This is a genomic window from Burkholderia theae (assembly GCF_048565265.1).
Lineage (GTDB): Bacteria > Pseudomonadota > Gammaproteobacteria > Burkholderiales > Burkholderiaceae > Burkholderia > Burkholderia theae.
In genome coordinates this window covers 1,708,711-2,615,653 of the sequence record NZ_CP183462.1, presented here as the reverse complement: position 1 = coordinate 2,615,653, position 906,943 = coordinate 1,708,711, and the positions used below count along the sequence as shown (strand labels likewise).

Below are 906,943 nucleotides of genomic sequence, written 5' to 3'. Positions count from 1 at the left end.
ACACGTCGCCGACCGGTGACTGGCGCCTCCAGCACTACAGCGGGCTGAAGAACATCCAGGCCGTCGCGCAGTGGCTCGTGTCGCACGGGCTGGGCAAGCCGAACCGGCTGCTCGTGTACGGGATGAGCGCGGGCGGCTACGGCACGCTCGCGAACTACGCGACGCTGCGCAACACGCTGCAGCCGCAGGCGCACAGCGCGCTGCTCGACGATGCCGGCACGGTGTTCAATACGCCGTTCGATGCGGATGCGGCCGCGCATCCGTCGGTCGGCCTGTACGACAAGGTGCGCACCGAGTGGGGGATGACGGGGCCCGACGGGATGATCACCGTGAACAGCCGGCTGACCAGCCACTTCGATCCCGGCAACATGGGGAGCGCGTACGCGGCGCTGTCGGCGACTTATCCGCATGACCGTTTCGGCTTTTCGAGTTACCAGCGCGACAAGATCATCGCCGCGTATCACTATCGTGCGTTCGTGCCGGCCGTGATCGCGGCGCCGGATGACGCGACGAAGGATTCGCTGTCGCTCGCGATGTTCGCGCAGGAACTGGACGGGCTGAAGCAGACGCTGAACCCGCTGCCGAACTTCGGTTATTTCATGCCGTGGGCGCGCAACGACTTCATCGACAACCATCAGGTGACGGCGGTCAGCTTCACCGGGTCGGGGATCCACGAGAACGGCACCGACGCGGACATCGGCACGTTCGTCGACAACCTGCTGAACCAGCAGGACCCGGCCGATACGCCGGTGATGAAGGCGTTCCGCACGCAGCAATGGTCGGATTTCACGTTCTCGACGTTTCTCGCGTGGATCGACAGCGTGCTCAACCTGACCGGCGAAGCGGGGCCGATCTCGGGGCACAAGGCGTAAGGTGGTTCGTTTGAACGGGCGGCGGCGGCGCAGCGTGCCGCCGTTCCGCGGGCTTAGAACGAATCGTCGTCGAAGCGGGACGATGCGTGCCGGCGCTTCATGTCCTTCAGCCAGTCCCTGACCTTTTCCGGATCGTCGAACTCGCGCAGCGCGATGCTCAGGTCGTGGTTGCTGCGCTGCATGCCTGCAATGTCGCGCGTGAGCATGCGGACGACGGTATCGGGCGCCACCTTGACGGTCGGCGCGATGCCGTAGGTTCGCCGGAAATCGGTCTCCACGTGCTGGATCTCTTGATCCAGCTCGCGGATCTGTTCCTCCAGGATGCCGTTGTAGCGCATCAACCGATCCTCACCGAGGCCGTTGATTGCGCGCCGGTCGATCTGTTCGATCTCCAGCTGCAATTCCAGCAGTTGCAGGAGATTGCCTTTCGCATAAGCGTGGTTGACCCGCTGCATCAGCACGGTCTTGCGTTCCTGTTCGCGAGGATCGGTTTCGCGATCAGGGTGCAGCGCGCTGGCCAGCTTGCGATAGACCTCGCGGATCGACTTGCTCGATTCGGCCTGCTCGGCTTCGCGTTTGGCCTGCGCGGCCGATTGTTTGGGTGATTTCTTGCGCTTGGCGCGCTGTGCCTCGCGGGCCTCATGTTGGGCCATGTCCCGCTTGAACTGTTCGTCCAGTTCGGCTTGCATGCGCTCGGCGAGTTCGTCGGGCGATAGCGCGTCGAGATCGTCTGCCGGTTCAACGTCCGGCTTCATCGGCTGGCGATCGACCGCTGCGGTGCGGTCGTTACCAGATGCGCTGTGCCGGTTGTAGATGACTTTCAACTGCGCGTCGTCGCTGACGTCGAGCAGGTTGCGCGCCATATCGGCGATCAGCTCGGACAGGGTCCGCTGCTCGGCCTTGCTCAACCCTTTCTGCAGGAAGGCGTCGTCGAGCCGATGGAGCATGCCGATCCGCAACGCCGTCGACGCCTGTTCGAGCGGCAACAGCCCGTCGACGAATTTTTTCTGGAAGACCGGCAAAACGGCGTCCCATGCACCGAGACGTTCGCGCCGTTGTTCGATCTGCTTGACGAGCGTATTGAACGTCTTCTGGGCTTTCGACAGGCTGGCTGTCTCGTGGTGGGGCGCGATGGCGACCGCGGCTCCGCGACGTGCGGTCATGATGGGCGTTCTCCGGCCGCGTCGGGACGCGCAGCAGGCCGGTATTTTAGCCGGAACGGCGTTCTCCCCCCGCAACGACCCGCAGCGCGTTACGGCTTCGCCGTCGCAGCTACCGGTGCGCCCGAATCCATGCCCGGCGCGCCGTTCGACCCGTACGCCGCTTCGGCGCTCTTGCGTTCGGCGAGGCGCTTGGCGGCCAGGCGTTCCTGCGCGGCGACGATGTCGCCCGGATAGTTGTCGCCGTTGCCGGCGACCGGCTCGTAGCCGACCGATTCGAGGTCGAACAGCTCCTGACGTACTTGTGCGCGCGTGAGCGTCGAGTGCGACGACTGCGCGTAAGACGCGGCCGGTGCGGCGAGAAGGACGGTGGCGGTAGCGGCGGCGGTGGCGATGGTGACGATGATGGATTTCACGGTTTCCTCAGACGGTTTCGTTGCGGTTCGGCGCGAATTCGCTGGGCTGAACCGACGAGACAAGTTTAGGAACCCGGACCGGCCGGATAAATGGCGATTCGTGGCGAGCTGTTTTCCAGAATGATCAAGAGTGACGGGCACGCCATCGTGCCGTCAGTCGCCGAACAGCTGCCCCTGTCCGGAGATGACGCGTTCGAAATCGTCGCGCAGGAACGGCAGGATCGCATCGGCGACCGGCTGAAGCTGGCGGCTCAGGTAGAACGCGTAGTCGATCGGCGAGCGCATCGTCTCGAGCGGCTCGGGGCCGGCCGTCGTCATCACGTAGCTGATCCAGCCGCCGCGCTGATACTGCTGCGGCCGGCCCTGCGCGTGGTTGAACTCGTCGGCGATCCGCGCCGCGCGCACGTGCGGCGGCACGTTGCGCTCGTACTCGCGCAGCGGCCGGCGCACGCGCTTGCGGTAGACGAGCTGGTCGTCGAATTCGCCGGCCAGCGTGCGCTGCACGTAGTCGCGGATGAAATCCTGGTACGGCTCGCGCCTGAACACGCGCCGGTACAGCTCGCGCTGAAACTGCTGCGCGAGCGGCGTCCAGTCGGTACGCACCGTTTCGAGCCCCTTGAAGACGAGGTCTTCGCCGCCGTCGGCCGCCGCCGCGAGGCCCGCGTAGCGCTTCTTGCTGCCTTCTTCCGCGCCGCGCACGGTCGGCATCAGGAACCGGCGGTAGTGCCGCTCGTACTGCAGCTCCAGCGCGCTTTCGAGCCCGAACTGTTCGTGCAGGTGCGCCTGCCACCAGCGGTTCACGTGCTCGACGACCGCGCGGCCCTTGCGTTCGGCTTCGTCGTCGTCGTGCGCTTGACCGAGCCACACGAATGTCGAATCGGTATCGCCGTAAATCACTTCGTAACCCTGAGCTTCGATCAGCTCGCGTGTGCGGTGCATGATCTCGTGGCCGCGCATCGTGATCGACGATGCGAGGCGCGGGTCGAAGAACCGGCAGCCCGTCGAGCCGAGCACGCCGTAGAACGAATTCATGATGATCTTCAGCGCCTGCGACAGCGGCGCGTTGCGCTGCCGCTTCGCATCGTCGCGGCCTTCCCACACGCGGCGCACGATATCGGGCAGGCAATGCGCGGTGCGCGAGAAACGTGCGCCGAGAAAGCCGGGCACCGACGCGTCGTCGCCGGGGTTCGCGAGCCCTTCGATCAGGCCGACCGGATCGATCAGGAACGTGCGGATGATCGACGGATAGAGGCTCTTGTAGTCGAACACGAGCACCGAGTCGTACAGCCCGGGCCGCGAATCCATCACAAAGCCGCCGGGGCTGTTCTGTCCCGTCACGTCGCCGAGGTTCGGCGCCACATAACCGAGCCGGTGCATGCGCGGCAGGTACAGGTGCGTGAACGCCGCGACCGACCCGCCGGTGCGATCGGCCGCGAGCCCCGTCACGCTCGCGCGTTCGAGCGCGAAGGACAGCAGGTCGGCCTTGTCGAAGATCCGCGTGACGAGCTCGCAGTCCTTCAGGTTGTAGTGCGCGAGCGCGGGCTTGTCGTGATCGAAGCGGCGCTGGATCTCGTCCATCCGCTGGTACGGATTGTCGATCGACTTGCCTTCGCCGAGCAGCGACTGCGACACGTATTCGAGGCTGAACGACGGGAACGTCCACGTCGCGGATTTCAGCATGTCGATGCCGTCGAGGATCAGCCGGCCGGCCGCACCCGCGAAGAAGTGGTCGGGCTGCTGACCGTGCGCGCGCCAGTCGAGCACGCTGCCGCCGCGCCCGAGCTTCAGCGGCACGCCGTATTGCTCCGCGTGCGCGTGCAGGATGCGCAGGTCGAACTGCACGAGATTCCAGCCGATCACCGCATCGGGATCGTGTTCGTCGAACCAGTCGTTGAGCCGCGCGAGCATCGCGGGCCGGCTGTCGCAGTAGTCGAGGCGGAAGTCGATGGTGCTGGTATCGGCATCGCCGTTCGGCGGCCCGAGCATGTAGACCTGCCGTTGCCCGCAGCCTTCGAGCGCGATCGAATACAGCTCGCCGTGGACGCTGGTTTCGATGTCGAGCGACACGCAGCGCAGCGCGGGGCGATAGCCGGTCGCGGTTTTCAGTTCGGCGGCGGCCAACGTGCCGTCGCTGCCGGGCTGGCCGCGAAACTGCACGCATGCGGTGATGAAGCGCTCCATCGCGTAGCGGTCGGGCGGCTGCACGTCGGCTTCGTAGACGTCGACGCCGGCCGCGGCGAGGCGCTTCTGGAGCCCGGACAGATGGCGGTAGCGCCGGCAATAGAGGCCGACGACCGGGCGCTGCCGGAAGTCGCGCAGCGCGAGCGGGCGCAACTCGGCATCGCGCTCGCCGGCCAGCGTGCGTTCGGCGAGCGCCTGCTGTTCGGCCGGAATGAACGCGACGGCTTCCTGCGGGCGCAACCGCACGCGGCGCGGACCGTGTTCGGTTGCCAGCCAGAACTCGATCTCGATGCCGGTCGCGGTGTCCCGCCAGTGGCGGGTGAGGATGAAACCCTGCTCGAACTCCGTCAAAACGCTTGCTCGTCGTGGATGCCCAGGCGGCGGATTTTAGCGCTTGGGCGGGGGCTGTGCCGGGATGGGGTGCGGGATGGCGTCGCGGTATCTTGGCCAATGATCGTAAGATTCGAAATCGATTCAACCCATCAAGCCCCGTTTAATGAAAATCACGATCGATCGTTTCACACGCGTTGCCGTTCACGCCGTTGTCGCCGCCTGTCTGTGTGGAAACGGGAATGCGATATTCGCGTCTCCGAAGATAAAGGTATTGCCTGCCGCCACGGAAGCCAATTGGATACAGACGGTCAAACGGCATCGGACAAAAGATGGCGCGACGGTTTCCGAAGTTCTGGCCTACGCGGAAAGAATGCGGCCGCGCGTCTTCAAAGCCGGACGATTCGAAGTCGGTTACAACGGCGCGACCGGGGTTGCCAGTTCAGTTTCCATTGGCTACTGGATCGGAACGAAGCGCGCGCCGGACGATGCATTCGTCGATCTCGGCTATTCGATGTCGCCCGATGGTCGCGTGGTGCCCGTACCGCCCGAAGAGGAAACGGCAACGGCATTGGAAAACGGACGCGAGGCGTTCCTGCGTGCTGTCGACGAAGCCTATCGAGACACATGCCGGTCCGATCCCGATCATCCCCCGGCATGCTGACAGACACTATTGGCGTCTCCGCACGACTTGAGTCTCCGATGCGCGTCGGGTAATGCACCACATCGTGCGCGCGCCGTGTCGTCAGGCTGCCGCAACCCGCATGTCGCAGCAGGAAGCGGGTTCGGGCGAATGACTCGCATCCGGCGCATACGCGAAGGCGTGCATCGATGACCTCGGATGCCGGATCGCCAACGGTGCGTCAAATGATCCGGCGTGGCAATGTGTTGTAATGAAGGGTAATGGAATGTAATTGAAAGTAGTATGAAGCCTGCCCGGTGCACGAGTACGATAGGCGCCGGAGCGGACGGCACATATGCCCCCATTAACAAAAGAGAGCGTAATGTCGACGAGGGAGATGCTTTATACGGAAATCGAAGGCAGCATCCGCGACAGCGGAAAAGTCACTTTCGAAATCGGCGCGATACCCATCACGTTCGATTTGTCTCACCGGCACGAAAGGTACTACGCGGCTTCGCTGATCCTGGATATTCGATATCCGCAAGGTGATATAGACCGGGCGCTGTTCCGCCGATTCGTCAGCGCGGGCGATCAGGTGCTCGATGCCGGCGCGAATATCGGCGTGACGGCACTCGAACTGCTCGAGGTTGGCGCGCGTCGCGTCATCGCCGCCGAGCCGATTCCCGAGCTCCATGCCAGGCTCGCGGCGTTGGCGACGGACCGTATCGTGCCCGTGGATCGGGCTATCTCCTCCGATGCGGGGCACGCGACCATGACCGTTTCGCTGGCGCACAATCAAGGATCGAGCCTGAAGGACGAAGTGCTTGCGCTGTTTCCGTATATTTTCGGTGACACGCACCGCAGGATTTCCGTGCAGACCACGACCATCGATGCGCTGCAGCGCGAGCATGGCGCGTTCGACATCTGGAAACTGGATATCGAGGGCGCGGAAGTCGATGCGCTATCGGGCGGCATGGAAACGCTGGGGCGCTGTCCGCCGCGAACCATCATCGCCGAGCTTTTCGGCGATCTGCGTCATGAATTCCGGAACCGGTTGAGCGGCACGCACCCGTACGGCTATCGGGCATTTTTGCGCAAGCACGACTACGCACTGGAGTTCGCGGACGTCGACGCCGAACCGGGCGAGACGCATCACCACACCAGCCCGATGTTTGTGTTTTCTCGCGAGCCGGTCGCTTGACGCGGCCTGTCTCCGTCATCGATGCACGTACAACACATTCAGTAACCTGCAATAAACAGTGATGGGTTCATGCTGGGATTGAAACGACGACAGCAGATCGAAGAGGTGGTCTTCGCTGACGATTTTTTTCGGACGCGCGAAAACGGATTGCCGCCGGCGTCGCGTGGCAACCGCAAGTTCTTGCGCGCCTTCTTCGGGACGGCAGCCGCGAGACTGGGTTGGCGCATCAGGGAAATCAGCCCCGGGTCGCAGGGCGGCAGCATTCCCGTGCGCAAGGTCATGGAGACGCTGGGCTTGCCGCAAAGCGCGGAAGGATGGGCCGCCGCGTGTACCGCCGACTTGAGTCAGGCCGCCGAGCATCTGCACACGTTGGCTCTGACGCCTGCCACCCTCGTGATCGGCTGGGGCTTGCCCCCGTCGATCATGAAGTATGCAGACAGCCACGGAGCGGCATTCATCGACGTGGAGATCCACTCGATCCGCTTTACCCGTGATCTGCACCTGGCAATGCGCACCAACGATCCCGGGATTCAGCGTGAACTGGAGCGGCTGCGCATCGATGACGAGATGTTCTGGTCCGCGGCCGCCGGCCTGCGTGCCCACTTCGCGCGGCGCGGAGAGTCTTCCATCGTGCGGCCCGATCAGAGCGTCGGATTGTTTGTCGGGCAGATGACCGTTGACCTGGCCGTGGTGCGTGGCGGCCGCCTGACGCTGCCCGTCGATTTCGTTTCGCAGGTCAGCGAATGGGCTAAGCAGGTCGATCTGCTGGCCGTTCGTCCGCATCCTGCACAGGCCGATGTGAGTCACCTGCACGCGTTACTGGAGAACGTGCCCAACGCAGTGCTCGTGAGCGGCAATACCTACAGTCTGCTCTGCGCGGAAAATCTGGCGTTCGTCAGCGCAATATCCTCCGGTGTGCTTAACGAGGCGAGCTATCTCGGGTGCAACGATGTTCGGCGATTGCTTACCGATGACCGCAATACGATCGGTCTTCTGCCGGCAACCTGCTCGCCGTGGATACCCGTCAGGCTCGAGGTGGCCAGCGTTCGCTCGCTCGAGGCTTTCGCACGTGCACGACAGCGCTCGTGGCATTGGCCGCTGCCTCGACGTTCGGCCAGCCCGCCGCAGGCGTTTCCCGAAGACATGCTCAACCAGATTTTCGGCTACCGCTGGGGCCTGGATCCAACTGCGAGCGGCCTGCCGGAATTGCCGACGCTTGCGCCGGGACAATCGCTGAGCGTGGCCCTGGATACGCCGGGCGCCGCATGGACTTTCTTCGGATACGGCTGGCACTGGCCCGAGAATTGGGGTGTCTGGAGTGCCGGAGCGCACGCATGGCTGGTCGTCCCGCTGAGCTTGCCCGATCCGGTGCCGTCAGGCGGGGACTTTGAATTCTCGGTGCATGGCCACGTGTATGCGCCTGGCGCGGCGACTCCGCCGACCGTACGCATCGTGGTCAATGGCCACGCATGTCGGTTTACCCACGCTCAGGACGGCAGTATCGAATGGGTCGTCCGGCTCGACGCCGAGGCTGTCAGGAACCGGTTGCTGATCGTTGCCTTCGATATACAAGGGGCCTTGCGGCCGAGTGACGTGGGCGAGAACCCCAACGACAATCGAACGCTCGGGATCCGGCTGACACGCGTCGCGTTGCGTGAAAGCGGGGAGCGTGCGCCCGAACCGTCGGTGCAATGAGGCCACGGCGCGAATGATGAAGGCAGCCGGTCTTTCGCGTGCGAGGAGCCATCGCATGACCGGTCCTGAAAACAAGGCGGCTGCGCCGGACTGATCGCGCGGCGTTCGCCGTGCCCCTATACCGGCGCCCGCACCACATCGCGCTTCAGTTTCTCCACCCGCTGCGGCCGCTGATACAGATACCCCTGCGCATACTGAATCCCGACCGCATGCAGCGCGCGATGCTGCGCTTCCGTCTCCACGCCTTCCGCGATGATCTTCAGGTCGTAGTGATGCGCGACGGCCGCGATCCCCTCGATCAGCCCTGCGCCGCCGCCGTTCAGTTGCGCAACGAACTGGCGATCGATCTTCACGTAGTCGAACGGGAAGCGCGACAGCATGTCGAGATTGCTGTGATGCGTGCCGAAATCGTCGATCGCGAACTTCGCGCCTTTCGACCTGAGCGCCTGGAAGATCGCGGTGGTCCGCGCGTTCTGTTCGAGCAGGATGCGCTCGGTGACTTCGAGCACCAGCGTAAAACCGGGCGGCAGCGCGCGGATCGCGTCCTCGACGACGGACACGAACCGCGCACGCTCGAGATCCTTCGGCGCGATGTTCACGGCGATGCGCAGCGGCGCGGACGGCGTCAGCGCGGCCAGTTCGGACACGGTCGTCCGCAGCACGAACTCGGTCACCTTGGGCAGTACCGCACTCGATTCCACCTGCGGGATGAACAGGGCCGGGCTGATGGCCCCCCACTTCGGATGCTGCCAGCGCAGCAGCGCCTCGACGCCGACCATCCTGCGCGTCTGGACGTCGACGATCGGCTGGTAGACGACATGGAACTCGTTGCGCCTGAGCGCCTGGCGAACGGCCTTCAGCAACAGCCGCCGCGGCGCCATCGCCAGCAGGTAGGCAGCGATCACGAGGGCATCCGCCAGCAGCGCGATCGTGATGCCAATCAGCCGGTCGTGGCGCTGGACCTGCGACGCATAGTGCGCCGATGCGGCAACGTACACCGTGAACGGCCAGCGGTGCGACGTGATCGCGCTGCCGCCCGCGGGGCTCGCGCCCGCTTCCGGCATGAACTTCCCATGCTGGTCGAGACGGCCCGAACCCGCGATCGACAGCGTGGCGGTTCCGGTACTGTCGCGGGTGCTGCGTGCGAGCGCGTCGGCCACATAGTCGCCCTCGATCAGGTACAGGACACCCGCGCCGCGCGTGGTGGCGCGAAACACGGAAAGCACCGGGATGCCGTGCTGAAACGGCGTCTGGCGCAGCAACGTGACGATCATCGATCCCGGTTCCGGCTCGCGCGTGTAGGCGTCGAGCGGCACGTCGATCGCGCCGAGCGCCGACGAGCACATGACGCGGCCGTCCTTCACCAGCCCGACGGCACGCAGGTAGCGCAGACGGGTGCCGATTTCGGCCAGCGTCCGGAATACCGTCGCGCATGGCCGCCCGACGAGCGCGGTCAGCTCGTCCGCATGCCGCAGGCGCACGCCGTCCAGGATGCGGTCCACCGAGGCCACGCTGTCGTTCGCGACGGCGCGTTCATGCGTGGTGACGGCCTCGCGCGCGCAGCGATCGGCAAGCACGATCGCGACTACGGGCACGAGCACGCAAACGATTACGGCGATGAACAAGACAACCCGCGGCCATGTGCCGCTGCGCTGGAAAACTGGCTTCGAGCCTGGCGTGAGCGCCGACATTCCCGCGGTTGCCTTTGGTGTTGTGCGCATGGAGTGGCAAGCCGAACCGGTTGATGCGCAAACCGCGCGCATGCGTCATGCCTGATCCGGACGATGCCCCTCGCGCGCCGGTATCGCGATGCTAATCGATTCAACGGTCGCGATGGGCATGGTTGCCAGCACCGTCGCGATCGGCCATTCATTCCGGAGGCTTCGCGCTATAACATGCGCAGACTGCGCATATATATTGACGTAGCACACCGAAAAAAACCCCGGCCGCAGGGTCGTGCGGCCGGGATGAAAAGACACCGTCTCTTGGCACGAGGATGGTGCGCGGCAAGTATAAGATGTGACGCGCGATTACGAAATATTGTTATTTAACAATTGGTGCAGTTTTGTGATTGCATCTCGACAAGAAATATTTTCGTGAGACGCCGTTTTCGGCGGTTTGCCGCCGCGCCGTGACGCCGTCACCGGAGCACGCGGACCACGGTCGAAAGGAGAACGACAGGAATCGCCGACATATTCATGCCGGTGCCGAGGCGGTCTGACGTTGAACGAACGATGCCGTGCCGGCGCGTCGCACCAGCCGCGATTCAGAAATCGTTGCGCATCTTGTGCAGCAGGTCGCCGGGCGACTGGTGCGTGTCGACCGCGGTGAGCACATCGGTCAGGAACCACGGCAGGTTCAGCTGCGTATCGGAATCGCTGACGCATACGCGGATCGGCGGCGCCTTGGACGGCGCGCGGGCGTCTGGCGTGGCGCCCCGGGACGGGACGCAATTCTTCGCATACGCCGGAACCGGCGCGGCGTCGCCGGATGGGGCGCCGGCGGCTGCCGGCAAGCTGACGGCGGCAAGCAGGGTCAGTACAGCGACAGTGGCAACGCGTTTCATGGGAGTCTCCGGCGATGCTGGTTCGACCACGCGGGCCGGCGCGAGTTCGGCGGCGGCGCGGCTGCGTCACTCGCTTACCCGTTCATCCACGCGCGACGCTTGCCGCCCGCGCCGGCTGCCGGCCGCGCCACTGCTGCGGCGATTCGCCGGTCCAGCGCCGAAAGGCGCGCGTAAACGCGCTGTGTTCCGAATAACCGAGCAGCCAGGCCACTTCCGCGAGCGTCAGCCGCGGATCGTTCAGATGGTCGATCGCGAGCCGCCGCCGCGTGTCCTCGCGCAGGGTCCGGAAGTTGAGCCCGAGTTCGGCAAGCCGGCGATGCAGCGTGCGCGACGACACATGCAGGTCCGACGCGATCTGCTCGATGCTCGCGTCGCCTTGCGTCAGCAAGCGCGCGACGGCTTCGCGCACCGACTGTTCGAGATCGTCCGTCTGCCCGGACAGATAGTCGAACAGCAGCCGGCCAGACGCGTTGTGTCGATAGCGGGGAGGTGGCGAGCATGGAGGAAAGTTTGGCATCCTCCTCGGCTTGAAGGCCGGAGATTTCTACAGCGTTCAGACGCAACATTGAGCCGCCCCTGAGTCGCTTCGATGGGTTCCTGCTGCTGGCGACCTTACTGCATCACTCACTTCACAGGCGCAACGGGCGTGCCCCGCCCTGAGAACATTGATCGCGCCGACGACATCGGCGTTTTCCTCGAACCCGCATTCCATGCACTCGAATCGGGATTGGGTTCGCCGATTTCCAGCCGACACATAGCTACAACGCGGGCAGGTGCGGCTCGTGTTCCGCGGCGGCACGGCGATGAGCCAGCCACCGCTCCACGCCAGCTTGTAGTCCAGTTGGCGGCGGAACTCGAACCATCCTTGGTCGAGGATCGACCTGTTCAGGCCGGACTTGGCCCGAACCTGCCTGCCCGGTTTCTCGATAGTGCCGGCTGCCGACCTAGACATATTCCGCACCTGCAAGTCCTCGATACACACCATCGCGTGGTTTTGGCTGATCGTGGTCGTGGTCTTGTGCAGGTAATCTCGGCGGGCGTTGCCAATCCGGGCGTGGATACGCTGGACGCGGGTTTTCGCCTTCATCCAGTTGCGGCTGAATTTCACCTTGCGGCTCATTGCCTGCTGCGCCCTGCGCAGCGCGGCTTTGTACCGCTTGAAGCTGTTAAGCGGCGCGTAGAACGTACCGTCCGAGAGTGTGGCGAAACGCGCTACGCCCATGTCGATACCCACGGCGTCGCCCTGCGGAATCGGTTGCTCGACTTCGCGCTCGGTCTGAATCGACACGTACCACTTGTCGCACGAGTGGCTCACGGTGATGTTCTTTACCGTGCCCAGCACTTGCCGGCTGTTGCGATAACGCAGCCAGCCAAGCTTGGGCAGGAACAGACGGCTATTGGTCTGATCGAGCTTGACCTGCTTCGGGTCCGGGTAGCGGAAACTGCCGCTCTGGCCTTTTTTCTTGAAGCACGGGAAATCGGCGCGCTTGGCGAAGAAGTTTGCGTAGGCCCGCTCCAAATCCTTGAGCGACTGTTGCAGCGGGTGAGTCGGTGCATTGGCCAGCCACGCGGTTTCTGTGCTGTTACGCCACTCAGTTAGCAGTTTGCAAAGCTCGGCGTAGCCAAGCTTCTTCTCGCCCTGCGCGTGACGCTCGTTCTGCAACGCAAGCGCCCTGTTGAACACGAACCGGCACGAGCCAGCGAAGCGGCGCATTTGCCGCTCTTGCTGACCGTCAGGACGTAGCTCGAACTTGTAGGCTTGAAATCGTTGCATGACCCAATCGTACGCGTGGTCCATAAGCGACGACAACGATGTTTGGCATGAACGATTACGCCATTCGCGCAATCCTTTCCCGTCTTGAACGACAGGGCTCGTCGCGTACCTCGTCAAGTAATCGTCGGCAAGTGTCAACACGGGGCGGCACGCGCGCGACCATACTGCCCGGCAGTGATGCCGGCCGAGTCGATGACGTGGCTCCACGCTGGAAGGAGACCGTCGCGAACTTGTCGCGCGGCGTGCTGATCATCTTCGACCGGATGTTCGGCACCTACGTCGAGGAGACGGAGCCGGTCGATTATGGAATCACGCAGCAGATTCGTTCGTATAACTTTCTTGTGCTGAACCTGCACGAGTTCGTCGACATGTGGCGCGACGTGTTCGCGCCCGGGCCGGTCATGCAGCGGCTGAAGCACCTGTGGATGCCGCCCGAGTGGGAGCGGCCGGGGCACCGGCCGATCCATACGTGGAGTGTCGAGTGCAAGGGAGAGGAGGAAGGCGGGTAGAGTTCGGGCTGGCGGGGTGATCCAAACGTTAACAATCGTTTGGATCACCGGTCGGACGCTTGCGACGCGGAATGCGCTCATTTATTGTGCCGCCACGACAGCGCCGACACCGGGCGCCAAGCCAGATCGAAAGGAGCACCCGTCATTACCGCATCGACTCGTCGCACGCATGTTCGTGCATTTCTCGTGGCATCGCTCGCCTATCTCAATCTCGCGCATCCTGCTTCAGCCGCCTATACGGAGGCGTGGATGAGCGACCGTGACGTGAAGGAGCAAGCGCGGCAAGTCAAGCATCCGACCGCCGCGGCGAGCAGTTCGACGGCCGCGAAGCCGGTTCGGCCATCCGTTCGATCAGGTGCGACCGGTGCGGTCGTCGCGCATGTCGACGCGAAGCCTGCGGCGAAGTCGCAACCGGTTCCCGCCAAGGCGCGGAAGGTTCAAGATGCGGGGAGCGCCGATCCGAAGCGGAAAACCGTCGTGAATCCGCCGCGAGCACGGGTGGTACGCACGAGCGCGGCGGTGCGGCCTTGAAGCATTGAATCCACGACGCGCGTCGACGTGTCGCCGCGCTCGGTCATAATCGCAGCATTCGACGGTTACGGAGAATATCGTGTCGCTGATGGATCGCCTGTTGTCACGCGGAGTGCAGAACGCGTCGTCGCGAAGGCAAGTGATCGTGCGTGTGTGGCTCGACGAACAGGGGCGTGTCCGCGATCTCAAGGTCCGACGCAGTTGCGGCGATCCCGCTCTCGACGAGAAAGCGCTTCACGCGATTGCCGTGATGCGCTTCCCTGGCGGTCACCTCGGCTCGGGGGGGAAATCCGCCAAGCGCTGGCACGATCTCAACTATCCGGTGGACTGACGGCGCGCCGCTGCGCGTCGTCGATAGCCGTCACACCACCGGTTGCGACACGGCAACCGTCGATTCAGTGCAGGCCAGCCGATGCGATCGAGCGCACCGTGTCGGTGATGTTCACGCAACGCGACAGGCCGAAATGCTCGGCTTCGCGGCGTTCCGGTTCGCTGCTCGCAATGCCCACCGCGCGTTCGGGCGGCACGCCGAGCGCTTGAAGCGCGACATCGAAAGGATGCTGGTTTGATCCGGAGTCCTGCTGATTGGCATCCGTGACGACGACCGAGAAGCGGTCGAGGTTCGCGCGGCCGAACTGGCCTTCGAACATGTCGCTGAGCCGTGCGGCCGGCAGCGTCGTGACGAGACCGAGTCGGTATCCTTCTTCCGATGCCCGGTCGAGCCACTGGATGATCGCGTCGCGCTGATGGCGCGATTCGTGCGAATCCGGTGTTGCTTCGATCTGCGCGAATGCTGCGTCGAGACGGGTGACGATGGCTTCGATAACCACGGTGATTCCTCTTCAGAGACGTGATGATCCGTTCGCCGACGGGAATGCCACACACCTTAGCGTCGATCCGGAAAACGCGACCAATTAATATTCTTATCCAACTCATACGATTCAGCTTATGAATCGGGTTGCGAGCCAGCGTGGGCGCGGGATGCGTGTCGCGCGACATGCTCCGCGCGAAATGCATCGTATCGACGGTCTTCAATGTGATGCACCAAACTCGCGCACGTTGCGCATGCATCGGTCATATGCATATGAAAAAAACGGCGTATCGGGCGATGCACGCCCGATACGCCGTCTTGCGATGCCGCGTGTGAGCGGTCGTTCAGTGCAGCTTGATCGACGGCTGGTTGCGGCTTTGCAGCCAGTGGCTCAGTGACTGGAACAGCGCGCGCTTCACGCCATACACGCTGAACAGGTGCTTGCGGTACAGGAACTTGTACAGGCCGATCGCGGCGAGCCCGTCGACGATCAGCGAGCGCGAACGCACGCCGAGGTCGGCCTGATACACGGCGCCGGCGTGCCCGAGCGACACGACGGTGCCCGCATCGCGGAACGTGAAGCCGGCCACCGGCTTGCCGGCGACGCGCCGCGCGAACGCCTGGACCAGATACACGGCCTGCTGGTGCGCGACTTGCGCGCGCGGCGGCAGGAAGCCGCTCGCACCGGCCGACGGGCATGCGGCGCAGTCGCCGAACGCATACACGTGCGGGTCGTCCGGCGTTTGCAGCGTGTCGGTCACGATCACCTGGTTCGACCGGTTGAGCGCGATGTCGCCGATCTGCCGCAGGAGCGCGGGCCCCGCAACGCCGGCCGCCCAGATCGTGATGTCGCTCGCGAGCCGCTCGCCCGTCGCGGTCGTCACGGCATCCGCGCCGACTTCCGCCACGCGGGTATCGGTCAGCACATCGACGTTCAGCGCGCGCAACTGCGCGTGCATCTTCGCGGACAGCCGTTCGTCGAGTGCCGGCAGGATGCGCGGGCCGCCTTCGATCAGCCGGATGTGCACGTCGCGCGCCGACACCAGCGCCTTGAAGCGATACGTCGTCAGTTGCTGGATCGCGTCCCGCAGCGCGGCGGCCAGCTCGACGCCCGTCGCGCCCGCGCCGATCACGTTGATGCAGATCGGCGCCGCGCGCCGCGCGGGCTGCTGCTCGGCCAGGTGATTCGCCTTCGTGCAGGCCGCGAGGAACTTCCGGCGGAAATCCTCGGCCTGGTCGAGATTCTCGAGCGGCAGCGCATGGCGTGCCGCGCCCGGCACGTTGAAGAAATTCGTCACGCTGCCGACCGCCAGCACGAGATCGTCATAACCGAGCTCGCGCTGCGGCAGGATTTCCGTGCCGTCCGCGTCCTGCACGGCGGCGATGGTCGCCGTGCGTGCGACGCGGTCGACCTGTTGCAGCGCGCCCTGCACGAAACGGAAGCCGTGGCGCTTGGCCTGCGCCGCGTATTCGATCGTGTGGGAAGCCGGGTCGCGATGGCCCGATGCGGCTTCGTGCAGCAGCGGCTTCCAGAAGTGCGTCGGGTAGCGGTCGACGAGCACGACCTCGGCTTGCCCGCGGCGTCCGACCGTATCGCCGAGACGCGTGGCGAGCTGCAGGCCGCCGGCGCCGCCGCCGACGATCACGATGCGCGGCGCGCTATCCGTTGCAAGGTTGGGCGTGATGTTGTCCATGTTGGGCTCCCGCTGATGACGATTCGGATGACATTGCTCAAGAACCGACGATATAGTTTGGAACCCACTCGAACAATTTAATGTTTATAAGCGACTCATATGTATTCACTTATAGGAAAGACCGCGACGTTCCGGCAGCTGAAGGCGCTGGACATGATTGCGCGGCTCGGCAGCGTGTCGCGGGCGGCCGAGGAACTGAACCTGACGCAGCCGGCCGTGTCGCTGCAGGTTCGCCTGCTCGAGGAGGCGGTGGGTGCCGCGTTGCTGCAGCGGGTGGGGCGCGGTGTGCAGCTGACCGCGGCCGGCGAGATCGTGTCGCGCTATGCGCGCGAGATCCTGCATCTTTGGAGCGAGGCCGGCGACGAAGTGGCGGCGCTGACGGGCGATCTCGGCGGCACGCTGCGGATCGGCGCGATCACGACGGCCGAGTACCTGATCCCGCCGCTACTGGTCAAATTCACCGCGACGCGTCCGCATGTGAAGACGTACTTCAAGGTCGGCAATCGCGACGACATCATCCGCATGCTCGCAACGCATGAAATCGATCTCGCGGTGATGGGCAGTGCGCCGAAGGAGCTGCGTACGCATGCGGTCGAGTTCGCGAAGCATCCGATGGTGTTCGTCGCGGCGCCCGGCCATCCGCTGATGCAGCGCAAGCGCGTCGCGCTGAAGGATCTCGAATCCGCGCACCTGCTCGTGCGCGAACGCGGCGCCGGCACGCGCTCGACCGTCGAGACCCTGTTCAAGACGGCCGGGTACCGCTTCCATGTGGGCTCCGAATTGTCGAGCAACGAGGCCATCAAGCAGATGGCCGAAGCCGGGCTCGGCATCGCGTTCCTGTCGTTGCACGCGTGTGCACTCGAACTGCGCACCGGGCTGCTGGGGCAACTGCCGTTCCCCGGCAACCCGATTGAGCGCGAATGGTATGTGGTCACGCTCGCGGACCGGCGCATCTCGCAGGTGACGGGGCTGTTCCGCGACTTCCTGATCAAGCAGGGCGGGCCGGTGATCGACGGCGCGACGGTGGCGCTGCACGAGCGGCGGCGCAAGTAGGTGCAAGTAGGCGCAAGCCGGCGGACGCCGCTCGCGCCGGCCGGTCAGACGAGCCCGAAGTCGTCGTTGCTGTCGGGAATCGACGCGAGCAGCCGTTCGAGCCGATACCAGCCGATGACGCGCAGGCACCACGCGACGATGGCGGCGCGGCCGTTGCGGGAGCGGGGGGCCGATGAAGGGCGGGTGGCGCCGGACGGCGATGGCGCGATGAACGACGCGCGCAGCGGGCAGTAATGGGGCATGACGGTCTCCGTAGGTGTCGGATGGGGCGATCGTAGGGGGCACGACGCCTGCCGGCGCTCACGTTAGGATCGGTTTGAGCAGAAACGGATGATCTTTTTCCGTCGGGCAGGATCCGGCCCCCGCAGGCCCGGCACGCCGGCCGAAAACGCGTCACAATGCGCGTTCGACACACCATCTGGTGGAGCCAAGCCATGAGCGATCCGATTCTCGCCGCGCCGCCGGACAACGGCGTGCCGGTCAGCCTGCGTTCCAGCCGCGGGCTCGGCTGGCGGGGCTTCGGCGCGGCGCTGCTCGACATTCGCGCCGGCACGTACCGGATCCCGGCGGCCGACCATCACCGCATCGGCGTGCATATCGGCGGGCCCGTTCGCGCGGACTGCGTGTGCGACGGCGAGCGCGTGTCGCGCATCCAGGCGCATGGCGACGTCGACGTGATTCCGGCCGGCCTGCCCGGCCAGTGGACCGACAGTGCCGACTGCCGGATCCTGCACATCATGCTCAGCGACACGTTCGTGCGGCGCACCTTCGAACACCTCGAACTGAAGCCGTCGCAGGCGCAGATCCGCCGTCGGCTGCAGGTGCGCGATCCGCGCCTGCAGCACATCGCGTGGGCGATGGCCGCCGAACTCGAAGCCGACGATGCGTCGGACCCGCTCTACGCGGAAAGCCTGTGCACGGCGCTCGTCGCGCGGCTGGTCGACAGCCAGCCGGCATTCCGCGAGCGCCGGCGCACGCTCGCGCCGAAGGCGGCGGCGCGCGTGATCGACTATGTCGAGGCGAATCTTGACCGGCGCATGACGCTGGCCGAACTCGCGGCGCTCGTGTCGATCAGCGTGCCGCACTTCAAGGTGCTGTTCCGCGAAACGGTCGGGATGCCCGTGCACCAGTACGTCGTGCGGCGCCGGGTCGAGCGCGCGAAGGCGCTGCTGCTCGAAGGCCGACTCAGCATCAGCCAGATCGCGCTCGAAGCCGGGTTCGCGCACCAGAGCCACATGGCGAACTGGATGAACCGCGTGCTCGGCGCGACGCCGACGGAGATCGTGCGGTCGGGGGCGCGAGGTGCGCTGCGGCTGGCTTACGGCGGTGAGGAAAAATCGACGCAGTAAAAGGGCATCAAGGTGACAAAGAAAATCGCCGACGGACTGAAGGATTGAGTATGAAAATTGGCAAACTGACCGAATTCGACGGCTCGAAGCACCTGAAGGACGAAGAAACGATTCGTCACTATCTGGCGTAAGCGTTCGAAGATGGGGATTCGCGCGTGATGCAGGCCGCGCTTGGGAATGTAGCGAAGGCGCGCTGCTCTACTGCGCGCTGTCGTCGGGTGAGCGGGCGGTGATCCGGCGGCACGGCCTTACCGACTTCCATGGGTTTGCCGATTGAGTGCGGGATGCGGTAGGGTGCGGTTTTGACTTTGTAAGCAACGCCGACCATGAACAAACAGGAACTCATCGACGCGGTCGCAGCGAGTGCCGATGTCAGCAAGAGCGAGGCGGGTAAAATCGTCCATGCTGTGCTGGATCTCGTTGTCGGCGCGGTCAGCCGCGGCGAAATGGTGCAATTCGTTGGCTTCGGAACGTTTTCGCAGGGGCAGCGAACCGCGCGTACTGGCCGGAATCCCGCGACGGGCGCGGAGATCGCGATCGCCGCAGCGAAAACTGTAAAGTTCACCGCAGGCAAGGCGTTTAAGGACGCGGTGAACGCCTCATGACGAAGCGCGACGTTCCGCAGACAGCCTATGCGGGGCTGCACCGTGAGATCGCGGGCGTTGTGGAATCCACGCGCGCGGCTGCTGCCCGCAGCGTCAATGCATTAATGACGGCGACCTATCGGGAAATTGGTCGGCGAATCGTCGAGTTCGAGCAAGGTGGCGAGGGCAGGGCCACGTACGGCGATGCCATGATCAGGCGGCTCGGCACTGATCTGTCGCAGCGATTCGGTCGCGGTTTTGGCTGGCGGAACCTCGCGCAGATGCGTGCCTTTTTCCTCGCCTGGCCGGCTGAGCGAATTTTGCAGACGCTGTCTGCAAAATCGGCCGATCGCCTGGCTGCCGACAATCCTGTACGACATGTTCCGGAGCCGGACGCGCTCGCGCAGGCTTTCCCCTTGCCCTGGTCCGCATACGTGAGATTGCTTTCCGTGAAGACGGCTACCGCTCGCGCGTTCTATGAAGCCGAGGCGCTACGCGAAGGCTGGTCGGTGCGCCAGCTCGACCGTCAGATCAGCAGTCAGCTCTACGAGCGACTTGCGCTGTCGCGCAACAAGGCCGCGCTCCTGGGCAAAGCGGCTGATGTTCAGAAAGGTGATCCCCTCACGCCGGAGGAAGCGATCCGCGATCCGTTCGTCCTCGAGTTTCTCGATATGAAGGACGAGTACTCGGAGTCGGACCTCGAGGCAGCCTTGATCCAGCGCCTCGCTGATTTCTTGCTGGAGCTCGGTGATGACTTTGCGTTCATTGGCCGGCAGCGACGTCTCAGGATTGATGACACATGGTTCCGGGTCGATCTGGTGTTCTTTCATCGCCGGTTGCGATGTCTGCTGATTATTGACCTGAAGGTCGGACGCTTCAGTTATGCAGATGCGGGACAGATGCATCTGTACCTCAACTACGCGCGCGAACATTGGACGAAGCCCGGGGAAAATCCGCCAGTGGGCCTCATCCTGTGTGCTGAAAAAGGTGCAGCCGAAGCACATTACGCGCTGGACAACTTGCCAAACAAGGTGCTTGCGGCTGAGTATCAAACGGTGTTGCCGGACGAGGCTACGTTTGCGAGGGAGTTGGACCGCACCCGTATTGAGCTGGAGCGACGTGGTCGCGGCAAATGAGTCTGCGAACGAACCCGGTACGAACTCCTTTGCTCGCGCGCGTGTCGCTGTCTGTCCTCGGCAGACCGTACGATTCAAAGTGAGAGGCGACGAAGCGGGCAATACGCGTCGTCGCAGCCACACAATCCTTCATCCTTTCCTGCTCGATTCATCCCTCCCTGCGCGCCGCCCCGCCCGCGCAACCCGACAATCACCTCACCTTCATCCTCTAAGGAGCGGATCGTGTTCGTGATCTTCGGTGCATCCGGCAATGTCGGCCTGTCGACCGTCACAACCTTGCGCAATGCCGGCCATCCCGTGCGCGCGGTGCTGCGCGACGCACGCCATCGTGAACGTTTCGAGCAACTCGGCTGCGACGTGGCCATCGCGGCGCTGACGGACGAGCGCGCGGTCGCGTCGGCGATCGACGGCGCGCAGGCCGTGCAGATGCTGTGCCCGGTGCCCGTCGCCGACCCCGATCCGGCCGCGACGATGGCGCGGACGATCGATGTCGCGACCGCCGCGCTCGCCGCGAACCCGCCGCCGGCGCTGCTCGCGCTGTCGGACTACGGCGCGGAACACGACGGCAATACGGGCATCACCCGCCTGTTCCATCTCCTCGAACAGCGGCTGAAGACGATCCCGACGCAACTGACGCTGCTGCGTTCGGCCGAGCATCTGCAGAACTGGACGCGGATCCTGCCGGTCGCGCTCGGGACCGGCGTGCTGCCGAGCTTTCATCATCCGGTCGGCAAGCTATTTCCGACGGTCTGGGCGCCCGATGTGGGTGTCGTCGCGGCGCGGCTGCTGCTCGATGTGCCCGAAGGCGGCAACGGGCCGCGCATCGTCAGCATCGAAGGGCCGCGGCGGGTGAGCGTGACGGCGATCGCGGACACGCTCGGCGCGGCGGCCGACCGCGCAATCGTCGCGCACGAGCTGCCGCGCGACACATGGGCGGCGACGCTGCTGCGCGCGGGCCTCAGCGAACGCCATGCGCAGCTGATCGTCGATCTCTACGACGTGCACAACGCGGGGCAGATCGACGTCGAGGCCGGCGTGTCCGAGCGGCTTTACGGCACGACGACGCTGGTGGACGCGCTCGCGCAACTGGTGCGCCAGCACGCGCGGTGACCGAGGCGGCGGCGCGCGATGCGTACGATAGGCACCACGTGCATTACACCGGCCGCCGCACCTTGTTCAGCACCGCATACGACAGCGACCCGATCACGATCCCCCAGAACGCGGAGCCGAGGCCGAGCCAGGTCATCCCCGACGCGGTCGCGAGGAACGTGATCAGCGACGCTTCGCGGTGGTTCTCGTCCTCGAAGATGCCGTGCACGTTCGCGCCGATCGCGCCGATCAGCGCGAGACCTGCCAGGATCGCGACGAACGCTTTCGGCAGCGCGAAGAACACCGTGACGATGGTGCCCGCGAAGAGGCCGCCGATCAGGTAGATCGCGCCGTTCGCGAGCCCCGCGACATAACGCCGGTCCGGATCCTCGTGCGCATCCTTGCCCGTGCACAACGCGGCCGTGATCGCCGCGACGACGATCGTGATCCCGCCGAAGCACGCGACGACGAGCGACATCACACTGGTCGCCGTGATGATCGGCCGCGCGTTCGTGTGATAACCGGACACGCGCAGGATCGTCATCCCCGGCAGGAACTGGCCGGTGAGGCTGACGACGACGAGCGGCAGCGCGAGGCTGAGCGTCGTGCCGAGCGTCCATTCGGGCGCGATGAAGATCGGCCGCGCGATGCTCGGCGACACGTTGCCGAGATGCGTCATCCCGAGCAGCGTTGCGAGCGCGGCACCCGTCAGCAGTACGAGCACGATGCTGTAGCGCGGCAGCAGGCGCTTGAAGATCACGTAGGCCGCGATCATCCCGAACGCGAGCGCGGGCTGCTCGGACGCGGCGGCGAACGCATGCGTGCCGAACGGCAGCAGGATGCCGGCCATCATTCCGCACGCGATGCCGCGCGGAATGTGGCGCACGAGCCGGTCGAAATAACCGGTGACGCCGATCAGCAGGATGATCAGCGCGGCCGTGATGTACGCGCCGACGGCCTGGTTGAGCGTCAGTTGCGGAAACAGGCCGACGAGCAGCGCGGTGCCGGGCGCCGACCACGCGGTGATCACCGGCACCTTCAGCTTCCAGCTCGCGAACAGGCCCGAGACGCCCGCGCCGATCGAGATCGCCCAGACCCACGACGACACCATCGCGTTGGACGCATGAGCCGCCTGCGCGGCCTGGAAGAAGATCGCGAGCGGGCCCGCGTAGGAAATCAATACCGCGAGAAAGCCCGCGGTGATCGCGGAAACGGACCAGTCGTTGCCGATCGCGCGGATCGCGCCGGGCGGGGTGTTCGGTTGCATCGTCGTCGGGGAATGCGGCGCGCGGCCGGGAGGCAGAGCCGAGGCGAATGATTGTTGGAAGCCCCGGATGAGCCGTCATTCTGGACATTGCCGGCGCAATTGGCAATTCGCCGGCGACGTCGGCTTTTCGTAAGAAATCGACGACAAGACGGGCAGGTCGACGACGAAGCGCGAGCCCGTCGAACGCTACGTGCTGATCTGCAGCACCTGGTCGACCACCGCCACCTTCACCCCGCTCCCCGTCGACAGCGACGCCGTGCCCTGGTCGAACGGATGCACGGGTGTATCGGTCGGCGTCCACGCATGGCGCGTCAGCAGTTCGCGATAGCCGCCGCGGATCACGAAGCCGCCGTTTTTTTCGGCATACGCGTCGCGCCGCATCCGGTACGCGCGCGGCAGGTCGTACCACGGCAGCTTCGGCAGGTCGTGATGGACGAGGTGGTAGTTGTTGTTCAGGTACAGCAGCCGCATCGCGAAACCGGCTTCGTTGATTGCGATGCGCGCCTTCGGATGCCGTGCGGCGCGGTGCTCGTACAGCGAGCGGATCATCGCGAGCGACAGCGCGGGCCACGTGACCGCCAGCAGGTAGTACCACCACGGCACGCCGATCGCCCATTGCAGCCACGCGAGCAGCGCGACCACGCATGACACGTGCGTCGCCCACATCGGCACATAACGGAAGTCGCCGCGCCGGAACGCGGCGAACGCGTCGGCGAACATCGCGGCGATGGCGAGCGGCGGCCCGACGGCGATTCGTCCGGCGAAGGTCTTGCGCGCGACCGTCGCCACGCGGCGCCAGCGCGGCAGCCGCGCCCAGCGTTCGCGCGATACGTAGTTCGTTTCAGGATCGACGCCCGGCACGGTCAGGTCTTCGTCGCGATGATGGTCGAGATGGGTGTCGCGATACAGCGCGTACGGATACCAGACCGTCAGCGGCGGATAACCGAGCAGCTTGTTCACGAACGCGGAGCGCGTCGGATGGCCGTGCAGCAACTCGTGCTGCAGCGACAGGTGCCACGCGCCGAGCAGGATCAGCGGCGGCGTCGCGGCCATCAGCGACAGGCGCTCGGCGCGCACGAGCAGCAGCACGGCGAGCCAGCCGCCGTAGATCGCGACGATCAGCAGCCAGGTCGGCCATTCGGTGCGGGCGGTGAAGCGGGCGTCGAGCGCGGCAATCGCGTGCGCGTGGTCGACGTCGAAGTATTCGGCCATGGTGCGGTGACGGAAGAGCGGGCCGGACGCGGTGCGCCGGCCGGGACAACAACGAGCGAAAACGGAAAGCGGCGGCGAGCGTCGGTCAGTCGGGCGCGAGCCGCGCGGCGGCCGGCGCGCATGCGCGGCCGGCCTGGCCGAGCACGTCGTAGACCGCGACCGCGAGCAACGCGACGACGATCCCGCCCTGCAGCACGAATGCGGTATTCGACGTCTGCAGGCCCGCGATGATCACGTCGCCGAGCCCTTTCGCGGCGACGGTCGAACCGATCGTCGCGGTGCCGAGATTGATCACGACCGCGAGCCGGATGCCGTTCAGGATCACCGGGAACGCGAGCGGCAGCTCGATCGCGAACAGTTGCTGGCGCGCGCTCATGCCCATCCCGCGCGCGGCGTCGAGCGTCGCGGCGGGAATGTCGCGCAACCCCGCGATGGTGCTCTCGAACACGGGCAGCAGCCCGTACAGCACGAGCGCGATCAGCACGGGCTTCACGCCGAAGCCGACGGCCGGCACCGCGAGCGCGAGCACCGCGACGGGCGGGAAGGTCTGGCCGATGTTGACGATGCTGCGGGCGATCGGCAGGAAGTCGGCGCCTGCCGGCCGCGTGACGAACACGCCGGCCGCCAGTGCCACGAGCGCGCCGACCGCACTGGAAACCGCGACGATCGCGAGATGCGCCAGTGTCAGGTCGAGCAGGCTCGCACGGTCGTAGAGCGCCGGCGCGCCGTTGTCGGCGAACGGCGCGAACAGCGGCGCAAGCCACTCGCCGCGGAACAGCAGCACGAGCAGCGCGGCCAGTACGGCGGCGCGTGCGACGCCGGAAGCGAATGCGGCGGGCCTCATCTTGGCTGCCTCGCACGCGCGACGATCGCGGGCAGCGAGATCCGGCCGTGCACGCGGCCGTCCGCGTTGGCAACCGGCAGCGCATCGACGCCGCGCCACAGCAGCTCGGCGATCGCGTCGCGCAGCGACGCGGAACCGGGCAGCGGCGTGCCGTCGGCCGTACCGGGTTCGACCGCTTCGTCTACGCGGATCAGCGCAAGCAGCCTGAGCGGCCGGTCGTCGCCGGCGACGAGCTGTTCGACGAAGCCGGGCGCGGGCTGCGCCAGGATATCGGCGGGCGGCGCGGCTTGCAGCACGCGTCCGCGATCCATCACGACGATCGTGTCACCGAGCTTCAACGCCTCCTCCATGTCGTGCGTGACGATCACGACCGTGATGCCGAGGCGGCGCTGCAGCGCGAGCAGGTCGTCCTGCGCCTTGCTCCGGATGATCGGGTCGAGCGCACCGAACGGCTCGTCCATCAGCAGGATGCGGGGCTCGGCCGCGAGCGCGCGCGCGACGCCGACGCGCTGCTGCTGGCCGCCCGACAGTTCGTGCGGCAGCTTGTCCGCGTGCACGGCCGGATCGAGTTCGAACAGCGCGAGCAGCTCGCGCACGCGCGCGTCGATCCGATCGGCGGGCCAGCCGAGCAGGCGCGGCACGGTCGAGATGTTGCGGGCGACGCTCCAGTGCGGAAACAGCCCGTGCCCCTGGATCGCATAGCCGATGCCGCGGCGAAACTGCTCGGGCGCGACGGTTGCGGTATCGACGCCGTCGACGCGGATCGTGCCGCTCGTCGGCGCGATCAACCGGTTGATCATCCGCAGCAGCGTCGACTTGCCGCTGCCCGACGCGCCGACGAGCGCGGCGATCGTGCCGCGGCGAATCGACAGCGTGACGTTGTCGACGGCAATCTGTTCGCCGAAGCGGCGGCTCACGTGTTCGATCTCGATCATGCCCGGCGTCCTTTCGCGAGTGCGGTGGCGGCGTCGAACACGACGGCGGCGGCGAGCGCCAGCGCGATCGTCGGGATCGCGCCGAGCAGCACGAGGTCGGTCGCCGACTGTCCGATGCCCTGGAAGATGAAGGTGCCGAAGCCGCCGCCGCCGATCAGCGCGGCGACCGCGGCGAGGCCGATGTTCTGCACGAGCACGATGCGCACGCCGCTCAGGATCACCGGCAGCGCCAGCGGCAGCTCGATCTGGAGCAGCCGCTGCGCGCGCGTCATGCCCATCGCGGCGGCGGCCTCGACCGCATGCGGCGGAATCTGCCGCAGTCCGACCACGACGCTCGACGCGATCGGCAGCAGCGAATACAGGAACAGCGCGAGCGCGGCGGGCGCGGCGCCGATGCCGCGGATGCCGAGCGCGGCCGCGAGCGGCACGTGCGCGGCGAGCAGCCCGAGCGGCACCATCAGCAGCCCGTACATCGCGATGCTCGGAATCGTCTGCACGATATTGAGCGCAGGCAGCAGCACGCCGCGCAGCGCGGCCGAGCGCGCGCATGCGACGCCGAGCGGCACGCCGGCCGCGATCGCCGCGGCAACCGAGCCGCCGACCAGCGCCGTGTGTCGACTGGCCTCCTGCCAGAACGTGTCGGCGCGCGCCGTGTATTCCTGCATGACGGAGAGACCGTCCCACCAGCCGGCGTGCAGCAGCGCGGCGAGCACGGTGCATGCGGCGGCCAGCGCGGCGAGGCGTCTGACCGGACCGAGCGCGAGCCGCGCGGACGCATCGACCACCAGCGCGGCGTACGCGAAGAACAGCAGCCATGCGCCGGTGGCCGGCGACACGCGCGCGAGCGGATTGTCGTCGGTGACGAGATGGGCCGGCACATGGCCGACGAGCGCGCCGAGGCCGAGCAGCAGCACCGCGCCCGCCGCGAAACGCGGTGCCGGGCGACTGCGCAGCAGCGCGAACAGCGCGCTTGCCGCGCCGGCCGCGTACAGCGTCACGGCTTGCCAGTGCGGGAAGATCTCCGCGAGCGCGAGATCGTGTCCGGCGACGATCCGGTTCGCGCGGAACGTGACGAACGGCGCGAACGCGAGCGCCGCCGCGATCGTGCCGGCGATCAGCACGCCGACGCGGTCGACGCGCGCCGTGCGCACGCGGGCGGCATCGGCGGTCGAACCGGCTTGCGCACGACCGGGGGCCGCTGCGTGCGCGCCGGCGATCATTTGACGAAACCCTTCGACTTCAGATAACCGGCGGCGACGGCCGACGCGGGTTCGCCGTTCAGCTGGATACGGCTGTTGAGCGTCTGCAGCGTCTTCAGGTCGAGGCTCGCGAATACGGGTTTCAGATAGTCGGCGATTTGCGGATGCGCTTTCAGCACTGCTTCGCGGATCACCGGCGCCGGCGCATAGACGGGCTGTACGTGCTTCGCGTCGTCGAGCACGACGAGGCCGGACGAGGCGATCCCGCCGTCGGTGCCGTAGACCATCGCGGCGTTCACGCCATCGGTCTGGTTCGCCGCGGCCTTGATCGTCGCGGCCGTGTCGCCGCCCGACAGCACGAGCAACTGATCCTGTTTCAGCTTGAAGCCGTACGCCTTCTCGAACGACGGCAGCGCGGACGCGCTGTTCACGAACTCGGCCGACGCCGCGAGCTTCACCTTGCCGCCGTTGCCGGCCCATTTGCCGAAGTCGCCTAAGGTCTTCAGCCCGTTCGCCTTCGCGACGGTGCCGAGCACGGCGACGCCCCACGTGTTGTTGGCCGGCGCGGGCGTGAGCCAGACGAGATGGTTTGCCGCGTAGTCGAGCTGCTTCGCGGTGTCATAGCCTTTTGCCGCGTCCTTCCACACCGGATCGTCGGCCTTGTTGAAGAAGAATGCGGCGTTGCCCGTGTATTCCGGATAGATGTCGATCTCGCCGGTCGTCAGCGCCTTGCGCACGATCGGCGTGGTGCCGAGCCCGATCTTGTCGGTGACGGCGATGCCGTGCGACTTCAGCACCTGCGAAATCAGGTTGCCGAGCAGGTTGCCTTCGGTGTCGATCTTCGACGAGACGGTGATCGACGGCGCGGCGCAGACGGCGGCGGAAGCGGTGGCGGCGACGGCGGCGATGCCAAGGCGGCGGATCGAGCGGATGAATGTCATGGGGGACCGGGGCTCCAGCGTGTTGTCGAGGCTTGCCGAATGCCGCGCCGCGTGGCGTGTCGTGCGCGCGGGCTTCGGGCGCCCGTCGCGCGGGTGACGCGACGGATGCAACCTGCGAAACGGCCGGCCCGGTGTGCCGGCTGCTTTGCGACGTGCGGGCGAACCGCAGGCGGCTCGCGACGATTCGGAAGGAAAGCGAACTGTACCGAGCCGATGCCGGACGGCCAATCAATCGATTCGCATTTGCTTATCGCGATGGCTCACAAGGGGCGTGTGCAATGGGGCGAATGGTTGCCGGCGACCGCGATGTCAGTGGTGCGCTTTGCCGTTCTCGCCTCTTGTTCGGTGGTGCTTCCATGCACCTCGAACCTGGTCGGGACGTTGCGGTTCAGTTGCCGAGCCTGGCGAACTGCTCGCGGAGCAACGATTCCTGTTGTGCAAATAGTGCCGGCTTCTTTTGTTTCAGTGCTTCGAGATTGTGTAGTTTCCACCGAATGGCAGGCAATTCGCGCAGATGTGGGTATGGCATCAAGGACCAGTCAGGTTTGCCGCAGACCAACGACAGCAAAAACTGACGGTGATTCGCAGTGAGTGCGGCCGGCAGTTCCCGGTGCAGCCGATCCTGCGTTGCCTCGAGTGCATCAAGACCGACGGTTTCGAGCGTCATCCCGACAAAGTCGACTTCGTACACTTCCGTCATCGAATGTTTCGGACCGAACAGGACTTCGTGAATAGGCCGGTTGTGCCCGGCAAGGTAGCCGACGAACGCATCCACGATATCCGCGCGCAAGCCGAGCAACGCGTACATGTGCATGACGTCGAACAGATCACGTGGATGCTGGCGGTCCAGCGCCGCGACGAGCTTGCTCCCGTACAGTTCAGCTTCGTGAAGCGTCGGCACCACGATGCGTGTGTTGAACGTTTCTTCTGCCGCGGCGACGAGCGGGCGTGCGACCGGTTCGATCAGCGTGCCCCGGAACACATGATTGACTTCCACCTTGACCGATATGTCGCCGGAGATCACGGTGAGCTTCACATCATCGCCCTTGGCTTTCCCGGATGAGGTGGCTTTCGAGAACACGGTCGCATGTCCGTCGGCCTCGATCTGTTTTCGCGCGCGCTCCAGCTCTCTGCTGATGGCTGCGATGGCGTCGTCCCGAGGCAGCGTCCGGTCGGTCAGCACGACATCGATATCGACCGACAGGCGCGGCATGTTGTGCAGGAACAGATTCAATGCCGTTCCGCCTTTCATGGCAAACAAGGGCGTATCGAAGACGATCGGCGCGATGCCGAGCATCAGTCGGACTGTGTCGATGTAGATCTCGTTCATCGTGGTTTGAGGGTGAGCCGGCCATTCCTCGTCCTGTTTGACCATCGCTTCCCGGCGCCAAGACGGTCTACGTGCTTCTGAAGGTTCTTTGCCCATGGAAAATCGGCCTCGAGTCCGAGGTCGCGCACGAGCCTGACAACTTTCACACGTTTGCAGTGGCTCAGAAACTCGTCCAGAACGTCAGGTCGGAGATTGCGCATGCCGACCATCAGGTTGCTCGCTTCCTCCATCGACTGGCCCTTCCCGATGTCGCTCGCGAGTTCCAGGATGGCTCGCTCGGGAACGGAGACCAATACTTCCGGGGCGCCGCCGGGAAGGGGCTTCAATCCCTGCTCGTAGGGAAAATCATCGCTGAACAGGGTGGTGGTCTGGTACGAGTAGCTCATGTGTTCCGCCACCCAGGGAGGAATGCGGTACGGCCTCTCTCCCCACAAGACGACCTTTTCCCGGAATGCGATGTTGTGGCGCACGCCTTGCCAGGCGAGCGCTGTTTTGCCACCAACGTGAAGGCCGGGTATGCGTTTGCGCAGGTAGGCGATCGAGCCGTCTCTCGACGGCGTATCGCCCGTCAGAAGATAGGCCCCCTGCGAGAGACGTTGAAGCCAACCGGATTTGACCATGTGTGCTGCAAGCGCGGCGCTCACCCCCATGCCCCTGAGCATGTCGGAATCGATGGGGTGGCCGCCACGGTTTTCCTGCAAGAGCCGCTGGACTGTCTTGTTGCTCATCTTGAAGATTTGCTTGCGTTATCTGAGTGCAGTATATGCGCAAAATATTTTATTAATTGCGATTTTTTAACGCGATGGGCAGGCCGATGTTCCGGCAGCTACTTTGTGGCAGGAGCGTTGTTTTTCTGCTGATAGTGGGTTATTTGTTTTAACTTCTGCGAATAAATAACGAAAAAATAAAGGGTCGCATGAGCTGGTGCGCCCGCATCCTGCGACGGGTCTGTCAGCGGGGGCGACGGGGCGCGGACCGTGCAAAAACGGGAATCGAATTCGCTTTTCGTTCGTTGGCGCGCGCCGGTCGCGTCGATATAGTCCCGCATTCCCCGCAGACGGTTCGCATGTCTGAACAAATAAAACGGAACATCCCGATGAAGAAACTCCTGTTCGCGCTGCCGCTCGCCGCGGCCGCTACCGCCCACGCGCAAAGCAGCGTCACGCTGTACGGCATCGTCGAGGATGGCGTCGACTACGTGTCGAACGTGCAAGGCAAGCATCTCGTGCAGCTCGCATCGGGCGTGACGGCCGGCAGCCGCTGGGGCGTGCGCGGCACCGAGGATCTCGGCGGGGGGCTGAGCGCGATCTTCCGGCTCGAAAGCGGCTTCGACATCAACTCCGGCCGCCTCGGCAGCGGGCTCGCGTTCTCGCGCAATGCCTACGTCGGCCTGAACGACACGAAGCTCGGCACGCTCACGCTCGGCCGCCAGTGGGATTCGATCGTCGACTACGTCGAGCCGTTCACGCTGAACGGCAACATCGGCGGCTACTACTTCGCGCACCCGAACGACATGGACAACACCGACAACGGCTTCCCGATCTCGAACGCGGTCAAGTACCGCAGCCCGACGATCGCGGGCTTCACGTTCGGCGGCCTCTATGCGTTCGGCGGACAGCCGGGGCGCTTCTCCGACAACGCGACGTTCAGCGTCGGCGCGAACTATGCGGCGGGGCCGATCGGCGTCGGTATCGGTTATCTGCGCATCAACAACCCGGGCGTGTCGACGCAGGGCTACCAGAACTATCCGGGCTTCACGAACGCGATCTACGGCAACTACCTCGATGCGGCGCGTGCGCAGAAGGTGTTCGGCGTCGGCGCGTCGTACCAGGTCGTGCAGTGGCTGAAGCTGCTGGCCGACTTCACGAACACGAACTTCCAGCAGGGCAGCGCGGGGCACGACGCGACGTTCCAGAACTACGAGCTGTCGACGCTCATCACGCCGACACCCGCTGTGACGGTCGGCGCGGGCTACACGTACACGACGGGCCGCGACCACGCGACGAACGCGGAGCCGAAGTATCACCAGTTCAATCTGAGCGTCGAATACGCGCTGTCCAAGCGCACGAGCGTCTATGTGATGGGCGCGTTCCAGAAGGCGGCGGGCGATGCGCCGGTCGCGCAGATCGCGGGTTTCAACCCGTCGAGCAACCAGAAGCAGGCGGTCGGGCGCGCCGGCATTCGCCACCTGTTCTGAGCCCGGACCGTAGAATGCGCGCATGAGCTCATGGATCGCCGGACTGCCGATGTACAACGTGACGCCGCGCCACGCCGCGCTGTGGCATGCGCTGCTGCGCGACGTGTTCGACGCGTTCGCGAACGCGGGCGGGCCGGCCGGCGTCGAACTGCTCGACGAACCGTTCGGCGACCTGCACGCGCTGTGGCGGCGCGACGATCTGCTGCTGTCGCAGACGTGCGGTTTTCCGTACCGGATGCTCGGCCTGCGCGATACCGTGCGATTGATCGCGACACCGGTTTTCAACGCGGACGGCTGCCACGGCGCGCGCTACAGCAGCGTGCTGGTCGTGTCGGCGCGCGTGCATGCGGGCGGTGCGACGACGCTTGCCGCCTGTCGCGGGCTGCGGGCCGCATTCAACGGCGAGGATTCGCACAGCGGAATGAACGCGTTACGGCATGCGGTCGCGCCGCATGCGCACGACGGTCGTTTCTTCGGATCGGTCACGCCGTTCGGCTCGCACCTGAACGTGCTGCGTGCGCTGGCTTCCGGCGATGCCGATTGCGCGGCGATCGACTGCGTGACGTTCGCGTATGTGAAGGACGCGTTGCCCGAGCTGCTGCACGATATCCGGATCATCGGAAAGACGGCATCCGCGCCGGGCTTGCCGTTGATCGCGTCGCGTACGCTGGAGGAACCGCAGGTGGCCGCGTTGAGGGACGCGCTCGATCGCGCGGTGTCGGTGGATACGGAGCGTGCGCGCGTGCTGCGGCTGAAGGGGTTCGAGCGGCTCGCGCCCGATGCCTATGACGCGATCGAACGATTCGCGCGGGATGCGGCCGCGCACGGGTATCCGGCGCTGGCCTGATACGCGGGCGGCGTGCCGGTGGCCCGGTGTCGCGCCGCCCGGGTCGTCTTACTCTTCGTCCATCAACCGGACCTTGACCCGCTTGCCCTTGATCTTCCCCGCATTGAGCTTGCGCAGCGCGTCGTGCGCGACGCCGCGCTCGATCGCGACATAGGTCGAGAACTCGGTCACGTTGATCTTGCCGATCTGCTTGCCGTCGAACCCTGCATCGCCGGTCAGCGCGCCGAGCACGTCGCCCGGGCGGATCTTGTCCTTGCGTCCGCCGAGGATCTGCAGCGTTTCCATCGGCGGCAGCAGCGTGTCGTCGCCGGCCGGCTTCAGCTCGGCGAGCGGATGCCATTCGACGTCGCGCTTCTGCGCATGCTCGATCGCGCCGACGCGGCCCATCTCGTCCATGCTCGCGAGGCTCAGCGCCCAGCCGTCCTGATCGGCGCGGCCCGTGCGGCCGATGCGGTGCACGTGCACTTCGGGGTCCGGCGTCACGTCGACGTTGATCACCGCTTCGAGTTGCGCGATGTCGAGCCCGCGCGCGGCGACGTCGGTCGCCACCAGCACCGAGCAGCTGCGGTTCGCGAACTGGATCAGCACCTGGTCGCGTTCGCGCTGGTCGAGCTCGCCGTGCAGCGCGAGCGCGTGGAATCCCTGCGCGTGCAGCACGTCGAGCAGGTCGCGGCATTGCTGCTTGGTGTTGCAGAACGCGATCGTGCTGACCGGCCGGTAGTGGTTCAGCAACTGGCCGACCGCATGCAGCCGCTCGTTCTCGGTCACTTCATAGAAGCGCTGGCGGATCTTGCTGTTGTCGTGACGTTCTTCGAGCTTCACTTCCTTCGGGTTGCGCAGGAACTGCTGGCTCAGCTTCACGATGCCGTCCGGATAGGTCGCGGAAAACAGCAGCGTCTGGCGCGTCGTCGGGCACATCCGCGCGACCTTCGCGATGTCGTCGAAGAAGCCCATGTCGAGCATCCGGTCGGCTTCGTCGAGCACCAGCGTATTCAGCGCGTCGAGCTTCAGGTTGCCGCGATCGAGGTGATCCATGATGCGGCCCGGCGTGCCGACGACGATGTGCGCGCCGTGCTCGAGGCTCTGCGCCTGCGGGCGCATCGGCGTGCCGCCGCACAGCGTCAGTACCTTCACGTTCTCCTCGGCGCGCGCGAGGCGGCGCACTTCCTGCGCGACCTGGTCGGCGAGTTCGCGCGTCGGGCACAGGATCATCGCCTGCACGTCGAAGCTGCGCGCGTCGAGGCGCGACAGCAGCGCGAGCGAGAATGCTGCGGTCTTGCCGCTGCCCGTCTTCGCCTGCGCGATCAGGTCCTGGCCGGCCAGCGCGATCGGCAGGCTCGCGGCCTGGATCGGCGTCATGTCGACATAACCGAGCTGCGCGAGGTTGGCGAGCGTCGCGGGCGTCAGCGGCAGTGCGCTGAAGGGCGTGGCGGTCGGTTGAGTCATTCGAGGTCTCCGAGGTAAGGCTTGCCTTCCATCTGTTCGTAGACGACGGTGCCGTCGTCGCCCTCGAAGCGTTCGAGATAGTTGCGCGCGCCGCACAGCGGGCAGCGGAACAGCAGCCCCTGGCCCTCGTCCTTGATGACGACGTCGGACGTTTCCCACTGCGTGCCGCAGCTTTGGTTTCTGCAGGTAAACACGGTCTTTCTCCAGCTGAATTCGGTTGGTGGCGCGCCCGGGCGGGCGCGGCAACGGTGTGCGGCGCTCGCGCGGCTCGGGCGCGGGCCGCACCGTGCGTCGGTGCGGATGGTGGATCGGGCGGCGACACGGGGTCGCGCGTGCCGCAATTCTAGCGGAAGCGGGCGACCGGCCCGTCCGCATCATGAAAAACGGCCGCCCCGGAGGGCGGCCGTGTCGTGCGGCGCGGTTGCTGCGATGCTTACAGCGCCATGTCGGCCGATGCCTTCGCCGGGTGGGCCGGCGCGGTGCCGGTCGCCTGCGACGGCACGCTGACGTCGATCTTCGGCGGCGGCGAGAGCTGCAGCACGTCGCTGGTATAGGTCCATTCCTCGACGACCTTCGCCGGGCTGTCGTTCAGCTTCGTGCCGTAGCTCGGCACGATCTGGCGGATCTTCTGCTGCCACTCGGGCGTCGCGACCTTGTCCTTGAACACCTTCTTCATCAGGTTCAGCATGATCGGCGCGGCCGTCGATGCGCCCGGCGACGCGCCGAGCAGGCCCGCGATGCTGCCGTCCTGCGAGCTGACGATCTCGGTGCCGAGCTTCAGCACGCCGCCCTTCACCGGGTCGCGCTTGATGATCTGCACGCGCTGGCCGGCTTGCCACAGGCGCCAGTCTTCCTTCTTCGCGTTCGGGAAGTATTCCTTCAGCGCGTTGAAGCGGTCGTCGTCGGACAGCATCAGCTGGCCGGCGAGGTACTGGACCAGCGGGAATTCATCGACGCCCACGCGCATCATCGGTGCGACGTTGTGCGTGTTGGTGCTCTTGAGCAGGTCGAAATACGAGCCGTTCTTCAGGAACTTGGTCGAGAACGTCGCGAACGGTCCGAACAGGATGATCTTCTTGCCGTCGATGATCCGCGTGTCGAGGTGCGGCACCGACATCGGCGGCGAGCCGACCGACGCCTTGCCGTATGCCTTCGCGAGGTGCTGCTTCACGACGTCGGGGTTGTCGGTCACGAGGAACGAGCCGCCGACCGGGAACGCGCCGTAGTCCTTCGCCTCGGGGATGCCCGATGCTTGCAGCAGGTGCAGCGCGCCGCCGCCGGCGCCGATGAACACGAACTTCGCGTCGACCGATTGCGGCGGTTCATCCGAATGCAGCTTGACCCACGACACGTGCCACGTGCCGTCGGCGTTGCGCGTGATCTCGCGCACTTCGCTCGACAGCGACAGCGTGAAGTTCGGCTGCGTCTTCAGGTAGCCGACGAACTGGCGCGTGATCTCGCCGAAGTTCACGTCGGTGCCGATCGGCGTCCAGGTGGCGGCGACCTTCTGCTTGCGGTCGCGGCCTTCCATCATCAGCGGCACCCACTGCTTGATCTGGTCGTAGTCTTCGGAATACTGCATGCCGCGGAACAGCGGGCTCGCCTGCAGCGCTTCGTAGCGCTTCTTCAGGAAGCGGACGTTGTCGTCGCCCCACACGAAGCTCATGTGCGGCGTCGAGTTGATGAACGAATGCGGGTTCTTCAGCACGCCCTGCTTGACCTGCCACGCCCAGAACTGGCGCGAGATCTGGAACGACTCGTTGATCTCGATGGCCTTCGAGATGTCGATCTTGCCGTCCGCCTTCTCCGGCGTGTAGTTGAGTTCGGCGAGCGCCGAGTGGCCGGTGCCCGCGTTGTTCCAGCCATTCGAGCTTTCCAGCGCGACGCCGTCGAGGCGCTCGACCATCGTCATCGACCAGTCAGGCTGAAGCTCGTGCAGCCAGACGCCGAGCGTCGAGCTCATGATGCCGCCGCCCACCAGCAGGACGTCGACCTTCTTCGTATCGGCGGCATGCGCGGACGACGCGGCGACGCACAGCGCGAGCGCCGACAGTATTACCCGTAACGTTTTGATCACAGCAGATCCCTTTTTCAACTTGGATGCATCGGTTTGCCATGCCGCCCGACGAGCGTTGCGATCGCGGCCGATACGCGGATCCGGAGATCCGGATCGCGAATCCGGAATTCCGGATCGACGCTGCTCGCCGTTGCATTTGCGCACGCGAAACCGTTGCGAAGGAGACCTTCGGATCGGCTCGCAACCGGCGCGCAATGGCCGGCGTCACGGGGCGCGTTTTGCGCCGAGGCCCTCGCGGCAAGCCTGAGCGGTTGGGGTTTCAGGCTGCGTCGAAAGGGGCCGCACGCGACGTTGTCGGCGGGGGCGGGGTGGCAAGGGGCGCGTAATATAACCGAACTCGGTTAACGTGTCGCACGCGAAAAATGTCCTTGTTTTTGTGGGGTTTTTCTCGTGTCCGGGTTTCCGGAATCGGGGTGCGCCGCGCCGGAAAACCGGCGGGAATTCGACGATGCGGCGCACGCGATGGGCGCGCCGCGTGCCGAGGGGAAAGGTCGGAATGTCGTATCGCGCGATGCGCCGATGCGATGCGCGAGTGATCGCGCAACGCGTCGCGCCAGCATGTCATTGCGTCGCGGCGTCGCGCCGCGATCCGCTTACTTCGCCGCTGCGTTCCGGCAGAACTGCTCGTACGCCTGCGCCGAATTCGCGAAGCCCTTTTGCTTGGCGAGTTCCCACGGGCGTTCGCATTGCCGCGTCTGTTCGCACCATGCGTAGCCGGCCGAGCCGATGCAGCCGTGCGCATCGCGGTCGCCGCCGACCATCGGCGGTGCGGCCGGCGCCGACGAATCGGCCGGCGCGGACGATTGCGCCGCACAGGCGCTCAACGCGAACGCGCAAGCCAGCGCGGCGACAAGCGAGGCGGAGGAAGTGATTCGCGTCATCAGGTAGTGCTCCATGGGATAAGGATTGGGAACGGAATGACGGGCTGGCTCGTTCATCCTGCCGCTCACGCGTCAGGCACCGGCACTCGCGACGAGAACTTCACCTCGCGCAACGCGAGGCTCGACTGGATCGACGACACACCGGCCTGCTTTCTCAGCACGCGCTCGACAAAATCCGCATACGCATCGAGATCGGCCGCGACGACCTGCAGGATGTAGTCGGCCGCGCCGGTGATCTTGTGGCACGACAGCACCTCGTCGTGACGCCGCATCACATCCTCGAAGTGATCCGAATCCTGGCCCGAGTGCATGTTGAACGTCACCTGCACGAACGCGAACACGTTCATCCCGAGCGCGCGCCGGTCGAGGTTCGCCTGGTAGCCGGTGATCACGTGTTCGTCCTCGAGCCGCTTGCGGCGGCGCCAGCACGGCGTGACGCTCAACGACAGCTTTTCGCCGAGCGTCGCGTTCGACAGTGCGCCGTCTTCCTGCAGCAGGCGGAGCATCGCGCGGTCGACGCCGTCCAGTTCAACCGAAGCGCGATTTTTGCTCATATCCGTGATTTCGTAGACAGTTTTCTCAAAATTGTACGAAACGAAGAAGCGAAAAGCAAAATTATTGCCGGTCGGCGTCAATAGACTGTTGCCACCCCCTCACTGCCATCACAGCAACGGTCAACCATGCTCACGGTCTACAGCAGCGATCACCACCTGCATCGCGGCGTCGAACTGAAGGACGGCGCGATCACCGAGTCGTTCGAAAACCCCCTTCGCGCCGAAACGGTGCTCGCGCAGGTCCGCGCGGCCGGCCTCGGCGACGTGATCGCGCCGCGCGCGTTCGACCGCGCGAGCTATGCCGGCGCGCACAGCGCGCGCTACGTCGATTTCCTCGCCGGCGCCTGGGACGAATGGACCGCGACCGGCCGCACCTGCCAGGCGCTGCCGCTCGTATGGCCGGTGCGCGCGATGCCGGCGGCCGCGACGCTGCCCGGCTTCATCGACGGCAAGCTCGGTTTCTTCGCGATGGACGCCGGCGCGCCGATCAACGCGGGCACCTGGGACGCGGTGAGCGCGAGTGCGAACTCGGCGCTGACCGGCGCTGACCTGCTGTCGAACGGCGGCGCGCGCGCGGCCTTCGCGCTGTGCCGCCCGCCCGGCCACCATGCGGGCCGCGAGACCATGGGCGGTTACTGCTACCTGAACAACGCGGCGATCGCGGCGCAGCACGGCATCGCGAGCGGTGCCGCGCGCGTCGCGGTGCTCGACGTCGATTTCCATCACGGCAACGGTACGCAGGACATCTTCTACGAACGCGCGGACGTGCTGTTTGCGTCGATCCACGGCGAGCCACCAGTGTCGTATCCGTACTTCTCCGGTTATGCGGACGAGCGCGGCACGGGCGCGGGCGAAGGCTTCAACCTGAACCTGCCGCTGCCGAAGGGCACGCAGTGGGACACCTACGCAACCGCGCTCGGCCATGCGGCGGCCGCGATCGTTGCGCATGCACCCGACCTGCTCGTCGTGTCGCTCGGCGTCGACACGTTCGAGCACGACCCGATCAGCCATTTCCGGCTGCGCTCGCCCGACTACCTGCGCATCGGCGAGGCGCTCGCGCGCCTGAACCTGCCGACGCTGTTCGTGATGGAAGGCGGCTACATGGTCGAGGAGATCGGCATCAACGCGGTGAACGTGCTGCTGGGATTCGAAGGGCGCGCATAAGCGCGTGGCATTGCCTTCAACGAACGACGTATCCGAACCCGAACGAAGAGCGACAACGAAGGAGACAAGCATGAATCGACATCACAAGACGGCACTCGCCGCCCCGGCCGCGCTGACCTGCGCACTGTCCGCGTTCCCCGCGCACGCGGACGACGTCGTGCGCATCGGTCACGTCGCGCCGCTGACCGGCGCGATCGCGCACCTCGGCAAGGACAGCGAGAACGGCGCGCGGCTCGCGGTCGAGGAAATCAACGCGAAGGGGCTCGTGATCGGCGGCAAGAAGGTCACGCTGCAGCTCGACGCGCAGGACGACGCGGGCGATCCGCGCACCGCGACGCAGGTTGCGCAGCGGCTCGTCGACGACAAGGTCGTCGGTGTGGTCGGCCATCACAACTCGGGCACGTCGATCCCGGCGTCGCGCGTCTATCGCGACGGCGGTGTCGTGCAGATCTCGCAGGCCGCGACCAACCCGACGTACACGCAGCAGGGTTTCAAGACGACCTATCGCGTCGTCGCGACCGACGCGCAGCAGGGGCCGGCGCTCGCGATGTATGCGGCGAAGAACATGGGCATCAAAACCGTTGCCGTGGTCGACGATTCGACCGCGTACGGGCAGGGCCTCGCGACCGAGTTCGAGAAGGCGGCGAAATCGGCCGGGATGAAGGTCGTGTCGCGCGACGCGACCAACGACAAGGCGATCGACTTCCGCGCGATCCTCACGAAGATCAAGGGCGAGAACCCGGACGCGATCATGTACGGCGGGATGGATGCGACGGGCGGCCCGCTCGCGAAGCAGGCGCGGCAGCTCGGCATGCGCGCGAAGATCCTCGCCGGCGACGGCGTGTGCTCGACCGACCTGCCGAAGCTCGCGGGCCCGGCGTCGGACAACGTCGTGTGTTCCGAAGCCGGCATCGCGCTCGAGAAGATGCCGGGCGGCGCGGCGTTCGCGAAGCGCTACGAAGCGCGTTACCACCAGCCGATGCAGGTGTATGCGCCGTTCTCGTACGACGCCGTGTACATCATCGTCGACGCGATGAAGCGCGCGAACTCGACGGACCCGGCGAAGGTGCTGGCCGCGATGCCGGCCACCGACTATCGCGGCGTGATCGGCGAAACCAGCTTCACGCCGCAGGGCGACCTGAAGCACGGTGCGATCTCGGTGTTCACGTACAAGAGCGGCAAGAAGGCGCTGCTGGATATCGTGAAGATGTGATGCTGGAGCGGGCCGGGCAGCAGGCGTTTGCCCGCCCGCGCATGCTTTCGCTCCGTCGCGGGACCGGGCTGGCGGCCCGGTCGATGCATACGGCTGTTACAGCGCCCGCGTGCGTGCGCCGTCCGCGCTGCGCGCCGCGTCGTGCACGATATGCAGCTCGCGCGTGCGGATCGGCAGTGCGCAGTTCGCATCGGCGAGCGTCTTGCGCACCTGGCGCGCGAGGCGCCAGCGCATCGCCCAGAACTTGTCGGTATGCGTCCAGACGCGCATGTTCGCAACCAGCGTGCTGTCGTCGAAGCGCATCACCATCACGTCCGGCGCCGGATCCTGCAGCACGTCGGGATCGGCGATGGCCAGCGCACGCAGCGCACCGAGCGCGCGATCGATATCGTCGTGCACGGACACTTCCACTTCGAGATCGAGACGGCGCGTCGGATTGCGCGTGTAGTTGCGGATCGAACTGCCCCACAGCGCGCTGTTCGGCACGTATTCGCAGATGCCGTCCGGCTTCGTCAGCCGCGTCATGAACAGGCCGACTTCGTCGACGGTGCCCGCGACGCCGGTGCCGCCGTCGATATAGTCGCCGACCTTGAACGGCCGCAGCAGCAGGAGCATGATGCCGGCCGCGATGTTCTGCATCGTGCCCTGCAGCGCCAGCCCGATCGCGAGGCCGGCCGCGCCGAGCACCGCGACGATGCTCGCGGTCTGGATGCCGAGTTGCGACAGCGCACCGACGATCGCGACGATGCGGATGCCCCATACGGCGACGTCGCAGAGAATCGGCCGCAGCGTGTCGTCGACACGCTCCTTGTTCGAGAGCAGCCGGTTCAGCCAGTTGCCGATGCGTTTCGACAGCCACCACCCCGCGACGAGCAGTGCAAGGCCGGCGCACAGCCTGATGGAAAGGGTGGACAGCGCGTTCCACAGGAACGTCCAGCGTTCCGGATGAAGTTGATCGAGAAACATGCGGGATTCCGGTTGGGTGGCACGTTGCGCGACACGCGGTGGTCCCGCCGCATTCGGGCAGGCACGGGTCCGCGCGCAGGCAGCGTTCGACTGCAAACGTGATGCGATGGTTCGCGCGAATACATGCATGGGGTCGGAGCGCCATGCTGTCGAACGGCGCGATCCGGATTTCGTTCGAGTACTAAGCGCGGGCTCAGAAAAATGAGATTGGTCCTATTTAGCCGTTTCAGGCACGCAGATACACTCGCTTTCAAGTTGCCGGATCGCGACGCTCGTTCCTCCGCGATACCCGGTCCGTTCCCGATTTTTCATTGATAGATAGCGAGTGACGACGTCATGCGGTTAGACCTGCGTTTCCGTCTCGCACGCGAACAAGGTCAAACCGCCCGACGCGGCGTCACGTGCTTGCCGATTCGCCGCGCGCTGCTGTGCGCTGCCATCGCGACGGCCGGCGTGGCCGGCGCACACGGTGCGGCAGCGCAAGCTGCACACGATGCTGTGCCCTTCGCCTACGCGGCGGCGGAAACGACCGACCTTGTCGACGTGCCTTTTTTCAGTCCCGAGCGGACGACGTGGGGCGGCTTGCGTGCATCGGCGGCCGCGTCGCTCGATGTCATGTACGCATCGCATGCGTCGACCCCACCGACGGGCACCGATCGCAATGACCCCGTTGCACGCTTCGGCGCATGCGTGGCCTATCGCGTGCTGTGCGATGCGGCGCGCGACGCGGTCGAACGCGGCTATGCGTCGCGGTTCGATTACGGTCTTTCTTCGCCGTTGCCTGAGATGGGCACGCAAACGGCATTCGAGCCGCGTGCGGTCGATCTGGCTTCCGCCGAACCGTTCATGCTCGCGGCGCCGGATCGCGGCACACGCGCCGCGGCAATTACCGGCACCCTGCAGGCGTCGCTGGCGCGCGCCGAACTGCCGGCCGGTGTCGCGGCGCAGATCACCCGCATGCTGGCCGGGCGTATCGATCCGAAGCAGCGCGGCACGATCGGCGACACCTTCCGCGTCGCATACGAACCGGACGACAGCGCAACGCTGCCGCACGGCGTGCGTGTGACGGCGATCGATATCCGCTTTCGCGGCCAACACGTCGCGGGTGTGTGGTTCGCACCCGATGCAGGTGCGCCGGGCGCGTACTACGACCTCGACGGCATGCCGCTTGCCGGTACGCGATTTGCAATGCCGGTCGCCGCGACGCGGATCAGCTCGCAGTTCGGTGTGCGCGTGCATCCGGTGACCGGCGCGCGTCACGTGCATTCCGGCGTCGATCTGGCTGCGCCGGCGGGCCGTGCGGTCCATGCGTCGGAGCGCGGCACCGTGACGTTCATCGGCACCGAGCCGAGCGGCTACGGCAAGTATGTGGTGATTCGTCATGACGGCGGTTATGCGTCGTACTACGCGCACCTGTCGGCGTTCGAACCGACGCTGCGGACCGGCGCGCGTGTCGAGCGCGGCCAGCGTGTCGGTGCCGTCGGCAGTACGGGGACCGCGACCGGCCCGCATCTGCACTTCGAGGTCCGGCGCCATGCGCGTGTCGTCGATCCGGTCGAACTCGTGCAGGCCGCCAAAGCGGCGACGCTGAAAGGCGAGCGTCGGATCGCGTTCAACCGTGTGGCCTTCGACGCGCGCACGCGCCTGGCGTCGGCTGCGTGGTCGACGCCGGTCGCGATGTCGGCTGCCCCATCGCGCGCCGGCTGACCAGATGCCGGCCACCACGGCCGGCATCGTTGCAGGCGCGCATCAACGCGCGCGCCGGCCGGTTCGGTGGCCGGATATCGTGCGCAGCAACATGACAGAATGACCGGCAGCCCATGCACGATTAATTGATCGTCGAATGACGTCAAATTTTCCGGCTTGCCCGATTCGCATTCTTCAACGCTTTTGAGTCTTTCTTAAAAACCGGCAAATTCAACCGGTTTCCGCCCCGCATTCCCGCCACGCCTGTCACCCATGATTTGCCGCAACGCAACAGCGCGGCCATTCCCGTTATTTCCGAATGCGAAATTAATCCGGCGCTGATTTCCAAGATCACGCGACCGTATCTTGCGATTATTTCAAGACAGGTGATATAACCCGGTTCACGCACCGATTTGCAGCAATAACGTCACCAATAAAGGCGAGCCGAAAAATGAAAAGAAAGGCGCGGAACCTGGGTTTGGGTGGGATGGCGATCCTGACCGGCGCGATGCCGGTGGGTGCTTATGCGGCATGTTCGGCCACCGCGCCGACCAGCGGCACGACGGTCACGTGTTCCGGCGCCAATGCGCCGTCGGTCGTGGCCGCGGCCGGCAGTACCAACGTGACGATCAACCTCGATTCGACCGTGACGGGCAGCTATGTGCTGTCGTCCACGCCGACGCCGTTTTCCGTCGACACGTCGAGTGCGATTACCAACAACGGCAACCTGTCGATGTCCGGCAACGGCACGGGCGTCGCGAACCGCGGCGCGGTGCTGCTCGGCGTGAACAACGGCAATACGCTCACCAATGCCGCAACCGGCGTGATTTCAACGACGGGCCAGTACAACGACGGGATGGCCGCGAACGGCAACAACAACACGCTCGTCAACAACGGCGCGATCACGACCACCGGCAACAACTCGTACGGGATGACGGCCGCGTGGGGGCAGAGCAATCCCGGTGCGGCGGGCAACCAGATCGTCAATACCGGCACCGTGACGACCTCCGGCAACAACGCGCGCGCGGCGTCGCTGCTCGGCGGCAACGGCACGATCACCAACAGCGGCACGCTGACGTCGAACGGCCGCGATGCGCCGGCCGTCTACATGCAGGGCAACAACGACACGCTCGTCAACAGCGGCACGATCCAGACCACGGGCACCGCGACGAGCGGCGGCAGCGTCGATGCGGTCGTGTCGAACACGCTCGGCAGCTCGTTTACCGCGACGATCACGAACCAGGCCGGCGGCAGGATCATCAGCAACAACGGCATCGGCGTGCGCTCGACCAACGGCGCGACGACGATCACCAACGCGGGGCTGATCCAGGGCGGCGGCGGCACCGCGATCCAGGGCGGCAACGGCAACGTGACGCTGATCCTGCAGACGGGCTCGCAGATCGTCGGCACGGCCAACGGCGGCGCCGGCACCAACACCGTGACGCTGCAGGGCACGGGCACCGCGTCGAACGCGTTCACGAACTTCCAGAGCCTGACGATGGCCGGCACGAACTGGACGTGGGCCGGCACCGGCACGTTCTCGACCGCGCTGGTGCAGAGCGGCACGCTGAATCTGACCGGCACGCTGGGCACGACGACGGCGTCCGTCGTCGCGACCGTCAACGCGGGTGCGACGCTGCAGGCGAATGCGTCGAACCTGCCGCTGTCCGTCACCGACAACGGCCTCGTGCGCTTCCAGCAGGACAGTGCCGGCACGTACACGGGCACGATCGGCGGCGCGGGCGCGGTGGAGAAAACCGGCGCAGGCACGCTGACGGTCGCGCCTTCTGCCGCCGGCGGCAACACGTATTCGGGCGGCACGACGATCACGCAGGGCACGCTGTCGGTCGCGGCCGACAATGCGCTCGGCGCATCGTCAGGAAGCCTGACCTTCAACGGCGGTACGCTGCAGCTCGGCAGCGCATTCAATCTCGCGTCGGGCCGCGCGGTGTCGAGCACGTCGAACAACGGCACGATCGATACGCAGGGCTTCAACTCGACGCTGACACAGGGCATCACGGGCGCCGGTTCGCTGACGAAGCTCGGCGGCGGCACGCTGACGTTGAACGGCGCGAGCAGTTATGCGGGCGGTACGAACGTCAATGCGGGCACCGTGATCGTCGGCGACGGCACGAGCGCGTCGGCGGCGCTGGGCGGCGGTGGGCCGGTGACGGTGGCGTCGGGCGCGACGCTGGGCGGCTACGGCAGCGTCACGGGCAACGTGACCAACAACGGCACGCTCTCGGTCGCGAACGCGCTCGCGAGTCTCGCGAGCGGCGCGACCGGCAATTTCCAGATCAACGGCAACCTGACGAATGCGGGGCTCGTGCAGCTCGGCGGCAGCGGCGTGGGCAACACGCTGACGGTGGCCGGCAACTACGCCGGCCAGAACGCGACGATCGCATTGAACACGACGCTCGCCGGCGACGGCGCGCCGTCGGACAAGCTGATCGTCAGCGGCGGCACGGCGAGCGGCTCGAGTACGCTGAAGGTGACGAACGTCGGCGGCGCGGGCGCGCAAACGACCGGCGACGGCATCCAGGTCGTGCAGGCGACCAACGGCGCGACGTCGGGCGCGGGCGCGTTCACGCTGTCGGGCGGCACGGTGAGCGCCGGCGCGTATTCGTACTTCCTCGCGAAAGGCGGCGCGGCGACCGGCACCGGCGACAGCTGGTACCTGCGCAACACGGTGCCGCCGAAGCCGGAGCCGCCGGTCGTCGAGCCGGGGCAACCGACACCGCCACCCGTGACGCCGGTCACGCCGGCCGAAGGCACGCCCGAATCGATCGTCGAAGCCGTTACCGATGCCGGCACCGGCGGCAACCCGGAACCAATCTACCGCCCCGAAGTGCCGCTGTACGCCGAAGCGCCGGCCGTCGCGCGCCAGCTCGGGCTGCTGCAGATCGACACGTTCCACGACCGGCAGGGCGAACAGGGGCTGCTGAGCGAGAACGGCCCGATGCCCGCGTCGTGGGCGCGCGTGTGGGGCGGCAACAGCAACATCAAGCAGAAGGGCGACGTGACACCGTCGTTCGACGGCACCGTGTGGGGGATGCAGGTCGGGCAGGATCTTTATGCCGACAACAGCCCGAGCGGCCATCGCAACCACTACGGCTTCTTCCTCGGCTTCTCGCGCGCGGTCGGCGACGTGAACGGCTTCGCGCTCGCACAGCCCGATCTGGGCGTCGGCACGTTGCAGGTCAATTCGTACAACCTCGGCGGCTACTGGACGCATATCGGCCCGGGCGGCTGGTACACGGACGCCGTGCTGATGGGCAGCGCGCTGACCGTGCGCACGCATTCGAACGACAACGTGAACGGCTCGACGAACGGCAACGCGTTCACGGGTTCGGTCGAGGCGGGGTTGCCGATCGCGCTCGGTTACGGGCTGACGCTCGAACCGCAGGCGCAGCTCGTGTGGCAATGGTTGTCGCTCGACCGTTTCAACGACGGCGTGTCGAGCATCGCATGGAACAACGGCAATACCTTCCTCGGCCGGATCGGTGCGCGGCTGCAATACGCGTTCGATGCGAACGGCGTGAGCTGGAAGCCGTACCTGCGCGTGAACGTGCTGCGCTCGTTCGGTACCGACGACAAGACGACGTTTGGCGGCGCGACGACGATCGGCACGCAGGTCGGGCAGACGGCCGGGCAGATCGGCGCGGGGCTCGTTGCGCAGCTGACGAAACGCGGCAGCGTGTATGCAACGGTCAGCTACCTGACGAACCTCGGCGGCGAGCATCAGCGCACGATTACCGGGAATGCGGGCGTGCGCTGGGCGTGGTGATTTCGACGAGGGCGATGCATTGATCGATCGGCCGTGGCGAGCGACGTCGCGGCCGATCGGCGCAGGTCATGCGCTCACTTGCTCACACGGATTGTTCGACAGGCAACCAGATTTCAAGCACGCCGGTACCCGTCACCGGATCGTAGTCCTCGCTGTAGCGTTCGAACTCGGGCGCGTCCACCGCCTTGAATCCCGACGTCGGCAGCCAGCCGTTCCAGATGCTGTAGAAGGTCTGGTGAAGCGTCGAGATGTGCCCGCTGTGTTCGAAGACCGCATAACGTTGCGGTTCGAGCTCGACGCAGCGAAATGGCGCGGGCAACCGGTCGCGATGCTTGACCTCCACGCCGGCGATGTATTCGAAGCTGCCATCCGCATCCGGGTTGCAGCACACGCCATAAGTTTCGCCGCCTACCTGCCCGGGGATGTGGCCGATGTACGGGATAAAGGCTTGCCAGAGCGCCGGAATCCCTTCGTTGGTTTCGAAGGTATAGCGGCTGCTCATGCCCGCGATCAGCTGCTTTTCGGTGACTTCGAAGCGTGATGGTGTCACGGCGATGATTTTCAGCGCTTTCATGCGAAACGGCTCCACAAGAGACAACCCGTCGAGAGTGCGCCGTGCCCGCACCGCTTCCGGCGTGATGCCGAAGAGATCGCGGAAGGCGCGCGTAAACGCCTCATGGGAGCCATATCCGGCATCGAGTGCCACGGGAAGGATGTCCGGCGCATCTTGCGCCAAGGTTCGCGCCGCACGCGTCAGCCGTCTCGACCGGACATAGCGCATCACCGGCCAGCCGGTATTCATCGAGAACAGGCGTGAAAAGCCGAAGCGCGTCATGTCGCAATCGGCGGAAATCCTGTCGAGTGTCAGTTCCCTGTCCAGTTCGGTTTCGATGAACCAGAGTGCTTTTCCAACCGGATCCATAGCGTCCCAATGAGAGTGTCGGGCGGACTATAGGATATCGGCGGGCGGCGCATTTGATCGTTCTTGCGGTGCGTGACGTGGCGCAACGGGGGCGCTGAAGCAAATCGCCACGCCGGGCGGCGTGGCGAGGGTCGGCGGGATTGCGCTGCTTAGCCCAGCGGCCAGTTCAGGATCGCGATGCCGTCGTTGTAGTCGCCGTCCGCGCCATCTTCAGAACCGACCAGCCCGAAGTAGGTCTTCTTGAAGATGTCGACCTGACGCGAGCCGATCTTCGACGGCTTGCCGTTCGCCGTCACGACCACGCGTACCTTCCCCTTGCCGGAGTTCACGATCTGCGTGTTCAGGTTCGCGTCCTGCGTACCGGCACCGTGGAAGGTCGCGGCCGGCTTCGGGTTGTCGTCGACGAAGACCTCGATCGTTTGCTGCGCGGCGGAGTTGACCAGCGCCGTCACGCCGAATGCGATGTTCGGCGGCAGGTTGAAGAGGCCGTCGCGTTCGCCGCCGCCGCTCGTCGCGGGGTCGGGCTGCGCGGGTTGCGGCTGCGCCGTCGCCTTGGCGAAGTACGTGACCACCGCGCCGATGCCGAACTTCGCGGCGGCGCCGGGCAGCACGCCGGGCGCGCCGGCCCAGGTCACCGTGCAGGCGTCGACCTTCCCCGTCGAGTCGGTCTTGACCTTGTTCATCCAGCTGCTGATGTCGAAGCTGTACGGCACCGTCGAGAGATGCACGAACACGTCGTATTGCGGCAGTTTTTCCACGAGTTGCGCGGTCATGAACTGGCGCATCCGGTCGAGCACGGCCTGGTCGCCGCCGGCCTGCACGACGAGCGCGTCGTTGCCGGCGAGTTGCAGAAGCGCGTACAGATCGTCATGGGTAAAGGGTTGTGTCATGTCGTCCTCGTCGTAATGGAATGTCTCGCGTGACGCGGCCGGCGAATCGGTTTCGCCGTGCTACGCGCGGAGCAAAACGTGGGCAGTCGTGACTGCCCGAACGAATCGCAATGGGTGGTCGACCGCGTCGCCATTGCGGTATCGATAACGGCGCGCGATGCATGCCGCGCCGTGACGCTGTGCTGGCGTCTGCCGTGGCTCAGCCCAGCGGCCAGTTCAGGAACACGATGCCGTCGTTGTAGTCGTCGTCCGTGCCGTCTTCCGATCCGACGATCCCGAAGTACGACTTCTTGAAGATGTCGACCTGACGCGAGCCGAGCCGCGACGGCTTGCCGTTCACCGTCACGATCACGCGTACGCGTCCCTTGCCGGAGTCGAGCACCTTCGTGCCGAGGTTCTCGTCGTGCGAGCCGGCACCCTTGAACGTGGCGGCCGGTTTCGGGTTGTCGTCGATGTAGATGTCGATCGTCTGCTCGTTCGCCGCGTTCGCGAGCGCGGTGACGCCGAACTTGATGTTGGCCGGGAGGTTGAACGTGCCGTCGCGTTCGCCGCCGCCACCGCCGATGTTGCCGGCGCCGCCGGTTCCGGTGCTGCCGCCGCTGCCGGTTTCGGCGCCCTGATTACCGCCGCCCTGCGACGACGATTGCGCGGCCGTGTCACCGATCGCGGAAAGGCTCGCGAACGAATCGATGTGCATCGTGCTGCCGCGCACGCTTTTCCACTGGCCTTTCACGAACGTGTGGCCGTCGGCGACGTCGATCGCGACGACGAGCGTGAACGGGATGCGGCTGGGATTCTCCGGCACCTTGGAGAAGTAGGAGAACGCGCCGTCCGCGACGATCCCCTTGTTGGTCGTAATGACGAAGTAGATGCCGGGGAAATTGTTGCCGGTGGCGTACGGCGTCGGCACGTTGAGCGTGACGAGCAGCTTGCCGTCGCGAATGTTCTCTTTCGCGAGGTCGAGATACAGGCCCGGGATGTCGACGTAAGTCTCGGACGTGAGGACGGGCGCACTGGTGATCGAAGCCGAAAGGATGGGCATCGTGGTCTCCTGAAGGCGAAACGGGTTTCGATTGGGATGCTTCGCGATGTGATGCGGAACCGCCGGGTTGCGTTGCACGCGCGGCCCGGCGGTCGTCAGTCAATCGATGACGCGGTGACTTAGCCGATCGGCCACTGAAGCACGACGATGCCGTCGTTGTAGTCGCTGTCGTGACCGTCTTCCGACACGACGATCCCGAAATTGACCGTGTACGGCGAGCCGTCCGACTTCTTGCCGTTGATCGGCGCGAGGCGCGCGTCGGTGGCCGACGTCTTGCCGTTCACCGTGACTTCGAAACGGATCTTGCCGTTGCCGGAATTCAGCGTGGCTTCGCGGGTGCCGTCGCGCGTCGTTAGCTTGTAATACGCGGCGGGTTCCTTGCTGTCGCCGATGAACAGCTTGATGTGCTGTTGTTCGGCGGCATTCGCGAAGAAAATCGCGCGGAAGTCGGTATTCGGCGGAATCGAGAATTCACCGGCGCGATTGGATGACGTTTGAGAATCAGCCATGCTTCCTCCTGAAGAACAGTGGTAGGGCGTCTCGCCGCGTTGCGCAAACGATTTTTGTTTGAAACGCGGTTCGACAAGCATGTCGAAAAATAAATAAAAAAATATTCTATTGAGAATGGTTATTGTTCAGTAAATCGAAAATCGACATGAATCGATTTAATGAAATGTGATTAATGGTGAGTATTTCGATATATTTACGAAACTATATCGATTCATGTATCGATTTGATGAACGATGCGTGGTTGCGCAGAGGGATCGGGAGAGGCAGAGGCAATCGGGCTTCGGGGCGAGCGCTCGCTGTTCGCATATGGCAGCGTGTTGTTTCAACATCAGCATCTCTGTCATGGCCGCGCCCACCGGCCATCACCGAACGCCCACGCCGAAGACCGATCGCAAAGGGAGGGCGTGCGGCGACCGGCAAAGATTGTTGACCGACTCACTCCGAACATGAATAGGACTTCACCGGCGCCGCACCCGTGAAGCATATCGACGCGAAAGGCCGTCGCCTATCGGACGGGACTGATTCTGCAGGCACCACCGCCGTGCGATGGGCCCCCGTCCGACGAGCAACCCGTTGACAGCCCCGGCCACCCTGTGATTTGATTCCGCCCATGCAAGCCGCCCAGCCCCTCTTCTCGCTACGACTACTAGCCCGTTTCTCCGGGCTGGGTCTGCGGCTGCGCGCTTTCCATCTGCTTCTTTCCTGAAGCGCCAGATTTCCCCCGTATCACCGACCTGGCCCCGGTTGTCGACCGGCGCCTGAGTTCGTCTTTTTTCCGCATCGCTCCGCTCCGTCCCGGTCGCTCAACCGTCAAGGCTGTCGTTCGCCGTACCGCTTTGCCGTTGTGCCGCTTTTTGCCGTTTCAACGCTGCGCGCGCAGCCGGCCTCCATGGCCGATGGCCGCCGCGCCGCGGTTTCCCGACAAACCGACCGAGGACCGAACATCATGATGCTGAAGAACCCCGCGACGAAGTACCGACCGTTTACGCCCGTCAACCTGCCGAACCGCACATGGCCGTCGCGCACCATCACGCACGCGCCGATCTGGATGAGCACCGACCTGCGCGACGGCAACCAGGCGCTGTTCGAGCCAATGGACGCGACGCGCAAGATGCGGATGTTCAAGACGCTGGTCGCGATCGGTTTCAAGGAGATCGAGGTGGCATTCCCGTCGGCGTCCGAAACGGACTTCAACTTCGTGCGCGAACTGATCGAAGGCGGCCACATTCCCGACGACGTGACGATCGAGGTGCTGACGCAGGCGCGCGACGACCTGATCGAGCGCACCTTCGAATCGCTGCGCGGCGCGAAGCGCGCGATCGTGCACCTGTACAACGCGACCGCACCGGAATTCCGCAAGATCGTGTTCGGGCTCGACCGCGACGGCGTGAAGCAGCTCGCGGTGAACGCCGCGCGCACGATCAAGCGCTGCGCCGATGCCGCGACCGATACGCAGTTCACGCTGCAATACAGCCCCGAAACCTTCACGGCCACCGAGCTCGATTTCGCGAAGGAAGTCTGCGATGCCGTCTTCGACGTCTGGCAGCCGACGCCCGAGCGCAAGGCGATCGTGAACTTGCCGGCCACCGTCGAAGTCGGCACGCCGAACTTCTACGCGGACCAGATCGAATGGATGCACCGCAACCTCGCTCGCCGCGATGCGTTGATCCTGTCCGTGCATCCGCACAACGACCGCGGCACCGCGGTTGCGGCGGCCGAGCTGGCGGTGATGGCCGGCGCCGACCGCATCGAGGGCTGCCTGTTCGGCAACGGCGAGCGTACCGGCAACGTCGATCTCGTGACGCTTGCGCTGAACCTGTACACGCAGGGCGTCGATCCGGGCCTCGATTTCTCGCAGATCAACGAGGTCGCGCGCACGTCCGAGGAGTGCACGCAGTTGCCGATCCATCCGCGTCATCCGTATGTCGGCGACCTCGTGTTCACCGCGTTCTCCGGCTCGCACCAGGACGCGATCAAGAAGGGCTTCGCGGTACAGAAACCCGACGCCGTGTGGGAAATGCCGTACCTGCCGATCGATCCGAGCGATCTCGGCCGCACGTACGATTCGATCATTCGCGTGAACAGCCAGTCGGGCAAGGGCGGCATCGCGTACCTGCTCGAACAGGGTTATGGCGTCGCGCTGCCGCGTCGCCTGCAGGTCGACTTCAGCGCGGCCGTGCAGCGCCTGACCGACGACAGCGGGCACGAGGTGACGAGCGCGCAGATCTGGTCGCTGTTCCAGCAGGAATACGTCGAGGGCGACGCGCCGCTGCACTATGTCGGCCATGAGCTGTCGGAACGCGACGGCCGCGAGACGATCGTGCTGACCGCCGACGTGCACGGCGAGCGCCGTGTGCTGCGCGGCGAAGGCAACGGCCCGCTCGATGCGCTGATGCATGCGCTGCGCACGCCGCTGCGGATCCAGCACTACGAGGAACGCGCGTTGTCGCAGGGCGCCGATGCGAAGGCAATCGCGATCGCGGAACTGGCCGGTTCGGGCGTGCGCGGCAGCGCGTTCGGCGTGGGCATCGACGCGAACCTGACGACCGCGTCGATCCGCGCGGTGATCAGCGGCATCAACCGCGCGTATGTGCGCGCGGACGAAGCGGCGCAGGCGACGTTTTTTGCCGCGCAGCCGGCGGTGAAGGCCGTCGCGTAAGCGACGTGGTGGTGGTCGCGCCGGCGCGACGCGGGCCTGACAAACCTGACAGGCGATGTCTTACCGTAACGAGCGTATCGTGCAAGCGGCGCGCGCGAGGCGTTCTCCGGCGCCCATCACCACGAGGAGTGCGGCATGTCGAAAGAGGATTCCCTGAGGGGAGATGTCAAGGGGCAGGCCCAGGCGGCGGACCGCCACAACCTGGCGCGGCCGGCGGCGAACGGCGCGCTGTGGGCGCGCGGTCTCACGACGCAACGGGTCGCCGACCTGTTCAGGACCCTGCCGGGTTTGCCGGGGCACTGGATGCAGTTGCAGAACGAGGTCAACGCCGGAAATCGCTACTTCTACGGCGTTCAAAACGGCAGCGTGACGACTGAGGAAGGGAAGGCGCTGATCCGCTGGATCGCCAACGCGGTCGTGAGCGCCGCCGAGCATGCGCCATTCGACTTCACGCTGCAGCAACTGCGCTTCACGGCCGACATGGGCTGGCTCAAGCTCCAGCGTGTCGATGGGCGCGTGATGGTGTTCTCGCGTCCGTGAGCCGCGCGCCGGACCGACGCCGACAGCCGGTCGTGCATCGGGAAGCGGGCAGGTGAACGTGATGCGGCCGTCGACGGGATGCCATCCGGCTGCCTCGCCGCTTCGCCCGGCCGCTTCCTCCACCACACCGGCTTTCCAGTCTTCCATATTTCGACTATTATCGAAATATGGAAACGAACGAAACCATCGCCGCGCTTGCGGCCCTCGCGCACGAATCCCGGCTCGCGGTCTTCCGCGCGCTGGTGCAGGCGGGGCCGCAGGGTCTGCCGGCCGGGCAGATCGCCACGCTGCTCGATGTGCCCCCTTCATCGCTGTCCTTTCATCTGAAGGAACTGGCCCATGCACAGCTCGTCACGAGCCGGCAGGAAGGCCGCTTCGTCATCTATTGCGCGAACTTCGCGACGATGAACGGGCTGCTGGCCTATCTCACGGAGAACTGCTGCGGCGGTAATCCTTGTTCGCCGGCAGCCGCGTGTTCGCCGTCCGGTACATGTCAATCCTGAAGCGCATTCGCGTCACTCGCCCATGACCACGAACGTCCTGATCCTCTGCACCCACAATTCCGCGCGCAGCGTGCTGGCCGAAGGCATGCTCAATCATTGGGCCGCGAAGCTCGGTAAGGACGTGCGCGCATACAGCGCCGGCAGTGCGCCGAGCGGCCGGTTGAATCCGTTTGCGCTGGAAGCGCTGACGGGCGCCGGTGTCGACGTCGACGGATACCGCAGCAAGAGCTGGGACGCGTTCGTCGGCGACGGTGCGCCCGAAATGCGCGTCGTCATCACCGTGTGCGACAGCGCGGCCGCCGAGACGTGTCCGTACTGGCCCGGCAGCCCCGTCAAAGTGCATTGGGGCTACGCCGATCCGTCGAATGCGTTGGGCGGCGACGACGGCAAGCGCGTCGCGTTCGAACTCACGCGCGAGGCCATCGGCTATCGGATGCTGCAGTTGCTCGCGCTGCCGCTCGACCGGATGAGCAACGCCGAACTCCAGACGGCCTTGACCGACATTTCACGAAACTGAGCGTTCGCACGGCGGCGAGCCCGAGTCAGGGTGCCGCCTGCGTCTGCAAGACCGGCCCCGTCCCATGAACACGTCCAACGTCATCCCGCCTCGCAAGGCTGTTGCCAGGCCGTCCATCAACTTCTTCGAACGCTATCTGACGGTCTGGGTCGCGCTGTGCATCGTTGCCGGCATCGCGCTCGGTCAGATGCTGCCCGGCCTGTTCCAGCAGATCGGCCGGGTGGAATACGCGCAGGTGAATCTGCCGGTCGGCCTTCTCATCTGGGTGATGATCATCCCGATGCTCGTCAAGGTCGACTTCGGCGCGCTGCACGAAGTGCGTCAGCACGTGAAAGGCATTGGCGTCACGCTCGTCGTGAACTGGCTCGTCAAGCCGTTCTCGATGGCGTTCCTCGGCTGGCTGTTCATCCGTCATCTGTTCGCATCGATGCTGCCGGCGGAACAACTCGACAGCTACATCGCCGGCCTGATCCTGTTGGCCGCCGCGCCGTGCACGGCGATGGTGTTCGTATGGAGCCGGCTGACGGGCGGCGATCCGCTGTTCACGCTGTCGCAGGTCGCGCTGAACGACAGCATCATGGTGATTGCGTTCGCGCCGCTGGTCGGCCTGCTGCTGGGGATGTCCGCGATTTCCGTGCCGTGGGCGACGCTGCTCACGTCGGTGGTGCTCTATATCGTCATCCCGGTGATCCTCGCGCAGCTCTGGCGCAAGCGATTGCTCGTGAACGGGCAGGCGGCGTTCGATGCCGCGATGGCGAAGATCGGCCCGTGGTCGATCGCGGCATTGCTGGCCACGCTCGTGCTGCTGTTCGCGTTCCAGGGCGAAGCGATCCTGAAGCAGCCGCTGGTGATCGCGCTGCTCGCGGTGCCGATCCTGATCCAGGTGTTCTTCAACTCGGCGCTCGCGTACTGGCTCAATCGCGCCGTGGGCGAGAAGCACAACATCGCGTGCCCGTCGGCGCTGATCGGTGCGTCCAACTTCTTCGAGCTGGCCGTTGCGGCTGCAATCAGCCTGTTCGGTTTTCATTCGGGCGCGGCGCTGGCTACCGTCGTGGGCGTGTTGATCGAAGTGCCGGTCATGCTGCTGGTGGTGCGCATCGTGAACCGGTCGAAGGGCTGGTACGAACGCGCTTGAGCAAACAGAGGAATCCATCTGCATGAACGACGTCACGATTCACCGCGATCACGCGGAGGGCACGCATGTCTGACCGTCTGGACAACCTGCCGCAACTCGACATCGATTCTTTCCGCGTGCCGGATGCGGGCCAGTTGCGGCCGGCGTCGCCGTCGATGCATCCGCCCCGGCTTCTGCTGCTGTACGGCTCGCTGCGTGAGCGTTCGTTCAGCCGGCTGCTGGTCGAGGAGGCCGCGCGCCTGCTCACGGCGATGGGCGCCGACGTGCGTGTGTTCAATCCGAGCGGCCTGCCGCTGCCTGACGATGCACCCGAGAGTCATCCGAAGGTCGTCGAGTTGCGCGATCTGGTGACGTGGTCGGAAGGCATGGTGTGGTGCTCGCCGGAACGGCATGGCGCGATGACCGGGATCATGAAAGCGCAGATCGACTGGATTCCGCTGTCGATGGGCGCCGTTCGGCCGACGCAGGGCAAGACGCTTGCCGTCATGCAGGTCAGCGGCGGCTCGCAATCGTTCAATGCGGTGAACCAGATGCGCGTGCTCGGACGCTGGATGCGCATGCTGACCATCCCGAACCAGTCGTCGGTGGCGAAGGCGTTTGCGGAATTCGATGAAGCAGGGCGGATGAAGCCGTCGGCTTATTTCGATCGCGTGGTCGATGTGCTGGAAGAACTGGTCAAGTTCACGTTGCTGACGCGGGACGTCGGGCCTTATCTGGTCGACCGGTATAGCGAGCGGAAAGAAAGTGCGGAGGAGCTGTCGAAGCGGGTGAATCAGCGCAGCATCTGATGCGCTACCGCGCGGTGGTCTTGGTGGTCGGTGGTGAATCGCCGGCCACTTGCGCTTCGATTGCGACCCTACGCGGTTGAGTCGTTACGGTTTGCCCGGTCTCTACTTTCGAGGATCGACGCCATGCAACTACGCGCTGCCGCAGTATCGGATCTGATCTCGATAGAAGCGCTGCTTCGCGCTTCCGACTTGCCCGTCGCCGGCGTGGCGGATCATTTGTCGAATTTCATTGTGGCTGCCGATACCGGAGGCGTCGTTGCATGCGGTGGCATCGAATATCACGGCAGCTTCGCGTTGATCCGTTCGATCGCGGTGGCCGTACAAGTTCGCGGAGCCGGCTTGGGAAATGCGATCGTTTCGCGGCTGCTGGAAGCGTGTCGTAGTCACGCGGTTGAGGCAGTCGTGTTGCGCACGACCACGGCGGAGACTTATTTTTTTCGGCAGGGTTTCGTGCGCATTGCGCTCAGTGACGTGCCCGGACCACTACTGTCGTCCGGTCAGTTCGCGGGTGTCTGTCCGGCATCCGCAACCGTCATGCTTCTTCGAATCGACGGTCGATCGGGCCGGGCCGGCGTCGCGTCGTGATGACTGCCGCGACCGCCGGGGGGCTGCCCGAATCGTGTCACCCGTAGATCGGCAGCGCCAGAAACAGCTTGATCACGAGCGCGTTCGCGATGTCGATGAAGAACGCGCTGACCATCGGCACGATCAGGAACGCCATGTGAGACGGGCCGAAGCGCGCGGTGACGGCCTGCATGTTCGCGATCGCGGTCGGCGTCGCGCCGAGCCCGAAGCCGCAATGGCCGGCGGCGAGCACGGCCGCATCGTAGTCGCGGCCCATCAGCCGGTACGTGACGAACACCGCGTAGCCGACCATCAGCGCCGTCTGCGCGACGAGCAGCACGAGGATCGGCAGCGCGAGCGATGCGAGATCCCACAGGCGCAGCGTCATCAGCGCCATCGCGAGAAACAGCGACAGGCTCACGTTGCCGAGCAGCGATACCGCATGCTCGGACGGTCGCCAGCCGAACAGCGACAGCCCGTTGCTGACCACCACGCCGACGAACAGCACGCACACGAAGGTCGGCAGCTCGAACGCGGTGCCGCGGATCAGCGATTCGATCGCCGTGCCGCCCGACAGCGCGATCGCGAACAGCGCGAGCGTGTTGATGAACGAGGCCGGCGTCAGCGGTTGCTGTTCCTTTGGATGCTCGAAGCCGTTCGTGTCGCCGGCGATGCCCTGCGGCGCGTGCGGTTCGGCGAGGCCGGGTGTCTTGATGTTGCGGGTCAGGAAGCGCGCGATCGGGCCGCCGAGCAGCCCGCCGAGCACCAGCCCGAAGGTTGCGCACGCGATCGCGGCTTCGGTCGCCGATTCGAGCCCGTGACGCTCCGCGAACACCTTGCTCCATGCCGCGCCCGTACCGTGCCCGCCCGACAGCGTGATCGACCCGGCCAGCAGGCCGAGCAGCGGATCGAGGCCGATCGCTTTCGCGAGACCGATGCCGATCGCATCCTGCAGGATCAGCAGGCCGAGCACGACGAGCAGGAACCGCACGAGCATCGGGCCGCCGGCCTTCAGGCTCGACAGCTTCGCGTTCAGGCCGATCGATGCGAAGAACGCGAGCATCAGCGGCGCCTGCATCGACGTGTCGAAGCGGATCTCGGTGCCCGCGAAACCGCGCAGCGCGGTGAGCGCCAGCGCGACGACGAGGCCGCCCGCGACAGGCTCGGGAATCGTGTACGCGCGCAGCACGCCGATGCGGGAAACCAGGAGCTGACCGAGCAGCAGAACGAGCGATGCCGCGACGAGTGTGCCGAAGGTGTCGATTTGCATGGAGCAGATCCTTTCGCTGGTGTGAACGCATTATCCTCGAACGCATGCGGACGGGAATAGCGCATTGAAGTTGTTTTGGAAAACGAATTCAAATGAAGGCGGGCAACCGGTGCGATTGTTTCCGCTTCGGATCACGGCGGGTGACTGTGGATCCGGATGCGTATGTGCTGCGTCGCGGCAGCTTTCAGGGCGGCACAAAAGCCGCTTGCCTCGCACGCATGTTGCGTCGCAACGCCGGAATAGACGCTTGCAAAACATGCTGGATTTCATCGGGCTTTCGGCCTGAATTTCCTCGAATGCGGGATGAATTCATCGATGAAATTCCTGATCGAGCCGGCTGCGCCGACATTCCTGATCCGATCTCAAAAAAATAGTTCGCTTTCAATAATCCCGCCTAATATGGGTAAAGGCCCGATTCCGGCGGCCGTGTCTGCGTCTTCTTCTCATTCGATCAGGAGTCCACGCAATGAATCTATCTCATCGACTGGCAGCGGAAATGTTCGGCACGTTCTGGCTGGTGCTCGGCGGGTGCGGCAGCGCCGTGCTGGCCGCGGCCTTTCCGGGCCTCGGCATCGGCTTTGTCGGTGTCGCGCTCGCTTTCGGCCTGACCGTGCTGACGATGGCGTTCGCGATCGGGCATATTTCGGGCTGCCACCTGAACCCGGCGGTGAGCGTCGGCCTGACGGTTGCCGGCCGCTTCCCGGCGCGCGATCTCGGCCCGTACATCGTCGCGCAGGTGATCGGCGGCGTGATCGGCGCGGGCGTGCTGTACCTGATCGCAGTCGGCAAACCCGGCTTCGACGTCGTCGCGAACGGCTTCGCGACGAATGGCTTCGGCGAACGTTCGCCCGGCCACTACGCGCTCGGCTCTGCGTTCATCTGCGAAGTCGTGATGACGGCCTTCTTCCTGTTCGTGATCCTCGGTGCGACCGACAAGCGCGCGCCGGCCGGCTTCGCACCGATCGCGATCGGCCTGTGCCTGACGCTGATTCACCTGATCTCGATTCCGGTCACCAACACGTCGGTGAACCCGGCGCGCTCGACCGGCCCCGCGCTGTTCGTTGGCGGCGAGGCGATCGGCCAGCTGTGGCTGTTCTGGGTCGCGCCGATCATCGGCGCGGCGATTGCCGGGGTCATCTATCCGCTGGTGGCCGGGCGCGATTCGGCCGATCGGCTGACGCCGGCTCACGCGCAAGACTAGCGCGGGACGAAGCGGCGTCGGCGCCGAGCCGTTCGACGCCGCGCGATCAGCGTCAGCGTGATCAGCAGATACTGCGATTCGGGCAACTGACGACAGCGTATCGGCGGGTGCCCCGACGACCAATCGGACCAGTCTGATTATGGGTGTTCGCAAGCCTCCAGCATTGATGGCCGGCGCTCGTTGATGCGTCGCTGCGCGGCGCAGCTCATGGGGGTGCGCCACGAAGTCGCATGCCCGCGCGCTTGGCTTGTCTCGATATTTTCATTAGGATGATCGCGCGCGTGACGCAGCGCGAGCGATCCACCGGGCTGCACAATCGGATCCGTCTACCTCGTTTATAAGACCGGTCCGATTGGGCGCGCCCCGGCGATCGCGATACCCTTCGGTCACCTGATCAGAACGGGCGGCCCGTCTTTCACCCGCCTGCCATTCGGGTTCGCGACAATGCGGTTTCGTTGCCGAGACCGTCGTTGCGCAGCCCATCGTGTTCCACCCGGCGCCAGCCGCGAGCCATCGCGTGCCGGATCGCCACTGCACTGGATACCGACATGCCCCACACCGTCGAACTCGCCGGCGCGATCATCTTCGGTCTCGCGCTGCTGCACACCTTCCTCGCGAAGCGCTTCGAAGTGCTCGCGCATCGTCATCCGCGCCACGCGGGTCTGTTCCACTTTCTCGGCGAGGTCGAGGTCGTGTTCGGCTTCTGGGCGCTCGTGCTGCTCGTCGCGATGACGGCGCTCGCGGGCCCGAAGGTCGCGCTCGACTACGCCGAATCGCGCGTGTTCACCGAACCGATGTTCGTGTTCACGATCATGGTGATCGCCGCGAGCAAGCCGATTCTCGACGCGGTCACGGGCATCCTGCTGCGCATCGCGCGCGTACTGCCGGTCAACACCGAGGTGGCCGTCGTGTGGCTGTCGCTCGCGCTGATCCCGCTGCTCGGCTCGTTCATCACCGAGCCGGCCGCGATGACGCTCGCCGCGCTGATTCTGCGCGACCGGCTGTTCGGCGCGCCGATCAAGGAGCATTGGAAGTACCTCGCGCTCGGCGTGCTGTTCGTCAACGTGTCGGTGGGCGGCACGCTCACCGCGTACGCGGCGCCGCCGGTGCTGATGGTCGCGTCCGCGTGGGGCTGGGACAGCGCGTTCATGGCCGCGCAGTTCGGCTGGAAGGCGCTCGTCGCGGTGCTGATCAACGCGACCGTGCTGACCGCGCTGATGCGCGGCGAACTGGCCGTCGCGCCCGCGCCGGCCGCGCAGCCGGACGCCGTGCGTGTGCCGGTCGGCGTCACGTTGATTCATGTCGGCTTCCTGGTCGGCGTCGTGCTGACCGCGCATCATCCGGTGATCTTCGTCGGCCTGCTGTTGTTTTTCCTTGGCTTCACGCATGCATACGAGCGTTACCAGTCGCCGCTGATGTTGCGCGAGAGCTTGCTGGTTGCGTTCTTCCTCGGCGGTCTGGTCGTGCTCGGCGGGTTGCAGCAATGGTGGCTGCAGCCGGTCGTCGAATCGATGGATGCGTATGCGCTGTATGCGGGCGCGCTCGGTCTCACCGCGATCATGGACAACGCCGCGATTACCTATCTCGGCTCGCTGATCGCCGGCATTCCGGACGAAGCGAAGTACATGCTCGTCGCGGGGGCGGTCGCGGGTGGCGGGTTGACCGTAATCGCCAACGCGCCGAACCCGGCCGGGCTCGCGATCGTCCGCAAGGGCTTTCACGACGAATCGGTGAGTGTGGGTGGATTGCTGGCGGCGGCACTGGTACCGACGCTCGTTGCGAGCGCGGCGTTGTTGTTCCTTTGAGTTTCAACGTCAAACAGCGCCGCTGCCGACAGGCGAGCACCTGATCACTATCGAGCGATCAGCGCGTCGCACGCGGTGCCCTCAGCGGCCGAACTGCGTATTGACCGCGTCCTTGAGCCGCGCTGCGGTGATCTCGCCCATGTGTGACTCGACCAGCTTGCCCTTTTCATCGAAGAACAGCGTCGTCGGCAGCCCGCGCGATCCGTAGGTCCGCATCGCGCCGAGCGGGCGGTCGAGCAGCACGTGGTCGAAGCGCAGTCCTTTGCTTTCGAGAAACGCGCGCACGGTCTGCGCGTCCTCGCCCTGGTTGATCATCAGGAAATTGATGTCCGGGTAATCGTGCTGCGCCTGCGCCAGGATCGGCATTTCGCGCTGGCACGGCGGGCACCAGGTTGCCCACAGGTTCACGACAACCGGCTTGCCTGCATAGCTGTCCGGAGCGACGGGCGTCGCATCGAGCGTTTCCACGCGCAGCGCGGACAACGGCGCAGCCGCGCGGTCGAACGTCGCGAGCACGCCCTGCGCCGCGCCCCATGCCAGCATGCCGGCGGCGATGCCGGCGAGCGCGGGCCGGGCCAGCCCCGGCAGGCGGCGCGAGCGCCAGCCGATATACGCGAGCGCGACCGGCAGGCCGATCCACCACGTGAAGCCGCCGTCGCCGAGCGCGACGATGGATTTCGGCGCGGCAAAGTAGTCGGGCCACCAGCGTGCGATATAACCGACGCGCGCGGCGATCAGCCCGATCAGCAGCGCGTCGAGCAGCAGGCTGGCCGAGGTCCGGTGCTGGCCCTCGGGACGGTTGCGCTGCGCGAAGCGCGCGACGAGCCACGCGATCAGCGCGGCGATGGCGACGGCTACGACCCTGACGGAAAAGGGGCCGATGCTCAGCATGAGAAAGCGTTCATGGTCATTAATCGGATGAGGAATGCGTTGATGATTGACGCCCGGGCGCGCGAAGCGTTCCCGACGCGACGGCATCATCGCGTTTCGATGCGCATGTGCCGCAACGCGGACAGGCCGTCGTACCCGCGTTGCCGGATGAGGCGCTGCTGCGCGCGTCCGGGTTCGAGCGCGGACGTGACGAGTTCGGCACTCATGATACCGGTCGGCAACGCGACGATGCAGGAGCCGCATGCAACCGCCCGTAATTCAGACCCGTCCGATTCCCAGATGCGAAGTGCTCGTCAACAATAGGTCTACCGGACGGTGTGGTAGCCGGACGGCGTCTCCGTTTGCACGGAAGACCTCTCCTTTACGGCTGCTTCAACGCGGCCGTCTTTTTTGCGCGTTCAACCCGGCGGCAACGCTGGTGATGAGCGACCGCCGATACAACAACGACACGGAGGAGTTCATGTCGAATCAGGATGCGGCGATTGACGCCGTCACGCGCGGCGAAACGGTCGCGTCGGCCGCGGGTTGATCGAAGCGTTGCTCGCGACCGTGTCGCTGAAGCTGTGGATGCACCCGATCGGCGGCGGCTTCGTCGGCGATCGCTTCGGCACGCTGAACGTGCTCGGTGCGGCGCTGTTCTGCGCGGCGCTCACATTCGTTGCGTTGATCGTGTTTCCGTCGTTCAACCCGCTTGCGCTGCTCGCGTGCGTGGTGATCGTGATCGGCTTGCCGACCTACGCGGTGCGCGGGCCTGTACTGGAGCGTGCTCGAACGCTGCGATGTGCCGGCGCGTATCACGGGGCTCGCGATCGGGATCATCTCGCTGCTGGGCTATTCGCGCGACGTGTTCCTGCCGCTGTTGAACGGCTGGCTGACGACCGCGTATCCCGGCATGTACGGTTATCAGCTTTATTTCGGCTATGTCGCGGGCGCCAGCGCGGTGGGCGGCGGCGCGTGCTTGTGGCTGAAGGGTATGCTCGAACGTGCAGCGGCCCGATGAAGGTTATTGCGCTCGCAACCTGCGTCGTAGCCGGTGGGTGAGCGCGGCGGTTGCCGCCCGATGGGCAGTGAATCCGAACGACGAGAAGCAGCGGTGCAGGCGCTGGAGATCGGCATCCGCTTCGCTGACTATGGGCGTGCGATCACTAGCCCTTGCCGGCCGCCGCACCGCCGAGCCGGTAGGCCGTGAAGAATTCGTACCACGGCGAACCTTCCGCAGCCGGCACACCGAGCGCCAATGTCCGTCGCTTCAACGCACCGAACACGTCGTTGATACGGGCCGTCTGCCCGGCATCGTTGAACGGATAAGGCCGGGACCTTCCTGCCGCAAATGCGCCATACGCGATGGCGAGCAGGCGTGCGCCGTCGTCGGTCGCGGCGATCGATCCGTTGATCGCTTCGGCGAAGCGCGGCCGGTCTTCGGTGCGCGACCCGGACAGGCACAGGAACACGATCGCCGACAGTTCATGCAGATCGTTCACCTGCAGCAGGCTCGGCAACCGCGCGACGATTCGCTCCACCGGCTCGTCACGCAGCGCATCGCCGAAGTCGAGCACGGCGGTCATCGGATTCCGGTCCTGGCTCACGCGATCGAGGGGCTGCGCGCGGGACGCACTGGCCGGCGCCGCACGCAATGCCTCGGCCACCTGCTGCCTCCACTCCGGAAAAAGCATCCTGACCGCACCGAACTGCTCGCCGCCTTCCGCCGCCGGATTCCATCGATAAACGATCGTGCCGCCGCGAATGAACGGCGAATACAGATGCTCGGGCGTTTGCGGCAGCGGCCGCCGGTTGATCGGCAGCCACGCGAGCGTCAGCCAGTCGTAGTGTCCCGTCGCGGGCACCGACGAGCTCGAACTCGCGACGACCTGCCACGTGCCCCGGTTTGCGTACCGCCGGCGCGCATCGGGCACCGGGACGGTCTTCCCTTTCGCGGTGTCGAAATACGACGTACCCGTCACGGCTGCGCCGCTGTCCTTGGCGGGCGTGATATCGGCGATGACCCACGACTGGCCGTCGGCCGAGCGATAGTCGGACGGCTTCAGCGTCGCGACGTCATGCACCATGCGCGTTTCCGCCGCGACGGGGCTCGGGGGCAGATCGGGCGAAACGATGGGGACGGGCGGCATGACGGTTCCTCGGAATCGGGCGTGCGCCGTCGAACGAAGACGACTCGCCGCGGCGCTTGTGCCAACTCGTATTACTGTATGCCGTCGCTTCGGGAAACGGAACCCGCTCACGCGTTCCGCCGCGTCGGCTTACGATGCGCTACCCGAGCGACGGATGACGAACCCCGATCAGGAGCGCCCATGACCGACACGAAACCCATTACCGAACACTGGACGCGGGTGGCCGATCAATGGATCGACTGGGCCGGCAGGCCCGGCCACGATGCGTTCTGGAAATACCGCGCGGGCCTCGCGGCCTACATCGGCCGCGACACTGGTCGTGCGCTCGAGATCGGCTGTGGCGAAGGCCGTGTGAGCCGCGAGCTGAAGGCGCTCGGTTACGACGTGACCGCGAGCGACGCGGTGCCCGCGATGCTCGACGCCGCGCGTCACGCGGATTCCGCGCATCGCTACGAACTGGCGGACGCTGCATCGCTGCCGTTCGACGCGGCCAGCTTCGATCTCGTGATGGCGTACAACGTGCTCATGGATCTCGACGACATGCAGCGCGCGTTGAACGAGGCACGTCGCGTGCTGAAGCCGGGCGGGCTGCTGTTCATTTCGGTCGTGCATCCATTCCGCGATCGCGGCGGTTTCGCGGGGCCGCAACCCGATGCGCCGTTCGTGCTGAAGGGCAGCTATTACGGGCGCGAGCACTTCGATGGCGTGGAGACGCGCGACGGGTTGTCGATGCACTTCGCGGGCTGGTCGCTGCCGCTGCAGGCGTACATGGAAGCGCTGGAAGCGGCCGGGTTCGCGATCGTGTCGCTGCGCGAACCGCCGCCGGACCATGCCGATACGGACCAGTTGAAGTAGTGGGCGCGCGTGCCGCTGTTTCTGTGGATCAAGGCGCGGCCGGTGGGGTGAGACAAGCGTAAGGGGCTGGACTTGTTCGTGTTGGCTGAACCTCGTAGACGTGAAGGCGCATGTCACGAGTTTCCCATCGTGCGTTGTTCAGCAAGGATGTCTTCCAACGTGCGTACATGTCCGCGCTTGACCGTTCGCAGGTCATAGCCGGCTGCCTCGAGGAGGCGGACGAGCGCGGATGCGCTCATGTCGCCTCGCGCAAGCGTTTCCATGCGGGCGACCGTCGTACGCGCGACACCGGCGCGCTCTGCCAGCTCTTGCTGCGAAAGACCTGCCGTACGACGGGCCTCTCTCAGCATCTCTCCAACATCGGCCAGTGTTGTCATTCGTAGCCCAGGGCATCAAAAATTACCAGATTGGTTCTGATTGTAGCCCTTCTGCTACAAAATGCCATGTCAGAATTGTAGCCTTGGGGATACAAAAACCGATGAAAAGGAAGATTTTGTATCCCTCGGGCTACCAGGGCCCGCCGACGCCAGTCATGTTGGCGCAAGACCGGTCGCCATTTCGATACCCATTTACACCCATTAATCCGCTTCGAGAGAATTTCGCGGATTGATCGCGGCCGCTCAGTCGACCACCCACCGCGCTCACCGCGTCAGCTCCTTCCTGTAAACCACGCCCCCCGTTTTTCCCGCGACGGTGTCGTAGAGCCGCATCGCCGTGTGATTCGTTTCATGCGTCTGCCAGTACACGCGTTCGGCGCGATGCTGGCGCGCGGCGTCGTACACGGCCTCGATCAGCGCGCGGCCGACGCCTTTGCCGCGCTCGCTGTCGAGCGTGAACAGATCCTGCAGATAACAGGTCGGCCCGGCATGCGTCGTGCTGCGGTGATACAGGAAATGCACGAGCCCAACGAGCCTGCCGTCACGTTCCGCGACGAAAGCATGCACGGGTTCGTAGCCGTCGAAGAAGCGCGACCACGTGAGCTTCGTCACTTGCAGCGGCAGCGCGGTATCGTCGAAGCGGCCGTAGAAGCGGTTATAACCGTCCCACAGCGGCAGCCAGTTGTCGTAATCGTCTTCCCGGACCGCGCGTACGGTCAGGCCGGCGTCAGTAGCGTTCATGTGCGCGAACCTTTCGAAGAGAGTTGGACGTGTTGCCGGCTCGGCCGGCAACGACGCAGGCATCAACGATAGGAAGTTCGGGTCGCGCTGGGTAGGCCCATGACGGTCGCGGTTTCTGGTGCCACGATGGACGATTGCGTCGCCGCTTACCCGCGCATCGGCGGATTGAGCCGTGCGAACGCCTGTTGCCGGCGATACGGGAAGTACGGATACGGCGCTTCCACGGCGCTCGCCGCATCGAGCGTCGCGACCTGCGCATCGGTCAGCGCCCAGCCGACCGCACCGAGGTTCTGGCGCAACTGTTCCTCGTTGCGCGCGCCGACGATCACCGACGACACGGTCGGGCGCTGCAGCAGCCAGTTCAGCGCGATCTGCGGCACGGTCTTGCCCGTTTCCTCCGCGATCGTGTCGAGCGCATCGACCACGTCGTACAGGCGCGCGTCGTCGACCGGCGGCCCGTAGCTGGCCGTTTCATGCAGGCGGCTGCCTTCGGGCAACGGCGCGTTACGGCGGATCTTGCCGGTGAGCCGGCCCCAGCCGAGCGGGCTCCACACGAGCGCGCCGAGCCCCTGGTCGGCACCGAGCGGCATCAGGTCCCACTCGTAGTCGCGGCCGACGAGCGAGTAGTAGACCTGGTTCGCGACGTAGCGCGACCAGCCGTGACGGTCGGCCGCCGCGAGCGACTTCATGATCTGCCATCCCGCGAAGTTCGACACGCCGATATAGCGCAGCTTGCCTGCGCGCACGAGATCGTCCAGCGTCGACATCACTTCCTCGACCGGTGTGCCCGCATCGAACGCGTGCAACTGCAGCAGGTCGATGTAGTCGGTGTCGAGGCGCCGCAAGGCGGCGTCGACGGCGCGCACGAGCCGCGCGCGCGACGTGCCCGCGTCGTTCGGGCCGTCGCCGGTCGGCAAGCCCGTCTTCGTCGAGATCAGCACCTGGTCGCGCCGCCCCTTGATCGCCGCGCCGAGCACGCGTTCGGATTCACCGTCCGAATACACGTCGGCCGTGTCGAACAGGTTGACGCCGGCTTCGACGCAGATGTCGACCAGGCGACGCGCTTCGTCGACGCCGGTGTTGCCCCATGCGCTGAACAGCGGGCCGCTGCCGCCGAACGTGCCTGCGCCGAAGCTCAGCGCGGGAACCTTGAGGCCGGAGCGGCCGAGCGTACGGTATTCCATGTGCGTTTCCCTTGAATGACGGTCGAAGCCCGACGCGTGCCGGACGGGCGCTCGGCGGCGGAATCACACTGTATCGCTTGCGGATATTTCAGATAATTGGGCAGACTTCGAAAATATCCTTCGGATAAGGCGAACAATGTTGCTCGATAACCTCGCGCTGTTCCTGCGCATCGTGGAGAAGGGCGGGCTCGCTGCGGCGGGCCGGGAGGCCGGCCTGTCGCCGGCCACGGTGTCCGAGCGGCTGGCGGCGCTCGAGCGCCATTACGGCGCCGCGCTGCTCACGCGCACGACGCGCGCGATCAGCCTCACCGACGAGGGCCGCACGCTCGTCGCGGGCGCGCGGCGCCTGCTGGCCGAAGCCGACGAACTCGAGAGCCGCGTGCGCGTGGGCGCGCAGACGCTGTCGGGGCCCGTGCGCCTGAGCGCGCCGGCCGATCTCGGGCGCGAGCGCGTCGTGCCCGTCGTCGACGCGTTCCTGGCCGAGCATCCGGGTGTCACGGTCGACCTGCATCTCGGCGACGGTTACGTCGATCTCGTCGGGCAGGGGCTCGATTTCGCGATCCGACGCGGCACGCTCGCGGACAGTTCGCTGCGCAGCCGTTCGCTTGGCCGTGCCCGGCGCGTGGTGTGCGCGTCGCCCGCGTATCTCGCCGCGCACGGCACGCCGCGGCACCCGGACGATCTCGCCGCGCACGACTGCATCGTGATGCGTTTCGGGCCGGACCTGTATGCCGAATGGCCGTTCAGCATCGATGGCGAACTGAAGCGTGTGATGGTGCGCGGCCGGCGCGTCGCCAACGACGGCGCACTCGTGCGCGCATGGTGTGTCGCGGGGCACGGCGTCGCGCTGAAGTCGCTGGTCGACGTCGAACAGGATCTGGCGTCCGGTGCGCTCGTCGAGGTGCTGCGCGCGTTCTCGCCGGGCGACGTCGATTTGCAGATCGTCTATCCGGGCAGCGCCGTGCAGCCGCGGCGCGTGCGCGCGTTGATCGAGCGGTTGGCGCAGGCGCTGGCGGGGGCGTGACCGCAGGCCCGCGTTAGTCCCACCGCGACGTGTAGTCGGGGCCGCAGTCAATCTCGGCCGCGCGCGATTTCAGCAGGGCGCGCGGCGCGAACCGTTTCACGGGCGGCTGTGCGGCGGTCCACTCGGGATAGACATTGCGCCACTTGTCGATCAACTCACCGCGGCTGGTTTCGCTGATGCTTGCGTAGTAGAGATCGCCCGACGGGTAGGGCATCTTTGTCGGCACGACGTAGTCGGGGAGCGCGGGCGCACGGTCGATCTTGTTGCCGATGAGCGCAACGGCCGTCAGGTTCGGGAGCGCGCTCGACGCTTTGCGCATGCGGCGATAGGTGCAGACTGGCGCGTCCGTGTCCGGCGTCACGGCCGTCGCGGGTTCGTATGGCGGCGATTGTGTCGCGGCCGGCAAGGTGACCGCGAACAGATAGACGGGGCCGCGCTTCAGCGGTCCGATCCTGTCGTAGTACCGCAGCAGTTCGATGCCGGCGGGCCAGGTATAGCCGCGCCCGATGGTGTCATCGCTCTGGACGGCCTCGCCTGTGGACAGGATGGTCAGGTCGCCTCGCTCGTTCATGTGCACGAGCGGCTTTGAATCACCGCCTGTCGCGACATAGAGGATGCCGCGCTCGACGACCATCGCCGGCACCGGAAACGGCGGCGTGCCGCCGTGCTTGCCGGCGTTGCTATAGATGGAGTGAGCGAGCGCGGGCAGGTCGATTGCCCGGCGCAGGAAATGCTGCCCGCCATCGGTCGAGAGCCAGATGAACAGGCGCGGGCATGCCTTGTCCTTGGCGACGCCGGTTTTGCATCGGTTCGATGAATCCTGTCCGGCATAAATCACGATCGTATCGGGATCGTCACTGCGGAACGTCGTGTATTCGATTTGCGCACCGGATGGGAAATCCGTCGATGTGTGCCGTTCGCTGTCGACGAAGCGCCATTGGGTTGAGGAGAAGTTGCCGTTCACGACAGGTTCGGTCAGTAGCGCGCGATGCGCGCTGAACTGCATGAACGGGTAGGCCGGGCCGACAATAGGGCGCGGCTTGGAATCCGAAGCGGTCGCGCATGCGCCCAGCAATACGGAAACAGCCAGCGCTGCCACGACGCGCGCTTGTCGCAGTTTTCGATCGATCATGAATGGCCCCGATGGAATGAATGATCTTGTTGTTCGATGAATGGCGGATACTCTAACGCATCGCTCGCCCCGCTTGCCCACATTTCGTCATTTAGCTAATATTCAAAACGTCAAACGAAACCGCACCCCATGGACGACGTCACCCGCATCAGCGCACTGGCCAACGAAAGCCGTCTGGCCGTGATGCGCTGGCTCAAGCAGCCGCGCAAGCATTTCCCGCCGCAACCGCACGGCGATTTCGACGAGCTCGGCGTGTGCTGTACGTACATCACCGAGAAGCTCGGCATCGCGCCGGCCACGACCACGCGCCACATGCGCATCCTCGCGGATGCCGGGCTCGTGCGTGCGACCCGCGTCGGCAAGTTCACGTACTACAAGCGGATCGACGCCGCGCTGCAGCAGCTCGGCCGCGATCTCTCGCAACTCTGATTCGACTGACCCTGACCGAGGCAACCGACATGGACGAATTTGCATTGCTGGCCGACGCAGACCGGCGCGCGCACGCGTATCTGGCCGCGACGAACGAACGGCGCGCGTTTCCCGACGCGGCCGCGCTGGCCGGCCTCGCCGCGTTCGACGAGCCGCTGCCCGATGTGGGCCGCCCGGCAGACGACGTGCTGCGCCTGCTCGACGAGAACGGCTCGCCCGCGACCGTCGCGTCGAACGGCCCGAACTACTACGGCTTCGTGATCGGCGCGACGCTGCCGGCCGCGGCGGCGGCCGAGCGGCTGATGCTCGCATGGGATCAGTGCGCATCGTCCTATGCGAATTCGCCGGTGGCCGCGACGCTCGAGCGCCAGGCCGCGCGCTGGGTCGTCGACGCGCTCGCGCTGCCCGAAGGCAGCGCGGTCGGCTTCGGTACGAGCGCGACGGCCTGCACGCTGGTCGCGCTGGTGGCCGCGCGGCGGGCGATGCTCGCGCGCAAGGGCTGGGACATCGACGAGGACGGCCTGATCGGCGCGCCCGAGGTGAAGGTCGTGATCTCCGAACTCGCGCACATCACGGTGAAGAAAGCGCTGCGCGTGCTCGGCTTCGGGATGAAGCGCATCGTTGTCGCGCCGGTCGACGCACATGGCCGCATCGATCCGGCGCAGTTGCCGCCGCTCGACAACATGACGATCCTCTGCGTGCAGGCCGGCGAAGTGAACACCGGCGAATTCGATCCGTTCGCGGCGCTGATTCCGCGGGCGAAGGCGGCCGGCGCCTGGGTGCACGTGGACGGCGCGTTCGGCCTGTGGGCACGCGCGTCGTCGAAGCGCGCGCTGACGGACGGCATCGACGGCGCGGACAGCTGGACGACCGACGGCCACAAGTGGCTCAACACGCCGTACGACGGCGCGATGGTGATCTGCCGCGACGCGGCCGCGCTCGCGACCGCGATGAACAGCGATGCCGTCTACCTGAGCGGCGCGCAGGACTCGCAGAAGAACCTGAACCTCGAATTCTCGCGGCGCGCACGTGGCATCCCCGTGTGGGCTGCGCTGCGCTCGCTCGGCCGTGCCGGGCTGGCCACGATGATCGAGCGGCATTGCGCGCAGGCCTCGCGTGTCGCCGACGGCCTGCGTGCGGCCGGCTATGAAGTGCTGAACCGCGTCGTGCTGAACCAGGTGCTGGTGCGCGCCGGCACCGACGACGAGACCGTCGCGATCCGCGAGGCCGCGCAGGATTCGGGCGACGTGTGGTTCGGCGCGACCGTGTGGCAGGGGCGGCCGGCGTTCCGGATCAGCGTGTCGTCGTGGCGCACGGAAGACGCGCACATCGATCGTCTCGTTGCGTTGCTGACGGAGCTGCGCGGCGTACACGTGCGCTGAGCGGCGGCGGCGCGACATTCGCGTCGCCGGTTTCCGTCACCGGCCGTCGTCCTGATCGGCGATGGTTGCGGACGCAGCCTTCAGGCATTCGATGAAATGCAGCGCGGCCGGCGTCGGCAACGCATGCCGCCGCATCACGATCGCGACCGTCAATGCCGGCAGCGGCTCGACGAGATTCAGCGCGATGATCCCGCGCGACTTGTGTTCGACGTCGGCGAGCGGCCGGGCGAACACGCCGAGCGCGTCCGTCTGCGACACGAGCCCCAGCGTCGCGGCAAACGACGGGCAGTGAATCACCCGCTTCGGCATGTCGATACCGAGCGGCATGAAGATCGAGCGCACCAGATCGTCTCCTTCCTCCCCGTAGCGCGGCACGCACCATTGCGCATCGCCGAGCTCGCGCAACGAGCGGGCGCGTGCGAGCCGATGCCGTTTTCTTGCCACGACCGCGAACACCGTCCTGAACAACGGAATGCTGGCGAATTCGTCGGTGTCCGGTATCGCGTTCGACAGCTGATGCGTGACGATGAAATCGAACGTGCCGTTGCGCAGCCGCGCGAGATCCGTCGCGGTCAGCGCATCGTCGACGTTCACGGTCGCACCGGGCAGATCGCGCGTGAACGCGTCGAACGCACGCGGCAGGATGGTCAGCGCGACGGTCGGACTGACCGCGATCGACACCGATCCCGTCGTGCCCAGCCGCAACTGCTCGATTTCGTCGCGCGTGCGCTGGATCTCCTCGGCGATCAGCCGCGCGCGAATCGCCAGCGCGCTGCCGTAATCGGTCAGCGCGATGCCCTTGACGCTGCGCATGACGAGCGGCACGCCCAGCTCGAGTTCGAGCTCGCGCACGATGCTGCTGATGGCCGGTTGCGTGACGCCGAGCGCGCGCGCCGCGCCCCGGATGGTGCGGTGCTCGGCGACCGCGAGAAAGGCATCGAGCTGCTTGAGCTTCATGGGTGAGCGGTCCGATCGAGAAGAAAACGCGGGGTTCCGGGCGGAATGCCGGGTGACAAGAAAAATTTATCGTCCACAACAAACTCTTGGATTTTTCTTGTCGGATCGAGTGTATATGCTCGATGTTTTTAAGGAGCGGTCACGATGATTTTCGCTAACCGGCAAAGGCTGTGGGATTCGTTGATGGAAATGGCGACGATAGGCGCGACCGCGCACGGCGGCAGTTGCCGGCTCGCGTTGAGCGACGACGACGTGCTGGGCCGGCGTCGCTTCATCCGCTGGTGCGAGGAAGCCGGTTGCGAGATCCGCATCGATCCGATCGGCAACGTGTTCGCGCGCCGTCCGGGTACGCAGCCCGACGCGCCGGCCGTGATGTGCGGCAGCCATCTCGACACGCAGCCGCTCGGCGGCCGCTTCGACGGCGTCTATGGCGTGCTCGCCGGCCTCGAGGCCATTCGCACATTGAACGAGCACGGTATCGCGACGCGCCATCCGATCGACGTCGTTGCATGGACCAACGAAGAGGGATCGCGCTTCACGCCGGGCATGATGGGCTCGGCCGTCTATGCCGGCACGCTGGATCTCGCGTATGCACTGGCCCGGCCCTGCATGCAGACGGGCGTGCTGCTCGGCGACGAACTCGCGCGCACAGGTTTCGCCGGCCCCGAGCGCGAGCGCCAGATGCCCAAGGCCTATTTCGAAGCGCATATCGAACAAGGGCCGGTGCTGGAGCAGGCCGGTTTGCCGATCGGTGTCGTAACGGGCGTGCAGGGCATCTACGAACTCGACGTCACGGTCACCGGTTTCGAGTCGCATGCGGGCACGACGCCGATGAGCGTGCGCAAGGACGCGATGGGGGCGGCGGCCGCGATGATCGCCGCGATCGTCGAGCATGGTCACGAATTCGATGCCGATGCGCGCGTGACTGTCGGACATGTCGCGTGCCAGCCGAACTCGCCGAGCACGATACCCGGCAAGGTCAGGTTCAGCGTCGACGTGCGTCACCCGTCGCAGCCGGCGCTGCAGCGGCTCGTCGCCGACATCGAGGCGATCTGCCTGCAGCGCACCGCGCTGCGCGGCGCGAGCGTGCAGGTGCAGACCATCGCCGAATACGCGCCGGTGGCGTTCGATGCAGCGTGCGTCGCGCGCGTTCGGCAGGCAGCGGCCGCTGCCGATTATCCGTATCTGGAGATGTGCAGCGGCGCGGGGCACGACGCGGTGAACCTGTCGTACGTTGCCCCGACGGCGATGGTGTTCGTGCCGTGCAAGGCCGGACTGAGCCACAACGAGGCGGAAGATGCCGATCCGGTGCATCTCGCGCAAGGCGCGTCGGTGCTGGCGAACCTGCTGGCCGATTGCGCGCGCTAGCCGCGCGGCATGGTGGTGCCGGTGGCGCGCTTGCAGCCGTGAAAATATCGGACAATAGCCGTTACGCGCGCCGCGCCGGCGCCGCGTTCAACCGAAGCATTCACGCTTGCGAGATCCCCATGTCGACGACACCCCACCGGGAGCTGCTGAAGGCTGCCGACATCGCGAAGATGGAACCGACGCGTGCGGTTCATTCTTTGAATCCCAATGCCGTCAGGCTCAAAAGGCAGCTCAGCGACCTGACCGGCCTGACGCAGTTCGGCGTCCATCTGCTCACGCTGATGCCCGGCCACGAGTCGGCCGAGTATCACCGTCACCTGTATGAAGAAGAATGCGTGTACGTGCTGTCCGGCACGGGCACGGTCACGATCGGCGAGTGCCCTTACGACATCGGGCCCGGCGATTTCATCGGTTTCCCGCGCGGCGGCGAAGCGCACACGCTGCAGAACACGGGCGACGTGCCGCTCGAAATGCTCGTGGCCGGGCAGCGCCTCGAACACGACGTGTGCGAATACCCGAGGGTCGGCAAGCGGTTGTACGTGGCCGGCGAACTTGAAGATTACGTCGATTTGCCGAAACAGCCGTAATCGGATTCGAGACACCCTAAACACCGCATAAAAATCGGTATAAATGAATTTTGTTTAGATAAACAAAATAAAAATTCGTAAAAACACGGGGTAGAGAAAACCCGTTTATTTGGGCACGCTTGTGCCCATTGTTCGTTCCTGGGCGCCGGTATTTCGACATGCCGGCGCGTATTCTTTCCAGGCACCCGAAGGCGGAAATAAATACATGCGCCCGGGATTTTCGACCGATTGGCCGGGCAGGCGACACGTCACGAAAAGAATCCTGACTTAAAGCTAAGTAGTTCGAAACAATGGCTTGATTCAAGAACGATACGGAGACAAGCGATGTCGAGGAACTGGGGGTTGGGAACGGCGCTGCTGGCGCTGTGCGTTGCCGTGACTTCATGCGGCGGCGATGGCGATTCACCATCGGCGGCGGCCGCAAACCTGTCGGCCGCTGCGCAAGCGCAGGGCAACGAAAACGGCAACGCCGGCGGTGACGACAACAGCAACGGCAACGAGAACGGCAACGAGAACGGCAACGGAGCGTCGAAGAAGAACGCCGACATCCGCGTCGTCCAGTACGTCAATCCGTTGATCGGCACCGACTACGCCACCGATCAGCCCGCCGACCCGGTCGGCTCGGGCCTGGGCGGCGGCACGTTCCCGGGCCCGACGGTGCCGTTCGGGATGATGCAATGGAGCCCGATGACGCCGACCGCGCAGTACGACTCGCGCAAGGGCGACGGCTCAGGCTTCTCCGGCGGCTACTGGTACGGCGATACCGCGATCAATGCGTTCAGCGTGCTGCACCTGAGCGGCACCGGCTGCTGGGCGAACGGCGGTTACCTGAACGTGATGCCGCAGCTTGCGCCCGGCGACGCCGGCACGCCCGCGAGCTTCAACCACGCGAACGAAACCGTGCAGGCCGGCTATTACGGCGTCACGCTCGGCAACGGCATCAAGGCCGAACTGACGACGACGGTACGCACCGGCTTCGCGCGTTTCACGTATCCGGCGCTCGCGCAGGGCCAGCAGGCGACCATCGCGATCGATCCGACCGTGCAGAACAACCGCTCGCAGGGCTCGACGGCCGACACGGTGAAGCAGGTCGGCGATCGCGCGCTGTCCGGCACGATCGCGGGAAGCGGCTTCTGCTGGGCGGGGCATGCGGTGCCGCTCTACTACTACGCGGAGTTCAGCCAGCCGTTCGCGGCGAAGCCGTCGCTGGCCGCCAACAGCCCGCTCGCCGTGACGTTCGCGGTCGACAAGCAGCACCCGGCCGTGATGATGAAGCTCGGCATTTCGTTCGTCAGCGAAGCGAACGCGAAAGCGAACCTCGACGCGGAAAATCCGGGCAGCGATGCGCACGGCCGCGCAGGCTGGCATTTCGACAAGGTGCGAAGCGCAGCGAGCGCCGCGTGGAACGCGCGCCTGAACGCGATCCAGGTGAAGGGCGGCAGCGACGCCGACAAGACGAAGTTCTACACCGCGCTCTATCACGCATCGCTGCATCCGAACGTGTTCAACGACGTGAACGGCCAGTATCCGGACTTCTACGCGTCGAACGGCGCATCGGCCGCGCCGACGCGTCAGGTCGACAGAGGCCGCACGATGTACGCGAATTTCTCCGGCTGGGACATCGACCGCTCGTTCATCCAGTTGCAGGCGCTGCTCGATCCGGTGCGCACCAGCGACATCGTGCAATCGCTCGTGCTCGATGCGACCGCGTGCGGCGCGTTCCCGCGCTGGGCGTATTTCAATACGGAGACGGCCGTGATGCCCGGCGATGCGGGCTCGATCATCGCCGCGAACGCGTATGCATTCGGCGCGACGAACTTCGACACGCAGCGCGCGCTGTCGATCATGAAGAGCAGCACGGCGCCGGGCGCCGCGTGCGCGGGCACGCCGGTGATGGGCAGCCGCACGGATTACGACCGGCTCGGCTACGTGCCGTCGTCGGGTTCGGGCGACAACCAGACCGCGTCGAACACGCTCGAATACGCGGTGCGCGATTTCGCGGTGTCGCGCTTCGCGACGGCACTCGGCGATACGGCGACGGCCGGCGCGCTGCTGAAGTCGAGCGGCAACTGGCAGAACCTGTTCGACAAGAACGCGATCCAGCCGAAGACGTCGGCGGGCGCGTGGGTCACCGACGGCACGGGCTTCATGGAAGGCAACTCGGAGCAGTACACGTGGTACGTGCCGCACGATCTCGGCGGCGTGGTCGCGCAGGCCGGCGGCGCCGCGTCGGTCGTCAACCGGCTCGACACGTTCTTCACGCACCTGAACATCGGCACCGTGCAACCGTATTTCTACGTCGGCAACGAAGTGACGATGGCCGTGCCGTGGGTCTATGCGTGGGCCGGCGCGCCGTCGCATACGCAGCGCGTGCTGCACGCGTCGCTCGCGAACGAGTTCGGCACCGGCGCGGCGGGACTGCCCGGCAACGACGATCTCGGCGCGATCTCGGGCTGGTACGTGTGGGCCACGCTGGGCCTCTATCCGGTCGTGCCGGGCGTGAGCGGCGTCGCGGTGTCGAGCCCGCAGTTCGAGAAGATCGACGTGCGTGTCGGGCAGATGGACGGCAGCTACCGCCTGCTGCGGATCGCCGCGCCTGGCGCGGGCTCTGCCGATACCGCATCGTTCTACGTGAAGTCGCTGCGGCTGAACGGCGCACCTCATTCGGCCGCATGGCTGCCGCTCGAGAAGATCGCGAAGGGCGGCACGCTGTCGTACGCGATGACGGCGGACGCGGCGGCCGCGACGTGGGGCACCGATGCATCCGCGATGCCGTCGTTCCCGCAGGCGGCGAGCGCGCCGTAAGTCGCGAACGGCGCAACGCATTCAGCACAGGTTGCAGACGGAGGCGGTTCAACGAGCGGTTCTTGCCAACAGGATCGACGCAAAGAAAGGGAGGGACGAACGAATGAAGCTACGTCATGTGGTGGGTATCGGATGCCTTGCCGTGTTGTCGGGTTGCGGGGGCGATCAAGCTTCGACGGATGCGAGCGTGCTCGCGCAGATGTCGAACGCCGCCGGATCGGGATCGTCGCAGGGGGACCAGAACGATCAGGGCGATCAGAACGACCAGGGCGAGAACGGCGGCGCGGGCAAGCGGTCGGTGTTGCGCAGCGTCGATCCGATGATCGGCACCGCGAATCTCGACATCAATGCGGACTGGAGCAGCGGCGTGCGCGGTCACGGCCACGTGTACCCGGGCGCGACCGTGCCGTTCGGGATGGTGCAGCTCGGGCCGGACACGACCGGCGGCGCGCATACGCTGCCGTGGAACTGGGATCGCACGTCGGGCTACCAGTACGACGATCCGTTCATCACCGGCTTCACGCATACGCACCTGTCGGGCACCGGCATCGGCTCGGGCGGCGAAGTGCGGTTCCTGCCGACGCTGGCGCCGATCGACAAGGCGACGCTGGCCAAGGTGGCCGCCGATGCATCGATCACCTACAACGCGTCGTTCAAGCACGACGACGAAAGCGCGAGCCCCGGCTACTACCGCGTGCGGATGTCGCCGGTCGGCAGCGGCAACACGCCGTGGAACGTGCAGGGCGCGAAGATCCTCGCCGAGATGACGGCAACTTCGCATGCGGGCGTGCATCGCTACACGTATTTCCCGAGCGCGGCCGGGCAGCAGCGCAGCATGATCGTGAGTATCGACAACCCGATCGGCGGGTCGACCGCGAGCGGCAGGATCCAGGTCATCGACGCACAGACGATCGCCGGATGGGAGATCACGAACAACTGGGCGAACAACAAGCCGACGTATTTCGTCGCGCGTTTCTCGAAGCCGTTCGATACGAAGAACGTCGCGTTCAGCGCGGACGGTTTCAAGGCGTACCTGACGTTCGCGGCCGACGGTAACGATGGCGGCGGCGCGGTCACCGTGAAGGTCGGCATCTCGCCGTCGAGCATCGCGGATGCGCAGGCCAATCTCGCATCGGAAGTCGGCGCGAAGACGTTCGACCAGGTGCGCGGCGCGGCCGAGCGCGTGTGGAGCGCCGCGCTCGACCGGATCCGGATCAAGGGCGGCAGCGCCGATCAGCGGACGATGTTCTACACGTCGCTGTATCGCACGATGCTCGCGCCGACCGTCTACAACAACGCGGACGGCAGCTACGTCGGCACGGATTCGGTCAACGACGGCACGACGTCGCCGCCGACGACGAGCAAGCACGCGAATCCGGGCTTCGACTATTCGTCGACGTTCTCGCTGTGGGACACCTTCCGCGCCGAATCGCCGTTGATGACGCTGGTGCAGCCCGAACGCGTCGACGGCTGGGTCAAGTCGCTGCTGACGCAGTTCAAGCAGAACGGCAAGGGCGAGCTGCCGGTCTGGCCGCTGGCGCAAACGGAAACCTTCACGATGGCCGGCCACCCGTCGATTCCGATGATCGCGGATGCGTATCTGAAGCATCTGACGAGCGCGGGCATCGACGACATCTGGACCGCGTTGACGACGACCCAGAGCGCGAGCGCGCACGGCTTCGACCAGTATCGTCAGAACGGCTACGTGTACGCCGGCGACAACGCATCGGTGTCGACGACGCAGGACTATTCGTTCGACGACTGGGCGACGGCCGCGGTCGGCAAGGCCGCGGGCAAGAGCACGGCCGACTACCGGCCTTACCTGCAACGGAGCCAGAACTACCGGAACGTGTTCAACCCGGTGCTGAACAACGGCTGGAAGTTTGCGCAGCCGAAGGACGCGCAGGGCAACTGGGTGCCGGGCTTCGATCCGACGGCCGCCGAGAAAACCGACTTCTCCGAATCGAACTCATGGGTCGATACGTGGAACATCTTCCACGACTTGCCCGGCCTCGTCGCGCTGCTGGGCGGGAAGAGCCAGTTCATCGCTCAACTCGACCGCACGTTCGATCCGGCCAACCCGCTGACCTTCCTCGATAACCAGGGCTTTCCGGACCTGACCGGCCGCAGCGGCCAGTTCTTCGCGGGGAACGAGCCGGCGAATCACCTGCCGTACCTGTACGACGTCGCGGGCATGCCGTCGAAGACGCAGGACCGCGTTCGCACGGTGATGGACGACATGTACTCGCTGACGCTGACGGCGGGCGACCGTGCATTGCTCAGCGGCGACAGCCTGAAGGCTGCGCTGGACGATCCGAGGCGCGTGCGCAACGCCGCCATTCCCGGCAACGACGATTGCGGCCAGTTGTCCGCGTGGTACGTGCTGTCCGCGCTCGGCATCTATTCGCTGAACCCGGTGGGCGGCGTGTTTTACCTCGGCACGCCGCTGTTCGAGGAAGCGACGATCGACATCCCGGTTGCATCGGGTGGCGGGGCGAGCGGCGCGTTGAAGTTCGGCGCGACGCGGCGCTTCAAGGTGACCGCGCATACGGCCAGCGGCGGCGCACCGTCGGCGGTCAATCGCTACGTTCAGTCGGTCAGCCTGAACGGCGCGCCGCTGCATCGGCCCTACATCACGTACGACGAGATGAAGGCCGGCGGCAAGCTCGACTTCGTGATGGGCTCGACGCCGAACGACGCATGGGTCGGCACGTGGAACGGGCAGGATCCCAACAGCGCGCTTGCGCCGTCGCTGGTGTTGACCAGCAAGTAGCGGGAAGTAGCAGCAAGCGGCCCGCTTCGACGCGGGCCGTATTTTCTTTTACTCCGCAGCGTCGGTCTCGACCGCGAGGCCGGCCGCCTTCCACTCCGGAAACCCGTCTTCCAGCCGCGCTGCCTTGAAGCCGCGCGCGCGCAATGCGGCAACGGCCTCGAACGCGAACACGCAGTACGGGCCGCGGCAATACGCAACGATCTCCGTGTCGGCCGGCAGTTCGCCGAGGCGCGCTTCGAGGTCGCTCAACGGAATGTTCACCGCGCCGGGCAGGTGCCCGAGCGCGAATTCGTCGTGCGGTCGCACGTCCAGCAGCGTGACGAGCCCGTCGGCCAGGCGCGCGGTCAGCTCGCCGCGCGACACCGGCTCCAGCGCATCGCGCGCATGGAAATAATCGCCCAGCACCTGGTTGACCTCGGCGACATTGCGCTCGCCGACGCGGCCGAGCGCCTTCATCAGCACGACGACCTCGCTGTCGCCGGCGAGGCGGTACACGATGTGCTTGCCGCGTCGCTCGGTATCGACGAGACGCGCGCGCCGCAGGATCTGCAGGTGCCGCGACGTGTTCGCGAACGTCATCCCCGACAGCGCCGTCAGTTCCTCGACCGAACGCTCGCGCTGCGCGAGGTGTTCGAGCAACTCGAGCCGGTTCGGGTGGCCGATCGCCTGCGCGACCTCGGCGAGGCTCGCATAGATCGCTTGCTTGGGTCCCGTGCTTGACACGTGGCCTCTCCTCGATCAATCATTCATCAAATTGATTGAATGTTACCGCATTCGCGGGATGGGAGCAATCCGATGATCGTCAGACAATTCCTGCCACCCGATCCGGGAGGTTAGCGCGATGGGAAACGTAGCGGTGGCGCGCGGCGAGCGCGCCGTGGTGCTCGGCCTGCGCGAGAACTGGCGGCAGTTTGCGCTGCTCGTGCTGGTCAACGCGTTCGTCGGCGGGATGGTGGGCATCGAGCGCACGGTCGTGCCGTTGATCGGCTCCGAGCAGTTTCATCTCGAATCGACCGCGCTGATCACGTCGTTCATCGTCAGCTTCGGGCTGGTCAAGGCGTTCGCGAACCTCGTATCGGGCCAGCTCGCCGACACCTGGGGACGCAAGCGCGTGCTCGTCGTCGGCTGGCTGGTCGGCCTGCCCGTGCCGTTCATGATCATCGCGGCGCCAAACTGGAAGTGGGTGATCGCCGCGAACGTGCTGCTCGGGCTGAGCCAGGGGTTCGCGTGGTCGATGACGGTGATCATGAAGGTCGATCTCGTCGGGCCGAAGAGTCGCGGTCTAGCGGTCGGCCTGAACGAATTCGCCGGTTATTTCGCGGTGGGCCTGACCGCGTTCCTGACCGGTTATCTCGCGAGCCGTTACGGGCTGCGCCCGATGCCGATCTATCTCGGCGTGTTCTACGCGATCGCGGGCCTGCTGCTGTCGATCCTCGTCGTGCGCGACACGCGCGAGCATGTGCGGCTCGAAAGCGGCAAGCCGGCCGTCGCGTCCGCGCTGTCGTTCCGCGACGTATTCATGCTGACGTCGTTTCGCGACCGCAACCTGTTCGCGGCGTCGCAGGCCGGTTTGATCAACAACCTCAACGACGGGATGAGCTGGGGCATCTTCCCGCTGTTCTTCACGACGCTCGGGCTCGGCATCGAGCGGATCGGCATCCTGAAGGCCGTCTATCCGATCGTATGGGGAAGCTGCCAGGTCGTCACCGGGCCGCTGAGCGACCGGTGGGGGCGCAAGGGGCTGATCGTCGCCGGGATGTGGGTGCAGGCGGCCGGGCTCGCGCTGACCGCGCTGACGGGGCAGTTTCGCTGGTGGCTCGTTGCGAGCGTGTTGCTCGGCCTCGGCACGGCGATGGTCTATCCGAGCCTGATCGCGGCCGTGTCCGATGCGTCCGAGCCCGGCTGGCGCGCACGTTCGCTGAGCGTGTACCGGTTCTGGCGCGATCTTGGTTATGCGATCGGCGCGCTGTCGGCCGGCCTGATGGCCGACCGTTTCGGCTTCGCCGATGCGATTCTGGTGGTGGCCGTCGTCACGTTCGCGTCCGGGTGCGTCGTCGCGCTTATGATGCGGGAACGCCACTGACAGGGTTCCCCGAAATGGACGCGCCGCTCCCGCCGATGCATCCCCCGATTGCCGAAACGGCACCTGAAACCGAAGCCGCGGCCGAGCCGCGCGCGTCGCGCCTGCATCGGCCGGTCGCGCTCGTCACCGGATCGACGTCGGGCATCGGCGCGGCCATCGCGCGCCGCCTGACCGCGGACGGCTACGCGGTGATCCTGCATTCCCGCAACTCGGCCGACACGGGGCACGCGATGGCGCGCGAACTCGGCGCCGCCTACGTGCAGGCCGATCTCGCCGACGATGCCGAGCGCGTGCGGCTGATCCGCGACGCGCTCGCCGTGCACGGCCGGCTCGACGTGCTGGTCAACAATGCGGGGATCAGCCGCGTGATTCCGCACGACGATCTCGCCGCGGCGACACCCGACGTGTGGCGCGAGATGCACGAGATCAACGTGATCGCGCCGTTCCGGCTCGTCGCCGAAGCGCAGGCCGCGCTGCTCGAAGCGGCGTCGCGCGGACGGGCCGGTTGCGTCGTGAACGTCAGCTCGCATGCGGGCGTGCGGCCGAAGGGCGCGTCGATTCCGTATGCGGCGGCGAAAGCCGCGCTCAATCACACGACGCGGCTGCTGGCGCGCACGCTCGCGCCGGCGATTCGCGTCAATGCGGTCGCGCCGGGGCTGGTCGACACGCCGCTGACCGCCGACTGGACGGAAGCGCAGCAGCTGTGGCGCGAGCGCGCGCCGATGCGCCGCGCGGCGACACCGGACGACATTGCGCAGACGGTTGCGATGCTCGTCGCGTCCGATTACGTGACGGGCGAGATCGTGATGCTCGACGGGGGCTTGAACCTGACTTGACGCGGGGATGCAGCCCGGCCGCCGGGCAGCCGCGCGCCAGCAGCGCGCGCACCTGCCGGGGCCGCTTCGCGGAATGCGCGCTCAGCCGAGGTTCGAGCGCAGTCGCGCAAGCGCGTGGTCGTGCGTGCGCTCGAACTTGAGCGGCGTGACCGCGATATAGCCTTCGCTCAGCGCGACCGTTTCCGAATCCGCGTCGTCGTCGCGCGGTGCGCGAGCGAGCTTCAGCCAGTGATAGTCGAGCTCGCGCGGGTCGCGGCCCGTCACGATCTCGACCCCCTGCAGCGTGCCGGTGCCCTGGTTCGTCGCCTTCAGCCCGCGCACGTCCTGCGCGGGGCGCGCCGGGAAATTCACGTTGAGGCATGCGTCGCTGTCCCAGCCGGCGGCGGCGAGCCGGCGAATGACGTCCGGCGCGAGCGTGAGCGCCGTGTTCCACGGCACTGCGTGGCGATCGGTGAACGCCTGGCTCAGTGCGATCGCCGGCACGCCGACCAGCATGCTCGTCATCGCGGCACCGACCGTGCCGGAAAACACAGTTTCGGTGCCGAGATTCGCGCCGCGATTCACGCCGGACAGCACGACGTCGGGCCTGGCATCCTTCATCAGGTGGCTGACCGCGATCGCGACGCAATCGCCGGGCGTGCCGCGCACGGCAAAGCGGCGTTCGCCCTTGCGATGCACGCGCAGCGGTTCGTGCAGGCTCAGCGAATGCGACGTGCCGCTCTGGTCTTCCGCCGGCGCCACGATCCACACTTCGCGCGCCAGTTGCGTGGCGACCTGTTCGAGCACTTCCAGGCCGGGGGCATCGAATCCGTCGTCGTTGGTGAGCAGGACGCGGTCGAACAGCGGAGTTTCTTGCATCGGGACGATCCTCGCGGAGATGGGCGATGAGAGGGGGAAGTGCAGCGTGGCGCAAGCCACAAGGCTAGCATCCCCGCGTGAGCCTTGCCGTGTCGCGTCGCCGGCGCGGATGTGACAACGGGCGCATCGCGCGCCCGTTGGTCGGTGGAGGTGCCGCGCACGCGGCGGGTCGGAACGGCTTATCCGAGCAGGTGCCGCAGCAGCCCGGCCGACGCGACGCCGACGATGACGGTCGGCAGGATCGACAGGCGGGTTGCCGCCAGCAGCGTGACGGCGAGCGCGAGCAGGTCGGCCGGGCGCGTCGACACGAAGGCCGGCGCGATCACCGAGATCAGCACGCAGCCGGGCACGTTCTCCATCACCGATGCCATGCGCGGGCTGAGCGTGCGGTTGCGCAGCAGCACGTAGCCGAGGATGCGCGACAGATAGGTCGTCGACGCCATCAGCACGATCGTCGCGACCGTGCTGAAATCCGGAAGCTCAGGCATCGCGCGGCTCCCACAGCAGCGCGGCGATCAGTCCCGCACACGCGCCGGCCGCGACGTACCACGCGCCGGGCACGGCCAGGTGCGTGGCCGCCGCGACGACGAGGCTCACGAACCACGGGCGGCTCGCGCGCATCCCTTTCCACATTCCGCGCAGCAGCACCAGAAACACGGCCGTGAACGCCATGTCGAAGCCGTACTGCTCGACGTTGCCGATCGTCGGGCCGACCGCCGCGCCGAGCGTGGTCATCGAGATCCACGTCAGGTAGAGCCCCACGCAGATGCCCGCGTAATACGGCACGCTGATGTGCGTGGCCGAGCGCGAGCGCGCGTCGGCGAGCGACATCGCCCAGCTCTCGTCGCACATGAAGAACAGCGCGACGAACGCGCGGCGGCGCGGCAGGCGCCGGATATACGGCTCGAACGCCGCACCCATCAGGATGTGGCGCGAGTTCACGAGGAACGACATCGCGACGATCAGCGCGATGTGCGGCGGCGAGGTCCACAGATGGATCGCCGCGAATTCGGACCCGCCGCCGAAGTTCAGGCCCGTCATCATCGGCACCTCGAACAGGCTCAGCCCTTTCTGCGCGGCCTGCGCGCCCAGCACCAGCGCGAACGGCACGAAACCCAGCATGACGGGCAGCGCCGCGCGCAAACCGCGACCCATCTCGGCGACATAGGCGGGCTTGTCGCGAAGCCCGGACGACGTTGAAACGCTACTGCTCATTACTCCTCCTTCGGGGGAGGAATTGTCTGCTTTTTTGACTCGAATCGGGTTGCGTTGTGGCCAGATTTTTCTGAGAATTTGGCATTGAGCGCGTGATTTGCGAATTTATTGGAATTGGATGCCAAATGAAACTTGACGCCATCGACCGCCGGATCCTGAGCGCCCTCCAGCGCGACGGCCGCATGCAGAACGTGGAGCTCGCGCACGAAGTCGGGCTGTCGCCGTCGCCGTGCCTGCGGCGCGTGCGCCTCCTCGAGGAAGCCGGCGTGATCGAGAAATATGTCGCCGTGCTGAACCCCGCGAAGGTCGGCAAGGGGCTGACCATCTTCACGCGCGTGTGGCTGAAGGGGCAGGACGCGGAATCCGTGAACCGCTTCGCCGATGCCGTTCAGCAGATGCCGGAAGTCGTCGAGTGCCACCTGATGGCCGGCGATTGCGATTTCCTGTTGCGCGTCGTTGCGGCCGACATCGACGACTACCGCCGTTTCCAGATGGAAACACTGACGCGCATTCCCGGCGTGCTGAGCGTGAAGACCGATATCCCGATGCAGAAGGTCAAGCTCACGTCGGCGCTGCCGACGTAGCGCGGCGCGGGCGTGCGTCGACGAGTCGACGAACGGTCATGGCTCGGTGACAATCGACCGGTAAACTGGCGAGTCACGCCGCATCGAACGCACGGCTCGCACCGCCGTGCGACGTTCGATGCGCAAGCAACTAACGGTCAATGTCAACGCGATCGGGCAGGCGGCGCGCGCGCCGAATCATGTGCCGGCGCGCGTGCGTTTCTTCTTGTTGGGCCATTCATGCAGCCATTCAACAATCCGTGGAATTCGCTGGAAATCGTCAAGCTCACGCTCGGCGTGCTGACGCCGTTGTCGGTCGCGTGTCTCGGCTGGCTCGTCGCGCGCCGGCTGAAGCGGCTCGAACTCGTGCAGTGGACCAACCAGCGGCTGATCGAGAAGCGGCTCGCGCTGTACGACGCGGTCGCGCCGCAGCTCAATGCGCTGCTGTGCTTCTATACGTGGATCGGCTACTGGAAGGACATCTCGCCGGACGACGTGATCCGCGCGAAGCGCGAGCTCGACCGCACGTTCCACATCTACCGCTACCTGTTCGACGACGACGTGTACGACGCGTATCACACGTACATCCATGCGCTATTCGACATGCATACGGGCCCGGGCCGCGATGCGCGGATCCGTTCGCTGATCCAGGCACCCGACGGCGACCGGAGCGTGCACGGCTCGTATGAATGGAAGCCGGCGTGGTCCGAGCGTTTCTCGACCGCGAATGTCGTGTCGAAGGACGACGTGCTGCGGTATTACACGCAGTTGATGGAACGGCTGCGCGTGGCGCTGGGCGCGACGCGCTGAAGGCTCGGCGTCACGCGTCATGCCTCATGGTGGTATCGAAATCCGCCACCCCGCGGCACGGATTCGCACCCTCGCGTATGAAGCGGATGCGGCGCGCGGTCGCAACTGCCATGCTCGCGCCATGTTCACTCGCGCGAGGTCCGTATGCTTGTCGACACCGGCTGCCAGCCGCTCATGATCCGCTCGCCCGGCGTGGGCCGGCGGCGTCTTTTCTCCGTTGGTGCTTCCGGGTCGCATGACGTGCCGTTGCCGGTCGAGCCGGAGATCGGCGACATCGTCTTCATCCGCGTGACGGTGCGGCCGTTTCTCGAAGTGGCGAGCGCGACGCGCTCATGGACGAATCATGTCGGGATCGTCGTCGGCGAGCGCGGCGGCGAAGCGCTGGTTGCGGAGAGCACGTTTCCGCTGTCGCGCGTCACGACGATGTCGCGGTTTCTCGCGCGCTCCGATCGCGGCGCATGCGTGATCGCGCGGCTGAAGCAGCCGCTCGATGCCGCGCAGCGGCGCCGGCTCGTCGACGCGGCGATGCGCCGGATCGGCGTGGTCTACGACACGGGCTTCAATCTCGCGTCAAGCCGGCAGTTCTGCTCGCGTTTCGTGCGTGAGGTCGTGCGCGATGCGACGCGGATCGTGCTCGGCGACGTCGAAACCTTCGACACGCTGCTGCGCAGGAATCCCGATCATCCGCTCGGCTTCTGGAAGATCTGGTATTTCGGCCGGATTCCGTGGCACCGACGCACGGTGACGCCGGCGAGCCTGCTTGTCAGTGGGGCGTTGCGTGTCGTGGTGGATACGCGAGAGCGTGACGCGGAGTGACGGGGCGTCGGCCGCTTGCGGTTGGCGCGACTCAGGCGAACGAGATCACGAGCTTCTTGCCGCATGCCGCCGCATACTTGCGCAGCGTATCGATGGACGGCGAATGCTGGCCCGTTGCGAGCGCGCGCTCGAGCCGTGTCACGGCCGGCGCTTTCGTGCCCATACGCTCCGCGACATCGGCTTGAGACAGGCCGGCCTCTCGCCGGGCAGCCAGCATCGCGTCGAGCAGCGCGAATTCCTCGCGGTTCAGCCGGTCGTATTCGGCGCGTACCGCTGGATCGGCCAACGCGCGTTCGCGCAGTGCCTTATAGGTTGCCATCTCGAATCTCCTTCAACCGGCGGCGCGCGGTGTCCAGTTCCTTCTGCGGCGTTTTCTGCGTCTTCTTCACGAAGCAGTGAAGCATGACGATCCGCCGGCCAACGACCGCGCAGTAAAACACACGGGCGATACCTTCCAGGCCCTTCAAGCGCATTTCATACAAGCCGTCGCCCATCGGCCTGGTGTGAGGTTCGCCCAGGTTCGGGCCGTACTGTTCCATACGGTCAGCGAGTGCGAAAAACCTGGCGGTCAGCGTCTTCGGTAGCGCAAACACGCCTGCCTCGACGTGCTCGCTGAAGAAACGGATTTCATATGCGACGGTTCGCATAGTAACAAATATGTTATTTTCTTGCAAGAAGGAGCGCCGTCGCGTACTTCGTGAGGGCGGCTCGCCGGATGCACGGAAGCAGCGGAGAAACGCTCGAGCGCTTCTCCGTTGCTTCGCAGCTGATGTGCGAGCCAGATTGTTTGCCGGCGACCTGAGTTCGACCAGCTAGCCGAATGGGTATCGGGCCTGCCCGTGCGCTTCGGGAGGATGCGGGATCAGTTCCGCGCCGCCACCGCAAGCCGCGCCGCGAGCCCCACGAACACCGTGCCGAGCAGGTATTGCGGCAGCTTCGACGGGCGGCGGCGCGCGCCGATCCGCTGGCTCAGCCGGCTCGCGGAGAGAATGACCGCGCCGTTGACGACGATCCCGATCAGGTTGAGCACCGTCGCGAGCACGAGAATCTGCACGGCGATCGAACCGTGCTCGGGCCGCACGAACTGCGGGAACAGCGCGAGCACGAACAGCGCCATCTTCGGATTCAGCAGGTTCGTCGTCAGGCCCTGGCGGAAGATCGTCGCGGTCGAGTGGCGCCGCTGCGATGCGACGGGCGACAGCGCGGTCGCATCCGAACGGAACGTCTTCCACGCGAGATACAGCAGATACGCGGCGCCCGCGAAGCGCACGGCATCGTAGGCGATCGGCACCGCGACAAACAGCTGCGACAGCCCGAGCGCGGCCGCGAGCGCGTGGCAGTAGGTGCCGGCCTGAATGCCCGCGAGCGTCGCGAAACCCGCGCGCCGTCCCTGGCTCACGCTACGGGACGCGATCAGCAGCATGTCGGGGCCCGGCGTGGCGGTCAGCGCGAGACACGCGCCGGAGAACAGCGCGAGTGTGGAGAGGTCGATCATGGGAGTCCCTTTCGTCGGAGCGACGCAAAAGGGAGGTCAGTTTAGGAGCGCGCGCGACGCGGGTCAATTGCGCGAATGGGCGATGATCCGGCGCTCAGGCTGCGCCGGGCGTCGGCGCATGCATCGCGCCTCAGGCACGACGATGCGGCCCGCCGCAGACTCAACGGCGCGTGCAGGTGCTGCGTCATGCGCGCACGGCCGGAGCACATGTCACGGCTTGCGGCACGCGACCTGATAGTCGATCACGGTGTTGTCGGACGGTTTGTCCGGCTCGCCGCCGACTGTCGTCACGCCGAGCACGCCGGCCGCGTTCCGGTATCGCAGCGCGCAATAGCCCATGCCGGTGCCCGAACAGGCTTCGGCTTCGATGATGCCGTGCTTCGCGAGTGTTGCCGCGCCGTCCGTCGCGTCCGGCTTTTCACGCGGACGCAGCGGCTGCCAGCCATGCGCAATCAGGACCTTGCGCGCCGCGTCGAGCGGCTTGCCGTAGACGTTGGGCACGACCGTGCGGCCGCGGCAGTACGTATGTTCGGCGGCGACGCGGGTCAGGCGCAGGCCGCCGTTCTCTTCGTGCAACTCGCCGACCGGCGGCGCCGGGCCGTCGCCGCCCCAGATCAGCAGCGCGCCGTTTTCCAGTGAATCGGCCGAACCGAGCTGCCAGTCTGCCGCGCGCGAGGTATAGCCGAGCGCGACGAGCGTCGTGCCGTCGTACACGCCGATGTTGCCGTTGCGCGCGAAACAGATCGCACTCGTGCCGGGCTTGAATCCGCTCGCGAACGTGACGACCGTGTAGCGGCCGAGCGGCGCCTCGGAAGTGACGATCCAGCCGAGCTTCGCGACGTCGCGGCCGGCCGCCGTGGTCAGCTTTTTCACGCGGTATTGCGCGCAGAAATCGTCGAGCGAGCCGTTCTCCGGCGAGCGCGGCAGCGCAGCGAGCGGCACCAGCGATGCGCCGGCGATGTCGGATGCCGTATGCAGCGGTTCGGCCGATGCCGTGCCGCCGAGTGCGGCGCAGGCAACGGCCGCGATCGAAGCGAAAGCAGCGTGCGGCGCAAGTCGGCGGGCAAACGGCAGGGCAAGGATGCGGGACACGCGGGCAGTCTCCGGGTAAAGAGGTACGGACGCGATGATCGCGGGTTTCCGCGCGCGTGTCAGGGGCGTGTCGCCGGCGACTCAGCCCTTCGCGACGACGTCGATGCGCAGCGCTTCGCCGCCAGCGACGATCGCCAGCAGTCGATCGACGTTCGGATGCGCGCCCGGACGGTTGCGCGCGTCGGCCGTATGTTCGGCGAACACGGCGAGGCCGTGCTCGGCGGCTTTCGCGTCGAGTGTGCCGAATGCGTGCTGCAGGTAGTTGTACACCGCGAGCGAGCCTTGCTTGCCCGGCTGGTTCTCGATGGTCGCGACCACGTCGCCGTTCGTGCCGACGAGATCGATGCGCGCGACGCCGTCGATGGCCGGCAGTTGCGCGAGGTTGTCCTTGAATACTGGGGTCGGTTGAATCACTGAAAACACTCCGTCGGTTCGGTCAGGGGCCAAAGTGCGTGGCCGGCCGTATCTTATCCGATCGGCCTCGGCGTACCGGCCGGCGCGCCGCGCTGTACGCCGGGCCGCAACCCCTGCGACTCGTACCCGCGGATGGTGTGGCTGCTGCGTCCCGTCGCGTGCGCGATCTTGCCGATCAGCAACGTGAGTGACTGCTCGCTTGCGCTACTTGTGGCGCAAGACGAGTCTCACCCATCGCCAAGGGGATGAAAGGCGAAACTGCCACCGCTGGCCGTTACGCTCCCGATGCCGGGGAAATCCAGATGGGCGCCCGCCACGAAATAATTCGGCCGGGCCGCACGCTCCAATAGCGCCAATCGTGTATCGCGAGCCCTCGACTGGTTGCTGTCGTACTCCCACGAAATTTCGGGACGCCCGAACTGCACCGATGGAACGTGAATAATGTCCCCCCAAACCAATAGACGTCCCGCGCTGCTAGCAACTTCGTACGCCGTGTGCCCGGGAGAATGCCCGGTCGCGCGAACCGCGGTTATTCGGTCACTCACGGGGAAATTGTCCGTAACCGGGGTGACACGATCCCGCAGTCGGGCCAGCCGGCCGGTAAATGCCGAGATTTCTTCCGGACCTGCCAGGATTCTCGTCGCCTTCGGAAACGCGTCGGAGCCGTCCGGCGCAATCAGGCCGTTCACATGATCCTCATGGGTATGCGTCAGCAAAACGTCCGTGATGCTGGCTCTATCGATTCCGGCCTCAGCGACCGCGTCCACCAGTGCTCCCATCGTGGAATACCACGTGTTCGACGCCCCGGTGTCGACGAGGATGGCGCGCTCACCATCGATGATGAGGAACGCATTGACCGACAGTCGCAATTGGTTGTCGACCAATTGCGTCCCGACTGGCGGTTTGTCGAACGTGCCTCCATCGACGCGTCGAAGCCTCGTGGCGGGCATGTCCACGTACCCGTCTCGGAGCGCAACGATCTTGAGATCGCCAAACTGAAAAGACGCAAAGTTCTGCCCGTTTGCAATCAACTTCATGGCGTTCGTGTCCATATTCGATGACCCTCGAAATCGGATAACCATTCGTTATTGAGTAGAAGTGTATCTACCATGGGAGACTGGAGCAAGGACAGCGCTCTGCCATCACAGCTGCATGCCCCAAGTGGCCGTTCCACCGCTTTCCAGCCCGCGCATGCCTGACCGCTTGCTCAGCAGGATGAGCCTTTCGGCGCCTATTGATTCGAATTGAGTGCGACCCGTGCGCCCGACATCACGCCCGGCGCGATCACTGGCAGCGTCGCGCGATCTCGATGCCGTGGGCGCATACAGCGGAAGCAGCGATCTTCGGTGTTCGACTCCTTCTTCTATGGTGGAGGATAATGTCCCTTTGTTGATTCGACTCACCACCGGAAAAGGACATATGCCGCAGGGACAAGACACCGATTCGAGCGCATCGGACGAGAACGACTCGCTCTCGCGCGCCTTTGGAGGCCGTGTCCGCGGATTGCGGGAAGCGGCCGGTCTGACTTTGGAGCAACTGTCCCAACTTTCCGGAGTCAGCCGCGCAATGCTCTCCAAAGTTGAACGCGGGGAGAAGAGCCCGACGATCGGCATCGCAACGAGAATTGCGCACAGCCTTCAGGCGTCGCTGACGGAGTTGGTCGGGGGCAATCAGCCCGAAGACAATACGGTGGTGATGCGCAAGGCGGCACGTCCGATCTTTCGCGACCCCGAAACGGGTTTTGAACGGCACATCGTTTCACCGGCGACAGGCGCCGGCCGCGTAGAGCTCGTCTATCACTATCTTCCCCCCGGCGTTTCGACTGGATGGCTTCCGGCCTACCCGTCCGGATCGGAGAAACAGATCGTCGTGACGATCGGGAATCTCGTTGTGGAGTTCAGAGCCAGGAAGGAATATCTGGGACCCGGCGACTCGATCTTCTTCCAGGCCGACGTCGAGCTCTCTTTCGTCAATCAGACGGCGGAGCCGTGCGGCTATTTCATGGTCATTTCTCGCCGCGCCTAGTCGGGCCTGCTTGCAAAATCGCATCGATATCGTTGCGACTGGTCGCTTGGGGCAACGGAAGCGGCGTGCCGTAGCGGATCAAGGTGGTGGGGACGTCTGCTCGGGCCGAGCGCTTGTTCAAGCGGCGAACACACATCAAAGGATGTTCGCCGCTCGATCGGAGATGAAATTGCGTCAGCGGGCCGCGACTGCCTGAATCTCCACCAGGAGATGGGGTTCAGCCAATCCGGCAACGATGACCATCGTGGTAGCGGCAGCGTGCCCCGCAAATCGCCGCTCGCGCTCCTTGCGGAAAAACGGCACGAGGTCCGGGCTCGTGATGAAGCCGTCGACCTTGACCAGATCCTTCGCGGTCATCCCGGCATCGGCCAGCACCGCCAGGAGGTTATCCCAGGCCAGCTCGGTTTGCTTCTCCGGGTCGTCCGGAACGACACCATCCGGCGTGATGCCCACTTGTCCGGAAACATACAGCCAGCGTGCGTCACCGGACGCAGAGGCGCCTTGGCTGTAGCAGGAAAACGGCGGCGCAATGCTGGCCGGATTGTGCAACGTGATGCTCATGGCAGGCTCCTTCGAAGATCCGGTTGAATAGAAACAACAGATCGGCGCCGACCGTTCACTTTTATCGTTCGTGTCGGCACCGGTCGATGACGCAGAAATTCAATACGCATTGCAAAATATCGTGTGGCAACCCGCGGATGGCTTGTGTCCGATCTCCTCGGACGTTCCCGCTTGTCTACGGTCGGCAGTTCGGGAAGATTCCCCTGGCGCCACACTTGAAGCAATGGGAGATTAAATCTCCTATAGAAGAATGTCAATGCGCAAATCTCACTTTGCGCGTCAACCAAGCGGCGGTCCCAAGTTAGTCACACAACGCGGTCCGGCGCCTCTCCCTCTTGTCCGAAAGCCGCATGAACTGCATGTGCCGTATCGGGCGCGACCAGTGCGCTTCACTACCGCCCGGCGTCGACCACACCCGCCTCGCGCGAGCGCTCGATGTCGGGGCTGCGATACGCGCGCTCGGGAATCTCGGCGAGCCGCGACGGGTGTACCTGCTGCGGCGCGAGGCCATAGAACTTCTGAAAGCTCATGATCAGCGGCGACCACTTGTCCGGATCGATGCGGTCGGGATACCCGTCCATCAGCAGGTCGGGATGCACGTGCACGCGCTGGATGCGAAGTTCGAACACGCGGATGTAGCCGCGCAGGTCGGGCGCTTCTTCACCGATCCCGTGCGTGGCCGCGACGACCGCTTCCATGTGCACCGGGCATTCGAGCGCACGCGGCGGCGCGACGGTTTGCGACGCCGCTTCAGTGAGCCCGGCCGTACCGAACTTGTCGGGTTCGAACACATAACCTTTCGCGCGCTTCCCGTCGGGCACCGGATACGTGCCTGTCGTGCGCGCAATCCGGTCGACCGCGTGCGCCTGCGCCGTCGACGGCAGGTTCAGCACGCATTCGCCGGTACGCATCAGGTTGCGGGTGGTCTGCGAACTGGCGGCGATGCCGATCACGCCGCGCCAGCCGAGCCAGAACGCGGACGAGATGGGTGCGAGATTGGCCGTGCCGTCCTCGTTCAGCGTGCTGACCAGCACGACGGGCGTGCCGAAATAGAGGATGTTCGGTTCGGTGACGCGATGCGGAGCATTCATGATCGGAGCCTTCGTTGACGGGATCAGTCTGCATGTTGATCCCGTCGCGGCGGCACGGCGCTCCGAATCTTGTCGTGTCATTCCGGCGGGGGCGGCGCGATGGAGGAACGGGCATCGCGCGCGATACGCAGGCGGCGCCACGAAGGCCGCGGGCCATTTCGACGGCCGGTTTCCGCGCCCGCGCGCGCCGGCAGCGCGCGGGCTTTTCCGCTACAGTAGGACAGCGCGGACGGCACCCGCCGACCCTGCGCGGTCACGTTCCGGAATTCCACATGAGGGCCCCGATGCACACTCCGCAACGCTATTCCGAAGACGCGCCGACACGCGCTGAAGTCGACGCACTGGCCGGCACCACCGTCATCGAATTCGGCACGAACTGGTGCGGGATCTGCGCGGGCGCGCAACCGGCGATCGTCGCGTCGTTCGCCGCGCATCCCGCCGTGCGGCACCTGAAGATCGAGGACGGCCCGGGCCGCCCGCTCGGCCGTTCATTTCGCGTGAAGCTGTGGCCGACGCTGGTGTTCCTGCGCGACGGCGTTGAAGTCGCGCGCGTCGTGCGCCCCGCCGACGCGAAGCAGATCGAAGCCGACGGCTTCGCCGCGCTGGTCTGACACTACGGCCATGCAACAAGCCATCACACACATCGGCGTCGATGCACGCGGCAGCGGCCTCGTCGAGTTCACGTCGCAAGTGCGCGCGTTCGTCGACCAGCAGACGATCCGCACCGGCCTGCTCACGGTGTTCTGTCGCCATACGTCGGCGTCGCTGCTGATCCAGGAGAACGCGGATCCGTCGGTGCGGCGCGATCTCGAACGCTATTTCGCGACGCTCGCGCCCGAGGACGACACGCGCTACGAACACGACACCGAAGGCGCCGACGACATGCCGGCGCATCTGCGCACTGCGCTCACGCAGGTGCAACTGTCGATCCCGGTCGAACACGGGCGCATGGTGCTCGGCACCTGGCAGGGGATCTACCTGTTCGAGCATCGTCGCGCGGCGCACCGGCGCGACATCGTGCTGCATCTGATCGGAGAGTGAACGGCGAGTGAGCCGCGCGCTCAGCCGAGCAGCTTCTCGACGAGCGTGCCGAGTTCGCGCAGGTGGACGGGTTTGGGCAGGAATTCGTCGAACACCTGCTTGTTCTCGCGCAGCGCGGCCGATTCATATGCACTGACGCCGAGGATCGCCGGGTGCCGGCCGTCTTCGTCGGGTTCCGCGACCGCGCGCATGCGCCGCGCGACTTCGAAGCCGCTCAGGTCCGGCAGTTCGAGATCGAGTACCACGATGTCGTAGCGGCCCGTGCCGAAGCGCGCGACGCCTTCCTGCCCGGTGCCGCACAGGTCGGCGTCGATGCCGAGCGCCGACAACATCGCGCCGAGCGTTTCGCGCGCGTTGTCGTTGTCGTCGACCACCAGCGCGCGCCGGTCGCGGTGCGCGGCAGCGTGTGGCAACGCGGGCACGTCACCGGTTGCTTCATCCGTATCGGGCGCCTCGGCCGGCAGCGTCACGACGAATTCGCTGCCTTCGCCGACGACGCTGCGAACATCCACATGCCCGCGCAGCGTCGTCACGATTTCGCGCACGACGGCGAGCCCCATGCCGATCCCGTCCACATGCAGGCCGACCGCGTCGTTCGCGCGGTAGAACGGCTCGAAGATCTTCGACAGATGCTGCTTCGCGATGCCGGCGCCTGTATCGCGCACGGCGATGGTCAGCTGCTGGCCGGCCGGCGCGTCGGCGAACGTGATCGATACCTTGATCGACCCGCCGAGCGTGTACTTGACGGAATTCTCGATCAGGTTCGACAGCACCTGTCGCAACAGCTTGCGGTCCGAACGGATCGCGAGATCGTGCGGCTCGACCTGCTGCGTGATCGCGATCCGCTTGGCCGCGATCTTCTCGCGCAGCGGCTCGATCACTTCGATCAGCAGCGACGCCATGCCGACCGTTTCCAGTTCGGCAAGGCGCTTCGTCGAGCGCAGCTTGATGTAGTCGGTCAGGTCCTTGACGAGCGCTTCGAGTGACAACGCGGAATTCTGCAGCCGCCGGATCGTCTTCAGGTTCGCGTCGGACTGCGGGCGCGCCAGCAGGATCTCGATCGACCCGCAGATCGCCTGGAGCGGCGTGCGCAGCTCGTGGCTGACCATCCCGAGGAAGGCGTTCTTCGCCTCGATCATCTCGAACGCGCGGTCGGACGCCTTGCGTTCCGCGTCGAGCGCCGCGTCCTGCCGTTCGAGCAGGTCGTCGCGCGTGCGCATCGTATAGAACAGCAGCAGGAACAGCGCGCACAGAATCACGCCGAGCACGCTGCCGAGGATCAGGATCGCCCGCTGCTTTTCCTTCAGCTGATGGAACGTGAAGTCGCGCTGCGCCATCTCGATCGCGCGGAAGTAGTTCGCGAGGCCGTTGACCTTCGGCCAGTACGCGTTGACGTCGTCGATCACGTGCTGGGCGTCCTTCGGCTTGTCGCGCAGCAACGGCACGTCATGCTTCAGGCGCGCCATGAATTCGCCGAGCGTGTCGATCTCGTTGCGCGCGCGCGGGATGCGCAGCCAGTATTCGGACACCTCGGACGGCCGCTGCAGGAACCCGAACGACACCGACAGGCTGTCGAGCTGCATCTGCACGTGGTCGAAGTCGTCGTCCTCGTGCGTCGCGTAGAGGATCAGTTGCCGGTCGAACCGCGTATAGACGTTCCGGTATTGCGCGGCGGTCCAGAACACGCCTTCGCGCGGCCCTTCGAGCACGCCCTCGTTGACCGAGGTCGCCAGCAGGTCCCACAGCAGGAACGCCCATGCGGCGAATCCCATGATCCACAGCGACCCGAGGACCAGGATGATTTTTCTGTTTTTCCACCGCCGGCGTTTCATTTCACTTTACGGTCAGGCCGATGATCTGCCACGCGAACTTCGCTTCGCCGAGCGGCGTCTTCAGCTCGTCGGGATACTGGTCGCGCGGATACATGATCCACAGCGGGCCGTAGTTGTCGTTGCCGAGCACCTTGCCGTTCATCGTCCGCGCGAGGATCACGCCGTACCGGTCGGCGTCGGACACGGGAATCGTGAACGTGTATTCATCGATGCAGCGGAATTCGATCTGCGTGCCGTGCGCGCCGACGGTCTTCAGCACGTCGGACAGGCGCGGGCCGGTGAAGGTCGCTTTCGGCGTCCAGCTCGTGGACGTGACGATCGTATGCTGCGGCAGCGCCATCAGCGCCTGCTCGGAAAACACGTAGACCTTCTTGCCCTGCTGGTTGCTCTTGTCGATCTTGCCATCGACCGTGAACGTAAACGACGAAGCGGCCCATGTCGCGGCGGCCAGCCCGAGCAGGCAGGCCGTCAGCAGGCTCTTGGTCCAGATGGTCGAAATTCGCATGTCTTGCCCTCGGTCATGTCGTTGTTGGTTGTTGGTTGTTGGTGGTCGCTCCGGCCTCAGCTCGCGACGGTCGCGACCGGCAGCGTGATCTTCAGTTCGCGCGCCACTTCGGCGAACAGGATCGGCAGGCGCACCGGTTTTTCTTCGCAGCGCGCGTTGTAGTGCGACACGATGTGCGCGATCTCGTCCTCGCTCGCTTCGCCGGTCGAGATCTTGCCGGTCAGCAGGAAGATCGGCGCGCCGCTGTTCTCGCTCGAACGGATGCCGCGCACGAGTTCGGCGGCGGTCTGGTCGCCGAGCATCCAGTCGAGGATGTAGCCGTCGAAATCCTCGACTTCCAGCGCCTTGCGGAACGTCGCGCCGTCGAAGTACGGGATCGCATTCACGCCTTTTTCGATGAAATATTCACATACCGTTTCGGCGACGTCCTGCGAATCGTCCACCACGGCGATCCGCGCCGCATACACGTTCGGCTGGGTCGAGCGCAACTCGACGACGTCGACCGGATACGTGCGGCCCTCGCGCGCATGTTGACGTTCTGTAACGATCCATTCGCCTTGCCACTGCAGCGCGACGAAATCCGTTTCGATCTGGCTGCTGGCTTTCGCCGAGATCGCGGCCCGGCAGCGAAAGCGCCGCGACTCGATCACGAGCGTCGCGTCGATCATTTCGACCGCGGCCGGCTGCGTGCCCTTGTCGTCGAGCAGGATCGCGGGCGGCACGCTGAAGTGCGTCGCGATGTCCTGCAGCTGCGACAGGTTCCACGGGATCAGGCCTTTCATCTTGCGCGTGACGACCGAGAAACTGAGGCCCAGCACATTCGCGATCGTCGTGTTGTGACTTCGCGGCGGAATGCCGTTCCGGTTCAGGAGGTCGCGCACCTTGTTGGCGGTGATGAGATCGACGTTGGCCTGCTCGCTGTTGGACATCTCGATGGGGTCTCCAGGGGTTTTGGGCGAGGAAGAGCATATCAAAAGTGACGCGTCATGCAAGCTTTGAAAAAGCGAATGACCTTGACATGCCATTTTTCTTCATTATTATTGCTCACCACGTCACCTTTGTTTGTCGCGTCATGTTTTGAGATCGATACCGGCGTAACCGGTCGAGCGAAAAGCGACGGCAATGAAGCAGTGACTGAACGATTCGAAGAGAGAACCTGAGAGAGCCTTGGATAGCGTGTCGGCGTCGGCGGATTGTATCCGCTGCGCCGCGCGCAGCCGGGTGCGAGCTCACGGGGGTGAAAGCTCGAAGAATTGCGGCGCAAATAAAACTTGAGGAAAGTACCAATGTACCGCCGTTTACTCGCACCGGGGCTGCTGTTGCTGCTGCTGGCCGCGTGCGCGCAGGATCCGTCCGTGACGAGCAACACGGTGCGAATCTGCGACGACACTGGCTGTTCAGATCGTCCCAAAGATCAGGTCTCCTACCAAAAGAAGAACGATGCGGAAGACCGGGAAGCGCCGCGCATCGTTGCGCTGAAGCAAGCCGCGAAGACCCAGCCGAAGGCGGCCTACGACCTCGGCCTGCGTTATTTCCGCGGCGACGGCGTGCGCCAGGACAGCTACCAGGCACTCAAGTGGATGCGCGACGCAGCCGAGCGCGGCGACCTGCAGGCGCAGAAGGCGCTCGGCAGTTTCTACCTGTTCGGTCTCGAGGAAATGGGCTCGGATCCGCGCGAAGCGGACAAGTGGCTGTCGATCGCGGCAGGCCGCGGCGACAAGGAGTCGAAGAAGCTGCTCGAGCTCGCGCGCAAGGCGAAGAAGGAAGACGAAGAAGACTGGAAATGGCGCACGCAATGGCGTGACGTCTATTACGGCTACTGGTACTCGGGCTATCCGTACTACGGCGTCTGGAATCAGACGTACTGGTACTACTGACCGGGCTGGAAGCAACGGGGCGGCAGCGGGGAGACCACCATCGCGCCAAGCCCGGGGGGCTTACGAAGTTCGCACGAACACATAAGCCGAACAACGACTCACTCGATCGATAACGACATGAAGACCATCCTTTCCCATCGTCTCACTCAAGGTGCGCTGGTCGCAGCGCTTTGCGCCTCCGTCGCGGGCTGCGGCGGCGTGGTGACGCCCGGCGGCCAGAACGCCGGCGTGACGGGCGCGGCCGCAGGCGGCACGAGCGCCGGCGCCGATTCGGGGCTGCAGCGCTGCGCGTCGCCGCTCGGCACGATCGCCGTCGACGACGGCCGTAACGCCGACTGGTGGGGCCCGTTCGGCAGCGCGACCAAGATGACGACCATCGATCCGCTGCTGCGCCTGGCCGTGCAGCAGTCGAACTGCTTCGTGATCACGTCGATCGGCAACCAGAAGAGCGACGCGCGCCTGTCGCGCATCACGCAACTGCAGCGCAACTCGGGCGAATACCGCGCGGGCTCGAAGCAGCAGAAGGGCCAGCGTGTCGCGGCCGACTACTACATGGAACCGCAGATCGTCATCAACGATTCGCCGATCGGCGGCATCGGCAGCATGATCGGCGGGCTGATCGGCAACAGCGCGGTGGCGGCGGTGGCCGGCCACCTGCAGACGAAGGCATCGGTCGTCACGCTGACGCTGTTCGACGTGCGCTCCGCGGTGCAGATCGCGGCGTCGGAAGGCAGCTCGACGGCGACCAACTACGGCGCGGCGCTCGGTGGTTTCGGCGGCGGCGTGGGCGGCGCCCTCGCCGGCTTCTCGACGACGCCGGAAGGCAAGGCGACCGTCGTCGCGTTCATCGACGCGTACAACAAGATGGTCGTCGCACTGCGCAGCTACAAGGCGCAGGACGTCAAGGGCGGGCTCGGCCGCGGTGGCCAGCTCCAGGTCAACTGACGTTCACGGGCCGGCAGCGTGCCGCCGGTCGATTCCTGATTCCCGACGGTCCGTGCGCGCGGTGTGATCCGCGCGTGCCGGCTTCACTCGTCCTTTACGTTTCGAGGTGATCCCGATGAAAGCCGCTGCATTGATCGTTTTGACTTGTCTGGCGCTGACCGCTTGCGGCGGCGATGACGCTTCCTCGCCCGCAGCGTCCGGCGGCGGATCGGGCGCGAGCAATTAACGGCGGAACCGGTGGCACCGGCGGCACGGGGTCGGGCGGAACCGGCGGCACCGGAACCGGCGGCAGCGGCGGCTCGGGCGGCAGCACGCTGACGCTGCGCTACGACGCACAGCCGACCGCGGCGGATCAGGCGAGCTTCCTGACGCTGCTCAACAGCGAAGGCGCGAAGGGCTACCGCTATCTCGGCGACTACTTCTACAACGCATCCAGCGGCGGGTCGCGCTCGATCTTCGTGAGCGACGGCACCGTTCAGACGTACACGTACCAACTGCAGGCGACGCCGGCCGACATGCCGGGTTTCGTCAGTCAGGCCAACACGCAAGGCGCAAGCGGCTACCGCTACGAAGGGCCGCTCACGTACGGCTATCTCTATCGCAAGGACGGCGGCTCGTCGGCCACTTACACGTACACGACGACCGGCTTGCCGGCCGACCCGAACGCATTCCTCACGCAGGCGAACGGCCAGGGCCAGTCGGGCTACTGGTTCCTGGGCCCGATGGTGATCGGATCGGTGCAGGCGAACGTGTACATGAAGAACAACGCGTCGAGCGCGACCTATACGTACGATGCGCTGGTGCCGACGACGACCGTCAGCGATTTCATCGCGCAAGCCAACAGCGAAGGCGCAAAGGGCTATCGCGCGAAGGGCGGGATGCTGTTCGGCAGCACGATCTCGTGGGTCTACGTGAAGGACCAGACGCAGTCGCCGACCTTCACATATCAATCGGCCACGATCCAGTCGACCGGCGCCGCGTTCGTCCAGCAGTCGAACACGTACGGCGCGCAGGGCTCCGCGTATCTGAGCGATCTCGCGCTCGGTACGACCAGCCCGGTGATGGCGTCGTTCTATTTCAAGCCGACGAACTGCACGGGCTTCCTGTGCACGACGCTCAACCCGCTTACGCAGAACTGAACCGGCCGTCGTTCGCCGGTTGTCCATGTGCCTCGCCGCTTGCGCGGCGTCTCCGCGGGGGCCCGCCGCTTTCGGGCTCGCCCCCGCTTTTTTCCTCATTCCTTCCCCTCCCGGCCGCGCGTCGCATGTTTCGACGCACGGCTGGGACGCGTCCTGTTGCGGCCCTTTACGGCATCGAATCTAGGTCAAGTTCTAAATATCGATTCAATGACACTTGACGTGTACGAAACGGTTCACTCGGGGTGGACGCTCGTACACGCGTTTGGCATCGTCGGAATTCATTCCATCTTTTCCATGGTGAGTTCCGGCGAGGGCTTGCGATCCGAATCGGCATTGTTCGAGGTCGCGGCCGCCGCCGCGCGTCATGCCGCAGAGTTCGCTTCAATCCCTGCGCCGCTATCTGAGCATTTCGGTGTTCGGTGGCGGCATTGTCGTTACGGTCCTGGTCCTGATCGCGTGCGGTCTCGGGATGGTGGCGATCGTCTCGGGCCATGTCGAGGGCGAACGACGAAACTACCTGAATGGGCTGGAGCAGACGCTCAACGAGATCCAGGTGAGCGAGACGTCGTTCCGCAACGGCGTCGCGAATGCGCAGCTGATCTGGCGCGAGGCCAATAGCGCACCCGCATCGGCTGTCGATGCATTCTTCCGCGACGACCAACGCGTCGCGCTCCGGCCGCATCCGTCGCTCGTGCTCGGCGTGCCCGGGCAAACCGGCGACCGCGCCGAGGTGGCGCGCTATCTGTCGCTGTCGGTGCTGCTGTCGCGCATCTGCGCGGCGAGCTCGATCAATCGCGGACGCACGCTGGAGGGCTACCACTACAGCACGCGCACGGGCATGTTCGGGCTGGTGCCGAACCGGAACCGCGACGATCCCGCGCTGGTATCGCCCGACGAGCGCGCACGCGTGCTGGACGCACTGCGCATCGATTTCGAGCGCGCATATCCGGGTGTCGTCGATGCCCGCCCGCACGTGCGCTGGCTGGCGCCGTTCACCGATCCCGTATCGGGGCAGCCACGTATCCGGATCGCGGCCGAGGCGCACGACAACGGCAAAACGTTCGCGGTGCTCGCGACCGAATACCCGCCCGAGTACCTGCTGTCGTGGCTGGCCGACTATCGTCCCGAAGGCGCGTTCACCATCACGACGGCCGATGGCCGGCTCGTCGCGATGGATCCCGCCGTGGGTGACGCCGGTCGCGCGGCGCGCCTGCTGGAGCTGGCTCCGTGGCGGGGCGGCGCGTCGTCGGGCTCGCCGGTGTTCCGCGACGGTTTCCTGCTGTTTCACGGCAAGCTCGAATCGACGGGCTGGACGCTCACGTACGCGTTGTCGTGGGTCGACATCGCGACCGGCGTCGCGCGTTCGGCCGGCACGCTGGTGGCGGCGACGCTGCTGACGCTCGCGGTCATGTGGGGGTTGCTGCTGCGCTTTTACCGGCGCGAGTTCGCGCCGCTCTACGCGCGCTCGCAGCGCGTGTTCGACAGCGAGGCGCTGTGCCGCAGCGTGATCGAGATGGCGCCGATCGGGCTCGGTCTGATCGCGCGCGACGACGGGCATTTCCTGCTCGCGAGCCCCGCATTGACGGACATGGTCGCGCGGCTCGGCGGCGATTATCACGCGCTGTCGAACCAGGTGGCTGCCGCGTGGCAGGCGCATGTCGCGAGCGGCGACGCGAGCGGCGTGCTGCACGACGATCTGCTGCTCGGCGGCGACGAGGCCGCGCACCTGCATTTCGAATTCATTGCGTGCGGCGCGCGCTACCAAGGCGCGGACGTGCTGATCGCCGCGGTCGCCGACACGACCGCGAAGCGGCAGCTCACGCAGCGCCTCGAAGAGGCGGTGCGCGCGGCCGATTCGGCCAACGCCGCGAAATCGTCGTTCCTCGCGGCGACGAGTCACGAGATCCGCACACCGCTGAACGTGATCCTCGGCAACCTCGAGCTGCTCGAGCGCTCGGCGCTCGATGCGGTCCAGCACGGCCGGGTCGGCACGCTGCGCACGTCGGCGACGAGCCTGCTCGCGCTCGTCAACGACATTCTCGATTTCTCGAAGATCGAGGCCGGCGCGATGCGGGTCGAGTCGATCGAGTTCGACGTGATCGCGACGGTCGCGCGCGAGTTGAGCGCATTCGCACCGATCGCGAAAGCGAAGGGCGTGCAACTGTTCTGCGAGGTCGACGCCTGCAGCACGCAGCGGATGCGCGGCGATCCGACACGGCTCGCTCAGGTACTCGGTAACTTGCTGAACAACGCGATCAAGTTTACGGATGCGGGCCGCGTGACCGTGCGTTGCGCCGTTGTCGCCGGCGGTCACGATGGGCCGGCGTTGTCGATCGCGGTCGAGGATACCGGGATCGGCATTGCCGCGGAGGATCGGCACAAGCTGTTCAAGGCGTTCTCGCAGGTGGATACGTCGATCATGCGGCGTTATGGCGGCACAGGGCTCGGGCTTGCGCTGTGCGACCGGCTCGTCGCGGCGATGGGCGGCCGCATCGAGGTCACGAGCGAGCCGGGCATCGGTAGTTGCTTCACGATGCGTGTGCCGCTCGGCACGGACATCGCCGCGCGCGGCCGGCTGCAGGGTGCACAAGCCTGTGTGCTGACGCTCGTTGCCGCGCAGCCCGAGTGGCGCGAATTTGTGTTGCCGCATCTGCGTGCGTGGGGATTCGACGTCGACGTGTATGACAGTCCGTCGCGCCTGTCGGGCGAACTGGCGGGCCCGGTCGTGTTGGTCGGCGATCCCGACACCTGGTCGCACGTGGAACTGGGCAGCCTGCGCGGCTGTGCGCCGCTGATTCTGGCGACGCGCGACGGCCCGCTCGAACCGCACCGCGCGGGCGGTACGGTGCGCGTATCGAGTTATTCGCTCGGCGGTCTGCGCGCCGCGCTGACGTGCATGGAATCGTGTCCCCGCGATAGTGCGATCGCCCCTTCATCTGCCGCCGAGCCGTCGCACGTCGATATCCGGGGCCGGCGGCGCACCGGGCCCGTGTGGCTGCAGCCGTTCGTCTCCCGTGCATTGCGCGTGCTGGTTGCGCATGACGAAGCCGTCGACGGATCCATTTTCCGCGAGCAACTGCATGCGCTCGGCTGCACGGTGACCGAGGTCGGGTCCGGGCGCGCGGCGCTCGAATCGCTGGCCGGCGGAGGCTGGGACGTGCTGCTGATCGGTGGCGACCTGCCCGATCTGCCCGCGCACGAACTGGCTGAAGCCGCGCGCGGCCGCGCCGCGGCGTGCGACGTGCTGGTCGTCACGTCGTACATGACACCCGAAGGCATGCGCCGTTGCATCGCGGCTGGCGTGCGGCGCGTGCTGACGAAACCCGTGACGCTCGCGCACCTGCGCGGCGCGCTCGCGCCCGCGTGGCAGCGGTGCGACGCGGCAAGCAGGACGGCCGATCGTGAGGCGGCATTGCATGGCAGGTAACCGGCAACAGTGAATTCAGCAACGCATGTCCGAGATAACAAAGGCAGGGGACCGACGTCTGTAACGCGGCGGATTTCAAATCACACCGGAGGGGAAGGCCGTGCGTCACTTGGGGAAGATATTCGCGCTGTTGATCGAATTCGCGACACTGTCCGAAAAATCACGGAGGGAGTTTCTGACGATGATGAACGAGTATCTGCTGATGTCGCCGGCCCAGCGGCGGCGCGCGATCAACGAATGGAAAATGCAACAGGAAGGCAGCCAGCATGACGAACCTCGCGAGTCGGCGAACCGGTAGCGTGTGATGTAGGGCAGACGTGCATCGGGATCACGCCGCGCTTGCCCGTCGCGCTGCCCGGCGTACGATACGCGGGTAAGATCGATCGATTCGGGCCCGATCGCCAGCGCCGCCGTCGCCGTGTACGGTGCGGGCCGCACGGCGGATGTCCACGGCACCCGGATTCGATTCGGCCGCTGCGCGAGCCGCGAGAGGGCGGCGCCGAAGCGCGCCTGCTCATTGGGGCGCAAGATGCGCGGCGCGCGGACGGTCGCGCCCGACCGCTAAACGAAGCCGGATTTATCTTAAAATTAAGTCATTGTCGTCCGGCGAGCCGAACGCGGCTGACTATTGGCCGACAACGCGAGCGCGCGCCTGTCGCGGCGCGAGCCGGATGCGTGAACGAAAGCCTCGGGGAGAAACTGGTACATGGACGAATTCTCAGTGCGCGTGATGGTGGCGGACGATCATCCGGCATCAGCGCTCGGGATGTCGCAGGCGCTGCAAGGCAACAGCACGATCAAGCTCGCGGGCGCCGTTTCGAACTCGACGGATCTGGTCGCCGCGCTCGACGCGCAACCGAGCGATGTGCTCGTGCTCGATTACGTGATGCCCGGCGGCAAGTACGGCGATGGTCTCGTGCTGCTGTCGTTCCTGCAGCGCCGTTACCCCGCGCTGCGTATCGTGACGATCACGATGATCGACAATCCGAGCGTGCTGCGCGCCATTCACAAGCAGGGCGTGCACTGCATCCTGAGCAAGTCCGATGCGCTGTCGCACCTGATCGGCGCCGTGCATGCGGCCTACGTCGGCGCGAACTACATGTCGCCGTTCGTCAAGCAGCTGCTGCAGGACGGTGATTCCATGCCCGTCGCGCGTGCGCTGACCACCCGGGAGATCGAGGTGGTCCGGCTCTTTGGCGCGGGCTATACGGTGGGCGAGATCGCCACGCAGCTGCATCGCAGCAAGCAGACCATCAGTTCCCAGAAGTCGAGCGCGATGAAGAAGCTGGGAATCGTTCGCGACGCGGACCTGATCCGGTATGCGGACGAAGGCGACGTGCAGGATCCGTCCGCTCCGGGCGCACCCGCCGCGCGTGACTGACCTGCACACACGGCTCGGTACGGGCCACGGGCAGGCGAGCCGTGAGGGCGGCACGGTGCCGCAATGTTCCTGCGCGCAGGTTCGATGCGTGACGGTTGCACCCGCGGCAAGCTGCCGCCGGCACGGGCGAATACCGGCTCACGTTCGACAACAGTGAAACCACGGCGAATCGTATGCCCGACAAACTGAAAAGGCTGGCCGCGCAGGCCGCCGCCGTGGGCGGCAAGCCGTTCGACCCGGTCCGGGTCCGGCGCCAGCAGCACGCGCTGCTGTACGGCGGCGGCGTGGCGATCACCGCGTTCATCGTGCTGTGCGCGATCCTGGTCGTCCGGCTCGCCGTCGGTGACTACGTTGCCCAGATGCGCTCGTCGTTCCTGCGGGACGCGGCGCAACTGCACGGCGAGTTGCAGGTGACGAAGGTGTTGCTTGGACGATTCGCCGACAACATGACCGCGGCCAACAGCAACCCCGAAGTCGTGCCGCCGGCCGATCTGCAAACGTTGATCGACAATGGCGGCCGACTGGATTGGCCTAACCCGTACGGGAAGTCGAGGGTCGTCGGGTTTGCCGATATCACGCCGGGGCATTCGCCTGCTGCGTATCTGCGCTATATCGGCGCGCTCTACCGGATGGGCCACGCCGTGGCCACGCCGTCACCGGTTTCGATTGCACTGAGTTTCTCGGCTTACCTGATCGGCGTGAACGACGACTATCTGGTGTTGTTCGGCGCCGAACTGGCTGAGCGGGCTCCCGCGCGGCTGGCTCCGTCCGATCTGCACGCGCTGGCGCGACGCCTCGAACCGGCGGGTGTCGATGACCGCGTCGTCATCGAGACGCGCGACGATCCGTTGCTTGGCAGGCCGGTGACCCGGATCGCGCAACGGCTGCGCAACGTGAACGGCGAGCCGTTCGCATGGCTTGTCTTCAACGGGCGTCCCGAACTCGACCGGATCATGGCGCCGCAGGCGCCGGACGAAGAGAAAGTGCTCGTCGACACGAGCGGGCATATCGTGATGGGGCGGACGCATGACAGCGGAGTCGTCGCGCGAATGCTCGATCGCGTGCTGAATCGGGATCGTGCGCCAGCCATCCCGCATCGCATCGGCGGCCGCTTCGTGCTTGGCGATCGCCTGCCAGGGGCCGACCTCGTGCTGATCAAGAGCGTTTCGTGGCAAAGCGTGGCGATGGCCAATGCCACGCGCATCGGCATCACGTGCGTCCTGGCGCTGTTCGGCATTGCGGTGTTGTGGACCGCGATCGTCCTGTTCGATCGGCGCGCGCTGCGTCCTGCCAATCGGCGCGCGGTACGACTGATCGAAAGCGAGGCGCTGAACCGCACACTGATTCGCACGGCGCCGGCCGGGCTCGCACTGCTGTCGCTCGCCGACGGCGACGCGATCGTGCGCAACGATGCGATGGCTGCCTACGACAAGGCCGTGTCGGGGCCGCCGCTCGGCAAACGACTGTGGCAGGTTTATCGCGACGAGGTGCGCGTCGACGATGGCGCGCACGGGCTCGTCACGCATGAATTCGCGATCGAGCGAGCGGAGCACGGCACCGCGTATCTCGACGCTCACATGGTGCGTGCCAAGTACCGCGGCATCGACGTGTTGCTGTGCACGCTGATCGACATCACCGCGCGCAAGGAAGTGGAGGAGACGCTCCGTGAAGCGCGCGTGGCCGCCGAGGACGCGAACAAGGCCAAATCGACGTTCCTCGCGACGATGAGTCACGAGATCCGCACGCCGCTCAACGCGATCATCGGCAATCTCGAACTGATGGCGCGCGCGTCGCTGCCGTCGGCGGAGCAGCGGCGATTGAATACGGTTGCGTCGTCGTCGGATGCGTTGCTGCGCGTGATCAACGACGTGCTCGACCTGTCGAAGGCCGAGTCGAACCAGATGGTGCTCGAAAGCATCCCGTTCGATCTGCGTCGCATGCTGGACGACGTGACCGCGATGTTCCGGCCGCTCGCAGACGAGAAGAACCTGGAGCTTGCTTGTCGCGTGGCCCCGGATCTGGCCGACGGCTACGTCGGCGATCCGACCCGGCTGCGTCAACTGGTGTCGAACCTCGTCAGCAATGCGATCAAGTTCACGAAGCGCGGCGGCGTGACGGTCGAAGCGCGACCCGCGCCGGCCGGCACGGCTGGGCCGCGTGTCGAGATCGTCGTTCGCGATACGGGCATCGGCATTCCCGAAGACAGCATGTCGACGCTGTTCGACGTTTATATCCAGACCGACGCATCGGTGTATCGCCGCTTCGGCGGCACGGGGCTCGGGTTGCCGCTGTGCAAGCGCATCGTGACGCTGATGGGCGGCGAACTGAACGTCGTAAGCCGGCTTGGCGAAGGCACGACATTTACCGCCGCGTTGCCGCTGCCCGATGCCGCGCCCGGTTGGCGCATCGACACGCCGGAACTGCCGGCGTTCGCGGATGCGGTGCGCGGGTACGGATCGGCATCCGAAGCGGATGACGTGCTTCGCGCGACGGCGGGTGCCGAAGCGGGCACGCTGGCCTGGGACGACGACGAGGAGCCGCTGCGTGTGCTCGTCGCCGAGGATCATCCCGCCAGCCGCGCATTGCTGCGCGACCAGCTCGATGCGCTGCATTACGACGCCACGATCGTTTGCAACGGCGTGGAAGCGATGCGCGCGTTCTTCGAGCATCCGTTCGACGTCGTGCTGACGGATCTCGGCATGCCCGAGCTGGACGGGTTTGCGCTGGCGAATTTCCTGCGGGAGCAGGGGGCGACGGTGCCGGTGATCGCGATGACCGCGCACGCGACCGATGAAGATCGTCGGCGCTGTGAGCGGGCTGGGGCGGTGGAGGTCGTGTTGAAGCCGTTGTCGATCGGAACGCTCGAAGCAGTGTTGCGGCGACATGGCGGGCGGCGGGTGGCGGCAAGCCGTGATGCACATGCGGCGGCGGCGGGTGACGGTCGGCCAGTGGTGACCGCCGAGATTCGGCAGACGCTGAACGCTGCGACGCTATGTTCGCTGGCGGTGATCGAAGCGGCGCTGCCGGAAGGAGAGATCGAATCGATCAAGGTCGAACTGCATTCGATGCGGGGTGGGTTCGCGATGGCGGGTGATGGGGACGCGCGGGATGCTTGTGCGGAGATGGAGGCCGTCTTGGGCGAGAGTGGTGTGGATGCCCTTGGCGCGCGTTGGCCAGGTTTCCGGGATGAGATCGGATTGGCATTGCAGCGGCTGGTTCAGCCGGGGCTGTGATACGGACGTGCGCAGGTAGCGTTGTCCGTTGCGGACTGCCTGGCCTGCCGCGGAACGGTTTGACGTCGGCCATGCGACTGACGGCAAGCAGGCGGGGAAGGCGGTGCATCAACAGGTTGCGTGTGCTCGCATGCGATACACCGCGGAGGCGGGGAAATTGAGCGGTAGCGTGCATGCGTCTACCGCGTGATGCGCAAACGGCGGCCGTGCGTGGCGTGAGACCCCGCACGGCACCGGATTACTGATAGCTCATCGTGAAAGTGGCAATCGCGTCGGCGGTGCCACCCTTGAGTTTGGCGCCCGTCCTGACGTAACGCGCAGTGAGCGGAATCTCGATCTCTGCGTTGCCGGTTTCCGTGACGAACCATTGATTCGGGTTACCCTTCGCGCTCGAATCGGGACCATACGAGACAAGCGTCGAACCATTTTTTATCTGGATACCCACGCCCTCCGCGGTCGAATTACTCGTCAGATTCAGGATGTTGCTCCGATTGGCGGATTTGGTCGCATCCGTCAACGTGATGTACATCCGAGTCTTCGCCGTGCCCGTGCCGCCGGAGCATTTCAGGCCGATCTTGAACGACTTTTCGGGTCCGCCAGCCGTGTCGGTCATGCTCACTTCGCCGAACGGAACGTTGACCGTCTTCGTCGTGACCGCGCAGGTTGGCACGGTGGGCTTGATCTGGATCGAGCCGCTGAGCTTGAATATCCGATACTTGAAGGATTCGCCCCAAGAGTTCTTGACCCATGAACCGGCGAGTTCTCCGCTGAGAGATCCACCGGCCGTGATTCTCCCGGTTTTGACCAGTTCAATGACGACGGGGATTGAGGTGAAGGTTATCTCTCTAACCCCGGGGGTGGTGAATTCCCATGGCCACCAGTCGGTATTGCCGCCGGAGGAAAATCGCATCCTCACGCCGACGCCACTAACCGTTGTCGGAAGAGTGTGGTAAGTTGGATCGGATGCTTCACTCAGCGTGCCGTGGCGGACTTTATAGATATATGACTCGCAAGTGACCTCTCCCGCGCCGCCGCTCACGAGGCTGGCTTCCTGCGATGCAATAATGGTCCCGTTTGGCACCTCGGGATCGAAGCTGGGCGCGTTGTACGCAGCAAGTGTGACGACGACGGGGTCTGGGCTCGGGATGTTGGATCCGCCCGAGTACGTTTTGCAAGTCATTGCGGCGAGCGCTGCGCTGGACGAAATGGCCAACACGCCCGCGGTCAGGCCGATAGTAAGTTTTTTCATGTTCATATCGCGTGTCTTTTTCAATGAAGAAGATGACGGAGTAGAGGCGTAAGGGCGTGACGTCACCAACGTCGCGGTTTGACTACAATGCAGCCGGCGAGCATGTTCCGGCGTACGAGCATTGATCGACCAGGTCGGTGGAGCGCATACACATCCATCACGACCCTTCACCGGCCAGCCATGCGGCAACTCATCGCAACGCGCTCATAAGCAACCGATTTGGTTCGTTCAGGCAGCACGTAGTTGCCTTCACACGTCCCTTCGCTCCAGCGAATGGACAGGCGCCCCTGATCCTGTACGCCGAACACGAGCACGCGCGAATCGTTGTCAACCATACCCAGCATCTTCCCGTCCGCGCTGTACGCGGTTGCGCCGAACGGCACCTTGCGGCCGTTTTCCGTCGTCACGTCGAACTGGATACGTCGCCCGGATTCCGCGTCGAAACGTGCGGTGACGATTGCGCCGCGTGTGGGCACGACCGGCTTCGAGCTGTCGGTCAATTCGGTATCGAAATCGAGACTTTCCGTATCGACGCTGAGCCAGTTGTAGCGATACGGCTGTACGTACGGCAGGACGGCATAACCGCGTCGATCGGTGCTGATGCTCGACGACGACGAGAAGCGCGCGCCGCGCACGCCCGGAACCTCGGCGATCGCAAAGGTTTCCCCGACCGTCTGGCCAAGCGTGATTCCGCCGCGGTGCGCGACGATCGAACCCGATGCCCCGACGTCCACGTGCTTGCCGTGTCCGGACTGGTTGTAGTTCGTGCTGAGCTTGACCAGTGGGGTATCCCATCCGAGGCTTGCGCCGCCGGAGCCACTGGAATCCTTCGCGTAGCTGCCCTGAACCGAATAGTTGACCGTGTTCTGGTCGTTCAGGAAGCCGCTGACGCCGGCCTGGACGTTCACGTCACCGCCGGTCGAAGCGACCGTATTCGCGAACGCGCGATGCGAGCGCGTGCCGCCGCCGAGCGGAATACTGATCGATGCGCTGATCTGCGTGTCGGAGCGCGCGAACGGACCGGTGTCCTGCGTGCGCGCGACCGCAACGCTGTAGCTGAGATTCTTCAGTGCGCCGCTGTAGCCGAGCTGGATGTTGCGGCTCGAGCCGCCACGGTTCCAGTAGCTCGTTTCGCCGATGCTCGCGTACACCGACCCGTTGTTGCCGAGCGACTGGTTGATGTTCAGGTCGACGCGGCTCTTCTGGCGTTGCAGGCCATTGCCATGGATGCGGTCGAGATCGTCGACGTGCTGGCTGAACGTGCGATAACCGTCGGTCGAGTAGCGATAGCCGACCATCGTGAGCGTCGTGTCGGTTGCCGTCAGTGTTTTCGAATACAGGAAGCGGAAGCTCTGGCCGCTCGCCTTGCGCCCCGGTGTATTCGACTGGCTGTGCGTGATGTCGAACGACAGGCCACCGAATGGCGAGTTGTAGCCAACGCCGAGCGCGATCGCGGCATAGCGCTCCGCGCCGATGAGGCCGCCATAGCCGGTCAGGTTGTCGGACACGCCGTATACCACCGAGCCTTGCGCGAACTTGGGTCGAGATTGGCCGTAGCCGCGGTACTGGCCTGCGGAGAACGCATAGCGCATCGTGCCGCGGCGGATCATGACCGGCAGGTACGAATACGACTGCCGGTAGGTGCGTACGTTGCCGTCGGATTCGATGATCCGGACCTCGAGGTCGCCGTTCGAGCCGCTCGGGTAGATGTCGCGCAATTCGAATGCGCCAGGCGTAACGGACGTCGAGTAAATCACGTAGCCGTTCTGGCGGATCTCCACGACGGCGTTGCTCTGCGCGATGCCGCGCACGACCGGCGCATAGCCGACCTCGTTGTCCGGCAGCATCCCCGTATCGGAACTCACCTGAACGCCAAGGAAGCGCACGCTGTCGAAGATCTCGCTGGACGAATACACTTCGCCCATTGCCAGCCGGCCCTTGATGCGTTGCAGATCGCGCTCGACATAGGTGCGGTTGGCCGTGAAGCTCGATGCCGTGCCGCGGCGCCCTGTCAGCGACGATTCGTTGCGGACCCGCCATGCGCCGACGTTAAGACCGTTGCGCAAGCCGAGATAGTAGTAGTCGTTTCGATACCCTGAGTCGGTATCGTGGCTGAAGTTCGCCTGGTAGTTGGTGTAGGCCGCAGTGACGCCCTCGTTCCACTGCGACGGGTCGACATAGCCGCGCGACTGGCCCGGTACGTAGGCCTGCGGCATGCTCACGTTGAGCATCAGCATGCCGACGTCGAAATCCGACGACGCGCCTTCAACGAGGTCGGCGAGATTCACCTGTGCGTCATCTGCAAGGCCGGACTCCAGCTTGCCTTCGCGCTCGAGGCGATTCGTGTCTACGCCGAGCGACTTGAGCAGCCCGTATGTGATCACCGGCTTGACTTCGCCCGACGCACTCGCCGCAAAGACAACGGATTCGCGCTTCGCACGCCGCTGGTTCAGCGACACGTCGACATCGTACGTTCCCGGCGGAACTGCGCTGCCCTGCTCGAAATACTTGAGCTCGACAGGCGCTTCGCCCTTCTTCAGGAACATGTCGTTGAACTCTGCCGCCTCGACGGCGGTGGGCACGGCGATCCCGCCGAGCGCCATCAGACAGTACGCTCCCTGGCAAGCCGCTACGATTTTCTTTACGGTTGTATTCATGCCTTGTTCGCGTGCGTTTCCTCTCTGCCGGATGTCAGAAATGCGCGCCCTCTCGTGAATTAGTACAACTGAGTGAAAACAACGATTGATCTAGACGACCACGCGCTGCTTTTGTTATTTCGAGATGGTCGACTCGGTGTTGACGGCCGCGCCGAAGTCGTTGATGGAGTCGAATTCGACTTTTGCGTCGGCGCCGACCGACTGGCCGCGGAAATCCTTGATCGCGAGGCGTTGCGACGATTTGGGGGCGATCATCTCCGGCGCGAGCACGTACGCATGCGAACCGCTATGGAGGCTGGCGCGCACGACGGACACGTAGTAAGGCGTGTCGTTGACGACTTCCATCGCCGGTTTGCCGTCGTTGCCGGCAACGCGCCACTGCAACTGGCTCGGGGCATCCTCGGGCTTGCCGGGGAGATCGGCCGGTCGATAGAAGAGCTTGATGCGCTGGCGAACTGCGATTTGCAGCGAGTTGTCCCCCTTCGGCTTCTGCGGGATTTCCTGTACGTTGAGCCAGAAGACCGATTCGCGATCGGTTGCAAGGCCCTGGCCTGCATAGAAGATGCGCAGTATTTGTTGCTTGTCGCCGCCGAGGCGACTGAGGGACGGCGTGATCGCGAACGGAAGATCGCTGTGCGCGTCATCCGGCGCTTCCAGCCACGACTGGATCATGACGTCGTCTTTCGCCTGGTTCTTGACGAGTACGGACGCTTCCTTGCTTTTGGCGGTGTAGACCACCCGGGTGCCGGACAACGAAATGCCGGCGCAGGACGGAACGGAAAAGGACAACAGCGCGCCGGCCGCGACCAGCCCGGCAATGAGCTTTTTTTTCATGTCGAAATCGGAATCCGGGTGTGGCGGCAGGAGGGCAGGAACCGTCCCGCCGCCCGGTTGGAAGGAATTACTCGTAGGTGAGCGTGAACGGCAGCGTGCCGTTTGCCGTACCTGCGTCGACCTTGTCGCCGTTTGCGACATAGCCGGCGCGCATGTTCAGCGATGCCGTGTAGACCGGAGCTTCAGCGGTGCCGCCCTTGACCAGCGGTGCGTCGAACGTCTCGTTGGCAGCGAGGTTCAGCAGCTTGTTGTCGGAGTCGTAGACGCCGATGCCGACGCCCTTGGCCGTGCCGGTGGTCTTCAGCAGCTTGTTGTTCTTCGAATCGGTACCCGAACCTGCCAGCGGGTCGAACTTGACCTTGACCGTGGTCAGGTCCGTCGCGGTGTTGCCGCAATCGAGATTGAGGTTGATCGCCGTGCCGGCCGCGATTCCGCCACCCGCGGTGCCGCCGAGTGCGTCGGCGCTGACGGTGCCGAGGTCGACCGCGATGTTCTGGTCGCCTTTCCCGCCCGTCACCGTGGAGCCTGCGCCGCCCGTGATCGAGCACGATGCGGCCGTGATCGAGCCGGTAAAGTTGAGCGTGCCGTCAGCCGCCATGGCCGAGCCGGCTGCGAACATGCTTGCGAATGCTGCCAGTGCGAGAATTTTCTTGTTGAAAGCCACGATTTTCTCCGTTCGAGATTTAGGTGAATTAACTCTTGGAAGAGTCAGGAGAAATGTTATCGGGGGGGTGAAAATTCTCTTATAGGACGAGTACGAATGAAATTTTCCGTAACAGGTGATTCGTACGATTTCTCACTTTTCGCGGGGAACGCCACGCCTGGTTGCGAATGACTCGGGGGATTTGACGTTGTTGAAATGTCGGGATAGCAGCCGTCCGGTGAGCTGGACGAGAGGGCGGTCGCGTCCGTGGCGTTTCGACGCATGAATGGTGATGATGCGGTGACACACTTTGTGCGCTATTGCCTCGGGGGCAACCGGCGATAGCGCGATCACGATGGTGACCGGAGCCATCGGTTCAATACCGACACCATCGGCCGTTCGATCCGGACATGGCACACATATCCGGATACGCAGACCACGCCGAGCGTTGCGCATGCGGTCGCGATGCCAGTCCACGTCTGAAGATTCGCATGCGCGCCGACGATCTTCTCGGTGACCCCTATGACATACGGATGGATCAGGTAGATCGAATAGCTGGCGGCGCCGAGCGAAGCGACGATCCGATTCGAGAGCGACTGGTTCCGCATGTCGAGCGCGGCCAGCGAAACGATCAGCACGCACGCCGGCACACCCCATAGCGCAACACGCGTGAACGCTTGCGGCGTGCCGAAAACCGCATGAGGCAACGAAATCGCCGCGACGGCGGCCGTTGCCGCTGCCGCGCACATCCACACCGGCACGGCGATTCGCCGGGCGATGAGGGTCTGCAGCACCCGATACGCCAGGACGCCGAGGCCAAACTCCAGCACGAACGGTTGTCCGAGGTGATGGACGATGGTGCCGGGCGTGCCAGCGATTGCCATCGCTACACCGAGGAACGCGAGCACCAGCGCGGCGAGCGCCGTCGCGTAGCGCGCGCGGGCGACCCCGAGGCTTGCCGCAACGGCGAGATAGAACAGCATCTCGTACTCGAGGGTCCAGCCGTTCAGGTTCAGCGGGCCCCAATGACCGTTTTCCTTGACGTACGGCACGAACAGCAGCGATTTGACGAGGTATTCGGGCGCGGCCGTCGTCGTGTTCAGCCAGTGCGGACGCAGCACGGCGATCGCGTAGATGCCGAGCGTCGTCACCCAGTAGAGTGGCACGATCCGGACCAGGCGCTTGCGGAAGAATGCGCGGCCTTCGTCCGGTGCGACGCACGACATGATGAACCCGCTGATCACGAAGAAGACGTCGACACCAGCCTGGCCGAACGGCAGCACGTGCATGTGATACGCGACCACAGCGAGGGCAGCGAAGGCCCGGGCGGCCTGGATATTGGGGAAGAACGCGCGTGGGTGCACGGTGTCACGCATGGCGATTTCCGGTTGGGATTTCTCGCGACACCGCCGATCGGTTGCGGTGACCGGCAGTGATGTCGGACGCACCGGACGTACCAGATCTCCGCCCCGGCCCCCGCACCACTCGCGACGCACCCACGAACTGCACCGCACACAGCAACGACACGCTCGACAAATGGCGCGTATAGCTGCCCAGATCGGGCTCGAACAGCATCGACACGGCGACATGTCCAATGACGAGGGCGGCAAGCACCTCGCGGCCGGAACCGCCATCGCCACGCGCACGTCGCCACACGGCGGCCAGCGCGATCCACACGAACACCTGCATCGCGATTTCCTTCGGCCCGGGTGAAAACAGCACCGGCAGATTCAGGCGGAGCACCGCATACAGGTAGTTGACGCAGAACGCGACGAACGAAACCGGTTCGGCCGGGTTGCGGAAACTGGTGCGAGCGCCGAACGGCGAGCCGTATTCGAGATAGTCCGCGGCCATGTCGCGCGGATGCTGCAGCAGGTAGTACACGTCGTTCGGCAGCAGGAAGATCGCCAGCAGAACGGCAAGCATCAGCACGATCTTGCGCGGCCACGCACCTCGCCGAAACAGCAGCACGCCGATCGCGATCGCGGGAATCAGCGCGAAATAGCTGCGTACAAAGGCTGCATAGGCGCCGTACAGCACGACGGCGGCCGCGATCGCAACAAGCGCGGCGCGACGCTGCGCGATCCGCGCGAGCACGATGGCCATCAGCACGACGAGCGTGTCCTTGCTCGCGACGAACAGGTTGAAGAACACACACGGCGCGAGCAGCACCATGCAGGCCGCCATCGAGCCAACGCGCTTGCCGTGGTCGAGCACAAACCAGATGCAGAGCGCGCCGACCGACGCGACGAACAGATGCGTACCGGTCGCGCCGAGCGCCGCGTAGAGCCGCGCGACCGCATCGAACGACGTGCCCTCGTAGGTGCTGGCGCCGCCGATCTGGCTCTGGATCTTCTCCGCATCGCGAAAGATGAACTCGGGCAGAAACGCACCGGCTTTCGCATAGATGCCCCAGTAAGCCAGCACGGCCAGCGCGGCGACGGCGCGTATCAGGCCGCGGCTGAGCCGCGGGCCCGCGCAAAGCAGCTTATCCAGCATGATGCGGCTCCGCGGCGGGCAGGATGTGTCGATGCCGGCGCGCGAGTCGCGCGACGCTCAGCGCGAGCATCGCGGCAACCGCGACGCTCGTCGCCAGATGGGCGAGCGCGGCGCCGATGACACCGTCGCGCGCGATCAGTTGCGACGCAACCGGCAGGTACAGCAGCGCAATCACCGTCAACGCTGCCAGCACGACGCCGCCGCCACGCAGCGCGATCGCGGCGGCCCACAGTACGTCTGCCACCGCGCGCAGGATGAACGACACGAGCAGCACCGCGAGCAGCACGGCATGGCCGGTGTCCGCCGGCTCGTGCGCGAAGGCGAACAGGTCGCGGTACACGACGGCGATGACTGCCGATGCGAGCAGCGGCACGGCCGCGCTGGCCGCCGCCGCATGGCGAACCTGGAGCAGAAACGCGCCGGGCGTATCGGCCAGCGTTCGCACGAAGCGCGGGCCGGCCGTCGCGACGACCGTCGCGAACGCGACCGTCTGCACGGCGTTGGCGATCGACCATGCGAATACGTACTGGCCGAGTACATCCGCGCTCACATGGCTGCCGGCGATGAAGCGTTCCGCGTATTGCAGCACCACGAGGAGCACGCCGGCCGCGTAGAAGGGCAGCCCGTGCAACCAGACCGGGAACACGCCGTCCGAATCGGTCGCGCTCTCGGGGAACCGGATGCCGCGCGCGCGGTGCGCGAACGCATCGATCCGGCGCAGGCACGCGATCACGACGAGTATGTTGGTCATGACCCAGATCGCGAACACCGTCTCGATCGATTGCACGGCGCCCGCAAGCAGCCCCGCGCACGCGATGCCGGCCCACGCGCCGGTGCGCACGAACAGCAGCAGCGACGCGGCACGCGGCTGGTGCAGCGAGAACAGCCATCCGTTCGCCTCGAATGCCGCGTGCTCGGACAGCGCGACAAACAGCACGCTCCACGCGAGCGACATCGGCAGCCCGAAGCGCGCGAGCAGCGCGGCGGCGGTTTCGTTCGGCGTCGCAACGGCAAGCGCGGCGGCGAACAGCAGGTAGACCGTGCCATAGACAACGCACAGCCGGCGCGCATTGCCGATGGCCGGTAGCGGATTGACCTCGCTCAGGCGCCGGTCGAGCTCGGGGCTGAAGCCGAGGCCCAGCACCTTCGATGCGATCACCGACGCGGCGACCGCCAGCCCGTACGCGGCGATCGCGTCGAAGCCGAGCGTACGCGCAACGACGATCGCGAGTGCGAATTTGAGGCCGAGCGCCGAGAACCGTAGGAACAGGCGCGTCAGCATCGTTCGCCATTGTCGGTATCGAGCGCGGCGCGCAGCGCATCGATCACGCGCACGCGCGCCGCGCGAATGCGGGCGAAGCCGGTTTGCGCGGCGTCCCAGAACGCCGCCGTCGCGCCGGGCGCGAAGATCGTGTCGGCGACGGACGCGGGATCGAAGTCCGCGCCGTTGGCGACCCAGTCGTCGAGCCGCATGTCCGCATAGGCACCGAAGCCCTTGCGTTCGTAGCTGACGTGGAATGCCGGCACGCCATGCAGGATTGATTCGAGCGCGCCGTGCAGTCGCACCGACACCGTGACGTCGGGCCGGTCGTGCTCGAGCAGCGCCTTGAGCGGTACCAGTGGATCGCGGATGTCGAGGCGGTGGTAGTACGCCAGATCGTCGTTGCCGCGTCCGGTGCTCTGTATCGCGAAGCTCACCCGGCATGTTGCGCTTACCTGTTCGACGAGCCGCCGGATCGATGCGTCGTAGCGCGCGCGTTGCGCGGCGGACCATGCGGGTGCGCGGCGCAGCACGAACGCGACGTGCCGCACGTCGCGATTGGCGCGCGCCGCGCGCTGCAGGATCGCGTCGCGGCGATGCTCGAAATCGAGGACGGCGAGATCGGGGGCGCGCCGTGTATTCGGATTCGCGGCGAGGAAGGCTGCGGAACGGTCGTCGCGAACGAACACTGTGTCGAACGCGGCAAGCAGCGAGCGCAGGTGCGCACCGACCGGGCCGGCCGACAGCGTGGGCCCGATGCTTTGCGGCAGATACACGGCCGGTTTGCCCGACGCGCGTGCGGCGCGCATCTGCAGCAGGTGCCCGGCTTCGAGCTTGAGTGCCTCGAGCGGATTGCGTGCGCGCAGGTAGCCGCCGCCGACGCCGACGATCAGGTCGGCCTGGTCGAGCAGGTCGCCGAGCGGGCGCAGCCGGCCGTTCGCGGGCAAATGCAGCGCGGCGCCGGCAGCGGCGGCCAGTCGGCGCCAGCCGCCACCGGCGAGCACGGGGGCCGGGTGCACGTCGTCGTGGCCGGGAAACGACGCGGGATCGGCGGCGACGATCGACACGCGTGTCGCGTCGCCGAAGGCTTCCCGCAGCAGCGAGACGGACAGGTCGACCAGCAGGCCGTCGCCGGCGTTGCTGGCGCTGTACGCGTGCAGCAGCGCGACGTGGGGAGAGGAAGTCATGCGAGGTGTCCTTGAACGAGTGCGCGATACAGGTCGTGCGTGCGCCGGACCATCGTCGCGGCGGAGAAATGGTCGAGCGTCGCCGCGCAGTGCGTGCGCATCGCGAGGCGTCGCTCCGCGTCGCGGGCGAGCGCGACGACGGTGCGGGCGAATTGCGTCGTGTCGTCGTCGTTCGGCACGACGATGCCGATGCCGTGCGTGTCGACCAGTTCGGTCACGCCCGCGACGCGTGACGCGACGATCGGCACGCGCGCGGCCATCGCCTCGAGGCAGACGTACGGAAACCCTTCGTAGCGGCTCGGCAGCACGAACAGGTCGAAGGCGGAGAAATAGCGGCTGGCGCGCTCGACCGGACCGACGACGTGAAGATTCGGCGGCACGTCGTCGGCCTCGGGGCCGGCCGCGGCAGGGAAGTCACCGGGGCCGATCGCGATGAAGCGCACGTCGAGGCCGCATTGGCGATAGACGCCGCGCGCGATCCGCACGAGCCGATCGACGCCTTTCTGGTGGCTGAAACGCCCGACGAAACCGACGACGATCGCATCGTTCGGCAGGCCGAGCGCCAGCCGCGCGTCGCGGCGCGGCAGCGTCGCGGTTGCCGGGACACCGTTGACGATCGTCGCGACGCGATGCGCGGGGATGCCGAGCGCGTCGTGCAGATGCCGCGCTTCGTCGCGCGAGACGGCGACGATCCGGTGCGAGCGGAAGTGGCCGAGCAGCGCCTCGATCGTGCCGTACACGCAGCGTTGCAGGCCGCTCAGGGTCGGGTTGAGCGTGTAGATAGCGTGCGGCGTGTACACGTGTCGCCACGGACCGACGCACAGGCGCGCGATCGCGCCGGCCTTCGAGCTGTGGCTGTGCACGATGTCGGGGCGAATGCGCAGCAGGCATCGATACACATGCGCGACGGCCAATGCATCGCGCCAGCCGACTGCGCGTCGCATCGGCACATGGTGCACGCTCGCGCAAAGCGACAGCACGCGCGCGTCGAGGATCGTACCGTCGAAGCGCGGCCCGCGCGGCACGATCAGGTGCAGTTCGATGCCGCCGGCCTTGCTCAGTCCGTCGATCAGGTCGGCGAGATGGACGGCCACGCCGCCGCCCGCCGCTTCGACGACGAGCGCGACACGCAGCGGCGGCGTGCGGTTCGCGCGGAGCGTCACGGGTGTTCCTGCGGCGGGTCGTGCCGCGATGCGCGTGGCTTCGCCGGCGGCTGGACGTTCGAGATGACGGGTATCGTTCATCGCGGCGCACCTCGCCGCAAGCGTGCGGCGAACGCGCGCAGCGACTGTCCGATCGACGCCGCGATGCCGCAGCGCGATGGCGCATAGCGGTACTCGGTGTAGCGATACGCGCCGTAACGCGAGCCGTAGCCGCCGGAACGCGGATCGACCGCATTGAGCAGCACGCCGCTCGCATCGACGCCGTTGTGCGCGAGGCGCCGGATCGATTCGCCGAGTTCGGCGACGCGTGTCGATGCCGCGCGGGCCGCGAGCAGCACGGTGCCCGCATGGCGGCCGAGCACGACGGCGTCGGTGACGGCGAGGATCGGCGCGGCGTCGATCACGACGTGGTCGTAGCGGGCCGACAGCGTATCGAGCAGCGCACCGACGCGATCGTCGACGAGCAGTTCCGCCGGATGCGCGGGGATCGCGCCGGTCGAAATGAAGTCGAGGTTGGGAATCACGTCGCGGCGGATCGCCGCATCCGGCTCGGCCGTGCCCGACAGCAGCTCGGCGAAACCCGGCTCGCGCCCGACGCCGAGCGCGTCGTGCAGGTAGCCGCGGCGCAGGTCGCCGTCGACGAGCAGCACGCGCTCGCCATTGGCGGCCAGCAGCGCCGCGAAGTTCGACGCGACGAACGACTTGCCGGCGCCGGGCACCGGGCCCGTCAGCAGCAGCACGTTGTTGCGCGCACGCTGCATCGCGAAGCGGAGCGCGGTGCGCAGGCTCCGCAGGCTCTCGACCGCCGGATCGTGCGGATGAAGCACGCTCAACAGATGCGGCCCCGGCACGCACTGTGCGATGCGCCTTGCGACCTGCCGCTGGCCGGTCGATTCCGGAACGGTCGCATAGACGTCGATACCGAGCGGCCGCTCGATCTCGTCGGCGCTGCGTACGCCGCCGAACAAGGTGTCGCGCACGAACGCGAGCGCGACGCCGAGCGCGAGGCCGAGCAGCGCGGCGGCCGCGATCACGACGGGCCGGTTCGGGCGCACCGGGTCCTCGGGCGCGACCGGCGTGTCGACGAGCCGCACGCTGCCGGTCTTGCCTGCCTTGACCAGCTCGAGCTGCTGCGCGTTGGCGAGCAGCGCCGTATAGAGATCGGTATCGACCTTCACGTCGAGCATCAGGCGCACGGCGTTCTGCTGCAGGTCGGGCAAGCGCCTGACCTGTTGCTCGAACGACTGCTGCTCGCGCGCGAGCGTCGCGATCTGCGCGTCGAGCGCGATCATGTCGGGATGGCCCGGTGCGAAGCGCGAGCCCATCGCGTCGCGCTTCTGTTGCAGTTCGAGCCGGCGCGTCTGCGCGTCGGCCGATTGCTGCAGGATCAGCTTCGCCTCTTCGTCGAGGTCGATGGCGCCGTTCGCGTTGCGCATGTTCGTGTAGCGCTGTTCGGCGTCCTGCAACTGCTTCTTGAGCACCGGCAGCTGCGCGTTGAGGAACGCGAGCGATTGCGCGGCATCGGCGGACTTGCGCTCGATATGCTGGCGCACGTAGTGGTTCGCGATGGCTTGCAACTGCGCCTGCACGCGCTGCGGATCGACGCCGCGCAGCGTCGCGACGATCACGCCCGATTGCTTGATTTTTTCCTGGACGTCGAGCCCGCGGCGCAGCGCATCGATCGTGCCGGCGCGCGATTCGCGCACGAGCGTGAAGCGGGTGTCGGGATGCGCGTCGATGCGGGTGACTTCGATGGCGATCGGGCCGTAGGCGGTCGCGAACGTCTCCGGGTGACCGAACGTACCCGTGACTGGCTCCGGTAGCGCGGCACCCGTCAGCCGGTAGCGCCACGAGTCGAGCAGCGAGAGTTCGAAACGCTCGCCTTCGAGCGGCTTCGGTACATCGAAGCGCGCCAGTTCGGCGCTTTCGTCGCCCCATGCGTAGCCGCCGAGGCCCAGCAGGCCGGGGCGCGAGATTCCCGTGTTGAAGCGCGACACGAATTCGCCGACGACCGGGAAGCGCTTCGGTTGCGCGACGATGTAGCTGCGCAGGTCGTCGACCGCGCGCGTGATCACGAGTCGCGACGCGAGGATCTGTGCTTCGGCAGCGGCGCTCGACTTGATGTCGAACAACGACGACACGTCGCCGAGCACGCTCTTGGCGGCCGACGAATCGCCGCTGTCCTCGACTTGCACCATGATGTCGGCCTGGTATTGCCGCGGGGCGAGGAACGCATACAGCGTACCGGCGCCCATGCAAGCGGCGGTGACGATGGCGATCAGCCAGCGCCGGGAAACGAGCACGTCGATCGCGCCGGCAAGATCGAGCTCACCGTCGCGGTCGTGCGGATGCTCGTGAGAAGGTGTGGAAGTCATCGGGTCGAATCGGAAAGGACAAGCGTGGAAGGGGCGGCCGGCGCGATGCGCGCGCACCATGCGTCGACACCGCGCTCGATGAGCCGCAGGCTGCGTTCGAACGACGCGCGCGGGCCGAGATATGGATCCGGTATGTCGGAGCCATGCATGCGGCCGCTGGACGGATCGGGCATGCCGAGCAGGAACACGCGGCCACGCAGCGCCGGCAGGCGGCGCTCGAGCCAGCATTGCTGGTCGACATCCATCGTCAGGATCAGGTCGGTGCGCGTGGCGAGCCCGGGCGGCACGCGGCGCGCGCGGTGCGCGGCGATGTCGAGGCCGCGCTCGCGCATCAGGTCGACCGCATGCGGATCGGCCGGCTGGCCGTCACGCGCGCCGAGGCCAGCCGATTGCACGTCGACGCCCGGCAGCCGCGCACGGAACAACGCTTCGGCCATCGGGCTGCGGCACACGTTGCCGATGCACACGACGAGCAGTGTGGCGACCGCGCTCATTTGACGGCGAGCGCCGCGGTGGCGCTGGTGTTGACGCCGGGCAGCAGCAGGCTGAGCACGCGGCTGAAGCGCACGAGGCTGCTGCCGTCGACGTAGACGATGTCCTTCGGCCGCAGTTCGAATTCGTTCGCGAGCACCATCGACACCGGCGAGCGCGCGTCGAGATGGAACACCTGCGGGCTGTCCGTGCCCGACCCGCGGATCACGAACATCTGGGCCGCGTCGGCCGTGCCCGCGTTCACGCTGCCGGCCTGTGACAGCGCGTCGGACAGCGTCAGACGTCCGTCGCGCTGTGGCACCGCGAGCGACGGCTTGTTGACCTCGCCCATCACGTACGCGCCGTAGTCGCTGCGGGCCGGCACATGCAGGAGATCACCTGCGGCGAGCACGATGTCGGCCGGGTTGCGGCCGTGCCTGAGCATCTGGCTCAGGTCGAGCGGATAGGTCACGCCGCCGCGCACCAGCGTCATGCGGCTTTGGTCGGCTGCCGGGCCGAGGCCGCCGGAGCGACCCAGCGCCTCATAGAGCGTCATCGGCACGTCGTTGACGGGCTGGGCGCCCGGCGTACGGACCTCGCCGTCGATGTAGACCTGCTGTGAACGGAACGACGCGACGCGCAGCGTCACCTGCGGATTGCGATACACGCGCGACAGTGCCGCGGCGATCCGGGCTTGCGCGGCGTCGGCGGTCAACCCCGCGACTGGCAGGTTGCCCGCGAACGGGAACGACAGATTGCCGTCCGGATCGACGACGAAGCCGGACGCCGGGTCCGCTGCGCGCGGCGCGTTCTGCGACACGGCGCCTTGCGAAGCGGCGAGTTCGGGGTGATCCCACACGGTGACCTGCAATACATCGCCGGGGCCGATCCGGTACGGGCCGGGCGGCGCGACGAGGCGGTCGGATTGCCCGGACTGTTGCCGGGCCGATTGCGCATCGAGTGCGCGAATCAGGCCGGCATCGATCGGCGTGATGCGGAACGAGGGGGCACCGCTACCCGCCTGCGTGTCGGCCGCGGTGGAGGGCGGGCCCATCCGCATGCCGGGCGCGAGCGCACAGGCCGACAGCGCGACGCTCGCGGCCATGGCCAGCAGCATGCGTGCGCAGCGCGGGCGGGCATGCTCCGCGCGGACGTCTTTTGGATTTATCATAAGTTATCCTTATCAGATGGCGGCGCGGAATGAATCCGGTGCCGCGTGCGTGTCAGTACGCGTTGCCGTGCATCCAGCCGCGTACGACCGTGGCCGCGACGATGCGCATGTCGAGCGAGAACGACCAGTTGCGCAGGTAATGGAGATCGGCTTCAACACGGCGCTGCATCTTTTCGATGGAGTCGGTTTCGCCGCGCAGCCCGTTGATCTGCGCCCAGCCCGTGATGCCCGGCTTGACGCGATAACGGTGGATGTAGCCGTCGACGATCGGCTGATACAGGTTGTCGTGCTGGAGCGCATGCGGGCGCGGCCCGACGACGGACATCTCGCCGCGCAGCACGTTGATGAACTGCGGCAGTTCGTCGAGGCTCGTGCGGCGCAGGAACGCGCCGATGCGGGTCACGCGGGGATCGTCGCGCGTGGCCTGCCGGATTTCGCGGCTGTCGTCGTGCAGCCGCATCGTGCGGAACTTGAGGATCGTGAAGGTGTTGCCGTTTGCGCCCTGGCGCTGCTGCCGGAACAGCGCGGGGCCTTTCGACGACAGCCGGACCGCCGCCGCGATCGCGAGCAGCAGCGGTGCCGTGCCGACCAGGACGGCCGCGGAGAAGAAGCGGTCGAACACGGCTTTCTGAAGCAGCGCTTGAGACGACAACGGCGACGCGACGAGGTTGATCGCCGGCGCGCCGACCAGGTCGACCATTCCGGTGTCGAACATCGACACGGTGCTGACGTCAGGCATGAGCCGAATGTTGACGAGATCGTTGCGGAACGCGTCGATCACGGCCATGACGGTGCGCGCGTCGCCGATCGGCAGCGCGAGCCAGACTTCCGGAATCGCATGCGTTCGCACATGATGCGCGAAAGCGTCCAGCGCATCGAAGTGCGGCACGCCGGCGTGGCCTTCGCGGCATGCGACGCCGGGATCGAACGTGGCGGCGGCGCGGAAGCCCGCCGACGGCATCCCGGCGATCCGGTCGCGCACGGCGTTGCAATGCGCACCGGTGCCGACGATCGCGACCGGGTAGCCGCCTTCGGGCGGACGACCGATCCGGTCGAGCGTCCGGCTGGCGACGAGCCGCGCTACGCAGAGCGCGGCGCCGCTCGTCACCGTCCAGAGCAGATACCAGTTCGACGGCGTGCTCGACGCGGGCGACAGCGCGCGCATCACGAGCGCCGCGCAGGCTTGCGCGAGCAGCCACGCGAGCGCGGTCAGGACGGTGGCGCGTCGTTTCGAACGGCCGCGCGGCGTCCGATAGATGCCGAATGCGGGGAACAGCACCAGGGCGAACGTTGCCGCGCATGCGACGGCGGTCAATTCGGGCGAACGGTCGATTCGCGTGTCGGGCAGGACCAGCGCCGCGGCGAGCGCACCGATCGAGATCAGCGCGACGTCGGACGCGCGTGCGATCGATCCCCCCCGCGATTGACGACACCTGCGTGTGCCGGACTTCGAATGACGTATCCATATGCCCCGTTGCTGTCGTTCTGTCGGATGGGTGGCGTCGGCCGTTGTCCCGACGCGGCGCAGCACGGCGCACCCGGACCGGGCCGGGTGTCGCTGCTGCTTCCAATGCGTGGGATGGGCAATCGCTGGACGATGACGCTGCTTGATTGGCCGGACGGTCGCGCGTCTCGCATCGGCGGTTTCAACCGTGCCGTTGCGGGCGAATGTTTGCGAAACGTTGCAATCGACTCGACCGGGTCAATTTTCGGCAAGCAGGGGGGCGATTTAAATAGAACGCCTACTAAATGAGGCGCTCATAGACTCGGACAGGTACGAATGATTCAAGACTGCGTCGTAGGATCAACGTGTCGACGCGGACGAGTCCCGTTCGGCGTGGGCATCCGTCGAGACGCACGAAGCTGGTCGAACTCGGCGACGGAGGCGGTTGGATGCGCAGGGGAAAGGGGGCGCGTGACGCGACCGAACGGCGCGCGGCGAACGGCGGGCAGGCGAATGGCAGGGTGCGGGGTATGGGACAAAGCGGCGCCGGCCCGACGTCGACGATTGTCGACCGGGCCGGCGCCGCGACGGCGTGCGCAGGCGCGCGCCGTCGGGCTGCGATCGGGCGCGCATCACCCGTTGCGGAAAATCTCCGCATAAGCGCTCAACGCCGGCACCCCGCCCAGATGCGCATACAGCACCTTCGACCCCGGCTCGAATTCGCCGAGCCGGACCTTGTCGATCATGCCGTGCATCGACTTGCCTTCATAGACGGGGTCGGTCAGCACGCCTTCGAGCCGTGCGCACAGACGAATCGCTTCGAGCGTGCCGTCGTTCGGCAGTCCGTATTCCGGGCCCGCATAGCGCGTGTCGAGCACGACGTCCTGTTCGTCGATGCGACGCCCGAGTTCGACGATTTCAGCCGTATGCCGTGCGATGCGCGTGATTTGTGCATGCGTCTGCTCCGGCTTCGCCGACGCGTCGATGCCGATCACGCGATCCGCGCGCCCGTCGGCCGCGAAGCCGACGACCATGCCGGCCTGCGTGCTGCCCGTCACCGAGCACACGACGATGTAGTCGAACTTGAAGCCGAGTTCGGCTTCCTGCTGGCGCACCTCTTCCGCGAAGCCGACGAAGCCGAGCCCGCCGAGCGGATGCTCGGAGCATCCGGCCGGCACCGGATACGGCTTGCCGCCCGCCTGCCGCACGCTTTCCATCGCTTCTTCCCAGCTTCGGCGAATGCCGATGTCGAAGCCGTCCGCGACGAGCCGCACGTCGGCGCCCATCATGCGCGATAGCTGGATGTTGCCGACGCGATCGTAGACCGGGTCTTCGTAGTTGACCCAGTGCTCCTGCACCAGCACGCATTTCATTCCGAGATGCGCGGCGACGGCCGCGACCTGGCGCGTCTGGTTCGACTGGACGCCGCCGATCGACACTAGCGTGTCCGCGCCCTGCGCGAGCGCGTCGGGGATCAGGTATTCGAGCTTGCGGGTCTTGTTGCCGCCGAACGCGAGGCCGCTGTTGCAGTCCTCGCGCTTCGCATACAGCTCGACCTTGCCGCCGAGGTGCGCGCTCAGGCGCTTGAGCGGCTGGATCGGCGTCGGGCCGAACGTCAGCGGATAACGGGGGAAGCGTTGCAGGTTCATCGAAGCGGTCTCCGGTAAGGCGGGATGTGCATGGGAATCGGTGCGCTCGGGAGAGGCCGGCACGGCGTCCCCCGATAGAAAAATGATAGGCATGCAGGCGAGAAATGAGCTTGCGAAATAAATAGCGTTGGCCTACGTTGATGACGTTGAAATCGATAGCAACGCAATACGAATTCTCCAAAATGGAGGAAGACGCAATGAAATTAAGCAGCAGATCGGCAGCGACACCCGACGCCGCACCCGTGCTCGATCGCATCGATCGCGCGATCCTCAGGCAGCTTCAGCAGGACGCGTCGATCTCGAACGTGAGCCTCGCCGCAAAGGTGAAGCTGAGCGCGCCGGCGTGCCTGCGGCGCGTCGAGCGGCTCAAGGAGATGGGGATGATTCGCGGGATCGTCGCGCTGCTCGACCCGAAACCGCTCGGGGCCGGCATGCTCGTCGTGATCGGCTTCGTGCTCGACCGCTCGACGCCGGAAGCGTTCGCCGCGTTCGAGAAGGCCGCGCAGAAAGTGTCGGGGTGCGTGGAGTGCCACGTCGTGACCGGCGAGTTCGATTACTTCATGCTGGTGCGCACGCGCGACAACGAAAGCTTCAACCGGCTGCACGCGGAACAACTGATCTACCTGCCCGGCGTGCGGCAGGTGCGATCGTTCATGGTGCTCAAGGAGATTCTGTCGACGCACGCGCTGCCGGTGTAGCGCGGCGCGCCGGCGGTTCCCTGTGGTTACGGCTATGCCATTTGGTCGATTGAAAATTCTCGATTGGTTGTATACAATGGGAATTCAAATTAACCCATTTGGGAGTCGCGATGGCAGCAATCACACCTGCGGCCCATAAGCCTGCCAAGCGGGCTGACGCGCCCCGCGCCGCGCCGCCGGCGGGCAGTTCGAACGGTCTGGGCGCCGGCAAGGGCGATTTCGACACCTTTCGCCGGATGGCGCCGATGTCGCAGCGGCGCACGATCGCGGAGGGTTTCGATGCGGTCATCATCGAGCGCGTCGCGCGCGAGTTGCTCGGCGTGCCGGTTCAGTCCCTCTTGAGCGCGCTGAGCCTTCCCAGCTCGACCATTCTGCGGAAAATCGCCAAACACGACCGGTTGTCGCAAGGCGAGTCCGATCGCGTTGCGCGCGTGCTCTATGTGCTGGATCTCGCGACCGATCTGTTTGAAGACCGCGAGCGCGCGGCAGTGTGGATGAGCCGGGCGAACGCGGAGCTCGACGGGTTGAAGCCGCTCGAAGTGCTCGACGTACAGCCCGGCTATGACCGGGTGCGCGACATTCTGAACCGCGCCCAGTTCGGGGTCGCCGCGTGAGGTTGTATCGTCTCGCGAAAGAACGAAAGGGGCACTACCTGGCCGACGACCTGAGCGGGAACGGCGCGGCGATCGCAGGTGGCCGCTGGAATCCGCGCGGCATGCGTGTGCTGTACACCTGCTGCCATGCGTCGACGTCGTTGCTCGAGGCGCTTGTCCATATGTCCGGCTTGCTTCCCGCTGGCGGATTTTTTCTAGTGACGCTGGAAGTGCCCGACACCGTCCGTGACAACGCGTACCAGCCGGACCTGCCGGACGATTGGGCGGTCCTGTCGCAGGATCCGGAGTCGACTGCCCGGATCGGGCAGGCCTGGCTTGAAGCGGGCGAGCCGTTGGCGATGCGCGTGCCGTCAGTCGTTTGCCCGACCGACTTCAACTTGTTGCTGAACCCGCTGCATGCGGATTTTGCTTCGAGCGTGAAAGTGATCAGCAAAGAAGCGTTCGCGCTGGATCCTCGCCTCTTTGGCTGATCGGTTGTATTGCCTGGATCGACGAACAGTAGTCGACTGCCGAGCGGTCGCGTCGCCCGATCAGCGCTGCCATGGCGCGACGCCTGGCTGTGCGGACTTGCCGAGACGCGCTCGCGCGTCGCGCACGACAGTCGCATCGAGTTCCCCGTCATCCGCCAGCGCCCTCAGCGCGGCGAGCACGATGCTCGCGCGATCGACTTCGAAGAACGCCCGCAGCGCGTCGCGCGTGTCGCTGCGGCCGAACCCGTCGGTGCCCAGCGTCACGTAGCGGCGCGGCAGGTACGCGCGGATCAGTTCCGGCACCGCGCGCACATAGTCGGTCGCGGCAACCACGGGCCCGCGTGTTGCGGCGAGCGCGGCGGTCACGTAAGGCATTGTGTCGGTATCCTCACCAAGTCGCGTGCGCCGTTCGGCTTCCATCCCGTCGCGCTGCAGTTCGCTGAAGCTCGTGACGCTCCACACGGCCGCGTCGATTCCCCAGTCGTCCTTCAGCATCCGTTGCGCGGCGAGCACCTCGCCGAGGATCGCGCCCGCGCCGAGCAACTGCACGCGCGCCGTCGCATTCGAATCGGCCGGCAGCAGATGAATGCCCTTCAGGATGCCGTCGCGCAGCGCGTCGGGATCGCCGTCCGGCGCGGACGGTTGCGCGTAATTCTCGTTCGTGACCGTCACGTAATAGAACACGTCGCGCTGCTGTTCGACCATCTCACGCATGCCGGCGTCGACGATCGCCGCGACTTCGTACGCGAACGCCGGATCGTATGCGCGGCAGTTCGGAATCGTCGACGCGGCGAGATGGCTGCTGCCGTCCTGATGCTGCAGCCCTTCGCCGCCGAGCGTGGTGCGCCCGGACGTCGCGCCGATCAGGAAGCCGCGCGAGCGCTGGTCGGCGGCGGCCCAGATCAGGTCGCCGATGCGCTGGAAGCCGAACATCGAGTAGTAGATGTAGAACGGCAGCATCGGCAGGTCGTGCACGCTGTACGACGTCGCGGCGGCGATCCACGACGAGATCGCACCCGCTTCCGAGATGCCTTCCTCGAGGATCTGGCCGCGCGTGTCTTCGCGGTAATAGAGCATCGAACCGAGGTCTTCCGGCTCGTAGCGCTGGCCGAGCGGCGAGTAGATGCCGACTTGCCGGAACAGGCTGGCCATGCCGAAGGTGCGCGCCTCGTCGGCCACGATCGGCACGACGCGCGAGCCGATGTCGCGATCCTTGATCAACGCGGCGAGCATGCGCACGAGCGCCATCGTCGTCGACATCTCGCGGCCGGCCGCGTCCAGCGCGAACGCTCCCCAGGCCGGCATCGAAGGGACGGTCAGCCCCTTCGATGCCGCCATCCGCCTTCTGGGCAGATAGCCTCCCAGGGCAGCCCGGCGGGCATGCAGGTAACGCATTTCCGGGCTGTCTTCCGCTGGCTTGTAAAACTTCAGTTGCTCGACGTCGCTGTCCGACAGCGGCAACCGGAAGCGGTCGCGGAACGCCTTCAGATCGTCGACGTCGAGTTTCTTCTGCTGATGGGTCGTCATCCGGCCCTGGCCGGCCGCGCCCATCCCGTAACCCTTCATCGTCTTCGCGAGAATCACCGTTGGCTGGCCGCGGTGCGCGAGTGCGCGCGCATACGCGGCGTGCAGCTTGCGCGCGTCGTGGCCGCCGCGGCGCAGGCGGTCGATCTCCGCATCGGTGAGCTGCGCGGCGAGCGCTTCGAGCGCGGGATCCTGGCTGAAAAAGCGCGCGCGGTTGTATGCGCCGTCGTTCGCGGAGAAGGTCTGGAACTGCCCGTCGACGGTGTCGGCGAACGCGCGCGCCAGTGCGCCAGCGTGATCGCGCGCGAACAGCGGATCCCAGTCGGAGCCCCACAACACCTTGATGACGTTCCAGCCGGCGCCCGCGAATTGTGCTTCGAGCTCGTCGATCACGCGGCCGTTGCCGCGCACCGGGCCGTCGAGCCGCTGCAGGTTGCAGTTGATCACGAACACGAGGTTGTCGAGCCCCTCGCGAGCGGCGAGCGACAGCGCGCCGAGCGATTCGGGTTCGTCCATCTCGCCGTCGCCGAAGAAGCCCCACACGGTGCGGCCCGCGGTGTTCGCGAGGCCGCGATGCTGCAGGTAGCGCATGAAGCGCGCCTGGTAGATCGCGTTGATCGGGCCGATCCCCATCGAGCCGGTCGGGAATTGCCAGAAATCGGGCATCAGCCACGGATGCGGATACGAGCACAGGCCCGGGCCGGCGATTTCGCGGCGATAGTGCTTCAGGTGATCCTCGCTGAGGAAACCTTCGAGATACGCACGCGCATAGACGCCCGGCGACGAATGCGGCTGGAAGTACACGAGGTCGCCGCTGGCCGTGTCGGTTGCATCGCCGTTCACGGGCGACGTCGCGCGGAAGAAGTGGTTGAAACCCGTTTCGAACAGGTCGGACGCCGATGCGTAACTCGCGATGTGGCCGCCGAGCTCGCCGTACGCGCGGTTCGCACGCACGACCATCGCAAGTGCGTTCCAGCGCAGCGCGGCCGACAGCCGCTCCTCGAGGTCGAGGTCGCCCGGATACGGCGGCTGCTCGGCGAGCGCAATCGTGTTCAGGTAACGCGTGACGGGCGGGCGCGACGATGCGAGGCCGGTCGCGCGCGCATGCTCGGCAAGCCGGTCGAACAGGTATTGCGCGCGGTCGCGGCCGACGTGCGCGACCACCGCGTCGAGCGCCTCGAGCCATTCGGCGGTTTCTTCCGGGTCCGCATCGACGCGCGCGAGGGCCGCGCGCTGCGCGTGTTCAATACCGTTCGACAGATCCGTCATGCCAGTCTCCCCGCGCGCCGGCGGCGGCACGCATCAATGGGACTCATGCTACGCGCCGATCCGCAGAATATGCGTCTGATTTCATTGGGAATTTGTGTCTGGATAGTGTAAATATTCTGGAATCATCGCGAGAGAAGGAATATTCAGATCATGAGCACCTCCCCGAAGCGGCTGGACCGCATCGACATCGGCATCCTGAACCAGCTTCAGCAGAACGCGCGGATCACGAACGCGGAACTGGCGCGCGCGGTGAACCTGTCGACGACGCCATGCTTCAACCGCGTGCGCGCGCTCGAGAAGCTGGGGTTGTTCCGGCAGCAGGTGACGCTGCTCGATCCCGAGCCGCTCGGCCTGCGGATCAACGTGTTCATCCAGGTCAGCCTCGAGAAGCAGGTCGAGGACGCGCTGCAGCGTTTCGAGGAGGCAATCTCGCAGCGGCCCGAGGTGATGGAGTGCTATCTGATGTCGGGCGACGCCGACTATCTGCTGCGCGTCGTGATGCCCGACATGCGCACGCTCGAACGCTTCATCATCGAGCGGCTGACGACGATTCCCGGCGTGTCGAACATCCGGTCGAGCTTCGCGCTGAAGCAGGTGCGCTACAAGACTGCGCTGCCGCTGCCGGCGGCGGGGCTCACGCTCGTCGATCCGGACGAGTCGGCGTCCGACTGGAGCTGAGCGCACGACCCGTACGCCTGTCCGTTCGCTGACGTCACGGTGACGGAACCATGACGCCGGCCGCACCGGATCGAACCCGTCGCGCGCCTGCGCGTCCTGCGGCAGTCGGCCCGCCTGCACCGTCACGACGCGGCGCGGACCAATCGCGTATGCTCGTCCGGTCGCTGCCGGCTGCGCATGCACGGTCGGCTCATGCGTGTCTCGGTCCATCAACAGCGAGGGCATCATGGCAAGACAATCGATGGCGGAATACCTGGCGAAGACGCTCGCGGCGGCGGGCGTCGAGCGCATCTGGGGTGTGACGGGCGACAGCCTGAACGGCCTGTCGTTCAGCCTGGCCCAGATCGGCTCGATCCGCTGGATGCACACGCGGCACGAGGAAAGCGCCGCGTTCGCGGCCGGCGCGGATGCCGCGTCGACCGGGCGGCTCGCGGTATGCGCGGGCAGTTGCGGCCCCGGCAACCTGCACCTGATCAACGGGCTGTACGACTGTCACCGCAATCACCAGCCGGTGCTCGCGATCGCCGCGCACATTCCTTCGACCGAGATCGGCCTCGGTTACTTCCAGGAAACCCATCCGCAGGAACTGTTCCGCGAGTGCAGCCATTTCGCGGAACTCGTGACCAACGCGTCGCAGTTCCCGCGTGTACTGGCGCGCGCGATGCGCACCGCGATCGAGGAACGCGGCGTCGCGGTGATCGTGCTGCCGGGCGACATCGCGCTCGGCGACGGCCCGGAAGAAGCGCCGGCGTGGAGCGCATCGGCGCCGCCGTCGATCCTGCCGGCCGATGCCGATCTCGACCGGCTCGCGGCGCTGCTCAATGCGTCCGACGCGGTCACGCTGCTGTGCGGCAGCGGCACGCAGGGCGCGCACGACGAAGTGGTCGCGCTGGCTGATACGCTCGGCGCGCCGGTCGTGCATGCGCTGCGCGGCAAGCAGTTCGTCGAATGGGACAACCCGTTCGACGTCGGGATGACGGGGCTGATTGGCTTCAGCTCGGGTTATCACGCGATGGAATCGTGCGACACGCTGCTGATGCTCGGCACGGACTTCCCGTACCGGCCGTTCTATCCGTCGAACGCGAAGGTTGCGCAGATCGACTGGAAGGGCTCGCAGCTCGGGCATCGCGCGCCGCTCGCGCTCGGCCTCGTCGGCACGGTAAAGGAAACGATCGCGGCGCTGCTGCCGCGTCTCACGCGCAAGACCCAGCGGCGCTTCCTCGAGAATGCGCTGAAACACTACGCGGCCGCGCGCAAGGGGCTCGACGATCTCGCGGTGGCCGAGCCGCCGGGCCGCGCGATCCATCCGCAATACCTGACGAAGATCGTCGACGAAGTCGCGGCGGAAGACGCGATCTTCACGGCCGACGTCGGCACGCCGACGCTGTGGGCCGCGCGCTACCTGACGATGAACGGCAAGCGGCAACTGCACGGCTCGTTCAATCACGGCTCGATGGCGAACGCGATGCCGCAGGCGCTCGGCGCGCAGGGCGCGCATCCGGGGCGGCAGGTCGTGTCGCTGTCCGGTGACGGCGGACTGTCGATGCTGCTTGGCGACCTGCTGAGCGCGCGCCAGCTCAAGCTGCCGATCAAGATCGTCGTGTACAACAACAGCCTGCTCGGCTTCGTGTCGATGGAGCTGAAGGCGGCCGGTTATCTCGACACGAACGTCGACCTGAGCCCGACCGATTTCGCGGCGATCGCGAAAGGCGCCGGCATCTTCAGCGTGCGCGTCGAGCATTCGGAGAACGTCGAGGAAGCGCTGCGCATGGCGTTCGAGCATGATGGGCCGGCGGTGGTCGACGTCGTCACGTCGAAGTACGAGCTTGCGATGCCGCCGAAGATCGAGCTCGCGCATGCGAAGGGTTTCAGCCTGTTCATGCTGCGCGCGATCCTCAGCGGTCGTGGCGACGAGATCGTCGAACTGGCGAGAACCAACTTGCGGTGATGGTGTGCCGCGCGCGATGCGCCATTTAGCACGCGCGGCTTGCCTTGTGTTCCCGATCGGTCAATCCGGCGCTGCTTCGCGCGCGCCGGCCGCCCATTCGCGTACAGCCTCGACAAAAAGCCGCAACGCGGCCGGCGGATGACGGTTCGCCGGATAGTAGAGGCACATGCTGTCGAAGGTCTGGCCCCACTCGGGCAGCACACGCACCAGTCGTCCGGCGGCCAGATGGCCGGCGATGTGCGCTTCCGAGACCCACGCGATCCCGATACCGGTCAGTGCCGCGTCGACCATCAGGGTCTGGTTGCCGAGCGTCAACGGCCCGTCGACGTCGACGCTCACGCGCTTGCCGTCGCGCATCAGGTCCCAGCGATAGAGCGCGCCGCTTTCGAAGCGGAAGCGGATGCACGGGTAACGCGTGAGGTCGTACGGGCTTTCCGGCGGCGCGTGCCGCGTCAGGTAGTCGGGCGATGCCACCGCGACGAAGTGCATCGGGCCGCCGAAGCGCACGGCGATCATGTCGCGCGGCACGTCTTCGTGAACGCGGACGCCGGCGTCGAAACCGTGCTCGACGATGTCGATCAGTCGCGAATCGACGACGAATTCGACGTGGATGTCCGGGTAACGGGCGACGAAGGCCGGCAGCACATGCCGGATCAACGGACGCGACCCGGCCTCCGACGCGCTGATCCGGATCTGGCCGGACGGCCGGTTGCGGGCGGTCGCGGCGTCGTTCAGCGCGTCCTCGAGATCGGCCACCGCGGGCCGCACGCGCAGCAGCAACTGTTCGCCGGCCTCCGTCAGCGCGACCGAGCGCGTCGTGCGATTGAACAGCCGCACGCCGAGCCGCGCTTCGAGGTGGCGGATCGTATGGCTCAGCGCCGACGGCGACACGCCGAGAATCCGGGCCGCGCCGCTGAAGCTGCGCTGCTCCGCGATCGTGATGAAGGTCGTCAGTTCGCCGATGTCGGTGCGCCGCATTTGTGAGATTTCCTCAATAACGCATGAAATGGTACGCCGATTGTTGAGTGGTATCCATCAACCTACACTGGCTTTCTCGGCATCCCGTCGATCGTCTTCACCTTTCTGCAGGAGAAATTCATGCAAACGCGCGTGCTTGGAAAGAGCGGCCTCGAAGTCTCGGCAATCGGGCTCGGCTGCATGGGATTGAGTTTCGGGCTCGGCCCCGCCATCGACAAAGCGAGCGGCATCGCGCTGATTCGCGCGGCGTTCGAACGCGGCGTGACGTTCTTCGATACCGCGGAAGCGTATGGCCCGTTCGTCAACGAGGAGTTGGTGGGCGAGGCGCTGGCGCCGTTTCGCGACCAGGTCGTGATTGCCACCAAGTTCGGTTTCGAGAACGCCGAGCCGATGAAGGGTGTCGACAGCCGGCCGTCGCATATCCGCGAAGTGGCCGACGCGGCGCTGAAGCGGCTCAAGATCGACCGCATCGACCTGTTCTACCAGCATCGCGTCGATCCGAACGTGCCGATCGAGGATGTCGCGGGTACGGTCAAGGACCTGATCCGCGAGGGCAAGGTCGCGCATTTCGGGCTGTCGGAAGCCGGTGAGCAGACGATTCGCCGCGCGCACGCGGTGCAGCCGGTCGCCGCGCTGCAAAGCGAGTATTCGCTGTGGTGGCGCGAGCCGGAAACGCACATCCTGCCGACGCTCGAGGAACTCGGCATCGGCTTCGTGCCGTTCAGCCCGCTCGGCAAGGGCTTCCTGACCGGCGCGATCGACGCGAGCACGACGTTCGCCGCGAACGACTTCCGCAATATCGTGCCGCGCTTCTCGGAGGAAAACCGCAAGGCGAACGCGGGCCTCGTCGATCTGCTCGGCCGCATCGCGACCGACAAGGGCGTGACGCGCGCACAGATCGCGCTGGCATGGCTGCTCGCGCGCAAGCCGTGGATCGTGCCGATTCCGGGCACGACGAAGCTGCATCGGCTCGACGAGAACGTGGGCGCGGCCGCCGTCGTGCTGACGGCCGACGATCTCGCCGCGATCGAGGTGGCGCTCCAACAGGTCAGGATCGTCGGCGAGCGTTATCCGGCGAGCTTCCAGCAGCGCGTCGATCGTTGATCCGTCGCGGGGTATTAGGGACAATCTTCACGTTGCCTTAAGTTTGCGTTTCCTAGAATCCATTTGATCGTCGCGCTTCCTGCGACGGAGCGATTCGTACAGGAGGATGCACGTGAAAGAATCCCGCATTGCCGTTGCCCTGCCCCGCGAAGTCCGCGGCACATCGAGGCTGAACGCGCAACCGATCGGGGCGTGCCGATGATCTGGCCGAACGCGTGGCGTGTCTCGGCACTGTTCGTGCGCGAGTGGGTCGGCCGCCCGGCCGCGGTGGGCGCGTTGTGTCCCAGTTCGCGGCATCTGGCGCGCGAGATGGCGGACGCGGTGCCGGACGGCGACGGACTGGTCGTCGAACTCGGCGGCGGCACCGGCGCGATCACCGCGGCGCTGCTCGAACGCGGGGTCGCGCCGCGGCGCCTCGTCGTGGTCGAGCGCTCGCCGGCGTTCGTGCAGCACCTGCGGCGGCGTTTTCCGGATGTGTCGGTCGTGTGGGGTGACGCGCGCCAGCTCGAACGGCTGCTGCCGCCCGCCGCGCGGGTCGATGCGATCGTGTCTTGCCTGCCGTTGCGCACGCTGCCGCGCCAGGACGTGACGGCCATCGTCGATCAATGTCGCCGCGTGCTGTCGGCCGACGGCGTGATGATTCAATTCACCTACGACTTGCGGCCGCCCGGCCGTCATCCGTTGAGCGATTCGGCATTTGTTGCATGCGGTAGCCGCATCGTCTGGGCAAATATTCCGCCCGCGCGGGTCGTGACCGTGCGCAACGCCACGGCCGAAGCCGACCGTTGACGCCGCCGCGCGCGCGGCGTCGCTGCACGGCGCCGCGACGACTTCTTTCATAATCCATACCAATCCTTCCAAATACCATTCATATTGCCGTCACATCAGGTTCCTAACATCGCCTTTCATTTCGAAAGCATCAACACCGGGGGGAACCGGCAACATGAATCGAATCAAAATGGCGGCGCTGCTGTGTGCCGGCGCCTTTGCGCTTGCCGGATGCAACAGCGACGACGGCCCGACCAGCTCGACGCCCGCGCCCGTGCAGGCGGCGGCGCGCAACGTGATCTTTTTCCTCGGCGACGGCATGGGAATGACGACGCTGACCGCCGCGCGCATCTACGCGGTCGGTGAAGACGGCGCGCTCACGATCGACACGCTGCCCGAATCCGCGTTCGTGAAGACCTATTCGAACGACGCGCAGGTGACGGACAGCGCGCCGTCGATGTCGGCGTACATGACCGGCATCAAGACCAACAACGAAGTGATTTCGATGTCGCCCGACACGAAGGCGATCGAGCCGACCGCCGGCCTCACCGGCAACTGCGGCGCGAACAACGGCAAATCGGCGACGACGCTGCTGGAGATCGCGAAGGCGAAGGGGATGGCGACGGGTGTCGTGACGACCACGCGCGTCACGCACGCGACGCCCGCCGCGACCTACGCGCACGTGTGCCATCGCGATGCCGAGAACGACATCGCGGCCCAGCTCGTGCCGGGCGGCGCGGGCTACAACGGCGCGCTGGGCGACGGCGTCGACGTCGTGCTCGGTGGCGGCACGCAATTCTTCGTACCGAAGGACGGCGGCGGCAAGCGCACCGACGGGCGCAACCTGGTCAACGAACTGAAGGCCAAGGGCTACGCGTTCGCACAGAACCGCGACGACCTGCTGGCCGCGGATGCGACGAAGAGCGGGAAACTGGTGGGCCTGTTCTCGTCGAGCCACATGAGCTACGACCTCGATCGCGGCGCGACGAAGGAGCCGAGCCTGTCCGACATGGCGACGCGTGCGCTCGACGTGCTGCAGAACAACCCGAAGGGCTATTTCCTGATGGTCGAGGGCGGCCGGATCGATCACGCGCTGCATGACACCAACGCAAAGCGCGCGCTGCAGGACACGGTCGCGTTCGACAACGCGATCAAGGCGACGCTCGACAAGGTGCGCAAGACCGATCCCGACCTGAAGAACACGCTGATCGTCGTCACGGCCGATCACGATCACACGCTGGTGCTGAACGGTTATGCGGCGCGCACCGGTAAGACCGAAGCGGGCAAGCCCGGCGTGCTGGGCGTGCTGCGCAGCTACCAGACGGGCGCGGTCGCGAAGGACGCGGACGGCGCACCGTACACGATCATCGGCTTCGGCAACGGCGAGAACCGCGTGCAGGGCAGCCGCGCGGGCACCGCGCTCACCGACGCGGTGACGGGCGCCGACGATTATCGCCAGGAGGCGGTCGTGCGAATGGACAAGGGCAGCGAGACGCACGGCGGCACGGATGTGTTCCTCGGTGCGATCGGCCGCGGCGCGGATGCGTTCCACGGCGTGATCGAGAACAACAAGGTCTTCGAGCTGGTGCGCAACGCGGTGCAGCTTTGAGCGCCGACAACACGGGTACAGGGGAATACAGGATGTCGACCATCAAGTGCATCGCGGCGGCGCTGGCCGTCGTGGGTTTCGCATGCGGCCCGGCGCAGGCCGCCGGCCAGGCGAAGAACGTGATTTTCTTTCTCGGCGACGGCATGGGGCCGACGACCGTGACGGCGAGCCGGATCTACAAGGTCGGCGAGTCGGGACAACTGACGATGGAGAAGCTGGCCCGCACCGCGCGCGTCAAGACCTTCTCGAACGACGCGCAGACCACCGACAGCGCACCGTCGATGGCCGCGTACATGACCGGCGTGAAGATGAACAACGAAGTGCTGTCGATGTCGTCCGACACGCGCGCGGTCGCGCCGGGCAACGACGTCAACGGCAACAAGACCGTCAACAACTGCGCGCCGGGCAACGGCCAGCCGGTTGCGACACTGCTGGAACTGGCGAAGGCCCGCGGCAAGGCGGTCGGCGCGATCACGACGACCGAGCTCACGCATGCGACGCCCGCCGCGACCTACTCACACATCTGCCATCGCGACGCGCAGTACGACATCGCCGCGCAGGCGGCGCCGGGCGGGGCCGGCTACAACGCGGCGCTCGGCGACGGCGTCGACGTATTGATGGGCGGCGGCCGCAACCACTGGACGCCGTTCGATCCGGTGGCGAACAAGCGTGGGCGCGCGGACGGGCGCAACCTGCTCGACGAGATGAAGGCGAAGGGCTACACGGTCGTGGCCAGCAAGGATCAGCTCGCGCAAGCGGGTAACGGCAAGCTGGTGGGCCTGTTCAGTTCGACGAGCCATCTCGAGTACGAACTGGACCGCGTGGCGGGCAAGGGCGAAGGGCCGTCGCAGCCGAGCCTTGCCGACATGACGTCGAAGGCGATCGACGTGCTGTCGAAGAATTCGAACGGCTATTTCCTGATGGTCGAAGGCGGCCGGATCGATCACGCGCTGCACGGCACCAACGCGAAGCGCGCGCTCGAAGACACGGCGGCGTTCGACGAAGCGATCCGCGTCGCGCTGTCGAAGGTCGACCTGTCGAATACGCTGATCGTCGTGACGGCCGACCACGACCACACGATGACGATCAACGGTTATTCGAAGCGCGGCAATCCGATTCTCGACATCAGCCGCAACTATCGCGACGGCCAGCCGAGCAAGGATGCCGACGGCAATACCTACACGACGCTGGTGTTCGGCAACGGCGCGAACCGTCCGAACGTGCGCGCATCGGTCGATTCGGCGACGGCAATGAACGAGGCGTATCTGCAGGAAGTCGGCGTGCGGATGGGTAGCGCGGGCTCGGAGACGCACGGCGGCGGCGACGTGATGCTGTTTGCCGACGGTGCGGACGCGAAGGCGTTCAAGGGCACGATCGACAACACGAAGGTGTTCGGTCTCGTGCGCTCGGCGTTCGGTTTCTGACGCCGGTGACTGCCTTCATGACGAACGGGAATCCTCGATGAAACGCCAGCTTCTCGGTGCGCTCGCTTGCGGGTTGATCGCGTTGCCCGCCTTCGCGGCGGCGGATCTCGACGCCGTGCTGCTGCACGAAAGCCGCACGGTGACGGCCGACGGCGTGACGCGCACCACGATGTACCGCGAACGGATGGTGCGGCGCGACGGCCACGTGTGGGTCGAGCGCGTGCTGCCCGTCGCGGCGGCGGGCGGCGGTCATGGCGACGATCACGACCATGACCACGACGCGGCCCGTGCACACCAGGAGCCGCCGCGCGCCGGCGTGCAGCCGGCCGCCGCCCATGCCGGTCACAAGCACTTCAACTTCCAGGCGGCCGCACGGCACGTCACCTACGACGGCAAGGTGGCGCGCATCGAGTACGTGGATGCGGCGAACCGGACGGTCGTCGGCGTGCCGCCGGCCGAGTACGAAACCACGGGTTTCGACGGTTCGTGGGACAACGCGTACTACGTGACGCCGCCGTCGCAGCTGAAGCGGCTCGCGGTCGGGAAGCGCGGCGACGCGCCCGGCACCCGCTGGTACGAGCAGGCGGTCGAGTCGCCCGGCGCGCGCGGCGTGAACCGGATCCTGTGGAGCGAACGGCTGCAGGCGCCGCTGTCAGTCGAATACCGCAGTGCCGACGGCCGCGTCGTGCGCAAGCTGACGCTGACTCCGGAGCCGGCTGCGCGAAGGGCGCCGTTGCCGTGGCAGACGCTCGCCGGTTACACGCGCAAGGAATACGCGGACTACCTGGATTGACTGACGCGCGACTGATGACGCGGTCGCGCAGTCTCGACATTGGGTAAGCGGGGCTTGCGGTCAGGCCGGCCGGTATCGTCGCGCGATACGGCCGGGCCCTGGCCGTTTTTTTGTCCCGCCGCGCGGCAGGGATTGCCGACGAATTGCTAGTAGTGCGTACCGTCCGGCACGCGCGCCGCGGGCCGCGATGCGACCCGTTTGATCAAGCGATCGAGTGGTGTTGCATAGCCTCGCGCGATGACCGCGCTCAAGCCGGCCGACAGCGCCAGATATGCGATGAGCAACCCCAGCTTGCTGTCGCCGTGCATACCGGACGGCGGCCAGAACGTGCGCAGTGCGCCGAGCACGATCAGGTGAAACAGATACAGCTCGTAGCTGAGCCGGCCGCTCCAGCGCAGCGGCGCGAGCACGCGGAGGGGCGCGCGTTCGCGTTCGGCATGCGCGCCGATCAGCAGCACGGCCGTGCCGAGCGCCATCGCGGAGACGCCGATCACATGGCTTTCCGCGATCGGCCACGCGAGATAGAGCACCGTCATCGCCGCGGCCGCGAGCCACTGCACGGGCGCTGCCGCGAGCACCTGCCAGCGCGCGCGTTCGGCCAGCAACGCGGTACAGCAGCCGATCGCGATGCCGTCGAAGCACGCGAAGTACGCATAGAGGAAACCACCTTCGTCGCCCGGATGCGTGAAGCGGTACACGGGGCCGATCGCGGTTATCAACAGCCAGAACGCGAACAGCCGCGTGTCGCGGCGCAGCGCGATGCACAGCAGCGGAAACGACAGATAGAACACCTCTTCGACCGACAGCGACCACAGCACGCCGAGCGCGTAGTTGACCCAGCCGTATGCGCCGATCAGCACGTTCATCCAGAACGTGAGCGACGCGAGATTCACTAGCCAGAACGACACGGCGATGCCCTGCGGTGCGTGGTTGGTAAAGATCGGCACACCGGCCGCCGCAAGGCCGTTGACGAGCGCGAGCAGCAGGAGCAGGCACGGGACGATGCGCGCGACGCGCGACACGTAGAACGCGCGCACGTCGAGCGCGCCGAGGCTGCCCCAGCGGCGGCGCGCATTCGACGTGATCAGGTAGCCCGAGATCGCGAAGAACATCGTTACGCCATAGTTGCCGTTGCGCACGATCGCATGGATCGTGTCCCAGCCGAGCACGCGCGCAAGCGCCGTGTCGCGCAGCGGATACGCGATGTTGAAGTGGTGCAGCAGGACGAGCACGATCGACACGCCGCGCAGCAGGTCGATCCGCGCGTTGCGCGGGCCGGTGCTCATTGCGGCCTTGCCCGTTCGGCGAGCGCCGGCAGCGCGTCGAGGAGCGTGTCGCGCGCACGCAGCCCGGCGTTCGGCGCCTGCCGCTTGTCGTCCTGGATCAGGTACGCGAACGCGAGCTTGCGCGGCCCCTTCGCCGCCCAGCCGACGAACCAGCCGTATGCGTGCGACGCGTCGTACTTGAGCCCCGGCGATCCCGTGCCGGTCTTGCCGTGCACGATCCAGCCGTCCGGCTGCCTGTCGATCAACGTGATCCGCTCGGTCATGTCATACGCGTGCGCGCTGACCGGCAGCGTCCGGTTCGCGATCCCGCGCATGAAGCCGACTTGTTCGAGCGGCGAGATCCGCAACGACGAATTGACCCAGGCGCCCATCACACCGCTGGATTCGCCCTGTTGGCGGGTGACGTCCGCGTTGCCGTAGCCGAATGAGCTGGTGTACTGCTGGAAACGCGCTTGCCCGAGCGCCTGTGTGATCTGCTGCGAATACCAGAAGATCGACAGCTTCATCCAGCGCGCCGGGTCGGTCGGTTCGCGCCAGGGCGCGCCGCCCCAGTCGGGGTAGCCGGTGTGGAAGTCGAGCGTCGGCGTGTGTTCGTCTTTCAGGATGCCCGCATCGAAACCCATCAGGCTGATTGCGACCTTGAACGTCGACGCAGGCGTGACGCGGGTCGCACAATCGCCTTGCCGCACGAGCATCTGGCCGGTGGTTGCATCTGCGACCACGGTACAGACGGGGCGGGCATGCGCTGATGCTGCAGCCAGGAGGGCGGTGGTGAAGGCAAGCAGCGTGCGGCGCCAGTGTTCCAAGCAGGACTCCATTGAATCGGGATGCGCGCCATGCGGACCGGCCACTGGATCATGAAGACAGGGCGCGCGCAATGGGACAGGGGTATAGACGGTGCTTGTCGGAGCGGACCGTTGAGGCGGGACACAGTGTATCGGCTGCGTGGCGGATGTCGATCGGTCATGGTTGCAAGAGGCAGTGATGTTGTCGTGAGCAAAGGTGTTACTTCACTCAATAATTTCAGTGGAAATGCTATTTTCAGCATATGCTGAAATGTGAAATTTCAGTGAAATATGCGCTTCTTGTTTCAGGGAATGTGGTATTTTCAAGAAATGCTGAAAGGACCGTATTCAATGAAAGAAGAAACTCGTGCTGGTGACGCGCTTCGCGGGTTGCTCGAGAAGATTCCGATCCTTCAGGTCGAAGGCATCGATGCCGAAGCCGTGTCCGGCGATTGGCAGCCCGACTTGATCGCCCGGCTACGCGTGGACGGTCGGCAGCACTTACTCATCTGCGAGTACAAGTCCAACGGGCAACCGCGGTACGCCCGCTCGGCGCTGCTGGAGTTGCGGAATTACATTGCGCACCGAGCCCCCGAGGCGACGCCTGTCTTCATCGCGCCCTATCTCTCTCCCGCAGTGAAGCAGATGTGCGAAGAGAAGGGCGTCGGCTATCTCGACTTGCAGGGAAACGCCCGAATCGCTTTCGATGGCGTGTTCATCGAACGCCTGGTTGCGGACAAGCCCGTGTCCGAACAACGCGAACTCAAGTCGCTGTTCAAGCCGAAATCCGCGCAAGTGCTGCGCGTAATGCTGCGCGAGCCCGGCCGTGCATGGCGAGTCACGGAGTTGTCGGATATCTCCGGGGTCAGTCTCGGACACGTCAGCAACGTGCGCACCGGCTTGATTGATCGGGAGTGGGCGCGTGTGTCGGACAGTGGCCTCGTTCTCTCGGCACCCGACGCACTACTGGACGCATGGCGCGACAGCTACACGGCACCGCCTGGTGAGCGGTTGCGGTTCTACACGCCGTTGCATGGCAGCGCGTTCGAACACGCTGCCCGAAGCGCACTGCGCGTCGAAGAGGGTCCGGTTCGTGCGGCCTTCGCATCATTCTCGGCAGCGCAATGGCTTTCTCCGTACGGGCGCACCGGCACGCACTACTTCTTCGCCGACAAGGAAGGCCTGAGCAAGCTCCAGACAGCGTTGAAGCTTGCGGTCGCATCGAAGGGAGAGAACGTGGTTGTGACCGTCCCGAAGGACCTGGGTCCGCTCGCCGACGCAGTCGAACCTGCACCGGGCGCGGTCTGCACGAGTCCGATTCAGACCTACCTCGACCTCTCCATTGCCGGTGAACGCGGCGCCGAGGCAGCAGATCATTTACGCCAGGAAAGGCTCTCATGGTCCACATGACACCATCTCAGGAACCACAGTCGGCCGCTGAATACGATGACCGCACGACCGCGGCCGTGAAGTCCGTGCTGATCGAGATCGGCCAGATCCTTGGCAGCTTCAAGGGCAAGTTCGCCATCATCGGCGGCGCGGTTCCCTGGCTGCTGCTGGCCAACGAGGACATGCCCCACGTCGGCACGCTCGACGTGGACGTCGGGCTGGATGCGGAAGCACTCGGCGACGGTGAGTACGCGAACTTGATCGGAGCGCTTCAAGGCCATGGATACGCCCAGCGCGAGGGGCTTCGGCGCTTCCAGTTGGTCCGCAAGGTTCCCGCACGAGATGGCGGGGACGCGATCGATGTCGTCGTCGATTTCTTGATGCCGCGCGACGCGGAAATCGTCAAGAACCATCCACCCTTGATCAGCGACTTCGCCGTGCAACGGGCGGATGGTGCAGACCTGGCGATGCGGTTCTATCAACTCGTGGCGGTGGCTGGGGCGATGCCGGACGGCGGGACGAACCGCGTGGAGATCGCGGTGTGCTCGATTCCTGCCTTGCTGGCGATGAAAGGCCATGCGCTGGCGGGCCGCTACAAGCAGAAGGACGCTTACGACATCTACTACTGCGTGCGGAACTACCCCGGTGAGATCGAGGCGCTTGCACAAGAATGTCTCCCGCTCCTGGGGCATGCAAGCGGCGAACGCGGTTTTCGGCACATCGTCGAAAAATTCGATTCCTTCGACGGATACGGTCCCACCTGCGTGAGGCGCTTCGTCGAAGACACGCACGCGCTGGGCGATCGCACACCCGAGCAGTGGCAGCAGGACGCGTTCGGGCAGATCGATGCGCTGCTGCGCGCGATGGCGCTGCGAGACTGAGTCGCGCTCGATGGACTGCGCGCAACTTCGCGCACTGCTGGAACCTCTCGGCACGGGAATGAAAGATGCCGGCTACTGCTTGCGGCAGGCCGCAATTCCAGACGATTGCCAGATACATGAAAAAGCCCGCCGGCAGGCTTGCGCTTGCGGGCGGGCAAAGACACCTCGGCGAATTCGCGCGGGTGTCGCGTGAAGTCTGGAGAACCGCGTGGCGTCAGAACTTGTGGCGCAGCGCGAGGCGCACGGCCACCTGATTCGACGTCGACGACGGCGCGTCGGTGCCGGGGATGAACGCCTGGTCGAGGATCGAGTTCGTCTTGTCGCCGGCGATGTGCTGGTACGCGGCCTGCACGTATACGTCGGTGCGCTTCGACAGGTTGTAGTCGGCCATCAGCCCGACCGAGTGGATCTTCGGCTTCGCGTCGCCGGTCGATGCGTCGTACTTCTCGAGCGACAGCACGTACTGCGCGCCGACCATGAACGCCGGCGTGATCTGGTACGAACCGTTCAGCTCGAAGTTCTGGTACTTGATCGCGCTGACCGTCGCTCCCGGCGCGATGATCGCGCCCGGCGTGCCGAGGTAGCCGTTGCCGGTCGGGTTCTTGTAGTTCGAGTTCGTGTACGCGAAGCCGACCGTCGCGGGCCCGAACGTGTAGTTGATGCCCGCGCCGAACACGCGCATGCGCTCGGCGATGAAGCTCGCGTCGTTCGCGGTGATCGCGCCCGCCGAGCCGTCGCCCGGGTGGTTCGCCTGCAGGTACGCGGCGCCGATCAGCAGTCCGTTGTTCTGGTACTGCGCGCCGAAGCTGTACGCGCGGTTGTCCGAGAAGTTCGTGCTGTTGCTGAAGCTGTAGGCGCCACCGAACTGGAAGCCGCCGAAGTTCGGGCTCGCGTACTTGACGGTGTTGTCGAGGCGGAACGAGTTGTCGGTGTTGTCGTTGTCGAACGGGTGCGCGAGCAGGTAGCCGCCCCAGTTGCCGTTGGCGGTGGTCGGCGCGAGATAGTCGACGACCGAGTCGTACTGGCGGCCGAACGTCAGCGTGCCGTACTGCGCCTGGCTCAGGCCGACGTACGCCTGGCGGCCGAACATGCGGCCGCCCTGGTTGAGCCGGCCGGTGTTCACGTCGAAGCCGTTCTCGAGCTGGAAGATCGCCTTCATGCCGCCGCCGAGATCCTCGCTGCCCTTCAGGCCCCAGCGGCTGCCTTGCGCGTAGCCGCTCGCCATTTCGTAGACGTGGCCGGTGCCGACGTTGTTCGTGTAGTTCAGGCCTTCGTCGATCACGCCGTACAGCGTGACGCTGCTTTGCGCGAATGCGGGGGACGCGAAGGCGGTCGTTACGGCCAGCGCCGTCAGGGTCTTTTTCATTGAGATCTCCGGGATATCCAGCTTGTATCGGTTGTCGTGAGCGCGTCCGGCGAGGCGCGCCCCGTCATCCGGGGCGATCCGGCGCAGCGCGCGCGGCGCCGGAAACGCGCAATGCGCGGCGGCGCGGCGACCGGCAGCGTCGGGTCGTGTCTCCTCCGATGACACCGCGCATTCTTCCCAACCCTAAAAAGAACCGAAAGCGAGTAATTTCGATGGATGGGATCGGGTTCGCCGATGGGGGCGCGACGGGCGGTTTCGACAGTCGAAACGGCACGCGTGGCGCTGCGGTGCAATGCCGGCCGAACAACCGCCGGGCGTGGGCGCGACACGGCTCGCGCCGGGCCGCGATCGGCCTCGGGAAATCGGCCGAGACGCCCGTCCGGCGGGCCTGACGGGGTATCCGGCGATCGATTGGCGCTGCCGATTGCAATGATCGGAATTACTCGTTTCCCTAAACAAATTGGTGGCTCAAAGATGCAGACTGACCGGACGTGGATGAATTCGCGATTCGCCGGTCGCCGCGCATGCCGCGACGCACAAACTACAGATTCAATTTGGAGACGACCCACCATGCAGATTCGACGACTGAAAACGGTCCTTCTCGCCGCCGCGGCGATCCTGTCCGCGCCCGCCGCCCATGCGGCCGGCGGCGCGTGTGCCGACGGCAAGACGGTCCATTTCGCGGGCATCACGTGGGAGAGCGGGTCGTTCGCGACCGAAGTGCTGCGGCAGATCATGGAGAAGGGCTACGGCTGCAAGACGGACGTCGTGCCGGGCAGCACGGCCGCGACGGAAACGGCGCTCGCGCGCAACGACCTGCAGATCTGGGCCGAGCAGTGGACGGGCCGCAGCGAGATCACCGCGAAGGCCGTCGCATCGGGCTCCGTGAAGCTGATCGGCGACACGCTGCCGGGCGGCACGACGGAAGGCTGGTTCGTGCCCGAATACGTGGTGAAGGGCGATCCGGCGCGCAACATCAAGCCGGTCGCGCCGGGGCTCGTGTCGGTCGAGGATCTGCCGAAGTACAAGCAGGTGTTCGCCGACGAGGAGGAACCGGACAAGGGCCGCTTCCTGAACTGCCCGACCGGCTGGGACTGCGAGCGCGTGAACTCGCGCCTGCTGAAGGTGCTGAAGCTCGACCAGTCGTACACGAACTTCCATCCGGGCACGGGCGCGGCGCTCGACGCGGCGATTGCTTCCGCGTACCAGCGCGGCGCGCCGATCGTGTTCTATTACTGGGGCCCGGCCGCGCTGATGGCGAAATACAAGTTCGCGGCGCTGAAGATGCCGGCCTATAACGAAGCATGCTGGAAGACGCTGCGCGACGAGAGCAGCACGCACCAGTGCGCGTCGTCGTACATGGTGTCGCGGCTGACGGTCGGCGTGTCGAAGCCGTTCGCCGATGCGAACCCCGATCTCGTCGGCGTGTTCGGCAAGGTGCGTTTTCCGATGGACTTCCTGAACCAGACGATCCTCGAGATGACGACGAAGAAGATCGACGGTGCGGCCATGGCCACGCAGTTCCTGAAGACCCGCCAGGACATGTGGAAGCAGTGGGTGCCGGCCGACGTCGCGCAGAAGATCGCCGGCAACCTGAAGGGCGCGTAACCTGCGCGCGGCGGCGGGCTCGCGCCCGCCGTCGCCGTCACGCGCCTTCGCGGCGCGACGGAGAACGATCATGAACGGCTTCTTTCTGCACCTGTCGATCGCCGACTGGGTCAACAGCGCGCTCGAGACTTTCGTCGCGCAATACGGCGACAGTTTCCATCACTTCAGCACGATGCTGCTGCGCTACCTGCTCGTGCCGCTCGAAGGCGCGCTGCGCGTGGCGCCGCCGTGGCTCGTGCTGCTGGTCGTCGGCGCGATCGCGTGGAATGCGACGCGCCGCATCGGCCTCGGCGCGCTCTTCATGCTGCTGCTTTACGCGATCGGCTGCTTCGGCCTGTGGGACAAGCTGATGCAGACGCTCGCGCTGATGCTCGTCTCGACGGTGCTGTCGGTTGCGATCGGCGTGCCGCTCGGCATCCTCGCGTCGCGCAGCGCGTGGCTGCGCCGGATGCTGCTGCCCGTGCTCGACGTGATGCAGACGCTGCCGAGCTTCGTGTACCTGATCCCGGTGCTGATGCTGTTCGGCCTCGGCAAGGTGCCCGCGATCCTCGCGACGATCATCTACGCGCTGCCGCCGCTGATCCGCCTGACCGATCTCGGCATCCGCCAGGTCGATCCGGACGTGACGGAAGCCGCGCGCGCGTTCGGCACGACGCGCTGGCAATTGCTCGTCAACGTGCAGATACCGCTGGCGCGGCCGAGCATCATGGCCGGTATCAACCAGACGACGATGATGGCGCTGTCGATGGTCGTGATCGCGTCGATGATCGGCTCGCGCGGGCTCGGCGAGGACGTGCTCGCGGGCATCCAGACGCTCGACGTCGGCAAGGGCACGCAGGCCGGCCTCGCGATCGTGATTCTCGCGATCGTGATCGACCGGATCAGCCAGGGCTTCGGCCAGGAGCGACGCGCACGCCGCCGGCTTGCGCAGCAGCGCCGGCAGAAGGGCGCGTCGCGCGTACCGTACCGGCTGCCGCGCAAGGCGCAGTCGGCGGGCGTCGATTCGAATCAGGCGACGCAATCGTCGCGCGCATAGGAACGGAGACAGACATGGCGACCATCGACGTCAAACACGTGTACAAGCTGTTCGGGCCGCAGGCCGCGCATGCGCGCGTGCTCGACCTGCTGCGCTCCGGCAAGCGCAAGGCCGACGTGCTGGCCGAAACGGGCTGCAACGTCGGGCTCAACGACGTGAGCCTCGGCATCGAGTCGGGCGAGATCTTCGTGATCATGGGGCTGTCGGGTTCCGGGAAGTCGACGCTCGTGCGGCACTTCAACCGTTTGATCGAGCCGACGGCCGGCGAGATCGTGATCGACGGCAGCGACGTGATCACGCTCGACGCGCACGGGCTGCGCGAGTTGCGCCGTTTCAAGGTCAGCATGGTGTTCCAGAACTTCGGGCTGCTGCCGCACCAGACCGTGCTCGACAACGCGGCGTATGCGCTGCGCACGCGCGGCGAGAAGCGGCACGACGCGGCCGAAGCGGCGCGCAACTGGCTGACGAAGGTCGGGCTCGACGGCTACGGCGACCACTACCCGGACGAGCTGTCGGGCGGGATGCGGCAGCGCGTCGGCCTCGCGCGGGCGCTGGCCGCGGATACCGACGTACTGCTGATGGACGAGGCGTTTTCGGCGCTCGATCCGCTGATCCGCACCGAGATGCAGGATCAGCTGCTCGAACTGCAGGCGACGCTTTCCAAGACGATCGTGTTCATCACGCACGATCTCGACGAGGCGCTGCGCATCGGCGACCGGATCGCGATCCTGCGCGACGGCACGCTCGTGCAGGTCGGGACGCCGGACGACATCCTGTCGCGTCCCGCCGACGATTACGTGCGCAGGTTCGTGGAGAAGCGGTCGAGCGTGAACTGAGCCGGCGCGAGAACGGCCAGCGAAGCACGGGGTGTCCCGCCTGCGTTTTGAGCGGCAGCCGGCGGGCACCCGCACATGATCGAGCCTCGGGCGGCCCGCGGGTTCCGTGTGGTGCACCGCAGCAGGATTTGCGTCGCCACTCCAGCGCGCCTGCCGGCCGGAGTCCTCGTTCCGGTCGATAACCCGACCCGCGCGCGCCAACGCTCGCCGCGGACAGAATTCGAAGAAAAAGCGACCTATCACAGTCGAAACATTTCTGAATGGCGTTCCAAGCGGGCTTTTGACGCCTTGGTGGAATGAATTCGGCGAGCGTCCTTGCCGGACTTGCGTTTGCGATCGGGATCGAATACCCGGCGCTACAGGCATACCCGGATGCGCCAGACGCGGCAGGCTCAAAAGTGAAACATTCCGCGCTTGCAGGACCTGCGTTCGTCATGTCAGGCAAGCGTATGAATGTAAAGGGGAAATCCATCCGCATATCGCGGATGTCCCGGCGCCATGCCGATCCACGCGTTTCAGACTTGAAACATAAACCGCGTGCCGGGATCGGGCAGTCAGGCCACGTCGCGTGAAGAATCCAACGGTCTCTTTGTGTTCATGCCGCATGCGGGATTGGCATCGCCGATGCGTGGTGTCGTCCGGATTGGTGCGGTCGGCCAACCGTTCCTCGTTACTTCAGGAGGATTTCATGCGCAAGACTTTATTGGCGTCCGCTGCGTTTCTCGCCTTGGGATGCAGCGGCTACGCGATAGCGAATCCATGCAGCAGCGATACCAGTTCGACATGCAGTCAGAAAGCCGATGACGGATCGAACACCCTCACCAACACAGTCAACTCAAGCCAGACCAGCACCACCGGGTCCAATGCGAATGAGGTTTCGCCGGGCGCGAGTGTCTATCAGGATTCGTACAACAGCACCAAGGTCGTCGCGCTCAGCAAGCTCGACGGCTACGTCAGCAATGTCCAGGTCTGGGGTATCGGCAACCACGCGACCAACTCGGGCAGCGCGGCGGGCGGAAGCGGCGGCAAGGGCGGCAACGGGTATGGCTACGGTGGCACGGGCGGTAACGGCGGAGGCGGCGGTGCGGGCGGCGACGGCGGCAAAGGCGGCAGCGCGCATAACGGCAGCGCCACGGCGGGCAACGCCAGCAATGGCAGCGCGACGGCCGGCACCGGCAACGCCGGCAAGGGCGGCAACGGCGGTGCGTCCGTGGCTGATGGCGGGACAGGCGGCTCCGCCACGGCGAGCGGCGGCTACGGTTCCGGCAAGGGCGGCGGCGCAGTCGCGGCCTCGGTCGGCGTAGGCGGCGACGGCACGGGCAGCGGCACCGGCTGGGGCGGCGGAACCGGCACCGCCAATCCGGGTTCCGCGTGGGCCAGGAATCATGGCAGCGGAAGCGCGTCGGCATCGGCCGGCAGCGGCACCGGCACCGGCACGGGGACCGGCAGTGGTACGGGTAGCGGCACCGGCGGCGCAGGGTCGGCGGGTACGTCGACCGCTTCGGGCGGATCGGGCTCGGGCATGGGTGGCGCAGGCACGTCTTCGGGCGGAGCAGGCGGCTCGGGCGCGGCCGTTGCGGGCAACGGCGCTGCAGGCGGCGCAGGCACGGGCGGCAGCGCGACGAACGGTGGCGCGACGACGACGGCCGGCAACGGCAGCGCAACCGCGGGTAGCGGCGCAGTGGGCGCGATGGGCGGCGCGGGCGGCGCAGGCGGCGTCGGCGCAGGCGGCACCGGTAACGGTGCGGTCGGCGGCGCGGGTGGCGCAGGCGGAGTCAATACGGTCGACGCGGGGACGTTCAACATGTCCAACGCGATGACGAGCGTCGGCCAGACCGCGGCGGGCATCATGGTCGCCAACCAGAACAGCGGCATGGCGTCGCTCATTCAGCAGGCCGTGACCGTGCAGGCGAACCTGACCGTAGGACGTTAGAAGGCCGGTTGGTCCTGGCGAGTCGAATGCATGGACGCGGGCGCATGCGATCCCGCGGCTTGCGTTCCATCGCCGGACGGAAGGACTGCCGGCGAGGGCGGGATGGCTGAATGGCCGTCTCGCTCCCGCTGGCGCAGGCCGGGCTGATTTCCGTCGATCGACGGTCACGCGGATTCCGCTCCCTGTGCGCCGGGTTCGAGCCGACTCGCGCAGGGACCAAGGAGACAGCCATGCGAATCCGAACGGCACTTTCGCTGGTGATATTGCCTGCGGCGCTGCTGCCGGGCCTGACGGCCCATGCCGCGGATGACGGGGCACGAACCGTTGCGGTGGAGGCAGCCGTCGGCGTGGCGCCGGCAGCCGTACCTTCCCCACCCACCGCGCGCGCGGATCAGGCCGCTCCGGCCGAGGCCGCCGCACCCCCTGCGACCGGCGCCGCGACCGCGCAAGCGGGCAGCTTCGGCGTCGCGATGACACCCGACCAGCTCGACGAGCATCGGGGTGGCGATGCGCTGATCGGCCAGAACTATCTGACTGGCGCGGTGACCGACAACGTGGCGAACCGGGTGTCGACCGGCTCGAATTCGATCGCCGACGGCTCGTTCGCCAATTCGAGCGGTCTGCCGACGGTCATCCAGAATACCGGCGCCAACGTGTTGATTCAGAACGCGACGGTGCTCAACGTGCGCTTCGGGAACTGACCGATGAGACAGGTTGCCGCAGCGTGCATCGCGGTGCTCGCGTACGCGCTATCCGGCCCGGTTGCACGGGCGGACGAGATGACGGTCGTCGATCCGACGGGCGCCGGCTATGCGATGCACGTCACGAGTCTCAAGGAAGCGCGCTTCAAGCGCACCGTCAAGCAGCAGTTCGATTTCAGCTGCGGGTCGGCTGCCGTCGCGACGCTGCTGACTTATCAGTACGACTATCCGATGACCGAGCAGACCGCCTTCGCCCAGATGTGGGAGAACGGCAATCAGGAGAAGATCCGCCGGCAGGGCTTCTCGCTGCTCGACATCCGGCGTTTTCTCGGCGCGCACGGCTTCGTCGCGGACGGCTACGAACTGCCGTTGCAGACGCTCGCCAAGACGCACACGCCGGCGATCGTGTTGATCACCGAGCACGGCTATCACCATTTCGTGGTCGTGAAGGGGCTGCGTGACGGGCGTGTGCTCGTCGGCGATCCGGCCACCGGCACGCGGCCGATGTCGCTGGCGAGTTTCGAGCAGAAGTGGGAAGACCACGTGATTTTCGTGATTCACAACCGGCCCGAGCTGGCAGTGTTCAACGACCCGCGTGACTGGCGCGTCGCGCCAAGCGCGCCGCTCTACACCGGCATCGCCCGCGACGGCCTGTACAACGTCGTGATGCCGAAGCATGGCCCGAGCGACTTTTGAGGACCGTCATGAGATCCGAGACCAGGAAGATCGCCGGCATCGCCGCGATGGTGTGCGGCGGGGTGACGTCCGTGAGTGCGGCAGCGATGCAGGACGGCGTGCCGTCCGCAACCGTCGAGCCTGTCGCGCAGACGAGCGGTGTCGTGCCGGCCTCCGAACCGAGTGGCGCGCAAGAACGGAGCTGGTCGGCGGCCGACGCGATCGCGCTCAGCGACGCGCGCCTCGATGAGATGCGCGGCGGCTTCGATATGCCGAGCGGCCTGAAGGTTTCGTTCGGCGTGTCGCGTGTCGCGTTCGTGAACGGCAATCTGGTCGCGTCGACCAGCTTCAACATCCCGGACATCAGTCATATCACGGCGCAACAGGCGCAGGCGCTGGCGGCCGCCAATGCGGGCGGGCTGATCCAGGTCGGCGCCGGTAACGCCGCGCAGCCCGCCGCGCTGCCGGCGCTGACCGGCGCGGTGATCCAGAACACGTTGAACAACCAGCAAATCCAGGCGATGACGACGATCAACACGACCGTCAACACACTGTCGATGTTCAAGAACCTGAACGTGATGTCGACGCTGAGCCATGCGCTGCTCGGCGCGTTGCCGGGACGATGACGGCTCGGCGCGCGACCGATGCATGGCTGATGAGCGGGCAGCGGCCCGCCGTCGGCGCTGTCCGGTGATCAGAACGCAATCGGCACGCGCAGCGTCATGACCACGTCCGGCGTGTCGCGCGTGAGACCGGCGCCGATCGAAAGATTCAGCGTGGTCTTCGGCGACAGCCGGTACGAGTAACCGACGAGCAACGTGCCGAGTATCACGCGTACCGAGCTGGGGACCGTCTGGCCGTTCTGTTTCGTGGGCAGCACGATGCTCTGGTCGTAGCCGAGGCTCACCGACGCTTTCTCGTTCAGCGCGAGGCCCATGCCGATATTGAAGCCCCAGATGTCGCCGGGCTGCACCTTGCCGACGAAGTCCTTCTGGCCATCGAGAATCGTGAGGCTGAGATTGTCGCGGCTGAAGCTGTGCAGATAGCTCACGTTGCCGAAGAACACCACCGGGTCGGACGGAAAGAGCCACGTGAGGCCCGGCTGAATCGCGTAGAAGCCGGAGCCCGTCGGTTGCTCGAGCGGCAGGCCGGTGCCGGTCGCATTGCCGACGCAGCGCGTGACGCAGTCGGTGACGACGTCGAACGGGCTCTTGCCGGTGGCCGTCTTGAAGCGCAGCCAGCCGATGTAATAGAACTTGTCGGGGCCGCCGATATTGAACTGGTAGCGCAGCGTCATTTCGACGTCGCCGAGGCCCTTGCCGTGGCTGTTGAACGCGTTGTCCTGGGCGGTACCGGTGAAGATCTCGCGGCTGATCGTGTCGTTCGTCGAGTACACATAGGGGATACGGACTTCGACTTCCATCCGGTTGGTGATCCCGTAGCGCACCGCGACCGCAGCCGTCAGCGTGGTGGTCTTGACTTCCCGCACGTCGACCAGGCCGATCAGCAGCGCCGGGATGATCGTGTAGCCGACGAGTGCGACGCGGTCCGACGACGAATAGCTGAACTGAAGCGATGGCTCGACGACGAACTTGTGCTTCGGCGTCAGCACGCCGGGCTGATCGAAGATCGGCGCGACGGGCGGCGGCGCGGTGTCCGGCACCGGCGCCTGGCCGACCGGCTGGTTCGGCGGCGCGGCGGGCCCGACCGCGGATTGCACGTTTCCGGGGGCATTGCCTGCCATGCCGCCCGGGGCGCCGGTATCGGGCTGCGGCGCTGCGTCGCCGGAGCCGCTGGCGTCCCCGGGGCCCGTGCCGCGCCGGGCCGCGAGTTCTCGGTTGTCCAGCGCCCGGCTCAGGCGAGAGAGACTGGCTTCCTCGTTGGCCAGCCTGCGCTTGAGCGCGTTCAGTTCCTGCTGATGGTGATCGACTTCCTGGCGCAGTGCGGAAATGTTCTCCTGCGTCGACTGGGCGTCCAGCGACTGGGCCTGCGTTTCGGCCTGAAAGAGCAGCACGCTTGCATAGCTGATGGCTTGGATGCAGCGAAATGGCATGCGCTTCACGGTGCGCCTCCACGATCGGGCCCGCGGTTCTCTCCCCGGTGCACGCCGACGGCAGGCCGCGCGCGCGTTGCCCCGGATCGCTTCGCTTCGCGTCACGTCACGCGAGCGCTGAACGCGCGTCACATCGCACGCGAGCCAAAGGATCTCTCCGGCCGCATCGATGTGCGTGATCGAACGCAATGAAACTTCGGCAGCGAGGCCGCGCGCCGACACTGGTTTGTCGTGTGCACAACGTCCCCACGACGTCACGTCCCGCCGGCCGAACGACACGGCGACACCTGTTTCGCGGGGACTTCCGTCAAACCGAATGCACGTTTCGAGCCTGTGCGCACGGGCCGAGCGGCATGTTCATGGGAGTGTTTTCCCGTGTACCGGCGGGCATTGTTCCGACCAGACGATGCACGGGGCCGGCCGACGTCGCCGGAGACGCGATCGCGTGGAAATCTTGCGTTCCGTTCCGGCCGCGACGCGCGTCGATTCCGCGGGAAGCGGTTCGCGCGAGCGTCGGGCCGTCGCGTCAGTGCGGGACGGATTCGCGGGTGGGCATCCGCGTGCTGGCGGTTTCCGCGCGTTGTGCATCCGCCAGGATCAGATCCGCGCCTTTCTCCGCGACCATCATCGTCGGCGCGTTGATGTTGCCCGACGTGATGTTCGGGAACACCGACGCATCGACGATCCGCAGCGCCTGCAGCCCGTGCACGCGCAACGACGCATCGACGACCGACGTCGCCGCATCGGGCCCCATCGCGCACGATCCGCACAGGTGGTAGATCGAACCCGACTGTTCGCGGAAATACTGCAGCATCGCTTCGTCCGAGTCGACCTGCGGCCCCGGCGAGATTTCCTCGACGGTCATCGACTTCAGCGCCGGCGCGCGCATCAGCGCACGGATCACCTTGCTGCCCTGCACGGCTTCGTCGAGATCCTTCTGCGTGGTGAGTGCGTTGATGCGGATCTTCGCGGCGTCTTCCGCGCGGTTCGACGCGATCTCGATCGTGCCGCGGCTCGTCGGCCGGCACGGGTTGAACGCGATCAGGAAACCCGAATACGGCTCGGGCTTGATGCTCGCGCGGTCGCTCTTCGGAATCCGGTACGACAGCGGGTTGAAGTAGAGCTGGATGTTCGGCTCCTGCGTGTCGGCCGAACCGCGGAAGAAACCGCCGGCCTGGTTCACGCTCATTGCGAGCGGGCCGCGCTTCGTCAGCAGGTAACGCAGCCCGATCTTCATCTTGCCGAGCAGCGTGCCCATCTCGTCGTTCAGCGTCGGCCGGTTCGCCTTGAAGTAGAAGCTCACGCACAGGTGGTCCTGCAGGTTGCGGCCGACCGCCGGCAACGCGTGCACGAGCGGCACGCGCTCGCGTGCGAGCAGCGCCGGATCGCCGACGCCCGACAATTGCAGCAGCTTCGGCGTATCGACCGCGCCGGCCGCGAGGATCACCTCGCGCGCGGCGACGAGCGTTTCGTCGCCGTGCTCGCCCGCGACGACCACGCCGGTCGCGCGCGTGCCGTCGAACGTCACGCGCCGCACGAGCACGCCGGAGCGCAGCGTGAGGTTCGCACGACCCAGCGCGGGCCGCAGGTACGCGAAGCTGCTCGAACAGCGTTCACCGTTCTTCGTGTTCAGGTCGTAGATGCCCGCGCCTTCGAACTGCGCGCCGTTGAAATCGTCGGTGCGCGGCAGGTTCAGCTGCGCGCAGCCTTTCAGGAACTCGTGGACGATCGGATGCACGTCGGCCTTCATCGACGTGATGTGGATCGGCCCCGTCGCGCCGTGATGCTGCGGATCGGTCACGCCGGCCGCGTGGGTTTCGAGCTTGCGGAAGTACGGCAGCACGTCGTCGTACGCCCAGCCCGGATTGCCGGCATGGGCCCAGTCGTCGTAGTCGCTGCGCTGGCCGCGCACGTAGACCATCGCGTTGATCGAGCCCGACCCGCCGACCACCTTGCCGCGCGGGCAGTACAGCTTGCGATCGGCGAGCTGCGCTTCGGGCTCGCTGTAATACATCCAGTTGTAGCGGCGGTTGTAGTAGGTCTTCGTGAAACCGACCGGCACCTTGAACCAGAACGACGCGTCGCGCTCGCCCGCTTCGAGCAGCAGCACCGAATGCCGGCCCGATTCGCTGAGGCGGTTCGCGAGAATGCAGCCGGCCGAGCCCGCGCCGACGATGATGTAGTCGTAAGTCATGGTCGCGTTGTTCCTGGTCAGCCCTTCGCGGGGGCGAGATCCTTCACGTCGACGGGTTTGTCGCCCATCTGCAGGTGCAGCCGTTCGCCGGTGTAGGGCGTGTGCCGCTTCACGACGTCCATGTCGAGCTCGATGCCGAGGCCCGGCTCGTTCGACGGGATGATGTAGCCGTCTTCCCAGCGGATCGGCGTCTTCACGACCTCCGAATGGAACCCGCCCCACGTCATGATGCTTTCCTGGATCAGGAAGTTCGGCGTGCAGGTCGCGAGCTGGATGCTCGCGGCCGCGCCCACCGGCCCGTTGTACAGGTGCGGCGCGATCTGCGCGTAGTGCACTTCCGCGAGCGTCGCGATCTTCTTCGCTTCGAGCAGGCCGCCCACGCGCGCGACGTTCAACTGCAGGATCGACGCGCCGCCTGCCTGCAGCAGCTTGTGGAATTCGTACTTGGTCGTCAGGCGCTCGCCGGTCGCGATCGGAATCGACGTGTGTTTCGCGACTGCGGCGATCGCTTCTTCCTGGCCCGGCGGCACGGGTTCCTCGAACCACAGCGGATCGTATTTTTCGAGCCGCTTCGCGAGCCGGATCGCCGACGACGGCACCATCTGCCCGTGCGTGCCGAACAGCAGGTCGGCCTTGCTGCCGACGGCCTCGCGCACGCGGCGGCAGAACAGCTCGCAACGGTCGAGCACTTCGAGCGACAGCTGGTGGCCCGAGTAGGCCGTGTACGGGCCGGCCGGATCGAACTTGACGGCCGTGAAGCCGAGCTTCACGTTCTCCGCCGCGCATTCGGCCGCGAGGTCGGGATCGTCGTAGTCGTATTCGCCTTTCGCGTTCTTCGGGTACAGATACGTGTACGAGCGCAGCCGCTCGTGGATCCTGCCGCCGAGCAGTTCGTACACGGGCTTGCCGGCGGCCTTGCCGATGATGTCCCAGCACGCCATCTCGAGGCCGCTGACGACGCCCATCATCGTGAGGTCGGGCCGCTGCGTGAAGCCGCTCGAATAGGTCTGTCGGAACAGCCGCTCGACGTGATGCGGGTCGTGGTTCAGCAGGTAGCGGTCGAACACGTCGTCGATGATCGGGCCCATCGCCTTCGGATGGAACGTCGCCGAGTAGATCTCGCCGACGCCTTCGATGCCGTCGTCGGTCTTCAGCTTCACGAAGATCCAGTACATCCCGCCGATATGCGGCGGCGGCACGGCGACGATGTGGGTTTCGAGCGAAACGATCTTCATGCGGACTCCTTGAGGCGGTTGAGGCGGTATTTGAGGAACGCGGCGGCGCCCGCGCCGCAGAGCGCGATGGCCGCGATATAGCCGAAATAGAGCTGGTAGCCGTGCGCGCCCGGGTAGGTCTGCGTCACGTAGCCGTTGATCAACGGCACGAACACGTCGGGCGAATAACCGAGCACCGAGATCAGGCCGATCGCGAGGCCCGCGCAATGCGTCGGCACCTTGCAGTCGTCGAGCAGCGACCAGTACAGGCCGCGGATCGCATAGGTGAGGATGCCGATGAACAGCACGAGCACGACGAGCATCGCCTGCGGGCTGTGCGGCGGTGCGGCGATCAGCCCGACGAGCGACAGCGCGGCCAGCACGAGCGCCCAGAACAGCACGGACACCTTCGATACGCGGTCGCCGAGGAAGCCGCCGCCGATGCCGCCGACGGGGCGCATCCACAGCTTGAGCGTCGTGATGAAGCCGGCCGCCGTCGCGCTGAGCCCGAAATTGCCTTCGTGCAGGTACGCGGAGAAGCTGTAGGTCGCCCAGAACACCTGGTAGCCGCAGAACACGATCGCCGCGACGAGCCACAGCTCGGGGATTGCCGCGAGCGTCTTCAGGTCGGCCAGCACGCTGCCTTTGCGGCGCTCGGTGGCCGCCGCGCGATCGTTCGCGCGGGACGGATCCTTCACCAGCGCAAGCAGCACGCCGAGCGCGATGCAGAAGAATGCATACAGATGCACGACGAGCTTGAAGCCGGCCGCATCGGTGCCGCCGCGCGCTTGCGTCACGTAAGCGAACAGCGTGATCGCGATCGTCGCGAGCAGCGCCTCGACGAGCCCGCGGCCGCCGTCGAGCAGCCCGAAGAAGCGGCCCTGTTCGTCGGGGCCCGCGATCATGTTCACGCGCTTGATCACGGCCGCCCAGAACGTGAGGCCGGTGGTCAGCCCCCAGCCGCCGAAGATCAATACGAGCAGGTTGAACGACGGCCCGGTCGCGTAGACGAGCCCGAGCGCGCCCGTCGCCAGCAGCGAGAAGCAGATCAGCCAGCGCGGCGACAGGCGGTCGGCGAGCCAGCCGCTCGGCAGGTAGCTGACGAGAAAGATCGTGCCGAGCGACGAATACAGATAACCGAGCTGCACGTCGTCGATACGGAAGAACTGCAGCATCGTCGGCTGGTACACCTGCCGCAGGTACAGCATCGGGTAGATCGCGCCCGCGGCGATCACGAGCAGCAGCAGTTGCAGGTAGCGTTGCGCGCGCGAGTCGGGCGACGCGTGCGTTTTGTCGTGCAACGCGAGCGACGCGGCGGGCGTCGACGGTTGGGTCGGCATGATGTCTTCCTCCATCAGACTTCCTTCAGGCGGAGTCTGCAGATTTGTTTTGTGTTCGATCGGATCAGGGGCGGCGCGCGCGGCGTGGTGTCGGGATGCGCGCGCCGGAAACGGAGCGTCGGCGTGGCGTCAGTACTTCATGACGACGAGGCGCGTCTGCGTGAATTCGAGCATTCCGTGCTTGCCGTCGTCGCCGCCGAGGCCCGAGCGCTTCCAGCCGGCGTGGAAGCCCTGGTACGGGTCGGCCGGCGTGCGGTTCACGTACAGCTCGCCCGCCTCGATCGCGTTCGCGACGGTCATCGCGGTGCGGTATTGCTCGGTGTAGAGCACCGACGACAGCCCGAACTGGTGGTCGTTCGCGAAGCCGATGGCCTCGTCGATCGTCGAGTAGCGCAGCACGGGCATGATCGGGCCGAAGGTTTCCTCCTGCACGATCTCCATGTCCTGCCGGCAGTTCGTCAGCAGCGTGGCCGGGTAGAAGAAGCCGGGGCCGTCGGGGATCGCGCCGCCGGTTTCGAGCGTCGCGCCTGCCGCGATCGCGCGTTCGACCATCCCGTGGATGTGCGCGCGCGCCGACGCGCTGACGAGCGGGCCCATGTTCGACGGATCGGCCGCGCGGTTGCCGCTGCGTACGGCGCCCATCTTTTCCTTCAGCAGCGCGACGAAGCGGTCGTGCACGCTGTCGTGCACGTACACGCGTTCGATGGCCGTGCACAGCTGGCCGCAGTGGGTCGTCTTCGATGCGACGAGCGCGGCGGCCGCGCGTTCGAGGTCGGCGTCGGGCTCGATGATCGCGGGCGTCTTGCCGCCGAGTTCGAGCGACGGTTTCGCGATGTTCGCCTTGCAGTAGTCGAGCACCTTGCGGCCGGCGTTCACGCTGCCCGTCAGCGTGATCATCCCGACCGCCGGATGCGTGCACAGCGCCTCGGCCGTCACGTGGTCCATCGTCAGGATGTTGATGACGCCGGGCGGGAAGCCCGCATCGTCGGCGGCCTTCGCAATCTCGAACGCGGACACCGGCGTGTGGTTGCTCGGGCGCACGACCACCGTGTTGCCGGCGATCAGCGCGGGCGCGACCTTGCGCAGCAGCGTGTAGACGGGATAGTTGAACGGGATCAGGCATGCGACGACGCCGATCGGCTCGCGCTGCAGGAACAGGTTCTCGTCGGGCGTGTCGCTCGGGATGATCTCGCCCTCGATCCGGCGCGCCCACTCGGCGTGGTAGCGCGTGATCTGGCCGGCGTAGACGGCTTCGTTCGACGCATCTTCGACGCTCTTGCCGGATTCCTGCGCGAGCGCCGCGCCGATCTCCGGCGCGCGGGCGGTCAGCGCGTCGGCGAAGCGGTGCAGGTAGGTGGCGCGCTCGGCGCTCGGCAGCTTGCGCCACGCCTTTTGCGCGGCGGCCGCGGCGTCGACGGCGGCGAGCGCGTCGGCCGGCGTTGCGGCCGGCACGCGCGCGAACGGCGCTTCGGTGGCGGGATTGTGGACGACGATGAACGCGTCGTTTTCCGGGACGGCGAAACGGCCGTTCACATAGTTGCGTTCGGTGCGCATGAAGTGACTCCTCCGATGGATGCGGGCGGATCGCTTCGAGTGGCGACACGCGCGTAACGGGATAGAGGCCATTCTCTTCATGCGTTTAGCGCACGACAAACGACTTATTTTCGTGTCGAGCATGAGAAAAATGCACGTTACTCGGCGAATCGGCCGGAATCGCCCGTCCGGCAAGGCGGGTGTGGCGGTGGCGGGATGCGGCGCGGGCGGTGGTCAGGCCGCGTTTTCCGACGGGTCCGAATGCGGGCGGGCGCGGAAGGCGCTAAGGTGTCGCCCGCGGGCGCCGGCCGGGGCGGGCCGAGGAGGAGCGTGCGCTAGGCCAGCGGCACCTGAGGCAGCGGCGACGACGGTTCGAGGTGGCGCTTCGCGAGCCACACTTCCTGCTGCAGCCAGTCGCGAAACTGCACGATGTGGGGCAGGTTCGTCTGCTCGGGCCGCGTGACGAACCAGTACGACTGGTGGCCGTCGACGTGGACGTTGAGCACCTGCATCAGTTGCCCGGTCGCGAGTTCGCGCGCGACCATGTGGCGGTCGGCGATCGTGATCCCGAGGCCGTCGATCGCCGCGCGGATCGCGTGGTCGAGCAGGTCGAATTCGTAGCCGCCGCGCGTGTCGACGTCGGTGATGCCGGCTGCCTTCAGCCAGTGTTGCCAGGTCAGGTAGCGCTGGTCGTCGGTCGCGAGCACGTGCAGCAGCGTGAAGCGGTTCAGGTCGATCGGCGCGCCCTCCTGGCGCAGCCGCGCATACAGCGCGGGCGCGCAGACGGCGATATGCTGCTCCTGCATCAGCAGCGCGTTGTCGAAGCCGTCCCATTCGCCGTCGCCGAACCGGATCGCGCAGTCGAGCACGCGCGATTCGCCGAGGCTGTCGTGAATGCGGGTCGTGAGGCTCAGTTCGAATTCGGGATGCGCATCGCGCAGCCGGCCGAGACGCGGCATCAGCCAGCGCGCGGCGAAGGTCGGCGGCACGTTCGCGCGCAGGCGGTTCAGGTGGGTTTTTTCCTGCAGGCTGCGCACGGTCAGCTCGATCTTGTCGAACGATTGCTGCAGCGCGCGCAGCAGCACGCGGCCGGCCGCCGTCAGTTCGAGCTGGTGATGGCGGCGCTCGAGCAGGGTTTCGCCGAGCTGGTCTTCGAGCTGGCGGACCTGGCGGCTCACCGCGCTCTGCGTGACGTTGAGCAGTTCGGCCGCGCGCGTGAAGCTGCCGGTGCGGCCGGCCATCTCGAAGGCTTTCAGCGCATTCAGCGCCGGCATCTTGCGTCTCACGGGGCGGTGTCGTGTCGGGTGCGGGATGGTTATTGTAGGCGGGACGGGGCGACGCGTGATGCAGTGGCGGGCCGGGCCTTGGGGTTTTCACGGTGTGACGGCCGGCGCGCTTTTCTGCGATAAAGCTGCCCGCACGATGGCCGGCGGTGCCGGCCGGCAACAGAACGAACGAGAGGAACACACATCATGCGACGCCTGCCATCGTTGATCGCGCTGCGATTTTTCGAGGAGACCGCGCGTCACCTGAGCTTCAATCGCGCGGCGGTCTCGCTGTGCGTGACACAGGGCGCGGTGAGCCGGCAGATCCGGCTGCTCGAGGAAGCGCTCGGCGCGCGCCTGTTCGAGCGCGATCACAAGGGCGTGCGCCTGACCGATGCCGGCGAGAGATTGCTGCCGTTCATCGGGCAGGCGTTCGACACGATCGAGCGGGGCGTCGGCGAAGTCGCCGCCGCGCGGCCGGGCGCGAAGCGGCGCCTGACGGTGTCGCTGCCGCCGACGTTTGCCACGCAGTGGTTTTCGCCGCGGCTCGGCACGCTCGCGGAGGCGCTGCCCGACGTCGAGCTGTCGATCCGCACCGAGCCGGCCGACGATTGTCATTGCCACATCCGCTTCGGGCGCGCGGCGCGGCCCGGGATGCAATCGGAACTGCTGATGATGGAGCGGCATGCGCTCGTCGGTGCACCGCGCTATCGCGGCGACGCGCTCGACGTGCTGCTCGGCCGGCTGCCGTCGCTGCATGTGCTGCACGAGGGCAAGCGCCTGACGCTGTGGGCCGACTGGTGCGAGCAGGCGGGTGTGCCGGTCGCGCGGATCGGCGACGGCATCGAGTTCTCGACGCTCGAACAGGCGATCCGCGCGGCGCGCAAGGGGGCGGGGCTCGCGGTGGTCGACCTGAACATGATCGAGGAGGAGATCGGCGAAGGCAGCCTCGTGCGGCTGTCGCCGGTGCAGCCGATCGGGCCGTTCGGCTATTGGCTCGATGTCGAGCCGGAGAGCGTCGCGGTCGAGCATGTGATCGCGTTTGCCGCGTGGTTGCGGGAGCAGGCGGTGAGGCGGGGGTAGGGGAGAGGCGCGAAGGGGGCGCCCGGATCGCAATGCGGTATCGATCACGACGACGATGTTCGTCGATCGTTCACACGGCGATCCTCCGATCTCGATCTGTCAGAGAGTGTCACAAGTTGCGGTGTACAGATCGGGATCCAGGCCGAAATGCATGAACGTTTCCCGGCCCCCGATGGCTTTGGCTTCGGCTTCCGAGATGATGGGCAACGTGCACTTCGATGGATCGATGTGTCCCACGTTGAAGACTTTTCTCGGCAGCGGGGGCGTCGGCTCGCGGGTCGATTGTGCGGCCGGCTCGGCGGCGGACGTGCGCGCGAGGCTGCGACGGAGTTCGTTCGTGAGGAGTGCTTCGAGGAGTCGCCGCATTTCCGCGCGCCAGACGAGACGATTTCCGCTCATACGATTGCGCGCCACCGACGGTCGCATGATCCGGAATCCGGCGATTGGGCGGTGCTTTTCTGTCATTCGTAAATCCCCTTCTCGATCAAGTAATCCCGCAGTGTCAGCACGGATGCGCCATGCGGCGCAACGTCGAATGTCACCCACCGATGTGACCCGGCGACTCGCCAGAAGTCTCGCCCGACCCGGGTCGCATAGAGCGTGCGCAGGGATCGAAGCGAGCCATCGGCCAACCCGACCGGATATCCCTGGAAATACTGGAACAGGGCTGCTTCGTCTGGATGTGCGCCGGGAATGGGCGCATCGAAACCGAACCTCGGCCATGCGTAATATCCATAGAGCCGGGGCCCGCCGGGTTCCGGCGGTGCTTTGCGGCCACCCATCGCCAAAGCGCTGATCCGGGTGATGCCCAACGTATCACACGCCCGAACGATTCTCCAGAGCATTGCCGCGCCGAGTCCGACGACCGCGCCGTCGGCCAGATCGATTGCACGGAGTTCGAGCACCCGCGTATCAGCAGTTCGGAATACTGATATCCGGTTTTCCGATCGGATCAACGTGGGGTGGGTGATGGCGAATGTCAATTTGCCGGCACTGTCGAGATAGGCCTGAACGTCCGACCTGGCCGGCGCGCCGCATAACGAGACCAGCAATTCGTCGGAAACGTGACGGTCAACGCCAAGCAGTGCGGAGATATCCAGGTCGTTTCGATCGACCGTGAGCCGATCGTCGAAATACGTCGTCTCGTACGGCAGGACATGACTGAGATCGACACGCTGGGCGGGCATGGCTGCGGGCGCTGAGTGGAAAGCACCGAGCATATCGCCGCGAACCTGCCCGGCCGAGTCAGCCGAACGGCCAGTTCGAACACGCGGCCGTCGCCCTTTCCGCCCGCTCTACGACCAGTCGAACGTCAGCAACGCAACGCGGTTGACCGGTTCGTAGAACAAAAGAATCCAGTCGGCGCCCATCGCGCGGTACTCCCAGCCGGTCACGCCGGCGACGAAGCGAAAGCGCGCGCCGTCTGGGCCGATCGGCCGGATGTCGTCCGGGTCGCTGTCGTCGACCGGAAAGTCGGCGGTGCCCGACCAGTTGCCCCAGCCGACCGTGCCGCCGAGCTGATCGACGAGGTTGCACGGCTTTTCCCGGCTGAAATCGCGCTCGGCCGGCGCGAACCGGTTGGCCGAGTAAAGGCGGCCGTGTTCGGCGAAGCGCAGGCGTGCGGCTTCGATGCTGGCCTGCTGTTCGGCGTAGTGCTGCTCCAGTTGCTGACGGTAGCGCGCGTCGCGTTCGCCGGGTGGGTTTTCCAGATAGAAGTAGCGCGGATCGCCGAGCAGTGTGTAGCGGCTGTTTCCGTCGAGCCGGAATCCGATCCAGTTCGCGCGCAGATAGGCGTTGTGGTACGCGGTGGTGCTCTGGCCGACGAGCCCGTCGTACGGTTCAACGGGGCTGAGCAGGTGGACCCAGCCGTGCCATGACGGATCGACCGCCGACAGGTCGATCGACACGAGCGGATGCAGGTGACGCGCGAGTGCGGCAGCCGGCTCGGCGAAGACATCGGCGTCGGGCGGGTAGACCTTCAGGCCGGGTTGTGGTGTGACGATGCCTTCAATCATGATCGGTGTTCGCACGGTGAGGGTCCGGCAAGGCTACACGAGAGAAGGCGCTCACCGGATGAGTGCCGGGCACCACCGCAGCCTGTCCGAAGCGCGTCCCGTTTCGTCCATCCGCCTGATCGGAGGCGCCGGCATGCGCGCCGATCCCTCTGGAGATCGTCTTCTTGATAATAGTTGATAAGGGAGTTACCCTTCATGCATCGAATTCAATGCGGTCGGGAGGTCGACATGATCAGTGCGGAACTGGGCCAGCAACTGGAGGCTTATGTCGCGAAGCTGGTCGAATCGGGGCGCTACGGGTCCAAGAGCGAGGTGCTTCGCGAAGGCGTGCGCCTGATTCAGGATCGCGAGGCGCAACTGAATGCGCTGGACGCGGTGATCGCGCGCAGCCTGGCCGATGCGGAAGCAGGACGCGGCGCCGATGCTCAGGAAGTATTCGATCGCCTCGAAGCGAAGTATCGGGCACAGGCGAATCGTCAGGTATGACCGTCCGCCTGTCGGACTTCGCGATTGCCGAACTCGAATCGATTGCCGACACCATCGCGCGTGACAATCCGCAACGAGCCGTGACCTTCGTGCGGGAGATTCGCGACAAGTGTCTGGGCCTTGCCGGGATGCCGCTGGCGTTTCCGCTGGTGCCGCGCTTCGAGCGTCACGGCGTGCGACACCGCGTGTACGGCAACTACCAGATCTTCTATCGGGTCGTCGGCGATCCGCCGACGCGGATCGATATTCTTCACATCCTGCACGGCGCGCGCGATTACGCGTCGATTCTCTTCTGAGCGATTACACGCATCGCGTACTGTCGGGAAGGTAGAAAAACGGCCGGCTCGAATGCACGAACCCGGCCTCGGCCGGGTTCGTTCGAATCACAATCCGCATTCCGCATTACCGCCGCACATAAGCGGCGTGCCGATGCGAAAGCGCTTGTGCGCACCGCCACAGGCAGGCACGACGCCCGCCTCCATCGTCAATGCCCCGACGCCTCCTCGAGCGTCAGATGCTTCGTCTCCGGCGCCCACGCGATCGACACGATCATCCCGACCAGCAGCACGCCCGCCAGCGCGAACATCGTCGCGTGAAAGCCGAGCGTCGCGATGCCGACCGGCAGCAGGAACGTGCCGATCGCCGAGCCGAGCCGGCTGCACGCGATCGCCAGGCCGACGCCGCACGCGCGCACTTCGGTCGGAAAGCACTCCGGCGGAAACACGCCGACGAGGTTGCTGAACGCCGACATCGTCAGCGTGAAGATCGCGAACGCGACGATCATCGCGATGGCCGCCGACGACGGCAGCACCGCCAGCGCGACGAGCGACGCGCACGTCACCGCGAACGACCCGATCAGGAAGCCGCGCCGCGACAGCCGGATCGTCAGCCAGATGCCGATCAGCGCGCCCAGCACGAGGAAGCCGTTCAGCAGCAGGTCCGCGCCGAAGCCTTCGGCGAGGCCGATGGTCTTCAGGATCGTCGGCAGGAACGTGTAGATCGCGAAATACGGAATCACGAGGCACACGAAGAACGCGCAGTTGAAGATCGTCCGGCGGATCAGGTCGCGCTGGAACAGCCGGCCAAAGCCCGTATTCGCATGCGGCTCGGTCGAGCCGTCGAGCATTACGTGCGGCCCGAAATGCTTCGCGACGATCGCACGCGCTTCCTTCACGCGGCCCTTGCCGAGCAGCCAGCGCGGCGATTCGGGCGTGCCGATCCGCAGCACCAGCACGATCAGTGCGGGCAACGCGGCCGACGCGAGCAGCCAGCGCCATGCGTCGGGCGCGGCGTCGCTGTACGCGAGGCCGAGCACGTTCGCGGCGACATAACCGATCGTCCAGATCACGCTGAACGAACCGAGCAGCGCGCCGCGATGCTTGCGCGGCGAGAACTCGGCGAGGATCGCGTGGCCGACCGTGAAGTCGCCGCCCATCCCGAAGCCGATCAGCACGCGCAGCAAGCACAGCTCGAGCGGCGAGCTCACGAAGAACTGCGCGAACGCGGCCGCGGTGATGATCACGAAGCTCGTCAGGAAGATCTTCTGCCGGCCCATCCGGTCGGACAGCCAGCCGAACACGAGGCTGCCGAAGAAGATGCCGATCAGCGCCGAGCTGCCGATCATCCCCATCCAGAACGCGTCGATCGGCATCTGCTTGCCGAGCGCGGCAAGCGCGTAGCCGATCGTGCCGAGCGTGTAGCCCTCGGTGAAATGCGCGCCGAACGTCAGACCGGCGATCTTCACGTGGAAACGGTTGAGCGGTACGTCGTCGAGTGCGATGGGGCGGTGCGGCGCGTCGGCGCCGCGCGACAGCGGCAACGCGCGGGCGGTGCCGGATTGAACGTTGGCTTGGGTCAAGCTGCCTCCGGATTTGTTATGCATGCGGCGCGCGGGCGTCGGCCGACGCCGCGAAACCGTGCGAGGCGCCGCGCGGCCGGGCGGCGCGCGGCGCGGATCGACCGCGGAGAGCGGTCGGGGGTCAGCGGCCGAGGCCGGCCATCAGCGTGTACTTGAGTTCCACGTATTCGTCGAGGCCGTACTTCGAGCCTTCGCGGCCCAGCCCCGATTGCTTGACGCCGCCGAACGGCGCGACTTCGGTCGAGATGATCCCGTCGTTGACGCCGACCATCCCGCTTTCCAGCGCACCCGACACGCGCCACGCGCGGCCGAGGTCGCGCGTGTAGAAATATGCGGACAGCCCGAACGGCGTGTCGTTGGCCGCGGCGACGGCTTCGTCCTCGGTCGTGAAACGGAAGCAGCCGGCGACCGGGCCGAAGGTTTCCTCTTCGGCGATCAGCATGCCGGGCGTCATGCCGGTCAGCACGGTCGGCTCGTAGAACGTGCCGCCGAGTGCGTGGCGCTTGCCGCCGGTGAGCACGTTCGCGCCCTTCGCGGTGGCATCGGCGACATGTCGCTCGACCTTGCCGAGTGCAGCTTCGTTGATCAGCGGCCCCTGGTCGACGTCGCCCGCGAGCGCGTTGCCGACGCGCAGCTTGCGCACGGCGTCCGCGAGCTTGCGCGTGAAGGCGTCGTACACGCCGTCCTGCACGAGGAAGCGGTTCACGCACACGCAGGTCTGGCCCGTGTTGCGGAACTTCGACGCGATCGCGCCTTCGACCGCCGCATCGAGATCGGCATCGTCGAACACGATGAACGGTGCGTTGCCGCCGAGTTCGAGCGACAGCTTCTTCAGCGTGTCGGCCGACTGCTTCGCGAGCAGCTTGCCGACCCGCGTCGAGCCCGTGAACGACAGCTTGCGCACGACGGTCGAGCTCGTCAGCGTCTCGCCGATCGCGACCGCGTCGCCCGACACGACGTTGAACACGCCGGCCGGCACGCCCGCACGCTCGGCGAGCACCGCGAGCGCGAACGCCGACAGCGGCGTTTCCTCGGACGGCTTCAGCACCATCGTGCAGCCGGCCGCGAGCGCGGGGCCGGCCTTGCGCGTGATCATCGCGAGCGGGAAATTCCACGGCGTGATCGCCGCGACGACGCCGACCGGCTCGCGCGTGACGACGATCTGCGCGTTCGGCTTCGGGCTCGGGATCACGTCGCCGTACATGCGCTTCGCTTCTTCCGCGAACCATTCGAGAAAGCTCGCCGCGTAGGCGACTTCGCCGCGCGCTTCCGCAAGCGGCTTGCCCTGTTCGCGCGTCAGCAGCTCGGCGAGCGCGTCGCGGTGTTCGAGCATCAGCTCGCCCCAGCGCTTCACGCGGGCGCCGCGCTCCTTCGCGGTCAGCGCACGCCACGCGGGAAACGCGTGGGCGGCCGCATCGATCGCGCGCTGCGTGTCGTCGGCGCCGCCTTTCGCGACCTTAGCGATCGTCTCGCCGGTCGCCGGGTTCAGCACCGGGTAGGTCGCGTCGCTCGCGCCATGCGATTCGTGCCATTCACCGCCGATGTAATGGCCGGTTCTCAGAAATTCGCTCATCGTGTGTCGTTCCTTCAGTGCTTCAGTCTGCCGCGAAACTGCCCTGCGCCGGACGCGACTCGCGCGCGATGCGCTTGCCGGCCGTGTAGTCGTTGATCAGGTCGCACGGCGTGTAGTTGCGTTCCAGTTCGTGCAGCTCTTCTTCGGTCAACCGCGTTTCGAGCGCGCCGAGTGCGCTGTCGAACTGCTCGACGGAATCCGCGCCGACCAGCATGCTCGCGATGCCGGGCCGGCTCAGTACCCACGCCTGTGCGATCTGCGCGGGCGGCACGCCGCGCCGCTTCGCGACCTTCGCGACCGATTCGGCGATCGCGAGCGACGCTGCGTCGCCGTACATCTGCGCGGTGAAGAAGTCGGTCTGGTTGCGCGTCGATTGCGGCTCGCAGGTCAGCAGGCCGCGCGCGAGCGGGCTGAACACCGACACGCCGACGCCCTGGTCGATGCAGTACGGCACCATCTCGCGCTCTTCCTCGCGATATGCGAGGTTGAGCTGCAGCTGCATGTTGATCGGCTTGTCCCAGCCGTTGCGCTCGCACGCCTGCATGATCTTCGCGAACTGCCACGTGTACATCGTCGATACGCCGATGTAGCGCGCCTTGCCCGCGCGCACGATGTCGTGCAGCGCGCTCATGGTTTCCTCGACGGGCGTGTTCACGTCGAAGAAATGCAGCATGAAGATGTCGACGTAATCCATCCCGAGGCGCTTCAGCGACCCGTCGATGCCGTCGAGCACGTGCTTGCGCGAATGGCCGCCCGCGTTCGGGTAGCTGCCCATGTCGTAGCCGACCTTGGTCGTCACGACGAGCTCCTCGCGGCGCGCGTTGCGCTTCAGGATGCGGCCGACCACTTCCTCGCCGACGCCGGTCGAATAGAAATCCGCGAGATCGATGAAGTTGACGCCGGCATCGAGCGCGCGGCGCACGATCGGCTCGCTCTGCGCTTCGTCGAAGATCCACGGCTTCCACTCGGGCGTGCCCATGTTCATCGTGCCGAGACACAGGCGGGACACCTTCAGGCCGGACTGGCCAAGGCGGACGTATTCCATGCTTCCTCCTGGTGCGGCCTCGCCGGCCGCGCGTTGTCTGTCAGTTCTTTTTCGGTGTGTAGAACGGGTTCGACACGTCGCGCGCGGCGGCGAACACGGCGTCGCGATGCGGCAGCCCTTCCATCGCGGCGACGATCGCGTTGCGGCATGCGCGGTAGTTGTTCTCGAACACGGCGTCGAGGTCGTCGGTCTGCGGGTTCACCCAGTTCGCCGACACGACGACCCAGTCGTTCTCCGCTTCGGGCGGCAGCGTGCCGTTCTCGAGCGCTTCGGCCACGGCCTTCGCGATGCCGGCCTGCGACGCGCCCCACGTGGCGTTGCCGTGGAAGTCGCTGGCGATCTGCGCCTTGTTCACGTACAGCGTGAGCGGCTTGGTCGGCACGCCCGGCTGCGCGATCACGACGAACGGCGCATGGCCGGCCGACGGCGTCGCGAGCGCGGTCGCGAATGCCTGCCCGGCCGGGCCGTTGCGCGGGCCGACCAGCACGTTGATGTGCGCGAGGTTGACGCCGGGGCCTTCGAAGCCTTCGCCGATGTAGAGCTGCCTGGGTTGGGATGCGGTCATTGCGGTGTCTCGTCGATAAGGTTGGTGTGAGGCGATTGTGGTGGGCCGCGGCGCGGCCGGTGAATCGATGTTTTCTGATCGAGGTATGAGTTTTCGTCGTCTCCGGGAAAGCCCTTGGCCCGGCTCGCAAACGCCCGCCGGGCGGGCCGCGGCCGTCGTCGTGACGACCGGCGGGACGGCATCGGCGGGTGGGCGTTCGCGTCCCGGCTCCGGGTTTGTCATACCCGGGCAGGGGTTGGAGGGCCGAGCGCATCTGGACAACAATCGGCGTACTCCGAGCCCTATCTTTCGTCTTCCCTTTTCTTTTCGAAAGCGAGTAATTCCGATGGCTGCCATTCAGAAGCCCGATTGGTCGAAGCTGAGTTCGCTCGATCCGGAGCTGATCCGGGCATTCGTCGCCGTCGTCGAAAGCGGCGGCTTCACCGCGGCGGCCCGGCAACTGCATCGCACGCAGTCGACGATCAGCCTGCGCATCCGCACGCTCGAGGAGCGGCTCGACACGCACCTGTTCATGCGCAACAGCCGGCGGCTCGAACTGTCGCGCGACGGCGAGAATTTCCTGATCCACGCGCGGCGGATCATCCAGGTGCAGAACGACGCGATCATCGCGTTGAAGCAGACGAGCAGCGACCGCGGCGTGGTGCGCTTCGGGCTGCCCGAGGACTATGCGGAGCTGTGGCTGCCCGACCTGCTGAAGTCGTTCTATGCGATGCGGCCGGGTGCGCGCCTGCACGTGCACTGCCGGACGTCGCTCGAACTGCTCGAACGGCTGCAGGCCGGCGAGCTCGACGTCGCGCTCGTCGTGCGGCACGGGCCGAACGCGGGCGGGCGGCTGCTCGGCCGTCACGACGTCGTGTGGGCCGCGCACCGGGATTTCGCGCTCGGCGCGCACGCGTCGGTGCCGCTCGCGCTGTTTCCCGAGACGTGCTGCTACCGGCAGCGCGGGCTGCAGGCGCTCGCGACGGCCGAGCGGCCGTATCACGTCGTCTATACGAGCCAGAGCCCGACCGGCATCAAGATCGCGGTGAACCACGGCGCGGCCGTGACGATGATCGATCGCTGCACGCTGCCCGAGAACTGGCGCGTGCTCGACGACACGGACGGGCTGCCGCCGCTGCCGGCGGCCGATCTCGAACTGCATCGCTCGCCCGGCATCTGCGACCCGCTGACCGACGATCTGGTGTCGCTGATCGAATCGATGGTCGACGAGCGGCGGCGCGCGTCGCTCGAGGCGTTCGCGTAGCCGGGCAATTGCGAAGCGGGAGCGGGCGGGGCGGCCCACGCGGCACGGGGCCGGATCAATCCGGCGCGCCGCGTCCCGCATGCCGTTTTTTGCACTGCCGCCCCGTTTTTTTGCACGACGTTTATGCGGTCTCTTCTAAGCTGGGGATGTGTCGAACAGCCGAGACGGCTTCCGTCCGCTCCATGACCTTCATCCATCCCGTTCCTGCCTTCGATGTCGCCGGCCGCCAGTTGCGTGCCGGTGCACACAACAACGTCATTCCCTTCCCGCCTCCGCGCCCGCGCCTGCAGTTGCCCGTCACGCTGACGGCCGACTCCGGCGAGCATGCGCGCGCCCGGCTCGCCGCGCTGCTGAATTCCCCGCTCGGCGTGTACGTCGTCAGCGCGCGCGCCGTGCGCGACGTGATCCACGTGCACTTCGACGTCGCGCCGGAAGACCTCGATTTCACGCTGCACATGCTGATCGCCCAGCAGGCCGACGCGGTGATCGGGCCGGTCGCGCGCCGGCTGCGGATCGGGTCGAAGGCCCGGTGAGCCGGGACATGCCGGTTGCGCGCCGCGTCGTGCGCGGCGCGGTTCCTGAATACGGAGTGCCTATGTACCTCACGGAAGAAGTGCGTATCGCGCGGCCGGCAAGCCGCCGCGTGCGGACGGCGTCGCTGCCGTCGAGCCAGCAGCTCGCGCGTCAGCTCGTGACGACGGTTCGCGTGGCCGAAGTGCTGCTGCATCAGGCGATCGTCGTGCCCGACGGGCATCAGTGGTCGGTCGACACCGAGCGGGTCGACGCGGACGGCGGGCCGCTCGCGGCCTGGGAGACCTGCGTGACGTTGCGGATCGGCAAGGTGTTCGCGCCGGCGGTCAGCCCGGCCGCACGCGTCAACGATCCCGGCCAGGTCGCGGTCGAGATCCGCCTCTGTCTGCCTGAGCAGGCGTATCTGGCCGAACGGCGCGTGAGCATCTTCGGCCGCCGCCACGGCAACCGGTTCGGCGCGACGCTGTCGGTCGCATCGGGCGCGCAGTGGGGCTGGCAACGTGTGGAGCACGTCGCACCGGAACACCTGCACGTGCGCGGCGATACGCTCGAGGCACTGGTCGATGCGGTGGCCGCGAACGTCAATGCGGCGCTGGGTGCGGCGGGGTTCGGCGCGACGCGCTGATCACGCGTCGCCGGTTTGCCCGGTCTGCCGCTGCAGGTCTTCCATCAGCTGTTCCGCGAGAAAGTCGCACGGCGGCCGCTTCGATTTCGTGCTGCGCGCCAGGATCAGTTCGAGCGGCGGCAGGTCGGGCAGCCCGTGCGAGCGGCCGAGCATCGACAGTTGCGCGGGAATCGCGCAGCGCGCGAGCGGCGCGACCGCGAGGCCGGCCTCGACCATGCTGAGCAGCCCGAGCAGGCTCGGGCTTTCATACGACGTGCGGTACGGCACCTTCGCGCGTTCGAGGCTGCGGATCGCGTTCTCGCGCGCGACGCTGCCCGGCATGAACACCGCGATCGGCAGCGGCCGTTCCTCCCACACGCGCGGCCCGTTCGTCATCGCGGCCCACGCCATCGGCTCGTGGCGGATGAAGTCGCCGGACAGCCCCTTGATGCGCGTGCCGCACACGAGATCGACGGTGCCGTCCTTGATCAGCGGCGCGAGCGCGCTGCTCGGCAGCCCCATCACCTGGATCTCGACCTTCGGGTAGGTGCCGGAGAATTTCTTCAGGACCGACGGCAGCAGCGACGACGCATAGTCGTCCGGCACGCCGATCACGACCTTGCCGGTCACTTCCGGCCGCACCACGGCCGCCCATGCCTCGTCGCGCAGCGCCAGCATTCGTCTGGCGAATCCCAGCAGCACCTCGCCTTCGCGCGTCAGCACGATGCTGCGCGGCTTGCGCACGAACAGCGGCCGCCCGATCGCGTCCTCGAGGCTCTTGATCTGCATGCTCACGGCCGACTGCGAGCGGTTCACGGCCTCGGCGGCGCGGGTCATGTTGCCCGTCTCCGCGACGGCGACGACGGTGGCAAGCACGTCGTGATCGAGCATCTTCATCGGTATCAGGAAAACTGAATGTAACGATCAACATTATGCGTTTTTATTGTTGCTGTGTGTCTGCCATAGTGCGATCACGCTGGCGCTCCGCCCGGCACGCAGGCTTGAACAGGGAAAAGTGGTGTCTCGATGATCGACCATCCGTTGCGCGCCGCACTGGCCGCGGAATTGCATGCCCGGCCGTTCCTGCGGCTCGCCGAAGCCGTGTCGCTCACGCATTACGCGATCTATGCGGACGGCCAGCCCGACATCCACGAAACGCTGCTGCACGCGCTGTGCCGCGACACGGGCATCACCGCGCCGCACGAAGGCGCGACGCACTACGCGGTGCAGTCGCCATGCGGCTGGCACCTGAAGTGGGAACGCCACACCGAATTCTCGACCTTCACGTTCGTCGCGCCGCGCCGCGACACCGGCTATTTCGACGATCTGGCGATCGAAGGCATTCCGTCCGCGTGGTTCGCGCGGCTCGCCGGCATCCGCTTCGTCGCGGTGCGGATGGAACTGCTGTCGGGCGACGCCGCGCGGCTCGTCTGCGGCGACCTGCGCCGCTGGATCGACGGGCCCGCGCTCGTCGGCAGCAACGTGCTCGGCGGCGGCAAGGTGTTCTGCGACTGGCATGTGCGCGACGACGGCTTCATGCGCTTTCTCGTCGTCGACGAGGATTTCCGCGAGGAGCAGGGCGGCCGCCTGCTGCAGCGTCTCTATGAAATCGAAACGTACCGGATGATGGCGCTGCTCGCGCTGCCCGTCGCGCGGCGAATGAGCCGCGAGCTCGACGAGATCCACGCGGCCTTGCATGCGTTGATGCAGCGAATGGACGCGCGCGGCGCCGACGGCGACGACGCGGCGCTGCTCGTCAAGCTCACGCATCTCGCGGTGCGGGTCGAATCGCTGGCGGGATCGGGCGCGCGCTTCAGTGCGTCGCGGGCATACGAGAAGCTCGTGCTGGCGCGCATCCAGGAATTGCGCGAGGAGCGCATCGAAGGGATGCCGACGATCGCCGAGTTCATGGAGCGGCGTTTCGCGCCGGCGATGGAAACGTGCCGCAGCGTGTGGGCGCGCCACGAGCAGATCGCCGCGCGGATCGCGCGCGCGGTCGACCTGCTGCGCACGCGCGTCAATCTCGCTCAGGAAAAGGACGTGACGCGCCTGCTGGCGGGCATGGAGCGCACCGCGCGCAATCAGCTTCATCTGCAGCACGCGGTCGAAGGGCTGTCGGTGGCAGCCATTTCGTACTACGTGCTGTCGCTCGCGACGGCGGCGTTCAAGGCGCTGCACGTGATGAACCTGCCGGTCGATCCCGAACTGGCGGAAGGCCTGCTGATCGCACCGGTCGTGTTCGCGGTGATTCACATCACGCGGCGCACGCGTGCGCAGCTTGCACGATCGGAAGCCGCGCATGACGGCACGACCGTGCATGCGGCGACGTTGAAGCAGGCGGGTTAAAACATCGACAACATAATCAAGGAAAGGAGTGGAGATGACTTTTTCGCAGAAACAACCGGCGGCGTTCTTCAGTGGTTTCGATGCGTTCGACGAACCGGCAGCGGATGACGCGGGCGTGCCGGAAGAGGCGCGCGTGACGTCGTATCAGGCCGTGCTGCAGGAGCCGATGACGTCGCTCGTCGGGAATACGCTCGATCGGCCGGATGTCGCGGCGGTGGCGATTCTCGGGTACAACTGACGTGGGGCTGAGGGCCCTTTCGATGCTGGCTAGCTGACGCTGGCGTCAGCTAGCCGCACTCGGGTGACCGGACGTTACGCCGGTCAAGTGGAGCGATGAGGCAGCTTGCTCAGTCGCCTGAGAGATCGCTGATCGACGCGCCGTGAGGAATCTGGCCGGACGTGACCTGTTTGACGTATTCGTCCTGTGCGTCCTTGACGTTCTTCGAGATGTTGCCGAGAACTTTTTTCATGTAGTCCTTGGCGGCGTCGGTCTGGCGAGCGATCCAGCCCTTCTCCTCGATCTCGCGCAACTGCATGAATACACCGTCGCCAAGCGCAACGTTGTTGAGTCGCGTGATCGTGTTGTGCACAAAGTTGTCGAAGAACGCGATGACCTCCGGTGACAGTTTCGGCGGGTGCACCCATGCGGTGGCCAATGCTCGCACGTTCTTGTCCGAGATGTCGTCGACCGTCCGGCGTTCGCCGAAGGTGAACTGCGGAACCTTGGAATTCGGGTCCTGGCTCTTGTAGTACCAGTCCCGGCCTTCGTAGTTTGGCAAGCCGCCGCCGTGCGGGAAGACCGCGTTGTAGACGTCGGCGTCCACGGTGTTGATGAACAGACTGTTGCCCGTGCTTTCGTGCGCCGTGCGATCGTGGACGTAACGTGCCCATGACACGAACAGCTTTTGATGTTCGAGGAAATGAGATTCGAGTGGCCCATTCGATTTCGGCAGCATCGCGGTATAGGCGGCGAAGAGGTCGTTGACGGTCAGGTTCTTGCCGTTAACGTTGACGGTCTTCTGAAAATCGAATTCGCGTGCCACGCCGGGATTCGTCTGGCGAAGTTTGGAAAGCGGCTTTAGTGGTACGCCGGCCGCCCACGCTCGATCGAGCATATTACGCGCGGATACGCGCGCCAACTCAGCTGACTTTTGATCGTCCCCTTCTCGAAATCCTCCTCCTACATCTGACTGGCTGCCCGGATAAACGATCTCGAGCAAGTTCGCATGGTCGGGCGATTTCCTAGGAGAATCCAGGTTCTTGTAAAACCGTAGTTCTGTCGCTGCAACGTGGTGAACAATTGACTTGAATTCCTTCTGGAGGTCGTACTCCCCAAGCGTTTGTTTGGAGAGGCTGAGAAACATGCTTAGCCCTTTGATGGAGAAGCTAATGGCTTTTCCTTCGGCTGGCACGACGCCCAGGACGGGAGCGACCACTTTGGTGAAAATCGAATCGGCATAGGACGTCGCGACGCAATCGAATAGGCCCATGAAGTCGAACTCGACAGGTATTCCCTTGTACGTTACTTTGCCACCTTCCTGCTTGCATACTTTTCCGATCAACTCGTTTGCAAATTTTCGAGCAAGAATGCCACCGCGGTCATACCCAAAAACCGCAACGCGAATGCGTTTGATTTCGCGCGGATCGCTTTGGGCCCGTTCGACGTTGGCTTTGAAGTCGGCGATCGCTTGCGTGAAGCGGACATTGAAGCCTGTTCCCATATAGCCCGAAGCGTACTCGTTGTCACGTACCGGCTGAATGGAATCGGCAAGAATACCTACACCTACCGGGAGAAGATCCAAGCCGACCTTCTTGACGGTCAACGATTCCTTGAGGTTTTGCTTGATGGTTTCGGGCGCTTTATTAATGCCCTCAACGATGGCGGAATAACCGCGAGCCACAAGCGTTTTGCTGGCCGGGCCATCAAGGGTACGCTTGCCAATGTCTCCTGCGACCTTCTTTGCCGAATCGTCTACGAGCTTCCCTTTGGCCTCCTTGGCGAGTGCGGAAGCCGTATCGATTGCCGCCTTTCCGACCACGCCGACTGTTTGATTCGACAGATCGCGACCCATGCCTTCGTAGTACATCGCATAGATACCGAGGCTGTTGTCAGTTTCCTCGTGAGCCTTGAAAAGGCGAGCGACGTTTGAAAGATGGTCGTCATCTTGAAGACTTTGCGCGAAGCCATCGAAGAAAAAACTCTGATAGATCTCTTGATGGCACCGGAAGCACGGGGTCGGTGCTTCCGATGGAAGCGTTGCGCTGACGCTTGCTGCGCGTGCGGCACGGGACGCACCGGAACCTTTGTCCGACGAACTGGGTTGGGCGCCTTGGGCGGCTACTGTGTCATTCGGCATGCTTCCCTCGCGAATTTAGTCCGTGTTGGGGATGTGCGGGTCGGTCGGATAATCGACCCACTGTGCTTCGATTTTTCGATCGGGAAGGAAGTGGAATTCAATATATCCTTGGGATTTGTTCGGCAAGGCCGGTACCGGAATATCCGTTTCATAAACGTCGAACGGTAGGTTTTTCTTGTACTGGTCCTGGGTCAACTCGTATTTGATCCTGATATGCCAGGTCTTTTTGCCGCGGGGTACGTCCATGCAGCATACGGACTTGCCGCCGCCGCCACGTTTATGGGCGGTAGAGCCGCCGGCCCCAAATCCGTCGATCGTGAAACTGTAGATGCTCCTGTCGGTATAGTTGTATCCAATGACGTGGTACGGTCCGTAGCTCGCAGTCTGTGCATGCACCCACCACGCGCCACCGAGCAGCAGCGTGGCGATCACGATCGGGTTGCGAATGAGGCGGCGAAGAAAATTCAGCATGTCGGTGTTCCTGGCATTCAGTTCGTCGTGGACGATGCGTTGCTCGTTGTATTCAGGTTGTGCGGACCGGTCGGGTATTCGACCCATTGGGCTTCGATTTTGCGATCGGGCAGGAAATGGAACTCGATAAAGCCATCGCGCTTGTTCGGCAGCTTCGGGACAGTGATGTCCGTTTCGTAGATTTCCGGCGACAGGTTCTTGGCATCTTCTTCAGGCGTCAGGTCGTATGTGACCTTGACGTGCCAGGTCTTCTTGTAGCGCGGCACCTCCATGCAACAGACCGTACCGCCGCCACCACCGAATTGACGGGCGTGCACACTGCCGGCACCGAAACCGTCGACGGCGAAGTTGTACACACCCCGGTCGGTGTAGTTGAAACCCACGACGCGATAGGGGCCGTAGCTTGCAGCCTGCGCCTGCACCCACCACGCGCCACCGAGCAGCAGCGTGGCGGCGACGATCGGATTGCGAATGGGGCGGCGAAGTACATTCGGCATATCGGTGCTCCTGGCATTCAGTTCGTCTTCGACGAGGCGGTACTGGCTGTGTTCGGGATGCGCGGTCGGGTTGGGCGGATCACCCATTGAGCATCAATTCTGTGTTCAGGCAAAAAGTGAAACTCGATATAGCCGTCGTGCTTATTCGGCAATGGCGGGACCGGAATATCCGTCTCGTAGACGTCATTCGGTAAATCCTTTCTGTACTGCTCCTGAGTTAGCTCGTAGAGAATCTTGATATGCCATGTCTTTTTGGCTTGGGGCACGCTTATGCAGCATACCGTTCCCCCGCCGCCGCCGGATTGATGTGCTTGGGAGCCGCCGGCTCCAAAGTCGTCAATGACGAACAGCGCAATACTTCGATCGGTATAGTTGTAGCTCGTGACGCGATAGGGGCCGTAGCTCCCGATCTGAGCCGACACACTCCACGCACCACCCATCATCAACACTCCGATCGCGATCGGCTTGCCAACCACCCGACGCATTCCACTCAACATCCCCATCTCCCGCCACTCAACCGGCTTCGGGCTGCGTATCGACCACCGCCACCATCGCCTGCTGCCGCTCGGCGGCATAACCCGCCAGCGGATGCCCATCCAGCAGTTCCGTCCACACCGCTTCATCGACCGCCGCGAGCGTGTCCGACAACGGCGGCGGATCGTCTCCGCGCGCCGCAATCTTCTCGGCGATCGCAGGATGCAGGTCGAACGCCGGATGCACGTTCATCCCGACCAGCACGAAATACGCGAGATCGTTCTCGTTCGCGAGCCCGTACCGTTCCCGCGCCCGCGCGACCAGATCCTTCACATAGCGGATGCCCCAGCGGTCCGGTACAGCCGACATGGGCGGCAGGCATTCGTCGCGCAACTGGAAATAGAGCGTTTCCGCGAACCCTTCGCGTGCGAGCGCGTCGTACTGCGCGTCCGTGAACACGATCGGCGTCGCGGCGGGTGCGGGCAGCGGCCCATGTTCCTCGCCCGCCACGGCCTCCCACGGATCGAACCGGTAACGCAGCTCGACGAATGCGGCCAGCAGTTCGCGCCGTTGCGCAGGCGCCAGGACCGGCACGAGGATTTCGAGGATCGACGGATCGTAATAACGCAGCAGCGCCTGGCGCGTGTCGGGCAACGTCGCCTCGGCAAGCGGGTGCAGATAAGCGGCGAGCTCGGGCAACGCATGGCCGGTCGCGAGCCAGACGACGAGATCCGACTCGCCGCCGGCATTCAGCAGGTCGAGCATCGTCGCGCGCGATGCGTCGTCGTCTGCGCTCAGGTCGAGCAGGAACGGGCCGATTTCAGGCCGCGACGCCTCGAGCATCGCGGCGGGATACAGCGACTGCCACGCGATGCCGCGCGCGCGGGCCGCACCGAGCATCGTGTCGTCCAGCGCGCCGTCGACGAGCGCCAGCAGGCGCAGCGGGCGCGTGTGAGCGGCTTGCTGCGTGCGATGCCAGTCGCGCAGACCGTCGTGCCGCTGCGCGGCGGTCGTGCGCGGCCATTGCGCCGGCAGCGGCAACGCGCGCGTCAGATCGTGAAACGGTTTCATGGAGGCGGCGGAATTCATGTGCGGGGCGTCAATGCGGACTTCATTTTCGCGGCGCTGCGCCGGCATTCCGAACACACGCCTTCGGGCAGGCGCGGCAGCGGGTAGTCGGTGCTGGCCGGACCCGAGAAGCTGTGGTTGCCGCCCTTGAAATCCACCTTGCCGGGCGCGTGAATCTCGATGTTGCCGTTGCCGATGCGGATATACGCGCCGCCGGACGTCAACAGGATCGGCTGCTTCGACGCGAGGTCGATCTGCGCCGTGGCGGCGACGATCTTCACGGTCTTCTGCGCGGTGAGTTCGACATCGTCGTCGTGCGCGCGGATCTCGATCTTGCCCTTGCCGGCGAACAGCTTCATCCCGGCGTTCTGCGCGAACAGGCTGACCGACGAGATCACGCTCGCGACCAGCGATTTCCCCGCCGCGATGTGGGTGTTCTGGCCGCTGACGACGTTGACATGCCGGTCGGCAACGATCTGCAGCGATTGCTGGCTGGCCATCCCGATGCCGGCCGGGCTGCCGAACAGCATCACGGGCTGCGTGAACGCGTTCGCGTTGCCCGTGCCGCCGCCTGCCGTGCGTCCGCCCGATGCGGTACCGGGCACGCTCTGCTGGGTCGCGTCGGTGAACGTCTTCAGCGCATCGCGACCGGGTTTCAGCGTGTCTGCCTGGTGCGTCTCGCTCACGTCGGACAGCGATTCGAGCAGGCTTTCGGCACCGACGAGCTGTTGTTGCGCCTCGCGCACGTCGAGCGGCTGGCTCGACACGGTCTTCGGATGCGTCGTGACGTACAGGCCCTGGTTCGCGCGCACGGCACCGTATGCATCGGTCCTCAGGTCGAAGCCGCTGCCGACGTACGCACCGCGCGTGTTGCCGGACTGCTCGATCAGATAACCGACATGCAGCAGGCTGTTCGCGGTGCTGCTAAAGAGCTGCGAGCGGTTCTGCCCGGTCGCGTCGTCCATCACGAGCTGGTTGTAGCCGCTGCCCGCGTATTCCTTCGAGCGGAAGCCGGACAGCAGCCCGTCGGTGTGCCACTGCGGTTGGGTCGCGCCGTTGTAGAGCCGCGCGGTGACGATCGGCCGGTCGCAGTCGCCGGACATCCAGTCGACGACCACTTCCTCGCCGATGCGCGGCACGTGCACGCTGCCGTACCCGCCGCCCGTGTCCGACGACGCGACGCGCAGCCAGCACGACGCGCGCTCGTCGCCTTCGTTCAGGCGATCCCAGTGGAACCGGACCTTGATCCGGTTCAGTTCGTCGGTATGCACTTCCTCGCCCTTCGGACCCGCGACGGTCGCGGTCTGCAGGTGCATCTCGGGCTTCGGATGCTCGAACGGGCTGCGGAACGGCACCGTCTGGCGCTGTGCTTCGATCTCGACGAGATAGAAACCCTCGCTGCCGTCGGCGTGGCGCACGGTCATCGCGCCGGCCGCGTCGCCGAGCTGGGCCTTCATCGCGTCGAACTGCGCGGCCAGGCCGTGCGGAAAATGCGACGGCGCAGCAGGAATGTTGTTCTTGATCCACCAGACCGTCTCGACGACGGCGAACCGGTTGCCGTCCTGTTCGGACGGCGGATGGGCTGCATGGTCGGTCAGCTCGAACACCCGGCCCGCGTCGATGCCGCGCATGCCGCCGAATCCGTGGAACCGCTTCGCGCGCGATTCCCATTCTTCCATCCGGATGGTCGACTGGCGATTGCCGTCGCCCTGGGCACCGTACGTATAGGGGCCCGTGTACGTATAGACCTCGGCCTGGTTCGGCAGGTCGCCCTGGTTCGGCCGGGTCGGGACATCGGTGCCCTTCGGGTTGAGCGCGGTACCGGGCGACTTGTAGTCGAACGTGCGCGTCGTGTAATGACTGCTCTGCAGGGTGCGCGTGCCCGACCATTGGACGAGCGCCTGGGTCTCGTCGCCCGAGGCCGTGCGCTGGAACGGCACGCGGGCCGGCGCGGCGGCGGGCAGCGAATGGAGCGAATCGGTGATCACCAGCGTATGGTGCGAGCCGTCCTCGGCCTGCTCGAAATAGCCGAACAGGCCTTCGTCCTCGAGCAGGCGATGGACGAAATGCCAGTCATGCTCGAACTGCATGCAGAACGAGCGGTTTCGCAGCGGTGCCGAGAGCGCGAACCGGAACATGCCGGCGGCTTGCGGATGCTGGTTGAAGACGTCGGTCAGGATTTCGTCGGCAGTGCGATCCTGCCAGATGCGCTGGTCGCGGCGGTACCGGAGGAAGCCGAGCCACGACATGAAACGGATCTGGTACGCGGTGATGCCGCCGTTGAAGCCGAGCCGGCGCGCGGTCTGCACGTAGCCGTGCCACGGCAGATAGGTGTCGCCTTGCTGTTCGACCCACAACGTGACGGGCTGCGCGATCAGCTTCTTCAGCTCGATATTGTCGCGGGTCGAGACGGCGTCGACAGTCAACGTGAAATCGCGGCCCAGCCGCGATACGCCGTGAACGGTCTGGGGCAGCAGGACATTCTGGCCCAGCGGCGTATCGAGCTTGAGCAGGCGTGCTTGCTGAAACAGGCCGCCGCCGATCGCGCGAACCAGTTCTTGGGAATTCATCGTCGTGGCCCTCTTGAATCGAGAACGATGAGCAGGGAGGCGAGTCGACCGCCGGTTTTATCGTACAAATTCTCTCGATCGGCGATTTTACAGGATAAATCGCGGGACTCCGGCGTCGCGGCGCCGGCGGGTAGCGCGGCCCCGGCGCGTCATGCGCGACCGGCCCGGCGGCCATGCTACCGCGTGCGTGTGGCCGGTCCCGCCCCCTGCGCGAGCGCCAGCTCGACGAACGCACGCGCGGCCGCGCTCCGGTACGCGCCCTTGCGCTGCAGCAGTACGGCGGTGCGCCGCAGCACGGCCGGGTCGAGCGCGACGGCAACGAGATCGTCGTGCCCGGTCGCGATCGTCGCGGGCAGCAGCGTCGCGAGATTCGTGCGGCGCACGATCTCGATCACCGCACCCAGCGAATTCGCCTCCATCAGCACGCGCGGCTGCACGTCGTGCTCGCGGAAATAACGGTCGATCTGCGTGCGTGTCGCGAATTCGGCGGTCAGCAGCACGAGCGGTGCGTCGTGCAGCGCGCGCAGGCCGGCCTTGCGTTTCCCGGCGAGCGCGTGCCGACGGTTCACGACGAGCGCGAGCGTCTCGACCAGCAGCGTTTCCACCTCGATATCCGCCGTCTGCACATCCTCGAACGCGATGCCGACATCGAGCTCGTCGTCGACGAGCAGCGCCTCGATGCGCTCCTGCGACATCTCGCGCACCGACAGCGAAACGTCCGGATAACGACCGTGAAACGCCTCGACGAGCGGCCCGACGAGATAGCTCGTGAAGGTCGGCGTGACCGCGAGCCGCAGCGAGCCGCGGCTGAGATCCTGCACGTCGTGAATCGCGCGCCGGCCTTCCGCGAGATCGTGCAGCGCCTGCCGCGCATAGCGGAAATACACCTCGCCTGAATCCGTCAGCCGCGTGACGCGCCCGGTGCGGTCGAACAGCTGCGCGCCTAGCGTCTCCTCGAGCTGACGGATCTGCTGCGACAGCGCGGGCTGCGACACGTGCAGCGCGGCGGCTGCGCGCGTGAAGCTGCGGTGTTCGGCAACGGCCAGGAAGTAATGGATATGGCGCAGCAGCATGATGGTTCCTATAAGTCGAGCTTATCGGCCTGATCATAAATCAGTCTTTTACCTTATTGGAAGCGCGGCGTAACCTGCCCTTCATCGATTTCACCCGAACCGGAGAACAAGCGATGAAGGACATCATTGAAGGCTTCCTGAAGTTCCAGCGCGATGCCTACCCGACGCGGGCCGCGCTGTTCCGCGATCTCGCGCGCAGCCAGAACCCGCGTGCGCTGTTCATCTCGTGCTCGGACAGCCGGCTCGTGCCGGAACTCGTCACGCAGCGCGAACCGGGCGACCTGTTCGTGATCCGCAACGCCGGCAACATCGTGCCGTCGTACGGCCCCGAGCCGGGCGGCGTGTCGGCGTCGGTCGAATACGCGGTGGCCGCGCTGCGCGTGACCGACGTCGTGATCTGCGGGCATTCCGATTGCGGCGCGATGACGGCGATCGCGACCTGCCAGTGCATGGACCACATGCCGGCCGTCGGCCACTGGCTGCGCTACGCCGATTCGGCACGCGTCGTGAACGAGGCGCGAGCGCATCGCAGCGAACGCGAACGGATCGATTCGATGGTGCGCGAGAACGTCGTCGCGCAACTCGCGAACCTGAAGACGCACCCCGCCGTGCGGCTCGCGCTCGAAGAAGGGCGTCTCGCGCTGCACGGCTGGGTCTACGACATCGAATCGGGCTGCATCGACGCCTATGACGGCGCAAGCGGCCGGTTTGTCTCCCTGGCGGACCATCCAGGTGTCCGCGCCACGCCCGCGGCGCTTTCCGTCGCGGCCTGAACCCTTTCCACCTACCCACCCACGAGGTATTGCCATGATCCAGTCCCAACACAGCCAGACCGCCCGCCACGCGCTTGCGGAGGCCGTCGTTCTCGAGAAGGCGCGCAAGAACCTGTCGTTCGCGCAGCTCACCGAAGGCACGGGCCTGAGCGAGGCGTTCGTCACGGCCGCGCTGCTCGGCCAGCATGCGCTGCCGGAGAACGCGGCGCGCGTCGTGGCCGACAAGCTCGGCCTTGACGATGACGCGGTGCTGCTGCTGCAGTCGATCCCGCTGCGCGGCAGCATCGACGATCGCGTGCCGACCGACCCGACCATTTACCGCTTCTACGAAATGCTGCAGGTGTACGGCACGACGTTGAAGGCGCTGGTTCACGAGAAGTTCGGCGACGGCATCATCAGCGCGATCAATTTCCGGCTCGACGTGAAGAAGGTCGACGATCCCGAAGGCGGTTCGCGCGCGGTGATCACGCTCGACGGCAAGTACCTGCCGACCAAGCCGTTCTGATGCCGGCACTGCGCGGCACCGCGACGACGGTGCCGCGCGGGTTCCCTCGACGTGCGTCGGCCACGGGCCGGCGCGCGTTTCCGCCATTCCGTTTCAACGAGGACACCGCCATGGATTTTGTGAAACGCACGATCGATCTTGCGATGAAGAACGTGGAAGAGGGCGGCCGCCCGTTCGCGACGGTGATCGTCCGCGATGGCGAGATCGTCGCGGAGAGCCCGAACCTCGTCGCGCAGACCAGCGACCCGACGGCACATGCCGAGATCCTCGCGGTGCGCGACGCGTGCCGCAAGCTCGGCACCGAGCACCTGACCGACTGCGAGATCTACATCCTCGCGAGCCCGTGCCCGATGTGCCTCGGCTCGCTGTACTACTGCAGCCCGAAGCGCGTGATCTACATCACGACGCGCGAGGATTACGCGCCGTTCTATCGCGACGACCGCAAGTACTTCGAGCTCGACACGTTCTACGCCGAGTTCGCGAAGCCGATCGACGAACGGAGGCTGCCGATGGTGCAGCAGAAACACGGCGACGCGATCGGCGTCTACCGTCGCTGGAAGGAACTGAACGCGAAGTGACGTGACCCGCGCGACGCACCGGTCGCGCGGCGCAGCCGCCCCGGCTGCTCGTTTTCCCCACCCTCCGCTCTGCCCGACGGCTGCCGTGCCGCCGGGCGCCCGTGCTGCCGCGCGGGTTTGTGTCGTGCCCCCTGTTTCCCGCCTCCCCAAACATCGATCCCGTTCAATGTCCGGAACGGAAATCCGCGATCCATAAAGTTTTTGACGGGTTTAAAAATTCGCACTGGAGACGACAGAAACGTGCGGAAAGCCCGATGAAAACCAATGAAATGTTCATGACAGCCAGCGCGACGACCGATGCCGGTCGCGGCTGATTGCCGCCGATCGCCGTGCGTTGCCCCACACCTGCCTCGTTGCGCCATTCGTTCCGGATGAGGAATCGCTCGATCCCTCTCCGCCTGTGCCGCGCGACCTTGCGACCGGTCGCGCCTGACGCCTGAGATTCGCTTACCTGCTTAAAACGGACCATCATGAAACGGGATTCATTCAGTACACCTGATGCGGTGCGTCGCACGACGACGGAAATGCTCAAGCCGAACGACGCCTTCGTGCGCATCGAAAACGTCGTGAAGAAATTCGGCGACAGCACGGCCGTCGACAACGTGAACCTGACGATCGCGAAAAACGAACTGTTCGCGCTGCTCGGCAGCTCGGGTTGCGGCAAGTCCACGCTGCTGCGCATGCTCGCCGGGCTGGAAACGGCCACCTCCGGCAAGATCTTCGTCGACGGCGAGGACCTCGCGGCGCTGCCGCCGTACCGCCGCCCCGTGAACATGATGTTCCAGTCGTACGCGCTGTTCCCGCACATGTCGGTCGAATCGAACGTCGCGTTCGGCCTGAAGCAGGAAGGCACGCCGAAGAACGAAATCAAGGAACGCGTGGCCGACGCGCTCGCGCTCGTGCAGATGAGCAAGTACGCGCAACGCAAGCCGCATCAGCTTTCCGGCGGCCAGCAGCAGCGCGTCGCGCTGGCCCGCTCGCTGGTCAAGCGCCCGAAGCTGCTGCTGCTCGACGAGCCGATGTCCGCGCTCGACAAGAAGATCCGCCAGAAGACCCAGCTCGAACTCGTGAACATCATCGACAAGGTCGACGTGACCTGCGTGATGGTCACGCACGACCAGGAAGAGGCGATGACGATGGCGAGCCGCCTCGCGGTGATGAGCGAAGGCAAGATCGTGCAGATCGGCGCGCCGGGCGAAGTGTACGAGTTTCCGAACAGCCGCTTCTCGGCTGAATTCATCGGCTCGACCAACCTGTTCGAGGGCCGCGTCGTCGAGGACGAGCCCGATCACATCTTCGTCGAGAGCGACGACCTCGAAGCACGCATGTACGTGAGCCACGGCATTACGGGCCCGCTCGGGATGCCGGTCGGCATCTCGGTGCGCCCCGAACGCGTGCACGTGTCGCGCGAGAAGCCGGGCTCGAAGCACAACTGGGCGCGCGGCGTCGTAACCGACATCGCGTACATGGGCAGCTACTCGCTGTATCACGTGCGCCTGCCGAGCGGGAAGACGGTCGTGTCGAACCTGTCGAGCTCGCACCTGATGAGCGACACGGCCCCGGCGTGGAACGACGACGTGTTCGTGTCGTGGTCGCCGGCCAGCGGCGTCGTGCTGACGCAATGAGGACGACACGATGAGAACCTCTGCTTCCACTCCGTCCACGCCGGTGTCGCCCGGCGCCGCGAGCACCGGCGCCGGCCGGGCCCGCCCGGGCCGCTTCGCCGCGCTGTCGCGCTTGCTGCCGTCGGGCCGCAGCGTCGCGATCGGCGTGCCGTTCCTGTGGCTCGCGGTCTTCTTCGCGCTGCCGTTCGTGCTGGTGCTGAAGATCAGCTTCGCCGACCAGGTGATGGGCATCCCGCCGTACACGTCGCTCGTCGAGTTCAAGGACGGCGTCGTGCACTTCGCGCTGCAGCTGTCGCACTACGCGTTCCTGCTGCAGGACGACCTGTACATCGCGACCTACCTCAGCTCGCTGAAGATGGCCGCCGTGTCGACCGTGCTGTGCCTGCTGATCGGTTACCCGATGGCGTACTACATCGCCCGCTCGGAACCGAACCGCCGCAACGTGCTGATGATGGCCGTGATGCTGCCGTTCTGGACCTCGTTCCTGATCCGCGTGTACGCCTGGATCGGCATCCTGAAGGACGACGGCCTGCTGAACCACACGCTGATCGCGCTCGGCATCATCCACACGCCGCTGCGCCTGTATCACAGCGATGCGGGCGTCTACATCGGGATGGTCTATTCGTACCTGCCGTTCATGGTGATGCCGCTGTACGCGCACCTGGTGAAGATGGACCTCACGCTGCTCGAAGCCGCGTACGACCTGGGCGCGAAGCCGTGGGTCGCGTTCACGCGGATCACGCTGCCGCTGTCGAAGAACGGGATCATCGCCGGCAGCCTGCTGGTGTTCATCCCGGCGGTGGGCGAGTACGTGATTCCGGAACTGCTCGGCGGTGCCGACACGCTGATGATCGGGCGCGTGATGTGGGATGAATTCTTCAACAACATGGACTGGCCGATGGCGTCCGCGGTGACGGTCGCGATGGTGATGCTGCTGCTGGTGCCGATGGCGCTGTTCCAGTACTACCAGGTCAAGGAACTGGAGGAAGCGAAATGATCAAGCCGAGCAAACCGCTGTCGACGGGCGTCCTCGCCTTCGGCTTCCTGTTCCTGTACATCCCGATCATCAGCCTGGTCGTGTACTCGTTCAACGAGTCGAAGCTGGTGACGGTGTGGTCGGGCTTCTCGCTGAAGTGGTACGCGGCGCTGCTGGAGGACGACGAGCTGCTGACCGCCGCGTGGCTGTCGCTGAAGATCGGCCTGCTGACGGCCACCGCGTCGGTCGTGATCGGCACGTGGGCGGGTTTCGTGCTCGCGCGCTTCGGCCGCTTCAAGGGCTTCACGCTGTACACGGGGATGATCAACGCGCCGCTGGTGATTCCGGAAGTGATCCAGGGCATCTCGCTGCTGCTGCTGTTCGTTGCGCTGGAGCAGATGTTCGGTTGGCCGAAGGGCCGCGGGATGCTGACGATCTGGATCGGTCACGTGATGCTGTGCGTGTCGTACGTGGCGATCATCGTGCAGTCGCGCGTGAAGGAGATGAACAAGTCGCTGGAGGAGGCGGCGCTGGATCTGGGCGCGACGCCGCTGAAGGTGTTCTTCGTGGTGACGCTGCCGCTGATCTCGCAGGCGCTGCTGTCGGGTTGGCTGCTGTCGTTCACGCTGTCGATCGACGACCTGGTGCTGTCGGCGTTCCTGTCGGGGCCGGGGTCGACGACGCTGCCGCTGGTGGTGTTCTCGCGCGTGCGGCTCGGGCTGAACCCGGAGATGAACGCACTGGCGACGCTGTTCATCACGGCCGTGACGATCGGCGTGATCGTCGTGAACCGGATGATGATCGCGCGCGAACGGCGCCGGGTGGCCGACATGAAGGCGGCGTTCGCGGTGGCGTGAGCGGCCGTGGCGTGAAGCGGGCGGGCTTGCGTCACGGCCGTGCTTTGCTGGCATCATGTCGGACGATTCCACGACACGGGCCTGCACCATGTTCCGCTTCACGCTTCAACGCAGGATGCCGCTGACGGCCGGCGTTGCCGTCGCCATCGCTTTGATGTGCCACGGATTGGCGGCTGGTGCCGCATCGGACACGCCGACGGCGCAGACGCGAACGCTGCCGGCCGCCGGCACCACCTGGTGCTACAGCGTCGGCGAGGGCCGCATGTCGGCGATGACGCTCAAGGGCGTGCACGACGGCATCGCGAGCTATGACATCGGCCCGGCCGGCGCCGCGTCGCTGAAGCTCGACGAGCAGGTCGACACCTACACGCCGCTGAATCCGGGACGCAACGGCGAGCGCCGGCTGATGGTGTTTCCGCTGAAGCAGGGCAAGCAGTGGGAGGACCGGTTCGACGAAACCGTGACGACGAGTCTCGGCGGCGGGCACGCATGGCATTACCGCTACAAGGCCGTCGCGTCGAGCGAGGTGATCGGCACCGAGAAGCGGCAGGTCGGCGCGGGCACGTTCGATACGTTCGTGATTGCGCGCACCACGTCGTGGACCAAGAGCGCCCCCGGCACGTCCGATGCGGCGCTCGGCGACATGCATTGCGACGACCGCGAATGCTCGGTGTCGGGCTATAGCAAGGAAGTGTTCTGGTACGCGCCGTCGATCGGCAGGGCCGTGCTGCGCGCGTATTCGCAGAGCGGTTTCCCGCAATCGATGTTCGACGATACGAGCGCCGAGTTGCTGAAGAACGCGAGCTCGCTCGTGACCGAGCTGGCCGGATACGGCGACGATGCGACCTGCAAGGCCACGCAGCCGACGCGGTTTGCGGCGGTGCCGTCGGCGCCGTGGTTCGGGTTCGCGCTGTGGCCGAACAACGCGTGGGAATTCCACATGGCGCGCGATATCGCGCGGGAGTAGCGCGGTCGCGTCGCGGCGGGCGACGCGCTATAGTCGTGCGATGCCCGCAGCGGGTGCTGCACGCCCGGCGGCCTGATCACGCACGCGTTCGCCCGATGACAGCCCATCCCGACGTTACCCTTCGACTGACCGACACCGAGCAGCCGGCCGCACGAGACTTCATCAGCCGCAAGCTCGGCGAATTCAACCATGCGATGACGGGGCGCGCCGACGCGGCCGCGCTCGACGTCTACGTGACCGACCCCGCGACCGGCGAGATCGTCGGCGGCCTCACCGGCCGGACTTCGCTCGGCCTCTTTTTCATCGATCTGTTCTACCTGCCCGAATCGCTGCGCGGCGGCGGCTTCGGCAGCCGGTTGCTGCGCGAGGCGGAAACGGAAGCGAAACGGCGCGGCTGCGCGCGGGCGGTGCTGTACACGATCTCGTTCCAGGCGCCGGACTTCTACCGGAAGCAAGGTTACGAGACGTTCGGCGAAGTGCCGTGCGAGCCGGAAGGGACCGCGCGCGTGTTCATGGTGAAGGTGCTTTGAACCGGTTCTGCCGGCTTGCTTCGCACGGTCAGATTTTCGTGGCGATCGCCTTTGGCGTGTAGCTGCCGTGAGCGGCCGGATCCACGAACCGGCCTCCGAAATATCCCCCACCGTTCTCGTCGGGCATGAACGTCTGGTTGGCCGGATCCAGCATGCGGCGCCAGAATGCGTTCCGGCGTGCGATGTTGTCGATCGTTCGCATCTTTCCGAGGATCGTGCCGGTAATCGTTGCATCCCTTTCGCTGAGACTGCCGGCGAGAACGAGCGAGAAGCCCGGCGGAAGGGGAAGCGTTCGATGGATCTCCGACCAGCACAGCGTGCCGATGCCTCGGCAGCACAATTCCGGCGGCAGCATGAAGTCGCCGACGTGCATCTTGAACGACGATTCGTCCAGCGGAAGCCATCCTTCATCGAACGGGAATTTCTTGACCCGAGTCGTCGATCCGAATCGCGATTCCAGGTATTCGAGTTCGACGGACACGCGGCCCGTGCAGTAGCGATCGGGTGACCCGTCCAGTTTTTCGATTGCCTGCACGATCGCCATGGACGCGATCGGCGCGCCTTGCAGATCGGTGATCCGGTACATATGCCGCGTGGTGTTCATGGTGCTGATCCTTGTGCAAGCACGATGACGCGGCTCGAACGTGGGCATCCGGGCGTGGGCGGCGTCACTGAATGCCCGCCCCGCGCCGGCGCGGGAACTGCCCCCGCGCGAACGGCACGGGGCGCATGTCACCTGCGTCAGCAATGCTCCAGTGCGTACGACAGGTCGGCGATCAGGTCGTCCGAATGTTCGAGCCCGACCGACACGCGAATCAACCCTTCCGACACGCCCGCCGCGGCGCGCGCATCGGCCGGCACGCCCGAATGCGTCGTCGACGCCGGATGGCAGATCAGCGACTCCGTGCCACCGAGACTGACCGCGGACTTGAAGAGCGTCAGGTGGTTGATGAACCTGAACGCCTGCTCGCGGCCGCCGTCGAGGATGAATGCGAATGTCGAGCCGGGCCCGCTGCACTGGCGCTGGTAGACGGTCTGGTAGGCCGGATCTTCGATGAGCTCGGGGTGCAGCACGCGCACCGGTCGATGCGGATTGCCGGCGAGCCAGCGGGCGACGTCTCTGCCGCTGCGCGCGGCCTGCTGCATGCGCAGCACGAGCGTTTCCATCGAGCGCGTGATCATCCACGACGAATGCGGGTCGAGCTGCGAGCCGAGCGTGCTGCGAATCGAGCGGATCTTCGTGATCAGGTTGCGGGAGCCCGTAACACCACCAGCAACGAGGTCGCTATGCCCGCCGATGTATTTCGTCAGCGAGTACACGCTCAGGTCGATGCCTTGTCGCGATGGCTTCTGATACAGCGGCCCGAGCAGCGTGTTGTCACAGACCGACAGCGGGCGATAGCCGTGGCGCGCCTCGAACGCATCGATCTCGCTGCGCAGGCCGTCGAGGTCGAACAGCGCGTTGGTCGGATTGGCGGGCGTCTCGATGTAGCACATCCGCACGTTGCCCTTTTGCGCGGCCGCTTCGAGCGCGGCGCGGATCGAGAGGGTGGACAGCCCGTCGGCGATCACTTCGGAGCGAATGCCCCACTCGGGCAGGAACTTCGAGATCAGCGTTTCGGTGCCGCCATACAGCGGCACGGACTGAACGACGCAGTCGCCCGGCCGCAGGAAGGTCAGCAGGATCGCCGCGATCGCGGACATGCCGCTCGACGTCACGACGGCGGCTTCGGAATCGTCGAGCAGCGCGAGGCGATCCTCGACGATCTCCAGGTTCGGGTGATTGAAACGGCTGTAGACGAGGCCCGCGCCTTCGCCTTCGGGCAAAGGCTTGCGACCGGCCACGACGTCGAAGAATTCGGCGCCGTCCTCGGCTGTGCGGAACGCGAACGTCGACGTGAGGAACACGGGCGGCTTCACCGATCCTTCCGACAGGAACGGATCGTAGCCGTACGACATCATCTGGGTTTCGGGATGGAGTTCCCGGTCTGCAATCTTGCGCTTGTGGTAGTTGCGATAGGCCATGCAGTGCTCCGTGCTGGGGTAGTGAGGAACAGCCGTTGCAGCGGTGGCACGACGCGTGCGGCGCCGGGTAGGCACCGGTCGTCGCGACCGCGTGTGGCGATACTAACCGAAGGCACGGCTTCCGTGACACGCCCCTGACACTATCGACAGGGTGTCGCCTGTTCGAAGATCATGTCGTACAGCGCACGGGCGGCGGGCGACAGTTGCGCGCTCTTGCGTGTGACGAGCACGAGCGTGCGCGACACCGTCGGCTCGACGAGCTCGATCGTGCGGATCATCGGATACGCGTTCTTCTGGATCGCGAGCCTGGGCACGACGGCCGCGCCGAGCCCCTCCGCGACGAGCCCGAGCGCCGTCGAGCTGCGCTGCACTTCGTAGAACGAATGCAGCGACACGCCGCTCGTTTTCAGTGCGCCGTCGAGCAGCCCGCGATTGCCGCTCATTTCGCCGGCGAAGATCAGCGGGTGCGGCTGCAGTGCCGCCCAGCGAATGCGCCGCCGCTTCGCGAGCGGATGATCGTCGCGGCACACCAGCACGTACGGGTCGGTCGTCAGCGGTACGTTGACCAGTTCGGGATGCTGGTCGCCGGCGATGCCGATGCCGAACTCGGCCTCGCGATGCAGCACGGCCTGCAGTACCGACGCCGACGCGTGGTCGAGGATCTTCACGCGATCGTGCGGCCGGTGCGCGGAGAATGCGCGCAGGATGCGGGGCAGGTATTGCACGCCGACCGTCGGCACGCACGCGATCGTGACGTCGCCGCGCTGGCTCAGGCCTGTCTCGCGAATTTCGGTGAGCGCGTCGGACAGCTCGTTCAGCAGCCGGCGCGCTTGCGGCAGGAAGCGCCGGCCGATTTCGGTGAGTGTGGTGCGGCGCGTGGTGCGCTCGACGAGCGCGACGCCGAGAAAGGTTTCGAGCTTGCGCAGCCGCTGCGTGATGGCCGTCTGCGTGACGTGCAGCGTATCGGCCGCCTGCCGGAAGCTGCCGCCGTCGGCGATCGCGACGAAAGCCTGGACACCGAGCGTATCGATCTTCATCATATTTTTGAATCAATCACGATATTAAATTCATTTTACTGAACTTCGTGACGATCGCAGAATGCTTCACATCGACGGCCTCCCGCATCGCGCACGCAGGCAAAGGCACGGCCGTCCAAGCCGACCCGGAGAAACGACATGACGACCCCACTCGATCGATACGCCGCCCAGTACGTGCAATTCGAGGACGAACGCACGCGGCCGATCCGCGATCTGCTGGCCGCGGTGCCGAACACGCCGATCCATACCGCGATCGACATCGGCTGCGGGCCGGGCAACTCGACGCAAGCGCTGATCGCGCGCGCACCGGACGCGACGATCCACGGGATCGACGCATCGGCGGACATGATCGCGGCCGCGCGCAAGCGCCTGCCGGCACTGCGTTTCGATCTCGCCGATGTGGCCGCATGGGACGATCCGGGCGGTTATGACCTGATCCTGTCGAACGCGGTGCTGCAATGGGTGCCCGCGCACGACACGCTGTTCCCGTCGCTCGTCGGCCGGCTCGCGCCGGGCGGCCATCTCGCGGTGCAGATGCCCGACAACCTCGACGAACCCGCGCACCGGCTGATGCGCGAAGTCGCCGCGGCCGGGCTGTGGGCGGACAAGCTGGAAGGCGCGGCGCGCACCGAGCGGTTCGACGCGCGTTACTACTACGCGCTGCTGTCGCCGCTGTGTTCGCGCGTGGATGTGTGGCGCACGACCTACTACCACCCGCTGCGCGGCGGTGCGGATGCGGTCGTCGAATGGTTCAAGGGCAGCGCGCTGCGGCCGTTCCTCGCGGCGCTCGATGACGGCGAACAGCGCGCGTTCCTCGCTCGCTATCGCGATGCGATCGCCGGGCCGGACGGCTATCCGGCGCTCGGCGACGGCACGGTGCTGCTGCCGTTCCCGCGCCTGTTCATCGTCGCGACGCGCAAGTGACGCAGCAATGACGCGGCGGCCGACGGCGCGTCAGCGCACCGGCCGTAGCGATTCCGGGTCGACCGTGCGACTGCGGGCGGTCTGCCCGTCGCGCAGGTCCTTGTACCAGAAGAGCGCGACTTCCCCGTCGTTCTCGCCATCCGCGTACAGGAAGCGGTCGTGGCCACCCAGCACGAAACCCGCGCGCGCATACGTGCTGCAGGCCGCGACATTGTTCGCCTGCGTTTCCAGCCGCATGAAGCCGAACCCGCGGCTGCGCGCCCATGCTTCCGCGGCTGCCAGCAGGAGCTGCCCGATACCCTGGCGACGATAGCGGCGGTCGACGGCCAGCTCCGCGATCTCGGCCATGCCGTTCCAGCTCTGCGCGATCGCGACGAACCCGGCGAGCTGCCCGCCGGCCGTCGCGCGAAAGAGCGCCGCCGTGCCCGGCGCATCGTGCGCGTAGCCGGCCGGATCGAAGCCGTAGTCCTTGCGCTGCGCCGGCAGCGCGCGAAGATCGAGCAAGTCCTGATACGGCGCATTCAGTTCCCACGCGATATCGAACGAGAAGTCGCATCGGTCCAGTTCGTCGGCGGAAAGCCCGCTCGCCTGTTCGATGTTGATGTGCTCGGCTCGGTCCATGTGTCGGTGTCCTGTCTTCGGCGGGATGGCGTGGTCTTGTCCGTGCCGCGATCGCCGGCGCCGTGATGCGCACCGCGTCGCGTCCTTTTCTGCTTCGTTTTTTTGCACCTGCACAATGCGCCGCGCGCGTAACCGGCACAGACCGGCTGCGGCGCGCGTTCAACCGCCTGATTATGCTGGATTTCGGCGACGGCCCTGTGCGGGGGGCGGTGCGATGCCGGCTGCCTTGTATCGCGTCGCCGATTCGGGGCGACCGTCGATCGCTTGTGGATGAAAGACGACAGGAACCCGAATAATGGTTTACCGTTCGATGACAACTCGATATATTTCGAAAAATATATCGAAGGTCGTGGCGCCAGCAGGCGTCACGTCGTCAACTCGCTCCACGAAAGCCGGAAGAGATTCTGACCTGCATCGCCGGAGCAACGCGTCGTCATGGCGTGCGCAACCGGTGCGCAAGCTCCCCGACGCTGCAATACGAGCGGCCGCCTCTCGGCATGCCGCTTCAGCAAGCCCACACTGGCATCGAAACGGAACATCGTGCACACGCGCATGAGGCGTCGGCGCGTCCGGCGATCCGGTGCCCCGGGCTTGCATACGTCCGTCAACCGTTTTTTCGTCAACACGCCGCGCATCTCGCTGCGACGCAGGCGCGTGCGTTCACAACAAAAGGGAAGCAGCATGAAGAAGACCATCGTGGCCGCGGCCGCACTCGGGATGTTCGGCACCGCCGCGCAGGCGCAAAGCAGCGTCACGCTCTACGGGCTGATCGACGCGGGTATCACGTATTCGAACAAGGTCGCGACGTCGGCCGGGCACGACAAGCTCGTCAAATACGGCGACGGCGTCGCGTCGGGCAGCCGCTGGGGCATCCGCGGCACCGAGGATCTCGGCGGCGGGCTGAAGGCGCTGTTCGTGCTGGAGAACGGCTTCAGCAGCGGCGACGGCACGCTCGGCCAGGGCGGCGCGCTGTTCGGCCGGCAGGCGTTCGTCGGCCTGTCGAAGAACGGGATCGGCTCGCTGACGTTCGGCCGCCAGTACTCGTTCTCGACCGACTACCTCGGCGCGAACTACACGATGGGCAGCCAGACGCCGGCCGGCAACTACGCGTATCACATCAACGACCTCGACCAGCTGACGTCGAGCCGCATCAACAACGCGGTGAAGTTCCAGAGCGCGAACTTCGCGGGCCTGACGTTCGGCGCGCTGTACGGCTTCTCGAACTCGACGCAGTTCGCGGGCACGCCGACCACGACCGGCGCGAACGGCACGCAGGGTTCGTCGAGCGCGTACAGCTTCGGCGCGAACTATGCGCAAGGGCCGTTCGGCATCGGCGCCGCGTACACGAACATCCGCTTCCCGAACGGCGCGACGCCCGCATTCGGCGTGAGCATCGCGAACATCAACACGGCCGGTCTGCGCGACCTCGAGACGTTCGGCGTCGGCACGCGTTATGCGATCGCGGCGGCCCTCGTGTGGGCGAACTGGACGCATACGAAGTTCGCGCCGCTGTCGGGCGAATCGTCGAAGCTGAACAACTACGAAATCGGCGGCCGTTATGCGTTCACGCCGGCCTTGAGCGGCGGGCTCGGCTATACGTTCTCGAAGCTCGACGGCCGTTATGAAGGCAAGTGGCACCAGGTCAACGCCGCGGTGGACTATGCGCTGTCGAAGCGCACGGACGTGTACGTGAGCGCGGCCTACCAGAAGGCGTCGGGCAGCAACACGATCAACGGCCGTGTGGTGCCGGTGCAGGCCGAGATCGGCTCGTCGTCGTCGTTCATCGGCAACGCGGGCGCGAACACGCAGTTCGTCACGCGTATCGGCCTGCGTCACAAGTTCTGATCGACGCGGGCAGGCGGGCGTTGCCGACGCAGGCGGCGCCCGATGCGACGGCGGGCGCTCCAGCGGAGCGCCCGTTTTGCTGTGGCACGCGACGAAACGCGACACAGCAGCGGTCCGCTAATCGATATATTCTCCTGTGCATATCGACACGACGATCGACCGACCCTACCCACATTCACCTGCACAGGAGCACCATTGTGAATTCGATGCACCGCGAAGCCGTCGGCGAGGCCTTTTCGCTCGACGCGATGCAGCACGCAAGAACCATGACGTGGCAGGCCGTCGACGCGATCGCCGCGGGCATCCGGCCCGGCATGCGCGAATCGGAGGCCAATGCGCTCGGGCTGAGCGTGCTCAAGGAGCTCGGGATGGACCGGATCTGGCATCCGATCCTCGTCCGCTTCGGGGAAAACACGCTGCGCACGTTCAAGGAGCGCTCGGTGGCGGACCCGGTCCTCGCCAAAGACGACATCTTCTTCATCGACCTCGGCGCCGTATGGGCGAAGCACGAGGGCGACGCGGGCGCGACGTTCGTCCGCGGCGACGATCCGGACATGCAGGCCTGCGCACGCGCGGCGCGCGTCATCTACGACGAAGTCGAGCATCACTGGCGGACCACCGGATGCGCGGGCATCGCGCTGTACGACTTCGCGGCACAGCGCGCCGACGCGCACGGCTTCCGGTTGAACGTCGACATCAAGGGGCATCGCGTCAGCGATTTCCCGCATGCGATCTACAAGGCCGGCAATCTCGGCGACTTCGACGGCGCGCCGGCCGCCGGCCTGTGGATCCTCGAAATCCAGATTGCCCACCCGACGCGGCCGTTCGGCGCGTTCCACGAGGATCTGCTCGTGTAGCACGTGTCGGCCGCCTTGCGGGCGGCCGACACGGTCCGGTCATGCCGTCAGATGTTGATCGTGACGGGACCCGCGAGCGGCGTGTAGCCGTCGTCGAACAGATACCACGCGTCGTACTGCCCCGACGCCAGCGTGCTGTTGGCCGTGGACGAGAACAGCAGCGAGCCGGTGCTCTTCGGCAGGTACGCCCACGACTTGTAGCTGCCCTTGGTCGGCTGCGCGCCATGTGCAAAGATGCCCACCCAGTTCTTCGGGCTGTGGCTCCACGGCGGTGCGACGTAGTCGAATCGCAGCGTGCCGAACGTCGAGCCCTGCGAAGCGAGCGACGCGACGAACTTCTGGCCGGTATTGCCGATCGCCGAATCCGTGAGCAGGGCGCCGGATTGCGTCTGCACGCAGCCGGCCACCCGGCGCAGGAAGTTCGGATCGTTCGCGTCGCGGATGCTTGCGTCGTACCAGCCGCCGTCGCCGTACCACGTGACGGCTTGCGTCGCGCCGGCGGCGACGGTGACCGACTGCCTCATGTTCATGCCGTAGGCGTTGTCGGTGAGCTGGAACGTCGTCGCGCTGGCGCCGGCGGAGTTGTCGAGCGTGATCTGCACGTTGCCGTTCGCCACGTCGTAGCACAGGCTGATTTCGGCGGTCGATCCCGTGTTGCCGGACGAACCGACGCTGCCGCGGAACGTCTGCAGGAAGCCGTTCGGGCCGTAGACGGAATAGTCGTAACCGCCGCCGGCATTCAGCGCGAGCGAATCCGACAGGTTCGCGCACTGGCTCGCGCCGGCCGCGATCGTGTAATGCCGGGGAATCGTGCTCGTGCCGTCGACCCACGCCTGCAGGTGTACGCCGGCGGTGCCGGTGTTGGTCATCGTCAGCGACAGCGCATTGCCGGCGCGGTTGACCTTGCCCTGCACGAAGAACTCGTAGGGCAGGCGGCAGGCGGTGCTGCGGCCGGTCGTCTGCGCCGGCACCGCGGTGGTGGTCGGGTAGGGGATCGGGACGGCCGGGCCGTTCGGGTTCATGTTGCTCGCCGGCGGCTGGATCGCGGGAACGGTCTGGTCGGCGTTCGAGAAATCGAAGGCCGACGTCAGGTCGCCGCAGACCGCGCGTCGCCACGGCGAGATATTGGTTTCCTGAAACCCGAAGCGCGCCTCCAGGAAGCGGATCACCGACGTGTGATCGAAGACCTGCGAATTCACCTTGCCGCCTTTCGACCACGGCGAGATCACGAACATCGGCACGCGCGGCCCGAGCCCGATCGGCACGTCGCCGCTGGCCGAGCCATCCGATGCGCTGCCGCTGCTGGCGACGAATTCCGCGGCCGTCGAGACGGTCGACTGCCCGGTGCCGGCCGCGGAGCTGGCCGGGACGGCGGGCGGGATGTGATCGAACAGGCCGTCGTTCTCGTCGTACATCACGAGCAGCACCGTGCTGGCCCACACCTTCGGATTCGAGGTCAGCGCGTTCAGGACGTTGCTCACGTACCATTCGCCGCCGCTCGCGGCCCACGACGGATGCTCGCAGTACGCGTAAGGCGCGGCAATCCACGACACTTGCGGCAGCGTGTCGTTCGTGACGTCGGCCAGCAGCTGGTTGAACAGGTTCGTGTCGTATTCCTTGCCGCCGCCGGTCGGATCGATCTGCGTGCCGTTGAGCGCCGGCGCGAGCGGATCGGTGGCGCCCAGGTTCTGGTACTGCTTGAAGTTCAGGATGACGTTGTCACCGTAATTGCCGTTCCACCAGAGATCCTTGCTGGAGCCGTTGTATTCGCCGTAGCCGTGGCTGGCATCCAGCCCGTTGCCCTTGTCCTGGTAGAACTTCCACGTGACGCCGGCCGCGTTCAGCCGCTCCGGCATCGTGGTCCAGCCGGTACCGGTCATCGTGTTGGTCGTGTACGGCGAATAGCCGGCGACGTTGCCGCAGCACCCGGTCCACAGATACAGCCGGTTCGGGTCGGTCGGACCGAGCATCGAGCAGTGGTAGTCGTCGCACACCGTGAATGCGCTCGCCAGTGCGTAGTAGAACGGGATGTCCTTCTGCGTGAAGTAGTACATCGTGCCGCTGGTTTTCGCGTCGGCCCAGTTGTCGTAGCGGCCGTTGTTCCAGGCACTGTGCGTGCCGCTCCAGCTGTGGTCCAGGTCGCCATAGTAGGTGTCGCCGTTCGCCGTGCCGAAGGGCGGGGACGGGTTGAACGGAAACACGTAGGACAGCAGCCAGGGCTGGCGCCACACCGGATACCCGCTCGAAATCACGACCGGCCGCGGATCGCCGAAGCCGCGTGCGCCGCCCAGCGTGCCGAGATAGTGGTCGAACGAACGGTTTTCCTGCATCAGGATCACGACGTGCTTCACGTCCTGGATCGTGCCGGTAACGGTGGCCGCGGGAATGGCCTGCGCGCGCGCGATGCTTTCGGGCAGCATGCCCGTGATCGCGGTCGCACCGGCGAGCTTCAACGCATCGGCGAGGAACTGACGTCGTGTTGTGGGTTTGTTTTGCATGATCGCTCTCTGTCGTGGATGGCTGGCCGTGGGGCCTGCGTCGGTCAGTGGCACGCGCTCGCGCAGTGCAGGACGGGCGTGGATGCCGAACCCGGTGCGGCCGCGCGCGCGGCCGCCACGTTGGCTGCGGTGCCCGAGTCGCCGTCGCCGCAAGCGGCCAGCGTGCACAGGAGCGCGATCATGAAAGCGCCGCGCCAGTGCGGAAAGCGGCTTTCCGACCGGCGCGACTTGACGACATGCTTTCGATTCGATTCGAATCGGATTCCTGAATGATTGAGATGGTTGCTGCGTGCTCCGTATTTCATTACCCCTCCAGACATGAAAATGGACAGCAGAGAATATCGCCCGATTCAGAACAACTTTATGACAGGCCACCCGCGCGTGCCGGCAACCTGCGAAAGCCGTACGTCGGGATTGGTCGCGACCGGGTCCGTGACGTAATCCAGCAGCGGCACGTCGTTGATCGAATCGCTGTAGAAGTAGGTCCGTTCGAAATCCGACGGCGCGTAGCCAAGCGATTCGAGCCATGCGGTCGTGCGGATGATCTTGCCTTCGCGGAAACTCGGCACGCCGGTGCTGCGCCCGGTGAACGCGCCGTCCGGCGTGCCGTCGTCGGTATCGAGCTCGATACCGAGCAGGTGCTCTATCCCGAACTCGGCCGCGATCGGCCGCGTGACGAAGACGTTGGTCGCCGTGACGATGCAGCAGAGATCGCCGTTCTCGCGATGCCGGTCGACCAGCGAGCGCGCCTGCGGCGTGATCGCCGGCCGGATCACCTCGTCCATGAACTGTGCGTGCCAGCGTTCGAGCTGCTCGCGCGAGTAGCGGGTGAGCGGCGCGAGCGTCACGGCGAGGTACGCGTCCATGTCGAGCGTGCCGGCCGCATAGTGGCCGTAGTGCTCGTCGATCAGTGCCGCATGCGCGTCGTCTTCCTGCCAGCCGACCCGCGTGATGAAGCGGCTCCAGGCCTGGTCGCTGTCGAGCGGCAGCAGCGTGTGGTCGAGGTCGAACAGCGCGAGATTCTTGTGCATGGGTGGTTCCTTGTCTTGCGTGCTTACGCGCCGATGAGTTTCTCGATCGCGTCCCGGGCGTTCTTCCCGTCGATGGTCGTGACGCCGTCGAGCCACTTCGACAGCACGCCGGGGTTCTTCTTCGCCCATTCCTTCGCGACCGCGACCGGATCCGCGTGATTCATGATCGGCACCATCAACTGGTTCTCTTCGTCGGTCGTGAATTTCAGGTTGGTCAGCAGCCGGCCGACGTTCGGGCAGCGTTCGAGGTAACCGGGCGTGACGAGCGTATAGACCTTCGCCGATCCGTAGTTCGGGCCGAACACGGTGTCGCCGCCGTCGAGGTAGGCGATCTTGTAGTTGATGTTCATCGGGTGCGGTTCCCACGCGAGGAACACGATCATCCGGTGCTCCTGCACGGCGCGCGTCACCTGGACGAGCATCCCGGCCTCGCTCGATTCGACCAGCTTGAAGCCGCCGAGCCCGAACTCGTTCTTGTCGATCATCCGCTGGATCAGCGCGTTGCCGTTGTTGCCGGCACCGATCCCGTAGATCTTGCCGTCGAGCTGGTCGCGGAATTTAGCGATGTCGGCGAAACTCTTGAGGCCCTTGTCCGACGCGTATTGCGGCACGGCCAGCGTGTAGCGCGCGCCGACCAGGTTGGGCTGCGGCAACTGGTGCACGGCGCCGGCGTCGACGAACGGCTTCACCGTCGGCGTCATGCTCGGATCCCAATAGCCGAGGAACGCATCGATCTGCGCCTTCTTCACGCCGGCCAGCACGATCGGCGGCGACGCGATCGTCTTGGTCGCCTCGTACCCCAGCCCGTCCAGCAGCATCATCGCGACGCCGGTGGTGGCCGCGATGTCGCTCCAGCCGACATCGCCGAGCGTCACCTTCCTGCAGACGTCGCCCTCGGATGCGTGAACGGGGGCGGTCGCAAGCGCCGCCAGCAATGTTGCCGCCAGCATCCATGCCTTCTTCATCATGTTGGTCTCCTAAGCAAGTGTTCCGGATCGTGTTGCCTGATTGGTGCGACGATTGATCGTATTGATCGGATGAAACAAACGAACTTGGGTCTGGCCTTGCGGTTTTTCGTACCGTATATTAGAAAGCACAAAATCGCAAGATCGCACAAAAATACAACTTGCCGGCCGCCGGCCGCCGGTCGCGACGGCGGGCGGACGAAGGCAGGAAAGTCGGGCGGCGGTCCGGACGGGCCGTGCTTCATCAAGCGGGTAGGGCAAAGCAAGGAGACTTCGAATGATCAGTCAGCTGGAAATCATTTCCCGCCTGTTGCTGGCGGCATTGCTCGGCAGCATCATCGGCATCGAGCGCGAGCGCCTGTCGTGGGCGGCCGGCCTGCGCACGCACATGCTGGTGGCGGTGGGCGCGGCGCTCGTGATGGTCGTGTCGGCGTTCGGCTTCGCGGATATCCAGAACGCGAAGAACGTGTCGCTGGACCCGTCGCGGGTCGCCGCGCAGGTCGTGTCGGGCATCGGCTTTCTCGGCGCCGGGTCGATCATGCTGCGCGGCGAGATCATCCGCGGCCTGACGACGGCGGCGAGCCTGTGGGTCGTGGCGGCGGTCGGGCTGGCCGTGGGCGGCGGCATGTATGTGGCCGCGATCGCCGCGACCGCGATCGTGCTGGCGATCCTCGCCGGCCTGAAGCCGATCGAGAAGCGCTTCTTCGCCGCGCGGCAGCGCTGGGGCGTGCGCATCCTCGCGAGCCGCGGCGCGGTGAAGCTGACGTCGCTGCAGGCGATGCCGGGCATCGATCAGGCGCGCATCGTCCAGTTCGTCATCGAACAGGACGACGCCGCGCCGGACGACGACCGCATCCACGTGGTGTTTTCGAAGATGACGAGCGCGGAATTCCAGGCCGTCCGTCAATCCCTGCAGACCCTCGTCGGCATCAAAAAGATGGAGGAGAGCGCTACGTAGTTCGCCGTTCGAATAACATTGACGTTCATTCCGAGGACATTTCATGTGGCAAGAAGAGCGATATCAGAGGATTCGGCTTCTGTTATCGAAGATGCAGCGCGTCTCGACCGACCGGATCATGGCCGACCTGAACGTGTCGCGGGAAACCGTGCGCCGCGATCTCGTCGATCTCGAGGCGCTGGGGGAACTGAAGCGCGTGCACGGCGGCGCGGTGCAGGTGGGCGACGAGGCGCCGATCGCCGAGCGTGCGCAGACGCACGTGAAGGCGAAGCAGGCGATCGCCCGCGCGGCGGCCAGGCTGGTCACGGGCTCGCAGACGCTGTTCATCGACGCGGGCACGACCACCACGCTGCTGGCCGAGGAGTTGTCGAAGCTGTCGGGGCTCACGATCGTCACGAACTCGATCGATGTCGCGCTGAAGATGCGGTCGAGCGACCCGGGGCAAGCGAAGAACGAAACGATCCTGCTCGGCGGGATGATCGGCAGCCGCGCGGCCGCGACGGTTGGCGACGGCACGGTCGCCGAGATTTTCCGCTACCGCGCCGATCTCGCGCTGCTGTCGCCGGTGGGGGTCGACCACGTCAGGGGCGCGACGAACTACGACCGGATGGAAACCGAAGTGGCGCGCGCGATGGTGAGCAATGCGGCGGAGGTCGCGATCCTGGCCGATTTCAGCAAGCTCGGCACGAACAGCCGGATCAGCTTCTGCGAGCCGGCGCGGATCGGCGCGCTGGTGACGGACCAGAAGGCGGAATCGGTCGACAGCTTCAAGCACATCAGGAAGGCCATCAAGAACATCGTGCTGTCATAGCGCCGCGTCGCACTGGGCACGATCGGCCGCCGTTATGCCGTTCATGCGGTGCGCATTCTGCCGGCCGGTCTTATCCCGGCGTAATATATCCGCCGATACAACGAAGGCGCGCCAGCCGGCGGGCCGTCATGGAGGCGGGCGATGGAGATGGCAGGGACGGCGGCGCCTTCGGCGCATCAGGCGGCGGCAGGCTCGATCGCGCTGACGGGCGCATTCGTGCGGCCGATGACGGTGACGCTCGACGATCTGCGCCGGCATGCCAGCGCGACGGCCGAGCCGTTCGACCTGCGCTGCTTCACGACGAACCGCTTTATCCGCTCGGTCGCGCCGTATCGCGGCGCGCGGCTGAAGGACCTGCTCGATGCGGCCGGGTTGCGCAACGACGCGCCGGGCGACTTCAAGCGCATGGTGTTCGTCGCGCATGCGCACGACGGTTATGCGGTCACGTTCTCGTGGCACGAACTGTTCAACACGCCCATCGGCGAACACGTGATCGTCGCGTTCGAATGCGGCGATGCGCCGCTGTCGATCGACGACGGCGCGCCGCTGCTGTTCTCGGGTGCCGACATCCTGCCCGCGCCACGCCATGTGAAGCGGCTGGCCGGCATCGTCGCGCGCGTGCTCGAGGTCTGACGCCGCACGCGTGCCGCCGGCGTTCGCCGCGCCGGCCATCGTGTATGCTTGCCCGCATCGTTCAATCGGCGGGACAACATGAAGACTTCGGCACACCCCAAGCCTGAGGCGCGGTTCAGGATGCGTATCCAGCAGGCCGACACGATCGCGCTCGGCCCGGGCAAGGTCGCGCTGCTCGAAGCCGTGCGCGAGCACGGCTCGATTTCGGCGGCGGCGCGCAGCATGCAGATGTCGTACCGGCGTGCGTGGCTGCTGATGGACGAGCTGAACCGCTCGCTGAAGTCGCCGGCGACGGTGTCCGAACATGGCGGGCAAAGCGGTGGCGGCAGTGTGCTGACGCCGGTCGGCGAGGAGATCATCCGCCTCTATCGCGGGATCGAGGAACGCGCGTACGCGGCCTGCGCGGACGAGATCGCCGCGCTCACGAAAATGGTGCGTCGCTGAAGGGTGGTGCCGACGCCAGGTTGCCTCGCGTGGACTAACCGTGTCGCAAGCAGAAACGCGGCGCGTCGCCCGCAGGCGCATCCGGTTGCATGACATCGCGCGCTTGCGCATCGAGCCGTCCGATCAGTTCGACGAAGCTGGCGACGCTGGCGGTCCGCAGCGGGTAATACGCGATCCCGTGGCGTTCGCAGATGCGCTTGAGCAGGTTCATCGAATCGTGGTCGATGCAGTCGACCGGGAACACGACCAGGTGCGCGCCCGGTAACGCGGCGGCCAGCAGGCCCTTGCGATCCTCGATGCCGCCGTCGTGCATCGTCAAGTCACCGCCGGACGCCTCGACGATCCGCCGGATCGCGCGGTTCGAACCGGGCCGCCCGCCGACATAAACGACGCGCTTGCGCTGCAGAATCGACAGCGTGTCCACCGTCCGCTCGGCCGGATCCTCCATCGACGCCTGCATCGCGTGTTCGATCGCGCTTGCCTCGGCGCGCAGCGTCTTTACCATCGCCATCAGGTCGTCGAGCCGCGCACGCATCGCGCGGGCACTCGCCTGCTCCGCGGCGATCCGCTGCTCGGCTGCCTCGCGGCGGCTCGTGTGCAGCGCGAGCCGTTCGTAGCGCGCGGCCAGCGCCTCGCGCAACTCGCGCACTTCGTCGCGCAATACGTTCTCGGTCGCCAGCGGCTGCGCGTTCTGGCGCGCGAGGAGCGCATCGCGTTCCTGCAGCGCCGCGTCGCGCTCCGTGCTCATCTCGTGCAGGCGCGCCTGCTGCCGCTCGATCTTCGCGTGCAGTGCCGCATTCTCTTCTTCCAGCGCGACCAGCCGCCGGATATCGGCGCGATTGGCCGCGCCGACCAGGTGCGACAGCATGTGCAGGTCGCCGAAGGCGGCCTGGCGCACGCTCATCGTCGTGCGCGGATGCGTCATCAGCGCCCAGTACGCGGGCGGGATGTCGCCGCTCTTGAGCGCTTCCTTCCAGCGTGCGAGCAGTTCGGCCGCGTCCTTCGCGCTGTCGAATGCGCGTATCGCGCCGGCATAACGCTCGTCGAGTGCCTTGTGCAGTGCCTTGGCGCCGCCGGTGCCGGCGATCGCAAGCTCGACGGCCGCGTGATGGATTTCAAGGTCGGTCGCGTGCTGCCGGTCGACATCGGCGAATTTCGGCACGAGCCGGCGCAGCTCGTGCGTGGTCAGGCAGGTGCCGATGATCGAGCAATGCAGGTTCGCATCGAGTTCGGACAGGCGCGTGCGGCGCTTCAGCTCGACCTGTTGCGCGCGGGACGGCGCACAGCAGGCGTCGATCCGCGTGCCGCTTGCCGCGGACGGATGGCCGCCGGACGACGAAAGGCCCGCCGTGCGGGCAAGGCGAAAGGGCGGAGCGTGCATGTTGACCTCTATCCGGCACGATCGGACCGGAGACGGATGCGCGAAAGATTCGCGAAATATACCACGGAATATAACGAGCTAAATTCCGGGGAAATCACCGAGTAACGCGGGGTTGCACGGTCAACAAAGCGCGGTCGAACGGTCGGTGCGCGGCGCTGCGGCCGGCGTCGGCGCCGCGGTCGAAACGGGGAGGGATGCCGGCACGTGGCGCTCCATCACGGATTCGACGCACAGCCCGACGAACAGCACGTCGACGCGCTCCAGCGCGGCCACGGCGTCGCGCATCGCGGCCGGATCGTTGCTGAACGAATCGGAGAACACGTCGTCGCGTGTGCGTTCGAGGCGGCGCGCGTGTGCGATCGCCCGTTCGAGTTCGGGCAGGCGTGTGAAGCGGGCGGCGCGTGCGTCGTCTTCGAGCGTTGACAGCAGCTCGCGAAAACCCAGCGCGGCCAGCGCATCGTCCGGCGCGGCCGAGAACATCCGGATGAAGCGCACGACGCTGCCGCGCAAACGCCGGAACGCGTCGACCACATCCGTGACCTGCTGCGCGCGCGCGTCGCTCGACAACGGCTTGAGCGCGGTGATCTTGCGCGCGAGCGGTTGTTCCCGTGCGGTGCGCAGCGGGGCGCGATCCGTCGGCGTGCGGGCCATGGTGTTGCTCCGAGAGTGCAGATATCGATATATTCTACGGAATATATCGATGCCGCAAAAAAAGACGACACCTGCCGCGCGGCACGGTGTCGCCAACGGCCTGAACGGCCGCACTGGTCAGTCGATCGCGCGCATCGCGTGGCGCAGTTCCTGATAGCTGCGCAGCCCCGCGATACCGAGCTCGCGGCCGATCCCGCTGAGCCCGAAACCACCCCAGCACACGTGCGGGTAGATCAGTTGCGGCGCATTGATCCACACGAGCCCCGCGCGCACGCGTTGCTGGAACTGCTTTGCGATACCCGCATCGCGCGTGACGACGGTCGCGACGAGCCCGTAGCGCGTGTCGTTCGCGAGCGCGATCGCTTCGTCGTCGGTGCGGAACGATTTCACGCACGCGACGGGGCCGAACACTTCGTCGGTCCACAGCGGGTTGTCGACGGCCGGCTCGGCGATCACGACGGGCGCCATGAAGAAGCCTTCGCCGCCGGCATCCGCGACCCGGCCGCTGAACGCGATGCGTGCGCCCGCATCGATGCCGTGCCGGAGCATCGTTTCGACGCGCGCACGCTGCGCGGCCGAGATCAGCGGTCCCATCGCGACCTGTTCCGCGGCCGGCGGCGCGACGACGAGCGCGCGCACGGCCGTTTCGAACGCGGCCATGAAGCTGCGGTACACGCTGTCGTGCACGAGGATGCGCGCGGTGGCCGAGCACATCTGGCCGGCGTTGGTGAACGCGCCGGCAACCGCGAGCGACACCGCGACGTCGAGATCGGCGTCCTCGCGCACGATCAGCGACGACTTGCCGCCGAGTTCGAGCGTCACGCGCTTCATGTCCTCGGCCGCGGCCTGCATCACCTTGCGGCCGGCCGCCGTGCTGCCGGTAAACGAGATCTTGTCGATCAGCGGATGCGCGGTGAGCGCCGCGCCGATTTCGGCGCCGCCGTTCACGACGTTGACGACGCCGGCCGGCACGCCGGCTTGCACGACGATGTCGAGCAGCGCGTGCTCGACCGGCGACGTGAGTTCGGACGGCTTCAGCACGACCGCGCAGCCGGCCGCGAGTGCGGGCGCGAGCTTCCATGCGGTCGTGACCATCGGGAAATTCCACGGCATGATCAGCGCCGCGACGCCGACCGCGTCGTAAAAGCGTTCGGCCGTGACGGCGTCGCTCGGCAGTGCGACGGGCTCGGGTGCGAACAGCGCCGGGTCTTCGCACAGCTTCGCGTAGTAGGCGAACGTCGCGGCGACGTCGCCGACGTCGGCTTCCGCTTCGAACGGCGGCTTGCCGCTCACCTGCATCTGCAGCGCCGCAAGGTGGTCGCGTTCGGCTTCGACGCGCTCGGCGATCGTCGCGAGGATGCGGCCGCGCTCGGCGGGCGACGTGTCGCGCCAGCCGGCGAACGCGTCGCGCGCGGCGCGAACCGCGGCGTCGACGTGCGCGGCCGTCGCGAATTCCTGCCAGCCGATCGCGGCACCGGTCGACGCGTTGAAGATCGGCGCACCGGCCGTGTCGGAATGCGTGCGCACGGGCTGGCCGGCGATGCGCGCCGCGGGCAGTACGAACGTCGTGGCGGAACGGGAAAGTTCGGCGGTGGACATGAAGGTCATCCTGTCGATGTCGGTCGGGTTAGCGGTACAGAACGCCCGGCATCACGCAGAGCATCTCGAACGCGAGGTTCGCGCCGGTGAGCGCGGTGGTGCCGGTCGGGTCGTACGGCGGCGCGACTTCGACGAGATCCGCGCCGACGATATTCAGGCCCTTCATCCCGCGCACGATTTCGAGGCCCTGCTGCACGGTGAGGCCGCCGATTTCCGGCGTGCCGGTGCCGGGCGCGAACGACGGGTCGAGGCCGTCGATGTCGAAGCTGAGATAGACGGGCGTGTCGCCGACGCGTTCGCGCACCTGCGCCATCAGCGGCGCGAGCGACTTGTTCCAGCACTCTTCGGCCTGCACGACGGTGAAGCCCTGCTGGCGGCACCAGTCGAAATCGTCCGCGTGGTAGCCGGTGCCGCGCAGGCCGATCTGCGTGACCTTGTCGCATTGCAGCAGGCCGTCTTCCACCGCGCGACGGAACGGCGTGCCGTGCGCGATCTTCTCGCCGAACATCGTGTCGTTCACGTCCGCGTGCGCGTCGACGTGAACGACGGCGACCTTGCCGTACTTCTTGTGCAGCGCGCGCAGGATCGGCCACGCGATCGTGTGGTCGCCGCCGAGCGTGATCGGCCGGCAGCCGTTCGCGACGATCTCGTCATACGCGTCCTCGATGCGGCGCACCGAGTCCTTCAGGTCATACGGATTGGTCGCGACGTCGCCGATATCGGCAACCTGCAGCGAATCGAACGGCGCGGCACGCGTGGCCATGTTGTACGGCCGCAGCAGCACGGATTCGGTGCGGATCTGGCGCGGGCCGAAGCGCGAACCCGAGCGGTTCGACGTGCCGAGATCGAGCGGCACGCCGACGAAACACACGTCGAGGCCGTCGGTCGTCGCGGCTTGCGGCAGCCGCATCATCGTGGCGATGCCGCCAAAACGCGGCATCTCGTTGCCGCCCATCGGTTGGTTCAGTTCGCGGGGCATGGGGCCGTCTCCTTTTTTTGAGGTAAAGCGATCGGCCGATGGTAGAGGAGAACGCCCGCGCGAAGATTTTGAAGTCGCAACGTTTACATCGACGGGTCTCGATGCGAGTGGCGCCCGCGCATCGACGCGGCGCAACCGAAGGCGGCCGTGCCGTCAGCGGGGGATCGCGGGTGGCGACGCGCCGTCGTGCGGTCCGGCGGAAGGGAAGGGCGTCGTGGCCGCGCCCCACGCGGCGAGTTCGCGCTTGGTGCGCACGCCGAGCTTCGCGAATGCGCGCTTCACGTACGACTCGGCCGATGCGACGCGCACGCCGAGGATCGCGGCGGTCTCGGGCACGGTCTTGCCGGACAGCAGGTGCTTGCAGGTTTCGTATTCGCGCTTCGACAGCTTTACGCCGTCGGCGGCGATCCGCGCATCGAACTGCGCGAGCGGATGGACTTCGGGTGTCGGGTGCGCGACGCGCCGCACGGCCGTGGTCGACGCGTGCAGTTCGAGCAGCGGGAACAGCACGTCGCTGATGCTGCGAAAGCGGTTCATCTCGGCGAGCGTGAACGGCGGCCGGTCGCGGCCGCGCTCCAGCGCGATCGAATGCTGCGAATAGCGCGTGCCGCGCGCGAGCACGCATTCGTGGCCGATATGCACGTCGTCGAATATCCGCTGGCGGAATTCGCCGGGCGGGATCGCCGCGATGTCGCGCACGACGAGCATCGTGCCCGTCTTGCCGCGCAGCCCAGCGAACAGCGGGTCGCTGTCGAGGAAGCGCTCGTAGTAGAGCGTCATCACGTCCGAGATGTCCGACGTCGCGGTGCCGATGCCGCTGCTGCCGATCCATTCGCATCGGTAACCGGTGGGCATCGTGCCGTCGACGCGCGAGCGTTCGACGTGCGCGACGTCGAGCGGCACCACGTCGTTCAGCAGTTGCGTGAGGCGCGGCACGAAATGCGGCGTGCCGACCGTCTCGATCAGCTCGCCCAGCGCCTTGAACGACACGTTGAAGCGGTCGTTGTCGCGGTGGAAGGGGTTCACGTTGAGCAGCATGCGGTTCCCCGGTGAGAAGCGGCCGGATTGTAGCGGGTGCCATGAAAAACGTCATTAGGGGGAAACACCGTCGGGTGTCCTGCCGACCCGTCTGCCCCGCGAAACAGCGCTTGTCCCCCCCGGAGGGGGGCATACCAGGGCAGTGTAAATGGGTAACTTTGTCTCTGCTTTTTTCAATCGAGAGACGAAAGATCCAGATGACCAAACTGATCAAGGACATCCTGCCGCTGGGCGCAGGCGTGGGCGAATTCACGAAGCTCGACTTCGGGATGGACGAAAGCGACTGGCGCGCGGCCGAAGGCAAGAGCGGCAACTACATCATCGGCTGGTGGGAAGGCAAGGTCGGCTCGGTGGAGTTTCCGGAAACCGCAGCCGACGAAGCGGTGTGGCTCGTCGAGGGCCGGATCGCGCTGACCGACGTCGAAGGCAACCGCAAGGAATTCACGCCGGGCCAGGGCTACCTGCTGCCGGCCGGCTTCGCGGGCCGCTGGGAGACGATCGAGGACGCGAAGAAGTTCTACGTGCTGCTCGAGAAGTCGTGATGCCCGAAACCGCCGCCGTGGTGTCGTCGTCCGTGTGACGCGCGCCCGGCGGCGGTTTCGTTTTCGCGTGTGATGGCAGGGATCATGGAAATGGAAGTCAACGAAGCAAAACAGACCGCGCCGGTTCAGGCACACGCCATGCGTGGCGCACCGGTCGCGCTGGGCGTCGAGGCGGCGCTCGCGAATACGAAGCTGTTCCCGTACTGGCTCGACAACCCGGCCGCGCCGGCAACCGAGCCGGAACTCGTCGGCGACGTGACGGCCGACCTGCTGATCGTCGGCGGCGGCTTCACCGGGCTGTGGTCGGCCGTGCAGGCGAAGGAACAGATGCCGCACCTGAACGTGGTGCTGATCGAGGCCGGCAAGGTCGCGCACGGCGCATCGGGGCGCGCGGGCGGGATCATCTCGACGTCGGTGATGCACGGGCTGCCGAACGCGGTGCGCGTGTTCCCGAACGACATCGCGCAACTCGAGGAATTCGGCCATCACAACCTCGACGGGTTCGAGGAGACGCTGAAGCGCTACGACATCGACGCCGACATCGAATGGAACGGCGAGATGACGGTGGCGGTCGATCCGGAGCACCTCGCGCACCTGAAGGGCGATTACGACCTGCATCGCGAGTACGGCCACAACGTCGTGCTGCTGAACCGCGACGAAACGCTCGAACAACTGAACTCGCCGCTGTTCGCGGGCGCGCTGTGGTCGCGCAACCGCAGCGGCATCGTGCATCCGGCGAAACTCGCGTGGGGGCTCAAGCGCGCGGCGCTGTCGCTCGGTGTGAAGCTGTACGAGCACACGCCGCTCACGACCGTGACCGACGAAGGCAGCACGGTGTTCGTGAAGACGCCGAAGGGCAGCGTGCGGGCCCCGCGCGTCGTGTTCGGCAGCGGCACCGCGAAAGTCGGGATTCCGGACATCAACCGCCGCGTGATGCAGGTGCGCGACCACGTGCTCGCGACCGAGCCGCTGACCGACGAGCAACTCGCGCGGATCGGCTGGAAGAGCCGCCAGGGCGTGTACGACACGCGCACGCAGCTCAACTATTTCCGCCTGACGAAGAACAACAACATCATCTTCGGCGGCCTCGTCAGCTATCACTTCGACGGCGACCCGGAACCGCACCAGGACGGTCAGCGCGACACGTACTACCGGCTCGCGGAGGCGTTCTACCGCACCTTCCCGCAACTGAGCGACGTGCACTTCTCGCACGCGTGGGGCGGCCCGATCGACTACTGCTCGCGCGGCTCGGTGTTCGCGAAGCGCTATCTCGGCGACAAGGCCGTGTTCGTCGCCGGTTATACGGGCTTCGGCGTCGCGGCGAGCCGGTTCGGCGCGTTCATGGGGCTGAACATCCTGTTCGATCGCGACAGCCCCGAACGCAAGCTCGACATCGCGAACCAGAGCCCGAGCTACATCCCGCCCGAGCCGATGCGCTGGGTCGCCGCGAAGATCACGTTCCATGCGTTCGACGGCGCGGACGCCGAAGGCGGCTGGAAGCGCGCGTGGATCAGCGGCCTCAAGGCGATGGGCTTCCCGATGTAAACGACGCGGCGGCTCGCAACCGGGCCGCCGCCATACCAAACTCCCATGAGGAGACGGTCCGCGCAGCGGACACGGAGAGAGACACCTGATGAACGTAGTGAACCTGCAGGATGAAGCGCGACAGGAAAACGCGCTGTTCGTCGTCGTGATGCTGCTGCTCGGCATACTCGGGCCGACGGTATTTCTCGGCCTGCCCGCGATCGTCGGGCAGGTCGAACGCCATTGGGGCTTCGGCGAAGCGGCGCTCGGGCTGTCGAGCTTCATCGAGGTGCTCGGCGAATCGACGGGCACGCTGCTCGTCGCGTTCGTGCTCGGCCGCCAGCCGGTCAGGCTCGTGCTCGCGGGCGCGGTGACGCTCGCGGCCGGCGCGAACCTCGGCACGCTCGCGACGCACGGGCTCGTCGCGTATTCGGCGCTGCAGTTCATCGCGGGTGTCGGCTCGGGCGGGCTGAACGGCATCGCGCTGCGCTACCTGTCGTACTCGCGCGCGCCGGAACGCAATCTCGGCGTGATGCTGATGGGGCAGGTGATGTGGAGCATGGTGCTGCTCGCCACCATCTTCCCGATGCTGAGCGGCGCATGGGGCGCGCACGGCGTGTTCGGTTTCGTCGCGTGCGTGCTCGGCATGTTCGTGCTCGCGACGCCGCTGTTTCGCCGCGGCGAGACGCTGGCCGCACCGACGCCGGCCGGCGTTGCCGGCAGCATCGACCGCAGGGGCGCCATGCTCGTGCTGTGCGCGCAGCTCGCGCTGTACGGCGGCGTCGGCGTGGTGTGGACCTTCCTCGAGAAGATCGGCACCGATGCGGGGCTGAGCGGCAAGTCGGTGTCGCTCGTGCTCGGCATCGCGAACGTCGCGAGCCTCGTGATCTGCGCGGCGATGCCGAAGCTCGGCGCCGGTGCGGGCCTGCGCCGCTGGACGCTCGTGAACCTCGGCGGTTGCGCGGTCGCGGCCGTGCTGCTCGCGATGCCGGCGTCGGTCCCGACGTTCACGCTCGGCGCGATCGTCTTCATCGGCTGCTGGACGGGCGGCGCGCTGCTGATCTACGCGACGATTCCGCAGTACGACCTGATCGGCAAGTCGGCCGCGCTGTCGCCGGGCTGTGTCGCGCTCGGTTATGGCGTCGGCTCGGTCGCGGGCGGCTCGCTGATCGAGAGCGCGGGCACGCAGTCGGCGCTTTTCGCGGCGATCGTGCTGTGCGCGGTGGCGTTCCTCTGCTACGGGCGGCTGCGGCCTGCCGTGTTCGGCATGGAACGCGCGCTCTCGGCGGCATCGGAGTGACGGAGGCGACGCGCGCCGCTGCCGATGGCGGCGCGCGTCCGGTTCGATTCATCGGCGAAGGCGGCTTCAGCATGTTTTCGAATACCACCGATCTCGATCTCCGGCTCATCCGGGTCTTTCTCGCCGTCGTCGACGCACGCGGCATCACGGCCGCCGAGGCGTCGCTCGGCGTGCGGCAGTCGACCATCAGCACGCAGCTGTCGGCACTCGAGGCGCGCGTCGGCTTCAAGCTGTGCGATCGCGGGCGCGGCGGCTTTCGCCTGACGTCGAAGGGCGAACGCTTCGCGGCGACCGCGCGCACGCTCGTCGCGGCAACCTCCGAATTCGTCGCGCGCGTGCGCGACATCGACCGCAAGCTGGTCGGCACGCTGTCGATCGGCCTGATCGGCCAGGCACCGCTCGTCGAGAATGCACGCGTGGCCGACGCGATCGGCGCATTCCGCAAGCGCGACCAGGCCGTCACGTTCTCGATGAAGGTTGCGTCGCCGCAGGAGCTCGAGGAAAGCCTCGTCAACAACCAGCTCGATCTCGCGATCGGCTATTTCTGGCATCGCGTGCCCGGCTTGCTCTACACGCCGCTCTTCACCGAGCAGCAGGTGATCTACTGCGGGCGCGGGCATCCGCTGTTCCATGCGTCGCGGCCCGTGACGGCGGACGACCTGCAGCTTCACGACTGGGTATGGCGCACCTATCCGGTGCCGGAGGAGCAGTATCCGCTGCCCGAGCGGCGCGTGACCGCGAGCGCGGACAGCATCGAGGCCGCGACGATCCTGATCCTGTCGGGCGGCCATCTCGGCTACCTGCCCGCGCATTACGCGGAGCCGTTCGAGCAGCGCGGGCTCGTCAAGGCCGTCGGCCGCGCGACGTTCAGCTTCGACGTGCCGCTGCATCTCGCGATGAAGCGCAGCACGAGCGACAAGCCGATCGTCGACGCGTTCTGCGAGGACCTGCTGCGCGCGTTCAACATCAAGGCGGCCGCGCTGGCCGCGTAGCGCATCGCCCGCGTGTTCAGCAGTCGACCAGCACCCAGTCGAACAGCTCGCGGCGCGTGCGCACGCCGAGCTTCGCGAATGCGCGCTTCACGTACGACTCGGCCGTCGACAGCTTCACGTCGAGCTGCTGCGCGGCCTCGGGCACCGAGCGCCCGCATAGCATCAACCGGCAGATCTCGTGCTCGCGGCGCGACAGCTGCACGTCCTGCCGTTCGAGGCGCGCATCGAAACCGGCCTGCCCGGCATGCGACAGCGCGTTCGGCGCTGCCGACGCGACCCGCCGTGCGGCGTACGTGCGCGCATGCAGCTCGAACATCGGAAACAGCAGGTCGACCATCTGCCGGAAGTGGAACAGCTCGTCCGTCGTGAACGCGGCCTGCCCGCCGGCGCGCGCGAGCCCGAGCGCGTACTGCACGTGCGCGTTGCCGTGCACCAGCACGCATTCCTGCGCGATGCCCGGTTCGTCGAAGATCCGGCGGCGGAACTCGCCGTTCGCGAGCCCGTCGATGTGGCGCTGCACGAGCAGCGTGCCGGCCTTGCCGCGCAGCGGCGCGAACAGCGGATCGACGTGGCAGTAGTCATGGTAGTAGAGGTCCATCACGCGCAGCGTATCGGCCGCGCGGCGCACGCTGCCGCTGCCGAGCCATTCGACCACGTGGCCCGACGCGCTGCCCGTGTCGGTGCGCCAGCGTTCGAGATGCACGGCGTCGGCCGCGATGCTGTCGTTGACGAACGCCGTGACCGCGCCGATGAAGTCCGGCGTGCCGACCGCGCGGATCGCCGCGCCGAGCGTGTCGGGACGCACGCCGACCAGGTAGTGGCCGTGCGCGGCGGGGTCGGGATGAAGAAGTCGCATGATCGGGCGGGGGCGGGCGGGTGACAGCGCGACGTTACGCGAAGCCCGCGCGCGCGTCTGCCGGGAATTCACCGGATAAATGCGTCGATTTCGCGGGCTGTCCTCACATTGATGACACGGCGTGCGCGCGGCACGCCGGAATTCGCGAAAGCCCCGGCGTCGGGGGGGCAGACCCGTGCGTATCGTCTGTCTATAGTGAAAGCGCTTCGAAACCTACAAAGGACAGGCAATGCAGATTCAACCGACGCATGCCGCCGCGACGCCGGCGGATTTCGTTCTGATCCAGTGTGCGACAAGCGCAGTCGTTCAGGGTGGGGAGGAATAGCGAGGACGACGTAGTCGTCCATGCCGGATATCGCTGCCATCGCACATCGACCACGAGTACGATTGGATCATGCAACGATTTCAAGCCTACAAGTTCGAGCTACGCCCCGACGGCCAGCAAGAGCGGCAAATGCGCCGCTTCGCAGGCTCGTGCCGGTTCGTCTTCAACAAGGCGCTGGCGTTGCAGAAGGAACGTCACGCACAGGGCGAGAAGAAGCTCGGCTATGCCGGACTATGCAAGCTGCTGACCGAATGGCGCAACAGCACGGAAACCGCGTGGCTGGCCGACGCTCCGGTTCATCCGCTGCAACAGTCTCTCAAGGATTTGGAGCGGGCCTACGCCAGCATCTTCGCGAAGCGCACCGACTTCCCGCGCTTCAAGAAAAAAGGCCGGAGCGACAGCTTTCGCTATCCAGACCCGAAGCAGGTCAAGCTCGATCAGACCAATAGCCGCGTGTTCCTGCCCAAGCTCGGCTGGCTGCGTTATCGCAACAGCCGGGAAGCGCTGGGCACGGTGAAGAACGTCACCGTGAGCCAGTCGTGTGGCAAGTGGTATGTGTCGATTCAGACCGAGCGCGAAGTCGAGCAGCCGATTCCACAGGGCAACGCCATTGGTATCGATATGGGTGTAGTGCGTCTCGCCACGCTCTCGGATGGTACGTTCTACGCGCCGCTTAACAGCTTCAAGCGGCACGAAGCCGCGCTGCGCCGTGCGCAGCAGGCGATGAGCCGCAAGGTGAAGTTCAGCCGCAATTGGATGACGGCGAAAGCCCGTGTTCAGCGCATTCATTCCCGGATCGGTAACGCCCGCCGCGACTACCTGCACAAAGCCACGACCGCGATCAGCCAAAACCACGCGATGGTGTGTATCGAGGACTTGAAGGTGCGGAATATGTCCAGATCGGCGGCAGGCACTACCGAGAAGCCAGGCAGGCAGGTTCGGGTCAAGTCCGGCCTGAACAAGGCGATCCTCGATCAAGGCTGGTTCGAGTTCCGCCGCCAACTGGACTACAAGTTGGCGTGGCACGGCGGCTGGCTCGTTGCCGTGCCGCCGCGGAACACGAGCCGAACCTGTCCGTGTTGCGGTTATGTGTCGACGGGAAATCGACGAACCCAAGCCCGATTCGAGTGCATGGAATGCGGGTTCGCGGAAAACGCCGATGTGGTCGGCGCGATCAATGTTCTCAGGGCGGGGCACGCCCGTTGCGCCTGTGAAGTGAGCGGTGCAGTCATGCCGCCAGCAGCAGGAACCCATCGAAGTGACTCAGGGGCGGCACAATGCCACGCCTGAGCGCCGTAGAAATCCCTGGCCTTCAGGCCGGGGAGGATGTCAACAACGCGAAGGTCTATACCGTCGAACCGCACAAACCGCGGATGCAGGCTGTCACAGTGCGCGATAGCTGCATCACGACGTGGGCGACGATTTCGGCGGGGGCACGGGCGTGACGGCGTGCTGAGCCGGCACGAGCTGAAGGGGCCGCGGCAAAGGTTTAAAAAACGCTCCAATCCTGCGCCGATTGTGCGGCGTGTCCCCCTATTGGCAGGGCAGACCGGCCAATTTCCTCTGGCTACATTTTTCCGGACCGAAGCACACACCCGTTCATCGCGAACGGATCATGATATCGACGGAGGAAAACATGGCAGGGGACTGGAAACATCATCTGAAGACGGCATGCGCGGCGCTCGCGCTGGGCGGGTTCGCGTGGGGCGGCGCGCCGGTCGCGCACGCGGCGGACGTCGTCAACGTGTACAACTGGGGCAACTCGATCGGCAAGGCGACGATCGCGAACTTCGAGAAGGCGACCGGCATCAAGGTCGTCTACCAGGAGTTCGATTCGAACGAGACGCTGCAGGCGAAGCTGCTGTCGGGCACGTCGGGCTACGACGTCGTCGTGCCGTCCGACATCTTCTGGGCGCGGCAGCTGCAGGCCGGCATCTTCCGCAAGATCGACAAGAGCCAGGTGCCGAACTACGGGCTGCTCGATCCGGAAATCATGAAGGTGCTGTCGAAGGATGATCCGGGCAACCAGTTCGGCATTCCGTGGACGTGGGGCACGGATGGCCTCGGGATGAACGTCGAGAAGGTGAAGGCCGTGCTCGGCAACGACGCGCCGCTCGACAGCTGGGCGCTGCTGTTCGATCCGAAGTACGCGCAGAAGCTGAAGAGCTGCGGCGTGTCGGTGCTCGATTCGCCGGTCGACGCGTTCGGGATGGCGCTGGTCTACCTGAAGAAGGATGCGAACACGACGAACCCGGCCGACTACCAGGCCGCGTACGAGCTGCTGAAGTCGGTGCGGCCGTACATCACGCAGTTCAATTCGAGCAGCTACATCAACGATCTCGCGGGCGGCGACATCTGCCTCGCGCTCGGCTGGTCGGGCGACGTGAACTCCGCGCGCATCGCGGCCGTTTCCGCGAAGAAGTCGTATCACATCAAGTACGTGATCCCGATCGAGGGCAGCGCGATGTGGTTCGACATGATGGCGATCCCGAAGGATGCGCCGCATCCGGACGCCGCACACAAGTTCGTCAACTTCGTGCTGTCGGAGAAGGAGAGCGCGAACCTGACCAACGACACGTCGTATCCGTCGGCCGTGCCGTCGTCGAAGCACCTGGTGCGCACCGAGGTGACGAGCGATCCGGCCGTGTTCCCGCCGGCCGACGTGATCCGCAAGCTGAGCCTCAGCAAGCCGATCCCGCCTGAGCTGATGCGTCTGCAGAACCGTCTCTGGACGAAGCTGAAGACCGAGTAAGCCGGCCGCAGCCCCCACCACTCCCGCATCCCTTTCGCGCGCCCCGCCGCCCACCGCGGCGGGCGGGGGCGCGCTCGTCCCGACGACACCCACCCCATGAAAATCAAACACATGACGGCGCTGTGCCTGCTCGCGTTCGAAGCGGCTTCGGCATTCGCACACACGCCGCAGGCAACCGACGCGAGCAAGATGAAGGCGCTGCAGGCGCAGGTCACCGCGCTGCAGCAGCAGGTGAACGAGCTGCGCGCGAGCATGATGGCCGCACAGACACCCGGCGCCGCAACCGCTACCGCATCGGGCGGCGCGAAGATCGGCTCGGTCAACACGGCGGCGGCGGCCGCGCCGGCAGCCGATTCGACACCCGCGTTCACGAACGACGACCTGCAGCAGATGCGCGAGCAGATCTCGAACGCGTCGCTGAAGGTCGACTCGCTGCAGGAAGCCGCGACGACCGGCCCGCTCGCGGGCCTGAGCATCACCGGTTATGTCGATCCCGTGTACCTGTTCAACCGTGCGCAGCGCACGTCCGGCTTCCAGTTCCTGAACCACGATCCAGGCGCGTACGACTACTTCAACAGCACGATCGGCGACGTCTACCTCGACATCAAGAAGACCTTCGGCGTCGGCCCGATGGCGCCGTCGGCGGAGATCGTGATCCAGCCGAACCGCGGTTTCGGCAACGTGTTCAGCAATGCGCACGGTGGGGTCGGCAACAACATCATCACGCAGGCGCAGGTCAACGTGCCGCTCAGCACGACGCGCACCTTCGAGGTCGGGATGATGCCGAGCCTCGCGGGCTACGAGGTGCAGCCGTCGAACCAGATGCTGACGCTCACGCACGGGCTGCTGTACGACTTCAGCGAGCCGGGCAACCTGATCGGCGTCGGGCTGAAGGGCTCCAACGCGGCGATGACGCGCTTCTGGCAGGTGGTGATCGGCAACGAGGTGCTGCGCACGGCCGGCGCGATCGCGAACGCGGCGAACAACACGACGAAGACCAACTGGACGCCGACCATCACCGCGCGCTTCGACAACGCGACGTCGACCGCATACGACTTCGGGATCTCCGCGATGCTCGGCCGGCAGTCGCTGTTCTCGCCGTGCGCGGTCGCGGGCGGCTACGGTTACCAGTGCAACGGATCGTCGCCGACCGGCCTCTACAAGTACGTGGAAGCCGACATGACCTATACGCACGACAAGACCCAGGTCAACGCGCAGGTCGACTACGGCGAGCTGCAGAAGGGCGCATGGAACGGCGGCACCGCGCGCTGGTACGGGATGTCGCTGCTTGGCCATACGAAATGGACGACGTCGTGGGTCGGCCGCATGGGCGCAACGCTGCGCTTCGACTACCTGAACAACACGTCGAACGGCGGCGGCGGCACGAACATCCAGTACGGGCTCGCGGGCGGCAACCCGTCGGTGAACGGGTCGAGCGGCTTCGGCATCGATCCGGCGTGCTTCCAGGGCTCGTCGACGAACGGCACCGAGTGCAAGGGCGCGCAGCGCTACGCGATCACGGCCGACCTGTTGTTCTATCCGACGCAGCAGATCACCGTGAAGGTCGAATACCGCCACGACGCGGCGAACCATCCGGTGTTCCTGAAGAGCAACGGCACGTACTCGCGCAGCAACGACCTGGCCGGGATGCAGTTCATCTACTCGTTCTGACCGGCGCGTGCCGTCCGATTCGCGACGCAACGCAATCACGTTCCGGGCCGAGCGGGCCCGGACCTCATTCGACACAGGAGATTTGATCTTGAAGCTGCATACCTTCGTGACCGACCTCACCGATCCGCGCGCGCGAGGCCGCCTGATCGGCGAACGCTTCACGCCCGAGATCCGCGAGACGGTCGCGCGCTATCTCGCGTTCTTCCCGAAGCTCGGCATCGATTCGCAGCGCGCGCGGGAGATCGGCGAGGCGAGTCTGGCCGCGCTCGGCGCATGGTGCCCGCGCCTCGCCGCCGAAGTCGAGGCGATCGCCGACGGTGTCGACCTGCCACGCTGGCAGCTCGCATGCCTGAACGCGCGCACCGAGATTCTCGCGACCGCCCCGGCGTCGGCCGAAGGCGAATGCTCGACGACCGTCTACGCGCCGGCCGGCCCGCATGCGCCGCGCACGCTGCAGACGTGGGACTGGCACGACAGCCTCGCGCCGCAGGGGCTGCTGATGCAGTTCGACACACCGCACGGCCGCACCGTCAAGCTGTTCTCCGAATTCGGGATGCTCGCGAAGCTCGGCGTGAACAGCGCGGGGCTCGGGCTGCACTTCAACATCCTGCATCACGCGAGCGACAACGACAGCGCCGGCGTGCCCGTGCATGCGATCGCGCGGCGCCTGCTCGAAGACGCGACGACGGTGCAGGAAGCGATCGACCTCGCGCGCACCGCGCGGGTGAGCGCGTCGACGGTGCTGACCGTGTTCACGCGGCACGACGCGAACCCGCGCGCGGCGAGCATCGAGTTGAGCCCGTCGGGCGTGGGGGTGGTCGTGCCGCGTCCGGACGGCTGGCTGCTGCATACGAACCATTTCCTCGACCGCGCGTTGAGCGGCGGCGAGTGCATGCCCGACAGCTCGACCACGCGCGAACGCTTCGCGCACCTGAACGATGTCGTGGCGGGCATGACGAGCGCCGAGGTGCGCGAGCGTGCGGCGGCGATGTGCGGCGCGGCCGGCGATCAGGCCGTGGTGTGTTTCCACCCGGATCGCTCGATGCCCGATACCGAGCGCTGGGAAACGCTGCTGACCGTCGGCATCGATACCGACGCGTGCGCGCTCGACTACGTGGCCGGCAATCCGCACGACCTCGCGCGCGACGGGGCGCTGCGGTTCTGATCCGCCGGGCGGCACGCGTGTGCCGCCCGTGCGGCGGTCACGCGTCGATGCGTTCGACCTTGCCGACGAGCAGCCCGTACGACAGGCTGCCCGCGAGCGCCATCGCGGCGATGTAGGTGATCGCGCGCGAGAAGTCCGCGCCGTTCACGAGCAGCCCGATCACGATCGGCGTCGCGATCGCGGACAGGTTGCCGATCAGGTTGAACACGCCGCCCGTGAGGCCGATCAGCCGCGCGGGCGCGAGCCCCGACACGAGCGACCACGTGATCGACGCGAAGCCGTTGCCGAAGAACGCGATCGTCATGAACGCGATCACCCAGCCCGTCGACGTCACGTAGTTCGCACCGATGATGCTGGTCGAGATCAGCAGTCCCGAGATGATCGGCAGCTTGCGCGCGAAGCCCTGCGATGCGCCGCGGCGCATCAGCCAGTCCGACAGCACGCCCGAGCACAGCACGCCGACGAACGCGGCGAGGAACGGCAGCGACGCGAGGAAGCCCGACTTGATGAAATCCATCCCGCGATACTTGACGAGATAGGTCGGGAACCACGTGAGGAAAAACCACAGCGTCGAGTTCAGCGCGAACTGGCCGAGGTAGATGCCCCACAGCTTGCGCCGGCCGAGCACGACGCCGAGGTCGCGCCAGGTCGACGGCGTGCGTTCGCTGCGCGCCGCGATGCGGTCTTCGAGATCGACGAGCCCGCCGCCGTCGCGGATCAGCGCGATCTCGGCCGCGTTGACGCCGCGAAACGCGCGCGGCTCGCGATACACCGCATACCAGATCGCGGCCCATGCGATGCCGGCGAGACCGGTCGCGACGAACACCATGTGCCAGCCGAGATGCACCTGCAGCCACGCCAGCACCGGCGTGAGGAACGCGAGGCCGACGAACTGGCCCGACGTGTAGCCGCCGATCGCGCTCGCGCGCTCGCGGGTCGGGAACCACGTCGTGACCACGCGGTTGTTGATCGGGTAGGCCGGCGCCTCGAGCGCGCCGACCGCGAGACGCAGCACGATCAGCCCGACGAACGAACCCGCGAAGCCGAGCAGCAGCGTGGCGGCCGACCACAGCGCCAGCGCACCCGCATACAGCACGCGCGGCGAGACCTTGTCGACGAGCCAGCCGCCCGGAATCTGCATCAGCGCATAGGTCCAGCCGAACGCGGAGAACACGAGGCCCGCGCGGACCGGATCGATGTTCAGTTCCTTGAACAGCGCCGGCGCGGCGATCGACAGGTTGCTGCGGTCGAGATAGTTGATCACGACCGTGACGAACAGCAGCGCGAGGATCAGCAGTCGCTTGCGGCTTGGTCGGGCGGCTGCGGTTGCGTGAGCGACGGATTCCGGCGAGATGTCCGCGCGCGCAAGCGGCGGCTCCGGCGGGTTGGCATGGGTGCGTGACGCGGATTGGGCCACGGTTGTCTCCTGTGTTCTATGCCCGGCCGGCGCCCGCGAGCGGGGCAGCCGAATCGAATGGCGTTGGGGCGAACGTTAGAGCCGTGGCGTGAAACGCGTCAACATTTGAACAGACATCCCTATTAATGGGAAGTTGGGCGTTCAGTATGTGGGAAAGCGCGGCGCAAGCGGCGCATCGGAGATCAGTCGGCCATCGCTTCCTTCGCACTGACCCAGCCCTGCACCGCGCCGGCGTGCGGATTGCGATACCGCACCTTCAGCCACTGGAAATCGTCGCTCGCGTCGATCAGTTCGAGCGTGTCGCCCGCGACGACATAGCGGCGCGTGGGCGCGTCGGTCATCGTGTCGTGCAGCGGCAGGCGCGCCGCGTGTACCTTGAACGTGACCGTGCCGCCGCCGTAGGCTTGCGGCCGGCGCGACACGCGCTTGCCGCGCGCGTCGTAGGTCAGCAGTATCGACGCCGGGCCGTTGTCGCCGTCGAGCAAGCCGCGCAGGTCGTCCGTGATCGCTTCGCTGGACTGGTACAGATACATCCTTCCGCTGGTGTCGAAGCGGTACGCATCGGTGTACCAGATCGGGCCGCCGCGGCACGAACTGTACAGCGTGCGTTCCTTCGGCTTCGCCACGACGTTGACCAGGTCGTCGCAATTGCCGTGCGGCATGTCGTTCGCGGGCATCTGCAGCGGCTCGAACTGCTGGCGCGCGGCGTCGTACAGGTAGATCCCGTAGCTTTCGTTGACCATGCCGAGCATCGCGTACACCGCGAGATCGCGGTGGCCGTCGAAGTTGTAGTCGTCCGATGCGAGGTGGTAGTGGCCTTCCTCGTCGGTGACGGTGACGTCGAGCGTCTGCGTTTTCCCGCTCGGCAGGAAGCGGACCGTGATGTGCGCTCCGTCGGCGCGCTCGACGCGGGCCGTGACGGTGTCGTCGACCTTGAACGTGAGCAGCGGCTTGGCCGCGTATGCGGCGGGGGCGAACGAAGCGCATGCCGCGAGCAGCAGCGCGGTAATGTGCGAAAACGGTCGGGGTTGCAGGGAGCGCGTCATGAGCGGGTGTCGGAGTGAACGGAGATGAGCGTGCTGGCGACCGGTCAGCCGCCCGCGCTGTCGTCGCGATAGCCGTTCTTGCCGACGAAGATCTCCTTCAGCGCGGCGCGCAGCGCGACCGGATCGTACTGGCCCGTTGCGAGATGGATGACGTAACGCGTCTGACCGTCGAGACGCGCCGCGATGCCCGGTTCGATCTCGACGTCGATCGTGTCGTCCGTCAGGCGTACCGACAGATCCTTGACGCGCCAGGTGATCTGGTCGCGCACCATCACTTCGATCAGCGCGTCGTCCGGAAAGCGCGACAGCGCGAAGCAATAGTCTTGCTCCGCGTCGTGACAGTAGATGTTGGCGAAGCTCTCGTCGTCGTCGAGGTCGGACGTGGCCGCGCCGACGGTAGCGTGAAGTTCCATGAGTGTTGTTCCTTCGAAATGGTTAGCGGGAGGCGTGCATCGTCGTTTCGATTGCAGCCGCGGCGTCGGGCATCGCATCGGCCCGCGCATCGCGCGCCTTCAGCCACAGCCCGAATTCGCGCATCACGTCGACCACCGGCCGCAGCCGGTCGCCGTCCGCGGTCAGATCGTACTCGACCCGCACCGGCACTTCCGGATAGACGGTCCGCCGCACGAGCCCGGCGTCTTCCAGCGCACGCAGGTCGAGCGTCAGCATGCGCTGCGAGATGCCCGGCATGTCGCGGCGCAGGTCGCTGAAGCGTCGCGGCCCGTCGAGCAGATACGACACCAGCAGCAGCCGCCAGCGGCCGCCGAGCAGGCGCATCGCTTCTTCAACGGAACATCCTGTCGCACTCGTTTTCATGCTGCTGAACCCTGGTCGGTAAATTTTTTGTGACTACGGCACAAACGACTGCCGTCTTCTCAGCCCTGCGTCGATGCGAGATATTAGCGCCCGCGTCGCGGCGAATCGATATACGGTCAACCTACGAAGGAAACGCATGAAGCTTTATCACGCTCCCGGCAGCTGTTCCCAGGCCATCCGCATCGTGCTGCGCGAAGGCGGCATCGACGCGGAGATCGTCAAGGTCGACGCGCGCAAGCATGTCGTCGAAGACGGCCGCGATTACTACGACGTGACCGAACTTGGCTACGTGCCGCTGCTCGAACTCGACGATGGCACGACGCTGCGCGAAGGGCCGGTGATCGCGCAGTATCTCGCGGATCTGCGCCCGGAAGCCGCGCTCGCGCCCGCGTACGGCACGCTCGCCCGTTACCGGCTGATGGAGTGGCTCAACTTCCTCGGCACCGAGATCCACAAGGGCTTCATCCCGCTGCTGTATGCGGTGCAGGCGGGGAAGTATGTGGAGCCGGCGCGGCAGAAGCTCGACAGCCGCTTCGCATGGATCGACCGTCAGCTCGACGGCAAGACGTTCCTGACGGGCGACACGTTCACGGTGGCCGATGCGTACCTGTTTGCGCTGACCGGCTGGGGCAAGGCCGACTGGATGCGCTCGGTGTACAACGCGGATATCGACCTGAGCCGGCATGCGCATCTGCGCGCGTGGTACGAACGGGTCCGCGCGCGGCCGGCCGTGCAGCACGTGCTGGAGGCGGACGGCCTGCTGCGGTAGCGTGCGGCGACGGTCGCGGATACGGTGCGTCATCCCGCCGCACCGCGACCGTTTCGGCATATCGACGTGCCGCCACGCCGCAAAATGCCGCGCTATAATCGCCGCCATGCGATTGCTTCGGACCTTCATCCTGCTGCTGCTTTGCGCGGTGCTGCCCATCAGTGGGCTGGCAGCCAGCGGCCTGACCGGTGAATGTCCGATGCAGTACACGATGTCGATGGACGCGGACATGGGCATGACGATGTCCGCCGACATGAGCGATTGCGATTCGATGAAGTCGCCATCCGCCGGCCACGCGCAAGCGAAGGCCAAAGCCAAGGGCGTGGCCTGCAAGGTGACGGCCCAATGCCAGTTCGGCAGTCTCTATCACCCGGCCGCCCGCGCCGACGTCAGCCGTCCCGCTGCATTCGCCAGCACGATCGTCTTCCACTACACGCAGTCCGTCCCGGTCCGCGACCCGAGCGGGTTGTGGCGCCCTCCACGCATTAGCTGATCCCGATCCGACCGGTTCACCGCCCACGCGGTGAGGTTCGTCCTGTGCTCAGGACGTGGAATCCCTTTGGGTTCCGACGTTGGGGTTAAACCATGTCATTCGATTTCTGCACGCCGCGCACGCGGCGTGCGTGTCGGCGCGCGCCCGTGCTGTGGGCCGCGCTGCTGGTGGCGGGCGCCGTGCACGCGCAACAGGCGCCATTCACGCTGGACGCCGCGCTGCAGTCCGCCACCGATCATTCCGCTTCGATGCAGGCCGCGCAGGCTTCGGTCCACGCGAGTTCCGAAGCGGCCGTCAAGGCCGGCCAGTTGCCGGACCCGATGCTCAAGGCCGGCATCGACAACCTGCCGGTCAACGGCGGGCAGCGCTTCACCGTCGGCCAGGACTTCATGACGATGCGCCGCATCGGCATCGAGCAGGAGTGGGTATCCGGCGATAAACGGCGGCTGCGCTCGGCGCTGGCCGACGAGCAGGTCGGCCGTGAGCGCGCGGGCTATCTCCAGCAGCTTGCCGCCGTGCGCCGGCAGACCGCGACGGCGTGGCTCGATGCCGTCTATGCGAAGCAGGCGCTCGCGCTTCAGCAAGCGCTGCTCGCTCACATGAACCATGAACTCGACGCGACGCAGGCGTCGTATCGCGGCGCGAAGGCGAGCGCGGGCGATGTCGTGCAAGCCCGCGCGATGCTCGCGCAAACGCAGGATCAGGTGCTCAAGGCGCAGCAGACGGTTCGCACGGCGCTCATCGCGCTCGCCCGCTGGACGGCCACGCCGGTGGCGGACGTGACGGGCGCGCCGCCCGCGCCTGAATCCTTCGTGTCGTCGTTGCCGCCGGACGAATTGCGCCTGTCGCAACCGGCGCTCGTCGCGGCCGCGGACGACATCGCGGTTGCCGAAGCCGACACCGCGGTCGCGAACAGCGAGCGCAGCCCGAACTGGACATGGGAGATCGCGTACCAGCAGCGCGGCGGCGCGTACTCGAACATGGTGTCCGTCGGCGTCTCGATCCCGTTGCCGCTCAACCGCAAGAACCGCCAGAACCGCGACGTCGCCGAGAAGGCCGCGCTCGCGACCAAGGCGCGCCTGATGTACGAGGACGCGTTGCGCCAGGTGCAGGCCGATATCCGTACGCAGTCCGAGACGCTGGCGAGCGGCCGCGAACGCATCGCGAACCTGGGTGCATCGCTGCTGCCCGCCGCCGATCAGCGCGTGCAGCTTGCCAACGCCGCATACCGGGCCGGCACGGGTTCGCTTGCCGACACGTTCGCCGCGCGGCGCGCGCAACTGGAAGCGCAGTTGCAGGTGCTCGATCTCAGGCGCGACGTGTCGCAGACCTGGGCGCAGCTCGAATATCAGGTCGTGCCGGCAACGCTGGCCGCCGCGCAGTGAAGGAGAACCACATGACGAAGCAATCACTGACGCGCGCGGTGCTGATGACATTCGCCGGCGCGGCGCTGCTCGGCGCGGGGTATGTCGCGGGCACGCGCCATGCGGCAGATAACGCGGCGATGGCGGCATCGACACCCGCCGCCGCTGCATCGGCCGGCAGGACCGACCCGAACACGGGGCGCAAGGTGCTGTACTGGTACGACCCGATGGTGCCGAACCAGCATTTCGACAAACCGGGCAAATCGCCGTTCATGGACATGCAGCTGCAGCCCGTCTATGCGGATGAAGGCGGCGGTTCGTCCGGCATCCGGATCGATCCGGGGCTGCAGCAGAACCTCGGCATTCGCTACGCAACCGTGCGTCGCCAGCAGACGGCGGCCGGTTTCGATGCGGTGGGCACCACGCAGTTCGACGAATCGCGCGCGGACGTCGTGCAGTCGCGCGTCACCGGCTACATCGACCGTCTGTATGCACGCGCGCCGATGCAGCGCATCGCGAAGGGCGCGCCGGTCGCGTCGCTGTTCGTGCCGGACTGGCTTGCGCCGCAGGAGGAATATCTCGCGCTCAAGCGCGGCGGGATGGACGGCAGCCTGCTCGATGCGTCGCGTGCGCGGATGCGTGCGCTGTCGATTCCCGACGGCATGATCGCCAACCTCGATCGCACCGGCCGCGCGCAGACGCACGTCGTGCTGAGTGCGCCGGAAACCGGCGTCGTCAGCGAGCTGAACGTGCGAGACGGCGCGATGGTCGCGCCCGGGCAGACGCTCGCGAAGATCGCCGGGCTGTCGACGCTGTGGCTCATCGTCGAGGTGCCGGAAGCGCTCGCGCTGAACGTGCAGCCGGGGATGTCGGTCGATGCGGCGTTCGCGGGCGATCCGGCCCAGCACTTCAGCGGGCGCATCCGCGAAGTGCTGCCGGGCATCAGCACGAGCAGCCGCACGCTGCAGGCACGCGTGGAGATCGACAATGCCGCGCTGAAGCTCACGCCCGGCATGCTGATGCGCGTGCGGGTCGCCGCGCGGCAGACCGTGTCGCGCCTGCTCGTGCCGTCCGAAGCGGTGATCGCGACCGGCAAGCGCTCGATCGTCATCGTGAAGAACGGCGACGGCCGGCTTCAGCCGGTGTCGGTGACGGTGGGCAACGACGTCGGCGGCGACACGGAAGTGCTCGACGGGTTGAACGAAGGCGATACGGTCGTCGCATCGGGGCAGTTCCTGATCGATTCCGAGGCCAGCCTGAAAAGCGTGCTGCCGCGGCTGGAACGCGCGGCCGGGGCCAGCGCGGCCGCATCGTCGGCATCGTCCGTGGCCGCGGCGGCGCCGATCTACGAAACCACCGGCAAGGTCGAGAAGGTCACGGCCGACGACATCACGTTCTCGCATCAGCCGGTTCCGGCGCTCGGCTGGGGCCCGATGACGATGGCGTTCGGCAAGCCGTCGGCGCACGCGTTCCCGGACGTGAAGCCGGGGCAAACGGTGCGCTTCGCGTTCACGCAGAACGGCGACGGCTACCGGCTGACGAAGGTCGATCCGCAGGGAGGCGAACGATGATCGCGCGCATCATTCGCTGGTCCATCCACCACCGCTTCCTGGTGCTGCTTGCCACGGTGCTGGTTGCCGCATGGGGCGTTCATTCGCTGCGGCAGACGCCGCTCGACGCGTTGCCCGACCTGTCGGACACGCAGGTGATCGTGAAGGCGTCGTATCCGGGCAAGGCGCCGCAGGTCGTCGAGGATCAGGTGACCTATCCGTTGACGACGACGCTGCTCGGCGTGCCGGGCGCGAAAACCGTCCGCGCGTATTCGTCGTTCGGCGACGCGTTCGTCTACGTGCTGTTCGACGATCACACCGATCCGTACTGGGCGCGCTCGCGTGTGCTCGAATACCTGAGCCAGGTGCAGAGCCGGCTGCCGGCGGGCGCGACCGTGTCGCTCGGGCCGGATGCGACCGGCGTCGGCTGGGTGTACGAGTACGCGCTCGTCGATCGCAGCGGCCACCACGACCTCGGGCAACTGCGCGCGCTCAACGACTGGTTCCTGAAGTTCGAGCTGAAGGCGGTGCCGGACGTGTCGGAGGTCGCGAGCATCGGCGGCATGGTGCGCCAGTACCAGGTCGTGCTCGATCCGGACAAGCTGCGCGCGTACGGCATCACGCAGGCGGCGGTCGCGGATGCGCTCGGCAAGGCCAACCAGGCTTCCGGCGGCTCGGTCGTCGAGCTGGCCGAGTCGGAGTACATGGTGCGTTCGACCGGCTACCTGCGCACGCTCGACGACTTCCGGCATGTCGTGCTGCGCACCGACGACGCGGGCACGCCGGTGCTGCTCGGCGACGTCGCGCGCATCCAGGTCGGCCCGGCGATGCGGCGCGGGATCGCGGAGCTGAACGGGCAGGGCGAGGTGACGGGCGGTGTCGTCGTGATGCGTTCGGGCAAGAACGCGCTCACGACGATCGACGCGGTGAAGGCGAAGCTCGCCGACCTGAAGCGTTCGCTGCCGCCCGGCGTCGAGATCGTCACGACCTACGATCGCTCGCAACTGATCGAGCGCGCGGTGGACAACCTGACGGACAAGCTGATCGAGGAATTCGTGATCGTCGGCATCGTCTGCGCGGTGTTCCTGTTCCATCTGCGCAGCGCGTTCGTCGCGATCCTGTCGCTGCCGCTCGGCGTGCTGGCCGCGTTCATCGTGATGCGCTACCAGGGCGTGAACGCGAACCTGATGTCGCTCGGCGGGATCGCGATCGCGATCGGCGCGATGATCGATGCGGCGATCGTGATGATCGAGAACGCGCACAAGCATCTGGAAGCGTACGACCACGCGCATCCCGGCGAGCCGCTGACGGCCGCGCGGCGCTGGGACATCGTCGCGACTTCGGCAGCGGAAGTCGGGCCGGCGCTGTTTTTCTCGCTGCTGATCATCACGCTGTCGTTCATTCCGGTGTTTTCGCTGGAAGGGCAGGAGGGCAAGCTGTTCGCGCCGCTCGCGTTCACCAAGACCTACACGATCGCCGCCGCCGCCGGGCTGTCGGTGACGCTGGTGCCGGTGCTGATGGGCTATCTCGTGCGCGGCCGCATTCCGCACGAGCACGCGAATCCGATCAACCGCGTGCTGATCCGCCTGTACCGGCCGCTGCTCGAAGCGACACTCCGGCGCCCGTGGTTCGCGATCGGCATCGCGGTCGTCGCGCTCGTGCTGACGGCCGTGCCGCTGTCGCGACTCGGCGGCGAATTCATGCCGCCGCTCGACGAAGGCGACCTGCTGTACATGCCGACCGCACTGCCGGGCATCTCGGCCGACAAGGCGAGCGAACTGCTGCAGCAGACCGACCGGCTGATCAAGACCGTGCCCGAGGTCGATACCGTGTTCGGCAAATCGGGGCGCGCGGATACCGCGACCGATCCCGCGCCGCTCGAGATGTTCGAGACGACGATCCGCTTCAAGCCGCGCAGCGCGTGGCGGCCCGGCATGACGCCGGAGAAGCTCGTCGACGAACTCGATCGCACGGTGAAGGTTCCGGGCCTGTCGAACGTGTGGGTGCCGCCGATCCGCAACCGGCTCGACATGCTGTCCACCGGCATCAAGACGCCGGTCGGCGTGAAGATCTCCGGGCCGGATCTCACGGGGATCGACGCGATCGCGACGCAGGTCGAGGCGGCGGTGAAGCACGTGCCGGGCGTCACGTCCGCGCTCGCGGAACGGCTGAACGGCGGCCGGTACATCGACGTCGACATCGACCGGCTCGCGGCCGCGCGCTACGGGCTGTCGGTCGCCGATATCCAGTCGGTCGTGTCGTCGGCGGTGGGCGGCGAGGATGTCGGCGAGGTGATCGCGGGGCGCGAGCGCTTCCCGATCAACATCCGCTACCCGCGCGAGATCCGCGATTCGATCGAGAACCTGCGGCAATTGCCGGTCGTCACCGCGCGCGGCGCGCAGATCCGCCTCGGCGACGTCGCGCGCATCGCGATCGCCGACGGTCCGCCGATGATTCGCAGCGAGAACGCGCGGCTGTCCGGCTACGTGTACGTCGACATCCGTGGCACCGATCTGCGCACGGCGGTCCGTGCGATGCAGCAGGCCGTCGCGCGGCAGGTCGTGTTGCCGCCCGGTTATTCGATCGCGTGGTCGGGGCAGTTCGAGTATCTCGAACGCGCGGCGGCAACGCTGCGCACCGTCGTGCCGGTGACGCTCGTCGTGATCTTCGTGCTGCTGTTCCTCACGTTCGACTCGGCGGCCGATGCGCTGCTGCTGATGTCGACGGTGCCGTTCGCGCTGGTCGGCGGCTTCTGGCTCGTGTGGGGGCTCGGCCATGCGGTGTCCGTCGCGACGTCGGTCGGGTTCATCGCGCTGGCCGGCGTGGCCGCCGAATTCGGCGTCGTGATGCTGCTGTACCTGAAGGGCGCGCTGAAGCGCCGGCTCGACGCCGGCGAGCAATTGACCGACGCGCTGCTACTCGACGCGATCCGCGAGGGTGCGGTGCTGCGTGTGCGGCCCAAGGCGATGACGGTCGCCGTCGTGCTCGCGGGCCTCGTGCCGATCATGGTCGGGCACGGCGCCGGTTCCGAAGTCATGCAGCGCATCGCCGCACCGATGGTCGGCGGCATGGTCACCGCGCCGCTGCTGTCGATGTTCGTCATTCCCGCCGCATGGCTTCTGCTTCAGCGCCGTCGTGTGCGAAGCGCGAGCGATGAACGGCATTCCACCGCAGTTCCTTCCGGCATGAACGTGCCATCCATCCAAACTGGAGAATCTCGATGAAGAAGATGAAATCGATTGCCACCGCCACCGCCGTTCTCGCGATCGGCGCTTTTGCGGCACCCGCCTTTGCGTCCGGCGACATGTCGGGCATGGACATGTCCGGCATGAAGATGTCGTCCGACGGCTCGGCCGCGTCGCACGCCGCGCTCACCGACGCCGAAGTGAAGAAGGTCGATGCCGCGACCGGCATGGTCACGCTGAAGCACGGCGCGCTCGAGAACGTCGGGATGCCGCCGATGACGATGGCGTTCAAGGCGAAGGACGCGGCCATGCTCGCGCAGGTTCATGCGGGCGAGAAGGTCAAGGTTCGCGTCGAGAACGTCAACGGCACGCTGACGATCGTCAAGCTGGTGAAAGCGTCCTGATCGTGCGGATGCGGGCGTTGCCGATGCCCGCGTCAACGCGGTGAAGCGCAGCGCGCGGACGCGGCGGTCGATGCCGCGTCCGCATCCGCGCGCGCGTGCGTGCGTGCGCGTCGGGCAACGCGTCCGATTCAGGCGCTCAGCGAGCCAACGTCAGCACCAGATACCCCGCATACCCCGCGCCGTTCGCCAGCAGCGCCCAGATCGCGAGCCCGCGCGTGCGGGCATTGATGCGCAGCCAGGCCGCCGCCGCGAGCGTGATGATCACGCCGGTCAGCACTTCGGGGCGCGGCTCCCACGGCGTCAGCATGATGCCGATCGCCGGCAGCAGTGTGCCCTGGAACACCATCGCACCGGTGATGTTGCCGAACGCGAGCGTGTCCTTCTTGCGGCGGATCCACAGCACGCTGTTGACCTTCTCCGGCAATTCCGTCGCGATCGGCACGATGATCAGCGACAGCAGCAGCGCCGATACGCCGAGCACCTGCGACACGCCTTCCACGCCGTGAATGAAGCCCTTCGCACCGCCCACCAGCAGCGCAAGGCCGAGAGCCAGCTGCAGCGCGATCGTCGCCAGGTTGGTCGGCAGGCCCGTGCGCGACAGCAGCATCGTATGCGGCGCCTCGGTGCCGTGCCCGGCATCGACGAGCTGGTTCGACGCGCGGAACGTCATCACGACGTACAGCACGTAGATGCCGACCAGCAGCGCGGCAAGCAGCGCGCGGACGGCCCAGTTGTGATGCGGCACGAACATCGCCGCGGTCGCCAGCGAGAACGCCGCGAGGAAGTAGTTCATGTCGCGCACGAACCCCGTGCGTTCGGGCGCGATCGTGCCACGCAGCCCGCGCGAGCGGATCACGGCGAGCGTCATCAGGAACGTGGTGAGCGTCGCGAGCATCAGCGGCGCACCGAGAATCGCGCCGACGCCGATCTCCTCGTTCACCGCCTGGTTCGCCGTGCCGCCGGCCAGCGCGAGCAGCGGCACCATGGTTTCGGGCAGCGCGGTGCCGACGGCCGCGAACAGCGAACCGGTGACGCCTTCGGAAATCTTCAGGCGTTCGCCGAGATGTTCGAGCGCATTGGTGAAGACTTCGGCGGCCACGAGGATGACGACCAGCATGAACGCCAGTTCGAGGAACATGAAGGTCATGCGGCACCTCCGCGGACAGGTGCGTCGATGGCGGTGGCGCGTAGGGAGAAGGCTGCGGGGAACATGGGGACTCCGTGGTCGGACGCTGACGAACCATGGCGCATCCGCCGACGTCCGACCAGGAACGACGCGATGCGCCCATGGTCTCGCCAGACCGATTCGGCCGAACGCGCCACGGCTGGAAGCCGAGTGTGTTGACGCGTTCGCTTTCCGGGGGACGGAAAGCAGGCTACTCCCCAAAGACGAGCGCCAGTCTAGCCGAGCCGATTGCTTTCGGCAAGCTTGCGTAGCGATATCGTTTCGGCGGGTGAGGAACGCGGTGCGCGTGGCGGGTGCTCGCGTCGTAGCGGGAAGCAATCGCGCCCGCGTGGCGGTGTCATGTGCGTGTCACGAACGCATCGCCGGGCGCGTCAACCCTCCGTGGCGCTCGGAAAATAGAGCGCGAACGTCGTGCGTCCGTCGCGGCTCGCGACCTCGACCTTGCCGCGATGCAGTTCCATGATCGACTTGACGATCGCGAGCCCGAGCCCCGCGTTCCGCGCCGCGCCGTGCCGCGACGAATCGATCCGGTAGAAACGCTCGAAGATCCGGTCGACCTGTTCGGGCGGAATCGCGGCGCCGCGATTCGTGACCTCGACGACCGCATAACCGGCTTGCGCGGAAACGGCCAGCTCGATCGTCGACGCGGCGTCCGCGTGTTCGAGCGCATTCGACGCGAGATTGCTGACCGCGCGCCGGAACAACGTTGCGTCCGCAACGACGGGCGCGTGGCCGTGCACGTCGATGCGCACGCCGGCCTCGTCGGCCAGCGCCTGGAAATACGACGCGAGCCGGCGCAGCTCGCTGCCCGCGTCGAGCTCGGCGGTCTTCAGGTGCTGCCTTGCATTGTCGGTGCGCGCGAGAAACAGCATGTTCTCGATCATCCGCTGCAGCCGTTCGCATTCCTCGATGTTCGAGTCGATCAGCGCTTCGTATTCTTCGGTCGTGCGGGCGCGCGACAGTGTGACCTGCGACGAGCTGATCACGTTGGCGAGCGGCGTGCGCATGTCGTGCGCGAGATCGGACGAGAACTGTGACAGCCGCACGAACGCGCGTTCGAGACGGTCGAGCATCCGGTTGACCGACGTCGCGAGCTCGCGCAGCTCGACCGGGCCGCCGCGCGCGTCGAGGCGTGCGTTCAGGTTGTGCGCCTCGATGCGCGACGTCTGCCGGCCGAGGCTCTCGACCGGGCGCAGGCCGCGCGCGGCGACCGCATAACCGAGTGCGCCGACCAGCAGCGCACCGGCGGCCGCCGCGAGCCAGATGTCGACGCGATAGCTTTCCAGCAGCGACTGGCGATCGGTCGCGGTGCGCGCGAGCGCGACCTGGATGGCCTCGCCCGACGGCAGCGTTTCCCGCGCATACACGCAGCGCGACGTGCCGATGCCGGGTGGCGAGCACGTGAACGGGACGCCGGCGCCACCGGTTCCGGCGGCCGGATGCGGCGCCGCGATCACCGACGCGAGCGTGTTGCCGGCTTCGTCGGAGTGCTCGACGAGCGCGCGGTTCTGCCCGTCGTAGATGCCGAGATAGACACCCGGATGCGACAGCAGCACCTCGTGGAATACGGCCGGATCGGCGCGCAGCGCGGCCGTCGAGCCGCTCGCGTGTGCAAGCTGCAGGAACTGGTTGAGCTTGCCGGAGATCTCGATGTCGTCACGTCGCTTCAGCTCGGCGGACAGCGAGCGATACAGATACGCGCCGGTCAGCGCGAACACGAGCGCGGCGACGACGGCGAACGCGAGCGTCAGGCGCCGCAGCAGCGAATACGAAGCCGGGCCGGCGGTCACGAACGATCCTCGAGCACGTAGCCCATGCCGCGGATCGTGTGGATCAGCTTCTTCTCGTACGCGTTGTCGATCTTCGCGCGCAGGCGCTTGATCGCCGCATCGACGACGTTCGTGTCGCTGTCGAAATTCATGTCCCAGATCTGCGACGTGATGAAGGTGCGCGTCAGCACCTCGCCCTCGCGTTCGGCGAGCAGTTGCAGCAGCGCGAATTCCTGTGCGGTCAGGTCGATGCGGTTGTCGGCGCGCCGCACGCGGCGCTTGATCAGGTCGACCTCGAGATCGGCGACGTGCAGGATGTCGCGGACGTTGCGCGGCGCGCGCCGCAGCAGCGAGCGGATCCGGGCCAGGAACTCCGCGTATGCGAACGGTTTGAGCAGGTAGTCGTCGGCGCCCAGTTCGAGGCCGGTGACCTTGTCCTCGATCGCCTCGCGGGCCGTGAGCAGCAGCACGGGCGTCTGCTTCTGCGCGCGCAGCCGCCTGAGCACCTCGAAGCCGTCCATTTCCGGCAGCATCACGTCGAGCACGACGAGATCGAAATCCTCGTGCAGCGCGAGGAACAGCCCGTCCTTGCCGGTTTCCGCGACGTCGACCGTGTAGCTCGCCTCCATCAGCCCCTTCCGGAGGTACGACGCCATCTTGGGTTCGTCTTCGACTATCAGTATCCGCATGGTGAGGCAGGCTATCGATGATTCCAGCCGGTGAGTGTAACGCCTGAGCTTACGGTGCCGCGCGTGCGCGCAAGATGACCGGCGGATGACGGAATTTTCATGAAGGGCAGGCCGAAACATCGAGCGCGCGTTTCATGAAAATCCGGTCATGTTTCGACCATGTCGTCGTCACGGCGGCGGCGATAAGCTGCAGTCGTCCTGTCTCCGGAGCGCGCCGTCGCGGTGCCGCGCCGGCCCATCCGGTCGTAGCTTGCCTGATTCCGCATCCATGTCGTACTGGCGCAAATTCATCCTCGTCGTGCTGCTGGCGCTGAGCCTGCCGATCCCGTCGTTCGCGACCGTTTCGATGCCGTGCGCGGGTGCTGTCGTGCCGGATGCGAACGAGATGTCGCACGCGATGCCGGTCGTGCAGGATGGTCATCCCGATCACGATAGCCATGCGCCGTCGTGTTCCGCCTGCGTGTCCTGCTGCGTCGGCACGAGCATGCCGGGTGCGCCCGCGGTGCCTGCTGCGTCGGGCACCAGCGTCACGATCGTCGCGCATCCGCCGTCGACCGTGGTCGTGTCGTTCCTGACCGGCGGCATCGACAGGCCGCCTCGCCGGATTCCCGTCTAGCCGTGCCCGTGGCCGACAGGCCGCGATCTGCAATCCACGCCGGCGGCCGTGCAAGGCCCGCCGGACGACACTACGACGAGACCCATTCATGCGATTGATCACTGCGGCGCTGCTTGGCGCGGCGGCCATCGTGCCGTCGCTCGCGCCTGCGCAAACCCCGTTTCCCGATCCGGCGGACGCCGCCGCGACGGTGCCGGACGTCACCGTGACGTCTGCGTTCGACGGCTACCGGCCGTATCGCGACGACGCAGGCCCGGGCTGGAAACAACTGAACCGGGACGTGATGAAGCGGCCCGCGAAGCCCGGCAACCCGACGGGTCACGGCGGCGCCCATTCGATGCACGGAGGGCCCGCGCAATGACGAACCTTGCGATAGCGCCGAGGATCGGTGCGGCCGTGCTCGTGCTGGCATTCCTCGCGGGCTGCACGACGTTTTCGAAGGACGGCGGCTTCGACGCCGTGTCGTCCACCGCGGCGGAACGTATCGGCAAAGACGCCGTGGTCGTGCGGACCGATGCCGACCGCGAAGCCGTCGACAAGCGGACCCGCGAACTGCTCGCCCAACCTTTGTCGATGGACGACGCGGTGCAGGTCGCGCTGCTGAACAACCGCGGCCTGCAGGCGTCGTATGCGGAGCTCGGGCTGTCGGAGGCCGACCTTGTGCAGGCCGGCCGGCTGCCGAACCCGCGCTTCTCGTTCAGCCGCACCCGCGCCGGCGACGGCGAGCTGACGCTCGGCCGCACGTTCTCGGCGAACGTATTCGCGCTGCTGACGATGCCGCTCGCGACCAACATCGAACGCCGCCGCTTCGAGCAGACCAAGCTCGAAACGGCCGACGCGATGCTGAAGGTGGCCGCCGACGCGCGCCGTGCGTATGTCGAGGCCGTCGCCGCCGAGCAGGCCGCGAACTATGCGCAACAGGTGCGCGATGCCGCGAGCGCGGCAGCGGAACTCGCGCTGCGCATGCGTCAGGCCGGCAACTTCAGCCGGCTCGATTACGCCCGCGAGCAGGCATTCCATGCCGACGCGGTCGCGCAGCACGCGAAGGCGCGCCAGCAGGCCGTGGCCGCGCGCGAGAAGCTCACGCGCGCGATGGGGCTGTGGGGCGGGCGCACGCAGTACGCGCTGCCCGAACGCTTGCCCGACCTGCCGAAAGCGCGCCCGGACCTGCCCGATCTCGAACGCTTCGCGATGAGCAACCGTCTCGACATCCAGGCCGCGAAGCTGCAGACGCAGGGTGTCGCGTCGTCGCTCGGCCTCAGCAAGGCCACGCGTTTCGTCAACGCGGTCGATCTCGGTTATCTGAACAACTACGAGACCGGCAAGGGTCACGAGCACGGCTTCGAGATCAGCGTCGAGATTCCGCTGTTCGACTGGGGCGGCGCCAAGGTCGCGCGGGCTGAGGCCATCTACCTGCAGTCGGCGAACCGGCTCGCGAAGACGGCCATCGACGCGCGCTCCGAAGTGCGCGAATCGTACGCGGCGTACGTGACGAGCTACGACGTCGCCACGCACTACCGCGACGAAGTCGTGCCGCTGCGCAAGACGATCTCGGACGAGCTGCTGCTGCGCTACAACGGGATGCTCGCGAGCGTGTTCGAGCTGCTGGCCGATGCACGCGAACAGGTTGGCGCGGTGAACGGCTACATCGATGCGCTGAAGGACTACTGGCTCGCCGAAACCGATCTGCAGATGGCCGTCGGCGGCCGGCTGCCTGTCCCGGGCGCTGCGCTGCGCGCACCGCGTTCCACCGAACCCGAACCTGCCGCTGCGCCGCAGCCGGCTTCCTCATCCGTGGCGCAACCGGCGCCCGCAACGCATCCGGAAGGTCATTGACATGGTGTCCCGTCGACAATTTCTCAACGGCTCGGGCGCCGCGCTGCTCGGTGCGGCGATGGTCAGCAAGGCCGGCGCCGCGTCGCTTCCCGAAGCGCCCACGATGGCGAAAACCGGCACGCAGCCGCCGCTCGTGCCGCCGAACGGCCGTCCGTACACACCCGTCGCGACGCTGAACGGCTGGACGCTGCCGTGGCGGATGAAGAACGGCTGGAAGGAATTCCACCTGACGGCCGAGCCCGTCGTGCGCGAGATGGCGCCCGGCATGAACGCGAACCTGTGGGGCTACAACGGCCAGTCGCCGGGCCCGACGATCGAGGCCGTCGAAGGCGACAAGGTGCGCATCTTCGTGACGAACCGTCTGCCCGAGCACACGACGATCCACTGGCACGGGCTGCGGCTGCCGAACGGGATGGACGGCGTCGGCGGCCTTACGCAGCCGCATATCCCGCCCGGCAAGACCTTCGTCTATGAGTTCCAGCTCGAGGCGCACGGCACGTTCATGTATCACCCGCATGCCGACGAGATGGTGCAGATGGCGATGGGGATGATGGGCATGTTCATCGTGCATCCGAAGGATCGCGGCACGATGCCGGTCGATCGCGATTTCGTGTTCCTGCTCGCCGCATACGACATCGATCCGGGCAGCTACACGCCGCGCGTGAACGAGATGACGGACTTCAACATGTGGACGTTCAACTCGCGCGTGTTTCCGGGCATCGATCCGCTGCCGGTGCGCGCGGGCGACCGCGTGCGGATTCGTTTCGGCAACCTGACGATGACGAACCATCCGATCCACCTGCACGGCTACAGCTTCGAAGTCGCCGGCACCGACGGCGGATGGATTCCGCCGGCGGCGCGCTGGCCCGAAGTGACGGCCGATGTCGCGGTGGGCCAGATGCGCGCGATCGAGTTCACCGCCGATCGCCCGGGTGACTGGGCATTCCACTGCCACAAGTCGCATCACACGATGAATGCGATGGGCCACCAGGTGCCGAACCTGATCGGTGTGCCGCAGAAGGATCTCGCGCAGCGCATCGGCAAGCTCGTGCCCGACTACATGGCGATGGGCAGCACGGGCGGCGCGATGGGCGGCATGGAGATGCCGCTGCCCGACAACACGCTGCCGATGATGACGGGCACGGGCCCGTTCGGGCCGCTGGAGATGGGCGGCATGTTCACGGTGCTGAAGGTGCGGCAGGGGCTCGGCCGCAACGACTATCGCGATCCGGGCTGGTTCCGGCATCCGAAGGGCACCGTCGCGTACGAGTACACCGGCGAATTGCCGGACGGTTGAGCAGCAGCGGCAGCAGCACGCGGCGGCCGTGCCGATGCGGCCGCCGGTTTCGATTCACTCACTCTGGAGCGAGCATGATGAAGAAGGGACTGGTTTCGATTGCAACGGGTTGTGCGCTGGCGTTTTCCGCCGCGTCGTACGCGGCCGGCGACATGGCCGGCATGGACATGAGCGGCGGCGCGAAGCAGGGCGCCGATGCGGCGCAGCGCATGTCGCACGGTGAGATCCGCAAGGTCGACGCGGCCGCGGGCAAGCTGACGATCAAGCACGGCCCGCTGGACAACCTCGGGATGGACGCGATGACGATGGCGTTCAAGGTGAAGGAACCGGCGATGCTGTCGCAGGTGAAGGTGGGCGACAAGGTCGACTTCGTCGCCGAGGACGTGGGCGGCGCGCTGACCGTCGTCGAGCTGAAGAAGCCGTGACGCCGGGCACGAACATGAAGATCAGGATCACGACGCTCAAGCGGCTGGCCGGCTTCGTCGCGGCCGGCGCGATTTTCGCCGCCGCGCCGGTCGCGGCATCGGCGCACGGCAAGCTGGAAAGTGCCGCACCGGCGACGGGCAGCACGGTCGACACGGCGCCCGACACGGTGCGGCTCACCTTCAACGAAGACCTCGAACCGGCGTTCAGCTCGGTGAAGGTGTCGGACGCGAACGGCAACGCCGTCACGCAGGACAAGGCGAAGGTCGACGCGTCGAACCCGCGCGTGATGACGGTTGCGATGCCGAAGCTCGCGCCGGGCGCGTACACGGTGCAGTGGGCGGCGATGACGGCCGATGCGCATCGCACCAAGGGCACTTATACGTTCAGGGTGAAGGGATGAACGACGGTTTCGTCGGCCTGCTGCGTCTTGTGTCAGTGGCGATCCAGAACGCCGGGTTCGCGAGCATCGTCGGCGCGCTGCTCGGCAGCCACTGGCTCGCGCGCGGCGCGTCGGCGTGGCAGCACGGCATCGGGCGGCGCCTCGTCGCGACGCTGCGCATCGCGTCCGTCGTGTCGCTGTTCGCGAGCACCGCCGCGTTCTGGGCGCATTGCGCGCTGATGAGCGACGTGTCGCTGCTCGAAGCCGGGCCGGCCGTCTGCGCGATGCTCGTGGGCACCGGATTCGGCCACGCATGGCTGGCCGGTGCCGCGTTCATGGTCGTGGTCGTGCTGCTGTCGTTTATCAGGCATGCGAACGACACGCGTTTTCCGTTCGCGATGTGGGCCGCGCTCGCTTGTGTCGCGCTCGCGCGCAGCAACGGCGGGCATCCGGTCGACGCGGGGTTGTTCAGCGTGCCGGTGTGGGTCGACTGGCTGCATCTGCTCGCGATCAGCGCATGGGTCGGGCTCGTGTTCGTGACGGCGTTCGGCGTGATGCCGCGTCTTGCCGGCATGCCGGCGAGCGAACGCGCGACCGGCGCATCGTTCGTGCAGTCGCTGTCCGATGCGTCGACGGTTGCGTTGATCGTGTTGTTCGCGACCGGCGCGTACAACGGATGGCGCGGCATCGATACGCCGGCCAACCTGCTCGCGTCGAGCTACGGGCAGATCCTGCTGCTGAAGCTCGCGCTCGTGCTGATCGCGGCGGCGCTCGGCGGACACAACCGGTTCTTCGGGATGCCGAAGTTGCTGTCCGAGTTGAAGGACCCGGCCGCCGCGATGCCGGCCGGCCCGTTGCGCCGGTTCGGCGCGGTGTTGCGGATCGAGGCGGTCGTGCTGGGCGGCGTGCTGATGGTGGCGGCCGTGCTCGCGTCGAGCGCACTGCCGGGGACGGTCTAGCGCGGCGGCGCGTTGTCGAAGCATCGCGGGGGAATCGTCACGGGCACGATGGATTTTCGTCAGACGATTTCCCGCATTTTCCGGCACAACCGCGCGGCCGGTGGCGATCGCCGCGCGAAATCACTTGTTACATTTACCTGTCTTTTGATTACCAAAAACTGTCATTGAGCGCCGCTAAGCTTTCGCCACCCTCACAACCGGGATCTCCCGTCATGCGCTCGACAATCCGCCTGTTTGCCCCGCTATTGCTGCTCCCGACGCTCGCCGCCGCGCCGGTGTTCGCCGCCACCGCCGCTCCCGTCAGCCCGAACTGCGGCGGCAGCACGACGCCGATCGCCGATATCCAGGGGCCGGGCGCGCCGTCGCCGCTCGCCGGCCAGAACGTGTCGATCGAAGCCGTCGTCACCGCCGATTTCGGCGGCACGGACGGCTTCGGCGGTTTCTTCGTCCAGCAGGCCGACGCACAGCGCCGCAACCAGCCGGGCGTGTCCGAAGGCCTATTCGTCTATGCGCCGAAAGTGCGTGCGAAGGCGGGCGATCTCGTGCACGTGACGGGCAAGGTCGAGGAGAAATACGGGCAGACGCAGCTCACGCAGTCGGGGGCGATCGCGGTGTGTGCGAACGGCCAGACCGTCACGCCCGTGACGCTCACGCTGCCGGTCGACAGCCCGAACACGTTCGCCGCGTATGAAGGGATGCTCGTGCGCCTGCCGCAGACGCTGAACGTCACCGACAACTACGAGCTCGGCCGCTACGGCAGCGTGATGCTCAGCAACGGCCGCCTGCGCACGCCGACGAGCGTCGTGCCGCCCGCACAGGCGCAGACGCAGATCGATGCGAACGCGCGCAACCGCCTGATCCTCGACGACGGCTCGAACAAGCAGAACCCCGCGACCGTGCCGTATCCGGCGCCCGGCCTGTCGGCCGCGAACACGCTGCGCGCGGGCTACACCGTGCGCGACATCGAAGGCGTGCTCGAGGTGCGTTACGGCGCATGGCGCGTGCAGCCGCTGCCCGGCGCGGCCGTGCCGGCGTTCGAGGCGCGCACGAACCCGCGCACCAACGCGCCTGCGCGCGATCCGAAATCGAACCTGCGCGTCGCGTCGTTCAACGTCCTCAACTACTTCAACGGCAACGGTCTCGGCGGCGGCTTCGACGATCCGAACAACCGCGGCGCGAAGACCTACGCCGAATTCCAGCGTCAGGAAGCGAAGATCGTCAGCGCGCTGAAGGCGCTCGACGCCGACGTGATCGGCCTGATGGAAATCCAGAACAACGGTTACGGCGAACTCAGCGCGGTGCGCCAGCTCGCGGCGAAGCTCGGCAACAACTGGCGCGTCGTCGACCCGGGCACGTCGCGCCTCGGCGGCGACGCGATCGCGGTCGCACTGATCTACGACAGCCGCAAGGTCGAACCGGTCGGCCGCGCGGCGACGCTCGCGATCGACGACAAGAATCGCCAGCCGCTCGCGCAGTCGTTCCATCGCATCGGCGGCAAGCAGGCGCTGACGGTCGCGGTGAACCACCTGAAGTCGAAGAACTGCCCGGACGCCGCGAACGACGATCTCGACCAGGGCGACGGCCAGGGCTGCTGGAACCCGACGCGCACGCGCGCGGCGGCGAAGGTCGCCGACTGGCTTGCCGGCACGCCGACGGGTGTTGCGGGCCAGGGCGTGCTGCTGATCGGCGACTTCAACAGCTACACGCATGAAGACCCGATCCGCACGCTCGAATCGCGCGGCTACCGCAACCTCGTCGCGCGCTGGATCGGTGCGAACGCATACAGCTACGTGTACAACGGCGAAGCCGGTTATCTCGACCATGCGCTCGCAACGCTGCCGCTCGCGTCGCACGTGAAGGCCGTGCACGAATGGCACATCAACGCGGACGAGCCGCTCGCGCTGCAGTACACGCTCGCGTACAAGTCGGCCGAGCAGCAGAAGACGTACTACGCGCCGGATGCGTATCGCTCGTCGGATCACGATCCGGTGCTGATCGATATCGCGCTGCCGGGCGGCGGGAATTGATGGCGGGTTGCCCGCCCGGGAAATGGATTCGAATATCGGGTAAATAATTCCGCCGAAACTGCCGTGAATTAACGAAATCGGTATTTTATGGATGGCGCAATGCACATAAGCACCTGGATTGAAGAATGCCTGAAGCGAATCGAGTCATCGAATGACGTGTGCATGGCGTGACGGCACCTTAATCGATTGTCGATAATAAAAATGAAAGAAAAATCCAGTCGATCTGAAGGGTATGGAAGCGTTGCATCAATACCGGCAAGGCTTGCGAGTTGTGCGAGAGAAGTAAAAGATTCGGCGAATCATTGCCGATAAAGCGCGCCTTGCACGAATAATCTTTTTGTCTTTCAAATTCCAGACACTGGCCGTCGTTCGCATCATTACGGGATTTTTAATATCGGAATGATCTTTGACAACGCGGCGCAGCACCGCCTATTTTTGTCGGTGTCGTAAATTCAGGTAATCAGAAAAGAAGTCCAAACTGCAGGGGGCGGTTCAAGCACGATTCTCGCCAGCAGTTTGCTGTGTCTGTATCACGTTCAGTCTCTTGAAGCAGTCCGATTCCAACCGCCTTTTGCGCGAGTGGCGGGTGTTGCTGCGCGTCTCGCCGGCGAAGGCGGCCTTTGTGAAGTGGTATCCGAACCAGGCACAAGGATAGAGATGAAACCAGACAGGAGCAGTACCGGCAGCCGCCGTGCTCGTCACGGCCGGTTGGCCGGGCTAGGCGTTTTGACGGTCATGACACTGGCGCTCGCGGCATGCGGCGGCGACGATTCGTCGTCCGTCGGCGCGTCGAGCCTTGCGCAGACCACCGCCAGCCAGCAGGCCAGCGCACAAGCGGCCAGCAGTCAGGCACCGGCGGCCAACCAGCCTTACGTCGATCAGGTCGCGTATTCGATGAATGCGACCGACGGCCTCGCCGCCGCGCAGGTGTCGGAGAAAGCGGCGGTCATGCATTACCAGTGGACGGGCGGCAGCAAGACGGTCAACTACACGACGACCACCGGCCACCTGACCGCGCAGGACGCGAACGGCAACGCGGAAGCGTCGATGTCGTATGTCGCGTACACCGCGCCGAGCACCAACGGCAAGCCGCGTCCCGTCACGTTCGTGTATAACGGCGGCCCCGGCTCGTCGTCGATCTGGCTGCGTCTCGGCTCGTTCGCGCCGACGCGGGTGGCCACGCCCGATCCGGGTTTCGGCACCAACTGGCCGAACTATCCGATCGTCGACAACGCCGACAGCCTGATCGACACCACCGACCTCGTGTTCATCGACCCGCCGGGAACCGGGCTGTCGGAAGCCGTATTGCCGAACACCAACCAGAAGTACTGGGGTTCCGATGCGGACGTGAACATCATGCGCGACTTCATCCAGCGCTACCTGAACGTCAACAGCCGCAGCACGTCGCCGATCTACCTGTACGGCGAATCGTACGGCACGCCGCGTACCGACATGCTGGCGCTGGCGCTCGAATCGGCCGGCGTGCACCTGACCGGCATTGTGCTGCAGTCGGCGATCCTGAACTACTTCGCGGATGCGGTGGAGGCGGTGGCGATCACGCAGTCGACGGAGGGGCTGCTGCTCGAAACCGATACCGTGGCCGGTTACCTGCCCGGGTATGCGGCGGTCGCGGCGTACTTCAACCAGGTCTCGCCGGCGCCGGTGAACCAGGATCTGTACGCACTGCAGACGGAACTGTTCACGACGCTGATCTACAACCAGCTGCAGAAGTACTCGCAGTCGTGGGTGTTGAGCCAGCTCGGCATTCCGGATGCGCTCGGCACGCCGGTGTTCCCGAGCGATGCGACGCTCAGGCTGTGGGGGATACCGTCGGGCCTGACGCTGCAGGCGCTGCAGGGCTACTTCAACGCGAACCCGTTCGGCACGAGCCTGCTGCCCGGAACGACGATCGGCCGGTATGACGGACGCGTGTCGTTGCCGAACTCCGATCCGCGTCTGCAAACCGACGGCGACCCGTCCGACATCCTGATTTCGCAGCCGTTCACGAACGCGCTCGCGACGCAGATGCCTGACTACCTCGGCTATACCGCACCGAACGCGACCTACCTGCCGCTGAACGACAACATCATCGGCGTCTGGGACTTCACGCACGACGGCCAGCCGATGCCCGACACGATCCCCGATCTGCTCGGCGCGCTGCAGCTCAACCCGAAGCTTCGCGTGCTCGCGGAGAACGGCTTCCACGATCTGGCCACGCCGTTCTTCAATACCGAGAAGCAACTCGCGCGGCTGCAGACGGTGAAGGGCCTGAATCCGAAGCTGCAGGTGAACTTCTTCCAGGGCGGCCACATGATTTACCTCGACGATGTCGCTCGTCCGCAGATGAAGCGTGACCTGAAGACGTTCTACAAGGGCGCGCGGATTCCGACGGCACTGACGCTGCATACGCTGCCGCCGCCGTGGCCGGACGAAAACCCGCCCAGCGTGCCGACCGGCAGCATCCCGGGCGCGACGGCCGCGACGACGCTGGCGGCGGCCCCTTGAGCGACGGACTCCTTGTCAGAGGAACCCTCTATTCATCCATTGAATGCGAGCGATCATGTCCCTAATCCAAATGATTCGGCGTATGTCTGCGTTGATCGTCGTCGGTGCCGCGATGAGCAGCGCCCACGCCTTGCCGCCGCAGGCGGTGGCGCCGGTGAAGCTTCCGCATGGCGGGCGCGGCGTCGACGGTCCGTTCTTTCCGTCCACGCGGGCGGCGCCGGTGTTGCCGTCGACCGGTGCGACGCTGCAGCAGCAGGCGCAGCAGCGGGTCGATGCGAGGCTCGGCGCCAATACGGTGCTGAGCAACGGCGCGGCCGTGACGAAGGCGCAGGCGCAGAGCAGCGGGCTCGGTTTCGTGTCGAAGCACTTCGACGAGATCGATGCGAAGCACACCGGCCGCGTGACGATGAGCGATGTGCGGCAGTTCATCCAGCAGCGGCAGGTGCAGGCGCAACAGGAACAGCAGGACGAGTGACGTAGCAACGCAGCGCGGCGGCCGGTGCGAGGTCGGCACCGGCCGCCGAACCGCGACAGGCGTTCAGCTCGCCTGGCGCGCGTAGCGCCGCGCCGTGACCGACGGCAGCTCGCCGAACATCGCGCGATAGTCCTGCGCGAAACTGCTCAGGTGCCAGAAGCCCCATTTGGTTGCGGCGGACGTCACGGATTCGCCGAGCCGAAGCTCGCGGCGCGCGTGATTCAGTCGAACGGCGCGCAGATATGCAATCGGGTTCAGATTGAGCGTGTCGTGGAACGCATACTGCGCGGTGCGCCGGCTGATGCCGAGTTGCACGCACAGCTCGGCGATCGACAGCGGGCAGGTCGATGCGTCCTGAAGCCGCTCCTGCACCGCGTTGACCAGCGACCAGTACTTCGTCGGGCGCGCGGCTTGCGCGCCGTCCTCCGGCGCGGCCGCCGTCAACACCTCCGAGATCGCGTACAGCACGGTGCGCTCCAGCAGTTCGATCCGGTCCAGCGTCGTCATGTCTTCAGCGGAGGTGCTTTTCGCCGCGGCGGCGAGCGTGCGGCGCAGCAGGTCGCGCAGATTGTCCGCGACGTACGCGGCCATCGGGATCAGCGGGGCGAGGGTGCGGGCGCGCAGTGACGCGGCGACCGTGCGCATCGCCGGCGTCGACAGTTTGTCGGGTTCGATCTCGACGTTCACGAGCACGTGCCGGTCGGGCGAATAGAACTCGAATTCCGGCAGGCTTGAGAACACGTGCAGGCTGTTCCGCCCGCTCTTCTCGCCGCACATGCGCGCATGCCCTTCCAGCTCCAGCGGCACGGCCACGGCGATCCGGTCCGACGGCACCGCGCCGCGCTGCAGGATGACCTTGTCGAGGTCCTCGACCAGCAGCTTGATGCCGCCCAGCGACACGATCGACGACGAGCCATGAAACAGGCCACCTGAGATCTGCGTGTAATTCAGGTTCCAGCCTTCGAACGACCGAGCCTGTTCCGCCACGTCGGTGAACGCGCAGAACGCGACCGTTCGCGCGAACAACGGGGCGCCAGAGAAATCGCTCAGGTGGGCAGACGGCGTCATCGGGGGCGGGAGAGGGCGGGCCGGATCGAATCATTGTAGCCGCTCGGCGAGCCGGTCAAAAAGCGCCGCCTCGTGGAAACCCTCGCTTGCCGAAATCCGATAGTGAAAAGCGTTTCGGCACCCTACCTTTGGCATCGATACGTTGCTGTTCACCGAGCCATGCCGACAACGCACCGCGGTGCCTATCTGGAGAGACGTTGATGGAACTTCCCCGTGGCGGATTCTGGAGAAACTGGGTCGGCAATCAGTCGTGCGTGGCCGCGCACCTGGCGTCGCCGACCAGCGAGGCCGAGATTGCGGAGCTGGTGCGTACCGCGACGCGCCAGGGCAAGCATGTTCGATGCGCGGGGTCGGGGCACTCGTTCACGCCGGTCGTGGCGACGAGCGGCCTGCTGCTGTCGCTCCAGGACTACCAGGGCATCGTCGATGTCGATCAAGCGCGCAAGCGCGTGACGGTGAAGGCCGGCACGAAAATCAATGCGGTGACGCGTCACCTGAAGGCACTCGGCCTGTCGCTCGTCAACCAGGGCGACATCGATTCGCAGGCGATTGCCGGCGCGTTCGCCACCGGCACGCACGGCACCGGGACGACGCTGAGCAACCTGTCGTCGCAGGTCGTCGGGATGCGCATCGTGCGCCCCGACGGCTCGATCATGGAAGTGAGCGACCGGAAGGACCTCGACCTGCTCCATGCGACGCAGGTGAATATCGGCATGTTCGGCGTGGTGTCGGAGATGACGCTGCAGGTGACCGATGCGTTCTGGCTGCACGACCGGGTCTGGCGCGAGGATTTCGAAGCGTTGATGGAGCAATACGACGACCTGGCAGCGAAGCATCGGCATTTCGGGTTCTTCTGGTGTCCGACGTCAGAAAGCCGCGACCTGTACTGCCTGCCCGATACCGCGAAGGTGTCGAACTCGAAGAAAGACTACGACGTGTGCGAGATCAAGGTGATGGACGTCACCGATGAGCGCACGTATCACGAGGGCGAGCACGAGAAGATCGCATACAGCTCCGAGGTGTATGCGATCCACTACGTGCCGAACTTCCACGAGCTCGAGTACGCGGTGCCCGCGCAGCATGGCAAGGAAGCGCTGCGCCGCGTCCGCGACCTGGTCCTCACGAAACACCGCGACTGCATTTTCCCGGTCGAGTATCGCTTCACGAAGGGCGACCCGGCGTGGATCAGCCCGTTCAACCACCAGGACAGCGTCACCATTTCATGCTCGGGTGGCCCGAACGGCGTCGACTACTGGCCGTTCCTGAAGGACGTCGACGACATCCTGCGCGATTACGGCTCGCGTCCGCACTGGGGCAAGCTGCATTTCACGAACCGCGAAGACGTGGACCGCTGGTTCCCGAAGGCCGAAGCGTTCCGCGCACTGCGCCGCAGCGTGGACCCTGAAGGTTTCTTTCTCAACGATCATCTTCGGACGCTGTTCAGTTGAGCGCGCCGATCCAACCAGACAGGAAAACGAAGAATGAATGTCAAGATTGACGGCCGCCTGGCCGGCAAGGTCGCCATCGTCAGCGGCGGCGCCGGCGGATGCGGCGGCGCTGCGTCCGAACTGTTCGCCGCACAGGGCGCGAAGGTCGCGATCATCGACCGCGACGGCGACGCCGCCGAAGCACTTGCGTCCAGGCTGCGCGATGCCGGCCTGCAGGCGATCGGCCTCGGCGCCGACGTGTCGAAACAGGCGGAGGTCCGGCAGGCCGTCGATGCGGCGCGGGAGCAGTACGGCAACGCGGACATCCTGTTCAACCACGCCGGTACGCTGATCGTCAAACCGTTTCTCGACATCGAAGAGTCGGAATGGGACTGGCTGATGGGCGTGAACGTCAAGAGCATGTTCCTGATGACGAAGGCGGTGCTGCCGCAGATGCTCGAGAAGGGGCGCGGCAGCATCGTGTGCACGTCGTCGATTTCCGCGGTCTGCGCGACGCCGGGCGAAGTGCTGTACGACGCGACCAAGGGTGCGTGCCACATGTTCGCGCGGGCCATCGCGGTCGAGTACCGCGACCGCGGGATTCGCTGCAACGCGCTGGCGCCGGGGTTCATCCGCACGCCGCACGGGATGCGCGAACTCAAGGACCTGCAGGCGATGGGCGTCGACGCGACCGAAGCGGCGATCGCGGTTCAGCAGGGCCGGTTGTGCGAACCGTCGGAGGTCGCGGCGGCCGCGCTGTTCCTCGCGTCCGACGAGTCGAGTTTCGTCAACGGCACGCATCTGTTCGTCGACAACTGTTTTTCCGCGGTCTGATCGTCGAGCCTCGCGGCTGTGCTTTCGACGCGACATGCGACGCTAGTCGTGCTGGCCAACGCGAAAGACGTGGCGCAATTCGTCGTGGTTGTGCACGTTGAGCTTGCGGTAGATCTTTCGCACGTGATCGACGACGGTGCTGTCGCGCAGTGCGAGGCCGCGCGCGATGGCGGTTTGCGAGTGGCCGAGGACGAGTAGCGAACAGAGCTGCCGTTGTCGTTCCGTCAGACCGAACTCGAAGCCGAGTCGCTCGATTTCCAGTTCGTGCGGGAGGAAATGCTCGATGTAGATCACGATCGCCTGTTCGCAGGGCAGCGCGCTCGCGTGCGCAAAGCGATACGCCTTGAATCGGAAGCGGCCGGCCGCATTGCGGCGTTCCATCGTGGCGGGTGCCACCGGGAGACCGCACCAGATGCGATTGACATGCGTCAGCAGCGGCGCAAGCCAGTTCGGAAAGCGGTCGCGACGATAGAACGCAAGCGGTTCGCCGGACGCGAGCGCCAGCATCCTGACGCTGTCCTCGCTCTGCAGCAACACCTTTCCGGTGTTGTCGATGACCATGATCGACGACTGGCTGCCTTCCGCTTCGTGTGATGGCGGATGTATCGGGTACGAAAGCGCATGCGCGATATGTCGCGCGAACGGCGCGATGTCGCGATGATTCTTTTCCGAGAACGGACGAGCGCCGGGCGCGCGGCACAACTTCAGGCTTCCCCAGCCACGGGTACCATCGGTCGCCGTCAGCTCGAGACAATGCCGCATGCCGACCGGCCGCCACAGCTCCGCATACATTGCGCTCTTCAGCAGTGCGGCGTCGTAACGGGCGCTGTTTTCGAATCCGCGGCCGCGGCGCATCGCGTCCGAGAACGTGACGCCGAGCACTTCCTGTTTTTCGGTGTTGTGGACGTTGGCAAAGTAGGTGGGCAGGACTTGATAGACGGTGGCGTTTTCGCTGTAGACGTCCGACACCGCATAGTGCTCGTCGGTATAGAAGAACATGCCCCAGTCGGCGCCCACGATGCGCCGCGTTGCTTCAACCACATGAGGAATGACGAGGCGCGGTTCGATGCCGAACGAACATAGTCGCCGGATGTGGCCCGCTAGCGCGACATACTTGTCGGACATGGTGCGCCCCTTGCACTACGACGGGCCGGCACGCGATTGCGTCGAACGAGGGCCGCGTGCACCTTGCGCATACGGTGTCCAGTTTAGGTCGGCGAGTCGACGAATTCCACAATTGCCCCCTCGTCAGGGGGCGTTAAACCGGCCGGCCGATTTCTATCATTAATCCATTCCTGCTGGCTGCCCCGCCCGGTGCGCGGTGGCTCGAAGCGCGCGATCCGCCCGATCGCGGATGCGCGTCACAGGAACGTTCGATTCGCGTTGCGGCACGACGCGCAGGCAAGCGCATGCGCCAGGCTGCTGCGAGGTGTTGTTGCGCATTCGCATTCGCATGCGCATGCGCTGGTCCGGGGAACGTTACAGGAGGACGCGAAGGTCGCTCGATGGAACCTCGAACGTGCGAAGCCGCCGATGGCTGAAGCGACGCAGCGGAATGCTCGCGATTCGCGACGCGCGGCGCATGCCGTCGGGGCCGACGTTGTTGCATCGGCGAGGTGTGTCGAATCGCGCGGACGGCCGGACCTCGGCGCCGTTCCCGCGTACGAGTCGCAATGCTTTTTCATATGAGGTGCCACGATGAAGACGGTTTACAAGGCGGCGCTGGCCGCCGTGTGCATGCTGGGTGCGACCGGGCTTGCCCGGGCGGATGGCGGAGCCGACGAGAGCCCCGGCACACCCTCGGATGCCGCGCTCAGCGCCACCGCGGTGGGCTCCATGCCCAGTGCCGGGTCGCAGGCGGGCGGCCCCGCGGTGATCACGCGTGCTCAGGTGAAGCAGGAGCTGATTCGCGCGCAGAAGTCGGGCGAGTTCGAGCGGATGAATCAGTTCTACGGCGGCGGGAATTAGGGCGGCGTGACGAATCGGCGCGGCCGCCCGGACCATCGGCGGCCGCGTGATCGGTGCCCGGGTTGCATGCGGGGACGGTCGTGTCCGGCAACGCGACCGTCGCGACGATCACGGGCATGACACCTCCAAGCCGGCGGTTTCAGCCCGTTTCAAAGGTGCGTCACACGGACGGATCGACGTTCGCCTCGAGTTCTCGGATGCGGTCGAGGTTCCGTGTGTCCTTCAGCACCGGCGGCCCCGCGAAGGTGTTGCGCACCCCGAAGCCGTACCAGATCACCATCAGCACGGCCACGAAACCGACGAGCACGTAGAGCACCTTTTCATTCGGCGGCTGGATGCCGACATACGCGAGCACACAGGCGCCGACCAGTGCGAGCAACGCGCATGGCTTCGACCAGATGCCCAGCTGGAACGGACCTTTGTCGGTCCACGTGCGGCCTTCGGCCAGCATCCCCGAGCCGATCGGCATCGCATACGAGATGAACAGGAACACGGCGCTTCCGGCGCTCAGCACCGAGAACGCGTCGCCGTACAGCGTGACGACGATCGCGAGCACCGCGCAGGTCCAGATCGCGGGCCCGGGCGTCCGGTGCGTGTGACTCACGCTGCGCAGCAGCTTCGATGCCGGCAGCCCGCCGTCGCGCGCGAACGCATACACCATCCGCGACGTCGACATGATCGCGGCGAGCCCGCACACGTAGTTGATGAAGAACATCGCGAGTTCGAGGCACACGCGCAAGGTCTTCGGAATCGGCGCGAGTATCGCTTCGAAAAAGCCGGTGCCCTGTTTCATCGCGGCGGTCAGGTCGGGCATCACCAGCACGAACGCGCACACCATCACGTAACCGAAGATCGCGGACCAGAACACCGACCCGATGATGCCGCGCGGCACGTTTCTGGCCGCATCGTGCGTCTCCTCCGACGTATGCGCGGACGCGTCGAAACCCGTGATGGTGTAGGTCACCAGCAGCAGGCCGGACAGGAACGCGAGCGGCGTGGCCTGCTTCGGCCACGCACCGCCGTCGACGCCGGTGAAATTGGTGAAGGTGACCAGCCGATGCAGGTCGAACGTGACGGGCGAGTAGTAGAGCAGCGAAACGACCAGCGCGATCGTCACCACGAAGATCAGATAGCCCGACAGGTCGGTGATCCTGCTTGCGATCCTGATGCCGCGTGCGTTCAGGATCGCCTGCGAGATCGTGATGAACGCGATGAACGCCGTTTGATGCCACCAGGTCAGGCTGTCCGGGCTGACGCCGAACATCGGCGCGATCAGCGTCTTGAAGAACGGATCATAGGTGCCGAAGTTGATCGCGGCGATCACGAAGATGAGGCCGATCAGGTTGAGCCACGCCGTCATCCACCCCCATTTCTTTCCGCCGAGGATCGCGCCCCAGTGATAGAGGCCGCCCGCGGTCGGAAACGCGGACGCGATCTGCGACATCGACACCGCGACGATCAGCGCGAACAGCGAACCCAGCGGCCAGCCCAGGCCGACCGATGCGCCGCCGGTCGCGGAAAACGCGAGCTGAAACGCGGTAATGCCGCCAGACAGGATGCAGATCACCGAAAACGACACGGCGAAGTTCGAGAAACCGTTCATCCGTCTCGACAGTTCCTGCGCGTAGCCCATCTTGTGCAGGAGGCTTACGTCACTGTCGGTGCCTGAGTCAGGCGCGAGTTTTGTATCCATGTTCGCTCCGTCACGAATGTCCTGCGTGGCAGGACTGTCATCGCCGCCCGGGCCTTGTGTGACGGCCCGCTCCTGGACTTCGTCGGCGGCACGCGATGGCGCGGTTGAACGGCAATCGCGTTCCGGTCCGATGCGTGAACGGTATGAAACCAAATCTCCGGGCAATATCGGATTTCGGCAATGTAGTGAAAATCCGGATGCGTGCACTGTTTGGGGGCAGCGGCGCGGCTGACGTTCTCGACGCCGGAGGTGGTGCTGCTGGCCGCTCGCGACGGGTGGGCATCGCGCAGGCCGGTGTACATCTCGCGTGGGAGCATCTGCGCGCCGGCACGCTGAAGGTGGTGCTCCGTCGCCATCATGTGCCCGGCACCTGCGGGATGGGGAGGCGCGCATTGAAGGCGTCGTGCGTACAGGGCTCGATCGACTATCTGCTCGATGCGTTTGCCGGGAACGAGAGCCTGCTGTGCCGTTGAAGGTGCTGGATGCGTATCGCGTGTGACGATTGCCCGGGCAGCCGCCTGGAATGACTGCCCGCCCGGGCGCTACGCACGGAGGTCAAGACGCGATCATGGTCACGTCGAACTGCCCGAGGTCCAGCCGCCGCCGCGGACGAACCCCGTCATCAGCGTCACGGCTTCCGTCGGATACATCCACTTGCCGTGCAGCGTGATTCCGCCTCAGGCCGGATGCCGAGCCGCCACGCGATTCCAGAGCGCCGCTGACCGGCTGCCGCTGCGGCAATACGCGAGTACGGGTTTCGGCAGCGCGTCGAGCAGTGCTTCGAACGCGTCGACTTCCGCGTCGCCGATGCGGTCGCGCTCGACCGGCAGATAGCGCGCTTCGAGGCCCAGTTCGCGTGCCGCCGCGGCGATCTCGTCGAACGCCGGCTGGTCGTCGCCTTCGCCGTCCGGCCGGTTGCAGATCACCGAGCGGAAGCCCGCATTCCGGATCGCTTTCAGTTCGGCCGGCGTGATCTGCCGCGACGCCGAGAACCCGCTCGCGGCCGTCGCACGGCATTGCTCGATCGCCTTGCGGAAACAGGCGATCGCGAAGTCGACGTCCTGTTCCGTCGTGAAGCGGCCGAAGCTCACGCGCACGGTGCGGCCGGCAGTCGCCTCGTCGAGGCCGATCGCGGTCAGCACGTGGGACGGTGCGCCGCTGGTCGAGTTGCACGCGGACGTCGACGACACGGCGAGCGCGTCGCCGAGCATGTACGGGAAGAAGCCCGGTGCATGCACCGTCAGGCTCAGCGTGTGCGGGATACGGCGCGCGGCGGCGGCGTTCTGCGTGACATCGCCGAGCGCGAGCAGCGCGTCCGTCAGGCCCGCGCCGAGCGCGGCAATGCGCGCGGCTTCACCGTCGAGTTTGTCGGCGGCCAGTTCGCATGCGACGCCCATGCCGACGATCTGATGGGTGGCGAGCGTACCCGAGCGCAAGCCGCGCTCGTGGCCGCCGCCATGAATCTGCGGAGCGATCCGGTCGGCGATGTCGCGGCGGACGAACAGCGCGCCGATGCCCTTCGGACCGTAAACCTTGTGTGCGGACATCGACATCAGGTCGATGCCGAGCGCGCGCACGTCGATCGGCGTCTTGCCGAGCGCTTGCGCGGCGTCGACGTGGAGCAGTGCGCCCGCGGCGTGCACGATGCGCGCGATCGCGCCGATGTCGGTCAGCGTGCCGAGCTCGTTGTTCACGAGCATCAGCGACACGAGGCCGGTATCGGGACCGATCGCGGCAGCCACCGCGTCGGCGGTGATTTCGCCGTCGCGCGTGGGCGTCAGAAAGGTGACCGACGTGCCGTGTTTCGACAGGTTCGCCATCGTGTCCAGAATGGCCTTGTGCTCGATGCGGCTCGTGATCAGGTGGCGCTTGCCGGTCGCGGCTTCCGCGTAGCCCTTCAGCGCGAGGTTGTTCGATTCGGTCGCGCCGGAGGTCCAGACGATCTCGTCGGCATCCGCGCCGATGAGCGCGGCGACTTGCGCGCGGGCGCGCTCGACCTGTTCCCGCGCCAGCCGGCCGGCGGCGTGCGAACTCGACGCGGGGTTGCCGAAGATGCCGTCGAAGCCGAGGCAGGTCGTCATCGCTTCGATCACGCGGGGATCCGCGGGCGTCGTGGCCGCGTAGTCGAGGTAGTGCAGCGTGGTGGTATCGCTCATGTCCTTCTCTTGCTCTTTCTCTTTCGGAATGGGAGAAATGATACGGGGGACAGGAGGGAAAATGGATCCAAAGTTGGTTGTGAATTCAGCTCGATATGGAATATCGTTTTCTCTGGATGTGGAATGGGGGAATTTATTTTTTTGTGGGCCGAGGGTGCGTGGCGGCGGATTGATCAGACGGATGTCGGGGGCGTCCCAATTCAGGGGGCGGTCGCTACCGTTCCCCGGTCCGATCAATTCGTCAGCCGCGGATCGGATGGCGTTGCCAATCGATGGGCATCACGAACCCACGCATGCAATGCGCTTTCGTACTTCGCCGGGATCGTGATCGTCAGTGTGGTCAGGTGCGTGCCGCTGCCCGGCAGTGCCAGATACCTTTGCCACACCTTCCGTACAAGTTGCGACATCGCGGAACACGTGATGCCGAGTTCGGCGGCGAGCGTCCGCTGCGACCGGCCCTTGACGAAGATTTCAAACAAGGCCCAATGGTTGACGGGCTTGATCCGGGTATCTTGCAGGCGCAACAGCTGAAACTGTTCGGCGGTCATGCGTCGAATCTGCGTCATTCAGACACGCCCGGAAGTCTGCAGGGAGGAAATCAGCTCCGCGCCGCAGGTGGTCTTGTGACCGTCGAATACGGCGGCGCTGCCTTCAACATCAAACGCCATGTCACCTTCGGCAATCGCACCGGGTCCGTGAATCGGACATGAACACGCGTCGCCGCTGCGGGCGACCGCGCGACCCATCACCTTGCTCCTTTCCGCTCCGGATTCGACTCGGCCGCCGTGGGTGTGCATGTCGCCTACTCGAACAATTCCTCGCATATAACCAGTCTCCTGAGTGATTCGGTGCGGGCGGTCGCGTTCGCACGCAACACGTCGCGCGTCGGTTCACATCACCATGAATAACCCTGCATCCCGTAGTTCGTATCGTGACGACGCCCCCACCACGGCAGGTAAGCGTTGTTCCCGCCGCGTGCGCGGAACCAGTCCTTGTTCGGATCGATTGGCGTGAGTTTCGACGGTGGCATCACCACCACGGCTGCGGGGTGTTTTGGGTCGGTAGTACCTGCAACCAGGGCATTGCCGCCGTAGTGATTGATTCGGCCGATGGCCAGCGCAACGTCGGTCAATGCACTACCGGTTCCCATGTCACCGAGCAGCGCCGCGGTGTTGAACGCCTGCTTCGCATGGTCGTATTCGGGTAGAACTTCGGTCAGTGTCTGCGACAGCCCGACAAGTCGCGCCGATGCGGCGTCACTACCGGCACCGGCATCGTGAACGATGTACTTGATATCCGGAACTGCGATCCCAGCGTTGTGCGCCGCCTGATCGATGGTTGCTTTCCATGCTTGCACCATCCGCGTCGTGCCGACCTTCTGCGAAAACTCGTCGGTATTGCCGGTCGCGGCCTTGCCGATCCATGCGAGCGGTTCGCGCTCGGTGTTGAAGGTCGGGCCGGCGAGGAACAGCACGACGAGGTTCTCGTTGATCTGCGCATCCGTGGGCGGGAAACTCGGTGCATCCCAGTTCATCACCCATACGCTCTTGTCGGGGTTCGCCTGCAGGTAGTCCAGCGCCTTGTTCAGTGACGTGAAGCCGGCGTTTGCGTTGCCTTGCGTGACTTGTACATCGGGGGGCGTGTCGCGGCTCCACAGAGTCTTGGGGGACGGCGGGCCGATTTCAAAGAATGTCATCATTCGATCGACCAGGCGCGATCGAGCGAACGTTGCATCGAGACGGGAAGGAATGGCGATTTCGACACGTATGCCGGCGAGTTCGCGCCAGTCTTTCTGGTTCTGAGGGTTTACCGTGTAGAAATACTTTGGGTCCGTCCCGTAGGGAGTTCGAAGCAGCAGTATGGATTTATCAACGTACTTGGCATAAAAGCCCTTGAACGTCTCCGCCCCTTGGTTGCCGTAAACAAGTGCACCAATTGATTTGAGCGTCGCGAACGATTCCGGGTCCGTGCGTACCATGTCGTCGTTTTTGTTCGGCGTGGTAAGTCCTTGCACCCACAACGTTTGCCATTCCGTCGGGTAGTCCTTGCGTTGTAACGGATTCAGCCAAATCATACCGACGACCTGCGCGACGAATGGCTTGACAGGTTCTTCAGTCGGTGCGGTGATATTGACGTTTTGATTTGTGCTTGGTGTGGCTTGCGCCGGACGCATCATGGCCGTGGTGAATAGAAACATCATTAGCGCCAGTAAGCCGGGTACGACTACGAATCGTTTCATCCAATCTCCCATTTCGATAAGTGCCGGGTCCGGCTGTTCTACGTGTGCCATTAGTGTGGCCATCAGTACGAGCGCGATTATCCATACCATAACGGCGATGGCGACGCGTCGCGGCCAAGTGGCGATCAGAGCCTTCATACCGCACCCCCAGCCTTCAGATAGAGCTGGCCCTCGCGTTCGTCTACTATCTTGCAGGGCATATTGCCTTCACAATTGATGGCATGCACCCATTCGTGCATCGCCATTCGGTCGAGTAGTCCGGACTCAAAATAAACGAAGTATTCTTTGTTCGGATTGCCCAGTGCAATGCCTTCGCCCATCCGCCAGTCAGCCTCAATCCGCAGCGCTTTCATCTGTTCGAGCGTCAGATAACACGGACCAATCGCTACATCGTACGCAAGCGCCTTTTTCGCATGCTCCGGATTGGTCATCGTCGTTGAGTGGTTTGTCGGGCTGTTGGTCGTACCGCGATCAAGCCAGTCGACAATTTGCTTGTCTCGCCACTCCTTGTAGCCGTCAGGCACAGCACTTTTCCCATCCTCACCGATCACGCGGCCTTTGCTGTCGATCCATTCCGTGTTCAACGTGCGGCGTGCCTCCATCCGCATCAGCGCGCGGTCCTCGTAGCGCTGTCCGGCTTCGCTCTCGGCCGTGCCGTGGGCGTCGCCATCTTCGTTCTTCGCCTTGTACTGGTCGTAAGGATCGTCGGCCTGTTTGTCCGCGTCGGTCTTGCTTGCGTCGCGCCATGCGGACGGCGGATCGTTACCTTCGTTGAAGTCACTCACCGCATCACCGTCCTTCGTCTCGACCGGCTTGCCGAACCGCAGCGCCTGCGGTGGAAACGTTTCGTCCAAGGCAGGGGCATCCGCAATGACCGTCCATCCCTTCGGTGGATCTTCGTTCACACGAAACAGCTTCATTGCCGAAGTTGCCGCGGTCGCCGCATACAAGATCGGTGCAGTGATCAACGTTCCCATCATCCCGAAGATCGATTCGTTTCCTTTCAGCGCACCGATCAGACCGAATTTGGCCGGCAACGACGGGGGATACCAGAAGCCCGGCGTCGTCCCTTTCTTGCCGTGCCTCCAGTCGTCTTCCCAATATCGATAGGGCTTTTGCACACCAACAGGGAAGCCGGACGCGAACACGCGCTGCGTCAGGACGCCGGATACGCCAATGTCGTCGAGTTCATGCTTGCCGATGCCGCGCCACCCGATACCCTGCACGGTCACCGCAGAGATCACCTGATCGTGCGGACAGCAATATGACGTGACACGCCCATACGTCGAACCGTTCAGACCGTGACGCGCACGGTCATCCTGCGCGGCATAGGACTTGTTGCTCGTCGGCGATACGCGGCCATTCGCCATGTCTTCATCGACCTTGTCCGGTGACGGTTCATATGCGGTGCGTGCACCGATGATCGACAAGAAGTTTCCGAACGTCTGCGTGCGTGCCGCGTAAGTCTGCCTCCCGCGATTGCCCTTGTGGTCCTTCGTCCCGCGCTGTGACCACGTGTCCATGAACGTGCTGGATTTTTGCTGGCCTTCACCTGTGGCGAAACTGTATGGTGCATTCGCCAGCACGTACGCGTCCGCAACGCATCGCCCCTTATGCCCCCACGGGTCTTCAACTTCTTCCAACGCGTCACCGAAAAATGCCCCGGTCAGTCCGACGATGTTGCCTTGGCTGTGGCAAACAACCGTGATAGGAACGCTGGCTTGCATTCTGCGGATCGACTCGATCAGTTTGGCGAGGCGCAAGGCCGCAAGTACACCGTACGCACGCGGCGGCGCGCGATACAGTGGCCGGTTGGTCGGATTGATACCTTGCACTGACGTCCATCCGAACGCGCGGTCATCGAGGCCGCCGTGCCAAAGATCGGGGAGGCTTGAACAACCGTTGGTGAATGGACCGCCGCCCCAATAGTCTTCTTCGTTGAGAAAGATCTTGTCGCCATACTCCTTCAGCTCTTCCAGTGTCGCCTTGTAGCCCCAACGAAAATGGATGACCGGTGAAAACGACGGATCGGGCTTGACGTAGTTGTCGGGCAGCAGCTTCGGATTCAGGAACCCATCCGATGTCACGCCTTCCGTGTACTTCGCAGGCGTCAACTGTCCTGCGTCGACGCCTCGATACTTCATCTGATCGTCCAGGCGTCCAAGCCGGCGATTCAGACCTTCGCACAATCCTTCTTCGGATGCCTTGAACCATTCGCCTTCGGAGTTGACGCCGTGGACAAAGATCACGACACCGGGCAACGGAAGTTGCTTGACGCAGATAAGCCGCTTGTCCTTGTCGAACAACATCGGCCCTTCTGTTTTGCCGACGACGATAAGCGGTGGGTCGGAACGCGATGCGGCAGCGTCGGGTGCATCGGTCTTTGCGGTAGGGCGTTCGGCGCGCGCATCCGCCACCGGCCGAGGATCGAGAAACGATTCGGTCATGGTCTTATACGGTCTTCTTGATGAACTTCACCGCCAGCTTTTCGAACTGGTCGGCATGGACCGCCGGCAGTTCGCCGGCCGTGTCGGTGGTCAGGTTCGACGGCGCCCCGGACGCCTTCAGAAGTTGCCCGTCGAATCCCGCCACCGCATCCCCGTCGGTCGCGCGAACGAGCTTCGGCACACGGCCGAGCGACGCCTTGTCGAACTTCGGCATATCGGCGTTCATGCTGGCCGGGCCATCCCACGAATGGCCTGCCGATTTCACTGTGAAGATGCCGGGGCAACCGAGTTCGATGTTGCCGCCGTCAAGCTTCAGATACGCACCGCCCGACGTGACGAGTACCACGCGATCGTTAGCCATGCCGGTAAGCGTTCCGTCTGCTGCCGTCAATTGAATGTTCTTCGCCGAATCCACCTGCGTATCGTCGTTCTGCGACTGGATCGTGACTTTTCCCTGATTCGCGATCGCCGACACGCCATCGCTATGCGCGAACATCGCGATGCCATGCCCGCCATGCAGATTGATGCGCTCGCCGCTGGTGAGCTGCACATGCTGCTGTGCGATCTGGTCGATGTTCTCGCCCGCATACATGACTTGCGTCTTGGGAGTGACGTGTAGCGACCCTGCCTGCGCGCCGAACGCCATCAATGCGGACGCGTCGCCGGTCGCGTCGGACTCCGCGATGCCGGGCGTCCAGTTGCGGAACGCATCGGCGATCTTGTCCTGGCCGGCGGTATCGGCGGACTGTCCGCCGTGCTGACCGGCATAGTCGCCAAGCGATTTGAACAGTTCCGTGCAGTGGTCGAGCAGGCGAATCAGTTCGTCGCGATCGAGCTGACCACCGGTCGCGCGTGTGCGCGCGTAGGTCGATAACAGCATGCCCTGGGCGGCCCGCAACGCTGCAGCGGCATCGGTGCGCAGCTCTGCACCTTCGCCCCGGTCATTCCCGTGTCCATCCTTGCGAGGCTGCGTCAGATACCCCAGATTCAATTGCGTGTGCGCGTGTTCGCTCGCCAACTGCGCCGAGATTTGCGACGGCGTATCGTCCAGGCGAAGCTGGTTGTACCGATGACCCTTGACTTCCTTGGTCTTGATCCCGGACACGTAGCGGTTGCCGGGTAGCGCGCCGGTATGCGTGAAAGTCGCGGGCGGATTCGCGCCGTTGCTCAAGACCCCGATGATGACCAAACGGTCCGGATCGCCCGACAGGCAGCCCAGCAAGACTTCCATTCCGACTCGGGGCAGGAAGAGCGCGCCGAAGTTGCCGCCCGCGAGACTCGCCGCGACACGTATGGGCGCACTGTCGCCGGCCGAGCCGTTCGTTCCGGCGCCTTGCGCATGGGCGTGATCCGCCGGATCGAAGCCGTGAATCTGCACGCGCACGCGGCCGGCTTCGTCGCAGAACACTTCGTCCCCCTGCGTGCCGACGATGGTGCCGGTCACCAGGTGGACCGGCGGCAGGTCGATCTTCGGGTCATAGGACGGCTTGAGCGGCACACCGCGACGCACGCACGTGAAACTGTTCTCGTAGCGCGTGTCCGTCTGTTCCGATGCCTCGGCCGACGCGGGTGGCACGGCTTGCGTGAGGTTCCGGCTCGCCGCGAATAGCGTGATCACGCGGCCCCTCAGGTCGTTCGGCAGGTTGTTCCGGATATCGTGCCAAACCGACGTGACAACGAACTGCCGCTGGTCGGCCGGCTTCATGTCAAGTTCAGGGTCGCCCGTCAGCGTGAACCAGCAACCGACCGGCATATCGCGCACGCTACCGGTACCGTCGTAGCGCTCCGCTTCGAACTGGTGGGCGAGTATCCGGTCGTGTGTGAGGCGGTCGTGGTCGTTCCACGAATCGCCCACGTGCGGAATGTCGATCGCAACGTCGGTCAGCAATCGGGCAAGGTCGTTGCCGGCGTCGCCTTGATCGATGCCGGTTGCGATGGCGGATTCGTCTAAGCGGGCTTTCTTGTAGTCCCACGAAGGGCGACTGGCCTTGCCGGGGGACAGGCTTTGATAACGCGCGAACAGCGTCACCGTATCGCGTTGCTCGGTTCCCGCATCGCGCGGGTGGAGGCGCACGGTACCGGCGGGCGACTCCGCCAATCGAAGCGGGTCGTCGCAGAATACGAGCGTGTGGATCGGCGGCTCGTCGGTCATGCCGCGCGCGTCACCGACCGGGCCGGCCTTCGCAAAAACCGTGATGCCTTCGCGCCGCAGCAGTCGGCGCACAAAACGAGCGTCCGACTCGTTGACTTGCCGAGTCAGTTCGCGCGCCGGATAGCGCTCGGTTCGCAGTCCCGACAGGTCGAAATCGAATGCAAGCGCGAGCGCGGCGCTGCGTTGTCGCCATTCGTTCATCAACGCGGCAAGAATCTCGATGACGTTTAGCGATCGGAATACACGGGAGTTGGTGCGACGGTCCATCAACGAAAGCGCGTCACAGACATGCAGCTGGTACACCGTCAGTTCGCCATCGGATTGACCGATATGCACGTCCCGCACGATCGCATTGATCGTCCGAACGTTGCCCCGGTCGGTCGTCAGCCGGACCGATACAGGCAGGCCAAGAAACAACGTCGGGGATAGATGATCGCGTGTGGAAACGCAGGTCAGATGCCCGTCGATGCCCGATATCAACCCTTCACGGATATCGGCGTGATGGAGCACCAGCAGATGACCGACTGCGCGTTGCGCCTGCCCGAAATGAAGGGCGACGGGACGTTTGTTCCGGTCGACAAGACCGGATGCAAAGTTTCGGAGTGTTGCTGCTATCGACATAACGGCAATCTCATTATTATTTTTCCGAATTCGAACTTGTTCGAATCAGACTCTCGGTTCAATAAAGAAATGGCACTCGTAATTTCGATGTGGATAATATCAAACATATGTCGATTGCAATGCATATTGATATTTTGAGATGAAAAATCATGTCTCAAGAAACAGTGTTTGACGTTTTCTTTGTGATTTGTTTTTTTAAGAAAAGTAATATGGGGGATATTTTGGTGATATTGGCGGATTCATTTTTTTGCCTGCCAAGGCGCGCTATTCGATCTTTTCGTTGGAATGAACGCGTGTGAAAAACTAAAAATCGGATTTGTCCTACTTAAAAATGTGCGGCGGCACATTGCGGTGACGAAAAGGGCTCGAACAGGATTGCGCCCGTGAGCTTGTCATGCATGTTTGTTTGCCCATGGGGGCGAACGGAGCGGTACGCCGATTCGTTGAAGTCCATGAGGGATTTCCCCCGTGACGCACGCGTGAGCGTCATTTCAGCACCGCACCCATTCCCTCTGCACCTCCCCACCGACACTTCCCGCCCACCGCCACCGATTATTTGCATTTCGCGAATGGCGCGTTCGCCGGTTGTTCCATACCCGATCGGTAGCGTTGCACCTATCGTGGTGGCGTCGGCTGATTGGATTCGACGCCTGTAACCGGAAAGGCGGCCGGCGCTTCCTCGCGATTCACGTCGCACACCACACAAAAGACATCGGACCTGACTCATGCGCAGGCGCTGCGGCGCGCGCAGGCGAAGCAGCGTCCACGGAGACGGACATGAAAGCAAACGAGTGGGATACCTCCTATGAGTGGAAGGCGGTGACGCTGCTGGCGCTCGGCTTCGGGCTGGTTGGCCTGGACCGCTGGCTCATCGCGCCGCTGTTTCCTTCGATCATGAAGGACCTCAACCTGACCGCGCAGGACGTCGGCAACTGCATCGGCGTGCTCGGCCTGTCGTGGGGCATCTTCGCGGCGCTGATGGGCGGCATCTCGGACAAGGTCGGCCGGCGCAAGGTGCTGATTCCGGCGATCATCGCGTTCTCGCTGCTGTCGGGTTTCTCGGGGCTCGCGGGCGGCCTGCTCGGGTTGATGGCGATCCGCGGGCTGATGGGTGTCGCCGAGGGCTCGTTCTGCCCGACGAGCTTCGCGGCGACGGCCGACGCGTCGCATCCGCGGCGGCGCGGCCTGAATCTCGGCCTGCAGCAAAGCGGCTTCGCGCTCTTCGGGCTGGCGCTGTCGCCGATCATCGCCACCCAGCTGCTCGGTTTCGTCTCGTGGCGCTGGGTCTTTGCGCTCGTGGCCGTTCCCGGCCTGATCCTCGGCGCATTCATGTTCTTCGTCATTCGCGAGCCGAAGGTCGTGAAGGAAGTCGCGTCGGAGCATGCACCGGCGTCGCTCGGCCATGTTCTCAAGAGCCGCAACATCCTCGTCGCGATGGCCGCGCTGTGCTGCGCGATGACCGGCGTATTCGTGCTCGGCGCGCTGCTGCCGTTGTATCTGACCGACTACCTGTCGCTCGGCACGCAGAAGATGGGCCTCGTCGTGTCGGCGATCGGCTTCGGCGGTTTTCTCGGGCAGTTCGGCTTGCCCGGCCTCTCCGATCTGGTCGGCCGTCGCCTCGCGAGCATCGCGGGTTTCGCCGGAACCGCCGTGATGCTCTACATTTTCCGCGGCCTCGGCCCGCAGCCGCTCGCGCTGTTCGGGGTGCTATTCGTTGCGTCGTTCTTCACGCTTGGGCTCGTGTCGCTGCTGTCCGGCCCGGTGGCGACCGAGGCCGCACCCGTCGGCCTGGTGTCGACGTCCATCGGCGTGGTGGTCGGCGTCGGCGAGATCTTCGGTGGCGGCATCGCGCCGGCGATGGGCGGCTATGTTGCCGCACACTTCGGCATCCAGAACATTCTGTGGCTGCCGATGTGCGCGGTCGTGCTGGGCATCCTCGTCAGCCTGTTGCTGAAGGAAACCGCGCCTGCGGTGCTGCAGCGTCGTGTGGCCGTGCAGCCGGAGCTGACGGTAGGAAAGTAACCGAGGTCGTGCGCTCGCCGGTGTTTATGCCATCCGCGATTGACATCGATTAGGCGACACAGTGACGCCGTTCGCATGACACAGCCCGTTGCCCGCTACAGGTAGACTGGTGACTTCGTTGTCGAAAAAGGGCGCGGCATGGACCGGTTTCTGAGCATCGAGGCATTCGTGAGGGTCGCGGAGGCGAGCAGCTTCGCCGAGGCGGCGCGGCAGCTGGGTGTGACCAGTTCCGTGGTGACGAATCGCATCCAGCAGCTCGAGAAGTTCGTCAACGCGCCGCTGTTTCATCGCAGCACGCGCCACGTGCGCTTGTCCGAAGTAGGCGAGGCCTTTTATCGCGAGTGCGCGGAGGTTGTCGGACGCGTCAACGAGTTGACCGACCAGATGCGCGAGCTTCGCGCGACGCCGACCGGGCGGCTGCGCATCCAGGTGCTGCCCGGTTTCGCGCTCGATCACCTGGGCCCGCCGCTGGTCGAATTCAATCGACGCTACCCGGGCATTCAGCTCGACGTGATCGTCAACGACCGCGTCGTGGACCCTGTCGAAGAAGGGTTCGACATCGCCTTCCAGATCTTTCCGCCGATTTCCGAGTCGCTGATCGAGCGGCGGCTATTCAAGGTCAGGCGTCTCTTTTGCGCGTCGCCCGCTTACCTCGAAGCGCATGGTGCGCCACAACATCCCCGTGATTTGCTGCAGCACACCACCGCGCTGTATTCGGGTTATCCGTCGCGCAACCGCTGGACGATGACGCGCGACGACGAGGTCGTCGAAATGGAGCTGCCGGGCATGATTCGGTCGAACTCCGTCCATCTGCTGCGGGAGTGCGCGCTGACAGGCGGCGGCGTCGTCTGCCTGCCCACGCTCGTGGCGAGCGACGCGCTCGTCGCGGGCCGGCTGGTACCGATCCTGACCGACTACCACCTCGCGCCGCTGAGCTTTGCCGCGGTTTATCCCGCAACGCAGCGACAGGCGCTGAAAGTGAAGGCGCTGGTCGAATTCCTCGCGGAATGCATCGGCGATGAACCCGCGTGGGACGTGCCGCTGCTGGCGCGCGGCTGGGTGCGCTGAACCGCGCGATTATTCGCGAAACGCAAATGCCGTAATCGCCGTCCGTTGCCTTGTTGCGGTTGTTGCTTGCCCCTAGAGTTGAATCCAACAAGCGGTTCAACTCAGGAGACAGCAATGACCGACACGGCATTCCACACCGTCTTTGGCTCGCTCGACAGCTACAAGAAGGGCGAGATCGAAATCACCAGCGGCAGCGCGCAACACTACGCCTTCTCGAATGTCTTCGAGGTGGCATCGAAGTCGGCCCCTTACGAAAAGGTCGTCGCCGGCAAGAATCTCGAATACGTGATCGAAGTGCTGAGGACCGAGGGCCAGTCGCCCTGGTTCGCATGCGCGCATGACGAGTTCGCGATCCTGATGGACGGCGAAGTCCGGATCGAATTCATCAAGCTCGACGCGCCGCCGAAATCGGGCCGCGGCACCGTGAGCGCGGGCGTGCAACCGGCTGGCCGCAACATGGGGTACGTCGTCCTGCGCCAGGGCCATCAGGCGCTGCTTCCGGCCGGCTGTGCGTACCGCTTCACCGCCGGCAAGCCGGGGGTCGCGCTCGTCCAGACCATGCTCGGCGAGCTGTCCGTGGAGAAGTGGGCCGAGATCTGCCTGCACTGACCCTTCCGACCGCCCACATTCGACTATCCCAGGAGACACGTTATGGCCACCCTCGAAACCCTCGACCCGTCCGCAGGCTTCGCCGCCGATCTGGTGCAATCCACGCAAGCCGATGCCGTCACCGGCTACCGCCGCTTCCAGCTCGGCGCGTTCGAATTCCAGCGCGACGAGTACTTCGTGAAGATCAGCTGGCCCGCGAAAGGCCAGACGCGCACGCATGCGATGCCGGCAGACGCATTCCTGCGCGCGATGATGCGCGACGTCGCATGGGGCTTCTTCTACGGCTGGGTGAATTTCGATCACGTGTTCGGCACGCGCAATCACTACGGCAAGGTGGACATGTATGCGGGCACCTTCAACGGCATCCTGAAGGACGCCGGGGTCGACTACACCGAGACCTTCGAAACGCCCACCATCATGGCGACCTTCAAGGCGATGCTGCACGACTGGACCAACGAAGGCTTCGACCCGTTCGCGGCACCCGAGGAAACGGGCACGGCATTCGGGCGCAAGCACGGCGAAAACGGCGCGGCAATCGAACGCACGCGGATCGCGACGCGCCGCATGCCCGGCCTCGAAGGCGACTCGCCGCTGCGCGACGAACTGCCCGTCAACCGCGCGTTCCTCGACGTCGCGCAGGACGAGCCGGAGGTGCATGTCGAGCCGGGCTTCGAAGGCGAGCTGCACGCGTTCAACCTGTTCAAGTATCTGTCGCGCTCGGACGTGACGTGGAATCCGTCGGTCACGTCGGTGTGCGAGCGCAGCCTGTTCTGCCCGACCACCGAGGAATTCATCCTGCCGGTCTTCCACGGCAACGACCGCGTCGAATGGTTCCTGCAACTGTCCGACGAAATCGTGTGGGACATCGGCGACAAGAACACCGGCGCACCGCGGGCACGCGTCACGATGCGCGCCGGCGACATTTGCGCGATGCCTGCCGACATCCGGCACCAGGGCTACTCGACGAAGCGTTCGATGTTGCTGGTCTGGGAAAACGCGACGCCGAACCTGCCGCAACGCTACGAAAGCGGCGAGCTGGCGCCGTATCCGATCGCGTTCTGAGCAGCGCACCCGCTTCCGCTTCAGCACAATACCGAGGACGATTCATGCAAACCCAACTCTTCATCGACGGCCGCTTCGTTGACGCCGTCGACCGCGGCACGATCGACGTGCTGAATCCGCACGACGGTTCCGTCATCGCGAAGATCGCGGCGGCCACCGCAGCGGACGTCGATCTGGCCGTCGAAGCCGCGACGCGCGCGTTCCCCAAATGGTCGGCCATGCCGGCTGCCGAACGCGGCCGGCTGCTGCTGCGCCTGGCCGATGCGATCGAGGCCAATGCCGAGGAGCTGGCACAGCTCGAATCGCTGGACACCGGCCACCCGATTCGCGATTCGCGCGCGCTCGACGTGCCGCGCACGGCGGCCTGCTTCCGCTACTTCGGCGGGATGGCCGACAAGCTGCAGGGTTCGGTGATTCCCGTCGAAACCGGCTTCCTGAACTACGTGCAGCGTGCGCCGATCGGCGTCGTGGGCCAGATCGTGCCGTGGAATTTTCCGCTGATGTTCACGAGCTGGAAGATGGGGCCGGCGCTGGCCGCCGGCAACACGGTGGTGCTCAAGCCGTCGGAGATCACGCCGCTGTCGACGTTGCGCATCGTCGAACTGATGGCCGAGGTCGGGTTTCCCGCGGGCGTCGTCAACATTGTCCCCGGCTACGGGCATACGGCCGGCCAGCGGCTCGCCGAACACCCGGGCGTCGGCAAGATCGCGTTCACCGGTTCGACGGCGACCGGCCGCCGGATCGTCGAAGCATCGCAGGGCAACCTGAAGCGCGTTCAGCTGGAGCTGGGCGGCAAGGGCGCCAACATCGTGTTCGACGATGCCGACCTCGATGCGGCCATCAACGGCGCCGCATGGGCGATCTTTCACAACCAGGGGCAGGCGTGTATCGCGGGTTCGCGTCTGGTGCTGCACGAACGCATCGCGGACGCGTTCCTCGAACGATTCGTTGCGCTCGCATCGTCCATTCGCATCGGCAACCCGCTCGACGCCGATACCGAGATGGGGCCGCTGACGTCGAAGCAACACCTCGATCGCGTGCTGTCGTTCGTCGACGTGGCGCGCGAGCAGGGCGGCCGCGTGCTCGCGGGCGGCAGCGCGCCGCAAGATCCGGCGCTGGCCAACGGCTACTACGTGCGCCCGACCGTCATCGAAGCCAGGAGCGCGGCCGACCGCGTCGCGCAGGAGGAAGTGTTCGGCCCGTTCGTCACCGTGCTGCGCTTCGGCAGCGACGACGAAGCGCTGTCCATCGCCAACGCGACCGAATACGGGCTGGGCAGCGGCCTCTGGACCCGTGACCTCTCCCGCGCGCACAAGATGGCGTCGCAGATCAACGCGGGCATGTGCTGGATCAACTGCTACAAGCGCGTCAATCCGGGCAGCCCGTTCGGCGGCGTCGGGAAATCGGGCTATGGCCGCGAGATGGGCTTCGAGGCCATGCACGACTACACGGAAGCGCGGTCGGTGTGGGTCAACGTCGACGGCAACGTGCCGCCGCACTTCAAGCGCTGAGGCCTCCATGGAGCGCTTCGTCTATCAGGGAACCCCTTCGCGCGTGGTGTTTGAATGGGGCGCGCTCGCCAGACTGCCGGACGAGCTGTCGACGCTCGGTGCCCGCCGCGCGCTCATTCTGTCCACGCCGGAGCAGCGGCATCTCGCCGATCGCGTGAAGGAGGTGCTCGGCGAGCGTGCCGCCGGCGTGTGTGCGCAGGCGGTCATGCACGTTCCGGTCGAAGTCGCGCGCGCTGCGCGCGAGATGGCCGCCGAGCTGAGTGCGGACTGTTGCATCGCGATCGGCGGCGGTTCGACGATCGGGTTGGGCAAGGCCATCGCGCTTGAATCGTCGCTGCCGATCCTGGCGGTGCCGACGACTTACGCCGGTTCGGAGATGACGCCGATTTACGGGCTCACCGAAGGCCGGCTGAAGCGCACCGGGCGCGACACACGCGTGCTGCCGCGTACCGTGCTCTACGACCCGTCGTTGACGGTGTCGCTGCCGCCGGGCATTTCGGCGGCGTCCGGTGTCAATGCGATGGCGCACGCGGTCGAGGCGCTTTACGCGGAAGATGCGAACCCGGTGATCAGCCTGATGGCCGAAGAATCGATTCGTGCGCTCGGCGAAGCATTGCCGGTCGTGGTGCGCGATCCGGAAGACCGAACGATGCGCAGCCGCGCGTTGTATGGCGCCTGGCTCGCCGGAACCTGCCTCGGCGCGGTCGGCATGGCGTTGCATCACAAACTCTGTCACACGCTCGGCGGCACCTTCAACCTGCCGCATGCGCAGACGCACGCGGCCATGTTGCCGCATACCGCGCATTACAACCACGCTGCCGCGCCTGACGCGCTGTGCCGTGTCGCGCGGGCGTTGGGCGGCAACGACGCGGCCGACGCCGGCCCGCTGCTGTTCAAGCTGAACGCGCAGCTCGGCATCGCGCCGGCGCTTGCCGATATCGGCATGCCGGAGGACGGCCTCGATGAAGCGGCCGACATCGCGTGCCGGAACCCGTATGCGAATCCGCGGCCGATCGAACGCGCGGCGATTCGCGCGTTGCTTCAGGATGCGTGGGAAGGGCGTGCGCCGCATTGATTGGCCGGATGCTCAAACGGAGACAGACGTGATGAATGACCACCATGACGGTGACACGAGGCTGACCGAGCAGGTCGTCACAAGCTTCGGCAGGACGCCGGGCCCGCGCTTGTGCGTGCTGATGCAGAGCGTCGCGTGGCAGTTTCATGCGTTCATTCTCGACCGGAGCTGATCGACATGGCTCGATTTTTCGCGGTGTTTGCGACGGACCAGCCCGGTATGCGCGAAGTGCGCGACCGTGTGCGGCCGAGTCATCGGAGCTATCTGCGCGCGGCCGCCCAGCACGGCGTGTATGTGCGGCTCGGCGGGCCGACGCTGGACCCGCAGGGTGACGCGATGAACGGAACGCTGCTCGTCATCGAGGCCGACGATATCCATGCGGTGATGCAGTTCGTCGGCAACGACCCGTATGTGAAGGAAGGGTTGTTCTCGCGCGTGGAAGTGCGCCCGTGGGACTGGAGCCTCGGAAACCCCGAGCAGAGAGTGTGAGCCATGGAAGCCAGACAACTCTGCCGTGTTTCCGATGTGCCGGACGGCGGCGCGCGGGTCGTCGATGAAGCTTGCATCGGACGTCCCGTCATCGTGGTGCGACGCGGCGAGCAGGTATGGGCGTACGTGAATCGTTGCCCGCACTTTTCGGTGCCGCTCGATTTCGTACCGGGCAATGTTTCCTGCTATCGGTCGCAGGTATTGATGTGTGCCCATCACAGCGCACTGTTCCGGTTCGACGATGGGGTGTGCATCGATGGGCCTTGCTCGGGATCGGCGTTGGAAGCCGTGGCGGTCGAGGTGGATTCGACGGCGTGGGTTGTCTGGCGAGGCGCTTGATTCGAACGTTTCGACCAGTGCGGTGTCGGGTCGATCTACGCGAGACTAAATAGAAGAAGTTGAGATCGAGCCATACGCGCGGCGCTGTTCATTCTATTCAATCAGTAAAACTAAGCATAGTTGCGGCGTTGTTAAGCCGAGCATTGAGCGAATACCCGCCACGTAGCGGGTGGCGGGTTCGCATTGACATAAAACGACGGAGACAGAATGAAACTCAGGTTTGGAGCAGTGGCGATGCTTGCCGTGGCACAGGGCGCATGGGCGCAGAGCAGCGTGACGATGTTCGGTCTTATCGACAGCGGCATCTCGTATGTCAGCAACGAGGGCGGCGGGAAGAACGTCAAATTCGACGATGGCATATACGCGCCCAATCTCTTTGGCTTCCGCGGTACGGAAGACCTCGGCGGCGGATATCGCGCGACGTTCGCGCTCGTGAACCAGTTCTCGATGGCGAACGGCAGCATCGTCGGAACCGGAATTTTCGGGCGCAACGCGTACGTGGGCCTCGAAAGCGACCGGTTCGGCAGCATCACGCTCGGCAATCAGTACGACTTCATGGTGGATTCCCTCTTTTCGAAGGGGAATGCGATTGCGAGGGACATCAATGGGCTATACGGTTTCCGGAATGGCCCGTTCCAGCGTCTCGCGCTCCCGGACAATCCGACCGGTGCGTTCGACTGGGACCGCACGGCAGGCAGCAAGCCGATCGCGAATTCCGTCAAATACAGTTCGCCGACGGTTGCCGGCCTGTCCGGCGGCGTGATGTATGCGTTCGGCGGCGTGGCCGGCTCGGTCGGGGCGGACAACGCCGTCAGTGCCGGGCTGAACTATGAGCTGGGGCCGTTCGGTATGGGCGCGGCATACACGAACGAGAAGTACGGTCCGGCGCCCGGCGTGCCGTCGACGAGCGTGCGCAACTGGGGCGTCGGAATGCACTACGACTTCGGTGTCGTGACCGCGAGTGCGCTGGTGACGACCGTGCACAACTCGTTCAACGATGCCGGCGTGTGGATGGCCGAAGGCGGCGGGGTGTGGCACGTCAGGCCGGACGTCGTCCTGGGGGCGAAATACATGTACATGAAGGGTAATGAAGCGTTGAACAACAACCACGCTCATCAACTCAGCGTCGCGCTTCAATACCTGTTGTCGAAGCGGACGATGGTCTATGTTTCGGCTGACTACCAGCGCGCGAACAGCGGGGCGAATGCGCAGATCAATGGCGTGCTGGATCCGAACGGGGCTTCGAGTTCCGCTACTCAGGCGGTGGCGCGGGTCGGGTTGCATACGGTGTTTTGATTGGGGGGCGGCGGGCGGACCTTTCGTCAGGGTCCGCCCGGCACCGCACGGGTCGCGCGGCGACATGCCGACATGCGCGCCGCCGCTCGCTTCCGGCCGGTTGTTGTCCCCCGGGCAACACGGTAGTGTGCCTGTTGACCTGCTGCCGGACCGACAATGAGCCTACGATGAGGTGCACCGGCCATCGGTGAATTTCAAACAGGGGATGCGTTGCCGATCATTCCACCCTATAGTGCTCGTCGTTGACCGATCTGCAAGCCAATCAGGAGCGCGTCGTGTTTCACCCGAAATCCAGACTGGGTCTTTCGAACTTCGTGTGCGTCGTCGCCCTGACGATGATGCTGGCGCCCGTCGCGGCGCATGCAGAGGCGGAGGCTGTCGATGGCGCGGCGCGCATCGTGACCGCGGCCAAGCACGACACGTCACCCGCACGACCGATTGTCGGCGACGACCCGGTTGCCATTCGGAATGCCCTGAAGAGGCTGCACATCAGCACCGTCCCGCCTTCCTTGAGCGACCGGGTTCGCGGCCTGGTCCCCGGCGCTGCCGACCGGCATGGTGCGAATGCCGACCTGGCGGCCGTCGGTCTGGATCGTGACGTGACGTTCGTGGTGCCGGTGCGGTACGGGCTGAGGTATCGGTCACAGCAGCGCCTGTTGACGCTGGACGTCGACCTGTTCGACGCAGAGCGCGACGACCGGACGGGCATCCTGCTCAGAAAGGTCACGACGGGGCCTCGAGGGCGAGGGCTCGTGATCGCACCCGAAGCGAAGGCAAAAGGGTATATCCAGCAGGTCGACATCATCGAACTCGAGTCCGGGAAAGGCAAAATGACCTCGGTTCGTAGCCGCATTCGGCTTTCGCCTGCCGTGTACGCCCAAACGCATGGCGACTTCGCACTCGTTTTTTCCGGGCGCCTGGTTCGGCCTTACCTGACCGAACAAATCGAGCATGTCGATCCGAGCATCGAGGAGCCGACGGACATTACGACCAGGATCTCCAGCTTGCACATGGATCTCCATGGCATCTGGCTGGTGAGTCCGTCGAGCGGTGTCGTGCTGTCGAAGAAGCTGAGTCTGTCGAAGTAGCGTTTTTCCGGGACGAGGCGATGATCTTGACCGGCTTCCGGGGGGCACGCATGTTCCGTGCTTCGATGCCGATTTCGAGCGATTGCATAATCTGACACCTGATTTTGTGGATGTCGGAGGAAGCAATTGCTCGATCGAAAGGCACCTCAGGCACTGGGCTGCTGGACAGGTTATCGGCTGGAGCGTGTGTAATGGCTACCGGGAGAGGAACACACGCTATCGCTGTATCTGAAGCCGGTCAGCAAGGTCATGTCATTTCGCGCGTCGAGCGCGCGCGACTATTGCTGGAACAGCTTCGCTGAGGTTGGGGCCGCGTGCCGCGGACCTCTTCCCTCCCTGCCGGCCCGAAGATTCCACGCCGCATCGGTCACGATTGCATGGTGACAATAGTTCATATTACCGATGGAAAGGTCGGGGTAATATTTTCGAAGTCCAGGGGCAGCCGGATCGAAAGCAATGCATCCGTCCATGCAATGTTTTATTCGCGGTTGCCATTGGATAACGCGTGGCGATATTGAATAAATATCGCCTCGGCGTTGTGAATCCATCCAGATCGCTTCTGAAACAAAACCCATGCAAACCAAACTCATTTCCGCGCTGTTGCTCGCGGGCGCCGCCACGGCTTCGCAAGTCGCATCTGCAGCCGACGGCACGATCACGTTCACCGGCAGCGTAACCGCGCAAACTTGCACGATCAACGGCAACGGCAGCAACTCGAACAACTTCAATGTTCCGCTGCTGAACGTGTCGACCAGCGCGCTGGCCGCCGCGGGCCAAACTGCCAGCGCCAAGGAGTTCAGCATCGCGCTGACGGCCTGCACGCCGGCGTCGGGCAAAGTCCACGCCTACTTCGAACCGGGCCCGACGGTCGACACCACCACCGGCAACCTGTTCCTGAACGCAGGCGGCGCGACCAACGTCGAGATTCGCCTGCTGAACGGTGACTATACGCCCATCAAGCTTGGTGCGGCAGACGCTTCGCAGAACTCACAGTCGGTTGCAATCACCGCTACCGGCACCGCCACGCTGAACTACTTCGCGGAATACTACGCCACCGGCGCCGCAACGGCCGGTGCGGCGACGTCGAGCGTCATGTACTCGCTCGTTTATCAGTAATCGGTTATTTAGAAATACATAATAAGGTAGGGCGGGGCGAAACGATTTCGTTCCTCCCCTCCTGTACGCTACCTGCATCGATCCCAACCATGAAGTCCCGAAAAGCACTCAGATTCTCGATCGCCGCCGTGTGTATCGCATGGCTCGGTTACCTGGCGACACCCGCCGACGCGTCGGTGGTGATCGGCGGCACGCGCGTGATCTACGGCGCGGGCGAATCCGAGGTCACGCTGAAACTGTCGAACGCGGGCCAGGCGCCGGCGCTCGTGCAGTCATGGGTCGATGCAGGTGACGTGCGCAGCGCGCCGTCCAGTATCAAGGTGCCGTTCACCGTTACGCCGCCGATTGCGCGGATCGATCCGTCCAAGTCGCAGACGCTGCGCATCGTCTATACCGGCGAGCCGCTGCCGGAGGATCGCGAGTCGGTGTTCTGGCTCAACGTGCTCGAAGTGCCGCCCAAGGCGAGCGCGGCGGACGCGGACATGAACCGGATCCAGCTCGCGTTCCGCTCGCGCATCAAGGTGTTCTATCGCCCGGACAAGCTCAAGGGTTCGTCGGCCGATGCGCCGGCGCAGCTCGCGTGGCGCCTCACACAGGTCGACGGCAAGCCGGCCATCGAGGTGCATAACCCGACGCCGTTCCATGTTTCGCTGACCATGATCAGCGTGCAGTCGGGCGGCCGCCGCGCGATCTTCGACGATGGCGGCATGGTCGGGCCGGGCGAGACGCGTGCGTTCCCGCTGAAGGGCGATGCGCCCGACGCGGCTGGCGCCACCGTGCACTTCACGGCGCTGAACGACTACGGCGGCGCAGTCAGCAGCGAGACGCCATTGCGGCTCCGCACCGCGGCACCGTCGCCGTGATGCGCGGCTGACCGCTTCGATTGCGCGGCGCGGCTAGCGCGCCACGTCCTTTCTATCGCAAGACCCAGCATGCTCGCCCCGGGCAGGGCGCAGGCTTGCTCACGCCCGGCTGCCTATCGTGATTCAACGTATTTCTAGCTTGCCGCTGTCCATGCACTGCCGTCCACGCCCGTGCTGCCTGCTCGCGCTGGCGATGTTCGCATCGACTGGCGTGATCGCGGCGACCACGGATGCCACGCAAGTGGCGGAAGTCCAGTTCAACGATCTGTTCCTGCAGCGCCCGGGCGGCGCGCGGGTGGACGTGAGCCGCTTCGAGAAGGGCAATGTCGCGTTGCCGGGTTCGTATCGCGCCGATCTGTTCGTCAACACGAACTGGATCGGTCGCGCCGAGATCACGCTGCGCCAGGTGGGCGACAACCCGAACAACGTCCAGCCCTGCTTCAATCGCGACCTGCTGCAGCAAGTCGGCGTGGATCTCGCGAAGCTGTCGCCCGAGGCGACGCACATGCTGACGGACCCGAACCAGGCTTGCGCGACGATCGGCATGCTGGTGCCGGACGCGGTTGCCACCTTCGACAATGGCGAGCAGCGGCTCGACGTCAGCATCCCGCAAGCCTCGCTGAGCCGCGCGGCGCGCGGCTACGTGGACCCGCGCTACTGGGACGAGGGCGTGCCGGCCGCGCTGCTGTCGTACAACGGCAATATCTATCGTGCCGAGAACCAGGGCGCCTCGTCGACCCAAGCGTTCCTGGGCCTCACCGTCGGCCTGAACGTCGGGCCCTGGCGCTTCCGCCACAACGGCAACACCACCTACGACTCGCGCGGCGGCCCGCACTACCAGAGCGTGCGGACCAGCCTGCAGCGCTCGATCGCGCGCCTGAAGGCGCAGTTCGTGATCGGCGACGCGTTCACCGACGGCACGATGTTCGACAGCGTGGGCTTTCGCGGCGTGCAGCTCGCCAGCGACGAGCGCATGTATCCGGAATCGCAACGCGGTTACGCACCGACCATCCACGGCATCGCCAACAGCAATGCGCTGGTACAGGTGCGCCAGAACGGCAACGTCATCTACAGCGCCAACGTCGCGACCGGCCCGTTCGTGATCGACGATCTCTATACGACCGGTTATGGCGGCGACCTCGACGTCATCGTGACCGAGGCCGACGGCAGCATCCACACCTTCAAGGTGCCGTACGCGTCGGCCGTCAGTTCGCTGCGGCCGGGCGTCACGCACTTCAGCGTGACGGCCGGCCAGTACCGCAGTCCGCTGCTGTCGAGCAAGCCGGCGCTGTTCCAGGCGACCGTCCAGCATGGTTTCACCAACCTGATTACCGGCTACGGCGGCGTGACGGCCGCGCCCGGCTACGTGGCCGGCGTGGTCGGCGCCGCGCTCAATACCCGGCTGGGCGCGTTCGCGCTCGACATCACGCAGGCCAATACCGATTTGCCCGGCATCGGCACGCGCCACGGCCAGAGCGTGCGGATCTCGTACAGCAAGCTGATCAGCCCGACCCATACCAATATCGCGGTGGCTGCCTATCGCTATTCGAGCAGCGGCTACCTGGGCCTGCAGGACGCGATGCAGTTGCGCGGCCAGCAGACGGGCGGCGTGAGCGGTCTGCTGTCGGGCGGCGTGCGTCGCGGCCAGTTCCAGGTCACGCTGAACCAGAGCCTGCCGGAGGGTTGGGGCGCTTTCTACCTGTCGGGCTCGACCGTCAACTACTGGAATCGCGGCGGCAACGACACGCAGTATCAGGCCGGCTACAACAATAATTTCCGGCGCATCAACTACGGCGTGTCGGCCGCGCGCCAATTCGACGTGACGCAAAACCGCTGGGACAACCGTTTCATGCTGAACGTGTCGATCCCGCTCAACCTCGGCTCGCGCACGGTGTACTCGTCGACCAGCCTGCAGCACGATTCCCGTGGTTCGACCGTGGTCCAGCAGTCGATGACGGGTGCGCTCGGCGTCGACAACGCGCTCAGCTACGGCGTGAACGTCGGCCGGACCAGTGGCGGCGGCGCGAGAGCGGCGACCAATGTGGGCGGCAACGTGTCCTACATGTCGCCGTATGCGACCGTCACGGGCAATGCGTCGATGGGCACCGGCTTCAAGCAGTACGGCGGCGGCATCTCGGGCGGCATGGTGGCCTATGCGGGCGGCGTTGCCTTTACGCCGACCATGGGCGAGACCGTCGCGATCGTCGAAGCCAAGGACGCGCACGGGGCACGCGTGACGGCCGGCAGTGGGCTGCGCGTCGATCCGTTCGGTCATGCGCTGGTGTCGAGCCTGACGCCGTTCTCGACCAACGAGGTGGAGATCGATCCCAAGGGTGTGCCGATGAGTGTCGAGCTGAAGTCGAGCGCGCAGCACATCGCGCCGACCGCGGGCGCGGTGGTGCGACTGAAGTTCGAGACCGAGGGCGGCGGGCGCGCAGTGATCATGCGCGCGCGCATGGCCGATGGCGAGCCGGTTCCGTTCGGCGCCGAGGTGAGCGATGCGGCGGGGCGGAACGTCGGCACCGTCGCGCAGGATGGCCGCATCGTGCTGCGCGGCGTGAAGACCGATACCGGCACGCTGAATGTGAAGTGGGGCGATACGGTCGGCGAGGGCTGTTCGATGTCGTACACGCTGGCGACGGCAAGCAAGACAAGCAAACAACGCTGGACCGATGCGGAAGCGGTATGTACGAAATGAGCGAAGCGGGCGCGATGGACCTGGGAAAGAAGATGAACAAGAACGAAAAGCCGGCCGCGATGCGTAGGCAAACCAAAGCGGGGCATGGCATGCGCCGTCTGGCATTCTGGCTACTGACGCTGGCGGCACTGATGCTCGGCTTGGGCACACGTCCCGCGTTCGCCGCGGGAACCATCAGTTGCTCGGGAACGGCGCAGACGGTGACGCTGGCGATACCGGCCTCGGTGACGATCCCGCGCGATGCCGCGGTCGGCACCCTTCTGACCGGCTGGGTCAGCACGCCGAATGTCACCAACTACTACACGTGCGCGGTGTCGGGTGTGGTGAACTCGGGTATGGTCTTCGAACCGCAGTCGATGACCAGGGCCGGCATGACCGTCGCCGCGCCAAATGGTGGAACCTATACCGTTTGGAATACCAATGTGCCTGGCGTCGGTGTCGCGATCGGCGCGGCTACTTTCGCGAACCAATGCGGAAACCAGCCCTGGAGGGATCTCGGCGTTCCGCTTCCGACATTCCCCAGCCCGTGGACGGGCACCGCCTGCAACACAACCGGCACGGTTACTTCGATCACCAACGGTGGTCAGGTCCAGGCGGCGCTGGTCAAGACCGGTCCGATCACGGCGGGCACCGTGACGGGCGGCGTGCTGGTCGTGGGAGCGTCAGCAACGGGCACCGGCGGCGGCGTCTATACGGTCGCCGCGTCGCCCCTCGTGTCGTTTTCGCTGTCCCCGACCATCGTCAACGTGGCGGCTTGCATCACGCCGAACGTGACGGTCAACATGGGTTCGACCATGCAGTCGGCATTCAAGGGCATCGGCTCGACCACCTCGCCGGCCATTCCGGTCACCGTGGCTGTCAATGCCTGCCCGTCGGGCCTGAACACGATCCAGTACCAGTTCATCCCGGTCAATGCCGTGCTCGACAGCACGAACGGCGTGCTGGCGCTGTCGAGCGATTCGACGGCCAGCGGCATCGGCCTGCAACTGAAGGACAACAACGGCAATGCGCTGAAATACAACAAGCAGTACACGCTGACGAGCTACAGCAAATCGACGGGCGGTTCCTACACGATCCCGCTCAAGGCCACGTACTACCAGACGGCCGCCAGCGTGAAGGCCGGCAGCGCGAATGCGGTGCTGACCTTCACCATGACGTATCAGTAAGGCAGGTGCAGCGGGTTGCCTCTGCATGACCAGTCACGTGGTCACGTTGCGGTTGGGGAATTCGCTTGTGGGTGAGACTCGCGCGGCGCGAGCGGTAGTTCACTCCACCGTCACCGACTTAGCCAAATTCCTGGGCTTATCGATATCCGTCCCCCTGGCCAACGCCGCGTGATACGCCAGCAACTGCATCGGCACCGTATGCAGAATCGGCGAAAGCGGCCCGTAGTACTCATTGAGCCGAATCACCTCGATCCCGTCACTCGGCACCAACCCACAGTCCACATCCGCGAACACAAAAAGCCTTCCATTCCGCGCACTGACCTCATGCATGTTCGACCTGAGCTTCTCGAGCAGCATGTCATTCGGCGCAACCGCAATCACCGGCATCTCGTTGCTGACGAGCGCAAGCGGCCCATGCTTCAACTCCCCCGCCGGATAAGCCTCCGCGTGGATATAAGAAATCTCCTTCATCTTCAACGCACCCTCTAGCGCGATCGGGTAATGCATCCCGCGCCCGAGAAACAGCATGTTGTCGCGCCTTGCGAGCAGTTCCGACCACGCCATGATCTGCGGCTCCAGCGCGAGCACCTTCGACATCGCGTCGGGCAGATGCCGCAATGCACGCAGATGTTCCTTCTCCTCGTCGTCACTCAACCGCCCGCGCACCTGCGCAAGCGACAGCGTGAGCAGGAAAAGCGCAACGAGCTGCGTCGTAAAAGCCTTCGTCGAAGCCACCCCGATCTCGATCCCCGCACGCGTGACGAACTGCAGCGCACATTCGCGCATCAACGCACTCGTCGCGACGTTGCAGATCGCGAGCGTATGCATCATCCCGCTCTGCTTCGCGACATGCACGGCGCCGAGCACATCGGCCGTCTCGCCGCTTTGCGACACCGCGACGACGAGCGTGCGCGGATTCGGCACGCTGTCGCGATAACGAAACTCGCTGGCAATTTCAACGCTGGCAGGCAGCTTCGCGATGCTCTCGATCCAGTACTTCGCGGTCAGCGCCGCGTGATAGCTGCCGCCGCAGGCGAGCAGCAGCACCGAGTCGACATCGTTGAATACGCGCCACGCACCGTCGCCGAACAGCTCGGGCATGATCGACGCGACGTCGAGCAGCGTATCGGCCACCGCCTGCGGCTGCTCGAAGATCTCCTTCTGCATGTAGTAGCGGTACGACCCGAGATCGGCCGCGCCGCTATGCGCGGCGACCCGCTGCACCGCGCGCTCGACGCGCTGGCCGGCCGCATCGACGATCCAGTAGCGATGCAGCTGGATATCGGCGACGTCGCCGTTCTCCAGATACGCGATGCGATCCGTGATGCCCGACAGCGCAATCGCATCGGACGCGAGAAAGTTCTCGCCTTCGCCGACGCCGACCACGAGCGGCATCCCGTCGCGCGCGCCGACGATCCGGTGCGGCTCGTCGCGGCACATCACCGCGATCGCGTAGCTGCCGCGCAATCGCGCGACGGCGCGGCGCACCGCGTCGAACAGGTCGCCGTCATACAGGTGGTCGATCAGGTGTGCGATCGCTTCGCTGTCGGTCTGGCTCGCGAACACGTAGCCGTGCGCCTGCAGTTCCGCGCGCAACGGGTCGCAGTTCTCGATGATCCCGTTATGCGACAGCGCGATGCGTGCGTTGGCGTCGCTCGGCGAGAAGTGCGGATGCGCGTTGAGCGTGACGGGCGCGCCATGCGTGGCCCAGCGCGTATGCGCGATGCCGGTGTAACCCGACAGCGCATGCTCGGCGATCTCGCGCTGCAGGTTCGCGACGCGGTCGACGCTGCGGGCCCGCGCCAGCGCCCGGTCGCGATAGACCACGACGCCGCACGAGTCGTAGCCGCGGTATTCGAGCCGCTTCAGGCCGTCGACAAGGTTCGGCAGGATGTCCCGCTGGGCGACCGCCCCGACAATTCCACACATATCGCGCTCCGTAAATGTCCTGTCTGGACCAGTGAGAGCGATGGTAGATTCGGTCTAATGGAATTAAATTTCAAAATACAAGAAGAAATGAAACGAACAATAGATCGTCTATCATATTGAAATTAAATTTCACGCAATGACCGGAAGGAGCCGCCGATGGCCGGCATCACCCTCGACGATCTCGACCTGCGCATCCTCGCGATCCTGCAGGACGACGCATCGGTGTCGAACCTGCAACTGGCCGAGCGTGCGCTGTCGTCGCCGCCCACCTGCATGCGCCGCGTGCGCCGGCTGACCGAGGCCGGCGTGATCCGTCGGCAGGTCGCGGTGCTCGACCCGGTGGCGATCGGCACGGCCGTCACGGCGCTGATCGAGATCAGCCTCGACCGGCAGACGGCCGAAGACTACGACGCATTCGAGGCGTACGTATGCGCGGAGCCGGCCGTCACGCAGTGTTACCGCGTGTCGCCGGGGCCCGATTTCGTGGTGGTGGCCGATCTGGCCGACGTCGCCGAATACGACGAATTCGCGCGACGGCTGTTCACCGGCGCATCGAACGTCCGCAACGTGCGCACGTTCTTCTCCACGCATCGCGCGAAGTTCGAAGCGAACGCGCGGGTCGCGCATGCGATGCGCAAGCGCCCGTGATCGCGTCGTTCGCTCGTCGTCACGCGGCGGACACGTCCGCCAGTTGCAGCGGCTTGCCGTACCCGAAGCAATGCGCCGGCTCGGGAAACACGCGCTGCCGCACGTCGTGCGCATACTGGCGGATCGCGTCGCGCATCACCGCATTCGCATCGGCGTAGCGCTTCACGAAGCGCGGCGTGTACGCATCGAATGCACCGATCATGTCTTCGGTCACGAGCACTTGCCCGTCGCAGGCGGGTGATGCGCCGATGCCGATCGTCGGGATCGTCAGCGTTTCGGTCAGGTGGCGTGCGAGCGCTTCGGCGGTGCCCTCGACGACGACGCTGAACGCGCCGGCGCGCTCGGCCGCGCAAGCGGCATCGAACACCTGCGCGGCCGAACGCGGGTCCATCCCCTGCGCGCGGAAGCCGCCTGTTGCATTGGCCTGTTGCGGCATGAGGCCGACATGCGCCATCACCGGAATGCCGCGATCGGTCAGGAAGCGGATCGTGTCGGCCATCTCGCTGCCGCCTTCGAGCTTCACGGCTTGCGCGCCGGTTTCCGCAAGCAGGCGCGCGGCGGAACGATAGGCCTGCGCGGGCGATTCCTGGTACGTCGAGAACGGCAGGTCGACGACGACACACGCTTGCGCCGCGCCGCGTACGACGGCCGCACCATGTGCAATCATCATGTCGAGCGTGACGCGCAGCGTATCGGGCATCCCGTACAGCACCATGCCGACGGAATCGCCGACGATGATCACGTCGGCCACGTCGTCGACCAGCTTCGCCATCGGCGCGGAATAGGCGGTCAGCGACACGAGGCTGCCGATGCCTTTGGTCGAGCGGATCGCGGTGACGGTCTTGCGGGTGGTGCGGGTGTGAGCGCTCATGAGCGGAAGCCGTGTGAAAGAAGAGCCGTCACGGTAGCATCGCGCTCGTTCGTGCAATGACCTTCGGAGGACGTCTTATGTTGCTGGCGGGACAATCGGGTGACCCTTACGCAGTGCCGCCGATGGCGCGCCTGCCGAGGCCGCTGTTCGTGCGTGCGTTCGAGATTCCCGGCAACGCGAGCGTCGACGCGCACAGTCATCCGTGGGCCCAGCTGATGTATGCGACGAGCGGCGTGCTCGAGGTGTCGACGCCGTCGGGCCGGCAGCTGCTGCCGCCGCACTATGCGATGTGGATTCCGCCGCACGTGCCGCATGCGGTGTCGACGCGCGATTGCGTCGCGTTCCACAGCCTGTATCTCGACGAAGCGATCGCGCGCGACGACGCGAACGACGATTGCACGATCCTCTGCATGACGCCGCTGCTGCGTGAACTGGTGATCGCGACCGGCGAGTTGCCGGTGAACTACGACGAGACGGGGCCGGACGGCGCGCTGGTCTGCCTGATCGCCGACCGGATCGCGCGCATGCGCCCGGCGCCGCTGACGGTGCCGCTGCCGCGCGATCCGCGCCTGCTGAAAATCGCACGCGCGTTGCATGCGTATCCGGGCAATACGCGCAGTCTCGACGAATGGGGACATCAGGTGGGCGCGACGCGGCGCACGTTGTCGCGGCTGTTTCGGCAGGACACGGGGCTGTCGTTCACCGAATGGCGGCAGGCCGTGCGGCTGCTCGCGTCGCTGCCGCTGCTCGATGCGGGCGAGCCGATCGGCGCGGTGGCCGCACAACTGGGCTACGACTCGACGTCGTCGTTCATCGCGCTGTTCCAGGCGAAGTTCCGCATGACGCCCGGTGCGTATGCGAAGCGTGAAGCGCGCCGGCCTGTCTTGACCGTGTGACGCGGCGATACGTGCCGCTCACGGTCGTTCAGAACGCGAGCGCCGTCTGCACTGGATGAGCTGCGTCGCGCTGGAACCCGGCGCCTTCGAGCGACAGCAGCGCTCGCTTGCGGTCGATGCCGCCGGCATAACCGGTCAGGCTGCCCGACGCACCGACCACGCGATGGCACGGCACGATGATCGACACCGGATTCCGGCCAACGGCACCGCCCACTGCGCGTGCACCGCTCATCGGCAACCCGACGCGTTCGGTGATGTCCCCGTACGACACGAGTTCGCCGAACGGAATCGCGAGCAGTTCCTTCCACACGCGCCGCTGAAACGTCGTGCCGCGCAGGTGGATCGGCACCGAGAACGTTTCGCGCATGCCGGTGAAGTATTCCGCGATTTCTTCCGCGACCTTGCGCGCGATCGGCGACGACGCGTGCGCGTCTGCTTTATCCGCGATCGCAAGCGACGGGAAGTATTTCTGGCCGACGAAGTACAGGCCGGTCAGCGCATCGTCCTCGATGCGCACGGCGATGTCGCCCAGCGGGCTCGGAATCAGGTGAGCGGGAGTCATCGCGATATTTCTCCATGAAGGCGCCACACATGCAGTGCGGCATACGCGCGCCAGGGCGCCCAGCGCGCGGCATGCGGCGCAGATGATGGCACACGTGCGCGTTCGGTGCGGGCGGGAAGCAACCCGTCGTCGGCCGGGAACGCATTCGGCCAGGCCATCGCACGCATCGCGACGTACTGCACCGCGCGCTCGTCGAAGCCGGGCAACGCGCGCAGCGCGGCGAGCGTCGCGTCGAGCGGCGCCATCGGTTCGAGTGCGAGCGTGCCATCGGCGACCGCGCGAGCGAGCGACACGATCGCCTGCGCCGCTTCGCGTGCGATGCCGAGTGCATCGAGGGCGGCAGGCGGCAGCGCGGCCAGCGTCGCCGCGGAAGGCAGCGCATGCGTGAGCCCCGGCGGCGCGCCGTCCACCGGGGTGCCGAAGCGTTCGGCGATGCGTGCCAGCACGGCACTCGCCTGCGCCGCCGCGAGCTGCTCGCCCGCGATCGCGCGGATCGCAATCTCGAGGCCGTCGAACGCGCTGGGCACCCGCAGGCCGGGCGAGCCGCTCGCGAGGTCGCCGAGATGCGCGTCGATCACGTCGGGGCGGCTGTCGAGATCGAACAGCCGCCGCACGCGTGCGAGCACGGCCGGCACGACCGGCGTCAGCGCGGGCGACACGGTGACGGCCAGCGCGAACCGCTGCGGCACGTGCGCGACGGACAGCCAGCCCGTCACGCGGCCGGTGCCGCTTTCGCGGTTCGGATTCGGGTTCGGGTTCGGGTTCGGCAATTCGACGACGCGCGCATAACGCTGCGCGTCGATCCGCTCGACGCCGTCGATCTGCCGCTGCGCGAGGAAGCGCATCAGGTCGGCCCACGCGAACGGTGGCCGGTACGGCAGCGGGAACGTCATGTCGCCATCGGCGGAGGGGCCTGCCCCTTTACGCAGCCGCAACGGATTGAGGCCGTAGCGCTGACGGAACAGGTCGTTGAAGCGCCGCACGCTGCCGAACCCGGCCGTCGACGCGACGACGGCCACCGGCAGCGCGGTGTCGGTCAGCAGCCGCTTGGCCATCAGCAGCCGGTGCGTCTGCGCGAATTCGACAGGCGACACGCCGAACTGCGCGGCGAAGATCCGGCGCAGATGGCGTTCGGTCACGCCGACCCGCTGCGCGAGCGCGTCGACGGAATGCAGGTTCAGGAAACCGTCCTCGATCAGCGTGGCGGCCGCATCGGCGAGATTGCCGGACAGGTCGAGCAGCCCGTGGCCGGGCGCGAGTTCGGGGCGGCACCGCATGCACGGCCGGAAGCCCGCTTTCTCGGCGGCCGCGGCGGTCGGGTAATAACGACAGTTCCGCGCTTTCGGCGGCTTGACCGGGCAGACGGGGCGGCAATACACGCCGGTCGTCGACACGCCGACGAAGAACCAGCCGTCGAAACGGCGGTTTCGCGAAAGCAGGGCGTCATAGCAGGTGTCGGGATCGAGGCGCATGAACCGACTGTAAACCATCCGCGCCATCGATTCTGGCTGGAATCGGACATGTGTCTCGGCCGCCGCGCGCGCCGTCCGCGCGTTGGAAAATCCGGGAAAAACGGTTAATGCCGGGCTGCGAAACAGTCGTCTCTTTTGCCGCGACGAATTTGAGATGACTCATCGAAATCCCCGACTGACAGGGCACCGTAAGACGCTCTATTCTTTGAAAAACGTTTTCCAGATTGATTGGCGATCGGCCGTGCCGCGACAGCGTGCGCGCGGCCCGCCCCGGCGCCGGTCGCCGGTCAACGAACATCGTGCGGCGCGACGGGCGCGGCCGCGCATCGGAGACATTCATGCAATCTGCCGTCGTCGGCACGGTCCGCGCTGTCGCCAGCCGCTACCGCTGGACCGTCTGTGCGCTGCTGTTTTTCGCGACCGTCATCAACTACATGGATCGGCAGATTCTCGGCCTGCTCGCGCCGATGCTCCAGCACGACATCGGCTGGAGCCAGGTGCAGTACGGCCGCATCGTGATGGCGTTTTCCGCGTTCTACGCGCTCGGGCTGCTCTGCTTCGGGCGCATCGTCGACTGGCTCGGCACGCGCATCTCGTACGCGCTGGCGATGCTGGTGTGGAGCATCGCCGCGATGCTGCACGCGGCGGTCGGGTCGGTGATGGGCTTTGCGTTCGTGCGCGCGCTGCTCGGGATCGGCGAGGGCGGCAACTTCCCGGCCGCGATCAAGACGACGGCCGAGTGGTTCCCGCGCCGCGAACGCGCGCTTGCCACCGGCATCTTCAACTCGGGCGCGAACATCGGCGCGGTGTTCGCGCCGGCGATCATCCCGGCGATCGCGGTGGCCTACGGCTGGCGCGCGGCGTTCGTGATCATCGGCGCGATCGGCCTCGTGTGGCTCGCGGTGTGGCTCGTGCTGTATCGCCAGGCCGACACGCGCGCGCTCGCCGCGGAATACGATGAACCGCGTGACGAAGCCGAAGCGCTCGACGCGGCGAACGCGAACGCCGGCGCGCCGCGCTGGGGCGAACTGATCCGCAAGCGCGAGACGTGGGCGTTCCTGATCGGCAAGTTCCTGACCGATCCGGTGTGGTGGTTCTACCTGTTCTGGCTGCCGAAGTGGCTCAACGAGTCGCGCGGGATGGACATGCAGCACATCGGCCTGCCGCTCGTCTGCATCTATGCGCTGACGACGGTCGGCAGCATCGGCGGCGGCTGGCTGTCGTCGATGCTGCTGCGCGCGGGCTGGAGCGTGAACGGCGCACGCAAGACGGCGATGCTGATCTGCGCGTGCTGCGTGCTGCCGATCGCGTTCGTGTCGCAAGTGCAGAGCCTGTGGATCGCGGTGCTGATCGTCGGCCTCGCCGCCGCCGCGCACCAGGGCTGGTCGGCGAACCTGTTCACGACGGCATCCGACCTGTTCCCGCGCCGCGCGGTCGCGTCGGTGGTCGGCATCGGCGGGATGGCCGGTTCGATCGGCGGCGTGCTGTTCTCGGAAGTGATCGGCCAGGTGCTGCAACGCACGGGCCACTACTGGGTGCTGTTCGCGATCGGCGCGTCGGCCTACCTGATCGCGTTGGCCGTGATGCATGTGCTCACGCCGAAGATGAAGCCCGCGAAACTTGATGCTTGATGGTGCGTCGTACAAGCGAACGCGCCGCCCCTGGGGCGGCGCGTTTTGTTTTGGCGTTCGGGAAAGCGGAGCGCCCCGCGCGCTTCAACCGGCGGCGGCCGCGGCCGTCGACGCACGCATGATCAGCCGCGGCTCGAACGTCGAATAGCTCGCATCGGTGCGCCCGGCGAGCGCGTCGATCAGCTTCTGCATCGCGAGCTCGCCCATGTTCTCGCTCTGGATGTCGACGGTCGTCAGCGCGGGCGCCGCGTATTCGCCGTACGGCACGTTGTCGATGCCCGCGACCGATACGTCCTGCGGCAGCCGGAAGCCGAGCGACGCGGCTTCCTTCATGAAGCCGAGCGCGATCAGGTCGTTGTAGCAGATCACCGCCTGCGGGCGCTGCGGCCCGAGCATCACGCGCGAGCACGCGCGCTCGCCGGCCTCGGCGGTCGGCGCATGCGCGTCGTGCACGTCGAGCGTGAGCCCCGCTTCGGCGAGGCAATCGCGGGCGCCCTGGATCCGCTCGTCGTTCACGCGTGCCGTGCCGAAACCGAGATACGCGATGCGCGTGTGCCCGAGATTGAGCAGGTGACGCGCGAGCATGTAGGTCGACAACCGGTTGTCGATGCCGACGCTCGGAATCGGCAGGCCGGGGCTGCGGCGCAGCAGCACGAGCGGCTTGTTGAGATCGAGCATCCAGCCGGCTTCGTCGTCGGGCATCCGCGTGCTGACGATCAGCCCGTCGACGCGCTGCGCGAGCGCCTCGATCAGCGAGCGTTCGCGCGCCTGGCTCTCTTCGGTATCGACGAGCAGCAGCGTGTAGTCATGCTGGAGCGCGATCCGGTTCGCGCCCTTGACCACGTTCGTGAAGTGCGGGTTGCTGATGTCGAGGATCACGAGGCCGATGGTGCGCGTGCGCCCGGTGATCATCGAACGCGCGAGCGGGTTCGAACGGTAGCCGAGCCGCTCGATCGCTTCCTTGAGCCGTGCCTCGACGGTCGGCGAGAAACGCTGCGTGCCGTTCACGTACTTCGATACCGTCGCGACCGACACGCCGGCTTCCGCGGCCACGTCGCGGATCGTCGGGGAAACTTTTTTCATCCGAAGGGTAACGTTTTCGTTCATTAACGCCGGATTGTGGCAGAAAAAGCCGATGCGCGGCCACGGGGCGATATCGGGAAAGTGCGGATGGCTGCGAACGGGTTCGACCATTGACGTTCGGCCGCGGTCCCGCGTATAGTTGGAAAACGTTTTCCATTCTGGGTCAGATTCAAGGAGATTCGATGAACGCCTCATCCACCGGCGCGCGCAAACCGTTCGGGCGCCTGTTGCTGACGGGCGCGGCCGGCAACCTCGGCCGCCAGTTGCGCGGCGCGCTCGCCGACTGGGCCGACGTCGTGCGCGTCAGCGACATCGCGGTGCTGGACGACGCGGCCGCGCATGAAGAAACCCGCGTCGTGGATCTGGCCGACCGGCCGGCCGTGATGCAGCTGGTCGACGGCGTGGACGCGATCGTCCACCTCGGCGGCATTTCGGTCGATGCGCCGTTCGACGATCTCGTCGACGCGAACATCACCGGCACGTACAACCTGTACGAAGCCGCGCGCAAGCACGGCGTGAAGCGCGTCGTGTTCGCGAGCTCGAACCATGCGATCGGCTTCCACCCGGTCACGGAAGTGCTCGACGCCGATTCGCCGCTGCGCCCCGACAGCCTGTACGGCGTGACGAAGTGCTTCGGCGAATCGCTGTCGCGCTATTACTTCGACCGCTTCGGCATCGAGACCGTGTGCCTGCGGATCGGCTCGTCGTTCGAGGTGCCGAAGAACCCGCGCATGCTGGTGACGTTCCTCAGCTATCGCGACTTCATCGAGCTGGTGCGTTGCTCGCTGCTGACGAACCGCGTCGGGCACGCGATCGTCTACGGCGCGTCGGACAACCCGGTGAAGTGGTGGGACAACACGAAGGCCGGCTTCCTCGGCTTCCGCCCGCGCGACAGCTCCGAGCAGTTCGCGGGGCTGTTCCCGGTCGCGGCGCCGACCGCCGACTACGACGATCCTGCGCAGCGGTTCCAGGGCGGTGGGTTCGTCGTTGGCGAGCCGATGGAGCGGAAGGCGTCGTAAGCATTGCCGGCGTCGCAGATCAGCGCAGGACGTCGGTCGCCTTGTGCCGTTCGTCGACGCCGTCGATCAGGATCAGCGGGCCGCTCGCGTGCCGTGCGCGCAGCGGCTGGATCTGCTGGTACGCATCCGATTCGTACCATGCGCGCGCCGTGTCGAGATCGGGAAACGCGATCGCGATCAGGTCGCCGCGCCACACGCCTTCGCGCACCTCCGGCCGTGCGCCGTGAATGACGAACTGGCCGTCGAACGGCACGAGCGTGCCGTCGATGCGTTCGAGATACTCGACGATGTCGTCGCACATGTCGACGTCGTGCAGGTGGGCGATGGCGTAGGCGGTCATGGCAGGGCTCCTTGTGGTGACGCGATGCGTGCGTCGATGGAGCCATGATCGCGGCGCGCAAGGCGCGCGTCGATTACCTGCCACGTAAGCGAATCGTGGCAACCGCACCACCCTCAATGCTTGTGGCACACCGGATCGCTTTCGCGCCGCTCGGCCGAATCGCACCAGTAACTCGGCCGCCATGCTTCGAACGCGACGGCCTTCGCCGCATCGGCGCGCGTGACGCGCACCGGGTCGGCCTTCAGCGCATCGCCTTCCTGCTCATAGTTGAACCGCCAGTTGCGGAACACTTCGCGATGAAACACCCACGTGTGGTGCGCGACGTCATAGCGAAACGTCACGCGATCGCGCCAGTGGTTATGTCCCGCGAATACGCCCTGTTCGACCGTGAACGTACGGGGCTCGATCGTGAGCGCGTTCTCCGCGACACCATCGAGATACGGGTCGCCCATGCCGCCTTCGTCGGCTTTCATGATCACGGTGTCGTTGCGCGCGGCCAGCCGGTAGCGCCCGTCCTTGCCCTGCAGGAAGACCAGCAGCGGACGCGGCGACGGCGTGCGCATCGAATCGCCGGGCTGATGCGCGACGACGACATAGCCGGGGCGGGTGCTGTCGGTCAGGCGTCCGGATGCGGCGTCCAGTGCTTCATAACCGGCGGGAAGCTGCGCGACGATATCGTCAGGAAGATCGGAGGTGTCCGGGCAGCGGATCGACGAAGACGTGTCGCCGCATTGCGTGGCGTATGCATTGCCGATGCCGAATGTCAGCAGCGCAGCGATGAGGAGTCCTTTGAAGCGGGGGATCGTCATGCGGTTCGAATCATGAGGTCGCGATGCGGAAGCCGACGCGCGCGCGTCGTCTCGTGTCGCCGCAACACGGGTGGATTGATCGGTAGGGGACGCAGCGTCACCGGTCATGCGCGCTTGCGCGTCGGCCGTGCGACGGGTGCCGGCGCCAGCGGTTCGCTGGCCTGCTCGCACAGCCGGTCGAGCATGCGTTGCGCGGCGCCCGCGCAATCCTCGCCGGCCGGCTTGTTCTCGATCTCGTCGATCAGCGTTTCCAGATGGCGCCGGTTCTGCGCGAGACGCTGTTCGAGCAGCGCGATTTCGTCGACCTTGTGCCGCAGCGCGACCAGCAGTTCGTCGCGCGGCCACGCGCCGAGATCGGGCGGCAGCACCGCGCGGATTTCATCGAGCGCGAAGCCCGCGCGCTGCGCGCGGTCGATGATCGCGAGGCGCGTCAACGCTTCCGACCCGTATTCCCGATAGCCATTCGCCTGCCGGCGGGCCGGTTCGAGCAATCCGCTCGCTTCGTAGAAACGGATGCGCGACGCCGCGATGCCACTGGCGCGCGCCAGTTCGCCGATTTTCATGCCGTGCTCCAAAGGGGCTTGACCTTAAAGTTGACTTTAAAGTTATCGTTGGGCATCGTCAATCGAGGATGCCCTCCATGAACCTGTTTACGCCCCTGACACTGCCCAACGGTGCGGTGATCCCGAACCGGCTGGCCAAGGCCGCGATGGAAGAGAACATGGCCGATGCGGATCACGCGCCGTCCGACGCGTTGCTGCGCCTGTACCAGGCGTGGGCCGACGGGCAGGTCGGCCTGATGCTGACCGGCAACGTGATGGTGGATGGCCGCGCGATGACGGGGCCGAACGGTGTCGTGCTCGAGAGCGATGCGCATCTCGACCGCTTCCGCCGCTGGGCGCAGATCGCGCGATCGGGCGGCGGGCACGTGTGGATGCAGATCAACCATCCGGGGCGTCAGATGCAGGCGGCGCTCGGCCAGACGACGCTCGCGCCGTCGGCCGTGCCGCTCGCGCTCGGCGCGCTGTCGAAGCAGTTCCCGGTGCCGAAGGAGATGACGGAAGCCGATATCGCCGAGGTGCGGCAGCGCTTCGTGCGTGCCGCGCAACTCGCGGAGCAAAGCGGCTTTACCGGCGTGCAGATTCACGCGGCGCACGGCTATTTGCTGAGCCAGTTCCTGTCGCCGCTGACGAACCGCCGGCAGGACCAGTGGGGCGGCAGCATCGAAAATCGCGCGCGCCTGCTGCTCGATATCGTGCAAGAGGTGCGTGCGACGGTGTCGCCGGCATTCGTCGTCGCGGTGAAGCTGAACTCGGCCGATTTCCAGCGCGGCGGCTTCAGTGCGGAAGATGCGAAGCGCGTGGTCGAGCTGCTGAATCCGCTCGGCGTCGATCTGGTCGAACTGTCGGGCGGCAGCTATGAAGTGCCGGCGATGCAGGGCGAAGCGCGCGACGGGCGCACGCTCGCCCGCGAAGCGTATTTCCTCGAATTCGCGCGCGACATCACGGCCGTCGCGCGGATGCCGCTGATGGTCACGGGCGGCATCCGGCGCCGCGCGGTCGCCGAGCAGGTGGTCGACAGCGGCGTGGCGATGGTCGGCATCGCGACCGCGCTGTCGATCGAGCCGAACCTGCCGCGCGACTGGCGGGCCGGCAAGGACAGCGCGCCGGTGCTGCAGCCGATCCGGTGGAAGAACAAGGCGCTGGGCGCGCTGGCCAACATGGCCGTCGTCAAGTTCCAGCTCACGCGGCTCAGCGAAGGGCGTCGCACGCACCCGCAGGTGTCGCCGCTGCGCGCGCTGGTCAGGCAGCAACTGGCCGCGCAGTGCCAGACGCGGCGCTACCGGAAGTGGATGGCGGGGCGCGCGGCGGCGCCGCGCGCGTGATGCGCATGGGCGCATCTGAAGTGCCTGTTCCGGACTGGATGACCCGACGCCCGGCGGGTCATTTTCCGGGCCGATACTTTCGGATTGCTTGCTGAAATATCGGGTTCGTTTACTGCATTATTCAGGCGCGTGACTGCAATTTCAGCGTGGCATAATTTGCCACCTTCATTGCATTCCACCTTCTTCGCGCGTCATGCACGTCGCTCGTTTCCGCAAACCTGGCAGCCTGATCGGATTGATCGCAATCCTGATGATGGCGCTCGCCCCCGCGGTTTCGCAGATGATGGCGTCGCGTCATCGGCTCGTCGATGTGCTGGCCGTCTATTGCTCGGCCAGCATCGACGAGGCGCCGGTCGCGCACGACGACGGCAAGCCCGCGCATCACGCCAACGCGCACTGGCAAGCGTGTCCTTATTGCAGCTTCGTTGCGCATGCGACCGTGCTGCCGGGCCAACCGGTCGCTTTCGCCGTGCCGCTTGCCGACTCGCAGATGCCGGTTGTGTCGGCATCGGTTCTGGCTCGCATTCGTGTCGTCCACACCATCGCGCAATCGCGTGCGCCTCCCGCGTTCTCCTGAGTTCGTCTGATATTTTCATCTGATTAGCCGCCGCTTCGCGACCGAAGCGAGCGGCCGTTCGTCGCGCGCATGCGCGACGGAATCGAACGATAACTGGAGACACATCCATGCCCCGCTTTACCGAACGGCACGCGCCTCGCGCATGCGCCGCGCTGCTGGCCGCCATCGCCGGCCTGTCCCATGCGTCATTCGCGAACGCACACGCCGTGGTCGGCGATCGCGTCTTCCCCGCCACGATGACCGTCGACGATCCGGGCGTCGGCGACGAATTCGATACGCAGTTCGGCCACATCAAGTCGCCCGACGGCAACGGCGACAACATGAACGTCAACACCGTGTCGTACGAGTGGGACAAGCTGATCACGAAGAACCTCGCGTTCAGCGTCGCGAGCCAGTACGTGTCGCAGAACGCCCCGGACGGCGGCTCCGCGAAGGGCTGGGACAACGTGACGCTCGGCGTGAAGTATCTCGCTTATACGAATCCGGAACACGAATTCATGGCGTCGGTCGGCCTCAAAACCCAGATCGGCGGCACCGGCGCGAAATCGATCGCGAGCCCGTATTCCACGTTCACGCCGGCCGTCTATGTCGGCAAGGGCTTCGGCGATCTGCCCGCGTCGCTCGGTTATCTGCGCCCGTTCGCGATCACGGCCGAGCTCGGGCCGAACCTGACCACGGCGTCGTCCGACCAGGGCCCGAATTCGCTCGGCTGGGGCATGACGCTGCAATACAGCATCCCGTACCTGCAGCAGCAGGTGAAGAACCTCGGCCTGCCGCAGCCGCTCAGCAACATGATCTTCGTCGTCGAGGCGCCGATGAGCACCTGCACGGCGGGTGCGTGTTCGGGCCAGACAACCGGCACGATCAACCCGGGCGTACTGTGGCTCAATCGTTATGGGCAGTTCGGCGTCGAGGCGCAGATTCCGGTCAATCGCGCGAGCGGCAACCATATCGGCGTGCTGTTCGACGCGCACCTGTATTTCGACGACCTGTTCCCCGGCTCGCTCGGCAAGCCGCTCTTCTGATCGAGGGAGAAACCGCATGAACGTCCTGACCACGATGCGCACGGCCGCCACCGCGCTGCTCCTCGCTGGCGCGCAGCTTGCGCATGCGCATGCCTATCCGACGCATCAGGCGCCGTCCGCGGGCGAGACCGTGACCGCGTCGCCGAAGCGCGTCGCGATCGATTTCGACGACGGGCTCGAACCCGCGTTCAGCTCGATCGCCGTCACCGATGCGCAGGGCCACGCCGTCACGAACGGCAAGGCCGAAGTCGACGCGTCGAACCGGAAGCACATGTCCGTGGCGCTGAACCCGCTGACGCCGGGCGTCTATACGGTCGCGTGGGTGGCCGTCGCGCTCGACGGCCATCGCACGCAGGGACACTACGCGTTTACGGTGAAGTGATCGAAGTGACGATGGCCGTGCCCGCCGCCGCGCATGCGCCGGCGGGCACGTCGAACCGCATCGTGTGGCGTCAGAACCGGTAGTTCGCCAACACTTCGAGCCGCCGGTCGTTGCCGAGCAGATACTGCGTTTCGTTGTAGTACGCGGACTGCACGAAGCGGCGGTTGAACACGTTGTACGCGCGTGCCGTGATCGTCGTGTCCTTGCGCGGCTTCCATGCGAGGCCGAGGTCGACGGTGGTATACGACGGCATCACGAGCTGGTTCGCCGTGTCGGCAAAGCGCTTGCCGACGTATTTCACACCGACAATGCCCGTCCAGTCCGGCGCGAAGTGCCAGCTTACCCACAGGTTCGCAAGACGCTGCGGCACCGACACCGGCACGTTGCCCGCGCGCGAGACCATCGTGCCGCCGGACACCTGCTGGAAATCGTCGTATTTCGCGCGCAGGATCGACACGTTCGCATCGACGCGCCAGTCCTTCGCAATCTCCGCGCCGACCGTCGCTTCCAGCCCGCGCGACGACTGCTGGCCGACCTGGATCGACTGGTTCGGGTTCAGCGGATCGGCCGTCAGCAGGTTGCTCTTCACGATCCGGTATGCGGCCAGCGTCCATTCCGCCTTGCCATCCAGGAACGACTGCTTCACGCCGATCTCGATCTGCTTGCCGGTCGCGAGCGTGAAGTTCGCCTTCGATGCATTCAACGACAGCAGCGAGCTGACCGGATCGGCCGCGACCGAGTACTGGCCGTACACGGCGAGACCGGGCCGCACGTCGTACACGGTGCCGATGCGCCAGCCCGTGTTCGCGAACACCTTCGTGAACGCGCCGCCTTTCACGAGATCGTCGCGGTTCACGCTCGCGTGGTCGTAGCGCAGCCCGCCGATCACCGACCAGCGCGGCGTGATTTCGAGCCGGTTCTCCGCGAACAGCGCGTACTGGTTCGCCTGGCTGCGGTACTTCGGATACGTGCCCGCGACGTTGATGAAACTGCCCGGATCGAAGTTGAACGGATCGACCGTCGACGTGCCCGAAAACGGCGAGTTGTTGTCGTGCTGGAAGGTCGTGTGGTTGAACTCGAACCCCGCCGAGAACGTGTTGCGCATCCCGAGCAGCACGCTGCTTACGGTGGCCGTCGTCACGTTGCCGTATTGCGCCTGGTCGTGGAAGATCTCCGTGTAGCTGCTGCGCCGGACCTGCGCGGTCGACGGCAGGTACGTGTAGTACTCGGCGTCCTTCCAGTGACGGTTGCTCTTCATCCGGTACAGCGTGCTCGTCACGTTCAGGCTGTCGCTCGGCTGCCAGTTCGCCGACACCGTCGCCCAGCTGTCGCGGAACGCGATGTCGCTGTCGCCGACGTTGTAGTTCTTCTTGTCGAGCGCCGGATCGCGTACGCCGTTCACGAGCGGCACACCGAAATACTGCATCGGATGCTGGAAGCCCTGCGCGTACGAGGCCGTCACGTACAGGTCGGGCGTCACGTCGTAGCGCAGTGCGCCCGAGATCGACAGGTTGCGCGAATCGCCGCGATCGACCCAGTTCGACGAGCGATTGCCGCTGAGGTCGAAGCGGTACGACAGCTTGTCGTTGATCGCGCCGCCGCTGCCGAACGCGGCCCGAGCCGTGCCCTCGGTGCCGCCGCCGACCTGCAGTTCGTTCCGGATCGGTGTGCGCGTGGGCTTCTTCGGCACGATGTTGACGACGCCGCCGATCGCGCCTTCGCCGTAGATCACCGACGCCGGGCCGCGCAGCACGTCGATATGGTCGACCGACCACGTATCGAACGGAAACGTGACGCCGATCGCGCCGTACGGGCGCACGCCGTCGTAGAGCTGCGTCACCGACGCCGCGCCGACGAAGCCGCGTGCGCCGAGCTCCGATCCGCCGTTGCCGGGATGCGGCGACTCGCTGATGCCGGCGGCGCGGCTCACCGCGTCGACGATCGAACTGTCGCCACGCGTGTCGAGCGTCGCGCGGTCGATCTGCTCGACGCTCGCGGGCGTTTCGAGCGACGACAGCCCGAGATGGCTGCCGGTGTCGAGCGGCTGCGTCAACGGGGCCGGCTTCTGTGCGCTGACGCGAATCGGTGCGAGCGTCGTGCCGGTGCCCTTGATGTCGCTTTCCTGTGCCTGCCCGGCGGGTGCGAAAGTCGCGAGAACGGCGGCAGGCAGTATCAATCTGAACTTCATGCTTCGGAATCCTTTGAATCCATGTAATTGTTTTTCGATCACGCAGCCGTGCGCGCCGCACGGCCGAACAGCAGACGATCGATCAACCAGACCGCGACGATCGTGATCCCCATCAGCGGGAATACGATGCCGAGCAGTACGAGCCCCGCGATCCAGCCGCGCATCGGCGGTGTGCCGCGTTCGCGCGACGGCGCGCCGAGCTTGCCGGCCGGGCGGCGCTTCCACCACATCACCGTGCCGGTGACGGCCATCGCGGCCAGCCCGAGCGACAGCACCGCGCAGATGATCTGGTTCGCGAGCCCGAAATAACGACCCATGTGCAGCGACGTGCCGTACGACACGGCCTGCGACACCACGCCGTAGTCGTCATAGCGGATGTCCTTCAACACCGCGCCGCTGTACTGGTCGAGGTAGATCGTCCGCTCGGCTTTCGGATCGGCCGGGAAGTACGACGCGGTGAACACGCCGTCCGGACCCGACGGCAACGCGAGCGTGTAGCCGCTCGTCACGCCGAGCCCCGCGACGATCTCGATCGCGCGCGCCAGCGGCAGCGGTGCCGGCGTCGGTGCCGACGGCGAATGCGGCACGGGCACGTTGCCGACCGCCCACGGCGTTTGCGGCAACGGCAGGTCGTCCATCACCATCCCCGGCATCGACTCGCCCGATTCGTGATGATGGCCGGCCGGTGCGGCGGCCCGCGCGTGCATGGGCTCTGCGGGTGCGCCCGGGCGCGTCGAGTGCAACGACGCGCCGCCCCATACGCCGTCCGGCGCGCCGAGGTTCACGGTTGCGGCCAGCGCCTTGAAGTTCTTGCCCCACGAGCCCGACCACGGCAGCCCCGTCAGGATGAACGCCACCGTGCCGGCCGCGAGCCAGATGCCCGCCGTCGCGTGGAGGCTCTTCCACAGCGGCCGGCCGCGCAGCGACAGGTCGGGTCGCAGCGCCCGTCCGACGCGCGCTGTGCCGCGCGGCCACCACAGCGCGATGCCGGTCCCGATCATCACGAACGTCCAGCACGCGGCGAGCTCCATCAGCAACTCGCCAGTCTTGCCGAGCAGCAGCTTGCGATGCAGCATCCGGTCGACCTGCATGAAGCGGCGCTCGACGCTCAGCGTGCCGAGCACGCTGCCGTCGTACGGGTTCACGTACACGCTCTCGCGGCTGCCGTCGCGCAGCCGGAAGACATATTCGGCGCTGCGGTCCGGCGCGGTGGATACCTGGACCGAAACCGGCGTTGCACCGGCGGGCACCGCGGTACGCGCGTTCGCGAGCAGCGTGTCGGGGGCGAGCCGCGGCGTGGCGCGCGGCTCGACGACCAGCCGGTGCGGATACAGCAGCGTCTCGATCTGCGGCTGGAAACAATAGAGCGTGCCCGTGATCGCGAGGATCACCAGGAACGGCATCACGAACAGGCCGGCATAGAAGTGCCAGCGCCAGAGCGTCCGGTAACCGGCGCTTGCGGAACGGGCAGGCGAGATCGCCTGCTCGACGGTGGTCGACATGGTGTCAGCTCCTCGTGGTCGTCGATCGGTCAGGCCGGCGCGGGCCGGCTGTCGTCAACGTGCGGCACACCCGCGGGCACGCGCTGACGGAACGGGCAACGCGGCGTCATGCGCACGCGGTGCGCAGGGCGGCGTCGCCCGCGCGGCGCGGGCATTCGGGTGAACGCTTGAATCGGGTGATGTGAAACGAACGACGTGAAGGCCCATGCACATCGACGTGCACGAGCCGCTAGGCGGAACGTTCAGCAGAACAGCGGAGGGGCGCGGGAAGGCGGGCGATCGTCGAATATCGATCGCACGAAAGGAAGAGAGTCGAAGTGAATCCGGATACGCCGCGGCGCCGCGGCGGGGAACAACAGCACCAGCAGCGCGAACGACGCCAGCGCCGTGAACAGCGCCGCACCGAATGCGCAGAGGCTGTCGCCGTTCCCGGAGGACGCCGTTTTGCCGGCGTGCGCGTCATGCTTGAGTGCATCGACGAGCGCCAGCGCATCGTTGGCCGGTGTGATCGGCGCGCCGGCATCGAAACGGGCGTTCAGCGCGGCCACGTCGACGATCAGCGGGCCGCGGCCCGAACACAGCACCACCGAGCCCGCATCCGGACCGTCCGGATCGAGCATCACGGCACCCGACATCAGCGCGCGGGACAACAGCGTCACGAGGAGGAACCCCCACAGCAGCTGTCGCGCGACGCCTTGCCGGAGCAGGAAGCGGCGAAGTGCATTCATGGCGCGCGATTGTACATCCGTTTGCGGGGCCGGGCCGGCGGCAGCGCTGATGGGCGGCATAAGCCGCGGGCAAGCAAGCGGAAACGGAGCTGCTATGCCGGGCTGAACGGTCCGTCGCCCGGCGGCGCGTTCGCGGGGCCGTACGACCAGGTGCCGTCCGCGCGTGCGGTCAGCACGTTGCCCGAGCGCCGGTCGTACAGATGCCACTGTTCGTCGGCCGGGTCGTCGCCGTAGGGCCAGGTCGTCAGTTTGCCGCCGAGGTCGAAGTCGAATGCCCACGAGCCCGGTTGGTCACGCGGCGCGACCGATTGCAGGATCTGTCCGTCGAGACGTTGCGCGGCGGCCGCGATGTCGCCGGACCGCGATTCGCTGTGTGCGAGCTCGCGACCGTCGAGCGCGATCGACCAGTGGCAGTAGCAGATCCACAGATGCCCGTTGCCGGCGACGGTCACGTGCCGCGACGCCAGCCGGTCGCGCGCCGCCGCGGACAGGTCGGGCGAACCGACGAGCGGCTCCCTGACATGCAGCGCGGGTTCCCCGAATTCGAACGTGAGAAAGCTGCCCTGGCCTTTCGTCACGGACCACGCGGGCGTATCGCAGATGGCCGGCCAGATCCGGTCGAAGTCGGCGGCGTTCACGGGGAGCGTCTCATATCGGCTGAACCGGTCGCGTCGTCGTCTTCGCTGAAATGATCGCCGGCCAGCAGATCGGAGAGCGCGGCCGGCGACAGCCGCGCGATCGTGCGCTCGACGTCGTGATCGTAGCGGCGATCGTTCGGATCGACATGCTTCTGCGCGCGGCGTCCGTCGCGCTGCACGAAGACGCCGAGTTCGCCGGCCAATCGGGATTGTCGGTTCCTGATGCTCATGCGGCGATGTCGTCGGGCATTCGCGCGAAGCGGGAAGGGCCGCCCGTGCCGTGATTGCCGGCCGCGGCGGCCGATGCGTGGCGCCGGCTCAAGCCGGATACGCGTCGTCGACCTTCAGGTTCGCGAGCCGGAACAGCGTGCGCAGCGTCTGCGGGTGAATGTCGCGGTGCGCGGCGAGCGACGTCAGCATGAAGTCGAGCACCTTCGCATAGCGGAGCAGCACGAGGCAGCGCGCGAGATCGGGCGTGCGGGCACGCATGTCTTCGGCGAGGTGAACCATCTCGGTGGACAGCGTGCGTGCCATCTCGAGTTCCATCTGCTGTTTTTCGGTCCAGTCGGGCAACGGCTGTTCGAGCAGCTTCGCGAGAAAGAGCTGGAACGACGTGTCGGACGAATTGGGCAGCGCATCCATGAAGGGCCTCGTTGCTTGCGCGGATCGTTCGGGCGTATCCGGTGGACGTGCCCGAGGGTGGACTCATGGCCGCGCGGTGACCGGCGCGACTTTTACCCGAACGGAATGCAGGTTCCGTACCAGCGTCGCAATCCGATTGTTGAGCAATGTTGAGCCGCGCTACCGCACCGGTCGGCGAGTCCCGCCGTTACTGGGTTGCGGAGGCGGCCGAGGAGGGCGTCTACAGGCGGGGCGCGGCGGACGTCGGGCGTACCGAGCGGCTCGATGCAGTGAAATGCTTCACGGATGTAACGTAACGCCGGGATGAAACGCGTTGCGCGTTGCCGCCGGCGGACGGCCGAAACGTGCCGCCCCGCGCGTGCGGCCTGCGCCGGCAACGCGTTCGGCTTGTCGGAAGCATGGTATGAGAGGGCCGCCCTCGCCCGGCGGAACCGGCAGCGAATGCGTCAGTTGTTTCAGAACCGAGACGGTTTCGCGAGCGGCGCTTCGGCCGCGCGGCCATCGAACTGGCCCAGCGATCGGCCGCGCAATTGTCCATGGGCAGATGGTGCGCGTTTGCCAACAATCTGCGAATCACCCCTGCGAGGTTCGACATGAGCGTCCACGCCTTCTTCTCGGCCAACCTGCTGCTTGCGTACACGGCCTATTTCATCGGTACGGCCAGTCCCGGGCCGAGCAATCTCGCGATCATGTCGGTCGCCGCGAACCAGGGCCGCAAGGCGGCGCTGGTGTTCGCGCTCGGCGTCATTTCGGGGTCGATGTGCTGGGCGACGGTGGCGGCACTCGGCGTGTCGGCCGCGCTGCTCGCGTGGTCGAAACTGCTGGTCGCGATCAAGATCTTCGGCGGGCTGTATCTGCTGTGGCTCGCGTTCAAGTCGGGGCGCACGGCGCTGGCGGGCCCGGCGGCGCCGTCAGTGAATGCGGCGCGCGAGCAGCGGCTGTCGCGTTTCTACGTACGCGGCGCGATGCTGCACCTGACCAATCCGAAAGCCATCCTCGTATGGGTATCGATCGTCGCGTTGTCGTCGAATGGCGCGGGCGCGTCGCACGGCGCCGTCGTGCCGGGCTGCCTCGTGATCGGGTGCCTGGTGTTCGGCGGTTATGCGCTCGTGTTCTCGATGGATGGCGCACGCCGGCTGTACGTGCGCGGCCGGCGCGCGATGGAAGCGTGTCTCGCCGTCGTGTTCGGCGTGGCGGGGATCCGGCTGCTGGCGTCGAACGTGTAACTCACCGGAACGAACCCTCCGCCGCATCGGCGCACGGCGAAGGGTTCGCGCATCACGGTTGCTTCAGAATATGAAGCCCGTATTGATGAACTTCGAGTAGTGGTCCGACACGATCGAGTCGAGCAGCTGCTTGCTGCCGTCGGTCTGTTTCGCGGCGACCATCGAGCGGATCGAGAACGCGCGCAGCGCGTCGCTCACCGACAGCGTGCCTTCGGCCGAATCCTTGCGGCCCGCGAACGGGAACACATCGGGCCCGCGCTGGCACTGGCAGTTGATGTTCACGCGGCACACCTGGTTCACGAGCGGATCGACGAGCGCGCCGATCTGCGCCGGGTCGGAACCGAAGATGCTGACCTGCTGGCCGTGATCCGACGTCGTCACATAGTCGAGCGCGGTGTCGACGTCGTCGAACGGCGCGACCGGGATGATCGGCCCGAATTGTTCCTCGCGGTACAGCTTCATCCCTTCGGACACCGGGTACACGACGGCCGGATAGAACAGCGTCTTGCTGAACTCGCCGCCCGAGTGGTTGACGACCTGCGCACCTTTTTCCTTCGCATCGTCGATCGCATCCGTCATGTAGGCCGTGCGATGCATGCCGGGCAGCGGTGTGATGCTGACGCCTTTTTCCCACGGCATGCCGATCTTCAGCTGTTCGAGCGCGGCGGTGAAGCGCTTCAGGAATTCGTCGACGATCGAGCGGTGCACGAGCAGCATCTTCAGCGCGGTGCAGCGCTGGCCGTTGAACGACAGCGCGCCGAGCAGGCATTCCTTCACGGTGAGATCGAGATCGGCGTCGGGCAGCACGATCGCCGCGTTCTTCGCGTCGAGGCCGAGGATCGCGCGCAGCCGGTGCGACTTCGGGTGCTGCTTCTTCAGGTGATCGGCCACCTTGCTCGACCCGATCAGCGCGAGCACGTTGATCTTGCCCGACGCGAGCATGTGCGGCACGACCACCGCGCCCGGCGCGTAGATCGTGTTGATCACGCCCTTCGGGAACGCGTCGCGGAACGCTTCGAGCAGCGGCTCGAACAGCAGCGTGCCGTACTGCGGCGGCTTGAACACCACGGTGTTGCCCATCAGCAGCGCGGGGATCAGCGTCGCGAAGGTTTCGTTCAGCGGATAGTTGTACGGGCCCATGCACAGCACGACGCCGAGCGGCGTGCGGCGGATCTGGCCGATCGTGCCTTCCGCGATCACGAAGCGCGAGTTCGCGTTGTCGAGCTCCTTCAGCGCATCGATCGTCTGCGCCATATACGTGACGGTGCGGTCGAACTCCTTCTGCGAATCGGCGAGGCTCTTGCCGATCTCCCACATGATCAGGTTCACGACCAGCTCGCGCTGCGCGACCATCCGCTTGATGAAGTCCTGCATGCACGCGATGCGCTGCTCGACCTTCATCGTCGGCCATTCGCCGCGGCCCGAGTCGTATGCGCGCACCGCGGCGTCGAGCGCCGCGTCGCTTTCCGTTTCGCCCATCACCGGGTAGCTGCCGATCTCCATCTGCTCGACGCTGCCGTCCGCCTGCCGCACGCACACGGGCGACAGCACGGTCTTGGTCGTGCCGTCCCACGGCCGCAGTTCGCCGTCGACGAGCGACACGCGCTGGTGGATCGGCGAACTCAGCCGGAATTCGGCGGGGATGTCCTGATAGGCGGGAAACAGGTGCTGCAGGGAAGCGGAATCGGGCATGACGGTCTCGTTTGACGGGGTGTCCGGGAGGGACGGGCGATGCGAATCCTGAGCTGAGCGATCCTCGATCCTGAATCGGCATGATGACGCGCACACGACGAAGCGTCACGCGAGAACATGGCCGAATCAGCGACTGGAACCAGTTCCATTAAAAAGGAACGCCGACGCGAATGCAAGAATTGCCGAACCGTGGCGCGCGATCCGTAAGCATTCGGAAAGACTGTTGCCGAATAGCGGGAATAACGTGCCCGGTGCACCCGCAAACGTTTCCCGTTGACCGGATTGGGCGGATAATGGCGCGGCGCGGCGAAGAAAAAAATGTAGCGAGCCTGAGAGAGCAGACGTAGTGAATAAGAGAAGAAGGTCCGCCGCGCTGCCGATGCGAGGTCGGCTGCCCGGAGCGCCGGGTCGGGATTGTCCGGTCCGGCGCGCACCGGACCTCGAATGCGTGCCGCCAGCTTCACCGGATCCTTCGTGATCCTCTCCAATCTCCCCGTCGTCGTATCCCGAATCCCATCTTCTGCGTGACCGTTTCCGCACGATGTACCTGATGCGGCAGACCGTATTCTTTCGTTGAGCTTTCGTCGACGTGTGAGTCAACATCACGAAAACGAAAGGTATTCGTCAGGAATCCGGAGCGCAATGCGTCCGCACGTTGCGGGCAGGCGACATGTCGTACACGACATAAAAAATTAATCGAAAACACGAATCATTCTCGTTTAATATTTCGCTCCGTTACGAGCCGTAACCCGATGTCACGGCTTTTTTCGTGCCGGTCGCACCGGCCGGCATCCATCCGCGCCGGCCGTTCGCCGGTCGGCATGCGCGACGGGGCAATCCCCCGCGCGCCCCCTCGTCTTCACGGAAAGGCTTTCGCCGGTCGATGCATCGCGGGGTTCGCGCGTTGGCCGGACGCGTTTCCGTTCGCCGTTTTCCTTCAGCTTCTACTTCAACGATGAAACTCAACAAAAGCGCCTGCCATGCGCTTCTGATCGCCACGTCGCTGGCCGGCGCACGCACTGCGTCCGCGCAAGCGAGCGACGCCGCGGCGACCTTGCCTGCCATTTCCGTCAACGCGGCCGCCGAGCATGCGTCGTACGACGCGGGCCACTCGCGCGCGGCGACCAAGACCGACATGTCGCTGATGGACGTACCGCAGACGGTGAACGTCGTTCCGCACGCGGTGATCGAGGACCAGAACGCGACGTCGATGCAGGACGCGTTGCGCAACGTGCCGGGCGTCGGCTTCTCGGTCGGCGACGGCCAGCGCGACCAGATCACGATCCGTGGCTTCAACAGCATCACGGATCAGTACGTCGACGGTATTCGCGACGACGCGCTCTACTATCGCGACCTGTCGAACGTCGACCGCGTCGAGGTGCTGAAGGGGCCGGCGGCCGTGCTGTACGGTCGCGGTTCGGCGGGCGGCATCGTGAATCGCGTGCTGAAGCGGCCGGAGGCGAACCCCGTGCGCGACGTGGGCGTGACGCTCGGCACGCACGGCGAGCGACGCGGCGAATTCGACCTCGGCTGGAACGCGAACGACGCGGCGCGTTTCCGCATCACCGGCGCGGCCGAGAACTCGAACAGCTTTCGCGACCAGTTTCAGCTCAACCGCCAGGCGATCGCGCCGTCCGCGCAGTTCAAGCTCGACAGCGACACGGTGCTGAACGTCGAATTCGATTACCTGCACGACCGCCGCACGTCCGACCAGGGCCTGCCCGCGTATCTCGGCCGGCCGGTCGACGTGCCGATCAACACGTATTACGGCTCGGCCGACGCGGCGAGCAGCTCGTACAACGACGTGTCCGCGAAGAGCGCGACGGTATCGCTCGATCACCGCTTCAGCGATTCGCTGTCGTTCCACGGCGCGATCCGCGCGTACGACTTCTCGCTCGAACGCAAGAACTACGTCACGTACGAGCCGATCAAGACCGCCGCGCATCCGGTCGTGACGCTCGACCAGTCGACGCGCCAGCGCACCGACCACGGCATCGACGGCCTGTTCGAACTCACGCAGAAGACATCGCTGTTCGGCATGCGCCATGAGCTGCTGTACGGGCTGGAGCTGTCGCAGCAGCAGAAGTTCGACACGATCTACAGCGTGTCGAAGGTCGCGACCTACGATCTGTTCAATCCGCAGCCGGTGATCCTGCCCGGCGTGCCGACCGGCGCGCGTGCGAAGACGAATGCGTCGACCGTCGTCGGGCTCGCGGGCGTCTACGCGCAGGACCTGATCTCGCTGACCGAACACTGGAAGGTGCTCGCCGGCCTGCGCTTCGACTACCTGAACCAGATCCGCCACGACTACACGTCGTCGAACGTCAATCTCGACCGTACCGATCACGCGTGGAGCCCGCGTGTCGGCCTGATCTACGAACCGCTCGACTGGCTGACGCTGTACGGGTCGTTCAGCCAGTCGTTCTCGCCGCTCGCCGATACGCTGATCAGTTCCGGCGCGTTCGCGAACGGCGCGGCGCTCGCACCGCAGAAGACCACCGCGTATGAGCTCGGCTCGCGTTTCGATCTCGGCGGCAAGGCAACGGCCAGCGTCGCGCTGTTCGACATGCGCCAGACCAACCAGCAGATCGGCGACCCCGCGAATCCCGGTTATGCATTGCCGATCGGCACGCAGCACGTGCACGGGATGGAGCTCGGCTTCACCGGCGAGATTGCGCCGAAGTGGTCGGTGTATGCGGGCTACGCGTACCTGAACGGCACGGTCGATGGTTCGGCGCAATCGACGGCGGCCGGTCTCGCGGTGTCGAGCAACACGCCGGGGCTGATGCCGCGCCACAGCGCGAACCTGTGGCTGAAGCGCGAGCTGCCGTACGGTTTCTATGCGGCGGCCGGCATGCAGTTCCAGTCGGCGCGCTATACGTCGGCGAGCGATCTCGTCACGCTGCCGTCGTTCACGGTGTTCAATCTCGGCGCCGGTTATCGCAGCAAGAAGGTCGACGTGACGCTCACGCTCGACAACCTGTTCGATCGCCGCTACTTCATCGCCGCGCACGGCAACGCGGACCTGTACAACATGCCCGGCGATCCGCGCACGCTGACCGCCACGGTGAAGTGGCACATGTAACGCACGCGCCGCGCGACAATGCAGGTCTTCTTCAGGATGACCTGCCTCTTACTGCCCATGATCCGGAAAGCGATTGACGTGTCGAACCTGCATGGCCGTGCCCGCATGTTGTGCGTGTGGCTGCTGGCGTGCAGCGCGGCCGCGGCAGGCGCGCAGCCGATACCGGCCGACGCCGAGCCGGACTGCCGTGCGGTGCATGTCGGGCAGGCGATCACGCTGTCGGGCCGCTACGCGCTCGATTACGGCGACGAATCGATCGGGTCGGACGTGTGGTTCGAAGAGGACGACGCATCGGCCCGGCGCTTGCCGGACCGCTCGCAACGCGCGGGCGTGATCGTGTTCACGAACCAGCGCGACGCGAGGCGCGGCCTGCGAATGCCTGCCGCACAGCCCGATGGCGTGTGCCGGCTCGACGGGCGCGCGACGATCGTGATCCGCGATCTGGACACGGCGTGTCCGGGGCTGGAGACGCCCGATCGCGCGCGGCTGGTGAAGGTGGTCGCGGCCGGCTTGCCGACGCGGCACGCGTGCGGCACCGCCGCGCCATGACCTGAAGCCGGCGCGCTATTCGACGTCCTCGTCGTCCTCCGCGTCCGCGCCATCCGCATCCCCCTCCGGCGCCGCATACGCGCTCGCCTGCTCGAGCAGCCAGCCGCGGAACAGCTCCAGCGGCTTGCTGTGGCTGAGCTCCGTCGGATACACGAGGTAGTACGCCGAATCGCCGACCGTCGCCGCGTCGCACGGCACGATCAGGCCGAGCTGCTGCAACTGTTCCTCGACGAAGAACTTCGGCACGAGCGCGATCCCGAGCCCGGCCGCGGCCGCGCTGATCAGCATCGTATGCAGTTCGTAGCGCACGCCCTGCATCGTGCGGATGTCCTCGACGCCGTGCGCCTCGAACCACTGCGCCCACGCGCCGGGGCGCGTCGTCGAGTGCAGCAGCGGGTACGCCAGCAGATCCTCCACGCGCTCGACCGGCCCGTCGAGCAGCGCGGGCGAGCAGATCGGCACGACTTCCTCGCCGAACAGGTAGTCGGACGACGTGCCGGGCCAGGTCGGCTTGCCGTAGTGGATCGCGGCTTCGAAGTGCGTGTCCTCGAACGAGAACAGGTCGGTGCGGCTGCCCATGTTCACGCGCACGTCGGGCGTGCGGTCGTAGAAGCTCTTGATGCGCGGGATCAGCCAGTGCGACGCGAACGTCGGCAGCACCGCGAGCTCCAGGTAGCCGCCGCCGCTGCCGTGCGCGATGATCGACAGCGTGTCGCGGTCGAGCGTTTCCAGCGCGCGGCGCACCTGGGTGCCGTACAGCTTGCCGGCGCGGGTCAGCACGACGCGCTGTTTCACGCGCGCGAACAGCCGCACGCCGAGGCTGGCTTCGAGCGTCGCGATCTGGCGCGATACCGCGCTTTCGGTCAGGAACAGCTCCTTGGCCGCGTGCGTGAAGCTCTCGTGGCGCGCGGCGGCTTCGAAAGCCACGAGCGCGCCCATGTTGGGAATCTTGAATTTACGCATGATGCTCGATTTGTCTGATGAACAGACCCTTCCGGCGCGGGCCGAGGAGCAGGGTCAGGGACGGCCAATAATTCCAAAAACTCATCACGTGTCAATTTAATCTCGCTTTACGCCCGGCTGCAACCCTTTGAATAATGCTCCCCACGCAAGGTCAGGCGCCCGCGGGGTGGCCGGCCGACGAGTTGCCGGCACGTTTGCCGGCGGTCCCCCGAGACGAGAATCCTGATGCGCAATCCGAATATCGAGAGCTTGCTGACGAAGCTGCTGGGACAGGCGAAGACCGACGCCCTGTTCTCGACCCTGAACATGCCGGCCATCCTCGAAGAATGGGAAGACGGCGTCGTGACGCGCGCGGAAATCGCGCAGGCGATGAACATGGCGCTGTTCGAAGGGCTGCTCGAACGTTCGGCGAACGGCCGCGCGTACACGGCCGACGCGATCGAAAGCGGCGGCTCGGTCTACTTCGATCACGGCGCGCTGCGCACGGTGCGCTGGCCGCACACGGGCGCGCTGCCGCCGGGCGAAGCCGCGTTCACGCGCATCCTGCGTCCGCTCGGTTTCCGCCTGAACGGCCGTTACCCGCTCGACAAGCTCGGCATGACCGGCCGCGCGTATGCGCATGAAGATGCACCGGACGAGATCGCGCAGTTCTTCGTCAGCGAACTGCATCCGGAGCGTTTCTCGAAGGAATTCCAGCAGGCCGTGACGAACGTCGTCAGCTCGTCGCGCGATCCGCTGTCGCCGGCAGCCGTCGCGCTGCTGTGGGAAGTCGAGCGCGAAGGCTGGCTGTCGCTCGACGCGGCGCACGCGCTGCTGCCGGAGATCGTCGGCGCGTTCTCCCGCCAGCACGACCTGCCGAACGAGCTCGACTACGAAACGCTGCTGCTGGAGTCGGCCGAGATGGCGTGGATCTCGACCGAAGGCAACGCGTTCAACCATGCGACCGACCGCGTGACCGACGTGTTCAAGCTGTCCGACGACGAGAAGGCGAAGGGTCGGCCGATGAAGCCGGAAGTCGAGCGCTCGCGCTCGGGCCGCGTGTTCCAGACCGCCTATCGCGCGGATACCGTCGAGCGCGAATTCCGCACGCGCGACGGCGGCACGGTGAAGCGCAACGTGCCGGGTTCGTTCTACGAGTTCATCACGCGCAAGCGCACGTTCGACCAGGCGGCGCGCCGCTGGGTGACCGACCTGCGTTTCGATGCGGGCAACGCGCAGGGCATCTTCAAGATGACGGCGAACGCGGCGAAATAACGGACGGGAAGCGGGGTGCGTCGCGCCTCGCTTCCGAAGCGATGAGCCGATCGGGCAGGGCGCGTATGCGTCCTGCCCGATTTGCGTTGGGCGGCCGCGATGTGGCGGAACGCGCGCGGCCGATCGATCCGAAGCGGCGGTGGATCGCCCTGTTGCCGTCGATCGCGTGGTCGGGTGAGTGGGGAGTTTGCAGAGGCAGACGGAGCGCGCCGGGCGGCGCGCCGTCAGAAGATGTGCGTAATCAGGTAAAACAGCACCAGCAGCCCGGCCGGCACGCCGAGCAGCCAGGCGATCAGATATTTGCCCATGTCGTCGTCCTGGTGGCCGCGACGCCGACGGCGCCGCGGCGGGGTGAGGCTACCGGTCGCGTTACAGCTCGCGATCGAATTCCTTCAACTGCTTCTCGGCCGCATCGCGGGCGATCCCGTAACGCTCCTGGATCTTGCCGGCCAGATAGTCGCGATTGCCTTCCGCGACCGCGAGATCGTCGTCGGTCAGCTTGCCCCACTTGGCCTTCAGCTTGCCGGTGAGCTGCTTCCACTGGCCCTTGATCTTGTCTTCGTTCATCGTGTGCTCCTGTCGGAATGGGATAACGGCGCGGCAGCCGCCGCGCGGGAGGTCAGGCCTTCGCCTTCAGGCCGGATGCGTCGACGTGCTTCACGCCCTTGACCGCGCGTGACACGGCGATCGCCTTCTTCACGGCGATCTTCGAGGGCAGCACGCCCGTCAGCGTGACGGTGCCGTCGACCGTCTTCACGCCGATGTCGAAACTCTTCACGCCGTCGGTGGCGGCCAGCTGGCTCTTCACCTTGGTCGTGATCCACGTGTCGGTGACGGGCTGGCTCGATTCGGCCTTCATGCCGTTGTCGGCCGACGCGTCCTGCGCAACCGCGTTCGCGAGCGGTGCGGCGCTCAGCAGGAAGGCCGCGCTGACGGCGAGCAGCGTCGAAAGGGGCTGGGTCTTGTTCATGGTCGGGTTCTCCGTCGGTTGACGTGTTGAATGGGTGAATGCGATCCGCGTGATCCGTTAGCGGACGATCGGCGTGTCGTAGCCGGGTTCGCGCGGCGGGACGTCCGGGCGCGGAAAGTCGGGTGGCAGCGGAACCGGCGGGTCCGTGCCGGGTGGCGGTTCGGGCGGACTGTCCGGATGCGGTTCGGGCCGCGTCGGATCGGGTGTCTGATGAAGTTTCATCGTGCTTCTCCTCTGCGGTTCGGAAGGCAGCGCATGAGCGCCGATGCAGGACCAGCGTACCGGGGCGAACGCAGGCGGACATCGCGCAAATTCACCGGATCGGCTAGTGCGTTTGCACGGGGGGCGGAAAAGGGGCGGGTGGGTACGTGTCGCCGGCGGCGCGGGGAAAGGCGTGCGCAACGGATGCTTGCCGGATCGGCGGGGTACCGCACGGCGGCGGTATGCCGTGCGAATGTACTATGGCGGATAGTGCATTCGCGCCTGTTGCGCCCATGCGCGGCAAGCGATCATCGCCACACGCGCCGTCCGGCGCGCGTCGACGAAGAGGCGACGCGGCCGTGGCCATACCGATCACGTGGAACGATTCGATGAACGAACAAGTGAACGAACAGGCGCTCAAGTCGCATACCGACCGGCGCCAGCTGCATCAGATCATCGCCGGGCTCACCGAGGGCGTGATCCTGGTCGAGCCCGACCAGCGGATCGTCTGGGCGAACGAGGCCGCGCTCGCGATGCATGGCGTGACCGAGCTGAAGGCGCTCGGCGCGACCGTCACCGAATATCGCGAGCGTTTCCGGCTGCGATACCGGAACAACCACCCGGTGCGCGAGGGTCACTATCCGATGGATCGCGTGATCGCGGGCGAGGCGTTCAGCGACGTGACGGTCGAAGTCGAATCGGCCGCCGACGAAACCGTGAGCTGGGTTCACCGGATCCGCAGCCTCGTGCTGACGAACGCGGCCGGCGAGCCCGATTGCCTCGCGCTGGTGCTGCACGACGCGACCGAATGGGCGAGCGCCGAGGAGCGCTTCGAGCGCACCTTCAACGCGAACCCGGCGCCGGCCGTGATCTGCCGGCTCGACGATCTGCGCTACGTGAAGGTCAACCAGGGCTTTCTCGACATGACCGGCCACGCGCGCGACGACGTGCTCGGCCGTTCGGTGTACGAGGTCGACGTGCTCGAACAGGCCGAGCGGCGCGAACTCGCGATCGAGCGGCTCGGCGAGGGCGCGACGATCCCGCAGATGGAGGCCGTGCTGAAACTCGCGGACGGCAGCACGAAGGCGGTGGTCGTCGCCGGGCAGCCGATCGACATGAACGACGAGGCCTGCATGCTGTTCACGTTCATGGATCTCGAGCCGCGCAAGCAGGCCGAGCGCGCGCTGCGGCAGAGCGAGGAGCGGTTCGCGACGGCGTTCCGGATGGCGCCGGTCGCGACCGCGATCGTCACGGCCGACCGTTTCGAGCTGCTCGACGTCAACGGCGCGTTCGCCGCAATGACGGGCCATGCGCAGGACGACCTGCTCGGCAAATCCGCGGACGAGATCGGGCTGTGGGCCGAACGCGGCGCGTGGCCGCGCATCGAGGCTCGATTCGCACGCGACGGCAACGTGCGCAACGCCGACGTGCAGATCCGCACGCGCGACGGCGACGTGCGCGATTGCGTGGTGTCGGCCGACCCGGTCGCGATTCACGGGCGCGACTGCCTGCTCGTCGCGCTGCTCGACATCAGCGATCGCAAGCGCACCGAGATGGAACTCGTCTATGCGATCGAGACAGCGATGCAGGATGCGTCGTGGTTCAGCCGCACGCTGATCGAGAAGCTCGCGAACGTGCGGCGCGCGAATGCGCCGGACGCGGGCGCGCAACTGTCGGACCTGACCGCGCGCGAGCGCGACGTGTTCGACCTGCTGTGCCACGGCCTCGCGGACAAGGAAATCGCCGGCCGCCTCGGGCTTGCGCCGAACACCGTGCGCAATCACGTCGCGACGATCTACGCGAAGCTCGACGTGCACAGCCGCGGCGAGGCGATCGTGTGGGCGCGCGAGCGCGGGATCGTCGGCGCGGCCGAAGCGAACGGCGCGCGCGGCGAGAAGGGCGGCGCGAAGGGCAAGGACTGACGCCGTCGGTACGAATGCACCATGCGTGCCGGTGCATTCGCATCTGCCGCGCGCGGCGCAGGCCTGCGAACCTGTCCACTCGGCGGCGCGGCGCGGGCCGTCACGCCGCCGGCTCTCTCCCACCATCGCAGGAGACGACCATGGACAGGAATCGCATCGAAGGCAAGCTGAAGCAGGTCAAGGGATCGCTCAAGGAAGCGCTCGGCAAGGTGACGGGCGACCGCAAGACGGAAGCGGACGGCGTCGCCGAACAGCAGGCCGGCAAGATCCAGGAGAAGGCCGGCGAGGCGGCCGATGCGGTGCGCAAGTCTGTGCGAACGGATCGGCACTGATCGATGATGCGCCATTGGCATGACCATGGCCGGCCTTGATCGGCGGGCGCCAGCGCGACACCCCACTAATGTCTTCAATTCACGGCCCGCCGTCGCGCGGGCCGTGTGCCGTTCGGGCACGTGGAACTTGATGACAAATCCTCACTACATAGTTCCGATATTTCGTTTGCTGCTCCGGTATTGGCTACCCACAATCCATTCACCTCTTTCGCGGCGTAAGGTTCTTCGGAGACGGAACCGCGGTGATCGGCCGGCGGGTCGGGCGCATTGAACGGCGCCCCGGCGGCGAACGCAATCACCGGCGTGCGGGAGGTCGCCGACGCGCGGCAGTCGCGCGTTGCATCCCGACTCACAGAAGAAGGACTGCCATGACGTTCCGTATTCGTTCGCTTTCCGGCGTTGCATTGACCGCCGCGCTCCTCGCGTTCCAGACGGGCGCGGCCCATGCGCAAGAGGCGGTCGTCAAGGTCGGCGTGGCCGGCCCGCTGACGGGCGGCGGCGCCGCGTACGGCAAGGACATCGAGAACGGCGTGCGGATGGCCGTCGACGAAGCGAACGCCGCGCATACGACGGTGGGCGGCAAGCCCGTGAAGTTCGTCGTCGCGTCGCAGGACGACCAGAGCGATCCGCGCACCGGCGTGCAGGCCGCGCAGCAGCTCGCCGATGCACAGGTGGCCGTCGTGATCGGCCATTTCAATTCGGGCACGACGCTGCCCGCATCGAAGATCTACGCGAAGGCCGGCATTCCGATGATCACGCCGTCGGCGACCAATCCCGACATCACGCGCGCCGGGCTCGGCACCGTGTACCGCGTGATCGCGACCGACACGCAGAACGCCGGCAACGCAGGCGCTTATGCGGCGAGCGTGACCAAGGCGAAGCGCATCGCGATCATCGACGACCGCACCGCGTTCGGCCAGGGCGAAGCCGACGAATTCGAGAAGGCCGTGAAGGCGAACGGCGGCACGATCGTCGCGCGCGAATTCACGAACGACAAGGCCGTCGACTTCAGCGCGCAGCTCACGAAGATCAAGAGCACGAATGCGGATCTCGTGTTCTTCGGCGGTCTCGACGCGCAGGCCGCGATGCTCGTGAAGCGCATGCGCCAGCTCGGCATCCGTGCGCAGTTCCTCGCGGGCGGCGGCGTGATGAACGCGAACTTCATCAAGCTGGCCGGCAATGCGGCGGAAGGCGCTGCCGTGTGGGAATACGGGCAGCCGCTGTCGCGTCTCGCGAAGGGCAAGCTGTTCGAAACGAAATTCAAGCAGAAGTACGGCGTCGACATGCTCGCGTACGCGCCGTTCGCGTACGACGCGACGTGGATCGCGATCAACGCGATGCAGAAGGCGAACTCGACGAAGCCGGCCGATTTCAACGGCGCGCTGAAGGGCACGCGCTACGACGGCATCACGGGCACGATCGCGTTCACGAACACGGGCGACCTGAAGAACCCGAGTTCGACGCTGTATGAAGTGAAGAACGCCGCGTGGCAGCCCGTCACGACGAAATCGGCGGACTGAACCCGAGCGCGAGCAGGCTTTCGCGGTGCTGCCGGACGTGCTGAAATACCCTGAGCGATCGGTTGCGATCGCGGCGCACGCCGGGGGCCTTGGCCGGGAAGTCTGCCCGCGTGGCACCGCGCGCGACGCGGCACGAACAACCTTCGGGCACGGCCGGCTGGCCGCGCCTTTCATGTGCAACTGGAGTCAGTCGTGAGTTCTCAAGTCGTCATCGTCGGCGGTGGTGTGATCGGCAGCTCGATCGCCTATTTCCTGCGCGCCACCGATCCCACGGTATCCGTGACCGTCATCGAGCGCGACCCCACCTATGCAAGATCGTCGTCGGCGCTGTCGGCCGCATCGATTCGCCAGCAGTTCTCGACGCCGCTGTCGATCGAGATGTCGCTGTTCGGCATCGACTTCCTGCGCACGATCGGCGAACGGCTCGAAGTGGACGGCAACCGGCCGTCGATCGATCTGCACGAAGGCGGTTACCTGTTCCTCGCGACGCCGGCCGGCGACGCGACGCTGCGCGAGAATCATGCGCTGCAGACCCGCCTCGGCGCGGATATCCGGTTGATGGATTGCGATGCGCTGCGCGCGAAGTTTCCGTGGCTGAACGTCGACGATCTCGTGTCGGGCGCGTATGGCGTGAGCGGCGAAGGCTGGTTCGACGGCTACGGGCTCGTGCAGGCGCTGCGCAAGAAAGCGCAGTCGCTGGGCGTGCGGTATGTGCCGGCGGATGTGAAGTCGGTCGTGCGCGACGGACGGAAGATCACGCATGTCGTGACGGGCGACGGCGAGCGCTACGCGTGCGACACGCTGGTCAACGCGGCCGGTGCGTGGACGCGTACGCTGTCGTCGATGATGGGCATCGATATTCCCGTCCATGCGCGGCGCCGCAGCATCTTCAACGTGTCGTCGCCGGCGAAGCTCACCGATTGCCCGCTGCTGATCGATCCGACCGGTGTGTATTTCCGGCCGGAAGGGCGCACGTATATCTGCGGCACGTCGCCGAGCCCGGACCGCGACCCGGACGACCTGCCGCTCGATGAAGTCGACCATGACCTGTTCGACGAGGTGATCTGGCCGACGCTCGCGAATCGCGTGCCCGAGTTCGAGGCGCTGCGCGTGGAGAATTGCTGGTCCGGATACTACGAGTACAACGTGTTCGACCACAACGCGATCATCGGTTATCACCCGGCGCTCGACAACGTCGTGTTCGCGAATGGTTACAGCGGGCACGGGCTGCAGCAGGGGCCCGCGACCGGGCGTGGTGTCAGTGAACTGATTCTGGGCGGGCGTTATGAAACGCTCGACCTGTCGTCGCTCGGCTGGGCGCGTGTGCTGGAAAACCGGCCGATCGTCGAAAAGAACGTCGTGTAGCGCGGCGTAACCGCCCGGTATGGGGTGGGCGGGATTCTCCTTGTGTCTCAAACCCATTGGCCCGACTGTGTCGGGCCTTTTTTCGTTTCGCGCGTTATCCGACGCCGTAGACGGCATCGCGCAGATCGAGCGTGTACTGGCCGTTCATCCCTTCGTAGAGCGTGTTCGACAGCGACACGACGGTGAGCCCGCGTGCGCGGTCGACGAACCACGAGTGACCGTAGACGCCGCCCCAGCGCCATGTGCCGACGGATTCTGGCGACGCAGCCGCCTGCGGGTCGTGCAACACCGAAAACCCGATCCCGAAGCCCGCGCCGGGCAGGTCGGCCAATTCGAAGTCGCCGGTCTGTACGCGGCCCATCTCGTCGACCAGGTCGACCGGCAGGATGGCGCCGCCACCCGCGCGCAGCGTGTCCAGCACAGTCAGCACGTCGCCGGCCGTACCGACCATCCCCGCACCGCCCGATGCGAACGCCTGCGCATCGAGTGCGCGCGACGGCGAGTACGTGACGCCGACGGTCCCTTCGTCGATGGGCACGGCTTCGTTCTCGGCGAGCCGGTGCGGCTGCGGCGTGTTGTTGACGTAGGGCGTAGCGAGCCGTGCGGGATCGCGTGCGACGAAAGCCGTTTCGCGCGCACCGAGCGGGCGGAGCACGAGCGCATCGATCGCGTCCGCGAGCGGCACGCCGCAGACGGCTTCGATCAGCGCGCCGATGACGTCGATCGACAGCGAATAGTTCCAGTGGGTGCCGGGCGCGAACAGCAGCGGCACGCTTGCGATCCGGCGCAGATTTTCGGCGAGCGTGATCGATGCGCCGTCCATCCCGTCGGACACGCCCGCGCGCGCATAGGGGCCATTCGCGTCGGGTTCGTGGTAGCGATAGTCGAGGCCGGCGGTATGCGTGAGCAGCTGGCGCACCGTGATCGCCGGCACGCGGCCGTCGGGCAGGGCCGGACGGAAATCGGGCAGCCAGCGGGTGACGTCGTCGTCGAGCGACAGCCTGTGTTGTGCCACGAGCGCCATCGCGGCCGTCGACACGATCGGCTTCGTCACCGATGCGAGTCTGAACAGGGTGTCTTCGCGCATCGGCGTGCGCGATTCGCGATCCGCGAACCCGGCCGCGCGGCGATAGACGAGTTCGCCGTGCCGTGCGACCAGGACGACCGCGCCGACCAGGCGCTGCGTGTCGAGTTGACGGGACAGTACCGCGTCGACGCGCCCGGCGAGCGCCGGATCGGCAGGAGACTGTTGTGACGATGCTGGGGAGGGGATCATCAAGCGCTCCGTCGTGAGGGGGCTGGTCGTCATATTAAGTGGCATTCGTCGGATGTGCCACGACGCCCATCCATCGGCCCGAAGCGAAGCCGGCGAGCAACGCGCCGCGTGGTTACGCGGGCTGACGAACGACGACGGCCAATGCTTCGTCATATGAGGTAATAGCTGTAATCCGGCATGAAATCTTCTTTTCGGCGACACGGGCTAGACTGGCCTCGCCTTGTCCCCCCAAGGTGTTGTGATACCTCCGCTCGGCCCGCGCGCTCACGCGCGGGCCCATTTTTTTTGAGCGGGCGTGACAGGCGATCGAACCATCGCCGACCGAAGCACATTGGAGAAACGTAGCGTGACAGTACGCCCGACAGGTCGTGATGCCGGTTCGCTCGTGCGCATCGTCGCGTTGAGCGCGGCGACGGCAAGCGCCGTGATGTTCGTCGTGCCGGCCGCGTTCGCGCAGGCCAGTGCGCCCGTCGTCAGCAGCGTGTTCGTGCACCCGCAGTACGACACGGGCAATAGCGCGATCAATGAAAACTTTCAGTACATCGCGCATCCGCCGATGCGGCCGATCGCAGCGAGCGAGCCCGCGGTCGTGCATGGCTCGCACCGGGGCCGCCGCGGACAATCCGGCACCACGGGCACCCCGAGCGCAACGGGCGGCGGTTCGAACAACACGGCGGCCGTGCCGCTCCCGACAATGCCGGCGGACGGGTCATCCGGCGAGCCCGTTTCGCAATAGCCATTTTTCTCCGAACCCTTCCCGGCCACGTACGGTGACCGATGATCGATCGCAGGTTCATGCGCGCCCGGATCTCAAAGACATCGTGTAGCGCGGCGTGACCGCTCGATGTGGGGTGAGCGGGATCTCTCCTTGTATCTCGCTCATTGGCCCGACTTTGTCGGGCTTTTTTTATTGGCTGGCGCGAGGGGCAACTGTCGACGCTGGCAATCGCTGCCCGAGCCATCCGTGTTTGTGCCTTCCTCCAGCAGCCGAAAGGACGTTTCGCATTGCGGAATCCACGTCGAATTCCCGCAGCGTCCCTTTTTCGCCGCTTGAAAACTTGTTTTGCATCGCAAAAACGGATGCCTATCTCATTGAAAAATAACAGAAAATTATCTCTTATGTCTTATATAAGACTTCACCGAAGCGCGTCGAAGCGGCGTTACTATTAAGTCATGCAGTTCGCTTCGAGAAACGGAGCGGCAGGCTCAACCATTTACTCAAACGCGCTTTGCTCCCAGGAGATTGACATGGCCCAGTATCAAGACGACATCAAGGCAGTTGCCGGTTTGAAAGAAAATCACGGCAGCGCGTGGAATGCCATCAGCCCCGAGTACGCCGCTCGCATGCGTGCGCAGAACAAGTTCAAGACGGGTCTGGATATCGCCAAGTACACCGCGAAGATCATGCGCGCCGACATGGCCGCGTACGATGCCGACCCGTCCAAGTACACGCAGTCGCTGGGTTGCTGGCACGGCTTCATCGGCCAGCAGAAGATGATCTCCATCAAGAAGCACTTCAACAGCACCGAGCGCCGCTACCTGTACCTGTCCGGCTGGATGGTGGCTGCGCTGCGCTCCGAGTTCGGCCCGCTGCCGGACCAGTCGATGCACGAAAAAACCTCCGTCAGCGCGCTGATCCGCGAGCTGTACACGTTCCTGCGCCAGGCCGACGCCCGTGAACTGGGCGGCCTGTTCCGCCAGCTGGATGCTGCCGAAGGCGCCGCCAAGGCCGCCATCCAGGACAAGATCGACAACCACGTCACCCACGTCGTGCCGATCATCGCCGACATCGACGCGGGTTTCGGCAACGCGGAAGCCACCTACCTGCTGGCCAAGCAGTTCATCGAAGCGGGCGCATGCTGCATTCAGATCGAGAACCAGGTGTCCGACGAGAAGCAGTGCGGCCACCAGGACGGTAAGGTCACGGTGCCGCACGAGGACTTCCTGGCCAAGATCCGCGCGATCCGCTACGCGTTCCTCGAACTGGGCGTGGACGACGGCATCATCGTGGCGCGTACCGACTCGCTGGGCGCCGGCCTGACCAAGCAGATCGCCGTGACCACCACGCCGGGCGACCTGGGCGACCAATACAACTCGTTCCTCGATTGCGACGAAATCTCGGCCGACGCACTCGGCAACGGCGACGTCGTGATCAAGCGCGACGGCAAGCTGCTGCGTCCGAAGCGCCTGCCGAGCAACCTGTTCCAGTTCCGCGCCGGCTCGGGCGAAGCGCGCTGCGTGCTGGATTGCATCACGTCGCTGCAGAACGGCGCCGACCTGCTGTGGATCGAAACCGAAAAGCCGCATATCGCGCAGATCGGCGGCATGGTCAGCGAGATCCGCAAGGTCATCCCGAACGCGAAGCTGGTGTACAACAACAGCCCGTCGTTCAACTGGACGCTGAACTTCCGTCAGCAGGCGTATGACGCGATGAAGGCCGAGGGCAAGGATGTGTCGTCATACGACCGCGCCCAGCTGATGAGCGTGGAATACGATCAGACCGAACTGGCGACGCTCGCCGACGAAAAGATCCGGACCTTCCAGGCCGATGCGTCGCGCGAAGCGGGTATCTTCCACCACCTGATCACGCTGCCGACCTACCACACGGCCGCACTGTCGACGGACAACCTGGCCAAGGAATACTTCGGCGACCAAGGCATGCTCGGTTATGTGGCCGGCGTGCAGCGCAAGGAAATCCGCGAGGGTATCGCCTGCGTCAAGCACCAGAACATGTCCGGCTCGGACATCGGCGATGACCACAAGGAATACTTCAGCGGCGAAGCGGCGCTGAAGGCGGCGGGTAAAGACAACACGATGAACCAGTTCTGATACCGGTCGTACCTCAGGCAAAACGCCAACCTGCGGGTTGGCGTTTTTTTGTTTGGAGAGCCGGCTCGCGCGGTTCTCGTCGAACAGGCTCTGGTGCGCTTCGATGCCGACGCAGTACGTGTGGCGTCGCCCATTCGTGACCGCGAAAGGCCGGGCAGCGCCACCGTCGTCCATTCGACAGGCGCGGCCGGATCATCGACAATCCGCGGCAATCGATACATGAGAGAGGGGGCGTGCATGCGCTGGGTCGGTAAGGCGCTCGGGGTGATCTTGAGCATTTCTGTCGTCGGCATCGCCGATGTTCGAGCGGCGTCCGGCGAACCTGCGTTCCCGCGCTTCACCCAGACGGAAGGCAAGCTCGATGCCGACGGGGTGCCGCTGTCCGGCGTGAAGCTCTGCGTGCTTCCAGACCGTGCCCCGTGCTTCGAAATGCCATCGACTCCGGTTCCCGGTTCCACCAAAGAGCGGTATCAGTTCGGCCTGAACCCACGGTCCGAACGGTTGCCGATTGCGTCGGGCGGGTCGTGGGTGTTCTTCTCGGGGACGTTCTCGGGTGGTGGCAGCGGGATGCTGGAGCGCGTTGCGGTATTGCGTTACGGCACGAACGGAACGATCGAGAACCTGATGCCGGTCATCACCGAAACGGAGATGGCCGATCGCGCGATGTGGAAGGTGCCGGACGTCTCGCCGTATCCGCTGTTTGTTCGGGCCGACTATGTCTGGGCCAAGGACGAGAGTCACTTCGACAAGCATTTTTTCGACGTCGACGCGTGGACGTTCGATCCCGCAACCAGTCAGTACAAAAAGCGCTTTTCGTACCGGACAGCCAGGCGCTATGACCGGGGCGAGGGCTCGGATCATGTGCTGAGCGCCGAGCGTGGGGAAATACTGCGCCGCCTCGCCGCCGGCCAGTAGCCGGCCGCGGGTGCATCGAGTATCCGTCGGGGCGAATGACCGTTTCCGGCGGGCCCGAAGCGCCATTCAACGCCGGCGCCGGAAGCGTTACCGCTGCGCGTCCCCGTACGTCGCCTTGCATACCTCGCGCAGTGCGTCGACGAGCAGATCGCGTGCCGGCGCGTGCGAGTCGGCGGCGCGGGTAAACAGCGCGATGGGCGGCAGCGTCCAGACCAGCGAATAAGGCACGATCGCCACGCCGGCAATCCGCACCAGTTCCTCCGCGATATCGGCCGGCACGATCGAGACGGCCTCGTCGCTCGATGCGATCATTTCGCCGATCAGCTTCGACGAGTAGCTTTCGATGACCGGAACGGGGGGGGGAATGCCCGCCGACAGAAACAGGTCGGTCACCTGTTCCCGCATCGGCGTATGCGGCGCGCCGAGAATCCAGTCGAGCGCGTGCAGCTTGTTCCAGTCCAGCGTCGTGCGGGCCAGTTTGGCGGCAAGACGCCGGCTCGCGATCATGCGCGGCTGCTGCTGGTACAGGACTTCAAAGGAAACCTGGCCCAGATCGATCGCCGAGGACGCGCGCCCGATCACGATGTCGACGCTGTGGTCCTTGAGCTGCAGCAGGAGCTGATCGCTGGTGCCTTCGTGAATCGTCACGGTCAGGCGCCGCTCCATGCGCGATTGCAGCCGCTTGAGCGCCGCCGACAGCATCTGGCCGGAAATGAACGGAATCACGCCGATGTGCAGGTGCGCGGCATGCCCGGCGGCGACGGTCTCCATCTCGCGGGCGAGGTGGTCGAGATCCTTGATCATCGCCTTCGCCCGTTCGAGCACGACCGCGCCGAGCGCGGTGGGCCGCATGCCGCGCGACGAGCGCTCGAACAGCGGCGTGCCGAACATGCTCTCCAGTTCGGACAGCGCGTTCGTCACGGCGGGCTGGCTGCTGGCCATGTGCTCCGCGACGCGCGTCAGCGACCCGTGCTGCTGGATCTGCAGCAACAGCACCAGGTGCCGCATCTTCAGGCGTGCGCTCAGCCGCCTGACCACGTCGTTCGCGTCGAATGTCATCGGCCGACCACGCAACCATCATGAAAAAGTGATGGACCGATATTAAAACAGAATCATCCCCTTATGGCGGATCCCTAGAATCACCTCAATGGATCGCGCCGGGACTGGCCTGGCGCCCGTGCCCGGACCGAAAACATGAAACAGACCGAGACGCAGCAGCAGGCAGCCTTCGACTATCACGAATTTCCGACCCCGGGAAAGATCTCGGTCGTCGCGAGCAAGCCGCTCGTGACCCAGCGCGATCTCGCGCTCGCTTACACGCCGGGCGTTGCGGGGGTGTGCGAGGCGATCGCGGCCGATCCGCTGCAGGCGCACCGCTTCACGAGCCGCGGCAACCTGGTGGGCGTGATCACGAACGGCACCGCGGTGCTCGGTCTGGGCAACATCGGCCCGCTCGCATCCAAGCCGGTCATGGAAGGCAAGGCCGTGCTCTTCAAGAAGTTCGCGGGGATCGACGTCTTCGACATCGAGATCAACGAAACCGATCCGGACAAGCTGGTCGACATCATCGCCGGCCTCGAACCGACCTTCGGCGGCATCAATCTCGAGGACATCAAGGCGCCGGAGTGTTTCACGGTCGAGCAGAAGCTGCGCGAACGCATGAAGATTCCCGTCTTCCATGACGATCAGCACGGCACCGCGATCACCGTTTCCGCCGCGTTCATCAACGGGCTGAAGGTCGTCGGGAAGTCGATCAAGGAAGTGAAGGTCGTCACGTCGGGCGCCGGCGCGGCCGCGCTGGCCTGCCTGGACCTGCTGGTCGACGTCGGGCTTCCGGTCGAAAACATCTGGGTGACCGATATCGAAGGGGTCGTCTATCGCGGCCGGACCACGCTGATGGACCCGGCGAAGTCGCGCTTCGCGCAGGAAACCGATGCGCGCAAGCTGGCCGAAGTGATCGGCGGCGCGGATGTGTTCCTGGGCCTGTCGGTCGGCGGGATCCTGAGCGCGGAGATGCTGAAGGCGATGGCGCCGCGTCCGCTGATCCTCGCGCTGGCCAATCCGACGCCGGAAATCTTTCCGGAACTGGCGCATGCGACGCGCGACGATGTCGTCATCGCGACCGGCCGCTCGGACTACCCGAACCAGGTCAACAACGTCCTGTGCTTCCCGTATATCTTCCGCGGCGCGCTGGACGTGGGCGCGACGACGATCACCCGCGAAATGGAGATCGCCGCGGTTCACGCGATCGCCGGGCTGGCCGAGGAAGAGCAGAACGAAGTCGTGGCGGCGGCCTATGGCGCATACGACGTCGCGTTCGGCGCGCAATACCTGATTCCGAAGCCGTTCGACCCGCGCCTGATCGTTCGTATCGCGCCGGCCGTGGCCAAGGCGGCGATGGAAGGCGGCGTCGCGACGCGCCCGCTGACGGATCTGGATGCCTACGTCGAGCAACTGCAGCAATTCGTCTATCACTCCGGCGCGTTCATGAAGCCGCTGTTCGCGACGGCGCGTCGGCTCGTGCGCGACGGCGGCAAGGCGCGGATCGTGTTCACCGAAGGCGAAGACGAGCGCGTGCTGCGCGCGGTGCAGGTGATCGTCGACGAGAAGCTGGCGCGTCCGATCCTGGTCGGCCGTCCGGAGGTGCTGCTGGCGCGTATCGAGCGATTCGGCCTGCGCCTGCGGCTCGGCCAGGATGTCGAGGTGACCAATCCGGAATATGACGAGCGCTTCCCGCAGTACTGGACGACGTACTGGGAACTGCGCTGCCGCGACGGCATCTCGAAGGAAATGGCGCGGGTCGAGATGCGGCGTCGCCTGACCCTGATCGGCGCAATGATGGTGCGGCTCGGCGATGCGGACGGGATGATCTGCGGGACGGTGGGCGAGTATCACAACCACCTGCGTTTCGTCGACGAAGTGATCGGCAGGAAGCCCGGTGCGTCGACCTATGCGGCGATGAACATCCTGTTGCTCGACCAGCGGACGGTGGCGCTGGTGGATACGCACGTCAACGACAACCCCGATGCCGAGCAGATCGCGGAATTCACGATCGCCGCGGCGCGGCAGATGGAATGGCTGGACCTGACGCCGAAGGTGGCGTTGCTGTCGCGGTCGAATTTTGGGTCGGGGAGTGCGGCTTCGGGCGTGAAGATGCGCCGGGCGCTGGAGATCGTCCGGGAGCAGGCGCCGGATATCGAAGCCGACGGCGAGATGCACGGCGACTGCGCGCTGGATGAAGGGCTGCGGTCGCGGCTGCTGCCGATGTCGCCGCTCAAGGGGGCGGCCAATCTGCTGGTCTGCCCGAACGTGGATGCGGGCAACATCGCGTACAACCTGCTGAAGACCGAGGCGGGCAGCAACGTGGCGGTGGGGCCGTTCCTGCTCGGCGTCAACGCGCCGGTGAACATCCTTACTTCGAGCGCGACCGTGCGACGGATCGTGAATATGGCGGCGTTGACGGTGATCGAGGCGAATCGCAACGTGGCTGGCTGATAGATTGGCGCTCGTGGGAGCGGGCGATGCCCGCTCCCGTCAAGGCGTTCCATGTCGACGCGCTGGAACTGGCGCGAACCTGGGTCGACGCTTGAGTGTTGTCGTCGTCGGCGGCGCTGTTGGCGCGGATGGCATGGGCCATCCGCGATGAATCGCGTCAGGCCAGGGATCGAACGGCTCCCGACACCCGTATGCTCGCCCCGATCTCAGGGGTAATTTCCACGTGGATACGGCTGGGCATGCCCATGTCCACACCCTGGATGATGTCGATCGAACCCTCGCGCAGCCATTCGATGTCCCGCAGATAACCCGCCAGGGCAGCCGCTGCGGCGCCGGTCGCCGAATCTTCGTACACGCCGCCTGCGGCGAAGGGATTGCGCGCATGAAACAGCCGTTGATGCTCCGCGTACACCAGGGCGATCGTGGCAAAGCCGTGGGCCAGCATCAGCTCGCGGCCAGCCTCGAGGTCGTAGTGCATTTCCGACAGGCGGGCACGATCCGCAAGAGCCAGGACACAATGCTTCGCGCCACCTTCTGCAATCGCAGGTGGCAGGCGCGGATCGAGATCGCCTTGGGCATAGCCAAACAAGGCCAGGACGTCCTGTACCAGATCGGCAGGCGCCGGCTCACTGTGCGTTGGAGGGGACTGCAAGGCCGCCAGCAAGGTTGCGCCGTCGCGATGCCCGTCGACCGTGATCTTCGCCTGATTGAGCTGCAGGTGGAACAGCCCGTCTCCTTCGCGCCGGGCAAGCGCGGCTCCAAGTGCAATGGTCGCGTGGCCACAGAAGGGGACCTCGATTTCCGGAGCGAAATAGCGCACCCGCCAGCCCGCCTCGACCGGCGCGGCGAACGCCGTCTCGGAATAGCCGACTTCCGCCGCAATCGCCTGCATGATCGACGCATCCGGTAGCGCGTCGCAGATCACGACGCCCGCGGGATTGCCACCGGCATTTCCGTCGGCGAATGAGGCCAGTCGTTCGACGGTGAAGGGGCTGGACGATGCAACGTGCTGTTCTTTCGTGCTCACGAAATTTCCTTCGTTGATGAAGTTGCTCGATGAAAAGCGTTGGACGAGCCGGATTCCGGCCGTCTCACGTCATGCCCACGCGCGCTTGGCGATCAAGAGCCAGTCAGGTTGCCGCACGGTTCGTCGACAGCGAGCCCAAGGGGTATCGGCAGCATGAATCCGCTAGCTTTGGTAGTGAGCGAATGCCTGCTTGACCCTTCCCGCCGGTCCAAAGTGGAATACTTCCAGCGCTGGCCGTCCGTTCGCCCCTCGGTAGTGAATTGCTACGCTGTCTACGCCTGCGAAAGTAGCAACCCACTCGAAATGCAGGTCGGGGATCATCTCAAGGGCTTTTGACCAATACGCCCTGACGTTCTTTGCGCCGCAAAGACGCCCGCTCGGCTCTCCCGCGATCCTGATGATCATGGGTGACGACATTTCAAAATCGTCGTCGTAATGCGCGAGGATACGATCGAGATCGCGTGAATTCCATGCTTCGATCCATTCGCTGGCGAATCGGTCTGCAAACGCTTGAGTAATCACTTCCATGTTTTCTGTCGCTATCGAAGGGGTGCGTCTCATGGCATCGAGCCAGAGTAACGACGCAACGTTTCTCCCGACAGATACAGTTTTGAGTACTCAGACCGGAACAGAAGACACGTGCACGCTGTGACGAGGGGTTCTCGCGACATCGCGCCAATCAACGGGGCGTGTTGGAGCCAATCCAGTGAATGCGATCTTCCGGTCAGGCGATGCGGAGAAACATGCCCGCTTTCTCGGGAAGCACCGATGGCTGGAAGCCGTATCGCTCGTAGAACTTCGGCGTTCCATGATCCGCCATCAGGCTGACATAGGCGGTCGGCGGGGCATTCTCGTGAATGTAGCCCATGAGCGCTTGCATGATCAGATCGCCCACGCCTTTCTTCTGGTGAGCGGGCAATACGGCGATATCCACGATCTCGAAGAAGCAACCACCGTCGCCGATTACCCTGCCGATTCCGACCGGGACGCTGCCCAAGTACGCGACGACGCTAAAAAGGCCATTCTTCAGCCCGATCGTTGCGGCTTGTTCCGACTTCCTGCTCAACCCGGCAGCGAGGCGAATCTCGATGTAGGTTGATACAGGCGGTACTTCCTGATGGATGACGTACTCCATGTGAACCCTTCGAGATGATCGCGCCGGCCGATGTGGCGTGCTCGTCGAGCATCGCAAGGTCAGACCAACTGGGTTGAAGAATGGCATGCGTACCCGCATTCAGTCCGCGGTCGTGGAAGGGAAGGATAGCTTGCTTTCGCTGCTGTCCCGGTTGTTGTCGTGGCAGGTGTCCGAACGTCGACGCGCCTGTGAACATCTTCACTTCCAGCCCGGCGGTGCAGCCGATCGTGAACATGGCGGCATTGGCTGCGATCGAAGCCAATCGCGTCGCATCTACCTGATCGACCGTCCGAAGCAGGACGACGATCGGTTCGCATTCCATCGCACAGCAGCAGGACCCGGGTGGTGACCGGTTTCACTATTCGGCCGCGTTGCGATCCAATGTTGCTGGATATTCGTTTAGGGATACTGGACATATCTCCCTGCGGCATCGTGTCGCAACTTCCCCCGCGTGATGCGCGGACACCCACGCCTCGGATTCCGGCCTTGCACCGTTCCGTCGCCATTTCTGTCGGTATCGTCCGATAATTAGCTTTTATTTTCGTCTAAAATCGCGCTTCTTCTTACTTTAGGATGGAAGGGCGTTTTGAAAAAACTGACGAAAAACATCTCGCGCACGGCCGTTGCCGCGTGCATTGCTTATGCTGGGCTTTTGCCTTTGTCCCAGTCCGTCCAAGCCCAGGTCGAACCTCTGAAGAATCCCGTCTACGGCGTCACGCTCGACGATCTGACGAAACTGGATTCGATCATCGCGTCGCTGCAGAACCTGCCGTACCGGCCGACCGTGCGTGTCGTGTTCGATCCGGGTACGTCGGCCGCGGATTACTACGCACCGCTGCTGCGCCTGCACGCCGTCGCATACGTGATGGGCGAGGTCTACGATTCTTACTATTTCCCGACGGATCTCGCCACGTACAAGGCGCGAACGCAGGAATTGGTGTCGCAACTGAAGAACACCGTCGACGTGTGGGAGATCGCCAACGAAATCAACGGCGAATGGCTGCGTAACGACCCGAGCGGCACGAACTCGGTGGTCAATTCGGAAGAGCAGCAGATCGGCCAGATGGTCGCCGCGGCCAACACGATCGTGAAATCGAACGGCGGCAAGACTGCGATCACGCTGTACTACAACGACGACAGCAAGGGCAACAACTGCTGGGAGAAGCCCCTGGATTACTGGAAGACCTGGCCGACGACGTTCCTGTCCTCGACGGTTCGCCAGCAGGCCGACTACGCGCTGTTCAGCTACTACCCGTACCAGGATTGCCCGGGGCTGAACCCGACGTGGAAGAACGATTTCGCGGCGCTGGAAAGCATCTTCCCGAACGCGAAGGTCGGCTTCGGCGAAATCGGTACCTCGGAAACGTCCGCGCCGGCGTCGGTGCAGCAGAACCTGATCAAGACGTACTACCCGATGGTCAACACGATGAACGACCCGCGTTTCATCGGCGGTTTCTTCTGGTGGAACTACGTCGAACAGATGCTGCCGTACACGACGAGCTCGTACTTCCAGCTGCTGCGTCAAACCATCATCACCCTCAAGTCCCCCAACTGATCGCGCGTTTCGTACACAAGCGTCAGCGAAGTCGGTTAGAACCACAATGTCGCGCGTACCACGAGACCACGTGCGCGTGCCGCTGACGTCAACGGGAACCTGTATTGCACCGTCACATCGAGATAACTCGCCGGCGCGCTGTACTTGCCTTCACGAAACCAGTACCGGAACTGGACACCGGGGCCCGCACCGATCGCGGTCTTGTCCAGCTCACGGTTGTCGTGATCGCCGGCCACCGCGGCATGCGGATAAACGGTCAGCCTGTCGCTGATCGCCGTCAGACGCCAGGTGTGCCCGTAACGTAACTCCGAATAAATGATGTATCGGCCTGCCTTGATGAAGTACGCCCCTTCGACATAGGCCTGCCAGCTGCGCCAGCTCGGTTCGGTGACCTGCAGGTCGGTGCCCGCTTCCGACGAATAGCTCAGGCGCATCAGCCAGTCCGTCATCGACAGGCTGCCCACATGAAATAGCCGCTCGGCCGTCAACACGACGTTCTGGTCGGGTATCGGCTTGTAACGCACGCCCACCGAACCCTGTACGGTCGGCATGCCGGTCACGTTGCCCGTCCCGTCGTAGGCCGTGCCGTATCCGCGCAGGAAGAACTGGAGAATGCGTCCGTTCTGATAGCCGATCTTCGGCGGCTGCCAGTACGCCTCGATACCCGGTTGCAGTACGCTGATGGTGCCTTGCGGACCGAACGCGGCCGACTGGTAAGGCGCGCTCAGCACGAAACCCCACGTGCGCTGAAGCTGCTCGACCTCTCGCCGATAGCCGAACTTGTGCTGCGCGTCGAACTTGTGTTCGTCCTCGTCGGCGTCGAGACTATGCTCGAACAGCTGGACGGACTGCTCGTTCAAACCGATACGCTTGGCCGCATACCCTGCGTCCGCGTAGTTCATCGCGTTGCCCGCGCCGCCGTCGAAACCTTCCTGGAACGCGTCGAGCGCCTCGCGATCCTTGTGCTCGCGCAGCAGGTCATAGGCCTCCTGCAGCTTCTGTTGCGCGGTATTGTCCACCGGCGTTTCCGGCGACTGCTCGGGCTGCTGGGCCTGCGCCACGATCGACTCGGCCATTTTCCGTTCGCCGTCCGTCGTCGCGTCGCTGGCGGCGAGATTCGCCACGCGGATCGCGCTGTCGCGATCGCCGGACATCAGGCTCAACTGCGCGATACGCAGCTGAACCACGGCGGATTGTTCATCGGCCAACGGCGCCAGTGCAACGCCGGCTTCGTGCGGACGCTTCGCCGCAAGCGCGCTGTCCGACCACGCAAGACGCAGGTTGCGCTGCTGCTCCTTGCTCCATTTGCCCGTCGCGACGGCGCCCGAGAAATCGCTGCACGCCACGTCGTAACGCTCCTGCCGCTGCGCGAGGTAACCATGCTCGGCCATGACCGCCGCGCTTTTCGGAAAACGAACGCGCAACGATTCCACCATCGCATCCGCTTCGTCGATCCTTCCTTCCCGCTTGTAGACGTCGAGGAGCAACAATCCGAGCTGTTCGCTTCCCGGCTGAACCTTGAGGGCGCGCCGCGCATAGTCTTCCGCGCGAGGCAGGTCGCCGGCGCTGATCGCCTTGTAGGCGCTGTCGGCGAGGCGATAAGCGTTGCGGGTGAGCGGCTGCGCGGCGTAGGCCGGGCCTTGCCAGGCCAGCGACACGGCGAGCGCCAGGGCGCTCAGCCGGATGCAGCGCGAGAGGCCGGCCGGGATCGGGAGTCGGGAGTGTTTCATGCCTGTTGTCCCGAGGGCTTTTTCACCGGGGATCCGTGCGATGTTGTGTCATCGGCGTCGCGCGCTCGTGCGAGTTCGACGAAGCGCGAATGCCGGGCGAGTTCGGCTGCAATTTCGGCATCGCAGGCAATGAAATAGGCGACGTTCGCCTTCGCGCCGCGCCGCACGATATCCTGTTCGTCCGGCGTGAGCGGCCGCCCGACCGCAACGTTCAACGTGCCGTCGTCCGCGGTCGAAAACGGGACCGCCCGATATGCGTACTGCAACTCGAACGCGAGCGAGTCCGCGAAGTGGCCGACCGCCACGTTGCCCAGGCTCACGCGGGGGAGTTCCGCTTGCTCTGCGATCGCATCCGCCAGCGATTCGGTGGAGATCGCGCTACCTTCGATCAACAGTTCGCCCAGCCGCTTGCCGCATGTCAGCTGTTTCTCCAGGCTTGCCTGCAATTGCTCCAGTGAAACCACGCCCCAGCCGATGAGGATCTCGCCAACCTTGCGGCGCACTTTCCCGAGCTCGGCGTTCGACAAATAGGTATGGCTGGTCTTGTCCCATGCGATGGGCTTGCCGCTTGTCAGGTGGCCGATATAGATGCGCCATGCCCGGCAAACCGCGTAGAAATTGATCAGGTTGTTGACGAACATCCTCGGAATCGACAGCAGCCCCTGGACCGGACCGTTCAGCTTGCTGACGAAGTAGTAGCGCTGCCCGGCACGGGCCAACAGCATGAAGGTGTTCACCCAGAGCAGCGGAGCGATCCAGTCGCCCACCATGACGAGCGAGGCGCTGACGGGGACGACATGACCAAATTGCTGAAGCGCCGCAATCGATACGAAATTAATCAGGATACCATATGAAATTACCGAAAAAAGGGACGTTACGATGCCCTTGCGATCATGGAAGAACATGTAGCGGGTGAGGAAATTGCCCTTCCAGCCGAGCTGTTCCCAGCCTTGAAACGAGATGCCGAGAATCCAGCGCGCGCGCTGTCGATATGCAGTACGAAATGTCTTTGGAAAATACTCGCGCGTGGCCAGCAGGTTTCGATTGGCGACTTTGCCGTTTGCACGCGTGGCCCCAGCGTCATGCGTGATATCCGAAAGCGGAAAACGGGCAAAGGTTTCCTTCATCCCGAGGTCTCTCAACCGGAAGCTGAAATCGTAGTCTTCGGTCAGCGAACTGGTGTTGAACGGACAACCGTCGCGCTCTTTCATTGCCGCTTCGATGGCGCGCCTGCTGTAGCAGGACGCAACGCCCGCGCCCGGGACGACGCCGGTCAAACGGGCTCGTGCCGGTACATCCTTCTGGTGCGTTTCGCTGAAATCGTCCATATAGCAGCCGGCCACGAACTCGTTCCATTTCCGCGGCAATGACAGAACGGGAAGCTGGACCAGGTCGCTGTCCGCAATGGCATAACTGAGGTATTTGAGTTCGACCGGATGAATCACATCTTCGCAGTCGTGCATCACGACGCCCGCGAACTGAATATGATGAGTCGCTTCGTAGCGCAGGATGGCTTCGATGATCCAGTTCAGGCAATCGGCCTTGCAGGTCGGCCCGTCGTTCATGACCGTCGCGCGTGTCACGCGGCCCGGATACCGGCGGACCATCCGCTCGACCTCGGCCGTGGTTTCGGCGTCGTTGTGATAGGTGCCGACAAAGATGACATAGCGCTCGTATTCGATGGTCGCCAATGTGTTTTCGATCATTTTGGCGATCACGTCATATTCTTTCCACGCCGGCACCATCAGCGCCAAATAACGCTCTTCCTGGGCGCGCAGCATGCCGATATCGATTGTCGGTGTTTTTTCGCGACGCAGGACGCGCCCGATCTCGAATGACCAGTAACAGGCATCAAGCGTAAGGTCATCCAGTGTGCTTACCAAGATGACGATTGCGGTCATAATGGCAATAGCGTTAAGTGCATATAAATATGCAATCCATACTGTATTGGCCATCATTTATCCGAGATTTTCTCTTATATGTAATTCGTCTCCCGCATACCAACGCAGGGCGAAATCATCCTCGTCCTCGTCGTCCCCGTCACGCCCACTTCGTGGCTCGCACCACATTCATTTCCGTCGCTCGTAAAAGACTCGATCTGGCCTCGATTTCTTTCGATACGACCACGTAACATCGCTAAAGATGAAACATGTTCAGTGGGTGACTTTTGAAAGTCGGTGTTCCGCTTGCTTACCTCCGTCCTCGTATTCTTCAACGCTTGCAGCCACGCTCGATTCAGCTCCTCGCAGCACGCCCCGTTTACCGTCTACTCGGTGCACTGCTCGTGAAGCAAGTCGTGCGCCATCGCTGCGCCGCCCTTGACCTTCCGGGCGTCGGGAGGTGACGTGCGGGATTGTCCCACCGAATCCGATCCAAATGTTTCAGTGCTGAAACACGCGGTCGACTGATCCGATGAAAAGTGATTTTCAGACCCTTTGCCAGGCCCTGATTGCCACGATCGGAAATTCGTCATGCGATTGATGCGCTCACGGACCGGAAAGATTCGCGTTGAACTCGAAAATCCGGCTCTGCAGTCGCCATTGCACGCGCGAGCCACCGAGTCGATTGCCGCGTCGTAATTTACCGGGCGCACGGAGTAACTGGTTTTCCCTGAATTGTCCGAACAGGCTTCACTCGTTTGTCAGATTAAATTCGCGGTACTGGCCACGTTGCATGCCTGAAACGTTTTATCGAGACAATTTCGGGTCGCCGCGACACGTCAAATCCGGTGCCTTGGTCCTATGCCCATTTGCGACCGTTGGTACGGTTCTAGCTTGAAAACCAAACTATCCAATCCGGGATTTTTTATCCGGTATCAGGCGTGAAACAAAAAACGACATAACGCCCCGATTATGAATGGCATGCTGCCGTGCTCGTTTAGTTAACGAGATGAACTTATTTTGCATATCAAAGGATGAAAATCATGCTTTCTCATCGCAATCGATATTTTGGGCGCGGGTTGAGCACCGTCGGATCACTCGTCACATTAATCTCCGCGCTCGCCTTCACCGTCGCGGTTCAGGATGCGAGTGCGCAGGAGACCAGCAATTCGTCCGGCCACAAGATCAAGCCGCCTCCGTTACCGAACGGTTCCGCCCAGGCCCAGGTGAAGGCGGGGATGTCCGACGAAGATTGGGAGAAGGCATACAAGGAGACGGGGCGTCCCAAGTTCGACAGGAAGTCCGTCAAGAGCAACGCCGGCAACATGCAACGCGACTAGGGAGAAACGGCCATGAAAAAGATCTTGCTCGTCATAGCCCTGCTTGCCGGACTCGCGCAAATGACGTTGCCGAGCACGGCGCACGCGCAGGCCACCACTGCCCATACGCTCGTGCTGTACGACAACCCGGCCAACGACCCGTATTCGAAGCTGGGCCTGATGTACAGCATCATGTTGCGGAACCTGCTTGGCCACTTCAACGCGACGGTCGACCTGGTGCCGATCCAGAACTACACGGCCGGGATGGTCGCGAACCACGACGTGACGTTCTACATCGGCGACTACTACAACAACCCGATTCCGACGGCGTTCATGAGCGACGTGATGACCGCCACGAAGACCGTGGTCTGGTTCAAGTACAACTTGTGGCAGCTGGCATGGAACACGGCCTATACCTTCAACCAGACCTACGGGTTCAGCTTCCAGGGCATCGCCGGGTTGAACACGACGCCATCGTCGAGCAATCCGAATCCCGGCTTCTACGACACGGTCACGTACAAGAACCTGCCGATGGTCAAGTATTACGCGTATAACGCGTCGACCGGCGCGATCAATGCGGACCCGGATGTCGGGCTGACCCAGGTCATCGATGCCACCAAGGCGCAAGCACTCGTCACGATCAAGAACAGCGTGAGCGGCGCAACCGCGCCATACGTCATGCGCTCGGGCAAGCTCTGGTATTTCGCGGATGTGCCGTTTTCCTACATCGGGCCGACGGATCGATACCTGGTGATATGCGACATCCTGCACGACATCCTGCAGACCAATGCACCGGTGAATCACCGTGCGCTCGTCCGTCTGGAGGACCTCGATGCATATACGACGACGAGTTCGATGACCTTGCTGACGAACTTCCTGTACTCGAAGAGGATTCCGTTCACGATGGCCACCATTCCCGTGTATACGGATCCGAACGGCTATTACAACGGCGGCGTGCCGGAAACGATCCATCTTGCGCAGGCAACGGGCCTCAAGAGTGCGCTGAACTACGCGATCGCGCGTGGCGGCTCGATCGTGATGCACGGCTATACGCACCAGTACGATTCGACGCCGAATCTCCAGAATGCGGTCAGCGGCAGCGACTATGAGTTCTGGTTTGCGGTCCAGAACCGTCCCGTCGATGAGGATTCCATCCCATGGGCGGAAGCCAGAATGGCCGCCGGCGTCCTCGAGTTCACCCTCAACGGCTACAAGATCGTCGGCTGGGCCGCACCGCAGTACCAGATGTCGCCGAACGCAGCGGCCGCCACGGCCCTCACGTTCCCGACGACGTTCCAGCGGGCCGTCTACTACACCGCGACCAATCCGCAACTCGGAACGGGTGCGCCCAACCAGGACTTTTCGGCCGGGCAGTTTTTCCCGTACATCATCAATTCCGATTACTACGGTGAACGGATCATTCCGGAGAACATGGGCAGTATCCAGTACAACATCTGCAATATCGACCCGTTCTCGTGCATCACGTACACGTGGCAGACACTCATCACCAATGCGCAATACGGTCTGGCGGTGCGGGACGGTTTCGCGTCCTTCTTCTTCCACCCGTACTGGCTTGAGCCCGAACTCGGATTGCCGGCCTACAAGGACTTCCAGAGCCTGGTCAACGGCATTGCGAATCTCGGCTACAAGTTCGTGGACGGCACGACGGCCAAGTGACGCGAACGTGGCGGCAGCCCCGTGCGACCCGCATCGGCAATGCGGGTCGCACGTTTGCGTTGGGTCGGCTACGATGACACGCAAGAACGTTTCCGGGGAGCCAACACGATGACCACGTCCGTCGTTCCGGCCTTGCGCAAGCTTCAACGGCGTATGAGCCGATTCCGGCTGGCAGGGCGGCCGCGCCGGCGCGCTGATGCACCGCGTTCGCCCCGGGCGGCGACGCTCGCGGCAATCGGCACATCGCTCGTCGTCGCCGCATGCAGCTGGACCGCGCACGACGTTCACGCGGACGGCATCGTCTGGCAGGTGGACAACACGACGACGAATCCCGTCGGCAACTGGCAGGTGCTCGGCGTGCGCGACCTGCTGGTTCAATGGGTCGTCGTCGACGATACCGCGTACGTTGCGAACCCCCGCATCCGACCCGCGGCGCACCTTCCCGACTGGGAACGCATCGGCCGCGAGCCGTGGGCCAGAAACGTGATCCTGGGCCTGGCCGGCTATCAGGACGAAAAACGCGCGCGCACCCATCTGTCGACGCTCGCGGACCAGTCCGTGGAGATCGCACGCGCGCCGATCCCGTTGCATGTCACCGGTTACTACTTCCCGGTCGAAATCGATCCGACCTGGCAGGACGCGCCCAAGCTCGCCGAGATCCTGCAACGGCTGCCGCGTCCGCTTTGGGTGAGTGTCTACGACCAGACCAATATCGGCGGAAAGGCGCTGACGGACTGGCTCGTAGCGTGGCTGCCCGCCGACGTCGGGGTGTTCTTCCAGGACGGCTGCGGTGTCTATGCCCGCGAGCCGTCCGTCGCGCGCACCTACCTCGACGAGCTGACGTCGCGCCTGGGCAAACGGCGCGTGCGGGTCATCGCCGAGGCGTTCCGGCCGTCCGAGCATGGCGGTTTCCGGTCAGCCAGCGCCGACGAATTGAGCAAGCAGCTGCTGGCCTATCGGGGCTATCAGGTCTATCTGTTCGATGGCCCCCACTATGTGTCGGACGACCTCACGCGCGCGCTCATGACACGGACGGGCAAGCCGCCTCCGGCCGAGCCTGCGGGGATCGCGCACTGAGTCGGCGCCACCCCGGCGTCACTGCACCATTTGATGACCAAACCGCAAGACCTAGTGCATAGATATCGTTTGCCGCGGCCTTAATGACTATCGACAATCGTGGCTCGAATTCGCCGCCGTGGCGCCAGAAGCGCCGCGGTGGCCGGTACCTGACGGCTATCCCGGCCGTCCGCGCCATCCAGCTCACGACGACATGTACGCGTTCACTCCCTCATTCCAGAATCCCGCCGGCTCGCCGATCCGCGAACTGTTCAAGTACCTGTCCGAACCGGGCATGATTTCCTTCGCGGGCGGTTATCCGGCCAGCGACCTGTTCGACGTCGACGGGCTGAACACGGCCGCCGAACGCGCGTACGCGCAGCCCGTGCGCTGCCTGCAATACGGCCCGACCGACGGCCTCGCCGAACTGAAGCAGCAACTGATCGCGCTGATGGCGCGTCGCGGCGTTCTGTGCACGCCGGCCGAACTGCTCGTCACGACCGGCTCGCAGCAGGGCCTCGACCTGCTGCTGCGCGTGATGGTGTCGCCGGGCGACGTGGTGCTGACCGAACAGCCGGCTTATCCGGCCACGCTGCAGGCGATGCGTCTGCAACAGGCGCGCATCGTGACGATTCCGGTCGACGGGGAAGGGCTCGACGTCGATCGTCTCGCGACCCAGCTCGCATCGGGAGCGATCGCCCAGCCGAAGCTGCTCTACACGGTCCCGACCTTCGCGAACCCGACGGGCGCGACGCTCACGCGCGAACGCCGGCTGACGCTGCTGCGTCTCGCGGTGCAATACCGTTTCCTGATCATCGAGGACGATCCGTACGGCGACCTGCGTTTCGCGGGCGAAGCCGTGCCGTCGATGCTCGCGCTGGCCGACGAAGTGGACGGTGCGCGCGACTGGATCGTGCATTTCGCGAGCCTGTCGAAGATCGTCGCGCCGGGGCTGCGCGTGGGCTGGACGATCGCGCCGGCCGAGATCGCGCGGCGCTGCGTGATCGCGAAGCAGACGGTCGATCTGTGCAGCACGCCGTGGACGCAAGCGGCCGCTGCCGAATATCTGGCCGACGGTGCGCTCGAACGCCATCTGCCGCGCATTACGGCGGCCTACCGGCGCAAATGCGATGCGATGTGCGACGCGCTGCGCGACGGTTTCGGCGATGCGATCGAATTCCATCGCCCCGAAGGCGGGATGTTCGTGTGGGCGCGAATCGGCGCGGTGTCGTCGGACGTGCTGCTGCAACAGGCGATCGCGAACAAGATCGTGTTCGTGCCTGGCAAGGCGTTTTTCGCGGACAACGTCGACGCAGCGTCGCTGCGCCTGTCGTTCGCCGCGCCGGACGTCGAGGCGATCCGGGAAGGTGTGGCGCGCCTCGTGCGCGCGTATGAAGCGGCATTGGCCGCGTGAGGAGACCTGAATATGAAACTCACCGTCATTGACACGGTACCGTCGGGCGCTGGCGAAAACCAGCCGGTCGAACATCGGTCGTCGCAGATCAGCGCGGGGCCGCAGTATGTTGCCGACGTGCTCGGCCGTTTCGGCGCGGAGCCGACGACCGATGCGGGCGATGCCGCGCCGGCGGTGCTCGGCTACAACTGACCTGCGCGGCGGCGGCCGGCGCGCCGCGCGGGTGCCGTCGCTGCAGCAAACGGTTAAGCTTGCGCGATCGAAACCCATGCGATCGCCGTTCTTCCATCATGTCCGACACCGCCTCCGAATCGCTCACGGAAACGTACGACCGCCTGTGGTCCTGCCTCGAATCGGGCGTCAACGTGCAGCGCTCGCCGTTCACGATGCTGCAGGCCGCGACGCTCGGCGTCGACGGGGCGCCGAAGGTGCGCACGATCGTGCTGCGCCAGGTGAGCCGTGCCGATCGCGTGCTGTCGTTTCATACCGACGCGCGTTCGGAGAAGGTCGCGGAGCTGCGCCGCGATCCGCGCATCGCGCTCGTCGCCAACGATCTCGATGCGCTCGTGCAGATTCGCGCGGAAGGCGTGGCATCGATCTGCGACGACGAAGCGCAACGGCGCGCGATCTGGCAATCGAGCCGTCCGCATACGCTGCTGCTGTATCGCGCACCGTTGCCGCCGGGCACGCCGGTCGCGTCGCCTGAAGCCGCGCATGTCGCGGTGAGCGAGGGCGCCGCGCCGTCCGACGACGGCTACGAAAACTTCTGCCTGCTGCACGTGACCGTCAAACGCCTCGATTGGCTCGAACTGGCGCGCGCCGGCCACTGTCGCGCGGTGTTCGACCTGAACGAAAGCGGTTATGAATCCCGCTGGATCGCACCCTGAGCGTGCGCAGGGTGGTCCGTTCGGATGCCGCCGTATTTTTCCTCGCATCCCATCGGATCGCCTCCCGGCGCTATATCGCCCAGGTTCCGAAATTCCTGCCCGGGCCGGCGGTCAGTTGCACGAATATTTTCCAGCTCGTCTCGGGATTGCCGTTGCAGACAGCGGCATGAAGTTCGTTCAGCGTCGCGGCGATGCCTTGATCGGCGCCGAAGTGTTCGTCGTTGAGCGTACGCAGCAGCGGAATGAGCCGCTCGGCAATTTCGCCGGCAGCCGAGGTGGCTTGCCCGGATTCAGGCGCATCGCGCCACGCGAGAAGCGCGTGCCGTATCCGGTCTTCGACCTTGGCGGCTTCGAGAATATACGGGGTCATCGGGTGATCGAGATCGAGCATGGCGTTTATTCCGTGTCTGCGTGGCCGCGACTGGCGAGCGGGCCGGGAGGCCGCCCGTCCGACGCGGCCTGCCCGATCATCCAGCCGCGCATCACGGCGATCGCATCGTCGTCGCGCCGCTCGGCCGGATACACGAGATAGAACCCCACCGACAGCGGAAACGCGAAATCGAACGGCTTGCACAGCCTGCCGGCAGCGATGTCGCGTTCGACCAGGGGATCGGTCGCGAGCGCGATGCCCTGGCCGGCGACGGCCGCATCGATCGCGAGCGACGTCTGGTTGAAGCGCAGCCCCTTGTGCGGATCGACGTCGACGGATTCGGGCATCGCCGCAAGGAACTCGGGCCACAGGTCGTGCGCGTCGTGCAGCAGCACATGGCCGGCGAGCGCGCGCGGCGATGCGGGCGCGGCCAGCAGCGCGGGGCTGCAGACGGCGCTCACGTCGAGCGGGAACAGCGCATGCGTGGCGAGATGCTTGCCGAACGGCGGCTTGCCGAAACGGATCGCGAGATCGACGCCGTCGTGGCGGAACGTCGCGAGCTGCTGGTCGGCGATCACGCGCACGTCGTAGTCGGGATGCGCGTCGGTGAACCGCGCGAGCCGCGGGATCAGCCACTTCGACGCGAACGACGGCGTCGTGCTGATGGTTAGCGCCGCGCGCCGCTTCACGAGCTTGTCGGTCGCGTCGGCGATCGCATGCAGCGCGCGCTGCACGTCGGAGAAATACGCGGCACCGTCGTGCGTCAGCGCGAGGCCGCGCGGCAGGCGCTCGAACAGCTTCAGGCCGAGCACGTCCTCGAGGTGGCGCACCTGCTGCGCGACGGCGCCCTGCGTCACGCCGATCTCGTCGGCGGCGGCGCGGAAATTGAGGTGCCGCGCGGAGACTTCGAACGCGCGAAGCGCATTCAGCGGCGGCAGGCGGGAGGGGCGAGGCGGCATCGTCAGGCTGTAGAAAAACTATCGTCTGGAGGGAGAAATACTGGTTCGACAGTCGTTCGTGATGCGCCTACATTACCACCATGGCGCGCCGAATGGCGGCTGCGCGGCGGCAGGATCCAAACGAGGAGCAGATCGTGACTGTAGAAAAAGTGGCGTTGATCACGGCGGCGGGTAAGGGCATGGGCGCGGCGATCGCGCGCGAACTGGCGGCGACGGGCTATCGCGTCGCACTGATGTCGCCGTCGGGCAGCGCGGTGGCGCTCGGCGAGGAACTGGGCGGCTTCGGCATCCAGGGCTCGGTGACGGAAGAGGCCGACATCGACCGGCTCGTGCAGGAGACGGTCGCGCGTTACGGCCGCATTGACGCGGTCGTGAACAACACCGGGCATCCGCCGAAGGGCGAGCTGCTGTCGATCGCCGACGAAAGCTGGCACGCGGGGCTCGACCTGATCCTGCTGAACGTGGTGCGCGTGATGCGCCGCGTGACGCCGATCTTCCAGAAGCAGGGCGGCGGCGCGGTGGTCAACATCTCGAGCTTCGCGGCGGACGCGCCCGAGCAGCCGATGCCGGTGTCGTCGGCGCTGCGCGCGGCGTTGAGCGCGTGGACGCGTCTTTACGCGGAACGCTACGCGGCCGAGAACATCCGGATGAACGCGGTGCTGCCGGGCTTCATCGACAGCTGGCCGGAAACGCCGGAGATCGTCGCGCGCATTCCGGCCGGCCGGTTCGGCAAGACGCAGGAGATCGCGAAGACGGTCGCGTTCCTGCTGTCGGACGGCGCGGGTTACATCACCGGGCAAAACATTCGCGTCGACGGCGCGATCGTCAAGGCGCTCTGAGCCACGCCGAGCGTCACACCGGCGAGCGGCCGCGCGGGCCGCTCGCCGTACAGCGGCTACAAACGCGTACAAACCAGACAAATCCGGGATACATCAGACCTTTCAAATGGGCGACGCCGCGTGACCCGGGCGCGCCGGATTGAAAGCCAAGGCGCGACCCCGCGCGCGGCATGTTCACTTTCCACTTCACGAAAGGAGATGCCGAACGATGTCTTCCACACCGTTTTCCCCGATGCGTCGCCACCTGCTGGCCACTTCCGTGGCCGCCGGGGTCTCGGCGATGCTGCCCACCGCGCTGCATGCCGCGACCGGCGGCAGCGACATCCGCCCGTTCACCGCGCACATTCCCGATGACGCCGTGGCCGACCTGCGCCGCCGTATCGCCGCGACGCGCTGGCCGGGCCGCGAGACCGTCGCCGACGAATCGCAGGGCGTGCGGCTCGCGCGCATGCAGGCGCTGCTGCGCTACTGGGGCACCGACTACGACTGGCGCAAGGGCGAGGCGCGCCTGAACGGTTTCCCGATGTTCATCACGGAAATCGACGGGCTCGACATTCACTTCATCCACGTGCGGTCGCGGCACGAGAACGCGATGCCGATGATCATGACGCACGGCTGGCCCGGTTCGATCTTCGAGCTGCTGAAGGCGATCGGCCCGCTGACCGACCCGACCGCGCACGGCGCGAGCGCGGACGACGCGTTTCATGTCGTCGTGCCATCGTTGCCGGGCTTCGGCTTCTCGGGCCGGCCGACGCAGACAGGCTGGGGTTCCGACCACATCGCGCGTGCGTGGGGCGAGCTGATGGCGCGCCTCGGTTATACGCGCTTCGTGTCGCAGGGCGGCGACTGCGGCTCGGTGATCTCGCACCGGATGGCGATGCAGCGCGTGCAGGGGCTGGCCGGGATCCACGTGAACATGCCGGCGACGGTGCCGCCGGATATCGCGACGCTGCTCGCCACCGATGCGCCCGCGCCGGCTTCGCTGTCACCGAAGGAGAAGGCCGCGTACGAGAAGCTCGCGACGTTCTATCGCGACAACTGCGGCTACTCGGCGATGATGGTCACGCGCCCGCAGACGGTCGGTTATGCGCTGGCCGATTCGCCGTCGGGGCAGGCTGCATGGATGGTCGACAAGATCTCGCAGTGGACTTATAGCGGTGGCGTGCCTGAACGCTCGATCCCGCGCGACGAGATTCTCGACGACATTTCGCTGTACTGGCTGACGAACACCGCGACGTCGGCCGCGCAGATCTACTGGGAGGATCACTCGAACAACTTCAACGCGGTGGACATCTCGATGCCGGCCGCGATCACGGTGTTTCCGGGCGAGATCTACCAGGCGCCGCGCAGCTGGGCCGAGCGCAGTTATCACAACCTGATCTACTTCAACGAAGTCGACAAGGGCGGGCATTTCGCGGCATGGGAGGAGCCGGAACTGTTCGCACGCGAGGTGCGTGCGGGGTTCCGGCCGCTGCGTCGCGGGTAAGCGTGGGTTGATTGGCGAACGCGGGCCGGTTGTCGTGCGGCCCGTGTTCGTTTTTACGGAATCGCTTGCAGCGCCTGTGCGAGCTGCAGGATGCGGTGCGCGTTGGCTGCGCGCGTATCGGTTACGGTCGCGCTGTGGCCAGAACGTTCGCGTCGACCGCGCGATCATCAAGGCGCTCTGAGCATCGACGCCGAACTGCGGCACATCCGTGCGTCACGCGCCAGCACCGCACGCTCAATAGGACTTGCCGGCAACGGTCGCCGACTCCAGCTCGCGGGTGATGATCTGGGTGCTGCCGATATTGGCCACCGACTTGACCAGGCCGACACCCGGCGCCAGCCAGTCGTCCGCGATCGTCGTGTTCGTCAGCGCCGCATTGGAGAGCGTCTCCGTGGTGTGATAGTGGCACGCGTTCGCGAAGACCTTGCCGTTCCTGAGGCTGACGGTTTCGCGCGCGACATAAGCGCGCTGGATCGAGACGGAGGTTGGGGCACCGCCCGACGGAAAGACAGGCGTATCCACGTAATTCACCGTCTCGCTTCCCGCGAGCCCGATCGTCTCGACATAGGGCGGCGAATTCACGTCCTGTAGCGCGAGGGTGCCCGAATTGTAGACATCGGTGCCGTAATTCGTGCGCACGCCGTTGCCGACGAGATAGTAGTGATTGGTCTGGATCGGCGAGCCGGCCGTGGTTTCGGCCTGCTGCGTCAGCGTGATGCCCTGGAACTTCGCGGGTGCGAAGGTCCGTGTGTACACGCCGTTGTCGACGGGCTGGCTTTGCGACGTTGCTTGCGTATACATGTGCAACTTCACGGTATCGCCTTGCTGGTAAACCGGATCGCACTCGAGGTTCGAGGTGGTCGTCCCGCCGGTCGGGCTGCCCGAGCTGTTGCCGCCGCTGCCGCCGTTGTTGCTCGCGCCCGATCCGGTGCCGGACGGCGTGGGCGAAGGATTGTCGTCGCCGCCGCAGGCGGTCAGGGCCAGACAGGTCAAAACGATCAGTGCAACGGCTTTCATCGGGATCACCTCGAAATGAACAGGACGAACGGAACCGATGCGCGCGGACAGCGCCGTACGCACGGACGGTCATGGACGGAAATCGGCCGGCGGCGCACCGCCGGCCCGTGAACGTCAGTTGACCTGGAGCTGGCCACCGCGGCCGAGGCCGCCCTTGACGTCCTGCGCCTTGTAGCTGCGCAGTGCGACGACCATCTTGTTGTACGCGTCGATGAACGCGACGACGGTCGCCTTGCCTTCCGGCGTCGTCGAGAAGCCCGCAAGGGCGCCGCCTACACCACCGCCGAAACCACCGAGCGCCGCGCCGTAGTTGGTCGCCGTCGAACTGCCTTCGGCCGCCGCGATCTGCACGGCCGAGCGCACGTCGAACAGCGTCAGCGTGACGACCGATGCCTTCGTCTGCAAGTGGCCGGCCACCGCCGCCACCGCGCTGTTGCCGATCAGCCCGCCGATCATGCTGCCGATGCCGGCGATCGGCGAATCGTTGATGACGATCTGCGGTTCCATGTAGTAGTCGGCCGCGACACGCTGACCCTTCTGCTGCTTCGAGCCCGCGCGGTATTCGCCCGAGTTGCGCTGCAGCTGCGTGATGCGCGACAGGCGCGCGTCGCTCTTCTGGTTGCCGATCGACGTGATCACGAAGCAGTTCGACTGCTGCACGGCCAGGCGCAGCAGCGGATCGATGGTCGTCATCTTGGTCGCGCTGCCGAACGGGCCCCACCAGTCGGCGTTACGGCCGTCGTCGACGGCGATCGTGCCGAGCGGCGACGCGCAGCGCTGCAGCCCCGAATCGGCGCCGGCGCTCGTGCCGCCTGCGGCGGCGCCGGTCACGCCGGCGTTCTGGCCGCCGGGCGTCACCACGCCGCCGCAGCCCGCGACGGCGGCGCAAAGCGCTGCGACCAGCGCACCTTGAGTGAGACGATGGGAAAGGATGGTCTTCATGTCGTTATCGATCGAGTGAGTCGTTGTTCGGCTTATGTGTTCGTGCGAACTTCGTAAGCCCCCCGGGCTTGGCGCGATGATGGTCTCCCCGCTGCCGCCCCGTTGCTTCCAGCCCGGTCAGTAGTACCAGTACGTCTGATTCCAGACGCCGTAGTACGGATAGCCCGAGTACCAGTAGCCGTAATAGACGTCACGCCATTGCGTGCGCCATTTCCAGTCTTCTTCGTCTTCCTTCTTGGCCTTGCGCGCGAGCTCGAGCAGCTTCTTCGATTCCTTGTCGCCGCGGCCTGCCGCGATCGACAGCCACTTGTCCGCTTCGCGCGGATCGGAGCCCATTTCCTCGAGACCGAACAGGTAGAAACTGCCGAGCGCCTTCTGCGCCTGCAGGTCGCCGCGCTCGGCTGCGTCGCGCATCCACTTGAGTGCCTGGTAGCTGTCCTGGCGCACGCCATCGCCGCGGAAGTAGCGCAGGCCGAGGTCGTAAGCGGCCTTCGGCTGGGTCTTCGCGGCTTGCTTGAGCGATACGATGCGCGGATCTTCGCGGTCTTCCGAATCGTCCCTTTTTTGATAGGACACCTGATTTTTTGAGTGATCGGAACAACCGGTGTCGTCGCAGATCCGTACCGTGTTGCTGGTAGCGGACGGATCCTGCGCGCAAGCGGCCAACAGCAACAGCAGCCCCGGTGCGAGTAAACGGCGATGCATTGTTAGCTTCCTTGAGTTCTATTGGCGCCGCACTGCTTCGCGCTATCCCGCCCCGTGATCGCGTACCCGGTTAGCGCACGGGATGGCGAATATCATCCGCCAACGCCGACACGCGACCTACAGCGCTCTCAGGTTCTTGTTTTGCCCTGCCATGTCGCTATAAGGTTTGACGCACGAAAACGGGGTGGCATCCGCATACTGCCCCGTCATTCGCCCAATTCCGCCGCGGCACCGTCAGGCACTGAATTCCTGTCCGAAAATCCGGATCTTTTAAACCAACCGACATAAACTGGTATTTTCTAGTTTCAAATGATACATATCGGTCTATCCAAGAGTCAAGGTAACTTGCGAGTTTGTGTGACGGGCCCTGCTGGCCCGGCCGGAAGGCCGGTGGGGAGGGCGGACGTGACCGAGCGGTACGATGCTAGAATTGCTCGTCCCACGCAGTTGGAAGAATCAAGGAGGAACCGTTCGTGCGAGCCAGCAAACGCCAGTTGGTGGTGGATAAAGCCACCGAGCTGTTCTCGAAGCACGGTTTTCATCCGGTGGGCGTCGACTGGATCATCGACGATTCCCGCGTCGCCCGGATGACGCTGTATCGGCATTTCCCGAGCAAGGACGAACTCATTCGGGAAGTGCTGGTCCAGCGCTACGACCTGATCGTGTCCAGCATCGACACGCAGTTGCTGCACGTCACCGATCCGGTCGAGCGTGTAAAGACGATCTTCGACTGGTACGAAGCCTGGTTCAATACGCCCGAATTTGCCGGGTGCCTGTTCGAGCGCGCGTTGGCCGAATTTGGCACGGCGTATCCACCCATCTCGGATGTCGCGATCCGGTACCGCCGGAAAATGGTCGAATGGGTCGCCGAATTGCTCGCGGGCCTCGTGTCTCCCGACACGGCAAAACGACTGGCGGCCGTCTACATGATGCTGCTGGATGGTGCGACCGTCGACGCCAGGGCGTTCAACGACGCCGCGTCTGCGTCGCGCGCGTGGCAAGCCGCGAAAGCCCTTCTCGAACAGGCGATGCACGCCGAGGGTGCGATTGCGGACTACGATACGCACCGCGCGTAACGGGGCAATCATCGAACTGATCGTGCGGGCGTACCGCGACAATCCGTTCGATCGGAAAGCGCTTCCGTTTTACGGCTGACCACCTCCTGGCGCAGGGCAAAGGTCTCCGCAAGACTCGCTCTCGAATCTATCAGGATTCCTGAGTCAGATCAGCGTGCCGGCATCAACCACCCAATACGAATTACCCGTCTCTTGAACTGGACAGCGTGTCTGCCAGGTGTCCATCGCTGAACCGAGTGGGTGGACACGAGGCGATCAACGCCTTCCGATCTTCGAAATGCTGAAGGCGGTCGGTCCGCTGACCGACTCGATCCCCGGAGCCGGCCGTCGCGCAGCAGGGCATTGACTGCCGGCACCTCGATTCCATGATCGCTGCACGGGATTTACGTGGGTTCGTGCTGTCGGCGGAGCAGCACGCTTTCGAGCCACGCATCGATATCGTATTGAACGAGATCCTTGTTGTGGTCGTTCAATATTTCATGCCGGTCGCCGGGATAGAACCGGTATGTCAGCGCCAGATGCCCCTGGCGCATGTAACGGGCAATCAGGGCCTGGATCGAGATCGTATGTTCGCCTACCGGATCGTGGGTGCCGGCGATCACCAGAACCGGCAGGTCCACGGGAATTCTCGATTCATGCTCGGGGATCCACAGGTTACGGAAGCCGTCGAGCACGGAGTACAGCATGCTGTTGGAAAACGGCTTGCCGCAGAGTTCGTCGTCCAGAAAGCGCTGTATCTCGACCGGGTCCGCCGTCATCCATTCGCAGCCGGTCGACGGTTGCCCCTGATGCACGAACGGCGCGTTGAATGCTTGCAGCACCTTGCCGAACAGCATCGCGGGTTGGTTGCCGTCGGCAGAACGCGCTACGACGCCGAGTTGCGCCAGCGTGTCGTCGTCAACACCGGGCAATGCGCCCAGTGTGCCGCAGAGTACCGCGCCGGCCAGAAGGGAACCGTGGTTCTGGATGTGCGCTTGCGTGAGTGCGGAGCCCATGCTGTGGCCGAACGCAATCAAGGGCAGGTCGGGAAACTGCGTCCCGATCAGGCGGGATAGCTGGGCGATGTCGCTCGTCATGTCGGCCCACGCCGTGAGCCCGGCTTGCCCCAATGCAGCGGCCCCGGCGGTACGACCATGTCCGCGCAGATCAAGCGCGAAGACGACGTAGTGTCGAGCCGCCAGATAGCGGGCGAGCCGATCGTAGCGTCCGCCATGTTCGCAGATCCCGTGCGTGATCTGCACGGCCCCTCGCGGTGTCTCGTTGGCCGGCGGCGTCCATTTCCGGAAAAAGATCCTGGCGCCATCCACGTCTGACGAGAATGACGATTCTTCGTACCGGCAATCGGGTGATGCGGTCATGTCGGAGACTCCGTTTCACATTTGGGGGGAGAGGCTGTCGAGCGCGTGTATGTCTCGTGTTTTCGGAGCGACCGTGAAATGACGGCCTCGCTCTCGCGAAAACAGGACGGATGGTTCGTCTCGGGCGAGCATATCAGGAACGTGGGCCGGAGAATGGCGAAACCTGATATTAACGACTGTTGATGGGTAATTGGCATTAGATGCGTATGTTTTCTGTTGTGATTCGTTGAGTATTTTATTGGCGAGAGGTTTGCCGATGCGTCAGGCGACGTGCGCCTGTTACGTCGTCTATCGCACGATTTTTGAATCGCTGTGTGTCGTGTTCGGACACAGATACGTTGCGATACAAAGCATCCGGACGGTTCGGATATAAAACCGGTGAAGCGTTTCACACGGCGGCGCGGTGCCACGCGCCGCCGCTGCGAACGGCGAACCCTGAGCGCCCGCCCGTGCCGCGGGCCCCTTCCTTAGCAATCGACAATGGAGAACGAGTCATGCCTGATACCGTGAACACCCGCCGCCGCCTGATCCTGGGCACGACGCTGGCGAGCCTGAGCCTCGCCGACCTCGGGTTCGGCAACCTGGCGCGCGCGCAGTCGGCGCCCGCTGCACCGGCTGCGCCGCGCGCGGACGGCGTCGCGTCGCTGGGGACGATCCACCAGATCGACGCGGGCGTGCTCAACGTCGGGTATGCGGATCTCGGGCCGAAGAAGGGCCCCGTCGTGTTCCTGCTGCACGGCTGGCCGTACGACATCTACAGCTATGCGGAAGTCGCGCCGCTGCTCGTCGCGGCCGGTTATCGCGTGATCGTGCCGTACCTGCGCGGCTACGGCTCGACGACGTTCCGCTCGGCCGACACGGTGCGCAACGGGCAGCAGGCCGTGACGGCCGTCGACATCATCGCGCTGATGGATGCGCTGAAGATCGACCGCGCGGTGTTCGGCGGTTACGACTGGGGCGCGCGCACGGCCGACATCATCGCGGCGCTGTGGCCGCAGCGCGTGAAGGCGCTGGTGTCGGTGAGCGGCTACCTGATCGGCAGCCAGGAGGCGAACCGCAAGCCGCTGCCGCCGCAGGCGGAGTTCCAGTGGTGGTATCAGTTCTACTTCACGACCGAGCGCGGCGCGCTCGGCTACGCGGCGAACCGCGACGCGTTCAACAAGCTGATCTGGCAGCTCGCTTCGCCGAAGTGGCAGTTCTCCGACGAAACCTACGCGCGCTCGGCCGCGTCGTTCCAGAACCCCGATCACGTGGCCGTCGTGATCCACAACTATCGCTGGCGCCTCGGGCTCGCGAAGGGCGAAGCGCAATACGACGACATCGAGCGGCGTCTTGCCGCCGGGCCGGCGATCACCGTGCCGACGATCACGATGGAAGGCGACGCGAACGGCGCGCCGCATCCGGAACCGGCCGCGTACGCGAAGAAGTTCACGGGCAAGTACCAGCACCGGACGATCACCGGCGGCATCGGCCATAACCTGCCGCAGGAAGCGCCGCAGGCGTTCGCCGATGCGATCCTGCAAGTGGAGCATCTGTGATGCGGGCGGGTGGTGGCATCCTGCGTCGCGGCATGGGCCGCACGCTCGTCGCGGGCGCACTGTTGGCCGGCACGTTGTCGGCGAGCGGGCCGGCCGCGTTCGCGGAGCAGCCGAACCCGGCTGCTTCGCCGATCTACGGCGTGACGATTCCGCCCGGCTACCGGAAGTGGGAAATGGTCGCGCCGGCCGAAGAGGCCGCGCCGCTCGACGAGCTGCGCGTGGTGCTCGGCAACCCCGTCGCGATCCGCGCGCTCGAACAGGCGACGCTGCCGTTCCCCGACGGCACGATCCTCGTGAAGCTCGCGTACAAGCGCAAGCAGTCCGACGAGTTCGCGCCGGCGACGGTGCCCGGCCAGGCGACGACCGTGCAGGTGATGGTGAAGGACTCGCGCCGTTATGCCGCGACGGGCGGCTGGGGTTTCGGGCGCTTCATCAACGGCGTGCCGGCCGATATCGGCCAGCATCAGACGTGCTTTGCGTGCCACCAGGCGCGTGTGAAGAACCACGACTACGTGTTCACGCGGTTGGCGCCATGACGTGATGCGGCATCGCGGGTTCGATGCAACGAAAGGCGTGCCGCGCGAGGCACGCCTTTTTTTAGGTTCATCGCAGGAAACCGTGGAGCGTTTTCGAGCGATTGCATAATCTGACACATGATTTTAAGGATGTCGGAGGAAGCAATTGCTCGATCGAAAGGCACTTCAGGCGCTGGGCTGCTGGACCGGCTATCGGTTGGAACGGGTGGAATGGCCGCAAGGAGAAGAGCGCACGCTGTCGCTATATCTGAGGCCGGTCAGCAAGGTCATGTACTGCGAGCAATGCGGTGCACGCTGCCAGCAAATCCATGAGACGGTGGTTCGTCGAGTGCGCGATCTGCCGCTGTTCGAATATCGGGTGGTGCTGCACGTTCCCCGTCGCCGGGTCTGGTGCGAACACTGCGGCGGCCCGCGACTGGAGAAGCTGGCGTGGCTGGGCCGCTACCAGCGAGTGACGGAGCGGTTCGCCAAGGCTTGCGAGAAGTTGCTGCAAGCGGCCAGCGTACAAGCGGTGGCGGGCTTCTACGATCTGGGCTGGCACACGGTCAAATCGATCGACAAGATGCGCCTGCGAGCACGCGTGGCCGAGCCGGACTGGTCGACGATCCGCTATCTGGCGATGGACGAGTTCGCGCTGCACAAAGGCCATCGCTACGCCACGGTGGTGGTTGATCCGATCGGCCGGCAGGTGCTCTGGGTCGGGCCAGGACGTTCGCGCGAAACGGCGCGAGCCTTCTTCGAACAACTCCCTGAAGGCGTGGCCGAGCGTATCGAAGCAGTTGCGATCGACATGACCACGGCCTACGAGCTGGAGATCAAGGAACAGTGCCCGCAGGCGGAAATCGTCTTCGATCTGTACCACGTCGTGGCCAAGTACGGGCGCGAAGTGATCGACCGAGTTCGGGTGGATCAGGCCAACCAACTGCGAGATGACAAACCAGCGCGGAAGGTTCTGAAGTCCAGCCGCTGGCTGTTGCTGCGCAACCGCCATAACTTGAAACCAGAACAGGCGGTACACCTGAAGGAACTGCTGGCCGCCAATCAATCGCTGCTATGCGTCTATGTGCTGCGCGACGAACTCAAGCGGCTCTGGTTCTACCGAAAGCCAGCCTGGGCGGAAAAAGCCTGGGGGCAATGGTTCGAACAGGCCCAGCAAAGCGGGATTGCCGCCCTGCAAAAGTTCGCCCAGCGCTTGCAGGGGTATTGGCATGGAATCGTGACTCGCTGCCGCCATCCGCTCAATACCAGCGTTGTTGAAGGCATCAACAACACTATCAAGGTCATCAAGCGCAGGGCTTACGGGTACCGCGACGAGGAATACTTCTTCCTCAAGATCCGCGCCGCGTTCCCCGGAATTCCGCGATGAACCTTTTTTTATGGTGCGTGGGTGTGGCCGAACGCTTCGAATGGCGACTTTGTATCGCACTGTATCTGCGGCCGTTCCGGAAAAACTGGCATGCAGAAAGCACCGGTTTCGGAAACATGCCGGATACGTGAGCGGGTTCTACTGTCGACATGCAGCAAACATTCGATGCCAGACGTTTGCATCGGATGCCAAGTGATCGACACCCCAACTTTCGTCAAGGAGCATGCTCATGAAAACCGCCCGTATCCTCGCCGTTGCCGTCCTCGCCGCCATCCCCGCATTGTCGTTCGCCGATACCGGCCATGGCCTGACGCGCGCCGACGTGCGCGCCGAACTGGTCCGGCTGGAACAGGCCGGCTACAACCCGGCACGCAGCGAACCGCATTACCCGGACGACGTCATCGCCGCCACACAGCGAGTCGCGCGTTCCGACCAGAACGGCCCGTCGAAGTCGCAAGGCGACAACGTGGCCGATGCGTCGACGCCGAGTCATCGCGACTCGGCACGTGCGCGTTCCTCGCAGAACGCCGCCGACGACCTGTACGCGCATTCGTGATGCGCTGCTGCGCCTGCCGCATGTGCGGGCGCAGCCGCTACCGCAGCATGTTCAAACAACACAACAGATCAAGGAGCAAAACGATGGCCGGTTCGATGAAACGGGTTCTGGTATCCGCCGCGGTGATCGGTGGATTGTTCGGTGCGGTTGCGGTGCAGGCCGCGCCGAAGGATGACCTGAAGGGCACGAATGTCGTGCTCGTGCATGGCGCGTTTGCCGACGGGTCGAGCTGGAACCGCGTGATTCCGCTGCTCGAGGCGCGCGGGCTGCATGTGGTGTCGGTGCAGAATCCGCTGAGCTCGCTCGCCGACGATGCGGCCGCAACGAAGCGCACGATCGACGAGCAGAAGGGGCCGGTTGTGCTGGTCGGTCATTCGTGGGCCGGTGTCGTGATCAGCGACGCGGGCAACGACGACAAGGTGAAGTCGCTCGTCTATGTCGCGGCGTTCGCGCCCGACGATGGCCAGTCGATCGCCGACGTCACGCAGGGGCTGCCCGCGCCCGCATGGGCCGGCGAGCTGCGCAAGGATGCGGGCGGGTTCACGCGGCTGTCGGACAAGGCGATCGCACAGGATTTCGCGCCGGACCTGCCGCCCGCGCAGCAGCGGATCGTCGCGGCGACCCAGGGGCCGTGGTACGGCGGTTGCATTTCGGAGAAGGTCTCGCAGGCCGCGTGGCATGCGAAGCCGTCGTCGTTCGTCGTCGCGACGCAGGACCGGATGATCGATCCGAAGCTGCAGGAAACGATGGCGAAGCGGATCGGCGCGACGGTCACGCGCGTGAACGGCAGCCATGTCGCGATGCTGAGCCAGCCGAAGGCTGTGGCCGACGCGATCATCGCGGCCGCGGAACGCGCGAAGCAGGATACGCAGTGAGCGGATGCCGCGCGGCCGTCGTACGGCGATGTCAACCGGCCGGCGCGGCACCCGATCGTCATTGACGACAGCTCATCGGACCCGCGCCGGCGGCGGCTTCCGGATCGCCGCAGTACAGCAGGTGATAGTGCTGCGGATCGCTATAGAGTGCGTGGAAACCCGTTTCGACGAACACGGATGCCAGGTTCCCGATCACCAGGGCCGCGAACAACCCGACCGCGAGCTTCACGAACGGCGACCGCCCCGCATCGCCGGACCGCGCCACGCCGACGTGAATCGACTGCAGGCGCGTCTGGAACGCAAGCATCAGCACGCAATAGATGATGCTTGCGGTCAGTGCGACATAGGACGCGGTGTACATGTGCATGCCCAGAATCGCACCGCCATAAGGTGGGGTGCCGGGCAACACGTGCAGGAACATCTGCATCAACCCGATCAGGCTGCCGACCAGCGCACCGACTGCGCTCAATGCATAGTTGGCGGGAGAAGGATTGCGGCTCCACACGTTCAACAGCAGTCCCGCGCCGAGCAGCATGAATGCGACCCGCTGGAGATTGCAGAGCGAGCACGGCAGTTCACCGTGTGCCAGCTGGAAATAGAACGCGACGAGCAGCACCGCATTGACGCCGTATAGCGCCAGCAAATCGATCAGGCGATTGGCTTTCATTTGTTTGACCTCTTACCAGGAGCCGTAGGTGGCGAACTGCGGAATGTGATGCGATCCGTGATGAATGGCCCATGCCGCGACCAGTAGCGTGGTCAGCCACCACGTCGCGCCAGCGGCCCTGTCGCGTCCCAGCAAGGACAGCAGGAGCGCCACGGCGGCGGACAGGAATGGAATGAATCCGATGAACATGATCGACCTCGATTAGTTGGAAACTGTCGCCAGGCAAGGCGCATGAAACAGGCTGCCGTGCACCATCCCGCGGCATGTGCGCACGATCACCATGGCCCACAAGCCGCCGAGCAACACGGCGAGCAACGTACCGAATACGGCGAATCCCTCAAAACCCGTCACGTGGTACAGGCTCAGCGACGCGGCGGTATAAACCCCCAGCGGAAACGTGAAACCCCACCAGCCGAGATTGAACGGCAGTCCTTCGCGGCAATAGCGCATCGTGAAGAGCACGGCGCACGCAAGCCACCAGAGACCGGCGCTCCAGAGCAGAAGGCCGCCGACAATGCCGAAGTCCCGCGCCAGCACCGCCACGCTGGCCAACGGCGTACCGGCGAACGCAACAGGTGCGGCCTGACCGAGCGTCAGCAGACCCAGCGCGCCGGTACCGATCGGGCCGAGCGTCAACCAGCTCGACGGACCGAGGTCGCGGTGCGGCAACTTGTGGATGACGAGCCGGAAGAACACGAGCGTCAGAATCGCGAACGCGAGCGGGACCGAGATGGCCCACAGCACGTACCCCGCGCCGATCAGCAGCCGGGCCTGCGACCCGACGAAATGCGGCGCGAGGGTCGCCGCGCTCGACGCCGCCACTTCCGGTGCGACGATCGGCAGCAGCAGGACCGCGGTCAGGCGTTCGAACGTGTGTCCCTGCTCGGTGAACATCAGGAACGGCACGCCGATCGCGACGACGACCGACAGCAGCGCGTCGAAACACCACAACGCATAAGCAAGCGCATTGGCCTCGGCGTGCCCGCCCGTGAACAGGACGATGCCGTTGATGATCGGCACGAGGCCCATCGGCACCGCGCCGAGAAACATCGACTGGACCGGATGGTGCAGCAGCGGCCGAATCGTTTCCGGGAACCGGATCGCCCGCGCAGTCAACATCGCGGCGAAGGCGAGATACAGCACGATGTCGATGATCCACAACGCCGATGCCAGTGCCCGCTGCCCGCTGAAGTGCAGCGGTAGTCCGGCGAGCACCAGCGACACGATGCCGTTTCCCATCGTCATCGCGAACCAGTTGGGCGTGAATTGCCGGATTCTGTCGGACAGGCCACGCGGCGCGCCGATGGTCGAGTTGGTCTTGGTCATTTGATTCTCCGTGTCGAAGAACTGCATGACTGGATTCTAGGGAGCGGCTTTGTATAATAAAAATACATCGTTTTGATGCTTCCTATATCACGATCATATACGTCGATGAACTTCACTCACTTGGCCGCGTTTCACGCGGTTGTCGAAACCGGCAGCGTCACGGCAGCCTCCGAAAGACTGCACGTCAGCCAGCCCGCGCTCACACGCGAGATTCGGGAGCTCGAGGAACGGCTGGGCGTGACGCTGTTCGACCGCATGCCGCGCGGCATGCGGCCCACGGAAGCGGGCCGACTCCTCGCCGAATATGCCGCCCAGATTTTTTCGCTGGCCGATGTTGCCGAGGCGGCGGTCGGCGAGTTCGCCGGCCTCACGAGAGGTCAGCTCGGCATCGGTTCGAGCCGGACCATCGGCGTGTATCTGCTGCCGGCCGTGCTGGACGCATTCCGCACGCGCTATCCGGGCATCACGGTCGATCTCCGGATTTCGAACAGCGAGAACATCGAAAACGCCGTTCTCGCGAACGAGCGCCAGATCGGCATGATCGAAGGGCCTTACGACAACACCGCATTCGATGCAGCCGTCATTGGCCGGGACGCCCTGATCGCGGTCGCCGCGCCGACGCACCCGCTGGCACGCAAACGGCAATTGACCGCCGATGCAATCGGAACCGCGGAACTGGTCATGCGCGAACCCGGTTCGGGAACGCGAACGGTCGTCGAGCAGGCCTATGCGCAGCGAGGGTTGACGTTGGCGCCGAAGCTGTCGGTCGGCAGCGCCGAGGCGATCAAGCAACTGGTGAGGCTCGGCAATGCGATCGCCTGGGTCTCGCGTAGCACCGTCACCGAAGAGCTCTCGTCAGGCACGCTGGTACAACTGCCCGTCAAGGACCTCAAGATCGAGCGCAATCTCTGCATGATCTGGCGCAAGGGCGGCAGCTTGAGCCCGAGCGCGCACGCGTTTCGCGAACTCGCCACGGACGTGTTCAAGCGTTCGCGGTGACGTGGACGGCAGTGCCCGAGTCGAGTCGCCGCGTCTGCAACGTTCCGGCTCGGGATATCGCGGCGCGGATCGCCCGCGCTGCCCGTCAACGACCGGCCTGGACCGCGCCATGCTGCTGCGCGGCGGCCTGAGCCGCGACCCTTGCTTCGGCGGCCTGGATGTCGTCCGGATAGTGCGGATCGTCGCCCGCCGCGGGCTGGTAGCCCGCCTGCTCGAGGCGCACGAGGTCGGCGATGACTTCGGCACGGGTCAAGGGCGCCGAGGTCGTATTCGCGTAGCTTGCGGTGGCGCTGGTCAGTGCGGCAGCAGCCAGTGCGAAACAAATGAGCGATTTCATATTCTTCTCCTGAAAACATAAAAAATGGACGCGCGCTGATACGGGCGCCGCGGTCGCAGGCAGAGCGATCGTCGCGAATGAAACACCGGTGGAAAGCCGGTGTTTCATATCGGTATCCTTAATAAAACAAAGTGACGAGCGAACTGAACCGGATCCGTCGCGTTCTAGCGCGGAGATCGAACCATGCACACGTTGATCGCTTTGCCTGTCTGGAACCCCGTCAATCGTGTCGGCGGGGCAATGTCGATATCTTGGGCCGAGACGCGATAGATGAAAAATATATCGTTGGTATCGACTTGATGCGTTCTTGATATATGAGCGCCAACACGAGCCGTGTCATCCCTTCCATGCAGGTTCGCCGTAGCGACGAACTGCATCAATCCGCCCGATAGCGCACAACCGCGATAGCAATTCATTCGGCGCTGATTAGGAAATGAATTTTTATTGGTTCTGCCTGCCCGGCCGCACTCGCATAGTGGGGCTGACGGCTATAGACAGCACGCAAGCTGCAACGGCCGCATTCCCGGTGTTTTTGTTCATACGAATCCACGAAAACAAGGAAGTGTCATGACGGTTGCATTGGAAGCACGAACCGCTGCGCAGCAGGCGCTCGAAGACGCCCGCGCGGCGGCCGCATCGGCCGGCACGCCCTACGCGGGCGGTGTGGCGCCGGAAGCCGCGTGGGCGCTGTTCTCGGCGGGCGACGCGCTGCTGGTGGATGTGCGCACGGCCGAAGAACGGAAATTCGTCGGCCACGTACCGGCGTCGCTGCATGTGCCGTGGGCGACCGGCACGAGCCTGACGCGCAACCCGCGCTTCGTCCGCGAACTGGAAGCGAAGACCGGCAAGGACGCGGTGGTGCTGTTGTTGTGCCGCAGCGGCAACCGGTCCGCGCAGGCGGCCGAGGCCGCGGCGAAGGGCGGCTTCGCGCAGGTATTCAACGTGCTCGAAGGGTTCGAGGGCGACCTCGACGAGCGGCAGCATCGCGGCGGCAGCAACGGCTGGCGTTTTCGCGGCCTGCCGTGGGCGCAGGACTGATTCACGGCCGAAACGGGAGAAGGCATCATGGCCGCATTCGAAATCGACGACATCGTTCAGTCGCTGCAAACCGTGCGCCGCGCGTGGCGCGAGAAGCAGCGGCGCTCGCTCGAACCGGGCGGGCGCGACCTGCCGGCGCGCGAGGCGCTCGCGCAGATCATCGGCGCGCTGAAAGGCGTGCTGTTCCCGATGCGGCTCGGCCCGCCCGACCTGCGCCAGGAGAGCGAGAACTTCCACGTGGCCCATGCGCTCGACGCGGCGCTGAACGCGCTGCTCGCGCAGGTGACGCTCGAGTTGCGCTATGCGGCGCGCCAGCGCAACGCCGACGGCACGATCGATCCGGTCGGCGACACCGCTTCGACGGCCGTGCAGGCGTTCGCCGCGCGGCTGCCCGAGATTCGCCGGCTGCTCGACAGCGACGTGCTCGCCGCTTTCCACGGCGATCCGGCGGCCGGCAGTGTCGACGAGGTGCTGCTGTGCTACCCGGGCATCCTCGCGATGATCCACCACCGGCTCGCGCATGAGCTGTACCGGCTCGGCCTGCCGCTGCTCGCGCGGATCATCGCCGAGCAGGCGCATGCGGAGACGGGCATCGACATTCATCCGGGCGCGCGTATCGGCGCGGGTTTCTTCATCGACCACGGCACGGGTGTCGTGATCGGCGAAACGGCGATCATCGGCGAGCGCGTGCGCGTGTACCAGGCCGTCACGCTCGGTGCGAAGCGTTTCCCGCGCGATGCGGCCGGCCATCTGGAGAAAGGGCTCGCGCGCCATCCGATCGTCGAGGACGACGTGGTGATCTATGCGGGCGCAACGATACTCGGCCGCGTGACGATCGGGCGCGGCGCGGTGATCGGCGGCAACGTGTGGCTCACGCAGGACGTGGCGGCCGGCGCGAACGTCACGCAGGCCGTGCTGCGCAGCGAAGCGAACGCCGCGCCGCGCGCGGCGGCACCGGTCGCATAGGGCACGCCATGAGCGACCTCATCCATCACTTCGGCGCCAACGTGCGCAAGCTGCGCGAAGCGCGCACGTGGTCGCAGGAGCAGCTCGCCGAGCACGCGGGGCTGAACCGTTCGTATGTCGGCGAGATCGAGCGCGGCGAGGCGATCGCGTCGATCGTCACGGCCGACAAGATCGCGCGTGCGTTCGACGTGTCGATCTCGACGCTGCTGCCCGGTGCGTACGTCACCTGAGGCCGCCTCGTTACGTTTCCCTTTCGGTTGTGCGCGACCTGACGGCTATAGCATGTTGAGCCGGCAGGTGCGTGCTTCCGATAATCACCCCGCGTCATAAGCAATCCCGTTTTTCATCTTAAGAACCCGGAGCCACACATGTCGACCGTTGCAAGCGGCACGGCCGCGCTGAGCGATCACGCCGCCCGCCAACTAGCGAACGCTACCAAGACCGTCCCCCAGCTTTCCACGATCACGCCGCGCTGGCTGACCCACCTGCTGCAATGGGTGCCGGTCGAGGCCGGCATCTATCGGCTGAACCAGGTGAAGAACCCGGAAGCCGTGCGCGCCGCCTGCACGCAGCTCGAGGACGAAAGCGTGCTGCCGCAGACCTTCGTGCCGTACGAGGAACAGCCGCGCGAATACTTCCTGAATGCGGTGAGCACGGTGCTCGACGTGCATACGCGGATCTCCGATCTTTACAGCAGTCCTCATGACCAGATCAAGGAACAGCTGCGCCTGACGATCGAAACGATCAAGGAGCTGCAGGAAAGCCAGCTGATCAACAACCCCGACTACGGGCTGCTGGCCAACGTGACCGACGAACAGCGGATCTTTCCGCTGACGGGCGCGCCGACGCCGGACGATCTCGACGAGCTGCTGACGAAGGTGTGGAAGGAGCCCGCGTTCTTCCTCACGCACCCGCTCGCGATCGCCGCGTTCGGCCGCGAATGCACGCGGCGCGGCGTGCCGCCGCCGACGGTCAGCCTGTTCGGTTCGCAGTTCCTCACGTGGCGCGGCATTCCGCTGATTCCGTCGGACAAGGTGCCGGTCGCGGACGGCAAGACCAAGATCCTGCTGCTGCGCGTCGGCGACAAGCGGCAGGGCGTCGTCGGCCTGTATCAGCCGGGCGTCGCGGGCGAGCAGGGGCCGGGCCTGTCGGTGCGCTTCATGGGGATCAACAACCAGGCGATCGCGTCGTACCTGATCTCGCTGTATTGCTCGCTTGCGGTCCATTCGCCGGATGCGCTGGCTGTCCTCGATGACGTCGAAATCGCCAAGTTCCATGACTATCCCGACACCTACCGTTAATCCCGGCCTGGCCGGCGGCGACGCGCTCGCGCTGCCGCACGCGCCGTTGCCGGCCGGGTTGCCCGACCCCGCGACGCTCGCGCGGCTCGCGTCCGAGTTCTTCGCGACGCCGCCCGGACAAGCGACCGCGCCCGGGCTGTCGGCCGGCAGCGGCGCGGTCGGCGGCGTGCCGTCGGCGCTGCCGGCTGCCGCGCCGATCCTCGCGTCGGTGAGCAACCCGGCGCCCGCCGGCTCGCCGCTCGCGGGGCCCGGCGGCACGGGCACCGGCGTGCCGGGCCTCGCGCTGCCGCAGGGCAAGGCGGCCGGCACGAACCTCGCACCGTCCGCGCCGACGCATGTGCTGTCGCTCGGCAATCGCGTGCCCGCGCTCGCGCCGCATGCGGCCGCGCAGAACGGGCTGCCCGACAACGTCGTGTCGATCGCACCCGCGCTCGAACCGCGCATCGGCGGCGCGGCGCTTGGCGTGCCGCAGGTGAATGCGGCCGCGTCGGAAGGTGCCGTGAAGCCGTCGCCGTACTACTTCACCGACGGTTCGCTGCAGGGCTGGCAGGCCACGCCGCAGGACATCGTCGTGCCGTCGAACGGCCTCGCGTCGCCGGAAGCGTTCGGGTTGCCGGGCGACGCTGCGCTGCGCGACCTGCTCGCCGTGCATCGTGACGCGCCGGTTTCGCGCGCATCGGGCGTGGACGTGCCGCGTTATTTCATCGACGATGCGCACGCGGTCGAGCCGCAAAGCAACCTGCATCGCGGCGCGCACCCGCCGTTCGACGTGAACGCGATCCGCCGCGATTTCCCGATCCTGCAGGAGCGCGTGAACGGCAAGCAGCTCGTGTGGTTCGACAACGCGGCGACCACGCACAAGCCGCAGGCCGTGATCGATCGCCTCGCGTATTTCTATGCGCACGAGAACTCGAACATCCACCGTGCCGCGCATGCGCTGGCCGGCCGCGCGACGGATGCTTACGAGCATGCGCGGGAAACGGTACAGCGCTTCATCGGCGCATCGTCACCGGACGAGATCGTGTTCGTGCGCGGCACGACGGAGGCGATCAACCTGATCGCGAAGACGTGGGGCGCGCAGAACGTCGGCGAAGGCGACGAGATCATCGTGTCGCATCTCGAGCATCACGCGAACATCGTGCCGTGGCAGCAGCTTGCCGCGCAGAAGGGCGCGACGCTGCGCGTGATTCCGGTCGACGATTCGGGGCAGGTGCTGCTCGACGAATACCGGAAGCTGCTCAACGACCGCACGAAGATCGTGTCCGTCACGCAGGTGTCGAACGCGCTCGGCACGGTCGTGCCGGTGAAGGAGATCGTCGAGCTTGCGCATCGCGCGGGCGCGAAGGCGCTCGTCGACGGCGCGCAGTCGATCTCGCACATGCGCGTCGACGTGCAGGCGCTCGATGCGGATTTCTTCGTGTTCTCCGGGCACAAGATCTACGGGCCAACCGGCATCGGTGTCGTGTACGGCAAGCGTGCGATCCTCGACGACATGCCGCCATGGCAAGGCGGCGGCAACATGATCGCGGACGTGACGTTCGAGCGCACGGTATTCCAGCCGCCGCCGAACCGGTTCGAGGCCGGCACCGGCAACATCGCGGATGCGGTCGGGCTTGGCGCGGCGCTCGACTACGTGAGCCGCGTCGGCATTGAGAACATCGCGCGTTACGAGCACGACCTGCTCGCGTATGCGACGAGCGTGCTCGCACCGGTGCCGGGTGTGCGGCTCGTCGGCACCGCGCGCGACAAGGCGAGCGTGCTGTCGTTCGTGCTGAAGGGCTATGAGACCGAGGAAGTCGGGCAGGCGCTGAACGAAGAGGGCATCGCGGTGCGCTCGGGGCATCACTGCGCGCAGCCGATCCTGCGGCGTTTCGGGCTCGAGGCAACGGTGCGGCCGTCGCTCGCGTTCTACAACACGTGCGACGAGGTCGATGCGCTCGTTCGTGTGGTGCGGCGGCTTGCGACGCGGCGTTGACGCTGCGCGCTTGCGGCGGCCCTCGCGGGCTGCCGCAAGCGCTTTCCCGCTACCCGGTCAGAAGCGCACGACCTGCTTTTGCTCGACCGTGAAGCCGTCGCGCAACACGCACGCGGAATCGGCGAAGTAGCGACGGGTTTCCGACAACAGGTCGGTGTTGCCGCGACGGCAGAACACCACACCCGACCCTTCCTCCGTCAGCAGTTCGTCGATCAGCGATTCGGGTTGCCCGATATCGGCGAGATGGACGTTCTGCACGCCGTGCGCAAGCGCATCGAGCGCTTCCCGCACGCAGGGCGCCGCATCGGCGGCCGGATGCTCGGTGAGCCATTGCTCGAGTTCCGTGATGCCGTACAGCCCCGCGAGTTCGCCGAGTTCGCGCAGCAGCGCGCTGTCGACCATCATCACCAGCGTCACCGCGCCGGTGCGTTGTGCGAAGAGACTGCCGAGTTGGTTCGGGCGCAGCAGGCGATCCTCGCCGTTGTCATCCGGCGCGATAGGCATCACGACGGGCACCAGCCCGTTTCCGAGAAACGCGTTTAACGCGGTGCCGTCGAATTGCGTGACCGGGCTCGTGTTCGTCCGGTCGGATTCAGCGCTGGCCACCAGCAGGCCGCCGTCGTGACCGTCGATGCCGATCGCCTTGACGCCGTGGCTGCCGATCAGGCGAACGAGTTCGTGGTTGACCTCGGCCATTGCGGCGCGCGCGGCCTGGACGGACTGCGTGCCGGGTGCGGACGGTCCGCCCTGGACGACGACCGGACGAACGCCGGTCAGCGCGAGCAGCGCGACATCTTGTGCGAACGCCTGGCGAAAACGCGCATCGCGCGCGGCGCCGCCATCGACGATGACGACGGTCTGCCCGTGCAGGGCCTGCATGAACGGCAGCGAGCGAGCCAGTCCGGCCACGCGCCGTGATGAAAGGGTGGGACTTTCAGGGTCTGGGAACATGAGATGTCGAAAGAATGAAGGGAGTGCCTGTCGCCGCACGGTGCGGCATCAGTGCGTGCGTTGCATGAGCCGGTGAATCTCGTCGGGCGTCTGCGCGTCGCGCGACGCCTGCCGGAACGCGCGATCGCTGAAACACCGTGCCGCGTCGGCGAGCAGTTCGAGGTGTGCGCGGTCGTCCTCTTTCGGCAGGACCAGCACGATGAATTCGCGCACGGGCTTGCGGTCCGGCGCGTTGAACGTGAACGGGTACAGTGCGCGAACGAACAGCGCGACGGCCGAGCCGAGTCCGTCGACCCGTGCATGCGGAATCGCGACGCCCTGGCCGAGGCCGGTCGAGCCGAGCTGTTCGCGTTTCGTCAGCTCGGTCCTGATCCGTTCCGTGGAAACCCCGCTGCTACGCGCGATGTAGCGCGCGGCGAGGTCGAACAACTGGATCGCGCTCTCGACCGGCACGTCGAGCAGGATGTTGTCCGGCGGACAGGCGTCGGCCAGCCGGGTCGCGAGCGGCATGCCGCCGCGCCGGTGGGGAAGGTCGGGTTGGCCGCCGACGGCGGCCTGCTGCGTTTGCATGCGGATCTCTCCGTGTCGGGATGACAGGGAAATCCTAGACAAAACCGCGTAAAGGCGGTGTCAGATACGCGGGGGGCCGGCATTAAAATTGTGTATCGATCTGCGAACATCTTCAGGTGCCCGACAGCACGAACGGCAGCGTCGTCAGCAGAAAGACCGAGATGCCGACGACCGGCGCACCGAACGCGATCGCCGCGAACGCCACCGCGGCGCTGGTCAGCACGAGGGTTCTCGACACCCGGCGGTGCCGGTCGTGTGCCGTCGCCCTGTCTTCGCGGATGGCATCGGCCCGCGCGCCGATCACGTGTTTCCAGAACGTCAAGCCAAGCATGATTGCTCCTGTATGAAAGACGACCGAGACGGGGCGCGCGATGCGCCGTGCATGCGTATCAGCAACGCTTGAGCTTGAGCACGCGCGAGATCTGCCCGGACGTGAAGCTGCTGTTGCGCACGTAAGGCGCGCAGTCGAGCGGCGCCGTGAGCGATTCGCTGACGACGTACTGGCCGACAAAGCGGAACGCATCCGTTTCCATCTTGATGAACACCGGAATCGCGTCGCGTTGTGCGGCGAGCGTCCTGCCGGCCGCGCGTGCGGACGCGCTGCCGTCGCAGAGGATCACGTCGGGTGCGTGCGGGTTGAGGTCCGTGCGCAGGCAGGCGGCCACGACCTTGCCGTTCTTCGTCGGCAGGAACGCCTGTTTGCTGCCGCCGCATGCGGTGTGGATGAATTCGCGCGTGTATTGCTTGTCGATCTCGAACATGACCGGACTCCCGTATCGGAAATTTCCGTGGATAAACTCAGGTATGCAAAGTAATTGGACCGGTTCGGCATGCCGGATGCGGGCATGCGGTCGGTCATCGCCGGCAAGGCGGATCGATGGCGCGTCGTTGCAAGGATGTACCGCACGCAGTCGCTTGAGCGCACGATGCGTGATTAGCGCATCGACGTCGTGTTCAAGCGTGCGCGGGAAAAACTACGGCGCGCACCGCCCGCCTGTCGGCAGGACGGTGGCTCGGGAAAAGGAGACGCAGGCGTCCTGCCTGTCAGGCAGAAAAGCAACTCGGAGGGCGAGGACTTCGGATGCGCATGGTGCGTGCTCGGTGAGGGATAGCGAACACATTCTAGTGAACGCACGCGCGGCCGCAAGTAAAAAGGTCGTAAAGGTTGCGGCAGCGTTATCGACTTGTGAAACGACTGATGACACAGGATGAATCGATGCAACGATACGCCACACGAAGTGTGTGCCCGACCGACGCGATACGCTTGCATGCCAAGCCGGACGGACGGTTCGCATGATCCAACGAAAAAACGCGTGACGACTGCCGTCGCCACGCGTTGCACGTTTCCACAAGACCGCGCGCATACCGGCGAACCGGCGCGCGGCGCTGTGTCAGAAATCGAAGCCCGGCCCACCCGCACCCGGCCCGCCCGGCCCCGCGACCGGCGCTGCATCCTTCGGCGCTTCGAACACGGTCGCATCGGTCGTCAGCAGCAACCCTGCCACCGACGCCGCGTTCTGCAGCGCCGTGCGCGTGACCTTGGTCGGATCGAGCACGCCCGATTCGACGAGGTCGCCGTACTCGCCGGTCTGCGCGTTGTACCCGAAGTTGCCCGAGCCTTCCGCGACCTTCGCGACGACGACGCTTGCTTCCTCGCCCGCGTTCGTGACGATCTGGCGCAGCGGTTCCTCGAGCGCGCGCAGCACGATCTTGATGCCTGCGTCCTGATCGGCGTTCACGCCCCTCAGTTCGCGGATCGCCTGCCGCACGCGGATCAGCGCGACACCGCCGCCCGGCACGATGCCTTCCTCGACGGCCGCGCGCGTCGCGTGCAGCGCATCGTCGACGCGATCCTTCTTTTCCTTCACCTCGATCTCGGTCGCACCGCCGACCTTGATCACCGCGACGCCGCCCGCGAGCTTCGCGACGCGTTCCTGCAGTTTTTCACGGTCGTAGTCGGACGTCGCTTCCTCGATCTGCACGCGGATCTGCTTCACGCGCGCCTCGATGTTCTTCGCATCGCCGGCGCCGTCGATCACGGTCGTGTTCTCCTTGCCGACCTCGATGCGCTTCGCCTGGCCGAGTTCGGCGAGCGTCGCCTTCTCGAGCGTCAGCCCGGTTTCCTCGGCGATGACCTGCCCGCCGGTGAGGATCGCGATGTCTTCGAGCAGCGCCTTGCGGCGGTCGCCGAAGCCCGGCGCCTTGACGGCAACCGTCTTCAGGATCCCGCGGATGTTGTTCACGACGAGCGTCGCGAGCGCTTCGCCCTCGACATCCTCCGCGATGATCAGCAGCGGCCGGCCCGACTTCGCGACCTGTTCGAGCACCGGCAGCAGGTCGCGGATGTTCGAGATCTTCTTGTCGTGCAGCAGGATGTACGGGTTCTCGATCTCGGCGATCTGCTTGTCGGGATTGTTGATGAAGTACGGCGACAGGTAGCCGCGATCGAACTGCAGCCCCTCGACGACGTCCAGCTCGTCGGCGAGCGACTTGCCGTCCTCGACGGTGATCACGCCTTCCTTGCCGACGCGGTCGATCGCTTCGGCGATACGCTGGCCGATCGACTCCTCGCCGTTCGCGGAGATCGTCGCGACCTGCGCGATTTCCTTGCTCGTGGTGGTCGGCTTGCTGATCTTCTTCAGTTCTTCGACGGCCGCCGCGACGGCCTTGTCGATGCCGCGCTTCAGGTCGAGCGGGTTGAGCCCGGCCGCGACGTATTTCTGGCCTTCGCGCACGATCGCCTGTGCAAGCACGGTGGCCGTGGTCGTACCGTCGCCGGCTGCGTCGCTGGTGCGCGACGCGACTTCCTTCACGAGTTGCGCGCCGATGTTCTGAAGCTTGTCCGCGAGTTCGATTTCCTTCGCGACCGACACGCCGTCCTTCGTGACGACCGGCGCGCCGAAGCTGCGTTCGAGCACGACGTTACGGCCCTTCGGCCCGAGCGTGACCTTCACCGCGTTCGCGAGAATGTTCACGCCTTCGGTCAGCTTCGAACGTGCGACGTCGCTGAAAATGATTTCCTTGGCTGCCATGATTGCGCTCCGTTATTGATTGACGACGGCGACGATGTCTTCCTCGCGCAGCACGAGGAACTCATTGCCGTCCACCTTGACGGCCTGACCCGCGTACTTGCCGAACAGCACGCGCTCGCCGACCTGCAGGTCGAGCACGATGCGCTGGCCGTCCGAGTCCTTGCGGCCGGGGCCGACGGCGATCACTTCACCCTGGTCGGGCTTCTCCGCGGCGCTGTCGGGGATCACGATGCCCGACGCGGTGGTGGTTTCCTGGTCGAGTCGTTTGACGATGACGCGGTCGTGCAAGGGGCGTAGGCTCATCTCTTCGTCCTGTCCTGTTCTGTCGAAATTGGCTGGCACTCTTCATCGGAGAGTGCTGACGAGTATAGAAACGAGCCGCGGCGCGATCCAATAACGGATTCGGAAATGCATTTGCGCGAATGCGCTATGGACGGGGGACGGGCGAGGCCGCCGTCAGATCAGCAGCGATACCGTCCTGAACAGCGCGAGATCCTCCTTGCGCGCCGATCGCGCATGGCGGCGGATCACGTGCAGCAGGCAATCGATGAAGCAGCGTGCTGCGTCGCTCAGCGTGCTGCTGCGGCGTGTGACGATGCCGAGGTCGCGCGGCTCGAACGTCTCCTTCAACTGCAACGCACGCATCCGGTCGCCGAACGGCGGCACGGCGGCGAGAATCGTCGGGCACCACGTGCACATGTCGGCCTGCTCGAGCATCGTCTGCAGCATCGCGACCGATTGCGCGCGCACGATGCGTCGCTCGTCGATCTGCGCGCCGTGGCGCGTGAACAGGTAGTCGACGAGTGCGGCCTGCCCGTCGGCCGCGAAATTCAGCACCCAGTCCCGGTCGAGCAGGTCGTGGATCGACCGCACGCGTTCGCACGGATGGCCGGCCCGCACCATGACCGAGGTGTCGTAGCGCAGCATCGGCTCGAACGCGAATTCCTGCGTGCCGCCCGGCTGGACGTGGCCGAGCGCGAAGTCCATGCTGCCGTCGCGCAACAACGGCTGCGCGACGGCCATCAGTGCTTCGTAGAGTTCGAGGCGCACGTCGGGCATTTGCTCGCGAAACCGCAGCACGGCTTCCGCGAGGAACGTCACCGTGAGCCACGGCGTTACGCCGATGCTCAGCCGGCCCTCGACGCGGCCGCGCATGCGCTCGAGATCGCTTTGCGCGTGTTCGAGCTGCTTCAGCACGAGTTTCGCGTGCGTGAGCAGCGTCTTGCCGTATTCGGTGAAGCCGATGCCTTCCGGCGCGCGCACGAGCAGCGGCAGGCGCTCGCTCGCTTCCAGTTCGCGCAGCGCGCGCGTGACGGCCGCCTGCGACAACCCGAGCAAGCGCGCCGCGCCGCGAATGCTCCCGGCCTCCGCGCTCGCGACGAGCGCCTGCAACTGATGCAGCTTCATCGTGCTCATGGTGCGATACCCGACAACGAAAGGTTGTCATCATAACGAAACCGCGGCTGTTCGCCGGGATTTTCGCTGCATACGATTCGGCCACGATCGGTCATCCGGGCGATCGACCGCAGAACGTATCGAGGAGAATCGGGGTTGGACCACGAACACATTCCATCGGAAATGGCGGCCATCGAGGCGGAGATGATTGCGCTGCGCCACCGGCTGCACGCGCATCCCGAACTCGGCTTCGAGGAACACGCGACCAGCGAACTCGTGGCCGATTGCCTGACAACGTGGGGTTATCGGGTAACACGCGGGCTCGGCGGCACGGGCGTGGTCGGCACGCTGACGCGCGGCGCCGGGAAGCGGCTCGGGCTGCGCGCGGACATGGACGCGCTGCCGATCCGCGAGACCACCGGGCTGCCGCATGCGAGCCGGCGCGACGGCGTGATGCACGCGTGCGGCCACGACGGTCATACGGCGATGCTGTTGGCGGCGGCGCGCTGCCTGACGGAACGCGAGCGCTTCGCGGGCACGCTGAACGTGATTTTCCAGCCGGCCGAAGAAGGGCTCGGCGGCGCGAAGCGGATGATCGACGACGGCCTGTTCACGCAGTTCCCGTGCGACGCCGTGTTCGCGATGCATAACGTGCCGGGCCTGCCGGCCGGCGTGCTCGGTTTCTGCGACGGCCCGGCGATGGCGTCGGCCGACGAGGTGCGCGTGCGCGTGATCGGGCGCGGCGGGCATGGCGCCGCGCCGCATACGACGATCGATCCGGTGGTGGTGTGTGCGTCGATCGTGATGGCGTTGCAGACGGTGGTGTCGCGCAACGTGAATCCGCAGGAACTGGCGATCGTCTCGGCCGGCTCGATCCATGCGGGCACCGCATCGAACGTGATCCCGCCGCATGCGGAACTCGAACTCAGCGTGCGCGCGTTGTCGCCGGACGTGCGCGCGCTGCTCGAACAGCGCATCCGCGCGATCGTGCACGGGCAGGCCGCGAGCTACGGCGCGACGGCCGAGATCGACTATCGATACGGCTATCCGGTGCTCGTCAATCATGCGGCGGAAACGGACTTTGCGCGCAACGTGGCCCGCGAGTGGGGCGGCGATGCGGCACTGATTCCGCATCTGCGGCCGATCGCGGCGAGCGAGGACTTCGCATTCATGCTCGAGGCTTGCCCGGGCAGCTACCTGTCGATCGGCAATGGCGACGGCGCGGCCGGATGCGGGCTGCATCACCCGGGCTATGACTTCAACGACGCGTGCCTTGCGACCGGCGCGAGCTACTGGATCGCGCTCGCGGAGCGATACCTCGCGTGATGCGGTTGCACGATTTCATTTCACGAATCACGATTTACACAAGGAGACTGGCAATGAAACAGTGGATGGTAGCGCTCGCGGTGGCGCTGGCGGCAGGGACGGCGCATGCCGGCGACTGGACGGGCAAGGAGATCCGCCTCGCGGTCGATCCGACTTACCCGCCGCTCGAATACAAGCTGCCCGACGGCACGCTGACGGGCTTCGGGATCGACATCACGAACGCGTTGTGCGCGGAACTGCACGCGCGCTGCGTGTGGGTCGAGTCGAGCTTCGACGGGATGATTCCGGGGCTGCTCGCGCGCAAGTTCGACGTGATCGCGTCGTCGATGACGATCACGCCGAAGCGGATGCAGCAGATCGCGTTCACGAACCGGATCTCGAACGCGCCGGCGCGACTGGTCGTGCACAAGGGGTCGCCACTGCTGCCGAGCGCCGAGTCGCTGAAGGGCAAACGCGTCGGGGTCGAGCAGGGTTCCGCGCAGGCCGACTACGCGGTCGCGAACTGGCAGCCGGCCGGCGTGCAGGTCGTGTCGTACCAGAACCAGGATCAGGTGTACGCCGATCTCGTGACGGGGCGGCTCGACGCAGCGTTCCAGGCATCGATCGCGGCCAGCGACGGGTTCCTGAAGAAACCTCAGGGCAAGGACTTCATGTTCGCGGGCGCGCCGATCGACGACGCGAAATACTTCGGGCAAGGCGACGGCCTCGGCTTGCGCAAGCAGGACAACGACCTGCGCGACGCGTTCAACCACGCGCTCGCGACGATTCTCGCGAACGGCACGTACCAGCGGATCAACCGCAAGTATTTCGACTTCGATATCTACGGCGGCAAGTAAGCGGCGGCGCACGCAACGTGCGCAGTCAGCCATAAATAAATAAGGATTACAGATGAACTGGAGATCGATTCTTGTCGCGATTCCGGCGCTGTGCGCAGTGCCCGCGTTCGCACAAAGCAGTGTCACGCTTTACGGCCTCGTCGATGCCGGCATCGACTACACGAACAACGTCGGCGGCCATGGCGCGTGGCAGATGGCAAGCGGCTTCGCACAAGGCAGCCGCTGGGGGCTGAAGGGTACCGAGGACCTGGGCGGCGGCTACAGCGCGCTGTTCCAGATCGAGAGCGGCTTCAACGTGAACAACGGCGCGCTCGCGCAGGGCGGCCGCATGTTCGGGCGTCAGGCCTACGTCGGGCTTGGCAGCACGCGCTTCGGCACGCTGACGCTCGGCCGGCAATACGATTCGGTCGTCGACTATCTCGCGCCGACGACCGCGAACGGGAGCTGGGGCGTCTATCCGTTCTCGCACCCGCTCGACAACGACAACACCGGCAACACGTTCCGCGTGAACAACACGGTCAAGTACGCGAGCCCGGATTTCTCCGGTTTCTCGTTCGGCGGCACCTACAGCTTCAGCAACGACACGGGTTTCGCGAACAACCGCGTATGGAGTGTCGGCGCGCAGTACGAGCAGGGCGGCCTGCTCGTCGGCGCGGCGTTCCTGAACGCGGACAACCCCGGCGCGACGTCGGGCGGTGCGATCGCCGGTTCGGGGTCGGTCGGCGCCGACGCGAATTTTGCGTCGGCACGGCTGCGGATCTTCGGGGCGGGCGTCAACTACACCGCGGGGCCCGCAACGGTCGGATTCGCGTACACGAACAGCAACGTCACGCGGCCGACCGCGAACGTCGGTTACCTGTTCGGCGACGAGACGATCGAGCCGGTGACGGGCCCGCTTGCGGGCGGCACGGTGACGGCGATCAAGTATCAGAACTTCGAAGTGAACGGCAAGTACCAGTTCACGCCGGCGTTGTTCGTCGGCGCGCAATACGTGTACACGACGGTGCGCTACGACGCGACGACGGGCGCCGCGAAGCCGAAGATCCATTCGCTCGGGTTGATGGCCGACTACAACCTGTCGAAACGCACGGACGTGTACCTGATGGGCGCGTATCAGCGGATAACCGGCGATGCGACCGGTTCGTCGCTCGATCAGGCGTATGTCCCCGGCGCGGCCGATCTGTCGTCGAACGGGAAGCAACTGATGGTGCATGCGGGGATTCGGCACAGGTTCTGACCGAACCTTGCCGGACGGGCGGCGGCCGGTCGCGCGCGGCCGGCTGACGCGGCGTATGATCACCGCACCACGCATACCCGGGGGCACGCCGTCATGAACAGGAAACTGCAGATCGTGATCGTCATCGGTATCGCGGTGACCGTGCTGAACGTCATCTATCACCTGATCCGCCGATGATGCGCCGGCCCGCCCGCTCCCCCGGCGCGCTCGGGCCGGACGCCCGTCCGGCGATGCAACGCGAGCGCGCATGACCGCGATCGACACCCCGATGGTCAGACAGCCACCCGGCTGGCTGCGCATCGCGCCCGCGCTGTTCCTGCTGCTGTGGGCCAGCGGTTTCGTGTTCCTGAAGCTCGGCCTGCGTTATGCCGATCCGCTCACGTTCCTCGCGCTGCGCTATGCGTGCGTCGTCGCGTTGCTCGCTGGCCCGTTCCTGTGGCTGCGCCCCGCGTTGCCGCGCACGCGGCGCGAATGGCGCAACCTCGTCGTCGTCGGCCTGTTGCTGCAGGCCGGCTATTTCGCGTTTACGTACCTGAGCCTGAAGCTCGGCATGTCGGCCGGCGCGGTCGCGCTCGTCACGTCGCAGCAGCCGATTCTCGTCGGGCTGCTCGCGCCGATGATCGCCGGCGAGCGCGTCGGCGTGCTGCGCTGGGTCGGGCTCGCGCTCGGCGCCGCGGGCGCGGTGCTGGTGATCCTCGCACGATCGTCGGTCGACGTCGCGTCGCCGTGGGCGCTGGCATTCGCGCTGCTCGCGCTCGCGTGCATCACCGGCGGCACGCTGTGGGAAAAGCGCTTCGGCACCGACGTGCATCCGGTCACAGCAAACCTCGTGCAATACACGGTCGGGCTGGCCGTTACCGCGCCGCTCGCGTTCGCGCTCGAACCGATGCACGTGCAATGGACCGCCGGCCTCGCCGGTTCGCTCGCGTACCTCGTGATCTGCAATTCGCTGATCGCGATCTCGCTGCTGCTCGCGATGGTGCGATACGGCGAAGCGTCGCGCGTGTCGGCGCTGTTCTTCCTGATTCCGCCCGCGCCCGCGCTGATCGCGCTGGTGGCGCTCGGCGAGACGATCGGGGCGCTCGCATGGCCGGGCATGGCGCTCGCGGCGGCCGGCTTGTTTCTGGTGATGCGTTACTGAAACGTGCGCCGCATCCGTGCGTAACGGTTGAACGAAGCGAGTGCCGCCGACCGTACGCGTTTTTCCGGCCCGGTTCACAATGGTCTGGAATGCGACTGCATCGCGACTTCTTCGCTTCCTTCCACAAAGGCACGAATCATGTCATCCCGTACCTGTCTCGTCACCGGCGCGTCGCGCGGCATCGGCTTCGCGGTCAGCACACTCCTGGCGCAGCGCGGTCATCGCGTCATCGGTCTCGCGCGGCACGCGCAAGGCGTCGATTTCCCCGGCGAATTGCTTGCATGCAATCTCGCCGACATCGAGCAGACGGCGGCAACCCTCGCACGCATCAGCGAGCGCGACGACGTCGACGGCATCGTCAACAACGCGGGCATTGCGTTGCCGCAACCGCTCGGGCAGATCGATTTCCGGTCGCTGCAGGCCGTGTTCGATCTCAACGTGCGGGCCGCGATCCAGGTCACGCAGCACTTTGCCGACGCGATGAAGGCGCGCGGTCACGGGCGCATCGTCAACGTGTGCAGCCGCGCGATTTTCGGCAGCCTCGACCGCACCGCCTATTCGGCCGCGAAGAGCGCGCTGGTCGGCTGCACGCGCACGTGGGCGCTCGAACTGGCCGAACATGGCGTGACGGTCAACGCGGTTGCGCCGGGCCCGATCGAGACGGAACTGTTCCGCCAGACACGCCCCGTCGGCAGCGAGGCCGAACGCAAGGTGCTCGCGACGATTCCCGCGCGCCGACTCGGCACGCCCGACGACGTGGCGGCCGCGATCGGGTTTCTCCTGTCCGACGAAGCCGGTTTCGTCACGGGGCAGGTGCTGGCCGTGGACGGCGGCGGCAGCCTAGGCGGGCGGAGTTGATGCAAGGCGATGCGGGCTGCCGGCCCCAGCCTGCACCGCATATTCCCGCACCCCGTTAGCATGTGACGAATCCGACTTTGGGCGCCGCGCGCGCGACGCTAAGATCGCCGATCCCGTAGATCGAGCGCTCACAACAATGAAAAAGTCCGCTTCGCCGTTGCATGCTTTCCGTTTCCGTGTGGTTTGCGCCGCGATCGCCGGCACGCTGTCGCTGGCGTCGTGCGGCGGCGTCGACAGCGATGCGCCGTCGCAGTCCGCCGCGACGCCGCCGCAAGCCGACCCGACGCCGGCCGCCAAGCGCCCGAACATCCTGTACATCATGGCCGACGATCTCGGCTATTCCGACATCCATGCATTCGGCGGCGAGATCAACACGCCGAACCTCGATGCGCTCGTCGCATCGGGCCGCATCCTGTCGAATCACCATACCGGCACCGTTTGCGCGATCACGCGCGCGATGCTGGTGTCCGGCACCGATCACCATCTGGTCGGCGAAGGCACGATGGGCGTGCCGACCGACGAGCGGCGCGGGCTGCCCGGCTACGAGGGTTACCTGAACGATCGCGCGCTGTCGTTCGCGCAACTGCTGAAGGATGCCGGTTATCACACGTATATCGCGGGCAAGTGGCACATCGGCTCGGGGATCGTCGGCAGCGCGACGGGCAGCGGGCAGACGCCCGACCAGTGGGGTTTCGAGCGCAGCTACGTGCTGCTCGGCGGCGCGGCGACGAACCACTTCGCGCACGAGCCGGCCGGCTCGTCGAACTACACGGAAGACGGCCGCTACGTGCAGCCGGGCCAGCCCGGGCAACCGGGCGGCACCGGCGGCAGCCCGGCCGTGTTCTATTCGACCGATTTCTATACGCAGAAGCTGATCTCGTACATCGATTCGAATCAGCGCGACGGCAAGCCGTTCTTCGCATACGCGGCCTACACGTCGCCGCACTGGCCGCTGCAGGTGCCCGACCCGTGGCTGCACAAGTACGCGGGCGTGTACGACGCCGGCTACGACGCGATCCGCAACGCGCGGATCGCGCGGCAGAAAGCGCTCGGCCTGATTCCGGCCGATTTCAAGCCGTTCGACGGCCTGCCGGAAACGACGGCGGCGTCGCCCGCGACGGCGAACAACGGCACCGCGAGCGCGAAATACATCAGCGCGGTGCATTCGGCCGCGGACGGCTACGGCGACTACGGCCCGGGCAAGGTCGACAAGCTGTGGTCGAGCCTGTCGCCGGCCGAGCGCAAGGCGCAGGCGCGCTACATGGAGATCTACGCGGGGATGGTCGAGAACCTCGACTACAACATCGGTCTGCTGATCCAGCACCTGAAGGACATCGGCCAGTACGACAACACGTTCATCATGTTCCAGTCGGACAACGGCGCGGAAGGCTGGCCGATCGACGGGGGCGCCGACCCGACCGCGACCGACACCGCGAACGGGCAGGAGCCGATCTATTCGGCGCTCGGCACCGACAACGGCAAACAGAACGCGCAGCGCCTGCAGTACGGGCTGCGCTGGGCCGAAGTGAGCGCGTCGCCGTTCCGGCTCACGAAGGGTTATTCGGCCGAAGGCGGCGTATCGACGCCGACGATCGTGCGCCTGCCGGGCCAGTCGCAGCAATTACCAACGCTGCGCGCGTTCACGCACGTGACCGACAACACGGCGACGTTCCTCGCGGTCGCGGGCGTCACGCCGCCGTCGCAGCCGGCGCCGCCGCTCGTCAACACGCTGACGGGGGTCGACCAGAACAAGGGCAAGGTGATCTACAACAACCGCTACGTGTATCCGGTCACGGGCCAGTCGTTGCTGCCGGTGCTCACCGGCTCGGCGACGGGCGAGGTGCATACGGTGCCGTTCGGCGACGAAGCGTACGGCCGCGCGTACCTGCGCAGCGGCGATGGCCGCTGGAAGGCGCTGTGGACGGAGCCGCCGCTCGGGCCGCCCGACGGTCACTGGCAGCTTTACGACCTCGCGTCGGATCGCGGCGAGACGACCGACGTGTCGGCGCAGAACCCGTCGGTGATCCAGACGCTCGTCGCTCAGTGGAAGACCTACATGAGCAACGTCGGCGGCGTCGAGCCGCTGCGTCCGCGCGGTTATTACTGAGCGAGAGGGCGACACGATGCGGTTCCGGTTCTGGACGATCGGCGCGGCGCTGGCCGCCACGCTGTTCGCCACTGCGTTCGCGGTGGGTTATGCGAATCCGGCGGAGACGGCGGGCGGCGCGTTCGACGACGCGAATCGCGGCCGCGCGCTCGCGCCGCTCGGTTCGGAGCGGCAATGCGAGCGTTATTCGGGGCTGCCGGCGAAGTGGCGCGACGATCCGAAGGCCGGGATGGTGCACCTGCGCGGCGGCGCGTTCGTGTTCGGCAGCACGCGCGGTTATGCGGACGAGCGTCCGGTGGGCGACGGCCGCACGCGCGTCGGCGGCTTCTGGATCGACCAGACCGACGTGACGATCGCGCAGTTCGCCGCATTCGTGCAAGCGACCGGCTACGTGACCGAGGCCGAGCAGCAGGGCGGCGCGGCGGTGTTCCATGTGCCGACGCGCGACGAGATGAATGCACGTGACCTTGCATGGTGGTCGTGGGTGAAGGGCGCATCGTGGCGCCATCCGCGCGGTCCCGGCAGCGGCGTCGACGGGCTCGGCAACCTGCCCGTCACGCTCGTCACGCAGCGCGATGCGTTCGCGTATGCGCGCTGGCTCGGCCGCGACCTGCCGACCGAAGCCGAATGGGAATACGCGGGCAAGGCCGGCCGCGACGACGCATCGCTCGACGCGGCGCCGCGCGATGCGCAGGGCAAGCCGGCCGCGAACTACTGGCAGGGCGTGTTCCCGGTGCTCGATACGGCCGAGGACGGTCACGCGGGGCTCGCGCCCGTCGGCTGCTACGCGGCGAACGGGTTCCGGCTCTACGACATGATCGGCAACGCCTGGGAATGGACGAAGGACGCGTACACGGGCCCGCACCAGTCGCACACGAACGGCGACACGGCGGCCGTCGCGCCGCCGACGCGCCGGCACGATACGCCGATGGTCATCAAGGGCGGCTCGTTCCTGTGCTCGCGCGACTACTGCGTGCGTTATCGCGCATCGTCGCGCGAACAGCAGGAAGCCGATCTCGGTGCTTCGCACATCGGCTTTCGCACGATCTTGAGGGATGCATCATGAAGCGCGGCATGCGATTCGTTTCCGTGTGGCTGCTGGCCGCGTGCGGTGTCGTGCATCAGGGCTCGGCCGTTGCCGCGGAGTCCGCCGCATCGGCCGTGCGCGTCGGCGTGACGCGCGGCGTGCATGCGCAGATCCTGGACGAAGTGAAGCGGGTCGCCGCGTCGCGCGGATTCGACGTCGATGTCGTCGAATTCGACGATGCGTCGCGCATCGACGCGGCACTCGCCGACGGCCGGATCGACGCGGCCAGCTTCGAGGATGCGCAACAGCTTGCCGCGACGCGCGCGCAGAAGCGCTACGCATTGGCGGAGGTCGCACCGACCGTCACGCTGCCGATGGCGCTTTATTCACGCAAGCTGAAGAACCTGAACGAACTGCAGCCCGGCGCGACGGTCGCGATTCCGGCCGACCCGCGCGGGATGGCGCGCGCGCTCGTGCTGCTGCAGAACGACACGCTGGTGACGCTGCGCGAGCAGGCCGGCCTGCATGCGACGCTGCGCGACGTGACCGGTAACCGGCTCGGGCTGAAGCTCGTCGCGCTGCGCCGCGATCGTCTTTACGCCGCGCTCGACACGGCAGCGTTCGTCGCGATCGACAGCGACGAAGCCGCGCGCGTCGGGCTGCAGCCCGCGCGCGACAGCATCAGCATCGAGGATGCGCGCTCGCCGTATGCGAACGTGCTGACGGTGCGCGAAGCCGATCGCGCGAAACCGTGGGTGACGCAACTCGTCGCCGCGTATCACTCGGACGACGTCGCGCGCTTCATCCTCACGCGCTACCAGGACTCGGTGCGGCGGCCGTGGTAGACACGTACAGGCTCGCGTGCAACGCATGCGGACGCTGCTGCAACAGCGCGCCGACGCTGTCGTTGCGCGAACTGTTCCGGCATCGGCACCGCTTCGTCGGCGCGCTGACGATCCGCCGCGTGCCTAAGCGCCGGATCGGCGAGCGCTGGCATGCGGGTGGGCGCGAGCATGCGCTCGATGCGGACGACGTCGCGGCTGCCGATGCGCTGGCGGACCGCTTGTTCCATCGTTTCGGCGGCGCGGGCGGCGAATGGATCGCGCTGACGCTGCAGGGCTACGACTATCCGTCGCTCGGCCGTTGCGCGGCGCTGGCCGACGACGGCCGCTGCAGCGTGCATGCGGACAAACCGTCGATCTGCGGCGCGGTGCCGCTCGATCCGCTGCTGCCGGACCGCCTGCAGGCTCGCGTGCTCGCCGCGCGGCGCGATGAAACGGCATGGCTTGGCGCGAACTGCATCGTCGAATCGAAGGGCAAGGATGCACCGTCTTCCGGCGAGCCGGCATTCGCCATTCCACTGGTGACGGCCGGGCAAGTCGCCGATCGCGCGGCGCTCGACACGCATCGCGATGCGCTCGTGTTCGAGCGTGCGGTGTGGCGTGACGCGGTATTCGCATCGCTGACCGAGGGCGGGCAGGATCTGCGGCATGCGCTGTTGCGGCTGGCACCGGGCGGCTACCTGACCGTGTCGATCGTGCCCGTCCTGCTGGCCGTCGCGCCGGTTGCCGCGCGTTGTGCATCGACTTCATCGACGCACAACGCGTGTTGATCGGTGCGAACATCGAAGCGGCGCTCGCGCGCCGCCGCATCGACGACCGTCCCGCGACGCGCGAGTTGCGCGGTTTCGCGCAGGCGCTGGAACGTGCGCGGCATGCGCTGGCGGCGATGCCGGCGCCCGCACCCGGAACGCGCGAAGACGCGCCGCGCATCGACGCGTGGCTCGACGATCGGCTCGACGCCGATACGCTCGCCGCGTGACGATCGCGGCACGCGGCGCGTGCCTTACACTTGGCGCTCTTTCAATCGCCTTCGATGGAGCGTGCATGTACGCGTCGACCTTCATTTTCCGTGCCGGACAATACGACGATGATTTCCACCGGCTCGACCGGCAGATCGCCGACATGGCCCGCGCGACGCCCGGCTACCTCGGCGAGGAAACGTGGGAGAACGCCGAGTCGGGGCTGATCCAGAACGTCTACTACTGGGAGTCGGAAGCGGCGCTGCAGCAGCTGATGCGGCATCCGGCGCATCTCGAAGCGAAAGCGCAGCAGGCGCGCTGGCTCGACGGTTATCGCGTCGTGATCTCGAAGGTGCTGCGCGAGTACGGCGACGGCAAGCTCGCGCAACCGCATGCGGGCCTCTCCGCGTAACGGGCTGTCTGATTCATTTCTTTCGCATTACGGATAAATAACAAACGGGCCGCAACCGGCGGCCCGCGTTCGCATGCGGGTTCAGGCGGGTCTGCGTGCAATCAATTCTTCATCAAGCATGGCTAAGGTGGCGGGGCTTCACGTCGTCAGTCTGTCCACCAACAACGTCCTCACTCGATGTCGTACGGAGCCTTGTCCATGCCGAATTTCGCCTTGTCCGCGAAGCGCAGCCGCGCGCTGCGCGATCGAACCGTTCCCGTCGTCGCACTGACGCTGATTGCCGCCAGCATCGGCGCGCAGGCCGCCCCGCACGACGACGGCGACGCAAGCCGTTTCGAGCCGGGTTTCGTACCGGGCTTCCTGGTGCTCAGCCGCAGCGTCTACGACAACGTGTCGGGCAACGTCCAGCCCGGCGCGATCCTGCCGCCGAACTGCGCGAAGACCACCGGCGGTTGCGGTGCGGCGACCGGCGCACCGAACGACGGCACCTACCCGTATGTGTGGAACAACGACCGCTACGACGGCAGCTTCGGCATCACGTCGCGCATCTTCCTCGACCAGATCACGCCGGCCGGCGGCGTCGTCGGCACGCTCGAAGTGCCGAACAACCTGCACAAGGGCTTCGCGCACGACCAGCTCGTGACGAGCTTCAGCTCGAAGTCGGAACTCGGCCTGCACCTGTCGGCCGACGGCAACTACCTGACGTTCATGGGTTACGTCGCGCCGGTCAACGCGATCGACGTGTCGAATTCGAACACGCCGGCCGCGGTCGATACGACGAACCCGGACGGGCAGAACGTCTATCGCGCGATCGCACGCGTCGATCGTCACGGGCATTTCCGTTTCACCGAGACGAATGCGTACAGCGGCAACAACGGCCGCGCGGCGATCCTGAACAATCGCGACGGTCGCGAGATCTATTACACGTCGGGCAACGCCGGCAACGGTTCGAACCCGCAGCCCGACAACGTGATCCTCGGCGCGGGCGCGCAGATCATCGACGGCGCGAAGCATCATGAAGCGCAGCAGGACCCGGGTGTGCCGACGCCGCTCGCGAGCTTCTCGGTCACGGAACTCGGCGCGAAGGCCGACAAGATCGGCAAGGACGACAACTTCCGCGGCATCGCGGTGCACGACGACGTCGTGTACTACACGAAAGGCAGCGGCGGCAACGGCGTGAACACGGTGTACTTCGTCGATACGACCGGCGCCGCGTGCCCGTCGGGTGTCGGCGTGCCGTCGCCGAACGCGAAGCTGCCGACGGCGCCGCTCGCGTACAACCCGGCCACGTTGCAGTCGACCGGCCTGCCGAACAACATGTGCGTGCTGGCCGGCTTCCCGACCACGCCGAACAAGACCGCGACGACGCTGTCCTACCCGTTCGGGATGTGGTTCGCCGACGCGAACACACTGTATGTCGCGGACGAAGGCGACGGCTACACGGGTGGCCCGGACCTGTACACGCATGCGGCCGCGCAGACGGGCGCCGGCCTGCAGAAGTGGGTGTACGACGCGAACGCGAAGCAGTGGAAGCTCGCGTACACGCTGCAGAACGGGCTGAAGCTCGGTCAGCCGTATTCGGTCGCCGGTTATCCGTTGGGCAACAATGCCGCGACGGGGCTGCCGTGGGCACCGGCGACGGCTGGCCTGCGCAACCTGACGGGCCGCGTCGAACGCGACGGCACGGTGACGATCTGGGCGATCACGTCGACGGTCAGCGGCAACGGCGATGTCGGCGCCGATCCGAACCAGCTGGTCGCGGTGCGCGACGTGCTGAAGAACACGAGCGCGACGACGGCCGCGCACGAGCAGTTCGCCGTGCTGCGGACGGCGAAATTCGCGGAAGTGCTGCGCGGCATCTCGTTCGCGCCGGGTACCGAAACGGGCCGGTCGCATTGACGCAGGCGATGCCCGGCTGATGCCGGGAGCAGGACGCACGGCCGCGGGTTTCCGCGGCCGTGTTCCTTTTGAAAGTCGGTGCGGCGTGCGTTCGGTCCGCGCGCTCCCGGACCGCGAACATCGCGTTCCGAAACGACATCTGCGCGCCGACCCACCACATCAAAGCGCTTCAACCAGCCGCCGCGTACTCTTCTCGCAGTATTCATGACACGCGGCCCGCGCGGCGATCGACGCGCCGTGCACGTATCGCGGTGCATCCGCACGCCGCGACATCGACACGACGATTGAAGGCGGCGACGGCTGCAGCGGCAGCTCGACGACTTCGCCGCTCTCGATCAGCGCATCGACGAACAGCACCGGAATCGCGGCGACACCGAAGCCGTCGCGCACGAGTTGCACGATCACCGAGATCGACGGCGACCCGGTGATGCGCGTGTCCGACAGCGGCACGCCGTGCGCATGTGCGAGCGTGCGCACGATATCCTCGAGCGCACGGTGGGGTGCGGTGCCGCGCCCGTAGGTGAGGATCGGCTGGCGCAGCACCTGCCGCGCGAGGCCCGTGCGCGTGTTCGGCAGCAGCCCGGCGCGCGCGATCCAGCGTACCGGGTAGTTCGCGAGCGCGTCGCAGACGACCGACGCCTCGTCGCTGCCCTCGACGCGGATGATCAGGTCGAGCTCGCCCGCCATCAGCCGGCGCTGCAGTACGACGCTCACGTCGACGGTCAGGTCGATCTCGAGTTCCGGATAGTCGGCCGCGAGGCGGCGCATATAGTGCGGCAACCAGCTATGCACGACCGTCTCGATCACACCGAGCCGCAGCTTGCCGCGCAGCGCGCTTTCGCCGGCGGCGGCGGCCTGCAGCTGCTGGGTCGCCTCGACCACGGCTTTCGCATAACCGAGCAGGTACTCGCCGTTCGGCGTGAGCCGGAATTCGCGGCTGTCGCGGTCGACGAGCACGGTCTGCAGCTCGTCCTCGAGCGCCTTCAGGCGCTGCGAGATCGCGGCCGGCGTCGCGTGCAGCTCGGCGGCCGTCGTGCGGAAGTTGCGCAGCTTCGCGAGCGTGACGAAGGTTTCGAGAAAACGCGTGTTCATGGCGGTCGGGCGGACGGTGGAAGCGCAGCTTGCCGGTGAGGAAAAGTGAACGGGACCGGGGAAAACCCCAAGATCCGTTAAGAAATTCTATACACGAAGCGCAAAAAAACTCGTTGGCGACAAAATTTTTTCTTTTCTATTCTTCGCCGTATCCGATGACGCGACACCGTCATCCCGACGACATCCTGATCTGCGATAGAACCTCATGACGCCTTCCGAATTCCGCCAGTCCGTGCGCCGCGGCGTGTTCCGCGGCCCGACCGCAGGCCACTGCGGCCCGTTCGCGCAAGCCAACCTCGCGATCCTGCCCGACGCGTATGCGCACGATTTCCTGCGCTTCTGCCAGGCGAACCCGAAGGCGTGCCCGCTGCTCGGCGTCGGCGAACCGGGCGCGTTCCGGGTCGACGCGCTCGGCGAGGATCTCGACATCCGCACCGACGTGCCGAGCTACAACATTTACCGCGACGGCCGCCTGACCGAGCGCGTCGAGTCGCTGGAAGCGCTGTGGCGCGACGATTTCGTCGTATTCGCGATCGGCTGCTCGTTCTCGTTCGAGGACATGCTGGCCCGCGAGGGGATCGGGCTGCGCCACGTCGAGGAGGGGCGCAACGTGCCGATGTATCGCACGTCGATTCCGAACCGCCGCGCGGGCATCTTCGGCGGCCAGCTGGTCGTGTCGATGCGGCCGATGCGCGGCGCCGACGCGATCCGCGCGGTGCAGATCACGAGCCGGTTTCCGGGCGTGCACGGCGCGCCGATCCATATCGGTCACCCGCAGGAACTGGGCATCGCCGATCTGAACGCGCCGGAATTCGGCGACGCGGTGACGATCCGCGACGGCGAGCTGCCGGTGTTCTGGGCGTGCGGCGTGACGCCGCAAACCGCGCTGATGGACGCGAAGCTGCCGCTCGCGATCGCGCATACGCCCGGCCACATGCTGATGACCGACATCACCAACGCATCGCTGGCCGTGTTCTGATCCAGGATGGCGGCCGCCCGCCCGCACCACACCAGCACGACACACGCACGACACACCACACCGCTTTGACGGCGCATAACGACAGGAGCACCACCATGGAAAGCAAGACCCTCGCGGCCCCCGCCGCGGAGCCCGCGAGCCCCGAGCGCAACGGCCTGTTCTCGTGGTATGCCGACGCGCAGCCGCGCGAGCGCCGCGCCTTCTGGAGCTGCAAGGTCGGCTACATGCTCGACGGGATGGACACGCAGATGCTGTCGTTCGTGATCCCGACGCTGGTCGCGACCTGGGGTATTTCGCTCGCGGATGCGGGTTTCATCGGCACGATCACGCTGCTCGCGTCGGCGCTCGGCGGCTGGATCGCCGGCATCCTGTCCGACCGGATCGGCCGCGTGCGCACGCTGCAGCTCACCGTGCTGTGGTTCGCCGTGTTCACCGCGCTGTGCGGGCTCGCGCAGTCCTACCACCAGCTGCTCGCGGCGCGCGCGCTGATGGGTTTCGGCTTCGGCGGCGAATGGACGGCCGGCGCGGTGCTGATCGGCGAAGTGATCCGCGCGCGCGACCGCGGCAAGGCAGTCGGCCTCGTGCAGTCGGGCTGGGCGATCGGCTGGGGGCTGTGCGCGCTCTTGTATGCGCTGCTGTTCTCGGTGCTGCCGGCCGAGCAGGCGTGGCGCGCGCTGTTTCTCGTCGGGCTGGCGCCGGCGCTGCTGGTCGTCGCGATCCGCCGCTACGTGAAGGAGCCGGACGTCTACGAGAAGGAGAAGGCCGCGCAGGCGAAGGTGGCCGATGCGCCGCGCCTCACCGAGATCTTCGCGCCGAAGCTGATCACGACGACGCTGCGCGCGGCGCTGCTGACGACCGGCGCGCAGGGCGGCTACTACGCGATCACGACGTGGCTGCCGACCTTCCTGAAGACCGAACGGCATCTGACCGTGATGGGCACCGGCGGGTATCTCGCGATGATCATCTTCGGTTCGTGGGTCGGTTACCTGACGAGCGCGTACCTGACCGACCGCCTCGGCCGCAAGCCGAACTTCATCCTGTTCGCGGTCGGCTCGATGGTGATCGCGTTCGCGTACACGTCGCTGAACCTGACCAACGCCTCGATGCTGTGGCTCGGTTTCCCGCTCGGCTTCTTCGCATCGGGCATCTTCTCGGGGATGGGCGCGTTCCTCACCGAACTGTTCCCGACCCGCGTGCGCGGCTCCGGCCAGGGCTTCTGCTACAACGTGGGCCGTGCGATCGGCGCACTGTTCCCGTTCCTGATCGGCGCGCTGTCGAAGGAATACGGGCTCGGCACAAGCATCGGGATCTTCGCGGTCGCCGCGTACGGCGTGGTGATCGTCGCCGCGCTGACGTTGCCCGAGACACGCGGCCGCGAACTCGACGCCGCGTAAGCCGCAAGCCATAAGCGGCAGGGCGGTCCGCCCTGCATCTTTTCCCCTTTTCATCGACACCGTGACATGGCGCGCGACGCGCGCCGTGCGGCGGCGCTCGTCCTTCGAATCAACGACGCATCGACCCGACATCATGACTGACCGACACACTTCCCCCGTTTCCTCCGACGCCGCGCGCTGGCAATTCTGGATCGACCGCGGCGGTACCTTCACCGACATCGTCGCGCGCCGGCCCGACGGCACGCTCGTCACGCACAAGCTGCTGTCGGAGAACCCCGAGCAGTATCGCGACGCGGCCGTGGCCGGCATCCGCCACCTGCTCGGCCTCGCGCAAGGCGAGCCGATCACGCCCGAGCGCGTCGACATGGTGAAGATGGGCACGACGGTCGCGACCAACGCGCTGCTCGAACGCAAGGGCGAGCGCACCGCGCTCGCGACCACGCACGGCTTTCGCGACGTGCTGCGCATCGCGTACCAGAACCGGCCGCGCCTGTTCGATCTCGACATCGTGCTGCCCGATGCGCTGTACGAGACGGTCGTCGAGATCGACGAGCGCATCGGCGCGCATGGCGACGTCGTCGTGCCGCTCGATGCGCAGGGCGCCGAAGCGTCGCTGCGCCGCGTGTTCGACTCGGGCGTGCGGGCGCTTGCGATCGTGCTGATCCACGGCTATCGCTACACCGCGCACGAACGCGCGCTCGCCGAACTCGCGCGCCGCATCGGCTTCACGCAGGTATCGGTGTCGCACGAAGTGTCGCCGCTGATGAAGATGGTGTCGCGCGGCGATACGACCGTGGTCGACGCGTACCTGTCGCCGATCCTGCGCCGTTATGTCGAGCAGGTCGCGCACGAGATGCCGGGCGTGAACCTGCAGTTCATGCAGAGCAGCGGCGGGCTGACGCGCGCCGATGCGTTCCAGGGCAAGGACGCGATCCTGTCGGGCCCGGCGGGCGGCATCGTCGGGATGGTGCGCGCCGCGCGCGCGGCCGGCTTCGGCCAGGTGATCGGCTTCGACATGGGCGGCACGTCGACCGACGTGTCGCACTACAACGGCGAGTTCGAGCGCGTGTTCGAGACGCAGGTGGCCGGCGTGCGGATGCGCGCGCCGATGATGAGCATCCATACGGTTGCCGCGGGCGGCGGCTCGGTGCTCGGCTTCGACGGCGCGCGGCTGCGCGTCGGGCCCGAATCGGCCGGCGCGAACCCGGGGCCGGCCGCGTACCGGCGCGGCGGCCCGCTGACGGTCACCGACTGCAACGTGATGCTCGGCAAGGTCCAGCCCGATCATTTCCCGCGCGTGTTCGGCCCGCACGCGGACGAGCCGCTCGACCGCGACGGCGTGGTCGCGAAGTTCGCCGCGCTCGCCGACGAGATCCACGCGGCGACCGGGCGGCGCGAGACGCCCGAGGCGCTCGCCGAAGGTTTCCTGGAAATCGCGATCGGCAGCATGGCGAACGCGATCAAGAAGATCTCCGTGCAGCGCGGCCACGACGTGTCGCGCTACGTGCTGACGACGTTCGGCGGCGCGGGCGGCCAGCACGCGTGCGGCGTGGCCGACGCGCTCGGGATGACGCAGGTGTTCGCGCATCCGCTCGCGGGCGTGCTGTCCGCGTACGGGATGGGCCTCGCCGACCAGACCGCGATGCGCGAGCGCGCGGTCGAGGCCGTGCTGTCCGACGCATCGCTGCCGGCGCTGAACGCGGCGCTCGACCGGCTGGCCGACGAGGCCGTCGGCGCGCTGCTCGAACAGGGCGTGCCGCCGGAGCGGATCGCGACCGAGCGGCGCGTGCACCTGCGCTACCAGGGCACCGATTCGGCGCTCGACGTGCCGGCCGGCAGCGTCGACGCGATGCAGCAGGCGTTCGAGGACGCTTACCGGCAGCGTTACGCGTTCCTGATGCCCGGCACGCCGCTCGTTGCCGAGCTGGCGTCGGTCGAGGCGATCGGCCGCTCCGACGCGCCGGTCGACATCGCACCGCTCGCGCCGCGCGGGGCGGGCGGGGCGGGTGACGACGGCGCGCCGCGCGCCGATTCCGCCGTGCGCTTTTATTCCGGCGGCCAGTGGCACGACGCGGCGCTTTACGTGCGCGACACGCTGCTCGCCGGCGACGCGATCGACGGCCCGGCGATCATTGCGGAGAAGAACGGCACGACCGTCGTCGAGCCCGGCTGGTGCGCGCGGATGACCGCGCAGGGCAACCTCGTGCTGACGCGCACGACGCCGCTGCCGACGCGCCGCTCGCTCGGCACCGATGCCGATCCCGTGCGGCTCGAGATCTTCAACAACCTGTTCATGTCGATCGCCGAGCAGATGGGGCTGCGGCTGCAGAACACCGCGTACTCGGTGAACATCAAGGAGCGCCTCGACTTCTCGTGCGCGATCTTCGACGGCGACGGCAACCTGATCGCGAACGCGCCGCACATGCCGGTGCATCTCGGCTCGATGGGCGAGAGCATCCGCACGGTGATCGAGCGCAACCGCGGCCGCATGCGCGACGGCGACGTGTTCATGCTGAACGACCCGTATCACGGCGGCACGCACCTGCCGGACGTGACGGTCATCACGCCGGTGTTCGCGGATGGCGCGGACGCGCCGCTGTTCTACGTCGGCTCGCGCGGCCACCACGCGGACATCGGCGGCACGACGCCGGGCTCGATGCCGCCCGATTCGACCCATATCGACGAGGAAGGCGTGCTGATCGACAACTGGCAGCTCGTGTCGGCCGGCGTGCTGCGCGATGCCGACACGCGTGCGCTGCTCGCGTCGGGCCGCTACCCGGCGCGCAACGTCGAGCAGAACATGGCCGACCTGCGCGCGCAGGTCGCCGCGAACCAGAAGGGCGTCGACGAGCTGCGCCGGATGGTCGCGCAGTTCGGCCGCGACGTCGTGCTCGCGTTCATGGGGCACGTGCAGGACAACGCGGAAGAAGCCGTGCGGCGCGTGATCGGCGCGTTGCAGGACGGCGCGTACCGCTATCCGCTCGACAACGGCGCGGAGATTCGCGTCGCGATCCGTGTCGACCGCGTGGCAAGGCGCGCGGAGATCGATTTCACCGGTACGTCCGCGCAGCTCGACAACAACTTCAATGCGCCGAAGGCCGTCTGCATGGCCGCCGTGCTGTACGTGTTCCGCACGCTGGTGGGCGACGACATCCCGCTGAACGCCGGCTGCCTGAAGCCGCTCACGGTGATCGTGCCCGCGCGCTCGATGCTGAACCCCGAGTATCCGGCCGCGGTCGTGTCGGGCAACGTCGAGACGTCGTCGGCGATCACCAACGCGCTGTACGGCGCGCTCGGCTGCGTCGCGTCGAGCCAGGGCACGATGAACAACTTCACGTTCGGCAACGACCGATACCAGTATTACGAGACGATCGCGGGCGGCAGCGGCGCGGGCGACGGTTTCGCGGGCGTCGGCGCGGTGCAGACGCACATGACGAACTCGCGGCTGACCGATCCGGAAGTGCTCGAATGGCGCTACCCGGTGCGGCTCGACTCGCACCGGATCCGTGCCGGGTCGGGCGGCGGCGGGCGCTGGCGCGGCGGCGACGGCGCGGTGCGGCGGATCCGCTTCCTCGAGCCGATGACCGCGTCGATCCTGTCGAACAACCGGATCCACGCGCCGTTCGGCGCGGCGGGCGGCGCGGCCGGCGCGCTCGGCCGCAACACGATCGAGCGGGCGGACGGCACGGTCGAGGCGCTCGAACATATCGGCCGCGCGCAGATGGCGCCGGGCGACGTGTTCGTCGTCGAAACGCCGGGCGGCGGCGGTTACGGCACGGCGGGCTGACGGAATTGCAACGGACTGTGGAATAAAGCCGCGCATTCACGCACGAACAGAATCAAAAATGGCCGAAAGTCGGGTCGCCGGGATGCGATCCGACCCTGCCGCCACAGTCCTGAAGCTTATCAGGCCCTATATTCAAGGGCCGGCCGCAAACGCCCGCTTGGCGGGGCTTTCCGGCTGCCTCGCCGGCCCCGATGCGGGCCGCCGCACCCGCGCCGGCGCACGCCGCCAATCATGAAAAATCCGGCTTGCCTACCGAGTCCCGATTCCTTGACACTCAGTTCTAAATGTGAGTGCCAATCCTGATCGTCATTTGATAAGATGGCTCTCATCATTCGTTAGGCAGAACCTGCGCGCGTGATGCGCGAACGCCGGGTCGCATTGGTCGGAAACGAGTACGGAACGAGGAACGTTGTCACGGCAATCACGGCTGCCCTGCCGGGAACGCGCGCTGCGCGGCCCGGGAGGGCGGTCGGCCAACTCGCCTCCGTCTACACTGTGCGTTTTTTCTGGATCGGGGCGTGTCCATGGATGACGAAAACGATAGCGCGGTGCTAGAGGCGCATGTCGGTACGCGCAGCCCCTGCTGGCGTCTCGGCAGCGACAGCAATGCGCTCGAGCTGGCCGCCGTCCGCGGCCTGACCAACGTCGCCGTTGCGCTGACGGTCGAGCAGGCCGCGCGCATCCGTGCGCTCACGGGCGTCACGTCGCACCTCGTGCTCGACATCGTGCTGTTCGGCGACCAGGTCAGCCTCCATCTCGTCGGCAGGAAGGTCAACACGACCGACTGGGCCGGCACGGCCTCCGCCTATTCCGATACCGTGTCCGTCGCGGGCGATCTGGCGCACGGGCTCGCGTTCGCCGAGCAGGTCGTGTCCGAAGTGAATTCGCTCGTCGTGATCCTCGACCGCAACGGGATGGTGCAGCGCTTCAACCGCCTGTGCGAGGAAGTGACGGGCAAGCGCGAGGTCGACGTGATCGGCCGCAGCGCGTTCGAGCTGTTCATGAGCCCCGAGCAGGGCGCGCAGTCGCGCACCAACATCACGGGCTTTTTCGCGAGCAACCACTCGTACGCGGTCGAGCGCTACATCAACACGGTCAACGGGCCGCGCCTGTTCCAGTTCCGCAACAAGTTCGTGCAGAGCGGCAGCGGCGTCGAGGAGCAGTTCCTGATCTGCTCGGGCATCGACATCACCGAGGAGCGCAGCGCGCAGCACCGGCTCACCGAGCTGGCGAACACCGACGTGCTCACCGGGCTGCCGAACCGCCATGCGATCAGCGAGCGCATCCACGCGGCGATCGCAGAAGAGAACGCCGCGTCGCGCGGCCAGGTCGGCATCCTGTTCCTCGACCTCGACAACTTCAAGCGCGTCAACGATCACTACGGGCACATCACCGGCGACCGCCTGCTGCAGGACGTGTCGGGGATCATCGGCGGCTGCCTGCCGTCCGGCGCGACGCTCGCGCGGCTCGGCGGCGACGAATTCCTCGTGCTGTTCGAGCACGGCACGCGGCCGCTGCTCGAAGCGACCGCGCAGATCATCCTCGAACGGCTGCGCACGCCGATCCATCTCGGGCTGATGGAGGTCTACACGAGCTGCTCGATCGGCATCGCGATGCATCCGCAGCACGGCGATTCGCTCGAAACCCTGATCCGCAGCGCGGACACCGCGATGTACGTCGCGAAGGAAGAGGGCAAGCATACGTACCGCGTGTTCTCGCTGGAGATGAACCAGAAGGTCGCGAAGTACATGTGGCTCGACACGAACCTGCGCAAGGCGCTCGAGGAAGAGCAGTTCGTGCTGCACTACCAGCCGGTCGTCGACATCGCGACGGGCGACGTGCACGGCGTCGAGGCGCTGATCCGCTGGCAGTCGCCCGATCGCGGGCTCGTCGCGCCGGTCGAGTTCATCCGCTTCGCGGAGGAGTCGGGCCTGATCGCGCCGCTCGGGCGCTGGGTGATGCGCACCGCGGCCGCCCAGGCCGCCGCGTGGAAGGCGAAGGGGCTCGGCATCCGGATCGCGGTGAACATGTCGGCGCGGCAGTTGCAGGACATGAACATCGTGCACCAGTTCGCGTCGATTCTCGACAGCGCGGGGCTGAAGCCCGGCATGCTCGACATCGAGCTGACCGAGAGCTGCTTCATCGAGGACGAGGAGTCCGCCATCGGGCTGATGCGGCAGTTCCGCCAGGTCGGCGCGGAGATCCATCTCGACGATTTCGGCACCGGCTATTCGTCGCTGTCGCAACTGTCGCGGCTGCCGCTCGACGCGATCAAGCTCGACCGCACGTTCATCACGGGCATCGACCGCAATCCGCGCTCGCAGGCGCTGGTGCGCTCGGTCGTGTCGCTCGCGAAGGCGCTGAATTTCGCGGTGGTCGCCGAAGGCGTCGAAACGCATGCGGAAGCCGATTTCCTCAAGCAGCTCGACGTCGATCACGCGCAGGGCTACTACTACGCGCGCCCGATGCCGGCCCAGGCATTCGAGGCGTGGCTCGCGGAGACGAGAAAGCTCAGGCTGATCGCCTGAGCTTCGGCTCGTAAGGGGCGCCGCCGCCCAAGCGGCGGCGCCCGTCGCATTACACCGTGCGCAGCTTCGACACGCGCCGGTTCTGCAGCATCACGAGGCGTTCCATGTACGCGAGGTCCTTCGGCTCGATCGTGAACGCCGCATGCACCCACGCTTCCGTGATGTCCATCAGCTCCGAGCGCGACAGCTGGAACACGCGCTCGCGTGCGCGCAGCATCGCGCGCACGCCGTTCAGCTTCGGTTTCGTCACGTCGATGAAGGTGCGCGTCGCGAGATACGCGTCACCGGCGTCGAACGTCTGGTCGATCAGCCCGCAGTCCTGGTACCACTCGGACGCATGCGCTTCGCCGGTGGAGATCAGCGATTCCGCGAGGCCGCGGTTCGCCTTGCGCGCGACGAGCGAATAACCGCCCATGCCCGGGAACAGGTTGAACGCGATCTCGGGGAACCCGAGCTTCACGCCCTTCTGCGCGAGCACGAAGTGATGCGCGAGCGCGGCCTCGAAGCCGCCGCCGAGCGCGCTGCCCTCGACCATCGCGATCGAGATCGCACCGGTGCCGAAGCCCGTGTAGATCTCGAACACGCCGTCGATGCAGGAGCGCGCATAGGCCATCAGTTGGTCGCGCCGGCCGCTGCGGATCGCGTCGACGAAGAAGCTCAGGTCGCCGCCGACGTTGAACAGCTCGGGGACGAGCGAGCCCGTCACCCAGAAGTCGAACGGCAGGCCCGAGTCGCGTGCGACGCGCGCCAGGTGGATGATGTCGGTGACGAGTTGCTGGTTGAAACACGGCCGCGGCTCCGATCGCAGCATCATCCACATGACGTTGCGGCCTTCTTCGTAGAAGGCCGTCAGTTGCGAGAGTTCGCCAGCTTCATAAAACGGGCGGCACGCCGGATGGGATAGGAATTGCATGGTATGTCCTCGTGAGATGTGGTTATTGAAGACCGCGCGCCCGGCGCCATGCGGGAATCGGGTAACCCGCATGGCGTCGGGCGCGAGGCATTGACATTGTTGCGCGCACAATCTCGGCCGATGTGTTGAGTGGGTCACCCGATCGCGCCGTCGGCGAACACGCGACGGCAGGAAAATCGGTTACACGCGAACGAATCGATGCGTGACCTTCGTGCGAAGCGGGGAGCCGGGTTCTCGCGGATTTCGCGCAGGACGTGTGCGACTCGGCGGGCGGCACAGGTATTTCGCATGTGAATTTTTTTGGGAGGGGAGCCGGCAGCGACAGCGATGCGGAGCGATCGTCGCTGCAACGGAAATCGGATGGGCCGCGATCGAGCGATCGTGATCGGGCAGCGGCAACGAGATGTCGATTTAGTTCGTCATGCAGATCGATTGACGAAGTCACCGTGGATCGATGCGCGCGTCAGGCGCGCGTGGCATGTCGGTGGCCCGATCTGGTTCGGGCATTGGGCCGCCTGCGCGGCCGGTGCGCCGGCTCGGCCCGTGAGCCCGATGCAATTGCGTGGCATTCCGTACCGTCGGCTCGCCCGTTCGGCCGGCGATCCGGGCAGGGTATTCACCGATCGCGACACGGTTGCGCCGCAATTTTGCGACGTTAAAATCCCGCGCGCGTTCTCTTGCACCCCGCGCAGGCGAAAGCGGCGCTCCGCTATTCGTCATGCCGATACGCGTGCACGGGAACTTGCCAGGATCGGCCCGGATCGGCCACCATTCGCTTCCGGCCCGACTGCGTCATCCCACCGCGGTCCGGCCTCATACCGACAGAAATGCCAGCCCGCACCGCGCGGCCGATCGAATCGGCGCGCGCGACCGGCTTGGAGGAGAACACCCATGTCAGAAAAACATCGGATCCTGGTGCTGGACGACGATCCGGAAGTGCGCGTCTGGCTGAAGAGCGTGCTGGAAGAGGCCGGGTTCGAGGTCTCGGCCGTCGAGAGCGCCGCCCGGATGCAGCAGCAGCTCGCGGCCGCGCCGCACGCGCTCGTGATTCTCGACCTGAAGCTGCGCGGCGAGGACGGCCTGACGGTCGCGCGCGAGCTGCGGCGCCGGTCCGACGTGTCGATCATCATGATCAGCGGCCTGGGCGACGAGACGGATCGGGTCCTCGGCCTCGAGACCGCGGCCGACGATTTCGTCACGAAACCGTTCTCCGGGCGCGAACTGATCGCACGGGTGCGCGCCCAGCTGCGGCGCACGATCGAGTTGTCGATGCCACGCCCCGCGTCGAACGGCGGCGGCCCGCGCTACTGCTTCGACGGCTGGACGATGGACCTGGCCGCGCGCACGCTGACGCACAACGGCGGCCCGTGCGCGCTGACGCAGGGCGAATTCGAGCTGCTCGCGGCGATGGTGCAGCAGCCGTCGCGGGTCTGGTCGCGCGACCAGTTGCTCGAACATACGCGCGGCTTCGGCATCGACGTATACGACCGGACGATCGACGTGCTGATCCTGCGCCTGCGCCGCAAGATCGAGCCGAACCCCGAGCAGCCGACCTATATCCGCACGCAGCGTGGCATCGGCTACGTGTTCGCGGTGCCCGTCGTGCGCGTGTGACGCGATGCGCACGATGGTGAGGCTGTTGCCGCCCTGGAGTGTCCGGGCCAAGCTGATCGCGACGTTCCTGCTGCTGTTCGGCATCACGCTCGCGGTCGTGGTGGTCGGCGTGCTCGGCATGCGCGCGAACCAGAACGCGCTCGACGAATACGAGGCGAACGTGGTGCCGGAGATTGCCCGCGCGCTGGAGCTGTCGGACAAGGTCGCGCAGCTCGCCGCGGTCGCGCCGAGCATGATGCTGACCGATTCGCCGGACTTGCTGCACAACGACACCGAGCTGATGCGCGGCCTGCTCGGCGACATCCGGCGGCTGTCGCCGGGCTTCGGCAAGCAGCCGGGCCCTGCCGCGAAGGCCGGCGAGCAGCTCGCGGTGATCGACGATCTCGACGCGATCGACCAGGATCTCGCCCGGCTGCTGATCGTGTCGGGCAGGCAGCGCCAGCTCAAGGAGGAGCTGAGCGCGCTGCGCCTCGCGAACGACCGCATCGGCGACAGCATCGCGCGCGACAAGAGCGTGATCGCGCAGCGCGCGCCGACGCTGCTCGAGATCTGGGCCCGCACGGCCGGTGCGCTGCAGGCGGCCAACGCCGCGGAGCTCGGCAGCGCGGAAAGCGACAACGAGGCGCTGTGGCTGCGTGTGCGCGAGCGCGCCGAGGACCGCCGCCAGCCGGCGCTTGCCGAGGCGCTGCAGCAACTCGACGGCGGCGCGCGCAGCGTGTTCGCGGTGCGCCGCGAGTTTCTGTCGAGCGAAGCGCAGACGGGTTATCTCGTCACACTGCTGCGCGGCCATGCGGATCACCTGAGCGGCAAGTCGGCGCGCTATGTCGAGCGCTTGCGGCAGATCGCCAGCGAGCGCAGCGACAAGGTGCGCAAGGTCGCGGTCTCCAGCCAGTCGGGCCTGCTGCTGCTGGCCGTCGCGGGTGTCGTGGTGGCGCTGCTCGGCGTCGCGTATGCGAGCCGCATCCTGCACAAGCTGCAGGCGATGACGCGCGTGATGGCGCGACTCGCGAAAGGGATCACGTCCGACCGGATGCCGTCGACGCACCGGCCGGACGAGATCGGCGAGCTGGCGCGCGCGTTCGAGGTGTTCCGCACCAACCTGATCGAGAAAGAACAACTGACCCACGGGATCGAGTCGCAGCGCCGCCTGCAGGAGTCGGTGCTCAACTCGATGAACGACGGGGTGTCCGTCCACGACACGCACGGCAGCCTGATCGCGTGGAATCCGACCTTCGCGACGCTGCTCGGGATCGACCCGGGCACGCTGCATGCGGGCCTGTCGCTCGCGATGCTGCGTCAGGCCCTGCATCAGCCCGCGCGCTGGCGCCAGGTGTCGCGCGCGACCGCGACCCGCACGTCGGACGGCGCGCGCATCGCCGCGTCGGCCGAACTGCATCTGCGCGACCAGCGGACCCTCGAATTCCACTGCCAGCCGCTCCCGGACGGCGGATGGGTGGCGGTCTGCCGCGACCTGACGAGCCGGCGCGCGGTCGAGGCGGAATTGCGCCAGGCACAGAAGATGGACGTGCTCGGCCAGTTGACGGGCGGCGTCGCGCACGATTTCAACAACTTCCTCGTCGCGATACTCGGCAACCTGGAGCTGCTGCTGCCGCGGCTCGACGGCCAGCAGGACGCGCAGACGATGGCCGAGCGGGCGCGCCGCGCGGCCGAACGCGCGTCGCGGCTCACGCGGCGGCTGCTCGCGTTCGCGCGGCGCCAGCCGCTGCAGGCCGAACGCGTGTCGGTCAGGGCGATGCTCGCGGAGATGCTCGATCTCGTCGAATACTCGGCGGGCCAGCGGGTGACCGTCGTGCTGGAGCCGGCCGCCGACGCGATGTGGGTGAACGTCGACCGCGGCCAGCTCGAGAACGCGGTCCTCAACCTGACGCTCAACAGCGCCGCCGCGATGCCGGGCGGCGGAACGCTGGCGCTGGCCGCGCGCCGCGCACCGGCCGCCGACGGTGCCGCCGCGCCGCACGCGATCGTGCTGAGCGTCACCGACACGGGCTGCGGGATCGCCCCGGTGCTGCTCGACAAGGTGATCGAGCCGTTCTTCACGACCAAGGCGGCCGGCGAGGGAAGCGGGCTCGGGCTCAGCAGCGTCTACGGCTTCGTGCGCCAGAGCGGCGGCGATCTGCACATCCACAGCGAGGTCGGCCAGGGGACGCGCGTGGAGCTGTGGCTGCCCGAGAGCGCCCCGCCCGACCGACGCGGCGCGCCGGCCGTCACGGTGGCCGCGCCCGTTGCCGGACCGGCCGGTGCCCGCGTGCTCGTGGTCGACGACGATCCCGAGGTGCGCGACACGGCGCTCAGCCAGTTCGCGGCGCTCGGCGCGCGGGCCGACGCGGTGGCCACCGGCGACGCGGCATTGCGCTGGCTGGCCGAGCACGGCCCGGTCACGCTCGTGCTGTCGGACATCTCGCTCGGCGCGGGCGGCAGCGGCATCGCGTTCGCGGCGCGGCTCGCCGAGCGCTGGCCGGCGCAGCGCGTCGCGCTCACCTCGGGCCTGCCGCCCGAGATTCATCAGACCCATCCCGACTGGCGCGCGGACCTGCCGTTCGTGCCGAAGCCGTTCGATCTGGCGGCGCTCGCCGCGCTGTTGGGCTGACGCGCGACGGCAATTGTTTCGATTGTTAATGACGCGGCGCGTTTCCGAAATTTTCGATTAACCGGACTGGAGTCTCATAGACCCACGGCACCCGGCGACGCGCTCGCGACACCGCGGCGCACGATTCGAACGATTCGAAAAAAAACTGGAGACACCGAATGATGAAGCTCAAGGCAGGTTTGCTGACGATGGCGCTCGCGATGACGGCCGCCACGGCCACCAGCGCCGGCGCGGCGACGCTGCGGATCGCATGCGGCGCGGCCGGCGTCGACCAGGACATCTGCCAGGTATCGGCGAAGCGGTGGGCCGAGAAGACCGGCAACGAAGTCGAGTTCATCAGCATGCCCAATAACTCGAGCGAAACGCTGGCGCTTTATCAGCAGTTGCTCGGCGGCGGTTCGGACAAGATCGACGTGATGCAGATCGATACGGTCTGGCCGGGCATCCTCGCGAACCACCTGATCGACCTGAAGCCTTACAGCAAGGGGCTGGAAAGCCAGTCGTTCCCGAGCATCGTCGCGAACAATACGGTGAACGGCAAGCTGGTCGCGATGCCGTGGTTCATCGATACGGGGCTGCTTTACTACCGCAAGGACCTGCTCGACAAGTACCGCGTGAAGGTGCCCGCCACGTGGGAGGAACTCGATGCCACCGCGCGCAAGGTCCAGTCGGGCGAGCGCGCCGCGGGCAACGAGAAGGTCTGGGGCTACGTGTGGCAAGGTCGCGCATACGAAGGGCTGACCTGCGATGCGCTCGAATGGGTCAGCAGCTACAACGGCGGCACGGTGGTCGACGACAAGGGCCGCGTGACGATCGACAACCCGGGTGCGATCAAGGCGCTCGAGCAGTCGGCGAAATGGGTCGGCACGATCAGCCCGAAGGCCGTGCTGAACTACGGCGAAGAAGAGGCGCGCGGCGTGTTCCAGGCCGGCAACGCGGTGTTCATGCGCAACTGGCCGTACGCATGGGCGATCGCGAACCGCGCGGGCAGCCCGATCAAGGGCAAGGTCGGCATCGCGCCGCTGCCGAAGGGCGGCGCCGACGGCCGCCCGGCCGCCGCGCTGGGCGGATGGCAGCTCGCCGTGTCGCGCTACTCGCCGAACCCGAAACTGGCCGCCGATCTCGTGATGTACATGGCGAGCGCGGACGTGCAGAAGATGCGCGCGATCCAGGCGTCGTTCAACCCGACGATGCCGGCGCTCTACCGCGACAAGGACATCCTGCAGGCCAACCCGTTCATGGCCGATCTGCTGCCGACCTTCAGCACGGCGGTCGCGCGGCCGTCGACCGTGACCGGCGCGAAGTACAACCAGGTCAGCAACCAGTTCTGGAATGCCGCGCACGACGTGCTCGCCGGCAGCGACACCGCCGCGAGTGCGCTCGCGCGGCTCGCCGCCACGCTCAACCGGCTTGCGCCGGGCGGCAGCTGGCACTGAGCGCCGCGGCGCGCGATTGATCGATCGGGCCGGCCTCCGCAGGGTGCCGGCCTGACAGGAGACATCGAATGAGAACCGGAAGCATCGAGATAAGTAGCACTCCTGCATTCGCGCAGGAGCCCGTCCGGGCCCGAGCCGGGCTTGCCCGTGCGCGCCGGCGCCAGGCGTGGCTGCTGGTGGCGCCCGCGCTGCTCACGCTGGCGGCGATCGCCGGCTGGCCGCTGCTGCGCACCGCGTGGTTCAGCCTGACCGACGCGCAACTGTCCGACCTGTCGCAGCGTCATTTCGTCGGCCTCGACAACTATCTCGGCGCGGCGGGCGTGCTGCGCGACCCGGCCTGGTGGCAGGCCGTCGGCAATACCGTGCTGTTCGCCGTCGTGTCGGTGGTGCTCGAGACGGGCACGGGCCTCGGCGTCGCGCTGCTGCTGGACGTGCCGTCGCGGCTGCGCACGCTGCTGCGCGCGGCCGTACTCGTGCCGTGGGCGATCCCGACCGTCGTGTCGGCGAAGATCTGGAGCTGGATGCTCAACGACCAGTTCGGGATCGTCAACGCGATGCTGATGTCGATCGGCGCGATCCACGAGCCGCTCGCGTTTACCGCCGATGCGCACCTCGTGTTCCCGACCATCGTGCTCGTCGACGTGTGGAAGACCACGCCGTTCATGGCGCTGCTGATGCTCGCCGCGCTGCAGACCGTGCCGCGCGATTGCTACGAGGCCGCGCGTGTCGACGGCGTGCCGCGCTGGCGCGTGTTCCGCTCGGTGACGCTGCCGCTGATCCTGCCCGGCGTGCTGGTCGCGATGATCTTCCGCTCGCTCGACGCGTTGCGCGTGTTCGACCTGATCTACGTGATGACGTCGAACAGCCGGATCACGAAAAGCATGTCGATCTATGTGCGCGAGCAGCTGATCGATTTCCAGCAGGTCGGGTTCGGGTCGGCGTCGGCGATGTTGCTGTTCGTCACGATCGTGCTGTTCACCATCGGCTACATGGCGATCAGCCGCCGCCGGATTCAGGAGGCCTGACACATGAAGAAGCATCCGCTCGACATCGCGATTCACGGGCTGCTGTCGGCACTCGTGCTGGTGATCTCGCTGTTCCCGTTCGTCTACATGATCGGCACGTCGATCAAGCATGGCGACGCGTTGTTCGAAACATCGCTGTTCCCGGCGAGCCCGTCGCTCGACAACTATCGCCAGCTGTTCCGCGACCAGCCGTTCGGCGCGTACCTGCTGAATTCGGCGCTCGTCGCGGGCGGCGCGGTCGCGCTGTCGCTCGCCGTGTCGGTGCTCGCCGCGTATGCGCTCGGCCGCGTGTCGTTCCGCGGACGCGGGGTGCTGATGATGTGCATTCTCGGCGTGTCGATGTTTCCGCAGGTCGCGATCCTGTCGGGCCTGTTCGAGCTGGTCCGCTCGCTCGGCCTGTACGACCACCTCGGCGCGCTCGTGCTGTCCGACCTGATCTTCACGCTGCCGTTCACGATCTGGATTCTCGTCACGTTCATGCGCGAGTTGCCGCGCGAGCTGGAGGAGGCGGCGCTCGTCGACGGCGTCGGCGTGTTCACGCTGATCTTCCGGATCTTCATGCCGCTGCTGCGGCCGGCGCTGGCCGCGACGTCGCTGCTCGCGTTCGTGTCGGCCTGGAACGAATTCCTGTTCGCGCTGACCTTCATGATTTCGTCGAGCCAGCGCACGGTACCGGTCGCGATCACGATGATCTCGGGCGCGAGCAGTTACGAGTTGCCGTGGGGAACCATCATGGCCGCGTCGGTCATCGTCACCGTGCCGCTCGTGCTGCTGGTGCTGGTGTTCCAGCGGCAAATCGTCTCCGGCCTGACTGCCGGTGCGGTCAAGGGTTGACGCGTAGCGGCCCGAACAGGATCAAGAGGGAAAACATGAGTCAGATCAAGTTGAGCGGTCTTCGCAAGCAGTTCGGCACGACCCCCATCCTCAGCGACGTGAATCTCACGGTCGAGCAGGGCGAGTTCTGCGTGTTCATCGGCCCGTCGGGCTGCGGCAAGTCGACGTTGCTGCGGATCGTCGCCGGCCTCGAGGAACAAAGCGCGGGCGATGTTTGGATCGACGGTCGTTGCGTCAACACGTTTGCGCCCGCGCAGCGCGACATCGCGATGGTGTTCCAGAGCTATGCGCTCTATCCGCACATGTCCGTCTACGAAAACATGGCGTTCGGCCTGCGTCATCTGCGCCTGCCGAAGGACGAGATCGACCGGCGGGTGCGGCTCGCGTCCGAGTCGCTGCGCCTCGGCGAGCTGCTCGAACGCAAGCCCGGCGCACTGTCCGGCGGCCAGCGGCAGCGTGTCGCGATCGGCCGCGCGATCGTCCGCAAGCCGAAAGTGTTCCTGTTCGACGAGCCGCTGTCGAACCTCGATGCGGCGCTGCGCGTGAAGACGCGTGTCGAGATCGCGAAGCTGCACCGCAACCTCGACAGCACCAGCATGATCTACGTGACGCACGACCAGGTCGAGGCGATGACGCTCGCCGACAAGATCGTGCTGCTGCGGCCGCTCGAAGGGCGCAGCGGGATCGCCAGCGTCGCGCAGATCGGCACGCCGCTCGATCTGTATCACCGGCCGGCGAGCCAGTTCGTCGCCGGTTTCATCGGCTCGCCCGCGATGAACTTCCTGCCGGCCAGCGTCGCGGCGGCCGGCAGCGGCGAGGTTCGCGTGCTGGTCCGTGATCATCCGCTTGGCGCCGACGTGTCCGGCGACGGCCTCGAGACGGGCGCCGGCGTGACCCTCGGCATCCGCCCCGAACACGTGCGGGTCGGCACCGGCGCCGTGACCGGCCAGGTCGCGCACGTCGAGCAGATGGGCGAACACACCTATCTGTATCTCGACACGCCGCTGTGCGACCAGCCGATCGTCGCGAAGACCGATGCCGCCGGCGCGCGGGTCGGCGAGCGCTTGCGCGTCGATCTGCCGGCGGGCGCGCTGCATCTGTTTCATCCGGACGGACGCGCGGCGGTACGCACGCCGCGCGAGCCTGCCGCGCCGGCGCTCGCGATCGCCTGAGCGGCGCGCGGTACCCGGCGAATCAAGCTACAGGTTTCAGGCGGCCACGGCGCATGGCCGCTGTCGAATGGGCGCCACATCATCGATAAAGGATAGTCATGCTAAACAAGAAGCTTTCAGTGATCGTATGGAACGAGTTCGAGCACGAACGGGAAAACGCGGGTGTGCGCGCGATCTATCCAGACGGCCTGCACCAGGTGATCGCCAGTGCGCTCGCCGAGACGCCGGCGCTCGGCCACGGTGCGTTGCCGCTCGAGATCGGCACCGCGACGCTCGACCAGCCCGAGCACGGCCTCAGCGAAGCGCGGCTCGCCGCGTGCGACGTGCTGATCTGGTGGGGGCACAAGGCGCACGCGAAAGTCTCCGACGAGATCGTCGAGCGCGTGCAGCGCCGCGTGCTCGAAGGGATGGGCCTGATCGTGCTGCATTCCGGGCACTTCTCGAAGATCTTCCGCCGCCTGCTCGGCACGAACTGTTCGCTGAAGTGGCGCGAGGCAGCCGAGAAGGAACGGCTGTGGGTCGTCGAACCGTCGCATCCGATCGCGGCCGGGCTCGGTGAATATTTCGAGCTGCAGCACGAGGAAATGTACGGCGAGCGTTTCGACATCCCGCAGCCGGACAGCACCGTGTTCATCTCTTGGTTCGAGGGCGGCGAGGTGTTCCGCTCGGGCTGCTGCTGGGAGCGCGGTCACGGCCGGATCTTCTATTTCCGCCCCGGGCACGAAGCCTACCCGACCTATCACGACCGCAACGTGCAGCGCGTGATCGCGAACGCGGTGCAGTGGGCCGCGCCGCGCGTGAATCTCACCGACCGCTGCCCGAACTCGCCGCCGCTCGAAAAGCTCAGCGAGAAGAGCCAGCAGTTCGCGCACGTCGGCATCCAGCAAGGCGCAGGAGACCTCGCATGAACGACGATTACAAGGTCGAGCTGCCGGAAGCGGCGGCGATCGCGCGCGGCCGGCGCCTGCGCGTCGGCGTGATCGGGCTCGGGATCGGCCGCAAGCATATCGAAGGCTGGCGCGAGCATCCGGACGTCGACGTGGTCGCGATTGCCGACCCCGATGCGAAGCGGCTCGAGAAGGTCGGCGACGCGTTCGGCATCGACGCGCGTTATGCGTCGGCCGACGCGATGCTCGCAGCGGAAAAGCTCGACGTCGTCAGCGTGTGCACGCCGAACAAGTTCCATCGCGAGCTGACGCTCGCCGCGTTCGACGCCGGCTGCCACGTGCTGTGCGAGAAGCCGATGGCGCTGAACGCGGACGAGGGGCGCGAGATGCTGATCGCCGCGCAGCGCGCCGGCAAGCGGCTGATGATCAATTTCTCGTACCGCTTCAGCGCGCAGTCGCGCGCGCTGAAGGCGCAGGTCGAAAGCGGCCTGTTCGGCGATTTCTATTTCGGGCGGACGGTCTGGCATCGCCGGCGCGGGATGCCCGGATTCGGTGGCTGGTTCGGCACGAAGGCGCTGGCGGGCGGCGGGCCGCTGATCGATCTCGGCGTGCATCGTCTCGACCTCGCGCTGTGGCTGATGGGCTATCCGAAACCCGTGTGGGTGATGGGCAGCACCTACGATCCGATCGCGCGCGAACTGGCGGCGCGCGCGGGCAAGACGTTCGACGTCGAGGATCTCGCGGCCGCGCTGATCCGCTTCGACAACGGCGCGACGCTCGCGCTCGAGGCGTCGTGGGCGACCAACATCCAGGAAGCGGAGCTGATGGAAACCCGCCTGCTCGGCACGCGTGCCGGGCTGTTGCAGAAGAACCTGAACGAGGGTTACACGTTCGACGCGCACGTGTTCATCGAGCAGAACGGCGCGCAGTTCGACATGCGCCTGAATCCGCCCGCGGAAGGCGCGCATTCCGCGATGTACGACTACGCGGAAGCGATTCTGTGCGACGTCCCGCATCCCGCGCCCGGTGAGGAAGGGCTGATCGTGATGGAGATTCTCGACGCGATCTATGCGAGCGCGGCCGCGGGCGAGCCGATCCGCATTCACGCGCCGGGACCGGCGGCCGTCGACGCGTCGCCGGTGGTGGACCTCGACGTCGCCGGCTGACGCCACAGGCCGACTTCGTACCGGGCCGGCGCGCGGATCGTCCACCACGCCGGCCCGTCGGCAGCATGACGGACGACGCAGCACACACACCTATTCGATGACGCCGCGCATCGCACGCGGCGCACAAACAACGTTTGGAGACACGTTCATGATCGACGAAGCAGGCTGCGCCGCGCGCGGCCCCGCACGCACCCCGTTCAGGCTCACGCGGCTCGCCGCCGCTTTCTCGCTGGCCGTCGCGTCGGCCGCGCTGCATGCGGCACCGGACCCGGCAACGACAGTCGCCGACAGCGCGCCGGGCGGCCTCTCGCAGGCCACCGGCGTTGTGCCGGCCGACACGAGCCCCGCCAACGTGGTGACGCCGACACCGTCTTCGGCCTGGAACCAGCTGACGCCGTGGACGCAGTTCCATGGTTATATGCGGGCCGGCGTCGGCACGAGCGACGGCCATACGCAGGCCTGCTTCCAGTTGCCGGGCGCACCGAGCAAATACCGGCTCGGCAACGAATGCCAGGTCTACAGCGAGCTGGAGATCGACCAGACGCTGTACAAGTTCTCGAACGGCATGCAGCTGTCGGCAGTGGGGATGGCGAGCCTCGTCAACGATCTCGATCGCGCGCCGACCTTCAGCGGCGATCACGGCAAGATTCGCATGCCGGAGTCGTACGTGCAGCTCACGAACTTTCCGGGGCTCGACGACATGCGGGTCTGGTTCGGGCGCATCTACTACCGGCGCAACGACGTCCACATGAACGACTTCTATTACTGGAACCCGAGCGGCCTCGGCGCGGGCATCGAGAACGTGCCGATCGGCGGCGGCCTGAAACTCAGCTATGCGCTGTTCCGCGAGGACTACATCGACCAGCCGAACTACGCGACGCGCCATGACCTGCAACTGTCCGGCGTGCATCCGAACCCCGGCGGCGAACTGCAGTTCGGGCTGTCGTACATCCCGGCCCGCGCGCCGGTGCTGAATTCGAGTGGTGTGTTGCAGGACGCGCACAGCGGCTGGTCGTTTACGGTCCAGCACGTGCAGACCAACCTGCTCGGTGGCAAGAACAAGCTCGCGTTCCAGTATGGCGTCGGCCCGGGCACGGGCCTCAGCTACACGGGCACGCTGACGAACGACAACCGCTACAAGAGCTTTCGCGTGCTCGATGCGTTCGACTGGCAGGCGACGCAGAACTTCAGCGGCCAGGTGGTCGGCATCTATCAGCGCGACATCGCGCCGTCGGGCGGTTCGCAGACGTGGGTGTCGATGGGCGTGCGGCCCGTGTATGCGTTCACGCAGCACGTCAAGCTGCAGGGCGATCTCGGGCACGATCGCGTGACGCCGTCCGGCGGCCCGACGCGCACGCTGCTGAAGGCGAGCGTCGCGCTGACGCTCGCGATGGACCGGTCGTTCTGGTCGCGGCCGGAATTCCGCGTGTTCTACACGTATGCGCGCTGGAACCAGGCGGCGCAGGACGCGGCGGCGCCCGGCGATCCGTTGTCGACGACGGGCATTTTCGGTACCTCGCGCTCGGGCTCGACGGTCGGCGCGCAAGTCGAATGGTGGTGGTGAACGACATGACGGAACGCTGTACGACGATATCGATGGGGGCCGATGCTGCGCCGTTCTCGCGCATCGTGTTCGGGATGTGGCGGATCGGCGACTGGGCATTGTCGGTCCGCGAGCGCCGTGCGCTGGTCGAGGCGGCGCTGGAACTTGGCGTGACGAGCTTCGATCATGCGGACATCTACGGCGACTACACGGCCGAGGGCCTGTTCGGCGACGTGCTGGCCGATGCGCCGCACTTGCGCGAGCGGATGCAGATCGTCACGAAGTGCGGGATCCGGCTCGTGTCCGCGCGCCGGCCCACGCACGGGATCAAGCACTACGACACGCGCGCCGCGCATGTCGTCGCGTCGGTCGAGCAGTCGCTGCGCGCGCTGCGCACCGACCGGCTCGATCTGCTGCTGCTGCATCGCCCCGATCCGCTGATGGATGCCGACGAGGTCGCCGCGACTTTTGCCGCGCTCCGGCGCGACGGCAAGGTGAGGGACTTCGGCGTATCGAACTTTACGCCGGCGCAGGCTGCGTTGCTGCAGGACCGCATGGCGGCGCACGGCATGTCGCTCGCGACGAACCAGGTCGAATGCTCGCTGCTGCATCTCGCGCCGCTCGACGACGGCACGTTCGACCAGGCGCAGCACTGGCGCTGTCCGCCGATGCTGTGGTCGCCGCTCGCGGGCGGACGCGTGTTGACGGAGGCGTCTCCCGCCGCGGTGCGTGTGCGCGAGCGCGCGGCGCGGATCGGCGACGCGCTCGGCGTGTCCGCGACGACGGTGCTGTTCGCGTGGCTGCTCGCGCTGCCGTGCCGGCCGCTGCCGATCGTCGGGTCGAGCCGGATCGCGGCGCTGCGCGAAGCGGTAGCGGCGACCGGCATCGCGCTCGGGCGCGAGCACTGGTTCGAACTGCTGGACGCGGCGCGCGGCGTGGAGGTGCCATGACCGTTGCGATCGACACACGATGACAATTCGGGAGATGGGATGAGCGTAGCAACCCTCAACGGGGACCCGGTCGCGCCGCGTGGCGTGCGTGCCGGCGAACCCCGCTTGCTGGCGGACATCGGCGGGACGCATGCGCGCTTCGCGCTGGAGACCGCGCTCGGCGGAATCGGCGACGTGCGCGTCTATCGATGCAGCGCCCATGCCGGCATGGACGACGCGGTGCGCGCGTTCCTGCGCGACACGGGCGGCGCACGGGTGCGGAACGCGGCGATCGCGATCGCCAATCCCGTGGACGGCGACATGGTCAGCATGACCAATCATGACTGGCGCTTCTCGATCGACGCGACGCGCCGCGCGCTCGGGTTCGACACGCTGCACGTCTTCAACGACTTCGCGGCGCTGGCGATGGCGGTGCCGCATCTGCCCGCCGGACAACGGCGGCAGGTCGGCGGCGGGCACGCGGCGCCCGCGGGTACGATCGGCGTGCTCGGCGCGGGAACGGGGCTGGGCGTCTCGGCGCTCGTGCGCGCAGGCGATGCATGGGTGCCGGTGTCCGGCGAGGGTGGGCATGTGTCGTTCGCGCCCGCCGATGCACGCGAGGCCGATGTGCTGCAGTACGCGCGGGCGCGCTGGCCGCACGTGTCGTTCGAGCGGTTGGTCGCGGGCCCCGGCATCGCGGTGATTCACGCGGCGCTCGCCGCGCGCGACGGCTGCGACGCGCCACGGGCCGACGTGGCCGATACGGCCGCCATCATCGATCGTGCGCTCGCCGGCGACGCACGTTGCATGGCGACCCTGGATTGCTTCTGCGGCATGCTCGGCACGTTCGCGGGCAATCTGGCGCTGACGCTCGGTGCGACCGGCGGCATCCATATCGGCGGGGGCGTCGTGCCGCGCCTCGGGGTATTGTTCGATGCATCGCCGTTTCGAGCCCGCTTCGAGGCGAAGGGCCGCTTTGCCGCTTACCTCGCGAAAATTCCGACCTTCGTGATCACCGCACCGCATCCGGCCTTCGTCGGCGTGTCGCGCCTGCTCGCCCGCGCGTTGGGCGAGACGGGCTGACGCGAGTCCGGCTGGCGTGGTTGTAGTGCGACTGTCTGCAATAAGTCGGCATGTCGAAAGAAATCGGGCGCGCGCGACGCTGTCCTATGGAATACGCCGACTGGAAGTCGTCCCGGAACTCATTTACTTTTAGAGGAGTGTCGCCGAGGCGTCGTGCGTTCCGGAGGAATCGTGACTGCATTCCAGAAGGTGTGGCAGTTGTTCGTCGGAAAGCCGCTGGACCCGCTCGATCCGCGCACGCGGCATGCGATCGCCGTGACACCGTTGCTGGCCTGGGTCGGGCTCGGCGCCGACGGCCTGTCGTCGTCGTGCTACGGCCCGGAAGAGGCGTTCCTCACGCTGGCGCACCACACGCCGCTTGCACTGTTCCTCGCGCTCGCGACGGCGGCGACCGTGTTCATCATCGCGCTCGGCTACAACCAGGTGATCGAGCTGTTCCCGACGGGGGGCGGCGGCTACCGCGTCGCGACCGCGCTGCTCGGTGCGAAGCCGGGGCTCGTGTCGGGTGCTGCGCTGCTGGTCGACTACGTGCTGACCGTCGCGACGTCGCTCGCGAGTGGCGTCGATGCGTTCTTCAGCCTGCTGCCCGTCAGCGCGCAGGCGTTCAAGCTCACCACCGAGATCGTGCTGATCCTGATGATGACGGGGCTCAACTTTCGCGGGATGCGCGAATCGATCATGGTGCTGCTGCCGATCTTCATCGGCTTCGTGATCCTGCACTTCGGGCTGATCGTGTATGGCGTCGCCGTGCACGGCAGCAACCTCGCGATGATCGTGCCCGATGCGGTGCACGAGGCGCACGGGATGTCGCAGTCGCTCGGCGTATTCGTGATGCTCGCGTTGCTGATGCGCGCGTTCTCGCTCGGCGGCGGCACGTATACCGGCCTCGAAGCCGTGTCGAACAACGTCAACATGCTGGCCGATCCGCGCGTGCCGAACGGCAAGGTGACGATGTGGTACATGTCGACGTCGCTCGCGTTCACGGCCGGCGGCATCATCCTGCTGTACATGCTCTGGCATGCGCGGCCCGTCGAAGGCGAGACGCTCAACGCAGTGGTATTCGGCAGCGTGATCGACCATCTCGGGCTCGGCTCGGCGTTCGCGCGCCACGCGTTGCTCGCGGCCGTGCTCGCGTTCGAGGCCGGGCTGCTGATGGTCGGTGCGCAGACGGGTTTTCTCGACGGTCCGGCCGTGCTGTCGAACATGGCGTCGGATTCATGGGTGCCGCGCCATTTCCGTGACCTGTCGACGCGTCTCGTGCGGCAGAACGGCATCATCGTCGTCGGCCTGTCGAGCCTGCTGATCCTGCTGTGGACGCACGGCAACGTCGACGTGCTCGTCGTGCTGTACAGCATCAACGTGTTCCTCACGTTCAGCATGTCGCTGCTCGGGCTGTGCACGTACTGGTGGCGCCATCGCAGCGAGAGCGGCTGGTTCAAGCACTTCTTTCTGTCCGCGCTCGGGCTGAGCGTGACGGCGACCGTGCTCGTCATCACGCTGATCGAGAAGTTCACGGCGGGCGGCTGGCTCACGGTGCTCGTGACGAGCGCGGTGATCGCGCTGTGCTTCATGATCAACCGCCACTACGCGTACACGCGCGCGCAGCTCGCGAAAGAGGACGCGCTGTTCTCGGGGCAGCCGCCCGTGGTCGACGAGGCTACCGCGCCGGGCAAGCCCGATCCGTCGCAGCCGACGGCCGTGCTGCTGGTCGGCAAGCATCGCGGCGCGAGCATGCATGCGTTGCTGTGGGTCAACCGGCTGTTCCCCGGGCACTTCCGCAACGTGATCTTCCTCGCGGTCGGCGAGGTCGACGCGAAGGCGTACGACGGGCACGAACATCTCGAACGGCTGCGTCACTCGATCACCGAAGCGCTCGACTACTATGTCGCGCACTGCCGCCGCAACGGCATCGCGGCCGACTACCGGATCGCGTTCGGCACGAATCCCGTCGTGGAATTCATGAACCTCGCGTCGTCGACGCTCGACGTTTATCCGAACGCCGTGTGCTTCGCGAGCAAGCTGATCTTCCGGCGCGTGAATTTCCTGACCGCGTGGCTGCACAACCAGACGCCCGTCGAGCTGCAGGCGCGCCTGCATGTCGAGGGCAAGCAGATGGTGCTGCTGCCGATGAACGTCGGCTGACGGACGGGCGAAACGGCTCGCCCGTGCGATGAAAACGATTCAACCTGACGCGTCGCGTCAGATCTTAAGCAATAGAAAACAAATCGCTGGTTTACTCGGAAAGATTTGGTAAGATTCGCGCGCTTCGAATCAACAACAAATCCCTTCCGAGAGACTTCATGACGATCGCAGCCACGACCGCCACCCGTTTCCTGCGTCACGGCGCGCTCGCGCTGTCCGCCGCCGCGCTACTGTCGCTTTCCGCGCTCGCGTGTGCCGCCGGCGACGTGCCCGGCGCCAAGGACCATCCGCTGGTCTCGCGCTTTTCCGGCGCGACGATCAAGGCCTATTCGCAGACCGCATTCGACGAGGCATTCCTGCCGAACCAGCCGATCGACGACGAGAAGACCGCGAAGGGGTTGAACCTCGAAGGCAAGATCACGCGCATCAGCTATACGATCGGCGGCGACAAGTCGACGCTCGAAGTCGAGCGCAACTATCTCGATGCGCTGCAGAAGGGTGGCTTCCAGATCCTGTTTCGTTGCGCGGCGGAACAGTGCGGCAAGAGCGGCGGCAGCGATTTCCAGAGTGTCGTGATCAATTCCGGGCGGGTGCGCAAGGCCGGTTTCGGCGACGCGAATTTCGGCGACAAACACCGGACAATCCTTGCGAAGCTGTCGCGCGCGTCGGGCGATGCGTACGTGTTCTTGCACGTGATGGACGATTCGGCGTCGAACAAGCGCACGCTCGTCTACGAGGAGGTCGTCGAGGTGAAGCCGATGCAGACGGGGCAGGTGAAGGTGGTCGACGCCGGCGCGCTGCAGAAGGGGCTGGCCGCGACGGGCAAGATCGCGCTGTACGGCATCTACTTCGACACCGACAAGGCGCAGGTGAAGCCCGAGTCGAAGGCGCAGCTCGACGAGATGGCGAAGCTGCTCACGGCCAACCCGGCGCTGAAGGTCTACATCGTCGGACATACCGACAACCAGGGGCAGCTCGCGCACAACGTCGACCTGTCGCAGAAGCGTGCGGAGGCTGTCACGCAGGCGCTCGCGACGACGTACCGGATCGCGCCGGCACGCCTGGTCGCGAAGGGTGTCGCATCGCTGTCGCCGGTCGCGTCCAATGCCGACGACGCGGGCCGCGCGCAGAATCGCCGCGTCGAGCTCGTGCAGCAGTAATTCCATTCCAACCGGGCGCCCGCGTGACTACGCGGGCGTCGTCCACTCGAAGATCGATCTCATGAAACTGCTGATTGCCACCGTGCTTGCCGGCGCGGCCGCCTCGTCCTTTGCGCAGACCGTATCGCCGGGCATCTGGCACGACGACACCGCGTACACGCTGAACGGCAAGCCGCTGCCGCAGGCGTCCGGCTCAATGCCGGACCAGTGCCTGACCGACGCGGACGCGAAGGACCTGCGCAAGACGATGGCGGCGCGCATGCAGCGCGACAACGTCAACTGCACGATCACCCACTGGGACTATGCGGGCACGACGCTTAAGGTCGCGCTGTCCTGCGCGAACGAACAGGGGCACGGCAACGGTACGGTGACGGGCGCGGTCACGCCGACGAGCTACGACCTGAAAGGGCAATTGCGCGGGCAGCATGCGCAGGCCGGCGCTTACACGCTCGCATGGACGTGGCGCGGCAAGCGTGTGGGAGACTGCAAGTAACGGGGCGCATCCGCCCGCATCGCGCGCAGGCTGGCTGCTGCGCGGCTTGACGCTCGCCGGCACGGCGCCCACACTGGTTTGCACGACGGGCACGCGGCGTGTGAGCCGTCATGTGCGCTTCATGCGGATCGAACCGTCCGCGCCGGCGCGCCGCCCTGGCGCGCGGCAACGAACGCGCGGAGAGTGTCGACGTGGTGCTTTTTCCTTCCGGACGGACCAGCCGCCTGCTCGCCTGCGCCATCGCGCTCGGCGCTGGTGCGGCCATGGCCGATGCGTGGGCCACCGGTGACACCGGCGACGAAGCACCCGTCACGCTCGTCAGCGATGTCCACGAATTCGTGATCCAGCACGACGGTTCGCTCGACGAGCACGACGATTCGACGCTGCGCGCGAACAACGCGAACGGCATCGACGCGGTCGCGCAGCGCTACGTGTGGTTCGACAAGAATCTCGAGCAGGTCGACCTGCTCGCGGCCGAGACGATCGACCGCGACGGCATCGCGCATCCGGTCGGCGCTGACGGTATCCGCGACGTGCAGGAGCCGCGCTCGGCCGGCGCGCCGACGTTCCAGGACGGGCTGTTGCGCACCGTCGTGTTTCCCGGCGTCGAAGCCGGGTCGAGCACGCGCGTGGCGTTCCGCAAGACGCGCACGAAGCCCGTCAATCGCGGCTACTTCGGCTATACCGTCGAGCCGTCGCGCGAGCCCGTCGACAGCCAGCGGCTGATCTTCGACGTGCCGGCCGACCTGCCGCTATACGCGGATGCGCGCGGCTACGTCGCGCTGCCGCCGGTGACGGCGAACGGCCGCACGCGCTACGAGTTCGATTACCGGCACGGCCCGTACGACCGCATCGAGAACGGCTCGGTCGGCTACCCGACCTACGGCGACCGGCTCGTCGTGTCGACGCTGCCCGACTACGCGGCGTTCGCCGCGCGCTACCGCGACGCGGCCGTCGACCCGGGCGTGAACGATCCGGCCGTCGTGCAGCTGGCCCGCGCGCTCACCGCGGATGCCGCCGATCCGCGCGACAAGGCGCGCATCCTGTACGACTGGGTGCAGGCGAACATACGCTACGTCGGGTTGTTTCTGGGCGAAACGGCCGCCGCGCCGCACCGCGCGACGGACATCCTGCGCAACCGCTACGGCGACTGCAAGGACCATGTCGCGCTGTTCGGCGCGCTGCTCGCGGCGGTCGGCATCCGCAGCGAACCGGTGCTGATCAATCTCGGTGCCGTGTACACGCTGCCGTCGGTGCCCGGTTACGGCGGCGGCGCGATCAATCACGCGATCACGTGGCTGCCCGATCTCGCGCTCTACGCGGATACGACGACGGCCGGCATCGCGTTCGGCTACCTGCCGCCGATCGTGATGGATCGCCCCGCGCTGCTCGTCGACACGGGCGTGCTGTCTCGCACGCCGGCCACGCAGCCGCGCGGCCGTGTCGCGCGGGTCGAGATCGATGCCGCGCAGCCCGGCGCCGCGCGTTTTCATGCCTACGTCGAGGACGACGGCTGGACGGCCGAACTCGAACGCAACCTGTTTCGCCGCGCGACGCACGACGGCATCGAGCAGCTTGCGACCGCACGCTTGCGGCAAAGCGGCTTGCGCGGCCGCGCGCAACTGTCGACCAGCGACCGGCGCGCGACCGACGGACCGTTCGACGTGACGCTGTCGGGCACGCTCGATCATTTCGTGTGGCCCGACGGCACGACTGCGTTGCCCGCGCTGTCGAGCCTCACGGGCGGCATCGCGACGCAGGTCGAAAGCTGGCTGGCCGAACCGGTGCGCACGCAGCCGTGGGGCTGCATCGGCGGCACGTTCGACGAGACCGGCCAGATCGTGCTGCCGGCCGATGTCGTCGTGACCGACCTGCCGGCCGACGCGGCCGTGCACGCGCGCTTCGTCGATTTCACGTCGCATTACGTGTTCGATGCGGCCGCGCGCGTCGTGCAGATCACGCGGCGCATGACGGCGGATTTCGGCCGGCAGGTGTGCACGCCCGACGAATTCGCGGCACTGCGCGCGTCGCTCGAACGCATCGAACGCGACACGCAGGCGCAGATCGTCGTGCGCGCGAAAGGGCATTGAACGGGCAGGGGCAGTGAACGCGTCGCCGCCAGCGGTCGATGCGCAGGAGAGACATCATGACGGAACGGGACTACGAGATCGCCGATCTCTCGAAGGAATTGCTGGGCCGGATCGTGCAGGGCACCGTCGCGAGCGGCGCGGCCGTGGATGCCGAGCAGTGCGCGGCGCTCGCCGTGCAGTGCGCGACGGCGCTGGTCGACAAGCTCGGGGCGCGTAGCGGTTGAACGCGGAAGGGCATCACGCACGGTGGCGGTGGCTTGAGCGACGCCGGCGAGCGAGTTCGCGGCCGGCGTGCTGTGCGTGCGCGACGGCGCCCCGGCACCGGTCGCGGCGCCTGTGGCACCCGCACCCGTGAAGGCGCCGGCGAGCAAGCAAGCGACCCCGGAGCGACGCGTAGCGGCCCCGGTCAGCGTTGCACGCCAAGCGTCACGCGTTACGCTTCGACGCGCGCCTCGCCGTCCGCGCGCACGGCCCCCGGCGGCTTCCCCACCACCCGCTTGAACGCGCGGCTGAACGCCGCCAGCGAGCCATAGCCGAGCCGGTACGCCACCGCTTCGATGGCCTCGCGGTCGCGCGCGATCCACTGCGCGGCGAGCCGCATCCGCAGCTCGGTCAGGTAGCGCACGGGCGTCATCCCGGTTGCCGCGAGAAAGCGCTCGGCGAACACCGAGCGCGACACGCCCGCTTCGGCGGCCAGTTCCGCGACGCTCCAGTTGCGGCCCGGGTCGCGATGCAGCGCGACGATCGCGCGGCCGAGCTTCGGCTCGCGCAGCGCCTGCACCCAGCCCGTCGCGTCGCCGCATCCGCACTCGACCCAGCCGCGCACGATGAATGCCGCGACCACATCCGCGAGCCGCGCGAGGATGCCCGCGAAACCCGCGCGCGCCGAGCAGGCCTCGCGCTCCATCGCGTCGAGCATCGGGCGGATTTCCGGGTAGCGCGAGAGCAGCGTGCCGACGTGCATGAACTCGGGCATCGTGCCGACCAGCGGCTGCATGCCGCCGAGATCGAGTTCCATGCACGCGCTGAAGATCAGCGCATCGCCGGCACCGGGCTCCGTCGCCGCACAGGCCGCCGGCGACGCGCCGGCCGATGCCACCGACGCGACCGTATCGCAGATCTTCGCGGCCGCGAAGCCGTGGATCTCGCGGCACGGCGCATCCGGATCGGACACCAGCGCATGCATGCCGCCATGCGGCAGCAGGATCGCGTCGCCGGCCTCGAGCCGCATCGTCGCGCCGGCCGCGTCGCGCAGCAGCACGGGCCCGCGCCCGACGAAATGGAACTGCGCGCGGCCCGGCGCCTCGCCGAAGCTCAGCCCGAACGGCCGCGCGACCTGGATGCGGCGGTACTGGACGCCGCTCAGCCGCATCCCCAGCAGCAGCTCGCTGACGAGGTCGTGCACGTCGGGGACGGGGGGAAGCAGGGGCTCGGACATATCGAGATTCGGACGATCGATCAACAAGAGCGGATTGTATGTCATAGACCGTCCTGTTGCCGTTCCTTACGATACGCCGTCATTGGTACTTCTCCCTATACGGACACGGAACGACGCATGAATCCCGGAATTTCCCCGGCCGCCTCGATGGCGGCCCCCCGCGAACCGGCCTGGGGCGCGGTATTCGCGATGACGCTCGGCGTCTTCGGGCTCGTCACGGCCGAATTCCTGCCCGCCAGCCTGCTCACGCCGATGGCCGCCAGCCTCGGCGTGACCGAAGGCGTGGCCGGGCAGGCCGTCACGGCCACCGCGACGGTCGCGCTGGTCACGAGCCTGCTGATCTCCGCGTTGACGCGCACGATCGACCGGCGGCGCGTGCTGCTCGCGTTCTCGGTGCTGCTCGTCGGATCGAATCTCGCGGTCGCGTTCGCGCCCAACCTGACGACGCTGCTGATCGGCCGTGTCGTGCTCGGCATCGCGCTCGGCGGCTTCTGGACGATGGCGACGGCCACCGCGATGCGGCTCGTGCCGACGTCGATGGTGCCGCGTGCGCTGTCGATCATCTTCAGCGGCGTGGCGGTCGCGACGATCGCGTCCGCGCCAATGGGCAGCTACTTCGGCCACCTGATCGGCTGGCGCAACGTGTTCCTGATCGCGGCCGTGCTCGGCGGTGTCGCGTTCGTGTCGCAAGTGATGACGCTGCCGTCGATGCCGCCGAGCGGCACGACGCGGCTGCGCACGCTGATCGACGTGCTGCGCCGTCCGACCGTGGGCCTCGGCATGTTCGCGACGATCCTCGTGTTCACCGGGCATTTCGCGTTCTTCACGTATCTGCGGCCGTTCCTCGAACAGGTCGCGGGCGTCGGCGTGAACGGGCTGTCGGCGATCCTGCTCGGCTACGGCATCGCCAACTTCGTCGGCACGTCGCTCGCGGGCCGCGTGCTCGAACACCGGTTGCGGCCGATGCTGATCGCAATGCCCGCGCTGATGGTCGTGCTCGGCATCGCGCTCGTCGCGCTCGGCCGCGCGCCGATGATCGACGCTGTGCTCGTCGCGTTGTGGGGGATGGCGTTCGGCGGCGTGCCTGTTGCCTGGTCGACGTGGGTCACGCGCACCGTGCCCGACGAGGCCGAGAGCGCGGGCGGGCTGATCGTCGCGGCGATCCAGCTCGCGATCGCGACGGGTGCGGCGGCCGGTGGCGTCGTGTTCGATGCGAACGGCGCGGCCGGCGTGTTCGTCGGCGCGGCCATCGTGCTGGCCGTCGCGGTCGCGACGATCGTGACCGGCGTGCCGAAGCGGGTCGGTGTGGCGGTGTCCTGACCGGCCGGGCAGGGCCCACGCTTCGCGGGCCCGCCGGCGGTCGTCGGTCCATTAGGCGGCTGCGGTGTCCGCGATGCGATCGAGTTCCGCGAGCGCGTCTTCCGGCAGATCGAGATCGGCCGCCGCGAGATTCTCGCGCAGATGCGTGACAGACGACGTGCCCGGAATCAGCAGCACGTTCGGCGCACGGCGCAGCAGCCACGCCAGCGCGACCTGCATCGGCGTCGCGCCGACGCGTGCCGCCACCGCGGACAGCGTCGACGACTGCAGCGGCGAGAAGCCGCCGAGCGGAAAGTACGGCACGTAGGCGATACCGTCGCGGGCCAGCGCGTCGATCAGCGCATCGTCGCCGCGATGCGCGATGTTGTAGTGGTTCTGCACGCAGACGATGTCGCAGATCTGCCGGCCTTGCGCGACCTGCGCGGCCGTCACGTTGCTCAGGCCGATGTGGCGGACGAGCCCGCGCCGCTGCAGTTCGGCGAGCACGCTCAGCGGCGCCTCGATCGATCCTTCGGCCGGCCCGTGCCGGTCGAACATGATGCGCAGGTTGACGACGTCGAGCACATCGAGCCCGAGGTTGCGCAGGTTGTCGTGCACGGCCCGTTCGAGTTCGTCGGGCGCGAACGCGGGCAGCCACGACGAGTCGTCGCCACGGCGCGCGCCGATCTTGGTGACGATCACGAGATCGTCGCGATACGGATGCAGGGCCTCGCGGATCAACTGGTTGGTGACGTGCGGGCCGTAGAAGTCGCTGGTGTCGATATGGTCGACGCCGGACGCGACGGCTTCGCGCAACACGTTCAATGCCGCGTCGTGGTCCTTCGGCGGGCCGAATACACCCGGCCCCGCGAGCTGCATCGCGCCGTAGCCGATGCGTTTGACGTTGCGATTGCCGAGCCGGAAGGCGGCGGTGTGTCGAATGTCGGACATGACTCTGCTCCTGTTGATGAGTGCGCCCAGCATAGGCATTGGCCGTCTGCGCGATAAGCCGTCATAATCCGCACGGGTTGTACGAAAAGGCGAACAATGCAAGCCGATCTGGGTGATCTGAATGCGTTCATGGCCGTGGCGCGTGCCAGCGGATTCCGTGACGCCGCGCGCGTGACGGGCCTCAGCGCGTCGGGGCTGAGCGAGGCCGTGCGCCGGCTGGAGGCGCAGCTCGGCGTCCGGCTGCTGCACCGCACGACGCGCAGCGTCGTGCCCACCGAAGCCGGCGAGCGGCTGCTCGCGCGCCTCGGGCCCGCGTTGACCGAAGTGGCGGCGGCGCTCGACGGTATCGGCGATTTCCGGGACAGACCGGCCGGCACGCTGAAGCTGAACGTGCCGCTCAGCGCGTCCCGGCTCGTGCTGCCCGCGATCGTGCCGCGCTTCCTCGACGCGTACCCGGAGATCCGGCTGGAAGTGATCGCCGACGAAAGTTTCGTCGACGTGCTGGCGGCGGGATGCGACGCGGGCATTCGCTACGACGAGCGGCTCGAACAGGACATGATCGCGGTGCCGATCGGCCCGCGCATTCAGCGGTTCGCGACCGCGGCCGCGCCGGGTTATCTCGAGCGTCACGGCCGGCCGCGGCATCCGCGCGACCTGCTCGACCATCGCTGCCTGCGCGGACGATTCGCGAGCGGATCGATGCCGCCGTGGGAGTTCGAGCGCGACGGCGAGGTCGTGCGGATCCAGCCGGCCGCCGGGCCGCTGCTGGTGCAGATCGGCGGCGCGTCGGACCTGGTGGTCGATGCGGCGATCGCCGGCACGGGCATCGTGCATCTGTTCGAAGACTGGTTGCGCCCGTATTTCGAGAGCGGCGCCCTCGAACCCTTGCTCGAACCGTGGTGGCGGCCGTTTTCAGGGCCGTTCCTCTATTACCCCGGGCGCCGTCTCGTGCCGCCGGCACTGCGCGCGTTCATCGATTTCATCAAGGCATCCTGAGCGATACGTGCGAGCGGGTGGGCGCCGCACCGGCCCGCCGCTCAGCGCACCGGCGCGTGCGCGTCGAGCAACTGCCGGTGGCGCGCTTCGGTCGCGTCGTCGGCGGGAAACATGCACTCCATGCGCAGTTCCTGCGCAGCGGCGCTTTGCGGCGTGCCGACCGTCGTGACCAGCGAGAAGTAACGCAGCACGACGCCTTCGTGGACGAAGCCGATCGGAATGACCGGCAGCGCGGGCGCGGCGGCCGGCGCCGGCGGTGTTTTCCAGTCGCGCGGCGCATCGGGGCACGCGAGCAGGTCGTCGAGCAGTTGCCGTGTGTCGTCGTCGATCACGCGGCCGACCGATTCGCGATACACACGCTGCAGCAGGCTGCGCGATACGCTGTCCCAGTCGGCCACGAACGGCCGCATGCCGAGCGGATCGAACATCAGGCGCAACAGGTTGCGCGGGCCGTCGCGCGCAGCCATGTCGATGAAGCAGTTGAAAAAGCGCGGCGCCGCGTCGTTGCTCATCAGCACGTTCCAGTGGCGGTCCATTACGATTGCCGGAAACGGATCGTGCTGGCGGACGACCCGTTCGAGCGCGCGGATCACGCCGTGCATTTCCTGCGCGTCCCACGGCGCTTCCGAATACACGGGGGCGTACCCGGCCGCGAGCAGCAGCGCGTTGCGTTCGCGCAGCGGCACGTCCAGCGTCTGCGCGAGCGTCAGCAGCGTGTCGCGGCCCGGCACGCTGCGCCCGCTTTCGATGAAGCTGATCTGGCGCTGCGAGATGCCCGCGTCGAGCGACAGGTCGAGCTGGCTCACGCCGCGCACGTCGCGCCAGTAGCGCAACAACTGCCCCAGTTCGCGTGGCGGCGCGTTCGGATCGCGACGGCTGGCGTTCATCGGATTTCCCTGATCGTGGCGTGATCGACGCGAACGACTATATCGGACTCACGCGGCACCCGCCTGCCACGCGAACGCGTCGAACGGCGCTTCGAGCGTTGGCCGCGCCACGCTGCCGACGTAGTTCGTGATCGTCGACGCGGCGACCACTGCGATCACTTCGAGCAACTGTTCGGCGCTGAATCCGGCTTCGAGGAAGGATTGCCGGTCGACGTCGGCGAGACGGCCGCGGGTTTCGATCAGCGCGCGCGCCGTGGCCGACAGCGCGGCCAGTTTCGCGTCGCCGGGCAGGCCGCCGCGCCGGATCGCGTCGACGTCGGCGGCGGGCACGCCCTGTTTCAGCGCGAGCGCGGAATGGAACGCGACCGGCCACTCGCTCGCGTTCGTGACGGCGTTGGTGAGCAGGAGCGTCTGGATCTGCGGTTCGGTGAGGCTGCTGGCGTGCACGCGCTCGAACAGGCCGATGAACCCGTTGATCAGCACCGGCGACGCGGCCATGGCCGCCGCGATGTTCGGGATCAGGCCGAAGGTTTGCTGGAGCTGACGGAGCACGGGCTGCGATTCGGCCGGCGCCGAGTCGATGGTATGAAGCGGATAGGCAGACATGATGTCTCCCGGGCGAGGAGCGCCGCCGGAATGGCGGCGCGACACCCGAAGCGTAGGGACGGGCGTGCCGCGCGCCAATTACATGGGATGTAATCGTTTGTCGTGCACGCGGCGGCCGGCCGTCCCGCGCATCCGTTAACCGCCTTGCTTGACCAACCCTGCCAGCGTCTTCATTGCCTGCAGATACGGATACGGCCCGTGGCTGATGCGGGCCACGCCGTAGTCCGCGAGTTCGGCGAGCGTCGGCGTGTCCGACACGCGCATCACGTTCACCGGCAGCGGAGACGCGGCCGTCAACTGGCGAATGAGCGCCGGCGAGCGCAGGCCCGGCACGAACAGGCCGTCGGCGCCGGCTGCGGCATAAGCGCGTGCGCGTTTCAGCGTTTCGTCGAGCAACCGTTCGTCGTGCGTATCGGCCGGCGCCTTGAAGAACACGTCGGTCCGCGCGTTGATGAAGTAGTCGGCGCCCGCGCGATCGGCCTCCTGCCGTGCCGCCGCGAGACGCGCCGCTGCTGCTTCGACGTCGCGCAATTCGCCCGTCGCTGGAAAACTGTCCTCGAGGTTGCAGCCGATCGCGCCGGCCTCGATGCTGAGCGCGATCGTTTCGGCGACATCCTCGGGCCGCTCGCCGTAGCCGCTTTCGAGGTCGACGGTGACCGGCAGGTCCGTCGCGCGTGCGATTCGCGCAAGCACTTCCATCATCAACGCGCGCGGCATCTGCTCGCCATCGACGAAGCCGTTGGCCACGGCGACCGACCAGCTTCCGGTGGCCAGCGCGACCGCGCCCGCGTCGGCCACCGCGCGTGCGCTGCCGGCGTCCCACACGTTGAACAGCGTCAGCGGCTGGCCCGCGCGGTGAAGCGACCGGAAAACCGCGCCTTTCTCATTGCTGCTCATGTTCACTGCTCCTTGTAAAAACCGGGTCGGTGGTGGTGCCGAACGAGACTGCCACCGTATCGAGCGCCGCGAGGAAGTCGCGCGCGTCGAACAATTCGCCGAGGCTGCGCACGCCGCCCGACGTCATGGTGTTGCCGGTCATCAGGCGCACGGCCGCCTCGACGATGATCGGCGCGCTGACCGCGTAGATGTCGCGTCCCGATGCCGTCGCGCGGTGCGTCGTGCCGCGTTGTACGACGACGGCGTCCATCGCGAACTGCTGCGCCGACCGGCCGAGCGCATCGGTCGGCTCGGGCGGCGGCGTGGCCGCATCGCGCACGTCGCGCAGCGCCAGCGTCGCGAGCCACGATTCGATCGTATCGATGCGCAGGTGACGCGACAGTGTCATCACTTCCGAAAACGGCACCAGCGTCACGTCGACGCTGCCGATCGGCGACGGGAACGGCCACACGCGTTCGCGCGGCGTCGACGGCACCGGCGTCGGCTTCCCGTCCCGCTGGACGAGCCGCACCGCGCGATTGCGTTCGCCCGTCACGCGCGTGCCGCGGGTCGGGTGCCAGCGGTCGAGCCCGGTCGCGATATCGACGCGGTCGATCGGCTCATTCTGGTTGACGACGGCCGTCACGAGCAGGTCGGCCAGGCCGCCGTAGAACGCCGCGGCGGGCACGACGGTCACGCCCGCGGCGCGCGCACGGGCATCGACCCGTTCGGCCAGCGCCAGCACCGACGGCTGCTCGGCCGTCAGGTCGAGATAGGGGATGCCGGCCCGCAGCGCGGCTTCGGCCAGCGGCAGCGCGGTATCGAGGTACGGGCCCGCGCAGTTGATCACCGCAGCCGCGCCGCGCAACGCGGCGTCGAGCGCGGCCGGATCGTCGATCGCGGCGACGCGCGCTGGCGCGGCGTCGCTTGTGCCGCCTTCCGCGAGCCGCGCGGCATCGCGGCCGATGCGGATCGCGCCGAGGCCGCGCCGGGCCAGTTCGGCGACGACAAACCGCCCGGTGTGACCCGTGGCGCCATAGACTGCAACCGTCATCCGATCTTCCATGATCATCTCCGCTACAGAACGGTCTGTTTTATAGTACAGACCTGTAGCGTCGTCAAGCTCGCGGTGCTATGATCGGATCCATTGTTGCGGTACGGGCGGCCGTTGGCGGCCGAGCTTGGATGAAAAAGGGAACGGATACACACGGGGGCGCGCTCGATACGCGCGAGCGCATTCTGCAAACGGCCAGCGAGCTGTTCTATCGGGAAGGCACGCGCGCGGTCGGCGTGGACCTGATCGTCGCGCAGGCGGGCGTCGCGAAGACGAGCCTCTATCGCCACTTCACGACGAAGGACGACCTGATCGAGGCGTTCCTGCTGCGCGAGGACGCGGATTTCTGGGCGCACTGGGACGCGGTGGCCGGGCAATACCGGCGCACGCCGCGCGAGGAGCTGGACGCGCAGCTGCAATGGATCGGCGAGCGCATTGCGCGGCCCGGCTATCGCGGCTGCCCGCAGATCAACATCGCCGCCGAATACGCGGACGGTAACCATCCGGCCCGCAAGGTCGCCGTCGCGCACAAGCAGGAGCTACGGCGCCGGCTGACCGAACTGGCGAGCGCGATGCGAATCGACGAACCGGAAACCTTCGCGCTGCGGCTCGCGACGGTCATCGACGGCGCGCTGAGCAGCGGGCAGGCGCTGCATGCGCACGGGCCCGTGCACTTCCTGCAGGAATTCGCGCAACTGCTGCTGCCGAAGAAGGGCAGGAAGTAAGCGAGGCGTCACATCGTCCCGAAGAGTGTCGACACCCAGTCGACGAATACCCTGACCTTGGTGCTGTACCGTCGGCTGGGCGGATACACGGCATACACGGGCATCGGATCGGGCCGCCAGTCGGCGAGGATCGGCACGAGCTGCTTGCGCTCGATGAACGGCCGCACCATGAAGTCCATCGTATGCACGATACCGAGGCCATGCAGCGCGGTCGCGAGATGGGCATTGCTTTCGCTGACGAGCACGTCGTTGCGCGGGCGTTCCAGCGCGATCGTTTCGTCCGCGCGACGGAACCGCAGCGGCTGCACGACGCCCGTGCTCGCGGAAAAATAACCGACAACCGGCATCTGTCGTTCGACGATGTCGTGCGGGTGCGCGGGCGTGCCGTGCCGCGCGAGATAGTCGGGACTCGCGCAGGTCGTCCACGCGAGCGAGCCGATCTGCCGCGCGATCAGCGCGGGATCGTCGGCCGAGCTGCGAATGCCGCAGTCGATGTTTTCGGCGATGAGATCGACGGTGCGGTCGGTCACGCCGAGTTGCAGCCGGATGTCGGGAAAGCGCGTGCGGAATGCCGGGAGGTTCGGAACGAGGATGCCGCTGGCGGTCGATCCGCCCGCGTCGATGCGAAGCGTGCCGCGCGGGCTGGCCTGCGCGCGGCCGAGCGTCGCCTCGATGTCGTCGAGTTCGGTCAGCAGCGGGCGGATGCGCTCGTAGTACGCGGCGCCGTCGGTCGTGACGCTGACGCTCCGGGTGCTGCGCTCCAGCAGCTTCACGCCGAGATGGGTTTCGAGCGACTTGATCCACTTGCTGACCGTCGCGTTCGGCATGTCCAGCGACAGCGCGGCGCGGCCGAAGCCCCCCGTCTCAACGACCCGCGCGAAGATCCGGATGGCCTGCAGATGATCCATTGCCCACCTCGAATACGTTCATTGCCCGTCATTGTGCACAGGCGTGAATAAAGAATCCACCGGGCCGCCTTTTATGGTCGATTCGTGTTCATTAGTCTTCAGCGTGTGATCAACGACCTTGAAGGAGCACCTGAAAATGAACACCACGCCTTACATCAACATTCACGCGACGAAACATGCCGGCAAGGTGGCGCTGGTCACCGGCGGCAGCACGGGTATCGGGCTCGCGACGGCCAGGCGCCTGGCGCACGAAGGCGCGACGGTATTCGTGACCGGGCGGCGCCAGTCGGCACTGGACGCCGCCATTCGGGAGATCGGCCATGGCGCACAGGCAATCCAGGGCGACATCGCGTCGGTGGAGGATGTCGCGAGGGTCATGGCCCGCATCTCGGCGACGCACGGCAGGATCGACATCCTGTTCGCCAATGCGGGCGGCGGCGAGTTCACGCCGCTCGGTGACATTACCGAAGCGCAGTTCGACAAATACTTCGGCATCAACGCGAAAGGGACGCTCCTGACCGTCCAGGGTGCGCTGCCGCTGATGCCGGCCGGAAGCGCGATCGTGGTGACGGGATCGATCGCGTCCATGCAGGGGATTCCGGCGTTCGGCATCTATGCCGCGACGAAGGCGGCGCTGCGGTCGTTCGCGCGGACCTGGTCGTCCGATCTCAAGGGGCGCGGGATTCGCGTCAACGTCGTGTCGCCGGGCGTCATCGTCACGCCCGGCTACAAGTCGGAACTCGGGATGAGCGACGAGCAGATCGACGCGTACAGCAAGGAGGTTGCCGAAACGACGCCGCTCGGGCGCGTCGGCGAGCCGGACGAGATCGCGAAGGCCGTGTCGTTCCTGGCCTCCGACGACGCGAGCTACATCACCGGCGTCGAGTTGTTCGTCGACGGCGGGCGCGCGCAGATCTGAACCTTGCGCCGGGCGTCGGCGCGCCGACGCTCAGCGCTGTGCCGCCGGCTCCACCGACAGCGCGCGCAACTGGCCGCGCAACAGATCGACTTCTCCCGGCGCGAATTGCCGTTCGATCTCGGCATGGGTCTGCTGCCACAGCGGAAACGCCTCGGCCAGCAGGTCATGGCCGGCCGGCGTCAGTTCGAGCAGGCGGCTGCGCCCGTCGTCCGGGTCCTGCATGATCGTCACGAGCCCGCGCCGCTCGAGCGGCTTGAGCGCGGCCGTCAGCGTGGTGCGGTCCATCGCGAGCAGCGACGCGACCGATTTCATCGGAGCCGGTTGCGGCCGGTTCAACGACATCAGCAGCGAAAACTGCCCGTTGGTGAGATCCAGCGGACGCAGTACATCGTCGAAGATGCGCGCAAGGTTGCGCGCCGCGCGCTGCATGTGCAGGCACAGGCAGCAATCGCGCACCATCAGCGTCGTTTCGAAAGGGAGCTTTTCTTTTCGTGCCATGTTGCAATTGTGTTGATATCAACCTATGTTGTCAAGGTCGAGGCGCGGCAGCCCGTCGCGCCCGTCACCGGAGGAGAAAGCATGAGTGCTCAACAGCAGTTGTATCTCGCCGTATTCCTCGGCAGCAAGGACAGCCCGGCGATGCAGGCGTGGGTCGCGCTCCCGGAGCAGGAGCGGCACGCGCGCGAGCGGGACGGTATGGCCGCGTGGCATGCGTGGGTCGACCGTCATCAGGATGCGATCGTCGAGATGGGCGGGCCGCTCGGCAAGACCAAGACCATCGATGCCGGCGGCATCCGGGACACGTCCAATGCGTTGAGCGGCTTCACCGTCGTGCGGGCGGCGTCACACGAGGCGGCGGCCGCGCTGTTCGAAGGCCATCCGCATTTCACGATTTTCCCGGGCGAGTCGATCGACGTGATGCCGGTGCTGGCGATTCCCGGCGCGTGAACGATCGCGGCCGCCGCGTCGCGTTGATGCGTTGATGGGTCGACGCGCCGTGGCCGGCTTGCGGACATTTTCCCGACATTTCTGGATGGAGATTTGCGATGAAGCTTTACGGATTCGCCGGCACCCGCTCGCAACGCGCGCTGTGGGGGCTGAAGGAACTGGATGCGGATTTCGAGTTCGTGTCGGTCAACCTGCTCGCGGGCGAGCACAAGCGGCCGGAATTCCTGCGCATCAATCCGGCCGGCAAGGTGCCGGTGCTGGTGGACGGCGACCGCGTGATTCCCGAGTCGGCCGCGATCGTGCTGTATCTCGCGGACAAGTACCCGGAGAAGGCGTTGCTGCCGGTCGATCCGGCGGTGCGTGCGCAGGTGTATCGGTGGGTCATGTTCGCGGTGACGGAGCTCGAGCAGCCGCTGTGGCGGATCACGCGGCACACGTTCCTCTATCCGCCGGAGAAGCGCTCGCCAGCCGACATCGAACTGGCGCGCGAGGATTTCGCGACGATGGCCGTGATCCTCGACAAGCATCTCGAAGGGCGCGAATTCATCGTCGGCGACACGCTGACGGTGGCCGATTGCGTGACGGCCTACCTGATCGACTGGGCCAGCGAATGCCACCTGATCGAACCGTTCCCGCAACTGCGTGCGTATCTTGAACGGCTGTATGCACGGCCCAAGGCACCGCAGCGGATCGCGGAGGCGCGCAAGGCGGCGTGACGAAGGGCGGTCGATCGTGCTGGACGGCATGATCGGCCGCGCCATTCCGCTTGCCTGCGGTCACGGCAGTTTGTCGGGCCCGCCGAGCGCGCGACACAGCATCGACAGGTCGCTCAGGGTGAGGTGCGCCGATGCGGGATGCTGCGTCTCGCGCGCCACTTCCGGCTGAGGGTCGCGCACGACCCAGGCCGCCTGAAGCCCCGCATTCAAAGCACCGACGATATCGAGGTGGTAGTCGTCCCCGACGTGCAGCAATTCCGCCGGACTCACACTCAGCGCCTGCGCCGCCGCATGGAAGATTTCGGGTTCCGGCTTCGCGATCCCGAACGCACGCGCGCTGAGCGTTTCCCGAAAGAATTCGCCGCCGCCGGTCAGCCGGAGATCCGCGTTGCCGTTGGTCACCGCAATCAACGGAAACCGGGCGCTCAACCACGCCAGTGCCGGCAACGCGTCGTCGTAGAACTCGACCCGGTTGCGCGCCGCATAGAAGACTTCGTACGCAGGGTCGGCCAGCGCGACATCCGTGTTCGCGCGCGCCAGCGCAAGCCGGATCGATCCGAGTCTCAGCGCGCGAAAGTCGTTGGCGAGGTCCGGGCGAGAACGTTCGTATTCCTCACGTAACTCGCTCATCGTCTGCTGCGTGGGCAGGATGCTCGCGGTATCGGGCGCATGCTCGATCAGCCACGCGCGAAGCATCGCTTCGGCGCGTGCGACAGATGGACCGAACGGCCACAGGGTGTCGTCCAGGTCGAACGAGAGGGCGGATACTTTGGCGAGACGCATGCGGTTGAAGGGGAGGAAGTCGTTTACCAGGGCCACGGAATGGAGATTCCGGTGCCGTTTTCGCAAGCCTGCGCGTACAGGAAGCGCGCGACGGTCAGGTCCTGCAGCGCGAGCCCGGTCATGTCGAATACGGTGATCTCGTTCGGCGCGCGGCTGATCGACATCGTTCCGGCGAGCAGGTCGCCGATTTCCGTGCGCGGCAAGTCCGGCGCCCACTGGCATTCGCCGATGCTGCGCGCCTGCTCGTGATCGTCGACGAAAATGCGCGCGCGTTCCAGCACGCCGGCCGGCAGTTCGCGCTTGCCTGCCGTGTCGGCGCCCACGCAGGTCAGGTGGGTGCCCGGCTGAACCGCGTCCGCGTCGAACAATGCGCCACCGCCGGGCGTGGCCGTGATGACGACATCGCTATCGGCCACAGCGTCGTTACGGTCGCGCGCCACGCGGATCGTACATCGTTCCCGGAAAGCCGATTCGAAGAGCGGATCCGGCTCGCCGCCGACGTTCACGTACTGCACCGTGCAACGTTGCGGCAGCAGCCGGAGCGCGTAGTCGAGCTGGACGCGCGCCTGCACGCCGGTGCCGAACACGCAGAGCCGCGTGCTGTCGGGGCGGGCCAGCAGTTGCAGCCCAAGGCCACCTGCGGCGCCGGTTCGCGCGGTGGTGATCGCGTTGCCGTCCATGATGCACAGCGGGCGGCCCGTGGCCGGATCGAACAGCGCGACGGTTGCCTGATGCGGCTCGCCGCCGAGGCCGCGGTTGCCGGGCCAGAATCCGGCCGCCTTGAAGCCGAGGAGATCCTGGCTCGCGACGTCGCCCGACTTGATGCCGAACACGCCGCCCGTATGCAGCTTCTCGCGGACCACCGGGAACACGCGTCCGGCCCTCTGGCTGTGCAGCACAAAGGCTTCGCGAACCGCTGCCAGCACTTGCTCGGCCTGAAGGGCGGGCCCGACGGCATCGCGGTCGAGAAGAAGGAGTCGGGCGTCTGTCGGCATGTCGGGCGAGTTTTTCCGGAGCAGGGCGATTCGAGAAGGTTTAAAGTGTGTCCAGATTTAGACAAATAGTCAATGTCTGGGCGGATGACGCGAATGCGCAGTGCCGTTCACCACCCGTAGAAGCGCGGCCATGCGTGGACGACGCCGTCTTCGCCGATCGCCTGATATTCGGGGTGTTGCGCGCCGGTCGCGCATGCGTGATTCGGCAGGATGCGCAGGCGGGTGCCGATCGGAAACCGCTGCGCGATGCCCGCGTCGGGCAAGTCCGCGCGCGACACGATGCCGTGCTCCTGGTTGGCGGCGCTCACGACGTAGTCGCCGAGCACGTCGCCGTCTTCGGTGCAGACCTGCCCGTAGCCGAAATCGCGGCCCAGGCGCTGCGTGCCGCGGTCGCGGCTCATCGCCATCCAGCCCGCGTCGACGATCGCCCAGCCTTTCTCTTCCTGGTGTCCGATCACGGTGGTCAGCACCGACAGCGCGATATCGGACAGTTCGCACACGCCGATGTTGTGCATCACGAGGTCGAACATCACGTACACGCCGGCGCGAACCTCGGTGACGCCGTCGAGGCGTTCAGCCGCGAGGGCGGTGGGCGTCGAACCGATACTGACGACCGGGCAGGGCAATCCGGCGGCCCGCAGGCGCTCCGCGGCGCGCACGGTGCGGCTGCGCTCCTGTTCGGCGATCGCCGCCAGCGCTTCTGGCGTGTCGTATTCGTAGCTGGAGCCCGCGTGGGCCAGCACCCCGCCGAGCGTCATCCCGCCGTCGACCAGTGCGCGGCCGACGTCGATCAGCAGGTCGGCCTCGGGCGGGACGCCAGAGCGGTGGCCGTCGACGTCGACCTCGATCCACACCTCGAAGCGCTCGCCGTGCTCGCGGCCGAATGCCGCGATGGCGTGTGCGGCCTGCAGGCTGTCGGCGACGATCTTCAGGTCGCAGCCCTGCCGGCGCAGCGCCAGCGCCTGGCCCAGCTTGGCGGGCACCATGCCGACCGCGTAGACGATGTCGCGGATGCCGCCCGCGAAGAACTGTTCGGCTTCCTTGAGCGTCGACACCGTGATGCCCCGCGCGCCCGCCGCGATCTGCGCGTCGACCACGTGCCGGCATTTGGTGGTCTTGACGTGCGGCCGGAACCGGACGCCGAGTGCGTCCAGATGCGCCTGCATGCGGTCGATGTTGCGACGCATGCGGCTGGCATCGATCAATGCGGCCGGGGTGTTGAGGGTTTGAATGTTCACGCTGCGTTGCCTCGGAGGGTTGCCGATGCAAACACTGTAGGGCCGTCGCCGCGCGCCGTGTTTAACGCACACCTAATCCGTCATTAAATGCTGTTTAATCGGCTGAATCGCGCGGGCCGTGGTGCGGCTCATGGTTTGCCGCGCCACGGCGGCGGGCTGAGAAACCGTGTCGCGGCTTCGAGAAAAACGCGTTGTCGCGCGGAGCGGCCGGTGCGCGACGGCAGCAGCGCCGTCACCGGCGCGGGCGGCAGGTTCCAGCCGGGCAGCAACCGCACGAGCTTGCCGTTCGCCAGCAGCGGGGCGACGTCCCACTCGGAACGCTCGACGATCCCGAGCCCGGCCAGCGCCCAATCCGTGATGACGGTGCCGTCGTTGGAAGACAGCGCGCCGGTGACGCGGATCACCGTGGCGCGTCGCGGCTCGCCTTTGGCGTCGCCGCTCGGCGAGAAGCGCCAGCGCGGGATGTCCTCGTCGTTCTCGCGCAGGCACAGGCAGTCGTATCGGGCCAGGTCGGACGGATGATCCAGGGCCGTGATGCGACGTGCGTAAGCGGGGCTCGCGCACAGGAAGCGCTCGTTGGGCGCGAGCGGATACCCGATCCACGAAGAAGATTTGAGGATGCCGACGTGGACGACCACGTCGGCCCCCGACGCGCTGGTCAACGGGCTCTCCGACAGGTGGAGCGAGATTTCCAGCTTCGGATGCGCGCGCTGCACGTCGCGCACGATCCGGGCGACGTACTTGCGCCCGAAGCCGAGCGGGGCGACGACGCGCAGCGTGCCCTGCACGTCGCCGTGGTCGCCTGCGATGTTGACCGGCAGCGCTTCCACGCGCTCGAGAATGTCGACGGCTTCCTGGTAAAGCCGTTGCCCTTCGTCGGTCAGCGTAATCCCTTTCGGCTGCCGCACGGCGAGCCGCGCGTTCAAGCGCGCTTCCATCCGCTGCAGGCGAATCGTGACCGCGGGCGGTGTGAGATCGAGCAACCGGGCAGCGGAAGCCAACGAGCGCGACGTGCCGATCGCGCGAACGAGTCGCAGGTCATCGAGATCGAGCATTTCATGTTCCTTAATGCTGGCGTTGCCGGGCATTAAACCGCACATCACGCAACGAATCCATCGCCGCGCGGTCGCGGCGTGCCGGCGACGGGCCGGGAACGCGCCTGTCACATTCGCCCGATACATTGAATTTCCCGATGCCATCCGGCATTTGGCACGAAATTCCCGATTGATCGTTCGACCGACCGTCATGACCCTGACCCAGCTTCGCAGCTTCATCGCCGTCGTGCAGCACGGCGGCTTCACCGCGGCCGCGCGGGCGCTGTCCACCAGCCAGACGACGATCACGTCGCAGATCCAGACCCTCGAACAGGAACACGGCGTCGAGCTGTTCCATCGGCGCGGCCGGCGCGTCGAACTCTCGGCGGTTGGTCTCGAGTTCCTGCCGATCGCGCGCCGCATCTGCAGCGACGAGACCGACGCCGCCGCGCTGCTGCGCGACAGCGGCGCATTGCAGCGGGGCTCGCTGAAGATCGGCGCGGTCGGCCCGTTCCACGTGACCGAGATGATCGAGGCGTATCACGCGCTGCATCCGCACATGCACCTGTCGGTCGCGCTCGGCAATTCGGAAACCGTGCTGCGCGATCTCGACCAGTACGTGTGCGACGTCGGCGTGGTGGCCCGCGCGTTCGAGGACGCGCGCTACTTCACGCAGCGCTACGCGAGTTTTCCGGTGATCGCGTTCGTCCGCTCGACCCATCCGTTCGCGAAACGCGGCGCGATCACGCTGAACGAACTGGCCGGCGAGCCGCTGCTGATGCGCGAACCCGGTTCGACCACGCGCCGCGCGCTCGAAGACGCGATGGCGTCGGCCGGGCTCGTGCCGCGTATCGCGATGGACATCGGCAGCCGCGAGGCGCTGCGCGAGGCCGTTGCGCGCGGGCTTGGCGTCGGCACGGTGTCGAAGGCCGAATACGTGCCCGACGAGCGGCTGCGGCCGCTGCGCATCGACGGCGATCCGGTCGAAACGCATATCCACGTGTGTTGCCTGAGCGAGCGGCGCGACAGCCGGCTGGTCGCGTCGTTTTTCGACGCGGTCGCGCGGTGCCGGCCGCTCGACGCGTGAAGGCGGGCGGTGGTATGCCGGCCCGCCGCGGCGATCGATCGAAAATTTCGGTCGATCCATAGTCGATGACCGGGATTTTCGATCACGAACACGTCATCGCGCATGCCTAACCTGCTGCTCACCCCCACTCCATTCAGGTGCGAGCATGAATTCCGCTGCAGATTGGCCTTCCGGCATGATTCGTCATACTGATGATGTCGCGCCCCCCGTTGCGCAACGCGGCTGGCGCGGCCCCGTGACGACCGTCATCTTCGACTGGGCCGGCACCGTGCTCGACTTCGGCTGCATCGCGCCGGTCGCGGCGTTCCGCCAGGTGTTCTCGGATGCGGGCGTGCCGGTTTCCGTCGCCGAGGCGCGTGCGCCGATGGGCGCGGCCAAGCGCGAGCATCTGGAGAGGATGCTCGCGATGGCACCGCTGCAGGCGCGCTGGGCCGCACGCTTCGGCCGCGCGTCGTCGGCGCGCGACGTCGATGCGCTGTACGCCGCGTTCCTGCGCGTCGATGCACTCAACGTGTCGCGCTACAGCGACCTGATCCCCGGTGCGCTCGACACGATCGCCGCGCTGCGCGCACGCGGGATCGCGATCGGCAGCACGACCGGCTATCCGCGCGAAGTGATGCAGCATCTCGCGCCGGTCGCGGCCGCGCACGGTTACACGCCGGACTTCTGTTGCACCGTCAGCGACGTCGCGCGCGGCCGGCCGTGGCCCGACATGTGTCTGGCGAACGCGCTCGCGCTCGGCGCCGCGCACGTGCAGGGCTGCGTTGTCGTCGACGACAGCCCGACCGGCCTGCAGGCGGGGCTGGCCGCGGGCATGTGGACGGTCGGCGTCGCCGTCACCGGCAACGAGGTCGGGCTGTCGCAGGCGGAATGGCACGCGCTCGATGCCGCCGAACGCGACGAGCGCGCCGCGCAGGCGCGCCGCACGCTGCTGCAGGCGGGCGCGCATTTCGTGATCGACGGCATCGCCGATCTGCCGCCGGTGATCGACCGGATCGAAGCCGCGCTGGCGGCGGGAGCGGCGGCATGAGCGACTGGCGCTTCCACAATCCCGTGCGGATCCGCTTCGGCGTCGACGCGCTGGCGGACGTGATCGACGCGCTCGCCGGACGCAGTTACGCGATCGTCACCTATCCCGACGCGGTGTTCGCGCGGATCGCCGACCGTCTCGAAGCGCAGCTCGGGCCGGCGCTCACGCGGATCGACTGCGTCGAGGCGAACCCGTCGCTGCCAATGCTGCGGCGCGCGTGCGGGCAGCTCGCCGCGCTGCGCGACAAGCCGGACTTGCTGATCGCGCTCGGCGGCGGCTCGGTGATCGATTCCGCGAAAGTGCTCGCCGCCGAGCACGGCGATTTCGATCGCGTGCTGCGCATCCTGTCCGGCGACGCGCGCGACGCTGGCGACAGCGACGCGGCGCGGACCGCATTGCCGATCGTCGCGATCCCGACCACGGCCGGCACCGGCAGCGAAGTGACGCACTGGGCGACCGTCTGGGATCCGCACAACGCGCGCAAGCTGTCGCTGTCGCGGCCGGATCTCTATCCGGAAACGGTGATCGTCGATCCGCGCCTGATGGTCGGCCTGCCGATGCAGCCGACGCTCGCGAGCGGCCTCGATGCGTTGTCGCACGCGCTCGAAAGCATCTGGAACATCCATGCGAACCCCGTGACGCGCGGCCTGGCCGTGCAGGCGGCGCGCGAACTGATCGACGGCCTCGGCCGCGTGAACGCGCATCCCGACGATCTCGATGCGCGTTGCGATATGGCGCTCGGCGCGTTGCGCGCGGGGCTCGCGTTCTCGAACACGCATACGGCGCTCGCGCACAACATCTCCTATGCGATCACGCTGACGCGCGGCGTCGCGCACGGGATCGCGTGCTCGTTCTGCCTGCCGGCCGTGATGCGGGCGGCGCTAGGCGTCGACCCCGCATGCGACGCCGCGTTGCGCGACATCTTCGGCGACACGGCGTCGGCGCCCGCGCAGCTCGAGGCGCTGCTCGACTCGCTCGGCGTCGCGAGCCACCCGGCCGCGTACGGGATCGGCGCGCACGAATGGGCGCGGATCGTGGACCACGCATTCGACGGCGCACGCGGCCGCAACTTCATCGGCACGCGCGCGCGCTTTCCGCATCTCGACTTCAGCCCGGAACAGCCCGGGCTGGCGCTTCACTGACGAGGAACCTTCCATCATGAAACCGTCTCACCCGATCGAAACGGACGCGCTCGCGCGTCTCGATAACCTGCCGTGGACCCGCTTCCACACGCTGATGCTGGTCGCGCTCGGCGTCGGCTGGGCGCTCGACTCGTTCGAAACCAACATCATCGGCAGCGTGTTCGGCGTGCTCAAGTCGCACTGGCACCTGAGCGCCGCGCAGGGCTCGCTCGCGGTCAGCATCTGGGTGTTCGGGATGCTCGTCGGCGCGATTGCGTTCGGTTATCTCGCCGATCGTTACGGCCGCAAGCGCCTGTTTCTCGCGACGCTGCTCTGGTATGCGTTCTTCAGCGTCGCGACCGTGCTGTCGTGGAACTACGATTCGTTCCTGTTCTTCCGCGCGATGACGGCGCTGGCCGTCGGCGGCGAGTATTCGGCGGTGACCGCGACGATGGGCGAATTCATTCCGAAGCGCCATCGCGGCCGCACCGACGCGCTGATCCTGTCGGGCTTTCCGGTCGGCGCGCTGCTGTCGGCGGCGGTGTCGTATCTGGTGCTGAACCAGTTGCCGGCCGAGTGGGCATGGCGCGTGGGCTTCGGCCTCGGCACGACGATGGCGCTGGTGTTCTTCTGGATTCGCCGCGTGATTCCGGAATCGCCGCGCTGGCTGATCCAGCAGGGGCGCGTGGCGGAAGCCGATGCGATCGTCGAGCAGATCGTCGCGAGTGCGGCGCGCGATCCGCGTGCGCAGGCCGAGCGCGCGCAACTGACGAAACGTTATGCACCGACCCGTTTCGCGCACCAGGCGCCGGCATTCTGGCGCAACGTCGGCGAACTGTTCGGCGCGTATCGCGCGCGCTGCGCGCTGGCCGGTGCGCTGAACTTCTCGCAGGCGGCGGTCGTGTACGGCGTGTTGTCGCTGATGGCGCTCGTGATCCTGCCGTACATGAAGGTACCGTCGACCGACATGCCGATCTACTACATGATCGGCAACGCCGCGGCGCTCGCGGGCGGCATCGTCGCGGCGGTGCTCGTCGAGGCGTGGGGGCGGCGCGCGTCGCTGTTCGTGAGCTACTCGTTCACCGTCGCGGCGATCGTGTTCATCTACGCGATGCACGCGCTGCCCGGCATGGTGCTCGGTTATTGCCTGATCCAGTTCGGCGTCACGTGGGCGTACATCTCGGGTTATGTGGTGTCGTCCGAGATCCTGCCGACGCGGATTCGCGCGACGGGGCTCGGCGTGTCGGTCGCGATCGGCCGGCTCGGCGCGGTGATCGCGCCGCTGATGCTGACCAACGTCTATGCGATGTCCGGCTCGCCGTCGGCCGCGCTGATCGTGCTGCTGGTGCTCGCGTTGCCGGGGCCGCTCGCGGCCGGCCTGTGGTGGCTGAACGGCCGCGAAACGCGGCGGATCTCGCTGGAGGATTGCAGCACGGAGGCGGGCGTGCAACCGGCGGTGGACGCCGCGCCGCGCGCCGCGTGACAGCCGGCTGCACGCCTCCTTGCGCTTACGCGTGCAGCCCGAAAATCAGCGACCGGTGCACCCCCACACCGGCCGCGACCCCCGATGCCGACGCGAACGTCGCGTTGGTCATCGGCGTCGACGCGTCGCCGGCCACAAATACGCCCGTGACACTCGTCTGCTTCATCGCGTCGACCCGGACGACCGCACCGAGCGGCCCTTCGTCGAACGCACAGCCGAGCTGTTGCGCGAGATCGCTGGCCATCACCGTGCGCGCGCCGACGAACAGCGCATCGATCGGCACGATCTGCTCGTCGGCGAGCCGCAACGCGTCGATCCGCGGCGCATCGCCGAGGATCTCGACGACCGGCGAGTGCTCGATGCGCACGCCGCGCGCGTCGAGCAACGCGGCTTCTTCTTCATTCGCGTCGACCACGCCCTGCGTGAACCACGTCGTCGGGCCCCAGTCCGGAATCAGGATCGCCTGATGCACCGACAGCGGATGCGCGGCCAGCACGCCGAGCTGCCGGCCGCTCACCTCGAAGCCATGGCAATACGGACAGTGCAGCACGCTGATGCCCCAGCGTTCCGCGAGCCCCGGCAGCACGGGCAGTTCGTCGCGGATGCCGGTCGCGAGTATCAGTCGGTCGGCACTCGCGCGGCTGCCGTCCGACAGCGTCACGTGGAAGCGGCCGTCCGCATCGCGCTCGGCCGTGCGCACCTCGCCTTCGATCCGCTGCACGGTCGGATACGCGGCAAGCTGCGCGGCGGCCTCGGCAACGATCTGCGCGGGCGGCTTGCCGTCCTGCCCGAAAAAACCGTGCGCGTGCTCGGCAAAGCGATTGCGCGGCCGGCCGGCGTCGATCACGAGCACGCGGCGTCGCGCCCGCGCAAGCTGCATCGCGGCCGACAGCCCCGCAAAGCTGCCGCCGATCACGATCACTTCATGATGGGTATGCATGCACCAACTCCTTTCCTGAATGTGCGTGGATGACGACGTGTCCCGCTGGCGGCCAACTCATGAAACACGTGAAGTTGCATGATAGGGCGATGGTATCATTCATGCAACTTCAGAAGTTCCGAGAGAGGGGAGGCCCGCCCGTGAGAACCGACAGCCGTTTGTCGCGCATGCTGCATGCGCTGATCCACATGGACCAGGCCGACGGCCCGCTGACGTCGGAGGCGATCGCGACGATGCTGTGCACGAATCCGGTCGTCGTGCGGCGCCTGCTGGGCGGCTTGCGCGACTGCGGTTACGTGCAGTCGGAGAAAGGGCATGGCGGCGGCTGGGTGCTGAGCGTCGCGCTCGACGACATCACGCTGCTCGACGTCTATCGCGCGGTGGGCGCACCGCCGCTGTTTTCCGATCTGGTGCCCGAGGACGAGCCCGAATGCCTGGTCGAACAGGCGGTCAACGCGCATCTGTCGGCCACGCTTAAGGACGCCGAAGCGTCGCTGCTGGCGCGCTTCGGCGAAGTCACGCTCGGCATGCTGTCGCGCGATTTCGAAACGAAGGCCGCGCTGCGGGGCTATACGCGCTGACGCGCCGCAGCATCGCGATCGATCGCACCTGACGTGCAATCCGGTACGATCCGCCGCGGCCGAAACCGCTGCGCTGCGATGTTCTGTCCCCCAACTTCTGCCCGGTTCGCCCGCCACAGGGCAAAATACGGGTTTTCCGCACCCGCGAGGGCGCGACCGAATCACGCGCCGGGCGGCGCCAGTGCGCATCGCGCACGCCGCCGCCGGGCGCCCAGGCAAGATCGCTCGCCGTGACGCGAGCCCACAGGAGTCCAGACCCCATGCCCGAATCCAACCTGTCCTTCTTCGGCCGGCTGTCGCTTGCCGTCGGCACGTTCTTCTCCGTGCTCGGCAACCGCGAGTTCGCGGCCGGCGTGCTGCGCGTGCGCGACGGCGCCCCGGTACCGGTCGCGCCGGCACCGGCCGCGGCGCCCGTGGCACCCGCGCCCGTGAAGGCGCCGGCGCCCGAGCTGCGCGAAGCGAGCCCGCAGGCCGCGCTGCAACTGCTCGGCCTGCTGCAGCGCGATGCGCGCTTCATCGACTTCGTCGAGGAAGACATCGCCGGCTACGCGGACGCCGAGATCGGCGCGGCCGCACGCCTCGTGCATGACGGCTGCCGCGCCGCGTTGCGCGAACACTTCACGATCGTGCCGGTGCGCGATGAAGCCGAAGGCAGCCGCGTGACGCTGCCGGCCGGCTTCGACGCGACGGCCGTGCGCGTGACGGGCAACGTGGTCGGCTCGGCGCCGTTCACGGGCACCGTCAGCCATCGCGGCTGGCGCGTGGCCGACGTGCGCCTGCCGAAGCTGACGGGCAGCCACGACGCATCGGTGGTCGCACCGGCGGAGGTGGAACTGTGAGCGATCCGCGCTATTCGATCGGTATCGACCTCGGTACGACCCATTGCGCGCTGTCGTATGTCGACAGCGCCGCGAGCGACGGCGAAAAGATCACGCAGCAGGTGCTGCCGATCGCGCAGCTCACCGCGCCCGGCGCGCTGGAATCGCGCGACCTGCTGCCGTCGTTCCTCTATCTGCCGCATGAAAGCGAACTGACGCAGGGCGACCTGACGTTGCCGTGGACGGCATCGCGCGCATTTGCAGTCGGCGAGATGGCGCGCACCCGCGGCGCGGGCACGCCGATCCGCCTCGTGTCGAGCGCGAAAAGCTGGCTGTGCCACGCGGGCGTCGACCGCCGCGCGGCGATCCTGCCGAGCGATGCGCCGCCCGAGGTCGCGCGCGTGTCGCCGCTGGAAGGCTCGATCCGCTACCTGACGCACCTGCGCGAAGCGTGGGACCACGCGCATCCCGACGCGCCGTTCGCCGACCAGGACGTGACGGTCACGATCCCCGCGTCGTTCGATCCGGCCGCGCGCGAACTGACCGCCGAGGCCGCACGCGCCGCCGGCTATTCGCGGATGACGCTGCTCGAGGAGCCGCAGGCCGCGCTCTACAGCTGGATCCAGAAGAGCCAGGGCGGCTGGCGCAAGCAGGTGCAGGTCGGCGACCTGATCCTGTGCGTCGACGTCGGCGGCGGCACGACCGACCTGTCGCTGATCGCGGTGGTCGAGCGCGACGGCAATCTCGAACTGCATCGCGTGGCGGTCGGCGAGCACATCCTGCTCGGCGGCGACAACATGGATCTCGCGCTGGCACACATCGTCGCGCGCAAGCTCGCGCAGCAGGGCACGCAGGCCGATCCGTGGCAACTGCGCGCACTCACGTACGCGTGCCGCGCCGCGAAGGAAACGCTGCTGTCCGACCCGTCGACCGACGCGGTGCCGCTCGTCGTGCCGAGCCGCGGCTCGAAGCTGATCGGCGGTTCGATCCGCACCGAGCTCACGCGCGCGGAACTCACGCAGACGATCCTCGAAGGCTTCTTCCCGCAGGTCGATGCGGCCGCGCGCCCGGTGAGCCGCGCGCGCGTCGGCCTGACGCAGCTTGGCCTGCCGTATGCGCAGGACGCGGGCATCACGCGCCATCTCGCGGCGTTCCTCGGCCGCCAGGTCGCGGCGCTCGACACGCTCGAAGGCGTGCAGCGCACGCTGCCGCAGGGCGCGACGTTCCTGCATCCGACGGCCGTGCTGTTCAACGGCGGCGTGTTCAAGTCGACGCTGCTCACGCAGCGCGTGCTCGATACGCTCAATAGCTGGCTCGCCGCCGAAGGCGCGCCGCCCGCGCGCCTGCTCGAAGGCGCGGATCTCGATCTCGCGGTCGCGCGCGGCGCGGCTTATTACGGTTACGTGAAGCGCGGCCGTGGCGTGCGCATTCGCGGCGGCACGGCGCGCGCGTATTACGTCGCGATCGAATCGGCGATGCCGGCGGTGCCGGGGCTCGAACCGCCGGTGCAGGCGCTGTGCGTCGCGCCGTTCGGGATGGAGGAAGGCTCGGACGCGGCGTTGCCGCCGCAGGAGTTCGGCCTCGTCGTCGGCGAACCGGTGCAGTTCCGCTTCTTCGGTTCGTCGGTGCGCCGCCAGGACCAGGTCGGCACGCTGCTCGACTACTGGTCGGCGGAAGAGCTGCAGGAGCTCGAGGAAATCCAGGCGACGCTGCCCGCCGAAGGGCGCACGGTCGGCGAGATCGTGCCGGTGAAGCTGCATGCGCGCGTGACCGAAGCCGGCACGCTCGAGCTTGAAGCGATCCCGAGCGGCACCAACGAGCGCTGGAAGGTCGAGTTCGACGTGCGCGGCGCCGCCTGAGCACGATGAAGCGCTATACGGTCGGCATCGACCTCGGCACGAGCAATACGGTCGTCGCATACGTCGAGGCCGGGTCCGACGCGATCCGCGTGTTCGACGTCGAGCAGCTGGTCGGCCCCGGTGCGGTGGCCGCGCAGCCGCTGCTGCCGTCGGTGCGCTATCACCCGGCGGCGGGCGAACTGCCGCCGGACGCGCTGCGGTTGCCGTGGGCGGGTGGCGAGCACGCTAAAGCGAAGGCAAACGCGGTTGAAGCGCCCCCGGCCGTGATCGGCCGTTACGCGCGCACGCTCGGCGCGCAGGTGCCGGGCCGCCTCGTGTCGAGCGCGAAGAGCTGGCTGTCGCACGCGTCGGTCGACCGGCTCGCGGCGATCCTGCCGTGGGGCGCGGCCGACGGCGTCGACAAGGTGTCGCCGGTCGACGCGAGCGCGAGTTATCTCGCGCACGTGCGCGATGCGTGGGACGCCCGTTTTCCCGATGCGCCGCTCGCGAAGCAGGACGTGATCCTGACGGTGCCCGCGTCGTTCGACGACGGCGCGCGTGCGTTGACGGTCGAAGCCGCGCGGCGCGCGAAGCTGCCCGCGCTGCGGCTGCTGGAAGAGCCGCAGGCCGCGTTCTACGACTGGCTGTACGGGCAGCGCGAGTCGTTGCGCGACACGTTCGCCGATGCGCGGCGCGTGCTGATCTGCGACGTCGGCGGCGGCACGACCGATCTCACGCTCGTCGATGTCGCGCCGGGCGATGACGGCGAGCCGACCTTCACGCGCGTCGGCGTCGGCAACCACCTGATGCTCGGCGGCGACAACATGGACCTCGCGCTCGCGCGCCTGGTCGAGACGCGGCTGACCGAGCCCGGCACGCGGCTGTCGGCCGCGAGCCTGTCGCAACTCGTCGAACGCTGCCGTGCGGCGAAGGAGCGGCTGCTCGGCGACGACGCGCCGGCGTCCGTCACCGTCACGCTGCTCGGCGCGGGCAGCAAGCTCGTCGGCGGCGCGCGCTCGGCCGAGCTGACGCGGCAGGAAGTCGAGCAGATCGTCGTCGACGGTTTCTTTCCGCAGGTCGAGGCCGATGAACTGCCGCGCCGCGCGCGGGCCGCGATCGTCGAATTCGGCTTGCCTTATGCGAGCGACCCGGCCGTCACGCGGCACGTCGCCGCGTTCCTGAATCGTCATGCGGAAGGCCCGCTGCCCGACACGCTGCTGCTCAACGGCGGCGTGTTCCGCGCGGGCGCGCTCGCCGGCCGTCTCGCGCAGACGCTCGGCGCGTGGCGCGGCGCGCCGCTCGACGTGCTGCACAACGCGCATCCGGACGTGGCGGTCGCGCGCGGCGCGGTGGCCTACGGGCTCGCGCGCGCCGGGCATGCGCCGCGCATCGGCGGCGGTTCCGCGCGCAGTTATTTCCTCGTGCTCGACGACGGCGCCGCCGATTCGGCCGCGCGCGGCGTCTGCCTGCTGCCGCGCGGGGCGGAAGAGGGCCGCGAGATCCGGCTCGAGGATCGTACCTTCGCGCTGCAGCTCGGGCAGCCGGTGCGCTTCCACCTCGTGTCGACGGTGGCCGAGACCGCGTACCGGCCCGGCGATCTCGTCGAACTCGACGGTGGCGATTTCGTGCGCTTGCCGCCGATCGCGACGGTCGTCGACCGGCAGGCGGGCAGCGATGCGCGCGAAACGCCGGTGAAGCTCACCGCGTCGCTGACCGAGGTCGGCACGCTCGAAATGCATTGCATCGCGACCGACGACGCGGCGCGCCGCTGGCGGCTCGAATTCCAGTTGCGCGGCGACGCGCCGGCGCATGACGGCGACGCAGCGCTCGCCCGGCATCCGCGGCTCGATCAAGCCCTCGAGCTGATCGAGCGCTCGTTCGGCAGCAAGGCCGCGGACGTCACGCCGAAGGACACGCGCCGGTTGCGCGCGCAACTCGAACACGTGCTCGGCGCGCGCGAAGAGTGGGACGTTGCGCTCGCACGCGAACTGTTCGACGCGTTGCTCGCGCGTGCACGGCGACGCCGGCGCTCGGCCGATCACGAGCGTGCATGGCTGAATCTCGCCGGCTATTGCCTGCGCCCGGGCTTCGGCCATCCGCTTGACGCATGGCGCATCGAGCAGCTGTGGCCGCTGTTCGACGACGGGATTCAATACGTGAACGACGCGCAGGTGTGGTCCGAGTGGTGGACGCTGTGGCGGCGCGTGGCCGGCGGCCTCGACGACGACGCGCAGACGCAGGTGCGCGACGCGATCGCGTTCCTCGAACCGTCCGACGACAAGCGGCGCAAGCTGCCGTTCGATCCGGGCAAGGTCGGCCCGGCCGACATGACGCGCTTGTCCGCATCGCTCGAACGGCTGCCCGTCGAGCGCAAGGTCGAGCTGGCCGAGCGCCTGATCGCGCAATTGCAGAAGCCGGCCGAGCGTGCGCTGTGCGCATGGGCGCTCGGGCGTATCGGTGCGCGCCGGCCGTTCTACGGCAGCGCGCACAGTGTCGTGCCTGCGGAAGTCGCCAATGGCTGGCTCGACGCGCTGCTCGCGCTCGACTGGAAGCAGGTCGAGCCGGCCGCGTTCGCGGCCGCGCAGATCGCGCGGATGACCGGCGACCGTTCGCGCGACCTGCCGGACGAGATGCGTGACGCGGTGATCAAGCGTCTGTCGGCTGCGAATGCGTCGGCGGCATGGATCGACATGGTCCGCGAAGCGATCGCGTTCGACGAAGCCGACACGGTGCGCGTGTTTGGCGAAACGCTACCGGCGGGGTTGAAGCTGCTGACCACCTAAGCGGCGCGGCGGGCACCGGTATCGTTCGGATACCGGAGCATTCCTGGATGCGTCGCCGCATCGATGTCCTTCGAATACGAAAACGGCTGCCGTTGCATCGCATCGGCAGCCGTTTTCGTTTTGCCGGCCTGCCGGTCAGACCTGCGGCGTCGTCTCGCGTGGCGATGTGGCCGATTCCACGGCGATCACGTCCGGCGTGCTTGCCCGCCGCGCGAGATGAATCCCCGCGAGCATGCACCGCACCGATCCGCCGGCCAGTTCGATCGTCGGCACGTCGAGCGGCAGCAGCCGCGCGGAGCGTTCGATCGTCGCGCGCTGATCGGCCGTGAGGCAATCGAACGCACGCCGCGACAGCGCGAGCACGCGCCCACCTTTGCCCGACAATTCCAGCGTATTGCCCGCGAAGTTCGCGATCTGCGATTGATCGAGCGCGATCACCGTGCGACCCGTTTCGGTCAGGCGGCGCGCGATTTCGTCGCGGCGCCGGCGATCGGCGATCAGGTCGAGGCCGACCATCGCGAACTCGGTCGCGACGCTCATCATCACGTTCGTGTGATAGATCGGGCGCCCGTCGGCATCGGCCGTATCGAAGCAGATCGGCTCGAAATTGAAGTGCGTGCAGAAGCGTTCGAGCGCGACCGGATCGGCGCGGCGCGAACGCGCGGTGTACGCGATGCGCGCGACGTGATCGAGCACCATCGCGCCCGTGCCTTCCAGGAACACATCGTCATATTCGAGGCCCGAATAGTCGATCACGTCCTGCACGCGATATTCGGCTTTCAGCATCTCGATGACATCCGCGCGCCGCTCGCGGCGGCGGTTCGGGCTGTGCATCGGATACAGCGCGACGTGGCCGCCCGGATGCGTCGAGAACCAGTTGTTCGGGAACACCGAGTCGGGCGTGTCGCGCTCGCCGTGGTCGTCGAACACGTGCACGCGCACACCCGCATCGGCGAGCGTCTGCGCGGCGGCCGTGACTTCGTCGCGTGCGGCGGCGGACACCGATGACGTGTCGGCTGCGCCGCCCGCGGCCGTGCGCTGGAACGCGTTGTCGGCCGCGGTCTGCGGGTTCGGCAGGAAACGATGCGGCCGGATCATCACGACGGCGGCCGGCGCCTGGATCGATACGAGATTCATGGAAGACAGGAGCGAGAGGCAGGGAGCCGGGCGGCGCACGGGCCGCCCGGGGATGACGGTCAGCGCGCGAACGCGGCGACGGCTTCGGTCACGAACGTCGCGTGACCCTGCGCGATCGCGGCCGGGTCGTCGATCAGCGCGAACAGGTTCTTCGGGTCGACGGCCGGCGGAATCAGCGCGATCTCGACGCCTGCGTTGTGCTGCTGCGCGAGCGCATACAGATAGCGCAGCGCCGAGTAATCCTCGAGCGCGAAGCCGACCGAATCGAACACCGTGACCTCGTCCGCGCGTTCGCGGCCGGTCGTTTCGCCCTGCAGCACGCGCCACAGTTCGGTGACGGGGAAATCGGCCGGCATCTGCTGGATCTCGCCCTCGATGCGCGACTGCGGCTCGAATTCGACGAACACGCGGCCCGCGTGCAGCACACCCGCTTCGAGTTCGGTCTTGCCGGGGCAATCGCCGCCGACCGCGTTCAGATGCATGCCGGGCTCGATCATGTCGGCCGTGACGATCGTCGCGTAGGCCTTGTCGGCGGTGACGGTCGTCACGATGTCGGCGCCGCGCACGGCGTCGGCGGTCGACGTGGCACGCACGACGCGCAATTCAGGGTACGCGGCGAGGTTCTGCACGAGCTTGTCGGTTGCGAGCGGATCGACGTCGAACACGCGGATTTCGTCGATGCCGAGCAGCGTGTGGAACGCGATTGCCTGGAATTCGCTCTGCGCGCCGTTGCCGATCAGCGCCATCGTGCGCGAGTCGGGCCGCGCCAGCGCCTGAGCGGCGAGCACCGACGTCGCGGCCGTGCGCAGCGCGGTCGTCAGCGTGAGCTCCGCGAGCAGCAGCGGGTAGCCGGTATCGACTTCGGCGAGCGCGCCGAACGCCATCACCGTGTGCATCCCGCGTGCCGCGTTGACGGGGTGGCCGTTCACATACTTGAACGCGAACAGCGACGCGTTCGCGACGGGCATCAGTTCGATCACGCCGTCGCGCGAGTGGCAGGCGACGCGCGGCGACTTGTCGAAGTCGGCCCAGTGCAGGTAATCGGCGCGCAGCGTGTCGACGAGTTCGCGCAGGAACGTCGTGACGCCGGTCTTGGCGATCAGTCGGGCGGTGGCGGGAACGTCGAGGAAGCGAGTCATCGGTCTGTCTCCATTATCTGTGCCGGTACGGGTGTCCTGGCATTCCGGTCGACCGGGCGATGCTTCGGCACGGGCGCGGGCTTGCTGAAAGCGGCAGTGCGGCCTATTCGGCCGGTCGATGGAGTCATTATTTCCGTGAGTCGAGCCAACAAAAAGACAGCAAAAGTGGCAGATTTCTCGATAGACTTGGCAAAATGCCAGCCGATTCCGGCACTTTGTCAGATTCGCGCTGGCCGGAATGCGTAGTCTCCGGCACGCTGGCGGCCGGCTCACGCTCAACAGGAAGCCCGTTCATGATCACGCTCGACGACGTCGACCGGCAGCTCATCGCACTGCTGCGCGACAACGCGCGACTGCCCGTCGTCGCGCTGGCGAAGGAATTGCGCGTCGCGCGTGCGACCGTGCAGAACCGGCTGACGCGGCTGGAGAAAAACGGCGTGATCGTCGGTTACACGGTGCGGCTCAAGCCGGCGGCCGAGCGGCACCGGATCCGCGCGCTGATGTCGATCGCGGTGCAGGGCAATCGCGGCGCCGAGATGGTGAAGGTGCTGCGCGGGCATCCGAACGTCGCGTCGATCCACAGCACCAACGGGCGCTGGGATCTCGTCGCCGAATTGCACGCCGATTCGCTCGAGCATTTCGATCGCGTGCTCGGCGCGATCCGGCTGATCGACGGTATCGCGAGTACGGAGACGAGCATTCTGCTGTCGACGCACAAGGCGTAACGCGCGGCGGCCCGCGTCGGGAAGCCCGGCAGGAAGCCACCCGCCTGTCGATCCCCGTCAGCCGAACGTATCGACGCGCGCCCGCCACTCGCTGCGCGAAAACGACTCCGTCAGAAACTCGACGAACGCACGCACCTTCGGCGGCGTGAGGCGCGCATGCGCGTAGTACACGTAGATCGTGCCGGCCATCGCCGGATAGCGCGTGAGCACGCGCACGAGCCGGCCTTCGTCCAGGTGCGGCAGCACATGATGTGCGCCGAGCCGCGCGAGCCCCATGCCTGCCACGGCCGCATCGCAGATGGCGTCCAGATCGGTCAGCACGACGCGCCCGTCGATCGGGACCGTCACCGTTTCGCCATTCATCGTGAATGCCCAGTCGCGCATCCGGCCCGTCGTCGCGGAGCGCAAGCGGATGCAGTCGTGGCGCGACAGGTCGGCGAGCGTCGCCGGTTCGCCGTGCTTCGCCAGGTACGCGGGGGAGGCGACCGTCAGCAACCTGATCGGCACCAGCTCGCGCGCGACGACGTTCGCGTTGTCCTCGACGCCCGAACCGATCGCGGCGTCGAAGCCTTCCCTCACCAGATCGACGTGGCGGTTCTCGAGGCTCCAGTCGAGCCGGAGGTCCGGATAACGTTCGAGAAACGCCGGCATCAGCGGCAACACGTACTGGCGCCCGAACCCCGGCGCGATGCTGATGCGCAGCGTGCCGGCGGGACGCGCGTCGCGCTCGGTGAGCGTCGCCATCGCCTGGCTCAGCGCGCTGGCCGCCGCCGACGTTTCCGCGTACAGCCGTTCGCCGGCCTCCGTCAGCGTGAGGCTGCGCGTCGTGCGGCGGAACAGCCGCGTGCCGAGGCTGCGCTCCAGTTTCGCGACATGCTTGCTGACGGCCGCGGGCGTAACGCCCAGCCGGCTGGCCGCCGCTGAGAAGCTGCCGGCTTCCACGGTCCGGAGAAAGCTTTCCAGCACGCGCAGATCGTTCATGGCGATTCGATCGAAAGCGTTGAAATTAATTCGACGCATTATGGACTATTCGGCATGAATGGGCGCGACTAGGATGAAGCCGGTCGTGTCGTGTTCCGCGGTCCGGCACTACGGCGCGCATTCCATTTGCGATCAGGAGGCACATCATGTCCCACACCATTCTCGTGACCGGCGCGACCGGGACGATCGGGCGCGAACTCGTCGCGCAACTGAAGGCGGCCGGCGCGCACGTGATCGCCAGCTCGAACAGCGGCAGGGCGGTCGAAGGCGTCGAAACGCGTCGCGCGGATCTTGCCAATGTCGCGAGCCTGACGCGTGCGTTCCAGGGCGTCGACACGCTGTTCCTGTTGCTGCCGTTGCAGGCCGACATGGTGACGCTGGCGGGTAATGCCGTTGCGGCGGCCAGGGCGGCCGGCGTCACGCATATCGTCCGCTCGTCGGGCGCGGGTGCCGATGCCGCGTCGTCGATCGCGATCGGTCGCGTGCAAGGCGAGATCGACCGGCTCGTGATGGAGTCGGGTATCGCGTACACGATCACGCGGCCCAACTGCTTCATGCAGAACTTCGTGACGTACTACGCGGGCATGATTCGCGGGGGCGCGCTGTATCTGCCGCTGGGCGACGGGAGGGTGTCGTTCGTCGACGTGCGCGACATCGCCGCCGTCGATGCGACGATCCTGCGGCACCCGGCCGATCATGCGGGACGGATCTACGAGCTGACGGGCGGCGAAGCACTGTCGAGCGCCGATGTGACCGCACGGATCGGCACGGCGCTCGGGCGCAAGGTCGAGTACGTACCGGTGACGGACGATGCGGCGATCGAATCCATGCGCGCAGCGGGTGCCGACGCATGGTCGATCGATGTGCTGATGAGCCTGAACCGGATGATCGCGGCCGGCCAGGCGGCGGCCGTCAGCGCCGACGTGCAGGCGCTGCTCGGCCGGGCGCCGATCGCGTTCGAGCGGTTCGTTGCGGATTACGTCGAAAGCTGGCGCTGAGTGGAGCAGACGCCGCTTTTTGCTGCGACTTCCGCGGTGGTACGCGCGATGTTCGTTAGGGTCGCGCGTTTTGCATCGTCGACGCATCGCATGATCGATGTGTCGGGCGACGCCCGGGCAGCGTATGCCGCCCGGTGTGCGTCGCCATGTCAGGCGTCGATTGCCGGCTCAGGAAAAACCGGCTCGCCCAGCGTCAGCATCAACCGGTTCGCCCACGCGAAGATCGCGACCGCGTGCGACAGGTCGAGGATTTCCTCGTGTGTCAGCCCTTCGGCTTCAAGCGCGGCGATGTCGTCCGCGTCGACCGTGTCGGGCCGCTCGGTCAGTGCAATCGCGTAGCGTACGATCGCGCGTTCGCGTGCCGTCGTGCCGGCCGTCGCGGGATCGTCGAACACCTGCTCGATCGCATCGGTGCGTTTCGCGAGCTGCGCGAAGCGCTGCGCGTGCACCGATGCGCAATACACGCAACCGTTCACGCGGGACACAGCCGTGCTGGCCAGTTCGCGCTCGGCACGCGACAGCCCGCCGGGGCCGTACATGATCGCGTTGAACACGCCCGAGCGCTGCCGCAGGATCTCGGGCAGGTGGACGAGCAGCAGGTAATAGTCGGAGGTCTTCGCGTGCGGGTGGCTCGCTTCGAGCACGGTCAGCTGGTCGGGTGTCGCGGCATCGAGCGATACGGTGTCGAGCCACGCGCGCCAGCCGAGCGTGTCGGACGTGAAGCCATGCGTGGTCGTCGTCATGCGGCCTCCTTGGCGGCGCGCGCCTGAAGCGCGCGCGCAGCAGCCCCGACGCGCAACTGGTACGCGACGAACGCAACGAGTTGCGACAGCGCGACGATCGCGGGCGTCGTGAGGTCGGCCGATTTCAGCGCGTCGAGATCGGACGGGCGCGCATCGACGGGTGCCAGTGCCAACAGCCGCGCATGCACGAGGATCGCGCCGAGGCGTGGGGGAAGCGCGTCGAATGCGTCGGTGTCCGCGCGTGCGATGTCCTCGGTGGTGCCGCCCGCATCGAGCAGCCGCGTGCGGTATGTCGAGGCCAATGCATCGGCGTTCGACTTCAACGCGACATACCGCGCCGCATGCAGTCTTTCGATCAGCGAAAGATCCGGCAACGCGGGATCGAACAGCGCGGCCTCGCTCAGCCGCGTATGGAGCAGTACCTTGTCGCGTGCGCGACGCAGCGCGGCCACCGCATCGCCGTCACGCAGGCCGGCCACCGCGTCGATCGTATCCGGCACACCAGCCGGAATGATGGATTCAGTCATCGTTTCGATTTCCCTTCGTCGTTATGTGATCGATGGACGCGCGCTCACACATCCGCGTCGCGCCATTCGTCGCCTTGCAGCTCGGCGTTCGCGTATGCGACGAGCGCGTCGTAATGGCGGTCGCGATCGGCGTCGAACAGCCGGCTCGCGATGCCGCGCGCGAGCCGTTTCGCGCCCGCGCTGATGGCCGGAATATCGCCGGACAGCTTGCCGTGGCTCAGGCTTGCCGCATGGTTGAAGCAATGGATCCGCGTGACGGCTTCGCACGCGCCGGGCTCGCGTTCCTGGAACGCGAACGCGGGGCCGAGATCGGGCGACTCGGCGAGTTCGTCGAGCCACGTGCCCGGTTCCGGGCGATAGCGATCCTTCCAGCGCCGAACGTGCGCGCCGAACGACGCGAATTCCGCGCGTGTCGTCCAGTCCGAATGAAAGCCGGTCGCGAAGATCAGGAAGTCGACGGGGTAGCGCCCGCGCGGCGTCGTCACGTCGAGGCCGTCCGGATGATCGGCGAGCGTCTCGATCGGGCTGCCCGCGTGAAAGTGCGCGTGCGCGTGGCGCGATACGCGCAGCACGCTGTCGCGCGGCGGCGGCGTTTGCGACGTCAACGCGTAGTGCATGAAGCGCCACTTCGTCGCGTCGTCGAGATCGGCGTAACCGTGTACGAGGCCCGGACTGCCGATGCCCGTCAGCTTGTTGATGCGCGGAATGTCCGCACGGCGGAAGAACAGGTCGACGCGCGCCGCGCCGGCTTCGAGCGCGGTGCCCGCGTTGTCGAACGCGGAGGCGCCCGCGCCGACCACGCCGACCCGCTTGCCCGCGAGCGCCGCGAAGTCGATCGGCTCGGACGAGTGCGCCCAGCGCGTGCGCGGCGCACGTTGCGCGACGGGCGGCAGGTACGGGCCGCCGAGCCCGTCGCGGCCGGTCGCGAGCACGACATGCCGGGCGAGCAGGGTCTGCGCTTCGCCGTTGCCGCGCACGTCGAGTGCGAGCAGCCCGTCGTCGCGCGGACGCAGCGCGACGAGCGTGGTGTCGTTGCGCACCTGCAGGTTGAGCACGCGCCGATACCAGCGCAGGTAATCCATCCATTGCGTGCGCGGGATCTTGTAGAGCGCGTCCCATGCGTCGCGGCCGTATTGCGCTTCGAACCACGCGCGGAACGTCAGCGCGGGCAGGCCGAGCGCGGGGCCCGCGAGCTGCTTCGGCGAGCGCAGCGTGTCCATTCGCGCGAACGTGACCCACGGCCCTTCGTAGCCGGCCGGCGCACGGTCGATCACGCACTGGTTGTCGATGCCGAGCAGGCGCAGTTCGGCGGATGCCGCGAGCCCGGCCATGCCGCCGCCGACGATCGCGACGTCGAGCACGCGCGTGCCGTCGGCGTCGCGCGGCGGCACCCACGACGGCGCGGGCAGGTCGAGCCAGCGCAGGTCTTGCGCGAGCCGCGCTTCGAGGGCGTCGAGTGCGTTGAGCGCATTGAGCGGTGTCGTCATGCGGCCTCCGGGCGCGTGCGGCGCGTCCGCGTCGTGCGAGCCGGACGATCGCTGCGCAGCCGGTCGCCGCGCAGCAGCGCATCGTGCGCGGCGGCTTCGTGAAAGACCACGTCGTCGAGCAGCGCGCGCGTCGTGCGGTGCAGTGCGTCGAGCAGCGCATCGACGGCGGCGGTGCGCGCCTTGCCGGCCGGCGTCGCGACGCCGAACGCGAACGGGATGTCGACGTCGAGCGGGCGCGCGACGACGCCGTCCACCGGCAGCGCGACGCCCGTGGCCGGATCGACGATGCCGATCCCGATGCCCGCGCGCGCGGCCATCACCGCATTCAGCGACGCATTGGTTTCGATGAACACGTGCGTATCGATGCGCGCGGCCGCGAATGCCGCGTCGATCCGCTGGCGCAGCCGGTGCCGGTTCGCGACCGTGACGATGCGGCGGCGCGCGAGATCGCGCAGCGCGATGCGCGGCTTCGCCGCGAGCGGGTCGCCGGCGGGCAGCACGGCGACGCACGGTGTTTGCGCGATCCAGTGCACGTCGAGCCCCGCATGCGCCATCGGCAGCGTGACGACGCCGACGTCGGCCGTGCCGGCCAGCACCTCGTGCACGACATGCTCGGCTGATTCGCTGCGCAACTGGTAGTGCGGCGCATGCGCGTCGTCGGGCAGCGCGGCGAGCGCGGCCGGCACGAGCGTCGCGGCGAGCGAAGGCGTCGCCGCGATGCGCATGGGTTCGGCCGCTTCGTTGCCGAGCGCGCGCGCCCGCGCCTCGATCGCGCGCAGGCCGACCAGCGAGCGCTCGACTTCCTCGTACAGCAGGAACGCGCGCCGCGTCGGCGTGACGCGCGGGCCGTGCCGGTCGAACAGCGCGTAGCCGAGATCGGCTTCGAGCTCCTGGATCTGCCGTGTAACGGCCGGCTGCGAGCGGCCGAGCAGTTCGCCCGCGCCGGTCACGCTGCCGGCCGACATGACCGCGGAAAAGGCTTCGAGTTGATGCAGCTCCATGACGCGTTCCGATGATGCGATTTGCGCATTGTAGGAGTGCGAGCATGCGCGATTCATATAATGATTTTTGCTATCGACAGCGCGAAAACTGCGAAGCGTGCGGGTGACGCGGCTGCCGATGGTGCGTGTCGGTGTATCGGCTGCGATTGGCATCGCGCAGGAAACGCCAATCGAATCAACGTGATGCGACGCACGCTCGTACACCGCGCGCTACACGACATGCAGAGGACCATCCACGAGCGTGATCCGCTTCGCGCCGCGCGCGATATCGATATGCGCAAAACTTCGTTGGATCGCCCTGAACCGGATGGTTACATGCCCTCACTCTTTTCGACTGACTGAAGGTGGGGGCGGCATGAACGTTTCGGGGAACGACGCACGCGGCGCATGGCGGCGTGTGCTGGGCACGGTGGCGGCGCTTGCCGCAGCATGGGGCTTGTCGACGGGCGGCGCGCTCGCGGCGGGCGTGTCCGGCGAGCCGGTGGTGGTCGGCGTGAGCGGGCCGCTCACGGGCCAGGACGCGCAATACGGCGAGCAATGGAAGCGCGGCTTCGATCTCGCGCTCGACGAGATCAACGGCAGCGGCGGCATACACGGCCGGCCGCTCGCGATCGACTTCCAGGACAGCCGCAGCGACCCGCGCCAGGCGGTGGCGATCGCGCAGAAGTTCGTTGCCGATCCGCGCATCGCGATCGAGCTCGGCGATTTCTCCAGCGCGACGTCGATGGCCGCTTCGCCGATCTACCAGCGCGGGCAACTGGTCCAGTTCGGCTTCACGAACTCGCATCCGGATTTCACGAAGGGCGGCGATTACCTGTGGAGTACCGCGCTGAGCCAGGCCGAGGAGCAGCCGCTGCTCGCGCGCTACGCGGTGAAGGAACTCGGCTTCAAGCGGATCGCGGTGCTGTACCTGAACACCGACTGGGGCCGCACCAGCAAGGACATCTTCGCGAAGGCGGTGGCCGGGCTCGGCGCGCAGGTCGTCGCGGCCGAGGGTTACCAGCCGGCGGAGAAGGATTTCCGCTCGACGCTCGTGCGGATCGGCGCGTCGAAGCCCGATTCGATCGTGCTGATCTCGTACTACGCGGACGGCGCGCAGATCGTGCGGCAGGCGCGCACGTCGGGCGTCACGCTGCCGATCGCGGCGGTCGGCTCCGTGTATTCGCCGAAATTCCTCGAACTGGGCGGCGCGGCCGTCGACGGCGTCTATACGGAATCGAACTTCTTCCCGGCCGAGCCGCGCCCCGAGGTGCAGGCGTTCGTGCAGCGCTATCGCGCGAAATTCCACGCCGATCCCGATTCGTTCGTTGCGCGCGCATACGACGCGCTGATCCTGTCGGCCGAGGTGCTGCGCCGCTACGGCACGACGCGGCAGGCCGCGCACGACGGCTTCGCGAAGATCAGCGACGTGCCGAGCGTGATCTTCGGCAAGGTGCGCTTCGATCCGCAGACGCGCCGCGTCGCGGGCGCACGTACCGTGTATCTCGTCGTGAAGCAGGGGCAGTGGGCGCTGTGGGACGGCGCGAAGCCGCAGCTCGCGGCGCGCTGATTCGGCACCCGGACGCATCGTGATGGCTTCCTGGCTCGACTACACGCTCAACGGCCTCATCGTCGGCAACATCTACGCGCTGCTCGCGGTCGGGCTCGCGCTGATCTTCGGCGTGTCGCACCTGATCAACTTCGCGCACGGCTCGGTCTACATGGTCGGCGCGTTCATCGGCTGGCTGTGCCTGACGCGCTTCGGGCTGCCGCTGCCGGTCGCGCTCGCGGCGGTCGTCGTCGGCTGCGGCGCGCTCGGCGTCGCGATCGAGCGGATCGGGCTGCGGCCGCTGCGCCACGCGGCGCGGATCGCGCCGCTGCTCGCGACGATCGGCATCAGCTTCATCCTCGACCAGCTCGCGCAGCTCGCATTCGGCGCGGACCCGCGCGCGGTGCCGACGCCGCTACCCGACTGGCACGTGCGGATCGCCGGCGCGACGCTCGGTTCGCTCGACCTGCTGATCGCGGGCATCGGTATCACGGCGGCCGCGCTGCTGTACGGCTTCCTGCGCTTCACGCGGCTCGGCTGGGCCGTGCGCGCGACCGCTCAGGATCGCGATGCGGCGCTGCAGATGGGCGTCGACGTGGATCGCGTGAACCAGACCGTGTTCGCGATCGCGTGCGCGCTCGGCGGCGTGAGCGGGCTGCTGGTCGGCATGTACTACAACAGCATCGATCCGGCGATGGGCTTCCAGGCGACGCTGAAGGGCGTGGTCGCGCTGCTGATCGGCGGGCTCGGCAACGTGCCGGGCGCGATCGCCGGCAGCCTGCTGCTCGGTCTCGTCGAAAGCTACGGCGTCGCGCTGTTCGGCACGAGCTATCGCGATCTGTTCGCGTTCGGACTGCTGATCGTGTTCCTCGTGTGGCGGCCGAACGGCTTGTTCAGCGCGAACCGCGCGCTGCCCGCCGAGCCGATGACGGGCACCTTCCTCGCGGCCGCGAAGGCCGTGCGCGTGCCGCGTCCTGTGCTCGTCGCGCTGGTCGCGCTCGCGGCCGTGCTGCCGTGGCTCGGCGCGTCGCCGTACGTGTTGCAGACGCTGACCAACGCCTGGCTGTACGGCCTGCTCGCGCTGAGCCTCACGCTCGTCGCGGGCACGGTCGGGCAGATCTCGCTTGGACACGCGGCGCTGCTCGTGATCGGCGCGTATGCGTCGGCGCTGCTGTCGTCGGATCTCGGCTGGTCGCCGGCCGTGACGATTCCGTGCGCGGGTGCGATCACGGCCGTGCTCGGCACGCTGCTCGTCTATCCGGCGTTCCGGCTGCGCGGGCACTACGTGTCGATCGCGACGCTCGGCATCGGCGAAGTGGTGAGCCTCGTGATCCTGAACTGGGACGGCCTCACGCGCGGCCCGCTCGGCATCACCGGCATCGCGCCGCTGTCGTGGGCGACGACCGCGCGCGCCGCGTACTGGTTCACGTTCGCGGTGCTCGTCGGGTTCGCGCTCGTGCAGGTGCGGCTGCTGCGCTCGCATCTCGGCCGCACGCTGCGCGCGGTGCGCGAGGACGACGTCGCCGCGCGCGCACACGGCATCGCGCCGAACCGCTACAAGGCGATCGCGTTCGCGGTCGGCGGTGTCGCGGCCGGCGTGAGCGGCGGTATCGCCGCGCATCTGTACAGCTACATCAATCACCAGACCTTCGATTCGCAGGTGTCGATCCTCGCGTTGACGATGGTGATCCTCGGCGGGCTCGGCAACGTGCTCGGCGGCATCGCCGGCGCGATCGCGCTGATCGGGTTGCCCGAGCTGTTCCGCTGGGCGGCCGACTACCGGATGCTGATCTACGGCGTCGTGCTGCTGCTGCTCGTCCGGTTCCGGCCGCAGGGCCTGCTCGGCACGGTGTGAGGAGGAATGCGATGACCACCACTCGACCCTTGCTCGACGTGCAGGGTTTGACGCGCCGTTTCGACGGCGTGACCGCGCTCGACGGCGCGAGCCTGACGCTCGCCGAAGGCGAGCTGCTGAGCGTGATCGGGCCGAACGGCGCGGGCAAGTCGACGCTGTTCAACCTGATCGCGGGCGCGGATCGCCCCGACGCCGGCCGCGTGACGTTCGACGGCCGCGACATCACGGGCACGGCGTCCGAACGGCTCGCGGCGCTCGGCATCGCGCGTACGTTCCAGCACGGCCGCGTGTTCGGCAACCTGAGCGTGCTCGACAACGTGCTGATCGGCGCGCATGCGCGGCTGCGCGCGGCGCGGCCGGGCTGGCCCGTGCTCGGCGCGGCGGCCGAGGTGCTGCGCGCGCTCGTGCGGCCCGCATCGGTGCGGCGCGAGGAAGCGGCGTTGCGCGACGAGGCGCGCGCGATCGTCGCCGGGTTCGGCGAACGGCTCACGCCGCGCATCGATCACCCGGCGCATAGCCTGTCGTATGCGAACCGGCGGCGCGTCGAGATCGGCCGCGCGCTCGCGCTGCATCCGCGCCTGCTGCTGCTCGACGAACCGACGGCCGGGATGAACGAGACGGAGACGGCCGAGATGCTGCAACTGATCCAGTCGTTGAAGGCGCGCGGCCTGACGATCCTGCTGATCGAGCACAAGCTCGAACTCGTGATGCGTGTGTCCGACCGCGTGATGGTGCTCGACAACGGCGTGAAGATCGCCGAAGGCGCGCCGCGCGACGTGCGGCACGATCCGCGCGTGATCGAAGCCTATCTCGGCCGCCGCCATGCGGGCGGCGCGCCGGCCGATCGCGCGGCGCAGGCGGCCGCATGACCGCCTCTTCTTCCGGACCCGACACGACCATGACCGACGCGCTGCTGAAACTGGAACACCTCGACACGTTCTACGGGCCGGTGCAGGTGCATTTCGACGTGAACTTCGAAGTCGGCCGCGGGCAGATCGTCAGCCTGCTCGGCGGCAACGCGAGCGGCAAGTCGACGACGATGAAGCTGATCCTCGGGCTGATGCGGCCGCGTCGCGGCGTCGTGCGCTTCGACGGCGACGACGTGACGGCGCTCGCGACGCCGCAGCGCGTGCGGCGCGGGATCGCGGCCGTGCCCGAGGCGCGGCGGCTGTTCGGCGACATGAGCGTGCGCGAGAACCTGCTGATGGGTGCGTACACGCGCGGCGATCGCGCGGCGGTGGCTGAAGACTACGAACGCGTGCTCGACCTGTTTCCGCGCGTGAGGGAGCGGCTCGCGCAGCGCGCGGGCACGCTGTCGGGCGGCGAGCAGCAGATGCTCGCGATGGCGCGTGCGCTGATGGCGCGACCGAAGCTGATCTGCATGGACGAACCGACGATGGGGCTGTCGCCGCTCTATGTCGACAAGGTGCTCGAACTGATCGACGCGATCAACCGGCAGGGTGTGACGGTGTTCATGGTCGAGCAGAACGCGAGCCTCGCGCTGGAGATCGCGCACTACGGGTATGTGCTGCAGACGGGGCGCGTGGTGCTCGAAGGGCCGGCGAAGTCGTTGCTCGCGGACGAGCGGATCAGGGATGCGTATCTCGGGGGAGAGGTCGCGGCCTAGTCGCGTGAACCTGTCGCGGCGCGCGTCGATGCCGCACCGTGGCGCCGGCGCGGCTTGCCGCACGCACGCCGGGCCGCTCAGCGGAAGATGAACGCGACGACGGCGTCGCAATGCGCATCGATCGCTTTCTCGTCGAGCGCGTCGATGCCGTGCGCATAGCGCATTTCCGCCGTCAGCAGGTAGGGCACCTGCGCGATCGCGGTAATCATGTACAGCAGCACGACCGGGTCGATCCGCGCGAGCCCGTCGGTCGTCTCGCTGACGTAGCGGATCAGCGGCACCGAGCGGTCGTGGCGCGGCCGCACGAAGGTTTCCGCCATCCACTGCAGGCGTTCCGAATCGCGATTGGCTTCCTGCATCATCAGCCGCGCATGCTCGGGATGCGCGGCGCAATACCGCACGTAGTTGCGGATGTATTGCTTGACGGCATCGATCGAGAACGCGTCCGACGCCGGGTCCGGCAGCGCCACGCCCTCCATGAACCGGTCGAACAACTGCGTCACGCTGGCGCGCCACAGGTTCTCCTTGTTGCCGAAGTAGTAGCGAATCATCGCGTGGTTCACGCCGGCCGCGTCCGCGATGTCGCGCACGCTGACCGCGTCGAAACCGCGAGTCGAGAACTGTTCGAGCGCGATGCCCAGAATTTCCGAACGGGTCTGTTCGCTGCGTTCCTGCTGCGCCTGCCGGGCAATCTGCATCTGTCCTGTCCTCGATCGAATCCCCGGATTGTGCCGTCCGGCCGGATTGGCCGCAACGGGTCGTTCCGGCCCGATCCCGCGCGCCGGCGCGACATCGTGGCCCGCGCGGGTCGGGGAAAACCCCGCCGTCGATACCGCCTTTGCACGCTTGACACGCACGCCCAAAACAATAATTATCCACTCGGATAATTATTTGGCAGGAACTGTTCGGCTGACGGTGCAAGCGGGTGTCGGCCGGTCCCATTCATTCGAAGCAACGCGTGATGACATCCTCGAACCCACTGCAGACTCCCATCGAATCTCCCGCCTGTTCGGGCGCAATCGCGGCCGGCGAAAGCGCGGCGCCGGCGGGTTGCCCCGACCCCGACGCGCGTGCGCGAGAAACCGAAGCCCGCATGACCGACGACGAGCGGTTTTCGCTGCTGTACAGCCTGATGGTGCGGGTCTTCGGCCGCACTGGCCGCGAGCCGCGCGTGCCGGCCGAGCTGCCCGTCATCGCCGGTTATGTCGGCGGCGTGCCGCGTCTCGGCGTGCCGGCGCTGAAGCTGGCCGACACCAGCCTCGGCCTGCGGCATACCGAAACCCCGGACGAGCGGGCGACCGCGTTCCCGGCCGGGCTGGCACTTGGCGCGACCTTCCACCCGGCGCTGGCGCGCCGGATGGGCGCGGCGATCGGCAAGGAGGCGCGCGCGCGCGGCTTCAACGTCGCGCTGGGCGGCGGCATCAATCTCGTGCGCGACGTGCGCAACGGTCGCAACTTCGAATATGTGTCGGAAGACCCGCTGCTGTCCGGGCGGATCGGCGGACGCCTCGTGGCGGGCACGCAGCGCGAGGGCGTGATTGCGCTGCTCAAGCACGTGTCGCTCAATGCCAGCGAGACCAACAAGTTCTTCCTGAACGCCGTCATCGATCCCGACGCGCATCGCGAGAGCGACCTGCTCGCGTTCCAGATCGCGATCGAGGAAGGCGAGCCCGGCGCGCTGATGGCCGCCTACAACCTGGTCAACGGCGCGTATGCGAGCGGCAACCGGCATCTGTTGCAGGACGTCGTGAAGGACGCGATGGGCTTCAAGGGCTGGATCATGTCGGACTGGCGCGCCGTGTACGGCTGGGAGTTCGCGCTCGCGGGCCTCGACCAGCATTCGGGCGCGCAACTCGACGAGGCCGAGTGGTTCAACGCGCCGCTGCGGCGCGCATACGACGAAGGCAAGGTGCCGCGGGCGCGCATCGGCGAGATGGTGACGCGGATCCTGCGCTCCTGTTATGCGGTCGGCATCGATCGCGAGCGCGCGCCGGAACCGGTCGATTTCGCCGCGCACGACGCGATCGCGCTGCAGATCGCCCGCGAGGGCATCGTGCTGTTGAAGAACGCGCGGCAAGTGCTGCCGCTCGCGCAAGCCGCGCGACGCATTGCCGTGATCGGGGGCCTGGCGCAGGCGGGCGTGCTGTCCGGATCGGGCTCCAGCCAGGTGATGCCGCAGGGCGGTTATACGGCGGTCGTGCCGATGCGCAGTCATCCGCTGCTCGGGCCGACCGCGATGTGCTTCGGCGGCGCGTCGCCGCTCGCGGCGTTGCGCGCGCAACTGCCGGACGCGATCGTCGAATACGACAGCGGCGCGCACGTCGCGGACGCCGTTGCGCTGGCGCGCCGCGCCGACGTCGTGATCGTCAACGCGATCCGTCATGAAGGCGAGCGTTTCGACTGCCCGGACATGACGCTGCCGTTCGGACAGGATGCGCTGATCGACGCGGTGGCGCGCGCGAACCCCGATACCGTCGTCGTGCTGCAGACCGGCAACCCGGTCGCGATGCCGTGGAGCGGCGAAGTCGCCGCGATCGTGCAGGCGTGGTATCCGGGCCAGGCGGGTGCGCAGGCGATCGCGGAAATATTGACGGGCCGCGTCAATCCGTCGGGCCGCCTGCCGGTCACGTTCCCGGCCGATATCGCGGATACGCCGCATCCGGCGCTGCCGGGCGCGGATGTCGAGCTCGGTACGCCGATCGACGTGCATTACCACGAGGGCGCGGAGGTCGGTTATCGCTGGTTCGCGAAGACGGACCGGCCGCCGCGCTTCGGCTTCGGTTTCGGCCTGAGCTATACGCGTTTCGCGTACGACGACCTGCGGCTCGACGGCGGCGACACGGTGACGGCGCGCTTCACGGTGACCAACACGGGCCCGTGCGACGGCGACGACGTTCCACAGCTCTACCTGACGGATGCGTGCGGCGCGCCGTGCATGCGGCTGCTCGGCTTCGAGCGCGTGACGCTGCGCGCGGGCGAATCCGTCCGCGTGTCGCTGACGGTCGATCCGCGCCTGCTGGCCCGGTTCGACGGGCAGGTCGGGCAGTGGCGGATCGCGGACGGTACGTATCGCGTCGCGCTGGCGCGCGCGGCGACCGATCATGCGATCGCGGGAGCGGTGCATCTAGACGGGCGGATGTTCGGGCGCTGAGCGGACGGCGGTGCCGCGGGCGCGGGCCGTCATTCGACGATGAATGGAGAGGGTATGGACGAACGGGTGGGTGTATCAAGTCTCGGCGGGCGCAACGTGACGCTCGGCGTGACGCTGACGGTCGCATTCGTCGGCATCTGGCTGGCGCTGTTGCCGTATCCGATGATGATCCTGCCGATGATGGCCGAGCGCATCGCGCCTGCCGACAAGGCGAGTGTGCTCGCGTTTGCGCTTGGCGTCGGCGCGGTCGCCGGGTTCGTCGCGCAGCCGGTCTTCGGCGTGCTGAGCGACCATACGCGCGGCCGCTGGGGGATGCGCAAGCCGTGGATCCTCGGCGGCATGCTGGCCGGCGTCGGCGCGATGGCGCTGATCGTCACGGCGCGCACGTCGTGGCAGCTCGCGCTCGGCTGGGCGCTGACGGCGCTCGCGTTCAACGCCACGCTGAGCGGCCTGAACGCGGTCATTCCAGACCAGGTGTCGCGCGAGAAGCTCGGCCTCTATTCGTCGATCGTCGGCTTCACCCCGCCGCTCGGCATTCTCGCCGGCATGTGGATCGCACGCGAGTTCGCGCCGGATCTTGCCGCCGTCGCGCTGGCGCAGGGCGGGCTCGTCTGCGTGATGGTGCTGGGCTTCGTGCTGTTCGCCGACGACCGGCACCTCGAGCCCGGGCGCGCGTGCGCGCCGGACTGGCGGATGCTCGTGTCGAGCTTCTGGACCAACCCGGTCCGGCATCCGGACTTCGGCTTCGCGTGGCTGTCCCGCGCGCTGGTGCTGTTCGGCGTGACGAGCCTGCAAACCTATCTGCTGTTCTTCCTGCGCGACCGGCTCGGCCTGTCGCAGCGCGACGCCCCGCACGCGATGTTCGTGTGCCTGCTGGTGGCGACGGCGACGATGACGGTCAGCGCGCTCGTGTTCGGGCGCCTGTCCGACCGGCTGCGCCGGCGCAAGGCATTCGTGATCGGGGCCGGGGTCGGGCTGGCGCTGGGCTTGCCCGCCATCCTCGCGTGCGCGTCGCTGCCGCAGTTCCTCGCCGTGGTCGTGTGGATCGGGATCGCCCAGGGCGCCTATCTGGCGGTCGATCTCGCACTGGTGACCGAGGTGCTGCCGGACCGGAACGCGGCTGCGAAGGACATGGGCGTGTTCCATCTCGCCAACGTCGCGCCGCAGATGATCCTGCCGCTGTGCACACCGTGGCTCACCGCGAGCGACGGGGCGATCCGCTACGGGATGCTGTTCGGCGTCGCGGGCGGCGTCACGCTGCTCGGCGCCGTCGTCATCGTATTCGTCAAATCCGTTCGATAACCTTCTGCCGGCGAGTCCGTCATGAATCAACGTCCCAACTTCATCATCTTCGTCGCCGATCAACTGCGCGCCGACTGCGTGCATGCCGTCGATCCTGCGACGATCGTCAGCACGCCGAACCTCGACCGGCTTGCGGCCGACGGCGTCGCGTTCACCGAGGCCTTCGGGCAGCACAGCGTCTGCTCGCCGTCGCGCGTGTCGTTCCTGTCGGGCTGGTATCCGCACGTCGCCGGCCATCGCACGCTCGAATACCTGCTTGGCCCGGCGGAGCCGAATTTCCTGCGCGTCTTCAAGGACAACGGCTACCACGTCGCGATGGCGGGCGGGCGCGGCGACTCGTTCGCGGCGGGCGTGACCGAGCTGTCGATGCACGAACATGGCTTCCTGCCGGAAGAGACGCGCAGCAGCGCGGCGGAATTCCTGCGCAGCAAGGCCGCGGGCGATCCGGCCGATCCGATGATTCGCGCGTTCTATCGCGGGCAGCGCACGGCCGGGCAGGCGGCGGTCGAATACGACGAGGTCGTCGTGCAGACAGCCGAACGCTGGCTCGCGCAGCCGCCCGACGAACCGTGGGTGCTGTACGTCCCGCTGTTCGCGCCGCATCCGCCGTTCGAGGTCGAGGAGCCCTGGTTCTCCATGTACGACCGCGAAGCGGTGCCGCCGCCGCACGCGGCGCACGGGCCGCAGCCGGCGTTCGTGGACGCGCTCGCGCGCGGGCACGGCTGGGACCGGCTGACCGACGCGCAATGGCGCGAACTGCGCGCCGTCTATTACGGGATGGTGTCGCGCCTCGACCATCATGTCGGCCGTGTGATGGACGCGGCCCGGAATGGGGCGGCGTCCGGCAACCTCGTCACGACGTTTTTTTGCGATCACGGCGAATATCTCGGCGATTTCGGGCTCGCCGAGAAATGGCCGTCGGGCGTGAACGCGTGCCTGTTGCGCAATCCACTGATCGTGTCCGGCGCGGGTATGGCGCGCGGCGTGGTGTCCGGCGCGATGATCGAGATGATCGACGTGTTTCCGACGCTGCTGGATCTGGCCGGGCTGGAGGCACCGCACGCACACTACGGCAGGAGCTTCGCGCAATGCCTGCGCGATCCCGATGCGGCGCACCGGGACGCGGTGTTCAGCGAAGGCGGTTTTCGCGTCGAGGAGGCTGACTATTTCGAGCGCAGCCCGTTCCCGTACGACGTCAAGGCATCGATCCAGAAGACGCAGCCGGAGCTGGTCGGCAAGGCGGCGGTCGTGCGCACGCGCGAGTGGGCTTATGTGTGGCGTCTGTACGAACAACCCGAACTTTATCGGCGTAGCGACGATCCGCACGAAACGGTCAACCTGGCCGGCATGCCCGAGCATGCCGCGATCGAGGCGCTGCTCGCCGCGCGCCTGCTGAGGTGGATGGTCGAGACGGCGGATGTGCTGCCGTCCGAAAAAGGTGTGCGCTTCCCGGCCGTGAATCTGCCGCGTCCGGGTTCGGCGCAACGATAGGTCGCGACGGCCCCAGCCGGATTCGGTCCGGCCGGGGCCCGGGCGGTGTCGCCACCGGCGACGCGAAGCGATGCCCGTTTTCCCGGGAAAAATATTTAGTTATACAAATTTAATAGAAGGAGGGGACATGAGGAAAATAGAAAAAGCAGCGATGGTTGGCATCACGATGGCGATTGCCGGAGGCGTGCACGCGCAATCGAGCGTGACGTTGTTCGGGATCGTCGGTGGCGGCGTTCGTTGGGTCGACGGCGTGAAAGGCGGGCATCAGATCGGTTTCGACAGCAACACGGTGTCCGGGAACTACTTCGGTATTCGCGGTACCGAGGATCTCGGCGGCGGACTGAAGGCGATCTTCATGCTGCAAAGCGCGTTCACGTCGGGCACGGGGAACACGATCTCCAGCAACAGCTTCTTCTCGAAAAATGCGTACGTCGGGTTGTCCGGCGATTTTGGCCGCGTGACGCTCGGGCGTCAGTTGAATGCCGCGGAGGACATCGGCGTCGCGCTCGATCCCAATTCGGCGCAGGGTCCGTTGCTGGCGACCGTGCCGGGCATCATCTGGGGCGGCAACTTCTTCACGCTCGACGCGCGCTTCAACAACACGATCAAGTATGTCGGCAGGTTCGGCGGATTGACGCTGCGCGGCAGCTATTCGCCTGGCGGCGTCGCCGGCAATTCGCGCGCGGGCACGAATTTCGCGCTCGGGGCGAGCTACCAGTACCAGACGCTGGTGGCCGCCGCGGCGTTCCAGAAAACCTACAACGCATCCGCGTCGCAGTGGGCGCAGACGATGATGGGCGGCGCGACCTGGCAGATCGGGCCGGCGCGCGCCTATCTCAGCTACAGCGCGCTTGCGGTGAGCGCGTCCGCCGCCGCCGGGCCGGAGCGGCGCGACAAGATACCGTCGGTCGGCCTGGTTTACCAGATCACGCCATTCGTGCAATTCACCGGGGCGGCCTATTACGACTTCGCGAGCAACCTGAAGAACGTACCGGGCGCGGACGGCCGCAAGCTGACCACCTACGCGATGCTCGAGTATTTCCTGTCGAAGCGCACGGAGCTCTATCTGGAATTCGACCGCAACGGCTTCTCGGGGGCCTACAAGAAGGATCCGACCAATGTATCCGCACTGAACCTGCGGCCGGACGGGCGCACGGTGACGGGCGTATCGATCGGCATGATCACGCAGTTCTGACCGGCACGCGATAGCCGGTTTCTCCGACAACCCATTTGAAAGGAAAGCGCGATGCGTGTTCATATCGAGATTTGCCGGGCGATCATGGCCCTGATGTGTGTGTCCGCGACGACGGTCGCGTTGGCGCAGGACGATGCGGGCCGAGCGGGCACGACGACGGCTTCGTCCGCGCTGCCGCCGGCCGCGGACGCAAGCGACAAATCGGCGAAGGCTGCCGCCCGCGCGTTGACGAAGCGTGTCGCGCGCGTGCTGAGCCGGACTCGCGGGCTGGATTCGAGCCGGGTGCTCGTGCGGGTGAGGGACGGTATCGTGACGTTATCCGGCGTGGTGCCGGACAGCGGTCAGGCGACGCTGGCGGTGAGCGCAGCGCAGCAGGTGCCGGGCGTGCGCGCGGTACGTAACCGGTTGCGCGTGAACACGCAGAGCGGTTGACGCCGCAGCGCTGTCCCGCGCAACGCGCGTCCGTGAGGCTGCGCCGACAAGCCGTATGCCGGTATCGGTCGACATGCGTCAGGCATGCGATGCGTCGCCGGCCCGATCAGTCGTGCGGCCGTGTCTCGCGCGCCCCCGCTTATTCCGGGCCCAACCCCGCCGCGCGCGGAAACGTCAGCACCACCGCAAACCCGCCCGTTTCGGGAAACGCGAACCCGACGCGCCCGCCGTGCGCCTTCATCACTTCCTGCACGATCGCGAGCCCGAGGCCCGACCCCGTGCGCCGCTCGCTGCCGTCCGGAGTGATCCGCACGAACGGTTGCAGTGCCGCATCCCAGTGCTCGCGCGCAATCCCGCGGCCGTTGTCGGTGACGGTCAGCGTGACCGCGCCGTCGGGGTTGCCCGTGGTCGCGACCGCTACGACGATGTCGTCCGCATGGCCGTGCAACAGCGCGTTGTGCAGCACGTTCGACAGCGCTTCCTGCAGGCTGATCGCGTCGCCGTCGATCCAGGCCAGCGGCGCGTCGCTCGCGAACGCGACTGCCACATCGCGCTCGCCCGCGAGCGGAATCGTGCGGCCGAGCACGTCCTTCGCGAGCGCGACGAGTTCGACGGGCTGCAGCGGCACGGCCTCGGTGCGATGGATCACCATCGCGTGATTGAGCAGCTGGCCGGTGAGCCGGCCGACATCCGCGCAGGTCGCGCGTAGCGCGTCGAGGCGCGCCGCGTGGCGCGCGGGGTCCGACTCGCCGTCGAGCAGCTCGATCTGCGCGTCGAGCCGCGCGAGCGGCGTGCGCATCTGGTGCGCGGCATCGGCGATGAAGCGCTGCATCGCGTTGATCCGCTCGGCAAGGCGATGCATCAGCCCGTTGATCGAACCGATGATCGCGTCGATCTCGCTCGGCGTGTCGACGGCCACGGGCCGCAAGTCGGCCGGGTCGCGCGCGGCGATGATCGTGCCGATCTGCGCGAGCGGACGCAGGCCGTGCCGGATCGCGAGGCCGCTCGCCACGATCGCGAGCACGCTCATCAGCAGGATCAGCGTCCACACCTTGATGCTCATGTCGTTGGTGAGCTGCTGGCGCGCGTTGGTGGTTTGCGCAACGGTCACGAGCGCCCAGCCCGGCGTGCTTTCCTCGGGCATGTAGCGCGCGATGGTCGCGGTGCGGATCCGGTGGCCCTGGTAGACGGCGTTCGCGAATGCGGGGCCCTGTTTCGCGGCGGCGAGCGTCGCGGTGCTCGACAGATCGTTGTAGCCGGCCACGACGATGCCGCGTGAATCGACGACCTTGTAGTAGACGAGGTCGTAGCGCGACAGCGTCGACAGCGCGGCCACCGGCGGATTCAGCGCGAGCACGCCACCCTGCACGTAGAGGTTTTCCGCGACCTGGATCGACGCGCCGGCGAGCAACTGGTCGTATGCGCGTTCGGCAGCGACGCCTGCGTAGTAGCGCGCGATCGCCGCGAGCGCGAGCGCGCCGGTCGCGACGACGAGCGCGATGAAGAGCAGCGTGCGCCCGAACAGCGTCTTCGGGAACCAGTTATTGCGCGGCAATCTGATACCCCATCCCGCGCGCGGTGCGAATCTCGACCGAGCTGCCCTGAAGCTTCTTGCGCACGCGCGTCACGTACTGCTCGACCGCGTTCGCGGTCGGTTCGTTGCCGAAGCTGAACAGCTGGTTCAGCAGTTCCTCCTTCGAGAAGATGCGCTGCGGGCGGCTCGCGAGGATTTCGAGCAGCGCGAATTCCTGGCGCGACAGCGACAGCGGCTGGCCGTCGAGTTCCGCGAGGCGGCTGCTGCGGTCGATCACGAGGCCGCCGAGCGTCAGCACGTCGTTCGCGTGGCCGCTGTTGCGGCGCAGGAGCGCCTGCACGCGCGCGTCGAGCTCGCGGTAGTCGAACGGCTTCACGAGATAGTCGTCGGCGCCGAAGCCGAGGCCGCTCACGCGGTCGTCGATCGCGGAGCGCGCGGTGACGAGCAGTACGGGCGTCGTGCTGCCCGACGCGCGCAGGTTGCGCAGCACCGCGAAGCCGTCCATGCCGGGCAGGTTCGCATCGAGCACGACGAGGTCGAAGCGCTCGACGCGCAGCAGCCCGTTCGCGGTCGCGCCGTCGGTTTCGAGATCGACGGCGTGGCCGAGCCGCGCCAGGCGGCTGCGGATCGCCGCGCCGATTTCGGCATCGTCCTCCACGACGAGAATGCGCATGGTGCCGTTTTGCAGGTAGGTGGATTAGGGGTTTTCCCGGGGACGGGATGTCAGCATTTTCTCAGACTCGGTCGATAACCTGTGTCGAGCCGGAAGCAGCACGCAAGGACGGCATTAATACCAGAAATACTCAAGGAGACGGCAACATGCAGCATGTCACGGGCACGACGCACGCGCGGCGCGGCACGACGCTGGCCTTCGCGTCGCTGTTTGCCGCCCGCCGCGCGGGGGCCCGGGCATGACGACGTCGCCGCGCCGCCGCGCGTTGATCGCCGCCGGGCTCGGCGTGCTCGCCGCGCCGTCGTTCGTGCGCGCGAAGCCGCGCACGGTCCGGATCTCGAAAGGTTATGGCGTGCTGTACCTGCCGCTGCTCGTGATGGAGAAGCAGCGGCTGTTCGAACGGCACGCGGCACGGCACGGCGTGCGCGACGTCGCGGTCGACTGGGTGCTGCTCGACGGCGGCAATTCCGTCAACGACGCGATGATGGCCGGCACGCTCGATTTCGCGGGCGCCGGCGCGCCGGGCTTCATCGAGCTGTGGGCGCGGGCGCGCGGCATTCCGAATGTCGAGGTAATCGGCATCAGCGGGCTGTCGACCACGTCGCTGTCGCTGAACGCGAACCGGCCGGGCCTCGTGTCGCTGCGCGACTTCACGCCGTCCGACCGGATCGCGGTGCCCGGCATCCGCACGTCGCTGTCGGCGGTCGTGCTGCAGATGGTCGCGAGCCGGCAGCTCGGCCCCGCGCACTTCGCACAGCTCGATTCGATCACCGTGAACCTGCCGCATCCGCAGGCGATGCAGGCGCTGATCCGCCGCGAGAACGGCGTTACCGCGCACTTCACGTCGCCGCCGTTCTCGACGCTCGAGTTGCGGCAGCCGGGCATCCACCGCGTCGTGAGTTCGGTCGACGTGCTCGGCCCGCTGACGCTCGACGTCGTGTTCGCGCCGAAGCGGCTCGTCGACACGGAGCCCGCGCTGGCCGCCGCGTTTCTCGGCGCGCTTGACGAAGCGAACCGCCTGATCGCGCAGGACCCGCGCGCGGCGGCCGCGCTTTATGCGGCGTCGTCGGGCGTCGGCGTGTCGCACGACGACGTGATGCGGATGCTCGCCGCACCCGACACGCGTTTCTCGGTGCGGCCGAACCAGCTGATGGACTACGTCGAATTCCTGTACCTGGCCGGCACGATCAAGGCGAAGCCGCGCGCGTGGCACGAGATGTTCGCGCCGATGCTCGACGACTACCGGTCGGGCTGAACGCCGCCGGCCTGCGCCGGACCTCATTCATCGAAATATCCCGCGCCCGTGCCTTCGTCGCGCACGGCGCCGATTCAACCGATACGCAACCGATTCACGTAAGGAGCCTGCAGTGAACGCTACCGAAACCCTGGACCCCGCGTCCGCCGAAGAACAGCGCATCATGTCGAAGGTGGCGCGGCGCCTGCTGCCCATTCTCGTCGTGATGTTCCTGATCGCGTTCATCGACCGGCAGAACGTCGGCTTCGCGAAACTGCAGATGGTGCACAGCCTCGGGATGACGGAGGCCGCGTTCGGGCTCGCGTCGTCGCTGTTCTTCATCGGCTACTTGCTGTTCGAGGTGCCGAGCACGCTCGCGCTGCATCGCTACGGCGCGCGTGTGTGGCTCGCGCGGATCATGCTGACGTGGGGCCTCATCACGGTGTTGATGGGCTTCACGACGTCGATGCCCGCGTTCTGCTCGCTGCGCTTCCTGCTCGGCATCGCCGAGGCCGGTTTTTATCCGGGCGTGATCTACTACCTGACGCTGTGGTTTCCGCAGAGCTACCGCGCGAAGGTGCTCGGCATCTTCACGCTCGGCAGCGCGCTCGCGAACATGCTCGGCTCGCTGGTCGGCGGCGTGCTGCTGAGCCTGAATGGCGTGTGGGGGCTGGCGGGCTGGCAGTGGGTGTTCATTGCAACGGGCATCCCGGCCGTGATCGTCGCGATCGTCGTGTTCCGCGTGCTGCCGGCATCGTTCCGCGAGGCGCCGTTCCTCGACGAGCGCGAGAAGCAGATCGTCGCGGCCGCGCTCGAACGCGAGAAGCCCGCGCAGGCCGAGCACGGGCAGCCGTGGAAGGCGCTGCTCGATCCGCGCGTGATGCTGTTCGCGGCAACCTACATGCTGATGTCGACGTCGCTGTACGGCGTCACGTACTGGCTGCCGACACTCGTGAAATCGTTCGGCGTGTCGAGCACCACGAACGGCTTCCTGAGCATGCTGCCGTGGGCGCTCGCGGTGCTGCTGCTGGTGTGGCTGCCGGCGAAGCTGCGCCGCGCGAAGAGCATCCTGCGCACGATCGCGATCGTCGCGGCGCTCGGCGCGCTCGGTTTCCTGCTGAGTCTCGTGCTGCCGTCGACGCCGCTGCGCTTCGTCGCGCTCGTGCTCGGCGGCGCGTGCATCCCGCTGCTGTATCCGTGCTTCTGGTCGATGCCGCCGCGCTACTTCACCGGCGCGCGTGCTGCCGCGAGCGTCGCGGCGATCAATTCGATCGGCAACCTTGGCGGCTTCTTCAGCCAGAACCTGATGCCGTTCGCGGGCAAGGTGACGGGCACCGCGTTCGGGCCGATGATCGTGCCGATCGTGTGTCTCGCGCTGCTCGGGATCGGCGCACTGGTCGCGTGGACGCGCTCGGAGCGGGGGATGGTGGCGGCGCGGGTGTGAGCACGCGCGGTGTCACCGCATCATCACCTGGTTCCCGACGACCTTGAAGTTGGTCGATGCGTGTGTGTTCGACAGCAGGTACTTGAGCGCGGCGATGTCCGGCGCGGTCGTCGAAAAGCGGTTGTCGCCGTCGAATCTGAAGTCCCACGTGATGATGCCGCGGTTGTATTCGGGCATGTCCACGTGGATCTCCTTCAGCGACGCGAGCGGATACGCGCGCTCGTGCCAGTCGAACAGGTGCCGCACGTAGAGGTGATCCCGCGTCACGATTTCGTAGCGCCGCAGGAACGGCGTCGCGACGACGAAGAGCACGGCGGTGAAGATCAGCAGCGAGCGGGCCGCGCGCCACCGGACGGCCCGCGATGTGCGGCCGCGCGGCTTGGTGCGATAACGCTTGAAGGCGGACGGCACGATCAGCAACACGCCGAACCACCAGATGATCGCGATGAACCCGAGCGGCACATTCATGAACGGCACCGACAAGGCGCCGACGAAGCTGGTCGGGAAATCCATCAGCCGCGCGGTCGACACGAATCCGAGCCCGACGTAGCTGCCGGCCGGATGCGGGATGAACAGGGCGGTCGTCAGTGCCTGCAGTGCGAGCAGGACAGGCCAGCACAGCAGCGATACCGCCAGCCAGCCGGCCGCGACGACGACGAAGCAGAGTACGTAGGTGAGGAGGGTTTTCATCGTGGTGAAGGGGGATTCGGGCGGCCGGCGCGTTGGCGCGACGGATGTGCAGGGCGGCGACGAATTGTAGCGTCGTGCCAGGGCCCGTGCGGGCATGCAGGCCTACCTACCCCCGCGAAACCCCATCCCCGCCATGCGCGATCGCCACGGGCGCACGCGGCAGCGGAATATCCACCTCGACGGTCGTACCCTCGCCGAGCGTCGTCGTGATCTGCAGCGTGCCGCCGACGAGATATGCACGCTCGCGCAAACCCACCAGCCCGAACGAGCTCGACTTGCGTGGCACGCCGGGATCGAATCCCGCGCCGTCGTCGCGAATCGTCAGCGCGATCGCATCGTCGCCGCACACGAGTTCGACGTTCGCATGCGACGCGGCCGCGTGCCGCGCGACGTTCGCGAGCGCTTCCTGCGCGATGCGGAACACGGCCGTCGCATACGGCTCGTCGAGCTGCAGCTCGGGCGGGTCGACGTGCAGCGTGCACACGATTGCGTGACGGTGCCGGAAATCTTCCACGAGCCATTGCATCGCCGCGGCGAAACCGAGATCGTCGAGCATCAGCGGGCGCAGGTCCGACGCGATGCGGCGCGTCGCGGCCACCGCGCCGCGCGACAGCGTGTGCATCGTCGCGATCTTGCGTGCAAGCGGCGCGTCGTCCTGCGGCACGTGGTCGATCAGCCATTCGAGATCGTTCTTCAGCGTCGCGAGCGTCTGCGCGAGTTCGTCGTGCAGCTCGCGCGCGATGCGGCGTTGCTCGGCTTCGCGCGCGGTCGCGCTGATCGCGGCGATCTCGCGCAGTTCCTCGCGCGATGCCTGCAGTGCCCGCTCCGCGCGCACGCGTTCCTCGACTTCGCGGCGCAGGTCGCGGTTCGACGCGCTCAGTTGCGCGGTGCGCGCGGCGACGCGCTGTTCGAGCCGCTCGTTCGCATCGTTCAGCTGCGCGCTCTTCTGCACGACGAGCAGATGCTGGTAGCGCGCGCCGGCCAGCGCGCGCACCGTCTGCGCATGCAGCCGGCCGTTCTCGAACAGCATCGCGAACAGCACGACACCCGATGCGACCAGACCGTACGCGCGGCCCGCGTAGAAGCCCAGATCGTAGCGCCCGTGATTCAGCATCGACGACAGCGCAATGTCGAACAGCCACGCGACGAGCACGGTCATCACCCACAGGTCGAGCACGGAATGGTGGCGCCGCTGCCGCCACATCAGCATCAGCGCGACCAGGTTCAGCCCCCAGACGACCGTGATCGCGTTCGTCATCGTCGCGGCCATCCGGTTGCCGTTCATGATGCGCGGCAGCAGGTCGTGGCCGGCGGTCGCGAGAAGCGCGAGCGCGACCGTCGCGCCGCCCGCCGCGGCGATGCAGAGCGTGACCGGAATCGCTGCACGGCGCTTCGGGGCCGAGACCGGGATCGGGGCCGGACGCGCGCGTGACGCCACGCGCAGCAGCGCATAGGCGGCGACCGCCAGCGGAAAACCGCCGTGCCAGAACAGGTAAAGCCACGCGGTGGTCTGGTCGCCGGCGCCGAGCAGGCCGGTCGGCGTGAACAGCCCGGGAAAGGTCAGCATGTGCGTGCCGGCCATGAAGCCCGTGAACAGGTAGCCGCCCGCGAGCACGAGCAGCGATTTCTCGCGCAGGATCGCGTACTGGCCGAGCAGGAGGCCGGCCGTGACCATGTCGTTGACGACGATCGCCGACTGATACACGGGGATGAACGCCCAGCCCGGCGCGAGCGGCACGCCCGCGAACGGCGCGAGCGCGGCGAAGAACATCGCCGACACGATGACCGTCGCGAGCGCGAGCCGCCGCTCGCGCCGGCGCGGCGGCAGCGACGACATGAACAGGCGCGACGCGTCCGGCTCGTCGTCGTCCGGCGGCGCGGGCGGGAGGTGAAGGGCGGCCGTCATGCGTCGTCGACGTCGGGGTCGAGATCGTGGCGCACCGCGTAGCGGACCAGCGCGGCTTCGTGCGGCAATTCCATCTTCTCGAGGATCCGCGTCTTGTACGTGCTGACCGTCTTCGCGCTCAGCGCGAGTTCGGACGCGATCTGCGTGACGGTCTGGCCCGCGATGATGCGGTGCATCACGTCGAGCTCGCGTGCGGACAGCCGCTCGTGCGGCAGCGCCGCGGCCGGCGCGCGCAGCGTGAGCGCGAGGCTTTCGGCCGCCGACGGGCTCACATAGATGCCGCCCGCCGCAACCTTGCCGACGGCCTCGACGAGCTCGGCGGTGGCACTGTCCTTCGTCAGGAAGCCGGTTGCGCCGGCCTTGAACGCGCGCGCCGCGTACTGCGCCTCCGCGTGCATCGTCAGCACGAGCGTGCGCAGCGACGGCGCGTGGCGCTTGAGCAGCCGGATCAGCTCGATGCCGGTCGGCGCGGGCATCGACAAGTCGAGCAGCAGCACATCGGCGGCGGCGCGCTCGGCCAGCGCGAGCGTGGCCGTGCCGTCGCTCGCCTCGCCGACAATTTCGAAACCGCCGGCCATCTCCAGGATGTAACGCAGTCCGTCCCGCATGACTGCGTGATCGTCAGCCAGAATTACCCTGATCATCTTCTAGCGATCCTCTTCGGGATGACACCGCGAACGGCTGTCCGGTTGCCGCCGCGGCTGTTCTTCTGACCAATATATTCCGCCGAATCCGAAAACGGTACACATCCGGGAAATTTTCGAGATAGCCGGATGCGGAATGTGCACCAAAACGAAATAATCCACGGGAAAGGGTACGATGCGGAACGCGTGCGTGGCCGGGTATTCCCGGATGACTACCGCGACCGGGGCGCGCCGGCCGGTGTGTCGAGAGCCGCCCCGCGAACCCTGCTGATTCGGGACTAAACTGGTGCCCGATGCCACTACGCCACCAAGGAGCCCCGCGATGATCGACCTTGCCGATATCCTGCCGTCCGCGCTGCCCGCCGCCGTCGCATGGGCCGAAGCGGAGGCGGCACGCGGGATCGCCCAGGGTGCGCCGCTGACGCCGGCGCAAGTCGACGACGCGCGCACGGTCGGCGTCGCGCAGCCGGAGCGGATCCGCGTGGTGATCGTCGACCGCATGCCGTTTCCCGAAACGCCCACGCTCGCCGCGATCGCCCGCGACACGGGGCTGTTGTCGCCGGGGACGATCGGCCTGACCCTCGGCCATGCGGTGTATGTGCTGCGCGGGCACGATACGCGCCGCCTGCTGACCCATGAATTCCGTCACGTGCATCAATTCGAGGCCGCCGGATCGATCGGCGCGTTTCTCGCGCGCTATCTGCAGGAGATCGCGACGGTCGGCTACCACGACGCGCCGCTCGAGGCCGATGCGCGACAGCACGAGTTCGATTGACCGCCTACGCCGGCGCGACCGCGCGCATCCCGCGATGAACGTTTCCCACGCCACTGCCGACCCGGTGTTCGCACGCCGCGCCGAATCGCGGTGGAGCGTGCGATGAGCGACACGATCCACGCGTGGATCGGCGCGATCGGCGCGCATCCGCTGCTCGTGCTGACGGTCGTGTTCGTGACCGCCTGCGCCGAGGCGATCGCGCTGATCGGCACCGTCGTGCCGGCCGGTGCGGTGATGTTCGCGGCGGGGGCGCTGATCGGTGCGGGCGCGCTCGACGGCTGGACGACGATCGGCGTCGCGGCCGTTGGCGCCGTGGTCGGCGACGGGATCAGCTATGAGCTCGGGCGGCGCTACCGCGGCGTAATCCGCAATGCGTGGGCGCGCTTCGGTTATGCAGCCGCCTATACGCGCGGCGAGGAGTTCGTGCTACGTCACGGCATGAAGAGCATCGTGCTCGCGCGCTTCCTTGCGCCGGTGCGCGCAGTCGTGCCGGTCGTCGTCGGCTGTGCGACGCTGCCGCGCCGGTCTTTTTATCCGGTCAACGTGATCTCGGCACTCGTATGGGCGCCCGCGCATGTGGCGCCGGGCATCCTGTTCGGCGCGTCGGCCGCACTGGCCGCGGCGATCAGCGTGCGGGTCGCCGCGATCCTGCTGGTCGTCGCCGCGCTGGTCGCGCTCGTGTGGATCGGCGTGCGCGTCGCGTTGCGGCGCGGCTGGCCGCTGCTGCGCCGCGCGCTCGTCGCGGCCATGCATGCGTGTGCGCACCGCTGGCCGCGGCTCGGCGCGCGGCTGAACGGCGCGCTCGCGCGCGTGCGCCGCCTGCCGGGCACGGTGCCCGTGCTCGCGCTGCTGTTCATCGGCTGCGTGTGGTTGTTCGCGGGCCTCGTGCAGGATGTCGTCGCGAACGATCCGCTGATGCACGCGGACATCGCGCTGTACGCGTTCCTGCAGAACCTGCGCACGCCGCCGGTGGACGCCACGATGCGCGCGGTTGCCGTGCTGCACGGGCACGATACGGGGCTGATCGTCGCGGCCGCGTTTCTCGTCTGGCTGTTGATCCATCGCTGCTGGCTGACGGCCGCGTGGTGGCTCGCGACGGTCGGCATCGCGTTCGTGCTCGTGCCGGTGTTCGGCGCGGGCATGCCGGGCACAACGCCCGCGAGCCTGCCGCCCGGCGCGCTGCACGTGCCGCTGCCCGATGCCGAAGCCGCGTTCGCGATCCTCGCGAGCAGCGGCCTCGGCTGGGTATTGACGCGCGACCGACCCGCACTGTGGCGCATTCCGGTCGTGACGGCCGTCGTGCTGTGGATCGTGCTCGGCGGTTTCGCGCGGCTGTACGTCGGCGACACCTGGCTGTCGGGCCTGCTTGGCGGCTGGAGCCTCGGGCTGGCCTGGTTCGCGCTGCTTGCCGGCGCCTATGCGTATTGGCATGTGCACGAGCATGTGCAGCCGCGGGGCGCGCTCGTCGCGGTGGTGGTGGTGCTGGCGACGGCGGGCGTCTGGACGGTGCCCGCGCAATGGCAGCTCGACCGCGCGTCGCGCCCGCATGTCGGCGACGTGGTCGCGATGACCGTCGACCAGTGGCTGCGCGGTGGGTGGGAGCGCGTGCCGACGCGGCGCACCGAGATCGGTGGCGACCGCGAGGAATATCTGCCGTTGCAATGGAGCGCGACGTCCGACACGCTCGACCGTCATCTCGCGCAGGCCGGCTGGCAGCGCGCGACGCCGTGGTCGCCGGCTACCGCGCTGCGCTGGCTGCTGCCGCAGGCGACTGCCGATACGTTACCCGTGCTGCCGCGCTACACGCACGGCGAAAGCACGCGCCGCGTGTTCGTCCACGTCGATCCGGGCCAGCCGGAAAGCCGCCTCGTGCTGCGGCTGTGGCGTTATCCGTACGTGTTGCAGGATGCGCTCGGCATGCGGCCGCTGTGGTACGGCGCGCTGTATCGCGAGGTGCTGCACCGGCCGGCGCGGCTGATGACGTTCGTGCGTACGACGCCGATCGACGATGCGGCGACGATCGCGCAGGCGCTGGCGGTCGAGCCGACGATCGAGCATCCGCCGGCGGGGACGGATACCGCGCCGGCCGAGATGCTGCTCGTGTGGATGGTCCGGCCGTAGCGGGCCGTGTGCCGCTTACGCGTGCGCCGGCTGCGCGGGGACGACGGACAGGCGCAGGCCGACGGTCTTGAGCACCGCCAGCAGGGTTTTCAGCGTCGGGTTGCCGTTGGGGGACAGCGTGCGATACAGCGATTCGCGGCTGATGCCGGCTTCGGCCGCGACCGCGCCGAGCCCGCCGTACGCTTCCGCGACGGTGCGCAGCGCGAGCAGGCCGGCCGCGCGGTTGTCGGGATCGTCGAGCGATTCCATGGCGACGCGCAGATAAGCCACCGCGAGTTCGCGATCGGCGCCGAGTTCGGCGACTTCCGCGTCGTGGTGCGATACCGCGCCTTTGAGCTTGTTCACATTTGCCTCCGTTTCCAGTTCAACCAGTGTTCCTTTGCGCGCCTGATGTCGTCGGGCTGACTGCCCTTGTCGCCGCCGGACAGCAGCAGCACCAGTGCACCGCCGTACCGGCCGAAGTACACGCGATAGCCGGCGCCGACATGGATGCGCAGTTCGATCACGCCTTCGCCGACAGGCTCGCAATCGCCGAAATTGCCTGTCTGCACGCGGCGCAGGCGTTCGCGAATCCGCGCCTGCGCGAGTTTGTCGCGCACGGCGTTCAGCCATTCGGTGAAAGGCTCGCGACCGTCGTCGCGCTGATAGCGAAGCAGTTCGAACTTGGATAGCATTGTAACTTATAAGCTACAAAAAGGGTGATGGAAACGATGCGGCTTTTTGGCCTGCCACCGGCGGGGTGAACGGGGTGCGATGCACCGCGCTGCCGATTGCCGGCGCGAGACGGCACGCAGCGCAACGGCGTTGCGGCCGCAGCGCATGCGCTGCTTCAGGGTTCGGGATGTCAGGCAGCGAAGCCGGCTTCCCGGACGAAGATCATTCTTTCATCCGGGGCGTACGGCGGCGATTCGGCCGAATGGCCTGTATCGATGACGCGATGAAGGGCACGCGCCGTGGGCGGGGTGTCGGGACGGAATGACGCGAACGGCAAATCTGCCGGCACCGGCGCATTGCGCAACCGGCAAGCCGACAGGTTTGTCGCGCGTTACGGCTTCGCGGGTGCGGTGCTCGCGACCTTGTCGAGCGCGGCCGGGATGTACGTGTCGAGCTGCGCGGTCACCGATTCGTAGAAGTCCATCGGCTTGCCCCATGCGTCGGGCACGTCGAGGTGCTTCCCGGTTGCGTATTCGGCGAGCGTGAACACCTTGCCGGCCGCCGACGGATAGAGCGCGAGCACCTTCTCCTTGTGCTTGTCGGTCATCGTCAGGATCACGTCCGAATGCTTGACGTCGTTCGCGTTCAACTGCACCGAGCGGTGCGCGGACGTGTCGATGCCGCGCCGCTTCATCAGGATCACGCCGTTTTCCTCGGGCTTCTCGTCATACGGATCCTCGTCGACCGCGCGCGAGATCACCGCGACATGTGCGTGGCGCTGCGCGATCAACTGGCCGGCAATCGCCTCGGCCATTACGCTGCGCCCGGTGTTGCCCGTGTCGACGAACGCGACCTTCTTCGGTTCGTCGGCGAACGCCGACGTCGCGCACTGGATGCCGACGCAACAGAGCAGTGCAAGCGTGTTGAGGGTGTGCCTTCTTTTCATCATCTCTCCGCCAGGGTGGGGGCGCCCCGGCGGCGCGCCGGGGCTTGCGGGAGATCATGACGGCCGTATGCGACAGAAAAAAATAACCGGCCGGTTTTCGCAAAACGGTGTCGCTTCGTTGCAAGCGTGCATGGCGGTCGGGCATGCGCCGTCCGGCCGAGCGCCGCATGTCACCGGTTCGTCGTCACGCCGTCGCGGCGACGCGTTCCATCGCAAACCCCGCCAGCGTCCGCAACGCGTCCCGTGCCGACCGCAGGTAAAACGCCTGCAGATGAAACACGTGCCAGCGCGCCGCATGAATCTCCAGCCGGCACGGCACGCCGCACGCGACTGCATGATGCGCGAGCCGCTGCGCATCCGACAGCAGGACCTCCTGGTCGCCGGCCTGGATCAGCATCGGCGGCAGGCCGCGCAGGTCGGTGTCGAGCGGGCCGCGCGCCGCGGCCGAACCGGCGCCGTGATACCAGCGCAGCCCCTGTTCGAGCCAGCCGCGCCGGATCATCGGATCGTCGTGGCGGCGCGATGCCAGCGTCGCACCGCCGAGCGCCGGGTCGGTCACGGGCGAGATCAGCAGCAGCGCGGCAGCAGCAGGCTCGCCGCGTTCGCGCAGCGCGATGGCGAGCGACAGCGCGAGCGCGCCGCCGGCCGAATCGCCGGCGATGACGATCCGGTGTGGCGCGTGACCTTGCGCACGCAACGTGTTGTACGTGGCCAGCGCATCGTCGAGCGCGGCCGGGCTCGGATGCTCGGGCGCGAGCCGGTAGTCGGGCACCCACACCGGCAGGCCGGCGTCGTTCGCGAGCCGAGTCGTCACGCCGCGATGCGTATGCGGTCCGCCGAGACAGAACGCGCCGCCATGCAGATAAAGGATCGCGCCGCCCGCATCACCGCGTTTCGGTGCGACGACTTCGACCGGCACGCGGTGCGCGGACGTTCGGTAGCGCAGCGTGCCGCCCGCGCCGGGCATCAGCGGCGACAGCAACGCGACGACGCGGCGCTGCATGCGTGCGCCGAACGGCGGCCCGATCAGCGGCCGGAACGCGACGCGCAGAAAGCCGCGCAGCGACGCGGCGGCGAGCGCCTCCAGCCGGCCTGCGGGCGGCGCGACCACCACGCCGTGTGTCGTCCCGGCGGCGTCGGGCAGCGGATGCGAGAGGCGGTACGCGGACAGCCCGGTGAAACGCGTGAGCCACCGGTAGGTCAGCGTGAAGCCCGGCCAGTTCGTGCTGTTGTGCCCCGACGCATCGACGTACCAGCTCTTGCAACTGCTCCACACCGAACCTGCGAGCCGCTGCTGCACGTGTACGTTGAAGCGCCGGTAGCGGCGCGCGTCGACGTCGATCGCGTTCGCGCCGTCGCGCCGCATCGCGCGCACGCAACGCATCACGTGCGCGATCTGGCTTTCGAGCATGTAGACGATCGAGTTGTGGCCGAGGTTGGTGTTCGGGCCGTACAGCATGAAGAAGTTCGGAAAGCCGGGCACGGTGAGCCCGAAATACGCCTGCGCGCCACGTCGCCACGCGTCGTTCAGATCGAGCCCGTCACGGCCCGTGATGCGCATCGGCGACAGGAACTCGGTTGCCGCGAACCCGGTGCCGTAGACGATCGCGTCGACCGGATGGTGCACGCCGTCGACGGTCTCGATGCCGTCTTCGGTCACGCGCCGAATCCGCTGCGTGACGAGCTCGACGTTGGCGCGGCTCATCGCGGCAAGATAGTCGCTCGACAGCAGGATGCGCTTGCAGCCGATCGGGTAGTCGGGCGTGAGCCGGGCGCGCAGCGCGGCGTCCGGCACGTCGCGTGACAGCAGCTTGCGGAACGGCCGGCCGACCGCAAGATCCATCAGCCCGTGCAGGCGCGTGAACGCGATCGCGCGCGATTCGTAGCGCAGGTAGATCGATGCGCGATGCAGCTTCATCACCCACGGCAGCCGGCGGAACAGCGCCTTTTCCCACGGGCGATACGCGCGGTCGGGGCGCGGCATCACGTACGCCGGCGAGCGCTGGAACACGACCAGGTGCTGCACGTCGCCGGCGATCGCCGGGACGAACTGGATCGCCGACGCGCCGGTGCCGACCACCGCCACGCGCTTGCCGGCCAGCGCATAGTCGTGATCCCAGTGCGCGGAGTGGAACGCGCGGCCGCGAAACGTGTCGATGCCGGGCAAGTCGGGCATCGCGGGGCGGCTTAGCTGGCCGGTGCCGCTGACGAGCACGGCGGCGCTCAGCGTCGCGCCGTCGGCGAGCGTGACACGCCACAGCGCACTCGCTTCGTCGTACCGTGCGCGCTCGACGTCGGCGCCGAAGCGCAGATGGCGCGCGAGGCCGTACTTGCGTGCGCAATGCTGCAGGTACGCATGGATTTCGGGCTGCGGCGCGAACACGCGCGACCAGGCCGGGTTGGGTTCGAACGAAAACGAGTACAGGTGCGAGGGCACGTCGCAGGCGGCGCCCGGGTAGCTGTTGTCGCGCCACACGCCGCCGACGTCGTGCGAGCGTTCGACGATCACGAAATCGTGGATGCCGGCGCGTTGCAGCGCGATCGCCATGCCGATGCCGGCGAAACCGGCGCCGATGATGATCGCCGCAAGCGGTGCGGCCGGTTCGGTCGCGCCGGAAGTTTCAGGCGACAGCATGACGAGTGTCCTCCGGCTTAATGGCGGCGTGCGCGGCGCACGACGCAAGAACGGTGTCGCGGTCAATCGATGCACTGACGGTGTCGGCATGCGGCTGCGCAGACGTGCGGCAAACGCCGCGGATCAGGTCGACGGCCTTCTCGGCGATCATGATCGTCGGTGCATTGGTGTTGCCGCCGATGAGCGTCGGCATGATCGACGCATCGACGATGCGCAACCCCTGCAGGCCGTGCACACGCAGTTGCGGATCGACGACGGCGAGCGCGTCGCGTCCCATCCGGCAGGTGCCGACCGGGTGATACACGGTGTCGGTGCGTCGGCGCAGCACGTCGCGGATCTCGTCGTCGGTCGTGACGTTCGCGGTGAACAGGTCGCGCGTGATCCACTCGGCGAGCGCCGGCGCCTCCATCAGCCGGCGCGTGAGCCGGAAACCCGCGACCATGTCGTCGAGGTCGCGCGGATCGTCGAAGAACGCGGGATCGATGCGCGGCGCCGCGAGCGGATCGGCGCTGTGCAGCGTCACCGAGCCGCGGCTGCGCGGCCGCAGCAGGCACACGTGGCACGACAGCCCGTGGCCGGCATGCAGCTTGCGCGCATGATCGTCGACGAGCGCGACGACGAAGTGCAGCTGGATGTCGGGCGCGTCGAGGCCGGCGCGCGTCTTCAGGAAACCGCCGCCTTCCGCGAAATTCGACGTCAGCATTCCGCGTCGTTCGCGGCGAAAGCGCGCGAGCTCGCGCAGCATGCGCAGGCCGCCGCGCGCCGATACGCCCATCGTGTCGACGCTGCGCGACCGGTAGCCGAGAATGAAATCCGGATGATCCTGCAGGTTGCGGCCGACGCCGGGCAAATCGGCGTGCACCGCGATGCCGAGCTGCTGGAGTGCGCGGCCCGGGCCGACACCCGACAGCATCAGCAACTGCGGCGTCTGCAGCGCGCCGGCCGCGAGCACGACTTCGCGCCGCGCGCGCAGCGTGCGGACTTCGCCGTGCTGCCGCACTTCGACGCCGACGGCGCGCGTGCCGTCGAACAGGATGCGCAGCACCTGCGCGTGCGTCTCGACCGTCAGGTTGTCGCGGCGGCCGACGTGCGGCAACAGGTACGCGCGCGCCGCGCTCCACCGTTCGCCGTGCTTCTGCGTGACCTGGTAAATGCCGACGCCTTCCTGCTGCGCGCCGTTGAAGTCGTCGGTGAGCGGCAGGCCGGCCTGTTGCGCGGCTTCCAGATAGCGCGCGTGGAACGGGTTGCCGGTGCGCAGGTCGCTGACCCACAGCGGGCCGTCGCGGCCGTGCCACGCATCGTCGAAGCGCTCGTTGTGCTCGCTCAGGCGGAAATACGGCAGCACGTCGTCGTATGCCCAGCCTTCGTTGCCGAGCGCGGCCCAGCCGTCGTAGTCGACGCGATGGCCGCGGATATAGACCATCGCGTTGATCGCCGACGAGCCGCCCAGCGCCTTGCCGCGCGGCTGGTAGCCGATGCGCCCGCCGAGCCCCGGCTGCGGCACGGTGTCGAAGGCCCAGTTGTTCACGCGGGTCGGCAGCATCGCGACCGCGCCGGTCGGTACGTTGACGACCGCGCCGTCGCCGCGGCCGCCGGCCTCGAGCACGCAGACGGTCACGGCCGGGTCCTCGGTCAGCCGCCCGGCGACGACGCACCCGCCCGAACCGCCGCCGACGACGATGTAGTCGAAAGTCTTGCTCATGAATCGTCTCCTGAAGGTCGATGGATCAAGCGTTGCGCGTCGGCGCGCGGTCGCGGTCGCAGGTTTCGCGCCGGCGGTCGAAGCGGGTGGCGGGATCGGTCGGGCGACTCGGTCGCATGGTGTCTCCTAAGGGGGCGATGGTGTCGTTCGGACGACGACTGGATGACGCCGATGGTGCTGGCCGCATGGGAAAACACCAATGCTGCTTCGGGACAATTGTTTTAGTATTTGGGCCAAATCGGCGCTTCGAGGGTTTCTCCGCATGAGCTTCTGGGACTTCACCCGGAGTCCGGCCAGCGCCCGGCTGCTGGTCGATTTCGGCGACGAACGCGGCGTGCCGCACACGACGCTGCTGGCCGGCACGGGGCTCGGGAATGCGCAGCTCGACGATCCGAAAGTCGAGGTGACCGCCGCGCAGGAACTGCGGCTGACCGGCAACCTGCTGCGTGCGCTCGGGCGCGCGCCGGGCCTCGGGTTCGAGGTCGGCCTGCGCTATCACTTCTCGGCGTACGGCGTGTGGGGCTACGGACTGATCGCGAGCGCGACCGCGCGCGACGCGCTCGCGTTGGCGATGCGTTTCCTGCCGCTCACGTATGCGTTCACCGTCATCACGTACCGCGAGGAACCCGACACGGGCGTGCTCAACTTCGGCGCGCCGGAACTCGACGGCGCCGTGAGCCGGTTCGTCGTCGAACGCGACATGACGGCCGCGGCCGTGCTGTTGCAGGAAATCGGCGGCGACGATTTCGCGTTGTCGCGCTTCACGCTGCAGGCCGCGCGCGCGCCGTCGCTACCCGCGCCGCGCATCGCCGGCATCGAACCGGTTTTCTCGGCGCGCGCGAACAGCCTTGCATTCGACCGCGCGTTTCTCGACCGGCCGCTGCCGCATGCGAATCCGCTGACGGTGTCGATGTGCGAGCAGATGTGCGGCCAACTGGTCGAAGCGCGGCGCGCACGCGTGGGCACGTCCGAGATGGTGCGCCAGTACCTGACCGCGACGCCCGGCGCCGCGCCGTTCTCGCTCGAGGACATGGCGCGGCTGATGAACACGAGCCCGCGCACGCTCAAGCGCCGGCTGCAGGAGGAGGGCACGACGTTTCGCGCGCTGCTCGCGCAGGCGCGCGGCGCGCTGGCTGAGACGCTGCTCGGCGATGCGCGCCTGTCGCTCGCGGAGGTGGCCGAGCGGCTCGGCTTCAGCGACCTGTCGAGTTTCTCGCAGGCGTTCAAACGCTGGTACGGCGTGCCGCCGGGTGCGTATCGGAGCGGCGTGCTGCGAGACGGCAGCCATCGATGAATCGCGGTACGATCGATTGCGTTCACACCGACATCCCTTTCACGAGAGAATTCGCATGATCACGCTTCGCCCGATGACCGAAGACGATTTCCCGCGCTTCTGGCCGACCTACCGCGCCATCGTCGCTGCTCAGGAAACCTACGCATTCGATCCCGCGCCCACACCCGAAGCGGCGCGCGCGCTGTGGCTCGACGCGCCGCTCTGCACGTGGATCGCGGAAGAGGGCGGCGTGGTCCTCGGCTCGTACTACCTGAAGGCGAACGCGGCCGGGCCCGGCAATCACGTGTGCAACTGCGGCTACATGGTGAGCGAGGCCGCGCGCGGCCGCGGCGTCGCCCGCCTGATGTGCGAGCACTCGCAACAGGTCGCGCGCGAGCGCGGCTTCCTCGCGATGCAGTTCAACTCGGTGGTCGCGACCAACGAGGTCGCGGTCGCGTTGTGGCAGAAGCTCGGATTCGACATCGTTGGCCGACTGCCGCGCGCGTACCGTCACGCGCGGCTCGGCTTCGTCGATTGCCTCGTGATGTTCAAGTGGCTCGGCAGCGAGGCGGCCGCCGAAGCCTGAGCACGCGACTGCCTGGTCAGATGGCGAACGCGCCGTCGAACACGATCCGGTCGTCGAGCGCGAGCGTGCCGCGCGCGAAGATCAGGTCGAGATGATGGCTGCCGTTTTCGCCGCCGCCGAGCCCGAGATGCAGGCCCGGATGACGTTCCTCGAACCCCGCGTTGCGGCCGTACAGGCCGCGGATCCCGAGGTTCGTGCCGATGCCGAATTCCTCGATGCGCCGGTGATTCGCGTGCCGGTCGAGATAGGTCGCGAAATCGCGCCGGAAGCCGGGATCGTCGCTGTCGAAACCGACGATCATGCTGCGTTCGACATGCAGCGTCGCGAGCCGCTCGGCCACCTTGTACTTGATCGCGAACGGCACGGTGCCGAGAAACGTGCCGCTGAACACGACCGAGCCGTTGAGGTCGGTGACGTGCGTCGCGATCTCGCCGGGCACGACGTCGAGATTGCCCATCCCGTCCACGCTCGTCCATTTCTGGTCCGGCGCGAGCGAACCCGTCAGCGTGTTGCCCGCTTCGTCGATGAAGCGGATCTGCGACGCGTGCGCGGCCGCGTCGATCAGCCGGCCGTTGCGTGCCGCGATGTCGTCGAGCGACTCGGCGAACGCTTCGTCGAGGTGCGGGCCGTAATCCTTGAATAAAACCGACTTGCTCCAGTGCTCGACGATCGCGGGGCGGATCGCGGCGAGGAACGGCGGCCCGCTCGGCGATGGTGTCGGCAGGCACGACGAGTCGTACAGCAGTACGAACAGGTCGGCGCGTTCGAGCGCGGCGGCGATGTCGGCGGGGGGCGTGCTTTCGAGGCAGAGGGTGGTCGCGTCGAGCGAATCGGGCAGGGCGGAAAACGCGCGCAACGCGATGTCGCGATTGCGGGTGTCATGGCCGACCAGCAGTTTTCCCGACTCGCCGCGCGCAAGCTTGTCGCGCAGCGCGGGGTGAAAGCCGAGCGCGCGGTGCAGGTTCAGCATGCGTGTCTCCGGAAACGGCGGAAGGGCCGATGCCCTTCCGCGAGAACGGGTGGCCCGCTCAGACCGGCCAGAGCGCGGTGCCGAACGGCACCACGGCGTCCTCGACCATCATGTCGACGGCCTCGGGGTGCGTGTCTTCCTGCATCCAGTCAAGCAATTCGATCTGCTGGGTTTCCTGCATGTCAACTCTCCTGTGGTGAACATGAGTGCTTCAACATGAAAGCGCGGCTAAAAAGTTGCCACTCCTCATCAGGCATTTCGTGAATGCCGGATGAGTGGCGTTGATATTAGTCTGACGAATTTGCGAATGCAATGCGTTGCAAGGTTTTTAGCCGCAGCGTGCTAAACACGGGGGAGTGGCGAATCGCGCGCCGTAAAGCACGGATAAAGCGAATGACGGATTTGATATCTTTTTTTAAATCTCCGGAATCGGGATCGACGCATTGAATTCGGCGATTTTTCATCGGGAATTCGATCGCCTTGATCGTCGTGATCGACGTCGCTCGCGGCGGCCCGATGCCCGTGTCAGCCGAGCAGCGCCTTGCCGAGCGGTTTGGCCGGCTCGGACCGGAGCACCAGGGACGTCGTGACCGCGCCGAAGCGGGCAATCGCGTCGATGATGGTTTCCAGTTGTCCCGGTGTCGGCACCAGTACCTTCAGCAGGAAACAATCCTCGCCGGTCATCCGGTGGACCTCGATGACGTGCGGCATCTCGGCGAACGCGCGCAGCGCGGGCTTGATGTGTTCGTGCGTCGTCTTCAGCCGGATGATGGCCATCATCCCCAACCCCAGCGCGGCCGGGTCGATGCGCGCGCCGTAGCCCGCGATGATGCCGCGTTCTTCCAGCCGCTTCACGCGCTCCGACGTGGCGGGCTGCGACAGCCCGATGCGTCGGCCCACTTCGGAAAGCGGCATCCGCGCGTTTTCCTGTAGCGCCTCGAGGATCGAAAGATCCAGGCGATCGAGTTCTCCGTTCGACATGTCCGCTTTCCCGTTCCGTTAATTCATCGGCATATTGTCTCAATATCCGATGATTTGCCATTCCCGGCCGGTTTCGGGCAGACGAGACTGCGAACTCGCCTGTTCATGGAGAGGGAGACGGAGATGGACCACACGATCGTGATCGTGCCGGGGATCGGCAACTCGGGACCGGATCATTGGCAAAGCCACTGGGAGGCCGCGCATGCGGGTGCCATCCGCATGGCGCCTGCGTCATGGGATGCCCCCGACCTGCGTGACTGGATGGCGGCGCTGGATGAAGCCGTCGCGCAAGCCGACGCGCCACCGGTGTTGATCTGTCATTCGCTGGGTTGCCTGCTGTTCGCGCACTGGCGTGCGGCGTCGACGCGCGTCGTGCGCGGCGCATTGCTGGTTGCGGTGCCCGATCCGGGCGGCCCGCGTTTTCCGGCCGCGGCCAGCGCGTTCGCGAAGGTGCCGGGCGGCGATTTCGGTGGCGTGCCGGTGCTGGCGATCGCCAGTTCGGATGACCGGTACGACCCGTCCGGGCGCGGCCTTGCATGGGCACGCGAGCGTGGCGCGATGCCGCTGCTGCTCGGCCCGCGCGGCCATCTGAATGCGGAAGCGGGATTGGCGGAGTGGCCCGAGGGACGTGCATTGTTCACGGCCTTCGTGGCCGGATTGCGCGGGTAGCGCAGGCAAGCGGCTGCCGTTCTCTCGCGCTGGCCCCGTGCCGGCTCAAGTATGATCGTTCGACAGGATCGGAAGCCTCGACAGCCGGGATGGGCGCGTGCGGAACGCCGGTTCCTCTGTGACGACTTGCCCGGCTTCGAACGACAAAGGAGACACTCGATGCGCGCAGCACCGCAACCGGAGCATGCCGGCCCGTCGCGGCCGGACGCCGGCGCTACCGACCCCGACCGCATGGTCGCGTGGCGGCTCGCGATCGGCCTGTCGCTCGGCAGCGCGATCGCGCTCGGCCTTGCGCGCTTTTCGTATGCGCTGCTGCTGCCGCCGATGAAGGCCGATCTCGGCTGGACGTTCGCGCAGGCTGGCGCGCTGAACACGGCGAACGCGGCCGGTTACCTGATCGGCGCGCTCGTGTTTCCGCTGTTGTCGCGGCGCTGGCATGCGGGCACGCTGCTGGCGGCCGGCTGCGTGCTCACCGCGTTGCTGATGGCCACCTGCGGGCTCACGTCGGACATGCACGCGCTGCTCGTGCAACGGCTCGCGACGGGCGTCGGCAGCGCGCTGATCTTCATCAGCGGCGGCGTGCTGGCCGCGCGGCTCGCGTCGGCGTCGCCGCGCGATGCGGGACTGCTGCTCGGCCTCTATTACGGCGGCACGGGGTGGGGCATCGTCGCGTCGTCGCTGCTCGTGCCGGCGACGCTCACGCATGGCGTGCACGGCTGGCAGCCCGCGTGGTTCGCGCTCGCGGTTGCGTGCGTGCTGTTCTCGGCGGTGGCCGTGTCGGCCGCGCGCCGCATCGAGCATGCGCACGCGGCGCCGGCCGCGCCGCGCGACGGCGCGACATCGAGCGCCGCCGCGAGCCCGGCCCGCTTCGCGCTCGCGCTGGCCGGCTATGGCCTGTTCGGCGTCGGTTATATCGGCTACATGACGTTCATCGTCGCGCTGCTGCGTGGCGCGGGGATGAGCGGCACGGTGGTCGCCGCGTTCTACGTGATGCTCGGCGTGGCGACCGTCGTATCGGCGCGCTTGTGGTCGCGGTTGCTCGACCGGATGCGCGGCGGCCAGGCGCTGGCCGTGCTCAATGCGCTGCTCGGCGTCGCGACGCTGATGCCCGCGATGTTCGTGCATCCGGTGGCCGCGTTCGCGTCGGGCGTGCTGTTCGGCGCGACGTTCCTGTCGGCGGTTGCATCGACGACCGCCTTCGTGCGGCACAACCTGCCGCCCGACGGCTGGGCGAAGGGGATCAGCGCATTCACGACGGTCTTTGCGTTCGGGCAGATCGCAGGGCCGGTCGCGATCGGCTGGGTGTCGGACAGCGCGGGGCTCGCGCGCGGGCTCGTGTATTCGGCGCTGACGCTGTTCGCGGGCGCCGCGCTCGCGGCCGGGCAACGCGCGTTGCCCGGCCGCGTAGCTATGTGACGGCTCAGCGCACGCACGCCGTGCGCGACACGCGATGAAACGCGCGGCTGAAGTAGATCAGGCTGTCGCCGTCGTCGCGTACGCGGATCGACGTCGCCTCGATGAACATCACCGAATGCGAGCCGACTTCCTTCATCTCGGCGATCGTGCCCTGAAGGCTCGCGAGCGCGTCGCGCAGCACGGGTACGTCCTGTTCGCCGCGATCCCACACGGGCAGGTCGAAGCGCCGCTCCATCGGCAGGTCGGTGAGCCCCGCAAAATGCCGCGCGAGCAGTTCGTGCTCGGCCGGCAGCACGTTGATGCACACATGGCGATTGCGCTCGAAGGTCGCGTGCATCGCGCTCGACCGGTTCAGGCACACGAGCAACGTCGGCGGCGCGTCGGTGACGGAGCAGACGGCGCTCGCGGTGATCCCGCAGCGGCCGTGCGGCCCCGCGGTGGTGATCACGTTGACGGCCGCGCCGAGGTGGGCCATCGCTTGCCGGAAGGCTTTCTGCGCGTCGGACGGTTCGACGCGCGCCGGTCGCGGGAGTTCGGTCGTGGAGGATGTGGCGGACATGGGCGCTCCTGATGGGACGAAGGCGACGATCGCGCGGTCTGCCGATGCAGCGCCGGATCGTCGACGATGACCCAAGCGTACGTCGCGAAAATGCGGCCGACCATTCGCACGATTGACGATGGAGATGGCGTTCTAGCCAACGCGTCTAAAGGTTCTACCTAGGCGCGCCGTGCAGCGCGCGAAAAAAGCGCGATTGTGCGTTCGTGCGGCACGTAAAAGGGTATTCAGCGGGTTTTCGGCTCGTTATGATGTGCCGCACACCCCCAGCGAACGATGCTCGCGACGAGCCGACAACCGGCTACATGCGCGGCGCGTGCGATACCCATACCGATATTGAGCGAGACACCCGCGATGACGTCACCCGCACCGATCGTATACATCGTCGACGACGACAGCGGCATGCGGACGTCGCTCGCGTGGTTGCTCGAATCGGTCGGCATCGCGTCCGAAGGGTTCGCGAACGCCGCCGACTTTCTCGCGCGTTTCGACGTGAACCTGCCCGCGTGCCTGGTGCTCGACGTGCGGATGCCGGAGAAAAGCGGCTTCGACGTGCAGGCCGAACTGAATGCGCGAGGCGCGACGCTGCCGGTGATTTTCGTCAGCGGGCATGGCGATATCCCGATGTCGGTGCGCGCGCTGCAGAACGGCGCGATCGATTTCGTCGAGAAGCCGTACAACTCGCAGCAGATGCTTGAGCGCGTGCAGCGCGCGCTGCGGCTCGCGCAGCAGCGGCATGCGGTCGGCCAGCGTCACCGCGAGTTGCGCCAGCGGCTCGATGCGCTGACCGCGCGCGAGAAGGAAGTGCTGCGCGGCGTGGTCGACGGCAAGGGCAGCAAGCAGATCGCGTCGGATCTGTCGATCAGCGTGAAGACCGTCGACGTGCATCGCGCGAGCATCAAGGAGAAGCTCGGCGCGACGTCGATCGCCGCGCTCGTGCGCGACGTGATGGTCGTGTGGGGCGACGACGGGGCGTCGTCGCGTTAGAGCACGAGGCGGGCCGCTGTGTTCAGCGCATGTACAGCCCGCCGTTGATGTCCCAGCACGCACCGTTCGCGAAATGCGCGTCGCCCGACGCGAGCAGCACGGCTGCGTCCGCCACGAAGCCGGCCGATCCGAGCTTGCCGCCCGGCAGGCTCGCGAGCACCTGACGCAGTTTTTCCGGCGCGACGCTTTCATACACGATCGGCAAATCGAGCGGGCCGGGCGAGATCGCGTTGACGGTCACGCCCTGCGCGGCGAGATCGCGCGCGAACACCTTGGTCAGCGTCAGCGTGCCGCCTTTCGCGGCCGCGTAGTGCGCGCCCGTCGCCGAGCCGCCGTTCTGCCCGGCGAGCGACGCGATGTTGACGATGCGGCCCGCGCCGCGCGTCGCGAAATACTGACCGAACACCTGGCAGCCGAACAGCACGCTGCGCAGGTTCACGTCGATCACCTGGTCGAATTGCTCTGCGGTGATCTCCATCGCGGGCACGACCTTCGATGCGCCCGCATTGTTGACGAGCACGTCGATCGTGCCCCAGCGAGCGACGAGCGCGTCGCGCGCCGCTTCGAAATCGCGCTTCGACGTGACGTCGAGCGGCAGCGCGATTGCGCGTTCGCCGCTCGGGTCGAGTTCGCGTGCATGCGCATGAATGGCGTCGGCGGCGATATCGGCCAGCGCGACGCGATAACCGGCCGCATGAAAGCGCTCGGCGATGACGGCGCCAAGCCCGCGCGCGGCGCCGGTGACGAGGACGACTCGATCTGACATGGTGCGTGATTCCCTGGTTCGCGATCGCGCGCTTGTCGTGGCGGCGCCCGCATCGTGATTCATGCGGCGAGCGCCGCTTCGAAGTGTGCGGCGATCGAGCATACCTGTTCGTCCGCGCCCTTGCGTCCGACGATCTGCAGGCCGGCCTTCAGCGGCGAACCGGCCAACGGCAGCGGCATGCCGAGCGCCGGATGGCCGCTGAGGTTGAACGGCCGGATCAGCGACGACATCGCGATCACCGATACGCCGTCGCGCGCTTGCTGCAGCGTGATCGGCAACGCGGGCAGCGTCGGCAGCACGAGCACGTCCGCATGTTCGAGCGCGGCGTCGACCTGCGCGGTGAAGCGCGCGCGCACCGCTTCGGCTTCGTCGAGTGCGGCAGGCGTCGTCGTCGCGGCCGTGCGCAGCCGCGCATCGAGATCGGCGCCGAGCTTGCCGGTTGCGACCAGATGACCGAATGCGCGCGACGTTTCCGCGTTGATCACGGCGAGCCCCGCGTTGAACGCGGCCGGCATCTCGTCGAGCGCGATTGCGTGCGAGCGCAGGCCCGACACGCGCAGCGCCGCGTCGAGTGCGGCAGCGATCGCCGGATCGGCATCGACAGTAATGTGCGCGACCGTGCAGTTCGCCGCGGATGCGGCTGCGTGCGCACGATCGAAGCCCGGCGCGATCGCGGCCATTACCGCGGCCAGCGTGCGGACGTCGCGAGCGAACGGCCCGACGCAGTCGAGCGAGGTGTCGGCCGGCGCGACGCCGCGCCGCGACACGCGGCCGAAGGTCGGCTTCAGCCCGAACACGCCGCAGCACGTGGCCGGCCCGCGAATCGAGCCGCCCGTGTCGGTGCCGAGCGCCGCGTCGACCGCGCCGAGCCCGACGAGTGACGCGGAGCCGCTCGACGAGCCGCCCGGAATGCGCGATGCGTCCTGCGGATTGACGGGCGTGCCCGTGTAGTCGTTGATGCCGGTCATGCCGAACGCGAGTTCGTGCATGTTTGCCTTGCCGGCGATCTGCCAGCCCGCGTCGAGCAGCAGGCGGACCACGTCCGCGTGTTGCGCGGCCGGCGGCGCGTCGGCGAGCGCGCGGCTTGCCGCACGGGTCGGATGGCCCGCGATGTCGATCGTGTCCTTGATCGCGATCGTGGGGCCCGGGCCGCCCAGCGTGAAGGTGTCGATGAAGCCTGTCATGGTCGATCTCGTGCGGAAGCGGTGAGAAGCATCAGGACCGTGGCGCGGCGGCGAGCGGCCACGGGCCGTCGAGCACGCGCTCGGTGCGGAAATGGCGGATCAGCCAGGTCGAGCCATCGGCGGCCGGCACGAAATCGACGGTCAGCCGCGCGGCGATCAGCTCGGCGGTGCCGCCCGTGTAGCACGACGCCTGCAGCATGATCCAGCGGCCGCGCGCAGTCGTGTTGCCGGCACCGACGTCGATCGACTCCGACGTCAGGAAATGCAGGTTCGACGAGAAATGCGGATCGGGCGGCAGATAACGACCCAGCATCGCGACGATCGCGGCCGTGCCTTCGAGGCGGCCGAACTTGCGTGCGTACTGCGGGCCGATGCCTTCCCACACGGCGTCGGCCGTGAACAGGCCGGCGAGCGGCGGGCCGTCGCCGGCATCCTCGGGCACGTCGCACAGCGCCATGTAACGCGTGATCGTCGCGCGCACCGCACGCTCGGCGTCGAACGCCGCCACGCGCTGCGCGAGCGCGTCGAACAGGCCGGGTGACAGGTCGGTCATCGCCTGCCTCACGACGCGGGCTGCGCGGCCGGCGGCACCGTCAGCGCGCGGCCGACCCGCGCCTCGATCTTGCCGTAGCGCCACAGGTTGTATTCGCCCACCGGCGTCGTGCGATACAGGTTGCACACGGCGACCGTCGTGTCGAAATCGGCGACGTCGGCCATGATGTAGAACGTCCACGGCGCGCCGTCGGCCTGGCCGACCACGAGGCGGTCGTCGTCCATCACGCCGAGCACGCGCACGCCGGGCATCGCTTCGACGGCGGCGAGCATCGCGCCGTACGCCTGCCACACTTCGCCGATCTTCTCGCGCGGCAGGTCGAAGAAGTTTTGCGACACACCGCAGCAGAACAGCACGCGAAGCGGCAGCGAATTCGAATCGGACATATCAGGTTCTCCAGAGGAATCGGTTGAGTGCATGAGCCGGCCGGCGACGGCGCTGCGGCTTCATGCACCTTCAGGAAAGCGGCTTCAGCCGATGCAAGTTACAGGTAGCCGGGAAACGGCGTGACGCCGGTGAATACCGCGCCGGCGCCGTCGAAGTTGCCTTCGGCGAGAAACGCGTGCTGCGTGACGACCATCGCGTCGCGCAGCAGCCGCTGCAGCGGATGCGACCGATAGATGGCGGCCGTGCCGCCGAGGCGGTACGCGCGTTCGACGACGCTCGCGCCTTCGCGTGCGATCTGCGTGGCCGCGAGCCGCAGCAGGCTGACCTGGTCGGGCGTCACGGGGTTGCCCGCGAGGATCGATTGCCACACCGTGTCGGTCGCATCGTAGAAGAACGCGCGTGCCGAGCGCAGTTGCGCCTCGGCCTTCGCGAGCTCGATGCGGAAATACGCGCGATCGGCGAGGCGCGGCGCGCCGGTCGTCGTCTGGTGTCCGCCCGACATGCGGTTCGCGACGTCGAGCGCCGCGCGCGCCAGCCCGAGGTTGACGACGGCCAGCACCTGCGCCGCGTACGCGACGGTCGGATAGCGGTACAGCGGCTCGTCGACGGTCGGTTCGCCGCCGCGCACGAAGGTCCATGCCTCGGGCACGAAGCGGTCGTCGACGCGCAGGTCGTGGCTGCCGGTGCCCTGCATGCCGACCACGCTCCAGTTCTCGACGATCTCGACCTCGGCGGCGCGGAACACGGCCGTGCGCGGCTTGTTCGGCGCGGCGTCCTGCGCGCCCGGCACGGCGATGCCGACGCCGAGCCAGTCGGCGCCCTTGCAACCGCTCGCGAATTTCCACGTGCCGTTCACGCGCCAGCCGCCGGGTGCGGGCTGCGCCGGCTGCACCGGAAACAGGCCGCCCGCAAACACCTGGTCGGGGCCGCTCGCGTACAGCTCGGCCTGCGTGTCGAGCGGCAGCGCGGCGAGATAGACGTTCGCGGAACCGAAGCTCGCGACCCACGCGGCCGAGCCGTCGGCGGTCGCGATCCGTTCGATCATGTCGAGGAACGCGGTCGGCGCAAGCGCATCGCCGCCGAAGCGGCGCGGCGTGCCCGCGCGATAGATGCCGGCCTGCTTGAACAGTGCGATCACGTCGCGCGGCACGTGCGACAGGCGGTCGAATTCTTCGCGGCGCGCGGCGACGGTCTCGATCACGGCGTCGAGCGGCGACAGCTGCGCGGCCGGGGTCGGCGCGGGTTCGATAGCGAGGGCGGCGTGGGGCATGACTGTCTCCTGGGCGGATAAGGTTCGATTGCGGGGCGGCATGCGTGCTGTGCGGGATGTCAACGCGCGGCACGACGATGCAGCCAGTCTAGAAACGCCGAAAACCCGCAGCAATTGGTGCGTTGGGCCGCGCGACTGGTGACGATCCGTGCCGGCCTAAAGAAATCTTCAGATGCGGGCGGCGCGCGCCGGTGCTATGTTGGGTTTCCGGCCGCGCGACGCCGCGCGCCTTCCTCCGAATCCGATCATGAGTTTTCCCGACGAAGACGATTTCCACCGGTTGCTCGACGCGCTGACCACCTGCGTGCTGCTGCACGACGCGCAGACCAAGGCGATCGTGTGGGCGAATCGCGCCGCGTGCATCGCGCTCGGCTTTTCCGTCGAGGAACTGCTGCCGCTGAAGGCGCCGGACATGACGCGTCCCGAACCGAAGTACCGGCGCGAGATCGGCGTGGGCGCGATGGACCGCGCGATGGTAGACGGGCCGCAGGTGTACGAGTGGTGTTACCGGTCGCGCACGGGCGTCGACATGCTGTCGGAGGCGATCGCCACCTATGTGCCGCTGCGCGGGCGCGATGTCGTGATGGTGCAGTTCCGCGACATCAGCGCGGAGGAGGCGATCCGCCAGCAACTGCGTCGTTACGAGGCGCGGCTGCGCGAGTTCATGCAGGATCTCGACGAAGGCGTCGCGGTCGTGTCGCCGCACGGCGGCGCGCAGTTCATCAGCGAGTCGGGGCGCCGCGTGCTCGGGCTCGCGCCCGACGAAGCGCTCGGCGAGGTGCTCGACTACTGCACCGAGGCCGATCGCGACCGGCTCGTCGCGCAATTGCGCGATGCGCCGTCGACGTGCCCGTCCGAGCCGCAGCGCTACCGGATCGTGCGGCGCGACGGCTCGACGTGCTGGCTGCGCATCACGTGCCGGCAGGTCGAGATCGAAGGCGATCTCGACGGGCTGCTCGTGCAGTTCCGCGACGTCAGCGACGAAGTCGCGATCGAGGACGCACGGCGCGCCGAGGCGCGCATGCTCGAATACGCGGGCCGCTACAACGCGATGGGCGAGATGGCGACCGTGATCGCGCACGAACTGAGCCAGCCGCTCGCGGCCGTGCGCAACTTCATCGAGGGCGCGGTGCAGCGGCTGAACGGGCGCGGCGCCGTCGACGACGCGATCTGGGGGCTGCGCAGCGCGGACCGGCAGGCCGAGCATGCGGCGCTGATCATCAAGAGCGTGCGCGAGTTCATCGTGAGGCGCGACACGGTCGCCGCGGTCGCCGATTTGCGCGACATCCTGGCGGACGTCGCGTATTTCATCGAGCTGCGCGCGAAGGAGGCCGGCGTGACGGTCGCGATCGTGCAGGCCGATGCACCGCTGCCGATCCGCTGCGAACGCGTGCTGATCGGGCAGGTGATCCTGAATCTCGCGTTCAACGCGATCGAGGCGTTCGCCGGTTGCGAGCGCGTGCCGCGCACGCTGACGCTCGGCACCGCGAACGTGGCCGGGCACGCCGAGCTGCGGGCGATCGACAACGGCCCGGGTATCGCGGAAGGTGCGCACAACCGGCTGTTCGACGGTTTCTCGTCGTCGAAGGCCGGCGGCAACGGAATCGGGCTGTCGCTGTGCAAGAGCATCGTGACGCGCCACGGCGGCCGGATCGGCGCGAGTCCGGCCGATGGCGGCGGCCTCGATTGCCGGGTGACGCTGCCGCTCGCCGGTGAGCACGTATAACGACGACCGGCGTAGCGACGCCCCGCACATCATCAGCGCCCCAGCGCCCGCGCGGTTTGCCCGCCGATGCCGAAGTCCGTGTTCGGAATGTCCTTGATGATCACGCGCGTTGCCTGCAGCGGCGCGTCGAGCACGTTCGCACCGGCATCGGACAACGCGGCGATCAGCGCGCGCTTCTGCGCGTCGGTGCGCCCGGCGATCAGGATCGCGACGATCACCGGCAGCGACGGCGGCGCGCCGTCGGCGGCAGTGCGGCCGCCGAGGCCGATGTGCGTCGCGGGCAATTCGGTGAGCAGCACGCGCACGGATTCGATCGGCGCACCGATCGCATCGACGGTCGCGCTGCTCAATCGTGCGATCAGTTCGGCCTTGCGTGCGTCGTCATGGCCGGCCGGCAGGAAAACTTCGAGTGTGGGCATGGTCGTCCGGAAAGGTGAAGGTTGCCGGTTCACCGTTGCGTTTTCGGCGGCGAACCGGCCACGGCTTACAGCAGGAAGCCGATCGCGCTGAGTGCTTCGGTCGAGTCGATCAGGCGCACGACTTTCTCGGCGATCCGCATCTCGCCTTCGGCGTCGACGTGCAGCTTGTGCGTGACGTCGGCCGCGAACAGCGTCGCGACGCCGCGCTTGTACGCGACGACGACCTGCGCGGATTTCAGCTCGACGGTGTCGGCGCTGCCGCTTTCCAGCGTGAAGCGCGACACGGTGCGTACCGTGCGCGCCGCGTCGGTCGCCGACGCCGAATAACCGGACACCATCCGCTGCACGCGCTTCTCGCGCATGTCCTGGTCGTCGAACACGTAGTTCAGCGTGGCCGCGAAGTCGGTCGCGTCGGGATCGATCGGCACCACGTAGTGGCCGGCCGGATCCCACAGGTCGAGCCACGCGCGATAGTCGCGGCGGTCGAGCATCTCGGCTTCGCGCCACACGAATTCGACCGCGCGGGCGAAGGTCTGCTGCGAGAAAAGGGCGTTGCGGTCGTCCATCATTGTTGCTCCATCAGCTTGCGCCATTGCTGGTAGGCCTCGCGCATGCCGGTCTCGTCGGTCGCATGCGCGGTCTTCTCGCCGTTCGCGGCGGTCGTCTCGCGGTTCAGCCCGCGATTCACGAGGATCGGCACGTCGGGGCCCGCATGCGCGCCGCGCTGCACGCGCTCCCACGCTTCCGCGTCGTCGGGGCTGCCGAAGCCGAACGGGCCCTGGAAGTGCTCGTGGATGCGCAGCCGCTCGCGGTTCGCTTCGTCGGGGCCGCCGTCCATCGCGAGCGCGACGTGGCGGATCTCGGTTTCGTTCGCGGAGATCGGCCGCAGCACGCGGAGGAACGCCATCGACAGCGCGAGGTTCGGGAACAGGTTCAGGTTGAAGCCGACGCCCATCAGCGAGCGCACGATGCGGCGCACTTCGTCCGGTGCGTGGCGTTCGGCGAGTTTCGCGGCGAGCGGCGCGAAGCGCTCGGGCAGCGGCGCGCCGTCGTCTTCGTCGAGGTCGATCAGCTCGGGCATCAGCACCGCGAGGCTGTGGCCGTTGCCGAGCCCGCGGCAGAACGCGGCCTCGCTCGTCATGAAGCTCGTGATCGCGGCGGCCGTTTCGTCGTCGATCGACTTCATCCACGACTTGTGCACGACCGGGAAGTGATAGAGGTCGGTCGTGTTCTCGAGCTGGATCTTCCAGTTGCCCTTGAACTTGAACTTGTGCTCGCCGTTCGCCTTGATCGGGTAGCCGGCACCCTGCTTCATGAACAGGTCGATCCACGGCTTCGCGCCGCCGAGGAAATCCTCGAGCGGTTCGATGTCGTCGTTGAAGCTCGCGAAGATCAGCCCCTGGTACACGCCGACGCGCAGCTTCACGAGCGGCAGGTCGCCTTTCTCGCACACGCCTTCGTAACCGTCGCCATACGGCAGCGCGCGCAGCGTGCCGTCGAGCGCGTATGACCAGCTGTGATACGGGCACGTGAAGCCCTTCGCGTTGCCCTTGTGCGATTCGCACACGGTCGCGCCGCGATGGCGGCAGCGGTTCTGCAGCACGTTGATGTCGCCGGTCTTGTCGCGCACGACGATCACCGGCTGGCGGCCGATCGTCGTCGTGATGAAGTCGCCGGGCCGCGGCAGTTCGCTCTCGTGCGCGACCCAGATCCAGGTGCGGTAGAAGATGCGGTCGAGCTCGGCTTCGAACAGCGCGGGGTCGTGATACATCGCGGGCGCGATGCGGTCGGGCTGCGCGAGGCCGTGCAGCGCACGGGTGTCGATCGTCTGGTAGGGAATGTCGCTCATCGTTGTCGTGGGGAAGGAGTCGCGAAAACGGGCCGCGCGGGGCGCGGTATCGAGAGACCAGTCTCGTCTTCCGCTACATATCCGTCAAATTGATCTAAAATTAGCGAGTCAATAAATACGGCAAATGATGGAGGTCACGATGGCGTCGGTCGATCATCTCGATCTGAACCTGTTGCGCGTGTTCCAGGCGATCGTCGAGGAACGCAGCCTGACGAAGGCCGGCGAGCGGCTCGCGCTGTCGCAGCCGGCCGTCAGTTATTCGCTCGGCCGGCTGCGCACGCTGTTCGACGATCCGCTGTTCGTGCGCACGCGCGCTGGCATGCAGCCGACGCCGGTTGCGCTCGAGCTTGCGGGCATCGTCGGCAAGGCGCTCGACATGGTGCGCGTGGCGTTGCGTTATGCGGAGCGCTTCGATGCGGCGACCAGCACGCGCACGTTCCGGCTGTCGTTGTCGGACGCGGGCGAGATGGCGTACCTGCCGGCGATCTGCCAGGCGCTGCGCGAGCGCGCGCCGCGCGCGACGCTGAGCGTGCAGCCGATGCCGGTCGAGGAGATCGAGGAAGCGCTGCGTGCGAGCCGGCTGGATTTCGCGATCGGCAACCTGCCGGAACTGATGCCGCGCACGCGCCATCACGTGCTGTTCGAGGAAACCTACGTGTGCATGACGGGCCGCCGGCGCGGCTTGCCGGCCGGCGCCGCGCTGAGTCTCGACCAGTTCGTGCGCGCCGCGCACGTCAACGTGAAATCGGTCGAGCACAGCCACCACGCGCTCGACGACGCGTTGCGCGCGCAGGGCGTGGGCCGCAACATCGCACTCGAAGTGCCGCACTTCGTCGCGCTGCCGAGCGTGCTGTCGGTCACGGATCTGTACGCGACGCTGCCGAAGCGGCTCGCGCAGATCCTGAACCGCGACAACGCGTTCCGGCTTTACGACCTGCCGGTGACGCTGCCGCCCGCGCCGGTGACGATGCACTGGCACGAGCACTTCCACGAGGACGAGGGCAACGCGTGGATGCGCGCGCTGCTGGCCGAGATCGTCGAGCGTTTCGACGACGCGTGACGGCCGGGCCGCGTGCGCGCGTCAGAGATCGAGGACGAGCACCGCCGAGCGCGCGCGCGACACGCAGCAGCAGATCACCGTGTTGCTCGCGCGTTCGGCCTTGCTGAGGCAGTGGTCGCGATGATCGGGCTCGCCGTCGACGACGGGCACCATGCAGGTGCCGCAGACGCCTTCGCCGCATGACGTATCGACCTCGATGCCGATCCGCGCGAGCGCGTCGACGATCGACGTGTCGGGCGTGACGCGCACCGATTGCCCGCTGCGCTGCAGCCGCACTTCGAAGCCGTCGGCCAGGCCGGCACCGGCACTGGCATTGGAATCCGCATTCGCATCGGCGGCGGCCGGTTCCGCCGCGAAGCGTTCGAGATGGATCGACGCGTCGGGAACGCGCGTCGCGGCGGCCGTGACCACCGCATCCATGAACGGCCCCGGGCCGCATGTGTAGACGTGGGCATGTGCATCAACCGACGCGACGCAGCGGCCGAGTTCGGCCGCGAGCGCGTCGGGCTCGACACCGTAGTGGAACGTCACGTGCGACGCAAACGGCTCGGCCGACAGTTCGTCGACGAATGCCGCATGTTCGCGGCTGCGCGCGAAGTAATGCAGCCGGTAGCGCGCGCCGCGCCGGTGCAGCGCATACGCCATCGACAGCAGCGGCGTGATGCCGATACCGGCCGCGATCAGCACGTGCTCGCTCGCGTTATCCGTCAGACGAAACAGGTTGCGTGGCGCGCCGATCGACAGTTCGGCGCCAACCGTCACGTCGTCGTGCAGCGAACGCGAGCCGCCGCGCGACTGCGCTTCCTTCTTCACCGCGAACAGGTAGCTGCCGCGCTCGTCGGGGTTGCCGCACAGCGAGTACTGACGCGTGATGCCGGACGGTGCGGTGACGTCGATATGGGCGCCCGGTTCGTACGCGTCGAACGGCTGACCGTCGACGCGCGAAACCCGGAAACAGCGGATGTCCTGCGCCGCGTCGATCAGCGCGTCGATCCGGACCTGGTGGCGGTTCGCTTGCATGGGAAATTCCGTGGGGTAAGGAAAAAGCGGCGCGGCAGATACCGCACCGTCATGCGATCGAGAATAGGGATGGGCATCGCATAAATCAAATCGATAAAAAAGCGATGATGGAATCAGTCTAATTGATAATGGTCAGGCGACGAGTTGCGATCAGCGCGCAGCTACCGCGTCGCCCGCATCGGCCGTGTGCGGCACCGCGGCCGATGCATGACCGCGTTCGCGATCGAGGCTGCGGCGAAAGTGCCGGCACCCGGCGGCGAGCAGCAGCGCGGCGAGCGTGGCCGCCGCGACGTTGACGATCGACATCGAATGGCCGACCGCCGCCGGCGCGCCGAACACGCGATCGGTGAACAGCGCGACGACGGTCGTGCCGATCCCGAGCGCGATCAGGTTCGACACGAGCAGGAACAGCGCGGAGATCTGCGCGCGCATCTGGTTCGGTGCGAGCGTCTGCATCGCGGCGGTGGACGTCGGCATCGGGAACGACGCGAAGAACATCGCGACGACGAGCATCGCGAGCGACGCCGGCAGCGAGTCGAGCTGCGTGAACAGCGTCGCGGGGATCACCATGCACGTGGCGCCGATCGCGCCGGCGCGCATCGGCGCATCGTTGCGGCCGCGCCGCAGCAGCCAGTCGTTGAGCCAGCCGCCGCAGAACACGCCGGCGGTGTTCGCGACCAGCAGCACGATGCCGAGCGTGTAGCCGGCTTCGACGGCCGTCATCCCGAAGCGGCGGATATAGAACGCGGGCGTCCAGCTCAGCAGGCAGTACAGCGTCATCGCATAGAACGAGAAGCCGAGGTAGTGGCACGCGAAGGTCGCGCGGTGCGTGCCGACGAAGCGCAGCGAATCACGCATCGACACGCGCCGCACGGCGCCCGAACGATCCTGCGCGAGCCCCTTGCGCTGCGGGTCGCGCACGGTCGCGGCGAACAGCAGCGCGACGAAGAGCCCCGGCAACCCGACGATCAGGAACGTGACCTGCCACGCATGCACCTGCCCGACGACCGGCAGCGTGAACGCGCTCGCATGCTTGAGCAGCGCGATCACGTAGCCGCCGATCAGGAACGCCACGCCGCCGCCGATGAACGAGCCGAGCGAATACACGGCGATCGCGCGCCCGAGCTTCTCCTTCGGGAAGTAGTCGGCCAGCATCGAATACGCGCCGGGCGACAGCGCGGCCTCGCCGACGCCGACACCCATGCGCGCGATGAACATCTGCACGAAATGCTGGCTGAGCCCGCATGCGGCGGTCGCGACGCTCCACAGCGCGATGCCGATCGAGATGATCCGCGGGCGCGCGTAACGGTCGGCGAGATACGCGACGGGCAGCCCCATCACCGCGTAGAACAGCGAGAACGCGAAGCCGTTGAGCAGGCTGAACTGCGTATCGGACAGGTGCAGGTCGCGCTTGATCGGTTCGATCATCAGCACGAGGACCTGGCGGTCGACGAACGAAAAGACGTACGCGAGCATGCAGATGACGACGACATACCATTCGTACGTATAGCGCTTGCCGTCGGCAGCGCGGGCCGTGGATGCGGACATGCGGATTCTCCAGGAGCGGGCGGTGGGGATGAGCGGCATCGGCCTTGCTGGCCGGCACCGGCGCGGCGCGAAAGCGTGCGGGTGACACGATCGGAGACGCAGCGTAGTCGGCCAAATTCGGCCGCCATAGCCGGAGTGACAGCCGCGCCACACGGACATTTACCGACCCGGATAAAGAAAACACCGAGGTCGTGTGCGCAGGGCGCCGTGCAACGTGCGTGCGGCGGGGCGCGCACGCTTCATGCGGTGCATCTATAAGCGTTATAGATCGCGTTGCGTCGACGTCCGAAATTGTCGTTCCTAGACTCGGCCCGTTTTTCATTGGCGGCGTTGGCCCTTCGCGGCGAACGCGCTTCACACCAGACGGCGCGATGCCGACAGGCGCCGGCACTTCTACGGGACGACAACGATGAACCATCCGAACAGGCGGGCCGACCGGCTTGCCGTACCGCTTGCCGTGCTGCTCGCCAGCACGGCGCTGCCCGCCGCCGCGCAATCGAGCGTGACGCTTTACGGCCGCGTCGACACCGCGATCGAATACGCGAACGCCGGACCGAACCACGTGACGCGCATGGGCAGCGGCAACCTGTTCGCGTCGCAGTGGGGGCTGAAGGGCGTCGAGGATCTCGGCGGCGGCTATGCGACGATCTTCAAGCTCGAGGACGGCTTCAACGCGGCGAGCGGCGCACTGTCGAACAGCAGCGCGCTGTTCGGCCGCGAAGCGTGGGTCGGCATCACGGGGCCGTTCGGCGGCGTGCAGTTCGGCGAGCTTTATACGATCGTGCATACGACGCTCGTCACGTACAGCCTGCCCGGCCTCGGCGCGGGGCTCGCATGGGGCAACGCGACCAACAACTTCGTCGGGCCGGCATTCCTGCGCGTGCGCAACTCGATGCGCTATACGTCGCCGCGTTATGCGGGCTTCATGCTGCGCGCGATGGCCGCGCGCGGCACCAACGGCGCGGCCGGGCAACCGGCGACGCTCGGCGATACGTATGGCGCGGGCGTCAACTACGCACGCGGCGGCCTGTCGGTCGACGTCGACACCATGCAGCAGAAGTTCAGCCCGGTTGCCGCATCCGCCCTCGGCGACACGAGCCCGGCCGCGAACGGGAACTACACGGTCGGCGCGATCTCGTACGACTTCAGCGTCGTGAAGGTCGCCGCGCTGTATATGCGCCATCGCGGCGGGCCCGACGTCGCGACCGCGATCGACAGCCAGAGCGCGTATCCGCACAGCGACATCATGGAACTGAGTGCGACGGTGCCGATCGGGCGCGCGTCGCTGCTGCTGAGCGTCGGCCATTACCGCAAGGTCGCGGACAGCGAAGGCAACGCCGATTCGTACGGCATCCGCTTCGACTATCCGCTGTCGAAACGCACGGTGCTGTACACGGGCGCCGCGATGGTGCGCAACGGCGCGCATGCGCGCTTCGTCGTCAACGGCGCGGCGGGCGGCGGCGTCGCGGTTGCGAAGCCCGGCGCGACCGCCAGCTCGATCGTCGCGGGCATTCTCACGTCGTTCTGATCGTCGCGGCCACGCCGGCCGGCCCGCGCCGGCGTGCGTCGTTAGGCGCAGGCGGGCGGCTGCGGCGCGAGCCATGCGTCGAACGGCGCCTGCTGGCCGATGCTGAACAGTTCGAGCAGCAGCGCGCGCAGCCAGCGATGGCCGGGGTCCGCATCGAAGCGCCGGTGCCAGTACGCATTGACGGCCCATTCGCCCGCGTCGGCAATCTCGTACAGCGTGCACGGCTGCCGCGCCGCGAACGTGATCGCGATGGTTTCCGGCAGGATCAGCGCGTAGTCGCCGTCGCGCAGCAGCGCGGGCACCACCATGAAATCGGGCAGCGCCGCGCGCACGCGCGGCATCAGCCCGTGCCGTTCGAGCAACTGCATCGATTGCGGATGCGACGTGACCGCGACAAAGCGCAGCGCGTCGGGCGCCGTGCCGTCGAGCACGAAATCGTCGGGCAGTGCGGCGCGTTGTGCGGTGCGGCGCGGCATCAACAGCACGCAGCGTTCGTGCAGCAGCGCGGTGCGCTGGAAGTGGCTCGACGCATCGGCGAAATGCCCGAGCGCGAAATCGATCCGCCCCGATTCGAGTGCGACGTTGAGCTGGCATTCGTCGACATGCAGCGTCTCGATCACCGCACCCGGCGCGCGGCGGTCGAATTCGGCGAGCATCGTCGGCAGGAACGCGCTCGCCGCGAAATCGCTCATGTGCAGGCGGAACACGCGCTGCGTGCTGTCGGGCGCGAAGCGCGAGCCTTCGTCGAGTATGTCCTGCAGGATCGCGAGCGCCTTGTCGACCGATAGCGCGAGCCGCTGCGCGCGCGGCGTCGGCTCGACGCCGGTGCCGGTGCGCACGAACAGCGCGTCGCGGAACATCAGCCGCAGCCGGCCGAGCGCGTAGCTGACGGACGGCTGCGTGACGCCGAGCCGCAGCGCCGCGCGGCCGACATGCCGCTCCTCGTAGACCGCGCGAAACGTCTTCAGCAAGTTGAGATCGAGATCCTGCACGCGCAGGCCGTCGTGCGCGTCGCTGTCGCGCGCTGCGGGTTCGGCGCGGGCGGGGGCCGCGGGGCGGCCGGGGGCGGAGTGCGTCATCGTGTTTGCCTCGCGGTGACGGAAGGCGCGTGGCCGTAACGCCGCGCATACGCCTTCGCGAAATGGCCGAAGCCATGGATGCCGTGCGCGATCAGCACGTCGGTCACGCTGCGCGCGTCGCCGCGTTGCAGCGCCGCGTGCACGGCGGCAAGCCGGCGCTCGCGCACGTAGGCGGCCGGCGTGGTGTGCAGGAACGCGCGGAACGCGTGCTGCAGCGTGCGCGGTGCAACGCCCGCGACAGCCGCCAGCGCGGCGAGCGCGAGCGGTTCGCCGAGATGCGCGTCGACGTGGTCGCATGCTCGGCGCACGTGCGCCGGCAGCAGTGGCGTGCCGCGCGCGAGCGCGTCGCTGTACGAATGCGGCAGGTGCGTGAGCAGCAGCGACATCAGCCACGCGGTGAGATCGGCGCTGAAGGTGGTCGCGGCCGTGCCGATGCCCGGCTGCGCGCCGAGCCGGCACAGATACTCGAACGTCGGCAGCACGAGCGCGGCGCCCGTGCCGGTGCCGCCGGCCGCGAGTTCGAACTGCAGCGGCCGCGTGAGCGTTGCGTGCAGCATGTCCTGCAGCTTGCGTTCGAGCGCGCCGCGTTCGAGCCGCAGCACGAGGTTGCGGCAATCGGGGCTCGTGCGCAGGCGGCTCGCGAGCGCGGGCGACGACACGGTCAGCTCGCCGGGGCCCGCGTGCGCGACCGCGGCGCCGGCCTGCAGCTCGCATGCGCCGGCGAGCGTCAGCCTGAACAGGAAATGATCGGCGTCGCCGCCGAAGTCGATGCGCGTTTCGCGACCGTAGCAGAGTTCGAGCAGCGCGCCGTGATGCAGCGGCACCTCGTACAGCTCCGCGCGAAACGGATCGCGGCCGTGCGCGGCCATCCGGTGCGGCCCGAGCCGGTGCGCGACTGCGCGTTCGACTTCGTCGGGCGCCTGCAGCGTGCCGAGCCGGTTCGGCGCATGGCGGGAAAGGGCGATATCCATTCGTGGGCCTCGGAGCGGATGCGTTGGCGCAGCGGCATGCGCGGGCGGCGCATACGTAGTGCCGCGATTGCGTTGCGCGAACGGGCGTGCCGTTGCGCGTTTTGAAGCGACGCGACGGGGGCGGCCGCGTAGTCTCGATCACACTTGATCAACCGGAGACGACGATGAAGGTATGTGTACTGGGCGGCGGCCACGGCTGCCATGCGGCGGTTATCGACCTGCTCGACAAGGGGCACGACGTGACATGGTGGCGGCGCGATCGCGAGCCGCACGCACGGCTGCGCGAGCTCGGCGTATTGAACGTGACCGACTATCGCGGCAAGCGGCCGATTCCGCTCGGCGACGCGCCCGGCGCGATTCGCCTGACCGACGATCTCGCGGCCGCGCTGCGCGGCGCGCGGCTCGTCGTGGTGCCGCTGCCGGCCACGTCGCACGACGCACTTGCCGCGCAGGTCGCGCCGCTGCTGGAGGACGGCCAGGTCGTGTTCCTGCCGCCCGGCACGTTCGGCAGTGTCGTGTTCGCGCGCGCGGCGGCCGATGCCGGCAATCGTTCGCGTGTCGCGTTCGCCGAGACGGGCACGCTGCCGTACCTGGTGCGCAAGCATGGCGACAACGAGGTCGTGATCAGCGCGTATGCGACGCGCCTGCCGACCGGCGTGTTTCCGGCGAATGCGGCCGGCTGGGCGTTCGACGTGCTGCGCGCGGGTTATCCGTCGGTCGAGCCGGTCGAGGACGCGTTGTCCGGCGCGCTGATGAACGCGGGGCCCGTGATCCATCCGCCGCTGATCCTGATGAACGCGGGGCCGCTCGAACACTTCGACGCGTGGGACATCCACAACGAAGGCACGCAACCGGCGATCCGCCGCGTGACGAACGCGCTCGACGCCGAGCGCATTGCAGTACGCGAAGCGCTCGGTTATCGCGCGCCGCATTTCCCGCTCGCGGATCACTACGCGGCCGACGGCGACGAGTGGATGTACGGGCGTGGCGCGCACGGCAAGCTGACCGATAGCGGCGACTGGCGCGAGAAGATCGATCTGCGCACGCATCGCTACATGCTCGAGGACACCCGGCTCGGGCTGTCGCTCATCGTGTCGTGCGGGCGCTGGGCCGGTGTGCCGACGCCCGTCGCGCAGGGGCTGCTGAGCATCGCGAGCGCGGTCGCCGTGCGTGACCTGTATGCGGAAGGCCGCACGCTGGAGCGGCTCGGGCTGGCGGCGCTGTCGCACGACGCGCTGCGCGCGCTGCTCGACGCGGGGTACCCGGCATGATCGCGGCCGCCGATGTGACGCGCGTGCACGTGCTCGGCGCGGGACGGATGGGGCAGGGGATCGCGCTCGTGTTCGCGTTCGCGGGGCTCGACGTGACGCTGGTCGACTTCAAGCCGCGCGACGCGGCCGGATGGCGTGCATTCGACGCACGTACGCGCGACGAAATCGCGCGGCCGCTGCATGCACAGGTCGCGCTCGGCCGCATCGATGCCGCGCAGGCCGACGCCGTCGTCGCACGCATGGTGCTCGTCGCGCGCGACGGCGCGGCGGAAGCGGTGCGCGACGCCGACGTCGTGTTCGAGGCGCTGCCCGAAGTGCTCGACGCGAAGGCCGATGCGCTGCGCTGGCTCGGCGCGCACGTCGATGCATGCGCAACGATCGCGTCGACGACGTCGACGTTCGTCGTCACCGAGTTGCAGCGCCATGTTGCGCATCCCGCACGGATGCTGAATGCGCACTGGCTGAACCCCGCGTTGCTGATGCCGCTCGTCGAGATCAGCCGCAGCGACGCGACGGATCCGTCCGTCGTCGATCGACTCGCCGCGCTGCTCGTGCGGGTCGGCAAGAAACCGGTGATCTGCGGGCCGGCGCCCGGTTATATCGTGCCGCGCATCCAGGCGCTCGCGATGAACGAGGCCGCGCGGATGGTCGAGGAGGGTGTCGCGAGCGCCGAGGACATCGATACGGCGATCCGCACCGGTTTCGGCCCGCGCTTCGCGGTGCTCGGGCTGCTCGAATTCATCGACTGGGGCGGCTGCGACATCCTGTACTACGCGTCGACGTACCTGGCCGGCGAGATCGGTCCGCGCTTCGCGCCGGCCGACAGCGTCGTGCGCAACATGGAGGCCGGACGCGACGGCGTGCGCACGGGCGCCGGCTTCCACGACTATGCGGAGGTCGACGTGCCCGCATACATGCGGCAGCGGCTCGGCGAGTTCGCGCGGCTGCTCGACCACCTCGGGCTGGCGCCGGCATTCGACGGCGCGCGGCGCACCGGCGCGCGCTGAGCGTTGCGCGGTCACGCCGCGTCGCCGTGCGAACCGTCGGGCTGCGTGGTGCGCGTCTCGCGCATCACGCACAGCGTGGCGACCGTGACGAGGCCGAGCGCGACGAGGAACAGCGAGACGGGCCACGACGCGTGATAGCGCGCGAGCAGCGCGGTCGCGATCAGCGGCGACATTCCGCCCGCGAAGATCGACGCGACCTCATGGCCGAGCGCGACGCCCGAGTAGCGCACCTCGGTGCTGAACAGCTCGCCGACGAGCGCGGGCAGCGTGCCGATCATCGCGCCGTGGCTGACGGCCGTGCCGACCGTCAGCGCGAGCCAGACGAGCGGCGTCGCGCGCGTGTCGAGCAGCCAGAAGAACGGGAACGCGCAGGCGACGAGGCTCAGCGCGCCGATCAGGTACACGGGCTTGCGGCCGATCCGGTCGGACAGCCGGCCCCACGCGAGCATCGCGCCCATCTCGACGATCATCGCGATCATCACGCCGGTCAGCATCACGCCGTTCGGGATGCCGACGTACTTGCCGTAGACGAGCGAGAACGCGAGGAAGATGTACGCGCCGCCGTTCTCGGCCACGCGCAGCCCCATCGCGAGCAGGATTTCCTTCGGGTGGCGGCGCAGGCATTCGACGATCGGCAGATGCGACTGCGCGCCGCGCTTGCCGGCCTGCTCGAAGTCGCGGCTTTCCGGCAAATGGCGGCGGATATAGATGCCGATCGCGAAGATGGCGATGCTCGCGAGGAACGGCAGCCGCCAGCCCCACGCGCGGAACGCGTCGTCCGGCAGCGCCTGCGCGGCGAGAAACGCGGCCGACGACAGCACGAAGCCGCCGCCCACGCCGAGCTGGCTCCAGGCCGCGTAATAGCCGCGCTGCTCGGGCGGCGCGTTCTCGCTGATCATCAGCACGCCGCCGCCCCATTCGCCGCCGGACGCGATGCCCTGCAGCAGGCGCAGCGCGACGAGCGCCGCGGGCGCCCACAGGCCGACCTGCGCGTAGGTCGGCAGCAGGCCGATCGCGAAGGTCGATGCGCCCATGATCAGCAGCGTCCATACGAGCGACGCCTTGCGCCCGTAACGATCGCCGACGTGGCCGAACACGATCCCGCCGAGCGGCCGCGCGACGAAGCCGAGCGCGAACGCCGCGAACGCGGCGAGGCTGCCTGCGAGCGGCGACGCGCCGGGCGGAAAGAACACGTGGCCGAACACGAGCGCCGCGGCCGTGCCGTACACGAAAAAGTCGTACCACTCCATCGCGTTGCCGGCGACGGAGGCGATGACGATCCGGCGCAGTTGCCGGTCGGCGAGCGGCCGCGTGGCGCTCGGGGATTGCACGGTGTCGGTCGGGTACATGGCGGACTCTGAAGGGGGAGGCGGGCGCGCGCCGTCTGTGCGGCACTGCGGGCTAGTGTTGTCGGCACCGCCTTCCCGGTCAAATCCGCAGAAAAAGGGGAGTGTCATCACTCCCGCAAATGATGGTCGCGGCGGGGGCGCGCGGCTATTTCACGCGCGCCTGCAGCAGCGCGACGATGCGCTGCACCAGCGGCGGCAGGTACGCGCCGGCCCGATGCATCGCGGCGATGCGCCGTCCGAGGTCGAGTTCGCCGGGCAGCAGGTCGAGCGCGCGCAGCCCGTTGAGCTGATCGAGCGCCTCGGTTCCGCCGACGCACAGCAGCGGCGTGCCGCGCAGCAGGTGCAGCAGCGACGTGCTGCCGAAATCCGTTTCGACACGCAGGCGCGGGCCGGCCAGGCCGCGCGCGCGGAACGCGTCGTCGATCTGGCGCCGCACGGGCAGCGTCGTCTCGGGCAGCAGCCATTCCTGGTCGACGAGATCGGCGAGCGTGAGGCCGCGCTTGCGCTGCAGCGGATGCGCTTCGTCGGCGAGCACCGACAGGCGGTCGCTGAACAGCTCGACGCGCGCGAGCGTCGGGTCCGGCTGCGTCGGCGCGGGTGCCACGACGAGATCGAGCTCGCCGGCCGCGAGCAGGTCGAGCAGTTCGCGCGCGAGCCGGCAGCGCAGCCGCAGCTTCGCGGCCGGCCGTTCGCCGATCAGTTGCCGGCACGCGCCGAGCACCAGCGCGGTCGGCACGGTCGGCGAGTAGCCGATCCGCACGACGCCCTGCTCGCCGCCGCGGATCGCGCGCATCTCCTGCATCGCGTCGTCGAATTCGAGCGCGATCCGCTGCGCACGCGCGACGAACCGCGCACCGGCCGGCGTCGGCGTCATGCCGCTCGCGGTTCGGTCGAACAGCGTTACGCCGACCTGCGTCTCGAGCCGCTGCATGGCCTTGGTCAGCGCCGGCTGCGACAGGCCCAACGCGTCGGCGGCCTTGCCGATGCTGCCGTGCCGTTCGACGGCCAGCAGGTATTCCAGATCGCGCGTATCCATCAGGGGATTCCCACGGGTTATGACTTTATAGCCAGTGATGCATTGTGGTGATGCCCGTGCATCTTACAGACTGGCGGCATCGTTCGACCAGGAGAATTCGCTTGAGCTTCGCCTACTTCCTGCGGCGCGCGGCCCGTTACTGGGGCGACCAGCCCGCCGTGCTGCATCGCGACCGCGCCGTCACCTACCGTCAGCTCGACGAGCGTTCGACGCGCCTCGCGAACGCGCTGCGCGGGCTGGGCTTCGCGCCCGGCGCGCGGATCGCCGTGCAGGCCCGCAACGCCATCGAACTCGTCGAGATCGAGTGCGCGCTGTACAAGGCCGGCCTCGTGAAGGCCGCGCTGAATCCGCGCTTCACCGCGGCCGAGGCGGCCGACGTCGTCGGCAACTGCACGCCCGTCGCGTTCATCGGCGGCCGCGGTTATACGCATTACTCGCCGGACTCGCCGGGCTTCGCGTCGGTGGAGCGGTTCGTATCGCTCGACGGCGCGACCGACGGTTACCTCGATTACGAAACGCTGCTCGCGCAGGGCAGCAGCGCGATGCCCGACTACGCGCCGGCCATCGACGATCTCGCGGTGCTGCATTTCTCGTCCGGCTCGACGGGGCGCATCAAGGCCGCGATGCAGAGCTACGGCAACCGGCTCGCGTCGCTGCGCAAGATCGTGCTGGGCATGGACCGCCCCGCGCAGCCCGGCGACCGGCTCGCGCTGATCGGGCCGATCACGCACGCGTCGGGCATGCTGATGCAGCCTTACCTGTTCTGCGGCGCGACGCTCGTGCTGTTCGACGCATTCGAGCCCGCGCGCTTCCTCGCCGACGTGGCGCGGTTGCGCATCACGCACGCGTTCATGGTGCCGGCGATGATCAACATGGTGCTGAACGAGCCGGACCTCGTGCACGCCGACCTGCGCAGCCTGAAGGTGCTGGGCTACGGCGCGGCGCCGATGGCGCCGGCGCGCATCGAGGAGGCGTGGTCGCGCATCGGCCCGGTGCTGTCGCAGGGTTACGGCGCCAGCGAGTCGACATCGGGCGTCACGCGTCTCGGCATCGCCGATCACGCCTACGCGCTGCTGTCCGATCATGCGCGGCTCGCGTCGTGCGGCCGGCCGCTCGGCGAGACGGAGGTGCGTGTCGTCGACGCGAACGGGCGCGAAGTCGAAGGCGACGCGATCGGCGAGATCGTGATTCGCGGCGCGGACGTGTTCCAGGGGTACTGGAACGCGCCGGAGCTGACGCGCGAGGTGCTGGTCGACGGCTGGCTGCATACGGGCGATCTCGCGCGCACCGACGACGAAGGCTTCATCTACCTCGTCGACCGCAAGAACGACATGATCATTTCCGGCGGCTTCAACGTGTACCCGACGGAAGTCGAGGCGACGCTGTACCGGCACGCGGACGTGCTCGAGGCGTGCGTGGTCGGCGTGCCCGACGAAAAGTGGGGCGAGGCCGTGAAGGCCGTCGTCGTGCTGAAGCCCGGCCGCGACGCGCAGGCCGCCGATCTCGTCGCGCATTGCCGCGCGCTGCTCGCCGACTACAAGCTGCCGCGTGCCGTCGATTTCGTCGCGGAGCTGCCGAAGAACGCCAGCGGCAAGATCGCCCGCAAGCTCGTACGCGAGCAGTACTGGCACGGCGTCGCGCGCCGCGTCAACTGAAGGAGAACTCACCATGTTCGATCATCTGGACCGCCCCGAATTCGTCGCGCTGCGCGCGGCCGTATTGCGTTTCGTCGACGACGAACTGCGCCCGATCGAGCGCGAGCTGCGGCTCGACTCCGAATCCGTGTGGCCGCGCGACGTGCTGCGCCGCGTGTGGCGACGCTCGTCCGAACTCGGTTTCTACACCGCGAGCCTGCCCGTCGCGCTCGGCGGCAAGGGCCTGTCGATCGTCGAGACCTGCGCGCTGAAGGCCGACCTCGCCGCATCGGGCGCGGCGCTTGCACCGCACGTGCTCGGCGAACTGGGCGGGCCGCCGCGCGTCGGCAACATGCTGAAGTACGCGACGCCTGAGCAGCTCGAGCGCTATTTCAAGCCGGTGATGCGCGGCGAGAAGTCGACCTGCTTCGCGCTGACCGAACCGCATTCGGGCTCGGACGCGATGAGCATCAGCACGAGCGCGACCGAGGACGGCGACTCGCTCGTGATCAACGGCGCGAAGCACTACATCAGCGGCGCGCCGTTCGCCGATTTCGCGATCGTGATGTGCGTGACCGACGCGGCCGCGACGCCGCCGCAGATCACGGCGGTACTCGTCGATCTCGACCTGCCGGGCGTCACCGTCGAGCACGAGTACGTGCCGATGTCGGGCCAGCACATCGATGCGGACATCCGCTTCGACAACGTGCGCGTGCCGCGCGAGAACGTGTTCGGCGGCGTCGGCAACGGCTTCAAGCTCGGCATGTCGCGGATCAACGTGAACCGGCTGCTGCATTGCCCGACGATGCTCGGCCTCGCGATGTCGGCCCATCGTGCGTCGCTCGACTACGCGCGCACGCGCCGGCAGTTCGGCGGCCCGATCGCGCGCTTTCAGGCGATCCAGCACATGCTCGCCGACATGGCCGCCGCGCTGTGGGCGTGCGAGAGCATGATCGCGCACACGGCGATGCTCGCCGACGCGGGCGCCGACCTGCGCATGGCGGCGGCCGCGTGCAAGCTGTTCGTGTCGGAGCGCTGCTTCGAGGTTGCGGACAAGGCCGTGCAGATTCACGGCAACGTCGGCGTGACGCGCGGCCATCCGGTCGAGCAGACCTTCCGCAAGCTGCGGATGTTCCGGATCCTGACCGGCACGAGCGAGATCCAGCGCAACACGATCGCGAAGGCGATTCTCGAACCGGCCGGCGCGGGAGCGTGAGCGATGACGATCGATGCCCCGCGCGATGACGAACCGGCGCAGCCGCACGCGAAACCCGCGTGGTCGTGCCTGAACGACGTGACGATCCTGGACCTGAGCCAGTTGCTGCCGGGCCCGCATGCGTGTGCGCTGCTTCGGCAACTCGGTGCCGACGTCGTCAAGATCGAGCCGCCGCTCACCGGTGACGCGTCGCGCCTGCTCGGCGATGCCGTGTTCGCGCAGTTCAACCGCGGCAAGCGGTCGGTCGCGCTCGACCTGAAGGCGCCGGCGGATCGCGACCGCTTTCTCGATCTCGTGCGCGGAGCCGACGCCGTCGTCGAAGGCTTCAGGCCCGGCGTGATGGCGCGCCTCGGGATCGGCTACGACACGCTCGCGCGCATCAACCCGCGCATCGTGATGTGCTCGATTTCGGGCTACGGGCAGGATGGCCCGAATGCTGCGCGCCCCGGCCACGACCTGAATTTCCTCGCGGAAGCCGGTTACTGGGCGATCCCGGCGCAGGTCGACGACGTGGTCGGGCGGCCGCGCGTGCGGCTCGCGGACTACGCGGCCGCGATGCATGCGGCGCTGGCGTTGTCGGTGGCCGTGACGAGCGCGCGTGCGAACGGGCACGGGCAGCACCTCGATGTATCGATCCACGACGCGACGCTCGCGTGGACGGCGCCCGCCGCATGGGCGTCGCGCGCGCATCGCGCGGCATCGTCCGACGCGCCGTGGGTGATGCCCGACAACGACCTATTCGAGACGGCAGACGGCCGCCATCTCGCGCTCGGCATCCTCGAGGACAAGTTCTGGATGACGCTGGGCGATGCGCTCGGCGACGCGTTTCCCGCGCTGCGCGATCTGCGTTTTGCACGTCGCGCCGGCCGGCAACGGCATAAGCGCGAGGTCAGCGAACTGCTGAGGTCGATGTTCGCTAGCCGCACGCTGGACGACTGGATGCGCGCGCTGCGCGGGTTCGACCTGCCGGTGTCGCCGCTTCTCGACCCGGACGAACTGTTCGCCGATCCGCATGTGCGTGCGCGCGGTGTCGCCCGCGAGATCGACGGGGCGCTCGCCGTGCGCTTTCCGGTGAAGTTCTCGCTGGGGCTGCCGGACGGCGACGACCACGTGCCGGGCTTGGGCGAGCACGACGCGTAGCGGCCGCGCACGACGGCCCTGACAGAAAACACGGAGACACGGATGACGACAGGCGACACGCAATACCGCCCGGCACGGGCATGGTCGATCGCGATCATGCTCGCGCTGATGATGCTGGTGAATTTTCTCGACAAGGTGGCGCTCGGGCTCGTGTCGGTGCCGATGATGCGCGAGCTGCACCTGAGCCCGACGCAGTTCGGCCTGATCGGCGGCAGCCTCAACTGGCTGTTCGCGGTCGCGGCCGTCGCGGGCGGCATCGCCGCGAACCGCTGGCCGGCGAAGTGGCTGTTGTTCGGGATGGCGGCCGCGTGGTCGGTGCTGCAGTTGCCGATGCTGGTTGCGGGTTCGATCTGGGTCGTGATCGCGTGCCGCGTGCTGCTCGGCGCGGGCGAAGGGCCTGCGTCGCCGGTCGCCGTGCATGCGCTCTACAAGTGGTTTCCGGATGCGCGGCGCAACCTGCCGGTCGCGCTGCTGCATCAGGGCAGCGCGCTCGGGATGCTGATCGCCGGCCTGTCGATTCCGGTCGTGACGACGCATTGGGGCTGGCGCGCGAACTTCGCGTTGCTCGCGGCGCTCGGCGCGTTGTGGTGCGTCGCATGGGCCGCATGCGGCGAGGAGGGCACGCTCGTGCGCGGCGGCCGCGTCGCGGGCACGGCCGGCATCGCGCGCGGCGAACGCGTGCCGTACGGGCTGCTGCTGACCGATCGCACGGTAATCGGCAATTTCCTCGGGCATTTCGCGGCGAACTGGATCCTGGCGATGAGCCTGACGTGGATGCCGGCCTATCTGCAGCTCGGGCTCGGTTTCGAGCCCCATGCGGCGGGCCGGATGTTCGCGCTGTTCGTCGCGACGACCTCGCCGCTCAGCCTCGCGCTGGCGTGGCTGTCGCAGATGCTGCTCGCGCGCGGCGTGCCGTCGCGCTACGGGCGCGGCGTGTTCGTCGCGACGACGCTGGCGATCGCGGGGCTGCTGCTGGCGGCGCTCGCGCTGCCGGACCTGCCGCGCGCGGCGAAGCTCGCGGCGCTGACGCTTGGCAGCGGGATGACGCTGACGATGTATTCGATCGGCCCGGCAATGCTGGCCGAGGTCACGCCCGATGCCCAGCGCGGCGGCGTGCTCGCGCTCAGCAACGGCTTCGCGTCGCTCGCGGGCCTCGGCGCGCCGATCGTGACGGGCATGCTGATCGAGGCGGCCGGCGCGTCGACCGCGCGCGGTTTCGAGCAGGCGAGCCTCGTATGCGGCGTGGTGCTCGTGCTGTGCGGCGCGCTCGGCGTGCTGTGCCTCGATCCGCAGCGATCGCTGCGCCGCCTCGCGCAACGGCCGCACGACACGCCGGGCGCGATGCGCGAGTCGCGCGGCTGACGCAGCAGTATCGGCCATACCGGAATAAAGAGCGTTCCTGAAACGCAGTAATCCTTATCGATTGGCAGGGAAGCAAGGAAGCAAGAAAGCAAGAAAAGAGACGATTCGACAACAAGGAGGAGACGCATGAGAAAGGTGATGGTAGCGGCGCTGATCGGCGCGCTTTCGGGGGCCGCGCACGCGCAGTCCAGCGTGACGCTGTTCGGCCGGATCGGCGGCGGCGTGCGCTGGGTCAATGGCTTGCCGGGCGGCAGTCAGGTTGGCTTCAACAACAACATCATCGCGGGCAACGAGTTCGGGCTGCGCGGCAAGGAGGATCTCGGCGGCGGGCTGAAGGCACTGTTCGTGCTCGATGGCGCGTTCAACAGCGGCACCGGCGCGGTGAAGACGGCCGGCACGCTGTTTTCGCAGGCCGCGTATGTCGGCCTGTCGGGCGATTTCGGCCGCGTGACGCTCGGCCGCCAGTTCAACGCGGCCGAGGATCTCGGCATCGCGCTCGATCCGCTCGGCGGGCGCGGGCAGTCGCTTTCGGTCGAGCCGGGCGTGCTGTTCGACGGCAACTTCTTCACGCTCGATTCGCGCTTCAACAACACGATCAAGTATCTCGGGCAGGCGGGCGGGTTGCGGGTCGGCGCGAGCTATTCGCCGGGCGGCGTCGCGGGCGCGTCGCGCGCGGGCACCAACTATTCGGCGGCCGCGATGTATACGCTGGCCGACCTGATGGGCGGCGCGTCGTACGCGAAGACGTACAGCCCCGACGGCTCGCAATCGGCGCAGACGATCCAGGCCGGCGGCACGCTGCAGCTCGGTCGCGCACGCTTCTACCTGAGCTATGCGTCGCTGAACGTGACCGCGAACAAGGCCGGTGCGCCGTCGCGTCGCGACGACATCCCGTCGTTCGGCGTCGTCGTGCAGCCGCTGCCGGCAGTGCAGTTGAGCGCGGCCGCGTTCTACGACCGCGCGCGCAATCTCGGCAACGCGTCGGGCGCGGACGGCCACAAGCTGACGACCTATGCGATCGCCGAGTACTTCCTGTCGAAGCGCACCGAGCTGTATGTCGAAGTCGACCGCAACGGGATGACCGGTGCGTACATGCGCGACCCCGCGACGATCGCGGCGCTGAACCTGCGGCGCGGCGCGAGCGCGACGACCGGCGTGTCGATCGGCCTGATGACGCAATTCTGAGGTTTCCTTCAACCGCTTTTCCGGAGTGTGATTCGATCATGCGTACTTCATCCCGACTTGCCGCGGGGCTGCTGATGGCGGCATGCTGCACCGTCGCCGCCCATGCGCAATCCGATGCCGCGAGCGCGGCGGCCCCGTCGTCGGCGCCCGTGCTGGAATCCGCGCAGGCGCCTGCGCCGACCAGCCTGTCGCCGGCGCAACGCAAGGCAGCCGACCGCAAGCTGCAACGCCGCGTCGGCACGGCGCTCGCACGCACCAAAAACCTGAACGCGACGCGCATCCTCGTGCGGGTGCGCGACGGCAACGTGACGCTGGCCGGTTCGGTCACGGATACGAACCAGGTGAATCTCGCGGCGGCGGCCGCGCGGCGCGTCGACGGTGTCGCGTCGGTGTCGAACCTGTTGCGAATCGACGGCCAGCAACCCTGATGGCCGGGCACGTCGCCCGTTCACTTTCCACTACGAGGCATGACTCGATGCGAATTCATCGACGCTTTACAGCTAGCCGGCGCACCCGCCGGCTGGCCGGCACCTTCGTGCTCGCCGGCGGGCTCACGCTCGCCGCGACCGCGCCCGCCGCGACCGACGTCGCCGCGCCGGGCGTGATGCAGGGCTTTCCGCCGCCGGCCGACCAGGCCGTCAACAAGGCGAACGCGTTCACGCCGGCGCGACTGCGCTGGGCGTTGAGCAACACGCGGCTGCTCGCGCCGACGGCCGGCATCCGGCATGCGGCCGCGCCGATGCCGCTCCCCGCGCAACCGGCGCCCGGTCTCGACGCGCTGCCCGTCACGATCGGCGGCGAGACGCTGACGCTCGATGCGTACCTGCGCGCGACCCATACCGACGGCTTCATCGTCGTGCAGCGCGGCCGGGTCATCTACGAGCGGTATTTCGACGGCTTCCGGCCCGATCAGCCGCACGCATGGGCGTCGATGACGAAATCGGTGACGGGCCTGCTGGCCGCACAGATGATCGAATCCGGTGTGCTCGACGCGGGCGCGCCGCTGTCGCGCGCGGTGCCGGAACTGGCCGACACGCCGTTCGGCAGCGCGACGCTGCAGCAGAACCTGGACATGGAAGTGCCCACCGCCTATACGCCGGGCGTGCCGCCCGATCTCGGCCTGTTCGGCGCCGTCGGGCTGGTGCCGCACCGCGAAGGCGCGCCGGCCAGCATCGTCGAGTTCCTGCAGACCGTGCGGCGCGTGCCGGACGTGGCGCCGGGCAGCCTGTGGTTCTACCAGAACGGCTCGCCGGAAGCCGTCGCGTGGGCGATGCAGCGCGCGACGGGGCAGTCGTGGAGCGCGCTGGTCGAGCGGTGGCTGTGGCGCGATTTCGCGGAAGACGATGCCTACGTCGCCGTGGACCGCAACGCGATGGCGATGGCGAGCGGCGGGCTGTATACGACGCTGCGCGATGCCGCGCGCTTCGCGGAACGCGTGCGCACCGGGCTCGGCGGCGCGCCGGGCACGCTGCCCGCCGCGACGATTCGCGCGGCGCTGCAGCCCGCGCACAACGCGGCGCTGTTCGCGAAGGGCAACGTCGTGCCCGGCAAGGACGGTGATGCGTATCGCGACTACTGGTATCAGGTGAACGACGGCGACGGCTCGTTCGCGGCGGCGGGGCGCTTCGGCCAGTCGATCCTCGTCGATCCGAAGACCGCGCTGACGATCGTCAAGTTCTCGTCGTCGCCGGACTTCGCGCCGCGTGCGCTCGATGCGCACGGCGACGCCGCCCGGCCGCGCGCCGCGCTCGAACGCGGCGACGCGCTGAGCATGGTCGCGCGCGCGCTCGCCGAGCGGCTGCGGTAACGCACCCGCACCCGCGCCCGTGCGGGATCAGCGCTCGATCTGCCGGTTCCAGCGCGTATCCCACTGCGCGCGGCGTGCGTTGATCGCGGTCCAGTCGACCACGGTCACCTTGCGCACGAGATCGTCGACGTTGCCGAGGCTCTGCTGCATCGCGGCGGGCATCTTCGCGAGCCGGTTGGTCGGGATCTGCTTGCCGGCCTCGGCGGCCTTCGTCTGCGCGGGCGCGGACAGCAGGAACTGCGCGAGCTTTTGCGCGAGCTGCGGATCGGGATTGTTCGCGACCACGCACAGGTCGACGAGCAGCAGCACGGGGCCTTCCTTCGGGTTCGCATACGCGACCGGAATGCCCTTGTCCTGCAGGTCGCCGACACCGGTTGGCGTGAGCGGGAACAGGCCGGCTTCGCCGGTCTGCACCATCTCGGAGATCTTCGCCGAGTTCGGGATGTACTCGACGACGTTCGGCCCGACGGTGCTTGCCCACTTGCTGAAACCGGGCTCGACGTTCTGCTCGTTGCCGCCGAGCAGCCGGTTGATCGCGAGGAAGCCGTGCAGCCCGAACGTGCTGCTCGACGCCGACTGGAACACGACCTTGCCCTTGTATTTCGGATCGGCGAAATCCATCCACGACGTCGGCGGCGTCCAGCCTTTTTCCGCGAACAGCTTCTTGTTGTACGCGATGCCGGTCATCCCGAGCTGCACGCCCGCGCCGACGTCGTCCTTCATCCGCGCGAACGGATACAGCTCCTTCAGCACCGGCGAATCGTCGAGCTTCTGGCACACGCCGAGGCTGACCGCGCGCGCCATCACGCCGTCGTCGAGGAACGCAACGTGAATCTGCGGCTTGTTGCGGTTCGCGAGCAGCTTCGCGAGCACGTCCGACGACGTGCCGGGCACGACGACGACCTTCACGTTGTTCGCCTTCTCGAAGTCGGGCAGCACCTGGCTCGTATAGGCCTTTTCCATCGGGCCGCCGTTCATGCCGACGTAGATCGTCTTCGTTTGCGCGCACGCGGGCGCGCTGACGCCAGCCATGCAGAGTGCGGCTGCGGCCGCGATCGTTCCGAGCAGTTTCATCGAGAGGTCTCCTCTTGGGGGAAGGGGGCGGCCGGCGCGGCTTGCGGGGCAAAGCGGCCGATCGAGAAGGCAGTCAGGGGCGTGGCGGTTTCGCCGGTCGTGACGAGGTCGGCGAGCACGTCGCCGACACCGGGCGCGAGCAGGAAGCCGCCGCCGGAAAAACCGAACGCATGCAGCAGGCGCGGCGTCGTGCCGCTCGCGCCGATGATCGGGTTGTGGTCGGGCGTGCAGCCTTCGACGCCGCTCCATGTGCGGATCAGCAACGCGTCGCGCAACGCGGGCAGCAGTGCGCACGCATCGCGCATCACCGCGCGCGTCGTATCGACCGACGGCTGGCCGAATTCGCCGTCGCCGCGGCCGCGCCCGCCGCCGATCACGCAGTTGCCGCGCGCCACCTGCCGCGCGTACACGCCGCCGCCGTACACGCCGAGGTTGTGCGTGATGAACTGTGGCAGCGGTTCGGTGACCCACATGTTCGGGTAGATCGGTTCCATCGGCACGGCTTCGCCGAACCGCTCGGCGATCGTGTTGGCCCAGGCGCCGGCCGAGTTGATCAGCCACGTCGCGGTGCATGCGCGGCCGCCCGCGAGAAAGTGGAAGCGCGCGCCGTCGTGGCGAACGTCGTCGACGCTGGTGTGCTCGAGCACGTCCGCGCCGGCCGCGCGGGCGGCGCGCGCGAACGCGGGCGACACGAGGCGCGGGTTCGCATGGCCGTCGGTTTCACACAGCGAGCCGCCGAGCGCCGCGCGGCCGAGCCACGGATAACGACGGCGGAACGCGTCGCCGCGCATCACCTGCAGCGGCAGGCCGTGCTCGCCGGCGAGCGTCGCGTAGGCGTCGAGCGCGTCGAGATCGGCGTCGCTGCGCGCGAGCCGCAAGTGGCCCGACACGACGAATTCGCCGTCGATGCCGATCAGCTCGGGCAGGCGATCCCAGATGCGCCGCGCGCGCAACGCGAGCGGCAATTGCTCGGCCGGGCGGCCCTGGCAGCGCACGCCGCCGTAGTTCACGCCGCTCGCCTGCGCGCCGCAGTCGCGCCGCTCGAACAGCCCGACGCGCAGGCCGCGACGTGCCAGCGCGAGCGCGGCCGACGCGCCGACGAGGCCGCCGCCGACGATCGCGACGTCGTAATGACGGGCATCACTCATCGCGCGCCTCGTCGGGAATCGCCGCGACATCGTCGCCCGCGAGCGCGGCTGAGATCGGGAACGGCTTCACCGGCGGTTGCGCGCGCAACCGGCCGACATCGGCGAGCGGGCGGCCGGTTTCGGCGGCCAGCACAAGCGCGGCCGCGTCGCCGCACATGCGGCCCTGGCAGCGGCCCATCCCGACGCGTGTCAGCGCCTTCAGCCGATTGAGTTCGGTTGCCGCGCCGGCACGGATGCAGCGCCGCAGCGTGCCCGCATCGATCTCCTCGCAGCGGCACACGATCGTGTCGTCGGGGCAGCGCGCGGCCAGCCCGTCGGGCGGCGCGAACGCCGCTTCGAGGCCCGCGCGGAACGCGCCGACGCGCGCGAGCGTGCGTTCCAGCGTCGCCGCGTCGGGTTTGCCGGCCGGCGACGGCGATGGTGATGCGATGCAGGCATCGTCGAGCAGCGCGAGCGCCGCGCGGCGGCCCGACGCTTCTGCGGCGTCGGCGCCCGCGATGCCCGCACCGTCGCCCGCGACGTAGATGCCGCGCACCGACGTGCGGCCGGCCGCATCGCGTTCGGGCAGCCACGCGCGATTGACCGGATCGAAACCGAACCGGCAGCCGGCGAGATCGGCGAGCTGCGTTTCCGAACGCAGGCCGAAGCCGAGGCCGAGCGCATCGCAGTCGAGCACATGCAGTTGTGCATCGTCACCGGCCGCGCGCCATGCGAGCCCCGTCACATGCTGTTCGCCGAGCACGCGTTCGAGCGTGACGCCCGTTTCGATCGCCACGCCATGCGCGCGCAGCCAGCCGATGTAATAGAGCCCCTTCGCGAAGGTCGACGGCATGCGCAGCAGCGCGGGCGCGGCGGCGGCCTGGCGGCGCAGCGGGCTCGTGTCGAGCACGGCCGCGACCTGCGCGCCGGCCTTCGCATACTGGTACGCGACGAGGTAAAGCAGCGGCCCCGTGCCGGCGAACACGATGCGCCGGCCGATCGCGCAGCCTTGCGCCTTCAATGAGACCTGCGCGCCGCCGAGCGTATAGACGCCCGCGAGCGTCCAGCCGGGCACGGGCAGCATGCGGTCGGTCGCGCCGCTCGCGACGATCAGGTGCGAGTAAGGCACGGTCACTTCGTGGCCGTCCTGCAGCGTATCGACGCGGCCCGCGCCGCACGCCCACGCAAGCGTGTCCGGCCGGTAGTCGACGTGCGGCAGCAGCGCGGCCATCGTCCGGTGCACGGCGTCGGCTTTCGCGGCCTCGAAACCGTACAGCGTGCGTTTGCCGCGCGCGAACGCGCCGCCGGCCGGCGGTTGCCGGTAGATCTGCCCGCCCCAGCGCGCGTTCTCGTCGATCACGACCGGGCGCAGCCCCGCGTCGACCAGCGCCTCGGCAGCGCGCACGCCGGCCGGGCCCGCGCCGACGATCACCGGTTGCAGTGCGTGGTTCATTGCGCGCCTCCGTCCGGTGCGGGCGGCGTGCCGGTCACGATCCGCATGCCTTCGGTGATTGGCGTCGAGCACGCGCGCAAGCGCGCGCCGGCCTCGGTGCGCACCCAGCAGTCCTGGCATGCGCCGATCAGGCAGAAGCCCGCGCGCGGCAGGCCGCTGAATTCGCTGACGCGCACGCGGCGCTGCGCGACGAGGATCGCGGTGAGCACGGTGTCGCCGGCGAGCGCGTGCGCGGGGCGGCCGTCGAGCGTGAACGCAACGGCGGCGCGCTCGCGCTCGGCGACGCGCACGAACTGCGCGCCGTCGGCCGGGTCGTTTGTAGAACGGGAAACGGGAGTCGACATCAGTGTTGGCCGATCAGGATGCGGTTCAGGCCGTACACGCGATCGAGCAGCAGCATCGCGCCGGCGGTGATGAAGATGACGAGCGCCGACACCGACGCCATCATCGGGTCGATCGACTCGGTCGCGTACATGTACATGCGCACGGGCAGCGTGACCGTCTGCGGCGACGTGACGAAGATCGACATCGTCAGCTCGTCGAAGCTGTTGATGAACGCGAGCAGCCAGCCGCCCGTGATGCCGGGCACGATCATCGGCAGCGTGATGCGGCGGAACGTCGTCCACGGGTCCGCGCCGAGCGAGCACGCGGCTTGCTCGATGCTGCGGTCGAGGCCCGCGACGGACGCGAGCACGAGCCGCATCACGAACGGCGTGATGACGATCATGTGCGCGAGCACGAGCCACGCGAACGAGCCGGTTGCGCCGATCAGCGCGAAGAAGCGCAGCAGCGCGATGCCGAGCACGAGGCCGGGGATCACGAGCGGCGACAGCAGCAGGCCGTTCAGGAACGCGCGGCCGGGAAACGCCGCGCGGCCGATGGCGAGGCCCGCCGGCAACGCGATCGCGAGCGACAGCGTCGCCGATGCGAACGCGAGCTTCACGCTGTTGAAGAACGCGGTGACGAAGTCGGGGTAGTCGAGGATCGCGCGGAACCAGCGCAGCGACAGCCCGTGGGTCGGCAGCGTCAGCGTTTCGTCGGGGGTGAACGCAACCAGCACGACGATCGCGAGCGGCGCGAGCACGAACAGGATCACGAGCGTGTGGAACGCAAGGGCGAAGGGGCCGTTTTTTCTCATCGCGATGCGCCTCCGAGGCTGCGCGCGTAGCGGCGTTCGAGCACGCGGTAGTAAGTGAGCATCACGACGAGGTTCGCGACCAGCAGCAGCACCGCGATCGTCGCGCCGAGCGGCCAGTTCAGCGAGCCGAGGAATTCGTCGTAGACGGCCGTGGCCGCGACCTTCAGCCGGCGTCCGCCGAGCAGGCCGGGAATCGCGAACGCGCTCGCCGACAGCCCGAACACCATCAGGCTGCCCGACAGCACGCCGGGCATCAGCTGCGGCAGCACGATGCGGCGCAGCGTCGTGAACGGCGACGCGCCGAGCGACAGCGCCGCGTGCTCGGTCTGCGGATCGAGCCGTTGCAGCGCGGTCCACACCGGAATCACCATGAACGGCAGCATCACGTGCACCAGCGCGATCACGATCGCGAAGGTCGTGTATTCGAGCTTGTAGGGCCCGAGGCCGACGAGCCCGAACGCCTGGTTCACGAGCCCGCTCGTGTTCAGCAGCATGCTCCAGCCGAATGCGCGCACGACGACCGACACGAGCAGCGGCGCGAGGATCGCGAGCAGGAACAGCGAGCGCCACGGGTCGCGCATCTTCGACAGCACATACGCTTCCGGCGTGCCGATCGCGACGCAGATCGCGGTCGTCAGCGCGGCGATCCCGAACGTGCGCGCGAAGATCGTGTGGAAGTACGACGAGCCGAGCACTTCCGCGTAATTGCCGAACTGGAACGCGGCGATCGGGCCGGTGGCCGGGTCGTAGCGGTAGAACGTCAGCATGAGCGTCATCGCGAGCGGCACGAGCACGAGCGCGGCGAACAGCGCGAACGCGGGTGCGCACATCAGCCACAGCGGCGCATGCGCGCGCCATGTCGCGCGTTTCGTGCGCCCGGTGGCGGCGCGGGCCGGCACGGCGTCGGGCGCGGCAGGCCGCGCGAGGCCGGCCGTCGCGCCGTCGGTGGGCAGCGGGCGGGAGGGCTGTCGCATTCAGGCCTCCCGGCGCATCACGCGCACCGCATCGCTGTGCCAGTCGATGCCGACCGGCGCGCCTTCCGCGAGCGGCTCCGCGCCTTCGTTCTGGCAGCACACGAGCACTTCGCCGAGCGCGCTGTCGACGCGGTACAGCCATTGGCTGCCGAGGAAGAAGCGGCTCGTCACCGTCGCGGCGAAGCGGCCCGCATCGGGCGCGCACAGCCGCAGTTTCTCGGGCCGGATGCAGACCGACACGGCATCGCCGACGCGCACGTCGCGTTCGCGCGGCGGCAGGTGCGCGGTGCGGCCCGTCTCGGCGAGATCGTGCCCGAGGTCGATGCGGATCGCGTCGCCGTCGTGCGCGACGATCGTGCCGGGCAGCAGGTTCGCCTTGCCGATGAACTGCGACACGAAGCGGTTTTCCGGGCGCTCGTACGCGCGGTACGGCGTGTCGGTCTGCGTGATGCGGCCGGCTTCCATCACGACCACGCGATCGCTGATCGACAGCGCTTCCGACTGATCGTGCGTGACCATGATCGTCGTCGTGCCGATCTTGCGCTGGATCGCGCGCAGCTCGAACTGCATGTCCTCGCGCAGCTTCGCGTCGAGGTTCGACATCGGTTCGTCGAGCAGCAGCACCGGCGGCTCGATCACGACCGCGCGCGCGATCGCGACGCGCTGCCGCTGGCCGCCCGACAGCTCGCGCGGAAAGCGGTGCGCGAGCGCATCGAGGCGCACGAGCGCGAGCGCCGCGCGGATCCGCTCGGCGCGCTCGGCCTTGTCGACGCCGCGCATGTCGAGGCCGAAGCCGACGTTCTCCGCGACGCTCATGTGCGGAAACAGCGCATAACTCTGGAACACGATGCCGAGCCCGCGGCGGTTCGGCTTCAGGTGCGTGATGTCCTGCCCGTCGAGCGCGATGCGGCCGCGCGTGACGTCGACGAAGCCGGCGATCATCTGCAGCGTCGTGGTCTTGCCGCAGCCCGACGGCCCGAGCAGCGACACGAATTCGCCTTGTTCGACCGACAGGTTGACGTCGGCGACGGCGGTGAGGTCGCCGAAGGTTTTCGTCAGATCCGACAGCGTGAGAAACGACATGGGGAGCTCCGGGTTCGCACACCGAGTGGCCGGTGCACCAATGACGCGGACTCTAGCCAGCCATATTTCGGAGCGTCAATTTCGAATTCTGTTCAACGGGATGAATTTCGGAAAAATTCCGATGACCGGAATGGATCGGCGAATCGCATGCAAATCGTTCCGTTGAATGAAGGGCGACCGGACCGTGAAATGCACGCGTCAATCCCGTGCACACCCGGATGCCCGGCGAATTTCGGCCGGACGACAATGGCGGCTGACGTATTCCGTTCAATGAAATTGTCGAGGAGAGCCGGCATGCAGGAACCCCTTTCGTCCGGAATGCGCGGCACGCCCGCCGCGCACGCATCCGGCGCCGACGAGGACGCCGATCCGGCCGGCGCGCCGGGCACCGGCATGCTGCAGCGCGCGTTCGCGATCCTGCGCGCGCTGGCCGGCATGCAGCAGGACGGCGTGCGCGTCACGCACCTCGCGAAGGCCGTCGGCCTCACGCAGGGCACCGCGCACCGGATCCTGCAGTCGCTGATCGCCGAAGGGATGGTCGAGCAGGACGAACAGTCGAAGCTGTACCGGCTGAGCGTCGATTTCTTCGCGCTCGCCGCGCTGGCCGGCAACCCGAGCAGCATGCGCACGCTGTGCCGCCCCGCGCTGCTGCGGCTGTGCGCGAGCCTCGGCGAAACCATCTTCCTGCTCGTGAAGAGCGGTTTCGACGCGGTGTGTCTCGACCTGTGCGAAGGGCCGTTCCCGATCCGCTCGTTCACCGGCGATATCGGCGGGCGCATCGCGCTCGGCGTCGGGCAGGGCAGCCTCGCGATCCTCGCGTTCCTGCCCGAAGCCGAACGCGAGGAAGTGATCCGCTTCAACGTGCCGCGCATTCGCGGTTACGGCGTGCTCGACGAGGTGTACCTGCGCACCGAGATCGAACGCGTGCGGCAGCTCGGTTACGCGGGCCGCAACAGCGGCGTGCTCGACGGCATGGCCGGCGTCGCGGTGCCGATTCTCGATCGCACCGGTTATCCGGTCGGCGCGCTGAGTGTCGGCACGCTCGCGTCGCGGCTCGGCGACGACCGGATGCCGATGGTCGTCGAACTGCTGCGGCGCCAGGCCGACGCGATCGGGCCGCGCACCAACCCGTTCGACGCCGCGCTGCGCCGGCCGATGCATGGGCTCTCGGGGAAAACCGCATAGGCGCGGCGCGCGCGCCATTCCGTCAGCTTGCTTACGCGCGCCATTCACGTCTGAGCAAATCGGGCCCCGTCCAGCGGGCTTGTTCACTTTCGTTTGTCTTGCGGGGTCGCATAGGCCCCGCGCGTGTCCTCTCCATTCGATTTTCAACTGCCGGCCAGTTGAACATTTCATTTCTTGATGCGATTGCGGCTGGATACCATCCAGCGACTGTCTAGACAACTCGATGCAACGCGATCGGGATGCATGGGCAGGACCAACAAAACACAACACGACATCATTGACGTCCTCCGGTACCTAATGGCGAAGGATTCCCACAACTGGCGATGCACGTCCGCATCGGAGAATGTTCAACGCAGCGTTGGTATCTCGATCATGCACGACACCACAGCCACTGCATTTCCACTCTCTTATTCGCAGTCCCGCGATACCTTTCGGCCGCGTCGTGCTGTCTTTCGACCCGCACGCCGAACAGGACTGGGTAGAACCGCTTTCGTCCACTTCCTCGAACGTGGCTCCGTGCGCCATCGCTTTGTAACGGAGCTTGTTTCGGAAGGACGACCAGGATGCGTCGTAGACACTTTTCGCCATCCTGGTCCTGGCGAGTTTCACGGCCGACACGTTGCCGACGGCGATGTAATCGAAGCGTCGCACCAGATTGAGCGCGAGCTTGTGCTGGAAATCGGCGCGGGCATTCGCCACCTTGGCGTGCAGCTTCGCGATATGCCGCTTGTGCTTGCGTGCACGCTGGGCTTTCGCCAGCTTTTCCGCCGCACGCCGGCCGAACCGATCGTGAGGCACCTTCTCGCCAGTCGAAAGTGTGGCGAAGTCTTTCAGGCCGAGATCGATGCCGACGCCGGAACGGATCGAGCGCGCCTGAACATCGGGTATCTCGATCGCGATATTGAGAAACCAATTGCCGCGCGCATCCTGCGCGAAGTTGGTTCCATCCTTGATCTTGCCTTCGGGAAGCGGGCGGCTGCTGAACACGCGGAAAGTGTTGCCAGCGAAGCGAAACGCGTCACCCTCGCGCTTCAGGTCGCGGCCCTTCAGCGGCACCCAGCCGAGCGATTTCCTGCCGCGATAGCGCAGGTAAGGCCGTCGATACTGGTTGCGCGACTTCGCGTATTGCTCGCACGTTGCGTTGATCGTGCCGGAATGAATACCGAGTTCCTTGCTGGTGCCGGTCGTCAGCATGTTGAGGTCGAATCCCGTCGGCCACTTCTTGCGCCACTTGAGCGCGTGCCTCTGCGTGTCGTTGCAGAAGTTCCAGACGTAGTTCACCGCACGGCTCTGTTTGTTAAGCAGTCCATTGAGCGACTTCACCCGGTAGCGGTAGACAAGGATCATGCCGGCCATCCTACCCGGTGGCAGAAGCTGCCCGTCAAGTGCACACCTTTCCTCCCCGCCATCAATGGCGGGATTTCTCGGAGCATCTGATGAAATTCAAACTGTTGCTGGCGTCGTTGCCGTTCGTCGGGATGTATACGGGCGGCTCGATCGCCGAGGCGCGGCCGCTGTTGTTCGGGCTGCCGTTCCTGCTCGTCTGGAACCTGATCTGGATGGCGGCGACCGCCGCGATCCTGTTCCATCTCGACGAGCGCGACGCGGCCCGCGACGGCCGCACGGGAGACGCGCAATGAACGCTTCGATCATCATCATCGCGGCGTTCGCCGTGTTCGCGCTCGCGATCGGCGTGATGGCGCGCCGCGGCCGCAAGCTCACGCTCGAACAGTGGGCGGTCGGCGGGCGCGGCTTCGGTTCGCTGCTCACGTTCCTGCTGATGGCCGGCGAGGCGTTCTCGACGTTCTCGTTCCTCGGCGCGAGCGGCTGGACCTACAGCAAGGGCGTGCCGGCGTTCTACATCCTGTCGTACGGCTGCCTCGCGTTCGTGATCGGCTACTGGATGCTGCCGGCGGTCTGGCGCTACGCGAAGGAGCGCGGGCTCGTGTCGTTCGCCGATTATTTCGCGGCGAAGTACGACAGCCGCGCGATCGGCGTGCTGGTGTCGATCGTCGCGGTGTTCGCGATGGTGTCGCTGCTGATGATCCAGCTGCGCGGGCTCGGCGTGATCGTGTCGGAGATGTCGTACGGGCTGATTCCGCAGGCCGCCGCAATCTGGATCGCCGCGACGCTGATGGCCGTCTACATGGTCGTGTCGGGCATCCACGGGTCGGCGAGCATCGCGATCTTCAAGGACGTGCTGATCCTCGCGATCGCGATCTTCCTCGGCCTGTACCTGCCGATGCATTATTACGGCGGCCTGGGCGAGATGTTCGCGAAGATCGACGCCGCGCATCCCGAACTGCTGCGCATGCCCGAGCATGGTTTCAACCTGAGCTGGTACAACTCGACGATCCTGCTCACGTCGCTCGGTTATTACCTGTATCCGCATGGTTTCACCGCGATCTACGTCGCGAAGGACGAGCGCGCGCTACGCCGCAACGTGATCCTGATGCCGCTGTACCAGGTGCTGATCGCGTTCCTGTTCCTCGTCGGCTTCGCGGCCGTGATGACCGTGCACGGGCTCGAAGGCGCGCAGACCGATCTCGCGCTGCTGCGGCTCGTGAAGCAGACCTTCCCCGCATGGTTCGTCGGCATCGTCGGCGGCACGGGCTTGCTGACCGCGCTGGTGCCGGGCTCGCTGATCATGTTGAACGCGTCGACGACGATCGCGCGCAACATCTACCGTGAAGGCTTCGCACCGAACGCGACCGACCGCGAAGTGACGCGCGTCGCGCGGATCGCGCTGCCGATCTTCACGCTGGTGGTTGTCTACTTCGTGCTGCGCGGTGGCGCGACCTTCGTCACGCTCGCGATCTTCTCGTCGAGCCTGCTCACGCAGCTCGTGCCGATGCTCGCGTCGAGCTTCCTGAAGCGGCCGTTCGGCACGCGTGAAGGTGCGTTCGCGGGCATCGTCGCCGGTGCGATCGTGATCGCGATGACGAACTACTACGGCGTGACGCTCGCGTCGCTGTTCCCCGGCGCGTCGAACACGCTGACGTCGATCAACCCCGGGCTCGTCGCGCTCGCGGTGAACGCGGTGGTGTTCATCGCGATCAGCGCGGTGCAGCGCAAGCTGAAGGCCCGTGTCGCGGCGCCGGTCGGCTCTGCGTGACAGCGGTTTCGTCATGACGATAGCGAGCCGCCGGGCACTCAACCGACGGCATTTCCGTTCGACGGCGTCATGACCCTCCCGAACCACAACAGGACAATACGCGATGACTACCGAGGTAAAACGAGAGGACCCGCGCGAAGCGATCGACATCCTGATCGCGAACGGCTGCGTGATCACGATGGACCCGCAGCGGCGCGTGATCGACAACGGTGCGGTTGCCGTGAAGGGCGATCGCATCGTCGCCGTGGGCGGCACCGATGAACTGCAGGCGCGCTATCGCGCCGCGCGCACGATCGATGCGCGCCGCAAGGCCGTGCTGCCGGGGCTGATCGACGCGCATGCGCACGCGGGCCACGCGATGCTGCGTACGATCGGCGGCGCGGACGGCGATGCGTGGTCGGCCGCGGCCGAGACGATCTACACGCGTGCATCGGACGAGGCGTTCTGGGAAACCGAATCGCATCTCGCCGCGCTCGAACGGCTGAAGGCCGGCGTGACGACGGGCGTGTCGCTGCTCGGCGGCGGCAACTCGATCATGCGCGTCGATGATCCGGTGTACGCGCGGCGCCATTGCGACGCGGTCGTGCGTACCGGCACGCGCTCGATCGTCGCGGTCGGCCCGTCGCGTCCGCCCGCGCCGCGTGCGTACACGCGCCACACGCCGGACGGCAGCGACACGCGCGACATCGATTTCGACACGATGTACGACGTGTGCGAGGACATCATCGACGCATGCCACGGCGACGCCGACGGCCGGATCCGGATCGCGCTCACGCTGCCCGTGTACGGCCCCGAGCACGATCCGGAGCTCGCGCAGTATGAGCGTGACTTCCGCGATCAGGCCGCGCGCTACGGCGCGTTGGCGCGCGAGCGCGGGCTGACGTTCACGCAGGACGGCCACCGCGCCGGCGCGCTCGCGTTCGCGCATCGCGAGCTCGGGCTGCTCGGCCCGACGTCGTTCATGTCGCACAGCATCGACCTGACCGACGACGACATCGCCGCCTGCGTGGAGACGGGCACCGCGATCGTCCACAATCCGAGCGCGATCATGTCGATCATCGGGCGCTGCCCGGTGCCCGAGCTGATCGACGCGGGCGTGACGGTGGCGATCGCGTCGGACGGCGCGGCGCCCGATCGCGGCTACGACATGTTCCGTCATATGTGGCAGTGCATGCATTACCACCGCCGGCATTTCCGCGACCCGGACGTGCTGCCGCACGGCAAGGTGCTGGAAATGGTGACGATCGACGCGGCGAAGGCGCTGTCGATCGATCACGAAGTCGGTTCGCTCGAAGCCGGCAAGTTCGCCGACGTCATCCTCGTCGACCTGTTCCGGCCGCACATGATGCCGATGAACATGCCCGTGTATCGCGTCACGTGTTTCGCGAACGCGGCCGACGTGTGCATGACGATGGTCGGCGGGCGCGTGCTGATGGAAGATCGGAAGGTGCTGTCGGTCGACGAGAACGCGATTCTCGAGCGGGTGAACGAAGTCGCGGAGCGCGTGATTGAACGCAGCGGCTTGCGTCATCTGCTCGACGAGCCGGCGACGCTGTGGGGGCGCAGTCACTATTGAGCGACGGCGGCGCTGACGGCGGTTCGCGTGGCGCAATCGCGGCAAGGCCAGCCCCGATCGGGGCTGGCCTTTTTCGATTCCGGGTCTTTCGTTAACCCGTGATCGTCGCAGTCGGACGCACGACAATCTCGTTCACATCGACGTCCGCGGGTTGGGCGATCGCATACGCGATGGCCGCTGCGATCGCGTCCGGTTCGAGCGCGATACTGCGGTACGTCGCCATCGCGTCCGCGGCGACCGGGTCCGTGATGGTGTCGGCCAGCTCCGACGTGACGACGCCCGGACAAATGCTCGTGACGCGCAGCTTGTCGTTCTCCTGCCGCAGGCCATCGGAGATCGCGCGCACCGCATACTTCGTCGCGCAATAGACGGCGGCGGTCGGCGACACCCGCAACCCGCCGATCGACGACACGTTGATGATCTGGCCGAAACCCTGGCGATTCATCACCGGCAGCACGGCCGCGATACCGTACAGCACGCCCTTGATGTTGACGTCGACCATGCGGTCCCATTCGTCGACTTTCAGCGACGCCATCAGCGACAGCGGCATGACGCCTGCGTTGTTGACGATGACGTCGATACGTCCGTACTCGGCGAGCGCGGCTTCGACGAAGGCGACGCTGTCGTCGCGACGCGTCACGTCGAGCGCGCGCCACGCTGCGGTGCCGCCATTGGCACGAATGTCGCCGGCGAGGGTAGCGAGACGTTCGGTGCGACGCGCGCCGAGCATGAGCCGGGCGCCACGGGCACCCAGATAGCGGGCCGTGGCGTCACCGATGCCGCTGCTCGCGCCCGTGATCAGGACCACTTTCTGTTCGATGTTGTGGCTGGACATATCCGTTCCTCGGTTCAGGTGAAGAACCGACAGCATCGCGCGGAAGGGGCGGCGGCCGATATACCGCGAGTCCGCATTTCTTGCACGATTCTCCGAAAATGCAGCGGCTGCGATGCGGGCCGGGATCGGGTATGCGACACTCGTACCATGGAAAAAATCACTGACCTCGCGGCGCTGATCGCGCGCCATGCGCCTGCGGACGGCGCGGTCGACACAGCAATTGAGGGTCTGGGCCTGCTGCGCTCGTCGGCCACGACGGAACCCGTGCATACGCTCTACGAGCCGTCCTGCTGCATCGTCGCGCAAGGGCGCAAGCGTGCGGTGGTCGGTGGCCGCGCGTATCAGTACGATCCGTCGAACTACCTGATCGTCGGCCTGGATTTGCCGGTGATCGGTGCGGTGATCGAGGCCAGCGCGGACAAGCCGTATCTCAGCGTGCGACTGCCGCTGAACCGTCAGGCGCTCGCCGACATGCTCATGCACGATTCAGTGAAGCCCGATCGCGGCGCGGAGCGTGCTTCACCCGCGATCGCGGTGGAAGCGGCGACGCCGCACCTGATCGATGCGGCAACGCGGCTGCTGCATCTGCTCGACACACCGGACGACGTGCCCGCGCTCGCGCCGCTGATCGAGCGCGAGATTCTTTATCGCCTGTTGCGCGGGCCGCATGCGAGCATGTTGCATCAGATTGCGTATCAGACCGGCCGTATCAGCCGGATTCAGCGAGCGATCGTGTTCATTCGCCAGCACTTCACCGAAGATTTCGCCATCGACGAACTCGCCGCGCTCGCGGACATGAGCGTGTCGACGTTCCACGCGCAATTCAAGGCGGCCACGCACATGAGCCCGCTGCGTTTTCGTGCGCAGATCCGTTTGCAGGAGGCGCGCCGTCTGATGCTGGCGGAAGGGCTGGGTGCGGCGGAAGCCGGGTATCGTGTCGGTTACGAAAGCCCGTCGCAATTCAGCAGGGAGTACGGGCGGCTGTTCAACGCGCCACCCAAGCGCGACGCGGAAAAACGAAAGGCCCTGGCGCTCGCTTGACGCACGGAAACATTGCCGATGGTTGGCCGTCGGCGGACATGCTAGGATTTCCACCAAACAACTCCGGAGACTGCTATGCCGTTCATCTGCGAAAACGTTGAATGTCGTGCCGTGCTGGCTCGCGGTCAGGTCAGGTCCAGGCAGGAGGACGACGGGTGGTGCTTCTACTGCCCCGACTGCAATGCCAGAAACGAGTTGAAGGATGTCGGCGCACCCGGCGGTCCGGTCGAGCTGGTTCAGCCGGAACGATCCGATCTGCCGCACAAGGTGATCGCAACTGCCCGGCCATTGGAGGACGGCAGATACGCCGCGCAATTGCGCGTTCAGCGGGCGCTCGGCGTGAAAGGAACGTACGCGGCCGAAGAGCACTGGGAGCAGCTCGGTGTATTCCCCGACGCGCAGGAAGCCGTCGCGCATGCGAAGTCGTTCGCCACCAACCTGCTGGAACGAACAGCCTAGCCGCTTACACCGTAACGGGCGTTGCGCGGATCGATACGGGCGGCCCACGACCGTGGGTCCGCGCCACAACCGGGCGCCGTGCGGCGTGCGCAAAGGGATACCGCATCACACCGAATCTCCCGCCAGACAGGATGTGACCGGCCTGAATTCGATCCGCGTCGATTCACGCAGCACTGCCGGTCGCGAGCTTGACGAAGAGTCGGGCCGCTTCGTTTTCATTGGACAACGCGCGCAGCGCCAGGGCGAGCGCCAGCTGGGCGTCGTGCGAGGCCGCGCTGCGATCCTGGTCGAACAGCTTGACCGCGTGACGCATGTGCTGGGCGGCCTGCGTGTGAAGCTCGACAGCCGCCGCATGAAGTTTGGCCACGTCCGCGGCACTCGCGCTCGAGCCGGACGATGAAGGTGTAGTGGATGGCGAATTGGCGCCGTGCGCGCCGGCGTCGTGTGCCTGATCGATCGCATGCAACGTGTAACCATGGGCGATCATCGCCTGATGGGCGGCGTGGGCAAAGTCCTTGCCGTCCTCGAAATGCCGCGACGCCTCGCGGTGATATCGCGCGGCCTGCTCGTGGTGCGACGCCGCAGCTTCGAGATGACCTTTCTTGCTGTGCTTCGTGTTCATGCCGGCTCCCGTGCAACTTCAGGATTGACTCGGACGGCGACCGATTCGAAGACACAGCGACAGGTCGCGGCGAGGTCCTAATCTACACGCACTCGCGCGTTGTGTGGCATTTGCGTGTCGCGGCGCATTGGCATCGCGTTCGGATTCGACCAGGAGCCGCCTTCACATGCGTCGTCGGCCGGACGTTCACGCGTCGGTCTCGTAAAACAGACCGTATTCGCTCGTCGTTCGCTTGATTCGCGCGAAACCGAGTTCGCCCAGATGCATGCCGGCGATCAAAAGCCCGTCGGAACTGACCCGGTCCAACAGCCGTGAGCGCGTGGTGGCTGCCAGCGACGGGTCTTGATCGAATGCGATCGATACGTCTGGCCGTTTGATCTGGATGTGAGGGAAATGAACGACATCCCCCCACACGAGCAGGCCGCGATCGCCTGATTCGACGAGATAGCCGGTGTGCCCGTCCGTGTGTCCCGGTAGCGATATCGCGCGGATGCCGGGCAGCACTTCGCCGTCGTCGAACGTACGGAGCCTGTCGCGGTAGCCGTCGAATACCTGACGCGCCACCAGGAAGTTGCCGCGGGCCCGCTCGCTGGCACGGCTCAGATTTCCGTCGTCGTGCCAGAACTTGACCTCGCGCTGATGTGCTACGAGCGCCGCATTCGGAAAGGCCACTTGTCCGGCCGGATTCACCAGCCCGCCGACATGGTCGGGATGTGCGTGCGTGAGCAGGATCGTGTCGATCGTGGATGGCTCGATGCCGGCAAGCAACAAGTTGGTCTGCAGGCGGCCGCCCCATTGCTTGAACCCGCCGGCCCCACCGTCGATGAGAATCGTGCGGCCCGCGCCGCGTACCACGTAGCAGTTGATATGCACCGCGGCCGGCTCGTTCTGCCCGGCATCGCGCTGCATTCTGGAAGCGTCGGACGCGTCGATATTCGACAGGAAGTCGAGGCTGGCGGTGAGGTAACCGTCGCTGATCGCGGTGATCGTGAAATCGCCGGCTTGCTGACTGGGAAAGGTAACGGTGGTGGACACAATGCTTCTCCGGACCGATTAATTGCGGGCGTGAATGTTCGACGCGGCATGACCGAAACAACGGATGCGCGCGGTGAGACCGGTGCAGCGAACGATGGCGTTTTCCAGCGCCTCCATGAACCGGTCCATGACCGCGGGTGTGCGAAACGTCTCGACGCGATACTGGACTTCCGCGAAAACGGGATGGCCGTGCCCATGCCGAACCTCGACAAAGATGACGTGAACGTTCTTGAGCGCCGCTTCCAGGACACGCGTGCAGAGTTCGACGCAGTCGCCGGACAGCTCGGCCAGCCGCTCGTCCGACGGCATTTGCTCCGCAGGGATATGGATGGTGACGTTGGGCATCGCGGATCTATTGTTCCTGTTCGGTCGACACGGTGCGGACGCGGGTCAGTTGTTCCGTCATCGGCGCGTAGAGGTGGACGCCTTCGGGCACGCTCTCGGCCAATTGAGCGTTTCGCCGAGGCAGCGTGGCGAGCCAACGGCGTTCCGGGCTTTTCTCCAGCGCAACCGCGTGCATGGCCAGCGGCGTGACACCCATCCGGATCAGCGGTTCGGGGCCGCTTGCACACAGCGCGAGGCGTTCGTCCGCACCGACCGCCGGCGCAACGCCGATATCGCTGTACAGGTTTCGATGCCAGTCGGTGATGTGTTGCTGCCACCGGGCGAAATTGCCGCCGCCTTTCCGGCGATATTCGTCACCCGTCAGGATCTCGAGACCGTCGATCGTGTGGACGGCCAGGTACACCGGGCAACCGTCGCTCAACGCCTTGAAGCGCTGCGACGTGTGAAAGCCGGTAACCGAGATGAGGGCGGGCAGCTTTTCGAGGCTGTAGAAGTCGTTCCATTCGGCTTCGCTGCCGGGGTCGGCGAAGCTGCATTCCACGGTGTAGATCATCAGATTATCCTTCGGGCCGGATGAGTATTTTTCCGAGAACGACCGATGGTCGCTGCGGAAATGTAATGGTAGGCTGATGTTTTCAGCGTCGATAACGAAATAAAGTCAGCCTTCAGTGATATTTAATCAAGCTGACGTCGAGCGCATACCCACCGGCGAGACCCTCATGCGACGCAAGATTCCAAGTAATTCCGCGCTTCAGGCTTTCGAGGCCGCGGCTCGACATGGCAGCTTCGCCCGCGCGGCCGAGGAGCTGGCGCTGACCGAGGGTGCCGTCAGTCGCCAGATCGGCCGATTGGAGGCGTTTTTGGGTGTCGCGCTGTTCGAGCGCGTGGGAAATCGGGTGCGGCTCGCCCCCAACGGCATGCGATACGCGGGGCAGGTTCGCGAGATTCTGGATCGGTTGGAACGGGACAGCCTGTATCTGATGGGGCAGCCGATCGAGGGCGCGAGCATCGATATCGCCGCCATTCCAACCTTCGCCACCCGTTGGCTTATCCCGCGCCTGAAACGCTTTCAGGACAGGCATCCGAACATTACCGTGCATATCGCCGAACGGATGGAACCCTTCCTGCTTGCCGGCAGCGGTTTCGATGCGGCGATTCATTTCGAGCATCCGGCATGGGCGGGCATGCATCTGCATCACCTGCTGGAGGAGGTGCTGGTGCCCGTCTGTAGTCCGGCGCTTCTCGAAGGCGCCGGTGCGAACGTATCGCTGGATGAACTGCCGCGGCTGCATCGGCGACAAAATCCGGACGCGTGGCAGCTTTATGCACAGGAGTCCGGCATCGCGTTGACCAATTCGGCGGTCGGCGCGCGTTACGATCTGCATTCCATGCTGATCGAAGCGGCGCTGGCCGGTTTGGGTGTGGCGCTGGTGCCGCGTCTTTACATCGAGACCGAGCTTGAACAAGGCCGTCTGGTTGCGCCCTGGCCGGACGGCAAGTCGATTGCCAAACACTTCTGCCTGGTTCTTCCCGAGCCGATCGAATTGAGCGAAGGGCCGCTACAGGCGTTTGCGAAATGGATGCTTCATGAAGCTCGGGGGGTGGCGGTTTGAAGCGATGTCTGGCGGTCATCGACAATGGAAGTCGGCGAGATACGTTGGCCCGACAAAGTCTGCACGCAACTGATTGGAAGATAGGCATCCGAGGAATACACAAGCCATGTTGATCAACAGGCAGGAGCAGTGCGAAGAAGAATCATCGTCGGGGCAGCGATATCCAGGCGAAAGGAAAAGCAGGAAACGCCACTTTTACGTGCCAACGGCGTTGGCGCTCATACTCGCGTTGGTTGCAAATTGCTCGTTTGCCGAGAGTGACGTGAGCGACACGGATCAGCAGCAAGCCGCGTTGCGTACGCTGATGGGCAAGAATCCGGCACCGGCGGATAGCGTCAAGGGGCTCGCGCTGGCGCCATGGGCGCATGGGCCATCCATGTCAGGGCCGCTGTGGATAGTGGCCGCATTGGTACAGCGCCCGAACGATGACGTCGAAGCGGCATTGTGGACAGGTATCCTGACCCGCGACGAGCAGGGATTTCACCTGCTCGCGAGTGACCGAAGCGAGCGCGTCGATACGTCGCCGCTATTGTGGAACGCATCTCTTGCCATGGATCTTGTCCCGTACCGAATCAGCGACCGGGAAACGGCCTTTGGCGTCCGCTTCGACAACAACTACACATCGACCGCACATAGCGATACGACCGAGATACTGAGCTTGTATCGTTATGCAGAGGGTCGCGTGACGCCCATCTTCACCGCGCTGACTGATTGGTCGACCTATGACAAGGATGAGGCTAGCGATTGTGTGAAGAAGAAGGCCGGGAAGGGCACGAATTCGAGCGATGCCCGACAGGATGCGTGTGATGCGGAAAGCACGACGGAGGCGCACTACGTGCTGTCGTTCAGTCCTCACACGACCAATGGGTACCATGACCTGCTTGTGCGCCCCAGGGGCAAGGCCGCGTCGGGCAAGTCCGCGCGTTTTACCTGGAACAACGGTACTTATCAGCCGCGTCGATTCACCGGCGACTGGCACTGACATTCAACTGCGGGCCGGGTGAGACGGTCGTACTTTGCGGCCGCTTCCCGGCATTGCCGCCTTCTCGCATTTCCCCGAGGACATTCAACAAATATTCAGGTCGGACGACGTCCGCCATCGGCCAACTCGCAAGAAAATATCGAATGGCGCTATTCGAGGGTTATCCGTAAAATACGTCACTTCGATGGTTTTCGATCACGACATCATCATGCATCGAATTGGATTCTTCGTTTGCCGCGGCTACGATGCGCTTGACCTGGCTGGACCCCTTTCGGCCTTCAATCAGGTGGTCAGAGCCGCCGGCCATACCCCATACGATCTGCAGGTCATCTCGCAGGCCGGAGGCCCCGTGCTTGGCAATGCGGGCGTTCCGATCGAGACGAAGCCGATCGGGCGGCGCGCGTTCGACACCGTCGTATTCGTGGGCGGTGATATCGAACCGATGCAGACATCGGAGAACATCGCCGCTGCCAGGAAATTGGGCGCCAAGGCGTCGCGGGTGGCAAGCGTGTGTACGGGCGCGTTTCTGCTGGCGGAAACCGGCTTGCTGGACGGCCTGAGAGCAACGACGCACTGGCTGTACGCTGCCCAGTTGCAGTCGCGCTTCCCTCGCACCCGGGTCGAGAGCGACAGCATTTATATCGCTGATGGCCGCATATGGACGTCGGCGGGCATCGCCGCCGGAATAGACCTGGCGCTCGCGATGATTGAACGAGACATGGGCGCGGAAATCGCGCGTGCTGTCGCCAGGTATTTGGTCGTTCCATATCGCCGACCTGGAGGGCAGTCCCAGTTCTCTGCGATGTCGCAAATGGAACCGGAGTCGGATCGTATCCGCATCGCGCTGAATTTTGCCCGCGAGCATCTTGCCGAAGCGCTGCCTGTCGAGCGGCTTGCCGATGCCGCCAGATTGAGTCCGCGGCAATTCGGACGCGCATTTCGCCGGGAAACGGGTGAAACGCCCGCCAAGGCGGTCGAGCGCTTGCGCGTTGAAGCTGCGCGGCTGCGCCTGCAGAGTGGTAGCGAGCCGATCGAACAGATTGCGCTCGCGGTGGGGTTCGCCGATCCGGAGCGGATGCGAAGGGCCTTCGTCAAATTGCATGGACATCCGCCGCAATCGATCCGACGCGAAAGCAGATTGAACGGTGAGCGCTGATCGAGGGCCGATCAGCGCGTCACTTCCCGGTTCCGATGGATCAGGTCACTGCGGTTTGACCTACCGCCCGGGAGACTTTCATCGACACCGACACCGACGAGCGTCGGGTTTCAGCGGGCGTAACTGTTCCAGATGTCGCGATGCAGCTTCCAGGTGTCGCCCTGCTTCACGAAGACAAGGATCTGCTTGCCGCGATATTTGAGCTTGCCGCTCGGATCGCGGATCTCGGCATCCGACACTTCGGTCACCATCCGGTCGTTGCCGTAGAACTCGTAATTGTCGAAGGATACGGTGCCCGGCTTGGATCCCGCATATCCTTTGGTGAAATACGCGACGATCGCGCCGGGGCCGGTGACCCGGTCGCCCCCGGGCGGTAACAGTGCGCCGTCTGCCGTATAGAGGCGACCTATCGCCTCGTAATCACCTCGCGCGAAGGCGTCCGCCCATCGTGCATTTTCGGCTTTGATGGCCGCTTCGGGCGGACGCTGGGCGTCACTGGCCGTAGCAGGTGGCGCAACAGCGAAAAGGGCGATGCAGGCTGCAAGGGCAGCAACACAATGACGAGTCTGTCGCATTCGATGATTTCCGATCTTGGCTTGAATTGAAGTGGGCCGCACCGGCTTGGGCAGACGGGGCGTGCAGACCATGCCGGTTGCGGCCTTCATCGAGGCCAGCGGTGTGGCCTCGCGCACAACGCGTGGAAGCGTTTCAGCGAACACCTGGAATGCGTGCGAGTCCCCTGGATGCGCCCGGCAGTTTCTTGTCGACCATCGCAATGAGTTCCGGCCGGGCATCTCGGGGATGGCCGGAATGGAACGGCGGCGCGGGATCGTATTCGATCACGAGTTGCGTGAATTCGGCGGCCTGTTGACCGCGCAGTTTCGCGGCCGCGCGAAGGGCGAAGTCGATGCCCGCCGTTACGCCGCCGCCGCTCATGAAGCGGCCGTTGTCGTCTTCCACGAAGCGATCCGGAACGGGGATGGCGCCATATTCGGACAGCTTGTTGACGAAGGCCCAATGGCAGGCGCTGCGCTTGCCCTTGAGAATGCCCGTTGCGGCGAGCACGAGCGACCCGTTGCACACCGACGTCACATGGTCGGCGCGCTCGGCCAGACGCCGGATCTGCGCTTGATATGCCGGCTGCATCGGCGCCGTCAGATTGGATCCGCCGGGAACCAGAATCAGGCCTGCCTTCTCGATATCGGCCAGTCGTTCGGTCTTGCCATACATGACGCCGAATTCGAGCGGCACATAACCGCCATCGAGGCTCGCATAGCGAACGTTCGTGTTCGGTAGCCGGTGAAAGATCTCGCTGGGGCCGGCGAAATCGAGCAGCGTCCCGCCGGGATAGACCGCGATGACGATGTCGAGTGGATCGGTCGGCGAGAGCATCCCGTCGTTGCCCTCCTGCGCAAAAGCGGAAGTGGGGCGGCCAAGCAGGGTTCCGCCTCCCAGGATGGCGCCGAGCGTGGCGAGGCTGCCAAGCTTGAGTACATCGCGGCGGGAACGGCCCGCGCCAACCGGCCGCTGGCCGGACGCGTTGTTTTCGCTGTTGTCGGTCAAGATATTTTCTCCTTGTACATCGGCCCCGTCTGCGAGCGCAGCCAGGTCGGGCCGGAATGCCGGACCGCCACGACGAAAGGCGCGGCGGGCATGTGATTCACACGGGGAGGCGCCGGGATGTCATGCAGGGCTCCGAAATCGGAAACCGAAGCCTCAAAGTTGCGACGCGCCGCCATCGACGACCAGTTCGGTGCCGACGACGTAGGAGGATTCGTCGCTGGCGAGATAAAGCGCCGCGTACGCAATGTCCTCGGCCTTTCCCATGTGGCCCACCGGGATGGCCTTGGCGAACTCGGCCTTGCGGTCGCGAACCCATTCTTCGGACATCCCCCACTTGCTGATCAGGGGCGTGTCCATCGCGCCGGGAGCGATCGCGTTGAAGCGGATCTTGCGGTCGAGAAACTCGTAGGACCAGCTGCGGGCAAGGGATCGGACGGCCGCCTTCGCCGCCGCGGTCAGCGAGATGCCATGCTTGCCGGTCTGCGCGACGAACGATGTATTGAGGATGACTGATGAACCCTCTCGCAAGATCGGGAGCGCTGCCTGGAGCGTATACACCACGCCCTTGACGTTGATGTCCAGGATCTCGTCATAGAGCGCCTCGTCGATGTCGTTGATTGCCGACGGGAACGCCCGACCCGCATTGGCGAACACGACATCCAGCCCGCCGAACTGCTCTTTCACTTCAGCGGCGATCGCCCGCATGTCCGCGATCGAACGGACGTCGCCCTTGAGAACGAGCGCATTCTCGCCAAGCTCGGCCTTCACGCGTTCAAATACGGTATCGTCGCGACCCGTAACCGCTACGCGAGCGCCTTCGGCAATGAAGAGCCTGGCGGTTGCAAGACCGATGCCACTCGTACCACCGGTGATCAAAGCTGACTTGTTCCTGAGCCTCATCGTGTGTTCCTTTCTCTGCCTCGTGATTGACCAAGCCGACGGGTCAAAGCGCAATCATGTCGGTGCGCCTGACTCGTCTTCCAGGCCAATTATGAAAGGCGACACAGAAGGCGCAAAGGTCGTATAACCCTCAAAAAACGTCATGTGGTGGCAGGTGGTTGGCCACACGTCGGGCGGACTCACGTCCAAGCTTGATCCGCGAATGGCTGCTGCATCTTCAGATACCGCCGCCCATAAAAAAGAGGCGCCGCGCACACATGCACGACGCCCCTTCGCCTTCTCCGCCGGCCGTCACCGGCCAACTCGTCATCGCGTCAATTGTAGATATCGAACGAGAAATACTTCTTCGCGATCCGCTGGTAGGTTCCATCCTGAATCAGGCTCGCAAGCGCCTGGTTGATCTGCGTGCGCAGCGCGTCGTCGTCCTTGCGCACACCGATCGCCGAACCGACACCGAGCGTCTTCGGATCATGCAGTGCCGGCCCCGCGAATTCGAAGTTCGCCCCCTTCGCGGTCTTCAGGAAACCGAGGTCGGCCTGCACCGACGATTGCAGCGACGCGTCGAGCCGGCCCGACAGCAGGTCCTGGTACACGAGATCCTGCGTCTGGTACGTGCGGACGATCACGCCCTTCGGTTCCCAGTACGTGCGCGCGTAGGTCTCCTGCGTCGAACCCTGCTCGACGCCGACGCTCTTGCCCTGCAGCGACTCGGGCGTCGGCTGCAGGTTCGAGCCGCGCCGCGCGACGAGACGCGGCGGCACGTTGTTGATCTTGTCCGTGAACGCGATCTGCGCGAGCCGTTTCTCGGTCACGCTCATCGACGACAGCACGCCGTCGAACTTGCGCGCCTTCAACGCGGGGATCATCCCGTCGAATGCGTTCTCGACCCACACGCAGCGCACCTTCATCCGTTCGCAGATCGCGTTGCCGAGATCGATGTCGAAGCCGACGAGCTTGCCGTCGGGCGCCAGCGATTCGAACGGCGCATAACTGGGATCGACGCCGAGGCGCAGGACCGCCGGGTCTTTCGCGGCGGCGGCGCCTGCCGTCAGCGCGAGCGCGACGGCCAGAACGAGCTTTTTCATTTGTGTCTCCAATACCGATTGATTGTGTTTGTCGTGAAGCGAACAAGCGGCCGATGGGCGTGACGGCCCGCGCCCGGCCATGCGCGGGCGGCTGGACGGTCGCCGGAAGAGGTCGGCGGCCGCCCGGATCAGGAAATCGGGCTCAGTGCGCGGCGCCGGTGATGCGCACCATGCTGTGCCGGTAGCCGGCGGGCGAGAACGCGGCGTTCAGCGCGGCCATCGCCGCGATCACGGCGATGTGCATCCACCACGCGATCGCGAAGCCGCCGCCCGCGTCGCGCAGCCAGCCGATCAGCCAGGGGCTCGCCGCCACCGTCAGGAAGCCGACGCCCTGCACGAACGCGGCGAGCGCGCCCGCGAGCCGCGCGTCGCGCAGGTGGTCGAGCGTGACGATCAGGCTCATCGAGAAGAAGCCGCCGAGACCGAGACCGACGCTCGCGACCCACAGCCACGGCGCGAACGCGGGCAGCGTCGCGAACCCGACGAAGCCGGCCGCCTGCAGCGCGAGCGTGAGCCACAGCACGTTGCGCCGGTCGGGCGAACGTTTCGCGAGCATCGGCATTGCGAGCGCGCCGGTCGCCTGGAACAGCGCCATCCATGCGAACAGGTTGCCGCTCGCCTGCGGGCTCATGCCGACGCCGCGGTAGAACGCGGGCAGCCACGCGACGAGGCTCGCGTAGCCGCTGTTGCTGAGGCCGAAGAACAGCGCGAGCTGCCATGCGCGCGGAATGCGTGCGAACGCGGTGATCGAGGTCGAGGCGGCCGTCGCGTGCACGGTGTCGCGCGGCGCCTTCGCGCGCCACAGCGCGAGCGTGACGAACGCGGGCACGGCCCACACGGCGAGCGCGAGATGCCAGCCGCCGTGCACGGCGAGCCACGGGCTCGCGACCGCGCCGAATGCGCCGCCGCCGACCAGCGCGGCCGAATAGAGCCCCATCGCGAGCGGCAGCCGGTCGACGAACCAGCGTTTCGCGAGGCCCGGCACGAGCGCCTGGACCACGGCGACGCCGGCGCCCGCGACGATTGCGGTCGCGATCAGGCCCGCACTGCCGCCGGCCCACAGGCGCGCCGTGCAGCCGGCCGCGATCAGCGCCAGCGCGGCGGTCAGCGCGCGCTGCTCGCCGAAGCGCCGCGCGAGCCCGACGCCGACACCGGCCACGACTCCCATCAGCACGAACGGCAGCGTGGTCAGCAGCGCGGCCGCACGGAAGCCGAGGCCCGTGTCGGCGCGCACGACATCGAGCACGGGGCCGAACGCGGTCAGGAACGGACGCAGGTTGAGGCCGGCGAGTACCAGCAGCGCGAGCGCGCCATAGGACACGAAAGCCGCCTGCGGGCGGTGTACGGCTTGCGCGGTGCCGGGATCGGTCATCGGGGATGCTCCAGGGAAGGGCCGGTGGCCCTGTGATGCGATGCCGAAAGGGTAAGCGCGCGCTACGCCAGGTGAAAATTAAATATTCGACTGGGAATCAGTGCGGATTGCGATGGGATCGCGCGGGGCGATGGGGACGGATGGGCGCGGTCGGCGGGGCGGGCGCCGCCGCGTGGCGCATGGCCCGCGGCGCAGCCGTCGCGCCGGATTACGCGTGGTCATGCAGCCGGCATTTGCTGCGCGCCGGCCTGCTCGCGTGCCTGTTCTCGGGCCGCGACGAGCGCCCGGATGCGCGCGCGGTCGGCCGCCGTCGAGGGCGTGAAGATCACGAGGCTCAGGTCGGGGCGGCCGATCACCGAGAACGCCGAATATTCGAGCGCGATCCGGCCGGCCTGCGGATGGCGGATCTCTTTCGTCCCTTCGTCATGCGAATGGATATCGTGGTCGCGCCACATCGCGTCGAATTCGGCGCTCGCCGCGCGCATCTCGTCGACGAATGCCTGCACGGCCTGCGTCGCGCCGCTGCGCGCGACGTCGGCGCGAAACGCGCCCACCGCGAATTGCGCGACGCGCGCCCAGTTCGACTGCGCCGCGCGCACGCGCGGATCGACGAAGATCAGCCGCAGGATGTTGCGCGCGGACGGCTGCAGCGTTGCATAGTCGGTCAGCGCCGCGGCCGCCGCGTCGTTCCACGCGACGACGTCCCACGTCGCCGTGCGCACGATCGCGGGGCTCGCGTCGAGCGAGTCGAGCACGTGCTGCAGACGCGGCGTCACGCTGGCGGGTGCGTGATAGCGCACCTCGGGCGGATGGCCGACACCGATCAGGAACAGGTGCTCGCGTTCCGCTTCGTTCAGCATCAGCGCGCGGGCGAGCCGATCGAGCACGTCGGCCGACGGCGCGCCGCCGCGCCCCTGTTCGAGCCACGTGTACCACGCGGCACTCACGTGCGCGCGCTGCGCGACTTCCTCGCGTCGCAGGCCCGGCGTGCGGCGGCGCGTGGCCGGCAGCCCGAGCGCGGCCGGGTCGAGTTTCTCGCGGCGGTCCCGCAGGTACGCGCCGAGCAGGTTGTCGGGGGCGTCAGCCATATCCTGTTAGTTCGTTTACCGGTAAACCGTCACGACTTCACCGCGAGCGGCCATCGACAGATAGTAAGCCTCCATTCCACCCGGAGGGTTTGAACATGCGTGTCTTTGTCACTGGAGCGTCGGGATTCGTCGGCGCCGCCGTCGTTGCCGAACTCGTTGCCGCCGGGCACTCGGTGCTCGGTCTCGCGCGGTCCGATGCAGCCGCCGCGTCGGTTTCGGCCGCCGGCGCCGACGTGCATCGCGGGTCGCTGGAGGATCACGACAGCCTGACGCGCGGCGCCGACGCCGCCGATGCGGTGATCCATACGGGATTCAATCACGACTTCTCGCGCTTCGCGCAGAACTGCGAGCTCGACCGTCGCGCGATCGAAGCGATCGGCGCGGTGCTCGCGGGCTCGGCGCGGCCGCTGGTCGTCACGTCGGGCCTCGCGCTCGTCGCGCCCGGACGCGAGGCGACGGAGGACGATCCGCACGTGCCGGTGTCGTCGGGTTATCCGCGTGCGTCCGAAGCCACCGCGGCCGCGCTGGAAGCGCGCGGTGTGCACACGTCGGTCGTGCGCCTGCCGCCGTCCGTGCACGGCGACGGCGATCACGGCTTCGTGCCGCGCCTGATTGCGTTCGCCAGGGAGAAGGGCGCGTCGGCCTATCTCGGCGACGGCGGCAATCGCTGGCCGGCCGTGCACCGGCTCGACGCGGCACGCGTGTACCGGCTCGCGGTCGAGCGCGGCGCGGCCGGCGCGCGTTATCACGCGGTCGACGATACCGGGGTGCCGTTCCGCGAGATCGCGGCAGTGATCGGCCGCCGGCTGAACCTGCCGGTCGTCGCGAAATCGAGCGCGGAAGCGGGCGAGCACTTCGGCTGGTTCGCGATGTTCGCGGGGATGGATGCGCCGGCAACCAGCGAGCGCACGCGTGCATCGCTCGACTGGGCGCCGACGCAGCCGGGGCTGCTGGCCGATATCGACCGGCCGCGGTATTTCGAAAGCTGAGCGGGCGGCGCGGCGGCTCGCCGAGGCCGCCGCCCGCCATGTGTCGCTCAGACCGTGACGACGATCTTCCCGACCTGTGCGCCGGCTTCCATGTACCGATGCGCGTCGGCGATATCGTCGAACGCGAACGTGCGGTCGATCAGCGGCTTCAGCGCGCCGGCCGCGAGCCCGTCGACGATGAAGCGCTTCGCGCGTTCGAGCCGCTGCGCGTCGCCGGTGATCTCGAACAGCTCGTAGCCGCGCAGCGTCAGGTGGCGCGCGAGCAGGTCCATCACCGGCACCGGGATGTCGCGCGTGTCGAGTGCGCCGTACTGGAAGAACGTGCCGTGGGGGCGCAGCGCGCGCAGCAGGTTGGCCGCGTCGGGGCCGCCGACCGGATCGAACACGATGCGCGCGCCGCTGCCGCCCGTCATCTCCGCGACCTGCTGCGGCAGGTCCGCGGGGCTGCCGACGATCACGTGCGCGGCACCGGCGTCGAGCAGTGCCTGGCGCTTCGATTCGCCGCGCGTCAGCGCGATCGGCACCGCGCCGATATGGTTCGCGACCTGGATCGCCGCCTGCCCGACGCTGCTCGACGCGGCGCCGATCAGCACCGCGTCGCGGCGCTGCAGCCCGCCGAGTTCGATCAGCGCGCCGTAGGCCGTGACGAACATCATCCAGGTCGCGGCCGCTTCCTCGAACGACAGGCTGTCCGGATGCCTGACGACCGCATGCGCGGGCACGTTGACCACCTCGCCGTACATCCCGTAGTCGGCAAACGAGAACGCCGGCACGACGCTCACCGCGTCGCCTTCGGCGAATGCCGTCACGTTGCGGCCGACCGCCGCGACGACGCCCGACGCTTCATAACCGAGCGATGCGGGCAAGCGCGGCATGAACGTGTATTCGCCGCTGCGGTACATCACTTCCGCGCGATTCAGGCCGATTGCCTTCACGCGCAACTGGATGTCGTCCGGCCCGGGCGCGGGCACGTCGACGGTGTCGATCTGCAGCACGTCGGGGCCGCCGATGCGATGGAAACGAACGATGCGGGACATGGATTGCTCCTTCGATGAACGGGGGTTGATGAGGGAGCACTGTAGGCGCGTGATCGCGCCGGATAAACGCGTGACGAAATCATTGATTGTTATTCGAAGAATAACAATCAACCGCGTGCGGTAGCGGACCCGGAACATCGTCGAATGCTTCGCCAAATGCATCAAATCATCCCGGCGTTTCGCGATGCGTGATGACCGCGTGTGAAATTGCTTTTTGTTTGTCGCCGCCTATATTGAGATCTGTTGTTTTCGATATGAGGAATAAAAACGATGACTACTCAATCGAACGTGCTCGACAAATTCAAAATGCGTGCGGCCTGCGGGGGACACAGGCCGGCCGTGGTCTCCGGGCACGAAACCCTGAGTTACGAGGCGCTGGACCGTTTGAGCGACGCGGTTGCCGATGCATTGCAGGACCGGGGAATCGGACGCGGCAGCCTGGTGCCGATCGAGGCGTCGCGCAACGCGCACTTCATTGTCGGCATCCTCGGCATCCTGAAAGCGGGCGCGACCTATGTGCCGATCGACGACCGCTATCCGGAGGCCCGCAAGGACACCATCCTGCGCGAATGCAATGCCGCGCTGGTCTTGACGGCCGGCGCGACACCGCGGAATGCAGCCATCCCGTTCGCTCGCGTGGCCGACCTGAGTGCGCGGCGACCGGATCGGGACGCCTCGCGTGCGACGCCCCATTTCGATGCGCAGGACGGCGCGATCTATGTGATCTTCACGTCCGGTTCCACCGGAGCGCCGAAAGGCGTGATCGTCGAACACGCCGCGGTGGCGGCACTCGTCGATTGGCACAATACGCGTTTCGCGATGAACGCCGACAGCCGTGCGACGCTGATGGCCGGCCTCGGCTTCGACGTATCGCAGTGGGAAATCTGGTCGACCCTTGCTTCGGGCGCGACGCTGTTTTTACCCGACGATGAAACGCGCCTCGACGCCGACGCGCTGGTGGGCTTCTTCGCCCGTCACCGGATCACGCATGCGTACGTGCCCACCGTGATGGTTGCCGATGTGGTGGGCGTCGGGCAGCCAGCGGAACTGACACTGCAATACTTGTTTACCGCCGGCGAAAAGCTTGGCCCGATCGATACTGGCGGGATCGATTACACGGTCATCGACTACTACGGGCCGACCGAAGCGACGATCTTCGCGACTTGCCACGTCGTTCCGGATGCGGCGCTCGGCCGTCCGGATTCGATCGGGCGGCCCATCGACGGCACGGAGATCCTGATCCTGAACGACGCACTGGAATCCGTGACGGCGGACGAGGTCGGCGAGATCTGCATCGGCGGGCGCAGCCTGGCCCGCGGCTACCTGGGCAACCCTGCGTTGACCCGCGAGAAATTCCGCCCGCATCCGCAGCGTCCGGACCAGATCGTCTATCGTACCGGCGACCTCGGGCGCTGGCTGAACGATGGCTCGATCCAGTTCCTCGGGCGCTTGGACGATCAGGTCAAGATCAGGGGCAATCTGGTCGAGCTGAGTGAAATTCACGCCGCGCTCGTCGGGTCCGGCGAGGTACGCAAGGCAGTGGTGCTGGCGTTGCCCGGCGTTACCGGAACCGGGCCGGAACTGGTCGCATTTGTCGTGCCGCGCGAATCCGGCGCGTCGCCCGCGCGTGTCGTCGACGCGCTCAAGGCGAGCGTGCGGCAAACGCTGCCCGATTACATGTGGCCCGTCAGCCATGTGCTGCTGGACGACCTGCCGATGACGGTGAACGGCAAGACCGACCGCGCCGCGCTCGAACATCGTTACCGTGCGGAACAACGCAACCGCACGGAGCGGGAACCGTACACCGCCGTCGAGCGGATCGTGGCCGATGCATTCGTCGCGTTGATCGGACATGCGTCCTTTCGCAAGACCGACAGCTTTTTCGACATTGGCGGAAATTCGCTGCTGACCGCGAAGCTCGCACGGGCGCTGTCGGATGCCGTGGGGACGAAGATGCTGATCCGGGACGTCTACGAGCATCCATCGGTGGAGCGGCTCGCGGGCGAGATCGAGCGGCGTGTCGCCGTGGTGGCGCCCGAGATCGAGCGCGAGCCCGTTTATGTGCTGGCGAACGATATCCGCATACCGGAGCAGGCGGATTTCAGCGGTGCCTTCGACACGGCGCTGCTGGCGCGTCCGCGCACGATCCTGCTGACGGGTGCGACGGGATTCGTCGGGGTTCACTTGCTGGCCGAACTGCTCGCGACGACGTCGGCGGTGGTGCATTGCGTGGTGCGTGCGGCAGATGCCGCCGCGGCGCGCGCGCGGATCGACGAGAAGCTGCATGCCTACGACGTGAACCTCGGGCCGGATGCGCGATCGCGCATCCGCGTGTGGGCGGGCGACTTCACGCAGCCGCGCTTGGGCATGAACGAGCACGACTACGCGGTGCTGGCGGCCGAAATCGACATCGTTTACCACTCCGCCAGCGCGGTCAATTTCATCCAGCCGTATTCGTACATGAAGAAGATCAATGTGGACGGCATGTTCGAGGTCCTTGCGTTCGCCGGGTGCCGGCGAACCAAGGCGCTGATCCTGCTGTCGACGATCTCGGTGTACAGCTGGGGGCATCGCTTCACCGGCAAGACGATGATGACCGAAGCGGACGACATCGATCAGAACCTGCCGGCGGTGCTCGAGGACATCGGCTATACGCGCAGCAAATGGGTGATGGAGAAGATGGGCGATCTGGCCGCGCAGCGCGGCCTGCCGCTGATGACCTTCCGGCTCGGATACGCGACGTTTCACGGCGAGACCGGCGTGAGCGCGGATTATCAGTGGTGGGGACGGCTGGTGAAGACATGCATTGCGCTCGGTACCGTGCCGGATCTGCAGGACCTGCGCGAAGGGCTGACGAGCGTGGATTACATGACGAAGGCGCTGGCACGGATTTCACGCAATCCGGCGGCGCTGGGGCGCAAATTCAATCTGATCAATTCGCCCGAGTCCGACCTGACGCTGAGGGAATTCTTCTCGAGGCTGGAACGCTACTTCGGTATGCGGTTTCAGGTCGTGCCGTTCCGTGAATGGCGCGACGCGTGGAAGTCGGATGTCGACGCGCCGCTCTATCCGCTATTGAGCCTGTTCGACGACAACATTCGCGACGGCATGAGTACCGCCGAGCTCTACCAGAACAATTACGTGTGGGACTGCCGCAACGTAATCGAATTTCTCGACGGCAGCGGGATCGAGCAGCCGGCATTTTCACGGGAGCAACTGGCGCGGTACCTGGAGCGATCGCTGGGTTATCGCGTCGCGCGGTGACGCACGCAACGCGGTCGCGTGGACGTCGCGCCCGGACCGTCGTCCGGCGCCATCCGGCTGCAAGCGTATCGTCTTCGTCGACTGCGTTCGTGCAGGTCCATGACCGGTTCTAAACCGGATAGCGGCGCGCGATCAGCTCGGTCAGCCAGTCGATGAACGCGCGCACCTTGTCGGGCAGATGCGCGCGGTTCGGGTACAGCACCGAAATCGGCTTCGGCACGGCCGGTACGCCGGGCAGCAGTTCGATCAGTTGCCCCGAGTCGATGCTCGGCTGCAGCGCGGGCCGCAGCGCATGCACGATGCCGAGGCCGGCCAGCCCGCAGGACAGCAGCGCTTCCGAGTTGTTCGTGAGCAGGCTGCTCGCGAGCTTCAGCGCGACGGTTTCGCCGTTCGGGCGGAACGTCCATTCGAGCACGCGGCGATTGCTGCCGGTAAAGAAGTTGACCGCGCGATGCGTGCGCAGATCGTCGAGCGTGCGCGGCAAACCGTGGCGGGAAATATAGGCGGGCGATGCGCACGTGACCATCGGCACGGCGCCGACCGTGCGCGCGACCATGCTCGAATCCTTCAGCGTGCCGACCCGCACGACGCAGTCGATGCCTTCGCCGATCAGGTCGGACGGCTGGTCGCTCGCACCGAGCACAAGTTCGATCTGCGGATAGCGCTGCTGGAAATCGGGCAGCGCCGGAATCACGACCGTCTTCGCAAGCGCGAGCGCGATGTCGAGCCGCAGCCGGCCCTTCGGCGCCGCGCGCTGCTTGGGGAACGACGCGAACGCGTCGTCGATGCTGCCGAGCAACTGCACGCAGCGCGCGTAGAACGCCTCGCCTTCGGCGGTCACGCTGACGCGGCGCGTGCTGCGGTTCAGCAGCCGGATGCCGAGTTCCTGTTCGAGCTGCTGCACGGCTTTCGTCACGGCCGGCCGATGCAGTTGCAGCGCGTCCGCGGCTTGCGTGAAGTTGCCGCGTTCGACGATCTGTACGTAGATCTGCATCGTTTGCAGGCGGTCCATGGCGTTCCCGGGTGTCGTGGCGAGCGGCCATCTTCGCACACCGTCCGACCCCGGTGAAACGCCGATGCGTGGCTGCCCGCCACGCGTCATTCGACCGGATGCAGATCCTGCAGCAGCGTCGGCACCAGCTCCGACACGGTCGGGTGGATGTGCATCGCGCGGCTGATCGTCGTGTACGGCGCGCCGGCGGCCATCACGTCGAGCATGCCGTGCACGACTTCGTCGCCCGTCACGCCGAGGATCGACGCGCCGAGGATCGCGTGGCTGTCCGCGTCGACGATCACCTTCATGAAACCCTGGCTTTCGCCTTTTTCCACCGCGCGGCCGACGCGCGTCATCGGGCGCGTGCCGACCAGCAGCCGGCGGCCCGTCTGCTTCGCTTCCGCGAGCGTCATGCCGACCCGGCCGAGCGGCGGATCGATATACATCGCGTATGCGGTGATGCGGTCGGACACCTTGCGCGGATCGTCGTCGAGCAGGTTGGCCGCGACGATCTCGTAGTCGTTGTACGCGGTGTGCGTGAACGCACCACGCCCGTTGCAGTCGCCGAGCGCCCAGATGCCGGGCACGTTCGTGCGCAGCTGGTCGTCGACGTCGATATAACCGCGCGCGTCGGTCGCGACGCCCGCGCGGTCGAGCCCGAGATCGTCGGTGTTCGGCACGCGCCCGACCGCGAGCAGCAGGTGGGAGCCCGCGACCTCGCGGCCGCCGCCTGCGCAGTCGAGGCCGACCACGATATTGCTGCCGTCGCGCCGCGCGCTCAGGCAGTTCGCGTCGAGCTGCACGTCGATCCCTTCGTTTTCGAGAATCTCGCGCACGGCCTGCGATACGTCGTCGTCCTCGCGGCGGATCAGGCGCGAGCCCTTCTCGACGATCGTGACCTTCGACCCGAAGCGGCGGTACATCTGGCCGAATTCGAGCCCGACGTAGCTGCCGCCGACGATCACGAGATGCTCGGGCAGGAAGTCGACGTCCATCATCGTCGAGTTGGTCAGGTACGGCACCGAATCGAGGCCCGGCATCGGCGGTACCAGCGCGCGTCCGCCGACGTTGATGAAGATGCGTTCGGCTTCGAGCAGCGCGTCGCCCACGCGCACCGCGTCGACGCGCTCGAACCGGGCATGACCCTGGAACACGGTGGTGTTCGCGAGCCCGCGCACCCATTGTTCGACGCCGTGGGTTGAGCGGCCGGAGATCTGGTCCTTGCGCGCCTTCACGGCCTTCATGTCGACGGTGACGGGGCCGCCGACCGACACGCCGTATTCGCCCGCGCGCCGCGCGAGCTGCGCGGCGTACGCGCTTGCGATCAGCGTCTTGGTCGGGATGCAGCCGGTGTTCACGCACGTACCGCCGAAGCGGCCGCGCTCGATGATCGCGACCTTCATCCCGGCGGCCGACAGCCGCGCGGCGAGGGGCGGGCCGGCTTGCCCGGTGCCGATGACGATCGCGTCGAAGTGTTGCGTCATGACGTCCTCCTGCGCGGGTTCTACGTGAGAAGGCGCGCGGGCGAGCCGCGTGCGGCGCCGGCGCACGGTCGCGCGACGGCGAGCGCTTATGTTAGTCCTGTTGGCATGTGCCCGCGAGTATCCGCGGGGCGCGGAGGCGGCGAGCGCGACAGACGGGCCGCGCACCGGTGCGGGCAGGCGGTGGCCGGCGCACCGCACTCGGTTGTGGCGCGCTTCGCCGGTCGCGTCAGTCCTTGCGTTTCCACTGCCCGAACGACACCGGCTGGTGCGTGTCGGCGCGCGTGACGGTGACGTGGTCGGGCTTGTCGTCGAGCGGAAACGATACGGTGACGATCTGGTTCGAAAATACCCAGCCGTGCGTGCGCGGGTCGTAGCGGAACGTCACGTAGTCGGTCCAGTGCTGCCCGCACGCGACGAAGTTCTGCACGGTGAAATAGCGGCCTTTCACCGAGAGGCCGTTGTCGGCGGCGTCTTCGGGATCGAACGGGTCGCACTGGCCGCCGTCGTTCGCGCGCAGGACGACCTCGTCGTTGCGCGCGGCGAGCCGGAATGCGTGATCGGGCTGTTCCTCGAAGATCAGCAGCGGGCGCGGCGACGGCTGCTCGCGCGTATCGACCGCGCGATGCACGACGACCAGAAAGCTGTGCCGGCCGTTGCCGAGATCCGGCCCGGCTTGCGCGAGCAGCGGTTGGTAGTCGGGCGGCAGTTGCGCGGCGATCGACTTCGGCAGCTCGGCGGCGCGGGCGCCGGCAGGCAGCGCCGCGAGCAGCGGGAGCAGCAGGAGGGACCGGCGGAGGACGCGCATGGCGGGGTATCGGGTCGAAAGGAGGAAGGGCATGCCGGCCGCGCGGGTCACAGATCGCGCCCGAGAAACTCGGTGCCGGGCACCGGATTGAACGTGACGGGCGGCGCGGGCGTGAAGCCGAGCGAAGCATACAGTTGCCTTGCAGCGACGAACTCGGGCAGCACGTCGAGGCACATGCGTGCATAACCGGCCGCCTTCGCGTCGCGCAGCAGTCGTTCGACGAGCTGGCGGCCGACGTTCAACCCGCGCGCTTCGGGGCGTACGTAGACACGCTTCATCTCGCACGTTACCGCGTCGATCTCGCGAAACGCCCCGCAGCCGACCGCGCGTTCGCCGTGCCATGCGAGCAGCAGCAACCCGCGCGGCGCCGCGTATTTGCCGGGCAGCGCGGCGATCTCGGGCTCGTAGTCCTGGAATTCGAGGCTGACGGTGGGGCTCGCGATGTACTCGCGGAAGATCGCTTCGACGACGCGGGCGTCGTCGGGATAGCGGGCGGCGCGGATCTCGATCATGGGCGGCGGTGCGGGATGACGGGAAAGACGGCCAGCATAGCAGCGCGCGGGCGCTTTCGGCCGCGCGGGAAGCGTGCCAGAATCAGCGCTTCGACCGTCGGAAACGACACGCAGGCGTCGGCGAATCGGCGTCGTTGACCAAGGAGACTTCGATGACTGCATCGGCTGCCGTACTCGCCATCCTGGCCGCGCTGTGGCTCGGCGCGATGATTCCGGGCCCGAGTTTCGTGCTGGTTGCCCGCAATTCGATCGGACTGTCGCGCCGCGACGGCCTTGCCACCGCGCTCGGCATGGGCCTGGGCGGCATCGTGTTCGGCGGCGTCGCGCTGGCCGGGCTCTATACGCTGCTGCAGGCCGTCGAATGGCTGTATGTGGGCCTCAAGGTGGCGGGCGGCGCGTACCTGATCTATATGGCATCGAAGATCTGGCGCGGCGCCGACCGGCCGATCGCGATGGACGATCCGCAGGCGATGGCCGCCGGCAGCGCGCGCAAGTCGTTCTTGACGGGCCTCACGACCCAGCTCAGCAACCCGAAGACGGCAATCTGGTATGGCAGCATCTTCGCGGCGCTGCTCCCGCAGCATCCGCCGCTGTGGTGCTACCTCGCGCTGCCGCCGCTCGTATTTGGCGTCGAATTCGGCTGGTACACGATCGTCGCGCTGTGCTTTTCCACGCGCCGGCCGCGCGAGCTGTACCTGCGCGCGAAGAAGTGGGTCGACCGCATCGCGGCCGGCGCGATCACGCTGCTCGGGCTGCGGCTGATCCTGAACGCGCCGAAAGCGGGGATCTGACCGCTTCCGATTCCGGTTTGCATTGGACGGCGGCTGGCCATTTACGTGGCCGGCCGCCGGGGCGAACCGCTCGAACGGCGCCAACGCGCATCCGGTTTCCGGAAACCCCAGGTCGTCCGGAAACGCCGTTTCTTCGTCATCACGCACCGGGCGATGCGCCCGGCAGCCCGATTCCGGCGGCGCGCCAGGCCGTCGCCGACGGTCTTCCCGGCTCCCTGTCGCCCCCCGCCGAGCCTTGCGCGGCGGGCGTTCGCGCGTGTCGCCCGGCACGCTCGACGGCGCCGCTTCCCCGATTCTGGCGGTCGACCTCCCGGTGCCGTGTAAACTGCTGCCTTTTTTGACGGTTTGCAGCATGGTGCACGCTTCCCCGCGCCCGGCACTGACCGGCCCGACGCTCGTCCGGCTGATCGCGCGCCTGGCCGACGCCGATGTCGCGGAATCCCGGCAAACGCTGTCCGACCGGCTGAGCCAGTGGCTCGGCTGGACCGACGCGATCACGCTGTCGTCCGCGCTGGGTGCGAGCCCGCCCGGCGTCGCGGCCGGCGTGCGCGGCTACGACGCGGAGCGCGACTTCGCGCGCGTGCGCCACGACCTCGCTCAGGCGATCGCGGCCACCAACCGGCCGCGTACGCGGCGCCGGCCCGGCGACCTGCCGCCGCCGGCTGCCGACACGGCCGATTTCGCGGACTTCCGCCAGCGTTATCTGTCCCTGCAGCAGGACATGGAAACGGCGATCGGCCAGTTGCGCGGCCGCCTGCGGGGCGCGCTCGCCGCGCGCTCGTCCGGGATGGCGCGGCTCGCGACGCTCGACGCGATCATGGAGCGCGTGCTCGGCGCGCGCGAGCGCAGCCTGCTGTCGGCCGTGCCCGCGCTGCTCGGCACGCGTTTCGGGCGGCTGCGCGACGCGGAACGGCAGGCGCTGGCCGATGCCGAATCCGCTGCTGCCGCCGCCCCCACCGATGACGGCGCGGTTGCCGACGGCGCGGCCGTCAAGGCGATCGTGCCCGGTGCATGGCTCGACACCTTTCGCGACGAGATGCAAGGCATCCTGCTTGCCGAACTCGAAGTCCGGTTTCAAACGGTAGACGGGCTGCTCGCGGCCCTTCGCACCTGCTAATCAACACGCTATGTCCAGAATTCGCATTGATCTCGTTGTCTTCGTCGCCGGTTTGCTTGCAGTGTGCTGGATCGGTGTCGGCTATGTCGCGTCGAACCCGCTGGCGTCGGCCGTCACGCTGCTGATCGGCGCGTGCTACGTCGCCGGCGCGTGGGAACTGTTGCGCTACCGGCAGGCGACCGCCACGCTGTCGCGCGCGGTTGCCGGCCTGACCGAGTCGCCCGCGAAGCTCGACACGTGGCTCGACACGCTGCACCCGGGCCTGCGCAGCGCCGTGCGCGCGCGCGTCGAAGGCGCGCGCGTCGCGCTGCCGGGCCCGGCGCTCACGCCTTACCTCGTCGGCCTGCTCGTGCTGCTCGGCATGCTCGGCACGCTGCTCGGGATGGTCGTGACGCTGAAGGGCACGGGCGCCGCGCTCGAAAGCGCGACCGATCTCGACGCGATCCGCGCATCGCTGATCGCGCCGGTGAAGGGCCTCGGGTTCGCGTTCGGCACGTCGATCGCGGGTGTCGCGACGTCCGCGATGCTCGGGCTGCTGTCCGCGCTCGTCCGCCGCGAGCGGATCGACGCGGCGCAGCAGCTCGACGCGAAGATCGCGACGACGTTGCGCGTGCATTCGTCCGCGCACCAGCGCGACGAATCGTTCCGGCTGCTGCAGCGCCAGGCCGACGTGATGCCGGCGCTGGTCGACCGGCTGCAGACGATGATGACGACACTCGAGGCGCGTAGCGTCGCGCTGCACGATCGCCAGCTCGACAGCCAGCAGGCGTTTTTCGACCGGACCGAGCGTGCGTACGCGGGCCTTGCGTCGAACGTTGGCGACGCGCTGAAGGAAAGCGCCGCCGAAAGCGCGCGCGTGGCCGGTGCCGCGCTGCAACCGGTCGTCGCGGCGACGATGACGGGGCTCGCGCAGGAGATGGCCGCGCTGCGCGACACCGTGACGGGCGCCGTGCAGCGTCAGCTCGACGGGCTGACGGACGGTTTCGAGAAGACCACCGGCAACGTGACGGCCGTGTGGAACCGCGCGCTCGACGAACAGCGCCGCGCCGGTGACGCCGTTGCGCAGCAACTGCAGACGACGCTCGGCCAGTTCACCGAGACGTTCGCGCAGCGTTCGACGGACCTGCTCGACGGCGTCGCGACCCGCCTCGAATCGACCGAAGGCCGCCTGTCGGACGCATGGCGCGATGCGCTGTCGCGCCAGGAGCAGGTCGGCGAGACGCTGGCCGGCCAGCATGCGCGCGCGTTGGGCGAAGCCGCCGCGACGTTCGAGCGGCATTCGGGCGCGGCGCTTGCCGCGATGCGCGAGTCGCACGCGGGGCTGCAGATCGAACTGGCTGCGCGCGACGAACAGCGTCTCACGACGTGGAACGATTCGCTGGCCGCGATGGCCACGAAGCTCGGCGACGAATGGCAGCGTGCGGGTGTGCACAGCGCCGGCCGCCAGCAGGAAATCTGCGACGCACTCGCGCAAACGACGCGCGAACTCACGACGCAGGCAACGACCTTCGAACAACGCTCGAACGACTTGCTGTCGACGATCCGCGATTCGCACACGGGCCTGCAGACGCAACTCGCCGCGCGCGACGAAGAACGCCTGTCGGCGTGGAACGACTCGCTGGCCGCGATGGCGACGAAGCTTGGCGACGAATGGCAACGCGCGGGCGCGCACAGCGCCGGCCGTCAGCAGGAAATCTGCGACGCACTCGCACAAACGACGCGCGATCTCACCACGCAGGCTTCAACGTTCGAACAACGCTCGAACGATCTGCTGTCGACGATCCGCGATTCGCACACGGGCTTGCAGACGCAACTCGCCGCTCGTGACGAAGAACGCCTGTCGGCGTGGAACGACTCGCTGGCCGCGATGGCCACGAAGCTCGGCGACGAATGGCAGCGTGCAGGCGTGCATAGCGCCGGCCGTCAGCAGGAAATCTGCGACGCACTCGCGCAAACGACGCGCGATCTCACTGCACAGGCAACGACCTTCGAACAACGGTCGAACGATTTGCTGTCGACGATCCGCGATTCGCATACGGGCTTGCAAACGCAACTCGCCGCACGCGACGAAGAACGCCTGTCGGCATGGAACGACTCGCTGGCCGCGATGGCGACGAAGCTCGGCGACGAATGGCAACGCGCAGGCGTGCACAGCGCCGGCCGTCAGCAGGAAATCTGCGACGCGCTCGCACAAACGACGCGCGATCTCACCTCGCAGGCAACGACCTTCGAACAACGGTCGAACGACCTGCTGACGACGATCCGCGATTCGCACACGGGCCTGCAGACGCAACTCGCCGCACGCGACGAACAGCGCCTGTCCGCATGGAACGATTCGCTCGCCGCGATGGCGGCCGCGCTGCGCGACGAATGGGCGCAGACGAGTGCGCAGGCCGCGACGCGCCAGCAAGACATCTGCGACACGCTCGCCCGCACCGCGAACGACATCACCGCGCAGGCGCAGGTGCATGCAAGCGACACGATCAACGAGATCGCGCGCCTCGTGCAGGCCGCGTCGGAGGCGCCGAAGGCCGCGGCCGACGTCGTTGCCGAGTTGCGCCAGCGCCTGTCCGACAGCATGGTGCGCGATACCGCGACGCTCGAGGAACGCAGCCGCCTGCTCGCGACGCTCGAAACGCTGCTTGGCGCGGTCAATCACGCATCGACCGAACAGCGCACCGCGATCGATGCGCTCGTCAGCACGTCGGCCGACCTGCTCGACCGTGTCGGCGCGCGCTTCAACGACACCGTCGATGCCGAAACGCGCAAGCTCGACTCGGTGGCCGCGCAGGTCACCGCGGGCGCCGTCGAGGTCGCGAGCCTCGGCGATGCATTCGGGATGGCCGTGCAGGTGTTCGGCGAATCGAACGACAAGCTGCTGAATCATCTGCAGCGCATCGAGGCCGCGCTCGAGAAATCGCTCGCGCGCAGCGACGAGCAGCTCGAGTACTACGTCGCGCAAGCGCGCGAGGTGATCGACCTGAGCATGATGTCGCAGAAGCAGATCGTCGAGGATCTGCAGCAGCTCGCCGGCCGGCGGGCGCCCGTCGGAGCGTAACGCATGCACGACGAAATCGACGGCGGCGCGCCATCCGCGCCGGTGTGGCCCGCGTTCGCCGACCTGATGTCGGTGCTGCTCGGCGCGTTCGTGCTGATCCTCGTCGGCGTGATCGGCATGCAGCTTCAGCTCACGTCGAAGCTCGAGGAAGCCGTGCGCGCGCGCCAGCAGGAAGCGCAGCAGCGCAAGTCGCTCGAACAGGCGCTCGCCGGGCCGCTCGCGGCCGGCCGCGTGACGCTCGTCAACGGCCGTATCGGCATCAGCGGCAACGTGCTGTTCGCGCTGAACTCCGACCAGTTGCAGCCGTCGGGCCGCGACTTGCTGAAGACGCTGGCCGGACCGCTGGCCGCCTACCTGAAGACGCGCGACGAGATCCTGATGATCAGCGGTTTTGCCGACGACCAGCAGGTGCATGCCGGCAACCGCCAGTTCGCGGACAACTGGGAACTGTCGGCCAAGCGCGCGCTGACCGTCACGCGTGCGCTGATCGATGCCGGCGTGCCGGCGCCGTCGGTGTTCGCGGCCGCGTTCGGCTCCGAACAGCCGGTCAGTTCGAATGCGGACGATGAAGGCCGCGCGAAGAACCGCCGCGTGGAGATCGCGCCGGTGCCGCGCAAGAGCGCATCGAACGGAGGGAAGGCGCAGTGACGGGCGACGCGACGCACGCCCGCGCGACGCTCGACGCTTGGCGCGAGCAGGGCGCGGATCGGCTCGATCCCGTGCGCTTTCACCGGATCGACGCACTCGAACGGCGCGCGGCCGCACTCGATGGCGACGCGCGCGGGTTGCTCGATGCGCGGCTGGCGACGCTGATCGAAGGTTTTGCGGCGGTCGTCGCGCGGGCCGATGAAGCAACGGAAGTGAGCAAGGCGGCGGAAGCCGCGGCAGATGCGCCGCCGCGCGGCGCGCTTGCCGGGCTCGTCGATCGGCTCGCGCGCGATGCGCAGGCCGACCGGCGCGGGCTCGATCCCGAGCTGGTCGACTACTTCCGCACGATGTGGTCGAAAGTCCGCACGGAACAGCAGTATCGCCAGTCGCTCGATCAGGTGCCGCGCAACGCGGGGCCGCTCAATTCGAACAGCCTCGTGCACCGCTCGCTGGCGACGATGCGCGAGTTGTCGCCGGCCTATCTGCAGCAATTCCTGTCGTACGTCGATGCGCTCGCGTGGCTCGAGGATCTCGCCGGCGGCGGCGCGCAACCCGAGAAGGAAGCACCGCGCGCGAAGGCGGTGAAGAAGGGCACGCGGAGCAAGAGCCGGTAGCACGACCTCGCACCATTGCAGCCGGGGCAATTACATCGCCACCAGGCCCGACGTCGTTGCGCTTTGATACCGGGCCGCGCTGATGAATTTCGAAAAGCGTTCGCACCAGATCACGACCGTCGTGTATTGCGCGGGATTCACGTCGTCGGGAAGCGGCACGACGAAATTGCCGAAGGTCTTCAGGTCGCCCACGCGCGCGGCACGCGCCTTGATCGCGAGGAACGATGCTCGCGTGTCGACGAATTCCGGAACGAGATAGATCTTGTAGTCGGGCCCCGGCGCGATGTCGCCTTCGAAGGCGATCGACGAATCGGTGATCGTCAGCTTGCCGTTGGCCCAGTGCAGCGGATCGCTTCCCGGCAGGTCGCGTTCGAAGCGGCCGGTATGTCGCGTATTTTCGGCGGCCACTTGCAGTTCGACGGCGCTTGCGCCTTCCGATGCCGTCAGGATCGGGAGCACGTAGATGCCCGCTGCGAATGCGACGAGACCCGTCGCGAGATGCGACGCGATCAGTATCCATATTCTGCTTTTCATATCGGACCCTTTGAACGAGAACAGAGGGTGGCGCATGGCCACCACACTGTAGTCGCGCGGGCCGGCGAAATCTGACAGTCGGTCGGCATTCGTAGGCGTATGCCGTTCGCGTCGGACACGACGTCGAAAAAATTTCGTCGACGCGTGTCATCTTTGCGTTCGCGGGTCGACTCACTCTCCATCGACAACGTCGTCGATGCTCAGGAGAGATCAGATGAACAAGCTTGCACTGTATGTTCTTGCGACGGTTGCCGCGACCGCTTCCGTTTCCGCATGGGCCGCGCCGCAGTCCACCGTGACGCGCGCGGAGGTCACGGCCGAGCTGGCCGCACTGCACGCGGCCGGCTACCGTCAGACGGGTGAAGATCCGCACTATCCGGCGCGACTGGCGGAAGCGCTGACGAAGATCGGCTCGACCGGTACGTCGGCCGCCGATACGAGCGGATACGGGACGATGTCGCCGACCGCCAGCGAATCGGGTTCGATTACCCGCGACAATCCGATCTATCGCGGACGATGATCCGGGCTGGACATTGCGCCTGTCGACAGGCGCAATGTCCGATTCATTGGGACTGCGATGCGTTGCCGGATGCGCAACGTCAGTGCGGCGGCTCGCCTTCGGTTATCGCCGTGCCGAGCGCCTGCAATGCTTCGGCCAGCGCCGACGCGAACGGCGGATGCGCGGCGATGCCCGCGGCGTCGAGCTGACTCCCGAGGATCGGCAGCGTGATCGACGCGGGCTCGATGATGCGCGCCGACATCACGGATAACGTTTCCCGCAGCGCCGCGTCCGCATGCGTCGCGCGCGGCGATGCATTCAGCACCGCGACCGGCTTGTGGACGACGGCCTCGCACCCCACGACCCAGTCCAGCGCGTTCTTCATCACGCCGGTTACGCCGTGCGCGTATTCCGGGCTCGCGATCAGCACGCCGTCCGCCGCGTTCAGGCGATCGATCAGGTCGCGCACGGCGGCGGGCGACGGAAATTCCGCATCGGGATTGAACAGCGGGAATTCGCCGAGGCGATCGAAGCGCGTGATGCGCATGCCGCGCGGCGCGACGTGCGCGGCTGCATCGAGCAGCGCGGCGTTGTACGACTGCGACCGGAGGCTGCCGCACAGGGCGACGATGTCGATGCGGCGATCGGCGTCGGTTCGGAATTCGGTGGTCATCGATGAGCGTTTCGGTTGGCGTGGTGCGCAGCCGCGTCACGCGGACCGGACGGATTATCGCATCGGCGTTCGATCGGCGTCGGCCATCCCGGCCGCGTGTGCGAATGCGCCGATTTGCCATCCGTTGCCGAGCAACAGCCGCCGCGTATGCAGCGCGCCGTGCACGTCGTCGGCGACGGTTTCGCCGAGATAGCGCAGCGCGCGGCCCTCGATATCGACGAAGCCGTGCCGGTAATCGTGCGCGAGCGTGGTCCATAGCTGCGCGGCGCCGACCGACTGGCGCGCGCCGCTGATCAGGCACAGGCCCGCGTCGAGCCCCCAGCGATACAGCGTCGTCGCGAGGCCCTTGCGTTGCGACGAGCCGCGCAGCCGCGTATGCGGCGCGCGCAGGTAGCGGTCCGCGCGGCGCGGGATTTCGGGAAGGCGGTTGAACACCGTGTAGCCGGCGAGTTGGCGCGCGGCCGGATCCTCGATGTACAGGAAGTATTCGCCGTCCGCCTCGCGGTGGCGGACGATCAGGCCCGAGCGGCCGAGCGCGACGGCCGGCAGGCCGTGCAGGCGATGGCCCGGCTGGTGGAGGCGCGCGTAGAGCGTGTCGAGTTCATCGTCGATGTCGTGCTGGGAATGCTGTACGTCGATGCGCATGGCAAAGGTCGCCCGTCCCGGGCGGTTCGAGAAAGGGGTTCATCGCAACAAGGGGAGAGGAACGGGTGCGGCCCCCGGGCTCGGCGAAGCGAGCCGGGGCCGCGAATCAGCTGGGGATGTGCTGGAAACCGGCGGCGATCGCGGCGAGGCCCGCGATGCAGAGTGCGAACAGGATCAGGACTTTGTGGATCACGCCTCTTTCCTCATGAATGCGCGGCGCCGGCGGGCGGCATCGCGGAGACGGTGAGCGGCGGGCATGGCCCGCGCGGCCGTCGTGCGGGACGACGGTCGGGTGTCCGGCGGCGAGACGCACGCGGACGGCCGGAACCATACGCCAGGCGATCGGGCTGGGCAATCGGACTGGCGGGGAAAAGCGACGAAAAGCGGAGAAAAGCGTTGTTTCGCGACAATTGGCCGCAACGGAGCTGCGTTACTGCGATGCTCGATGCGCGCGAACACGGAGCGTTCGGAGGGCGGGCGAGTGCATGGCTGCCACGTACGCCAGCACGTGTTGCGCGAGCGTGACCGTCAGCTTGCCACCGCGCGCTCGTAAAGCGACGCGATATATCCGCTCGCCATCGGCCGCAGCGACACGCGCGCGAACCCCAGCGCCTCGTAGTACGCACACAGCTTCGCGTTGCGCGGATCGCAATCGAGCCGCAGAAACGGGCGCCGGCGCGCGCGTACCTGATCGGCGCACCAGTCGATCGCGTGGCGGCCAAGCCCGTGGCCGTGGAAGCCGTCACGCACCGAGAGCCGGTGCACGTAGCCGGCGACCGGGTCCTGCGGCCCCCAGTACGCTTCGTCCTGCCACGTCAGCATGAAGATCGCGGCGGCCACGCCGTCCTGTTCGACGACGTGAACCTTGCCGTCGTCGAGCATCGGCAGCACGTCGTGCTCGGTTCGCGCGCGGTGTCCCCATGCCATGTCGTCGTGGGCGATCTTGAACGCGACTGCATCGGAGAGGATGCGCGCGACGATCGCCGCGTCGCCGGTGGTTGCCGGTCGTATCGTTTTGCCGTTCATCGTTGGAATCGCACACTGTCCGTCGGGGAGCGCCATTGTGCGCCGGGGCCGGCGAAACGTCGACGCTTGTGCGCCGCCCCGGCCTCCAGTCGATGCGTCAGGCCGGCTGCTGCACCCCGAACGCCTGCCTGATCCGCGCGAACAGCCCGTGCTCCGCGATCCATTCGGCATACGCGCGATAGTCGGGGTCGCGCATCAGGTGGCGTTCTTCCGTCTTCGCGCGCAGGTAATAGATCAGGTTGACCGCGACGAGCGCGGCGCAGTGCATGAGCCCGATCTGCCAGCCGAGCGGCTCGACGAACGGCACCGACACCATCCAGTACGACAGGTTCTTCGTGATGTACGCCGGATGCTTCGTGAAGCGGTACGGGCCCGACGTGATGATCCCGCGATGGGTGAGGTTCGAGAAGCGCAGCCCGAACGAGATCGTCGACAGCGCGTACGTCAGCAGCAGCAGGATGATCAGCGCGCCCCAGATCACGCGCAGCGTCGGCGCGGACAGCAGCCAGTTGTCCCAGAACAGCGAGCCTTCGTAGCGGATGTAGTGGCCCGAGATCAGCGACCAGAACGGTTGGTAGCAGATCAGCGCGGCGCCCCAGCCGAGTGCCGTCGGTTCGACCGTGCGCACGTGGCTGTCGAGGATGCGGAACGTGCACAGATAGCCGACGGTGCCGAACATCAGGTCCATCGTGAACGACAGGTCGTACATGAACGTGAAGGTCGCGATCGACATCGGCGCGCTCATCGCGTGCGCGAGCGACGCGGTCAGATGATCGGCGTCCTTCGACAGGTAGACGGTCATCAGCGGCAGGAAGAACGTCTTCACGCCCCAGCCGGCGAGCATCTCGCGCACCGGCTGCCAGCTCGCGGGCTTCTCGCGGCGGAACAGGAAGCGGCCCCACAGCAGGTACGCGTCGTCGGTTTCGCGCTGATGGCGGTCCATCCACATGAAATAGAACGGCGCGGCGACGATCACGTACGGCGCGAGCGCGCGCAGCAGCGACCAGAACGGCAGGTAGAAATCGCCGTGATATTCGGGCAGCAGCCAGTACAGCATCCCGATGCCCGCGTAGATCGACGTGAGCGCGCCGAGCCGTGTCGTGACGCGCGCGAGGCTAAGCGGCCGCACGGCCTGGCGCGACAGCCCCGCGCTCGGGCGCAGGTAGACGCGCGAGATGAGGATTTCGTGCAGCGCGATCGTGCCGATGATCGCGAGGCTCGCGATGATCGCGCGCGTCGCGGCGTCGAGGGCCGGCTGGTCGCGCGTGAACCACAGCGCGAGGAGCCCGGCCGTGATGCCGAGCAGGCCGGCACGGAACGGTGTGGCGGAACGGGGCGGGCGGTCCTGGACCGCGGCGATGCCGTCGAGCGTGGAATTCATGATCGGATCCTCGTCGGGATGAGGGCCGGCGCCCCCGCTTGGCGGGTGACGCCGGCCGTCGGCCGGGCTTTGTATTGATGCGTGCCCGGCCATTGGCCTGTGGTTCTGGTAGGTAAGACGTTACTTCTTGGTGCCGCCGCCCAGCAGACCGCCGAGGAGGTTCGTCACCGGCGACAGCAGGTTGGCTGCACCACCCGCGGCACCGCCGTTCGAGCTGCCGGTCAGGCCGGCCGCCACGGTGCCGCTGCCGGCCGGTGTCGTCGCGGTGCCGGCCGCGCCGCTCGGGGTGACCGTCGCGCCGGCACCGGCGCCGCCGGCCGGCGTCGTCAGCGCGCCCGTCAGCGTGCCGACCGGGCCGCTCGACAGCAGGCCGCCGAGGGTGCCCGTCACGTTGCCGCCCGGCGTCGTGACCGTGCCGGTGAGGCTTGCGCCGAGCGGCGTCAGCGAGTTGACGAGGTTGGTGACCGGCGCCAGCAGGCCGCCGACACCCGACCCACCGGTGCCGCTCGTACCGCCGGTTCCGCTGGTGCCGCCCGAGCCGAGGCCGCCGAGTGCGCCCGTCACGGTACCGAGCAGGCCGGTGACTGGTGCCAGCGGGCCGCCGCCGGTGCCGCTCGTGCCGCCGGTCCCGCTGGTGCCGCTCGAACCGAGGCCGCCGAGTGCGCCGGTCAGCGAGCCGAGCAGGCCCGTGACCGGTCCGAGCGGGCCGCCGCTCGTGCCGCTGGTGCCGCCCGAACCGCTCGAACTGCCGCCGCCGAGCCCGCCCGTCAGCGTGCCGAGCAGGCCCGTGATCGGGGCGAGCGGGTTGCTGCCGCCCGTGCCGCTGCTGGAGCTGCCTGCGTTGTTGTCGTGGACGAGGCCGCCGGTGGACGTCACCGTGTTGCCGAGCTGGGCCACGACGCCGCCGAGACCCGCGCCGAGCGGGTTGTCGGTCGCGCCGCCGACCTTCGTGCCGGCGGTGGCGAGGCCGTTGCCGAGCGTGCTCAGCAGGCCGTTGAGCGGTGTGCCGAGCAGCGTTACGCCGCCGAGCGTCTGCGTGGCGCCCGGTGTCGTGACGCCGCCGGTCAGCGTGTTCGTGATCGGGTTGATCACCTTGCCGACCTGCGTCTCGAGCTGCTGGACCGGCGAGCTGTTCAGCGCCGTGTTGAGGCCGGATGCGGTCGAGTTGACCGCGCCGCCGACGGTGTTGACGAGATCGCCGACGAGCGTCGTCACGGGCGACAGCGGCGACAGCGGGCCCGAGCCGAGGCTCTTCACCGCGTTGCCGAGGTTGTTGACCGTGCCGCCGGCGCCGGTCAGCAGGCCGGTGGTCGACGTCAGCGTCGGTCCGAGCGGGTTCGCCGACACGCCGATCGAGCCGAGGCCGGCCGCGACGCCGTTGCCGAGCGACTGCACGCCGTTGCCGAGGCTCGTGACCGCGTTGCCGATGCTGGTGGCCGTCGTCGGGTTCGTGCCGGGAATCTGCACGCCGCCGATCTGCGCGCCGCCGTTCGCGACCGTCGTGCCGAGTGCCGTCACGAGGTTGCCGGATTTCTGGAGGACATTGCCGAGCGGGGTGACGCCGGTGCCGGAGGTGCCCGAGGTGCCGGAAGTACCCGACGTACCGGAGGTACCCGAGGTGCCAGACGTACCGGAGGTGCCGGAAGTGCCCGAGGTGCCGGAAGTACCCGAGGTGCCGGAAGTACCCGAGGTGCCGGAAGTACCCGAGGTACCGGAAGTGCCCGACGTGCCGGAGGTACCCGAGGTGCCAGAGGTACCCGACGTACCGGAAGTACCCGACGTACCGGAAGTGCCTGACGTACCGGAAGTACCCGAGGTGCCGGAAGTACCCGAGGTACCGGAAGTACCCGACGTACCGGAAGTGCCCGACGTGCCGGAGGTACCCGAGGTGCCGGAAGTACCCGACGTGCCGGAGGTACCTGACGTACCGGAAGTGCCCGAGGTGCCGGAAGTACCCGACGTACCGGAAGTGCCCGAGGTGCCGGAAGTGCCCGAGGTACCGGAAGTGCCCGACGTGCCGGAGGTACCCGAGGTGCCGGAAGTGCCCGAGGTACCGGAAGTGCCCGACGTGCCGGAGGTGCCCGACGTGCCGGAGGTACCCGACGTACCGGAGGTACCCGACGTACCGGAGGTACCCGAGGTGCCGGAAGTGCCCGAGGTGCCAGACGTACCTGAGGTGCCGGAAGTACCCGACGTGCCGGAGGTACCCGAGGTGCCCGACGTACCGGAAGTACCCGACGTACCGGAAGTGCCCGAGGTGCCAGACGTACCCGAGGTGCCGGAAGTACCCGAACTACCGCCCCCCGACGTCCCCGACGAACCGCCGCCGGACGTGCCGGAAGTCCCCGAGCTGCCGCCCGTCCCCGACGTGCTCGGCTTGATCGTCGGCGGGGTCGTCGGTCCGTCGACCGAACCGCAACCATATAGCGCGAGCAGCGACGTGACGGCCATCGTTACCGTCGTCTTCTTGAAAATGTTGTGCATGTTGGCCTCGACATTGGAAGTGTGTCCAAGCCTGCACTGCAAATTCCGCGCCACGACAGGTTCCGCGAAACGGTGTCGCGCTTTGTTGCGAAAATCGGGAATATCAACGCGATTTAAACGCATGAATGACGGTTTCGCGCGGCCGGCGCGTAAGGTGCGTCAGTGCGTGCATGGCGATGTTCCCATGAGCCGCCGTAACGCGCGGCGCAATGTTACGTAGCGTTCGACATCGCGTCACGCGATCGGCCGCGAATCGAGGGCCGCGTCTTTGACGAAACGTGCTGGCCCCGTGAACATGGCGCGACATCTCCCGGCCGCCGGCGCCGCCGAAACGGTCACGACCTCACACAGGACACCGACATGAGCGAACAGGACAGGGAATACGGCAAGGCGCGGCGGATCGACGTGATGGGCGAGGCGTTCGTCGAGCGCGCGATGCGCGACCTCGACGGTTTTTCGCGGCCGCTGCAGAACTGGCTGAACGAACACGCGTGGGGCAGCACGTGGCAGCGGGGCGGGATCGACCTGAAGACACGCAGCCTGTGCACGTGCGCGATGCTGGCGGCGCTCGGCCGCAGCACGGAACTGAAAGGTCATATTCGCGGTGCGCTCAACAACGGCGCGAGCCTTGTCGAGATCCGCGAGGTGCTGCTGCACAGCGCGCTGTACGCGGGCGCGCCGGCCGCGGTCGAGGCATTCCGCAGCGCGCGCGAGGTGATCGCGGATCTCGGGCTGTCGGTGCCCGACGACGAAGCCTGATTCCGCCGCAGCGCCGGCGGTCCGGCACGGGATCAGGCCTCGTTTCGTTCCGGCTTAGTGCTGGGTGCTCAGTGCTCGACACGCGCCGCTTGCGCGGCGGCATCGGTCGGCGCGGCGGCGACTTCGAGCAGCCAGTCGGCCGTCGCATCGGGAATCGTGATCGGCAGCATGTGACCGCCTTCGACGACCTTCAGCCGCACGCGCGCCGATTTCTTCGCCAGCGCGTCGCCGTGCTCGCGCCAGTTCAGGATCGGATCGGCGCGGCCGTACAGCACGTCGACCGGCAGCGCGAGGTCCGCGTATCGGCGCTCCATCGCGGGCAGGTCGACGGGCGCCGACAGCAGGTCGGTCGCCGTCGCATAGAACACGTGCGGCCGCATGCCGAGCAGCCCGCCGCCCTTGACCGGGAAGTCGCGCGGCACGTCTTCCGGCGCGAACACCTGGCGCACGGCCTTGCGACCGGTCAGGATCGTCAGCGGGATCGCGAAGGTCCACGACACGAAACGGCGCACGAGCGGCGACGGCAGCATCAGCGGCCGGAACGGCGCCGGCGGCTCGGGCTGCTGGTGCGACAGCGGCGCGATCAGCGCGAGCCGGCTCACGCGGTCCGTGTGGTTGAGGCCGACCGCGAGCGCGATCGCGCCGCCGAGCGAATGGCCGACGAGCACGGGCTTGTCGAGCCGCAGCGCGTCGATGAACGCGGCGACCGTGCGGGCCTGCGCGAACACGTTCGCCTGCGAACCCGCGCCGCGGATCGAGCGGCCGGCGCCGGGCCGGTCGATGAGGATCACGCGATGCTGCTGCGCGAGCCGCGTGAGCGGCAGGTACGCGAAGTTGCGCAGCTGCCCCGCGAGCCCGTGCACGAACACGATCGGCGGGCCGTTGCCGTATTCGACGTAGTGGATGCGGTCGCCGCCGATGTCGACGAAGCGGCCTTCGGGCGGAAATGCGCGCGTCACGCGACGGGCCACATAAGCGGAAAACAGCGCGAGCGCGGCGAGCACCGCGACGACACCGAGCAGCACGTTCTGGATCAGATGGAGCGTATGGGTCATGTTGGTCTCACCGGGTTTCGAGTGCGGGTTCGGCAACCGGTGCGGTGGCGGCCGGGCCGGCTTTCGCGCGGCGTTCGAAATGCATCGCCGAATCGGCGAGCGCGCTGAACTTCAGCGATGCGAGATCGAGCACGTAATTCTGATGGAATTTCCACGGCTTGCGGTGGCCCTGCTTCGGCAGGATGCCGGCCGCGCGCTGGATGTAGCCCGAGCTCAGGTTGACGGCCGGCACGTCGCCGAGATCGCCGGCCCCGAGCCGCGGCACGCACGTGTCGTAGCCGTTCGCACGCATGTGGTTGAGCAGCCGGCACACGTAGCGCGCGATCAGTTCGGCCTTCAGTGTCCACGACGCGTTCGTGTAGCCGAACGACGACGCGAGGTTCGGCACGTCGCTGTACATCATCCCCTTGTACGACACGGTGTCCGGCAGGTCGACCGCGCGGCCGTCGACCGTGACGCGCGCGCCGCCGAGCATCTTCACCTTCAGCCCGGTCGCGGTGACGATCACGTCCGCGTCGAGCTGCTGGCCGCTCTTCAGCTTGAGGCCGGTCGGTGTGAAGCGCTCGATCTCGTCGGTGACGATCGATGCTCGGCCCGCGCGGATCGACTTGAACAGGTCGCCGTTCGGCACGAGGCACACGCGCTGGTCCCACGGCATGTAGCGCGGCGTCAGGTGCTTCGCGACGTCGAAGCCGGGGCCGAGCTGCTTGCCGGCCGCGCGGATGATGAACTTCTTCGTTTGATCGGGTTTGCGGCGCGACACGTTGTACAGGTACATCGTCAGCAGCACGTTCTTCACGCGCACGAGCCGGTGCGCGAGCCGCGACGGCAGCACGCGGCGCAGCGCGTTCGCGACCTTGTCGCGTGCGGGCAGCGACACGATGTAGGTCGGCGAGCGCTGCAGCATCGTCACGTGCTGCGCGTCGGCCGCCATCGACGGCACGAGCGTGACGGCCGTCGCGCCGCTGCCGATCACGACGACGCGCCGGTTCGCGTACGACAGATCCTTCGGCCAGTGCTGCGGATGCACGAGCTTGCCCTCGAACGTGTCCATACCGGGCCAGTCGGGCCGGTAGCCGGCGTCGTAGTCGTAGTAGCCGCTGCACATGAACAGGAAACGGCAGGTATAGACGAGTGTGTCGGCCGCGCCGTCGCGCGTGCGCTCGATGCGTACCGTCCAGCGCGCGCGGTTCGAGTCCCAGTCGGCCGCGACGACCTTCTGGCCGTAGCGGATCGTCTTGTCGATGCCGTAGGTGCGTGCGGTGTCGCGGATGTAGTCGAGGATCGTCTGGCCGTCCGAGATTGCCTTGTCGCTGTGCCACGGGCGGAAGCTGTAGCCGAGCGTGAACATGTCGGAATCCGAACGGACACCCGGATAGCGGAACAGGTCCCAGGTGCCGCCGCTCGCCTCGCGCGCCTCGACGATCGCGACGCTCGCATGCGGGCAGCGCTGCTTCAGGTGATACGCGGCGCCGATGCCGGACAGGCCGGCACCGACGATCAGCACGTCGAGGTCGCGGTTGTCGCCGTCGTCGCGGCGGGCGCCGGGGGCGGGCGGCGCGTCGCGCCGGTCGGTCGTCGTCGAGGTCATGCGGGATCCTTGGTCGGCGTGGTCGGGAGTGCGGCCGGGGCGTGGGTGCGTTCGAGGTTGCGTGCGCGGGCGCGGCGCACGTAGCGCAGCATCAGCCGCTGGTAACCGGCGCCGAGCACGCGTGCGATCCGGTCGAGACGGCGCGCGTCGGCGCCGACGAGCACGCGGCGCGCATTACGCTCGACGCCCGCGAGAATCTGCCGCGCGGCATCGTCGGCCGTCGTCGCGTTGATCAGGCGGTTCGCCTGCCGGCGATGGGTCGCTTCGTCCTGGCCCGTGAGCGCGTGGATGCTGGTATCGACGCGGCTCGCGTCGACGATGTTCGTCGCGACGCCGCCCGGATGCACGCAGGTCGCGCTCACCGGCGCGCCGTCGAGTTCGAGCTCCATCCGCAGCGCCTCGGTGAAGCCGCGCACCGCGAACTTGGTTGCGTTGTACGCGCTTTGCGTCGGCATCGCGACGAGCCCGAACAGGCTCGACGTGTTGACGACGTGCCCGTCGCCCGACGCGCGCAGATGCGGCAGGAACGCCTGCGTGCCGTGCACGACGCCCCAGAAGTTGATGCCGACGATCCATTCGAGATCGGCGATGCGCGCGGTCTCGGCGCTGGCGGCCAGCGACACGCCCGCGTTGTTGAAGACCAGGTTGACCTTGCCGTGTTCGGCGCGGACGAAGTCGGCCCACGCGAACACCGCGTCGCGGTCGGCGACGTCGAGCCGCCGCGTGCTCACGCGCACGCCGTGCTGCGCACAGGCGGCCGCCGTGCCGGCGAGCCCGACATCGTTGACGTCGGCGAGCGCAACCGCGCAGCCGCGCCGCGCGAGCTCGACCGCGAGGCTGCGGCCCATGCCCGAACCGGCGCCCGTGATCGCGGCGACTTTCCCGGAAAACCCCTTCATCCGTCGTTCCTCCCGTTCCGCTTGCGCTGCGCCGGCGGCGCGTCTATTGTGGTGTTGATCGTCACCACTTTAGTTTTCGGGTGTCCTGATGTCAAATAGCGGAATGGAGAAAGCACTCGAAACGGAAAAACGGGGCCGCTCGTATGGCGGCGTGGCGCCCGAGGTGCGTGCCGCCGAGCGGCGCGATGCGTTGATCCGCGCGGCGACGCGCGTGTTCGGCACGGTCGGGTTCCGCAAGGCGACCGTGCGGTCGATCTGTCAGGAAGCGAAGCTGAACGATCGCTATTTTTATGCGGCGTTCGCCAGCACCGAGGATTTGCTGCGCTGCACCTACCTGCATCACGCGCAACAACTGCATGACGCGGTCGCGCAGGCGGTCGCCGCGCGCGGCGGCGATCTGCGCGAGAGCGTCGACGCGGGGCTTGCCGCGTTCTTCGCGTTCCTGCGCGACCCGTGCGCGGCGCGCGTGCTGCTGCTCGAGGTGATGGGCGTGAGCCCGGACACCGACATGACCTACCAGCGCATGCTGATCGATTTCGGCAAGCTGATCATGGCAATCGGCGCGCCCGGCGAAGCGACGACGCCCGCGGAGCGCACCGAGCAGCGGCTGATCGGGCTCGCGCTCGTCGGCGCGATGACGAACGTCGGCGCGGCGTGGCTGCTCACCGACTATCGCGACCCGGAAGCGCAGATGGTGGCGAGTTGCAGGAAGGTGCTGCTGGGGACGTTGCGGGAAGCGGGGTAGACGGGCGCGAACAGGCGCGGGTCGCGTGCGATCATCCATCGCGGGGCATGCCTACAGGGAGCTTATGCAAGTACGAAATCGGTGGTTTTTCCACGCGGGCATGGCTGCTGCCGTGCTGAATCTGACGGGGTGCGGCTGCTGGCCGCTTGAACAAACCTCGCGTTACGAATCCGAGTGGAAGTCTCAGAGCGTCGCGGCGCTGTTCAAGAACGCGGACCGGGAAGGCGATGCCTGCGTCGATGCGCTTTACACACAACACCTGAAGGACGCCGTTTCGGCTTGCAACAACGGCGAGTATGAAAAAATTCGCAACCGCATCAGCGGGGAGCCCGTCAGGACCGGGCTCGCGAAGGCGACTTGCGAAGAGGCGCAAGTCGAACTGGATCACGGTATTCCCGCGAAAATCGACCAACGGATCTTCAATCTGAATCCGTTCCCGGATGAGTTCTCGTCGTGCATGACCCAAAAAGGATTCAAGCTCGAACAGGTCGAGAAAAAAGAGTGCTACGTGAAGATCATGTGACGGGGCGTTGACCTGTCGCCGCATTGTCCGCGCCGGATCAACGCGGCGCGACTCACGGATGCGCTCACCGGGCGAGCCGTTTGGCGATACCGCCAGGGCGGCCGAATCGTGCCGTTGCGCCCAGTCAACCGGCTGTGCGTTTCGATCGCGTCGCGCGCGCCGGCGTCGGCCGCGTTTCCCCAATTCTCTCCTTCATCGCATCGATGAACGCCCGCACCTTCGGCGACGGCAGCCGCGTCGACGGATACACCGCATGAATCCCGGCCGGCGCCGCGCGCCATGCGGGCAGCAGCCGCACGAGCCGGCCGGCCGCGACGTCGTCGGCGGTCGAGAAATCCGTCAGCAACCCGAAGCCGCCGCCCGCGAGCACGATCGCGCGGCACGCCGTCGCGGTATTCGACACGACCGGCGCGACGCAGCGCACCGACGCGTTGCCGCCGCGCGCGTTGTCGAGTTCGAGCGTGTGCGGGCGCGGCAGCGTCGACAGCATCACGAACGGCAGCGCGGCGAGCGCATCCGTGTCGCGCGGCAGCCCGTGGCGCGCAACGAACGCGGGGCTTGCAACCAGCCATTTCTCGTACGTGCCGAGCTGCACCGCGCGATAGTTCGAATCGGCGAGGCGGCCGATGCGGATCGCGACGTCGAGGTTGTCCGCGACGAGATCGACGACGCGGTCGTTCGCGACGAGCTCGACGTCGAGCCCCGGATGCGCGTCGCGCAGCGCGACGACGGCCGGCGCGACGACCAGCGCGCCGTAGTCGATCGGCACGCTCACGCGCAGCGTGCCGCGTAGCGGCCCCGTATCGGACGACACCGCGTCGAGCGCGCTTTCGGTGGCGCGCATGATGTCGCGGCACGCGTCGTAGAACGCGCGCCCCGCATCGGTCACGCTCAACCGCCGCGTCGTGCGCACCAGCAGGTTTGCGCCGACCTCGGATTCGAGGCGCTGCATGTGCGTGCTGACGACCGTCTTCGCGAGGCCGAGCCGCTCGGCCGCGGCCGTCAGCGAGCCGGCCTCGACCACCGCGACGAAGATCGCCAGCCGGTTCAGGTTCACGTCGCGCAGATCGGCCATCGTCGATTGTCCTATGAGAGCGGATAATGTTTCAGCGATTATCCGTCTTCTGGCCGCGAACGGCGAGCGTTACGCTGGAGCCGTTCGTCGCCGATTCCCGGCGGCGCGAGATTCCGGAGTGTTTTCATGTCCGCCGCCAGCCAGTCTGCGTCCGCCAAGCCCGCCTCGCCGATCCGCGTCTATTCGTTCCTGCTGTCCGGGCACGCGCACCGCGTCCGGTTGTTCGTGTCGCTGCTCGGTTTGCCGGCCGAAACCGTCGAGGTCGATCTCGCGGCCGGCGCGCAGCGCGATCCGTCGTTCCTCGCGCTCAATCCGCTCGGGCAAGTGCCCGTGATCGACGATGGCGGTACCGTGATCGCCGATTCGAACGCGATCCTCGTTTATCTCGCGAAGCGCTACGGCGACGCGCACTGGCTGCCCGACGATCCGGCCGGCGCGGCGGTCGTGCAGCGCTGGCTGTCGTATGCGGCCGGCCCGATCGCGACGGGGCCTGCCGCGGCGCGGCTCGTGACCGTGTTCGGCGCGCCGCTCGACCAGGATGCGGCCAAGCGCACGGCCGCGAAGCTGCTCGACGTGATCGATCGCGAGCTGGCCGGCAAGCCGTTCGCGGCCGGCGCGCAGCCGACGATCGCGGATATCGCCGCGTACTCGTACATCGCGCATGCGCCGGAAGGCGGCGTGTCGCTCGAACCGTATCCGCACGTGCGTGCATGGCTCGCGCGCGTCGAGGCACTGCCGGGCTTCGTCGCCATGCCGACGACGCGCGTGGGCCTGCTCGCCGCGTAACCTCACTCAACGCCACGCCTTCTCCGGGAGAACGCGATGAACGCCCCGACCGCCGTCGTACCAGGCTGGGAACTCGATGCCGCGCCGTTTCACGCGGGCGAACTCGCCGTGCAGCAGCGCGCGGGCGTCACGGAGGCCGCGGGTTCGGCCGGCCGGCGCGGGATCCGGCGCTTCATGCCGGACCAGCACCGGACGTTTTTCGCGCAACTGCCGTTCTTCGTGCTCGGCGGCGTCGATGCGCAGGGGCAGCCGTGGGCGACGTTGCGGGCCGGCGCGCCGGGCTTCTTGACGTCGCCGGACGCGCGCACGCTGCGCATCGCCGCGCCCGCGCTGCCGGGCGATCCGCTGGCCGGCGCGTGGCGGCCGGGCGCGCCGCTCGGCGGGCTCGGGATCGAGTTCGATACGCGGCGGCGCAATCGCGTCAACGGCGTCGTGCGTGCCGTCGACGACGATGCGCTGACGATCGCGGTCGAGCAGAGCTTCGGCAACTGCGCGAAGTACATCCAGGGCCGCAAGCCGACGTTCGTCGCGCGTGATGGCGATGCGCACGGCGCGCCCGACGTGTCGGATCAACTCAACGATGCGGATCGCGCGCTGCTCGCGCAGGCCGATACGTTCTTCGTCGCGAGCGCGAACACGTCGGCGGACGCGGGCGCCGCGCGCGGCGCGGACGTGTCGCATCGCGGCGGGATGCCGGGCTTCGTGCGCGTCGACGATGCGCGCACGCTGACGACGCCGGATTTCAGCGGCAACCGCTTCTTCAACACGCTCGGCAACCTGCAGCACGATCCGCGCGCCGGGCTGCTGTTCGTCGATTTCGACAGCGGCGACCTGGTGTACGTCGCCGCGCGCGCCGAGATCGTGTGGGACGGGCCGCTCGTCGCGTCGTTCGACGGCGCGCAGCGCGTCGTGCGGTTCCATGTGCGGGAAGTGCGGCGCATGCGCGCGGTGCTGCCGTTCCGATGGTCGGCGGTCGAACGCGCGCCGCAGTTCGCGGCGATGGCGGCGGGCGCGGCGACGACGGTCACACCCGCGCCCGCGCCGTCCGTATCGGCAAGCGCGTGGCGGCCGCTGCGCATCGCGAGGATCGTCGACGAAGCGCGCGCGATCCGCTCGTTTCATTTCGAACCGGCGGACGGCGGCACGTTGCCCGCCTACGAAGCCGGGCAGCATCTGACGCTGCGTATCACGCTGCCGGGCAGCGACGCGCCGTCGATTCGCAGCTTCACGCTGTCCGATGCGCCGGGCGGCGCACATTACCGGATCACCGTGAAGCGCGACGGGTACGTATCGGCCTGGCTGCACGATCACGCGCAGGCGGGCATGACGCTCGACGCGCAGATGCCGCGCGGCCGCTTCACGTTCGATGCCGCGAGCCCGCGCCCGGCCGTGCTCGTGTCGGCCGGCATCGGCATCACGCCGATGGTCGCGATGCTGCGCGGCGCGCTGGCCGACGCCGCGCCGTCGCGCCGCGTGGTGTTCGTGCACGGTGCGCGTGAAGCGGCCGACCGGCCGTTCGCGGCGGATCTGGCGCGTGTCGCGGCCGCCGATGCGCGGCTGTCGCTCCACTGGTTCGACAGCCGCCCGAGCGGCGACGCAGCAGCGCAGGCGGGCCGCATCGACATCGCGCAACTGAAGCGGATCCTGCCGTTCGACGACTACGACTTCTACCTGTGCGGGCCGTCGGCGTTCATGCGCGACCTGTACGACGGGCTGCGCGCGCTGAACGTGCCGGACGAGCGCATCCGTTTCGAGGCGTTCGGGCCGTCGAGCGTGGCCCGCACCGCGACCCGCGCGGCGGGCATGCCGGCGGTGCCGAGCGTGCCGGTCGTGTTCCGGCGCACGGGGCGGGAAGCCGCATGGACGCCCGTCGACGGCACGCTGCTCGAATTCGCGGAAGGGCAGCGCGTCGCCGTGTCGTCCGAATGCCGCTCCGGTTCGTGCGGCACATGTGCGACGCGCGTGCTGTCCGGTGCGGTCGACTACGAGCAAATGCCCGATGCGGCGGTCGAACCCGGCTGCGCGCTGCTGTGCGTCGCGCGGCCCGCGCAAGGGGCCGCGGAGCCGCTCGTGCTCGACCGCTGACGCGCCTGCGACATGCCGCCGCAGATGGCGTGCTGCGCGAAAATCGCGTGCAACTGCTTCTTTTTTCGGATGCCGGTCGGATCGACGATAGCGTCAACCGATAGACGAAAGGAGCAACATCATGAAACTGCTCGGCATGATCAAGCTGGTCCTGTGGAGTTTCTTCGGCGTGCGCAACAGCAAGGCGCACGCGGCCGATCTCGCGAACGTCAACTTCACGCTGTTGCCGTTCGTGGCGATCCTGCTCGCGCTGCTCGTCGGCGCGATCATTTACGGCGTCGTGCATCTGGTCGTCGATCCGACGGTGACGATGCAGGGGTTCTGAGCGGCCCGTGAACCGCGAGCGGGAGATCGTTCCCGCTCCGGTTTCCAGCCGCATGACCGGCGCGTGATCGCGCTGATCTTCGAAATTGCCGCACGCGACGAGCATCGCGGCTACAGCGCCGCCGTTGCCGTGTTGCACGACTCGCGTTTCGCCTTTCCTGCTGTCCTTCCCCCCGTTCCGCCCAATTCCACGGCCTTCGGCCCCGCCCGGGGTAAAATGCGCGCCACGCCGCGATGTCGCGCGCGACGGGCAGGCCGCCGTTCCAGTGAACGGCGCGCGCCAGTGCCCGCCGTTCGCACCGTGGCGTTCGAAGCGCCCCCCGCATGACAAGACCGCGCGATGCAGCCGGCCGCCCGACAGGCACCCGACGAACCCGTCGACGGCTGCGTCGGTTCCCGGTGCGTCACCTGAATCCGATGTCCCATCCTGCGTCTTCCCGTCCGATCGGCCCGCATGCGTGCCGTATCGTCCGATTCGTCTGATGAATATCGTGCCGACGCATGCGTCCGGCGATCGGGAGCGGGTTCGTGCGCGGGCGCGCGCTTCGCAGCTTCGTAACGTGTTTCGACAGGGTCGAGTGGCGAGTTTTCCATCCAGAACAATGACGGTGAATAGAACAACAGCGTCGCCCGCACGGCGGCGGCGCGCGAAGGTCGGGCTCGGTGTCGGTCTCGGCATCACGCTTATCGCGGCGCAGGCGGCCGCGGCCCAGGGCGACACACCGGCACCGGATACCGATGCGGCCGGCAGCGCGACGCTGCCGACGATCACGGTGAGTGGCGAACGCGGCAATGCGTTTCGCGTGCGCAACGCGTCGGTCGCGGGGCTCGACGACACGCCGCTGCGCGATACGCCGGCGTCGGTGAGCGTCATGACGCGCGCGCTGCTCGACGACCAGCAGGCGAAGCGGCTGAGCGACGTCGTGCGCAACGACGCGTCGGTCGTCAACGACTATGCGCCGGTCGGTTATTACGAAGGCTTTGCGATCCGCGGTTTTCCGGTCGATCTCGCGAGCGCGATCCGGATCGACGGGCTGACGGTGTCCGGCGAGCAGAACGTGCCGCTCGAGAACAAGGAGCGCGTCGAGATCCTGAAGGGGCTCGCCGGCATCGACAGCGGCGTCGTCGCGCCGGGCGGCGTGATCAACTTCGTGACGAAGCGCTCCGCGAACGTCGCGAGCGTGACGACCAGCGTCGACAGCCGCGGCTCGACGTCGGCGGCCGTCGATCTCGGCCGCCGTTTCGGCCCCGACAACCAGTTCGGCTTCCGGATCAATGCCGCGAAGGAGAACATGCACTCTTACATCGACGGCACGAACGGGCGGCGCACGTTCGGCTCGATCGCCGCCGACTGGGACATCAGCCCGCGCGCGAGCCTGCAGCTCAACGCCGAATTCCAGCAGTGGATCCAGCGTTCCGCGCCCGGCTACCAGTTGCTCGGCGGCACCGTCGTGCCGTCCGTCAACACGACGTCGAAGGCGCTCGGCACGCAGCCGTGGGCGAAGCCGGTGACGACCGACGCGCTGAACCTGAACGCGCGTTTCGACTACCAGTTCAACGACGACTGGAAGGCCTATATCGCCGCGGGCCGCAGCCGCACGATGATCGACGACAACAGCGCGTTCGCGTACGGCTGCTCGTACGCGGCGAGCTGCACCACCGGCGCGACGTCGCCGTTCTTCTTCGGCGCGAACGGCGACTACGACGTCTACGACTTCCGCAGCCCCGGCGAATACCGGCGCAACGACGACCTGCGCGCGGTCACGACGGGCAAGTTCGCGACCGGGCCGCTGCGGCACGAGCTGACGCTCGGCGTGAGCGTGCAGCGCCGCGTCGTGCACATGGCCGACGCCGTGTACGACTACGTGGGCAGCGAGAACATCTACGGGCCCGATGTGGCCTTCGCGCCGTCGCCGAATTCGCCCGGGCCGTCGTATCCGCGCCTCGACGCGTGGCAGTACGGCGTGTTCGGGCTCGACCGCATCAGCATCGGCGAACACTGGCAGGTGCTCGCGGGCGGCAAGGAAGTGCTGCTGCGCCAGCGCAGCTGGAGCAGCCTCAACGGCGCCGATACGCGCACCGACCGCTCGGTGTTCCTGCCGCAGGTCGCGCTCGTCTACAAGCTGGTGAACGTGCTGTCGCTGTATGCGTCGTACAGCAAGGCGCTGTCGCTGGGCGACCAGGCGCCCGTGCGCGCGACCAACGCGTATGCGTTCCTGCCGCCCGTCGAGTCGCACCAGATCGAGCTCGGCGCGAAATACGACTGGCTCGACCGGCTGAGCCTCACGGCCGCCGTGTTCTCGATCAGCAAGCCGTTCCAGTTCGCCGATCCGGATGCGTCGGGCACGACCTACACGTTCGTGCAGCGCGGCACGCAGCGGCACCAGGGGATCGAGCTCGGCGCGGCCGGGCGCGTCACCGAGCGGCTCGGGCTGACGGCCAGCGTCGCGGCGATTCGCGCCCGCGCTTACGATTCGGGTTCGCCGGCGTACGAAGGGCACCAGATCATCAACGTGCCCGCGCTGCGCGCGTCGTTGTATGCGGATTACGCGGTGCCGGGCGTCGCGGGCCTGAACGTGCTCGGCGGCGTCGAGTACAGCGCGGCCCGCAACGCGAACGAGGAAGGCACCGCGCGCGTGCCGTCGTGGTTCGTGTTCAACCTCGGCGCGCGCTATACGACGAAGATCGGCGGTCATCGCACGGTGCTGCGCGTGTCGGTGGACAACCTGTTCAACAAGTTCTACTGGCGCGACGCGGGCGAACAGCAGGGCGATGCGTACCTGTTCCCGGGTGCGCCGCGCACCGCGCGCGTGTCGTTGACCTATGATTTCTGACCGGCCGGAATCGGCCGCGTGACGCGCGGCCCCGGCAGCCAACCTGGAGAGCACAGACGATGTCCCCACTCGAAATCGCCGGCGTGATCGTCAGCGCGCTCGCGATCTGGCTGACCGCGAAGCGGCGCATGCTGTGCTGGCCGGTCGGGCTCGCGTCGGTCGCGCTGTACGGCTGGATCTTCTTCGATGCGAAGCTGTACTCGGACATGCTGCTGCAGGGCGCGTTCGCGGTGCTGCAGGTGTACGGCTGGCAACGCTGGCTCGCGCAGCGCGCGAGCGAGGCCGGCGGTGGCGCGGCATCGGCAGGCGACGTCGCGCCGGTCACGGGCGTTCGGCCGCGGCAGATGCTGCCCGACCTGATCGCGGCCGTCGTCGGCAGCGCGCTGCTCGGCGGCATGATGGCGCGCTGGACCGATGCGGCACTGCCGTTCGTCGATGCGTCGCTGACCGCGTTCAGCCTCGTTGCGCAATACTGGACCGCGCGGCGCTACATCGCGTCGTGGGGGCTGTGGATCATCGTGAACGTCGTGTACGTCGGGATGTTCGTGTTCAAGGAGCTGTATCTGACGGCCGGGCTCTATGCGCTGTTCATCGGGCTCGCCGTCGTCGGCTGGCGCGACTGGAGCCGGACGGCCGCGACGCTGCGCGCGGCGGCCGGCGGCGCGCTCGCGCCGGGCGGCGGTGCGCGCTGATTCACGCGCCGATTCAACTACGGAGCAACGTCGTTCATGTCATTCCCACTCGAGCAGGACGGGCCCGTATCGCGTGACGTCGCGCCGCCGCAATTCGGCGTCGACGGCGTGCAGGCCGAACGCGACTGGCCGCTGATGACGCACGACGAGGTCGCGGCGGTGCTCGCGCGGATCGACGGCGCCGGCGAGCCGGCCCGGCTGACGTGGCACAGCCCGCGACAGTTCGCGGCGGCCGTGCTGGTGCGGATGGCGGACGGGCGCGGGCTGTTCGTCAAGCGTCATCACGTGAGCCTGCGCGATGTCGCGGGGCTCGAGGAAGAGCATCGCTTCATCGCGCATCTGCGCGAACGCGGGATGCCGGTGGTGGACGTGCTGGCGGATCGCGATGGTGCGACCGCGTTCGCATCCGGCGACTGGACCTACGAGGTGCATGTGCTCGCGCCCGGCGTCGACCCGTATCGCGGCGTGATGTCGTGGCAGCCGTTCACGCATCCCTCGCACGCGTACGCGGCCGGCCGCGCGCTCGCCGAGCTGCATCGCGCGTCGGCCGGCTACGACGCGCCCGCGCGGCCCATTCGCACGCTGTTGTCGAGTTTTCGCGTGCTGTCGTCGGCCGATCTGGCGGGCGCGCTCGAACGCTGGGTCGAGGCACAGCCGCTGCTCGTGCGCGCGCTCGGTGCGCGTGACTGGCGCGGCGACGTGGCCGACGCGATCGGTCCGTATCACGCGCGCCTCGTGCCGCTGCTGCCCGCGCTGCCGCCGCTGTGGACGCACGGCGACTGGCATGCGTCGAACCTGTTGTGGACCGATGCGGGGCCCGGCGCGCAAGTGCGCACCGTGCTCGATTTCGGGCTGTCGGATCGCACTTGCGCGGTGATGGATCTTGCGCTCGCGATCGAGCGCAATACCGTCGACTGGATGGCACCGGCCGATGCGCGGCGCGTCGAATACGCGCAGATCGACGCGCTGCTCGACGGCTACGAATCGCTCGAACCGCTGAGCGACGATGCCTATGCGGCGCTGGTCGCGCTGCTGCCGATCGTGCATACGGAGTTCGCGCTGTCGGAAGTCGCGTATTTCGGCTGCATCATCGACGCGCCGGCGATCGTCGACATCGCGTACGACGGCTACCTGATCGGGCACGCGCGCTGGTTCGGCGAACGCGACGGGCAGCAACTGCTCGACTGGCTGGTGCAACGCCGGCGCGCGAAGCAAGGGACCGTCTGATTCGCATACCGGGGAGGTCGGCACGCCTATGCCGATTCCCCGCACCGCTGCAGTCTTCCGTGCGGCCGTCGCGCCGCACGTTCACCGAATCCTCCTGATCGTCGACGCGGGACGCCGTTCCAGCGGGGTGCCGCACGCGTGCACGCAGCCGTGCCCAAGATGACGGAAATGTCATCTTCGCCTCATGTTCGCACTGCGGCAGGACCGTAGCATCGGTCGCAAACCGTTACCGCAGAACCGAACATGCTCAAGCTCACTCTCGCCGCGGCCATCGTCTTCGCGATGGCCGCGACGGCTCATGCGCAGCCGCCGTTGTCGTCGGCCCCGGCCCCGACCCCGGCTGCTTCCGGCAGCGCACCGCCGTCCGACGCACTCCCTGCCACGTCATTGACGCTTCCCGATGCGCTCGCGGTCGCGGCCCGGAACAATCCGGCGCTGCGCGGCGCGCGCGCGGACGTCGATGCGTCGGCCGGCGCGCTGATGCAGGCCGGCGCGCGCCCCAATCCCGAAGTGTCGTTCCTGCAGGAAGGTTTCAGCCGCGCCGAGCGCACGTCGACCGCGCTGATCAACCAGACCATCGAGCTGGGCGGCAAGCGTCGCGCGCGGCTCGACGTCGCGTCGTACGGACGTGAGTCCGCCAACGCGTCGCTCGACGAGCAGGGCGCCGTCGTGCGCGCCGACGTGATCGCCGCGTTCTACGGGCTGCTCGCCGCGCAGCGCCAGCTTCAGGTCACCGAGGAATCGGCCGCGATCGCCGCGCGCTCCGCGGATCTCGCCGGGCGTCGCGCGCAGGCCGGCAAGGTGTCGCCGGTCGAGGCGACGAAGGCGCACGTGGCGGCGGCCGGCGTGCAGATCGAAGTCGTGACCGCGCGCGGCCGAGTCGAGGTCGCGCGCGAGAAGCTGAACGCGGTGATGGGCGAAGCGCGCGGCGACCGGCTCGCGGTGCTCGGCGACCTCGAAGCCGTGCCGCCGGTCGAGCCGCTGTCCGCGCTGGCCGCACAGCTCGACGACGCGCCGCTCGCGCGGATCGCGCGCGCCGAGATGCTGCGCTCGAACGCGGCCGTGTCGCTCGAACGCGCGCGACGCATTCCGGACGTGACGGTCAGCGCGGGCGTGAAGCGGGTGACCACGGGCGGCGTGCCGGACAACCAGGCGGTGGTCGGCGTGTCGATCCCGATCCCGCTGTTCAACACGAACAAGGGCGCGCTGCTCGAAGCAACACACAAGGCCGAGCGCGCGAATGCCGATCTCGATCGCGAACGCACGCGCCTGCGGCTGGAGCTCACGCAGGCATACGCGAATTTCGAGGCCGCCGAGCAGGAAGCGCAGCGGCTGAAGGCCGACATCCTGCCGGCCGCGCGGCTCGCGCTCGACGCGATGTCGCGCGGTTACGAACTCGGGAAGTTCAGCTTCCTCGACGTGCTCGACGCGCAGCGCACGCTGTTCCAGGGGCAGTCGCAATACGTACGCGCGCTCGCCGGCGCGCACGCCGCCCGTGCCGACATCGGCCGTCTCGTCGGCACGCCGCTCGCGGCCGTCGCGCGATAAGCGCCCCTCTTACCTGAAGGATCATCATGTCACGCAGCAGAATCATCGTTATTGCGGCGGCCGTGCTCGGCGCCGCCGGGATCGCGCTCGGCGCGCTCGCCGTCACGCGGGGCGGGAGCAATGCATCCGCGCCCGCGGCCGCCGAAGCCGCGCGGCCGGCTGATGGCGTCGGCGCGCGCGGCGGCGTCGTGTTGAAGCGCGGCAGGCTCGCCGTCGAAATCGTGATGACGGAAAAACCCGGCGACGCGCGCCTCGTCGTCTATCCGTTCGTCGACGGCAAGCCGGCCGACAAGGGCGTGACCGTGTCCGGCACGCTGGTCCGCTACGACCGCTCGCACGAACCCCTGCGTTTCGACGCGGCCGGCCAGAAGTTCGTGTCCGCGCAACCGATCGCGAAGCCGCACGTGTTCGATGCGACGATCGACATCAAGGCGGGCAACGACGCCGCGTCGTTCCCGTTCGCGCGCGCCGACGGCGCGATCGCGCTGACCGACGCGCAGTTGGCGACGTCGAAGATCGCGCTCGCGAAGGCCGGCCCCGCGCAGATCGCGACGCCGTTCCAGTTGCCGGGCGAGATCAAGTTCAACGAGGATCGCACCGCGCACGTGGTGCCGCGCGTGGCCGGCATCGTCGAGCAGGTGTCGGTGTCGCTCGGGCAGAACATCGCGAAGGGGCAGGTGCTGGCCGTGATCGCGAGCACCGATCTCGCCGACCGGCGCAGCGAACTGCTGACGGCCGAGCGCCGGCTGTCGGGTGCACGCGCGACCTACGAGCGCGAACGTACGTTGTGGAAGGAGCGCATCTCGGCCGAACAGGACTACCAGCAGGCGCAGGTGCAGCTGCGCGAGGCCGAGATCGCCGTGCAGAACGCGCGGCAGAAGCTCGCCGCGCTGAACGCGCCGGTCGGCGCGGGCGCGCTGAACCGCTACGAGTTGCGTGCGCCGTTCGCGGGCACGATCGTCGAGAAGCATGCGACGCCCGGCGAGGCGATCGCCGCCGATGCCAGCATGTTCGTGATCTCCGACCTGTCGACGGTATGGGCCGAGATGGCCGTGCCCGCGCAGCGGCTCAACGACGTGCGGGTCGGCCGCGACGCGACCGTCAGCGCGACCGCGTTCGAATCGCGTTCGAGCGGCCCGATCGCGTATGTCGGGTCCTTGCTCGGTGAGCAGACGCGCACCGCGCCGGCGCGCGTCGTGCTGCCGAACCCGGACGGCGTGTGGCGCCCCGGGATGTTCGTGAACGTGTCGGTCGACGCGGGCAGGCAGGGCGTGCCGCTCGCGGTCGCGAGCGACGCGCTGCAGGACGTCGACGGTGCGCCGTCGGTGTTCGTGCGCTCGCCGAAGGGGTTCGTCGCGCAGGCCGTCGAGACGGGGCGGCGCGACGAACGCGCGACCGAAGTGCTGAAGGGGCTCAAGCCGGGCCAGGAATACGCGGCGTCAAACAGCTTCGTGCTGAAGGCCGAGCTCGGCAAGGGGAGCGCGGAACATGAATGAGCGATACGCGCGTGTCGTCGCACGATTCGCGGCCCGAAACGTGGCCCGCCCTGCGGCGCGCAATACGCCGCTCCGGGTGACCGGCCGGGCGGCCCGTCCGGTGCGGGCGACCGTTCCCCGTTTCAAGGAATACCGTCATGTTTGAGCGCCTGATCCGCTTTGCGATTGCGCACCGCTGGCTCGTGATGCTGGCGATCGCGGCCGTGGCCGCGCTGGGCGTCTTCAGCTACCAGAAGCTGCCGATCGACGCGGTGCCCGACATTACCAACGTGCAAGTCCAGATCAACACGGCCGCGCCCGGTTATTCGCCGCTCGAGGCCGAGCAGCGCATCACCTATCCGGTGGAAACCGTGATGGCCGGGCTGCCGGGCCTCGAGCAGACGCGCTCGATCTCGCGCTACGGGCTGTCGCAGGTCACCGTGATCTTCAAGGACGGCACCGACATCTATTTCGCGCGGCAACTCGTCAACGAACGCATCCAGGAAGCGAAGGACAAGCTGCCGCCCGGCATCGCACCCGCGATGGGTCCGACGTCGACGGGTCTCGGCGAGATCTACCTGTGGACCGTCGAGGCCGACGCGGCCGCGCGCAAGCCCGACGGCACGCGCTATACGGCGGCCGACCTGCGCGAGCTGCAGGACTGGGTCGTCAGACCGCAGCTCAGGAACGTGCGCGGCGTGACCGAGGTCAACTCGATCGGCGGCTACGTGAAGGAATACCGCGTCGCGCCGAATCCGGCGAAGCTGATGTCGTACGGGCTGACGCTCGCCGACGTCGTGCGTGCGCTGGAACGCAACAACGACAACGTCGGCGCCGGCTACATCGAGAAGCGCGGCGAGCAGTATCTCGTGCGCGTGCCGGGCCAGGCACGCACCGTCGACGACATCTCGAACATCGTGCTGACCAACGTCGGCGGCGTGCCGGTGCGGATGAAGGACGTCGGGGTGGTCGACATCGGCCGCGAGCTGCGCACGGGCGCGGCGACGTCGAACGGCGAGGAAGTCGTGCTCGGCACGGTCTTCATGCTGATGGGCGAGAACAGCCGGACCGTCGCGAAGGCCGTCGCCGCGAAGATGGAGGACGTGAACCGCACACTGCCGTCCGGCGTGAAGGCGATTCCGGTGTACGACCGCACCGTGCTCGTCGAGAAGGCCGTCGCGACGGTGAAGAAGAACCTGCTCGAAGGCGCGATCCTCGTGATCGCGGTGCTGTTCCTGTTCCTCGGCAATATCCGCGCGGCGCTGATCACCGCGCTCGTGATTCCGCTGTCGATGCTGATGACCTTCACCGGCATGGTGAACGCGAAGGTGAGCGCGAACCTGATGAGCCTCGGCGCGCTCGACTTCGGGATCATCGTCGACGGCGCGGTGGTGATCGTCGAGAACTGCGTGCGGCGGCTCGCGCATGCGCAGGCCGCCGCCGGCCGGCCGCTCACGCGCGACGAGCGTTTCGCGGAGGTGTTCGGCGCATCGCAGGAGGCACGCCGCGCGCTGATCTTCGGGCAACTGATCATCATGGTCGTGTACCTGCCGATCTTTGCGCTGACCGGCGTCGAAGGCAAGATGTTCCATCCGATGGCGATTACCGTCGTGATGGCGCTCGCGGCTGCGATGGTGCTGACCGTCACGTTCATTCCGGCGGCCGTCGCGCTGTTCATCGGCGAGCGGGTCGAGGAGAAGGAGAACCGGCTGATGGGCTGGGCGCGGCGCGCGTACGAACCGGTGCTTGCCGCGTTCATGACGCGCCCGGCGCGCGTGATGATCGGCGCGGGCGCGATCGTGCTGGTTACGCTCGGGCTCGCCACGCGGCTCGGCAGCGAGTTCATTCCGAGTCTCAACGAAGGCGACCTGGCCGTCTCCGCGCTGCGGATTCCCGGCACGAGCCTGTCGCAGTCGGTCGAGATGCAGAAGTCGATCGAGAAGACGCTGAAGACGCGTTTCCCCGAAATCGAGCGCGTGTTCGCGCGCACCGGCACGGCCGAGATCGCCGCCGACCCGATGCCGCCGAACCTGTCGGACGGTTACATCATGCTGAAGCCGGCCGATCAGTGGCCCGACCCGAAGAAACCGCGCGACACGCTCGTGCGCGAGATCGAGGAAGCGCTGGCCGAGCTGCCGGGCAACGCGTACGAGTTCTCGCAGCCGATCCAGCTGCGCTTCAACGAACTGATCTCGGGCGTGCGCAGCGACGTCGCCGTGAAGATCTTCGGCGACGACATGGCCGTGCTGAACCAGACCGGCGAGCAGATCGCGGCCGCGTTGCAGAAGGTGCCGGGCGCGTCCGAGGTGAAAGTCGAACAGACCACGGGCCTGCCCGTGCTGACCGTCACGCTCGACCGCGACAAGCTCGCGCGCTACGGCGTGAGCGTCGCCGACCTGCAGGACACCGTGGCCGCGGCCGTCGGCGGGCAGAAGGCCGGCACGCTGTTCCAGGGCGACCGTCGCTTCGACATCGTCGTGCGGCTGCCCGACGAGTTGCGCTCGGACATCGAGGCGATCAAGCGGCTGCCGATCGCGCTGCCCGCACCGGCGGCCGGTGCCCGCGCGCCGCTCGCGGCGGCGCCGTACGTGCCGCTCGCGGAGCTCGCGACGATCGACGTCGCACCCGGTCCGAACCAGATCAGCCGCGAGGACGGCAAGCGGCGCGTCGTCGTCAGCGCGAACGTGCGCGGCCGCGACGTCGGTTCGTTCGTCGCCGATGCGCGCGAGCAACTGCAGCAGGACGTGCGCGTGCCCGCCGGCTACTGGGTATCGTGGGGCGGGCAGTTCGAACAGCTGCAAAGCGCGAGCGAGCGCCTGAAGCTCGTCGTGCCGCTCGCGCTGTTCATGGTGTTCGTGCTGCTGTTCGTGATGTTCAACAACGTGAAGGACGGGCTGCTCGTGTTCACCGGCATACCGTTCGCGCTGAGCGGCGGCGTCGTGTCGCTGTGGCTGCGCGGGATTCCGCTGTCGATCACGGCGGCGGTCGGCTTCATCGCGCTGTCCGGCGTCGCGGTGCTCAACGGTCTCGTGATGATCTCGTTCATCCGCAACCTGCGCGACGAAGGGACGCCGCTCGACGTCGCCGTGCGCGAAGGCGCGCTCACGCGGCTGCGCCCGGTGCTGATGACCGCGCTCGTCGCGTCGCTGGGGTTCCTGCCGATGGCGTTCGCGACCGGCACCGGCGCCGAGGTGCAGCGCCCGCTCGCGACGGTCGTGATCGGCGGTATCCTGTCGTCCACGGCGCTGACGCTGCTGGTGCTGCCCGTGCTGTATCGCGTCAGCCATGCGGTGTCGTGGCGCGCCGCGTTTCGCGGTGGTTTCGGCATGGGCATGCTGCGCCGGCTGGGCTTCTTCAAGGGTAATGCGTGATGCGAATTCTGATTGTCGAGGATGAACCGAAGACGGGCGCGTATCTGCGCAAGGGCCTGACCGAGGCCGGCTACGTCGTCGACTGGGTCGAGGACGGCATCACGGGCCAGCATCAGGCCGAGACCGAGGAATACGACCTGCTCGTGCTCGACGTGATGCTGCCCGGGCAGGACGGCTGGACGCTGTTGCAGAACCTGCGGCGCAGCAAGTCGACGCCCGTGCTGTTCCTCACCGCGCGCGACGACGTCGGCGATCGCGTGAAGGGGCTCGAGCTCGGCGCGGACGACTATCTCGCGAAGCCGTTCGACTTCGTCGAGCTGACCGCGCGCATCAAGTCGATCCTGCGGCGCGGCCAGCCGCGCGATTCGAACACGCTGCGCGTGGCCGATCTCGAACTCGACCTGACGCGCCGCAAGGCCACGCGGCAAGGCGACACGATCCTGCTGACCGCGAAGGAATTCGCGCTGCTGTGGCTGCTGATGCGCCGCGAGGGCGAGATCCTGCCGCGCGCGACGATCGCGTCGCAGGTGTGGGACATGAACTTCAACAGCGACACGAACGTCGTCGATTCGGCGATCCGGCGCCTGCGTTCGAAGATCGACGACGCGTACGAACCGAAGCTGATCCACACCGTGCGCGGGATGGGCTACGTGCTCGAAGCGCGCGGCGGCGCGGCCGCATGATCGCGCGCCTGCTGCCGCGCACGCTGCGCGGACGCCTGACCGCGCTGATCATCCTGTCGACGTCGGTGATCCTCGCGTCGAGCGGCTTCGCGCTCTACGAGGCGCTGAGCAACCGTGTCGAAACGACGGCGGCCGAGCAGATGGCCGGCATTTCCGCGGCGTTGGGCGGACACCTGTCCGACGCGCGCACGACGGCCGAGGTCGCGCGCAACACCGATATCTGGATCGACCAGCTGCACGGCCATCCGAACATGGATCTCGCGATCTACGATGCGGCGGGCACGCGCCTCGTCGGTACGCCCGGTTTCCGCCGCTATGCGCCGCTGCTGTCGATTGACGCGGGGCGCGTGCCGGTTGGCGTCGCGCCGCCCGGCGCGCGGCACCAGTATCTCGTGACGACCGTGCCGCTCGCCGGCGCGGGGGCGCCCGTGGTGCGCGTCGCGGTGCAGTACGACCGCAGCGCCGACGTACTGCTGTTGCGCACGCATGCTTATACGATCGTCGTGATCGAGGTGTTCGGCGTGGTGCTCGCGGCCGCGATCGCGTACGGCATCGCGGCGCTCGGGCTGAGCCCGCTGCGGCGGTTCGCGGCGCGCGCCGAGCAGATGTCGTCGAGCCGGCTCGCCCATCCGCTGCCGGAACTCGATACGTCCGGCGAACTGAAGGAGCTGGAGCATGCGTTCAACGGGATGCTCGCGCGGCTGGACGAATCGTTCACGCGGTTGAGCCAGTTTTCGTCGAATCTCGCGCACGACATGCGTACGCCGCTGACGAACCTGCAGGCGGCCGCGCAGGTCGTGCTGTCGCAGCCGCGCAGCGCGGACGAATACCGGAACGTGATCGAGTCGAGCATCGACGAATACCAGCGGCTGTCGCGGATGATCGAGGACATGCTGTTTCTCGCGCGCTCGGAACAGGCCGGCACGTCGATCGACGTGCGGCGCTTGAATGCAGCGGAGGAGGCCGGGCGTGTCGCCGGCTACTACGAGTCGCTCGCGGAGGATGAGGGCGTGTCGGTGAAGGTCGACGGCCATGCGTGGGTCGATGCGGATCTGATGCTGTACCAGCGCGCGCTGAGCAACCTGCTGTCCAATGCGCTGACCTATGCGCCGCGCGGCAGCGTCGTGACGATCGACTGCGTGGCGCAGGGCGGCGCGACGACCATCGCCGTGTCGGATACGGGGCCCGGCATCGACGCGCAGCATGTCGGGCGGATCTTCGAGCGCTTCTATCGCGTCGATCCGTCGCGGCACAATTCGGCGTCGGGGACGGGGCTCGGCCTGGCGATCGTCCGGTCGATCATGGACAACCACGGCGGCGAATGCGGCGTCGACAGCGACCCCGGCCGGCGTACGACGTTCTGGCTGCGCTTTCCGCGGCGGCCGGCCGAACCACAGCGGCCACCGGCCAGCGCCGCCTGACCCGCGGGCAGGCACGCCCGCGCGTTCGCCGTGAGGCGGCCGCGTGCGGCGCGCTGCCCGCGATCGGTTGCCGGCGCAACATCAGCGCTTGGCCAGGTCGTCGTGGTTGTCGGTTTGCGGCGCCTTCTCGCCGCGATGCACCGAAATCCCGTGAAGCTCCTTGTTGCGCGCGACCATCTCGCCGGTCGGCGGGTACCGCGTCTTGCCCGTCGGCACGACACCTTCGTGCTGCGCCTGCTTCAGTTCGTTGACGACCTGCGTGCGGGTCTTGCCCTGCGTTTGCGTTTGCGTCTGCGACTGTGCAAACGCGGCCTGCGTGGCCATACCGAGCGACAGCGTGGCGGTGACGAACAGTGCTGCGAGTTTTGCGGTGTTCATTGAGTGCTCTCCTTGATCGGGGTCGCCGGGTGGCGAACCGTGGACCCAGTATGCGAAAGCAGCCGTGCGCCACCGTGATCGGCAGATGAAAAAAACGTCAGATTGCACGGCGGCGCGCGGGTCGCGTTCGATCGGCATGACGCAATCGTCATGTTCGCGTCATGGGCGCAATGAGCGGGAAGTGGAACATGAAGTCTGTCGACGGCCGTCTCGGCCTTCGGTTTTCTTCCCGCTCGCGACAGCAGCATCGAACGCGGGCGGTCCCGTTCAGACTTTCATTCCGGACCGAAAAGTGCATCGTCCCGCCATTCGCCTGTCGTTGATCGCAATCCTGATCGTCCCGTTGTTCGCGGGCTGCGTATCGACACGTTCCGATCCCGGCACGACCGTGTCGGCCGCCGCGCGCAAGCCGGTGCCGACCGACCTGATGCCGGGCGAGCAGATCGACTATGCCGGGCATCGCTGCGGCAATCCGAACCTGTACGTGAAGACGCATCCTTGCCTGTTCCCGCAACGCAATCCCGCACCGTGAGCGCCGGACCCGCGATCAAAAAAAAGCCCGGTACTCGACGAGTCCGGGCTGAACGCGTGATCGTGTCGTGCGACAGCGATCCGCTGCGTGGGTGGGAACGGGCCGCGCCCGTTACCGTTCCGATCGTAGCGGCACGACGCATCGTGAACCTGATCGGAACGTGACATTTTCGTCACGCAGGCGCGCACACGCGCGTGCCGCCGTCGCGATCAGAACCGGTGGCGCAAGCCGAGATTGACGATGCCTTGCGTGCGCGTGCCGCCATAGCCGTAGGAGCCGATCGACGCCTGCGCCGTTTGCGTGCCGCCGTCGAGCGTGCGCTGTTCCCCGTTAGCGCGTTGCCATGCCCCGACCGCATAAAGATCGGTGCGCTTCGACAGCACGTAGTCGGCGCCCGCGGACACCTGGTGATAGGTCGCACTTGTATCGCCGCGGGCTCGCGTGTAACTGTAGCCGACGCCAACGAGCAGGCTGGGCGTCGCCTGATAGTTGAAGAAGCCGCGCGCCGTGTCGTACTTCTGCGTGCTGCGAAACGCGGACATCGCATCGGCTTTGTACAGCGCGTTGCTGTAGTCGACGCCGACCGCGAACGGCGCGAAGTTGTAGCGCAGCGCGCCGCGCGCGATGCCGATCGATTTCGCGGAGATGTAGCCGCCGTTGACCAGCGACCCGTCGAACGTTCCGTCGGAGGTGCCGTTCCAGCCGGTACGGATCCCGTTGGCGAGCGATGAGCGATTGGCCGCGTAGTAGTAGCCGCCGGCCACGTCAACCGGGCCATTGCTGTACGACAAACCGGCCGACCAGGTTTGCCCGGCGCCGCTCTTGCCGGCCACGCCGCCGAGTGCGTACATCCCGACGAACTGGAATCCGCTGATCACGGGCGACGTGTACTTCACCGCGTTGTCGGTGCGCGACGACGTGTCGTAGTTGTCGACGTCTCCGGGCGTCGCGTAGACGCTGCCGAAGTAGAAGTCGCCCGTCACCGGCCACGCGACGTCGGCGAGCGCGTCGTACTGGCGGCCGAGCGTCAGCGAGCCCCAGCGTGCGCTTTCGAGGCCGACGAATGCCTGCCGGCCGAACATCCGGTTGCCTTGCCCGAGCGCGCCGGTATTCGGATTGAAGCCGTTCTCCAGCGTGAAGATCGCTTTCAGCCCGCCGCCCAGATCTTCCGCGCCTTTCACGCCGAAGCGGTTGCCGAGCAGATTGCCGTTGCCGAGGCCGACGAGGTTTTTGCCGTCCGCGTTGGCGTTCCACACATACGTCAGCGACGTATCGAACAGGCCGTACAGCGTGACTTCCGACGCGTGCGCCGCGTGGGCGGTCGCGAGTAGCGCGCCTGACATCATGACGAGCCGAACTGGAGTTTTCATGGTGTGTCCCTGAGGTTCAAGATGATCGTTCCGTGCATCGGTCGATTCCGGCGCCGCGCCTTTTGCCGGCGAGCGGGAATGTCGCGAACGCGCTGGCGATTCTGGGAAGCGTTCGGATCGTGAAGGTGAGGGACAAATGAGAAAAATGTCATCGCGACGTCATGAGGACGTCGATTCACGCGTAGGTTCATTCGCACTGCGATGGAGTGCATGCGGAAACCGTGACGAAACCGTCATGCTGCGCTCACGATTCCGCACCGCCGCCGGATCAAAGTGAAGGCTCCCGTCACGGATACCCGCAAGGAGCGAACCCCATGAACATTCGGCGACCGATGATCGTTTTGACCGTTGCCGCGCTGTCGATCGCGGCCTTCTCGCAAGCGGCGGCCGCGCAGGCGAAGACGCGGCAGGAAGTGCGCCAGGAGCTGGTGCGCGCGCGGCACGACGGCGTGATCCCGAGCCCGAATCACGACTATCCGGCGAGCCCGGCAACCGTCGCGCGCAATCAGGAAATCCATCGCTCGACGGTGCATCGCGGCGAGAAGGCGCCGACGGTCGATGCGCACGACAACCGCTTCGCGATGCGTTGATCGTTCATTCACGGCCGACCGCGGTAACGCCGCTCGGCCGGTTCCCCCTATGACAAGGAGCGCGCCATGCGCACTATCGCAACAGGAATCGTGTTTGCCGCCTGCTTGATGTCGACGGCGGCGATGGCGGCCGGCTGGCCGGAACGGGCGCTGTCGCACGCGTCGGCGCACGACGTCGGCAGCCGTGCGAACGAGCGGATGCGCTGCGAATTCGCGGCCGTGCCGGCAGGCGAGTGGAGCGCGACATTCACGCGCGGGCAATGCGAAGTCGACGACGGCCGACTGACGTTCGTGCCGGCCGACGCGGGCGGCGAATCGAATGTCGCGGAGAAGCGGATTCTGCTGGGTGAAGTCCGTACCGCGTCGCATCAGTCGCGCAAGCTGAAGGAACAGCTGCAACTGACGACACGCGACGAAGTGATCGCGCTGAACGTGCTGACCGACGACGGCAGTCGCAAGTCGCGCGAACACGCGATCGACCTGTGGGCCGCGCTGCGCAACGAGGGTGTCACGCCCGTCAACGGCACGCGCATTATCGACACGTATCCGGCGGGCGCGACGACGTGGTAGCCGGCGCGCCGTCGAGCCGTCGCGCGGCTTACCAGGCCTTCACCGATCCTTCGATCAGGAAGAACACGATGAAGCCGATGAAGAAGGCGACCGTCGCGAACGGCGTCTCAGGCACTTCGTGCGCTTCGACCAGCAACTCCTCGGTGACGAGGTACAGCAGCGCGACGGTGCCCAGCCCCAGCAGCGCCGCGTAGATATTCGCCGGTAGCCCCGCGAATGCCGCGTTGCCGGCCACGGCCGCGATGCTCAGCAGCGCCGCGAGCGCGACCGGCACGACGATCGACAGCGTGCGGCCGATGCCGGCCGCCGCGAGCGCCGCGCTGACCGACAGCGCGAGGAACAGCACTTCGAGCGTCAGCGCGACGGTCAGGATGATGCCGCTTTCGTCGCTCGCGGAGAACGCGATGCCGAGCACGAGGCCGTCGACGACGAGGTCGATCGCGGTGACGATGATCAGGCTGAAGGGCAGGCGTGCTTCCTCGAAGCGCGTCTCGATCGCACCCGACAGCGCGCGGATCGCGAGCATCAGCGCGATGCCGAGCACGAAACCGACGACGACCGGAAACAGCGCGTGCGCGCGGTCCTGCGGCAGCAGTTCGAGCGCGGCGGCCGCGAACACGATGCCGCCGGTGAAATGCTGGATGACGCTCGACGTCTTCGGGCCGGGCGCGCGCCATGCGGCCGCGAGTGCGCCGAAACAGGCCGCCAGCACGGGCGGTAACGTGAGCAGCGCAAGCTTCGCGGTCGGTGTCATGTGGCCTCGGGCAGTGGGCGGGCCGCAGCGGGCGTACTGTCCTGCACCCGATGCGTCGCGCGGTTCGTACGCGTCGGGCGTTACCCCGGCATCAACCGGGGATTGAACACCCTGAAGCCGCTCCAGGGTCAAGGCTTTTGATGAAAGGGCGCGCGCCGGCCAGCCCGCGCGCCCGTTCCGGTCAAAGCTGCGCGAGCGCCTGGTCGAGATCGGCGAGCAGGTCGTCGATATGCTCGATGCCGATCGACAGCCGCACCGTTTCCTCCTTCACGCCGGCCTTCGCGAGTTCGGCCGGCGACAATTGCCGGTGCGTCGTCGACGCCGGATGCGTCGCGAGCGACTTCGTATCGCCGATGTTGACGAGCCGCGTGAACAGCTTCAACGCGTCCTGGAACTTCGCGCCGCCGTCGCGGCCGCCCTTCACGCCGAACGTCAGGATGCCCGGTGCGCGGCCCGACAGGTAGCGCGCGACGAGCGGATGGTCGGGGTGATCAGGCAGGCCTGCATAGTTCACCCACTCGACGTTCTCGTGGCGCGCGAGATGCTGCGCGATCTTCAGCGCGTTGTCGCTGATCCGTTCGACGCGCAGCGCGAGCGTCTCGATCCCCTGCAGGATCTGGAAGGCATTGAACGGCGAGATCGCCGCGCCCATGTTGCGCAGCGGCACCACGCGCGCGCGGCCGATATAGGCGGCCGGCCCGAATGCTTCCGTATAGACGACGCCGTGATAGCTGACGTCGGGTTCGTTCAGCCGCTTGAAGCGGTCGGCGTGCTGCGCCCACGGGAACTTGCCCGAATCGACGATCGCGCCGCCGAGGCTCGTGCCGTGCCCGCCGAGATACTTCGTCAGCGAATGCACGACGATGTCCGCGCCGTGCTCGAACGGGCGCAGCAGGTACGGCGACGGCACCGTGTTGTCGACGATCAGCGGGATGCCGTGGCGATGCGCGACTTCCGCGAGCGCGGCAATGTCGGTGACGTTGCCGAGCGGATTGCCGACCGATTCCGCGAAGATCGCCTTCGTGCGCGCGTCGATCAGCGGCTCGAACGACGCGGGATCGCGCGGATCGGCAAAGCGCGTCGTGATTCCGTATTGCGGCAGCGTGTGCGCGAACAGGTTGTAGGTGCCGCCATACAGCGAACTCGCGGACACGATGTTGTCGCCGGCTTCGGCGATCGTCTGGATCGCATACGTGACGGCGGATTGCCCCGACGCGAGCGCGAGCGCGCCAATGCCGCCCTCGAGCGCGGCGATCCGCTGTTCGAGCACGTCCGTCGTCGGGTTCATGATGCGCGTATAGATGTTGCCCTGGACCTTCAGGTCGAACAGGTCGGCGCCATGCTGCGTGTCGTCGAATGCGTACGCAACGGTCTGGTAGATCGGTACCGCGACCGCACGCGTGGTCGGGTCGGGACGATAGCCGCCGTGCACGGCGATGGTTTCGAGACGCCAGTTCGAAGAGGCCTGATCGGTCATGGGTGCTCCGTTTGTTGTTGTGAAGGTCGAGAGTCCGGCTGTCCGGCGATTATAGGAGCACGTGCGCTGCTGTCCTTAGAACGAATGGTTTGTTGCTTATGGGTTCGCGGCGCATAGAATGCCTTTTTCCGCAGACTAGGGGTGCGCGATGGATCAGGATCAGTGGAACCAGGTGGATGCGTATTTCTCCGCGACGCTCGTGCCGTCCGACGACGCGCTCGACGCCGCGCTGGCGGCGAGCGACGCGGCCGGGCTGCCCGCGATCAACGTCGCGCCGAACCAGGGCAAGCTGCTGCAGCTGCTCGCGACGATCCGCGGCGCGCGGCGCATCCTCGAGGTCGGCACGCTCGGCGGCTACAGCACGATCTGGCTCGCGCGCGCGTTGCCGCCGGGCGGCACGCTCGTGACGCTCGAGCTGAGCCCCGAGCATGCGAAGGTCGCGACGCAGAACATCGCGCGCGCCGGGTTCGCGGAAGTCGTGTCGGTGATCGTCGGCAGCGCGAAGGACAGCCTTTCACGGCTCGTCGACGCGGATGAGCCGCCGTTCGATTTCATCTTCATCGATGCCGACAAGGACAACAACCCCGTTTATCTCGACGCGGCGCTGAAGCTGTCGCGGCCCGGCACGGTGATCGTCGTCGACAACGTCGTGCGCCGCGGGCGCGTGGCCGATCCCGACAATCGCGAGCCCGATGTGGTCGGCGTGCGCGACGGGTTCGCGCGTCTCGTGGCCGAGCCGAAGCTCACGACGACGGCCGTGCAGACGGTCGGGCAGAAGGGTTGGGACGGGTTCTCGATCTCGATCGTCGGCGCGTGATGTGACGGCGGCACGCCCGTGCAGGCGTGCGTCGCGTTAGTTCTTGTCAGGGTTATCGGCGCTGCACTGGTCGGGATCGTCGCTCAGCACGATGCGGCGGATGCGGCCGTTGTCGTAGAACGGCACGTCGGGGCAGAACTTCATGCCGGTGCGGGTTTGGGCGCGTTTCCACTTGACCTTCTCGGTGCGCACAAGCGTCGGTGCGTGGCCGGGCGTGCCCGGTTTCCAGATGTCGATATACACACGCGTCATGGACGGCGAATCGCTCGCGTCGCAGCCTTTCGGGTTGCCCAGCGTCGAACGCAGCCCGGTGCCGGTCTGTTCGATGCGCTCCGGAAACTCGATATAACCGTCGCCGTAACCGGGTATGACATAGCAATAGCGGCGCGTGGTCCCGTCGAGCACCGGCAGCATGTAGCTGCTGGCCGAATCGATTTCCTTCACGTCGTTGCCCTGCCAGCGGTAGGTCGTCACGCCGTGCTCGCAGCAGCTCGCGCGCCAGCTCGTCCAGATGATCCGGTGCACGGGATCGAAGTCCGGCGACGTGATGTCCTGCAGCCCTTGCGGAGCATCGGCGAAGCGCCGCGTCTTCGGGTCGAAGATCCACGTCTGGTACGGAATGTTCGGGCCGGCCCCCATCGATTGCGCGAGCATCAGGTCGGGCCAGCCGTCGAAGTTCACGTCGGCGAATTCGGGCGTGAACAGGTTGCAGGTGCCGTGCGAGTCGGTCTGCAGCGTTTGCACGACGCGGCCGTGATCGTACAGGCGGATCGCGCTGACGTGCGGCGCGTCGTTACACGAACCACTGTCGTCCGGCAGCTTGTCCGCGACGAGGCGGATCTCGTAAGGAAACGGCCGGCCGTCGTGTTTCGGCGCAAGCGAGACAGGCAGTGTGCGCTTGCCGTCCGGCGACGCCCACGTGCCGGTCGCCGTGCCGTCGAGCGACGCGACGCGCCATGTGCCCGTCGTGCGATCAGCGTTCGTCTTCGCGCCGATGTCGCGTTCCGACAGCGTCGCGCCGTGCGTATCGAGCGACCCCTTCAGCGCCAGCCGATAGCGTTTGTCCGACGCGCAGGGCGCGTAGCAGTACCAGCCGGATACCGTGTCGGCGACGCGCGACAGCGACACGTCGACGTGCTGGCTGCCGATCGTGCCGGTCCAGTTGCGCGACCAGAACGGGATCTCGACCGAATCGTCGGCGCTTGCCGCGTGAGCCGGCGCGAACGCGAATACGGTGACGGCGACCAGCACGCACGAAAGCGCGAAGCGCCAGCCGAGCGTGCGCTGCGTCGCGGTCGCGGTTGCGGCGCGCGACGCGTCGATGGACGGGAGATGCATGGGGCGGCCCCTCGGATTGTTGTGTTTTTTTCGGTGCGTATCGGCGCGATGCGCGCGTCAGCGGTTGCCTGTCGCGTCGGCCCGGCGATACAGGCGCGGCCATTGATCCTGGAACAGGCCGTTGCACGTGCCGTGCGTGGCGATGTCGTGGAGCACGAAGCGCCGGCCGTCGAAGATCCACGACGCGGTCGAGCCGCAATCGCCGGCACTGCGCAGCCTGACCTTGCTCGACAGCGTCGCATTGGCGGAATTGTAGCCGGCCTCGGTCAGTTCGTTCGCGGACGACGCCGAATCGAGGCCCGCGTTCGCGTTCTCGCCGAAATTCATCGCCGTCGGCGCGTACGGCGCCGTACGTCGCACGCGGTACCACAGGTCGGTGTGGTTATACATGCTGCTCGTCTGGCACGGTATCGCGACGAGCGCTTCGTCGGCCGAGATCGCTACGGCGCGCGACATCTTCCTGCGATCACCGGCCGACATCTCGTCTTCGACATCGGCCGCACATTGCTTCACGTCGCTGCCGAATTTCGCGAGCACCGCGTCGACGAGCGGGCGCTGCTCGGCGGCCGACAGATCGGCGACGGGCGGCGCCGGCGCGATGGCGGGCGGCAGTGCCGGCGCGGCCGGCACCGACGACGCGGGCCGGGTACCGGGGCGCAGCAGCGCGGTGACCGTGCCGACGCGGCCCTGCGTGTCGTCGATCAGCAGCAGTGCGGCACTCCATCCCGACAACGGCGTGCGAGCGGTTTGCGCCGACGCCGGATCGCCGAAGCTCAGCAGCTGCGCATTGCGCGCCGCCGCGAGCCACGCGGCAACCGTGGCCGGATCGCTCGTCCGGATCCGGAACGGGTGCACGTCGTCGTTGGTCTTGTCGCCGGACGCATGCCATTGAGCCGGCATCGCATCGAACGGGCGACCGTCGACGCGGGCGGTGCGCAGGTCCAGCGGTGCCGACGCGAAGATGTCGAGCGACGCCGGTGCGTCGGGGCCGGCATCGCGCGTCACGCGCAGGATGAGGCTGGTGCGTGCATCGTCGATATCGTCGGCGTGGCTTTCGGCGATGCAGCGGTTGCCGTTGTCGCAGACGACCGACCAGCTCTTGAAGTCGCGCTCGACTGGCGGCCGCGCGAGCGGGCGAGCCTGCGCGGCGAGCGGGGAAGTAACGAGGAGGGCGGCGAGGGCGAGCGAAAGGCGGTGCGACATGACGGTTCGTATCGGCTGTGAATGGGCGGGCGGAAGACGTCGGACTGCAAGCGCATCGTCAGCAAGCGGTGCACGTCGAGTGCGGCGGCGCGTGATGCGGCGCGCTTTGGCGAACGAGACCGAGTATACCGCCGCAACGGGTCGCGACCGGTGTGGCGATGTGCTGTGTGCGGGCACGTACGTTTCTTGACGGCAGCGGGCCGGGCGTACGCACAAGTAAAAACGGCGCGATGCCCGCAGGCACCGCGCCGTTCGTTTTTTCACCGACTGTCGACCACGTCGCGCTATCCCTTCACGCACACCACCTGACGCAGCGTATGCACGACTTCGACGAGGCTGCGCTGGGCCGCCATCACCGCGTCGATGTCCTTGTAGGCCATCGGGATTTCATCGACGACACCCGCGTCCTTCCGGCATTCGACACCTTGCGTCGCCTTCACCTGGTCGGCGGCCGTGAAGCGGCGTTTCGCTTCGGTGCGGCTCATCGTCCGGCCCGCGCCGTGGCTGCACGAGCAGAAGCTTTCCGGGTTGCCGAGCCCGCGCACGATGAAGCTCTTCGCCCCCATCGAACCCGGAATGATCCCGAGCTGCCCCTTCTGCGCGGACACCGCGCCCTTGCGCGTCACGAGCACGTCTTCGCCGAAGTGGCGTTCGCGCTGCACGTAGTTGTGGTGGCAGTTCACCGCGTGCTCGTCGACCGCGAACGGCTTGCCGATCACGCCGCGCGCCGCGCCGATCACCGCGTCCATCATCGCCTGCCGGTTGCGCCGCGCGTAGTCCTGCGCCCAGCCGACCGCTTCGAAGTAATCGTCGAAGTGCCGGCTGCCTTCGGTGAAATACGCGAGGTTGCGGTCCGGCAGGTTCGCGATGTGCTGCCGCATGTCGGCCTGCGCGAGTTCGATGAACAGGCTGCCGATCGCGTTGCCGACGCCGCGCGAGCCGCTGTGCAGCATGAACCACACGTGGTCCGCTTCATCGACGCACACTTCGATGAAGTGGTTGCCGGTGCCGAGCGTGCCGAGATGCGCATAGTGGTTCGTCTTTTCCAGCTTCGGATACTTGTCGACGATCCGCTGGAAACCCGGCTGCAGCGCTTTCCACGATTCCGTCACGGCGGCCGGCGTGCGATCGCCCCACGCACCCGGATCGCGGCGGCCCGGCGCGCGGCCGTGCGGCACCGCGCGTTCGATCGCGCTGCGCAGCCCCGCGAGCGAGTCCGGCAGGTCGGACGCCGTCAGCGTCGTGCGCGCGGCCATCATCCCGCAGCCGATGTCGACGCCGACCGCGGCCGGAATGATCGCGCCCTTCGTCGGAATCACGCTGCCGATCGTCGAGCCCTTGCCGAGGTGGACGTCCGGCATCACCGCGACGTGGCGGAAGATGAACGGCATCTGCGCGGTGTTGCGCAATTGCGCGCGCGCTTCGTCCTCGACGGCAACGCCTTGCGTCCACATCTTCACCGGCTTGCCGTTCGCCAGTTCCATCAACTGATAATCCATGTTGCTCATCTGCTTCACCTGATTCGTTCATTCGTGCGGTGCGGCACCTCTATGCCGCGCCGTTTCATGCATTAGGGCCTGTTCCCGCTAATAACGGGCTTGCGCTGGCCCCCAGAAGGGCCGAGCGCGAGGAATGCGACGAAGCGAATACTCGACGTATTCGCGAGGAGCATGACGCGGCGATCGGCCCTTCTGGGGGCCAGCCCCACGAATAAATTTTTCCTAATAGGGGAACGTGCGTTGCCGGCCGTATTGCGGCGTCGATCGTCGCTTGTTTGGCTTGGCCAAACGGCGCTCCTCACTCCTTGCACTACGACCGGTAACGCACGTTCGCAAGCCCGTTATTAGCGGGAACAGGCCCTAAGCGCCCTTGATGCTGACGAGTCCGTTCAGCACCTGGTCGAGACCGCCGAACACCGAGATGCGGTCGATCCGTTCCGCGACGCGCTCGAGCGTTTCCAGCTCCTTGAGCCGCAGCGCGGTCGGGTTTTCTTCCATCACCTTCGCGGTGTTCAGCAGCGAACGCGTCGCCGCCGTTTCCTCGCGGCGGCGAATGACGTTCGCCTGCGCGGCCTTTTCCGCTTCGACCACCTGCGCGAGGATCGTCTTCATGTCGCCCGGCAGCACGATATCCTTCACGCCGACGCTGCGCACGTCCACGCCCGAGTTTTCGAGGCGTGCACGCACCTGCGCGATCACGACGTCGTCGATCGACTGCTTGTCCTCCAGCAGCTCGTCGAGCGAGCGCGTGCCGACGGCCGCACGCAGTGCGAACTGCAGCTCGCGATACAGGTGCTCGACCGGCTTCTGCAACTGGCCGAACGCATGCAGCACGTCCGCATAGCACCACGTCGCCGACAGGTTCAGCCGCAGCGCGACCTTGTCGCGCGTCAGGATTTCCTGCCCGCCGACCTCGAGCGCCTGCACGCGCAGGTCGACGAGTTCGACCGCGACGTCGCGGTTGAAGCGCCAGAACGCCGACACGCCCGCGTCCAGCAGCCGCGCGATCTTGCCGTCGATCTTCAGCACGCCGACGTGGTACGCCGGCACCTGCGCCAGCAGCACGCCCGTCAGGCCCGCCACGCCGCGCGCACGCAGCGCCGGTTGCACGATGCGCTTCACGAGCGCGGCCGGCAACATGCTGTTCTGCGCGAGATCGACGCGTTCGAGACGGTGCGTGCTCAGGCCGCGCCAGTACAGCCGGCGCGTGCCCGGTGCGAGGATCTCGACGAGCACGTCGTCTTCATAACGCAGGCCCGCTTCGTCGTCGGCGAGATCCATCGCGACGAAGTATTGCGCGAGCACGTCCTGCGCATCGTGACGCAGGTAGTCGGCCAGCGCCTCGTCGGCGAGCGGCGCGTCGAGACGCGCGGTCTGCACCGACAGGCGCTTGAACGGATCGAAGGCCTTGAACACGCCCGGTTCCAGCACCTTCACGAAATCGCCCTCGCTCATCAGCAGTGCGCGTTCGTTCTTTTTCACAACATGACGCTTCCACATATTCTTGTCCTTTTTTTAAATGACCGCCGGGTGACGCGCATCGTGCGAATCGCGGTGCGACGCAATCGGGCGGGCGGCGCGGGGCCGGCACGGGTGCGGCACGGCAACGCATCCTGCCTCGCGTCGTCGTGCGCATTCGCGCGGGCCGTCAGGCCGCCCGGCCGATCGCGCGGAACCGTAACCGGTCCGACGCGCGGCGGGCCTTGCGGCCCGCACCGGCGGGTACTGCTTCCATCAAGAGACTGTCCTTGCGGACAGCGTTCGAGCGGGATTCGAACCCGCCACCGGCCGGCTTTCGCCGGCTGCTCGACCTATGAGCTTCCGAACAGCGGGCGCCCCGGGATTCGAACCCGGACGTGGCATGCCTCGCGCGCCCCTTTGCCTTCATCTGTCCATGGCGGCATGCGCTGCCGCGACGAACGAGGTTCGGCGGCGGCGCACCAGCAGGGCTTGGTGAACCCTGGCTCGCGGGCCAGCGGGACATCCGGCGCTTTCTATTTAGCGAGGAGCGTGCCAGCGGACGTGGTCGCGCTCGAAAAATTTCTTAATCGATTGAAAGTAAAGGGAAATTTAGTTTGTGGAGAGGGTTCGAGACGGCCTTGCTTGTGCGGAGTGATCGAGAAAATCCGATACAATCAGATCGCCTCTTATCCCATGAGATAAACATGCGAAAGACCGTCGCAATCGGTTTTCTCGGCACGGTGCTCGACCTGGGTGGCCGCGCGCCGCGCCGCTACAGCAAATGGCGGCCGACGATCTCGCTGTGCGAGCAGCCCGACCTGCCGGTCGACCGGCTCGAGTTGCTGCATCCGCTGAGCCACACGCGCCTCGCCGAACAGGTGCGGGGCGATCTCGCGCGCCTGTCGCCGCATACCGACGTGCGGCTCACGCCGATGACGATCCACGATCCGTGGGATTTCGAAGAGGTCTATGCGACGCTGCACGACTACGCGCGTGCGTATCCGTTCGACCTCGACCACGAGGATTACCTGATCCACATCACGACCGGCACGCACGTCGCGCAGATCTGCTGGTTCCTGCTGGCGGAAGCGCGCTACCTGCCCGCGCGCCTCGTGCAGACGGGGCCACCGCGGCAGACCGACGAAGGGCCGAGCGGGCCGGGCACGGTGTCGGTGATCGATCTCGACCTGTCGCGCTACAACCGGATCGCGCAGCGCTTCACGCGCGAGCGCGACGAAACGGTGTCGTTCCTGAAGGCCGGCATCGCGACGCGCAACGCGCGTTTCAATGCGCTGATCGAGCAACTGGAGCGCGTGGCCGTGCGTTCGCGCGCGCCGATGCTGCTCGTCGGGCCGACGGGCGCCGGCAAGTCGTTTCTCGCGAAACGCGTGTACGAGCTGAAGCGCGGCCGCCATCGGCTCGCGGGGCCGTTCATCGAGATCAACTGCGCGACGCTGCGCGGCGACGCGGCGATGTCGACGCTGTTCGGTCACGTGAAGGGCGCGTTCACCGGCGCGCAGTCGGCGCGCGCGGGGCTGCTGCGCGCGGCGGACGGCGGCCTGCTGTTTCTCGACGAGATCGGCGAACTCGGGCTCGACGAGCAGGCGATGCTGTTGAAGGCGATCGAGGAGAAGCGCTTCCTGCCGGTCGGCGCGGATGTCGAGGCGACCAGCGATTTCGAGCTGATCGCGGGCACGCACCGCGACCTGCGGCAGATGGTGGCGGCCGGCACGTTCCGCGAGGATCTTTATGCGCGGATCAATCTGTGGACGTACGAACTGCCGGGGCTGGCCGAGCGGCGCGAGGACATCGAGCCGAACCTCGAATTCGAGCTTGACCGGTTCGGCCGCGAGCAGGGCGAGCAGGTGCGTTTCAACGTCGAGGCGAAGCGGCGCTATCTCGCGTTCGCGGCGTCACCGCGCGCGGCGTGGGCAGGAAACTTTCGCGAGTTGTCCGCATCGGTCACGCGGATGGCGACGCTGGCCGATGCGGGGCGGATTACCGAGGATCTGGCCGAACAGGAAGTCGAGCGGCTGACGCGCACGTGGTCGTTACCGGGCGTCGCGGGGGCATCCGACACGTGCGTCGACGCGGTGATCGGTGCGCGTGCGGCGGAACTCGACCTGTTCGACCGCGCGCAGCTTGAGCGCGTGCTCGACGTGTGCCGTGAGTCGGCGAGTTTGTCGGAAGCCGGGCGCACGTTGTTCGCGGTGTCGCGGCAGAGCAAGAAGCAGCCGAACGATGCGGACCGGCTGCGCAAGTATCTCGCGCGGTTCGGGCTGGATTGGGACGGCGTGCGGCAGGTGCTCGACGCGGTGCGTTAAGTGCGGCGGCGCGGATGCTGCGTGGTACCGGAAGGCTCTGTCCGCGTGCGGGTGCGGGTTTGGTTATGCCGCTACTACTTCCGCCGCTGCCCTCCGGAACGGCGCCAGGAATGCCCAATCCGGCTGTGCTGTCGCGACATCCGCCAACCCGCGCGCGAACGCATGCGCCGGCAGCCACGGATACCCGAACGACGCATGCAGCATGTCGAGCTTCATCGACCGCGGATCGTCGATCGTATCCATCCGCGCGATATGAATGTGCAGCGCGGCGATCCGCGCCACGTTTTCACCGTCGCACGCGAACTGCCAGCGGTACGCGCCATGCCCGATCCGCAACGCGCCGTTGTCCTTCTGCCGCATCACGACGAGCCACGGCATCGCACTGACGCCATGCGCGTCGACGGCCGGTTCCGTGCAGAGGTAATAGGTCCGGCATCGCTCGAACCGCTCGCCGAATTCCTCGACCAGCGTGCGTGCAATGGCTGCCGCGCCCGCCACGCGCGGCGGAAAATCGATATCGTCGTTCGCAAGCGAAAAGCTCAGCTCGGCATCGGCCGCGAAGCAGTCGGCGATCAGCGCGGGCCGGTTCTGGTCCTTCGCGCGCAGATAGCATTCGAGCAGTGCGCGAACCGGCGCGGGATCAAGCGGGAAGGGCATGGTCGAGGCTCCTTAATCGGGAAATCGGGCCGCACGCGCGGTGGATACGCGGAACGTTGCGGGCTGATGTAAACGAACGCGCACTCATGCACGGCAGATCGAGATGATCTCCGCGCTCGTCGCGTCGTCGAACGGTGCGCGTTGCCAATCGCCGTACCAGTCGGCCGACGAGAATCCGGCGGCCGCCACGCGTGCCCGCAGTTCGGATTGCGCGATGAAACGCAGCCGGCTCGTGTTCGTCAGCCGCGATTCGTCGCGGCGGAAACGGTAGTGCGTGTCGAACGTCACGATCGCGCCGTTGACCGCGCTCACCGCATGATGGAGATCGACGACGCCGAATTCGCGCGATTCGACGCTGCATGCCGAATGCTCGGGTGTCCACGCACGCCACGGCGCGACGCGCGGGTTGCGGGTGTCGAACAGGAAGCGGCCGCCGTCGGTGAGTACGCGCCGCACGCCGTGCAACGCCGCGTCGATTGCGTCGTCGGTCAACAGGCACTGGAACGCGTGCCCGGTCATCACGACCGCGTCGAACGGCGCGCAGGTCGACAGGCCGTCGAGTGCGCATGCGTGCCAGCGCACGGCGTCGGCACCCGGCTGGCATCGTGCGTAATCGATCATCGCCGGCGCGGGATCGATCGCGACGACGTCGTGCCCGGCCGCCGCGAGCCAGCGCGCGAACGTGCCGGTGCCGCAACCGAGATCGAGAATGCGTTGCCGCGCGACGCCGATGACGGATGCGTAGAACGCGAAGTCGTGATCGCCCGCATTGAACAGGTCGTAGACCGCGACGAGGCGCGAGTCGGTGTAGAGGGCTTCGCCGGCGGGCGCCGTGCCAAACGTCATGCGGCCGCGCGCATCAGCGCTGCTGCACGGCCACGCGCAGCCCGAGCGTGATGAAGATCGAGCCGATGATCTTTCCCTGCCAGCGCGTGAGCCACGTGAGCCGCTTCACGATGCGACCGAGCGGGCGGATCGAGCATGCGATCAGCGTCGTGTAGAGCGAGCTGAGCACGACGAAGATCAGCCCGAGCACCGCGAACTGCACGAACGTCGAGCCGCGTTCCGGATGCACGAACTGCGGCATGAACGCGAGGAAGAACAGCGCGGTTTTCGGATTCAGCACTTCGGCGGGAATCGCCTGCAGGTACGCCTTGAGCGGCGTGACGGGCGACACCATCGGCAGCGACGGATCGGACGCTTTCTCCAGCAGCGCGCGCACGCCGAGATAGATCAGGTACGCGGCACCGACCAGCTTCACGATGTTGAACGCGAGCGCCGACGTCATCAGCAGCGCCGACAGCCCGACGGCCGCGAACAGCGTGTGTACGAAGTCGCCGCTTGCGACGCCGAGGCCGGTCAGGATGCCGGTCTTGCGCCCGCCCTGCACGGTGCGGCTCAGCACGAGCAGCACGGCGGGGCCGGGGATCAGGAACAGGCCCAGAACGACGGCCGTGAAGGTGGTCAGCGTGGTCAAGTCGAACATGGCGGCTCCGGCAGGTTGGCGCAGCGGCGGGGATCGGGGCATTGTATTCGGTTCGGCGCGCGGCCGCAGGCGCGGCCGGCGAACGGCCCGGCCGCGCCGGCGCCTTTCTGGTATAAGCACGAAAGGGCGCGCGGGCACGGCGTCCGCCTTCTTCCCTCGTCGACCGTTTCATGCGCAACCTTCCACCGCACACCGATCCCGCAGCGGACGCCGCCGTGTATCACGTGCCGCGTCCGCTCGTCGTGTTCGGCGGCTCGGTCGTCGAGCCCGAATGGCGGCTGGAGCGGCACAGCCATCGCCAGGCGCAACTGCTCTACACGCTGAGCGGCGTCATCTATTGCGAGATCGACGGCGGCGTGTGGAGCGCACCGCCGCAATGCACGGTGTGGATTCCGGGCGACGTCCCGCATGCGGCGCGCGGCTCGGCCGGCGCGACGTTCTACGCGGTGCTGGTCGAACCCGACGCCGCGCTCGACCTGCCCGCGCGCTGCTGCACGCTGTCCGCGTCGCCGCTGTTGCGCGAGTTGCTGCTGAAGGCGGCGAGCTTCCCGAACCTGTACGACGTCGACGGGCCGCAGGGGCGGCTCATGGCGACGCTGCTCGACGAACTCGTCGCGGCGCCGGTCGAGGATCTGTACCTGCCGATGCCTGCCGACCGCCGGCTGCGCAAGCTGGTCGACCACCTGCTCGACGATCCGGCCGACAAGTCGCCGCTGCCCGAACTCGCGCGGCGCGCGGGCATCAGCGAGCGCAGTCTGACGCGGCTCGCCACCAAGGAGCTCGGGATGAGCCTCGGCGACTGGCGCCGGCGCCTGCACGTCGCGCTGTCGCTGCGCATGCTGACGACCGGCCGCCGCGTGCACCAGATCGCGATCGATCTCGGCTACGAGAGCGCGAGCAGTTTCGTGACGATGTTCCGCAAGGCGACCGGCAAGTCGCCGACGCAATTCCTGACCGACCGGCAACGCTGAACGCGCGGATCGCGCCGGCGCGCGCGATTGGCCGGATTGAAAAAGCTGTTGGCCGGGATGAGAAATGACGTGTCGGGTCTCGATCCATAAAATGAGAATCGTTCTCATCTGGAGGCCGACATGCAGATCGTCACGACTGAATTCCCGTTTGTCTGGTTGCGTTACGCGCGCTCGCCGCACACCGATCCTACCCACCTGATTGATGCACTCGACGCGTTGCTGGCGCGCCGTGAACGCTTCGTTCTTCTGACCGACGACGCGCCGTCCGGCGACGATCACGACGCCGGCGACCACGAGCTGCGCAAGCAGCTCGCGAAGTGGAGCAAGGCCAACCGCGCGCAGTCGCGCGAATGGATCCCCGCGATGATCGCGATCGAGCCCGATGCAACGCGGCGCGTCGCGCTCGACGCGTTTTCGGGCACGTTCGCGAAGGTCTGGGGCTATCCGCTGCACGCGGCGGCGACCCGCGACGACGGCCTCGCGCTGGCGCAACGGCTGCTCGACGAGCCGGCGCGCGGCGCCACGGCGGCGAACGGCTGAACCGGCTGAACTGACGGCCGCGCCGGCGGCGCGGTTTTCCTCGACATGCATGCACGGCGCGCGCGCACACGCGCGTCACGGCAGGCTGCAACCACGCAGGGGTGTCCGGTGGACAATCCGATCCGCGCGATGCGCATCTTCACGCGCATCGTCGAAATGAACAGTTTTACGCGCGCGGCGCAGGTGCTCGGCATTTCGCGCGCGACCGCGACGCGCACCGTGCAGGAACTCGAGGCGGCGCTCGGCATGCCGTTGCTGGTGCGCACGACGCGTGCGCTGCGCGCGACGCCCGAAGGCGACGCGTACTACCGGCGCTGCCTGAGCATCACGGCGGACGTCGATGAACTCGAAGCCAGTATCCGCGGCGCCGCGCTGCGTCCGAGCGGACCGCTGCGCGTCGAGCTGCCGGGATCGGTGGCGGGTGCGATCGTGCTGCCGGCCCTCGGCGAATTTCACGCACGGCATCCCGATCTCGTGTTGATGCTGGGTGTGTCCGGGCGCGCGGCCGATCGCGTCGGCGACGCGACCGACTGCAGCATCCGGCTCGGCGAGCTGCCCGATTCGTCGCTCGTCGCGCGCCGCCTCGGCGCGCTCGAACGCGTGACGTGCGCAAGCCCCGCGTATCTCGACCGCTACGGCGTCCCGCGTACGCTCGATGAGCTTGCCGCGCATCGCGCGGTCGGCGGGGCGTTCGTTCCCGGTCAACGCGCGGCCGAACTCGATTTCACGGTGGATGGCGCGGTGCGCAAGGTCCGGCTCGACGGCATCGTCAGCGTGGACGACGAGCAAGCGTATCTGGCGTGCGGCGTGCATGGTCTCGGGCTGATTCAGCCACCGCGTATCGCCGCGCAGCCGCTGATCGACGCGGGACGGCTGCGGGAAGTGCTGCCGCGCTGGCGGCCGGGTGCGATCGCCGTGTCGGCGGTCTACGTGAAGCGTCCGCATGTATCGCCCGGCGTGCGCGCGTTCGTCGACTGGATCGTCGAGCGGTTTGAGCAGGATCGGGAGGGCGTGGTCGTCGCGGGGGCCATGGCGCGACGGCCGGTTCCGGAGATCGTCGAGATGAACGACCGCGAGGACAGTCAGGTGGCGATGGCGTGAACGAGGCGCGCTGAACGAAGGCGGATCAATCGTTCGCGAGATGGAATGCGTCGGCCATCCGCTCCTGTTCCCGTGCGGGCAGTGCGAGTCGTGTCGCGAGCGTTCTCCATTGGCTGACGATGCCGCGGAAGTCATCGATGATCTCGTCGGCGTCCTGCAGCTTCAGCCGAAAGTATTCGCATACCTCGCGGGCGAGTTCGAGATTGAGCGCGTTGTCGGCTTCCGTAATGTTGAGCTTGAGACCGTCGGCGACGGCGACCGGGTTCATGTCGTAGGCCGCCGAAAGCCGCCAGCCCGAACCCGGCACCAGAATGAAACCGTGATTGCGGAGATGATCGTCGGTGTTCGAGACCAGGAGGTTGAAGACGATTCGGGCCCATAGCTCGCGCAAATCGCTATTCGGTTGTGCGCCGTGCCGCATGAGCACTTCGGCCAATTCCAGGTAGCTGACGCCTGTCGACGCATCGTCGCCGTCGACGTGGCCGGTCATGGTCATGGCCGACGCGAAATGCAGACGTCGGCCTTCGGCTGTCCGATCGAAACGCCGAACCAGGAAGCAGTGATGGTCGCTCGCGAATTTTCGTGCCTCGGCGTGGGCGACGTTCAGGCCGCAACCTGCCGCCAGCGCATTGATTACCATTTCCCAGCCGCCTACGTCGTAGTCGTCTCTTGTACTCGGGAACTTCGCGATATACAGATGGCCCTGATGGTCGGCCACGCTTGCTTTCGGCCTTGCACCGCCGAGCGAACCGCCGGGGGCGATGAGCATCGTGAGCCAATCGCGGCCATCCGGGGCGGTATTGTCGACGTCTTCCTCCAGCGCTCGACTCGCGTGTTCCAGTTCACGAATCTCCGCAAACGGCGGCGCAGCGAGATCATGACGATCGTCGAGAAATTCTCCGGCGTCGTCGAGCCGGTAGCGCAGCGCGCCGACGCGATAAAGGTCGTGAACGCCAAGCAGGTAGTCCGATTCGTGGAGTCGGGTGTCTTTCGGCCGCAGGCCGGCACGAATGTCTCGCTCCAGCCTGCGATCCATCAGCATGCGGCCCCACCGATCGGGGCTGGAATCGGTGAAGGCGCCGAACGCATCCCGCGGCGGGGCCGGATATTGGGGGCCTTCAAAGAGACCGATTGCCGGATCGATCTGCACGTTTGCGAATTCGGGCGCCGCCAGTGCCGCGGAGGCGTACTGGAACTCGAATCGCTCGCTTGCCCGCGTCCTGCGGCTATGCAGGAGTCCGAGCTTTCGCGGTTCGGTCAAACCGTCCCAATCTGCGTAGACACCGATCGTCGTCATTTCCCGCGATGCTCCCCATGCCGTTTTCTTGTCGGCTTCAGCAATGCGACCAGATCGGCCGCCGTTGTGCCGCGGGCATCGCCGGGTTCGATGGCGTCGGATGGTGTATCGCCCGCGTCGGTCGCTTTCGTGGCGGAAGGCGCGATGGCGCGATTGCGCCGATCGGACGCGGTGGCGGAGCGAGGCGGTGCAATGCGTCGGGCAGTGCGTGGTTGGACGAGGCGGGCGTCCTGGAGTTGGCGGCCGATTTCGTCCGCGGCGGCCAGCTTTTCCAGATCGTTCTGGAGCCCCAGCACCTGCATGACGGACAGATAGGCGCCGATGGTGACGCCGGACCCGCCGGCTTCCAGCGAGCGAAGCGTCATCGGCGACATGCCGGCGCGTTCCGCGACCTGCTTGGCGGTCAGTTTCCGGCGCAGGCGCGCGAGCTTCAGCCGCTCACCGAATTGGGCGAGCAGCTGGTTCGATACCGGCAGGAGCGGAGCGGTCTTCTGTGCCATGACGCTAATATTTTAGTGCTTTGATAACGAAGATGCCAAAATATTAGCACAATCGCTGCGGCGAGTGAGTGCGTTTAGGTTGGGAGGGCTGGCAAGAATATAAATATTCTGGCGACTGTTTGATACATTTAGCCAGAATACTTTCTTTTTGATGTCCGCCCAGACGAGCCTGGTTCCCCGCGGTTTTCCCCTACACCGCACTCAACCGCCCCAACTCCTCCGCCAGAAAATCGACGAACGCGCGAATCCGCGCGGACATCTGGTGACGCTGCGCATACACCGCATAGATATCGGCGCTCGGTGTTTCATGGTCGGGCAGCACGATCACCAGGCGACCGTCGGCAAGATAGTCGCGGATATCCCATTCCGCGCGCATCAGGATCCCGTGCCCGTCGAGCGCCCACTTCACGGCGATCTCGCCGTCGTTCGTCGTCAGGTTGCCGTTGATCCGCACGGCTTCCGTATTGCGCGCCGCGCCGCGGCCGCTCGTCAGCCGCCACACGCCGTAACCCTCGTCGCCCTGACGGATGCCGATGCAGTTGTGCCGCGTCAGGTCGTGCGGCGTAGCGGGAATCCCGTGCCGCGCGAGATACGCGGGCGCCGCGCACAGCAGCCGGCGGTTCGGCGCGAGCCGCCGCGCGATGACGCGCGTGTCGGGCGGCTCGCCGAAGCGGATGCACACGTCGAACGCATCGTCGGTGAGCGGCGGCGGCATCACCGACAGCTGCAGTTGCACCGACACCTCCGGATAGCACGCGACGAAGCGCGAGATCGCGGGGCCGACGTGGCTGCGCCCGAAGCCGAGCGTCGCGTTCACACGCAGCAGTCCCTTCGGACGTTGCTTCGCGCTGCCGAGCAGTTCGCCCAGCTCGTCCATCTGGTCGAGGATCCGGCGCGCGTAGTCGAGATACACGTCGCCTTCGGGCGTCAGCATCATCCGCCGCGTCGTGCGGTTGACGAGCGTCACGCCCGCGCGCCGCTCCATCTGCGTGAGCCGCTTGCTGACGGCCGCCGCGGTCAGCCCGAGTTCGCGCGCGGCCGCGCTCAGGCTGCCCGATGCGGCCAGCGTCGAGAAGAAGCCGAGATCGGCCGGCTGGACGGTATCCGCCATGACGGGATTCGTGAATTGAAGTTAAAGATGCTTTGAGTCTAGCACCGGTTCCTGCACTGCCGGTTCGGTAAAGTGCGTTCACGCTCACGATCAATCGAGGATGTCCGCATGAAGACCTACCGTATCGCAACGATTCCCGGCGACGGCATCGGCAAGGAAGTGGTGCCGGCCGGCAAGCAGGTGCTGGAAGCGCTGGCCCGCGGCAGCGATCGCTTTGCATTCGCGTTCGAGGATTTCGACTGGGGCGCCGACTACTACCGCCAGCACGGCGCGATGATGCCGGCCGACGGCCTCGACGCGCTGCGCGACAAGGACGCGATCCTGTTCGGCTCGGCGGGCGACCCCGACGTACCCGACCACGTGACGCTGTGGGGGCTGCGCCTGAAGATCTGCCAGGGCTTCGACCAGTACGCGAACGTGCGCCCGACGCGCATCCTGCCCGGCATCGACGCGCCGCTGAAGCGCTGCGGGCCGGACGACCTGAACTGGGTCATCGTCCGCGAGAACTCCGAAGGCGAATACGCGGGCGTCGGCGGCCGCGTGCACCAGGGCCATCCGATCGAGGCCGCGACCGACGTGTCGATCCTCACGCGCGCCGGCGTCGAACGCATCATGCGCTATGCGTTCCGGCTCGCGCAGTCGCGTCCGCGCAAGCTGCTGACCGTGATCACGAAGAGCAACGCGCAGCGGCACGCGATGGTGATGTGGGACGAGATCGCGAAGCAGATCGCGCAGGAATTCCCCGACGTGACGTGGGACAAGGAGCTCGTCGATGCGGCGACCGCGCGCATGGTCAACCGGCCGGCGTCGCTCGACACGATCGTCGCGACCAACCTGCACGCGGACATCCTCAGTGATCTCGCCGCCGCACTCGCCGGCAGCCTCGGCATCGCGCCGACCGGCAACATCGATCCCGAGCGTCGTTATCCGTCGATGTTCGAGCCGATCCACGGCTCCGCATTCGACATCATGGGCAAGGGGCTCGCGAATCCGGTCGGCACGTTCTGGTCGGTCGTGATGCTGCTCGAGCATCTCGGCGAAACGGAGGCCGCCGCGCGTGTGATGCAGGCGATCGAGGCCGTGACGGCCGACCCGTCGCTGCACACGCGCGATCTCGGCGGCAGCGCGACCACCGCGCAGGTGACGGCAGCCGTCTGCGAGCGCGTCGCGAACGCGGTGACTACCGCCTGACGATCCTGACGATCACGGCGGTGTGCGCGCGCAACCGGTAACGCGGCTGCCGCCCGTTCATCGCCCGCCGCATTTTCCTGCCCGCGACTCGCGCGTTCGACGCGAGCCGGGCGCCGGCCCGCACGCTTCGTGGCGGCGCCGGCGAGCATTCACAGACAGAGCACGGCTCGACCTCGAAGGAGGAGACACATGCAAGCGGAACTGGAAACCCGTGTCGCGCGGAAACTGATGTGGCGCATCATTCCGTTCGTGATGCTGCTTTACTTCGTCAGCTTTCTCGATCGCGTCAACGTCGGCTTCGCCGCGATGACGATGAACCACGCGATCGGCCTGTCGCCGACCGCGTTCGGATTCGGCGGCGGGCTGTTCTTCATCGGCTACTTCCTGTTCGAGGTGCCGTCCAACCTGATTCTTCACCGGGTCGGCGCGCGCATCTGGATCGCGCGCGTGATGATCACGTGGGGCCTCGTGTCGGCCGTGTCCGCATTCGCGGCCGGGCCGACCAGCTTCTACGTGCTGCGCTTCCTGCTCGGTGTGGCCGAAGCCGGGTTCTTCCCCGGCATCATCCTGTACCTGAGCCTGTGGTTCCCCGCGAAGCAACGCGCGGTGGCCGCCGCGTGGTTCATGGCGGCCGCGCCGATCTCGACCGCGATCGGCTCGCCGCTGTCCGGCGCGATCATGCAGATGCCGCCGATGTTCGGGCTCGCCGACTGGCAGATGCTGTACATCGTCGAAGCGCTGCCGGCGGTCGTGCTCGGTTTCGTCGTGCTCAAGTGCCTGACCGATTCGCCGTCGAAGGCCGCGTGGCTGCGGGCGGACGAGCGCGACTGGCTGATCGCGAAGCTGAAGGCCGAAGCCGACGCGCGCCACACGCATGTCGGGCACACGGCCGGCGCGTGGCAGGCGCTGCGCGATCCGCGCGTGCTGGCGCTCGCGCTGATCTACTTCGGCACGTCGGCCGGGCTGTACACGCTCGGTCTGTGGGCGCCGCTGATGGTCAAGCAGTTCGGCTTCACCGCGTTGCAGACAGGCTTGCTCACCGGCATCCCGAGCATTGCCGCCGTCGTCGCGATGATCGCGTGGGCGCGGCATTCGGATCGCACCGGCGAGCGCACGTGGCACGTCGTGATTCCGTGCGTGCTTGCGTGCATCGGTTTCGTGTTCGCGGGGCAGGCGAGCACCGCGCTGCTGACCGTGCTCGCGCTGGTCGTCGTCAACATCGGGATCAGTGCCGCGAAGGCGCCGCTGTGGGCGATGCCGAGCGCGTTCCTGTCCGGCGCCGGCGCGGCCGCCGGGATCGCGATGATCAACTCGATCGGCAATCTCGGCGGGTTCGTTGGGCCGTTCGCGATCGGCTGGCTGAAGCACGTGACGGGCGGGTATGCGGCGGGGCTCTATGTGGTGGCGGGCACGCTCGCGGTGTCGGCGATCGTCACGCTGATGTTGAGTCGGAAAGGCGCGAGGGAAGAGGCCGTGGCGGGCGTGCGGCATCACCCGTAAGCGCGGCGCGTGCACCGAAACGCCGGACCGGGTGCGCATTGCGTGCCCGTCCGGCGTACTGCGTCATGACGTGCGATCACGCATGCGTCAGCGTCACCGTATAGCACCGACTTCGCCCCCATCACTGCGCATGGCCTTTTCCCGGCGATGGCCAATGCCCGGCGGTCGTGAACTTCCGTTCCGGACGAACATGACGCACCAGGTAAAGGTCTTTCACACACTGCATCTCGATTATCTGTAAATCAAATGTCAATTGATTATTGATAATCGTTGAAAAGCAGAGAATATCAAGAATTGATAAATCGTGTCGTTTCGATGGACGGCGGTGTGTTTGCCGATGTATTAATGTCCGCTCGCGCCCACTTCGCGTGCACATGCCGTGCGGCGGCTGGTCCAGACCATTCAGCCGATCGCTTCTGAGAGAGCCGGACGTATGACTTCATATAACGAAAATCTTGTCGAGCATTACCGCTCATCGATCAACAATGCTGCCGTGCCCGAAACCATCGCGCAACGCGCTCTGAAAAACGCTTGCATGGTCTCAAGCATCGAATGCATCGTGCATTGAATCCTGCCCATTTGCGCAGACGTTGCCGTCTCGCCTGAACAACGCTTGACATTCTTTAACGCGTATTCGCGGCCGCGTGTCAGTTTTGTAGTCGATCATTTGGCGATCCAGTCGCCGTAGTGCGAATCGGGAATCTCGGGGTAGATAAAAAGAATGAACAAGAATCAATATCGTCTGGTGTTCAGCCGCGTGCGCGGCATGTTGGTCGCTGTCGAAGAAACGGCAAATGCAACGGGGAAGACCAGCCGGGGAGAGTCGGTTTGCTCGACTGCTGGCAGCGTTCAGCGTGTGCTCTCGCGGTTCGCGCTTCGTCACGTGGCCTTTGCGGCACTGGTAGCAGGCGGTGCAACGCCGGTTTGGGTCGATGCCCAGGTGGTCGGCGCAGGCGCGCATGCACCGTCGGTGATTCAGACGCAAAACGGTATTCAACAGGTCAACATTACGAAACCGTCAGGTGCGGGGGTTTCTCTTAATACCTACTCGCAATTCGATGTACCGAAGGCTGGCGTTATCGTCAATAACTCGCCGGTGCTGACGAACACGCAGCAAGCGGGTTATATCAACGGCAATCCGAATTTCGGCGCGAACGATGCGGCGAAGATCATCATCAATCAGGTCAACAGCAATAATCCTTCGCAACTGAAAGGTTTTGTCGAGATTGCCGGGCAACGCGCCGAAATGATTATTTCCAATCCGTCCGGATTGGTTGTGGACGGCGGTGGTTTTATCAATACATCGCGCGCAATCCTCACGACTGGAACCCCGAATCTGAATGCGGACGGATCGTTGGCCGGTTTCAACGTTACCCGCGGCCTGATTACCGTGCAAGGCGCGGGCCTGAATGCCACGAATGTGGATCAGGTGGATCTGATTTCCAGGGCGGTGCAGGCGAATGCCGCCATTTACGCGTCGAACCTGAATGTCGTGACCGGCGCGAATCAGGTGAATCACGACACGCTCCAGACGACCCGAATTCAAGGCGACGGCGCTGCCCCTGCCGTCGCGATCGACGTGGGTCAATTGGGCGGTATGTACAGCAACCGGATTTTTCTGGTCGGGACCGAGGGGGGCGTCGGGGTCCGAAACGCCGGGACGATCGCGGCCGATGCAATGGGCCTGACGCTGACGACGGATGGCCGATTGGTGCAATCGGGCAAGGTCAGTTCGCTCGGCAGCGTCGCGGTATCGGCGGCAGGCGGCATCGAGAACAGCGGTACGACTTACGGTCAGCAGTCGGTATCGCTGAATACCGGTGCCGATGTCGTCAATACCGGCACGGTAGCCGCGCAGCACGACGTGGGCGTGACGGCGGGGTCGCTGAACTCGACGGGCCTGCTCGGCGCGGGCGTGGACAGTAACGGTGCCGTCACGCAAGCCGGCGACCTGCAAGTCACGACGACGGGCCAATTGAACGCGACGGGCAAGAACGTTGCGGGTGGCAACGTTTCGGCGACAGGCTACGGTGTGAACCTCGCAGGCAGTACGACGGCCGCGAACGGCAACCTGTCGATGACCGCGACGGGCGGCGACGTGAATCTCGCCAACGCGACGACGAGCGCCCAAGGGGCGGTGACGGCAAACGCCGCCGGCACGGTCATCAACGACCATGGCAACCTGACGAGCGGTGGCAGCACGACGCTGACGGGGGCCAACGTGTCGAACCAGAGCGGGAGTGTGTCGTCGCAAGGGCCGCTGTCGGTGACGGCCGCTGGACAGATTGCCAACCAATCCGGCTTGCTGGTGTCCGAAAGCACGATGGCACTGCGTGGTAACACCATCGCGAACAATCAAGGCACGATCCAGAGCGCGGGCCGCGCGACTGTCGACGGAAGCACGATTGACAATACAGCGGGACGGGTAACGTCTGTCGGTACGGATGGACTGGTGTTGACGGCGACCGGTCAGCTCACGAACGTGGCCGGCACGACGGCGAACGGCGCGCAAGGCGGCGTGATCGGTGGCAACGGCGATGTGACCGTGCAAGGCGGCAATATCGTCAACCGGGCGACGATCACGTCGAACACGAATCTTCGTGTTGCCGGCCAGTCGATCGACAACGACAGCGGGACGCTGAAGGCTGCGCAGAACGTCGCGGTCGATGCGGGCGCGCACCTGTCGAATAGCGGCGGCGCGATCACCGGCCAGACGGCCACCCTGTCCGGCACGACGCTCGACAACAGTTCGGGCACCGTGCAGGCCGATCAAGTGTCGTTGAACGCAACCAACGTGGTGAACCACGCAGGGACGATCACGCAGACCGGCACCGGCGCGATGACGTTCAATGTGTCGAACACGCTCGACAATTCGAGTGGCGGCACGCTGCAAACCAACAGTACCGACCTGACGCTTGCTCCTGCATCGCTGGTGAACGACGGAGGCACGATCACGCATGCCGGTACCGGCACGCTGACGCTCGGCAATGGCGCGGGATCGATTAGCAACGCGGGAGGGGAGGTCGTCAGCAACGGGCAAATTTCGGCTCAATCCGCGACGCTCGTTAACACGAACGGAATCATTAGCGGCAAGGCGGGCCTCGCGGCAACCGTAACCGGGACGTTGAACAATTCGAGCGGCAAATTGCTGTCGAGCGGAAACCTGAGCGTCAATGGCGGCACGCTGACGAACGCAAACGGCGTGATCGGCTCGGCCGCGAACGCGACGATTCAGGTCGTCACGCTGACCAACAGCGGCCAGATCATGGCGGGCCAAACGGCTACTATCGGCGCGACATCAGTCGATAACAATTCGGGCACGATTCAGGGCGCTCAAGTCGGATTGACGGCGAGCAATGTATCGAATCAAGGCGGCACCATCACGCAGACCGGAACCGGTGCGATGGCCGTCAACGTCTCTGGCACGCTCGACAATTCGAACGGCGGTACGCTGCAAACCAACAGTACCGACCTGACGCTCGCTCCCGCAACGCTGGTGAACGACGGAGGCACGATCACGCATGCGGGCACCGGTACGTTGACGCTCGGCAACGGCACGGGGTCGATATCGAACGTTGGAGGGGCGATCGCGAGCAACGGGCATGTCGTCGCTCAATCCGGCTCGTTGAACAACACCTTGGGTTCGATTACCGGCCAAACCGGCTTGACGGCCACGGTTGGCGGCGCGCTGAACAATACAAACGGCAAGCTGCTGTCCAATACGGACCTCGGCATCACCGGCGGCACGCTGACGAATGATGGCGGCCAGATTGGCGCGAGCACGAACGCGTCGATTCAGGTCGGGTCGATGACCAACCAAGGCGGATCGATTGTCGCCCCCAATCTGTCGGTCACTGCGAGTTCGACGCTCGACAATAGTGGCGGCAAACTCGAAGCCAATCAGCTCGCGCTGACAGCGAAGGATTTGACGAATCACGGCGGTACCGTGACGCAGTATGGATCGGGGGCGATGGGTATCAATGTCAGCGACACGCTGGATAACTCGGCGGCCGGTGTCATCCAGACGAACAGCACGGACCTCACGCTCGCCCCGGCCCAATTGAACAATGCGGGCGGTACGATTACGCATGCCGGCACGGGGACGCTGACGATCGAGCCAGGCAACGGCGCGAGTGGGCTTAACAACGCAGCGGGGACCATCGTCACCAAGGGGCAAGCGGTTGTCGACGCGAGCAGTTGGGACAACTCAGGCGGCATTTTTGCCGCTCAGCGCGGCATTACCAGCACGATCGCGGGCGACGTGAACAACGCGCAAGGGCTGATTCGCTCGGGTACGTCATTGTCGCTGGCGAATGGTGGCGCGTTGGTGAACCAGGCCGGGCATATTCAGGCAGGTCAGCAAACGGCGGGTGACACGAGCACGCTCTCCATTCAATCCGGTTCGATCAACAACGCGGACGGCGCGATTGCCGACCTTGGCGGCGGCAAGATGACCGTGCAAGGTGGCAGCCAGATCACCAACAGCCACGCGGGCAACGTGCAGGGCATGGGCGCGATCACCGGCAACGGCGATGTAACGGTCAGCGCGGCATCGATTTCCAACACGCAAGGCGGGCAACTGAGCGGCGCAAGCCTCCACGTTCACGGGGCGACCTTGGACAACAGTGGGGGGCAAATCGGTAACGTCACGAATTCGAGCGGAAACGTGGATGTGACGACGAGCGGCGCGATCACGAACACAAACGGGCAAATCAGCTCGACGCACGACCTGACGGTAACGGCCTCGACGCTGCAAGGCGGAGGCGCGTACAGCGCGACGCACGATGCCAACGTGAACCTGCAGGGCGACTACACGGCAACGTCCAATACTCAGTTCAACGTCGGTAACAACCTTGCCTTTACGCTGCCCGGCACCTTCACGAACAACGCGACCCTGCAATCGGTCAACGGCCTGAGCGTCGACGCAGGCAACATCGTCAATACCGGCGCGTTGTCGGCGGGTGGGCTGCTGCATACGCAATCGGGCAACCTGTCCAACACAGGGGCATTGGTTGGCGGTAGCGTGTCGCTCAACGCAACGGGAACGGTGTCGAACGTCGGGCCGACTGCGTTGATTGGCGCATCGGACAGCAACGGCACGCTTGAAATCCTCGCGAACGATATCGAGAACCGCGACGATACGACCGCGACCGATGCAATGGCAACGACCGCGATTTTCGGTATGGGTAAGGTCGTGCTCGCGGGCGGCAAGGATGCGAGCGGCAATTACACGAACGCGGCGCTGGTCAACAACTCGTCGGCGTTGATCCAGTCCGGCGGCGACATGGAATTGCATGCCGACAAGGTGACGAACACACGCCGCGTGATGACGACCTCGACCGGCTCGATTGATCCGTCGACGTTGGCACAGTTTGGCGTTCCCATTAAAGGCCAGACCGGGCAAGTCGGCGTGAAAGACCCGACCAGCATCGGCGGCGTGTATACCGATCCGCCCCACGGTGGCCAGTGGAACAGCACATATCAGTACACGACCTATTACGCGGACAGCGCGACCGCGACGACCGTGACGAGCATCAGCCCGGCCGCGCAAATCGTGTCGGGCGGCAGTATCAATGCGTCGACGGTTGCCAACCTGCAGAACTACTGGAGCAGCATCACGGCGGTTGGCAATGTCCAGATGCCGAAGAACTACGATGCCAACGGGTTTGCCGCCACAGGTCAGCAGGCGCCGAGCGTGACCGTGTCGTATTCCGGCCAGTATCACTACAACAACTACGACAATAGCGAATACAACTGGCAATTGCCGTTTGGCAATGCTCCGTTCGTGACGGGGCGTCCGGGTGGCTACACGCAGGCCGCGCCGGCATGGGTCAAGCAATATTCGTTGCCGGGCTACGATGCGACTCTGGGTTCGAACGGGACGATCTCCGGCACGGGTGTCAGCATCAACAACACGGCCGGCAATGCGTCGATTCCGTCGCTTGGTTTGCTGCCCGGACAAGCGGTGGCAGGGCTGACGTATGGCACGGTCAGCGGTAGCGCCAGCGTGTCGAAGACCGCGGGCGGGATGGTGAACGGGACAATCTCCGGTTCGCCGGTGCAATCGGCGACAGTGAACGGAAAATCCGTTGCGCCGGTCGATCCGGTCATCGCCAGCGCGACGGCGCTGAACGTGCTGAACAACCTGACCATTCCGCAGGGTGGGTTGTATCGGCCGGACCCGTCGCCGAACGCGAGCTACGTGATCGAGACAAACCCGGCGTTCACGAACCAGAAGAACTTCATTTCGAGCGACTACTTTTTCGGTCAGCTTGGCGTCGACCTCACCCATATTCCGAAGCGCCTGGGTGATGGCTTCTATGAGCAACAGCTCGTTCGGAACGAGGTGACGGCACTGACCGGCAAGGCGGTGCTGGGTCCGTACTCGGATCTGCAGACGATGTACGAGTCGCTGATGGCGGCGGGTGCGGCGCTGGAGAAGCAACTCAATTTGCCGCTCGGTGCGAGTTTGTCGGCCGATCAGGTGTCGAAGCTGACCGGCAACGTCATCATGATGGAAACGCGCGTGGTCGACGGCCAGTCGGTGCTGGTACCGGTCGTGTATCTCGCGCAGGCGAACCAGCAGAACATCAACGGCCCGCTGATTACTGCGACTGACATCGACTTGAAGGACGCGCAGAACTTCACGAACAGCGGCACGATGAAGGCGGACAACACGCTGTCGATTCAAGGCAAGCAGATCGACAACGCGTTCGGTGCACTGCAAAGCGGCGGCCTCATGTCGTTGACGACGACGGGCAATGTCGATTTGACCTCGGCGCAGGTGAAGGCCGGCAGCCTGAATCTGAATGCGGGCGGCGACCTGATTCTCGATACTGCAGTGAAGACCGACACGCGGGTAAGTCGTGACGGTGCGACGAGTGTCACGTCGACGCTTGGGCCGGTTGCGCAACTCAACGTAACGGGCGATGCGGCGATCAAGACGGGAGGAAATTTCCAGCAGAACGCGGGCAACTTGTCGGTCGGCGGTAATCTTGGCATGAACGTCGGGGGTAACTGGGATCTCGGTGCGGTCCAGACTGGCGAACACAAGATCGTGCAGCGCGCGAACGGCGTGTCGAACACCGACATCAACAATGTAGTCGGCAGCGCGGTGAAGGTCGGCGGCGTATCGAGTATCGGCGTCGGTGGGGACATCACCGCGCAAGGTGCGCAAATTGAGTTCGGCCAGGGTGGCACGGTTGCGGCGAGGGGCAATATCTCGCTTGGCACGGCGAGTGCGACGTCGACCGTGAACAGCAATAGTTCAGGCAGCGACAGTCACGGCAGCTACGCGGAAACGCTGCATACGTCCGACCAGGCGCTGACCGCTACAACGCTCAAAGGCGGCGATACGGTCACGCTTGCGTCGGGTAAGGACCTTACGATCAACGGCAGTACGATCAGCCTCGACAAAGGCAATGCGAACCTGCTGGCAGCAGGCGATGTGAACATCGGCGCGGCAACCGAAACGCATGAGCTGAATTCGCACGAAACACACAGCCACAGCAATGTCGTAAGCGGCGCGAATGTTGCGAGCGGGATCGACCAGACGGCGACCTATAGCCAGGGGAGCACGGTGTCGGCCGACGGTGTCAACATCGTCAGCAACCGAGACATCAATGTGACGGGCAGCAACGTCGTTGGCACGAACGACGTTAGGTTGCAGGCAACGCGCGACGTCAATATCAAGACCTCGCAAGATTCGACTCAATCCTCAAGCTATTACGAGAAGAAGGAATCGGGTCTCCTCACGAATGGTGGTCTTTCAGTGACAGTGGGTTCACGCTCGACCGCGCAACAAGACGAAAATAGCTCGGTAACGAACAAAGGGAGCGTGATCGGATCGTCGCAAGGCAATGTCACGATCCAGGCCGGGAAGAATGCGACGATTACGGGTAGCACGGTCGTCGCCGGCCAGGATGTCGGAATCACGGGCCAGAATGTGACGGTGAACGCTGCGTACGACACCTACAAGGACGCGCAATCGCAGCAGTTCAGCCAATCCGGTTTGAGCGTCGGATTGGGGGGCGGCTTGGTTGGACTCGGGCAGTCGATGGCAAGCGTGGTTCGCCAAGGCCAGCAGTCGGGCGATTCGCGTCTCGCGGCGGTACAGGCCGTTGCAGCCGCCGAACAGGCTTATCAGAACCGTGGCGGGATCAAGGATGCGGCCAATGCACTGTCGAGCGGTAACGTGAGCGAGGCCGCCAAGGGCGTTCAGGTGCAGATCAGCATCGGTTCGAGCCATAGCAGCAGCAATTCAACGACATCGATCACGAGCGCGAAAGGTTCGTCGGTCATCGGTAACGGCAACGTATCTATCACGGCGACTGGTACGCAGGACGCGAATGGAAACGCTCAGGCGGGCACTGGGAATATCGCGATGACCGGGGCGACGGTTCTGGGCAAGAACGTCGCGCTCGATGCGAACAACGCGATCACGCTGCAAAGCGCGCAGAGTACTGAGCAGGACACGAGTTCGAATAGTTCCAGCGGGTGGAACGCCGGAGTTGGGATTGGGGTTGGAAAAAATACCGGTATCAGCGTATTCGCGAACGGTACGAACTCGCACGGCCAAGGCAACGGCGACAGCGCCACGCAGACCAACACGACCGTTACGGCAGGCAATGCGCTGACGATGCGGTCGGGCGGTGATACGACGCTGACCGGTGCACAGGTATCGGGTGATAAGGTCAAAGCGGATGTCGGTGGCAACCTGACGATGACGAGCGTTCAGGATACGTCGAACTACGCCAGCAACCAGCACAACAGTGGCGTCAGCGGCAGCTTCACGTTCGGTTACGGAGGCGGGGTTGACGCGTCGATCGGCCATACCGGCATCGACGCCAACTATGCGTCTGTGAATCAGCAAACAGGTATCGTGGCTGGCAAGGGCGGTTTCGATGTGAGCGTGGTGAACCACACGCAACTGAACGGCGCACAGATCGCCAGTGCGGCACCGGCCGAAAGTAATACGCTGACGACGGGAAGTTTGGGTTTCTCGAACATTCAGAATTCGATGTCGTATTCGGCGTCGTCGGAAGGTTTTTCAACGTCAAGCGGTCCGAGTTTTGCGCAGACAAGTGATCATGCGAGCGGTGTCACGCAGGCAGCGGTGAGTCCGGCGAAGATCGTTGTGAAGTCCGATCAGCAGAATGACACCGACAGCACGGCGGGTCTGTCGCGTGACACGACGAGCGCGAATCAGACCGTACAAAACACTTTTAATTTGCAGCAGGTTCAGAACGATCTGGCTTTCGCGCAGGCATTCGGCAAGGCAGCGACCTTCGCGGTTGCGGAAGCCGCGACGCAGCTTGAGAACAGCAGCCCGCAAATGAAGGCACTGTTTGGTGAGGGCGGGGCGGGGCGGGATGTGCTGCACGCGGCGGTTGCTGCGATCGGCGCAGCGTTGTCCGGCGGTAACATCGGCGGTGCGGTAGCTGGCTCGCTGACTGGTGATTTGTTGCAGTCGCTGGCGCAGCCGATCATTGATCAGGCAGTTAGTCAGTTGCCACTGGATGCACAGGCGGCGGCGCGCAAGGCGTTGAATGAGATTGTGGCGACCGCAGGCGGTGCGGCGGGTGGCGCATTGGCTGGTGGCGGCTCGGGTACGCTTGCGGGTGCGGGGGCGGCCGCGAACAATGAGCTTTACAATCGCCAACTGCACCAAAGCGAGGCCGAAAAGCTCCAGCAACTTCAGAAAAATCAGTCACCCCAGGAACAATATCGGCTTGCTGCAGCGGAATGTGCGCTCGTGCATTGTGCAGACAATATCCCAGATAGTGATCCGAGCAAGGCCATACTGCAAAAGATGCAGAATGACGGGGCGCAGTTTGCCTACGAGAAAGATGTTCTGACGAAGGCTGGTGCATTTGATGGATATAGCAAGCTGGATCGCCTGAACGATGCTTACGATCGAAATCAGGTTTCGAATCGCCTTATGGGGGCGGTGCAAGGTGTGACTGGCGTGGCGACTGGAACGGCCGCGGCATTGGGTGGTTGCTACACCCTGGTTGCTTGTATCGCGGGCGGTGCTGTTGCGGGTATAAGCTTCGATTATGCGAAAGCGGGCTTTACTCAGGCCGTAAACGGTAATCCGACGCCGACTTATGGTGAGCTGGCGCTGCAGAGTCTAGGGATGAGTCCGGGAGCGGCCGCGATGACGTACGCGGCATTGGGTCTCGGAGCAACGGTTGGTAGTGTGGCCGCAAATAATGCGGCGGTACAGGCAGCCGCGAAGGGGGTGCCTCAGTCGAGCGAGTCGGTGCAGGCCGGGATTAAGAATGATCTGGTGCAGCAGGTTGCTGATTTGCGGTCAACCTTGACGGGTAGCGCAAAAACGAGTGGAAACGTGGGTGTTGCGCAGATCAATATTCCGGGTATTCAGCCGACGATGGCAGCATCGAGTCAAATTTCTACTCCAACAGCAGAGCAACAAGCCTTGGGGTTCGTAGGAAAGGTGCCAGAGACGTTTCCTAGCTCTAACGTATGGACGTCAGGGAATGATCCAATTCTTCTTAATCGAAGTGCCGATTCTGAGGCTAAGATACTGAATAACATTGCTGCTCAACTTGGAGATAATACGTCGGTTTCTGGGACTATTAATCTGCTTACGGAGCGTGCCCCGTGTACAAGTTGTTCGAATGTGATTCAGCAATTCGAGAGTAAATATCCAAACATCAAAGTTAATGTGATGGATAATGGCGGTGTTATTAGGCCAACCAAAGCGGGTAAATGAATGAGCTCAAGCAACGAAGATCGAGTGCCATACGAAACCATTAAGGCGTGGGCGTTGGATGCATATTTCAACTTCTGTAGAGACAACGCTCTTATGGAAGGGGCTTCTCATAGGGAAGTGCTGGGGCACGTCGACCTAAATTTCGAAGGCGTGTATGAATCTCAGATCGAAAATCTAATGCTTTGTGTTGTTCAATTGGTCCTGTCGGGTGGATGGTATCCGGACGCCGAGCGGAGTATGAGAAAGAAGATCGCCGATAAAATTTCGGTAGAAGGGCTCGATAATCTCTTGCAAGGCGTACCGTCTGAAGAGGCTGATTTGTTCAAGCACGATTTGAGAATTTTGAAATTCATTCAATGATGGCCTAGAGCGAGAACGATGGCGAAATTGAGAGGAAGTTTTACGCTGGTATCGATTGCGGTGGCTGTGTCGCTTGCATCATGCGAAACCGTGCCGCCAGACGCGCCACCGCGTCCACCACCAAAACAAGAAATGGAACCTGTGTTGCCCTCTTGGTCGAGCACGACATGGGTTATGGGCTTTTGGAAATGGAGCGGCACGGAATGGGTTTGGATTCCGGGACATTTTGCTCCCAAGCCATAAAATTAAATCAATAACACCACACCTATGACAATCCGTATCCCGGTCTTGCTGCTGTCGGCCGCATGGCTTATTCCGATGGCAGTATCGGCGCAGCAGGCACCCACACCTGCCGACCAGGCCGCGGCTGCGCGCGCGAACGCCGAACAGGATCGGCAAGCAGAGCAGCAACGAGAGGCACAACAGCGTGACGCGGCCGTGCGCGCCCCTTCCGTGCGTTCCGATGTGCCGAAGATCGAAGCGTACCCGGCGCTCCCCGCGGAAACGCCGTGCTTCCGTATCGACCGCTTCACGCTGGACGTGCCGTCCTCATTGCCCGACGCGGCGAAGGCACAGGGTGCGTCAGCGCTGCCGATGGACCGCTTCGCCTTCGCGCATGAATGGCTGAATCACTACGCCGGCCAGTGTGTCGGCAAGCAAGGCGTCGACGTGCTGGTCAAAGGGGTATCTCAGGCGATTCTGGCGCGCGGCTACGTCACGACGCGTGTGCTCGTACCCGAGCAAGACCTGTCGACCGGTACGCTGAAACTGTCGCTGATTCCCGGCACGATCCGGCATGTACGATTCGCCGATGAAAAGCTGCGCGGCACGTGGAAAACGGCATTCCCGACTGGCGATGGCGAAGTATTGAACCTGCGCGACCTTGAGCAAGGTCTGGAGCAGATGAAGCGCGTCACGAGCCAGGATGTCTCGATGCAAATCGTTCCGGGCGAGCTGCCCGGCGAAAGCGATGTGGTGCTCGACGTGAAGCGCGGCAAGCCGTGGACGGTCGTCGCATCGATCGACAACTCCGGCACGCGTGCCACCGGCAAGCTGCAGGGCAATCTGTCGGTCGGTATCGACAACCCGCTCGGCCTGAACGATATGTTCAACGTCGGGGTGAGCCAGGACCTCGAGTTCGGCGACAAGCGCCTCGGTTCGCACGGCTGGAACGGCTTCTATTCGATCCCGTGGGGCTACTGGACGGCCACGCTGTCCGCGTACTCGAATACCTACTACCAGCAGATTGCGGCCGTGAATCAGACATTCGTCGCGAGCGGCAACTCGAAGACGGTCGATTTCAAGCTGGCCCGCGTGCTCGCGCGCAGCCAGAACGACGTGTTGGGCGGGTATTTCCGGCTGTCGCGCCGGTTCGGGAAAAGCTTCATCGAAGACACCGAGATTTCACAGCAGGGCCGCAACAACACGATCATTGAACTCGGCTTGACCGATCGTCATTACTTCGACAGTGCGCAGTTCGACGGCTCACTCGCGTACCGTCAAGGCATAGGTGGGCTCGGTGCGCAGGACGATGTACCTACGGCGAATGCCGGTCAGACGTATCGGTTCAAGATGGCTGTGCTCGATGCAAACCTGTCGGTCCCGTTTGCGATCGGCAAGCAGCCGTTTCGCTACGTCGGCACGTTTCACGGTCAATACACTGGAAACACGCTGTACTACATCGACGACATGACCATCGGCAGTCGCTACACGGTACGCGGCTTCGACGGTGAAACGATGCTGGCGGCGGCGCGCGGTCTCTACTGGCGTAACGAGCTGCAAATGCCGATTGGCCAGACGGGGCAGGCGGTGTACGCGGGGCTGGATTACGGCCGCGTATGGGGACCGCAACCGGTTGTGCTGGTTGGTACGCAGTTGGCAGGCGCGGTCATTGGCGTGAAGGGCAGCGTCGGTACGCGCTTTGGCGCTTACGCATACGACCTCTTTGCCGGCACGCCGGTCTACAAACCGTCAGGCTTCCCGACCGCGCGCATCACGGTTGGATTCCAGGTGACCGCGCAATTCTGAGGCTGGTCCGTGTCTGACGCTTTCCAGGCCCAGACACTTGGCGCGGCGGTGTTCGTCGCCGTGCCTTTATATTCGTGAATCACACCGGGCGATGGGGCCACGTCGATCAGGTGGGGTGATGTTGTTTGTTAGGTGTATTTAACAATTAGAGGAAAAATCATGAAAAAGCGGCTTATTCTGGCGAGCGTGATGGGGTCGGCGTTTTTGCTGTCGGCGTGCGGTGGTGGCGATGGTGGCGGCGGAAGCACGGCGACGAACAACAATGCGGCGGGTTCCACCTCGCCAACCACGTCAGGCACATCGACGTCGGATGCCGCGTTCTCCTGTCCGTCCGACTACAAAAAGCTGTCGCTCACGAATAGCAACATCGTCGCGAACGTGAACATGAATCTGACCACCGACGACGGTATCGCGACGCTGACGATCAAGACACCGTCAAATGGCATCACTGGCGATTTCACCGTATGCCTCGGCAAGCCCAATCCGGTGCCCGCTGGCGTGACGGCCGACTACGTCTATGAGGTGAAGTCCTCGGGTGACCTCCGGTCGATGGCCTATTCAACGCTGACGCTGAATTTCACGACGAATGTCAAACCGACGAAGAACCCGCCGGTTATCGAATACGCGAACGTGTCGGGCGGCACTGTGACCTACCAGTCGGTGCTTCAAGGTTCATCGGTTTCAGTCGCACCGAATTACAGCCTGTCGGCAAACGCACAGGTCGCAGGTCTGTATGTCGTGCGCCTGACGCAGTAAAAGGCGGTCGCCTGGGCGCGGCATTCGCGCCGCAACACCGGACCGGCGCGCATCGCGTGCCGGTCCGGTGCCATCAGATGCAACGCGCGCTCAGCTGTGCGTCAACGTCAGCGCATAGAACTTCACGACGGTGCCGGGTGTCGTCAGCGGTGTGCCTGACACCGCCGTCTGATCGTAGTCGCCGGCCTTGAAGTAGAAGCTCTCGCCGTCGAAGCTCGAATCCATCGTGAAGGTCTTGGTCGTGCCGTTCACCGTGACGGTGATCGTCGTGCCGCTCAGGCTCAGCGCATAACTGAACGTCGTGCCGACGCCGACCGTCGTGATCGCCGTGGTCTTCGCCGAGCCGCCCTGGTTGGTGTTTTCGAGCAGCAGTTGCACGACACCGCCGGACGTGACCTGCAGCTCGCACAGCGGCTTGCTCGGGCCGCTGCCCTGGAAGATCTGGCCGATCGTCGTGTGACTGGGTACCTGCGTGACGGCCACCGTCGCATTCAGCCGGTTGGTGCCGGAGGTCGGCCAGATCGTGTTCTCGCGCAGCTCCGTGCGCGGGTGCAGCGAGCCGGACGTCGTCCAGCCCTGCGTCGGGTCCATCATCACCATCGAGCCGTCGCTCGCGTCCGTGTAGAAATACGTCGGGTTCACGTAGCCGCCCGCGAGCGACGAACCGCTCACCGTGTCGACCTTGCCGGACGAGCCGGTCGGCAACTGCAGCGTGAACGGCGCGAGGTTGAAGTTCGAGCCGGGCGGGTTCGACGGGCTGAGCGCCATCGTCGTGGCTTGCTGGCGGGCGACGGCGGCCGGGCTGGCCGGGTCGTCACCGCCGCAGGCGGACAGGCACGCAACGGACAGAACGGCGACGACGCACGGGATGATCTTGTTCTTCATGGTGTCTCTCTCTGATGGTCCGTGGCAGGGCGCCACGTTGTGGATAACGTTTTCCTTTTATGGCGCACGATCGCCGGAGAGGAGATCGGTTGCCTGTAGAAAGCACTCCAAAATACAGAAAGCAGGTATGTCTCGAAGATTGAAGTAGTGAGGCAAAAAAAGCGGGATAAATGGAAAACGTGAAGCTTGCAATCGACTTTCTGCGGCGACTTCATCAGTCGATCGAGGGTGATGCTAGCAAGAAGCTCACGAAGAGTAAACGTTTTCCTTTTGTGGTGAATCGGGAGGGGGAATCCCTGCGTACGCAACGAATGATCGTCGCGATCGCAGCGACGGATGCCGCTTCGCGCGTCGGCTTGTCGTACGTCGACCAGCGGCCGTCAGGACGCCGCGTCGGCGACGTGCTGCGCGATACGCGCCGCACAGGCATCGGGCGTCGCGCCGGACGTATCCAGCACCATCTGGCTGAATGCCCGCGACGCATAACCTTCGCGATACATCTCGGCGATTCGGTTGCGCTCCCAATCCGTCAGCGCGCGCGAACCGCGATTCGACGCTGCGATCGCTTCGGGCGGCGCGAGCGTGACGACGAACAGTCGTGCGTCGCGCGCATCGCATGCGGCGCGCAACCGTTCGAATTCTGCTTCGCCGATCGGATAGGCGATCACCAGATGACGCTCGCTCGCATTCGTGACCTGCGTGACGAGACGTTCCAGCGCGATCACCCATTGCACGTCGAACGGTGCGTCCTCGGGCGCGTCGTGATCGTCGCCGTCGATGAAGCGCGCGTCGGGCAGCACGCGTGCGAGTGCGAGGCCGATCGTCGTCTTGCCGCTGTTGATCGGGCCGTTCAGGTGGATGACGGTGAGAGGCGCGTTGGGTTGCGATGTCATGAGCGGGTGTTCGCAGGTGCGTGAGGGTCGCGTACGACGGACGGCCGGCGTCGTTCACGTGACTCGATCGGTTGAAGCGAATGCGGAGCCTTGGCGGATGACGCGCGATTGACGAATGCTTCGGGAGATTGCCCTAAAGATAACCGCGTCGCTGCCGTTACCTCTCCTCGGTAGTACATGAAATATGACGAAAACGGCGCAGCCGTACAACCACACGACCAGATAACCGAGGGGCTCACGGCCGACGAAGCCGTGCGCATGATCACAAGAGATGGTACGCATCCAGTCGACGCGCAGGCATCGGGGGCCGGTGCGCGCGCTTCCTTTGCCATGCGGCGACGGGACTGCTGCCGCATGGCTGCCCGGCCGCCGCGGATATCGTCCCGGCACGCGGCACGCGGCACGCGGCACGCGGCACGCGGCACGTCCACGCGTTCTTCCCTTGCGCCGCCCCGATGGTTACGCACTGCCGATAACGACAACACCTTTAATCAATCATTCCATGAAGAACTCGTCCAAAGCCACGTTGGCCGGTTGTGGCCTGCTCGTCACGCTGCTGTCCGGCTGCGTCACCCTGCCGAAAACGGACCTGAATGCCGATACCCGCGAGAAGCTGCATTCGATTGCGATCCTCGACGTCACTGAGCCCAAGCGTATCGGGGTCGTCAACGTCGGCGGCGCGGCGGGCGCATTCGGCCTGATCGGCGCGCTGGCGCAAACCGCCGTCAACGCAAGCCATACGAGCACCTATACCGATCGCGTGACGGGCGGCAAGATCGTCTTCGCGCCGGTCGTCGCCGATGGCGTGGCCAGCCGCCTCACCGAGAACGGTTATCAGGTCGTGAAGCTGGACGGCCAGAAGGTCAAGCTCGCGGCCGACGGCAAGTCGGACGATTATTCCGGCATTCAGACCGATGCGGACGCCATCATGAACGTATGGTTCACGTCGTTCGGCTATATGTCGCCGCCCGAGCGGACCGACTTCATTCCGTCGGTGGTCGTTCGCGCGCGCATGCTCGACGCAAAGACGAAGCAGGACATCTACTTCAAGACGTATGCGTGCGGCTACGACATCAAGGCGAACAGCGTCCACGTCGAAAGCGACGCGGCCTACCGCTACGGGAGCTTTGGCGACCTGGAGAAGAACTTCGACAAGTCGGTGGAGGGGATCAAGTCCTGCGAGCAATCCATCTCGGTGATGATCGGCAAGGATCTGGCGCGGGCGACGGGAACGGCGGCGGGGGTGACGGCGGCGACTGCAACGACTACGGCGGCCGCAGCTACTACGGCAACAACGGCAACTACAACCACAACGCCGCAATGATGCTGGGATCCGGCAGCGCCTGAGAACGGCGGGAGAGGGTGTTTTACGCGCGGCCGAGTGGTTTCCCACCCGGCCGCGCGCAACGACGACTTACTTGTCGTCGCTCTTGATCTGCGGCAGCGCCGACGATTCGCCCGGCGTCAGCAGGCCGACTTGCGAATACACGCGCAGCTTGTCGCGCGTATCGGTGATGTCGAGGTTGCGCATCGTCAGCTGGCCGATCCGGTCGCGCGGCGAGAACGTCGAGGCGACCTTCTCCATCGACAGGCGTTCCGGCTGATACGTGAGGTTCGGCGACTTCGTGCTCAGGATCGAGTAGTCGTTGCCGCGGCGCAGTTCGATCTTCACTTCGCCGGTGATCGCGCGCGCGACCCAGCGTTGCGCGGTTTCGCGCAGCATGATCGCCTGCGGGTCGAACCAGCGGCCCTGGTACAGCAGGCGGCCGAGACGGCGGCCGTTCTCGCGGTACTGCTCGATCGTGTCTTCGTTGTGGATGCCGGTGACGAGACGCTCGTATGCGATGTACAGCAGCGCGAGGCCCGGGGCTTCGTAGATGCCGCGGCTCTTCGCCTCGATGATCCGGTTCTCGATCTGGTCGCTCATGCCGAGGCCGTGGCGGCCGCCGATGCGGTTGGCTTCCAGCAGCAGCTCGACCGGGTCGGTGAACTCGATGCCGTTCAGCGCGACCGGCTGGCCGGCTTCGAAGCGCACCGTCACTTCTTCCGCGGCGATCTTCACGTCGTCGCGCCAGAACGCGACGCCCATGATCGGGTTCACGATCTTGATGCCGCTTTCGAGGCTTTCGAGATCCTTCGCCTCGTGCGTCGCACCGAGCAGGTTCGAATCGGTCGAATACGCCTTCTCGGCCGACATCTTGTACGCGAAGCCCGCCTGGCGCATGAATTCGGACATTTCAGCGCGGCCGCCGAGCTCGTCGATGAACGTCTGGTCGAGCCACGGCTTGTAGATCTTCAGATCCGGGTTCACGAGCAGGCCGTAGCGGTAGAAACGCTCGATGTCGTTGCCCTTGTACGTGCTGCCGTCGCCCCAGATGTTGACGCCGTCTTCCTTCATCGCGGCGACGAGCATCGTGCCCGTCACGGCGCGGCCGATCGGCGTCGTGTTGAAGTACGTGACGCCGGCCGTCGTGATGTGGAACGCGCCGCTTTGCAGCGCCGCGATGCCTTCGGCGACGAGCTGCGCGCGGCAGTCGATCAGACGGGCGCCGGCTGCGCCGTATTCGATCGCACGCTTCGGGATCGCGTCGTAATCGTCTTCGTCGGGCTGGCCGAGGTTCGCCGTATATGCGTACGGGACGGCGCCCTTCAGTTTCATCCAGTGCAGCGCGGCGCTGGTGTCCAGGCCGCCGGAGAAGGCGATACCGACCTTCTGGCCGGTCGGGAGGCTTTCGAGAATCGTGCTCATAGGAATTACCGTGGATTGGGTCCGGTGGGATCGTATTTCGCGGAATATGCGAGTATCGGCTGTCCGGGAAGTTGGAGCAAGGGCTGATTTTCGCGCGAATTCGTCGTCGGGCCTGTCGCGGCGGGCCTGGCGGGCGGTTAACCAGGTGGAGAACGCCGTGCGAATCGGTGCGAAACGGCGGCAGAAACGAGCATAAGCAAGCTGCAGTCGCGCGCCGTATTTCCGGGGCCGGATCGGTGGAAGGGCGGGGCCGTCGTCGTCAGGTCGCCGACCCACCGTACCGAAAGGCATATGAAAGACAGGCGTGTGAAGCCCGGATTCCCGCTTGCTTCAGATATTCCACGACTGGGCGGTATCGAGCAGCTTCTCGCGCAACTGATCGACTTCGCCGGCCAGCTTGGCCGTGATCGACACATAACCGGACAGTTGCGGCGGCGGCGCGTCGTGCGGCGGCTCGGCCGGCCGGCGGCGCGGCGCGAGCCGGCCCGGCGTGCCGAACTTGAGCGCGCGGCTGGCACCGACGAGCGTGTCGCGGATGCGCCGGTTCACGGCTTTCATGTCGACGCGCATGTATTCGCGGGCCGCGACGTCGTCGCGGGCCGGCACCGCGCTCGACAGGATCTCCAGGTAGCCGATGCACAGGCGCAGGCTGCGCTGGATCGCCTCGAGCTGCATCATCGACGTCTCGCATTCCTTCGACACCGACGGCATCAGCGAACGCAGCTGCACGAGCAGCGCGCTCAGCGCGGCCATTTCCTTCAGGTGCGTGTCGTCGCTCACGTGGCGGTCGCCCGCGAGCCGCGCATGCACGGCCGCGCACGCGCGCAGCGCGTCGGCCAGCTTGTAGCGCCACGAGTAGGTCGCATAGAGCGGCAGCGCGAACGAGAACGCCAGCGCGATCGCGATGCCGGTCAGCACGTTCACCGCGCGCCACAGGCCGTCGACGATCTCGTTGTCACCGTGCCCGGCCACGATCACCATCGTGATCGCCGACAGCAGCGCGATATAGCCGGCCTTGCCGATCGCGTGATATGCGCAGAAGCCGCAGGCCACCGCCATCAGCAGGTAGATCGCGAGCGGCGCGTGCACGACCGAATACAGCAGGATCAGCCCGAGCCCGGCCAGCGCGCCGATCGACGTGCCGAGCGCGCGCTCGGCCGCCTTCTTGCGGATGTTGCCGTGATGCTGCAGCCCGCCGACGACGATCAGCACGGTGATCGTCGACCACTCGCCGTGCGGCACGCGCAGGCCGGTGGACAGGCCGATCGACACGAGAATCGCGAGCGCGACGCGCGCCGCATGGATCAGCTTCGCGTGCCGGTAGCGGCGGTACGGGTCGAACAGCGGGCGAAGCGCGTTGCGCAGGAGCAGCGGCAGCCGGGTAGGGAGAGAGGCGGTCATGACGGAACTGGGGTGGCCGGATCGCGCACGGCGGCCTGCGCGGGCCGGCGCCGCGCCGCGTGCGCAGCAGACGTAACGTAGCCGAACGCGCGCGGGCTGTCCACGGCGCGGCGGTCCGGCCGGGCCGGCCGCCGCGTTGCGTCACATCACGTCACGCCGCGTCTTGCGTCGGCTGCGCGTCCGACACGCGGTTGCGGCCGCCGGACTTCGCGCGGTACAGCGCCTCGTCGGCGCGTCGCAGCAGCGTCGCGGCATTCATGCGGCCGTCGGCGGCGGTCGCCGTGCCGATGCTGGCCGTGACGCGCCCGTACGGGCTTTGCACATGGTCGATGTCGAGCCCCGCGATCGCGCGCCGGATGCCTTCGGCGACGGTCGCCGCCCCTTGCGCGTCGGTGTCGGGCAGCGTGACGACGAATTCCTCGCCGCCGTAGCGCGCGACGTGGTCGCCGTCGCGGCGCAGGCAGCGCGACGCCGATTGCGCGACGCGGCGCAGCACCTCGTCGCCGGCCAGGTGGCCGTAGTAGTCGTTGAACGCCTTGAAGTGATCGACGTCGACGAACAGCACCGACAGCGGGCGGCCGCTGCGCGCCGCACGCTGCGTCTCCTTCGTGAGCACCGCGTCGAACGTGCCGCGGTTGTCGAGGCCCGTCAGCGAATCGGTGTGCGCGAGCCGGTACAGCTTCGATTCGGCGATCTGCCGGCGCTTCAGCTCGCGCGACAGCGCCAGCGAACCCCACGCGATGAACCCGGTGAACAGGCACATCAGCACGACGGTCCAGACCGCGCGGTGGTGCCACGACGCGTAGATGTCGATCTCGGCGGGTGCGACGTCGACGATCAGCGGCAGGCCGGCGAGATGCTTGTAGACATAGACGCGCCGGATGCCGTCGATCGCGCCGGTGCCCGTCAGCTCGCCGGCGCGGCTGTGCAGCGACTCGATGAACAGCGGCGAATTGTGCAGGTCGAGGCCGACCACGCGTGCGTCGTACGGCAGGCGCGACACGAGCGTGCCGTTGTCCTCGACGATCGCCGCGCTGCCGTGCTTGCCGACCGCGAGGCCGTCCAGCAGCGCGCGGAAGTAGTCGACGCTGAGCGTGCCGACGACGATGCCGCCGAACGTGCCGTCGGACAGCGTGATCCGGCGGCTGAGCGCGATCGTCAGTGCGCCGCCGCGCAGCCGGGACGCATACGGCCGGCTGAGATACAGCCCCTGGACGAGCCGGTCGCGATGCGCGGCGAAATAGTCGCGGTCGGCGAAATTGCCGTTGCGCGGCGGCGATGCGCCCGAATCGATCACGATATTGCCGTGCAGGTCCATCACGAAAATCGACCCGAGATACTCGCCGGTCGCCGCGCGGTCGAACAGCAGCCGGTGGCGCTGGCGCGGCGGCAGTGTCATGAGCTCCGGATCGGCGATGCCGTCGACGACGTTTTGCAGCGACAAATCGTAGAGTTCGATATTGCGCGCGATATCGCGTTCGATCAGCAACATCAGGTTGCGCGCATTTTCGACCGCATGGTCATACGCGTCGCGCCGCGCCTCGATTAATAGCGACGTGGAAAGTCCCCAACTGAACATCAGCAGGACGATGCCCGCAACGAGCACGCCGCGGGGCGACAGAATGCGTGCCACGATCGACGCCGTATGGCGGCGCAGCGTGGCGGGCAGCGGGAATGACTTCATCCTCGAGGGGTGGCGGGCGGCGGGTATTCGCGTCGTCGACGGTTCCGCGCGCTGATTATTTCGAATTAAGCCGCATTATCTCGCGAATTCCTGCAACTCGCGTGCGCATGCAAAACATGCATGCGGGAACGGCGATTCGAAACGATTACGCATCATTACCGCATTGCACGCGGGCGATTTGATTTGAATCAATTACCAGTATCGGTCGTTTTGTCTGAATAATGGTGCGCTCATCGGTTGATTTGGCGTATCGACGCGGTATTTGGCGGATTGCGACAGGAAGGCACGTACTTTTTGCGAATCGGTAAACCCGATAACCCCCATGCATTCGTGGTTATTGCACCGGGACGCGCCATGAGTGGAACGGATGCCGCCAACTCCTTGATTCTGCGAAATCTCCGTCGTGGCGGCGGGCGTTTGCGCGTGCGCTGTCCCCGTGGCGAATCAGGTAGAATCCGCGCTTCGCCGCAGGCGCCCGCCGCGCAACGCGTATCGGGGCCGCATCGAATGCATCGCAGGACGCGCCTCGCGCTCCGATTCCGCATGCGCCGGCTACGGATGCCGGCCCGCTCAACGTTCGTCTCGTTTATGTCCGCAATTCCGAAATCCGACCCACCCGGTTCGTCCGCGAACCCACCCAAGCTTCATCGCGCGCTGAAGGCGCGCCACCTGACGATGATCGCCATCGGCGGCTCGATCGGCACGGGCCTGTTCGTCGCGTCCGGCGCGTCGATCTCGCAGGCCGGCCCCGGCGGCGCGATGGTCGCGTACATGCTGATCGGCCTGATGGTCTATTTCCTGATGACGAGCCTCGGCGAGATGGCCGCGTTCATGCCGGTGTCGGGTTCGTTCGCGACCTACGGCGCGAAATACGTCGACGAAGGCTTCGGTTTCGCGCTCGGCTGGAACTACTGGTACAACTGGGCCGTGACGATCGCGGTGGAACTGGTGGCCGCGCAGCTCGTGATGCACTACTGGTTCCCGGACGTGCCGGGCGTGTGGTGGAGCGCGGCCTTCCTCGGCGTGATGTTCCTGCTCAACGCGCTCACCGTGCGCGGTTTCGGTGAAGCCGAATACTGGTTCGCGCTGATCAAGGTCGTCACCGTGGTCGCGTTCATCGGCGTCGGCCTGCTGATGATCTTCGGCATTCTGAAGGGCGCGCCGAGCAACGGCTGGGGCAACCTGACGATCGGCGACGCGCCGTTCGCGGGCGGCCTGCCGGCGTTGATGGGCGTCGCGATGATCGCGGGCTTCTCGTTCCAGGGCACCGAGCTGATCGGCGTCGCGGCCGGCGAATCGGAGAACCCGCGCACGACGATTCCGCGCGCGGTACGCCAGGTGTTCTGGCGCATCCTGCTGTTCTACGTGTTCGCGATCTTCGTGATCGGCGTGCTGATTCCCTATACCGACCCGAACCTGCTGAAGACGGACGTGACCGACATCGGCGTGAGCCCGTTCACGCTCGTGTTCCGCCACGCGGGCCTCGCATTCGCGGCCGGCGTGATGAACGCGGTGATCCTGACCGCCGTGCTGTCGGCCGGCAACTCGGGCATGTACGCGTCGACGCGGATGCTCTACACCCTCGCAACCGAAGGCCGCGCGCCGAAGGTGTTCGCGAAGCTGTCGCCGGGCGGCGTGCCACGCAACGCGCTGTATGCGACGACGGCTGTCGGCGCGCTGTGCTTCTTCACGTCGCTGTACGGCGACAAGACCGTGTACCTGTGGCTGCTGAACACGTCGGGGATGACGGGCTTCATCGCGTGGCTCGGCATTGCGGTCAGCCATTACCGGTTCCGCAAGGGCTATGTGAAGCAGGGTTATGCGCTCGACCAGCTGCCGTACCAGTCGAAGTGGTTCCCGTTCGGCCCGCTGTTCGCGTTCGTGCTGTGCCTCGTGATCGCGCTCGGGCAGGACTATCAGGCGTTCCTCGCGAACCGGATCGACTGGGCCGGCGTGATCGCGACCTATGTCGGCATTCCGCTGTTCCTCGTCGTGTGGCTCGGTTTCCGGTTCCTGAAAAAGAGCCGTTTCGTGCGCTACGAAGACATGGAGATCGCGCCGTGGATCGCCGCGAGCCGCGGCGCGCAACCGCAGTCGGTGACGAATCGCGAAACCGCGGGCTGACGCGGGCGCGGCACGCAGCCGCGCGACGTGCGATGAAACGGGAAGCCTTGCGCTTCCCGTTTTTTTTGCCCGGCTTTTGCCTGCACGGGGTCAAAGCCGGTTATATTGCCCGACCCTACCGGGCCACGGCCCGGCCGGCGCGACAGGCGCAGCGCGGATCGGCATCCGGCGCGCGCGGCGCGCGGCGGCCGGCGGCGCCCGGCGTTTCCATCGTTCCATCCGGGCCGGCACGGCCCGCGGAGCGCGCATCCCAGAGGAATCCATGAGCGCATCACCCGCCGAGCGGAAGGCCGGACCCGTTTCCATCGTGCGAATCGAAGCCGCGATCAACGCGTGGCGCGAAGTGTACCCGCCGGCACCGGACGGCGAGGACGGCTACGCGCTCGACGCCGGCAGCAACTGCCTCGCCGAGCTGTACGGCACGATGATCTGCTATCAGCTGCCGGACGTGCCGCTCGACTCGCTGAGCAACGCGCAGCGCGACGCGCTCTACGCGACCGAGGTGTGATGGGCGGTCGTGACGCTGCCGTCAGGCGGCGTCGATGAAACAACGGGAAGCTCGCGGGCTTCCCGTTTTGCTTTGGGCGGCGCGGCGCGTGGCGGTTGGCGCCGCCTGGGGTATCGTCATGGCATGGTCCGGCGGTGGCTTGACGTCGGGACCCTGTCCGGGAGACATCGAAAATGGAGTTGAGACACCTCCGCTACTTCGTCGCGGTCGCCGAGGAGCGGAATTTCACGCGGGCGGCGGAACGGCTGCATATCGCGCAACCGCCGCTGAGCCGGCAGATCCAGCAACTCGAGGAGACGCTCGGCGTGCCGCTGTTCGAGCGCAACGCGCGGCCGCTGAAGCTGACCGACGCGGGGCGCTTCTTCTATTCGCATGCGGTGCAGCTGCTCGCGCAGACGACCGAACTCGAATCGATGACGAAGCGGGTCGGCAAGATCGAGCGCAGCATGTCGGTCGGTTTCGTCGGCTCGACGCTGTACGGGATGCTGCCGAAGATCATCCGGCGCTTTCGCAGCGAGTATCCGGCCGTCGAGCTGAGCCTGCACGAGATGTCGACGATGGACCAGATCAAGGCGCTGAAGGAAGGGCGCATCGACGTCGGGTTCGGGCGTATCCGCCACGAGGATCCGAGCGTGCGGCGCGTCGTGCTGCGCGAAGAGCGGATGATCGTCGCGCTGCCGGTCGGCCATGTGCTCGACAGCGCGAAGCCCGTGCTGTCGCTGCACGATCTCGTGAACGACACGCTGATCATCTTCCCGAAGGCACCGCGCCCGAGCTATGCGGACCAGGTGCTCGCGGCGTTCCACGATCGCGCGCTGCAACCGCGGCGGATCTACGAGACGCGCGAACTGCAGATCGCGCTCGGCCTCGTCGCGATGGGCGAGGGCGTGTCAGTCGTGCCGCACAGCGTGTACGGGCTGAAGCGCGACGACATCAGCTACAAGCCGCTCGACGATCCGAACCTCGTGTCGCCGATCATCATGAGCATGCGGATGCTCGACGAATCGGAGGACATCCGCGCGATGCAGGCGCTGATCTACCGGCTGTACGACGAAGCGCAGATGGAGTACCTGCCGCCGCAGCCCGAATGAGCCCGCGCGCGGTGAGGGCTTGCTTGACGCCGCGCGCGCTCGCGGGCCAACATGCGGCGATTCGATGGGGCCGTCCATGGACGGCCGCTTTTACGCAGACGACAGACACATGACCGAGAGCCTGATCGAGGAGACCACCATCGAGACGCCGCAAGGGCGTCTCTTTGCGAAGCGCTGGCGCGCCCGTCCGCTGCAGGACGCGGCGGGCGTATCCGCACCGGCCGCACCGATCGTGCTGCTGCACGATTCGCTCGGCTGCGTCGACCTGTGGCGCGACTTTCCCGCGCAACTCGCAAGCGCCACGCATCGCGACGTGATCGCGTACGACCGCCTCGGCTTCGGCCGTTCGGACCGTCATCCGGGAACGCTCGGCACGACCTTCGTGCGCGATGAGGCCGACCACGCGTTCGACGCGTTGCTCGAACAGCTCGGCGTCGATGCGTTCGTCGCGTTCGGGCACAGCGTCGGCGGCGGGATGGCGGTCGGGTGTGCCGCCGCGCATCCGGATCGTTGTCGCGCGCTCGTGACGGTCGCCGCGCAAGCATTCGTCGAGGATCGCACGCTGGCCGGCATTCGCGACGCCGGCCAGCAGTTCGACGAACCGGGGCAACTCGACCGGCTCGCGCGTTATCACGGCGACAAGGCCGAATGGGTGCTGCGCGCGTGGGTCGACACGTGGCTGTCGCCGGCTTTTCGCGACTGGAATCTCGACGACGACTTGCCGCGCGTGCAATGCGCGACGCTCGCGATTCACGGCGAAGACGACGAATACGGGTCGGACGTGCATCCGAAGCGGATCGCCGCGCGCGTCGCGGGGCCGTCGTCGTTCCTGTTGCTCGGCCAATGCGGGCACATGCCGCACCGCGAGCGGACGGACGACGTGCTGGCAGCCGTGGCGACGTTCCTGCGCGACGCGGACGCCTGAGCGCCCCGGCAACCGGCGGGCCGGGCCCGCCGGCTGTCAGAACGCCAGCTGGATCGCGAGATCGATCGCGAGCAGCGCGATCGAGCAGCCGATGCCGAGGATTACGTTCGGCAGCCGGTGTTCGAAATCGCGATTGTCGCGGCGCATCGCGGCGCCGAGCAGGAAGATCGCCTCGACGACGATCTGCAGCCCGACGAACAGCAGCATCAGCAGGTACTCGTAACCCATCTGCTTGAACGCGGCGAATTGCATCCCGTGATCGTGGATCCACTGGCCGACGCGCAGCAGTTCGTAAACGAACAGCAAGGCGGGAAACAGGTAGCTGATGAAATAGGTCGGCGCGGTGGCGTGCCGTAGTTCGAGGTGGAAGTGCTGATGCGTGGTGGTCATCACGAATCCCTCCTTGCAACGCATGATTGCGGTTGCGACGGCGGCGCGACAACGTGCGAATTGCGGGGTTACCCGAGGCACCGTGCGCAGCCGTACGACACCAGCATACTGCTGCGCGGGAAATTTGGCATGCAGTGCGTGCGTTCGTCGTAAAAATCCGTCAGTGCCGCGCGACGCGCTCACGGCGCCGTACGGGCCGGATGCGTGGTGCCCGATACATTCGGTAACAACCATTCCGGATGCTGTTCCAGATCGCCGGCCAATGCGCGCAGCGCACTCGATGCTCGTGCGAATTGCGCCAGTGTGCGGTGGAGGTTCGATGCGTTCGCACCCTCTTGCCGCAGCGTCGCCTGCGCGGCTGTGAATGCCTGTCGCGCGTTGCTCAGCGCATCATGCGCATGCGGTGCAAGTTCGGTATCGAGTTGCGCGAACAGCGCATTGGTGTCCACGAGCGCTGCGTTCAGATTCGCACCCATCCGATCGAGCGGCAACCGGGACAGGGTTCCGGCGATATCCGCAATTTGTACGCGCAGCACGTCGAGCGTGCCGGGCACGGTCGGGAGCGCGATCGGCTCGCGATTCGTGTCGACCGACGCGGGCGGCGCGTGCGGGAACATGTCGAGCGCGACGTACGAGCGGTTCGCGATCGGATTGCCCATGCGCAACTGGCCGCGTAAACCGCGCGCGACGAGCGTGCGCAGCAGTGCCTTGCCGGCATCGGTGTTGCCGTCGCCGAGTACGTCGTGATAGCGCTGCCCGAGGCGATCGGGGTAGAGCGCCATCGTCACGCGCATCGTCACGTCGCCGCGTGCTGCGTCGTATTCGGTGCCGACGGCCGTGACGTTGCCGAGTTCGATGCCGCGAAAATCCACCGGCGCGCCGACATCGAGGCCGCGCAGCGAGCGATCGAAACGCATCACGACGGGCGCGGCCGGCGCGTTCGGCGTGCGCATCGCGTCGATTTCGTTGTCGGCCACGCGAAAGCGCGCGCCGTCCGGCGCCGCGTCGATCGACGTGCGCCCCGGCGGCGCCGCGAACGCGAGCGCACCGGCGAGCAGCGCGGCGAGCGACGGCGTGCCGAGTGTCATGCCGCCCGCGTCGAGCCGCAGGCCGAGACCGCCCGCCTGCCACCAGCGCGCGTCCGCATCGACATACCGATCGAACGGCGCGGCGACGAACACGTCGATCGAGACGCCGTGCCCGTCGGTATCGAGTGCATAACCGGTCACCTGGCCGACGCGCGCGCGCCGGTGATAGATCGGTGAGCCGATCGCAACCGAGCCGAGCGATGCCGCGCGCAACGTGTAATGACGGCCGCGGTCTTCCGTGAGCGGCGGTGCATCGAGCCCGATGAACGTCGTGCGCGGTTCGCGCGAATCGCCGAGCGCGGCCGCGATGTAGGCGCCGGACTGCAACGAATCGAGACCGGAGAGGCCGCCGGGCCCGATGCGCGGCCGCACGATCCAGAAGCGTGTGTCCGCAACCGCCAGTGCCCGAGCATCGGTGTCCAGTCGTACCTCGACGCGCACGCCCGGTTGCCCGCGCAATGCGCGTACGTTCGTGACGCGGCCGACTTCGACGTTGCGCAGCCGCAGCGTCGATCGGCCGGCTTCCAGTCCTTCGGCTGTCGCGAACGCGAGCGTGATCGTCGGCCCGCGACTGCCGAGCGACGTGACACCCCATGCGACACAGAACGCGGCGGCCGCGAGCGGAACGATCCAGAAGAGCGACGCTCGCGGCCAGCGGACATGCATCTGCGCGAAACACGCCAACGTGCGCCGGCGCGTGTCAGTCGAATTGCGCGACGAGTGCATCGGCGCCCTTGTCGATGCCGGTTTTCGCCGCGCTGAGCGCGCCGAAACTCGCGCCGATGTTCATCGCATTCGGATACTGCTTCGTCACGTACGCGTTGATCAACCGGTTCGTCGCTGCATCGCGGATCTCCACCGCATAGATGACCGAGCCCGTGAACGCACCCTCGCGGCCACGGATCGCCTGCACACCGTTGTAGACGTTGCCCGCGAGATCGAAATGCGCGAATGCGCCGGCAAACGTCGTGGTCGTCACGGCGCCCGTCAGCGTCAGCTTCACGCGCAGCGTGTCGGGGCCTGGCGTGCTCGTCAGTTCGAAGCGCTTGCCGAGCTTCTTCGCGAACGTGTCGCCCATGTACGCGGCGAGCGTCGATTTGTCCTGGTCGGTCAGGTCGCCGAACTGATGGTCGGTGCCGCGATAGACGGCGACCGGGTCGAGAATCAGCTTCCGGTACTGATGCCAGTCCGCCGGCAGCGCGTAGCGGTAGGGCACGCGGCCGGACTTGTCCTGCGGATCGCTGCGCAGATAGGGTGACGATTCGATGCCGCTGTAGCGGGCGGGCTGGACGCCGGCGCATCCGGCGAGCGCGACGCACAGTGCGGCATTGAGCAGGTGGCTGGGCTTGATCGATCGGTTCATCTGATTCTCCGGGTCGGGGTTCGCGCCGGGGGTGCCGGTGCGAAGGGTGGTGCAACAGGGTGGCGTCGCCGCCTGGGGTTCATGAAAAAAACCAACCAGACGGTTTGTTCTTGGAGCGTAATGACCGCATGAATATCGGGAGCGGCAGGTGGTCCGGCAGTGCTCATCGGCCCGGCAGCCGTGCCACAGGCGGCGATCGCGTACCGGTGACCGGTGCGCGAAACAGCGCTGGATCCGGCGGAGCCGATGCGGGAGCCGATCGTAGCACCGCCATTTCCGGATGTAAACCGACCAGGCGGTTTGTTTGTGGTAGACTCCGCGCACTTCCTGCATGCGGTCGGGCCGGTTCGGCGCGACCGCGTTGCGTCACTCCATACCGGGGAAAGTTCATGGATAACCCGACGCGTTCCGAGCGAACGCGCACTGCCGCGATCCAGGCGGCGCTCGCGATCCTCGAGCGCGACGGCCCGGGCAAGCTCACGTTCGACGCGATTTCGCGCGAAAGCGGCATCAGCAAGGGCGGGCTGATGCATCAGTTCCGTACGAAAGGCGATGTGCTGAACGCGCTGATGGAACATCAGCAGGAGTACTACCAACGATTCCAGCGCGACTACCTGGCGGCACGCGATCCGGGTGAGGCGCAGCCGACGCTGTCCGCGCAGATCGCGACGATGCGCGAAGTGATCGACCAGCAGCCGTCGGCGGCGCTCGCGATCATGGCGGCGCTGGTCGAGGATCCCGCGCCGCTGCAGCGGGTTCGGGATATCGATGGCGAGAACGCGAAGCGCATCGCGGCTGAATCGGGCGATCCCGATCTTGCGCTGCTGCGCTGGAAGGCGGCCTGGGGCCTCGCGCTATCGGCGATGTTCGGGCTGTGTCCGCTGTCGGACGACGAACGCGCGCGGCTGTTCGATCGTTTGCTCGACGAGACGCAATGGCCGTCGGGCGGCGATGCTGCCGCCGCGCAACGCGGCACACCGGCGGCGAAAACGTCGCGGAAAAAATGAAGCGCGCGTTTGTCGCATGCGGCGCGGCGGTCGCCCGTTTCGTGCGCTCGCTGCTCGCGGTCGTGCTCGGGCGCTTGTGAGCTTATGGGCTTGTGACCGCCTGACCGGTGGTTCGCGCCGTTCAGCGTTTCGCTGCCGCGCCTTCGACAAACAGCTTCGCGACCGACTGAAACTCCCGTTTCAACGACAACCCCGGCACGGTCAGCCAGCGCAGCATCGCCGCGAGATACAGGTGATGGAACCACGTCGCGAGCTGGTCGGCCCGCAGCGTTGCGTTCAGTTCGCCGGATTGCTGCCCCGCGGCGATCAGTTGCTGCCACACCAGCGCGATATCGCTGCCGTTCTCTCCGCCGCTTTCCGGTTCGACCGTGCCGATGCTCAGGAAGCGGTGCCGCAGATAGGCGAGCAGGTACACCGGATGCTGCTCGCACCACGCGGCCGATGCGTCGAGCACGCAGCCAATGCGTGACGCGAAGGTCTTGCGCCGGGCAACATCACGCTGCAGATGCGCGAGATCGCGCGCGAGTTCGCCTTCGAGCCAGTGCGCGAGCACGGCTTCCTTCGTCGGAAAGTGGTTGTACAGCGTGCGCTTCGCGACGTCGGCCTGCGCGGCGATCTGCTCCATCGTGACGGCTTCGTAGCCGTGTGCATCGAACAGGCGCGCGCCGGTGGCGGCGAGATGCGCAAGCATCTGGATGCGCTTGCGCGCGCGGCGGCCCGGATCGTCGGTCGGAATCGGCATGGCGGGAGGGATTGACTGAAAGTGCACGAATTGCATTAGTATACGACGTGCACTTTTATGAATCCACCCGTTTCCGTTCGTTTCCGCTGCGCTCGAGGAGTCATGCATGAAGCTCGTCATCGTCACCTACGGCACCGAAGGCGACACGCGCCCGCTTGCGGCGCTCGGCCGTGCGCTGATGGACGCCGGACACGACGTCCGGCTGCTGGCCGACGCCGCGACGCTCGGTTCGGCTGCCGCGCTCGGTGTGCCGTCGGCGCCGTTGTCCGGCGATATGCGCCGCGCGATTGCGCCGGATGGCGCGTTGTCGGATGCGGTGCGCGGGCGCGGCGGCTTCAACGACACGTCGAAGGCGCTTGCGGCGATCGCGAATGCGAACACGGCCGCATGGATGCGAGAAATCACTGACGCGTCGGCCGGTTGCGACGCGATCCTCGTGTCGGGCCTCGCGTCGTTCGTCGGGCTGTCGGTCGCCGAGTATCGCGGCGTGCCGGCAATCGGCACGGGCATGATCCCGATTACGCCAACTGCGGAATTCGCGTCGCCGTTCCTGCCGCCGGGCAAGTTGCCGCGCTGGCTGAACCGCGCGAGCCACCGGTTCGTGAACGCGCTGCTGTGGCAGGCATTCAGGAAGGCGACGAACGCGGCGCGCGCAAGCGTCTGCGGGTTGCCGCCGCGCAAGCGGGTGTGGACCGATCATCCGATGCTGTACGGCGTGTCGCCGGCGCTGCTGTCCGGCCCGGCCGACTGGCCGTCGCAGGCGCTTGCATGCGGCCAGTGGCGGATCGATGCGCGCGCATGGACGCCGCCGCCCGAACTTTCCGCGTTTCTCGACTCGGGCGATCCGCCGGTGTATATCGGTTTCGGCAGCATGGCCGGGTTCGACCGGGCCGCGATGGCCGACGCGCTGGTCCACGCGCTCGCCGGGCGGCGTGCGCTGTTCTATCCGGGTTGGAGCGGCATCGATGCGTCGCTGTTGCCGGCGCACGTGTGCGTGATCGGCGAAACGCCGCACGACTGGCTGTTCCCGCGCACGTCGATGGCGATCCATCATGGCGGGTCGGGCACCACGCATTCGGCCGCGCGGGCCGGCATTCCGTCGGTCGTCGTGCCGTTTGCCGGCGATCAGTTCTTCTGGGCGGACCGGCTACGGAGGCTTGGCGTGACGGATGCGCCGGTGGCGGGGCGGCGCGTGGACGCCGCTGCGCTTGCGCGAGCGATCGCGTTTGCCGAACACGGCGACACGAAGGCGCGTGCCGTGGAACTCGGCACGCGTATCGCGCGGGAAGACGGTTTGAAGCTGGCGGTCAGTGAGATCGAGCGATGGGGGCAGCCCGGCGCGCGCTGATACCGCGCGTCAGAAATGCCCGGTGAACCGGTAACGGCTGCCCGGATGCCATAGATTGGCGACCGACGCGACCATCCCTTGCGACCACGTGCGCCGATGCAGCAGCAGGCACGGCTCGCGGTCGTCCATCGTCAGATGGCGGCGCGTTTCGGTGTCGGGCATCGCGGCCTCGATCCGGTATTCGACGCGCTGCAGCGGCGCGACGCGCGTCAGGTACTGGTTCGGCGTCGTCGTCGTGAAGTCCTGCAACGCGTATTCGGGTGCGCAGGCCGGATTGACCCAGCGTTCCTCGAGCTGCACGGGCGTGTCGTTCTCGAAGTGCAGCACGCGCGAATGGAAGATCGGGCTGCCCGTGTCGAGCTGCAGTTCGTCGGCGAGCTTCGCATCGGCGATGGCCGCGCCGACCTGCAGCACCTGCGCGCGATAGCCGTGGCCGCGCGCGGCGACTTCGTCGGAGATGCTGCGGATCGCGACGAGCGTCGATTCGTATTTCGGCGACGCGACATACGTGCCGGAGCCGCGCGTGCGCGTGAGCACCTGCTCGGCCGTCAGCTCGCGCAGCGCGCGGTTGACGGTCATCCGCGCGACGTTGAATTCGCGCGCGAGCTCGTTCTCCGACGGCACCTGGTCGCCTTCCGCCCATTCGCCGGCATGAATGCGCGCGAGGATGAAGTCCTTGATTTCCTGATAGATCGGTGTGGTCATGGGATCACGGTTCGAGTGTCGGCAGCGGCCCGCCGCCGATTGCCGATCCGGCGCGCGCCCGGCGCCGAGTGTACCGGTTTCGCGGACGCGCGGGCCCGGATTCCCCGAATGATCCCTGTTCGGCCGGCGCGCGTCCATGCGGGATTGCACAGAGCGGCCGGCCTGCGACGATGCGCGCGCGGTCAGAACCGATGCCGGATCCCGACCGTCGCAACCACCTGCGTGTTCGTCGACGAAGCCGCGAGCCCCGTGACGTTCGCGAACCCGAGCGTCGTGCCCGACGGCACGCCGAACTGGTGCTGGTACACGGTTTCCGCATACACGTCGGTACGCTTGCTCAGCGCGTAGTCGGCCATCAGCGTCACCTGATGCCATTTCGGCCGGTGGCTGCCGGTTGCATCGTCGTAGCGGCCCTCGGTGAACGTATAGGCGCCCGCGAGCGAGACCGCCGGCGTCAGCGCGTAGCGCGCATTGACCTCGTAGTTGTCGAAACGCAGTGCGTTCAGCGCGCCAGGCAGCGACGACTCGGCCGTTTCGTCGAACATCGAATGCGTCCACAGTGCGCCGACCGTCAGCCGGTCGAACGCGTAGCTGCCGCCGGCGCCCATCACGCGCTGGCGCACGGCCGGGAAGTTCGCCCCGTCGTTGTTCGACAGCGCACCGCCGGCCGTCAGCCCGCCGCGGTTGAGCTGCAGGTACGCGGCGGCGAGGTTGACCGGCCCGTTCGCATACGACACGCCGGCGCTGTACGCACGATTGTTCGCGAAGCCGCCGGCCGCATTGCTGAACCCGTACAGGCCGCCGAACTGCCAGCCGGCGAGCGTCGGGCTCGTGTATTTCACTGCGTTGTCGATGTAGAACGAATCGTCGATGTTGTCGTTGTCGAACGGATGCGACGCGAGGTTGTTGCCGTCGCCGTTGTTCGCCATCGCGAGCGGGCCGAGATAGTCGACGACGGCGTCGTACTGGCGGCCGAGCGTCAGCGCGCCGTACTGGTCGCTCTGCAGGCCGACGTACGCGCGGCGGCCGAACATCGTGTTCCGGTACGACTGCGTGCCGTTGTTCAGGTTGAAGCCGTTCTCGAGGCGGAACAGCGCATGCAGGCCGCCGCCGAGATCCTCGTTGCCGCTCAGGCCGAAGACGGTATTCGACAGCAGGCCGCTGCCTTGCTGCCATGCGCTTTTACCCGTCTGGTTGTTGGTATAGACGATACCCGCGTCCAGCATCCCGTAGAGCGTGACGCTGCTTTGCGCATGCGCGGCAGCGCCGAAGAATGCGAGGGAGAGGGTACCGACGACTGCTTTTTTCATGGAGAGTGCTTCCTGGAAAGGCCCGTCACGACGGGAACGACGATCCGTCGCGCGCACCGATGGCGAACGCACGCGGCTCGTGAAGAACTGCGCGCGTTCGCGCCGGATACGCGCGTTCGAATCGATGAAACGGGTGGGGCGCGTGACGCGTGTCACGCGTGGCCGCGGCGAGCGCCGGCTAGTGCTGCAACAGGCGGATCGTGCCGAATTCGGCGGCCGGCAACAGGCGGAGGATCGACAGGATCGCAGGCGACGCCTGCGAGCGCGCGACTTCGAGCTCGATGCACGCGCGCCCGGTGCGGTTGTCGATCGCGGCGGTGTAGAAGTTGAGCGCGGCGCCGACGGCCTGATGCAGGCGGCGCCGCACGAGCGCGAGGTTGTCCGATTCGACGCGGATCGACAGCAGCACGAGTTCGTCCGCGGGGGACCGGCGCCGCGAACGAATGGGCGGCAGATCGCGTGAAGCAGCGGATTCGGTTCTGGTCGATTTCATGCTTTCATCCCCGGGTCGCATCATGCTCCGCACCGCGGAGATCTCGTGTTGTTCATGACGCCCATTCTAGGAATCGCCGTGGCGATACGGTGTATAGACTCGCACCGACCCTGAAAAGAACGCGTAAAGACACCGGTTCCACCGGCTTTCGTCTTTACGGCTTTTTTATTCCCTGTAAAGAAAATGAACACCGCTTTGATACGCGGATTTCTACACTGTCGCATCCCATTCGCCAGTCGAGCATGGGGGCGTCATCCGGGCTCGTGCCGACACGACAAGGCCCGATGCGCCGACGATCGCGTGGATAGGCCGCGCAACCGAACAAAAAGGGGAAAGCCATGTTGTGGATCACCGGCGCGTTATCGATCGCGCTCTTTATCTATCTGTTTCATGCGTTGATCAAGCCCGAGCGGTATTGATCGGCGCGATTCAACAGAAATTCGAAACTATCGGTGGATGTCATGAGCGATCTGCTTTTCGTACTGTTCACGCTCGCGTTCTTTGTATTGACGGCCGGTTTCATCACCGGCCTCGACCGGATCTGAGCGAGCGTCGACATGTTCAACAATCTCATTCAATTCGCGATCGTTCTCGCGATCATGCTGGCGCTGGTGCCCGTCGTCGGGACATGGCTCGCGCACGCCTTCACGAGCCCGCGCCACGCGTGGGCCGAACGCCGTACCTATGCGCTGCTCGGCGTGAATCCCGACGAAGCGATGTCGTGGCAACGCTACGGCATGGTGCTGCTGCTCAGCAATGCCGGGATGATGCTGCTCGGCTATCTGCTGCTGCGCATCCAGGATGCGCTGCCGTTCGATACGCTGCAGCGCGCCGCGCAAAGCCCCGACCTCGCCTTCAACACGGCCGCGTCGTTCATCACGAACACGAACTGGCAGGCGTATGCGGGCGAGAGCAGCCTGTCGAACTTCTCGCAGATGGCCGTCATCACGTTCCTGATGGTGGTCAGCGCGGCAACCGGCGTTGCGGCCGCGGGCGGTTTCATCCGTGGGCTGAGCCGCAGGAGCGCGGCCGACATCGGCAACTACTGGGTCGATTTCACGCGCGTGACCTATCGCGTGCTGCTGCCACTCAGCTTCATGATGGCGCTCGTGTACGTGTGGCAGGGCATGCCGCAGACGCTCGCGTCCGATGCGTGGGCGACCACGCTCGAAGGCGTGCGCCAGCAGATCGTGATGGGGCCGGTTGCCAGCCTCGAGTCGATCAAGCATATCGGCACGAACGGCGGCGGCTTCTTCAGCATGAACGCCGCGCATCCGTTCGAGAACCCGACGCCGCTCACCAACACGCTGCACATGCTGTCGATGCTGCTGATTCCGTCCGCGCTGACCTACACGCTCGGCACGATGATCGGCCGGCGCCGTCAGGGCTGGGTGATCCTCGGCGCGTTCGTCGTGATGTTCGTCGGCTTCCTGGCCGTGATCTACCCGGCCGAGCAGCACGGCAATCCGTTGCTCACCGGGCTCGGCGTCGACCAGCAGATGAGCGCCATGCAGCCGGGCGGCAACATGGAAGGCAAGGAGATGCGCTTCGGTATCGCGCAGACGAGCCTGTTCGCGACCGTCACGACGGCCGCGACCACCGGTTCGGTCGACGCGATGCATGACTCGCTGACGCCGCTCGGCGGGCTGGTGCCGATCGCGCAGATGATGCTGAACAACGTGTTCGGCGGCGACGGCGTCGGGCTGATCAACCTGTTCACGTTCGCGATCCTCACGGTGTTCTTCGTCGGGATGATGATCGGGCGCACGCCGGAATTCCTCGGCAAGAAGATCGAGGCGCGCGAGATGAAGCTCGTGATGCTCGCGGTGCTCGCGCATCCGTTCAGCATCCTCGGCTTCACCGCGTTGGCGTCGGTGCTGCACTCGACGATGGACAGCCTCGCGAACCTCGGCCCGCACGGCTTCAGCGAGGTGCTGTACGCATACACGTCGGGTACGGCCAACAACGGCTCCGCGTTCGCGGGCCTGAACGCGAACACGCCGTTCTTCAACACGACGATCGGCTTCGCGATGCTGATCGGCCGCTACCTGACGCTGCTGCCGATGCTTGCGGTCGCGGGCAGCCTCGCCGCGAAGAAGAGCGTGCCGGAAAGCGCGGGCACGCTGTCGACGTCGACGGGCCTGTTCGCCGGCCTGCTGATCTTCGTGATCCTCGTCGTCGGCGGTCTCACGTTCCTGCCCGCGCTCGCGCTCGGCCCGGTCGTCGAGCACCTGCTGATGTCAGGCGGCCAACTGTTCTGAGGGAAACATCATGATGCAAGGCAATCGCCAGGCAGCGGCCGCCGCCGCGCCGGCACCCGGTTCTTCGTTCGGCGCGGCGACGCGCGGCCTCGTGCGGCCGGTGATCGCATCGTCGGTGCTGTTCATGCTCGTCACCGGCATCGCATATCCGCTGCTCACCACGGGCGTCGCGAACGTGCTGTTTCCGTCGCAGGCGCGCGGCAGTCTCGTCCAGCGCGACGGCACGACGATCGGCTCGGCGGTGATCGGGCAGCACTTCACGCGCGCCGGTTACTTCCATTCGCGGCCGAGCGCGACGACCGGTACCGATCCGGCCGATCCGTCGAAGACGGTCGACCAGCCGTACAACGCGGCCGGTAGCGGCGCGAGCAACCAGGGCGCGACCAGCAAGAAGCTGCTCGCGGATATCGCGCAGCGCGTGCGGGCGTACCGGCACGATAACGGGCTTGCCGACGGCACGCCGGTGCCGGCGGACGCCGTCACCGCGTCCGCGTCGGGGCTCGATCCCGAGATCTCGGTCGCGAACGCGCGGCTGCAGGCGGCGCGGGTCGCGCAGGCGCGTGGCGTCGATGCCGCGCAGGTCGCGGCACTGGTCGACCGGATCGCCGCGCCGCGCCAGCTCGGCGTGCTCGGCGAACCACGCGTGCGCGTGCTCGACCTGAATCTCGCACTCGACCGTGCACTCGGCCACACGGCCGGCGCGCGGCAAGCGCAGCAATAACGGAGTCACTCATGTCTCATATCGAAAGCCCGATCAACCAGGCGGCCATGCCGATCGGCGGCGTGCCGTCGATGCGCTGGACGGCCGTGCTGCGCGAGGCGTTCCGCAAGCTCGCGCCGCGGGTGCAGCTGAAGAACCCGGTGATGTTCGTCGTGTATCTCGGCAGCATCGTCACGACCGCGCTGTGGCTGCAAGCGCTGACCGGCACCGGCGACGCGCCGGCCGGTTTCATCTTCGCGGTCGCGTGCTGGCTGTGGTTCACCGTGTTGTTCGCGAACGCGGCCGAGGCGCTGGCCGAAGGGCGCGGCAAGGCGCAGGCCGATGCGCTGCGCGCGGCGCGCAAGCGCGTGTATGCGAAGGTGCTCGACGAGCCGAAGCAATTCGGCAGCACGAGCCATCGTGTGCCGAGCGACGAGCTCGCCGCCGGCAGCATCGTGCTCGTCGAAGCCGGCGACACGATTCCGGCCGACGGCGAAGTGATCGACGGCGTTGCGTCGGTCGACGAATCGGCGATCACCGGCGAATCCGCGCCGGTGATCCGCGAGTCGGGCGGCGATTTCTCGTCGGTGACGGGCGGCACGCGCGTGCTGTCCGACTGGATCATCGTGAAGATCACCGCGCAACCCGGTGAAGCGTTCCTCGACCGGATGATCGCGATGGTCGAAGGCGCGAAACGCGGCAAGACGCCGAACGAGATCGCGCTGACGATCCTGCTCGTTGCGCTGACAATCATCTTCCTGCTCGTGTGCGCGACGCTGCTGCCGTTCTCGCAATTCAGCGTGCTGCTGAACGCGTCGGGCTCGGCCGTGAGCCTGACCGTGCTGATCGCGCTGCTGGTGTGCCTGATCCCGACCACGATTGGTGCGCTGCTGTCGGCGATCGGCATCGCGGGGATGAGCCGCATGATGCGCGCGAATGTGCTCGCGACGTCGGGCCGCGCGATCGAGGCGGCCGGCGACGTCGACGTGCTGCTGCTCGACAAGACCGGCACGATCACGCTCGGCAACCGCGAGGCCGTGCAGTTCCGGCCGGCGCCCGGCGTGGACGAGCGTGCGCTGGCCGAGGCCGCGCAACTGTCGTCGCTGGCCGACGAGACGCCCGAAGGGCGCTCGATCGTCGCGCTCGCGAAGCAGCGTTTCGCGCTGGACGTGAGGGCGGTCGACGGCAGCATCGCGGTGCCGTTCAGCGCACGCACGCGGATGAGCGGCCTCGATATCGGCGAGCGGCAGGTGCGCAAGGGCGCGGCGTCCGCGATCCGCGCGCACGTCGATGCGCTCGGCGGCGCGTTCCCGCAGGCGGTCGAGACGGCCGTCAACGATATCGCGCGGCGCGGCGGCACGCCGCTCGTCGTCGCCGACGGCTCCAGGGTGCTCGGTGCGATCGAGCTGAAGGACATCGTCAAGCACGGGATCGCCGCGCGTTTCGCCGAGCTGCGCAAGGTCGGCGTGAAGACGGTGATGATCACCGGCGACAACCGGCTGACCGCGGCCGCGATCGCGGCGGAAGCCGGCGTCGACGACTACCTCGCCGAAGCGACGCCCGAAGACAAGCTGCGGCTGATCCGCGAGCACCAGGCGAAGGGCCATCTCGTCGCGATGACGGGCGACGGCACCAATGACGCGCCCGCACTGGCACAGGCCGACGTGGCCGTCGCGATGCACAGCGGCACGCAGGCGGCAAAGGAAGCGGCCAACATGGTCGACCTCGACAGCAACCCGACCAAGCTGATGCAGGTCGTCGAGGTCGGCAAGCAGATGATCATGACGCGCGGCGCGCTGACCACGTTCAGCGTCGCCAACGATCTCGCGAAGTATTTCGCGATCATCCCGGCCGCGTTCGTCGTGACGTACCCGGCGCTCGGCGCGCTGAACGTGATGGGGCTGCACAGCCCGACGTCGGCGATCCTGTCGGCGGTGATCTTCAATGCACTGATCATCGTCGCGCTGATTCCGCTCGCGCTGAAGGGCGTGAAATATCGGGCGGAGCCGGCCGAGAAGCTGCTGTGGCGCAACCTGCTGATCTACGGCGTCGGCGGGATCGTCGCACCGTTCATCGGCATCAAGCTGATCGACATGCTGTTGACGCCGTTTATCTGACCGAACACGCCGTCGCGGCCCCGCTCACGCCCTCGCGGCGTGCGCGGGGCCGTTCGGCGTTTCAATTGCCGGAAGCGATCATGGATGTGAACGTGAACGAAGCGAATCGACGGGCCACGGGGCTGCGGGATACCGCCGCCCGCCACCGCGAGGCCGGCGCACGGCACGAACGCTGGCGGTTCGTGCTGCGCGCCTGCGCGGGTATGGCCGACCGCATCGCGGGCGCCGGGCCCGACACGCGGCCGGCGCTGGCCGTGCGCGAAGCGCGCCCGCGCACGCACGTGTGGGTGTCGCAGTACGCGGTGCCGCTGCTGTTGGCCACGCTCGTCTGCGCGCTGGCGACGCTTGCGGCGAGCGCGCTGCTGCGTGTGTTCGATCTGTCGAACGTCGTGATGCTGTTCCTGATGACGGTGGTGCTGATCGCGCTGCGGCTCGGCCGGCTGGCCGGCGCGTGGGCCGCGTTCGTCTGCGTCGGCTGCTTCGACTTCTTCTTCGTCGAGCCGAGGCTGTCGTTCGCGGTGTCCGATACGCAGTACGTGTTCACGTTCGCGCTGATGCTGGCCGTCGCGCTCGCGATCGGCCAGCTCGCGGCGCGCCTGCGCGCGGAGGCACGCGCCGCGCGCGCGAACGAAAAACGCTCGGCCGCGCTCGCGCGGGTCGCGCACGATCTGTCGGCCGCGATCGAGACCGAGCAGATCGCGTCGATCTGCACCGGCACGATCGCGCCGCTGCTCGGCGTGCGCGTCGCGCTCGTGCTGCCCGATGCGGACGACCGGCTGGCGCCCGTGCCCGGCGCGTGGTTCGTCGATCTGTCGGCCGCGCACTGGACATACGAGCAGGCGCGCAGTGCCGGGTGCGGGATGCCACCGTTCGAGCGTGCGGCCGCGCAGTACCTGCCGCTGAAGGCGCCGATGCGCGTGCGCGGCGTGCTCGTGCTGTTCGGCGACGCGCAGCCGGTGCCGACGGACCCCGACGATCGTCGCCTGATCGACGCGCTGTGCTCGTCGATCGCGATGGCGCTCGAACGCGTGCACTACGTCGGCGTCGCACAGCACACGCTCGTCCGGATCGAAGGCGAGCGGTTGCGCAACGCGCTGCTGGCCGCCGTGTCGCACGACCTGAAGACGCCGCTGACCGCGATCCGGGGGCTGGCCGAGACGCTGGAGCGGCCCGAGCGTCTGGCCGACGGGCAGCCGGCGGCACTCGCGCACGGCATTCGCAACCAGGCGGAGGCGCTGCACGGGCTCGTCGTGAACCTGCTTGACCTCGCGCGGATGCAGAGCGAAGGCGTGCGGCTCAATCGCGAGTGGCACATGCTCGACGAGATCGTCGGCAGCGCGCTCGCGCATTCGGCCGGCGTGCTGGCCGGCCGCGACGTGAGTGCCGACTTGCCGGCCGACCTGCCGCTGATCGACGTCGATGCGCTGCTGATCGAGCGTGTGCTGATGAACCTGCTCGACAACGCCGCGAAGTATGCGGGGGCGGACGCGGCCGTGTCGGTGCGCGCGCGCGTGTTCGGCGAAACGCTCTACGTGTTCGTCGAGGACGACGGGCCCGGCTTCGTCGCGCGCAACACCGAGCCGCTGTTCGAGCCGTTCGAGCGCGAACGCAAGGAATCGTCGATCAGCGGCGTGGGGCTCGGGCTCGCGCTGTGCCGCAGCATCGTCAACGCGCACGGCGGCTCGATCCGCGCGGTGCCGCTCGATCCGCACGGCGCGCGGTTCGAGATTCGTCTGCCATTGGGCGCGCCGCCCGACATCGAACACGAGAGCCGCACATGATCAGATCGAAGGTACTTATCGTCGAGGACGAATCGGACATCCGCCGTTTCGTCCGGATGGCGCTGGAACAGGAAGGGCTCGACACCTGCGAGGCGTCGACGGCCCGCGAGGCACGGATGTATGCGACGAGCAGCAAGCCCGATCTCGTGATCGTCGATCTCGGGCTGCCGGACGACGACGGCAAGACGTTCATCCGCGAGCTGCGCGAGTGGTCGACGGTGCCGGTGATCGTGCTGTCGGCGCGGCAGCAGGAAGTGGAGAAGGTCGCGGCGCTCGACGCGGGCGCGGATGATTACCTCCCGAAGCCGTTCGGCGTACCCGAGTTGCTGGCACGGGCGCGTGCGCAGTTGCGGCGCGCGGCGTTCGTGTCGGCCGACGGGCAAACGTCTTCGGTTGTGCGGTTCGGCGACGTGACCGTCGATCTCGGCCGGCACGAAGTCGTCCGCGGCGGCGCGCCCGTCCACCTGACGCGCCTCGAATTCCGGCTGCTCGCCGCGCTGATCCGCGCGCGCGGCGGCGTGATCGCCGCGCGGCAACTGCTGGCCGAGGTGTGGGGCATTCACGACGCGGATCGTGCGCACTACGTGCGCGTGTACATGACGAACCTGCGGCAGAAACTCGAACCCGTGCCGGCGCGTCCGCGGCACCTGCTGACGGAACTGCAGTTCGGCTACCGGCTGGTCGGACTGGAAACGGTCGGCGCGGCCCGGGGAGTATAGACAGGTGCCACGTGCCGTCCGGTCTTGGCTGTAGGCATCGAGAAAGTCTTAATTCAGCATTGCGTAATGCGTAATTAATTGAAATATAAGGATATTCTCGACCCGCGACTAAAACTCGCCGACATAGAGATAAACACGGATTGCTGGCGATGCCCCCGAAAAGGCAAAGTTGTATGTACAACTTCGGATGTCGCCAAAAGGGGCGATTTCCGGGTTGGAAGGGTTCGCGGCGGAGTCGCCGTGCCGGCAGCGCCGGCGCGGTCCACCCGACGGGGCCCTTGCCCAGTTCGCCTCTGACAGGAACGCCATGAAGAAACTCGCGCTCAGTATTGCCCTTGCCTGCATCGCGGTCGGTGCCCACGCCAAGGATTGGTCGACGATCCGGTTCGGCGTCGACGCCAGCTACCCGCCGTTCGAATCGAAGGACGCAAGCGGCAAGGTCGTCGGCTTCGACGTCGATCTCGGCAACGAGATCTGCGCCCGCCTGAAGGCGAAATGTGTGTGGGTCGAGAACGACTTCGACGGGATGATCCCGGCGCTGAAGGCGAAGAAGTTCGACGGCGTGCTGTCGTCGATGTCGATGACGCCGGCGCGCGCCGAGCAGATCGCGTTCTCCGACAAGCTGTTCAACACGCCGACGCGTCTCGTCGCGAAGAAGGGCGCGAATCTGCAGCCCACGGCCGAATCGCTGAAGGGCAAGTCGGTCGGCGTCGAGCAGGGCACCATCCAGGAAACCTACGCGAAGGCGTACTGGGCGCCGAAGGGCGTGCAGGTCGTGCCTTACCAGAACCAGGACGGCGTGTACCAGGATCTGACGTCCGGCCGTCTCGACGCGGCGCTGCAGGACGCGGTGCAGGCCGACATCGGCTTCCTGAAGACGCCGCGCGGCGCGAACTTCGAATACGCCGGCAAGGACATCGACGATCCGAAGACGCTCGGCAACGGCGCCGGCATCGGCCTGCGCAAGGACGACGCCGACCTGAAGGCGAAGATCGACCACGCGATCGCCGACATCATCAAGGACGGCACGTACAAGAAGCTCGAGAAGAAGTACTTCGCGTTCGACGTCTACGGCGGCTGACCGACCATGCGGCGCGCATCGGCTGCGGTGCGCGCCGCGTCTGTTACCGGGCGCCGCCCGCGTCACGGGATGCGTCGGGCTTGATGAGCAGGTTGCATCAGGTAGTGCGTAGAAATCGTTTGATGCGCGGGTAATGGCTATTGACAATCCAGCCACATCGTTCTGGATCCCTTATATGATTTTCCAAGGATTTGGCCCGCTGCTGTGGGCCGGCACGGTCGAGACCGTGAAGCTCGCGGTGCTGTCGCTCGCCGCGTCGCTCGTGCTGGGCCTCATCGGCGCGAGCGCGAAACTGTCGACGAACCGCATGCTCAAGGCGATCGGCACCTTCTACACGACGCTGATCCGCGCGGTGCCGGATCTCGTGCTGATGCTGCTGCTGTTCTACGGGATCCAGATCCTGCTGAACAACTTCACCGACATGCTCGGCTGGGACCAGATCGACATCGACCCGTTCGTGGCCGGCGTCATCACGCTCGGCTTCATCTACGGCGCGTACTTCACCGAAACATTCCGCGGTGCGTTCCTCGCGGTGCCGCGCGGCCAGCTCGAAGCGGGCTTCGCGTACGGGATGAGCGGCTGGCGCGTGTTCCGCCGCATCCTGTTCCCGCAGATGATGCGCTTCGCGCTGCCCGGCATCGGCAACAACTGGCAGGTGCTCGTGAAGGCCACCGCGCTCGTGTCGATCATCGGCCTCGCCGACGTCGTCAAGGCGTCGCAGGACGCGGGCAAGAGCACCCTCGATTTCTTCTTCTTCACGCTGGCCGCAGGCGCGATCTACCTCGCGATCACGACGGTGTCGAACGTCGTGCTGCATCACCTCGAGAAGCGTTATTCCGTCGGCGTCCGGAGGCTCGCACTGTGATCGAACTCGTCAGCCAGTATTGGCAAAGCTATCTCTACACCGACGGCTACCGTTTCAGCGGCCTTGCGATCACGCTGTGGCTGCTGGTCGTGTCGATCGCGCTGGGCTTCGCGCTCGCCGTGCCGCTCGCGATCGCACGCGCATCGTCGAACCGCTGGATCTCGGGCCCGGTGTGGCTCTATACGTACGTGTTCCGCGGCACGCCGCTCTACGTGCAGTTGCTGATGTGCTACACGGGCATCTACAGCCTGCAGGTCGTGCACAACCACGTGCTGCTCGACGCGTTCTTCCGCAACGCGATGAACTGCACGCTGCTCGCGTTCGTGCTGAACGAATGCGCGTATGCGACGGAGATCTTCGCGGGCGCGATCAAGTCGACGTCGGCCGGCGAGATCGAGGCCGGGCAAGCCTACGGGATGTCGCGCTTCAAGCTCTATACGCGGATCATCCTGCCATCCGCGCTGCGCCGCTCGCTGCCGAGCTACAGCAACGAAGTGATCCTGATGCTGCACGCGACGACACTCGCGTTCACCGCGACCGTGCCCGACATCCTGAAGGTCACGCGCGACGTCAATTCGGCGACGTACATGTCGTTCCAGGCCTACGGCATCGCGGCCGTGCTGTACGCCGCCGTCGTGTTCACGCTCATCTGGGTGTTCCGCAAGCTCGAGACGCGCTGGCTCGCGTATCTCTCGCCGCGCAGCCATTAACGCATTCGCAAGATTCGCAAGGAAGGACCAAGCATGTACAAGCTCACCGTTGACAACCTGCACAAGAAATTCGGCGACAACGAGGTGTTGAAGGGCGTGTCGATGAAGGCGAAGGCCGGCGACGTGATCAGCATCATCGGCTCGAGCGGCTCCGGCAAGAGCACGTTCCTGCGCTGCATCAACTTCCTCGAGCAGCCGTGCTCGGGGCAGATCACGATCGGCAGCGAGCCGATCCAGACCACGCGCGACCGCAACGGCTCGCTGCGCGTGGCCGACCAGAAACAGCTGCAGCGGATGCGCACGAAGCTGTCGATGGTGTTCCAGCACTTCAACCTGTGGGCGCACATGACGGTGCTCGAGAACGTGATCGAGGCGCCGATGGCCGTGCTCGGGATCGGCAAGGATGAAGCGATCGCCCGGGCGCGCAAGTATCTGGAGAAGGTCGGCCTCGCGCCGCGCGTCGAGGGCATGTATCCGTCGCACCTGTCGGGCGGCCAGCAGCAGCGTGTCGCGATCGCGCGTGCGCTCGCGATGGAGCCCGAAGTGATGCTGTTCGACGAGCCGACGTCGGCGCTCGATCCGGAACTCGTCGGCGAAGTGCTGAAGGTGATGCAGAAGCTCGCCGAGGAAGGGCGTACGATGGTCGTCGTCACGCATGAGATGGGCTTCGCGCGCAACGTGTCGAACCACGTGATCTTCCTGCATCAGGGGAAGATCGAGGAAGAAGGGAATCCGCAGGAGATTCTCGTGAATCCGAAGAGCGAACGGCTCGGGCAGTTTTTGTCGGGGCGGTTGAAGTAAGTCAGCAGCGTTGCGGCCGTGGATCCATCCGTGCTGGAACGCTAAATGCTTGTCACGCGTGATCCTGTCGATGAAGGAGCATCGCGATGAGCACGCCGACGACCACCCATTTTTCCCATGTGAAGCCGCAGGACACCGCGTATCAAGGCGAAGGCCTGCGCGACTTCTTCCTGTACCGAGATCTCGGCATCGCCGCCGCGACGAACGGCAAGGTCGTCGCGCAGCTCGTCAGGGCGAATCATGCACCGGCGGCGGGCACCGGCTGGCACCGTCACGAGGCCGAGTTCCATATCGTGATCATGCTGAAGGGCTGGGCGCGCTTCATGTACGGCGAGCAGGAAACGCTGGTGTCCGCCGGCGACTGCGTGCATCAGGCGCCGGGGATCGTGCATTACCTGTTCGATTACTCGCCGGACATGGAGTATCTGGAGATCGTCGGGCCGGCCGATTTCAAGTCGATCGACGTCGACGGGCCGTGCGCAGTGCCCGCGCCGACGCCGTGGGGAGAGACGGGGGCGTAGCCGCCGGTTGATTCTGTCCGCGCGTCATGCGCATGCTCGCGACAAACCGCCTTCGGGCGGTTTTTTCTTGGGTCGTTTCGCCGCGCACGCTGTCGGCTCCGGTAACAACGACCGACTTCAACGCACGAGCGCTTCATTCGAATTCCGAAGGGTTTCAGTCATGAAAGCTTCGAAAGCAGGCGGGGCGTTTTTGTCAGCTTCGCGTGACGATTTGTTACGCGCTGTCAAAGATCGTCAATTCAGCGCAAGTGCGTGCACGGCCTGTCGACGACCGGCGTTAAGGAGGTACCAGCCGGATCACCGGCTGCCCTACCCAGGAGAATGTCATGACCCGCATCGCGAAGATCCTGACCGCGACGGCCGTTGCCTGCGTCGTCCTCGTGCCGACGCTTGCCGAAGCCCATTCGCACCGCGTGTGCCATTACGATCACCACCACCATCGCGTGTGCCGCTGGGTGCGGTAACCGGGATATCCCTCGGGTACGCCCGGGACGCTTTCACCATTCAGGCAAATCAGGAGAGGACTATGAAAAAGACGATGTTGATCGCCGCGCTGGTCGCAGGCATGGGTATGTCGCTCGGTGCGTTCGCACAGGTTCCGGCCAGCGCGCCGGCCGGCACGACCGGTCTGTGCAAGGACGGTTCGTTCTACTCGGGCGCGTCGAAGAAGGGCGCATGTGCCGGCCACAAGGGCGTGAAGACCTGGTACGGCGCATCGGCTGCTGCAGCAGCCAGCGCGCCGGCCGCGATGGCCCCGGCGACGGCGGCTTCCGCTACGGCAGCATCGGGTGCCGCGCCCGCGAAGAGCGCGCCGGCGACGACCGCAGCTGCGGCGCCGGGCGGCGGCCCGGGCAAGGTGTGGGCCAACGACAGCACGAAGGTCTACCACTGCTCGACCGACAAGTACTACGGCAAGACGAAGCACGGCAGCTACATGACGGAAGCGGATGCGAAGGCGAAGGGCTACCACGCATCGCACGGCAAGGCCTGCTCGTAACACGGGCCGGACGCGCGAGGTCTTTCCTTCGCGCGTCGCCTGAAGGCTGTTGTTGATCTCGCCCCGCCATCACGGCGGGGCGATTTTTTTGCGCCGCTGCACGGGTTCAGTGGGCGTGATGCGGTCGTGTTTCGGCCGCTGCATCGGGCCCGGTTGCGCGCGCATCGAGCAGCGCACGCAGCGTGACGTAGTGCGTGCCGTTCGCGTTGCCGTCCGCATCCGCCGTGCGATCGTACGGTTCGTTGTCGTGGATCGTCGCGCGCACGATCGGATAGATCTGCGTTTCCCAGCGACTGCCGTTGAACACGCCGTAGTGGCCCGCGCCCGTCTGCACGTGGTGGGTCTTCAGGTACGGCGGCAACCCCGAACACAGCTCCTGCGCGGCTACCGTCTGGCCGACCGCGCAGATATCGTCCTTCTCGCCTTCGATCGTCAATAGCGCGGTGCGGTGAATCGCCGCCGGTTCGACGAGCGTGTCGCCGACCGTCAGCTCGCCGCGCGCGAGCGCGTATTGCTGGAAGACCTTCTCGACCGTTTCCAGATAGAACTCCGCGGTGAGATCGGCCGTCGCGAAGTATTCGTCGTAGAAGTGCCGCAGCGTGTCGGCCTTCGCCGGGTCGCCTTTCGCGCGCTCGTAATACAGGTCGGCAAACGATGCCGCATGACGGTCGGGGTTCATCGACATGAACGCGCCCACCTGCACGAAACCCGGATACACGCACCGCTGCGCCCCGACGAAGCCCGCCGGCACGACGCTGATCAGGTTCCGCGCGAACCATTCGATCGGCTGGCTCGTGGCGAGCGCGTTGACCTTCGTCGGATTCACGCGGCAGTCGATCGGGCCTGCCATCAGCGTCAGGCTCGCGGGCTGCGCCGGATCGCCGCCGGCCGCCATCAGCGCGACCGCCGCGAGCGCGGCGACGGTCGGCTGGCAGATCGCGAGCACATGCGCGTCCGGGCCGATATGGCGGATGAAATCGATCACGTGCACGACATATTCGTCGAAGCCGAAGCGTCCGGCCGTCAGCGGGATGTCGCGCGGGTTGTGCCAGTCGGTGATGTACACGTCATGGTCCGCGAGCATTGTGTGCACCGTGCCGCGCAGCAGCGTCGCGAAATGCCCGGACATCGGCGCGACGATCAGCACGCGCGGTTGACGCGCGACGGGGTGCGCCTTGCGGAAATGCAGCAGCGTGGCGAATGGCGTGACCGCCGCGGCTTCCTCGACGATCGGCACCGTTTCGCCGTCGACGACGATCGACGTGATGCCGAACGGCGGCCGTCGATGCGAGAACGCGCAGCATTCGAGCAGTTCGCACAGTGCGTCAAGCATGCGGCCCGTCGGGGTCGACGTGGCGGGCGGCCACAGCGACATCGTCGCGCGTGTGGTGGCGGCCCATGCACGCGCCGGGCGCAGGCATTCTGCAGACCATTGGTAAAACGGATAGGCAAGCAGATTCATGACCTTCGCTCGTTGCGCCACGTTGCATTGAACGAGGCAAGCCGTGTGCCAGCACGTGGCTGGCACGCGCGTTGCACGCGGTACGGGAACGCTGTGGCGCGGGTGGCACGCGACGACGGCTGGCCGGGGGCGATGCATTGCCGGACCGGTTCGGCGGGCGATGCGCGCCGCGACATCGTGCGGCGCTGCGCCAGTTCGGCGAATCCGCCGCACAGGTGTGGTGCGGGTGACGTCACGCGGCGTCCGTTATCGGTGCAGGGGTACGAACGGCATTCAGCAGAGGAGCGACATGGAATCCACCGGACAGACGACGCTGACCATCAGCAGCCGCAATTACTCGTCGTGGTCGATGCGCGGCTGGCTGCTCGCGAAGCTGAGCGGGCTTGCATTCGACACGGTCAGCGTGCCGATCGATGCCGCGTCGCGCGCGGAGTTGCTGCTGCTGTCGCCGTCGATTCTCGTGCCCTGCCTGACACACGACGGCAACGCGGTGTGGGACACGCTCGCGATCGCCGAATACCTGAACGAAATCCGGCCGCAGGCGCGGCTGCTGCCTGACGACCGGCATGCGCGCGCGCATTGCCGGTCGATCTGCGGCGAGATGCATTCCGGGTTCAGCGCGTTGCGCTCCGCGCTGCCGATGAACCTGCGCGCGCATTTCCCCGGCTTCCGGATCTGGTCGCGCGCGCAGCACGACATCCAGCGGATCGTGACGATCTGGCACGAGTGCCTGGCCGCGTATGGCGGGCCCTGGTTGTTCGGCGCGGAGATCGGCATCGCCGACGCGATGTATGCGCCGGTCGTCACGCGTTTCCTGACCTACGACGTGAAGCTCGAACCGGAGATCGCCGAATACTGCATGCGCGTGCTCGCGCATCCGTTCGTCGCGGAGTGGATCGATGCGGCGAAGGCGGAGCAGGAAGACATCGACGAACTCGACATGGAGTTCTGACGCGCCGGATCACGTGCGGCGCACGCGTGGAAACGCGCGACGCGTTCAACGATCGGACGAATGGCGTCTGATCATGGGGCGCTTAAATCGGAGGAATCGACTTTCGTCGTGAGGTCTCGTGCGGCGGGCTTCGCGCGTGATCGGGGTAAACATCGCGGACGCGTTGCCGATAACGCAGGTCCAGTGCCCGCGAGAGAATCACGTGAAACCGTTCTTCATGCTTGTCAGTGCCGCTGCGTTGGTCATGTCGACCGGCTGCGCCCAACTTCAATCCGGACGTCAGGACGCGAATGCGCATAACGACGCGCCCACTGCGTCGACGCCGCTCGTCGATTTCGTCATACCTGCCGATGCGCTTGGCGCACGCGATCCCCAACTGACCGCATTGCTCGCGAAAGTCGGCGCGCTCGCGTCGAAGCAGACGCAGCCGATGACGATTCGCGTGGCCGCGCTGCCGCAGGATTTCGACTACCTGAACCAGTCGCTCCGGCGCGGCATTGCGACGCCGCGTGGCGCGTCGGTGCGCGTCGAGAACGTCGCGGCCGGGAGTTGCCGGCCGTACAGCGTGCAAGTCGCACCGACCCAGACCCAGTGACAGGAGATATCACGATGCGACGACTGTCGATCTGTGCGGCCATGCTCGTGTGCGGCACCGCGTTTGCGGCACCACCCGGAGACGGTGCGCCGTTTGCCCCTGCCGCATCCAATCAGGTGTTTCCGCCGCTGCCGCCGTACGCGTCGCTGCCGCCGTACGCGTCGCTGCCGCCGGGGGCGGGCGGTGACGACGAAGCGCAGGCGCCCGCGCCGGCGGGCGGGCGTCACACGAAGAAGCAGCGCCACGCGCTGCCCGTGAAGAAGGCGCCGGAATTTCAGGTGCGACTCGTCGTGACCGACGAGTCGCGTGCGGCGCTCGCCGCCGAGGACAAGAAGCTCGACGACGCGCTCGCGAAAAGCGTGCACGAGCGGCGTACAACGGGGGCCGGCACAGCTGCGCTGGCGATGACGCAATGAAGCGGCAGGATCGAAGCGGCGGATACGTGACGACCCGGACCCGGATGGTCTCGATGCGACCAGGTTGCGCGTCATGGCTGTGGTTCGCGATGTTGCTGACCGCGCTGTCCATTGCGCCGGTGCGTGCGGACGACGCCGTACCCGGCAGCGCCTGCTTCGAGCGTGCAGCCGGCTACCAGGGCGTCAACCCGCAAATCCTGCGCGCGATCGCCTGGTACGAATCGAAGGGCAATCCCGCCGCCGTGCATCGCAACGCGGATGGCAGTATCGACGTCGGCCAGACCCAGATCAACTCGGTGCACTTCGGCGAGTTGCGCCGCTACGGTGTGCCGCCGGGCGCGTTGAAGGATGCGTGCGTGAACATCTACGTCGCCGCGTGGATGCTGAAGCGCAAGATGGTCCGCTACGGGAACACCTGGCAGGCGATCGGTGCGTATCACTCGGAAACGCCGCGCTTGCGGGACGAGTACGCGCGAAACATCCATGCGGTGCTCGTGTCGTGGGGCGTGCACGAGTGAGCCGCGCGCGTTCGTGTGCGTTGAAGGCTGGGAGTAAGGATCGCCGCGGGCGTGGGCGATCCGCCGGACATGCGGCGATTTGTCGTTTTCCCTGATGCGTCGCGTCGTATCCGCCGCGCAAACGTTTCGCTGCCGATGACGTGTCCGGAGCCCATGCGATGACGTTAAAGAACCCCTCAGCTCGTGTCGTAAACGGGAGCACGGGGAACGGCGATGATCGCGCATGAAGCGCGGCGCAGCCGGACAAAAAAAGTCAGCGCAGCAGGGGAATCGACTTGAATCGTCAGCAATCGTGGACGCGTACGGCGGCGCCAGGAGAAATCATTTACGCCGAGGGTTTCGCGGGTGAGCCCGTGATCTTTCTGATCACCGACGGCAAGGTCGAGCTCTCCACGCGATGCGAAGACAAGCGCGTCGTCGTCGCGACGCTCGGCCGTGGCGAGTTCTTCGGGGAATCCGCCTTGCTCGCCGCCGAGCCGCGTGCGCATACCGCGAAGGCGCTTTCATTCTGTCAGCTCACGGTCGTGCCGGCCGGCATGCTCGACGATGAAATCGAGCGCGTGTCGGCGCTGCTGCGCCATATCGTGCGGACCATGATCCGGCGCGTGAAGCGCAAGGACGATCAGCTCGCGACCTATACGCATGCCGACTTCATGCCGGGCGTGCTGTCGTATGCGCATGTGCTGGCGTTGATGGCGGGCGCCGATGCGCGCGAATCCGGCGATTCGTGGGCACGCCGGCCGATGCAGGCCCATGCGGCCGAGACCTCGGTGCCGCTCGCGGAAGTGATCCGCAAGTGCCGCGCGATTGCCGGCCATTCGCGGCCGCACGTGCTCGCGATGCTGCGACGCATGGAAAAGCTCAACCTCGTCACGATCGAATCCGCGCAGGCGGACCTGGCCGGCGGTGCATCCGACTACGCGGCTTCATCGGATGCGCGCCAGGTCGTCACGTTCGATGCCGCGCGCGTGATCGATCGCGCGCAGCAAGTCGCCGATCACGATCTCGACGTGTCGATCAACAGCGAACTCGAACTCATCGAGCTGGCCGATCTCGAATCGCTGATCGGCGTCGAGAAGACGCTGTTGCTCAACAAGCTGTCGAACGGCGAGATTGCCGAAGAAGTGTTCGCGTTTCGAAAATCGAAGGTGCTCAGTTACGTCGAGCAAAAAGGCGTCGCGTACTTCTCGAGGCGCGCGCGCCGCGGCGGCGACGTGCAGGCGCTGGAGGATCTCGTGTGGGTCGACCAGCGCACGTTGTTCGACGTGATCAGCGGGTTCGATACGTACGATCTCGCGAAGCTGATCGCGAACCTCGACGATCGCGCGGTGGCCGACAAGCTGTTTTCCGTGATGACCGAGGCGCGGCGCAACGAGGTGTCGTGGGTGATGCGCCGCGAACTCAAGCTCGACCCGAGCGAGATCGAGGACATCGAGCGACGTGTGCTGGATGCCGTTCGTGCGGCCAAGGCACCTGCGACGGGCACCGTGTCCGTCGCATCGGCATCGGATGCATGACACGGAGGCGCGTATGGATCTGTTGACCCTGGCCGGTGTGCTGCTCGGCGGCGCGGCGATCGTGTTCGGCTTTTCGCTGGAAGGCGGGCATTTCTCGATGCTGTTCCAGTTCGAAGCGCTCGTCATCGTGCTCGGCGGCACGCTCGGCGCGGTGATGATCCAGAACACCTGGGCGCGCTTCTTCGATGCGGTGAAGCAGTTGCGGCTCGCGTTCGTGCGTGCGCGCGAGGTCGATCGCAAGAACCTGTCCGACCTGCTCGAATGGGGCGACCGCGCGAAACTCGACGGGCTGCTCGCATTCGAATCGATGGACGTCAGCGGCATTCATCCGTTCGCGCGCCGCGGGCTCGAACTGCTGGCCAATGGCGTGTCGACCGCCGTGCTCGAGGATGCATTGCAGCGCGAACTCGACGCGTACGAGCGCAGCCGCCTGGCCGCCGTGCGCGTGTGGCAGCAGGCCGGCGGATATGCACCGACGTTCGGCATTCTCGGCTCGGTGCTCGGGCTCGTGCAGGTGACGAGCCATATTCTCGAACCCGCGCAGCTCGGGCCGGGCATCGCGGTCGCGTTCGTCGCGACGCTGTACGGGCTGGCGTTCGCGAACCTCGTGTTTCTGCCGCTCTACGGCAAGCTGCGCGCGCAGATCGATAGCGAGTTGCGATTCCGCAAGTTGTATCTCGACGGCTTGCTGGCGATTTCGCGCAAGGAGTCGCCGCATACGATCGAAACGCGCCTCACCGGCGACGTGCGCGGACGCGCGGCGGAATCGCTCGCGTGATGGGCTGCGTATGCGGTACGACGAACAGGGACCTTCGGCATGACAGCCCGAACTGATGGTGCGACCGCCGCCGATCGCGATGACGACGAACTCGACGGCGCGCAGTCCGGGCGCTGGCTGATTTCGTACGCGGATCTCATTACGACGCTGATGGTGCTGTTTCTCGCGCTGTACGTGCTCCAGCTCGCGAAATACAACGCGCTCGACGCGAAGATCCTGTTCAACGTCGGCGATGCGCGCTTGCTGCCCGATTCGTCACCCGTGCTGAACCAGATCGCGCAGGCACTGAGCGCGCATGCGATGGGCGACATCCTCGTCGAAGGACACACGGACAGCGTGCCGATCGCGAATGCGAAATACGAATCGAACTGGGAGCTTTCGTCGGCGCGGGCGGGGAGCGTCGTGCGCTACCTGACCGAATGCGGCGTGGCGCCGCACCGGCTTGCCGCGATCGGGCGGGCCGATACGCAGCCGCTCGTGACGGGCGACGATGCCGCCGCGCGGGCGCGGAATCGCCGCGTGACGATCTTCGTTGCGTACTGATTTGCACTGATCCTGCGCGTATAGGCGGCCGCATATGCCCGCCTGTCAACGACATAACGAATCTCGCATGATCGATATCTGAAATCAGCGATGCGCTTCCGCGCGTGCATGCCGATATCCCAAACTGGCTCAGACCGAGCGGTTATCGAGGGTTCCCCATGCATTTCTGGCGCAAGCTTTCCATTCAGAACAAGCTGATTCTCAGCATGACGAGTTGCCTGCTCGTGTTCGTCGCGATTTCGAGCGGACTCAGCATCCGTCTGATCGGCAACGCGGTGCGCGACCGCGTCGTGCGCGAAGAGTTGCCGACGGCAGTGAACGGCATTCGCGCCGACGTGCAGCGGCAGATGGCCGGGCCGATCGCCGCGTCGCGCATTCTCGCGCGCGATGCGTTCCTGCTGCAGTGGGAAGCCGACGGCGAACCCGATGCCGGCACGCGCAACTGGATCCAGCTGGCGAAGAACGTCAAGGACGAGCAGAAGGCGGCGTCCGTGCAGTGGGTGTCCGTGAAGAGCGGCAACTACTACAACGAAGCCGGCCTGCAGCGGAAGGTCACCGACAAGGATCAGTGGCTGACCAGCTTCCTGTCGTCCGGCAAGGCGTTCGATGTGAACATGGATCGCGAGGTGACGCTCGGCGGCTACATGATGTTCATCAACAGCCGCGTCGAAATCGACGGCGTGCCGATCGGCGCGGCCTGCATGAGCCTGTCCGTCGATGCGCTCGCGAAGGGCATTGCCGCTTACCGGATCGGCGAGACCGGGTTCGCGTATCTCGTGCGTCCCGACGGCGCGATCATGATGCATCGCGATACGTCGCTGATCGACGGCAAGCATTTCATGAAGGACCAGCCGGGCCTGCCGGGCGATGCGTCGTCGACGCTGCTCGCCGGCAAGCCGTATGCGTACCTCAGCTATAACGGCGACGGCGGCGCGCGCTTCATCGCGACGTCGTTCATTCCGGAGCTGAATGCGTATGTCGTCGTCGAGGTGCCGGAGGCGGAACTGCTCGGACCCGTGACGCGCGCGATCCGTAGCGCGGCGCTGGTCGCGGCGGTGGTGGGCCTTGGTGTCGCGTTGCTCGTGATCTGGCTGGTCGGACGCGCGATTGCCGCGCCGATCCGGCGTGCGGCGACGCTGCTGTCGGAGATCGCCAGCGGCCAGGGCGACCTGACGCGCCGCATGACGGTCGAGAGCCAGGACGAGATCGGGCAGTTGTCGGACGCGTTCAACCGGTTCGTGTCGTCGCTGTCGACGCTGGTTCACCGGATTCGCGCGGCGTCCGCGTCGATCGCGACCGGCTCCGCGCAGATCGCGTCGGGGAATGCCGATCTCAGCGAACGCACTGAAGGGCAGTCGAGCAACCTGGAACGCACGGCTTCGTCGATGGAAGAGATCACGGCCGTGGTGCGGAACAACACCGAGACGGCGACGACCGCCGCGAAGATGATCAACGGCGCGTCGGATACCGCGGCGCGCGGCGGGCAGGTGGTGGGCGAAGTCGTGAGCACGATGGAGCAGATCAGCAACGCGTCGCAGCGGATCTCCGAGATCATCGTGATGATCGACAGCATCTCGTTCCAGACGAATATTCTTGCGTTGAATGCGGCTGTGGAAGCGGCGCGGGCGGGGGAGCAGGGGCGCGGGTTTGCGGTGGTGGCGTCGGAGGTGCGGAATCTGGCGCAGCGTAGTGCGCAGGCGGCGAAGGAGATCAAGGCGCTGATCGAGCATAGCGCCGGGACGGTGAATACCGGGTCGCGGTTGGTCAGCGAAGCGGGGAAGGTGATGAGTGATGTCGTTTCGCAGGTTCAAGGCGTCAGCGCGATGATGAGCGAGATTGCCGAGGCTAGTCTGGAGCAGAGTGCCGGGATCGACCAGATTGGGGATGCGGTGCAGTCGCTGGATCAGATGACGCAGCAGAATGCGGCTTTGGTCGAAGAAAGCGCGGCAGCTGCGGCGAGTTTGAAACAGCAGGCGGCGGAATTGACCAAACTGGTGTCGGCCTTCAAGGTGGATGAATAAAGTCTGTTTGGCGTTTTAGAATGAGGCGTTTCTGAGGGACGGCTGCCGTGGGTTCACGGCAGCCGTTTTGCATTCGGGCTTGGGATCGGGGACGTCATACAAGAATGAAAAGCATTTCCAAACTGTAAGCCGGGGTGGGGTGGGTGTGCTCCTGGCCTGGTTGTTGTTGTCGGGGCGAAGGTGGTTGCGTCGCCGATCGATTCTTATCTCGCGGATCGGAAGAAAGCTGCCGAGGCAGTGAATGCCGCTTCGATGGAAGATCAGGCGGATTTGGACAAGAAATATACCGCCGAGTTGAATGCGAAACTGGTAAAGCTTGTCGGGACGGTCAAGGCGAAAGGGTTTTCCGGGAAGGGGGCGTTCAGAGCGTTGTGGCGGATAACGGGATTACGCTTGGGCCGGATGAGTTGTTCTTTAATTCGGATGACGGGAAGGTGAGTCTTTTTGTGACGATTGTTCCACTTTTGGAAGCTTGGGTGGCGACGGCGGATGCGGGGCTCAAGTCGACGGATGACGTTGCCGTTATCGTCAATAACGAGACGTTTTATACGGACATGTTTGATGATGCTGCAGCGTTTCGGTTTGCAGAATTGCCAGTGAAGCGGAAGCCGGATGACGCTGTGGTGAAGGCGTTGCTGCTCGGTGAAAGCCAAGATGGGGTGCCGGACGGACCGAATACGTTGGTGGTGTTGGTCAGGCAAGGGGAGCGGGTTTATGTCCTTTGGAAGAATGTGACGGTGCCGGGGATTGCGGCTTGTGGGGTGGGGCGGGTGCCTTGCCGATGGTGGAAGCCATTGCTGAGAGTCTGTGGCACGCCGACGCCCCATCTATCGGGATATCTCCCGTTCACCACGCGCAGCGTGTATAAACATTGTGGATAGTTCGTCGATCGAGCGAACATTAATTCGGGGAGAAGCAATGGCCTGCAAGGTCAGATATCTCAACAGCGCTGGCATCATGCCTCGCGAGGTCAAGGGCATTGATGCTTTATCTAAGGCATTTCCGTCGAACTGGCTGCTTTACGTCTCCCTTAACTGCTTCCCGCGCAATCAGTCTCCAATGGAGATTGATGCGGTCGTGGTCATGGACGACCTCATCCTCCTCCTTGAGATCAAGGACTGGAACGGCAAGCTGACCTACAAAGGTGACCGCTGGTTCGTCAACGGGGCTCCGCGCAAGCGATCTGCCGTCATCCTTGTCGATGAGAAGGCCAAGAAGCTCAAGTCCGTTATTCAAGGTCAGAGTTCGCTAGCCGGTGCATTCTATGTGGACTCGCGCGTCGTCTTCACGGGCACCGCCAATGCGGCGAACCTTCAACCGCATGAGCAGGAGCGATGCTTGACCCTCGCGGAGGCAATTGCCATCGGGGATCCAGCCAAGCGCCATTTGTATGTAAAGCGCGGCAAGGTGTCGCTCACCAAGGCATGCAGTCTCGAGGCGGAGTTCGACAAAATCTTCAACAACACACAGCTCTTCCAGCGGCTTGAGTCGGATTGGGCAGGCTACACGGTCACGGAGAAGGACATCTTCGTGCACCCGAAGCAGGTCTGGCGCGACCACTTGGCCGAGCGAAGCGAAGAGAAGCGCTTGAAGGCAATGGTGCGAACCTGGTCGTTCAACAATCTGCCGGTTGGACTCAATAGCTCGGAGATGCGCAAACTCGTGGCAATGCGCGAGACCAACGCATTCGCCTACCTTCAAGACATCGGCAGCGAACTCATCGGTCGTCAGCGCGTGCTTCGAGAGGTGGCCACCCCGGACGAGGAGGTGTCGACCGGGCACTTTGAAGTTCGCCAGATTGCGCCAGGCTGGTATCCGCTTGACCAATACATCGTGCGCAACACGGATGCGCTGAGTGTTTTGGATCGCATCACCATCGTCATGAGCCTGCTGAGCGTCGTCGCTGAGCTTCACCGAGTCAACGTGACCCATCGGGACCTCGGTCCTCGGTCGATTTGGGTGGGTGGGCACAGTGACCTGGCGCTGACCGGCTTCATGTCCTGTCAGCTGCCGGACAAGACGACGGTGATGGACTGGTTGAAAGACCTGCGGGGCTACGCAGGGTTCCTGCCAGAAGACGCTAGTGGCAGTCCCAGCACCGGTCGGCAGAGGGACGTCTACAGCTGCGCCTACCTGGCCGCCCAGGTGCTCACCGGCGAGGTTCCAAAGGCCTCGGATATCGAGGCAACCGTTGCGACGCTACCGCCGGAGCTTAAGAACCTCGGTGACTGGGTGCGAAGAGGACTCTCCGCCGACCCGTTATCGCGATATGCGAGCGCGGCAGAGCTCATGGATGCGTTTGCGGTCGTAGTCGAGGCGGGGCCAGTTGATGGATTCGACCCGACCTTGTTGGACCGGTTTGAGACCATTGACGTCCCGTACGTGCGGTGGCCGCTTTCGGCTGTCGTCTCGTCATTGAGTCAGAAGCAGGTTTACTCGCACATCAACGGAGCCGAGACCGTTATGGTCAAGGTCTGGATGTCGTGGCTGCGCGGCCGTTCGACGCAGAGCGATTGCGCGCTGCTGAAGTTGCTGTTGAGCGTTGATCAGCTGATTGACGCCCCGCTCAAAGGACTCCCGCGGTTCCTGGCAAGAGGTCTTTCCCCGCTGGGCGCTTTCGTTGTGTATGAACGAAGCGAGGGAACGCCTTTGGCGGAGCTTAAGTCACTCCCTGAGAACACAGGGTTGGAACTTGCTGCCGATCTGCTGCGTACGGTCACCTCGCTACACGAGCGCAGTTGCGAGCATGGAGACATCTCGCCTTCCAATGTGTTGGTGAGCGTCGACGATCGAACCGTCTGCCTTATTGACCCGTTTGATATCTCGCAGGTTGGCGACGGGGCATCAAGAACGCCGTCGATGCTGCCTGACAACTGGGAGCTCCTGCCGCAGGCAGCAATCGATCGCTTTGCCGCTTTAAAGGCGGCCCAGATGCTGCTTGTGCTGGATCCGGGTAGTGCCGCCCAGGCGCTTCAGTTCGAACTCGACGCCGAGCTGAAGAAACCGGTTATCGAGTCGCTTCAGTATGCGCTGGCCAAGGTGTCTCAGGCGGTGGAGGCGCTGACGGCGGCCGAAGTGATCGAGTTCCATCTGAAGACCGAGCGCCCAACTCACGGCTTTTCCCAGGTGGACAAGCTGTATGTGCGGCGCTACATCGAGCAGTCTGGTGAGGTCACCTTCGACCTCACGACCGAAAAGGCCCAGTTGGTCTTGAAGGGCACTGGGATCGAACTGCAACAGTACTATTTCAGGCAGACCTTCTTCGCGACTCTCGAGCGCGAGTCCCGCTCAGCGCACAGCGATCTCCCTATTAGGGTGACGGTTCAAGAAGGCGGCATCGGCGGCTTTGAGGAGCTTTATGCCTACCTCTGCAGCCACGAGCGATTCACCGTCCTTCCTGCCGAGGAGGATCACTCAGCGCCTCCTACGCAGTTCGAGGTGACCTGGCACTGGACGAAGCTGCTCGAAATCGAAGAGGAATCCCGCGTCGAGATCGCTGTCACCGAGATCCTGGCTCAAAAGGGCCAGACGCTCGTGCTGGCCTACGAAAACCTGGGAAGGGACTTCGACTTCGATGAGGACGACTCCATCGACGTCTTCGTCGGCAACCGAAAAATTGGTTACGTCGACCTGTCAGCGAGCTCGCTCCCGAGTGCCATCGGGATCGTGTGCGAGCGCGGGAACATCTCGGACGGAGATCACCTTCGTCTGGCAGAGCGCCGAGAGCAGACCTCGATGGAGCGGCGTTCGCGGGCTGTCCGTCGCATCCTGGACGGCCGTTCGGTTATCGGCGACCTGGTGGAGTACTTCGATCCGCACAAGAGCGTCCCACCGAAGTCTTTCGACCTTTCTGTCGACGACGCACAGCTTGCCGCCTATGGGCTCAATGCTGGCCAGCAGCACGCGTTCCGGCATCTGCTTTCTTCTGGACCGGTTGGCCTGCTTCAGGGGCCGCCTGGCACCGGCAAGACGAGGTTCATCGCATCCTTCGTGCACTGGCTCATCTCTAAGGGAGGCGGCCAGCGTGTCCTTATTGCCAGCCAGTCGCATGAGGCTGTCAACAATGCGATCGAGTCGTTGCTGCGCCTGCATAAGGAACGCGGTGAGACGCGGCCGAGCCTCCTGCGCATCGGTTCCAAGGGCATCACCGCCCGCATCCGACCCTTCCACACGTCTGAGCTACGGGAAAGCTACCGGGTCAAGTTCGATGCCGCCGCCAAGAACCGGTTTGGTCAGCTCACCAAGGCGCTGGGCGTGGACCGAACGTTCGCGTCGGAGCTGTTTGACTTGGACAAGCAGGTCGGAACCCTTGCGCGGCGCTTAAGCACAGTACAGGAGGCCCTGGATGAGGACGAGGGGCAACTGGCCGTTGATCGTGAGCGCAACCGCGTGCAGCGAGCAAGAGTCCAGGATGCCTTTAAGGCCGCGTTCAAGGCCGTGGCAGGGCAGGAAACGGACGGCGTGTTGCCGCTTCAGGCATACGACCAACTGGTCTACGCGTTGCACCTGAAGCATCCGAACGTCTCTCCGGCGGATGCCAGCGCGGCTCAGCGTGCGTTGAAGCTTACCAATGACTGGCTGGCTTCGCTGGGCTCCCCCGGGCGGAACTTCGAAGAGTTCTTGGCCAAAACGCGCAGCGTTGTGTCGGCGACTTGCGTCGGCGTCGGGCAGACGCGCATCAAGATCGAGACGCAGGTGTTCGACTGGGTCATCGTTGACGAAGCTGCCCGGTGCACGCCTGGCGAGTTGGCGGTGCCCATCCAGATGGCCAAGCGCGTCCTGCTGGTGGGCGACCACCTGCAGCTGCTACCGATGATGGACGACCAAATGCTCAGCGACCTGAAGGAAGTTGAGCCGGACGTCTCGTTCGAGGAACTCGCGCGCAGCGATTTCGAGCGCGCCTTTACGTCGACCTATGGCCAGTCCGTCGGTGTGCGGTTGACGGAGCAGTACCGGATGGATAGCGTCATCTGCGACCTGGTTTCGGAATGCTTTTATGAGGAGAGCGGTATCCGGCTGGTGACTTCCGCAGCGCGAAAGTCGGCGCTGCAGCCGACCGACTTCGGGGTGCCCTGGTTGTCCAAGCCGCTCGTCTGGGTCGATGCCAGTAACGACCACATGAACTCCGAATACCGTCCGGAGGGGGAGACCACCATCCACAACCGCAGCGAAGTCGACGCGGTCATCGCAGTGCTGGAGAAGCTAGCGGCGGACAGTGCCTTGGTCACGGCGCTGGCGAAGCTTGACGATGAGACGCCAATCGGTGTCATTTGCATGTATGCGGGGCAGAAACGTCAGATTGAGCTGGCGTGGTCGCGCCGTCCGTTCGATCCGAAGTTCAAGCGCCTGGTGCGTATCGACACGGTCGACTCCTACCAAGGCAAGGAGAACGCCATCGTCATCCTCTCCCTGGTGCGCAGCAATCCGAAGGGGTTACCGGGACACGTGGGAATTTCAAACCGCTGCAACGTGGCTGTTTCGCGTGCCCAAGAACGACTCATCGTTGTCGGAGATGCGGAAATGTGGGGGCGTAGGGTTGGTCCGAAGTCACCCATGCGCAGGGTCTTTGAGCACATGAAGAGCAACCCTGGCCACGCCACGTTCCTCAAGGCATCGGAGGTCGCATAAGCATGAATGAGAACAACACTTTCGAGACGAACACTTTCGGGTTCAACCTTCCTTGCCGTCAGTTCGTAATCGCGGCCGAGAGGACGAAGGAGCGTCGGCTGCCCATGGTGGATGAGTTCATCCTGAGAACTCTTCTCGTGGTGAAGTCAATCTCAGCGGACAGGCTGGCGCGCTTCTTCGGCTTTGAAGGTCGGGACCTGGGCATCGCTGTCTCTGACCTCCAGTCGCGCAGCTTGGTCACGGTGGATGGCGACAACCTCAGCTTGCACCCCTCGGCGAAGGAGATGTTTCGAACATCTACCGAAGACGTACCGACCATCACGGTGGCAGAACCGTTGAACGCAGACGTCTGGTTCGATCTGGTGACCAAGCACATGGTGAGCGGCCGCGGACTGCGCAACATCCCGCATCTCATTCCGCTTCCGTTGCGGCAGCAGATAGACGAAGCGGAGGCCCGCGCGGCGTTCCACGACAACTTCCGGGACTACTTGCGCATCGCGCGCAACGATCAGAAAGCGGACCAGTGGAGCCTTTACTCTATCCTTGACGTGCATGCCGGCCGCTACAGCTTTGTCCAGATTGGCGGTAGCGAGCGGCTGACTTTGCAAGGTGCGCCCAGGCTCGAGTCACACTTAAATCTGCGCGAGACCGACTCAAAGGGGCGAGGAAAGCAACTCACAGAGGCAATGTCCATCGAGCTACGCAAGCTGGATCATGTCAACCCGAGCCAAGTTTCCTCCAACGAGTTCGCTCGCATGTTCAACCACCGAGACTGGTCGCAGTGGTTCCGGCCCGAGGGGCACTTCGACTTAGCCAGCTGGTTTCAGCAGGAGATGAACAGCAGCTCGGCCGGCACGGTTCCGCTGGTGGGCTACCCCTACGTCGAACGAAACCGACGAGCCATTACCTCACTGCTTGAGGATGCGCCGCTGGACTTCAGCGGGGACCATCGTTGGCAGACTTGGTGGCTCCGGCCCGGCGGTTCGCTGTGGGGTGCAACGGAGGATGTACCGGCGACCCTCGAAGCACTGCGGGGCGTCATCAGAGCGCGGGCCAAAGGAGGGACGCTCTCGTCCGTAGTGATCTCGCCGGCCTCAGTGAACGACACTCTATCAAAGACGTTCACGCGAGTCTTCGACATGGGTGTCCGCGCACCAACAAAGAAGGTGCCAACAGCGCTTGAGGTGGTCCTCATCGCTGAGCGGGTTGCCGTTGTCTCGGTGATGGTTGCGCTGAGCGAATCGGTGTGTGTGCCAATTGGCTATGCAACCAGCGACGAAGCACGAGTTCGGCGCGTTGCCGAGCTGAGCGGCATTGGTGAGCTGGTTCGCGAAGGGACCCGCTTATGGCCACAACCTGGTCGCTAGACTGCCCGCCATTCTGATCAGCGCCTACTTGTGCAGCCCAATTCGCAGCGACGCGTGTATAGCGCCGAGCGCAAGGCACATGCGCTCGATCTGATCTAGCGACGCTACTGCCAACGTCGGCAGGGCTTGCATGAGCGGTCGTTTAGTAAGAACGATAGTCACTGACCCGACGTCGGCAATGTGGCGGAGACGGTGACTTCAAGCTGTTGCATCGACCGGTTGAATCCGCCCTGCATTTCAGACGCTGGTCAGCATAAAGTGAATGGCCGTAGTGGGTTGAATCCGCCGTCGGCAACGGCCGTTCGCTTCCGGCAATATTCGGCCAAAAGCGGGAGTTAGTGCGATAGCGCCGGATACTGCTCCGCGGCGGATATAGTCATCCTCTTGCGGCCCGCACGCTATTATCCCGGCCAGCGATAGTTGATCAGGAAAGACGGAGTCGGGTAGATTGGTAACCATAAGAGGGAATCAATCGCTTCCACGGGGAGATAGTAGATGGCGTATTTCGAGGAGAGCGCAGGCCGACTTGTCATCCGCGAAGGGCAGGCGCCGAATACTGGGCTGAGGAAGGGACAAGTCGGCGCCCTTTATGCGCTCATTGGCCACTTCATTGAACGATAAAAGCCTGCCATCGTGTCGTTGCCCACTGGGTACGGCAAAACGGCCGTACTAACGGCTGCGTGCTTTTTGGCGAAGGCTCAGCGGGTGTCGGTCCGTCAGCAATTGGCTCTGCAAGAGCGAGAGGCCTGTAGTCATTCGCACAGACGGGCAACCGCACCGGCGTTCAATGCCTCAACTATCACCCCATTAGACCGAGTAACAACAAATGATATTTGCTTTGTTGATTGTCGCGTTGGTTACATTTGCCATCTCAGCGGCCGCGATTTTCGGGGCGTGGTGTATGAGGAAGGCGATGGAGCAATTATCGTTGGTCGCCCGACGTATCCTCCACGCGAGAGTCGTAAGGTACGCGTTTGCAAGGCTGAGAAGGCTTCTCAGAAAAGTCGACCGCTACCTGTACAAACTATGCTCTGGGAAATACGTACAGGTTGGGGCCGGCATCGCCTTCGTCGCCGAGGGTTTGGGAATCTTAGGCGTTCGTGCTCACGGGCCAATCCTAAATGTCTTGTCGCTGATCTGGACGAGTATTGTCCCTGTCGCGATCATCTTCCATCTCGTCTATCGTGTGGAGAAGGTCAAGACGTTTTGCGACGATGCCGCCGTGCGATTGCTGGTCACGGTCGCTGTGCTCCTCGCAACTTGGTATTCGCATGCGATGGCGGCATCGACGATCACGATACTGATGGGCGTCGACTCGTCGCGATTCACCTCGGCGGTCACCGCGACCACATTTTTCGGGGTGGTCGGGCTGGCCAGCATTATTGTTGCAGGAGCGTCCGTAGTTTTGCTGCTCATCGGAATGTTTCTGACGTTTTTTTTCCCGCCGCCCAGTAGACGTAAAAAGGGAAAATTTTGGGTGGCATTCATGGAAAGCAGCCCGAGATTCTTACCGCTCATTTTCTTTATGGTTATGTTCGTTGCCGTGGCGCCGGAAGCTATCCTCGGTGGTTCGAACTTCACGGCCGCACTTGCAGCTAGAATCGCCTTCACTTACGATCTCGCAGACCCGGAAATGTGTGGAAGTTCGAATCAGCACGAACGCTTTCTTCTCTTGCTCGACAGTCCCGGCCGGGCGATTCGGTATACGGCCGCCGATCTCCCAGAAATACCTGTCACATTTCTCGACAAACTTCAAATTAAGACGATCATGCCGATCGAGCAGGAGGAGACTGATTGCAAGCGATCGCAACGCTAGATTATGCATGTGGGAAGGCGCGAGCGGTGGCAACGAGTCGATTACGACCGGTTGAATCTGCAACCAGTTTGGGACGTTGGAATTAACGTATAAAGTCAGCACATGAAAAGTTAAATGCGGGCTTTCAGTGATCCGTCGAACGTGGCGGTCTTCGCTAATCGGAGTGTCGTGTTCGAGCACGACTGGATCGCGTATGTGCCACATGACGGTGAGGATGGCGCGTGGCAATTTCACGGCTCTGGATCAGGGCCGATGCAGGAAAGCGATGCCGTCATAGTAAGTTTCGAAAACGTTATCGAATTAGACTGCACGGTTCAGAATTTGGCCGATCTCCTGCTTGGGTGGCACGCATGGCGAGCCGCAAAAAGAGCCCCATGGTGCAGGGCGAAGACGGAAACATGAGCGCTCTTAGTGTCTGTTTGTGGACAGCGTGACTGTCTCCTCCGGGTCGATCATGGCGCTTGATGAAGTGACGGCCAAGCAATCTCAGATCTGATCTGACGCTGACTGAGAGATCAGGTCTTGACTTACGCAACTGACATGGCCCGAAGAAATTGGGCTGGTCCGGCCAGCTTTTGCGATTCGACGGGTACAAAGATCGCCAAATGACCGACTCGCAATATTGGCGCGGTGTCCCGCGTCACACGCATCCCTATACCTAACGGCCAATCCCCCCCAACTCCCCATTTCTGAGATGCCAGCACGACTACACTGGTCATGAAGCCTTGCTTCTCGCCATCGGGAATTGGTCGCAGCACCCTCCGCACCGGTGGACGAAAAAAGTCCGTCTTGCGCAACAAGACGCAGCGAAGGGAGAGAGAGAAGGGAAATTCACGGCAACAAAAAGCGCGGGCCGCATGGGCGGCAACCCATACGACCCGCTGACCATCACCAACTCGAACCAGGAGTCGGAAATGGCTGACGCCAATATTAAGTCACGTCGCAGAAAGAACAAACCGGTCAACATGCAAAAGACGTTTGAGCTAGTCCTCCGCAACTATCCGGACCTTCCCAAGCGTGGCTGGCCTTACCTGCCTTGGATGAAGGCGATCGATATTGATTTCAAGATCTTTGGATTCAGGCCAGGCGACCGCGTATACCTTGACGTCAACTACGTCATCCGGCAGATCACGATCTCGCCGGACAACAGCCAGCTGGCGCTGCGAGAGCAGCCTTACCACGATCCTGAACCGGAAGACTCGCCGGCATAACGAGCAAGGGCTGCTTGATGCGGCTCTTGTGAGTGGATAGCAGGCTTTGCACGAACGCGACTGACCGCCGGGGCGAGACCGCCCTGGCCATAGCCTCGGACATTGCGATTCGCGCCCACATCCATCTTCAACAACTGTCACGACGGCAAGGCCCGTGAGGCCGCACCGTGCGTGCCGAAACAATCGGATGGATTCGATTCGCTCGGAGGCATCCGGATTCAAGCGACGTCCCGAATGTCCACGTGCATTCGTGAACGACGCGTCAACGCCCGCTGTCCCGCGCCTTTACGATCCGCCCGCGCTGCAGACATGATACGGGTGGACCACACGAAGATCGCAAGCCGCGAAGGGCGCTGTCGATTTGCCATTCGCTTGACGTGTTTCTGCGGCATGCTCCGCCCCACCTATTTGGGCTGGCCTGCGACCTGCGCGCCACGGTCAAGCCAACACGCCAGGCCCATACTCTCGACCCTCTCGATGAGCACCCGAGAAACTGCCTCGCTGTGGTTTTTATAGCACTGCGGCTGCGAGTCGTTCTGATGGGGGACGAGAGGGCAGTCCAGGTCGCACCTGGAATCACTTGTCCTGTTCGATCAATTTCCTCGCGAAGAATGGGCCGCGATCCGGGCAGCCGCCGATGTTTCGGGCAATCTCCCGACGGCGCTGCTTTGAACACATCGCCTTTAAGGCAACGTCGTATGCGCAATCGGTGCGCCCGCTCTTTCGAAGGAGCGGGCCAACGCACTGCAGAAGATGCGCTGCCTGATGATTCAGGAGCGATTCAGGAGCGGCGTGACGATGCGCTCGAGGCGATCGGCGGTCCATGAGGGTTTCGGATCGTCCCAGCCATTGTCGACGAGGAGCCCGTTCCGGTCGATCGTGAAGTTCACCGGGATGCGCCAGATTCGGCCATAGCCTCCGGCGTATGCGCTGCCCAGGAGGCCGACCGGAAAGCTCAAACTGGCCGCCACTTGCCGGACGGCCGCGAGATCGTCCGGTCCGTCCAGACTGAAACCGAGCACACGCAAGCCGTTTGCCGCATGGCGCGCGGCGTACGCGGACAACAGTGGCAGTTCGGTCCGACAAGGCTCGCACCATGTGGCCCAGAAAGTCAGAATGACCACGTTCCCACGCAAATCGTCGCTGGCGACGCTTTGCCCGTCGAGCGTGTGCAGGATCAGGCCGGGCGCGGGACGACCGACTGCCAGGCCGCCGGCCTGCGCGGCCGGCAGCCATCCTCCGAGGCTGGCTCCCAGCACCACCCCGCCGGCCTTGCGCAGCCAGTCGCGCCTCGTCCCATTGAGTCCTGCGCGCAGCGATTCGTCGGCGTCAGAACGCATAGTTTGCCCCCACCGTGCCCGACCAGCGCGGAAACAACTGATAGCCGCTGAGCCGGCTATACAGAGACTTCTGGACGAATGCGTAGACGTTCAGATTCTTCACCACGTTCACCGTCACGCCAGGCGACAGGTAGACGACCGTGCCGGCTGTGTTGCTGGTGTCGGCGAGCGCGCCTTGGTCCGCGCTCTTGCGAGTCACGTTGATCTGGAGCTGCGGGACGACCCTCGGGTTCGCCTCATAGCGCAGGCCGACGCTTACCGTCGCGAGATTGCCCGGCCGGTAGTCCTGACCGAGGCCGTGAAGATTCTCGACCACGGCCGACTGGAATTGACCGTTGATGAACGCGTCGAAGTTCTGGCTGACGGGCTGGTAGTAATAAGCACCGACGATCAGGTCCGTGCTGCCGGTGCCGGGCTGTAGGCTGGTATCCAGGGTCTGACCGTTGGCGCCGTTCGGACCTGACGAGAAGAACACCGGGCTGCGGCCGACGGTGGCGCCCGTCAGCACGTTCTGGCCGCCGTATTTTCCAGTAGGCAGCTTGACGCCGAGCTGTACGCCGAGATTATGGGTTGGCAAGAAACCCTGATAGCTGGCGATCAGTTTGATGTCGCCCAGCCCCTTGCTCGTGACGCCGCTCAGGTTGTCGGGCGTGAGCTGATCCGGCGTGGCGTTGCCGTAGGTCGAGTGGCCGCGATCGATGAACGGAACGATCGCACCGAAGTTCCACTTGGGGTTCGGACTGTAGTTGATGCCGAGATTCCAGTAGCGGTTGATCGTCTGGTGTTCGACTTCCTGGCTACCGCCCGCTGCATTGATCGCCGCCGGCACGGTGGGCGATACCGCGCTCGTTCCGCTACGCAACTGGTTCTGTGGAAGGAAAGTGTAATCCAGGCTGATGCGCCAGCCCGGCGTGGCCGAATAACCCGCTGCGGCATCCGTGCTCAGCGAGCAGCCGCAGGTCGCGCAGGCGTGGGCTGCCACGGGCAGGGTCAGGCCGGTCAGGCAAGCAAGCGCGGCGAGTGAAACGTCAATCGTTCTCTTCGATTCGATTCGCATGTCATTCCTCGTTCATGTCTCGTGGGTGCACGCGAGCGTGCCCGCGGCGTCGCGGACGCACGGTGCGAAGTGCCCCAATTGCAGACTCGCAGCGGCGAGAGTCCCGCGTGATTCGGCGGGGCCTCTTCGCATGGCTGCGAATGATCGATTCAGACGAGGAGCGGCGAATCCCGGGGGCGTGCTGCCGGGAATATGTCTCGCCAGACGAACGTCGGCGAAGCTGAAGGTTGTTCGGCGCCGTAGTGCGCTGTCGCCTGCAGTTGCAGCAAGGCGGACGGCGGCGCAGGCGTGTGATGCGCGAGCAGGTTGCAATACCCGCAAGCATCGAGGTGGACTGCGAGCGCTTGATCGCCGGCATCCGGCTGACCCTCGGCCGAGCAGATCGATGCGAACGGCGTATTCCGATCGAGAGACATCAGGCCCTGACTCACGATCGGTGCAAAGACGATGAGCCACATGGCGAACATGCCAAGCCATGCGGTCATTCGATTGCGGTGGTGAGTGGTCATGATGTCGGGTGTATGCGAGCGCCAGGATTCTAGCTTAGACCGGTTGCGACGCAGAAGAAATACTCGGCATACCTGAGCACAAAACTCGTACATCGATCGCATCGCGCTTGACCGCCGACGATGCGTGCCGGATCTTCGAACATAGCCGCGGTGGAGCGGACGTACCTGTCAAACAGGTCGGTCGCGGCGGCATCGACGTTCCGCTAGCGAATACCGTGTGCTGCGTACGTTCGAGGTGTCGACAAGCGGGCTGCGACGGTGCGGCGGGATTGTCCCCATGAAGCTGTGGGGCATGGTCCGACTGCGCCAATAAAAACGTTGCACTAAGATCGTCCTGATGGTGGCAGGATCGTGCAAACGGTGTTGCACCCGTCCGGCGCCCTGCGCGTGCAGGGTTCCTGAGCGTGCAGGGCGCAGCACCGGCGACTGTCGTTTGCCGCCCCTATCCTGGAGAAGCACATGAAACCGAATCTTGGCCGGCAGGCCCTGCTTGCCCTGACACTCGCCGGCGTGGCCGCCGCAGCCGTCGCGGCGACGGAGGAGGAAGCGAAGGTGCAGTGCTATGGCGTCGCCAAGGCCGGCCAGAACGATTGCGGGAGCAAGACCGGCGTGCATGATTGCGCGAGCAAGGCGAAGGTCGACAACGACCGAGGCGACTTCAAGATCGTGCCGATCGGTACCTGCGAAAAACTGGGCGGCACGACCGAATCCTGATGCCGCGGAGCGATTGTCGCAGCACGCCGGGGTTCTCATGACCGCGACCCGTCCGGGTGCCGGCGCGCCATCCGGTATCGGTATCGGGCTTCGCCAGGTTCACTACGCCGACTTCGTCGAAGCACCGCCCGCGGTGGACTGGGTGGAAGTGCACAGCGAGAACTATTTCGGTGACGGCGGCTACGACCTGCACGTGCTCGGCATCGTGCGATGCGATTTCCCGGTCAGTCTGCATGGCGTCGGCCTCGGGCTCGGCTCGGGCGTCCCGCTCGACGCGGGTCATCTGGACAGGCTCAAGCGCCTGGTCGAGCGGATCGAACCGGCAGTCGTCTCCGAACATCTGTGCTGGGGTGCGACGGCCGCCGGCAGTCTGAACGACCTGTTGCCAATGCCGCTGACCGACGCGGCGCTCGCTCACCTCACGGTGCGAGTCCACGAAGTGCAGGAGGCACTGGGTCGGCCGATCCTGCTCGAAAACGTTTCTACCTGGCTTCGGTTCAACGACGACCGGTACGGTGAAACGGCATTCCTTTCCGAGCTGGCTCGGCGCACCGGATGCGGCGTGCTGCTCGACGTCAACAATCTGTACGTGAATCAGTGCAATCACGGCGAGGACGCGATGTCGGCGATGGATGCGTTGCCGCCCGGCGTGGTCGGCGAAATCCACCTGGCCGGCCATCGTGTGACCGGCGCGGCCGTCATCGATGACCACGGCTCCCGGGTTGCGCCCGCTGTCTGGGCGCTCCATGAACATGCGCTGCGCCGCTTCGGCGACGTGCCGACGCTGATCGAATGGGACACGGCCATTCCGCCGTTGAGCGTGCTGGTCGACGAAGCCCGTCTTGCGCGTGTTGCACAGGTCCGGGTGCGACAGGGCGCGCGGCAGCTATCGAGCGCTATAGCGGGCGGGGTGAGTGATGGCGATACCGCTTGAATCGCTCCAGCGAATCTTCGCGAGCGCCCTTGGCGATCCTGAGCAGGAGAAACTGCTGCTCGAATTCGTGAGGCCGACGTCGCAGGTCACCGGCGACGCACCCGGTCGAGCCGGTGAAAATGATGTGCATGAATCGCCGCTGGTGGCCACCGCAGAACCTGACGAGGTTTTGCATCAGCGCGTGGGACTTTATCGCGGTAACGTCCGTTCGCACTGGCGTGGCGCGCTCGCGAACGCCTATCCGGTGTTGCTGGCGCTGGTTGGCGATGCATATTTTGATGCGTTGTCGCTTGCGTACGCTCGCGCGCATCCGTCCCGAAGCGGCGACCTCAATCGCTTTGGCGATGCGTTGCCTGTCTTCATTGGAGAATACGAGCGAGATTCGCGCTTTCGATATTTTGCAGATGTTGCGCGCCTTGAATGGGCGCTGCACGTTGCCTGCTTCGCCGCTGACGTATCGGTATTCACGGCGCAGCAATGGCTCGAACTCGGTGACGAGCGTCTGCTGGACGCGCAACTCGCGATACATCCGGCCTGCACGGCTATCGCCTCCGATTTCGCCATTGCCGACATCTGGCGGGGACATCAACCGGGAGGCACCTTCCCACAACGGCCCGACGGCCCCACCTGGACGCTCGTCGTGCGTCCAGCGTGGCACCCCACGGTATGCGTTCACACCGAGGCTGCTCACGCGGCCTTCATCGCGCTGCAAAACGGAACAACCCTGCTCGATGCGCTCGACGCTGCGTTTGCGATCGATCCGGCGTTCGATTTCGCGACGCAATGGCACGCGTGGATCACCGCATCGGCGATTACCGGCGCAACTGCTGGAACGGTGTCGTGATCGGCTTGACGGGTGTTTGCGTGTCGGCGTACCGATTGCCGCGACTTTTTCCTTTTCCGCAACTGTACGCCCCGGCGTATATGAGTCGATGCGTTACGCATCTATTGCCGGCCGGATCGAGTTTTTTCGGTTCCCTGATGTTAGGATTCGACGATTCCAGCCCCTTGCTCCAGCGGCTGCGAATGCGTGCTTTCAAACGTATTGTCATTGCAGTGAATTTTTTCGGAGATTCTCACATGGACAGACGTGACGCACTATTCGGTACCGGGCTGCTCGCGCTTTCCGCACTCGCGACAATTGAACGGGCCTCGGCCCAGGAAAGCTCGCCTGCGGAAACCTCTCATCAGCATCATGGCGGTCAATACGGCGCGCTCGCCAATGCGGCGGGCGAGTGCGTGTCGACCGGGCAGGTCTGCGTGAGCCATTGCATCGGTCTTTTGGGCAAGGGAAACCAGGACCTTGCCGCCTGTGCAACCAGCGTGTCGCAAATGCTTTCCATTTGCGGCGCCCTGCAAGGTCTAGCCAACCAGAATTCGCACTATCTTCCGGCGTTAGCCAAGGTCGCCCTGGATGCCTGCCGCGATTGCGAGGCGGAGTGCAAAAAGCACGCTGACAGGCACGCGCCGTGCAAGGCGTGCATGGAGTCGTGTCGCGCGTGTGCCAACGAGTGCCGCGCCGCGCTGGCAACCTGAATCGCGCTGCGGGTTCGTCCTTTCATTCCATCCACGGTCGAACCGCTTCCGCCTGGCGGCCACAGCCGGTGGCCGCCGTCTCCGATTCCGAGCTGTGCTGGTCTACGAGCGCGGGACCGATGCGTCCGCCAAACTCCGCGCGTGCATCGCGTTCGCGCTGGATCATTTCCCACCGCGAGTGGGGGATACATGAGGGATCGACCATTCGTCCAGTGCCGGCTTCCCGTTGGCGTTCGTCGTTACGCGGCATTCATGCGAAAATTGACCACAAATCGCACTCGCCCGAGAACGACGTGACCCGATTGAACCCTGAGAGCAAACCGAAAGCCGGACATCCGCCGTGGATGGCCGTCGCGCTGGCCGAACTTGGCATCCGCCGCCATCCGCCCGGCAGCATCAACCCGCGCATCGTCGAGTACAACAACCAGACGAACCTGGTCGGTTACGACGACAAAATTTCCTGGTGCTCGTCCTTCGTCAACTGGTGCATGACGCACGCCGGCATTCGCGGCACTGGCTCCGCACTCGCGCGTTCGTGGCTCGAATGGGGCCGCCCGCTGGAGCGCCCGGTCTACGGCTGCATCGCGATCCTGACGCGCGACGATCCCGCGAGCTGGAAAGGTCACGTCGGTTTCTACCTGCGTCACGACGACGAACACGTCCACCTGTTCGGCGGCAACCAACTGGAAGAAGTGCGCGAACTCGCGTACCCGTTGAACGAAGTGATCGGCTACCGCTGGCCCGACGCAGTATGTGTATAAGGCTAGACTGGACCAGACAGACAGCGTCGGATCGTCTGACTCGGTTCGGCCACATTGAGACGTTCGACAGTGCGGCTTGAATCGCTGACAATCGACGCGTTGACGCCGGAAGCCGCGATGCCAGGACGTAATATGCCAAACGATCTGAACCAGGCAGCCTATCGGGTTTCGTTTATACATGAGCACTGCCCGTTTCCAAATCGAGACGCGCTTGCGGCGCAGTTCGCGAATGCAGAGATACTCGGACTCCGTGCTTATAACGTCTTCGTCAGCGAATCGCTCATTGGGAATTAAGCGGGAATTGCGCATGCCGGTCCGGGCGGTGAATGACCGCTATTGAACAGATCGAGTGGCTGCAATGGGTCCGGGAAGCGCCATTCGCTGGCGCGAGATGGCACGGCCACCAAGGTAGCCGCTTTACACTGCGACAAATGAGCTACTCTTCCCAGCAACCCCAGCCCCAAAACGTCCTCACCTCCTATTTCTGGAGCGGCGACACCATCCGCAGTCGGCGCGTAAGTGACATCGTGCTGTCCGGCACGGTCGACGTGCCAGAGCCGCCGGCGCGTCTGCTCGCGGATTGGGCTAGGGAGATTTCGTCCCGCATGACCCTGGAACCTGGGGATGTTGAGGCGTTACCTCTGGCACGAGCACGAGCGCGCTGGCCGGACTACTCGCACTGCGTGCAGGCAGTGGCTGATTGGGCGAGCAAGCTTGGACTGCCCGGAGTACTTGCCTCCAGTGACGTCGCTCTCATGGCTTGCCGCGGCGCGAGGTATCACCACGACGGAGAGCAGTATGGCGGCGCGGCCTTCTGCAATCTCTTCCTGAGCGAGGATAAGGGTCAGGACGTACATTTTCCATCGTTGGGTCTTCGAATCCCCCTGACCCGGGGTTCGGTTCTGATATTCGATACCTGCCAGTCTCATGGCGTCATTCGGCGCGGCAGCAGCGGTTTTGATGTGGACGACTTCCCGCCCGGCCAGGATTGCACTCAGGTATTCCTGACCTGGGAGCTTCCCGTTGAGGCTATCTATGTCAGGCAGGCGCTCAACGTCGCCTTTGACATTGATCTTTCGACCTCGCTGAAGGTCAATGAGGAGCACGTCCGGCTGAATGATGAAAGAGTCAGCGTGTGTGACAAGTCAGGTCGGTGGCACCGAGCTGACTAATCGCCAGGACTCGTCGCGATCCCATCTGGTCGGCTGCATCGATCTCGCCGTCGCCTGCCGGCCATGAAGAGACGTTCGCCGACACCTTCATCCCGACATTCAGGCGTCCCCTTCGCCCGGACCGCGGACCCCCATTAGCCTGACGATCGCTCACAGGCCATTCTTCGTGCTTTCAGGGCGCTGTCCGTCGCCTATGCTTGGCTAGGGTTGCCGTCACACAGACGGGGCCTCCACGTCATGGCAAAACGGAGGAGTCTCATGAGAACAACGCTGCTGGCCTTGATGTTTCTATGCCTGGCCGCTTGCCGGTCTCCACTGCCAACCGCCTCGGCTACGGCGCCCACCGCACGTACCTGGGACCTCCCACCCGGCGTGAAATCGATGCCAGTGAATGGCTACGACATGGCCTACATAGAGCAGGGCTCCGGCGTCCCGGTGGTGCTGATCCCAGGAGCAGGATCCGACTACCGTTTCTTTGGCGCCCAGATGGGCCCGTTTGCCCAGAAGTACCGGGTTATCTCCGTCAGCCTACGGCATTTCTATCCGGAGCCTTGGAACGGTGAAGGTGAGTTCAGCTTGGAGCAGCACGCCGATGATCTGGTCACGTTCATCCGTCAACTCAAGGCCGGACCGGTGCATTTGGTCGGCCATTCGCGCGGTGGCACCCTGGCACTGTATGTCGCCAAGGCCGCGCCTGAGCTGGTCCGTAGTCTCTCGCTGAGCGAGCCCGCGTCGGGCATGCGCGCCTTTATGCCTGCGAGTTCGACTTCTTCTGCCGGCGAAGAGCGGCGGGCGCTGTACCGCGAGATGGCCGAGAAATTCAAGCAGGGCGACAAGGATGCCGGCCTGATCGCCTTTGCGACATTCGTCAACGGCCCAGGCGCCTGGGATGCCATGTCGGAGAGCGCCAGGCAGTGGTACCGGGACAATGCGTGGACTTTCATTGCCCCCGACAACGAAGGCAACCACTGGGCGCCGTACACCTGTGAGGACGCCCGGCACATCGAAGCACCGGTTCTGCTGCTGCGTTCCGAGAAGATCACACCCTCGATGAGTCAGGTCCAGGCCAACCTCCTGCCCTGCCTGAAGCATGCAGAGCAGGTGCGCATCATGAACTCCAGTCACTCCATGCCGCGGATCAATCCAACCGCGTTTAACGCTGCGGTGTTGGCGTTCATCGATGCGCATTGAGTTGTCGTTCGCGTAGGAGCGCGCAACGGCCGGATTCCGCGAGGGCACCGACGGGGTGTTCAAATGACATCTGCTCGCCGATCGGCGCGACCCGGCCCGCCTCGGACGTCGACGCAAGCCTGTGCAAACGGCCGGTTGAATCCGCCGGCCGAACCGATCGCTCGCCTCGAAGCAGCCGAATGTCTCAGAAGGGTCGATCACGACCCTCGATGAAGCGACGGCCAATCGAGCTCGGATCTGATCTGACACTGACTGAGAGATCAGGTGTCGACTTACGCGCAGTATGACCAAACGGCCACAACGCACACGAAACCACCAACACAGCCTTTCCCACTGCTAATCTGTCGCACACGCCGCATTGATCCACCCGGAGCCCGTCGGCGGACCGCCCCGCAGTCGCCGACCTCCCCCCCCAAAAGGAGCCTGCAGTGCAAACCGGTAATCTCCGTCTCTACGCGGATACGCAATACACGAGCCCTTACGCGATGTCGGTCTTCGTCGCGCTGGAGGAAAAATCGCTGCCTTACGAACTGGTGACTGTCGATCTCGGCAACCGCGCGCATTTCGCGCCCGACTATGCGGCGACGTCGCTGACGCAACGCGTGCCGACGCTCGTGCACGACGATTTCGCGCTGTCGGAATCGTCGGCGATTACCGAGTATCTCGACGAGACATTCCCGGGCACGCGGCTCTATCCGGTCGATTCGCGCCAGCGTGCACGTGCGCGACAAGTGCAGGCATGGCTGCGCAGCGACCTGATGCCGATCCGCACGGAGCGGTCGACCGAAGTGCTGTTCTACGGCCCGACGAGCGAGCCGCTGTCGAATCTGGCGCAGGCTGCCGCGCAGAAGCTGTTCGTGGCCGCCGACAAGCTGCTCGCGCCGGGCGCGGCAAACATGTTCGGCGAGTGGAGCATTGCGGATGTCGATCTGGCGGTGATGCTGAACCGTCTGGTGCTGAATGACGATCTGGTGCCGCAGCGTCTTGCCGACTATGCGCGCGCGCAGTGGGAGCGGCCGTCGGTGCAGCGCTGGGTGAAGCTGAAGCGGCCGTCGCTGTAATTCGCGGGTGCGTGGGGCGTGTCGGTGGCGCGGGCATTTGCGCCGCCCGCCGATGCGTCGTATGCCCGCGCGGGGTGGCATGCAGCATCGCTTCGTTCAACCCACCGAATCCGTGTGGGAGCGAATACCAATGAAGAAAATATGTTCGGCAGTGGTGGTCATGGCTGCCTCCATCACCGGATGGGCGGCGCCTCCGGGCGAGGCTTTGGTCAAGAGCTGCCTTCTGGCGCAGTCCGTCTCACCCTCCATCGTCATCCGTGACATCAACACGCACGAAGTGTCGCAAGAGGACGACTACGCTGACGGCTTCAACGCGAGTTACCTCGTCAGACACGAAGGTGCCGACGTGGGCTACGCCGAAGGAAAGTCGACGCAGGCGTTGATCTATTCCGGAAAGCTCTACCGATTGTCCGCGGCCATCCCCGTTGGAAATAACCGTGGAATCAAGCCCACTGCGTTCAATCCCGCGCTGGCACAGTGGAGCATCGCAGGAGATGGCCGCCAGCGCTACCTATGCGTGAGCTTCAATTTCGACGGGCTGGGGCGAAGCGGGTCGTTTCAAAATGTTCACGGTGGGTATCTCGTGAATTCGAAAACCAAGGACCTGTACTTTGTCGTACGTGACGTCAGCAAGTGAGTGACATTTCCTTTTGCGGAGCACGCATCGTGCAGGGGCAGCGAAGGTATTCAACGATCGGCTAACCCTGCACACCCCGACGCTCAATTCTTCGCCACAGCTTCCGCCGCCTCGTTCCTGCTCCACCCACCCCCAAGCGACCGATAAAGCGCGACCGCCGCCAGCGCATGCTCGCGCTTGACCTGATTGAGCGAATCCGAATCCCGCAGATACACCTCCTGCGCCGACAGCACATCCAGAAAATCCGTCGCACCGCCCTTATAGAGCTGATTCGCCAACCCGAGCGCCTTGTCCGAAGCAGTCAACGCGCTATCGAGCTTCCGCGTCGCTTCATCGGAACTGACGAGATTCGCACGCGCATCCTCGACTTCCCGCAACGCCTGCAGCATCGTCTGCCTTAACCCGAGTTCCGACTCGCGCATCCGGCTTTCGCTCTGCGAGATATCGGCTGTAATACGCCCCGCGTTGAAGATCGGACTTGTCGCGCTCAACGCCGCGCTGAACAGGTTGTCGGTCAACGTCGGCAACCCGAGATACGATGCCGCCAGAATCCCGTCCGTCAAATTCAGCGAAAACTTCGGATACCGCTCGGCTTTCGCAACCCCCACTTGCGCCGCACGCCGCTCGACCTGCGCATAAGCAGTCAACACATCAGGCCGCCGCAACAGCGCCTGCGAAGGCAACGTCCCCGGCGACCCGACCGGCGGCGCGGGAATCTCGCCCGCTTGCACCAACACGAGCCGATCGACCGATTCCGGCGTGCGCCCCGAATACACGGCAATCAGATTGAGCTGATGCGAAATCTGCGCCTGCGTCGGCGGAATCCGCGCTTCGAGCGCATCGAGCTGGTTCTGCGCGCGCGTGACGTCGAGTTCCGTCGACAGCCCGAACGCCTGCCGCTTGCGCGTGAGTTCGAGCGCATGCTGCCGGATCTTCGCGTTGTCCTGCAGGATCTTCAGTTCCTGCTGCGCCCATCGCAGATCGACATACGCGGATGCCGCATCGGCCGCGAGCGCGAGCCGCATTGCATCTTCCGCGTGCTTCTGCCCGACGAGTTCGGCCTGCGCGGCGAGCAAATCGAGCCGTTCGCCGCCGAACACATCGGGTGACCAGCTCAGCGCGAGCCCCGCGCCGGCCTGCCGCACATAACCGAGCGGCGGCGGCGTGTTCTGGCGTGCGTCGGACGCATGCGCGGTCGCGTCGAGTTCGGGCAGCAGCACCGCGCGCTTCTGCACGGTCAGCGCCTGCGCCTGCTTCACGCGTTCGGCGGCGGCCTGCAGGTCGAGGTTGCCGTCGAGCACGGTCGCGATCAGCCGGTCGAGCACGGGATCGTGGAATTGCGCCCACCACGCGGCGGCGTCGATGTCCGCGCGCGGCACGTCGGTATCCCACGCAGCGGGCGCGAGCGTCTGAACCGAATCGTGCAGTGCCGGATGCTGCGCGGGCTGCACCGCACACCCTGCGGCGAACGCGCTGACGGCGAGGGCGACGAGTAGCTTTTTCATGATGGGATTCTCAGTGCGCGTCCGGCGGCGGCGCGTTCAAGGTAATGGGTTTGGAAAACGCGACGGCAAGCAGCGCAACGACGAAGCACAGCGACAGCGCGTAGTACGCATCCGCGTAGGTCAGCGTCAGCGCTTCGCGATAGATCAGGTGATGCAGGTTCGCGAGCCCCGCTTGCGCGGTGTTCAGCGTATTGCCTGCCACGGACGTCCAATACGCGGCCTGGTGGTCGAGCAACGACGCGATCTGCGGTTCGCCGGCACTCACGTGCTCGTTCAGGCGCAGGTAGTGGAAGTTCAGCCGGTCGTTGAGCATCGTCGCGCTCACCGCAATGCCGATCGCACCGCCGAGATTGCGCATCAGGTTGAACAGGCCGCTTGCCGATTTCAGTCGCGACTGCGGCAGCGAGCCGAGCGCCATCGTCACGATCGGCGGCACGCTGAACTGCTGGCCGATGCCGCGCAGCGCCTGCGGCAGCAGCAGTTCCCGCCAGCCCCAGTCGTGCGTGATCGGCGTGTACAGGTAACAGCCGAGGCCGAAGCAGATCAGCCCGAACACGAGCAGCGCGCGCATGCTGACGTAGCGTGCGGCGAACGCATACGCGCACAGCGCGAGCAACTGGAACGCGCCGACCGACAGCAGCGCGATGCCGATCTGCAGCGAGCTGAACGCCCGCACCTGCGCGAGAAACAGCGGCGTCAGGAACACGGTCACGAAGATCCCGATGCCGGTCACGAACGACAGCAGGCTGCCGATCCCGAAGTTGCGTACGGCGAGCGCGCGCAGGTCGACGATCGGATCCTCGGCGGTCAGCGCATGCACGATGAACAGGAAACCGCAGATGCCGGAGATCCACGCGCAGATGACGATCGCGTCGTCGCCGAACCAGTTCTTGCGCGGGCCTTCCTCCAGCACGTATTCGAGGCAGCCGAGGAAGCCGGACATCAGCACGATGCCGAGATAGTCGCCGCGCTTGATGAGGCCGGGATCGGGTTCGTCGATGTGCACGTAGCGCGGCACGAGTGCGGCCACGGCGATGCCCGGCACGAGGTTCAGGTAGAACAGCCAGTGCCACGACCATTGGTCGGTGATCCAGCCGCCGATCACGGGGCCGATCGCCGGCGCGAGCGACGCGAGCGCGCCGATGGTCGTCGACGCGATCAGCCGCTGCTTGCCGGGGAACAGCACGAACGCGGTGGTGAACACGGTCGGGATCATCGCGGCGCCGAGCGCGCCCTGCAGTCCGCGAAACAGGATCATCGAGTTGATGTCCCACGCGAGCCCGCACAGCATGCTCGTGATCGTGAAGCCGACGGCCGAGGCGACGAACAGCCAGCGCGTCGACATCACCTTCGACAGCCAGCCCGACATCGGGATCACGATAATCTCGGCGATCAGGTAGGCCGTCTGCACCCACGACAGCTCGTCCTGGCTCGCGGACAAACCGCCGCCGATGTCGCGCAGCGACGACGCGACGATCTGGATGTCGAGCGTCGCCATGAAGAAGCCGACGCACATCAGCGCGAACGCGAAGACGCGCTGCTTCGTCGGTTGCGACGCGGGGTCGCCGGAAAACGCGGTGGTCATCGTCGGCTCCCGCTCAGCTCGCGTGGTCGGTATGCACGGTCACGACCGCGGACAAGCCGGGGCGCAGCACGTGTTCGAGGCCCGGCTGCGGATCGAGATGCACGCGCACGGGCACGCGCTGCACGATCTTCGTGAAGTTGCCGGTCGCGTTCTCGGGCGGCAGCACGCTGAAGGTCGCGCCGGTCGCTGGCGCGACGCTGTCGACGCGGCCATGCAGGCGCGTGCTCGACGCATCGAGCGACACGTCGACGCGATCGCCCGCGCGCATCTTGCGAAGCTGGTCTTCCTTGAAGTTCGCATCGATCCACAGCCCCGAAGCGGGCACGACCGTCAGCAGCGGCACGCCGACGTTCGCGAGCATGCCGACGCGGCCGGTGCGGTTGCCGACGTAACCGTCGACCGGCGAGCGGATCGTCGTGTATTCGACGTTGAGCGCGGCGACGCGCTGCGCGGCCAGCGCGGTGTTCACGCGGGCGTGTGCATCGGCGAGCTGCGCGCCGAGCACGTCGAGCTGCCGCTTCGACGCGAGCAGCGCGGCATCGCTGCGTTCGACGGCCGCGCCGGCCTTCGAATAGTCTGCGTCCGCGCGCTCGACGATCTGGTTCGACACGGCGTCGGATTTCACGAGCTCGCGATAGCGCACGCGGTCGGACGCGGCACGCGTCAGTTCGGCCGACGACGCGTTCTTGTCCGCCGCTTGCTGGCCGATCACCGCGTATTGCAGTTGCTGCTTCGCTTCGAGTTCGGTCACGGCGGAGCGCGCGCTGTCGACTTCGGCGCTGGCCTGCGCGAGCTTCGCATCGTAGTCGCGCGCATCGAGCTGCACGAGCACGTCGCCGGCTTTCACGCGCTGGTTGTCGGTCACGAGAATCCGGTCGACGAAGCCGTTGACCTTCGGTGCGAGCACCGTCACGTCACCGCCGACATACGCATCGTCGGTGCTTTCCTGGAAGCGCAGCACGAACAGCCAGTCGAGCGTAGCCGCGACAACCACGACGACGACGGCGCCCACCGCGATGCGCATCCACGGCACGCGGCGTTGCTGCTTCGCCGGCCGGTCGATTGTGGCTGCTTCGCGGGAGGCAGCGGCTTGGGTCGTATCCATCGATTCACCTATGTATATGCACTGATTGAGGCGATCGACGACGCGTCGTCGATCGGGAAAGGGGTTAACGTTCCGGCAGGTTGTGCGTGATCCGGAACAATTCGTCTCTCAGCCGGGCCGCCTGCGTCGGGCCGAAACGCTGTTCGAACGCTTCCTGGGCGGCGAGCCAGTGCACGTGCGCGTCGGCGATCTTCGTTTCGCCGTGCGCGGTCAGCGCGAACGTCTGGCGGCGGTACGGCGGCTCGATCCGTCCCGTCACCAGCGCCGCGCCGACGAGCGGCTTGAGCGCGCGCAGCAGCGCGGTGCGCTCGATCACCAGCACGGACGACAGCGCCGACATCGTCAGGTCCGGCCGGTCGCGCAGCAACGCGAGAATGCTGTACTGCGACGGCGTGACGCCCGCCCGCGACAGGTAACGCTCGTAGAACTGCGAGATCCGGCGGGCGGCTTGCCGGACCGCGAAGCAATCGTCATCGGTGAGCGTAGTGTTGTGCATGTGCACATGTTAGGGGCTGCGGTGGCGCGAAGCGATGGCCGGGGCTGGATCAGATTGGTGTCGTGGCTGTACCAATCGGCGGCAGGCCGGCGCGTCCGGGCGCTGGATCAGGCCGCCGCGGGAACGATCCCGCCTTCGCGGTCGCAATAGGCGGCCGTGTAGTCGATGAACGCCTTGACCTTCGCGGGCAGCAGCGCGCGGTTCGCGTACGCGAGCTTGATCTCGACGAACGCATCGACGAGATCGGCGTTCGCCAGCAACTGCACGAGCGCGCCCGACGCGAGTTCGGCTTCGACGAGCGTTTTCGGGACGACGCCGATGCCGAAGTCGTGCTTCACCATTTCGCGGTTGAAGACGGGGCTGTTCGACGAGATGTCGAAGCGGTATGGCAGGGTCAGCGTGTCGCCGTCGACGCGGAACGACAGCGCGGGACGGCGCAGCGACGGCGACAGCGGCACGAACGGATGATCGGCCAGGTCGGCCGGCGTCTCGGGGCGCGCATGCGCGCGCAGATACGCGGGCGTCGCGACGATCACGACCGGAATGCGCTCGACCAGCCGCACGACGGTCGTCTCGCTCGTCAGCATGTACGGCACGACGATGCCGATGTCGTAGCCTTCGCCGACGAGATCGACCGGGCGCTCGGTCAGCGTGACGTCGAGGCGGATCTTCGGATGCGCGCTCTTGAAGCCGGCGATCAGCGGCACGAGCCGGTTCAGCGCGGCGGTCGTGTGCGCGACGAGGCGCAGCAGGCCTTCGGGCTCGCGGGTCTGCGACTGCGCTTCCACTTCGAGCGCGTCGAGTTCGTCGAGCACGGCCGCGCAGCGCTCGTAGATGCGCTCGGCCGTTTCGGTCAGCGACACCTGGCGCGTGGTCCGGTGCAGCAGCCGGCTGCCGAAGCGCGCCTCCAGATCCGCGACCGCACGCGACACGACAGGCCGCGCGAGGCCGTGCATGTCGGCGGCGCGCGTGAAGCTGCGCATCTCGACCACCGACCGGAAGATCCGCAGCTTGTCGATGTAGTCCATGTCCGTCTCCTTGACGCGATGGCGGGGCGCCGGATGCGTTCGGCCGGCCGCCGGCCCTGTTACGGCGGAGTGTACATTGACTTTATGCATATGCACATATAAATTGCCAAACATGAACGACATCAAGATTGCCCAAGCGTGCAACTGCCTCGCGCTGCGTCAGGCGGCGCGTTTCGTCACGCAGCTGTACGAACGCCATCTGGCCCCGGTCGGCGTCACGCCCGCGCAGTTCTCGATCATGGTGAACCTCACGCATCGGCCCGGCCTGTTGATGAGCGAACTCGCCGAGTCGCTCGTGATGGATCGCACGACGCTGCTGCGCGCGCTGAAGCCGTTGCAGCGCGATGGTTTTGTCGCGACGGCCGCGTCCGAACACGATGCGCGCGCGCATGCGCTGAGTCTCACGAAGCTAGGCGAGCGCACGTTCGCGCAGGCGAAGGTCGCGTGGCAGGCCGCGCAGGACGAATTCGAGACGCAGTTCGGTCAGGGCCGCGCGAAGGCGCTGCGCGATGAACTGTTCAGCCTCACCGCGCAACGCTAGACGGGCAGGCTGCTGGATCCGGCGCCGCACGTTGCAGAGAACTGGAGCGGAATTCGAGCCATCCGCCGCTTTGAGCGGGCCGGAGTGTGGAGGTCAACGCCTTCTGGATCGTAAATTGGTTTTGAATCTACCCGGATTGATGGCGATCTGGACAGCTTTTATTTCCAGTTGTAGAGTCCTCTGACGGATTTCACGGGCCGGCGCCGCCGGTACGAGTCACGAGGAGCAACCGATGCTGCAGTTGAGTGACCGCGACGACGCAATGTTGCGCGGGGATTTCGGCGACGGCGTCGCCCGCGCGATGCGGATCGTCGCGCGCACGGCGCACGTGATGTCCGCGCCGCACCTGATCGACATCACGTCCGCGCATATCGACGGCTGTCTTTATCACGGGCAGACCAGCCTCGATTTCGTCGAGTATTTCGTCGACACGGGCGCGAAGGTCGCGGTGCCGACCACGCTGAACGTCGGGTCGCTCGACCTGATCCATCCCGAGCTGTACCACGGCGACCGCACGATCCAGCGCGACGCGCAGCGCCTGATGGACGCGCATCTGCAACTCGGCTGCGAATCGAGTTTCACGTGCGCGCCGTATCAGCTGAAGCATCGTCCCGCGAAAGGCGAGCAGATCGCGTGGGCGGAATCCAATGCGATCGTGTTCGCGAACTCGGTGCTCGGCGCGCGCACGAGCCGGTATGGCGATTTCCTCGATCTGGCCGCCGCGATCACCGGGCGGGCGCCGTATGCGGGGCTGCACGTCGAAGCGAACCGCGCCGCGCGGATCGTGTTCAACGCGCCGGATTTCAGCCACCTGCCGTCGCGCGATATCCATTTCGCCGCGCTCGGCCTGGCTGTCGGCAAGATCGCGGGTGCGGTCGTGCCGGCGATCGTCGGGCTGCCGGCGGATACCACCGAAGACGAACTCAAGGCACTGGGCGCGGCCGCCGCGTCGAGCGGGGCCGTCGCGCTGTTCCATGCGGTCGGCGTGACGCCCGAGGCGCCGACGCTCGACGCCGCATTGCACGGCCGCGCGGCACAACGCACGGTCGATGTATCGATGGCCGATCTCGACGAGATTCGCCGCACGCTGAACCACGGCGCGGACGGCGATGAACTCGTCGCGGTGGCGCTCGGCACGCCGCATTTCTCGCTGGCCGAATTCCGCATGCTCGACCAGCTGCTCGACGAATTCGACGGCAAGCCGGCCTGCGATTTCTATGTGAACACGAGCCGGTTCATTTTGTGGGAACTGGGCGAAACCGGCCTCGCGGACAAGTTCGCCGCGCGCGGCATCCAGATCGTCGTCGACACCTGCACGTACATCACGCCCGTGATGAGGCAACTGTCGGGGCTGGTGATGACCAACTCGGGGAAATGGGCGTCGTATGCGCCCGCGAACATCGGCGTGACGGTGGCGTACGGCAGCATGCGCGAATGCGTGCGATCGGCGTTCGAAGGAAAGGTGCGATTCGATGACTGAAGCGACGGGCAAGGGTTTGACGGGCGATACGCTCGTGCCGGGCAGCGCGTGCGCGCGCCCGTTCGTGCTCGACAAGCCGCTCAGCTTCTGGGGCGGTTACGACTCGGGCGCGGGCAGGATCGTCGATCGCGGGCATCCGCAGGCCGGCGCGAGTCTCGCCGGCAAGGTGATGGTGATGCCGCACGCGAAGGGTTCGAGCTCGAGCAGCAGCGTGCTCGCGGAAGCCGTGCGCAACGGCACGGGGCCGGTGGCGATCGTGCTGAAGGAGCGCGATCTGATCATCTCGATCGGCGCGATCGTGGCCGCCGAGCTGTATGCGATCGCGGTGCCGGTGGTGTGCGTGGCCGATGACGTTTACGACGCGATCGTCGCCGCAACGGGCGACGTGCGGATCGATGCGGGCGAGGGGGATGGCGGCGCGCGGATCTATCTCGGCGACGATGCGCGTTCGCGCAGATCTGATTTGACCTGAACGAGCGGCGCGCGCTGACGGCGAGTCAGGCGGTGACCGCTGCGCTGCGATCCGAGGTGTGCTTCGTTCGCTCGCGCAGTGGCCGCGCCCGGCACGATCAGATGATGCGCACGTGCCGGGTTTCTTCCGGCGTGAACGAGAGTGCCGTCGTTGCCGCGTTCATTTCGCGTTTGCCGCCCGGCTGCGCCAGTCTTCTGATTTCGGGCCACAGGATCACGCCGAACAGGATGCGCAAGACCGCACTCAGCACGCCCAATCCGATTGCACACGCGCTGATCAGCGCGAACACGTCGAACATCGATTCCGTGCTGAGCGTCACCACGGATACGATCCCGCTGACCACGGCGGCGGCGACCACGCAGCCGAGCACGACGGTGACGTCGGCCCGGGCGCTGGCGACTTTGGCGGGGCGCAGCAAATAAGCCGAACCGTCGGTCATGTTGCGGATGCCGTAGACGATCTGGCGATCCTGGCCGTCGACACAGGCGATGTTCAATCGATCGCCGTTGGCGATGAACAGGCGCGTCGTCCCGTTGGTCCTGAACATGAGCGGAGACGCGAGCGAATCGAGGTGAAGCGTGATTTCCTCGATGCTTTGCGTGGTCCAGCCGAGGTTGTTGCTCCAGACCTTCGTCTCGATCGATTGCTGGCCGATTGCCGTCACGCGGCCCGAGACGGTCTGCATCGCGTGGTTCGTCATGGGCGGCTCCGCTCCACGTCGAAACCGGACGGTGCGCCGGGCCAGCTCTGCTGGGCTTCGCGTCGCTGCGGCTGGAAGATCAGGTCGGACAAGCCGGCGATGGCGAGCAGGGTGCCCATCAGCGTCACGATGCCCGCGAAAGTGGCCAGTGCCGAGACGAACGCCCAGCCCGAATGAAGTGCCGCGGCAGCGAGCCCAAAGCTCAGCACGAGCAGGCACGACGCCCAGGCTAGAAGCGACAGGTTCCGCCGCGTTTGCGCGACCACGTCGTAGGGCGCGATCGCCAGCTTGTCGCTCCTGATCCACGCGATCCGGCGACGGCCGCGATGCTCGAATGTGCACGCGCGCACCGGCATGCCGGGCTTCAGTTGTTCGATCTGCTTGAACGCGTCCTCGTCGACGTCGTTGGCCGTGACGAAGTAGCAGACGTTCTGCATCGTCACGCGGTATGACGGGGCGTTCCTGACATCGGCCTTGACTCGGATGAGGTTGGTATCGACACGGTCGATCGTGGCCTCGATCAGGGTGGTGCGATTGGGCATGGGTCGGAGCGGGCGCCGGTTCGCGCAGCGTCGTTTTGATGTGGCGCCCATCATACGCCAACGCTTTCGGCGGATCGTCCGGTATTGCGGGGCGACGGGTTGCCCGGCGTGTGATGCTGACGCTCCCGGGCCGCCGCACCGGGCCGCAGATGTTCCAGCGTTATTCGCTCACCGGTGCTTGGGTCGACGTCGACACAGTCACGCCCGCCGCCGCTTCCCGATACGCGCTCGGCGTCTGCCCGGCCCAGCGCCGGAACGCGCGCGTGAAATTCGCCGGGTCGGTGAATTGCAGCCGCTCGGCGATCGTCTTCAGGTCGAGATCCGACGCGGCGAGCAGCTGCTTCGCGTCGCGAAACCGCGCTTCGTCGAGCAATTGCCGGTAGCTCGAACCGGCTTCCTCCAGCCGCCGCCGCAGCGTGCGCGTCGAGACGAGCAGCGCGTCGGCGAGCGTTTCCGGCCCGGGGTAATCGCCGGCCCGGCGCGCCAGCTCCGCGCGCACGCGCTCGACCAGATCGCCTTCCTCCTGGCGCACCTGCGCATATTCGCGCTCGACCTGCACGAGCGCCTGTCGGTGCGCGACTTCATCGGCGAGCGGCAGCGGCCAGTCGAGCACCTCCCGCGCGATCCACAGCGCGTTCGCCGCGCAGCCGAATTCGACCAGCGGCAACTGGTCGCGATAGCGCGCGAAATACGCGGGCTCCGGCCACACGAACCGCAGCGCGATCGGCGGCGACGCGCGCCCGGCCCATTGCGAGATGTTCTGCGCGAGCCCCGTCAGCACGAATTCGAACATCACGTGATGCTGCAGCACGGGGCTGGCCTGCACGCCGTGCAGTTCGAGCGTCGCGCCGCGTTCGTCCTCCGCGTAGGTCAGGCGATATTGACGGTTGCGCATCCGGAAGTAGCGTTGCGTGACCGACAGCGCTTCGCGGATGTCCCGCGCGGTCAGCGTCGCGTAGCCGAGAAAGCCGTGCACGGTCGGCTTCAGCAACAGCCCGAACGCGAGCCCGATGCCCGGATCGCCGCCGATCTCGATCGCGTTCAGCACGAGCCGCCCCCATTGCGAAGGCGCGACGCGCGCGTCCGGTTCGGCCAGCACCGCGTCGCGCAGGCCCGTGCCGGCGCGCACCGCGGCCAGGTCGACGCCGCGCGCGGCCAGCGCCTGCAGCAGCAGGCGCGTGTAGGCGACCGGAATCGTCGGCCGGCGCAGCCCGAGGCGGTCCTTGGCGAGGGGGGAGGTCATGTCGTTTTGGCCGGAAATGACAAGCATTATGGCTGTTTGCCCCCTCACGTTCAAGGCGGCGCGCGCCTACGATGGCAGGCATCGCTTATCAGGCACGATCATCATGACGACAACCTTTCCCCACCTGCTCGCGCCGCTCGATCTCGGCTTCACGACGCTGAAGAACCGCGTGCTGATGGGCTCGATGCACACGGGCCTCGAGGACAGCCGCAAGACGCTGCCGCGGCTCGCCGAATATTTCGCCGAACGCGCGCGCGGCGGCGTTGGCCTGATCGTGACGGGCGGCTTCGCGCCGAACGTGGCCGGCTGGACCAAGCCGTTCGGCGGCACGCTGATGACGTCGGGCGCCGCGCGGCGGCATCGCGTGATCACCGATGCCGTGCATGCCGACGACGGCAAGATCGCGCTGCAGATCCTGCATACGGGCCGTTACGGTTATCACCCGTTCGCGGTCGCGCCGTCGAAGATCAAGTCGCCGATCTCGCCGTTCGCGCCGCACGAACTGAGCGCGCGCGGTGTCGAGCGGCAGATTCGCGCGTTCGTCCGCTGCGCGCAGCTCGCGCGCGAAGCCGGCTACGACGGCGTCGAGATCATGGGCTCCGAGGGTTACCTGATCAACCAGTTCATCTCGATGCATACGAACAAGCGCACCGACCAGTGGGGCGGGTCGTACGAGAACCGCATCCGGCTGCCGATCGAGATCATCGAGCGCACGCGCGAAGCGGTCGGCCGCGATTTCATCCTGATCTACCGGCTGTCGATGCTCGACCTGATTCCGGACGGCAGCGACTGGAACGAGACCGTGCAGCTCGCGAAGGCCGTCGAGCGCGCGGGCGCGACCATCATCAACACGGGGATCGGCTGGCACGAGGCACGCGTGCCGACGATCGCGACGTCGGTGCCGCGCGGCGCGTTCGCCTGGGTCACGAAAAAGATGAAGGGCGAGGTCGGCATTCCGCTCGTGACGACCAACCGGATCAACCGGCCCGAGGTGGCCGAGCAGATTCTCGCGGACGGCTGCGCGGACATGGTGTCGATGGCGCGCCCGCTGCTCGCGGATGCCGAGTTCGTCGTCAAGGCCGCGCAGGGCCGCGCCGACGAGATCAACACCTGCATCGGCTGCAATCAGGCGTGTCTCGATCATGCGTTCAAGAACAAGATCGCGTCGTGCCTGTTGAATCCGCGCGCGTGCCACGAGACGGAACTGAACTATGCGCCCGCGCAGCAGCCGAAGCGCATCGCGGTGGTCGGCGCGGGGCCGGCCGGGCTCGCGTGTTCGACCGTGCTCGCGCAGCGCGGCCATCAGGTCGACCTGTTCGACGGCGCAGCCGAGATCGGCGGCCAGTTCAACATGGCGAAGCAGGTGCCGGGCAAAGAAGAGTTTCATGAAGCGTTGCGCTACTTCGGCCGCCAGGTCGAGCTGACCGGCGTGAACCTGCACCTGAACCGCCGCGTCGACGCGAGCGACCTGATCGCGGGCGGCTACGACGAGATCGTGCTCGCGACCGGCGTGGCGCCGCGCGACCCGAAGATCCCCGGGCAGGACGGGCCGAACGTGCTCAGCTATATCGACGTGCTCGCGGGTAAGCAACCGGTCGGCCGGCGGGTCGCGGTGGTCGGTGCGGGCGGGATCGGCTTCGATGTCGCCGAGTATCTGGTGCAGGATGGCGAGTCGCCGGCGCTCGACCTGGAAGAATGGAAGGCCGAGTGGGGCGTGACCGACCCGGCCGCGACGCGCGGCGGCGTGACGCGTGCGCAGGTTGCGGCGCCCGCACGTGAAGTGACGCTGCTGCAGCGCAAGGCCGCGCCGCTCGGCAAGGGGCTTGGCAAGACGACCGGCTGGATCCACCGCGCGACGCTGAAGATGAAGCAGGTAAAGATGATCGGCGGCGTGAACTACGAGCGGATCGATGCGCGCGGACTGCACGTGTCGTACGGCGAGCAGCGCACCGATCATGAACTGATCGAAGCCGATACGATCGTGCTCTGCACGGGGCAGGAGCCGCAGCGCGCGCTGCTCGCGCCGCTGCAGGCGGCCGGGCGCTCGGTGCACCTGATCGGCGGCGCGGAACTGGCCGCCGAACTCGATGCGAAGCGCGCGATCGATCAGGGTTCGCGGCTCGCCGCGCGGCTCTGATAGCACGATTGCTCGATGGCGCGCGGCGCGTAGCCGCGATGGCATGCGCTGTCCCAGGATTCGGCGCTTGCGCCGGCGCGGCCTGACCGGAAGGCCGCGCCGCCCGCCGCGGTCATTCCATCTCGACGCGCTGTGCCTCTGTCTCTTCCGCTTCGAGCATCGCCTTGACGATCAGATAGACGGCAGGCAGATCGTCGTCGTCGCGCTTCCAGTCGACGGCTTCCTCGATGTCCGCCGCGACCATTCGGCTGTCGCGCAGCCGGATGAATGCATCAACGACGGTCGGATCGTTGCGGTTCAGGAAACCGGGGTTCGAGAACGCAAGCTCTTCGACATTCAACAGCGCCTGCCAGCTCATCGTGCGGACCGCGGCCGGATGGCTGCGCCGCTTCAGGCCGAGCGCCCGCTGCGCGGGGGCGCCGACGACGCGTTGAAGATCGACGACCGCCTGCCGCGCGGCGCGCTCGAAGTGGATCGGGTTGAAACCGGGTTGCTCGGGATCGAATGCGGATGACTGGAACATGGTCGCCTCACAAAAATCCGTCCGTCGATGGGTGACGGAATTCGGGTCAAATGGTGCAAAAGCACTGTAAATATATACAGTGTTCGAGGCGGTTTCAAGTCCCGAATGAAGAATCTTGCAGCAGAGCCGGGCGGCCCCGGCGAAGGCGACCGAAACCGGCAATCGCGCGCCGTCCGGCACGCCGTTCCCCGCCGTGCAGAATCCGGCCGCCGTCGTTGGCTTATACCGATGCCGCAATCGTCTCCCGCAGCCACCGATGCGCCGGATCGCGATGCACGCGTTCGTGCCACAGCATCGACATTTCATAGCCGGGCACCTCGACCGGCGCTTCCACCACACGCAGCGCGGGCACGTCGCGCACCAGCCGCTCGGGCAGCATCGCGACGAGATCGGTGCTGGCAACGGCCGACATCACGAACAGGAAATGCGGCACGGACAGCACGACGCGCCGCGTGGCGCCGACTTTCGCGAGCGCTTCGTCCGTCACGCCGAAGAAGCCGCCGCCGTCGGGCGACACGATCACGTGTTCGAACGTGCCGAACTGCGCGAGCGTGGGGCGCCGCTTCAGCTTCGGATGATCGTTGCGGCCGATGAGCACGTAACGCTCGGCGAACAGCGGCAGGCGCCGCATGCCGGCCGGCGAACCCTCGGTCGTATGGAATGCGAGGTCGATGCCGTTGCGCTCCGCGTCCTGCTCGATGCGCGGCGGCACGAGCTCGACGACGGCCAGCCGCGTGCCGGGGGCGGCCGACCGCAGCGTGTTCAGCGCCGGCAGCACGATCGTCGATTCGCCGTAGTCGGTCGCGGCCACGCGCCACGTGTTCGTCGCGGTCGCGGGATCGAACGGCGTGGCGGGGCTCACCGCGCGTTCGACGGCTTCCAGCGCGTCCCGCACCGGCTCGCGCAGCGCTTCCGCACGCGCGGTCGGCCGCATCCCGCGCGGCCCCGGCAACAGCAGCGGATCGCCGAACAGGTCGCGCAGTTTCTGCAACTGCACGCTGACCGACGGCTGCGACAGGTTCAGCTTCTCGGCCGCGCGCGTGACGTTGTGTTCGGCGAGCAGCACGTCCAGCGTGACGAGCAGGTTCAGATCGAGCCGTCTGAGATTATTCATGGTTATACCTGGAATATCAGGAATTCATTTCAAATATACCTTCGACGGCCGCATCCTGCAGTCATTCAATCAACGGAGTGACGAACATGAATGTGCTGATCGTTTATGCCCATCCCGAACCGCGTTCGCTGAACGGCGCGCTGCGCGACTTCGCTGTCGCGCATCTCGAAGCGGCCGGCCACACGGTGCAGGTGACCGACCTGTATGCAATGAACTGGAAGGCGGCATTCGACGCAAACGACGTGACCGATCGCGAGGCCGGTGCGCGCTTCAATCCGTCGCTCGACTCGAAGCATGCGTTCGCGACCGGCACGCAGCGCGAGGACATCGCGCGCGAGCAGGACAAGCTGAAGTGGGCCGACGCGGTGATCCTGCAGTTTCCGCTGTGGTGGTTCTCGATGCCGGCGATCATGAAGGGCTGGGTCGAGCGCGTGTATGCGTACGGCTTTGCCTATGGTGTCGGCGAGCATTCGGACACGCGCTGGGGCAACCGCTACGGCGAAGGGTCGCTGGCCGGCAAGCGGGCGATGGTGATCGTCACGGCAGGCGGGTGGGAGTCGCACTACAGCCCACGCGGCATCAACGGGCCGATCGACGACGTGCTGTTCCCGATCCAGCACGGGATGCTGTATTACCCGGGTTTCGACGTGTTGCCGCCGTTTGTGATCTACCGGACGGGGAAGATGAACGAAGCGCGCTTCGAGGAAACGCGCGCGGCGCTTGGCACGCGTCTCGACGATCTGTGGACCACGCAGCCGATTCCGTTCCGGCGGCAGAACGCGGGCGACTACGAGATTCCGGCGCTGACGCTGAAGGACGAGATCGCGCCGGGGAAGGCGGGGTTCGCGGCGCATCTCGCGCACGTGCGCTGATCGTGCGCGGCAAGCATGAATGAGATGACCGGCCGCGCTAAAGCGCGGCACGAGCATATCGACACGTGCGGCCGATTCAAGTAGTTTCCGGAGATCGACGCGATTCGTCTGCGTAATGGGCGGTGCGAGGCTGCGTGCCCGCGCAGCGAATCGGTCTCGACGGAGAACAACAATCATGTCTTTCGAACAAGCGGGCCCCCCGGAATCGACCGACGACGATCGCGCCAGCCTGCTGATTGCACTCGAAGCCGGCGGTTATGTCACGGAGGAACAGGCGGCGCGCGTCACGCAGCGACTGAAGGACGCACCGGCCGAGCTGCCCGACACCGATTCCGCGCGCACGCTGCTCGACTGGCTGATCGCCGAGGGCTACACGACATCCGAGGCGGAGACGAAGGCGACGCAGGAACTGCTCGACGGCCGTTTCGCGGACGTTCGCGCGAAACTCATCCTGATGAAATTGCTGGAGGAGATCGATCCGCCGCGCTTCGAACAGCGTCTGACCGAAACGGTCGCATCGATCCAGCGCGAGCAGAAGCGGAAACAGGCGCTGATCGGCGTCGGCGGCCTGGCCGTTGCGCTGGCGGTGGGCGCCTACCTGCTGTGGCCCGCGTCGACACCCGCGTGCGGCGCGTCGAGCACGGTCAAGACGCTGTCCTCGCTGATGTTCGACGCGCGCATGGACATGATGCGCAAGAACCCGATGCAGATGCTGGACCAGGGCAGTACGACCTTTCCGCGCGTCAGCAACCACCGGGAAGTTGGCTACGACGAGGCCAATCGCTCGCGCGGCTGCCTGGCGGACCTGAGTGTCGCCGACGAGCATACGACGCTCGGTTACGTGGTCCGGCAGGACGACAAGGACAAGAGCACCTTCGTCGTGCAGACGTTCCCTTCCGAATACGTGACGGCTCGCTACAGCGCACAGGGCCTCAATCCGAAACTCGGCGCACCGCTCGGTCGCGACGTGATCGGCACCGCGTTCATGGCGGGTGTCGCGCAACTCGACAAGAGCGTGTCGGAGCGCTCGCCGAGCTATGGCAAGCCGATGCCGGGCGATGACGAGCCGACGACGCTGACGAGCAGCGTGCTGGGCGTCATGCCGGCCGCCGATTGCAAGCAGCTCGACGGCGACCATGTATCGTGTCCGCTGCTGATCGACTATCGCGACAGGCTGCTCGGTGCGATCGGCGCGTCGTCGATGCTGCAGTTGAAGGGTGATTTCACGTTCGTCAAGGACGGCAGCGGTTGGAAGACCGCCGACGATTTCGACAAGACGCTGATGCAGGCGATCGTCGCACGACGTGTCGCGAAGGTGTACGGCGACGACGTCGCCGACAAACTGGATGCGCAGAAGTAACATCTCGGCAACGGCCGGGCGCGTGTGTGCGTGCGCGGCACGATCCGACGCTGCGGATGACGATGTGAAACGGGCGACCCGCGATGCAATCGCAGGCCGCCCGTGTCTTCGGTGGCCGAGGCCGCCTGGCGGCAGCCTCGTCGACCCCTCGCTCAGCGATCGTCTTCCCGAACCGACGACGGATGCCGGCACAGTGCCCGCACCTCGAGCTCCATATACGGAAACAGCGGCAGCTGACTCAGCAGGTCATGCAACTGCTGCACGCTCTCGACATCGAAAATGCTGACGTTCGCATACTGCCCTGCGATCCGCCACAGATGCCGCCAGGTCCCTTCGTTCATCAGCCGCTGGCACATCGCCTTCTCTTCCGCCTTCAGCGTCGCCGCCTTGACCGGATCCATGTCCGCCGGCAGACGGACCGTCATTTCCACATGAAACAGCATCCTGCACTCCTTGCGTTATCGATTCGTCGAACGGGGAGGCCGCTCAGGCCTGTGCGCGGGCCCGCTCGACTTCGCTCGCCGGCACGTCCTGCTTTTCCTTGAGCAGCGAGAAATCGAAGTCGATCAGCGCAAACTGCCCGTCGACACCATACGGCTTGCCTTCCGCGCCTTCGGCCTGCTTGATCTTCGGGATCAGCCCTTCGCGCGTCGCGAATGCGAAGTCGTCCCAGATGTGCGGATCGCCTTCGATGTTGATCTGCGTCGTCAGCTTACGATAACCGTCCGCCGAAACGAAGAAGTGAATGTGCGCGGGACGATGGCCGTGGCGGCCGAGCTGGTCGAGCAGCTGCTCGGTCTTGCTGCCCGGCGGCACGCTGTAGCCGACCGGCAGCACGCTGCGGAAGCTGTAGCGGCCTTCGGCATCGGTGCGGATCGAGCGGCGCAGGTTGAACGCGGGCTGCGATTGATCGAAGTACGAGTAGTTGCCGAGATGGTTCGCGTGCCACACCTCGACGAGCGCGTTCGCGATCGGCGCGCCGTCGTTGCCGAGCACCTGGCCGCGCATGATGAGCGTCTGGCCCGGGTCGTTGCCGTCGTCGAGGCGCGCATGGCCGACCGACTCCGGCGCACCCGCGACATACAGCGGCCCTTCGATCGTGCGCGGCGTGCCGCCCTGGATGCCGGCCTTCTCCTCGGCCTCGTCCATCCGCACGTCGAGGAAGCGCTCGAGGCCGAGGCCCGCGGCGATCAGCCCGAATTCGCGGCCGGCTTCGTTCAGGTAGTTGAGCGCCGTCCAGAACTCGCTCGGCTGCACGTCGAAATCCTCGATCGTGTAGCAGATGTCCTTCACGATCCGGTTGACGATCGCGCGCACGCGCGGGTTGCCGGGTTTCTCGGCGGCGTCGTCGAAGGTTTTCAGCAGTGCGTCGATGGCTTGCTTGTTCATCTGTGTCTCCGGTTTCGGTTGTCGTGTGGGGATCAGCGGGCGTCGCGTCGCATCCGTTCGATGCGGGCCCAGTCGAAGGTGATGCCGAGGCCGGGCGTCGCCGGCAGGTGCAGCTTGAAATCCTGGTAACGCAGCGGCTCGACGAGGATTTCCTCGGTGAGCAGCAACGGGCCGAACAGCTCGGTGCCCCATTTCAGCGAGTCGAACGTGCTGAACAGTTGCGCGGATGCCATCGTGCCGGCCGCGCCTTCGAGCATCGTGCCGCCGTACAGTTCGATGCCGGCTGCCGACGCGATCGACGCGACGCTCGCCGCGCCCTGCAGGCCGCCCGATTGCGCGATCTTCACCGCGAACACGTCGGCCGCGCGTTCCTGCGCGAGCGCGAATGCATCGACCGGGCCATGCAGCGCCTCGTCGGCCATGATCGGCACCTGCGCGAGTTGCGTGAGACGTTTCAGTCCCGCGCGGTTGGTCGCGGCGATCGGCTGCTCGACGAGGCTCACGCCGGCTTCCGCGAACCGCGCGCCGGCCCAGATCGCATCGGTTTCGCTCCATGCCTGGTTCACGTCGACGCGCACGTCGCCGCGCTCGCCGAGCGCGCGCTTGATCGCGATCACGTGCGCGACGTCGTCGGCAACCGCGTTCGAGCCGATCTTCAGCTTGAATGCGCGATGGCGGCGTGCGTCGAGCATCGCTTCGGCTTCCGCGATGTCGCGCTGCGTGTCGCCGCTCGCGAGCGTCCATGCGACATCGACCGCATCGGTCCGGCGGCCGCCAAACAGTTCGGACAGCGGCACGCCGAGACGACGCGCCTGCGCGTCGAACAGCGCGGTTTCGATCGCGCACTTCGCGAAGCGGTTGCCCTGGAACAGCTTGCGCGCACGCGCCATCGCGGCGCCCGGGCGCGTCGCGTCCATGCCCTGCAGCAGCGGCGCGAAGTAGGTGTCGATGTTGACCTTGATGCTCTCGGGGCTCTCCTCGCCGTACGCGAGACCGCCGATGGTCGTCGCCTCGCCGACGCCTTCGATACCGTCCGTGCATCGAATTCGGACCAGTACGAGGGTCTGGCAATTCATCGTCGCGACCGACAATTTGTGGGGCCTGATCGTCGGCACGTCGACGAGCAACGTCTCGATGCGTTCGATGGTGGCGGCAGTTGCTATCATGCGATTCCTCCTGTTGGTGCACATGGTAGGAATTCCCGCCCCGCGTCGTCCAACACTCTTTCCGACTACTTCCATACCTTTGAGGCATGAAATGGAATTGCGTCAGCTCCGCTACTTCATCGCCGTCGCCGAGGAAATGAACATCACGCGGGCGGCCGAGCGGCTGCACATGACGCAGCCGCCGCTGAGCCGCCAGCTCCAGGCGATCGAGGACGAGATCGGGCTGCCGCTGTTCGAACGCGGCGCGCGGCCGCTGAAGCTGACGGACGCAGGGCGCGTGTTTTATGCGCAGGCGAAGCGCCTCGTCGACCAGGCCGATGAACTCGGCCCGCTGACGCGGCGGCTCGCGCAGTCGTCGGAACGGATCGTGATCGGCTTCGTGCCGTCGACGCTGTACGGCGCGCTTCCGGACGTGATCCGCGCGTTTCGCGAGGCGCAGCCGGACGTCGAGCTGTCGCTGATCGAAATGTTCACGCTCGAACAGCTCGGCGCCCTGAAGGGCGGGCGGATCGACGTCGGGTTCGGCCGCCTGCGTTTCGATGACGACCAGGTCGTACGCGAGGCGCTGATCGAGGAAAAGCTGATCGCGGCGCTGCCGGTCGGGCATCCGCTCGCCGATCCGGCCCGGCCGCTGACGCTCGCGGATATCGCGAACGAGACGCTGATCGTCTATCCGAGCACGCCGCGGCCGAGCTTCGCCGATCAGCAGCTCTCCGCGCTGCGCGACGGCGCGCTGGTGCCGGCCGCCGTTCATGAGGTGCGCGAATTGCAGACGGCGCTCGGGCTCGTGGCCGCGCAGGTCGGCGTGTCGCTGGTGCCGGAGAGTGTGGAGGGCGTGCGTGTGAAGGGGGTCGTCTACCGGCGCTTGCCGGAACCGGCTGCGACGTCGCCGATCATCATGAGCCGCCGGCTGCACGGCGAAAGCGCGGCGACGGCCGCGTTCTGTGCGATTGCGCGGGAAATGATCGTGCCGGGGGCGTAACGGCGGTCGTTGGTGCCATGAATCGCAACTAACGGTCTGTTTCCGCGTCCCCGGACGAATTCGGAGAGGGCGGCGCGATCTGATGCTGTTCCTTCCCGTCTCAGGGCCAGCCGTCAGGCTTCCGGGTGCGCCAGCCTGACGACGTTAACGCTTCCCGTCGAGCGTCTCCGACGGCGATTCGCCAAACTTTTCCCGGTACGCGATCGCGAACCGGCCGAGGTGCGTAAACCCGCAATCGAGCGCGACATCGGCGATCCGCCGGTCGGACGCCGTGCCGCGCAGCAGCTCGCGCGCATGGTCGAGCCGCGTCGCGCGCAGGTATTGCATCGGGCTCATCCCGCGGAACTGCAGGAACGCGTCGCGCAGCGTCCGTTCGGGCACGTTGGCGGCCTGGACGATATCGGCGAGCTGCAGCGGCTGCGCGTAGTGCGCGTTCACGAACTCCTGCGCGCGCCGCACGAAGCCCGGCGCCGGGTCGCGGTGCGACGCGCGCAGCACGGACGGCGGATGGCCTTCGATCAGCAGGTCGATCAGCAGATGCTCGAGCTGCGACGCAACGCGCGGATTCGCGTTCGCGCGTTCGAGCAGTTCGGGGGAGCGGGCGACGAGCATCAGCTGCTGACGCCACGCGGAGAGCGCGGCGTCGCTGATATGCAGCACGGGGTCGAGCGTCGCGCGCGGGTCGCCGGTCAGCGAGCCGACGGTTGCCGCATCGATGCGCAGCACGAACTGCTCGCAATCGGCCGACAGTACCGCGTCGAAGCGTTCGCCGGGCGCGCACAGCACGCCGGTCTGGCCGTCAACGCCGAGCTGCCGCCCCATCGCGTGCACCTCGGCCTGGCCGGACAGGCAGAACATCAGCAGGTAATAACCGTCGACCGCGTCGACCTGCACGCGCATCGCGTCGCCGAACGCGATCGTGCCGATCCCGAGCCCGCCGAGCTTGACGAAATCCATGTGCGACGCACCGTGCACGCGCCCGTTCGGCAGCAGCGCATGCGGCTGCATCACGCGCGAGATCCGCTCGCGCGTCTCGTCGAGATCGCGGGATTCGAACAGCCGGTGCGCGCGCAGCGCGAGCGGCTCGAACGACGTTGGGGACATGGGCATCAGCCTAATTGGGGACGCCGCGTTTCGATCCGACGAATGGGTCGCGACCGGACGCGGCATCGTGTGTGCCGCCATGCTAGCTCAGAAATCCGCCGAAAGTGGATATTGCACCGCCGCAATCGCACTTTCCGGATAGACGGCGAATATTAGCTTTTCAAAAATGGGCTCCATGCATTCAACGAAACAGATCGACAAGGAGTCCGACATGGAGCAGACAGAATCGCCCGTCGTATTCGCCGCCCGCGGCGATGCATCCGACGTGACCTTTCCGCACGACGACGGCTCGCGCGTGCCATACAAGGTGTTCAGCTCGCAAGCGGTCTACGAGCGCGAGCAGGAACGCATCTTCCGCGGGCCGACGTGGAACTTCGTCGCGCTGGAAGCGGAAATCCCGAACGCCGGCGACTTCAAGAGCACGTTCGTCGGCGACACGCCGGTGGTCGTCACGCGCACCGAGGACGGCACGCTGTCCGCGTGGGTGAACCGTTGCGCGCACCGCGGCGCGCAGGTGTGCCGCAAGTCGCGCGGCAACGCGAGCTCGCACACGTGCGTCTATCACCAGTGGAGCTTCGACAACCAGGGCAACCTGCTCGGCGTGCCGTTCCGGCGCGGCCAGAAGGGCATGTCGGGGATGCCTGCCGATTTCGACCCGAAGCAGCACGGGCTGCGCAAGCTGCGCGTCGACAGTTATCACGGGCTGGTGTTCGCGACCTTCAGCGATGAAGTGATGCCGCTGCCCGACTATCTCGGCGAGCAGATGCGCCCGTGGATCGACCGGATCTTCCACAAGCCGATCGAGTATCTCGGCTGCACGCGCCAGTATTCGAAGTCGAACTGGAAGCTGTACATGGAGAACGTGAAGGATCCGTATCACGCGAGCATGCTGCACCTGTTCCATACGACCTTCAACATCTTCCGCGTCGGGATGAAGGCGCGTTCGATTCCGGACGCGAACCACGGGCTGCACAGCATCATCACGGTGACGAAGACGAACGACGACACGTCGGCCGCGTACAAGCAGCAGAACATCCGCTCGTTCGACGAAGGTTTCCACCTCGAGGACGAATCGATCCTCGATCTCGTGTCGGAATACGACGAGGACTGCACGAACCATATCCAGCCGATCTTCCCGCAGCTCGTGATCCAGCAGATCCACAACACGCTGGTCGCGCGCCAGATTCTGCCGAAGGGCCCGGACAACTTCGAGCTGATCTTCCACTTCTTCGGCTACGCGGACGACACGCCCGAGCTGCGCGCGCTGCGCATCAAGCAGGCGAACCTCGTCGGGCCGGCCGGCTACATCTCGATGGAAGACACGGAGGCGACCGAGCTCGTGCAGCGCGGCACGGTGCGCGACGGCGACGCGACGTCGGTGATCGAGATGTCGCGCGGCAATCCGGACCAGCAGGACACGGTGATCACCGAAAGCCTGATCCGCAAGTTCTGGGTCGGCTACCAGAAGCTGATGGGCTATTGAAGCGGGAGCGCGAAATGACGGAAGACATGAAGACGTGGTTCGAGATTTACATGCTGCAGAACCGCTACATCAGCCATCTCGACAACGACCGGATCGAGCAGTGGCCGGAGATGTTCACCGAGGACTGCCTGTACGAAATCGTGCCGAAGGAAAACGCCGACCTCGGGCTGCCGGTCGGGATCGTCCACTGCACGAACCAGCGGATGCTGCGCGACCGCGTGGTGTCGTTGCGGCACGCGAACATCTATGAAGAGCATACGTACCGGCACATGACGTCGGGCCTGACGATCGTCGCCGAACGCGACGGCGAGATCGACACCGAGAGCAACTACGTCGTCGTGCAGACGCGCAGCAACGGTGAATCGAACGTGTACCAGGCCGGCAAGTACTACGACACGGTCGTGCGCACGCCGGACGGGCTGCGCTACAAGACCAAGCGGGTGATCTACGACACGTCGCGCGTGCAGACGCTGCTCGCCACCCCGATCTGACGAAGCAAGGAACCGACATGACCGAAGCAACGCTGGCCGAGTGGCATCCGCTCGGCACTTTCGACGAATTCTCCGAAGACGAACCGGCGGCGCGCGTCGCCGGCCAGAAGCCGATCGCCGTGTTCCGGATCGGCGACGAACTGTTCGCGATGCACGACCTCTGCACGCACGGCCATGCGCGGCTGTCCGAAGGTTATGTGGAGGATGGTTGCGTCGAATGCCCGCTGCACCAGGGGCTGATCGACATCCGCACCGGCGCGCCGAAATGCGCGCCGATCACGGAGCCGGTGCGGACCTATCCGATCCGGATCGTCGACGGGCAGGTGGAAGTCAATGTCGGCTGACCCGTTCGTGATCGTCGGCGCGGGCCACGCGGCGCGGCGCACGGCCGAAGCGCTGCGCGAACGCGACGCCGCGGCGCGCATCGTGATGATCGGCGCGGAGCGCGAGCTGCCGTACGATCGGCCTGCGCTGTCGAAGGATGCGCTGCTGACCGATGGCGGCGAGCAGCGCGCGTTCATCCGCGACGCGGCGTGGTACGACGCGCAGCGTATCGAGCTGCGGCTCGGCACGCGGGTCGACGCGATCGAGCGCGCCGCGCAGCGCGTGCGGCTCGACGACGGCACGACGCTGCCGTACGCGCGGCTCGTGCTCGCGACGGGCTCGCGGGTGCGCATGTTCGGCGGGGCGATCGACGAAGGTGTCGCGCCGCATTATGTCCGCACGGTCGACGATGCGCGTGCGTTGCGCGCGCAACTTGTTCCGGGCCGCCGCGTCGCGGTGCTCGGCGGCGGCTTCATCGGCCTCGAGGTCGCGGCCGCGGCGCGCCAGCTCGGTTGCGACGTGACGGTGATCGACCCGGCGCCCCGCTTGCTGCAGCGTGCGTTGCCGGAAGTCGTCGGCGCGTATGCGCATCGGTTGCATGATGCGCGCGGCGTGATCTTCCAGATGGCGACGCTGCCGCGCGCGATTCGCCGTGCGCCGGCCGGCGGCGCGATCGTCGAGACCGATCGCGGCGACGTGCAGGCCGACCTCGTCGTGGTCGGCATCGGCGTGGTGCCCAACGTCGAGCTTGCCCACGCGGCCGGACTCGACGTCGACAACGGGATACGCGTCGATGCGGGCTGTCGCACGGCCGATTCCGCGATCTTCGCGACGGGCGAGGTGACGATGCATTTCAATCCGTTGCTCGGGCGTCATGTGCGGATCGAATCGTGGCAGGTTGCCGAAAACCAGCCGGCCGTCGCGGCCGCGAACCTGCTCGGCGCCGACGAAACCTATGCGGAGCTGCCGTGGCTGTGGTCCGATCAGTACGACTGCAACCTGCAGATGCTCGGGCTGTTCGGCAGCGAACGCACGATCGTCGTGCGCGGCGATCCGGCGAGCGGGCCGTTCACGGTGTTCGGGCTGGGTGATGATGGCAAGATCGTCGCGGTAGCCGCGGCCAACCAGGGCCGTGACATCGGCGCATCGCGCCGGTTGATCGCGGCGGGGGCGGTGCCCGATCCCGTGAAACTTGCCGATCCGGCGGTGAACCTGAAGACGTTCATGTAACGGCGGGGCGAGCGGCGCACCTGCGGCGCGCGCGTTTGTCGGTTGACGCGAAATCGGGGATATTAGCGGCATCGCCGATTCGCCGGTCCTCCATGACGCCAGACAAAGCCCTCGAACTGAAACGAAGCAAGCGCCGCGCGCTGTGGCTGCTGCTGGCCGTGGTCGCGGTGTTCGTCGCGACGATCCTGCTGCCGCGCGGCCCGTGGGTCGACGGCTTCAAGGCCGTGGCCGAGGCCGCGATGGTCGGCGCGCTTGCCGACTGGTTCGCGGTCGTCGCGCTGTTCCGCCGCGTGCCGATTCCGTTCGTGTCGCGCCACACCGAGATCATCCCGAAGAACAAGGACAAGATCGCCGACAACCTCGCGGTGTTCGTGCGCGAGAAGTTCCTCGGCCCCGATGCGCTCGCCGCGCAGATCCGCCAGCACGATCCCGCGCAGAAACTCGGCGCGTGGCTCGGCGAGCCGGCGAACACCGACGCGCTCGGCGGCTACGTGACGAAGCTGATGAGCTTCGCGCTCGACATGACCGACGATGCGCGGATCCAGTCGTTCGTCCACGACGCGTTCCGCGCGGTGATCGACCGGGTCGACCTGTCGCAATCGGCCGGCGCGATCCTCGACACGCTGACGAAGGACGGCCGCCACCAGCAGTTGCTCGACGACGCGATCGAACAGGTGGTCGACGTGCTCGACAAGGAAGAGAACCGCGAGGTGATCGCGGGTTTCATCGTCGAATGGCTGAAGACGCAGTACCCGAAGGTCGAGAAGATCATGCCGACGCAGTGGTTCGGCGAGAACGGGGCGCGCATGCTCGCGAGTGCGGTAAGCCGCGTGCTGGAAGGCGTGGCGGCCGACCCCGAGCACGAATTGCGGCAACGCTTCGACCGGACGGTCGTGCGGCTGACCGAGCGGCTGAAGCACGATCCCGCGTTCATCGAAAAGGGCGAGGAGATCAAGCGCTACATCCGCGACGGCGACGCGTTCAACACGTATGCGCGCGACTTGTGGGACCAGTTGCGCGCGTGGCTGAAGGCCGATCTCGCGCGCCCCGATTCGGCGTTGCACCGCCAGGCCGCGACGCTCGGCGGCTGGCTCGGCGCGCGGCTCGCGGAGAGCCCGGCGCTGCGCGCGTCGCTGAACGAGCATGTCGAGAAGGCCGTGCACGAGATGGCGCCGGATTTCGCCGATTTCCTGATGCGCCACATCCGCGACACGGTGCGCAACTGGGATGCGCGCGAGATGTCGCGGCAGATCGAGCTGAACATCGGCAAGGATCTGCAGTACATCCGCATCAACGGCACGCTGGTCGGCGGGCTGATCGGGCTCGGGTTGTATCTGGTGTCGCTGGTGCCGCGCTGGGCGGCCGGCTGGCTGCATTGATGCGGCCGCGCCGGCGAACGGCGGCCGCGGTGCCTACGCGTGCGTGCGCTCGCGCGGTTCGACCTTGCGGTCGATTTCGCTGCGCGTCGGCAGTGTCTTGAGATCGTAAGCGGTCTGCAGGTTCAGCCAGAATTCCGGCGACGTCTCGAAGTAGCGCGCGAGCCGGTAAGCTGTATCGGCGGTGATTCCGCGCCGTTCCTTGACGATTTCGTGCAAGCGTGTCGCCGGCACGTTTAACGCGAGCGCCAGTGCGTTGACGCTCATTTCCAGCGGAACGAGGAAATCTTCCCGCAGGACTTCGCCCGGATGAATCGGGCGCATTCCATTCTTGAGCATGCAAAGCTCCAGTCAGTGATAGTCGACGATCTCGACCTGGGTCGGGCCATCGTCGCTCCATACGAAGCAGATCCGCCATTGTTCGTTGATGCGAATGCTGTGCTGACCTTCCCGATCGCCTTGCAACGCTTCGAGCCGGTTGCCGGGCGGCGCCCGCAAGTCGCGCAGTTCTTTCGCGGCGGCGACCATTTGCAGTTTCCGGGTAGCAACGGTTTCGATCGTACGGAAGCGCCTGGGTAATTCTCCGGCAAACAGCAACCGGGTATCTTTGCATCGGAACGATCTGATCATTACGGGCATGGTATTACGTTTAACGTAATACGTCAATAAGGATGGAATGGTTTCGACGATGCGTACGTCGAAGCGCCTCCGCGTGAAATAACCAACAGGAATCCTGACTGATAGGGAATTGGTGAGATCACCGCGTGATGACAGGTGTCGCCAATGCATGCCGGCCGGTTGCTGTCATCCCGACGAGTATAGGGGCGCACATTACCTTTACGGGGCCGGTATGCCGTTCGGACGATCTATTGCATCAACGGCACGCTGGTCGGCGGGCTGATCGGGCTCGGGTTGTATCTGGTGTCGCTGGTGCCGCGCTGGGCGGCCGGCTGGCTGCATTGATGCGGCCGCGGATAGCGCGCGGACGGCGCGATGCCGCGCGCCCGCGCATCACGCGTGCGCTTTCGAGCCGTGCAGTTGCAGGCCGAGCGCCTTGATGACTTTCAGGATCGTGCCGAAGCTCGGGTTGCCGTCGTGCGACAGCGCCTTGTACAGCCCTTCGCGCGACAGGCCCGCATCGCGCGCGACCTGCGACATGCCGCGTGCGCGCGCGATCACGCCGAGCGCGTGCGCGATGAAGGCCGGATCGTCGCCGGCCTCTTGCAGGCACGCTTCGAAGTAGTCGGCCATGTCGTCTTCGGTCTTCAGATGGTCGGCCGAATCCCACGGCCGGGTCCTGATTTTGTCCATCGATCACTCCATGTCGAGATGCGCCAGCATCGCGTGCGCGGCGCGTATGTCGGCCTGTTGCGTCGATTTATCGCCGCCGCAGAGCAGGATGACCCAGATCGTGCCGCGCCGGACGTAGTAGACGCGATAGCCGGGGCCATGGTCGATACGCATTTCGACGACAGGCGAGCCGGCCGATTTCCAGTCGCCCGGATTGCCCATCGACAGGCGGTCGATGCGCGCCTGGATGCGGCGCTTCGCGACGCGATCCTGCAGGCCGGCGAACCATGCGTCGAACACGTCGGTGGTCCGGATACTGTACGTAGGCGCAATGTAGGGCATTAATTTCAGCGTGTCAACCATGGTTCACAGATGTGGTGCGTTGAATTCCATGGCGCCACAGTAGGGCCGCCCGCTTCGTTTGCGTGCGGAATGGCCGTTCGGCCGAAGTCGAAATCTTCCGAATCCGTCTACAATCAAAAACATCTTTGCTGCCCGTGCGCGCTTGCCGCGTGCGGGCGGGTCCGTTCGTCCTCCTGTCTCGGGAGGCACCGCCGCGCGTTGCAGGTGCGCGGCGGGCAGTGCCGTGGTTTGTGTCCAGTAGGTAAAGCGTCCGCGTGCCGTAGGCCGGCGCGCGTCATGTACGCCGCGCGTCCGTATGCCGGGCAGGCGGCATCAACCGAGAGTCCCCCATGAAAGCATCGGATCTGTTCGTGAAGGCGCTGGAAGCCGAAGGCGTCGAGTACGTGTTCGGTATTCCCGGCGAAGAAAACCTCGATCTGCTCGAATCGCTGCGGCGATCGAAGATCAAGCTCGTGCTGACCCGGCACGAGCAGGCGGCCGGGTTCATGGCCGCCACCTACGGCCGCCTGACGGGCCGCACCGGCGTGTGTCTCGCGACACTCGGGCCCGGCGCCACGAACTTCGTGACGGCCGCCGCGTATGCACAGCTCGGCGGCATGCCGATGCTGATGATCACCGGGCAGAAGCCGATCAAGTCCAGCAAGCAGGGCCACTTCCAGATCGTCGACGTGGTCGACATGATGCAGCCGCTCACGAAGTTCACGCGGCAGATCGTGTCGATCGGCAACATCCCGTCGGCCGTGCGCGAAGCGTTCCGCCGCGCGGAGGAAGAGCGCCCGGGCGCCGCGCACCTCGAACTGCCGGAAGACATCGCGCACGAGGAGGGCGACGGCAAGCCGATCCCGCGCAGCTACAGCCGGCGGCCGGTGGCCGAGGAGAAGGCGATCGCGCATGCGGTCGACGCGATCCAGGCCGCGCGCCATCCGCTGCTGATGATCGGCGCGGGCGGCAACCGCAAGACCACCCGCAAGATCCTGGTCGAATTCGTCGACAAGACCGGCATCCCGTTCTTCACGACGCAGATGGGCAAGGGGGTGATCGACGAGTCGCACCCGCTGTGGCTCGGCAACGCGACGCTGTCCGATGGCGACTTCGTGCACCGCGCGATCGAGCATGCGGACTGCATCATCAACGTCGGCCACGACGTGATCGAGAAACCGCCGTTCTTCATGCGCGCGGACGACAAGACCGTGATCCACGTGAACTTTCTCGGCGCGCAGGTCGATCCCGTCTATTTCCCGCAGATCGAGGTGGTCGGCGACATCGCGAACGCGGTATGGCAGATGACGGAGGCGATCGTCCCGCAGCCGCACTGGGATTTCGCGCGCTTCGCGATGATCAAGGAGCATTTCGACGCGCATCTGGAGAAGGGCCAGCACGATCCGCGCTTCCCGATGTATCCGGTGCGGATCGTGAATGACCTGTACAACGCGCTGCCGGTCGACGGGATCGTCTGTCTCGACAACGGGATGTACAAGATCTGGTTCGCACGCTACTGGCGCGCGCACGAGCCGAACTCGCTGCTGCTCGACAACGCGCTCGCGTCGATGGGTGCGGGCCTGCCGTCGGCGATCGCGACGAAGATCGTGCATCCGCAGCGCAAGGTGATCGCCGTGTGCGGCGACGGCGGCTTCATGATGAATTCGCAGGAGCTCGAAACGGCCGTGCGGCTGAAGCTCGACCTCGTCGTGATGATCCTGCGCGACGACGCGTTCGGGATGATCCGCTGGAAGCAGGAGAACATGAACTTCCCCGATTTCGCGATGACGCTGCAGAACCCCGATTTCGTGTCGTATGCGCAAAGCTACGGCGCGCACGGGCATCGCGTCGAATCGGCCGACGATCTCGAGCCGCTGCTGCGCGAGTGCTTCTCGTCGCCGGGTGTGCACGTGATCGATGTGCCGATCGATTACTCGGACAACGAGCGCGTGCTGAACCGCGAGATCAAGCGCCTGTCGGCGCAACTCTGAATTCCCCGTTCACAGGAAGGAGTCGTTCCATGTTGAAGGAAACCTATCCGTACTACCTCGCCAACGAAGCCGTCTACGCGAACACCGATCTGGACGTGACGGACAAGTTCAGCGGCAAGGTGGCGACGCGCGTCGCGCTGGCCGACGCGAAGGCGATCGACGCGGCAATCGGCGCGGCGGTCGACGCCGCGAAGCCGATGCGCGAGCTGCCGGCCTACAAGCGGCAGGCCGTGCTCGACCATTGTGTCGCGCGTTTTCGCGAGCGCTTCGACGAGCTGGCCGAGGCGCTGTGCATCGAGGCCGGCAAGCCGATCAACGATTCGAAGGGCGAGGTGACGCGGCTGATCGACACGTTCCGCGTCGCGTCCGAGGAATCGGTGCGCATCGACGGCGAGATCATCAACCTCGAGATTTCCGCGCGCGCGCAGGGCTATTCGGGCTACACGAAGCGTGTGCCGATCGGCCCGTGCTCGTTCATCTCGCCGTTCAACTTCCCGCTGAACCTCGCCGCGCACAAGGTCGCGCCCGCGCTTGCGGCCGGCTGCCCGTTCGTGCTGAAGCCTGCGAGCCGCACGCCGATCGGCGCGCTGATCATCGGCGAGGTGCTCGCGGAAACCGACCTGCCGAAGGGCGCGTTCTCGGTGCTGCCCGCGCATCGCGACGGCGCCGATCTGTTCACGACCGACGAGCGTTTCAAGCTGCTGTCGTTCACGGGCTCGCCGGCCGTGGGCTGGGCGCTGAAGGAGAAGGCCGGCAAGAAGAAAGTCGTGCTGGAACTCGGCGGCAACGCGGCCGCGATCGTCGATGCGGACCAGCGCGACCGGCTCGACTACGTGGTCGATCGTCTCGCGTTCGGCGCGTACTACCAGTCGGGGCAGAGCTGCATCGGCGTGCAGCGGATCCTCGTGCATGCCGATCTGTACGACGCGCTGCGCGAGAAGCTGATCGCGAAGACGCGTTCGCTGAAGATGGGCGATCCGAAGGATCCGTCGACGTTCGTCGGCCCGATGATCTCCGAATCCGAATCGCGCCGGCTGTCGGGCTGGATGGATGCGGCCGTCGCGGCGGGCGCGAAGATCGTCGCGGGCGGCAAGGTCGACGGCGCGATGTTCGAGGCGACGCTGCTGGAAAACGTCGGGCATGAGCAGGACCTGTACCGCAAGGAGGCATTCGGCCCCGTCGCGATCCTCGAGAAATTCGACCGGTTCGACGACGCGCTCGCACGCGTGAACGACAGCGATTTCGGGCTGCAGGCGGGTGTGTTCACCGATTCGCTCACGCACGCGCAGCGCGCGTGGGACGAGCTGGAGGTCGGTGGCGTCGTGATCAACGATGTGCCGTCGTTCCGCGTCGACAACATGCCGTATGGCGGCGTGAAGGATTCGGGCCTCGGCCGCGAAGGGATCCGTTACGCAATCGAAGACATGACCGAGCTGCGGCTGATGGTCGTGCGGCGCCGCTGACGCGCCAGCGGGCAGCGCGGTGCCGTGACGGCACGCGGGCGGGCGATCGTGCCGGCCCGCGTGCCGTTTTTCATGGTGGCGGGCGCACCGGGCCGGCGTCGGGCCGGCATCGCGCCCGCACCGTGCGACGGGGCCCAACGCGCTCGACTGCGGGCATTGCATCGTGATGTAATCGCGCCAAACTGCCGACCGGGGTACGACACCGGAAAGCGCGAATTCATTCTTCACGAGGTCGATTCATGTCTCCCGTCTCGGCATTCAAGCTGGTTTTGTTGTCATTCCTGGCGATCGTCGCGCTCGAATACCTCGCCAAGCGGCTGCGGCTGCCGCCCGCGGCCGCGCTGCTGATCGGCGGTATCGGCATCGCGTTCGTCCCCGGCCTGCCGCCGGTCAACCTCGATCCCGAACTGGTGCTGCTCGTGTTCCTGCCGCCGCTGCTGATGGACGGCGCGTACTTCACCGTGTGGGAGGAGTTCAAGCGCAACGTCGGCGGTATCCTGCTGCTCGCGATCGGTGCGGTCGTGTTCACGACGTTCGCAGTGGGCTTCGCCGTGCACTGGGTGGCGCCGGCGCTGCCGTGGGCCGCGTGTTTCGCGCTCGGCGCGATCGTGTCGCCGCCCGACGCGGTTGCCGCGAAGGCCGTGCTCGAACGCGTCGCGCTGCCGCGCCGGCTGATGGTGCTGCTCGAAGGGGAGAGCCTGCTGAACGACGCAGCCGGCCTCGTGCTGTTCCGCTTTGCCGTCGCGGCCGCGCTGACCGGCGCGTTCAGCCTCGAGCATGCGGTCGTACGCTTCGCGGAGCTCGGGCTCGGCGGCGTGGTGGTCGGCTTCCTGGTCGGCAAGCTTGTCGTATGGTTCCTGAAGCTGCTCGACGACGACTATCTCGTGATCACCGTCGCGGTGATCGCCGGCTGGATCGCGTACATCGCGGGCGAAATGGTCGAGGTGTCGGGCGTGATCGCGACCGTCACGGCCGGCATGATCATCGGCTGGCATCAGCACGAGGTGTTCTCGGCGGCCGTGCGCACGCGCGGCACCGCGTTCTGGCAGGTCATCGTGTTCCTGCTCGAGGCGATGGTGTTCGTGCTGATCGGGTTGTCGCTGCGCGGCGCGATGCACCGGCTCGGCGGTTTCGAGCAGGTACTCGGCACGATGGTGCCGCCGGTGCTCGCGGTGCTGGCGGCGGTGATCGTGTCGCGCTTCGTATGGATTTACGTGGTCGAGGCGCTGAAGTGGCCGGTGCGCGGGATCGCGCGGCGCGGCGACACGGCCGACTGGAAGGCCGCGACGATCATGAGCTGGGCCGGGATGCGCGGCGTCGTCACGCTGGCGATCGCGCTGTCGCTGCCCGAGGCGATGCCCGGCCGCGACGTGATCCTGGTCGCGTCGTTCGCGGTGATCCTCGTCACGGTGCTGCTGCAGGGCACGACGATCGGGCCGCTGATCCGGCTGCTGCGCCTGCCGCAGCGCGAAGAGCGCGCCGCGCATCACCTGACCGAGCCGCAGACGTGGGCGTACGTCGAGGCCGCGCAGCTTGCGGCGATCCAGCCGCTCGTGCGCGACGAGAACGGGGTCGTGATCCATCCACGCCTGCTCGAGCAATACACGTACCGCGCGGAACTGACCGAGCGGGCGAAGAACGAGCCCACGTACCCGCCGGAAGTGCGCACCGCGCACTACGACGTCGTGCTGGCCGCGATCAAGGCCGGGCGCGCGGAGCTGTTGCGTCTGCATCGTTCGGGCCATATCCACGACGAGATGCTGCACACGGTCGAACGCGACCTCGACCTGCAGGAAGTGTCCGCGCAGCACGGGCGCGGGTAAGCGGCCACCTGCCACCATCGCACGGGCCGGCTCCCTGCCGGCCCGCCGTACGCACGGGTCGATCCTCGCCCGGCGCTTTTTTTCTTCGTCCCGCCCACCGATCCGGCCCATTTTCATCCGGCCCCCAATGCGGCGGGCAGCCAGCCTTGCAGCGCATGCAAGCCTTATGGCGCCGAACTCGCAAACGTTATCGTCTTTCGAATCCGGAAATGATCCGATTTATCTGATTCCGGCTCTTTCTGAATATTTGGCAAATCTAAACCGAAGGAGATAGATGCTGTGTTCTATTTTCATTTAGAATCAGCCGGTTATCTTTATTGAGAGAAAGAATGCGGAGGTAATGCGGCCGTCGACGGGGAAAAAAACGACGTCCGGTGCCCTGCAAGGCAGTGCCGACAGGCCAAATCGGCGAAATCAGGTGGGGTTTTCAGCCGCCAAAATGAGATAGTGTCCAAGTCGGATAAACAACTCCTATGAAAGAATCGATTGGAGTTTCGGCGTTTGAAACTGTATTTATGAAAGAATCAAGCGGTGATAATGCCTCGGATTGTCTTGAATCGGGGTTATCAGTCCTTCTCGTCGACGATCAACCGTTCGTCGGCGAGGTGATCCGTCGCGCGCTGCGCAGCGAACACGACATCGACCTGCACGTGTGCACCGACGCGCACCGGGCGATGGCGGTCGCGCGCGACGTGAAGCCGACGGTCATCCTGCAGGATCTCGTGATGCCGGAGATCGACGGCCTCGATCTCGTCCGCGCATGGCGCGCGGACGCCGGCACCGCACGCGTGCCGATCATCGTGCTGTCCGCGAAGGAGGAGCCGATCGTCAAGCGCGAGGCGTTCATCGCCGGCGCGAACGACTATCTGGTGAAGCTCCCCGACGCGATGGAGCTGACCGCGCGGATCCGCTATCACTCGAATTCGTACCTGATGTCGCGGCAGCGTGACGAGGCGCTCGATTTCCTGTCGCACGACATGCGTTCGCCGCAGACGTCGATCCTCGCGCTGCTCGACGTCTACCGGACCGAACACGGCGACATGCCGGCGATCATGGAGCGTATCGCCGGCCATGCGCGGCGCGCGCTCGCGCTCGCCGACGGTTTCATCCACCTGACCCGCGCGCAGTCCGAGCGGCGCGCGCACGAGGTCGTCAGCCTCAACGAGATCGTGGTCGATGCCGTCGACCAGCTTTGGGAGAAGGCGGCCGGGCTCGGCAGCCGGGTCGTCGCGCACGTGCCCGACACCGAGTGCGTGACGATGGGCGACCGCATGATGCTCACGCGCGCGGTCGCGAACCTGATCGACAACGGGCTGAAGTACGGCCCGGCCGGCACAGACGTGCACTGCACGCTGAGCGGCGAGGACGGCGCCTGGCAGATCGGCGTCGAGGATACCGGCGCCGGCATCGCACCGGAGCAGCGCACGGCCGCGACCGAGTCGTTCGTGCAGCTCGAATCCGCGCATGGCGCGGCGCGCGGCGGCTTCGGTCTCGGGCTCGCGTTCGTCCGCGCGACGGCGGCGCGGCATCGCGGCCAGATCCTGATGCGCAATACGGCGCGCGGCTTCATGGTCGCGCTTCGGCTGCCGGTGCAAGCGGAGCGGTGATTTCGCGGCGCGGCCTGCCGGCGCCGCGTCTTCCGCATCCGACCCCGATGCGCTCGTGGCGCGCCGTCCGGCGCGCAGGCGGGCGCGGATTTTTTCAACGCTGATTTTAGAAAGCCCATAACGAACATGGCCACCGTGACGCCCCGCGCGACCAATGAAAGCCTGCATCCGACGATCGGCGCTGCCCGGCTGACGCTCGGCAATCGCATCCTGCTCAGCTTCGGCGTGCTGTTCGTGCTGATGCTGGTGACAGCCGGCGTGTCGTACGAGCGACTGCGCGCGATCAACAGCGAAGCCGTCAGCATCGAGCGCGACTCGCTGCCCGGCGTGTACCTCGCGTCGTCGCTGCGCGGTTCGGTCAACGAATCGTTCACGCTGCTGCAGCAGGCGATCTTCGTCGAAACCGACCCCGACAACGTGCACCGCGATCTCGCGAAGATCGCCGATGCGGTGAAGGAGATCGACGCGCTGTCGGTCGACTATCAGGCGACGACGTTCCGCGACGACGACCGGCAGCGCTTCGCAACCTTCCGCGGCGCGTATGACCGCTACCTGCCGCTCCTGAACGATGCGGTGCAGCAGAGCCGCACGTCGCACAGCGACGCGGTCGCCGCCTATGCGAAGGCGCTGCCGGCGTGGACCGAGGTCGTGCGCAACGCGAACATCCTGGTACAGGAAAACCGCAAGTTCGCCGAGCAGTCGGCGAAGCTGATTCGCGAATCCGTGCAGGACACCGAGGTCGTGCTCGCGACGGCGCTGGCGATCATGCTGCTGTCCGCGCTGGGGCTCGGCTACGGGCTGTTCCGTTCGGTCACGGTGCCGATGGCGCGGCTCGTCGAGGTGCATGACGTGATGCGCACCGGCAACCTGACGCGCCGCCTCGACCTGCGCCGCCGCGACGAATTCGGCACGCTCGAGACGGGCTTCAACCGGATGGCCGACGAGCTGACCGAACTCGTCTCTCGCGCGCAGCAGTCGTCGCTGCAGGTGACGACGTCGGTCGCCGAGATCGCCGCGACGTCGCGCGAACAGCAGGCGACCGCGAACGAAACCGCGGCGACGACGACCGAGATCGGCGCGACCTCGCGCGAGATCTTCGCGACGTCGCGCGACCTGCTGCGCACGATGAACGAGGTGGCCGGCGTGGCCGAACAGTCGGCGACGCTCGCGGGCGTGAGCCAGAGCGGGCTCACGCGGATGGGCGAGACGATGCGCAGCGTGATGGACGCGGCCGGTTCGGTGAACGCGAAGCTCGCGATCCTCAACGAGAAGGCGCTGAACATCAACCAGGTGGTCGCGACGATCACCAAGGTGGCCGACCAGACCAACCTGCTGTCGCTGAACGCGGCGATCGAGGCCGAGAAGGCCGGCGAGTACGGCCGCGGTTTCGCGGTGGTCGCGACGGAGATCCGCCGCCTCGCCGACCAGACGGCCGTGGCGACCTACGACATCGAGCAGACGGTGAAGGAAATCCAGTCGGCCGTGTCGGCCGGCGTGATGGGGATGGACAAGTTCTCCGAGGAAGTGCGCCGCGGGATGCTCGACGTGCAGCAGGTCGGCGGCCAGCTGTCGCAGATCATCGCCGAGGTGCAGACGCTCGCGCCGCGCTTCCAGATGGTCAACGAAGGGATGCAGACGCAGGCGAACGGCGCCGAGCAAATCACGCAGGCGCTGTCGCAGCTGTCGGAGGCCGCGCAGCAGACGGCCGAGTCGCTGCGCCAGTCGTCGCAGGCGATCGACGACCTGACGCTGGTCGCGAACCAGTTGCGTACCAGCGTGTCGCGTTTCAAGGTCGACGCGTGACGCGCGCCGATCCGCAGAACGGCGCACACGCGCTGTTCCTGATGTTCGAGCTCGACGGCGGGCGCTATGCGCTCGACGCGGCCGGCATCGAGGAGGTGCTGCCGCTCGCGACCACGAAGGCCGTGCCCGGCGCCCCCGAATGGATCGCCGGGCTGCTGATGCGCGGCGGCCAGCCGGTGCCGGTGATCGACGTGCCGATGCTGGCGCTCGGGCGGCGTGCGCAAGCGCTGCGCTCGACACGGCTCGTGATGGTGCGCTACGGCGCGGGCCAGGGCGATGGCGAGCGCGTGATCGGCCTGATCGTCGAGCGCGCGACGCAGACGATGCGGATCGACCGCGCGGCGTTTCGCGCAAGCGGCATCTCGACCGCGCGTACGCGTTGGCTCGGGCTCGTCGCGAACACGCCCGACGGCGTCGTGCAGCAGGTGTCGGTGACCGACCTGATCGACGACGTCGCGCGCCTGTATCTGTTCGACGGCCTGCCGGGCCACGGGGGGGAGTCCGCATGAAAGAGTCCGAATCGCGATTTCGCGGCTGGCTGCTGCGCGAGACCGGCATCGACCCCGATTCGCTCGGCAACGAATTCCTGACGCGTGCGCTGACGGAACGCGTGCATGCGCTGCAGGCGGACGGCGAGCGCCTGCTGTCGGCCGCGCGGCCGCCGGTGACGCAGGAAGCGCTCGACGCGTACTGGCAGCAGCTCAACGCGTCGGCCGACGAGCGGCGCGCGCTGATCGAGCTGTTCGTCGTGCCCGAGACGTGGTTCTTCCGCGACCGCGAGGCATTCGCGACGCTCGCGCGGCTCGCGGCGGAACGGTTCGCCGCGATGCCCGGCCGCGTGATTCGCGTGCTGAGCGCGCCGTGCTCGACGGGCGAGGAGCCGTATTCGGCGGCAATGGCGCTGCTCGACGCGGGGCTCGAACCGGCCAGCTTCGCGATCGACGCGATCGACCTCAGCGCGCGCGCGATCGAGCAGGCGCGGCTCGGCTGTTACGGGCGCAACGCGTTTCGCGGTACCGCGACGGAGTTTCGCGCGCGGTATTTCACACCGGCCAACGACGGCTGGCTGCTCGACGAGCGCGTGCGCGCGTGCGTGCAGTTCCGTCACGCGAACCTCGTCGATCCGGGTGCGGATACGGGCATTCGCTACGATTTCGTGTTCTGCCGCAACGTGCTGATCTACTTCGATCGCGATGCGCAGGATCGCGTGATCCGCTCGCTCGACGGGCTTCTCGTCGATGATGGCATGCTGTTCGTCGGGCCGGCCGAAACGGGCGTCGCGATGCGGCACGGGATGCGCTCGGCGCGCGTGCCGCTGGCATTCGCGTTTCATCGCGAGCCGGCCGGCGCGGTGGCCGATGCGTACGCGGCCCGGCCGGCCGCGCCGCTGCACACGGCGGCGCCGTACCGGCGCGCGGAGCGCTTCACGGTTGCCCCGGTCGCGGCGCCGCGACCGGTGGTGGCGGTCGCGCCGCCGGCCTGGCTCGGCGACGGGCTGCAGCCGTTCGCGGCGACGCCGCCGGCCGTGAACACGGCCGCATTCGACGCGCGGGCCGGGCGATCGGTGGTGACGGCGGAAGCCGCCGCGCCCGTCGCCGAAGGTATCGCGCCGACGCTCGAGGATGCGCAGGCGCTCGCGAACGCGGGTGCGTTCGACGAGGCCGAACGCGTGCTCGCGCAGTTCTCGGCGCGCGTCGGGCCGCATGCCGATGCGTTCTACCTGAACGGGCTGATCGCGGATGCGCGCGGGCGCGCCGCGGAAGCCGGCGACTTCTACCGGAAGGCGCTGTACCTGCGGCCCACGCACCACGAGGCGCTCACCCATCTCGCGACGCTGCTCGACGTCGGCGGCGACCGCGCGGGCGCGCAATGGCTGCTCGAGCGCGCACGGCGCTCGGCGGGCTGATACGAATACGGGATCGGGATCGACACCGCGATGACCAGAGGACTCCATGAACCGCGACGCCGCTGCCACTGACGACACGACGATCGACGTCGACGATTGCTGGAACCGGATCGGCACGCGCGGCGACCGCTCGTGCGAGCGGCTGAACGACTGCCAGCGCTGCCTGAATTGCCCGGTCTACGCGTATCACGCGGCGAGGCTGCTCGAGCGTCCGCTCGGCGAGGCCGAGATGGCCGACGCCACGCGCCGGATCAGCGCGGACGGCACGACCCGCGTGCGCGCCGACGACGATACGCACCATGCGGCGCTGGCGTTTCGCGTGGCCGACGAATGGCTCGCGCTGCCGATCGGCGTGCTGCGCGAGATCGCCGGCACGCGCCCGATTCATTCGCTGCCGCATCGCCGCAATTCGGCCGTGCGCGGCGTGGTCAACATCCGCGGCACGCTGCGCATCGCGATCTCGATCGGCGCGCTGCTCGGCCTCGGTGCGGGCAAGGGCGGCAACGGCAGCGGCGACGGCCGGTTCACGCGGCTGCTGGTCGCCGCGCACCAGGGCGAGCCGGTCGTGTTTCCGGTCGACGAAGTCGAGGGCGTGCTGCGCTTCGGCGCCTCCGACTGGGTGCCCGTGCCGGCGACGGTCGGGCGCGCGAGCGCCGGCCTGTCGCGCGGCGTGCTGTCGTGGCGCGGCAAGTCGGTGGGCCTGCTCGACGACGACCGTTTGTTCGACGCCGTGACACGGAGCATGCGATGAGCGGCGATGACGATCTGAGCCACCTGTCGCTGCTCGAGCTGTATCGAGAGGAAACGCGCACGCAGACCCAGGCGCTGTCCGAGCGGCTGCTCGCGCTCGAATCGGGCGAGCCCGATTCCGTCGCGCTCGAGGCGTGCATGCGCGCCGCACATTCGCTGAAGGGCGCCGCGCGCATCGTCGGCGTGCCGCTCGGCGTCGACATAGCGGGGCGGATGGAGGAGTGCTTCGTCGCCGCGCAGGCCGGCACGATCGCACTGACGGCCACGCACGTCGACGTGCTGCTTGCCGGCGTCGACCTGCTGGTGCGCGTCGGCGATCCGCAGGGTCAGCCGGTGACGTCGACCGAGATCGACGTGTTCGCGGCGGCGTTGACGGGCGCCGACGGCGCCCAGACGATGCACGCATCGGCCGTCGTCCCGCCGCCGGTGCCGCCATCGGTCGTGCCGTACCGCGACCACGACGGCGCCGCGAACGAGCCCGTTGGCGCAAGCGCCGCGGTGCCGCCGCTCGCGGTGTCGGGCACGGTGCCCGATCCGGCCCAGGCTGGTCGTATCGCCGGCGCCGGCGCGATGCGCCGCGTGCGCGCCGATACGCTGAACCGGCTGCTGAGCCTGTCCGGCGAATCGCTGGTCGAATCGCGCTGGCTCAAGCCGTTCGCCGAATCGATGCTGCGCGTGAAGCGCGCGCAGCGCGACGCCGCCCGTTCGCTCGATCTGATGTACGAACAGTTCGCCGACGATCTCGACTCGGGCATGCTCGCGTCGATGAACGAGGTGCGGCACATGCTCAACGACCTGCAGCGTTCGCTCGCCGAGCGCATGGACGAATTCGACCGCTTCGAGCGGCGCAGCACGCATATCGCCGAGCAGTTGTACGACGAGGCGCTGCAATGCCGGATGCGGCCGTTCGGCGATGCGACGCGTGCGTATCCGCGCATCGTCCGCGATCTCGCGCGTTCGCTCGGCAAGCAGGTGCGCTTCTCGATCGTCGGCGAGGGCACGCAGGTCGATCGCGACATCCTCGACCTGCTCGACGCGCCGCTCGGCCATCTGCTGCGCAACGCGATCGATCACGGCGTCGATTCGCCCGACGCGCGGCGCGCGCGCGGCAAACCGACCGAGGCCAGCGTGACGCTGGAGGCGCGCCATAGCGCCGGCTCGCTGCTCGTCAGCGTGATCGACGACGGGCCGGGCGTCGACATGGACGCGCTGCGCGCGGCGGTCGTGCGCCAGCGCCTGACCGACGACGAGACGGCCGCGCGGCTGTCCGATCCCGAACTGCTCGAATTCCTGCTGCTGCCGGGCTTCTCGATGCGCGACGCGGTGACCGACGTGTCGGGTCGCGGCGTCGGCCTCGACGCGGTGCAGGAGATGGTGCGCGGCGTGCGCGGCGCGGTGCGGATCTTCAATGAGCCGGGCGCGGGCATGCGCTTCGTGCTGCAGCTGCCGCTCACGCTGTCGGTGATCCGCAGCCTGCTCGTCGAGGTCGGCGGCGAACCGTATGCGTTCCCGCTCGCGCATGTGCGCCGCACGCTCGAACTCGCGCACGACGATATCGACGTGCTCGAAGGCCAGCCGCATTTTCCGTTCGACGGCCGGCGCGCGGGCCTCGTCGCCGCGCACCAGTTGCTCGACGCGGGCGAGCCCGACGCGGCACGCACGAGCACGGCGGTCGTGGTCGTCGGCGGCGAGCCCGAGCTGTACGGCGTCGCGGTCGACCGCTTCCTGGGCGAGCGGATGCTCGTCGTGCAGCCGCTCGACAGCCGCCTGCAGAAGATCCAGAACATCGCGGCCGGCGCGCTGCTCGAGAACGGCGACCCGGTGCTGATCGTCGACGTCGAGGATTTGATCCGCTCGGTCGACAAGCTCGTGCGCGGCGGGCAGCTTGCGCGCGTCACGCGCGATCCGCAGTTCGCGCTCGCCGACCGGCGCCGCCGCGTGCTCGTCGTCGACGATTCGCTGACGGTGCGCGAACTCGAACGCAAGCTGCTGGAGAAGCGCGGCTACGACGTGACGGTCGCGGTCGACGGGATGGACGGCTGGAATGCGGTGCGCAGCGACGCGTTCGACCTCGTCGTCACCGACGTCGACATGCCGCGCATGGACGGCATCGAACTCGTCACGCTGATCAAGAGCGATCCGATGCTCAAGCGCGTGCCGGTGATGATCGTGTCGTACAAGGATCGCGACGAGGATCGCCGCCGCGGGCTCGACGCCGGCGCCGACTACTACCTCGCGAAGAGCAGCTTCCACGACGAGGCGCTGCTCGATGCCGTGCACGACCTGATCGGGGGCGCGCGCGGATGAACATCGGTATCGTCAACGACCTGCCGCTGGCCGTGGAGGCGCTGCGCCGCGTGCTCGCGCTGCGTGCGGACCACCGCGTGCTGTGGGTCGCGACCGACGGCGACGAGGCGGTGGATTTCTGCGTCGCGCATCCGCCCGACGTCGTGCTGATGGATCTCGTGATGCCGAAGGTCGACGGCGTCGCCGCGACGCGCCGGATCATGGAGCGCGCACCGTGCGCGATCCTGATCGTGACCGCGAGCGTCAGCGCGAACACGTCGTCGGTCTACGAGGCGATGGGCGCCGGCGCGCTCGACGCGGTCGACACGCCGACGCTCGCGCTCGGGCTGTCGACCGACGCGTCGCCGCAGGCGCTGCTCGCGAAGATCGACCAGATCGGCCGGCTGCTCGAAAGCCGCACCGCGGCGCTCGTGCCGCCGGGGCCGACGCCCGCGCGCGGCCAGCCGACGCTCGTCGCGATCGGCGCGTCGGCGGGGGGGCCCACCGCGCTCACCGCGTTGCTGCGTGCGCTGCCGGCCGATTTCCCGGCCGCGATCGTGATCGTCCAGCACGTCGACCAGGCGTTCGCGCTCGGCATGGCCGAGTGGCTCGATGGTTATACGCGGCTGCCGGTGCGCGTCGCACGGCAGGGCAGCGTGCCGCAGGCCGGCGAGGTCCTGCTCGCGGCGACCAACGATCACCTGTACCTGTCGCCGCGCGGCGTGCTCGGCTATACGCGGCATCCGGTCGAGACGCCGTATCGGCCGTCGATCGACGTGTTCTTCAACAGCGTCGCCGACGGCTGGCAGGGCGATGCGTTCGGCGTGCTGCTGACGGGAATGGGGCGCGATGGTGCGCTCGGCCTGAAGGCGATGCGCGCGAAGGGCTGCTACACGATCGCGCAGGACGAGGCGACCAGCGCCGTCTACGGGATGCCGAAGGCGGCCGCGGCAATCGGCGCGGCGTCGGCGATCCTGCCGCTCGATCGGATCGCGCCCCAACTGATCTCGCGCATCACGCGCCCGCTGCGCGACTGACGGCGCGCCGGGGCGCGACACCGTCCGGTTCCGGTATGCCGGCGGCCGCATTGCGTGCGATGCGTGGCGTCACGTACAATTGCGGCCTGCGGAGATGGCATGCCTCCCTGCGGTCGTTTCCGGCGCGTTGCGCGCGGTGCGGCCCTCAACCGCCGGTTTGCCCGGCTGATGATGCCTGCGTGTTCCTGGGTTGTCAGGAGGTCGCAGGCCGTCCATGCGGTATTCTGCCGCCCAGGTTTTGATGTTCTGTCGAATCTGGAAATCATGTTTTTCACGACTTCTGCCGATCTTCTCGCGACCGTGCGCTACGTGTGCCGCTGGCTCGCGCTCTCGGCCCTGCTCGGCGCGCTGGCCGGCACGGCTTCCGCGCTGTTCCTGATTGCGCTCGACTGGGCGACCGGCACGCGCGTTGCGCATCCGTGGCTGCTGTGGGGGCTGCCGGCCGCCGGTTTCGCGACCGGGTGGATCTACCATCGTTTCGGCCAGTCGGTCGCGCGCGGCAACAACCTGCTGATCGACGAGATTCACGACCCGAAGGCGCTCGTGCCGAAGCGGATGGCGCCGCTCGTGCTCGTCGCGACCGTCGTCACGCACCTGTTCGGCGGCTCGGCCGGCCGCGAGGGCACCGCCGTGCAGATGGGCGGCGCGCTCGCCGATCGCGTCACGCACGTGTTCCGCCTCGATCGCGAGCATCGCCGTGTGCTGCTGATGGGCGGCATCGCGGCCGGTTTCGCGTCGGTGTTCGGCACGCCGCTCGCGGGCGCCGTGTTCGGGCTCGAGGTGCTTGCGATCGGGCGCGTGCGGTACGACGCGCTGCTGACCTGCGTCGCGTCGGCGATCGTCGCGGACGTCGTGTGCCGCGCATGGGGCGTGCATCACACGGCCTACGCGATTCCGCTCGTGCCGGCCGTGTCGGCGACGGGGCTGGCCGTGACGGTCGTGGCGGGCATCGCGTTCGGCGTCGTCGGCCGGCTGTTCGCGTATTCGACGCATGCGCTGACCGCGTGGTTCCGCCGCGTGATCCGCTATGCGCCGCTGCAGCCGGTGCTCGGCGGCCTGCTGGTCGCCGCGGCCGCCACCGTGCTGAACGTGCCGCAGTATCTCGGTCTTGGCATCCCGACGATCGAGGCCGCGTTTCACGGCCCGCTGCCGCTCTACGATTTCGCGGGCAAGTTCGCGTTCACCGTCGTCACGCTCGCATCGGGGTTCAAGGGCGGTGAAGTGACGCCGCTGTTCTACATCGGCGCGACGCTCGGCAACGCGCTCGGTCAGGTGCTGGCGCTGCCGGTGCCCGTGCTCGCGGGGCTCGGCTTCGTCGCGGTGTTCGCGGGCGCGGCCAACACGCCGATCGCGTCGACGATCATGGCGATCGAACTGTTCGGCGCGGACATCGGCGTGTATGCGATCGTTGCGTGTGTCGTCGCGTATCTGTTTTCAGGGCACGCGGGGATTTATCGCGCGCAGCGCGTGGCGGTGGGGAAGGGGGCGCAGGCTGAGGTGGAGTGACGCGGAACCGTGGGTCGAGGTGTTTTCCGACGGCAGCCGGTACTCGGTGATCCAGCGGATCACCTAGCCAACCGGCATCCGTTGTTACTTCTTCGGCAGTCGCGCGACATTGCGGGCCAGCAGTTCCTCGATATCGACGCCTTTTTCGGCCAGCAGCGTCGTGACGATGCCGGTCAATTCGCCGAGCGTTTCCTTGACCGATTCCCGGATCGTATCGACGACAACCTGGGTGCTTCGCTCGATCTCGATATTGACCTTGTCGTTGACGCCCTTCGCATCGAAGGTCGTCGCGCGCCGCGTTTCGGGAATCAGCCAGATCTCGAACCAGCCTTCTTCGCGATTGACGTCCGACACGGTCAGGCTGCAGCCGTTGATCGCGATATAGCCCTTCGCAAACACGTATCGCTTGAATTCGGCAGGCACGCCAATGCGGATCATCCGGTTGTGCTCGGACGTCGCGATGTGCAGGATGGTCCCCGGGAAGTCGACATGGCCGGACAGCGGATGCCCGCCGATTTCCGCGCCGTCCTTCGCGGCCCGTTCCACGTTGATCCGTGAGCCTGTCGCAAGGTCGGCCAGCGTGGTGATTTTCAGGCTCGGCAACATCACGTCGAAGTCGATCAGCTCCGGCGAATGGATCGTCGTCACCGTCAGGCAGACGCCGTCGACTGAGACGCTGGCGCCGATCTCGATGTCGTCGGTAAACCGCTCGGGGAATTCGATGCTGAAAGTGCGCAGCTCCCCGTGATCCTTGATGGCCTTGATGGCGCCTACGCCCTGGACAATTCCTGTAAACATGATCGATCCCTCGTCGCAAATTTCCTGGCCGACATGATAAGTGATCCCGGAAAAAACGACTCAGCGCCGCGCGGTGGCGGGGTAGCCGACGATATCCGCAGACGAGAAAAAGGCCGTGCACGTGGCACGGCCTCGATCCGAATCCGGTCGGGTCGACACAGCCCGGCAGTGATGACCCCACCGCCGGGCCGCATCGCGACCCGCCTGCGTCACGCCTCGGCCGGTTCGCCCAGCGGCCCGGCGTCATCGTCCGCGGTGCGCCGCGGCGAATCGGCGAGCCCCTTCGCGAGCTCCAGCGCCTGCCGCTCGAACAGCCGACGGTAGATACCGCCGTCGATACGGATCAGCGCGTCGTGACTGCCTTCCTCGATCACCTTGCCGCGATCGAGCACGAGCAGCCGGTCGAGCGCGCGCACGGTCGACAGCCGGTGCGCGACCACGAGCGTCGTGCGGCCGACCATCAGCCGCTCCATCGCCTGCTGGATCAGCAGCTCGCTCTCGCTGTCGAGGCTCGACGTCGCTTCGTCGAGGATCAGGATCGGCGCATCGGCGAGGAACGCGCGCGCGATCGCGACGCGCTGGCGCTCGCCGCCCGACAGCTTGATCCCGCGTTCGCCGACGAGCGTGTCATAACCGTCCGGCAGCGCGACGATGAAGTCGTGTGCGCTGGCGAGACGCGCGGCGCGCTCGATGTCCGCGCGGCTCGCGTCGGGGCGTGCATACGCGATGTTCTCCGCGAGCGTGCGGTGGAACAGCACGGGCTCCTGCTGGACGATCGCGATCTGGCCGCGCAGCGAATCCTGCCGCACGCGGGCGATGTCCTGCCCGTCGATCGTGATGCGGCCGCCCGACACGTCGTACAGCCGCTGGATCAGCTTGATGAACGTCGTCTTGCCCGACCCCGAGTGGCCGACGAGGCCCACGCGTTCGCCGGGCGCGATCCGCATCGAGAAGTCGTTGTACAGCGGCACCGGATGGTTGCCGTAGCGGAACGTCACGTGCTCGAAGCGGATCTCGCCTTGCCCGATCCGGATCGCCGGTGCGTCGGGACGATCGTCGATGCCGAGCGGCTGGCGTTCGAGCGCGACGAGTTCTTCCATGTCGTTGACCGAACGCTGCAGGTTGCGGATGTGCATGCCGACGTCGCGCAGGTAACCCTGCAGCATGAAGAACATCGTCAACGCGAACGCGATGTCGCCGACGCTCGCCTCGTTGTTCGCCCACAGCCGCAGCGCGACGCCGATCATCGCGGCCTGCATCGCGACGAGCATCGCGCCCTGCAACCCGCCGTTGAACGTGCCGCGCACCCACGTGCGACGCGTGCGCTGGCGCCACTTGCCGATCACGCGCGCGAGCCGCGCTTCCTCGCGCGTTTCCGCGCCGAATGCCTTGACGACCGCGTTGCAGCTCACGGCGTCGGCGAGCGCGCCGCCCATGCGCGTATCCCACAGGTTGCCGAGCCGCGCGGCCGGCGCGACGATGCCGAGCGACACGGCGACCGTCACCGAGATGTACAGCAGCGAGCCCACGCCGACGACGAGCCCCATCACGGGCCAGTGCGTGCCGAGCAGCACGGTTGCGCCAACCAGCATCGTGACCGACGGCAGCAGCGCGATCAGCACCGTGTCGTTCAGCAGGTCGAGCGCCCAGATGCCGCGCGTGATCTTGCGCACGGTCGAACCCGCGAAGCTGTTCGCGTGCCAGTCGGTCGAGAAGCGCTGCACGCGGTGGAATGACGCGGCGGCGATCTCGCTCATCATCTTCAGCGTGAGCGTGATGATGTTCAGGTAAACGCCTTGCCGCAGCAGCGTTGCGCCGATGCCGAGCGCGGCGAGCGTGCCGAACGCGGTGATGGCGGAATGCCACGCGGCGGCGCGGTCGGTCAGGCCGGTCGACAGCGCGTCGACGAGGCGGCCGGCGAACAGTGGCGTGAGCACGTCGGCGAGCGCGGCGAGCAGCGCGAACGCCGCGACCGTGGCGATGCGGGCCGGCTGCTGGCGCCAGTAGCGGAAGGTGAAGCCGAAGACGGCCTGGAATGCATGGCCGCCCAGTTGGGTGGTTTTTCTGGTCATGTATCGTTGCCCGGCGCATCGCGCGACGGGACTTTCCGGTTCGGAGAACGTCGAAAACGCAACAGCCGGAGCCGCGCGGAAAACGCGGGCGGAACGAAACGGGCTGTCGGGAAAAAGCGCGGCTGACGGGTTAGCGGAAAACTCGGGAGCCGGCGCGGACGGCGGGCTGGATCAGCTACGCCGTGGGACCACGTTCGGGAAGGTTGCTGGCATTCGGAACATCTGCACCTCCCCTGAAGTGAACGGTTGAAAGGACGCCGAAAAGACGTGTAAAGATTCTATCAGTACTGTCCGGCGCGCTGCAACGTCCGACGAATGCGGCGTTGCGGCGTCGATACGGTTAGTATTCAGGGTTTCGGCCCTGCTTTCGCGGGCTGTCCGCGGCGCGGCCCCGGCATGACGAGCGGCGCGCGACGCGGCCCTCGCAGATTCACCACGAACCATTCCTGAGGAAACGATGAGCGACGTTCAGCAAGGCATCCTGGCTCCGATCGATACGGCGGCCCGATACCTCACTTTCACGATTTCGAATGACGGCAATGTGGCGGCGGCGCTCGCCGCGTTGCGCGAGATCGTCGACGGGCGCGACACGGTCGTCGGTTTCGGACAGGCGCTGGCGGCGCACCTCGGGCGCCCGGTTCCGGGCCTGACCGATTACCCGGCGTTCGCGGTGAAGGACCGCACGCTGCCGGCGACGCCGGCCGACGTATGGGTGTGGCTGCGCGCCGACGACCGCGGCGAGATCGTGCTGCGTGCGCGGGCGATCGAACGCGCGCTGGCGCCGGCGTTCGCGCTGCAGGACGCGGTCGACGGTTTCCGCTATTCGAACGATCGCGACCTGTCCGGCTACGAGGACGGCACCGAGAACCCGACCGGCGACGACGCGCTCGACGCGGCGATCGTATCGGGGCAGGGCGCGGGGCTCGACGGCGCGAGCTTCGTCGCGGTGCAGCAGTGGCTGCACGACTTCGACCAGATGGAGCGCATCCCGTCGGGCGACATGGACAACATCATCGGGCGCCGCCGTTCGGACAACGAGGAGCTCGACGACGCGCCCGAGTTCGCGCACGTGAAGCGCACCGCGCAGGAAAGCTTCGAGCCCGAGGCATTCATGCTGCGCCGTTCGTCGCCGTGGTCGGACGCGCGCCGCGCGGGCCTGTACTTCGTCGCGTTCGGCTGCTCGTTCCGCGCGTTCGACGTGCAGATGCGCCGGATGAGCGGCGCGGACGACGGCATCGTCGACGGCCTGTTCCGTTTCACGCGGCCGCTGACGGGCGCGTATTTCTGGTGTCCGCCGATGAAGGGCGGCAAGCTGGATCTGTCCGCGCTCGGGCTGTAAGCGCCTGACTGCATCGAAGGACGGGCGGGCCGCGCATCGTGCGCGGCCCGCCCGTTTTGTTTTGTGTGAGGCGATCGCGCGTCAGTTCAACGTCGTCTCGATCCGCGTACCGCGCTTGATGAACTGCGTGACCGGCGTCTTCTCGCAGATCTCCGCGAGGCGCTGGCGTTGCGCGTCGTCGAGCGGGCCGTCGAGCGTCACGACGCGGCGCACGTATTGCACGCCTTCGCGATCGGCATGCAGCTCGGTGCGCACGTCGATGCGCGCGGCCGGCCACGACTTGCGCTGCATATACATGCGCAGCGTCGCGGCCGTGCATTGCGCGAGACCGGCGAGCACGAACTCGTACGGCGCCGGCCCGCGGTCCTGGCCGCCTTCGCGTGGGCCTTCGTCGCCGGTCAGCGCGTGCGTGCCGGCCTGCAGCTGGACGACATAGTCGGGCGCGTCGGCATCGAGGACGGCAGCGGCATGGATGAGCGACATGGCAAGTCTCCGGTAAGCGGTAAGAAGGCGGCAGGCGCTGCGTGGCAGCGCAAAGCCGTCAGCATAGCGTTTCGCCCGGAACGGCGTCCGCAGCGTGCTACGCGTGGGCGGCGCCGGCGCTGCTGCGCACGAGCGCGGCGATGCGTTCACGCACCCACTGGTGCGCGCGGTCGGTATCGCGCGATTCGTGCCAGTACGCGAGGAGCGGGAACGGCTTGAGCCGCAGCGGCAGCGGCCGCACGACGATCGGCAGCAGCGCGGCCATCCGCAACGCATAGGTGTGCGGCAGCGTGACCAGCAGGTCGCCGGTCGCCGCGATCTGGCACGCGGCGAAATAGTGCTGGCAGGTGAGCCGGATATCGCGGAAGCGTCCATCGCTGCCGAGCAGCACGTCGAGCGATTGCGGTTCGCCGAACGACGACACCGCGATATGCTGCGCCGCGAAATAATCGCCCCGCCGCAGCGCGTCGCGCGCGAGCGGATGATCGCGGCGCAGCGCGACGACGAGCGAATCGTCAAGCAGGTGTTCGGTGGCAATGCGCGGGCCCGTCTGCACACGACGATCGACGACGAGATCGAGATTGCCCGATGCGAGTTCGCGCTCGATGTCGGGCACCGCGATGCGGCGGCTCACGAGCCGCAGGCCCGGCGCTTCGTCGGCGAACGCGGCGACGATCCGCGGCAGCGCGATCGATTCGAGCACGTCGCGAATGCCCACCGCGATGCTCAGGTCGAGCGTCGCGGGATCGAATGCCGACGGGTCGCGCGCGGTGCCCTGCAGGCCATTCAGGTGCAACTGCACGTCCGCGATGATCGAACGTGTGCGCTCGGTCGGCACGACGCGGTTGCCCTGGCGCACGAACAGCGGATCGTCGAAATGCGCGCGCAGCCGGTTGAGCGCGTGCGTGACGGCCGGCTGCGTGAGATGCAGCGCGCGGGCGGCCGCGCCGATGCCGCCGTGCACGTAGACGGCGTCGAGCACGCGAAACAGGTTCAGGTCGAGACGGTGATCGGCGGGCACGGGGTGCGGGCGGGGTGGTAAGCGGTGGATCGATTCTAAAGGATGCGCAGGCAACGGATACGCGGGCTTTCGTGCGCGGCGATCGATGGCGTTCGCCGCATGTCGATGCCGATCGAATCGATACGCGCTGCAACACAATGCGGCCCGTGATACATGATGGCCGCAACAATCGGCCGCATAGAGAAGCGTGATTCCATGGCGGCATACCAGCGGCCGGTGGCAGCCTGTAGTAATCCGCCATCATGCTGTCCCCGTCGGCCATTTCGCGCCAAAGGCGTGACCCGTTCGGCTAAGATGCCGTCGCTTCATATTTCGGGATAGCCGTCCTGTCGCACGCATTCAAACCAAATATAAGCCTGACAGTTCGACGGTATTAGAAGAAGTCGAAACAAGTCGGGGGCTTGGCCAGTGAATGCAGCAGATCAGAGGTGGGTCGTTATCTATTTGAGTACGGGGTTTTCGTTGGCCCAGGCCGCGCGTCTTGGCGAGGCTTTCAATCTGGCGAATCGTTTGCATGCGTTCAGTGCGGATTACCAGTTGAAGTACGTATCCGAAAGCGGGGGACTGTTGCAGTCGTCGTCCGGCGTGAGAATCGCCGCCGATCCGCTCGGCGACGAGCACAGTCGCCGTGCGCTCGCGTTCTTTCATCTTCACGGCGACCGTGCGGCCGTCAACTGGGATGACGCATTGCAGCGGCGCCTGACCGACATTCGTCATCATGCGCGCTGGATCGTCGACGCGATGGACTTGCCCGCGCTCGCGGCCACGCAGCGGCCGTCGGCGGCGATCGACATGCGGCCCGGCCGGGCCGGGCGCCGTGCCGCCACGACGATGGAACTGGAGGCCGGCGAGACCGACGTGTTCGCCGCCGCGCTCGACATGTTCCGCGACGATCTCGGCGACAGCGCCGCGCGGGAGATCGCCAGCAACATGTTGCGGCCGGTCGAGCAGCGCTATGCGCAATCGATGTGGGCGTTCCGTGAACTGAGCGCGAGCCCGTCGATCCGGATGTCGGCGCAGCGGTTGCGCGCGCAGAGCGTGAACCGCATCTCGATCGCGAACGCCGCGCAGGCCGCCGCGATGAGCGAGCGCAATTTCCTGCGGCGCTTCAAGAAGGAGATCGGCGTCACGCCGACCGAGTTCGTCCAGCACGTGCGGCTCGAGCGTGCGTGCCACATGCTGATCCACACGACGCTGCCGGCCGACAAGGTCGCGCGCCGCACGGGGTTCGGCAGCGGCGAGCGGCTCGCGAAGCTGTTTCGCCAGCGCCTGCTGATGTCGCCGACCGAATTTCGCGTCGCCGAGCGCGACAAGATCCTCGCCCACGGCACCGCGTTGCGCGATGTGGACGAGGGGCCCGCAGCCGCGTTTTGCGCGGGCGACGAGACGCGTTGTGCCGCATGCGACGATGCGCGCGAGAAAACGGGACGGATACCCGTAAAATCGTCGTGTCGCGATCTCGATCCCCTGTTTACATGCCCTTCCTCCCCACTACCGCCACTGCCCCTTTCTGCCCGTCGGAAGTAAAGGGCAGCATCACGATCGACGCCGGCGCGCCGCGCTGGCAGAAGCTCAAGCGTTTCTTCGGCCCCGGCCTGCTCGTGGCGATCGGCTACATGGATCCCGGCAACTGGGCGACCGACATCCAGGCCGGCTCGCAGTTCGGCTATTCGCTGCTGTGGGTCGTCGCGTTCTCGAGCCTCGCGGCGATCTTCCTGCAGATGCTCGCGGCGCGGCTCGGCCTCGTCGCGGGCAAGGATCTCGCGCAGGCCAGCTATGACCGCTACGGCCGGCTCGGCCGGATCGTGCAGTGGGTCACCGCCGAAGTGTCGATCATCGCGTGCGACATCGCGGAAGTCCTCGGTTGTGCGCTCGCGTTCAAGCTGCTGCTCGGCGTGCCGCTCGCGTGGGGGATCGTGCTGACCGCGCTCGACACGTTGATCGTGCTCGGGCTGCAGGGCAAGGGCTTCCGGCAGATCGAGGCGATCGTGCTCGCGCTGATCGCGACGATGGCGTTCTGCTTCGTCGCGCAGGTCGCGATCACGCCGCCCGACTGGCACGCGGTGGTCGGCGGGCTCGTGCCCGGCGATCCGGGCCACGACCGCAAGGACGCGATCGTGCTCGCGCTCGGCATCGTCGGCGCGACGATCATGCCGCACAACCTGTATCTGCATTCGTCGGTCGTGCAGACGCGGCATGTCGTCGGCGGCGCGCGCGGCGTGGTCCGCGACACGCTCGCGCTCGTACGCATCGATACCTGCGTGTCGCTGTTCGTCGCGATGCTCGTCAATGCGGCGATCCTGATCGTCGCGGGCGCGGCATTCCATGCGACGGGCCAGCACAACGTGACCGACATCGAGCAGGCCTACAAGCTGATCACGCCGATCGCCGGTGGTGCTGCCGCGCTGCTGTTCGGCGTCGCGCTGCTCGCGTCGGGGCAGAGCTCGACGCTGACCGGCACGATCGCCGGCCAGGTGATCATGGACGGCTTCCTGCATACGAAGATCCCGTGCTACCAGCGCCGGCTGATCACGCGCGGGCTCGCGCTCGTGCCGGCGCTGATCGGCGTGCTGTGGCTCGGCGACGGCTCGGTCGGGCAACTGCTCGTCTGGAGCCAGGTGCTGCTGAGCCTGCAGCTGCCGTTCGCGATGTGGCCGCTGATCCGGTCGGTCAGCGATCGCAACACGATGGGCGCGCACGCGATCGGCCGCGGGATGCGGGTCGCCGCGTGGGTGCTGTTCGCCGTCATCACCGGCACGAACCTGCTTTTGATTACCGGTGTCGCGGGCTGATACAGCCTGAAACAGGCTGACACAGACGCACGGCGCGCATACGGTAAACTGCGCCCTTTCGATAGCCGTCCGAAGTCCGTTATGTGGAGTGACATCAGCAACATCGGCGATGCCGCGCTGACCTTGCCGATCGCGCTGACGTGTGCGGCGTGGCTGGCGCTGACCGACTGGCGCCTCGCGGTCCGCTGGAGCGTGCTGCTCGCCGCGGGCATGGGCCTGGTCGGTGCAACGAAGATCCTGTATGCCGGGTGCGGCATCGAACTCCCGCAATTCGATTTCCGCGTGATCAGCGGCCATACGATGCTGTCGACGTCCGTGTGGACGGTCGCGCTGTCGATGCTGTGGCAGGCGTTCCGGCCGGGGAAGGCGCCCGGCATCGCGGCCGGGCTGGCCGTCGGCGCGATCACGGCGGTGGCGCGCGTATTCGATCACTCGCACACGATTCCGGAAGTCGTCGTCGGCTGGATGCTCGGCGCGCTGGTCGCGCTGGTGTTCCTGCGCGGCTACGACGGTGCGCGCCAGCGCGCGTTCTCGCCGCGCGTCGCGGCGGTCTGCCTGCTGCTCGTATCGGGCATCGCGTACGGGCACCGTGCGCCGTTCCAGCAAATGATCGACACGCATTCGCCGCAGCTCTGCGCGTTCGTGCGCGCGCCGTCGGGCGACGGTTTCTGACGGTTGTTCGTTTCGGCGGCGGGGACTCCCGCGCCGCTGTGTGGTCGCCGGCGATCGCCCGGCAGCTGCCCGATTTCTCTTCCCGATCGCTTCCTTTCCGTCGCGGAACGCAACGTTCGTTATCCCCCTGAATCAAACAACCGGCTGATTGGCAGGGGCGCCGTGCCGACTGGCGCGTTGCCGCGGGTGCGCGGAGGTCATGAACAGAATCTATGACTGGGCATAACGAATATTCATTTCATCGATTGGCGGCATTCGCGTACGCTGGCTGTCGTTCGACTGGGGGCCGGCTGCCCGGCTTGCCCGGCGCGCGTCACGTTCGTCTCGATATACTTGCGGAAACCGTCAGGCACCTCGTCACGCCGAGGCGCCGTCAACCGGCATCTGTCAGCCGGGATACGCACGGAAAACCCGTCGCGGCAGCGTTGCGCGACGACGATTCACGATAGGAGCAGGTTCCATGACAGTCGTTTCTTCGCGCCTCGCAGGCAAGTGCGCATACATCACGGGCGCCGCGGGCGGCCTCGGCCGCGCGATCGCGCGGCGGATGGTCGAGCAGGGCGCACGCGTGTTCGTGACCGACATCGCCGAAGCGGCGGTGCTCGACGCATTCGCACAGGAACTCAACGCGGGTCATGCGACGCCGGTCGCGTTCGCCGCGACGCAGGACGTGCGCGACGAAGCGCGCTGGAAGGCGCTGCTCGCGCAGGCGACCGATGCGATGGGCGGGCTGTCGGTGCTCGTCAACAACGCAGGGGTCGGCTCGATCGGCTCGCCCGCGCAAATCGAGCTGGACGAATGGCGGCGCGTGATGGCGATCAACGTCGAGAGCATCGTGCTCGGCTGCAAGCATGCGCTGTCCTATCTGGCCGAGAGCCATCCCGCGTCGATCATCAACATCTCGTCGGTCGCTGCGTTCAAGGTCGAGCCGGATTTCACCGCGTACAACGCGTCGAAGGCGGCGGTCGCGTCGCTGACGAAGTCGGTCGCGATCGACTGCGCACGCCGCGAGATCGACGTGCGCTGCAACTCGATTCACCCGGCGTTCATTCGCACGGGGATCGTCGAGCCGCTGTTCCAGACGCTCGGCGAACGCGACGCAACGCGCAAGCTCGCCCGCGGCATTCCGCTGCGCCGGCTCGGCGAGCCGGACGACGTCGCGCATGCGGCCGTGTATCTCGCATCGGACGAGAGCCGCTTCGTGACGGCCGCCGAACTCGTGATCGACGGCGGCATGTGCGCGGTCTGACGCGCATCCCGCACAACAACTACCGGAGGAGAACATCGTGTCGACACCCGTGAACCGCCAACTGCTGCTGAAGACGCGCCCGGAAGGGCGGGTCGGCCGCGAACACTTCTCGTTCGTCGAGACGCCGGTGCCGGCGCTCGCGGACGGCGAGGTGCTCGTGCGCGTGCAGTACCTGTCGATGGACCCGACCAACCGCGTGTGGATGAGCGACGTGCCGCAGTACCTGCCGCCCGTCGCGATCGGCGAGGTGATGCGCGCACTCGGCATCGGGCGCGTGGTCGCGTCGCGCCATGCGGGTTTCGCGGAAGGCGATCTCGTGCAGGGGCTCGTCGGCTGGCAGGACTACGCGGTCGTGCCGGCCGACCAGGCCGCGCAGCTCGTGAAGCTGCCCGCGCAGTCGGGCCTGCCGCTGCCGACGCTGCTCGGCGCGTGCGGGATGAGCGGGCTGACCGCGTACTACGGGCTGACCGACATCGCGCCGGTGCAGCCCGGCGAAACGTTGGTCGTGTCGGCGGCGGCCGGGTCGGTCGGCTCGATCGCCGGGCAGATCGGCAAGATCCACGGCGCGCGCGTGGTCGGTATCGCGGGCGGGGCGGACAAGTGCCGCTACCTGACCGAGACGCTCGGCTTCGACGCGGCCGTCGACTACAAGGCCGACGATTTCCGCCAGCAACTGAAGGCCGCGACGCCGGACGGCGTGCATGTGAATTTCGAGAACGTCGGCGGCGAGGTGATGCGCGCGGTGTTGTCGCGGATGGTGATCGGCGGGCGCGTCGCGCTGTGCGGCGTGATCTCGAACTACAACAGCGGGCGCGCTGCCGACGACGTCGGCGTGCTGATCTCGAAGCGGCTGACGATGCGCGGCTTCCTGATCCTGGATTACCGCAAGAGCCGCGAAGCCGTGCAGACGCTCGCGGGCTGGTTGCGCGACGGCCGGCTCAAGGCCGAGGAAACCGTGGCCGACGGTCTCGAAAACGCGCCCGACGTGCTGAATCGCCTGTTCGACGGCGATCATCGCGGCAAGCTTGTGCTACGCGTCGATCCGGACGCGTGATCGGCCTGCGGCGCGCGATGCTGGCCGCAGGGTGCCGTGAAGGGTTGTCGAACGCGGTGAGTTCGATCAAATGGGACTCAGTTTAGGACTTATTTCGTCCCGGCCTCTCTCCCTAAAGTGATCGCCAGCAAAAAGGCGGCGTGACAGATGCGTCACGCCGCCTTTTTTTCTGGTCACGCGGCAGAGGAGAGGGAACGTGCGGAGCAATGCGAAGCGGGCAGCATCGGCGGCGATGCGCAAGCTTCCGCGCGTGCGCGGACTACTGGCAGCCGAGTGCGTGGCACGGGGCCACGCGGGGTTGTCATTCGACCTGTTCGGCGCGCGCGTAGATATCCCAGCTCGCCATGAACAGGGCGGCGACGAGCGGCCCGATCACGAAGCCGTTGATGCCGAACAGCGCCATCCCGCCGAGCGTCGAGATCAGCACGACCCAGTCGGGCATCTTCGTGTCCTTGCCGACGAGGATCGGGCGCAGCAGGTTGTCGACGAGGCCGATCACGCCGACGCAGAACGCGACGAGGATCGCGCATTTCCAGACCTCGCCGGTCGCCAGGAAGTAGAGCGCGGCCGGTATCCACACGAGGCTCGCGCCGATCGCGGGCAGCAGCGACAGGAACGCCATCAGCGCGCCCCACAGTACGACGCCCTGGATGCCGAGGATCCAGAAGATCAGCCCGCCGAGCGCGCCCTGCACGAGCGCGACCGCGATGTTGCCTTTCACGGTCGCGCGCACGACCGTCGTGAACTTCGCGAGCAGCAGGTTCTTGTGCTCCTCGTCGAGCGGCAGCGCGCGGCGCACGCGGCGGCCGATCTCGCCGCCGTCGCGCAGCAGGAAGAACACCATGTACAGCATCACGCCGAAGCTGACGATGAACTGGAACGTGTTCTGGCCGATGCTGAATGCCTGGGCCGCCGCGAACTGGCTGATCTGCGCGGCGCCGTCGGCCAGCTTCTTCTGGATGCCGGGGATGTTGGTCAGCCCGTATTTCGCGAGCAGGCGCTGGATCGAGGTCGGCAGCGCGTGGATGATGTCCTGGAAGTACTGCGCATAGTTCGGCTGCGCGGTCTTGAGTTCCTGGTAGACGTAAGCGATTTCCTGGACGAGCGTGCCGGCGACGAACACGAGCGGCAGGATCACGATCAGGATGATCAGCGTCATCGTCACGAGCGCGGCCAGGTTGCGTCGCTTGCCGAAACGCGCGGCGAGCCAGCGCTGCACGGGCTGGAACAGGATCGCTAGAATGGTGCCCCAGAACACGGCGCCGGAGAACGGCGCGAGAATCCCGCACATGCCGACGGTGACCGCGAACAGCAGGAAATAAAAGAACTTTTGGTGGTCGTGATGTCCGCTATCCATGGGTGGCATTCGCGCAGATTGATGCTTGGTTTGATTGAATCTCGTTGCCCGGGGCGCGATCGACTCGCGAACGTCACGGGTTCGCGGCGAAACGCATCGCAGGGGCGGCCCAACCGGAGTATGCCCGCAAAGGTGCCGCCATCATAGTCGCTGCGCGTGACCCATGCGAAAACGCCGCGGCCGGGGCCGCGGCGCTGCCGGGAAGCGGGCACGGCCTGAGGCCGCACGCCGCGTCGTCAGATATCGAGCCGGGTGACCTTGGTGCCGTTCACCGACAGGTCGCCCATCAGGCCCGCGTTGGTCAGGACCAGCACCTCGACCGGCGCGGTGGCCGTGGTGGTATCGACCGCGCCGTTCGCACCGACCTTCACGACTGCAACCGATGCGTCGGCGCCGGCGGCCCAGCCGTCCGACTTGCGGAACGAGTCGAGTGCATCCTGCGTCATGAACAGGAACACGATCGCCTTCGACTGCGCGCCGGCCTGCAGGCCGACCGACAGCGACGACGTGTTGTAGTAGCCGACGGTGCTGCCGCCGACGCGCAGCGCGCCGTTGCCGGACTGGCCGCCGACGATGAAGCCGGCCTGCAGCACGTTCGGGAACACGAGCACGCCGCGCGATTTCCCGACGAGCTCACGCGAACCCGGCACCGTCGAATAAAGGCGCGACAGCGTTGCGTTCACGCTGGCGTCGATCGACTGGCGCTTCGACGCGCTGGTCGACGCGTTTTCGGGTTTGTCGGGCGTGGTCGTACAGCCGGCGAGCGCGAGGCTGCCGAGCATCACGGCGGCGGCGGCTTTCATGGCGAGAGATTTCTGCATGGCGATTCTCCTTCGTTGTCTGATTGAGGACGGACGGTGCGGGCAGCGGGGCGGCCGGCGCCGTTCAACGGCGGGCAAGGAGCAGGCCCGCAACGAACGCGAGGCCCGCGACGACACCGGCGGTTTGCCACGGGTTGTCGTGCACGGCCTGCGATACGCGTTCGGCCGAATCGCGCAGCCGGGCGGCCGCGCTGCCCGACGCGTGGTCGAGCGTGCTGCGCGCTTCATCGAGCCGGGACTGCACGCGCTTGCGCAGCGCGGCGATGTCGCCGTCGCCATCGTTTTTCAGCAGGTCTTCCAGTTCGTCGACCAGTCCGCGCAGATCGTCGGTCACGTCGGCGTGCAGGTCACGAGCGGCCGAGCGCGTCGTGCGGCCCACGCGCCGACCGGTGCGCCGGATGTCGGACAGGCCCCGGTCCAGCTTGTGTTCGATCGAGTCGGTGAGTGCCATGGTGTTTATCCTCCTTCGATTCAAGGCTAATTTGAAGATAAGACGAATCCCAGCAACTAGTGTGATTCACTTGATCCAATTGAGTTTCGAGACAAATTTTCAATTCGTCGGCAGGATCGCCGCGAAGCCCCGTCGCGCGGGGCGGTGCAGCGGTTGAAAAAATTTCGCAATCGGGCGAGTCGGCGTATCGGGCAGCGATACGAAATGAATGCCCGGTAAATATGGCGTCGCCAGGGGCATCAGGTAAATAGTGCCGTTGCACGCGTTGTGCTGATGCAAATGCACTAGTCCACGCTGTTTCGAGGAGCACGGTTCGGGCCCGAGGCCGGCCCGGTGCCGCTGTCGTCAAGTGCGATATCGATGATGACGGGATCGTGGTCCGACGAGCGGTACGCGTCGGGCGCGTAGTAGGACGACCGTTGCGCGGGTGTCTTGTAATCGGGCACGGATTGCAGTGCAACCGGTTCGTCGGCGTTGATGTGCCAGATGTGCACGGCTTTCACGCGTGCGGCGAGCGTCGAGGTGGCGAGCGCGTGGTCGAGGTTGCCGGCTTCGCCGCGAAATACGTAGCTGTACGCAGCATCGCCGACGAAGCGGGTTATCAGGTTCGCGTAGCCGCGCGATTCGAGTGCGCGGACCGGATCTTCCTTCGCATAGCTGTTCAGGTCGCCGATCAGCAGCACGCCGTCGGTCGCGTCACCCGTCGGCGGCGCGGCGAGCCAGTCGGCAATGCGCGTGGCGGCCCGCGTGCGTGCCGCATTCCAGCAGCCCTGGCCGTCGGACTGGTCGAGGTCGGCGCCGGTCGCGTGCGGGCAGTTCTTCGACTTCAGGTGATTGACCGCGACGGTGAACGCGCGTGTGCCGCCGATGCGCCGGAATGTCTGCGCGAGCGGCGGGCGGTGCCGGCGGCCGAGCGAGACCGTGGCGGCGCGCCCGACCGGCTCGACCGTGCGGCTGTCGTACACCAGCGCGACCGCGATCGCGTCGCGGCCGAGCCGCTCGGTGCCGGGATCGACCGCGCGCCAGCCGTCGCCGAGTTGCGCGGCGAGACGTTGCACGGCGCTCGCGTTGCCGTAGCCGTTGTTCTCGATTTCCATCAGCCCGATCACGTCGGCGCGCAGCGCACGCAACGCGGCGACGATCTTTGCTTCCTGCCGCACGAACACGGCGTGCGTTTTCGCGCCGCGGTTGGTCGGCGCGTCGAATCCGCCGCCCTGGCCGTCGCCGTTGAAATAGTTGAAGACGTTGAAGGACGCGACGCGCACATCGGCGTCCGGATGCCGGCCCGGCGCATCGGTCCGCGGATTCGCGGTGGCGTCGAACACTGGCGCCGCGCCGGCTGCCGGTTGCAGTCGCCACGTGTCGTAGCGCAGTTCGAGCACGCCTTCGACGCCGCGCACCGTGTAGCCCGCGCGCAGCGTGTTGGCGGCGCTCAACGCGGGCGACGGATAACGGACCGTCGCGGGATCGCGGCGGTTCGAGCCGTCGTCGAGCACGATGCGGTTGCGCGCGTTGGCCGCCGCATGTGCAGCGGCTTCGGCCGGCGGTGCGACCTGGGTCGGGATGCGCAGCCGGCCGTTGCTGAGCACGACGCTGCCGTAGCGGCCGAGTTCGTGGGTATCGCTGACCGTCAGCGTTTGCGGCAGGCGCACCCGCATGCCTTCGTGTGCGGCCAGCACGGCCGGGGTGGCGACCGGTAGCGTGAGTGTCGCCGGCGTGACCGTCTGCCCGCGTGCGCAGACGGCGATGCCGCCCGACAGCACGAACTGCGTGCGGCCGTATCGGTCGTCGACCCTGCCCGTGAGATGCACGAGATCGCCGGCATTCGCACGCACCTTCGGCGCGTAGACGAACAGGCCCTCCGGGACGCCCGGCCGATGCCGGCGTTGTGCGTCGGCCTGCTGGACGAAGAAACCGCCGAGGCCGTCGGCGCCGCCGAACGCCGCGGTGACGACCGCCTCGATCGAGGTCGTTTGCCCGGCCAGCGGCGACGGGCCGCGGGCGCTGCGGAGGTCGGCGATGGCCGTGGTCGCGCCGCCGCAGCCGGCGCTGACCGGCAGCGCAGCCGCGGCCGGCAGGAAGGAGAGGACGAGCGATAGCGCAACGGCAAGCGGCGGAAGCAGGTGTGACATAAGGCGGTCCACTGGAAGAAAATCCGACAGTTCGGGAACGCATCTTGACGGCAAAATGTCAGGAAGCGGCCGAATTGGCCGTCCGGCCAGTGCCGGATGGCTAACGATGCAGGCAGGCCCTGCCGCGGCTGTTACGCTTTCGCATCGGGTGTCGCACGCCGATCGCGCGGCGAACGCCGCTGCACCCCGTCCCCACAGGAGAAGTCCATGTCTTACATGCTGTTGATTGTCGAACCGACCGACCAGCGCGCCGAACGCACGCTCGACGAAGGGCAGGCGCTGTACGCGCGGATGGTCGATTTCGCCGAGTCACTGAAGGCGCGCGGCGTGCTGCGCGGCGTCGAGTCGCTGGAGCGCTCCGAGCGCGGCACGCGCGTGCAGGTGCGCGACGGCGAGACGCGCCTGCTCGACGGCCCGTTCGCGGAAGCCAAGGAGATGGTCGGCGGCTTCTTCCTCGTCGACGTCGACACGCGCGAAGAAGCGATCGAGATCGCGCGCCAGTGCCCGGCCGCGCAATGGTGCACGGTCGAGGTGCGCGCGGTCGGCCCGTGCTTCCTGTGAATGCGGTGACTCGGTATTTACCCTGACTCGTCGCGGCGCGTGTCGATTCGGCCGGGTGCCGCCCGTCGTCAGGATAAGGCGCCGATGAACGGACGCCTCCTGCCACCGACGACAAGGAGTGAACGATGCGATTCATGATCATGATCCGGGCGAACGCCGTCAGCGAATCCGACGCGTTGCCGGACAACCGGCTGGTCGAGGCCATGACCGTCTATCACGAGGAACTGGCCAACGCCGGCGTGCTGCTCGATGCCAACGGGCTGCGGCCGAGCGCGCGCGGTTGGCGCGTGCGCTACACGGGCGGCAAGGGCACGGTGGTCGACGGCCCGTTCGCCGAAACGAAGGAGCTGATCGCCGGCTATACGCTGATCCAGGTGCGTTCGCGCGACGAGGCGCTCGAATGGACGCGCCGGTTCCCCGCGCCGTTCGGCGCCGAGATGGATTGCGAGATCGAGGTGCGGCCGCTGTTCGAGCTCGACGACCTCACACCGAGCGACGCGGTCGAGCGGTTCCGCGACCTCCACGTCGGCCGCGGCAACGCTGCCTGAATTCCCGCGTGAAGCCTGAATCCATTCCTACCGGAGCACCCGTCATGCACAAAATGGTTTTCATCAATCTGCCCGTGACCGACCTGCCGCGCTCGAAGGCGTTCTACCAGGGGCTCGGCTTCGAGGTCGTGCCGGCCTATACGAACGACCAGGCCGCCTGCATCCGCATCAGCGACACGATCTTCGCGATGCTGCTCGTGCGGCCGTTTTTCCAGACCTTCACCGACAAGACCATCGTCGATCCGGCGACGCACGTGCAGGCGTTGTCGTGCCTGTCGTGCGAAAGCCGTGCCGAAGTCGACGAAGTCGTCGCGAAGGCGCGCGCGGCCGGCGGGTCCACGCCGCGTCCGCCGCTGGAGTACCCGGGCATGTACGGCCACGGGTTCGCCGATCCGGACGGCCACACGTGGGAGCTGATGTACATGGAGCAGGACGCGACCGCGCAGGGGCACGCGTCGTGACGCGTGAGGCGACGCATCGTGCGATCGAAGCGGTCTGGCGGATCGAGGCGCCGAAGATCATCGCGCGCGCCGCGCGCGTGGTGCGCGACGTCGGCGTGGCCGAGGAACTGGCGCAGGACACGCTCGTCGCGGCGCTCGAGCACTGGCCCGTCGACGGTGTGCCCGACAACCCGGCCGCGTGGCTGATGACGGCCGTGAAGCGTCGCGCGCTCGACCGCGTCCGGCAGGAGTCACTCCATGCGGCGAAGCGCGACCAGCTTGGCCACGAAATGGACGCGCTCGAAGCGCATGTCGTTCCCGATATCGCCGATGCACTCGCCGACGCGAGCGACGACGACTTCGGCGACGATCTGCTGCGGCTGATCTTCACGTCGTGCCACCCGGTGCTGTCGACCGATGCGCGGGTCGCGCTGACGCTGCGGCTGCTCGGCGGGCTGACGACGGGCGAGATCGCGCGCGCGTACCTGACGCCCGAGCCGACGATCGCGCAGCGGATCGTGCGCGCGAAGCGCACGCTCTCGGCGGCGCGCGTGCCGTTCGAGGTGCCGGCCGCCGATGCGCGGCCCGCGCGGCTCGCATCGGTGCTCGAAGTGATCTACCTGGTGTTCAACGAAGGTTATGCGGCCACCGCCGGCGACGACTGGACGCGTCCGGCGCTGTGCGACGAGGCGTTGCGTCTCGGCCGCGTGCTGGCCGGGCTCGCGCCGGATGAAAGCGAGGTGCTCGGGCTCGTCGCGCTGATGGAGCTGCAGGCGTCGCGCATGCATGCGCGCACCGACGCGCAGGGCCGGCCCGTGCTGCTGCTCGACCAGGACCGCAGCCGCTGGGATCCGCTGCTGATCCGGCGCGGTCTCGCGGCGCTCGAACGGGCGACGAAGCTCGGCGGCGTGCGCGGGCCGTATGCGCTGCAGGCCGCGCTGGCCGCCTGCCATGCGCGCGCGCGGCAGCCATCGGACACGAACTGGGCGCAGATCGTCGCGCTGTACGACGCGCTTGCCGAAGTCGCGCCGTCGCCCGTCGTTGAGCTGAATCGCGCGGTGGCCGTGGGCATGGCGTTCGGGCCGGCCGCGGCGCTCGAACTCGTCGACGCGTTGCGCGACGATCCCGCGCTCGTGCGCTATCACTGGCTGCCGAGCGTGCGCGGCGACCTGCTGGCGAAGCTCGGCCGCACCGACGAGGCCAAGACCGAGTTCCGCCGCGCGGCGGAACTGACGCGCAACGAACGCGAACGCGAATTGCTGCTCAGGCGCGCGACGGACGCGTGACGCATGAGCCGCGCGTGAGCGCGACGCACCGCGCGCCGAACCCGCGTTCCCGGCGATTCCGGCACCCGGCACTATCGCCAGCATTGAAAAAGCCTATTGGGGGATGCGAACGCGAGCGCCTAGATTAAAGAGCGCGATGCGCGCGCCCCGGCAAACGCATCGTTCCCCACATACATCATCGGCCCGGCTTCATACGCGGCCGCGCTGACTCGCACGGAGGCGCAAATGGCTCAACTCAAGGGCAGCAAAACCGAAGAGAACCTGAAGGCCGCATTCGCCGGTGAATCGCAGGCGAATCGGCGCTATCTGTATTTCGCTTCGAAGGCTGACGTCGAAGGGCAGAACGACGTCGCCGCGCTGTTCCGCTCGACCGCCGAAGGCGAAACCGGCCATGCGCACGGCCATCTCGAATATCTGGAAGCGGTCGGCGATCCGGCAACGGGTTTGCCGTTCGGCTCGTCGCGGCTGAATCTCGAAGCGGCGATCGCCGGCGAAACGCACGAATACACCGACATGTATCCGGGCATGGCGAAGACGGCGCGCGACGAAGGCTTCGACGAAATCGCGAACTGGTTCGAGACGCTCGCGAAGGCCGAACGCAGCCACGCGAACCGCTATACGAAGGCACTGGACAGCCTCGTCGACTGACGGGCCGCCGCGGGCCGCACGGCACGTGCCGGGTGACCGGCCAGCGGCAGGCCGTTCGTTCATCGCTGCCCGCAGCGCGCGGGCGGCGCGCTCGCGCGCATGCGCGCCACGCTGGAGCGCCCCATGCCCCACAAGGAAGGCAGTCTCGAAGCCCCGACCCGGCATCCGCTCGACTGGCAGTCCGATGCGTTCTACGACCAGGCCGCGATCGATGCGGAAATGACGCGCGTGTTCGACATCTGCGCCGGATGCCGGCGCTGCGTGTCGTTGTGCGGCGCGTTTCCGGCGCTGTTCGATCTGGTCGACGACACGCCGATGGGCGACATCGAGGAAGTGCCGAAGGAAGCGTTCGGCAAGGTCGTCGACCAGTGCTATCTGTGCGACCTCTGCTACATGACGAAATGCCCGTACGTGCCGCCGCACGCATGGAACGTGGACTTCCCGCACCTGATGCTGCGCGGCAAGGCCGCGCGCTACCAGCGCGGCGAAGCGTCGCTGCGCGACAAGATACTGTCGAACACCGATGCGCTCGGCCATTTCGCGGGCATCCCGATCGTCACGCAGACGGTGAACGCGGTGAACCGTACGCCACCGGCGCGGCATGCGCTCGAAGCGGCGCTCGGCGTCGATCGCAACGCATGGCTGCCGGAGTTCGCGCCGCGCAAGTTCCGCCGCGCCGCGAAGCGCTCGGCCAACCCGCCCGTGCGCGACGGCGAACGCACGCCCGGCAAGGTCGCGATCTACGCGACGTGCTACGTGAATTTCAACGAACCGGGCATCGGCCACGACCTGCTCGCGATTCTCGCGCACAACGACATTCCGTACGAACTCGTCACGCGCGAAGCCTGCTGCGGGATGCCGCTGCTCGAGCAGGGCAACCTCGCGGGCGTCGCCGCGAAGAAGGCCGTGAACATGCCCGTGCTCGAACGTTATGCGCGCGAAGGCTACGCGCTGATCGGCGCGATTCCGAGTTGCGTGCTGATGTACAAGAGCGAACTGCCGCTGATGTTCCCCGGCGACGAAACCGTGCGCGCGGTGGCCGACGCATTCTGGGATCCGTTCGAATACGTGATCGCGCGACATCGCGACGGATTGCTGAAGACCGATTTCAAGACCGGCCTCGGCACCGTGTCGTATCACGTGCCGTGTCATGCGCGCGTGCAGAACATCGGCCGCAAGACGGCCGACGCGCTGTCGCTCGTGCCCGATACGCGCGTGAATGTCGTCGAGCGCTGCTCGGGGCATGCGGGCACGTTCGGCGTGAAGAAGGAATTCCATGCGGACGCGATGCGGATCGGCGCGCCCGTGTTCAAGGCGATGGCCGAGCCGAAGCCGGATTTCGTGTCGTCCGACTGCGCGCTCGCCGGCCATCACATCGTGCAGGGCATCGACGAGAAGGGGCTGCCGTCCGCGCCGCTCGCGCATCCGCTTACGCTGCTGCGTCGCGCGTACGGCATCTGAGCCGATGCCGGCCGACCCACGAGGACATCCCATGACGCTGACCCGTGATTCCCTGCTGACGCTCGAAGCGTACGCGAAGATCCGCAGGACCGAACACGCGCGGCTCGTCGCGTACAAGCGCCGCCGCGCGGTGGCGCTCGGCAACCATCTGCGTTTCCTGTTCGAGGACGAGACGACGATCCGTTATCAGATCCAGGAGATGCTGCACATCGAGAAGATCTTCGACGAGGCGGGCATCGAGGGCGAACTGGAAGCGTACCTGCCGCTCGTGCCCGACGGCACCAACCTGAAGGCGACACTGCAGATCGAATACGAGCACGAGGTCGAGCGGCGCGCGGCGCTCGCGCGGCTGATCGGCGTCGAGGATCGCGTGTACCTGCGGGTCGACGGGCACGCGAGCGTGTACGCGCACGCCGACGAGGATCTCGAACGCGACAACGCCGAGAAGACGTCGGCCGTGCACTTCGTGCGCTTCGAACTCGATGCGCCGATGCGCGCGGCGCTCAAGGGCGGGGCAGGGCTGTCGATCGGCTGCGATCACCCGGCCTACACGATGCCGCCGCAGCGCGTGGACGCGGACGTAACCGCGTCGCTGGCCGGCGATCTGCGCTGACGCGCGCGTCCTGCACGCCGGTTTCCGTTTTTCCGTTCCGACCCGAAACAGAATTTCCGCACACGGTGCGGCGCTGCCGCGCGCCGGCCGCCGCGAGGATGTAACAGGCGTCACGATTTGCATGCGGAGAAACAATGTGCATCGTGCGTCACCGTGTTTTCATCACTCGCGGAGAAACAATAAAAAGATTGTGCATGGAGATAATTCGACTGAGCGGTATTCGAATGATTTACCGATTCGTGAATATCTTGTTACGAAATTTCCTCTGATTTACCGATTTTCGGAAGCAATTCCGGAGATTGTTGCCGGCAAGGGCCGGAACAGCCCGAAAAGGCCTATTGGCGGGCATTCTTCAGACCCTGCGGAGCCCCGCCAGGCGGGCTTTTGCAGCGGAGCGCATAAAGATCTCGCAAAAAAATTCATGCGTAAATAGATTACCTATCCATGGCAGGTTGTTTCAGTGCGTAACATTAAGTCATTGTCATATTGAGATAAACCCTGAGGATGGTATGCTTCGTGCACAAAAATTCCCACATTGGAGTGAGACCGTGATTTGTGCGCCATTGCCGGGAATGGCGGCACCGTGAAAGTGCGGTGTCGCGCCGGCATGCACAACACCGGATAACCATAATGTGCAACCTGGCCGCCCCGCGACGCGAAGCATCGCGACGGCGCCGCCAATCGCAGCCCGGCCTGGCTGCGTGGAGAGATCTACTATGTTCTTCGATGAGCTTAACGATGAAGAGTGGTTTCGTCTTTCAACGCTGATCGCCGATGAACCCATCCGGCTGAATCGTCGTGGGCGTCCACGAGCCGAACCGCGCGTCGTTGCCAACGCGGTGCTCTGGATCCTGACGACCGGTGAAGCCTGGTCCAAGCTGCCCGGCCGTTATCCGTCCGGGCCGACGTGCCGCCGCCGCTACGAGGAATGGCTCGCGAACGGCACGTTGCTGCAGATGATCGATGCGTTGACCCAGTTCAGCGGGCGCACGTTCGCGTATATCCCGCCGCCGCCGGAAGCCGTCGTGCCCGCGCGTCGCGCGGAGCCGGTGCCCGACAACGATCGCTTGCGCGGCGTGTTCTGGCAAAACCCCGAATCGTGGCAATTGCCGGTTGCGCAGGCAAACGTTTGGGAGGGCGAAGGTGCGTCGATGAGCGCGATGCCGAACGACGAAACGGGCGATCCGTCCGGTGCGTCGTTCACGGTGCCCGGCGCGCCGGCCGCGGAATTGCGCCATGCGCGTCCGTCGTCGGCGAGCTTCGCCGCGGCCGAACCGCAGGTCGACGAATATCGCGGTTATACGATCTGCGGTATCGCGCAGCCGGTGCAGAACCTGATGTATCGCGCGTGGGCCGAGATCACGCAGGACGAACGGCGCGTCGAGCGTTCGGGCCTCATCGGTCCGCGCTTCACCGATGCCGAGGAAGCGGAGCAGTACGCGCTCGACTGGGCGCGCCAGTGGATCGATCGCCACGGTGCGAGCGACGAACCGGCGCGCGCGCCGCAAAGCGAGGTGCTGGCCGGCTTGTCCGCGCTGGCGCGCGCGGAGTCGGACATCAAGCGTTTCATCGCCGAGCGTCACTCGGGTGCGCTGTCCGAAGGCCGCAACGATCCGGTGCAGCCGGAGCGTCGTGAATACGAGTACCGTGTAGGCTGAACGCCGTTCGAATGAAACGCGCGGGCCGTCGTGTGCCACGACGCCCGCGCGGAAGTCCCGTCTTACCACCCTGTTGCCTGCCACGCCCGCAGGCGCCGCCGTCGAAGCGGCGCCCCGGGCGCGTAATGCATTACTGCCGCATTACTGTCGGCCGTAGGTATCGTCGAAGCGGACGATGTCGTCCTCGCCGAGATACGCGCCCGACTGCACCTCGATCAGTTCGAGCGGCATCTTGCCCGGGTTCTGCAGGCGGTGCGAGACGCCGAGCGGGATGTACGTCGATTCGTTCTCGGACAGCAGGAACGTTTCGTCGCCGCGCGTGATGCACGCGGTGCCGCGCACGACGATCCAGTGTTCGGCGCGGTGGTGGTGCATCTGCAGCGACAGTTGCGCGCCCGGCTTCACGACGATGCGTTTCACCTGGAAGCGCTCGCCCATGTCGATCGAGTCGTAGTGGCCCCACGGGCGATGCACCTTGCGGTGATCGGTCGCTTCCGCGCCGCGTTGCGCCTTGATGCGCCCGACGATTTTCTTCACGTCCTGCACGCGCGACTTGTCCGCGACGAGCACGGCGTCGGGCGTTTCGACGACGACCAGGTTCTGCGTGCCGACGCAGGCGACGAGCCGGCTTTCCGAATGCGCGAAAGTCGATTCGGCGTCTTCGAACAGCACGTTGCCGCGGCCGACGTTCTCGGCATCGTCCTTCGGCGAGATCTGCCAGATCGCATCCCACGAGCCGACGTCCGACCAGCCCGCGTCGAGCGGCACGACGACGCTCTCGCACAGTTGCGGCAGGCTGGCGAGCGGTTCCATCACCGCGTAGTCGATCGAGTTCGACGGCGCCGCGGCGAACGCATCGCGATCGACGCGGAAGAAGTCGCCATCGGCCTTGCCCTGTGCGACGGCCTGTTCGCAGGCCGCGTAGATCGCGGGTTCGAGCTGGCGGATCGCCTTCAGCCAGACCGACGCGCGCACGATGAAGATGCCGCTGTTCCACCAGTATTCGCCCGACGCGACGTACTGCTGAGCAAGTTCGAGATGCGGCTTCTCGACGAAACGGTCGAGGCGGCGCACGTCGAGGCTGCCCGTCGCGGCGTCGCCGAGCGGCGCGCCGACGCGGATGTAGCCGTAGCCGGTTTCCGCGTGCTTGGGCACGATGCCCATCGTCGCGATCTTGCCTTGCGCCGCGCAGTGCACGCCGGCCGCGACGGCCGCATGGAAGCGCGGCAGGTCGGCGACCGCATGGTCGGCCGGCATCACGGTCATCACCGCATCGTTGCCGTCGGCGACGAGCCGCAGCGCGGCGAGCGTCAGGGCGGGCGCGGTGTCGCGGCCGAGCGGCTCGAGCATGATCGTCGCGCGCTTGGCCGTCAGGCGCAGCTGTTCGGCGGTCGTGAAGCGGTGATCCTCGCCGCACACGATCAGCACGTCGTCGTTCAGCGGATGGGCGGCCGTCAGGCCGTCGAGGCGCAGTGCGGTCGACTGCAGCAGCGAATGATCGCCGAGCAGGCCGATCAACTGTTTCGGAAAACGTTCGCGTGACATCGGCCACAGGCGTGTGCCGGAACCGCCGGCAAGAATCACCGGCTGCACGGCGAGGCGCGTGCCGGCGGCGGGTGCGGCGGAAGAAGAAGGGCGCGTTTCGGCTGCCACGGCCGGAGCATTCATGATGACACTCTCCACGGTTGAAGTCAGTGCCTGTCGTTTTAGCATGAAGTAAATCGACAATAAAACCGGACCCATTGCCCGCCATTCGCCGGGCGCGCATCCGGGAAATTTTTCATCGATAGCATCCGATGCCAATAAAAAAATAAAAAATAATTCCGCGATTCGGCCGGGCATGACCGCCCGCAAAGGATGAGCGTAAATTGTAAAGATTCCGAAAAATTTCCAATTCCTGAACAATTCGGGAAAACGTGCCGCTTTAATTAAAAAATATCGCGGCAAGATTTTCCGATTATTTTTCGAAATACTTGTGCGCTTGAGGAGAAATTTTCTTGTCGCTTCAATAGCGTCATGCAACGTTTGAATCGAATGTGCGGCACGGGCTGCGCAAGGAGCTGTTCGGCAAACGCCTGTTCAGAGAGGAAGCAGACATGTTGAGCGTGCTGGCGAGAATCATCGATATCGCGATGGTCGTGACGGGGGCGCTGATCGCCGCCGCGCTGCACGGCGGCAGCATCTGGCTCAACGACCTGCAGCGCACGACGGTGCTGTTCGACTGTCTGCTGGTCGTCGTGTTCTTTCCGGCCGTCGGCATTTACCAGTCGTGGCGCGGCAAGCGTCTCGTCGGGCTGATGGGCCGTGTCGCGTTCGCGTGGCTCGCGGTCGAACTCGCCGGCATCCTGATGAGCTTCAGCTTTCACCAGTCGGGCGACCTGTCGCGGCTGTGGCTGGGTTATTGGGCGCTGGCGACGATGGCGCTGCTGGCCGGCTCGAAGGCCTGCGTGCACGTCGTGCTGCGGCAACTGCGCCGCGGCGGCTACAACCTGAAGGCGGTCGCGATCGTCGGCGGCACGCCGGCCGCGCGGCGGCTGATCGCACAGATGCGGGCACGGCCGGAAGCGGGCTTCAACCCGGTGTGCGTGTACGACGAAAGCGAAGCGCCGGGCGAAGTCGCACTCGACAACGTGCGGATCGAGCGGCAGTTCGAATCGCTGGTGTGGCTGGTGCGCAGCCGGGCGATCAGCGAGCTGTGGCTCACGCTGCCGGTTTCGGAGGAGCGCCGGATTCACCAGATCGTGACGGTGTTCCGCCACGACTTCGTGAATATCCGCTTCATCCCGGACGTGCGCACGCTGTCGTTCTTCAACCAGGAGGTGGTCGAGGTGCTCGGCGTGCCGGCGATCAACCTCGCGGCGTCGCCGATCACCGATGTGCGGATCCTGCCGAAATTCGTGTTCGACCGGCTGTTCGCGCTGGCCGCGCTCGCGATGCTCGCGCCGGTGATGGTGCTGATCGCCGGCCTGATCAAGCTGACGTCGCGCGGGCCGGTGTTCTTCCGCCAGAAGCGCAAGGGCATCGACGGGCACGAGTTCGAGATCTACAAGTTCCGCTCGATGAAGGTGCATCAGGAAGTGTCCGGGCAGGTCACGCAGGCGACCAAGAACGACACGCGCGTGACGCCGGTCGGCCGGTTCCTGCGCCGCACGAGCCTCGATGAACTGCCGCAGTTCATCAACGTGCTGAAGGGCGAGATGTCGGTCGTCGGCCCGCGCCCGCATGCGCTCGCGCACGACGACATCTACAAGGATCTGGTCAAGGGCTACATGTTCCGCTACCGGATCAAGCCCGGCATCACCGGGTGGGCGCAGATCAACGGCTTTCGCGGCGAGACCGATCAGATCGAGAAGATGATGGGACGCGTGAAGCTCGATCTGTACTACATGCAGAACTGGTCGTTCTGGCTCGACATCAAGATCGTCGCGCTGACGCTCTGGAAAGGCTTCACCGGCAGCAACGCTTATTGAGCGCCCCGGGCCTGCCGCTTCGCGCCGGGTCCCCGACGGGACTTTCGGCGGAGCGGAACACCCGGGGCGGCCCGGCATTTTTCCGAGCGGCAGTGCCATGCAGGCATTCCGGTTTAACGATTTTCGAATCATTGGTCACGAGGTCCGACACATCATGAATCTGACTATCATCGGCAGCGGTTACGTAGGTCTTGTCACCGGCGCCTGTCTCGCCGACATCGGGCACGACGTGTTCTGTCTCGACGTCGACCAGGCAAAGATCGACGTCCTGAACAACGGCGGCGTGCCGATCCACGAGCCGGGCCTCAAGGAAGTCATCGCGCGCAACCGCGCGGCCGGCCGCCTGCGCTTCTCGACCGACGTCGAAGCCGCGGTCGCGCACGGCGACGTGCAGTTCATCGCGGTCGGCACGCCGCCCGACGAGGACGGCTCGGCCGACCTGCAATACGTGCTCGCGGCGGCGCGCAACATCGGCCGCTATATGACGGGCTTCAAGGTGATCGTCGACAAGTCGACGGTGCCGGTCGGCACGGCCGAGCGCGTGCGCGCCGCGGTCGCCGAGGAGCTCGCGAAGCGGGGCGGCGACCAGATGTTCTCGGTCGTGTCGAATCCGGAATTCCTGAAGGAAGGCGCGGCAGTCGACGATTTCACGCGGCCGGACCGCATCGTGATCGGCTGCGACGACGATGTACCGGGCGAGCGCGCCCGCGAGCTGATGAAGAAGCTGTACGCGCCGTTCAACCGCAACCACGAACGCACGCTGTACATGGACGTGCGCTCGGCCGAGTTCACCAAATACGCGGCGAACGCGATGCTCGCGACGCGCATCTCGTTCATGAACGAGCTGGCGAACCTCGCCGACCGCTTCGGCGCGGATATCGAGTCGGTGCGCCGCGGGATCGGTTCCGACCCGCGCATCGGTTATCACTTCCTGTATGCCGGCTGCGGCTACGGCGGCTCGTGCTTCCCGAAGGACGTCGAGGCGCTGATCCGCACGGCCGACGAGCACGGACAGGCGCTGCAGATCCTGAAGGCCGTGTCGGCGGTCAACGCCACGCAAAAGCGCGTGCTCGCCGACAAGATCGTCGCGCGCTTCGGCGAAGACCTGACCGGCCGCACGTTCGCGGTCTGGGGCCTCGCGTTCAAGCCGAACACCGACGACATGCGCGAAGCGCCGAGCCGCGAGCTGATCGCCGAGCTGCTGTCGCGCGGCGCGCGTGTAGCCGCGTACGACCCGGTCGCGCAGCAGGAAGCGCGCCGCGTGATCGCGCTCGACCTCGCCGATCACCCGAGCTGGCTCGAGCGCCTGACCTTCGTCGACGACGAAGCGCAGGCCGCGCGCGATGCCGACGCGCTCGTGATCGTCACCGAATGGAAGGTATTCAAGAGCCCCGACTTCGTCGCGCTCGGCCGTCTGTGGAAGGCGCCGGTGATCTTCGACGGCCGCAACCTGTACGAGCCGGAGACGATGAGCGAGCAGGGCATCGAATACCACCCGATCGGCCGGCCGGGCTCGCGCCAGGCCGTCGCGGCCCGCGTGCCGGGCACCGCGCGCGCCAGCGCGTAACCCTTTCCCGTCACTCGTTACGAGGCGTCATGTTCCGGAACATCCTGATCGTCTGCCACGCGAACGTCTGCCGCAGTCCGGCGGCGGAAATGCTGTTCAAGTCGCACCTCGCGTCACGCGGCGGGCCGCGCCCGACGTTTCACTCGGCCGGCGTGCATGCGAACGACGGCGACGGCATCGATCCGGTGATGCGGCGACTGCTCGCCGAGCGGGGCGTCGATGCGACGACTCACCGCTCGCGGCGGCTGTCGCGCCGGATCGTGCGCGACGCCGACCTGATTCTCGTCAGCGAGCGCGGACAGATCGCGGCCGTCGAAGCGGTCGATCCGTTCGCGCGCGGCAAGGTCCACCTGCTTGGCAAGTGGGAAGGGGCCGAGATTGCCGATCCGCACGGCGGCCCCGAGGCCGATTACCGCGAGAGCTACTCGCAGATCGAACGTCTGGTTCAAGGATGGCTACAGAAACTATGCTGAAACGCCCGATGCGCCCGGTGGCGCTTGCCGTCGCGCTGACGACTTTCCTGTCAGCCTGTGCAACCGCGCCCGGCAACTACCTCGACTCGTCGAACCTGAAGGACGAAGGCCGGCAGCAAGCGGCCGAGACCTATCCGGTTCATTACATCGACGCCAAAGTGGTGATGGACCAGCTGCAGAAGCAGCAGGTCGAGCATCCGCTGCCGCCGGGACGTTATACCGATCCGTCGCAATACGTGTACCGCGTCGGCCCGCAGGACATCCTCGGCGTCACCGTGTGGGACCACCCCGAACTGACGACGCCGCAGGGCCAGTCGTTCTCGAGCGGCGGCAACACGACGCAGACGATCGCGGGCGCGCTGCAGCAGCCCTATTCGTCGTCGCTGCCGGGCCAGGCCGATCCTTACGGCCAGACGGTGTCCGCCGACGGCACGATTTTCTTCCCGTTCGTCGGCCGTATCCACGTGGCGGGCAAGACGATCGCGCAGACCCGTGACGAGCTGGCCACGCGTCTCGCGCGTTATGTGAAGAATCCGCAGCTCGACGTGCGCGTGCTGTCGTTCCGCAGCCAGAAGGTGCAGGTGACGGGCGAAGTGAAGACGCCGGGCCCGCTCGCGGTGAGCGACGTGCCGCTGACGCTCGTCGACGCGATTTCGCGCTCGGGCGGCTCGACCACCGACGCCGACCTGCAGCGCGTGCGCCTGACGCGCGACGGCAAGCTCTACACGCTCGACGCGAACGGCGTGCTCGATCGCGGCGAAGTGCGGCAGAACGTGATGCTGCAGCCGGGCGACATCGTCAACGTGCCGGACCGCAGCGACAGCCGCGTGTTCATCATGGGCGAGGTCAAGACGCCGGTCACGGTGCCGATGCTCAAGGGCAAGCTGACCATCGCCGATGCATTGACGGCGGGCGGCGGCATCCTCGACACCGATGCGAACCCGCGCAAGATCTACGTGATGCGCGGGATGCGCGACAACCCGACGAAGCCTGAAGTGTTCCGTCTCGACATGACGCAGCCCGATGCGCTGATGCTGTCGAGCCGCTTCCCGCTTCAACCGCTCGACGTCGTCTACGTCAGCACGGCCAGCTCGGTGCAGTTCAACCGTGTGCTGCAGCAGGTGCTGCCGACGATCCAGACGATTTTCTTCATGAAGCAAATCACGCGCTGATAGCCCGCCGGGGCGGCGCCTCCGCCCCGGCACCACTCAAGCGGGAACGAATGGTGAACACGCAAGCGAAACACTCCTACGCGGATCTGTCCGTGAAAACCGAGGAAGAGGACGTCGTCCTCGGCCAGTTGCTCCAGGTGATCATGGACGACATCTGGCTGCTGCTCGGCATCGCGGTGACGGTCATCGCGCTCGCCGGCCTCTACTGCTACATCGCGAAGCCGGTCTACCAGGCCGATGTGCACGTGCGGGTCGAGAGCAACGACAACACGTCGCAGGCGCTGACGCAGACGCAGACCGGCGCGATGATCAACACCGGTCCGCAGCAGGCGCAGACCGATGCGGAAATCGAAATCATCAAGAGCCGCGGCGTCGTTGCGCCGGTCGTCGAGCAGTTCAAGCTGAACTTCTCGGTCATGCCGAAGACGCTGCCGGTGATCGGCAGCCTCGCCGCGCGCGTCGCGACGCCGGGCGTGCCGGCGCGGCCGTGGCTCGGCCTCAAGTCGTATGCATGGGGCGGTGAAGTCGCCGACATCGATTCGATCAGCGTCGCGCCCGCGCTCGAAGGCAAGAAGCTGACGCTGACGGTCGGCCCGAACGACACCTATGCGCTGGCCGACGAGAGCGGCGGCCGGCTGCTGTCGGGCCGCGTCGGCGAATCGGCGCAGGGCGGCGGCGTGACGCTGCTCGTGCAGAAGCTCGTCGCGCGCCCCGGCACGCAGTTCACGGTGGTCCGCTACAACGATCTCGACGCGATCAGCGGCTTCCAGACCGGCATCCAGGTGACCGAGCAGGGCAAGCAGACGGGCGTCGTGCAGATCTCGCTCGAAGGCAAGGACCCGGACCAGACCGCCGCGATCGCGAACGCGCTCGCGCAGTCGTACCTGAACCAGCACGTGGTCGCGAAGCAGGCCGAAACGACCAAGATGCTCGACTTCCTGAAGGGCGAGGAACCGCGCCTGAAGTCCGACCTCGAACGCGCGGAAGCCGCGCTGACGCAGTACCAGCGCACGTCGGGCTCGATCAACGCGAGCGACGAGGCGAAGGTCTACCTCGAGGGCAGCGTGCAGTACGAGCAGCAGATCGCCGCGCAGCGCCTGCAACTCGCGTCGCTTGCGCAGCGCTTCACCGATTCGCATCCGATGGTGATCGCCGCGAAGCAGCAGCTCGCGGAGCTGCAGGGCGAGAAGGACAAGTTCAGCAACCGCTTCCGCAGCCTGCCGGCGACCGAAGTGAAGGCCGTCCAGCTGCAGCGCGACGCGAAGGTCGCCGAGGACATCTACGTGCTGCTGCTGAACCGCGTGCAGGAGCTGTCGGTGCAGAAGGCCGGCACGGGCGGCAACATCCACCTCGTCGATTCGGCGCTGCGTCCGGGAGACCCGGTCAAGCCGAAGAAGGTGCTGATCCTGTCGGCCGCGGTGTTCCTCGGGCTGATCCTTGGCACCGGCGTCGTGTTCCTGCGCCGCAACATGTTCCAGGGCATCGAGGATCCCGACCGCGTCGAGCGTGCGTTCAACCTGCCGCTGTACGGGCTGGTGCCGCAAAGCGCCGAGCTGGCGAAGCTCGACGCCGCGGCCGAGAAGGGCGGCGGCCGCGCGCGGCCGATCCTGGCGAGCCTGCGTCCGAAGGATCTCAGCGTCGAGAGCCTGCGCAGCCTGCGCACCGCGATGCAGTTCGCGATGATGGACGCGAAGAACCGCGTGATCGTGCTGACCGGCCCGACGCCCGGCATCGGCAAGAGCTTCCTCGCGGTCAACCTCGCGGTGCTGCTCGCGCATTCGGGCAAGCGCGTGCTGCTGGTCGACGCCGACATGCGGCGCGGCCTGCTCGACCGCTACTTCGGCCTCACTCCGCAGCCGGGCCTGTCCGAGTTGCTGAGCGACCAGTCGGCGCTCGAGGACGCGGTGCGCGAGACGCCGATTCCGGGCCTGTCGTTCATCGCGGCCGGCACGCGCCCGCCGAACCCGTCGGAACTGCTGATGTCGACGCGCCTGCCGCAATACCTCGAAGGGCTCAGCAAGCGTTACGACGTCGTGCTGATCGATTCGCCGCCGGTGCTGGCGGTGACCGACGCGACCATCATCGGCCGCATGGCCGGCTCGACGTTCCTCGTGCTGCGCTCGGGCATGCATACCGAAGGCGAGATCGCCGACGCGATCAAGCGCCTGCGCACCGCGGGCGTCGATCTGGAAGGCGGGATCTTCAACGGCGTGCCGCCGAAGTCGCGCGGCTACGGCCGCGGTTATGCGGCCGTGCACGAATATCTGAGCGCCTGACCGGCCGACTGGAGAACCGCCATGAAAATTTCCGTGCTCGTTCCGACCTACCGGCGTCCCGCCGACCTCGCGCGCTGCCTGCTGGCGCTGCAGCGGCAGCACCGGCTGCCCGACGAGGTGATCGTCGTCGCGCGCCCGGAGGACGACGCCACGCACGAACGGCTCGCCGATCCGTCGGTCGGCGGCGCGCTGCCGCTGCGTATCGTGCCGGTCGATGTGCCGGGGCAGGTCGCCGCGCTGAACAAGGGGCTCGACTCCGCGCAAGGCGACATCGTCGCGATCACCGACGACGATGCGGCGCCGCACCCCGACTGGCTCGCGCGCATCGAGTCCGCGTTCCTGTCCGATCCGCGCGTGGGCGCGGTCGGCGGTCGCGACTGGGTGCACGAGAAGGGCCGCCTGCTCGACGAATCGCGCGAGCTGGTCGGCCGGCTCACGCTGTCGGGCAAGATCGTCGGCAATCATCACCTGGGTGTCGGCGGCGCGCGCGAAGTCGACACGCTGAAGGGCGCGAACATGAGCTACCGGCGCTCGGCGATCGGCGGGCTGCGTTTCGATACGCGGCTGCGCGGCGCCGGCGCGCAGACCCACAACGACACCGCGTTCAGCATGGAAGTGCAGCGCGCGGGCTGGAAGCTGGTGTACGACCCGGCGATCGCCGTCGATCACTATCCGGCCGAACGCTTCGACGACGACCGGCGCGACGCGGCGTCGCTGAACGCGATCAGCAACGGCGCGTACAACCTGCAACTGACGCTGCGCGAGCATCTGCCGCCGGTACGGCGCGAGATCGCGTGGTGGTGGTGGGCGCTGGTCGGCACGCGCGTCTATCCGGGCTTCGCGCACGTGCTGCTGTCGCTGCATACCGCGCGGCGCGGCCGCGTGCTCGCGCACTGGCGCGCGGTGCGCCGCGGCGCGCGCGATGCGCGTCGCGCCACCGTCGCCCCGCACCGTGCGGCCATGCCGCCGGTGACGTCATGAACGCGCCGCGCGCGATGCCGCGCGCGGCCGAACCCGGAGCGCTTGAATGACCGCGACCAAAATCCACGTCCATCTGTTTTACGGCGCCGATCCGCGTACCTACCGGAAAGGCGAGAACATCGGCTGCCTGTACGGTTATCACCATGCCGAATCCGACGAATTCCGGCTGTCCTATTCGCAGGACGGCGGCGAGAACCGCATCGCCAGCCTCGCGCGCCGCGCGCTGAAGGCGGCGCTCGGTTTCGACGTCGTGCATGCGTGGCGCAACCGCGCCGCGCTGCTGAATACCGACGTGATCTGGACGCACACCGAACAGGAGCATCTCGCCGCGTCGCTGATCCTCAAGTTCGCCGGCGCGCAGGGCAAGCGCCCGCTGCTGCTCGCGCAGAGCGTGTGGCTGTTCGACAAGTGGGGCACGTTCGGCGGCCCGCGCCGCTGGCTGTACCGCAAGCTGCTCGCGCGTGCCGACACGCTGACCACGCTCGCTCGCGACAACGCCGAGCTGTGCCGTCGTTATCTCGGGCGCGATGCGGAGTTCGTCTACTACGGGCTCAACACGCAGGACTTCCCGATCACCGAGCCGCGCCAGTGGCAGCCGAACCGGCCGCTGCGGATCGCGGCGATCGGCAACGACCGCGACCGCGACTGGCGCACGTTCCTCGCCGCGTTCGGTGGCGACGAACGCTACGACGTGCGGCTCGCGACGCGCCGCCGCGTGCCGCGCGAGTGGCATGCGCCGAACGTGAAGATCGGCTCGGCGTCGGGGCTCGCGAAGCAGCACGAGCTGTACGCGTGGGCCGACGTGATCGTCGTGCCGCTGCGGCCGAACTTCCATGCGTCGGGCATCACCGTGATGCTCGAGGCGGCAGCCGTCGGCAAGCCGATGATCGTGTCCGACGTTGGCGGGCTCAGCGACTACTTCCCGCACGATACGGCCGCCTATGTGCCGGCGTTCGACGCGCAGGCGATGCGCCAGGCCGCCGACCGATTCGCGGCCGATCCGGTCGCGGCGCTCGACTGCGCGCGGGCTGCCGCCGCGTGCCTGCGCGAGCGCGACCTGACCACGCAGGCGTTCGCCGAGCAGCACGTGCGGATCACGCGCGACATGCTGCGCCGGCGCCGGACGCCGGCGGCCGCGGGGCGGGCGATGCCGCTCGCGGATTCGCGTCCTTCGTCGCGGTGAGTGCGCATCGATGAGTACGATTACCGCCGAACGCGCACCGTCGCGCAACCGCAGCTGGTTTGCCGAGCCGAAACACTGGGCCGGGCAGGCCGGGCTGTGGACGTTCACCGCCGCGCTGATCGCCGTTCACCAGGGCAAGGTGCTGACGCTCGCGTTTCCGGTGCTGGCCATCGCGGTCGGTATCTGGCTGTATTTCAAGAGCCCGGCGCGCTACGTCGGCTTCATGTGGTGGGTGTGGTTCCTGAGCCCGGAAGTGCGGCGTCTCGCCGACTGGTCGAAGGGCGCGTTCACGCCGACAAGCCTGATCCAGGTCGCGCCGCTCGCGGTGACGATGATCGCCGGCTTCGGGCTGATCCGGCATTACCGCGTGCTCGCGCAGCGGCGCGGGATACCCGTGCTGTTGATGCTGTTCGGGCTCATGTACGCGTACCTCGTCGGGATCGTGTCGAGCGGCGTGATGGCCGCGACCTACGACCTTGCGAACTGGGTGTACCCGGTGCTGATCGGTTTTCACATCATGGTCAACGCGCGCGATTATCCCGAGTACCGCGACGTGCTGCTGTCCACGTTCATGTGGGGCATGCTCGTGATGGGCGTGTACGGGGTCGTGCAGTACTTCGTGATGCCGCAGTGGGACGTGCTGTGGATGATCGGGTCGGACATGGGTTCGCAGGGCGAGCCGGTGCCCTATGGCGTGCGCGTGTTCAGCACGATGAACTCGTCGGGGCCGTTCGCGTTCGCGATGATGGGCGCGCTGGTGTTCGTGCTCGCGGCGCCGCAGAAGATCCGCTGGGTCGCGGGGGCGGCCGGCTTCGTGTCGTTCGCGCTGTGTCTGGTGCGCTCGACGTGGGGCGGCTGGGTGATCGCGCTTGCGATCCAGCTCGCGCAGTCGAACAACCGCGTGCGGATGCGGATCCTCATCAGCGGCGTCGTGCTGGTCGGCCTGTGCGTGCCGCTCCTGACCGTCGGGCCGGTGGCCGACCGTCTCGGCCAGCGTCTCCAGTCGATCACGAACCTGAAGGACGACCGCAGCTACGACGACCGCAACAAGTTCTACGCGACCTTCGCGCAGACGGCGTTCACCGACGTCGCCGGCGAAGGGATGGGCGCGACGGGCGCATCCACGAAGCTGTCGAGCGACAGCGGCGAGCTCGGCAAGTACGGCAGCTTCGACAGCGGCGTGATGAACGTGCCGTTCGTGCTCGGCTGGCCCGGCACGCTGCTGTATCTCGCCGGGGTCGTGATGCTGTTCGGCCGCACGCTGCGCGCGGCGTTCAAGCTGCGCAAGGACAAGTTCGTCGGCGCCTGCCTGAGCCTGTGCCTGTCGACGTTCGCGATGCTCGTGTTCACGAACTCGCTGATCGGCACGGGCGGCCTGCTGATGTTCACAGCCATTTTTTCGATTCTTTCCGCGGCGCACTGGCAAAAGGCGCAACGCCTGCTGGCCGCCGCGCGTTCACGGGGAGGCGAGCATTGAGAATCGCGATCGTCACGCATGTCGTGCGACATAACGACGGGCAGGGCCGCGTCAATTACGAAATCGCGCGCGCGGCGCTGGCCGAGCACTACGAGGTCACGCTGGTCGCATCGCACGTCGCACCCGAGCTGCTGGCCGACCCGCGCGTGCACTGGGTGCCCGTGAAGGTCGGCGGCTTCTGGCCGTCGAATCTCGTCAAGCAGCAGGTGTTCGCGCTGAAGAGCGCGTGGTGGCTGCGCGCGCACCGCGGCGACTACGACGTGCTGCACGTGAACGGCTTCATTTCGTGGATCAAGGCCGACGTGAATACCGCGCACTTCGTGCACGGCGGCTGGTTCAAGAGCCCGTACTACCCGTTCGGGCCCACGAAGGGGCTGTGGTCGGCTTACCAGTACGTCTACACGCGCGTGAACACCGTGCTCGAGCGCTGGGCGTACCGGCGTTCGCGCGCGATCACCGCCGTGTCGCAGAAAGTGGCCGACGAGATCGCCGCGCTCGGCATCGACAGCCGCAAGATCAGTGTGATCTACAACGGCGTCGACGGCAGCGCGTTCGCGGGCGCGCAAGCCGACCGCGCGGCGTTCAAGCTGCCGGACGACGCGTTCCTGCTGCTGTTCGTCGGCGACCTGCGCACGCCGCGCAAGAACCTCGGCACCGTGCTGAAGGCGCTGACGAAGCTGCCGGCGAACGTCCATCTCGCGGTGGCCGGGTATCTGCCCGGCAGCCCGTATCCGGACGAGGCGCGCGCGCTCGGCATCGATTCGCGCGTGCATTTCCTCGGCCTGGTGAAGAACATGCCGACGCTGATGCGCTCGGTCGACGCGTATGTATTTCCGTCGCGCTACGAAGCGATGAGCCTGTCGCTGCTGGAGGCGATGGCGGCCGGGCTGCCGGTCGTCACCGCGCGCACGGCGGGCGGCGCGGAAATCATCACGCGCGAATGCGGGATCGTGCTGGAGGATCCGGACGATCCGGCCGCGCTCGCGCAGGCGATCGGCTCGCTCGCGGCATCGCGCGACACCTGCCGCGCGATGGGCGACGCGGCCCGCGAACTGATGACCCGTTTCGGCTGGGCGCACATGGGCGCCCAGTACATCGCGCTTTATCGGCGCATCGGAGAACCATCGCAGCCGGTGGCGTTCGAGCACGTCGAAGATGCGGTCACGCAGGAGCAATCGTGTTGACGTCATCCGCCGCCTCACGGCGGCGGATTCCCACACCTGGCGATGCACGTCCGCATCGGAGAATGTTCAGCGCAGCGTTGGTATCGCGATCATGCACAACACCACAGTCACTGCAGGCCCACTCCCTTATTCGCAGTCCCGCGATACCTTTCGGCCGCGTCGTGCTGTCTTTCGACCCGCACGCCGAACAGGACTGGGTAGAACCGCTTTCGTCCACTTCCTCGAACGTGGCCCCGTGCGCTATCGCCTTGTAACGGAGCTTGCTGCGGAAGGACGACCAGGACGCGTCGTAGACGCTCTTCGCCATCCTGGTTCTGGCGAGTTTCGCGGCCGACACGTTGCCGACCGCGATGTAGTCGAAGCGCCGAACCAGATCGAGCGCGAGCTTGTGCTGGAAATCGGCGCGGGCATTCGCCACCTTGGCATGCAGTTTCGCGATATGCCGCTTATGCTTTCGTGCCCGTTGCGCTTTCGCCAGCTTTTCCGCCGCTCGGCGTCCGAACTGGTCGTTGGGCAGCTTCTCTCCAGTCGAAAGTGTTGCGAAGTCTTTCAGACCGAGATCGATGCCGACACCGGAACGGATCGGGCGCGCTTGAACATCGGGCATTTCGATCGCGATGTTGAGAAACCAGTTGCCGCGCGCATCCTGCGCAAAGTTGGTCCCATCCTTGATCTTGCCTTCGGGAAGCGGGCGACTATTGAATACGCGGAAAGTATTGCCGGCAAAGCGAAATGCATCACCTTCGCGCTTCAGGTCACGTCCCTTCAACGGCACCCAGCCAAGCGATTTCCTGCCGCGATAGCGCAAGTAAGGGCGACGGCACTGATTACGCGACTTCGCGTATCTCTCGCACGTTGCGTTGACCGTGCCGGAATGGATGCCGAGTTCCTTGCTGCTGCCGGCCGTCAGCACGTTCAGATCGAAACCCGTCGGCCACTTCTTGCGCCATCTGAGCGCGTGCTTTTGCGTGTCGTTGCAGAAGTTCCAGACGTAGTTCACCGCACGGCTCTGTTTGTTCAAGAGTCCGTTGAGCGACTTCACCCGGTAGCGGTAGACAAGGATCATGCCGGCCATCCTAACTCGTGGAAGAAGCTGCCTGTCAAGAGCGCACCTTTCCTCTTCGCCATGCGTCCCGAAGGAAGTTCCCTCGCGGGACATGGCGAGGTTTTTCGGAGCAACTAATGAATCAATCTTCCCGGCCGATCAAATCGTTGCAGATCGGTATGCACTGGTTCCCCGAACGCGCGGGCGGCCTTGACCGGATGTATTACTCGCTCGTCGGCGCGCTACCGGGCGCTGGCGTCGAGGTGCGCGGGCTCGTCGCGGGCTCGCCGAAGGTCGCCGACGACACGGGCGGCGCGATCCAGGGCTTCGGTCCCGCATCGGAACCGCTCGCGCGCCGGATGCTCGCCGCGCGGCGCGCGCTGCGCGAGGAGATCCGCAGCGAGCGGCCGGACGTGATTTCGTCGCACTTCGCGCTGTACACGTTCCCGGGTCTCGATGTGACGCGCGGGATTCCGCAGGTGTCGCACTTCCAGGGGCCGTGGGCCGACGAAAGCCAGGTCGAGGGCGCCGCTTCCCTCGGGCAGCGCGCGAAGCGCTATCTCGAACAGGCCGTCTATACGCGTTCGTCGCGGCTGATCGTGCTGTCGCAGGCGTTCGGCCAGATCCTGACGAACCGCTACGGGATCGAGCCGTCGCGCGTGCGCGTGATTCCCGGCTGCGTCGATACCGCACAGTTCGACACGCCGCTCACGCCCGTCGAGGCGCGACACAAGCTGCAGCTGCCGCAGGACCGGCCGATCGTGCTGGCCGTGCGCCGGCTCGTGCGGCGCATGGGGCTGGAGGATCTGATCGACGCGATCGGCCTCATCAAGCACCGTCAACCGGACGTGCTGCTGCTGATCGCCGGCAAGGGCAAGATCGGCGAGGAACTGCAGCAGCGCATCGATGGGGCGGGGTTGCAGGACAACGTGAAGCTGCTCGGCTTCGTGCCCGACCATCATCTCGCGGCGCTGTACCGCGCGGCGACGGTCAGCGTCGTGCCGACGGTCGCGCTCGAGGGGTTCGGGCTGATTACCGTCGAATCGCTCGCGTCCGGCACACCCGTGCTGGTCACGCCGGTCGGCGGGCTGCCGGAGGCGGTCGCGGGGCTGTCCGACGATCTCGTGCTGCCGTCGACCGGCGCGGACGCGATCGCGGAAGGGCTCGGCGCCGCACTGTCGGGCGCGATCACGCTGCCCGACGAGTTCGCGTGCAAGCGCTACGCGCGCGATCATTTCGATAACGCGGTGATCGCGCGGCGCGTCGCCAGCGTGTACGAAGAGGCGATCCAGACGGCGGGCTGAACCCCGGCGGCACGCAACCGGCGTGCCGAAACGAAGGTCGAACCGGTGCGCGTGCGCGGCCGGTTCGTGCGCCGGCCGCCCGAAGCGGGCGGGCCGGCTTTCCCCATGATGCGATTCGCATCACCGGCACGCGTCACGCGCGCCTGAGCGTCGCGGCCCATACGCCGAGCGCGGCAACGCTCACGACCGCGCCGAGCGCACACACACCCGTCCATCCGGCGCGCGCATACATCATCGTCGACGCAATCGCACCCAGCCCGCTCCCGGCCGAGTAGAACAGCATGTAGCAGCCGACGAGGCGCGCATGCGCATCGGGCCGCGCACCGAGAATCATGCTCTGGTTGACGACGTGGACGGCCTGCCCGCCGATGTCGAGCAGCACGATGCCGACGATCAGCAGTGCAATCGACGTAGTACCGAACGCGAGCGGCAGCCACGAGAGCGCGAGCAGCGCGAGCGCGGCGCCGGTCGTCGTTTCGCCGCGCCCGCGATCCGCGAGCCGGCCCGCACGCGTGGCCGCCGCCGCGCCCAGCGCGCCGACCAGGCCGAACGCGCCGATCTGCGTATGCGACATCGAATGCGGCGGCGCGCTCAGCGGCAGCACGAGCGCGCTCCAGAAGATGCTGAACGCCGCGAACATCAGCAGTGCGATCGCGCCGCGTACGCGCAGCACGCGTTCATCGCGCAGCAGCGACACCATCGAGCGCAGCAACGCCGCGTAGCCGATGCGTTCGCGCGGCCCGTTCGTGTCGGGCAACAGCCGTGACAGCACGACGAGCATGGCGATCGCGAGCGCGCCCGACACGAGATAGACCGCGCGCCAGCCGGCTACGTCGGTGACGACGCCCGCCAGCGAGCGCGCGGCCAGCAGCCCGATCACGACGCCGCCCTGCGCGGCGCCCACCACACGCCCGCGTTCGCCGGCGCCCGCGAGTGCGGCCGAACACGCGATCAGCCCTTGCGTCATCGCGGTGCCGAGCAGGCCGACCGCGACCATTCCCGCCAGCAGCGCGATGCGCGTCGACGCCGCGGCCACGCCGATGCAAGCCGCCGTCAGCAGCAGAAGCTGCACGGTGATCAGGCGCTTGCGGTTCAGCAGGTCGCCGAGCGGCACGACGAACAGCAGCGCGAGCGCACAGCCGAGCTGCGTCGCGGTGATGACGCCGCCGACGGACGCTTGCGACACGCCGAAATCCCGCGCGATCGAATCGAGCAGTGGCTGCGCGTAGTAGACGTTCGCGACGCTCGCCGCGCAGCAGACGGCCAGCAGCGCGACGCTGGCCGCGGACAGGCGGCCGCCGTCGGCCGGATGCGCCGCGTTCGATGCGTTCGACGCCACGGTACTTGAATGACAGGAAGACTCCACGGGTTTCCTCACGCAATGTAGTTGCAATTTGAAACTAGTGTGAGTGTAGGAAAAGTAGTTTTAAAATGCAACGTGTTGTGCGGCGGGCGACGGACCCGCGCACGGATGGCCGGCGCTGCCGCGAAGGCGGCCGGCACGATTGCGGAGAGGAACATGGCCAGGCAGAAAAGTCTTGCGGATTCGCCGTGCCCGGTGGCGCGGGCGACCGATATCGTCGGCGATCGCTGGGCGTTGCTGATCGTGCGCGATGCGTTCGACGGCGTGCGCCGGTTCGGCGATTTCCGCGCGAGCCTCGGCGTCGCGAGCAACATCCTGTCCGACCGGCTCAGGATGCTGGTGGACGCCGGCGTGTTCGACGTCGTGCCGGCGTCGGACGGCACCGCGTATCAGGAGTACGCGCTGACCAAAAAGGGCGAGGGGTTGTTTCCGGTCATCGTGATGCTGCGGCAGTGGGGCGAGGCGAACCTGTTCGCACGCGGCGAGCCGCATTCGGTGCTGGTCGATCGCCACACGGGGCGGGCGATCCGCAAGCTCGCGCTGCGGCACGACGACGGGCGGCCCGTGAAGGCGGCCGAGACGATCGTGCGGAAGCTCGACGACGAAGCAGGCGCGACGCGGCGGTGAGCGTCATGCGCGGCCGTCGCACCGTCGGATAGACTGTCGCGATCGTCGTCGACCGGAGCCGAATCACCATGACCCATCCGCTGGATTCCGCCGGCTATCGGCTGCTGCTCGACCTGCAGTGCCGTATCCACGACCACGGCGAGCGCGAGGGAGCCGAGGACGGGTATGACCATACGGATCCGGCGGAACCGTTGTGGCAGACCGATTTCAACCATGTCGTCGTCGCGCCGATGCGGGCCGGGCTGCATGTCCGGTACTTCGGCGACGCGTGGGAGGAGCCGTTCGACTGGACACTGCAATGTCTTGCGGAACGGGACGTCGCGGATCTCGTGACCGATCTGGCGTTCAGCGGCCCGGACGAAGGGGCGAACGGCACGCGCGAATGGGATTTCGGTCCGCTGCTCGATTCGGACGCGCGCTTCCCGATGCTGCGTTCGCTGTACGTGAAGCCGACCGAGCCGGCCGATCACAACGTGTCGATGATCGTTCGCCGGGACCTCATCATGGAGGAGGGCGGCGAGATTGCCCGCTTCGCTGCGAAGGCGCCGTTTCTCACCGAGCTGACGGTGCCGAATGCACCCGATGCGCACTTCTTCGAGGTACCGCTGCCGCATCTGAACCGGCTGCGCATTGGCGGCGGATACGACACGCAGCAGTTCATCGATCGTCTTGCCGGCAGCGACAACCTGCTGTCGCTCGGCTGGCTCGATTTTTCCGAATCGACGGAGCTGCACTCGACGTGGAAGCACAAGCGCGATGCCGGCAGCGTGACGTCGTTCGATGCCTACGAGCGTTTGCTGAAGAGTAACGCCGGCCAGCGGCTCCACACGCTGGCGTTGAGGAATACCTGTCTCGATCGCGAACAACTCGAAGCGCTGCAGGCACTGCATCCGCGGCTTCAGTTCATGGTGATCCAGGCCGGCAGTGGCGGCTACGTGAGTCATTTCAAGGGCAACGTCTTTCCGTGGCGTCACCTGATCCAGCGCGACCCCGGCGACGCGTGACCGCAATGAACGCACCAGGTCAATCCGTAGCCGGCAGCGCCTGACTCGCGGGCGATGCGCCGCGATGCGCATCGGGCCGGACCAGTGTCGCAAGCAGCGCGGCCGTGACCAGCAGCGCGACCGACACGGCCGTTTCGATCCGCAACCCGTCCACGACCTGCCACGCGCCGCCGCCACCGGCGAGCGCGCCGAACGCCGCCACGCCCATCGCGCCGCCGGCCTGCCGCGCGGTATTCAGCACGGCCGACGCGATGCCGGCCCGCTCGGGTGCGACCGACGCGAGCACGGCCGTCGTCATCGCCGGCACCGCGAAACCCATGCCCGACGGAATCAGCAGGAACGGCACGAGCAGGAAGGCCAGCGGCGTCGACGCGTCGACGAAATGCAGCGACCCGTAACCGAGCGCGGCGACGAGCGCACCCGCCAGCATCGGCACGCGCGGGCCGTGACGTGCAACGATCCGGCCGCTCGCGAGATTCGACAGCAGGAAGCCGCCCGTCAGCGGCAGGAACGCGAGGCCCGCCTGCAACGCCGATTCGCCGCGTGCGCGCTGCAGGTAGAGCGCGAGCACGAACACGGTGCCGTAGTACGTGAGGTTCACGCAGATCCCGAACAGCACGGCCGCGCTGAACGTGCGATGGCGGAACAGCGACAGCGGCAGCATCGGCGTGGCCGTACGCGACTCGACCGCGACGAACGCGAGCGCGGCGAGCGCCGCCAGCGCGAAACCGCCGGCGACGACCGGATGCGTGAAGCCGAGCGGCCGCCATTCGATCACGGCGCCGGTCAGCGCGGTCAGCATCGCGATCGCGATGAGCTGGCCGCGCAGGTCGAGCGCGCGGGTGGACCGGGACGGTGCGGCTGGCGCCTCAGTCGCCGCTGTTGCGCGGCGCGAGGGCACCCACGCGAACGCGGCCGCGAGCCCCGCCGCGCATAACGGCAGGTTCACGAGAAAGATGCCGCGCCAACCCCACGCCGCGATCAGCAGGCCGCCGACGACCGGGCCGGCCGCGATCGAGATCGAGCCGGCCGCCGTCCACCAGCCGACGGCGCGCGCGCGCAGGTGCGGGTCGTGCCGGCACGCGTCGTTGAGCAGCGCGAGCGAATTGGGCAGCATCGCCGCGGCGCCGACGCCCTGCAGCGCGCGGGCCGCGATCAGCATCGCGGGCGCACTCGCGGCGCCGCACGCGAGCGATGCGAGCGCGAACAGCACGAGGCCCGCGACATACAGGCGGCGCGCGCCGAAGCGGTCGCCGAGCGCGCCGCCCGACAGCATCAGCACCGCGAACGCGAGCGTGTACGCATCGACGACCCACTGCAGGCCGGCGACCGGCAGGTGCAGGTCGGCGGCGAGATGCGCGAGCGCGATGTTGACGATCGTCACGTCGAGCTGCGTCACGACGAAACCGATGCTGACGGTCGCGACGACACGAGCGAGCGCGGGCGGGAAGGCGGGGGAGGGTGTGGTCGTGTTCATGAGCCCATCGTAGGACGCGGCGGGCGGGCGATGTTTCAGCGGGACGTGAAGCGTCGATACGCGCGATGCGATGGGGCCGGGCTGCGAGTGTGCAGAAGCCAGCAACGTGAAAGACGAAGGCTACGACAGGACCGATGCGGGTGCAGTCTGCACGAACCGTACCGCTATGTGCGTCGACGCGTATTCCGCGGGACGGATTCGCTCAGTGGCGCTCGCCGCGCCAGCGTCCCGGTGCGACGCCGAAGCGTTTCGTGAACGCATGCGTGAACGTGCTCTGATCCGCGAAGCCGACCATGCCCGCGATGTCGACGAGCGGATGCCGGCCGTCGGCGAGCAGCACGATCGCTGCGTCGAGCCGCAGCCGCTGCAGGTAGCGATGCGGCGTTTCGCCGAATGCGTCGACGAACAGTTGATGAAACCGGCGCATCCCGTAGCCGCAGTGCGCGGCGAGATCGGCGATGCGCAGCGGCTCGGCGAGCCGTGCGCGCAGCCAGCGGTCGATGCGCGCGAAATCCAGGCCCGACTCGAGACCCGACAGCGGCGCGGCGATGCCGGCGTCGTCGAGCAGCGCGCCGCACAGGCGCGCGGCGGCCTGCCACTGGAAACGGTGCGCGGCGGCCTGTCGTGCGTCGCCGGCCGGCGCATCGAGTTGCGCGGCGGCCGCTGCGACCTGCGCGACGAGCGACGTCAGGGCCGGATCGATCGACACGGCACGCGCGCGGTCGAACAGCCGCTGCGGCACCGCGAGCGACGCGGCGGGCAGGTCGATCACGAGCTGGCGATTGTCGCCGAGGCCCGCGTAGTCGTGGCGCGCGCCGGCCGGAATCAGCCAGGCCGCGTGCCGGTCGATGCGCTGGCCGATACCGTCCACCGCCATCACCATCGCGCCATCGACGCCGAGCACGACCTGATGGAAGTCGTGCACGTCCGACGCTTCGCACGTGTCGTAGCGGCGCAGCGCGATGGCGGGGGAGGCGATGCGTTCCATCGAACGGAAACCGGCCGGTTGCGTCGTCAGATGGCGAGCAGTTCGACTTCGAACACGAGCGTCGCATTCGGCGGAATCACGCCGCCTGCGCCGCGCGGGCCATAGGCGAGTTGCGGCGGGATCGTCAGGCGACGCACGCCGCCGACCTTCATGCCCTGCACGCCTTCGTCCCAGCCCTTGATGACCATGCCGCCGCCGAGCACAAACGCGAACGGGTCGTTACGGTCCTTGCTCGAATCGAATTTCTGACCGTCGGTCAGCCAGCCCGTGTAGTGGACGCTGACGGTCTGGCCGGCTTGCGCGACATCGCCGGTGCCTTCGGTCAGGTCTTCGTATTTGAGGCCCGATTCGGTCGTGGTGACAGACATGACTTCTCCTGAAAGAGGTTTCGTAAAACCGCTATTGTAGGCGAGCGCGCAGCGGGCCGTCGCACGTGGCGATTGCCCCGCCGCCGGCGTGTCGCGGACGGTCGCGGGCCGCGGCGCCCGCGATGGCCCGAAGCGCAAATGGAACGCGCGTTTGAATTTTTTCGGGGCTGTGCGACCGAGGTTGCACCACGCGAGTGCGCCGCGTGTATGAATCGGTGCTACCGGGGCGGCCGGCGGCGTGCCGCATGTCGCCTCTGGATGCCGCGAAACGCCCGCCGTGCCTGGCTTTCGCGGCGGTGGCGGGGCGCCGTGCCGACCGCCGCACATCGCTCGCCAGCCGTCGCGCGCGTTCGAATCGCGACGCGTCCGGCCGCCGTTCGAGCGCCGTTTTTTCCACCGTTTCGACCGTGCCCTGTTTGGAAGCGCGCATCTACCGCGCGGCTTGCGCGCGCCGGCGCGGGCGGCCTATCTTTACATCTGTCGATGTCAAGATTTTGGCGGTGCGCGACGCGCCGCCGGGGCCCGCGCCGGCCGCGTCGGATGACGCGCCGGGCCGCTCCGGAACAAGGAGAACGATCAACATGAAGTCAGCCGCTTCCGCCACCGCAGCCGGGATCATGCCGGTGCGCCGCGACCTGCGCTTCGACCTGCCGGTCGAACGCGCGAAGGACTGGCATGGCCTCGGGTCGCATGTGACCCATTTCTTCAACGCGCTGTCGCTGCTGTTTCCGGCCGGCGAGCGCTTCTTCATGGATTCGGTGCGCAATTACCGCGACCGGATCGACGATCCCGTGCTGAAGCAGCAGGTGCTCGGCTTCATCGGCCAGGAAGCGATGCATACGCGCGAGCACGTCGAATACAACGAGCTGATGCAGGCGAACCACCTGCCCGCGCGCAAGCTCGACAAGCGCGTGTGGGCGGTGCTCGGCTTCATGAAGCGCAAGCTGCCGCATTCGGTGCAGCTCGCGCATACGGTCGCGGCGGAGCACTACACGGCGATGCTCGCCGACTGGCTGCTGCGCGACCCGACGCGCCTCGAAGGCTCGGTCGAAGGCTACCGCCAGATGTGGATCTGGCACGCGCTCGAGGAAACCGGGCACAAGGCCGTGTCGTTCGACGTCTGGAATGCCGCGATGAAGCCGGGGCTGCGCCGTTACCTGATCCGCATCGGCGTGTATCTGCTGACGACGCTGACGTTCTGGCCCACCGTGTTCCTGATGCACGTGACGCTGCTGTGGCGCGATCGCGGGGCCGGGCATCACGTGCGCGGCATGCTCCGGATGCTCGCGTTCCTGTACGGGCCGCGCCGCGGGCTGTTTCCGCGCATCGCGGGCGAATGGCTGAGCTTTTTCCGGCCGGGCTTCCATCCGTGGGATCACGACAACCGCCACCATCTCGCGCGGGTCGACGCGCTCGCCGCCACGTATGGCGAACACGACGGCACGCCGGCCGGCCGCGGCCGCGCGAACGTACCGGTGCCGCTCGCGTCGGGCCGGTGACGCATCCGCCGCGCCGCGATGCGCGGTGCCGGATCGCGCCTGTTGCGTTCGTGCATCAACTGACTTCCTCTGACGATTGACCGAAGTCAATCGGAACCGGTAGCGCGGGTATACGCCTGCCCGTTCGACCGGCCGCGCGGGCGCTCCCCGGCGCATCGCTTTTGCGTCCGCCGGATCGCATGCGCGCGCCGCGCGCCAGCACCGGCGCGGCTTTGCGGGCAGGTTGCCCGTCTTTCCCGAGTTCGTGCCGCGCCCGCCACCGGGATAACACCCATCTAGCCGCACGCCTGCCGTATCGATATACCGTTCATGACAGTGTCCACCCCGGCGCGATTCATGCGCAGGGGGATTTTATTCGGACGGAAATGCGGCCAATATGTCGGTTCTATCGAGGCCGTCGCACGCGGCGGCGAGCCGATGCGCGATACCAACGCCAAGCGGGGAACAACGATGGTTGCAAGGTCACCCGACGCAAACGGGCACGCGGCGCCCGAGCTGACGCACGTGTCCGTCACCGCTCCCGAAGCCGGACGCAAGCTGTTCGTGATCATGCGTTCGCCCGACGAGCCGTTGCTTGCGCAACTGCGCGAGCTTGGCTGGGAGATTGCGGTCGCGAAGACCGCCGGCGCCGCGCAGAACATGACTTCCGGCGTGAGCGTGGCCGCCGGGCTGGTCGATTTCACCGGGTTCACGTCGCGCGAATATCCGGCGCTGAAGGCGTGCCTGAGCCAGCCGGCGATCGGCTGGATCTCCATCGCGCAGGCCGGCATCACGATCACGCCCGCCGTGCGTGAGCTGATCCGCAGCTATTGTTTCGATTACGTGACGCTGCCGCTGCCCTACGAATGGATTTCGCATGTGCTCGGCCATGCGCGCGGGATGGCCGCGCTCGATCGTGTCGACGGCGCGGCCTATGCGGCGTCGATCGGCGAACACGGGATGATCGGCAACTGCGAGGCGATGCAGCAGCTGTTCAGCACGATCCGCAAGGTCGCGAAGACCGACGCCAGCGTGTTCATCTCGGGCGAGTCGGGCACCGGCAAGGAACTGACGTCGCTCGCGATTCACGAGCGTTCCAGCCGCGGCAAGGGGCCGTTCGTCGCGATCAATTGCGGCGCGATTCCGCATCACCTGCTGCAGTCGGAACTGTTCGGCTACGAGCGCGGTGCGTTCACCGGCGCGAACCAGCGGCGCGCGGGCCGGATCGAGTCGGCGAACGGCGGCACGCTGTTTCTCGACGAAATCGGCGACATGCCGGTCGAAAGCCAGGCGAGCCTGCTGCGCTTCCTGCAGGAAGGGAAGATCGAGCGGCTCGGCGGGCAGGAATCGATCGCGGTCGACGTGCGGATCATTTCCGCGACGCACGTGGATCTCGACGGCGCGGTCGAGGCCGGGCGCTTTCGCGCGGATCTGTATCACCGCCTGTGCGTGCTGCGCATCCACGAGCCGCCGCTGCGTGCGCGCGGCAAGGACATCGACATCCTCGCGCACTACGTGCTGCAGAAATACAAGGCCGACAGCGGCCGCAAGATCAGCGGTTTCACGTCGGCCGCGCTCGACGCGATGCGGCGCTATGAATGGCCCGGCAATGTGCGCGAGCTGATCAACCGCGTGCGGCGCGCGATCGTGATGGCCGAGAGCCGGCTGCTGACACCGCACGATCTCGGGCTCGACACGCCCGGCGAAACCGAACCCGTGACGCTCGAACAGGCGAGGGCGCTCGCCGAGCGCACCGCGATCGAAAACGCGCTGCTGCGCAACGATCACCGCATCAACAAGGCCGCCGCCGAACTCGGTATCTCACGCGTGACGCTCTACCGGATGATGATCGAGCACGGGCTCAACGATCACGACAACAACGGCGACAACGGCGGGCATGACGGCGCGCCGTCCGGCGACACGGGGCATCAGCGGGTCGGCTGAGCGGCGCGCGATGCGCGCGTGAACCGGTTCAGCGATAGGTCCAGAGCCGGTGCAGCACGAACGTGACGGGCGGCACGCACAGCACGACCGCAACGACGCTCCATGCGCGCGCAAGCCTGAGCGTCTCGGTGCCGTGCGCGAGCAGCATCGTCACGACGAGGCCGGCCAGCGCGACGGCCAGAAAGCGCACGAAGTTGCCCCACGTCACGGGCGACGAAAAACTCCACAGCGTGTTGGCGAGATACGAGAACGTGGTCGAGCAGGCGAACGCCGTCGCGTTCGCGATCACGGGCGTCGCGTCGAACAGCGCGAACATCGCGGCCGCGATCAGCGCATGCAGCGCGGTCGAGCCGAGGCCCGACACGCCGAAGCGGATCAGTCTGGTGCGTTCGGCGACATAGGCGGTGCGGATCATCGAGGTCGGTCTTGCGGGCAGTGTGGTGTCGCGGGGCGCGGGTCGGTGTCGCAGTATAGCCGTGCGATCGGCCGCCCCGGCACGCGCCATTCCCTCTCGCGGACGACCTGCGTCCCCCGCGCTGCCGACCGCATGTAAAGCGCATGAAACATTTCGTCTGGGCAGCCGGGCGAATTTGCGCGGCGAATCGGGCCGATCGGCCGGACGCCCGTCGGTAAAAATTCCGTGGTCCATTGTTCAGCCTTATCCGGCAAGGCTTGGCCGCCACGCGGCCGACGCACGCCGCGCATCGCATGTTTCAGTTTCGCAACCTCCGGCATTCCGCACCCGTTCCGGCTGCCTATCGGACCGGCCAACCCCTTGTCCGGACAGGCTCGCGCGAAGCTGGCCCGCTCCTTGCAAATGTGGGCATGCGAAAGTCGACAACGCGAGGTCTGTCCGGTCCGGCAGCGAACCCTGCCAATACCGGCCAGGATGCAGTCCGCGGGGATGCGGCGGCGGAACGCGGCGCAGCAGCTGCGTTCCGGCGAGCACGGACCGTCGTCGCCTGATCGTCGGAGCACCGGCATCGTCCGGTTGCCGGTACAACATCAGACTGAAAACGGGGTAGAAAAATGATCGATCATCACACGCCGCTGCCGGCAGGCCGCGATCGCAGTGATTCGGCGCATCGCCGGTCGAACCTCGCTCTCGCAGCGGGCCGGCATGCATCGACAGGCCATCTCTCCGCGCCCGGTGCGAGGCGGATCCGGCTGATTGCCGGTCATCCGCGCCGGGTCGGCACTTTCCTGCACGCGAACCCGATTCGCAAGGGCATGTGCGTACGGGCGCCGATACCTCGACGCCCGGTCTTCGCCTACTGAACGAAGTCGCACGCCATCCGGATGCATGGCCCGTCGCTCCCGTGAGCGATCGATCTGCAATCCGAATGATGTATGAAACGTCGTGCAATGCACGCGGCGGATGAAGCATTCGATGCGACGGCGAACGGTGCAATGCCGTTGCCGTCCCGTGGTGAGGGGAGGGCGGTCGGACGCGCGCGACGGGTGGTGTGCCCGTACGCGCGCGACGCCGTTTCAGCCGCCGTAGATGTCGAAGTCGAAGTACTTCGACGCGAGCCGCTTGTAGGTGCCGTCCTTGACCATGTCGACGATCGCGCGGTCGATCTTCGCCTTCAGGTCCGTGTCCTCCTGGCGCAGCCCGATGCCGGCGCCGATGCCCAGCACCTTCTCGTCGACGAGTTCGGGTCCGACGAACGTGTAGTTCGCGCCGCGCGGCGATTTCAGGAACCCGATCGCCGCCTGCACTTCATCCTGAAGCGCCGCGTCGAGGCGGCCCGAGGTCAGGTCCGCATACACGCCGTCCTGGTTCTGGTACGACACGACGTTCGCACCTTGTTTGCCCCAGTACGCCTTCGCATACGTCTCCTGCGTCGTGCCCTGCTCGACGCCGATCGACTTGCCCTTCAGCGATTCGGCCGTCGGCAGCAGCGGCGAACCCTTCTTCACGACGAGCCGCGTCGGCTGGTTGTAGATCTTCGTCGTGAAGCCGATCTGCTGCGCGCGCTGCGGCGTGATCGACATCGACGACAGCACCGCGTCGAACTTCTTCGCCTTCAGCGCGGGAATCATCCCGTCGAAATCGTTCTCGAGCCACACGCACTTCGCCTTCAGGCGCGCGCAGATCTCGTTGCCGAGGTCGATGTCGAAACCGACGAGCTTGCCGTCGGGCGCCTTCGACTCGAACGGCGCGTAGCTGGCATCGGTGCCGAAGCGGATCGTGCTCCAGTCCTTCGCGACGGCGGGGCCTGCGGATACCGCGAGCAGGGCGATCGAAACAGCGGCAATCAGTCTCTTCATGTGCGTTCCTTGGCGGGGGGCTTCCGGTTTCTGTACGACACGGTTCCACGGACACGCACCGCGTCTGCACGCGGGGTCCGCACGGCCATTAACGCAGAAAATAAAATAAGAGTCCAGAATGGACAAAAAATATCGTTTTGTTGGATGCGCGGGGCGGCCACCGCTGGACGGTCGGCGGGTGTCGACCCTTGCAAAAATACGAAAATGGACTAATCTTGTTAGTAGATTCATTTCGAGACTAACGATCATGTCACAGCCCGCCTACGAATCGCATTCCGCCCCGCCGCAGGCTTCGGTCGCGCAGATGTCGGCGGCCGGCCTGCGTGCGTTTTTCAACATCGCGCGCGACTGGGAGCTGACGATCGACGAGCAGATCGTGCTGCTCGGGTCGCCCGGCCGTTCGACGTTCTTCAAGTGGAAGGCCACGCCGGCATCGGCGCGCCTGCCGCGCGATACGCTCGAGCGGCTATCGCTGCTGCTCGGCATCTACAAGGCGCTGCAGATCCTGTTGCCGCAGCCGGCCGCCGCCGATGCATGGGTCAAGCGGCCCAACGACGCGGCGCCGTTCGGCGGCAAGCGCGCACTCGACCGGATGCTGGCCGGCAACGTCGGCGATCTGGTCGCGGTCCGGCAATATCTCGACGCGATGCGAGGTGGCTGGGCGTGACGATGCCGATCGAATCACAACAATGGCCCACGACCGCAGTCGACTGGGCCCCAGCCTATCGCGTGATCCCCACCCGTTTTCCGGCGATCAACCTGTTCGACCGCGTTGCGTCATCGGACGATTTCGACGCGCTTTACGCGCTCGAATCGCTGACCAACGACCGCATCCGCAACGAAGTCGGCACGCTTGATCTCGTGCCGCCCGCCGAGCGCCGCTACGGGCTGGGCTGGGGGCCGATCATGGCCGCGTTCACGCACCTGAATCCGCAGGGCAGCCGCTTTTCCGACGGCAGCTACGGCGTGTTCTACTGCGCCCGCTCGCGCGATACGGCGATCGCCGAAACGCGCTATCACAGCGCGCTGTTCATGGCGGCGACCAGGGAGCCGCCGATGCGCCAGCAGATGCGGCTCTACACGGTGTTCGCGCAGGGCGCCGTGGCCGACGTGCGCACGTGGCCGCAGCGCGATCCGGCGTTGCTGCATCCGCTCGATTACAGCGCGGGGCAGGCGCTCGGCCGCGCGGTGCGCAATGCCGGCGGCGCGGGGATCGTCTATCCGTCGGTGCGCGATCCGAGCGGGGAGTGCCTGGCGGCGTTCCGCACCGCGCTGCTGCGCGACTGCCATCACGCGGCCTATCTCGAATACAACTGGAACGGCACGGCCGTCGACGCGGTGTTCGAGCTGAGCCAGGTCGGTTAGGTCGCGCGCGTCCGTCCGCATGCCGTTGCCGGCGCGAGGGGGTGAAGGTTTGAAGGCGTTACGGCAGCGGCCAGTCGCCCGCGTGGCGTTCGCGCGCTTCGGCCTGCGTCATCGACCACGTGCTGCCGGTGCGCGGTTCGGCAAGCGTGAGCCGCCCGGACGGCGCGAACGCGCCCGTGTCGATGAACCATTGCGCGCCGATCCGCTGCGGCGTGCGCACCGGCGTATGCCCGGTGCAGGTCAGCGACAGCCCGGCCTGCCGCGCGGGATCGGCGAGCCCCTGGACGAGATCGCGGCCCCAGATCAGCCGCTCGCGCACGTCGTGCGAATAGCTGCCGGTGTCGAGCTCGGCGTCCGAGCCGAAGAATTCCGCATGCAGTACGTTGAAGCGCCCGGGGCCGTCGCCGATCACGCGCACCAGCGGCAGCGCGTCGACGCGCGCCGCATGCGCGTGCAGCCGTTCCGGCGGCAGGTCGGCGCCCCAGTCGCCACCGATCCCGCGCCATGCTTCGGGCGACAGCTTGCCGCGCGACACGAGGCTCATGACTTCCTCGTGATTGCCGCGCACGACGTGGCACCACGGGCGGTCGAGCAGGTCGAGCGTGGTTTCGGATGCGGGGCCGCGGTCGACGAGATCGCCGACCGAGAACAGGCGGTCGCGCGCCGGATCGAAGCGGATGTCGTGCAGCAGCGCGCGCAGCACGTCCACGCAGCCGTGCAGATCGCCAACGACGAAGTCGCGGCCGGCCGTGTTCGCGGGATGGCGGCAGAGGGGGGCGGTGGCAGTCATCCCCTTATCTTAGGCGCTCGCGCCCATCGCCACGTCACGATGGAATGGCGATAATCGGGGGCGGTACCCGCCGGTGCGGCGCAGCGGGCCTCGCGCGCGCCGGCCGAACCCTTTCCATCCGCTTTCGGAATTTCACGATGACGTTTTATCCGCAGGTATTACGCAACCGGCCGCGCATGGTCGCGGCGTTCGTCGCGGGCTTGCTGTGCGCGGTGCTGCTGCCGCTTCCGCTGCGTCCGACCGTGCGTGCGCTGATCGGCTGGGATTGCGCGATCTGGCTGTATCTCGCGCTGATGTGGGTGCGCATGGTCACCGCGCACCATCACAAGGTGCGCGAAATCGCGATCCGCGAGGACGAAAACGCCACCACCGTGCTGACGGTCGTGTGCCTCGCGACGGTCGCGAGCGTGGCCGCGATCGCGATCGAGCTGGCGACGGCCAAGGGCGTCGGGTTTCGCGCGGGGCTCGGCCATTACGCGGTAACCGGCGCGACGCTGTTCGGCGCATGGTTCCTGATCCCGACGATCTTCACGCTGCACTACGCGCGGCTCTACTACGGCTCGCCGAGCAGCGACCGCGCGCTGCGCTTTCCGGACCAGCACCCCGAACCCGATTACTGGGATTTCCTGTATTTCGCGTTCACGCTCGCAGTCGCATCGCAGACGGCCGACGTGTCGCTGACGAACCGTTCCGCGCGGCGTTCGGTGCTCGCGCAGTCGATCCTGTCGTTCTACTTCAACATGGCCGTGCTCGGGTTGTCGATCAACGTCGCGGCGGGATTGCTGAGTTGACGCCGGTTACTTGAGCAGTTCGTACGGGCCGCCGCGTTCCAGCGCCCGCTGGTACGCGGGCCGTGCGTGGATCGCGTCGAGAAAGCGCGCGATCGCGGGATGCCGGCTGCTGCCCCCGCGCGCGGTCGCGGCTTCGAGCGGAAAGCTCATCTGGATGTCGGCGGCGCTGAAGCCGTTGCCGACGAACCAGCCGGTGCGGCTCAACGTGTCGTCGATATAACCGAGATGCAGCGCGATCTGCGGATCGACGAAACCCGACTGCAGCGTCGCGGCGATCTTGCGCGCGATCGGCCGCGCGAAGAACGGCATCGGCGCATGCGCGATCCGCAGCGCGACGAGCTTGAGCAGCAGCGGCGGCATCGCCGACCCTTCCGCGTAGTGCAGCCAGTACGTGTAGTCGTGCCGCTCCGGCGTGCCGGGCGGCGGCGCGAGGCGACCGTTGCCGTAGCGTTCGACCAGGTACTCGATGATCGCGCCCGATTCGGCGAACGTGCGGCCGTCGTCGGTGACGACGGGCGACTTGCCGAGCGGATGGATCGCGCGCAGTGCGGGCGGCGCGAGCATCGTTTTCGGATCGCGCTCGTAGCGCACGATCTCGTACGGCACATCCAGTTCTTCGAGCAGCCAGAGCACGCGCTGCGAGCGCGAGTTGTTCAGGTGATGGACGGTGAGCATGTCGAGGCCGGAAGGGGGGCGGGAACGACATCATACCTAGCGCGCATCGCGTGCACGCGAATCACATGGCGAGCCGCTTCGAACCGTTATGCGCGCCGCACCGCAATCCACGCGCCCCAGAACAGGCTCGCGAAAAACCGCAGCGGCGCATCGAAGCCCGCATCGCGCAGCAGGCCGAAAACGGCTTCCTCGGACCCCGGCGGATCGGCGCCCTGCAGGATCTTCGCGAGTTGCGCGCGCACGGCGTCGGGCGTGGCGCCCTTCATACGCCAGCGCTGCTGCCATGCGTCGAGCAGGCGCGGGTGCTCCGCGTAGCGGCGATGGTTGCCGGCGAGCACGAGCGGGGCGCCGGGCTTCAGGCGCCGCGCGATCGCGTGCAGCAGCGCGGCCTTCGCATCGTCGCCCGGGACATGGTGCAGCACGCCGATCAGCGTCGCGCCGTCGAACGCGGGTGCGTCGGGCAGCGCATCGACGCCGTCGTCGACGAACGTCGTGCGCGCGCCGAAGCCGGCAGCTTCGACGTTCGAGCGCGCGAGCGCGAGCATTGGCGCGGACGGGTCGACGGCGGTGAATCGCCAGCCTGGCTCGAGCGCGGCCGACACGCAGATCTCCTGCCCGGTGCCGCCCGCACCCGCGACGAGGATCCGCGCATCGGCGGCGCCGATCGCCGACGCGAGCATGCACGCGGTGAGTTCATGGCACGCATCGTAGCCGGCGAGTGCGATGCGGGATTGCTCGGCGTATTCGTGCGCGCGTGCCGGATCGAATTTCGCGGCGCTGGCGGGAAGCGACATGGCGGGGTCCTCGGGTCGGGGGCGGACGACGTGTCCGCGAGCATGGCGCAGAGCGTAAGTGCGTGCGGAGGGCGGAACAAGGCGAGCGATCATTCCGGTATGCCGACTACCCGACTCGGCGCGTGCCGGCACGCCGGTTTTCCAGGGGTCGATTCGTATTTAAAAATGTCCAACCACGCCGTATCGAGGTGGCGAATCCGGCGCATACTCGTTTCTCTCCCCCCGCCTGGCCATCGCATGCCGGGCCCCGATGCGCCGCGCCGCTGGCGCGGCCATGCCGCTCGGCACGCACGAGGAGCGCATGATGTCCGATTGTCCGCACGATCCGTATGCGCAGCACTACATTCATTGTTTGCCGTTCGGCGCACAGCCCTGTGGCGCGCTCTGCGCGACGCCGCGCACGCATTTTCGCGTGTGGGCGCCGGGCAGCACGCAAGTCCAGCTCGAACTCGATACCGGCTTCGGTCCGACCTTCATCCCGATGACGGCCGCGGGCCCGAACTGGTTCGAAGTCTTCGCCGATTGCGGCGCGGGCGAGCGTTACCGCTATCGCCTCGACGATGCCGTATCGATTCCCGATCCCGCGTCGCGCTCGCAACCCGAAGGGCTCAACGGCCCGAGCGAGGTCGTCGATCCGCGCGCGTTCACGTGGCGCCACACGTTCTGGCGCGGCCGCCCGTGGGAAGACATCGCGCTCTACGCGATTCGCCCGCATGCAGTGGGCGGCTTCGAAGGCGTGCGCCGCCGTCTGCCGCAACTCGCGCGTCTCGGCGTGACCGCGCTGGAACTGCTCGCGTCGCCGCACGACAGCCTGCCGTTCGCGCCGCTCGCGGCCGAAGGCGGCCCCGATGCGCTGAAGGCGCTGATCGACGACGCGCACGGCTACGGTCTCGCGGTGCTGCTGGAACTCGACTACGCGCGCTTCGGCAGCGGTACCGACGCGCTGCGTCACTACGCGGCACCGTTCTTCCATACGCGCGACGATCCGCTGCAGGCGGCGCCGCTGGCGCTCGATCATCCGGAAGTCTGCGATTTCTTCTGCGACAACGCGCTGTACTGGATCGACGAATACCGTTGCGACGGGCTGCGCCTGCGCGAGGCCGACCGGATCGGCGTGTCGTGGCTGCGCGAGATCGCGGACCGCGTGCGCGCGGCCGTGCCGGCCGACCGGCTGATCCATCTCGTGCTCGGCAGCGAGCGGCATCCGGCGCATCTTGCCGATACCCATTTCGATGCGCAGTGGAACGGGTGCGGCGAACGCGCGCTGCACCGGCTGACGGGGCGCGATACGTCGGCTCACGAAGGCATTTCCACGCACCAGTCGATCCACACGCTCGCCCGCGCGCTGACCGCGTCCGGCACGGCCTTCCAGCCGGCCGCATCGGCCGAAGGCATGGGCGCCGACAGCGGGCTGTCGCTGACGTCGCTGGTGCTGTCCGACGGTGCGTGGCGCGACAGCGGCCTGGGCGACCCGGCGCAAGCGGGCGGTCTGGCCGCGCTCGCGCTGTCGCTGCTCACGCCGCAGATCCCGCTGATCTTCGACGAAACCGCGCGCGACGCCGATCGTGCGCATTTCGTGCAGTCGGCGCTCGCGGTGCGCGCGAAGCTGATCTCGCCGCGGCTGTCCGATTGCCGGCCGCAGGACGCGCATGCGCTGAAGGCGGACGGCGACGGCGATGCCGACGCGCTGCTCGCATCATGGCGGCTCGCCGACGACGAGACGCTGACGATCGCGTTGAACCTGTCGCCCGATGCGGTGCCGTTCGACGCGCCGAGAGGGCAGGTCGTGTTCGAGACGCCGGCGCGTGCGCGCGACCGGGTCGATGAAGGGGAGTTGCCGCCGTATTCGCTCGTCGCGTGGCTGACGGGCGACGTCAACCGGTATGCGCTCACGCACGACGCGCGTCTCATCGACGACGGTTCGTGGCGCGGCGTGCGACCGAACCTGAACGCATGAGCGTGTGAAAGCGTGATTGTCCGACGGCCGGGCGCAGCTGCGTCCGGCTTGCGCTGCAGATACGCCCCGAGTTACCAGAACCCGCGAATACCCGCGATACCGTACGCGCCGTGGCGGCGCGCATCGTCGAGGTGTGCGCGCGTCATCCCGCCGAGCGCGTAGACGGGCATCGCCGCCTGCGCGGCCAGCGCGCCGAATTGCTTCCAGCCGAGCGCGGGCGCGCCGGGATGGCTGAGCGTCGGCAATACCGGCGACAGCGTGACGAAATCCGCGCCGGCGCGTGCGGCCAGCAGCAGGTCGTCGTGTGTGTGGCATGCGGCGGACACCCATCGCCCGGCCGGCAACGGCCGCTGCGCGGCGGCGCGCAATGCCGCGCCGTCGAGATGCCAGCCGGCGCCGTCGAGCCGCATCACGCCGGCCGCATCGATCGGGCCGTTGAGCATCAGGTGCGCGCCTGCCGCTTCGCAGCGCGCGAGCGCCGCGGCGGCGAGCCGCGCGAACGCGGCCGCGTCGAACGATTTCACGCGCAGTTGCACGAGCGTTTCACCGCGCGCGAGCACGGCCGACAGCCGGTCGACGAACGCCGCGCAATCGGCTGCCGACGCGGACACCGGTTCCGGCGTGATCACGCAGCAGCGCGGCAGCGTTGCGTTCATCGCGTGCGGCGACGACCACGAAAGGCCGTCATTCGTCGGCCTCCTTCGCGATCTTCGGATAGACACGCACGAGCACGATGCGCGGCCCGTTCATCTTCTTCACGACGACGTCGAAGCGGTCGAACGACACGCGCTGTCCTTCGGTCGGCAGGTCGCTGAGCGCCTGGATCACAAGGCCGCCGACCGATTCCGCGCGGCCTTCGTCGATGTCGATGCCGAGCGCCTGCTCGAGCGACACGACGGGCAGGCTGCCCTTGCCCATCAGCGTGCCGTCGTCGAGGCGGCTCCAGTCGGCGTCGCCCTGGCGGAACTCGTCGTGGATCTGGCCGACCAGCGCGCCGAGCAGGTTGTCGAGCGTCAGGAAGCCGATCGGCTTCTCGCCCTTGTTGCCGACCAGCGCGAAGTGCGGCGCACCCTTGCGGAAGCGGCGGAACAGGTCGAGCGCCGGCGTGTCGGGCTTCACGTACTGCACCGGGCGCACGTAGTCGGACAGGTCTTCGAGGGCCGCACCGGCGTGACGCGCGAGCAGCAGGTCCTTCAGGTGGATCAGCCCGCTCACCTGTTCGCGCGACGCATCCTCGAACAGCGGATAACGGCTGAAGCGGTGCCGCGCGACGATCTCCATGTTGTCCGGCAGCGGCAGGTCGCGCCGCAGGCCGATCATTTCATGCGCCGGCCGCATCAGGTCCGACACGGTCATCGACGAAAAATCGAGCGAATGCGCGAGCGTGTTCCACTCGTCGTTGCTGTACGTGCCGCGCGCGGGCTGGGCCGCGTTGCCGGCCGTGCTGCGGCGGCTGCGCAGAATCAGCTTCAGTTCGTCGGTCGAGTAGTGCGCGTCGCCGCCGTGGTCGGCCGACAGCCCCGCGAGCCGCAGCACCGCGTTGGCGCTGTTGTTGAGCACCCAGATCGCCGGATACATCGCCCAGTAGAACGCATACAGCGGCAGCGCGACCCACAGGCCGACCTTCTCGGACTGGCGGATCGCCATCGATTTCGGCGCGAGCTCGCCGACGACGATGTGCAGGAACGAGATCAGCGAGAACGCGAACACCAGCGAGATCAGGTGCACGACGCGTTCGGACTGCACGCCGATCAGGTCGAGCAGCGGGCCGATCAGTTGCGCGAAGGCCGGTTCGCCGACCCAGCCGAGGCCGAGCGACGCGAGCGTGATGCCGAGCTGGCACGCGGAAAGATATGCGTCGAGCCGGCCGTGCACGATGCCGAGGATGCGGCCGCGCAGGCCGTGCTTGCGGGCCAGTGTCTTGACGCGCGTGGCGCGCAATTTGACGAGGCCGAATTCGGCCGCGACGAAGAACCCGTTCAGGGCCACCAGGAACAACGCGCCGATGAGCGCGAAGATCTGTACCAAAGAATCGCTCCGGTTATGTAAGGCCCATCAGTATAGAGCCAGAAAGGAATTTGTAATGTATCGAACGAACGGCCGATGACTTACACCGGCGCCTCGCAGGGGACGGAGAGCGTAATGGCGGCGGTTGCGCCGTCGGCGAGCGCGGTATGCGACAACGTGCCGCCGTGCGCGAGCGCGACGCGCTGGCAGAGCGCGAGCGCCCAGGCGATCCGCTTCGCATCGCGCTCGCGCAGCATCTCGCGGCGCGCGAACGATTCGAACGCGTGCGGCTGCGCGGGATCGGCGAGTGCGTCGGCGCTCACGGTGCAGGTGGCGTGCGCGACGAACTGCGCGCCGTCGCGCGCGCACGCGAACGTCACGCGGTCGCCGGCGGCGCTGGCCTCGACGGCGGCCGTCAGCATCGTCCAGAGTGCCTGCGCGATGCGCTCGCGGTCGGCGGTCAGCGACGGTTCGCCGTCCGGTAGCGTTACGTCGAGCGCGACCTGCCGCGCATCGGCGAGCGCAAAACGGACCAGCGCGAGCGTGTCGTCGAGCAGCGCGCGCAGCGCGAACGGCCGCGGCGTGATCGCGAGCGTGCGGGTTTCCGCGCGCGGCGCGTCGAGCACGTCGTCGATCAGCGCGACTTGCTGGTCGATGCCCGTGCGGATGCCCGCGAGCGCGCGTTGCAGGTTGGGATCGGCGCTGGCGAGCTGGCGTTCGAGCACGTACGCCCAGCTATGCATCGCGTTCAGCGGGCTGCGCAGGTCGTGCGACGCGGTGGAGAGCGCCTGGTCGCGCAGGAACAGCGCCGCCTCGGTGGCGTAGCGCGCTGCGCGTTCGCGCAGCAGGTCGGCGGCGGGATCGACGGAAGTGGACGTCACGGAGCAGGCCTGTCGGAAGCTGTTGGCGTGGCAGTCACGCGAACCGCCATTATAGGGACGGTGCGTGTCACGCCGGCAGCGCGTCCTCGTCCTTTTTCCGGGCGTCGCCGTTCGGCAGCAACTGGCACGCGAGCAGCCCGGCCAGCATCAGCGCGCAGCCGAACAGCGCGCGCAGCGTCAGCGTTTCGCCGAGCGCAGCCCAGCCGGCGATCGCCGCGAACACGCCTTCCATGCTGAAAATCACGGCTGCGTGCGCAGGCGCCGCGTCGCGTTGCGCGACGACCTGCAGCGTATAGCCGACGCCGACCGACAACAGCCCGCCGTACAGCAGCGTCGGCAGCGCGCCGCGCAGCATCGCGACGCTGACCGGCTCGATGACGAGGCCTGCCACGAGGCACGTCACGCCGCATACGGCGAACTGCATGAACGCGAGCACGAGCGGATTGTGGCGCTTCGCGAGATGGCCGACCGCCATCACGTGCGCGGCGATGATGACGGCGCCCGCGAGCTGGAACCAGTCGCCGTAAAGCACCGAGAAATGCTCGTCGATGCTGAGGAAATACAGGCCGATCGCCGCGAGCAGCGCGCCGAACCAGGTGCCCGCGCCGATCCGGTGACGCGCGAACACGCCCATCAGCGGCACGATCACGACGTACAGCGAGCTGATGAAGCCCGCGTTGGCGACCCGCGTGTACTGCAGGCCGAACTGTTGCAGCGAGATCGACACGGCGAGCAACCCGCCGAGCGCGAGGCCCGGCAGCAGCAGCGCCGGATCGCGGCGGATCGCCGCGAGCTGCGCGCGCGATGCCGCGTTGAGCATCAGCAGCGGAACCAGCACGAGCGCGCCGAGCAGGAAGCGCAGCCCGGTGAACAGGAACGGCCCGATCACGTCGAGGCTCACGCGTTGCGCGACGAAAGCCGTGCCCCAGATCGCGGCGGCGGCGAGCATCAGCAGGTTGGCGCGGAGGTGCTTGCGGGCTTCGGGCTTCATCGGAATTCTTCAGGAGATTGCGGGCGGCGGAACCCGTTAGTTTACGCCGAGATTGCAAGGCTGTCGGCAAACCTGCGCAACGCGGCGGCCGCCCGGGCGTCGCGCACGCGCGAATACAGCACGACCTGCGACAGCGGCAGCGGCGGCAGCCCGAATTTCGCGCCGACGTCGACCAGCGTGCGCGGTGCGACGCGCCGCGCGAGCGGGCAGACGGCGAGCCCCGCGGCGGCGGCGGCCGTAACCGCCGCGACCCCGCCGCCGGTGAAGCGTTCGCGCCACGGCCGCCCCGCAAGGTCGAGCGCGCGCAGCGCGGCGGCCCGCACGCCGCACGGGCCGGCCAGCACCGCGAGCGGCAGCGGCTCGTCCGCGCGCGGTGCCCAGTCCGGCGCGGCGAGCCAGGCCAGCGGTTCGGCAAACAGCAGCGTGCCGTCTTCGCGCGGCGGATCCTCGCCGGGTTCGTGCCTCACGATCGCCGCGTCGAGCCGGCGCTCGTCGTATTGCACGAGCAGGCTCGACGACATCCCGAGATGCATTTCCAGCGACAGCCCCGGATCCTGTCGATGCAGGCTCGTGAGCACGGCCGGCAGGTCGGGCACCGCGACGTGCTCGCTGACGCCGAGCGACAGGCGATGCGTGCCGGCCGAGATCGCGCCGAGCGCGTGGTCGTGCGCGTCGAGCAGCGCACGGGCGGCCGGCAGGAAGTTCTCGCCGTCGGCGGCCAGCTTGACCACGCGCGGCGTGCGCTCAAGCAGCGGCTTGCCGAGGTGGGCCTCCAGCCGCTTCAGTTTCAGGCTGACGGCCGATTGCGTGGTGCCGAGCGCATCGGCGGCGCGCGTGAAGCTGGCGAGATCGGCGACCAGCACGAACGCTCGCACGGCATCGAGGTCGAGTACTTTCATTTCGGATGTAAATGGATGAAATATGCGCTGATGACTGTTTATTATAGATCGGCGGGCCTAACCTGACGCTGTGTTTCCGTTCTTCAACGTCACCGACAGGAGCAGGACCATGCCATTTACCCGAATCGCAGTGCGCGAAGGCAAACCGGCCGCCTACCGCGCGGCACTCGTCGACGGCGTGCATCGCGCGCTGATGCACACGTTCAACGTGCCCGAAGACGACATCTTCATGGTCGTGACCGAGCATGCGGCCGAGAACTTCGTGTTCGGCCGCCATTACCTCGATATCGAACGCAGCGACGATCTCGTGATGATCCAGATCACCGCGAACAACACGCGCACGCTCGAGCAGAAGCGGGCGCTTTACCGGACCATCGCGGAGAACCTCGCGCAGCAGCCCGGCGTGCGGCAACAGGACGTATTCATTAGTCTCGTCGAGGTGCTGAAGGAGGACTGGTCGTTCGGCAACGGCATCGCGCAATACGCCGTTTGATATGCGACAGGGCGACAGGGCCAGATCGTCGCCTGAGCGGTTTTCCGACGTGTACTATGGAAGTTGCTTCACAGGCGACGCCGGCGCGGTCGATGCGCCGGCGATTCTTCATGTGCGGGAGCCTCCATGTCGCGTGTGCTGGAAATCGTGTTGTCGCTGTCGCTGGAAGGTTGGCCGGTCAAGGCTGCGAGTCGCGCTCGTGGCACGCAGCGCGACTTCGGCGCCGAACTTGTACGTGCGTGGCGGATCTGTCCGCAGGTCCGGATGCGTCGAGGCCATGAACGTGTGACGATCGAGCCGTGCCAGGTCGAGGAGGCCGAGCCGAGCCCCGGCGCGAGCTGGTGGACCTGGGTCGAGTCGAATGCGCATGGAAGGCGGGTCGTTGCGTCCCGCGCCAGGGCGTTCGCGCCCGGCGTCACGCAGCGCGAACTGTTCGACGCGGAGCATGCGGGGATCGTCGTCGCGATGCCGCTACCCATCCCCGTGACCGCCGCGCCGGCTGACGCCGATGCGGCGATCGGCGAAGTCGACGGCGTCGCGCCGAACGCCACCGCGCCCTCGGCCGCCGGTGAACTGCCCGAATCGACGGCGTTGCGCCTCGTCAGCGAACGGCGGCGCGGGCGGTGGGCGGACGACAGCGGCGTCGTGGTCGAGATGACGCTCGACGACGTCACGCTGCACGGCGGCGGCGAGTCGCCGCGCCGCTACGTCGAGCTGCGTCTCACCGCGCCCGACTGGGAAACCCTCGCCGCGCGCACGGCCGCGCTGCACGCGCTGTTTGCCGCGGCGCGTGAACTGAGCGGCGCATGGCCCGCCTTCGTGCAACTGACGAGCGTGATTGACCGCGCCTGTGCGGGCGAGCCGCCCGCCACCGGGCCCGTCAAGGCGCAGCTCGTCGACCTGACCGGCATCCGCTCGCAACGCACCGCGCTGTTCGCGCTGTCCGGCGACATCGCCGCGCAGTGGCTCGGCAACGAGGGCGGCGTGCTCGATCGCGACGATCCCGAATTCGTGCACCAGATGCGCGTCGCGCTGCGCCGCCTGCGCACGCTGATGCGCTTCTTCCCGCTGTTCGCCGACCGTCAATGGCAGGACACCTTCGGCGTCGACCTGCGCTGGCTTGCCGCGCTGCTCGGCACGGTGCGCGACTGGGACGTGTTTTCGACCGAAAGCCTGCCCGCGCTGATCGCGGCCGACGGCGGCGGCGCCGACTGGGACGGCACGCTCGACGCGGCGCGCGCGCAATGCGTGACCGCGCGCGTCGAACTGCGGCAGGCGCTGCATTCGGCCCGTTATGCGCGGCTGACGCTCGGTTGGCTCGAATGGCTGAGCTCGCTCGCGCTGCCGCCTGCCGAAGCCGGCGACGCGCCCTCGCTGCGGCGTCACGCGACCAAGCGCGTGCGCCGGCTGTTCGGCGAACTTTACGCATCGCCGTCGCTCACTTCGCTCGATACGGCCGCGCGCCATCAGGTGCGGATCGATGCGAAGCGGCTGCGCTATGCGCTCGAATTCTTTGCATCGCTGGCGTCGCGCCGTACACGCACCGAGACGGTCAAGACGCTCACGCGCGTGCAGAGCGTGCTTGGCGAAGCGAACGACACGATCGTCGCGCTGCATCACCTCGAGCAGTTGGCGGCGCCGCCGTACCAGCTCGGTTTCGTGCGCGGTTACGGCGCGGCGCTCGAGCAGCGCGCCGCGCGCGACGCCGAGGCGCTGCTGGCCAGCCTGCGTCCGCCGAAGCTCGACGGCAAGCCGGGTTGAGCGGCGCACGCTGACTATAATGGCCACCCGTTTCCCGCGCGCCTCCCGATGACCGACGCACCGCATTCTTCCCCGTCCTCCGAACCGCTCGAACTGGGCGGCGAGCTGTGGTTGCGCGCAGGCGAGCAGACGCTCGGCGGCGCCACGCGCATCGCGTTGCTCGCGGCGATCGGCGACACCGGTTCGATCACGCGCGCGGCAAAGGCCGTCGGCCTCAGCTACAAGGCCGCATGGGATGCGGTCGACACGATGAACAATCTCGCCGGCGAACCGCTCGTCGCGCGTTCGACGGGCGGCAAGGGCGGCGGCGGCACGACGCTGACCGCGCGTGCGACGTCGCTGATCGCCGCGTTCCGCACGATCGAGCGCGAGCATCGCCGTTTCATCGAGGCCGCGAGCGCGGCCGTTGCCGGCTTCGACGTCGACTGGGCGCTGATCGGCCGGATCGGGATGAAGACCAGCGCGCGCAACCAGTTGTTCGGCAAGGTCGCGTCGATCGTACGCGGCACGGTCAACGACGAGGTGACGCTCACGCTGCCGGGCGGGCAGCCGGTCGTCGCGGTGCTGACGCACGAAAGCGCCGATGCGCTCGGTCTGCAGGCGGGCGCGGACGCATGCGCGCTGGTGAAGGCGTCGTGGGTCGTGCTCGCGGTCGACGATGGCGGGCCCGACCTGAAGGTGTCCGCACGGAACCAACTGCGCGGCAGCGTCGAATCCGTCACGGCGGGCGCGGTGAACAGCGAAGTGACGCTCGCGCTCGACGGCGGCGGGACTTTGACGGCCGTCGTGACCAACGACAGCGTCGATGCGCTGCAGCTCGCCGACGGCCGGCGGGCGATCGCACTGTTCAAGGCGTCGAGCGTGATTCTCGCGGTGACGGGCTGACGGCGCGGGCAGGGCGGCGCGCTTCGGCGCGGGTGCGAAGAAGGACGGAGTGAAGCCGGCGTCGCGCAGCTTCTGCACGGCGCCAGCTTCGTTTCCGTTTTCAGCTCATGCCGCTACGCGCGGCTTCTCTCAGGCTCCAACCTGCCTGCCACGACCACGGCCTCGCGCGCTCATGCGACGCGCGTCGGCCACTCGGCGTGCGGCGATGTCGCCTGCACGCGTCCTTCGCTCAACTGCACGACCTGATCGCCGAACGCGGCGACGTCGTCGGGATCGTGCGAGATCAGCACCATCGGGATATCAAGCCGCGCCTGCAGTTCGGCGAGCTCGTGGCGCATGCGCTGGCGCATCGCGCCGTCGAGCGCCGCGAACGGTTCGTCCAGCAGCAGGATCCGCGGTTGCGCGACCAGCGCGCGCGCCAGCGCGACGCGCTGTTTCTGCCCGCCCGACAGTTGCGACGGATACTGCCCCGCGAGCGATTCGAGATCGAATGCGTGCAGCCAGTACGCGACTTCGGGCGGCACCGTTTTCGCGCGCGGGTTGCGCAGCCCCGGCGTGAGCCCGAACGCGATGTTCTGGCGCACGTTCAGATGCGGAAACAGCGCGTAATCCTGGAACAGGTACGCGACGCGGCGTTCGCGGGTCGGCACGTCGATGCGGCGCGCAGCGTCGAACAGCGGTTCGTCGTTCAGCGTGATCGTGCCTTCGTCCGGCGACAGCAGGCCGGCGATCGCCTGCAGCGTCATGCTCTTGCCGGCGCCGGACGGCCCGAACAGCACGACGCGCTGCGTCGTCGCCACGAACGACATGTCGAGCGTGAAGCGGCGCTCGGCGTTCGCGTAGGTCTTGCGGATGTCGACGACGAGGCTCATGCGGGCCTCCGCCGAAGCAATGCGGCCGCCGGGCGAAACAGCCGATACGGACGATACCGATGCGTCATGTCAGCTGACTCCGCGACGCGCGCGCCGGCACGAGCCAGCCGGCCGAGAGCAGCACGAGCACGCAGGTGATCGACGTCACCAGCACGAGGAAGTTGGCCGTGTTGTCGTCACCGGCCTGCACGGCCGCGTAGATCGCGACCGACAGCGTCTGCGTGCGGCCGGGCAGGTTGCCCGCGATCATCAGCGTCGCGCCGAACTCGCCGAGCGCGCGCGCGAACGCGAGCAGCGCGCCCGCGAGGATCCCGCGCGTGGCGAGCGGCAGCGTCACGCGGAAGAACACCGCGGCTTCGCCGAGCCCGAGCGTGCGCGCGGCGCGTTCGAGATGCGGATCGACGCCTTCGAACGCAGCACGCGCCGACTTCAGGATCAGCGGAAACGCGACGACCATCGACGCGATCACCGCGCCTTGCCACGTGAAGACCAGCTCGATGCCGAGCTGGTCGAGCCAGGCGCCGAACACGCCGCGCCGGCCGAGCAGCACGAGCAGGTAATAGCCGAGCACCGTCGGCGGCAGGACGAGCGGCAGCGTCAGCAGCGAATCGACAACGTCGCGCATCGGCGAGCGCCAGCGCGCGAGCGCGAACGCGGCCGCGACGCCGAGCACGATGTCGAGCGCGGTCGCCCAGCCGGCGACCTTCAGCGACAGCAGCAGCGGTACCCAGGCGCCTTGCATCTCCATATGCTTACTTGCCCGCAGGCTTGAAACCGAACGTCGACAGCACGGCCTGGCCCTGCGCCGACGAGACGAAATCGATGAACGATTGCGCCTGCGCGGCGTGGCGGCTGTCCTTGACCACGGCGATCGGATAGGTGATGGCCGTCTTGGTCGGCACCGTCAGCGCAACCTTCACGCGACCGGGCATGATCGCGGCGTCGGTGCCGAACACGAAGCCCGCGTCGACTTCGCTGCGCGCGACGTAGTCGAGGCTCTGGCGCACGTTGGCGGCCAGCACGCCCTTCGCGCTGACGGCGTCCCACACGCCAGCCGCGCGCAGCGCGCCTTCGGTGTAGCGGCCGACCGGCACCGATGCCGGGTCGCCGTACGCGATGCGCTTCACGCCGGGTGCGGTCAGGTCGTTCAGCGACGTCGGCGCGGCCGCGTGACTGTCCGCCGGCACGATCAGCACGAGCGAGTTCGCGGCGAAGTCGCGGCGCGTGCCGGGCACGATCACCTTTTCGTCGGCCGCGCGATCCATCGCCTTCTGGTCGGCCGATGCGAACACGTCGGCCGGCGCGCCCTTGGCGATCTGCTGCATCAGCACGTCCGACGCACCGAAGTTGAACAGCACCTTGGTGTCCGGATGCTGCTTCTCGTACGCGTCGCCGACGGCCTTGAACGCGTTCGTCAGGCTGGCGGCCGCCGACACGACCAGTTCGTCGGCGGCGGAAGCGGGCGCGCTGAACCCGACACCGGCGGCAAGCGTGACGATCGGCAGCAGGCGGAGCAGGGTGCGGCGAAGCGGACGGACGGGTGAGCGCATGGTGGATTCGTTTGAATGGGTGGAAAACGTAATCGTAATATAGGGCGGGTTATAACGCTCGACATACCGATCATGCGACGGCGTGCATGAATTGGTCAGACCTGAAAGGAGGCGGGCGTGACGGCCAGGCGGCCTGTCACGTGTGGAGCGTGTGCGTCGCCGATTCGGTGCGCTGCAGCGACGACGGCTGCGACGCGGGACGGTAGTTCGGATTGGCCTTCCAGCGCGCGCGGACGAACGGGCGCTCGTGCCCCGACAGTTGCAGCGCAACCTTGGTGACCCAGCGATGCGACGGCACCGTGATGCCGTGCAGCGCGACGGTGACGAGCGCGAGGCTCGCGACGACCGCCGGCACCGACCAGCGGTGCGGCACCGCGCGCCACGAGCCGGCGATGAACGCGAGCGCGGCGATCGCGCCGACGATGCAGCCGGTGATCGATTCGGACGGCGAATGCGCATCGAGCGCGACACGCGATACGCCGACCGCGACGCCGGCCGCGAGCCCGAGCGCGATGCCGACGATCCGCACCGGCGTGCGCGTGCGGATCAGCATCAGGAAAATCGCGACCGGATACACCGACGTCGACAACATCGCATGGCCGCTGAACCCGGTGAAATCCCACGCGCGGATGCCGATGCCCCAGCCGAGGAACGCGATCTTCGTCAGCGCGACCACGCCGATCGCGGCCGCCAGCACGCCCAGCCAGGCGGTGGCGCGCTGCCACGAGTAACCGAGCGCGAGCCAGACGGCAATCGTGATCGCGAGCGGCAAGGTCAGGCCGGCGCCGCCGAACGCGGTGATCATGATCCACAGGTGAGACGACAGGTCGAACATCGGAAAACGGACGAACGGAGGCGGGGAGGATGCTTAAATCAACGCGCGAGCCGGGAAGAACGACTACAACGGATACAAGCGGCGAAACCCCAGTATAGCGCCGCGTGCGCACGTGCCCCGTTTTTTGCGCCACCGGGAACTATCCGCGCGCAGGAAAAATCCCAGAAACAATGTTATGGTGCATTGCACAAAGCCGAACGATGCATCCGTTGCGGCGCCTTCTCATGGCGCCCCTATTTTTCCTGACTGCGAGCCCGATCGATGACCAAAAGTCTGACCAAGGTGTGGCTGGGCGGCATGAAACGCATGCTGTCTCCGGCCGCCAAACATGCGGTGCGCGATGCGCAGCGCATCACACGCGACGCACTCGAGGCCGCTGCCTCGCCCGCCGTATCCGATCTGTCCCCGCCGCGCGAATCGCGCGTGCGTCCGCGTGCGGCGGCATGGGCGGCGGGTGAATGGACGCGCGGCGAACATCCGATGACGCCCGCGCTCGGGCGTCTCGTCCAGAATCTCGCGTATGGCCTTTACGTGCCGCCCGGCCGCCGGCGCGGCGCGATGCCGCTCGTCGTGATGCTGCACGGCTGCCAGCAGTCCGTCGACGAATTCGTGCAGGGCACGCGAATGAACCTGCTGGCCGACAAGTACGGTTTCGCGGTGCTGTATCCGGAGCAGTCGCTGCGCGCGCACGCGCACGGCTGCTGGCACTGGTATGAAGACACCGAGCGCGCGGGCCGCGGCGAGGCGAATTCGGTTGCGTCGCTCGTCGACGCGGTCGTCGACGAACATGGCTTCGATGCGTCGCGTGTCTATGTCGCGGGGCTGTCGGCCGGTGCGGGCCTAGCGGCGCTTCTTGCACTGCACCATCCCGACCGCTTCGCGGCGGTGGCGCTGCACTCAGGTCCCGCGCTCGGCGAGGCGAATTCCGGCATCACCGCGATGGACGTGATGCGGCGTGGGCTGCGACAGAACCCGGCCGCGGCCGTCGATGCGCTGGTCGAGGCCGGCACGTATCCGGGCATGCCCGCGCTGATCGTCCAGGGCGACGGCGACCACGTTGTCGCGCCGAAGAATGCCGACCAGCTGACGGTGCAGTTCATGCGCCTGAACGGGCTGGCCGACAGCCGCGGTGCGCTGCGCGGCGGCGAGCGGGTCGAGACGCGCGACTCGGGCGCACAGATCACCGATGTCTGCCGCGATGGCGAACCGGTCGTGCGACTCTGCCATGTGAAAGGGCTCGATCATGCGTGGGCCGGCGGCGACGAAGCCGTGCCGTTTCATGCGGCCGTCGGCCCCGATGCGAGCTCGATGATCTGGGCCTTTTTCGAAACACATCGCCGGACTGTGGCGACCGAACGACGCATCGTCTGATTGACGCTGGCCAAAGCCTAGGGTTTTCCCTATAATTCGGGAAAACCCTAGTCAAAGAACCTTTGGATTGCGAGATCGACCATGTACCTGCTGAGCCACCTCTTCCTGATGCTGACCAAGAACGCTGAAACGGCCCGTAAAGAGCGCGCCGAGGCGTACCTGTCCGAAGCGACCGACATCTACGATCTCGAATTCCGTATGCGCAAGATCGATCGCGAAGCGGCGATGAACCGCCCGTATTCGCTCGGCTCGCGCTAAGCAGCGCAGGCGGGCCCGTCGGCCCGCCGCTCCGGCGAATCACGCAAAAGGGCGCGTGCGGCTAGATGCCGCACGCGCCCTTTTTGCATTCGCGGCCTTGCGTCGCGTCAGACGACCGTCAGGCGCACCGGCACGTTGTTGCGCGTGGCGTTCGAATACGGGCACACGTGGTGCGCCTTGTCGACCAGCGCCTGCGCGTCGGCCTTGTCGAGCCCCGGCAGCGACACGCGCAGCTCGATGTCGAGCCCGAAGCCGCCTGCGTCGTTCGGGCCGATGCCCACTTCCGCCGTGACCTGCGTATCGGCCGGCAGCGCCTGCTTGTTCTGGCCGGCGACGAATTTCATCGCGCTCAGGAAGCAGGCCGAGTAACCTGCGGCAAACAGCTGCTCCGGATTCGTGCCTTCCGCGCCCGTGCCGCCGAGTTCGCGCGGCGCGGCCAGCTTCACTTCCAGCTTGTTGTCGGCGGATACTGCGCGGCCGTCGCGGCCGCCCGTGCTCGTGGCGCTGGTCTTGTACAGAATGTTCATCGTGCAGCTCCTGTCGGGAAAAGGGGAGAAAAGCGGCCCGGTCTAACGGGATGTCGCCGGCCACGAAGAAAATATAGAACACAAATCATTAGTGCGCAAATGAAATTTTGAAGAAAAAGCCCGGAAGTACCGGGCCGGTCGGCCGACGCTCGCTCGTCAGCGTTCGTTGGCGGCCGACAGCGCGTCGCGCAACTGCTGGAGGTCGGCACGCAGCCTGACCAGGAACTCGGGGGTTTGCTGCATCGCGCAAAAGAGATCGGCGGGCACCGAGCGTGCGCGGTCCTTCAGCGCACGGCCTTCCGGCGTCACGCGTACGTTCACGACGCGTTCGTCGGTCGCGCTGCGCACGCGCTCGACGTAGCCGAGCGCTTCCAGCCGCTTGAGCAGCGGCGTGACCGTGGCCGGATCGAGATCGAGCCGCGCGGCGATGTCCTTCACCGCGATGTCGTCGCGCTCCCACAGCACCAGCATCGCGAGATATTGGGGATAGGTCAGCGACAGCTTGTCGAGCAGCGGCTTGTACGCCTTCGTCATCGCGTGGGAAGTCGAGTAGAGCGCAAAGCACAGCTGCTCGTCGAGCGTCTGGGGTAGCGGGGGTGGGCGGTCCATGATTCGGGAGGCGCGGCGGACGCGCGAACAATTTGCACACAAATTATTTTGCGCGCAAAAGATCGGGTTGAACAGGGGCGCCCGGCTAGGGGCGCCCGGCCAGGGGCGGATGCCGGGAAACAGGGGGATCGGGAGAGGCGCCGGGAGACAACCCGGCGCGCGGAACAGCGTGACGGCCGGCGACGCGCGCCGGCCGGGAGAGGTTTCAGCGGCCCGACGTGGCGGTCGGCGCGCCCGGCTCCTGCACGCCGAAGCAGCCGCGATAGGTCGCGTAGAACGAGCAGTACAGCATCGTGACGATGATGATCGTCACCGGCATCATGATCGTCAGCGCATAGGCGCCGGCGCCGAGCGCCTGCAGCAGCAGCGACAGCGCGAGCGACGTGCCGAGCGCAACGCCGAACCACAGCGCGCCGTACACGGTGAACGCGCCGCGATTGCGCCAGCAGCTGACGATGCTGAAGAACAGTGCCTTGGCGGGCGGGACGTCATGCCACGCGACCAGCACCGGCGCGAACCAGAACAACATCGAGATCGGCAGATAGAGCAGCGTTGCGAAGAACAGCGCGCCGAGCGTGCCTTGCGCGGCGAGCGTTTCCGGCGTCGTGCTCGCTTCGTCCGCCGCACCCATCATCACGTGGAACAGCGCGCCGCCGTCCACGAACGACGACGCGGCGAACACGAGCACCATCGACGCGACGTAGATCACGCCAAGCACCAGCAGCCGCTGGGACGCGACGGCGCCGTACGAGCGGAAGCCGTCGATCAGGATCGTCGGCATCACGGGCTTGCCGGCCACCGTGTCGCGGCACGCGGCCATGAAGCCGACCGCGATGCCGGGAATGAACACCAGCGGCAGCGCCGAGCCGATCACGGGCACCATCGACACCAGCGTGATCGCCAGCAGGTACGTGAAGAACAGCGTGATGAACGCGAGCGGGTTCCGGCGGAACAGCCAGACGCCTTGACGGAACCAGACATAGCCCGTTTTGGCGGGCACTTCGATCAGTTGCATGCGGTTTGGATCTCGGGAAGCGCGGGCGTATGGGCGATACGCTCTCGCAGGATGCGTTCGAAATGGCCGGGGTCGTGCGGCTTGAGCATTTCCGCCGCGCGCGGCAGGTAGAAGTCGTACAGGCGCGATACCCAGAAGCGGTACGCGCCCGCGCGCAGCATGTCGCTCCAGTGGCGGCGCTCCTCGGCCGTGAACGGCCGCACCGTCTGGTAGGCGCGCAGCAGCGCATCGGCGCGCGCGACGTCGAGCACGCCGGTCGCGAGGTCGACGCACCAGTCGTTGACGGTCACCGCGACGTCGAACAGCCACTTGTCGCAGCCGGCGAAATAGAAGTCGAAGAACCCGCCGAGCCGCACGCTGTGGCCGGTGCCGGGCGCCGCGTGCGCGAACAGCACGTTGTCGCGGAACAGGTCGCAATGGCACGGCCCGGCCGGCAGCGCCGCGTAGTCGTCCGACGCGAAGAAACCGGCCTGGTGCGCAAGCTCACCTTCGAGCAGCGTGCGTTGCGCGTCCGTGATGAACGGCACGATCGCCGGTACGTTCTCCTGCCACCACGGCAGGCTGCGCAGGTTCGGCTGGTTGCGCGGGTAATCGCGCCCCGCGAGGTGCAGGCGCGCGAGCATTTGTCCGACTTCGATGCAGTGTTCGACCCCGGGCGCGAGTTCGGCCGCGCCGTCGAGCTTCGTGACGATCGCGGCCGGTTTGCCGTGCAGCTCGCCGAACAGCGCGCCGTCGTCACGCGGCACCGGATCCGGCACCGGCACGCCGTGGCCGGCCAGATGGCGCATCAGGTCGAGGTAGAACGGCAGTTGTTGCGCCGTGAGCTTTTCGAAGATCGTGAGGACGTACTCGCCGCGTGTCGTCGTCAGGAAGAAATTGCTGTTTTCGATACCGGACGGAATGCCGCGGAACGCAAGCACGTCGCCCAGTTCGTAGTGGCGCATCCATTGCGCGAGATCGGAGTCGGAAACAGCAGTGAAAACGGCCATGCGAGATGCGTCAGGTCAGGTTGTCGGCACGCGTGCGGCGTGCGTCGCAACAGCAGGTGGAGGGGAGGCGGCGCGCCGTGATCGACACGGCGCGCCACGAAATCAGTAGCGCAGGTTCAGCGACGGCAGGCGCGTGATCGGGATGCCCGCGTCGTGCGGCTTCGGCGACGTGTCGGGCGTCGAGCTCATCTGGTAGCGCGTGCCGAAGTTCGACTTCACGTCGATCTCGACCGGCTTGCCGCGGTCGCGGTACTCGGTGACCTCGGTGCCGTTCTTGCTCTTTTCGTGGAAGCTCGGCGTGCGGCGAATGTCGGCGAAGTCGACTTTCGACGAGACTTCGGCGCCCGGCCGGTTGATTTTGCGGAGATCGGGCAGGCCGGCGGCTTCGTTGGCCTCGGCCCGGGCCTGCGCGTCGGCGTCAGGCGTGGCGCCGGCGGCGTAAGCGCTGCTGGCGGCGGCAAACGCGACGGCAGCGGCGACGAGAATGAGCGGCTTCATGATGAGTCTCCAGTGAACCCACCGATTTTAGCAAATACTGCGCACCATCCGGCCCCTGCGTGTATCCGGGCGGCCATAAGGGTGACCGGGTTCCGTGGTAATGTCGTCGGATCAGACGAGGTGATGAAAATGAAGAACGATTTGAGCCGCCGGCACCGTGTGCTGACGCCCGAGAGCCCGTCGGTCGAGGCTTTCGACGATTCGATCGCCGCCGTCGCGCGGCTGTCCGCCATCTACGACACGAATACCGGCTTCCTGCGCGACGCATTCGCGCGCTATCGCCGCCACGAACCGATTACCGAGCACGTGCGCGCGTGCTACCCGTTCGTGCGGATCCGCACCGACGTCAACACGCACGTCGACTCGCGCCGTTCGTACGGTTTCGTCGCGGGCCCCGGCGTGTTCGAGACGACGGTCACGCGCCCCGATCTCTTCGCGAACTACTATCGCGAGCAACTGCGCCTGCTGTCGAAGAACCACCATGTCAAGATCGAGATCGGCGTGTCGTCGCAGCCGATTCCGATCCATTTCGCGTTTCCGGAAGGCATCCATCTCGAGGGCGAGCTCGACCGCGACCGCCTGCTCGCGATGCGCGACATCTTCGACACGCCCGACCTGTCGTATCTCGACGACCGCATCGTCAACGGCACGTTCGAGCCGGCGCCGGGCGAGCCGCATCCGCTCGCGCTGTTCACGGCCGCGCGCGTCGACTTCTCGCTGCACCGGCTGCGTCACTACACGGCGACGTCGCCCACGCATTTCCAGAACTACGTGCTCTACACGAACTACCAGTTCTACATCGACGAGTTCGTGAAGCTCGGCCGCACGATGATGACGGAAAGCACCGATCCCGAGGTGCGGGCGTACCGCAGCCAGTACAGTTCGTTCGTTGAGCCGGGCGATGTCGTCACGTACAACGCGAACCTCGGCAGCGAGCCGGCCGAGGGCGCCGCGCCGCCGCGCCTGCCGCAGATGCCCGCGTATCACCTGAAGCGCGCGGACGGCAGCGGGATCACGATGGTCAATATCGGCGTCGGTCCGTCGAACGCGAAGACGATCACCGATCACATCGCGGTGCTGCGTCCGCACGCGTGGGTGATGCTCGGTCACTGCGCGGGGCTGCGCAACACGCAGCGCCTCGGCGACTACGTACTTGCACACGGTTACGTGCGCGAGGATCACGTGCTCGACGCCGACCTGCCGCTGTGGGTGCCGATTCCGGCGCTCGCCGAAGTGCAGCTCGCGCTGGAGCGCGCGGTGGCCGACGTCACGCGGCTCGAAGGCGTTGAACTGAAGCGCGTGATGCGCACGGGCACGGTCGCGAGCGTCGACAACCGCAACTGGGAGCTGCGCGATCATCGCGAGCCGGTGCAGCGGCTGTCGCAGAGCCGCGCGGTCGCGCTCGACATGGAAAGCGCGACGATCGCGGCGAACGGGTTCCGTTTCCGCGTGCCGTACGGCACGCTGCTGTGCGTATCGGACAAGCCGCTGCATGGCGAACTGAAACTGCCGGGCATGGCCGACACGTTCTATCGCGGGCAGGTCGATCAGCATCTGCAGATCGGGGTGAAGGCGATGGAGATCCTGCGCACGAACGGGCTCGACAAGCTGCATAGCCGGAAGCTGCGGAGCTTTGCGGAAGTGGCGTTTCAGTGACAAGCCCTTGCGGTATAAGGCTCCCCGGCTGGGTCGGGGAGCCTTCGAGTCTAACAATTCCGTCGTCGGACGCGTCTGGCGGTCGTGAACGATTCAGCCGTTCAGGTAGCGTACTCGCCTGATGCGCACGTGCGCGTGACCGGTCTCAGTGAATGAGGCCAAATTTCAGATTGGCGAGTTGCCCCAATACGGCAGCTGCGACGCCGATTGCAACCAACCCGACCGGACGCTTATACCACTGGTCCTTTTGATCAAGCTCGATGTTTATTTGCATGACATCGGGCTTTGTGCCGTGGACGGCTCCCATTTGCCTCAACAATTCCTGATCCCAGCCGAGTTCTTCGACTCGCTTGATGCTGGCTTTAATGCGCTGGTTTAGATGTGACGCTGCACCCCAAATTGATTGGCTTACGAAGCCAGTTGCGGCCCAGAAAATCAGCCAGTAGTTTCCGGGCCATTTCAAGTCGTAGGGAGCCGCAAGTGGTGCGTTAGTCCAGATCGGATGTAAGAACGGTGTGTACGCGTACAGCAACTCGATACACTTCTTGATGGTTACGGTAAGCTGCGCTATTGGCGGTAGCGTTGAGGGAGAGGACGCATCGAGGAAATAATAGAGCCCTTTGATAAATCCAATGAAGAAAATAAGTGCTGAAATGACCCAAAGTGAAGCTGCGACGATTCGCATATAAACGACGCGATTCCTTGCCTGGCCAAGCTTCATTGTTAATCCTCCGTGATTTTCCGCTTTGCCCTCAAGGATTGATCATACACAAGGTGCGTTCGCCGATTCAAGTAACGCGGTAGTCGGTCGCGAGCGAGTTCGCGATGGGCCGCGGTGAAGCTACGCTCGACGTTATTCGGATACTGCGGAAGCGAGCTGCCTGATTCGATCGGAGCATCTGGCCTTCTCGGCAAATACGTGCGATGTGCGAATCAGAATAGCGTTATCGAGCAACTGTTCCATGTTGGAGCGGCATCTACAGACTGTGTTTCGAGATCCGACATGTCTCTCCTTCGGATGCGGGCTCCGGCACTGCGGCGATCGTATTCATTCTGCAACCGATTTCGCAAGCCATTGATATAAAAAGGGGGGCGTGTAAGTAAAGCGCAGAAGGCAGTGTTTGGGTCGACAAGGGCGCATTCAAAGAGTTGTCAAACCCGCGTCGGAAGTGCGACGCCCCCCCTTAGAGTACCCCCCCATTAATTTGGAGAAGATCGCGCAATACTTTGATTTTGCTTGGTTTTGTGTCTGCAAGCTGCGACGCTTCGCGGAAGTGGCGTTCCAGTAAGCGTGACGACCGGCGGCCCTAGCCGGCCGCCGCCGCCGGGTTTTGCGCCGTCCGGCCTGCTGGCGGTGGATTGCTCGGCTTCAGCCTCCTGACTCGACCCGATCGGGTGCAGTGGCTGTGCTTACCACTGCACCGGCTCGACCGTCCGGTCGAACGCGGCTTCGAGCAGCGCGGTTTCTCGATCGTCAAGCGTCAGGTCGAGCGCCGCGAGCGCATCGGTCACGTGATGCGGCTTCGACAATCCGACGATCGGTGCCGTGACGCCGGGCCGTCGCAGCGCCCACGCGAGGGCGATCCGGGCGGGCGCCAGGCCGCGAGCCTGCGCTACCTGTCCGACGGCCTCGACGGTCGCCGCGACCGCATCGCGGCCGTCGTACCAGGACACCATCTGCCGGTCGGTCGCGGCCCGCGTCGTCCCCGCATCGCGCGAGCCGGCCAGCAACCCGCGGCCGAGCGGCGACCACGGCGTGTACGCGACGCCTTCCTCGATGCACAGCGGCAGCATGTCGCGTTCGTCGTCGCGGCAGATCAGGCTGTACTGGCTCTGCATCGAAGCGAACCGGGCGAGGCCGTGATGCCGCTGGAATGCGAGCATCTTCATGAACTGCCACGCATGCATCGACGAGGCGCCGAGATAACGGACCTTGCCGCTCCTCACGATTGCGTCGAGCGCATCGAGCGTTTCGTCGATCGGCGTATCCGGATCGAACCGGTGAACGACGTAGAGATCGACGTAATCGGTCCCGAGGCGCTGCAGCGACGCGTCGATGCTCGCGAACAGATGCTTGCGCGACAGCCCGCGCGCATTCGGACCGTCACCGGTTGGGAAGAACACCTTGGTCGCGATCACCACGTCGTCGCGCGTCGCGAAATCGCGCAGCGCGCGACCGAGGATGCGTTCGCTCTCGCCGCCCGAGTAGATGTCGGCCGTGTCGAAGAACGTCACGCCGGCGTCCAGTGCCGCGCGGATGAACGGGCGCGCTACGTCCTCGGTCGCGACCCACGGCCGCCACGACGGATCGCCGTAGGTCATGCAGCCCAGGCACAGCTTCGACACCTTCAGCCCGGACGTTCCCAGTCTCACGTACTCCATTGATTCATCCTCCTTGCGACGCCGATCAGCGCATGCCGCCGATCGTGTAGCCGCCGTCGACGAGGATCGATTCGCCGGTCACGAAGCGCGCTTCGTCGCTGCAGAGCCAGACGGCCGCGTCTGCCACGTCCTCGGGGGTGCCGATCCGTCGCGCGGGCGTGAACGCGGCGAACGGGCGAAACATCTCGTCGTCGCCGAACCGGCGCGCCATCGGCGTGTCGATGATGCCGGGGTTGACGTTGTTGATCCGGATCCCGTGCGGGCCGCCTTCGAGCGCGACCGCGCGCACCAGCGCATCGAGCGCGCCCTTGCTCGCCGAATAGGTCGACGAGCCGGCAAGCGCGCCTTTCGCGAGCCAGGACGACGTGTTCACGATCGCACCGCCGCCGTGCGCGAGCATCGCCTCCATCTCGTATTTGATCGACAGCCAGGTGCCCTTGAGGTTGGTGGCGATCACGTCGTCGAAGTCGGCTTCCGTCTGCTCGACGATCGGCTCGAACGTGCCTTCCGTGCCGGCGTTGTTGAACGCCGCGTGCAACGCGCCGTAGCGTTCGACCGTTGCGTCGACGAGCGCGCGTACGCCGTCGGCCGAGGCGATGTCGACGGGGATCGCGAACGCTTCGCCGCCGCGTTCGGCGATCGCGCGCACGGTGTCGTCGAGCGGCGCCGCGCGGCGTCCGGCCACGACGACGCGGGCGCCGTCGCGCGCGAACGCGAGTGCGGCCGCCCGGCCGATGCCGGTGCCGCCGCCCGTGACGAGCGCGACGCGCCCGTCGAGCCGGGGCCGCGGCTGCGTCGTGGAGGAGGGAGTGGACAGGGGGTGTGAATCGGACATGATGGGTGGCGCTCCGCGTCAGGGTGAAACGAGCCGGCCGAAGGGCCGGCGCTCAGTCTTCGCCGTCCGGAACGGTCAGCGGTGCGCCGGGCGTGCCGGCGTAGAACACGATCAGCTCGGCGGTCTCGTCGCCGGTCTCGCCGCGATGCACGCCATCGACCATTTCCGGCACCACGTCGCCGGGGCCGAGCGCCAGCCGCTTGCCGTCGCTGCGGCGCACGGCGGTCAGATGGCCCGACAGCACGTAGCCGATGTTGATCGACGGATGCGTGTGCCAGGGCAGTACGGCGTGCGGCGGGATGGTGTAGCGTACGACCGTCACCTCGGGCTGATGCGTCGGGTAGGCTCGGTAGGGCGAGCCGTCCCATGCGTGCGTGGTTCGCAGCAGCACCGTTTCGACGGCGCGGGCGGGCGCATCGTCCGCGAGCGCGGGCGACGACGCACCGGCGATGATCGAGGCGGCCGCGGCAGCGGCCCGGGAGGCGATGGAAAACGAGCGCAGGTTCATGGTGAGCGGCCCGTGCGGGCTGATCGTCGAGGATGGCGCCATTGTGCGAAGCGGGGCGGCACGCGAGTAGCACCGGTCCGGTTGAAACCGATTCAACTTGACGGACCGGCGCCGCGACGCCATTGACGAGTGCCCGGACGTGCCGGGTTCGACAGGAGCACTGAATGGATCGTTTGAAGGCGCTGACGGTATTCGTCCGCGTCGCAGCCGCGGGCGGCATCAGCGCGGGCGCACGCGAGCTCGGCATGACGCCGCAGGCGGCCAGCAAGCAGATCGCTGCGCTCGAGGCGCTGCTGAACGTGCGGCTGTTCCAGCGCTCGACGCATCACATCGCGCTGACGGCCGAGGGTGAGCGCCTGCTCGCGCAGTGCCGCGGCGCGGTCGGAGAACTGGAAACCGCATTGCGTACGCTCGACGACGATCGCGCGCACGCGGTCGGCACGATCCGCGTCGCGGCGCCTTACTCGCTCGCCCGGCGCTTTCTCGCGCCGTTGCTCGGCGAGTTCTGCGACCGGCAGCCGGGCGTGACGGCCGAGCTGATCGTCAGCGACGACATGGCCGACATCGTCGAGCAGCGGATCGACATCGCGGTGCGGACCGGCAATCTGCCCGACAGCGGGCTGATCGCGCGTCGCGTCGCCGATCTGCAACTGGTCGTCTGTGCGGCGCCGGCGTATCTGCGCCGCCACGGCGAGCCGCAAACGATCGATGCATTGCGCGATCACCGCTGCACGGCGTTCCTGTATCCGCGCACGGGCAAGCCGTTTCCATGGGAATTTCTCGTCGACGGCCGCGTCGACACGCAACAGGTGCACCCGTTCATCGCGACCAACGACATCGATGCCGAGCTCGACATCGTGCTGAGCGGTGCCGCGATCGGTCAGTTCTTCGGTTATTCGATCCACGCGCATGTGCGCGAGGGCCGTCTCGTGCCGCTGCTGACGAAGCACGCCACCTCCCGCTACGGGCTCTATCTGTGCATGCCGCAGCGCACTCATCTTCCGCTGCGGAGCCGGTTGCTGATGGATTTCCTTGCGGCTAGGCTCGGCGCCCATCCGGAACTCGCGCCACTCCCGCTGGCGGAGGCGCCGGCTTGACGCGCGGCGCCCGGGTTGCGAGCGCGCCGATGCGTTCGGCTGTCGGATACCGGCGCGCGTGCGTCAGTGCGCGGGTGTGGCGGTGCCGCCGTGCGACCGATCGCGCTGCGTATCTCGCATCGCATCGAGGACGGCCTCCAGCATTCCGATCGCGTCCGCCTGCCGCTTGATCGCCAGCCGCTGTTCCCCGAGCGAGCGCAGCGTCGCTCCGCCGAAATATTCCATGATGTCCGGCAGGCGGCGTACGACGCCGCGGCTGCCCCAGCAGCCGTCGTCGATTTCCATCGGTAGCACCCAGACGCGCGACGCGACGGCGTCGAGCGGGACGCCTTCCGCGCGTGCGACCGCGGCCGTGACGTCGGCGATCAGCCCGGCGCGCGCGGCGTCCGTGTACTGGCCTTCCGGTACGGTCGGCACGATTCGGTAGATCGGCGCGGGCGCCAGCACGCCGGAGCGGTACACGGCCGCCGGCCGGTGGACGAAGATCCACGTCACATCCCGCACGCGTGGGTCACTCGGGTCGAGTCCTTCGTGACGGATCAGGATCTCGGTCAGTTCGCTCATCAATTGCGCTTCGGCAGGCTGCGCGAGCGCACCTTCGGGGATCGCGACGTCGATCATCGGCATGATGTTGTCCTGGTTCGGTTGAGAGGGCGTCGTTCCCGACTCCGGGCGACGTGAACCCAGTGTAGGAACCGCGCCCTTGCGCGCGAAGTGGCGAAACTGCCATTCGGCAATGCCATTCCGGACATTGCGATCGATGCCGATGCCAGGCGGTTAGCGCATGAAGCGGCGGCGATATTCGCCGGGCGCAATGCCCGTCTCGCGCTTGAAGAGCTGGCGAAAGCCGCTGATGTCCGTGTAGCCGACGCGCTCGCAGACCGCGTCGACCCCGATCTTCGTTTCGGCCAGCAGCCGCTTCGCGACCTCGATCCTGAGCGTCTGCAGATACTTGAGCGGCGGTGCCCCCACGGCCTCCCGGAAGCGGCGATGCAGCGTGCGCTCGCTCATCGCCACGTGCTCGCTCAAGCGGGCAAGGCTGAACGGTTCGCGCAGGTGTCTTTCCATCCAGCGCAGTGCGCGCGCAACGGACGCATCATCGTGCCCGGCGCGGCTCATCTGCGAGACATCGATGTACGAATCCTGCGAAATGCGGTTCATGTCGATCAGCATGAGCTTCGCGACGGACGCCGCGAGACGCGGGTTCGCGAGCTTGTCGACGAGGCGCAGCGCGAGATTCTGATACGACGTGATGGCGCCGCCGCAGAGAATGCCGTCCTGTTCGGTCAGCACCTCCGATGCGCGCAGCGCGACGTCCGGGTAACGCGCCTGGAAGCTCGAGGCTTTCGACCAGTGCGTGGTGGCGGCGCGCCCGTCGAGCAAGCCGGCCTCGGCCAGCAAAAACGCGCCCGTGCAATAAGTCGCGATCAGCGTGCCGCGCGCATGCTGTCGCCGCAGCGCGTCGAGCAGCGGCGCGAGCGAGCCGGGGCGTGCGAGCAGCCGCTCCAGATCGGCGACGAACGGCGCGGTCAGCCAGATCGCATCGGCGGCGCTGCCACCGTCGATCGTGCCGTCGACCGGGACGAGCTGGCCGGACGCCGTGCGAACCGGCCGGCCGTCGATCGATTCGATGCGCCACCGGAACGGGGCGACTGTCCGGCGGGCCGGCGTCGTGGGGGCGAGATGATTGGCCGCGGTAAGGATGTCGGTCGGCGCGGCGATGCCGGACGCGAGGGCATGGTTGACTGCCCAGATCCTGATGAGTGGCATGGTGGCGGAAATGGCCTTGTGTGAGGTCGATCCTATCACTCCGCATCGTGTGTCCGCAGTGCGTGATCGACTGCGCAGATGCGCGGCGGGATTGCCTGCGCGTTGTGCGATCGGCCTGCACCGAGGTGCCCCGTTCGGTATCCCGGCGACGGTCGCGTTTTCCCGAAGCGGGTCGCCAGAAACGACAAGGCCGCCCGGCGCCGAAGCGCGCGGGCGGCCCTGCTTGTCAGGCGAGGGTGAGGTCGATCAGCACTCGCCTTTCTTCGCGTGTCCCGGCGGGCAGTGGTAGTCGCCGCGGCGGTCGTGGTCGTCGTGACCGCGATGACGCTGGTGATCTTCCCACTCGCGGCGTTCCCAGTAACGGTGGCCGTCCCAGTAGCGGTCGCCATGCCAGCCGACGATGACCGCGGGCCCCGGAGCGACCATGACGGGTGCGGGGGCGACGACGACCGGCGCGGGCGTGCCGATGTTGACGTCGACGTTGACTGCATGAGCGAGGCCGGACAGCGAAAGGCCGAGGCCGGCGAAGGCGAGGGCGATCAGCGAGCGTTGCATGTTCTTTTCCGTGAGGTCGTTATGAATAGGCCGGCGCGACGCGATGGAAGCGAGGGGGACCGTTCCACCGGGGGGAACGCCGCGCCGACAGAATGCAGTGTGCGGGCGCGTGACGGAAAAGGCGAGGCGGGTTTATTACAGCGGGTTGGCGGCCGGCGCGGACGGGGTGCGGGTATCGGGCCGCGCAATTTGACAATGGCGGGCCGCGGGTATGGACGATTGCGCCGCGTCGCGCGGCACCGGCTGCACGGATTTGACATTCGACGGCGCGCGGCCGCGAAACCCGATTAACAGCGCGTTACAAAGTGACGCGCGGCAGGTGGCAGAATCGCCGGCCTGCCGCGCGGGAAGCAGTGCGCCGGCCGTCGGGCCGGCTCATGCCACGGATGGATTACAGATAGAACATCCGGTCTTCGTCAGGCCGCGGCTGCTGCTCTTCCGAGCCTTCGCCTTCCTCTTCGCCGCTGTCCTCGTAGAACGCGAGCACTGCTTCGAGCACCTGGTCGGGATCGTCGATCACCTGCATCAGATCCATGTCTTCCGGATTGATCAGGCCCATCGGAATCAGCTGGTCGCGGAACCATTGCAGCAGCCCCTTCCAGAACTCGCTGCCGACGAGGATGATCGGCACGAGGCGCGATTTTTTCGTCTGGATCAGCGTGAGCACTTCGGACAGCTCGTCGAGCGTGCCGAAACCGCCCGGCATCACGATCACCGCATCCGAGTTCTTCACGAACGTGACCTTGCGCGTGAAGAAGTGGCGGAAGCGCAGCGAGATGTCCTGGTAGTGGTTGCCGGCCTGCTCGTGCGGCAGCTCGATGTTCAGGCCGACCGACGGTGCCTTGCCGGCGTGCGCGCCCTTGTTCGCGGCTTCCATGATGCCGGGGCCGCCGCCGGAGATCACGGCGAAGCCGGCGTCGGACAGCTTGCGCGCGATCTGCGCGGCCAGCTTGTAGTGCGGCGTATCGGGTTTGAGGCGGGCAGAACCGTAGATGCTGACAGCCGGGCGGATCTCCGACAGGTACTCGGTCGCCTCGATAAACTCTGCCATAATCGTGAACATCTGCCACGATGCGCGCGCCTTCTTGGCCGTCGCGCGTTCTTGATCTGCGAGCGAACGCAGACTCGGAATCACTTTTCTCTTGTTCATAATGCCTGAAGAACGAAATCTGGAAGGTAAGACCCTGCTATTGGTTGACGGTTCGAGCTATCTGTATCGGGCCTACCATGCGATGCCTGATTTGCGTGGCCCTGGCGGGGAGCCGACAGGAGCGCTCTACGGAATCATCAACATGCTGCGCCGTATGCGCAAGGAAGTCAGTGCAGAGTATAGCGCTTGCGTGTTCGATGCAAAGGGCAAGACGTTCCGTGACGACCTTTATGCCGACTATAAGGCAAACCGTCCGTCGATGCCGCCCGACCTCGCATTGCAGGTCGAGCCGATCCACGGCGCCGTGCGTGCGCTCGGCTGGCCGCTCCTGATGGTCGAAGGTGTCGAGGCCGACGACGTGATCGGCACGCTCGCGCGCGAAGCCGAACGGCACGGGATGAACGTGATCGTGTCGACGGGCGACAAGGATCTTGCGCAGCTCGTGAGCGACCACGTCACGCTCGTCAATACGATGACCAACGAGACGCTCGACCGCGACGGCGTGATCGCGAAGTTCGGCGTGCCGCCCGAGCGGATCATCGACTATCTGGCATTGATCGGCGACACCGTCGACAACGTGCCGGGCGTCGAGAAGTGCGGGCCGAAGACGGCCGTGAAATGGCTCGCGCAATACGACAGCCTCGACGGTGTCATCGAGCACGCGGGCGAGATCAAGGGCGTGGTCGGCGACAACCTGCGTCGCGCGCTCGACTTCCTGCCGCTCGGTCGCCAGCTCGTGACCGTCGAGACGGCCTGCGATCTCGCGCCGCATCTCGAATCGATCGAAGCGTCGCTGAAAAGCGACGGCGAAGCGCGCGACCTGATGCGCGACATCTTCGCGCGCTACGGCTTCAAGACGTGGCTGCGCGAAGTCGACAGCGCACCGGCGGAAGGCGGTGGCGCCGATGCGCCGGAAGGCGAGCCGGCACCGGTGGTGGCGGCCGACATCGTGCGCGAATACGACACGATCCAGACCTGGGAACAGTTCGACGCGTGGTTCGCGAAGATCGACGCGGCTGCGCTGACCGCGTTCGACACCGAGACGACCGCGCTCGACCCGATGCTCGCGCGGCTGGTCGGCCTGTCGTTCTCGGTCGAACCGGGCAAGGCGGCCTACCTGCCGGTCGCGCACCGCGGCCCCGACATGCCCGAGCAGCTTCCGCTCGACGAAGTGCTCGCACGCCTGAAGCCGTGGCTCGAATCGGCCGATCGCAAGAAGGTCGGCCAGCACATGAAATACGACGCGCAGGTGCTCGCGAACTACGACATCGCGCTGAACGGCATCGAGCACGACACGCTGCTCGAATCGTACGTGGTCGAATCGCACCGCACGCACGACATGGACAGCCTCGCGCTGCGTCATCTCGGCGTCAAGACGATCAAGTATGAAGACGTGGCCGGCAAGGGCGCGAAGCAGATCGGTTTCGACGAAGTGGCGCTCACGCAGGCGGCCGAGTACGCGGCCGAAGATGCGGACGTCACGTTGCAGCTGCATCACGCGCTGTATCCGCAGGTCGCGCGCGAGCCGGGCCTCGAGCGTGTGTATCGCGAGATCGAGATGCCCGTGTCGCTCGTGCTGCGCAAGATGGAACGCACGGGCGTGCTGATCGACGACGTGCGCCTGCAGGCGCAGAGCACCGAAATCGCGACGCGCCTGATCGAGCTCGAAGCGCAGGCGTACGAACTGGCGGGCGGCGAATTCAATCTCGGCTCGCCGAAGCAGATCGGGCAGATCTTCTTCGAGAAGCTGCAGTTGCCGGTCGTGAAGAAGACGCCGAGCGGCGCGCCGTCGACCGACGAGGAAGTGCTGCAGAAACTGGCCGAGGACTACCCGCTGCCGAAGCTGCTGCTCGAACATCGCGGGCTGTCGAAGCTGAAGTCGACCTATACCGACAAGCTGCCGCGCATGGTGAATCCCGCAACCGGCCGCGTGCACACGAACTATGCGCAGGCCGTCGCGGTGACGGGCCGCCTCGCATCGAACGATCCGAATCTTCAGAACATTCCGGTGCGCACGGCCGAAGGCCGGCGGATCCGCGAGGCGTTCATCGCATCGCCGGGCCACCGCATCGTGTCGGCCGATTATTCGCAGATCGAACTGCGGATCATGGCGCACATCTCGGGCGACGCGTCGCTGCTGCGCGCGTTCTCGCAGGGCGAGGACATCCACCGCGCGACGGCCGCCGAGGTGTTCGGCGTGACGCCGCTGGAGGTCCATTCCGACCAGCGCCGGATCGCGAAGGTGATCAACTTCGGGCTCATCTACGGGATGAGCGCGTTCGGGCTCGCGTCGAACCTCGGCATCACGCGCGACGCGGCGAAGCTCTATATCGACCGTTATTTCGCTCGCTATCCGGGCGTCGCGCAGTACATGGAAGACACGCGCGCGATCGCGAAGGAGAAGGGTTACGTCGAAACCGTTTTCGGTCGCCGCCTGTGGCTGCCGGAGATCAACGGCGGCAACGGCCCGCGCCGCCAGGCGGCCGAGCGCGCGGCGATCAATGCGCCGATGCAGGGCACGGCGGCCGACCTGATCAAGCTGTCGATGATCGCGGTGGACGACTGGCTCACGCGCGACCGGCTTGCGTCGCGCATGATCATGCAGGTGCACGATGAACTGGTGCTCGAGGTGCCCGACGACGAACTGTCGCTCGTGCGCGAGAAGCTGCCGGAAATGATGTGCGGCGTCGCGAAGCTGAAGGTGCCGCTCGTCGCCGAGGTGGGTGCCGGCGCGAACTGGGAAGAGGCACACTGACGCACCCCCGAGCGGTTCCCGTTTCCCGCGGCATATTGTTGCAGGGATGCTGAATATCGAGATGGTTTGCTTGTGGTCAACGCGCAAGCTCCCGGACAATGCATGTCGGTCATGTCATTGAAGCGGGGGCGGCGCGCCCCGCGTTCCGGGATTGGACGCATCGAAGTGCTTCGAACTGCACATCGATGATGTCCGAACCGGTTAATCCACCGGGCGGCACGAATGCATCGCGTTCGCGGCGTCCGGCGGCAGCAGTTTCGAATCGCAAAGGGGGAATCAGATGCATCGGATCATCATCGTAGGCGGAGGCGCGGGCGGCCTGGAACTGGCGACGCGGCTCGGCGACCGTTACGGCGCGCGCGGCAATCGTCCCGCGCGTGCGCTTGTCACGCTCGTCGACCGCAATCCGACCCACATCTGGAAACCGCTGCTGCACGAGGTGGCGGCCGGCAGCATGGACCCGTTCACGCAGGAGCTCGAATATGCGGCGCAGGCGCGCTGGCACGGTTTCGAGTTCCAGCAGGGCGAACTGACCGGGCTCGACCGCGCGGCCAAGCGCGTCACGCTGTCGCCGATCAACGACAGCGACGGCGAGGAACTGCTGCCGGCACGCGAGCTGGAATATGACACGCTCGTGATTGCGATCGGCAGCACGACCCACTTCTTCGGCGTGCAGGGCGCGCCGGAAAACGCGATCGCGCTTGATACGGTCGGGGAGGCCGAGCGCTTCCGCAAGCGGCTGATCGCCGCGTGCATGCGCGCCGAGCACCAGGCACCGGCGCCGACCGCGCCGGGCGACACGGCCGAACCGCGCATCCAGGTCGTGATCGTCGGCGGCGGCGCGACGGGTGTCGAGCTGTCCGCGGAGCTGCGCAACACGGCACAGGTGCTGTCCGTGTACGGGCTGCACAAGCTCGACCCGCGTCACGACGTCGGCATCGTGCTGATCGAATCGGGGCCGCGGATTCTGCCGGCGCTGCAGGAGCGCGTGTCGGCGGCGACTGCCGAGCTGCTCGAAAAGCTCGGTGTGCGGCTGATGCTCAGCGAGCGCGTGACCGAGGTCGCGCCGGGGCTCGTGCATACCGCAAGCGGCAAGACGGTGCGCGCTGACCTGACGGTCTGGGCGGCCGGCATCAAGGCGCCGTCGGTGCTCTCGCATCTCGACGGCCTCCAGGTCAACAAGCTCGGCCAGCTCGACGTGCGCCGCACGCTGCAGACCTTCACCGACGACAACGTGTTCGCGCTCGGCGATTGCGCGGCATGCGTGTGGCCCGGCAACGAACGCAACGTGCCGCCGCGCGCGCAGGCCGCGCACCAGCAGGCGAGCTTCCTGCTGAAGGCGATCGGCTGCCGGCTCGATGGACGTCCGTTGCCCGAGTTCACGTATCGCGATTTCGGTTCGCTCGTGTCGCTCGGCCACTTCAGCGCGGTCGGCAACCTGATGGGCGGGCTGATCGGCGGCAACATGCTGATCGAAGGGCTGTTCGCGCGCTTCATGTACATGTCGCTGTACCGGCTGCACATCGCGGCGCTGCACGGCTATCCGCGGATGATGCTCGACACCGTCGCGCACTGGCTGCGGCGCACGACGCTGCCGCGCGTCAAGCTGCACTGACCGCGCGTTCGCGCGACGAGCGGGCGGGGCGTGCGCACGACATGCGTGTTCCCCGCCCGTTGTTTTTTGCGGGCAGCCGGACGGTCGTGTGTGCGCTTGCCGGGCGGCATCGTCCGCGCGTTTTCCTTTTCATTTCGCAAGCATCCGGTCGCGTAACGACGATCGAAATACACTGGCCGCGCTACGATTGGAGCGGTCGGATCGAATCGTCGTAATTGAGTCTTACACATCTGACAGTTGACGCGACAACGGATTATTGGGCATCTTGTCCGAGTTTTCGTTTGCGGCGGGGTGCCAACCGCCGCGATATTCGCGCCGCGCGCCGACACGATGCTCCGTCATGCCGCATCCATGATCGTGGCGGTGGCGCTCAATCGAGGAGTGCATTCATGTTGAAACCCGAAGTCGACAGCCTGGTCCCCCACGTCCCGTTCTCGCGCCGCAAGTTCATGCAGGCCGCGCTGGGCGGCACCTTCGCGGCGGCCGTGCTGCCCGTGTCGGCGCAGACGGTCACGACCGACAGCGCCGGGCTGGACGTCGACACCGTCGAGATCCGCTCCGGCGACGCGAGCGTGCCGGCCTATCGCGCGCAGCCGGCCGGCAAGACGAACCTGCCGGTCGTCATCGTGATCCACGAGATCTTCGCGGTGCACGCGCATATCGCCGATGTCTGCCGCCGTTTCGCGAAGCTCGGCTACCTCGCGATCGCGCCCGACCTGTTCGCGCGGCAGGGCAGCGTGTCGACGTATCCGACGATCCATGGGCTCGTCGACAACATCGTCAGCAAGGTGCCGGACCGGCAGGTCACCGAGGATCTCGATGCGACCGTCGCATGGGCCGGCAAGAACGGCGGCGACCTGGCGCGTCTCGGCGTGGCGGGGTTCTGCTGGGGTGGTCGCCAGGCGTGGCTGTATGCGGAACATAACCCGCACGTGCGGGCGGCCGTCGCGTGGTACGGGTTCGTCGAGGGCAAGACCGACGAGATGACGCCGTTCAATCCGGTCGATCATGCGTCGCAGCTGAAGGTGCCCGTGCTCGGGCTCTACGGCGAGAAGGATACGAACATCACGCAGGCGTCGCTCGCCGACATGCGCAAGGCGATCCAGACCAGCGATTCGAAGCTTGCGCGCGAATCGGAGATCGTCGTGTATCCGGATGCCGGTCACGCGTTCTTTGCCGACTACCGGCCGAGCTATGTGAAGGGCGATGCCGAAGAAAGCTGGAAGCGCGCGATCGCGTGGTTCCACAAGTACGGCGTGCTGTGAACGGCACGCGGCGGCCGAATGGCCGCCGCTTCGCTTCGCCGGTGCGCCGCGCGCCGGCTTACGGGTTCGGGCCGGTGGCGATCGGCCGCGACGGATCGGCGCTCCATTCGCTCCACGAACCCGGATACAGCGACGCGCCGTGCAGCCCCGCAATCTCCAGCGCAAGCGCGTTGTGGCAGGCGGTGACGCCGGAGCCGCATTGCAGGATCACGCTGTTCGGTTCGACGCCCGCCAGCAGCGTGGAGAACGTCTCGCGCAGTTCATGGCCGGTCTTGAAGCGGCCGTCGGCGGTCAGGTTGTCCTTGAAGAACCGGTTGCGCGCGCCGGGGATGTGGCCGCCGACACGATCGATCGTTTCGTTTTCGCCGCGGTAGCGGTCCGGTGCGCGAGCATCGATCACGACGCGCGTGGGCGACTTGATGTTCGCGAGCACGGCTGCCGCGTCGACCGTCGATTCGAGCGGCGCGCCCGCGCGGAAGTCGCCGGCGGCCGGTTGCGGCACGTCGGTCGCCAGCGGCTGGCCGGCTGCTTCCCAGGCCTGCAGGCCGCCGTCGAGCACGGCCACCGAATCGTGGCCGAGCCAGCGCAGCAGCCACCACAGGCGCGCCGCATAGGCGCTGCCTTGTGCGTCGTATGCGACGACCTGCTGGCCCTGCTTGAGGCCGCGGCTGGCGAGCAGTGTGGCGAGGGCGTCGCGGGTCGGCAGCGGATGGCGGCCGTTGGTGCCCGTCTTGCGGCCCGACAGGTCGCGGTCGAGATGAAGGTACTGCGCGCCGGGGATGTGGCCGGCCGCATAGGCGGCTTCGCCCGCACCCGGATCGGCGAGATCGAAGCGGCAATCGAACAGAACGACGCTGCCGGGCGCCGCGGCCAGGCGCTCGGCGAGATTGGCGGCGGAGATGAGCGTGGTGTAATGGGTGTGTGGCATGACGGCTCCCTGGAGTGCGAATGACCTGACACTCCAAGTCTAAACAAAAAAAGACGGGCCGAAGCCCGTCTTTTCGTCTGCCGGATGGGGCGCGGCGACAAAGCGCCGCACCGGCCGTCAGATGTCGCCGAGGTGGCGGCGCAGGAACTCGTGGAAGTGCTGCATGCCGTCTTCCATCGGGCTCTGGTACGGGCCGACCTGCGACTCGCCGCGTGCCATCAGCGCACGGCGGCCTGCGTCCATCCGCATCGCGATCTCGTCGTCCTCGACGGCCGTTTCCATATAGGCGGCGCGCTCGGCCTCGACGAATTCGCGTTCGAACAGCGCGATTTCCTCGGGGTAATAGAACTCGACGATGTTGGTCGTCTTCTGCGGGCCGCGCGGGATCAGCCACGACACGACGAGCACGTGCGGATACCACTCGATCATCAGGCCCGGGTAGTAGACCATCCAGATCGCGCCGAACTCCGGCGGCACGCCGTTTCGGAACTTGAGCACCTGCTCGTGCCATTTCTGGTAAGTCGCGCTGCCCGGTTTCGCGAGTGCGTTGTGCACGCCGACCGTCTGCACGCTGTACCAGTCGCCGAACTCCCACTTGAGGTCGTCGCACGACACGAAGCTGCCGAGGCCCGGGTGGAACGGGACGACGTGGTAATCCTCGAGGTAGACCTCGATGAACGTCTTCCAGTTGTAATCGCACTCGTGCACTTCGACGTGATCGAAGAGGTACTCGGAGAAATCGAAGTGATGTTTCGTGCCGAGGTGGGCGAGGTCGCGCGCGACATTCCGGCCTTCGGCCTCGAACAGCAGCCCCTGCCAGTTCTGCAGCGGGCTCTTGCCGAGGTTCAGGCACGGCTTCTCGGGGAAGTGCGGCGCGCCGAGCAGTTCGCCTTCCAGATCGTACGTCCAGCGGTGCAGCGGGCACACGATGTTCTGCGTGTGGCCGCGCCCGTTGAGCATGATGGCCTGCCGGTGGCGGCAGACGTTCGACAGCAGTTCGATCTGGTTCGCCTGGTTGCGGACCAGCACGCGGCCTTCCTTTTCGGACGGCAGCGCAAAATAATCCCCCGCCTCGGGCACCATCAACTCGTGCCCGACGTAACGAGGTCCTTTCTTGAAGAGGGTTTCGATCTCGCGCTCGAGTAGCGCCTCATCGAAGTATGCAGTGACTGGAAGCTGGCTGTGGGCCGACTTCAACTGAAGCGCATCGCTCAGATTGGACATTCCCACTCCCGGTGTTAGCGTGAAAGCAGTGAACAACCCAACCATCGAAAAATCGATTTAGGGAAACGGAGAATTATACCCGGTTCGCCTCGCAAGGCCAGAATTAAGTGCCTGATTTGTGTCAATTTTTTGTCCGGCGACAATCAGGAGGCGCACACTGTGCATCGGAGGTGGGGCCAGAATATGCGCGAGGCCGCCCACGTCGGCAGATCGGAGAATTCTCTTTTGCCGTAGAATGTCCGACTTGTTTTGAAATTTGACACCCTCGTCCATGGCGAAAACCGCATCCCCAGGCGCCACGCCGCCCGGTAATGGCACCGAACCGTTGCCGGACAATTATGAGATGGCGCTCGCGGAACTCGAGACGCTGGTTGCCCGGATGGAAGGCGGCGCGTTGAGCCTCGAGGATTCACTGACGGCATACCGCCGCGGTGCGACCCTCGTTGCGTTTTGCCAACAGCAGCTTGAGAAAGTGGAACAGCAGGTTCGCGTGCTCGACGGCGCGACGCTGAAGCCGCTTTCGTCCGGAACGGCCGCCACGGACGGCGAAGACGACGATCTATGACATTCGAACAATGGATGCGGTCCGTGCTTGACCGTGTCGAAGACGCACTCGGCCATTATTTGCCCGCTGAAACCGCGATGCCCGCGCAACTTCACGAGGCGATGCGCTACGCGGTCCTCGGCGGCGGCAAACGCGTTCGCCCGCTGCTGTGCCATGCAGCAGGCGAGCTGACCGGCGCGACGGAAGCGGCGCGCAACGCGGCGGCGGCGGCGCTGGAGATGATCCACGTCTACTCGCTCGTGCACGACGACATGCCGTGCATGGACGACGACGCACTGCGGCGCGGCAAGCCGACCGTGCACGTGCAGTACGACGAGCCGACGGCACTGCTCGTCGGCGACGCGCTGCAATCGCAGGCGTTCGTCGCACTGACCGACGCCGATGCGCTGTCGCCGGTGCAGCAGGCGGCGCTCGTGCGCGAGCTTGCGCTCGCGAGCGGCTCGATCGGCATGGCCGGCGGGCAGGCGATCGACCTGGCGAGCGTCGGCCTCAAGCTGACGCGCGAGCAGCTCGAGACGATGCACCGGATGAAGACGGGCGCCTTGTTGCGCGCGGCCGTGCGGATGGGCGCACTGGCCGGCGAGACGCCGACGGCGGAAACGATGGCTGCGCTCGACGTCTATGCGGGGGCCGTGGGTCTGGCCTTCCAGGTCGTCGACGATATTCTCGACGTCACGACCGATTCGGCGACGCTTGGCAAGACGGCCGGCAAGGATGCCGCGAACGACAAGCCGACCTACGTTTCGATCCTCGGCCTCGAGGCGTCGCGCGAGCTCGCAGCGCAACTGCGTGCCGAAGCGCATGATGCGTTGAAACCGTTCGGCGCACGCGCACAGCGTCTCGCCGAACTTGCCGACCTGGTAGTGAACCGGGTCAGCTGACGCGAAAGCCCGCCGCCGCGCACACGCTACGGTGCGTGCAAAAGAATGCGGGCGCGTTTGATTTCCTACAATGGAACGACGATGTACGACTTGCTGAAAACCATCGACGACCCGGCGGATTTGCGCCGCCTCGATCGTCGCCAACTGCAACCGCTCGCGGATGAACTGCGCGCGTTCGTGCTCGACAGCGTGTCGAAGACGGGCGGCCATTTGTCGTCCAACCTCGGGACGGTCGAGCTGACGATCGCGTTGCACTACGTGTTCAACACGCCGAACGATCGCATCGTCTGGGATGTGGGTCACCAGACCTATCCGCACAAGATCCTGACGGGCCGCCGCGACCAGATGCATTCGCTGCGCCAGTACGACGGGATCTCGGGCTTCCCGCGCCGCAGCGAATCCGAATACGACACGTTCGGCACCGCGCACTCGAGCACGTCGATTTCGGCCGCGCTCGGCATGGCGATCGGCAGCCAGTTGAACGGCGACGACCGCTTCTCGATCGCCGTGATCGGCGACGGCGCGATGACGGCCGGCATGGCGTTCGAGGCGATGAACAACGCGGGCGTGTCGGAAGACGCGAAGCTGCTCGTGATCCTGAACGACAACGACATGTCGATCTCGCCGCCGGTCGGCGCGCTGAATCGCCATCTCGCACGCCTGATGTCGGGCCGCTTCTATGCGGCCGCGCGCGCGGGCGTCGAGCGCGTGCTGAGCGTGGCGCCGCCGGTGCTCGAACTCGCGCGCAAGCTCGAGGAGCATGCGAAGGGCATGGTCGTGCCGGCCACGCTGTTCGAGGAATTCGGCTTCAACTACATCGGCCCGATCGACGGTCACGATCTCGATTCGCTGATCCCGACGCTGCAGAACATCCGCGAACTGCGCGGCCCGCAGTTCCTGCACGTGGTGACGAAGAAAGGGCAGGGCTACAAGCTCGCCGAAGCCGATCCCGTGCTCTATCACGGCCCCGGCAAGTTCAATCCGGCCGAAGGCATCAAGCCGTCGCCCACGCCCGCGAAGAAGACGTACACGCAGGTGTTCGGCGAATGGCTGTGCGATGAAGCCGAGCGCGATTCGCGCGTCGTCGGCATCACGCCCGCGATGCGCGAGGGCTCGGGCATGGTCGAGTTCGAGAAGCGCTTCAAGGATCGTTACTACGACGTCGGCATCGCCGAGCAGCACGCGGTGACGTTCGCGGGCGGTCTCGCGACCGAAGGGCTCAAGCCGGTCGTCGCGATCTACTCGACGTTCCTGCAGCGTGCTTACGACCAGCTGATCCACGACGTCGCGCTGCAGAACCTGCCGGTCGTGTTCGCGATCGACCGCGCGGGCCTCGTCGGCGCGGACGGCGCGACGCACGCGGGTGCGTACGATCTCGCGTTCATGCGCTGCATCCCGAACATGACGGTCATGACGGCATCCGACGAGAACGAATGCCGCCAGATGCTGCACACGGCGCTGCAGCAGCCGAACCCGACCGCGGTGCGCTATCCGCGCGGCGCGGGCACGGGCGTGCCGACGGTGAAGGAACTCACCGAGATCCCGCTCGGCAAGGGTGAAGTGCGTCGCCGCACGGCGCAGCCGGAAGGCAAGCGCGTCGCGATCCTCGCGTTCGGCACGATGGTCGCACCGTCGCTCGCCGCGGCCGAGGAACTCGACGCAACCGTCGCGAACATGCGCTTCGTGAAGCCGGTCGACGCCGCACTCGTGCGCGAACTCGCCGAGACGCACGACTACCTCGTCACGATCGAGGAAGGCTGCGTGATGGGCGGCGCGGGCTCGGCCTGCGTGGAAGCCCTGATGGAGAGTGGGGTTATCCGACCCGTACTACAATTGGGCCTCCCTGACCAGTTCGTCGATCACGGCGACCACGCAAAGCTGTTGTCGCAATGCGGCCTCGACGGCGCGGGCATCGCGAAATCGATTCGCGAACGCTTCCTGAACCCGGCGGCCGATGTCGCCGGTCAGGCGAAGCGCGTCGCATAAGCTGGCACCGCCTGCGGGCGGTGCCGGTGCGACTGGCGCAACCGGTCTTCATTGATGCGGAAAACATGGGCCTGCGGGCCCATGTTGCTTTTCCGGCTGCCGCATGACGCGGCGTGCGCGTTGTCGAACGCGCGGCTTACAAGGATTGAACAAGATGAACCAGATGAATCCCGCCTTCGTGATGCCCGACGTGCAGAGCACGGTGGATACCCGCCAGATTCCGATTCAGCGCGTGGGCGTGAAGGCGGTCCGGCATCCGTTGACGGTGTGTACCGAAAGCGGCGACGTGCAGCCGACCGTCGGTGTCTGGAATCTCGATGTGCGCCTGCCGGCCGACCAGAAGGGCACGCACATGTCGCGCTTCGTCGCGCTGCTCGAAGAGAACCGCGCGCCGCTGACGGTCGAGCGTTTCCGCACGATGCTCGCATCGATGCTCGAGAAACTCGAAGCCGAGGCCGGCCGCATCGAGGTCACGTTCCCGTACTTCGTGAACAAGACGGCGCCGGTGTCCGGCGTGCAGAGCCTGCTCGACTATGAAGTGACGCTCGCGGGCGAAAGCCGCAACGGCGACACGCGCCTGTTCCTGAAGGTGCTCGTGCCGGTGACGAGCCTGTGCCCGTGCTCGAAGAAGATCTCGCAGTACGGCGCGCACAACCAGCGCTCGCACGTGACGATCGATGCCGAACTCGCGGCCGACCTGCCGGTCGAGGCGCTGATCCGCATCGCCGAAGAAGAGGCGTCGTGCGAGCTGTGGGGCCTGCTGAAGCGGCCGGACGAGAAGTTCGTCACCGAGCGTGCGTACGAGAACCCGAAGTTCGTCGAGGACCTCGTGCGTGATGTCGCGCAGCGTCTCGATGCGGACGAGCGCGTGGCCGCGTACGTGCTCGAAGCCGAGAACTTCGAGTCGATCCACAATCACAGCGCGTATGCGCTGATCGAACGCGACAAGCGGCTGGCTGCATAACGCCGCGGCGTTTTGTCGCGCCGATGAAAAAGGCCGCTCGTTTGAGCGGCCTTTTTGTTGTTCTGCGCAGGCGTTACGTTGCGCGGCTCAGTGTGCGAGCGACGCGAGATCCCAGCGCGGCTTCACCGTGAATGCGTAGTCGGCATTCGCCTGCTCAGGCCAGCGCGCGAGCCGCAATGCGCCGGCGAGCGCGATCATCGCGCCGTTGTCGGTGCACAGCGCGAGATCGGGGTAATGCACGTTGAAGCCGCGTTTCGCGGCGGCGGCCGACAACGCGTCGCGCAACTGACGGTTTGCACCGACGCCGCCCGCGACCACGAGGCGCTTGAGCTTCGTTTTCTTCAGCGCCGCGAGCGACTTCGCGACGAGCACGTCGACGGCCGCGTCGACGAAGCCGCGTGCGAGGTCGGCCTTCGCGCGTTCGAGCGCTTCACCCGTCAGCTGTGCCGCTTCGAACTTCTTCATCTGCGTGAGCACGGCCGTCTTCAGGCCGCTGAAGCTGAAGTCGAGATCGCCCGAATGCAGCATCGGGCGCGGCAGCACGACCGCGCCCGGCGTGCCCGTTTCGGCGAGCTTCGACACTTCCGGGCCGCCCGGATAGCCGAGGCCGATCAGCTTCGCCGTCTTGTCGAACGCTTCGCCGGCCGCGTCGTCGAGCGTTTCGCCGAGCGTTTCGTACACGCCGACGTCGGTCACGCGCATCAGTTGCGTGTGGCCGCCCGAAACCAGCAGCGCGACGAACGGGAACGGCGGCGGCTCCGCGACGAGCAGCGGCGACAGCAGGTGGCCTTCGAGGTGATGGATGCCGACGGTCGGCTTGTTCCACGCGAGCGCGAGCGCATTCGCGATGCTCGCGCCGACCAGCAGCGCGCCGGCGAGGCCGGGGCCTTGCGTGAATGCGATCGCGTCGATGTCGTCGCGGCGCGTGCCGCTTTGCGCCATCACTTCCTCGAGCAGCGGCAGCGCGCGGCGGATGTGGTCGCGCGACGCGAGTTCGGGCACGACGCCGCCGTAGTCGCGGTGCATCGCGATCTGCGAGTGGAGCGCGTGTGCGAGCAGGCCGCGCTGCGTGTCGTAGAGCGCGAGGCCGGTTTCGTCACAGGAGCTTTCGATGCCGAGAACGAGCATGGGTGCGGGCGGGGCGCGCCGTATCGAGCGCGCCGCAGGAAGGTCAACGTAACCGGAAATTATAGCAGGCGAGGGCCGGCCGCCGCTGGCTGCGGCCCGGGCCCGATGCCGGGCGGGTACAATCCGCGCCATGGAAACTTTTGACATCGCCGTGATCGGCGCGGGCGCCGCCGGGATGATGAGCGCCGCGGTCGCCGGGCAGCTCGGCCGCCGCGTCGTGCTGATCGATCACGCGCCGCGGCTCGCCGAGAAAATCCGCATCTCGGGCGGCGGCCGCTGCAACTTCACGAACCTGTACGCAGGCCCCGACAACTACCTGTCGTCGAATCCGCATTTCGCGCGCTCGGCGCTGGCGCGCTATACGCCGCGCGACTTCCTCGGGCTGCTCAAGCGCCATCACGTGACCTGGCACGAAAAGCACAAGGGTCAGCTTTTTTGCGATCACGGCAGCGACGCGGTCATCGACGTGCTGAAGCACGAGTGCGATGCGGGCGGCGTCGCGTGGCGCCGGCCGGTCGTCGTCGACGCGGTGCGCCACGCACCGTCCGATGGCTTCACGCTCGACACGCAGCAGGCGGGGCCGATCGGTGCGCGCGCACTGATCATCGCGACCGGCGGCCTGTCGATCCCGAAGATCGGCGCGACCGACTTCGGTTACCGGCTCGCGAAGCAGTTCGGCCACAAGCTCATCGATACGCGGCCCGCGCTCGTGCCGCTCACGTTCGCGCAGCAGGACTGGGAGCCGTTCGCCGCATTGTCCGGCGTGTCGCTCGAAGTGCGCGTGTCGACCGGCGACAAGAAGCGCGGCGGCGAATTCGTCGAGGACCTGCTGCTGACCCATCGCGGCCTGTCCGGGCCCGGCATCCTGCAGATCTCGAGCTACTGGCAGCCTGGCGACCCGATCCGCGTCGACCTGCTGCCGCAGCGCGACACGGTGGCCGACCTGCTCGACGCGAAGCGCACGTCGAAGCGCCAGATCGGTTCGCTGCTCGCGGACTGGGTGCCGTCGCGCCTCGCGCATGCGTGGCTCGACACGCATCGCGTCGCGGCCGACGCGCGGCTCGCGGACCTGCCCGACAAGACGCTGCGCCAGATCGGCGACGCGCTGTCCGGCTGGACGCTGACACCGAACGGCACCGAAGGCTACAAGAAGGCCGAGGTGACGAAGGGTGGCGTCGATACGCGGGAACTGTCGTCGGCGACGATGATGAGTGCGCGGGTGCCGGGGCTGTACTTCGTCGGCGAGGCGGTGGACGTGACGGGCTGGCTCGGCGGCTACAACTTCCAGTGGGCGTGGGCGTCCGGCACGGCGGCCGGGCAGGCCGCGGCGGAGTATTCGCGCGGCGCGTGACATGCCCGGCAGGCCCGGTTTTAGCGGGACCAGGCCCCGTGCCTTTGAGCAATCGCTCTGCTATACTCGGTAGTCTTTCCCTGCAAACCTTTATTCGTGTCGGATCATGACGATCATTCGCGTTAAAGAGAACGAGCCGTTCGAAGTTGCAATGCGTCGCTTCAAGCGCACGATCGAGAAGAACGGTTTGTTGACCGAACTTCGCGCGCGCGAGTTTTTCGAGAAGCCGACCGCGGAGCGCAAGCGCAAGAAGGCTGCTGCGGTGAAGCGTCATTACAAGCGTATCCGCAGCCAGACGTTGCCGAAGAAGTTGTACTGAACGATTGGGCGCCGCGCGGTTCGCTAAGCGGCGCACCGGCGACTCCGTGCGATCGGGCGCGATCACGGACGATCAAGCGCAATCGTGCAGCCGGTCGGGAAACCGATCAGTTGGCCGATCAGGCAGCGAGCCGCCGATGCCGGATTCGAGCAACCCGCTTGAGACACTGTCCCAAGCGGGTTTTTGTGTTGACGCCTGTTCGCGGGCGTCGGATTCACGTTTCCATCCCGGGTGAAAGATGAGTTTGAAAGAGCAGATCAGCGAAGACATGAAGACCGCGATGCGCGCGAAGGACAGCGAGCGCCTGTCGACGATTCGACTGCTGATGGCCGCGATCAAGCAGCGCGAAGTCGATGATCGGGTCACGCTCGACGACGCGGGCATCACGGCCGTGATCGACAAGATGATCAAGCAGCGCAAGGATTCGATCAGCCAGTTCCAGGCCGCCAGCCGCGACGATCTCGTCGCGAAAGAGCAGGCCGAACTGGTCGTGCTGGGCGCCTACATGCCCGCGCAACTGTCGGACGCCGAAGTGGCGGCCGAAGTCCAGGCGGCGGTCGCGCAAACCGGCGCGGCCGGCCCGCAGGACATGGGCAAGGTGATGGGCGTGCTGAAGGGCAAGCTCGCGGGCCGTGCCGACATGACGGCCGTTTCCGCGCAGGTCAAGGCCGCGCTCACCAAGTAAAACCCGTTCCCGGCGCGCCCAGCGATGCGTGCGCCGGGCATCGTATTGTCTTTTTTCGCTCGATCCCACGGTGATTCCGCATTCGTTCCTGCAGGATTTGCTGAACCGCGTCGATATCGTCGACGTGGTGGGTCGGTACGTGCAGCTCAAGAAGGGCGGCGCCAATTTCATGGGGCTGTGCCCGTTCCATAACGAGAAGAGCCCGTCGTTTACCGTCAGCCCGACCAAGCAGTTCTATCACTGCTTCGGTTGCGGCGCGCACGGCACGGCGATCGGCTTCCTGATGGAACATGCGGGGCTCACGTTCCCGGAGGCGGTGCAGGAACTCGCGCAATCCGTCGGGCTGACCGTGCCCCACGAGCCGTCGATGCGCGGCGGTGGGGGCGGAGGCGGTGGTGGCGACTATCCGGCGCCGGTGTCGAAATCGGTTGCGACCGCATTGTCCGACGCGATGTCCACCGCGTGCGACTACTACCGCAAGCAGCTGCGCGGCGCGACCGTCGCGATCCAGTACCTGAAGAACCGGGGCCTGACCGGCGAGATCGCCGCGCGCTTCGGGCTCGGTTATGCGCCGGACGGCTGGCAGAACCTCGAAACCGCGTTCCCGGACTATCGCGACGAGTCGCTGGTCGAGTCGGGGCTCGTGATCGTCAGCGAGAAAACCGATGCGCAGGGCACCGCGCGCCGTTACGACCGGTTCCGCGAGCGGATCATGTTCCCGATCCGCAACGTGAAGGGGCAGGTGATCGGCTTCGGCGGCCGCGTGCTCGGCAGCGGCGAGCCGAAATACCTGAACTCGCCCGAAACGCCGCTGTTCAACAAGGGCAGCGAGCTGTACGGCCTGTTCGAGGCGCGGCTCGCGATTCGCGAGCGCAAGTACGTGCTGGTCGTCGAAGGCTACATGGACGTCGTCGCGCTGGCGCAGCTCGGGTTCCCGAACGCGGTCGCGACGCTCGGCACCGCGTGCACGCCGATTCACGTGCAGAAGCTGCTGCGCCAGACCGACACGGTTATTTTCAGTTTCGACGGCGATTCGGCCGGGCGGCGTGCGGCCCGGCGCGCGCTCGAGGCATGCCTGCCGCATGCGGCGGACAACCGGACGATCCGGTTCCTTTTTCTGCCGACCGAGCACGACCCGGACAGCTATGTCCGCGAGTTCGGCGCGGAGGCGTTCTCCGAGCAGGTCGAGCGCGCGATGCCGCTGTCGCAATTTCTGCTGAACGAAGCAATTGCCGGCAAGGCGCTCGATCAACCGGAAGGCCGCGCGAAGGCGCTGTTCGATGCGAAGCCGCTGCTGCAGGCGCTGCCCGCGAACGCGTTGCGCGCGCAGATCATGCACATGTTCGCCGATCGTCTCGATATCCCGTTCGAAGAAGTCGCGGGGCTGTCCGACGTCGATACGCGGATCGCGGCGCCGCCGCGCCAGGCGCCTGCGCGCAGCGAACGGCGTCGCGTGACGGACAGCGAAAAGCGTGCGCTGCGCACGCTGGTGATGCATCCGCGTATCGCGTCGCAGCTCGACGACGAACAGATTGCGACCCTGCGCGCGTTGCCGCGCATCGGCGAACTGTTCGCCGAAGTCGTCGACCATGCGCGTGCGCTGGGCGACGGCGCGGAGTTCCGGCTGCTGTCGGATGTCCTGCGGACCTCCTCGAATGGGGCGACTTACGAGGAAATCTTCCGCGAAATTCTGGACTATGATGAAAACGTCCGCGATTTGCTGTTACAGAATCCGGAAGACGAGACGGTGCCCGAGCGGCAGCGTGAACAGGAACGGATCGCGGGGGAGGAGCTGCAGGCGGCGGTGCTCAAGATGCGCTATGACGCCTGTTGCGACCGGCTTGACCGGCTGGCGCGGCAATCCACCTTCACACCCGAGGAATTGGCCGAACTGACGGAATTGAACCAGCAGCGAACCGACATGAAACGTCGGCTCGGGCTGTAGGCGGCCGGGGCGCTTAGAGAGGGCGCCCCAGCGTGCTATAATATAAGGTTTCCAGCGGTTTGTTTTCTAAGCAGAGGCGAGAATCGCGATGGCAAAGACGACAGGCGGAAAGAAAGCAGCAGGCAAGGGCTCGACGGAGCCGACCAAAAAGGTCACAGCGGCCAAGTCTGCTTCTTCCACCAGGACAACGTCTTCAGCCACGTCAGCCTCTGCGGGGAAGAAAACCGCGGCCGGCACTGCTCAGGCTGCGCCGGCGCCGGCAGCCAGAACACGGGCTGCCGCCAGACCCGACTCCGGGCCGGCCAAGCCGGCGGCGAAGCGGGCAAGTGCGAAAAGCGCAAGGGACACGACTGCCGCCGCGGACGAAACGGCAGTACGTACTACTCATGCACCCACGGTTCAACCGGCTGTCGTCCAGCAGCCGCGAGTCGATATAGCCGGTACGGCGAACTCCATGACCAAAAAGCTGAACGAAGTATCCGTCGTTGACGACGCAAATCAGAGCGACGAGCAGCCCGCAGCCGCGGCTGCCCCGGGCAAATCCAAGGTGCGCGATCGTCGCGCCAAGGAAAAGGCGCTGCTGAAGGAAGCGTTCGCGACGAGCACGCCCGGCACGGCCGAGGAGCTCGAAGAGCGCCGCGTGAAGCTGCGCGCGCTGATCAAGCTCGGCAAGGAGCGCGGCTTCCTCACGTACGCCGAAATCAACGACCACCTGCCGGACAACTTCACCGAGACCGAAGCCCTCGAAGGCATCATCGGCACGTTCAACGACATGGGCGTGGCGGTCTACGAGCAGGCGCCGGACGCGGAAACGCTGCTCCTGAACGACAACGCGCCGGCCGCGTCGTCGGACGATGAAGTCGAAGAGGAAGCGGAAGTCGCGCTGTCCACCGTCGATTCGGAATTCGGCCGCACGACCGATCCGGTCCGGATGTACATGCGCGAAATGGGCACGGTCGAGCTGCTCACGCGCGAAGGCGAAATCGAGATCGCGAAGCGGATCGAGGACGGCCTGCGCCACATGGTGATGGCAATTTCCGCGTGCCCGACGACGATCGCCGACATCCTCGCGATGGCCGAACGCGTCGCGAACGAAGAGATCCGCGTCGACGAGCTCGTCGACGGCCTGCTCGATCCGAACGCTTCGGACACCGCCGATACCGACGGCTTCTCCGCGAAGGAAGCGGAAGCCATCGAGAACGAGGACGAGGAAGCCGAAGAGGAAGAGGAAGAAGAGGAAGAAGAGGAGGACGACGGTGCCGCGCAAGCGTCGGCCAACGCCGCCCAGCTCGAAGCCCTCAAGCGCGCTTCGCTCGACAAGTTCTCGCAGATCAGCGAGTGGTTCGACAAGATGCGCCGCGCGTTCGAGAAGGAAGGCTACAAGTCGAAGTCCTACCTGAAGGCGCAGGAAACGATTCAGACCGAGCTGATGACGATCCGCTTCACCGCGCGTACCGTCGAGCGCCTGTGCGACACGCTGCGTGCGCAAGTGGATGAGGTGCGTCAGGTCGAGCGCCAGATCCTGCACACGGTCGTCGACAAGTGCGGCATGCCGCGTTCGGAATTCATCGCGCGCTTCCCGGGCAGCGAGACGGATCTCGACTGGTCCGAGAAGATCGCGGCCGAAGGCCATTCGTACGGCGCGGTCCTGTCGCGCAACATCCCGGCGATCCGCGAACAGCAGCAGCGCCTGCTCGACCTGCAGGCGCGCGTCGTGCTGCCGCTGAAGGACCTGAAGGAAACCAACCGCCAGATGGCGGCCGGCGAACTGAAGGCACGCCAGGCGAAGCGCGAAATGACCGAGGCGAACCTGCGTCTTGTGATCTCGATCGCGAAGAAGTACACGAACCGCGGTCTGCAGTTCCTCGACCTGATCCAGGAAGGCAACATCGGCCTGATGAAGGCGGTGGACAAGTTCGAATACCGTCGCGGCTACAAGTTCTCGACCTATGCGACGTGGTGGATCCGTCAGGCCATCACGCGCTCGATCGCTGACCAGGCGCGCACGATCCGTATTCCGGTTCACATGATCGAGACGATCAACAAGATGAACCGCATCTCGCGGCAGATCCTGCAGGAAACCGGTCTCGAGCCGGATCCGGCAACGCTCGCCGAGAAGATGGAGATGCCGGAAGACAAGATCCGCAAGATCATGAAGATCGCGAAGGAGCCGATCTCGATGGAAACGCCGATCGGTGACGACGACGATTCCCATCTCGGCGACTTCATCGAGGACAACAACACGGTCGCGCCGGCGGATGCCGCGCTGCATGCGAGCATGCGCGACGTCGTGAAGGACGTCCTCGATTCGCTGACGCCGCGCGAGGCGAAGGTGCTGCGGATGCGCTTCGGTATCGAGATGAGCACCGATCACACGCTCGAGGAAGTCGGCAAGCAGTTCGACGTCACGCGCGAGCGGATCCGTCAGATCGAGGCCAAGGCGCTGCGCAAGCTGCGTCACCCGAGCCGTTCCGACAAGCTGAAGTCGTTCCTCGAAGGGAACTGATTTCCAGCGTCTCTCCTGCGAACGCCGCCGGTATCCATGTGATGCCGGTGGCGTTTGTCTCTTTTGCTGTCTTTGTTGTTACAATGCCGGCCCGGCTTCGTTGCCGGGGCTGCGTGTAGCACGCATCGCTTCTCATCAGGGCTTGTAGCTCAGCGGTTAGAGCAGTCGACTCATAATCGATTGGTCGCGGGTTCGAACCCCGCCGGGCCCACCATATTCCGTTCCAAGGTTCGCCGAGGAAAATTCGAAACCCGTGATGCCGCAAGGCTTCACGGGTTTTTTGTTTTTCAGGGTGTCCGGGTGGTTTCGTAGACAGCCAGGGGGAAGTGGGGCGCCGGCGTTTGTCGTGTTTCTTGTTGCCCCCGCAACGGTCGGAACCTGTCTGCAGCGTATCCGTGCGCACCTCGGGGTGAGCAACCAGGTTCGGTTGGGCAGGGTGCTCGCTCCGGATCCGGCAGATGGCCAGGTGAGGGTGCCCAGCCATTCTGACCGTGGTATCCGCCCGCATGTGACCTGCCAACGCATCCGAAGCCGCTGAATAACGGCGACATTGAGTTATCCGAAAGAAACCGCTCATTGTCCGACGTTACGTGCGGAAGATTTCAGCCCGCGCCGTTCTGGCTGTCGACCAGGGGGGGCGAGCGAACTGACCAGAAGGCAACGCGGCGGGACAAGGTTTCAACGACTTACTGCGCTTGCCGGATATCGAAATGCGATATCGATCGAATATCGCATTGAATGTTTATCGGGCAATTAAATAGTTCTTGGGATCCTTGTCTTTGAGCCACAAGGGTGTTCTCCCGCGGCCGCACCAGGTTTTACCTGTTTCCGGGTCGCGGAACTTCGGGGTTAATTTAATACCTTTTTTCGCTTTGTTTGCGCCAAATACCTCGCGTGCGTTGAGATCGAACTCGATCACGAGCCGCCTTACTTCGTCGAGTACGGCAGCTCGTTCGGTCGATTTCACAGCATCTATCTGCCTTTCCAGTTCGGCTCGTTGCTCGATTAAATCGCGATATCTGGACAAGTTATTCTCCTGTTGAGGTGGCTGTTGCTTTTAAAGCTATCACATGATGTTTTTATGATGATGAATCAAAATTGGATGATGTGTGGATTTTTGTGTCAGGAGTGGATTTGACGATTGTTCATTATTGAATGGAATTCTTGTGGTAAATGTCGAATCGTGTCGATGATTGGTTAATCATGACCGGGTAGCCGGCTGCTGCACGCGTGGCAATGAATGTGCGCGACTTTCGTGCGAGAAACGGAAGCTATGCCGCGCCGTGTCGCGGCATGCCGAAAACCCGTGACGGCTTCATGCGTCGCGGGTTTTTCTTTGCGTGAGCGCGCGTCCGGATCGGGAAAACACGGAGGGGGTGCCGCACCGTCGGCAATCGAAGTATGCTGTAGCGCGACCGATACGCGCGACTACCGGACATCAGCCGAGCGCGGTGGATAACCGGCCAGCCCCGTGATTCATCCGGCGGCCAGAACAAACAACCTTCGCCCGGGAGTGGGGGGCGTCAAACATGACCATGCTGCGTTCGTGGGGTGCGATTCTTTCGTCGCTGGCGCTCGTTGCGTGCGCCAGCCTTCCGCCGCAGGCCGATCGCGTACCGACGCATGCGTTCACCGACACGGAAAACACGCGGCTGGGCGCCGCGTTCCGGCAGCAGGCCAGCATGCATCCGGGGCAGGACGCGTTTCATGTGCTGACCGATCCGGTCGACGCGCTGGACGCGCGTGTGCTGCTTGCCGACCGTGCAGACCGGTCGCTGGACCTTCAGTACTACATCTGGCACGACGACCTGACCGGGCATGAGCTGGCCGACGCGATCATTCGCGCGGCCGATCGCGGCGTTCGCGTGCGCGTGCTGCTCGACGATCTCGGCACGAACGCGGACGACCGCAAGCTGCTCGAGATCAGTTCGCACCCGAACATCGAGATTCGGCTGTTCAATCCGGTTGCCACACGCCGGTTCAAGAAGATCGGCACGGTGTTCGAGTTCTCGCGCGTCAACCGGCGCATGCACAACAAGGCGATGATCGCGGACAACCAGGCGGCGATCGTCGGCGGCCGCAATATCGGCGACGAATACTTCGGCGCGTCGTCGATGCTGGAGTTCGGCGACATCGATGTCGTCGTCCACGGTCCGGCCGTGAGAGCCATCTCGACGGAATTCGACACGTTCTGGAATTCTGCGTATGCATATCCGATCGACGCACTGGTCGGGCACGAAGCGGCGCCGGGCGGGCTGGATCGCGAACGCGAACGGTTGCGCGACTACCTGAGGGCGATGGAGGACAACCCGTACGTGCTCGAGGCCAGGCAACGGCTCGACCGGATCGTTCATGGGCAGGGGACGGAACTGTCGTGGGGGCACGCGACGGTGCTATACGACGATCCGTCGAAGATCGCGCATTCGCCGAAGGACAGTGACGGGCACCTGTTGCCGCAGTTGCGCGCCATCCTATTGCAGCCCGAACATGACCTGCTGATCGTGTCGCCGTATTTCGTGCCGGGCAAGGACTTCGTCGAGCGGCTGCGCGCGTATTCGGCGCGCGGCGTGCGCGTGACGGTACTCACCAATTCGCTCGCGTCGACCGACGTGGCGGCCGTGCATGCCGGCTACCGGCGCTACCGGAGCGATCTCGTCGCGGCCGGCGTGCGGCTCTACGAGCGGCGGCCGTCGGGCGACAAGAGCATTTCGAAGGACGTCATCATCGGGTCGTCGCGTGCGTCGCTGCATGCGAAGACCTACGTGTTCGACCACAAGCGCATTTTCATCGGGTCGATGAATTTCGACCCGCGCTCGCTGAACCTCAATACCGAGATCGGCGTTTTCTGCGAGAGCCCGGCGATTGCGGCGCAGGTGGCGAACGATCTGGAATCGCGACTCGACCGGATCGCGTGGCGTGTCGAGCCGCGGACCGATCCGGCAGGGCAAGGGCGGCTCAAGTGGATTCAGACCGATTCGGACGGGAAGGTCACCGAGCTCGATCATGAACCGGAGGTGTCGACGGCGCGCCGGATGGAAGTGTGGTTTCTTGGGCTGTTTCCGATCGAATCGCAACTGTGAGCGACGCTGCGTCGTGCGACGCTCAGCGCCGCTTGCGTGCGTGCTGCTCGATGACGGCCGCGAACTGCATCGTCGCCGTCTCGATCGTCGTGTCGTTCAGCCCGGAATACCCGAGCACGAAGCCGTTGTAGCGGCAGCCATTGCCGACGCGATAGCTGCTCAGCGGCTGAAGCTGCAAGCCCCGCGCGGATGCGGCGCGGGCGATTTCGGTATCGTGCAGCGCGATCGCGAGATCCGCCGAAAGATGCATGCCGCCCGGGCTGTCCCGAACGCTCAGCGTGGTGCCGAGGTGGCGGGCGAGTGCCGCTTCGAGGCTGCTCCGCCGGTCTGCGTAGAGCGCCCTCATCTTGCGCAGGTGCCGCGCAAAGAGGCCGGTGTCGATGAATTCCGCCATCGCGAGTTGATCGGCCGAATGGCCGCGATGGACGAGTTCGCGCAGCGTGCTGGTGAAGCGGTCGACCAGGACCGGCGGCACCACCATGAAGCCGAGCCGAAGGGCGGGAAACATCGTCTTGCTGAACGTGCCGAGATAGCAGACTGGCGCGTCGGCATGCAGGCCCTGGATCGCGGGCAGCGGCTGGCCGCCGTGGCGGAACTCGCTGTCGTAATCGTCCTCGATGATCCACGCACCGCACGCGCGCGCATGCTCGACGAGCGCCGCTCGCCGCCGGGGGCTCATCAGCGCGCCGAGCGGGTATTGATGCGACGGCGTCGTATAGATCAGCCGGGGCGGTTGCGTGCGCCACTGTTCGTCGGTCGGCGCCATTCCTTCGTGATCGACGTCGATCGGCACGATATTCAGGCCGGTCGACTGGAAGGCGGTCCGGGCGCCGTTATAGCAGGGGTTCTCGAGCCAGCCGAATTCGCCGGGATTCGCCAGCATGCGCGCGCACAATTCGAGGCTGCTTTGCGTGCCGTCGGTGATGAAGACCTGCCCGGTCTCGCAGCGCACGCCGCGCGAAACCCGGATGTACGCGGCCACGGCGCGCCGCAATTCGGGCAGCCCTTCGACCGGGCCGTACGCGAGCTGGGTGGGCTTGATGACTTTCCACGCGCGCTCGATGCAACGGCGCCACTGCGCAACGGGGAATTCGTCGAGCGAAGGGAGGCCGGGGACGAACGGCAGCATGCGTTCGGGTTCGGGGTGGGCGTTTTCGAGCCCGTGCACACGCTCGGACAGGCGAACCGGGGCCGGGCCGTTTTCGTGCGCGGCACTCGGGCGGCCGCAACCGTCCCATAACGTGATCGTGCCGTTGCGCGTGGCCGCCACGAAGCCTTCCTCGGCAAGGCGCTCGTACGCATAGACCGCGGAATTGCGCGCGATACCCAGTTCCGCCGCGAGCACGCGCGTCGACACGAGCCGCGTGCCGGGCGGAATGTGCCCGTCCAGCAGCATGTTGCGCAGGCTCCGGTAGAGGGCTTCCTGCCGGCTGTGCGTTGTCGTGCCGTCCTGTCGGGAAAGCGATGAGATGAGCAGCGCGAAATCCATGGGCTGGTTCTAAAAATTATCCTTGAGCTGGTTCTTTTGAAGAATCGACGCGCATCGTATTGTTCACATTCTCGCGGTGCTGGCCAGTACGCGGGTATTTCCGGCGATCGTTTCGGCTTGCGGCACGCGCGTATTTTGATCGATTTGGCGAGCGGCTGTCGATGGGCCGATCGAGTGGTCGATCGGGCGTGGATGCCGCACGATTTCGATTCGATCCCGGTTTCATTCAATTCGCAGTGCAAAGATATGTTCGAGCGGATACCCGCGTCTTGCCGGAATGCGGGCCGATCGATGCGCGCAAGGCCGCGCGAACAGGAAAACGAAACATGAACGACCAGACCGTCCTCTCTCCCACATCCCGTACCACCATTCGCCGCCTGCCCGAACTGGCGCATCGCGATCGCGCGATGCTCTACCGTATCGTGGACGACGCGTACGTCTGCCACATCGCGTTCAACGCCGGCGAGGACACGCATTGCATCCCGACCGCGCACTGGAGACGGGGCGACGACCTTTATATCCACGGGTCCAACGGCAGCAGGATGATCAAGGCGCTGTCGGCGGGCGCACAGGCCTCCGTCGCCATCACGTTGCTGGACGGGCTGGTGCTGGCCAAGTCGGCCTTCAGTCATTCGATGAATTATCGATCCGCGGTGATCTACGGGCAGTTCGAGGTGGTGGAGGGCAGTGCTGAGAAGCTCGCGGCGCTGGATGCCTTGATGGACAAGATCGCCGCGGGCCGCAGGCATGAAGCGCGACCGGGCAATGCGAAGGAGATCAACGCGACCCACGTGCTGCGGATTTCTCTTGCGGAAGCGGCCGTGAAAGTCAGCGACTCGATGCCGTCCGACAAGGACGAAGATCTGGCGCTCGCTGTCTGGGCGGGGATCCTGCCGCTGAAGACGACGCGCGGCACGCCGGTTCATGCCGACGCCAACGTGCCCGTGCCGGACTACGTCCGCAACTGGGCAGATTGAATGGTGCGGCAAGGCCGGGAAGCGTTGACGAAGCAGGCGGCGCGCGTCGCGCGTCGCGCGCAATACAAAAGGTGTGCGGCGCGAAAAGCCGCGCCGTCTTCGCACGGCAGCGTGATCCGTGTCGCGCTGCCGTGGTGTGGCGTTGTCACTCCGGGCGGTGTTCGCGTGACTCGTGCTGCGGCGGATGCGATTCCGCAGGGTGCGGATGCGGAGCAGGTGCGTGCTCGGGCGCCGGTTGCCGCGGCTGCGCGGCCGCGTGTTCCTGCGGTTGCGCTTCGTTGCGCGGCGGCGTCTCCTTGTGCAGTTGCTGCTCGGCCTCGTTACGTTGCTGCATTGCTTCGCGCTGTTGTTGCTGCGCCGCGTTGCGTTGCTGCATTTCCTCTCGTTGTTGCTGCTCCTGCCGTGCCGCGTCGTGCTGTTGCATTGCTTCGCGTTGCTGCTGCGCCTCGTTGCGCTGCTGTTGCTGAAGTTGCTGCTGCTCGACTGCACGATTCTCCTGCGCGGCGCGTTCCTGCTGCATCGCCTGCTGTCGCTCGTCGTGCATCGCGCCGGGCGGGTGCTGCGCCGGTGCCTCGGCATGCGGCTCGTTCGCGCGGCGCTGCGCAAAGTCTTCCGGCGCCGGCCGGGCACCGGGGCGCGCGTCGTTCGCGGCGAAGTGCGGCATCGTCATCGGCGCGGCACCCGGGCGTTGCTCCATCGCCTGCCCGCGCATCGGCTCCGCGCCCGGCTGCATCGTATTGCGTTCGATCGTCGTGTTGTTGGTGACGTTGCCGCCGTAATTGTTCGTGATGCGCGTGTTGCGGATGTTGGTGATGTTGTTGATCACGGTGGTCGACTTCGTCACGTACGTGGTGTGGTTGTACACCACGGCCGGGCGCTGCCAGCCGCCGTTCCAGCGCGGGCCGTCCGGATGCGGCGCGCCCCAGTTCATGCCCCATGCATGCCAGCCCCAGTCGTGGTGCCCGAAGATCGCGGCGCCGACGGCGATGCCGACGCCGAATGTGATCACGCCGGCCGCGACGATTTCGCCGGTGCTGTATGCGGGCGGCCGATACACATAACCGGGGTAGGTCGAAACCGGCTCGCCGTAGACGACGGTCGGGTTGTACGACGGAACGTAGACGACGTCGGGCTGCGCGGACTCGATCTCGATCGCCTGCTCGGGCGGCGGCACGATCGCCGGCCCGGCGTAGACCACGGGCGCGTCGGTGGCCGGCGTATAACCGGCCGGCGCGGCCTGCGCGACTTGCGTGACCCGCATCTGGCCGCCCGAACGGAGATGCCCGGACGTCTGCGCGCGCTGGCGCATCACCTGTATCGCGTTCATCACGTCGGTCGGGTCGTTGTAGTACGCCTGGCCGAGCGACGTGGTCCAGGCCGGGTTCGACGCCATCTGCGCGAGCACCGCGGGGAACGCGGTCAACGCCTTGACCGACGGGTCCCACGGCTGCGTATCGGCGGCGGTCGTGAGCGCAGGCCCCTTCAGCGATGGATTCTGCGTCACCCAGGTATTGGCGGCCGTCACCTGATCCGGATACGTTGCACCCGCCAGCACCAGTGCGACGAGCTTGTCGGGGAACAGCGCGATCGGCGCGACCATCTGGTAGAGCTGGTCGGCCGTCGGCGGCGTGTACGCGACCGGTGTCGACGCGGGCAGTGCCGCCGAGGTCGCGCTCGCGTCGCTGGCCGGTACGGCAGAGCTGCTGTCGCTGTTCTTGTTGCAGGCCGACAGGCCGAGCAGCGACACGATGATCGACGACGCGATCAGCGTTCTGACGGGGCGGTAGTGTGCACGTGCGGTTTTCATGGAGTGGGTTCGGTGTGGTGCGGTGTTGTCGGGCATGCGGGCCGCGCGATCGGCTTCAGCACTGAGCCGCGATCGTGTCCGCATGGCGGTTGTCCCGCGACGAATCGATATATTCAGTTAAACGCACGACACGCACGGAAGGTGTCAGCGGCTTGTGTAACAGTGTGTGTACCTTGCAGTCCGTAAGCGGGCGGGCGCCGGCCAGGTAAGCGATATGAAAGTTGCTGGCGCAACGGTTGCAAGGTCGGCGTGCGTATCGTCCCGCCGGATGATGCTCCGCGAGATTACGCGGAATGCAGAAAACCCGCGACGGCTTTGCAGCCGTCGCGGGTTCTTGTTACGCGGTGGTATGCGGTTCCGGGCGCGCGAAACGGCGCACGCCCGGAACCGGGGCGGTCAGCGGTCCATCAGCGCGCGAAATCCGACGTGCTCTGGATGAAGGCGTTCAGCTTCGAGATGTTCACGCTGCCGAAGCCCGTCGTCGCGTCCCAGCCGGCCTTCGCCTTGTAGCCGTAGGTGCCGCTGCCGTTGTTGCCGGACGTGACGTCATGCAGCAGCGCCGCGTTGGCCGGGAAGTACTTGTAGATGCTCGATGCCGGGAACCCGAGCGCATTGTTGTTCGCCGACTGCAGCCGTGCCCAGATGCCCGTGAAGATCGGCGCGGCGAGGCTCGTGCCGCCTTCGTTGTTCAGGTAACCCGAGCCCCACAGCGTATCGGACGTCTGGCCGTTCACCACCAGGATCGCGCCGGTGCGCAGGTCGGCGTCGAAGCCGACGTCCGGCAGCGCGCGCTTGGTCGACCCGGTGAGGCTCGACGATTGCCACGACGGCGCGGCCTCGTACTTGCTGTACCCGCCGCCCGTCGACCACACGGTGCCCGGTTGCCAGCTCGGATCGTTCCAGACGATCTCGCTGTTGTACGCGTTGGTCGACGTATTGGTGAACAGCGTCGTACCGCCTACCGCGATCACGTACGGCGACGTGGCCGGTTCGCTCACCGTGTAGGTCGAGCGCGACGGCGTGCCGCTCGCGCATTCGTACGCGCCGTGGTCGCCGGCGGACACGGAGAAGGTTTGCCCCTGCGCGACCGCCTGCTTGAAGATGGTGTCGTCGGTGGCCTGCGAGCCGGTGCTGTTCGCGGACGATTCGCACACGCCGAGCGACACGTTGATCACCTTCGCGACGTTGTCGGTCACGGCCTTGTTGTACGCGGCCGTGATCGCGGTGAGCGTCATCGACGGCGCGGCGTAGAACACGACCTGCTTCACGCTGCCGCCGGCCGCGCCGACGATCGACTGGCTGTCGAGATTCCATTCGACGGTGCCGGACGTATCGGTGTACGAACTGCCTGCCGGACCGGTCTGCACGATGGTGCTGCTGATCGTGCCGAGGCTGTTGTTCGCGGCGAACGTGTTGAGGTCGCTCACGGTCTGCGACAGGTCGCCTTCGGAGATGATGCCGACGGTGGTTCGCGACGCGTTCGGCGTGCCGTCGCCGCCATAGATCGACGAGAACTCGGTCGGGTTGTGCGGCACCGCCGACGCGCCGGCCGGGATCGTCAGGTTGCTGGTGTTGCCTTGCGGCGTGCCGGCCGCGCCGGTATGCATCAGCTCGACGTTCTGCAGGCCGAGCACCGCGCCCACGATGCCGCCGATTGCGTTCGGCACTTGCGCGGCGTCGGTATTCGCATAGACGCTGCGGCCGTTGCGCGTGAAGCGCTTGAGCGTCGTGCGGAACGCCGACTTGATGGTTGCCGCGGTGCCGGACGCGGAGACCAGCAGGCGGTTCGGCGCGACCACGATATTCACGAAGCCTTGCTTGCGCAGGTGCGCGACGACGGACGCGACCTGCGCGTCGGTCGGCGCATATTGCGCCGCGAACTGCGCCGGCGTGAGGAACTGCCGGTAGTGCGGCGAGCCGGGCGTATGCAGGTCGTGCAGGTACTGGTCGAGTTGCGCTTCGTTGCGCAGGTTCAGCCCGAGCACGATGTCGACCGATTCGCCGGGCGCCATTTCGATGGCTGCGGCGGCAGCGGCGGCCGTGCTCGCGGCAGGCGCGCCGGCCGCACCGCTTTCGCTCTGCTGCACGAGCGGCAGGAATCCCTTGGTGCGCGTTTCCGTCCAGCCGGCCGCCGGTGCGGCGTGGGCGGTCGCCATGCCGAACGAAGCGGCCGCGGCGGCGGCACATGCGAGCTTGACGATGCGAATGTGCTTTTGTTTCTTGTCTGCAACCTGATTCATTTGAATTACCCCTCCGGTTGAACATCGAACGGCACAACAACAACGGTCGACAGCGGTGCGGGTCATGCACCGCCGTTTTCTGTCGCACGCGTGCGGATGGCACGGACGCGACAGGGCCTTTCGCCCGATCCGGAAAGATGGGTTTTCTCCGGGGGCGAAATACGGAAAACGCGGTAACGGGAGCGCTGCGCCGCGCTGCGGGGCAGCCGCGCCGGACGCGGCGCGGGCGGGATTGCTAGAGCAACAGCTTCGTTGTCCTGCTCATTTGATTCGATCCTTCGGCCCGCTGCCGGATGGCAGCCGTCCAATGAGATGCATCGGGATATTGCATGCGCCGGCGCGAGAACGACACAGCCGGCGGCGAGCACTGCGGTGCGGCGGAAGCGAAAAAAACGTGGAGCGGAATCGTTTGCGTGGTTGGCAATTCGTTAGATTGCTTGCATCTGACGGTATCAAGAACGAAAGCAGAGTGTCAAACTTTTTTTGATTATATGAAACAAAATTAAATCGAATAAAGCGCAATGTTTTTGAAAAGATTGGCGGCGTTTTGTAATTTTCGAAACCGGTAAAGAAGGTAATGCCGGAGGCGATTCGCCGATCACTTCCGATTCGCTCCGTAATCGGCCGATCGTTCTCGAGGAAGTGTTCGAATGGCCGGCGTGTCCGGTTGTTCGGCAAGCCGAAGGTCGTCGACGAACCGGAACAGCCCGTCGATACGGTGAAGCAATGCTTCGCGCGACTCAGCATCGGCTTCGGCGGCGAGACCCTTGATCTCTTCGAGCCGGGTTTCGAGTGCCGCGAGCGGGTCGTGTATTTCGCTGCCGCTGCCACCGCCGGTGGAATCGGCGGCCGCATTGGACGAAGTCGTGTGTTTCAGTTGAACGGCCATTGTGTTGAAGTCCTCGATGAATCGCGACATGTCTGCCGGGCAGCCGTCGCGGGAAATCGCGCGCGCCGAAGAATCGCCGGCGACGATGCGGCCGGCGCTTTCCGCAACCGAGTCGAGCGACCCGAGCGTGCGGCGCATCAGTCTGAACAGGTCGAACGCGGCCGCCAGCAGGCCGACGAACAACACCGTCGCGAGCACGAGGTAGGTCGACGCATTGCCGAGCATCGCGTCGGCCGTTGCGTCGTGCGGCAACGCGTCCGGCTCACGCAATGCGCCAATGAAGCATGCAGCGGTGCAGCCGATCAGCAGCACGACGATCGCGCTCAGGCCGATCGCCTGTCCGATTTGCCGGCCCGGCCTCGCCGGCGGGGTCACTGCGTGCCCCGCAGCCGATAGCCGACGCCGCGCATCACTTCGGGCATGCCAGGTGCGCCGGCTTGTTCAAGTTTCCTGCGCAGCCTGCTGATGTGGCTGTCGACGGTGCGCTCCAGCGCACTCACGTCGGCCATGCACGCATCGAGCAGTTCGCCGCGCGTGAAGACGCGGCTCGGCGCTCGCGCCATATGCGCAAGCAGCCGGAATTCCGTCAGCGTCAGCGCGATCGGTATCTCGGCGGATTCCGTTCGAACGCGCGTCAGATAACTTTCGGTGTCGATTTCGAGAGCGCCGACACGAAGCATGCGCGCGGTCGGCGGCGTGGCCGACCGGCGCAGGATCGCGCGCAGCCGCGCGACGACCTCGGCCGGGTTGAACGGCTTGACGATGTAGTCGTCCGCGCCGGCATGCAGTGCCTGCAGCCGGTCGAGGTCGCGGTCGAATGCGGTGATCACGACGACGGGCGTATTGCAGCGCCGCCGAAGCTCGGCGAGCACGTCCCAGCCGCTCTTGTGCGGCATCTTCACGTCGAGCAGGATCAGGTCGGGCTTCAGGTGCGGCTGCACGTCGAGCACCGCTTGCCCGTCGGCCACGCGATAGGTGCGAAAACCGTCGTGCGTCAGATACGCGTCGAGGATGTCCGAGATGTCGGGCTCGTCTTCTGCAATCAGTATCAGGGAATTCGTCATGGGGTTTGCCGTGCGATGTCGAACCATCGGAGCAGCCCGTTGCCGGGCTGAATCGCGCCGTGCCTGCCCGGTGCCGCGAGGGAGGGCACAGCGCCGGTCGTTCAGTTCTGCACCACGCTCGTCGACGGCGCGACGTCCTTTTCCGTGAGGCCGCCGCCGAGCGCCTTGTACAGCGCGACGGCATTGCCGAGCTCGCTGCGACGCAGGTCGAGCAGCGCCTGCCGTGCTGCATAGAGCTGCCGCTGCGAATCCAGCAATTCCAGCCGCCCCTCGATGCCCGCGCGATAGCGCAGGTTCGACAGGTCGGTGCGGCGTTCGGCCGAGCCGACCACGCGCGTCTGCGCTTCGATCTGGCGGCCGAAGGTTTCGCGCCCGGCCAGGCCGTCGGCCACTTCGCGGAACGCGGTCTGGATCGAGCGCTCGTATTCGGCCACCGCGCTGGACTTGCGCACTTCGGCGAGACGCAGCTCGGCACGCAGCCGGCCGCCCTGGAAGATCGGCACCGTGACCTGCGGCGCGAAGCTCCACACGTTCTGGCCGCCGGCGAACAGGCTGCCCATCGCCGGGCTGAGGAAGCCGATCGACGACGTCAGCGACAGGCGCGGAAAGAAGGCGGCGCGCGCGGCACCGATATCCGCATTGGCAGCCACGAGATTCTGTTCGGCCTGCTGGATATCCGGCCGGCGGAACAGCAGCTCGGACGGCAGGCCGGCCGGCAGTTGCGTCATCACCGGTTGCTGCTGGAGCGGGAGCGCTTCGGGCAGATCCTTCGGCGGCTCGGTGCCGAGCAGCAGGCGCAGCGCGTTGCGCGCCTGCTCGACGGCGCGCGTGCGCGCTTCCAGATCGGCGGTGGCACTCGCGACCTGGCCTTCGGCCTGCGCGATGTCGACGCCGCTCGCCTGATGCGCTTCCTTCAGGCGCCGCGCGAGATCGAGCGATTGCTGCCAGTCGCCGAGCGTGCGCTCGGACAACTGGCGCTGCTCCTGCGCGAGGCGCTCGGCGAAATACGCGTCCGCCACCGCGCCGACGAGCGAGATCTGCACCGCGCGGCGGCCGTGATCGGTCGCGAGGTAACGCGCGAACGCCGCATCCGACTGCGACTTCACGCGGCCGAACAGGTCGATCTCGAACGCGCTGATGCCGACGTTCACGCCGTACTGGTTCTGCGTCGTTTCGAACAGCGGCGGGTTCGACTGCGGGTCGGCCGCCGTGCGCTGGCGCGTGAAGTTCGCGCCGGCGCCGATGGACGGCAGGCGCGCGGCGCGCTGGATGCCGTACTGCGCTTCGGCGGCCTCGACGTTCAGCGCCGCCACGCGCAGGTCGCGGTTGTTATCGAGCGCGATCTCGATCAGGCGCTGCAGGCGGCGGTCGCCGAACATCGTGCGCCAGCCGAGATCGGCTGCGTTGGCTTTGAGGTCGGCCGCCGCGGCGGCCGTGTAGGCCGTCGGCACCGGCATGGCCGGCTTGACGAGCGTCGGCGCGAGCGAGCAGGCCGACAGGGCCAGGACGAGGGGAAGAATAAGCAATCGCATGGCATCAACCTTCTTGTTCGTGGTGCGCGGCGGCGGGTTTCCGGCGGGAGGCCCGCCAGGCGGAGAGGCGCTCCTGGATGCTCATCACGAACACAAAGAAAACCGGGACGAAGAAAACGGCCAGCACGGTGGCGGCCACCATGCCGCCCAGCACGCCGGTGCCGATCGCGTGCTGCGTTTCGGCGCTCGCGCCGGACGCGATCACCAGCGGCACCACGCCGAGACCGAACGCGAACGACGTCATCAGGATCGGGCGCAGCCGCAACCGGGCCGCCTGCACGGTGGCTTCGATCAGCCCCTTGCCTTCCTCGCGCAACTGCTTCGCGAATTCGACGATCAGGATCGCGTTCTTCGCGGACAGGCCGATCACGGTGATCATCCCGACCTTGAAGAACACGTCGTTCGGCATGCCGCGCAACAGCACCGCGCCGATCGCGCCGATCAGGCCCAGCGGCACCACCAGCATCACCGACAGCGGAATCGACCAGCTTTCGTACAGCGCGGCCAGCACGAGGAACACGACGATCATCGACAGCACCATCAGCATCGGCGCTTCCGACGCCGACTGGCGTTCCTGCAGCGACTGCCCGGTCCATTCGACCGCATAACCCTTCGGCAACTGCGCGGCCAGCCGTTCCATCTCGACCATTGCCGCGCCGCTCGAGTAGCCGGGCGCGGCGGTGCCCGAGATGCGCGCGGACGGATAGCCCTGGAAGCGCACCAGCTGCAGCGGCGTCTCGGCCCAGACGGGGTGGACTACTTCGGACAGCGGCACCATGCCGCCGCCCGCGTTGCGCACGTACAGCTTCATCACGTTGTCGATCTGCATCCGCGACGGCGCGTCGGCCTGGATGATCACCTGCTGCATGCGGCCCGCGTTCGGGAAGTCGTTCACGTAGGTCGAACCCATCGCGGCCGACAGCGTGTCGCTGATGCTCGTGAACGACACGCCGAGCGCCTCGGCCTTCTGCCGGTCGATTTCCAGGCGGATGCTGGTGCCCGCGGGCAGGCTGTCCGGATAGACACCGGCGACGACCTTGCTTTGCGCGGCCAGTTCGAGCAGCTTCGTTTCGGCGGCCTTGAGCGCCGCGGCGCCCTGGTTCGAGCGATCCTGCAGCCGCATCGTGAAGCCCGAGCTGTTGCCGAGTTCGTCGATCGCGGGCGGCATCAGGCTCAGCACCATCCCTTCGGTCACGCCGGCCATTGCCTGCTGCGCGCGCATCGCTTCGTCGGCGGCGGTCGCGCCGTTGCGCTTGTCCCAGTCCTGCAGCACGCTGAAGTTCAAGGCCGCGTTCGAACCCGATCCGGAGAAGCCGTAGCCGATCACCGACACGTTCGACTTGATCGACGGCCGCGACTCGAGGTGCTTCTCGAGCGTCTTGACGACGTCGATCGTGCGCTGGGTCGTCGAATCCGCGGGCATCAGGAAGCTGGTGATGAAGTAACCCTGGTCCTCCTCGGGCAGGAACGACGACGGCAACGTGCGGAACCCCATCGCCAGCGCTCCGCAGATCGCGACGAACAGCAGCATCATGCGGCCCGTGCGGCCGACCAGCCGGCCGACGCGGGTTTCATACCAGTTCGTCAGGCGCTCGAAGCGGCGGTTGAACCAGCCGAAGAAGCCGCGTTTCTCGTGATGGCCGGGCTCGACCGGCTTGAGCATCGTCGCGCACAGGGCGGGCGTCAGCGTCAGCGCGAGCAGCGCCGAGAACAGGATCGACACGGCCAGCGACATCGTGAACTGCTGGTAGATCACGCCGACCGAGCCGCTCGCGAGCCCCATCGGGATGAACACGGCGGTCAGCACCAGCGTGATGCCGACGATCGCGCCCGTGATTTCCTTCATCGCCTTGATCGTCGCGTCCTTCGGCGACAGGCCTTCCTCCGCCATCAGGCGCTCGACGTTCTCGACGACCACGATCGCATCGTCGACGATGATGCCGATCGCGAGCACCATGCCGAACATGGTCAGCACGTTGATCGAGAAGCCCGTCGCCAGCATCACCGTGAAGGTGCCGAGCAGCGCCACCGGCGCGACGATGGCCGGAATCAGCGTATAGCGCACGTTCTGCAGGAACAGGTACATCACGAGGAACACCAGCACCATCGCCTCGATCAGCGTGTGCAGTACCTTCTCGATCGAGATCTTCACGAACGGCGACGTATCGAACGGAATCGAGTAGCGCATGCCGGTCGGCATCGCCTTGCTCAGTTCCGCGAGGCGCGTGCGCAGCGCATCGGCGGTCTTGACCGCGTTCGCGCCCGACGACAGCTGCACCGCCGCGAAGGTCGCCGGCTTGCCGACCTGGCGGCTCATGAAGGTGTACGACTGCGAGCCGAGTTCGACGCGCGCGACGTCGCCCAGCACGACCTTCGAGCCGTTGGCGTTGGCGCGCAGCACGATCGCGGCGAACTGTTCGGGGGTCGTCAACTGGCCCTGGGCGGTGAGCGGCACGGTGACCCGCTGGCCCGGCAACGACGGCTCCGCGCCGAGGCTGCCCGGCGAGATCTGCACGTTCTGCTGCGCGACCGCGGTGGTCAGGTCGGTCATCGACAGGCCGTAGTTGATCAGCTTGTTCGGGTCGACCCAGATGCGCATCGCGCGCTCGGAACCGAACAGCTGCACGCGCCCGACCCCTTCGGTGCGGCGCAGCTCCTCGACGATATTGCGCGCCATGTAGTCGCTGAGTTCGGCTTCGCTGAAACGGCCGCCCTGGGACTGGAGGCTGATGAACATCAGGAAACCGGACGACGCCGATTCGACGATCAGGCCGTTCTGGCGCACCGCGGCCGGCAGGCGCGGCTCGACGGCCTTGATCTTGTTCTGCACGTCGACCTGCGCGAGCGCCGGATCGGTGCCGGGCTTGAAGGTCACGGTGATCTGCGCCATGCCCGAGGTGTCGGACGACGACTCGAAATAGAGCAGGTTCTTGACGCCCGACAGCTCGCGCTCGATGAGGCTCAGCACCCCGTCGCTCATGGTCTGCGGCGTTGCGCCCGGGTAGGTGGCGGTGATCGTGACGGACGGCGGCGCGACCGACGGATAGCGTGCGATCGGCAGTTGCGGGATCGCGATCAGCCCCATCAGGATGATGAAGAGGGCGATCACCCACGCGAACACCGGTCGGCGGATAAAGAATTGAGCCATGATGGAATGCGCTCCCCGACTCAGCGCGCTGCCGCGGTCGTGGCCGCGTCAGGCGATTTCCAGTCGGTCGCGGCGACGGCCGCGCCATCGGTCAGGCGCTCCATGCCTTCGACGACCACCTTCTGGCCGGCCTGCACGCCCGACCGGATGCGGTAACGACGGTCCGTCAGCTCGCCCACCTCGACGGCCTTCAGATGCGCGTTGCCCTTCGCGTCGAGCACCCACAGGCTCGGCTTGCCGTCCATGCGCACGACGGCCTGCTGCGGCACCGTCAGCGCGTTCGCGTAGTGCGCGCGCGGAATGCGGGCTCGCACGTACATGCCCGGCAGCAGTTGGCGCTTCGGGTTGTCGACCAGCACGCGCACCAGAACGTCGCCGGTGCCCGGGTCGACGTTGACGCCCGAGAACAGCATGCGGCCCTTCACGTCGTAACGCGTGTCGTCGCCGCGCAGCACGTCGACCGGCAGGCCGTTGCCCGACGCGTCCGGCTGCGACGCGAGCGCGCCGCGCAGCGATTCGAGCGCGCCGGCCGGCTGGCGCACGTCCACGTAGACCTGGTCGATCTGCTGGATGCGCGCCATCGGCTGGCTGTCGGTGCTCGACACCAGCGCGCCTTCGGTCACGAGCGCCTGGTCGATACGGCCGGTGATCGGCGCTTCCACGGTCGCGAATTTCAGGTCGAGCTGGCGGCGCGCGAGCGTCGCGCGGGCCTGCGCCACGTCGGCGGCGGCCTGGTCGCGTTGCGACACGGCATCGTCGTACACCTGGCGGCTGATCGCATCGGCTTCGACCAGCGGCTTGAAGCGCGCCGTCTGCACCTTCGCGCGTTCGAGCGCGGCCTGCGCGCGCTGCAGCGACGCGGCGGCCGTCTCCATGTCGGCCTTGAACGGCGCCGGATTGATCTGGAACAGCGGCTGGCCCGCGCGCACTTCGGTGCCTTGCTCGAACAGCCGGCGCTGCACGATGCCGCTGACCTGCGGCCGGATCTCGGCGACCCGCACGGCCGCGACGCGGCCCGGCAGGTCTTCGCTTACGTCGAGGCGCACGGCTGCCAGCGTCATCGCCGCAACCGGGGTGGCCGGTGCGGCAGCCTGCTGTTCGGCGGGCCCGCAACCCGCCAGCATGGCCGCCACCAGCGCGCACACGGCGCCGTAGCAGCATCGTTTCTGATTCTTCATAGCGACTCCAGGAATCGCAGGCAGCCCACTGCCTGCTTTGACGGGTCGGAGTGTGCGTCGAATAGTTGGCGTCTTTGATGCGGAAAGATGGAGATTCGATGGAGGGGGCGAAAGGTGTCGAAAAGAGGGGGGCAGCGGGCGTCGCCGGGCGCGGCGACGCGTGCCTGCCCAACCTCATGGCCGACGACGGCCGCTTCTCCGGCTTCATCGACTGCGGACGCCTGGGGGAGGCCGATCGTTATCAGGTATCAGGATCTGGCGCTGGCGGCGCGCGATATCGAAGCGGATCCGGGCAGCGAATGGGGCGCGCGTTTCTTCAAGCGGTACGGGATCGAACACCCCGATCCCGACCGGATTGCGTTCTATCGGTTGCTCGACGAGTATTTCCGAGTACGCAGGTATTCACGGGCGGTGCGCGAACGCGTTACTGCCCGACGCCGGCCTGCCGCAGCGCATCCGCGGCTTCCGCGTTGTCGTGCGACAGCGCGAGCCGCAGCAGCGACTGACCGCGCCGATCGACATGGTTCGGATTCGCGCCATGCGCGACGAGCAGCGGAATCAGTTCGAAGCGATTGAAGAGCGTCGCGAACCCCAGCGCGGTTTCGCCGGCGCCGTTCGTCTGATCGATCGGGCAACGCGTGTCGAGCAGGCGCCGCGCGATGTCGGGTTCATTCTTGAAGAGGGCGCCCATCAGCGCCGTGTTGCCGTGGCGATCGCCGAGGCACGCGTCGGCGCCGGCCGACAGCAGGTAGTCGAGCGCGGCGGGCTGGCCGTCGTAGGACGCGAGTATCACCGCCGTATAACCGTGGCTGTCGGTGGCGTCGACCGGATAACCGGCGTCGCGCAACGCACGCAGGATGTCGACGCGTCCGACGCGCGCGGCGTCGAACCAGTCGCCGTCGTAGCGGCGCAGCGCGGCGGGATCGGCCTTGCCGTACGCCGGTCGATCAGGAAGGTGCGCGCAGCCGGCGATCGCGGCCAGCGCGAGCGCCGTTGCGGCCGCGCGGATTGCGTGCGTGAAGCGTTTTGATCGCATGGAGAGGTCCTGAAGAAGAGATAAGGCCGACGTGCGTGGCGCAACCGCGCACGTCGACCGAGACAGCACCGCGGGATCAGTTCTCGGTCAGCTTCGCCGCGAGCGACTGCACCTGCTGAACGTTTGCGTGGACGGCCTGCGCGAGGCGCGTGCCGTAGTCGGCGTCGGCCTTGTAGAAGTACGACAGCATCGCGTACTGGTTGTGCGCGTTCGTCACCTTGCCGAGATCGCCGGACAGCGCGGTGACGAGGTCGTCCTTGTCCTGCTGCGACAGGCCGCGGTAGTACTCGCCCGCCTGACGGAACAGCAGCTTCTTGTGGATCGCTTCCTGCTGCGTCGTTCCGCCGAGCGCCATGCGCACGGACTTGTACTGCGGATCCTGCGCGAGCTCGCGCAGCGTCGACGGCTCGTAGTTCACCTCGCCCTTGCGGTCGCCGGCATTCATCGCACCGTCCTGGTTGTTGTTGACCACCGGCACGGCAGGGCGGTTGATCGGCAGGTCCATGTAGTTCGCGCCGAGCCGGTACATCTGCGTGTCGGCGTACGCGAACAGGCGGTCCTGCAGCATCCGGTCTTCGGACGGCTCGATGCCCGGCACCAGCCGCGACGGCGCGAACGCCGATTCCTCGGTCGACTGGAAGTAGTTGTCGGGCACGCGATTCAGCGTCATCGTGCCGATCTTGCGTTCCGGTACGCCAGTCCAGACCTTCGTATCGTCGAGTGCATCGAAGTCGAAGCGGTTCAGGTCCTTCGGCGTGAGCACCTGCACGTACAGATCCCATTTCGGGTAATCGCCTTGCTTCAGCGCGCCGTACAGGTCGTTCGTCATCATGTTCCAGTCGCGCCCGATCGACGCGGCGATGTCTTGCGGACGCAGGCCGTGCACGCCTTGCTGGCTCTTCCAGTGGAACTTCACGTAGTGCACGTCGCCTTGCGCATTGACGAACTTGAACGCATGCACCGCGAAGCCGTCCATGTGACGATACGAATCGGGCATGCCCGCATCCGTGTACAGCATCGTCAGCATGTGGGTCGCTTCGGGCGTGTTCGCGAAGAAGTCGAACGCGAGGTTCGGATCCTGCACGCCGGTCACGGCGCTCGGCTTGTTCGCGTGAACGAAGTCGGGGAACTTGATGCCGTCGCGAATGAAGAACACCGGCCAGTTGATGCCGACCATGTCCCAGTTGCCCTGCTGCGTATAGAACTTCACCGCGAAGCCGCGCGGATCGCGGGCCTGTTCGGGCGAACCGCGGTAGCCCATCACGGTGGAGAAGCGCACGAACACCGGCGTGCGGGTGCCCGGTGTGAAGACCTTCGCTTTCGTCAGGTCGGAGACGTCGGCGCTCGGCACGAACTCGCCGAATGCGCCGGTGCCGCGCGCATGCACGACGCGTTCCGGAATGCGCTCGCGATCGAAGCGCTGCAGTTTCTCGATGAGCGCGGAGTCCTGCAGCAGCACGGGGCCGGCCGGGCCGGCCGTCTGCGAATTCTGGTTGTCGCCGACGGGCGCGCCGGTGTCGCGAGTGAGTTCGGCGGCGTACGAAGAGGCGGAAAGCGCAACGCAGATCGCGGCGACTGCGCGTCTCGGCACGCGATGGGAGGATGAGGACATGACGATGGAACTCCTTGAATCCGATCGGTGGTGGGGAAGCCGACTGAATTAAAAGAGATCGTCAGACGATTGGCTAATTGATATTGGATATGTTTTCGATAGCCGCGGCGCCGATGCGGCGCGGGCCCGTTCGTTGCGGAGGGAACGAACGATGATTGTTGCGCACGCAATGAGTTGTTGCGCTGCGCGACACACCGCAATCGTGCGTGTATCGCGCCGGCACCGTCAACCCGCGTTCGTCTGCCACCCGAGCCCGAGGCTCTTCTGCAGCGACACGTAGTCCTTGATCAATTCGGCTTGCCCGGCGATCACGTTCTGCTGCGCGGACAGCGCCTCGCGTTGCGTATCGAGCAGGTCGATCATCGATGCGACGCCCGCGCGATAGCGCTCGTCCATCAGCGATCGGGCGTGCACGGCCGACGTCTGCACCTTGGTGAGTGCCACGACGTGCTCGCGCTGGTGCCCGTAGCGCTGCAATGACGTGTTGGCATCCTGTAGTGCGCCGAGCACGGCCTTCTGATAGTTCGCTTCCGCTTCATCGCGCGACGCTTCGGCCGCGCGTACCGCGCCGCGGGTGCGGCCGAAGTCGAGAATGTTCCATTGCAGGTACGGCGCGCCGACCCAGGTGAAGTTCTGCTTGCGGAACAGATGGCCGGGGTCCGTCGCGCTGAAGCCGAGATCGCCGAGCAGCGTCACCTTCGGGAAATAGTCGGCGACATGCTCGCCGATCTGCGCGTTGCTCGACGCGAGCCGGCGTTCGGCCGCTCGAATGTCCGGGCGCTGCTTCAGCAGCGCGGCTGGATCGCCAATCGCGACACTGCCGGGCAGCGTCGGCAGCGGGGCGTCCGGTGCCGACAGCGCGGTGTCGAGCGCACCCGGCGCGCGGCCCGTCAGGATCGCGAGCCGGTCGAGCGATTCCGTCACCTGCGCATCGAGCGGGATCAGCGACGCGCGCGTGGTCTCGACCTGCGTCGTCAGGCGTTCGATGTCCACATCGGCCGCGACGCCGCGCGCGCGGCGCTGCTGCGTCAGTTCGAGCATCGTCTGCTGCAGTTCGGCCGTGCGCTGCGACAGCGCGAGCCGCTGCTGCTGGTCGCGCAGGTCGACGTAGGCGGTCGCGACTTCGGCGGCGATCGAAACCTGCGTGTCCGACAGATCGGCGTCGACGGCCTCCGCTTGCGCGGATGCCGCTTCGACCGCCCGGCGCGTGCCGCCGAACAGGTCGATTTCCCAGGTCGCGTCGAAGCCGGCCGAATAGAGCTGCAGCGGGCCCGAGCCGCCCAGCGACGGCGATGTGCCGCCCGACTGGTTCGAGCCGTTCGACGGCAGCAGCGAACCGAGCGCGCTGACGTCCGGTTCGCGCATGCGGATGGCCGCGACGGTGGCCGACGATTTCGGCAACTGGGCCGCGCGCTGTTGCGAGAGCTGCGCGCGTGCCGCGCGCAATCGCGCCTGCGCGGCGTGCAGATCGGGGTTGTACACGAGCGCGGCGGCGATCAGGTCGTCGAGCTGGCGGTCGTTCAGCGCGTGCCACCACGCGCTTGGCGCAGGCGCGCGGGTGTCGATGCCGGATGCCGGCGCGCGCACGAAGGTCGGCGCATCCGGCGCGGCGGGCGCGCCGCGGTAGTCGGGGCCGACCGTGCAGCCGGCGAGCAGGCACGCGGCCGCGCACAGCGTGAGCGCAGGGTGGCGGGGCAGGGAGAAGGGTTTCATCGCGTAAGACGGTTCAATGGCCGGACGACATCGGCTGTGGCCCGCGCGGCGTTCTCAGCAGCAGCGCGAGCGGTACGCAGGCGAGCAGTGCGAGGCCCAGCAGGTAGAAGGTTTCGGAGTAGGTCATCACGACCGCCTGGATCTGGATCTGCTGCGCGAGCTGGCCGAGCGCGCGCATGTTCGAATACGCGAGGTCGCCGGTGTGCGCGAACCAGTTGGCCGCATAGGCCGACAGCCGGTCCTGCCCGATCAGCGAATTCGCGGTCACCGATTCGCGGAGCGCGGCCGTATGGAAGGTCGTGCGCCGGTCGATCACGGTGCCGATGATTGCGAGCCCGATCGAGCCGCCGAGATTGCGCGCCATGTTGTAGAGCCCCGCCGCATCGCCCGAGTCTTCGCGCGCGACCGCCGCCATCGACGCCTGGTTGAGCGGCATCATCGCGAGCATCTGCGCGACGCCGCGGATCAGTTGCGACCACACGAAGTCGTGGCCGACGCTCTGCGCGGTCAGGCTGATGTCGAGCATGCAGCTCAGGCAGAACAGCAGCAGCCCCGAGATCACGAGGATGCGGAAATCGACCTTGCCGAGCAGGCGCGGCAGGATCGGCATCACGAGAAAGGCTGGCAGCCCCGACAGCAGCATGATCGCGCCGGCCTGCTCGGCGTTGTAGCCGGCGACGATCGCGAGGAACTGCGGCAGCAGGTAGGACACGCCGTACAGGCCGGCGCCTACCGCGGACACGATCACGATCACGCTCGCGTAGCGCGGGTTGCGCATCAGTGACAGCCGCATGATCGGCCGCTTCGCGAAGCGTTGCGACAGCGCGATCAGGATCATCCCGGCGAGCGACACGAGGCTCAGCGTGACGATCATCTGCGATTCGAACCAGCGTTCGCGCTGGCCTTCCTCGAGCACGACGGTGAGCGAGCTCAGGCCGATCGCGAGGCCGGCGATCCCGAGCCAGTCCGCGTTGAAGAACGAGCCCCATTGCGGGCGGTCCGACGGCAGCCCGAACACCAGCAGCGCCATCAGCAGCAGGCACACGGGCAGGTTCAGGAAAAAGCACCAGCTCCAGTTCACGTTCTCCGCGAGCCAGCCGCCGAGCACGGGGCCGAACAGCGGCCCGAGCAGCACGATCAGGCCGAACAGCGTCATCCCGACCGGCAGCTGCGACAACGGCAGCCGCGTGCGGATGATGGTCTGCGCAGTCGGGATCAGCGCACCGCCGGTGAAGCCCTGGCCGATCCGGCCGGCGATCATCATCGGAAGCGAATGCGACCAGCCGCACATCATCGAGAACGCGATGAAGAGCGCGGAGTTCGTCAGCAGGAAATTGCGCAGCCCGAACACGCGCGTGAGCCACGCGGCGAGCGGGATCATCACGATTTCCGACATCAGGTAGCCGGTCGAGATCCACGTGCCTTCGGTGCCGGTGGCGCCGATTTCGCCCTGGATCTGCGGCAGCGCGGAGTTCGTGATCGAGATGTCGAGCGTCGCCATCAGCGCGCCGAGCGCACCGGCCGCGACCGCGATCCAGTCGGTCACGCTCGCGCGGCCTTCGTGCGGCGGCGCGGGCATCGTGGCGGGCGTATCAGCCATGGTGCTGCTCGTCGCGGGCCGAACGCGTATCGACGTCGACCGTCACCGACAGGCCCGGCAGCAGCATGCGCTGCGCACGCGCGTCCGCGGCGAGGCGGATGCGTACCGGCACGCGCTGGACGATCTTCGTGAAGTTGCCGGTCGCGTTTTCGGGCGGCAGTAGCGCGAACTGCGCGCCCGTGCCCGGCGCGAAGCTGTCGACGACGCCGGACAGCGCGCCGTCCGGCAGCGCGTCGACGTGCAGTTCGACGGGCTGGCCGATGCGCATCTGGCCGATCTGCGTTTCCTTGAAGTTCGCGACGAGGTAGATCGCATCGACAGGCACCACGGTCAGCAAGCGCGTGCCGGGCTGCACATATTGACCGACGCGCACCGTGCGATCGCCGACGCGGCCGGCGAGCGTGCTGCGCACGACCGTGTTGTCGAGGTCGAGCTGTGCCTGCGCGGCGCTGGCCTGCGCGGCTTCGAGCTGCGCGCGCGCCTGCTGGAGCTGCGCGGTAAACGACGCGATCTGCGTGCGGGCGGCGGCGATCGATGCGTTGTTTGCGGCGAGCGTCGCGGCTGCCTGGTCGCGCGTGCTTTTCAGGTCGGCCACGCGTTCGTGCGTTTCGGCGCCGGTCGCCGCGAGCGGCGCATAGCGCGAGTATTCGTCGCTCGCGTGGCGGGCGTTGATCTGCGACACCTTCGCCTGCGCGTCGGCCTGTTCGAGATTCGCGTGCTGCTGGCTGATGTCGGCTTCGGCGCGCGCGATATCCGCACGGCGGGCGTCGACGGTCGCGAGCGATTGCGCGAGCGCGACCTGGTACTGGCGGACGTCGAGCCGCACGAGCGGATCGCCGGCCTTCACGGCCTGGTTGTCGCGCACATACACGTCGGTCACGTAGCCGGCGACCTTCGGCGCGGCGGTCATGCTGTCCGCCTGCAGGTACGCATCGTTGGTGCTTTCGATGAAGCGGCCGACCGTCCACCAGCGGCCGAGCCAGACGGCGCCGCCGATGGCCGCGAGCACGGCGACCACGAGCAGGATGCGTCGCTTCGATCCGACCTTTTCGTTGCGCGGCGTTGTTCCGGTTTCCTGACGATTTGCTTTCTGTGGCGGGTCTTGCAGCGTCGACATGCTGGCGTCCAATTTATTCCGAGTGGAAGAATTATTCCAGTTGCTAGAATTGTGTCAAGTAGAATGTCGATCGATCGAATGACGAGGAATGCATGAACGAAGCGAAGAAGCTGCGTCGCACGTCGGCGTGCGGCTACGCGCGCGGCGACGAAACGCGCCAGCGGATCATCGAGGCGGCGATCGAACTGTTCGGCGAACGCGGGTTCGCGGGCGCATCGACGCGCGAGATCGCCGCGATGGCCGGCGTGAACGCACCGGCGCTCCAGTACTACTTCGAGAACAAGGAAGGCGTTTACCGCGCGTGCGTGGAGACGATCGCCGAGAACGGCTGGGAGGTGTTCGCGCCGTCGGTCGGCCATGCGTGGGCGATGCTCGACGCGGACGCGGACGTCGACGTGCTGATCGACGCGTTCGTCGGGCTGTTGCGCGCGTTGTCGGACCGGATGTTCACGGCGCCGAAGACGATGAACCAACGGTTGTTCTTCGCGCGCGAGCAGGTCGGCCAGGAGCCGGCGAGCGCGAGCGAAATCCTGATGAAGCGCATGCGCAAGCCGCTCAACGACGTGAGCGCCGAGCTGATCGGCCGCATCTCGGGGCGGCCGGCCGACGATCCCGTCACGCGCTTGCGCGCGATGAGCCTGTACGGGCAGATCACGGTGTTCCACATCGCGGAGCGTTCCGCGCTGCAGGTGCTCGAATGGGATGCGTTCAATGGCGAGCGCGCGGCGCTGCTGATCGAGACGATCGCCGACCAGACGCGCGTGCTGCTCGAACAATGGCATGCGCAGCGCGATGCGTCTGCCACCGATCCGGAGCCTGCCGCGAAGCGGAAGCCGCGTGCCGCGGCGAAACGCACGACGAAGCCGGATGCCTCAACCTCCGCGGCGAAAAACACGCGGCGCGTGACCAAGCCCGCCGCGCGTTGAGCGCGACGGGTCGTTAACCCGTCCAGTCAGTTCGGCTTGCGCGCCGGCTCGTCGTTTGACGGCGGCCGGGGCGCTGTTGCGGCGGCATTGCCGTTGCCGTCATGGCTGCCGTTTTCGTCCATGCCGGCCGGCCGCGATCCATCCGCGTACGCGACAACGCTGCGCTGCGGATTGGCGATCCGGATGCCGCGCTCGCGGAAGGTTTCCGCGATGCGCCGGTTGAATTCACGCTGCACGCTCCAGCGCGTCGAGTCCGTGCACTGCATCTGTCCGGCCAGCGCGAGCGCCGCGCCGTCGACCTGGTCGATGCCCCAGTAGCTGAAGTCCGACAGGATGCCGTCGTGGTATTTCGGATCGTCGCGCAATGCGGCGCCGATCTCCTTCAGCGTCGCGATCGCGCGATCGATGTCCTCGCCATAGGCGATGCTGACCTTGACGGCCGCGTTGCCGAGCCCGCGATTCGTGTTGTTGACGGTCGTCACCGAGCTGAACGGGATCGTGTACAGCGAACCGTCGCCGCCGCGCAGCCGCACGGTGCGGATCGACAGGTACTCGACCGTGCCCGACACGCCGGCGAGCGTGACCCAGTCGCCGACCTGCATCGCGTTTTCCATCAGCAGGAAGATCCCGGTGATGAAATCCTGCACGAGCTTCTGCGAGCCGAAACCGAGTGCGACGCCGAAGATGCTGGCGCCGGCAAGCAGCGGGCCGATGTTCACGCCGAGCTCGCTGAGGCCCGTCAGCACGACGACGAGCGCGATCATCACGAACAGCAGCGAGCGCAGCATCGGCAGCAGCGTGCGCAAGCGCGCCGCGCGCACCAGATTGCCTTCGCGCGTCCAGCGCTGCAGACGGCGCTCGATCGCAATGTTCGCGGCTTCCCATACGACGAGCGCGACGATGGCAGCGATCGCGATCGTCATCAGCGCCGACGCGAGCCGGTGGCCGATCGTGCCGGTTTCGAACGCGCGGAAGATCGGCACGCCCCAGATCTGCAGCAGCAGCACGACGGTCACGATGCCGATCGCGCCCGACACGATCTGGCGCAGCAGCGGGTAGTAGCGGTACGCGTGCAGGTGGACGAGCGTGCGGTCTTCGTCGCGGCCCTGGAACAGCCGCGCAAGCGCGCCGAACACGACGATCGATACCATCCGCATGCCGATCATCACCGCGATCGAGCGGCCGCCGAGCGTGATCAGCACGCGGTAGCCGTTGTGGACGTCGAGTGCCCACACGAACCACAGTGCCATCACGATGAATACCGACACGGGTGCCCATGCGTCCGCGAGCGCGTTGCCGACCACCGCGAAGGTCGGCCGGTCCGCGCCGGCCGCGCGGATCCGTGCGGCGACCGGCCGGCGGCACTGAAGGATCAGCGCCGAGATCATCACGTGCCCGACGAGCGCGACCGCTTTCAGCAGCGCGACGTGACCGGCCTCGCTGAGGCCGAAGTTCGCGGCGATCTCGACCGCGGCCGTGCACGCGCCGACCACGATCACGATCCGCGCGATCGAGCGTTGCGCGAAGTCGGCCCATGCATCGCTGATATGCAGCAGCCGCAATTGCCGTGCATCGGGCTGGAAGAACAGCCGGCTGACGATCGTGACGAGCCGGCAGATCACGTAGATGTCGATCAATGCCTCGAGCGCGGATTCGATCGGCGTGCCTGCATCGCCGATCACCGACATCGTCAGGCTCGCGACGCCGACGAACACGAGCAGCGGCACCGCGCGCAGCACGAGGCTGACGAGCGCGCGCGGCATCCGGTGCAGCAGCGTGGTTTGACGCTGCGCATGGCCGAGACCTTGCGACGATGCGGGCGCGGCGTCGGGCGGGGCGGAGGCATCCGGTGGTGATGCGTTGTCATCGTCGGGCGTGACGGAGTCGGCCGCGGTGCGGCGCGACGCGTCGGCGCGCCGTGCGGCCACCGTGGCCAGCGCGCGTCGCAGCAGCCGCTTCGCGAACCATTCGACGAGGAGCGCAGGCAAGAGCACCGCGACGATGAGGAAGATCGCGTGCATGAAATCCGCGCGCGCGTCGGCGCGCACCAGCCTGTCATGCCACCAGCTTCCGACCGACCCGACATCGAGCAGCGAGCGCAGCGATGCCTTCAGCGCGCCGCCGACTTCGATGGTCCAGCGCGACCCCTGGCGGACGAGCATCGACGCGAGCCCGTTCGACGTGAGGGCGCTCGGGGCGGCGGCAGCCGACGCGCCGCTGGCCGCGGCCGTTTCGCTGGCAGCGACCGCGGGCGCGCTCAATACGCCGACGGCCGCGATCGCACGCAGCGTCGTTTCGACCTGCGCGCGCTCGCGCGGGTTTTCGAGCACGGTGAGTGCCTGCTGCGCCTGTTGCGGCGTCAGCGCGGGCGCGGTGCCGGAGGCGGCTGAAGCGGCGGCCGGGGCGGGAGCGGCCGCGTGCGCGGCCGAGACGACGGCGGCCAGCAGCCAGCCGAGGAGGAAATGTCGCATGAGTGGGCATGCGGGCGCGCATCGGCGCGCGGCCCGCCGAGCTGAACGATGGACGGAAGTTAACATGATCGCGATCGGAACCGAATAGTTCCTTCGATGAGTATTCGAATCGGGCATACGCGAGGCGGCGCGGGCGTTTGCGAGTCGTTCAAGCATCGCATCGCCGCGAATCCGGCTGCGCGTTCTGTCATGGAAGTGTCTGACAGCAGACTGTAGACGACCCGATATGTGGGAACGTCCTGCTTGCCGGATCGTAAGGGGGTTGTAACGACGCGTGCGCCGCGCCATATGAATTCGGATTCCTGACGAATCACGCCTGCCCGTCGTGAAAAACCGGCAGCACGTGCTCCGCGAGTTCCTCGATGACTTCGCGCACGGGCCGGTCCGATCCCGGATTCAGCGTGACGTGATGCGTGCCCGCCGCGCGCATGCCGTGCAGGATGTCGACCAAGGCATGGCGCCCGGTTGCATAGCCGAGCGGCAATGCGGTGGCCGGCGTATCGGGCTGCGCGGCGAGGTCGAGCCGCATCGATACGCCGAACGCGCGAAAGGCCGGCGACGCGAGCCGGTCGACCGCCGCGCGCCACATCGAATAGCGGGCGCGCTGCGTGTCCGGATCGCGGTGATACGTCATCCAGCCGATCGAGTGCCGTGCGATCCAGTCGACGCTCTGTCCGCCCGAGCCGACCGCGAGCATCGGCACTGTGCCGTCGCCGCGCGGCAGCAGCGTGAATTCGGGCGCGTCGGGCGGTGCGTCGTCGGGCAGCACGCGAGACGGCATGCCGAGCGCGGCCGCGACGACGTCCCAGTGTGCGCGGTACCGGTCGCGCCGCGTTTCCGCGTCGACACCGAACGCCGCATATTCGGGCGGCCGGTCGCCGGAGCCGAGCCCGAGGATGAAGCGTCCGCCCGACAGCGTCGCGACCGACAGCGCGCCTTTCGCGATATGCAGCGGATGACGCAGCGGCAGCACGATCGCGCCGCTGGCGAGCGCGATCCGGCGTGTGCGCGACGCCAATGCGCCGAGCAGCACCCACGGGTCGAGGTGGCCGACCGGATCGGGATAGTCGGCGCTGTTCAGCGGCACGTCGCGAATCCACAGCGCGCGAAAGCCGAGCGTATCGGCCAGCGCCGCGAGTTCGAGCTGTTCGTTGAAGTCGGCGATGATCTGGCCGCTGCGAAGCAGCGGCAGCGTGAGGCCGATCGACAGCCGCCCGGCCGAAAAGACGCGATGCGCGACGTCGGGGCGGGCGGGGGCGGGCGTGGTCATGTCGAATCCTGGGAGGCGGTGCAGCGCGAACGCGCGGCGTTGCGTGTCCGAATGCTAACGTGTTTGCGCAAGGCGGGAGCGGGGCGGCCCGTGCGAAGGGGCCAGGCCGCGCGCCCGCGGCCGTTCGTGCGCGGGCGGCCGCTGTCGGGCGATTGTAAGGCGATTGGCAGCGGCGCGCAGATGCAACGCCGCGGTACCCGCGCGGGCCGTGCGCGAGCCGCACGGCGGCAGGCTCGGGCAACCTGCACCGACCGGGCGGGCCGCCGTGTGCGTTTCAGTTTCGAAACGTTCGCGCTTTTTGCCGGTGCGCGACATGCGTCGACGGCCGTGTTTCGGCCCGCGCGGCCTTGCGCCATGAAGCATGGTGCGCTCCTTGCATATCTGTGCGGGCCGTGAGCGCGGTCGCGGGTGCAGTGGGGCCGGCGATCGCTTCAGTGGGTCGGACGTATCGAAGACGGGGACAAGAGAATGAAAAGAGACCGAATCGCAACGTATCGTGTTGCAAACATGAATCGCCGACCTGCCGGGACATTCGCTTCGCCGTTGATCGAGGCGACGTGAGCGCGCGGCTTTCCGTTCCATCCGAGCAATCGGGTTCGTACTGAACGACGACGTGCATGCGTGACGCACGAGGCCGACCGGTGCCGGTCGGCCGTCGGGGATGAACCGTGAACGCTTGTGGATGGCCCCGGCCTGGATCCCGGATCGTCATGAAGCTGCGCGCAACGCAAGTCGTCGCGCGGCGTTTTCGTTCGCGTGCCGCGCATGGCCGCGGCGTGGCGAGCCCGAACCGGATCATGCAGGAAAGCCGGCGACGCAACGATGCGCGCGGCATCGCGGAACATGCGTAATTCAGGGGAAGCGTTCGCCGGTCGCAGCGTGACGGACGCCGCAAGTTTGTGCTGTCAGTTGATCCACTACCCCGATGGATCAATTGTTGAAGCGCCCATCGCCGAGTGGCGGATGGGCGTCTTTTTTTGTGCGCCGGTCGGCCGCGCGGGCCGTCGGCCCGATCGCGCGGCGTTCTGTATGATGTGCTGGCGTGCCTGGCCGCCCATGCGGGCGCACGGCCTGCCGGCGCGCCCGATCACGTGTTGCCAACATGAACGACAAAGCCCTGCACGACCTCTCATCCGCCGGCGTCGATCCGGCCGCGCTCGATGCGCTGCACACGTTCGTCGAGCGTCATCCGCGCCTGCTCGTGCTGACCGGCGCGGGCATCAGCACCGATTCCGGCATTCCCGGCTATCGCGACCGTAACGGTCAATGGATGCGCTCGCCGCCGATCCAGCTCCATGAATTCCTCGGCTCCGATGCCGCGCGGCGACGCTACTGGGCGCGCAGCATGATCGGCTGGCCCGTTGTCGGCCGCGCGCAGCCGAACGGGTCGCACGTCGCACTGGCGCGGCTTGGCGGCGCCGGCCGGATCGAGCGCCTCGTCACGCAGAACGTCGACGGCCTGCACCAGCGTGCGGGCAGCGGCGACGTGATCGAGCTGCACGGCGGGATCAACGGCGTGACGTGCCTCGCATGCGGCGCGCATCATGCGCGCGCGGCGATCCAGACCGTGCTCGAGGCCGACAATCCGGAACTGCTGGGCGCGCAGGCCGAGCCGGCCGCGGACGGCGACGCGCATCTCGAATGGGCCGCGCTCGACACCTTCCGCATCCCGGCGTGTCCCGCGTGCGGCGGCCTGCTGAAGCCGGCCGTCGTGTTCTTCGGCGAGAACGTGCCGCGCGAGCGTGTCGCGCTGGCGTCGCAGGCGCTCGATGCGGCCGACGCGCTGCTCGTCGTCGGCTCGTCGCTGATGGTGTATTCCGGTTACCGCTTCTGCGTGTGGGCGCAGGCGCAGCACAAGCCGGTCGCCGCGCTCAATCTCGGCCACACGCGCGCCGATCCGATGCTGACGCTGAAGGTCGAGGCGCGTTGTGCGCCCGCGCTCGACGCGCTGACCGCGCGGCTGGGCCTCGCGGGCAATGCACCGGAGCACGCATCGTGACCGATCAAACGCCTTTGCCCGATCCGTCCGCACGGCTGTCGGCGCCGGCGGCCGAACGCAATCGCGGGCCGATCCTCGACGTATTGCGCCACGTGCTGCCGGCGAGCGGCAGCGTGCTCGAAATCGCGAGCGGCACGGGCCAGCACGTCGTCCACTTCGCGCAGGCGCTGCCGGGCCTGCGCTGGCAGCCGAGCGATCCCGATGCGCAGGCGCGGCGCTCGATCGCCGCGTGGGTCGCGCACGCGGGCCTCGCGAACGTCGCCGGGCCGCTGGCGTTCGACGTGCGCGACGCAGCCTGGCCGGTCGGCGCGCTCGACGCGATCGTCTGCATCAACATGATTCACATCTCGCCGTGGGCCTGCACCGACGCGCTGTTCGCGGGCGCGTCGCGCCTGCTGCGGCCGGGCGGCGTGCTGTTCCTGTACGGCCCGTATCGCCGCGAAGGCCGGCATACGGCGCCGTCGAACGAAGCATTCGACCTGCAGTTGCGGAGCCGCGACCCGTCGTGGGGCGTGCGCGATCTCGAAACCGTCGTCGCGCTCGGCCTCGATCGCGGGCTCGACTGCATCGAGGTCGTCGAGATGCCGGCGAACAACCTGAGCGTCGTGTTCCGGCGGCTTCCGCACGCGGAGCAATGACACGCAAGCGCGCATCGCCGCCGGGTTTCCACTATCCTTTCGCCTGTGCGCGCGGCCAGGTTCAGGTCGCGCCCCGTTTTTTCCGGAGAATTGACTAATGGGCAAACAAGCAATCGGTGTGATCGGGCTGGCGGTGATGGGCCGCAATCTCGCACTCAATATCGAGAGCCGCGGTTACGCGGTGTCGGTGTATAACCGCAGCCGCGAGAAAACCGACGAACTGATCGCCGAATTCCCCGGCCGCAATCTGGTGCCGACCTATACGCTCGAAGAGTTCGTCGCGTCGCTCGAAACGCCGCGCCGGATCCTGATGATGGTCAAGGCAGGCGAAGCGACCGACGCGACGATCGCATCGCTCAAGCCGCTGCTTGAGAAGGGCGACGTGCTGATCGACGGCGGCAACACGCACTTCACCGATACGATCCGCCGCAACCAGGAGCTCGCGCAATCGGGCCTGCACTTCATCGGCACCGGCGTGTCGGGCGGCGAAGAGGGCGCACTGCGCGGCCCGTCGATCATGCCCGGCGGCCAGCGCGACGCGTACGACCTGGTCGAGCCGATCCTCAAGCAGATCGCCGCGAAGGCACCGTCGGACGGTGAGCCGTGCGTCGCGTACATGGGCCCGGACGGCGCGGGCCACTACGTGAAGATGGTCCACAACGGCATCGAATACGGCGACATGCAACTGATCGCCGAAAGCTATTCGGTGCTGAAGGACGTCGCGGGCCTGACCAACGACGAGCTCGGCGCGGTGTACACCGAATGGAACCAGGGCGAGCTCGACAGCTACCTGATCGAGATCACGTCGAAGATCTTCGGCAAGAAGGACGAAGAGACCGGCAAGCACCTCGTCGACGTGATCCTCGATCGCGCCGCGCAGAAGGGCACCGGCAAGTGGACGAGCCAGAACGCGCTGGATCTCGGCGTGCCGCTGCCGCTCATCACCGAATCGGTGTTCGCGCGCGTGCTGTCGTCGCTGAAGACCGAGCGCGTCGCGGCCAGCAAGATCCTGTCGGGCCCGGCCGCCGCGCCGTTCGACGGCGATCGCGCGGCGTTTGTCGAAGCGGTGCGCCGCGCGCTGTACCTGAGCAAGGTGATCTCGTACGCGCAGGGCTTCGCGCAACTGCGCACGGCGTCCGAAGAGTACGGCTGGAACCTCGATCTCGGGACGATCGCGAAGATCTTCCGTGCGGGCTGCATCATCCGCGCGCGCTTCCTGCAGAAGATCACGGACGCGTACGCGAAGGATCCGGCGCTCGCGAACCTGCTGCTCGATCCGTACTTCAAGGACATCGCCGCGAATTACCAGGCGTCGCTGCGCGACGTCGTGGTCGCCGCCGTGAAGGCCGGCGTGCCGGTGCCGGCGTTCGCGTCGGCGGTTGCGTACTTCGACAGCTACCGTTCCGAGCGGCTGCCGGCGAACCTGGTGCAGGCGCAGCGCGACTTCTTCGGCGCGCACACGTTCGAGCGCACCGACAAGCCGGGCAGCTTCCACGCGAACTGGTCGTAATCGCCCGCGAGGGCAGCATTGTTGCGAAAATCTATTCTTTGAATAGGGTTTCTCTATCCCGGATGCCGACATTGTTGGCTCCGGGGAAACAGTGTTTTCGCTCTTTCATGGTTTTCCCTAGGGGACGTCGGGACTAAACTCTGTTCCATCGCTGCAGACATGGTGTGTGCGGCGGAGCAAAAAAATCCCCGGAGGTAATCATGAAATCGCTGATCGCAACGTTCGCTGCAGCTGCTGTCCTCGCCGTTCCCGCCGTGTCGTTCGCCCAACAGAACGCGCCCGTCACCCGTGCGCAAGTGAAGGCCGAACTGGTCGCCGTGCAACAAGCCGGTTACAAGCTGGGCAGCGACCGTACGACCTACCCGGAAGGCATCCAGGCTGCTGAAGCCCGTGTGAATCCGCAACAGAACGTCGCCGCCGCCGACACGACCGGCTATGGCGCACAACCGGCCGGCGCACAAGAATCGGGTGCTCCGGCTGCTGCAAAGACCGGCTGGCAAGTCAAGCGTATCGCTGACGACGCACCGATCTACAAGGGTCGTTAATGGGACGGCCGCCCAGGCGGCCGGATCCGACCCCGTAGTACAAACAGCCCGTCGTTCCGCAAAGCGGAACGACGGGCTGTTTTCATTGGTGGCGTGTACCGCGCCGGCGCTCAGTGCAGCGGGCGCGTGCCGCGCCCGATATCCCGGAACAGCGCTTCGGCCGGTTCCAGCACCTGCAGCCACGTTTCGTCGTAGCCGCTCAGCGTGTCGAGCGCCTCGCGCAGCCGCTCGATCGCGAGGACCGGCAACTCGACGCTGTGGCGCGTACCCGTCAGGTGCGCGACGCTCGCCAGCTGGACAAGCGCATCGGCCGCCTCGGCGACGTCGGTCGCGAACAGCAGGTGCCGGTTGAGCAATTCGACCAGGCCGCTGGAACCGGCGAAATCGTCGGCGTTGAGCTGCACGGAAAGAAACGTCGCGTTGTTCATCGTCATGCTCCTCGTTGTCGTTGGATCGCGCTGCGCATCACCGAGTATAGGCGGCGATCGAAGGGGGGAATGTGACGGGGCCGAGATGGCGGGCGAGGGCGGCGACGCGTGCGGAAGACCCGCGACAGGCCGCCGGACGGCCCGCGCGGCGCGGTTTGCGGGCCGCCGGCACGCAGGTGCGGCGCCGCAAGATTGTTGCCGGATCAGGCACTTGTCGCGGCCCTGACCGCCACAAATGGTATCTTTGCCGGTCGGAACGACGTGAAAAAGGGGCCGGTGAGCCCGTTCGCGCCGACTCCGCTGTGGAAACTGACGGCCGCGAGAGCGGTCGGATACTGGTTGGTCCGGCCCTCCGGCCGGACATCGTGCGTCGCGCGCCGGAGGGCGGTGGGCGGCGCAACGACGCAAATCCGGGAGGACCCTTGAGAGAAACTATTCCCATCCACGATGCGCTCGCGCGCTGGCTGCCGCAGGCGGCGCTCATCGCCGCGGCCGTCGCGTTGTCGGGCTGTACGCTGACACCGTGGACCGACAACTGGCAACCGGCGCGTCAGTCGACCCCGATGTCGGCCGCGACGCCGGGCGTGATCGCCGGCTATTACCGCGTGAACCCGGGCGACACGCTCGCGGGCATCGCGGGCGCCTACGGGCAGCGCGTGCAGGACGTGGCCAGCTGGAACCACATGGCGCCCACCGATGCGGTGTCGCCCGGCCAGGTGCTGCGCGTCGCGCCGCCGCCGGCCGCGACGTCGCTCGGGCAGCCGTCCGCCGCCGCGCAGCCGGGCTCGCTTGCATGGCCGGCCACGGGCGTCGTCGCGACGCCGTTTACGGCCGGCAAGACGCGCGGCGTCGTGATCGCCGCATCCGGGCCCGACCATTCGGTGCGGGCCGCGGCGAACGGGCGCGTGGTTTATGCCGGGTCCGGCGTCAAGGCCTATGGCCCGCTCGTGATCCTGAAGCACGACAACGGGCTCATTACGGCCTACGGACACAACGGCAAGCTGCTCGTCAACGAAGGCGACGCGGTACGCCAGGGCCAGCCGGTCGCCGAGATGGGCACCGACCCAAGCGGCCGTTCGACGTTCGAGTTCGAAGTCCGTCAGAACGGCAAGGTCGTCGATCCGATGAACTTCCTGCCGCGCAACGGCGGCTGACCACCCGCGTCGCCACGTGTGCGCCGGGCGGCGCACACGCTCCCGCCTTCTTCCACCTTCATCCTTCCTTGAACGCCGCGGTGCCGGCCTGTCTCGCGCGATTGCCGAGCCAGCAGATGCCCAGTGCGAGCGCCGCCGCGCCGAGCGCGATCAGCGAGCACTGGATCGCGACCGGCAGGTAGCCATGCGGCCGCGGATCGACGAACGGGTAGGGATACCAGTTCTCCAGCGCGCCGCGCACCAGCGTATAGCCGAGATAGATGACCGGAAAGCCGAGCCACGCAAACGCGCTGCGCCGCGGGATCGGCGAGCGCGGCTCCACGTACAGCCAGTCGCACAGCATGACGAGCGGCACGATCCGGTGCAGCACCCAGTTGTTGAACGCGGGCGTGACGTGGCGCAGCGCATCGAGCCGCGCGAGCAGGAGTTCGTAGACGATCGCGGTGATCAGCATGTACAGCACGGCGGCACCGCGCATCGATTCGTAGCGCGCCGAGCCGGGGCGCGCGATGCGCCAGAGCCCCGCGGCCAGCATCCCGGCCGCATAGAGGCTGCTCAGTTGCGTGAAATAGCTGAGAAAGTTGCCGAGCTCGAACGCGGGCATGCCCCAGTAGCCGGCGATGCTGTGCAACGTCGTCGACACCGCGAGCAACGCGGCGGTCAGCCGGTAGGCCGCAACGAAGAACGCCTTGCTCATGATGCGCGCGCAACGTTGACACCAAAGCTTCATCGTGCCACAGGCGTTTCCGGGCGCGATGCGGATTTTCCATATGAAGGCCCCGCGCGGCGCGTTGACGATTCGTCCGATATTTGACCGTGCCGCGCAAAACCGGACGCCCGTGCGGCTACAATCGTGGCAGCTTTGCCGGGCTGCCGAGCCGATTGCGGCATGCGCCCCTCCCCGCATACAACACGAGACGAAGCATGAGAAACATCCTCGCGAAACAGACGCGCTACAGCTCGCCCGCGATCTTCTTCCACTGGGTCATCTTCCTGCTGGTGGCGTTGGCCTACCTGGCCATCGAGATCCGCGGGCCGAAAGGCAGCGACAGCCGTGTGTTCTGGATGAACGTGCACCTCACCGCAGGCACCTTCGTGCTCGTGCTGTCGGTGCTGCGCGTGCTGTGGCGGGCGGTCAGCCGCGTGCCGCAAGCCATTCCGCAGGCGGTGCTGCTGCGCTGGCTCTCGAAGCTCGCGCATGTCGCGCTCTACGTGTTCATCATCGCGCAGCCGCTGCTCGGCATCATGATGATCAATATGGGCGGCAAGCCGGTGTCGCTCGACTGGCTCGGCGTGTCGTTCACGCTGTTCGGGCCCGACAAGGCGCTGCGGCCGACGATCAAGGAAGCGCACGAGCTGATCGGCAACGCGTTCTACTTCGTGATCGGCCTGCATGCGCTGGCCGCGCTGTACCACCATTTCATCCGGCGCGACGACGTGCTGCGGCGCATGGCACCCTGATCGCCACGCTCCGGGCGCGCACGGCAGGCGAGGGCGCATGGTTGTGTTGACAACCATGCGCCCTCGCTGCGTTTACCGTCATGTGCGGCTGGCCATCGTGGCGAACATTCTGTAACATCTCGGCTGTTTTTACATTCCGCTTACTCGCCGCTGCGCATGCTGCACCGACATCGTCACCTGACCGCCTGGCTCGGCGTGCTCGCGATCTGGTTCGCGATCGCGGCGCCGCTGGTGTCGCAGTGGCGCGTCGCGCAGGCGGCCACGCCGGAAGCGATCGTCTGCAGTACAGAGCACGGCGCGCATCAGTCGCCCGATGCGGGCCGCACGCACGATCACGCGCTGCATCTCGATGCGTGCGGCTATTGCGGCTTCTTCGCGCACAGTCCCGCGCTCGGCGCGCCTGCCGCCGCGTCGTTCGCTTCCGTTTCCGTCGTTTCCGTTGCCGCCGCCGCGCCGCCTGCCGTCGCGGTGCGCGCCAACCGCTATCCGCGCGCGTATCCACGCGCACCGCCCGAGCGCGCCTGACGCGTTTTCTTCCGTTCTGTTCCACCGCCGATATCCGTGCGGCCCGTCGAGGCCGCGTGGAGGGCGTCACTCGGGCTTTCCATCATGACCATTTTCCAGTTGCGTGCGCCACGGGCGTCACGCAATGCCTGTGCGCGGCGCATGCCGCGCATGCTGAAACTTACCGTTCCCGCGCTGGCCGTCGGCGCCATGGCCGCAAGCGCCGCCGCGGCCGAAACGGCGCGCACGGCCGGCGCGCCGGCTGACGACGCGGCCGCGCTGCTGCCACCCGTCGAGGTCGTCGCGTCGCCGCTGAGGACACCGCTCGTCGTCGTCACGGATCCGAAGGCGCCGCGCCAGCCGCTGCCCGCCAGCGACGGCGCCGATTACCTGAAAACGATCCCCGGCTTCACGTCGATCCGCAGCGGCGGCACGAACGGCGACCCCGTGCTGCGCGGGATGTTCGGTTCGCGGCTGAACATCCTGGCGAACGGGATGCCGACGCTCGGCGCATGCCCGAACCGGATGGATGCACCGACGTCGTACATCGCACCGGAAAGCTATGACAAGGTCACCGTCGTGAAGGGGCCTCAATCCGTGCTGTATGGCCCGGGCGCGTCGGCCGGCACCGTGTTGTTCGAGCGCGTGACGCCGCGATTCGACAAACCGGGCATGCGGTTCGACGGCAGCCTCGTCGGCGGCTCGTTCGGGCGCAACGACCAGAACATCGACGTGACGGCCGGCATGCCGGACGTCTACGGCCGCGTGACCGCGAACCACGCGCATTCGCAGGACTACAAGGACGGCAACGGCAACACGGTGCCGTCGCAGTGGGACAAGTGGAACGCCGATGCGGCACTCGGCTGGACGCCCGACGACCACACGCGCGTCGAACTGACGGCCGGCACGGGCGACGGTTACGCGAAGTACGCAGGCCGCGGGATGGACGGCGCGCATTTCCGCCGCGAGACGTTCGGCCTGTCGTTCGACAAGCGGCATCTCGGCGACGTGCTCGACCGCATCGAAGCGCGCGTGTACTACAACGAAGCCGACCACGTGATGGACAACACCACGTTGCGGCAGCCCGACCCGACCAGCAGCATGCCGATGCGGATGGCGGCCGAGGTGCGGCGCCGCACGTTCGGCGCGCGCGCGGCGGCGACGTTCCGTTTCGGCGACGACTTCAAGCTCGTGACAGGTGTCGACGCGCAATCGAACCGGCTCGATTCGCGTTCGGCGATGGGGTCGCAGAACTACGGCGACCAGCCGTGGGATGCGCAGGCGACGATGTGGAACGCGGGCGCGTTCGGCGAGCTGACGTGGTATGCGAGCGACGTGTCGCGCGTGATCGGCGGCGCGCGCATCGACTATGCGAGCGCACGCGACAAACGCGCGACGGTGAGCGGCATGATGATGAGCAAGCCGAATCCGACCTTCGACGACGATCGCGCGCGCGTGCTGCCCAGCGGCTTCGTGCGCTACGAACGCGATCTCGCGTCGCTGCCTGTCACGTGGTACGCGGGGATCGGTCATGCGGAGCGCTACCCCGACTACTGGGAGCTGTTCTCCGCGAATCGCGGGCCGGCCGGTTCGGTCAACGCATTTTCGTCGGTGCAGCCGGAGAAGACCACGCAGCTCGACATCGGCGCGCAATACAGGAGCGACCGGTTCGACGCATGGGTGTCGGCCTATGCGGGCTACGTGCAGGACTTCATCCTGTTCAACTACAGCGCCGGCATGATGGGCTCGACCACGCAGGCCACCAACGTCAACGCGCAGATCATGGGCGGCGAAGCGGGCGTGTCGTGGCGGCCGGTTGCGCCGCTGCGCGTCGAGACGTCGCTCGCGTATGCGTGGGGGCGCAACGTGGCGAGCGGCGATCCGTTGCCGCAGATGCCGCCGCTCGAGGCGCGTTTCGGGCTCGAATACACGCGCGGTGCATGGTCGGCCGGTGGCCTGTGGCGGATCGTTGCGCCGCAGCATCGATATGCACTGAATGAGGGCAACGTAGTCGGCAAGGACTTCGGTCCGAGCGCCGGATTCGGCGTGCTGTCGCTGCATACGCAATACAACGTCAGCAAGACCGTGCAGATCTCGGTCGGCGTCGACAACGTGCTGAACAAGGCCTACGCGGAGCACCTGAACCTCGCCGGCAACGCGGGTTTCGGTTATCCGGCGAACGCGCCGGTGATGGAACCGGGCCGTACCGCGTGGTTGCGCGTGAGCGCGAAGCTGTAGCGCGCGACGCGTGTGCGTTGCAGCAAATGCGCGCACGAACGCGGCCCCGCCCGAACGGGCGGGGTGCGTCAACCGATTAGAGAACCGTGTCTAGTCAGGGCGCAAACGTTGGCTAGTCGTGCTTCACTCCCGCATTCGACGGTCACGGCGCACACGAGGGCGCTGCATGCGTCGATTCGAGTTCATTCGCACCGGCAGCACAATAATCAGGAGAACATGCATGGCCAGATCGATGCGTTCCAGGGTGGTGGCAGGGGCAGTGGCATGCGCGATGAGCGCCGCGCCGTTCGCGGGGATGACCGCGGCGATGACGCTCGCGACGACGCACGCGGCAATGGCGGCGAGTGCGCCCGCCGACAACTACGCGGCGACGCGCTATCCGATCATTCTCGTGCACGGGCTCACGGGCACCGACAAATACGCAGGTGTGCTCGAGTACTGGTACGGGATCCAGGAGGACCTGCAGCAGCATGGCGCGACCGTCTATGTCGCGAACCTGTCGGGCTTCCAGAGCGACGACGGCCCGAATGGGCGCGGCGAACAGTTGCTGGCCTACGTGAAGACGGTACTCGCCGCGACGGGGGCGACCAAGGTCAATCTCGTCGGTCACAGCCAGGGCGGGCTGACGTCGCGTTATGTCGCGGCCGTCGCGCCCGATCTGGTCGCGTCGGTGACGACGATCGGCACGCCGCATCGCGGCTCCGAGTTCGCCGACTTCGTGCAGGGCGTGCTCGCGTACGATCCGACCGGGCTGTCGTCGACGGTGATCGCCGCGTTCGTCAATGTATTCGGCATCCTCACGAGCAGCAGCAACAACACGAACCAGGACGCGCTCGCGGCGCTGAAGACGCTGACGACCGCACAGGCCGCCACGTACAACCAGAACTACCCGAGCGCGGGCCTCGGTGCGCCGGGCAGTTGCCAGACCGGCGCATCGACGGAAACCGTCGGCGGCAACACGCATCGGCTGTATTCGTGGGCCGGCACCGCGATCCAGCCGACGATCTCCGTGCTGGGCGTCACGGGTGCGACGGATACGAGCACCATTCCGCTCGTCGATCCGGCGAACGCGCTCGACCCGTCGACGCTCGCGCTGTTCGGCACCGGCACGGTGATGGTCAACCGCGGTTCGGGCCAGAACGACGGGGTCGTGTCGAAGTGCAGTGCGTTGTACGGCCAGGTGCTGAGCACGAGCTACAAGTGGAACCATCTCGACGAGATCAACCAGTTGCTCGGCGTGCGCGGCGCGAATGCGGAAGATCCGGTCGCGGTGATCCGCACGCATGCGAACCGGCTGAAGCTCGCGGGCGTGTGATCGATGACGGCACGTGAAGGGCGCGCGCCGCTGGCGCGGCGCGCTGTGGTCTACGGTGTCGTGGGGCTGGCGGCGATCGCCGGCATCGCGATGTGGAGCGGTGCGGGATGGCATCGCGGTACCGGCACGGCCGGCGAGTTGCCGGACGCGGCCGCGGCAGGCGGGGCGGCTGCCGCACCGCCGCAGGCCGCGCTGCCGGCGAGCACGGGCCTGCCGTCGTCGCTGGCCGGCTCCAGCGCGCCGCGGCTGCCGCTCGATGCCGGCGGCCATCTTGCGAAGTCGCGCGCGGTGCGCGATTTCTTCGACTATTGCCTGACCGCGCAGAGTGACCTGAGCGCGGCCGCGCTCGATGCGTTCGTCGTACGCCAGATCGCCGCGCAGCTCGACGGCACGGTTGCGCAGGCCGAGGCGCTCGACGTCTGGCACCGGTATCGCGCGTACCTCGACGCGCTCGCGAAGTTGCGCGATGCCGGCGCGGTCGACAAGTCCGACCTGGGGGCGCTGCAGCTCGCGCTCGACCAGCGCGCGTCGATCGCGTACCGCACGCTCGGCGACTGGAGCCAGCCGTTTTTCGGCGCGGAGCAGTGGCGGCAGCGCTACGATCTCGCGCGACTGAAGATCGCGCAGGATCGCACGCTGACGGATGCGCAGAAGGCCGAGCGGCTCGCGGCGCTCGAGCAGCAGATGCCGGCCGACGAACGCGCCGCGCAGCAGCGGGTCGACCAGCAGCGGGCCGCGATCGACCAGATCGCGCAATTGCAGAAGAGCGGCGCGACGCCCGATGCGATGCGTGCGCAACTGACGCAGACGCTCGGCCCGGAAGCCGCCGCGCGCGTCGCGCAGATGCAGCAGGACGACGCATCGTGGCAGAGCCGTTACGCGGACTATGCAACGCAGCGTGCGCAGATCGAGTCGGCCGGCCTGTCGCCGCAGGATCGCGATGCACAGATCGCCGCGTTGCGGCAGCGCGTGTTCACGAAACCCGGCGAAGCAGTGCGGGCGGCATCGCTCGATCGCGGCGCGGGCAGCGCGCAGTAACGCGGGCGGCGCGCTGCGCGTGACCGGCCCTAGGCCGCGCGCGTGATGTGTCGCGGCAGATGTTGCTCGATGGTATCCGCGAGCGTGTCGAACGCGGGCCCGATGCCTTCGTGCGCGACGCACGCATAACCGAGCAGCAGGCCGCGCCGCGCGGTGTCCTGGCGGCTGTAGTAGCTGGTGAGCGGACGCACGATCACGCCCGCGTCGAACGCGCTCTGCGTGACCGCGCGATCGTCGCAGGCGTCGGGCAGGCCGAGCACCAGGTGCAGGCCGGCTTCGTCGCCCATCACGGGCAGCGCGTCGCCGAAGCGCGCGCGGATCGCGTCGATCATCAGTTGCCGGCGCTCGCCGTACAGCGTGCGCATCCGCCTGACGTGCGAAGTCAGGTGACCGTCCATGATGAATTCGGCGAGCACGGCCTGCTGCATCAGCTGGCCCTCGCGATACAACTCCGACAACCCCGTGCGGAACGTGTCGACCAGATGCTCGGGCACGACCATGTAGCCCATCCGCAGCCCCGGGAACAGCATCTTGCCGAGGCTGCCGACGTAGATCACGCGGCCGCCGTCGTCGAGCCCCTGCAGCGACGCGAGCGGCCGGCTGCCGTAGCGGAATTCGCTGTCGTAGTCGTCCTCGATGATCCAGCAGCGGTGCTGGCGCGCGTATTCGAGCAGCATCCGGCGGCGCGCGAGACTCATCACCATGCCGAGCGGGTACTGATGCGACGGCGTGACGAGCACGAGCCGCGGCGGATGCTGCATGTCGCTGGCACGCGGATCGAGCCCTTCCTGGTCGACCGGCACCGGCGCGAGCGTGAGGCCGGCCGCCTGCAATACGCTGCGCACGCCCCAGTAACACGGTTCCTCGACCCACGCGCGATCGCCGATGTCGGACAGCAGCCGCACCGCGAGATCGATCGACTGGTGGATGCCCGTCGTGATGATCACCTGGTCCGGCGAGCATTTGACCGAGCGCGCGACGCGCAGGTAATCGGCGAGCGCGCGCCGCAACGGCCGATAGCCGCCGCCCGGCGCATAGGTCAGCAGCTCGGGGTTCGCCTCCTTCCACAGCCGCGCCTGCAGGCGGCTCCACGTGCGGCTCGGAAATTCCGACACGTCCGGGACGCCCGGCATGAACGCGCCCCATTGGCGCCGCGACACCCCCGCGTGCTCGATCAGTTGCCGGCCGCGCATCGACAGGCTGCCCTGTGCGTCCGGCGCCGGTTCATCGGCGTCGGTCGGCGGCGGCGCGGCGCCCGGCGCCTGGATCGCCGCGGCGTCCGGGCGCGTGTCGGCCACATAGGTGCCGCTGCCGGTCGTCGTCAGCACGTAGCCTTCGGCCGTCAACTGGTCGTACACGTGCAGCACGGTATTGCGCGCGATCGACAGGTCCGCCGCGAGCGTGCGGGAACTGGGCAGTTTCGTTCCTGGCCCTAATTCCCCGGTCAGGATGGCCTGCTGCATCTGCTGGAGCAACTGCCGGTACATCGGCTCGGACGAGCCGCGGTCGAGGCGGGCGGAGAGCCAGTCGGCGAGGATCACGGTATCCAAAGTGGTCCTACTAGTAATATTGAAATGGTTCCCTATTGTAGAACCGTGTGCGCCGTATAGTGGCTCGCATCTCAAAATCAATTGTCGCGAAGCAAGGGGACAGCCACGATGAAGTCCGATGATGTGATCGTCAGCTTTCGCGGCGTGCGGAAGACCTACGACGGCGAGACGCTGGTCGTCAAATCGCTCGACCTCGATATCCACCAGGGGGAATTCCTGACGCTGCTCGGGCCGTCGGGCTCGGGCAAGACGACCTGCCTGATGATGCTGGCCGGTTTCGAGTTTCCGACGGGCGGCGAGATCCGCCTCGACGGCGAGCTGCTGAACAACGTGCCGCCGCACAAGCGCAACATCGGCATGGTGTTCCAGAACTACGCGCTGTTTCCGCACCTGACGGTCGAGCAGAACGTCGCGTATCCGCTGACCGTGCGCAAGCTGCCGGCCGCCGAGCGCGCGGAGCGCGTCGCGCACGCGCTGAAGATGGTGCAGATGGAGCGCTTCGCGAAACGCTATCCGGCGCAGCTGTCGGGCGGCCAGCAGCAGCGCATCGCGCTGGCGCGTGCGCTCGTGTTCGAGCCGAAGCTCGTGCTGATGGACGAGCCGCTTGGCGCGCTCGACAAGCAGCTGCGCGAACACATGCAATACGAACTGAAGGCGCTGCACGAAAAGCTCGGCGTGACCTTCGTCTACGTGACGCACGACCAGGGCGAGGCGCTGACGATGTCCGATCGCGTCGCCGTGTTCGACAAGGGCATCGTGCAGCAGCTCGACACCGTCGACCGCCTGTACGAATCGCCGTGCAACGAATTCGTCGCGAACTTCATCGGCGACAGCAACCGGCTGCGCGGCACCATCGCGCGCGTCGACGGCGAGTTCTGCGAGTTCCGGCTCGACGACGGCACGAAGCTCGTCGGCCGCCATATCGGCGACGCGGCCGAGGGCGCATCGGCCGTCGCGTGCATCCGCCCCGAACGCATGAGCCTCGCCGCGCACGGCGCGAACGGGCACGCGAACGGCGCCGCCGCCAACCGGCTGAGCGGCGAAGCGCGCAGCCTCATCTATTTCGGCGATCACGTGCGCATGCGCTGCGCGCTGCCGGGCCAGGACGAATGTTTCGTGAAGGTGCCGCTCGGCACCGGCGCGCTCGACGCGTTCTCGCCCGGCGCGCCGGTCTCGCTCGCGTTCGCGCCCGAACACCTGCGTGTGTTCGCATGAGCATGGCTTCCCCGATTTTCCGTAGCACGTCGTCAACAACAACTGCCCACTTCCACCACGAGAGGAGAGGAACCACCATGAACCGAGCAAGCTTTACCGCGCGTCGCACCGCGCTGGCACTGGCGCTCGCCGTAGTCGGCGCATCGGCTTCGGCCGCCGAGCTCACGGTCGTCAACTTCGGCGGCGCGAACGGCGACGCGCAGAAGGCCGCGTTCAACCAGCCGTTCGAGAAGGCAACCGGCAACAAGGTCACCGCCGTGGAATACAACGGCGAGCAGGCGAAAGTGAAGGCGATGGTCGAGGCGAAGCACGTCAACTGGGACGTGGTCGAAGTCGAATCGGGCGACCTGAACCGCGGCTGCGACGAAGGGCTGTACGAGAAGCTCGACTGGTCGAAGATCGCGAAGAAGTCCGACCTGATTCCGGAATCGCCGCAGGTGTGCGGCGTCGGCTTCTTCGTGTGGTCGACGGCGCTGTCGTACAACGCCGACAAGCTGAAGTCGGCGCCGACCGGCTGGGCCGATTTCTGGAACGTGAAGAAATTCCCCGGCAAGCGCGGGATGCGCAAGGGCGCGCGCTACAACCTCGAATTCGCGCTGATGGCCGACGGCGTCGCGACGAAGGACGTGTACAAGGTGCTCGGCACGAAGGCCGGCCAGGACCGCGCGTTCAAGAAGCTCGACGAGCTGAAGCCGTACATCCAGTGGTGGGAAGCGGGCGCGCAGCCGCCGCAGTTCCTCGTCGCCGGCGACGTCGTGATGTCGACCGCGTACAACGGCCGCATCGACGCCGCGCAGAAGGAAGGCAAGAACCTGAAGGTGGTGTGGAACGGCAGCATCTACGACCTCGACTACTGGGCGATTCCGAAGGGCTCGCCGAACAAGGCGCTGGCCGAGCAGTACATCGCGTACTCGCTGACGCCGAAGCCGCAGCAGGCGTATGCGCAGCACATCGCGTACGGCCCCGCGAACATCGCGGCGATCAAGTCGCTCGACGCGAAGACGCTCGCGAACCTGCCGAACTCGCCGGCCAACGGCAAGAACGCGGTGCTCGAGGATATCGGCTTCTGGACCGACCACAGCGACGAGCTCGAGCAGCGTTTCACCGCGTGGGCGACGAAGTAACCGTTCAGGCATCCTGATGCAACCGGCCGCGCGGCGCGTCATTCGCGTCGCGCGGCATTCCGCCGGAGCGTGCCCGGCCGGAGAGAACCGTTGAATACGATGACGATCGCGCCTTCCTCGCCGTCGACCGCCGCGCTCAAGCGCGAGCTGAAGGCCGCCGAGGCCCGCAAGCGCACGATGGCGCTGCTGCTGGTCGCGCCGCTCGCGATTTTCCTGCTGCTGATCTTCGTCGTGCCGATCGGCACGCTGCTCACGCGCGCGGTGCAGAACCCCGAGATCGCGACCGCGCTGCCGAACACGATCGCCGCGCTGTCGGGCTGGGACCGCAAGGCGCCGCCGGCCGACGCCGCATACGTCGCGCTCGCGGCCGACATGACGAAGGTGGCCGACAGCGAAGCGATGGGCGCGCTCGCGCGGCGGCTGAACACCGAAATTCCGGGCTATCGCTCGCTCGTCGCGAAGACGGCGCGCGCGATGCCGCTGAAGGGCGACAACGACGCGGCGCTGACGCCCGCGCAGACGCGCGCGAAAATCATCGACCTCGACGCGCGCTGGGGCGACGTCGCGTACTGGCAGTCGATCGCGAAGAACGGCAGCCAGATGTCGCCGTTCTACCTGCTCGCGGCGCTCGACCACAAGCAGGACGGCTTCGGTCATATCGTGCAGGCCGATCCCGACCAGTCGATCTACCTCGCGATCTTCGGCCGCACGTTCGTGATCGGCGTTGCCGTCACGCTGTTCGCGCTGCTGCTCGGCTATCCGCTCGCGTACTGGATCTCGACGCTGTCGGAGCGGCGCGCGAACCTCGTGATGATCCTCGTGCTGATTCCGTTCTGGACCTCGGTGCTGGTGCGCGTCGCCGCGTGGATCGTGCTGCTGCAGAGCGAAGGGCTCATCAACAAGGCGCTGATCGGCAGCGGGCTGATCTCGCATCCGCTGACGCTGCTGTTCAACCGCGTCGGCGTGTACATCTCGATGACGCACATCCTGCTGCCGTTCATGATCCTGCCGCTGTACAGCGTGATGAAGTCGATCCCGCCGACCTACCAGCGTGCGGCCGTGTCGCTCGGCAGCCACCCGTTCGCCGCGTTCTGGCGCGTGTACGTGCCGCAGACCTATCCGGGCGTCGGCGCGGGCGCGCTGCTCGTGTTCATCCTCGCGATCGGCTACTACATCACGCCCGCGCTGCTCGGCGGGCCGAACGACCAGATGGTCAGCTACTACGTCGCGTACTTCACGAACGTGACGATCAACTGGGGCATGGCGTGCGCGCTCGGCGGGCTGCTGCTCGCGGCGACGCTCGTGCTGTACGCGGTGTACGGGCGCTTCACGCGCACCAACGTGAGTCTCGGCTGAGCGCCGCGCACCAGGAAACGGGAAAGGGAATCCGACCATGAAACTCGCCAGGCCGCTGTTCGCGCCGCACATGTCGTTCGTCGAGCGCGCGTGGTACGTCGCGCTGCGCGTGCTCGTCGTGCTGACGCTGCTGTACCTGATCCTGCCGGTACTCGCGATCGTACCGCTGTCGTTCTCGTCGAGCACGTTCCTCGTCTATCCGATCCCGGGCTTCTCGACGCGCTGGTACGAGAACCTGCTCGCGTCGGACGAGTGGCGCATGGCGGCGAAGAACAGCTTCATCGTCGCACCGTCGGCGACCGTCGTCGCGACCGTGCTCGGTACGCTCGCCGCGATCGGTCTCACGAAGGCCGATTTCCGAGGCAAGGGGCTGCTGATGGCCGTGCTGCTGTCGCCGATGATCGTGCCGGTCGTCGTGGTCGGCGTCGGCATGTACCTGTTCTTCGCGCCGCTCGGGCTTGCGAATACCTACACGGGGCTGATCGCCGCGCACGCGGCGCTCGGCGTGCCGTTCGTCGTGACGACGGTCGCCGCGACGCTGCAGGGCTTCAACCAGAACCTCGTGCGCGCGAGCCTGTCGCTCGGCGCGAATCCCGTGTCGACCTTCTTTCGCGTGACGCTGCCGGTGATCGCGCCGGGCGTGATGTCGGGCGCGCTGTTCGCGTTCGCGACGTCGTTCGACGAAGTCGTCGTCACGCTGTTCCTCGCGGGCGCCGATCAGACGACGCTGCCGCGCCAGATGTTCACGGGCATCCGCGAGAACATCAGCCCGACGATCGCCGCGCTCGCGACGATCCTGATCATCTTCTCGACGAGCCTGCTGCTCGCGCTCGAATGGCTGCGCGGCCGCAATGCGCGGCGCGCGGTGACGTGACGGCGGCAGCGGGGCGGCGCAGTTCGTTGCGCGAACAACGACGTAGCGAAACGACACGCAAGCTTTCGTTTCGCTGACTGACGACGCGGCCGCCTGCACGTTCGATGCGGCTCTGCAACAATACGGTTCGCGACGGCATGCGAGCCGGTTTCACCGCATGGCACGCACGCCGCCGCGCCGCTCAATCCGCGACGCCGCGCGTCGCTCGTCAGCCGAGCCCATCTTGTCCGAATTCGCTTCTCCCGCCGGCGCCAGCGAGCCGGCCGTCAACTGGCGCGCGATGTCCGCCGTGCTGCTGGCCGTCGCGCTCGCGACGCTCGACACCGCGATCGCGAACACCGCGCTGCCCGCGATCGCCGCCGACCTGCATGCGTCGCCGGCCGCGTCCGTATGGATCATCAACGCATACCAGCTCGCGATGGTCGCGACGCTGCTGCCGTTCGCGTCGCTCGGCGACATCGTCGGCCACAAGCGCGTGTATATCGCCGGGCTCGCGGTGTTCACGCTCGCGTCGCTCGGCTGTTCGCTCGCGTCGACGCTGCCGATGCTGACGGCCGCGCGGATCGTGCAGGGCTTCGGCGCGAGCGCGATCATGAGCGTCAACGTCGCGCTGATCCGCGGCCTGTTTCCCGCGCATCGGCTCGGGCGCGGCGTCGGCTTCAACGCGCTCGTCGTCGGCGTGTCGTTCGCGGTGGGGCCGACGATCGCGTCGCTGATCCTGTCGGTCGCCGCGTGGCCGTGGCTGTTCGCGGTGAACGTGCCGCTCGGCGTGTTCGCGCTCGCAGTGGCGATTCCGTCGCTGCCGCAGACGGCACGCGGCAAGCATGCGTTCGATCCGGTCGCCGCGCTGTTCAACGTGATCACGTTCGCGTCGCTGATCTTCGCGCTTGGCGAATTCGCGCAGCGCGGGCCGCTTTCCGTCGTGTTCGCGGCGGCCGCGGTCGCGCTCGCGTTCGGCTGGCTGCTGATTCGCCGCCAGGCCGGGCACCCGGCGCCGATGCTGCCGGTCGACCTGTTTCGCCGGCCCGTGTTCACGCTGTCCGCGCTGACCGCCGTGTGCGCGTTCGCCGCGCAGGGGCTTGCGTTCGTGTCGCTGCCGTTCTATTTCGAAACCGTCCTGCATCGCAGCGCGGTCGAGACGGGGTTCCTGATGACGCCGTGGTCGGCGATCGTCGCGCTCGCCGCGCCGATCGCGGGCCGGCTGTCGGATCGTTACCCGCCGGGCCTGCTCGGCGCGATCGGGCTCGCGTTGCTGAGCGCGGGCATGGTGTCGCTCGCGGCACTGCCGGCGCTGCCGGGCGTCATCGACATCGGCTGGCGGATGATGCTGTGCGGCGCGGGTTTCGGTTTCTTCCAGTCGCCGAACCTGAAGGCGCTGATGTCGAGCGCGCCGCCCGAGCGCAGCGGCGGCGCGAGCGGGATCATCGCGACCGCGCGGCTGATCGGGCAGGCGACGGGCGCGGCGCTCGTCGCGCTGTCGTTCGGGATCGCGGGGCGCCACGGGCCGACGCTGGCGCTGATGCTTGGCGCCGGCTTCGCCGGGGCCGCGAGTGTCGCGAGCGGCTTGCGGCTGTTTGCGCCGTCGCATCGGGCCGGCGTACCGGCCGCGCCGGAGCGTGCGAAGGAGCCCGCGGCGGAGTAGGTCAAGGAAAAGTCACGAACCGGCGCGCGACCCACCACCGTCGCGCGCCGTCCTTCACACGTCGCTTAGAACCCGCCCGACTTGATCAGCTTGTTGAGGTTCGCGATATTCAGGCTGCCGAAGCCGGTCGTGTAATCCCAGCCGGTGCCCGCGGTGTAGCCATACCCCTGATAGCCGTTGTTCCCCGACACGACGTCGTAGCGCACGAGCGACGGGTTCGACGGAATCGTGCGATACAGGTTGCTGGCCGGGAAGCCGAGGCCCGTTCCGTTCGCCGCGAGCAGGCGCGCCCAGAGGCCCGTGAAGATCGGCGCGGCGAGACTCGTGCCGCCGATCTGCTGCAACTGGCCGTAGTTGTAGATATACGCGCCCGTGCTTTGCGCGGCGTCGAACGACACGTCCGGCAACTGACGGTTGCTGCCCGACTGCCACGACGGTGCGGGCAGGATCGTGCTGACGCCGCCGCCCGTCGCCCACAGCTTGCCGTTGCCGTCGAGGCCTTCGTTCCACACCGTCTCGTTCGAGAATGCGCCCGCCGACGTCGTGTACAGCGTCGTGCCGCCGATCGCGAGCACGTGCGGCGACGAAGCCGGCCACGACACCGTGTAGTTCGAGCCGTCCGGATAGCCGCGGTTGTTGCACTCGTACACGCCTTCGTCACCCGACGACACCGAGAACGTCTGGCCTTGCGCCGCGGCCGTCGTGAAGATCTGTTCCTCGGCGTTGAGCGTGCCGTCCGCGTTCGCGTCGGTCTCGCACCAGCCGAGCGACACGTTGATCACCTTCGCGGTGTTGTCCGACACGGCCTGGTTGAAGGCCTGCGTGAGGCCCGTGTTGCCGCTGGCGTTCAGGTCCGCCATGTAGAACGTGAGCTGGCCGACCTGGCCGCCGGCCGAGCCGACGATCGACTGGCTGTCGAGATCCCATTCGCCCTGGCCGTCTTGGTCGTCGCTGTAGTTGCCGCCCGCGCCGCCGGTCTGGACGGTCTGGGTCGAGACCGTGCCGTAACCGTTGCTCGACGTGAACTGGTTCAGGTCCTGCAGCGTCTGCGATACACCGCCGATCGTGATGATGCCGACGGTCACGCCGGCCGCGGTCGGCACGCCGGTCGCGTTGTAGAGGCCCGGGAATTCCTTCGGATAGTGGCCCGTCGCCGTGCCGGCCGCGAGCGCCTGCGGCTTCGCCACGTTGCCGACGCGCAGCATCGGCCGTGCGCGCGCGACGCTCTGCAGTCCGAGCACCGAGCCGACGACGTCGCCGAGCGCGCGCGGCACTTGCGCGGTCGACGCGTTCGCGAAGCCCGAGCGGCCCGCGTACTGGAAGTGCACGAGCGACGTGTTGAACGCGGTCTTCACGGTGCCGGCCGTACCGCGCGCGGACACCAGCAGCCGGTTCGGCGCGACCACGACGTTCACGAAGCCGCTCTTGTGCAGATAGTCGACGACCGACTTCACCTGCGCTTCGGTCGGCGCGTAGCTGGCGAGGAACTGCGCGTGCGTGAGGTACTTGCGGTAGTGCGCGCTGCCGGGCCGGTTCACGTCGCGCGCCAGTTGCTTGAGCTGCGCGGCGTTGCGCAGATTCAGGCTGACGACGACGTTGGTCGTTTCACCGGCCGCGAGTTCGAGCGACGGCGCGGCACTGCGCGCCATCAACTGCGGACCGGTCAGAAAGGCCTTCGTATGAGTATCGACCCAATCCGTCGTCGCATGCGCTGCAGCGGCGGCGAACACGAGCGGTGCCACGCACGCAAGGCGGCGGGGCGACGGCAGGGGCAGGGCAAACCAGGCGTTCCTTTTCATCGGGAGTCCTTTTTAGGAGAGACGACGTTGCTGGAGCCCTCGACCCTTGTGGGGCCGCGAGCGGTGACGAGCGTAGGGCGTCGGTGCCGTTCGGGTAGCTGCCAGTTTCCATAGCTGTCAGTTCTGACATCCGCGCCCGCGCTTGCACGCGATGCGTCGTACGCGCATGCAATGGCGAGCCCGGCGAACGGAACCGGTTCGCGGCACGGCGGCGCGGCAAGGCGCGACGTTCGCACGCACGAGTTGTTCGTCGCGGCAGCGGAACGCGCGCGATCGCGGAGCGGATCGACATGCGAACGCATGACGGGCGACCGGCCGTTGCCGTGTGCCGCGTCGCACTATGTGGTCAAACGAAGCGACACGGCAGGAACGGATTCGCGCGTGCACAAGAAAGGGGCCGGCCGATCGCAGACGTTTCCCGAACTGTGGAACAGCGCGCCGGGCAGTCTTGCAGGGGGCTTTCGGATCGCGTGCCGCGATGGTGGATTAGAGGAAACGCTCGAATTCCGGGACGGACACGAGCCGATGCGCTGGATGCGCGGCCCGCGCAAGTTCGAACGACGTCGTTCGCGAAATTCCGTCTTGACTTGCGCCGATCAGCGGATATCCTTCGATTCATAACCACCGGGTTATGGATTTGGACATGCAGAACGCACACGACATGCTTTTCAGGACGCTTGCCGATCCGACACGCCGCGCGCTCTTCGAGCGGCTGTGCGCGGACGGCGAGTTGACGGTTGCCGCGCTGACGGCCCATGCGGGCGTCTCGCAGCCGGCCGTCTCGAAGCATCTCGGCGTACTGAAGCAGGCCGGGCTCGTGAGCGACCGTCACGAAGGCCGGCAGACGCACTACAGCGCGCAGCCGCATGCGCTGGCCCCGTTGATCGACTGGACAAGCCAGATGGCCGGTTTCTGGCAGAACCGGTTCGATGCCCTCGAAGATCTTCTGAAAAGGATGGATCAGTAATGAACCAAGCCACGACCGAAACGCGCTCCGTCGTCGTCGAACGGGAGCTCCCTCATCCGCCGGAGAAGATCTGGCGCGCGCTCACGCAACCGCACCTGATCGAGGCGTGGCTGATGAAGAGCGACTTCGAACCCGTCGCGGGCCGCGCATTCAGCTTCCGCGCGGACTGGGGCTCGGTCGACTGCACGGTCCTGACGATCGAGGCGCCGCGGGCGCTGTCCTACACGTGGGCCGCGTACGGCCTCGAAAGCGTCGTCACGTGGACGCTCACGCCGACGCCGGCCGGCACGCACCTGCGCATGGAGCAGGTCGGCTTCCGCGCGGATCAGGAGCAGGCATACCGCGGCGCGCAGCACGGCTGGGTACGGTTCTTCGAGTCGCTTGAACAGGTGCTGGCACGCCCCGACGAAGGCACGGAGGCCCGCGCATGAGTACCACGGACCTGCAACCGTCGGCGCGCATCGACGCGCTGATCGCCGGCATCGCCGACTGGCGCGGCCCGCTCTTCGCCGATCTCCGTCAGACGATCCTCGCGGTCGACGAAGGCATCGTCGAGGACTGGAAATGGATGGGCAGCCCCGTGTGGTCGTGCGACGGGATGATCGCGGTCGCGAACGCGCACAAGGGCAAGGTGAAGCTGACCTTCATGCACGGCGCGCATCTGCCCGATCCCGGCGCGCTGTTCAATGACGGCCTCGACGGCAATGCGCGGCGCGCGATCGACTTCTTCGAAGGCGACCGGATCGACAAGCGGGCGCTGAAGACCCTCGTGCGCGCGGCGATCGAATACAACCGCACGCATCTGAAGAAGAACGCGCGAGGCGCGGGCGCGAAGGCGCGAGGCGACAAGGCGGCGTGACGCGCCGGACAATTGGCGACCTCGCATAGCGCGCAGGCAAAAAAAAAGGTTCATCGCGGAATTCCGGGGAACGCGGCGCGGATCTTGAGGAAGAAGTATTCCTCGTCGCGGTACCCGTAAGCCCTGCGCTTGATGACCTTGATAGTGTTGTTGATGCCTTCAACAACGCTGGTATTGAGCGGATGGCGGCAGCGAGTCACGATTCCATGCCAATACCCCTGCAAGCGCTGGGCGAACTTTTGCAGGGCGGCAATCCCGCTTTGCTGGGCCTGTTCGAACCATTGCCCCCAGGCTTTTTCCGCCCAGGCTGGCTTTCGGTAGAACCAGAGCCGCTTGAGTTCGTCGCGCAGCACATAGACGCATAGCAGCGATTGATTGGCGGCCAGCAGTTCCTTCAGGTGTACCGCCTGTTCTGGTTTCAAGTTATGGCGGTTGCGCAGCAACAGCCAGCGGCTGGACTTCAGAACCTTCCGCGCTGGTTTGTCATCTCGCAGTTGGTTGGCCTGATCCACCCGAACTCGGTCGATCACTTCGCGCCCGTACTTGGCCACGACGTGGTACAGATCGAAGACGATTTCCGCCTGCGGGCACTGTTCCTTGATCTCCAGCTCGTAGGCCGTGGTCATGTCGATCGCAACTGCTTCGATACGCTCGGCCACGCCTTCAGGGAGTTGTTCGAAGAAGGCTCGCGCCGTTTCGCGCGAACGTCCTGGCCCGACCCAGAGCACCTGCCGGCCGATCGGATCAACCACCACCGTGGCGTAGCGATGGCCTTTGTGCAGCGCGAACTCGTCCATCGCCAGATAGCGGATCGTCGACCAGTCCGGCTCGGCCACGCGTGCTCGCAGGCGCATCTTGTCGATCGATTTGACCGTGTGCCAGCCCAGATCGTAGAAGCCCGCCACCGCTTGTACGCTGGCCGCTTGCAGCAACTTCTCGCAAGCCTTGGCGAACCGCTCCGTCACTCGCTGGTAGCGGCCCAGCCACGCCAGCTTCTCCAGTCGCGGGCCGCCGCAGTGTTCGCACCAGACCCGGCGACGGGGAACGTGCAGCACCACCCGATATTCGAACAGCGGCAGATCGCGCACTCGACGAACCACCGTCTCATGGATTTGCTGGCAGCGTGCACCGCATTGCTCGCAGTACATGACCTTGCTGACCGGCCTCAGATATAGCGACAGCGTGCGCTCTTCTCCTTGCGGCCATTCCACCCGTTCCAACCGATAGCCGGTCCAGCAGCCCAGCGCCTGAAGTGCCTTTCGATCGAGCAATTGCTTCCTCCGACATCCTTAAAATCATGTGTCAGATTATGCAATCGCTCGAAAACGCTCCACGGTTTCCTGCGATGAACCAAAAAAAAGCCCGACACGAGGTCGGGCACCAAATCGGCCGCAACCGCCGCGAGGCGGCTGCGGCACCTGCAAAAGCAGGGCGCTTACGCTGCGAGCAGCGAGCGCAGCACGAACGGCAGGATACCGCCGTGCTTGTAGTAGTCGACTTCGATCGGCGTATCGATACGCAGCAGCACCTGCACGCGCTGCGTTTCGCCGTTCTTGCGGTTGATCACGAGCGTGACGTCCTGCTGCGGCTTGAAATCGTCGCCGAGGCCTTCGATGTCGTACGTCTCCTCGCCGGTGATGCCGAGCGACTGGATGCTGTCCGAGCCCTTGAACTGCAGCGGCAGCACGCCCATGCCGACCAGGTTCGAGCGGTGGATACGCTCGAAGCTGCGTGCGATCACGGCCTTCACGCCGAGCAGTTGCGTGCCCTTCGCGGCCCAGTCGCGCGACGAGCCCGTGCCGTACTCTTCACCCGCGAACACGACGGTCGGCGTATCGGCGCCGACGTACTGCATCGCCGCGTCGTAGATCGACTGCTGTTCGCCGCTCGGCTGGTGGATCGTCAGGCCGCCTTCGACGCGCGAGCCGTCTGCCTTCGCCGGGATCATCAGGTTCTTGATCCGGACGTTCGCGAACGTGCCGCGCATCATCACGTCGTGGTTGCCGCGGCGCGAGCCGTAGCTGTTGAAGTCGGCCTTCTGCACGCCGTTTTCCTTCAGCCACTTGCCTGCCGGCGAGTCTTCCTTGATCGAGCCTGCCGGGCTGATGTGGTCGGTCGTGACCGAGTCACCGAAGATGCCCAGTGCGCGCGCGCCCTTGACCGTCGGGATCGACGCAGCCGGTTCCATCGAGAAGTCGTTGCCGAAGAACGGCGGCTCGGCGATGTACGTCGACTTCGGCCAGTCGTAGACCTGGCCCGATTCGCCTTCGATCTTGCTCCAGAGGTCGCCCTTCTTGGTCAGCTTCGCGTAGTTGTCCTCGAACTTCTTCGGATCGAGCGCGAACTTGAGCAGCGCGTGGATTTCATCGCTCGTCGGCCAGATGTCGCCGAGGTAGATGTCGCGGCCGCCCTTGCCCTTGCCGACCGGCTCGGTCATCAGGTCGCGCGTGATGTTGCCGGCGATTGCGTAGGCGACGACGAGCGGCGGCGATGCGAGGAAGTTCGCGCGGATGTTCGGGTGGATACGCGCTTCGAAGTTGCGGTTGCCGGACAGCACGGCGGCCGCGACGATATCGTTCTTCGTGATCGCTTCGTTCAGTTCCGGCGTCAGGTCGCCCGCGTTGCCGATACAGGTCGTGCAGCCGTACGCCGCGACTTCGAAACCGAGCTTGGAGAGGTAGGGCAGCAGGCCCGTCTTCGTCAGGTATTCGGTGACGATGCGCGATCCCGGCGCGAGCGACGTCTTGATCTTCGGATCGACCGTGAGGCCGGCCTCGACCGCCTTCTTCGCGAGCAGGCCGGCGGCCAGCAGCACGCTCGGGTTCGACGTGTTCGTGCACGACGTGATCGCGGCGATCAGCACGTCGCCGTTCTTCACGTCGACGCCGTTGCTCGTCGTGTACTGCGTGTTCAGGTCGTCCGCCTTCTTCGCGAAGCCGTTGTCGGCGACCGGCTTCGAGAACAGGTCGGTGAACGTCGACTTGACGTTGCCGATCTCGATACGGTCCTGCGGGCGCTTCGGGCCGGCCAGCGACGGTGCGACCGTCGCGAGGTCGAGCGTCACCGTCTTCGTGTAGTCGATGTCGCCGGCCTTCGGAATGCCGAACAGCTTCTGCGCCTTGAAGTAGTTTTCGAACGCGGCGATTTCCGCCTTCGTGCGGCCCGTGCCTTCGAAGTAGTCGATCGTCTTTTCGTCGACCGGGAAGAAGCCCATCGTCGCGCCGTATTCCGGCGCCATGTTGCCGATCGTCGCGCGGTCCGGCAGCGACAGCGACTTCGTGCCTTCGCCGAAGAATTCGACGAATTTGCCGACGACCTTCTCCTTGCGCAGCATTTCGGTGATCGTCAGCACCAGGTCGGTGGCCGTCACGCCTTCGCGCAGCTTGCCCTTCAGCTCGACACCGACGACGTCCGGCGTCAGGAAGTACACCGGCTGGCCGAGCATGCCGGCTTCGGCCTCGATGCCGCCGACGCCCCAGCCGACCACGCCGATGCCGTTGATCATCGTCGTGTGGCTGTCCGTGCCGACGAGGGTATCCGGGTAGTACACGGTGTCGCTGCCGTCCGCCTTCTTGTGGACGCCGCGCGCGAGGTATTCGAGGTTCACCTGGTGGACGATGCCGACGCCCGGCGGCACGACCTTGAACGTGTCGAATGCCTGCATGCCCCACTTCATGAACTGGTAGCGCTCGTTGTTGCGCTGGAATTCCAGTTTCATGTTCAGGTCGAGCGCGTCCTTCTGGCGGAAGTAGTCGATCTGGACCGAGTGATCGACAACGAGATCGACCGGGACCAGCGGCTCGATCTTCTTCGGGTTCTTGCCCGTGCGCTCCGCGACGCCGCGCATGGCCGCGATGTCGGCGAGCAGCGGCACACCCGTGAAGTCCTGCAGCACGACGCGCGACACCACGAACGGAATCTCGTCGACGCGCTTCGCGGTCGGCTTCCAGTTCGCGAGCTGCGCGATGTGCTCTTCCGTGATTTTCTTGCCGTCGTAGTTGCGCAGCACGGACTCGAGCACGATACGGATCGACACCGGCAGGCGTTCGATCTTCGTCTTCAGCTCCTTGCCGAGTTGCGGCAGCGAGTAGAACTTGCCTTTGCCGGAACCGCTGTCGAATTCCTTGAGGGTCTTGTGGAGATTGTGGGCCATGGTGATTTTCCTGGGTTTAAGGCTAGGAAACAAAGAGTCCTGTATCTGACGGCTATATCACATACAAGTCGACGTACTCATCGACCGGCATCGCTTCGAGCTTTGCCTGGTCCAGCGACACGTCGAGAATCGCTTGTTGCTGTTTTGCCGGGAAACGGCGGGCGAGGTTGGTCCGGAACTTCTCGACCAGCAGCGGGATGCCGTCCGTACGGCGTCGCTTGTGGCCGAGCGGATACTCGACTACCACTTCGGCAAGCTTCGATCCGTCCGTGAACTCGATCGTCAGCGCATTCGCGATCGATCGCTTGTCCGGATCGTGATAATCCTTCGTGAACTGCGGATCCTCGACGCACACGGTCTTCACGCGCAGCGCGTCGATGCGCGGGTCCGCCGCGGCCGCGTCTTCGTAGTCGGCCGCGGTCAGCCGGCCGAACAGCAGCGGCACGGCCACCATGTACTGGATGCAGTGGTCGCGGTCGGCCGGATTGGCGAGCGGGCCCTGCTTGTCGATGATGCGGATCGCGGCCGCGTGCGTGCGGATCGTGATCCGGCCGATCTCGTCGGTCGTGCGGCCCGCCGCGGCGAGCTGCGCGTGCAGCTGCAGCGCGGCCTCGGCGGCGGTTTGTGCATGGAATTCGGCGGGGAACGCGATCTTGAACAGCACGTTCTCCATCACGTAGGTGCCGTACGGGCGCTGGAAGCGGAACGGCTGCCCGTCGAACAGCACGTCGTAGAAGCCCCAGGTTTGCGCGGTGAGCGCCGACGGGTAGCCCATTTCACCCGTTTTCGCGATCAGCGCGAGACGCACCGCGCGGGAGGTGGCGTCACCGGCCGCCCATGATTTGCGCGAACCCGTGTTCGGCGCGTGGCGGTAGGTGCGCAGCGCGTGGCCATCGACGAACGCGTTGGACACCGCGTTGATCAGCTCGTCGCGCGTGAGGCCGAGCAGCCGGCCGACGACGGCCGTCGACGCGACCTTCACGAGCAGCACGTGGTCGAGCCCGACCGCGTTGAATGAATTCTCGAGCGCGAGGCAGCCCTGGATTTCGTGGGCCTGGATCATCGCGACCAGTACGTCGCGCATCGAAAGCGGCTTCCGGCCGGCCGCGACGGCCGTGCGGGAGAGCCAGTCGGCCGTCGCCAGGATTCCGCCGAGATTGTCGGACGGATGACCCCATTCGGCGGCGAGCCAGGTGTCGTTGAAGTCCAGCCAGCGGATCATCGCGCCGATGCCGAACGCGGCCTGCACGGGATCGAGCTGGAAGGACGTGCCGGGCACCTTCGCGCCGTTCGGCACGATCGTGCCGGGCACGACGGGGCCGAGCAGCTTGGTGCAGGCAGGGTAGGACAGCGCCTCGAGTCCGCATCCGAGCGTGTCGATCAGGCAATGACGCGCCGTCTCCAGCGCGAGCGCGCTGTCGATGCCGGCGTTCAGCACGTAGTCGACGATATCGACGAGTACCGTATCCGGAGCAGGGCGGACGTTGGAGACCGGGGCGGACATCGAGGGGCGGGGAACGCGCTTAGTTCGTTGCCGGCTTCAGCTCGTTCGACTGCGTCGGCGCCGGCGTGCCTTGGGTCATTTCCGGCGTCACGCACTCGTCCGCGAGACGCTCGCCGCCGTTTGCGTCGGAGAACAGCATCGCCTTGGTCGGGATCACGACCAGCTTGAAGCCTGCTGCCGGATCGTAGAACGTGTCGGCGCCCGTCGTCGTGGTCTGACGCGGCAGCTTGTAGTTCTTCTTCGCCCAGTGAACCGTGACGACCTGGTCGCGCTTCATGTCGCCGGCGAGATCGAACGACAGGCCTTCCTTACAGGACCACTTCACCGCGCCGTCCGGTACCGGATCGACCTTCGCTGCGGCACGCGCCTGTGCCTTCTTGCTGCGCGGGATGATGCGCTTGGCCGGCGCCGGGCGCTTGGCCGTTGCCTTCTTCGCGGTTGTCGTGGTCGTACCCTGGGCAAACGCGCTCGGAGCCGACACCAGCATCGTGGCGGACAAGGCGCCGATGGCGGTAGCGATCAGGAGTTTCTTCATGGAGTCAGAACCTTTCGATAATCAGTTGACAAGGGCCGGCAATCGAAACTGCCGACCGGTTTGAAACTGCACGCGCCCCGAAAGCGCGCAGCGGCCGCTATTTTCACCTATTTGGCCGCGCAACCATCAGGTTTTCGGGCTCCGTTACGTTTTTTGTCGTTTCGCAAACCTCTGTCGGGTTCGCGCCTCTGCGAATGCATGAAACACGTGTATCGGCGCGGCGGCGCACGCTCACGGCGTGTCGCCCGCGGCGGCCGGGCCGAACAGCGGCGCGGCCTCGGCCGGTACGGGCTGGCCGGTGGCGCGCGCGCGGCGCAGCACCGACCAGTAATAGCGATAGCTCGCGCGATCGTGCAGCGTATCACCGTGGCGCGTCGGGCCCCAGTCGGCGGCCTGCGCGGCCAGCAGGATCTCGGCGGCCAGCGCGACCTCGTCGGTGCGCGGCGCGAAGGCGGCGACGATCGGGCGGATCTGCGCGGGGTGGATGCTCCACATCCGCGTGAACGCGAATTCGTCGCGCGCGCGGTGCGCGTCGCCGGCCACGACGGCCATGTCGCGCACTTCGGTCGTCACGTTGTGCGACGGCGTCTTGCCGTGCGCATGGCAGGCCGCGGCGATTTCCAGCTTCGCACGGCGCACCAGCGGGTGTTCGAACTGGCCGGGCGAGCGCATCGCGGTATCGGGAATCGCGCCGTGGTGCGCGGAGACGAAGTCCATCAGCCCGAAGCTGAGCGTGCCGACCATCGGCAGCGCGGCGAGGGCGGCGGCCTGCGCGAGCGCGCCGTGCGTCTCGACCAGCACGTCGACCGGGATCGGTTGCGCGATGCCGAGCTCGCGGCGCGTGCCTTCGATGAACGCGGCCATTTCGGCCGCGTCGGCGGCGTTCGCGATCTTCGGGAGCGTGATGTAGGCGGGGGCGCGTTCGGCGCGCAGCACGATGCGCACGTCGTCGCGCCAGTGCGGATGGGAAAAGTCGTGGATGCGTACGCCGACGCGGCCGAAGCGGTTCTCGGCGCTGCCGAGCAGTTCGGCGACGAGTTCCGCGTGCGCGACTTCCTGGCCGACGGCGGCGCCGTCCTCGCAGTCGAACGTGATGTCGAACACGGGGCCCGTTTCGGCCTGCAGCGCGAGCGACTTGCGCATCAGCTTTTCGCTGCCCGCGTAGTGATCACAGCATGGCAGGATCGCGGGCGGGGACGCCCCGTCGTACAGCACTTGTGCAGGAGTGAGCGCGGCCATCTCTTCTACGTCAGGGAAGCGGGTCAACGTGGAGAAAATCGGATTCGGGCGCGTTCTGGGCCGATGCGCGGCGAGCGCGGGGCGGCAAAACGTGCCCGGATCGGATCGGGCTGCAGGGACGGCGGTGCTGCGTGCCGGCCCTGCGGTGCCGGGCCGCCCGGAGGCTGCCCGTCACGGTGCTGAATTTAGTTCTTCAGCAGGTGGGCGACGCCGTCGCGCTCTTCGAGCAGCTCGGCCAGCGTGCCGTCCATCTTCTCGCGCGAGAATGCGTCGATTTCGAGGCCTTCGATGCGCTTGTACTCGCCGTTTTCGCAAACGACCGGCACGCCGTAGATGATGTCTTCGGGGATGCCGTACGAGCCGTCCGACGGGATACCCATCGTGACCCACTTGCCGTTCGTGCCGAGCACCCAGTCACGGACGTGGTCGATCGCCGCGTTGGCTGCCGACGCTGCCGACGACAGGCCGCGCGCTTCGATGATCGCCGCGCCGCGCTTGCCGACGGTCGGGATGAACGTGTCGCGGTTCCACACGTCGTCGTTGATCAGCTTCAGCATCGATTCGCCTTCGGCGGTCGCGAAGCGGAAGTCCGGGTACATCGTCGGCGAGTGGTTGCCCCACACGGCGAGCTTCTCGATCGACGCGACCGGCTTGCCCGACTTGGCGGCGAGCTGCGACAGCGCGCGGTTGTGGTCGAGGCGCAGCATGGCCGTGAAGTTCTTCTTCGGCAGATCCGGTGCCGACTTCATCGCGATGTATGCGTTCGTGTTCGCCGGGTTGCCGACGACCAGCACCTTCACGTCGCGGCTCGCGACTTCGTTCAGCGCAGCGCCCTGAACCGTGAAGATCTCGGCGTTCGCCGACAGCAGGTCCTTGCGCTCCATGCCCTTCGAGCGCGGACGTGCACCGACCAGCAGCGCGACGTCGGCATCCTTGAATGCAACCTTCGGATCGTCGGTGATCACGACGCCCGCGAGCAGCGGGAACGCGCAATCGTCGAGCTCCATCACCACGCCTTTGACGGCGGCTTGGGCTTGCGGGAGGTCGAGCAGTTGCAGGATGACCGGCTGGTCCTTGCCGAGCAGGTCGCCGTTCGCGATGCGGAACAGCAGGGAGTAAGCGATTTGACCTGCGGCGCCGGTGACGGCAACGCGCTTTGCGGGCTTAGCCATTGAAAATCTCCAGGACGGTTGAAGCGTTGGACGCTAGCGAAAACGCCATTCTATGCGCGTTGTGCGTAACGTTGCATTGAAGCAGGGCGGAGGACTCGCGATGGCAGACGCGGTGAACCTGGAGACGGCCGTGGCACGTAGCCGGGGACGCGCTCTTGCACCCGCGAACCCTTGCTCGACCGGGAGTGTAGGAGCCGTCACGCGCATTGTCAAACGGTATCATATGTCTTATATAAGACAGATGTTTTGCGGAAATTGAGTGGACGAAAAAGTGCGGTTTGTGATGAAATGCGCGCCATGACATCGAACCAGGCGAATACCGCGAATCAGACCGGCGCAGGCGGCCCAGGGCAGCCGGGCGCGGGTGATCCCGTCGCTTCGCCTGCGGCCTCTCCGTCGCCGACGTTCAGCCCGTTATACCAGCAGATTAAGTCATTGATCACGCAAAGTCTCGAAACCGGTGAATGGAAGCCGGGCGAGATCATCCCGAGTGAAGTGGAACTCGCGGCCCGTTACAAGGTGAGTCAGGGCACCGTTCGCAAGGCGATCGATGAACTGGCTGCCGAAAACCTCGTGGTCCGGCGGCAGGGCAAGGGTACTTTTGTTGCAACGCACAATGAGGATCGCGCGCAGTTTCGCTTTCTTCGCCTGCTGGCCGACGACGGTGCCGAGCATCCGCACGTGAGTCGCCTGCTCGAATGCCGGCGCCTGCGCGCGCCGGCCGAGATCGCGCGGCAGCTCGACCTGAAGCCGGCCGATCCGGTCGTGCAGGTGCGCCGCCTGCTGGAGTTCGACAGCGAGGTGACGGTGCTCGACGAGATCTGGCTGCCGGGCGCGATGTTTCGCGGGCTCACGTTCGAGCGGCTGAGCGACTACAAGGGGCCGCTCTACGCGATGTTCGAGACGGAGTTCGGCACGCGGATGATCCGCGCGACGGAGAAGATCCGCGCGGTGGCGGCGGAGCCGGCGGTCGCCGACCTGCTGCACGTGCCGGCGGGTTTCCCTTTGCTGTCGGTCGAGCGCGTGTCCTATACATACGGGGATCGGCCGGTGGAAGTGCGTCGCGGCTGGTATGTCACAACCGGGTACTACTATCAGAATGACTTGAGTTGACGATGATTCGGCTCAGGCCGAGTGCATTCGCGTTCCCCACGCTCGCGAAGCACGTTTCGGGCCGCCTTTGTTCTTGTTCGCGCAACTATCCAGAGCAGACTTTCGCTGCAGCGCGATATAAAAAGGCGCTAAAATCGCGGATTAGTGTGACAACATAGTAGGGGTCTAGCATGACTGACGCAGTAAGAAAGCCGAGGCCGGAATACCGGAACATCGGATTCAGCGATATCACGATGAAATATCGCATGCCGCTGGCAGCGACTTTGTCGATTCTCCATCGAGTCAGCGGCGCGCTGCTGTTCCTGTTCCTGCCGTTCCTGCTGTTCCTCTTCGACCAAAGCCTCACGTCAGAGCTCAGCTTCGAAGTCTTCAAGGCTTTCCTCTCCAACATCATCGTCAAGCTGATCGTCCTCGCGTTGTCGTGGGCGTTCTTCCACCATTTCTGCGCCGGCATTCGCCACCTGCTGATGGACGTCAACCACGACGCCGTCACGAAGGAAGGCGGCAAGCGGACGGCAGTCGTCGTCTTTGTCGTCTCGATCGCACTGACGATCGCCATGGCACTCAAACTGTTCGGAGCATTCTAAGAAAATGGCAGCCAACAACCGAATCGGCTCGAAGCGCCTCGTCGTCGGCGCACATTACGGCCTGCGCGACTGGCTTGCGCAGCGTATCACCGCCACGATCATGGCGGTCTACACGGTCATTCTGCTCGTCCTGTTCTTCGGCGCGCACGACTTCTCGTACGAAGGCTGGGCATCGATCTTCTCCGCGCAATGGATGAAGCTCGCGACCTTCGTGATGCTGCTTTCCCTCTTCTACCACGCGTGGGTCGGCGTGCGCGACATCTGGATGGACTACGTGAAGCCCGTCGGTGTGCGCCTGCTGCTGCAATCGCTGACCATCGTCTGGCTGCTCGCATGTGCGGGCTACGCCGCGCAGATTCTCTGGAGAGTGTAAAGAATGGCTGCAATCAAAACTTCCCTCCCGCGTCGCAAGTTTGACGTGGTGATCGTCGGCGCGGGCGGCTCCGGCTTGCGTGCTGCGCTGCAACTGTCGCGCGCGGGCCTGTCGGTCGGCGTGCTGTCGAAGGTGTTCCCGACCCGTTCGCACACGGTGGCCGCGCAGGGCGGCATCGGTGCATCGCTCGGCAACATGAGCGAAGACAACTGGCACTTCCACTTCTACGACACGATCAAGGGCTCCGACTGGCTCGGCGACCAGGACGCGATCGAATTCATGTGCCGTGAAGCGCCGAACGTCGTGTACGAACTCGAGCACTTCGGCATGCCGTTCGACCGCAACGCGGACGGCACGATCTACCAGCGTCCGTTCGGCGGCCACACCGCGAACTACGGCGAAAAGCCGGTCCAGCGCGCTTGCGCGGCCGCCGACCGTACCGGTCACGCGCTGCTGCACACGCTGTACCAGCAGAACGTCGAGGCGAAGACGCAGTTCTTCGTCGAATGGATGGCGCTCGACCTGATCCGCGATGCGGACGGCGACGTGCTCGGCGTGACGGCCCTCGAGATGGAGACGGGTGACGTCTACATCATGGAAGGCAAGACGACGCTGTTCGCCACGGGCGGTGCAGGCCGGATCTTCGCGGCGTCGACCAACGCGTTTATCAACACCGGCGACGGCCTCGGCATGGCCGCACGTTCGGGCATCGCGCTGCAGGACATGGAGTTCTGGCAGTTCCACCCGACCGGCGTGGCCGGCGCGGGCGTGCTGATCACCGAAGGCGTGCGCGGCGAAGGCGGTATCCTGCGCAACGCGAACGGCGAGCGCTTCATGGAGCGCTACGCGCCGACGCTGAAGGATCTGGCGCCGCGTGACTTCGTGTCGCGTTCGATGGACCAGGAAATCAAGGAAGGCCGCGGCGTCGGTCCGAACAAGGACCACGTGCTGCTCGACCTGTCGCACATCGGCGCCGAGACGATCATGAAGCGTCTGCCGTCGATCCGCGAAATCGCGCTGAAGTTCGCGAACGTCGATGCGATCAAGGAACCGATCCCGGTCGTCCCGACGATCCACTACCAGATGGGCGGCATCCCGACCAACATCCACGGTCAGGTCGTCGGCACGTCGCGCGATCACAAGGAACCGGTCAACGGCTTCTACGCAGTGGGCGAGTGCTCGTGCGTGTCCGTGCACGGCGCGAACCGCCTCGGCACGAACTCGCTGCTGGACCTCGTGGTGTTCGGCCGTGCGGCCGGCAACCACATCGTCGAGCACGTGAAGAACCAGAAGGAACACAAGCCGCTGCCGGCCGATGCGGCCGACTTCTCGCTGGCGCGTTTGGCCAAGCTCGAAAAGTCGACGGCGGGCGAATACACGCAGGACGTCGCGAACGACATCCGCTCGACGATGCAGAAGCACGCAGGCGTGTTCCGCACGTCCGAACTGCTGAAGGAAGGCGTCGACCAGATGGCCGGCCTGAAGGAGCGCGTGGAAAGCATCCACCTGAAGGACAAGTCGAAGGTGTTCAACACCGCGCGCGTCGAAGCGCTCGAGCTGGAGAACCTGATCGAAGTCGCCCGCGCGACGATGGTGTCGGCGGAAGCGCGCAAGGAAAGCCGTGGCGCGCACGCACACAGCGATTACGAACACCGCGACGACGAAAACTGGCTGCGCCACACGCTGTGGTACAGCGAAGGCGATCGCCTCGACTACAAGCCGGTTCAAATGAAGCCGCTGACGGTCGAATCCGTGCCGCCGAAGCCGCGCACGTTCTAAGCCGAGTCAAAGGAATCCGAAATGGCAAAACGCATTTTTGAAGTCTACCGCTACGATCCGGACAAGGACGCAGCGCCGCGCATGCAGACGTACGAGCTCGACATCCAGCACGAGCGCATGCTGCTGGACGCACTGGTCAAGCTGAAGGCACTGGACGAGACGTTGTCGTTCCGCCGTTCGTGCCGCGAAGGCGTGTGCGGTTCGGACGCGATGAACATCAACGGCAAGAACGGTCTCGCGTGCCTGACGAACCTGAACGACCTGCCGCAGAAGATCGTGCTGCGCCCGCTGCCGGGCCTGCCCGTCGTGCGCGACCTGATCGTCGACATGACGCACTTCTTCAACCAGTATCACTCGATCAAGCCGTACCTGATCAACGACGCGCCGCCGCCGGAGAAGGAACGCCTCCAGTCGCCGGAAGAACGCGACGAGCTCGACGGCGTGTACGAGTGCATTCTGTGCGCGAGCTGCTCGACGTCGTGCCCGAGCTTCTGGTGGAACCCGGACAAGTTCGTCGGCCCGGCCGGCCTGCTGCAGGCTTACCGCTTCATCGCGGACAGCCGCGACACGGCCACCGGCGAGCGTCTCGACAACCTGGAAGACCCGTACCGTCTGTTCCGTTGCCACACGATCATGAACTGCGTCGACGTTTGCCCGAAGGGCCTGAACCCGACGAAGGCGATCGGCAAGATCAAGGAACTGATGGTCCGCCGCGCGGTTTAAGGTTGCAATGAGCGACGATTCGCATCAATCCGACCCGCACCGCCGCGCGCGCCTTCGCTGGCGCGCGCGGCGGGGTCTGCTGGAAAACGACATCATCTTCGAGCGTTTCTTCAGCAGATACGAGCATGACCTCACCGATGCAGACGTAGGCGCGTTGTCGCGCCTGCTCGATCTGAGCGACAACGACCTGATGGACTTGCTCCTCGCGCGCAAGGAACCAGAAGGCGACCTAGACAGCCCGGATATTCACCGGCTGTTGGAGATGCTGCGCAACGTGTAACGCGTTACGCCCGTTATCGAATCCCGTTTCTTTATTTCGATTGAGGATGTGCCATGACTCCGTCTGATGTTAAAGCCACGCTATCGTTCAGCGACAACTCGCCGAGCGTCGAACTGCCGATTTACAAGGGCACGATGGGCCCGGACGTAATCGACATCCGCAAGCTGTACGGCCAGACCGGCAAGTTCACGTACGACCCGGGCTTCATGTCGACGGCAGCCTGTAATTCGGCGATCACGTACATCGACGGCGACAAGGGCGAACTGCTGTACCGCGGCTACCCGATCGACAACCTCGCGCAAAATGCGGACTTCCTCGAAAGCTGCTACCTGCTGCTGAAGGGCGAGCTGCCGAACGCGGCGCAGAAGAAGGAATTCGTCGACACCGTCACGAAGCACACGATGGTGCACGAGCAGATGCACTTCTTCTTCCGTGGCTTCCGCCGCGACGCGCACCCGATGGCGATCCTGGTCGCCGCGGTTGGCGCGCTGTCCGCGTTCTACCACGACTCGCTCGACATCAACGACCCGCGTCACCGCGAAGTGTCGGCGATCCGCATGATCGCGAAGCTGCCGACGCTCGTCGCGATGGCGTACAAGTACAGCATCGGCCAGCCGTTCGTGTATCCGAAGAACTCGCTGTCGTACAGCGCGAACTTCATGCACATGATGTTCTCGAACCCGTGCGAAGAGTACAAGGTCAACGACGTGCTCGTCCGCGCACTCGACCGTATCCTGATCCTGCACGCCGACCACGAGCAGAACGCATCGACGTCGACGGTCCGCCTGGCCGGTTCGTCGGGCGCGAACCCGTTCGCATGTATCGCGGCCGGTATCGCCTGTCTGTGGGGCCCGGCGCACGGTGGTGCGAACGAAGCCGCGCTGAACATGCTCGAGCAGATCGGCTCGCCGGACAACATCCCCGAATTCATCAAGCAGGTGAAGGACAAGAATTCGGGCGTGAAGCTGATGGGCTTCGGTCACCGCGTGTACAAGAACTACGACCCGCGCGCGAAGCTGATGCGCGAGACGTGCTACGAAGTGCTGAACGAACTGGGCCTGCACGACGACCCGCTGTTCAAGCTCGCGATGCAGCTCGAGAAGATCGCGCTGGAAGACGAGTACTTCGTGTCGCGCAAGCTGTACCCGAACGTCGACTTCTACTCGGGCATCGTCCAGCGCGCGCTGGGCATCCCGACGTCGATGTTCACGTGTATCTTCGCGATGGCACGTACGGTCGGCTGGATCGCACAGTGGAACGAAATGATTGCCGATCCGGAACAGAAGATCGGCCGTCCGCGCCAGCTGTTCATCGGCGATTCGCCGCGCGAAGCGAAGCCGATCAGCGCACGTTAAGTCGTGCGCGGCGCGAACGGCCCGCGGGCCGCTCGCGTCGGGCGAAACGCAACGCCACGACACCCCGACGGGTCATTCCGTCGGGGTGTTTTCATTTGCGCGCCGGATCGGTGCGGCGCTCCAGCGACGGCGGCCGCGTCTCGAGCGCCGGTGCGTCGTCGCCGGGCGGGTGGCCGTGCTGCAGGAAGAACCGGCGGTATGCGCCGGGTGTGATTCCGCGTGCGGCGAGGAACTGGCGGTTGAAGTTCGCGGGATTCGGAATGCCGCAGCGCGCGGCCACGATCGCGATCGGCCAGTCGGTGCCGACGAGATGACGGCACGCGTGCGCAAGCCGTAGCCGCTGCACGTAGCGGCCGACGCTTTCGCCGAGATGCCGGACGAACAGGCGCTGCAACGTGCGCTCGGACATATGCGCGGCGGCGGCGAGCGCGTCGATGCGCAGCGGTTCATGGAAGTGCCGGTCGATCGCGTCGAGCACGCGATCGAGGCGCTCGGCTTCGGGCGCGGCCGCATCGGCGGATGGTGACGTTCCGTCGCGCCGGTCGTAGGCATGGGCGGTGGCGAGCGGTTCGCCGCCGGCTTCCGCGAGGTCGGCGAGCGTGTCGAGCGCGGCCGCGAGCCGTATGCGCGGAGCAGGATCGAGCAAGCGCGGCAGCCGTGCGCGCATCGCGCGGGCCGTGTCGGTATCGAAGCGCAGGCCCGGCGCCGCACGTCGCAGCAGCGAGCGCAGCGGCGCGTATTCGGGACAGCAGTCGGCGAGCCGCCGCACCCAGTCGCCATCGAACCAGACGACGAGCGCGACTTCGGGCGCATCGCGGTCGATGCGCGCGTTCGACGACCAGGTATGCGGCAGGTTGGGCGGCACGAGCACCAGATCGTCGTCCGCGTAGCGCGCGACGTGATCGCCGATGAAGCGCTGGCCACGGCTGTTGAGCGTCAGCGTCAGTTCGTATTCGGGATGGCGGTGCCATTCGAACGGGATGCGCGCGAGCTGGCGGTGATACACGCGGATCGAACAGCCGGGCGCGAACGTCACGTGCTCGTACTGCGGTTTCATCGCGGCCTCCGGGTGAGGGCAGGCACCGCGCCGTGGCATGATCGTGAGCGATCGTCACGACGGAGCGATGCCATGTTTTCACATGTTTGCGTGGGCGTCAGCGACACCGCGCGCGCCTACGATTTCTACGCGCCGCTGTTCGCGGAACTCGGGCTGCGCCTGAAGTTCCGCGAGCCGGACGGCTGGTCGGGCTGGATGCCGGCCGATGCCGACCGGCCGCTGTTCTTTTTCGGCCGGCCGCTCGACGGTCGCGCGCCCGAACCGGGCAATGGCCACACGATCGCGTTCGACGCGCCGACCCGCGCGCACGTCGATCGCTGCCACGCGCTCGCGCTGCGCCACGGCGGCACCTGCGAAGGGCCGCCGGGTCCACGGCTGCACTATCACCGCGACTACTACGGCGCCTATTTTCGCGACCCGGACGGCAACAAGCTCTGCGTGGTCTGTCATCGTCCCGAGTAACGCATGGTTGTCAGGATTGTATCGATAGTTGACCGGATAGTAGTGATAGTGGCCGTGCGCTCGCCGTACGCTGACAGCACATCACGACACGCTTCAGCGAGGAGACCACGATGCAACTGACGATTGACGATCTGCCCGCCGCGATCCGCGCGGCGAAACGCGTGCTGCGCGCCGACCTGCCCGGTTACGCGGCGACGTTCCGCGAGCTGGAGGGCGACATCGCGCGACAGGTCGACGCGATCCGCCGCGCGCATGCGCATGGCCATGACGTGATTCCGGTGGTGCCGTTCGCGGATATCGCGGGCGGGACCGTCGATCCGGACGCGATTGCCGCGATCCGCACGCACGGCGCGGTCGTGATTCGCGGCGTATTCGATGCGCAGCAGGCGCGCGACTGGAACGACGAGATCGGCGCGTACCTGGAGTCCAACCGGTTCGCCGACCGGTTGAATGCGCGCGCCGAGGACCGCTATTTCGGCAATCTCGCGTCGGGCAAGCCGCAGATCTACGGCGTCTACTGGTCGAAGCCGCAGGTGGCCGCGCGCCAGTCGCAGGCGCTTACGCAGGCGCGCGTGTTCCTGAACCGCCTGTGGCGGCATGCGGACGGCGCGCACACGCACTTCGATCCCGACCAGGTGCCCGCTTATGCGGACCGGATTCGCCGCCGGCCGCCGGGCTCGACGTCGCTCGGGCTGTCGCCGCATGTCGACGGCGGCTCCGTCGAGCGCTGGCTCGGCGCGAACTTCCGCCAGGTCTACCGTCACGTGCTGGCCGGTCGCTGGCGCGACTACGACCCGTTCGATGCCGCGTTTCGCCCCGACGTCGAGGAGATTCCGTCGCCGGCCGTGTGTTCGATGTTCCGCACGTTCCAGGGCTGGACCGCGCTGACGCCGCAGGGGCCCGGCGACGGGACGCTGCAGCTGATTCCGGTGGCGAATGCGATGGCCTATGTCGTGCTGCGCGCGCTGCAGGACGATGTGGCCGACGACGACCTGTGCGGCGCGCGTCCCGGCCGCGCGCTGTCGATCCGGCCCGAGTGGCACGCGCTGCTGCTCGATGCGCTGGTGCCGATCCCGCACATGGCGCCGGGCGACGCGGTGTTCTGGCACGGCGACGTCGTGCATGCGGTCGAGGATGCGCATCGCGGCAGCGGCGACAGCAACGTGATGTACATCGCGGCCGCGCCCGGCTGCGCGAAGAACGATGCGTACCTGCAGCGCCAGCAGGCCGCGTTTCTGCGTGGCGAGAGCCCGCCCGATTTCCCGGCCGATCATTTCGAGGTCGAATTCGACGGACGCGGCGGGGAGGGCGATCTCACGGCGCTCGGCCGCGCGCAGATGGGGTTCGGGCCCGGCGCGTAACGGGCGCGCCGCGCGCGAAAGCGGCCGTTCGCGATGCAGCGGTTCGCCGTCTGCCGAATCCGCTGCCTGCCGCATGCAATTCGACGCAATCGGCTGTCGGCGCAGCCGAAATCGACGCGAATTGCGCAATTTGGCTTCCGATAATGGTCCGGACACAACGCAGCTGCCCCGTGCCCCGCACGGGTGTGGCGATGACCATGGAGGAGTCGATGCAATTTACGCAAGCGATCGTTCGCCGTCCCGCGCCGTCCTGTGCCGCGGGCCTGACCACTGCCGAACTCGGCGCACCCGACTATGACAAGACGCTCACGCAGTTCCACGCGTATTGCGACGCGCTGCGCACGCTCGGCGTCGCGCTGACCGAGCTGCCGTCGCTGGAGGCGTTCCCCGATTCGCACTTCGTCGAGGACGTCGCCGTCGTGACGCCTGAATTCGCGGTGATCACGCGCCCCGGCGCGCCCGCGCGGCGCGGCGAGACGGTGCATATCGAAGCGGCGCTCGCCGCGCATCGCGACCTGCTGCCGATGCAGGAAGGCCGTCTCGACGGCGGCGACGTGATGCTGGTCGGCAAGCGCTTCTACATCGGCCTGACCGGGCGCACCGACGCCGAAGGCATCGCCGCGTTCGAATCGCTCGTGTCGCGCTACGGCTATTCGGTCGTCGCGGTG

The 906,943-nt window shown here is 66.5% G+C and carries 820 protein-coding genes, 2 tRNA genes, 6 pseudogenes and 2 riboswitches (2 of these 830 running past the window's edge); of the genes and pseudogenes, 454 read left to right on the top strand and 374 right to left on the bottom strand.

All coding sequences use genetic code 11. The features are described 5' to 3' along the window. On the top strand, window positions 1-872 hold the 3' portion of the coding sequence (locus ACN22W_RS29310; protein WP_419688144.1) for a pectin acetylesterase-family hydrolase. It extends 505 nt beyond the left edge of the window; only the last 872 of its 1,377 coding nucleotides appear in the window; its start codon lies beyond the left edge, outside the window; it ends in the stop codon at window positions 870-872. Window positions 873-925: 53 nt separating this feature from the next. Here the strand turns inward: ACN22W_RS29310 and ACN22W_RS29305 are convergent, their stop codons facing one another. The 3 genes from ACN22W_RS29305 to ACN22W_RS29295 form a co-directional block, all read right to left on the bottom strand. Further along, entirely contained in the window at window positions 926-2,035 is a 1,110-nt protein-coding gene (locus tag ACN22W_RS29305) for a molecular chaperone DnaJ (RefSeq protein ID WP_419688143.1), read from the bottom strand. An 89-nt stretch (window positions 2,036-2,124) separates the two neighbouring features. Beyond that, window positions 2,125-2,448 carry a DUF4148 domain-containing protein gene (locus ACN22W_RS29300; RefSeq protein WP_419688142.1) on the bottom strand — a complete coding sequence of 108 codons (324 nt, stop codon included), beginning with the start codon at window positions 2,446-2,448 and terminating at the stop codon, window positions 2,125-2,127. 153 nt (window positions 2,449-2,601) lie between these two features. Beyond that, window positions 2,602-4,980 (bottom strand): DNA polymerase II, encoded by a 2,379-nt coding sequence (locus ACN22W_RS29295; protein WP_419688141.1) that lies wholly within the window; start codon window positions 4,978-4,980, stop codon window positions 2,602-2,604. A gap of 145 nt (window positions 4,981-5,125) precedes the next feature. On the opposite strand from ACN22W_RS29295, the gene ACN22W_RS29290 reads away from it, so the two are divergent. From ACN22W_RS29290 to ACN22W_RS29280, 3 genes are all read left to right on the top strand, one after another. After that, window positions 5,126-5,623: a hypothetical protein gene (locus ACN22W_RS29290; protein WP_419688140.1), complete on the top strand. Its 498-nt coding sequence runs from the start codon at window positions 5,126-5,128 to the stop codon at window positions 5,621-5,623. A 340-nt stretch (window positions 5,624-5,963) separates the two neighbouring features. Further along, entirely contained in the window at window positions 5,964-6,782 is an 819-nt protein-coding gene (locus ACN22W_RS29285; RefSeq protein WP_419688139.1) for an FkbM family methyltransferase, read from the top strand. A gap of 69 nt (window positions 6,783-6,851) precedes the next feature. Continuing rightward, window positions 6,852-8,477: a hypothetical protein gene (locus ACN22W_RS29280; RefSeq protein ID WP_419688138.1), complete on the top strand. Its 1,626-nt coding sequence runs from the start codon at window positions 6,852-6,854 to the stop codon at window positions 8,475-8,477. Between the two features lie 116 nt (window positions 8,478-8,593). On the opposite strand, the gene ACN22W_RS29275 is transcribed toward ACN22W_RS29280, so the two are convergent. Further along, a complete protein-coding gene (locus ACN22W_RS29275) occupies window positions 8,594-10,168 on the bottom strand; it encodes an EAL domain-containing protein (RefSeq protein ID WP_419688137.1) in 1,575 nt (524 codons plus the stop codon). Between ACN22W_RS29275 and ACN22W_RS29270 the strand changes: the two genes are divergently transcribed. After that, window positions 10,095-10,253, top strand: coding sequence for a hypothetical protein (locus ACN22W_RS29270; protein ID WP_412025657.1), 159 nt, complete (start codon window positions 10,095-10,097; stop codon window positions 10,251-10,253). The genes ACN22W_RS29275 and ACN22W_RS29270 overlap by 74 nt on opposite strands. 490 nt (window positions 10,254-10,743) lie before the next feature. On the opposite strand, the gene ACN22W_RS29265 is transcribed toward ACN22W_RS29270, so the two are convergent. From ACN22W_RS29265 to ACN22W_RS29255, 3 genes are all read right to left on the bottom strand, one after another. Beyond that, window positions 10,744-11,043: a hypothetical protein gene (locus ACN22W_RS29265; RefSeq protein ID WP_419688136.1), complete on the bottom strand. Its 300-nt coding sequence runs from the start codon at window positions 11,041-11,043 to the stop codon at window positions 10,744-10,746. An 82-nt stretch (window positions 11,044-11,125) separates the two neighbouring features. Beyond that, on the bottom strand, window positions 11,126-11,560 hold the full coding sequence (locus tag ACN22W_RS29260) for a helix-turn-helix transcriptional regulator (protein WP_419688135.1): 435 nt from the start codon (window positions 11,558-11,560) through the stop codon (window positions 11,126-11,128). 36 nt (window positions 11,561-11,596) lie between these two features. Further along, window positions 11,597-12,817: an RNA-guided endonuclease InsQ/TnpB family protein gene (locus ACN22W_RS29255; RefSeq protein WP_419688134.1), complete on the bottom strand. Its 1,221-nt coding sequence runs from the start codon at window positions 12,815-12,817 to the stop codon at window positions 11,597-11,599. A gap of 197 nt (window positions 12,818-13,014) precedes the next feature. Between ACN22W_RS29255 and ACN22W_RS29250 the strand changes: the two genes are divergently transcribed. The 3 genes from ACN22W_RS29250 (at window position 13,015) to ACN22W_RS29240 (ending at window position 14,188) form a co-directional block, all read left to right on the top strand. Further along, window positions 13,015-13,326 carry a sterol desaturase family protein gene (locus tag ACN22W_RS29250; RefSeq protein ID WP_419688133.1) on the top strand — a complete coding sequence of 104 codons (312 nt, stop codon included), beginning with the start codon at window positions 13,015-13,017 and terminating at the stop codon, window positions 13,324-13,326. Window positions 13,327-13,512: 186 nt separating this feature from the next. Continuing rightward, complete coding sequence (locus tag ACN22W_RS29245; RefSeq protein ID WP_419688132.1) at window positions 13,513-13,857, top strand: transcriptional regulator; 345 nt, start codon at window positions 13,513-13,515, stop codon at window positions 13,855-13,857. Between the two features lie 88 nt (window positions 13,858-13,945). After that, window positions 13,946-14,188, top strand: a complete 243-nt coding sequence (locus ACN22W_RS29240) for an energy transducer TonB family protein (RefSeq protein ID WP_226800642.1) — start codon at window positions 13,946-13,948, stop codon at window positions 14,186-14,188. Window positions 14,189-14,252: 64 nt separating this feature from the next. Here the strand turns inward: ACN22W_RS29240 and ACN22W_RS29235 are convergent, their stop codons facing one another. Together ACN22W_RS29235 and ACN22W_RS29230 are read right to left on the bottom strand one after the other, a co-directional pair. Then, a complete protein-coding gene (locus ACN22W_RS29235; RefSeq protein WP_021158004.1) occupies window positions 14,253-14,687 on the bottom strand; it encodes a hypothetical protein in 435 nt (144 codons plus the stop codon). A 325-nt stretch (window positions 14,688-15,012) separates the two neighbouring features. Beyond that, the gene (locus ACN22W_RS29230) at window positions 15,013-16,362 is read right to left on the bottom strand and encodes an NAD(P)/FAD-dependent oxidoreductase (protein ID WP_419688131.1); all 1,350 of its coding nucleotides are present in this window, start codon (window positions 16,360-16,362) and stop codon (window positions 15,013-15,015) included. Between the two features lie 99 nt (window positions 16,363-16,461). On the opposite strand from ACN22W_RS29230, the gene ACN22W_RS29225 reads away from it, so the two are divergent. Continuing rightward, window positions 16,462-17,415 (top strand): LysR family transcriptional regulator, encoded by a 954-nt coding sequence (locus ACN22W_RS29225; RefSeq protein WP_129516254.1) that lies wholly within the window; start codon window positions 16,462-16,464, stop codon window positions 17,413-17,415. Between the two features lie 44 nt (window positions 17,416-17,459). Here the strand turns inward: ACN22W_RS29225 and ACN22W_RS29220 are convergent, their stop codons facing one another. Continuing rightward, entirely contained in the window at window positions 17,460-17,657 is a 198-nt protein-coding gene (locus tag ACN22W_RS29220; protein WP_419688130.1) for a hypothetical protein, read from the bottom strand. Window positions 17,658-17,849: 192 nt separating this feature from the next. Between ACN22W_RS29220 and ACN22W_RS29215 the strand changes: the two genes are divergently transcribed. The 5 genes and pseudogenes from ACN22W_RS29215 (at window position 17,850) to ACN22W_RS29195 (ending at window position 21,594) form a co-directional block, all read left to right on the top strand. Next, window positions 17,850-18,764, top strand: coding sequence for a helix-turn-helix domain-containing protein (locus ACN22W_RS29215; RefSeq protein WP_419688129.1), 915 nt, complete (start codon window positions 17,850-17,852; stop codon window positions 18,762-18,764). Window positions 18,765-18,814: 50 nt separating this feature from the next. Beyond that, a pseudogene (locus tag ACN22W_RS29210) lies at window positions 18,815-18,979 on the top strand (putative addiction module antidote protein); the annotation flags it as partial. Between the two features lie 111 nt (window positions 18,980-19,090). Beyond that, the gene (locus ACN22W_RS29205) at window positions 19,091-19,369 is read left to right on the top strand and encodes an HU family DNA-binding protein (RefSeq protein WP_419688128.1); all 279 of its coding nucleotides are present in this window, start codon (window positions 19,091-19,093) and stop codon (window positions 19,367-19,369) included. Then, window positions 19,366-20,484, top strand: coding sequence for a PDDEXK nuclease domain-containing protein (locus ACN22W_RS29200; RefSeq protein WP_419688127.1), 1,119 nt, complete (start codon window positions 19,366-19,368; stop codon window positions 20,482-20,484). Before ACN22W_RS29205 ends, ACN22W_RS29200 begins: the two co-directional genes overlap by 4 nt. 222 nt (window positions 20,485-20,706) lie before the next feature. Then, entirely contained in the window at window positions 20,707-21,594 is an 888-nt protein-coding gene (locus tag ACN22W_RS29195) for an NAD(P)H-binding protein (RefSeq protein WP_419688126.1), read from the top strand. Between the two features lie 43 nt (window positions 21,595-21,637). Here ACN22W_RS29195 and ACN22W_RS29190 read toward each other — a convergent pair whose 3' ends face one another. From ACN22W_RS29190 to ACN22W_RS29155, 8 genes are all read right to left on the bottom strand, one after another. Beyond that, a complete protein-coding gene (locus ACN22W_RS29190) occupies window positions 21,638-22,840 on the bottom strand; it encodes a benzoate/H(+) symporter BenE family transporter (protein WP_419688125.1) in 1,203 nt (400 codons plus the stop codon). Window positions 22,841-23,026: 186 nt separating this feature from the next. After that, on the bottom strand, window positions 23,027-24,052 hold the full coding sequence (locus ACN22W_RS29185; RefSeq protein WP_419688124.1) for a fatty acid desaturase: 1,026 nt from the start codon (window positions 24,050-24,052) through the stop codon (window positions 23,027-23,029). Window positions 24,053-24,137: 85 nt separating this feature from the next. After that, window positions 24,138-24,896 (bottom strand): ABC transporter permease, encoded by a 759-nt coding sequence (locus ACN22W_RS29180; RefSeq protein WP_419688123.1) that lies wholly within the window; start codon window positions 24,894-24,896, stop codon window positions 24,138-24,140. Further along, a complete protein-coding gene (locus ACN22W_RS29175; RefSeq protein WP_419688122.1) occupies window positions 24,893-25,831 on the bottom strand; it encodes an ABC transporter ATP-binding protein in 939 nt (312 codons plus the stop codon). The genes ACN22W_RS29180 and ACN22W_RS29175 overlap by 4 nt, the downstream gene beginning before the upstream one ends. Further along, entirely contained in the window at window positions 25,828-27,051 is a 1,224-nt protein-coding gene (locus ACN22W_RS29170; RefSeq protein ID WP_419688121.1) for an ABC transporter permease, read from the bottom strand. Before ACN22W_RS29170 ends, ACN22W_RS29175 begins: the two co-directional genes overlap by 4 nt. Then, on the bottom strand, window positions 27,048-27,971 hold the full coding sequence (locus ACN22W_RS29165) for an ABC transporter substrate-binding protein (protein ID WP_412025498.1): 924 nt from the start codon (window positions 27,969-27,971) through the stop codon (window positions 27,048-27,050). The genes ACN22W_RS29170 and ACN22W_RS29165 overlap by 4 nt, the downstream gene beginning before the upstream one ends. A 388-nt stretch (window positions 27,972-28,359) precedes the next feature. After that, window positions 28,360-29,301 carry a nucleotidyl transferase AbiEii/AbiGii toxin family protein gene (locus ACN22W_RS29160; protein ID WP_419688120.1) on the bottom strand — a complete coding sequence of 314 codons (942 nt, stop codon included), beginning with the start codon at window positions 29,299-29,301 and terminating at the stop codon, window positions 28,360-28,362. Then, window positions 29,298-30,029, bottom strand: a complete 732-nt coding sequence (locus ACN22W_RS29155) for a type IV toxin-antitoxin system AbiEi family antitoxin domain-containing protein (RefSeq protein ID WP_419688119.1) — start codon at window positions 30,027-30,029, stop codon at window positions 29,298-29,300. The genes ACN22W_RS29160 and ACN22W_RS29155 overlap by 4 nt, the downstream gene beginning before the upstream one ends. A 368-nt stretch (window positions 30,030-30,397) precedes the next feature. On the opposite strand from ACN22W_RS29155, the gene ACN22W_RS29150 reads away from it, so the two are divergent. Both ACN22W_RS29150 and ACN22W_RS29145 read left to right on the top strand, forming a co-directional pair. Beyond that, entirely contained in the window at window positions 30,398-31,498 is a 1,101-nt protein-coding gene (locus ACN22W_RS29150) for a porin (protein WP_419688118.1), read from the top strand. A gap of 22 nt (window positions 31,499-31,520) precedes the next feature. After that, entirely contained in the window at window positions 31,521-32,345 is an 825-nt protein-coding gene (locus tag ACN22W_RS29145; protein ID WP_419688117.1) for a phosphate/phosphite/phosphonate ABC transporter substrate-binding protein, read from the top strand. A 48-nt stretch (window positions 32,346-32,393) separates the two neighbouring features. On the opposite strand, the gene dbpA is transcribed toward ACN22W_RS29145, so the two are convergent. The 5 genes from dbpA to ACN22W_RS29120 all read right to left on the bottom strand — a co-directional run bounded on the left by dbpA (window position 32,394) and on the right by ACN22W_RS29120 (window position 37,303). Next, on the bottom strand, window positions 32,394-33,791 hold the full coding sequence (gene dbpA, locus ACN22W_RS29140; RefSeq protein WP_343491023.1) for an ATP-dependent RNA helicase DbpA: 1,398 nt from the start codon (window positions 33,789-33,791) through the stop codon (window positions 32,394-32,396). After that, on the bottom strand, window positions 33,788-33,985 hold the full coding sequence (locus ACN22W_RS29135) for a hypothetical protein (RefSeq protein WP_048243036.1): 198 nt from the start codon (window positions 33,983-33,985) through the stop codon (window positions 33,788-33,790). Before ACN22W_RS29135 ends, dbpA begins: the two co-directional genes overlap by 4 nt. Window positions 33,986-34,224: 239 nt before the next feature. Then, on the bottom strand, window positions 34,225-35,886 hold the full coding sequence (gene mqo / locus ACN22W_RS29130; protein WP_419688116.1) for a malate dehydrogenase (quinone): 1,662 nt from the start codon (window positions 35,884-35,886) through the stop codon (window positions 34,225-34,227). 575 nt (window positions 35,887-36,461) lie between these two features. Then, window positions 36,462-36,749 carry a hypothetical protein gene (locus ACN22W_RS29125; RefSeq protein ID WP_419688115.1) on the bottom strand — a complete coding sequence of 96 codons (288 nt, stop codon included), beginning with the start codon at window positions 36,747-36,749 and terminating at the stop codon, window positions 36,462-36,464. A gap of 65 nt (window positions 36,750-36,814) precedes the next feature. Next, window positions 36,815-37,303: an Lrp/AsnC family transcriptional regulator gene (locus ACN22W_RS29120; protein WP_419688114.1), complete on the bottom strand. Its 489-nt coding sequence runs from the start codon at window positions 37,301-37,303 to the stop codon at window positions 36,815-36,817. Window positions 37,304-37,429: 126 nt separating this feature from the next. Between ACN22W_RS29120 and ACN22W_RS29115 the strand changes: the two genes are divergently transcribed. Beyond that, window positions 37,430-38,467, top strand: a complete 1,038-nt coding sequence (locus tag ACN22W_RS29115) for a histone deacetylase family protein (protein WP_419688113.1) — start codon at window positions 37,430-37,432, stop codon at window positions 38,465-38,467. Between the two features lie 70 nt (window positions 38,468-38,537). Then, complete coding sequence (locus ACN22W_RS29110) at window positions 38,538-39,680, top strand: branched-chain amino acid ABC transporter substrate-binding protein (RefSeq protein ID WP_419688112.1); 1,143 nt, start codon at window positions 38,538-38,540, stop codon at window positions 39,678-39,680. 96 nt (window positions 39,681-39,776) lie between these two features. Here the strand turns inward: ACN22W_RS29110 and ACN22W_RS29105 are convergent, their stop codons facing one another. Continuing rightward, the gene (locus ACN22W_RS29105; RefSeq protein WP_419688111.1) at window positions 39,777-40,646 is read right to left on the bottom strand and encodes a mechanosensitive ion channel family protein; all 870 of its coding nucleotides are present in this window, start codon (window positions 40,644-40,646) and stop codon (window positions 39,777-39,779) included. A 336-nt stretch (window positions 40,647-40,982) separates the two neighbouring features. On the opposite strand from ACN22W_RS29105, the gene ACN22W_RS29100 reads away from it, so the two are divergent. Continuing rightward, window positions 40,983-42,353: a M23 family metallopeptidase gene (locus tag ACN22W_RS29100; protein WP_419688110.1), complete on the top strand. Its 1,371-nt coding sequence runs from the start codon at window positions 40,983-40,985 to the stop codon at window positions 42,351-42,353. Window positions 42,354-42,495: 142 nt separating this feature from the next. Here ACN22W_RS29100 and ACN22W_RS29095 read toward each other — a convergent pair whose 3' ends face one another. Beyond that, complete coding sequence (locus ACN22W_RS29095) at window positions 42,496-42,687, bottom strand: hypothetical protein (RefSeq protein ID WP_419688109.1); 192 nt, start codon at window positions 42,685-42,687, stop codon at window positions 42,496-42,498. A gap of 132 nt (window positions 42,688-42,819) precedes the next feature. Between ACN22W_RS29095 and ACN22W_RS29090 the strand changes: the two genes are divergently transcribed. After that, window positions 42,820-46,119 carry an autotransporter outer membrane beta-barrel domain-containing protein gene (locus tag ACN22W_RS29090; protein ID WP_419689853.1) on the top strand — a complete coding sequence of 1,100 codons (3,300 nt, stop codon included), beginning with the start codon at window positions 42,820-42,822 and terminating at the stop codon, window positions 46,117-46,119. An 82-nt stretch (window positions 46,120-46,201) separates the two neighbouring features. On the opposite strand, the gene ACN22W_RS29085 is transcribed toward ACN22W_RS29090, so the two are convergent. From ACN22W_RS29085 to ACN22W_RS29070, 4 genes are all read right to left on the bottom strand, one after another. Then, the gene (locus ACN22W_RS29085) at window positions 46,202-47,041 is read right to left on the bottom strand and encodes an AraC family transcriptional regulator (protein ID WP_419688108.1); all 840 of its coding nucleotides are present in this window, start codon (window positions 47,039-47,041) and stop codon (window positions 46,202-46,204) included. 149 nt (window positions 47,042-47,190) lie between these two features. Further along, a complete protein-coding gene (locus tag ACN22W_RS29080) occupies window positions 47,191-47,931 on the bottom strand; it encodes a fucose-binding lectin II (RefSeq protein ID WP_419688107.1) in 741 nt (246 codons plus the stop codon). Window positions 47,932-48,130: 199 nt separating this feature from the next. Then, window positions 48,131-48,973 carry a fucose-binding lectin II gene (locus tag ACN22W_RS29075; protein WP_419688106.1) on the bottom strand — a complete coding sequence of 281 codons (843 nt, stop codon included), beginning with the start codon at window positions 48,971-48,973 and terminating at the stop codon, window positions 48,131-48,133. 119 nt (window positions 48,974-49,092) lie between these two features. Next, on the bottom strand, window positions 49,093-49,482 hold the full coding sequence (locus ACN22W_RS29070; protein WP_419688105.1) for a fucose-binding lectin II: 390 nt from the start codon (window positions 49,480-49,482) through the stop codon (window positions 49,093-49,095). A gap of 950 nt (window positions 49,483-50,432) precedes the next feature. On the opposite strand from ACN22W_RS29070, the gene leuA reads away from it, so the two are divergent. The 7 genes from leuA to arsN2 all read left to right on the top strand — a co-directional run bounded on the left by leuA (window position 50,433) and on the right by arsN2 (window position 56,210). After that, window positions 50,433-52,142, top strand: coding sequence for a 2-isopropylmalate synthase (gene leuA / locus ACN22W_RS29065; protein ID WP_048243104.1), 1,710 nt, complete (start codon window positions 50,433-50,435; stop codon window positions 52,140-52,142). Window positions 52,143-52,277: 135 nt separating this feature from the next. Beyond that, on the top strand, window positions 52,278-52,682 hold the full coding sequence (locus ACN22W_RS29060; RefSeq protein WP_419688104.1) for a peptide ABC transporter ATPase: 405 nt from the start codon (window positions 52,278-52,280) through the stop codon (window positions 52,680-52,682). A 167-nt stretch (window positions 52,683-52,849) separates the two neighbouring features. After that, window positions 52,850-53,185, top strand: a complete 336-nt coding sequence (locus ACN22W_RS29055) for an ArsR/SmtB family transcription factor (RefSeq protein WP_193101721.1) — start codon at window positions 52,850-52,852, stop codon at window positions 53,183-53,185. Window positions 53,186-53,207: 22 nt separating this feature from the next. After that, a complete protein-coding gene (locus ACN22W_RS29050) occupies window positions 53,208-53,702 on the top strand; it encodes an arsenate reductase ArsC (RefSeq protein WP_419688103.1) in 495 nt (164 codons plus the stop codon). A 64-nt stretch (window positions 53,703-53,766) separates the two neighbouring features. Next, the gene (gene arsB / locus ACN22W_RS29045) at window positions 53,767-54,837 is read left to right on the top strand and encodes an ACR3 family arsenite efflux transporter (RefSeq protein ID WP_419688102.1); all 1,071 of its coding nucleotides are present in this window, start codon (window positions 53,767-53,769) and stop codon (window positions 54,835-54,837) included. A 65-nt stretch (window positions 54,838-54,902) separates the two neighbouring features. Next, complete coding sequence (gene arsH / locus ACN22W_RS29040; RefSeq protein WP_419688101.1) at window positions 54,903-55,625, top strand: arsenical resistance protein ArsH; 723 nt, start codon at window positions 54,903-54,905, stop codon at window positions 55,623-55,625. A 123-nt stretch (window positions 55,626-55,748) separates the two neighbouring features. After that, window positions 55,749-56,210 carry an arsenic resistance N-acetyltransferase ArsN2 gene (gene arsN2 / locus ACN22W_RS29035; RefSeq protein WP_419688100.1) on the top strand — a complete coding sequence of 154 codons (462 nt, stop codon included), beginning with the start codon at window positions 55,749-55,751 and terminating at the stop codon, window positions 56,208-56,210. A 37-nt stretch (window positions 56,211-56,247) separates the two neighbouring features. Here arsN2 and gltS read toward each other — a convergent pair whose 3' ends face one another. Continuing rightward, window positions 56,248-57,459, bottom strand: a complete 1,212-nt coding sequence (gltS, locus tag ACN22W_RS29030) for a sodium/glutamate symporter (RefSeq protein ID WP_419688099.1) — start codon at window positions 57,457-57,459, stop codon at window positions 56,248-56,250. A 92-nt stretch (window positions 57,460-57,551) separates the two neighbouring features. On the opposite strand from gltS, the gene ACN22W_RS29025 reads away from it, so the two are divergent. The 3 genes from ACN22W_RS29025 (at window position 57,552) to ACN22W_RS29015 (ending at window position 60,465) form a co-directional block, all read left to right on the top strand. Further along, window positions 57,552-57,833: a hypothetical protein gene (locus ACN22W_RS29025; RefSeq protein WP_419688098.1), complete on the top strand. Its 282-nt coding sequence runs from the start codon at window positions 57,552-57,554 to the stop codon at window positions 57,831-57,833. Between the two features lie 92 nt (window positions 57,834-57,925). Continuing rightward, window positions 57,926-58,660, top strand: a complete 735-nt coding sequence (gene aqpZ, locus ACN22W_RS29020; protein WP_419688097.1) for an aquaporin Z — start codon at window positions 57,926-57,928, stop codon at window positions 58,658-58,660. 548 nt (window positions 58,661-59,208) lie between these two features. Then, window positions 59,209-60,465, top strand: coding sequence for a putative Na+/H+ antiporter (locus tag ACN22W_RS29015; RefSeq protein ID WP_419688096.1), 1,257 nt, complete (start codon window positions 59,209-59,211; stop codon window positions 60,463-60,465). A gap of 81 nt (window positions 60,466-60,546) precedes the next feature. Here the strand turns inward: ACN22W_RS29015 and ACN22W_RS29010 are convergent, their stop codons facing one another. Continuing rightward, window positions 60,547-61,356, bottom strand: coding sequence for a TlpA family protein disulfide reductase (locus ACN22W_RS29010; protein WP_419688095.1), 810 nt, complete (start codon window positions 61,354-61,356; stop codon window positions 60,547-60,549). Between the two features lie 781 nt (window positions 61,357-62,137). On the opposite strand from ACN22W_RS29010, the gene ACN22W_RS29005 reads away from it, so the two are divergent. Next, window positions 62,138-62,356, top strand: a complete 219-nt coding sequence (locus tag ACN22W_RS29005; protein ID WP_419688094.1) for a hypothetical protein — start codon at window positions 62,138-62,140, stop codon at window positions 62,354-62,356. Between the two features lie 145 nt (window positions 62,357-62,501). On the opposite strand, the gene ACN22W_RS29000 is transcribed toward ACN22W_RS29005, so the two are convergent. Next, window positions 62,502-63,422 carry a hypothetical protein gene (locus tag ACN22W_RS29000; RefSeq protein ID WP_419689852.1) on the bottom strand — a complete coding sequence of 307 codons (921 nt, stop codon included), beginning with the start codon at window positions 63,420-63,422 and terminating at the stop codon, window positions 62,502-62,504. A 243-nt stretch (window positions 63,423-63,665) separates the two neighbouring features. Between ACN22W_RS29000 and ACN22W_RS28995 the strand changes: the two genes are divergently transcribed. Beyond that, window positions 63,666-64,340, top strand: a complete 675-nt coding sequence (locus tag ACN22W_RS28995) for a class I SAM-dependent methyltransferase (RefSeq protein WP_419688093.1) — start codon at window positions 63,666-63,668, stop codon at window positions 64,338-64,340. 113 nt (window positions 64,341-64,453) lie between these two features. Here the strand turns inward: ACN22W_RS28995 and ACN22W_RS28990 are convergent, their stop codons facing one another. From ACN22W_RS28990 to ACN22W_RS28980, 3 genes are all read right to left on the bottom strand, one after another. Then, a complete protein-coding gene (locus ACN22W_RS28990) occupies window positions 64,454-64,717 on the bottom strand; it encodes a helix-turn-helix domain-containing protein (protein ID WP_419688092.1) in 264 nt (87 codons plus the stop codon). A gap of 264 nt (window positions 64,718-64,981) precedes the next feature. Continuing rightward, entirely contained in the window at window positions 64,982-65,458 is a 477-nt protein-coding gene (locus ACN22W_RS28985; RefSeq protein ID WP_343490991.1) for a GNAT family N-acetyltransferase, read from the bottom strand. A 146-nt stretch (window positions 65,459-65,604) separates the two neighbouring features. Next, window positions 65,605-66,642, bottom strand: a complete 1,038-nt coding sequence (locus tag ACN22W_RS28980; protein WP_419688091.1) for an aldo/keto reductase — start codon at window positions 66,640-66,642, stop codon at window positions 65,605-65,607. Between the two features lie 136 nt (window positions 66,643-66,778). Between ACN22W_RS28980 and ACN22W_RS28975 the strand changes: the two genes are divergently transcribed. Beyond that, the gene (locus ACN22W_RS28975) at window positions 66,779-67,666 is read left to right on the top strand and encodes a LysR family transcriptional regulator (RefSeq protein WP_419688090.1); all 888 of its coding nucleotides are present in this window, start codon (window positions 66,779-66,781) and stop codon (window positions 67,664-67,666) included. 13 nt (window positions 67,667-67,679) lie between these two features. Here the strand turns inward: ACN22W_RS28975 and ACN22W_RS28970 are convergent, their stop codons facing one another. Further along, on the bottom strand, window positions 67,680-68,798 hold the full coding sequence (locus ACN22W_RS28970) for a hypothetical protein (protein ID WP_193101676.1): 1,119 nt from the start codon (window positions 68,796-68,798) through the stop codon (window positions 67,680-67,682). A 129-nt stretch (window positions 68,799-68,927) separates the two neighbouring features. Between ACN22W_RS28970 and ACN22W_RS28965 the strand changes: the two genes are divergently transcribed. Both ACN22W_RS28965 and ACN22W_RS28960 read left to right on the top strand, forming a co-directional pair. Next, window positions 68,928-69,227 carry an ArsR/SmtB family transcription factor gene (locus tag ACN22W_RS28965; RefSeq protein ID WP_129516314.1) on the top strand — a complete coding sequence of 100 codons (300 nt, stop codon included), beginning with the start codon at window positions 68,928-68,930 and terminating at the stop codon, window positions 69,225-69,227. Window positions 69,228-69,256: 29 nt separating this feature from the next. Continuing rightward, window positions 69,257-70,609, top strand: a complete 1,353-nt coding sequence (locus tag ACN22W_RS28960) for a pyridoxal phosphate-dependent decarboxylase family protein (protein WP_419688089.1) — start codon at window positions 69,257-69,259, stop codon at window positions 70,607-70,609. A gap of 36 nt (window positions 70,610-70,645) precedes the next feature. On the opposite strand, the gene ACN22W_RS28955 is transcribed toward ACN22W_RS28960, so the two are convergent. After that, entirely contained in the window at window positions 70,646-71,566 is a 921-nt protein-coding gene (locus ACN22W_RS28955) for a LysR family transcriptional regulator (RefSeq protein WP_419688088.1), read from the bottom strand. A gap of 144 nt (window positions 71,567-71,710) precedes the next feature. Here ACN22W_RS28955 and ACN22W_RS28950 point away from each other — a divergent pair, with 144 nt between their 5' ends. The 4 genes from ACN22W_RS28950 (at window position 71,711) to ACN22W_RS28935 (ending at window position 79,099) form a co-directional block, all read left to right on the top strand. Further along, complete coding sequence (locus ACN22W_RS28950; protein WP_419688087.1) at window positions 71,711-72,934, top strand: Zn-dependent hydrolase; 1,224 nt, start codon at window positions 71,711-71,713, stop codon at window positions 72,932-72,934. 119 nt (window positions 72,935-73,053) lie between these two features. Beyond that, window positions 73,054-73,521 carry a cupin domain-containing protein gene (locus tag ACN22W_RS28945; protein ID WP_129516318.1) on the top strand — a complete coding sequence of 156 codons (468 nt, stop codon included), beginning with the start codon at window positions 73,054-73,056 and terminating at the stop codon, window positions 73,519-73,521. A 324-nt stretch (window positions 73,522-73,845) separates the two neighbouring features. After that, window positions 73,846-76,326, top strand: coding sequence for a GH92 family glycosyl hydrolase (locus ACN22W_RS28940; RefSeq protein ID WP_419688086.1), 2,481 nt, complete (start codon window positions 73,846-73,848; stop codon window positions 76,324-76,326). A gap of 103 nt (window positions 76,327-76,429) precedes the next feature. Next, window positions 76,430-79,099 carry a GH92 family glycosyl hydrolase gene (locus tag ACN22W_RS28935; RefSeq protein ID WP_419688085.1) on the top strand — a complete coding sequence of 890 codons (2,670 nt, stop codon included), beginning with the start codon at window positions 76,430-76,432 and terminating at the stop codon, window positions 79,097-79,099. 48 nt (window positions 79,100-79,147) lie between these two features. Here ACN22W_RS28935 and ACN22W_RS28930 read toward each other — a convergent pair whose 3' ends face one another. Next, entirely contained in the window at window positions 79,148-79,822 is a 675-nt protein-coding gene (locus tag ACN22W_RS28930) for an ArsR/SmtB family transcription factor (protein WP_193101662.1), read from the bottom strand. Between the two features lie 118 nt (window positions 79,823-79,940). Between ACN22W_RS28930 and ACN22W_RS28925 the strand changes: the two genes are divergently transcribed. Next, window positions 79,941-81,182 (top strand): MFS transporter, encoded by a 1,242-nt coding sequence (locus ACN22W_RS28925; RefSeq protein WP_419688084.1) that lies wholly within the window; start codon window positions 79,941-79,943, stop codon window positions 81,180-81,182. Between the two features lie 14 nt (window positions 81,183-81,196). Continuing rightward, complete coding sequence (locus ACN22W_RS28920) at window positions 81,197-82,018, top strand: SDR family NAD(P)-dependent oxidoreductase (RefSeq protein WP_419688083.1); 822 nt, start codon at window positions 81,197-81,199, stop codon at window positions 82,016-82,018. 81 nt (window positions 82,019-82,099) lie between these two features. Here ACN22W_RS28920 and surE read toward each other — a convergent pair whose 3' ends face one another. The 3 genes from surE to ACN22W_RS28905 form a co-directional block, all read right to left on the bottom strand. Next, window positions 82,100-82,876 (bottom strand): 5'/3'-nucleotidase SurE, encoded by a 777-nt coding sequence (gene surE / locus ACN22W_RS28915; RefSeq protein WP_419688082.1) that lies wholly within the window; start codon window positions 82,874-82,876, stop codon window positions 82,100-82,102. A gap of 179 nt (window positions 82,877-83,055) precedes the next feature. Continuing rightward, the gene (locus ACN22W_RS28910; protein WP_047901894.1) at window positions 83,056-83,364 is read right to left on the bottom strand and encodes an AzlD family protein; all 309 of its coding nucleotides are present in this window, start codon (window positions 83,362-83,364) and stop codon (window positions 83,056-83,058) included. Beyond that, window positions 83,357-84,091 carry an AzlC family ABC transporter permease gene (locus ACN22W_RS28905; RefSeq protein WP_047901893.1) on the bottom strand — a complete coding sequence of 245 codons (735 nt, stop codon included), beginning with the start codon at window positions 84,089-84,091 and terminating at the stop codon, window positions 83,357-83,359. Before ACN22W_RS28905 ends, ACN22W_RS28910 begins: the two co-directional genes overlap by 8 nt. A gap of 125 nt (window positions 84,092-84,216) precedes the next feature. Here ACN22W_RS28905 and ACN22W_RS28900 point away from each other — a divergent pair, with 125 nt between their 5' ends. The 3 genes from ACN22W_RS28900 to ACN22W_RS28890 all read left to right on the top strand — a co-directional run bounded on the left by ACN22W_RS28900 (window position 84,217) and on the right by ACN22W_RS28890 (window position 86,280). After that, the gene (locus tag ACN22W_RS28900) at window positions 84,217-84,675 is read left to right on the top strand and encodes an Lrp/AsnC family transcriptional regulator (protein ID WP_006749370.1); all 459 of its coding nucleotides are present in this window, start codon (window positions 84,217-84,219) and stop codon (window positions 84,673-84,675) included. A gap of 219 nt (window positions 84,676-84,894) precedes the next feature. After that, on the top strand, window positions 84,895-85,464 hold the full coding sequence (locus ACN22W_RS28895) for a hypothetical protein (protein ID WP_048243084.1): 570 nt from the start codon (window positions 84,895-84,897) through the stop codon (window positions 85,462-85,464). Window positions 85,465-85,608: 144 nt separating this feature from the next. After that, window positions 85,609-86,280: a YebB family permuted papain-like enzyme gene (locus ACN22W_RS28890; RefSeq protein ID WP_419688081.1), complete on the top strand. Its 672-nt coding sequence runs from the start codon at window positions 85,609-85,611 to the stop codon at window positions 86,278-86,280. Window positions 86,281-86,311: 31 nt separating this feature from the next. Here ACN22W_RS28890 and ACN22W_RS28885 read toward each other — a convergent pair whose 3' ends face one another. From ACN22W_RS28885 to ACN22W_RS28860, 6 genes are all read right to left on the bottom strand, one after another. Further along, the gene (locus ACN22W_RS28885) at window positions 86,312-86,599 is read right to left on the bottom strand and encodes a helix-turn-helix domain-containing protein (RefSeq protein WP_412025466.1); all 288 of its coding nucleotides are present in this window, start codon (window positions 86,597-86,599) and stop codon (window positions 86,312-86,314) included. Further along, window positions 86,586-86,927, bottom strand: a complete 342-nt coding sequence (locus ACN22W_RS28880) for a type II toxin-antitoxin system RelE/ParE family toxin (RefSeq protein ID WP_419689851.1) — start codon at window positions 86,925-86,927, stop codon at window positions 86,586-86,588. The genes ACN22W_RS28885 and ACN22W_RS28880 overlap by 14 nt, the downstream gene beginning before the upstream one ends. A 215-nt stretch (window positions 86,928-87,142) precedes the next feature. Further along, window positions 87,143-87,775, bottom strand: a complete 633-nt coding sequence (locus ACN22W_RS28875) for a LysE family translocator (protein ID WP_419688080.1) — start codon at window positions 87,773-87,775, stop codon at window positions 87,143-87,145. A gap of 210 nt (window positions 87,776-87,985) precedes the next feature. After that, entirely contained in the window at window positions 87,986-88,867 is an 882-nt protein-coding gene (locus ACN22W_RS28870; protein WP_419688079.1) for a hypothetical protein, read from the bottom strand. Between the two features lie 81 nt (window positions 88,868-88,948). Then, a complete protein-coding gene (locus ACN22W_RS28865) occupies window positions 88,949-89,281 on the bottom strand; it encodes a DUF2322 family protein (RefSeq protein WP_048243089.1) in 333 nt (110 codons plus the stop codon). 227 nt (window positions 89,282-89,508) lie between these two features. Then, window positions 89,509-90,318, bottom strand: a complete 810-nt coding sequence (locus ACN22W_RS28860) for an MBL fold metallo-hydrolase (RefSeq protein WP_419688078.1) — start codon at window positions 90,316-90,318, stop codon at window positions 89,509-89,511. A 349-nt stretch (window positions 90,319-90,667) separates the two neighbouring features. Here ACN22W_RS28860 and ACN22W_RS28855 point away from each other — a divergent pair, with 349 nt between their 5' ends. Further along, on the top strand, window positions 90,668-91,306 hold the full coding sequence (locus ACN22W_RS28855; RefSeq protein ID WP_419688077.1) for a helix-turn-helix domain-containing protein: 639 nt from the start codon (window positions 90,668-90,670) through the stop codon (window positions 91,304-91,306). Window positions 91,307-91,480: 174 nt separating this feature from the next. Here the strand turns inward: ACN22W_RS28855 and ACN22W_RS28850 are convergent, their stop codons facing one another. Continuing rightward, window positions 91,481-91,867, bottom strand: a complete 387-nt coding sequence (locus ACN22W_RS28850; RefSeq protein ID WP_419688076.1) for a RidA family protein — start codon at window positions 91,865-91,867, stop codon at window positions 91,481-91,483. A 392-nt stretch (window positions 91,868-92,259) separates the two neighbouring features. Then, complete coding sequence (locus tag ACN22W_RS28845; protein ID WP_419688075.1) at window positions 92,260-92,958, bottom strand: flavin reductase family protein; 699 nt, start codon at window positions 92,956-92,958, stop codon at window positions 92,260-92,262. 284 nt (window positions 92,959-93,242) lie between these two features. On the opposite strand from ACN22W_RS28845, the gene ACN22W_RS28840 reads away from it, so the two are divergent. After that, the gene (locus tag ACN22W_RS28840; protein ID WP_343490969.1) at window positions 93,243-93,569 is read left to right on the top strand and encodes a thioredoxin family protein; all 327 of its coding nucleotides are present in this window, start codon (window positions 93,243-93,245) and stop codon (window positions 93,567-93,569) included. Window positions 93,570-93,579: 10 nt separating this feature from the next. Further along, a complete protein-coding gene (locus tag ACN22W_RS28835) occupies window positions 93,580-93,999 on the top strand; it encodes a secondary thiamine-phosphate synthase enzyme YjbQ (protein WP_048243093.1) in 420 nt (139 codons plus the stop codon). Between the two features lie 20 nt (window positions 94,000-94,019). On the opposite strand, the gene atsR is transcribed toward ACN22W_RS28835, so the two are convergent. The 3 genes from atsR to ACN22W_RS28820 are packed head-to-tail and all read right to left on the bottom strand — an operon-like array spanning window position 94,020 to window position 97,265. Next, the gene (gene atsR, locus ACN22W_RS28830) at window positions 94,020-95,831 is read right to left on the bottom strand and encodes a hybrid sensor histidine kinase/response regulator AtsR (RefSeq protein WP_419688074.1); all 1,812 of its coding nucleotides are present in this window, start codon (window positions 95,829-95,831) and stop codon (window positions 94,020-94,022) included. A 1-nt stretch (window position 95,832) separates the two neighbouring features. Continuing rightward, window positions 95,833-96,336 (bottom strand): molybdopterin-dependent oxidoreductase, encoded by a 504-nt coding sequence (locus ACN22W_RS28825; protein ID WP_129516336.1) that lies wholly within the window; start codon window positions 96,334-96,336, stop codon window positions 95,833-95,835. A gap of 56 nt (window positions 96,337-96,392) precedes the next feature. Further along, the gene (locus ACN22W_RS28820; protein WP_419688073.1) at window positions 96,393-97,265 is read right to left on the bottom strand and encodes a response regulator; all 873 of its coding nucleotides are present in this window, start codon (window positions 97,263-97,265) and stop codon (window positions 96,393-96,395) included. A 357-nt stretch (window positions 97,266-97,622) separates the two neighbouring features. On the opposite strand from ACN22W_RS28820, the gene ACN22W_RS28815 reads away from it, so the two are divergent. The 4 genes and pseudogenes from ACN22W_RS28815 (at window position 97,623) to ACN22W_RS28800 (ending at window position 103,724) form a co-directional block, all read left to right on the top strand. Next, window positions 97,623-98,213: a tetratricopeptide repeat protein gene (locus ACN22W_RS28815; RefSeq protein WP_419688072.1), complete on the top strand. Its 591-nt coding sequence runs from the start codon at window positions 97,623-97,625 to the stop codon at window positions 98,211-98,213. 117 nt (window positions 98,214-98,330) lie between these two features. Beyond that, window positions 98,331-99,158 carry a hypothetical protein gene (locus tag ACN22W_RS28810; protein WP_419688071.1) on the top strand — a complete coding sequence of 276 codons (828 nt, stop codon included), beginning with the start codon at window positions 98,331-98,333 and terminating at the stop codon, window positions 99,156-99,158. A 115-nt stretch (window positions 99,159-99,273) separates the two neighbouring features. Next, window positions 99,274-100,297 (top strand): annotated as a pseudogene (locus tag ACN22W_RS28805) (hypothetical protein). A gap of 364 nt (window positions 100,298-100,661) precedes the next feature. Then, a complete protein-coding gene (locus tag ACN22W_RS28800; protein ID WP_419688070.1) occupies window positions 100,662-103,724 on the top strand; it encodes an ATP-binding protein in 3,063 nt (1,020 codons plus the stop codon). Between the two features lie 105 nt (window positions 103,725-103,829). Here ACN22W_RS28800 and ACN22W_RS28795 read toward each other — a convergent pair whose 3' ends face one another. Next, a complete protein-coding gene (locus tag ACN22W_RS28795) occupies window positions 103,830-104,252 on the bottom strand; it encodes a hypothetical protein (RefSeq protein WP_419688069.1) in 423 nt (140 codons plus the stop codon). A 178-nt stretch (window positions 104,253-104,430) separates the two neighbouring features. Here ACN22W_RS28795 and ACN22W_RS28790 point away from each other — a divergent pair, with 178 nt between their 5' ends. Together ACN22W_RS28790 and ACN22W_RS28785 are read left to right on the top strand one after the other, a co-directional pair. Continuing rightward, on the top strand, window positions 104,431-105,105 hold the full coding sequence (locus ACN22W_RS28790; protein WP_129516343.1) for a response regulator: 675 nt from the start codon (window positions 104,431-104,433) through the stop codon (window positions 105,103-105,105). A gap of 173 nt (window positions 105,106-105,278) precedes the next feature. Then, window positions 105,279-108,338: an ATP-binding protein gene (locus tag ACN22W_RS28785; protein ID WP_419688068.1), complete on the top strand. Its 3,060-nt coding sequence runs from the start codon at window positions 105,279-105,281 to the stop codon at window positions 108,336-108,338. A gap of 238 nt (window positions 108,339-108,576) precedes the next feature. On the opposite strand, the gene ACN22W_RS28780 is transcribed toward ACN22W_RS28785, so the two are convergent. The 14 genes from ACN22W_RS28780 to ACN22W_RS28715 all read right to left on the bottom strand — a co-directional run bounded on the left by ACN22W_RS28780 (window position 108,577) and on the right by ACN22W_RS28715 (window position 126,941). After that, window positions 108,577-109,587: a fimbrial protein gene (locus ACN22W_RS28780; RefSeq protein WP_419688067.1), complete on the bottom strand. Its 1,011-nt coding sequence runs from the start codon at window positions 109,585-109,587 to the stop codon at window positions 108,577-108,579. Window positions 109,588-109,754: 167 nt separating this feature from the next. Then, window positions 109,755-112,244: a fimbria/pilus outer membrane usher protein gene (locus ACN22W_RS28775; protein ID WP_419688066.1), complete on the bottom strand. Its 2,490-nt coding sequence runs from the start codon at window positions 112,242-112,244 to the stop codon at window positions 109,755-109,757. A gap of 114 nt (window positions 112,245-112,358) precedes the next feature. Further along, a complete protein-coding gene (locus ACN22W_RS28770; protein ID WP_419688065.1) occupies window positions 112,359-113,219 on the bottom strand; it encodes a molecular chaperone in 861 nt (286 codons plus the stop codon). Next, window positions 113,146-113,742, bottom strand: a complete 597-nt coding sequence (locus ACN22W_RS28765; RefSeq protein ID WP_419688064.1) for a fimbrial protein — start codon at window positions 113,740-113,742, stop codon at window positions 113,146-113,148. The genes ACN22W_RS28770 and ACN22W_RS28765 overlap by 74 nt, the downstream gene beginning before the upstream one ends. Window positions 113,743-114,071: 329 nt before the next feature. Further along, window positions 114,072-115,097 carry an acyltransferase family protein gene (locus ACN22W_RS28760; RefSeq protein ID WP_419689850.1) on the bottom strand — a complete coding sequence of 342 codons (1,026 nt, stop codon included), beginning with the start codon at window positions 115,095-115,097 and terminating at the stop codon, window positions 114,072-114,074. Next, window positions 115,090-116,220, bottom strand: a complete 1,131-nt coding sequence (locus tag ACN22W_RS28755) for a hypothetical protein (protein ID WP_419688063.1) — start codon at window positions 116,218-116,220, stop codon at window positions 115,090-115,092. The genes ACN22W_RS28760 and ACN22W_RS28755 overlap by 8 nt, the downstream gene beginning before the upstream one ends. Beyond that, on the bottom strand, window positions 116,210-117,502 hold the full coding sequence (locus ACN22W_RS28750; RefSeq protein WP_419688062.1) for a lipopolysaccharide biosynthesis protein: 1,293 nt from the start codon (window positions 117,500-117,502) through the stop codon (window positions 116,210-116,212). Before ACN22W_RS28750 ends, ACN22W_RS28755 begins: the two co-directional genes overlap by 11 nt. Beyond that, a complete protein-coding gene (locus ACN22W_RS28745; RefSeq protein WP_419688061.1) occupies window positions 117,496-118,668 on the bottom strand; it encodes a polysaccharide pyruvyl transferase family protein in 1,173 nt (390 codons plus the stop codon). The genes ACN22W_RS28750 and ACN22W_RS28745 overlap by 7 nt, the downstream gene beginning before the upstream one ends. After that, the gene (locus ACN22W_RS28740; RefSeq protein WP_419688060.1) at window positions 118,665-119,912 is read right to left on the bottom strand and encodes a glycosyltransferase family 4 protein; all 1,248 of its coding nucleotides are present in this window, start codon (window positions 119,910-119,912) and stop codon (window positions 118,665-118,667) included. Before ACN22W_RS28740 ends, ACN22W_RS28745 begins: the two co-directional genes overlap by 4 nt. Beyond that, window positions 119,909-122,206, bottom strand: coding sequence for a polysaccharide biosynthesis tyrosine autokinase (locus ACN22W_RS28735; protein WP_419688059.1), 2,298 nt, complete (start codon window positions 122,204-122,206; stop codon window positions 119,909-119,911). Before ACN22W_RS28735 ends, ACN22W_RS28740 begins: the two co-directional genes overlap by 4 nt. Then, a complete protein-coding gene (locus ACN22W_RS28730; RefSeq protein ID WP_419688058.1) occupies window positions 122,203-122,700 on the bottom strand; it encodes a low molecular weight protein-tyrosine-phosphatase in 498 nt (165 codons plus the stop codon). Before ACN22W_RS28730 ends, ACN22W_RS28735 begins: the two co-directional genes overlap by 4 nt. Continuing rightward, window positions 122,697-123,848 carry a polysaccharide biosynthesis/export family protein gene (locus tag ACN22W_RS28725; RefSeq protein ID WP_419688057.1) on the bottom strand — a complete coding sequence of 384 codons (1,152 nt, stop codon included), beginning with the start codon at window positions 123,846-123,848 and terminating at the stop codon, window positions 122,697-122,699. Before ACN22W_RS28725 ends, ACN22W_RS28730 begins: the two co-directional genes overlap by 4 nt. A 52-nt stretch (window positions 123,849-123,900) precedes the next feature. Continuing rightward, window positions 123,901-125,232 (bottom strand): undecaprenyl-phosphate glucose phosphotransferase, encoded by a 1,332-nt coding sequence (locus ACN22W_RS28720; protein WP_419689849.1) that lies wholly within the window; start codon window positions 125,230-125,232, stop codon window positions 123,901-123,903. 692 nt (window positions 125,233-125,924) lie between these two features. Continuing rightward, entirely contained in the window at window positions 125,925-126,941 is a 1,017-nt protein-coding gene (locus ACN22W_RS28715; protein WP_048249818.1) for a 1-aminocyclopropane-1-carboxylate deaminase, read from the bottom strand. A 197-nt stretch (window positions 126,942-127,138) separates the two neighbouring features. Between ACN22W_RS28715 and ACN22W_RS28710 the strand changes: the two genes are divergently transcribed. The 3 genes from ACN22W_RS28710 to ACN22W_RS28700 all read left to right on the top strand — a co-directional run bounded on the left by ACN22W_RS28710 (window position 127,139) and on the right by ACN22W_RS28700 (window position 128,723). Further along, window positions 127,139-127,639, top strand: a complete 501-nt coding sequence (locus ACN22W_RS28710; RefSeq protein WP_412025431.1) for an Lrp/AsnC family transcriptional regulator — start codon at window positions 127,139-127,141, stop codon at window positions 127,637-127,639. Window positions 127,640-127,749: 110 nt separating this feature from the next. Then, window positions 127,750-128,253 carry an antitoxin Xre/MbcA/ParS toxin-binding domain-containing protein gene (locus ACN22W_RS28705; protein ID WP_419688056.1) on the top strand — a complete coding sequence of 168 codons (504 nt, stop codon included), beginning with the start codon at window positions 127,750-127,752 and terminating at the stop codon, window positions 128,251-128,253. Continuing rightward, the gene (locus ACN22W_RS28700; protein ID WP_419688055.1) at window positions 128,250-128,723 is read left to right on the top strand and encodes an RES family NAD+ phosphorylase; all 474 of its coding nucleotides are present in this window, start codon (window positions 128,250-128,252) and stop codon (window positions 128,721-128,723) included. Before ACN22W_RS28705 ends, ACN22W_RS28700 begins: the two co-directional genes overlap by 4 nt. A 60-nt stretch (window positions 128,724-128,783) precedes the next feature. Here the strand turns inward: ACN22W_RS28700 and mdeB are convergent, their stop codons facing one another. Then, window positions 128,784-131,516, bottom strand: a complete 2,733-nt coding sequence (mdeB, locus tag ACN22W_RS28695; RefSeq protein ID WP_419688054.1) for an alpha-ketoglutarate dehydrogenase — start codon at window positions 131,514-131,516, stop codon at window positions 128,784-128,786. Between the two features lie 150 nt (window positions 131,517-131,666). On the opposite strand from mdeB, the gene ACN22W_RS28690 reads away from it, so the two are divergent. Continuing rightward, a complete protein-coding gene (locus ACN22W_RS28690; protein WP_047901851.1) occupies window positions 131,667-132,194 on the top strand; it encodes an Lrp/AsnC family transcriptional regulator in 528 nt (175 codons plus the stop codon). Window positions 132,195-132,420: 226 nt separating this feature from the next. Next, on the top strand, window positions 132,421-134,142 hold the full coding sequence (poxB, locus tag ACN22W_RS28685; protein WP_129516362.1) for a ubiquinone-dependent pyruvate dehydrogenase: 1,722 nt from the start codon (window positions 132,421-132,423) through the stop codon (window positions 134,140-134,142). A 60-nt stretch (window positions 134,143-134,202) separates the two neighbouring features. Here poxB and ACN22W_RS28680 read toward each other — a convergent pair whose 3' ends face one another. Next, window positions 134,203-135,120, bottom strand: a complete 918-nt coding sequence (locus ACN22W_RS28680; RefSeq protein WP_419688053.1) for a LysR family transcriptional regulator — start codon at window positions 135,118-135,120, stop codon at window positions 134,203-134,205. 120 nt (window positions 135,121-135,240) lie between these two features. Here ACN22W_RS28680 and ACN22W_RS28675 point away from each other — a divergent pair, with 120 nt between their 5' ends. The 5 genes from ACN22W_RS28675 to ACN22W_RS28655 all read left to right on the top strand — a co-directional run bounded on the left by ACN22W_RS28675 (window position 135,241) and on the right by ACN22W_RS28655 (window position 140,818). Further along, a complete protein-coding gene (locus tag ACN22W_RS28675) occupies window positions 135,241-136,224 on the top strand; it encodes an aldo/keto reductase (RefSeq protein ID WP_193101596.1) in 984 nt (327 codons plus the stop codon). Between the two features lie 198 nt (window positions 136,225-136,422). Beyond that, a complete protein-coding gene (locus tag ACN22W_RS28670) occupies window positions 136,423-137,013 on the top strand; it encodes a class I SAM-dependent methyltransferase (RefSeq protein WP_419689848.1) in 591 nt (196 codons plus the stop codon). A 154-nt stretch (window positions 137,014-137,167) separates the two neighbouring features. After that, window positions 137,168-138,601: an alkaline phosphatase gene (locus ACN22W_RS28665; RefSeq protein ID WP_419688052.1), complete on the top strand. Its 1,434-nt coding sequence runs from the start codon at window positions 137,168-137,170 to the stop codon at window positions 138,599-138,601. Between the two features lie 32 nt (window positions 138,602-138,633). After that, window positions 138,634-140,025 carry an alkaline phosphatase gene (locus tag ACN22W_RS28660; protein WP_129516366.1) on the top strand — a complete coding sequence of 464 codons (1,392 nt, stop codon included), beginning with the start codon at window positions 138,634-138,636 and terminating at the stop codon, window positions 140,023-140,025. A gap of 37 nt (window positions 140,026-140,062) precedes the next feature. Continuing rightward, complete coding sequence (locus ACN22W_RS28655; protein ID WP_419688051.1) at window positions 140,063-140,818, top strand: hypothetical protein; 756 nt, start codon at window positions 140,063-140,065, stop codon at window positions 140,816-140,818. A 146-nt stretch (window positions 140,819-140,964) separates the two neighbouring features. On the opposite strand, the gene ACN22W_RS28650 is transcribed toward ACN22W_RS28655, so the two are convergent. Together ACN22W_RS28650 and blaOXA are read right to left on the bottom strand one after the other, a co-directional pair. Next, window positions 140,965-142,104: an acyltransferase family protein gene (locus tag ACN22W_RS28650; protein ID WP_419688050.1), complete on the bottom strand. Its 1,140-nt coding sequence runs from the start codon at window positions 142,102-142,104 to the stop codon at window positions 140,965-140,967. After that, window positions 142,101-142,922, bottom strand: a complete 822-nt coding sequence (gene blaOXA, locus ACN22W_RS28645; protein WP_419688049.1) for an OXA-1043 family class D beta-lactamase — start codon at window positions 142,920-142,922, stop codon at window positions 142,101-142,103. Before blaOXA ends, ACN22W_RS28650 begins: the two co-directional genes overlap by 4 nt. A 318-nt stretch (window positions 142,923-143,240) precedes the next feature. On the opposite strand from blaOXA, the gene ACN22W_RS28640 reads away from it, so the two are divergent. Further along, window positions 143,241-144,299, top strand: coding sequence for a hypothetical protein (locus ACN22W_RS28640; RefSeq protein ID WP_419688048.1), 1,059 nt, complete (start codon window positions 143,241-143,243; stop codon window positions 144,297-144,299). Then, a complete protein-coding gene (locus tag ACN22W_RS28635; RefSeq protein ID WP_419688047.1) occupies window positions 144,287-145,159 on the top strand; it encodes a nucleotidyl transferase AbiEii/AbiGii toxin family protein in 873 nt (290 codons plus the stop codon). Before ACN22W_RS28640 ends, ACN22W_RS28635 begins: the two co-directional genes overlap by 13 nt. Window positions 145,160-145,373: 214 nt before the next feature. On the opposite strand, the gene ACN22W_RS28630 is transcribed toward ACN22W_RS28635, so the two are convergent. Further along, window positions 145,374-146,525 carry a porin gene (locus tag ACN22W_RS28630; RefSeq protein ID WP_048249800.1) on the bottom strand — a complete coding sequence of 384 codons (1,152 nt, stop codon included), beginning with the start codon at window positions 146,523-146,525 and terminating at the stop codon, window positions 145,374-145,376. 570 nt (window positions 146,526-147,095) lie between these two features. Between ACN22W_RS28630 and ACN22W_RS28625 the strand changes: the two genes are divergently transcribed. The 7 genes from ACN22W_RS28625 to ACN22W_RS28595 all read left to right on the top strand — a co-directional run bounded on the left by ACN22W_RS28625 (window position 147,096) and on the right by ACN22W_RS28595 (window position 153,940). Next, on the top strand, window positions 147,096-148,133 hold the full coding sequence (locus ACN22W_RS28625) for an ABC transporter substrate-binding protein (RefSeq protein WP_193101584.1): 1,038 nt from the start codon (window positions 147,096-147,098) through the stop codon (window positions 148,131-148,133). A gap of 70 nt (window positions 148,134-148,203) precedes the next feature. After that, window positions 148,204-149,169, top strand: a complete 966-nt coding sequence (locus ACN22W_RS28620; RefSeq protein WP_129516372.1) for an ABC transporter permease — start codon at window positions 148,204-148,206, stop codon at window positions 149,167-149,169. A 14-nt stretch (window positions 149,170-149,183) separates the two neighbouring features. After that, on the top strand, window positions 149,184-150,005 hold the full coding sequence (locus ACN22W_RS28615) for a quaternary amine ABC transporter ATP-binding protein (protein WP_419688046.1): 822 nt from the start codon (window positions 149,184-149,186) through the stop codon (window positions 150,003-150,005). A gap of 688 nt (window positions 150,006-150,693) precedes the next feature. Then, window positions 150,694-151,938: a hypothetical protein gene (locus ACN22W_RS28610; protein WP_419688045.1), complete on the top strand. Its 1,245-nt coding sequence runs from the start codon at window positions 150,694-150,696 to the stop codon at window positions 151,936-151,938. 230 nt (window positions 151,939-152,168) lie between these two features. Next, window positions 152,169-152,639, top strand: a complete 471-nt coding sequence (locus ACN22W_RS28605; protein WP_419688044.1) for a hypothetical protein — start codon at window positions 152,169-152,171, stop codon at window positions 152,637-152,639. A gap of 3 nt (window positions 152,640-152,642) precedes the next feature. Beyond that, window positions 152,643-153,335 (top strand): C39 family peptidase, encoded by a 693-nt coding sequence (locus tag ACN22W_RS28600; protein WP_419688043.1) that lies wholly within the window; start codon window positions 152,643-152,645, stop codon window positions 153,333-153,335. Window positions 153,336-153,343: 8 nt separating this feature from the next. Beyond that, window positions 153,344-153,940 (top strand): hypothetical protein, encoded by a 597-nt coding sequence (locus ACN22W_RS28595; RefSeq protein WP_419688041.1) that lies wholly within the window; start codon window positions 153,344-153,346, stop codon window positions 153,938-153,940. 68 nt (window positions 153,941-154,008) lie between these two features. Here ACN22W_RS28595 and ACN22W_RS28590 read toward each other — a convergent pair whose 3' ends face one another. The 6 genes from ACN22W_RS28590 to ACN22W_RS28565 all read right to left on the bottom strand — a co-directional run bounded on the left by ACN22W_RS28590 (window position 154,009) and on the right by ACN22W_RS28565 (window position 162,922). Continuing rightward, window positions 154,009-155,367, bottom strand: a complete 1,359-nt coding sequence (locus ACN22W_RS28590; protein WP_419688040.1) for an acetate kinase — start codon at window positions 155,365-155,367, stop codon at window positions 154,009-154,011. A 526-nt stretch (window positions 155,368-155,893) separates the two neighbouring features. After that, entirely contained in the window at window positions 155,894-157,561 is a 1,668-nt protein-coding gene (locus ACN22W_RS28585; protein WP_419688039.1) for a GMC family oxidoreductase, read from the bottom strand. Window positions 157,562-157,578: 17 nt separating this feature from the next. Then, window positions 157,579-158,796 carry a mandelate racemase/muconate lactonizing enzyme family protein gene (locus ACN22W_RS28580; RefSeq protein ID WP_419688038.1) on the bottom strand — a complete coding sequence of 406 codons (1,218 nt, stop codon included), beginning with the start codon at window positions 158,794-158,796 and terminating at the stop codon, window positions 157,579-157,581. Beyond that, window positions 158,793-160,115, bottom strand: coding sequence for an MFS transporter (locus ACN22W_RS28575; protein WP_419688037.1), 1,323 nt, complete (start codon window positions 160,113-160,115; stop codon window positions 158,793-158,795). Before ACN22W_RS28575 ends, ACN22W_RS28580 begins: the two co-directional genes overlap by 4 nt. 129 nt (window positions 160,116-160,244) lie before the next feature. Beyond that, entirely contained in the window at window positions 160,245-161,669 is a 1,425-nt protein-coding gene (aldA, locus tag ACN22W_RS28570) for an aldehyde dehydrogenase (RefSeq protein ID WP_419688035.1), read from the bottom strand. Window positions 161,670-161,983: 314 nt separating this feature from the next. Continuing rightward, on the bottom strand, window positions 161,984-162,922 hold the full coding sequence (locus ACN22W_RS28565) for a LysR substrate-binding domain-containing protein (protein WP_419689847.1): 939 nt from the start codon (window positions 162,920-162,922) through the stop codon (window positions 161,984-161,986). Between the two features lie 198 nt (window positions 162,923-163,120). Between ACN22W_RS28565 and ACN22W_RS28560 the strand changes: the two genes are divergently transcribed. Beyond that, a complete protein-coding gene (locus tag ACN22W_RS28560; RefSeq protein WP_419688034.1) occupies window positions 163,121-163,996 on the top strand; it encodes a LysR substrate-binding domain-containing protein in 876 nt (291 codons plus the stop codon). A 99-nt stretch (window positions 163,997-164,095) separates the two neighbouring features. Here the strand turns inward: ACN22W_RS28560 and ACN22W_RS28555 are convergent, their stop codons facing one another. The 3 genes from ACN22W_RS28555 to ACN22W_RS28545 form a co-directional block, all read right to left on the bottom strand. Further along, window positions 164,096-164,461: a hypothetical protein gene (locus ACN22W_RS28555; protein ID WP_419688033.1), complete on the bottom strand. Its 366-nt coding sequence runs from the start codon at window positions 164,459-164,461 to the stop codon at window positions 164,096-164,098. Beyond that, complete coding sequence (locus tag ACN22W_RS28550; RefSeq protein ID WP_419688032.1) at window positions 164,458-165,216, bottom strand: hypothetical protein; 759 nt, start codon at window positions 165,214-165,216, stop codon at window positions 164,458-164,460. The genes ACN22W_RS28555 and ACN22W_RS28550 overlap by 4 nt, the downstream gene beginning before the upstream one ends. Window positions 165,217-165,291: 75 nt before the next feature. Next, entirely contained in the window at window positions 165,292-166,011 is a 720-nt protein-coding gene (locus tag ACN22W_RS28545; protein ID WP_419688031.1) for a hypothetical protein, read from the bottom strand. Window positions 166,012-166,239: 228 nt separating this feature from the next. Between ACN22W_RS28545 and ACN22W_RS28540 the strand changes: the two genes are divergently transcribed. Beyond that, complete coding sequence (locus tag ACN22W_RS28540; RefSeq protein ID WP_419688030.1) at window positions 166,240-166,497, top strand: type II toxin-antitoxin system ParD family antitoxin; 258 nt, start codon at window positions 166,240-166,242, stop codon at window positions 166,495-166,497. Beyond that, window positions 166,494-166,793 (top strand): type II toxin-antitoxin system RelE/ParE family toxin, encoded by a 300-nt coding sequence (locus ACN22W_RS28535; RefSeq protein WP_419688029.1) that lies wholly within the window; start codon window positions 166,494-166,496, stop codon window positions 166,791-166,793. Before ACN22W_RS28540 ends, ACN22W_RS28535 begins: the two co-directional genes overlap by 4 nt. Window positions 166,794-166,981: 188 nt before the next feature. Here the strand turns inward: ACN22W_RS28535 and ACN22W_RS28530 are convergent, their stop codons facing one another. The 4 genes from ACN22W_RS28530 to fae form a co-directional block, all read right to left on the bottom strand. Continuing rightward, a complete protein-coding gene (locus ACN22W_RS28530; protein WP_419688028.1) occupies window positions 166,982-168,355 on the bottom strand; it encodes an MFS transporter in 1,374 nt (457 codons plus the stop codon). A gap of 121 nt (window positions 168,356-168,476) precedes the next feature. Continuing rightward, on the bottom strand, window positions 168,477-169,928 hold the full coding sequence (locus ACN22W_RS28525) for an NAD-dependent succinate-semialdehyde dehydrogenase (protein ID WP_048249781.1): 1,452 nt from the start codon (window positions 169,926-169,928) through the stop codon (window positions 168,477-168,479). A 22-nt stretch (window positions 169,929-169,950) separates the two neighbouring features. Further along, complete coding sequence (locus ACN22W_RS28520; RefSeq protein WP_412025408.1) at window positions 169,951-170,973, bottom strand: aldo/keto reductase; 1,023 nt, start codon at window positions 170,971-170,973, stop codon at window positions 169,951-169,953. Window positions 170,974-171,013: 40 nt separating this feature from the next. After that, complete coding sequence (gene fae, locus ACN22W_RS28515) at window positions 171,014-171,538, bottom strand: formaldehyde-activating enzyme (protein WP_011356415.1); 525 nt, start codon at window positions 171,536-171,538, stop codon at window positions 171,014-171,016. Between the two features lie 325 nt (window positions 171,539-171,863). Between fae and ACN22W_RS28510 the strand changes: the two genes are divergently transcribed. From ACN22W_RS28510 to ACN22W_RS28500, 3 genes are all read left to right on the top strand, one after another. Continuing rightward, on the top strand, window positions 171,864-172,781 hold the full coding sequence (locus ACN22W_RS28510; RefSeq protein WP_412025407.1) for a LysR family transcriptional regulator: 918 nt from the start codon (window positions 171,864-171,866) through the stop codon (window positions 172,779-172,781). 182 nt (window positions 172,782-172,963) lie between these two features. After that, on the top strand, window positions 172,964-173,314 hold the full coding sequence (locus ACN22W_RS28505) for a hypothetical protein (protein ID WP_419688027.1): 351 nt from the start codon (window positions 172,964-172,966) through the stop codon (window positions 173,312-173,314). Between the two features lie 62 nt (window positions 173,315-173,376). Next, window positions 173,377-173,937 (top strand): hypothetical protein, encoded by a 561-nt coding sequence (locus ACN22W_RS28500; protein WP_193101566.1) that lies wholly within the window; start codon window positions 173,377-173,379, stop codon window positions 173,935-173,937. Here ACN22W_RS28500 and ACN22W_RS28495 read toward each other — a convergent pair whose 3' ends face one another. Continuing rightward, window positions 173,938-174,813 (bottom strand): LysR family transcriptional regulator, encoded by an 876-nt coding sequence (locus tag ACN22W_RS28495; RefSeq protein WP_048249776.1) that lies wholly within the window; start codon window positions 174,811-174,813, stop codon window positions 173,938-173,940. A gap of 129 nt (window positions 174,814-174,942) precedes the next feature. Here ACN22W_RS28495 and ACN22W_RS28490 point away from each other — a divergent pair, with 129 nt between their 5' ends. Both ACN22W_RS28490 and ACN22W_RS28485 read left to right on the top strand, forming a co-directional pair. After that, window positions 174,943-176,262, top strand: a complete 1,320-nt coding sequence (locus ACN22W_RS28490; protein ID WP_419688026.1) for a DUF3422 family protein — start codon at window positions 174,943-174,945, stop codon at window positions 176,260-176,262. A 34-nt stretch (window positions 176,263-176,296) separates the two neighbouring features. Continuing rightward, window positions 176,297-176,500 (top strand): hypothetical protein, encoded by a 204-nt coding sequence (locus ACN22W_RS28485; RefSeq protein WP_343490921.1) that lies wholly within the window; start codon window positions 176,297-176,299, stop codon window positions 176,498-176,500. 109 nt (window positions 176,501-176,609) lie between these two features. Here ACN22W_RS28485 and ACN22W_RS28480 read toward each other — a convergent pair whose 3' ends face one another. From ACN22W_RS28480 to cynR, 7 genes are all read right to left on the bottom strand, one after another. Then, window positions 176,610-178,619, bottom strand: coding sequence for a hypothetical protein (locus ACN22W_RS28480; protein WP_419688025.1), 2,010 nt, complete (start codon window positions 178,617-178,619; stop codon window positions 176,610-176,612). A 15-nt stretch (window positions 178,620-178,634) separates the two neighbouring features. Further along, window positions 178,635-179,090 (bottom strand): DUF3304 domain-containing protein, encoded by a 456-nt coding sequence (locus tag ACN22W_RS28475; protein ID WP_419688024.1) that lies wholly within the window; start codon window positions 179,088-179,090, stop codon window positions 178,635-178,637. Between the two features lie 17 nt (window positions 179,091-179,107). After that, window positions 179,108-179,587: a DUF3304 domain-containing protein gene (locus ACN22W_RS28470; protein ID WP_419689846.1), complete on the bottom strand. Its 480-nt coding sequence runs from the start codon at window positions 179,585-179,587 to the stop codon at window positions 179,108-179,110. A gap of 17 nt (window positions 179,588-179,604) precedes the next feature. After that, window positions 179,605-180,084, bottom strand: a complete 480-nt coding sequence (locus ACN22W_RS28465; RefSeq protein WP_419688023.1) for a DUF3304 domain-containing protein — start codon at window positions 180,082-180,084, stop codon at window positions 179,605-179,607. 16 nt (window positions 180,085-180,100) lie between these two features. Beyond that, window positions 180,101-181,132, bottom strand: coding sequence for a DUF4123 domain-containing protein (locus ACN22W_RS28460; RefSeq protein WP_419688022.1), 1,032 nt, complete (start codon window positions 181,130-181,132; stop codon window positions 180,101-180,103). Between the two features lie 14 nt (window positions 181,133-181,146). Next, window positions 181,147-183,699 (bottom strand): type VI secretion system Vgr family protein, encoded by a 2,553-nt coding sequence (locus tag ACN22W_RS28455; RefSeq protein WP_419688021.1) that lies wholly within the window; start codon window positions 183,697-183,699, stop codon window positions 181,147-181,149. Between the two features lie 176 nt (window positions 183,700-183,875). Next, window positions 183,876-184,772, bottom strand: a complete 897-nt coding sequence (gene cynR, locus ACN22W_RS28450; RefSeq protein ID WP_419688020.1) for a transcriptional regulator CynR — start codon at window positions 184,770-184,772, stop codon at window positions 183,876-183,878. A gap of 113 nt (window positions 184,773-184,885) precedes the next feature. Between cynR and ACN22W_RS28445 the strand changes: the two genes are divergently transcribed. From ACN22W_RS28445 to ACN22W_RS28435, 3 genes are all read left to right on the top strand, one after another. Next, the gene (locus tag ACN22W_RS28445; RefSeq protein ID WP_419688019.1) at window positions 184,886-185,545 is read left to right on the top strand and encodes a carbonic anhydrase; all 660 of its coding nucleotides are present in this window, start codon (window positions 184,886-184,888) and stop codon (window positions 185,543-185,545) included. Between the two features lie 34 nt (window positions 185,546-185,579). Beyond that, window positions 185,580-186,050 carry a cyanase gene (cynS, locus tag ACN22W_RS28440; protein WP_419688018.1) on the top strand — a complete coding sequence of 157 codons (471 nt, stop codon included), beginning with the start codon at window positions 185,580-185,582 and terminating at the stop codon, window positions 186,048-186,050. Window positions 186,051-186,160: 110 nt separating this feature from the next. Beyond that, entirely contained in the window at window positions 186,161-186,628 is a 468-nt protein-coding gene (locus tag ACN22W_RS28435; protein ID WP_419688017.1) for a nucleoside deaminase, read from the top strand. 163 nt (window positions 186,629-186,791) lie between these two features. Here ACN22W_RS28435 and ACN22W_RS28430 read toward each other — a convergent pair whose 3' ends face one another. Then, window positions 186,792-187,160, bottom strand: coding sequence for a hypothetical protein (locus tag ACN22W_RS28430; RefSeq protein ID WP_419688016.1), 369 nt, complete (start codon window positions 187,158-187,160; stop codon window positions 186,792-186,794). Between ACN22W_RS28430 and ACN22W_RS28425 the strand changes: the two genes are divergently transcribed. The 5 genes from ACN22W_RS28425 to ACN22W_RS28405 all read left to right on the top strand — a co-directional run bounded on the left by ACN22W_RS28425 (window position 187,153) and on the right by ACN22W_RS28405 (window position 191,583). Next, window positions 187,153-188,253, top strand: a complete 1,101-nt coding sequence (locus tag ACN22W_RS28425) for an ABC transporter ATP-binding protein (protein WP_226800414.1) — start codon at window positions 187,153-187,155, stop codon at window positions 188,251-188,253. The genes ACN22W_RS28430 and ACN22W_RS28425 overlap by 8 nt on opposite strands. A 10-nt stretch (window positions 188,254-188,263) precedes the next feature. Continuing rightward, window positions 188,264-189,250, top strand: coding sequence for an ABC transporter permease subunit (locus tag ACN22W_RS28420; RefSeq protein WP_129516398.1), 987 nt, complete (start codon window positions 188,264-188,266; stop codon window positions 189,248-189,250). Further along, window positions 189,247-190,086, top strand: a complete 840-nt coding sequence (locus ACN22W_RS28415) for an ABC transporter permease subunit (RefSeq protein WP_048252093.1) — start codon at window positions 189,247-189,249, stop codon at window positions 190,084-190,086. Before ACN22W_RS28420 ends, ACN22W_RS28415 begins: the two co-directional genes overlap by 4 nt. Window positions 190,087-190,174: 88 nt before the next feature. Then, on the top strand, window positions 190,175-191,053 hold the full coding sequence (locus ACN22W_RS28410) for a hypothetical protein (protein ID WP_419688015.1): 879 nt from the start codon (window positions 190,175-190,177) through the stop codon (window positions 191,051-191,053). A gap of 95 nt (window positions 191,054-191,148) precedes the next feature. After that, window positions 191,149-191,583: a GNAT family N-acetyltransferase gene (locus tag ACN22W_RS28405; protein WP_419688014.1), complete on the top strand. Its 435-nt coding sequence runs from the start codon at window positions 191,149-191,151 to the stop codon at window positions 191,581-191,583. Between the two features lie 28 nt (window positions 191,584-191,611). Here the strand turns inward: ACN22W_RS28405 and ACN22W_RS28400 are convergent, their stop codons facing one another. The 3 genes from ACN22W_RS28400 to ACN22W_RS28390 all read right to left on the bottom strand — a co-directional run bounded on the left by ACN22W_RS28400 (window position 191,612) and on the right by ACN22W_RS28390 (window position 194,645). Continuing rightward, window positions 191,612-192,187, bottom strand: coding sequence for a hypothetical protein (locus ACN22W_RS28400; protein WP_419688013.1), 576 nt, complete (start codon window positions 192,185-192,187; stop codon window positions 191,612-191,614). A gap of 137 nt (window positions 192,188-192,324) precedes the next feature. Then, entirely contained in the window at window positions 192,325-193,608 is a 1,284-nt protein-coding gene (locus ACN22W_RS28395; RefSeq protein WP_419688012.1) for a cystathionine gamma-synthase family protein, read from the bottom strand. Window positions 193,609-193,748: 140 nt separating this feature from the next. Then, complete coding sequence (locus ACN22W_RS28390) at window positions 193,749-194,645, bottom strand: LysR substrate-binding domain-containing protein (RefSeq protein ID WP_419689845.1); 897 nt, start codon at window positions 194,643-194,645, stop codon at window positions 193,749-193,751. A 138-nt stretch (window positions 194,646-194,783) separates the two neighbouring features. Here ACN22W_RS28390 and tam point away from each other — a divergent pair, with 138 nt between their 5' ends. After that, the gene (gene tam, locus ACN22W_RS28385) at window positions 194,784-195,569 is read left to right on the top strand and encodes a trans-aconitate 2-methyltransferase (protein WP_419688011.1); all 786 of its coding nucleotides are present in this window, start codon (window positions 194,784-194,786) and stop codon (window positions 195,567-195,569) included. Window positions 195,570-195,599: 30 nt separating this feature from the next. Here the strand turns inward: tam and ACN22W_RS28380 are convergent, their stop codons facing one another. Next, window positions 195,600-196,190 (bottom strand): GNAT family N-acetyltransferase, encoded by a 591-nt coding sequence (locus ACN22W_RS28380; protein WP_419688010.1) that lies wholly within the window; start codon window positions 196,188-196,190, stop codon window positions 195,600-195,602. A 681-nt stretch (window positions 196,191-196,871) separates the two neighbouring features. On the opposite strand from ACN22W_RS28380, the gene ACN22W_RS28375 reads away from it, so the two are divergent. Continuing rightward, window positions 196,872-198,035 carry a porin gene (locus ACN22W_RS28375; protein WP_419688008.1) on the top strand — a complete coding sequence of 388 codons (1,164 nt, stop codon included), beginning with the start codon at window positions 196,872-196,874 and terminating at the stop codon, window positions 198,033-198,035. A 197-nt stretch (window positions 198,036-198,232) separates the two neighbouring features. After that, a complete protein-coding gene (locus ACN22W_RS28370; RefSeq protein ID WP_419688007.1) occupies window positions 198,233-198,892 on the top strand; it encodes a M24 family metallopeptidase in 660 nt (219 codons plus the stop codon). Between the two features lie 47 nt (window positions 198,893-198,939). Here the strand turns inward: ACN22W_RS28370 and ACN22W_RS28365 are convergent, their stop codons facing one another. The 4 genes from ACN22W_RS28365 to ACN22W_RS28350 form a co-directional block, all read right to left on the bottom strand. After that, window positions 198,940-201,390, bottom strand: coding sequence for a phosphocholine-specific phospholipase C (locus ACN22W_RS28365; RefSeq protein WP_419688006.1), 2,451 nt, complete (start codon window positions 201,388-201,390; stop codon window positions 198,940-198,942). A 44-nt stretch (window positions 201,391-201,434) separates the two neighbouring features. After that, window positions 201,435-201,572, bottom strand: coding sequence for a hypothetical protein (locus tag ACN22W_RS28360; RefSeq protein ID WP_226127085.1), 138 nt, complete (start codon window positions 201,570-201,572; stop codon window positions 201,435-201,437). A 168-nt stretch (window positions 201,573-201,740) separates the two neighbouring features. After that, window positions 201,741-202,421 (bottom strand): HAD family hydrolase, encoded by a 681-nt coding sequence (locus ACN22W_RS28355; RefSeq protein ID WP_419688005.1) that lies wholly within the window; start codon window positions 202,419-202,421, stop codon window positions 201,741-201,743. 23 nt (window positions 202,422-202,444) lie between these two features. Further along, the gene (locus tag ACN22W_RS28350) at window positions 202,445-203,389 is read right to left on the bottom strand and encodes a choline ABC transporter substrate-binding protein (RefSeq protein WP_048249150.1); all 945 of its coding nucleotides are present in this window, start codon (window positions 203,387-203,389) and stop codon (window positions 202,445-202,447) included. 274 nt (window positions 203,390-203,663) lie between these two features. On the opposite strand from ACN22W_RS28350, the gene ACN22W_RS28345 reads away from it, so the two are divergent. The 4 genes from ACN22W_RS28345 (at window position 203,664) to ACN22W_RS28330 (ending at window position 206,232) form a co-directional block, all read left to right on the top strand. Next, complete coding sequence (locus ACN22W_RS28345) at window positions 203,664-204,344, top strand: MgtC/SapB family protein (protein WP_048249149.1); 681 nt, start codon at window positions 203,664-203,666, stop codon at window positions 204,342-204,344. Between the two features lie 43 nt (window positions 204,345-204,387). Continuing rightward, the gene (locus tag ACN22W_RS28340) at window positions 204,388-205,155 is read left to right on the top strand and encodes a DeoR/GlpR family DNA-binding transcription regulator (RefSeq protein ID WP_343490903.1); all 768 of its coding nucleotides are present in this window, start codon (window positions 204,388-204,390) and stop codon (window positions 205,153-205,155) included. 141 nt (window positions 205,156-205,296) lie between these two features. Beyond that, window positions 205,297-205,788 carry a molybdopterin-dependent oxidoreductase gene (locus ACN22W_RS28335; protein ID WP_419688004.1) on the top strand — a complete coding sequence of 164 codons (492 nt, stop codon included), beginning with the start codon at window positions 205,297-205,299 and terminating at the stop codon, window positions 205,786-205,788. Window positions 205,789-205,908: 120 nt separating this feature from the next. Further along, window positions 205,909-206,232 carry a winged helix-turn-helix domain-containing protein gene (locus ACN22W_RS28330; protein ID WP_129517372.1) on the top strand — a complete coding sequence of 108 codons (324 nt, stop codon included), beginning with the start codon at window positions 205,909-205,911 and terminating at the stop codon, window positions 206,230-206,232. Window positions 206,233-206,266: 34 nt separating this feature from the next. On the opposite strand, the gene ACN22W_RS28325 is transcribed toward ACN22W_RS28330, so the two are convergent. From ACN22W_RS28325 to ACN22W_RS28305, 5 genes are all read right to left on the bottom strand, one after another. Next, complete coding sequence (locus tag ACN22W_RS28325) at window positions 206,267-207,613, bottom strand: DUF2325 domain-containing protein (protein ID WP_419688003.1); 1,347 nt, start codon at window positions 207,611-207,613, stop codon at window positions 206,267-206,269. A 120-nt stretch (window positions 207,614-207,733) separates the two neighbouring features. Further along, the gene (locus ACN22W_RS28320) at window positions 207,734-208,264 is read right to left on the bottom strand and encodes a hypothetical protein (protein ID WP_419688002.1); all 531 of its coding nucleotides are present in this window, start codon (window positions 208,262-208,264) and stop codon (window positions 207,734-207,736) included. A 117-nt stretch (window positions 208,265-208,381) separates the two neighbouring features. Continuing rightward, entirely contained in the window at window positions 208,382-209,863 is a 1,482-nt protein-coding gene (locus tag ACN22W_RS28315) for an aldehyde dehydrogenase family protein (protein ID WP_419688001.1), read from the bottom strand. Between the two features lie 28 nt (window positions 209,864-209,891). Further along, entirely contained in the window at window positions 209,892-210,842 is a 951-nt protein-coding gene (gene speB / locus ACN22W_RS28310) for an agmatinase (protein ID WP_048249142.1), read from the bottom strand. Between the two features lie 153 nt (window positions 210,843-210,995). Further along, on the bottom strand, window positions 210,996-211,880 hold the full coding sequence (locus ACN22W_RS28305) for a helix-turn-helix transcriptional regulator (protein ID WP_419688000.1): 885 nt from the start codon (window positions 211,878-211,880) through the stop codon (window positions 210,996-210,998). Between the two features lie 197 nt (window positions 211,881-212,077). On the opposite strand from ACN22W_RS28305, the gene ACN22W_RS28300 reads away from it, so the two are divergent. From ACN22W_RS28300 to ACN22W_RS28285, 4 genes are all read left to right on the top strand, one after another. Beyond that, the gene (locus ACN22W_RS28300; protein ID WP_048249140.1) at window positions 212,078-212,422 is read left to right on the top strand and encodes a cupin domain-containing protein; all 345 of its coding nucleotides are present in this window, start codon (window positions 212,078-212,080) and stop codon (window positions 212,420-212,422) included. A gap of 84 nt (window positions 212,423-212,506) precedes the next feature. Next, window positions 212,507-213,967, top strand: coding sequence for an NAD(P)/FAD-dependent oxidoreductase (locus ACN22W_RS28295; RefSeq protein ID WP_419687999.1), 1,461 nt, complete (start codon window positions 212,507-212,509; stop codon window positions 213,965-213,967). An 88-nt stretch (window positions 213,968-214,055) separates the two neighbouring features. Continuing rightward, the gene (locus ACN22W_RS28290) at window positions 214,056-215,246 is read left to right on the top strand and encodes an MFS transporter (RefSeq protein ID WP_419687998.1); all 1,191 of its coding nucleotides are present in this window, start codon (window positions 214,056-214,058) and stop codon (window positions 215,244-215,246) included. 71 nt (window positions 215,247-215,317) lie between these two features. Continuing rightward, window positions 215,318-216,238, top strand: coding sequence for a LysR family transcriptional regulator (locus ACN22W_RS28285; protein ID WP_129516419.1), 921 nt, complete (start codon window positions 215,318-215,320; stop codon window positions 216,236-216,238). Between the two features lie 16 nt (window positions 216,239-216,254). Here ACN22W_RS28285 and ACN22W_RS28280 read toward each other — a convergent pair whose 3' ends face one another. Continuing rightward, window positions 216,255-217,094: a helix-turn-helix transcriptional regulator gene (locus ACN22W_RS28280; protein ID WP_419687997.1), complete on the bottom strand. Its 840-nt coding sequence runs from the start codon at window positions 217,092-217,094 to the stop codon at window positions 216,255-216,257. Between the two features lie 394 nt (window positions 217,095-217,488). Between ACN22W_RS28280 and ACN22W_RS28275 the strand changes: the two genes are divergently transcribed. From ACN22W_RS28275 to ACN22W_RS28260, 4 genes are all read left to right on the top strand, one after another. Continuing rightward, a complete protein-coding gene (locus ACN22W_RS28275) occupies window positions 217,489-218,709 on the top strand; it encodes an RNA-guided endonuclease InsQ/TnpB family protein (RefSeq protein ID WP_419687996.1) in 1,221 nt (406 codons plus the stop codon). Between the two features lie 346 nt (window positions 218,710-219,055). Further along, window positions 219,056-220,171: a polyamine ABC transporter substrate-binding protein gene (locus ACN22W_RS28270; RefSeq protein WP_419687995.1), complete on the top strand. Its 1,116-nt coding sequence runs from the start codon at window positions 219,056-219,058 to the stop codon at window positions 220,169-220,171. A 96-nt stretch (window positions 220,172-220,267) separates the two neighbouring features. Next, a complete protein-coding gene (locus ACN22W_RS28265; RefSeq protein WP_412025375.1) occupies window positions 220,268-221,842 on the top strand; it encodes a DUF3138 family protein in 1,575 nt (524 codons plus the stop codon). 88 nt (window positions 221,843-221,930) lie between these two features. Beyond that, window positions 221,931-223,007, top strand: coding sequence for a C45 family autoproteolytic acyltransferase/hydolase (locus ACN22W_RS28260; RefSeq protein ID WP_419687994.1), 1,077 nt, complete (start codon window positions 221,931-221,933; stop codon window positions 223,005-223,007). A gap of 37 nt (window positions 223,008-223,044) precedes the next feature. Here ACN22W_RS28260 and ACN22W_RS28255 read toward each other — a convergent pair whose 3' ends face one another. From ACN22W_RS28255 to ACN22W_RS28240, 4 genes are all read right to left on the bottom strand, one after another. Next, window positions 223,045-224,424, bottom strand: coding sequence for an MFS transporter (locus ACN22W_RS28255; protein WP_419687993.1), 1,380 nt, complete (start codon window positions 224,422-224,424; stop codon window positions 223,045-223,047). A 182-nt stretch (window positions 224,425-224,606) separates the two neighbouring features. Next, on the bottom strand, window positions 224,607-225,470 hold the full coding sequence (locus tag ACN22W_RS28250; protein ID WP_419687992.1) for an XAC2610-related protein: 864 nt from the start codon (window positions 225,468-225,470) through the stop codon (window positions 224,607-224,609). A 44-nt stretch (window positions 225,471-225,514) separates the two neighbouring features. After that, a complete protein-coding gene (locus tag ACN22W_RS28245; RefSeq protein ID WP_419687991.1) occupies window positions 225,515-225,883 on the bottom strand; it encodes a hypothetical protein in 369 nt (122 codons plus the stop codon). Between the two features lie 22 nt (window positions 225,884-225,905). Beyond that, a complete protein-coding gene (locus tag ACN22W_RS28240; RefSeq protein WP_129516434.1) occupies window positions 225,906-226,286 on the bottom strand; it encodes a winged helix-turn-helix transcriptional regulator in 381 nt (126 codons plus the stop codon). 136 nt (window positions 226,287-226,422) lie between these two features. Between ACN22W_RS28240 and gstA the strand changes: the two genes are divergently transcribed. The 6 genes from gstA to ACN22W_RS28210 all read left to right on the top strand — a co-directional run bounded on the left by gstA (window position 226,423) and on the right by ACN22W_RS28210 (window position 234,051). Beyond that, window positions 226,423-227,055, top strand: coding sequence for a glutathione transferase GstA (gene gstA / locus ACN22W_RS28235; RefSeq protein ID WP_419687990.1), 633 nt, complete (start codon window positions 226,423-226,425; stop codon window positions 227,053-227,055). A 106-nt stretch (window positions 227,056-227,161) separates the two neighbouring features. Beyond that, the gene (locus tag ACN22W_RS28230; RefSeq protein ID WP_419687989.1) at window positions 227,162-227,548 is read left to right on the top strand and encodes a hypothetical protein; all 387 of its coding nucleotides are present in this window, start codon (window positions 227,162-227,164) and stop codon (window positions 227,546-227,548) included. Window positions 227,549-227,640: 92 nt separating this feature from the next. Beyond that, the gene (locus tag ACN22W_RS28225; RefSeq protein WP_419687988.1) at window positions 227,641-228,933 is read left to right on the top strand and encodes a TolC family protein; all 1,293 of its coding nucleotides are present in this window, start codon (window positions 227,641-227,643) and stop codon (window positions 228,931-228,933) included. An 11-nt stretch (window positions 228,934-228,944) separates the two neighbouring features. After that, window positions 228,945-230,483 (top strand): efflux RND transporter periplasmic adaptor subunit, encoded by a 1,539-nt coding sequence (locus tag ACN22W_RS28220; protein WP_419687987.1) that lies wholly within the window; start codon window positions 228,945-228,947, stop codon window positions 230,481-230,483. Further along, entirely contained in the window at window positions 230,480-233,686 is a 3,207-nt protein-coding gene (locus ACN22W_RS28215) for an efflux RND transporter permease subunit (RefSeq protein WP_419687986.1), read from the top strand. Before ACN22W_RS28220 ends, ACN22W_RS28215 begins: the two co-directional genes overlap by 4 nt. Next, window positions 233,683-234,051, top strand: a complete 369-nt coding sequence (locus ACN22W_RS28210; protein WP_193101481.1) for a copper-binding protein — start codon at window positions 233,683-233,685, stop codon at window positions 234,049-234,051. The genes ACN22W_RS28215 and ACN22W_RS28210 overlap by 4 nt, the downstream gene beginning before the upstream one ends. A 136-nt stretch (window positions 234,052-234,187) precedes the next feature. Here the strand turns inward: ACN22W_RS28210 and ACN22W_RS28205 are convergent, their stop codons facing one another. The 3 genes from ACN22W_RS28205 to ACN22W_RS28195 all read right to left on the bottom strand — a co-directional run bounded on the left by ACN22W_RS28205 (window position 234,188) and on the right by ACN22W_RS28195 (window position 237,695). Further along, entirely contained in the window at window positions 234,188-235,198 is a 1,011-nt protein-coding gene (locus ACN22W_RS28205; protein WP_419687985.1) for a sodium:calcium antiporter, read from the bottom strand. Between the two features lie 112 nt (window positions 235,199-235,310). Further along, a riboswitch (yybP-ykoY riboswitch) is annotated at window positions 235,311-235,448 on the bottom strand. A gap of 160 nt (window positions 235,449-235,608) precedes the next feature. Further along, entirely contained in the window at window positions 235,609-237,027 is a 1,419-nt protein-coding gene (locus ACN22W_RS28200) for a heavy metal sensor histidine kinase (RefSeq protein ID WP_419687984.1), read from the bottom strand. Beyond that, window positions 237,024-237,695 carry a heavy metal response regulator transcription factor gene (locus tag ACN22W_RS28195; RefSeq protein WP_129516443.1) on the bottom strand — a complete coding sequence of 224 codons (672 nt, stop codon included), beginning with the start codon at window positions 237,693-237,695 and terminating at the stop codon, window positions 237,024-237,026. Before ACN22W_RS28195 ends, ACN22W_RS28200 begins: the two co-directional genes overlap by 4 nt. A gap of 268 nt (window positions 237,696-237,963) precedes the next feature. Here ACN22W_RS28195 and ACN22W_RS28190 point away from each other — a divergent pair, with 268 nt between their 5' ends. From ACN22W_RS28190 to ACN22W_RS28145, 10 genes are all read left to right on the top strand, one after another. Next, window positions 237,964-238,311, top strand: coding sequence for a hypothetical protein (locus tag ACN22W_RS28190; RefSeq protein WP_419687983.1), 348 nt, complete (start codon window positions 237,964-237,966; stop codon window positions 238,309-238,311). Window positions 238,312-238,399: 88 nt separating this feature from the next. Continuing rightward, complete coding sequence (locus ACN22W_RS28185) at window positions 238,400-238,672, top strand: hypothetical protein (protein ID WP_419687981.1); 273 nt, start codon at window positions 238,400-238,402, stop codon at window positions 238,670-238,672. Beyond that, the gene (locus ACN22W_RS28180; RefSeq protein ID WP_419687980.1) at window positions 238,669-240,147 is read left to right on the top strand and encodes a TolC family protein; all 1,479 of its coding nucleotides are present in this window, start codon (window positions 238,669-238,671) and stop codon (window positions 240,145-240,147) included. Before ACN22W_RS28185 ends, ACN22W_RS28180 begins: the two co-directional genes overlap by 4 nt. A gap of 1 nt (window position 240,148) precedes the next feature. Then, entirely contained in the window at window positions 240,149-241,444 is a 1,296-nt protein-coding gene (locus ACN22W_RS28175) for a multicopper oxidase family protein (RefSeq protein WP_193101470.1), read from the top strand. Between the two features lie 77 nt (window positions 241,445-241,521). Next, window positions 241,522-241,869 carry a copper-binding protein gene (locus tag ACN22W_RS28170; RefSeq protein WP_419689844.1) on the top strand — a complete coding sequence of 116 codons (348 nt, stop codon included), beginning with the start codon at window positions 241,522-241,524 and terminating at the stop codon, window positions 241,867-241,869. Window positions 241,870-241,883: 14 nt separating this feature from the next. Beyond that, entirely contained in the window at window positions 241,884-242,270 is a 387-nt protein-coding gene (gene copC / locus ACN22W_RS28165; protein ID WP_419687979.1) for a copper homeostasis periplasmic binding protein CopC, read from the top strand. Further along, window positions 242,267-243,208: a copper resistance D family protein gene (locus tag ACN22W_RS28160; protein WP_419687978.1), complete on the top strand. Its 942-nt coding sequence runs from the start codon at window positions 242,267-242,269 to the stop codon at window positions 243,206-243,208. The genes copC and ACN22W_RS28160 overlap by 4 nt, the downstream gene beginning before the upstream one ends. A 212-nt stretch (window positions 243,209-243,420) precedes the next feature. Continuing rightward, on the top strand, window positions 243,421-245,235 hold the full coding sequence (locus tag ACN22W_RS28155) for an ExeM/NucH family extracellular endonuclease (RefSeq protein WP_419687977.1): 1,815 nt from the start codon (window positions 243,421-243,423) through the stop codon (window positions 245,233-245,235). Window positions 245,236-245,892: 657 nt separating this feature from the next. Continuing rightward, entirely contained in the window at window positions 245,893-247,740 is a 1,848-nt protein-coding gene (locus ACN22W_RS28150) for a S10 family serine carboxypeptidase-like protein (RefSeq protein ID WP_419687976.1), read from the top strand. Between the two features lie 82 nt (window positions 247,741-247,822). Beyond that, on the top strand, window positions 247,823-248,215 hold the full coding sequence (locus ACN22W_RS28145; protein WP_226800411.1) for a 2-oxoglutarate dehydrogenase: 393 nt from the start codon (window positions 247,823-247,825) through the stop codon (window positions 248,213-248,215). A 63-nt stretch (window positions 248,216-248,278) separates the two neighbouring features. Here ACN22W_RS28145 and ACN22W_RS28140 read toward each other — a convergent pair whose 3' ends face one another. Further along, the gene (locus tag ACN22W_RS28140) at window positions 248,279-249,241 is read right to left on the bottom strand and encodes a helix-turn-helix domain-containing protein (RefSeq protein ID WP_419687975.1); all 963 of its coding nucleotides are present in this window, start codon (window positions 249,239-249,241) and stop codon (window positions 248,279-248,281) included. A 242-nt stretch (window positions 249,242-249,483) separates the two neighbouring features. Between ACN22W_RS28140 and ACN22W_RS28135 the strand changes: the two genes are divergently transcribed. Both ACN22W_RS28135 and ACN22W_RS28130 read left to right on the top strand, forming a co-directional pair. Further along, entirely contained in the window at window positions 249,484-250,731 is a 1,248-nt protein-coding gene (locus ACN22W_RS28135; RefSeq protein WP_419687974.1) for a D-arabinono-1,4-lactone oxidase, read from the top strand. Window positions 250,732-250,764: 33 nt separating this feature from the next. Then, window positions 250,765-251,544, top strand: a complete 780-nt coding sequence (locus tag ACN22W_RS28130; RefSeq protein ID WP_419687973.1) for an SDR family NAD(P)-dependent oxidoreductase — start codon at window positions 250,765-250,767, stop codon at window positions 251,542-251,544. Window positions 251,545-251,586: 42 nt separating this feature from the next. On the opposite strand, the gene ACN22W_RS28125 is transcribed toward ACN22W_RS28130, so the two are convergent. Then, window positions 251,587-252,669: a helix-turn-helix transcriptional regulator gene (locus tag ACN22W_RS28125; RefSeq protein WP_419687972.1), complete on the bottom strand. Its 1,083-nt coding sequence runs from the start codon at window positions 252,667-252,669 to the stop codon at window positions 251,587-251,589. A 573-nt stretch (window positions 252,670-253,242) separates the two neighbouring features. Between ACN22W_RS28125 and ACN22W_RS28120 the strand changes: the two genes are divergently transcribed. After that, window positions 253,243-253,512, top strand: coding sequence for a DUF4148 domain-containing protein (locus tag ACN22W_RS28120; protein WP_412025347.1), 270 nt, complete (start codon window positions 253,243-253,245; stop codon window positions 253,510-253,512). A 160-nt stretch (window positions 253,513-253,672) separates the two neighbouring features. Here the strand turns inward: ACN22W_RS28120 and ACN22W_RS28115 are convergent, their stop codons facing one another. Beyond that, window positions 253,673-255,205, bottom strand: coding sequence for an amino acid permease (locus tag ACN22W_RS28115; protein WP_419687971.1), 1,533 nt, complete (start codon window positions 255,203-255,205; stop codon window positions 253,673-253,675). Between the two features lie 143 nt (window positions 255,206-255,348). On the opposite strand from ACN22W_RS28115, the gene ACN22W_RS28110 reads away from it, so the two are divergent. Further along, the gene (locus tag ACN22W_RS28110) at window positions 255,349-255,678 is read left to right on the top strand and encodes a hypothetical protein (RefSeq protein WP_419687970.1); all 330 of its coding nucleotides are present in this window, start codon (window positions 255,349-255,351) and stop codon (window positions 255,676-255,678) included. A gap of 204 nt (window positions 255,679-255,882) precedes the next feature. Here ACN22W_RS28110 and ACN22W_RS28105 read toward each other — a convergent pair whose 3' ends face one another. From ACN22W_RS28105 to ACN22W_RS28080, 6 genes are all read right to left on the bottom strand, one after another. After that, window positions 255,883-257,361 carry an aminotransferase class V-fold PLP-dependent enzyme gene (locus ACN22W_RS28105; RefSeq protein ID WP_419687969.1) on the bottom strand — a complete coding sequence of 493 codons (1,479 nt, stop codon included), beginning with the start codon at window positions 257,359-257,361 and terminating at the stop codon, window positions 255,883-255,885. 233 nt (window positions 257,362-257,594) lie between these two features. Beyond that, window positions 257,595-257,909, bottom strand: coding sequence for a TrfB-related DNA-binding protein (locus tag ACN22W_RS28100; RefSeq protein WP_193101442.1), 315 nt, complete (start codon window positions 257,907-257,909; stop codon window positions 257,595-257,597). Window positions 257,910-257,927: 18 nt separating this feature from the next. Beyond that, window positions 257,928-258,185 carry a PAAR domain-containing protein gene (locus tag ACN22W_RS28095; protein ID WP_419687968.1) on the bottom strand — a complete coding sequence of 86 codons (258 nt, stop codon included), beginning with the start codon at window positions 258,183-258,185 and terminating at the stop codon, window positions 257,928-257,930. Between the two features lie 71 nt (window positions 258,186-258,256). Beyond that, window positions 258,257-259,738, bottom strand: coding sequence for a virulence factor (locus tag ACN22W_RS28090; RefSeq protein WP_419687967.1), 1,482 nt, complete (start codon window positions 259,736-259,738; stop codon window positions 258,257-258,259). Continuing rightward, window positions 259,735-262,047 carry a hypothetical protein gene (locus ACN22W_RS28085; RefSeq protein WP_419687966.1) on the bottom strand — a complete coding sequence of 771 codons (2,313 nt, stop codon included), beginning with the start codon at window positions 262,045-262,047 and terminating at the stop codon, window positions 259,735-259,737. The genes ACN22W_RS28090 and ACN22W_RS28085 overlap by 4 nt, the downstream gene beginning before the upstream one ends. A gap of 4 nt (window positions 262,048-262,051) precedes the next feature. Continuing rightward, on the bottom strand, window positions 262,052-264,820 hold the full coding sequence (locus tag ACN22W_RS28080) for a type VI secretion system Vgr family protein (RefSeq protein WP_419687965.1): 2,769 nt from the start codon (window positions 264,818-264,820) through the stop codon (window positions 262,052-262,054). Window positions 264,821-265,597: 777 nt separating this feature from the next. Here ACN22W_RS28080 and ACN22W_RS28075 point away from each other — a divergent pair. From ACN22W_RS28075 to ACN22W_RS28000, 16 genes and pseudogenes are all read left to right on the top strand, one after another. Beyond that, window positions 265,598-266,842 carry an MFS transporter gene (locus ACN22W_RS28075; protein ID WP_419687964.1) on the top strand — a complete coding sequence of 415 codons (1,245 nt, stop codon included), beginning with the start codon at window positions 265,598-265,600 and terminating at the stop codon, window positions 266,840-266,842. A 138-nt stretch (window positions 266,843-266,980) separates the two neighbouring features. Then, window positions 266,981-267,910 carry a LysR family transcriptional regulator gene (locus ACN22W_RS28070; protein ID WP_129516466.1) on the top strand — a complete coding sequence of 310 codons (930 nt, stop codon included), beginning with the start codon at window positions 266,981-266,983 and terminating at the stop codon, window positions 267,908-267,910. A gap of 114 nt (window positions 267,911-268,024) precedes the next feature. Then, window positions 268,025-268,519, top strand: coding sequence for a hydroxyquinol 1,2-dioxygenase (locus ACN22W_RS28065; RefSeq protein ID WP_419687963.1), 495 nt, complete (start codon window positions 268,025-268,027; stop codon window positions 268,517-268,519). A gap of 42 nt (window positions 268,520-268,561) precedes the next feature. Beyond that, window positions 268,562-269,581 carry a hydroxyquinol 1,2-dioxygenase gene (locus tag ACN22W_RS28060; RefSeq protein WP_419687962.1) on the top strand — a complete coding sequence of 340 codons (1,020 nt, stop codon included), beginning with the start codon at window positions 268,562-268,564 and terminating at the stop codon, window positions 269,579-269,581. A 44-nt stretch (window positions 269,582-269,625) separates the two neighbouring features. After that, on the top strand, window positions 269,626-271,092 hold the full coding sequence (locus ACN22W_RS28055) for an aldehyde dehydrogenase family protein (RefSeq protein WP_419687961.1): 1,467 nt from the start codon (window positions 269,626-269,628) through the stop codon (window positions 271,090-271,092). 7 nt (window positions 271,093-271,099) lie between these two features. Next, window positions 271,100-272,167, top strand: a complete 1,068-nt coding sequence (locus tag ACN22W_RS28050; RefSeq protein WP_419687960.1) for a maleylacetate reductase — start codon at window positions 271,100-271,102, stop codon at window positions 272,165-272,167. A gap of 31 nt (window positions 272,168-272,198) precedes the next feature. Next, window positions 272,199-272,339 (top strand): hypothetical protein, encoded by a 141-nt coding sequence (locus ACN22W_RS28045; protein ID WP_419687959.1) that lies wholly within the window; start codon window positions 272,199-272,201, stop codon window positions 272,337-272,339. Between the two features lie 5 nt (window positions 272,340-272,344). Continuing rightward, window positions 272,345-272,656: a YciI family protein gene (locus tag ACN22W_RS28040; protein ID WP_193101425.1), complete on the top strand. Its 312-nt coding sequence runs from the start codon at window positions 272,345-272,347 to the stop codon at window positions 272,654-272,656. 3 nt (window positions 272,657-272,659) lie between these two features. Beyond that, window positions 272,660-272,995 (top strand): Rieske (2Fe-2S) protein, encoded by a 336-nt coding sequence (locus ACN22W_RS28035; protein WP_412025331.1) that lies wholly within the window; start codon window positions 272,660-272,662, stop codon window positions 272,993-272,995. Window positions 272,996-273,202: 207 nt separating this feature from the next. Continuing rightward, window positions 273,203-274,291 carry a porin gene (locus ACN22W_RS28030; RefSeq protein WP_419687958.1) on the top strand — a complete coding sequence of 363 codons (1,089 nt, stop codon included), beginning with the start codon at window positions 273,203-273,205 and terminating at the stop codon, window positions 274,289-274,291. Window positions 274,292-274,566: 275 nt separating this feature from the next. Further along, window positions 274,567-275,379, top strand: a complete 813-nt coding sequence (locus ACN22W_RS28025) for a hypothetical protein (protein ID WP_419689843.1) — start codon at window positions 274,567-274,569, stop codon at window positions 275,377-275,379. 126 nt (window positions 275,380-275,505) lie between these two features. Continuing rightward, a pseudogene (locus tag ACN22W_RS28020) lies at window positions 275,506-275,631 on the top strand (ISL3 family transposase); the annotation flags it as partial. A gap of 321 nt (window positions 275,632-275,952) precedes the next feature. Next, window positions 275,953-276,495: a fimbrial protein gene (locus ACN22W_RS28015; RefSeq protein ID WP_419687957.1), complete on the top strand. Its 543-nt coding sequence runs from the start codon at window positions 275,953-275,955 to the stop codon at window positions 276,493-276,495. Window positions 276,496-276,584: 89 nt separating this feature from the next. Continuing rightward, the gene (locus ACN22W_RS28010; protein ID WP_419687956.1) at window positions 276,585-277,358 is read left to right on the top strand and encodes a fimbria/pilus periplasmic chaperone; all 774 of its coding nucleotides are present in this window, start codon (window positions 276,585-276,587) and stop codon (window positions 277,356-277,358) included. Between the two features lie 193 nt (window positions 277,359-277,551). After that, window positions 277,552-280,056: a fimbria/pilus outer membrane usher protein gene (locus tag ACN22W_RS28005; protein ID WP_419687955.1), complete on the top strand. Its 2,505-nt coding sequence runs from the start codon at window positions 277,552-277,554 to the stop codon at window positions 280,054-280,056. Further along, window positions 280,044-281,222, top strand: a complete 1,179-nt coding sequence (locus ACN22W_RS28000; protein ID WP_419687954.1) for a fimbrial protein — start codon at window positions 280,044-280,046, stop codon at window positions 281,220-281,222. Before ACN22W_RS28005 ends, ACN22W_RS28000 begins: the two co-directional genes overlap by 13 nt. 99 nt (window positions 281,223-281,321) lie before the next feature. On the opposite strand, the gene glmS is transcribed toward ACN22W_RS28000, so the two are convergent. Continuing rightward, complete coding sequence (gene glmS / locus ACN22W_RS27995; RefSeq protein WP_193101372.1) at window positions 281,322-283,151, bottom strand: glutamine--fructose-6-phosphate transaminase (isomerizing); 1,830 nt, start codon at window positions 283,149-283,151, stop codon at window positions 281,322-281,324. A 156-nt stretch (window positions 283,152-283,307) separates the two neighbouring features. Between glmS and ACN22W_RS27990 the strand changes: the two genes are divergently transcribed. Continuing rightward, a complete protein-coding gene (locus ACN22W_RS27990) occupies window positions 283,308-283,799 on the top strand; it encodes an Lrp/AsnC family transcriptional regulator (RefSeq protein ID WP_419687953.1) in 492 nt (163 codons plus the stop codon). A gap of 19 nt (window positions 283,800-283,818) precedes the next feature. Here the strand turns inward: ACN22W_RS27990 and panB are convergent, their stop codons facing one another. Then, window positions 283,819-284,670 (bottom strand): 3-methyl-2-oxobutanoate hydroxymethyltransferase, encoded by an 852-nt coding sequence (gene panB / locus ACN22W_RS27985; RefSeq protein WP_419687952.1) that lies wholly within the window; start codon window positions 284,668-284,670, stop codon window positions 283,819-283,821. A gap of 77 nt (window positions 284,671-284,747) precedes the next feature. On the opposite strand from panB, the gene ACN22W_RS27980 reads away from it, so the two are divergent. Further along, entirely contained in the window at window positions 284,748-285,566 is an 819-nt protein-coding gene (locus tag ACN22W_RS27980; protein ID WP_419687951.1) for an AraC family transcriptional regulator, read from the top strand. A gap of 28 nt (window positions 285,567-285,594) precedes the next feature. Here the strand turns inward: ACN22W_RS27980 and ACN22W_RS27975 are convergent, their stop codons facing one another. The 3 genes from ACN22W_RS27975 to ACN22W_RS27965 are packed head-to-tail and all read right to left on the bottom strand — an operon-like array spanning window position 285,595 to window position 287,940. Then, entirely contained in the window at window positions 285,595-286,128 is a 534-nt protein-coding gene (locus ACN22W_RS27975; RefSeq protein ID WP_419687950.1) for a methylated-DNA--[protein]-cysteine S-methyltransferase, read from the bottom strand. Beyond that, complete coding sequence (locus ACN22W_RS27970) at window positions 286,125-287,618, bottom strand: AlkA N-terminal domain-containing protein (protein WP_419687949.1); 1,494 nt, start codon at window positions 287,616-287,618, stop codon at window positions 286,125-286,127. Before ACN22W_RS27970 ends, ACN22W_RS27975 begins: the two co-directional genes overlap by 4 nt. Continuing rightward, window positions 287,572-287,940 (bottom strand): hypothetical protein, encoded by a 369-nt coding sequence (locus tag ACN22W_RS27965; RefSeq protein WP_419687948.1) that lies wholly within the window; start codon window positions 287,938-287,940, stop codon window positions 287,572-287,574. Before ACN22W_RS27965 ends, ACN22W_RS27970 begins: the two co-directional genes overlap by 47 nt. On the opposite strand from ACN22W_RS27965, the gene ACN22W_RS27960 reads away from it, so the two are divergent. Then, a complete protein-coding gene (locus ACN22W_RS27960) occupies window positions 287,939-289,231 on the top strand; it encodes an MFS transporter (RefSeq protein WP_419687947.1) in 1,293 nt (430 codons plus the stop codon). The genes ACN22W_RS27965 and ACN22W_RS27960 overlap by 2 nt on opposite strands. 84 nt (window positions 289,232-289,315) lie before the next feature. Here the strand turns inward: ACN22W_RS27960 and ACN22W_RS27955 are convergent, their stop codons facing one another. After that, on the bottom strand, window positions 289,316-290,425 hold the full coding sequence (locus tag ACN22W_RS27955) for a LacI family DNA-binding transcriptional regulator (RefSeq protein WP_343490821.1): 1,110 nt from the start codon (window positions 290,423-290,425) through the stop codon (window positions 289,316-289,318). 71 nt (window positions 290,426-290,496) lie between these two features. On the opposite strand from ACN22W_RS27955, the gene ACN22W_RS27950 reads away from it, so the two are divergent. After that, window positions 290,497-291,333 (top strand): NAD(P)-dependent oxidoreductase, encoded by an 837-nt coding sequence (locus ACN22W_RS27950; RefSeq protein ID WP_343490820.1) that lies wholly within the window; start codon window positions 290,497-290,499, stop codon window positions 291,331-291,333. 19 nt (window positions 291,334-291,352) lie between these two features. Here the strand turns inward: ACN22W_RS27950 and ACN22W_RS27945 are convergent, their stop codons facing one another. The 3 genes from ACN22W_RS27945 to ACN22W_RS27935 all read right to left on the bottom strand — a co-directional run bounded on the left by ACN22W_RS27945 (window position 291,353) and on the right by ACN22W_RS27935 (window position 293,045). Continuing rightward, on the bottom strand, window positions 291,353-291,673 hold the full coding sequence (locus ACN22W_RS27945) for a DUF1330 domain-containing protein (RefSeq protein ID WP_343490819.1): 321 nt from the start codon (window positions 291,671-291,673) through the stop codon (window positions 291,353-291,355). A gap of 113 nt (window positions 291,674-291,786) precedes the next feature. Next, complete coding sequence (locus ACN22W_RS27940; protein ID WP_419687946.1) at window positions 291,787-292,482, bottom strand: hypothetical protein; 696 nt, start codon at window positions 292,480-292,482, stop codon at window positions 291,787-291,789. A gap of 104 nt (window positions 292,483-292,586) precedes the next feature. Beyond that, window positions 292,587-293,045: a MerR family transcriptional regulator gene (locus tag ACN22W_RS27935; protein ID WP_048251728.1), complete on the bottom strand. Its 459-nt coding sequence runs from the start codon at window positions 293,043-293,045 to the stop codon at window positions 292,587-292,589. A gap of 77 nt (window positions 293,046-293,122) precedes the next feature. Here ACN22W_RS27935 and ACN22W_RS27930 point away from each other — a divergent pair, with 77 nt between their 5' ends. The 4 genes from ACN22W_RS27930 (at window position 293,123) to ACN22W_RS27915 (ending at window position 296,351) form a co-directional block, all read left to right on the top strand. Beyond that, complete coding sequence (locus tag ACN22W_RS27930) at window positions 293,123-294,367, top strand: NADH:flavin oxidoreductase/NADH oxidase family protein (RefSeq protein ID WP_419687945.1); 1,245 nt, start codon at window positions 293,123-293,125, stop codon at window positions 294,365-294,367. Between the two features lie 193 nt (window positions 294,368-294,560). Next, window positions 294,561-294,944: a DUF2946 domain-containing protein gene (locus ACN22W_RS27925; protein ID WP_419687944.1), complete on the top strand. Its 384-nt coding sequence runs from the start codon at window positions 294,561-294,563 to the stop codon at window positions 294,942-294,944. A gap of 107 nt (window positions 294,945-295,051) precedes the next feature. Then, on the top strand, window positions 295,052-295,969 hold the full coding sequence (locus ACN22W_RS27920) for a hypothetical protein (protein WP_419687943.1): 918 nt from the start codon (window positions 295,052-295,054) through the stop codon (window positions 295,967-295,969). Window positions 295,970-295,985: 16 nt separating this feature from the next. Further along, a complete protein-coding gene (locus ACN22W_RS27915; RefSeq protein ID WP_419687942.1) occupies window positions 295,986-296,351 on the top strand; it encodes a copper resistance CopC family protein in 366 nt (121 codons plus the stop codon). A 70-nt stretch (window positions 296,352-296,421) separates the two neighbouring features. Here the strand turns inward: ACN22W_RS27915 and ACN22W_RS27910 are convergent, their stop codons facing one another. From ACN22W_RS27910 to ACN22W_RS27885, 6 genes are all read right to left on the bottom strand, one after another. Continuing rightward, entirely contained in the window at window positions 296,422-298,539 is a 2,118-nt protein-coding gene (locus tag ACN22W_RS27910; RefSeq protein WP_419687941.1) for a TonB-dependent receptor, read from the bottom strand. 38 nt (window positions 298,540-298,577) lie between these two features. Next, a complete protein-coding gene (locus ACN22W_RS27905; protein WP_419687940.1) occupies window positions 298,578-300,041 on the bottom strand; it encodes a PepSY-associated TM helix domain-containing protein in 1,464 nt (487 codons plus the stop codon). Between the two features lie 242 nt (window positions 300,042-300,283). After that, window positions 300,284-300,769, bottom strand: coding sequence for a hypothetical protein (locus ACN22W_RS27900; RefSeq protein WP_419689842.1), 486 nt, complete (start codon window positions 300,767-300,769; stop codon window positions 300,284-300,286). A 92-nt stretch (window positions 300,770-300,861) separates the two neighbouring features. Further along, window positions 300,862-301,407: a hypothetical protein gene (locus ACN22W_RS27895; RefSeq protein ID WP_419687939.1), complete on the bottom strand. Its 546-nt coding sequence runs from the start codon at window positions 301,405-301,407 to the stop codon at window positions 300,862-300,864. Further along, entirely contained in the window at window positions 301,404-301,610 is a 207-nt protein-coding gene (locus ACN22W_RS27890; RefSeq protein ID WP_419687938.1) for a hypothetical protein, read from the bottom strand. The genes ACN22W_RS27895 and ACN22W_RS27890 overlap by 4 nt, the downstream gene beginning before the upstream one ends. A 115-nt stretch (window positions 301,611-301,725) precedes the next feature. Beyond that, on the bottom strand, window positions 301,726-302,049 hold the full coding sequence (locus tag ACN22W_RS27885; RefSeq protein WP_048251745.1) for a hypothetical protein: 324 nt from the start codon (window positions 302,047-302,049) through the stop codon (window positions 301,726-301,728). 593 nt (window positions 302,050-302,642) lie between these two features. Here ACN22W_RS27885 and ACN22W_RS27880 point away from each other — a divergent pair. Then, on the top strand, window positions 302,643-303,275 hold the full coding sequence (locus ACN22W_RS27880) for a LysE family translocator (RefSeq protein ID WP_419687937.1): 633 nt from the start codon (window positions 302,643-302,645) through the stop codon (window positions 303,273-303,275). Between the two features lie 63 nt (window positions 303,276-303,338). On the opposite strand, the gene ACN22W_RS27875 is transcribed toward ACN22W_RS27880, so the two are convergent. Further along, window positions 303,339-304,967: an NADP-dependent glyceraldehyde-3-phosphate dehydrogenase gene (locus tag ACN22W_RS27875; protein WP_419687936.1), complete on the bottom strand. Its 1,629-nt coding sequence runs from the start codon at window positions 304,965-304,967 to the stop codon at window positions 303,339-303,341. 955 nt (window positions 304,968-305,922) lie between these two features. On the opposite strand from ACN22W_RS27875, the gene ACN22W_RS27870 reads away from it, so the two are divergent. Next, entirely contained in the window at window positions 305,923-308,052 is a 2,130-nt protein-coding gene (locus ACN22W_RS27870; protein WP_129516495.1) for a TonB-dependent receptor, read from the top strand. A 78-nt stretch (window positions 308,053-308,130) separates the two neighbouring features. Then, on the top strand, window positions 308,131-308,601 hold the full coding sequence (locus ACN22W_RS27865; RefSeq protein ID WP_419687935.1) for a hypothetical protein: 471 nt from the start codon (window positions 308,131-308,133) through the stop codon (window positions 308,599-308,601). Between the two features lie 15 nt (window positions 308,602-308,616). Here the strand turns inward: ACN22W_RS27865 and ACN22W_RS27860 are convergent, their stop codons facing one another. Next, on the bottom strand, window positions 308,617-309,564 hold the full coding sequence (locus ACN22W_RS27860; protein ID WP_343490802.1) for a LysR family transcriptional regulator: 948 nt from the start codon (window positions 309,562-309,564) through the stop codon (window positions 308,617-308,619). 225 nt (window positions 309,565-309,789) lie between these two features. Between ACN22W_RS27860 and ACN22W_RS27855 the strand changes: the two genes are divergently transcribed. Further along, window positions 309,790-310,818, top strand: coding sequence for a DUF1338 domain-containing protein (locus ACN22W_RS27855; protein WP_419687934.1), 1,029 nt, complete (start codon window positions 309,790-309,792; stop codon window positions 310,816-310,818). 369 nt (window positions 310,819-311,187) lie between these two features. Here ACN22W_RS27855 and ACN22W_RS27850 read toward each other — a convergent pair whose 3' ends face one another. The 3 genes from ACN22W_RS27850 to ACN22W_RS27840 are packed head-to-tail and all read right to left on the bottom strand — an operon-like array spanning window position 311,188 to window position 312,010. Next, window positions 311,188-311,385 carry a CsbD family protein gene (locus ACN22W_RS27850; protein WP_048251752.1) on the bottom strand — a complete coding sequence of 66 codons (198 nt, stop codon included), beginning with the start codon at window positions 311,383-311,385 and terminating at the stop codon, window positions 311,188-311,190. A gap of 52 nt (window positions 311,386-311,437) precedes the next feature. Further along, window positions 311,438-311,788, bottom strand: a complete 351-nt coding sequence (locus ACN22W_RS27845; RefSeq protein ID WP_129516498.1) for a BON domain-containing protein — start codon at window positions 311,786-311,788, stop codon at window positions 311,438-311,440. A 57-nt stretch (window positions 311,789-311,845) separates the two neighbouring features. Then, entirely contained in the window at window positions 311,846-312,010 is a 165-nt protein-coding gene (locus ACN22W_RS27840) for a hypothetical protein (protein ID WP_164992082.1), read from the bottom strand. Between the two features lie 368 nt (window positions 312,011-312,378). Between ACN22W_RS27840 and ACN22W_RS27835 the strand changes: the two genes are divergently transcribed. The 4 genes from ACN22W_RS27835 (at window position 312,379) to ACN22W_RS27820 (ending at window position 317,128) form a co-directional block, all read left to right on the top strand. Next, the gene (locus ACN22W_RS27835; RefSeq protein WP_419687933.1) at window positions 312,379-313,911 is read left to right on the top strand and encodes a PAS domain S-box protein; all 1,533 of its coding nucleotides are present in this window, start codon (window positions 312,379-312,381) and stop codon (window positions 313,909-313,911) included. Between the two features lie 140 nt (window positions 313,912-314,051). Continuing rightward, a complete protein-coding gene (locus ACN22W_RS27830) occupies window positions 314,052-314,243 on the top strand; it encodes a CsbD family protein (protein WP_419687932.1) in 192 nt (63 codons plus the stop codon). A gap of 368 nt (window positions 314,244-314,611) precedes the next feature. Continuing rightward, window positions 314,612-315,763, top strand: coding sequence for a branched-chain amino acid ABC transporter substrate-binding protein (locus ACN22W_RS27825; protein ID WP_419687931.1), 1,152 nt, complete (start codon window positions 314,612-314,614; stop codon window positions 315,761-315,763). 192 nt (window positions 315,764-315,955) lie between these two features. Further along, a complete protein-coding gene (locus tag ACN22W_RS27820) occupies window positions 315,956-317,128 on the top strand; it encodes an NAD(P)/FAD-dependent oxidoreductase (RefSeq protein WP_193101346.1) in 1,173 nt (390 codons plus the stop codon). Between the two features lie 94 nt (window positions 317,129-317,222). On the opposite strand, the gene ACN22W_RS27815 is transcribed toward ACN22W_RS27820, so the two are convergent. Further along, a complete protein-coding gene (locus tag ACN22W_RS27815) occupies window positions 317,223-318,404 on the bottom strand; it encodes a serine hydrolase domain-containing protein (RefSeq protein ID WP_419687930.1) in 1,182 nt (393 codons plus the stop codon). Between the two features lie 346 nt (window positions 318,405-318,750). Between ACN22W_RS27815 and ACN22W_RS27810 the strand changes: the two genes are divergently transcribed. The 3 genes from ACN22W_RS27810 (at window position 318,751) to ACN22W_RS27800 (ending at window position 322,148) form a co-directional block, all read left to right on the top strand. Continuing rightward, the gene (locus tag ACN22W_RS27810) at window positions 318,751-319,140 is read left to right on the top strand and encodes a hypothetical protein (protein ID WP_419687929.1); all 390 of its coding nucleotides are present in this window, start codon (window positions 318,751-318,753) and stop codon (window positions 319,138-319,140) included. A gap of 512 nt (window positions 319,141-319,652) precedes the next feature. Beyond that, entirely contained in the window at window positions 319,653-321,233 is a 1,581-nt protein-coding gene (locus tag ACN22W_RS27805; RefSeq protein ID WP_419687928.1) for an isocitrate lyase, read from the top strand. Window positions 321,234-321,326: 93 nt separating this feature from the next. Continuing rightward, the gene (locus ACN22W_RS27800) at window positions 321,327-322,148 is read left to right on the top strand and encodes a hypothetical protein (RefSeq protein ID WP_419687927.1); all 822 of its coding nucleotides are present in this window, start codon (window positions 321,327-321,329) and stop codon (window positions 322,146-322,148) included. An 87-nt stretch (window positions 322,149-322,235) separates the two neighbouring features. On the opposite strand, the gene ACN22W_RS27795 is transcribed toward ACN22W_RS27800, so the two are convergent. Beyond that, window positions 322,236-323,207, bottom strand: coding sequence for a LysR substrate-binding domain-containing protein (locus ACN22W_RS27795; RefSeq protein WP_419687926.1), 972 nt, complete (start codon window positions 323,205-323,207; stop codon window positions 322,236-322,238). A 135-nt stretch (window positions 323,208-323,342) separates the two neighbouring features. On the opposite strand from ACN22W_RS27795, the gene ACN22W_RS27790 reads away from it, so the two are divergent. Beyond that, a complete protein-coding gene (locus ACN22W_RS27790; protein WP_412025292.1) occupies window positions 323,343-325,643 on the top strand; it encodes an NADP-dependent malic enzyme in 2,301 nt (766 codons plus the stop codon). Between the two features lie 157 nt (window positions 325,644-325,800). On the opposite strand, the gene ACN22W_RS27785 is transcribed toward ACN22W_RS27790, so the two are convergent. The 3 genes from ACN22W_RS27785 to ACN22W_RS27775 all read right to left on the bottom strand — a co-directional run bounded on the left by ACN22W_RS27785 (window position 325,801) and on the right by ACN22W_RS27775 (window position 327,805). Further along, on the bottom strand, window positions 325,801-326,670 hold the full coding sequence (locus tag ACN22W_RS27785; protein WP_419687925.1) for a PhzF family phenazine biosynthesis protein: 870 nt from the start codon (window positions 326,668-326,670) through the stop codon (window positions 325,801-325,803). A 162-nt stretch (window positions 326,671-326,832) separates the two neighbouring features. Next, a complete protein-coding gene (locus ACN22W_RS27780; RefSeq protein ID WP_412025290.1) occupies window positions 326,833-327,198 on the bottom strand; it encodes a nuclear transport factor 2 family protein in 366 nt (121 codons plus the stop codon). Window positions 327,199-327,394: 196 nt separating this feature from the next. Continuing rightward, entirely contained in the window at window positions 327,395-327,805 is a 411-nt protein-coding gene (locus ACN22W_RS27775) for a GNAT family N-acetyltransferase (RefSeq protein ID WP_419687924.1), read from the bottom strand. Window positions 327,806-327,890: 85 nt separating this feature from the next. Here ACN22W_RS27775 and ACN22W_RS27770 point away from each other — a divergent pair, with 85 nt between their 5' ends. Next, a complete protein-coding gene (locus ACN22W_RS27770; protein ID WP_419687922.1) occupies window positions 327,891-328,154 on the top strand; it encodes a hypothetical protein in 264 nt (87 codons plus the stop codon). Between the two features lie 285 nt (window positions 328,155-328,439). After that, the gene (locus ACN22W_RS27765) at window positions 328,440-329,360 is read left to right on the top strand and encodes a hypothetical protein (RefSeq protein WP_419689841.1); all 921 of its coding nucleotides are present in this window, start codon (window positions 328,440-328,442) and stop codon (window positions 329,358-329,360) included. 35 nt (window positions 329,361-329,395) lie between these two features. Here the strand turns inward: ACN22W_RS27765 and ACN22W_RS27760 are convergent, their stop codons facing one another. After that, complete coding sequence (locus ACN22W_RS27760) at window positions 329,396-331,090, bottom strand: NfrA family protein (protein ID WP_419687921.1); 1,695 nt, start codon at window positions 331,088-331,090, stop codon at window positions 329,396-329,398. Further along, complete coding sequence (locus ACN22W_RS27755) at window positions 331,087-333,045, bottom strand: glycosyl transferase family protein (RefSeq protein WP_419687920.1); 1,959 nt, start codon at window positions 333,043-333,045, stop codon at window positions 331,087-331,089. Before ACN22W_RS27755 ends, ACN22W_RS27760 begins: the two co-directional genes overlap by 4 nt. Before the next feature lie 959 nt (window positions 333,046-334,004). On the opposite strand from ACN22W_RS27755, the gene ACN22W_RS27750 reads away from it, so the two are divergent. The 6 genes from ACN22W_RS27750 to ACN22W_RS27725 all read left to right on the top strand — a co-directional run bounded on the left by ACN22W_RS27750 (window position 334,005) and on the right by ACN22W_RS27725 (window position 339,323). Beyond that, window positions 334,005-334,310 carry a hypothetical protein gene (locus ACN22W_RS27750; protein ID WP_412025283.1) on the top strand — a complete coding sequence of 102 codons (306 nt, stop codon included), beginning with the start codon at window positions 334,005-334,007 and terminating at the stop codon, window positions 334,308-334,310. A 12-nt stretch (window positions 334,311-334,322) separates the two neighbouring features. Continuing rightward, entirely contained in the window at window positions 334,323-335,966 is a 1,644-nt protein-coding gene (locus ACN22W_RS27745) for a DUF2334 domain-containing protein (RefSeq protein WP_412025282.1), read from the top strand. A gap of 108 nt (window positions 335,967-336,074) precedes the next feature. Further along, window positions 336,075-337,043 (top strand): hypothetical protein, encoded by a 969-nt coding sequence (locus ACN22W_RS27740; RefSeq protein ID WP_419687919.1) that lies wholly within the window; start codon window positions 336,075-336,077, stop codon window positions 337,041-337,043. A gap of 193 nt (window positions 337,044-337,236) precedes the next feature. Beyond that, window positions 337,237-338,436, top strand: a complete 1,200-nt coding sequence (locus ACN22W_RS27735; RefSeq protein WP_419687918.1) for a PLP-dependent aminotransferase family protein — start codon at window positions 337,237-337,239, stop codon at window positions 338,434-338,436. A 12-nt stretch (window positions 338,437-338,448) separates the two neighbouring features. After that, the gene (locus tag ACN22W_RS27730) at window positions 338,449-338,628 is read left to right on the top strand and encodes a hypothetical protein (RefSeq protein WP_129516515.1); all 180 of its coding nucleotides are present in this window, start codon (window positions 338,449-338,451) and stop codon (window positions 338,626-338,628) included. A 98-nt stretch (window positions 338,629-338,726) separates the two neighbouring features. After that, a complete protein-coding gene (locus ACN22W_RS27725) occupies window positions 338,727-339,323 on the top strand; it encodes a pyridoxamine 5'-phosphate oxidase family protein (RefSeq protein ID WP_419687917.1) in 597 nt (198 codons plus the stop codon). Window positions 339,324-339,393: 70 nt separating this feature from the next. Here ACN22W_RS27725 and ACN22W_RS27720 read toward each other — a convergent pair whose 3' ends face one another. Next, the gene (locus ACN22W_RS27720; protein ID WP_419687916.1) at window positions 339,394-339,714 is read right to left on the bottom strand and encodes a hypothetical protein; all 321 of its coding nucleotides are present in this window, start codon (window positions 339,712-339,714) and stop codon (window positions 339,394-339,396) included. A gap of 5 nt (window positions 339,715-339,719) precedes the next feature. Further along, on the bottom strand, window positions 339,720-340,652 hold the full coding sequence (gene gcvA / locus ACN22W_RS27715) for a transcriptional regulator GcvA (protein ID WP_419687915.1): 933 nt from the start codon (window positions 340,650-340,652) through the stop codon (window positions 339,720-339,722). Window positions 340,653-340,786: 134 nt separating this feature from the next. Here gcvA and ACN22W_RS27710 point away from each other — a divergent pair, with 134 nt between their 5' ends. Both ACN22W_RS27710 and ACN22W_RS27705 read left to right on the top strand, forming a co-directional pair. Continuing rightward, window positions 340,787-341,491, top strand: a complete 705-nt coding sequence (locus ACN22W_RS27710; RefSeq protein ID WP_048251800.1) for an SDR family oxidoreductase — start codon at window positions 340,787-340,789, stop codon at window positions 341,489-341,491. Window positions 341,492-341,699: 208 nt separating this feature from the next. Then, entirely contained in the window at window positions 341,700-342,977 is a 1,278-nt protein-coding gene (locus tag ACN22W_RS27705; protein ID WP_419687914.1) for an epoxide hydrolase family protein, read from the top strand. 234 nt (window positions 342,978-343,211) lie between these two features. Here ACN22W_RS27705 and ACN22W_RS27700 read toward each other — a convergent pair whose 3' ends face one another. The 3 genes from ACN22W_RS27700 to ACN22W_RS27690 form a co-directional block, all read right to left on the bottom strand. Beyond that, a complete protein-coding gene (locus tag ACN22W_RS27700) occupies window positions 343,212-343,994 on the bottom strand; it encodes a hypothetical protein (protein ID WP_193101329.1) in 783 nt (260 codons plus the stop codon). Window positions 343,995-344,108: 114 nt separating this feature from the next. Beyond that, window positions 344,109-344,936 carry a hypothetical protein gene (locus ACN22W_RS27695; protein WP_419687913.1) on the bottom strand — a complete coding sequence of 276 codons (828 nt, stop codon included), beginning with the start codon at window positions 344,934-344,936 and terminating at the stop codon, window positions 344,109-344,111. 117 nt (window positions 344,937-345,053) lie between these two features. Then, window positions 345,054-345,641, bottom strand: a complete 588-nt coding sequence (locus tag ACN22W_RS27690) for a tetratricopeptide repeat protein (protein ID WP_129516523.1) — start codon at window positions 345,639-345,641, stop codon at window positions 345,054-345,056. Window positions 345,642-346,114: 473 nt separating this feature from the next. Between ACN22W_RS27690 and ACN22W_RS27685 the strand changes: the two genes are divergently transcribed. Further along, window positions 346,115-346,717 carry a TetR/AcrR family transcriptional regulator gene (locus tag ACN22W_RS27685; protein ID WP_419687912.1) on the top strand — a complete coding sequence of 201 codons (603 nt, stop codon included), beginning with the start codon at window positions 346,115-346,117 and terminating at the stop codon, window positions 346,715-346,717. A 383-nt stretch (window positions 346,718-347,100) separates the two neighbouring features. Here the strand turns inward: ACN22W_RS27685 and ACN22W_RS27680 are convergent, their stop codons facing one another. Further along, on the bottom strand, window positions 347,101-348,075 hold the full coding sequence (locus tag ACN22W_RS27680) for an alpha/beta fold hydrolase (RefSeq protein WP_419687911.1): 975 nt from the start codon (window positions 348,073-348,075) through the stop codon (window positions 347,101-347,103). A gap of 494 nt (window positions 348,076-348,569) precedes the next feature. Between ACN22W_RS27680 and ACN22W_RS27675 the strand changes: the two genes are divergently transcribed. The 5 genes from ACN22W_RS27675 (at window position 348,570) to ACN22W_RS27655 (ending at window position 352,946) form a co-directional block, all read left to right on the top strand. Then, a complete protein-coding gene (locus ACN22W_RS27675) occupies window positions 348,570-349,613 on the top strand; it encodes an alpha/beta hydrolase (RefSeq protein ID WP_343490769.1) in 1,044 nt (347 codons plus the stop codon). Continuing rightward, window positions 349,613-350,149 (top strand): cytochrome P460 family protein, encoded by a 537-nt coding sequence (locus ACN22W_RS27670; protein ID WP_048248280.1) that lies wholly within the window; start codon window positions 349,613-349,615, stop codon window positions 350,147-350,149. The genes ACN22W_RS27675 and ACN22W_RS27670 overlap by 1 nt, the downstream gene beginning before the upstream one ends. A 145-nt stretch (window positions 350,150-350,294) precedes the next feature. Beyond that, window positions 350,295-351,515 (top strand): ISL3 family transposase, encoded by a 1,221-nt coding sequence (locus tag ACN22W_RS27665; RefSeq protein WP_419684184.1) that lies wholly within the window; start codon window positions 350,295-350,297, stop codon window positions 351,513-351,515. A gap of 229 nt (window positions 351,516-351,744) precedes the next feature. Then, a complete protein-coding gene (locus ACN22W_RS27660; protein WP_419687910.1) occupies window positions 351,745-352,071 on the top strand; it encodes a DUF4148 domain-containing protein in 327 nt (108 codons plus the stop codon). 83 nt (window positions 352,072-352,154) lie between these two features. Beyond that, complete coding sequence (locus tag ACN22W_RS27655) at window positions 352,155-352,946, top strand: alpha/beta fold hydrolase (protein ID WP_412025269.1); 792 nt, start codon at window positions 352,155-352,157, stop codon at window positions 352,944-352,946. Window positions 352,947-353,004: 58 nt separating this feature from the next. Here ACN22W_RS27655 and ACN22W_RS27650 read toward each other — a convergent pair whose 3' ends face one another. Genes ACN22W_RS27650 through ACN22W_RS27640 form a run of 3 tightly spaced genes read right to left on the bottom strand, consistent with a single transcriptional unit; the run spans window position 353,005 to window position 354,939 of the window. Next, window positions 353,005-353,613, bottom strand: coding sequence for a disulfide bond formation protein B (locus tag ACN22W_RS27650; RefSeq protein WP_419687909.1), 609 nt, complete (start codon window positions 353,611-353,613; stop codon window positions 353,005-353,007). Between the two features lie 12 nt (window positions 353,614-353,625). Then, complete coding sequence (locus tag ACN22W_RS27645) at window positions 353,626-353,802, bottom strand: DUF5993 family protein (RefSeq protein WP_164992083.1); 177 nt, start codon at window positions 353,800-353,802, stop codon at window positions 353,626-353,628. 12 nt (window positions 353,803-353,814) lie between these two features. Then, the gene (locus ACN22W_RS27640) at window positions 353,815-354,939 is read right to left on the bottom strand and encodes a TDT family transporter (protein WP_419687908.1); all 1,125 of its coding nucleotides are present in this window, start codon (window positions 354,937-354,939) and stop codon (window positions 353,815-353,817) included. A gap of 105 nt (window positions 354,940-355,044) precedes the next feature. Between ACN22W_RS27640 and ACN22W_RS27635 the strand changes: the two genes are divergently transcribed. After that, window positions 355,045-355,938 (top strand): LysR family transcriptional regulator, encoded by an 894-nt coding sequence (locus ACN22W_RS27635; RefSeq protein WP_419687907.1) that lies wholly within the window; start codon window positions 355,045-355,047, stop codon window positions 355,936-355,938. Between the two features lie 85 nt (window positions 355,939-356,023). Here ACN22W_RS27635 and ACN22W_RS27630 read toward each other — a convergent pair whose 3' ends face one another. Beyond that, window positions 356,024-356,383, bottom strand: a complete 360-nt coding sequence (locus ACN22W_RS27630) for a DUF4148 domain-containing protein (protein ID WP_419687906.1) — start codon at window positions 356,381-356,383, stop codon at window positions 356,024-356,026. A gap of 459 nt (window positions 356,384-356,842) precedes the next feature. Between ACN22W_RS27630 and ACN22W_RS27625 the strand changes: the two genes are divergently transcribed. The 5 genes from ACN22W_RS27625 to ACN22W_RS27605 all read left to right on the top strand — a co-directional run bounded on the left by ACN22W_RS27625 (window position 356,843) and on the right by ACN22W_RS27605 (window position 361,555). Continuing rightward, window positions 356,843-357,313 (top strand): rhodanese-like domain-containing protein, encoded by a 471-nt coding sequence (locus ACN22W_RS27625; protein ID WP_419687905.1) that lies wholly within the window; start codon window positions 356,843-356,845, stop codon window positions 357,311-357,313. Between the two features lie 27 nt (window positions 357,314-357,340). After that, window positions 357,341-358,279, top strand: coding sequence for a serine O-acetyltransferase EpsC (gene epsC, locus ACN22W_RS27620; RefSeq protein ID WP_193101321.1), 939 nt, complete (start codon window positions 357,341-357,343; stop codon window positions 358,277-358,279). Window positions 358,280-358,287: 8 nt separating this feature from the next. Continuing rightward, complete coding sequence (locus ACN22W_RS27615; protein ID WP_011356215.1) at window positions 358,288-358,509, top strand: helix-turn-helix domain-containing protein; 222 nt, start codon at window positions 358,288-358,290, stop codon at window positions 358,507-358,509. Window positions 358,510-358,647: 138 nt separating this feature from the next. Further along, window positions 358,648-359,580 (top strand): family 2A encapsulin nanocompartment shell protein, encoded by a 933-nt coding sequence (locus ACN22W_RS27610; RefSeq protein WP_006479760.1) that lies wholly within the window; start codon window positions 358,648-358,650, stop codon window positions 359,578-359,580. Then, window positions 359,555-361,555, top strand: a complete 2,001-nt coding sequence (locus ACN22W_RS27605) for a family 2A encapsulin nanocompartment cargo protein cysteine desulfurase (protein WP_419687904.1) — start codon at window positions 359,555-359,557, stop codon at window positions 361,553-361,555. The genes ACN22W_RS27610 and ACN22W_RS27605 overlap by 26 nt, the downstream gene beginning before the upstream one ends. A 57-nt stretch (window positions 361,556-361,612) precedes the next feature. Here the strand turns inward: ACN22W_RS27605 and ACN22W_RS27600 are convergent, their stop codons facing one another. From ACN22W_RS27600 to ACN22W_RS27570, 7 genes are all read right to left on the bottom strand, one after another. After that, entirely contained in the window at window positions 361,613-362,506 is an 894-nt protein-coding gene (locus ACN22W_RS27600; protein WP_419687903.1) for an acetylglutamate kinase, read from the bottom strand. A 48-nt stretch (window positions 362,507-362,554) separates the two neighbouring features. Next, window positions 362,555-363,076 (bottom strand): PTS sugar transporter subunit IIA, encoded by a 522-nt coding sequence (locus ACN22W_RS27595; RefSeq protein WP_419687902.1) that lies wholly within the window; start codon window positions 363,074-363,076, stop codon window positions 362,555-362,557. 112 nt (window positions 363,077-363,188) lie between these two features. Then, a complete protein-coding gene (locus tag ACN22W_RS27590) occupies window positions 363,189-363,407 on the bottom strand; it encodes a hypothetical protein (RefSeq protein ID WP_230684496.1) in 219 nt (72 codons plus the stop codon). Between the two features lie 58 nt (window positions 363,408-363,465). Further along, entirely contained in the window at window positions 363,466-363,837 is a 372-nt protein-coding gene (locus tag ACN22W_RS27585; protein WP_193101316.1) for a DUF6697 family protein, read from the bottom strand. Window positions 363,838-364,467: 630 nt separating this feature from the next. Continuing rightward, entirely contained in the window at window positions 364,468-366,108 is a 1,641-nt protein-coding gene (gene groL, locus ACN22W_RS27580; protein WP_419687901.1) for a chaperonin GroEL, read from the bottom strand. 12 nt (window positions 366,109-366,120) lie between these two features. Beyond that, window positions 366,121-366,411, bottom strand: a complete 291-nt coding sequence (groES, locus tag ACN22W_RS27575; RefSeq protein ID WP_343490753.1) for a co-chaperone GroES — start codon at window positions 366,409-366,411, stop codon at window positions 366,121-366,123. A 153-nt stretch (window positions 366,412-366,564) separates the two neighbouring features. After that, window positions 366,565-367,524, bottom strand: a complete 960-nt coding sequence (locus tag ACN22W_RS27570; protein WP_193101312.1) for a LysR substrate-binding domain-containing protein — start codon at window positions 367,522-367,524, stop codon at window positions 366,565-366,567. Between the two features lie 183 nt (window positions 367,525-367,707). Between ACN22W_RS27570 and ACN22W_RS27565 the strand changes: the two genes are divergently transcribed. From ACN22W_RS27565 to ACN22W_RS27515, 11 genes and pseudogenes are all read left to right on the top strand, one after another. After that, window positions 367,708-368,829: a M20 aminoacylase family protein gene (locus ACN22W_RS27565; RefSeq protein WP_419689840.1), complete on the top strand. Its 1,122-nt coding sequence runs from the start codon at window positions 367,708-367,710 to the stop codon at window positions 368,827-368,829. A gap of 53 nt (window positions 368,830-368,882) precedes the next feature. Next, complete coding sequence (locus tag ACN22W_RS27560) at window positions 368,883-369,665, top strand: ABC transporter substrate-binding protein (RefSeq protein ID WP_129516541.1); 783 nt, start codon at window positions 368,883-368,885, stop codon at window positions 369,663-369,665. A gap of 52 nt (window positions 369,666-369,717) precedes the next feature. After that, on the top strand, window positions 369,718-370,902 hold the full coding sequence (locus ACN22W_RS27555) for a porin (protein ID WP_419687900.1): 1,185 nt from the start codon (window positions 369,718-369,720) through the stop codon (window positions 370,900-370,902). Between the two features lie 247 nt (window positions 370,903-371,149). Continuing rightward, window positions 371,150-372,043, top strand: coding sequence for a DMT family transporter (locus ACN22W_RS27550; RefSeq protein WP_419687899.1), 894 nt, complete (start codon window positions 371,150-371,152; stop codon window positions 372,041-372,043). Between the two features lie 138 nt (window positions 372,044-372,181). After that, a complete protein-coding gene (locus ACN22W_RS27545; protein ID WP_419687898.1) occupies window positions 372,182-372,901 on the top strand; it encodes an SDR family oxidoreductase in 720 nt (239 codons plus the stop codon). A 136-nt stretch (window positions 372,902-373,037) separates the two neighbouring features. After that, entirely contained in the window at window positions 373,038-375,008 is a 1,971-nt protein-coding gene (locus tag ACN22W_RS27540) for an arylsulfatase (protein WP_419687897.1), read from the top strand. 16 nt (window positions 375,009-375,024) lie between these two features. Further along, the gene (locus tag ACN22W_RS27535; protein ID WP_419687896.1) at window positions 375,025-376,074 is read left to right on the top strand and encodes a formylglycine-generating enzyme family protein; all 1,050 of its coding nucleotides are present in this window, start codon (window positions 375,025-375,027) and stop codon (window positions 376,072-376,074) included. Continuing rightward, window positions 376,071-376,880 carry a MetQ/NlpA family lipoprotein gene (locus tag ACN22W_RS27530; RefSeq protein ID WP_419687895.1) on the top strand — a complete coding sequence of 270 codons (810 nt, stop codon included), beginning with the start codon at window positions 376,071-376,073 and terminating at the stop codon, window positions 376,878-376,880. The genes ACN22W_RS27535 and ACN22W_RS27530 overlap by 4 nt, the downstream gene beginning before the upstream one ends. Further along, a pseudogene (locus ACN22W_RS27525) lies at window positions 376,874-377,856 on the top strand (flagellin N-methylase). The gene ACN22W_RS27530 and the pseudogene ACN22W_RS27525 overlap by 7 nt, the downstream one beginning before the upstream one ends. A 65-nt stretch (window positions 377,857-377,921) precedes the next feature. Then, a complete protein-coding gene (locus ACN22W_RS27520; RefSeq protein WP_419687894.1) occupies window positions 377,922-378,248 on the top strand; it encodes an antibiotic biosynthesis monooxygenase family protein in 327 nt (108 codons plus the stop codon). Between the two features lie 198 nt (window positions 378,249-378,446). Beyond that, window positions 378,447-380,147: a hypothetical protein gene (locus ACN22W_RS27515; RefSeq protein WP_419687892.1), complete on the top strand. Its 1,701-nt coding sequence runs from the start codon at window positions 378,447-378,449 to the stop codon at window positions 380,145-380,147. A 159-nt stretch (window positions 380,148-380,306) separates the two neighbouring features. On the opposite strand, the gene ACN22W_RS27510 is transcribed toward ACN22W_RS27515, so the two are convergent. Then, complete coding sequence (locus tag ACN22W_RS27510) at window positions 380,307-381,239, bottom strand: LysR family transcriptional regulator (protein ID WP_048248252.1); 933 nt, start codon at window positions 381,237-381,239, stop codon at window positions 380,307-380,309. A 205-nt stretch (window positions 381,240-381,444) separates the two neighbouring features. On the opposite strand from ACN22W_RS27510, the gene ACN22W_RS27505 reads away from it, so the two are divergent. The 4 genes from ACN22W_RS27505 (at window position 381,445) to pdeR (ending at window position 389,927) form a co-directional block, all read left to right on the top strand. Further along, window positions 381,445-382,218, top strand: coding sequence for a putative hydro-lyase (locus ACN22W_RS27505; RefSeq protein ID WP_419687891.1), 774 nt, complete (start codon window positions 381,445-381,447; stop codon window positions 382,216-382,218). Window positions 382,219-382,313: 95 nt separating this feature from the next. Further along, window positions 382,314-383,612: an MFS transporter gene (locus ACN22W_RS27500; protein ID WP_193101299.1), complete on the top strand. Its 1,299-nt coding sequence runs from the start codon at window positions 382,314-382,316 to the stop codon at window positions 383,610-383,612. A gap of 133 nt (window positions 383,613-383,745) precedes the next feature. Continuing rightward, window positions 383,746-387,399, top strand: a complete 3,654-nt coding sequence (locus tag ACN22W_RS27495) for a hydantoinase B/oxoprolinase family protein (RefSeq protein WP_419687890.1) — start codon at window positions 383,746-383,748, stop codon at window positions 387,397-387,399. A 524-nt stretch (window positions 387,400-387,923) separates the two neighbouring features. Next, window positions 387,924-389,927 carry a cyclic di-GMP phosphodiesterase gene (pdeR, locus tag ACN22W_RS27490; RefSeq protein WP_419687889.1) on the top strand — a complete coding sequence of 668 codons (2,004 nt, stop codon included), beginning with the start codon at window positions 387,924-387,926 and terminating at the stop codon, window positions 389,925-389,927. Window positions 389,928-389,976: 49 nt separating this feature from the next. Here the strand turns inward: pdeR and ACN22W_RS27485 are convergent, their stop codons facing one another. Beyond that, entirely contained in the window at window positions 389,977-390,840 is an 864-nt protein-coding gene (locus tag ACN22W_RS27485; RefSeq protein WP_419687888.1) for a crotonase/enoyl-CoA hydratase family protein, read from the bottom strand. Between the two features lie 891 nt (window positions 390,841-391,731). Between ACN22W_RS27485 and ACN22W_RS27480 the strand changes: the two genes are divergently transcribed. The 16 genes and pseudogenes from ACN22W_RS27480 (at window position 391,732) to ACN22W_RS27405 (ending at window position 411,246) form a co-directional block, all read left to right on the top strand. Then, window positions 391,732-392,454, top strand: coding sequence for a winged helix-turn-helix domain-containing protein (locus tag ACN22W_RS27480; RefSeq protein ID WP_129516558.1), 723 nt, complete (start codon window positions 391,732-391,734; stop codon window positions 392,452-392,454). 13 nt (window positions 392,455-392,467) lie between these two features. Then, window positions 392,468-395,062, top strand: a complete 2,595-nt coding sequence (locus tag ACN22W_RS27475; RefSeq protein ID WP_419687887.1) for an ATP-binding protein — start codon at window positions 392,468-392,470, stop codon at window positions 395,060-395,062. A gap of 158 nt (window positions 395,063-395,220) precedes the next feature. Next, on the top strand, window positions 395,221-396,498 hold the full coding sequence (locus ACN22W_RS27470; RefSeq protein WP_419687886.1) for an ABC transporter substrate-binding protein: 1,278 nt from the start codon (window positions 395,221-395,223) through the stop codon (window positions 396,496-396,498). Window positions 396,499-396,566: 68 nt separating this feature from the next. Continuing rightward, a complete protein-coding gene (locus ACN22W_RS27465) occupies window positions 396,567-397,523 on the top strand; it encodes a carbohydrate ABC transporter permease (protein ID WP_419687885.1) in 957 nt (318 codons plus the stop codon). 3 nt (window positions 397,524-397,526) lie between these two features. Continuing rightward, on the top strand, window positions 397,527-398,357 hold the full coding sequence (locus ACN22W_RS27460) for a carbohydrate ABC transporter permease (RefSeq protein WP_419687884.1): 831 nt from the start codon (window positions 397,527-397,529) through the stop codon (window positions 398,355-398,357). A 35-nt stretch (window positions 398,358-398,392) separates the two neighbouring features. Next, window positions 398,393-399,529: an ABC transporter ATP-binding protein gene (locus tag ACN22W_RS27455; RefSeq protein WP_419687883.1), complete on the top strand. Its 1,137-nt coding sequence runs from the start codon at window positions 398,393-398,395 to the stop codon at window positions 399,527-399,529. Between the two features lie 98 nt (window positions 399,530-399,627). Further along, window positions 399,628-400,437, top strand: coding sequence for a ThuA domain-containing protein (locus ACN22W_RS27450; protein ID WP_412025237.1), 810 nt, complete (start codon window positions 399,628-399,630; stop codon window positions 400,435-400,437). Further along, window positions 400,434-401,582 carry a Gfo/Idh/MocA family protein gene (locus tag ACN22W_RS27445; protein WP_419687882.1) on the top strand — a complete coding sequence of 383 codons (1,149 nt, stop codon included), beginning with the start codon at window positions 400,434-400,436 and terminating at the stop codon, window positions 401,580-401,582. The genes ACN22W_RS27450 and ACN22W_RS27445 overlap by 4 nt, the downstream gene beginning before the upstream one ends. Before the next feature lie 148 nt (window positions 401,583-401,730). Continuing rightward, a complete protein-coding gene (locus tag ACN22W_RS27440) occupies window positions 401,731-403,146 on the top strand; it encodes a carbohydrate porin (protein ID WP_343490725.1) in 1,416 nt (471 codons plus the stop codon). A 5-nt stretch (window positions 403,147-403,151) separates the two neighbouring features. Then, window positions 403,152-404,075 (top strand): aldo/keto reductase, encoded by a 924-nt coding sequence (locus ACN22W_RS27435; RefSeq protein ID WP_419687881.1) that lies wholly within the window; start codon window positions 403,152-403,154, stop codon window positions 404,073-404,075. A 39-nt stretch (window positions 404,076-404,114) separates the two neighbouring features. Continuing rightward, window positions 404,115-405,122, top strand: a pseudogene (locus ACN22W_RS27430) (glucokinase); the annotation flags it as partial. 186 nt (window positions 405,123-405,308) lie between these two features. Further along, window positions 405,309-407,279, top strand: a complete 1,971-nt coding sequence (locus ACN22W_RS27425; RefSeq protein ID WP_419687880.1) for an APC family permease — start codon at window positions 405,309-405,311, stop codon at window positions 407,277-407,279. A gap of 158 nt (window positions 407,280-407,437) precedes the next feature. Then, a complete protein-coding gene (locus tag ACN22W_RS27420; protein ID WP_419687879.1) occupies window positions 407,438-408,439 on the top strand; it encodes a DUF4892 domain-containing protein in 1,002 nt (333 codons plus the stop codon). 61 nt (window positions 408,440-408,500) lie between these two features. Beyond that, window positions 408,501-408,932: a DUF3617 domain-containing protein gene (locus ACN22W_RS27415; protein WP_412025232.1), complete on the top strand. Its 432-nt coding sequence runs from the start codon at window positions 408,501-408,503 to the stop codon at window positions 408,930-408,932. 191 nt (window positions 408,933-409,123) lie between these two features. Beyond that, a complete protein-coding gene (locus ACN22W_RS27410) occupies window positions 409,124-411,022 on the top strand; it encodes a DUF3857 domain-containing transglutaminase family protein (RefSeq protein ID WP_419687878.1) in 1,899 nt (632 codons plus the stop codon). Window positions 411,023-411,078: 56 nt separating this feature from the next. Next, on the top strand, window positions 411,079-411,246 hold the full coding sequence (locus ACN22W_RS27405; RefSeq protein ID WP_164992085.1) for a hypothetical protein: 168 nt from the start codon (window positions 411,079-411,081) through the stop codon (window positions 411,244-411,246). Between the two features lie 209 nt (window positions 411,247-411,455). On the opposite strand, the gene ACN22W_RS27400 is transcribed toward ACN22W_RS27405, so the two are convergent. Beyond that, complete coding sequence (locus ACN22W_RS27400) at window positions 411,456-412,505, bottom strand: AraC family transcriptional regulator (RefSeq protein WP_419687877.1); 1,050 nt, start codon at window positions 412,503-412,505, stop codon at window positions 411,456-411,458. Between the two features lie 72 nt (window positions 412,506-412,577). Between ACN22W_RS27400 and ACN22W_RS27395 the strand changes: the two genes are divergently transcribed. Then, window positions 412,578-413,780 carry an MFS transporter gene (locus ACN22W_RS27395; protein WP_419687876.1) on the top strand — a complete coding sequence of 401 codons (1,203 nt, stop codon included), beginning with the start codon at window positions 412,578-412,580 and terminating at the stop codon, window positions 413,778-413,780. 51 nt (window positions 413,781-413,831) lie between these two features. Here the strand turns inward: ACN22W_RS27395 and ACN22W_RS27390 are convergent, their stop codons facing one another. Then, a complete protein-coding gene (locus tag ACN22W_RS27390) occupies window positions 413,832-414,710 on the bottom strand; it encodes an aldo/keto reductase family oxidoreductase (RefSeq protein WP_419687875.1) in 879 nt (292 codons plus the stop codon). Window positions 414,711-414,806: 96 nt separating this feature from the next. Between ACN22W_RS27390 and ACN22W_RS27385 the strand changes: the two genes are divergently transcribed. Continuing rightward, window positions 414,807-415,706, top strand: a complete 900-nt coding sequence (locus ACN22W_RS27385; RefSeq protein ID WP_419687874.1) for a LysR family transcriptional regulator — start codon at window positions 414,807-414,809, stop codon at window positions 415,704-415,706. Between the two features lie 41 nt (window positions 415,707-415,747). Here ACN22W_RS27385 and ACN22W_RS27380 read toward each other — a convergent pair whose 3' ends face one another. The 4 genes from ACN22W_RS27380 to ACN22W_RS27365 form a co-directional block, all read right to left on the bottom strand. Further along, window positions 415,748-416,593 carry a helix-turn-helix domain-containing protein gene (locus ACN22W_RS27380; protein WP_193101280.1) on the bottom strand — a complete coding sequence of 282 codons (846 nt, stop codon included), beginning with the start codon at window positions 416,591-416,593 and terminating at the stop codon, window positions 415,748-415,750. A 48-nt stretch (window positions 416,594-416,641) separates the two neighbouring features. Continuing rightward, window positions 416,642-417,199: a carboxymuconolactone decarboxylase family protein gene (locus ACN22W_RS27375; RefSeq protein ID WP_419687873.1), complete on the bottom strand. Its 558-nt coding sequence runs from the start codon at window positions 417,197-417,199 to the stop codon at window positions 416,642-416,644. A gap of 135 nt (window positions 417,200-417,334) precedes the next feature. Continuing rightward, window positions 417,335-418,096 carry an isocitrate lyase/PEP mutase family protein gene (locus tag ACN22W_RS27370; protein ID WP_419687872.1) on the bottom strand — a complete coding sequence of 254 codons (762 nt, stop codon included), beginning with the start codon at window positions 418,094-418,096 and terminating at the stop codon, window positions 417,335-417,337. Further along, the gene (locus tag ACN22W_RS27365) at window positions 418,083-419,141 is read right to left on the bottom strand and encodes a saccharopine dehydrogenase family protein (RefSeq protein WP_419687871.1); all 1,059 of its coding nucleotides are present in this window, start codon (window positions 419,139-419,141) and stop codon (window positions 418,083-418,085) included. Before ACN22W_RS27365 ends, ACN22W_RS27370 begins: the two co-directional genes overlap by 14 nt. Before the next feature lie 119 nt (window positions 419,142-419,260). Between ACN22W_RS27365 and ACN22W_RS27360 the strand changes: the two genes are divergently transcribed. Continuing rightward, window positions 419,261-419,854, top strand: coding sequence for a TetR/AcrR family transcriptional regulator (locus tag ACN22W_RS27360; protein ID WP_419687870.1), 594 nt, complete (start codon window positions 419,261-419,263; stop codon window positions 419,852-419,854). An 8-nt stretch (window positions 419,855-419,862) separates the two neighbouring features. Here ACN22W_RS27360 and ACN22W_RS27355 read toward each other — a convergent pair whose 3' ends face one another. Then, complete coding sequence (locus tag ACN22W_RS27355; RefSeq protein WP_419687869.1) at window positions 419,863-420,762, bottom strand: LysR substrate-binding domain-containing protein; 900 nt, start codon at window positions 420,760-420,762, stop codon at window positions 419,863-419,865. A 136-nt stretch (window positions 420,763-420,898) separates the two neighbouring features. Between ACN22W_RS27355 and ACN22W_RS27350 the strand changes: the two genes are divergently transcribed. Then, a complete protein-coding gene (locus tag ACN22W_RS27350) occupies window positions 420,899-421,681 on the top strand; it encodes an SDR family oxidoreductase (RefSeq protein ID WP_419687868.1) in 783 nt (260 codons plus the stop codon). Window positions 421,682-421,711: 30 nt separating this feature from the next. Here the strand turns inward: ACN22W_RS27350 and ACN22W_RS27345 are convergent, their stop codons facing one another. Then, on the bottom strand, window positions 421,712-422,179 hold the full coding sequence (locus ACN22W_RS27345) for a MarR family winged helix-turn-helix transcriptional regulator (RefSeq protein ID WP_419687867.1): 468 nt from the start codon (window positions 422,177-422,179) through the stop codon (window positions 421,712-421,714). Window positions 422,180-422,260: 81 nt separating this feature from the next. Between ACN22W_RS27345 and ACN22W_RS27340 the strand changes: the two genes are divergently transcribed. Both ACN22W_RS27340 and ACN22W_RS27335 read left to right on the top strand, forming a co-directional pair. Further along, on the top strand, window positions 422,261-422,629 hold the full coding sequence (locus ACN22W_RS27340; protein WP_412025222.1) for a hypothetical protein: 369 nt from the start codon (window positions 422,261-422,263) through the stop codon (window positions 422,627-422,629). Window positions 422,630-422,727: 98 nt separating this feature from the next. Continuing rightward, entirely contained in the window at window positions 422,728-423,345 is a 618-nt protein-coding gene (locus ACN22W_RS27335; RefSeq protein WP_193101273.1) for a glutathione S-transferase family protein, read from the top strand. Window positions 423,346-423,405: 60 nt separating this feature from the next. Here ACN22W_RS27335 and ACN22W_RS27330 read toward each other — a convergent pair whose 3' ends face one another. The 4 genes from ACN22W_RS27330 to ACN22W_RS27315 all read right to left on the bottom strand — a co-directional run bounded on the left by ACN22W_RS27330 (window position 423,406) and on the right by ACN22W_RS27315 (window position 427,416). Beyond that, on the bottom strand, window positions 423,406-424,128 hold the full coding sequence (locus ACN22W_RS27330; protein WP_419689839.1) for an HAD family hydrolase: 723 nt from the start codon (window positions 424,126-424,128) through the stop codon (window positions 423,406-423,408). 23 nt (window positions 424,129-424,151) lie between these two features. Further along, window positions 424,152-425,123, bottom strand: a complete 972-nt coding sequence (locus ACN22W_RS27325) for an ornithine cyclodeaminase family protein (protein WP_419687866.1) — start codon at window positions 425,121-425,123, stop codon at window positions 424,152-424,154. 107 nt (window positions 425,124-425,230) lie between these two features. Continuing rightward, window positions 425,231-426,361, bottom strand: a complete 1,131-nt coding sequence (locus ACN22W_RS27320) for a DSD1 family PLP-dependent enzyme (protein WP_419687865.1) — start codon at window positions 426,359-426,361, stop codon at window positions 425,231-425,233. 128 nt (window positions 426,362-426,489) lie between these two features. Beyond that, complete coding sequence (locus tag ACN22W_RS27315; RefSeq protein WP_419687864.1) at window positions 426,490-427,416, bottom strand: LysR family transcriptional regulator; 927 nt, start codon at window positions 427,414-427,416, stop codon at window positions 426,490-426,492. Between the two features lie 190 nt (window positions 427,417-427,606). On the opposite strand from ACN22W_RS27315, the gene ACN22W_RS27310 reads away from it, so the two are divergent. The 4 genes from ACN22W_RS27310 (at window position 427,607) to ACN22W_RS27295 (ending at window position 432,116) form a co-directional block, all read left to right on the top strand. After that, complete coding sequence (locus ACN22W_RS27310; RefSeq protein WP_412025218.1) at window positions 427,607-428,482, top strand: LysR substrate-binding domain-containing protein; 876 nt, start codon at window positions 427,607-427,609, stop codon at window positions 428,480-428,482. A 235-nt stretch (window positions 428,483-428,717) separates the two neighbouring features. Beyond that, on the top strand, window positions 428,718-429,512 hold the full coding sequence (phnX, locus tag ACN22W_RS27305; protein ID WP_419687863.1) for a phosphonoacetaldehyde hydrolase: 795 nt from the start codon (window positions 428,718-428,720) through the stop codon (window positions 429,510-429,512). After that, window positions 429,509-430,654 (top strand): iron-containing alcohol dehydrogenase PsrA, encoded by a 1,146-nt coding sequence (gene psrA / locus ACN22W_RS27300; RefSeq protein WP_419687862.1) that lies wholly within the window; start codon window positions 429,509-429,511, stop codon window positions 430,652-430,654. The genes phnX and psrA overlap by 4 nt, the downstream gene beginning before the upstream one ends. Before the next feature lie 16 nt (window positions 430,655-430,670). Next, window positions 430,671-432,116, top strand: a complete 1,446-nt coding sequence (locus tag ACN22W_RS27295; RefSeq protein WP_419687861.1) for an MFS transporter — start codon at window positions 430,671-430,673, stop codon at window positions 432,114-432,116. Window positions 432,117-432,141: 25 nt separating this feature from the next. On the opposite strand, the gene ACN22W_RS27290 is transcribed toward ACN22W_RS27295, so the two are convergent. Next, window positions 432,142-433,056, bottom strand: coding sequence for an NAD(P)/FAD-dependent oxidoreductase (locus ACN22W_RS27290; protein ID WP_419687860.1), 915 nt, complete (start codon window positions 433,054-433,056; stop codon window positions 432,142-432,144). Between the two features lie 140 nt (window positions 433,057-433,196). Here ACN22W_RS27290 and ACN22W_RS27285 point away from each other — a divergent pair, with 140 nt between their 5' ends. From ACN22W_RS27285 to ACN22W_RS27270, 4 genes are all read left to right on the top strand, one after another. Continuing rightward, window positions 433,197-433,637: an Rrf2 family transcriptional regulator gene (locus tag ACN22W_RS27285; RefSeq protein ID WP_048248218.1), complete on the top strand. Its 441-nt coding sequence runs from the start codon at window positions 433,197-433,199 to the stop codon at window positions 433,635-433,637. Window positions 433,638-433,897: 260 nt separating this feature from the next. Continuing rightward, window positions 433,898-434,476 (top strand): DUF2760 domain-containing protein, encoded by a 579-nt coding sequence (locus ACN22W_RS27280; RefSeq protein WP_419687859.1) that lies wholly within the window; start codon window positions 433,898-433,900, stop codon window positions 434,474-434,476. After that, on the top strand, window positions 434,473-436,314 hold the full coding sequence (locus ACN22W_RS27275) for an Hsp70 family protein (protein WP_419687858.1): 1,842 nt from the start codon (window positions 434,473-434,475) through the stop codon (window positions 436,312-436,314). The genes ACN22W_RS27280 and ACN22W_RS27275 overlap by 4 nt, the downstream gene beginning before the upstream one ends. Window positions 436,315-436,319: 5 nt before the next feature. Then, window positions 436,320-439,076: an Hsp70 family protein gene (locus ACN22W_RS27270; RefSeq protein ID WP_419687857.1), complete on the top strand. Its 2,757-nt coding sequence runs from the start codon at window positions 436,320-436,322 to the stop codon at window positions 439,074-439,076. 135 nt (window positions 439,077-439,211) lie between these two features. On the opposite strand, the gene ctlX is transcribed toward ACN22W_RS27270, so the two are convergent. Together ctlX and ACN22W_RS27260 are read right to left on the bottom strand one after the other, a co-directional pair. After that, on the bottom strand, window positions 439,212-440,213 hold the full coding sequence (ctlX, locus tag ACN22W_RS27265) for a citrulline utilization hydrolase CtlX (protein ID WP_419687856.1): 1,002 nt from the start codon (window positions 440,211-440,213) through the stop codon (window positions 439,212-439,214). 59 nt (window positions 440,214-440,272) lie between these two features. Continuing rightward, on the bottom strand, window positions 440,273-441,352 hold the full coding sequence (locus ACN22W_RS27260) for an ornithine cyclodeaminase (RefSeq protein WP_419687855.1): 1,080 nt from the start codon (window positions 441,350-441,352) through the stop codon (window positions 440,273-440,275). A gap of 293 nt (window positions 441,353-441,645) precedes the next feature. On the opposite strand from ACN22W_RS27260, the gene ACN22W_RS27255 reads away from it, so the two are divergent. Further along, window positions 441,646-442,077, top strand: coding sequence for an Lrp/AsnC family transcriptional regulator (locus ACN22W_RS27255; RefSeq protein WP_048248212.1), 432 nt, complete (start codon window positions 441,646-441,648; stop codon window positions 442,075-442,077). A gap of 57 nt (window positions 442,078-442,134) precedes the next feature. Here ACN22W_RS27255 and ACN22W_RS27250 read toward each other — a convergent pair whose 3' ends face one another. Beyond that, window positions 442,135-443,058: a LysR family transcriptional regulator gene (locus tag ACN22W_RS27250; protein ID WP_419687854.1), complete on the bottom strand. Its 924-nt coding sequence runs from the start codon at window positions 443,056-443,058 to the stop codon at window positions 442,135-442,137. A gap of 146 nt (window positions 443,059-443,204) precedes the next feature. Between ACN22W_RS27250 and ACN22W_RS27245 the strand changes: the two genes are divergently transcribed. Beyond that, entirely contained in the window at window positions 443,205-444,056 is an 852-nt protein-coding gene (locus ACN22W_RS27245) for an SDR family oxidoreductase (protein ID WP_419687853.1), read from the top strand. 149 nt (window positions 444,057-444,205) lie between these two features. On the opposite strand, the gene ACN22W_RS27240 is transcribed toward ACN22W_RS27245, so the two are convergent. The 4 genes from ACN22W_RS27240 to ACN22W_RS27225 are packed head-to-tail and all read right to left on the bottom strand — an operon-like array spanning window position 444,206 to window position 447,814. Beyond that, window positions 444,206-444,799 (bottom strand): peroxidase-related enzyme, encoded by a 594-nt coding sequence (locus ACN22W_RS27240; protein WP_412025207.1) that lies wholly within the window; start codon window positions 444,797-444,799, stop codon window positions 444,206-444,208. After that, window positions 444,796-445,326 carry a CMD domain-containing protein gene (locus tag ACN22W_RS27235; protein ID WP_419687852.1) on the bottom strand — a complete coding sequence of 177 codons (531 nt, stop codon included), beginning with the start codon at window positions 445,324-445,326 and terminating at the stop codon, window positions 444,796-444,798. The genes ACN22W_RS27240 and ACN22W_RS27235 overlap by 4 nt, the downstream gene beginning before the upstream one ends. A gap of 44 nt (window positions 445,327-445,370) precedes the next feature. Beyond that, window positions 445,371-446,813, bottom strand: a complete 1,443-nt coding sequence (locus ACN22W_RS27230) for an NAD(P)-binding domain-containing protein (RefSeq protein WP_419687851.1) — start codon at window positions 446,811-446,813, stop codon at window positions 445,371-445,373. Beyond that, window positions 446,810-447,814 (bottom strand): LysR family transcriptional regulator, encoded by a 1,005-nt coding sequence (locus ACN22W_RS27225; protein WP_419687850.1) that lies wholly within the window; start codon window positions 447,812-447,814, stop codon window positions 446,810-446,812. Before ACN22W_RS27225 ends, ACN22W_RS27230 begins: the two co-directional genes overlap by 4 nt. A 355-nt stretch (window positions 447,815-448,169) precedes the next feature. Here ACN22W_RS27225 and ACN22W_RS27220 point away from each other — a divergent pair, with 355 nt between their 5' ends. The 4 genes from ACN22W_RS27220 to ACN22W_RS27205 are packed head-to-tail and all read left to right on the top strand — an operon-like array spanning window position 448,170 to window position 452,824. Continuing rightward, window positions 448,170-449,363 carry an ABC transporter substrate-binding protein gene (locus ACN22W_RS27220; protein ID WP_419687849.1) on the top strand — a complete coding sequence of 398 codons (1,194 nt, stop codon included), beginning with the start codon at window positions 448,170-448,172 and terminating at the stop codon, window positions 449,361-449,363. Window positions 449,364-449,385: 22 nt separating this feature from the next. Then, the gene (locus tag ACN22W_RS27215; RefSeq protein ID WP_419687848.1) at window positions 449,386-451,197 is read left to right on the top strand and encodes an ABC transporter permease; all 1,812 of its coding nucleotides are present in this window, start codon (window positions 449,386-449,388) and stop codon (window positions 451,195-451,197) included. A gap of 11 nt (window positions 451,198-451,208) precedes the next feature. Next, window positions 451,209-452,066: an ABC transporter ATP-binding protein gene (locus tag ACN22W_RS27210; protein WP_419687847.1), complete on the top strand. Its 858-nt coding sequence runs from the start codon at window positions 451,209-451,211 to the stop codon at window positions 452,064-452,066. Further along, on the top strand, window positions 452,063-452,824 hold the full coding sequence (locus ACN22W_RS27205) for an ABC transporter ATP-binding protein (RefSeq protein ID WP_419687846.1): 762 nt from the start codon (window positions 452,063-452,065) through the stop codon (window positions 452,822-452,824). The genes ACN22W_RS27210 and ACN22W_RS27205 overlap by 4 nt, the downstream gene beginning before the upstream one ends. Before the next feature lie 77 nt (window positions 452,825-452,901). Here the strand turns inward: ACN22W_RS27205 and ACN22W_RS27200 are convergent, their stop codons facing one another. Continuing rightward, complete coding sequence (locus tag ACN22W_RS27200; protein ID WP_193101255.1) at window positions 452,902-453,522, bottom strand: TetR/AcrR family transcriptional regulator; 621 nt, start codon at window positions 453,520-453,522, stop codon at window positions 452,902-452,904. 395 nt (window positions 453,523-453,917) lie between these two features. Between ACN22W_RS27200 and ACN22W_RS27195 the strand changes: the two genes are divergently transcribed. The 5 genes from ACN22W_RS27195 to ACN22W_RS27175 all read left to right on the top strand — a co-directional run bounded on the left by ACN22W_RS27195 (window position 453,918) and on the right by ACN22W_RS27175 (window position 460,395). Then, the gene (locus ACN22W_RS27195) at window positions 453,918-455,975 is read left to right on the top strand and encodes a beta-glucosidase family protein (RefSeq protein ID WP_419687845.1); all 2,058 of its coding nucleotides are present in this window, start codon (window positions 453,918-453,920) and stop codon (window positions 455,973-455,975) included. A 54-nt stretch (window positions 455,976-456,029) separates the two neighbouring features. Then, window positions 456,030-457,277, top strand: coding sequence for an MFS transporter (locus tag ACN22W_RS27190; RefSeq protein WP_419687843.1), 1,248 nt, complete (start codon window positions 456,030-456,032; stop codon window positions 457,275-457,277). 21 nt (window positions 457,278-457,298) lie between these two features. After that, complete coding sequence (locus tag ACN22W_RS27185) at window positions 457,299-458,768, top strand: sulfatase-like hydrolase/transferase (RefSeq protein ID WP_419687842.1); 1,470 nt, start codon at window positions 457,299-457,301, stop codon at window positions 458,766-458,768. A gap of 127 nt (window positions 458,769-458,895) precedes the next feature. Then, window positions 458,896-459,963 carry a porin gene (locus tag ACN22W_RS27180; protein WP_419687841.1) on the top strand — a complete coding sequence of 356 codons (1,068 nt, stop codon included), beginning with the start codon at window positions 458,896-458,898 and terminating at the stop codon, window positions 459,961-459,963. A 51-nt stretch (window positions 459,964-460,014) separates the two neighbouring features. Further along, window positions 460,015-460,395: a BON domain-containing protein gene (locus ACN22W_RS27175; RefSeq protein ID WP_419687840.1), complete on the top strand. Its 381-nt coding sequence runs from the start codon at window positions 460,015-460,017 to the stop codon at window positions 460,393-460,395. Between the two features lie 139 nt (window positions 460,396-460,534). On the opposite strand, the gene ACN22W_RS27170 is transcribed toward ACN22W_RS27175, so the two are convergent. Together ACN22W_RS27170 and ACN22W_RS27165 are read right to left on the bottom strand one after the other, a co-directional pair. After that, entirely contained in the window at window positions 460,535-461,950 is a 1,416-nt protein-coding gene (locus ACN22W_RS27170) for a sensor histidine kinase (protein WP_419687839.1), read from the bottom strand. Further along, window positions 461,937-462,602: a response regulator transcription factor gene (locus tag ACN22W_RS27165; protein WP_193101247.1), complete on the bottom strand. Its 666-nt coding sequence runs from the start codon at window positions 462,600-462,602 to the stop codon at window positions 461,937-461,939. The genes ACN22W_RS27170 and ACN22W_RS27165 overlap by 14 nt, the downstream gene beginning before the upstream one ends. A 238-nt stretch (window positions 462,603-462,840) precedes the next feature. On the opposite strand from ACN22W_RS27165, the gene ACN22W_RS27160 reads away from it, so the two are divergent. Both ACN22W_RS27160 and ACN22W_RS27155 read left to right on the top strand, forming a co-directional pair. Next, entirely contained in the window at window positions 462,841-463,857 is a 1,017-nt protein-coding gene (locus tag ACN22W_RS27160) for an ABC transporter substrate-binding protein (RefSeq protein ID WP_419687838.1), read from the top strand. Between the two features lie 112 nt (window positions 463,858-463,969). Further along, on the top strand, window positions 463,970-465,280 hold the full coding sequence (locus tag ACN22W_RS27155; RefSeq protein ID WP_129516607.1) for an MFS transporter: 1,311 nt from the start codon (window positions 463,970-463,972) through the stop codon (window positions 465,278-465,280). Window positions 465,281-465,292: 12 nt separating this feature from the next. Here ACN22W_RS27155 and ACN22W_RS27150 read toward each other — a convergent pair whose 3' ends face one another. The 3 genes from ACN22W_RS27150 to ACN22W_RS27140 form a co-directional block, all read right to left on the bottom strand. After that, a complete protein-coding gene (locus tag ACN22W_RS27150) occupies window positions 465,293-465,970 on the bottom strand; it encodes a hypothetical protein (protein WP_419687837.1) in 678 nt (225 codons plus the stop codon). A 106-nt stretch (window positions 465,971-466,076) separates the two neighbouring features. Beyond that, window positions 466,077-467,876: an MASE4 domain-containing protein gene (locus ACN22W_RS27145; RefSeq protein ID WP_419687836.1), complete on the bottom strand. Its 1,800-nt coding sequence runs from the start codon at window positions 467,874-467,876 to the stop codon at window positions 466,077-466,079. Then, on the bottom strand, window positions 467,873-468,520 hold the full coding sequence (locus tag ACN22W_RS27140) for a response regulator (protein ID WP_419687835.1): 648 nt from the start codon (window positions 468,518-468,520) through the stop codon (window positions 467,873-467,875). Before ACN22W_RS27140 ends, ACN22W_RS27145 begins: the two co-directional genes overlap by 4 nt. 322 nt (window positions 468,521-468,842) lie before the next feature. Here ACN22W_RS27140 and ACN22W_RS27135 point away from each other — a divergent pair, with 322 nt between their 5' ends. Beyond that, window positions 468,843-469,295 carry a hypothetical protein gene (locus tag ACN22W_RS27135; protein ID WP_419687834.1) on the top strand — a complete coding sequence of 151 codons (453 nt, stop codon included), beginning with the start codon at window positions 468,843-468,845 and terminating at the stop codon, window positions 469,293-469,295. Between the two features lie 102 nt (window positions 469,296-469,397). After that, window positions 469,398-471,416 (top strand): LssY C-terminal domain-containing protein, encoded by a 2,019-nt coding sequence (locus ACN22W_RS27130; protein WP_419687833.1) that lies wholly within the window; start codon window positions 469,398-469,400, stop codon window positions 471,414-471,416. 15 nt (window positions 471,417-471,431) lie between these two features. Here ACN22W_RS27130 and ACN22W_RS27125 read toward each other — a convergent pair whose 3' ends face one another. The 5 genes from ACN22W_RS27125 to ACN22W_RS27105 form a co-directional block, all read right to left on the bottom strand. Further along, a complete protein-coding gene (locus ACN22W_RS27125; RefSeq protein WP_047901651.1) occupies window positions 471,432-471,761 on the bottom strand; it encodes a DNA-binding protein in 330 nt (109 codons plus the stop codon). Beyond that, the gene (locus tag ACN22W_RS27120) at window positions 471,758-472,090 is read right to left on the bottom strand and encodes a type II toxin-antitoxin system RelE/ParE family toxin (RefSeq protein WP_343490663.1); all 333 of its coding nucleotides are present in this window, start codon (window positions 472,088-472,090) and stop codon (window positions 471,758-471,760) included. The genes ACN22W_RS27125 and ACN22W_RS27120 overlap by 4 nt, the downstream gene beginning before the upstream one ends. Before the next feature lie 371 nt (window positions 472,091-472,461). Further along, window positions 472,462-473,016, bottom strand: a complete 555-nt coding sequence (locus tag ACN22W_RS27115) for a protein tyrosine phosphatase (RefSeq protein WP_193101239.1) — start codon at window positions 473,014-473,016, stop codon at window positions 472,462-472,464. A 184-nt stretch (window positions 473,017-473,200) separates the two neighbouring features. Continuing rightward, window positions 473,201-475,651 carry a flavin-containing monooxygenase gene (locus ACN22W_RS27110; RefSeq protein WP_419687832.1) on the bottom strand — a complete coding sequence of 817 codons (2,451 nt, stop codon included), beginning with the start codon at window positions 475,649-475,651 and terminating at the stop codon, window positions 473,201-473,203. Next, entirely contained in the window at window positions 475,638-477,353 is a 1,716-nt protein-coding gene (locus ACN22W_RS27105; RefSeq protein WP_419687831.1) for a GMC family oxidoreductase, read from the bottom strand. The genes ACN22W_RS27110 and ACN22W_RS27105 overlap by 14 nt, the downstream gene beginning before the upstream one ends. Before the next feature lie 262 nt (window positions 477,354-477,615). On the opposite strand from ACN22W_RS27105, the gene ACN22W_RS27100 reads away from it, so the two are divergent. Further along, window positions 477,616-478,647 carry an AraC family transcriptional regulator gene (locus ACN22W_RS27100; protein WP_419687830.1) on the top strand — a complete coding sequence of 344 codons (1,032 nt, stop codon included), beginning with the start codon at window positions 477,616-477,618 and terminating at the stop codon, window positions 478,645-478,647. A 55-nt stretch (window positions 478,648-478,702) separates the two neighbouring features. Then, complete coding sequence (locus ACN22W_RS27095) at window positions 478,703-479,212, top strand: N-acetyltransferase family protein (RefSeq protein ID WP_419687829.1); 510 nt, start codon at window positions 478,703-478,705, stop codon at window positions 479,210-479,212. A gap of 16 nt (window positions 479,213-479,228) precedes the next feature. Here ACN22W_RS27095 and ACN22W_RS27090 read toward each other — a convergent pair whose 3' ends face one another. The 3 genes from ACN22W_RS27090 to ACN22W_RS27080 all read right to left on the bottom strand — a co-directional run bounded on the left by ACN22W_RS27090 (window position 479,229) and on the right by ACN22W_RS27080 (window position 481,163). Next, a complete protein-coding gene (locus tag ACN22W_RS27090; RefSeq protein ID WP_419687828.1) occupies window positions 479,229-480,182 on the bottom strand; it encodes a leucyl aminopeptidase in 954 nt (317 codons plus the stop codon). A 58-nt stretch (window positions 480,183-480,240) separates the two neighbouring features. Next, window positions 480,241-480,363, bottom strand: coding sequence for a hypothetical protein (locus ACN22W_RS27085; RefSeq protein WP_006479692.1), 123 nt, complete (start codon window positions 480,361-480,363; stop codon window positions 480,241-480,243). Between the two features lie 344 nt (window positions 480,364-480,707). After that, the gene (locus ACN22W_RS27080; protein ID WP_011356102.1) at window positions 480,708-481,163 is read right to left on the bottom strand and encodes an Lrp/AsnC family transcriptional regulator; all 456 of its coding nucleotides are present in this window, start codon (window positions 481,161-481,163) and stop codon (window positions 480,708-480,710) included. A gap of 123 nt (window positions 481,164-481,286) precedes the next feature. Between ACN22W_RS27080 and ACN22W_RS27075 the strand changes: the two genes are divergently transcribed. Both ACN22W_RS27075 and ACN22W_RS27070 read left to right on the top strand, forming a co-directional pair. Further along, entirely contained in the window at window positions 481,287-481,832 is a 546-nt protein-coding gene (locus ACN22W_RS27075) for an RBBP9/YdeN family alpha/beta hydrolase (RefSeq protein ID WP_419687827.1), read from the top strand. 159 nt (window positions 481,833-481,991) lie between these two features. Further along, window positions 481,992-483,248 carry a YbfB/YjiJ family MFS transporter gene (locus ACN22W_RS27070; protein WP_419687826.1) on the top strand — a complete coding sequence of 419 codons (1,257 nt, stop codon included), beginning with the start codon at window positions 481,992-481,994 and terminating at the stop codon, window positions 483,246-483,248. 4 nt (window positions 483,249-483,252) lie between these two features. On the opposite strand, the gene hpaC is transcribed toward ACN22W_RS27070, so the two are convergent. Further along, a complete protein-coding gene (gene hpaC / locus ACN22W_RS27065; protein WP_129516624.1) occupies window positions 483,253-483,807 on the bottom strand; it encodes a 4-hydroxyphenylacetate 3-monooxygenase, reductase component in 555 nt (184 codons plus the stop codon). A gap of 351 nt (window positions 483,808-484,158) precedes the next feature. Between hpaC and ACN22W_RS27060 the strand changes: the two genes are divergently transcribed. Then, entirely contained in the window at window positions 484,159-484,791 is a 633-nt protein-coding gene (locus ACN22W_RS27060; RefSeq protein WP_193101230.1) for a response regulator transcription factor, read from the top strand. Between the two features lie 22 nt (window positions 484,792-484,813). Here ACN22W_RS27060 and ACN22W_RS27055 read toward each other — a convergent pair whose 3' ends face one another. From ACN22W_RS27055 to ACN22W_RS27035, 5 genes are all read right to left on the bottom strand, one after another. After that, window positions 484,814-485,557 carry an SDR family NAD(P)-dependent oxidoreductase gene (locus tag ACN22W_RS27055; protein WP_046549559.1) on the bottom strand — a complete coding sequence of 248 codons (744 nt, stop codon included), beginning with the start codon at window positions 485,555-485,557 and terminating at the stop codon, window positions 484,814-484,816. 59 nt (window positions 485,558-485,616) lie between these two features. Further along, a complete protein-coding gene (locus ACN22W_RS27050; RefSeq protein ID WP_419687825.1) occupies window positions 485,617-486,741 on the bottom strand; it encodes an amidase in 1,125 nt (374 codons plus the stop codon). 31 nt (window positions 486,742-486,772) lie between these two features. After that, window positions 486,773-487,294, bottom strand: a complete 522-nt coding sequence (locus ACN22W_RS27045) for a nuclear transport factor 2 family protein (protein ID WP_419687824.1) — start codon at window positions 487,292-487,294, stop codon at window positions 486,773-486,775. Window positions 487,295-487,302: 8 nt separating this feature from the next. Beyond that, window positions 487,303-487,680 (bottom strand): hypothetical protein, encoded by a 378-nt coding sequence (locus ACN22W_RS27040; RefSeq protein WP_419687823.1) that lies wholly within the window; start codon window positions 487,678-487,680, stop codon window positions 487,303-487,305. A gap of 98 nt (window positions 487,681-487,778) precedes the next feature. Beyond that, window positions 487,779-488,951 carry an acyl-CoA dehydrogenase family protein gene (locus tag ACN22W_RS27035; protein WP_419687822.1) on the bottom strand — a complete coding sequence of 391 codons (1,173 nt, stop codon included), beginning with the start codon at window positions 488,949-488,951 and terminating at the stop codon, window positions 487,779-487,781. Between the two features lie 172 nt (window positions 488,952-489,123). Between ACN22W_RS27035 and ACN22W_RS27030 the strand changes: the two genes are divergently transcribed. Continuing rightward, complete coding sequence (locus ACN22W_RS27030; protein WP_419687821.1) at window positions 489,124-490,677, top strand: ATP-binding protein; 1,554 nt, start codon at window positions 489,124-489,126, stop codon at window positions 490,675-490,677. A gap of 32 nt (window positions 490,678-490,709) precedes the next feature. Here the strand turns inward: ACN22W_RS27030 and ACN22W_RS27025 are convergent, their stop codons facing one another. From ACN22W_RS27025 to ACN22W_RS27015, 3 genes are all read right to left on the bottom strand, one after another. Further along, the gene (locus ACN22W_RS27025; RefSeq protein ID WP_048245728.1) at window positions 490,710-491,096 is read right to left on the bottom strand and encodes a tautomerase family protein; all 387 of its coding nucleotides are present in this window, start codon (window positions 491,094-491,096) and stop codon (window positions 490,710-490,712) included. Window positions 491,097-491,161: 65 nt separating this feature from the next. Beyond that, window positions 491,162-491,665 (bottom strand): aromatic-ring-hydroxylating dioxygenase subunit beta, encoded by a 504-nt coding sequence (locus ACN22W_RS27020; protein WP_129516632.1) that lies wholly within the window; start codon window positions 491,663-491,665, stop codon window positions 491,162-491,164. Further along, window positions 491,662-492,945 carry an aromatic ring-hydroxylating oxygenase subunit alpha gene (locus ACN22W_RS27015; RefSeq protein WP_419687820.1) on the bottom strand — a complete coding sequence of 428 codons (1,284 nt, stop codon included), beginning with the start codon at window positions 492,943-492,945 and terminating at the stop codon, window positions 491,662-491,664. Before ACN22W_RS27015 ends, ACN22W_RS27020 begins: the two co-directional genes overlap by 4 nt. A gap of 139 nt (window positions 492,946-493,084) precedes the next feature. Here ACN22W_RS27015 and ACN22W_RS27010 point away from each other — a divergent pair, with 139 nt between their 5' ends. Next, window positions 493,085-494,005, top strand: coding sequence for a LysR family transcriptional regulator (locus tag ACN22W_RS27010; protein ID WP_343490641.1), 921 nt, complete (start codon window positions 493,085-493,087; stop codon window positions 494,003-494,005). Window positions 494,006-494,026: 21 nt separating this feature from the next. Here ACN22W_RS27010 and ACN22W_RS27005 read toward each other — a convergent pair whose 3' ends face one another. Both ACN22W_RS27005 and ACN22W_RS27000 read right to left on the bottom strand, forming a co-directional pair. Further along, window positions 494,027-495,025: a PDR/VanB family oxidoreductase gene (locus ACN22W_RS27005; protein ID WP_419687819.1), complete on the bottom strand. Its 999-nt coding sequence runs from the start codon at window positions 495,023-495,025 to the stop codon at window positions 494,027-494,029. Window positions 495,026-495,175: 150 nt separating this feature from the next. Further along, entirely contained in the window at window positions 495,176-496,573 is a 1,398-nt protein-coding gene (locus ACN22W_RS27000) for a spinster family MFS transporter (protein ID WP_419687818.1), read from the bottom strand. Between the two features lie 409 nt (window positions 496,574-496,982). Here ACN22W_RS27000 and ACN22W_RS26995 point away from each other — a divergent pair, with 409 nt between their 5' ends. Further along, window positions 496,983-498,101, top strand: a complete 1,119-nt coding sequence (locus ACN22W_RS26995) for a porin (protein ID WP_419687817.1) — start codon at window positions 496,983-496,985, stop codon at window positions 498,099-498,101. A 41-nt stretch (window positions 498,102-498,142) separates the two neighbouring features. Here ACN22W_RS26995 and ACN22W_RS26990 read toward each other — a convergent pair whose 3' ends face one another. Further along, window positions 498,143-499,180 (bottom strand): LysR family transcriptional regulator, encoded by a 1,038-nt coding sequence (locus ACN22W_RS26990; RefSeq protein WP_419687816.1) that lies wholly within the window; start codon window positions 499,178-499,180, stop codon window positions 498,143-498,145. Then, complete coding sequence (locus ACN22W_RS26985) at window positions 499,177-500,151, bottom strand: AraC family transcriptional regulator (RefSeq protein ID WP_419687815.1); 975 nt, start codon at window positions 500,149-500,151, stop codon at window positions 499,177-499,179. The genes ACN22W_RS26990 and ACN22W_RS26985 overlap by 4 nt, the downstream gene beginning before the upstream one ends. Window positions 500,152-500,315: 164 nt before the next feature. On the opposite strand from ACN22W_RS26985, the gene ACN22W_RS26980 reads away from it, so the two are divergent. Both ACN22W_RS26980 and ACN22W_RS26975 read left to right on the top strand, forming a co-directional pair. Next, on the top strand, window positions 500,316-501,422 hold the full coding sequence (locus ACN22W_RS26980) for an NAD/NADP octopine/nopaline dehydrogenase family protein (protein WP_419687814.1): 1,107 nt from the start codon (window positions 500,316-500,318) through the stop codon (window positions 501,420-501,422). Further along, the gene (locus ACN22W_RS26975) at window positions 501,419-502,429 is read left to right on the top strand and encodes a 3-hydroxybutyryl-CoA dehydrogenase (RefSeq protein ID WP_419687812.1); all 1,011 of its coding nucleotides are present in this window, start codon (window positions 501,419-501,421) and stop codon (window positions 502,427-502,429) included. Before ACN22W_RS26980 ends, ACN22W_RS26975 begins: the two co-directional genes overlap by 4 nt. Window positions 502,430-502,440: 11 nt before the next feature. Here ACN22W_RS26975 and ACN22W_RS26970 read toward each other — a convergent pair whose 3' ends face one another. Together ACN22W_RS26970 and ACN22W_RS26965 are read right to left on the bottom strand one after the other, a co-directional pair. Continuing rightward, window positions 502,441-503,778: an MFS transporter gene (locus tag ACN22W_RS26970; RefSeq protein ID WP_419687810.1), complete on the bottom strand. Its 1,338-nt coding sequence runs from the start codon at window positions 503,776-503,778 to the stop codon at window positions 502,441-502,443. A gap of 145 nt (window positions 503,779-503,923) precedes the next feature. Then, window positions 503,924-504,814, bottom strand: a complete 891-nt coding sequence (locus ACN22W_RS26965; RefSeq protein WP_419687808.1) for a LysR family transcriptional regulator — start codon at window positions 504,812-504,814, stop codon at window positions 503,924-503,926. 101 nt (window positions 504,815-504,915) lie between these two features. Here ACN22W_RS26965 and ACN22W_RS26960 point away from each other — a divergent pair, with 101 nt between their 5' ends. The 7 genes from ACN22W_RS26960 to ACN22W_RS26930 all read left to right on the top strand — a co-directional run bounded on the left by ACN22W_RS26960 (window position 504,916) and on the right by ACN22W_RS26930 (window position 513,158). Further along, window positions 504,916-506,469 carry an AMP-binding protein gene (locus tag ACN22W_RS26960; protein WP_419687807.1) on the top strand — a complete coding sequence of 518 codons (1,554 nt, stop codon included), beginning with the start codon at window positions 504,916-504,918 and terminating at the stop codon, window positions 506,467-506,469. Window positions 506,470-506,482: 13 nt separating this feature from the next. After that, window positions 506,483-507,664, top strand: coding sequence for an acyl-CoA dehydrogenase family protein (locus tag ACN22W_RS26955; protein WP_419687805.1), 1,182 nt, complete (start codon window positions 506,483-506,485; stop codon window positions 507,662-507,664). Window positions 507,665-507,667: 3 nt separating this feature from the next. Then, window positions 507,668-508,804 (top strand): CaiB/BaiF CoA transferase family protein, encoded by a 1,137-nt coding sequence (locus ACN22W_RS26950; protein WP_419687803.1) that lies wholly within the window; start codon window positions 507,668-507,670, stop codon window positions 508,802-508,804. Window positions 508,805-508,846: 42 nt separating this feature from the next. Further along, window positions 508,847-510,166 carry an MFS transporter gene (locus ACN22W_RS26945; RefSeq protein WP_419687801.1) on the top strand — a complete coding sequence of 440 codons (1,320 nt, stop codon included), beginning with the start codon at window positions 508,847-508,849 and terminating at the stop codon, window positions 510,164-510,166. 126 nt (window positions 510,167-510,292) lie between these two features. Further along, complete coding sequence (locus ACN22W_RS26940) at window positions 510,293-511,351, top strand: porin (protein ID WP_412025158.1); 1,059 nt, start codon at window positions 510,293-510,295, stop codon at window positions 511,349-511,351. A 38-nt stretch (window positions 511,352-511,389) separates the two neighbouring features. Beyond that, window positions 511,390-511,779, top strand: a complete 390-nt coding sequence (locus ACN22W_RS26935; protein ID WP_419687799.1) for a BON domain-containing protein — start codon at window positions 511,390-511,392, stop codon at window positions 511,777-511,779. Between the two features lie 47 nt (window positions 511,780-511,826). Continuing rightward, window positions 511,827-513,158, top strand: a complete 1,332-nt coding sequence (locus tag ACN22W_RS26930; RefSeq protein WP_419687797.1) for a serine hydrolase domain-containing protein — start codon at window positions 511,827-511,829, stop codon at window positions 513,156-513,158. Window positions 513,159-513,185: 27 nt separating this feature from the next. Here ACN22W_RS26930 and ACN22W_RS26925 read toward each other — a convergent pair whose 3' ends face one another. From ACN22W_RS26925 to ACN22W_RS26895, 7 genes are read right to left on the bottom strand one after another with little or no spacing between them, the layout of a single operon-like run. Further along, window positions 513,186-514,232, bottom strand: coding sequence for an ABC transporter substrate-binding protein (locus tag ACN22W_RS26925; RefSeq protein WP_129516650.1), 1,047 nt, complete (start codon window positions 514,230-514,232; stop codon window positions 513,186-513,188). Continuing rightward, entirely contained in the window at window positions 514,229-515,380 is a 1,152-nt protein-coding gene (locus ACN22W_RS26920; protein WP_419687795.1) for an NAD(P)/FAD-dependent oxidoreductase, read from the bottom strand. The genes ACN22W_RS26925 and ACN22W_RS26920 overlap by 4 nt, the downstream gene beginning before the upstream one ends. Then, the gene (locus ACN22W_RS26915) at window positions 515,373-516,812 is read right to left on the bottom strand and encodes an FAD-dependent oxidoreductase (protein ID WP_419687793.1); all 1,440 of its coding nucleotides are present in this window, start codon (window positions 516,810-516,812) and stop codon (window positions 515,373-515,375) included. Before ACN22W_RS26915 ends, ACN22W_RS26920 begins: the two co-directional genes overlap by 8 nt. Next, complete coding sequence (locus ACN22W_RS26910) at window positions 516,809-517,156, bottom strand: (2Fe-2S)-binding protein (protein WP_419687791.1); 348 nt, start codon at window positions 517,154-517,156, stop codon at window positions 516,809-516,811. The genes ACN22W_RS26915 and ACN22W_RS26910 overlap by 4 nt, the downstream gene beginning before the upstream one ends. After that, on the bottom strand, window positions 517,156-517,950 hold the full coding sequence (locus tag ACN22W_RS26905; RefSeq protein ID WP_048245245.1) for an ABC transporter permease: 795 nt from the start codon (window positions 517,948-517,950) through the stop codon (window positions 517,156-517,158). Before ACN22W_RS26905 ends, ACN22W_RS26910 begins: the two co-directional genes overlap by 1 nt. Then, on the bottom strand, window positions 517,947-518,924 hold the full coding sequence (locus ACN22W_RS26900) for an ABC transporter permease (protein ID WP_193101205.1): 978 nt from the start codon (window positions 518,922-518,924) through the stop codon (window positions 517,947-517,949). The genes ACN22W_RS26905 and ACN22W_RS26900 overlap by 4 nt, the downstream gene beginning before the upstream one ends. Continuing rightward, window positions 518,925-520,007 carry an ABC transporter ATP-binding protein gene (locus ACN22W_RS26895; RefSeq protein WP_048245247.1) on the bottom strand — a complete coding sequence of 361 codons (1,083 nt, stop codon included), beginning with the start codon at window positions 520,005-520,007 and terminating at the stop codon, window positions 518,925-518,927. A gap of 294 nt (window positions 520,008-520,301) precedes the next feature. On the opposite strand from ACN22W_RS26895, the gene ACN22W_RS26890 reads away from it, so the two are divergent. Further along, entirely contained in the window at window positions 520,302-521,192 is an 891-nt protein-coding gene (locus ACN22W_RS26890) for an IclR family transcriptional regulator (protein ID WP_129516657.1), read from the top strand. Between the two features lie 294 nt (window positions 521,193-521,486). Here ACN22W_RS26890 and ACN22W_RS26885 read toward each other — a convergent pair whose 3' ends face one another. Continuing rightward, window positions 521,487-522,539, bottom strand: coding sequence for an RNA-guided endonuclease InsQ/TnpB family protein (locus tag ACN22W_RS26885; RefSeq protein ID WP_419687789.1), 1,053 nt, complete (start codon window positions 522,537-522,539; stop codon window positions 521,487-521,489). A gap of 89 nt (window positions 522,540-522,628) precedes the next feature. On the opposite strand from ACN22W_RS26885, the gene ACN22W_RS26880 reads away from it, so the two are divergent. The 3 genes from ACN22W_RS26880 (at window position 522,629) to ACN22W_RS26870 (ending at window position 525,883) form a co-directional block, all read left to right on the top strand. Continuing rightward, window positions 522,629-522,832, top strand: coding sequence for a DUF3311 domain-containing protein (locus ACN22W_RS26880; protein WP_419687788.1), 204 nt, complete (start codon window positions 522,629-522,631; stop codon window positions 522,830-522,832). Continuing rightward, on the top strand, window positions 522,829-524,307 hold the full coding sequence (locus ACN22W_RS26875; RefSeq protein ID WP_343490614.1) for a sodium:solute symporter: 1,479 nt from the start codon (window positions 522,829-522,831) through the stop codon (window positions 524,305-524,307). Before ACN22W_RS26880 ends, ACN22W_RS26875 begins: the two co-directional genes overlap by 4 nt. A 103-nt stretch (window positions 524,308-524,410) precedes the next feature. Next, complete coding sequence (locus ACN22W_RS26870; RefSeq protein WP_419687786.1) at window positions 524,411-525,883, top strand: amidohydrolase family protein; 1,473 nt, start codon at window positions 524,411-524,413, stop codon at window positions 525,881-525,883. Window positions 525,884-525,974: 91 nt separating this feature from the next. On the opposite strand, the gene ACN22W_RS26865 is transcribed toward ACN22W_RS26870, so the two are convergent. After that, on the bottom strand, window positions 525,975-526,718 hold the full coding sequence (locus ACN22W_RS26865) for an SDR family oxidoreductase (RefSeq protein WP_419687784.1): 744 nt from the start codon (window positions 526,716-526,718) through the stop codon (window positions 525,975-525,977). 18 nt (window positions 526,719-526,736) lie between these two features. Between ACN22W_RS26865 and ACN22W_RS26860 the strand changes: the two genes are divergently transcribed. Together ACN22W_RS26860 and ACN22W_RS26855 are read left to right on the top strand one after the other, a co-directional pair. Next, complete coding sequence (locus ACN22W_RS26860) at window positions 526,737-527,759, top strand: AraC family transcriptional regulator N-terminal domain-containing protein (RefSeq protein ID WP_419687782.1); 1,023 nt, start codon at window positions 526,737-526,739, stop codon at window positions 527,757-527,759. Window positions 527,760-527,834: 75 nt separating this feature from the next. After that, window positions 527,835-528,218, top strand: a complete 384-nt coding sequence (locus ACN22W_RS26855; protein ID WP_129516664.1) for a hypothetical protein — start codon at window positions 527,835-527,837, stop codon at window positions 528,216-528,218. A gap of 163 nt (window positions 528,219-528,381) precedes the next feature. Here ACN22W_RS26855 and ACN22W_RS26850 read toward each other — a convergent pair whose 3' ends face one another. The 4 genes from ACN22W_RS26850 to ACN22W_RS26835 form a co-directional block, all read right to left on the bottom strand. Then, a complete protein-coding gene (locus tag ACN22W_RS26850; RefSeq protein ID WP_419687780.1) occupies window positions 528,382-528,840 on the bottom strand; it encodes a hypothetical protein in 459 nt (152 codons plus the stop codon). 186 nt (window positions 528,841-529,026) lie between these two features. Then, window positions 529,027-529,875: an MBL fold metallo-hydrolase gene (locus tag ACN22W_RS26845; protein WP_419687778.1), complete on the bottom strand. Its 849-nt coding sequence runs from the start codon at window positions 529,873-529,875 to the stop codon at window positions 529,027-529,029. A gap of 18 nt (window positions 529,876-529,893) precedes the next feature. Continuing rightward, a complete protein-coding gene (locus tag ACN22W_RS26840) occupies window positions 529,894-530,220 on the bottom strand; it encodes a hypothetical protein (RefSeq protein ID WP_419687776.1) in 327 nt (108 codons plus the stop codon). Between the two features lie 7 nt (window positions 530,221-530,227). Next, entirely contained in the window at window positions 530,228-530,773 is a 546-nt protein-coding gene (locus ACN22W_RS26835; protein ID WP_419687774.1) for a sugar ABC transporter, read from the bottom strand. Window positions 530,774-530,939: 166 nt separating this feature from the next. On the opposite strand from ACN22W_RS26835, the gene ACN22W_RS26830 reads away from it, so the two are divergent. The 3 genes from ACN22W_RS26830 (at window position 530,940) to ACN22W_RS26820 (ending at window position 533,971) form a co-directional block, all read left to right on the top strand. Next, window positions 530,940-531,833, top strand: a complete 894-nt coding sequence (locus ACN22W_RS26830; protein WP_419687773.1) for a LysR substrate-binding domain-containing protein — start codon at window positions 530,940-530,942, stop codon at window positions 531,831-531,833. Between the two features lie 106 nt (window positions 531,834-531,939). Continuing rightward, on the top strand, window positions 531,940-532,815 hold the full coding sequence (locus ACN22W_RS26825; RefSeq protein ID WP_419687771.1) for a hypothetical protein: 876 nt from the start codon (window positions 531,940-531,942) through the stop codon (window positions 532,813-532,815). A gap of 208 nt (window positions 532,816-533,023) precedes the next feature. Further along, window positions 533,024-533,971, top strand: a complete 948-nt coding sequence (locus ACN22W_RS26820; RefSeq protein ID WP_419689838.1) for a GlxA family transcriptional regulator — start codon at window positions 533,024-533,026, stop codon at window positions 533,969-533,971. Window positions 533,972-534,081: 110 nt separating this feature from the next. Here ACN22W_RS26820 and ACN22W_RS26815 read toward each other — a convergent pair whose 3' ends face one another. From ACN22W_RS26815 to ACN22W_RS26790, 6 genes are all read right to left on the bottom strand, one after another. Next, window positions 534,082-534,546 carry a YybH family protein gene (locus ACN22W_RS26815; protein WP_419689837.1) on the bottom strand — a complete coding sequence of 155 codons (465 nt, stop codon included), beginning with the start codon at window positions 534,544-534,546 and terminating at the stop codon, window positions 534,082-534,084. 133 nt (window positions 534,547-534,679) lie between these two features. Further along, window positions 534,680-535,534, bottom strand: coding sequence for a DJ-1/PfpI family protein (locus tag ACN22W_RS26810; protein WP_419687769.1), 855 nt, complete (start codon window positions 535,532-535,534; stop codon window positions 534,680-534,682). Between the two features lie 153 nt (window positions 535,535-535,687). Further along, window positions 535,688-536,434, bottom strand: a complete 747-nt coding sequence (locus tag ACN22W_RS26805; protein ID WP_419687767.1) for an SDR family oxidoreductase — start codon at window positions 536,432-536,434, stop codon at window positions 535,688-535,690. 314 nt (window positions 536,435-536,748) lie between these two features. Next, window positions 536,749-537,519, bottom strand: a complete 771-nt coding sequence (locus tag ACN22W_RS26800; protein WP_096475021.1) for an ABC transporter substrate-binding protein — start codon at window positions 537,517-537,519, stop codon at window positions 536,749-536,751. A 142-nt stretch (window positions 537,520-537,661) separates the two neighbouring features. Then, window positions 537,662-538,891, bottom strand: a complete 1,230-nt coding sequence (locus ACN22W_RS26795; RefSeq protein WP_419687764.1) for a cyanate transporter — start codon at window positions 538,889-538,891, stop codon at window positions 537,662-537,664. A gap of 218 nt (window positions 538,892-539,109) precedes the next feature. Beyond that, the gene (locus ACN22W_RS26790) at window positions 539,110-539,979 is read right to left on the bottom strand and encodes a helix-turn-helix transcriptional regulator (RefSeq protein WP_419687762.1); all 870 of its coding nucleotides are present in this window, start codon (window positions 539,977-539,979) and stop codon (window positions 539,110-539,112) included. 95 nt (window positions 539,980-540,074) lie between these two features. Here ACN22W_RS26790 and ACN22W_RS26785 point away from each other — a divergent pair, with 95 nt between their 5' ends. Further along, the gene (locus ACN22W_RS26785; protein ID WP_419687760.1) at window positions 540,075-540,968 is read left to right on the top strand and encodes an SDR family oxidoreductase; all 894 of its coding nucleotides are present in this window, start codon (window positions 540,075-540,077) and stop codon (window positions 540,966-540,968) included. Window positions 540,969-541,015: 47 nt separating this feature from the next. On the opposite strand, the gene ACN22W_RS26780 is transcribed toward ACN22W_RS26785, so the two are convergent. Continuing rightward, window positions 541,016-542,005 carry a zinc-dependent alcohol dehydrogenase family protein gene (locus tag ACN22W_RS26780; protein WP_419687759.1) on the bottom strand — a complete coding sequence of 330 codons (990 nt, stop codon included), beginning with the start codon at window positions 542,003-542,005 and terminating at the stop codon, window positions 541,016-541,018. A gap of 306 nt (window positions 542,006-542,311) precedes the next feature. Between ACN22W_RS26780 and ACN22W_RS26775 the strand changes: the two genes are divergently transcribed. Continuing rightward, window positions 542,312-545,269 carry an amino acid adenylation domain-containing protein gene (locus ACN22W_RS26775; RefSeq protein WP_419687758.1) on the top strand — a complete coding sequence of 986 codons (2,958 nt, stop codon included), beginning with the start codon at window positions 542,312-542,314 and terminating at the stop codon, window positions 545,267-545,269. Window positions 545,270-545,378: 109 nt separating this feature from the next. Here ACN22W_RS26775 and ACN22W_RS26770 read toward each other — a convergent pair whose 3' ends face one another. The 4 genes from ACN22W_RS26770 to ACN22W_RS26755 form a co-directional block, all read right to left on the bottom strand. Continuing rightward, entirely contained in the window at window positions 545,379-546,281 is a 903-nt protein-coding gene (locus tag ACN22W_RS26770) for a LysR family transcriptional regulator (RefSeq protein WP_419687756.1), read from the bottom strand. A gap of 86 nt (window positions 546,282-546,367) precedes the next feature. Next, complete coding sequence (locus tag ACN22W_RS26765; protein WP_419687755.1) at window positions 546,368-547,747, bottom strand: FAD-containing oxidoreductase; 1,380 nt, start codon at window positions 547,745-547,747, stop codon at window positions 546,368-546,370. Window positions 547,748-547,973: 226 nt separating this feature from the next. Beyond that, window positions 547,974-548,552 carry a hypothetical protein gene (locus tag ACN22W_RS26760; protein WP_419687753.1) on the bottom strand — a complete coding sequence of 193 codons (579 nt, stop codon included), beginning with the start codon at window positions 548,550-548,552 and terminating at the stop codon, window positions 547,974-547,976. A gap of 47 nt (window positions 548,553-548,599) precedes the next feature. Continuing rightward, window positions 548,600-549,064 carry an N-acetyltransferase family protein gene (locus ACN22W_RS26755; RefSeq protein WP_419687752.1) on the bottom strand — a complete coding sequence of 155 codons (465 nt, stop codon included), beginning with the start codon at window positions 549,062-549,064 and terminating at the stop codon, window positions 548,600-548,602. Window positions 549,065-549,216: 152 nt separating this feature from the next. Here ACN22W_RS26755 and ACN22W_RS26750 point away from each other — a divergent pair, with 152 nt between their 5' ends. The 5 genes from ACN22W_RS26750 (at window position 549,217) to ACN22W_RS26730 (ending at window position 555,292) form a co-directional block, all read left to right on the top strand. Then, a complete protein-coding gene (locus tag ACN22W_RS26750; protein WP_129516682.1) occupies window positions 549,217-549,855 on the top strand; it encodes a LysE family translocator in 639 nt (212 codons plus the stop codon). A gap of 352 nt (window positions 549,856-550,207) precedes the next feature. Beyond that, window positions 550,208-550,972 (top strand): DUF3348 domain-containing protein, encoded by a 765-nt coding sequence (locus ACN22W_RS26745; RefSeq protein ID WP_419687750.1) that lies wholly within the window; start codon window positions 550,208-550,210, stop codon window positions 550,970-550,972. A 10-nt stretch (window positions 550,973-550,982) separates the two neighbouring features. Continuing rightward, entirely contained in the window at window positions 550,983-554,030 is a 3,048-nt protein-coding gene (locus tag ACN22W_RS26740; protein WP_419687749.1) for a DUF802 domain-containing protein, read from the top strand. Between the two features lie 3 nt (window positions 554,031-554,033). Continuing rightward, window positions 554,034-554,678, top strand: a complete 645-nt coding sequence (locus ACN22W_RS26735; protein WP_419687748.1) for an OmpA family protein — start codon at window positions 554,034-554,036, stop codon at window positions 554,676-554,678. Beyond that, window positions 554,675-555,292 carry a DUF2894 domain-containing protein gene (locus tag ACN22W_RS26730; RefSeq protein ID WP_419687747.1) on the top strand — a complete coding sequence of 206 codons (618 nt, stop codon included), beginning with the start codon at window positions 554,675-554,677 and terminating at the stop codon, window positions 555,290-555,292. Before ACN22W_RS26735 ends, ACN22W_RS26730 begins: the two co-directional genes overlap by 4 nt. Window positions 555,293-555,322: 30 nt before the next feature. Here ACN22W_RS26730 and ACN22W_RS26725 read toward each other — a convergent pair whose 3' ends face one another. Then, the gene (locus ACN22W_RS26725) at window positions 555,323-555,826 is read right to left on the bottom strand and encodes a DM13 domain-containing protein (protein WP_419687745.1); all 504 of its coding nucleotides are present in this window, start codon (window positions 555,824-555,826) and stop codon (window positions 555,323-555,325) included. Window positions 555,827-556,040: 214 nt separating this feature from the next. On the opposite strand from ACN22W_RS26725, the gene ACN22W_RS26720 reads away from it, so the two are divergent. Continuing rightward, window positions 556,041-556,346 (top strand): DUF4148 domain-containing protein, encoded by a 306-nt coding sequence (locus tag ACN22W_RS26720; RefSeq protein ID WP_343490583.1) that lies wholly within the window; start codon window positions 556,041-556,043, stop codon window positions 556,344-556,346. A gap of 79 nt (window positions 556,347-556,425) precedes the next feature. On the opposite strand, the gene ACN22W_RS26715 is transcribed toward ACN22W_RS26720, so the two are convergent. The 6 genes from ACN22W_RS26715 to ACN22W_RS26690 form a co-directional block, all read right to left on the bottom strand. Further along, the gene (locus ACN22W_RS26715; protein ID WP_419687743.1) at window positions 556,426-556,998 is read right to left on the bottom strand and encodes an NADPH-dependent FMN reductase; all 573 of its coding nucleotides are present in this window, start codon (window positions 556,996-556,998) and stop codon (window positions 556,426-556,428) included. Between the two features lie 54 nt (window positions 556,999-557,052). Beyond that, on the bottom strand, window positions 557,053-557,643 hold the full coding sequence (locus tag ACN22W_RS26710; RefSeq protein WP_419687742.1) for a histone acetyltransferase: 591 nt from the start codon (window positions 557,641-557,643) through the stop codon (window positions 557,053-557,055). Between the two features lie 106 nt (window positions 557,644-557,749). Beyond that, window positions 557,750-557,974 carry a hypothetical protein gene (locus ACN22W_RS26705; RefSeq protein WP_419687740.1) on the bottom strand — a complete coding sequence of 75 codons (225 nt, stop codon included), beginning with the start codon at window positions 557,972-557,974 and terminating at the stop codon, window positions 557,750-557,752. A 197-nt stretch (window positions 557,975-558,171) separates the two neighbouring features. Beyond that, a complete protein-coding gene (locus ACN22W_RS26700) occupies window positions 558,172-558,669 on the bottom strand; it encodes a GNAT family N-acetyltransferase (protein WP_419687739.1) in 498 nt (165 codons plus the stop codon). Window positions 558,670-558,766: 97 nt separating this feature from the next. After that, complete coding sequence (locus ACN22W_RS26695) at window positions 558,767-560,050, bottom strand: isoprenylcysteine carboxylmethyltransferase family protein (protein WP_419687737.1); 1,284 nt, start codon at window positions 560,048-560,050, stop codon at window positions 558,767-558,769. A gap of 120 nt (window positions 560,051-560,170) precedes the next feature. Continuing rightward, complete coding sequence (locus ACN22W_RS26690; RefSeq protein WP_419687735.1) at window positions 560,171-562,534, bottom strand: collagen-like triple helix repeat-containing protein; 2,364 nt, start codon at window positions 562,532-562,534, stop codon at window positions 560,171-560,173. A 360-nt stretch (window positions 562,535-562,894) separates the two neighbouring features. Between ACN22W_RS26690 and ACN22W_RS26685 the strand changes: the two genes are divergently transcribed. Further along, window positions 562,895-563,293, top strand: coding sequence for a carboxymuconolactone decarboxylase family protein (locus ACN22W_RS26685; protein ID WP_343490577.1), 399 nt, complete (start codon window positions 562,895-562,897; stop codon window positions 563,291-563,293). A gap of 68 nt (window positions 563,294-563,361) precedes the next feature. On the opposite strand, the gene ACN22W_RS26680 is transcribed toward ACN22W_RS26685, so the two are convergent. Genes ACN22W_RS26680 through ACN22W_RS26670 form a run of 3 tightly spaced genes read right to left on the bottom strand, consistent with a single transcriptional unit; the run spans window position 563,362 to window position 566,838 of the window. Further along, window positions 563,362-564,348, bottom strand: a complete 987-nt coding sequence (locus ACN22W_RS26680; protein ID WP_412025114.1) for an alpha/beta fold hydrolase — start codon at window positions 564,346-564,348, stop codon at window positions 563,362-563,364. A 7-nt stretch (window positions 564,349-564,355) separates the two neighbouring features. Beyond that, window positions 564,356-565,939, bottom strand: a complete 1,584-nt coding sequence (locus ACN22W_RS26675) for a flavin-containing monooxygenase (protein WP_419687734.1) — start codon at window positions 565,937-565,939, stop codon at window positions 564,356-564,358. Next, window positions 565,936-566,838 (bottom strand): SDR family NAD(P)-dependent oxidoreductase, encoded by a 903-nt coding sequence (locus ACN22W_RS26670; protein ID WP_412025112.1) that lies wholly within the window; start codon window positions 566,836-566,838, stop codon window positions 565,936-565,938. Before ACN22W_RS26670 ends, ACN22W_RS26675 begins: the two co-directional genes overlap by 4 nt. An 88-nt stretch (window positions 566,839-566,926) precedes the next feature. Between ACN22W_RS26670 and ACN22W_RS26665 the strand changes: the two genes are divergently transcribed. Both ACN22W_RS26665 and ACN22W_RS26660 read left to right on the top strand, forming a co-directional pair. After that, window positions 566,927-567,583: a TetR/AcrR family transcriptional regulator gene (locus ACN22W_RS26665; RefSeq protein ID WP_412025111.1), complete on the top strand. Its 657-nt coding sequence runs from the start codon at window positions 566,927-566,929 to the stop codon at window positions 567,581-567,583. A gap of 100 nt (window positions 567,584-567,683) precedes the next feature. Next, window positions 567,684-568,106 (top strand): hypothetical protein, encoded by a 423-nt coding sequence (locus ACN22W_RS26660; protein WP_419687733.1) that lies wholly within the window; start codon window positions 567,684-567,686, stop codon window positions 568,104-568,106. Window positions 568,107-568,230: 124 nt separating this feature from the next. On the opposite strand, the gene ACN22W_RS26655 is transcribed toward ACN22W_RS26660, so the two are convergent. Further along, on the bottom strand, window positions 568,231-569,181 hold the full coding sequence (locus ACN22W_RS26655; RefSeq protein WP_419687732.1) for a LysR family transcriptional regulator: 951 nt from the start codon (window positions 569,179-569,181) through the stop codon (window positions 568,231-568,233). Between the two features lie 126 nt (window positions 569,182-569,307). Between ACN22W_RS26655 and ACN22W_RS26650 the strand changes: the two genes are divergently transcribed. The 11 genes from ACN22W_RS26650 to ACN22W_RS26600 all read left to right on the top strand — a co-directional run bounded on the left by ACN22W_RS26650 (window position 569,308) and on the right by ACN22W_RS26600 (window position 585,627). Next, complete coding sequence (locus ACN22W_RS26650; protein ID WP_419687731.1) at window positions 569,308-569,967, top strand: glutathione S-transferase family protein; 660 nt, start codon at window positions 569,308-569,310, stop codon at window positions 569,965-569,967. A gap of 36 nt (window positions 569,968-570,003) precedes the next feature. Then, complete coding sequence (locus ACN22W_RS26645) at window positions 570,004-572,052, top strand: pyridoxamine 5'-phosphate oxidase family protein (protein WP_419687729.1); 2,049 nt, start codon at window positions 570,004-570,006, stop codon at window positions 572,050-572,052. Window positions 572,053-572,173: 121 nt separating this feature from the next. Then, complete coding sequence (locus ACN22W_RS26640) at window positions 572,174-572,377, top strand: DUF2970 domain-containing protein (protein ID WP_048245300.1); 204 nt, start codon at window positions 572,174-572,176, stop codon at window positions 572,375-572,377. A gap of 601 nt (window positions 572,378-572,978) precedes the next feature. Then, window positions 572,979-575,210: a TonB-dependent siderophore receptor gene (locus tag ACN22W_RS26635; RefSeq protein ID WP_419687728.1), complete on the top strand. Its 2,232-nt coding sequence runs from the start codon at window positions 572,979-572,981 to the stop codon at window positions 575,208-575,210. A 59-nt stretch (window positions 575,211-575,269) separates the two neighbouring features. After that, window positions 575,270-575,902, top strand: coding sequence for a nicotinamide riboside transporter PnuC (gene pnuC, locus ACN22W_RS26630; RefSeq protein WP_193101154.1), 633 nt, complete (start codon window positions 575,270-575,272; stop codon window positions 575,900-575,902). Between the two features lie 36 nt (window positions 575,903-575,938). After that, on the top strand, window positions 575,939-577,129 hold the full coding sequence (locus ACN22W_RS26625) for a phosphotransferase enzyme family protein (RefSeq protein ID WP_419687727.1): 1,191 nt from the start codon (window positions 575,939-575,941) through the stop codon (window positions 577,127-577,129). A gap of 243 nt (window positions 577,130-577,372) precedes the next feature. Next, the gene (locus ACN22W_RS26620; RefSeq protein WP_419687725.1) at window positions 577,373-578,677 is read left to right on the top strand and encodes a TolC family protein; all 1,305 of its coding nucleotides are present in this window, start codon (window positions 577,373-577,375) and stop codon (window positions 578,675-578,677) included. A 26-nt stretch (window positions 578,678-578,703) separates the two neighbouring features. Continuing rightward, on the top strand, window positions 578,704-580,173 hold the full coding sequence (locus ACN22W_RS26615) for an efflux RND transporter periplasmic adaptor subunit (protein ID WP_419687723.1): 1,470 nt from the start codon (window positions 578,704-578,706) through the stop codon (window positions 580,171-580,173). Between the two features lie 137 nt (window positions 580,174-580,310). After that, window positions 580,311-583,523 (top strand): efflux RND transporter permease subunit, encoded by a 3,213-nt coding sequence (locus ACN22W_RS26610; RefSeq protein ID WP_412025102.1) that lies wholly within the window; start codon window positions 580,311-580,313, stop codon window positions 583,521-583,523. Further along, entirely contained in the window at window positions 583,523-584,206 is a 684-nt protein-coding gene (irlR, locus tag ACN22W_RS26605) for a heavy metal response regulator transcription factor IrlR (protein WP_006490455.1), read from the top strand. The genes ACN22W_RS26610 and irlR overlap by 1 nt, the downstream gene beginning before the upstream one ends. Continuing rightward, a complete protein-coding gene (locus ACN22W_RS26600; RefSeq protein WP_419687717.1) occupies window positions 584,203-585,627 on the top strand; it encodes a heavy metal sensor histidine kinase in 1,425 nt (474 codons plus the stop codon). Before irlR ends, ACN22W_RS26600 begins: the two co-directional genes overlap by 4 nt. 81 nt (window positions 585,628-585,708) lie before the next feature. Here ACN22W_RS26600 and ACN22W_RS26595 read toward each other — a convergent pair whose 3' ends face one another. Next, complete coding sequence (locus ACN22W_RS26595) at window positions 585,709-586,005, bottom strand: DUF4148 domain-containing protein (RefSeq protein WP_419687715.1); 297 nt, start codon at window positions 586,003-586,005, stop codon at window positions 585,709-585,711. A 292-nt stretch (window positions 586,006-586,297) separates the two neighbouring features. Here ACN22W_RS26595 and ACN22W_RS26590 point away from each other — a divergent pair, with 292 nt between their 5' ends. Then, window positions 586,298-586,537, top strand: coding sequence for a hypothetical protein (locus ACN22W_RS26590; RefSeq protein ID WP_343490551.1), 240 nt, complete (start codon window positions 586,298-586,300; stop codon window positions 586,535-586,537). Between the two features lie 209 nt (window positions 586,538-586,746). Here ACN22W_RS26590 and ACN22W_RS26585 read toward each other — a convergent pair whose 3' ends face one another. Continuing rightward, a complete protein-coding gene (locus ACN22W_RS26585; RefSeq protein ID WP_419687713.1) occupies window positions 586,747-587,907 on the bottom strand; it encodes a porin in 1,161 nt (386 codons plus the stop codon). A 314-nt stretch (window positions 587,908-588,221) separates the two neighbouring features. Here ACN22W_RS26585 and ACN22W_RS26580 point away from each other — a divergent pair, with 314 nt between their 5' ends. Together ACN22W_RS26580 and ACN22W_RS26575 are read left to right on the top strand one after the other, a co-directional pair. Next, window positions 588,222-588,497, top strand: a complete 276-nt coding sequence (locus tag ACN22W_RS26580) for a DUF4148 domain-containing protein (protein ID WP_193101146.1) — start codon at window positions 588,222-588,224, stop codon at window positions 588,495-588,497. Window positions 588,498-588,563: 66 nt separating this feature from the next. Next, complete coding sequence (locus ACN22W_RS26575; RefSeq protein ID WP_419687711.1) at window positions 588,564-589,067, top strand: hypothetical protein; 504 nt, start codon at window positions 588,564-588,566, stop codon at window positions 589,065-589,067. Window positions 589,068-589,095: 28 nt separating this feature from the next. Here the strand turns inward: ACN22W_RS26575 and ACN22W_RS26570 are convergent, their stop codons facing one another. Continuing rightward, complete coding sequence (locus ACN22W_RS26570; protein WP_419687709.1) at window positions 589,096-589,821, bottom strand: ZIP family metal transporter; 726 nt, start codon at window positions 589,819-589,821, stop codon at window positions 589,096-589,098. Window positions 589,822-590,002: 181 nt separating this feature from the next. Beyond that, entirely contained in the window at window positions 590,003-591,298 is a 1,296-nt protein-coding gene (locus ACN22W_RS26565; RefSeq protein ID WP_193101144.1) for an O-acetylhomoserine aminocarboxypropyltransferase/cysteine synthase family protein, read from the bottom strand. 148 nt (window positions 591,299-591,446) lie between these two features. Here ACN22W_RS26565 and ACN22W_RS26560 point away from each other — a divergent pair, with 148 nt between their 5' ends. Beyond that, window positions 591,447-592,115, top strand: a complete 669-nt coding sequence (locus ACN22W_RS26560; protein WP_419687707.1) for an O-methyltransferase — start codon at window positions 591,447-591,449, stop codon at window positions 592,113-592,115. A gap of 36 nt (window positions 592,116-592,151) precedes the next feature. On the opposite strand, the gene ACN22W_RS26555 is transcribed toward ACN22W_RS26560, so the two are convergent. From ACN22W_RS26555 to ACN22W_RS26535, 5 genes are all read right to left on the bottom strand, one after another. Continuing rightward, window positions 592,152-593,453 (bottom strand): XAC2610-related protein, encoded by a 1,302-nt coding sequence (locus ACN22W_RS26555; protein ID WP_419687705.1) that lies wholly within the window; start codon window positions 593,451-593,453, stop codon window positions 592,152-592,154. Window positions 593,454-593,510: 57 nt separating this feature from the next. After that, window positions 593,511-594,656 (bottom strand): DUF1176 domain-containing protein, encoded by a 1,146-nt coding sequence (locus ACN22W_RS26550; protein WP_419687703.1) that lies wholly within the window; start codon window positions 594,654-594,656, stop codon window positions 593,511-593,513. A 284-nt stretch (window positions 594,657-594,940) separates the two neighbouring features. Beyond that, window positions 594,941-596,164 carry an RtcB family protein gene (locus ACN22W_RS26545; RefSeq protein ID WP_419687701.1) on the bottom strand — a complete coding sequence of 408 codons (1,224 nt, stop codon included), beginning with the start codon at window positions 596,162-596,164 and terminating at the stop codon, window positions 594,941-594,943. 351 nt (window positions 596,165-596,515) lie between these two features. Beyond that, window positions 596,516-597,655 carry a slipin family protein gene (locus ACN22W_RS26540; protein ID WP_419687699.1) on the bottom strand — a complete coding sequence of 380 codons (1,140 nt, stop codon included), beginning with the start codon at window positions 597,653-597,655 and terminating at the stop codon, window positions 596,516-596,518. 257 nt (window positions 597,656-597,912) lie between these two features. Next, a tRNA-Phe gene (locus ACN22W_RS26535) sits at window positions 597,913-597,983 on the bottom strand. A gap of 337 nt (window positions 597,984-598,320) precedes the next feature. Between ACN22W_RS26535 and rtcR the strand changes: the two genes are divergently transcribed. Further along, window positions 598,321-599,940, top strand: a complete 1,620-nt coding sequence (rtcR, locus tag ACN22W_RS26530) for an RNA repair transcriptional activator RtcR (protein WP_419687697.1) — start codon at window positions 598,321-598,323, stop codon at window positions 599,938-599,940. Window positions 599,941-600,003: 63 nt separating this feature from the next. On the opposite strand, the gene ACN22W_RS26525 is transcribed toward rtcR, so the two are convergent. From ACN22W_RS26525 to ACN22W_RS26515, 3 genes are all read right to left on the bottom strand, one after another. Continuing rightward, window positions 600,004-600,597, bottom strand: a complete 594-nt coding sequence (locus ACN22W_RS26525; RefSeq protein WP_419687695.1) for a nuclear transport factor 2 family protein — start codon at window positions 600,595-600,597, stop codon at window positions 600,004-600,006. A gap of 84 nt (window positions 600,598-600,681) precedes the next feature. Beyond that, entirely contained in the window at window positions 600,682-601,443 is a 762-nt protein-coding gene (locus tag ACN22W_RS26520; RefSeq protein WP_419687694.1) for a class I SAM-dependent methyltransferase, read from the bottom strand. A gap of 13 nt (window positions 601,444-601,456) precedes the next feature. Then, window positions 601,457-602,083 (bottom strand): LysE family translocator, encoded by a 627-nt coding sequence (locus ACN22W_RS26515; RefSeq protein ID WP_419687692.1) that lies wholly within the window; start codon window positions 602,081-602,083, stop codon window positions 601,457-601,459. A 170-nt stretch (window positions 602,084-602,253) separates the two neighbouring features. On the opposite strand from ACN22W_RS26515, the gene ACN22W_RS26510 reads away from it, so the two are divergent. The 3 genes from ACN22W_RS26510 (at window position 602,254) to ACN22W_RS26500 (ending at window position 604,695) form a co-directional block, all read left to right on the top strand. Next, window positions 602,254-603,054 carry an AraC family transcriptional regulator gene (locus tag ACN22W_RS26510; protein ID WP_048245324.1) on the top strand — a complete coding sequence of 267 codons (801 nt, stop codon included), beginning with the start codon at window positions 602,254-602,256 and terminating at the stop codon, window positions 603,052-603,054. Between the two features lie 120 nt (window positions 603,055-603,174). Further along, complete coding sequence (locus tag ACN22W_RS26505; RefSeq protein WP_419687690.1) at window positions 603,175-603,594, top strand: ATP--cob(I)alamin adenosyltransferase; 420 nt, start codon at window positions 603,175-603,177, stop codon at window positions 603,592-603,594. Between the two features lie 108 nt (window positions 603,595-603,702). Further along, complete coding sequence (locus tag ACN22W_RS26500) at window positions 603,703-604,695, top strand: LysR family transcriptional regulator (RefSeq protein WP_419687687.1); 993 nt, start codon at window positions 603,703-603,705, stop codon at window positions 604,693-604,695. 25 nt (window positions 604,696-604,720) lie between these two features. Here the strand turns inward: ACN22W_RS26500 and ACN22W_RS26495 are convergent, their stop codons facing one another. From ACN22W_RS26495 to ACN22W_RS26485, 3 genes are all read right to left on the bottom strand, one after another. Then, on the bottom strand, window positions 604,721-605,992 hold the full coding sequence (locus tag ACN22W_RS26495; protein ID WP_419687685.1) for a type II toxin-antitoxin system HipA family toxin: 1,272 nt from the start codon (window positions 605,990-605,992) through the stop codon (window positions 604,721-604,723). Continuing rightward, on the bottom strand, window positions 605,989-606,492 hold the full coding sequence (locus ACN22W_RS26490) for a helix-turn-helix domain-containing protein (protein WP_419687684.1): 504 nt from the start codon (window positions 606,490-606,492) through the stop codon (window positions 605,989-605,991). The genes ACN22W_RS26495 and ACN22W_RS26490 overlap by 4 nt, the downstream gene beginning before the upstream one ends. A 190-nt stretch (window positions 606,493-606,682) precedes the next feature. Continuing rightward, the gene (locus ACN22W_RS26485) at window positions 606,683-607,603 is read right to left on the bottom strand and encodes a LysR substrate-binding domain-containing protein (protein WP_419687682.1); all 921 of its coding nucleotides are present in this window, start codon (window positions 607,601-607,603) and stop codon (window positions 606,683-606,685) included. 108 nt (window positions 607,604-607,711) lie between these two features. On the opposite strand from ACN22W_RS26485, the gene ACN22W_RS26480 reads away from it, so the two are divergent. The 7 genes from ACN22W_RS26480 to ACN22W_RS26450 all read left to right on the top strand — a co-directional run bounded on the left by ACN22W_RS26480 (window position 607,712) and on the right by ACN22W_RS26450 (window position 624,176). After that, the gene (locus tag ACN22W_RS26480) at window positions 607,712-608,794 is read left to right on the top strand and encodes a tartrate dehydrogenase (RefSeq protein ID WP_048245328.1); all 1,083 of its coding nucleotides are present in this window, start codon (window positions 607,712-607,714) and stop codon (window positions 608,792-608,794) included. 189 nt (window positions 608,795-608,983) lie between these two features. Beyond that, complete coding sequence (locus ACN22W_RS26475; RefSeq protein WP_419687680.1) at window positions 608,984-610,294, top strand: MFS transporter; 1,311 nt, start codon at window positions 608,984-608,986, stop codon at window positions 610,292-610,294. Between the two features lie 721 nt (window positions 610,295-611,015). Continuing rightward, window positions 611,016-621,032: a hemagglutinin repeat-containing protein gene (locus ACN22W_RS26470; protein ID WP_419687679.1), complete on the top strand. Its 10,017-nt coding sequence runs from the start codon at window positions 611,016-611,018 to the stop codon at window positions 621,030-621,032. Further along, on the top strand, window positions 621,033-621,392 hold the full coding sequence (locus tag ACN22W_RS26465; RefSeq protein ID WP_419687677.1) for a hypothetical protein: 360 nt from the start codon (window positions 621,033-621,035) through the stop codon (window positions 621,390-621,392). An 18-nt stretch (window positions 621,393-621,410) separates the two neighbouring features. Beyond that, window positions 621,411-621,635 carry a CDI system lipoprotein BcpO gene (bcpO, locus tag ACN22W_RS26460; protein WP_129516735.1) on the top strand — a complete coding sequence of 75 codons (225 nt, stop codon included), beginning with the start codon at window positions 621,411-621,413 and terminating at the stop codon, window positions 621,633-621,635. Between the two features lie 24 nt (window positions 621,636-621,659). Then, the gene (locus ACN22W_RS26455) at window positions 621,660-623,420 is read left to right on the top strand and encodes a ShlB/FhaC/HecB family hemolysin secretion/activation protein (RefSeq protein ID WP_419687675.1); all 1,761 of its coding nucleotides are present in this window, start codon (window positions 621,660-621,662) and stop codon (window positions 623,418-623,420) included. Window positions 623,421-623,579: 159 nt separating this feature from the next. After that, a complete protein-coding gene (locus tag ACN22W_RS26450; RefSeq protein ID WP_419687673.1) occupies window positions 623,580-624,176 on the top strand; it encodes a hypothetical protein in 597 nt (198 codons plus the stop codon). A gap of 90 nt (window positions 624,177-624,266) precedes the next feature. Here the strand turns inward: ACN22W_RS26450 and ACN22W_RS26445 are convergent, their stop codons facing one another. Together ACN22W_RS26445 and ACN22W_RS26440 are read right to left on the bottom strand one after the other, a co-directional pair. Further along, window positions 624,267-625,061, bottom strand: coding sequence for a polysaccharide lyase family 7 protein (locus tag ACN22W_RS26445; RefSeq protein ID WP_419687671.1), 795 nt, complete (start codon window positions 625,059-625,061; stop codon window positions 624,267-624,269). Between the two features lie 380 nt (window positions 625,062-625,441). Next, a complete protein-coding gene (locus tag ACN22W_RS26440; RefSeq protein WP_419687670.1) occupies window positions 625,442-625,954 on the bottom strand; it encodes a shikimate kinase in 513 nt (170 codons plus the stop codon). A gap of 502 nt (window positions 625,955-626,456) precedes the next feature. Here ACN22W_RS26440 and ACN22W_RS26435 point away from each other — a divergent pair. After that, window positions 626,457-627,278, top strand: coding sequence for a hypothetical protein (locus tag ACN22W_RS26435; protein WP_419687668.1), 822 nt, complete (start codon window positions 626,457-626,459; stop codon window positions 627,276-627,278). A gap of 90 nt (window positions 627,279-627,368) precedes the next feature. Here the strand turns inward: ACN22W_RS26435 and argG are convergent, their stop codons facing one another. The 3 genes from argG to ACN22W_RS26420 all read right to left on the bottom strand — a co-directional run bounded on the left by argG (window position 627,369) and on the right by ACN22W_RS26420 (window position 631,788). Beyond that, window positions 627,369-628,703, bottom strand: coding sequence for an argininosuccinate synthase (argG, locus tag ACN22W_RS26430; RefSeq protein ID WP_412025080.1), 1,335 nt, complete (start codon window positions 628,701-628,703; stop codon window positions 627,369-627,371). A 330-nt stretch (window positions 628,704-629,033) separates the two neighbouring features. Continuing rightward, complete coding sequence (locus ACN22W_RS26425; RefSeq protein ID WP_419687667.1) at window positions 629,034-630,104, bottom strand: FUSC family protein; 1,071 nt, start codon at window positions 630,102-630,104, stop codon at window positions 629,034-629,036. Window positions 630,105-630,255: 151 nt separating this feature from the next. After that, window positions 630,256-631,788 (bottom strand): sensor domain-containing diguanylate cyclase, encoded by a 1,533-nt coding sequence (locus ACN22W_RS26420; RefSeq protein ID WP_419687666.1) that lies wholly within the window; start codon window positions 631,786-631,788, stop codon window positions 630,256-630,258. Between the two features lie 588 nt (window positions 631,789-632,376). Between ACN22W_RS26420 and ACN22W_RS26415 the strand changes: the two genes are divergently transcribed. The 4 genes from ACN22W_RS26415 to ACN22W_RS26400 all read left to right on the top strand — a co-directional run bounded on the left by ACN22W_RS26415 (window position 632,377) and on the right by ACN22W_RS26400 (window position 636,436). Further along, window positions 632,377-633,912 carry an amino acid permease gene (locus ACN22W_RS26415; RefSeq protein WP_343490518.1) on the top strand — a complete coding sequence of 512 codons (1,536 nt, stop codon included), beginning with the start codon at window positions 632,377-632,379 and terminating at the stop codon, window positions 633,910-633,912. A gap of 262 nt (window positions 633,913-634,174) precedes the next feature. Continuing rightward, complete coding sequence (locus ACN22W_RS26410; protein WP_048250082.1) at window positions 634,175-634,420, top strand: DUF3717 domain-containing protein; 246 nt, start codon at window positions 634,175-634,177, stop codon at window positions 634,418-634,420. 173 nt (window positions 634,421-634,593) lie between these two features. Further along, window positions 634,594-635,511 carry a LysR family transcriptional regulator gene (locus tag ACN22W_RS26405; protein ID WP_412025077.1) on the top strand — a complete coding sequence of 306 codons (918 nt, stop codon included), beginning with the start codon at window positions 634,594-634,596 and terminating at the stop codon, window positions 635,509-635,511. A gap of 109 nt (window positions 635,512-635,620) precedes the next feature. Further along, a complete protein-coding gene (locus ACN22W_RS26400; protein ID WP_419687664.1) occupies window positions 635,621-636,436 on the top strand; it encodes an alpha/beta fold hydrolase in 816 nt (271 codons plus the stop codon). Window positions 636,437-636,472: 36 nt separating this feature from the next. Here ACN22W_RS26400 and ACN22W_RS26395 read toward each other — a convergent pair whose 3' ends face one another. The 3 genes from ACN22W_RS26395 to ACN22W_RS26385 form a co-directional block, all read right to left on the bottom strand. Beyond that, complete coding sequence (locus ACN22W_RS26395; RefSeq protein ID WP_419687662.1) at window positions 636,473-636,826, bottom strand: hypothetical protein; 354 nt, start codon at window positions 636,824-636,826, stop codon at window positions 636,473-636,475. A gap of 179 nt (window positions 636,827-637,005) precedes the next feature. Then, entirely contained in the window at window positions 637,006-638,580 is a 1,575-nt protein-coding gene (locus tag ACN22W_RS26390) for an intermembrane transport protein PqiB (RefSeq protein WP_419687661.1), read from the bottom strand. Window positions 638,581-638,614: 34 nt separating this feature from the next. Beyond that, entirely contained in the window at window positions 638,615-639,277 is a 663-nt protein-coding gene (locus tag ACN22W_RS26385; protein ID WP_048250086.1) for a DUF3313 domain-containing protein, read from the bottom strand. Window positions 639,278-639,666: 389 nt separating this feature from the next. Here ACN22W_RS26385 and ACN22W_RS26380 point away from each other — a divergent pair, with 389 nt between their 5' ends. Beyond that, entirely contained in the window at window positions 639,667-640,284 is a 618-nt protein-coding gene (locus ACN22W_RS26380; RefSeq protein WP_129516745.1) for a TetR family transcriptional regulator, read from the top strand. Between the two features lie 121 nt (window positions 640,285-640,405). Here the strand turns inward: ACN22W_RS26380 and ACN22W_RS26375 are convergent, their stop codons facing one another. Beyond that, window positions 640,406-641,026 carry a TetR/AcrR family transcriptional regulator gene (locus ACN22W_RS26375; protein WP_419687659.1) on the bottom strand — a complete coding sequence of 207 codons (621 nt, stop codon included), beginning with the start codon at window positions 641,024-641,026 and terminating at the stop codon, window positions 640,406-640,408. A gap of 106 nt (window positions 641,027-641,132) precedes the next feature. Here ACN22W_RS26375 and ACN22W_RS26370 point away from each other — a divergent pair, with 106 nt between their 5' ends. Further along, entirely contained in the window at window positions 641,133-642,374 is a 1,242-nt protein-coding gene (locus tag ACN22W_RS26370; protein ID WP_419687657.1) for a glycosyltransferase, read from the top strand. A 9-nt stretch (window positions 642,375-642,383) separates the two neighbouring features. On the opposite strand, the gene hutC is transcribed toward ACN22W_RS26370, so the two are convergent. The 3 genes from hutC to ACN22W_RS26355 all read right to left on the bottom strand — a co-directional run bounded on the left by hutC (window position 642,384) and on the right by ACN22W_RS26355 (window position 644,882). Beyond that, window positions 642,384-643,079, bottom strand: coding sequence for a histidine utilization repressor (gene hutC / locus ACN22W_RS26365; RefSeq protein ID WP_048250090.1), 696 nt, complete (start codon window positions 643,077-643,079; stop codon window positions 642,384-642,386). Window positions 643,080-643,261: 182 nt separating this feature from the next. Then, complete coding sequence (locus ACN22W_RS26360; protein WP_419687655.1) at window positions 643,262-644,389, bottom strand: porin; 1,128 nt, start codon at window positions 644,387-644,389, stop codon at window positions 643,262-643,264. 178 nt (window positions 644,390-644,567) lie between these two features. After that, a complete protein-coding gene (locus ACN22W_RS26355) occupies window positions 644,568-644,882 on the bottom strand; it encodes a hypothetical protein (RefSeq protein WP_419687654.1) in 315 nt (104 codons plus the stop codon). A gap of 338 nt (window positions 644,883-645,220) precedes the next feature. Between ACN22W_RS26355 and kdpF the strand changes: the two genes are divergently transcribed. From kdpF to ACN22W_RS26290, 13 genes are all read left to right on the top strand, one after another. Continuing rightward, the gene (gene kdpF, locus ACN22W_RS26350) at window positions 645,221-645,301 is read left to right on the top strand and encodes a K(+)-transporting ATPase subunit F (RefSeq protein ID WP_063778223.1); all 81 of its coding nucleotides are present in this window, start codon (window positions 645,221-645,223) and stop codon (window positions 645,299-645,301) included. 138 nt (window positions 645,302-645,439) lie between these two features. Beyond that, the gene (gene kdpA / locus ACN22W_RS26345; RefSeq protein WP_419687653.1) at window positions 645,440-647,143 is read left to right on the top strand and encodes a potassium-transporting ATPase subunit KdpA; all 1,704 of its coding nucleotides are present in this window, start codon (window positions 645,440-645,442) and stop codon (window positions 647,141-647,143) included. Window positions 647,144-647,153: 10 nt separating this feature from the next. Further along, on the top strand, window positions 647,154-647,864 hold the full coding sequence (gene kdpC, locus ACN22W_RS26340; RefSeq protein WP_419687652.1) for a potassium-transporting ATPase subunit KdpC: 711 nt from the start codon (window positions 647,154-647,156) through the stop codon (window positions 647,862-647,864). Window positions 647,865-647,911: 47 nt separating this feature from the next. After that, on the top strand, window positions 647,912-649,960 hold the full coding sequence (gene kdpB, locus ACN22W_RS26335) for a potassium-transporting ATPase subunit KdpB (RefSeq protein WP_419689836.1): 2,049 nt from the start codon (window positions 647,912-647,914) through the stop codon (window positions 649,958-649,960). 80 nt (window positions 649,961-650,040) lie between these two features. Continuing rightward, a complete protein-coding gene (locus tag ACN22W_RS26330; RefSeq protein WP_419687650.1) occupies window positions 650,041-651,741 on the top strand; it encodes a DUF4118 domain-containing protein in 1,701 nt (566 codons plus the stop codon). Next, window positions 651,738-652,460 carry a response regulator gene (locus tag ACN22W_RS26325; protein WP_419687648.1) on the top strand — a complete coding sequence of 241 codons (723 nt, stop codon included), beginning with the start codon at window positions 651,738-651,740 and terminating at the stop codon, window positions 652,458-652,460. Before ACN22W_RS26330 ends, ACN22W_RS26325 begins: the two co-directional genes overlap by 4 nt. Before the next feature lie 307 nt (window positions 652,461-652,767). Continuing rightward, window positions 652,768-653,541: an ABC transporter substrate-binding protein gene (locus ACN22W_RS26320; RefSeq protein WP_048250099.1), complete on the top strand. Its 774-nt coding sequence runs from the start codon at window positions 652,768-652,770 to the stop codon at window positions 653,539-653,541. A gap of 175 nt (window positions 653,542-653,716) precedes the next feature. Next, entirely contained in the window at window positions 653,717-654,406 is a 690-nt protein-coding gene (locus tag ACN22W_RS26315; RefSeq protein WP_129516757.1) for an ABC transporter permease, read from the top strand. Further along, window positions 654,403-655,116, top strand: coding sequence for an ABC transporter permease (locus tag ACN22W_RS26310; protein ID WP_412025065.1), 714 nt, complete (start codon window positions 654,403-654,405; stop codon window positions 655,114-655,116). The genes ACN22W_RS26315 and ACN22W_RS26310 overlap by 4 nt, the downstream gene beginning before the upstream one ends. 33 nt (window positions 655,117-655,149) lie before the next feature. Further along, the gene (locus ACN22W_RS26305) at window positions 655,150-655,917 is read left to right on the top strand and encodes an ABC transporter ATP-binding protein (protein ID WP_042973307.1); all 768 of its coding nucleotides are present in this window, start codon (window positions 655,150-655,152) and stop codon (window positions 655,915-655,917) included. An 86-nt stretch (window positions 655,918-656,003) separates the two neighbouring features. Further along, window positions 656,004-656,438 carry a cupin domain-containing protein gene (locus ACN22W_RS26300; RefSeq protein WP_419687647.1) on the top strand — a complete coding sequence of 145 codons (435 nt, stop codon included), beginning with the start codon at window positions 656,004-656,006 and terminating at the stop codon, window positions 656,436-656,438. Window positions 656,439-656,764: 326 nt separating this feature from the next. Next, a complete protein-coding gene (locus tag ACN22W_RS26295; RefSeq protein ID WP_164992092.1) occupies window positions 656,765-656,902 on the top strand; it encodes an HHHH-motif protein in 138 nt (45 codons plus the stop codon). A gap of 62 nt (window positions 656,903-656,964) precedes the next feature. Then, window positions 656,965-657,435, top strand: coding sequence for a hypothetical protein (locus ACN22W_RS26290; protein WP_419687645.1), 471 nt, complete (start codon window positions 656,965-656,967; stop codon window positions 657,433-657,435). A gap of 106 nt (window positions 657,436-657,541) precedes the next feature. Here ACN22W_RS26290 and ACN22W_RS26285 read toward each other — a convergent pair whose 3' ends face one another. Continuing rightward, window positions 657,542-658,897: a polyhydroxyalkanoate depolymerase gene (locus ACN22W_RS26285; protein WP_412025062.1), complete on the bottom strand. Its 1,356-nt coding sequence runs from the start codon at window positions 658,895-658,897 to the stop codon at window positions 657,542-657,544. A 289-nt stretch (window positions 658,898-659,186) separates the two neighbouring features. Here ACN22W_RS26285 and ACN22W_RS26280 point away from each other — a divergent pair, with 289 nt between their 5' ends. The 13 genes from ACN22W_RS26280 to ACN22W_RS26220 all read left to right on the top strand — a co-directional run bounded on the left by ACN22W_RS26280 (window position 659,187) and on the right by ACN22W_RS26220 (window position 676,259). Further along, window positions 659,187-659,849: a glutathione S-transferase family protein gene (locus tag ACN22W_RS26280; protein ID WP_048250105.1), complete on the top strand. Its 663-nt coding sequence runs from the start codon at window positions 659,187-659,189 to the stop codon at window positions 659,847-659,849. Window positions 659,850-660,066: 217 nt separating this feature from the next. Next, entirely contained in the window at window positions 660,067-660,444 is a 378-nt protein-coding gene (locus ACN22W_RS26275; protein ID WP_419689835.1) for a hypothetical protein, read from the top strand. A 14-nt stretch (window positions 660,445-660,458) separates the two neighbouring features. Further along, window positions 660,459-660,860: a hypothetical protein gene (locus tag ACN22W_RS26270; protein ID WP_419687643.1), complete on the top strand. Its 402-nt coding sequence runs from the start codon at window positions 660,459-660,461 to the stop codon at window positions 660,858-660,860. A gap of 89 nt (window positions 660,861-660,949) precedes the next feature. After that, entirely contained in the window at window positions 660,950-661,378 is a 429-nt protein-coding gene (locus ACN22W_RS26265) for a lytic transglycosylase domain-containing protein (RefSeq protein WP_419689834.1), read from the top strand. A 275-nt stretch (window positions 661,379-661,653) separates the two neighbouring features. Then, a complete protein-coding gene (locus tag ACN22W_RS26260) occupies window positions 661,654-662,895 on the top strand; it encodes a Crp/Fnr family transcriptional regulator (RefSeq protein ID WP_419687642.1) in 1,242 nt (413 codons plus the stop codon). Between the two features lie 13 nt (window positions 662,896-662,908). Next, the gene (locus ACN22W_RS26255) at window positions 662,909-663,673 is read left to right on the top strand and encodes a flagellar motor protein (protein WP_048250109.1); all 765 of its coding nucleotides are present in this window, start codon (window positions 662,909-662,911) and stop codon (window positions 663,671-663,673) included. 39 nt (window positions 663,674-663,712) lie between these two features. Then, window positions 663,713-664,216 (top strand): OmpA/MotB family protein, encoded by a 504-nt coding sequence (locus tag ACN22W_RS26250; RefSeq protein WP_419687641.1) that lies wholly within the window; start codon window positions 663,713-663,715, stop codon window positions 664,214-664,216. A 158-nt stretch (window positions 664,217-664,374) separates the two neighbouring features. Then, a complete protein-coding gene (locus ACN22W_RS26245; RefSeq protein WP_419687640.1) occupies window positions 664,375-666,237 on the top strand; it encodes a methyl-accepting chemotaxis protein in 1,863 nt (620 codons plus the stop codon). A 434-nt stretch (window positions 666,238-666,671) separates the two neighbouring features. After that, complete coding sequence (locus tag ACN22W_RS26240; protein ID WP_419687639.1) at window positions 666,672-667,118, top strand: hypothetical protein; 447 nt, start codon at window positions 666,672-666,674, stop codon at window positions 667,116-667,118. Window positions 667,119-667,155: 37 nt separating this feature from the next. Continuing rightward, window positions 667,156-671,865 (top strand): AAA domain-containing protein, encoded by a 4,710-nt coding sequence (locus ACN22W_RS26235; protein ID WP_419687638.1) that lies wholly within the window; start codon window positions 667,156-667,158, stop codon window positions 671,863-671,865. A gap of 2 nt (window positions 671,866-671,867) precedes the next feature. Beyond that, window positions 671,868-673,232, top strand: coding sequence for a hypothetical protein (locus ACN22W_RS26230; protein WP_419687637.1), 1,365 nt, complete (start codon window positions 671,868-671,870; stop codon window positions 673,230-673,232). Between the two features lie 826 nt (window positions 673,233-674,058). After that, window positions 674,059-675,048: a hypothetical protein gene (locus tag ACN22W_RS26225; RefSeq protein ID WP_419687636.1), complete on the top strand. Its 990-nt coding sequence runs from the start codon at window positions 674,059-674,061 to the stop codon at window positions 675,046-675,048. A 725-nt stretch (window positions 675,049-675,773) separates the two neighbouring features. Next, window positions 675,774-676,259 carry a hypothetical protein gene (locus tag ACN22W_RS26220; protein WP_419687635.1) on the top strand — a complete coding sequence of 162 codons (486 nt, stop codon included), beginning with the start codon at window positions 675,774-675,776 and terminating at the stop codon, window positions 676,257-676,259. Window positions 676,260-677,029: 770 nt separating this feature from the next. Here ACN22W_RS26220 and ACN22W_RS26215 read toward each other — a convergent pair. The 3 genes from ACN22W_RS26215 to ACN22W_RS26205 all read right to left on the bottom strand — a co-directional run bounded on the left by ACN22W_RS26215 (window position 677,030) and on the right by ACN22W_RS26205 (window position 679,165). Then, window positions 677,030-677,599 (bottom strand): TlpA disulfide reductase family protein, encoded by a 570-nt coding sequence (locus ACN22W_RS26215; RefSeq protein WP_419687633.1) that lies wholly within the window; start codon window positions 677,597-677,599, stop codon window positions 677,030-677,032. Further along, entirely contained in the window at window positions 677,589-678,656 is a 1,068-nt protein-coding gene (locus ACN22W_RS26210) for a transporter (RefSeq protein ID WP_412025046.1), read from the bottom strand. Before ACN22W_RS26210 ends, ACN22W_RS26215 begins: the two co-directional genes overlap by 11 nt. A 149-nt stretch (window positions 678,657-678,805) precedes the next feature. After that, complete coding sequence (locus ACN22W_RS26205) at window positions 678,806-679,165, bottom strand: DUF2946 domain-containing protein (protein ID WP_419687631.1); 360 nt, start codon at window positions 679,163-679,165, stop codon at window positions 678,806-678,808. A 459-nt stretch (window positions 679,166-679,624) separates the two neighbouring features. Here ACN22W_RS26205 and ACN22W_RS26200 point away from each other — a divergent pair, with 459 nt between their 5' ends. The 9 genes from ACN22W_RS26200 (at window position 679,625) to ACN22W_RS26160 (ending at window position 687,171) form a co-directional block, all read left to right on the top strand. Then, a complete protein-coding gene (locus tag ACN22W_RS26200) occupies window positions 679,625-679,879 on the top strand; it encodes a DUF2282 domain-containing protein (protein WP_412025044.1) in 255 nt (84 codons plus the stop codon). Window positions 679,880-679,916: 37 nt separating this feature from the next. Next, window positions 679,917-680,813 (top strand): DUF692 domain-containing protein, encoded by an 897-nt coding sequence (locus tag ACN22W_RS26195; RefSeq protein WP_419687630.1) that lies wholly within the window; start codon window positions 679,917-679,919, stop codon window positions 680,811-680,813. Continuing rightward, window positions 680,797-681,657, top strand: a complete 861-nt coding sequence (locus ACN22W_RS26190) for a putative DNA-binding domain-containing protein (protein WP_419687629.1) — start codon at window positions 680,797-680,799, stop codon at window positions 681,655-681,657. The genes ACN22W_RS26195 and ACN22W_RS26190 overlap by 17 nt, the downstream gene beginning before the upstream one ends. Next, window positions 681,606-682,349, top strand: coding sequence for a four-helix bundle copper-binding protein (locus tag ACN22W_RS26185; protein WP_419687627.1), 744 nt, complete (start codon window positions 681,606-681,608; stop codon window positions 682,347-682,349). The genes ACN22W_RS26190 and ACN22W_RS26185 overlap by 52 nt, the downstream gene beginning before the upstream one ends. Window positions 682,350-682,693: 344 nt before the next feature. Continuing rightward, window positions 682,694-683,110, top strand: coding sequence for a TIGR02594 family protein (locus ACN22W_RS26180; protein ID WP_419689833.1), 417 nt, complete (start codon window positions 682,694-682,696; stop codon window positions 683,108-683,110). Window positions 683,111-683,541: 431 nt separating this feature from the next. Then, entirely contained in the window at window positions 683,542-684,282 is a 741-nt protein-coding gene (locus tag ACN22W_RS26175) for a hypothetical protein (protein ID WP_419689832.1), read from the top strand. Between the two features lie 258 nt (window positions 684,283-684,540). Then, on the top strand, window positions 684,541-685,473 hold the full coding sequence (locus ACN22W_RS26170; protein ID WP_419687625.1) for an alpha/beta fold hydrolase: 933 nt from the start codon (window positions 684,541-684,543) through the stop codon (window positions 685,471-685,473). Between the two features lie 428 nt (window positions 685,474-685,901). Then, window positions 685,902-686,534, top strand: a complete 633-nt coding sequence (gene yfcF, locus ACN22W_RS26165) for a glutathione transferase (RefSeq protein WP_419687623.1) — start codon at window positions 685,902-685,904, stop codon at window positions 686,532-686,534. A 160-nt stretch (window positions 686,535-686,694) separates the two neighbouring features. Further along, entirely contained in the window at window positions 686,695-687,171 is a 477-nt protein-coding gene (locus tag ACN22W_RS26160; RefSeq protein ID WP_419687622.1) for a hypothetical protein, read from the top strand. A gap of 83 nt (window positions 687,172-687,254) precedes the next feature. On the opposite strand, the gene ACN22W_RS26155 is transcribed toward ACN22W_RS26160, so the two are convergent. The 5 genes from ACN22W_RS26155 to ACN22W_RS26135 all read right to left on the bottom strand — a co-directional run bounded on the left by ACN22W_RS26155 (window position 687,255) and on the right by ACN22W_RS26135 (window position 692,890). After that, window positions 687,255-688,676 carry an efflux transporter outer membrane subunit gene (locus ACN22W_RS26155; RefSeq protein WP_419687620.1) on the bottom strand — a complete coding sequence of 474 codons (1,422 nt, stop codon included), beginning with the start codon at window positions 688,674-688,676 and terminating at the stop codon, window positions 687,255-687,257. A gap of 10 nt (window positions 688,677-688,686) precedes the next feature. After that, entirely contained in the window at window positions 688,687-690,261 is a 1,575-nt protein-coding gene (locus ACN22W_RS26150) for a DHA2 family efflux MFS transporter permease subunit (protein WP_419687618.1), read from the bottom strand. 13 nt (window positions 690,262-690,274) lie between these two features. Beyond that, entirely contained in the window at window positions 690,275-691,366 is a 1,092-nt protein-coding gene (locus ACN22W_RS26145) for an HlyD family secretion protein (RefSeq protein WP_048250125.1), read from the bottom strand. Window positions 691,367-691,430: 64 nt separating this feature from the next. Further along, on the bottom strand, window positions 691,431-691,862 hold the full coding sequence (locus ACN22W_RS26140) for a MarR family winged helix-turn-helix transcriptional regulator (protein WP_129516778.1): 432 nt from the start codon (window positions 691,860-691,862) through the stop codon (window positions 691,431-691,433). A gap of 107 nt (window positions 691,863-691,969) precedes the next feature. Next, window positions 691,970-692,890, bottom strand: a complete 921-nt coding sequence (locus ACN22W_RS26135; RefSeq protein WP_419687616.1) for a LysR family transcriptional regulator — start codon at window positions 692,888-692,890, stop codon at window positions 691,970-691,972. 112 nt (window positions 692,891-693,002) lie between these two features. Between ACN22W_RS26135 and ACN22W_RS26130 the strand changes: the two genes are divergently transcribed. The 3 genes from ACN22W_RS26130 (at window position 693,003) to ACN22W_RS26120 (ending at window position 695,383) form a co-directional block, all read left to right on the top strand. Further along, the gene (locus tag ACN22W_RS26130) at window positions 693,003-693,431 is read left to right on the top strand and encodes a MarR family winged helix-turn-helix transcriptional regulator (protein ID WP_129516779.1); all 429 of its coding nucleotides are present in this window, start codon (window positions 693,003-693,005) and stop codon (window positions 693,429-693,431) included. A gap of 232 nt (window positions 693,432-693,663) precedes the next feature. Beyond that, window positions 693,664-694,911: an aconitase X gene (locus ACN22W_RS26125; RefSeq protein ID WP_419687614.1), complete on the top strand. Its 1,248-nt coding sequence runs from the start codon at window positions 693,664-693,666 to the stop codon at window positions 694,909-694,911. Next, window positions 694,904-695,383: an aconitase X swivel domain-containing protein gene (locus tag ACN22W_RS26120; RefSeq protein ID WP_419687613.1), complete on the top strand. Its 480-nt coding sequence runs from the start codon at window positions 694,904-694,906 to the stop codon at window positions 695,381-695,383. Before ACN22W_RS26125 ends, ACN22W_RS26120 begins: the two co-directional genes overlap by 8 nt. Before the next feature lie 97 nt (window positions 695,384-695,480). Here the strand turns inward: ACN22W_RS26120 and ACN22W_RS26115 are convergent, their stop codons facing one another. The 3 genes from ACN22W_RS26115 to ACN22W_RS26105 all read right to left on the bottom strand — a co-directional run bounded on the left by ACN22W_RS26115 (window position 695,481) and on the right by ACN22W_RS26105 (window position 697,895). Beyond that, complete coding sequence (locus ACN22W_RS26115; protein ID WP_419687612.1) at window positions 695,481-696,083, bottom strand: hypothetical protein; 603 nt, start codon at window positions 696,081-696,083, stop codon at window positions 695,481-695,483. Continuing rightward, window positions 696,080-696,625 (bottom strand): hypothetical protein, encoded by a 546-nt coding sequence (locus ACN22W_RS26110; RefSeq protein ID WP_419687611.1) that lies wholly within the window; start codon window positions 696,623-696,625, stop codon window positions 696,080-696,082. Before ACN22W_RS26110 ends, ACN22W_RS26115 begins: the two co-directional genes overlap by 4 nt. Before the next feature lie 160 nt (window positions 696,626-696,785). Continuing rightward, entirely contained in the window at window positions 696,786-697,895 is a 1,110-nt protein-coding gene (locus tag ACN22W_RS26105; protein ID WP_419687610.1) for an AraC family transcriptional regulator ligand-binding domain-containing protein, read from the bottom strand. Window positions 697,896-697,971: 76 nt separating this feature from the next. Here ACN22W_RS26105 and ACN22W_RS26100 point away from each other — a divergent pair, with 76 nt between their 5' ends. Then, a complete protein-coding gene (locus ACN22W_RS26100; RefSeq protein WP_419687608.1) occupies window positions 697,972-700,005 on the top strand; it encodes an FAD-dependent oxidoreductase in 2,034 nt (677 codons plus the stop codon). A 112-nt stretch (window positions 700,006-700,117) separates the two neighbouring features. On the opposite strand, the gene ACN22W_RS26095 is transcribed toward ACN22W_RS26100, so the two are convergent. Both ACN22W_RS26095 and ACN22W_RS26090 read right to left on the bottom strand, forming a co-directional pair. Then, complete coding sequence (locus ACN22W_RS26095; RefSeq protein ID WP_048250136.1) at window positions 700,118-700,528, bottom strand: DUF2471 family protein; 411 nt, start codon at window positions 700,526-700,528, stop codon at window positions 700,118-700,120. A 220-nt stretch (window positions 700,529-700,748) separates the two neighbouring features. Further along, window positions 700,749-701,642 carry a LysR family transcriptional regulator gene (locus ACN22W_RS26090; protein ID WP_419687607.1) on the bottom strand — a complete coding sequence of 298 codons (894 nt, stop codon included), beginning with the start codon at window positions 701,640-701,642 and terminating at the stop codon, window positions 700,749-700,751. Between the two features lie 86 nt (window positions 701,643-701,728). Between ACN22W_RS26090 and ACN22W_RS26085 the strand changes: the two genes are divergently transcribed. Then, window positions 701,729-702,514 (top strand): NAD(P)H-dependent oxidoreductase, encoded by a 786-nt coding sequence (locus tag ACN22W_RS26085; protein WP_419687606.1) that lies wholly within the window; start codon window positions 701,729-701,731, stop codon window positions 702,512-702,514. A gap of 175 nt (window positions 702,515-702,689) precedes the next feature. Continuing rightward, on the top strand, window positions 702,690-703,874 hold the full coding sequence (locus ACN22W_RS26080; RefSeq protein WP_343490469.1) for a hypothetical protein: 1,185 nt from the start codon (window positions 702,690-702,692) through the stop codon (window positions 703,872-703,874). A 152-nt stretch (window positions 703,875-704,026) separates the two neighbouring features. Here ACN22W_RS26080 and catC read toward each other — a convergent pair whose 3' ends face one another. From catC to ACN22W_RS26065, 3 genes are read right to left on the bottom strand one after another with little or no spacing between them, the layout of a single operon-like run. After that, window positions 704,027-704,317, bottom strand: coding sequence for a muconolactone Delta-isomerase (catC, locus tag ACN22W_RS26075; RefSeq protein ID WP_419687605.1), 291 nt, complete (start codon window positions 704,315-704,317; stop codon window positions 704,027-704,029). A 43-nt stretch (window positions 704,318-704,360) separates the two neighbouring features. Next, window positions 704,361-705,263, bottom strand: a complete 903-nt coding sequence (gene catA / locus ACN22W_RS26070) for a catechol 1,2-dioxygenase (protein WP_419687604.1) — start codon at window positions 705,261-705,263, stop codon at window positions 704,361-704,363. Between the two features lie 32 nt (window positions 705,264-705,295). Beyond that, entirely contained in the window at window positions 705,296-706,429 is a 1,134-nt protein-coding gene (locus ACN22W_RS26065; protein ID WP_419687602.1) for a muconate/chloromuconate family cycloisomerase, read from the bottom strand. A gap of 91 nt (window positions 706,430-706,520) precedes the next feature. Between ACN22W_RS26065 and ACN22W_RS26060 the strand changes: the two genes are divergently transcribed. After that, entirely contained in the window at window positions 706,521-707,411 is an 891-nt protein-coding gene (locus ACN22W_RS26060) for a LysR family transcriptional regulator (RefSeq protein WP_048250143.1), read from the top strand. Between the two features lie 144 nt (window positions 707,412-707,555). Here the strand turns inward: ACN22W_RS26060 and andR are convergent, their stop codons facing one another. After that, on the bottom strand, window positions 707,556-708,515 hold the full coding sequence (andR, locus tag ACN22W_RS26055) for an anthranilate 1,2-dioxygenase regulatory protein AndR (RefSeq protein ID WP_129516792.1): 960 nt from the start codon (window positions 708,513-708,515) through the stop codon (window positions 707,556-707,558). Window positions 708,516-708,726: 211 nt separating this feature from the next. Between andR and andAc the strand changes: the two genes are divergently transcribed. The 5 genes from andAc (at window position 708,727) to ACN22W_RS26030 (ending at window position 713,422) form a co-directional block, all read left to right on the top strand. After that, complete coding sequence (gene andAc, locus ACN22W_RS26050; protein WP_193101063.1) at window positions 708,727-709,998, top strand: anthranilate 1,2-dioxygenase large subunit AndAc; 1,272 nt, start codon at window positions 708,727-708,729, stop codon at window positions 709,996-709,998. Between the two features lie 14 nt (window positions 709,999-710,012). Beyond that, window positions 710,013-710,489: an anthranilate 1,2-dioxygenase small subunit AndAd gene (gene andAd, locus ACN22W_RS26045; RefSeq protein WP_048250146.1), complete on the top strand. Its 477-nt coding sequence runs from the start codon at window positions 710,013-710,015 to the stop codon at window positions 710,487-710,489. 17 nt (window positions 710,490-710,506) lie between these two features. Continuing rightward, window positions 710,507-710,833, top strand: coding sequence for an anthranilate 1,2-dioxygenase ferredoxin subunit AndAb (gene andAb / locus ACN22W_RS26040; RefSeq protein WP_129516794.1), 327 nt, complete (start codon window positions 710,507-710,509; stop codon window positions 710,831-710,833). Next, window positions 710,823-712,043: an anthranilate 1,2-dioxygenase system ferredoxin--NAD(+) reductase gene (andAa, locus tag ACN22W_RS26035; protein ID WP_419687601.1), complete on the top strand. Its 1,221-nt coding sequence runs from the start codon at window positions 710,823-710,825 to the stop codon at window positions 712,041-712,043. Before andAb ends, andAa begins: the two co-directional genes overlap by 11 nt. Window positions 712,044-712,135: 92 nt before the next feature. Further along, entirely contained in the window at window positions 712,136-713,422 is a 1,287-nt protein-coding gene (locus ACN22W_RS26030; RefSeq protein ID WP_419687600.1) for a DUF445 domain-containing protein, read from the top strand. Window positions 713,423-713,455: 33 nt separating this feature from the next. Here ACN22W_RS26030 and ACN22W_RS26025 read toward each other — a convergent pair whose 3' ends face one another. From ACN22W_RS26025 to ACN22W_RS26010, 4 genes are all read right to left on the bottom strand, one after another. After that, window positions 713,456-713,758: a HigA family addiction module antitoxin gene (locus tag ACN22W_RS26025; protein WP_419687599.1), complete on the bottom strand. Its 303-nt coding sequence runs from the start codon at window positions 713,756-713,758 to the stop codon at window positions 713,456-713,458. 12 nt (window positions 713,759-713,770) lie between these two features. Then, on the bottom strand, window positions 713,771-714,058 hold the full coding sequence (locus ACN22W_RS26020) for a type II toxin-antitoxin system RelE/ParE family toxin (RefSeq protein ID WP_319022345.1): 288 nt from the start codon (window positions 714,056-714,058) through the stop codon (window positions 713,771-713,773). Window positions 714,059-714,430: 372 nt separating this feature from the next. Next, complete coding sequence (locus ACN22W_RS26015) at window positions 714,431-714,730, bottom strand: addiction module antidote protein (RefSeq protein WP_048250151.1); 300 nt, start codon at window positions 714,728-714,730, stop codon at window positions 714,431-714,433. Between the two features lie 3 nt (window positions 714,731-714,733). After that, window positions 714,734-715,051: a type II toxin-antitoxin system RelE/ParE family toxin gene (locus tag ACN22W_RS26010; protein WP_346654751.1), complete on the bottom strand. Its 318-nt coding sequence runs from the start codon at window positions 715,049-715,051 to the stop codon at window positions 714,734-714,736. A 350-nt stretch (window positions 715,052-715,401) separates the two neighbouring features. On the opposite strand from ACN22W_RS26010, the gene ACN22W_RS26005 reads away from it, so the two are divergent. The 11 genes from ACN22W_RS26005 to ACN22W_RS25955 all read left to right on the top strand — a co-directional run bounded on the left by ACN22W_RS26005 (window position 715,402) and on the right by ACN22W_RS25955 (window position 731,223). Beyond that, complete coding sequence (locus ACN22W_RS26005; protein ID WP_129516798.1) at window positions 715,402-717,042, top strand: acetolactate synthase large subunit; 1,641 nt, start codon at window positions 715,402-715,404, stop codon at window positions 717,040-717,042. A gap of 29 nt (window positions 717,043-717,071) precedes the next feature. Beyond that, complete coding sequence (locus tag ACN22W_RS26000) at window positions 717,072-718,505, top strand: aldehyde dehydrogenase family protein (RefSeq protein ID WP_419687596.1); 1,434 nt, start codon at window positions 717,072-717,074, stop codon at window positions 718,503-718,505. 239 nt (window positions 718,506-718,744) lie between these two features. Continuing rightward, window positions 718,745-720,328 (top strand): Na+/H+ antiporter, encoded by a 1,584-nt coding sequence (locus tag ACN22W_RS25995; protein WP_419687594.1) that lies wholly within the window; start codon window positions 718,745-718,747, stop codon window positions 720,326-720,328. Window positions 720,329-720,801: 473 nt separating this feature from the next. Next, entirely contained in the window at window positions 720,802-721,935 is a 1,134-nt protein-coding gene (locus ACN22W_RS25990) for a hybrid sensor histidine kinase/response regulator (protein WP_048250156.1), read from the top strand. A 126-nt stretch (window positions 721,936-722,061) separates the two neighbouring features. Further along, window positions 722,062-723,738 (top strand): methyl-accepting chemotaxis protein, encoded by a 1,677-nt coding sequence (locus ACN22W_RS25985; RefSeq protein WP_419687593.1) that lies wholly within the window; start codon window positions 722,062-722,064, stop codon window positions 723,736-723,738. Then, window positions 723,735-724,247 carry a chemotaxis protein CheW gene (locus ACN22W_RS25980; protein ID WP_048250158.1) on the top strand — a complete coding sequence of 171 codons (513 nt, stop codon included), beginning with the start codon at window positions 723,735-723,737 and terminating at the stop codon, window positions 724,245-724,247. Before ACN22W_RS25985 ends, ACN22W_RS25980 begins: the two co-directional genes overlap by 4 nt. Beyond that, on the top strand, window positions 724,244-725,644 hold the full coding sequence (locus tag ACN22W_RS25975; protein ID WP_419687592.1) for a CheR family methyltransferase: 1,401 nt from the start codon (window positions 724,244-724,246) through the stop codon (window positions 725,642-725,644). The genes ACN22W_RS25980 and ACN22W_RS25975 overlap by 4 nt, the downstream gene beginning before the upstream one ends. Before the next feature lie 46 nt (window positions 725,645-725,690). Next, entirely contained in the window at window positions 725,691-726,395 is a 705-nt protein-coding gene (locus ACN22W_RS25970; protein WP_419687591.1) for a chemotaxis protein CheW, read from the top strand. Continuing rightward, window positions 726,392-728,701: a hybrid sensor histidine kinase/response regulator gene (locus tag ACN22W_RS25965; RefSeq protein ID WP_419687590.1), complete on the top strand. Its 2,310-nt coding sequence runs from the start codon at window positions 726,392-726,394 to the stop codon at window positions 728,699-728,701. Before ACN22W_RS25970 ends, ACN22W_RS25965 begins: the two co-directional genes overlap by 4 nt. After that, window positions 728,698-729,717, top strand: a complete 1,020-nt coding sequence (locus ACN22W_RS25960) for a chemotaxis response regulator protein-glutamate methylesterase (protein ID WP_048250162.1) — start codon at window positions 728,698-728,700, stop codon at window positions 729,715-729,717. The genes ACN22W_RS25965 and ACN22W_RS25960 overlap by 4 nt, the downstream gene beginning before the upstream one ends. A gap of 81 nt (window positions 729,718-729,798) precedes the next feature. Next, a riboswitch (Fluoride riboswitch) is annotated at window positions 729,799-729,902 on the top strand. Window positions 729,903-729,981: 79 nt separating this feature from the next. Further along, window positions 729,982-731,223 carry a voltage-gated chloride channel family protein gene (locus tag ACN22W_RS25955; protein ID WP_419687589.1) on the top strand — a complete coding sequence of 414 codons (1,242 nt, stop codon included), beginning with the start codon at window positions 729,982-729,984 and terminating at the stop codon, window positions 731,221-731,223. Between the two features lie 84 nt (window positions 731,224-731,307). Here the strand turns inward: ACN22W_RS25955 and ACN22W_RS25950 are convergent, their stop codons facing one another. Together ACN22W_RS25950 and ACN22W_RS25945 are read right to left on the bottom strand one after the other, a co-directional pair. Beyond that, window positions 731,308-732,021 (bottom strand): riboflavin synthase subunit alpha, encoded by a 714-nt coding sequence (locus ACN22W_RS25950; protein WP_419687588.1) that lies wholly within the window; start codon window positions 732,019-732,021, stop codon window positions 731,308-731,310. A 209-nt stretch (window positions 732,022-732,230) separates the two neighbouring features. After that, the gene (locus ACN22W_RS25945; protein ID WP_419687586.1) at window positions 732,231-734,093 is read right to left on the bottom strand and encodes an ABC transporter ATP-binding protein; all 1,863 of its coding nucleotides are present in this window, start codon (window positions 734,091-734,093) and stop codon (window positions 732,231-732,233) included. 457 nt (window positions 734,094-734,550) lie between these two features. Between ACN22W_RS25945 and ACN22W_RS25940 the strand changes: the two genes are divergently transcribed. Further along, complete coding sequence (locus ACN22W_RS25940; protein ID WP_048250167.1) at window positions 734,551-735,432, top strand: Dyp-type peroxidase; 882 nt, start codon at window positions 734,551-734,553, stop codon at window positions 735,430-735,432. Between the two features lie 81 nt (window positions 735,433-735,513). Here ACN22W_RS25940 and ACN22W_RS25935 read toward each other — a convergent pair whose 3' ends face one another. Both ACN22W_RS25935 and ACN22W_RS25930 read right to left on the bottom strand, forming a co-directional pair. After that, on the bottom strand, window positions 735,514-735,915 hold the full coding sequence (locus ACN22W_RS25935; RefSeq protein ID WP_048250168.1) for an OsmC family protein: 402 nt from the start codon (window positions 735,913-735,915) through the stop codon (window positions 735,514-735,516). Window positions 735,916-736,012: 97 nt separating this feature from the next. Continuing rightward, window positions 736,013-736,936, bottom strand: a complete 924-nt coding sequence (locus ACN22W_RS25930; RefSeq protein WP_419687583.1) for a LysR family transcriptional regulator — start codon at window positions 736,934-736,936, stop codon at window positions 736,013-736,015. A 462-nt stretch (window positions 736,937-737,398) separates the two neighbouring features. Here ACN22W_RS25930 and ACN22W_RS25925 point away from each other — a divergent pair, with 462 nt between their 5' ends. The 5 genes from ACN22W_RS25925 to ACN22W_RS25905 all read left to right on the top strand — a co-directional run bounded on the left by ACN22W_RS25925 (window position 737,399) and on the right by ACN22W_RS25905 (window position 742,703). After that, window positions 737,399-738,463, top strand: a complete 1,065-nt coding sequence (locus tag ACN22W_RS25925; RefSeq protein WP_419687582.1) for a helix-turn-helix domain-containing protein — start codon at window positions 737,399-737,401, stop codon at window positions 738,461-738,463. Continuing rightward, window positions 738,412-739,728, top strand: a complete 1,317-nt coding sequence (locus tag ACN22W_RS25920) for an Nramp family divalent metal transporter (protein WP_419687580.1) — start codon at window positions 738,412-738,414, stop codon at window positions 739,726-739,728. Before ACN22W_RS25925 ends, ACN22W_RS25920 begins: the two co-directional genes overlap by 52 nt. Window positions 739,729-739,809: 81 nt before the next feature. Continuing rightward, window positions 739,810-740,400, top strand: a complete 591-nt coding sequence (locus tag ACN22W_RS25915) for a phosphatase PAP2 family protein (protein ID WP_048250172.1) — start codon at window positions 739,810-739,812, stop codon at window positions 740,398-740,400. A 460-nt stretch (window positions 740,401-740,860) separates the two neighbouring features. Next, entirely contained in the window at window positions 740,861-741,649 is a 789-nt protein-coding gene (locus tag ACN22W_RS25910; protein ID WP_193101039.1) for an SDR family oxidoreductase, read from the top strand. Window positions 741,650-741,686: 37 nt separating this feature from the next. Then, window positions 741,687-742,703 carry an NADP-dependent oxidoreductase gene (locus tag ACN22W_RS25905; RefSeq protein WP_048250174.1) on the top strand — a complete coding sequence of 339 codons (1,017 nt, stop codon included), beginning with the start codon at window positions 741,687-741,689 and terminating at the stop codon, window positions 742,701-742,703. Window positions 742,704-743,004: 301 nt separating this feature from the next. Here ACN22W_RS25905 and ACN22W_RS25900 read toward each other — a convergent pair whose 3' ends face one another. From ACN22W_RS25900 to ACN22W_RS25885, 4 genes are all read right to left on the bottom strand, one after another. Next, window positions 743,005-744,060 (bottom strand): AI-2E family transporter, encoded by a 1,056-nt coding sequence (locus ACN22W_RS25900; RefSeq protein ID WP_129516818.1) that lies wholly within the window; start codon window positions 744,058-744,060, stop codon window positions 743,005-743,007. 236 nt (window positions 744,061-744,296) lie between these two features. Beyond that, complete coding sequence (locus tag ACN22W_RS25895; RefSeq protein WP_048250176.1) at window positions 744,297-744,881, bottom strand: YSC84-related protein; 585 nt, start codon at window positions 744,879-744,881, stop codon at window positions 744,297-744,299. Between the two features lie 64 nt (window positions 744,882-744,945). Continuing rightward, on the bottom strand, window positions 744,946-745,332 hold the full coding sequence (locus ACN22W_RS25890; RefSeq protein WP_129516820.1) for a DUF883 family protein: 387 nt from the start codon (window positions 745,330-745,332) through the stop codon (window positions 744,946-744,948). 284 nt (window positions 745,333-745,616) lie between these two features. Next, window positions 745,617-747,464, bottom strand: coding sequence for an ExeM/NucH family extracellular endonuclease (locus ACN22W_RS25885; RefSeq protein WP_419687576.1), 1,848 nt, complete (start codon window positions 747,462-747,464; stop codon window positions 745,617-745,619). 207 nt (window positions 747,465-747,671) lie between these two features. Between ACN22W_RS25885 and ACN22W_RS25880 the strand changes: the two genes are divergently transcribed. From ACN22W_RS25880 to ACN22W_RS25845, 8 genes are all read left to right on the top strand, one after another. Continuing rightward, window positions 747,672-748,025 (top strand): YciI family protein, encoded by a 354-nt coding sequence (locus ACN22W_RS25880; protein ID WP_069750127.1) that lies wholly within the window; start codon window positions 747,672-747,674, stop codon window positions 748,023-748,025. A 125-nt stretch (window positions 748,026-748,150) separates the two neighbouring features. Next, on the top strand, window positions 748,151-748,573 hold the full coding sequence (locus ACN22W_RS25875) for a YciI family protein (RefSeq protein ID WP_419687575.1): 423 nt from the start codon (window positions 748,151-748,153) through the stop codon (window positions 748,571-748,573). A 44-nt stretch (window positions 748,574-748,617) separates the two neighbouring features. Next, entirely contained in the window at window positions 748,618-749,034 is a 417-nt protein-coding gene (locus ACN22W_RS25870) for a VOC family protein (protein ID WP_048250180.1), read from the top strand. Further along, window positions 749,031-750,299 (top strand): RNA polymerase sigma factor, encoded by a 1,269-nt coding sequence (locus ACN22W_RS25865; protein ID WP_419687574.1) that lies wholly within the window; start codon window positions 749,031-749,033, stop codon window positions 750,297-750,299. The genes ACN22W_RS25870 and ACN22W_RS25865 overlap by 4 nt, the downstream gene beginning before the upstream one ends. A 225-nt stretch (window positions 750,300-750,524) precedes the next feature. Then, the gene (locus ACN22W_RS25860; RefSeq protein WP_048250182.1) at window positions 750,525-750,947 is read left to right on the top strand and encodes a rubrerythrin family protein; all 423 of its coding nucleotides are present in this window, start codon (window positions 750,525-750,527) and stop codon (window positions 750,945-750,947) included. A 123-nt stretch (window positions 750,948-751,070) separates the two neighbouring features. After that, complete coding sequence (locus ACN22W_RS25855; protein ID WP_193101033.1) at window positions 751,071-752,408, top strand: heterodisulfide reductase-related iron-sulfur binding cluster; 1,338 nt, start codon at window positions 751,071-751,073, stop codon at window positions 752,406-752,408. A 31-nt stretch (window positions 752,409-752,439) separates the two neighbouring features. After that, window positions 752,440-753,021 (top strand): DUF3501 family protein, encoded by a 582-nt coding sequence (locus ACN22W_RS25850; protein ID WP_412025000.1) that lies wholly within the window; start codon window positions 752,440-752,442, stop codon window positions 753,019-753,021. A 716-nt stretch (window positions 753,022-753,737) separates the two neighbouring features. Next, complete coding sequence (locus tag ACN22W_RS25845; RefSeq protein ID WP_129517398.1) at window positions 753,738-754,679, top strand: transposase; 942 nt, start codon at window positions 753,738-753,740, stop codon at window positions 754,677-754,679. Window positions 754,680-754,820: 141 nt separating this feature from the next. Here ACN22W_RS25845 and ACN22W_RS25840 read toward each other — a convergent pair whose 3' ends face one another. Further along, a complete protein-coding gene (locus ACN22W_RS25840; RefSeq protein ID WP_419687573.1) occupies window positions 754,821-756,347 on the bottom strand; it encodes a mannose-1-phosphate guanylyltransferase/mannose-6-phosphate isomerase in 1,527 nt (508 codons plus the stop codon). 428 nt (window positions 756,348-756,775) lie between these two features. On the opposite strand from ACN22W_RS25840, the gene ACN22W_RS25835 reads away from it, so the two are divergent. The 9 genes from ACN22W_RS25835 to ACN22W_RS25795 all read left to right on the top strand — a co-directional run bounded on the left by ACN22W_RS25835 (window position 756,776) and on the right by ACN22W_RS25795 (window position 768,462). Beyond that, window positions 756,776-758,149, top strand: a complete 1,374-nt coding sequence (locus ACN22W_RS25835) for an undecaprenyl-phosphate glucose phosphotransferase (protein ID WP_129516826.1) — start codon at window positions 756,776-756,778, stop codon at window positions 758,147-758,149. A gap of 154 nt (window positions 758,150-758,303) precedes the next feature. Next, window positions 758,304-759,716: a UDP-glucose dehydrogenase family protein gene (locus ACN22W_RS25830; protein ID WP_129516827.1), complete on the top strand. Its 1,413-nt coding sequence runs from the start codon at window positions 758,304-758,306 to the stop codon at window positions 759,714-759,716. A 29-nt stretch (window positions 759,717-759,745) separates the two neighbouring features. Next, complete coding sequence (locus ACN22W_RS25825; RefSeq protein ID WP_048250188.1) at window positions 759,746-760,189, top strand: low molecular weight protein-tyrosine-phosphatase; 444 nt, start codon at window positions 759,746-759,748, stop codon at window positions 760,187-760,189. Next, entirely contained in the window at window positions 760,183-761,361 is a 1,179-nt protein-coding gene (locus tag ACN22W_RS25820; protein WP_343491270.1) for a polysaccharide biosynthesis/export family protein, read from the top strand. The genes ACN22W_RS25825 and ACN22W_RS25820 overlap by 7 nt, the downstream gene beginning before the upstream one ends. A 50-nt stretch (window positions 761,362-761,411) precedes the next feature. Continuing rightward, on the top strand, window positions 761,412-763,637 hold the full coding sequence (locus ACN22W_RS25815; protein WP_419687569.1) for a polysaccharide biosynthesis tyrosine autokinase: 2,226 nt from the start codon (window positions 761,412-761,414) through the stop codon (window positions 763,635-763,637). Between the two features lie 21 nt (window positions 763,638-763,658). Next, entirely contained in the window at window positions 763,659-764,618 is a 960-nt protein-coding gene (locus ACN22W_RS25810) for a glycosyltransferase family 2 protein (protein WP_419687568.1), read from the top strand. Between the two features lie 46 nt (window positions 764,619-764,664). Further along, window positions 764,665-765,801, top strand: coding sequence for a glycosyltransferase family 4 protein (locus ACN22W_RS25805; RefSeq protein WP_419687566.1), 1,137 nt, complete (start codon window positions 764,665-764,667; stop codon window positions 765,799-765,801). A 10-nt stretch (window positions 765,802-765,811) separates the two neighbouring features. Next, complete coding sequence (locus ACN22W_RS25800) at window positions 765,812-767,278, top strand: O-antigen ligase family protein (RefSeq protein ID WP_419687564.1); 1,467 nt, start codon at window positions 765,812-765,814, stop codon at window positions 767,276-767,278. Next, on the top strand, window positions 767,275-768,462 hold the full coding sequence (locus tag ACN22W_RS25795; protein ID WP_419687562.1) for a glycosyltransferase family 4 protein: 1,188 nt from the start codon (window positions 767,275-767,277) through the stop codon (window positions 768,460-768,462). Before ACN22W_RS25800 ends, ACN22W_RS25795 begins: the two co-directional genes overlap by 4 nt. Here ACN22W_RS25795 and ACN22W_RS25790 read toward each other — a convergent pair. After that, entirely contained in the window at window positions 768,440-769,528 is a 1,089-nt protein-coding gene (locus tag ACN22W_RS25790) for an RNA-guided endonuclease InsQ/TnpB family protein (protein ID WP_419689831.1), read from the bottom strand. The genes ACN22W_RS25795 and ACN22W_RS25790 overlap by 23 nt on opposite strands. Window positions 769,529-769,644: 116 nt before the next feature. Between ACN22W_RS25790 and ACN22W_RS25785 the strand changes: the two genes are divergently transcribed. Next, window positions 769,645-770,811: a glycosyltransferase family 4 protein gene (locus ACN22W_RS25785; protein ID WP_343490429.1), complete on the top strand. Its 1,167-nt coding sequence runs from the start codon at window positions 769,645-769,647 to the stop codon at window positions 770,809-770,811. Window positions 770,812-770,944: 133 nt separating this feature from the next. On the opposite strand, the gene ACN22W_RS25780 is transcribed toward ACN22W_RS25785, so the two are convergent. Next, on the bottom strand, window positions 770,945-772,177 hold the full coding sequence (locus tag ACN22W_RS25780; RefSeq protein WP_419687560.1) for an MFS transporter: 1,233 nt from the start codon (window positions 772,175-772,177) through the stop codon (window positions 770,945-770,947). Window positions 772,178-772,330: 153 nt separating this feature from the next. Here ACN22W_RS25780 and ACN22W_RS25775 point away from each other — a divergent pair, with 153 nt between their 5' ends. Continuing rightward, window positions 772,331-772,801 carry a helix-turn-helix domain-containing protein gene (locus tag ACN22W_RS25775; RefSeq protein ID WP_343490427.1) on the top strand — a complete coding sequence of 157 codons (471 nt, stop codon included), beginning with the start codon at window positions 772,331-772,333 and terminating at the stop codon, window positions 772,799-772,801. Between the two features lie 68 nt (window positions 772,802-772,869). Further along, window positions 772,870-773,805: a hypothetical protein gene (locus ACN22W_RS25770; RefSeq protein WP_419687558.1), complete on the top strand. Its 936-nt coding sequence runs from the start codon at window positions 772,870-772,872 to the stop codon at window positions 773,803-773,805. 19 nt (window positions 773,806-773,824) lie between these two features. On the opposite strand, the gene ACN22W_RS25765 is transcribed toward ACN22W_RS25770, so the two are convergent. The 3 genes from ACN22W_RS25765 to ACN22W_RS25755 form a co-directional block, all read right to left on the bottom strand. Next, complete coding sequence (locus ACN22W_RS25765; RefSeq protein ID WP_419687557.1) at window positions 773,825-775,282, bottom strand: MFS transporter; 1,458 nt, start codon at window positions 775,280-775,282, stop codon at window positions 773,825-773,827. Window positions 775,283-775,484: 202 nt separating this feature from the next. Then, window positions 775,485-776,270 (bottom strand): helix-turn-helix transcriptional regulator, encoded by a 786-nt coding sequence (locus ACN22W_RS25760; RefSeq protein ID WP_193101020.1) that lies wholly within the window; start codon window positions 776,268-776,270, stop codon window positions 775,485-775,487. A gap of 26 nt (window positions 776,271-776,296) precedes the next feature. Further along, complete coding sequence (locus ACN22W_RS25755) at window positions 776,297-776,638, bottom strand: FKBP-type peptidyl-prolyl cis-trans isomerase (protein ID WP_048250201.1); 342 nt, start codon at window positions 776,636-776,638, stop codon at window positions 776,297-776,299. A gap of 581 nt (window positions 776,639-777,219) precedes the next feature. On the opposite strand from ACN22W_RS25755, the gene ACN22W_RS25750 reads away from it, so the two are divergent. Then, window positions 777,220-778,137 carry a metal-dependent hydrolase gene (locus ACN22W_RS25750; RefSeq protein ID WP_419687554.1) on the top strand — a complete coding sequence of 306 codons (918 nt, stop codon included), beginning with the start codon at window positions 777,220-777,222 and terminating at the stop codon, window positions 778,135-778,137. Window positions 778,138-778,587: 450 nt separating this feature from the next. Then, the gene (locus ACN22W_RS25745) at window positions 778,588-780,060 is read left to right on the top strand and encodes a sigma-54 dependent transcriptional regulator (protein ID WP_193101018.1); all 1,473 of its coding nucleotides are present in this window, start codon (window positions 778,588-778,590) and stop codon (window positions 780,058-780,060) included. Between the two features lie 28 nt (window positions 780,061-780,088). On the opposite strand, the gene ACN22W_RS25740 is transcribed toward ACN22W_RS25745, so the two are convergent. Together ACN22W_RS25740 and ACN22W_RS25735 are read right to left on the bottom strand one after the other, a co-directional pair. Then, window positions 780,089-780,475 carry a GtrA family protein gene (locus ACN22W_RS25740; protein WP_193101017.1) on the bottom strand — a complete coding sequence of 129 codons (387 nt, stop codon included), beginning with the start codon at window positions 780,473-780,475 and terminating at the stop codon, window positions 780,089-780,091. A 1,076-nt stretch (window positions 780,476-781,551) separates the two neighbouring features. Then, window positions 781,552-782,334 carry an ABC transporter substrate-binding protein gene (locus tag ACN22W_RS25735; protein WP_048250204.1) on the bottom strand — a complete coding sequence of 261 codons (783 nt, stop codon included), beginning with the start codon at window positions 782,332-782,334 and terminating at the stop codon, window positions 781,552-781,554. 247 nt (window positions 782,335-782,581) lie between these two features. On the opposite strand from ACN22W_RS25735, the gene ACN22W_RS25730 reads away from it, so the two are divergent. Both ACN22W_RS25730 and ACN22W_RS25725 read left to right on the top strand, forming a co-directional pair. Further along, window positions 782,582-783,001 (top strand): MbcA/ParS/Xre antitoxin family protein, encoded by a 420-nt coding sequence (locus ACN22W_RS25730; protein ID WP_048250205.1) that lies wholly within the window; start codon window positions 782,582-782,584, stop codon window positions 782,999-783,001. A 2-nt stretch (window positions 783,002-783,003) separates the two neighbouring features. Continuing rightward, a complete protein-coding gene (locus ACN22W_RS25725; protein WP_419687551.1) occupies window positions 783,004-783,699 on the top strand; it encodes an RES family NAD+ phosphorylase in 696 nt (231 codons plus the stop codon). Window positions 783,700-783,757: 58 nt separating this feature from the next. Here ACN22W_RS25725 and ACN22W_RS25720 read toward each other — a convergent pair whose 3' ends face one another. Continuing rightward, window positions 783,758-784,489: a metallophosphoesterase gene (locus tag ACN22W_RS25720; protein WP_419687550.1), complete on the bottom strand. Its 732-nt coding sequence runs from the start codon at window positions 784,487-784,489 to the stop codon at window positions 783,758-783,760. 137 nt (window positions 784,490-784,626) lie between these two features. On the opposite strand from ACN22W_RS25720, the gene ACN22W_RS25715 reads away from it, so the two are divergent. Beyond that, a complete protein-coding gene (locus tag ACN22W_RS25715; protein ID WP_419687548.1) occupies window positions 784,627-785,280 on the top strand; it encodes a DUF1345 domain-containing protein in 654 nt (217 codons plus the stop codon). A 6-nt stretch (window positions 785,281-785,286) separates the two neighbouring features. Here ACN22W_RS25715 and ACN22W_RS25710 read toward each other — a convergent pair whose 3' ends face one another. Together ACN22W_RS25710 and ACN22W_RS25705 are read right to left on the bottom strand one after the other, a co-directional pair. Next, window positions 785,287-785,955 (bottom strand): glutathione S-transferase, encoded by a 669-nt coding sequence (locus tag ACN22W_RS25710; protein ID WP_343490418.1) that lies wholly within the window; start codon window positions 785,953-785,955, stop codon window positions 785,287-785,289. 86 nt (window positions 785,956-786,041) lie between these two features. Next, on the bottom strand, window positions 786,042-786,749 hold the full coding sequence (locus tag ACN22W_RS25705) for a class I SAM-dependent methyltransferase (protein ID WP_419687547.1): 708 nt from the start codon (window positions 786,747-786,749) through the stop codon (window positions 786,042-786,044). Window positions 786,750-787,053: 304 nt separating this feature from the next. Between ACN22W_RS25705 and ACN22W_RS25700 the strand changes: the two genes are divergently transcribed. Further along, window positions 787,054-788,706 carry a DUF3459 domain-containing protein gene (locus tag ACN22W_RS25700; RefSeq protein ID WP_419689830.1) on the top strand — a complete coding sequence of 551 codons (1,653 nt, stop codon included), beginning with the start codon at window positions 787,054-787,056 and terminating at the stop codon, window positions 788,704-788,706. 71 nt (window positions 788,707-788,777) lie between these two features. Here the strand turns inward: ACN22W_RS25700 and ACN22W_RS25695 are convergent, their stop codons facing one another. The 5 genes from ACN22W_RS25695 to ACN22W_RS25675 all read right to left on the bottom strand — a co-directional run bounded on the left by ACN22W_RS25695 (window position 788,778) and on the right by ACN22W_RS25675 (window position 793,484). Next, window positions 788,778-789,362 (bottom strand): thiamine phosphate synthase, encoded by a 585-nt coding sequence (locus tag ACN22W_RS25695; RefSeq protein WP_419687546.1) that lies wholly within the window; start codon window positions 789,360-789,362, stop codon window positions 788,778-788,780. A gap of 28 nt (window positions 789,363-789,390) precedes the next feature. Next, on the bottom strand, window positions 789,391-790,734 hold the full coding sequence (locus tag ACN22W_RS25690; RefSeq protein WP_129516847.1) for a hemolysin family protein: 1,344 nt from the start codon (window positions 790,732-790,734) through the stop codon (window positions 789,391-789,393). Window positions 790,735-790,814: 80 nt separating this feature from the next. Beyond that, window positions 790,815-791,594, bottom strand: a complete 780-nt coding sequence (locus ACN22W_RS25685) for a sensor histidine kinase (protein WP_419687544.1) — start codon at window positions 791,592-791,594, stop codon at window positions 790,815-790,817. 67 nt (window positions 791,595-791,661) lie between these two features. Next, window positions 791,662-792,585 carry a DMT family transporter gene (locus tag ACN22W_RS25680; RefSeq protein ID WP_419687542.1) on the bottom strand — a complete coding sequence of 308 codons (924 nt, stop codon included), beginning with the start codon at window positions 792,583-792,585 and terminating at the stop codon, window positions 791,662-791,664. A 41-nt stretch (window positions 792,586-792,626) separates the two neighbouring features. Next, entirely contained in the window at window positions 792,627-793,484 is an 858-nt protein-coding gene (locus tag ACN22W_RS25675; protein WP_419687540.1) for a LysR family transcriptional regulator, read from the bottom strand. 109 nt (window positions 793,485-793,593) lie between these two features. Between ACN22W_RS25675 and ACN22W_RS25670 the strand changes: the two genes are divergently transcribed. From ACN22W_RS25670 to ACN22W_RS25660, 3 genes are all read left to right on the top strand, one after another. Continuing rightward, window positions 793,594-793,977, top strand: coding sequence for a tautomerase family protein (locus tag ACN22W_RS25670; RefSeq protein ID WP_047901420.1), 384 nt, complete (start codon window positions 793,594-793,596; stop codon window positions 793,975-793,977). A 126-nt stretch (window positions 793,978-794,103) separates the two neighbouring features. Continuing rightward, the gene (locus ACN22W_RS25665; RefSeq protein WP_419687539.1) at window positions 794,104-795,738 is read left to right on the top strand and encodes a CHAD domain-containing protein; all 1,635 of its coding nucleotides are present in this window, start codon (window positions 794,104-794,106) and stop codon (window positions 795,736-795,738) included. Between the two features lie 48 nt (window positions 795,739-795,786). Further along, complete coding sequence (locus ACN22W_RS25660) at window positions 795,787-796,623, top strand: TOBE domain-containing protein (RefSeq protein ID WP_419687538.1); 837 nt, start codon at window positions 795,787-795,789, stop codon at window positions 796,621-796,623. 170 nt (window positions 796,624-796,793) lie between these two features. Here the strand turns inward: ACN22W_RS25660 and ACN22W_RS25655 are convergent, their stop codons facing one another. The 4 genes from ACN22W_RS25655 to ACN22W_RS25640 all read right to left on the bottom strand — a co-directional run bounded on the left by ACN22W_RS25655 (window position 796,794) and on the right by ACN22W_RS25640 (window position 799,880). Further along, complete coding sequence (locus ACN22W_RS25655; protein ID WP_419687537.1) at window positions 796,794-797,495, bottom strand: sulfate/molybdate ABC transporter ATP-binding protein; 702 nt, start codon at window positions 797,493-797,495, stop codon at window positions 796,794-796,796. A gap of 64 nt (window positions 797,496-797,559) precedes the next feature. Next, the gene (modB, locus tag ACN22W_RS25650; RefSeq protein WP_419687535.1) at window positions 797,560-798,237 is read right to left on the bottom strand and encodes a molybdate ABC transporter permease subunit; all 678 of its coding nucleotides are present in this window, start codon (window positions 798,235-798,237) and stop codon (window positions 797,560-797,562) included. A 10-nt stretch (window positions 798,238-798,247) separates the two neighbouring features. Further along, window positions 798,248-799,045, bottom strand: coding sequence for a molybdate ABC transporter substrate-binding protein (modA, locus tag ACN22W_RS25645; RefSeq protein ID WP_419687533.1), 798 nt, complete (start codon window positions 799,043-799,045; stop codon window positions 798,248-798,250). A 136-nt stretch (window positions 799,046-799,181) separates the two neighbouring features. After that, entirely contained in the window at window positions 799,182-799,880 is a 699-nt protein-coding gene (locus ACN22W_RS25640; protein WP_048250221.1) for a phosphatase PAP2 family protein, read from the bottom strand. A 261-nt stretch (window positions 799,881-800,141) separates the two neighbouring features. Here ACN22W_RS25640 and ACN22W_RS25635 point away from each other — a divergent pair, with 261 nt between their 5' ends. Further along, window positions 800,142-801,251, top strand: coding sequence for a PHB depolymerase family esterase (locus tag ACN22W_RS25635; RefSeq protein WP_419687531.1), 1,110 nt, complete (start codon window positions 800,142-800,144; stop codon window positions 801,249-801,251). Between the two features lie 81 nt (window positions 801,252-801,332). Further along, a complete protein-coding gene (locus ACN22W_RS25630; RefSeq protein WP_080970993.1) occupies window positions 801,333-801,509 on the top strand; it encodes a DUF3563 family protein in 177 nt (58 codons plus the stop codon). Window positions 801,510-801,616: 107 nt separating this feature from the next. Here the strand turns inward: ACN22W_RS25630 and ACN22W_RS25625 are convergent, their stop codons facing one another. The 5 genes from ACN22W_RS25625 to ACN22W_RS25605 all read right to left on the bottom strand — a co-directional run bounded on the left by ACN22W_RS25625 (window position 801,617) and on the right by ACN22W_RS25605 (window position 805,147). Continuing rightward, complete coding sequence (locus ACN22W_RS25625) at window positions 801,617-802,036, bottom strand: organic hydroperoxide resistance protein (RefSeq protein WP_031399791.1); 420 nt, start codon at window positions 802,034-802,036, stop codon at window positions 801,617-801,619. 156 nt (window positions 802,037-802,192) lie between these two features. Further along, complete coding sequence (locus tag ACN22W_RS25620) at window positions 802,193-802,645, bottom strand: MarR family winged helix-turn-helix transcriptional regulator (RefSeq protein ID WP_419687529.1); 453 nt, start codon at window positions 802,643-802,645, stop codon at window positions 802,193-802,195. 205 nt (window positions 802,646-802,850) lie between these two features. Further along, window positions 802,851-803,660, bottom strand: a complete 810-nt coding sequence (locus ACN22W_RS25615) for a BPSS1780 family membrane protein (protein WP_048250224.1) — start codon at window positions 803,658-803,660, stop codon at window positions 802,851-802,853. Next, window positions 803,651-804,649, bottom strand: a complete 999-nt coding sequence (locus tag ACN22W_RS25610; protein ID WP_419687528.1) for a homoserine kinase — start codon at window positions 804,647-804,649, stop codon at window positions 803,651-803,653. Before ACN22W_RS25610 ends, ACN22W_RS25615 begins: the two co-directional genes overlap by 10 nt. A 102-nt stretch (window positions 804,650-804,751) precedes the next feature. Further along, window positions 804,752-805,147, bottom strand: a complete 396-nt coding sequence (locus ACN22W_RS25605; protein WP_419687526.1) for a hypothetical protein — start codon at window positions 805,145-805,147, stop codon at window positions 804,752-804,754. Window positions 805,148-805,276: 129 nt separating this feature from the next. Here ACN22W_RS25605 and ACN22W_RS25600 point away from each other — a divergent pair, with 129 nt between their 5' ends. Further along, complete coding sequence (locus ACN22W_RS25600) at window positions 805,277-806,803, top strand: AMP nucleosidase (protein ID WP_129516860.1); 1,527 nt, start codon at window positions 805,277-805,279, stop codon at window positions 806,801-806,803. A gap of 145 nt (window positions 806,804-806,948) precedes the next feature. Here ACN22W_RS25600 and ACN22W_RS25595 read toward each other — a convergent pair whose 3' ends face one another. The 4 genes from ACN22W_RS25595 to ACN22W_RS25580 all read right to left on the bottom strand — a co-directional run bounded on the left by ACN22W_RS25595 (window position 806,949) and on the right by ACN22W_RS25580 (window position 810,528). Beyond that, on the bottom strand, window positions 806,949-807,524 hold the full coding sequence (locus ACN22W_RS25595; protein WP_419687524.1) for a YniB family protein: 576 nt from the start codon (window positions 807,522-807,524) through the stop codon (window positions 806,949-806,951). A 689-nt stretch (window positions 807,525-808,213) separates the two neighbouring features. Then, complete coding sequence (locus ACN22W_RS25590; RefSeq protein WP_419687522.1) at window positions 808,214-809,185, bottom strand: aldo/keto reductase; 972 nt, start codon at window positions 809,183-809,185, stop codon at window positions 808,214-808,216. A gap of 25 nt (window positions 809,186-809,210) precedes the next feature. After that, window positions 809,211-810,020, bottom strand: a complete 810-nt coding sequence (locus ACN22W_RS25585) for an SDR family NAD(P)-dependent oxidoreductase (RefSeq protein WP_419687521.1) — start codon at window positions 810,018-810,020, stop codon at window positions 809,211-809,213. 52 nt (window positions 810,021-810,072) lie between these two features. Continuing rightward, entirely contained in the window at window positions 810,073-810,528 is a 456-nt protein-coding gene (locus ACN22W_RS25580; RefSeq protein ID WP_419687520.1) for a cupin domain-containing protein, read from the bottom strand. 164 nt (window positions 810,529-810,692) lie between these two features. Between ACN22W_RS25580 and ACN22W_RS25575 the strand changes: the two genes are divergently transcribed. Beyond that, window positions 810,693-811,625, top strand: a complete 933-nt coding sequence (locus tag ACN22W_RS25575) for a LysR family transcriptional regulator (protein ID WP_419687518.1) — start codon at window positions 810,693-810,695, stop codon at window positions 811,623-811,625. A gap of 63 nt (window positions 811,626-811,688) precedes the next feature. Here ACN22W_RS25575 and ACN22W_RS25570 read toward each other — a convergent pair whose 3' ends face one another. The 4 genes from ACN22W_RS25570 to ACN22W_RS25555 form a co-directional block, all read right to left on the bottom strand. Next, window positions 811,689-812,252, bottom strand: coding sequence for a tautomerase family protein (locus ACN22W_RS25570; RefSeq protein ID WP_419687516.1), 564 nt, complete (start codon window positions 812,250-812,252; stop codon window positions 811,689-811,691). A gap of 150 nt (window positions 812,253-812,402) precedes the next feature. Then, the gene (locus tag ACN22W_RS25565) at window positions 812,403-813,395 is read right to left on the bottom strand and encodes a GlxA family transcriptional regulator (protein ID WP_419687514.1); all 993 of its coding nucleotides are present in this window, start codon (window positions 813,393-813,395) and stop codon (window positions 812,403-812,405) included. A gap of 246 nt (window positions 813,396-813,641) precedes the next feature. Continuing rightward, complete coding sequence (locus ACN22W_RS25560) at window positions 813,642-813,950, bottom strand: hypothetical protein (RefSeq protein WP_419687512.1); 309 nt, start codon at window positions 813,948-813,950, stop codon at window positions 813,642-813,644. Window positions 813,951-814,341: 391 nt separating this feature from the next. Continuing rightward, window positions 814,342-815,100, bottom strand: a complete 759-nt coding sequence (locus ACN22W_RS25555; protein ID WP_129516867.1) for a TIGR00730 family Rossman fold protein — start codon at window positions 815,098-815,100, stop codon at window positions 814,342-814,344. Window position 815,101: 1 nt separating this feature from the next. Here ACN22W_RS25555 and polA point away from each other — a divergent pair, with 1 nt between their 5' ends. From polA to ACN22W_RS25540, 3 genes are all read left to right on the top strand, one after another. Then, the gene (polA, locus tag ACN22W_RS25550; RefSeq protein ID WP_419687510.1) at window positions 815,102-817,855 is read left to right on the top strand and encodes a DNA polymerase I; all 2,754 of its coding nucleotides are present in this window, start codon (window positions 815,102-815,104) and stop codon (window positions 817,853-817,855) included. A 280-nt stretch (window positions 817,856-818,135) separates the two neighbouring features. Beyond that, window positions 818,136-819,470, top strand: coding sequence for an NAD(P)/FAD-dependent oxidoreductase (locus ACN22W_RS25545; protein WP_343490395.1), 1,335 nt, complete (start codon window positions 818,136-818,138; stop codon window positions 819,468-819,470). Window positions 819,471-819,859: 389 nt separating this feature from the next. Further along, window positions 819,860-820,735, top strand: coding sequence for a dienelactone hydrolase family protein (locus ACN22W_RS25540; RefSeq protein ID WP_419687509.1), 876 nt, complete (start codon window positions 819,860-819,862; stop codon window positions 820,733-820,735). A 58-nt stretch (window positions 820,736-820,793) separates the two neighbouring features. On the opposite strand, the gene ACN22W_RS25535 is transcribed toward ACN22W_RS25540, so the two are convergent. Then, complete coding sequence (locus ACN22W_RS25535; protein WP_419687508.1) at window positions 820,794-821,663, bottom strand: sulfurtransferase; 870 nt, start codon at window positions 821,661-821,663, stop codon at window positions 820,794-820,796. Window positions 821,664-821,780: 117 nt separating this feature from the next. Then, entirely contained in the window at window positions 821,781-822,887 is a 1,107-nt protein-coding gene (locus ACN22W_RS25530) for an aromatic ring-hydroxylating oxygenase subunit alpha (protein ID WP_129516872.1), read from the bottom strand. Window positions 822,888-823,158: 271 nt separating this feature from the next. Here ACN22W_RS25530 and ACN22W_RS25525 point away from each other — a divergent pair, with 271 nt between their 5' ends. The 4 genes from ACN22W_RS25525 (at window position 823,159) to folE2 (ending at window position 827,283) form a co-directional block, all read left to right on the top strand. After that, window positions 823,159-823,452: an exodeoxyribonuclease VII small subunit gene (locus tag ACN22W_RS25525; protein ID WP_011355806.1), complete on the top strand. Its 294-nt coding sequence runs from the start codon at window positions 823,159-823,161 to the stop codon at window positions 823,450-823,452. Further along, entirely contained in the window at window positions 823,449-824,333 is an 885-nt protein-coding gene (locus ACN22W_RS25520; protein WP_048250240.1) for a polyprenyl synthetase family protein, read from the top strand. The genes ACN22W_RS25525 and ACN22W_RS25520 overlap by 4 nt, the downstream gene beginning before the upstream one ends. Window positions 824,334-824,414: 81 nt before the next feature. Further along, a complete protein-coding gene (gene dxs / locus ACN22W_RS25515; protein WP_419687506.1) occupies window positions 824,415-826,319 on the top strand; it encodes a 1-deoxy-D-xylulose-5-phosphate synthase in 1,905 nt (634 codons plus the stop codon). A 154-nt stretch (window positions 826,320-826,473) separates the two neighbouring features. Continuing rightward, window positions 826,474-827,283 (top strand): GTP cyclohydrolase FolE2, encoded by an 810-nt coding sequence (folE2, locus tag ACN22W_RS25510; RefSeq protein WP_419687504.1) that lies wholly within the window; start codon window positions 826,474-826,476, stop codon window positions 827,281-827,283. Between the two features lie 87 nt (window positions 827,284-827,370). On the opposite strand, the gene tsaD is transcribed toward folE2, so the two are convergent. After that, on the bottom strand, window positions 827,371-828,411 hold the full coding sequence (gene tsaD, locus ACN22W_RS25505) for a tRNA (adenosine(37)-N6)-threonylcarbamoyltransferase complex transferase subunit TsaD (RefSeq protein ID WP_419687503.1): 1,041 nt from the start codon (window positions 828,409-828,411) through the stop codon (window positions 827,371-827,373). Between the two features lie 130 nt (window positions 828,412-828,541). Between tsaD and ACN22W_RS25500 the strand changes: the two genes are divergently transcribed. The 6 genes from ACN22W_RS25500 to ACN22W_RS25475 all read left to right on the top strand — a co-directional run bounded on the left by ACN22W_RS25500 (window position 828,542) and on the right by ACN22W_RS25475 (window position 835,431). Beyond that, entirely contained in the window at window positions 828,542-829,762 is a 1,221-nt protein-coding gene (locus ACN22W_RS25500) for an NAD(P)/FAD-dependent oxidoreductase (protein ID WP_419687501.1), read from the top strand. A gap of 106 nt (window positions 829,763-829,868) precedes the next feature. Beyond that, window positions 829,869-830,081, top strand: a complete 213-nt coding sequence (gene rpsU, locus ACN22W_RS25495) for a 30S ribosomal protein S21 (RefSeq protein WP_006751743.1) — start codon at window positions 829,869-829,871, stop codon at window positions 830,079-830,081. Between the two features lie 238 nt (window positions 830,082-830,319). Further along, on the top strand, window positions 830,320-830,766 hold the full coding sequence (locus tag ACN22W_RS25490; protein WP_048250245.1) for a GatB/YqeY domain-containing protein: 447 nt from the start codon (window positions 830,320-830,322) through the stop codon (window positions 830,764-830,766). Between the two features lie 70 nt (window positions 830,767-830,836). Continuing rightward, window positions 830,837-832,711, top strand: a complete 1,875-nt coding sequence (gene dnaG / locus ACN22W_RS25485) for a DNA primase (protein WP_048250246.1) — start codon at window positions 830,837-830,839, stop codon at window positions 832,709-832,711. An 88-nt stretch (window positions 832,712-832,799) separates the two neighbouring features. Then, on the top strand, window positions 832,800-835,217 hold the full coding sequence (rpoD, locus tag ACN22W_RS25480) for an RNA polymerase sigma factor RpoD (RefSeq protein WP_419687499.1): 2,418 nt from the start codon (window positions 832,800-832,802) through the stop codon (window positions 835,215-835,217). A gap of 138 nt (window positions 835,218-835,355) precedes the next feature. Then, a tRNA-Ile gene (locus tag ACN22W_RS25475) sits at window positions 835,356-835,431 on the top strand. A gap of 528 nt (window positions 835,432-835,959) precedes the next feature. Here ACN22W_RS25475 and ACN22W_RS25470 read toward each other — a convergent pair. After that, window positions 835,960-836,244 (bottom strand): H-NS histone family protein, encoded by a 285-nt coding sequence (locus ACN22W_RS25470; protein ID WP_419687497.1) that lies wholly within the window; start codon window positions 836,242-836,244, stop codon window positions 835,960-835,962. A gap of 502 nt (window positions 836,245-836,746) precedes the next feature. Here ACN22W_RS25470 and ACN22W_RS25465 point away from each other — a divergent pair. After that, entirely contained in the window at window positions 836,747-838,297 is a 1,551-nt protein-coding gene (locus tag ACN22W_RS25465; RefSeq protein WP_419687495.1) for a phospholipase D family protein, read from the top strand. A 22-nt stretch (window positions 838,298-838,319) separates the two neighbouring features. On the opposite strand, the gene ACN22W_RS25460 is transcribed toward ACN22W_RS25465, so the two are convergent. Further along, complete coding sequence (locus ACN22W_RS25460) at window positions 838,320-839,786, bottom strand: PLP-dependent aminotransferase family protein (protein WP_419687493.1); 1,467 nt, start codon at window positions 839,784-839,786, stop codon at window positions 838,320-838,322. 326 nt (window positions 839,787-840,112) lie between these two features. Here ACN22W_RS25460 and ACN22W_RS25455 point away from each other — a divergent pair, with 326 nt between their 5' ends. Next, a complete protein-coding gene (locus tag ACN22W_RS25455; protein ID WP_412024953.1) occupies window positions 840,113-840,763 on the top strand; it encodes a pyridoxamine 5'-phosphate oxidase family protein in 651 nt (216 codons plus the stop codon). Window positions 840,764-840,908: 145 nt separating this feature from the next. Here the strand turns inward: ACN22W_RS25455 and ACN22W_RS25450 are convergent, their stop codons facing one another. From ACN22W_RS25450 to ACN22W_RS25420, 7 genes are all read right to left on the bottom strand, one after another. Then, entirely contained in the window at window positions 840,909-842,570 is a 1,662-nt protein-coding gene (locus ACN22W_RS25450) for a DUF3300 domain-containing protein (protein ID WP_419687491.1), read from the bottom strand. Between the two features lie 407 nt (window positions 842,571-842,977). After that, a complete protein-coding gene (locus tag ACN22W_RS25445; RefSeq protein WP_419687489.1) occupies window positions 842,978-844,810 on the bottom strand; it encodes a S53 family peptidase in 1,833 nt (610 codons plus the stop codon). 598 nt (window positions 844,811-845,408) lie between these two features. After that, window positions 845,409-845,924 (bottom strand): histidine kinase, encoded by a 516-nt coding sequence (locus tag ACN22W_RS25440; protein ID WP_419687487.1) that lies wholly within the window; start codon window positions 845,922-845,924, stop codon window positions 845,409-845,411. Between the two features lie 146 nt (window positions 845,925-846,070). Next, window positions 846,071-846,763: a response regulator gene (locus tag ACN22W_RS25435; protein ID WP_419687486.1), complete on the bottom strand. Its 693-nt coding sequence runs from the start codon at window positions 846,761-846,763 to the stop codon at window positions 846,071-846,073. Window positions 846,764-846,864: 101 nt separating this feature from the next. Then, entirely contained in the window at window positions 846,865-848,295 is a 1,431-nt protein-coding gene (locus ACN22W_RS25430; RefSeq protein ID WP_419687484.1) for an efflux transporter outer membrane subunit, read from the bottom strand. 4 nt (window positions 848,296-848,299) lie between these two features. Further along, window positions 848,300-851,443, bottom strand: a complete 3,144-nt coding sequence (locus ACN22W_RS25425; protein ID WP_419687483.1) for a multidrug efflux RND transporter permease subunit — start codon at window positions 851,441-851,443, stop codon at window positions 848,300-848,302. A gap of 20 nt (window positions 851,444-851,463) precedes the next feature. Continuing rightward, the gene (locus tag ACN22W_RS25420) at window positions 851,464-852,621 is read right to left on the bottom strand and encodes an efflux RND transporter periplasmic adaptor subunit (RefSeq protein WP_343490371.1); all 1,158 of its coding nucleotides are present in this window, start codon (window positions 852,619-852,621) and stop codon (window positions 851,464-851,466) included. 140 nt (window positions 852,622-852,761) lie between these two features. Between ACN22W_RS25420 and ACN22W_RS25415 the strand changes: the two are divergent. Further along, window positions 852,762-853,008 (top strand): annotated as a pseudogene (locus ACN22W_RS25415) (phosphotransferase); the annotation flags it as partial. A gap of 37 nt (window positions 853,009-853,045) precedes the next feature. On the opposite strand, the gene ACN22W_RS25410 reads toward ACN22W_RS25415, so the two are convergent. From ACN22W_RS25410 to ACN22W_RS25390, 5 genes are all read right to left on the bottom strand, one after another. Then, a complete protein-coding gene (locus ACN22W_RS25410) occupies window positions 853,046-853,657 on the bottom strand; it encodes an ankyrin repeat domain-containing protein (protein ID WP_419687481.1) in 612 nt (203 codons plus the stop codon). Window positions 853,658-853,733: 76 nt separating this feature from the next. Beyond that, window positions 853,734-855,269 (bottom strand): catalase, encoded by a 1,536-nt coding sequence (locus tag ACN22W_RS25405; protein WP_419687480.1) that lies wholly within the window; start codon window positions 855,267-855,269, stop codon window positions 853,734-853,736. Between the two features lie 225 nt (window positions 855,270-855,494). After that, a complete protein-coding gene (locus tag ACN22W_RS25400; RefSeq protein ID WP_193100973.1) occupies window positions 855,495-856,982 on the bottom strand; it encodes an efflux transporter outer membrane subunit in 1,488 nt (495 codons plus the stop codon). Window positions 856,983-856,995: 13 nt separating this feature from the next. Then, window positions 856,996-858,582, bottom strand: a complete 1,587-nt coding sequence (locus tag ACN22W_RS25395; protein ID WP_048252177.1) for an MDR family MFS transporter — start codon at window positions 858,580-858,582, stop codon at window positions 856,996-856,998. Continuing rightward, the gene (locus ACN22W_RS25390) at window positions 858,575-859,699 is read right to left on the bottom strand and encodes an HlyD family secretion protein (RefSeq protein ID WP_343490366.1); all 1,125 of its coding nucleotides are present in this window, start codon (window positions 859,697-859,699) and stop codon (window positions 858,575-858,577) included. The genes ACN22W_RS25395 and ACN22W_RS25390 overlap by 8 nt, the downstream gene beginning before the upstream one ends. A gap of 92 nt (window positions 859,700-859,791) precedes the next feature. On the opposite strand from ACN22W_RS25390, the gene ACN22W_RS25385 reads away from it, so the two are divergent. Then, entirely contained in the window at window positions 859,792-860,625 is an 834-nt protein-coding gene (locus tag ACN22W_RS25385) for a CerR family C-terminal domain-containing protein (protein ID WP_419687477.1), read from the top strand. Between the two features lie 26 nt (window positions 860,626-860,651). Here the strand turns inward: ACN22W_RS25385 and ACN22W_RS25380 are convergent, their stop codons facing one another. Next, window positions 860,652-863,096, bottom strand: coding sequence for a mechanosensitive ion channel family protein (locus ACN22W_RS25380; protein WP_419687476.1), 2,445 nt, complete (start codon window positions 863,094-863,096; stop codon window positions 860,652-860,654). A gap of 310 nt (window positions 863,097-863,406) precedes the next feature. After that, window positions 863,407-864,366, bottom strand: a complete 960-nt coding sequence (locus tag ACN22W_RS25375; RefSeq protein ID WP_419687475.1) for an LLM class oxidoreductase — start codon at window positions 864,364-864,366, stop codon at window positions 863,407-863,409. 710 nt (window positions 864,367-865,076) lie between these two features. Between ACN22W_RS25375 and ACN22W_RS25370 the strand changes: the two genes are divergently transcribed. From ACN22W_RS25370 to ACN22W_RS25350, 5 genes are all read left to right on the top strand, one after another. Then, window positions 865,077-865,217: a hypothetical protein gene (locus ACN22W_RS25370; protein WP_419687474.1), complete on the top strand. Its 141-nt coding sequence runs from the start codon at window positions 865,077-865,079 to the stop codon at window positions 865,215-865,217. Between the two features lie 251 nt (window positions 865,218-865,468). After that, entirely contained in the window at window positions 865,469-866,365 is an 897-nt protein-coding gene (locus ACN22W_RS25365) for an NAD-dependent protein deacetylase (protein WP_412024936.1), read from the top strand. Further along, the gene (locus tag ACN22W_RS25360) at window positions 866,362-867,003 is read left to right on the top strand and encodes a DUF938 domain-containing protein (protein ID WP_419687473.1); all 642 of its coding nucleotides are present in this window, start codon (window positions 866,362-866,364) and stop codon (window positions 867,001-867,003) included. Before ACN22W_RS25365 ends, ACN22W_RS25360 begins: the two co-directional genes overlap by 4 nt. A gap of 97 nt (window positions 867,004-867,100) precedes the next feature. After that, window positions 867,101-868,513 (top strand): NADP-dependent phosphogluconate dehydrogenase, encoded by a 1,413-nt coding sequence (gene gndA / locus ACN22W_RS25355; RefSeq protein ID WP_021160879.1) that lies wholly within the window; start codon window positions 867,101-867,103, stop codon window positions 868,511-868,513. A 200-nt stretch (window positions 868,514-868,713) separates the two neighbouring features. Continuing rightward, on the top strand, window positions 868,714-869,058 hold the full coding sequence (locus ACN22W_RS25350) for a DUF4148 domain-containing protein (RefSeq protein ID WP_412024934.1): 345 nt from the start codon (window positions 868,714-868,716) through the stop codon (window positions 869,056-869,058). Between the two features lie 110 nt (window positions 869,059-869,168). Here ACN22W_RS25350 and ACN22W_RS25345 read toward each other — a convergent pair whose 3' ends face one another. Next, a complete protein-coding gene (locus ACN22W_RS25345) occupies window positions 869,169-869,486 on the bottom strand; it encodes a hypothetical protein (protein ID WP_129516912.1) in 318 nt (105 codons plus the stop codon). Window positions 869,487-869,908: 422 nt separating this feature from the next. Between ACN22W_RS25345 and ACN22W_RS25340 the strand changes: the two genes are divergently transcribed. Next, window positions 869,909-870,640: a peptidoglycan DD-metalloendopeptidase family protein gene (locus ACN22W_RS25340; protein ID WP_129516913.1), complete on the top strand. Its 732-nt coding sequence runs from the start codon at window positions 869,909-869,911 to the stop codon at window positions 870,638-870,640. Window positions 870,641-870,698: 58 nt separating this feature from the next. Here ACN22W_RS25340 and ACN22W_RS25335 read toward each other — a convergent pair whose 3' ends face one another. After that, entirely contained in the window at window positions 870,699-871,337 is a 639-nt protein-coding gene (locus tag ACN22W_RS25335; protein ID WP_419687470.1) for a Pr6Pr family membrane protein, read from the bottom strand. Between the two features lie 227 nt (window positions 871,338-871,564). On the opposite strand from ACN22W_RS25335, the gene ACN22W_RS25330 reads away from it, so the two are divergent. The 5 genes from ACN22W_RS25330 to ACN22W_RS25310 all read left to right on the top strand — a co-directional run bounded on the left by ACN22W_RS25330 (window position 871,565) and on the right by ACN22W_RS25310 (window position 877,196). Continuing rightward, complete coding sequence (locus tag ACN22W_RS25330) at window positions 871,565-872,101, top strand: cytochrome b (protein ID WP_048250537.1); 537 nt, start codon at window positions 871,565-871,567, stop codon at window positions 872,099-872,101. A gap of 156 nt (window positions 872,102-872,257) precedes the next feature. After that, a complete protein-coding gene (locus ACN22W_RS25325) occupies window positions 872,258-872,626 on the top strand; it encodes a DUF2946 domain-containing protein (RefSeq protein ID WP_412024931.1) in 369 nt (122 codons plus the stop codon). An 84-nt stretch (window positions 872,627-872,710) separates the two neighbouring features. Beyond that, window positions 872,711-874,843, top strand: coding sequence for a TonB-dependent copper receptor (locus ACN22W_RS25320; RefSeq protein WP_419687467.1), 2,133 nt, complete (start codon window positions 872,711-872,713; stop codon window positions 874,841-874,843). A 220-nt stretch (window positions 874,844-875,063) separates the two neighbouring features. Next, entirely contained in the window at window positions 875,064-876,158 is a 1,095-nt protein-coding gene (locus ACN22W_RS25315) for an esterase/lipase family protein (RefSeq protein ID WP_419687466.1), read from the top strand. 3 nt (window positions 876,159-876,161) lie between these two features. Continuing rightward, the gene (locus tag ACN22W_RS25310) at window positions 876,162-877,196 is read left to right on the top strand and encodes a lipase secretion chaperone (protein WP_419687464.1); all 1,035 of its coding nucleotides are present in this window, start codon (window positions 876,162-876,164) and stop codon (window positions 877,194-877,196) included. Window positions 877,197-877,225: 29 nt separating this feature from the next. Here the strand turns inward: ACN22W_RS25310 and ACN22W_RS25305 are convergent, their stop codons facing one another. Then, window positions 877,226-878,746: a PLP-dependent aminotransferase family protein gene (locus ACN22W_RS25305; protein WP_343490353.1), complete on the bottom strand. Its 1,521-nt coding sequence runs from the start codon at window positions 878,744-878,746 to the stop codon at window positions 877,226-877,228. 108 nt (window positions 878,747-878,854) lie between these two features. On the opposite strand from ACN22W_RS25305, the gene ACN22W_RS25300 reads away from it, so the two are divergent. The 5 genes from ACN22W_RS25300 (at window position 878,855) to ACN22W_RS25280 (ending at window position 884,957) form a co-directional block, all read left to right on the top strand. Next, complete coding sequence (locus tag ACN22W_RS25300; protein ID WP_048250530.1) at window positions 878,855-879,961, top strand: ABC transporter ATP-binding protein; 1,107 nt, start codon at window positions 878,855-878,857, stop codon at window positions 879,959-879,961. 77 nt (window positions 879,962-880,038) lie between these two features. Then, window positions 880,039-881,085, top strand: a complete 1,047-nt coding sequence (locus ACN22W_RS25295) for an ABC transporter substrate-binding protein (RefSeq protein WP_129516921.1) — start codon at window positions 880,039-880,041, stop codon at window positions 881,083-881,085. A gap of 99 nt (window positions 881,086-881,184) precedes the next feature. Continuing rightward, window positions 881,185-882,441 carry an ABC transporter permease gene (locus tag ACN22W_RS25290; protein ID WP_193102181.1) on the top strand — a complete coding sequence of 419 codons (1,257 nt, stop codon included), beginning with the start codon at window positions 881,185-881,187 and terminating at the stop codon, window positions 882,439-882,441. 37 nt (window positions 882,442-882,478) lie between these two features. Beyond that, window positions 882,479-883,315 carry an ABC transporter permease gene (locus tag ACN22W_RS25285; protein WP_419687461.1) on the top strand — a complete coding sequence of 279 codons (837 nt, stop codon included), beginning with the start codon at window positions 882,479-882,481 and terminating at the stop codon, window positions 883,313-883,315. 223 nt (window positions 883,316-883,538) lie between these two features. Further along, a complete protein-coding gene (locus ACN22W_RS25280; protein ID WP_412024927.1) occupies window positions 883,539-884,957 on the top strand; it encodes an MFS transporter in 1,419 nt (472 codons plus the stop codon). Between the two features lie 65 nt (window positions 884,958-885,022). On the opposite strand, the gene ACN22W_RS25275 is transcribed toward ACN22W_RS25280, so the two are convergent. Next, on the bottom strand, window positions 885,023-886,756 hold the full coding sequence (locus ACN22W_RS25275; protein ID WP_419687460.1) for a S53 family peptidase: 1,734 nt from the start codon (window positions 886,754-886,756) through the stop codon (window positions 885,023-885,025). A gap of 643 nt (window positions 886,757-887,399) precedes the next feature. Here ACN22W_RS25275 and ACN22W_RS25270 point away from each other — a divergent pair. From ACN22W_RS25270 to ACN22W_RS25260, 3 genes are read left to right on the top strand one after another with little or no spacing between them, the layout of a single operon-like run. Further along, the gene (locus ACN22W_RS25270; protein WP_129516926.1) at window positions 887,400-887,723 is read left to right on the top strand and encodes an ArsR/SmtB family transcription factor; all 324 of its coding nucleotides are present in this window, start codon (window positions 887,400-887,402) and stop codon (window positions 887,721-887,723) included. Then, the gene (locus ACN22W_RS25265; RefSeq protein ID WP_343490349.1) at window positions 887,723-888,154 is read left to right on the top strand and encodes an SRPBCC domain-containing protein; all 432 of its coding nucleotides are present in this window, start codon (window positions 887,723-887,725) and stop codon (window positions 888,152-888,154) included. Before ACN22W_RS25270 ends, ACN22W_RS25265 begins: the two co-directional genes overlap by 1 nt. Next, a complete protein-coding gene (locus tag ACN22W_RS25260) occupies window positions 888,151-888,582 on the top strand; it encodes a DUF1801 domain-containing protein (protein WP_419687458.1) in 432 nt (143 codons plus the stop codon). The genes ACN22W_RS25265 and ACN22W_RS25260 overlap by 4 nt, the downstream gene beginning before the upstream one ends. Window positions 888,583-888,632: 50 nt before the next feature. Here the strand turns inward: ACN22W_RS25260 and ACN22W_RS25255 are convergent, their stop codons facing one another. The 6 genes from ACN22W_RS25255 to ACN22W_RS25230 all read right to left on the bottom strand — a co-directional run bounded on the left by ACN22W_RS25255 (window position 888,633) and on the right by ACN22W_RS25230 (window position 897,185). Further along, a complete protein-coding gene (locus ACN22W_RS25255) occupies window positions 888,633-889,853 on the bottom strand; it encodes an ISL3 family transposase (protein WP_419684184.1) in 1,221 nt (406 codons plus the stop codon). 164 nt (window positions 889,854-890,017) lie between these two features. Next, complete coding sequence (acnA, locus tag ACN22W_RS25250; protein ID WP_419687457.1) at window positions 890,018-892,735, bottom strand: aconitate hydratase AcnA; 2,718 nt, start codon at window positions 892,733-892,735, stop codon at window positions 890,018-890,020. Between the two features lie 52 nt (window positions 892,736-892,787). Further along, entirely contained in the window at window positions 892,788-894,239 is a 1,452-nt protein-coding gene (locus ACN22W_RS25245; RefSeq protein ID WP_419687456.1) for a bifunctional 2-methylcitrate dehydratase/aconitate hydratase, read from the bottom strand. 19 nt (window positions 894,240-894,258) lie between these two features. Beyond that, the gene (locus tag ACN22W_RS25240) at window positions 894,259-894,774 is read right to left on the bottom strand and encodes a hypothetical protein (protein WP_193100952.1); all 516 of its coding nucleotides are present in this window, start codon (window positions 894,772-894,774) and stop codon (window positions 894,259-894,261) included. Window positions 894,775-895,005: 231 nt separating this feature from the next. Further along, complete coding sequence (locus ACN22W_RS25235) at window positions 895,006-896,013, bottom strand: HpcH/HpaI aldolase/citrate lyase family protein (RefSeq protein ID WP_419689829.1); 1,008 nt, start codon at window positions 896,011-896,013, stop codon at window positions 895,006-895,008. Window positions 896,014-896,198: 185 nt separating this feature from the next. Then, complete coding sequence (locus ACN22W_RS25230) at window positions 896,199-897,185, bottom strand: malate dehydrogenase (RefSeq protein WP_048250518.1); 987 nt, start codon at window positions 897,183-897,185, stop codon at window positions 896,199-896,201. A gap of 288 nt (window positions 897,186-897,473) precedes the next feature. Between ACN22W_RS25230 and ACN22W_RS25225 the strand changes: the two genes are divergently transcribed. From ACN22W_RS25225 to gltA, 7 genes are all read left to right on the top strand, one after another. After that, window positions 897,474-898,298 (top strand): GntR family transcriptional regulator, encoded by an 825-nt coding sequence (locus ACN22W_RS25225; protein ID WP_080971008.1) that lies wholly within the window; start codon window positions 897,474-897,476, stop codon window positions 898,296-898,298. A 170-nt stretch (window positions 898,299-898,468) separates the two neighbouring features. Next, a complete protein-coding gene (gene sdhC, locus ACN22W_RS25220) occupies window positions 898,469-898,885 on the top strand; it encodes a succinate dehydrogenase, cytochrome b556 subunit (RefSeq protein ID WP_048250517.1) in 417 nt (138 codons plus the stop codon). Window positions 898,886-898,889: 4 nt separating this feature from the next. After that, the gene (gene sdhD, locus ACN22W_RS25215) at window positions 898,890-899,258 is read left to right on the top strand and encodes a succinate dehydrogenase, hydrophobic membrane anchor protein (protein WP_034180015.1); all 369 of its coding nucleotides are present in this window, start codon (window positions 898,890-898,892) and stop codon (window positions 899,256-899,258) included. Window positions 899,259-899,261: 3 nt separating this feature from the next. Continuing rightward, entirely contained in the window at window positions 899,262-901,037 is a 1,776-nt protein-coding gene (sdhA, locus tag ACN22W_RS25210; RefSeq protein WP_412024921.1) for a succinate dehydrogenase flavoprotein subunit, read from the top strand. 21 nt (window positions 901,038-901,058) lie between these two features. After that, on the top strand, window positions 901,059-901,760 hold the full coding sequence (locus ACN22W_RS25205) for a succinate dehydrogenase iron-sulfur subunit (protein WP_059237255.1): 702 nt from the start codon (window positions 901,059-901,061) through the stop codon (window positions 901,758-901,760). A 7-nt stretch (window positions 901,761-901,767) separates the two neighbouring features. Then, on the top strand, window positions 901,768-902,040 hold the full coding sequence (locus ACN22W_RS25200) for a succinate dehydrogenase assembly factor 2 (protein WP_011355742.1): 273 nt from the start codon (window positions 901,768-901,770) through the stop codon (window positions 902,038-902,040). Between the two features lie 53 nt (window positions 902,041-902,093). Next, window positions 902,094-903,395: a citrate synthase gene (gene gltA / locus ACN22W_RS25195; RefSeq protein WP_048250513.1), complete on the top strand. Its 1,302-nt coding sequence runs from the start codon at window positions 902,094-902,096 to the stop codon at window positions 903,393-903,395. A 91-nt stretch (window positions 903,396-903,486) separates the two neighbouring features. Here the strand turns inward: gltA and ACN22W_RS25190 are convergent, their stop codons facing one another. Then, window positions 903,487-904,452 (bottom strand): helix-turn-helix domain-containing protein, encoded by a 966-nt coding sequence (locus ACN22W_RS25190; protein WP_419689817.1) that lies wholly within the window; start codon window positions 904,450-904,452, stop codon window positions 903,487-903,489. A gap of 72 nt (window positions 904,453-904,524) precedes the next feature. On the opposite strand from ACN22W_RS25190, the gene ACN22W_RS25185 reads away from it, so the two are divergent. The 3 genes from ACN22W_RS25185 to ACN22W_RS25175 all read left to right on the top strand — a co-directional run. Further along, window positions 904,525-904,914 carry a VOC family protein gene (locus ACN22W_RS25185; RefSeq protein WP_419689816.1) on the top strand — a complete coding sequence of 130 codons (390 nt, stop codon included), beginning with the start codon at window positions 904,525-904,527 and terminating at the stop codon, window positions 904,912-904,914. 110 nt (window positions 904,915-905,024) lie between these two features. Continuing rightward, a complete protein-coding gene (locus ACN22W_RS25180) occupies window positions 905,025-906,275 on the top strand; it encodes a DUF1479 domain-containing protein (protein WP_419689815.1) in 1,251 nt (416 codons plus the stop codon). Between the two features lie 209 nt (window positions 906,276-906,484). Then, window positions 906,485-906,943: the 5' portion of a dimethylarginine dimethylaminohydrolase family protein gene (locus tag ACN22W_RS25175; RefSeq protein WP_419689814.1), read on the top strand. Its footprint extends 300 nt past the window's final position; the window shows 459 of its 759 coding nt (coding positions 1-459); it begins with the start codon at window positions 906,485-906,487; the stop codon falls past the right edge of the window.

What these genes read in the sequence shown, in the direction of transcription:
- ACN22W_RS26295 (WP_164992092.1), top strand. Translation starts at nt 656,765, where the DNA reads ATGACCCGCATCGCGAAGATCCTGACCGCGACGGCCGTTGCCTGCGTC.
- ACN22W_RS28905 (WP_047901893.1), bottom strand. Translation starts at nt 84,091, where the DNA reads ATGAGCAGTAGCGTTTCAACGTCGTCCGGGCTTCGCGACAAGCCCGCC.
- ACN22W_RS28950 (WP_419688087.1), top strand. Translation starts at nt 71,711, where the DNA reads ATGATTTTCGCTAACCGGCAAAGGCTGTGGGATTCGTTGATGGAAATG.
- ACN22W_RS26215 (WP_419687633.1), bottom strand. Translation starts at nt 677,599, where the DNA reads ATGCGTTCTGACGCCGACGAATCGCTGCGCGCAGGACTCAATGGGACG.
- ACN22W_RS27085 (WP_006479692.1), bottom strand. Translation starts at nt 480,363, where the DNA reads ATGCAGGAAACCCAGCAGATCGAATTGCTTGACTGGATGCAGGAAGAC.
- arsH (WP_419688101.1), top strand. Translation starts at nt 54,903, where the DNA reads ATGTCTGACCGTCTGGACAACCTGCCGCAACTCGACATCGATTCTTTC.
- ACN22W_RS28335 (WP_419688004.1), top strand. Translation starts at nt 205,297, where the DNA reads ATGGAGATGGCAGGGACGGCGGCGCCTTCGGCGCATCAGGCGGCGGCA.
- ACN22W_RS27375 (WP_419687873.1), bottom strand. Translation starts at nt 417,199, where the DNA reads ATGTCTGCCTATCCGCTTCATACCATCGACTCGGCGCCGGCCGAATCG.
- ACN22W_RS28940 (WP_419688086.1), top strand. Translation starts at nt 73,846, where the DNA reads ATGTCGAGGAACTGGGGGTTGGGAACGGCGCTGCTGGCGCTGTGCGTT.
- ACN22W_RS27655 (WP_412025269.1), top strand. Translation starts at nt 352,155, where the DNA reads ATGGCCGGTTCGATGAAACGGGTTCTGGTATCCGCCGCGGTGATCGGT.
- ACN22W_RS27965 (WP_419687948.1), bottom strand. Translation starts at nt 287,940, where the DNA reads ATGAATGTCTCCGATGCGCGGCCGCGCCCGTCGCGCCGCACGATGTTC.
- ACN22W_RS25445 (WP_419687489.1), bottom strand. Translation starts at nt 844,810, where the DNA reads ATGAATCAGGTTGCAGACAAGAAACAAAAGCACATTCGCATCGTCAAG.
- ACN22W_RS27475 (WP_419687887.1), top strand. Translation starts at nt 392,468, where the DNA reads ATGGTGAGGCTGTTGCCGCCCTGGAGTGTCCGGGCCAAGCTGATCGCG.
- ACN22W_RS28510 (WP_412025407.1), top strand. Translation starts at nt 171,864, where the DNA reads ATGGCTGCCATTCAGAAGCCCGATTGGTCGAAGCTGAGTTCGCTCGAT.
- pnuC (WP_193101154.1), top strand. Translation starts at nt 575,270, where the DNA reads ATGTCCCCACTCGAAATCGCCGGCGTGATCGTCAGCGCGCTCGCGATC.
- ACN22W_RS25450 (WP_419687491.1), bottom strand. Translation starts at nt 842,570, where the DNA reads ATGAAAACCGCACGTGCACACTACCGCCCCGTCAGAACGCTGATCGCG.
- ACN22W_RS25590 (WP_419687522.1), bottom strand. Translation starts at nt 809,185, where the DNA reads ATGGAGTACGTGAGACTGGGAACGTCCGGGCTGAAGGTGTCGAAGCTG.
- ACN22W_RS26120 (WP_419687613.1), top strand. Translation starts at nt 694,904, where the DNA reads ATGACTGAAGCGACGGGCAAGGGTTTGACGGGCGATACGCTCGTGCCG.
- andAc (WP_193101063.1), top strand. Translation starts at nt 708,727, where the DNA reads ATGGAGCAGACAGAATCGCCCGTCGTATTCGCCGCCCGCGGCGATGCA.
- ACN22W_RS25420 (WP_343490371.1), bottom strand. Translation starts at nt 852,621, where the DNA reads ATGAAGAATCAGAAACGATGCTGCTACGGCGCCGTGTGCGCGCTGGTG.
- ACN22W_RS26675 (WP_419687734.1), bottom strand. Translation starts at nt 565,939, where the DNA reads ATGACCTCGACGACGACCGACCGGCGCGACGCGCCGCCCGCCCCCGGC.
- ACN22W_RS29085 (WP_419688108.1), bottom strand. Translation starts at nt 47,041, where the DNA reads ATGGATCCGGTTGGAAAAGCACTCTGGTTCATCGAAACCGAACTGGAC.
- ACN22W_RS25245 (WP_419687456.1), bottom strand. Translation starts at nt 894,239, where the DNA reads ATGTCCGCCCCGGTCTCCAACGTCCGCCCTGCTCCGGATACGGTACTC.
- ACN22W_RS25785 (WP_343490429.1), top strand. Translation starts at nt 769,645, where the DNA reads ATGAATCAATCTTCCCGGCCGATCAAATCGTTGCAGATCGGTATGCAC.
- ACN22W_RS27325 (WP_419687866.1), bottom strand. Translation starts at nt 425,123, where the DNA reads ATGCCGACAGACGCCCGACTCCTTCTTCTCGACCGCGATGCCGTCGGG.
- ACN22W_RS29050 (WP_419688103.1), top strand. Translation starts at nt 53,208, where the DNA reads ATGACCACGAACGTCCTGATCCTCTGCACCCACAATTCCGCGCGCAGC.
- catA (WP_419687604.1), bottom strand. Translation starts at nt 705,263, where the DNA reads ATGAACAAGCAAGCCATCGACGCACTGCTGAAAACCTTCGACGACGCC.
- ACN22W_RS25350 (WP_412024934.1), top strand. Translation starts at nt 868,714, where the DNA reads ATGAAATCGCTGATCGCAACGTTCGCTGCAGCTGCTGTCCTCGCCGTT.
- ACN22W_RS28725 (WP_419688057.1), bottom strand. Translation starts at nt 123,848, where the DNA reads ATGATAAATCCAAAAGACGTCCGCGCGGAGCATGCCCGCCCGCGCTGC.
- rtcR (WP_419687697.1), top strand. Translation starts at nt 598,321, where the DNA reads ATGCGAAAGACCGTCGCAATCGGTTTTCTCGGCACGGTGCTCGACCTG.
- ACN22W_RS25835 (WP_129516826.1), top strand. Translation starts at nt 756,776, where the DNA reads ATGTTGAGCGTGCTGGCGAGAATCATCGATATCGCGATGGTCGTGACG.
- ACN22W_RS26640 (WP_048245300.1), top strand. Translation starts at nt 572,174, where the DNA reads ATGAAACTGCTCGGCATGATCAAGCTGGTCCTGTGGAGTTTCTTCGGC.
- ACN22W_RS27700 (WP_193101329.1), bottom strand. Translation starts at nt 343,994, where the DNA reads ATGAAAGCCGTTGCACTGATCGTTTTGACCTGTCTGGCCCTGACCGCC.
- ACN22W_RS28980 (WP_419688091.1), bottom strand. Translation starts at nt 66,642, where the DNA reads ATGGAATACCGTACGCTCGGCCGCTCCGGCCTCAAGGTTCCCGCGCTG.
- ACN22W_RS25675 (WP_419687540.1), bottom strand. Translation starts at nt 793,484, where the DNA reads ATGAAAGTACTCGACCTCGATGCCGTGCGAGCGTTCGTGCTGGTCGCC.
- ACN22W_RS28925 (WP_419688084.1), top strand. Translation starts at nt 79,941, where the DNA reads ATGGGAAACGTAGCGGTGGCGCGCGGCGAGCGCGCCGTGGTGCTCGGC.
- ACN22W_RS28850 (WP_419688076.1), bottom strand. Translation starts at nt 91,867, where the DNA reads ATGAGCATCACGTTGCACAATCCGGCCAGCATTGCGCCGCCGTTTTCC.
- ACN22W_RS26985 (WP_419687815.1), bottom strand. Translation starts at nt 500,151, where the DNA reads ATGGATATCGCCCTTTCCCGCCATGCGCCGAACCGGCTCGGCACGCTG.
- ACN22W_RS28375 (WP_419688008.1), top strand. Translation starts at nt 196,872, where the DNA reads ATGAAGAAGACCATCGTGGCCGCGGCCGCACTCGGGATGTTCGGCACC.
- ACN22W_RS25660 (WP_419687538.1), top strand. Translation starts at nt 795,787, where the DNA reads ATGACCGACGCACCGCATTCTTCCCCGTCCTCCGAACCGCTCGAACTG.
- ACN22W_RS28770 (WP_419688065.1), bottom strand. Translation starts at nt 113,219, where the DNA reads ATGTCGCAAACGGCGACAAGGTCGACGCAGGTACGGCAAACGGCACGC.
- ACN22W_RS29290 (WP_419688140.1), top strand. Translation starts at nt 5,126, where the DNA reads ATGAAAATCACGATCGATCGTTTCACACGCGTTGCCGTTCACGCCGTT.
- ACN22W_RS27600 (WP_419687903.1), bottom strand. Translation starts at nt 362,506, where the DNA reads ATGTTCCCAGACCCTGAAAGTCCCACCCTTTCATCACGGCGCGTGGCC.
- ACN22W_RS25200 (WP_011355742.1), top strand. Translation starts at nt 901,768, where the DNA reads ATGAGCGACGATTCGCATCAATCCGACCCGCACCGCCGCGCGCGCCTT.
- ACN22W_RS28065 (WP_419687963.1), top strand. Translation starts at nt 268,025, where the DNA reads ATGACCGACACGGCATTCCACACCGTCTTTGGCTCGCTCGACAGCTAC.
- ACN22W_RS27955 (WP_343490821.1), bottom strand. Translation starts at nt 290,425, where the DNA reads ATGGTCGAACCCGTTCGCAGCCATCCGCACTTTCCCGATATCGCCCCG.
- ACN22W_RS27830 (WP_419687932.1), top strand. Translation starts at nt 314,052, where the DNA reads ATGGACAGGAATCGCATCGAAGGCAAGCTGAAGCAGGTCAAGGGATCG.
- ACN22W_RS27015 (WP_419687820.1), bottom strand. Translation starts at nt 492,945, where the DNA reads ATGAGCGACATTCCCTACCAGACGATCGACACCCGTGCGCTGCACGGC.
- ACN22W_RS29270 (WP_412025657.1), top strand. Translation starts at nt 10,095, where the DNA reads ATGAACAAGACAACCCGCGGCCATGTGCCGCTGCGCTGGAAAACTGGC.
- ACN22W_RS26645 (WP_419687729.1), top strand. Translation starts at nt 570,004, where the DNA reads ATGAACGCCCCGACCGCCGTCGTACCAGGCTGGGAACTCGATGCCGCG.
- ACN22W_RS26620 (WP_419687725.1), top strand. Translation starts at nt 577,373, where the DNA reads ATGCTCAAGCTCACTCTCGCCGCGGCCATCGTCTTCGCGATGGCCGCG.
- ACN22W_RS25390 (WP_343490366.1), bottom strand. Translation starts at nt 859,699, where the DNA reads ATGTCGACGCTGCAAGACCCGCCACAGAAAGCAAATCGTCAGGAAACC.
- ACN22W_RS28575 (WP_419688037.1), bottom strand. Translation starts at nt 160,115, where the DNA reads ATGCCGACCCAACCGTCGACGCCCGCCGCGTCGCTCGCGTTGCACGAC.
- ACN22W_RS25375 (WP_419687475.1), bottom strand. Translation starts at nt 864,366, where the DNA reads ATGACCACGCCCGCCCCCGCCCGCCCCGACGTCGCGCATCGCGTCTTT.
- ACN22W_RS27630 (WP_419687906.1), bottom strand. Translation starts at nt 356,383, where the DNA reads ATGAAACACCGGCTTTCCACCGGTGTTTCATTCGCGACGATCGCTCTG.
- polA (WP_419687510.1), top strand. Translation starts at nt 815,102, where the DNA reads ATGCCTGAAGAACGAAATCTGGAAGGTAAGACCCTGCTATTGGTTGAC.
- ACN22W_RS26550 (WP_419687703.1), bottom strand. Translation starts at nt 594,656, where the DNA reads ATGTCGCACCGCCTTTCGCTCGCCCTCGCCGCCCTCCTCGTTACTTCC.
- kdpB (WP_419689836.1), top strand. Translation starts at nt 647,912, where the DNA reads ATGCCGATCGGCGGCGTGCCGTCGATGCGCTGGACGGCCGTGCTGCGC.
- ACN22W_RS27880 (WP_419687937.1), top strand. Translation starts at nt 302,643, where the DNA reads ATGAGCGTCCACGCCTTCTTCTCGGCCAACCTGCTGCTTGCGTACACG.
- ACN22W_RS27855 (WP_419687934.1), top strand. Translation starts at nt 309,790, where the DNA reads ATGCGCAATCCGAATATCGAGAGCTTGCTGACGAAGCTGCTGGGACAG.
- speB (WP_048249142.1), bottom strand. Translation starts at nt 210,842, where the DNA reads ATGCCCCGCGAACTGAACCAACCGATGGGCGGCAACGAGATGCCGCGT.
- ACN22W_RS26710 (WP_419687742.1), bottom strand. Translation starts at nt 557,643, where the DNA reads ATGCGCATCGACGTACAGCATTCCCAGCACGACATCGACGATGAACTC.
- ACN22W_RS25365 (WP_412024936.1), top strand. Translation starts at nt 865,469, where the DNA reads ATGAACGACAAAGCCCTGCACGACCTCTCATCCGCCGGCGTCGATCCG.
- ACN22W_RS29000 (WP_419689852.1), bottom strand. Translation starts at nt 63,422, where the DNA reads ATGGTGCATGACGTCGCGACGCTGAAGCCGTCCGACTATCGCTCGGCC.
- ACN22W_RS25630 (WP_080970993.1), top strand. Translation starts at nt 801,333, where the DNA reads ATGTACCTGCTGAGCCACCTCTTCCTGATGCTGACCAAGAACGCTGAA.
- ACN22W_RS27850 (WP_048251752.1), bottom strand. Translation starts at nt 311,385, where the DNA reads ATGAACGAAGACAAGATCAAGGGCCAGTGGAAGCAGCTCACCGGCAAG.
- ACN22W_RS25920 (WP_419687580.1), top strand. Translation starts at nt 738,412, where the DNA reads ATGCCCTTCCTCCCCACTACCGCCACTGCCCCTTTCTGCCCGTCGGAA.
- ACN22W_RS29070 (WP_419688105.1), bottom strand. Translation starts at nt 49,482, where the DNA reads ATGGCTGATTCTCAAACGTCATCCAATCGCGCCGGTGAATTCTCGATT.
- ACN22W_RS26235 (WP_419687638.1), top strand. Translation starts at nt 667,156, where the DNA reads ATGGCCTGCAAGGTCAGATATCTCAACAGCGCTGGCATCATGCCTCGC.
- ACN22W_RS28075 (WP_419687964.1), top strand. Translation starts at nt 265,598, where the DNA reads ATGAAAGCAAACGAGTGGGATACCTCCTATGAGTGGAAGGCGGTGACG.
- ACN22W_RS25330 (WP_048250537.1), top strand. Translation starts at nt 871,565, where the DNA reads ATGAGAAACATCCTCGCGAAACAGACGCGCTACAGCTCGCCCGCGATC.
- ACN22W_RS27570 (WP_193101312.1), bottom strand. Translation starts at nt 367,524, where the DNA reads ATGAGCACGATGAAGCTGCATCAGTTGCAGGCGCTCGTCGCGAGCGCG.
- ACN22W_RS28315 (WP_419688001.1), bottom strand. Translation starts at nt 209,863, where the DNA reads ATGTCCACCGCCGAACTTTCCCGTTCCGCCACGACGTTCGTACTGCCC.
- ACN22W_RS28755 (WP_419688063.1), bottom strand. Translation starts at nt 116,220, where the DNA reads ATGCTGGATAAGCTGCTTTGCGCGGGCCCGCGGCTCAGCCGCGGCCTG.
- ACN22W_RS28355 (WP_419688005.1), bottom strand. Translation starts at nt 202,421, where the DNA reads ATGCACAAGAATCTCGCGCTGTTCGACCTCGACCACACGCTGCTGCCG.
- ACN22W_RS28860 (WP_419688078.1), bottom strand. Translation starts at nt 90,318, where the DNA reads ATGAAGTTGATTGCAAACGGGCAGAACTTTGCGTCTTTTCAGTTTGGC.
- ACN22W_RS28230 (WP_419687989.1), top strand. Translation starts at nt 227,162, where the DNA reads ATGCGATTGCTTCGGACCTTCATCCTGCTGCTGCTTTGCGCGGTGCTG.
- ACN22W_RS26680 (WP_412025114.1), bottom strand. Translation starts at nt 564,348, where the DNA reads ATGACCCATACGCTCCATCTGATCCAGAACGTGCTGCTCGGTGTCGTC.
- ACN22W_RS28000 (WP_419687954.1), top strand. Translation starts at nt 280,044, where the DNA reads ATGTACGAAATGAGCGAAGCGGGCGCGATGGACCTGGGAAAGAAGATG.
- ctlX (WP_419687856.1), bottom strand. Translation starts at nt 440,213, where the DNA reads ATGAATCTCGTATCGATCCAGGCGCCGGCCGCCGTCGTGATGATCCGG.
- ACN22W_RS25915 (WP_048250172.1), top strand. Translation starts at nt 739,810, where the DNA reads ATGTGGAGTGACATCAGCAACATCGGCGATGCCGCGCTGACCTTGCCG.
- ACN22W_RS27755 (WP_419687920.1), bottom strand. Translation starts at nt 333,045, where the DNA reads ATGGCCAATACAGTATGGATTGCATATTTATATGCACTTAACGCTATT.
- ACN22W_RS25605 (WP_419687526.1), bottom strand. Translation starts at nt 805,147, where the DNA reads ATGAAGCCGCTCATTCTCGTCGCCGCTGCCGTCGCGTTTGCCGCCGCC.
- ACN22W_RS26625 (WP_419687727.1), top strand. Translation starts at nt 575,939, where the DNA reads ATGTCATTCCCACTCGAGCAGGACGGGCCCGTATCGCGTGACGTCGCG.
- ACN22W_RS28270 (WP_419687995.1), top strand. Translation starts at nt 219,056, where the DNA reads ATGGCAGGGGACTGGAAACATCATCTGAAGACGGCATGCGCGGCGCTC.
- ACN22W_RS25805 (WP_419687566.1), top strand. Translation starts at nt 764,665, where the DNA reads ATGACCGCGACCAAAATCCACGTCCATCTGTTTTACGGCGCCGATCCG.
- dbpA (WP_343491023.1), bottom strand. Translation starts at nt 33,791, where the DNA reads ATGACTCAACCGACCGCCACGCCCTTCAGCGCACTGCCGCTGACGCCC.
- ACN22W_RS28300 (WP_048249140.1), top strand. Translation starts at nt 212,078, where the DNA reads ATGACCAAACTGATCAAGGACATCCTGCCGCTGGGCGCAGGCGTGGGC.
- ACN22W_RS27420 (WP_419687879.1), top strand. Translation starts at nt 407,438, where the DNA reads ATGACGATCGCAGCCACGACCGCCACCCGTTTCCTGCGTCACGGCGCG.
- ACN22W_RS26890 (WP_129516657.1), top strand. Translation starts at nt 520,302, where the DNA reads ATGCAGGAACCCCTTTCGTCCGGAATGCGCGGCACGCCCGCCGCGCAC.
- cynR (WP_419688020.1), bottom strand. Translation starts at nt 184,772, where the DNA reads ATGCTGCTGCGCCATATCCATTACTTCCTGGCCGTTGCCGAACACCGC.
- ACN22W_RS25900 (WP_129516818.1), bottom strand. Translation starts at nt 744,060, where the DNA reads ATGGATAGCGGACATCACGACCACCAAAAGTTCTTTTATTTCCTGCTG.
- ACN22W_RS26255 (WP_048250109.1), top strand. Translation starts at nt 662,909, where the DNA reads ATGGATCTGTTGACCCTGGCCGGTGTGCTGCTCGGCGGCGCGGCGATC.
- ACN22W_RS26700 (WP_419687739.1), bottom strand. Translation starts at nt 558,669, where the DNA reads ATGAACGGCAAAACGATACGACCGGCAACCACCGGCGACGCGGCGATC.
- ACN22W_RS27260 (WP_419687855.1), bottom strand. Translation starts at nt 441,352, where the DNA reads ATGACTCGCTTCCTCGACGTTCCCGCCACCGCCCGACTGATCGCCAAG.
- ACN22W_RS27825 (WP_419687931.1), top strand. Translation starts at nt 314,612, where the DNA reads ATGACGTTCCGTATTCGTTCGCTTTCCGGCGTTGCATTGACCGCCGCG.
- aldA (WP_419688035.1), bottom strand. Translation starts at nt 161,669, where the DNA reads ATGCGCACCGAACGCAACTATGTGAACGGCCGTTTCGCCGTCCCGGAA.
- ACN22W_RS25595 (WP_419687524.1), bottom strand. Translation starts at nt 807,524, where the DNA reads ATGAAGCTTGGCCAGGCAAGGAATCGCGTCGTTTATATGCGAATCGTC.
- ACN22W_RS25845 (WP_129517398.1), top strand. Translation starts at nt 753,738, where the DNA reads ATGTTCTTCGATGAGCTTAACGATGAAGAGTGGTTTCGTCTTTCAACG.
- ACN22W_RS26780 (WP_419687759.1), bottom strand. Translation starts at nt 542,005, where the DNA reads ATGTCCCGCATCGTTCGTTTCCATCGCATCGGCGGCCCCGACGTGCTG.
- ACN22W_RS28840 (WP_343490969.1), top strand. Translation starts at nt 93,243, where the DNA reads ATGCACACTCCGCAACGCTATTCCGAAGACGCGCCGACACGCGCTGAA.
- ACN22W_RS26570 (WP_419687709.1), bottom strand. Translation starts at nt 589,821, where the DNA reads ATGACACCGACCGCGAAGCTTGCGCTGCTCACGTTACCGCCCGTGCTG.
- ACN22W_RS28135 (WP_419687974.1), top strand. Translation starts at nt 249,484, where the DNA reads ATGGAACTTCCCCGTGGCGGATTCTGGAGAAACTGGGTCGGCAATCAG.
- ACN22W_RS26820 (WP_419689838.1), top strand. Translation starts at nt 533,024, where the DNA reads ATGCATCGAATTGGATTCTTCGTTTGCCGCGGCTACGATGCGCTTGAC.
- ACN22W_RS29125 (WP_419688115.1), bottom strand. Translation starts at nt 36,749, where the DNA reads ATGACGCGAATCACTTCCTCCGCCTCGCTTGTCGCCGCGCTGGCTTGC.
- ACN22W_RS28285 (WP_129516419.1), top strand. Translation starts at nt 215,318, where the DNA reads ATGTTTTCGAATACCACCGATCTCGATCTCCGGCTCATCCGGGTCTTT.
- ACN22W_RS26965 (WP_419687808.1), bottom strand. Translation starts at nt 504,814, where the DNA reads ATGGATACGCGCGATCTGGAATACCTGCTGGCCGTCGAACGGCACGGC.
- ACN22W_RS28665 (WP_419688052.1), top strand. Translation starts at nt 137,168, where the DNA reads ATGAATCGAATCAAAATGGCGGCGCTGCTGTGTGCCGGCGCCTTTGCG.
- ACN22W_RS27520 (WP_419687894.1), top strand. Translation starts at nt 377,922, where the DNA reads ATGTACGCGTCGACCTTCATTTTCCGTGCCGGACAATACGACGATGAT.
- ACN22W_RS26635 (WP_419687728.1), top strand. Translation starts at nt 572,979, where the DNA reads ATGACGGTGAATAGAACAACAGCGTCGCCCGCACGGCGGCGGCGCGCG.
- ACN22W_RS27595 (WP_419687902.1), bottom strand. Translation starts at nt 363,076, where the DNA reads ATGCAAACGCAGCAGGCCGCCGTCGGCGGCCAACCCGACCTTCCCCAC.
- ACN22W_RS26145 (WP_048250125.1), bottom strand. Translation starts at nt 691,366, where the DNA reads ATGGATACGACCCAAGCCGCTGCCTCCCGCGAAGCAGCCACAATCGAC.
- rpoD (WP_419687499.1), top strand. Translation starts at nt 832,800, where the DNA reads ATGGCAAAGACGACAGGCGGAAAGAAAGCAGCAGGCAAGGGCTCGACG.
- ACN22W_RS26440 (WP_419687670.1), bottom strand. Translation starts at nt 625,954, where the DNA reads ATGACATCGCAACCCAACGCGCCTCTCACCGTCATCCACCTGAACGGC.
- ACN22W_RS25760 (WP_193101020.1), bottom strand. Translation starts at nt 776,270, where the DNA reads ATGGAACGCATCGCCTCCCCCGCCATCGCGCTGCGCCGCTACGACACG.
- ACN22W_RS28625 (WP_193101584.1), top strand. Translation starts at nt 147,096, where the DNA reads ATGCAGATTCGACGACTGAAAACGGTCCTTCTCGCCGCCGCGGCGATC.
- ACN22W_RS26300 (WP_419687647.1), top strand. Translation starts at nt 656,004, where the DNA reads ATGAGCACGCCGACGACCACCCATTTTTCCCATGTGAAGCCGCAGGAC.
- ACN22W_RS28680 (WP_419688053.1), bottom strand. Translation starts at nt 135,120, where the DNA reads ATGCGGCGCACCGACATCGGCGAACTGACGACCTTCATCACGATCGCG.
- ACN22W_RS27730 (WP_129516515.1), top strand. Translation starts at nt 338,449, where the DNA reads ATGAAACTCACCGTCATTGACACGGTACCGTCGGGCGCTGGCGAAAAC.
- ACN22W_RS28455 (WP_419688021.1), bottom strand. Translation starts at nt 183,699, where the DNA reads ATGAATTCCCAAGAACTGGTTCGCGCGATCGGCGGCGGCCTGTTTCAG.
- ACN22W_RS25655 (WP_419687537.1), bottom strand. Translation starts at nt 797,495, where the DNA reads ATGAGCCTCGTCGTCGACATCCGCAAGACCTACGCGAACGCCGAGCGC.
- ACN22W_RS27235 (WP_419687852.1), bottom strand. Translation starts at nt 445,326, where the DNA reads ATGACTGAATCCATCATTCCGGCTGGTGTGCCGGATACGATCGACGCG.
- ACN22W_RS26020 (WP_319022345.1), bottom strand. Translation starts at nt 714,058, where the DNA reads ATGCCCGTAATGATCAGATCGTTCCGATGCAAAGATACCCGGTTGCTG.
- ACN22W_RS25940 (WP_048250167.1), top strand. Translation starts at nt 734,551, where the DNA reads ATGAGCGACGTTCAGCAAGGCATCCTGGCTCCGATCGATACGGCGGCC.
- ACN22W_RS26850 (WP_419687780.1), bottom strand. Translation starts at nt 528,840, where the DNA reads ATGAACACGAAGCACAGCAAGAAAGGTCATCTCGAAGCTGCGGCGTCG.
- ACN22W_RS27190 (WP_419687843.1), top strand. Translation starts at nt 456,030, where the DNA reads ATGGACGAACGGGTGGGTGTATCAAGTCTCGGCGGGCGCAACGTGACG.
- ACN22W_RS26130 (WP_129516779.1), top strand. Translation starts at nt 693,003, where the DNA reads ATGAACGACATCAAGATTGCCCAAGCGTGCAACTGCCTCGCGCTGCGT.
- ACN22W_RS27885 (WP_048251745.1), bottom strand. Translation starts at nt 302,049, where the DNA reads ATGGATGCGCTGCCCAATTCGTCCGACACGTCGTTCCAGCTCTTTCTC.
- ACN22W_RS25520 (WP_048250240.1), top strand. Translation starts at nt 823,449, where the DNA reads ATGACATTCGAACAATGGATGCGGTCCGTGCTTGACCGTGTCGAAGAC.
- ACN22W_RS25285 (WP_419687461.1), top strand. Translation starts at nt 882,479, where the DNA reads ATGAAACTCGCCAGGCCGCTGTTCGCGCCGCACATGTCGTTCGTCGAG.
- surE (WP_419688082.1), bottom strand. Translation starts at nt 82,876, where the DNA reads ATGCAAGAAACTCCGCTGTTCGACCGCGTCCTGCTCACCAACGACGAC.
- ACN22W_RS26600 (WP_419687717.1), top strand. Translation starts at nt 584,203, where the DNA reads ATGATCGCGCGCCTGCTGCCGCGCACGCTGCGCGGACGCCTGACCGCG.
- ACN22W_RS28895 (WP_048243084.1), top strand. Translation starts at nt 84,895, where the DNA reads ATGCAGCCATTCAACAATCCGTGGAATTCGCTGGAAATCGTCAAGCTC.
- ACN22W_RS28460 (WP_419688022.1), bottom strand. Translation starts at nt 181,132, where the DNA reads ATGAAACCGTTTCACGATCTGACGCGCGCGTTGCCGCTGCCGGCGCAA.
- kdpC (WP_419687652.1), top strand. Translation starts at nt 647,154, where the DNA reads ATGATGCAAGGCAATCGCCAGGCAGCGGCCGCCGCCGCGCCGGCACCC.
- ACN22W_RS26140 (WP_129516778.1), bottom strand. Translation starts at nt 691,862, where the DNA reads ATGCACAACACTACGCTCACCGATGACGATTGCTTCGCGGTCCGGCAA.
- ACN22W_RS26170 (WP_419687625.1), top strand. Translation starts at nt 684,541, where the DNA reads ATGAGAACAACGCTGCTGGCCTTGATGTTTCTATGCCTGGCCGCTTGC.
- hpaC (WP_129516624.1), bottom strand. Translation starts at nt 483,807, where the DNA reads ATGTCCGCCACATCCTCCACGACCGAACTCCCGCGACCGGCGCGCGTC.
- ACN22W_RS25910 (WP_193101039.1), top strand. Translation starts at nt 740,861, where the DNA reads ATGACAGTCGTTTCTTCGCGCCTCGCAGGCAAGTGCGCATACATCACG.
- ACN22W_RS27055 (WP_046549559.1), bottom strand. Translation starts at nt 485,557, where the DNA reads ATGTCAGATCGAGTCGTCCTCGTCACCGGCGCCGCGCGCGGGCTTGGC.
- ACN22W_RS29260 (WP_419688135.1), bottom strand. Translation starts at nt 11,560, where the DNA reads ATGCCAAACTTTCCTCCATGCTCGCCACCTCCCCGCTATCGACACAAC.
- ACN22W_RS28050 (WP_419687960.1), top strand. Translation starts at nt 271,100, where the DNA reads ATGGAGCGCTTCGTCTATCAGGGAACCCCTTCGCGCGTGGTGTTTGAA.
- ACN22W_RS27160 (WP_419687838.1), top strand. Translation starts at nt 462,841, where the DNA reads ATGACGACGTCGCCGCGCCGCCGCGCGTTGATCGCCGCCGGGCTCGGC.
- ACN22W_RS25625 (WP_031399791.1), bottom strand. Translation starts at nt 802,036, where the DNA reads ATGAACATTCTGTACAAGACCAGCGCCACGAGCACGGGCGGCCGCGAC.
- ACN22W_RS27145 (WP_419687836.1), bottom strand. Translation starts at nt 467,876, where the DNA reads ATGACGGCCGCCCTTCACCTCCCGCCCGCGCCGCCGGACGACGACGAG.
- ACN22W_RS25730 (WP_048250205.1), top strand. Translation starts at nt 782,582, where the DNA reads ATGTCACAGCCCGCCTACGAATCGCATTCCGCCCCGCCGCAGGCTTCG.
- ACN22W_RS28040 (WP_193101425.1), top strand. Translation starts at nt 272,345, where the DNA reads ATGGCTCGATTTTTCGCGGTGTTTGCGACGGACCAGCCCGGTATGCGC.
- ACN22W_RS27215 (WP_419687848.1), top strand. Translation starts at nt 449,386, where the DNA reads ATGGCTTCCTGGCTCGACTACACGCTCAACGGCCTCATCGTCGGCAAC.
- ACN22W_RS27225 (WP_419687850.1), bottom strand. Translation starts at nt 447,814, where the DNA reads ATGGAGCTGCATCAACTCGAAGCCTTTTCCGCGGTCATGTCGGCCGGC.
- ACN22W_RS28240 (WP_129516434.1), bottom strand. Translation starts at nt 226,286, where the DNA reads ATGAAAACGAGTGCGACAGGATGTTCCGTTGAAGAAGCGATGCGCCTG.
- ACN22W_RS27930 (WP_419687945.1), top strand. Translation starts at nt 293,123, where the DNA reads ATGAACCTGTTTACGCCCCTGACACTGCCCAACGGTGCGGTGATCCCG.
- ACN22W_RS27735 (WP_419687918.1), top strand. Translation starts at nt 337,237, where the DNA reads ATGTACGCGTTCACTCCCTCATTCCAGAATCCCGCCGGCTCGCCGATC.
- ACN22W_RS27720 (WP_419687916.1), bottom strand. Translation starts at nt 339,714, where the DNA reads ATGCTCGATCTCGATCACCCGATGACCCCGTATATTCTCGAAGCCGCC.
- ACN22W_RS25870 (WP_048250180.1), top strand. Translation starts at nt 748,618, where the DNA reads ATGCACAAAATGGTTTTCATCAATCTGCCCGTGACCGACCTGCCGCGC.
- cynS (WP_419688018.1), top strand. Translation starts at nt 185,580, where the DNA reads ATGATCCAGTCCCAACACAGCCAGACCGCCCGCCACGCGCTTGCGGAG.
- ACN22W_RS26245 (WP_419687640.1), top strand. Translation starts at nt 664,375, where the DNA reads ATGCATTTCTGGCGCAAGCTTTCCATTCAGAACAAGCTGATTCTCAGC.
- ACN22W_RS25965 (WP_419687590.1), top strand. Translation starts at nt 726,392, where the DNA reads ATGAGCGGCGATGACGATCTGAGCCACCTGTCGCTGCTCGAGCTGTAT.
- ACN22W_RS28540 (WP_419688030.1), top strand. Translation starts at nt 166,240, where the DNA reads ATGATCAGTGCGGAACTGGGCCAGCAACTGGAGGCTTATGTCGCGAAG.
- ACN22W_RS25380 (WP_419687476.1), bottom strand. Translation starts at nt 863,096, where the DNA reads ATGCGACATTTCCTCCTCGGCTGGCTGCTGGCCGCCGTCGTCTCGGCC.
- ACN22W_RS28615 (WP_419688046.1), top strand. Translation starts at nt 149,184, where the DNA reads ATGGCGACCATCGACGTCAAACACGTGTACAAGCTGTTCGGGCCGCAG.
- ACN22W_RS25750 (WP_419687554.1), top strand. Translation starts at nt 777,220, where the DNA reads ATGAAGTCAGCCGCTTCCGCCACCGCAGCCGGGATCATGCCGGTGCGC.
- pdeR (WP_419687889.1), top strand. Translation starts at nt 387,924, where the DNA reads ATGGATGACGAAAACGATAGCGCGGTGCTAGAGGCGCATGTCGGTACG.
- ACN22W_RS25815 (WP_419687569.1), top strand. Translation starts at nt 761,412, where the DNA reads ATGGTGAACACGCAAGCGAAACACTCCTACGCGGATCTGTCCGTGAAA.
- ACN22W_RS27635 (WP_419687907.1), top strand. Translation starts at nt 355,045, where the DNA reads ATGAACTTCACTCACTTGGCCGCGTTTCACGCGGTTGTCGAAACCGGC.
- ACN22W_RS29240 (WP_226800642.1), top strand. Translation starts at nt 13,946, where the DNA reads ATGGATCGCCTGTTGTCACGCGGAGTGCAGAACGCGTCGTCGCGAAGG.
- ACN22W_RS25465 (WP_419687495.1), top strand. Translation starts at nt 836,747, where the DNA reads ATGACCATGCTGCGTTCGTGGGGTGCGATTCTTTCGTCGCTGGCGCTC.
- ACN22W_RS27030 (WP_419687821.1), top strand. Translation starts at nt 489,124, where the DNA reads ATGCGGGCGGCGCGCGCCGGTGCTATGTTGGGTTTCCGGCCGCGCGAC.
- ACN22W_RS27100 (WP_419687830.1), top strand. Translation starts at nt 477,616, where the DNA reads ATGAGCTTCTGGGACTTCACCCGGAGTCCGGCCAGCGCCCGGCTGCTG.
- ACN22W_RS27130 (WP_419687833.1), top strand. Translation starts at nt 469,398, where the DNA reads ATGAGCGACACGATCCACGCGTGGATCGGCGCGATCGGCGCGCATCCG.
- ACN22W_RS25585 (WP_419687521.1), bottom strand. Translation starts at nt 810,020, where the DNA reads ATGTCCGATTCACACCCCCTGTCCACTCCCTCCTCCACGACGCAGCCG.
- ACN22W_RS27540 (WP_419687897.1), top strand. Translation starts at nt 373,038, where the DNA reads ATGAAAAAGTCCGCTTCGCCGTTGCATGCTTTCCGTTTCCGTGTGGTT.
- ACN22W_RS28420 (WP_129516398.1), top strand. Translation starts at nt 188,264, where the DNA reads ATGAGAACCTCTGCTTCCACTCCGTCCACGCCGGTGTCGCCCGGCGCC.
- ACN22W_RS26105 (WP_419687610.1), bottom strand. Translation starts at nt 697,895, where the DNA reads ATGCTTGTCATTTCCGGCCAAAACGACATGACCTCCCCCCTCGCCAAG.
- ACN22W_RS26695 (WP_419687737.1), bottom strand. Translation starts at nt 560,050, where the DNA reads ATGAATTCCACGCTCGACGGCATCGCCGCGGTCCAGGACCGCCCGCCC.
- bcpO (WP_129516735.1), top strand. Translation starts at nt 621,411, where the DNA reads ATGGCGAAATTGAGAGGAAGTTTTACGCTGGTATCGATTGCGGTGGCT.
- ACN22W_RS28945 (WP_129516318.1), top strand. Translation starts at nt 73,054, where the DNA reads ATGTCGACGACACCCCACCGGGAGCTGCTGAAGGCTGCCGACATCGCG.
- ACN22W_RS25575 (WP_419687518.1), top strand. Translation starts at nt 810,693, where the DNA reads ATGGATCGTTTGAAGGCGCTGACGGTATTCGTCCGCGTCGCAGCCGCG.
- ACN22W_RS27095 (WP_419687829.1), top strand. Translation starts at nt 478,703, where the DNA reads ATGATCACGCTTCGCCCGATGACCGAAGACGATTTCCCGCGCTTCTGG.
- ACN22W_RS27510 (WP_048248252.1), bottom strand. Translation starts at nt 381,239, where the DNA reads ATGAACACGCGTTTTCTCGAAACCTTCGTCACGCTCGCGAAGCTGCGC.
- ACN22W_RS26395 (WP_419687662.1), bottom strand. Translation starts at nt 636,826, where the DNA reads ATGACCACCACGCATCAGCACTTCCACCTCGAACTACGGCACGCCACC.
- ACN22W_RS29075 (WP_419688106.1), bottom strand. Translation starts at nt 48,973, where the DNA reads ATGCCCATCCTTTCGGCTTCGATCACCAGTGCGCCCGTCCTCACGTCC.
- ACN22W_RS25310 (WP_419687464.1), top strand. Translation starts at nt 876,162, where the DNA reads ATGACGGCACGTGAAGGGCGCGCGCCGCTGGCGCGGCGCGCTGTGGTC.
- ACN22W_RS28295 (WP_419687999.1), top strand. Translation starts at nt 212,507, where the DNA reads ATGGAAATGGAAGTCAACGAAGCAAAACAGACCGCGCCGGTTCAGGCA.
- ACN22W_RS25880 (WP_069750127.1), top strand. Translation starts at nt 747,672, where the DNA reads ATGTCTTACATGCTGTTGATTGTCGAACCGACCGACCAGCGCGCCGAA.
- ACN22W_RS25320 (WP_419687467.1), top strand. Translation starts at nt 872,711, where the DNA reads ATGACCATTTTCCAGTTGCGTGCGCCACGGGCGTCACGCAATGCCTGT.
- ACN22W_RS27370 (WP_419687872.1), bottom strand. Translation starts at nt 418,096, where the DNA reads ATGAGCAGCAATGAGAAAGGCGCGGTTTTCCGGTCGCTTCACCGCGCG.
- ACN22W_RS28030 (WP_419687958.1), top strand. Translation starts at nt 273,203, where the DNA reads ATGAAACTCAGGTTTGGAGCAGTGGCGATGCTTGCCGTGGCACAGGGC.
- ACN22W_RS27940 (WP_419687946.1), bottom strand. Translation starts at nt 292,482, where the DNA reads ATGACGATCCCCCGCTTCAAAGGACTCCTCATCGCTGCGCTGCTGACA.
- ACN22W_RS25600 (WP_129516860.1), top strand. Translation starts at nt 805,277, where the DNA reads ATGAAGAACGATTTGAGCCGCCGGCACCGTGTGCTGACGCCCGAGAGC.
- ACN22W_RS27135 (WP_419687834.1), top strand. Translation starts at nt 468,843, where the DNA reads ATGATCGACCTTGCCGATATCCTGCCGTCCGCGCTGCCCGCCGCCGTC.
- ACN22W_RS27505 (WP_419687891.1), top strand. Translation starts at nt 381,445, where the DNA reads ATGACGCCTTCCGAATTCCGCCAGTCCGTGCGCCGCGGCGTGTTCCGC.
- ACN22W_RS28745 (WP_419688061.1), bottom strand. Translation starts at nt 118,668, where the DNA reads ATGACTTCCTCTCCCCACGTCGCGCTGCTGCACGCGTACAGCGCCAGC.
- ACN22W_RS28785 (WP_419688068.1), top strand. Translation starts at nt 105,279, where the DNA reads ATGCCCGACAAACTGAAAAGGCTGGCCGCGCAGGCCGCCGCCGTGGGC.
- ACN22W_RS27950 (WP_343490820.1), top strand. Translation starts at nt 290,497, where the DNA reads ATGAACGCCTCATCCACCGGCGCGCGCAAACCGTTCGGGCGCCTGTTG.
- ACN22W_RS25935 (WP_048250168.1), bottom strand. Translation starts at nt 735,915, where the DNA reads ATGTCGCTCATCCATGCCGCTGCCGTCCTCGATGCCGACGCGCCCGAC.
- ACN22W_RS26670 (WP_412025112.1), bottom strand. Translation starts at nt 566,838, where the DNA reads ATGAAGGGGTTTTCCGGGAAAGTCGCCGCGATCACGGGCGCCGGTTCG.
- ACN22W_RS27775 (WP_419687924.1), bottom strand. Translation starts at nt 327,805, where the DNA reads ATGGAGTACGTCATCCATCAGGAAGTACCGCCTGTATCAACCTACATC.
- ACN22W_RS28365 (WP_419688006.1), bottom strand. Translation starts at nt 201,390, where the DNA reads ATGCAAAACAAACCCACAACACGACGTCAGTTCCTCGCCGATGCGTTG.
- ACN22W_RS26560 (WP_419687707.1), top strand. Translation starts at nt 591,447, where the DNA reads ATGGATCAGGATCAGTGGAACCAGGTGGATGCGTATTTCTCCGCGACG.
- ACN22W_RS27335 (WP_193101273.1), top strand. Translation starts at nt 422,728, where the DNA reads ATGAAGCTTTACGGATTCGCCGGCACCCGCTCGCAACGCGCGCTGTGG.
- ACN22W_RS26315 (WP_129516757.1), top strand. Translation starts at nt 653,717, where the DNA reads ATGATTTTCCAAGGATTTGGCCCGCTGCTGTGGGCCGGCACGGTCGAG.
- ACN22W_RS28825 (WP_129516336.1), bottom strand. Translation starts at nt 96,336, where the DNA reads ATGCGAATTTCGACCATCTGGACCAAGAGCCTGCTGACGGCCTGCCTG.
- ACN22W_RS27555 (WP_419687900.1), top strand. Translation starts at nt 369,718, where the DNA reads ATGAACTGGAGATCGATTCTTGTCGCGATTCCGGCGCTGTGCGCAGTG.
- ACN22W_RS27070 (WP_419687826.1), top strand. Translation starts at nt 481,992, where the DNA reads ATGCGCGCAGCACCGCAACCGGAGCATGCCGGCCCGTCGCGGCCGGAC.
- ACN22W_RS25670 (WP_047901420.1), top strand. Translation starts at nt 793,594, where the DNA reads ATGCCATTTACCCGAATCGCAGTGCGCGAAGGCAAACCGGCCGCCTAC.
- ACN22W_RS26840 (WP_419687776.1), bottom strand. Translation starts at nt 530,220, where the DNA reads ATGCCCAACGTCACCATCCATATCCCTGCGGAGCAAATGCCGTCGGAC.
- ACN22W_RS25820 (WP_343491270.1), top strand. Translation starts at nt 760,183, where the DNA reads ATGCTGAAACGCCCGATGCGCCCGGTGGCGCTTGCCGTCGCGCTGACG.
- ACN22W_RS27180 (WP_419687841.1), top strand. Translation starts at nt 458,896, where the DNA reads ATGAGGAAAATAGAAAAAGCAGCGATGGTTGGCATCACGATGGCGATT.
- arsB (WP_419688102.1), top strand. Translation starts at nt 53,767, where the DNA reads ATGAACACGTCCAACGTCATCCCGCCTCGCAAGGCTGTTGCCAGGCCG.
- ACN22W_RS28555 (WP_419688033.1), bottom strand. Translation starts at nt 164,461, where the DNA reads ATGACAGAAAAGCACCGCCCAATCGCCGGATTCCGGATCATGCGACCG.
- ACN22W_RS26230 (WP_419687637.1), top strand. Translation starts at nt 671,868, where the DNA reads ATGAATGAGAACAACACTTTCGAGACGAACACTTTCGGGTTCAACCTT.
- ACN22W_RS25755 (WP_048250201.1), bottom strand. Translation starts at nt 776,638, where the DNA reads ATGTCTGTCACCACGACCGAATCGGGCCTCAAATACGAAGACCTGACC.
- ACN22W_RS25440 (WP_419687487.1), bottom strand. Translation starts at nt 845,924, where the DNA reads ATGCTCGGCAATGCGTCGACCTACCTCGTGCTCGCGACGGTGTTGTTC.
- ACN22W_RS28350 (WP_048249150.1), bottom strand. Translation starts at nt 203,389, where the DNA reads ATGATGAAGAAGGCATGGATGCTGGCGGCAACATTGCTGGCGGCGCTT.
- ACN22W_RS29025 (WP_419688098.1), top strand. Translation starts at nt 57,552, where the DNA reads ATGAAGGCGGGCAACCGGTGCGATTGTTTCCGCTTCGGATCACGGCGG.
- ACN22W_RS27120 (WP_343490663.1), bottom strand. Translation starts at nt 472,090, where the DNA reads ATGCTATCCAAGTTCGAACTGCTTCGCTATCAGCGCGACGACGGTCGC.
- ACN22W_RS26900 (WP_193101205.1), bottom strand. Translation starts at nt 518,924, where the DNA reads ATGCGACAGCCCTCCCGCCCGCTGCCCACCGACGGCGCGACGGCCGGC.
- ACN22W_RS28820 (WP_419688073.1), bottom strand. Translation starts at nt 97,265, where the DNA reads ATGTCCAACAGCGAGCAGGCCAACGTCGATCTCATCACCGCCAACAAG.
- ACN22W_RS27230 (WP_419687851.1), bottom strand. Translation starts at nt 446,813, where the DNA reads ATGACGACACCGCTCAATGCGCTCAACGCACTCGACGCCCTCGAAGCG.
- ACN22W_RS28280 (WP_419687997.1), bottom strand. Translation starts at nt 217,094, where the DNA reads ATGCGACTTCTTCATCCCGACCCCGCCGCGCACGGCCACTACCTGGTC.
- ACN22W_RS26665 (WP_412025111.1), top strand. Translation starts at nt 566,927, where the DNA reads ATGTCAAATAGCGGAATGGAGAAAGCACTCGAAACGGAAAAACGGGGC.
- ACN22W_RS29010 (WP_419688095.1), bottom strand. Translation starts at nt 61,356, where the DNA reads ATGCTGAGCATCGGCCCCTTTTCCGTCAGGGTCGTAGCCGTCGCCATC.
- ACN22W_RS28305 (WP_419688000.1), bottom strand. Translation starts at nt 211,880, where the DNA reads ATGCTGCTCAACGTGAACCCCTTCCACCGCGACAACGACCGCTTCAAC.
- fae (WP_011356415.1), bottom strand. Translation starts at nt 171,538, where the DNA reads ATGACCGCATCCCAACCCAGGCAGCTCTACATCGGCGAAGGCTTCGAA.
- ACN22W_RS28650 (WP_419688050.1), bottom strand. Translation starts at nt 142,104, where the DNA reads ATGAGCACCGGCCCGCGCAACGCGCGGATCGACCTGCTGCGCGGCGTG.
- ACN22W_RS27945 (WP_343490819.1), bottom strand. Translation starts at nt 291,673, where the DNA reads ATGACCGCCTACGCCATCGCCCACCTGCACGACGTCGACATGTGCGAC.
- ACN22W_RS27210 (WP_419687847.1), top strand. Translation starts at nt 451,209, where the DNA reads ATGACCACCACTCGACCCTTGCTCGACGTGCAGGGTTTGACGCGCCGT.
- ACN22W_RS26250 (WP_419687641.1), top strand. Translation starts at nt 663,713, where the DNA reads ATGACAGCCCGAACTGATGGTGCGACCGCCGCCGATCGCGATGACGAC.
- ACN22W_RS25490 (WP_048250245.1), top strand. Translation starts at nt 830,320, where the DNA reads ATGAGTTTGAAAGAGCAGATCAGCGAAGACATGAAGACCGCGATGCGC.
- ACN22W_RS27835 (WP_419687933.1), top strand. Translation starts at nt 312,379, where the DNA reads ATGAACGAACAAGTGAACGAACAGGCGCTCAAGTCGCATACCGACCGG.
- ACN22W_RS27195 (WP_419687845.1), top strand. Translation starts at nt 453,918, where the DNA reads ATGACCGACGACGAGCGGTTTTCGCTGCTGTACAGCCTGATGGTGCGG.
- ACN22W_RS28410 (WP_419688015.1), top strand. Translation starts at nt 190,175, where the DNA reads ATGTTCCGCTTCACGCTTCAACGCAGGATGCCGCTGACGGCCGGCGTT.
- ACN22W_RS25665 (WP_419687539.1), top strand. Translation starts at nt 794,104, where the DNA reads ATGTCGCGTGTGCTGGAAATCGTGTTGTCGCTGTCGCTGGAAGGTTGG.
- ACN22W_RS25720 (WP_419687550.1), bottom strand. Translation starts at nt 784,489, where the DNA reads ATGACTGCCACCGCCCCCCTCTGCCGCCATCCCGCGAACACGGCCGGC.
- ACN22W_RS25770 (WP_419687558.1), top strand. Translation starts at nt 772,870, where the DNA reads ATGACCCATCCGCTGGATTCCGCCGGCTATCGGCTGCTGCTCGACCTG.
- ACN22W_RS25740 (WP_193101017.1), bottom strand. Translation starts at nt 780,475, where the DNA reads ATGATCCGCACCGCCTATGTCGCCGAACGCACCAGACTGATCCGCTTC.
- ACN22W_RS25300 (WP_048250530.1), top strand. Translation starts at nt 878,855, where the DNA reads ATGAAGTCCGATGATGTGATCGTCAGCTTTCGCGGCGTGCGGAAGACC.
- ACN22W_RS27815 (WP_419687930.1), bottom strand. Translation starts at nt 318,404, where the DNA reads ATGATCCCCTCCCCAGCATCGTCACAACAGTCTCCTGCCGATCCGGCG.
- ACN22W_RS27660 (WP_419687910.1), top strand. Translation starts at nt 351,745, where the DNA reads ATGAAAACCGCCCGTATCCTCGCCGTTGCCGTCCTCGCCGCCATCCCC.
- ACN22W_RS28730 (WP_419688058.1), bottom strand. Translation starts at nt 122,700, where the DNA reads ATGAGCGCGGTCGCCACACTGCTCGTCGTGTGCATCGGCAACGTGTGC.
- ACN22W_RS25185 (WP_419689816.1), top strand. Translation starts at nt 904,525, where the DNA reads ATGTTTTCACATGTTTGCGTGGGCGTCAGCGACACCGCGCGCGCCTAC.
- ACN22W_RS28485 (WP_343490921.1), top strand. Translation starts at nt 176,297, where the DNA reads ATGACTTTTTCGCAGAAACAACCGGCGGCGTTCTTCAGTGGTTTCGAT.
- ACN22W_RS28710 (WP_412025431.1), top strand. Translation starts at nt 127,139, where the DNA reads ATGAAATTAAGCAGCAGATCGGCAGCGACACCCGACGCCGCACCCGTG.
- ACN22W_RS26470 (WP_419687679.1), top strand. Translation starts at nt 611,016, where the DNA reads ATGAACAAGAATCAATATCGTCTGGTGTTCAGCCGCGTGCGCGGCATG.
- ACN22W_RS28170 (WP_419689844.1), top strand. Translation starts at nt 241,522, where the DNA reads ATGAAGAAGGGACTGGTTTCGATTGCAACGGGTTGTGCGCTGGCGTTT.
- ACN22W_RS28445 (WP_419688019.1), top strand. Translation starts at nt 184,886, where the DNA reads ATGAAGGACATCATTGAAGGCTTCCTGAAGTTCCAGCGCGATGCCTAC.
- ACN22W_RS25205 (WP_059237255.1), top strand. Translation starts at nt 901,059, where the DNA reads ATGGCAAAACGCATTTTTGAAGTCTACCGCTACGATCCGGACAAGGAC.
- ACN22W_RS28965 (WP_129516314.1), top strand. Translation starts at nt 68,928, where the DNA reads ATGGACGACGTCACCCGCATCAGCGCACTGGCCAACGAAAGCCGTCTG.
- ACN22W_RS28080 (WP_419687965.1), bottom strand. Translation starts at nt 264,820, where the DNA reads ATGTCGATAGCAGCAACACTCCGAAACTTTGCATCCGGTCTTGTCGAC.
- ACN22W_RS25460 (WP_419687493.1), bottom strand. Translation starts at nt 839,786, where the DNA reads ATGGATTTCGCGCTGCTCATCTCATCGCTTTCCCGACAGGACGGCACG.
- ACN22W_RS26615 (WP_419687723.1), top strand. Translation starts at nt 578,704, where the DNA reads ATGTCACGCAGCAGAATCATCGTTATTGCGGCGGCCGTGCTCGGCGCC.
- ACN22W_RS26650 (WP_419687731.1), top strand. Translation starts at nt 569,308, where the DNA reads ATGTCCGCCGCCAGCCAGTCTGCGTCCGCCAAGCCCGCCTCGCCGATC.
- ACN22W_RS26355 (WP_419687654.1), bottom strand. Translation starts at nt 644,882, where the DNA reads ATGAAATCGACCAGAACCGAATCCGCTGCTTCACGCGATCTGCCGCCC.
- ACN22W_RS27365 (WP_419687871.1), bottom strand. Translation starts at nt 419,141, where the DNA reads ATGGAAGATCGGATGACGGTTGCAGTCTATGGCGCCACGGGTCACACC.
- ACN22W_RS28990 (WP_419688092.1), bottom strand. Translation starts at nt 64,717, where the DNA reads ATGACAACACTGGCCGATGTTGGAGAGATGCTGAGAGAGGCCCGTCGT.
- ACN22W_RS28465 (WP_419688023.1), bottom strand. Translation starts at nt 180,084, where the DNA reads ATGTTGAGTGGAATGCGTCGGGTGGTTGGCAAGCCGATCGCGATCGGA.
- ACN22W_RS27315 (WP_419687864.1), bottom strand. Translation starts at nt 427,416, where the DNA reads ATGCTCGATCTCGATGACCTGCGACTCGTTCGCGCGATCGGCACGTCG.
- ACN22W_RS27400 (WP_419687877.1), bottom strand. Translation starts at nt 412,505, where the DNA reads ATGACATACAATCCGCTCTTGTTGATCGATCGTCCGAATCTCGATATG.
- ACN22W_RS26265 (WP_419689834.1), top strand. Translation starts at nt 660,950, where the DNA reads ATGTTGCTGACCGCGCTGTCCATTGCGCCGGTGCGTGCGGACGACGCC.
- ACN22W_RS27050 (WP_419687825.1), bottom strand. Translation starts at nt 486,741, where the DNA reads ATGACAGGCTTCATCGACACCTTCACGCTGGGCGGCCCGGGCCCCACG.
- ACN22W_RS27870 (WP_129516495.1), top strand. Translation starts at nt 305,923, where the DNA reads ATGAAACTCAACAAAAGCGCCTGCCATGCGCTTCTGATCGCCACGTCG.
- ACN22W_RS28045 (WP_419687959.1), top strand. Translation starts at nt 272,199, where the DNA reads ATGAATGACCACCATGACGGTGACACGAGGCTGACCGAGCAGGTCGTC.
- ACN22W_RS26505 (WP_419687690.1), top strand. Translation starts at nt 603,175, where the DNA reads ATGCAGATCGTCACGACTGAATTCCCGTTTGTCTGGTTGCGTTACGCG.
- ACN22W_RS26330 (WP_419687650.1), top strand. Translation starts at nt 650,041, where the DNA reads ATGGATGTGAACGTGAACGAAGCGAATCGACGGGCCACGGGGCTGCGG.
- ACN22W_RS29175 (WP_419688122.1), bottom strand. Translation starts at nt 25,831, where the DNA reads ATGATCGAGATCGAACACGTGAGCCGCCGCTTCGGCGAACAGATTGCC.
- ACN22W_RS28910 (WP_047901894.1), bottom strand. Translation starts at nt 83,364, where the DNA reads ATGCCTGAGCTTCCGGATTTCAGCACGGTCGCGACGATCGTGCTGATG.
- ACN22W_RS28380 (WP_419688010.1), bottom strand. Translation starts at nt 196,190, where the DNA reads ATGGACCGAGCCGAGCACATCAACATCGAACAGGCGAGCGGGCTTTCC.
- ACN22W_RS27350 (WP_419687868.1), top strand. Translation starts at nt 420,899, where the DNA reads ATGAACACCACGCCTTACATCAACATTCACGCGACGAAACATGCCGGC.
- ACN22W_RS28060 (WP_419687962.1), top strand. Translation starts at nt 268,562, where the DNA reads ATGGCCACCCTCGAAACCCTCGACCCGTCCGCAGGCTTCGCCGCCGAT.
- andAa (WP_419687601.1), top strand. Translation starts at nt 710,823, where the DNA reads ATGTCGGCTGACCCGTTCGTGATCGTCGGCGCGGGCCACGCGGCGCGG.
- ACN22W_RS27360 (WP_419687870.1), top strand. Translation starts at nt 419,261, where the DNA reads ATGAAAAAGGGAACGGATACACACGGGGGCGCGCTCGATACGCGCGAG.
- ACN22W_RS28525 (WP_048249781.1), bottom strand. Translation starts at nt 169,928, where the DNA reads ATGAGCGAATTTCTGAGAACCGGCCATTACATCGGCGGTGAATGGCAC.
- ACN22W_RS28775 (WP_419688066.1), bottom strand. Translation starts at nt 112,244, where the DNA reads ATGAATACAACCGTAAAGAAAATCGTAGCGGCTTGCCAGGGAGCGTAC.
- ACN22W_RS26705 (WP_419687740.1), bottom strand. Translation starts at nt 557,974, where the DNA reads ATGGTTCCGGCCGTCCGCGTGCGTCTCGCCGCCGGACACCCGACCGTC.
- ACN22W_RS28175 (WP_193101470.1), top strand. Translation starts at nt 240,149, where the DNA reads ATGGTGTCCCGTCGACAATTTCTCAACGGCTCGGGCGCCGCGCTGCTC.
- ACN22W_RS28920 (WP_419688083.1), top strand. Translation starts at nt 81,197, where the DNA reads ATGGACGCGCCGCTCCCGCCGATGCATCCCCCGATTGCCGAAACGGCA.
- ACN22W_RS25545 (WP_343490395.1), top strand. Translation starts at nt 818,136, where the DNA reads ATGCATCGGATCATCATCGTAGGCGGAGGCGCGGGCGGCCTGGAACTG.
- ACN22W_RS28225 (WP_419687988.1), top strand. Translation starts at nt 227,641, where the DNA reads ATGTCATTCGATTTCTGCACGCCGCGCACGCGGCGTGCGTGTCGGCGC.
- ACN22W_RS27530 (WP_419687895.1), top strand. Translation starts at nt 376,071, where the DNA reads ATGAAGCGCGGCATGCGATTCGTTTCCGTGTGGCTGCTGGCCGCGTGC.
- ACN22W_RS28845 (WP_419688075.1), bottom strand. Translation starts at nt 92,958, where the DNA reads ATGAATGCTCCGCATCGCGTCACCGAACCGAACATCCTCTATTTCGGC.
- ACN22W_RS25945 (WP_419687586.1), bottom strand. Translation starts at nt 734,093, where the DNA reads ATGACCAGAAAAACCACCCAACTGGGCGGCCATGCATTCCAGGCCGTC.
- ACN22W_RS28955 (WP_419688088.1), bottom strand. Translation starts at nt 71,566, where the DNA reads ATGAAGCTCAAGCAGCTCGATGCCTTTCTCGCGGTCGCCGAGCACCGC.
- ACN22W_RS26515 (WP_419687692.1), bottom strand. Translation starts at nt 602,083, where the DNA reads ATGTTCGACTTGACCACGCTGACCACCTTCACGGCCGTCGTTCTGGGC.
- ACN22W_RS28005 (WP_419687955.1), top strand. Translation starts at nt 277,552, where the DNA reads ATGTTCGCATCGACTGGCGTGATCGCGGCGACCACGGATGCCACGCAA.
- ACN22W_RS26940 (WP_412025158.1), top strand. Translation starts at nt 510,293, where the DNA reads ATGAGAAAGGTGATGGTAGCGGCGCTGATCGGCGCGCTTTCGGGGGCC.
- groES (WP_343490753.1), bottom strand. Translation starts at nt 366,411, where the DNA reads ATGAGCCTACGCCCCTTGCACGACCGCGTCATCGTCAAACGACTCGAC.
- ACN22W_RS28655 (WP_419688051.1), top strand. Translation starts at nt 140,063, where the DNA reads ATGAAACGCCAGCTTCTCGGTGCGCTCGCTTGCGGGTTGATCGCGTTG.
- ACN22W_RS25635 (WP_419687531.1), top strand. Translation starts at nt 800,142, where the DNA reads ATGACCAAAAGTCTGACCAAGGTGTGGCTGGGCGGCATGAAACGCATG.
- ACN22W_RS28500 (WP_193101566.1), top strand. Translation starts at nt 173,377, where the DNA reads ATGTACCTCACGGAAGAAGTGCGTATCGCGCGGCCGGCAAGCCGCCGC.
- ACN22W_RS26755 (WP_419687752.1), bottom strand. Translation starts at nt 549,064, where the DNA reads ATGATCGAGATCCGCGCCGCCCGCTATCCCGACGACGCCCGCGTCGTC.
- rpsU (WP_006751743.1), top strand. Translation starts at nt 829,869, where the DNA reads ATGACGATCATTCGCGTTAAAGAGAACGAGCCGTTCGAAGTTGCAATG.
- atsR (WP_419688074.1), bottom strand. Translation starts at nt 95,831, where the DNA reads ATGAAACGCCGGCGGTGGAAAAACAGAAAAATCATCCTGGTCCTCGGG.
- ACN22W_RS27970 (WP_419687949.1), bottom strand. Translation starts at nt 287,618, where the DNA reads ATGGTTTACAGTCGGTTCATGCGCCTCGATCCCGACACCTGCTATGAC.
- kdpF (WP_063778223.1), top strand. Translation starts at nt 645,221, where the DNA reads ATGTTGTGGATCACCGGCGCGTTATCGATCGCGCTCTTTATCTATCTG.
- ACN22W_RS28095 (WP_419687968.1), bottom strand. Translation starts at nt 258,185, where the DNA reads ATGCGAGGAATTGTTCGAGTAGGCGACATGCACACCCACGGCGGCCGA.
- ACN22W_RS29205 (WP_419688128.1), top strand. Translation starts at nt 19,091, where the DNA reads ATGAACAAACAGGAACTCATCGACGCGGTCGCAGCGAGTGCCGATGTC.
- ACN22W_RS26010 (WP_346654751.1), bottom strand. Translation starts at nt 715,051, where the DNA reads ATGCCCTACATTGCGCCTACGTACAGTATCCGGACCACCGACGTGTTC.
- ACN22W_RS28185 (WP_419687981.1), top strand. Translation starts at nt 238,400, where the DNA reads ATGCGATTGATCACTGCGGCGCTGCTTGGCGCGGCGGCCATCGTGCCG.
- ACN22W_RS28660 (WP_129516366.1), top strand. Translation starts at nt 138,634, where the DNA reads ATGTCGACCATCAAGTGCATCGCGGCGGCGCTGGCCGTCGTGGGTTTC.
- ACN22W_RS27990 (WP_419687953.1), top strand. Translation starts at nt 283,308, where the DNA reads ATGGCCGGCATCACCCTCGACGATCTCGACCTGCGCATCCTCGCGATC.
- ACN22W_RS26065 (WP_419687602.1), bottom strand. Translation starts at nt 706,429, where the DNA reads ATGATAGCAACTGCCGCCACCATCGAACGCATCGAGACGTTGCTCGTC.
- ACN22W_RS27060 (WP_193101230.1), top strand. Translation starts at nt 484,159, where the DNA reads ATGACGTCACCCGCACCGATCGTATACATCGTCGACGACGACAGCGGC.
- argG (WP_412025080.1), bottom strand. Translation starts at nt 628,703, where the DNA reads ATGAGCACGATTCTCGAAAGCCTCCCGACCGGCCAGAAGGTCGGTATC.
- ACN22W_RS26720 (WP_343490583.1), top strand. Translation starts at nt 556,041, where the DNA reads ATGAACAAGCTTGCACTGTATGTTCTTGCGACGGTTGCCGCGACCGCT.
- ACN22W_RS29155 (WP_419688119.1), bottom strand. Translation starts at nt 30,029, where the DNA reads ATGAGCAACAAGACAGTCCAGCGGCTCTTGCAGGAAAACCGTGGCGGC.
- ACN22W_RS26195 (WP_419687630.1), top strand. Translation starts at nt 679,917, where the DNA reads ATGACCGCGACCCGTCCGGGTGCCGGCGCGCCATCCGGTATCGGTATC.
- ACN22W_RS28290 (WP_419687998.1), top strand. Translation starts at nt 214,056, where the DNA reads ATGAACGTAGTGAACCTGCAGGATGAAGCGCGACAGGAAAACGCGCTG.
- ACN22W_RS29180 (WP_419688123.1), bottom strand. Translation starts at nt 24,896, where the DNA reads ATGAGGCCCGCCGCATTCGCTTCCGGCGTCGCACGCGCCGCCGTACTG.
- ACN22W_RS28215 (WP_419687986.1), top strand. Translation starts at nt 230,480, where the DNA reads ATGATCGCGCGCATCATTCGCTGGTCCATCCACCACCGCTTCCTGGTG.
- ACN22W_RS26935 (WP_419687799.1), top strand. Translation starts at nt 511,390, where the DNA reads ATGCGTACTTCATCCCGACTTGCCGCGGGGCTGCTGATGGCGGCATGC.
- ACN22W_RS27795 (WP_419687926.1), bottom strand. Translation starts at nt 323,207, where the DNA reads ATGACATTCGACGCGAACGACGTGGTCAGGCGGCTGAGCGCACGCCTG.
- ACN22W_RS26390 (WP_419687661.1), bottom strand. Translation starts at nt 638,580, where the DNA reads ATGCATGTCCGCTGGCCGCGAGCGTCGCTCTTCTGGATCGTTCCGCTC.
- ACN22W_RS25560 (WP_419687512.1), bottom strand. Translation starts at nt 813,950, where the DNA reads ATGCAACGCTCGCTGATCGCCCTCGCCTTCGCCGGCCTCGGCCTTTCG.
- ACN22W_RS29055 (WP_193101721.1), top strand. Translation starts at nt 52,850, where the DNA reads ATGGAAACGAACGAAACCATCGCCGCGCTTGCGGCCCTCGCGCACGAA.
- ACN22W_RS25620 (WP_419687529.1), bottom strand. Translation starts at nt 802,645, where the DNA reads ATGGACCGCCCACCCCCGCTACCCCAGACGCTCGACGAGCAGCTGTGC.
- ACN22W_RS25790 (WP_419689831.1), bottom strand. Translation starts at nt 769,528, where the DNA reads ATGATCCTTGTCTACCGCTACCGGGTGAAGTCGCTCAACGGACTCTTG.
- ACN22W_RS27670 (WP_048248280.1), top strand. Translation starts at nt 349,613, where the DNA reads ATGCGGGCGGGTGGTGGCATCCTGCGTCGCGGCATGGGCCGCACGCTC.
- ACN22W_RS26540 (WP_419687699.1), bottom strand. Translation starts at nt 597,655, where the DNA reads ATGTGGAAGCGTCATGTTGTGAAAAAGAACGAACGCGCACTGCTGATG.
- ACN22W_RS28735 (WP_419688059.1), bottom strand. Translation starts at nt 122,206, where the DNA reads ATGACTTCCACACCTTCTCACGAGCATCCGCACGACCGCGACGGTGAG.
- ACN22W_RS26905 (WP_048245245.1), bottom strand. Translation starts at nt 517,950, where the DNA reads ATGAGAAAAAACGGCCCCTTCGCCCTTGCGTTCCACACGCTCGTGATC.
- ACN22W_RS27435 (WP_419687881.1), top strand. Translation starts at nt 403,152, where the DNA reads ATGACGGAACGCTGTACGACGATATCGATGGGGGCCGATGCTGCGCCG.
- ACN22W_RS26945 (WP_419687801.1), top strand. Translation starts at nt 508,847, where the DNA reads ATGACGACAGGCGACACGCAATACCGCCCGGCACGGGCATGGTCGATC.
- ACN22W_RS26200 (WP_412025044.1), top strand. Translation starts at nt 679,625, where the DNA reads ATGAAACCGAATCTTGGCCGGCAGGCCCTGCTTGCCCTGACACTCGCC.
- ACN22W_RS27905 (WP_419687940.1), bottom strand. Translation starts at nt 300,041, where the DNA reads ATGTCGACCACCGTCGAGCAGGCGATCTCGCCTGCCCGTTCCGCAAGC.
- ACN22W_RS28995 (WP_419688093.1), top strand. Translation starts at nt 63,666, where the DNA reads ATGACCGACACGAAACCCATTACCGAACACTGGACGCGGGTGGCCGAT.
- copC (WP_419687979.1), top strand. Translation starts at nt 241,884, where the DNA reads ATGAAGATCAGGATCACGACGCTCAAGCGGCTGGCCGGCTTCGTCGCG.
- ACN22W_RS29280 (WP_419688138.1), top strand. Translation starts at nt 6,852, where the DNA reads ATGCTGGGATTGAAACGACGACAGCAGATCGAAGAGGTGGTCTTCGCT.
- ACN22W_RS26100 (WP_419687608.1), top strand. Translation starts at nt 697,972, where the DNA reads ATGACGACAACCTTTCCCCACCTGCTCGCGCCGCTCGATCTCGGCTTC.
- ACN22W_RS27450 (WP_412025237.1), top strand. Translation starts at nt 399,628, where the DNA reads ATGCTAAACAAGAAGCTTTCAGTGATCGTATGGAACGAGTTCGAGCAC.
- ACN22W_RS27445 (WP_419687882.1), top strand. Translation starts at nt 400,434, where the DNA reads ATGAACGACGATTACAAGGTCGAGCTGCCGGAAGCGGCGGCGATCGCG.
- modB (WP_419687535.1), bottom strand. Translation starts at nt 798,237, where the DNA reads ATGCAAGGCGCCTGGGTACCGCTGCTGCTGTCGCTGAAGGTCGCCGGC.
- ACN22W_RS26580 (WP_193101146.1), top strand. Translation starts at nt 588,222, where the DNA reads ATGAACATTCGGCGACCGATGATCGTTTTGACCGTTGCCGCGCTGTCG.
- ACN22W_RS27770 (WP_419687922.1), top strand. Translation starts at nt 327,891, where the DNA reads ATGCGTACCCGCATTCAGTCCGCGGTCGTGGAAGGGAAGGATAGCTTG.
- ACN22W_RS27805 (WP_419687928.1), top strand. Translation starts at nt 319,653, where the DNA reads ATGGCCCAGTATCAAGACGACATCAAGGCAGTTGCCGGTTTGAAAGAA.
- gndA (WP_021160879.1), top strand. Translation starts at nt 867,101, where the DNA reads ATGGGCAAACAAGCAATCGGTGTGATCGGGCTGGCGGTGATGGGCCGC.
- ACN22W_RS25855 (WP_193101033.1), top strand. Translation starts at nt 751,071, where the DNA reads ATGCCCCACAAGGAAGGCAGTCTCGAAGCCCCGACCCGGCATCCGCTC.
- ACN22W_RS26480 (WP_048245328.1), top strand. Translation starts at nt 607,712, where the DNA reads ATGAAGACCTACCGTATCGCAACGATTCCCGGCGACGGCATCGGCAAG.
- ACN22W_RS27270 (WP_419687857.1), top strand. Translation starts at nt 436,320, where the DNA reads ATGAAGCGCTATACGGTCGGCATCGACCTCGGCACGAGCAATACGGTC.
- ACN22W_RS28195 (WP_129516443.1), bottom strand. Translation starts at nt 237,695, where the DNA reads ATGCGGATACTGATAGTCGAAGACGAACCCAAGATGGCGTCGTACCTC.
- ACN22W_RS27480 (WP_129516558.1), top strand. Translation starts at nt 391,732, where the DNA reads ATGTCAGAAAAACATCGGATCCTGGTGCTGGACGACGATCCGGAAGTG.
- ACN22W_RS27485 (WP_419687888.1), bottom strand. Translation starts at nt 390,840, where the DNA reads ATGCAATTCCTATCCCATCCGGCGTGCCGCCCGTTTTATGAAGCTGGC.
- ACN22W_RS25410 (WP_419687481.1), bottom strand. Translation starts at nt 853,657, where the DNA reads ATGCGATCAAAACGCTTCACGCACGCAATCCGCGCGGCCGCAACGGCG.
- ACN22W_RS28205 (WP_419687985.1), bottom strand. Translation starts at nt 235,198, where the DNA reads ATGACCTTCATGTTCCTCGAACTGGCGTTCATGCTGGTCGTCATCCTC.
- poxB (WP_129516362.1), top strand. Translation starts at nt 132,421, where the DNA reads ATGGCAAGACAATCGATGGCGGAATACCTGGCGAAGACGCTCGCGGCG.
- ACN22W_RS26455 (WP_419687675.1), top strand. Translation starts at nt 621,660, where the DNA reads ATGACAATCCGTATCCCGGTCTTGCTGCTGTCGGCCGCATGGCTTATT.
- ACN22W_RS29285 (WP_419688139.1), top strand. Translation starts at nt 5,964, where the DNA reads ATGTCGACGAGGGAGATGCTTTATACGGAAATCGAAGGCAGCATCCGC.
- ACN22W_RS27455 (WP_419687883.1), top strand. Translation starts at nt 398,393, where the DNA reads ATGAGTCAGATCAAGTTGAGCGGTCTTCGCAAGCAGTTCGGCACGACC.
- ACN22W_RS25810 (WP_419687568.1), top strand. Translation starts at nt 763,659, where the DNA reads ATGAAAATTTCCGTGCTCGTTCCGACCTACCGGCGTCCCGCCGACCTC.
- ACN22W_RS27780 (WP_412025290.1), bottom strand. Translation starts at nt 327,198, where the DNA reads ATGGAAGTGATTACTCAAGCGTTTGCAGACCGATTCGCCAGCGAATGG.
- ACN22W_RS27245 (WP_419687853.1), top strand. Translation starts at nt 443,205, where the DNA reads ATGTCCCACACCATTCTCGTGACCGGCGCGACCGGGACGATCGGGCGC.
- ACN22W_RS28055 (WP_419687961.1), top strand. Translation starts at nt 269,626, where the DNA reads ATGCAAACCCAACTCTTCATCGACGGCCGCTTCGTTGACGCCGTCGAC.
- ACN22W_RS28490 (WP_419688026.1), top strand. Translation starts at nt 174,943, where the DNA reads ATGATCGACCATCCGTTGCGCGCCGCACTGGCCGCGGAATTGCATGCC.
- ACN22W_RS28595 (WP_419688041.1), top strand. Translation starts at nt 153,344, where the DNA reads ATGAGATCCGAGACCAGGAAGATCGCCGGCATCGCCGCGATGGTGTGC.
- ACN22W_RS29115 (WP_419688113.1), top strand. Translation starts at nt 37,430, where the DNA reads ATGCTCACGGTCTACAGCAGCGATCACCACCTGCATCGCGGCGTCGAA.
- sdhA (WP_412024921.1), top strand. Translation starts at nt 899,262, where the DNA reads ATGGCTGCAATCAAAACTTCCCTCCCGCGTCGCAAGTTTGACGTGGTG.
- ACN22W_RS28580 (WP_419688038.1), bottom strand. Translation starts at nt 158,796, where the DNA reads ATGAAGATCGTTTCGCTCGAAACCCACATCGTCGCCGTGCCGCCGCCG.
- ACN22W_RS28125 (WP_419687972.1), bottom strand. Translation starts at nt 252,669, where the DNA reads ATGTCCGACAAGTATGTCGCGCTAGCGGGCCACATCCGGCGACTATGT.
- ACN22W_RS28585 (WP_419688039.1), bottom strand. Translation starts at nt 157,561, where the DNA reads ATGACTTACGACTACATCATCGTCGGCGCGGGCTCGGCCGGCTGCATT.
- ACN22W_RS29215 (WP_419688129.1), top strand. Translation starts at nt 17,850, where the DNA reads ATGAGCGATCCGATTCTCGCCGCGCCGCCGGACAACGGCGTGCCGGTC.
- ACN22W_RS25265 (WP_343490349.1), top strand. Translation starts at nt 887,723, where the DNA reads ATGAACCAAGCCACGACCGAAACGCGCTCCGTCGTCGTCGAACGGGAG.
- ACN22W_RS28400 (WP_419688013.1), bottom strand. Translation starts at nt 192,187, where the DNA reads ATGAACACCACGCGGCATATGTACCGGATCACCGATCTGCAAGGCGCG.
- ACN22W_RS26875 (WP_343490614.1), top strand. Translation starts at nt 522,829, where the DNA reads ATGAACGCTTCGATCATCATCATCGCGGCGTTCGCCGTGTTCGCGCTC.
- ACN22W_RS28155 (WP_419687977.1), top strand. Translation starts at nt 243,421, where the DNA reads ATGCGCTCGACAATCCGCCTGTTTGCCCCGCTATTGCTGCTCCCGACG.
- ACN22W_RS26800 (WP_096475021.1), bottom strand. Translation starts at nt 537,519, where the DNA reads ATGAAAAAGCTCGTTCTGGCCGTCGCGCTCGCGCTGACGGCAGGCGCC.
- ACN22W_RS28780 (WP_419688067.1), bottom strand. Translation starts at nt 109,587, where the DNA reads ATGAAAAAACTTACTATCGGCCTGACCGCGGGCGTGTTGGCCATTTCG.
- ACN22W_RS27960 (WP_419687947.1), top strand. Translation starts at nt 287,939, where the DNA reads ATGCAATCTGCCGTCGTCGGCACGGTCCGCGCTGTCGCCAGCCGCTAC.
- gltA (WP_048250513.1), top strand. Translation starts at nt 902,094, where the DNA reads ATGACTCCGTCTGATGTTAAAGCCACGCTATCGTTCAGCGACAACTCG.
- ACN22W_RS26325 (WP_419687648.1), top strand. Translation starts at nt 651,738, where the DNA reads ATGATCAGATCGAAGGTACTTATCGTCGAGGACGAATCGGACATCCGC.
- ACN22W_RS25260 (WP_419687458.1), top strand. Translation starts at nt 888,151, where the DNA reads ATGAGTACCACGGACCTGCAACCGTCGGCGCGCATCGACGCGCTGATC.
- ACN22W_RS29160 (WP_419688120.1), bottom strand. Translation starts at nt 29,301, where the DNA reads ATGAACGAGATCTACATCGACACAGTCCGACTGATGCTCGGCATCGCG.
- ACN22W_RS26370 (WP_419687657.1), top strand. Translation starts at nt 641,133, where the DNA reads ATGAAGCTCGTCATCGTCACCTACGGCACCGAAGGCGACACGCGCCCG.
- ACN22W_RS25705 (WP_419687547.1), bottom strand. Translation starts at nt 786,749, where the DNA reads ATGTCGCTTCCCGCCAGCGCCGCGAAATTCGATCCGGCACGCGCGCAC.
- ACN22W_RS27355 (WP_419687869.1), bottom strand. Translation starts at nt 420,762, where the DNA reads ATGGATCATCTGCAGGCCATCCGGATCTTCGCGCGGGTCGTTGAGACG.
- ACN22W_RS28210 (WP_193101481.1), top strand. Translation starts at nt 233,683, where the DNA reads ATGAAGAAGATGAAATCGATTGCCACCGCCACCGCCGTTCTCGCGATC.
- ACN22W_RS27415 (WP_412025232.1), top strand. Translation starts at nt 408,501, where the DNA reads ATGAAACTGCTGATTGCCACCGTGCTTGCCGGCGCGGCCGCCTCGTCC.
- tam (WP_419688011.1), top strand. Translation starts at nt 194,784, where the DNA reads ATGACGACCCCACTCGATCGATACGCCGCCCAGTACGTGCAATTCGAG.
- ACN22W_RS28705 (WP_419688056.1), top strand. Translation starts at nt 127,750, where the DNA reads ATGGCAGCAATCACACCTGCGGCCCATAAGCCTGCCAAGCGGGCTGAC.
- ACN22W_RS27250 (WP_419687854.1), bottom strand. Translation starts at nt 443,058, where the DNA reads ATGAACGATCTGCGCGTGCTGGAAAGCTTTCTCCGGACCGTGGAAGCC.
- ACN22W_RS27295 (WP_419687861.1), top strand. Translation starts at nt 430,671, where the DNA reads ATGAAACCGTCTCACCCGATCGAAACGGACGCGCTCGCGCGTCTCGAT.
- ACN22W_RS28100 (WP_193101442.1), bottom strand. Translation starts at nt 257,909, where the DNA reads ATGACCGCCGAACAGTTTCAGCTGTTGCGCCTGCAAGATACCCGGATC.
- ACN22W_RS25370 (WP_419687474.1), top strand. Translation starts at nt 865,077, where the DNA reads ATGAAGCTGCGCGCAACGCAAGTCGTCGCGCGGCGTTTTCGTTCGCGT.
- ACN22W_RS27460 (WP_419687884.1), top strand. Translation starts at nt 397,527, where the DNA reads ATGAAGAAGCATCCGCTCGACATCGCGATTCACGGGCTGCTGTCGGCA.
- ACN22W_RS27185 (WP_419687842.1), top strand. Translation starts at nt 457,299, where the DNA reads ATGAATCAACGTCCCAACTTCATCATCTTCGTCGCCGATCAACTGCGC.
- ACN22W_RS27840 (WP_164992082.1), bottom strand. Translation starts at nt 312,010, where the DNA reads ATGAAACTTCATCAGACACCCGATCCGACGCGGCCCGAACCGCATCCG.
- ACN22W_RS29060 (WP_419688104.1), top strand. Translation starts at nt 52,278, where the DNA reads ATGTCGAAAGAGGATTCCCTGAGGGGAGATGTCAAGGGGCAGGCCCAG.
- ACN22W_RS28070 (WP_129516466.1), top strand. Translation starts at nt 266,981, where the DNA reads ATGGACCGGTTTCTGAGCATCGAGGCATTCGTGAGGGTCGCGGAGGCG.
- ACN22W_RS28345 (WP_048249149.1), top strand. Translation starts at nt 203,664, where the DNA reads ATGATCAGTCAGCTGGAAATCATTTCCCGCCTGTTGCTGGCGGCATTG.
- ACN22W_RS27705 (WP_419687914.1), top strand. Translation starts at nt 341,700, where the DNA reads ATGTCTTCCACACCGTTTTCCCCGATGCGTCGCCACCTGCTGGCCACT.
- ACN22W_RS28360 (WP_226127085.1), bottom strand. Translation starts at nt 201,572, where the DNA reads ATGATCGCGCTCCTGTGCACGCTGGCCGCTTGCGGCGACGGCGACTCG.
- ACN22W_RS27640 (WP_419687908.1), bottom strand. Translation starts at nt 354,939, where the DNA reads ATGACCAAGACCAACTCGACCATCGGCGCGCCGCGTGGCCTGTCCGAC.
- ACN22W_RS26830 (WP_419687773.1), top strand. Translation starts at nt 530,940, where the DNA reads ATGCGACGCAAGATTCCAAGTAATTCCGCGCTTCAGGCTTTCGAGGCC.
- ACN22W_RS26210 (WP_412025046.1), bottom strand. Translation starts at nt 678,656, where the DNA reads ATGCGAATCGAATCGAAGAGAACGATTGACGTTTCACTCGCCGCGCTT.
- ACN22W_RS25435 (WP_419687486.1), bottom strand. Translation starts at nt 846,763, where the DNA reads ATGACGAATTCCCTGATACTGATTGCAGAAGACGAGCCCGACATCTCG.
- ACN22W_RS27115 (WP_193101239.1), bottom strand. Translation starts at nt 473,016, where the DNA reads ATGAAAAGAAGGCACACCCTCAACACGCTTGCACTGCTCTGTTGCGTC.
- ACN22W_RS25985 (WP_419687593.1), top strand. Translation starts at nt 722,062, where the DNA reads ATGGCCACCGTGACGCCCCGCGCGACCAATGAAAGCCTGCATCCGACG.
- ACN22W_RS26090 (WP_419687607.1), bottom strand. Translation starts at nt 701,642, where the DNA reads ATGAATAATCTCAGACGGCTCGATCTGAACCTGCTCGTCACGCTGGAC.
- ACN22W_RS27760 (WP_419687921.1), bottom strand. Translation starts at nt 331,090, where the DNA reads ATGAAACACTCCCGACTCCCGATCCCGGCCGGCCTCTCGCGCTGCATC.
- ACN22W_RS27110 (WP_419687832.1), bottom strand. Translation starts at nt 475,651, where the DNA reads ATGCTGTCGCCTGAAACTTCCGGCGCGACCGAACCGGCCGCACCGCTT.
- ACN22W_RS26320 (WP_048250099.1), top strand. Translation starts at nt 652,768, where the DNA reads ATGAAGAAACTCGCGCTCAGTATTGCCCTTGCCTGCATCGCGGTCGGT.
- ACN22W_RS26825 (WP_419687771.1), top strand. Translation starts at nt 531,940, where the DNA reads ATGTTGATCAACAGGCAGGAGCAGTGCGAAGAAGAATCATCGTCGGGG.
- ACN22W_RS27615 (WP_011356215.1), top strand. Translation starts at nt 358,288, where the DNA reads ATGAGCGACCTCATCCATCACTTCGGCGCCAACGTGCGCAAGCTGCGC.
- ACN22W_RS25970 (WP_419687591.1), top strand. Translation starts at nt 725,691, where the DNA reads ATGAACCGCGACGCCGCTGCCACTGACGACACGACGATCGACGTCGAC.
- ACN22W_RS28835 (WP_048243093.1), top strand. Translation starts at nt 93,580, where the DNA reads ATGCAACAAGCCATCACACACATCGGCGTCGATGCACGCGGCAGCGGC.
- arsN2 (WP_419688100.1), top strand. Translation starts at nt 55,749, where the DNA reads ATGCAACTACGCGCTGCCGCAGTATCGGATCTGATCTCGATAGAAGCG.
- ACN22W_RS26110 (WP_419687611.1), bottom strand. Translation starts at nt 696,625, where the DNA reads ATGCCCAATCGCACCACCCTGATCGAGGCCACGATCGACCGTGTCGAT.
- ACN22W_RS26610 (WP_412025102.1), top strand. Translation starts at nt 580,311, where the DNA reads ATGTTTGAGCGCCTGATCCGCTTTGCGATTGCGCACCGCTGGCTCGTG.
- ACN22W_RS25570 (WP_419687516.1), bottom strand. Translation starts at nt 812,252, where the DNA reads ATGCCGATGATCGACGTCGCGATCCCCGAAGGTGCGCTCGCGCAGCCT.
- ACN22W_RS29165 (WP_412025498.1), bottom strand. Translation starts at nt 27,971, where the DNA reads ATGACATTCATCCGCTCGATCCGCCGCCTTGGCATCGCCGCCGTCGCC.
- andAb (WP_129516794.1), top strand. Translation starts at nt 710,507, where the DNA reads ATGACCGAAGCAACGCTGGCCGAGTGGCATCCGCTCGGCACTTTCGAC.
- ACN22W_RS28470 (WP_419689846.1), bottom strand. Translation starts at nt 179,587, where the DNA reads ATGCCGAATGTACTTCGCCGCCCCATTCGCAATCCGATCGTCGCCGCC.
- ACN22W_RS28395 (WP_419688012.1), bottom strand. Translation starts at nt 193,608, where the DNA reads ATGGCCTATCGCAACTACCACAAGCGCAAGATTGCAGACCGGGAACTC.
- ACN22W_RS26745 (WP_419687750.1), top strand. Translation starts at nt 550,208, where the DNA reads ATGGTGCACGCTTCCCCGCGCCCGGCACTGACCGGCCCGACGCTCGTC.
- ACN22W_RS25235 (WP_419689829.1), bottom strand. Translation starts at nt 896,013, where the DNA reads ATGGCCGCGCTCACTCCTGCACAAGTGCTGTACGACGGGGCGTCCCCG.
- ACN22W_RS25430 (WP_419687484.1), bottom strand. Translation starts at nt 848,295, where the DNA reads ATGCGATTGCTTATTCTTCCCCTCGTCCTGGCCCTGTCGGCCTGCTCG.
- ACN22W_RS26565 (WP_193101144.1), bottom strand. Translation starts at nt 591,298, where the DNA reads ATGACCGATCAGGCCTCTTCGAACTGGCGTCTCGAAACCATCGCCGTG.
- ACN22W_RS28545 (WP_419688031.1), bottom strand. Translation starts at nt 166,011, where the DNA reads ATGATTGAAGGCATCGTCACACCACAACCCGGCCTGAAGGTCTACCCG.
- ACN22W_RS28810 (WP_419688071.1), top strand. Translation starts at nt 98,331, where the DNA reads ATGAAGACCATCCTTTCCCATCGTCTCACTCAAGGTGCGCTGGTCGCA.
- ACN22W_RS28115 (WP_419687971.1), bottom strand. Translation starts at nt 255,205, where the DNA reads ATGGATACAAAACTCGCGCCTGACTCAGGCACCGACAGTGACGTAAGC.
- ACN22W_RS27405 (WP_164992085.1), top strand. Translation starts at nt 411,079, where the DNA reads ATGACGGAACGGGACTACGAGATCGCCGATCTCTCGAAGGAATTGCTG.
- ACN22W_RS26060 (WP_048250143.1), top strand. Translation starts at nt 706,521, where the DNA reads ATGGAATTGCGTCAGCTCCGCTACTTCATCGCCGTCGCCGAGGAAATG.
- ACN22W_RS28425 (WP_226800414.1), top strand. Translation starts at nt 187,153, where the DNA reads ATGCTCAAGCCGAACGACGCCTTCGTGCGCATCGAAAACGTCGTGAAG.
- ACN22W_RS25315 (WP_419687466.1), top strand. Translation starts at nt 875,064, where the DNA reads ATGGCCAGATCGATGCGTTCCAGGGTGGTGGCAGGGGCAGTGGCATGC.
- ACN22W_RS28220 (WP_419687987.1), top strand. Translation starts at nt 228,945, where the DNA reads ATGACGAAGCAATCACTGACGCGCGCGGTGCTGATGACATTCGCCGGC.
- ACN22W_RS25955 (WP_419687589.1), top strand. Translation starts at nt 729,982, where the DNA reads ATGTTTTTCACGACTTCTGCCGATCTTCTCGCGACCGTGCGCTACGTG.
- ACN22W_RS26595 (WP_419687715.1), bottom strand. Translation starts at nt 586,005, where the DNA reads ATGAACACCGCAAAACTCGCAGCACTGTTCGTCACCGCCACGCTGTCG.
- ACN22W_RS26435 (WP_419687668.1), top strand. Translation starts at nt 626,457, where the DNA reads ATGAAGAACTCGTCCAAAGCCACGTTGGCCGGTTGTGGCCTGCTCGTC.
- ACN22W_RS27745 (WP_412025282.1), top strand. Translation starts at nt 334,323, where the DNA reads ATGAAAAAGATCTTGCTCGTCATAGCCCTGCTTGCCGGACTCGCGCAA.
- ACN22W_RS27040 (WP_419687823.1), bottom strand. Translation starts at nt 487,680, where the DNA reads ATGTCCGATTCGAATTCGCTGCCGCTTCGCGTGCTGTTCTGCTGCGGT.
- ACN22W_RS29110 (WP_419688112.1), top strand. Translation starts at nt 38,538, where the DNA reads ATGAATCGACATCACAAGACGGCACTCGCCGCCCCGGCCGCGCTGACC.
- epsC (WP_193101321.1), top strand. Translation starts at nt 357,341, where the DNA reads ATGGCCGCATTCGAAATCGACGACATCGTTCAGTCGCTGCAAACCGTG.
- gltS (WP_419688099.1), bottom strand. Translation starts at nt 57,459, where the DNA reads ATGCAAATCGACACCTTCGGCACACTCGTCGCGGCATCGCTCGTTCTG.
- ACN22W_RS27025 (WP_048245728.1), bottom strand. Translation starts at nt 491,096, where the DNA reads ATGCCCACACTCGAAGTTTTCCTGCCGGCCGGCCATGACGACGCACGC.
- ACN22W_RS28150 (WP_419687976.1), top strand. Translation starts at nt 245,893, where the DNA reads ATGAAACCAGACAGGAGCAGTACCGGCAGCCGCCGTGCTCGTCACGGC.
- ACN22W_RS27605 (WP_419687904.1), top strand. Translation starts at nt 359,555, where the DNA reads ATGACTATCCCGACACCTACCGTTAATCCCGGCCTGGCCGGCGGCGAC.
- ACN22W_RS27035 (WP_419687822.1), bottom strand. Translation starts at nt 488,951, where the DNA reads ATGCCCCACGCCGCCCTCGCTATCGAACCCGCGCCGACCCCGGCCGCG.
- ACN22W_RS29080 (WP_419688107.1), bottom strand. Translation starts at nt 47,931, where the DNA reads ATGACACAACCCTTTACCCATGACGATCTGTACGCGCTTCTGCAACTC.
- ACN22W_RS26275 (WP_419689835.1), top strand. Translation starts at nt 660,067, where the DNA reads ATGCTTGTCAGTGCCGCTGCGTTGGTCATGTCGACCGGCTGCGCCCAA.
- ACN22W_RS26490 (WP_419687684.1), bottom strand. Translation starts at nt 606,492, where the DNA reads ATGGCACAGAAGACCGCTCCGCTCCTGCCGGTATCGAACCAGCTGCTC.
- ACN22W_RS26290 (WP_419687645.1), top strand. Translation starts at nt 656,965, where the DNA reads ATGAAAAAGACGATGTTGATCGCCGCGCTGGTCGCAGGCATGGGTATG.
- ACN22W_RS27345 (WP_419687867.1), bottom strand. Translation starts at nt 422,179, where the DNA reads ATGGCACGAAAAGAAAAGCTCCCTTTCGAAACGACGCTGATGGTGCGC.
- ACN22W_RS27075 (WP_419687827.1), top strand. Translation starts at nt 481,287, where the DNA reads ATGGACCACACGATCGTGATCGTGCCGGGGATCGGCAACTCGGGACCG.
- ACN22W_RS26660 (WP_419687733.1), top strand. Translation starts at nt 567,684, where the DNA reads ATGGCTGCTGCCGTGCTGAATCTGACGGGGTGCGGCTGCTGGCCGCTT.
- ACN22W_RS27390 (WP_419687875.1), bottom strand. Translation starts at nt 414,710, where the DNA reads ATGTCCGACATTCGACACACCGCCGCCTTCCGGCTCGGCAATCGCAAC.
- ACN22W_RS28145 (WP_226800411.1), top strand. Translation starts at nt 247,823, where the DNA reads ATGTCTGCGTTGATCGTCGTCGGTGCCGCGATGAGCAGCGCCCACGCC.
- ACN22W_RS27565 (WP_419689840.1), top strand. Translation starts at nt 367,708, where the DNA reads ATGATTGCGCTGCGCCACCGGCTGCACGCGCATCCCGAACTCGGCTTC.
- ACN22W_RS26285 (WP_412025062.1), bottom strand. Translation starts at nt 658,897, where the DNA reads ATGAATCTGCTTGCCTATCCGTTTTACCAATGGTCTGCAGAATGCCTG.
- ACN22W_RS25725 (WP_419687551.1), top strand. Translation starts at nt 783,004, where the DNA reads ATGCCGATCGAATCACAACAATGGCCCACGACCGCAGTCGACTGGGCC.
- ACN22W_RS28325 (WP_419688003.1), bottom strand. Translation starts at nt 207,613, where the DNA reads ATGCACGCTCCGCCCTTTCGCCTTGCCCGCACGGCGGGCCTTTCGTCG.
- ACN22W_RS26920 (WP_419687795.1), bottom strand. Translation starts at nt 515,380, where the DNA reads ATGAGTGATGCCCGTCATTACGACGTCGCGATCGTCGGCGGCGGCCTC.
- ACN22W_RS27290 (WP_419687860.1), bottom strand. Translation starts at nt 433,056, where the DNA reads ATGCATACCCATCATGAAGTGATCGTGATCGGCGGCAGCTTTGCGGGG.
- ACN22W_RS26765 (WP_419687755.1), bottom strand. Translation starts at nt 547,747, where the DNA reads ATGACGCAACACTTCGACGCGATCGTCATCGGCACCGGGCAAGCCGGC.
- ACN22W_RS29275 (WP_419688137.1), bottom strand. Translation starts at nt 10,168, where the DNA reads ATGTCGGCGCTCACGCCAGGCTCGAAGCCAGTTTTCCAGCGCAGCGGC.
- ACN22W_RS27105 (WP_419687831.1), bottom strand. Translation starts at nt 477,353, where the DNA reads ATGAGCAAGACTTTCGACTACATCGTCGTCGGCGGCGGTTCGGGCGGG.
- ACN22W_RS28815 (WP_419688072.1), top strand. Translation starts at nt 97,623, where the DNA reads ATGTACCGCCGTTTACTCGCACCGGGGCTGCTGTTGCTGCTGCTGGCC.
- ACN22W_RS25290 (WP_193102181.1), top strand. Translation starts at nt 881,185, where the DNA reads ATGACGATCGCGCCTTCCTCGCCGTCGACCGCCGCGCTCAAGCGCGAG.
- ACN22W_RS26280 (WP_048250105.1), top strand. Translation starts at nt 659,187, where the DNA reads ATGGAATCCACCGGACAGACGACGCTGACCATCAGCAGCCGCAATTAC.
- ACN22W_RS26360 (WP_419687655.1), bottom strand. Translation starts at nt 644,389, where the DNA reads ATGAAAAAAGCAGTCGTCGGTACCCTCTCCCTCGCATTCTTCGGCGCT.
- ACN22W_RS26910 (WP_419687791.1), bottom strand. Translation starts at nt 517,156, where the DNA reads ATGTCGACTCCCGTTTCCCGTTCTACAAACGACCCGGCCGACGGCGCG.
- ACN22W_RS28330 (WP_129517372.1), top strand. Translation starts at nt 205,909, where the DNA reads ATGCGTATCCAGCAGGCCGACACGATCGCGCTCGGCCCGGGCAAGGTC.
- ACN22W_RS26155 (WP_419687620.1), bottom strand. Translation starts at nt 688,676, where the DNA reads ATGAAAAAGCTACTCGTCGCCCTCGCCGTCAGCGCGTTCGCCGCAGGG.
- ACN22W_RS27010 (WP_343490641.1), top strand. Translation starts at nt 493,085, where the DNA reads ATGGCGTCGGTCGATCATCTCGATCTGAACCTGTTGCGCGTGTTCCAG.
- ACN22W_RS27500 (WP_193101299.1), top strand. Translation starts at nt 382,314, where the DNA reads ATGGAAAGCAAGACCCTCGCGGCCCCCGCCGCGGAGCCCGCGAGCCCC.
- ACN22W_RS25850 (WP_412025000.1), top strand. Translation starts at nt 752,440, where the DNA reads ATGACGCTGACCCGTGATTCCCTGCTGACGCTCGAAGCGTACGCGAAG.
- ACN22W_RS26405 (WP_412025077.1), top strand. Translation starts at nt 634,594, where the DNA reads ATGGAGTTGAGACACCTCCGCTACTTCGTCGCGGTCGCCGAGGAGCGG.
- ACN22W_RS27915 (WP_419687942.1), top strand. Translation starts at nt 295,986, where the DNA reads ATGAACGTCCTGACCACGATGCGCACGGCCGCCACCGCGCTGCTCCTC.
- ACN22W_RS26740 (WP_419687749.1), top strand. Translation starts at nt 550,983, where the DNA reads ATGTCCAGAATTCGCATTGATCTCGTTGTCTTCGTCGCCGGTTTGCTT.
- ACN22W_RS26005 (WP_129516798.1), top strand. Translation starts at nt 715,402, where the DNA reads ATGAAAGCATCGGATCTGTTCGTGAAGGCGCTGGAAGCCGAAGGCGTC.
- ACN22W_RS28670 (WP_419689848.1), top strand. Translation starts at nt 136,423, where the DNA reads ATGATCTGGCCGAACGCGTGGCGTGTCTCGGCACTGTTCGTGCGCGAG.
- tsaD (WP_419687503.1), bottom strand. Translation starts at nt 828,411, where the DNA reads ATGCTCGTTCTCGGCATCGAAAGCTCCTGTGACGAAACCGGCCTCGCG.
- ACN22W_RS27220 (WP_419687849.1), top strand. Translation starts at nt 448,170, where the DNA reads ATGAACGTTTCGGGGAACGACGCACGCGGCGCATGGCGGCGTGTGCTG.
- ACN22W_RS26445 (WP_419687671.1), bottom strand. Translation starts at nt 625,061, where the DNA reads ATGAAGAACAAGATCATCCCGTGCGTCGTCGCCGTTCTGTCCGTTGCG.
- ACN22W_RS27005 (WP_419687819.1), bottom strand. Translation starts at nt 495,025, where the DNA reads ATGCAAGCGAACCGCCACCAGGTCCGGATCGACGCGCTGATCGACGCG.
- ACN22W_RS25580 (WP_419687520.1), bottom strand. Translation starts at nt 810,528, where the DNA reads ATGAACCTGCGCTCGTTTTCCATCGCCTCCCGGGCCGCTGCCGCGGCC.
- ACN22W_RS26080 (WP_343490469.1), top strand. Translation starts at nt 702,690, where the DNA reads ATGTCTTTCGAACAAGCGGGCCCCCCGGAATCGACCGACGACGATCGC.
- ACN22W_RS27860 (WP_343490802.1), bottom strand. Translation starts at nt 309,564, where the DNA reads ATGCGTAAATTCAAGATTCCCAACATGGGCGCGCTCGTGGCTTTCGAA.
- ACN22W_RS25540 (WP_419687509.1), top strand. Translation starts at nt 819,860, where the DNA reads ATGTTGAAACCCGAAGTCGACAGCCTGGTCCCCCACGTCCCGTTCTCG.
- ACN22W_RS27205 (WP_419687846.1), top strand. Translation starts at nt 452,063, where the DNA reads ATGACCGCCTCTTCTTCCGGACCCGACACGACCATGACCGACGCGCTG.
- ACN22W_RS28760 (WP_419689850.1), bottom strand. Translation starts at nt 115,097, where the DNA reads ATGCGTGACACCGTGCACCCACGCGCGTTCTTCCCCAATATCCAGGCC.
- ACN22W_RS26865 (WP_419687784.1), bottom strand. Translation starts at nt 526,718, where the DNA reads ATGTCCAGCCACAACATCGAACAGAAAGTGGTCCTGATCACGGGCGCG.
- ACN22W_RS25270 (WP_129516926.1), top strand. Translation starts at nt 887,400, where the DNA reads ATGCAGAACGCACACGACATGCTTTTCAGGACGCTTGCCGATCCGACA.
- ACN22W_RS26190 (WP_419687629.1), top strand. Translation starts at nt 680,797, where the DNA reads ATGGCGATACCGCTTGAATCGCTCCAGCGAATCTTCGCGAGCGCCCTT.
- ACN22W_RS28120 (WP_412025347.1), top strand. Translation starts at nt 253,243, where the DNA reads ATGAAGACGGTTTACAAGGCGGCGCTGGCCGCCGTGTGCATGCTGGGT.
- ACN22W_RS26375 (WP_419687659.1), bottom strand. Translation starts at nt 641,026, where the DNA reads ATGCCGATTCCGACCGACGATCCGGGCCGCCGCGCGCGCAAGCGCATC.
- ACN22W_RS26180 (WP_419689833.1), top strand. Translation starts at nt 682,694, where the DNA reads ATGGCCGTCGCGCTGGCCGAACTTGGCATCCGCCGCCATCCGCCCGGC.
- ACN22W_RS26785 (WP_419687760.1), top strand. Translation starts at nt 540,075, where the DNA reads ATGCGTGTCTTTGTCACTGGAGCGTCGGGATTCGTCGGCGCCGCCGTC.
- ACN22W_RS25400 (WP_193100973.1), bottom strand. Translation starts at nt 856,982, where the DNA reads ATGAAACCCTTCTCCCTGCCCCGCCACCCTGCGCTCACGCTGTGCGCG.
- ACN22W_RS26030 (WP_419687600.1), top strand. Translation starts at nt 712,136, where the DNA reads ATGACGCCAGACAAAGCCCTCGAACTGAAACGAAGCAAGCGCCGCGCG.
- ACN22W_RS25425 (WP_419687483.1), bottom strand. Translation starts at nt 851,443, where the DNA reads ATGGCTCAATTCTTTATCCGCCGACCGGTGTTCGCGTGGGTGATCGCC.
- ACN22W_RS26415 (WP_343490518.1), top strand. Translation starts at nt 632,377, where the DNA reads ATGTCCGCAATTCCGAAATCCGACCCACCCGGTTCGTCCGCGAACCCA.
- hutC (WP_048250090.1), bottom strand. Translation starts at nt 643,079, where the DNA reads ATGACCACACCGATCTATCAGGAAATCAAGGACTTCATCCTCGCGCGC.
- ACN22W_RS26465 (WP_419687677.1), top strand. Translation starts at nt 621,033, where the DNA reads ATGAGCTCAAGCAACGAAGATCGAGTGCCATACGAAACCATTAAGGCG.
- glmS (WP_193101372.1), bottom strand. Translation starts at nt 283,151, where the DNA reads ATGTGTGGAATTGTCGGGGCGGTCGCCCAGCGGGACATCCTGCCGAAC.
- ACN22W_RS27935 (WP_048251728.1), bottom strand. Translation starts at nt 293,045, where the DNA reads ATGAAAATCGGCGAACTGGCGCGCGCCAGTGGCATCGCGGCGTCGCGC.
- ACN22W_RS28090 (WP_419687967.1), bottom strand. Translation starts at nt 259,738, where the DNA reads ATGAAGGCTCTGATCGCCACTTGGCCGCGACGCGTCGCCATCGCCGTT.
- ACN22W_RS27165 (WP_193101247.1), bottom strand. Translation starts at nt 462,602, where the DNA reads ATGCGCATTCTCGTCGTGGAGGACGATGCCGAAATCGGCGCGGCGATC.
- ACN22W_RS28085 (WP_419687966.1), bottom strand. Translation starts at nt 262,047, where the DNA reads ATGACCGAATCGTTTCTCGATCCTCGGCCGGTGGCGGATGCGCGCGCC.
- ACN22W_RS28475 (WP_419688024.1), bottom strand. Translation starts at nt 179,090, where the DNA reads ATGCTGAATTTTCTTCGCCGCCTCATTCGCAACCCGATCGTGATCGCC.
- ACN22W_RS29120 (WP_419688114.1), bottom strand. Translation starts at nt 37,303, where the DNA reads ATGAGCAAAAATCGCGCTTCGGTTGAACTGGACGGCGTCGACCGCGCG.
- ACN22W_RS27790 (WP_412025292.1), top strand. Translation starts at nt 323,343, where the DNA reads ATGAAACAGACCGAGACGCAGCAGCAGGCAGCCTTCGACTATCACGAA.
- ACN22W_RS29105 (WP_419688111.1), bottom strand. Translation starts at nt 40,646, where the DNA reads ATGTTTCTCGATCAACTTCATCCGGAACGCTGGACGTTCCTGTGGAAC.
- ACN22W_RS26870 (WP_419687786.1), top strand. Translation starts at nt 524,411, where the DNA reads ATGACTACCGAGGTAAAACGAGAGGACCCGCGCGAAGCGATCGACATC.
- ACN22W_RS27675 (WP_343490769.1), top strand. Translation starts at nt 348,570, where the DNA reads ATGCCTGATACCGTGAACACCCGCCGCCGCCTGATCCTGGGCACGACG.
- ACN22W_RS27310 (WP_412025218.1), top strand. Translation starts at nt 427,607, where the DNA reads ATGACCCTGACCCAGCTTCGCAGCTTCATCGCCGTCGTGCAGCACGGC.
- ACN22W_RS28565 (WP_419689847.1), bottom strand. Translation starts at nt 162,922, where the DNA reads ATGCCGGCGCTGAATGCGCTGAAAGCCTTCGAGATGGCCGGCCGCACC.
- ACN22W_RS28880 (WP_419689851.1), bottom strand. Translation starts at nt 86,927, where the DNA reads ATGCGAACCGTCGCATATGAAATCCGTTTCTTCAGCGAGCACGTCGAG.
- ACN22W_RS26225 (WP_419687636.1), top strand. Translation starts at nt 674,059, where the DNA reads ATGATATTTGCTTTGTTGATTGTCGCGTTGGTTACATTTGCCATCTCA.
- ACN22W_RS25745 (WP_193101018.1), top strand. Translation starts at nt 778,588, where the DNA reads ATGGTTGCAAGGTCACCCGACGCAAACGGGCACGCGGCGCCCGAGCTG.
- ACN22W_RS28245 (WP_419687991.1), bottom strand. Translation starts at nt 225,883, where the DNA reads ATGGAACTTCACGCTACCGTCGGCGCGGCCACGTCCGACCTCGACGAC.
- psrA (WP_419687862.1), top strand. Translation starts at nt 429,509, where the DNA reads ATGAGCGACTGGCGCTTCCACAATCCCGTGCGGATCCGCTTCGGCGTC.
- ACN22W_RS26655 (WP_419687732.1), bottom strand. Translation starts at nt 569,181, where the DNA reads ATGGCCGATCTGCGCGACGTGAACCTGAACCGGCTGGCGATCTTCGTC.
- ACN22W_RS25325 (WP_412024931.1), top strand. Translation starts at nt 872,258, where the DNA reads ATGCTGCACCGACATCGTCACCTGACCGCCTGGCTCGGCGTGCTCGCG.
- ACN22W_RS25950 (WP_419687588.1), bottom strand. Translation starts at nt 732,021, where the DNA reads ATGTTTACAGGAATTGTCCAGGGCGTAGGCGCCATCAAGGCCATCAAG.
- ACN22W_RS28535 (WP_419688029.1), top strand. Translation starts at nt 166,494, where the DNA reads ATGACCGTCCGCCTGTCGGACTTCGCGATTGCCGAACTCGAATCGATT.
- ACN22W_RS26205 (WP_419687631.1), bottom strand. Translation starts at nt 679,165, where the DNA reads ATGACCACTCACCACCGCAATCGAATGACCGCATGGCTTGGCATGTTC.
- ACN22W_RS29220 (WP_419688130.1), bottom strand. Translation starts at nt 17,657, where the DNA reads ATGCCCCATTACTGCCCGCTGCGCGCGTCGTTCATCGCGCCATCGCCG.
- ACN22W_RS28620 (WP_129516372.1), top strand. Translation starts at nt 148,204, where the DNA reads ATGAACGGCTTCTTTCTGCACCTGTCGATCGCCGACTGGGTCAACAGC.
- ACN22W_RS29150 (WP_419688118.1), top strand. Translation starts at nt 30,398, where the DNA reads ATGAAGAAACTCCTGTTCGCGCTGCCGCTCGCCGCGGCCGCTACCGCC.
- ACN22W_RS26400 (WP_419687664.1), top strand. Translation starts at nt 635,621, where the DNA reads ATGACCGAGAGCCTGATCGAGGAGACCACCATCGAGACGCCGCAAGGG.
- ACN22W_RS26760 (WP_419687753.1), bottom strand. Translation starts at nt 548,552, where the DNA reads ATGCGCGTCCTCCGCCGGTCCCTCCTGCTGCTCCCGCTGCTCGCGGCG.
- ACN22W_RS27560 (WP_129516541.1), top strand. Translation starts at nt 368,883, where the DNA reads ATGAAACAGTGGATGGTAGCGCTCGCGGTGGCGCTGGCGGCAGGGACG.
- ACN22W_RS28750 (WP_419688062.1), bottom strand. Translation starts at nt 117,502, where the DNA reads ATGCTGACGCGCCTGTTCCTACGGTTCTCGGCGCTCGGCCTCAAATTC.
- ACN22W_RS26525 (WP_419687695.1), bottom strand. Translation starts at nt 600,597, where the DNA reads ATGCCCTTCCCGCTTGATCCCGCGCCGGTTCGCGCACTGCTCGAATGC.
- ACN22W_RS28885 (WP_412025466.1), bottom strand. Translation starts at nt 86,599, where the DNA reads ATGGCAACCTATAAGGCACTGCGCGAACGCGCGTTGGCCGATCCAGCG.
- ACN22W_RS26420 (WP_419687666.1), bottom strand. Translation starts at nt 631,788, where the DNA reads ATGAAGTCATTCCCGCTGCCCGCCACGCTGCGCCGCCATACGGCGTCG.
- ACN22W_RS27385 (WP_419687874.1), top strand. Translation starts at nt 414,807, where the DNA reads ATGCAAGCCGATCTGGGTGATCTGAATGCGTTCATGGCCGTGGCGCGT.
- ACN22W_RS28985 (WP_343490991.1), bottom strand. Translation starts at nt 65,458, where the DNA reads ATGAACGCTACTGACGCCGGCCTGACCGTACGCGCGGTCCGGGAAGAC.
- ACN22W_RS26880 (WP_419687788.1), top strand. Translation starts at nt 522,629, where the DNA reads ATGAAATTCAAACTGTTGCTGGCGTCGTTGCCGTTCGTCGGGATGTAT.
- ACN22W_RS25385 (WP_419687477.1), top strand. Translation starts at nt 859,792, where the DNA reads ATGAACGAAGCGAAGAAGCTGCGTCGCACGTCGGCGTGCGGCTACGCG.
- ACN22W_RS29305 (WP_419688143.1), bottom strand. Translation starts at nt 2,035, where the DNA reads ATGACCGCACGTCGCGGAGCCGCGGTCGCCATCGCGCCCCACCACGAG.
- ACN22W_RS29230 (WP_419688131.1), bottom strand. Translation starts at nt 16,362, where the DNA reads ATGGACAACATCACGCCCAACCTTGCAACGGATAGCGCGCCGCGCATC.
- ACN22W_RS27925 (WP_419687944.1), top strand. Translation starts at nt 294,561, where the DNA reads ATGCACGTCGCTCGTTTCCGCAAACCTGGCAGCCTGATCGGATTGATC.
- ACN22W_RS25895 (WP_048250176.1), bottom strand. Translation starts at nt 744,881, where the DNA reads ATGCAGAAATCTCTCGCCATGAAAGCCGCCGCCGCCGTGATGCTCGGC.
- ACN22W_RS26980 (WP_419687814.1), top strand. Translation starts at nt 500,316, where the DNA reads ATGAAGGTATGTGTACTGGGCGGCGGCCACGGCTGCCATGCGGCGGTT.
- ACN22W_RS27590 (WP_230684496.1), bottom strand. Translation starts at nt 363,407, where the DNA reads ATGCTTGGCTTGACGTTCTGGAAACACGTGATCGGCGCGCGGGCCGAT.
- ACN22W_RS25275 (WP_419687460.1), bottom strand. Translation starts at nt 886,756, where the DNA reads ATGAAAAGGAACGCCTGGTTTGCCCTGCCCCTGCCGTCGCCCCGCCGC.
- ACN22W_RS26425 (WP_419687667.1), bottom strand. Translation starts at nt 630,104, where the DNA reads ATGACCGCCTCTCTCCCTACCCGGCTGCCGCTGCTCCTGCGCAACGCG.
- ACN22W_RS26520 (WP_419687694.1), bottom strand. Translation starts at nt 601,443, where the DNA reads ATGACGTTTGGCACGGCGCCCGCCGGCGAAGCCCTCTACACCGACTCG.
- ACN22W_RS25800 (WP_419687564.1), top strand. Translation starts at nt 765,812, where the DNA reads ATGAGTACGATTACCGCCGAACGCGCACCGTCGCGCAACCGCAGCTGG.
- ACN22W_RS25335 (WP_419687470.1), bottom strand. Translation starts at nt 871,337, where the DNA reads ATGAGCAAGGCGTTCTTCGTTGCGGCCTACCGGCTGACCGCCGCGTTG.
- ACN22W_RS25995 (WP_419687594.1), top strand. Translation starts at nt 718,745, where the DNA reads ATGTCTCCCGTCTCGGCATTCAAGCTGGTTTTGTTGTCATTCCTGGCG.
- ACN22W_RS28190 (WP_419687983.1), top strand. Translation starts at nt 237,964, where the DNA reads ATGTCGTACTGGCGCAAATTCATCCTCGTCGTGCTGCTGGCGCTGAGC.
- ACN22W_RS25455 (WP_412024953.1), top strand. Translation starts at nt 840,113, where the DNA reads ATGAACGACCAGACCGTCCTCTCTCCCACATCCCGTACCACCATTCGC.
- ACN22W_RS28435 (WP_419688017.1), top strand. Translation starts at nt 186,161, where the DNA reads ATGGATTTTGTGAAACGCACGATCGATCTTGCGATGAAGAACGTGGAA.
- ACN22W_RS27975 (WP_419687950.1), bottom strand. Translation starts at nt 286,128, where the DNA reads ATGACTCCCGCTCACCTGATTCCGAGCCCGCTGGGCGACATCGCCGTG.
- ACN22W_RS27330 (WP_419689839.1), bottom strand. Translation starts at nt 424,128, where the DNA reads ATGCGTCTCGCCAAAGTATCCGCCCTCTCGTTCGACCTGGACGACACC.
- ACN22W_RS27440 (WP_343490725.1), top strand. Translation starts at nt 401,731, where the DNA reads ATGATCGACGAAGCAGGCTGCGCCGCGCGCGGCCCCGCACGCACCCCG.
- ACN22W_RS26000 (WP_419687596.1), top strand. Translation starts at nt 717,072, where the DNA reads ATGTTGAAGGAAACCTATCCGTACTACCTCGCCAACGAAGCCGTCTAC.
- ACN22W_RS25525 (WP_011355806.1), top strand. Translation starts at nt 823,159, where the DNA reads ATGGCGAAAACCGCATCCCCAGGCGCCACGCCGCCCGGTAATGGCACC.
- ACN22W_RS26385 (WP_048250086.1), bottom strand. Translation starts at nt 639,277, where the DNA reads ATGAACCGATCGATCAAGCCCAGCCACCTGCTCAATGCCGCACTGTGC.
- ACN22W_RS29170 (WP_419688121.1), bottom strand. Translation starts at nt 27,051, where the DNA reads ATGATCGCCGGCGCGCACGCAGCGGCCCCCGGTCGTGCGCAAGCCGGT.
- ACN22W_RS27090 (WP_419687828.1), bottom strand. Translation starts at nt 480,182, where the DNA reads ATGCTGAACCTGCACCGCGCGCTCGGCTTTCACCCCGCGCTGCGCGAC.
- ACN22W_RS27910 (WP_419687941.1), bottom strand. Translation starts at nt 298,539, where the DNA reads ATGAAGTTCAGATTGATACTGCCTGCCGCCGTTCTCGCGACTTTCGCA.
- ACN22W_RS29090 (WP_419689853.1), top strand. Translation starts at nt 42,820, where the DNA reads ATGGCGATCCTGACCGGCGCGATGCCGGTGGGTGCTTATGCGGCATGT.
- ACN22W_RS26545 (WP_419687701.1), bottom strand. Translation starts at nt 596,164, where the DNA reads ATGAGCAACATGGATTATCAGTTGATGGAACTGGCGAACGGCAAGCCG.
- ACN22W_RS28740 (WP_419688060.1), bottom strand. Translation starts at nt 119,912, where the DNA reads ATGAACGATACCCGTCATCTCGAACGTCCAGCCGCCGGCGAAGCCACG.
- ACN22W_RS27750 (WP_412025283.1), top strand. Translation starts at nt 334,005, where the DNA reads ATGAAAATCATGCTTTCTCATCGCAATCGATATTTTGGGCGCGGGTTG.
- ACN22W_RS27495 (WP_419687890.1), top strand. Translation starts at nt 383,746, where the DNA reads ATGACTGACCGACACACTTCCCCCGTTTCCTCCGACGCCGCGCGCTGG.
- ACN22W_RS27465 (WP_419687885.1), top strand. Translation starts at nt 396,567, where the DNA reads ATGAGAACCGGAAGCATCGAGATAAGTAGCACTCCTGCATTCGCGCAG.
- ACN22W_RS25565 (WP_419687514.1), bottom strand. Translation starts at nt 813,395, where the DNA reads ATGCCACTCATCAGGATCTGGGCAGTCAACCATGCCCTCGCGTCCGGC.
- ACN22W_RS28610 (WP_419688045.1), top strand. Translation starts at nt 150,694, where the DNA reads ATGCGCAAGACTTTATTGGCGTCCGCTGCGTTTCTCGCCTTGGGATGC.
- ACN22W_RS26955 (WP_419687805.1), top strand. Translation starts at nt 506,483, where the DNA reads ATGTTCGATCATCTGGACCGCCCCGAATTCGTCGCGCTGCGCGCGGCC.
- ACN22W_RS26970 (WP_419687810.1), bottom strand. Translation starts at nt 503,778, where the DNA reads ATGTACCCGACCGACACCGTGCAATCCCCGAGCGCCACGCGGCCGCTC.
- blaOXA (WP_419688049.1), bottom strand. Translation starts at nt 142,922, where the DNA reads ATGGAGTCCTGCTTGGAACACTGGCGCCGCACGCTGCTTGCCTTCACC.
- ACN22W_RS26685 (WP_343490577.1), top strand. Translation starts at nt 562,895, where the DNA reads ATGAGCGAACAGGACAGGGAATACGGCAAGGCGCGGCGGATCGACGTG.
- ACN22W_RS25190 (WP_419689817.1), bottom strand. Translation starts at nt 904,452, where the DNA reads ATGAAACCGCAGTACGAGCACGTGACGTTCGCGCCCGGCTGTTCGATC.
- ACN22W_RS25500 (WP_419687501.1), top strand. Translation starts at nt 828,542, where the DNA reads ATGGAAACTTTTGACATCGCCGTGATCGGCGCGGGCGCCGCCGGGATG.
- kdpA (WP_419687653.1), top strand. Translation starts at nt 645,440, where the DNA reads ATGTTCAACAATCTCATTCAATTCGCGATCGTTCTCGCGATCATGCTG.
- ACN22W_RS28495 (WP_048249776.1), bottom strand. Translation starts at nt 174,813, where the DNA reads ATGAAGATGCTCGATCACGACGTGCTTGCCACCGTCGTCGCCGTCGCG.
- andR (WP_129516792.1), bottom strand. Translation starts at nt 708,515, where the DNA reads ATGTCCCCAACGTCGTTCGAGCCGCTCGCGCTGCGCGCGCACCGGCTG.
- ACN22W_RS25405 (WP_419687480.1), bottom strand. Translation starts at nt 855,269, where the DNA reads ATGTCCTCATCCTCCCATCGCGTGCCGAGACGCGCAGTCGCCGCGATC.
- ACN22W_RS27000 (WP_419687818.1), bottom strand. Translation starts at nt 496,573, where the DNA reads ATGTCCGCATCCACGGCCCGCGCTGCCGACGGCAAGCGCTATACGTAC.
- ACN22W_RS28560 (WP_419688034.1), top strand. Translation starts at nt 163,121, where the DNA reads ATGCGACGCCTGCCATCGTTGATCGCGCTGCGATTTTTCGAGGAGACC.
- ACN22W_RS26915 (WP_419687793.1), bottom strand. Translation starts at nt 516,812, where the DNA reads ATGAACCACGCACTGCAACCGGTGATCGTCGGCGCGGGCCCGGCCGGC.
- ACN22W_RS25775 (WP_343490427.1), top strand. Translation starts at nt 772,331, where the DNA reads ATGGCCAGGCAGAAAAGTCTTGCGGATTCGCCGTGCCCGGTGGCGCGG.
- ACN22W_RS25700 (WP_419689830.1), top strand. Translation starts at nt 787,054, where the DNA reads ATGTCCGATTGTCCGCACGATCCGTATGCGCAGCACTACATTCATTGT.
- sdhC (WP_048250517.1), top strand. Translation starts at nt 898,469, where the DNA reads ATGACTGACGCAGTAAGAAAGCCGAGGCCGGAATACCGGAACATCGGA.
- ACN22W_RS27845 (WP_129516498.1), bottom strand. Translation starts at nt 311,788, where the DNA reads ATGAACAAGACCCAGCCCCTTTCGACGCTGCTCGCCGTCAGCGCGGCC.
- ACN22W_RS27725 (WP_419687917.1), top strand. Translation starts at nt 338,727, where the DNA reads ATGTCCGACACCGCCTCCGAATCGCTCACGGAAACGTACGACCGCCTG.
- ACN22W_RS28180 (WP_419687980.1), top strand. Translation starts at nt 238,669, where the DNA reads ATGACGAACCTTGCGATAGCGCCGAGGATCGGTGCGGCCGTGCTCGTG.
- ACN22W_RS28635 (WP_419688047.1), top strand. Translation starts at nt 144,287, where the DNA reads ATGGTCCACATGACACCATCTCAGGAACCACAGTCGGCCGCTGAATAC.
- ACN22W_RS26485 (WP_419687682.1), bottom strand. Translation starts at nt 607,603, where the DNA reads ATGGCGGATACCGTCCAGCCGGCCGATCTCGGCTTCTTCTCGACGCTG.
- ACN22W_RS26115 (WP_419687612.1), bottom strand. Translation starts at nt 696,083, where the DNA reads ATGACGAACCACGCGATGCAGACCGTCTCGGGCCGCGTGACGGCAATC.
- ACN22W_RS29185 (WP_419688124.1), bottom strand. Translation starts at nt 24,052, where the DNA reads ATGGCCGAATACTTCGACGTCGACCACGCGCACGCGATTGCCGCGCTC.
- ACN22W_RS27535 (WP_419687896.1), top strand. Translation starts at nt 375,025, where the DNA reads ATGCGGTTCCGGTTCTGGACGATCGGCGCGGCGCTGGCCGCCACGCTG.
- ACN22W_RS28110 (WP_419687970.1), top strand. Translation starts at nt 255,349, where the DNA reads ATGAAACCAAATCTCCGGGCAATATCGGATTTCGGCAATGTAGTGAAA.
- ACN22W_RS28605 (WP_419688044.1), top strand. Translation starts at nt 152,169, where the DNA reads ATGCGAATCCGAACGGCACTTTCGCTGGTGATATTGCCTGCGGCGCTG.
- ACN22W_RS28415 (WP_048252093.1), top strand. Translation starts at nt 189,247, where the DNA reads ATGATCAAGCCGAGCAAACCGCTGTCGACGGGCGTCCTCGCCTTCGGC.
- ACN22W_RS25610 (WP_419687528.1), bottom strand. Translation starts at nt 804,649, where the DNA reads ATGGCCGTTTTCACTGCTGTTTCCGACTCCGATCTCGCGCAATGGATG.
- ACN22W_RS29200 (WP_419688127.1), top strand. Translation starts at nt 19,366, where the DNA reads ATGACGAAGCGCGACGTTCCGCAGACAGCCTATGCGGGGCTGCACCGT.
- ACN22W_RS26690 (WP_419687735.1), bottom strand. Translation starts at nt 562,534, where the DNA reads ATGCACAACATTTTCAAGAAGACGACGGTAACGATGGCCGTCACGTCG.
- ACN22W_RS29145 (WP_419688117.1), top strand. Translation starts at nt 31,521, where the DNA reads ATGAGCTCATGGATCGCCGGACTGCCGATGTACAACGTGACGCCGCGC.
- ACN22W_RS26495 (WP_419687685.1), bottom strand. Translation starts at nt 605,992, where the DNA reads ATGACGACGATCGGTGTCTACGCAGATTGGGACGGTTTGACCGAACCG.
- andAd (WP_048250146.1), top strand. Translation starts at nt 710,013, where the DNA reads ATGACGGAAGACATGAAGACGTGGTTCGAGATTTACATGCTGCAGAAC.
- ACN22W_RS27545 (WP_419687898.1), top strand. Translation starts at nt 372,182, where the DNA reads ATGTCATCCCGTACCTGTCTCGTCACCGGCGCGTCGCGCGGCATCGGC.
- ACN22W_RS25295 (WP_129516921.1), top strand. Translation starts at nt 880,039, where the DNA reads ATGAACCGAGCAAGCTTTACCGCGCGTCGCACCGCGCTGGCACTGGCG.
- ACN22W_RS27395 (WP_419687876.1), top strand. Translation starts at nt 412,578, where the DNA reads ATGAATCCCGGAATTTCCCCGGCCGCCTCGATGGCGGCCCCCCGCGAA.
- ACN22W_RS26770 (WP_419687756.1), bottom strand. Translation starts at nt 546,281, where the DNA reads ATGGACCGCCTGCAAACGATGCAGATCTACGTACAGATCGTCGAACGC.
- ACN22W_RS28640 (WP_419688048.1), top strand. Translation starts at nt 143,241, where the DNA reads ATGAAAGAAGAAACTCGTGCTGGTGACGCGCTTCGCGGGTTGCTCGAG.
- ACN22W_RS25885 (WP_419687576.1), bottom strand. Translation starts at nt 747,464, where the DNA reads ATGTCACACCTGCTTCCGCCGCTTGCCGTTGCGCTATCGCTCGTCCTC.
- ACN22W_RS27980 (WP_419687951.1), top strand. Translation starts at nt 284,748, where the DNA reads ATGTTGCTGGCGGGACAATCGGGTGACCCTTACGCAGTGCCGCCGATG.
- ACN22W_RS28275 (WP_419687996.1), top strand. Translation starts at nt 217,489, where the DNA reads ATGCAACGATTTCAAGCCTACAAGTTCGAGCTACGCCCCGACGGCCAG.
- ACN22W_RS25395 (WP_048252177.1), bottom strand. Translation starts at nt 858,582, where the DNA reads ATGGCTGATACGCCCGCCACGATGCCCGCGCCGCCGCACGAAGGCCGC.
- ACN22W_RS27875 (WP_419687936.1), bottom strand. Translation starts at nt 304,967, where the DNA reads ATGCCCGATTCCGCTTCCCTGCAGCACCTGTTTCCCGCCTATCAGGAC.
- ACN22W_RS28015 (WP_419687957.1), top strand. Translation starts at nt 275,953, where the DNA reads ATGCAAACCAAACTCATTTCCGCGCTGTTGCTCGCGGGCGCCGCCACG.
- ACN22W_RS25615 (WP_048250224.1), bottom strand. Translation starts at nt 803,660, where the DNA reads ATGCAACTGATCGAAGTGCCCGCCAAAACGGGCTATGTCTGGTTCCGT.
- acnA (WP_419687457.1), bottom strand. Translation starts at nt 892,735, where the DNA reads ATGGCCCACAATCTCCACAAGACCCTCAAGGAATTCGACAGCGGTTCC.
- ACN22W_RS26855 (WP_129516664.1), top strand. Translation starts at nt 527,835, where the DNA reads ATGCCGTTCATCTGCGAAAACGTTGAATGTCGTGCCGTGCTGGCTCGC.
- ACN22W_RS28550 (WP_419688032.1), bottom strand. Translation starts at nt 165,216, where the DNA reads ATGCTCGGTGCTTTCCACTCAGCGCCCGCAGCCATGCCCGCCCAGCGT.
- ACN22W_RS26510 (WP_048245324.1), top strand. Translation starts at nt 602,254, where the DNA reads ATGCGCAACCTTCCACCGCACACCGATCCCGCAGCGGACGCCGCCGTG.
- ACN22W_RS25240 (WP_193100952.1), bottom strand. Translation starts at nt 894,774, where the DNA reads ATGAAGAAACTCCTGATCGCTACCGCCATCGGCGCCTTGTCCGCCACG.
- ACN22W_RS27515 (WP_419687892.1), top strand. Translation starts at nt 378,447, where the DNA reads ATGCCGAATTTCGCCTTGTCCGCGAAGCGCAGCCGCGCGCTGCGCGAT.
- ACN22W_RS27650 (WP_419687909.1), bottom strand. Translation starts at nt 353,613, where the DNA reads ATGAAAGCCAATCGCCTGATCGATTTGCTGGCGCTATACGGCGTCAAT.
- ACN22W_RS28405 (WP_419688014.1), top strand. Translation starts at nt 191,149, where the DNA reads ATGACAGCCCATCCCGACGTTACCCTTCGACTGACCGACACCGAGCAG.
- ACN22W_RS26125 (WP_419687614.1), top strand. Translation starts at nt 693,664, where the DNA reads ATGCTGCAGTTGAGTGACCGCGACGACGCAATGTTGCGCGGGGATTTC.
- ACN22W_RS28505 (WP_419688027.1), top strand. Translation starts at nt 172,964, where the DNA reads ATGACCTTCATCCATCCCGTTCCTGCCTTCGATGTCGCCGGCCGCCAG.
- ACN22W_RS26795 (WP_419687764.1), bottom strand. Translation starts at nt 538,891, where the DNA reads ATGACCGATCCCGGCACCGCGCAAGCCGTACACCGCCCGCAGGCGGCT.
- ACN22W_RS26410 (WP_048250082.1), top strand. Translation starts at nt 634,175, where the DNA reads ATGAGCGCATCACCCGCCGAGCGGAAGGCCGGACCCGTTTCCATCGTG.
- ACN22W_RS25765 (WP_419687557.1), bottom strand. Translation starts at nt 775,282, where the DNA reads ATGAACACGACCACACCCTCCCCCGCCTTCCCGCCCGCGCTCGCTCGT.
- ACN22W_RS28250 (WP_419687992.1), bottom strand. Translation starts at nt 225,470, where the DNA reads ATGACGCGCTCCCTGCAACCCCGACCGTTTTCGCACATTACCGCGCTG.
- ACN22W_RS28675 (WP_193101596.1), top strand. Translation starts at nt 135,241, where the DNA reads ATGCAAACGCGCGTGCTTGGAAAGAGCGGCCTCGAAGTCTCGGCAATC.
- ACN22W_RS29255 (WP_419688134.1), bottom strand. Translation starts at nt 12,817, where the DNA reads ATGCAACGATTTCAAGCCTACAAGTTCGAGCTACGTCCTGACGGTCAG.
- leuA (WP_048243104.1), top strand. Translation starts at nt 50,433, where the DNA reads ATGCTGAAGAACCCCGCGACGAAGTACCGACCGTTTACGCCCGTCAAC.
- ACN22W_RS27900 (WP_419689842.1), bottom strand. Translation starts at nt 300,769, where the DNA reads ATGAATGCACTTCGCCGCTTCCTGCTCCGGCAAGGCGTCGCGCGACAG.
- ACN22W_RS28520 (WP_412025408.1), bottom strand. Translation starts at nt 170,973, where the DNA reads ATGGAATACGTCCGCCTTGGCCAGTCCGGCCTGAAGGTGTCCCGCCTG.
- ACN22W_RS28630 (WP_048249800.1), bottom strand. Translation starts at nt 146,525, where the DNA reads ATGAAAAAGACCCTGACGGCGCTGGCCGTAACGACCGCCTTCGCGTCC.
- ACN22W_RS28340 (WP_343490903.1), top strand. Translation starts at nt 204,388, where the DNA reads ATGTGGCAAGAAGAGCGATATCAGAGGATTCGGCTTCTGTTATCGAAG.
- ACN22W_RS26305 (WP_042973307.1), top strand. Translation starts at nt 655,150, where the DNA reads ATGTACAAGCTCACCGTTGACAACCTGCACAAGAAATTCGGCGACAAC.
- ACN22W_RS28130 (WP_419687973.1), top strand. Translation starts at nt 250,765, where the DNA reads ATGAATGTCAAGATTGACGGCCGCCTGGCCGGCAAGGTCGCCATCGTC.
- ACN22W_RS29225 (WP_129516254.1), top strand. Translation starts at nt 16,462, where the DNA reads ATGTATTCACTTATAGGAAAGACCGCGACGTTCCGGCAGCTGAAGGCG.
- ACN22W_RS25825 (WP_048250188.1), top strand. Translation starts at nt 759,746, where the DNA reads ATGTTCCGGAACATCCTGATCGTCTGCCACGCGAACGTCTGCCGCAGT.
- ACN22W_RS27280 (WP_419687859.1), top strand. Translation starts at nt 433,898, where the DNA reads ATGCCCGAATCCAACCTGTCCTTCTTCGGCCGGCTGTCGCTTGCCGTC.
- ACN22W_RS28790 (WP_129516343.1), top strand. Translation starts at nt 104,431, where the DNA reads ATGGACGAATTCTCAGTGCGCGTGATGGTGGCGGACGATCATCCGGCA.
- ACN22W_RS25535 (WP_419687508.1), bottom strand. Translation starts at nt 821,663, where the DNA reads ATGCCACACACCCATTACACCACGCTCATCTCCGCCGCCAATCTCGCC.
- ACN22W_RS26885 (WP_419687789.1), bottom strand. Translation starts at nt 522,539, where the DNA reads ATGATCCTTGTCTACCGCTACCGGGTGAAGTCGCTCAATGGACTGCTT.
- ACN22W_RS26555 (WP_419687705.1), bottom strand. Translation starts at nt 593,453, where the DNA reads ATGCATCTCCCGTCCATCGACGCGTCGCGCGCCGCAACCGCGACCGCG.
- ACN22W_RS28010 (WP_419687956.1), top strand. Translation starts at nt 276,585, where the DNA reads ATGAAGTCCCGAAAAGCACTCAGATTCTCGATCGCCGCCGTGTGTATC.
- ACN22W_RS25230 (WP_048250518.1), bottom strand. Translation starts at nt 897,185, where the DNA reads ATGGCTAAGCCCGCAAAGCGCGTTGCCGTCACCGGCGCCGCAGGTCAA.
- folE2 (WP_419687504.1), top strand. Translation starts at nt 826,474, where the DNA reads ATGAACCAGATGAATCCCGCCTTCGTGATGCCCGACGTGCAGAGCACG.
- ACN22W_RS29100 (WP_419688110.1), top strand. Translation starts at nt 40,983, where the DNA reads ATGCGGTTAGACCTGCGTTTCCGTCTCGCACGCGAACAAGGTCAAACC.
- ACN22W_RS28690 (WP_047901851.1), top strand. Translation starts at nt 131,667, where the DNA reads ATGAGCACCTCCCCGAAGCGGCTGGACCGCATCGACATCGGCATCCTG.
- ACN22W_RS27625 (WP_419687905.1), top strand. Translation starts at nt 356,843, where the DNA reads ATGACGGTTGCATTGGAAGCACGAACCGCTGCGCAGCAGGCGCTCGAA.
- ACN22W_RS28800 (WP_419688070.1), top strand. Translation starts at nt 100,662, where the DNA reads ATGCCGCAGAGTTCGCTTCAATCCCTGCGCCGCTATCTGAGCATTTCG.
- ACN22W_RS26175 (WP_419689832.1), top strand. Translation starts at nt 683,542, where the DNA reads ATGAGCTACTCTTCCCAGCAACCCCAGCCCCAAAACGTCCTCACCTCC.
- ACN22W_RS27140 (WP_419687835.1), bottom strand. Translation starts at nt 468,520, where the DNA reads ATGATCAGGGTAATTCTGGCTGACGATCACGCAGTCATGCGGGACGGA.
- ACN22W_RS25555 (WP_129516867.1), bottom strand. Translation starts at nt 815,100, where the DNA reads ATGAACAAGAGAAAAGTGATTCCGAGTCTGCGTTCGCTCGCAGATCAA.
- ACN22W_RS27045 (WP_419687824.1), bottom strand. Translation starts at nt 487,294, where the DNA reads ATGACCGACCTGTCACCCGGCCTGTTCGACGCGCTCGCGCAGCGCGTG.
- ACN22W_RS28390 (WP_419689845.1), bottom strand. Translation starts at nt 194,645, where the DNA reads ATGAAGATCGATACGCTCGGTGTCCAGGCTTTCGTCGCGATCGCCGAC.
- ACN22W_RS28960 (WP_419688089.1), top strand. Translation starts at nt 69,257, where the DNA reads ATGGACGAATTTGCATTGCTGGCCGACGCAGACCGGCGCGCGCACGCG.
- ACN22W_RS25735 (WP_048250204.1), bottom strand. Translation starts at nt 782,334, where the DNA reads ATGAAGAGACTGATTGCCGCTGTTTCGATCGCCCTGCTCGCGGTATCC.
- ACN22W_RS26715 (WP_419687743.1), bottom strand. Translation starts at nt 556,998, where the DNA reads ATGACCACCGAATTCCGAACCGACGCCGATCGCCGCATCGACATCGTC.
- ACN22W_RS25680 (WP_419687542.1), bottom strand. Translation starts at nt 792,585, where the DNA reads ATGAAGCCCGAAGCCCGCAAGCACCTCCGCGCCAACCTGCTGATGCTC.
- ACN22W_RS27740 (WP_419687919.1), top strand. Translation starts at nt 336,075, where the DNA reads ATGACCACGTCCGTCGTTCCGGCCTTGCGCAAGCTTCAACGGCGTATG.
- ACN22W_RS25530 (WP_129516872.1), bottom strand. Translation starts at nt 822,887, where the DNA reads ATGTCCAATCTGAGCGATGCGCTTCAGTTGAAGTCGGCCCACAGCCAG.
- ACN22W_RS26025 (WP_419687599.1), bottom strand. Translation starts at nt 713,758, where the DNA reads ATGCTCAAGAATGGAATGCGCCCGATTCATCCGGGCGAAGTCCTGCGG.
- ACN22W_RS26995 (WP_419687817.1), top strand. Translation starts at nt 496,983, where the DNA reads ATGAACCATCCGAACAGGCGGGCCGACCGGCTTGCCGTACCGCTTGCC.
- ACN22W_RS28105 (WP_419687969.1), bottom strand. Translation starts at nt 257,361, where the DNA reads ATGAGCGATACCACCACGCTGCACTACCTCGACTACGCGGCCACGACG.
- ACN22W_RS27680 (WP_419687911.1), bottom strand. Translation starts at nt 348,075, where the DNA reads ATGACCGCATCACCCGATTGCCGGTACGAAGAATCGTCATTCTCGTCA.
- modA (WP_419687533.1), bottom strand. Translation starts at nt 799,045, where the DNA reads ATGCGCTCACCCGTCCGTCCGCTTCGCCGCACCCTGCTCCGCCTGCTG.
- panB (WP_419687952.1), bottom strand. Translation starts at nt 284,670, where the DNA reads ATGAGCGCTCACACCCGCACCACCCGCAAGACCGTCACCGCGATCCGC.
- ACN22W_RS27255 (WP_048248212.1), top strand. Translation starts at nt 441,646, where the DNA reads ATGATCACGCTCGACGACGTCGACCGGCAGCTCATCGCACTGCTGCGC.
- ACN22W_RS26790 (WP_419687762.1), bottom strand. Translation starts at nt 539,979, where the DNA reads ATGGCTGACGCCCCCGACAACCTGCTCGGCGCGTACCTGCGGGACCGC.
- ACN22W_RS26380 (WP_129516745.1), top strand. Translation starts at nt 639,667, where the DNA reads ATGGATAACCCGACGCGTTCCGAGCGAACGCGCACTGCCGCGATCCAG.
- ACN22W_RS26450 (WP_419687673.1), top strand. Translation starts at nt 623,580, where the DNA reads ATGAAAAAGCGGCTTATTCTGGCGAGCGTGATGGGGTCGGCGTTTTTG.
- ACN22W_RS27585 (WP_193101316.1), bottom strand. Translation starts at nt 363,837, where the DNA reads ATGTTCGAGATCGACAAGCAATACACGCGCGAATTCATCCACACCGCA.
- ACN22W_RS26930 (WP_419687797.1), top strand. Translation starts at nt 511,827, where the DNA reads ATGCGAATTCATCGACGCTTTACAGCTAGCCGGCGCACCCGCCGGCTG.
- groL (WP_419687901.1), bottom strand. Translation starts at nt 366,108, where the DNA reads ATGGCAGCCAAGGAAATCATTTTCAGCGACGTCGCACGTTCGAAGCTG.
- ACN22W_RS28715 (WP_048249818.1), bottom strand. Translation starts at nt 126,941, where the DNA reads ATGAACCTGCAACGCTTCCCCCGTTATCCGCTGACGTTCGGCCCGACG.
- sdhD (WP_034180015.1), top strand. Translation starts at nt 898,890, where the DNA reads ATGGCAGCCAACAACCGAATCGGCTCGAAGCGCCTCGTCGTCGGCGCA.
- ACN22W_RS28890 (WP_419688081.1), top strand. Translation starts at nt 85,609, where the DNA reads ATGCTTGTCGACACCGGCTGCCAGCCGCTCATGATCCGCTCGCCCGGC.
- ACN22W_RS25890 (WP_129516820.1), bottom strand. Translation starts at nt 745,332, where the DNA reads ATGGCACTCACCGACTCGATCGAACACAAGCTGGACCGGGGCCTGTCC.
- ACN22W_RS27470 (WP_419687886.1), top strand. Translation starts at nt 395,221, where the DNA reads ATGATGAAGCTCAAGGCAGGTTTGCTGACGATGGCGCTCGCGATGACG.
- ACN22W_RS26750 (WP_129516682.1), top strand. Translation starts at nt 549,217, where the DNA reads ATGACTGCATCGGCTGCCGTACTCGCCATCCTGGCCGCGCTGTGGCTC.
- ACN22W_RS26895 (WP_048245247.1), bottom strand. Translation starts at nt 520,007, where the DNA reads ATGTCGTTTCTCACGCTGTCGGATCTGACGAAAACCTTCGGCGACCTC.
- ACN22W_RS27340 (WP_412025222.1), top strand. Translation starts at nt 422,261, where the DNA reads ATGAGTGCTCAACAGCAGTTGTATCTCGCCGTATTCCTCGGCAGCAAG.
- ACN22W_RS26835 (WP_419687774.1), bottom strand. Translation starts at nt 530,773, where the DNA reads ATGATCTACACCGTGGAATGCAGCTTCGCCGACCCCGGCAGCGAAGCC.
- ACN22W_RS26725 (WP_419687745.1), bottom strand. Translation starts at nt 555,826, where the DNA reads ATGAAAAGCAGAATATGGATACTGATCGCGTCGCATCTCGCGACGGGT.
- ACN22W_RS27240 (WP_412025207.1), bottom strand. Translation starts at nt 444,799, where the DNA reads ATGACGACGACCACGCATGGCTTCACGTCCGACACGCTCGGCTGGCGC.
- ACN22W_RS29015 (WP_419688096.1), top strand. Translation starts at nt 59,209, where the DNA reads ATGCCCCACACCGTCGAACTCGCCGGCGCGATCATCTTCGGTCTCGCG.
- ACN22W_RS28975 (WP_419688090.1), top strand. Translation starts at nt 66,779, where the DNA reads ATGTTGCTCGATAACCTCGCGCTGTTCCTGCGCATCGTGGAGAAGGGC.
- ACN22W_RS28900 (WP_006749370.1), top strand. Translation starts at nt 84,217, where the DNA reads ATGAAACTTGACGCCATCGACCGCCGGATCCTGAGCGCCCTCCAGCGC.
- ACN22W_RS26150 (WP_419687618.1), bottom strand. Translation starts at nt 690,261, where the DNA reads ATGACCACCGCGTTTTCCGGCGACCCCGCGTCGCAACCGACGAAGCAG.
- ACN22W_RS26135 (WP_419687616.1), bottom strand. Translation starts at nt 692,890, where the DNA reads ATGGACTACATCGACAAGCTGCGGATCTTCCGGTCGGTGGTCGAGATG.
- ACN22W_RS29190 (WP_419688125.1), bottom strand. Translation starts at nt 22,840, where the DNA reads ATGCAACCGAACACCCCGCCCGGCGCGATCCGCGCGATCGGCAACGAC.
- ACN22W_RS28035 (WP_412025331.1), top strand. Translation starts at nt 272,660, where the DNA reads ATGGAAGCCAGACAACTCTGCCGTGTTTCCGATGTGCCGGACGGCGGC.
- ACN22W_RS28480 (WP_419688025.1), bottom strand. Translation starts at nt 178,619, where the DNA reads ATGCCGAATGACACAGTAGCCGCCCAAGGCGCCCAACCCAGTTCGTCG.
- ACN22W_RS25860 (WP_048250182.1), top strand. Translation starts at nt 750,525, where the DNA reads ATGGCTCAACTCAAGGGCAGCAAAACCGAAGAGAACCTGAAGGCCGCA.
- ACN22W_RS28875 (WP_419688080.1), bottom strand. Translation starts at nt 87,775, where the DNA reads ATGATCGACCTCTCCACACTCGCGCTGTTCTCCGGCGCGTGTCTCGCG.
- ACN22W_RS26015 (WP_048250151.1), bottom strand. Translation starts at nt 714,730, where the DNA reads ATGGACAAAATCAGGACCCGGCCGTGGGATTCGGCCGACCATCTGAAG.
- ACN22W_RS25975 (WP_419687592.1), top strand. Translation starts at nt 724,244, where the DNA reads ATGAAAGAGTCCGAATCGCGATTTCGCGGCTGGCTGCTGCGCGAGACC.
- ACN22W_RS27690 (WP_129516523.1), bottom strand. Translation starts at nt 345,641, where the DNA reads ATGCATCGCCGTTTACTCGCACCGGGGCTGCTGTTGCTGTTGGCCGCT.
- aqpZ (WP_419688097.1), top strand. Translation starts at nt 57,926, where the DNA reads ATGAATCTATCTCATCGACTGGCAGCGGAAATGTTCGGCACGTTCTGG.
- ACN22W_RS25710 (WP_343490418.1), bottom strand. Translation starts at nt 785,955, where the DNA reads ATGCTCACCGTCCATCACCTGAACAACTCGCGCTCGCAGCGCGTGCTC.
- ACN22W_RS27920 (WP_419687943.1), top strand. Translation starts at nt 295,052, where the DNA reads ATGCCCCGCTTTACCGAACGGCACGCGCCTCGCGCATGCGCCGCGCTG.
- ACN22W_RS26775 (WP_419687758.1), top strand. Translation starts at nt 542,312, where the DNA reads ATGCGTGCGGCCTGCGGGGGACACAGGCCGGCCGTGGTCTCCGGGCAC.
- ACN22W_RS28600 (WP_419688043.1), top strand. Translation starts at nt 152,643, where the DNA reads ATGAGACAGGTTGCCGCAGCGTGCATCGCGGTGCTCGCGTACGCGCTA.
- ACN22W_RS26095 (WP_048250136.1), bottom strand. Translation starts at nt 700,528, where the DNA reads ATGTTCCAGTCATCCGCATTCGATCCCGAGCAACCCGGTTTCAACCCG.
- ACN22W_RS25715 (WP_419687548.1), top strand. Translation starts at nt 784,627, where the DNA reads ATGACGTTTTATCCGCAGGTATTACGCAACCGGCCGCGCATGGTCGCG.
- ACN22W_RS26270 (WP_419687643.1), top strand. Translation starts at nt 660,459, where the DNA reads ATGCGACGACTGTCGATCTGTGCGGCCATGCTCGTGTGCGGCACCGCG.
- ACN22W_RS26475 (WP_419687680.1), top strand. Translation starts at nt 608,984, where the DNA reads ATGCAAGCGGAACTGGAAACCCGTGTCGCGCGGAAACTGATGTGGCGC.
- ACN22W_RS27695 (WP_419687913.1), bottom strand. Translation starts at nt 344,936, where the DNA reads ATGAAGACCATCCTTTCCCATCGTCTCACTCAAGGTGCGCTGGTCGCA.
- ACN22W_RS26585 (WP_419687713.1), bottom strand. Translation starts at nt 587,907, where the DNA reads ATGAAAACTCCAGTTCGGCTCGTCATGATGTCAGGCGCGCTACTCGCG.
- ACN22W_RS26950 (WP_419687803.1), top strand. Translation starts at nt 507,668, where the DNA reads ATGACGATCGATGCCCCGCGCGATGACGAACCGGCGCAGCCGCACGCG.
- ACN22W_RS25695 (WP_419687546.1), bottom strand. Translation starts at nt 789,362, where the DNA reads ATGAACGCAACGCTGCCGCGCTGCTGCGTGATCACGCCGGAACCGGTG.
- ACN22W_RS27380 (WP_193101280.1), bottom strand. Translation starts at nt 416,593, where the DNA reads ATGAACGCCAGCCGTCGCGATCCGAACGCGCCGCCACGCGAACTGGGG.
- ACN22W_RS28265 (WP_412025375.1), top strand. Translation starts at nt 220,268, where the DNA reads ATGAAAATCAAACACATGACGGCGCTGTGCCTGCTCGCGTTCGAAGCG.
- ACN22W_RS27200 (WP_193101255.1), bottom strand. Translation starts at nt 453,522, where the DNA reads ATGCAGATTGCCCGGCAGGCGCAGCAGGAACGCAGCGAACAGACCCGT.
- ACN22W_RS26735 (WP_419687748.1), top strand. Translation starts at nt 554,034, where the DNA reads ATGCACGACGAAATCGACGGCGGCGCGCCATCCGCGCCGGTGTGGCCC.
- ACN22W_RS27550 (WP_419687899.1), top strand. Translation starts at nt 371,150, where the DNA reads ATGACCGCGATCGACACCCCGATGGTCAGACAGCCACCCGGCTGGCTG.
- mdeB (WP_419688054.1), bottom strand. Translation starts at nt 131,516, where the DNA reads ATGACGGATCTGTCGAACGGTATTGAACACGCGCAGCGCGCGGCCCTC.
- ACN22W_RS25875 (WP_419687575.1), top strand. Translation starts at nt 748,151, where the DNA reads ATGCGATTCATGATCATGATCCGGGCGAACGCCGTCAGCGAATCCGAC.
- ACN22W_RS27150 (WP_419687837.1), bottom strand. Translation starts at nt 465,970, where the DNA reads ATGAAAACCCTCCTCACCTACGTACTCTGCTTCGTCGTCGTCGCGGCC.
- ACN22W_RS25840 (WP_419687573.1), bottom strand. Translation starts at nt 756,347, where the DNA reads ATGAATGCTCCGGCCGTGGCAGCCGAAACGCGCCCTTCTTCTTCCGCC.
- ACN22W_RS26925 (WP_129516650.1), bottom strand. Translation starts at nt 514,232, where the DNA reads ATGAAACTGCTCGGAACGATCGCGGCCGCAGCCGCACTCTGCATGGCT.
- ACN22W_RS27020 (WP_129516632.1), bottom strand. Translation starts at nt 491,665, where the DNA reads ATGATGGACGACCGCAACGCCCTTTTCTCGCAGCAGACCTTCGCCCGC.
- ACN22W_RS29265 (WP_419688136.1), bottom strand. Translation starts at nt 11,043, where the DNA reads ATGAAACGCGTTGCCACTGTCGCTGTACTGACCCTGCTTGCCGCCGTC.
- ACN22W_RS25830 (WP_129516827.1), top strand. Translation starts at nt 758,304, where the DNA reads ATGAATCTGACTATCATCGGCAGCGGTTACGTAGGTCTTGTCACCGGC.
- ACN22W_RS26160 (WP_419687622.1), top strand. Translation starts at nt 686,695, where the DNA reads ATGGCTGCCTCCATCACCGGATGGGCGGCGCCTCCGGGCGAGGCTTTG.
- ACN22W_RS26575 (WP_419687711.1), top strand. Translation starts at nt 588,564, where the DNA reads ATGCGCACTATCGCAACAGGAATCGTGTTTGCCGCCTGCTTGATGTCG.
- catC (WP_419687605.1), bottom strand. Translation starts at nt 704,317, where the DNA reads ATGCTGTTTCATGTGGAAATGACGGTCCGTCTGCCGGCGGACATGGAT.
- ACN22W_RS27645 (WP_164992083.1), bottom strand. Translation starts at nt 353,802, where the DNA reads ATGTTCATCGGATTCATTCCATTCCTGTCCGCCGCCGTGGCGCTCCTG.
- ACN22W_RS28970 (WP_193101676.1), bottom strand. Translation starts at nt 68,798, where the DNA reads ATGATCGATCGAAAACTGCGACAAGCGCGCGTCGTGGCAGCGCTGGCT.
- ACN22W_RS27175 (WP_419687840.1), top strand. Translation starts at nt 460,015, where the DNA reads ATGCGTGTTCATATCGAGATTTGCCGGGCGATCATGGCCCTGATGTGT.
- ACN22W_RS27610 (WP_006479760.1), top strand. Translation starts at nt 358,648, where the DNA reads ATGTCGACCGTTGCAAGCGGCACGGCCGCGCTGAGCGATCACGCCGCC.
- ACN22W_RS28935 (WP_419688085.1), top strand. Translation starts at nt 76,430, where the DNA reads ATGAAGCTACGTCATGTGGTGGGTATCGGATGCCTTGCCGTGTTGTCG.
- dxs (WP_419687506.1), top strand. Translation starts at nt 824,415, where the DNA reads ATGTACGACTTGCTGAAAACCATCGACGACCCGGCGGATTTGCGCCGC.
- ACN22W_RS25960 (WP_048250162.1), top strand. Translation starts at nt 728,698, where the DNA reads ATGAACATCGGTATCGTCAACGACCTGCCGCTGGCCGTGGAGGCGCTG.
- ACN22W_RS25345 (WP_129516912.1), bottom strand. Translation starts at nt 869,486, where the DNA reads ATGAACAACGCGACGTTTCTTTCCGTGCAGCTCAACGCCGACGATTTC.
- irlR (WP_006490455.1), top strand. Translation starts at nt 583,523, where the DNA reads ATGCGAATTCTGATTGTCGAGGATGAACCGAAGACGGGCGCGTATCTG.
- ACN22W_RS25990 (WP_048250156.1), top strand. Translation starts at nt 720,802, where the DNA reads ATGAAAGAATCGATTGGAGTTTCGGCGTTTGAAACTGTATTTATGAAA.
- ACN22W_RS25180 (WP_419689815.1), top strand. Translation starts at nt 905,025, where the DNA reads ATGCAACTGACGATTGACGATCTGCCCGCCGCGATCCGCGCGGCGAAA.
- ACN22W_RS27080 (WP_011356102.1), bottom strand. Translation starts at nt 481,163, where the DNA reads ATGTCGAACGGAGAACTCGATCGCCTGGATCTTTCGATCCTCGAGGCG.
- ACN22W_RS25640 (WP_048250221.1), bottom strand. Translation starts at nt 799,880, where the DNA reads ATGTTCGACCTGTCGTCTCACCTGTGGATCATGATCACCGCGTTCGGC.
- ACN22W_RS26805 (WP_419687767.1), bottom strand. Translation starts at nt 536,434, where the DNA reads ATGAGGCTCAGGAACAAGTCAGCTTTGATCACCGGTGGTACGAGTGGC.
- ACN22W_RS26085 (WP_419687606.1), top strand. Translation starts at nt 701,729, where the DNA reads ATGAATGTGCTGATCGTTTATGCCCATCCCGAACCGCGTTCGCTGAAC.
- ACN22W_RS28590 (WP_419688040.1), bottom strand. Translation starts at nt 155,367, where the DNA reads ATGCCATTTCGCTGCATCCAAGCCATCAGCTATGCAAGCGTGCTGCTC.
- ACN22W_RS28320 (WP_419688002.1), bottom strand. Translation starts at nt 208,264, where the DNA reads ATGGCCCGCACGCCGACGGATCGCGCCCCGCTGCGCACCGCACGGGAA.
- ACN22W_RS26975 (WP_419687812.1), top strand. Translation starts at nt 501,419, where the DNA reads ATGATCGCGGCCGCCGATGTGACGCGCGTGCACGTGCTCGGCGCGGGA.
- ACN22W_RS25225 (WP_080971008.1), top strand. Translation starts at nt 897,474, where the DNA reads ATGCGCGCCATGACATCGAACCAGGCGAATACCGCGAATCAGACCGGC.
- gstA (WP_419687990.1), top strand. Translation starts at nt 226,423, where the DNA reads ATGAAGCTTTATCACGCTCCCGGCAGCTGTTCCCAGGCCATCCGCATC.
- ACN22W_RS26815 (WP_419689837.1), bottom strand. Translation starts at nt 534,546, where the DNA reads ATGCGACAGACTCGTCATTGTGTTGCTGCCCTTGCAGCCTGCATCGCC.
- gcvA (WP_419687915.1), bottom strand. Translation starts at nt 340,652, where the DNA reads ATGCCGCCTCGCCCCTCCCGCCTGCCGCCGCTGAATGCGCTTCGCGCG.
- ACN22W_RS26990 (WP_419687816.1), bottom strand. Translation starts at nt 499,180, where the DNA reads ATGACGCACTCCGCCCCCGGCCGCCCCGCGGCCCCCGCCCGCGCCGAA.
- ACN22W_RS28160 (WP_419687978.1), top strand. Translation starts at nt 242,267, where the DNA reads ATGAACGACGGTTTCGTCGGCCTGCTGCGTCTTGTGTCAGTGGCGATC.